Origin of the sequence: Sorangium sp. So ce176 (assembly GCF_051519835.1) — a bacterium.
GTDB lineage: Bacteria > Myxococcota_A > Polyangia > Polyangiales > Polyangiaceae > Sorangium > Sorangium cellulosum_G.
In genome coordinates, this window is sequence record NZ_CP150371.1 from 10,948,776 (window position 1) to 11,871,521 (window position 922,746).

At 72.2% G+C, this 922,746-nt stretch carries 696 protein-coding genes, 3 tRNA genes, 1 other RNA gene and 13 pseudogenes (2 of these 713 running past the window's edge); 357 read left to right on the plus strand and 356 right to left on the minus strand.

Annotation, left to right across the window (positions count from 1 at the left end; genetic code table 11):
* The 5 genes from WMF42_RS41265 to WMF42_RS41285 form a co-directional block, all read left to right on the plus strand.
* Positions 1 to 1,196, plus strand: partial view of a hypothetical protein gene (locus tag WMF42_RS41265; protein WP_437688573.1) — the 3' portion only. It extends 76 nt beyond the left edge of the window; 1,196 of the gene's 1,272 nt are visible here — the last part of the coding sequence; its start codon lies beyond the left edge, outside the window; the stop codon is at positions 1,194 to 1,196.
* A gap of 47 nt (positions 1,197 to 1,243) precedes the next feature.
* The gene (locus WMF42_RS41270) at positions 1,244 to 2,875 is read left to right on the plus strand and encodes a PepSY-associated TM helix domain-containing protein (protein WP_437688575.1); all 1,632 of its coding nucleotides are present in this window, start codon (positions 1,244 to 1,246) and stop codon (positions 2,873 to 2,875) included.
* A complete protein-coding gene (locus WMF42_RS41275) occupies positions 2,868 to 3,215 on the plus strand; it encodes a hypothetical protein (protein WP_061610546.1) in 348 nt (115 codons plus the stop codon). The genes WMF42_RS41270 and WMF42_RS41275 overlap by 8 nt, the downstream gene beginning before the upstream one ends.
* Entirely contained in the window at positions 3,208 to 3,486 is a 279-nt protein-coding gene (locus WMF42_RS41280; RefSeq protein WP_437688577.1) for a hypothetical protein, read from the plus strand. Before WMF42_RS41275 ends, WMF42_RS41280 begins: the two co-directional genes overlap by 8 nt.
* A 303-nt stretch (positions 3,487 to 3,789) precedes the next feature.
* Positions 3,790 to 3,876 (plus strand) — tRNA-Ser (locus WMF42_RS41285).
* 181 nt (positions 3,877 to 4,057) lie between these two features.
* On the opposite strand, the gene WMF42_RS41290 is transcribed toward WMF42_RS41285, so the two are convergent.
* Positions 4,058 to 5,440 (minus strand): DUF4388 domain-containing protein, encoded by a 1,383-nt coding sequence (locus WMF42_RS41290; protein WP_434044125.1) that lies wholly within the window; start codon positions 5,438 to 5,440, stop codon positions 4,058 to 4,060.
* A gap of 117 nt (positions 5,441 to 5,557) precedes the next feature.
* Positions 5,558 to 7,528 carry an aspartate--tRNA ligase gene (gene aspS, locus WMF42_RS41295; RefSeq protein WP_437688579.1) on the minus strand — a complete coding sequence of 657 codons (1,971 nt, stop codon included), beginning with the start codon at positions 7,526 to 7,528 and terminating at the stop codon, positions 5,558 to 5,560.
* A gap of 229 nt (positions 7,529 to 7,757) precedes the next feature.
* Between aspS and WMF42_RS41300 the strand changes: the two genes are divergently transcribed.
* Complete coding sequence (locus tag WMF42_RS41300; RefSeq protein ID WP_437688581.1) at positions 7,758 to 9,737, plus strand: hypothetical protein; 1,980 nt, start codon at positions 7,758 to 7,760, stop codon at positions 9,735 to 9,737.
* 30 nt (positions 9,738 to 9,767) lie between these two features.
* Here WMF42_RS41300 and WMF42_RS41305 read toward each other — a convergent pair whose 3' ends face one another.
* From WMF42_RS41305 to WMF42_RS41315, 3 genes are read right to left on the minus strand one after another with little or no spacing between them, the layout of a single operon-like run.
* Positions 9,768 to 11,948, minus strand: coding sequence for a transglutaminase TgpA family protein (locus WMF42_RS41305; RefSeq protein ID WP_437688583.1), 2,181 nt, complete (start codon positions 11,946 to 11,948; stop codon positions 9,768 to 9,770).
* Entirely contained in the window at positions 11,945 to 13,177 is a 1,233-nt protein-coding gene (locus WMF42_RS41310) for a DUF58 domain-containing protein (RefSeq protein ID WP_061611155.1), read from the minus strand. Before WMF42_RS41310 ends, WMF42_RS41305 begins: the two co-directional genes overlap by 4 nt.
* 10 nt (positions 13,178 to 13,187) lie before the next feature.
* Positions 13,188 to 14,153: an AAA family ATPase gene (locus tag WMF42_RS41315; protein ID WP_061611154.1), complete on the minus strand. Its 966-nt coding sequence runs from the start codon at positions 14,151 to 14,153 to the stop codon at positions 13,188 to 13,190.
* A gap of 469 nt (positions 14,154 to 14,622) precedes the next feature.
* On the opposite strand from WMF42_RS41315, the gene WMF42_RS41320 reads away from it, so the two are divergent.
* The 6 genes from WMF42_RS41320 (at position 14,623) to WMF42_RS41345 (ending at position 20,506) form a co-directional block, all read left to right on the plus strand.
* Positions 14,623 to 15,597, plus strand: a complete 975-nt coding sequence (locus WMF42_RS41320) for a decaprenyl-phosphate phosphoribosyltransferase (RefSeq protein ID WP_233562257.1) — start codon at positions 14,623 to 14,625, stop codon at positions 15,595 to 15,597.
* Positions 15,597 to 16,337, plus strand: a complete 741-nt coding sequence (locus WMF42_RS41325; protein ID WP_437688586.1) for a CPBP family intramembrane glutamic endopeptidase — start codon at positions 15,597 to 15,599, stop codon at positions 16,335 to 16,337. The genes WMF42_RS41320 and WMF42_RS41325 overlap by 1 nt, the downstream gene beginning before the upstream one ends.
* Positions 16,338 to 16,510: 173 nt before the next feature.
* Positions 16,511 to 17,173 carry an NUDIX hydrolase gene (locus tag WMF42_RS41330; protein WP_061611152.1) on the plus strand — a complete coding sequence of 221 codons (663 nt, stop codon included), beginning with the start codon at positions 16,511 to 16,513 and terminating at the stop codon, positions 17,171 to 17,173.
* Positions 17,173 to 18,120, plus strand: a complete 948-nt coding sequence (locus WMF42_RS41335) for an NAD(+)/NADH kinase (protein WP_061611151.1) — start codon at positions 17,173 to 17,175, stop codon at positions 18,118 to 18,120. Before WMF42_RS41330 ends, WMF42_RS41335 begins: the two co-directional genes overlap by 1 nt.
* Before the next feature lie 476 nt (positions 18,121 to 18,596).
* A complete protein-coding gene (locus WMF42_RS41340) occupies positions 18,597 to 18,932 on the plus strand; it encodes an HU family DNA-binding protein (RefSeq protein ID WP_061611158.1) in 336 nt (111 codons plus the stop codon).
* 143 nt (positions 18,933 to 19,075) lie between these two features.
* Positions 19,076 to 20,506, plus strand: coding sequence for an ABC1 kinase family protein (locus WMF42_RS41345; RefSeq protein ID WP_061611150.1), 1,431 nt, complete (start codon positions 19,076 to 19,078; stop codon positions 20,504 to 20,506).
* Positions 20,507 to 20,607: 101 nt separating this feature from the next.
* On the opposite strand, the gene WMF42_RS41350 is transcribed toward WMF42_RS41345, so the two are convergent.
* Positions 20,608 to 21,279, minus strand: coding sequence for a hypothetical protein (locus tag WMF42_RS41350; protein WP_233562254.1), 672 nt, complete (start codon positions 21,277 to 21,279; stop codon positions 20,608 to 20,610).
* A 100-nt stretch (positions 21,280 to 21,379) separates the two neighbouring features.
* Between WMF42_RS41350 and WMF42_RS41355 the strand changes: the two genes are divergently transcribed.
* A complete protein-coding gene (locus tag WMF42_RS41355) occupies positions 21,380 to 22,657 on the plus strand; it encodes a citrate synthase (protein ID WP_437694414.1) in 1,278 nt (425 codons plus the stop codon).
* Positions 22,658 to 22,816: 159 nt separating this feature from the next.
* Here WMF42_RS41355 and WMF42_RS41360 read toward each other — a convergent pair whose 3' ends face one another.
* On the minus strand, positions 22,817 to 24,037 hold the full coding sequence (locus tag WMF42_RS41360; RefSeq protein ID WP_437688589.1) for a serine/threonine-protein kinase: 1,221 nt from the start codon (positions 24,035 to 24,037) through the stop codon (positions 22,817 to 22,819).
* Positions 24,038 to 24,131: 94 nt separating this feature from the next.
* On the minus strand, positions 24,132 to 24,353 hold the full coding sequence (locus WMF42_RS41365) for a hypothetical protein (protein WP_155798802.1): 222 nt from the start codon (positions 24,351 to 24,353) through the stop codon (positions 24,132 to 24,134).
* 155 nt (positions 24,354 to 24,508) lie between these two features.
* Between WMF42_RS41365 and WMF42_RS41370 the strand changes: the two genes are divergently transcribed.
* The 4 genes from WMF42_RS41370 (at position 24,509) to ggt (WMF42_RS41385) (ending at position 29,894) form a co-directional block, all read left to right on the plus strand.
* A complete protein-coding gene (locus WMF42_RS41370; protein WP_437688591.1) occupies positions 24,509 to 25,612 on the plus strand; it encodes a hypothetical protein in 1,104 nt (367 codons plus the stop codon).
* A 136-nt stretch (positions 25,613 to 25,748) separates the two neighbouring features.
* The gene (locus tag WMF42_RS41375) at positions 25,749 to 26,813 is read left to right on the plus strand and encodes a WD40/YVTN/BNR-like repeat-containing protein (RefSeq protein WP_437688593.1); all 1,065 of its coding nucleotides are present in this window, start codon (positions 25,749 to 25,751) and stop codon (positions 26,811 to 26,813) included.
* Positions 26,814 to 27,067: 254 nt separating this feature from the next.
* Positions 27,068 to 27,841 carry a hypothetical protein gene (locus WMF42_RS41380; protein ID WP_233562249.1) on the plus strand — a complete coding sequence of 258 codons (774 nt, stop codon included), beginning with the start codon at positions 27,068 to 27,070 and terminating at the stop codon, positions 27,839 to 27,841.
* 151 nt (positions 27,842 to 27,992) lie between these two features.
* Positions 27,993 to 29,894 carry a gamma-glutamyltransferase gene (gene ggt, locus WMF42_RS41385; protein WP_437688596.1) on the plus strand — a complete coding sequence of 634 codons (1,902 nt, stop codon included), beginning with the start codon at positions 27,993 to 27,995 and terminating at the stop codon, positions 29,892 to 29,894.
* A gap of 18 nt (positions 29,895 to 29,912) precedes the next feature.
* Here the strand turns inward: ggt (WMF42_RS41385) and WMF42_RS41390 are convergent, their stop codons facing one another.
* Positions 29,913 to 30,695 carry a universal stress protein gene (locus tag WMF42_RS41390; protein WP_437688598.1) on the minus strand — a complete coding sequence of 261 codons (783 nt, stop codon included), beginning with the start codon at positions 30,693 to 30,695 and terminating at the stop codon, positions 29,913 to 29,915.
* A 141-nt stretch (positions 30,696 to 30,836) separates the two neighbouring features.
* Here WMF42_RS41390 and purB point away from each other — a divergent pair, with 141 nt between their 5' ends.
* Both purB and WMF42_RS41400 read left to right on the plus strand, forming a co-directional pair.
* Positions 30,837 to 32,135, plus strand: coding sequence for an adenylosuccinate lyase (gene purB / locus WMF42_RS41395; RefSeq protein ID WP_061605327.1), 1,299 nt, complete (start codon positions 30,837 to 30,839; stop codon positions 32,133 to 32,135).
* Between the two features lie 48 nt (positions 32,136 to 32,183).
* Positions 32,184 to 33,965, plus strand: coding sequence for a DUF885 domain-containing protein (locus tag WMF42_RS41400; RefSeq protein ID WP_437688600.1), 1,782 nt, complete (start codon positions 32,184 to 32,186; stop codon positions 33,963 to 33,965).
* A 34-nt stretch (positions 33,966 to 33,999) separates the two neighbouring features.
* Here the strand turns inward: WMF42_RS41400 and WMF42_RS41405 are convergent, their stop codons facing one another.
* The 4 genes from WMF42_RS41405 to WMF42_RS41420 form a co-directional block, all read right to left on the minus strand.
* Entirely contained in the window at positions 34,000 to 34,884 is an 885-nt protein-coding gene (locus WMF42_RS41405; RefSeq protein WP_437688602.1) for a 5'-3' exonuclease, read from the minus strand.
* A gap of 28 nt (positions 34,885 to 34,912) precedes the next feature.
* The gene (locus WMF42_RS41410; protein ID WP_061608619.1) at positions 34,913 to 36,493 is read right to left on the minus strand and encodes a lactate racemase domain-containing protein; all 1,581 of its coding nucleotides are present in this window, start codon (positions 36,491 to 36,493) and stop codon (positions 34,913 to 34,915) included.
* 75 nt (positions 36,494 to 36,568) lie between these two features.
* Positions 36,569 to 37,252: an HAD family hydrolase gene (locus WMF42_RS41415; RefSeq protein WP_233561535.1), complete on the minus strand. Its 684-nt coding sequence runs from the start codon at positions 37,250 to 37,252 to the stop codon at positions 36,569 to 36,571.
* Between the two features lie 52 nt (positions 37,253 to 37,304).
* Positions 37,305 to 38,072 carry a phosphoadenosine phosphosulfate reductase family protein gene (locus WMF42_RS41420; protein WP_061608621.1) on the minus strand — a complete coding sequence of 256 codons (768 nt, stop codon included), beginning with the start codon at positions 38,070 to 38,072 and terminating at the stop codon, positions 37,305 to 37,307.
* Between the two features lie 98 nt (positions 38,073 to 38,170).
* On the opposite strand from WMF42_RS41420, the gene WMF42_RS41425 reads away from it, so the two are divergent.
* Complete coding sequence (locus WMF42_RS41425; protein ID WP_437688605.1) at positions 38,171 to 39,136, plus strand: ArsA family ATPase; 966 nt, start codon at positions 38,171 to 38,173, stop codon at positions 39,134 to 39,136.
* A gap of 20 nt (positions 39,137 to 39,156) precedes the next feature.
* Positions 39,157 to 40,353 carry a hypothetical protein gene (locus tag WMF42_RS41430; RefSeq protein WP_437688607.1) on the plus strand — a complete coding sequence of 399 codons (1,197 nt, stop codon included), beginning with the start codon at positions 39,157 to 39,159 and terminating at the stop codon, positions 40,351 to 40,353.
* 352 nt (positions 40,354 to 40,705) lie between these two features.
* Here the strand turns inward: WMF42_RS41430 and WMF42_RS41435 are convergent, their stop codons facing one another.
* A complete protein-coding gene (locus WMF42_RS41435) occupies positions 40,706 to 41,503 on the minus strand; it encodes a hypothetical protein (RefSeq protein WP_437688609.1) in 798 nt (265 codons plus the stop codon).
* Positions 41,504 to 41,895: 392 nt separating this feature from the next.
* Between WMF42_RS41435 and WMF42_RS41440 the strand changes: the two genes are divergently transcribed.
* From WMF42_RS41440 to WMF42_RS41455, 4 genes are all read left to right on the plus strand, one after another.
* Positions 41,896 to 43,350, plus strand: a complete 1,455-nt coding sequence (locus tag WMF42_RS41440) for a hypothetical protein (RefSeq protein ID WP_437688611.1) — start codon at positions 41,896 to 41,898, stop codon at positions 43,348 to 43,350.
* Positions 43,347 to 45,557, plus strand: coding sequence for a hypothetical protein (locus WMF42_RS41445; RefSeq protein ID WP_437688612.1), 2,211 nt, complete (start codon positions 43,347 to 43,349; stop codon positions 45,555 to 45,557). The genes WMF42_RS41440 and WMF42_RS41445 overlap by 4 nt, the downstream gene beginning before the upstream one ends.
* A 140-nt stretch (positions 45,558 to 45,697) precedes the next feature.
* Positions 45,698 to 46,606 carry a hypothetical protein gene (locus tag WMF42_RS41450; protein WP_437688614.1) on the plus strand — a complete coding sequence of 303 codons (909 nt, stop codon included), beginning with the start codon at positions 45,698 to 45,700 and terminating at the stop codon, positions 46,604 to 46,606.
* A gap of 29 nt (positions 46,607 to 46,635) precedes the next feature.
* Entirely contained in the window at positions 46,636 to 47,697 is a 1,062-nt protein-coding gene (locus WMF42_RS41455) for a hypothetical protein (protein ID WP_437688616.1), read from the plus strand.
* Positions 47,698 to 47,710: 13 nt separating this feature from the next.
* Here WMF42_RS41455 and WMF42_RS41460 read toward each other — a convergent pair whose 3' ends face one another.
* The 4 genes from WMF42_RS41460 to WMF42_RS41475 form a co-directional block, all read right to left on the minus strand.
* Positions 47,711 to 48,511, minus strand: a complete 801-nt coding sequence (locus WMF42_RS41460; RefSeq protein ID WP_434044142.1) for an MlaE family ABC transporter permease — start codon at positions 48,509 to 48,511, stop codon at positions 47,711 to 47,713.
* A gap of 15 nt (positions 48,512 to 48,526) precedes the next feature.
* On the minus strand, positions 48,527 to 49,084 hold the full coding sequence (tsaE, locus tag WMF42_RS41465; protein WP_437688618.1) for a tRNA (adenosine(37)-N6)-threonylcarbamoyltransferase complex ATPase subunit type 1 TsaE: 558 nt from the start codon (positions 49,082 to 49,084) through the stop codon (positions 48,527 to 48,529).
* 3 nt (positions 49,085 to 49,087) lie between these two features.
* Positions 49,088 to 50,224, minus strand: coding sequence for a hypothetical protein (locus WMF42_RS41470; protein WP_437688619.1), 1,137 nt, complete (start codon positions 50,222 to 50,224; stop codon positions 49,088 to 49,090).
* Between the two features lie 131 nt (positions 50,225 to 50,355).
* Positions 50,356 to 52,302, minus strand: a complete 1,947-nt coding sequence (locus WMF42_RS41475; RefSeq protein WP_437688621.1) for a hypothetical protein — start codon at positions 52,300 to 52,302, stop codon at positions 50,356 to 50,358.
* 59 nt (positions 52,303 to 52,361) lie between these two features.
* On the opposite strand from WMF42_RS41475, the gene WMF42_RS41480 reads away from it, so the two are divergent.
* The 3 genes from WMF42_RS41480 to sdhB are packed head-to-tail and all read left to right on the plus strand — an operon-like array spanning position 52,362 to position 56,100.
* A complete protein-coding gene (locus WMF42_RS41480; protein WP_434044146.1) occupies positions 52,362 to 53,183 on the plus strand; it encodes a succinate dehydrogenase in 822 nt (273 codons plus the stop codon).
* Positions 53,184 to 53,237: 54 nt separating this feature from the next.
* Positions 53,238 to 55,280 (plus strand): succinate dehydrogenase flavoprotein subunit, encoded by a 2,043-nt coding sequence (sdhA, locus tag WMF42_RS41485; RefSeq protein WP_437688623.1) that lies wholly within the window; start codon positions 53,238 to 53,240, stop codon positions 55,278 to 55,280.
* Position 55,281: 1 nt separating this feature from the next.
* Positions 55,282 to 56,100 (plus strand): succinate dehydrogenase iron-sulfur subunit, encoded by an 819-nt coding sequence (sdhB, locus tag WMF42_RS41490; protein ID WP_437688625.1) that lies wholly within the window; start codon positions 55,282 to 55,284, stop codon positions 56,098 to 56,100.
* A gap of 80 nt (positions 56,101 to 56,180) precedes the next feature.
* On the opposite strand, the gene WMF42_RS41495 is transcribed toward sdhB, so the two are convergent.
* The 6 genes from WMF42_RS41495 to WMF42_RS41520 all read right to left on the minus strand — a co-directional run bounded on the left by WMF42_RS41495 (position 56,181) and on the right by WMF42_RS41520 (position 62,229).
* Positions 56,181 to 56,747 (minus strand): hypothetical protein, encoded by a 567-nt coding sequence (locus WMF42_RS41495; protein ID WP_061613190.1) that lies wholly within the window; start codon positions 56,745 to 56,747, stop codon positions 56,181 to 56,183.
* Between the two features lie 65 nt (positions 56,748 to 56,812).
* Positions 56,813 to 57,697: a branched-chain amino acid ABC transporter permease gene (locus tag WMF42_RS41500; RefSeq protein WP_061613189.1), complete on the minus strand. Its 885-nt coding sequence runs from the start codon at positions 57,695 to 57,697 to the stop codon at positions 56,813 to 56,815.
* 47 nt (positions 57,698 to 57,744) lie between these two features.
* A complete protein-coding gene (locus WMF42_RS41505) occupies positions 57,745 to 58,944 on the minus strand; it encodes an ABC transporter substrate-binding protein (RefSeq protein ID WP_061613188.1) in 1,200 nt (399 codons plus the stop codon).
* Between the two features lie 309 nt (positions 58,945 to 59,253).
* Entirely contained in the window at positions 59,254 to 60,000 is a 747-nt protein-coding gene (locus tag WMF42_RS41510; RefSeq protein ID WP_061613187.1) for a TlyA family RNA methyltransferase, read from the minus strand.
* Positions 59,997 to 61,031, minus strand: coding sequence for an ABC transporter substrate-binding protein (locus WMF42_RS41515; RefSeq protein ID WP_437688628.1), 1,035 nt, complete (start codon positions 61,029 to 61,031; stop codon positions 59,997 to 59,999). The genes WMF42_RS41510 and WMF42_RS41515 overlap by 4 nt, the downstream gene beginning before the upstream one ends.
* Entirely contained in the window at positions 61,024 to 62,229 is a 1,206-nt protein-coding gene (locus WMF42_RS41520) for a trypsin-like serine protease (protein WP_437688630.1), read from the minus strand. Before WMF42_RS41520 ends, WMF42_RS41515 begins: the two co-directional genes overlap by 8 nt.
* 271 nt (positions 62,230 to 62,500) lie before the next feature.
* Between WMF42_RS41520 and WMF42_RS41525 the strand changes: the two genes are divergently transcribed.
* The 5 genes from WMF42_RS41525 to WMF42_RS41545 all read left to right on the plus strand — a co-directional run bounded on the left by WMF42_RS41525 (position 62,501) and on the right by WMF42_RS41545 (position 68,489).
* Positions 62,501 to 65,083 (plus strand): DNA internalization-related competence protein ComEC/Rec2, encoded by a 2,583-nt coding sequence (locus tag WMF42_RS41525; protein WP_437688632.1) that lies wholly within the window; start codon positions 62,501 to 62,503, stop codon positions 65,081 to 65,083.
* Positions 65,084 to 65,205: 122 nt separating this feature from the next.
* A complete protein-coding gene (locus WMF42_RS41530; RefSeq protein ID WP_437688634.1) occupies positions 65,206 to 66,681 on the plus strand; it encodes a B12-binding domain-containing radical SAM protein in 1,476 nt (491 codons plus the stop codon).
* Between the two features lie 39 nt (positions 66,682 to 66,720).
* Positions 66,721 to 66,978 carry a glutaredoxin family protein gene (locus tag WMF42_RS41535; protein ID WP_061610052.1) on the plus strand — a complete coding sequence of 86 codons (258 nt, stop codon included), beginning with the start codon at positions 66,721 to 66,723 and terminating at the stop codon, positions 66,976 to 66,978.
* 67 nt (positions 66,979 to 67,045) lie between these two features.
* Positions 67,046 to 67,696 carry a TlpA family protein disulfide reductase gene (locus WMF42_RS41540; RefSeq protein ID WP_233561965.1) on the plus strand — a complete coding sequence of 217 codons (651 nt, stop codon included), beginning with the start codon at positions 67,046 to 67,048 and terminating at the stop codon, positions 67,694 to 67,696.
* Between the two features lie 94 nt (positions 67,697 to 67,790).
* Positions 67,791 to 68,489, plus strand: a complete 699-nt coding sequence (locus tag WMF42_RS41545) for a GbsR/MarR family transcriptional regulator (protein ID WP_061610054.1) — start codon at positions 67,791 to 67,793, stop codon at positions 68,487 to 68,489.
* Between the two features lie 42 nt (positions 68,490 to 68,531).
* Here WMF42_RS41545 and tssI read toward each other — a convergent pair whose 3' ends face one another.
* Positions 68,532 to 70,538, minus strand: coding sequence for a type VI secretion system tip protein TssI/VgrG (tssI, locus tag WMF42_RS41550; protein WP_437688637.1), 2,007 nt, complete (start codon positions 70,536 to 70,538; stop codon positions 68,532 to 68,534).
* A 53-nt stretch (positions 70,539 to 70,591) separates the two neighbouring features.
* On the opposite strand from tssI, the gene WMF42_RS41555 reads away from it, so the two are divergent.
* The 6 genes from WMF42_RS41555 (at position 70,592) to WMF42_RS41580 (ending at position 78,887) form a co-directional block, all read left to right on the plus strand.
* Entirely contained in the window at positions 70,592 to 71,791 is a 1,200-nt protein-coding gene (locus WMF42_RS41555) for a hypothetical protein (RefSeq protein ID WP_437688638.1), read from the plus strand.
* Positions 71,791 to 74,022, plus strand: a complete 2,232-nt coding sequence (locus WMF42_RS41560) for a pentapeptide repeat-containing protein (protein ID WP_437688640.1) — start codon at positions 71,791 to 71,793, stop codon at positions 74,020 to 74,022. The genes WMF42_RS41555 and WMF42_RS41560 overlap by 1 nt, the downstream gene beginning before the upstream one ends.
* Positions 74,019 to 75,782, plus strand: coding sequence for a pentapeptide repeat-containing protein (locus WMF42_RS41565; RefSeq protein WP_437688642.1), 1,764 nt, complete (start codon positions 74,019 to 74,021; stop codon positions 75,780 to 75,782). Before WMF42_RS41560 ends, WMF42_RS41565 begins: the two co-directional genes overlap by 4 nt.
* Before the next feature lie 19 nt (positions 75,783 to 75,801).
* A complete protein-coding gene (locus WMF42_RS41570) occupies positions 75,802 to 76,734 on the plus strand; it encodes a S41 family peptidase (protein ID WP_061610059.1) in 933 nt (310 codons plus the stop codon).
* 4 nt (positions 76,735 to 76,738) lie between these two features.
* Positions 76,739 to 77,899 carry a hypothetical protein gene (locus WMF42_RS41575; RefSeq protein ID WP_437688644.1) on the plus strand — a complete coding sequence of 387 codons (1,161 nt, stop codon included), beginning with the start codon at positions 76,739 to 76,741 and terminating at the stop codon, positions 77,897 to 77,899.
* Positions 77,900 to 78,113: 214 nt separating this feature from the next.
* On the plus strand, positions 78,114 to 78,887 hold the full coding sequence (locus WMF42_RS41580) for a hypothetical protein (RefSeq protein ID WP_061610061.1): 774 nt from the start codon (positions 78,114 to 78,116) through the stop codon (positions 78,885 to 78,887).
* Positions 78,888 to 78,947: 60 nt separating this feature from the next.
* Here the strand turns inward: WMF42_RS41580 and WMF42_RS41585 are convergent, their stop codons facing one another.
* The 12 genes from WMF42_RS41585 to WMF42_RS41640 form a co-directional block, all read right to left on the minus strand.
* Positions 78,948 to 79,499, minus strand: coding sequence for a DUF3540 domain-containing protein (locus tag WMF42_RS41585; RefSeq protein ID WP_061610062.1), 552 nt, complete (start codon positions 79,497 to 79,499; stop codon positions 78,948 to 78,950).
* A 26-nt stretch (positions 79,500 to 79,525) separates the two neighbouring features.
* Entirely contained in the window at positions 79,526 to 81,223 is a 1,698-nt protein-coding gene (locus WMF42_RS41590) for a DUF2169 family type VI secretion system accessory protein (RefSeq protein ID WP_437688646.1), read from the minus strand.
* Positions 81,224 to 81,260: 37 nt separating this feature from the next.
* Positions 81,261 to 82,043: an FHA domain-containing protein gene (locus WMF42_RS41595; RefSeq protein ID WP_155798338.1), complete on the minus strand. Its 783-nt coding sequence runs from the start codon at positions 82,041 to 82,043 to the stop codon at positions 81,261 to 81,263.
* A gap of 483 nt (positions 82,044 to 82,526) precedes the next feature.
* Positions 82,527 to 83,165: a signal peptidase I gene (gene lepB, locus WMF42_RS41600; protein WP_061607940.1), complete on the minus strand. Its 639-nt coding sequence runs from the start codon at positions 83,163 to 83,165 to the stop codon at positions 82,527 to 82,529.
* Positions 83,166 to 83,237: 72 nt separating this feature from the next.
* Positions 83,238 to 84,074, minus strand: coding sequence for a trypsin-like serine peptidase (locus WMF42_RS41605; protein ID WP_233561422.1), 837 nt, complete (start codon positions 84,072 to 84,074; stop codon positions 83,238 to 83,240).
* 351 nt (positions 84,075 to 84,425) lie between these two features.
* Positions 84,426 to 84,953 (minus strand): hypothetical protein, encoded by a 528-nt coding sequence (locus WMF42_RS41610; RefSeq protein WP_437688648.1) that lies wholly within the window; start codon positions 84,951 to 84,953, stop codon positions 84,426 to 84,428.
* Positions 84,954 to 85,109: 156 nt separating this feature from the next.
* Positions 85,110 to 86,279 carry a glutamate 5-kinase gene (gene proB / locus WMF42_RS41615; protein ID WP_437688649.1) on the minus strand — a complete coding sequence of 390 codons (1,170 nt, stop codon included), beginning with the start codon at positions 86,277 to 86,279 and terminating at the stop codon, positions 85,110 to 85,112.
* Positions 86,272 to 86,925 (minus strand): hypothetical protein, encoded by a 654-nt coding sequence (locus WMF42_RS41620; RefSeq protein ID WP_437688651.1) that lies wholly within the window; start codon positions 86,923 to 86,925, stop codon positions 86,272 to 86,274. The genes proB and WMF42_RS41620 overlap by 8 nt, the downstream gene beginning before the upstream one ends.
* Positions 86,926 to 87,018: 93 nt before the next feature.
* The gene (locus WMF42_RS41625) at positions 87,019 to 88,062 is read right to left on the minus strand and encodes an ABC transporter ATP-binding protein (RefSeq protein ID WP_437688653.1); all 1,044 of its coding nucleotides are present in this window, start codon (positions 88,060 to 88,062) and stop codon (positions 87,019 to 87,021) included.
* Positions 88,063 to 88,066: 4 nt separating this feature from the next.
* On the minus strand, positions 88,067 to 90,712 hold the full coding sequence (gene sppA, locus WMF42_RS41630) for a signal peptide peptidase SppA (protein ID WP_437688654.1): 2,646 nt from the start codon (positions 90,710 to 90,712) through the stop codon (positions 88,067 to 88,069).
* A complete protein-coding gene (locus WMF42_RS41635) occupies positions 90,709 to 91,206 on the minus strand; it encodes a DUF2505 domain-containing protein (RefSeq protein ID WP_061612790.1) in 498 nt (165 codons plus the stop codon). Before WMF42_RS41635 ends, sppA begins: the two co-directional genes overlap by 4 nt.
* Positions 91,207 to 91,432: 226 nt before the next feature.
* A complete protein-coding gene (locus WMF42_RS41640) occupies positions 91,433 to 92,293 on the minus strand; it encodes a hypothetical protein (RefSeq protein WP_437688655.1) in 861 nt (286 codons plus the stop codon).
* Between the two features lie 301 nt (positions 92,294 to 92,594).
* Here WMF42_RS41640 and WMF42_RS41645 point away from each other — a divergent pair, with 301 nt between their 5' ends.
* The 3 genes from WMF42_RS41645 (at position 92,595) to WMF42_RS41655 (ending at position 95,032) form a co-directional block, all read left to right on the plus strand.
* Positions 92,595 to 93,101: a hypothetical protein gene (locus WMF42_RS41645; protein ID WP_437688657.1), complete on the plus strand. Its 507-nt coding sequence runs from the start codon at positions 92,595 to 92,597 to the stop codon at positions 93,099 to 93,101.
* Between the two features lie 52 nt (positions 93,102 to 93,153).
* The gene (locus WMF42_RS41650; RefSeq protein WP_437688659.1) at positions 93,154 to 93,591 is read left to right on the plus strand and encodes a hypothetical protein; all 438 of its coding nucleotides are present in this window, start codon (positions 93,154 to 93,156) and stop codon (positions 93,589 to 93,591) included.
* A gap of 190 nt (positions 93,592 to 93,781) precedes the next feature.
* Positions 93,782 to 95,032 (plus strand): outer membrane protein assembly factor BamB family protein, encoded by a 1,251-nt coding sequence (locus tag WMF42_RS41655; protein WP_437688661.1) that lies wholly within the window; start codon positions 93,782 to 93,784, stop codon positions 95,030 to 95,032.
* Between the two features lie 21 nt (positions 95,033 to 95,053).
* Here the strand turns inward: WMF42_RS41655 and WMF42_RS41660 are convergent, their stop codons facing one another.
* Positions 95,054 to 95,410 carry a hypothetical protein gene (locus WMF42_RS41660; protein ID WP_437688663.1) on the minus strand — a complete coding sequence of 119 codons (357 nt, stop codon included), beginning with the start codon at positions 95,408 to 95,410 and terminating at the stop codon, positions 95,054 to 95,056.
* Positions 95,411 to 95,482: 72 nt separating this feature from the next.
* Complete coding sequence (locus WMF42_RS41665) at positions 95,483 to 98,053, minus strand: sensor domain-containing diguanylate cyclase (protein WP_437688664.1); 2,571 nt, start codon at positions 98,051 to 98,053, stop codon at positions 95,483 to 95,485.
* Between the two features lie 350 nt (positions 98,054 to 98,403).
* On the opposite strand from WMF42_RS41665, the gene WMF42_RS41670 reads away from it, so the two are divergent.
* From WMF42_RS41670 to WMF42_RS41680, 3 genes are all read left to right on the plus strand, one after another.
* The gene (locus tag WMF42_RS41670) at positions 98,404 to 98,847 is read left to right on the plus strand and encodes a DUF1810 domain-containing protein (protein WP_437688666.1); all 444 of its coding nucleotides are present in this window, start codon (positions 98,404 to 98,406) and stop codon (positions 98,845 to 98,847) included.
* Positions 98,848 to 99,112: 265 nt separating this feature from the next.
* On the plus strand, positions 99,113 to 100,213 hold the full coding sequence (locus WMF42_RS41675; protein WP_437688668.1) for a hypothetical protein: 1,101 nt from the start codon (positions 99,113 to 99,115) through the stop codon (positions 100,211 to 100,213).
* 151 nt (positions 100,214 to 100,364) lie between these two features.
* Positions 100,365 to 101,810 carry a hypothetical protein gene (locus tag WMF42_RS41680; RefSeq protein ID WP_437688670.1) on the plus strand — a complete coding sequence of 482 codons (1,446 nt, stop codon included), beginning with the start codon at positions 100,365 to 100,367 and terminating at the stop codon, positions 101,808 to 101,810.
* 393 nt (positions 101,811 to 102,203) lie between these two features.
* Here WMF42_RS41680 and WMF42_RS41685 read toward each other — a convergent pair whose 3' ends face one another.
* Positions 102,204 to 103,022 (minus strand): helix-turn-helix transcriptional regulator, encoded by an 819-nt coding sequence (locus WMF42_RS41685; RefSeq protein ID WP_061613496.1) that lies wholly within the window; start codon positions 103,020 to 103,022, stop codon positions 102,204 to 102,206.
* Between the two features lie 70 nt (positions 103,023 to 103,092).
* On the opposite strand from WMF42_RS41685, the gene WMF42_RS41690 reads away from it, so the two are divergent.
* Positions 103,093 to 103,767 carry a glutathione S-transferase family protein gene (locus tag WMF42_RS41690; RefSeq protein WP_061613495.1) on the plus strand — a complete coding sequence of 225 codons (675 nt, stop codon included), beginning with the start codon at positions 103,093 to 103,095 and terminating at the stop codon, positions 103,765 to 103,767.
* A 91-nt stretch (positions 103,768 to 103,858) separates the two neighbouring features.
* Positions 103,859 to 105,346 carry an amino acid permease gene (locus WMF42_RS41695; protein ID WP_061613494.1) on the plus strand — a complete coding sequence of 496 codons (1,488 nt, stop codon included), beginning with the start codon at positions 103,859 to 103,861 and terminating at the stop codon, positions 105,344 to 105,346.
* A gap of 24 nt (positions 105,347 to 105,370) precedes the next feature.
* On the opposite strand, the gene WMF42_RS41700 is transcribed toward WMF42_RS41695, so the two are convergent.
* The gene (locus WMF42_RS41700) at positions 105,371 to 107,920 is read right to left on the minus strand and encodes a PAS domain S-box protein (protein WP_437688672.1); all 2,550 of its coding nucleotides are present in this window, start codon (positions 107,918 to 107,920) and stop codon (positions 105,371 to 105,373) included.
* 187 nt (positions 107,921 to 108,107) lie between these two features.
* On the opposite strand from WMF42_RS41700, the gene WMF42_RS41705 reads away from it, so the two are divergent.
* Positions 108,108 to 109,637: a sensor histidine kinase gene (locus WMF42_RS41705; protein ID WP_061613502.1), complete on the plus strand. Its 1,530-nt coding sequence runs from the start codon at positions 108,108 to 108,110 to the stop codon at positions 109,635 to 109,637.
* Between the two features lie 71 nt (positions 109,638 to 109,708).
* Here the strand turns inward: WMF42_RS41705 and WMF42_RS41710 are convergent, their stop codons facing one another.
* Genes WMF42_RS41710 through WMF42_RS41720 form a run of 3 tightly spaced genes read right to left on the minus strand, consistent with a single transcriptional unit; the run spans position 109,709 to position 111,869 of the window.
* A complete protein-coding gene (locus WMF42_RS41710) occupies positions 109,709 to 110,440 on the minus strand; it encodes a SirB1 family protein (protein ID WP_233562736.1) in 732 nt (243 codons plus the stop codon).
* 58 nt (positions 110,441 to 110,498) lie between these two features.
* The gene (locus tag WMF42_RS41715; protein WP_437688674.1) at positions 110,499 to 111,308 is read right to left on the minus strand and encodes a polysaccharide deacetylase family protein; all 810 of its coding nucleotides are present in this window, start codon (positions 111,306 to 111,308) and stop codon (positions 110,499 to 110,501) included.
* Between the two features lie 3 nt (positions 111,309 to 111,311).
* Positions 111,312 to 111,869: a hypothetical protein gene (locus WMF42_RS41720; protein WP_061613490.1), complete on the minus strand. Its 558-nt coding sequence runs from the start codon at positions 111,867 to 111,869 to the stop codon at positions 111,312 to 111,314.
* 260 nt (positions 111,870 to 112,129) lie between these two features.
* On the opposite strand from WMF42_RS41720, the gene WMF42_RS41725 reads away from it, so the two are divergent.
* The 7 genes from WMF42_RS41725 (at position 112,130) to WMF42_RS41755 (ending at position 121,069) form a co-directional block, all read left to right on the plus strand.
* Complete coding sequence (locus WMF42_RS41725) at positions 112,130 to 113,614, plus strand: MBOAT family O-acyltransferase (RefSeq protein WP_434044191.1); 1,485 nt, start codon at positions 112,130 to 112,132, stop codon at positions 113,612 to 113,614.
* Between the two features lie 149 nt (positions 113,615 to 113,763).
* Positions 113,764 to 114,099, plus strand: coding sequence for a hypothetical protein (locus WMF42_RS41730; RefSeq protein WP_061613501.1), 336 nt, complete (start codon positions 113,764 to 113,766; stop codon positions 114,097 to 114,099).
* Positions 114,100 to 114,243: 144 nt separating this feature from the next.
* On the plus strand, positions 114,244 to 114,714 hold the full coding sequence (locus WMF42_RS41735) for a hypothetical protein (protein ID WP_437688677.1): 471 nt from the start codon (positions 114,244 to 114,246) through the stop codon (positions 114,712 to 114,714).
* Between the two features lie 34 nt (positions 114,715 to 114,748).
* A complete protein-coding gene (locus tag WMF42_RS41740) occupies positions 114,749 to 115,435 on the plus strand; it encodes a hypothetical protein (RefSeq protein ID WP_061613487.1) in 687 nt (228 codons plus the stop codon).
* Between the two features lie 283 nt (positions 115,436 to 115,718).
* Positions 115,719 to 116,819: a tryptophan 2,3-dioxygenase family protein gene (locus tag WMF42_RS41745; RefSeq protein ID WP_061613486.1), complete on the plus strand. Its 1,101-nt coding sequence runs from the start codon at positions 115,719 to 115,721 to the stop codon at positions 116,817 to 116,819.
* Positions 116,816 to 118,861, plus strand: a complete 2,046-nt coding sequence (locus tag WMF42_RS41750) for a DCC1-like thiol-disulfide oxidoreductase family protein (protein WP_061613485.1) — start codon at positions 116,816 to 116,818, stop codon at positions 118,859 to 118,861. The genes WMF42_RS41745 and WMF42_RS41750 overlap by 4 nt, the downstream gene beginning before the upstream one ends.
* A gap of 9 nt (positions 118,862 to 118,870) precedes the next feature.
* Positions 118,871 to 121,069: a hypothetical protein gene (locus tag WMF42_RS41755; RefSeq protein WP_437688680.1), complete on the plus strand. Its 2,199-nt coding sequence runs from the start codon at positions 118,871 to 118,873 to the stop codon at positions 121,067 to 121,069.
* Here the strand turns inward: WMF42_RS41755 and WMF42_RS41760 are convergent.
* From WMF42_RS41760 to WMF42_RS41780, 5 genes are all read right to left on the minus strand, one after another.
* A complete protein-coding gene (locus tag WMF42_RS41760) occupies positions 121,066 to 121,764 on the minus strand; it encodes an MOSC domain-containing protein (RefSeq protein ID WP_061613483.1) in 699 nt (232 codons plus the stop codon). The two genes, WMF42_RS41755 and WMF42_RS41760, sit on opposite strands and share 4 nt — an antisense overlap.
* A gap of 6 nt (positions 121,765 to 121,770) precedes the next feature.
* Positions 121,771 to 122,316, minus strand: coding sequence for a TlpA disulfide reductase family protein (locus WMF42_RS41765; protein WP_063816030.1), 546 nt, complete (start codon positions 122,314 to 122,316; stop codon positions 121,771 to 121,773).
* Positions 122,313 to 123,497 carry an FAD-dependent oxidoreductase gene (locus tag WMF42_RS41770; protein WP_437688682.1) on the minus strand — a complete coding sequence of 395 codons (1,185 nt, stop codon included), beginning with the start codon at positions 123,495 to 123,497 and terminating at the stop codon, positions 122,313 to 122,315. The genes WMF42_RS41765 and WMF42_RS41770 overlap by 4 nt, the downstream gene beginning before the upstream one ends.
* Positions 123,497 to 123,697, minus strand: coding sequence for a rubredoxin (locus WMF42_RS41775; protein ID WP_437694416.1), 201 nt, complete (start codon positions 123,695 to 123,697; stop codon positions 123,497 to 123,499). The genes WMF42_RS41770 and WMF42_RS41775 overlap by 1 nt, the downstream gene beginning before the upstream one ends.
* Positions 123,698 to 123,811: 114 nt before the next feature.
* Complete coding sequence (locus WMF42_RS41780) at positions 123,812 to 124,045, minus strand: thioredoxin family protein (RefSeq protein ID WP_061613481.1); 234 nt, start codon at positions 124,043 to 124,045, stop codon at positions 123,812 to 123,814.
* Between the two features lie 312 nt (positions 124,046 to 124,357).
* On the opposite strand from WMF42_RS41780, the gene WMF42_RS41785 reads away from it, so the two are divergent.
* The gene (locus WMF42_RS41785) at positions 124,358 to 125,068 is read left to right on the plus strand and encodes a MarR family winged helix-turn-helix transcriptional regulator (protein ID WP_063816029.1); all 711 of its coding nucleotides are present in this window, start codon (positions 124,358 to 124,360) and stop codon (positions 125,066 to 125,068) included.
* Here WMF42_RS41785 and WMF42_RS41790 read toward each other — a convergent pair.
* The 3 genes from WMF42_RS41790 to WMF42_RS41800 form a co-directional block, all read right to left on the minus strand.
* The gene (locus WMF42_RS41790) at positions 124,998 to 125,735 is read right to left on the minus strand and encodes a glutamine amidotransferase (protein ID WP_437688685.1); all 738 of its coding nucleotides are present in this window, start codon (positions 125,733 to 125,735) and stop codon (positions 124,998 to 125,000) included. The genes WMF42_RS41785 and WMF42_RS41790 overlap by 71 nt on opposite strands.
* Positions 125,732 to 126,682, minus strand: coding sequence for a diiron oxygenase (locus WMF42_RS41795; RefSeq protein WP_061613479.1), 951 nt, complete (start codon positions 126,680 to 126,682; stop codon positions 125,732 to 125,734). The genes WMF42_RS41790 and WMF42_RS41795 overlap by 4 nt, the downstream gene beginning before the upstream one ends.
* Before the next feature lie 81 nt (positions 126,683 to 126,763).
* Positions 126,764 to 128,131, minus strand: coding sequence for a hypothetical protein (locus WMF42_RS41800; RefSeq protein WP_437688687.1), 1,368 nt, complete (start codon positions 128,129 to 128,131; stop codon positions 126,764 to 126,766).
* Between the two features lie 817 nt (positions 128,132 to 128,948).
* Here WMF42_RS41800 and WMF42_RS41805 point away from each other — a divergent pair.
* Positions 128,949 to 129,875 (plus strand): annotated as a pseudogene (locus tag WMF42_RS41805) (serine/threonine-protein kinase); the annotation flags it as partial.
* 522 nt (positions 129,876 to 130,397) lie between these two features.
* Here WMF42_RS41805 and WMF42_RS41810 read toward each other — a convergent pair.
* From WMF42_RS41810 to WMF42_RS41820, 3 genes are all read right to left on the minus strand, one after another.
* Positions 130,398 to 131,405: a cysteine hydrolase family protein gene (locus WMF42_RS41810; RefSeq protein ID WP_437688688.1), complete on the minus strand. Its 1,008-nt coding sequence runs from the start codon at positions 131,403 to 131,405 to the stop codon at positions 130,398 to 130,400.
* A gap of 79 nt (positions 131,406 to 131,484) precedes the next feature.
* Complete coding sequence (locus WMF42_RS41815) at positions 131,485 to 132,033, minus strand: cupin domain-containing protein (protein ID WP_434044207.1); 549 nt, start codon at positions 132,031 to 132,033, stop codon at positions 131,485 to 131,487.
* A gap of 46 nt (positions 132,034 to 132,079) precedes the next feature.
* Positions 132,080 to 132,688, minus strand: coding sequence for a CGNR zinc finger domain-containing protein (locus WMF42_RS41820; RefSeq protein ID WP_437688691.1), 609 nt, complete (start codon positions 132,686 to 132,688; stop codon positions 132,080 to 132,082).
* Positions 132,689 to 132,755: 67 nt separating this feature from the next.
* Between WMF42_RS41820 and WMF42_RS41825 the strand changes: the two genes are divergently transcribed.
* Entirely contained in the window at positions 132,756 to 133,931 is a 1,176-nt protein-coding gene (locus WMF42_RS41825; RefSeq protein WP_437688693.1) for an alpha/beta fold hydrolase, read from the plus strand.
* Positions 133,932 to 134,057: 126 nt separating this feature from the next.
* The gene (locus WMF42_RS41830) at positions 134,058 to 137,498 is read left to right on the plus strand and encodes an AgmX/PglI C-terminal domain-containing protein (protein WP_437688695.1); all 3,441 of its coding nucleotides are present in this window, start codon (positions 134,058 to 134,060) and stop codon (positions 137,496 to 137,498) included.
* Between the two features lie 6 nt (positions 137,499 to 137,504).
* Here the strand turns inward: WMF42_RS41830 and WMF42_RS41835 are convergent, their stop codons facing one another.
* Positions 137,505 to 137,852, minus strand: a complete 348-nt coding sequence (locus WMF42_RS41835) for an antibiotic biosynthesis monooxygenase (protein ID WP_061610743.1) — start codon at positions 137,850 to 137,852, stop codon at positions 137,505 to 137,507.
* A gap of 158 nt (positions 137,853 to 138,010) precedes the next feature.
* Between WMF42_RS41835 and WMF42_RS41840 the strand changes: the two genes are divergently transcribed.
* Positions 138,011 to 138,466, plus strand: coding sequence for a DUF6210 family protein (locus WMF42_RS41840; protein ID WP_061610742.1), 456 nt, complete (start codon positions 138,011 to 138,013; stop codon positions 138,464 to 138,466).
* Between the two features lie 61 nt (positions 138,467 to 138,527).
* Here WMF42_RS41840 and WMF42_RS41845 read toward each other — a convergent pair whose 3' ends face one another.
* Positions 138,528 to 139,604 (minus strand): hypothetical protein, encoded by a 1,077-nt coding sequence (locus WMF42_RS41845; RefSeq protein WP_437688697.1) that lies wholly within the window; start codon positions 139,602 to 139,604, stop codon positions 138,528 to 138,530.
* Between the two features lie 100 nt (positions 139,605 to 139,704).
* Here WMF42_RS41845 and WMF42_RS41850 point away from each other — a divergent pair, with 100 nt between their 5' ends.
* On the plus strand, positions 139,705 to 140,295 hold the full coding sequence (locus WMF42_RS41850; protein ID WP_199693964.1) for a TetR/AcrR family transcriptional regulator: 591 nt from the start codon (positions 139,705 to 139,707) through the stop codon (positions 140,293 to 140,295).
* A gap of 59 nt (positions 140,296 to 140,354) precedes the next feature.
* Here the strand turns inward: WMF42_RS41850 and WMF42_RS41855 are convergent, their stop codons facing one another.
* Positions 140,355 to 143,540, minus strand: a complete 3,186-nt coding sequence (locus tag WMF42_RS41855; RefSeq protein WP_437688699.1) for a hypothetical protein — start codon at positions 143,538 to 143,540, stop codon at positions 140,355 to 140,357.
* An 85-nt stretch (positions 143,541 to 143,625) separates the two neighbouring features.
* Here WMF42_RS41855 and WMF42_RS41860 point away from each other — a divergent pair, with 85 nt between their 5' ends.
* The 4 genes from WMF42_RS41860 (at position 143,626) to WMF42_RS41875 (ending at position 146,299) form a co-directional block, all read left to right on the plus strand.
* Positions 143,626 to 144,066, plus strand: coding sequence for a hypothetical protein (locus tag WMF42_RS41860; RefSeq protein ID WP_061610739.1), 441 nt, complete (start codon positions 143,626 to 143,628; stop codon positions 144,064 to 144,066).
* Between the two features lie 221 nt (positions 144,067 to 144,287).
* On the plus strand, positions 144,288 to 144,893 hold the full coding sequence (locus WMF42_RS41865; RefSeq protein WP_437688701.1) for a hypothetical protein: 606 nt from the start codon (positions 144,288 to 144,290) through the stop codon (positions 144,891 to 144,893).
* Between the two features lie 109 nt (positions 144,894 to 145,002).
* Positions 145,003 to 145,797 carry a class I SAM-dependent methyltransferase gene (locus WMF42_RS41870; RefSeq protein WP_437688703.1) on the plus strand — a complete coding sequence of 265 codons (795 nt, stop codon included), beginning with the start codon at positions 145,003 to 145,005 and terminating at the stop codon, positions 145,795 to 145,797.
* 19 nt (positions 145,798 to 145,816) lie between these two features.
* The gene (locus WMF42_RS41875; protein WP_061610736.1) at positions 145,817 to 146,299 is read left to right on the plus strand and encodes a PspA/IM30 family protein; all 483 of its coding nucleotides are present in this window, start codon (positions 145,817 to 145,819) and stop codon (positions 146,297 to 146,299) included.
* A gap of 92 nt (positions 146,300 to 146,391) precedes the next feature.
* Here WMF42_RS41875 and WMF42_RS41880 read toward each other — a convergent pair whose 3' ends face one another.
* Both WMF42_RS41880 and WMF42_RS41885 read right to left on the minus strand, forming a co-directional pair.
* Entirely contained in the window at positions 146,392 to 147,183 is a 792-nt protein-coding gene (locus tag WMF42_RS41880) for an AAC(3) family N-acetyltransferase (RefSeq protein ID WP_437688705.1), read from the minus strand.
* Between the two features lie 273 nt (positions 147,184 to 147,456).
* Complete coding sequence (locus WMF42_RS41885; protein ID WP_437688707.1) at positions 147,457 to 148,764, minus strand: sensor histidine kinase; 1,308 nt, start codon at positions 148,762 to 148,764, stop codon at positions 147,457 to 147,459.
* A 442-nt stretch (positions 148,765 to 149,206) separates the two neighbouring features.
* Here WMF42_RS41885 and WMF42_RS41890 point away from each other — a divergent pair, with 442 nt between their 5' ends.
* Positions 149,207 to 151,828 carry a transglutaminase-like domain-containing protein gene (locus WMF42_RS41890; RefSeq protein WP_437688708.1) on the plus strand — a complete coding sequence of 874 codons (2,622 nt, stop codon included), beginning with the start codon at positions 149,207 to 149,209 and terminating at the stop codon, positions 151,826 to 151,828.
* Between the two features lie 87 nt (positions 151,829 to 151,915).
* On the opposite strand, the gene WMF42_RS41895 is transcribed toward WMF42_RS41890, so the two are convergent.
* Positions 151,916 to 152,704 carry a LytR/AlgR family response regulator transcription factor gene (locus WMF42_RS41895; RefSeq protein WP_199693957.1) on the minus strand — a complete coding sequence of 263 codons (789 nt, stop codon included), beginning with the start codon at positions 152,702 to 152,704 and terminating at the stop codon, positions 151,916 to 151,918.
* Positions 152,705 to 152,706: 2 nt separating this feature from the next.
* Positions 152,707 to 153,747: a sensor histidine kinase gene (locus tag WMF42_RS41900; protein ID WP_061610731.1), complete on the minus strand. Its 1,041-nt coding sequence runs from the start codon at positions 153,745 to 153,747 to the stop codon at positions 152,707 to 152,709.
* A 370-nt stretch (positions 153,748 to 154,117) separates the two neighbouring features.
* On the opposite strand from WMF42_RS41900, the gene WMF42_RS41905 reads away from it, so the two are divergent.
* A complete protein-coding gene (locus tag WMF42_RS41905) occupies positions 154,118 to 154,543 on the plus strand; it encodes a hypothetical protein (protein ID WP_437688711.1) in 426 nt (141 codons plus the stop codon).
* A gap of 35 nt (positions 154,544 to 154,578) precedes the next feature.
* Positions 154,579 to 155,190 carry a hypothetical protein gene (locus WMF42_RS41910; RefSeq protein WP_437688713.1) on the plus strand — a complete coding sequence of 204 codons (612 nt, stop codon included), beginning with the start codon at positions 154,579 to 154,581 and terminating at the stop codon, positions 155,188 to 155,190.
* A gap of 48 nt (positions 155,191 to 155,238) precedes the next feature.
* Here WMF42_RS41910 and WMF42_RS41915 read toward each other — a convergent pair whose 3' ends face one another.
* A complete protein-coding gene (locus tag WMF42_RS41915; protein WP_061606626.1) occupies positions 155,239 to 156,132 on the minus strand; it encodes an AraC family transcriptional regulator in 894 nt (297 codons plus the stop codon).
* Positions 156,133 to 156,305: 173 nt separating this feature from the next.
* Between WMF42_RS41915 and WMF42_RS41920 the strand changes: the two genes are divergently transcribed.
* Complete coding sequence (locus tag WMF42_RS41920; RefSeq protein WP_437688715.1) at positions 156,306 to 157,079, plus strand: SDR family oxidoreductase; 774 nt, start codon at positions 156,306 to 156,308, stop codon at positions 157,077 to 157,079.
* Between the two features lie 235 nt (positions 157,080 to 157,314).
* The gene (locus tag WMF42_RS41925; protein ID WP_437688717.1) at positions 157,315 to 158,445 is read left to right on the plus strand and encodes a sugar ABC transporter substrate-binding protein; all 1,131 of its coding nucleotides are present in this window, start codon (positions 157,315 to 157,317) and stop codon (positions 158,443 to 158,445) included.
* 123 nt (positions 158,446 to 158,568) lie between these two features.
* Here the strand turns inward: WMF42_RS41925 and WMF42_RS41930 are convergent, their stop codons facing one another.
* From WMF42_RS41930 to WMF42_RS41940, 3 genes and pseudogenes are all read right to left on the minus strand, one after another.
* The gene (locus WMF42_RS41930; RefSeq protein ID WP_061606649.1) at positions 158,569 to 159,405 is read right to left on the minus strand and encodes a metallophosphoesterase; all 837 of its coding nucleotides are present in this window, start codon (positions 159,403 to 159,405) and stop codon (positions 158,569 to 158,571) included.
* 155 nt (positions 159,406 to 159,560) lie between these two features.
* Positions 159,561 to 159,809: pseudogene (locus tag WMF42_RS41935) on the minus strand (SDR family NAD(P)-dependent oxidoreductase); the annotation flags it as partial.
* Positions 159,791 to 160,876, minus strand: coding sequence for a formylglycine-generating enzyme family protein (locus WMF42_RS41940; RefSeq protein ID WP_063815724.1), 1,086 nt, complete (start codon positions 160,874 to 160,876; stop codon positions 159,791 to 159,793). The pseudogene WMF42_RS41935 and the gene WMF42_RS41940, both read right to left, overlap by 19 nt.
* A 259-nt stretch (positions 160,877 to 161,135) precedes the next feature.
* On the opposite strand from WMF42_RS41940, the gene ilvA reads away from it, so the two are divergent.
* Complete coding sequence (gene ilvA, locus WMF42_RS41945; RefSeq protein ID WP_437694418.1) at positions 161,136 to 162,650, plus strand: threonine ammonia-lyase, biosynthetic; 1,515 nt, start codon at positions 161,136 to 161,138, stop codon at positions 162,648 to 162,650.
* Positions 162,651 to 162,845: 195 nt separating this feature from the next.
* On the opposite strand, the gene WMF42_RS41950 is transcribed toward ilvA, so the two are convergent.
* The gene (locus tag WMF42_RS41950; RefSeq protein WP_437688720.1) at positions 162,846 to 163,739 is read right to left on the minus strand and encodes a sigma-70 family RNA polymerase sigma factor; all 894 of its coding nucleotides are present in this window, start codon (positions 163,737 to 163,739) and stop codon (positions 162,846 to 162,848) included.
* Positions 163,740 to 163,874: 135 nt separating this feature from the next.
* Between WMF42_RS41950 and WMF42_RS41955 the strand changes: the two genes are divergently transcribed.
* Entirely contained in the window at positions 163,875 to 164,354 is a 480-nt protein-coding gene (locus tag WMF42_RS41955; RefSeq protein ID WP_437694420.1) for a carboxymuconolactone decarboxylase family protein, read from the plus strand.
* Between the two features lie 26 nt (positions 164,355 to 164,380).
* On the opposite strand, the gene WMF42_RS41960 is transcribed toward WMF42_RS41955, so the two are convergent.
* Complete coding sequence (locus tag WMF42_RS41960; protein WP_233561199.1) at positions 164,381 to 164,590, minus strand: hypothetical protein; 210 nt, start codon at positions 164,588 to 164,590, stop codon at positions 164,381 to 164,383.
* Positions 164,591 to 164,778: 188 nt separating this feature from the next.
* On the opposite strand from WMF42_RS41960, the gene WMF42_RS41965 reads away from it, so the two are divergent.
* Complete coding sequence (locus tag WMF42_RS41965; protein ID WP_061606633.1) at positions 164,779 to 165,162, plus strand: VOC family protein; 384 nt, start codon at positions 164,779 to 164,781, stop codon at positions 165,160 to 165,162.
* Between the two features lie 50 nt (positions 165,163 to 165,212).
* Positions 165,213 to 165,602 (plus strand): GFA family protein, encoded by a 390-nt coding sequence (locus WMF42_RS41970; RefSeq protein ID WP_061606634.1) that lies wholly within the window; start codon positions 165,213 to 165,215, stop codon positions 165,600 to 165,602.
* Positions 165,603 to 165,627: 25 nt separating this feature from the next.
* Here WMF42_RS41970 and WMF42_RS41975 read toward each other — a convergent pair.
* Positions 165,628 to 165,885 (minus strand): annotated as a pseudogene (locus WMF42_RS41975) (nitrilotriacetate monooxygenase); the annotation flags it as partial.
* 66 nt (positions 165,886 to 165,951) lie between these two features.
* Between WMF42_RS41975 and WMF42_RS41980 the strand changes: the two are divergent.
* Entirely contained in the window at positions 165,952 to 166,386 is a 435-nt protein-coding gene (locus WMF42_RS41980; RefSeq protein ID WP_437688722.1) for a fosfomycin resistance glutathione transferase, read from the plus strand.
* 110 nt (positions 166,387 to 166,496) lie between these two features.
* On the opposite strand, the gene WMF42_RS41985 is transcribed toward WMF42_RS41980, so the two are convergent.
* The 6 genes from WMF42_RS41985 to WMF42_RS42010 all read right to left on the minus strand — a co-directional run bounded on the left by WMF42_RS41985 (position 166,497) and on the right by WMF42_RS42010 (position 172,700).
* A complete protein-coding gene (locus WMF42_RS41985) occupies positions 166,497 to 167,696 on the minus strand; it encodes a glycosyltransferase (RefSeq protein ID WP_437688723.1) in 1,200 nt (399 codons plus the stop codon).
* Between the two features lie 432 nt (positions 167,697 to 168,128).
* Positions 168,129 to 168,809, minus strand: a complete 681-nt coding sequence (locus WMF42_RS41990) for a hypothetical protein (RefSeq protein WP_061606638.1) — start codon at positions 168,807 to 168,809, stop codon at positions 168,129 to 168,131.
* A 240-nt stretch (positions 168,810 to 169,049) separates the two neighbouring features.
* Positions 169,050 to 169,466 carry a peptidase inhibitor family I36 protein gene (locus tag WMF42_RS41995; RefSeq protein WP_061606639.1) on the minus strand — a complete coding sequence of 139 codons (417 nt, stop codon included), beginning with the start codon at positions 169,464 to 169,466 and terminating at the stop codon, positions 169,050 to 169,052.
* A 160-nt stretch (positions 169,467 to 169,626) separates the two neighbouring features.
* Positions 169,627 to 169,917, minus strand: a complete 291-nt coding sequence (locus tag WMF42_RS42000; RefSeq protein ID WP_061606640.1) for a hypothetical protein — start codon at positions 169,915 to 169,917, stop codon at positions 169,627 to 169,629.
* A 91-nt stretch (positions 169,918 to 170,008) separates the two neighbouring features.
* Positions 170,009 to 170,227 (minus strand): hypothetical protein, encoded by a 219-nt coding sequence (locus WMF42_RS42005; protein ID WP_437688726.1) that lies wholly within the window; start codon positions 170,225 to 170,227, stop codon positions 170,009 to 170,011.
* Positions 170,228 to 170,288: 61 nt separating this feature from the next.
* Positions 170,289 to 172,700, minus strand: a complete 2,412-nt coding sequence (locus WMF42_RS42010) for a cellulose binding domain-containing protein (RefSeq protein WP_437688728.1) — start codon at positions 172,698 to 172,700, stop codon at positions 170,289 to 170,291.
* Positions 172,701 to 173,072: 372 nt separating this feature from the next.
* Here WMF42_RS42010 and WMF42_RS42015 point away from each other — a divergent pair, with 372 nt between their 5' ends.
* Positions 173,073 to 174,269: an FAD-dependent monooxygenase gene (locus tag WMF42_RS42015; protein ID WP_437688730.1), complete on the plus strand. Its 1,197-nt coding sequence runs from the start codon at positions 173,073 to 173,075 to the stop codon at positions 174,267 to 174,269.
* A gap of 96 nt (positions 174,270 to 174,365) precedes the next feature.
* Positions 174,366 to 176,048, plus strand: coding sequence for a DEAD/DEAH box helicase (locus tag WMF42_RS42020; protein WP_437688732.1), 1,683 nt, complete (start codon positions 174,366 to 174,368; stop codon positions 176,046 to 176,048).
* Positions 176,049 to 176,140: 92 nt separating this feature from the next.
* On the opposite strand, the gene WMF42_RS42025 is transcribed toward WMF42_RS42020, so the two are convergent.
* Together WMF42_RS42025 and WMF42_RS42030 are read right to left on the minus strand one after the other, a co-directional pair.
* On the minus strand, positions 176,141 to 177,136 hold the full coding sequence (locus tag WMF42_RS42025; RefSeq protein WP_437688734.1) for an SGNH/GDSL hydrolase family protein: 996 nt from the start codon (positions 177,134 to 177,136) through the stop codon (positions 176,141 to 176,143).
* Between the two features lie 695 nt (positions 177,137 to 177,831).
* Positions 177,832 to 178,098 carry a trypsin-like serine protease gene (locus WMF42_RS42030; RefSeq protein ID WP_437688736.1) on the minus strand — a complete coding sequence of 89 codons (267 nt, stop codon included), beginning with the start codon at positions 178,096 to 178,098 and terminating at the stop codon, positions 177,832 to 177,834.
* Positions 178,099 to 178,372: 274 nt separating this feature from the next.
* Here WMF42_RS42030 and WMF42_RS42035 point away from each other — a divergent pair, with 274 nt between their 5' ends.
* The 7 genes from WMF42_RS42035 to WMF42_RS42065 all read left to right on the plus strand — a co-directional run bounded on the left by WMF42_RS42035 (position 178,373) and on the right by WMF42_RS42065 (position 185,792).
* Positions 178,373 to 179,611, plus strand: coding sequence for a PAS domain-containing protein (locus WMF42_RS42035; protein WP_437688738.1), 1,239 nt, complete (start codon positions 178,373 to 178,375; stop codon positions 179,609 to 179,611).
* A gap of 128 nt (positions 179,612 to 179,739) precedes the next feature.
* Complete coding sequence (locus WMF42_RS42040) at positions 179,740 to 180,336, plus strand: DUF4291 domain-containing protein (protein ID WP_437688740.1); 597 nt, start codon at positions 179,740 to 179,742, stop codon at positions 180,334 to 180,336.
* Between the two features lie 139 nt (positions 180,337 to 180,475).
* Entirely contained in the window at positions 180,476 to 181,054 is a 579-nt protein-coding gene (locus WMF42_RS42045) for a hypothetical protein (RefSeq protein ID WP_437688742.1), read from the plus strand.
* Positions 181,055 to 181,282: 228 nt separating this feature from the next.
* On the plus strand, positions 181,283 to 182,161 hold the full coding sequence (locus tag WMF42_RS42050) for a PAS domain-containing protein (RefSeq protein WP_437688743.1): 879 nt from the start codon (positions 181,283 to 181,285) through the stop codon (positions 182,159 to 182,161).
* Between the two features lie 540 nt (positions 182,162 to 182,701).
* On the plus strand, positions 182,702 to 184,096 hold the full coding sequence (locus WMF42_RS42055; protein ID WP_437688745.1) for a hypothetical protein: 1,395 nt from the start codon (positions 182,702 to 182,704) through the stop codon (positions 184,094 to 184,096).
* Between the two features lie 155 nt (positions 184,097 to 184,251).
* Positions 184,252 to 184,494: a hypothetical protein gene (locus tag WMF42_RS42060; RefSeq protein WP_437688747.1), complete on the plus strand. Its 243-nt coding sequence runs from the start codon at positions 184,252 to 184,254 to the stop codon at positions 184,492 to 184,494.
* A 239-nt stretch (positions 184,495 to 184,733) separates the two neighbouring features.
* Positions 184,734 to 185,792 carry a LacI family DNA-binding transcriptional regulator gene (locus WMF42_RS42065; RefSeq protein ID WP_437688748.1) on the plus strand — a complete coding sequence of 353 codons (1,059 nt, stop codon included), beginning with the start codon at positions 184,734 to 184,736 and terminating at the stop codon, positions 185,790 to 185,792.
* A gap of 66 nt (positions 185,793 to 185,858) precedes the next feature.
* Here the strand turns inward: WMF42_RS42065 and WMF42_RS42070 are convergent, their stop codons facing one another.
* Positions 185,859 to 187,073 (minus strand): cytochrome P450, encoded by a 1,215-nt coding sequence (locus WMF42_RS42070; protein WP_437688750.1) that lies wholly within the window; start codon positions 187,071 to 187,073, stop codon positions 185,859 to 185,861.
* 534 nt (positions 187,074 to 187,607) lie between these two features.
* Between WMF42_RS42070 and WMF42_RS42075 the strand changes: the two genes are divergently transcribed.
* On the plus strand, positions 187,608 to 188,930 hold the full coding sequence (locus tag WMF42_RS42075) for a right-handed parallel beta-helix repeat-containing protein (protein WP_437688752.1): 1,323 nt from the start codon (positions 187,608 to 187,610) through the stop codon (positions 188,928 to 188,930).
* A gap of 468 nt (positions 188,931 to 189,398) precedes the next feature.
* A complete protein-coding gene (locus WMF42_RS42080) occupies positions 189,399 to 189,683 on the plus strand; it encodes a hypothetical protein (protein ID WP_437688754.1) in 285 nt (94 codons plus the stop codon).
* A 185-nt stretch (positions 189,684 to 189,868) separates the two neighbouring features.
* Here the strand turns inward: WMF42_RS42080 and WMF42_RS42085 are convergent, their stop codons facing one another.
* The gene (locus tag WMF42_RS42085; protein ID WP_437688756.1) at positions 189,869 to 190,495 is read right to left on the minus strand and encodes a TetR/AcrR family transcriptional regulator; all 627 of its coding nucleotides are present in this window, start codon (positions 190,493 to 190,495) and stop codon (positions 189,869 to 189,871) included.
* Between the two features lie 68 nt (positions 190,496 to 190,563).
* On the opposite strand from WMF42_RS42085, the gene WMF42_RS42090 reads away from it, so the two are divergent.
* The gene (locus tag WMF42_RS42090) at positions 190,564 to 192,000 is read left to right on the plus strand and encodes an FAD-dependent monooxygenase (RefSeq protein ID WP_437688758.1); all 1,437 of its coding nucleotides are present in this window, start codon (positions 190,564 to 190,566) and stop codon (positions 191,998 to 192,000) included.
* An 80-nt stretch (positions 192,001 to 192,080) separates the two neighbouring features.
* Here the strand turns inward: WMF42_RS42090 and WMF42_RS42095 are convergent.
* The 4 genes and pseudogenes from WMF42_RS42095 to WMF42_RS42110 form a co-directional block, all read right to left on the minus strand.
* Positions 192,081 to 192,209, minus strand: a pseudogene (locus tag WMF42_RS42095) (VOC family protein); the annotation flags it as partial.
* A gap of 271 nt (positions 192,210 to 192,480) precedes the next feature.
* The gene (locus WMF42_RS42100) at positions 192,481 to 193,125 is read right to left on the minus strand and encodes a DUF4291 domain-containing protein (RefSeq protein ID WP_061609099.1); all 645 of its coding nucleotides are present in this window, start codon (positions 193,123 to 193,125) and stop codon (positions 192,481 to 192,483) included.
* A 147-nt stretch (positions 193,126 to 193,272) separates the two neighbouring features.
* Complete coding sequence (locus WMF42_RS42105; RefSeq protein ID WP_155798504.1) at positions 193,273 to 195,120, minus strand: CotH kinase family protein; 1,848 nt, start codon at positions 195,118 to 195,120, stop codon at positions 193,273 to 193,275.
* 140 nt (positions 195,121 to 195,260) lie between these two features.
* Positions 195,261 to 195,858 (minus strand): annotated as a pseudogene (locus tag WMF42_RS42110) (zinc-binding dehydrogenase); the annotation flags it as partial.
* A 256-nt stretch (positions 195,859 to 196,114) separates the two neighbouring features.
* Here WMF42_RS42110 and WMF42_RS42115 point away from each other — a divergent pair.
* The 3 genes from WMF42_RS42115 (at position 196,115) to WMF42_RS42125 (ending at position 201,657) form a co-directional block, all read left to right on the plus strand.
* Complete coding sequence (locus WMF42_RS42115) at positions 196,115 to 198,196, plus strand: substrate-binding domain-containing protein (RefSeq protein WP_437688761.1); 2,082 nt, start codon at positions 196,115 to 196,117, stop codon at positions 198,194 to 198,196.
* Between the two features lie 310 nt (positions 198,197 to 198,506).
* Entirely contained in the window at positions 198,507 to 200,273 is a 1,767-nt protein-coding gene (locus tag WMF42_RS42120) for a DUF1592 domain-containing protein (protein ID WP_437688763.1), read from the plus strand.
* A gap of 16 nt (positions 200,274 to 200,289) precedes the next feature.
* Positions 200,290 to 201,657, plus strand: coding sequence for a DUF1552 domain-containing protein (locus WMF42_RS42125; protein WP_437688765.1), 1,368 nt, complete (start codon positions 200,290 to 200,292; stop codon positions 201,655 to 201,657).
* Here WMF42_RS42125 and WMF42_RS42130 read toward each other — a convergent pair.
* Positions 201,650 to 202,315 carry a hypothetical protein gene (locus WMF42_RS42130; protein ID WP_437688766.1) on the minus strand — a complete coding sequence of 222 codons (666 nt, stop codon included), beginning with the start codon at positions 202,313 to 202,315 and terminating at the stop codon, positions 201,650 to 201,652. The genes WMF42_RS42125 and WMF42_RS42130 overlap by 8 nt on opposite strands.
* Positions 202,316 to 202,369: 54 nt before the next feature.
* Between WMF42_RS42130 and WMF42_RS42135 the strand changes: the two genes are divergently transcribed.
* Positions 202,370 to 203,338 carry an AraC family transcriptional regulator gene (locus tag WMF42_RS42135; protein ID WP_437688767.1) on the plus strand — a complete coding sequence of 323 codons (969 nt, stop codon included), beginning with the start codon at positions 202,370 to 202,372 and terminating at the stop codon, positions 203,336 to 203,338.
* Positions 203,339 to 203,381: 43 nt separating this feature from the next.
* On the opposite strand, the gene WMF42_RS42140 is transcribed toward WMF42_RS42135, so the two are convergent.
* Positions 203,382 to 204,074 carry a TetR/AcrR family transcriptional regulator gene (locus WMF42_RS42140; protein ID WP_437688769.1) on the minus strand — a complete coding sequence of 231 codons (693 nt, stop codon included), beginning with the start codon at positions 204,072 to 204,074 and terminating at the stop codon, positions 203,382 to 203,384.
* Positions 204,075 to 204,195: 121 nt separating this feature from the next.
* On the opposite strand from WMF42_RS42140, the gene WMF42_RS42145 reads away from it, so the two are divergent.
* The gene (locus tag WMF42_RS42145) at positions 204,196 to 204,966 is read left to right on the plus strand and encodes an SDR family NAD(P)-dependent oxidoreductase (protein WP_061609106.1); all 771 of its coding nucleotides are present in this window, start codon (positions 204,196 to 204,198) and stop codon (positions 204,964 to 204,966) included.
* A gap of 39 nt (positions 204,967 to 205,005) precedes the next feature.
* On the opposite strand, the gene WMF42_RS42150 is transcribed toward WMF42_RS42145, so the two are convergent.
* Positions 205,006 to 205,506 (minus strand): VOC family protein, encoded by a 501-nt coding sequence (locus WMF42_RS42150; RefSeq protein ID WP_061609112.1) that lies wholly within the window; start codon positions 205,504 to 205,506, stop codon positions 205,006 to 205,008.
* Positions 205,507 to 205,705: 199 nt separating this feature from the next.
* On the opposite strand from WMF42_RS42150, the gene WMF42_RS42155 reads away from it, so the two are divergent.
* From WMF42_RS42155 to WMF42_RS42170, 4 genes are all read left to right on the plus strand, one after another.
* Positions 205,706 to 208,228 carry a catalase gene (locus WMF42_RS42155; RefSeq protein WP_061609107.1) on the plus strand — a complete coding sequence of 841 codons (2,523 nt, stop codon included), beginning with the start codon at positions 205,706 to 205,708 and terminating at the stop codon, positions 208,226 to 208,228.
* Between the two features lie 159 nt (positions 208,229 to 208,387).
* Positions 208,388 to 209,290, plus strand: a complete 903-nt coding sequence (locus WMF42_RS42160; protein WP_437694422.1) for a pseudouridine-5'-phosphate glycosidase — start codon at positions 208,388 to 208,390, stop codon at positions 209,288 to 209,290.
* Positions 209,291 to 209,522: 232 nt separating this feature from the next.
* On the plus strand, positions 209,523 to 209,693 hold the full coding sequence (locus WMF42_RS42165) for a PfkB family carbohydrate kinase (RefSeq protein WP_437688773.1): 171 nt from the start codon (positions 209,523 to 209,525) through the stop codon (positions 209,691 to 209,693).
* Between the two features lie 86 nt (positions 209,694 to 209,779).
* Positions 209,780 to 212,812: a Kelch repeat-containing protein gene (locus WMF42_RS42170; RefSeq protein WP_437688775.1), complete on the plus strand. Its 3,033-nt coding sequence runs from the start codon at positions 209,780 to 209,782 to the stop codon at positions 212,810 to 212,812.
* 63 nt (positions 212,813 to 212,875) lie between these two features.
* On the opposite strand, the gene WMF42_RS42175 is transcribed toward WMF42_RS42170, so the two are convergent.
* Entirely contained in the window at positions 212,876 to 213,961 is a 1,086-nt protein-coding gene (locus tag WMF42_RS42175) for an aldo/keto reductase (protein WP_437688777.1), read from the minus strand.
* A gap of 141 nt (positions 213,962 to 214,102) precedes the next feature.
* On the opposite strand from WMF42_RS42175, the gene WMF42_RS42180 reads away from it, so the two are divergent.
* The gene (locus WMF42_RS42180; RefSeq protein ID WP_437688779.1) at positions 214,103 to 214,930 is read left to right on the plus strand and encodes a helix-turn-helix domain-containing protein; all 828 of its coding nucleotides are present in this window, start codon (positions 214,103 to 214,105) and stop codon (positions 214,928 to 214,930) included.
* A gap of 183 nt (positions 214,931 to 215,113) precedes the next feature.
* On the opposite strand, the gene WMF42_RS42185 is transcribed toward WMF42_RS42180, so the two are convergent.
* From WMF42_RS42185 to WMF42_RS42195, 3 genes are all read right to left on the minus strand, one after another.
* On the minus strand, positions 215,114 to 215,773 hold the full coding sequence (locus WMF42_RS42185) for a DUF4360 domain-containing protein (protein ID WP_437688781.1): 660 nt from the start codon (positions 215,771 to 215,773) through the stop codon (positions 215,114 to 215,116).
* Positions 215,770 to 215,949: a hypothetical protein gene (locus WMF42_RS42190; RefSeq protein WP_437688783.1), complete on the minus strand. Its 180-nt coding sequence runs from the start codon at positions 215,947 to 215,949 to the stop codon at positions 215,770 to 215,772. Before WMF42_RS42190 ends, WMF42_RS42185 begins: the two co-directional genes overlap by 4 nt.
* Before the next feature lie 260 nt (positions 215,950 to 216,209).
* Positions 216,210 to 217,376, minus strand: coding sequence for a cellulase family glycosylhydrolase (locus WMF42_RS42195; protein ID WP_437688785.1), 1,167 nt, complete (start codon positions 217,374 to 217,376; stop codon positions 216,210 to 216,212).
* Positions 217,377 to 217,870: 494 nt separating this feature from the next.
* Between WMF42_RS42195 and WMF42_RS42200 the strand changes: the two genes are divergently transcribed.
* The 5 genes from WMF42_RS42200 to WMF42_RS42220 all read left to right on the plus strand — a co-directional run bounded on the left by WMF42_RS42200 (position 217,871) and on the right by WMF42_RS42220 (position 225,852).
* Complete coding sequence (locus WMF42_RS42200; RefSeq protein ID WP_437688787.1) at positions 217,871 to 218,584, plus strand: glutathione S-transferase family protein; 714 nt, start codon at positions 217,871 to 217,873, stop codon at positions 218,582 to 218,584.
* A gap of 130 nt (positions 218,585 to 218,714) precedes the next feature.
* Positions 218,715 to 219,533, plus strand: a complete 819-nt coding sequence (locus WMF42_RS42205; protein WP_437688789.1) for a hypothetical protein — start codon at positions 218,715 to 218,717, stop codon at positions 219,531 to 219,533.
* Between the two features lie 445 nt (positions 219,534 to 219,978).
* Positions 219,979 to 222,015, plus strand: a complete 2,037-nt coding sequence (locus WMF42_RS42210) for an arylsulfatase (RefSeq protein WP_437688791.1) — start codon at positions 219,979 to 219,981, stop codon at positions 222,013 to 222,015.
* A gap of 80 nt (positions 222,016 to 222,095) precedes the next feature.
* Entirely contained in the window at positions 222,096 to 224,381 is a 2,286-nt protein-coding gene (locus tag WMF42_RS42215) for a multiheme c-type cytochrome (RefSeq protein ID WP_437688793.1), read from the plus strand.
* Positions 224,382 to 224,613: 232 nt separating this feature from the next.
* Positions 224,614 to 225,852, plus strand: a complete 1,239-nt coding sequence (locus WMF42_RS42220) for a YncE family protein (protein WP_437688795.1) — start codon at positions 224,614 to 224,616, stop codon at positions 225,850 to 225,852.
* Between the two features lie 76 nt (positions 225,853 to 225,928).
* On the opposite strand, the gene WMF42_RS42225 is transcribed toward WMF42_RS42220, so the two are convergent.
* Together WMF42_RS42225 and WMF42_RS42230 are read right to left on the minus strand one after the other, a co-directional pair.
* Positions 225,929 to 227,326: a hypothetical protein gene (locus WMF42_RS42225; RefSeq protein WP_437688797.1), complete on the minus strand. Its 1,398-nt coding sequence runs from the start codon at positions 227,324 to 227,326 to the stop codon at positions 225,929 to 225,931.
* Positions 227,327 to 227,486: 160 nt separating this feature from the next.
* Positions 227,487 to 228,593 carry a protein-glutamine glutaminase family protein gene (locus tag WMF42_RS42230; RefSeq protein WP_437688799.1) on the minus strand — a complete coding sequence of 369 codons (1,107 nt, stop codon included), beginning with the start codon at positions 228,591 to 228,593 and terminating at the stop codon, positions 227,487 to 227,489.
* Positions 228,594 to 229,074: 481 nt separating this feature from the next.
* On the opposite strand from WMF42_RS42230, the gene WMF42_RS42235 reads away from it, so the two are divergent.
* Positions 229,075 to 230,685, plus strand: coding sequence for a glycoside hydrolase family 30 protein (locus WMF42_RS42235; protein ID WP_437688801.1), 1,611 nt, complete (start codon positions 229,075 to 229,077; stop codon positions 230,683 to 230,685).
* Between the two features lie 119 nt (positions 230,686 to 230,804).
* The gene (locus WMF42_RS42240; protein WP_437688803.1) at positions 230,805 to 231,446 is read left to right on the plus strand and encodes a lamin tail domain-containing protein; all 642 of its coding nucleotides are present in this window, start codon (positions 230,805 to 230,807) and stop codon (positions 231,444 to 231,446) included.
* Between the two features lie 233 nt (positions 231,447 to 231,679).
* Here the strand turns inward: WMF42_RS42240 and WMF42_RS42245 are convergent, their stop codons facing one another.
* From WMF42_RS42245 to WMF42_RS42255, 3 genes are all read right to left on the minus strand, one after another.
* On the minus strand, positions 231,680 to 232,417 hold the full coding sequence (locus WMF42_RS42245) for a DJ-1/PfpI family protein (protein ID WP_437688805.1): 738 nt from the start codon (positions 232,415 to 232,417) through the stop codon (positions 231,680 to 231,682).
* Positions 232,418 to 232,620: 203 nt separating this feature from the next.
* Positions 232,621 to 233,439, minus strand: coding sequence for a hypothetical protein (locus WMF42_RS42250; protein ID WP_437688806.1), 819 nt, complete (start codon positions 233,437 to 233,439; stop codon positions 232,621 to 232,623).
* Between the two features lie 231 nt (positions 233,440 to 233,670).
* Positions 233,671 to 234,222: a hypothetical protein gene (locus WMF42_RS42255; RefSeq protein WP_437688807.1), complete on the minus strand. Its 552-nt coding sequence runs from the start codon at positions 234,220 to 234,222 to the stop codon at positions 233,671 to 233,673.
* Between the two features lie 793 nt (positions 234,223 to 235,015).
* Between WMF42_RS42255 and WMF42_RS42260 the strand changes: the two genes are divergently transcribed.
* Positions 235,016 to 236,353: an extracellular catalytic domain type 1 short-chain-length polyhydroxyalkanoate depolymerase gene (locus WMF42_RS42260; protein ID WP_437688809.1), complete on the plus strand. Its 1,338-nt coding sequence runs from the start codon at positions 235,016 to 235,018 to the stop codon at positions 236,351 to 236,353.
* 74 nt (positions 236,354 to 236,427) lie between these two features.
* On the opposite strand, the gene WMF42_RS42265 is transcribed toward WMF42_RS42260, so the two are convergent.
* Entirely contained in the window at positions 236,428 to 237,039 is a 612-nt protein-coding gene (locus tag WMF42_RS42265) for a GNAT family N-acetyltransferase (protein WP_061610413.1), read from the minus strand.
* A 181-nt stretch (positions 237,040 to 237,220) separates the two neighbouring features.
* Here WMF42_RS42265 and WMF42_RS42270 point away from each other — a divergent pair, with 181 nt between their 5' ends.
* The 3 genes from WMF42_RS42270 (at position 237,221) to WMF42_RS42280 (ending at position 239,872) form a co-directional block, all read left to right on the plus strand.
* On the plus strand, positions 237,221 to 237,967 hold the full coding sequence (locus WMF42_RS42270; protein WP_061610414.1) for a PepSY domain-containing protein: 747 nt from the start codon (positions 237,221 to 237,223) through the stop codon (positions 237,965 to 237,967).
* Between the two features lie 381 nt (positions 237,968 to 238,348).
* Entirely contained in the window at positions 238,349 to 239,374 is a 1,026-nt protein-coding gene (locus tag WMF42_RS42275; RefSeq protein WP_437694424.1) for a GlxA family transcriptional regulator, read from the plus strand.
* Between the two features lie 72 nt (positions 239,375 to 239,446).
* Positions 239,447 to 239,872, plus strand: coding sequence for an amidase family protein (locus tag WMF42_RS42280; protein ID WP_437688812.1), 426 nt, complete (start codon positions 239,447 to 239,449; stop codon positions 239,870 to 239,872).
* 76 nt (positions 239,873 to 239,948) lie between these two features.
* On the opposite strand, the gene WMF42_RS42285 is transcribed toward WMF42_RS42280, so the two are convergent.
* Positions 239,949 to 240,845 carry a LysR family transcriptional regulator gene (locus tag WMF42_RS42285; protein ID WP_061610417.1) on the minus strand — a complete coding sequence of 299 codons (897 nt, stop codon included), beginning with the start codon at positions 240,843 to 240,845 and terminating at the stop codon, positions 239,949 to 239,951.
* Positions 240,846 to 241,009: 164 nt separating this feature from the next.
* Here WMF42_RS42285 and WMF42_RS42290 point away from each other — a divergent pair, with 164 nt between their 5' ends.
* From WMF42_RS42290 to WMF42_RS42310, 5 genes are all read left to right on the plus strand, one after another.
* The gene (locus WMF42_RS42290) at positions 241,010 to 241,405 is read left to right on the plus strand and encodes a RidA family protein (RefSeq protein ID WP_437688814.1); all 396 of its coding nucleotides are present in this window, start codon (positions 241,010 to 241,012) and stop codon (positions 241,403 to 241,405) included.
* A 340-nt stretch (positions 241,406 to 241,745) separates the two neighbouring features.
* Positions 241,746 to 241,913, plus strand: a complete 168-nt coding sequence (locus WMF42_RS42295; protein WP_155798702.1) for a hypothetical protein — start codon at positions 241,746 to 241,748, stop codon at positions 241,911 to 241,913.
* A gap of 497 nt (positions 241,914 to 242,410) precedes the next feature.
* Positions 242,411 to 242,758, plus strand: coding sequence for a hypothetical protein (locus WMF42_RS42300; protein ID WP_437688816.1), 348 nt, complete (start codon positions 242,411 to 242,413; stop codon positions 242,756 to 242,758).
* Between the two features lie 143 nt (positions 242,759 to 242,901).
* Positions 242,902 to 243,438 carry a hypothetical protein gene (locus tag WMF42_RS42305; RefSeq protein ID WP_155798703.1) on the plus strand — a complete coding sequence of 179 codons (537 nt, stop codon included), beginning with the start codon at positions 242,902 to 242,904 and terminating at the stop codon, positions 243,436 to 243,438.
* Positions 243,435 to 244,421 carry a hypothetical protein gene (locus tag WMF42_RS42310; protein WP_437688819.1) on the plus strand — a complete coding sequence of 329 codons (987 nt, stop codon included), beginning with the start codon at positions 243,435 to 243,437 and terminating at the stop codon, positions 244,419 to 244,421. Before WMF42_RS42305 ends, WMF42_RS42310 begins: the two co-directional genes overlap by 4 nt.
* Here WMF42_RS42310 and WMF42_RS42315 read toward each other — a convergent pair.
* On the minus strand, positions 244,418 to 245,494 hold the full coding sequence (locus WMF42_RS42315) for an ABC transporter substrate-binding protein (RefSeq protein WP_061610421.1): 1,077 nt from the start codon (positions 245,492 to 245,494) through the stop codon (positions 244,418 to 244,420). The genes WMF42_RS42310 and WMF42_RS42315 overlap by 4 nt on opposite strands.
* Positions 245,495 to 245,544: 50 nt before the next feature.
* On the opposite strand from WMF42_RS42315, the gene WMF42_RS42320 reads away from it, so the two are divergent.
* Positions 245,545 to 246,516 (plus strand): D-2-hydroxyacid dehydrogenase family protein, encoded by a 972-nt coding sequence (locus tag WMF42_RS42320; RefSeq protein WP_437688821.1) that lies wholly within the window; start codon positions 245,545 to 245,547, stop codon positions 246,514 to 246,516.
* A gap of 43 nt (positions 246,517 to 246,559) precedes the next feature.
* On the opposite strand, the gene WMF42_RS42325 is transcribed toward WMF42_RS42320, so the two are convergent.
* A complete protein-coding gene (locus tag WMF42_RS42325) occupies positions 246,560 to 248,161 on the minus strand; it encodes a PAS domain-containing protein (RefSeq protein WP_437688823.1) in 1,602 nt (533 codons plus the stop codon).
* Positions 248,162 to 248,243: 82 nt separating this feature from the next.
* Positions 248,244 to 248,456 (minus strand): hypothetical protein, encoded by a 213-nt coding sequence (locus tag WMF42_RS42330; RefSeq protein ID WP_061610424.1) that lies wholly within the window; start codon positions 248,454 to 248,456, stop codon positions 248,244 to 248,246.
* A 137-nt stretch (positions 248,457 to 248,593) separates the two neighbouring features.
* Here WMF42_RS42330 and WMF42_RS42335 point away from each other — a divergent pair, with 137 nt between their 5' ends.
* A complete protein-coding gene (locus WMF42_RS42335; RefSeq protein ID WP_437688825.1) occupies positions 248,594 to 249,877 on the plus strand; it encodes a hypothetical protein in 1,284 nt (427 codons plus the stop codon).
* Between the two features lie 104 nt (positions 249,878 to 249,981).
* On the opposite strand, the gene WMF42_RS42340 is transcribed toward WMF42_RS42335, so the two are convergent.
* The 3 genes from WMF42_RS42340 to WMF42_RS42350 form a co-directional block, all read right to left on the minus strand.
* Entirely contained in the window at positions 249,982 to 250,890 is a 909-nt protein-coding gene (locus tag WMF42_RS42340; RefSeq protein WP_063815888.1) for an alpha/beta fold hydrolase, read from the minus strand.
* 183 nt (positions 250,891 to 251,073) lie between these two features.
* Positions 251,074 to 252,648: a hypothetical protein gene (locus WMF42_RS42345; protein WP_437688827.1), complete on the minus strand. Its 1,575-nt coding sequence runs from the start codon at positions 252,646 to 252,648 to the stop codon at positions 251,074 to 251,076.
* Positions 252,649 to 252,659: 11 nt separating this feature from the next.
* Entirely contained in the window at positions 252,660 to 254,396 is a 1,737-nt protein-coding gene (locus tag WMF42_RS42350; protein WP_437688829.1) for a hypothetical protein, read from the minus strand.
* A 350-nt stretch (positions 254,397 to 254,746) separates the two neighbouring features.
* Here WMF42_RS42350 and WMF42_RS42355 point away from each other — a divergent pair, with 350 nt between their 5' ends.
* The 3 genes from WMF42_RS42355 (at position 254,747) to WMF42_RS42365 (ending at position 257,884) form a co-directional block, all read left to right on the plus strand.
* On the plus strand, positions 254,747 to 255,280 hold the full coding sequence (locus WMF42_RS42355; protein WP_437688830.1) for a hypothetical protein: 534 nt from the start codon (positions 254,747 to 254,749) through the stop codon (positions 255,278 to 255,280).
* Between the two features lie 250 nt (positions 255,281 to 255,530).
* The gene (locus tag WMF42_RS42360; RefSeq protein ID WP_437694426.1) at positions 255,531 to 256,238 is read left to right on the plus strand and encodes a glutathione binding-like protein; all 708 of its coding nucleotides are present in this window, start codon (positions 255,531 to 255,533) and stop codon (positions 256,236 to 256,238) included.
* 584 nt (positions 256,239 to 256,822) lie between these two features.
* Positions 256,823 to 257,884 (plus strand): hypothetical protein, encoded by a 1,062-nt coding sequence (locus WMF42_RS42365; RefSeq protein WP_437688832.1) that lies wholly within the window; start codon positions 256,823 to 256,825, stop codon positions 257,882 to 257,884.
* 117 nt (positions 257,885 to 258,001) lie between these two features.
* On the opposite strand, the gene WMF42_RS42370 is transcribed toward WMF42_RS42365, so the two are convergent.
* Positions 258,002 to 258,967, minus strand: a complete 966-nt coding sequence (locus WMF42_RS42370) for an NADP-dependent oxidoreductase (protein ID WP_437694428.1) — start codon at positions 258,965 to 258,967, stop codon at positions 258,002 to 258,004.
* A 510-nt stretch (positions 258,968 to 259,477) separates the two neighbouring features.
* Between WMF42_RS42370 and WMF42_RS42375 the strand changes: the two genes are divergently transcribed.
* Together WMF42_RS42375 and WMF42_RS42380 are read left to right on the plus strand one after the other, a co-directional pair.
* Positions 259,478 to 260,113 carry an HD domain-containing protein gene (locus tag WMF42_RS42375; RefSeq protein WP_437688834.1) on the plus strand — a complete coding sequence of 212 codons (636 nt, stop codon included), beginning with the start codon at positions 259,478 to 259,480 and terminating at the stop codon, positions 260,111 to 260,113.
* An 882-nt stretch (positions 260,114 to 260,995) separates the two neighbouring features.
* Complete coding sequence (locus tag WMF42_RS42380) at positions 260,996 to 261,583, plus strand: hypothetical protein (protein ID WP_437688835.1); 588 nt, start codon at positions 260,996 to 260,998, stop codon at positions 261,581 to 261,583.
* Between the two features lie 619 nt (positions 261,584 to 262,202).
* Here WMF42_RS42380 and WMF42_RS42385 read toward each other — a convergent pair.
* The 5 genes and pseudogenes from WMF42_RS42385 to WMF42_RS42405 all read right to left on the minus strand — a co-directional run bounded on the left by WMF42_RS42385 (position 262,203) and on the right by WMF42_RS42405 (position 269,845).
* Complete coding sequence (locus tag WMF42_RS42385) at positions 262,203 to 262,616, minus strand: hypothetical protein (RefSeq protein ID WP_437688837.1); 414 nt, start codon at positions 262,614 to 262,616, stop codon at positions 262,203 to 262,205.
* A gap of 1,771 nt (positions 262,617 to 264,387) precedes the next feature.
* Positions 264,388 to 265,242 (minus strand): IS630 family transposase, encoded by an 855-nt coding sequence (locus WMF42_RS42390; protein WP_437694430.1) that lies wholly within the window; start codon positions 265,240 to 265,242, stop codon positions 264,388 to 264,390.
* A gap of 1 nt (position 265,243) precedes the next feature.
* Positions 265,244 to 265,426: pseudogene (locus WMF42_RS42395) on the minus strand (helix-turn-helix domain-containing protein); the annotation flags it as partial.
* A gap of 162 nt (positions 265,427 to 265,588) precedes the next feature.
* Positions 265,589 to 268,663, minus strand: coding sequence for a PEP/pyruvate-binding domain-containing protein (locus WMF42_RS42400; protein WP_437688839.1), 3,075 nt, complete (start codon positions 268,661 to 268,663; stop codon positions 265,589 to 265,591).
* Between the two features lie 246 nt (positions 268,664 to 268,909).
* Positions 268,910 to 269,845: an AraC family transcriptional regulator gene (locus WMF42_RS42405; protein ID WP_061606146.1), complete on the minus strand. Its 936-nt coding sequence runs from the start codon at positions 269,843 to 269,845 to the stop codon at positions 268,910 to 268,912.
* A 193-nt stretch (positions 269,846 to 270,038) separates the two neighbouring features.
* On the opposite strand from WMF42_RS42405, the gene WMF42_RS42410 reads away from it, so the two are divergent.
* Positions 270,039 to 271,109: an aldo/keto reductase gene (locus WMF42_RS42410; RefSeq protein WP_437688842.1), complete on the plus strand. Its 1,071-nt coding sequence runs from the start codon at positions 270,039 to 270,041 to the stop codon at positions 271,107 to 271,109.
* Positions 271,110 to 271,181: 72 nt separating this feature from the next.
* Here the strand turns inward: WMF42_RS42410 and WMF42_RS42415 are convergent, their stop codons facing one another.
* A complete protein-coding gene (locus tag WMF42_RS42415; RefSeq protein ID WP_437688844.1) occupies positions 271,182 to 272,894 on the minus strand; it encodes a glycoside hydrolase family 43 protein in 1,713 nt (570 codons plus the stop codon).
* Between the two features lie 140 nt (positions 272,895 to 273,034).
* On the opposite strand from WMF42_RS42415, the gene WMF42_RS42420 reads away from it, so the two are divergent.
* The 5 genes from WMF42_RS42420 (at position 273,035) to WMF42_RS42440 (ending at position 279,517) form a co-directional block, all read left to right on the plus strand.
* Positions 273,035 to 273,169: a hypothetical protein gene (locus WMF42_RS42420; protein ID WP_437688846.1), complete on the plus strand. Its 135-nt coding sequence runs from the start codon at positions 273,035 to 273,037 to the stop codon at positions 273,167 to 273,169.
* 818 nt (positions 273,170 to 273,987) lie between these two features.
* Positions 273,988 to 275,730, plus strand: coding sequence for a PEP-utilizing enzyme (locus tag WMF42_RS42425; protein WP_437688847.1), 1,743 nt, complete (start codon positions 273,988 to 273,990; stop codon positions 275,728 to 275,730).
* The gene (locus tag WMF42_RS42430; RefSeq protein WP_437688849.1) at positions 275,727 to 276,533 is read left to right on the plus strand and encodes a PEP/pyruvate-binding domain-containing protein; all 807 of its coding nucleotides are present in this window, start codon (positions 275,727 to 275,729) and stop codon (positions 276,531 to 276,533) included. The genes WMF42_RS42425 and WMF42_RS42430 overlap by 4 nt, the downstream gene beginning before the upstream one ends.
* Complete coding sequence (locus WMF42_RS42435; protein WP_437688851.1) at positions 276,526 to 277,923, plus strand: MFS transporter; 1,398 nt, start codon at positions 276,526 to 276,528, stop codon at positions 277,921 to 277,923. Before WMF42_RS42430 ends, WMF42_RS42435 begins: the two co-directional genes overlap by 8 nt.
* Before the next feature lie 388 nt (positions 277,924 to 278,311).
* A complete protein-coding gene (locus WMF42_RS42440) occupies positions 278,312 to 279,517 on the plus strand; it encodes a serpin family protein (RefSeq protein ID WP_437688852.1) in 1,206 nt (401 codons plus the stop codon).
* Positions 279,518 to 280,090: 573 nt separating this feature from the next.
* Here WMF42_RS42440 and WMF42_RS42445 read toward each other — a convergent pair.
* Positions 280,091 to 283,237: a PAS domain S-box protein gene (locus WMF42_RS42445; RefSeq protein WP_437688854.1), complete on the minus strand. Its 3,147-nt coding sequence runs from the start codon at positions 283,235 to 283,237 to the stop codon at positions 280,091 to 280,093.
* Positions 283,238 to 283,305: 68 nt separating this feature from the next.
* Here WMF42_RS42445 and WMF42_RS42450 point away from each other — a divergent pair, with 68 nt between their 5' ends.
* Positions 283,306 to 283,596 carry a hypothetical protein gene (locus tag WMF42_RS42450; RefSeq protein WP_061607875.1) on the plus strand — a complete coding sequence of 97 codons (291 nt, stop codon included), beginning with the start codon at positions 283,306 to 283,308 and terminating at the stop codon, positions 283,594 to 283,596.
* Between the two features lie 333 nt (positions 283,597 to 283,929).
* The gene (locus WMF42_RS42455; RefSeq protein WP_437688856.1) at positions 283,930 to 284,475 is read left to right on the plus strand and encodes a hypothetical protein; all 546 of its coding nucleotides are present in this window, start codon (positions 283,930 to 283,932) and stop codon (positions 284,473 to 284,475) included.
* Between the two features lie 128 nt (positions 284,476 to 284,603).
* On the opposite strand, the gene WMF42_RS42460 is transcribed toward WMF42_RS42455, so the two are convergent.
* A complete protein-coding gene (locus WMF42_RS42460; protein ID WP_437688858.1) occupies positions 284,604 to 285,206 on the minus strand; it encodes a TetR/AcrR family transcriptional regulator in 603 nt (200 codons plus the stop codon).
* Positions 285,207 to 285,429: 223 nt separating this feature from the next.
* Between WMF42_RS42460 and WMF42_RS42465 the strand changes: the two genes are divergently transcribed.
* The 5 genes from WMF42_RS42465 (at position 285,430) to WMF42_RS42485 (ending at position 298,078) form a co-directional block, all read left to right on the plus strand.
* The gene (locus WMF42_RS42465; RefSeq protein ID WP_437688860.1) at positions 285,430 to 286,452 is read left to right on the plus strand and encodes a hypothetical protein; all 1,023 of its coding nucleotides are present in this window, start codon (positions 285,430 to 285,432) and stop codon (positions 286,450 to 286,452) included.
* Between the two features lie 75 nt (positions 286,453 to 286,527).
* Positions 286,528 to 287,766: a PP2C family protein-serine/threonine phosphatase gene (locus WMF42_RS42470; RefSeq protein WP_061607869.1), complete on the plus strand. Its 1,239-nt coding sequence runs from the start codon at positions 286,528 to 286,530 to the stop codon at positions 287,764 to 287,766.
* Positions 287,767 to 287,786: 20 nt separating this feature from the next.
* Positions 287,787 to 292,607, plus strand: coding sequence for an FIST N-terminal domain-containing protein (locus tag WMF42_RS42475; RefSeq protein ID WP_437688862.1), 4,821 nt, complete (start codon positions 287,787 to 287,789; stop codon positions 292,605 to 292,607).
* A 67-nt stretch (positions 292,608 to 292,674) separates the two neighbouring features.
* Positions 292,675 to 296,049, plus strand: a complete 3,375-nt coding sequence (locus WMF42_RS42480) for a protein kinase domain-containing protein (RefSeq protein WP_437688864.1) — start codon at positions 292,675 to 292,677, stop codon at positions 296,047 to 296,049.
* Between the two features lie 241 nt (positions 296,050 to 296,290).
* Positions 296,291 to 298,078, plus strand: coding sequence for a protein kinase domain-containing protein (locus WMF42_RS42485; protein ID WP_437688866.1), 1,788 nt, complete (start codon positions 296,291 to 296,293; stop codon positions 298,076 to 298,078).
* 283 nt (positions 298,079 to 298,361) lie between these two features.
* Here the strand turns inward: WMF42_RS42485 and WMF42_RS42490 are convergent, their stop codons facing one another.
* The 7 genes from WMF42_RS42490 to WMF42_RS42520 all read right to left on the minus strand — a co-directional run bounded on the left by WMF42_RS42490 (position 298,362) and on the right by WMF42_RS42520 (position 305,766).
* Positions 298,362 to 299,018: a superoxide dismutase family protein gene (locus tag WMF42_RS42490; RefSeq protein WP_437688868.1), complete on the minus strand. Its 657-nt coding sequence runs from the start codon at positions 299,016 to 299,018 to the stop codon at positions 298,362 to 298,364.
* A 264-nt stretch (positions 299,019 to 299,282) separates the two neighbouring features.
* Positions 299,283 to 300,296 (minus strand): hypothetical protein, encoded by a 1,014-nt coding sequence (locus WMF42_RS42495; RefSeq protein WP_437688870.1) that lies wholly within the window; start codon positions 300,294 to 300,296, stop codon positions 299,283 to 299,285.
* A gap of 210 nt (positions 300,297 to 300,506) precedes the next feature.
* Positions 300,507 to 301,676, minus strand: a complete 1,170-nt coding sequence (locus tag WMF42_RS42500) for a response regulator (protein WP_061612278.1) — start codon at positions 301,674 to 301,676, stop codon at positions 300,507 to 300,509.
* Positions 301,673 to 303,367 carry an ATP-binding protein gene (locus tag WMF42_RS42505; protein ID WP_437688871.1) on the minus strand — a complete coding sequence of 565 codons (1,695 nt, stop codon included), beginning with the start codon at positions 303,365 to 303,367 and terminating at the stop codon, positions 301,673 to 301,675. Before WMF42_RS42505 ends, WMF42_RS42500 begins: the two co-directional genes overlap by 4 nt.
* Positions 303,368 to 303,567: 200 nt before the next feature.
* Positions 303,568 to 304,779: a hypothetical protein gene (locus WMF42_RS42510; protein WP_437688872.1), complete on the minus strand. Its 1,212-nt coding sequence runs from the start codon at positions 304,777 to 304,779 to the stop codon at positions 303,568 to 303,570.
* 50 nt (positions 304,780 to 304,829) lie between these two features.
* Positions 304,830 to 305,510 (minus strand): sterol desaturase family protein, encoded by a 681-nt coding sequence (locus WMF42_RS42515; RefSeq protein WP_437688874.1) that lies wholly within the window; start codon positions 305,508 to 305,510, stop codon positions 304,830 to 304,832.
* 67 nt (positions 305,511 to 305,577) lie between these two features.
* A complete protein-coding gene (locus WMF42_RS42520; RefSeq protein WP_061610251.1) occupies positions 305,578 to 305,766 on the minus strand; it encodes a hypothetical protein in 189 nt (62 codons plus the stop codon).
* 220 nt (positions 305,767 to 305,986) lie between these two features.
* On the opposite strand from WMF42_RS42520, the gene WMF42_RS42525 reads away from it, so the two are divergent.
* Together WMF42_RS42525 and WMF42_RS42530 are read left to right on the plus strand one after the other, a co-directional pair.
* Positions 305,987 to 308,881, plus strand: a complete 2,895-nt coding sequence (locus WMF42_RS42525; RefSeq protein ID WP_437688876.1) for a DUF4388 domain-containing protein — start codon at positions 305,987 to 305,989, stop codon at positions 308,879 to 308,881.
* A gap of 53 nt (positions 308,882 to 308,934) precedes the next feature.
* Positions 308,935 to 309,318: a nuclear transport factor 2 family protein gene (locus tag WMF42_RS42530; protein ID WP_061609734.1), complete on the plus strand. Its 384-nt coding sequence runs from the start codon at positions 308,935 to 308,937 to the stop codon at positions 309,316 to 309,318.
* Positions 309,319 to 309,327: 9 nt separating this feature from the next.
* Here the strand turns inward: WMF42_RS42530 and WMF42_RS42535 are convergent, their stop codons facing one another.
* Together WMF42_RS42535 and WMF42_RS42540 are read right to left on the minus strand one after the other, a co-directional pair.
* Entirely contained in the window at positions 309,328 to 312,123 is a 2,796-nt protein-coding gene (locus WMF42_RS42535) for an AAA family ATPase (protein ID WP_437688877.1), read from the minus strand.
* A gap of 356 nt (positions 312,124 to 312,479) precedes the next feature.
* Positions 312,480 to 313,733, minus strand: coding sequence for a PAS domain-containing protein (locus tag WMF42_RS42540; protein ID WP_437688879.1), 1,254 nt, complete (start codon positions 313,731 to 313,733; stop codon positions 312,480 to 312,482).
* A 565-nt stretch (positions 313,734 to 314,298) separates the two neighbouring features.
* Between WMF42_RS42540 and WMF42_RS42545 the strand changes: the two genes are divergently transcribed.
* The 3 genes from WMF42_RS42545 (at position 314,299) to WMF42_RS42555 (ending at position 318,195) form a co-directional block, all read left to right on the plus strand.
* Positions 314,299 to 315,144, plus strand: a complete 846-nt coding sequence (locus WMF42_RS42545; RefSeq protein WP_437688881.1) for a hypothetical protein — start codon at positions 314,299 to 314,301, stop codon at positions 315,142 to 315,144.
* Positions 315,145 to 315,564: 420 nt separating this feature from the next.
* Complete coding sequence (locus WMF42_RS42550) at positions 315,565 to 316,908, plus strand: RICIN domain-containing protein (RefSeq protein ID WP_437688883.1); 1,344 nt, start codon at positions 315,565 to 315,567, stop codon at positions 316,906 to 316,908.
* A 339-nt stretch (positions 316,909 to 317,247) separates the two neighbouring features.
* A complete protein-coding gene (locus WMF42_RS42555) occupies positions 317,248 to 318,195 on the plus strand; it encodes an AraC family transcriptional regulator ligand-binding domain-containing protein (RefSeq protein ID WP_437688885.1) in 948 nt (315 codons plus the stop codon).
* 81 nt (positions 318,196 to 318,276) lie between these two features.
* On the opposite strand, the gene WMF42_RS42560 is transcribed toward WMF42_RS42555, so the two are convergent.
* The 3 genes from WMF42_RS42560 to WMF42_RS42570 all read right to left on the minus strand — a co-directional run bounded on the left by WMF42_RS42560 (position 318,277) and on the right by WMF42_RS42570 (position 326,508).
* Positions 318,277 to 319,953: a VWA domain-containing protein gene (locus WMF42_RS42560; RefSeq protein ID WP_437688887.1), complete on the minus strand. Its 1,677-nt coding sequence runs from the start codon at positions 319,951 to 319,953 to the stop codon at positions 318,277 to 318,279.
* A 185-nt stretch (positions 319,954 to 320,138) separates the two neighbouring features.
* Complete coding sequence (locus WMF42_RS42565) at positions 320,139 to 325,616, minus strand: DNRLRE domain-containing protein (protein ID WP_437688888.1); 5,478 nt, start codon at positions 325,614 to 325,616, stop codon at positions 320,139 to 320,141.
* Between the two features lie 334 nt (positions 325,617 to 325,950).
* Positions 325,951 to 326,508 carry a hypothetical protein gene (locus WMF42_RS42570; protein WP_437688889.1) on the minus strand — a complete coding sequence of 186 codons (558 nt, stop codon included), beginning with the start codon at positions 326,506 to 326,508 and terminating at the stop codon, positions 325,951 to 325,953.
* A 205-nt stretch (positions 326,509 to 326,713) separates the two neighbouring features.
* Here WMF42_RS42570 and WMF42_RS42575 point away from each other — a divergent pair, with 205 nt between their 5' ends.
* The gene (locus tag WMF42_RS42575; protein WP_437688891.1) at positions 326,714 to 326,956 is read left to right on the plus strand and encodes a hypothetical protein; all 243 of its coding nucleotides are present in this window, start codon (positions 326,714 to 326,716) and stop codon (positions 326,954 to 326,956) included.
* Positions 326,957 to 327,125: 169 nt separating this feature from the next.
* Here WMF42_RS42575 and WMF42_RS42580 read toward each other — a convergent pair whose 3' ends face one another.
* The 3 genes from WMF42_RS42580 to WMF42_RS42590 all read right to left on the minus strand — a co-directional run bounded on the left by WMF42_RS42580 (position 327,126) and on the right by WMF42_RS42590 (position 329,241).
* Positions 327,126 to 327,536: a response regulator gene (locus WMF42_RS42580; protein ID WP_061613001.1), complete on the minus strand. Its 411-nt coding sequence runs from the start codon at positions 327,534 to 327,536 to the stop codon at positions 327,126 to 327,128.
* Between the two features lie 229 nt (positions 327,537 to 327,765).
* The gene (locus WMF42_RS42585; RefSeq protein ID WP_437688893.1) at positions 327,766 to 329,004 is read right to left on the minus strand and encodes a hypothetical protein; all 1,239 of its coding nucleotides are present in this window, start codon (positions 329,002 to 329,004) and stop codon (positions 327,766 to 327,768) included.
* A gap of 15 nt (positions 329,005 to 329,019) precedes the next feature.
* Positions 329,020 to 329,241, minus strand: a complete 222-nt coding sequence (locus WMF42_RS42590) for a DUF350 domain-containing protein (RefSeq protein WP_061612093.1) — start codon at positions 329,239 to 329,241, stop codon at positions 329,020 to 329,022.
* Between the two features lie 186 nt (positions 329,242 to 329,427).
* Between WMF42_RS42590 and WMF42_RS42595 the strand changes: the two genes are divergently transcribed.
* The 3 genes from WMF42_RS42595 (at position 329,428) to WMF42_RS42605 (ending at position 333,745) form a co-directional block, all read left to right on the plus strand.
* Positions 329,428 to 331,077, plus strand: a complete 1,650-nt coding sequence (locus WMF42_RS42595; RefSeq protein WP_437688895.1) for a M16 family metallopeptidase — start codon at positions 329,428 to 329,430, stop codon at positions 331,075 to 331,077.
* Positions 331,078 to 331,142: 65 nt separating this feature from the next.
* The gene (locus WMF42_RS42600; RefSeq protein ID WP_437688896.1) at positions 331,143 to 332,774 is read left to right on the plus strand and encodes a M16 family metallopeptidase; all 1,632 of its coding nucleotides are present in this window, start codon (positions 331,143 to 331,145) and stop codon (positions 332,772 to 332,774) included.
* Entirely contained in the window at positions 332,771 to 333,745 is a 975-nt protein-coding gene (locus tag WMF42_RS42605; protein WP_437688897.1) for a hypothetical protein, read from the plus strand. The genes WMF42_RS42600 and WMF42_RS42605 overlap by 4 nt, the downstream gene beginning before the upstream one ends.
* A gap of 311 nt (positions 333,746 to 334,056) precedes the next feature.
* On the opposite strand, the gene WMF42_RS42610 is transcribed toward WMF42_RS42605, so the two are convergent.
* The 5 genes from WMF42_RS42610 to WMF42_RS42630 form a co-directional block, all read right to left on the minus strand.
* A complete protein-coding gene (locus tag WMF42_RS42610; protein ID WP_061611425.1) occupies positions 334,057 to 334,512 on the minus strand; it encodes a hypothetical protein in 456 nt (151 codons plus the stop codon).
* 391 nt (positions 334,513 to 334,903) lie between these two features.
* The gene (locus WMF42_RS42615; RefSeq protein ID WP_434044348.1) at positions 334,904 to 335,632 is read right to left on the minus strand and encodes a metallophosphoesterase family protein; all 729 of its coding nucleotides are present in this window, start codon (positions 335,630 to 335,632) and stop codon (positions 334,904 to 334,906) included.
* A 411-nt stretch (positions 335,633 to 336,043) separates the two neighbouring features.
* Positions 336,044 to 336,946, minus strand: a complete 903-nt coding sequence (gene cysW, locus WMF42_RS42620) for a sulfate ABC transporter permease subunit CysW (protein WP_434044349.1) — start codon at positions 336,944 to 336,946, stop codon at positions 336,044 to 336,046.
* A gap of 42 nt (positions 336,947 to 336,988) precedes the next feature.
* Entirely contained in the window at positions 336,989 to 337,900 is a 912-nt protein-coding gene (locus tag WMF42_RS42625; RefSeq protein WP_437694432.1) for an ABC transporter permease, read from the minus strand.
* Entirely contained in the window at positions 337,900 to 338,964 is a 1,065-nt protein-coding gene (locus WMF42_RS42630) for a sulfate ABC transporter substrate-binding protein (RefSeq protein WP_437688900.1), read from the minus strand. Before WMF42_RS42630 ends, WMF42_RS42625 begins: the two co-directional genes overlap by 1 nt.
* A 474-nt stretch (positions 338,965 to 339,438) precedes the next feature.
* Here WMF42_RS42630 and WMF42_RS42635 point away from each other — a divergent pair, with 474 nt between their 5' ends.
* Entirely contained in the window at positions 339,439 to 340,524 is a 1,086-nt protein-coding gene (locus WMF42_RS42635; RefSeq protein ID WP_437688902.1) for a 2-isopropylmalate synthase, read from the plus strand.
* Here the strand turns inward: WMF42_RS42635 and WMF42_RS42640 are convergent.
* A complete protein-coding gene (locus tag WMF42_RS42640; protein ID WP_061605631.1) occupies positions 340,511 to 340,837 on the minus strand; it encodes a hypothetical protein in 327 nt (108 codons plus the stop codon). The two genes, WMF42_RS42635 and WMF42_RS42640, sit on opposite strands and share 14 nt — an antisense overlap.
* 148 nt (positions 340,838 to 340,985) lie before the next feature.
* Between WMF42_RS42640 and WMF42_RS42645 the strand changes: the two genes are divergently transcribed.
* Positions 340,986 to 341,159, plus strand: a complete 174-nt coding sequence (locus WMF42_RS42645) for a hypothetical protein (protein ID WP_155797972.1) — start codon at positions 340,986 to 340,988, stop codon at positions 341,157 to 341,159.
* Between the two features lie 148 nt (positions 341,160 to 341,307).
* Here the strand turns inward: WMF42_RS42645 and WMF42_RS42650 are convergent, their stop codons facing one another.
* Positions 341,308 to 341,646 (minus strand): hypothetical protein, encoded by a 339-nt coding sequence (locus WMF42_RS42650; protein ID WP_437688904.1) that lies wholly within the window; start codon positions 341,644 to 341,646, stop codon positions 341,308 to 341,310.
* Positions 341,647 to 342,093: 447 nt separating this feature from the next.
* Here WMF42_RS42650 and WMF42_RS42655 point away from each other — a divergent pair, with 447 nt between their 5' ends.
* Positions 342,094 to 342,978 (plus strand): hypothetical protein, encoded by an 885-nt coding sequence (locus WMF42_RS42655; RefSeq protein WP_437688923.1) that lies wholly within the window; start codon positions 342,094 to 342,096, stop codon positions 342,976 to 342,978.
* Between the two features lie 153 nt (positions 342,979 to 343,131).
* Here the strand turns inward: WMF42_RS42655 and WMF42_RS42660 are convergent, their stop codons facing one another.
* From WMF42_RS42660 to WMF42_RS42680, 5 genes are all read right to left on the minus strand, one after another.
* Entirely contained in the window at positions 343,132 to 345,372 is a 2,241-nt protein-coding gene (locus WMF42_RS42660; RefSeq protein WP_437688925.1) for a molybdopterin oxidoreductase family protein, read from the minus strand.
* Positions 345,372 to 347,105: a DmsC/YnfH family molybdoenzyme membrane anchor subunit gene (locus WMF42_RS42665; RefSeq protein WP_437688927.1), complete on the minus strand. Its 1,734-nt coding sequence runs from the start codon at positions 347,103 to 347,105 to the stop codon at positions 345,372 to 345,374. Before WMF42_RS42665 ends, WMF42_RS42660 begins: the two co-directional genes overlap by 1 nt.
* Before the next feature lie 119 nt (positions 347,106 to 347,224).
* Complete coding sequence (nirD, locus tag WMF42_RS42670; RefSeq protein ID WP_061605626.1) at positions 347,225 to 347,626, minus strand: nitrite reductase small subunit NirD; 402 nt, start codon at positions 347,624 to 347,626, stop codon at positions 347,225 to 347,227.
* A 35-nt stretch (positions 347,627 to 347,661) separates the two neighbouring features.
* On the minus strand, positions 347,662 to 350,202 hold the full coding sequence (gene nirB / locus WMF42_RS42675; protein ID WP_437688929.1) for a nitrite reductase large subunit NirB: 2,541 nt from the start codon (positions 350,200 to 350,202) through the stop codon (positions 347,662 to 347,664).
* A gap of 504 nt (positions 350,203 to 350,706) precedes the next feature.
* Positions 350,707 to 353,388, minus strand: coding sequence for an ATP-binding protein (locus WMF42_RS42680; protein WP_437688931.1), 2,682 nt, complete (start codon positions 353,386 to 353,388; stop codon positions 350,707 to 350,709).
* A gap of 128 nt (positions 353,389 to 353,516) precedes the next feature.
* Here WMF42_RS42680 and WMF42_RS42685 point away from each other — a divergent pair, with 128 nt between their 5' ends.
* Entirely contained in the window at positions 353,517 to 354,446 is a 930-nt protein-coding gene (locus WMF42_RS42685) for a ketopantoate reductase family protein (protein ID WP_061605623.1), read from the plus strand.
* 45 nt (positions 354,447 to 354,491) lie between these two features.
* Here WMF42_RS42685 and WMF42_RS42690 read toward each other — a convergent pair whose 3' ends face one another.
* The 6 genes from WMF42_RS42690 to WMF42_RS42715 form a co-directional block, all read right to left on the minus strand.
* Complete coding sequence (locus tag WMF42_RS42690) at positions 354,492 to 354,959, minus strand: hypothetical protein (protein ID WP_437688933.1); 468 nt, start codon at positions 354,957 to 354,959, stop codon at positions 354,492 to 354,494.
* A 458-nt stretch (positions 354,960 to 355,417) separates the two neighbouring features.
* Complete coding sequence (locus WMF42_RS42695) at positions 355,418 to 356,641, minus strand: hypothetical protein (protein ID WP_437688935.1); 1,224 nt, start codon at positions 356,639 to 356,641, stop codon at positions 355,418 to 355,420.
* A gap of 206 nt (positions 356,642 to 356,847) precedes the next feature.
* A complete protein-coding gene (locus tag WMF42_RS42700; protein WP_061605350.1) occupies positions 356,848 to 357,510 on the minus strand; it encodes a 16S rRNA (guanine(527)-N(7))-methyltransferase RsmG in 663 nt (220 codons plus the stop codon).
* A gap of 135 nt (positions 357,511 to 357,645) precedes the next feature.
* Positions 357,646 to 358,257 carry a DUF488 domain-containing protein gene (locus tag WMF42_RS42705; RefSeq protein WP_437688937.1) on the minus strand — a complete coding sequence of 204 codons (612 nt, stop codon included), beginning with the start codon at positions 358,255 to 358,257 and terminating at the stop codon, positions 357,646 to 357,648.
* 71 nt (positions 358,258 to 358,328) lie between these two features.
* Positions 358,329 to 363,776, minus strand: a complete 5,448-nt coding sequence (locus WMF42_RS42710; RefSeq protein WP_437688939.1) for a hypothetical protein — start codon at positions 363,774 to 363,776, stop codon at positions 358,329 to 358,331.
* Positions 363,773 to 365,545, minus strand: coding sequence for an ATP-binding protein (locus tag WMF42_RS42715; protein ID WP_437688941.1), 1,773 nt, complete (start codon positions 365,543 to 365,545; stop codon positions 363,773 to 363,775). Before WMF42_RS42715 ends, WMF42_RS42710 begins: the two co-directional genes overlap by 4 nt.
* A gap of 585 nt (positions 365,546 to 366,130) precedes the next feature.
* On the opposite strand from WMF42_RS42715, the gene WMF42_RS42720 reads away from it, so the two are divergent.
* Complete coding sequence (locus tag WMF42_RS42720; RefSeq protein WP_437688943.1) at positions 366,131 to 367,321, plus strand: PAS domain-containing protein; 1,191 nt, start codon at positions 366,131 to 366,133, stop codon at positions 367,319 to 367,321.
* A gap of 67 nt (positions 367,322 to 367,388) precedes the next feature.
* On the opposite strand, the gene WMF42_RS42725 is transcribed toward WMF42_RS42720, so the two are convergent.
* Together WMF42_RS42725 and WMF42_RS42730 are read right to left on the minus strand one after the other, a co-directional pair.
* Positions 367,389 to 368,837, minus strand: a complete 1,449-nt coding sequence (locus WMF42_RS42725; RefSeq protein ID WP_437688944.1) for a type VI secretion system Vgr family protein — start codon at positions 368,835 to 368,837, stop codon at positions 367,389 to 367,391.
* Between the two features lie 99 nt (positions 368,838 to 368,936).
* On the minus strand, positions 368,937 to 370,694 hold the full coding sequence (locus tag WMF42_RS42730) for a DUF2169 family type VI secretion system accessory protein (RefSeq protein WP_437688946.1): 1,758 nt from the start codon (positions 370,692 to 370,694) through the stop codon (positions 368,937 to 368,939).
* A 330-nt stretch (positions 370,695 to 371,024) separates the two neighbouring features.
* On the opposite strand from WMF42_RS42730, the gene WMF42_RS42735 reads away from it, so the two are divergent.
* Positions 371,025 to 371,363 (plus strand): hypothetical protein, encoded by a 339-nt coding sequence (locus tag WMF42_RS42735; protein ID WP_233562389.1) that lies wholly within the window; start codon positions 371,025 to 371,027, stop codon positions 371,361 to 371,363.
* 117 nt (positions 371,364 to 371,480) lie between these two features.
* A complete protein-coding gene (locus WMF42_RS42740) occupies positions 371,481 to 372,524 on the plus strand; it encodes an aminoglycoside phosphotransferase family protein (protein ID WP_061611742.1) in 1,044 nt (347 codons plus the stop codon).
* Positions 372,525 to 372,584: 60 nt separating this feature from the next.
* Here WMF42_RS42740 and WMF42_RS42745 read toward each other — a convergent pair whose 3' ends face one another.
* Both WMF42_RS42745 and WMF42_RS42750 read right to left on the minus strand, forming a co-directional pair.
* On the minus strand, positions 372,585 to 373,943 hold the full coding sequence (locus tag WMF42_RS42745) for a hypothetical protein (protein WP_437688949.1): 1,359 nt from the start codon (positions 373,941 to 373,943) through the stop codon (positions 372,585 to 372,587).
* Between the two features lie 275 nt (positions 373,944 to 374,218).
* Complete coding sequence (locus WMF42_RS42750) at positions 374,219 to 375,667, minus strand: cellulose binding domain-containing protein (RefSeq protein WP_437688951.1); 1,449 nt, start codon at positions 375,665 to 375,667, stop codon at positions 374,219 to 374,221.
* A 686-nt stretch (positions 375,668 to 376,353) separates the two neighbouring features.
* Here WMF42_RS42750 and WMF42_RS42755 point away from each other — a divergent pair.
* Complete coding sequence (locus tag WMF42_RS42755) at positions 376,354 to 377,148, plus strand: ABC transporter ATP-binding protein (protein WP_437688952.1); 795 nt, start codon at positions 376,354 to 376,356, stop codon at positions 377,146 to 377,148.
* Positions 377,149 to 377,386: 238 nt separating this feature from the next.
* On the opposite strand, the gene WMF42_RS42760 is transcribed toward WMF42_RS42755, so the two are convergent.
* Entirely contained in the window at positions 377,387 to 379,018 is a 1,632-nt protein-coding gene (locus WMF42_RS42760; RefSeq protein ID WP_437688954.1) for an NAD(P)-binding protein, read from the minus strand.
* Entirely contained in the window at positions 379,015 to 379,710 is a 696-nt protein-coding gene (gene purN, locus WMF42_RS42765) for a phosphoribosylglycinamide formyltransferase (protein WP_434044375.1), read from the minus strand. Before purN ends, WMF42_RS42760 begins: the two co-directional genes overlap by 4 nt.
* A gap of 242 nt (positions 379,711 to 379,952) precedes the next feature.
* Here purN and WMF42_RS42770 point away from each other — a divergent pair.
* Together WMF42_RS42770 and WMF42_RS42775 are read left to right on the plus strand one after the other, a co-directional pair.
* Positions 379,953 to 380,237 (plus strand): annotated as a pseudogene (locus WMF42_RS42770) (Uma2 family endonuclease); the annotation flags it as partial.
* Between the two features lie 90 nt (positions 380,238 to 380,327).
* A complete protein-coding gene (locus tag WMF42_RS42775) occupies positions 380,328 to 383,627 on the plus strand; it encodes a protein kinase domain-containing protein (RefSeq protein WP_437688956.1) in 3,300 nt (1,099 codons plus the stop codon).
* Between the two features lie 57 nt (positions 383,628 to 383,684).
* Here the strand turns inward: WMF42_RS42775 and purM are convergent, their stop codons facing one another.
* Positions 383,685 to 384,731 (minus strand): phosphoribosylformylglycinamidine cyclo-ligase, encoded by a 1,047-nt coding sequence (gene purM / locus WMF42_RS42780; RefSeq protein WP_061607787.1) that lies wholly within the window; start codon positions 384,729 to 384,731, stop codon positions 383,685 to 383,687.
* Positions 384,732 to 385,112: 381 nt separating this feature from the next.
* On the opposite strand from purM, the gene WMF42_RS42785 reads away from it, so the two are divergent.
* The gene (locus tag WMF42_RS42785; protein ID WP_437688958.1) at positions 385,113 to 385,541 is read left to right on the plus strand and encodes a (deoxy)nucleoside triphosphate pyrophosphohydrolase; all 429 of its coding nucleotides are present in this window, start codon (positions 385,113 to 385,115) and stop codon (positions 385,539 to 385,541) included.
* 329 nt (positions 385,542 to 385,870) lie between these two features.
* Here WMF42_RS42785 and WMF42_RS42790 read toward each other — a convergent pair whose 3' ends face one another.
* Positions 385,871 to 386,254: a hypothetical protein gene (locus WMF42_RS42790; RefSeq protein WP_437688960.1), complete on the minus strand. Its 384-nt coding sequence runs from the start codon at positions 386,252 to 386,254 to the stop codon at positions 385,871 to 385,873.
* Between the two features lie 281 nt (positions 386,255 to 386,535).
* On the opposite strand from WMF42_RS42790, the gene WMF42_RS42795 reads away from it, so the two are divergent.
* Positions 386,536 to 387,780, plus strand: a complete 1,245-nt coding sequence (locus WMF42_RS42795; RefSeq protein ID WP_437688961.1) for a PAS domain-containing protein — start codon at positions 386,536 to 386,538, stop codon at positions 387,778 to 387,780.
* On the opposite strand, the gene WMF42_RS42800 is transcribed toward WMF42_RS42795, so the two are convergent.
* From WMF42_RS42800 to WMF42_RS42825, 6 genes are all read right to left on the minus strand, one after another.
* Entirely contained in the window at positions 387,774 to 388,928 is a 1,155-nt protein-coding gene (locus WMF42_RS42800) for an SMP-30/gluconolactonase/LRE family protein (RefSeq protein WP_437688963.1), read from the minus strand. The two genes, WMF42_RS42795 and WMF42_RS42800, sit on opposite strands and share 7 nt — an antisense overlap.
* Before the next feature lie 418 nt (positions 388,929 to 389,346).
* A complete protein-coding gene (locus WMF42_RS42805; RefSeq protein WP_437688965.1) occupies positions 389,347 to 390,450 on the minus strand; it encodes a cytochrome c biogenesis protein/redoxin in 1,104 nt (367 codons plus the stop codon).
* A 21-nt stretch (positions 390,451 to 390,471) separates the two neighbouring features.
* The gene (locus tag WMF42_RS42810; RefSeq protein ID WP_063815673.1) at positions 390,472 to 391,224 is read right to left on the minus strand and encodes an anti-sigma factor family protein; all 753 of its coding nucleotides are present in this window, start codon (positions 391,222 to 391,224) and stop codon (positions 390,472 to 390,474) included.
* Positions 391,164 to 391,748: an RNA polymerase sigma factor gene (locus WMF42_RS42815; protein ID WP_061605909.1), complete on the minus strand. Its 585-nt coding sequence runs from the start codon at positions 391,746 to 391,748 to the stop codon at positions 391,164 to 391,166. Before WMF42_RS42815 ends, WMF42_RS42810 begins: the two co-directional genes overlap by 61 nt.
* Before the next feature lie 265 nt (positions 391,749 to 392,013).
* Entirely contained in the window at positions 392,014 to 393,246 is a 1,233-nt protein-coding gene (locus WMF42_RS42820) for a DUF3237 domain-containing protein (protein WP_437688968.1), read from the minus strand.
* A 248-nt stretch (positions 393,247 to 393,494) separates the two neighbouring features.
* Entirely contained in the window at positions 393,495 to 394,217 is a 723-nt protein-coding gene (locus WMF42_RS42825) for a hypothetical protein (RefSeq protein ID WP_081426134.1), read from the minus strand.
* A gap of 1,470 nt (positions 394,218 to 395,687) precedes the next feature.
* On the opposite strand from WMF42_RS42825, the gene WMF42_RS42830 reads away from it, so the two are divergent.
* The 3 genes from WMF42_RS42830 to WMF42_RS42840 all read left to right on the plus strand — a co-directional run bounded on the left by WMF42_RS42830 (position 395,688) and on the right by WMF42_RS42840 (position 402,325).
* Positions 395,688 to 397,229: an RICIN domain-containing protein gene (locus WMF42_RS42830; protein WP_437688970.1), complete on the plus strand. Its 1,542-nt coding sequence runs from the start codon at positions 395,688 to 395,690 to the stop codon at positions 397,227 to 397,229.
* A gap of 223 nt (positions 397,230 to 397,452) precedes the next feature.
* Positions 397,453 to 398,883, plus strand: coding sequence for an RICIN domain-containing protein (locus tag WMF42_RS42835; RefSeq protein ID WP_437688972.1), 1,431 nt, complete (start codon positions 397,453 to 397,455; stop codon positions 398,881 to 398,883).
* A gap of 256 nt (positions 398,884 to 399,139) precedes the next feature.
* A complete protein-coding gene (locus tag WMF42_RS42840; protein WP_437688974.1) occupies positions 399,140 to 402,325 on the plus strand; it encodes a hypothetical protein in 3,186 nt (1,061 codons plus the stop codon).
* Between the two features lie 114 nt (positions 402,326 to 402,439).
* On the opposite strand, the gene WMF42_RS42845 is transcribed toward WMF42_RS42840, so the two are convergent.
* Both WMF42_RS42845 and WMF42_RS42850 read right to left on the minus strand, forming a co-directional pair.
* Positions 402,440 to 402,781 carry a class II aldolase/adducin family protein gene (locus WMF42_RS42845; protein ID WP_437688976.1) on the minus strand — a complete coding sequence of 114 codons (342 nt, stop codon included), beginning with the start codon at positions 402,779 to 402,781 and terminating at the stop codon, positions 402,440 to 402,442.
* 3 nt (positions 402,782 to 402,784) lie between these two features.
* Positions 402,785 to 404,293, minus strand: coding sequence for an FAD-dependent oxidoreductase (locus WMF42_RS42850; protein WP_437694434.1), 1,509 nt, complete (start codon positions 404,291 to 404,293; stop codon positions 402,785 to 402,787).
* Between the two features lie 87 nt (positions 404,294 to 404,380).
* Between WMF42_RS42850 and WMF42_RS42855 the strand changes: the two genes are divergently transcribed.
* On the plus strand, positions 404,381 to 405,025 hold the full coding sequence (locus tag WMF42_RS42855) for a TetR/AcrR family transcriptional regulator (RefSeq protein WP_437688977.1): 645 nt from the start codon (positions 404,381 to 404,383) through the stop codon (positions 405,023 to 405,025).
* 580 nt (positions 405,026 to 405,605) lie between these two features.
* Here the strand turns inward: WMF42_RS42855 and WMF42_RS42860 are convergent.
* A complete protein-coding gene (locus tag WMF42_RS42860; RefSeq protein ID WP_437688979.1) occupies positions 405,606 to 405,830 on the minus strand; it encodes a hypothetical protein in 225 nt (74 codons plus the stop codon).
* On the opposite strand from WMF42_RS42860, the gene WMF42_RS42865 reads away from it, so the two are divergent.
* The 3 genes and pseudogenes from WMF42_RS42865 (at position 405,729) to WMF42_RS42875 (ending at position 408,272) form a co-directional block, all read left to right on the plus strand.
* Complete coding sequence (locus WMF42_RS42865) at positions 405,729 to 406,205, plus strand: hypothetical protein (RefSeq protein ID WP_437688981.1); 477 nt, start codon at positions 405,729 to 405,731, stop codon at positions 406,203 to 406,205. The genes WMF42_RS42860 and WMF42_RS42865 overlap by 102 nt on opposite strands.
* Positions 406,153 to 406,797 (plus strand): annotated as a pseudogene (locus tag WMF42_RS42870) (transposase); the annotation flags it as partial. The gene WMF42_RS42865 and the pseudogene WMF42_RS42870, both read left to right, overlap by 53 nt.
* A gap of 77 nt (positions 406,798 to 406,874) precedes the next feature.
* Complete coding sequence (locus tag WMF42_RS42875) at positions 406,875 to 408,272, plus strand: hypothetical protein (protein WP_437688982.1); 1,398 nt, start codon at positions 406,875 to 406,877, stop codon at positions 408,270 to 408,272.
* A gap of 342 nt (positions 408,273 to 408,614) precedes the next feature.
* Here the strand turns inward: WMF42_RS42875 and WMF42_RS42880 are convergent, their stop codons facing one another.
* Together WMF42_RS42880 and WMF42_RS42885 are read right to left on the minus strand one after the other, a co-directional pair.
* Complete coding sequence (locus WMF42_RS42880; protein WP_437688984.1) at positions 408,615 to 408,884, minus strand: hypothetical protein; 270 nt, start codon at positions 408,882 to 408,884, stop codon at positions 408,615 to 408,617.
* Positions 408,885 to 409,071: 187 nt separating this feature from the next.
* Positions 409,072 to 409,278 carry a hypothetical protein gene (locus WMF42_RS42885; RefSeq protein WP_437688986.1) on the minus strand — a complete coding sequence of 69 codons (207 nt, stop codon included), beginning with the start codon at positions 409,276 to 409,278 and terminating at the stop codon, positions 409,072 to 409,074.
* Positions 409,279 to 409,733: 455 nt separating this feature from the next.
* Between WMF42_RS42885 and WMF42_RS42890 the strand changes: the two genes are divergently transcribed.
* A complete protein-coding gene (locus WMF42_RS42890; RefSeq protein ID WP_437688988.1) occupies positions 409,734 to 411,812 on the plus strand; it encodes a serine hydrolase in 2,079 nt (692 codons plus the stop codon).
* Between the two features lie 95 nt (positions 411,813 to 411,907).
* Here the strand turns inward: WMF42_RS42890 and WMF42_RS42895 are convergent, their stop codons facing one another.
* Complete coding sequence (locus tag WMF42_RS42895) at positions 411,908 to 412,249, minus strand: LysR substrate-binding domain-containing protein (protein WP_434049001.1); 342 nt, start codon at positions 412,247 to 412,249, stop codon at positions 411,908 to 411,910.
* A gap of 29 nt (positions 412,250 to 412,278) precedes the next feature.
* Positions 412,279 to 412,518, minus strand: a pseudogene (locus WMF42_RS42900) (helix-turn-helix domain-containing protein); the annotation flags it as partial.
* A gap of 545 nt (positions 412,519 to 413,063) precedes the next feature.
* On the opposite strand from WMF42_RS42900, the gene WMF42_RS42905 reads away from it, so the two are divergent.
* Positions 413,064 to 413,456: a hypothetical protein gene (locus WMF42_RS42905; RefSeq protein WP_437688990.1), complete on the plus strand. Its 393-nt coding sequence runs from the start codon at positions 413,064 to 413,066 to the stop codon at positions 413,454 to 413,456.
* Between the two features lie 28 nt (positions 413,457 to 413,484).
* Positions 413,485 to 413,883 carry a nuclear transport factor 2 family protein gene (locus tag WMF42_RS42910; RefSeq protein ID WP_437688992.1) on the plus strand — a complete coding sequence of 133 codons (399 nt, stop codon included), beginning with the start codon at positions 413,485 to 413,487 and terminating at the stop codon, positions 413,881 to 413,883.
* Here WMF42_RS42910 and WMF42_RS42915 read toward each other — a convergent pair.
* Entirely contained in the window at positions 413,868 to 414,617 is a 750-nt protein-coding gene (locus WMF42_RS42915) for an SDR family NAD(P)-dependent oxidoreductase (protein ID WP_187345819.1), read from the minus strand. The genes WMF42_RS42910 and WMF42_RS42915 overlap by 16 nt on opposite strands.
* A gap of 373 nt (positions 414,618 to 414,990) precedes the next feature.
* On the opposite strand from WMF42_RS42915, the gene WMF42_RS42920 reads away from it, so the two are divergent.
* Complete coding sequence (locus tag WMF42_RS42920; RefSeq protein WP_437694436.1) at positions 414,991 to 415,398, plus strand: DUF5906 domain-containing protein; 408 nt, start codon at positions 414,991 to 414,993, stop codon at positions 415,396 to 415,398.
* On the opposite strand, the gene WMF42_RS42925 is transcribed toward WMF42_RS42920, so the two are convergent.
* From WMF42_RS42925 to WMF42_RS42965, 9 genes and pseudogenes are all read right to left on the minus strand, one after another.
* Positions 415,395 to 416,336 (minus strand): MBL fold metallo-hydrolase, encoded by a 942-nt coding sequence (locus WMF42_RS42925; protein ID WP_437688994.1) that lies wholly within the window; start codon positions 416,334 to 416,336, stop codon positions 415,395 to 415,397. The genes WMF42_RS42920 and WMF42_RS42925 overlap by 4 nt on opposite strands.
* 4 nt (positions 416,337 to 416,340) lie before the next feature.
* Positions 416,341 to 416,943 carry a hypothetical protein gene (locus WMF42_RS42930; RefSeq protein ID WP_437688996.1) on the minus strand — a complete coding sequence of 201 codons (603 nt, stop codon included), beginning with the start codon at positions 416,941 to 416,943 and terminating at the stop codon, positions 416,341 to 416,343.
* Positions 416,944 to 417,166: 223 nt separating this feature from the next.
* Positions 417,167 to 418,186, minus strand: a complete 1,020-nt coding sequence (locus WMF42_RS42935) for an NAD-dependent epimerase/dehydratase family protein (protein WP_437688998.1) — start codon at positions 418,184 to 418,186, stop codon at positions 417,167 to 417,169.
* Positions 418,187 to 418,270: 84 nt separating this feature from the next.
* A complete protein-coding gene (locus tag WMF42_RS42940; RefSeq protein ID WP_437694479.1) occupies positions 418,271 to 418,717 on the minus strand; it encodes a TetR/AcrR family transcriptional regulator in 447 nt (148 codons plus the stop codon).
* A pseudogene (locus WMF42_RS42945) lies at positions 418,718 to 418,777 on the minus strand (TetR/AcrR family transcriptional regulator); the annotation flags it as partial.
* A gap of 854 nt (positions 418,778 to 419,631) precedes the next feature.
* Positions 419,632 to 420,117, minus strand: coding sequence for a hypothetical protein (locus WMF42_RS42950; RefSeq protein WP_155798961.1), 486 nt, complete (start codon positions 420,115 to 420,117; stop codon positions 419,632 to 419,634).
* A 104-nt stretch (positions 420,118 to 420,221) separates the two neighbouring features.
* On the minus strand, positions 420,222 to 421,331 hold the full coding sequence (gene thiO, locus WMF42_RS42955) for a glycine oxidase ThiO (RefSeq protein WP_437689000.1): 1,110 nt from the start codon (positions 421,329 to 421,331) through the stop codon (positions 420,222 to 420,224).
* Positions 421,332 to 421,877: 546 nt separating this feature from the next.
* Complete coding sequence (locus WMF42_RS42960) at positions 421,878 to 422,861, minus strand: hypothetical protein (RefSeq protein WP_437689002.1); 984 nt, start codon at positions 422,859 to 422,861, stop codon at positions 421,878 to 421,880.
* Positions 422,862 to 422,964: 103 nt separating this feature from the next.
* Entirely contained in the window at positions 422,965 to 423,654 is a 690-nt protein-coding gene (locus WMF42_RS42965) for a hypothetical protein (RefSeq protein WP_437689004.1), read from the minus strand.
* A gap of 177 nt (positions 423,655 to 423,831) precedes the next feature.
* Between WMF42_RS42965 and WMF42_RS42970 the strand changes: the two genes are divergently transcribed.
* The 5 genes from WMF42_RS42970 to WMF42_RS42990 all read left to right on the plus strand — a co-directional run bounded on the left by WMF42_RS42970 (position 423,832) and on the right by WMF42_RS42990 (position 428,920).
* A complete protein-coding gene (locus tag WMF42_RS42970; RefSeq protein ID WP_061611255.1) occupies positions 423,832 to 424,377 on the plus strand; it encodes a hypothetical protein in 546 nt (181 codons plus the stop codon).
* Positions 424,378 to 424,388: 11 nt separating this feature from the next.
* The gene (locus tag WMF42_RS42975; protein WP_437689006.1) at positions 424,389 to 424,895 is read left to right on the plus strand and encodes a hypothetical protein; all 507 of its coding nucleotides are present in this window, start codon (positions 424,389 to 424,391) and stop codon (positions 424,893 to 424,895) included.
* A gap of 127 nt (positions 424,896 to 425,022) precedes the next feature.
* Positions 425,023 to 426,666 (plus strand): signal recognition particle protein, encoded by a 1,644-nt coding sequence (gene ffh, locus WMF42_RS42980; RefSeq protein WP_437689008.1) that lies wholly within the window; start codon positions 425,023 to 425,025, stop codon positions 426,664 to 426,666.
* Positions 426,667 to 426,677: 11 nt separating this feature from the next.
* On the plus strand, positions 426,678 to 427,799 hold the full coding sequence (locus tag WMF42_RS42985) for a carbohydrate-binding family 9-like protein (protein WP_437689010.1): 1,122 nt from the start codon (positions 426,678 to 426,680) through the stop codon (positions 427,797 to 427,799).
* 302 nt (positions 427,800 to 428,101) lie between these two features.
* The gene (locus tag WMF42_RS42990) at positions 428,102 to 428,920 is read left to right on the plus strand and encodes a DJ-1/PfpI family protein (RefSeq protein WP_437689012.1); all 819 of its coding nucleotides are present in this window, start codon (positions 428,102 to 428,104) and stop codon (positions 428,918 to 428,920) included.
* Between the two features lie 42 nt (positions 428,921 to 428,962).
* On the opposite strand, the gene WMF42_RS42995 is transcribed toward WMF42_RS42990, so the two are convergent.
* A complete protein-coding gene (locus WMF42_RS42995) occupies positions 428,963 to 429,868 on the minus strand; it encodes a BON domain-containing protein (protein WP_437689014.1) in 906 nt (301 codons plus the stop codon).
* Between the two features lie 542 nt (positions 429,869 to 430,410).
* On the opposite strand from WMF42_RS42995, the gene WMF42_RS43000 reads away from it, so the two are divergent.
* The 3 genes from WMF42_RS43000 (at position 430,411) to WMF42_RS43010 (ending at position 435,395) form a co-directional block, all read left to right on the plus strand.
* Positions 430,411 to 432,393: an ABC-F family ATP-binding cassette domain-containing protein gene (locus WMF42_RS43000; RefSeq protein ID WP_437689015.1), complete on the plus strand. Its 1,983-nt coding sequence runs from the start codon at positions 430,411 to 430,413 to the stop codon at positions 432,391 to 432,393.
* Positions 432,394 to 432,454: 61 nt separating this feature from the next.
* Entirely contained in the window at positions 432,455 to 432,715 is a 261-nt protein-coding gene (locus WMF42_RS43005; protein ID WP_061611260.1) for a hypothetical protein, read from the plus strand.
* Between the two features lie 418 nt (positions 432,716 to 433,133).
* Positions 433,134 to 435,395, plus strand: a complete 2,262-nt coding sequence (locus tag WMF42_RS43010) for a S46 family peptidase (protein ID WP_437689018.1) — start codon at positions 433,134 to 433,136, stop codon at positions 435,393 to 435,395.
* Positions 435,396 to 435,457: 62 nt separating this feature from the next.
* Here the strand turns inward: WMF42_RS43010 and WMF42_RS43015 are convergent, their stop codons facing one another.
* The 3 genes from WMF42_RS43015 to WMF42_RS43025 form a co-directional block, all read right to left on the minus strand.
* Positions 435,458 to 437,005: an ATP-binding cassette domain-containing protein gene (locus WMF42_RS43015; protein ID WP_437689020.1), complete on the minus strand. Its 1,548-nt coding sequence runs from the start codon at positions 437,003 to 437,005 to the stop codon at positions 435,458 to 435,460.
* A gap of 287 nt (positions 437,006 to 437,292) precedes the next feature.
* Positions 437,293 to 437,994: a DJ-1/PfpI family protein gene (locus WMF42_RS43020; protein WP_061611269.1), complete on the minus strand. Its 702-nt coding sequence runs from the start codon at positions 437,992 to 437,994 to the stop codon at positions 437,293 to 437,295.
* A gap of 222 nt (positions 437,995 to 438,216) precedes the next feature.
* Complete coding sequence (locus WMF42_RS43025; RefSeq protein WP_275936205.1) at positions 438,217 to 438,888, minus strand: TetR/AcrR family transcriptional regulator; 672 nt, start codon at positions 438,886 to 438,888, stop codon at positions 438,217 to 438,219.
* A 237-nt stretch (positions 438,889 to 439,125) separates the two neighbouring features.
* Between WMF42_RS43025 and WMF42_RS43030 the strand changes: the two genes are divergently transcribed.
* From WMF42_RS43030 to WMF42_RS43040, 3 genes are all read left to right on the plus strand, one after another.
* Entirely contained in the window at positions 439,126 to 440,130 is a 1,005-nt protein-coding gene (locus WMF42_RS43030; protein WP_420895032.1) for a methyltransferase, read from the plus strand.
* A 1,165-nt stretch (positions 440,131 to 441,295) separates the two neighbouring features.
* A complete protein-coding gene (locus tag WMF42_RS43035; protein WP_061611264.1) occupies positions 441,296 to 442,489 on the plus strand; it encodes a cytochrome P450 in 1,194 nt (397 codons plus the stop codon).
* A 111-nt stretch (positions 442,490 to 442,600) separates the two neighbouring features.
* Positions 442,601 to 443,593 (plus strand): terpene synthase family protein, encoded by a 993-nt coding sequence (locus WMF42_RS43040; protein ID WP_437689023.1) that lies wholly within the window; start codon positions 442,601 to 442,603, stop codon positions 443,591 to 443,593.
* A 70-nt stretch (positions 443,594 to 443,663) separates the two neighbouring features.
* Here WMF42_RS43040 and WMF42_RS43045 read toward each other — a convergent pair whose 3' ends face one another.
* Together WMF42_RS43045 and ggt (WMF42_RS43050) are read right to left on the minus strand one after the other, a co-directional pair.
* On the minus strand, positions 443,664 to 448,598 hold the full coding sequence (locus WMF42_RS43045; RefSeq protein ID WP_437689025.1) for an AAA family ATPase: 4,935 nt from the start codon (positions 448,596 to 448,598) through the stop codon (positions 443,664 to 443,666).
* 503 nt (positions 448,599 to 449,101) lie between these two features.
* On the minus strand, positions 449,102 to 450,928 hold the full coding sequence (ggt, locus tag WMF42_RS43050) for a gamma-glutamyltransferase (protein ID WP_437689027.1): 1,827 nt from the start codon (positions 450,926 to 450,928) through the stop codon (positions 449,102 to 449,104).
* Positions 450,929 to 451,255: 327 nt separating this feature from the next.
* Here ggt (WMF42_RS43050) and WMF42_RS43055 point away from each other — a divergent pair, with 327 nt between their 5' ends.
* Complete coding sequence (locus WMF42_RS43055) at positions 451,256 to 453,784, plus strand: protein kinase domain-containing protein (RefSeq protein WP_437689029.1); 2,529 nt, start codon at positions 451,256 to 451,258, stop codon at positions 453,782 to 453,784.
* Positions 453,785 to 453,846: 62 nt separating this feature from the next.
* Here WMF42_RS43055 and WMF42_RS43060 read toward each other — a convergent pair whose 3' ends face one another.
* The 6 genes from WMF42_RS43060 to WMF42_RS43085 form a co-directional block, all read right to left on the minus strand.
* Complete coding sequence (locus WMF42_RS43060; protein WP_437689031.1) at positions 453,847 to 454,968, minus strand: hypothetical protein; 1,122 nt, start codon at positions 454,966 to 454,968, stop codon at positions 453,847 to 453,849.
* 184 nt (positions 454,969 to 455,152) lie between these two features.
* On the minus strand, positions 455,153 to 455,935 hold the full coding sequence (locus WMF42_RS43065) for a helix-hairpin-helix domain-containing protein (protein ID WP_061609481.1): 783 nt from the start codon (positions 455,933 to 455,935) through the stop codon (positions 455,153 to 455,155).
* 190 nt (positions 455,936 to 456,125) lie between these two features.
* Positions 456,126 to 456,644 (minus strand): hypothetical protein, encoded by a 519-nt coding sequence (locus tag WMF42_RS43070; protein WP_061609480.1) that lies wholly within the window; start codon positions 456,642 to 456,644, stop codon positions 456,126 to 456,128.
* 300 nt (positions 456,645 to 456,944) lie between these two features.
* On the minus strand, positions 456,945 to 457,544 hold the full coding sequence (locus WMF42_RS43075) for an RNA polymerase sigma factor (RefSeq protein WP_437689033.1): 600 nt from the start codon (positions 457,542 to 457,544) through the stop codon (positions 456,945 to 456,947).
* A 329-nt stretch (positions 457,545 to 457,873) separates the two neighbouring features.
* Entirely contained in the window at positions 457,874 to 458,740 is an 867-nt protein-coding gene (locus tag WMF42_RS43080) for a hypothetical protein (protein ID WP_437694439.1), read from the minus strand.
* A 261-nt stretch (positions 458,741 to 459,001) separates the two neighbouring features.
* Positions 459,002 to 459,769 carry a VOC family protein gene (locus WMF42_RS43085; RefSeq protein ID WP_437689035.1) on the minus strand — a complete coding sequence of 256 codons (768 nt, stop codon included), beginning with the start codon at positions 459,767 to 459,769 and terminating at the stop codon, positions 459,002 to 459,004.
* A 530-nt stretch (positions 459,770 to 460,299) separates the two neighbouring features.
* Between WMF42_RS43085 and WMF42_RS43090 the strand changes: the two genes are divergently transcribed.
* The gene (locus tag WMF42_RS43090) at positions 460,300 to 460,593 is read left to right on the plus strand and encodes a DUF6968 family protein (RefSeq protein WP_437689037.1); all 294 of its coding nucleotides are present in this window, start codon (positions 460,300 to 460,302) and stop codon (positions 460,591 to 460,593) included.
* Between the two features lie 426 nt (positions 460,594 to 461,019).
* On the opposite strand, the gene WMF42_RS43095 is transcribed toward WMF42_RS43090, so the two are convergent.
* Together WMF42_RS43095 and WMF42_RS43100 are read right to left on the minus strand one after the other, a co-directional pair.
* Positions 461,020 to 465,102 carry a serine/threonine-protein kinase gene (locus WMF42_RS43095; RefSeq protein ID WP_437689038.1) on the minus strand — a complete coding sequence of 1,361 codons (4,083 nt, stop codon included), beginning with the start codon at positions 465,100 to 465,102 and terminating at the stop codon, positions 461,020 to 461,022.
* Positions 465,103 to 465,170: 68 nt separating this feature from the next.
* Positions 465,171 to 465,887 carry a hypothetical protein gene (locus WMF42_RS43100; protein WP_437689040.1) on the minus strand — a complete coding sequence of 239 codons (717 nt, stop codon included), beginning with the start codon at positions 465,885 to 465,887 and terminating at the stop codon, positions 465,171 to 465,173.
* A gap of 104 nt (positions 465,888 to 465,991) precedes the next feature.
* Here WMF42_RS43100 and WMF42_RS43105 point away from each other — a divergent pair, with 104 nt between their 5' ends.
* Positions 465,992 to 468,409, plus strand: a complete 2,418-nt coding sequence (locus tag WMF42_RS43105; protein WP_437689042.1) for an acylase — start codon at positions 465,992 to 465,994, stop codon at positions 468,407 to 468,409.
* A gap of 37 nt (positions 468,410 to 468,446) precedes the next feature.
* Here the strand turns inward: WMF42_RS43105 and WMF42_RS43110 are convergent, their stop codons facing one another.
* Together WMF42_RS43110 and WMF42_RS43115 are read right to left on the minus strand one after the other, a co-directional pair.
* Positions 468,447 to 468,800, minus strand: a complete 354-nt coding sequence (locus WMF42_RS43110) for a response regulator (protein ID WP_061609482.1) — start codon at positions 468,798 to 468,800, stop codon at positions 468,447 to 468,449.
* Positions 468,772 to 470,073: a sensor histidine kinase gene (locus WMF42_RS43115; RefSeq protein ID WP_061609470.1), complete on the minus strand. Its 1,302-nt coding sequence runs from the start codon at positions 470,071 to 470,073 to the stop codon at positions 468,772 to 468,774. Before WMF42_RS43115 ends, WMF42_RS43110 begins: the two co-directional genes overlap by 29 nt.
* 185 nt (positions 470,074 to 470,258) lie before the next feature.
* On the opposite strand from WMF42_RS43115, the gene WMF42_RS43120 reads away from it, so the two are divergent.
* Complete coding sequence (locus WMF42_RS43120) at positions 470,259 to 472,196, plus strand: fructose-bisphosphatase class III (RefSeq protein ID WP_437689045.1); 1,938 nt, start codon at positions 470,259 to 470,261, stop codon at positions 472,194 to 472,196.
* A 36-nt stretch (positions 472,197 to 472,232) separates the two neighbouring features.
* Here the strand turns inward: WMF42_RS43120 and WMF42_RS43125 are convergent, their stop codons facing one another.
* Both WMF42_RS43125 and WMF42_RS43130 read right to left on the minus strand, forming a co-directional pair.
* Entirely contained in the window at positions 472,233 to 473,462 is a 1,230-nt protein-coding gene (locus WMF42_RS43125; protein WP_437689046.1) for a hypothetical protein, read from the minus strand.
* Between the two features lie 312 nt (positions 473,463 to 473,774).
* Positions 473,775 to 474,551, minus strand: coding sequence for an OBAP family protein (locus WMF42_RS43130; protein WP_437689048.1), 777 nt, complete (start codon positions 474,549 to 474,551; stop codon positions 473,775 to 473,777).
* A gap of 797 nt (positions 474,552 to 475,348) precedes the next feature.
* On the opposite strand from WMF42_RS43130, the gene WMF42_RS43135 reads away from it, so the two are divergent.
* Positions 475,349 to 477,541 carry a glycoside hydrolase family 3 protein gene (locus WMF42_RS43135; RefSeq protein ID WP_437689050.1) on the plus strand — a complete coding sequence of 731 codons (2,193 nt, stop codon included), beginning with the start codon at positions 475,349 to 475,351 and terminating at the stop codon, positions 477,539 to 477,541.
* 63 nt (positions 477,542 to 477,604) lie between these two features.
* Here the strand turns inward: WMF42_RS43135 and WMF42_RS43140 are convergent, their stop codons facing one another.
* From WMF42_RS43140 to WMF42_RS43160, 5 genes are all read right to left on the minus strand, one after another.
* Complete coding sequence (locus WMF42_RS43140; RefSeq protein ID WP_061612207.1) at positions 477,605 to 478,582, minus strand: NADPH:quinone oxidoreductase family protein; 978 nt, start codon at positions 478,580 to 478,582, stop codon at positions 477,605 to 477,607.
* Positions 478,583 to 478,805: 223 nt separating this feature from the next.
* Positions 478,806 to 479,576, minus strand: coding sequence for a hypothetical protein (locus tag WMF42_RS43145; protein WP_437689053.1), 771 nt, complete (start codon positions 479,574 to 479,576; stop codon positions 478,806 to 478,808).
* A 233-nt stretch (positions 479,577 to 479,809) separates the two neighbouring features.
* Positions 479,810 to 480,871 carry an ABC transporter ATP-binding protein gene (locus tag WMF42_RS43150; RefSeq protein ID WP_437689055.1) on the minus strand — a complete coding sequence of 354 codons (1,062 nt, stop codon included), beginning with the start codon at positions 480,869 to 480,871 and terminating at the stop codon, positions 479,810 to 479,812.
* Positions 480,868 to 482,319, minus strand: a complete 1,452-nt coding sequence (locus WMF42_RS43155) for an ABC transporter ATP-binding protein (protein WP_437689056.1) — start codon at positions 482,317 to 482,319, stop codon at positions 480,868 to 480,870. The genes WMF42_RS43150 and WMF42_RS43155 overlap by 4 nt, the downstream gene beginning before the upstream one ends.
* Entirely contained in the window at positions 482,316 to 483,005 is a 690-nt protein-coding gene (locus WMF42_RS43160) for a hypothetical protein (RefSeq protein WP_437689058.1), read from the minus strand. Before WMF42_RS43160 ends, WMF42_RS43155 begins: the two co-directional genes overlap by 4 nt.
* A gap of 260 nt (positions 483,006 to 483,265) precedes the next feature.
* On the opposite strand from WMF42_RS43160, the gene WMF42_RS43165 reads away from it, so the two are divergent.
* The gene (locus WMF42_RS43165) at positions 483,266 to 483,688 is read left to right on the plus strand and encodes a hypothetical protein (RefSeq protein ID WP_233562629.1); all 423 of its coding nucleotides are present in this window, start codon (positions 483,266 to 483,268) and stop codon (positions 483,686 to 483,688) included.
* A gap of 699 nt (positions 483,689 to 484,387) precedes the next feature.
* Here the strand turns inward: WMF42_RS43165 and WMF42_RS43170 are convergent.
* A complete protein-coding gene (locus tag WMF42_RS43170) occupies positions 484,388 to 484,744 on the minus strand; it encodes a hypothetical protein (RefSeq protein ID WP_061612876.1) in 357 nt (118 codons plus the stop codon).
* A gap of 41 nt (positions 484,745 to 484,785) precedes the next feature.
* Positions 484,786 to 488,055 carry a Kelch repeat-containing protein gene (locus tag WMF42_RS43175; RefSeq protein ID WP_437689061.1) on the minus strand — a complete coding sequence of 1,090 codons (3,270 nt, stop codon included), beginning with the start codon at positions 488,053 to 488,055 and terminating at the stop codon, positions 484,786 to 484,788.
* 608 nt (positions 488,056 to 488,663) lie between these two features.
* On the opposite strand from WMF42_RS43175, the gene WMF42_RS43180 reads away from it, so the two are divergent.
* Positions 488,664 to 490,328, plus strand: coding sequence for a DUF1592 domain-containing protein (locus WMF42_RS43180; RefSeq protein WP_437689063.1), 1,665 nt, complete (start codon positions 488,664 to 488,666; stop codon positions 490,326 to 490,328).
* A gap of 43 nt (positions 490,329 to 490,371) precedes the next feature.
* On the plus strand, positions 490,372 to 491,724 hold the full coding sequence (locus WMF42_RS43185; protein WP_061612883.1) for a DUF1552 domain-containing protein: 1,353 nt from the start codon (positions 490,372 to 490,374) through the stop codon (positions 491,722 to 491,724).
* A gap of 171 nt (positions 491,725 to 491,895) precedes the next feature.
* Here WMF42_RS43185 and WMF42_RS43190 read toward each other — a convergent pair whose 3' ends face one another.
* Positions 491,896 to 492,567, minus strand: a complete 672-nt coding sequence (locus WMF42_RS43190; protein ID WP_061612879.1) for a glutathione S-transferase family protein — start codon at positions 492,565 to 492,567, stop codon at positions 491,896 to 491,898.
* A 190-nt stretch (positions 492,568 to 492,757) separates the two neighbouring features.
* Between WMF42_RS43190 and WMF42_RS43195 the strand changes: the two genes are divergently transcribed.
* Complete coding sequence (locus WMF42_RS43195; RefSeq protein WP_437689064.1) at positions 492,758 to 493,195, plus strand: hypothetical protein; 438 nt, start codon at positions 492,758 to 492,760, stop codon at positions 493,193 to 493,195.
* Positions 493,196 to 493,237: 42 nt separating this feature from the next.
* On the opposite strand, the gene trpS is transcribed toward WMF42_RS43195, so the two are convergent.
* Positions 493,238 to 494,290, minus strand: coding sequence for a tryptophan--tRNA ligase (trpS, locus tag WMF42_RS43200; protein WP_061612881.1), 1,053 nt, complete (start codon positions 494,288 to 494,290; stop codon positions 493,238 to 493,240).
* Positions 494,291 to 494,430: 140 nt separating this feature from the next.
* Positions 494,431 to 495,267: a hypothetical protein gene (locus tag WMF42_RS43205; protein WP_437689066.1), complete on the minus strand. Its 837-nt coding sequence runs from the start codon at positions 495,265 to 495,267 to the stop codon at positions 494,431 to 494,433.
* A gap of 154 nt (positions 495,268 to 495,421) precedes the next feature.
* Here WMF42_RS43205 and WMF42_RS43210 point away from each other — a divergent pair, with 154 nt between their 5' ends.
* From WMF42_RS43210 to polA, 6 genes are all read left to right on the plus strand, one after another.
* The gene (locus WMF42_RS43210; protein ID WP_061612842.1) at positions 495,422 to 496,162 is read left to right on the plus strand and encodes an SDR family oxidoreductase; all 741 of its coding nucleotides are present in this window, start codon (positions 495,422 to 495,424) and stop codon (positions 496,160 to 496,162) included.
* A gap of 94 nt (positions 496,163 to 496,256) precedes the next feature.
* Positions 496,257 to 497,792, plus strand: coding sequence for an aminopeptidase P family protein (locus WMF42_RS43215; protein ID WP_061612843.1), 1,536 nt, complete (start codon positions 496,257 to 496,259; stop codon positions 497,790 to 497,792).
* Between the two features lie 453 nt (positions 497,793 to 498,245).
* Positions 498,246 to 500,180: a S8 family peptidase gene (locus WMF42_RS43220; protein WP_437689069.1), complete on the plus strand. Its 1,935-nt coding sequence runs from the start codon at positions 498,246 to 498,248 to the stop codon at positions 500,178 to 500,180.
* 95 nt (positions 500,181 to 500,275) lie between these two features.
* Positions 500,276 to 500,476 carry a hypothetical protein gene (locus WMF42_RS43225; protein ID WP_233562622.1) on the plus strand — a complete coding sequence of 67 codons (201 nt, stop codon included), beginning with the start codon at positions 500,276 to 500,278 and terminating at the stop codon, positions 500,474 to 500,476.
* An 18-nt stretch (positions 500,477 to 500,494) separates the two neighbouring features.
* On the plus strand, positions 500,495 to 501,832 hold the full coding sequence (locus WMF42_RS43230) for a carboxypeptidase regulatory-like domain-containing protein (RefSeq protein ID WP_437689070.1): 1,338 nt from the start codon (positions 500,495 to 500,497) through the stop codon (positions 501,830 to 501,832).
* A gap of 33 nt (positions 501,833 to 501,865) precedes the next feature.
* Entirely contained in the window at positions 501,866 to 504,568 is a 2,703-nt protein-coding gene (gene polA / locus WMF42_RS43235) for a DNA polymerase I (RefSeq protein WP_061612846.1), read from the plus strand.
* A 302-nt stretch (positions 504,569 to 504,870) separates the two neighbouring features.
* Here polA and rpsT read toward each other — a convergent pair whose 3' ends face one another.
* From rpsT to WMF42_RS43255, 4 genes are all read right to left on the minus strand, one after another.
* Positions 504,871 to 505,155, minus strand: a complete 285-nt coding sequence (rpsT, locus tag WMF42_RS43240) for a 30S ribosomal protein S20 (protein ID WP_061612847.1) — start codon at positions 505,153 to 505,155, stop codon at positions 504,871 to 504,873.
* Positions 505,156 to 505,168: 13 nt separating this feature from the next.
* A complete protein-coding gene (locus WMF42_RS43245; RefSeq protein ID WP_061612848.1) occupies positions 505,169 to 505,357 on the minus strand; it encodes a hypothetical protein in 189 nt (62 codons plus the stop codon).
* 70 nt (positions 505,358 to 505,427) lie between these two features.
* Positions 505,428 to 506,951, minus strand: coding sequence for a hypothetical protein (locus tag WMF42_RS43250; RefSeq protein ID WP_437689073.1), 1,524 nt, complete (start codon positions 506,949 to 506,951; stop codon positions 505,428 to 505,430).
* Complete coding sequence (locus tag WMF42_RS43255) at positions 506,948 to 507,535, minus strand: RNA polymerase sigma factor (RefSeq protein WP_061612533.1); 588 nt, start codon at positions 507,533 to 507,535, stop codon at positions 506,948 to 506,950. Before WMF42_RS43255 ends, WMF42_RS43250 begins: the two co-directional genes overlap by 4 nt.
* A 449-nt stretch (positions 507,536 to 507,984) precedes the next feature.
* Between WMF42_RS43255 and WMF42_RS43260 the strand changes: the two genes are divergently transcribed.
* Complete coding sequence (locus tag WMF42_RS43260) at positions 507,985 to 509,316, plus strand: S41 family peptidase (protein WP_061612532.1); 1,332 nt, start codon at positions 507,985 to 507,987, stop codon at positions 509,314 to 509,316.
* A gap of 51 nt (positions 509,317 to 509,367) precedes the next feature.
* Here WMF42_RS43260 and WMF42_RS43265 read toward each other — a convergent pair whose 3' ends face one another.
* The 4 genes from WMF42_RS43265 to WMF42_RS43280 form a co-directional block, all read right to left on the minus strand.
* On the minus strand, positions 509,368 to 510,624 hold the full coding sequence (locus WMF42_RS43265; RefSeq protein WP_437689075.1) for an FAD-binding protein: 1,257 nt from the start codon (positions 510,622 to 510,624) through the stop codon (positions 509,368 to 509,370).
* Positions 510,603 to 512,396: a glycerol-3-phosphate dehydrogenase/oxidase gene (locus tag WMF42_RS43270; protein WP_437689077.1), complete on the minus strand. Its 1,794-nt coding sequence runs from the start codon at positions 512,394 to 512,396 to the stop codon at positions 510,603 to 510,605. The genes WMF42_RS43265 and WMF42_RS43270 overlap by 22 nt, the downstream gene beginning before the upstream one ends.
* Before the next feature lie 84 nt (positions 512,397 to 512,480).
* The gene (locus WMF42_RS43275) at positions 512,481 to 513,224 is read right to left on the minus strand and encodes a glycosyltransferase family 2 protein (RefSeq protein ID WP_061612887.1); all 744 of its coding nucleotides are present in this window, start codon (positions 513,222 to 513,224) and stop codon (positions 512,481 to 512,483) included.
* The gene (locus tag WMF42_RS43280) at positions 513,221 to 514,570 is read right to left on the minus strand and encodes a protoporphyrinogen/coproporphyrinogen oxidase (RefSeq protein WP_063815993.1); all 1,350 of its coding nucleotides are present in this window, start codon (positions 514,568 to 514,570) and stop codon (positions 513,221 to 513,223) included. The genes WMF42_RS43275 and WMF42_RS43280 overlap by 4 nt, the downstream gene beginning before the upstream one ends.
* Positions 514,571 to 514,799: 229 nt before the next feature.
* Between WMF42_RS43280 and WMF42_RS43285 the strand changes: the two genes are divergently transcribed.
* The 5 genes from WMF42_RS43285 to WMF42_RS43305 all read left to right on the plus strand — a co-directional run bounded on the left by WMF42_RS43285 (position 514,800) and on the right by WMF42_RS43305 (position 519,987).
* Positions 514,800 to 516,782: an aconitase family protein gene (locus tag WMF42_RS43285; protein ID WP_061612888.1), complete on the plus strand. Its 1,983-nt coding sequence runs from the start codon at positions 514,800 to 514,802 to the stop codon at positions 516,780 to 516,782.
* Between the two features lie 134 nt (positions 516,783 to 516,916).
* Entirely contained in the window at positions 516,917 to 517,147 is a 231-nt protein-coding gene (locus WMF42_RS43290; RefSeq protein WP_012241296.1) for a TIGR04563 family protein, read from the plus strand.
* A 42-nt stretch (positions 517,148 to 517,189) separates the two neighbouring features.
* Positions 517,190 to 518,173 (plus strand): alpha/beta fold hydrolase, encoded by a 984-nt coding sequence (locus tag WMF42_RS43295; RefSeq protein ID WP_081427065.1) that lies wholly within the window; start codon positions 517,190 to 517,192, stop codon positions 518,171 to 518,173.
* Positions 518,170 to 519,324: a hypothetical protein gene (locus tag WMF42_RS43300; protein ID WP_437689081.1), complete on the plus strand. Its 1,155-nt coding sequence runs from the start codon at positions 518,170 to 518,172 to the stop codon at positions 519,322 to 519,324. Before WMF42_RS43295 ends, WMF42_RS43300 begins: the two co-directional genes overlap by 4 nt.
* A gap of 117 nt (positions 519,325 to 519,441) precedes the next feature.
* Positions 519,442 to 519,987 (plus strand): YbjN domain-containing protein, encoded by a 546-nt coding sequence (locus tag WMF42_RS43305; protein ID WP_233561565.1) that lies wholly within the window; start codon positions 519,442 to 519,444, stop codon positions 519,985 to 519,987.
* Positions 519,988 to 520,086: 99 nt separating this feature from the next.
* Here the strand turns inward: WMF42_RS43305 and WMF42_RS43310 are convergent, their stop codons facing one another.
* Entirely contained in the window at positions 520,087 to 521,391 is a 1,305-nt protein-coding gene (locus tag WMF42_RS43310; protein ID WP_437689083.1) for a formylglycine-generating enzyme family protein, read from the minus strand.
* Between the two features lie 92 nt (positions 521,392 to 521,483).
* Here WMF42_RS43310 and WMF42_RS43315 point away from each other — a divergent pair, with 92 nt between their 5' ends.
* From WMF42_RS43315 to WMF42_RS43330, 4 genes are all read left to right on the plus strand, one after another.
* A complete protein-coding gene (locus tag WMF42_RS43315; RefSeq protein WP_233561567.1) occupies positions 521,484 to 521,753 on the plus strand; it encodes a hypothetical protein in 270 nt (89 codons plus the stop codon).
* A 10-nt stretch (positions 521,754 to 521,763) separates the two neighbouring features.
* Positions 521,764 to 522,726, plus strand: a complete 963-nt coding sequence (locus WMF42_RS43320; RefSeq protein ID WP_233561570.1) for a prepilin peptidase — start codon at positions 521,764 to 521,766, stop codon at positions 522,724 to 522,726.
* Positions 522,708 to 523,076, plus strand: coding sequence for a hypothetical protein (locus WMF42_RS43325; RefSeq protein WP_233561568.1), 369 nt, complete (start codon positions 522,708 to 522,710; stop codon positions 523,074 to 523,076). The genes WMF42_RS43320 and WMF42_RS43325 overlap by 19 nt, the downstream gene beginning before the upstream one ends.
* Positions 523,077 to 523,242: 166 nt before the next feature.
* Positions 523,243 to 523,938, plus strand: coding sequence for a hypothetical protein (locus WMF42_RS43330; protein ID WP_434044481.1), 696 nt, complete (start codon positions 523,243 to 523,245; stop codon positions 523,936 to 523,938).
* A 102-nt stretch (positions 523,939 to 524,040) separates the two neighbouring features.
* On the opposite strand, the gene WMF42_RS43335 is transcribed toward WMF42_RS43330, so the two are convergent.
* Positions 524,041 to 526,047, minus strand: a complete 2,007-nt coding sequence (locus WMF42_RS43335; RefSeq protein ID WP_437689085.1) for a serine/threonine protein kinase — start codon at positions 526,045 to 526,047, stop codon at positions 524,041 to 524,043.
* Between the two features lie 386 nt (positions 526,048 to 526,433).
* Here WMF42_RS43335 and WMF42_RS43340 point away from each other — a divergent pair, with 386 nt between their 5' ends.
* The 4 genes from WMF42_RS43340 (at position 526,434) to WMF42_RS43355 (ending at position 529,729) form a co-directional block, all read left to right on the plus strand.
* Positions 526,434 to 528,212, plus strand: a complete 1,779-nt coding sequence (locus tag WMF42_RS43340) for an AMP-dependent synthetase/ligase (RefSeq protein ID WP_437689086.1) — start codon at positions 526,434 to 526,436, stop codon at positions 528,210 to 528,212.
* A 2-nt stretch (positions 528,213 to 528,214) separates the two neighbouring features.
* Complete coding sequence (locus WMF42_RS43345) at positions 528,215 to 528,928, plus strand: HAD family hydrolase (RefSeq protein ID WP_437689088.1); 714 nt, start codon at positions 528,215 to 528,217, stop codon at positions 528,926 to 528,928.
* A 269-nt stretch (positions 528,929 to 529,197) separates the two neighbouring features.
* On the plus strand, positions 529,198 to 529,407 hold the full coding sequence (locus tag WMF42_RS43350) for a hypothetical protein (RefSeq protein ID WP_061608766.1): 210 nt from the start codon (positions 529,198 to 529,200) through the stop codon (positions 529,405 to 529,407).
* Positions 529,408 to 529,417: 10 nt separating this feature from the next.
* On the plus strand, positions 529,418 to 529,729 hold the full coding sequence (locus WMF42_RS43355) for a hypothetical protein (RefSeq protein WP_061608767.1): 312 nt from the start codon (positions 529,418 to 529,420) through the stop codon (positions 529,727 to 529,729).
* A gap of 237 nt (positions 529,730 to 529,966) precedes the next feature.
* On the opposite strand, the gene WMF42_RS43360 is transcribed toward WMF42_RS43355, so the two are convergent.
* The 3 genes from WMF42_RS43360 to WMF42_RS43370 form a co-directional block, all read right to left on the minus strand.
* Positions 529,967 to 530,380 carry a hypothetical protein gene (locus WMF42_RS43360; RefSeq protein ID WP_437689090.1) on the minus strand — a complete coding sequence of 138 codons (414 nt, stop codon included), beginning with the start codon at positions 530,378 to 530,380 and terminating at the stop codon, positions 529,967 to 529,969.
* Between the two features lie 293 nt (positions 530,381 to 530,673).
* Positions 530,674 to 531,039, minus strand: coding sequence for a YtxH domain-containing protein (locus WMF42_RS43365; RefSeq protein ID WP_437689092.1), 366 nt, complete (start codon positions 531,037 to 531,039; stop codon positions 530,674 to 530,676).
* A 172-nt stretch (positions 531,040 to 531,211) separates the two neighbouring features.
* A complete protein-coding gene (locus WMF42_RS43370) occupies positions 531,212 to 532,348 on the minus strand; it encodes a hypothetical protein (RefSeq protein WP_437689093.1) in 1,137 nt (378 codons plus the stop codon).
* 493 nt (positions 532,349 to 532,841) lie between these two features.
* Between WMF42_RS43370 and WMF42_RS43375 the strand changes: the two genes are divergently transcribed.
* The 6 genes from WMF42_RS43375 (at position 532,842) to WMF42_RS43400 (ending at position 548,411) form a co-directional block, all read left to right on the plus strand.
* Positions 532,842 to 534,923, plus strand: coding sequence for a zinc-ribbon domain-containing protein (locus WMF42_RS43375; protein ID WP_437689094.1), 2,082 nt, complete (start codon positions 532,842 to 532,844; stop codon positions 534,921 to 534,923).
* Positions 534,916 to 536,775 carry a S49 family peptidase gene (locus WMF42_RS43380; protein ID WP_437689096.1) on the plus strand — a complete coding sequence of 620 codons (1,860 nt, stop codon included), beginning with the start codon at positions 534,916 to 534,918 and terminating at the stop codon, positions 536,773 to 536,775. Before WMF42_RS43375 ends, WMF42_RS43380 begins: the two co-directional genes overlap by 8 nt.
* 278 nt (positions 536,776 to 537,053) lie before the next feature.
* Entirely contained in the window at positions 537,054 to 544,838 is a 7,785-nt protein-coding gene (locus WMF42_RS43385; protein WP_437689098.1) for a hypothetical protein, read from the plus strand.
* Positions 544,839 to 545,185: 347 nt separating this feature from the next.
* The gene (locus WMF42_RS43390) at positions 545,186 to 546,955 is read left to right on the plus strand and encodes a carboxypeptidase-like regulatory domain-containing protein (RefSeq protein ID WP_233561213.1); all 1,770 of its coding nucleotides are present in this window, start codon (positions 545,186 to 545,188) and stop codon (positions 546,953 to 546,955) included.
* Positions 546,956 to 547,012: 57 nt separating this feature from the next.
* Positions 547,013 to 548,248 carry a hybrid sensor histidine kinase/response regulator gene (locus WMF42_RS43395; RefSeq protein ID WP_437689100.1) on the plus strand — a complete coding sequence of 412 codons (1,236 nt, stop codon included), beginning with the start codon at positions 547,013 to 547,015 and terminating at the stop codon, positions 548,246 to 548,248.
* A gap of 81 nt (positions 548,249 to 548,329) precedes the next feature.
* Positions 548,330 to 548,411: transfer RNA gene (locus WMF42_RS43400), tRNA-Leu, on the plus strand.
* Between the two features lie 395 nt (positions 548,412 to 548,806).
* On the opposite strand, the gene WMF42_RS43405 is transcribed toward WMF42_RS43400, so the two are convergent.
* The 3 genes from WMF42_RS43405 to WMF42_RS43415 form a co-directional block, all read right to left on the minus strand.
* Positions 548,807 to 550,444, minus strand: coding sequence for a hybrid sensor histidine kinase/response regulator (locus tag WMF42_RS43405; protein WP_061606752.1), 1,638 nt, complete (start codon positions 550,442 to 550,444; stop codon positions 548,807 to 548,809).
* Positions 550,441 to 550,857, minus strand: a complete 417-nt coding sequence (locus WMF42_RS43410) for a response regulator (protein ID WP_061606753.1) — start codon at positions 550,855 to 550,857, stop codon at positions 550,441 to 550,443. Before WMF42_RS43410 ends, WMF42_RS43405 begins: the two co-directional genes overlap by 4 nt.
* Positions 550,858 to 551,246: 389 nt before the next feature.
* A complete protein-coding gene (locus WMF42_RS43415; protein ID WP_437689103.1) occupies positions 551,247 to 554,093 on the minus strand; it encodes a hybrid sensor histidine kinase/response regulator in 2,847 nt (948 codons plus the stop codon).
* 539 nt (positions 554,094 to 554,632) lie between these two features.
* Here WMF42_RS43415 and WMF42_RS43420 point away from each other — a divergent pair.
* The 4 genes from WMF42_RS43420 (at position 554,633) to WMF42_RS43435 (ending at position 556,418) form a co-directional block, all read left to right on the plus strand.
* Complete coding sequence (locus tag WMF42_RS43420) at positions 554,633 to 554,797, plus strand: DUF1328 family protein (protein WP_434044497.1); 165 nt, start codon at positions 554,633 to 554,635, stop codon at positions 554,795 to 554,797.
* Between the two features lie 489 nt (positions 554,798 to 555,286).
* A complete protein-coding gene (locus WMF42_RS43425; protein ID WP_061606755.1) occupies positions 555,287 to 555,841 on the plus strand; it encodes a hypothetical protein in 555 nt (184 codons plus the stop codon).
* A gap of 58 nt (positions 555,842 to 555,899) precedes the next feature.
* Entirely contained in the window at positions 555,900 to 556,118 is a 219-nt protein-coding gene (locus tag WMF42_RS43430) for a hypothetical protein (protein WP_061606756.1), read from the plus strand.
* Between the two features lie 15 nt (positions 556,119 to 556,133).
* Positions 556,134 to 556,418 carry a hypothetical protein gene (locus WMF42_RS43435; RefSeq protein WP_061606757.1) on the plus strand — a complete coding sequence of 95 codons (285 nt, stop codon included), beginning with the start codon at positions 556,134 to 556,136 and terminating at the stop codon, positions 556,416 to 556,418.
* A 266-nt stretch (positions 556,419 to 556,684) separates the two neighbouring features.
* Here WMF42_RS43435 and WMF42_RS43440 read toward each other — a convergent pair whose 3' ends face one another.
* Positions 556,685 to 557,164 (minus strand): hemerythrin domain-containing protein, encoded by a 480-nt coding sequence (locus WMF42_RS43440; RefSeq protein ID WP_061606758.1) that lies wholly within the window; start codon positions 557,162 to 557,164, stop codon positions 556,685 to 556,687.
* A gap of 89 nt (positions 557,165 to 557,253) precedes the next feature.
* Complete coding sequence (locus WMF42_RS43445; RefSeq protein ID WP_061606759.1) at positions 557,254 to 557,607, minus strand: hypothetical protein; 354 nt, start codon at positions 557,605 to 557,607, stop codon at positions 557,254 to 557,256.
* A gap of 901 nt (positions 557,608 to 558,508) precedes the next feature.
* Between WMF42_RS43445 and WMF42_RS43450 the strand changes: the two genes are divergently transcribed.
* The 3 genes from WMF42_RS43450 to WMF42_RS43460 are packed head-to-tail and all read left to right on the plus strand — an operon-like array spanning position 558,509 to position 561,028.
* Entirely contained in the window at positions 558,509 to 559,942 is a 1,434-nt protein-coding gene (locus WMF42_RS43450) for a sigma-54-dependent transcriptional regulator (protein ID WP_061606760.1), read from the plus strand.
* Between the two features lie 22 nt (positions 559,943 to 559,964).
* Positions 559,965 to 560,660, plus strand: a complete 696-nt coding sequence (locus WMF42_RS43455) for a hypothetical protein (RefSeq protein WP_061606761.1) — start codon at positions 559,965 to 559,967, stop codon at positions 560,658 to 560,660.
* The gene (locus tag WMF42_RS43460) at positions 560,657 to 561,028 is read left to right on the plus strand and encodes a response regulator (protein ID WP_061606762.1); all 372 of its coding nucleotides are present in this window, start codon (positions 560,657 to 560,659) and stop codon (positions 561,026 to 561,028) included. Before WMF42_RS43455 ends, WMF42_RS43460 begins: the two co-directional genes overlap by 4 nt.
* A 9-nt stretch (positions 561,029 to 561,037) precedes the next feature.
* Here the strand turns inward: WMF42_RS43460 and WMF42_RS43465 are convergent, their stop codons facing one another.
* Positions 561,038 to 562,468, minus strand: a complete 1,431-nt coding sequence (locus WMF42_RS43465) for a helix-turn-helix domain-containing protein (protein ID WP_061606763.1) — start codon at positions 562,466 to 562,468, stop codon at positions 561,038 to 561,040.
* A 215-nt stretch (positions 562,469 to 562,683) separates the two neighbouring features.
* On the opposite strand from WMF42_RS43465, the gene aceB reads away from it, so the two are divergent.
* From aceB to WMF42_RS43490, 5 genes are all read left to right on the plus strand, one after another.
* On the plus strand, positions 562,684 to 564,303 hold the full coding sequence (gene aceB, locus WMF42_RS43470) for a malate synthase A (protein WP_437689108.1): 1,620 nt from the start codon (positions 562,684 to 562,686) through the stop codon (positions 564,301 to 564,303).
* 75 nt (positions 564,304 to 564,378) lie between these two features.
* Positions 564,379 to 565,677, plus strand: coding sequence for an isocitrate lyase (aceA, locus tag WMF42_RS43475; protein ID WP_061606764.1), 1,299 nt, complete (start codon positions 564,379 to 564,381; stop codon positions 565,675 to 565,677).
* Between the two features lie 228 nt (positions 565,678 to 565,905).
* The gene (locus tag WMF42_RS43480) at positions 565,906 to 568,275 is read left to right on the plus strand and encodes a glutamine--tRNA ligase/YqeY domain fusion protein (RefSeq protein ID WP_437689110.1); all 2,370 of its coding nucleotides are present in this window, start codon (positions 565,906 to 565,908) and stop codon (positions 568,273 to 568,275) included.
* Between the two features lie 260 nt (positions 568,276 to 568,535).
* The gene (locus WMF42_RS43485) at positions 568,536 to 569,306 is read left to right on the plus strand and encodes a hypothetical protein (protein WP_437689112.1); all 771 of its coding nucleotides are present in this window, start codon (positions 568,536 to 568,538) and stop codon (positions 569,304 to 569,306) included.
* 10 nt (positions 569,307 to 569,316) lie between these two features.
* Entirely contained in the window at positions 569,317 to 573,264 is a 3,948-nt protein-coding gene (locus WMF42_RS43490; protein ID WP_437689113.1) for a serine/threonine-protein kinase, read from the plus strand.
* 31 nt (positions 573,265 to 573,295) lie between these two features.
* Here WMF42_RS43490 and WMF42_RS43495 read toward each other — a convergent pair whose 3' ends face one another.
* The 3 genes from WMF42_RS43495 to WMF42_RS43505 form a co-directional block, all read right to left on the minus strand.
* Positions 573,296 to 574,108, minus strand: a complete 813-nt coding sequence (locus WMF42_RS43495; RefSeq protein ID WP_061606766.1) for a sugar phosphate nucleotidyltransferase — start codon at positions 574,106 to 574,108, stop codon at positions 573,296 to 573,298.
* A gap of 548 nt (positions 574,109 to 574,656) precedes the next feature.
* Positions 574,657 to 578,844 (minus strand): serine/threonine-protein kinase, encoded by a 4,188-nt coding sequence (locus WMF42_RS43500; protein ID WP_437689115.1) that lies wholly within the window; start codon positions 578,842 to 578,844, stop codon positions 574,657 to 574,659.
* Between the two features lie 130 nt (positions 578,845 to 578,974).
* The gene (locus tag WMF42_RS43505; protein WP_155798443.1) at positions 578,975 to 579,826 is read right to left on the minus strand and encodes a hypothetical protein; all 852 of its coding nucleotides are present in this window, start codon (positions 579,824 to 579,826) and stop codon (positions 578,975 to 578,977) included.
* Positions 579,827 to 579,989: 163 nt separating this feature from the next.
* Between WMF42_RS43505 and WMF42_RS43510 the strand changes: the two genes are divergently transcribed.
* Entirely contained in the window at positions 579,990 to 581,474 is a 1,485-nt protein-coding gene (locus WMF42_RS43510) for a serine/threonine-protein kinase (protein ID WP_437689117.1), read from the plus strand.
* Between the two features lie 287 nt (positions 581,475 to 581,761).
* Complete coding sequence (locus WMF42_RS43515; RefSeq protein ID WP_437689118.1) at positions 581,762 to 582,847, plus strand: ferritin-like domain-containing protein; 1,086 nt, start codon at positions 581,762 to 581,764, stop codon at positions 582,845 to 582,847.
* A gap of 67 nt (positions 582,848 to 582,914) precedes the next feature.
* On the opposite strand, the gene WMF42_RS43520 is transcribed toward WMF42_RS43515, so the two are convergent.
* Positions 582,915 to 583,997, minus strand: coding sequence for a hypothetical protein (locus tag WMF42_RS43520; protein WP_061608734.1), 1,083 nt, complete (start codon positions 583,995 to 583,997; stop codon positions 582,915 to 582,917).
* A 254-nt stretch (positions 583,998 to 584,251) separates the two neighbouring features.
* Complete coding sequence (locus WMF42_RS43525) at positions 584,252 to 584,479, minus strand: hypothetical protein (protein ID WP_437689120.1); 228 nt, start codon at positions 584,477 to 584,479, stop codon at positions 584,252 to 584,254.
* Positions 584,480 to 584,820: 341 nt separating this feature from the next.
* On the opposite strand from WMF42_RS43525, the gene WMF42_RS43530 reads away from it, so the two are divergent.
* From WMF42_RS43530 to WMF42_RS43585, 12 genes are all read left to right on the plus strand, one after another.
* Positions 584,821 to 585,573, plus strand: coding sequence for an RNA polymerase sigma factor (locus WMF42_RS43530; protein ID WP_434044513.1), 753 nt, complete (start codon positions 584,821 to 584,823; stop codon positions 585,571 to 585,573).
* Entirely contained in the window at positions 585,570 to 586,883 is a 1,314-nt protein-coding gene (locus WMF42_RS43535; protein WP_437689122.1) for a FecR domain-containing protein, read from the plus strand. The genes WMF42_RS43530 and WMF42_RS43535 overlap by 4 nt, the downstream gene beginning before the upstream one ends.
* Before the next feature lie 570 nt (positions 586,884 to 587,453).
* A complete protein-coding gene (locus tag WMF42_RS43540) occupies positions 587,454 to 589,682 on the plus strand; it encodes a biotin carboxylase N-terminal domain-containing protein (protein WP_437689124.1) in 2,229 nt (742 codons plus the stop codon).
* 4 nt (positions 589,683 to 589,686) lie between these two features.
* On the plus strand, positions 589,687 to 590,766 hold the full coding sequence (locus tag WMF42_RS43545; RefSeq protein ID WP_437689126.1) for a hypothetical protein: 1,080 nt from the start codon (positions 589,687 to 589,689) through the stop codon (positions 590,764 to 590,766).
* Between the two features lie 54 nt (positions 590,767 to 590,820).
* The gene (locus tag WMF42_RS43550; RefSeq protein ID WP_437689127.1) at positions 590,821 to 592,218 is read left to right on the plus strand and encodes an SIR2 family protein; all 1,398 of its coding nucleotides are present in this window, start codon (positions 590,821 to 590,823) and stop codon (positions 592,216 to 592,218) included.
* A 295-nt stretch (positions 592,219 to 592,513) separates the two neighbouring features.
* Positions 592,514 to 592,945: a hypothetical protein gene (locus WMF42_RS43555; RefSeq protein ID WP_233560962.1), complete on the plus strand. Its 432-nt coding sequence runs from the start codon at positions 592,514 to 592,516 to the stop codon at positions 592,943 to 592,945.
* 85 nt (positions 592,946 to 593,030) lie between these two features.
* Positions 593,031 to 595,934, plus strand: coding sequence for a hypothetical protein (locus tag WMF42_RS43560; RefSeq protein WP_437689129.1), 2,904 nt, complete (start codon positions 593,031 to 593,033; stop codon positions 595,932 to 595,934).
* A complete protein-coding gene (locus tag WMF42_RS43565; protein ID WP_437689130.1) occupies positions 595,925 to 597,538 on the plus strand; it encodes a hypothetical protein in 1,614 nt (537 codons plus the stop codon). Before WMF42_RS43560 ends, WMF42_RS43565 begins: the two co-directional genes overlap by 10 nt.
* Positions 597,539 to 597,954: 416 nt before the next feature.
* Positions 597,955 to 599,031, plus strand: a complete 1,077-nt coding sequence (locus WMF42_RS43570) for a formylglycine-generating enzyme family protein (protein ID WP_437689132.1) — start codon at positions 597,955 to 597,957, stop codon at positions 599,029 to 599,031.
* A gap of 131 nt (positions 599,032 to 599,162) precedes the next feature.
* Positions 599,163 to 600,884, plus strand: coding sequence for a PHP domain-containing protein (locus WMF42_RS43575; protein WP_437689134.1), 1,722 nt, complete (start codon positions 599,163 to 599,165; stop codon positions 600,882 to 600,884).
* Positions 600,885 to 601,062: 178 nt separating this feature from the next.
* Positions 601,063 to 602,463, plus strand: a complete 1,401-nt coding sequence (locus WMF42_RS43580; protein ID WP_437689136.1) for a pyridoxal-phosphate dependent enzyme — start codon at positions 601,063 to 601,065, stop codon at positions 602,461 to 602,463.
* Positions 602,464 to 602,584: 121 nt separating this feature from the next.
* Complete coding sequence (locus WMF42_RS43585; protein ID WP_437689138.1) at positions 602,585 to 603,505, plus strand: cyclase family protein; 921 nt, start codon at positions 602,585 to 602,587, stop codon at positions 603,503 to 603,505.
* 89 nt (positions 603,506 to 603,594) lie between these two features.
* On the opposite strand, the gene WMF42_RS43590 is transcribed toward WMF42_RS43585, so the two are convergent.
* The gene (locus WMF42_RS43590; RefSeq protein WP_437689139.1) at positions 603,595 to 604,491 is read right to left on the minus strand and encodes a DUF4349 domain-containing protein; all 897 of its coding nucleotides are present in this window, start codon (positions 604,489 to 604,491) and stop codon (positions 603,595 to 603,597) included.
* A gap of 288 nt (positions 604,492 to 604,779) precedes the next feature.
* Between WMF42_RS43590 and WMF42_RS43595 the strand changes: the two genes are divergently transcribed.
* Positions 604,780 to 605,703 (plus strand): NAD(P)/FAD-dependent oxidoreductase, encoded by a 924-nt coding sequence (locus WMF42_RS43595; RefSeq protein WP_437689140.1) that lies wholly within the window; start codon positions 604,780 to 604,782, stop codon positions 605,701 to 605,703.
* Positions 605,704 to 605,947: 244 nt separating this feature from the next.
* Here the strand turns inward: WMF42_RS43595 and WMF42_RS43600 are convergent, their stop codons facing one another.
* From WMF42_RS43600 to WMF42_RS43625, 6 genes are all read right to left on the minus strand, one after another.
* The gene (locus WMF42_RS43600) at positions 605,948 to 606,412 is read right to left on the minus strand and encodes a hypothetical protein (protein WP_061609742.1); all 465 of its coding nucleotides are present in this window, start codon (positions 606,410 to 606,412) and stop codon (positions 605,948 to 605,950) included.
* A complete protein-coding gene (locus tag WMF42_RS43605; protein WP_061609741.1) occupies positions 606,409 to 606,834 on the minus strand; it encodes a hypothetical protein in 426 nt (141 codons plus the stop codon). Before WMF42_RS43605 ends, WMF42_RS43600 begins: the two co-directional genes overlap by 4 nt.
* The gene (locus tag WMF42_RS43610; protein ID WP_081426677.1) at positions 606,827 to 607,369 is read right to left on the minus strand and encodes an RNA polymerase sigma factor; all 543 of its coding nucleotides are present in this window, start codon (positions 607,367 to 607,369) and stop codon (positions 606,827 to 606,829) included. Before WMF42_RS43610 ends, WMF42_RS43605 begins: the two co-directional genes overlap by 8 nt.
* A gap of 53 nt (positions 607,370 to 607,422) precedes the next feature.
* On the minus strand, positions 607,423 to 608,568 hold the full coding sequence (locus tag WMF42_RS43615) for a Spy/CpxP family protein refolding chaperone (RefSeq protein WP_437689142.1): 1,146 nt from the start codon (positions 608,566 to 608,568) through the stop codon (positions 607,423 to 607,425).
* A 179-nt stretch (positions 608,569 to 608,747) separates the two neighbouring features.
* A complete protein-coding gene (locus tag WMF42_RS43620) occupies positions 608,748 to 609,239 on the minus strand; it encodes a GreA/GreB family elongation factor (protein WP_061611294.1) in 492 nt (163 codons plus the stop codon).
* A 430-nt stretch (positions 609,240 to 609,669) separates the two neighbouring features.
* Positions 609,670 to 609,873: a hypothetical protein gene (locus WMF42_RS43625; RefSeq protein WP_155798811.1), complete on the minus strand. Its 204-nt coding sequence runs from the start codon at positions 609,871 to 609,873 to the stop codon at positions 609,670 to 609,672.
* 255 nt (positions 609,874 to 610,128) lie between these two features.
* Between WMF42_RS43625 and WMF42_RS43630 the strand changes: the two genes are divergently transcribed.
* The 5 genes from WMF42_RS43630 to WMF42_RS43650 all read left to right on the plus strand — a co-directional run bounded on the left by WMF42_RS43630 (position 610,129) and on the right by WMF42_RS43650 (position 614,261).
* The gene (locus tag WMF42_RS43630; protein ID WP_061611293.1) at positions 610,129 to 610,731 is read left to right on the plus strand and encodes a response regulator; all 603 of its coding nucleotides are present in this window, start codon (positions 610,129 to 610,131) and stop codon (positions 610,729 to 610,731) included.
* A gap of 46 nt (positions 610,732 to 610,777) precedes the next feature.
* On the plus strand, positions 610,778 to 611,527 hold the full coding sequence (locus WMF42_RS43635) for an ATP-binding protein (RefSeq protein WP_437689145.1): 750 nt from the start codon (positions 610,778 to 610,780) through the stop codon (positions 611,525 to 611,527).
* A 19-nt stretch (positions 611,528 to 611,546) separates the two neighbouring features.
* The gene (locus WMF42_RS43640; protein ID WP_061611291.1) at positions 611,547 to 613,064 is read left to right on the plus strand and encodes a sensor histidine kinase; all 1,518 of its coding nucleotides are present in this window, start codon (positions 611,547 to 611,549) and stop codon (positions 613,062 to 613,064) included.
* Positions 613,065 to 613,078: 14 nt separating this feature from the next.
* Positions 613,079 to 613,813 carry a response regulator gene (locus WMF42_RS43645; protein ID WP_437689147.1) on the plus strand — a complete coding sequence of 245 codons (735 nt, stop codon included), beginning with the start codon at positions 613,079 to 613,081 and terminating at the stop codon, positions 613,811 to 613,813.
* Positions 613,814 to 613,904: 91 nt separating this feature from the next.
* On the plus strand, positions 613,905 to 614,261 hold the full coding sequence (locus WMF42_RS43650; protein ID WP_437689149.1) for a response regulator: 357 nt from the start codon (positions 613,905 to 613,907) through the stop codon (positions 614,259 to 614,261).
* Between the two features lie 33 nt (positions 614,262 to 614,294).
* Here the strand turns inward: WMF42_RS43650 and WMF42_RS43655 are convergent, their stop codons facing one another.
* From WMF42_RS43655 to WMF42_RS43710, 12 genes are all read right to left on the minus strand, one after another.
* The gene (locus WMF42_RS43655) at positions 614,295 to 615,419 is read right to left on the minus strand and encodes an acyl-CoA dehydrogenase family protein (RefSeq protein WP_061611288.1); all 1,125 of its coding nucleotides are present in this window, start codon (positions 615,417 to 615,419) and stop codon (positions 614,295 to 614,297) included.
* A 25-nt stretch (positions 615,420 to 615,444) separates the two neighbouring features.
* The gene (locus WMF42_RS43660) at positions 615,445 to 615,936 is read right to left on the minus strand and encodes a hypothetical protein (protein ID WP_061611287.1); all 492 of its coding nucleotides are present in this window, start codon (positions 615,934 to 615,936) and stop codon (positions 615,445 to 615,447) included.
* Between the two features lie 184 nt (positions 615,937 to 616,120).
* The gene (locus WMF42_RS43665) at positions 616,121 to 616,975 is read right to left on the minus strand and encodes an aspartyl/asparaginyl beta-hydroxylase domain-containing protein (protein ID WP_437689152.1); all 855 of its coding nucleotides are present in this window, start codon (positions 616,973 to 616,975) and stop codon (positions 616,121 to 616,123) included.
* Between the two features lie 334 nt (positions 616,976 to 617,309).
* The gene (locus WMF42_RS43670) at positions 617,310 to 618,461 is read right to left on the minus strand and encodes a methionine aminotransferase (protein WP_437689154.1); all 1,152 of its coding nucleotides are present in this window, start codon (positions 618,459 to 618,461) and stop codon (positions 617,310 to 617,312) included.
* A gap of 53 nt (positions 618,462 to 618,514) precedes the next feature.
* Complete coding sequence (locus WMF42_RS43675; protein ID WP_061611284.1) at positions 618,515 to 619,351, minus strand: nicotianamine synthase family protein; 837 nt, start codon at positions 619,349 to 619,351, stop codon at positions 618,515 to 618,517.
* 320 nt (positions 619,352 to 619,671) lie between these two features.
* Positions 619,672 to 621,477 carry an asparagine synthase (glutamine-hydrolyzing) gene (gene asnB / locus WMF42_RS43680; RefSeq protein WP_437689156.1) on the minus strand — a complete coding sequence of 602 codons (1,806 nt, stop codon included), beginning with the start codon at positions 621,475 to 621,477 and terminating at the stop codon, positions 619,672 to 619,674.
* A 64-nt stretch (positions 621,478 to 621,541) separates the two neighbouring features.
* On the minus strand, positions 621,542 to 622,906 hold the full coding sequence (locus WMF42_RS43685) for an MATE family efflux transporter (protein WP_437689158.1): 1,365 nt from the start codon (positions 622,904 to 622,906) through the stop codon (positions 621,542 to 621,544).
* A gap of 14 nt (positions 622,907 to 622,920) precedes the next feature.
* A complete protein-coding gene (locus WMF42_RS43690; protein ID WP_081426862.1) occupies positions 622,921 to 623,709 on the minus strand; it encodes a methyltransferase in 789 nt (262 codons plus the stop codon).
* A 3-nt stretch (positions 623,710 to 623,712) separates the two neighbouring features.
* A complete protein-coding gene (locus WMF42_RS43695) occupies positions 623,713 to 625,215 on the minus strand; it encodes a DUF3526 domain-containing protein (RefSeq protein ID WP_437689161.1) in 1,503 nt (500 codons plus the stop codon).
* Positions 625,212 to 626,645 (minus strand): DUF3526 domain-containing protein, encoded by a 1,434-nt coding sequence (locus WMF42_RS43700; RefSeq protein WP_437689163.1) that lies wholly within the window; start codon positions 626,643 to 626,645, stop codon positions 625,212 to 625,214. The genes WMF42_RS43695 and WMF42_RS43700 overlap by 4 nt, the downstream gene beginning before the upstream one ends.
* A gap of 38 nt (positions 626,646 to 626,683) precedes the next feature.
* Positions 626,684 to 628,798 carry a TonB-dependent receptor gene (locus WMF42_RS43705; protein WP_437689164.1) on the minus strand — a complete coding sequence of 705 codons (2,115 nt, stop codon included), beginning with the start codon at positions 628,796 to 628,798 and terminating at the stop codon, positions 626,684 to 626,686.
* Entirely contained in the window at positions 628,795 to 629,571 is a 777-nt protein-coding gene (locus WMF42_RS43710) for an ABC transporter ATP-binding protein (protein WP_437689166.1), read from the minus strand. The genes WMF42_RS43705 and WMF42_RS43710 overlap by 4 nt, the downstream gene beginning before the upstream one ends.
* A gap of 392 nt (positions 629,572 to 629,963) precedes the next feature.
* Here WMF42_RS43710 and WMF42_RS43715 point away from each other — a divergent pair, with 392 nt between their 5' ends.
* Positions 629,964 to 630,689 carry an SDR family oxidoreductase gene (locus tag WMF42_RS43715; RefSeq protein WP_061611277.1) on the plus strand — a complete coding sequence of 242 codons (726 nt, stop codon included), beginning with the start codon at positions 629,964 to 629,966 and terminating at the stop codon, positions 630,687 to 630,689.
* Positions 630,690 to 630,750: 61 nt separating this feature from the next.
* Here the strand turns inward: WMF42_RS43715 and WMF42_RS43720 are convergent, their stop codons facing one another.
* Complete coding sequence (locus WMF42_RS43720; RefSeq protein ID WP_437689168.1) at positions 630,751 to 631,713, minus strand: class I SAM-dependent methyltransferase; 963 nt, start codon at positions 631,711 to 631,713, stop codon at positions 630,751 to 630,753.
* Positions 631,714 to 631,834: 121 nt separating this feature from the next.
* Entirely contained in the window at positions 631,835 to 632,452 is a 618-nt protein-coding gene (locus tag WMF42_RS43725) for a TetR/AcrR family transcriptional regulator (RefSeq protein WP_437689170.1), read from the minus strand.
* 101 nt (positions 632,453 to 632,553) lie between these two features.
* Between WMF42_RS43725 and WMF42_RS43730 the strand changes: the two genes are divergently transcribed.
* The gene (locus WMF42_RS43730) at positions 632,554 to 633,294 is read left to right on the plus strand and encodes a 3-oxoacyl-ACP reductase family protein (protein WP_061611274.1); all 741 of its coding nucleotides are present in this window, start codon (positions 632,554 to 632,556) and stop codon (positions 633,292 to 633,294) included.
* Positions 633,295 to 633,414: 120 nt separating this feature from the next.
* Here the strand turns inward: WMF42_RS43730 and WMF42_RS43735 are convergent, their stop codons facing one another.
* On the minus strand, positions 633,415 to 635,562 hold the full coding sequence (locus WMF42_RS43735) for a cytochrome C peroxidase (RefSeq protein ID WP_437689172.1): 2,148 nt from the start codon (positions 635,560 to 635,562) through the stop codon (positions 633,415 to 633,417).
* 135 nt (positions 635,563 to 635,697) lie between these two features.
* On the opposite strand from WMF42_RS43735, the pseudogene WMF42_RS43740 reads away from it, so the two are divergent.
* Both WMF42_RS43740 and WMF42_RS43745 read left to right on the plus strand, forming a co-directional pair.
* A pseudogene (locus tag WMF42_RS43740) lies at positions 635,698 to 635,853 on the plus strand (Rpn family recombination-promoting nuclease/putative transposase); the annotation flags it as partial.
* Positions 635,854 to 635,957: 104 nt separating this feature from the next.
* Positions 635,958 to 636,419: a DUF4351 domain-containing protein gene (locus tag WMF42_RS43745; RefSeq protein WP_437689173.1), complete on the plus strand. Its 462-nt coding sequence runs from the start codon at positions 635,958 to 635,960 to the stop codon at positions 636,417 to 636,419.
* An 8-nt stretch (positions 636,420 to 636,427) separates the two neighbouring features.
* On the opposite strand, the gene WMF42_RS43750 is transcribed toward WMF42_RS43745, so the two are convergent.
* Entirely contained in the window at positions 636,428 to 636,928 is a 501-nt protein-coding gene (locus WMF42_RS43750; protein WP_061613109.1) for a hypothetical protein, read from the minus strand.
* Positions 636,929 to 637,226: 298 nt separating this feature from the next.
* Here WMF42_RS43750 and WMF42_RS43755 point away from each other — a divergent pair, with 298 nt between their 5' ends.
* The 5 genes from WMF42_RS43755 (at position 637,227) to WMF42_RS43775 (ending at position 643,058) form a co-directional block, all read left to right on the plus strand.
* Positions 637,227 to 637,880: a peptidoglycan-binding protein gene (locus WMF42_RS43755; RefSeq protein ID WP_061613108.1), complete on the plus strand. Its 654-nt coding sequence runs from the start codon at positions 637,227 to 637,229 to the stop codon at positions 637,878 to 637,880.
* 12 nt (positions 637,881 to 637,892) lie between these two features.
* On the plus strand, positions 637,893 to 639,944 hold the full coding sequence (locus WMF42_RS43760; protein ID WP_437689175.1) for a hypothetical protein: 2,052 nt from the start codon (positions 637,893 to 637,895) through the stop codon (positions 639,942 to 639,944).
* The gene (locus WMF42_RS43765) at positions 639,935 to 640,759 is read left to right on the plus strand and encodes a hypothetical protein (RefSeq protein WP_437689177.1); all 825 of its coding nucleotides are present in this window, start codon (positions 639,935 to 639,937) and stop codon (positions 640,757 to 640,759) included. Before WMF42_RS43760 ends, WMF42_RS43765 begins: the two co-directional genes overlap by 10 nt.
* The gene (locus tag WMF42_RS43770; protein ID WP_437689179.1) at positions 640,759 to 641,214 is read left to right on the plus strand and encodes a hypothetical protein; all 456 of its coding nucleotides are present in this window, start codon (positions 640,759 to 640,761) and stop codon (positions 641,212 to 641,214) included. Before WMF42_RS43765 ends, WMF42_RS43770 begins: the two co-directional genes overlap by 1 nt.
* Positions 641,215 to 641,387: 173 nt before the next feature.
* Positions 641,388 to 643,058: a 5'-nucleotidase C-terminal domain-containing protein gene (locus WMF42_RS43775; RefSeq protein WP_437689180.1), complete on the plus strand. Its 1,671-nt coding sequence runs from the start codon at positions 641,388 to 641,390 to the stop codon at positions 643,056 to 643,058.
* Positions 643,059 to 643,321: 263 nt separating this feature from the next.
* Here WMF42_RS43775 and WMF42_RS43780 read toward each other — a convergent pair whose 3' ends face one another.
* The gene (locus tag WMF42_RS43780) at positions 643,322 to 645,274 is read right to left on the minus strand and encodes an FG-GAP repeat protein (RefSeq protein ID WP_437689182.1); all 1,953 of its coding nucleotides are present in this window, start codon (positions 645,272 to 645,274) and stop codon (positions 643,322 to 643,324) included.
* A 438-nt stretch (positions 645,275 to 645,712) separates the two neighbouring features.
* The gene (ribB, locus tag WMF42_RS43785; RefSeq protein ID WP_437689184.1) at positions 645,713 to 646,897 is read right to left on the minus strand and encodes a 3,4-dihydroxy-2-butanone-4-phosphate synthase; all 1,185 of its coding nucleotides are present in this window, start codon (positions 646,895 to 646,897) and stop codon (positions 645,713 to 645,715) included.
* A 329-nt stretch (positions 646,898 to 647,226) separates the two neighbouring features.
* Between ribB and WMF42_RS43790 the strand changes: the two genes are divergently transcribed.
* Positions 647,227 to 649,428, plus strand: coding sequence for a prolyl oligopeptidase family serine peptidase (locus WMF42_RS43790; RefSeq protein WP_437689186.1), 2,202 nt, complete (start codon positions 647,227 to 647,229; stop codon positions 649,426 to 649,428).
* Between the two features lie 81 nt (positions 649,429 to 649,509).
* Here the strand turns inward: WMF42_RS43790 and WMF42_RS43795 are convergent, their stop codons facing one another.
* From WMF42_RS43795 to WMF42_RS43820, 6 genes are all read right to left on the minus strand, one after another.
* A complete protein-coding gene (locus WMF42_RS43795; protein ID WP_081426287.1) occupies positions 649,510 to 650,787 on the minus strand; it encodes a sigma-54 interaction domain-containing protein in 1,278 nt (425 codons plus the stop codon).
* A gap of 168 nt (positions 650,788 to 650,955) precedes the next feature.
* Positions 650,956 to 651,567: an NADPH-dependent FMN reductase gene (locus WMF42_RS43800; RefSeq protein WP_061606882.1), complete on the minus strand. Its 612-nt coding sequence runs from the start codon at positions 651,565 to 651,567 to the stop codon at positions 650,956 to 650,958.
* Between the two features lie 202 nt (positions 651,568 to 651,769).
* A complete protein-coding gene (locus WMF42_RS43805) occupies positions 651,770 to 655,480 on the minus strand; it encodes a thioester reductase domain-containing protein (RefSeq protein ID WP_437689187.1) in 3,711 nt (1,236 codons plus the stop codon).
* Between the two features lie 142 nt (positions 655,481 to 655,622).
* Complete coding sequence (locus WMF42_RS43810) at positions 655,623 to 656,345, minus strand: HAD family hydrolase (protein ID WP_061606880.1); 723 nt, start codon at positions 656,343 to 656,345, stop codon at positions 655,623 to 655,625.
* Positions 656,346 to 656,460: 115 nt separating this feature from the next.
* Entirely contained in the window at positions 656,461 to 656,817 is a 357-nt protein-coding gene (locus WMF42_RS43815; RefSeq protein WP_061606879.1) for a c-type cytochrome, read from the minus strand.
* A gap of 13 nt (positions 656,818 to 656,830) precedes the next feature.
* Complete coding sequence (locus tag WMF42_RS43820; protein WP_437689190.1) at positions 656,831 to 658,279, minus strand: PQQ-dependent sugar dehydrogenase; 1,449 nt, start codon at positions 658,277 to 658,279, stop codon at positions 656,831 to 656,833.
* A gap of 893 nt (positions 658,280 to 659,172) precedes the next feature.
* On the opposite strand from WMF42_RS43820, the gene tam reads away from it, so the two are divergent.
* Entirely contained in the window at positions 659,173 to 659,943 is a 771-nt protein-coding gene (tam, locus tag WMF42_RS43825; RefSeq protein WP_061606886.1) for a trans-aconitate 2-methyltransferase, read from the plus strand.
* Positions 659,944 to 660,079: 136 nt separating this feature from the next.
* Here tam and WMF42_RS43830 read toward each other — a convergent pair whose 3' ends face one another.
* Positions 660,080 to 660,460 (minus strand): hypothetical protein, encoded by a 381-nt coding sequence (locus WMF42_RS43830; protein ID WP_437689192.1) that lies wholly within the window; start codon positions 660,458 to 660,460, stop codon positions 660,080 to 660,082.
* A gap of 408 nt (positions 660,461 to 660,868) precedes the next feature.
* Between WMF42_RS43830 and WMF42_RS43835 the strand changes: the two genes are divergently transcribed.
* Entirely contained in the window at positions 660,869 to 661,825 is a 957-nt protein-coding gene (locus WMF42_RS43835; RefSeq protein WP_437689193.1) for a hypothetical protein, read from the plus strand.
* A 61-nt stretch (positions 661,826 to 661,886) separates the two neighbouring features.
* Here the strand turns inward: WMF42_RS43835 and WMF42_RS43840 are convergent, their stop codons facing one another.
* Together WMF42_RS43840 and WMF42_RS43845 are read right to left on the minus strand one after the other, a co-directional pair.
* Entirely contained in the window at positions 661,887 to 662,012 is a 126-nt protein-coding gene (locus WMF42_RS43840; protein WP_267888062.1) for a hypothetical protein, read from the minus strand.
* Entirely contained in the window at positions 662,009 to 662,518 is a 510-nt protein-coding gene (locus tag WMF42_RS43845; RefSeq protein WP_061606875.1) for a MarR family winged helix-turn-helix transcriptional regulator, read from the minus strand. The genes WMF42_RS43840 and WMF42_RS43845 overlap by 4 nt, the downstream gene beginning before the upstream one ends.
* Before the next feature lie 50 nt (positions 662,519 to 662,568).
* Here WMF42_RS43845 and WMF42_RS43850 point away from each other — a divergent pair, with 50 nt between their 5' ends.
* From WMF42_RS43850 to WMF42_RS43860, 3 genes and pseudogenes are all read left to right on the plus strand, one after another.
* Positions 662,569 to 663,246, plus strand: coding sequence for a DUF4336 domain-containing protein (locus WMF42_RS43850; protein WP_434044579.1), 678 nt, complete (start codon positions 662,569 to 662,571; stop codon positions 663,244 to 663,246).
* 66 nt (positions 663,247 to 663,312) lie between these two features.
* Positions 663,313 to 663,534: an ethanolamine ammonia-lyase subunit EutB gene (gene eutB, locus WMF42_RS43855; protein ID WP_437689196.1), complete on the plus strand. Its 222-nt coding sequence runs from the start codon at positions 663,313 to 663,315 to the stop codon at positions 663,532 to 663,534.
* A gap of 136 nt (positions 663,535 to 663,670) precedes the next feature.
* Positions 663,671 to 663,853: pseudogene (locus tag WMF42_RS43860) on the plus strand (ethanolamine ammonia-lyase light chain EutC); the annotation flags it as partial.
* On the opposite strand, the gene WMF42_RS43865 reads toward WMF42_RS43860, so the two are convergent.
* Both WMF42_RS43865 and hisC (WMF42_RS43870) read right to left on the minus strand, forming a co-directional pair.
* The gene (locus WMF42_RS43865) at positions 663,839 to 665,881 is read right to left on the minus strand and encodes a DUF4832 domain-containing protein (RefSeq protein WP_437689197.1); all 2,043 of its coding nucleotides are present in this window, start codon (positions 665,879 to 665,881) and stop codon (positions 663,839 to 663,841) included. The pseudogene WMF42_RS43860 and the gene WMF42_RS43865 overlap by 15 nt on opposite strands.
* A gap of 266 nt (positions 665,882 to 666,147) precedes the next feature.
* On the minus strand, positions 666,148 to 667,236 hold the full coding sequence (gene hisC, locus WMF42_RS43870; RefSeq protein WP_061606884.1) for a histidinol-phosphate transaminase: 1,089 nt from the start codon (positions 667,234 to 667,236) through the stop codon (positions 666,148 to 666,150).
* A gap of 220 nt (positions 667,237 to 667,456) precedes the next feature.
* On the opposite strand from hisC (WMF42_RS43870), the gene WMF42_RS43875 reads away from it, so the two are divergent.
* Entirely contained in the window at positions 667,457 to 668,014 is a 558-nt protein-coding gene (locus tag WMF42_RS43875) for a glycine cleavage system protein R (protein WP_233561235.1), read from the plus strand.
* Positions 668,015 to 668,220: 206 nt separating this feature from the next.
* Positions 668,221 to 669,159, plus strand: a complete 939-nt coding sequence (locus WMF42_RS43880; RefSeq protein WP_061606872.1) for a hypothetical protein — start codon at positions 668,221 to 668,223, stop codon at positions 669,157 to 669,159.
* Positions 669,160 to 669,214: 55 nt separating this feature from the next.
* Here WMF42_RS43880 and WMF42_RS43885 read toward each other — a convergent pair whose 3' ends face one another.
* A complete protein-coding gene (locus tag WMF42_RS43885; RefSeq protein WP_437689200.1) occupies positions 669,215 to 669,997 on the minus strand; it encodes an HAD family hydrolase in 783 nt (260 codons plus the stop codon).
* Positions 669,998 to 670,259: 262 nt separating this feature from the next.
* On the opposite strand from WMF42_RS43885, the gene WMF42_RS43890 reads away from it, so the two are divergent.
* The 3 genes from WMF42_RS43890 (at position 670,260) to WMF42_RS43900 (ending at position 672,060) form a co-directional block, all read left to right on the plus strand.
* Positions 670,260 to 671,048 (plus strand): Uma2 family endonuclease, encoded by a 789-nt coding sequence (locus tag WMF42_RS43890; RefSeq protein WP_437689202.1) that lies wholly within the window; start codon positions 670,260 to 670,262, stop codon positions 671,046 to 671,048.
* A gap of 84 nt (positions 671,049 to 671,132) precedes the next feature.
* Positions 671,133 to 671,402 carry a DUF2277 domain-containing protein gene (locus WMF42_RS43895; protein ID WP_061611928.1) on the plus strand — a complete coding sequence of 90 codons (270 nt, stop codon included), beginning with the start codon at positions 671,133 to 671,135 and terminating at the stop codon, positions 671,400 to 671,402.
* Between the two features lie 79 nt (positions 671,403 to 671,481).
* Positions 671,482 to 672,060 (plus strand): Uma2 family endonuclease, encoded by a 579-nt coding sequence (locus WMF42_RS43900; protein ID WP_437689204.1) that lies wholly within the window; start codon positions 671,482 to 671,484, stop codon positions 672,058 to 672,060.
* A gap of 31 nt (positions 672,061 to 672,091) precedes the next feature.
* Here WMF42_RS43900 and WMF42_RS43905 read toward each other — a convergent pair whose 3' ends face one another.
* Both WMF42_RS43905 and WMF42_RS43910 read right to left on the minus strand, forming a co-directional pair.
* A complete protein-coding gene (locus WMF42_RS43905) occupies positions 672,092 to 674,557 on the minus strand; it encodes a substrate-binding domain-containing protein (protein WP_437689205.1) in 2,466 nt (821 codons plus the stop codon).
* Between the two features lie 230 nt (positions 674,558 to 674,787).
* Positions 674,788 to 675,522: a helix-turn-helix transcriptional regulator gene (locus tag WMF42_RS43910; RefSeq protein ID WP_437689207.1), complete on the minus strand. Its 735-nt coding sequence runs from the start codon at positions 675,520 to 675,522 to the stop codon at positions 674,788 to 674,790.
* Between the two features lie 83 nt (positions 675,523 to 675,605).
* On the opposite strand from WMF42_RS43910, the gene WMF42_RS43915 reads away from it, so the two are divergent.
* Positions 675,606 to 676,343 carry a glutathione S-transferase family protein gene (locus WMF42_RS43915; protein ID WP_061611924.1) on the plus strand — a complete coding sequence of 246 codons (738 nt, stop codon included), beginning with the start codon at positions 675,606 to 675,608 and terminating at the stop codon, positions 676,341 to 676,343.
* Positions 676,344 to 676,402: 59 nt separating this feature from the next.
* Here the strand turns inward: WMF42_RS43915 and WMF42_RS43920 are convergent, their stop codons facing one another.
* Positions 676,403 to 678,694, minus strand: a complete 2,292-nt coding sequence (locus WMF42_RS43920) for a beta-propeller domain-containing protein (RefSeq protein WP_437689209.1) — start codon at positions 678,692 to 678,694, stop codon at positions 676,403 to 676,405.
* Between the two features lie 460 nt (positions 678,695 to 679,154).
* The gene (locus tag WMF42_RS43925; RefSeq protein WP_437689211.1) at positions 679,155 to 680,993 is read right to left on the minus strand and encodes a TolB family protein; all 1,839 of its coding nucleotides are present in this window, start codon (positions 680,991 to 680,993) and stop codon (positions 679,155 to 679,157) included.
* 546 nt (positions 680,994 to 681,539) lie between these two features.
* On the opposite strand from WMF42_RS43925, the gene WMF42_RS43930 reads away from it, so the two are divergent.
* A complete protein-coding gene (locus tag WMF42_RS43930) occupies positions 681,540 to 682,382 on the plus strand; it encodes a Uma2 family endonuclease (protein WP_061611922.1) in 843 nt (280 codons plus the stop codon).
* 13 nt (positions 682,383 to 682,395) lie between these two features.
* Here the strand turns inward: WMF42_RS43930 and WMF42_RS43935 are convergent, their stop codons facing one another.
* The 3 genes from WMF42_RS43935 to WMF42_RS43945 form a co-directional block, all read right to left on the minus strand.
* Positions 682,396 to 683,490: a hypothetical protein gene (locus WMF42_RS43935; RefSeq protein WP_437689213.1), complete on the minus strand. Its 1,095-nt coding sequence runs from the start codon at positions 683,488 to 683,490 to the stop codon at positions 682,396 to 682,398.
* A gap of 256 nt (positions 683,491 to 683,746) precedes the next feature.
* Positions 683,747 to 684,763 carry a tetratricopeptide repeat protein gene (locus WMF42_RS43940; protein ID WP_437689215.1) on the minus strand — a complete coding sequence of 339 codons (1,017 nt, stop codon included), beginning with the start codon at positions 684,761 to 684,763 and terminating at the stop codon, positions 683,747 to 683,749.
* The gene (locus WMF42_RS43945) at positions 684,760 to 685,920 is read right to left on the minus strand and encodes a hypothetical protein (protein WP_437689217.1); all 1,161 of its coding nucleotides are present in this window, start codon (positions 685,918 to 685,920) and stop codon (positions 684,760 to 684,762) included. Before WMF42_RS43945 ends, WMF42_RS43940 begins: the two co-directional genes overlap by 4 nt.
* Positions 685,921 to 686,109: 189 nt before the next feature.
* On the opposite strand from WMF42_RS43945, the gene WMF42_RS43950 reads away from it, so the two are divergent.
* Positions 686,110 to 686,778 carry a hypothetical protein gene (locus WMF42_RS43950; RefSeq protein WP_061605720.1) on the plus strand — a complete coding sequence of 223 codons (669 nt, stop codon included), beginning with the start codon at positions 686,110 to 686,112 and terminating at the stop codon, positions 686,776 to 686,778.
* 187 nt (positions 686,779 to 686,965) lie between these two features.
* On the opposite strand, the gene WMF42_RS43955 is transcribed toward WMF42_RS43950, so the two are convergent.
* The 4 genes from WMF42_RS43955 to WMF42_RS43970 form a co-directional block, all read right to left on the minus strand.
* Complete coding sequence (locus tag WMF42_RS43955; protein WP_061605719.1) at positions 686,966 to 687,778, minus strand: DUF4142 domain-containing protein; 813 nt, start codon at positions 687,776 to 687,778, stop codon at positions 686,966 to 686,968.
* A gap of 409 nt (positions 687,779 to 688,187) precedes the next feature.
* Complete coding sequence (locus WMF42_RS43960) at positions 688,188 to 688,991, minus strand: class I SAM-dependent methyltransferase (RefSeq protein WP_061605718.1); 804 nt, start codon at positions 688,989 to 688,991, stop codon at positions 688,188 to 688,190.
* Positions 688,992 to 689,407: 416 nt separating this feature from the next.
* On the minus strand, positions 689,408 to 690,148 hold the full coding sequence (locus WMF42_RS43965) for a type 1 glutamine amidotransferase domain-containing protein (RefSeq protein WP_061605717.1): 741 nt from the start codon (positions 690,146 to 690,148) through the stop codon (positions 689,408 to 689,410).
* Between the two features lie 338 nt (positions 690,149 to 690,486).
* Positions 690,487 to 691,485, minus strand: coding sequence for an SDR family oxidoreductase (locus tag WMF42_RS43970; protein WP_437689220.1), 999 nt, complete (start codon positions 691,483 to 691,485; stop codon positions 690,487 to 690,489).
* 453 nt (positions 691,486 to 691,938) lie between these two features.
* On the opposite strand from WMF42_RS43970, the gene WMF42_RS43975 reads away from it, so the two are divergent.
* The 3 genes from WMF42_RS43975 (at position 691,939) to WMF42_RS43985 (ending at position 695,239) form a co-directional block, all read left to right on the plus strand.
* Positions 691,939 to 692,460, plus strand: coding sequence for a hypothetical protein (locus WMF42_RS43975; RefSeq protein ID WP_437689222.1), 522 nt, complete (start codon positions 691,939 to 691,941; stop codon positions 692,458 to 692,460).
* Positions 692,461 to 693,030: 570 nt separating this feature from the next.
* On the plus strand, positions 693,031 to 693,786 hold the full coding sequence (locus WMF42_RS43980; protein ID WP_437689224.1) for an MBL fold metallo-hydrolase: 756 nt from the start codon (positions 693,031 to 693,033) through the stop codon (positions 693,784 to 693,786).
* Between the two features lie 76 nt (positions 693,787 to 693,862).
* Positions 693,863 to 695,239 carry an esterase/lipase family protein gene (locus WMF42_RS43985; RefSeq protein WP_437689226.1) on the plus strand — a complete coding sequence of 459 codons (1,377 nt, stop codon included), beginning with the start codon at positions 693,863 to 693,865 and terminating at the stop codon, positions 695,237 to 695,239.
* Positions 695,240 to 696,194: 955 nt separating this feature from the next.
* Here the strand turns inward: WMF42_RS43985 and WMF42_RS43990 are convergent.
* Together WMF42_RS43990 and hisZ are read right to left on the minus strand one after the other, a co-directional pair.
* Positions 696,195 to 697,478: an adenylosuccinate synthase gene (locus tag WMF42_RS43990; protein WP_061605706.1), complete on the minus strand. Its 1,284-nt coding sequence runs from the start codon at positions 697,476 to 697,478 to the stop codon at positions 696,195 to 696,197.
* A gap of 112 nt (positions 697,479 to 697,590) precedes the next feature.
* Positions 697,591 to 698,952 carry an ATP phosphoribosyltransferase regulatory subunit gene (gene hisZ, locus WMF42_RS43995; protein ID WP_233561010.1) on the minus strand — a complete coding sequence of 454 codons (1,362 nt, stop codon included), beginning with the start codon at positions 698,950 to 698,952 and terminating at the stop codon, positions 697,591 to 697,593.
* 207 nt (positions 698,953 to 699,159) lie between these two features.
* On the opposite strand from hisZ, the gene WMF42_RS44000 reads away from it, so the two are divergent.
* Positions 699,160 to 699,879, plus strand: a complete 720-nt coding sequence (locus WMF42_RS44000; protein WP_437689228.1) for an RNA polymerase sigma factor — start codon at positions 699,160 to 699,162, stop codon at positions 699,877 to 699,879.
* Positions 699,880 to 699,900: 21 nt separating this feature from the next.
* On the opposite strand, the gene WMF42_RS44005 is transcribed toward WMF42_RS44000, so the two are convergent.
* The gene (locus WMF42_RS44005; RefSeq protein WP_437689230.1) at positions 699,901 to 700,596 is read right to left on the minus strand and encodes an HAD family hydrolase; all 696 of its coding nucleotides are present in this window, start codon (positions 700,594 to 700,596) and stop codon (positions 699,901 to 699,903) included.
* A gap of 173 nt (positions 700,597 to 700,769) precedes the next feature.
* On the opposite strand from WMF42_RS44005, the gene WMF42_RS44010 reads away from it, so the two are divergent.
* Positions 700,770 to 701,816, plus strand: a complete 1,047-nt coding sequence (locus WMF42_RS44010) for a hypothetical protein (RefSeq protein ID WP_437689231.1) — start codon at positions 700,770 to 700,772, stop codon at positions 701,814 to 701,816.
* Between the two features lie 169 nt (positions 701,817 to 701,985).
* Positions 701,986 to 703,230 (plus strand): phosphatase domain-containing protein, encoded by a 1,245-nt coding sequence (locus tag WMF42_RS44015; RefSeq protein ID WP_437689233.1) that lies wholly within the window; start codon positions 701,986 to 701,988, stop codon positions 703,228 to 703,230.
* Positions 703,231 to 703,311: 81 nt separating this feature from the next.
* Here WMF42_RS44015 and WMF42_RS44020 read toward each other — a convergent pair whose 3' ends face one another.
* Together WMF42_RS44020 and WMF42_RS44025 are read right to left on the minus strand one after the other, a co-directional pair.
* Positions 703,312 to 703,998 (minus strand): hypothetical protein, encoded by a 687-nt coding sequence (locus WMF42_RS44020; protein ID WP_437689235.1) that lies wholly within the window; start codon positions 703,996 to 703,998, stop codon positions 703,312 to 703,314.
* A 74-nt stretch (positions 703,999 to 704,072) separates the two neighbouring features.
* On the minus strand, positions 704,073 to 705,245 hold the full coding sequence (locus WMF42_RS44025; RefSeq protein ID WP_437689237.1) for an aminotransferase class V-fold PLP-dependent enzyme: 1,173 nt from the start codon (positions 705,243 to 705,245) through the stop codon (positions 704,073 to 704,075).
* A 332-nt stretch (positions 705,246 to 705,577) separates the two neighbouring features.
* Here WMF42_RS44025 and WMF42_RS44030 point away from each other — a divergent pair, with 332 nt between their 5' ends.
* Positions 705,578 to 706,330 (plus strand): hypothetical protein, encoded by a 753-nt coding sequence (locus tag WMF42_RS44030; RefSeq protein ID WP_437689239.1) that lies wholly within the window; start codon positions 705,578 to 705,580, stop codon positions 706,328 to 706,330.
* 15 nt (positions 706,331 to 706,345) lie between these two features.
* Here the strand turns inward: WMF42_RS44030 and hisC (WMF42_RS44035) are convergent, their stop codons facing one another.
* The 3 genes from hisC (WMF42_RS44035) to WMF42_RS44045 are packed head-to-tail and all read right to left on the minus strand — an operon-like array spanning position 706,346 to position 713,252.
* The gene (gene hisC, locus WMF42_RS44035) at positions 706,346 to 707,428 is read right to left on the minus strand and encodes a histidinol-phosphate transaminase (RefSeq protein WP_061606165.1); all 1,083 of its coding nucleotides are present in this window, start codon (positions 707,426 to 707,428) and stop codon (positions 706,346 to 706,348) included.
* A gap of 37 nt (positions 707,429 to 707,465) precedes the next feature.
* On the minus strand, positions 707,466 to 709,361 hold the full coding sequence (locus tag WMF42_RS44040; protein WP_437689241.1) for a hypothetical protein: 1,896 nt from the start codon (positions 709,359 to 709,361) through the stop codon (positions 707,466 to 707,468).
* Positions 709,362 to 709,394: 33 nt separating this feature from the next.
* Positions 709,395 to 713,252 (minus strand): RHS repeat-associated core domain-containing protein, encoded by a 3,858-nt coding sequence (locus tag WMF42_RS44045; RefSeq protein ID WP_437689243.1) that lies wholly within the window; start codon positions 713,250 to 713,252, stop codon positions 709,395 to 709,397.
* Between the two features lie 486 nt (positions 713,253 to 713,738).
* On the opposite strand from WMF42_RS44045, the gene WMF42_RS44050 reads away from it, so the two are divergent.
* From WMF42_RS44050 to WMF42_RS44060, 3 genes are all read left to right on the plus strand, one after another.
* Positions 713,739 to 717,749 (plus strand): protein kinase domain-containing protein, encoded by a 4,011-nt coding sequence (locus WMF42_RS44050; protein WP_437689245.1) that lies wholly within the window; start codon positions 713,739 to 713,741, stop codon positions 717,747 to 717,749.
* Between the two features lie 459 nt (positions 717,750 to 718,208).
* Positions 718,209 to 719,510 carry a phenylacetate--CoA ligase family protein gene (locus WMF42_RS44055; RefSeq protein ID WP_437689247.1) on the plus strand — a complete coding sequence of 434 codons (1,302 nt, stop codon included), beginning with the start codon at positions 718,209 to 718,211 and terminating at the stop codon, positions 719,508 to 719,510.
* The gene (locus WMF42_RS44060; protein WP_437689248.1) at positions 719,507 to 720,706 is read left to right on the plus strand and encodes a glycosyltransferase family 4 protein; all 1,200 of its coding nucleotides are present in this window, start codon (positions 719,507 to 719,509) and stop codon (positions 720,704 to 720,706) included. Before WMF42_RS44055 ends, WMF42_RS44060 begins: the two co-directional genes overlap by 4 nt.
* A 144-nt stretch (positions 720,707 to 720,850) precedes the next feature.
* Here the strand turns inward: WMF42_RS44060 and WMF42_RS44065 are convergent, their stop codons facing one another.
* From WMF42_RS44065 to WMF42_RS44075, 3 genes are all read right to left on the minus strand, one after another.
* A complete protein-coding gene (locus WMF42_RS44065; protein ID WP_061610903.1) occupies positions 720,851 to 721,291 on the minus strand; it encodes a VOC family protein in 441 nt (146 codons plus the stop codon).
* 111 nt (positions 721,292 to 721,402) lie between these two features.
* Entirely contained in the window at positions 721,403 to 721,918 is a 516-nt protein-coding gene (locus tag WMF42_RS44070) for a DoxX family protein (RefSeq protein WP_437689249.1), read from the minus strand.
* A 320-nt stretch (positions 721,919 to 722,238) separates the two neighbouring features.
* Positions 722,239 to 723,432: a hypothetical protein gene (locus tag WMF42_RS44075; protein ID WP_061610904.1), complete on the minus strand. Its 1,194-nt coding sequence runs from the start codon at positions 723,430 to 723,432 to the stop codon at positions 722,239 to 722,241.
* Between the two features lie 117 nt (positions 723,433 to 723,549).
* On the opposite strand from WMF42_RS44075, the gene WMF42_RS44080 reads away from it, so the two are divergent.
* The 12 genes from WMF42_RS44080 (at position 723,550) to WMF42_RS44135 (ending at position 740,709) form a co-directional block, all read left to right on the plus strand.
* Positions 723,550 to 725,784 carry a substrate-binding domain-containing protein gene (locus tag WMF42_RS44080; RefSeq protein WP_061610905.1) on the plus strand — a complete coding sequence of 745 codons (2,235 nt, stop codon included), beginning with the start codon at positions 723,550 to 723,552 and terminating at the stop codon, positions 725,782 to 725,784.
* Positions 725,785 to 725,817: 33 nt separating this feature from the next.
* Complete coding sequence (locus tag WMF42_RS44085; protein WP_437689251.1) at positions 725,818 to 726,918, plus strand: hypothetical protein; 1,101 nt, start codon at positions 725,818 to 725,820, stop codon at positions 726,916 to 726,918.
* Between the two features lie 204 nt (positions 726,919 to 727,122).
* Positions 727,123 to 728,592 (plus strand): hypothetical protein, encoded by a 1,470-nt coding sequence (locus tag WMF42_RS44090; RefSeq protein ID WP_437689253.1) that lies wholly within the window; start codon positions 727,123 to 727,125, stop codon positions 728,590 to 728,592.
* Positions 728,593 to 729,044: 452 nt separating this feature from the next.
* A complete protein-coding gene (locus WMF42_RS44095) occupies positions 729,045 to 730,142 on the plus strand; it encodes an SDR family NAD(P)-dependent oxidoreductase (RefSeq protein WP_437689255.1) in 1,098 nt (365 codons plus the stop codon).
* Positions 730,139 to 731,431: a TIGR04295 family B12-binding domain-containing radical SAM protein gene (locus WMF42_RS44100; protein ID WP_437689257.1), complete on the plus strand. Its 1,293-nt coding sequence runs from the start codon at positions 730,139 to 730,141 to the stop codon at positions 731,429 to 731,431. Before WMF42_RS44095 ends, WMF42_RS44100 begins: the two co-directional genes overlap by 4 nt.
* Positions 731,418 to 732,611: a glycosyltransferase family 4 protein gene (locus WMF42_RS44105; protein WP_437689259.1), complete on the plus strand. Its 1,194-nt coding sequence runs from the start codon at positions 731,418 to 731,420 to the stop codon at positions 732,609 to 732,611. Before WMF42_RS44100 ends, WMF42_RS44105 begins: the two co-directional genes overlap by 14 nt.
* Positions 732,602 to 733,816 (plus strand): CgeB family protein, encoded by a 1,215-nt coding sequence (locus WMF42_RS44110; RefSeq protein WP_437689267.1) that lies wholly within the window; start codon positions 732,602 to 732,604, stop codon positions 733,814 to 733,816. The genes WMF42_RS44105 and WMF42_RS44110 overlap by 10 nt, the downstream gene beginning before the upstream one ends.
* A complete protein-coding gene (locus WMF42_RS44115; RefSeq protein WP_437689269.1) occupies positions 733,813 to 734,964 on the plus strand; it encodes a CgeB family protein in 1,152 nt (383 codons plus the stop codon). Before WMF42_RS44110 ends, WMF42_RS44115 begins: the two co-directional genes overlap by 4 nt.
* Positions 734,957 to 735,967, plus strand: coding sequence for a UDP-glucuronic acid decarboxylase family protein (locus WMF42_RS44120; RefSeq protein ID WP_437689271.1), 1,011 nt, complete (start codon positions 734,957 to 734,959; stop codon positions 735,965 to 735,967). The genes WMF42_RS44115 and WMF42_RS44120 overlap by 8 nt, the downstream gene beginning before the upstream one ends.
* A 123-nt stretch (positions 735,968 to 736,090) precedes the next feature.
* Positions 736,091 to 737,290 (plus strand): lanthionine synthetase C family protein, encoded by a 1,200-nt coding sequence (locus WMF42_RS44125; protein ID WP_437689273.1) that lies wholly within the window; start codon positions 736,091 to 736,093, stop codon positions 737,288 to 737,290.
* Positions 737,291 to 737,529: 239 nt separating this feature from the next.
* Positions 737,530 to 739,725, plus strand: a complete 2,196-nt coding sequence (locus WMF42_RS44130; RefSeq protein WP_437689275.1) for a beta-propeller domain-containing protein — start codon at positions 737,530 to 737,532, stop codon at positions 739,723 to 739,725.
* 57 nt (positions 739,726 to 739,782) lie between these two features.
* On the plus strand, positions 739,783 to 740,709 hold the full coding sequence (locus tag WMF42_RS44135; protein WP_061605536.1) for a phosphatase PAP2 family protein: 927 nt from the start codon (positions 739,783 to 739,785) through the stop codon (positions 740,707 to 740,709).
* 43 nt (positions 740,710 to 740,752) lie between these two features.
* On the opposite strand, the gene WMF42_RS44140 is transcribed toward WMF42_RS44135, so the two are convergent.
* Positions 740,753 to 742,267 (minus strand): Do family serine endopeptidase, encoded by a 1,515-nt coding sequence (locus WMF42_RS44140; RefSeq protein ID WP_061605535.1) that lies wholly within the window; start codon positions 742,265 to 742,267, stop codon positions 740,753 to 740,755.
* Between the two features lie 407 nt (positions 742,268 to 742,674).
* Here WMF42_RS44140 and WMF42_RS44145 point away from each other — a divergent pair, with 407 nt between their 5' ends.
* Positions 742,675 to 746,550, plus strand: a complete 3,876-nt coding sequence (locus WMF42_RS44145; RefSeq protein WP_437694442.1) for a DUF4215 domain-containing protein — start codon at positions 742,675 to 742,677, stop codon at positions 746,548 to 746,550.
* Between the two features lie 85 nt (positions 746,551 to 746,635).
* On the opposite strand, the gene WMF42_RS44150 is transcribed toward WMF42_RS44145, so the two are convergent.
* Positions 746,636 to 748,411 carry a sensor histidine kinase gene (locus WMF42_RS44150; RefSeq protein ID WP_437689277.1) on the minus strand — a complete coding sequence of 592 codons (1,776 nt, stop codon included), beginning with the start codon at positions 748,409 to 748,411 and terminating at the stop codon, positions 746,636 to 746,638.
* Between the two features lie 410 nt (positions 748,412 to 748,821).
* Between WMF42_RS44150 and WMF42_RS44155 the strand changes: the two genes are divergently transcribed.
* The 5 genes from WMF42_RS44155 to WMF42_RS44175 all read left to right on the plus strand — a co-directional run bounded on the left by WMF42_RS44155 (position 748,822) and on the right by WMF42_RS44175 (position 754,058).
* Positions 748,822 to 750,804, plus strand: a complete 1,983-nt coding sequence (locus tag WMF42_RS44155; RefSeq protein WP_437689279.1) for a methyl-accepting chemotaxis protein — start codon at positions 748,822 to 748,824, stop codon at positions 750,802 to 750,804.
* 34 nt (positions 750,805 to 750,838) lie between these two features.
* Positions 750,839 to 751,831: an FHA domain-containing protein gene (locus WMF42_RS44160; RefSeq protein WP_434044639.1), complete on the plus strand. Its 993-nt coding sequence runs from the start codon at positions 750,839 to 750,841 to the stop codon at positions 751,829 to 751,831.
* A 55-nt stretch (positions 751,832 to 751,886) separates the two neighbouring features.
* The gene (locus tag WMF42_RS44165; protein WP_061605530.1) at positions 751,887 to 752,351 is read left to right on the plus strand and encodes a 1,2-dihydroxy-3-keto-5-methylthiopentene dioxygenase; all 465 of its coding nucleotides are present in this window, start codon (positions 751,887 to 751,889) and stop codon (positions 752,349 to 752,351) included.
* A 12-nt stretch (positions 752,352 to 752,363) separates the two neighbouring features.
* Positions 752,364 to 752,732, plus strand: coding sequence for a cupin domain-containing protein (locus tag WMF42_RS44170; RefSeq protein WP_061605529.1), 369 nt, complete (start codon positions 752,364 to 752,366; stop codon positions 752,730 to 752,732).
* 162 nt (positions 752,733 to 752,894) lie between these two features.
* A complete protein-coding gene (locus tag WMF42_RS44175) occupies positions 752,895 to 754,058 on the plus strand; it encodes a flavin reductase (RefSeq protein ID WP_437689282.1) in 1,164 nt (387 codons plus the stop codon).
* 36 nt (positions 754,059 to 754,094) lie between these two features.
* Here the strand turns inward: WMF42_RS44175 and WMF42_RS44180 are convergent, their stop codons facing one another.
* From WMF42_RS44180 to rnr, 9 genes are all read right to left on the minus strand, one after another.
* The gene (locus tag WMF42_RS44180) at positions 754,095 to 755,006 is read right to left on the minus strand and encodes a methylenetetrahydrofolate reductase (protein WP_061605527.1); all 912 of its coding nucleotides are present in this window, start codon (positions 755,004 to 755,006) and stop codon (positions 754,095 to 754,097) included.
* A 23-nt stretch (positions 755,007 to 755,029) separates the two neighbouring features.
* Positions 755,030 to 755,317, minus strand: a complete 288-nt coding sequence (locus WMF42_RS44185) for an MSMEG_0570 family nitrogen starvation response protein (protein ID WP_061605526.1) — start codon at positions 755,315 to 755,317, stop codon at positions 755,030 to 755,032.
* A gap of 8 nt (positions 755,318 to 755,325) precedes the next feature.
* A complete protein-coding gene (locus tag WMF42_RS44190; protein WP_437689285.1) occupies positions 755,326 to 756,597 on the minus strand; it encodes an MSMEG_0565 family glycosyltransferase in 1,272 nt (423 codons plus the stop codon).
* Complete coding sequence (locus WMF42_RS44195; protein ID WP_061605525.1) at positions 756,594 to 757,601, minus strand: sll0787 family AIR synthase-like protein; 1,008 nt, start codon at positions 757,599 to 757,601, stop codon at positions 756,594 to 756,596. The genes WMF42_RS44190 and WMF42_RS44195 overlap by 4 nt, the downstream gene beginning before the upstream one ends.
* Positions 757,601 to 758,044 (minus strand): MSMEG_0567/Sll0786 family nitrogen starvation N-acetyltransferase, encoded by a 444-nt coding sequence (locus tag WMF42_RS44200; protein WP_437689287.1) that lies wholly within the window; start codon positions 758,042 to 758,044, stop codon positions 757,601 to 757,603. The genes WMF42_RS44195 and WMF42_RS44200 overlap by 1 nt, the downstream gene beginning before the upstream one ends.
* A complete protein-coding gene (locus tag WMF42_RS44205) occupies positions 757,986 to 759,311 on the minus strand; it encodes an MSMEG_0568 family radical SAM protein (protein ID WP_437689289.1) in 1,326 nt (441 codons plus the stop codon). Before WMF42_RS44205 ends, WMF42_RS44200 begins: the two co-directional genes overlap by 59 nt.
* On the minus strand, positions 759,256 to 760,293 hold the full coding sequence (locus tag WMF42_RS44210) for a Nit6803 family nitrilase (protein ID WP_061605545.1): 1,038 nt from the start codon (positions 760,291 to 760,293) through the stop codon (positions 759,256 to 759,258). The genes WMF42_RS44205 and WMF42_RS44210 overlap by 56 nt, the downstream gene beginning before the upstream one ends.
* 14 nt (positions 760,294 to 760,307) lie before the next feature.
* Positions 760,308 to 760,790 carry an MSMEG_0572/Sll0783 family nitrogen starvation response protein gene (locus WMF42_RS44215; protein ID WP_020742060.1) on the minus strand — a complete coding sequence of 161 codons (483 nt, stop codon included), beginning with the start codon at positions 760,788 to 760,790 and terminating at the stop codon, positions 760,308 to 760,310.
* Positions 760,791 to 761,179: 389 nt separating this feature from the next.
* Positions 761,180 to 763,597, minus strand: coding sequence for a ribonuclease R (gene rnr / locus WMF42_RS44220; RefSeq protein ID WP_061605523.1), 2,418 nt, complete (start codon positions 763,595 to 763,597; stop codon positions 761,180 to 761,182).
* A 91-nt stretch (positions 763,598 to 763,688) separates the two neighbouring features.
* On the opposite strand from rnr, the gene WMF42_RS44225 reads away from it, so the two are divergent.
* Together WMF42_RS44225 and add are read left to right on the plus strand one after the other, a co-directional pair.
* The gene (locus WMF42_RS44225; protein WP_437689292.1) at positions 763,689 to 765,071 is read left to right on the plus strand and encodes a vitamin K epoxide reductase family protein; all 1,383 of its coding nucleotides are present in this window, start codon (positions 763,689 to 763,691) and stop codon (positions 765,069 to 765,071) included.
* Positions 765,072 to 765,164: 93 nt separating this feature from the next.
* Positions 765,165 to 766,346 (plus strand): adenosine deaminase, encoded by a 1,182-nt coding sequence (gene add, locus WMF42_RS44230; RefSeq protein WP_061605521.1) that lies wholly within the window; start codon positions 765,165 to 765,167, stop codon positions 766,344 to 766,346.
* A 34-nt stretch (positions 766,347 to 766,380) separates the two neighbouring features.
* Here add and nadE read toward each other — a convergent pair whose 3' ends face one another.
* Together nadE and WMF42_RS44240 are read right to left on the minus strand one after the other, a co-directional pair.
* On the minus strand, positions 766,381 to 768,300 hold the full coding sequence (nadE, locus tag WMF42_RS44235) for an NAD(+) synthase (RefSeq protein ID WP_061605520.1): 1,920 nt from the start codon (positions 768,298 to 768,300) through the stop codon (positions 766,381 to 766,383).
* An 11-nt stretch (positions 768,301 to 768,311) separates the two neighbouring features.
* Positions 768,312 to 769,283: a hypothetical protein gene (locus WMF42_RS44240; protein WP_437689294.1), complete on the minus strand. Its 972-nt coding sequence runs from the start codon at positions 769,281 to 769,283 to the stop codon at positions 768,312 to 768,314.
* Positions 769,284 to 769,616: 333 nt separating this feature from the next.
* Here WMF42_RS44240 and WMF42_RS44245 point away from each other — a divergent pair, with 333 nt between their 5' ends.
* The 3 genes from WMF42_RS44245 to WMF42_RS44255 all read left to right on the plus strand — a co-directional run bounded on the left by WMF42_RS44245 (position 769,617) and on the right by WMF42_RS44255 (position 771,727).
* Positions 769,617 to 770,480: a Crp/Fnr family transcriptional regulator gene (locus WMF42_RS44245; protein WP_437689296.1), complete on the plus strand. Its 864-nt coding sequence runs from the start codon at positions 769,617 to 769,619 to the stop codon at positions 770,478 to 770,480.
* Positions 770,481 to 770,619: 139 nt separating this feature from the next.
* A tRNA-Leu gene (locus WMF42_RS44250) sits at positions 770,620 to 770,702 on the plus strand.
* A gap of 338 nt (positions 770,703 to 771,040) precedes the next feature.
* Complete coding sequence (locus WMF42_RS44255) at positions 771,041 to 771,727, plus strand: DUF721 domain-containing protein (protein ID WP_437694444.1); 687 nt, start codon at positions 771,041 to 771,043, stop codon at positions 771,725 to 771,727.
* Here the strand turns inward: WMF42_RS44255 and WMF42_RS44260 are convergent.
* From WMF42_RS44260 to purD, 4 genes are all read right to left on the minus strand, one after another.
* On the minus strand, positions 771,618 to 772,466 hold the full coding sequence (locus tag WMF42_RS44260) for an FHA domain-containing protein (RefSeq protein WP_434044654.1): 849 nt from the start codon (positions 772,464 to 772,466) through the stop codon (positions 771,618 to 771,620). The genes WMF42_RS44255 and WMF42_RS44260 overlap by 110 nt on opposite strands.
* 3 nt (positions 772,467 to 772,469) lie before the next feature.
* Positions 772,470 to 773,348 (minus strand): FHA domain-containing protein, encoded by an 879-nt coding sequence (locus tag WMF42_RS44265; RefSeq protein WP_061607984.1) that lies wholly within the window; start codon positions 773,346 to 773,348, stop codon positions 772,470 to 772,472.
* A gap of 170 nt (positions 773,349 to 773,518) precedes the next feature.
* Entirely contained in the window at positions 773,519 to 773,968 is a 450-nt protein-coding gene (locus WMF42_RS44270; protein ID WP_437689299.1) for a hypothetical protein, read from the minus strand.
* A gap of 9 nt (positions 773,969 to 773,977) precedes the next feature.
* Positions 773,978 to 775,315 (minus strand): phosphoribosylamine--glycine ligase, encoded by a 1,338-nt coding sequence (gene purD / locus WMF42_RS44275; RefSeq protein ID WP_437689301.1) that lies wholly within the window; start codon positions 775,313 to 775,315, stop codon positions 773,978 to 773,980.
* A gap of 266 nt (positions 775,316 to 775,581) precedes the next feature.
* Here purD and WMF42_RS44280 point away from each other — a divergent pair, with 266 nt between their 5' ends.
* The gene (locus WMF42_RS44280; protein ID WP_061607981.1) at positions 775,582 to 776,022 is read left to right on the plus strand and encodes a deoxycytidylate deaminase; all 441 of its coding nucleotides are present in this window, start codon (positions 775,582 to 775,584) and stop codon (positions 776,020 to 776,022) included.
* 16 nt (positions 776,023 to 776,038) lie between these two features.
* Here WMF42_RS44280 and ffs read toward each other — a convergent pair.
* An RNA gene (gene ffs, locus WMF42_RS44285) (signal recognition particle sRNA small type) lies at positions 776,039 to 776,128 on the minus strand.
* Between the two features lie 248 nt (positions 776,129 to 776,376).
* Between ffs and WMF42_RS44290 the strand changes: the two genes are divergently transcribed.
* Positions 776,377 to 777,165 (plus strand): hypothetical protein, encoded by a 789-nt coding sequence (locus WMF42_RS44290; RefSeq protein ID WP_434044656.1) that lies wholly within the window; start codon positions 776,377 to 776,379, stop codon positions 777,163 to 777,165.
* Positions 777,166 to 777,176: 11 nt separating this feature from the next.
* Here the strand turns inward: WMF42_RS44290 and WMF42_RS44295 are convergent, their stop codons facing one another.
* On the minus strand, positions 777,177 to 778,100 hold the full coding sequence (locus WMF42_RS44295) for a hypothetical protein (RefSeq protein WP_437689303.1): 924 nt from the start codon (positions 778,098 to 778,100) through the stop codon (positions 777,177 to 777,179).
* Between the two features lie 95 nt (positions 778,101 to 778,195).
* On the opposite strand from WMF42_RS44295, the gene def reads away from it, so the two are divergent.
* Both def and WMF42_RS44305 read left to right on the plus strand, forming a co-directional pair.
* Positions 778,196 to 778,771, plus strand: coding sequence for a peptide deformylase (gene def / locus WMF42_RS44300; RefSeq protein ID WP_061607987.1), 576 nt, complete (start codon positions 778,196 to 778,198; stop codon positions 778,769 to 778,771).
* A gap of 33 nt (positions 778,772 to 778,804) precedes the next feature.
* A complete protein-coding gene (locus WMF42_RS44305) occupies positions 778,805 to 780,385 on the plus strand; it encodes a bifunctional metallophosphatase/5'-nucleotidase (RefSeq protein ID WP_437689305.1) in 1,581 nt (526 codons plus the stop codon).
* 115 nt (positions 780,386 to 780,500) lie between these two features.
* Here the strand turns inward: WMF42_RS44305 and WMF42_RS44310 are convergent, their stop codons facing one another.
* From WMF42_RS44310 to dnaK, 3 genes are all read right to left on the minus strand, one after another.
* The gene (locus WMF42_RS44310; RefSeq protein WP_233561429.1) at positions 780,501 to 781,010 is read right to left on the minus strand and encodes a TraR/DksA family transcriptional regulator; all 510 of its coding nucleotides are present in this window, start codon (positions 781,008 to 781,010) and stop codon (positions 780,501 to 780,503) included.
* Between the two features lie 154 nt (positions 781,011 to 781,164).
* Positions 781,165 to 783,183, minus strand: coding sequence for a hypothetical protein (locus WMF42_RS44315; RefSeq protein ID WP_061607977.1), 2,019 nt, complete (start codon positions 783,181 to 783,183; stop codon positions 781,165 to 781,167).
* A gap of 201 nt (positions 783,184 to 783,384) precedes the next feature.
* Complete coding sequence (gene dnaK, locus WMF42_RS44320) at positions 783,385 to 785,301, minus strand: molecular chaperone DnaK (RefSeq protein ID WP_061607976.1); 1,917 nt, start codon at positions 785,299 to 785,301, stop codon at positions 783,385 to 783,387.
* A 546-nt stretch (positions 785,302 to 785,847) separates the two neighbouring features.
* Here dnaK and rpmE point away from each other — a divergent pair.
* The 5 genes from rpmE (at position 785,848) to WMF42_RS44345 (ending at position 789,564) form a co-directional block, all read left to right on the plus strand.
* Positions 785,848 to 786,066, plus strand: coding sequence for a 50S ribosomal protein L31 (gene rpmE, locus WMF42_RS44325; RefSeq protein ID WP_061607975.1), 219 nt, complete (start codon positions 785,848 to 785,850; stop codon positions 786,064 to 786,066).
* A gap of 271 nt (positions 786,067 to 786,337) precedes the next feature.
* The gene (locus WMF42_RS44330; RefSeq protein WP_437689308.1) at positions 786,338 to 787,462 is read left to right on the plus strand and encodes a DUF1385 domain-containing protein; all 1,125 of its coding nucleotides are present in this window, start codon (positions 786,338 to 786,340) and stop codon (positions 787,460 to 787,462) included.
* 66 nt (positions 787,463 to 787,528) lie between these two features.
* A complete protein-coding gene (gene prfA / locus WMF42_RS44335; protein WP_061607973.1) occupies positions 787,529 to 788,629 on the plus strand; it encodes a peptide chain release factor 1 in 1,101 nt (366 codons plus the stop codon).
* The gene (locus WMF42_RS44340) at positions 788,626 to 789,216 is read left to right on the plus strand and encodes a hypothetical protein (RefSeq protein WP_437689310.1); all 591 of its coding nucleotides are present in this window, start codon (positions 788,626 to 788,628) and stop codon (positions 789,214 to 789,216) included. Before prfA ends, WMF42_RS44340 begins: the two co-directional genes overlap by 4 nt.
* 9 nt (positions 789,217 to 789,225) lie before the next feature.
* Positions 789,226 to 789,564: a histidine triad nucleotide-binding protein gene (locus tag WMF42_RS44345; protein WP_437689312.1), complete on the plus strand. Its 339-nt coding sequence runs from the start codon at positions 789,226 to 789,228 to the stop codon at positions 789,562 to 789,564.
* Positions 789,565 to 789,613: 49 nt separating this feature from the next.
* Here WMF42_RS44345 and WMF42_RS44350 read toward each other — a convergent pair whose 3' ends face one another.
* The 3 genes from WMF42_RS44350 to asd form a co-directional block, all read right to left on the minus strand.
* Positions 789,614 to 791,668, minus strand: a complete 2,055-nt coding sequence (locus WMF42_RS44350) for an FAD-binding oxidoreductase (protein WP_061607970.1) — start codon at positions 791,666 to 791,668, stop codon at positions 789,614 to 789,616.
* 21 nt (positions 791,669 to 791,689) lie between these two features.
* Complete coding sequence (locus WMF42_RS44355) at positions 791,690 to 793,870, minus strand: methyltransferase domain-containing protein (protein ID WP_437689313.1); 2,181 nt, start codon at positions 793,868 to 793,870, stop codon at positions 791,690 to 791,692.
* 179 nt (positions 793,871 to 794,049) lie between these two features.
* Positions 794,050 to 794,775 (minus strand): archaetidylserine decarboxylase, encoded by a 726-nt coding sequence (gene asd, locus WMF42_RS44360; RefSeq protein ID WP_233561430.1) that lies wholly within the window; start codon positions 794,773 to 794,775, stop codon positions 794,050 to 794,052.
* Positions 794,776 to 795,329: 554 nt separating this feature from the next.
* On the opposite strand from asd, the gene WMF42_RS44365 reads away from it, so the two are divergent.
* Both WMF42_RS44365 and WMF42_RS44370 read left to right on the plus strand, forming a co-directional pair.
* Positions 795,330 to 796,172, plus strand: a complete 843-nt coding sequence (locus tag WMF42_RS44365; protein ID WP_061607967.1) for an MBL fold metallo-hydrolase — start codon at positions 795,330 to 795,332, stop codon at positions 796,170 to 796,172.
* 56 nt (positions 796,173 to 796,228) lie between these two features.
* Positions 796,229 to 797,710, plus strand: coding sequence for a sigma-54-dependent Fis family transcriptional regulator (locus WMF42_RS44370; protein WP_199693655.1), 1,482 nt, complete (start codon positions 796,229 to 796,231; stop codon positions 797,708 to 797,710).
* Between the two features lie 87 nt (positions 797,711 to 797,797).
* Here the strand turns inward: WMF42_RS44370 and WMF42_RS44375 are convergent, their stop codons facing one another.
* The 4 genes from WMF42_RS44375 to WMF42_RS44390 all read right to left on the minus strand — a co-directional run bounded on the left by WMF42_RS44375 (position 797,798) and on the right by WMF42_RS44390 (position 804,309).
* Entirely contained in the window at positions 797,798 to 798,394 is a 597-nt protein-coding gene (locus WMF42_RS44375) for a hypothetical protein (RefSeq protein WP_061607965.1), read from the minus strand.
* Positions 798,395 to 798,521: 127 nt separating this feature from the next.
* On the minus strand, positions 798,522 to 800,090 hold the full coding sequence (locus WMF42_RS44380; RefSeq protein ID WP_437689316.1) for a hypothetical protein: 1,569 nt from the start codon (positions 800,088 to 800,090) through the stop codon (positions 798,522 to 798,524).
* Positions 800,087 to 802,945, minus strand: a complete 2,859-nt coding sequence (locus WMF42_RS44385; RefSeq protein ID WP_437689318.1) for a DUF4175 family protein — start codon at positions 802,943 to 802,945, stop codon at positions 800,087 to 800,089. The genes WMF42_RS44380 and WMF42_RS44385 overlap by 4 nt, the downstream gene beginning before the upstream one ends.
* A 77-nt stretch (positions 802,946 to 803,022) precedes the next feature.
* On the minus strand, positions 803,023 to 804,309 hold the full coding sequence (locus WMF42_RS44390) for a GNAT family N-acetyltransferase (RefSeq protein WP_437689320.1): 1,287 nt from the start codon (positions 804,307 to 804,309) through the stop codon (positions 803,023 to 803,025).
* Positions 804,310 to 804,491: 182 nt separating this feature from the next.
* On the opposite strand from WMF42_RS44390, the gene WMF42_RS44395 reads away from it, so the two are divergent.
* The 3 genes from WMF42_RS44395 (at position 804,492) to WMF42_RS44405 (ending at position 809,495) form a co-directional block, all read left to right on the plus strand.
* Positions 804,492 to 806,462, plus strand: a complete 1,971-nt coding sequence (locus WMF42_RS44395; protein ID WP_437689322.1) for a DsbA family protein — start codon at positions 804,492 to 804,494, stop codon at positions 806,460 to 806,462.
* Between the two features lie 182 nt (positions 806,463 to 806,644).
* Complete coding sequence (locus WMF42_RS44400; RefSeq protein ID WP_437689324.1) at positions 806,645 to 808,015, plus strand: DUF6882 domain-containing protein; 1,371 nt, start codon at positions 806,645 to 806,647, stop codon at positions 808,013 to 808,015.
* A 145-nt stretch (positions 808,016 to 808,160) separates the two neighbouring features.
* Positions 808,161 to 809,495 carry a phosphoribosyltransferase family protein gene (locus tag WMF42_RS44405; protein WP_437689325.1) on the plus strand — a complete coding sequence of 445 codons (1,335 nt, stop codon included), beginning with the start codon at positions 808,161 to 808,163 and terminating at the stop codon, positions 809,493 to 809,495.
* A gap of 21 nt (positions 809,496 to 809,516) precedes the next feature.
* Here the strand turns inward: WMF42_RS44405 and WMF42_RS44410 are convergent, their stop codons facing one another.
* Complete coding sequence (locus WMF42_RS44410) at positions 809,517 to 811,019, minus strand: hypothetical protein (protein ID WP_437689326.1); 1,503 nt, start codon at positions 811,017 to 811,019, stop codon at positions 809,517 to 809,519.
* Positions 811,020 to 811,812: 793 nt separating this feature from the next.
* On the opposite strand from WMF42_RS44410, the gene WMF42_RS44415 reads away from it, so the two are divergent.
* From WMF42_RS44415 to WMF42_RS44450, 8 genes are all read left to right on the plus strand, one after another.
* A complete protein-coding gene (locus WMF42_RS44415; RefSeq protein WP_437689328.1) occupies positions 811,813 to 813,108 on the plus strand; it encodes a DUF1552 domain-containing protein in 1,296 nt (431 codons plus the stop codon).
* Positions 813,109 to 813,167: 59 nt separating this feature from the next.
* Positions 813,168 to 815,597 carry a DUF1592 domain-containing protein gene (locus WMF42_RS44420; protein WP_437689329.1) on the plus strand — a complete coding sequence of 810 codons (2,430 nt, stop codon included), beginning with the start codon at positions 813,168 to 813,170 and terminating at the stop codon, positions 815,595 to 815,597.
* A 206-nt stretch (positions 815,598 to 815,803) separates the two neighbouring features.
* Complete coding sequence (locus tag WMF42_RS44425) at positions 815,804 to 816,346, plus strand: inorganic diphosphatase (RefSeq protein WP_012241655.1); 543 nt, start codon at positions 815,804 to 815,806, stop codon at positions 816,344 to 816,346.
* Between the two features lie 556 nt (positions 816,347 to 816,902).
* A complete protein-coding gene (locus WMF42_RS44430; protein WP_081427068.1) occupies positions 816,903 to 818,696 on the plus strand; it encodes a DUF1592 domain-containing protein in 1,794 nt (597 codons plus the stop codon).
* A gap of 52 nt (positions 818,697 to 818,748) precedes the next feature.
* Positions 818,749 to 820,059, plus strand: coding sequence for a DUF1552 domain-containing protein (locus tag WMF42_RS44435; RefSeq protein WP_061612900.1), 1,311 nt, complete (start codon positions 818,749 to 818,751; stop codon positions 820,057 to 820,059).
* A gap of 304 nt (positions 820,060 to 820,363) precedes the next feature.
* The gene (locus WMF42_RS44440; protein ID WP_061612902.1) at positions 820,364 to 821,656 is read left to right on the plus strand and encodes a DUF1552 domain-containing protein; all 1,293 of its coding nucleotides are present in this window, start codon (positions 820,364 to 820,366) and stop codon (positions 821,654 to 821,656) included.
* A 500-nt stretch (positions 821,657 to 822,156) separates the two neighbouring features.
* Entirely contained in the window at positions 822,157 to 822,702 is a 546-nt protein-coding gene (locus tag WMF42_RS44445) for a hypothetical protein (protein WP_437689331.1), read from the plus strand.
* A gap of 193 nt (positions 822,703 to 822,895) precedes the next feature.
* On the plus strand, positions 822,896 to 823,699 hold the full coding sequence (locus WMF42_RS44450) for a phytanoyl-CoA dioxygenase family protein (protein WP_437689333.1): 804 nt from the start codon (positions 822,896 to 822,898) through the stop codon (positions 823,697 to 823,699).
* Between the two features lie 17 nt (positions 823,700 to 823,716).
* On the opposite strand, the gene miaA is transcribed toward WMF42_RS44450, so the two are convergent.
* The 3 genes from miaA to WMF42_RS44465 are packed head-to-tail and all read right to left on the minus strand — an operon-like array spanning position 823,717 to position 827,275.
* On the minus strand, positions 823,717 to 824,664 hold the full coding sequence (miaA, locus tag WMF42_RS44455; protein WP_437689335.1) for a tRNA (adenosine(37)-N6)-dimethylallyltransferase MiaA: 948 nt from the start codon (positions 824,662 to 824,664) through the stop codon (positions 823,717 to 823,719).
* Complete coding sequence (gene mutL / locus WMF42_RS44460) at positions 824,661 to 826,691, minus strand: DNA mismatch repair endonuclease MutL (RefSeq protein ID WP_437689337.1); 2,031 nt, start codon at positions 826,689 to 826,691, stop codon at positions 824,661 to 824,663. Before mutL ends, miaA begins: the two co-directional genes overlap by 4 nt.
* Entirely contained in the window at positions 826,688 to 827,275 is a 588-nt protein-coding gene (locus tag WMF42_RS44465) for a hypothetical protein (protein WP_233560946.1), read from the minus strand. Before WMF42_RS44465 ends, mutL begins: the two co-directional genes overlap by 4 nt.
* 245 nt (positions 827,276 to 827,520) lie before the next feature.
* Between WMF42_RS44465 and WMF42_RS44470 the strand changes: the two genes are divergently transcribed.
* Entirely contained in the window at positions 827,521 to 828,816 is a 1,296-nt protein-coding gene (locus WMF42_RS44470; RefSeq protein WP_437689339.1) for an RNA polymerase factor sigma-32, read from the plus strand.
* A gap of 3 nt (positions 828,817 to 828,819) precedes the next feature.
* Positions 828,820 to 829,698: a 16S rRNA (cytidine(1402)-2'-O)-methyltransferase gene (gene rsmI / locus WMF42_RS44475; RefSeq protein WP_437689341.1), complete on the plus strand. Its 879-nt coding sequence runs from the start codon at positions 828,820 to 828,822 to the stop codon at positions 829,696 to 829,698.
* A gap of 9 nt (positions 829,699 to 829,707) precedes the next feature.
* On the opposite strand, the gene WMF42_RS44480 is transcribed toward rsmI, so the two are convergent.
* Together WMF42_RS44480 and WMF42_RS44485 are read right to left on the minus strand one after the other, a co-directional pair.
* The gene (locus tag WMF42_RS44480; RefSeq protein ID WP_437689343.1) at positions 829,708 to 830,844 is read right to left on the minus strand and encodes a mannose-1-phosphate guanylyltransferase; all 1,137 of its coding nucleotides are present in this window, start codon (positions 830,842 to 830,844) and stop codon (positions 829,708 to 829,710) included.
* Positions 830,845 to 830,912: 68 nt separating this feature from the next.
* On the minus strand, positions 830,913 to 831,737 hold the full coding sequence (locus tag WMF42_RS44485) for an undecaprenyl-diphosphate phosphatase (protein WP_437689345.1): 825 nt from the start codon (positions 831,735 to 831,737) through the stop codon (positions 830,913 to 830,915).
* A 304-nt stretch (positions 831,738 to 832,041) separates the two neighbouring features.
* On the opposite strand from WMF42_RS44485, the gene WMF42_RS44490 reads away from it, so the two are divergent.
* The 4 genes from WMF42_RS44490 to WMF42_RS44505 are packed head-to-tail and all read left to right on the plus strand — an operon-like array spanning position 832,042 to position 834,843.
* Positions 832,042 to 832,563, plus strand: a complete 522-nt coding sequence (locus tag WMF42_RS44490) for an NADH-quinone oxidoreductase subunit A (protein WP_437689347.1) — start codon at positions 832,042 to 832,044, stop codon at positions 832,561 to 832,563.
* The gene (nuoB, locus tag WMF42_RS44495) at positions 832,560 to 833,108 is read left to right on the plus strand and encodes an NADH-quinone oxidoreductase subunit NuoB (protein WP_081427129.1); all 549 of its coding nucleotides are present in this window, start codon (positions 832,560 to 832,562) and stop codon (positions 833,106 to 833,108) included. Before WMF42_RS44490 ends, nuoB begins: the two co-directional genes overlap by 4 nt.
* Positions 833,109 to 833,137: 29 nt before the next feature.
* Complete coding sequence (locus WMF42_RS44500; protein WP_061613384.1) at positions 833,138 to 833,686, plus strand: NADH-quinone oxidoreductase subunit C; 549 nt, start codon at positions 833,138 to 833,140, stop codon at positions 833,684 to 833,686.
* Entirely contained in the window at positions 833,683 to 834,843 is a 1,161-nt protein-coding gene (locus WMF42_RS44505) for an NADH-quinone oxidoreductase subunit D (RefSeq protein ID WP_061613383.1), read from the plus strand. Before WMF42_RS44500 ends, WMF42_RS44505 begins: the two co-directional genes overlap by 4 nt.
* A 17-nt stretch (positions 834,844 to 834,860) precedes the next feature.
* Here the strand turns inward: WMF42_RS44505 and WMF42_RS44510 are convergent, their stop codons facing one another.
* The 8 genes and pseudogenes from WMF42_RS44510 to WMF42_RS44545 form a co-directional block, all read right to left on the minus strand.
* Positions 834,861 to 835,358, minus strand: a complete 498-nt coding sequence (locus WMF42_RS44510; protein WP_063816021.1) for a hypothetical protein — start codon at positions 835,356 to 835,358, stop codon at positions 834,861 to 834,863.
* Positions 835,359 to 835,595: 237 nt separating this feature from the next.
* Positions 835,596 to 835,997: an MmcQ/YjbR family DNA-binding protein gene (locus WMF42_RS44515; RefSeq protein ID WP_061613381.1), complete on the minus strand. Its 402-nt coding sequence runs from the start codon at positions 835,995 to 835,997 to the stop codon at positions 835,596 to 835,598.
* 46 nt (positions 835,998 to 836,043) lie between these two features.
* Positions 836,044 to 836,618 (minus strand): annotated as a pseudogene (locus WMF42_RS44520) (methyltransferase).
* 145 nt (positions 836,619 to 836,763) lie between these two features.
* Positions 836,764 to 837,282 (minus strand): hypothetical protein, encoded by a 519-nt coding sequence (locus WMF42_RS44525; RefSeq protein ID WP_437689351.1) that lies wholly within the window; start codon positions 837,280 to 837,282, stop codon positions 836,764 to 836,766.
* A 344-nt stretch (positions 837,283 to 837,626) separates the two neighbouring features.
* Positions 837,627 to 838,538, minus strand: coding sequence for a helix-turn-helix domain-containing protein (locus WMF42_RS44530; protein ID WP_437689353.1), 912 nt, complete (start codon positions 838,536 to 838,538; stop codon positions 837,627 to 837,629).
* Positions 838,539 to 838,591: 53 nt separating this feature from the next.
* Positions 838,592 to 839,371 carry a hypothetical protein gene (locus WMF42_RS44535; protein ID WP_437689354.1) on the minus strand — a complete coding sequence of 260 codons (780 nt, stop codon included), beginning with the start codon at positions 839,369 to 839,371 and terminating at the stop codon, positions 838,592 to 838,594.
* A gap of 246 nt (positions 839,372 to 839,617) precedes the next feature.
* Positions 839,618 to 840,769, minus strand: coding sequence for an SUMF1/EgtB/PvdO family nonheme iron enzyme (locus WMF42_RS44540; protein ID WP_437689356.1), 1,152 nt, complete (start codon positions 840,767 to 840,769; stop codon positions 839,618 to 839,620).
* A gap of 11 nt (positions 840,770 to 840,780) precedes the next feature.
* A complete protein-coding gene (locus WMF42_RS44545) occupies positions 840,781 to 841,326 on the minus strand; it encodes a TlpA family protein disulfide reductase (RefSeq protein ID WP_437689358.1) in 546 nt (181 codons plus the stop codon).
* Between the two features lie 229 nt (positions 841,327 to 841,555).
* On the opposite strand from WMF42_RS44545, the gene WMF42_RS44550 reads away from it, so the two are divergent.
* The 5 genes from WMF42_RS44550 (at position 841,556) to WMF42_RS44570 (ending at position 848,905) form a co-directional block, all read left to right on the plus strand.
* On the plus strand, positions 841,556 to 844,249 hold the full coding sequence (locus tag WMF42_RS44550) for a HEAT repeat domain-containing protein (protein WP_061612656.1): 2,694 nt from the start codon (positions 841,556 to 841,558) through the stop codon (positions 844,247 to 844,249).
* A gap of 251 nt (positions 844,250 to 844,500) precedes the next feature.
* Positions 844,501 to 844,914: a hypothetical protein gene (locus WMF42_RS44555; RefSeq protein ID WP_061612655.1), complete on the plus strand. Its 414-nt coding sequence runs from the start codon at positions 844,501 to 844,503 to the stop codon at positions 844,912 to 844,914.
* The gene (locus tag WMF42_RS44560; RefSeq protein ID WP_437689361.1) at positions 844,908 to 847,103 is read left to right on the plus strand and encodes a M20/M25/M40 family metallo-hydrolase; all 2,196 of its coding nucleotides are present in this window, start codon (positions 844,908 to 844,910) and stop codon (positions 847,101 to 847,103) included. Before WMF42_RS44555 ends, WMF42_RS44560 begins: the two co-directional genes overlap by 7 nt.
* Before the next feature lie 83 nt (positions 847,104 to 847,186).
* Positions 847,187 to 848,215, plus strand: coding sequence for a formylglycine-generating enzyme family protein (locus tag WMF42_RS44565; protein WP_061606480.1), 1,029 nt, complete (start codon positions 847,187 to 847,189; stop codon positions 848,213 to 848,215).
* A gap of 201 nt (positions 848,216 to 848,416) precedes the next feature.
* Positions 848,417 to 848,905, plus strand: coding sequence for a hypothetical protein (locus tag WMF42_RS44570; protein WP_437689363.1), 489 nt, complete (start codon positions 848,417 to 848,419; stop codon positions 848,903 to 848,905).
* A 235-nt stretch (positions 848,906 to 849,140) separates the two neighbouring features.
* On the opposite strand, the gene WMF42_RS44575 is transcribed toward WMF42_RS44570, so the two are convergent.
* Together WMF42_RS44575 and WMF42_RS44580 are read right to left on the minus strand one after the other, a co-directional pair.
* The gene (locus WMF42_RS44575; RefSeq protein ID WP_437689365.1) at positions 849,141 to 849,992 is read right to left on the minus strand and encodes a ketopantoate reductase family protein; all 852 of its coding nucleotides are present in this window, start codon (positions 849,990 to 849,992) and stop codon (positions 849,141 to 849,143) included.
* Between the two features lie 154 nt (positions 849,993 to 850,146).
* A complete protein-coding gene (locus WMF42_RS44580) occupies positions 850,147 to 851,139 on the minus strand; it encodes a fatty acid desaturase family protein (protein ID WP_233561162.1) in 993 nt (330 codons plus the stop codon).
* A 191-nt stretch (positions 851,140 to 851,330) separates the two neighbouring features.
* Here WMF42_RS44580 and fumC point away from each other — a divergent pair, with 191 nt between their 5' ends.
* From fumC to WMF42_RS44595, 3 genes are all read left to right on the plus strand, one after another.
* A complete protein-coding gene (fumC, locus tag WMF42_RS44585) occupies positions 851,331 to 852,758 on the plus strand; it encodes a class II fumarate hydratase (RefSeq protein ID WP_437689367.1) in 1,428 nt (475 codons plus the stop codon).
* Positions 852,759 to 852,878: 120 nt separating this feature from the next.
* A complete protein-coding gene (locus WMF42_RS44590) occupies positions 852,879 to 853,694 on the plus strand; it encodes an SDR family NAD(P)-dependent oxidoreductase (RefSeq protein ID WP_061615566.1) in 816 nt (271 codons plus the stop codon).
* Positions 853,695 to 853,785: 91 nt separating this feature from the next.
* Complete coding sequence (locus WMF42_RS44595) at positions 853,786 to 854,103, plus strand: hypothetical protein (RefSeq protein WP_437689369.1); 318 nt, start codon at positions 853,786 to 853,788, stop codon at positions 854,101 to 854,103.
* Between the two features lie 67 nt (positions 854,104 to 854,170).
* Here WMF42_RS44595 and WMF42_RS44600 read toward each other — a convergent pair whose 3' ends face one another.
* Together WMF42_RS44600 and WMF42_RS44605 are read right to left on the minus strand one after the other, a co-directional pair.
* Positions 854,171 to 854,935, minus strand: coding sequence for a DUF6748 domain-containing protein (locus WMF42_RS44600; RefSeq protein WP_437689371.1), 765 nt, complete (start codon positions 854,933 to 854,935; stop codon positions 854,171 to 854,173).
* Between the two features lie 305 nt (positions 854,936 to 855,240).
* A complete protein-coding gene (locus WMF42_RS44605; RefSeq protein ID WP_437689373.1) occupies positions 855,241 to 855,720 on the minus strand; it encodes a hypothetical protein in 480 nt (159 codons plus the stop codon).
* 566 nt (positions 855,721 to 856,286) lie between these two features.
* Between WMF42_RS44605 and WMF42_RS44610 the strand changes: the two genes are divergently transcribed.
* A complete protein-coding gene (locus WMF42_RS44610) occupies positions 856,287 to 857,717 on the plus strand; it encodes a porin (RefSeq protein ID WP_437689375.1) in 1,431 nt (476 codons plus the stop codon).
* Between the two features lie 8 nt (positions 857,718 to 857,725).
* Complete coding sequence (locus tag WMF42_RS44615; RefSeq protein ID WP_437689376.1) at positions 857,726 to 861,274, plus strand: PHP domain-containing protein; 3,549 nt, start codon at positions 857,726 to 857,728, stop codon at positions 861,272 to 861,274.
* A 49-nt stretch (positions 861,275 to 861,323) separates the two neighbouring features.
* Here the strand turns inward: WMF42_RS44615 and WMF42_RS44620 are convergent, their stop codons facing one another.
* A complete protein-coding gene (locus WMF42_RS44620; RefSeq protein ID WP_437689378.1) occupies positions 861,324 to 862,283 on the minus strand; it encodes a LysR family transcriptional regulator in 960 nt (319 codons plus the stop codon).
* A 149-nt stretch (positions 862,284 to 862,432) separates the two neighbouring features.
* On the opposite strand from WMF42_RS44620, the gene WMF42_RS44625 reads away from it, so the two are divergent.
* Complete coding sequence (locus WMF42_RS44625) at positions 862,433 to 862,972, plus strand: hypothetical protein (RefSeq protein ID WP_061607744.1); 540 nt, start codon at positions 862,433 to 862,435, stop codon at positions 862,970 to 862,972.
* Complete coding sequence (locus WMF42_RS44630) at positions 862,969 to 864,453, plus strand: MFS transporter (RefSeq protein ID WP_437689380.1); 1,485 nt, start codon at positions 862,969 to 862,971, stop codon at positions 864,451 to 864,453. The genes WMF42_RS44625 and WMF42_RS44630 overlap by 4 nt, the downstream gene beginning before the upstream one ends.
* On the opposite strand, the gene WMF42_RS44635 is transcribed toward WMF42_RS44630, so the two are convergent.
* From WMF42_RS44635 to WMF42_RS44645, 3 genes are all read right to left on the minus strand, one after another.
* On the minus strand, positions 864,383 to 869,512 hold the full coding sequence (locus tag WMF42_RS44635; protein ID WP_437689382.1) for an AAA family ATPase: 5,130 nt from the start codon (positions 869,510 to 869,512) through the stop codon (positions 864,383 to 864,385). The two genes, WMF42_RS44630 and WMF42_RS44635, sit on opposite strands and share 71 nt — an antisense overlap.
* 105 nt (positions 869,513 to 869,617) lie before the next feature.
* A complete protein-coding gene (locus WMF42_RS44640; protein WP_437689384.1) occupies positions 869,618 to 871,072 on the minus strand; it encodes an HTTM domain-containing protein in 1,455 nt (484 codons plus the stop codon).
* Entirely contained in the window at positions 870,963 to 871,982 is a 1,020-nt protein-coding gene (locus WMF42_RS44645; RefSeq protein ID WP_437689386.1) for a hypothetical protein, read from the minus strand. The genes WMF42_RS44640 and WMF42_RS44645 overlap by 110 nt, the downstream gene beginning before the upstream one ends.
* A 498-nt stretch (positions 871,983 to 872,480) precedes the next feature.
* On the opposite strand from WMF42_RS44645, the gene WMF42_RS44650 reads away from it, so the two are divergent.
* Complete coding sequence (locus tag WMF42_RS44650; protein ID WP_061607740.1) at positions 872,481 to 873,518, plus strand: oxidoreductase; 1,038 nt, start codon at positions 872,481 to 872,483, stop codon at positions 873,516 to 873,518.
* A 62-nt stretch (positions 873,519 to 873,580) separates the two neighbouring features.
* Here the strand turns inward: WMF42_RS44650 and sucD are convergent, their stop codons facing one another.
* The 5 genes from sucD to murA form a co-directional block, all read right to left on the minus strand.
* A complete protein-coding gene (gene sucD / locus WMF42_RS44655; protein ID WP_437689387.1) occupies positions 873,581 to 874,462 on the minus strand; it encodes a succinate--CoA ligase subunit alpha in 882 nt (293 codons plus the stop codon).
* A 93-nt stretch (positions 874,463 to 874,555) separates the two neighbouring features.
* Positions 874,556 to 875,758, minus strand: coding sequence for an ADP-forming succinate--CoA ligase subunit beta (gene sucC / locus WMF42_RS44660; protein ID WP_061607738.1), 1,203 nt, complete (start codon positions 875,756 to 875,758; stop codon positions 874,556 to 874,558).
* Positions 875,759 to 875,965: 207 nt separating this feature from the next.
* The gene (locus tag WMF42_RS44665) at positions 875,966 to 876,961 is read right to left on the minus strand and encodes a hypothetical protein (protein WP_233561386.1); all 996 of its coding nucleotides are present in this window, start codon (positions 876,959 to 876,961) and stop codon (positions 875,966 to 875,968) included.
* Between the two features lie 102 nt (positions 876,962 to 877,063).
* Positions 877,064 to 877,699: an ATP phosphoribosyltransferase gene (gene hisG, locus WMF42_RS44670; protein ID WP_061607737.1), complete on the minus strand. Its 636-nt coding sequence runs from the start codon at positions 877,697 to 877,699 to the stop codon at positions 877,064 to 877,066.
* A complete protein-coding gene (murA, locus tag WMF42_RS44675; RefSeq protein WP_061607736.1) occupies positions 877,696 to 878,967 on the minus strand; it encodes a UDP-N-acetylglucosamine 1-carboxyvinyltransferase in 1,272 nt (423 codons plus the stop codon). The genes hisG and murA overlap by 4 nt, the downstream gene beginning before the upstream one ends.
* Before the next feature lie 186 nt (positions 878,968 to 879,153).
* On the opposite strand from murA, the gene WMF42_RS44680 reads away from it, so the two are divergent.
* Both WMF42_RS44680 and WMF42_RS44685 read left to right on the plus strand, forming a co-directional pair.
* Positions 879,154 to 880,338, plus strand: a complete 1,185-nt coding sequence (locus WMF42_RS44680) for a hypothetical protein (RefSeq protein ID WP_061607735.1) — start codon at positions 879,154 to 879,156, stop codon at positions 880,336 to 880,338.
* Positions 880,339 to 880,482: 144 nt separating this feature from the next.
* Entirely contained in the window at positions 880,483 to 880,971 is a 489-nt protein-coding gene (locus tag WMF42_RS44685) for a DUF2452 domain-containing protein (RefSeq protein WP_061607734.1), read from the plus strand.
* 25 nt (positions 880,972 to 880,996) lie between these two features.
* Here the strand turns inward: WMF42_RS44685 and WMF42_RS44690 are convergent, their stop codons facing one another.
* Together WMF42_RS44690 and WMF42_RS44695 are read right to left on the minus strand one after the other, a co-directional pair.
* On the minus strand, positions 880,997 to 881,983 hold the full coding sequence (locus tag WMF42_RS44690; protein WP_437689391.1) for an NAD(P)H-quinone oxidoreductase: 987 nt from the start codon (positions 881,981 to 881,983) through the stop codon (positions 880,997 to 880,999).
* A 34-nt stretch (positions 881,984 to 882,017) separates the two neighbouring features.
* On the minus strand, positions 882,018 to 883,142 hold the full coding sequence (locus WMF42_RS44695) for a serine/threonine-protein kinase (RefSeq protein WP_233561385.1): 1,125 nt from the start codon (positions 883,140 to 883,142) through the stop codon (positions 882,018 to 882,020).
* Positions 883,143 to 883,709: 567 nt separating this feature from the next.
* Here WMF42_RS44695 and WMF42_RS44700 point away from each other — a divergent pair.
* Positions 883,710 to 885,308, plus strand: a complete 1,599-nt coding sequence (locus WMF42_RS44700; RefSeq protein WP_437689393.1) for a protein kinase domain-containing protein — start codon at positions 883,710 to 883,712, stop codon at positions 885,306 to 885,308.
* A gap of 125 nt (positions 885,309 to 885,433) precedes the next feature.
* Here the strand turns inward: WMF42_RS44700 and WMF42_RS44705 are convergent, their stop codons facing one another.
* The gene (locus WMF42_RS44705; protein ID WP_437689395.1) at positions 885,434 to 885,559 is read right to left on the minus strand and encodes a hypothetical protein; all 126 of its coding nucleotides are present in this window, start codon (positions 885,557 to 885,559) and stop codon (positions 885,434 to 885,436) included.
* Positions 885,560 to 885,708: 149 nt separating this feature from the next.
* On the opposite strand from WMF42_RS44705, the gene WMF42_RS44710 reads away from it, so the two are divergent.
* The 4 genes from WMF42_RS44710 (at position 885,709) to WMF42_RS44725 (ending at position 893,298) form a co-directional block, all read left to right on the plus strand.
* Complete coding sequence (locus WMF42_RS44710) at positions 885,709 to 888,795, plus strand: AAA family ATPase (RefSeq protein ID WP_061607730.1); 3,087 nt, start codon at positions 885,709 to 885,711, stop codon at positions 888,793 to 888,795.
* A 191-nt stretch (positions 888,796 to 888,986) separates the two neighbouring features.
* A complete protein-coding gene (locus WMF42_RS44715) occupies positions 888,987 to 891,230 on the plus strand; it encodes an SLC26A/SulP transporter family protein (protein ID WP_437689397.1) in 2,244 nt (747 codons plus the stop codon).
* Positions 891,231 to 891,446: 216 nt separating this feature from the next.
* On the plus strand, positions 891,447 to 892,421 hold the full coding sequence (locus WMF42_RS44720; protein WP_437689399.1) for a polyamine ABC transporter substrate-binding protein: 975 nt from the start codon (positions 891,447 to 891,449) through the stop codon (positions 892,419 to 892,421).
* Positions 892,422 to 892,710: 289 nt separating this feature from the next.
* Positions 892,711 to 893,298 (plus strand): GNAT family N-acetyltransferase, encoded by a 588-nt coding sequence (locus tag WMF42_RS44725; RefSeq protein WP_063815758.1) that lies wholly within the window; start codon positions 892,711 to 892,713, stop codon positions 893,296 to 893,298.
* A gap of 523 nt (positions 893,299 to 893,821) precedes the next feature.
* Here the strand turns inward: WMF42_RS44725 and WMF42_RS44730 are convergent.
* The 4 genes from WMF42_RS44730 to WMF42_RS44745 form a co-directional block, all read right to left on the minus strand.
* Positions 893,822 to 896,725, minus strand: coding sequence for a TonB-dependent receptor domain-containing protein (locus WMF42_RS44730; RefSeq protein WP_437689401.1), 2,904 nt, complete (start codon positions 896,723 to 896,725; stop codon positions 893,822 to 893,824).
* Between the two features lie 694 nt (positions 896,726 to 897,419).
* Entirely contained in the window at positions 897,420 to 898,247 is an 828-nt protein-coding gene (locus WMF42_RS44735; protein ID WP_081426981.1) for an ABC transporter permease, read from the minus strand.
* Entirely contained in the window at positions 898,244 to 899,137 is an 894-nt protein-coding gene (locus tag WMF42_RS44740; protein ID WP_061612217.1) for an ABC transporter permease, read from the minus strand. Before WMF42_RS44740 ends, WMF42_RS44735 begins: the two co-directional genes overlap by 4 nt.
* Positions 899,130 to 900,233 carry an ABC transporter ATP-binding protein gene (locus WMF42_RS44745; protein ID WP_437694446.1) on the minus strand — a complete coding sequence of 368 codons (1,104 nt, stop codon included), beginning with the start codon at positions 900,231 to 900,233 and terminating at the stop codon, positions 899,130 to 899,132. The genes WMF42_RS44740 and WMF42_RS44745 overlap by 8 nt, the downstream gene beginning before the upstream one ends.
* A 510-nt stretch (positions 900,234 to 900,743) precedes the next feature.
* On the opposite strand from WMF42_RS44745, the gene WMF42_RS44750 reads away from it, so the two are divergent.
* Complete coding sequence (locus WMF42_RS44750; RefSeq protein WP_437689404.1) at positions 900,744 to 904,568, plus strand: serine/threonine-protein kinase; 3,825 nt, start codon at positions 900,744 to 900,746, stop codon at positions 904,566 to 904,568.
* 17 nt (positions 904,569 to 904,585) lie between these two features.
* On the opposite strand, the gene WMF42_RS44755 is transcribed toward WMF42_RS44750, so the two are convergent.
* From WMF42_RS44755 to WMF42_RS44765, 3 genes are all read right to left on the minus strand, one after another.
* The gene (locus WMF42_RS44755) at positions 904,586 to 904,894 is read right to left on the minus strand and encodes a hypothetical protein (protein ID WP_061612220.1); all 309 of its coding nucleotides are present in this window, start codon (positions 904,892 to 904,894) and stop codon (positions 904,586 to 904,588) included.
* Between the two features lie 149 nt (positions 904,895 to 905,043).
* Positions 905,044 to 906,537, minus strand: a complete 1,494-nt coding sequence (gene gcvPB / locus WMF42_RS44760) for an aminomethyl-transferring glycine dehydrogenase subunit GcvPB (protein WP_061612221.1) — start codon at positions 906,535 to 906,537, stop codon at positions 905,044 to 905,046.
* A 118-nt stretch (positions 906,538 to 906,655) separates the two neighbouring features.
* Positions 906,656 to 907,258, minus strand: coding sequence for a hypothetical protein (locus WMF42_RS44765; RefSeq protein ID WP_155798971.1), 603 nt, complete (start codon positions 907,256 to 907,258; stop codon positions 906,656 to 906,658).
* 212 nt (positions 907,259 to 907,470) lie between these two features.
* On the opposite strand from WMF42_RS44765, the gene WMF42_RS44770 reads away from it, so the two are divergent.
* A complete protein-coding gene (locus WMF42_RS44770; RefSeq protein ID WP_437689406.1) occupies positions 907,471 to 909,192 on the plus strand; it encodes an FG-GAP repeat domain-containing protein in 1,722 nt (573 codons plus the stop codon).
* A 130-nt stretch (positions 909,193 to 909,322) separates the two neighbouring features.
* On the opposite strand, the gene hemL is transcribed toward WMF42_RS44770, so the two are convergent.
* Positions 909,323 to 910,639: a glutamate-1-semialdehyde 2,1-aminomutase gene (gene hemL / locus WMF42_RS44775; protein WP_434044732.1), complete on the minus strand. Its 1,317-nt coding sequence runs from the start codon at positions 910,637 to 910,639 to the stop codon at positions 909,323 to 909,325.
* Between the two features lie 349 nt (positions 910,640 to 910,988).
* Here hemL and WMF42_RS44780 point away from each other — a divergent pair, with 349 nt between their 5' ends.
* Positions 910,989 to 912,428, plus strand: coding sequence for a serine/threonine-protein kinase (locus WMF42_RS44780; protein ID WP_434044733.1), 1,440 nt, complete (start codon positions 910,989 to 910,991; stop codon positions 912,426 to 912,428).
* A gap of 15 nt (positions 912,429 to 912,443) precedes the next feature.
* On the opposite strand, the gene WMF42_RS44785 is transcribed toward WMF42_RS44780, so the two are convergent.
* Positions 912,444 to 913,007, minus strand: coding sequence for a GNAT family N-acetyltransferase (locus WMF42_RS44785; protein ID WP_437689409.1), 564 nt, complete (start codon positions 913,005 to 913,007; stop codon positions 912,444 to 912,446).
* A gap of 106 nt (positions 913,008 to 913,113) precedes the next feature.
* Between WMF42_RS44785 and WMF42_RS44790 the strand changes: the two genes are divergently transcribed.
* From WMF42_RS44790 to WMF42_RS44810, 5 genes are all read left to right on the plus strand, one after another.
* Positions 913,114 to 913,758 carry a hypothetical protein gene (locus WMF42_RS44790; RefSeq protein WP_437689411.1) on the plus strand — a complete coding sequence of 215 codons (645 nt, stop codon included), beginning with the start codon at positions 913,114 to 913,116 and terminating at the stop codon, positions 913,756 to 913,758.
* 279 nt (positions 913,759 to 914,037) lie between these two features.
* Positions 914,038 to 915,492 (plus strand): hypothetical protein, encoded by a 1,455-nt coding sequence (locus WMF42_RS44795; protein ID WP_437689412.1) that lies wholly within the window; start codon positions 914,038 to 914,040, stop codon positions 915,490 to 915,492.
* Entirely contained in the window at positions 915,489 to 917,756 is a 2,268-nt protein-coding gene (locus tag WMF42_RS44800; protein WP_437689414.1) for a hypothetical protein, read from the plus strand. Before WMF42_RS44795 ends, WMF42_RS44800 begins: the two co-directional genes overlap by 4 nt.
* Positions 917,692 to 918,741 (plus strand): hypothetical protein, encoded by a 1,050-nt coding sequence (locus WMF42_RS44805; protein ID WP_437689416.1) that lies wholly within the window; start codon positions 917,692 to 917,694, stop codon positions 918,739 to 918,741. Before WMF42_RS44800 ends, WMF42_RS44805 begins: the two co-directional genes overlap by 65 nt.
* A gap of 88 nt (positions 918,742 to 918,829) precedes the next feature.
* Positions 918,830 to 920,008: a hypothetical protein gene (locus WMF42_RS44810; RefSeq protein ID WP_437689418.1), complete on the plus strand. Its 1,179-nt coding sequence runs from the start codon at positions 918,830 to 918,832 to the stop codon at positions 920,006 to 920,008.
* A gap of 209 nt (positions 920,009 to 920,217) precedes the next feature.
* Here the strand turns inward: WMF42_RS44810 and WMF42_RS44815 are convergent, their stop codons facing one another.
* Positions 920,218 to 921,099 carry a hypothetical protein gene (locus tag WMF42_RS44815; RefSeq protein ID WP_437689420.1) on the minus strand — a complete coding sequence of 294 codons (882 nt, stop codon included), beginning with the start codon at positions 921,097 to 921,099 and terminating at the stop codon, positions 920,218 to 920,220.
* Between the two features lie 986 nt (positions 921,100 to 922,085).
* Here WMF42_RS44815 and cas6 point away from each other — a divergent pair.
* The gene (gene cas6 / locus WMF42_RS44820) at positions 922,086 to 922,715 is read left to right on the plus strand and encodes a type I-MYXAN CRISPR-associated protein Cas6/Cmx6 (protein ID WP_199694249.1); all 630 of its coding nucleotides are present in this window, start codon (positions 922,086 to 922,088) and stop codon (positions 922,713 to 922,715) included.
* Positions 922,715 to 922,746 carry the 5' end (the start) of a CRISPR-associated helicase Cas3' gene (cas3, locus tag WMF42_RS44825; protein WP_437689422.1) on the plus strand. Its footprint extends 2,431 nt past the window's final position, so the window shows 32 of its 2,463 coding nt (coding positions 1-32); its start codon is at positions 922,715 to 922,717; the stop codon falls past the right edge of the window. Before cas6 ends, cas3 begins: the two co-directional genes overlap by 1 nt.

Below are 922,746 nucleotides of genomic sequence, written 5' to 3' on the forward strand. Positions count from 1 at the left end.
GCGCGCTCGGCGGCGGCTGCGCGGACGACGAGACGCCGAGCCCCGCCAACCAGAGCGGCAGCGGAAGCGGCGGCGGTGGTGACGAGGGGGGCGACGCGTTCGTCGTCGCTACGCGCGTCTGGGACGACACCGCGACCAACTCTTACTTTCACGTGCTGCCGTCGCTCGATCGAGGCACGCAGGTGGACCCGTCCCAGGCGCTCGAGATCCCCGGATCGGCGCGGCTGTTCGCGTTCGAGGGGCTGGGCTGGTTCGGCCTCGGTGAGGCCCAGGCGCCGACGATCTCGCGTTACACGCTCGAAGGCGGCGCGCTCTTCAAGGGAGACTCGATCAGCTTCCTGCCCTTCGGCGTGAAGAGCCTCTGGCCCACGAATTACGTCATCTCTCCGACGAAGGTCTATCACCCGGATCGCGCGGGCGAGCAGATCGTCGTCTGGAACCCCACGACGATGGAGGTCGAAGGGACGATCCCGCTGCCGGACACGCACCGCGAGGGCTACCTGGCGCTGTACGGATACGGGGCTGTCCTGCGCGGCAAGACGCTGCTCGTCTCGGTGGGGTGGGTCGACTGGACCACGACGGACACCATCCTCCCGGAGACCGGGCTCGTCGCGATCGACACCGAGACGGACACCGTCGCGGGGTTCGACGTCGACGACCGGTGCGGCGGGATCACGCAGCCCGTCGAGACGGCCTCTGGCGACGCCTACTTCGTGAGCTCGGGCCTCGCGGGGGCGGCGTATCACCTCGAGCGCCTGGAGACCGAGCCCTGCGCGCTGCGCATCCTGAAGGACGCGGAGTCCTTCGATCCGGACTACGCCCTGCTCCTCGGCGAGCTGACGGACGGCGCGATCGCGGGCGATCCCATCCCTGCGGGCGGGGACAGCCTCTTCCTCCGGGTGTTCGACGAGAGCCTCGCCACGATCGGCGAGGAGACCAAGATGTCTGAGGTCACGGGCCAGCCTGCGTGGCACTGGTGGCGGTGGGACACCGCGACGGGCGAGGCCGCGGCGATCCCGGAGCTGGCCCCCTCGCCCGCGAACGTCTCCTTCTTCGAGGTCGACGGCCGGGTCTTCACGATCGACGAGAAGAGCGGCTCCACGGAGAGCGCGCTGATCGAGCTCACGGCCGAGGGCGGCCCGAAGCTCGGCCTGACGACGCCGGGCTACCTGCACGGCCTGGCGAAGGTGCGGTAGCTCGCGCGGCGCGCAGCGCTCCGCGCGAGGGGACAGGGTGACTCGCGATGGCCAAGAAGCTCTCCCGCCATGCCTTCACGACCTTCTGGAACGTGCACGCCTGGGCCGGCGTGATCGGTGGGCTCCTGCTCTACGTGATGTTCCTGTCGGGGGGGATCACGCTCTTCCGGAGGCAGCTCGCGGTGTGGGAGGAGCCCCTGACCCAGCGGCGCTCCTCGATCGAGCAGACGGGGCTCCAGGCAACGCTCGATCAGGGGCTCGCCGCCGCGGGGGCGACGCCTGAGCAGGTCTGGCTCGATCTGCCCGAGGGCGGGCTGGGCGCCGCGCGGATCCAGTACCACGCGCAGGGCGAGGCGGTCTCGTCGTGGGTCCATGAAGAGATCGTGCCCGAGCGAGAGCGGCTGTCCGACTTCCTCTACGAGCTGCACTATCTCTGGCACAGGGCGACCGGCGATTGGCTGTTCTACGTCGGCGGCCTCCTGTGCGTCGCGCTGCTGCTCGCGCTGGCGACAGGCGTGCTCATTCACCTGAAGGACATCGTCCAGCAGCTTCATCAGTTCCGGCCGGACAAGAGGCGCCGTGTCCTGTGGTCGGACATGCACAAGGTGCTCGGCGTGATGGGCTTGCCGTTTCAGGTCCTGTACGCCTACACCGGCGCGTTCTTCGTGTTCCTGGGGTTGCTCGTCCAGGTGTTCACGGGTCCCGTGTTCGGTGGAGACGCCGCGCGGGCGGACCTCTCGGCCTGGGGGGCGTCGTTCGCGGACGAGCCGGAGCGCGGGGCGCCCGCGCGCGGTCTGACGCTGGACGAGCTCGTGGCGCGCGCGCGCGCAGCGGAGCCCCGGCTCGTGCCCGAGAGGTTCCGCATCCGGCACCACGGCCTCGACAGCGGGACCGTCGATATCCGCGGATCGATCGAGGGCGTCCCGTTCGCGCGCGGCGTCGTGCGCCTGCGCGCGACCGACGGCGCGGTCCTCTCGCTCGACGCGCCGGGCGCCGCGGGCGCGCGCAGCGGCGCGTTCCGGTGGATCTATGGCCTCCACTACGCCGATTTCGGCGGCATCACGCTGCGGATCCTGTTCTTCGTGCTCTCGGTGGCGACGTGCGCCACGATCCTCACCGGCAACTTGATCTGGCTCGCTCGACGGGAGGCGCGGCGAGAGAGCCTGGGCAACCGCCTCCTCGCGCGGCTCACCGTGGGCTTCGGCGCGGGGACGGTCGTCGCGATCGCGGCGCTCTTCCTGGCGAGCCGCGCGCTGCCGCTCGACTGGACCGCCCGCGGGGCGGCCGAGGAGCTCACGTTCATCGTGGTGCTCGGGCTCTGCATCGCGTGGGCGCTCGCCGCGCGTGACGGCGGGCGCCTCTGGTGGCAGCAGCTCGGGCTCGCGGGGCTCTTGCTGCTGCCGGTCCCCGCGCTCGCGGCGCGCTGGTCCGGCGCGGGGCTCTTCGGCGCGGGGCAGAAGCTCGCCGCGGTGGTGGCCGTCGACGTCGCGCTCCTGGTGACCGCCGCGGCGCTCTGCGCCTCGGCCTGGGCGCTCCGCCGGGCGGCCCTTCGACACGCGGCCCCGCCGCGGGCGGCGCAGGACGAGGCGCCGGCGCCGCTGGCGGGCGAGGCGCCGGCGCCGCTCGTGCACGGCGGGGCGGGGCTCATGGCCAGGCGCCAGACGGCGTCCCATGGTTGAGATCGCATCGGTGCTGGCGGCGTATTTCGCCTTCACCTTGCTGCACGCGGCGCGGCCCGAGCGCATCCCGTTCGGCGTCGCGTCGCGGCTGCGCGGCAGGCGCGCGTGGCGCGTCGCGGCCCGCGTCCTGGCGGTCGCCTTCTTCTCGCTGTCGGTCGCGCTGTGGAGCCTCGTCGAGGCCGGCCCCGCGGCGTTCCTCGTCGCGTCCTCGGCGCTGCTGGTCGCGGCCGCCCTCTTCGTCCTGCTCGCGCCGATCTGGCCGCGCGCCGTCTGGAGCCTCGCCGTCCTGTGCCCGCCGGCGATCGCCGCGCTCTCGCTGCTCGGGGCGCGCCATGGCTAGCCCCCGGCTCGCCCGCCTCGAGGGCCCGCTGCGCGTCCTCGCGGCGCTGGTCGGCACGCTGCCGGTCGCCGTCCTGGCGGGCGTGTGCCTGGCGCGGTTCGCCCCGCTCTCCGAGGGCGCGCGGGGCACCCTCGGCTTCGCGCTCGTGGTTCCGCTGTGGGGGGCGGCGATGTGCGTCGCGTTCCTCTCCCGCAGCGCGGCCCGCGCGTGGGGTGTCTGCGCGGCGCTCAGCGCCGTGCTGCTCGTCGTGAACTACGCCGTCCCGCGATGACCCATCGGGGGACGGCGCGGCCGCCAGGGCGGCCCCTGCGCCGCCGCGGCCGCCCCGGAGGGCGCACGGTCGAGGTTGCCTGGCTGCCTCTGGGGTCGCCGTATCCGCCTCCGGACGATTCCGTCGCCGCCGGCGCATCCCCGGACGATTCTTTTGTGCAAGGCGACAGGCTCTTTGGTATGTTGCCGCTCCCTCGACGGCCGCGGCGCGCGTCGTCGAGTCGACGCTCTTTCTATCGTCAAGCTTCGAGGTCCGCGCTGGCCCAGCCCTGGGCATGGGTCGGGCGGACCCTCCTGGAGACCAGGAGAGGTGGCCGAGTGGCTGAAGGCACACGCTTGCTAAGCGTGCGATCGGGAAACTGATCCGCGGGTTCGAATCCCGCCCTCTCCGCAAAGACCGCGCTCAGCGCGACGCCGCACTGCGCGGCGGCCTGAACGCGGCGCACAGACAATCGCGTACGCGCCTGCAAGCGGCGCGGACCCCGCGCGCATCGCAGCGACCTGGCGCGGCGCGCTGTTCCTGCCACCGCGCGCCGCTCCTGCCGCCGCGGCGCGACCCGCTGCGGCGGCGCTCAGGCCGCCCTGGTCCTCAGCACGCGCGACTGCAGGAACTGGTAGATCGTCTTGATCGCGTCGAACGAGCCGACCGCGCTCTCCTTGATCACCTCGTTCACTGTGCGCGAGCCGTTGACCGCCCCGAGCACGAGCTCCTCGATGCGCGTCAGCTTGCCCCAGCCCACGCCGTCGAGCGCGACCTGGTCGACGACAACCACCTGGTCGAAGTTGATCGTCCCCTCCATGAGCCGCCACTCGTCGACGCGCCGGAACCCCTCGAGCACCAGCGCGGACACGGCGAGGCCGAGGCGCGCCTGCTCCACCTCGGGGCGGAACGGCTCGCGCGTGAACGAGAAGCGCCCGTAAGGCCAGCGCAGCACCTCGTAGATCAGCTCGCTCGACTGGCGCTCCAGCACGGCGATGAGGTCGTCGTTCGTCGCGACGCCCGCCTCGACGAGCACCTGGCCGAGCAGGGTGTTCGGCATCTTCTCGCGGAGCAGCGCCTCGAGCCGCTCGCGCGTCACCACGCCGCGCTCGATGAAGTAGCGCCCGAGCTTGAACTCGTCCGACGAGTTGCGCGCCTGCACGAGATCGATGAGCCCCTGCCGGATCGAGATCGTGACCGACGACCGGTTCGTCGTCACCCGGAGCACGCCCGTCTGCCGCTGCATCTGCAGGAGCTGGAGGATCTCGGCGAGCGGGATCGCGGAGACGTCGCCGCTCATCACCTCCTTCGCCTCCGGCGGCGCGTCGATGTCGCGGAGCGACAGGGTCAGCTTCGAGACCACCTCGCTCGTCATCACGCGGACGACCGCCTGCATCACGGCCGCCTCGTTCGTCCGCGCCTCGGGCGAGAGGCCCATGATCGCGGGGGTCATCACCGTCGCGAGCTGCTGGGCGAGGTCGACCCCGGCGCGCTGGCGCATGTTCCGGGCGAGGAGACTCGGCCGGACGCTCTCGGCGATCGTGTCCTCGTCCGGCATCTTCGCGCCCTCGGGCACGGGCCGCGCGCGCCCCTCCGCCGCCTTCGAGAGCGCGCCCTCGATCACAGCGACCAGCGCGCGCGCGTCGAACGGCTTCGTGATCGCGTCGACGGCGCCTGTCTGCTGGACGAACTGGCCCCGGATCTTGTCGCCCTTGGCGCTCATCAAGACCACGGGGACGTTGCGGTGCGACGGGTTCGACCGGAGCTCCCGGCAGAAGGCGTAGCCGTTCATCCTCGGCATCACAAAGTCGAGGAGGACGACGTCGTACTTCGGCCCCTTCTTGATCAGCTCGATCCCGGCGAGCCCGTCGCGCGCCACGGTCGGCTCGAACCCGTTGCGCGCCAGGATCGCGCTGACGACCTTCAAGATGGTCGGGCTGTCATCGACAACGAGGACGCGCGCCGGGGAGGCCATGGCGATGATTGCAGGTCCTACCCTATCAGAAGTGCGCGGCCTGCAAACATAAAGGCCGAGGGGCGCGGCCCGCGCGCGCTCGCGCTCGCGCTCCGCGGGCCGGCGCCGGCGCCGGCATCAAGCGCCGGCGCTGCCGGCGCCGGTCGCGCCCGGTCGCGCGTCCGCGGTGACCGCCTTCACGTGCACCTCGGCGAGCTGCGAGGCGTCGACGAGCACGGGCGCGCCGGTCATCTGGTCCGTGCCCTGGTTGGTCTTCGGGAACGGGATGACGTCCCTCAGCGTCGGCGCGCCGCTGAGCAGCATCGAGAGCCGATCCATGCCGAGCGCGATGCCGCCGTGCGGCGGCGCGCCGCTCCGGAGCGCGTCGAGGAGGAAGCCGAACTTGTCGCGCGCGTCGCCCTCGTCGATGCCCAGCGTCTTGAAGACGCGCGCCTGCACGTCGGGGTCGTGCAGCCGGATCGAGCCGCCGCCGACCTCGAACCCGTTCAGCACGAGGTCGTAGCGGTAACACTCGACGCGCCCCGGATCGCTCTCGAGGAGCGGCACGTGCTCGTCGATCGGCCTCGTGAACGCGTGGTGCGCGGCCGCCCAGCGCCCCGTGTCCTCGTCGTGCTCGAACAGGGGTGGGTTCGTCACCCAGAGGAACCGCCACTGGTCGCCATGCCCGTACTCCGGGATGAGCCCGATCTTCTTGGCGACGTCGACGCGGAGCTTCGCCATCACCGTGTGCACGACGGCGGCCTTGCCGAACTGGAAGCAGAGGATGTCGCCCGGCTTGGCGCCGAGCGCCTCGTTCAGCTTCTGCCGGAGCTCGGGCGTGATCGACTTGGTGAGGGGCGACTGCGTCCACGAGCCGTCCTCGGCGAGCTTGGCGCGCGCGAGCCCCCGGAAGCCCTTCACGTCGCGGAGCCCGCGCTCGAGCTCCTCGGTCTGCTGGCGGGACAGGTTGGCGCTCGCCGGGATCACGAGCCCCTTCACGATCTCCGCCGGCAGGTCGCGGCGCAGCTTGCCCGACCGGTACTTCTCGGCGAGCTCCACCCAGAACGGCACCCCGCCGCCGTTGTGCTCGATGATGAGCTCCGTGAGGTCGGTGTGCTCGATCCCGAAGCGGAGGTCGGGCTTGTCGTTGCCGAAGCGGGCCATCGACTCGGCGAACGGCATCTGCGGGAAGCGGCCCGTCGGGTAGAGCTCCGTGAGGTCCTTGCCGACGGCGGCCTTGAACACCGCGAACACGAGCCCCTCGATCAGCCGGAAGACGTCGTCCTGATTCACGAACGACAGCTCGACGTCGATCTGGGTGAACTCCGGCTGCCTGTCGATGCGCAGATCCTCGTCCCGGAAGCACTTCACGATCTGGAAGTAGCGGTCGAAGCCCGCGACCATGAAGAGCTGCTTGTAGAGCTGCGGGCTCTCGGCGAGCGCGTAGAACTTGCCGGCCGAGATCCGCGACGGGACGAGGAAGTTGCGCGCGCCGCCCGGCGTGTACTTCACGAGGAACGGCGTCTCGAGCTCGAGGCACCCCTGGTCCGACAGGTAGTTGCGCGTCGCCCGGTTGACCTCGTGGCGCATGCGCAGCGCCCGCTGGAGCGGCGCCCGGCGCAGGTCGAGGTACCGGTGCTGGAGGCGGATCTCCTCGTCGGTGCGGATGTCGTCCTCGATGGAGAACGGAGGGTTGTCGGCGCGGTTGAACGCCACGGCCTCGGCCACGCGCACCTCGACCTCGCCGGTCGCGAGCTTCGGGTTCACGTTCTGCTCGCCCCGGTGCACGACGACGCCGCGGATGCCGATGACCCACTCGCGGCGCACCGTCTCGGCCAGCTTCAGCGACGCGGCGAGCTGATCGGGCGTCGAGTAGGGCTCGCCCGACCGCTCGAGGGCCGGCGCGCGCTTCACCGACCCCGCGTCGTAGCCGGCGTCGAAGACGACCTGCGTGATCCCTTCGCGATCGCGCAGGTCGATGAACACGCAGCCGCCGAAATCGCGGCGATGCGCCACCCAGCCGAAGAGGATGACCTCCTTGCCGATGTCCGCCGTGCGCAGATCGCCGCAGCGGTGCGTCCTCTTGAGCTCATCGATGAAACGGGACACGAGCCGACCTCCGAGTTTCCGTGAGAGGGGCGACTCTAACCCAGGTCGCCGTTGCCCGCCTCTCCGTATGCGCACGATCACGCACGATTGCGCATGGTTGCGCGTGGTCGCGCGCGCGCCGGCCTGCGCGCGGCCGCTCCGCGCTCCGCGCCGCTCCGCGCTCCGCGGCTCGCTCGGGTCGACGCGCCGGAACTTGGCCCTTTCGCGGCCGATCTGGCATGGCCGCCCGGTGAGCTCCGGAGAGAAACGCTGCTGGCTCGATCGGTCGCTCGCCTTCCTGTCGGCCGCGCTGCCCTTCGGGCTCTCGCTGGCCCGCGCCGCCTCGTCGGGGCAGTGGCGCGAGGATCTCACCGCCGTCCGGGACCTCGGCCTCGTCGCGGTCGGGGTGGGCGGCGGCCTCTCGACGGCGCTCTCGCAGGCGCTGAGCCTGCTCCCGCTCGGCCCGCGCACCTTCCGCACCGCCCTCGGGTCGGCGCTCGCGCTCGCGCTCGCGTCGCGCCTGCTCTACGAGATGGTCCGCCGGCTCCTCCTGGAGGCGGCGCGCCCGGCGCCCCTGCCCGGGCTCGCGCTCTGGCGGCGGCTCCGCGGCGACGCGGCAGAGCCGCTCGCCGCGACGGCGGGCTCCGCGCCGGGCGCGCCGGGCTCCACGACGGCCGCGCCGGGCGCCGGCAGCCCGCGGCTCGCCTCGGTGCTCGCGGCGATCGCCGTCCTCACGGCGGCGCTGTCGCCGACCTGGCAGCGGGAGGCGACTGTCGGCGGCGGCGCCATGCTCGCTACCTGCTGCGCGCTCGTCACCCTCGCGATCGCGTCGACCTGCGCCGAGCAGGCGCGGCACGCCGGGCGCGCGTGGATCGGGCTCGGCGCGCTCCTCGGGGCCACGTTCGCCGAGAGCCCCCCCGCCGGCCTCGCCGCGCTGGCGGCGTCGTGCGCGATGTTCCTCGCCCGCCGCGGCCTCGGCGAGCGCTCCGCCGGCGTCCCGACCGCCGGACCGCCCCGGCGCATGCTGGCCGCCGCCGCCGGCGCGGGCGCGCTCACGGCCGCGCTCCTGCTCGCGCCGCTCGTGCTGCGGCCGCTCGCGCCGCGCGCGTGGGCCGACATCGGCCGCGCGCTCACGGCCGGCAGCCTCGCCGCGCTCGACGTCGCGAGCGCGCGCACCACCGCGCTCGCCGCGTGGAGCCGCGAGATCGGCGTCGTCTCGCTGCTCATCGCCGCCGCCGGGCTCGGGCTCGCGCTCCTGCGGCCGCGGGCGCGGTGGCTCGTCGCGCCCTTCCTCGCGCTGCTCGCGCTCGACACCCTCCTGCCCGCGCGGGCCGCCGGCGTGCTCTCCGCGGATCCGCTCACCCCCCTGCGCTCGCTCGCGGTCGCGGCGATCGCCGTCGGGTCGGCGCTCGGCGCGCACGCCGCGGTGCGGGCGTTGCTCGACACGCGCGTGCCGTTCTCGCGGAGCGGCGCGGTGCTGCTCGTCGTCTTCCAGCTCACGCTCGTCGCGCTGACGAGCGAGGAGGCCGGCTTCGCTGCCGACCGGAGCGAGCAGACAGCCGCCGAGGTCTGGACGGACCAGGCCTACGGCAGCCTCGACCCGAAATCCGCGATCCTCGTGCGGTCCCCGGCGATCGCGTGGCGGGTCTGGGCGGCGCGGATCACGCGCGGCGAGCGGCCTGACGTCCTCGTGATCCCGATCCCGCTGCTCGACCGCGGCCAGGTCGCGGCGACCCTGCTCGCCGAGGAGCGCAAGCTCATGCCGCTCCTGCGCGATTTCGCGCTCGCGGGCGAGCCCAGCGAGTTCGCGCTCTCCACGCTGGCCGACGTCCGGCCCCTCTACGTGGAGCTCGACCCGCGCTGGTCGAAGCGGCTCCTCGGCCACCTGAACGTCGCCGGGATCTGGCTCGAGTACGCGCCGCAGCCGCTCGGCGCCTCGGACCGCAAGCTGGCGACGGCGCAGTCGATCACGCCGATCCGGCGCGTGCTGGAGTCGCTGTCGGTCGCCGCGGTGCCGGACACGTCGACGGCGGCGGTCCTCGCGTCGACGATGCGGGGCCAGTCGAACATCGTCAGCCTCCTCGGCGAGCGCGTCGTGGCGCAGTCGTTCGTGGACCGCCTGGGCGAGCTCGCCGCCCAGGATCCGTTCGTCTCCGGCGGCCCGAGCCGCCGCGCCGTCGCCGGCATCCGTCAGGCGTTCATCGCGCGGCGACCCGTCCGGCGCCGCTGAGATCCGCGCCCTCCGCCGGCCCGATCGCGGTCACGGCGAGGCGTGGAGCCCGATCTCGCCCGCCGCGAGCGCCCGGAGGTCGGCCGAGCGCAGCGCCTTGACCCGCCGCTCGAAGTCGCGGCTGTCGTCCTCGGTGAGCTTCGCCCCGCCGAAGCGGGCGCGCAGGTAGACCTGCGTGAGCGTCAGGATCTCGCGCGCCAGCGGGTGCGCCGCGAGCTCCAGCGCCTCGGCGTGGCGCAGCGGCGGCGTGCTGGGCGGGCGCGGCACGCCCTGCGCGAGCATGGCGGACTCCAGGCTCTCGTACAGCGCCGTCGCCAGGATCGCGCTCGGCGTCCGCCCGCTGTCCGCGCGGCCCTCCTCGCGCCCGCGGCGCGTGCGGCGGAAGCGCCAGTAGAGCAGGCCGCCGCCCAGCGCGAGCGCGACGGCGGCCACCGCGAGGAGCCGCGGGCGCGACAGCGCGAGGTCGCCGCTCGGTCCGGACCGCCGGTAGCGCGACGTGAGCGTCTGGAGCAGGCTCACCTGCTGGTTCAGGTCGTAGCCGACGATGTGCCTGTCCCAGCGCTGGCTCGTCGCCTCGATGAAGTCGCGGAGGTACGCCCAGACGCCGACGAGCTCGCTCTTCGGCGCCGCGTCGGCCGGCGGCGTCGGGTCGAACGTCATCCACCCCTCGCCGTCGAGGTAGACCTCGACCCACGAGTGGGCGTCGCCCTGGCGCACCGCATAGAACCGGCCGAAGCGGTTGTACGTGCCGCCGACGAAGCCGGTGACGTTGCGCGTCGGGATGTCCACCGCGCGCAGCAGGATCGCCATCGCCGTCGAGTAGAACTCGCAGTGCCCGCGCTTCGACTCGAACAGGAAGTGATCGAGCGGGTGCGGGTCCGCCCCCGAGGGCGACGCGAGGTCGTACCGGTACTCCGTGCGCAGGCGCTCCTGGATGGCCCGCGCCTTGTCGGCCGGGCGATCCACGCCGATCGTCCACACCCGCGCGAGATCGACGACGCGCGACGGCAGCTCCCTCGGCAGGTCCAGGTAGCGCCGCCGATCGGCCGCCGAGAGCCGCTGGAACGTCGGCGACCGCTTCCGCGACAGGAAGACGTCGTAGACCAGCCCGCGGTCGTCCAGCGGCTGGTACCTGAACTCCCCCTCCGGCCCGCGGTGGGCCAGCGTGTTCGCGTCCATCCCGAGCTGCCCGCGGTGCTTGAACCGCAGCCCCGTCGCGTTCGGCGGGAGGAAGATCACCGGCGGATCGATCGGCTCCAGGTCGATCCGCATCACCGGGTCGACCGCCGGGTCCGGGTACCGCTCGATCGGCACGAGCCCCGCGTCGCTCTCCGTCGGGCGCTTGAAGCTCTCGCTCTGGCTCCAGGTGCGGCCGTCGTACGCGTCGAGCGCCGTCCCGCGCAGGTGCATGGTGAGGCGCGGGGGCGGCGGCTCGGGCAGATCGGGGATCTCGACCCGCATCGCCAGCTTCGGGTCGCTGCGCAGCACGCCGACGGCGCCGAGGTCGACCTTGCCCGAGAAGCCGATCATCCGCCCCGTGTGGCCGCGGTTCAGCAGCAGCAGCGAGAGGCCGACGCGCGGGAAGATGACGAACAGGGCCGCGGTGAAGACGAAGATCGGGATCGACAGCAGGCAGGTGACGGCCAGGAACGAGCGCCCGACGACGCGCCGCGAGCGCAGGATGCGCGGCACGTCGACAGGCAGCCCCGTCCGGTCGCGCGCCCCCTGCCGGTAGTTGCCCTCGACCTCGCGCCGCAGGTGGCTGAGCACGAGCGCGCCCGGCGCGACGACGAGCACGCCGAGGAAGCACAGGCCGTAGCCGAGCCCGCCGCCGAGCACCGTCCCGGCGATGAGGTGCAGCAGCGCGAGCACGATGACTTGCTGGTCGTGCGCCGCGCCCTTGCGCGTCGCGAGCCGGATGATCTGCAGCGCGGCGGCGAACTCGACGAGCACGTCGAGCACGCTCGCGTCGGTGAAGACGATGCGCACCACCTGGACGGCGATGACGGCCAGGAGGACGCCCGTGTCGAGGTAGCGCAGCGCCGGGTGCCGCTGCCACGACTCGCGCACGCCGACAGCGAGCGCGAGCGCGAGGCCGATGAGGATGGCCCAGCTCACGTACCGGTTGAACTGCCCGCTCGCGACGAGCGCGATCACGCCGAGCGCCGCGAGCGCGTCGGTCATGATCCGATGCACCACCCCGAACCTCATGATGCGGTCCTCGGCGCGCTGGTGCGGCGCTCGCCGCTGGTCGGGCCCGGGCTCGACGCCTGGCGCACGGACGCGCGGGCGGCGCGCTCGGCCTTCACCTCCGCCGTGCGGGCCTCGTCCACCGCCTCGAGCAGCGCGAGGAACCTGAGGATCGCGTCGGAGCCGATGTTGCGGTCGCCGCGCACCCGCTCGCCCAGCGTCGTCGCGACGACCACCGCGTCGCCGCGCTTGATGTGGGCGACGGCGCGCGAGGCCGCCTCGCGGATCCTGCGCTCGAAGTGCTGCGCGAACCCGTCGCCTTCGCCGGCGGGGCGCACCGCGTCGACGACGATCTGCACGTCGGGCCGCGTCTCGCGGGTCCGCTCGCGCAGCACCATCTGGTCGCGCATCGTGCTCTTCCTCCAGTAGATGTCGCGCGGATCGTCCCCCTCGCGCATGGGCCGCAGCCCGAAGGTCTCGTCGCCGCCCCCGCGCCCGCTGAGGCTCGCGCCGCCCTCGCGCCGCCCGGCGTCCTCGACGGGGAGCCGGACCGGGTCGACCGCGGGGTAGATGATGAGATCGCCCTCGGCCTCGACCTCGCGCGACTTCTCGAACAGCCCGAAGGGGAAGCGGGTCGCGATGCGGAACCCGGTGTGCCGGTCGCGGCCGCGCTTCGCCGGCGTCCGCCGGTAGGCGGCCACCTGCGCGCTCGACGGGCTGATCTTCAGGAAGAAGCAGCGCTTGTCGGCCGGCTGGCCCGCGCGCAGGTCCTCGACCTCGATCGCGTACGACGGCACGCGCTTCTTGTGGTTGTAGACCTCGATCTCGACGAGGTGCGCCCGGCCCACCTGGGCGCGGGCCGGGAGCCGCCGGGTCACGGTGAGGTGCCGCAGCGACATGTCGCTCATCACGCCGGAGACGACGATCAGCGACAGCAGCATCCCGAGCAGCAGGTAGAGGAGGTTGTTGCCCGTGTTGATCGCCGCGAAGCCGACGCCCAGCGTGATGCCGAGGTAGTACTTCCCCTCCCGGGTGAACTTGAGCTTCCGGGGCGGCCTCAGGGCGAGGAGGAACCTCGCCCACGACGGCGTCTTGTCGCCGCGCGCGGGCAGGAGCGGGCGCTGCTCGATCGGGGGTCGCTCGCGCCGCGGCGGGCTCGGCCGGACGGCGCTGCGCGACGCGACGTCAGCGCGCTCGGCCCCGCGGGAGCTGCCGCTGAGAGATCCCCGCTCCCTGTCCTCTGCGCTCATCGCCTGCCGCTCAGAGCGGGACCGGCACCCGCGCCACGAGGTCGCGCACGGCCGCCTCGCACTCGTCGCGGGTCGGCATGTAGCCCTCCGCGTGGGCCGAGAGCCGGACGCGGTGCGCCAGCACGGCGACAGCGAGGTCGTGGATGTCGTCCGCGATACAGTACGAGCGCCCATGGAGCACCGCGCGCCCCCGGGCCGCGCGCGCCAGGTTCATGCCGGCGCGCGGCGACGCGCCCAGCGAGAGGGTCGGGCTCGATCGCGTGGCAGCGAGCACCGCCTGCAGGTACGTCGCGAGCGACGAATCGAGCTCGACGCGGTCGACCTCGCGCTGGAGCGCGACGAGCTGGGCGGGATCGATGATCTGCGGCACGTTCCGCGCGCGATCCGGCTCCCCGCCCTGGAGGAGCAGGCGCATTTCCACCTGCGGCGGCGGGTACCCGATCCGGATCCGGACCATGAACCGGTCGAGCTGCGACTCCGGCAGCGGAAATGTGCCGGCGAAATCCTGGGGGTTCTGGGTCGCGAGCACGAAGAACGGCTCCGGCAGCGGCGTCGCCGTCCCCTCGATGGACACCTGCCCCTCGTTCATCGCCTCGAGCAGCGCCGACTGCGTCCGCGGGCTCGCCCGGTTGATCTCGTCGGCGAGCAGGACGTTCGCGAAGATCGGCCCCTGGCGGAAGACGAACTGCCCGATCCGCTGGTCGAACACGCTCACCCCGAGGACGTCGCTCGGCAGCAGATCGCTGGTGAACTGAACGCGACGGAGCTCGCCCCCCACGGCCTTCGCCAGCGCCCGGGCCAGCGTCGTCTTGCCGACGCCCGGCACGTCCTCGATGAGGACGTGCCCCCGGGCGAGCAGCGCGATGAGCGCCAGCTCGACCGCCTCCGGCTTGCCTTCGAGGGCCTGCTCCACGGCAGAGCGAAGCTTCAAAAGCAGGGGCGAAGCTTCACGCGCGACCGAGAGCGCTGATGTCATCACGGGCGATGGTAGCACGAGGTTACGGCCAACCTGCGGGGATGCGCATTTTGCGTTCCACGAGCCGGGCCGGCCAGTGCGAACGCGGATTCGCGACCTCGACCCCGGACTTCATGGCGCCCTCCGGCGCGGCGTACGCTGCGTCACCTTCTCTGCGGGCTCGTCGTCCGTTGTCGCGCCGTCCCGCCGTCCGCTCTCGGGCGCCCCCGCGCCCGGCGCTTTTGCCTGCCGCGGAATGGCCGGGGACGGTGCTCCCGGGTATGCTCCGCCCGCCGTGACCGCCTCGGGTCCCCTCTTTCGCCACAGCGCCGCAGGCTTTCCCTCTTCCGAGGAGGCGCCCGGCGCCGATGCTCGCCCGGATGCAGCCGCGCAGGACGTGCCCGCGCCTGCCGAGCAGGCCGGCCCGCTCGCCTCGCTGAGCTCCGCCCCTGCCGGCAAACCTACATCGTCGCCTCCGCGGAGCGTCGGCGTGCCGAGCTCCCGACCGCCGGAGAGCGGGCCCCCCTCGGGCAGCCTGATCGCGCAGCCGCCCCTCCTGCCCGACTCCCCGAAGGGGACGCTGCTCTGGCGCGTGCGCGGGATGATCCGCGCGATGCGCCCCCACCAGTGGGTGAAGAACCTCTTCGTCCTCGCCCCGGTGGTGTTCGCCAAGCACCTGACCCACCCCTCGATCATCATGAGCGCGGTCGGGGCGTTCGCGATCTTCTGCCTGCTCGCCGGCGCCGTCTACGTCCTGAACGACATCGTCGACGCGGAGGCCGACAGGGTCCACCCGGTCAAGCGCTACCGGCCGATCGCGTCCGGTCGCGTGCCGATCCCGGTCGCCAAGGCGATGGCGGTCGGCCTGGCGGTCATCGCGCTCGGCGCCAGCCTGCTCGGCCCGCCCCTCTTCGCCGTCGTCGCCGCCAGCTACTACGTCCTCAACGTCGCCTACTCCTTCCGGCTCAAGAAGATCGCGTACCTCGACGTCGGCTGCATCGCTGTCTTCTTCGTGCTGCGCGTGCTCGCCGGCGGCTTCGCCACGCGGACGCCGCTCTCCGGCTTCATGATCGCCTGCACCGCCCTGCTCGCGCTCTTCCTCGGCTTCGGCAAGCGGCGCCACGAGCTCGCCTCGGTGAACGCCTCGAAGCAGCGCGCGGCGCTGGACGCCTACACGCCGGGCGCCCTCACGGCGGCGCTCGCCGTCACCGGCGTCGCCACCATCGCCACGTACCTGGCGTACACGCTCGATCACGACACGCAGCGCTTCTTCCAGAACCCCTACCTCTGGCTCACCACGATCCACCCCCTCTTCGGGGTGATCCGGTTCCTCCAGCTCGTGGCGGGCAGCGCCAAGGCCGAGAGCCCCACCCAGGAGATCCTCCGGGACACCCCCTTCGTGCTGAACCTCGTCATGTGGTCCGCCGAGGTGCTGGTGATCGTGTATCGGCTGAGGCCGTCCTGATGCCCGGCGCCGGCCCGGAGCTCGCCCGGCCGGGGGCAGCGCCTGGCGGCGACAAGCCCACCTCGAAGAGCGACGCGCTGACGGATCTGGCGCTGACGATGCCGATCTTCGTCCTCTACCACCTCGGCGTCGCCTTCCTCCCCATCCGCAACGCGGCGGATCCGGTCACCGCCGAGCTCCGGGCGCTCGCCAAGCACAGCCTCCCGATGTACGCGGGCCTCACGGTCGCCGTCGGCGCCGTGTTCGTGATCGTCCTCTCCGTCCTCGGCCGGGGCCACGCCCTCCAGACGCGGCGCTTCGCGCTCCTCGCCACCGAGGGCGCGCTCTACGCCATCCTGATGCGCTTCGCCGGCTCCTATGTGGTCGGCTCCCTCCGGCTCGGCCCGCCCGTGGCGTCCAACGACATCTTCACCGGCGTCGTGATGTCGCTCGGCGCGGGCTTCTACGAGGAGATCGCCTTCCGCGCCGGCCTCTACGGCCTCGGCGCGCTCGCGATCAAGCTCGTCTTCGGCCGGGGAGCCCAGGGGGTGGTGCTGCTCGTCGGGTGGGCGATCGTGTCCGCCGCCGTCTTCTCGGGCTGGCACTACGTCGGGTCGCTGGGCGACCCCTGGAACCTCCCCTCCTTCGTGTTCCGGATGGTGTGCGGGCTCGTGCTCACGGGGATCTACGTCTTCCGCGGCTTCGCGCCGGCGGTCTGGACCCACGCGCTCTACGACGTCTGGGTCCTCGTGCTCCGCTGACGTCGCGGAGCGCGCCCGCGCCCTCCCGCTCCCTCCCGGTCAAGGACGCCCCGGAGCTCGAGCGGCGCCGCCCGGAGCTCGAGGCGGTCGCCCGGGTCCGCGGCCTGCTCGGCTGAAGCGCTCCGGGCGCCTCCGTGCGCGCCCGTTTGGCGCTATGCTTCGCGCCTCGACGCATGCCGCTACCTCCCTTCCCGAAGCTCGCGCTCAAGCTGGTCCAGACGATCCCCTCGCTGGACAGTCCTGGTTTCCTCAACGTGCGGCGCCAGGTGTTCCGCGTCGAGTTCCCCGACGGCACGCTGAGCGACCCGTTCACCTACGACAGCGTCGATCGCTCGCGCCTCGACGCCGTGGTGATCGCGCCGCACTACCGCGGCGCGGACGGCCGCCGCCACGTCTTCCTCCGCTCGGCGCTCCGGCCGCCGGCCGCGACGCGCGCGCCCGAGGTGTGCCCCTTCCCGGAGGCGCCGACGCTCGGCGCGCTGTGGGAGCTGCCCGCCGGGCTCGTCGAGCTCGACGAGCGGAGCCCCGAGGGCCTCAAGCGCTCCGCCGCGCGCGAGCTGCTCGAGGAGGTCGGCTTCGACATGAACCCGTCGGAGCTCGAGCCGCTCGGCCCCCCGACGTTCCCGTCGCCGGGCATGGTCGGCGAGCGGCACTTCTACTTCCACGTCGAGGTCGACCCCGCGCGCCAGGGGACGCCGACCGAGGACGGATCCCCGCTCGAGCGGCTCGCCGTGATCGCGGCCATCCCGCTCGACGAGGCGATCGAGCTCACCCGGCGCGGCGTGATCGAGGACGGGAAGACGGAGGTGGCGCTCCGGCGCCTCGCGGAGCTCTGATGCCGGAACAACCGCTCGCGCCCGCGCAGCGGCGGCCGCCCCGCGTGGCGCTCGTCGTGAAGCGCTCTGCCTGGAGGATTTACCGCGAGGAGCGGAAGGACCCGCGCATCACGCGGCTCATCGAGACCGGCGACGCCGCCATCGCGCGGCTCAAGGCGTCGCACGAGGCGCACGAGCAGACCGTGCGCGCTGTCACGGCGGCGCTCGACGATCTCGGCGTGCAGGTCGACGTCACCGCCGGCACCTCGGATTTCTTCGACACGGCCGAGCTCGATCTCGTGATCACGGTCGGCGGCGACGGGACGCTCCTCAGCGCGTCTCACAACGTCGGCGACGTCCCCATCCTCGGCATCAACAGCGCGCCCGGCCACTCGGTCGGCTTCTTCTGCGGCGCGACGGGCGGCGACGCGGCCGACGCGATCGCGAAGGCGCTGCGCGGCTCGCTCCGCCGCACCGTGCTCACGCGCATGCAGGTCACGGTGAACGACAAGATCGCCTCCGCGCGCGTCCTGAACGACGCGCTCTTCTGCCACATCTCGCCCGCGGCCACGTCGCGTTACATCATCCGCTTCGGCCGCGCCGAGGAGGAGCAGAAGTCGAGCGGCTTCTGGATCGGCCCCGCGGCCGGCTCCACGGCCGCGCAGCGCTCCGCCGGCGGGCGCGTCCTGCCCCTCACCTCGAAGCGCCTCCAGCTCGTGGTGCGCGAGCCCTACACCCCGCACGGCGAGGAGTACCGCTTCCGCCACGCGCTGATCCCGCCGGGCTCCTCGCTCGTCGTGCGGAGCAAGACGCACGACGCGAAGCTCTTCTTCGACGGGCCGATCCACGCGGTGAGCGTCGGCTTCGGCGACGTGATGGAGTTCACGCAGGCGCCTCAATCGCTGACGATCCTGGGCCTCTCCGCCAAGCGGAAGTGGGGCGCGGGCTCGGCGGTCCGCCGCCGCTAGACACCTCAGCGCGGCGCGCGTGCGACGACGCTCGCCCGCCGCGCGCGCGTCGAGGCGAGGCGAGGCGCATCGCGCGCGGGCCTCGATCCGCGCGGCCTTCGCGGCGCCCTCGCGCGCGGGGCGGCCGCGATGGAGGGCCGTCGGCCGAGGAGGCTCGACCCGAGGAGGACCCCGCGCGGCCGGGATCGCCTTCAACGGAAGGGGATCGGGTGATTTCCTACCCCGAGCTCCCGGCGTAGGGCCCGCCCTCGACGCGGGCGCGTGAGGCCTGAAGAAGGGTCGATTTCGGCCGTTTTACAGGGGTTTTGGCGGCTCGCGGAGGGGCCCCCGGGCCGTCGCTCCGGCGGAGCGGCGCGCCACCCGGGGCGTGAAACCCCTTCTTTTGTCGCTCCGATCGACGATTCGACACTGGATCTGTGGCGGCCGTTGTGTTTCCTTTGGCGCGCAAGAGGGCACAAACCTCAGGAGGAATGAACATGGCGGGAAAGAAATCGGACGGGAAGAAGAGCACGTCGCTCAGCAAGAGCGCGCTGATCAACGCGGTCGTCGAGGCCAACGAGAACGAGGTGTCGCGCAAGCAGGTGAAGGCGATCCTCGAGGCGCTGACCGACATCGCGTACAAGGAGCTCAAGAAGAACGGCATCTTCACGATGCCCGGGTTCGCGAAGTTCCGCGTCGTCAAGAAGCCGGCCACCAAGGCGCGCGAGGGGATCAACCCGTTCACCAAGCAGCCGATGACGTTCGCGGCCAAGCCGGCCAGCAAGTCGGTCCGCGCTCGCCCCATCAAGGCGATCAAGGACTCGCTCTCCTGAGCCCGTCCGGCGCGCCGGAGGGCTCCTGGGCGCGGCGAAGGCCCGCGGCGGCCCCCTCTCCCGGGCGGATTCACCCCTGGGGAGCGAGCATGGCTGGCCCCGCGCAGCCCCTGCGGTAGCATGGTGCGGCTGCTTTGCCGCACATGACGCTCGCCGTCCGACTCCTCCGCGCGCTGTTTGCTTTCTCGGTCATCCTGACGAGCTACCTGATCCAGCTAGGGCTCGGGCGGGTGTTCGCGAGGCGCCTCGGGAGCGGCGCCGCCGCGCAGGAGCTGCCCGGCTGGCTCGTCGAGCGCCGCGCCCGCGTCGATCAGAAGAACGCCCGGCGCCTGCTGCGCGCGATGCTCAAGCTGCGGGGCGTCTTCATCAAGCTCGGCCAGGTGCTGTCGATCATGGGCGGCTTCCTGCCGAAGGCCTACGGCAAGGAGCTCGAGCAGCTCCAGGACCAGGTGCCGCCCCACCCCTTCAGCGATCTCGAGGCCGCGCTGCGCGCGAGCTTCGGCCGCTCGGCGAGCGAGCTGTTCGCCTCGATCGAGCGCGCGCCGCTCGCGGCCGCGTCGCTCGGGCAGGTGCACGTCGCGCGCCTCCGCGACGGCCGCAAGGTCGCCGTGAAGTTCCTCTACCCGGGCATCCGCGGGATGATCGCCGTCGACCTGCGCGTCCTGCGCCTCGCGATCCTCGTCTACAAGCGGTTCGTCCCGGTCGGGCACATCGAGCGGGTGCACGAGTCGCTTGTCGACCTGCTCCGCCGCGAGACCGACTACCTGCACGAGGCCGCGTGCATGGAGCGGATGGCGCAGAACTTCGAGGGCGACGCGGGCGTCGCGTTCCCCGAGGTCGTCCACGAGCTCACGACGCGCGACGTGCTCACGATGACCTTCATGGAAGGCATCAAGATCACCCGCCTCGACGCGCTGAGGAGCGCAGGCATCGAGCCCTCGGACGTGGCGCTCCGGCTCGTGCAGGCGTTCTACAAGATGCTCTTCGCCGATCGCTTCTTCCACGCCGATCCGCACCCGGGGAACTTCCTCGTCGCCGCGCGGAGCGCGGAGGAGGGCGGCGGTTTTCGCCTCGTGGTCCTCGATTTCGGCGCGATCTGCGAGGCCCGGGACGAGCTCATCGACGGGCTGCTCGACATCCTGAAGGGCACCTTCGCGGAGGACGACGCGGCGGTCGTGCGCGGCTTCCGGCGGATGGGCTTCGTCGCGCCCGGGGGCAACGACGCGCTCCTCGAGCGGACGGTGAAGGCCTATTTCGCCAAGCTGCTCAAGATCCGGGATCGCACGCCGGCGGCGCTGATGCGCGCCCGCCCCGAGCAGCTCGAGAAGCTGGCCGACCCCGAGCTGGAGCGCGGCGAGCTCCAGGAGCTGATGCGCTCCTTCGAGTACCCCGAGGACTGGTTCTACGTGGAGCGCGCCTGCGTGCTGCTGTTCTGGCTCGCAGCCCAGATCGATCCCAACCTCGACACGATGGCTGCCGGCTTTCCCTACCTGATGCCGCTGATGGCGGAGCGCGAGGCCAGGGCGGGATCCGGCGGATCGAGCCCGTCGTCTGGCCGCTCGCCCGAGCGCTAGCGCCATGTCGCGGCGAGCATCGTTGTTTCCAGGAGGTTTCGTCCCAGGAGATTTCGTCGAGCGGCCCGGCCCAAGGGGCCTTGGCTCGTCGCGCTGCGGCGCTACCGCGAGGGGAGGGGAGCGAAGCGCGGGCCGGGGCGGCTCAGCCCGAGTCGGGCGAGCAAGGGCGCATAGCTCGCGTCGCGATCTGCCATGATCTCCGCCAGCTTGGCCTTGACCTCGGCGATCCCGGCCCCTTGAAGGCGCCGGTAATTGTCCTCGGCAGGATCGGCGACGGGCTCGACGCCCGCCCCGGCCAGGACAGTCCCCGAATGGTTCAACCCTTCTGGAATCGTTTGAATGAACGGGTCCGGCGCGTGCCGGAGGAGACCGACGAGCCGGTGAGAGCTCGCCTCGTCGCCGGCCATCTCGGGGTGGAACGCGGCCAGGACCGGCGCGGGGCTGCGGACCCGCCGGAGCCGCTCGCCCAGGCGCGACGCGAACCGCTCGAACTGGGGCGACGGAGCCTGGATGCACGGGAAAACCAGGTGCACGACGGCGGACTCCGCCTCCTCCACGGCCGCCAGCGCCGTCTCCAGGACGGGCTCCCGGTCGAGCAGGACGTAGAAGCGTCCGAAACCGGTTGCAGCGTCGCGCATGAACGGGCAGAGGCGATATCGAGCGACGACCTCGTCTGCGTAACGCCCGTGGACCCGGCGCACCTCGGCCGCCAGCCGAAGCGCCTCCAGGTGGTGGGACAGCTCTCCCCGCACGACCGGCTCGCTCAAACGCATCACCTCAATTTCTTGGGGAAGCAATCTTCCCTCAGCTCGTGATAGCTTACGCCGCGCTGCGGCGGAAGGAGGAGGCGTGCAGGAGACCGCGAAGTTAACGCTGAACAAGAACGGTACGGAGCAGACGATCGAGCTGCCGGTGATCACGGGCACCGAAGGGGAGAAGGCGATCGATGTCGCATCCCTACGCTCGAAGACCGGGTACGTGTGCATTGACCCGGCGTTCGTCAACACGGCCTCGACCACGAGCTCCATCACGTTCCTCGATGGGGAGAAGGGCATCCTCCGCTACCGCGGCATCCCGATCGAGCAGCTCGGCGAGAAGTCGACCTTCGTGGAGACCTCGTACCTCTTGATCTACGGCAAGCTGCCGAACAAGAGCGAGCTGTCCCGGTTCTCCACGCTGCTCACCCGGCACTCGCTCATCCACGAGGACATGAAGCGCTTCTTCGACGGCTACCCGTCGACGGCGCACCCGATGGCGATCCTGTCCGCGATGGTGCTCTCGCTGTCGAGCTACTACCCCGAGGCGATCGACGTGAAGAACACCGATCTCCTCGACATCACCATCGCGCGGCTGCTCTCGAAGGTGCGCACGATCGCCGCGTTCTCGTACAAGAAGTCGATCGGCCAGCCGTTCGTCTACCCGCACAACTCGCTCTCGTACTGCGCGAACTTCCTGAACATGATGTTCTCGGTCCCGGCGGAGCCGTACGAGATCGACGAGGACATCGTGAAGGTCCTCAACCTGCTCCTGATCCTGCACGCCGATCACGAGCAGAACTGCTCGACCTCCACGGTGCGCCTCGTCGGCAGCTCGAAGGCGAACCTCTTCGCCTCGGTGGCCGCGGGCATCTGCGCGCTGTGGGGCCCGCTACACGGCGGCGCGAACCAGGAGGTCGTGACGATGCTCGAGGCGATCCGCGCCGACGGCGGCGACGTCTCGAAGTTCATCAAGCTCGCGAAGGACAAGAGCTCGGGCTTCCGCCTGATGGGCTTCGGCCACCGCGTCTACAAGAACTACGACCCGCGCGCGGTGCTCATCAAGGCGGCCGCCGACAAGATCCTGTCGAAGCTCGGCATCAAGGATCCGCTCCTCGACATCGCGCAGCGGCTCGAGGAGACCGCGCTGAAGGATCCGTACTTCGTCGAGCGGAAGCTCTACCCGAACGTCGACTTCTACAGCGGCATCATCTACCGCGCGCTCGGCTTCCCCACGAACATGTTCACCGTCATGTTCGCGCTCGGTCGTCTCCCCGGCTGGATCGCCCACTGGAAGGAGATGAACGACGACCCGAACGGCAAGATCGGCCGCCCGCGCCAGATCTACACCGGCGAGAACGCGATCGCCTACACGCCTCTCGACGACCGCGCCTGACAGCGACGGGGCCCGCGCGGCCCCGTCGGCAGCCCCACCAGCACCGCTGCGCGCCTTCAACGGCGCGCCTTACCGGCGCCCCGCGGCCCGTCGGCAGCTCACGTACGCCGTCGCGCGCCGCTCGGTCGCCGTGCTCGAGCGCGGCGGCGCCGTTGAACGTCAGCAGTTCACGAGCAGCAGGACGACGACAAGCGCCGCGATGACGCCCGTGGCCAGCGAGGCGCCGCCGACGAGCAGCACCAGCTTGCCCGTCGACAGCTGCGCGCGCGTCGCGCCGGGCGCGGAGGGCGCCGCCAGGCTGTCGTCGAGCGTGCGCTCCGGCCGGCCCATCGACGCGCCGGAGACAGCGGGCGGCTCCGTCACCGTCGGCTGCGGGCGGGCGCTCGGCGACACAGCGGCCGGCGGCGGCTGCATCGACGGTTGCATCGGCGGCGCGGGCTGCGACAGCGGCTGGCCGGCGCGGATCCTCCCGTCGAGGACGGCCTGCGCATAGGGCGGCAGGGTGCCTGCGCGCACAGCGCGGACGTCCGCCCGCATCGTCTCGGCGTCCGGGTAGCGGTGGAACTTGATGAAGGCGAGCGAGCGATCGACAACGGCCGCGACGGCCAGCGGGATCCCGGGTGCGACCGAGGCGAGCGGCGGCGCCGGCTCGGTCGCGGCGGCGATGACCTCCATGGCCTCCGTGACGTCGCCGTGCACCTGCCGGCCCGAGAGCAGCCGGAACATCGTCGCGCCGAGCCCGAACAGATCGGTGCGCCCGTCGATGTCGTGGATGAGCCCCGTGGCCTGCTCCGGCGCCATGTATGTCGCCGTGCCCATGATCATGCCGGTCTTTGTCGCTGTCTTCTCGGGCAGGCCCGTGAGCCCGTCCACGACGCGCGCGATGCCGAAGTCGAGCATGCGCACGCGCCCGTCGTTGCCGAGGTGGATGTTCTCGGGCTTGAGATCGCGGTGCACGACGCCGCGCGCGTGCGCGATCGCGAGCGTCTCGAGCACCTGATCCGCGAGCGCGAGCACCTCGCCCGGCGGCATCGTCCCGGTGCGCGCCATCCGATCGAAGAGCGTCTCGCCCTGGAGCGCCTCCATCGTCAGGTACGCGAAGCCCTCGGGCGACTCGCCGGAGCCGAGCACGCGGACAACGCCGGGCACCGCGTCCGCCCCGCCGAGCGTGTTGCCGATGAACCCCTCGCGCAGGAAGCGCTTCCGCACCTCGGCGATCGCGTTGAGCTCCGGGTGCAGCACCTTCAGCGCGACATGCGATCCGTCCGCGGCGCGCCCGAGCAGCACGCTCCCCATGCCGCCGGTGCCGAGCACGCGCTCGATCCGCCAGATTCCAGCGAACGTCCTGCCGACCCAGTGCTCCGCGTCGTCGTCGTACACGCCAGGCGCCCTCGTTCGAGCCGCCGCCATCCGGAGGGAGAGAGAAGCGCGGCGGCGGAGCAACTGGTAGGCCGCACCGCGGCAGGCGCGCAAGCTAATTGATGGCGGTCGTCCCGAAACGGGCGTCGTCGTCGAGCCGCTCGGCCGCCGCCTTGAGCCCGGCGGCGACGCCGCGGAACGCTTCCGAGGGCATGCGCAATGTCACGCCGGGGCCGAGGAGCGTCACGTGAACGGTACCGCACGCGCACCGGGTGACGCGCGTCGCGTCATTCGCCGCAATCTCCGTGTGTGGACCGCATTTCTTGGTCGCCGCCATCGTTGAACCTCTCCCACATCCTAGCAGTATCTGCCCCCGTTCGGCCAAGGCGCCTCGGTCGCGACGGAACGCTGCCGTCTTCCTGACATGGTGGTCTCGAAATTGCAAAACCGTGTATATCTCCATCATCGCTGCTGCATTGCCTGGAGGGACTCATGGCTGCTCGATGGCTGATGTTCGGTGGGCTTCCCCTTGCGCTGGGCCTTGTCGGTTGCATTGACGAGCGCCCGGACCCGGTACCAGACCCCGAGGTCGACCCGTCGCTGCTCGCCCGACCGCCGGAGGGCGAGGGGTTCCAGATAGAGACGGAGGACATCGAGGTGCCGCCGGGGATCGAGCAGCAGGACTGCTACTTCTTCAAGGTCAGCGACCTCGCCGCGACGAACGGGATGAACCCGGACGCGCCCGTGAACCTCCACCGCGTGCAGATCGCCCAGCGCGACGGCTCGCACCACATGAACATCTTCCGCGTGCGGACGATCAAGGGGCTGGGGCCCGAAGGCGGGCTCATCCAGAAGAACCAGAACGGCGTGGGCGAGTGCTTCAAGAGCCCCAACTGGGCCGACTGGCCGCTCATCGCGAACTCGCAGCAGGACGGCCAGCTCGACTGGACGTTCCCCGACGGGGTCGCGAACGTCCTCCAGCCCGACGAGTGGCTCATGCTGCAGACGCACTACGTGAATGCGTCGTCGCAGAAGACCCCCGAGGCCGTCGGCCGCGTCCGGGTGAACTTCTGGTCGCTGCCGGCAGAGGAGGTGACGGCCGAGATGGGCACGGTCTTCGCGACCAAGCAGTCCATCCGTGTCTGCCAGTCGAACCCACGGCCCACGTTCGAGGGGTCGTGTCAGATCAACAGCCCCTCTCCCGTGAAGATCATCGGCGCCAACGGCCATTTCCACAGCCGGGGCACGAAGTTCGACATGTACACGTGGGACGGCACCTCGATCGGCACGCCCGCGGAGTCGGAGCGCTTCTACACATCGACGGCGTGGGACGACCCGCCGATGCTCATCTCGCCGCAGCTCGACCTGGAGCTCCCGAAGAACGGCGGTGTCTGGTACGGCTGCACCTACGAGTGGCAGCCGCCGGATCCGGCGGTGGGCTGCAGCGGCCTCGACGAATACGACGCGACGAAGAACCTGACGCCCGAGGAGCAGCTCGATTGCTGCTACACGTTCGGCCCGATCGTCGAGAAGAACGAGCACTGCAACATCTTCGTCTACTACTATCCGAAGCAGGACGACGTGTTCTGCAACTGAGCCTCCCGCGCAGGCGCGCGCGGCGCCGGTCGCCCGGCGGGCGCCGCGACAGGAGCTCCCCAGCCCGGTCTTCTATCCCATGCGCACCTGCTTGCACCCGGCTGCTCCGATCGGGGCGATTGCCTCCATTGCCCCGATGACGCCGATCGCCTCGAGCGCCTCGATTGCCCGGATTGCAGCGATGGCGCTCGGCGCGATCGTCCTCGCCGGCTGCCCTGACGATCCCGCGACGCCGCCCGGCGAGGGGCCGCCCGCGTGGCGCGTGCTGCTCGACGAGGGCGACCTCGACCGGGCGGTGCTGTCGATCTGGGGGACGGGCCCCGACGACGTGTTCGCCGTGGGGGGGCCGCTCGGCAATACGGGCCTCGAGTCGCTCGCGCTGCATCACGACGGGGCGACGTGGCGCGAGCTCCCGGCCGGCGGGGAGGAGACCTTCTGGTGGGTGGCGGGCTCGGGGCCGAACGACGTGTGGATGGTCGGCGAGCGCGGCCGCGCCGCGCACTGGGACGGAAATGTCTTCACCAGACACGAGACCGGGACGGCGGCTACCCTGTGGGGCGTCATCGCGTTCGCACCCGACGACGCCTGGGCGGTCGGCGGCACGCCCGGCGCCGGCGAGGACGCGGAGAAGGATATCGTCCTTCACTGGGACGGCAGCGCCTGGTCCAGAGAGGACCTGCCCCAGGCGACGGGCCGCGCGCTCTACAAGGTGTGGGGCGAGTCCTCCGACGACCTCTATGCCGTCGGTGAGTTCGGCGTGATCTGGCACCGCGCGGGCTCGACCTGGGAGCTGCAATCCGATCCGCCGATCGCGCAGGGAACCCTCTTCACGGTCGCCGGCTGCAGCCGTGAAGAGGTGTACGCGGTCGGCGGGAGAGACGTGCTCCGCTCGGACGGCCAGGCGTGGCGCCGGATCGACGTGGAGCTGACCAACGACGTCAACGGCGTCGCCTGCGGACGGCCGGGCGAGGTCGCGATCGTCGGCTATGGTGGCCTCAAGCAGCGCCTCGTCGACGGGGCCTGGATCGACGAGTTCACGGAAGAGCCGTACGCCGACCTCCACGCCGTCTGGGCCGACGGGGAGGGGGCCTTCTGGGCGGTCGGCGGCGACTTCCTCAGCCAGCCGACCCCGGACAGGGCGCGAAAAGGCGTGGTGGCGCGGTACGGAAAAGGGCAGATCGCCGACACTGTGAGCCGCTGATCACCGCGCGGGATATTGCCGTACGTGTGTTACCTGGCCGGACATGCGCGCAGTGTGGCATGTCGCATCATCGGGCCGTGAACACGGCTACACGCCGTGACGAAGCGGGAACGGCCGCAGAGACTTTTTTTTCGCAAAATGCTTCAAAGGGTGGCGCTGGTCGTCCGATTGCAACAGCCGCAGCGACCCCACGCGGACCCCGCGCACCTAAACCCAGGAGAATTCGAATGCGACGGACCATTGCTCAGCTTTTTGTGAGTGCGTTTACTTTTGCTGTTCCCGTTCTCGTTGCTTCTTCCGCATCAGCCCAGGGCAATCCCTGTGGATCCCTCCAGGCGGCGGCGGCCGGACGGTGCGAGATCCGCACCTCGGGTGGCTGCGAGGGGTACTGTGAGCCGGTCCAGTTCACGGCGGAGTGCGACGCGCGGTGCACTGGCACCGCGTCGGCGTCGTGTACCGGGAGCTGCGAAGCGGATTGCCAGGCGGATTGCGAGGTCGACCCAGGCAGCCTGAGCTGCGAAGGGAGCTGCTCGGCGAGCTGCAAGGCGAGCTGCAGCGCCGACTGCTCGGCCCAGGCCAACGGCGGCGGGGCGCAGGCGGATTGCGAGGCGGCGTGCTCGGCGGACTGCGACGCCGAGTGCGACGTGAGCTGCCAGGGGACCCCGCCGAGCGCCTCGTGCGACGCGAAGTGCGAGGCGAGCTGCGAGGGGCAGTGCAACGTCGAGGCGAACATCGATTGCAACGCCGACTGCACCGCCGATCTCCGGGGCGGGTGCGAGGTGCAGTGCTCGACGCCGGATGGCGCGCTGTTCTGCGACGGGCAGTACGTCGATATCGCCGGGAGCATGGAGGAGTGCAAGAACTGGCTGCTCTCGCAGAACATCGAGGTCGAGGCCCACGCCGAGGCCGAGGCGAGCGTCTCCTGCGCCGCCGCGCCGGGGTCGACCGCGCCGTTCACGGGCACCGGGCTCGCGGCGCTCGTCGCCGGCGTGGGCGTGGCCGCCGCGCGCCGCCGCAAGCGGTCCTGAGCCGCGGCCGGCGCGCCTGACGGCGCGCGCCGGCGCTTCGTGAACGATCCCCGGGCCGGGTCGCCTTGCGCGGCCCGGCCTTGTGTTTTCCGGCACCGTGGCGGCGCGGCCTGGCTCTGGGCGGCGCCGTAGTAGATTCGCGACCACCTTGATGACCCTGCATCGTCGTTCGAGCCCGCGCTGGGCGCTCGCCCTCGCGCTGCTCGCCGGCTGCGAGTCGCGCACGCCGCCCGCCCCGCCCGCGGCGGCCCCCGCGATCGCCGGCGCGCCGGCGCTCTCCAGCGCGGCGGCGGCGCCGAAGGCCGCGAGCGCTGCGGCGCCGCAGCGCTGGAAAGCGCCGGCCGCCGCGCCGCCGGAGCCGCTGCCGCCGGAGCCGCCCATCGCGCTCGCCTCCGGGGGCGCGCGCGCGGTGCGCGGGGACGCCGGGCTCGTGACCTCGGTCGAGGAGCACGCGACGCGCGCGGGCGCGGACGTGCTGCGGCGGGGCGGCAACGCGGTCGACGCCGCGGTCGCGGTGGCGTTCGCGCTGGCGGTGACCCACCCGAGCGCGGGCAACATCGGCGGCGGCGGCTTCATGATGATCCGCCTCGCGAACGGCGAGACGCAGGCCGTCGATTTCCGCGAGGCCGCGCCCGCGTCGGTGACCACCGCGTCGAACATGGCGATGGTGCGCGCCGGCGCGTACGGCTACGCGTCCGCCGGCGTACCGGGCTCGGTCGCCGGCCTTGCCCTGGCGCACGAGCGGTTCGGCAGCCGGCCGTTCGCCGAGCTCCTGGCCCCGGCGATCGAGCTCGCGCGCAAGGGGCACCGCCTCGGCGCGCGGCAGGCGCTCACGCTGCGCTGGTCATGGCCCCGGCTGCGGGCCGATCGCGCCGCGAGCGCGATCTGGGGGCGCGGCAAGGCGCCGCTCGCGCAGGGCGAGCTGGTGCGCCAGCTCGATCTCGCCCGCACCCTGGAGACGCTCGCCGCGGAGGGGCCGCGCGCGTTCTACGAGGGCGCGATCGCCAGGAAGATCGCCGCCGCGATGCGCGAGCGCGGCGGGCACATCGCCGAGAGCGACCTGCGCGCCTACCAGGCGAAGTGGCGCGCGCCGCTGCGGTTCTCGTACCGCGGCTTCACCGTCGACACGATGCCGCCCCCGTCGATGGGCGGCGTCGCGCTGGCGGAGATCATGCTCACGCTCGAGCGCGTCAAGGCGCATGAGGCCCCGGTCGACTCCGGCCTGTCGCTGCACCTGTTCGTCGAGGCGGCGAAGCGGGCGTACGCCGATCGGCGCCAGGTGAGCGCGGACCCGGATTTCGTCGGGCCGGAGACGTCGCAGCTCCTCGCGAGGCTGCTCGACGGCGGCGCCCTGATGCGCCGCGCGCCGGCCATCGATCGGGAGCGCGCCACGCCGGCGGGCGACATCGCGCCGGTCGCGGGCGCGGTCGCGCCGGAGTCTCCGGAGACGACGCACTTCTCGGTGATCGACGCGCAGGGCAACGCGGTCTCGTGCACGACGACGCAGTCGGCGAGCTTCGGGTCGAAGGTCGTGATCCCCGGCACGGGCATCCTGCTCGGCAACGCGATGGGCGCGTTCTCGGAGACGGGCATCAACGCTGTCGCGCCGGGCAAGCGCATGGCGAGCTCGATGACGCCGACGATCGTGAGCCGGGACGACAAGGTCGCGCTCGTCCTCGGCTCTCCCGGCGGCGACACGATCCCGAACACTGTCGCGCAGGTCCTCCGCAACCTGGTCGACCACGGGATGACGATCGACGAGGCGGTCCGGCACGCGCGCGTCCACCACCAGTGGATGCCGGACCGGGTGCGCGTCGAGCGGCTGACGCCCCCGCCGCAGGCCGCCCTCGACGACCTCGCGCGGCGCGGGCACGCCGTCGCGATGGATCCGATGCCGATCGGCGACGCGAACAACCTCCTCGTCGACGCCGCCGGCGTGGCGTGGGGCTACGCCGACACGCGCGAGGGGGGGACGGCCGAGGGGGTCAGCGCGCCCGGAAAGCCCGCCGCGGCGGCGCAGGCCGGCGCGCCGGAGGCGTCGAGCGCGCGGTAGGCCGCGGGGGCAGCAGCGTCATCGCAGCCGGGGGTCGTACTCGGCCGCGTCGGCGTCGTCGTCCTCCTTGGGGCGCACGACGACGACCGGGCACGGCGCGTTGCGCGCGATCCTGTCGGCGGTGGAGCCGCCGAAGAGCCGCTGGAGGGACGACTGCGGGTGCGTGGCCACGACGATGAGATCGGCGCTGAGCTCGCGGGCGAGCGAGACGATGGCCCGGTCGGGCCGGCCGGTGCGGAAGTGCATCGCCATGAGCCGCGGCTGGCCGTCCGCGAAGCGGTGCTGGAGGACCCGGAGCGAGGGCGGCGACGACGCGCCGGGCGTCGTCACGTCGCGCACAGCGGGGGCGACCTGGCGCGGGCCGACGACCACCGCGTGGATCTCCGTCTCGCCCCGGAGCGCCGCCAGCTCGAACGCGAAGCGCCAGGCCCGCCCGCCCGGCTCGGACAGGTCCATCGCGACCACCACGATGTACGGCTTCACCCGGCGCCCGCCGCGCAGGCTCGAGCGGGCCGGCTCGCTCGCCGGGGCGGGCTCCTTCGCGCGGGCGCGCTCGCTCACGGGAGCCGGCTCGCCCGCGGGCGCGCGCTCGCCGGCAGGAGCGCGTTCGCGCGCAGGAGCCCGCTCCGTCGCGGGGACCCGCTCCGTCGCGGGAGCCGGCTCGGTCGTGGGGACCCGCTCGGTCGGCTCGCCCGACGCGTCGGGCACCCCCCCTCCCGCGGCGCCGCCCGCCGCGTGCGGCGGCCGGGCGAGCGCCCCGCCCTGATCGGCGCGCGCGGGCGCCGTTGCTTCGGTCGGCATCGGGCGCAACGTTCGCAACGCGCCGCACGCCCGCAAGCCGCGTCGCGCACGCCGGGCGGCGCGAGCCGCCGGGGGGCGCCCGGGCCACCCGGGGCCACTCCATCCTTGACGCACCCTCCAGACCTTCGCAGCGTCCCGCCCATGATCCCGCGCTACACCCCGCCCGAATTCGAAGAGCTCTGGTCGCCCGCCACCCGGTTCAAGACATGGCTAGAGGTGGAGCTCGCCGCCTGCGAGGCGATGGAGGCCGAGGGGCTCGTGCCCGCCGGCATCGCGGAGGGGATCCGGGGGAAGCAGCTCTCGCTCGACGCGGCGCGGATCGAGGCGATCGAGCGCACGGTCAAGCACGACGTCATCGCCTTCCTCACCCACGTCGAGGAGCTGGCGGGCGAGGGGGCGCGGTGGCTGCACCGCGGGATGACCTCGAGCGACGTGCTCGACACGAGCCTCGCGATGCTGCTCGTCCGCGCGGCCGACATGCTCTCGACGCGGCTCGACAAGCTCTGCGACGCGCTCGCGCGGCGCGCGGACGAGCACCGGCGCACCCCGATGATCGGCAGGAGCCACGGCATCGCCGCCGAGCCGATCACGTTCGGCCTGGCGCTCGCGGGCCACCTCGCCGAGATGAAGCGCGGCAGGGCGCGCCTCTCCGCCGCCCGCCAGGCGATCGCCGTCGGCAAGATCGCCGGCGCGGTCGGGACGTACGCGCACCTGTCGCCGCGCATCGAGGAGCGCGCGCTCACCGCCCTCGGCCTGCGCCCCGAGACGGTCTCGACGCAGGTCGTCGCGCGCGATCGCCACGCCGAGTTCTTCGTCGCGCTCTCGCTCATCGCCGCGGGCATCGAGCGGCTGGCGACCAACGTGCGGCACTGGCAGCGCACCGAGGTCGGCGAGGCGGAGGAGCGCTTCTCCGCAGGCCAGAAGGGCTCGAGCGCGATGCCCCACAAGCGCAACCCGATCCTCAGCGAGAACCTGTGCGGCCTCGCGCGCATCGTGCGCGCCGCCGTGATCCCCGCGCTGGAGAACGTGCCGCTCTGGCACGAGCGCGACATCTCGCACTCGTCGGTCGAGCGGATGATCGCGCCCGACGCGACCTCGACGCTCGGCTTCATGCTCGACCGCGCCGCGGGGCTCGTCGACGGGCTGGTCGTCTACCCCGAGCGGCTGCGGCAGAACCTCGACCGCACGGGCGAGCTCTTCTTCAGCGAGGCGGTGCTGCTGTCGCTCGTCCAGAAGGGCAGGCCGCGCCAGGCGGCCTACGAGCTGGTGCAGCGCTGCGCGATGCGCGCCATCGCGGGCGAGGGCCGCTTCCGCGACAACCTCGCGGCCGACGCGGACGTCGCGGCGCTGCTCGCCCCGGACGAGATCGCGCGGTGCTTCGATCTCGATCACGCGCTCTCGCACGTCGACACGATCATCGATCGCGCGCTCCGCGACTAGCGGACGCCGTTGACCAGCCGGGGGCGCTCTGAGAGGCTCCGGCCCGCCATGGCCGCCGCCCGCCGCCCCTCGCTTCGCCGCTCGCTCCCGCGCCGTATCGCGGCGCTCGCGCCGCTCGCGGCGCTCGCCGCCTGCAGCGGGAGCGCCCCGGCGCCGCCGCCCGCGGCCGCGGCGCCGCCTGCGGTCGTCGCGGCGCGCCCCGAGCCCGCGCCAGCCGAGGCGCCGCGGGCGCCGTTCGCCGCGCTGCGCGACCGGATCGTGCGCGCGTGGGTCGCGGACGATCCGTCGTTCGCGCGCTCGCGCGGGCTCCACGAGCACGACGGCAAGGTCGCCGACTACTCCGCCGCGGCGATCGAGCGGCGGCTCGCGCGCCTCGAGCAGGGCCGCGCGGCCCTCGCGGCCGTCGACCCGGCGGCGCTCTCCCCGGACGAGGCGCTCGACCGGGCGATCCTCCTCCAGCAGATCGACCTCGAGCTCTTCAACGGCAGGGACCTCGAGGACTGGCGCCGGCGGCCGCAGTTCTACGACGAGCTGTTCGGCGTGAACCAGTACCTCGACCGCGATTACGCGCCGCTGCCCGAGCGCGCGCGGCGCCTGCTGGAGCACGAGAAGGCGGCGCTCGCCCAGGTGCCGCGCGTCCTCGAGAACCTCGCGAGCCCGATGCCGCGGCCGGTGATCGAGGTCGCGGTGAAGATCTTCCGCGGCTACGCCGAGTACCTGCGCGGCGACGTCGTCAAGCTGCTCCAGGGCGTGGGCGACGCCGCGTTCCAGGCGGAGCTCCAGAAGACGAACGCCGCGCTCGCCGCCGCAGCCGACGGGCTCGCCGAGCACCTGGCCACCGTCGAGCTGCCGAAGGGCGACGCCAGTCATGTGCTCGGGGAGGCGCGGTACAGGAAGCTCCTGCTGGCGCAGGAGGGGCTCTCGATCCCGCTCGCCGAGCTGAAGAAGATGGGCGAGGACGACCTCGCGGCGAACAAGGCGGCCTACCAGGCGCTCGCGGGCAAGGTGAAGACCTCCCGGCCGAAGGCGGAGCAGCTGCTCGCCGAGGCGACGCGGGTGATGGAGGCGTCGCGCAGGTTCATCGTCGACAGGGAGATCATGAGCCTCCCGTCCGACGAGCGCGCGGTCGTGAAGGAGACGCCGCCGTACATGCGCTGGAACTCCGCGTTCCTCGACGCGCCGGGGCCTTTCGAGCGGGAGGGGCTCGTGTCGTTTTACTACATCACGAAGCCCGACCCCTCCTGGCCCCGCAAGGAGCAGGAGGAGTACGTGATGCTGCGCGGGACGCTGCTCTCGACGACCGTGCACGAGGTCTACCCGGGGCACTTCGCCCAGCACCTGTGGGAGAACCGCGCGCCGACGGACGTGCAGAAGATGTTCGGCAGCTACTCGTTCATCGAGGGCTGGGCCCACTACGCCGAGCAGATGATGATCGAGCAGGGGTTCGGCAAGGAGGACCCCCAGAACCGGCTCGGCCAGCTCGCGGACGCGCTGCTGCGCAACTGCAGGGTGGTCGTGTCGCTCGGGGTGCACGCCGAGGGCATGAGCCTCGAGGCGGCGGAGCGCCGCTTCGTCGACGACTGCTTCCAGGACCGCGCGACGGCGCGGCAGCAGGCGGTGCGCGCGACGTTCGACCCCGGCTACTTCGCCTACACGCTCGGCAAGCTCCAGATCCTGAAGCTCCGCGAGGAGGCGAAGGCGGCGATGGGCGCCGCGTTCTCGCTGCGCCGCTTCCACGACGCGCTCCTCTCGCACGGGTCGCCGCCGGTGCCGCTCCTGCGCGAGCGCGTGCTGGCGGAGCTCAGGGCGCCGGAAAAGAAACAGCCTTGACGAAGGCCCGCCGGCCGCGCGCCTCGCGTGCGGCTCACCCCTCCGGCGCCCAGCGCGTCGGCCGCGTCTTCAGCGTGCGCGCGCCGAGCGCGTCGCACCACGCCTCGAAGCGGCCGCGCGGCACGCCGCGGAAGCGCAGGTCGTCGAGGCGCTCCGCGAGCGGCACGTCGGTGCGGAGCGTCGCCAGCGTCCGGTAGAGCAGCGCGTCCTCCCGCTGCTCTACCAGCGCGCGCGCGATCCTGTCGGCGCCGCGCACCGGCACCGTCCACGCGGACGGGTCGTCCGGGATCTGCTCGAGGTGCCCGTACGCGCCGAGCAGCGCGGCCGCCGTCCGGTCGCCGATGCCCGCGAGCCCCGGGATGCCGTCGGCGTCGTCGCCTGTCAGCGCGAGGTAGTCCGGGATGCTCGCCGGGGCCACGCCGCGCGCGGCGCGCAGCGCGGCCTCGTCGACGACGCGCTCCTTCCGGCGGTCGACCTGCACGACGCGCTCGCCCGCGAGGCACTGCCCGAAGTCCTTGTCCGGGCTGAGGATGCGCACCTGCTCGACCTCGCCCTGGAGCCGCGCCGACGCCGTCGCGAGCGCGTCGTCCGCCTCGAACGCGTCCATCGACCAGACGACGATCCCGAGCGCGCGCACAGCCTCCTCGACCGGATCGAACTGGCCGCGCAGCGCCGGATCCATGCCCTCGTCGCTCTTGTAGCCGGCGAACAGGTCGTTCCGGAACGAGCGGATCGGGTTGTCGAAGGCGACAGCGACGTGCGTGACCTCCTCGTCCGGGTGGTGCAGCAGCGCGAGCAGCGAGGCGACGACCCCCACCGTCGCCTTGGCGTCCCAGCCCCCCGGCGCGCGGTGGTCGGGCCGCTTGGAGAAGTGCGCGCGGAAGAGCTCGTAGGTGCCGTCGATGAGGTGCAGCCGCATGTGGCGCCTCCGCCGGGCCGCCCGGCCGCTACGCCGTCATGTCGGCCATGAAGATCGGCGGCGAGTGCAGGGCCATGATCTCGGGCGTCGGCGGGGCCGACTGCTTCGCCATCCGGAGCGCCTCGTCCATCGTGCGCGCCGTCTCCCAGCCGAGCAGCTGCGGGATGTACTCGTTGTCGGCGCCGACGACGATCATCCGGCCGATGTGCTGCCGGCCCGCCTCGCCCCAGTACCACATGAAGAACGGGTGCGTCGGGTGGTACGCGTGGCCGAAGCGGTACATCTCGATGTAAGCGGGGTTCTCCGAGAACTTCTTCTCGTACCGCTTGTGCAGCTCCATCGCGTCGCGCGTCTCGGGCAGCAGCCGGTGCACGAACTCGATGTACGGGGCGTGGTGCTCGTTGTCGAACAGGTCGGTGCAGGGGTGGAGGATGATCATCGTCCCCCCCTTCTTGAGCATCGGCGCGCCCCGGTAGAGGTTGAACATGTAGCCGTTCGCCATCACCTGCACGAGCAGCGGGTTCAGGAACGAGTTCACGTTGTACGGGCTGATGTACGGGATGCCCGTGATCAGGATGTCGGCCTGGCCCGTGACCGGGACGAGGTACTGGTCGAAGCTGCGCTTCAGCGTGTGCTCGTGGACGGCCTCGGTCTCGCCGGCGAACACCCCGGTCACCCCGTACGGCGAGGGGACGCGCTGGAAGATCGCCTGGCGCGCGGGCTGCGGCACCTTCGACAGCGTGAAGCGGAGGGCGCGCAGCGCGCTCTTCTCGCCCCCGCTCAGGTCGTCCTCGTTCTTCGCGAGGAACTCGAGCGGGCGATCGAACATGCGGTTGTTGATCGTCGTCTCGATCGTGAAGACGTTGAGCTTCTTGTTGGCCAGCCGGCCCATCCGCTCGACGCTCGTGTGCAGCGCGGAGCTCTTCGGGTCCATGTACGAGTAGCAGTCGCGCATCACCCGCGGGTTGTGGTGCGCGCGCAGGCTCCTGTACCCGCACAGGCCGACCGAGACCGACTTGTGCCCGCCGTCCATCGGGACGAGGTTCAGGTTCACGTAGATCACGAGGTCGCTGTCGACCGCGCGCTTGTTCAGCTCGACCTCCTCGCCGACGTCGGTCGTGCCGATGTACTTCATGTTGGCGAGGTTCTCGGCGTCGTGGTTGTAGAGCTTCTTCGGCCAGTAGGCGTTGAAGATCCTGTCGCCGACGATGTGGCGGACCTCCCAGTCCTTCATCCGCCGGTGGACGCTCGTCGCGATGATGATCTCGACGTCGTCGACGCCGTAGTCGGAGAGCAGGTCGAGCACGATGGTGAGCACGCGCTCGCGGATGTCAGGGCGCCGCATCGGCGGCAGCGGCAGCGAGATGTCGTCCACCGCGATCGTGACCTTCATCCCCGGGCGGAGCTTCGCGTAGAGCGGCTCCGAGTTGTGCGGGTGGTTGATCGCGTAGCGGATCGCGGCGTCGACGTCCTTCAGCGGCTCGAGCGGCGGCTTCGGGTAGATCACCCGGGAGCCGGTGGGCAGGTCGACCTCGACGAGCTGGTCGCCTGAGAAGAGCACCCGGGGGGCGCTGCGGCTGTCTAGCGTGACGACGCAAGGATGGCTCATGGGACTTTCAGAGCAGGTGGTGCGACGAGTTGGGCTGTGGCGTGGCTCCCCGCCGTCGTCCGGCAGAGGCCGGGATCATGCGGCGAGATGGAGGATCGGCCAGTGGTAGGCCTGCGCGAGCAGCTTGAGCTTGCGGTCCGGGTTCACCGCCGCCGGGTAGCCGACGACCGAGAGCATCGGGACGTCCGAGTAGCTGTCCGAGTAGGCGAAGCACTCGTCGAGGTCGTGCCCGTGCGCGTGGGCGTGCTCGCGGATGAGGCGCGCCTTCTCGGGGCCGGCCACGACGGGGCGCAGGAGCTTGCCCGTCGCGAACCCGTCCTTCACCTCGAGCCGGTTCGCGATGATGCCCGTGGCCCCGAGGTGCTCGGCGAGGATCTGCATCAGGAAATCCAGCGCGCCGGAGATGAGGACGACGTCGTGCCCCTTGTCGAGGCTGCACTTCACGAGGTCCCGCGCCTTGCCGTAGATGGCCGGCTTGAGCACCTTCGCGAACGCCTCCTCGGCGAGCGCCATCAGGCGATCCTCGGAGACGCCGTCGAAGGAGCTGAAGAGCAGCTCGTTGAAGAGGCGCCGATCCTGCAGCTCCGCCATCGCCATCCACGGCGCCTTGACGAGCGCGCGGCCGAGCTTCGCGAGGCTGTGCATCGGCGTCGGCTGGTTCAGCATGTAGAACACCGTCGGGTGCACGAGGTTGGTCGTGACCAGGGTGCCGTCTACGTCGAAGTAGCTCGCCGGCATGTGGGGCAAATCTCCCTTCATGCCCTTTGAGTCAAGATCGAGCTGGCGCGTACCGGGGTTCGCAGGCGAATCGTCACGCCGCGAAGAGGCGCTCGTAGCGGTCGTCGAGCTCGACGCCGCCGTCGGTGTCGCCCCGGTCGACCGGGTTGATCCCGCAGTATTCGACGCTCGCCAGGTGGCGCCAGCGCCCGGCGCGCTCCGGCTCGTCGGGCAGCACCGGGGTCGTGCAGGGGAAGCAGCCGATGGTGCGGAAGCCCATCGCGTGCAGGGGGTTCTCGATCGCGTCCGGATGTGCAGCGAAGTAGGCGTCGAGGTCCTCGCCGCTCAGCGACGCGAACGGGTGGACGCGGATCGCGTTGTTCGCCGGGTCGAGGCCGAACGGCGCGACCTTCGCGCGGGCGCCGCCCTCGCCGCGCCGCAGCGCCGCGACGAGCGCGTCGTAGCGGCCGCGGATGGCGTGCAGCGGGACGGACTTGCGGAGCTCGCAGCAGCGCTCCTGGCCCTCCTTCGAGAGGTAGAGCAGCCCCTCGTCGCGCGTCTGCTGCATGAAGCTGCGCTCGGGCGAGAGCGTGACGACGCGCAGGTTCGGGTGGGTCCGCGCGAGCTGGTCGCGCGTGGCGAGCGTCTCGGCGTGGAGCACGCCGGTGTCGACGAAGACAACGTCGAAGGCGAGGCCGGCGCGGTCGGCCGCGTGGCAGAGCGCGGTCCCGGCCCGCTGCATGCTGCTCAGGATGGCCGCGCGGGGGCCGAAGGACTCGCGGACGAAGCGGAGGAGCTCGATGGGCGGCGCGCCCTGGAAGCGTCGGTTCAGCGGTTCGAGGTGTCGCTCGGTGATGCGCATACGCGATGCATAGCAGAGCCCGTTTCCTTGATCCGGGTTGCCTTCGCCGGAGCTTGCGCCTAACTCCGCTTCGCGGAATGACCAGCGCCCACCAAGCCTTGCAAGCCGGCGGACTCGGCCAAGGGCTCCCGGAGCTCGAGCGTCGGCGCTTCCTGTTCGTGACCGGCAAGGGAGGCGTCGGGAAGACGACGATCTCCGGCGCGCTCGCCCTCGCGTTCGCCGCCCGCGGCAAGCGCGTGCTCGTCGCGATGTGCAACACGAAGGAGCGGCTCTCGGCCATCCTCGGCACGAAGCCGATCGGCCCGGAGGTCACCCACGTGGCCGAGCGGGTGTGGGCGGTGAACATCTCGCCCGACAAGGCGCTCCGGGAGTACGGCGAGATGGTCCTCAAGGTGCGCGCCGCCGCCGATCTCGTCTTCGACAACAAGTACACGCGCACCTTCTTCCGCGCGGTGCCCGGGCTCTACGAGTGGGCGATGCTCGGCAAGGCGTGGTTCCACACGACCGAGCTGCTCGCCGACGGATCGAGCCGCTTCGACGTGGTGCTGCTCGACGCGCCCGCGACAGGGCACGGCATGGACATGCTGCGCGTGCCCAAGGTGATCCTCGACGTGGCGCCGCCGGGCATCCTGCGCCGGGACGCCGAGGCGGCGTGGGCGATGTTCCGGGACCCGGCGCGGAGCGGGGTCGTCGTCGTCACCCTCCCGGAGGAGATGCCGGCCACCGAGACCGTCGAGCTCGTCGCGGAGGTCCGGGGCGAGCTCGGGCTGCCGGTCCACCGGCTGATCATCAACGGCGTGCTGCCGCCGTTGTTCTCGCCCGAGGAGCGCCGGGCGCTGCTCGCGGATCCGGGGCGCCTCGACATCGGCGCGCCGTCGCGCGCCGCGCACACCGTCGAGAGCGTCGTCGTGGCGGGCGCGCGGCGGTCGATGCGCGAGTCGGTGCAGCACGAGAGCCTGGCGCGCCTGCGCCGCGAGCTCGACCTGCCGACCGTGATCCTGCCGTTCCTCTTCGACGAGGCCTCGACGGTCGCCGGCACGCGGACGCTGGCCGAGCGCCTCTGAGCGGGACGATGCCGGCGGCGATGGTGCGAGCGAGCCCGCTGCTCTGCGACGGACGCGCGCTGCTCGACGCCGATCGCCTCCTGCGCGCGGGCGTCGCCGATCGGCGCGCGAGCTTCGAGCTCGCCTTCACGGCGGCGCCGCCGCACACGGGGTTCCTCGTGGTCGCCGGGGTCGAGGCGGCGCTCGAGGCGCTCGCGCTGGACGGCGGGCGGCTCGACCCGGCGGAGGTCTTCGCGGCGCGCGCGGCGTGCGGCCTGAGCGACGCGCTCGTGGAGCGGCTCGCGGGCGCGGCGCTCTCGGTCGACATCGACGCGATGCCCGACGGGACGATCGCGTTCCCGGGCGCGCCGGTCGTCACGGTGGAGGGGCCGTTCGTCGAGGCGCTCCTCGTGGGCGCGCTGCTCGTGCCGGCGCTCCGCCGGGGCACGGCCGCGGCGACGCGGGTGGCGCGGCTCCTCGTCGCCTCGGACGGCGGCGCCGTCGTCGACGGGTCGTCGGCGCGCGTGCCGTTCGCCGACGAGGCGCTGGCGCTCGCCCGCGCGATGCACGTGGGCGGCGCGGCCGCGACGACGAGCGCGCTCGCGGCCGCGGCGCTCGGCATCCCGTTCCGCGGCGAGGCGGGGATCGACCTCGGCGAGATCGCGCCGCCGCCGTCGCCGCTCGAGGGGAGCTGGCCCTGGTACGCCGACCGGGTGATCGACCTCGGGGGTCACGACGAGGAGGCGCTGCTCCTCGAGGCGCGGCGCGTGGGCACGAGCGCCGGCGGCTGGGTCGCCTCGGGGCTCGCGGAGCTCTCGGAGGGGCTGCCCGCGGCGCGCTACGAGCTCGTGGCGCTCGAGGAGTCGGGCGCGTGGTCGCTCCGGCAGGGCGCGAGCGGCCGCGGCGACGTGATCGCGGGGCGCAAGATGGTGGCGCGCTACTACGACGAGGCCGGGCGCGCGGTCGTCGACGTGATCCACCTCGCGCACGAGCGGATGCTGACGCCGCGGGCGCTCGGGGTCGCGCGGCTCGCCCCCCTCGCGCGCGCGGTGATGCGCGGCGGCGACGCCCTCGAGTCCCCCGAGCCGCCGGGCGTCGGGCGCGAGCGCTCGGTCGCGGCGCGCGAGCTGCTCCCGCACGCGGTCGCGCACCTGCGCGCGCCGGCGCGCTACCCGGTGCAGCTCTCGCCGGCGCTGATCGCGCTGCGCGAGCCGGAGCCGCCGAGCTCGTGGCGGTGAGGGCGGGGCGCGTGCGGGAGGGATCCCGTCGCGCGCGAAGGGGGGCGTCACGGGCACGGAGGTTTCGCGCGGGCGCGGGAAGCTTCGCGCCCGCGGTCCTGAAGCTTCGCGCGCGGTCTTGAAGCTTCGCGCGCGGGTCGGAAGGTCGAATTTCTCGGGAAATTCGTCCTCCGGCGCGCGCCGGAAGGCGCCGGGGGCGCCGGGGACGCCGCTAACTACGCGAAATCTCGTGCTCCGGAGCGCGCGGGAAGCTTCCGGAGCGCGCGGGAAGCTTCCGGGCCGCGCGCGAAGGTCTCGGGCGCGCGCGGGAAGCCTCCCGGAGCGCCCGGGAAGCCAGGGTCTGTGTGTCGGATTACTCGAAGTCGGCGCCGGCGGTCTCTTCGATCGGCGCTGCCGGCTGGGGCGGCGTGGCGGCGGGCTTGCCTGGCGTGGCCGGCGTTGTCGCGGGCTTGCGCTGGGGCGCCTTGCGGCTCGCGAGGCCGAGGCGGATGAGGTAGCTGCGCTTCTTGACGACGGCGCGGGCCGTCGTCGCCCACTCGTCGAACCAGCCGCGCAGCTTGACGAGCGCCTCGCGCCGCCGCGCGGCTTCGGGGACATCGGTTGTCTCGGGCAGAGGCGATGTCGGGCCGAGCGCCACGTCGACAAGGCCCTTGAGGCGCTTGCGCTCTGCCTTGTCGAGACCGCGGGTGGCGAGGAATGCGACGGCCTTCTTGTCGCCCTGCTTCGTCGCGGCGCGGTCTGGATCGGTGCCATTCTCGAGGGCGTCGAGCCGCGCGAGGAAGGTGGCCACGCCGCGGACCGCGGCGGTGCCGGTGGAGGGCGAGAGGTCCTTGAATATGTAATCGTGCACGTCGGGGAAGCGCCGGCGCAGCGCGGCGCCATGACGGGCGTAGTTGGGCTCGTCCCACTGGTCGATCTCCCCTGTCGCGGCGCGCTGCGCCCTGGCGTCGTCGGTATCGGTTGATGCGCCGGCGGTCTTGCGCGGGGCGGCGAGGACGTCGAGGAGGAACGCGCGGCCCTCCAGGATATCGTCGTCGGTCATGCCCGCTCCGGCCATCAACGTGCGAACCGCGGCGACGGCGCCTATCCCGATCAGGAGCTTTGTGGCGCGCTCCGGCGTGGCCTCGAGGACTGCATTCGAATACTCCATGGCTGATTTCCTCCCTGCCGTCCGGCAGAGCCGGACGGCGGCAATGAGGAGGGAAGGTACAATGGATGTCGGCGCGGTTGAAAAGGGCTTTCTCGCCTGAGCTACCGTCGAGTTTTTGCTGCCTCGACCTGGGCGAGCCCGTGTTTGGAGCTGACGTCGGATCACCCGTCTTCCGCCTCCCGCCTCCCGTCCTTCCCTCTCGTTGTCCGCGTTCCCGTGCTCGCTTGCCGTGGTCCCTGGTGCCTCTTCACCAAGGACGGAGCGACGGGAAACTCGGGGGCGTGTTCTTCGGCCAAGCAATGTCCTACCGCTCCCGTGTGGACCCTTGCACCTGGCCAATGAGCGGGCGAGCGTCCGCGGGCGAGAAGAATCGCGGGGTGGAGGTAATGCTCATGAGAAGGAGAACGAGGCGACCGGGGACGTCCCTTGTGGCGGCCGCGACCGCCCTGGCGCTGGGCGCGATGGCCACAGGGTGCTTGTGGCCGCGCGAGGAACACGCGCCCGGCAGGTTCTGCGCGCAAGCCGACACCAGCGTTGTCGAGCACTGCGTGGACGCGAGCGAGGGCCCGGGCAGCGCGTGGAGCAAGGCCGAGGAGGATGGCGAGCTACCGATCCAGATGTGGGCGCGGCCGCCGTTCAGCGTGTCCGACGCGTTCGTCGCGAGCGAGGCGGAGCTCAGAGCCTGGTTCGACAACCTCGATCGGGCCGTGGCGTACGTGCGCGACGAGAAGAAACACGCCGAGTCGCTCCGGGCGACCCTGCACGGCGAGCTCCTCGGGCTGCTCCTGACGTACAGGCGCCATCAGAAGGAGATCCTCGACGAGGAGCCGGTCCGCGCGGCCGACAACTTCACGCGGGCCATGACCGACAAGGCGAGCGCCGAGGAGGAGCCGCTCGCGGCCGCGCTCGCGGCGGACAAGCAGGCGATGGCGGTCGTGCGGGCGGTCTTCGATGAGGCCCGGCGCGACGCCGCGCCGCTCGTGTCCAGGTACGCGGCCGTCGCGGCGCGGTTCGCGGACCACCGCGCGACCGAGGCGGCGGAGACGGCGGCGTACGCGGCGCTCTCGGCGGAGGCGTCGCGGTCGGGCCTGGACGACCTCGAGGGCGCAGAGCAGGCCGTGCTCGCCGCGGCGCGCGAGGCGAGCCGGGCGCCGAACGAGCTCGCCGCGGAGATCATGACGCTGTCGGCGGAGCTCCAGGCGCTCGCGGTGTCGTTCGAGGAGGCGATCGCGCCGCACAGGGAGGTGCTGGCGACGCACGGCGCGGTGGTGCCGGACATGACGTCGGGGGCGCTGCGCTCGCTGGGCGCGATGCTTGGCTACGCGCAGCGGCGCGTCGCCCGGAGCGACGCGACAGCGACGGCGCTGCTCGGCGGCATCGCGCTGCGGCGGCAGGCGCTCCGCGTGCTGCAGGGCGGTGAGGGGGCGCGCGAGGCGGTCGCGCGATCGCGGAGCGAGCGGGCGTCGGAGCGGTTCCGCGAGGGAGCGCGCGCGCGGGCGGAGGCGCTGTCGGCGGTGCCGCCGGTGAGCGAGAAGCTCGGGCTGCCGCTGCTGGCAGCGCGGTACGGGGAGCTCCTGGCGCTCGTGCAGATGCGGCCGCTCTGCGAGGCGGCTGGGTCGTCGTGGCGCGAGGCCGGGTGCGCGGAGCTTCGAGGCAAGCTCGACGCCGCGGAGGCGGAGCTCAGGACGGGACTGCCGAAGAAGATCGCGGCGGGCCTCGCCGCGTTGCGGGAGAAGGGGATGGCCGCGGCGGCGCTCGACGCGGCGCAGGCGCGGCTCGACGCGGGCGATGTGAAGGGCGCCGCGATCGCCTATGACGCCGCCGTGCGCGGCGCGGAGGGGACATGAGCCGATCGAACGAGATTGCGTCGCGTGGCCGGAGCGCCGCCGTTGTCCACAAGCTCGTCGCGCTGGTCACGATGCTGACGTTGCTCTCGCCGTCGTTCGCGCGGGCGGGCACGCCGTACACCATCCTCTGGAGCAGCCATCACGAGGCCAGCTCGTGCGGGATCCCCGAGCTGGAGACGGAGGGCGACGCCTTCTTCGAGGTGAACCGGACGCCGCTGCCCACGCACTCGGTTCCGGACGCGCTGCAGATCGAAGCCGATGGCTCCCAGAGCAACACCTTCGAGGCGGAGTTCGACTCGGTGCTGCTACGCACGGGCAGGAACGACTTCCACTTCGGGGTCCACACCGCGAACGGCAGCGACTGGTGTACCCACGCGCACGAGGTTGTGCACCTCGTCTCCGAGCCGCTCGGGCTGAACAAGCCGCTCTTCAACGTCCGTCGCGACGGGATCGGCTTCGAGGGGAGCACCGACGTCGACCTGAGCCTCGCGGAGATCAACCCCGACCTCGCGCGCGACATCGCGGAGCTGGAGGTCAGGATCGCCCGGCTGATGACGGAGCTCCTCCGCGACGCCGCCAGGGTCGCGGACCTCCGGGAGAGGATGGACCTCTTGCGGCAGCTCGACACGGAGCTGCACGACCTGGTGCAGTGGCCGCTGGACGAGATCTCGCGGACCGACCTCGACGCGATCCTCGACCGGTACAAGGACGTTGTCGACGAGGAGACGCGGGTGGCGATGCAGCAAGTCGTCGACGACCTGAAGAAGAGCGTCAGCGATCTGGAGAGCGAGCTCGCGCGGCTGCTCGACGAGTTCGGCGCGCAGGCCGACGAGGTGGCGGACCTGGCGACGCAGGATGCTCGCGTCGACGGGTGGGATCCGGACGACCCGTGGAGCTACGCGCTCGGGGAGAGCGAGGTGCCGTGGGTGGAGGTGCCGGACGTCGCGGAGGTGGACGGAGCGTTCGACGAGGGGCGGGACCCATACGCGGCGTACGCGGACGCGGTGATCGCGGCGCTCGAGGCGGCGGTGCGCGGGGGCGCGGTGGTCGCGCGGGCGGACTTCGTGGCGAACGTGCGGGCGTGGCGAGAGAACAGCGCGGCGCTGGAGATCGCGCTGCGCGACCGGATGGGCGTGTCGCTTTCGGAGACGAACGCGTTCCTGAAGGCGCAGAACCGGATCACGGCCGTCGTGCGGCGGTACATGGATGCGTCGGACTGGTTCGCGGACACGCCGGTGCCGGCGGACCTGCGCTTGTACGTGGACACGGTGCTCAAGCCGCGGTTCGATGCGCTCGCCGACCAGATGAAGGACAGCCTGAACCTGTGGACGGGTCCGGCGCTCGACCTGGAGCAGACGCAGCTCTACCAGACGATCAGCGCGTTCGCGGGGGCGATGTCGACGGTGGGCGAAGGCGTCGAGGCGTACGCGGGGGTGATGCAGACGCTCGTGCACGCGACGACGCGCATCGGGGTGGGGTTCGTGCCGGTGGTGGGGCCGGCGCTCGACCTGTGCGAGGCGGTGACGGGCAAGGAGTGGTGCCTGCCGTCAGGGCGAGAGCTCAGCGACGAGGAGCGGATCTTCTCGGGGCTGGGGTTCAAGCTTGCCGCGGTCGGACCTGGCTGGCGCGCGATCAAGGGCGCCGGCGGGATGACGCCGGGGGCGATCCGGGTCGCCGGGGAGATCGCGGAGGTCGATGAGGTCGTTGTCAATGGATTCAAGGTATGGAAGCTCCGCGGGTACAAGAACCTGGACGGGCACGTCACGAAGAACGCGTTCAACACCTTCGAGAAGGCGGCGATCAGCCACATGACCCGCGAAGGGCGGGCGCTCCTCGGCGTCGGCGACGAGGGCGTGCGCAAGATGCTCAAGATGCCGGCAGAGTCGCTCCCCGGCAGGTCCGGCGGGAGGGCTCCTGACTTCGTGACGGTGTCCCGCGGGCAGCAGCTCATCGTGAGCGAAGTGAAAGGGGGCGACACAGTAAGGATCAAGGACGTGACCGACCAGTTGTCGAACGGGATGGAGGCGCTACGGAAGGAGGGGGTCGTCGGAGATGTCGAGCAGGTCGAGCTCATCATGAAGCGCGGTGCGAAATTCAAGCCGGAAGATACCTATGCCGTTAAGGATGGGTACCTCTTCAATGTGAAGAAGGGCAAGAGGGAGACCCTGAACGGTTTCAACAGACCCATCCGGGTAATCCAGCTATGAGCGACTCGGGACCGTGGTTCTTCGCCTGGTGTGATGGTCCACAGAGGCTCGACGCGTTGCTCGCCGCGCTGTCCGCCCTCGTATACCCAGGGACTCGTATTGGCGTCTCGCACGACGCTACCCTCACTGACACGACCTCCATGGACGAGGCGGTTGCGATGATCCGCGCCGAGTTCTCCGAAGGTCCTTCCGGTGGAGCAATCTTTGACGTGATGCTGAGCGGCTCCAAACGTCTCTTCGGTTGCAGTGTCGACTGCTACACGGCAGAGGCCGGCCACGACATCTCGGCCGGCCCCATCGACATGGCCACGTGCGACCAGCGTAGGTTTCTCTACTCCTACCTCGAGCTCGCCTGGGGCAGGGGCCCGCGCTCGATCGAGGCCGAGGCCGCGGTCGCATGGCACCTGCTCCGGGACGACCTCGAGGACCTCCTGCTCCGCCTCTGCGCGCCCGACGCCAGCGGCCGCGTTCGGACCGGCGCATGCACGAACGCAGGGGACTGGATCGCGCCCGTCCGCATGTGCGCGACGTACAACGCGGACGCGCGGGACATCGCGCGCGATCTCGCCCTCTCGTGGCTACAGCGCCACGACAAGGAGATGGTATCGCGCAATGCGGGCCTGTCGCTGGAAGCGCTCCGCGCGCGGGTGGAAGCCGCGCCGGCCGGGGCGCGCGTCCCACTCAAGGGCGGCAGCGAGCGCGCGCACGCGCTCTCCCGCGAGACCGTCCTCAAGGCGCTGGCAACGCCGCCCTCCGCCCTGCTGGAGGCGCTCGAGGCCGCGGCGGTGCCGGACGACGCGTGGCGCGCCGCCGAGCCGCGCGCGCGAGAGATCCTGGCGCTGACGAGCCAGATCGCGGAGACCGGCGAAGGCCCGCCCACGTGGGCGGTGCACACGGAAACGCGCGCCCACGTCCGCTTCCTCCGAAAGCACGCGCCGTTTCACGTGCGCCGCCTCGCAAGCGGCGGCGTGATCCTGGCGACCCACCCGTTCCGCTCGCTCTGGCCGCTCTGGGTCGACGCGCTCTTCTCGCTCGGCCTGATGCCCTGACCCAGCAACCTCATGAGGGTGATCCAAGGATGAAACCAGGGCCGTACTTCTTCGCCTGGTGTGGCGAGGCAGAGCGGGTCGACGCGTTCGCGGCGGCGTTGCCGGCTCTCGTCGCGCGCGGGAGTTCTATCCGCGTGAGGATGGGCTCCGATGTGGATCGCACGGTGAACTTCGTGGACGAGGCGGTCGCGATGATGCGCGTCCGCTTCGGACGCACCGATGCCGAAACCTACTTCGACATGGAGCTCGACGACCGACGCATACTCTGTGGCCACTATCGCTGCTTCACGGACAAGAGCGAACGTCTCAAGCCACGGGGCCCTATCCACATGGTCCCTGATAGCGCGGCGGACATTCTCCCGCGCGAATTGTACCTCGCCCTGGGCAGCGAACCGCGCTCCGTGGAGGCGGAGGCCGAGCTCACGTGGCACATCGTTCTGGACTACCTCGAGGACCTGCTGCTCCGCCTGTGCGCGCCCGACGCGAGCAGGCGCGTCTCGACCGGCGGCTGCACGAGCGCGTGGACCTGGCTAGCGCCGGTCTCGATGTGCGCGACGTACAACGCGGACGCCCGCGACATCGCGCGCGACCTGGCCCTGTCGTGGGTCAGCCTCCACGACAAAGAAAAGGTCTCGCTGATCGCGGGCATGTCGCTGGAGGCGCTGCACGCGCGTATCGACGCCGCGCCGGCCGGGGCGCGCGTGGTTCCGACGGACAAGAGCGGGCGCTCGATCCCGCTCTCCCGCGAGACCGTCCTCAAGGCGCTGGTCATGCCGGGCTCCGCTCTGATCGAGGCGCTCGTGGTCGCCGCGGATGTGCGCGACGAGGCGTGGCGCGCCGCGGAGCCGCGCGCCGAGGAGATCCACAACCTGACGGTGCAGGCCCGGGCGCGCGGTGACGGGTTCACCCGCGGCGGCGGGTCCCTCACCTGGGTGAAATTGACGGGCGAGCACGTTTACTTCCTGGTCGATCACGCCCCGTTCCACGTCCGGCGCCTTCCGAACGGTGGCATCTTGCTGGCGACCCACCCCTACCGCACGCTCTGGCCGCTCTGGTCCGACGCGCTCTTCGCGCTCGGCCTCGCGTCCTGACGCCGCCGCCGGCTCACACGTCGAGCAGGAGCTGCGTCAGGATGTAGTTCGTGACCAGCACGGTGACGCAGCTCTCGACGACGGCGCGCGTCGTCGCGACGCCGACGCCGCGCGCGCCGCCGGAGGCGAAGAAGCCGTGGCGGCACGAGACCGCCGAGACGATGAAGCCGAAGACGCACGCCTTGATGAGCCCCATCGAGATGTCGCTGGGGAGGGCGAAGTCGCGGACGCTCTGGAAGAACGCGCCCGCGTCGCCGCCGAGCCAGAGCACGGCGACGAGGTACGAGCCGCACATGCCGACGCTCGTGTAGAGGATGCACAGGAGCGGCAGCATCACCGTCGCGGCGAGGAGCCGGGGCGAGAGCAGGTACTGCACAGGGCTCACGCCCATCGTCGCGATCGCGTCGATCTGCTCGGTGACGCGCATGTTGCCGAGCTCCGCGGCCATCGCGCTGCCGGCGCGCGCGGTGACCATGATCGCGGAGAACACCGGCGCGAGCTCGCGCGCGAGCGAGACAGCGACGAGCCCGCCGACCCGTCCCTCGGCGCTGAACGCGCGCAGCGCGTAGGACGTCTGCAGCGTCACGACCATGCCGCTGAAGACCCCCGTCAGGCCGACGATGAAGACCGACTGGGCGCCCATGAAGTCCATCGCCGCCAGGAACTGCGCGGGGCGGAACGGGGGGCGCACGAGCCAGATGATCGTCTGGGAGGTGAGCGTGACGATGTGGCCGATGTTCTCGAGGAACCCGAGGACCGGCCCCAGCAATTTGTCGAGCAGCTCGCCGCGGCTGGGCTCAGCGCCTCCGGTCACGATGCCGCTCTTGTATCACGCAACGCCGCCGCGCACGGGTCCAGGCGCGCGAAGACCCTGCCGGCCCGCGAGATCGCCCTCGAGCGCGGCGAGCACGGTGAGGCTGCGCTCGCCCGTCGCCCGGATCTCCGCGGCGCGGCCGGGCGCGGCAGGATCCGCGGGCGCGGCGAGGTGGATCAGGAGCGCGTCCCCGCCGAGCGCCTCCACGAACGGCTCGCCCCACTCCACGACGACGACCGCCCCCTCGCCGCGGCGCTCGCGCAGGCCGAGGTGGGCGAGCTCTGCTGTCGCGGCGCCGAGCACGCCGTCATCGGACGACGCGCCGCCGAGGCGGTAGGCGTCGGCGTGCGCGATCGGGACGCGGCCCTCGTGCTCGTGGACCAGCGTGAAGGTCGGGCTGGTGATCGGGAGCACCGGCGGCACGCCGAGCGCCCGGCAGAGGGCGCGGGCGAAGAACGTCTTGCCGGCGCCCAGGTCGCCGGCGAGGACCACGAGGTCGCCGCCCGCGAGCAGGCCGGCGAGCGCGCGGGCGAGGCGGATGGTGCTGCGGCGGCTCGGGAGCTCGATGCGCATGCGTCAGAACCGGGCCCCGGCGCCGAGCGTCGCGCCGAGCAGGAGCAGGGAGCCGTCCCCCGCGGGGACCCACCGGAGGTTGCCGAGCTGGGCCTCGAGCTGCACCGAGGGGCCCAGCGCGAGCGCGACGTCGATCGACGCCCCGAGCACCGGGCGCACCTCGAGATCGCGGCGGTACGTCGCGCCGCCAGGCCCGACGACGCCGGCGCCCGACCTGAAGAACGCGCCGAGGTGGAGCGCCGGGCCGACGTGCAGCGGGAACGCGCGCCACGCGCCCTCGTGCGGCGTGAGGCTGGGCGTCAGCATCAGGCGCGCGCCGCCCTCGATCCAGCCGGCGAACGGCCCGGCCAGGTTGCCGCCGCCGCCCGCGAACAGCTCGAACCCGCGGTCGCCGGGCGCGTAGGCGACGCGCGCCGTCCCGACAAGCGACGCCGCGCTGCCGCTCGCGCCCGGGAGGCGCGCCGCCGCGACGGCGGCCCCGAGCGCCGCGGACACGGCGAACCGGCGCCCGCCCGAGTACGCGGGCCAGACGCGCTCCGGCCCGAGGGGGTAGGCCATCAACACCTCCTTGGCCGGCGGGGCCGCCGGCGCCGCGGGCACCGGCGGCAGCACCACCGTCCCGCCCTCCGACGGGGGCGGCGCGCCCGCCGACGGGGCGCGCGCGGCGCGCTCCCAGGGGAGCTCGCCGATGCCGATGCCCTCGGGGCGGAGGAGCACGGCCAGCATCTCCTGCGTCTGCCGGGTCGCCTGGCCCTGATCGACCTCCCGCGCGACCGACTCGACCCGGCCCGTCGAGGCGAGGTACGCGGTGAGCTCGACCCGGGTGGTCGTGACCGCCGGCTCGACGGTGCCGGTGAGGACCCAGTCCGCGCCCGTCTGCGCGCTCACGGCGCGGAACTCGTCCGCGGCGTCGGCGACGCCGTCGGCGACGCCCTTGAGCGCGGCCGCGATCGCGCCGTCGGGCACCGGGGTGTGGCCGAGGGCGGTGAGCCCGCGCGCGACCTCGGCGTCCGCGGCGCTCCGGGCGGCCGCGTCGGTGCCGCCGCGCGCGGGCAGCAGCGCCACGCGGTCGGCGAGCGCGGCCGGGGCGAGCGCCGTCAGCGCGGCGGCGGCGGCACAGGAGAGGGCTCGGCGGATCATGGGGCGCCATGCTACGCGCCCCGCGAGGCAGGAGCAGCCCAAGGACGACGCGCCAACGTGCTCTTCGCGCGCGGCCCCTCCGCGCGCGAATTGCGCGCGGAGAAGCGCGCCGGCCAGGCGGTTCGCCCGGCTCATCGCGCTTTCCCGATCTCGCGGTACCCGACTTCCCTGGGGAGCACGCGCTTTCCGCCGAAGCCGGTCGCCGACGTCGTCCACAGCTCGGCCCGCGCGCTGCTCAGGGAGCTCGCCGCCGCGAGGCGCCGCGCCTTCACCTCGGCCGGGTCCTCGGTGCCCGTCTTCGGCAGCCTCTGCACGCCGGCCCAGGCGAGGACGCCGGCGTCGCGCCCGAGCGCCGCCCAGAAGCTCGGCGGCGCCGGGTGGGTGGCGAGCCACGCGCCGAGCGCCGTCGCCGCGCCCGACGCGCCCGGGGGCGGCGCATCCGGAGCGCCCGCGGCAGGCGGGCGCGGCGCGCCGGCGGCCGCCGCGGCGAACGGGAAGGGCCCCGCCGCCGCGACGAGCGACCCCGGCGGCGGCGAGGTGGCCGCCTCGAAGCCGAGCGCGATCGTCACCGAGCGCGGGGCGGCGCGGATCGCCTGCTCCGCGCAGGGCGCGTCGCCGGCCAGGATGAGCCCCCGGATGCCCAGGGGCCGGAGCGCGCGCGGGTCGAAGGTCCCGTCGCAGGGGAGCGCGAGCGCGACGCCGCCCTCGGCCGGCGGCGCCGCGGCAGCACGCGGCCGCGCGGCCGCGGCGCCCGGCTGCGCGGCCGCGGCGCCCGCGCCCTGCTGGTCCCCGTCGCCGCCGCCCACGAGCGCCACCGGCGTCGCGCCCCGCTCGGCGAGGGCCGCCGCGAGCACCTCGATGCCCCTCGCGGGCTCCTCGCCCACCACGAAGACGAACGCGCCGTCGAGCGCCGCGGGCTCGGGCGGGTGAACGAGGAGCACCGGGATCTCGTTCGTCCGCGCGAACTTCGCCGCCGCTGTCGCCTGCTCCCGGCTCGACCCGGCGATGAGCACCGCGGCGCCCTCGGCGGTCAGGCTGCTCAGCGCCTCCTCGACGCCGCCCTCCCCGCCGACGTCGCGGCTCACGAGCCGCGCGTCCGACCCCGGCCTCAGCAACCCGAGCCCGTGCGCCACGCCGGCGGCGACCTCGACGCTGCGGCGCCGCGACTCGGGCGTGCGCGTCGAGAGCAGCAGGCCGACCGTGGGCGGCTCGACGCGCGCGGTCCCCGCGCCGGCCGCGATCTCGAAGACAGCGTCGCCCTGGCGGCCGAGCAGCGGGCCCGCCCGGTCGAGCAGCTCCTTCGCGAGCGCGACGTCGCGGCGCTCGCGGGCGACGATCGCGAGGCGCTCGGCCACCAGCGAGCGCAGGTCGACCTCCGGCTCCACGACCTCGCCGGCCGCCTGCCCGGCGCGCAGCGCGCTCACGAGGTGCTCGATCGGGACCTTGCGCAGGAGCGCCCCGATCTGCGCGCGCACGGCGGCGCGCTCGTCGTCGCCCGCCTCGCGCAGCCACACGCCCATCAGCTCGAGCGCCTGCGTCCACGCGCCCGCCTCCATCGCGGCGGAGGTGACCTCCTCGTTGAGGAGCGAGCGCACGTACGAGTCGATCACCTTGCTCACCAGCGGGCGCAGCACCCCGAAGGCGGGCTTCGGCTTGCCGGCGCGCCGGAGCGCCGCGCCGCGGAGCACGCGCGCGATGTCCTCGGTCGCGCCGCGCCCCCGCGCCTCGATCTCCGCCGAGAGCGCCTCGGCGCGGCGGACGTCCCCCTGCTCCAGCGCGATCCACGCGAGGTGGGCGTCCGCGACGCGGATGAGGTCGTCGCCCGGGTAGCGCTCCCGGAAGGCGACGAGCTCCGGCTCGAGCGCGATGCGCTCGGCGCGCGCGCCGCTCGCGAAGCGCGTGAGGATGCGGTGCAGCTCTGCCTGGGCCGCGGGCGAGCGGCTGAGGGTCTGGCTCACCGGCGCTCCGCCGCCGGGCGCGCCGCAGCCGGCGCCCGCCGTCGCGACGCCGAGCGCGAGGAGGGCGGCGGCCGCGCTGAAGGCCGCGGAAATTCGGCCGAAAGTGTCGACTGGGTTCACCTTGACGTCACCCGGGCCATCCCATACACCCGCCCGGCCCGCCTTCCATCGAGGTCAGCGTGTCCGAGGCAACCCCCGCGAGATCGCTCTCTTCCGAGAGCCGCCGGTCCTTTCTCCTGCGCAAGCTGCATTCTCTCACCGGCGCCCTCCCCGTGGGCGGTTTCCTGCTGTTTCATTTCTGGACGAACGCGAAGGCGCTCCAGGGGCAGGAGCGGTTCGACGCGGCTGTCGCGGAGATCTCGCACATGCCGTACCTGCCGGTGCTCGAGATCGGGCTCGTCGTGCTGCCCCTCGCGTTCCACGCCCTCTACGGCGTCAAGCTGGCGCTCGAGGGCAGGCCAAACGTGGGCCGCTACACGTACTCGCGCAACTGGATGTACACGATGCAGCGGGTCACGGGGCTGCTCGCCTTCGCGTTCATCGCGCTCCACCTCTGGCAGTACTGGGCGCAGAAGTGGCTGGGCCGGATGGCGCCCGAGGAGTTCTACCCGCGGCTGTGCGCCAGCATGTCGTCGACGATGGGCGGCGTCCCGGTGATGGCGCTGATCTACATCTTCGGCATCGCGGCGAGCGTGTTTCACTTCGCCAACGGCCTCTGGGGCTTCTGCTTCTCGTGGGGCGTCACCGTGTCGCGCCGCGCGCAGCGGACGGCCGCGGTGGTCTTCGGCCTCCTCGGCCTCGTCGTCTTCGTGCTCGGCGCCAACACCGTTGTGTACTTCGCGACCGGCGCGCCGTTCCCCGGCACCCCGAGCCCGGCCGCGGAGGGCGCCCGCACCTGCGCGGACATCGCGTCTCCGACCGCCGCGCGCGGCGTCGGCGCCGCCGCGCGCGGCGTCGACGCCGCCGCGCAGGGTGGGCTGGTCGCGCCGGCCTCGCACTGACCATCGTAGCGGCCGCGCCCGGGTGGGAGCGGCGCGGGAGCACTGGAATCGAACATGGCCGCGAAGAGCACGACGAGGAGCGAGGGGGGGAAGGTTCGGCGCGTTGTCGTCGTCGGTGGCGGCCTCGCCGGCCTGATGACGGTGATCAAGCTGTGCGAGGCGAAGGTCCCGGTCGACCTCATCTCCCTCGTGCCGGTGAAGCGCTCGCACTCGGTGTGCGCGCAGGGCGGCATCAACGCCTCGGTGAACACGAAGGGCGAGGGCGACAGCCCCCAGGTGCACCTGGAGGAGACGGCCTACGGCGGCGACTTCCTCGCGAACCAGCCGCCGGTCAAGGGGATGGCGGAGGCCGCGCCGGGCATCGTGAACATGCTCGATCGCATGGGCGTGCCGTTCAACCGGACGCCCGAGGGCCTGCTCGACTTCCGCCGCTTCGGCGGCACGCTGTACCACCGCACGGCGTTCGCCGGCGCGACGACGGGGCAGCAGCTCCTCTACGCGCTCGACGAGCAGGTGCGCCGGTTCGAGCTCGCCGACGTGACCGACGAGCACGGCGTGTCGATCCCGGGCGAGAAGATGGTCCGGAAGCACGAGTTCTGGGACTTCCTCGGGGCGATCCTCGACGACTCCGGCACGTGCGTGGGCTGCGTGGCGCAGGACCTGAAATCGATGCAGATCCGCGCCTTTACCGGCGACGCGGTCGTGCTCGCGACGGGCGGCTGCGGCATCGTGTTCGGCCGCTCCACGCTGAGCGTCATCTGCACCGGGACGGCGGCGTCGGCGGTCTACCAGCAGGGCGCTGTGTACGCGAACGGCGAGTTCATCCAGGTGCACCCGACGGCGATCCCGGGCGCCGACAAGCTGCGGCTCATCTCGGAGAGCGCGCGCGGCGAGGGCGGCCGCGTCTGGGTGCCGAAGGGCAAGACCGACGCGCGGAGCCCGCGGGACATCCCCGAGAAGGAGCGCGACTACCTGCTCGAGCGGATGTACCCCGGCTACGGCAACCTCGTCCCCCGGGACATCGCGGCGCGCGCGATCTTCAAGACGTGCTTCCACGAGGGGCGCGGCATCTGGAACGCCGCGACGGGCAGGAACGAGAACGAGGTCTACCTCGACCTCACGCACAAGGACGAGAAGTTCCTCCGGGCGAAGCTCGCGGGCATCCTCGAGATCTACGAGAAGTTCGCCGGCACCGACCCGTACCGGAACCCGATGAAGGTCTTCCCGGCGGTCCATTACTCGATGGGCGGCCTGTGGGTCGACTACGAGGCGGACGCGCGGGGCTCGCTCAAGGCCGGGTCGCCGCGCAACCACGCGACGAGCATCCCGGGCCTCTACGCTGTCGGCGAGGTGGACTACCAGTATCACGGGGCGAACCGGCTCGGCGCCAACTCGCTGCTCTCGTGCATCTATGGCGGCCTCGTGTGCGGCCCTGCCGTGGCGAGCTATCAGAAGAGCATCAAGCGGAGCGCCCTGGATCTGCCGCGCTCGATCTTCGACAAGGCCGAGAAGCGCGCCGAGGCCGATTACCAGCGCATCCTGACGCAGAACCAGGACGCGAAGCAGCCGGAGAACGCCTATCGGCTGCACCAGGAGCTCGGCGACATGATGCTGCGCGACTGCACGATCGAGCGCGACAACGCGACGCTCGACCGGGTGCTCGAGAAGCTCGGCGAGCTCGAGGAGCGGGCCGGCCGGATCCGGTGCACGGACACGGCCCCGCGGGTGAACCAGGGGGCGCAGTTCGTGCGGCATTTCGAGAACATGCTGGTGCTCGCGCGGGTGATCGCCGAGGGCGCGAGGCGCCGCGACGAGTCGCGCGGGGCGCATTACAAGCCGGAGTTCCCGGTGCGGAACGACGCCGAGTGGCAGCGCACGACGCTGGCGCGGCACGAGGAGAAGGGCGCTGTGCGGTTCGTCCGCGAGTTCGACTACGTGTGCGCCGGCCAGTCGGTCCACGTGACCGACGCCGTGGACACGTCGCTGGTGGCGCCGCGGGAGCGCAAGTACGATCAGGCGGGCGCGGCGAGCGCGGCGAGCGTCGCGAACGCCGCGAACGTCCAGACGACGGGCAAGCTGTCGCAGAAGAGCGTGTAGCATGGCCAAGGCGAGCGGAGACGAGGCGAACGGGGCGGCGCCGGCGCAGGCGCGGGGCGAGGGCCGGCTGGTGCACCTGCGCGTGCGGCGGCAGGACACCGCGGATCGACCGGAGTCGCGGCGCTGGGAGGAGTTCAAGGTCCCCTACCTGCCGCAGATGAACGTGATCAGCGCGCTCCAGCAGATCCAGAAGGATCCGCGGACCGTGGACGGCAAGGAGGTGGCTCCGGTCGTCTGGGAGGCGGTCTGTCTGGAGGAGGTGTGCGGCTCGTGCACGATGGTGGTCAACGGCCGGGTCCGTCAGGCCTGCTCGGCGCTGATCGACCAGCTCGCGCCGAAGGGCGAGGTGATCACGCTGGAGCCGATGTCCAAGTTCCCGCTCGTGCGCGACCTGCTCGTCGATCGGAGCCGGATGTTCGACGACATGAAGCGCGTGCGCGCGTGGATCGACATCGACGGCACGCACGAGCTCGGCCCGGGTCCGCGCGAGTCGCCGGAGCGCCAGGAGGAGCGGTATCCGCTCTCCCGCTGCATGACGTGCGGCTGCTGCGTCGAGGCGTGCCCGCAGTACAACGACGGTACGAAGTTCGTCGGCGCGTTCGCGATCAACCTGGTGCGGCTCTACAACATGCACCCTTCCGGGGCGATGCAGCAGAACGAGCGCCTCGAGTCGGTGATGGGCGAGGGGGGTATCACCGATTGCGGCAAGTCGCAGAACTGCGTCGAGGTGTGCCCGAAGGAGATCCCCCTCGTCGACTCGCTCGCGCAGGTCGCCCGCGACACGACGAAGCGCATGCTGTTCGGGTGGCTGCTGAAATAGGCACTCATCCGTCGAGTGGCCGGGCAGCTCGGCGAGACCTCCCGCGCAGCCAGGGATGGATGAACCTTGGCGACGAGGTACTACGGAAACGGCGTCCCCATCCCGAAGCCGAAGCCGCTCCCGAACCCCATCCGGACCGGCTCCGTCGTGGTCTGCCGCTCCAGCTTCCGGACGCGCATCCCGAGCAGGTGCGTGAGCAGCGTGCACGTCTGGTGCGCGCGCGGCGTCACGTCGCACCCCATCCAGGCGCCGAACGGCTGGCGCTCGCCGTCGTCGGCGTAGCGGATCACCGCGCCGCTCTGGGCGACAGTGAGCCAGGCGTTCGCCTCGCCCGGCAGCGAGGCGTGCAGCACGCCGATCGTGCCCAGCGCGTCGTCGTTCGGGCCGGTGACCCGCCCGTCCTGCTCCAGCAAGGCCACCGGTTCGGCCTCCAGGCCGAACACCCGCCCGCCGCGATCCACGTTGAGCTGGTGATCGCCGTTCACGAGGACCTTGCCGTCCGGCATGACGTCGATCGCCAGGTCGGCGTAGACCCAGCGGGCGCGGGGGATGTCGAGCAGCGCGCCGCCGCGAGCCCAGTTGGCCGGGGGCGTCGCGGCGCACGCCGCCAGGAGCGAGAGCGGCACGACGAGAGCGAGGCGTCGCATGCGCCGAGCATACCGCAGGAGCCGCCGGCGCGTCGGCCGGCGCGTCGGCTGACGTTCGGCCAGGGCTACACCTTCTCGGTCCCGGTCGTGCCGAGCAGGCCCGTCGGCTTGACGAGGAGCACCGCGATCAGCACCGCGAACACGAGGACGTCCTGCAGGCCGGAGTACGGCGTGAGCTTCGTCATCTCGCCGATGACCCCGATCAGCATGCCTCCGAGCATCGCGCCCGTGATGTTGCCGATGCCGCCGATGACCGCCGCCACGAAGGCGCGGTTGCCGATCACCACGCCCATCGTGGGGTACACCTGCGACTGGTCGAGGCAGTAGAGCACCGCGCCCACCGCCGCGAGCGTCGAGCCCGTGAGGAAGGTGAGCGCGATGATGCGGCTCGTGCGGATGCCCATCAGCCGCGCGGCCTCGATGTTCACGCTGAGCGCGCGCATCGCCTTGCCCGTCCAGGTGCGCCGCACCAAGAGCTCCAGCCCGATCATCACCAGGATCGACGAGACGAAGATCACCTTGCGCGTGTGCTCGATCGGCAGGAGCTGCGGATAGGCGCGGTAGCGGGCGGTGAAGAGGAGCTGCGCCAGGTTCTGGAGGAGCACGCTCATCCCGAGCGCCGTCACGAGCGGCGTGATCCGGGTGTTCGCGAGGCCCCGGCCCCGGGAGCGCAGCGGCGCATAAGCCACCTTCTCCACGAGCACCCCGAGGACGCCCGCGAAGGCCATCGCGCAGAGGGTGCCGCCCACGCCCGCGACGAGCGGCGCGTCCTGGGCGCCGAACATCGTTATCCCGAAGAGCCCGGCGAACGCGCCCATCATGAACACCTCGCTATGAGCGAAGTTGATGAGCTTGAGGATGCCGTAAACCATCGTGTAGCCGAGGGCGACGAGGGCGATCATCGACCCCTGGGCGAGCCCCGTGATCAGGGCATTCACGATCTTCTCCATGGAGACCTCTTCACCGCGCGTCCGCCGCGCCCGAGCGGGCGCGACGACTACTGCTTCGCGGGCTTCTCGTTGACCGTCGCGTAATACTTGAACTGCTTGTCCTTGATCTGGACGATCACCACCGGCTTGTCGGCGTTGCGGTTCTCATCGATGGTGATGACCCCTGTCGCGCCCTGGAAACCCTTGGTGTCCTGGATGGCCTGCCGGATGCCATCCGGCGTCATCTCCTTGGCGCGGCCCATCGCGTCGGCGAGCAGCTTGGCCGCGTCGTAGGCCTGAGCAGCCATGCTCGACGGCGTGCGCTTGTACCGCTCCGTGTACTTCTTCACGAACGCCTGCGAGTTGGGCCAGGGGACGTCGGGCGCATAGTGGTTCGTGAAGTACGCGCCGTCGAGCTCCTCCGCGGCGTCGCGCAGGAGCTCGTTCGCGTCCCACCCGTCGCTGCCGACGAAGATGTTGCCCGGAACGCCCGCGGCCTTGGCCTGCCGCGCGATGGGGCCCATCGAGGTGTAGTAGATCGGCGCGTAGATCATCTCGGGGTTCGCCGACTTGAGCTCGTTGATGTACGTCGTGAAGTTGGTCTCCTTCTTGAGGAAGCTCTTCTCCATGACGATCTCCCCGCCGAGGCGCTTCACCTCGGCGCGGAACTCGTTGGCGAGGCCGGACGAGTAGAGGTCGTCGGAGGCGAAGAAGAGCCCGACCTTCTTCTTGCCCAGCGTGTTCACGATGAACTGCGCGCCCATCTGGCCCTGCACGTCGTCCGTGAAGCAGGCGCGGAACACGAACGGGCCGACCTTCGTCACGTCCGGGTTCGTGGACGCCGGCGAGATCATCGGCACCTTCTTCTTGTTGGCGACGATGCCGCCGGCGCGCGACCGCGACGAGGCGACCTCGCCGAGGAGCGCGAGCACGTGGTCCCGATCGATGAGCTGGAGGACCTTGTTGGTCGCCTCCTCCGGCTTCGACTTGTTGTCCTCGTAGAGGACGTTGATCGGCTTGCCCTTGACCCCGCCGGCCTTGTTGATCTCGTCGATGGCGAGGTCGACACCCTCCTTGGAGTCGACGCCGAACGCCGTCTCCTCGCCCGAGAGGCTGAAGTAGGCGCCGACCTTCCACTCGGGGTCGTCCTTCGCGTGCTTCGCCGGATCGCCGCCCGAGCCCTCGCTCTTCTTGCCGCAGCCGAGCGCCATCGCGCTCAGCGCGAGCGCCCCGGCGATCATCCTCACCAAACCCCGTCGTCCGAGCATGTTGTCGTCCTCCCTGCCGCCGGGCCGCGCCGCGTGTGGGTCGTCCGCCGGTGGCCATGGCCGCGCGCTCAACCCATGGCCGAGAGCGCGTGTACTCGTCGCGTCTACCATTGTCCACGCGGCACGTCAGCAGGGTCGGGCCGCGGCGCGCTCCGCGACGGTGGACTCAAGTACTCGATTCTCCACGGATTCCGCCGGCCGAGCCCGCCGTCGACCGCGCGGGCCGCGCGCGCATCACGGCGCGCCGCGCAGAGGGACGCTGGCCCGCGCCGCGGAGCGAGCGCCGACGCGCGCGGCGCGGAGCGCGCGCTAGCCTGCGCGCCGCGCGTGGACGAAGTGCTCGACGTTGCCCTTCGGGCCGCGCACGGCGCTGTCGACCTCGTCGACGACAGAGAAGCCCGCGGCCTCGATGGCCTGCCGCGCCTCGGCGATCGCCGCGAGGCGGGTCGACTCGTCGCGGATGACGCCGCGGCCGCGGGCGGCGGCCTCGCGGCCCGCCTCGAACTGCGGCTTCACCAGGGCGACGAGGTCCCCCGACGGGCGGAGCAGGCGGGCGATCGCGTCGATCAGCCGCGCGATGCTGATGAACGACGCGTCGACGACGACGAGGTCGATGGGGGCGTCGAAGTCCTCCCGCTGGAGCTCGCGGGCGTTGACCCGGTCGCGGACCACGACGCGCGGATCGGCGCGGAGCTTGCTGGCGAGCTGGCCGTAGCCGACGTCGACAGCGAAGACCCGCGCCGCGCCGCGCTGGAGCAGGCAGTCGGTGAAGCCGCCTGTCGAGGCGCCCACGTCGACGCACGTCTTCCCCGCCACGTCGAGGCCGCGCGCCTCGAAGGCCGCGAGCGCGTGCTCGAGCTTGTCGCCGCCCCGCGAGACGAACCGGGGGCCCGCGGCGACGTGGAGCTCCGCGTCCTCCGGGAGCAGCGTCCCCGGCTTGTCGATGCGGCGGGGCCCGGAGGTGACCTTGCCGGCCATGATCAGCGCCTGCGCCTCGGTCCGCGAGCCGACGAGCTTGCGGGCGACGAGCAGCGCGTCGGCGCGCACGCGGGTCACTGCGCCCTCGAGGCCGGCGGGCGCACGAGGCCCGCGCCGCCGCCGGGGGAGAGGGGGACGGCCGCCGCGTCGGAGAGCGCCAGCGCGTCGCCGTGGAGCGCCCGCGCGACGGCGGCGAGCCCGTCGCCGATGCGCGGCCCGGGGCGCAGCGCGACGTCGGTGCGGAGCGGGCGCAGGCGCCCCTCGCGCACCGCGCGCAGCGAGCGCCAGCCGGGCGCGTCCCTGAGCTGCGCCAGCCTCGCGGAGCCCTCCTGCGCCTCGGCCTCGCCGGCCGCGCCGTCGAGCAGCACGTCGGGGTCGAGCGCGAGCAGGTGCTCGACGCTGATCGACGGGTAGGCGCCGCCGCGGGCGATCACGTTCTCGCCGCCGGCGAGCCGGATGAGCTCGTCGGCGAAGCTGCCGGGGCCCGCGGCGAAGATGGGCGAGGTGTCGAACAGCAGGGCGACCCGGACGCGCGGCGTGCCCTTCACGGCCTGCTCGACAGCGGCGCGGCGCGCGCGGATCCGGCCGATCGCCTGCTCCGCGCCGGGGGCCGCGTCGAGCCGCCGCCCGAGCTCCGCGAGCATGTCCTCGATCTGCGCGAGCGACTCGGTCTCGGGGAAGAAGGTCGCGATCCCCTGGCCGCGCAGCGCCTCCTCGAGCGCCGGCCCGGCGGGCCCGCGGGCGCCGACGACGAGGGTCGGCGAGAGCGCGACGACCGCCTCGATGCTCGGGTCGGCGTAGCCGCCGACGCTGGGCAGGCGGAGCACCTCGGGCGGGTGGTCGCAGTGGCGGGAGCGGCCGACGAGCGCCGCGCCGGCGCCGATCGCGCAGACCGCCTCCGTGGTGCTCGGCGACAGCGAGACGACGCGCGCCCCGCCGGCGGCGACCGGGGCGCGGCGCCCGCACGCCGCCAGCGCGACCGCGGCGAGCGCCGTGAGCGCGGCCCGCCTCGGGAGGGCGCGGCCGGGGGCGCCAGGCGCAAGCGCGGCGCCCGGCGCCTCCGCGTCAGGCGCGACGCCCGTCGTGGATGCGCGACGATCGTCAGCCAAGCCGGTCCCGGTCGCGCCGCCGGCGCCGCAGGCCCGCGACGGCGCCCAGGCCCGCCGCGCCGAGCAGCCAGGGGACGGGCTTCGTCGGATCCGGCCGCGGGTTGCTGATGCTGCAGGAGCCGCCCGACGCGTCGGCCGCCCCGTCCTTGACGGCGTCGTCCTCGCCCTCGCCGCCGTCCTCGGACGGGGGCGGCTCGGGGAGCTTCGCGCAGAACCCGAGCTCTGCGTCGCACCCGTACCCGCTCGGGCAGGTAGCGCTCTCGGTGCAGGGGCGGGTGCAGTAGCCGTCGAGGCAGGCGTTCGTCGCGCACTGCTCGGCCTGCTCGCAGGCGCCGCCGATCTCGGCGGAGTAGACGGGGTCGGTGGGGAAGCCGGTCGCCCAGCCGGGCGGCTCGTACCCTCCAAGGCTCGCGGCGCGCACGGTCGTCTCCTTAATCCATTCCGCCCAGCCGTACACATAGCCGTAGATCGGGTACTCGCAGCCCTCGGCGCCGCGCGATGTCACGCCGATCACGCGGTGCATCAGATCGAGGCTGGGCCCGCCCGAGTCGCCCTCGCAGATGCCGGTGTCCCCGACCCACTCCGTGGACTTCACCACGGACGCCGGGCAGCCGTCGGCCACGCAATCGATGAAGAGGTTGTCGCGGCGCCGCCGCAGGCCCGCGCCGGTGCTCCTGTCGTTCGTCGCGCCGAAGCCGACCGCGTAGTACTCCTCGCCCTGCTTCAGGGGCACGTCGACGCGCGGCACGAGCGGCGCGGCGTCGCTCTCCGGGATCGGCTCGTCGAGGATCAGGATCGCCTGGTCGTTGCCGCAGAAGCTGTCGGCGTCGTCGCCGGGGAGCAGGACGATCTCGCTGCCGCCGTAGAAATACGAGGACTCGCCGATCTCCGCGTCGGTCGTGGCGAAGATCTTCCGCGCGAGGTGCGTGTCCGTGAACTTCGTGGAACGGCAGGTGATCTGGCCGTCCGTCTCATTGGCCATGTCCGACACGCAATGTCGGGCTGTCAGCACCACGTTCGGCGCGATCAAGCTCCCCGTGCAGATGGCGCCGATCTCGGCGTTGTAGATGCCCACGACGGCCCTGTCGCCGTTGTCCAGGTAACCGTCCTGGATGGCATCTCGCGTCTCACCGGTCTCATCAGGCGGCTCCAGGGCCGAGCTGCACGCTGTTGCAGTGAGTCCCAGGGCAAGAATCAAGGTGACTCTGGGCGAGCAAAACGACATCGAGAGCCTCCAAGTACTGCAATGTAGGTGCGACGAGCTCCGAGGCGTCGCATCGAGCGAAAGAGTCTAGAGGGGAATGTGCGGTCATGCACGCGCGCCGCGAGCGATGAACGACTCGGCTCGTTGCATGCACCACATAAATTGGCTGCCGGAGAGCTCTTGCAGGGTACTCGCGTAACGGACGTTACCCAGTTCCGCCATGGCGGCGCCAGGGCCAGGGCGACCGGCGCCGTGACGAAAAGCCGTGGAAACGTGCGCGGCCCGGGTGTTGCCGGGCGACGCGGCCGTGATCGATCCCGTCCTGCTCTTCGGGCTCGCGCTCGCCGCGGGCGCGCCGCTCGCCCTCTCTCCGCTGCCCACCGCGCTCGCGGCGGCGCTCGCCGCGGCGGCGCTCCGCCGCAGGGCCGGCCCCATGGCGCTCGCCGCCGCGGCGGTGGCGCTCGTCGCTGGCGGGCTCCGCGCCCGCGCGCTGCTCGACGACGCGGCCGGCCTCCATGAAGGCGCCGCCGCGCTGCTGCAGCCGCCGGCGCGCTGCGAGGTGACGTGCGCCGTCGTCGGCTCGCCTGTCGTGATCGGAGCGGCGCAGCGAGCGGACGGCGAGGCGCCGGACGGGCGCGTCGACGTGGAGATCGCCGGCGGCACCTGCGGCGGGCGAGCGCTGGCGCACCCGCTCCGGGCGCGCCTCTACGGAGCGCCGCGCGACCTCGCCCGGGGCGACCGGCTCGAGGTGCTCGTCGACCTCGCGCCGATCCACCTGTTCCGGAACGAGGGCCTCCGGGACGCGACCGCCGCGATCGCGCGGAGCGGGATCGTCGCGAGCGGCACGATCGTCGACGCGCGGCGGCTCTCGGAGGGTCGATCGGTCGGCGCGGCCGTCGATCGCGCGCGGGCCTCCGTGCGCGGCCGCATCGAGGCCACGTTCCACCCCGAGGCGGCCGCGCTCGGGCGCGCGCTCGTGCTCGGCGAGACCGACCTCGCGCCCGAGGACCAGGACGCCTTCCGCGAGAGCGGCCTCGCGCACCTGCTCGCGGTCTCCGGGACGCACCTCGTCCTCGCGGTGGCGGGCCTCGCCGCGGCGCTCCGGGCGATCCTCGTCCGCGTCGACCCGATCGCGGCGCGGTGTGACGCGGGCCGCATCACCGCGGCCCTTTGCGTGCCGGCCGCGTGGCTGTACGCCGACTTCGCCGGCGGCGGCGGCTCGGCGATGCGCGCCGCCGCGATGCTCACCTGCGCGATGGGCGCCCGGCTCCTCGGCCTCCGATCGGTCGGCGTCCGCAACTTCGCCCTGTCGCTCGCGGGCGCCGCGGCCGTCGATCCGCTTGTCGCGTGCGATCTCTCGTTCGGCCTCTCCGCCGCCGCGACCGCCGGGCTGCTCTGGCTGCAGCGGCCGCTCGCCGCGCTGCTCGTCCCCCGGGAGCGCCCGCCCGGCGGCGCCGACGACCGCGCGGACGGCGGCGACGGCGGCGACCGCGCGGACCACGCGCTGCCCGCCTCGTCGCCGCGCGCGCTCGCGCGCAAGCTCCTCGCGCCGCTCGCGACGACGCTCGCCGCCATGTTCGGGTGCGCGCCGCTGCTGCTCCTGAGCAGCGAGACGTTCCCGCTGCTCGGCGTGGCCGCGAACGTCGTCGCCGCGCCGATCGGCGAGCTGGCCGCGCTCCCGTTCTGCCTCGCGCACGCGGTGCTCTCGTGGTGCCCGCCGGTCGAGCGCGGGTGCGCGCTCGTCGGATCCGGCGCGCTGCTCGCCGTGCGCGCCGTCGCCCGCGCCTCGGCGGACACCGGCGTTGTGCTGCGCCTGCCGGAGCCGTCGCCCGCCCAGCTCGCCGCGCTCGCCGCCGCCATCGCGCTCGCGTGGGCCGCGGAGCGCCGCGCCCGGCGCCTCGCGGCGCTCGCCGCCGGCGCCGCCGCGTGGCTGCTGCTCGAGGGGGTCGCCGTGCGCGCCGGGGCGCCCCGCGGCGCGCTGCGCGTCAGCGTCCTCGACGTGGGGCAGGGCGACGCGATCCTGATCGACCTCCCCGAGGGCGGCGCGATGCTCGTCGACGCCGGCGGCTTCGTGGGCAGCCCTGTCGATCCGGGGGCGCGCGTGATCCGGCCGCTCCTGCGATCGCGCCGCCGCGCGCGCCTCGACGCTGTCGTCCTCTCGCACCCGCACCCGGACCACTTCGGCGGCCTCCCCGCCGTCGTCGCGGGCGTCGAGGTCGGCGAGCTCTGGGACACCGGCCAGGGCGAGGCCGAGGGCGCCGGCCCTGTCTACGCGGGGCTGCTGTCCGACCTGCGCCGGCGCGGCGTGCCCGTCGTCGGGCCCGCCTCGCTGTGCGGCAGGCCGCGGGTGCTCTCGGGGGCGACGATCGAGGTGCTCGCGCCGTGCCCCGAGCTCCACCCGGACCGGGGCGCCAACGACAACTCGTTCGTCCTGCGCATCTCCTACGGGGCGCGCTCCGCGCTGCTCGTGGGCGACGCGGAGCACGAGGCCGAGGACGCGCTCGTCGCGCGGTACGGCGCCGCGCTCCGCGCCGATCTGCTCAAGGTCGGCCACCACGGCAGCAGGACGTCGACCGGCGCGGCGCTCCTCGCGGCCGTCGACCCGTCGGTCGCCGCCGTTTCCTGCGGCGTCCGCAACCGCTTCGGGCACCCGAGCCCCGAGGTCCTCGCCCGCCTCTCGGCCCGCGGCGTCGCGATCGCGCGCATGGACCGCGGCGGCGCCCTGATCTGGGAGACCGACGGCGAGCGCGTCCTCTGGTCCCGCCCCGGCCAGCCGCCGAGCCCGGCGCCCGACCGGCCCGGCGCGGCGGGCGGCGCCGCGGGCGGGACCTCCGGCCCGGGGAGGTGAGCCGGAGGCGGTGAGACGGAAGGAACCGGCAGAAACCCGCGCCCCGGACGGCCGCCCGTCCGCCCCGCGTCCTTGCGCCTGGACGGCCCCTGAGGGACGCTGCGTCGATGTCTCGTAGCGCGATGACGACAACGATCCGCCGCCGGCTCGCGAGCGAGAACGGTCGTATCGACAAGCAGGCGCCCTTCCGCGTCGCGCTGTCTTACCCGTCCCCGTACCGGGCTGGCATGAGCTCGCTCGGCTTCCTCCAGATCTACAAGATGATCCAGGCCGAGCCCGGGATGGCGTGCGAGCGCGCCTTCCTGCCGGACGACGAGGGCCAGGGCGCCGACGGCGCTCCGGTCACGTACGAGGGGCTCCGCCCGCTCTCCGACTTCCCGGTCATCGCGCTCTCCGTGGCCTACGAGCTCGAGCTCGCCGGGGTCGCCCGCCTGCTCGAGCTCGCGGGGCTGCCCGCGCTCCGGGAGGAGCGCGACGGCCGCCACCCGTTCGTCCTCGCGGGCGGCCCGCTCACCTTCTCCAACCCGCTGCCGCTCGCCGTGTTCGCCGACGCGATCCTCATGGGCGAGGCCGACACGCTGGCGGTCGAGGTGCTGCGCCTGCTGCGGGACGCCCCCTCGCGCGAGGCCGCGCTCGACGAGCTGGCGCGCGTCCCCCACGTCTTCGTGCCCGCGCGCCACGGCGCCGAGATGCCCCCGGTCGCCCAGTGCGACAGCGCGCTCCTGCCCGCGTGGTCTCCGATCCGCGCCGAGGAGACGGAGCTCTCGAACATGTTCCTCATCGAGGCGGAGCGGGGCTGCTCGCGCGGGTGCACCTACTGCGTGATGCGCCGCTCGACCAACGGCGGCATGCGCATCGTGCCGAAGGAGCGCCTCCTCGAGCTCATCCCCGAGGACGCGCGGCGCGTCGGCCTCGTCGGCGCCGCTGTCAGCGACCACCCGAAGATCGTCGAGGTGGTCCGCACGCTCGCCGAGCGGGGGTGCGAGGTCGGGCTGAGCAGCCTCCGGCCGGACCGGCTGACCGACGAGTTCGTCGGCGCGCTGCGGCTCGCGGGCTACAAGACGCTCACGACGGCGATGGACGGCACGAGCGAGCGCGTCCGCGAGACGCTCGAGCGGCGGGCGCGGCCCCGGCACCTCCAGCGGGCGGCCGAGCTCGCGCGGCAGCACGGCATGAACCGGCTCAAGCTGTACCTCATGGTCGGCGTCCCCGGCGAGACCGACGAGGACGTCGACGAGTGCGTCTCGTTCGTCGCGGAGCTCTCCCGCGTCGTGCCTGTCGCGCTCGGGATCGCGCCGTTTTGCCCGAAGCGCAACACGCCGCTGCACGGCGCGCGCTTCGCGGGCATCGACGTCGTGAACAAGCGCCTCGACCGGCTCCGCCGCGGGCTGCGCGGCCGCGCCGACGTGCGGGCCACGAGCGCGCGCTGGGCGTGGGTCGAGGCGGTGCTCGCCGCCGGCGGCGAGGCCGAGGGGCGCGCGGTGCTGCAGGCCGTGCACGCGGGCGGCTCGTTCCGCGACTACGAGCGCGCGTTCGAGAAGATCAAGCGGCCGGAGCCGCCGCGCCGCCAGAGCCTGCCGCTCCTCGCGGCCGGGTGAGCGGGGCGGCCGCCCGCCCGCGAGGATCCGAGGAGCCCGATGAACCCGACGAAGAAGCTGACCCTCTTCACGCGCGAGCGCTGCCACCTGTGCGAGGACGCCCACGCCGCGCTCGAGCGCGTCCGCGCGCGGCTGCCGTTCGAGCTCGCGATCGTCGACCTGGACCGCGAGGCCGGCCCGGAGAAGCGGGCGCTGTACGACTGGGAGGTCCCCGTCGTCGAGCTGGAGGGGCGAAAGATCATGAAGTACCGCGTCGACGAGCAGCGGCTCGAGCGGCTGCTCTCCGGCCCGGAATGACCCCGGACGGCATCAGGGCGCTTCCGCGCGCTTTCGTCCGGCGCCACGCTAGGCTATGGCCAACCCCGTGAAGTGGACGACGACAGCACAGATCCTCTTCATCCTCGTCGCGGCCGTCGCCGTCTACGGCTTCGTGCACGCGGCGCAGAACGATCAGCGCTCCACGGCCTGCAAGGCCATGTGCGCGCTGCGCCCCGCCTACGCCGGCCGCAACCGGCTCGCGCCGGACTTCGAGCTGCCGGACATGAACGGCAAGCCGGTCCGGCTCTCGTCGTTCCGGGGCAAGACTGTGTTCTTGAACTTCTGGACGAAGACCTGCGCTCCGTGCCTGCAGGAGATGCCGGCGCTCGCGGAGCTCGGCCGGATCGCCCAGTCGCGCAAGGACTTCGTCGTCCTCACGATCTCGACCGACGAGGGGCCGGACGACGTGCGGGACGCGCTCAAGGTGGCCCTGAACGGGGATCCGCCGTTCCCTGTCCTCTTCGACCCCGAGTCCAAGGTCGTGCTGGACAAGTACGGCACGCAGCTCTACCCGGAGACGTGGATCATCGACCCGAACGGGATCATCCGGGCCCGCTTCGACGGGGCGCGGGACTGGTCGAGCAGCCTGGCGATCGACGTGGGTGAGATGGTCTCGCGCTGGGGCGGGTGCCCGGTCGACATCTTCAAGGGGCAGCCGCGCGGCGGCTTCGCCGGCCTCTGCACCGACGACTCCTGAGCGGACGCCGGCGCGGGGACGCCCGGGGCGGCGCGTGCGCGGCGCGCTCGCTGCTTGGCGCTCCCGCGAAAGATCGTTATGTGAGTCACCCATCATGACCGCCCGCAGGCCGACGTCGCCGACAGCGCAGCCGCCGCAGCCGCCCGGAGCGGGCGAAGGGGGCGACGGCCGCTCCTCGGACGAGCGCGTCGCGGCCGCGCGGCAGGCGCTGCTCGAGGGGGTGGGCGCCGAGATCGCCGCCTCGTTCCCCGGGATCACCCGGCTGGGCGGGCAGGTCGTCGCGGCCCTCTACCTGGCGGACGTGCCGCGCTCGATGGATGAGCTCAGCCAGGAGCTCGGCCGCTCCAAGAGCAACATCTTCGCGAACCTGCGCGGCCTCGAGGCGGCCGGGATCATCGAGCGTCGGCGGGAGTCGGGCGCGCGGCACGACTCGTTCGCGCTGCGCGGCAAGTACCCCGACGTGATCGTCGGCGCCTACCTCGGCCGCCTGCGCCGCGTTGTGCAGGACAAGCGCACGCTCGCGCGGCGCGCGCTCTCGCTGCTCGGCGACGCGCAGGGCCCCGAGGCCGACGCGATGCGCGCGCGGCTCGACGACCTGTCGCGCAAGTACGACCTGTTCGCCGAGCTCATGGAGCAGCTCCTGCCGTCGATCGACGGCCCCGTCGATCTCGAGCGACTGATCGCGCAGGTGCCCGAGGCGGTGGTCCGCTCCCTGAACGCCGCCGCCCGCGTCGCCTGGGCCGCGGGCGACGCGATCAGCCGCCTCAGCGGCCGCGCCGGCCGCAAGCGCTGAGCGCGCCGCTCGGGGCGCAGGCAGGCCGCGTTGCCCGCGGCGTCAGCCCCGCGGCGGGCAGTCCCTCATCTCGATGAGGATGCCGGTCGACGTCTCGATCCGGTGCATCAGGCTCACCTCCCGGGTCACCGGGGACGGCGTGATCGGGTTGGGCGTGGAGCCCACGATCATCGGCCGGTCGGGGTCGCCGTCGATGAAGACGATCAGCACCTCGATGCCGGGCTTGAGCGGGAAATGGACCCCGTAGTTCGGCCCGGCGTGCGGCTGGATCATCCGCACGAGGCGCGAGGGGAACTCCCGCGACGCGGGATCCCCCGCGTCGAAGTGGAAGCGCACCCGGTAGCGCCCTTGCTCGTCGATGGGCGAGACCGCCCCGATCCCACCGTCCGGCAGCGGCTCCACGAGCGCCGTCACCACCCCGTGGATCCTCGGCCGCGGCGCCGTCCTCGGCGGGCGGTAGGCCTGCTCGGCGCGCACCAGGCGCGCGCGGTTGACGTACTCCTGCTCGCCGCCGCCGCTGCCCTCGATGGCCACCGGCTGCACAGCGCGGTGCTCGACCTCGACGGCGAGGAACCGCGCGCCGTCGAGCCGCGGGTGGCCCTCGAGCGCGAAGACGGCCCCCGGGATCAGCTGGAGCTCGTCGCTCCGGCACTCGAAATAGCGGCTCGACGAGGCCCGCTCCTCCGCGCGGATCTGCGCCATCCGCTGGCCCTCCTCCGGCGTCTTGTGGTGGGCGCCGTACTCGACGACGCCGCCCCCGAGGCCCGCCGGCGACTCGTGCGCCGCCGTCATGTCGAGCCGCGGCGTCCGGTAGTTGTACTCCTGCATGACGTACGTCGCGGGGAAGGCCCTGGCCTGCTCCTTGAGCTCGAACACATCGCGCCGCTCGCCCCGCGGCCGGAACCCCACGGTGCCGCCCCCCGGCAGCGGCTGGAAGCCCGTCTGTTCGTCGGTGAACACCATCACGTCGCGGCCCGCCTCGTGCTCGAAGAAGAAGGAGATCCCGAGGTGCTCGGCGAGCCGCGAGATGAAGGCCAGATCCGTCTCCTTGTACTGGACGATCATCTCCCGATCCGGGTGATCGCGGTAGAGGCGCATCACCACGTCCTCGGGCCCGAGCCCCACCATCGAGAGCTTGTGCTGGATGAGCTTCGGCACGCTGGTGTCGAGGAAGACCTGCTGGAGCTCCACCAGCGTCGCGCGGAACGCCCGCGGCGCGAGCCGGAGCCGGTAGGAGCGGAAGGCGCTCTCCGTCTCGTGCCGGTCCTCCACCTCGGCGATCATGCCGTGCACGGCCCGCTCCTCCGCGCCCTCGACCTCGAACACGAGCGACGCCGTCGCGCCCAGCACCTGCTCGATCGAGAGCTCGGCGCCGTCGCTGCACACGACATCGATGTCGTACGAGAAGAGCTGGCCGATGGCCTCCTTGCCGTGCACCCCGCGCACCCGGAGGAGGTCGCAGGAGAAATCGTCGGAGTCGAGCCGCAGGATCGGCGCATGCCGCGCCCGGTCCCGGAGCGCGGCCTTCGCCTCGTGGAGCGCTTTCGTCGGCGCAGCGCGCTCCGGCGGCGGCGCCGGCTCCGCTGCGCCGAGGTCGCGGAACGGCAGGTGATCGGGCGCCCCTGGGCCGCCGCGGGACGGCGGGAGCTCGCGCGGCCCTCCGGCGCTCGCGCCCGGGCGCAACGGCGGCGGCGAGGGCGGCCCCTCGGGGATCGCTCGCGGCGGCGATGGCGGCACCTCGCGGGGCCCTCCAGCGCTGGCTCGCGCCGGCGCCGTGAGGGGCTTTCCGCCGTCCGCAGGCGGCGCAGGGGGGGCACCCTCCACCGGCCCGGCCGCCTCCGCCGGGCGCTCGGCGCACGCCGCGCGTGTGATCGGCTCGCTGCACGGGGGCCCCGCGTCGGGGGCCTCGCGGATGCGCGCCGGGGCGGGCGTCATGGCCACCGTCGCGGCGCTGGGCGCGCGGCGCGCCGTCGCCGCCGTGGGCTCACCGCACGGCCGGGCGGCGCTCGGCTCGCTGCACCTCAGGGGTTCCGTCGGCTCTCGGTCCATCGTCGCGCCTCCTCCGCGGCGCGCCTGGTAGTGTATCCGACCCGGAGGCACGCATGGGCACGCGCGAGGGTGACGGTATCAACGGGAAATACCTCCTCATCGAGGTCCCGAACTTCAACGACGCGGCGTCCGAGGCCGAGGCGATGGGCTCGTATCTGCGCCTCGGCGCGGTCAAGGACCCGAGCCTCGCCGCCGACCCGAGCGCGCCGAGAGCGACGGGCGAGGACCTCGCCGCCCGGGTCACCTCGTTCATCGACGACACCCGCAAGCGCGACGGCTGCCCCAGCTTCATCCCCGAGGCCGAGCGGCAGGCCGAGACCGCGAAGCTCCACACCAAGGGCGGCTGGCGCGACCACTCCGACGGCAACCGCATCACCACCACGCGCGGCGACAAGGTCGAGGTCATCAAGGGCAATTACCGCATGCTCGTCCTCGGCCGGCAGGAAGACACCGCAGGCTGGGACGTCTCCGGCGGCCATATCCAGGATGCGACCGATCTCTGGACCGCCGCCACCACCATCGAGTGGGTCCAGAACTACAACGGCACGTGGAAGGTCACCGAGAAGACCGAGAAGGGCGACGTCGACACAACCTACCATGGCGATACGTTCGATCGCTTCTACGGGAACAAGCAGACCAGCATCACCGGCTCCGAGGCCCCCACGGCCGAGCGCCCGAACCCCGTCTGCCTGAGCTCCACCTGGGCCCAGCGGATCGAGTCGTACACCGGCTCGGCGGCCTGCCCTGTGCCGCAGATCCTCGACGAGACCTGGGCCGACCAGATCGCGAGCAAGACGACGGCGACCGCGATCAGCGACGAGACCACCGCGCAGACCATCTCCAGCACCACGAGCGCCACGTCGATCAGCGACGAGACCGCCGCGAGCACCGTGTCCAGCACGACGACCGCCTCGCTCGTCTCGGACACCACCATCGGCGAGGTCCAGTCGGTGACCATCGGCGACACGAGCGACATCACCATCGGCAACGCGGCGTCGATCACCGTGGGGGCCACCGAGGACGTCACGATCGGCGGCCTGGTCGAGCTGACGATCGCGGCCATGCTCGAGGTCTCGCTCACGGCGGGGGTCTCGATCAACATGGGCCCCAAGGCCGAGCTCAACCTGACCAACCGGCAGGAGCTCTCGCAGTTCCGCACCAACGTGAAGAACATCTGCTCGAGCGTCTCGTCGGCCGAGTCGGTGAGCACCGGGGCGTACAACCTGATGTCCGGCGTCATCAACCTGTTCTGATGCAGACCCGGAACCTCACGCCCTTCCCCTTCGGCGCCAAGGTCTGCTCGCGCAGGCCGCCGCAGCCCGAGGTGGTCCTCGTCGTCCGCGGCCGGTTCTCGCTCCGTCCGGGCGAGCCGCTCGCGCCGCTGGAAGGGCAGCTCGCGCAGGGGGCGCTGACCGCCGCGACCTTCGAGGGAGGCGACGGCGAGCGCGACGGCGAGTGCACGTACCCCGGCGATTTCGCCGACTGGAAGCCGGCCGCGGATCTCCTGCTCCGCGGCGCGTGCCGCCCGCCGCCCGGCGAGCCGCCGCGCGAGCACGCCGTGGGGTTCGCTGTCGGGAGCTGGTCGAAATCGCTGCTCGTTCCGGCGCCGCGCGAGGGCCGCCTCGTGCCCGCGCCCTTCGGGCCGATCCACCCGGACTCGCCCGAGCACCGCCGGATGCTCGGCAAGGAGTACGGCCCCTCGTACCGGAAGACCCGCGCCCCCTGGTACGCCGAGGACTTCGACTGGGCCTATTTCCAGGCCGCCCCGCCGGATCAGCGCCTCGCCGGCCACCTGCGCGGCGACGAGGAGGTCACGCTCCTGAACCTCCACCCCGCCGCGCAGACCGCCTCCTTCCGCCTGCCGGGCGTCCGGATCCGCGCGGTCGTCGAGGACGCCCATGGCCGCGTGCAGGACGCCCGCATGAGCCTCGACACCCTCCTCGTGGAGCCGGACGCGGGCCTCGTGACCCTGACCTGGCGCGGTCACGCCGAGGTGGCCGAGGACGATCTCACCGACGTGCGCGCCGTCGTCATCGCGGCCGAGCCGCTGGACGCCGCGCCGCTCCCGCTCGACCACTACCGGGAGAGGCTCGCGCAGCTCGCCCGCGATCCGCGCGGGCTCGAGGATCTCCCGCCGGAGGTGCGCGACGCCTACGACCTCGTCCGCGACGGCGCGCCGCGGCCGCCGCCGGCGCACGAGGCGGATCCGGTGTCGAAGCTCCTCGCCGAGCGGCTCGGCGGCCTCCACGCGCCGGAGCAGGACCGCGTGCGGCAGCTCGTCGAGAAGCTCCGGACCCTGCGCACCCCCGAGGGCGTCGACCTCGAGCGCACCATCGCGCAGGCGCTCGCGCGGCTCCCGGCGCAGCGGCAGGCCGCGTACCTCCCGGCCACGCCAGCGGGCGCGCCGCGCGTCCCCATGGGCGGCGCGCTCGACGCGCTCGTCGCGCGCGTCGAGCAGCTCCGGCGGGACGCGGCCGCGCGCGGGACGGAGCTCGAGGGCGTCGAGCGCCTCGACGCGCTGCTTCGCGACGCCCGCCTCCGCGAGATCGTCCCCGGCTACCGGCCGCCCGGCGAGGCCGCGGCGCCGCCCCCCGAGCCCGGCCCCGGCGTCGACCTCTCGGGGCGCGATCTCTCCGGGCACGACCTCTCGGGGCGCGATCTCTCCGGGGCGAAGCTCGCCGGCGCGCTCCTCTCGGGCGCGGACCTCTCGGGCGCGGACCTCTCGGGCGCGGATCTGTCGCGGGCCGTGCTGTTCGAGGCGAACCTCGAGGGCGCCGCCCTCCCGGGCGCGGACCTCTCCCAGGCGAACCTCACCGGCGCGCGCGCCGCGGGCGCCGATCTGCGCGGCGCGAAGCTCGACCAGGCCGTCTTTACCCGCGCCGATCTCGCCCGCGCCCGCCTGGCGAGGGCGCGGGGGCGCGGCGCGCTGCTCGATGAGGCCGATCTCCGCGAGATCGACGGGGACGAGCTCCACCTCGAGGGCGCCGTCCTCCAGGGGGCGAAGCTCGATCGCGCCTCCCTGAGGGGCGCGGCGCTCGTCGGGTGCATGTGCGCGGGATCCTCCGGCAGGGGCGCGGATCTCACGGGCGCGTCCCTGCCGCGCACGAGCTTCGCCGACGCCGATCTCGAGCGGGCGACGCTCGTGCAAGCGCGCGGCGAGGGCGCCGCGCTGCTCCGAGCGAAGCTCGACGGCGCCGACCTCCGGTATGCGTCCCTCCCGCGGGCGCACCTCTCCTGGGCCTCGGCCCGGGGCGCGCGCTTCGCCTGCGCGGTCCTGCGCGGGAGCCGCTTCTACCGCGCGTCCCTGGAGCGCGCCGACCTCGCGCAGGCCGACCTGTTCGGCGCCGACCTCCGCAAGGCGCGCCTCGACGGCGCCTCCTTCGCCGGGGCCAGCCTGTACAGCGCCCGCCTCGACGGCGCGAGCGCCGCCGGCTGTGATTTCAACGGGGCGAACCTGCGGCGCTCCAGCCTGGAGGGCGGGTGAAGAGCGTCCCTGGAGGACGGGTGAAGAGCGTCGAGGAGCTCCTCGAGCGCGTCCGCGCCGGCGCGCCGCTCCAGGGCGCCCGCCTCGACGGCCTCGACCTCGCGGGCCGGGATCTCACGAACCTCCCTCTCGGCCGCGTCAAGTTCCTCCGCGCCAGCCTGCGCGGCGCCCGGCTCGCGGGCAGCGCGCTCTCGGGCGCGCACTTCGTCGAGTGCGACCTCCGCGAGGCGGACCTCGCGGGCTGCGCGCTGGACGGCGCGCTCGTGCTCGGCTCGAACCTCGAGGGCGCGCGCCTCGTCGGCGCGACGCTCGCCCGCGCGAAGCTCTCCTACCAGCGGCTCGCCCGCGCCGATCTCTCCGGCGCGGCGCTCGTCGAGGTCGAGGCGGTGGGCTCGGACTTGTCCGGGGCCCGCCTCGTCGGCGCGACCCTCTCGGGCTCGCGCCTCGACCTCGCGAACCTCGAGGGCGCGGATCTCACGGAGGCCCGCGTCGCCCGCGCCTCCTTCACCCGCGCGAACCTCCGCGGCGCGCGCCTCGCCCGCGCCCGCGTCGAGGCCTGCGCCTTCGTCGGGGCCGATCTCGGCGGCGCGGACCTCGAGGGCGCGGAGCTCGAGCGCGTGGTCTTCGTCAAGGCCGACCTCCGCGGCGCCCGCTTCCCGCGGCGCATGCGCGGCGTGGTCCTCGACGAGGCAAGGCTCGGCCGGCCCGAGCTCGCAGGCAAGGACCTCGCCGGGACCGACCTCGACGGCGCGGACCTCTCCGGGCTCGACCTCTCGGGCGCGGACCTCTCCCTCTGCTCGCTGCGCGGCGCCGACCTGCGCGGCGCCGATCTCCGCGGCGCCCGCCTCGAGCGCTCGATCCTCTCGGACTGCGATCTCACCGGCGCGGACCTCCGGGGCGTGAGCTTCCACGGCTGCGACCTCTCGCGCTCGATCCTCCGCGGCGTGGATCTCTCGGGCCGCGATCTGGAGTCGGTGATCCTCATCGACGCGGACCTCGAGGGCGCCGATCTCACGGCCGCGCGCCTGGTCCGCTGCATCCTCGACGGGGCGCGGCTCGCGCGCGCGAACCTGACGCGCGCGGTGCTCCAGCAGGCGCTCCTCCGCGGGGCCGCCCTGGAGGGCGCCGTTGTCGGCAAGACGATCTTCGATCGCGTCGATTTCTCCGGCGTGGATCTGCGCGCCGTCTCCTTCGCCGGCCTCACGGTGCACCGCTGCGCCTTCATGGAGGCGAACCTCGAGCGGATGAGCCTCCGCGACTGCGATTTCATGGGCAGCGATTTCTCGCAGGCGAACCTGCGCGGCGCCGATTTCGAGGGATCCATCCTGACGCAGGCCAGGCTCCGCGGGGCCGCGCTGGACGGCGCGAGCCTGCCGGACGTCGTGGCGAAGGCCGCCTATTTCGGGGGCGCCTCGCTGCGTGGGGCGAAGCTCTCGCGGGCGATGCTCCGGTACGCGACGTTCACCCGGGCGGACCTCGAGCGCGCGAACCTCGCCGCCGCGGACCTCCGGGACGCCATGCTCGATCACGCCGAGGCCCGCGGCGCGCTCTTCCTCTCGGCCCGGCTCGAGCGCGCCAACCTGTCGCACGCGCGGGTCGAGGAGGCCGACTTCAGCGAGGCCGACCTCGGCGGCGCCAACCTGCACGCCCTCCACGACGAGGGCGCGCGCTTCTCCGGCGCGAGGCTCCTCGGCGCGCGCCGGACGGACATCGAGCGGGCGGAGGCGGAGGCGTACACGCCCCCGCGGCCGCCCCGATGAGAGCGGAAGGAGCGGACGAATGCTGCCTGCGAGCAACAACGGCGCCGGGATGAACATCGGCTTTCCGGACGTGTGCCTGACGCCGGTGGGGCCGGTGGTGGTGCCGATTCCGTACCCGAACTTCGCGCTCAACGCGATGGCGGTGAATTTCTCGGTGAAGGTGAAGGTGTCGATGATGAACGCGCTGAACCTCGGCACGACCATCCCGATGACCTTCGGGATGGAGCCCGGGGTGGCGCACCCGCTCTACATGGATCTCGGGGCGTACGTGGCGGGCAACCCCAAGGTGATGATCGAGGGGCTGCCCGCGATCAACCTCACCTGCCCCACCACCGGGAACGCGGGAAACAACGCGGTGGGCGCGGTGCTGGTGCCGAGCGCGGTGAACGTGTTCTACACGTGCGCGGCGGCGCCGGAGGAGGTGAGCCCGGGCGCGGCGAACGTGGAGCACGCGCCGCTGGGCGACGGGATCGGGGTGATCCGGATCCGGGTGTTCTCGCTGGATGTGCCGGCGCTCGTGCACCGGGCGGTGCGCGCGCTCGAGGCGGAGGGGGTGCGCGAGCTGGTCATCGATCTGCGGGACAACCCCGGGGGAGAGCTGCGGGCGTTCGTCGAGCTGGCGGGGGATTTCCTGCCGGCGGGGAGCGTGGTGGCGACGGTGACGGACGGCGATGGGGACGAGGTGGTCTATCGCTCGCGGCAGGGAGCGCCGTATACGGCGCCCGTGACGATCCTGGTGAACCGCGGGACGGCCTCGGCGGCGGAGCTGTTCGCGGGGTGCCTCAGGGCGCACGGGCGGGCGGCGATCGCTGGGGAGAGGACGCACGGCAAGGGCGTGGGGCAGGCGCTGTGCGCGGGCGGCGGGGGCGCGCGGATGGCGGCGGCGGTGCGGGTGACGCTGCCGGGCGGGGTGGAGGTGCAGGGGGTCGGGGTCGGGCCGGGGGAGGGGTGACGTCGTGCCCAACTGGCTGAGAGCCCTGCTGTGCTGTGGCAATCCCAAGAAGCGGGCGATCGCGTTCGCCGGCGCTCCTGCGACCACCACGGCGCCGGGTCATGGCGACGGGGTCTCGCTGCCAGCGATGAGCGACGGCGGACCGGGGCCCTCGACCCCGAGGGCGCGCGGCCCCGTGATGGCGCACGATCCGGGGAGCGCCATGATGCGCGCTTATCACCGCGATGACGCCCGCCCCGCGATCTTCGAGTGCGACGCCGCGGGCGATCGCCCGACGCATGCGCGGGTGACGATGCTCCCGTTCACGCACCCCTACGATTACGACGGCTCTCTGCAGGACAGGCTCGCGCTGCTCGGCCAATGCCTCGATAGCGCCGCTCTGCTCGGCGCGCGCGACGACGCCGGGACGCTGCCGATCGTGCTGGCCCCGGAGGCATTCCTCTCGAAACAGGATGGCCGGGCGCTGACGGATGAGGAGCACCGGCACGCGTTCGAGCGCATCGCGGAGTACAGCAAGGAGCACCCCGGGGTGCTGATCATCCCCGGGACATGTTACTTCGCGACCAGGACGCAGGCGTTCAACGTCGTCCCCGTGTTCTACGGCGGCGCGCTGCAGTGCGTGTACTGCAAGCGATGGCCGGGCGGGAACGAGAGGCTCGAGGAGCGCGGCTGGGGCACGCTGTACCCCGACGCCTCCAGGGACACGAGGGCGCTCTTCCGGTTGCGTGGCCTCCTCTTCGCGACCGAGGTGTGCAACGATTACCGGCGGAACCACGTCCTTCGATTCTACGATAAGCACGTCAAGGACAGCGCAGAGTACGCCGATGTCGAGGGGGTCGATGTCCACATCCTCCCCTCGCTCGGCGTGCTCCCCGAGACCGACTGGCTCAGCACCTACGCCGACAAGGCGGAGGGCGCGACCGAGGAACAGCGGGTGATCAAATTCACGCACTCCCGCGCGCGGCAGGGCGGGTATTTCCTCCACTGTGACGCAGGCGCCTCGGGCGAGGGCCGCCCCGACGCAGATCAGATCAAGAACACGAAGTGCACGATCTACAGGCGCGAGGACGATGACGCGGATCACACGGGCTACACCAAGATCGGCCTCAACATCGAGCCCGTGTCCGGGCTGATGTCGTTTGACCCCTTCCCGTTCCCCGGCTAGCCGAGCCGGGATGGGGTCTTCTTCTGAGCGTCGGGAATGTGCTTGTTCCCTCCAGGAGACGCGGGCGGTCCTCCTACACCCGTCCACTCCGGAGCGAGCGGTCCTGACGTCGATGTCATGGCGTTGGTCCTGCGATGGGGGGGCGCTTTTGCTCGACGATCGCGCCTCGTGTTGAGTTACGCTGGGCGGTCCTTTTCATCACAGGAGGTTCAGCATGAGGCGATCGGCGTTTGTGGGGCTCGGGTTCGCGGTGTTTCTTGCGGCGGCGCCGCTGCTCCCGGCGTGCATCGGCGCTCCGGACGGCGCGGAAGAAGGGGAATCCACGGGCCGCGCGAGCCTGTCGCTGGTGGCGGAGACCGACGGGCGTGTGTACCGGTTGAGCAATGCGCTCTTCGCGGTCGAGGGGCCGCTCTTCACCTACCTCAGCAGCTCGGATCACCCGGGCGAGACGGTGCTCACCGCGGCGTTGCCCGTCGGCGATTACTGGAGCGTCCTCCAGCCGGGGTGGGTCCTGGAGCGCTACGAGGGGGACACGTTCGTGCCCGTGCAGGCGACCCTCATCTCCCCGAACCCTGCTGCGTTCACGATCTTCGATGGATTCACCACGGAGCTGGTCTATCGGTTCCAGACCGACGGCACGATCATCACCATCGGGAACGGTCAGCTCGACATCTCCATCGAGGTGACCGAGGTGGGCGGCGCATGCACGCCGTTCGGCGCCGGCTGCGGTGATGCCGAGTGGTGCGTCCCTGGAGAGCTGGTCGGAGGAGCGCCGGCCTGCATCACGGGAGGCGGCATCCCCGTCGGCGCCGCCTGTTCCTTCGACGTGTCCATCAGCTGTGTGTCGGGTTCGCTGTGCGGCGATCTGACCGGAGAGGGCGTTGGCACCTGCATCGAGCTGTGCCCGCCGGACCTCCTCGGAGCCCCGTGCGCGAGCGGCGGGTTCTGCAGCGACATCGGTTACGCCGAGTTCGGGATCTGCTACTGACGCGTCCCGAGGGGGCGCGGGTCGATCCGGGATCGAAGCGGACCGTCGGGCGACGCTGTACTAGCCCAGATGGATTTCCTTCCCGTTGATCGTCATCGTCTCCTCGGTCAGCACCGTCGCGCTCTTCGCCCTGGTCGTCGCTGAGCCGTCCACGACCGTGTGGCTCTCGCGCGCGTGCAGGCTGAACAGGTCGGTCACGCGCTGATAGAGCGACGCCGCCTTCTGCACCAGCGATCCCGCGAACACCCGGACCTTGTCGCCGTGCAGGTCCACCTCCGGTCCCCGGAGCTCCACCCCGCGGTCCCCGGACAGCCGCAGCGCCCCGCCGGCCGCCCGGAGGTCGACGTCGCCCTGGAGCTCCAGCGTCGTCTTGCCCGTCCCGTGCAGGACGCCGATCCCATAGAAGCGCCCGCCGCGGCCGATCACCAGGAGCACGTCGCCCACGGCCGGCGCATACGGGATCGCCAGCGCCATCGTCGCCTCGGCGCTCTCCCCCTCCGGCAGCTCGATCACCACCGCCTGCCCGCGGGCCTCCAGGACATGCGCTGGGCCCAGGTACTCCTCGGCGCGCACGGATGCCGCGCGCTCCCGAACCACGGTTCCCTCCGACATGATGGTCCCTCCGTCGTCGTTCCGGCTCAGCCCTTGAGGAAGCGCTTGTAGAGGCTCCCGACGAGATCGGGCCGCTCTTGCTTCCGCGCGGGCGGCGCCTGGGCCAGCGTGGGCGGCGACGGCGCGGGCGCGGGCGCGGGCGCGGCGACGGGCGCGGGCGCGGCGACGGGCGCGGGCGCGGCGACGGGCGCGGGCGCGGCGACGGGCGCGGGCGCGGGCGCGGGCGCGGGCGCGGCGACGGGCGCGGGCGCGGCGACGGGCGCGGGCGCGGGCGCGGCGGCCGGCGTGCGCTGGTCGACCGCGCCCTCCAGCGGCGCGGTGGCCGTCACGCCCAGATCGAGCGTGCCCTCCAGCGGTGACGCGGCCACCAGGGTCGCCGCCGCGCGCGCCGCCGTCCAGGCAGCGTCCGGGGGCTCGCCGCTCGTCCGATCGCCGCGCGCCCCCGCGGGGGCGAGCGGAAACGGCGCGCCTGCCGCGCCGCCCGGGCCCTGGGCCCCCCGCTCTGCGATGGCCGAGGAAGCGGCCCGCGCCGCGATCCCCGGCGGCGACCCCGCGCCGTCGAGCGGCAGCGTGCCCGCGAGCGGGTGCTCCCGCGCGGCCGCGGCGCCCTCCGGCGCGTCCACGATGTCCTCGTCGTCGAGCTTCACCGTGGTGCTCCAGTCCCTCGACATCGCGCGCTCCGCCGCCGCCGCCGCCACCATCGGCGCGCTGGCGAGCACCTCGGTGACGTCCGGCCACGGCACGGGCCGGCCCCCCACCTCGACGCCCACCGCGACGCGCAGCGCGAGGAGCGCCTCCTCCTGGGCCACCTGGAAGCTGCCGCGGAAGACCGCCGCGCACCGCTCGGCGTCGGGGTGCACGACCAGCATGTCGCCCGTCAGCAGCACCCAGCGCTGCGCGCCGTTCGGCAGGTAGATCGTCGCGAGCGCCCGCAGCGCCGGCAGGCGCGTGGCCAGCGCCGGGTGGTGCGGGCTCAGGCCCTCCAGCACGATCTGCTCGCCGCCGAGCACCCTGTCGAAGCGCTGATCCGCGGGCGCCGACTGGAAGTACGACCAGTCGAAGTCGTCCGGGATCGTCGCGATCCCCTCCAGCGCGGTCGGCGCGAGGCCGCGGAGCCTGCGCACCCGGCTCGGCACGAACGGCGCGACAGGCCCGAGGCCGACAGGCGCGCGCCCCCCGCCCGGCGGCAGCAGGTTGGGCAGCGAGGTCCTGCCGTGCGGGTCCTCGAGGACCCCGACGCCGAAGGGGTTCTCCGGATCGCCGAGGTTGCCCCAGGCGCGCTGGTACTCGATCGGCATCTTCACGAACGGCTGGGGCTCCGGGTCGGGCGACGCCGCGGTGGCCGCCCGATCGCCGACGACCTCGATCCGCTTGTCGACGAGCGCCGCCGCCCCGCGCAGGATCGCGAGCCGCACCGGCATCCGCCGGACAGGCGCCCCGCCCGGCGCCCACGCGTGGCCGGTGACCACCACCTCCGCGCGCTCCAGCCACGGCGCGAGCTCGCTCGCCGCGAGGAGCGGCATCATCGGGTGGCCCCGCGTGTAGACCTCGCTCTGGATCACCTCCAGCGGCTCGATCTGCTGCGCCTCGCCGCCGGCGATCATCGCGAAGGTCACCTTGGCGATGACGGTCACATGGAGCTGGTCACGGCTGCGCCACAGCTTCACGCCCGCGGCGACCGGTCCGGCGCGGAGGACGTCGAGGGGCCAGCGAGCGGTGGTCATGGGCGAGCGGCCTGCCCGGGCTCCCGGCGGGGCCGAGCTAGTTGGTGTTGAGCTCGACGCGCAGGAGCTTGCGGCCGATGAAGAGGTAGTCGCCGTGGGCGAGCTCGCGCTCGCTCTTGATGCGCACGTAGGTGCCGTTGCGGCTGTTGAGATCGGTGAGCGTGAACTTGCCGTTGTGCTCCTCGAGCCGGCAGTGCGAGCCCGACATGTACAGATCGACGGGGAAGTTCAGGTCGCCGCCCTCGCGCCCGATCTGCAGCGAGCTGCCGCGCGCGCAGACCGTCATGCCGACCGCGCCGCCCTGGAGCACCTGCGTCAGGCGGAACGGGCTCGGGTGCTTGGGCGAGGAGTAGAAGAACGTGCCGTCCGGATCCTGGCCGTCGGAGGCGCGCGGCGTCGGATCGAGCCGGAAGAGCTGCTCGCCGGCGAGGAAGGTGTCGCCCGGCGTGATGTCGATCGTGCCGCGCACGCGGATGTAGACGCCGTTCAGCGAGCCCTCGTCGCGCACCACCAGCTTGCCGTCGCGGTAGAAGAAGTTCGCGTGCTTCGGCGAGACGAACGGATCGTCCGGGAAGACGAGCTGCCCGTTGCGGCCGACGATGTGCTGCTCGGCCTTCAGGTGGAAGGAGAGGCCGTCCATGCCCTCGCCGCGGATGAGGATCAGCTTCGCCTTCGCCGGGTTCTGCATGTCCCCGAAGAACAGCGTCTGCGCGCTCAGGATCTCGGGCGGGACAGCGGTCCCGCACCTTCCGCAGAACTTGTGGCCCGAGGGGACACCGCTCGAGCAGGAACGGCAGACGTAGTTACGGGCTTGCTCCATCAGCTCCTCCTGGGAGAGTTCGGCAAATTCGCTCTTGGACGAGGTGGTCTTGGGGCTTCGCGCCGGGCCGCGCGCGCTCGTCGGGTCGAGCCGAGCCTCCGCCCTGGTGCCCGCGATGCTGCCGGCCGCGGGCGTCGGGGAGCGCCGGGCCGACGTCGCCGGAGAGCTCGCCCGGCGCGGCGTGAACAGGGCCAGGTCGTTCGCGCACTCAGGGCAACGCGCGGTGCCCATCGGGCTCCACAGATCGCACTGGCCACAGACGATGCCAATCTCGTGCTGCTCGGTGTGCAAACGTCGCCTCGGTGCATTGGAGGACCGCGGGATGGCGGTTCCCCGACCCGCGCCAGTGGAAGGCCGCCGCGGCGGACCTCCGACCGATGGGCTAGCCCGGACGGAAGACCCGGCCCGAAACTCGCGCTGGATTCCCGACCCGGGTGGAGAGAACCACGGTTCTAGACGTCGAAGAGCGGAGGGGTCAAGCGATCAGCGCACGAAGGTGAAGCGGCGCTGGTCGTCGGCCCAGCCGCCGGCGCCCCAGAGGCGGAACACGATCCGCTGGTTGCACGCGGCGCGCGGCTGCAGGCCGAAATCGCGCGAGTCGTCGTGGTAGCTCCGGTTGTCGCTCAGCAGGAAGACCGTGTCGGGCCGGACCTCGACGCGGTGGCGGCGCTCGAGCGGGGGCTTGCGCCCGGTCGCCCGGAGGTGGAGGCCCGGGCCCATCATCACCATGTCGCACGAGACCTGGGCCGCGTTGCCCGTGGCCGGGTCGATGATGCTCAACCTGGGCTCGGTGCACGCGACCTCGGCGTCGTAGCGGTGCCCGTTCACGACAAGGCTGCTGTGATCGACCTCGACCGTGTCGCCCGGCACGCCCGCGATCCGGCCGACGATGTGGCCGCCGGGGGTCTCGGGGTCGGGGCACCGGACCAGCTCGCCGAAGCCGGGCGTGCCGCGCGTCAGCACGACGACCGTGTCGCCCGCGGCGAGGCTCGGCGCGATCGAGGCGCCGAGCATCGGGTCATCCGGCACCGTCCAGACGTCGAGGACCAGCGCGCGGAGCACGACGCCGAGCACCAGGAGGGTTCCGAGGATCCAGAGCAGGCCGTTGAGCAGCTTCCGCATGCGACCCCGCAGCCTAGCGCAGCGGCGGCCGCGGGCGGCAGGGAAGGGAGGCGCGCCGACGCCGCGGCGCCGTCACTGCAGGCAGCTCCTGTACGGCGGCAGCTCGCTCGGGCTCGCGCCCGCCGCGATCTCGCGGGCCGCGGAGAAGAGCTCGGGCCAGACGTCGAGGCGGGTGAAGTAGGAGGTGCCGGTCGTGTGCTCGTCGCCGTCCATCACGCTCGACGAGATCACGCCGACGACGTCGCCTCCCCTGTCGCTGCGCGCCGGGCCCCCCGAGTCGCCCGGGCAGATCGAGGCGGTCGCGACGAAGTGCCCCGGGCTCAGCCTGTCGATGCTGCCGCCCAGCCGCGGCACGAGGTGGACGGGATCGCGCGAGAGCGCGCAGCGGCCGAAGCCGTACGGCGTCACCGTCTCCTTCGACTCCGGCTGGGCCTCGATGCGCGGCATGAGGGTCGGGATCCCGATCAGCCGGCGCGACAGCACGAGGAGCGCGATGTCGCCCTCGCCCGAGGTGTACCCGCAGTCCGGCGACACCACCGCGCGCACCGTGGCGTCGCCCCAGGGCAGGTGGTCGCCCCCGAGCTCGATCGTGATCGCCTCGGGCTCCTGATCGCGGCGCAGCGTCCTGCCGTTCTCGTCGCGCGCCGCGACGCAGTGGTGCGCGGTGAGCACCAGGTCCTCGGTGATGAGCGTCCCGGTGCACGTCACGTCGGTGACGATCCGGACGATGGCGTCCTCGTTCGTCGCCAGCTCGAACGGCGGCCGGAAGTGGACCGCGCGCTCCTCCTGGCCCGGCTTCGCCGCGGGGATCGGCAGCCCAGCGTTCGTGATCGGCGTCGCGCAGCCCGCGGCGGCGGCGAGCGCGAGCGCGATCACCGCCGCGGCGCCGCATCGGTAAAAGCCTCTCAATGCGGTCGCCAGGACGCCCCGCGTGCGAGCTTGCGGCTGTTCCACCTGAGGGAGACCCTCCCAAGCGCAACCGGTTGTTCTATCGGACAGCGCCCCCGGTACGGACGCGCCGAGCAAGTCCCAAGGCTACGACAGAAGGCGGTGACCGTCATTCGACAACGACAGGTTTTCCAAGCTTGGATATGACCTCGACGATCGTCACGCCCGCCGCGGCCTCGAGGTCGCGTCGCCTCGTCTTCACGGAGGGCTCCCGGCGGACTGCCACCTTCTGTCCAGCCAGATTGGCCCAGGGCAGAACGCCCCGCGCGCCCCGCGCGCCCCGCACGATTCCGCCGCATCCATCGCCTCCGCTCAGCGCATCGCGACGACGCGCACCTCGCTCGCGCTGCGCTCGTACGCGGCGCGCGCCGCCGACGGGTCGACCTGCGGGTCCTCGACGCCGGCGGCGACGAGCTGCTCGAGGAAGGCGCGCTGGCGCGCGGACTTCGCCTCGAGCCACGCGGGGCAGGCGCCTGTCGCGCAGGCCGCCGAGGCCTGCTCGGCCGCGGCGAGCGCGTCGCGGACGCGACCGCGGCGGAGCAGCGCGCGCGCGGCGAGGTGCGAAGGCTCCGCGAGCGCGCGCACCTCGAGGGGCGCGGCGTCGAGGGCGGAGGAGGCGAGCCCGGGCTGATCGCGCTCCAGGTAGGCCGCGGCGAGCGCGGTGACGCGGTCCGGCGAGCGGCGCTCGGCGTAGCGGGCCTCGAGCTCCGCGAGCTCGCCGAGCCCGGCCGCGGCGGGCGGCGGCAGCAGCCGCGCGGCCTTCACGCTCGGACCGAGCCCGACGGTCCACGCGACCCCAGCGAGAACCAAGCCGTTGGCGACGAACAACCCGAAGCGCATCACCCGTCCTCCCGGAAGCTGTCAGAGCCGACAGGAAGGAGCGACAGCCGGTCGGCGCGGAGGTTCCCGCGATCGTGGAGGGGGCGCGCAAACGGGTGGTCGGCGCACCTACAGGAGGCCGGGGGCGGGGTCTCCAGGGCGCTGGGAGGCGGGGGGCTACTCGCTCGGGAGCACCACGAGGTCGTCGCGGTGGACGACGACGTCGTCGCCGGCGTCGTCGTCGCGCTTCTTCCGCGCGATGCGCGCGGCGTCGCCCGCGGACATGCGCGCGAGGCCGCGCGCGATCTCGACGCCGTCGGGGTCGAAGACGGCCACGGCGTCGCCGGGGAGGAAGGTGCCGCGCACGCCGAGGACGCCGACAGCGAGGATGCTGCGGTTCTTCGAGCCGATCGCCTCGGCGGCGCCGCGGTCGACGAGGATCGCGCCGCGCGGGCGGAGCGTGTACGCGATCCAGTGCTTGCGCGCGCTGAGCCGCTGCGGGACGGCCGCGAAGAGGGTGCCGACGTCCTCGCCCGAGACGATGCGCGTGATGATGCCCGGCTCGCGCGCGGCGCCGATGACCACGTGCGAGCCCGCGAGCGTGGCGCGGCGCGCGGCCTCCACCTTGCTGGCCATGCCGCCGGTGCCGACGCCGGAGGTCGACCCGCCGGCGAGGTGCCGCGCCTCGCGGGCGACGCTGCGCACGAACGGCACGCGGCGCCCGTCGCCGTCGAGCAGGCCCTCGACGTCCGAGAGGAGGATGAGCAGGTCGGCTTCGCAGAGCGGGGTGACCATCGCCGCGAGCTGGTCGTTGTCGCCGAACTTGATCTCCTCGACCGCCACCGCGTCGTTCTCGTTGATGATCGGGATGGCGCCGGCCTCGAGCAGCGCGGCGAGGGCGTTCCTCGCGTTGTTGGTGCGGGTGCGGTCGGCGAGGTCGGCGTGCGTGAGGAGCACCTGCGCGACGAGCAGGCCGACCTTGCCGAAGGCCTCCTCGTAGCGCTGCATCAGCACGCTCTGGCCCGCCGCGGCCGCGGCCTGGAGCCACGCCATGTCCTTCGGGCGCGCCTTGAGCCCGAGCTTCGCCACCCCGAGCGCGATGGCGCCGCTCGACACGATGACGAGGCTCCGGCCGGAGCGGCCGCGGAGCGCGGCGACCTCGGCGGCGAGCCGGTCCCAGGCGTCGCCGGAGAGGCTCTTCGATCCGATCTTGACGATGACGCGGCGGCAGCGCTTGAGCGCGGCGCGCGCGCGCTCCTCCGGCGCGTCGCCGTCGGGGGCCGCGTCGTCGGCGCCGCGGCCGTCTTCCGTGTCCTTGGTGGCGGTGCGTTCCTCGGGGTCAATCATGGGGGAGGCCGGCGGCGGCGATCTCGTCGAACGCCGCGTCGAGGCGGCGCTCGATGTACTCGGGGACGGCGGCGCCCGCGAGCAGGAAGGCGTCGATCCAGCGCGTGAACTCGTCGCGCAGGTCCTCGGCGCCGCTCGGCAGGACGGTGGCGTCCGGGCGGAGCGAGGGGGAGAGCGACCGCCGCACGGCGCGCTCGATGGCGTCGCGGATCCAGCGCGCCTCGTCGGCGTGGATGCGCACGGCGCTGGTCCGGCGGAAGCGGGTGATGTAGCGGTTCAGGAGGTGGCCGAGGGCGTAGACCTCGAGGCCGCGCGCGGCGGCGGCGAGCGCCAGGGCCGGGTTGAGCCGCCGGAGGACCTCCTTCGTGACGAGCTGCGCGGCCTTGCGGATCGGGGTCTGCTCCGCGCCGGCCTGGGCGAGCAGGGTGCGCGCGTCGGTGGTGAGGCTGAGGCCGTGGCGGGCGACAGTGTCCTGCGCGATGGCGCCGCGGATGCGCAGCAGCATCCGATCGGGGAGCACCGGCACCGGGATCCAGGAGGCGCCCACCGCGAACGCGGTGAGCACGGCGAGTCGGCCTCCGGAGGGCTGGCCGCCCGGGGTGACCTGGGCGGCGGACGGCTTGTTCGCGGCGGGTTCGGATGACATCGCGCCCACGGTACTACGGCGCCCGGCGGGTGGCGAACAGTGGCGAGGGCGGCGCGCGGCGCGGGACGTCGGGCCGCGGCGGCGCGGCGGCCCTCAGAAGAGGGGGATGAGCTCGACGATCGCGGCGCGACAGCGCGTCGCGGCCAGGACGATGTCGCGGGAGGTCGCGCCCTCGGGCAGCGCGGCGGTGAAGCGCGCCGGCCCTCCGCGCAGGGCGATGCCCCGGGCGCCGAGCTCGTCGCGGAGGAGCTCGGCGTGGCTGCGCACGGTCAGGGCGTAGACGCGGCCCCCGGCGGCGATCTCCGCGAGCGTGCCCGAGAAGGCGAGCTCGCCGCCCGTGAGCACGAGCACGTCGGTGGCGCCGCGGGCGAGGACGCCGCGCGGGCCCTCGGCGTCGAGGCGCGCCGCCGTGAGCAGCGCGCCGCGGCCCTCGGTGGCGCCCGCGAGCGCGGCGAGGACGAAGCCGGCGGCGCCGTCGTCGAGGCCGGCGAGCGGATCCTCGGCGATCAGCACGGCGGGCGAGGCAGCGATCGCCTGGGCGAGGACGAGCGCGCGGCGCTCGGGCAGCGCGAGCGTCTGGAGGGCGCGCTTGCCGGCGGCCGCGAGGCCCACCCGGGCCAGGGCGGCGCGCGCCATGTCGGCGGCCGCGCGCGGCGAGGCCCCCGCGAGCCGCGCGCCCCAGCCGACGTAGGCGTCCACGGTCCAGGCGAGCGGCAGCGGCGGATCGAGCGGCGCCGCCCCGCTCGCGGCGCGGTGCGCGGAGCGCGCGACGTCGCGGCCGGCGACGGCGAGGCGCCCGGCGACGACGCGCGCCTCGCCCGGGGCCGCCCCCGCGGCGTCGTCCGCCGCGGCGCCCTGCGGGTGGCGGCGGACGGCCGAGAACGGGACGCCCGAGAGCGCCGCGAAGAGCGCGCCGGCGTCGCCGGCGCAGAGCACGCGGTCGCCGCGCGTCTCCACGGTGAGCGCGTCGATCGCGACGACGTCGTCCACGGCGATGCGCGCGGCGCGGGCGTCGAGCAGCGGCGGCTCCACGGCGGGGGCGTCGAGCAGCGGCGGCTCCGCGGCGGGGGCGTCGAGCGGCGGCGCCGCCTCGGCGCGGGCGTCGGGCGGCGGCGCCGCGGCCTCGGTCGGGCGCACGGGCTCAGCGCTCCTCGTGCGCGGAGGGCTCGTCCTCGCGCGCCGTGAGGGGCACGCCGAACGAGATCTCGCCGGCGAACTCGCTGCGCGCGAGCGGCCGCTCCGCGCCGAACACGAGGAACGGCGTGAGGGCGCGCGCGGCGTCGAGCATCACGGGCGGGATCGTCGCCTTCGCGAGCTCGCCCTGCGCCTGCGCCGAGAAGCCGACCAGGCCGAGGGCGTAGCCGAGGAGCGAGGTGTCCTCCTCGGGGAGCGGGAGGACGGGCGCGTCGTCGGGGAGCCGGCCCAGCCTGCGCGCCTCCGCGAGCGCCTCGCGCAGGCCGCCGACGCGGTCGACGAGCCGGCGCTCCAGGGCCTGGGCGCCGGTCCACACGCGGCCGCGCGCGAGGGCGTCGACCTCCTCGGGCCGCATGTGCCGGCCCTCGACGACGCGGGCGATGAAGCGGTCGTAGAGCTGCTTCACCTTGACGCCGAGCTGCTCGCGCTCGTCGTCGGTGAACGGCCTGTAGATCGACTCGGCGTCGGCGCGGGGCGTCGTGCGGAACGTCTCGATGCCGACGCCGAGCTTCTGGAGCAGGCCGGTGACGTCGACCTTGCCGTAGAAGATGCCGATCGATCCGGTGACCGTGGAGCGGTTCGCGAAGATCGGGCCGCCGGCGACCGACGCGTAGTAGCCGCCGCTCGCCGCCGACGAGCCCATCGAGACGATGAGCGGCTTCACCCGCGCGGTCAGGATCGCCTCGCGGAGGATGACGTCCGCCGCGAGCGTCGAGCCGCCGCCGGTCTCGACGCGGAGCACGACGGCGCGGACGGTGCTGTCCTCGCGCGCGCGGCGCAGCGCGCCCGCGACAGTGTACGAGCCGGCGAGCTTGACGCCGAGGAACGGGATCGACCGGCTCTCGCCGTCGATCATGTCGCCGTCGAGGTAGACGAGCGCGATCTTGGGCGAGTGGCCCCAGCGCTCCGGCGCCTCGTCGTCCGGGGCGTCGTCGACGACGCGCGACGAGCGCCCCATCACCTCGTCGACGACGCGGCCGATCTCGTCGTCGTAGGCGAGCATGTCGATGAGGCCGAGCTGCCGCGCCTCCTGGGCGAGGAACGGGCCGCGCGCGAGCCGCCGCTCGAGCTCGTCGACGGGGATGCGGCGCCCGGCGCTCACCTCGCCGACGAAGGCGTCGCTGAACTGCTCGAGCAGCTCCTGGTGGTCGTCCTTGCCGACCTGGGTGCTGTTCTCGCGCGCGAACTGCTCGGCGGCGAGCTTGTGCGCGCCGATGCGGACGATGTCCGCCTGGACGCCGAGCTTCTTCAGGAGCCCGCCGAAGTAGAAGTAGCTCGACGAGATGCCGGAGAAGCGCAGCCCGCCCGCGGGGTTCATGGCGATGGCGTCGGCGTGCGAGCACACGTGGAGCGAGCGCCCGCCGGCGTCCTCGAGGTGGCAGAGGACCTTCTTGCCGTGGCGCTTCAGGTTGCGGATCGCGTCGCTGACCTCCTCGGCGTGGGCGAGCGAGCTGGCCGGCTCCGCGCGGAACACGAGCGCGACCCCGGAGACCTCCGGGTCCTCGGCGAGGCGCCAGAGCCGCTGCAGGAAGCGCGTGTGCCTGCGGACGCCCGGGGTCGAGTCGAGGCGGACCCGGACGACGCGGGCGGGCAGCCGGACGCCCGGCTCGGTGAAGCTGCGGAGCGCGGCGCCGACGTAGTAGCCGGTCCCGTTCTTCGTGACCGCGTCGCCGAAGACGCCGCCGGCCGAGAGCTGCAGCTCGTCGACGTTGATGTCGAGGCCGGCCATGGCGGCGATCCTGGGGCCGCCGTCCGCCGCGAGGTCGCGCAGCGTCACGTCGCCGCGGAGCGTGCCCACGTAGGGCACGCGCAGGCCGAGCGTCGCCCGCGGCACCCAGGCGCCGCTCTCGTCGGGGTCGCTGTCCTCGACGTAGGCGGTCTCGAGGCCGATCTCGAGCGCGCGCCTGCCGCCGACGGGGCGCACGGCGACGCCGAAGTCGTAGCTGCGCTCGATGGCCTGGCGCAGGCGGCTCTCGGGGCGGTTCCAGTCGCGGGCGACGGCCGAGAGGGAGAGCCAGGTGGCGGGCCGGAGGGTGACGCCGCTGGTGAGCGAGAAGTAGCCGTCGAGCGCCGGCGCGTCGGAGCTGCCCCAGCCGAGGGTCGTCCCGAAGGCGAAGCTCGGGCCTGTGTCGAGCGCGAGGCCCCAGCGGATCCAGCGCGACGGGCTGTCGAGCGGCGCGGCCGCGGCGTCGGGCGGGTCGAGGAAGTCGAAGCGCAGGCCGGTCGACACGAACCAGAGCGGCACGCCGAGCGCGATCGAGTGGCCGCGGGCCGGCAGCGGCGAGGTCGATCCCGTGGAGACCCATGTCCACCGGAGCTCGGTGCCCGGGAGGAAGGAGAGGTTCGCGGGGTTGACGGCGATCGCGGAGGTGTCGTCGCTGCTGGCGACGGCCTTGCCCGGGTCGGGGATCGGCTGCGAGGGTCCGTCGGTCGGCGCGGCGCGCGCGGCGGTCGCGCCGGCGAGCGCGCACAGGCCGAGGAGGGCTGCGGCGGCGCGGCCGAAGGGGGCCCGGCGGGCGGCGTGGGCGGGGTGGCCTGCGCGGGCGAAGGGGGCACGGCGGGCGGCGTGGGCGGGGTGGAGTAGGTCGTTCATGCGCTGACGAGCTCCCGGAGCGTATCTGCTTCGGCGTCGTACGTCCGCTGGACCTCGGCGAGGGCGAGGCGCTCGACGAGGGGGCCGAGCAGGCGCAGCCGGATCTCGATATCGCCCTGGACGCGGCGGCGGGTGCGGCCTTCGGGCAGGCGCTCGAGCCGGTAGGTGCCCGCGGAGCGGAAGTAGCTGCGCCACTGCTCCTTCGGGCTGACCTGCCACGTGGCGGCGTGATCGCAGAGCCGGTAGGTCGAGCGCTCCTCCCAGGACATGGCGTCCTTCGCGACGGGGTAGCTCGCGAAGATCGGCAGCGGCGCGCTCGCCTGGAAGCGCAGGACGCGGAGGAGCTCGCCCTCGCGGAGCGCGTGCTCGACGGTCACGACGCTCTCGAGCGAGGCGACCCTGGTGGCCAGCCGCGGCCCGAGCTCGGGCGAGAGCACGGCGAGCTCGACGGCGTCGAGGGGCGCGTCGAGGTCGTGAGAGATGGTGAAGTGCACGGGGCCTTCTAGCACGCGGCGAAGCGGCGTCGCGAGCGGGGCACCGCGGGACGCGCGCGTGGAGATGGCGTGAAGGCGAAGGGGCTGGGGGCTGTGCGATAGGGATGGGCGCGGGAGCGATAGGGATGGGCGCGGGAGCGATAGGGATGGGCGCGGGAGCGATAGGGATGGGCGCGGGAGCGATAGGGATGGGCGCGGGAGCGATAGAGACGTGCGCGAGGCGCTCTCAGATCACCGCAGCCTGCTCGGGGAGCGCGTCTGCCTTGGCTTTCTTGGATTTCAGGCGGGACCGCCGGTTCAGCGTCGCCCGGTGGCGCGATACGAACCTTGCCGCGATCTTGGGCTGATCGCGGAAGGCATAACGGCCGCCCTCGCGGACGTCCTTGGCGAGCTCGTCGGCGGCCCAGAAGCAGCGATTGCGGAGCTCCAGCGCGCGCGCGGCGCTCGCGTCGGAGGCCTCGTTGGCGGCGGCTTCCTCGAGCGCGTCGGCGAGCGCTCTGGCGCGCTCGAGATCCTTTCGGGTGATGTCGGTCACGCCGAGCGCGCTCTCGTGGTCGGACCAGAAGTCGACGAGATCGCGCAGGTCCTGGATGGTGTCCGCGAGGCCGGAGCCGTCGGCGATGCGCGAGAGCTCTGCCTGGGCGGCGGCGTCGTTGCGGCAGCCCCACCGGCCGCCGGCCACGAGCTTCGCGTCGAGCGCCTCGGCCTCGTCGCGGAGCTTTCGCTGCGCGGCCGTGAGCTTCACGGCGCCGCGTGCCCTCTGCCACGCTTTCTCGAGCGCGCCGAGGCGCCGCGCGAAGCGGGCGAGGAGATCCACCTTGTCGGCGGTGATACCGATCCTGGAGAAGCGCGCCTGCTGCGCGTGCGCGAGGCGCGAAAGCGAGGTGAGCTCGCGCTCCGCGACGCTCACGGGCATGTCGGGGGCGGCCGCGTACGTCGGTCCCAGCGCGAGGAGCGCCTCGTCGGCGGTCGCGTCGTGGCGCGGGGGGCTCGGGCGTTTCGTTCGCGGGGCCGGCGTCTTCGTGGACGATCTGGGTTCAGCCTTGCTGGAGACGGGGTTGTTCTTGGTGGTTCGATTCGGGGGCACAGGTTCCCTCCTGGGTCAGCGTAACCGGGGGATGGTCGCGCCTCGGGAGATGATGTCAAGCGCGCTCCAGGCATGTTCGACGTCGGAAGATTGCTGTGGCCGAGCCGGGATGCGCCGGCACCGCATCGGCCTTGAACCGCCGCCGAGCACGACCCGCCGCCGCGCCCCCATCGCGTTCGACACCCGCGTCTGGATCGAAATCCGTGCCAGATTGCGGTCGAATTCGATATGATGAGGGCCACCACCGGCCGGGGCAGGTGACCTGTCGACAAGTCGTCGAGCGATGCAGGGGATAATTCTCATGAGCGCCGAAGAAGACCGTCAATACTATGCCTGCCGCGTGACGATGGACGGCGAATGCCTCTATTGTCTCTGGTACACGAACGGGGCGGATGGCGTCGCCGCTGACGGGGGCAGGCTGCTGCTCTGGCGCAGCGAAGGCGCGGCGAGGGCTCATGCCGTACGACGAGGCCTCCACCTCGTCGACGGCCCGGGTGAGTCCGCTGCGTACGATATGGACCTGCTGGTGAGGCAGGAGATCGAGCCGTCCTCGTTCCCCCTCGAGGATGCCCTTGATGCGTGGAATCTTCTCGATGATATCGCGAGGACGATAGGCCATGCGGCCTTCGTCCGCTGGAGCGAGGACGCCCGGGAGCTGCATGCGCGCCTGTCTTCGACCGTCTTGTGTCACGTGCTGGGCACCATGTCAGAGCGATTCACCGCCGAAGACGTTCGCGACATCCTGAGCCTGCTGCCGTCGGGGAAAGGCCATGGTGAAGGAGCACTGCGTGGTGCTTGGCTGAGCTGAAGACGCCCTTGGAACGCGCCCGGCGGGACCATGCTCCACGAGGAGGACTCCGGTGGCGACGAACGAGATGCATGCGAATCGCAACCTGCGACCCCGGGTCCTCTCGGACGGGAGTAGAAGGGGGATCGACCGGTATTTCTCGTTCGGACACCGAGCGAGGCCCCGCTGGTGGGACGACGGGCACCCGCCGATCCCAGGGCGGGCCATCGGCGTCTACGAGAACTGCAAAGAATCAAGCAGAGATGCGCTCGTGATCACCGAGGAAGGATTGACCGTGCTCTGCGAGCCCGAGCCCAGGTCCTTCAGGTTCGCCGATGTCGCACGGCTGGTGCTCCCCGTGAAGGACCCGGTGTCCCTCTCGCTTGACGTCTGGCTGCGCTCCGGTGCTCGCTTCGAGATCCCGCTGTACGATCCGGTCGGCGTGGCGTTCGATTTCTTCCGTTTTCTAGCGAGTGCAGTGAGAGAGCAGCAGCGGCTTTTATCGACGTGAGCTGCCGTCGGCGCGGACACGCAAGCTCGCGAGCCCGGCGACGTCACGCCCCTCGCGGAGAGCCGCTCCGCAACGCCCCCGTGACCTTCGCTCCCGGCGCGACCCGCGCCCGGGACGCCGCCCGGATCGCCCCGACGCGCGCTTGGCCGGCCGGGAGGAGCCGCGCTACGACCGCCGCAGGACTCCTCGCATGCGACCCCCGCGCCCGCCCCGCGTCGCCGCCCGCGCCCGCGCGCTGCTCCTCGCGACGCGCGCCGCGCTCGCGGCCCTCGCGGGCGCCTGCGGCGGCGGGCAGACGCAGGGCGAGGCGTTCGACCCGGCCTGGAAGGACGACGGCGGCGCCCGCATCGCGGCCTTCCAGCAGCGGTTCGCCGGCAGGCCCATCCCGGTCGGCGCGGACGTGGCGGTCGGGGTCGTCGCGGGTCCAGGGCCTCACCGGCTCGTGGGCCTGCCGCTCGACGGCGGCCCGGCGTGGACCTTCGCGCACCCGCTCGACGCGCGTCCGGCCGTCGCGGGGAGCGTCGTCGTGGGGCTCGGCGAGGGCGAGCTGTTCGCCCTCGACGCGCGCACCGGCCGGCTGCTCTGGCAGCGGAACGCCGGCGGGAGGCTCCGCGGCGCGGGCGACGACGGCGAGACCACCGTGGTGTCGCTCGTGTCGACAACGGGCACCACGAGCGTGGTGCTCGCCGTCGGCCACGACGGGATGGTGCAGCGCCAGATCGAGGACGACGCCGACATCGGCGTGCCCGCGGTCGTGGGGCGCCACGCGTTCCTGCCGTGGCAGGGGCAGTACGTCACCGTCTTCGACCTGCAGACGGGTGGCGAGGTGGCGCGGGCGGCGCTGCGCCACGAGGTGAGCCGCGCCTTCCTTCTCGGCGGCGCGGTGTTCTTCGGCGGCGGCCGCGCGGCGACGCGGCTCGACGAGGCGATCGGCCTCGGCTCGGCCGGGCGCGCCTCGACCGCGACGCTGCCAGCGCGCGAGCTGCCCGGAGCGCCCGTGTGGATGACCCCGGGGACCGAGGTGCTCGCGCCGACCGCCTCGGCCGCGGACTGGGCGCGGCTCTACGCCCGCCCGCGCGCCTCCGGCCGGCCCGGCTTCCACGCGAACCGCTTCGTGGCGACGTACTACCGGGCCGCCGTCGGCATCAACGCGCGCACGGGCGCGCTCGCGTGGGTCCACGCCGGCGAGGCCGACTTCCTCGGCGGCGCGGCCTACACAGGCGGCTTCGCGCTGTGCGACGCGCGCGGCGGGATCACGTTCCTCGACGCGCTGGGTGGCGCCGTGACCGGGCGCGCGTCGCTCGGCCGGCCCGTCCAGGCGTGCGTGGTGCAGGCCGACGGGCTCACCGCCGCGAAGGTCGCCGGCGCGGCGGCTGCGCGCGCCGGCGTGGCGGCAGGGGGCGAACCCCGGGGCGGGAAGGCCGCGGCAAGCGCGCCGTGACCGGCGCCGCGCCGCCGCCGCTCAGCGGGGCTTGTCGCCCTTGTCCTCCGGGTCGACCGCGATGCGGAACCCAGGATCCTCCGGCGTCGGCCCGGCGGGCCGCGCCGGCGGGCCCTCGGGCTCCGCGCCCTCCTGGGGACGCTCGTCCCGCGGCGGCGGCGCCGGCGGACGCTTGCTCAGCTCGGCGCCGAGCCGGCCGACCACGTTCGTCGCCGCCCGCACGAGCTCGCGCCCGGCGTCGTCGACCGCCTTGCCGACGCTCGTGCGGTCGAGGTCCCTGCGCAGGTCCCCGGCCGTCTTGCGCGCCGCGCGCCAGAGCAGGCTCAGCCCCTGCTTGAGATCCTCCCTGGGGTCGTCGCGATCAGGGTCCGAGCTCATCGCTCCTCCTTGGCCTCTCTCGAGCAGGCTTATGTTCCCGCCACGCCGGCGCCGCAAGCGGCGCGCGGGCGCTCAGGCCGCTGTCTTCGGCTTGCTCGAGGGATCGGCCTCCGACGGACGCCTCGGCTTGCTCCGGGGCTCGCCCTCGCCGGGCGCGCCGGGCGCCTTCGCCGGCGGCGGCCCCGAGGCCGCCACGCGCCTCCCGGCCGCCGGCGCGCCGTCCGGCCCCGCGAGCGCCGGGGCGCCGCTGCCCACGGGCGCCCTGCGCTGCGCGGCGGGCGCCGCCGCCGGGGTCCTCGCTGCCGCGGCCCTCGCCGGCGCGCCCGCCTCGGCCGCGGTCCTCGCGGCCGCCGTCCTCGCCGCCGCGCCCGGCTCCGCCGCGGTCCTCGCGGCCGCCGTCCTCGCCGGGGCACCCGCCTCCGCCGCGGCCCTCGCCGGCGCCGGCGGCTCCGAGCCTGCCTTCGCCGGCGCGGGCGCCTCGGCCGCGGGCGGGTGCGAGCTGCTGGACCGCATCGACGGCGACCACGCCGTCGAGCGGTTCCGGCCCGACCGCTTCGAGACGTAGAGCGACTCGTCCGCTGCCTTGAAGAGCTCCTCCCACGTGCTGCCCGCCTCGGGGTACGTCGCGATGCCGATCGAGCACGTCACCTCGCACTGCACCGGGCCGTTGCTCCCGGCCGCGTGGAACGTCGTCCGGGCGAGCTCCTCGCGCACGCGCTCGGCGAGCAGCATCGCGCCGCGCGCGTCGGTCTCCTCGCAGATCACGACGAACTCCTCGCCGCCGAAGCGCGCGACAGCGTCGGTCGTCCGCTTCGCGCGCCGCAGGACGTCGCCGAGCCCCTTGATGATCACGTCGCCCACGTCGTGGCCGTACGTGTCGTTCACCTTCTTGAAGTGGTCGATGTCGGTCACCAGCACCGACAGCCGCCGCGAGAACCGGCGCGCCGCCGTGATCTTCTGGTCGGCGACCTCGAGCATCGCCCGCTTGTTCAGGAGCCCCGTCAGCCCGTCCATGGTCGCGAGCTCCTCGAGGCGCCGCATCATGCGCGCGTTCGAGAGCGACACGGCCATGTGGCTGGCGAGCACCTCGAGCGTGCTGCGCACCGAGTCGTTGAACGCCGCGCGCCGGCGCGAGCCGAGCACCAGCGTGCCGAGCGGGCGGTCGTGCACGACCAGCGGGAGCACGATGATCGACGGCATCGACGGCGGCGCGACCCGGCGGGTGAAGACGACCTGCCGCTTCTCGTCGTACTCACCGCGGTACGGGAGCGGGTGCCGGTTCTGCAGCACCATCGAGACGAGCCCGGCGTTGTGCCGGAAGCGCTGCCCCGTCAGCTCGGCGCCGCCGTCGCCGCTCACAGCGCGGATCTCGTGGACCTTCTGCGCCTCGTCGTAGAGCGTGACGGCCGCGAAATCGACCGACGTGATCTCGCGGGCGCTGGTGACGCCCGCCTCGATGACGCCGGCCTCCGTGGTGGCGGCGCCGAGCGCCTCGGCGGCGCGGTAGAGCTTGCCCTGCTCGACCTTGGCGCGCTCGAGCTGGACGAAGACGCGCTCGTTCTGGATGGCGCGGACGGCGTAGCGGCACGCCTCGTCGATGAGCTCGAGCTCCCGCGGCGAGAACGGCCGGTCCTCGACGCGATCGACGACGAGCACGCCGCGGAGCTGGCCGTGCTCGAACACCGGCAGCGCGCAGACGGCGCGCACGGGGGAGGGGCCGACGTAGTAGGGGAGCTTGTAGCCGGGCTTGAGGCCCCCGATGACGACGGGCGCGCGCTGCGTGATCGCCGCGCCGAAGACGCCGTCGCCCGAGAGGAACGGGCCCTCGGAGAGGTTCGGGGCGTCGCTCGCGAGCTCGCTGATGCGCAGGTGCGTGCCGGTGTCGTTCTGCCAGAGGAGCATCGCGGTGTAGAGCTCCAGCGACTCGCGCAGCAGGCGGAGCGCGAAGAGCACCGACTGGTGGATCTCCTCGACGCCGGAGCGGGCGAGCCGCTCGTCGTCGCCCTTCTGGGCGACGCCGCGCGCCTGGGCCGGCGCGGAGAGCAGGCGGTAGCTGCGCGCGTCGTCGCGGAGCCTGTCGATCTCGGCCTGGAGGTGGGTGCGCGAGGCCTTCCTGACGCGGCCGATCTCGGCGCGGAGGACGGCCGCGTTCAGCACCGAGAAGACGGCCATGAAGCCGATGTGCGGCGCGGCGGCGCGCGCGGCGTCGAGGAGGCTCGGCGCGCCGCGCGCGGCCACGGAGCGCACGGCGATCTCGAGGGCGGCGGAGGCCAGCGCGACGAGGAGCGACGCGCCGGGGCGGGCGAAGGCGCTCACGAGGGCGATGACGACGTAGAGGGCGGCGTGGGCGTCGCCGTCGAGCGAGCCGTCGAGGTGGAGGACCGCGGCGAACGTCGCGACGACCAGGAGCGCGCCGACCTCGAGGTCGAGCAGCGCGCTCGCCTCGATGGCGGCGGCGCGCCGCAGCGCCCGCTGGACGAGCGCCCCGATCAGCACCGCCAGCGCCGCCGCGGCCGCGACGGGCGGGAGGCGCTCGGCCGCGTCGAGGACGATGAGCCCCCCGAGGGCCAGCGCGCAGGCGAGCGGCGCCGCATTGCGCGCGATACGGCGGGCGGTGAGCACGGCGAGCACCAGGTTGGCCATGGGCTCGCATGCCGGTACCAGAGGTCGATCCCCCGGGCCCAGTTCTCTGCCGCGGGGCGACCCGCAGGTGGGGGGATGGGCGAGAGCGGGGGCGCGGGGCGCCTCTGCAGGCGCGGGTCGCCGAAGGTGGGCCACCGGCTCGGGGGACGTGCGGAGGCGGCGTGACGATGCCCGTACACACGCAAGCCGACCGCCGGGGGTGAGGAGGCGGCGCGCGTCGCTCACGAGGCGTTCGGCGCGATGGAAGATTCGTTATCGGAACTGGTGAGCACGGCCGTGCGCTGGCGATCACCGCTGGTCCAATCGCTCCGCCGAAGATGAAATGCTAATCTCACGCCCGAGGAGCGCCCATGTCGGATCCGTACAACTTACAACGATTCGTGGACGCGCAGGCTCCGGTCTATGACCGCGTCCTGGCCGAGCTGCGCCGAGGACACAAGACCAGCCACTGGATGTGGTTCATATTCCCGCAGCTACAGGGCCTGGGCCACAGCGCCATGGCGCGAAGGTATGGCATCGCTTCGAAGGCCGAAGCCGAAGCCTATCTGCGGCACCCGACGCTCGGCCCGAGATTGCTCGAGTGCGCTCGCCTCGTGAACCAGATCGAGGGGTGTACGCTGGTTGATATCTTCGCCAGCCCCGATGACATGAAGTTCTGCTCGTCGATGACCCTGTTCGCCCGCGTGGATCCCGACAACGAGACGTTCCGCGCGGCGCTCGACAAGTATTGCGGCGCCGAGCCCGATCCGCGGACGCTCGAGCTCCTCGATCAGCACGGGGTGTCGTCGGTCTGATGCATCGCGCCGAAAGGCGGGCGCCGTGACACGCGATGGCGATCTCGACCGCAGGCCCCTGTCACCCTGGACCCCTGACGCGCCGAACCGCGTGAAACAGCGGAGGATAACTACATGAGGACGGGAAGATTGGCTCGGCTCGGGTCTCATCTTCCGCGCTCCGCGCCGCCATGCTTTAATGCCGCCGTTCTTGGGAAGATGCTGCCTGTTCGCGCCTTGTCGGGCCGGACGGACAGGTCATCGGCCACCTGAGGAGAGCTGCTTTATGAGCAAGGAACGAGATACCGAGACGCAGGACCCGTCGAGCAGGGGCGTTGACCGGCGGCAGGCCCTCCTGGGGCTGGGGGCGATCGCCATCACCGTGTCGTGCGGAGACGGCGGCGAATCGGAGCCGAACCCCGACGGCAGCGGCACCACCGGGAGCTCTGCGAGCTCCGGGGCCAGCGGGACCACTGGCCCCGGCACGGGAGGCGGAGGGGCCGACGCCGCCACCACATCGGGCTCCGGCTCGGGCGGCGCGGGACCTGGCACCACGGCAGGCTCGGGTGGCTCCGGCACGGGAGGCACCGACCCGGGCGAGGGAGGCTCGGGACCTGGTGGCGGCGGCGACCTCATCGCGCCCCCGTTCGAGGCCGTGCCGATGTGCATGGCGTTCAACAAGACGGACGGCGCCGGTCAGGGGCCCTTCTTCATTCACGAGCTCGAGAAGAACGACGACATCTCGATGTTCCGACAGGACATCCGCGGTCGCTACAATGAAAGCGCACCGCCCGGCGTGGAGATGCATCTCCACCTGCGCGTGCTCGACCTGAGCAAGCCCGACTGCGATGGCGAGGGCGTGGGCCTGGCCGACGCGGACGTCTACATCTGGCACACGGACGGGCAGGGGTACTACAGCGGCTTCGGAGCCAGGGGTTCTGCCAATGAACAGAACCCCGATTCGCCGTACGCGGGCAGGCCGAGCCAGAACAACCTGGACACCAGCGAGCGCTTCTGTCGCGGCGTGCAGACCACGGACGCGGACGGTGTCGTCTCGTTCCGGAGCATCTTCCCCGGCTGGTACAACGGCCGCGACGTTCACATCCACTTCGTCTGCTTCAAGCAGGGGTCGATGTCGATGGGTCGCGTGAATTACAGCGGTGGAGCCCACATCTTCACGACGCAATTCTACTTCGATCCCGCCTTCACCGATTCCGTTCATACCAAGTACGAGCCGTACAAGGCGCGCACCATGGGCAACCTGGCGACGGCGTACCAGGGCGCCATCAAGGCCGACGAGCGGGGCAACAGCGGCCTTCGTGCCAAGGCATGGATGGAGGGCGACATCGTGGTCGCCCAGATGCAGATCGCCGTGAGGCCGGCCTAGACCGGCCTCGTCGAGCTTCATGACCGCCGCAGCGTCCGGCGCTGCGGTCGAGCGCGTCGATCAAGCCGACGTGCCCCTCCGCATCGGCTCACGGCGCGGGCGGGGGCGCGTGGCTTGTGGCGCGGCGACGGCGCGGGCATGGAGCCCGCTCATGCCCCTCCGAGAGCTCCTCCCCATCGTCCTCGGCGGCGCAGCCATCGCGCTCGGCGCGGGGCTCGCTGCCTGCGCCGCGCCACCCGGCTCGACCGGCGCGAGCTCGCCGAGCGCCGCCGCGGCGCCGGCGGCGCGGCCGAGCGCCTCCGCAGCAGCGTCAGCGCGAGCGGCGACGGGCGATCCGGCTTCGCCTGGGGACGCCCGACCCGAGCTGCCGCCCGCGTCGGCCGAGCAGATCGCGCGCCTCCCGCCGGGCGCTGCGCTCTACTTCTCGCTTCGCACCGGCGATCTCGACGTCGCCGTCCGGTACCTGCCCGAGCTCGCCGAGATCCTGGTCGAGGCGAACCGCGCGCTCGGCAGCCAGGATCCGCTGCACGTGACGCTCGCGAACGCCGGCGTCGATCCGCGCAGGCCGATCCTGGGCGCCGTGGTGCCCGCGCCCGAGAAGAGCGCGCGCGCGGTCGTCGACGCCATCGCCAAGGGGGCCTCGGGCAACGCGCTCGAGAAGGTCGTTCGCGGGCACGCGCAGGACGCGACGCGGCTGCGGCTGCTCGTCCCGCTCGCGAGCGGGGCGGACCCGCGGCGCGCCCTGGCGCCCGCGATCGGCGTGCTGACGGGCGGCGCCCCGCTGGACGCGTGCCCGGGCGCCGCCCGCTGCGCCGGCTTCGGCGCCCGCGCGCCGCTCGGCGTGGCGCAGGGCGGGCTCGCCGCCGTCGCGGTCCACGCGGAGGGCACGGATCTCCGGCTCGACATCGTGATGCCGCTCTTCGGGGCCGGCGCCGATCCGGCCGCCATGAAGGAGCTCGTCGCGTTCGGCGAAGAGCGCGGGGGCCCGGAGGGCCGGTGCTCCAGGTTCGACGCGAGCCCCGTGGTGTCGGTGTGCCTCGACCCCGACCGGATGGGCGAGCTGGGCGCGACGGACGGCTACGGCAAGATCGCGGGAGCGCTCTCTCACTCCGTCGATCCGAAGGTGGTGCCGGCGCTCGCTGCCCAGGGCCTCGCCGAGGCCCGGCAGAACCTCTGGCTCGCGGCGCCGGCGCGCAGGCTCGCCAGCGACGGCACCCTCGGGCTCACGGTGCAGGGCAAGCGGAGCCGCCTCGTCGGGTCGTGGGCCCTGACGGACGCCTCGCGCGCCGGCGTCGAGCGGGCGTTCGCCGCCGAGCGATGCGCTGTCGGCGACGCGACGACCAGGGAGCTCTTGCCCGCGCTCCGCGCGGCGTTCGGTGATCCGGGGAGGGGCTTCGACGACCCGAAGAAGGCGCTCAACGCGTTCAGGGAGGCAGGCTGGGCTGCCTACTTGATCGCCGCCGCCGGCACATGGCCGAACCTGCTCGGCGTGATCGCGAGCGCGCTCGATCGGGGCCCCGGGGCCGACCCCGACTACGAGGTATGCGCCCGCCACGACGACGGGCGGCTCGTCCTCGTGGCCCAGATCCGGAGATGACAGCGCGCATGTCGCCGCGGCGCACGCGGGCGCCGCGGCCGCTCCGGGGAGAACGAAGTCCAGGCGCCACAAGACAGCGCAGGGAGCGTGACCATTGCAGCGGTGATCGGGCCCGCGCGCGTTCGTTGCATGCCGGCGAGCGCCTACTTGTCCTGCGCGCGCTGCGGGAGCGGATCGGTCCCGGCCTGGACAACGGGGGTACCCGGACGCGATGGCCGCGCGCAGGCCCACCCGGTAGCGAAGGCCCGGCGCGATCGGGAGCAGGATCTCCATGGGATGAGCAGGATATCCCACGGATGCGTCGCGTGCCCGCTGGCCTCCGCTTCAGAGCAGCGATCGATCCGGTCGACGACGCCGAGGTAAATCGCCGCCAGGGCCCTTTGCGCAATCACCTCATCTCGACCGCGCTGCCGCGCACCGCTCTGCGTAGGCGGCCGGTGTGAAGCCGACCTGGGCCTTGAAGTCCCGGATCAGGTGCGCCTGATCGTGGTACCCGAGCTCCTGCGCGAGCGCCGCCCACGCGACGGGCGCGCCCGACGCCACGCGCTCGGCGGCCTCCTGCACGCGTGACCGCCGGATGATCCACTTGGGCCCGACGCCGATGTACCGCTCGAACGCGCGGTGCAGCGTGCGGACCGAGACGCCCGCCATCCGGGCGAGATCCTCGGCGCGGTGCATGTCGCGATCGTCCTGCGCGCGGGCGGCGAGCGCCATGGCCTCGTCGAGCACGGCGTCCTCCGGGCCTTTGCGCTCGCGCAGGAGCTCCTCCACGGCGCGGACCGCCAGGACATCGTCCGGCTGGCCGAGCACGGCGCGCTCGATCGGCTGGGCCGTGCTGCCGAAGATCTCGACGAGCGGGACGACGCGGTCGACCAGTCGTCGCATGGGGAGCGGCGCGAACGGGAAGAAGCCGCCCGGCTTGAACTTCGTCGCGACGACGCGCCCCGTCCCCTCGAGCCGGGCGACCTCGCGCCGGGTCCCGATGCCGTGCAGCGCCGAGCCCGGCGCCTCGATGGCCAGGTTGACGCAGGGGTGCGGCAGGATCTCCTGCTCGAACGGCGTTGTGAGCGACCAGCGGACGACCCAGTGCCAGTCGACGAGCCTGGCCAGGTCGGGCGCGGGCGCGTGGCGGCGCAGCTCGAAGCGCTGGAGACCTGCGGCGGGGTTCAGGATGCCGCGGGTGGGGTCCGCGGGGGTGATGCTCGGGCTCATGATCGCGCGTGGCGCTGTTTTACAATACCGCGCCTGGCCGTGGCAGTAGCGTCCGTCCCGGAGGCACAACATGGCTGATTCGACCACGACCTCGAGGGGCAACCTCGTCTTCTTCCATTCACCGAACTCGCGCTCGTCGGGCACGCGCATCCTGCTCGAGGAGCTGGGCGCGCCGCACGAGCTGCGCATCCTGAACATGAAGGCCGGCGAGCAACGGAGGGCCCCGTACCTCGCGGTGAACCCGCTCGGCAAGGTGCCCGCGATTCTTCACGACGGAGCGCTCATCACCGAGCAGGTCGCGATCGTCATCTACCTCGCCGATCTGTTCCCGGAGGCCGGCCTGGCCCCGGCCCTCGGGGATCCGCTGCGCGGGCCGTATCTCCGGTGGATCGCGTACTACGGGTCGTGCTTCGAGCCGGCCGTCGTCGATCGGGCGATGAAGCGCGATCCGGCTCCGCCGGCGACATCTCCGTACGGGGAGTTCGATACGATGTTCGGCGTGGTGGCGGAGGCGCTCCGGAAGGGGCCGTATCTGCTCGGCGATCGGTTCTCCGCGGCCGACGTCCTCTGGGGGAAGGCGCTGGACTGGATGATGATGTTCAAGCTCGTGCCCGAGCTGCCGGAGGTCAAAGGCTACGTCGCGCGGGTGTGCAGTCGGCCCGCGTTCGCGCGGATCGCGGGCAAGGACGCAGAGGTCGCCGCGGCGCACGAGGCCGCGGCCGCGGCCGCGGCACGGGCGAGCTGAGCCTGCCCCGCCCGGACGCCCGGCGGCGCCTCGGGCCGCCTCTGGCTTGACGTGCCCGGGGACGGGCCGCAGAGCCAGCACACCAAAGACCATGGGGAGTCGGCTGCTCGTCCGCAAACCGCTGTCGCTGCTGAAAAAGGAGCTGGAGGGGGAGCACCGCCTCCGGCGCGCCCTCGGGCCGCTGCAGCTCACCAGCCTCGGGATCGGCGCCATCGTCGGGACAGGCATCTTCGTGCTCACCGGTCAGGCCGCGCACGACAAGGCCGGTCCCTCGCTGATGCTGTCCTTCGTTGTCGCGGGGCTTGCCTGCGTGTTCGCGGCCCTCTGTTACGCGGAGTTCGCGGCCATGGTGCCGGTCGCGGGTTCGGCCTACACGTACGCGTACGCGACGCTCGGAGAGCTGCCAGCGTGGATCATCGGGTGGGACCTCGTCCTCGAGTACGCCGTCGGCGCCGCCGCCGTGGCGCACGGGTGGTCCCACTACTTCCAGGATTTCATCGGGATCTTCGGGGTACAGCTGCCAAGAGAGCTCAGGAGCGCGCCGTTCGACTACGATCCAGCGCTCGGCGAGCTCGTGTCCACGGGGGCGATCCTCGATCTCCCCGCCATCCTCGTGACGACAGCGGTCACGATGCTCTTGCTCAAGGGGATCCGCGAGAGCGCGGCGTTCAACGCCGCGATGGTGGTGCTCAAGCTCGCGGTCGTGCTCTTCGTCCTCGTCGTCGGCGCGTTCTACGTCAACCCGGACAACTGGCGGCCGTTCGCGCCGTTCGGGTACGGGGGGCTCAGCTTCTTCGGTCACACGATCTTCGGCGAGGTAGGCAAAGGGGGAGAGCCGCTCGGGATGCTCGCCGGCGCCGCGACCATCTTCTTCGCGTACATCGGGTTCGACGCGGTCTCGACCCACGCCGAGGAGTCGAAGTGCCCGCAGCGCGATCTGCCCATCGGCATCGTGGCCTCGCTCGTCATCTGCACCGTCCTCTACGTCGCCGTCGCGGCGATCCTGACGGGCATGGTGCCCTACACCGAGCTGAGCATCGACGCGCCGGTCTCCGACGCCTTCGCGCGCGTCGGCCTCCCGTGGGCGCAGTTCATCATCTCCCTCGGGGCGATCGCCGGGATCACCTCCGTGCTGCTCGTGCTCATGCTCAGCCAGCCGCGCGTGCTGCTCGCCATCGCCCGCGACGGGCTCCTGCCCAGGAGCTTCTTCGGATCGGTGCACCCGGTCTTCAGGACGCCGTGGAAGTCCACGTTCCTCACCGGGTTCGTTGTCGCCGCCCTCTCGGCGTTCCTCCCGCTGCGGATCCTGGCGGAGCTCGTCAACATCGGGACGCTCCTTGCGTTCCTGTTCGTCTGCGCCGCGGTCCTGATCATGCGCCGGACGGCGCCGGACGCGCCGCGCCCGTTCCGGGTGCCGCTCTACCCGCTCACCCCGATCCTCGGGATCGCGATCTGCCTCCTCCTCATGTTCTCGCTGCCCACCGAGAACTGGCTGCGCCTGGCCGCCTGGCTCCTCCTCGGGCTCGCGATCTACTTCGGCTACGGCCGCAAGCACAGCACGCTGACGGCCGGCCCGTGACGCCGCGGCGCCACGGGGATCGGCCTACCCCGGCGGCGCGGGCCCCCGCGGCGGCTCGCCCTCCGCCGGGGCGCCGGCCCCGGCGATGACGCGGGGCAGATCGACCGAGAAGGTCGCGCCGCTCCCGGGCGCGCTCTCCACCCGCACGGCGCCGCCGTGCTGCTCCACGATGAGCCGCACGATCCAGAGGCCCAGGCCGAACCCGCCGTAGTGCATCACCGACGCCGCGCGCTGGAACCGCTCGAAGATGCGCGCCTGGTCGCCCGGCGCGATGCCGATGCCGCGGTCCTGCACGGCGAACCGGACCCGCTCCGCGTCGGCCTCGACGCGCACGTCGATCGGGGCGCCGGCGCCGTACTTCACGGCGTTCGACAGGAGGTTCGTGACCACCTGCTCCATGCGGGAGCGATCCCAGCGCACGAGGACCTCCGGGCAGCCGAGCAGCCGGATCGGCGAGCCCTGCGCCTGCGCCTCCTGGAACCGCTCGACGCCCTCGCGGAGCAGCGCGACGAGGTCGAAGTCCTCGACGTGCAGCGGCAGGCCCTGCGCGGAGATCTGCGAGACGTCGAGCAGATCGTTCACGAGATCGCTCAGCCGGAAGACGCTCCGGTGGATGGTCGAGAGCTTGGCGTCGAGCCGCGGCACGCCCTGGGGGGCCTGCCCGCGCCGGATCGCCCGGCGCAGGCTCTCCACCTGCAGCACGAGCGCCGTGAGCGGCGTCTTGAGCTCATGCGACGCGATGGAGAGGAACTCGTCGCGCACCTGGACCGCCTCCTGGAGGCTCTGGAGCAGCCGCTCGCGCTCCTGCTCCAGCCGGAGCCGCTCGGTCTCGTCGCGCGTGTTCATCACGGCGCCGGCGGGCGCGCCGTCCGCGCGGCGCAGGGGCGAGGCGCTCGCCGACAGGACGCGCAGCGAGCCGTCAGGACGCCGGACCTGCCAGCGGGCGCTCTCCACCTTCTCCCCGTGCAGGGCGCGGTGGAGCGGCGTCTGCGCGGCCGGCATCGGGGCGCCCTCCGGCGTGAAGAAGCCCGCCGTGCTGGCCCACGCGTCGATCGTGCGCTCCGCGGCCGGCCCGAGCTGCCGCTCGGCCTCCGGGTTCATCAGGCGGACGACGCCGTGCTCGTCCACCATGACGATCCCGTCGCCGCTCTGCTCGATGAGGCGCCGCAGCACCGCGTGCTCGGCCGCGCGCCTGCCCTCGCTCCGCTGGAGCGCGTCCTCGGCGCGCTTGCGCTCGATCCCCTGCGCGACAGTGTCGGCGATCGTCCCCAGCGCGTCGAGCACGTGCTCGTGCAGGGGCCTCCGCGCGAACATCGCGACGACGCCGATGAGCCGGTCCTCGACGAGCAGGGGATACCCGGCGAAGGACACCATGCCCTCGCGCCGCGCCCACGCCTTCTCGCTCACCTGCGGGTCGTTCAGGACGTCGTTCGTCAGGTGCGGCCGGCGCTCCTTCGCGATGCGGCCGATCTTGTAGCTGCCGACGGGGATGTGGCTGTGAGGCCCGTCGAGGTGCGTGTACATCCCCGCGCTGGCGTGGAGCTCGAGCACCTGGTGGAGGTCGTCGAGCAGCCAGATGCGCGCGAACGCGGCGTCGAGGTGCCCCCGGATCGCCTCGGCGCAGCCCTGCAAGAGCTCCGACATCGTCCCGGAGCGGGCCAGCGCCGCGCTCACCTCCGCCCGGAGCGCGCTCATGAGCGCCTGCACCTCGAGGAGCTCTTCGCTCCGCTTCCGCTCCGTGATGTCGACGAACGTGACGATGGCGCCGACGACCTCGCCTTGCCGGCGGATGGAGCGGGACCAGTACTCGACGGCGAGGCCCGTCCCGTCCGCGCGGAAGAGCAGCTCGCCGTCGAGGTGCGCGGGCTCCCCGTTCCGGAGCGTGCCGCAGATACGGCACTCGGACTCGGGCAGCGCCGCGCCGCTCGGGCGCGTGTGGTGGACGAGCTGGTGCATGTTGCGCCCGACGAGCTCCGCCTCGCCCTGGTAGCCGAGCAGCCGCACGCAGGCCGGGTTGGCGAAGGTGCATCGCCCCGCGCGATCGAGCCCGTAGATGCCCTGCTCGGTCGACTCGAGCAGCGCCTGCATCCGCTCTTCTGCCTCGCGGAGCGCGTCCTCGGCGGCCCTCGCCCGCGTCACGTCCGTGGAGACGCCGAGGACCACGGGCGCCCTGCCCGCCTGGTCCCTGCGGCGGGCGAGCTCGCTGCTCAGCCACACAGGGCGGCCATCCGCGGCGAGGAAGCGGTGCTCGATCCGCTCGGTCGCCCCCTCCGCGAGGACCTTGCGCACGAGCGCGAGCAGTCGCGGCCGGTCTTCCGGGTGCTGCTGCCTCCAGAACAGCCCGTCGTCCGCCGCCCAGCGCTCGGCGGCGTGCCCGAACAGCTCCCTCGCCGGCGCGCGCACCGACGACAGCTCGAGCGCGTCGCCTCGCATCTCCCAGAGCAGCACGTCCACCGCGAGGAGGAGCGCCCGCGCGCCATCGTCCTCCGGATCAGCCGGCGCGCCCCGCTCGTCCTCGGAGGGGGCCAGGCTCTGCCGGCCTACGTCCGACGGCTCCCGATGCGCGTCGATCAATCGGCCCTGGAGGTCACCCGCCGGACAACCCACGTGCCAGGCTAGCATGTTCGCCGCGGCGCGCCCCCGGGCCTGCCGGCGCCCGCGGCACGACGGCTGAGCGCGAGCGCGCGTCGAGCCCGCGTTGCGCCCGCCGGTGCGATCGGGCGCGACCTGGGCGAGGATGGCGCGGAGGGGCAACGACACCGTGCGGCTCGGAATCCGGCTTCAGCTCTTGCTCGCGCTCGGCGTGCTGCTCGTGCTGGCGTTCGTGCCGCTCTTCTTCGCTGTCGCGAGCCTCACGCAGGCCACGATGGGCGGCGTGCGCGCGTCGAGCGCCCGCGCGATCGGTCGGGCCATCGCCGGGCACGTCGCCGCGGCGCGGGCGAGCCGGTCCGCGCCGGAGCTGTCGCAGCTGCTCGAGGCGCAGCTCGGGCCGGACGGGGCGTCGGCGATCGGGGTCTACGACGCGGCGGGCGCGCTCGCGGATCGCGCCGGGGAGCCGGAGATCGCGGCCGCGCTGCCGGCCTCGGTGGAGGCGGGCGCGGAGGTGCTGCGGGCGGTGCGCACGGCGCACGGGGGCGCGCTCCTGGTGGTCGTGCCGGAGCGGGCGCGCGAGGGCGCAGCGGGCGGGGGCAGCGGACGGGGGGCCGCGGGCGCGGCGCCGGCGGGCTCGGTCGCGGTGCTGGTGCCGACGGACCCGTCGACAGTGCCCGCCGCGCCGCTCGTCCGGATCGTCGCGCTCTACACGGGGGTGGTGGCGCTCGGGCTGCTCGTGTTCGCGTACATCGCGATGACGCGCCTCGTGGTGCGGCCGATCGACGCGCTGTCGCGGGCCGCGGGGCGCGTGGCCGGCGGCGCGCGCGACCTCGAGGCGCCGCAGGCGGGCGCGCGGGAGCTCGCGGAGCTCGGGGCGAGCCTCGCGCACATGACGAGCCGCCTCCGCGCCGACGAGGAGTCGCTGCGGGCGAAGATCGCGGAGGTCGAGCGCTACGCGGCGGACCTGAAGAGCGCGCAGGAGCGGCTGGTCCGGTCGGAGCGGCTCGCCTCGGTGGGGCGGCTCGCGGCGGGGCTGGCGCACGAGATCGGCAACCCGATCGCGGCGATCCTCGGCCTCCAGGAGCTGCTGCTCGCGGGGGGCCTCGCGCCGGCGGAGGAGCGCGACTTCGTCGAGCGGATGAAGCGGGAGACGGAGCGCATCCACAAGATCCTGCGCGACCTGCTCGACTTCGCGCGGCCGGCGGCGCCCGGCGCGGGTGAGGCGGGGGACGCGCCCTCCGGCTCGGTGGCGGACGCGCTCGAGGACGTGCTGTCGCTGGTGGCGCCGCAGAAGGAGTTCCGCGGGGTCGAGCTCGCGCGGGACCTCGCGCCCGACGTGCCGCCCGTGCCGCTGTCGCACGGGCGCCTCGTGCAGGTGCTGCTGAACCTGCTCCTGAACGCGGCCGACGCGGTGCCGCGCCCCGGCGGGCGCGTCCGGGTGCGCGCGTCGCGGGGCGCGGACGGGGGCGCGCGGATCGAGGTCGAGGACAACGGGCCGGGGATCGCGGAGGCGGTCCGCGAGACGCTGTTCGAGCCGTTCATCACGACCAAGGAGGTCGGCGGGGGGACGGGGCTCGGGCTCGCTGTGTGCCGGGGGCTCGTCGAGGCGGCGGGCGGCTCGATCGGGATCGAGCGGGGCGACGGCGGCGGGGCGCGGTTCGTTGTGAGGCTGCCGGCGGCGGGGGGGCGAGGGCGGTGATGCGTCGGGAGAGACCTGGTATCCGATCGCGCGCAGGGCGCGAGCCGCCGTCAGCCCACGTCGGTCCAGCGTCAGTTCACCACGCGACCCGACGACGGCCACGGCCGCTCGCCGCCGAGCTGGTCGAGCTCCTTGCGCAGCTCGTCGGACGGCGCGAGCACCTGCATCCGCTCGAGAACGCTGCGCAGCTTCGCCGCGTCCGAGCGGCTCGAGTAGATCGAGCGCAGGTTGTTCAGCATGCGCACCAGGATCTGCCGCTTCTGCGCCGGCACCAGCAGCCGCGGGTCCGGATCGCGCGTGGCCCCCGTGGCGCGGGTGTGCAGCGCGCGCAGGTCGTCCCGGCCGAGCAGGCGGCCCTCGAACGGATCGATGAGCAGCACGCCGCCGCGGACCGGCGTCCTCACCAGGAAATGACCCGGGAACGACACGCCCTGCGCGTCCATGCCGGCCCGCCAGCACACCTCGAGGAGCGCCACCGCCAGCGTGATGGGAATGCCCGTCCGGCGATCGAGCACCTCGTGCAGGTAGCTGTTCTTCGGGTCGTAGTAGTCCCCCGTGTTCCCGTGGAACCCGAGATCCCCGTAGAACCAGCGCAGCAGCGCCTCGATCGGGCCGCTGCCCGGCGTCGCCTCCGGCGCGCGCTGCGGCCGCTCGATCGCGCGGCGCGCCTCGCCGCCGAGGCGGTCGAGCACGCCGAGGTAGTGCGGGATGTCGAGGCCCGGGTACGCGGCGTCGTCGATGAGGAGCGCCGCCTCGGCGAGGTCGAGCTCGTCCTCCGGCCTCGCCGCGATATGCGCGAACATCGTCAGACTCACCGGCGCAGCCATCGGACGGAGCGTAGCGCCACCTGAGAGAAATGGTCTAGGCCAGGGCGTCGTCCCGGGCGCCTTCGTCGAGCCACGCGTCGATGCGCACCCCGGCCAGGTTGCGCTGGCTCATCGCCGCGAGGATGCGCGGGAGCGCCGCCACCCCCGCGGGCGCGTGGTCGTCGCGCTCGGCCGCATCGTGGAGCAGCACGATGGCCCCGTCGCGGAGCCCCGGGATGATCCGGGCCGCCACCCGCTCGGGGCTCGCCCCGGCCAGCCCGTCGAACCCCCGCGCCGACCAGCCGATTACGTCGAGGTCGAGCGCGTCGACGACGCGGGCGATGCGCGGGCTTGTGTGGCCGACGGGCGGCCTGAACAGGGCAGGGCGGTCGCCTGTGATCCGCTCGATGACGTCGAGGTTGCGCCGGAGGTCGCGCTCGACGCGGCGGGCCGAGCGGAGCGAGAACAGCCGGTCGTGCTCGTGGCTGTGCAGCCCGACCGCGTGGCCCCGCGCCGCGATCTCGCGGACGAGCTCGGGGTGCGCCTCGGCCTTGCGGCCGATGACGAAGAACGTCGCCTTCACGCCCGCCTCGTCGAGGAGCGCGAGCACCCGCGGCGTGTGCTCCGGGCTCGGCCCGTCGTCGAACGTCAGCGCGACGCCGCGCGCGCCGGGCGGGCCGCGCTTCACCACGTCCACGAACACGCCGAGCCCGAGGAAGAAGACCCCGCACAGGACGAGCGCGACGTACCCGACGAGCGCCGCGCCGGCCACGGCGAACGGCACCGGCGCGACGAGCAGCGAGCGCGCGACCAGCGCGAGCGCGCCGGCCGATGCCGCGTAGAGGAGCGCCCGCGCGACCGGCACGGGCTACTTCTTGGAGCGCTTCTTCTCGGGCTCGCTCTCGAGGTCGTCCTCGAGATCGTCGGCCGCGGGCGAGGCGGCGATGCGCTTGTTGCCCCCCGCCGCGGCCTTCGCCTCCGGCGTCGCGCCCGGCGCCGCCTCGTCCGACGGGTCGTTGTCGGCCTCGTAGAAGCCGCCCAGCAGGGCGGCCACCGCGGCGAGCGACGTGATCGCGAGGCCGCCGAACGTCCCGGCGCTCCCCGCGGCCTCGCCGAGCGACAGGTTCGCGCCGCCGAGCTCGCCGAGCGGCACCGGCACCGGGAAGGTCAGCCACCGGCGCGCGGCGTACATCAGGCCGGCGCCGAGCAGCGCCCCGGCGAAGGCCTTCATGCCCGCCTCGATCTTCGCGTCCTTCGCCCAGATGGGCTTTCCCGCGATGAGCCCGACCAGCACCCCGGCGAGCGCCGCGGCCAGGTAGGCGACGATCGCGATGGGCGCGCCGTAGCCGAGCTTCGCCAGCCCGAACCCCAGCAAGCCCCCCACGATGAGCCCCTTCACAATCCCGAGGATCAGGCGACCCAGCATCAGATTCCATCCTTGGCACGACGCCGGGCGCTGTTCAACAGGGCGCCGCGCCGCAAGCGCGACCGCGCGGCGCGCGCCGTGGTAGAGGGCGCCCACCGCCCGGGCGGCGCCCGCCGCCCCGGGGGGCCCGTCCACCGTACCAACGTCCCGCGGCGCTGCGGTTCCACGGATCCGCGGTTCCACCGTTCCACAGCCCACAGCGCCCGGCCCTGCGGCGCGCCGCGCCCCCCGCGGCGGCCTGGCCCGGGCTCCGACCGGTCGTGCTCTTCAACACCCTTCGCTACGCCGAGTTCTTCGCCGCCGTCTTCGTCGGATCGTGGGCGCTCGCGCGGTTCGCCGGCATCCGCGCGCGCCTCGTGTTCCTGCTGCTCGTGAGCTACGGGTTCTACGCGGCCTGGGACTGGCGCTACCTGCCGCTCATCTTCGCCTCGTCCACCGTCGACTTCCTGCTCGCGCGCGCGATCGCCCGCGAGGCGAGGCCGCGGGCGCGGCGCGCGATGCTCATCGCCACCGTGGCGCTGAACCTCGGGTTCCTGGGGTTCTTCAAGTACTGGAACTTCGCGATCGAGAACGCCGCGGCGCTCCGCGCCCTGCTCACGGGCGAGCCGACGACCGTGGGCACCGCGTTCCGGGTGCTGCTGCCGCCTGTCGGCATCTCGTTCTTCACGTTCGAGTCGATGAGCTACGTCATCGACGTCTACCGGGGCGAGCTGCGGCCCCACAAGAGCTACCTCCGCTACCTGCTCTTCGTCGCCTTCTTCCCGCACCTCGTCGCCGGCCCCATCGTCCGCCCGCGCGACCTGCTCCCGCAGTTCGAGCGCGCCCCGAGCCTCACCCGCGAGCAGGGCGGCGAGGGGATGTTCCTCGTCGCGATCGGCCTCGTGAAGAAGGTCGTCCTCTCCGATCAGCTCGCGCTCAACCTCGTCGACCGCGTCTTCGAGCGCCCGGAGAACTACTCGGCCCTGGAGGTGCTCGCGGGTGTCTACGGCTACGCCGCGCAGATCTACTGCGACTTCTCGGGCTACACCGACATCGCGATCGGCTCGGCGCTCCTGCTCGGCGTGCGGTTCCCGAAGAACTTCGACGCGCCCTACAAGGCCCGGAACCTCGCCGACTTCTGGCGCCGCTGGCACATCTCGCTGTCCACGTGGCTGCGCGACTACCTGTACATCCCGCTCGGCGGCAACCGCGGCTCCGAGCTGGCGACGTACCGCAACCTGATGATCACGATGCTGCTCGGCGGCCTCTGGCACGGGGCGTCGTGGAACTTCGTCTTCTGGGGCTTCCTCCACGGCCTCGGCCTCGCCGTGACGCGCGCCTTCCAGCGCGCGATCAGGCGCCGCCGGCCGGGCGCCGAGGGCGCGGGCGAGGTGGCGGGGCGCGCGCCGGCCTCCTCCTCCCTCCTGCGGTTCCCCCTCCACGCGCTCTGCGTGCTGCTGACGTTCCACTACGTCTGCTTCGCGTGGATCTTCTTCCGCGTGCCGACCTTCTCGCAGGCCGTGCTCATCCTGCGGCAGATCGGCACGCTCACGACGTTCCACCCGAACCTCCCGCCCGTGCTTGTCGCGCTCCTCGGGGTCGCGCTCCTGTCCCACTACGTGCCGGAGCGCCTCTACGAGCGCGCCCGCGCGTCGTTCATCGCGGCGCCGGCGCCGCTGCAGGGCGCGCTGCTGTTCCTCGTCGCCGTCGGGCTCCACGAGGCGGCGAGCGCGACGGCCGTGCCGTTCGTGTACTTCCAGTTCTGAGCCGGCGCCGGCAGCGCAGCGAAGCGCAGGGCGGCGCGGGGCGGGGTCCAGGGGCCGGGGCGCAGTGCTCTGGCGCACAGGCTCCCCTCGGTTCCACCGCCGGCGCATTTCTCGCGCTTTCGAGCGGATCGGTGCACTACGCTCACGCCGTGCGCCCATCTCCGCTCGCCGCCCTCGTCCCCCTGGCCGCCCTCGTCGTCGGCGCGCTCTCGCCGGCGTGCAGCATCGCCAACGTGCCGTCGAACGCGATGCCGATGGTCCGGTCGCGCGCTGTCTCCGATCTCGACTGCCCGGACAAGGACGTCCGCGTCGAGGAGCAGATCGGCGGCCAGTTCAAGGCCGTTGGCTGCGGCCGCAAGGCGTACTACCGGGCCGCCTGCGAGGCGCTCCGCTGCGTGGTGAGCGGCGAGGGCGAGGCGGCGGTGCCCTGGCGAGACCGCCCCGAGCCGGCCGACGTCGACCGGCAGCGGGACCGGCTGCCGTAGGCCGGCACCCCGGCGGGCCGGCCGATCCCGGGTTTTGCGGGCGTTTTGGGGGCACGTGGGCCCTGGATCGAGGTAGCCTGCGCCGTCTCGAGGATCCGCCGCAGGGGTTCGCGCCATGGCCTTCATCACCACCGGGAGCTGCACGTGACGGACAGGGCGCAGGGAGACGCCGAGGCGCCGCGCCGCACGAAGAAGCGCGCGAAGCGGCGCGATGGGGAAGCCGCGTCGGTCCAGGGCGACGGCGCGCCGGGCCTGCCGCGCGATCCCGAGCTCGCGCGGCTCGAGCAGGCGTTCGAGCGCGGCGACTACGCGCTCGTCCGGGCCGGCGCGAAGCGGCTCCTGAGCAAGGCCGATCCCGACGAGCTCCGCGGCGCGGCTCCGGCGGAGAGGCACCCCTACCGGCCTCTCGACGCGCAGGAGGCCGATCGCACCGAGGCCGATCGCATCGAGGCCGATCGCACCGAGGCCGATCGCGCCGAGGTCCGCCGCGCCGCGCGGGCGCTGCTGCGCCGGATCGAGCCCGACCCGCTCGCCGTCGCCCTGCTCGTCGCGGCCGCGGCGCTGCTCGCGTTCCTGTCGCTCTGGTACTGGTCCCACAGCCACATGTCTCCGTGACGACCCCGCCCGTGACGACCGAGGAGGCAGCGCGGTGAGCGTCGAGCGCGCACGTCCTCCGGGCCGCCCCCTCGCGCGGCCGCTCGCCGCGCTCGCGCTCGCGCTGCTCGGCTGCGGCGGCGCCCCCGGCGCGGCGCAGCCCACGGCGTGGAACGCGGCGCCCGACGGTCAGGAGGGCGCCTCCTCGGGCACGCAGGCCGAGCGTTACTTCCCGCTCATCGACGGGCACGTCTACCACTACGTGACCCTGAGCGACGGCGGCGAGCAGGGCATGCTCGTCGCGCGCGTGCACCGCGCCGACGAGCGCCGCGGCGAGCTCAGGTTCCCCTCGGGCGTGAAGCGCTTCGAGTTCACGGCCGAGGGCGTCCTCCGCAGCGACGCGGGCGTCTTCGTGCTGAAGGCGCCGATCGCGCCCGGCACGACGTGGACCGGCGAGCACGGCGGCCGCGCCCGCATCACCGCCGTCGACGCCGCCGTCGAGGTGCCCGCGGGCCGGTTCACGGGGTGCGTGCAGACCGTGGAGGAGCGCCTCGGCGACAGCCCCGCGCGCTACGTGTCGACGTTCTGCCCCGACGTCGGCGTGGTGGCGATCGAGGCCGAAAGCGGCGCGAGCCACGAGAAGGCCGTGCTCAAGAGCTACGCGCCGCCCTTCGACATGGGCCCCGACGGCGTGCGGCGCACGCCTGTCGAGCCGCCGCCCGGCGCGGCGAGCCCGCCGTGAGCGCGCGTCCCGAGGCGCGCGCGTTCCGCCGTGAGCGCGCGTTCCGCCGTGCGGCGCGCGCCACGCTGCCCGGCGCGCGCCGCGCGCTCTGGAAGGCGCGCCCGTCGGATGAAACCGCTTCCCGGACCGGGCGCGCTTTCCTTGCGAACGGCGCCGGCGCGCTTCCGTTTCCTGGGGGGCGGGAAGTAGACTCCCCGCGCTGCTCGCGGGAGCCGGCGCAGCGCCCGCAGCGGGCAAGCGGCGCGGGCCACCCCCGGGCAGAGGTCCCGCGATCGCCAACGACATGAACTACTGGGATTACATCCACGTCGAGGAGCTGCTCGCGCTCCAGGGCGGGTTCGACGACGACGAGCAGAAGGTCGGCAACGACGAGGCCCTGTTCATCGTCGTCCACCAGATCTACGAGCTCTGGTTCAAGCTCATCCTCCGCGAGCTCACCTCGGCGCGCGAGCTCTTCCGCCAGAACCCCGTGCCCGATCAGAAGCTCGCCTCGGCCGCGCGCTCGTTCCGGCGGGTCGTCACCATCTTCGAGCAGGCGATCCAGCACTTCCGGGTGATGGAGACGCTAACCACCCGTGATTACCTCGATTTTCGGGATCGCCTGATCCCCGCGAGCGGCTTCCAGTCGGCGCAGCTCCGCGAGATCGAGGTCCTCCTCGGCCTCGACGACGCGGCGCGGATCCCGCTCGGCCGCGAGGGGAGCTACAAGGAGGCGCTCAAGACAGCGGACGGCTCGCCGTCGTCGGCGACGAGGCGGCTCGAGGCGCGGCTCGCGAGCGGGCCGAGCCTCAAGCACTACCTCTACGAGTGGCTCTCGCGGACGCCGATCGACGGGTCGAGCGATCCGGGCGCGGTCCTGGGCTTCCTGCGCAACTACATGCGCTCGATGCGCGAGGAGAACGAGCGCCGGGTGCAGATCGCGATCGGCAAGGCGCTCACCCCGGCGGACGTCGAGCGGCTCCGCGCGCGCTACGAGGCGGACAACGCGAACGCCGAGGCGTTCCTCCTCGCCGAGGACGACCCCGACGCCGACGGGCCCACGCGCGAGAAGCGCCGGGCGATCCGCGCGGCGATCGTCTTCATCGAGAGCTACCGCGAGCTGCCCAGGCTCGCGTGGCCGCGCGAGGTGCTCGACCGCATCCTGGAGATGGAGCAGGCCATGCTCATCTGGCGGCAGCGCCACGCGCGGATGGTCGAGCGGGTGATCGGCCGCCGCACGGGCACCGGCGGCTCCGCGGGCGTCGACTACCTCGACCAGACCGCGCTGCGCTACCGCGTGTTCGGCGATCTCTGGACAGTGCGCTCCCTGCTCCTGCGCCAGCCGAGCGTCCCCGCGCTCGAGCACGCATCGGACTACGGATTCCGGGTCGAGGACTCTCCGTGAAATCACTTCGCGATCACTTCTTGCGGATCGACGCCCGTTCGCTCGGGCTTTTTCGTATCACCTTCGGGCTCGTCCTTATCGCCGACCTCTTCGCGCGGTGGCGATGGGTGCGGGACTTCTACTCGAACGAGGGCGTCCTCCCGAACCACAACCACCTCTTCAACCTCCGCGGCAAGCAGCAGGTCTTCAGCCTGTTCCACGCCTTCTCGACGGTGGGAGAGGCCCACTTCGCCTTCGCGCTCGCGCTCCTCGTCTACGCCCTGTTCCTCATCGGCTACCGGACGCGCGTGTTCCACGTCCTGGCGCTCGTGGTGCTCGTGAGCCTGACGTCGAGGAACATCCTGCTCGAGAACGCCGGCAACTACGCGGCGATCGCGATCCTCGCGTTCACCGCCTTCCTGCCGTGCGGGGGCCGCTTCTCGCTCGACAGCCTGCGCGCCTCGCTGGCGCTCCGGGACGAGAAGCGCGACACCGAGCTGAACGACAGGTCGAGGGCCGCGGACTCCGAGATCGCGGCCGAGCGCCTGCCCGGCTGGTCGCCGACCTCGCTCGCCGCGCTGGCCGTGCTGCTGCAGCTCGCGCTCATCTACCTGTGCACGGCGCTCCAGCAGCGCGGCGCGGCGTGGCGCGACGGCTCGGCGTTCTACTATGCGCTCCACGTCGATCGCTGGGCGAGCGACGCGGGCGCCTGGCTCCGCGACGCCGTGCCGCTCGGCACCCTGCGCGGCCTCACGTACGGGACCTGGGCGATGCAGCTCGCGATCCCGGCGCTCCTCTTCGTCCCCGCGGCCTTCCGCTGGACGCGCGGGCTCGCCGCCGCGCTGATGGTGGTGCACGGCCTCGTCCTCGGGATCTTCTTCGATTTCGGGCTGTTCGGGTGGGCGCTCGCCGCGGCGGCGCCGCTCGTGCTGTCGGGTGAGCTGTGGGACGTGTACGAGCGCTCCTGGAACGAGGGGCGGGCGCGGACGCTCGTGTACGACGCCGACTGCGGGCTCTGTCTCACGCTGTGCCGGCTGATCAAGCGGCTCGACCTGCGCGGGCACGTGGCCTTCCAGGGCAACGGCGCGCTCGACGAGCTCTACGTGCGCAACCAGACCGGCGCGACGGAGCGCGTGCCGATGCCGAAGGAGGTCACGGCGGAGCTGGTCGAGCAGACGGTGCTGGCGATCGACAGGAACGGGCGCGTCTACCGGAAGGGGGGCGCGGTGACCGAGGGGCTGCTCGCGCTGCCGTTCGGCTGGCTGGCGTTGCCGCTCAAGCTGCCCGGGATCTCGCACGTGCTCGACGTGCTCTACGAGGTGGTCGCGACCCGCCGGCACCACATCAGCATGGTGCTCGGCAAGCAGGCGTGCGGGATCCCGCTGTTCGACGAGAGCCACGCGGACGGCGACGACGAGGGGGCCGCGCCGGACCGGCCCGCGGCCGCGGTGCGGGCGGCGCGGCTCGCGCTGGGGTCGCTGCGAGAGGTGGCGGTGCTCGTGGTGCTCGCCGCGATGCTCGCGCAGACGGCGAAGGAGAACCCGCTGCCCGGGGCGGGCGCCATCCCGCAGGGGGCGGTGCTCGCGGGCGTGGCGTCGTGGCCGCGCATGCTGGCGCGGTGGGACGTGATGGCGCCGGAGCCGCCGCGGAGCAACGAGCTGCTGGTGATCGACGGCCAGACGCGCGCGTCGCAGCCGATCGATCCGCTGACCGGGGAGGAGCCCCGGCTCCAGCCCGCGGGGCAGCCCGCGACGAGGCTCGGCCAGCTCTGGTCCGACTACCTCGACCGCATCCGGCGGCCGGAGTGGAGCGATTTCCAGCGGGCGTTCCGCGACTACCTCGCGAAGGGCGGGCCGCTCGCGGAGGAGGGGGGGCGCGAGATGTCGCTCTCGGGCTTCGACGCGTACTGGGTCTCCGCGCCGATCCCCGCGCCGGGCGAGCCTGCGCCGAGCGGCGTCGAGCGGGTGAAGCTGTTCTCGCACTCGCGCGGCGGCGCGGGGAGGCTCGGCGACCGCGTGCCGCCCCTCTCGCCAGGCCTCCTTCGACCGAACAAACCGAACTGAGGCGCTCGCATGCGTGCGGCTGACGAGGACCCGAGCGCCGCGGCTGCCGGCGCGCCGGAGGAGGGCGCGCCGGGCGGAGAGGACGCGGGCGCGCCCGAGGAGAGCGCGGCGCGTGCAGACGACGCGCCGGGCGGAGAGGGCGCGCCCGAGGGGAGCGCGCCGGGCGGAGAGGGCGCGCCCGAGGGGAGCGCGCCCGCGCCGCCCAGGGCCGCAGCCCCGAGGCCGCCGGCCGAGAGCCGCTCACGGCGCCTGGGGCGCTGGATCCGGGATCATTACTGCACCATCGACGTCCGCACGCTCGGGCTGTTCCGGCTCGTGCTCGGCTTTCTGCTGGTGAGCGACTGCCTGCGCCACTGGGCCGAGGCGCGCTGGATCTACAGCAACGACGGGGTGCTCACCAACCACTATCACCTCTTCCACCCGAGCAGCGGATTCAACTTCAGCCTCTATCACGCGTTCTCGTCGATCGGAGAGGTCCACGTCGCGTTCGCGCTCTCGCTCTTCTGCTTCTTCTGCTTCTTCATCGGCTGGCATACGCGGCTGTTCTCGATCCTCTCCTTTGTCCTCGTGACGAGCAGGGACAACCGGATCGTCATGATCGAGAACGGCGGCTATGTCGTCGTGAACCTCATCACCTGCTGGGCCATGTTCATGCCGACCGGCAGGCGCTTCTCCGTGGACGCCCTTGTCCGCTCGTACCGCGAGCGGAAGGAGCGCACGGCCGCCGACCTCGCGGACCGGAGCCGCCCCGCGTGGGCGACCCAGCCGTACGTCTCGGGGATCGTGCTCCTCGCGATCCTGAACCTGGCGACCATCTACTATTTCAACGTCGTCAACAAATCAGGCCAGATCTGGCGCCGCGGCGACACGGTGCACTACGTGCTGCACCTCGACCGCATGGTGACGGGGCTCGCTGTCGTCGCGCGGGAGTACATCCCCTTCTGGGCGAAGAAGGGGATGACCTGGGGAGTCCTCATGCTCGAGGCGATGCTCGTGCCGTGGATCCTCTCGCCCTATGGCCGCCGCTTCACGCGCGCGCTCGCCATGGGCGGGATGTGGGCCCTGCACGGCTCGTTCGGGGTGATGATGCGCCTCGGCCCCTTCTCGTGGTTCATGATCGGCTGGTCGTTCCTGCTCCCGACGGCGCAGCACTGGGACGCGCTCGAGCGGTGGTACCGACGCCGCGCGGCGCCCCGGGTCGTCGTCTATGACGGCAGCTCGCCCCTCGCGTTCGCCCTCATGCGCTTCCTCGTCCGGCTCGACGGCCTCGAGCTGCTCCGGTTCGAGGAGGCGCGCGGCGAGGCGGCCGGGGCGGCGGAGGAGGCCGGGGGAGGGGAGCCACGGCCGGAGCTCTTCGTCGTGCGCGATCCGTCGGATGGCCGGGTGTTCCAGGGCGCCGGGGCGCTGCGCGAGATCCTGCAGGCGCTCCCGGGGGGCCGCTTCGCGCGGCCGCTCTTCTGGGCGCTGACGCTCGGCGCGCCCGGCGCGCTGCTCGGGATCGCGTCGCGGCGGCGCGACGCGATCGCCCGGTTCTTCGGGCTGACGCGGCGGGCGCGCGCGAGGGCGGGGGAGGTGGCGGAGAGCCCGTCGCCGCTCTCGGAGAAGCTCGCCCGCGGGCGGGTGATCGCGCGGGAGGCGCTCGTCGCGTACCTCGGGCTGTGTGCGGTGAGCCAGGCGATCAACGAGAACAAGAGCGTGCCCGCGATCCTCAAGCACACCCAGCCGAAGTTCGTGCAGGCGACGATCGTCTATCCGCGCCTCCTCCAGGGGTGGGGGATGTTCGCCCCGAACCCGATCACCGAGGACGGGTCGATCACCGTCGACGCGATCACCATCGACGGGCGCCACGTGGACCCGTTCACGGGGCAGCCGCCGGATCTCGATCTCACCGACGCGCGGGGGCTCGGGCTCGGGCAGATCCGGCAGGACTATTTCAACCGGATCCGGCTCGACCGGAACAAGGCGTTTCGCAGGCCCGGGCTCCAGGACTACCTGCTCAGGTATCATGAGCGCACCGGGCGGCAGGAGGACGAGATCCTCGCGTTCGACGTCTACTGGGTGCGGGACCAGTGCCCGAGGCCGGGGGAGGTCGCGCCGTACAAGAACGAGGCGATCCCGATCCTGTCGTACCGGAAGCCGGGGTATCGGCCGCGGCCCGGGATGCCGGCGCTGCCGCCGGTGCGGAAGGAAGAGAGCGCGGGGAATTAGAGCCCGCTCGGCGTCGTCAAGCGCGGAGCAAAGTCCTCGACCGCGCCGAGCTCCAGGCGACGACGAGCGATGGCGCGCCATGAGGGCGCCAGCTCCGGCAGCGCCTCCATGCGCTCGAGCTCTGCGTGGTTCAGCCCGTCGCGGTGCAGGGCCCGCAACAGCCTCGCGATGGGCCAGCCCGGCTGCGGGCGGTGCAGGAGCTTGAGCTCGTCCTGCGGCGCGACGACGCCCGGCTGGAGCACCCGGTAGTACCAGCCGCTCCACCCGCTCTCTTGCAGCAAGCGAGCCATGTCGGCCCGAGAGAAGCGGAGATTCAGCTTCCAGCAAGGCTGGCGCCCCTGCGAGACCTGGATCACCGCGCTGCCGAGCGTCCATGTGTCACCGACGCACACGCTGCTTTCGTCGAGGCCGCGCGTGGAGATATTCTCGCCGAACGCCCCCGCCGCGAGGCTCTTGGCGGGAAGGCCGAGCCGCTGCTCCCAGCAGCCGTAGTGCTGCAGCGGAACGTGGTGCAGCGCCTTCTCCACGCCGCCGTGGCGCACCATGTCGCCCTGCTCGTCGCCCTCCAGCCCTCGCTCGCTCAATCGAAGCGGCTCGAAGACAAGCGACTTCGCGATCGCGCTGAGCTGGCCCGAAGGGCCTAGCGGGACCTTCTTGCCGACGAGGAGCCCGTGGAGCGGATAGACCTGCGACATGGGAGATCACTCGCCCACGATCGGACGGCAGCCGTCGCCGACCGCGCAGCTCCCCTGAGCGACGCCGGCCGTGGCCGCGCTGGACGCCCCGACCTCGGCCTCGGCGAGCAGGCCCCCGATCTCGGCCCCGAGCAACAAGTCGTCGTGGATGCCGAACAGATGACGCCGGAGGTTCCCTTCGGCGTCGACCAGCAGCGTGCTGGGAGTGCCACGCAGCGCGTAACGCTCCATCGTCTCGGGAAGACTGCCCCGTCCCGGTCGGTCCACGCCTACCGGGAAGGTCACCTTGAACTCGTGAATGAACGCTTCCAGCGCCCCCTCGTTCATCGCCGCGTGGTGCTCGAAGACGGTGTGCAGGCCGACTACCTGGAGCCTGGAGCCACGGAATATCTCGAACACCCGCTGCGCTTGCGGAGTGGCCTTCACCACGCAGCCCGGGCATAGCATCTGAAAGGCGTGGATCAGCACGACCTTCCCGCGGAGCCCCGCCAGGGTCAGGGGTTCGCGGCTGTTGAACCAACGGCTCACACTCCACTCGGCCAATCGAGTCATGACGCTCCCTCCGAGGCCGCCGCCCCCAGGAGCGGCGGCAACCTGCTGAGATACTCGCCGCGGGCCTTCACGTGACTGCCGCCCAGCGCGAACGCCCGCAGCGCTCCGGCCGCGTCGAAGGCCAGCTCCGTCGTGCCCTCGGCGTCCGCGGAGACCTCCCACGTCAACCCAGCCTCGCGCGGACCGGCCGAGCTGACAACAGGGAAGCACGGCGTCTTGACGTTGATCGCCAGCGGCGGCAGCGTCAGCGAGACGCTCGCGCCGAGCAGCGAGCGCGCCAGCGCGGCGGCAGCGTGCGGGATCGGCGCGACGAATTGAAGGTTGTACGGCGCGAGGCTGGCGCAGTCGCCCAGCGCGTAGACATGCTCATCGCTCGTGCGGAGCGAGCGGTCGACGACCACGCCCCGCTGCGTCTTCAGCCCGGCGCTCTCCGCGAGCTCGCCGGCGCGCAGACCGGTGGCACAGATCACCAGGTCGGCCGCGAGCGGACGCTCACCGTCGAGCTCGACCCACACGCCGTCGCCGAGCGGCTCGACGCTGAGGGGAGACACGCCGAAGCGGCAGACGATCCCCGCCTCTTCCAGCCTCGCGCGTAGCCTCTTCCCGAGCTGCGGCGACACCAGGTTCGGCAGCGGCTCCGACGCGCGGTCGATCAACGTCACGGCGTGTCCGCCCCGCTGTAGATCGTTGGCGAGCTCACAGCCAACGAAGCCGGCGCCCAGGATGGCGACACGCGTGCTCCGGGAGAGCCGCTGAATGAGCTGACGGTAGTCGTCCAGGTGATTGACGCTCAGCACGCGCGAGCTGCTCGCCAGCCCAGGCACCGGCGGCGTCCACGGCACGGCTCCGATCGCGAGCACGAGCTTCGAATACGGCATGGCCTCGTCCCCGGCGACGAGGACGCGCTTGCCGCAATCCAGGCTGTGCACCCGCGTGCGGGTGATGAGGCGACAACCCAGCTCTTTCCTCATCTGCTCGGCGCTGCGCAGGACTAGATCCGGCGCGCCGGCGCGCTGGCTGGCCGAGACCGACAGCGTGGGCTTGCTATAGAAGTCGCCGTCGTCCGCGGTCACGATCGTGATGGACAGCTCCGGGGCCAGCGAGCGGAGCGCGCGCGCCGCCGAATAGCCGGCGAGACCTGCGCCGACGATCACCACGCCGTCAGGGGCGGCCGGGGACATCAGCCTGACTCCAGCAGCGCCACCATCGAGAAGTCCACCTTGCGGACTCCGCAATCCGGGCAGGTCCAGGAGTCGGGGATATCAGCCCACGCCGTACCCGGCGCGATGCCCTCGTGAGGCAAGCCGAGCCTCTCGTCGTAGACGAAGCCGCAAATGATACAACGCCAGCGTTTCTGTCGGACGCCGGCCCGACGCGAGATCGGCGCCTGAGCATCCGGAACGGCAGAGGTTGACGTCATCGACATGACCGACTCCCAGCGTTGAAAAGGGGAGGACCGGCGGGGACGAGGATCGCCCCGCCGGCCGTGCAGTCCTCAGCCGAGGTCGCTGAGGGCCGCTCCGAAATTGATGTGGTACGCCGAGCCATCGAGCACGAGCGCAGGAACGGACTTCACGCCCGCCGCGCGCGCCTCCGCGAGCCGCGACTTGTCCTTACCGAGGTGAACGCTCTCGATCTGATAGCGCTTCGGATCGATGGCGTTGGCCAGATTCTGTTCGGCGGAGACGCAAACCGGGCACCCTGCATGGAAAAAAACTGCCTTGCTCATGACCTTCCTCCTTCGCTGAGGCGATGCTCAGTACTCCTAATTAGATTCATGAAACGAACAAAGTCAATAATAAAAGTGGTTGCCCGTGCGTGCTCACAAACCTGAGGAATCCTCCGGGATTGGCGACTCAGGCGACCGGATCGATCACCCGACGCGCCTCCCCGACGCTCTGCCTCGGTACGACGAACCGTACGATCGATGTAAGGCGAAGGGAGATGTTGGCCTACATGTGCACGCATGGCCGTTGCCAGGCCGTGCGCGCGAAGCTCGGCCGCTTGACTAAACTTCAAACTGGTCGACTATGAAGCGACGTTGACCCGTCGCGGCAAACTCGTCACTGCGGACCTGAACAGCCAGTTGATCGCTGGGCTCGAGCGACTCGGATCCGCGCTGCGGGCGCAGGCCTGGAGCGAAGCGTTCGCTCGAGGCCTCACCCCGACGCAGGGACAGGTGCTCACGACGCTGCGCACCCACAAGGGTGAAGGGCTGCGCCTCCTCGACATCGCCGAGGCGCTCAGCGTGACGCCCGCCACCGCGAGTGAAACGGTGCGCGCCCTGGTGGCCAAGGGGCTGGTCAAGAAGACGCAGGCATTGAGCGATGGACGAGCCATCAAGATCTCCCTCACGAAGCAAGGCGAGAGCGAGGCGCTGGCTGTCGCTCAATGGCCCTCGTTCCTGCTGGACGCGGTGGACGACCTCTCCGACGAGGATCAGGCCGCCATGCTGCGCGGCGTGCTCACCATCATCTCGTCGCTGCAAGAGCGCGGGTATATCCCGGTCGCCCAGATGTGCGTGAGCTGCACGAACTTCCGCGCGAACGCACATCCGGGCGAGCCCAAGCCCCACCACTGCCAGCTGCTCGACGCGGCGATCGGCGACGCCGAGCTGCGCGCGCAATGTGCCGATCATGAGGCCGGCAGCGCCGAGCTCCAGGCCGAGAACCGCGCGAGGTTCATGACAGCCGCGGGAGATCCGAAGCGCCGCTTGCCCGTGGTTCCTCCGAAGCCCTCAACCACTCGTTGAGGAAGCGGCGCAGCGGCTCTTCCAGACGCTTGGCCCTCGGCGCGCTCTGTCCACGCAGCCGGGTGACCTGGACGGGGATGCTGGCCAGCTCGCCGACGTGGCCCACGAACCAGCCCTCGAGCTGCTCGGCCGTGACCTCCGGGTGAAACTGCAAGCCGAGCGCGTGGTCGCCCACGCTGAACGCCTGGTTCTCGCAGAGCGGCGTGCTGGCGAGGCGCGCCGCGCCCGCGGGCAGGTCGAACGTCTCGCCGTGCCAGTGCAGGACATCGAGCCCCGGCGCTGCCAGGTGCCTGATGGCGTGGCGCGCTCCCGCCTCGGTCAGCTCGAGCGGCGACCACCCCACCTCCTTGCCCCGCATCGGGAAGACCCGAGCTCCGAGAGCACGCGCGATCAGCTGCGCTCCCAGGCAAATCCCGAGCAGGGGCAGCTTCTGCTCGAGCTGGCGCTGCACGAGCGATAGCTCGCGCGCCAGGAACGGGTAATCCTCTGTATCGTTGACCGAGATGGGGCCGCCGAGGACGACCAGCAGATCGGGCAGCGAGTGCAGCTCGAAGGCCGCTGTCGGCGCCTCGAGGTACCGGACGCCGTAGCCTGCCTCGCGCAGCGCCGGCTCGAGAGCGCCGAGGTGCTCGAAGTGAACGTGACGGATCACCACTGCGGTCTTCACTGGGCATTCTCCAGGTAAAGGTCGTACTCGGCGAAGGCGTCTGCGCCGGCCGCCGTCTCGAACACGCCAGCCGCCTCGAACATGCGCAGCGTCGGCTGGGCGGCGGAACGCACGGCGCTCCGCACGGGCCCGGGTTGATATGTCTCCTCCAGCATCTTCTCCCGCGTCGGCTCGTCGAACGAGAGCGCCTCGAGGACGCGCGCATCGCAGCCCAGATCGGGGGCCAGGAACGCGTCCACGAACCTGGGCAAGAGCCGTCCGACGAGCTCCTGTTTCGGTCGGTCGAGGCGGCTCCAGGCTCGGGGAAAGAGCCAGTGAAAGTAGACGCTGTGCGTCCCCTCGTCCTGCGCGTGGTCGCCGATCACCTCGCGGACGAGCGGCGCGACCTGCGGGTGGCGCGGGATCTCGCGGAGGATCTTGCTGACCAGGGTCTCCGAGACGGACACGAAGAACAGGTGCAAGATCTCCGGGGCGATCTCGCCGCCGTGCCGCTCGAAGATCCGCTCGAGCACGGCGTGGAAGCGAGGCTGGGGCAGCGCGCCGCGCTCGACGCCATGACGGCTCTCGATCGACACGCTGAGCAGCTCGACGAAGAGCGCGTGGGCGCCCTCGTCGCAGTAGATGCGCAGAGCATCGTTCTTCTGCTCGCGGCTCAGCTCCAGCGCGTAGCAGTCGCGCGCGAGCCTGGAGCACACCGCGTTCACGTGCTCGAGCTCCAGCATCGTCGTGAACTGCAGGTGAGTGAGCAGGCGGTACGCGAGCAGCCTTTCCGTCGACGCGCGGTCGTCGACGAAGCGCGGATGGCGCGACAGCGGGACCAGCTCGGGCGGGAACGCGAAGCCCTCGCAGCTGGCGCTGCGGATCGGCTTGCTGCGGATCCAGCTCGCGGCGTCCCACTCGGAGAGAGGCCTTCTATAGGGTGCCAGGATGGCGTTTGTCTGGTGCATGACGGGTGTCCTCTGGTGCCTTGCTGCGAGGGCCGCGCAGGCGGGCACGAGCGCTCGCGCTCGCCTGCGCTTCGTTGAACGCTACTCGTCGAGACCGAAGGCGGACGTCCTGAGCGCCGCCGAGTCGTGCCCTTCCTCGATGCCGACGATCGAGCCGCCGTGAGGCATCGAATGCATGGTGTCGTGGTGGATGACGTGCTCCACGAGCAGGCTCTCCGTGCCGATGCGGAGCACGTAGCCAGACGGGTAGCTCTCGAGGATCACGCTCTTGCCGTCGGGCGTCGGGGCCAGCGCGTGCCCCACCGCGAAGTCGGCAGGCAGCTCGACTCCCGGCTTCAGCCGCTTGATGAAGCGAGGGCGCCACGGGTCCTTGACGTCGAAGACCGACACGTAACCGTCGTCTCCGAAGGAGTCGTCGAGTGAGTCCTCTTCTCCGACGAACAGCTTGTCACCGACGACCTCCACCCAGGAAGCCGAGCGGAAGATGCCCGCCCCATTCACGTCCGTGGTCGGCTTGATGATGCGCTTGGCTATCCTCACCTTGGTGTCGACGTACCAGACGCTCGGGCCCAGGATCTCCGTGCTGCTCGGGGTGAGGGACGTGCGAGCGAACTGCATGGTGCCCACGAACGCGTAGCGGTTCGTCTGCCACTCGACGTTGTGCACGAAGGCGGCGTGAGACTTGGGGGTACCCAGCCAGATCTCACCATCGCTCGCGAGCGTCCCGTCGGCCTGTACACTGAAGACAGGCAAGTACCCCCTGTCGTAGAAGTAACCGGCGCCGAGGCCGCGCGTCTCTGCGGCGTTGAAGCTGATGCCGTGGAGCGCGCGGCTGGCGTCGCCGAACTCCTGGGTCGGCAGCAGGGTGTCGTTGCTCGTGTTCACGGTGACCACGCGATCGTCGGTGAGGACGGTCCAGAACAAGCGGTGCTTGCTGAACAGCTCGGCGGGCCCGTGCAGCTGCGTGAACGGCTGCGCCGTCCACGGCTGAAAGGGTTGCCGCGCGTCGACCTGCGTGACCGCGGGAAACTCGTGCGGGTGAGCCGGGTCGTCGAGGATGAGCTTCTTGACCAGCTCCACGTCGGCGGCGTGCTCGTGCCAGAAGATGTCGTTGACGCGGATCACCGCCAGGCCGGTAGGGCTGCTCGCGTCACCGTTGAACCCCACGTACACCTTGTGGCCGCCTTCGGTGATGTACGCGTGCAGCGGAACACCGCTGCCGTACCCCGGCAACGTGCGCAGATCCACGCTCGCCTCCATGTCGAGGCTGGGCTCGTAGAACTTGAGCTCGTACGACATCATGTCGACGTACGCAAACACAGCGGTCGTGTCGTGCAGGGCTTGCCTCACGCCGTCCATCGCCTCCGGATCGCCGGGCCGCTCTGCCGCGCCGCACCCGAAGGCGCCCAACACGATGCACGCCAACCCACCGAAACGATAGTTCTTCATACAAACCTCCTGAGGGGCGCATCACCGAGGGTGATGCAACGGTTCACGCGATCTGCTCGACAAGCTGCGCGCGCCGGTGCTTCCCGGGGCGCTCAACAACTGTCCACCGCCTCGGACCGGCAAGGGTGACTTCTCTTGCGCAGTGGACCACCGTCCGGCCGGAGCGGCGCGAGACCTCGCGCCTCCCTGCATGCCCGGCTGTGGCCGGTCACCTGCAAAGCAGGGCGTGTGCCATCCGCCGTTCTCGAGGGGGGGTAAGGAGCGCGCAGCGCGGTCCGAGGCTGCGCGACCCGGGGGGCACCGCCGTGACAGGCGCATATCGCCGCAGTTTCGCGGAGGGACCTGCTGCTCGCGGGCTCCGCTCGGGAGCGCGGAGACGCACGCCGGCGTTGTATCCATCGAGCGATTGAGACGGATAGAACATGACCATGCTGGCCGCACGTTGCGCAACTACGCATGCGCTTGCGTGCCTCGCTCCGCTGTCGGCGGTCGGCGCGTCACTCGAGATGACGTGTCATTGGAAATGGGGCGCGGTGCTGGCGTCCGTGCGGAAGTGACTTTTCGGTGTGGACGACTCTGGGGTAGCGCCTGCGCTCGGCTCCACCCTGCGGCACAGCGCCGGCGCGAGGGGGCGCGCTGCCGCGATCGTCCGCAGCGGAAACGGGCGCCGCCGTACCGGCGAATCGATGGAGGGCGGGCACCTGGGCATCACGCCCGGAGCCGGGGGGGCGTCGTGACTGCTGTCTGCCAGCGTGTCCCCTGAACGCCAGTGGGACGTCCCGGCCCCGTTGCTGCGCAGCGCGGCGCCGCGGGCGCCATGCCGAGGAGGGGCGTTGATCCGCCTCGAGGTGGATCGGCCGGCGCCCTGGGGCAGGGCAGAGGGCGGTTGCCTCCGCACGCCAGCGTCCTCTACGATATTCATGCGTTGATCGGGCAGCTCTACGACGGAAAGTACCGGATCCTCCGCTTGCTCGGGCGCGGCGGCATGGGCGCGGTCTACGAGGCCGAGCACGTCGAGACCGGCGAGCACGTCGCGCTGAAATGCATGGACGGGGCCCTCCAGTTCCCCTTCAAGAGCAGCCTGGCGCGCTTCCACCGCGAGGCGAAGGCCATGAGCGCGATCGACACCGATCACATGGTCCGGGTGCTCGATGCAGGGACAGAGCCGGAGACGAACGCGCCCTACATCGTGATGGAGCTCCTGCGAGGAGAGGACCTCCAGCTCCTGCTCGACAGGGTCGGGAGCCTCGAGCCCGACGCCGCCCTCCGCATCGCGGCGCAGGTCTGCCGCGGCCTGCAGAAGGCCCACGCGGCGCGCATCGTCCATCGGGACATCAAGCCGGCCAACCTCTTCCTCGCCCGGCGTGAGGAGGGCGAGATCGTCGTCAAGATCCTCGATCTCGGGATCGCCAAGATCAAGCAGGAGCCGGATCAGGTCGGCGCGACCACGGGCCTCAGCCGCTCCGGAGGGGTCCTCGGCTCACCGCTTTACATGGCGCCGGAGCAGGCTCGAGGCTGCGCCGACATCGACTACCGCGCCGACCTCTGGTCGCTCGGCATGGTGCTCTACCGCGCCCTCGCGGGGAGGCTCCCGCACGAGCACATCACCGGCCTCGGCGATCTGATCGTCGCGATCTGCTCGCAGGCGCCGATCTCGGTCCAGGCGCTCGCGCCCTGGGTCCCACCCGAGGCGGCGGCCGTTGTGCACGGCGCGCTCCGGCTCGACACCTCCGAGAGGTTCGCCACCGCGGCGGCGATGCTCGACGCGATTCGACCGCTCCTGCCCGACGGCTTCGCCCTCCGGGAGGAGCTCCTCGTCCCGGTCAGCGCGGCGACCCGCGCCACGAGGGCGGAGAAGCTCGCGACGCAGGACGCCGAGGACGACGCGCACGAACGGCTCGGGCGCGTCGTCTCGCGGGATGGGATCGGGGACGAGACGATGGACATGGAGGCACCCCCCTCCGGCCCCGGCACGAGCGCGCCTCTCGAACCCTGGCGCATGATCGCCAGACACCCCGGTTACATCGTCGCGAGCTGGCGCCAGATCTTCTGCACCATCTGGCTCCAGGAGACGGCCGAGGACGACGTGCGCCGCGTGAGCGAGGCGTGCGCGGAGTTCGCAAAGCAACATCCGCGCGGCATAGGGCTGCTCACCATCGTCGAGGGCGCGGCCCCGCTGCCGCAGGCATCCGCGCGCAGGGCGCTCGCGAGGTTCCTCGCGGAGGCGAGCGCGTTCATCCGGTGCTCCGCCGTCGTCCTCGAAGGATCAGCGCTCCGCGCGGCGGCGGTGCGCAGCGTCGTGACAGGGCTGTCTTTCGTCGCCCGCCAGCGGTTCCCACACAAGGTGTGCGGCATCGAGGAGGCCGGGCGGATGTTCGCCGAGATCCTGCCCGCCGCGACGGGCATCCGCGTGAGCGACACAGCGCTCCGAGCGTCGCTCGACGAGCTGCGCGCGGCCGTCGGCCGCCCGTGAACCGCGGAGACCGAGACGCCCGGTCCCGGCCCCGCCGCGGTGGCGCATCGTGGTCCATGCCACCTCGCGCTCGACCGACGCGAAGGCGCCGGCGCCCTCGTCGAGGCCCTCGTCGAGGGCGCCGCACCACAGCGATGTGCCGCCCGCGCCGATGCCGTCGACGCGGACTGGCCCGGATCCGTCGGCGAGCAGATCGGCCCAGCGGCGGCGCCGGGCGCCCAGGGCCTCGATTTCGCGCAGCGCCGTGGCGTGCTTGCCCGCGGTGCTCGCCGCTGTCGCGTCCTCGAGGACCTCGACGTCATAGCCGAGCCGGCGCGCGTCGCGGGCGGCGGCGAGGACACACACGTTGGTCGCGACGCCGCACAGGACCACGGCTGTCACGCCCGCCTCCTGCAGGCGAGCGTGCAGATCGGTGTCGCGGAAGGCCGAATACCACCGCTTCTCGACGTGCCATTCCGCCGTCCCGGCGGGGCGCTCGGCGCGCTCGGCGCGCACGGGCACGAGCGCGGGGAACAGCTCGGCGCCCCACGTGCCGCGCGCGCAGCACGCGCTGCCTGTGTGCGTCTGCCCGCGGAGCGCGTCCGGGGGCGCGTCGATCTCGCCGTAGGCCGCGGTCACCCACACCACGATACGCCCCTGCGCGCGCGCGGCGCGCGCCAGCCAGGCCACGCTCTGCGCGAGCTGGCGCGGGTCGCTGTGCCGCTTCGAGAACGCGCCCCCCTCCGCGAGGAAGTCGTTCTGCATGTCGATGATCAGCAGCGCCGTGCGCGCCGGATCTTCGGGGTGTGGCCGACCGTCCATGTCCTTTATGTTCTGGTACCACCGCGGCGGTGACCGGCCAAGGACCCCGCCTCGCGACAGCGGAGGGCCGCGGGGAGCATCAAGAGGAAGAGGAAGAGGAGGACGACGAAGGAGACGCGGGATCTCCGCCTGTTTCTTCGCCGTGCCAGTAAGCTCTTACCTGCGACTTGTCATAGATCTCGTCGACCGAGCCCACGAGGATCTTGTTCGAGTCGGTGTAGACGCAGACATCATCTGGCTTCTTCTCGCCGATCACGAGGAAGCGGCAGGGCGCGTCGCTGGTGTTGACGAGGCAGTGGCCGGCCTTCTGGCGCGCCGGGAAGCAGACGTAGTCTCCGGCCGACATCTCTATCGTCTCCTCGGCGAGCCGCAGCGTGGCGCGACCCTCGAGGATGAGGATGTGCTCTTCCTCCAGCAGGTGGTAGTGCGCGGGGGAGGATTGCTTTCCCGGCAAGAGCTCCTCAATCAGCACGCCTACATGATGGCCTTTGCCCATGACCGCCCTGGTCAGGTGCCGGAACCGGCTGCCGAAGCGCGAGCCCTCCGACCACTCTTCCCAGGGGACGCTCTCGACGGCGATCGGCTTGCGGATCTGCTGCGGATCGTCTTGTTCATCGTTGCTCGACACGGCTGGCCTCCTTCGATTTGCGTGTGTCCGCGGCGCGGGGCTTGTCCTAGCCATTCCGGTTGCGGAGGTAATGGGCGGCCACCTTCATCCGGTTGCCGCACAGATCCATGCTGCACCAGCGCCGCGCGTGGTTCCTCGAACCGTCGTGGAAGTAGAGGACGCAGTCGGGGTTCGCGCAGCGCTTCACGAGCTCCGGGTCCACGTCGCAGAGAAGGCTGGCGGCAGCCTCGGCGACAGGGCGGAGGAGCTGGTCCGGCGCGTCGATCTGCACATGAGCCCGCCGCGTGAACCCGGAGCCCGCACGCACGATCTCGGTGTACCCCGCGTCGAGGCGGAGGGCTCTGTTGATCACGTCGACGGCGCCCTGGCAATGCGCCCTCTGCGCGCGGGGCCGCTCCAACAACGCGCGCAGCGCGCTCCGGAGCTGCCGCGCTCGGTCGAGAGCGCTCTCGCCCTCCCGCGACCCCTCCCAGCGATCGAGGACGCAGCCCGCTGTCGCCCCTTCGAGGAAGCCCGCCTCCTCGGACCAGGCGACGAGCGCGCGCAGGTCGGGGAGCAAGTCCACGCGGTCGCCGCGGTGCAAATGCTCGGTGTTGAGGAAATCGAGCGCCCGGTGATTGCCGAGCCAGAGGAAAGGCGACGTGGTTGTAACCATCGATCTCCGCGTTGACTGGTTAGCATGTTCGCCGTATAACCGTCAAACATGACTTACGGAGGTTACAATGAGGCGAAGGGGTGAGGGGCGGGCGGCGCTGGCCACCGGGTCGCGCGCGACAGGCGGCGCGAGCTCGCGAGGTCGGTCGGGCAACGACGTGGACATGCGCCGTGACATGGCGACGGCCGGCCTCGCGGGCTCGACGGCTGGCAGGCGCCCGCGGCTGGCGCGTCTCGGCCGGGCGGCGGCGCGGCTGGCGCTCGTCGTCCTCGTCGCGGGCTGCGCCGGCAGGTCGCCCGCGCCGAGCAGCGAGCGCGGCGTGGCGACGGGAGGCCGCGCCGCGGCGGCGGTGCCCGACGCGGTCTGGCCGGAGAAGACGGCTTACCGCACCGTCGATGTGCGCGGGCGTCGGATCTTCTACCGCGAGGCGGGGCGCCGCGACCGCCCCGCGCTGCTCCTGCTCCACGGCTATCCGTCGTCGTCCCACAGCTACAGAGAGCTGATCCCTCTCCTGTCAGGCCGGTACCGCGTGGTGGCACCGGACAACCTGGGGTCGGGCTTCAGCGATCACCCGAGCCCTCACGAGGTCACGTATACGTTCGACCTGCTCGCGGACCACATCACCGGCTTCACCGAGGCGCTCGGGCTCACGCGGTACGTGCTCTACATGCAGGACTTCGGCGCGCCGGTCGGGTTCCGTGTCGCCATGACCCATCCCGAGAGGCTGCGCGGGCTCGTCGTGCAGAATGGCAACGCGTACCTCGACGGTCTGCCCGAGGCGCTGCGGGCGTTCCTCCGGCGCGCCCACGACGACAGATCCCGGGAGGGCGCCGCCGCCGTCGCCCAGATCGTCAGCGCCGCGGCGATCAAGGAACAGCAATACCTCCGGGATCTGCCCGGCGATCGGCGGGAGCGGTTGAGCCCGGACAGCTGGACCCACGACCTCGCCTTCCTCGCCACCCCCGAGGACCGCGAGATCCAGGTTCAGCTCCTCCAGGACTACCAGACGAACATCGACGCCTATCCGTCATGGCAGGCGTTCTTGCGCTCCCGCCAGCCGCCGACCCTCATCGTCTGGGGGCGCAACGACGCGGACTTCATCCGCGCGGGCGCGACGGCGTACCTCCGCGATGTCCCCCGCGCAGAGCTCCACCTGCTGGACGCGGGGCACTTCGCCGTGGAGGAGCAGGCGGTCGCGATCGCGCAGCACGTCACGCGCTTCATGGAGAGGCTCCCTCCCTGAGCGCCGGCGACACCGCGCCTCGCCGCGGGAACCTCCGGCCCGACCGGGTGTCGATCGACCAACCCCAGCGCCGGCTGGCCTGCGTCGTTCACGCTCGCCCCGCCGCACAACGACCGGAGCCCCCCCGTGCGAAGAGCCCTCCTCCGCGCCGCGCTCGCCGCGCTCGCCGCCTTGGTCCCCGCGCTCTCGAGCTGCGCCGACAGCCCCTTGCCGCCCGCCGCCCCCGGCTCGCCCCCGGGCGGGGCCAGGCCGGCCGCGCTGCCCGCCCCGCCCGCGGCGCCGGCCGTCGCAGCGCGCCGGGCCGAGGCGCCGCCGATCCGGCTCACCGCCGCGGACGGCACGGGGCTGCGCCTCGTCGCGCTCACCGGCCGCGCGGTGATCGAGGCGCCGCTCGCGCTCACCGAGCTGCACCTCACCTTCGAGAACCCCGAGGACCGCGTGCTCGAGGGCACCTTCAGCGTCACCCTGCCGCCCCGCGCGAGCCTCGGCCGCCTCGCCATGAGGATCGGCGATCGCTGGCAGGAGGGCGAGGTCGTCGAGCGCGAGCGCGCGCGCGAGGCGTACGAGGACTTCCTCCATCGCAAGCAGGATCCCGCGCTGCTCGAGCAGGCCGCGGGCAACCAGGTGAGCGCGCGGGTGTTCCCCATCCCGGCGCGCGGCGTGAAGGAGATCGTCGTCGCGTACTCCCAGGAGCTCGGTCCGGACGCGCCCTTCGCCGTCCCCCTGCGCGGCCTGCCCGCGGTGAGCCGCCTCGATCTGGAGGCCACCGTCGCGGGCGCCGCCGCGCCCGTCCTCGCGCTCCACCGGAGGGACGCGGCGCCCGAGGCCGACTTCGTTGTGGATCCCGCGCGGCTCGGGGCGACGGCGGCGCGGGGCGGCCTGCGCAGCGGCGAGCTCGTGCTCGCCCGTGTGGCCGCGCCCGTGGAGGCTCGGCCCGATCCGCTCGCCTCGGCGGTGATCCTCGTGGACACGAGCGCCTCGCGCGCGCTCGGGATCGAGGAGCAGCTCGGCGCGCTCGCCGCCGTCGCGCAGGCGGTCGCGCGCGCGGGCGGGCCGGACGCGCCGCTCACCGTCGCCTGCTACGACCAGACCGTCGCCCCCGTGTTCGACGGCGCGGCCTCGGCGTTCGGCGAGGCGGAGATCCGGCGCATCCGCGAGCGGCAGGCGCTCGGCGCCTCGGACCTCGGGCGCGCCCTCCGCTGGGCCGGCGAACGCGCGCGCGCCGGCGGGCAGCGGCGCGTCGTGCTCCTCTCGGACGGCATCGCCACCGCGGGCGATGTAGCGCCGGGCGCGCTGCGCGGCGCCGCGGAGGCGCTGAGGGACGCGGGGGTCGAGCGGCTCGACGCCGTCGCGCTCGGCGGCATCCGCGACGAGGCCGCGCTCCGGCAGCTCGTCACGGCGGGCCTGCCGCGCGACGGCGCCGTGATCGACGGCGCGCGCGGCGCCGCCGAGATCGAGCGGCGCCTCGCGTCGGCCACCCGCTCGGGGATCGCGGTGAGCGTCGAGGGCGCGCGCTGGGTCTGGCCGCGCGCGCTGCACGGGATGCAGGCCGGCGACGAGGCGCTCGTCTATGCCGAGGTGCCGGCCGAGCTGCCGGTCCGGATCACGGTGGACGGCCGCACCGCCGCGCCCGATCTGCGCGGCGTGGAGCGCCCGCTGCTCGAGCGCGCCTGGGCCCGGGCGAAGATCGACGGCCTCCTCGCCCGGGAGGCCCCGGGCGCCGAGCAGGAAGCCCTCCGCCGGCAGATCGTCGACCTGTCGATCACGCACCGGGTGCTGAGCCCGTACACCGCGCTGCTCGTGCTGGAGACCGAGGGCGACTACGCCCGCTTCCACATCGCCCGGCGCGGCCTCTCCGACATCCTCACCGTGGACGGCGGCCGCGTGGCCGTGCAGAAGCGCTCGCGGCCGCCGGCCGAGAAGCGGTGGGAGGCCAGGCCGCCCGTCGACCGGGGCGACGGCGGCCAGGCCGGTGCGGGCGACGGCGCGTCGGCCGGCGCGGGCGCGGCCCTGCGGCCGCCGCCTGCGCCGCCGGAGCCGCCTGCCGGCGCGGGCACGGTCACGCGGCTCAGCGCGGGCGGGCTCGGGCTCTCGGGCGTCGGCGAGGGCGGCGGCGGCCGCGGCGAGGGCATCGGCCTCGGCTCGATCGGGACCATCGGCCACGGCAGCGCCGCCGCCGCGCCCGCGGCGAGCGCCGCGCCGGACGCGGGCAGCGGCGAGGGCTTCGGCAGCGGCCACGGCCGCCTTGGCGGCCACCACAGGGCCGGGGCGCCCTCGGTCCGCATGGGCGCCGCCCAGGTGAGCGGCCGCCTTCCGCCGGAGGTCGTCCAGCGCATCGTCCGCCAGAGCTTCGGCCGCTTCCGCCTCTGCTACGAGGAGGGGCTCCGGCGGGATCCCCGCTTGCAGGGCCGTGTCACCGTACACTTCACCATCGACCCGCGCGGCGCCGTCGTGAACGCGCGCCACGGCAGCTTCGATCTGCCCGACGCGGCCGTCGTCTCCTGCGTGGTCCGCGCCATCCCCGCGCTGAGCTTCCCCGCGCCCGAGGGCGGCAGCGTCGACGTCGTGTACCCGCTCCAGTTCGCGCCGCCGGGCGGCGCGGCCGGGCCGGCCGACAGCGCCGCCGCCGCGCCGGCGCCGGTCGAGCCGTATACAGGCCGCTTCAAGCAGATCCAGGACACCCTCGCCCGGGGCGACGCGCAGGCCGCCGCGCGCGAGGCCTCTCGCTGGCGCGCCGACGCCCCGGGCGACGTGCTCGCGCTCGTCGCGCTCGGCGAGGCGCTCGAGGCCACGGGCGACGCGCCGGACGCCGCCCGCGCGTACGGCTCGATCATCGACCTGTTCCCGGCGCGCGCGGACCTCCGTCGCTTCGCCGGCGCGCGCCTCGAGCGCCTCGCGGCCGGCGCGGGCCTCGAGCTCGCGGTCGACACGTACGAGAAGGCGCGCGAGCAGCGCCCCGATCACCCCTCCAGCCACCGCCAGCTCGCGTTCGCGCGCCTGAAGCGGGGCGACGCCGCCGCCGCCTTCGACGCGCTCGCGGCGGGCCTCGCGCGCCGCTACCCGGAGGGGCGCTTCGCCGGCGTGGAGAGCGTCCTGCGCGAGGACCTCGGCCTCATCGCCGCGGCGTGGATCAAGGCGGACCCGGCGCGCCGGGCCCACGTCCTGGCCCGGCTCGCGAAGGCCGGCGCCAGGCTCGAGGGGGCGCCCTCGCTCCGCTTCGTGCTGAGCTGGGAGACCGACGCCAACGACGTCGACTTCCACATCCGGGACGACCGCGGCGGCCACGCCTACTACGGAGAGCCGACGCTGCCGGGCGGCGGGCGCCTCTACGCCGACGTCACCACCGGCTACGGGCCCGAGTGCTTCACCATCCGCGCGCCGCGGGAGCAGCGGGCCAGCCGGTACACCCTGCAGGCGCACTACTATGCGCGCGGGCCGATGGGCTACGGCATGGGCAAGCTGCAGATCGTCGACCACGACGGCAAGGGCGGCCTGACGTTCGAGGAGCGGCCCTTCGTGATCATGAACGACCAGGCGGTCGTGGATCTCGGCGCCGTCACGCGCTGACGGGGTTCAGCCGGTCTCCGCCGGCCGGTCGAGGCCGGTGCTCTCCTGGAGCTCACGGAGCTCGTAGTGCTGCGAGCGGGCGTCGTACCGCGCGAGGACCTCGCGCGCCTTCGCTGGAACGTACGCGGTCTCGTGGTCCTCGCCGGCGAACGCCTTCACCGCCTCGATCGAGTCGAACCACATGATGGTGACGAACTCGACCTCTTCCCCGAGCGGGCGCCGGAGCAGCTCGATGCGCTGGAAGCCTCGCACCTGCTTCGCGAGGATCCCCGGGAAGATCTCGGTCTTCAGCAGGGCCTCGTAGGTGTCTGCGTTCTCGGGGCTCGTCCAGCCGTGCCAGATCCGTCCAATCATGGAACCTCCTGCGACAGCGCGAACGGGCGCCGGACCCGCGCTCCGCGCTGCGGAGCCCACGAGACGCCAGGACGTCCGCCCGTGTCAAGCGCTCCCCGCCTCCCCGTGAATGTCCGAAGAAGAGCGGCGCCGATGCGGTGCGGCGCTAAATAGATGCCATGAGAATGCCCGTCGTTGATCTGGGGAGCGCGGTTGGCTTCGGTGCGATCGTGTCGTTCCCGAGCGGTGTGTTGTACTCGAACCAGACGGGCGGCACCTCCTGCCTGCACCCTGAAATCGAAGGCATCTACGTGCCGCTCGCCAACGATTGTCTCCTGCCGGGCAACACCCTCGTTGGGCCAGAGATAGAGCTGTACGCCTACTTTGACGGTCCAAAGCATCTCGGGGCGGGGGCCACGCGGGGGCTCGACGAAGAAGACGCCGGCTTCATCAACGGTGTCCTGGCGCGCTATATGCTGTCGGGTTTCCTGGCCGTCGATCAGAGCCGGCTGAAAGACTCGCACGAAGCCTGGGTGTGGAGCGTCCTCACGGGCGAGCCCGAGCTGAGCCATGGTTTCTCGGGGTTCGGCCCCTACCCACGCGCCGCCGTGCTGACGTGGAGCAACACGGATTGAGCGAGGCGGTGGACCATTCCGCCCAGCAGGGTCTCGGGGCCATCGCCTCGGGCGCTCCCCATCACGCTGGCGTTCCGGTCGCGCCGGCGGCGCCGGTGCTCGACGAGCCGTCGCCGGGCGAGCCCCGCCGGCGGTGGCGGCCGGCGAGCATCGAGAACGCCTGCTTCGGCTCCCAGGTGCCGTCCTCGAGCACCCGCACGACGCCGGTGCTGGCCAGGTCGAGGTCCTTGCGCGGGTCGTCCGGGTCGTGCGGCAGCGCGTAGTGGGCGAAGACGTGCACGAACGCGGCGTCGACGCCCTCGGCCTCGAAGATCTCGAGAAGCTCGCGCAGCGTCGTCGCCTGCTCGGCCTCGTCGCGCGCGTACGCGCCGTTCAGCCCGAGCGGCGTGGCGGTCGCCTCGTCCCACACGACGATGTCGCCGCCGCGCGGGCCGGCGTCGGCCGCGCCCTTGTAGGTCGCGCAGCCGAACTCGGTGATCGCGACGGGCTTTCCCTGGGCCCTGCCCTGGGCGACGAAGGCGCGGATGAGCCCGGGGAACCTGTCGGCGATCTGCGCGTAGCGGTAGCCTGTGTCCGTGCTGATGATGTCGAACGGCGCCCAGTCGACGCCCTCGAACGGGAGCGAGGCGTAGCTGATCTTGCCGCCGAACCGCGCGCGGACCACCGCGACAGCCCTGGCGAGGAGCTCGTTCATGCGGGCCGGGATCGCGGCGAGCAGCTCGCGGAGCTCGGGCCCCGGCACGGCGATCACCTTGCTGCGATCGACGAACGTCTCGCCTGGCACGAAGCCCTTGTTCATCAGGCTGAGCTCCGAGCCGGTGACGATCACGACCTCGGCCCCTTCGCGGCGGAGCCGCTCGCCGTGGTCGGCGCACCCGGCGAGCAGCGCGAGCAGCTCGTCGCCGGTCAGGTCGGTGGTGAACGGGCAGATCCACGTCTCCAGGCCCGCCGCCGCGGCGTGCGTGGCGGCGATCGTCAGCCGGTCCAGGGCGCCGCCGGTGATGCGGACCGCTGTGCAGCGCAGCTCGTCGCGGATGACCCGCATGTCCCGCCGCACGCGGTCAGCGTCGAACGGCTCGTGGGTGCTGTTGCCCTTGTTGAAAAAGCCTGTGTCGTAGCAAATGCCGTGGGCTCGCATCGTCGGTGGCGCTCCGGTTAAGGTACTGACAGTACCTTAAGTCGCCCCGTCGTGCGCGCAATGTAATTCAAATCACATTCAAGAGGCGGGTAACGGCGTGATGGCCGAGCGGCGGCGTGGCGTGGTCCTGGAGCAGGCGATCTTGCGCGCCGCGGCCGAGGAGCTCGCCGAGGTCGGCTTCCCCGGGCTGACCATGGACGGGGTCGCGAAGCGCGCGGGGACGAACAAGAACGCGATCTACCGCCGGTGGCCGAGCCGGGCGGCGCTCGCCGTCGCCGCGTACAGGGAGTTCGCCGAGAGCAGCGTGGCGCTGCCCGACACCGGCTCGCTGCGCGCCGATGTGCTCGAGCTGCTGCGGGGGGCGAACCGGCAGTGGTCCTCGCCGCTGGGCGACGTGCTCCGCGGCCTCCTGGCGGGGATCGGCGACGATCCCGAGCTGCTGAGGCAGGTCCAGGAGGCATCGAACGACGGCGGCAGCGCGCTGTGGCTGACGATCCTCGGCCGCGCCGTCGCGCGCGGCGAGGCGCCGCCGGAGGCCCTGCACCCCCGCGTCGCGACGGTGGCCGTCGTCCTGCTGCGCAACGAGTTCATCACCCGCGGCGCGCCGAGCGTGCCCGACGGCGTGCTCGTCGAGATCGTCGACGAGGTCTACCTCCCGCTGATCCGCGGCCGCGGCGCCCGGCGGGGCTAGATTGCCAGCGCCGGCGCGCGCGCCTCACGCAGCGCCGCGCGCCCCGGGGCCTTGTCCGCTCAGCCGCCCGGCGTCTGTGCCTTGAGCAGGTACAGGCGCGTGAGGGTCCCCCGGACGAGCGCGCTGCCCTCGAGCTCCTCGGCCGCGCGGATCTCCGCGTTGATATCGTTCAGCGTGGTCAGCAGCCGATCGGAGCGCTCCCGCGAGAGCGACACGACCGCCGGAAGGAGGTTGTCCTCCGGGAGATCGTCGGCCTGGCTCATGGCGAGGTAGATGTCGCGGACGCTGCTCAGGGCGCCTGCGCCGCCGCCGGCGCCGGTGAGCAGCGACTCGCCGCCGTAGAGGAGCGCGCGCAGGGCGTCGTTCTGCTCGAGGGAGAGCGGGAATCCGAGGGCCACGTACGATTCCCAGAGCGCCTTCGAGCCGGTGAGCTGGCTGCCGGCGACCTGGATCGGATCGCCGAGCTGCCCGAGCTTGGTCGCCACCTGCCCGTAGAACTGCCGCTGCAGATCCTCCAGCTTGCCGTGCACCGCGGTGCGCGCCTGGTTCAGGAGGGCCGAGGTGGCCAGGAGCTGGCGCCACGACAGCGCGCGCTGGCTCCAGACCGCCTCGGTGAGCCGCCCCTCGGGCGACCAGAAGGTGTCGGGGTCGAACGGCGGGTCGTAGGTCCGGATGAGCCGCGTCTGCCGCGTGCTCGTCGTGAACCAGATGTCGTGGACCGTCGTCGCGCCGTAGTTCACCCGGACCGCGAAATCGAGCCGGAAGGTCCAGTTCCACCCCCAGGGGAGCTCCGTCGCCTTCTCCCAGGTCCACGCCGCGTGGATGCACGGCTTCAGGTCGGAGAGCCCGCCCAGGTTGTCCGCGATCATGAGCGGCGCGAGCGGCGCGTAGTCGGCGGCGAAGGGGCCGAGATCGAGCTCGAACGACGCCCGGCCGCCGCTGAAGGCCTTGTTCCGGCACGACGGGAGCTGCTTGTTCCCCGTGATGTCGTGCGCGGCCGGGATCTGGTCGGCGCCGCTCCACAGGTCAATGCCGTGGAGCTTGCGGCTCGGGGCGCCCTCGAACGTCGCCTCGAACTGCGCGATGGCGTCGCTCAGCGCGGTCACCTTGCCGCGGTAGTGGTCCGACAGCCGCCGCATCAGCGCGGGCGAGGCGATCCGGTCGAGGCCCGCCGCCAGGTCCTCGCCCGCGTCGATGACGCGCTCCAGCCGGCCCGGGTCGATCTCGCCCGCGTGCTCGGGCCACTCCTCGCCGAGCTGCGCATAGCTCTCCGCCGCCGTCATCCAGGTGAGCGGGTTCGCCAGCCGCTCCGTCGACAGCCGCGAGAGGCCGAACCGGACGGCAGAGAGCTCGCTCAGGTAATTGATGTTGGTCGCGAGCGGGTAGTTGCCGAGCTCTGTCGCGATCTGCGCGTCATCGAAGCTCCGGCTTGTCGGTCCCGCCTGGATCGCGTCCTTCGAGGTGAAATAGCTCCAGGTGTAGAAGCGGTTCTCGCCGTCGAGGAAGGTCGGGCTGTACGCCATCTCGAGCCCTGTACGCTGCTCGTAGTTCAGGAAGCCGGCGATGCCCTCCACGAGCGGCTGCCGCTCCGCCGCGTCGAGGAACGCGTACATGTTGCGGTCCAGCCGGTTGAGGTCGGCCTGCACGGTGTACAGGGCGAGCTGCACCTCCTCGAGATCCACCTCGAGCTCGCCGAGCTCGAAGTTGACGTGCTCGAACTGCTCCATCACCGCGTCGTAGACGTCGTTGAGCTTCTGGTCGAGGCGATCGAAGCGCGCGTGCATCTCGGTGCGGACGTCGCCGACGAGCTCGCGGATGTCGCGCAGGTTCTGCAGGATCTTCTCGTTGATCGACGGCTTGTCGTCCCTGCTGAACAGCGAGATGATCTGGAAGACCGCCCCGACAAGGTCGCCGGTGAACACGGCGGCGCCGAGGACCTTGAAGCCCGTATCGCCCAGCTTCAGGATGCCGGCGAGCTTCGACGCCGTCTCGATTGCGCCCTTCGAGTGCTTGGAGAAGGTGTCGAGGAGGATCGAGGTCGTCTTGCTCAGGATCTCGATGTCGTCCGCGAAGCCGGGGTCGTTGGAGAGCGACGCCAGCTTGGCGGCGACCCGCAGGGCGCCTGTCGCGCCAGACTTCACGCTGTCGAGCTTGTCGGCGAGCTGCTTTTGCTTCTTCGTGGCATCCTCGATGGCCTTCTTCAGCTTGGCCTCCGCGTCGCTCGCATCGGCAGCGAGCGCGGACGCGCCGGCGCTCGCCGCGCCGACGGGTGACCTGGAGCTCAGGAACTCCTGCTCTGCGGCGTCGAGGGCGAACAGGTTGTCGGCGTAGGCCCTTGTCTGCGCGAGCGCCGCGCTGCCGGCCGCCTCGATGAGGGTCTCCACCGCGCTCTGGCTGGCGGAGAGGCTGCCGTCCGCCTGGACGTTGGCGAGCACGAAGCTCCGCAGCGGCTCGACCTGGTGGACGCCGAGGATGTGGATGGCCGGGTCGCTGGTGCTCACGGCGAGGCGCGCCTCGAGGACGCTGCCGTCGACGGCGGCGGCCAGGGCGCTGCTCTCCCGCGCCGCGCCGTGCAGGCGCTCCCAGCACGCCTCGCGGAACCGCTGGGCCGCGCCGTGCTGGTCGTGGAGCGCGTCGAGGGGCGACACCTTGCGGATCTCGTCGAGGTCGCTGCGCAGGGCGGACAGGTAGCTCCGCGCGGCCTCGCGCAGCGCGTCCGCGGCCGCGCCGCTGCCGAGCCCGGGCACCATGCGCGCGAGCGTCCTGGTGATGAAGCGCATCTCCTGGCCGCTCAGGTCGTGCAGCGCGTTCGGCTGGCTCGCCTCGAGGCGCGTCCACATCTCGGCGATGGCGCTCTGGTACTCCGCCGCCGTCAGCCCCGGGTGGCGCGCCGCGAGCCGGCTCGTCGCGTCGGCGAGGAGATCGAGCCTGGGATCGTTGACCTTCGCGGCGGCAGCCGCGTACGCGACCCGATCGAGCTCCGCCGCGGGGAGGACCGCGGCGGCCGTCACGAGGGCCGACCGCGCCCGGCCGGTGTCGCCGGGGCCGTCGGCGCCGGCCGCCTGGGACGCGACGGCGTCGCTCGCCTCGGCGGCGTCGGGATCGCCGGCGTCGTGGGGCGGGGCGCACGACACGCCGGCCGCGACGAGGAGCGCCGCGAGGGACGTGAAGCGGCGCACCGGCGGGCTGCAGGAGGGGAACGGGGGGTGGGGGATCGGGGAAACACGCTGGATGCGAGGGCTCATGTCGATTCACCTCTTCCGGCGCTCGGGCCGGAGAGAACGGGGGATGGTTGAAGATCCGCGATCGCGGGGCTCTGCTTGTCGATCGATGGATATCGGCGTGAAGGCGCAGCTTGCGTGCGTCCTCGACGCCGGTCTCCCTCTCGGCGCGTCCGGCGCGCGCCGTCCGCTCATGGAAATGGGCGGCCGGCGCGGAGCGTCGGGAGCACCGAGCGCGAACGAGCTCCGGCCGTTGCGCGTCGCGCATTGCACAGTGCACGGCGCGTTCCAGCGCGCTCCGGCGTTCGTTTCGGGGCGGTGTCCACGGCGCTTTGCGCCGTCCGGCCGCGCGAACTGCCGCATATCGCGGCGCCGGCGGTCTCTCTTCGCCGCGATGGCGGCGAGAGGGGGGCGCGCAGCGCCGCGCATCATGAGCAAGCGCTTGCTCAATCAGCGCAGCTGTATCGCCACGCCCGGCGATCCGTCCCGGCGCGCCTCGAACGCTGGCCACGCCGCCGCAGGCGTCGGCGAGTTGGCGCGCGTGAACTGACATCGTCCTGTGCTGGCCTCCTTGACAGGGCGGGGTGGCCGTCGATTACGCTACCCTCGCACGATGCGATGCGCGGGCGCGGAACGACGCGGTGGGGTCGGCGCTCGACGCAGCGCTCCCTCGCGTGCTGCCGGCGGACCCGTGGCCCGTGCAAAGGCTGTCTTTGTTCCGTCACGATCAACGAACCAGGACGGGCCGAGCGGTCCAGAAGAGAAATGGAGATGCCGACGATGAAACCCGGGTCGAGAACATACGCAGGACGGCTGTGCACTGGAGCCTGCCTCGCGCTGCTGGCGGTGACCGTGGGGTGTGGAGGGTCCGTGATCGGCGAGGACGATACCGGAGCGCCGATCGGCGAGGACGATACCGGAGCGCCCGTCGGGGAGGACGATACCGGAACGAAACCATCCTCCGAACCTGGCGCGTGGCCAAAGACCGTCACGTTGGCGGTGCAGAACATCGGCGAGGCCGGCGAACACGTGCGACTTTCAGATGGGACCGTGTCTGATGCTGGAGACCTTGGTGCCCACATGTCGAGGTCGACTTATCTTCGGTCTCCTGTGGAGGGATCGGTCTGTGAGGTGGGAGCGTCCTTTGCCAGGCTGGCGGACATCCCGACCGACGTGGCTGCTTGCTCGGAGTGGGCGTCGCTCGCACACCTGAGTGCGCTAACGATTCATGAGAGCGACGAGTCGTACCGCATCGGGCTTGGCTTGCTGGTGTGGGATGCTGAGCATGGTGCGCTCTACCGACTCCGGGTGCTGGGCGATTCGTATGATGTGACCGCTGGTTCAACAGCCACATTCGAGTACGAGCCGGTGCGTTGACGCCCGGCTGCCCACGGATGAACGCCAGGACGCGCTGACGTTCGCGCTGTGAGAGATGGGAATCGCTGCATGCACCCCGCGATCACGATCGTGATGAGCACGGAAGGACATGAACACGCTCTATGACCGCATCGGCGGAAGCTACGGCGCGACGCGCGGACAGGATCCCCGGATCGCGGCGTTGATCAACGACGCGCTCGGCGACGCGCGATCGGTGGTGAACGTGGGCGCGGGTACAGGGGCGTATGAGCCGGCGGATCGAGAGGTGCTCGCGGTCGAGCCCTCGGAGACGATGATCGCGCAGCGGTCGCCGCGCTCCGCGCCGGTGATCCGGGCCAGCGCCGAGAGCCTGCCGCTCCGTGACGGCGACTTCGACGCCGCCCTGGCCGTGAACACCGTCCAGCACTGGACCGACCTGCGGGCTGGTCTACGGGAGCTTCGTCGGGTCGCGCGCAAGCGAATCGTCATCTTTCTACGGGACGCGAAGAGCGGTACTCCATTCTGGTTGACGGAGGACTATCTCCCCGCGCTCGATCCATCGCGAAGGACCTCCGCGATCGTCGAGGCGGTCCAGGAAGAGCTCCGGCTGGTGAAGGCGCTCCCGGTCCGGCTGCCTCGCGACTGCGTCGACGGTCTGTTCACCGCGTACTGGGGGCGCCCCGAGATGTACCTGGAGAGCGAGATCCGCCGAAATATCTCGAACTTCGCGCTCGCGAGGGAGCACGATCTCGCGGAAGGTCTCGCGTCCCTTCAGGCCGACCTCGAGTCCGGCGCCTGGGATCGCAAGTACGGGCATCTTCGGTCCTTGTCCGAGCTCGACCTCGGGCACCGACTGCTGGTCGCCGAGCTCGCTCAGCTCGCGGGGGAGCCGAGCGCAGGGCGGGCGGATCCCACGTCCTCGTGAGGCAGACGGGACAATCGAGATGGAATCCAAGGACGGGAAGCTCGCTGAGCTCGCCGGACGTATCGAGCGCGATCTGAAGCGCATCGATGACATCGCACCTGGCATTGCCAGGCTCGAGCCCGCGCGAGCCCGGGAGACCGTACCTCATCGGCTCGTTCGCGCCTTTGCGAGGCTGCGACGTCGCTTGTATTCCCAGCCGAGCGCCGGGGAAGAGAGAGCGCGTGGATTCGAGGAAGTCCAGCGCCGCCTGGAATCACTCGAGAGGTACGGCGCGGCGCTGGCGCGAGAGGCCGCGCTTCAGGCTGCGAACGCGGTGGAATGGGAGCGAAATGCGAAGCTCGCGGTCCGAGCGGGGGACGAAGTCCTCGCCCGCGAAGCGCTCTTCCGGAAGCGCGAGGCCCTCGCGCTTGCAGCGACACTCGAGCAGCAAGCCGCAATCATCGCCACGGCGATGGTTGAGTACACGTCTGCTCTCGCCGTCATCAAGGCATCATCGCGCTGACCGCCGGGCAACGCGGGCAGGCCGAGCAGAAGGACCTGGCCGCACGCGAGGCGTCGCGCACGTGGTCTACCGGGGTCTGGATCCATCATCTCCTAGGCCCCGGTCCGTCGGGGCGCTGGCGCGCTGGCGCGCGCCACGTCGCACTCCTCGCAGCCCTCGTCGGGCGGGCAGAGGAACGTGAGCGGGCTCCTCGCGAGGTGCTCGACCGCCACCGCGACGAGGTCGCGTGAAGCGCACAGGCGCGCGTGGGCGTTGCCCACCCTGCCTTCCCGCTGGAGCCCCCGCCCGCGCAGCCAGCCATCGGCGAGCCCGAAGCGACGGCAGCAGTGATCCGTCTCGTGGATCATCTCGGTCCGGGCCACGCCGTCGACCTCGACCACGCACGGGTGCGCGACCGCGTAGGGGACCCGCGCGATGGCCTCCGCGACGTGCAGCGTCGTGTTCTCGGCGTGCGTGACGCCGAGCAGCAGCACCTGGCCTCCGAGCGCGTGGACGCGGCCCGGGGGGCTGTCCGGCCCGTGCGGGGGTGACAGCGGCTGCGGCGCGCAGAGGCGCTCGGCGAGGGGCCCCGCGGCGGCGAACGAGCCGCCGGGATGGCCGCTGCGCAGCACGCCGGGCAGACGCCAGAACGTCTCGGCGGTGATCCCCATGCCAGCGGTCGGCGTGGACCGGGGATCGAACACGCTCTGTCCGTCGGTCATCGTCGGCATCACGAGCGTGCCATCGTCCCCGACCGCGGCGCGCAGGGCGCGGATCAGCCCGAGCGGCCCGCCCTCGATCGGCCGCACCGCCCTGAACGACGTGTGGACGAGGAGGACGCCGCCCGGCCTCACGCCGAGCGCGCGCAGCTCGGCGACCACCTGGCTCACGCTCGGCTCGTGCATCGTCCAGGCCTACCATCACCGGCCGCTCCGGAGCCAGGGACGCCCTCCCTGGGAGCCTGCGGCCTCTCCATGCTCCTCGGTCTCGCGCTGCCGGCGGCGCGCTACCTGCAGGACCTCGATGGAGCGCGGGCGCGCCGAGGTGTTCTGGATGCTGTTCGGGTCGGTCACCACGACTCGCGGCGCTCTTGGCCAGCAGGGCCTCGTGATCGAACGGATGCTTGCTGCGCTCGTACACGGCGTGGTGCGCGAGCTCGCGCGCGACTCTCGACGCCGTCACCCCGGGAGCAGCACGCAGAAGCAGCTCCCCCGGCCCTCGCCGTCCCTCACCTCGATCGTGCCGCCGTGCGCCTCGACGGCCAGCTTGCAGAACGTCAGCCCCAGGCCTCGGCCGGCCGAGAGGCCGGCGCCCTGCACGCCGAGACGGGCGTACCTGTCGAAGATGTGGTCGCGCAGATGGACAGGGACGCCGGGGCCCTCGTCGCGCACGACCACCTCCACCGAGCGCGCGTCGCGCCGCCGCGCCTCGACGTGCACGGCGCTGCGCGCCGGGCCGTGGCGGATCGCGTTGTCGACGAGGTTCTGCAGCACCCGGCGCAGGAGGTCGCCGTCGGCGCGGATGCGGCAGCCGCCGGGCGCGCCCGGGCGGAGCTCGATGCGCTGCCTGCGCGAGGCCGCGTGCGGCTCCAGGATCTCGGCCACCTCTTCGATCAACACAGCGAGATCGATCTCCTCGAGCCGGGGGACGAGCGCCCCCATCTCGCGGCTCGAGGTGTCGAGCAGGTTCATCGCCGTGCGCTGGATGAGCTCGGCCGAGCAGAGCACCTTGCTCCAGCGGTGCTGTTCCCGCTCCGGGATGTCCGGATCGCGCAGCCGGCTCCTGGCGACCAGCATGATGCCCGCGGCAGGGCTCCGCAGGTCGTGCGCGAGGAGCTCGTTCAGCGCGTCGCTCTGCCGCTGGCCGTCCGTGAGCGCCTGATACCGCTCCGCGAGCTCGCAGCTCGCCGCCTCGAGCTCGCTCATCCGCGCCTGGGCTCTCTCCGCATCGTCGCGGAGCACGAGGTTCTCCATCGCCAGCGCGGCGCCGTCGGCGAGCGCCTGCAGCAGCGCCAGCTCGCGCGCCGTGATCGCGCGCGAAGTGCCCCAGTAGCTCCCGAGCGCCCCGAGGGGAGCGCGGGCGTGGACTGGCACCATCGCCATGCTCCGCACGAACGTCGGCCTGTAGACGTCGATGGGGATCCGGGGATCGAGGGCGATGTCATCGACGACCGCCGGCGATCGATTCTCCATCACCCACCCGCTGACGCAGCTCGACATCGGGAACCGTCTGCCCTGCCAGAGCGAGGAGATCGCGTCTTCCTGGGCATAATGGCAGAGCTCGCCTTCGCGGAGGACGAACGACGCGCCATCGGCGCCTGTGAGCTCCCGGGCGGCTCGGGACGCGATTTGCAGGATGCTCTGGAGATCGCGCGCGCGCCATAGATCCTGCGCGGCGCAGAGGATGCGCTCCGCGTCGTGGTTCTCCCGGAGGCTCAGCTCCTGACTGCCCGAGCGGGCCGGATCATCAGGGCCGTTCGAGTTCATCCTCGATGGCTTTAATGCGCGGACCCGCCCCCGACAAGGCACCGTCCCCGCGAACGACACGCAGCGCCGCCCGGGAGCGCACAGCGCCTCGGCCGTGTCGTCGCGCCTGCCCGGCGCCACACGTCGGCCGCGCGGCGCGCCCGGAGCGCCCCGGCGGACGCCACGCTCTGGCTCGCGTCAGCGCGGCGGCCACCGGGTCGGACCAAACGCCGGCGCCGCCGCGCTCACGCCCGCGCGAGGCGACGGCGATGACATGCAGAGGATGCATGACAGACATGCAGATTCCGATTTTGAAAATGTATTTACAATGCTCCAGGTATCCGTCGGATCGAATCCATGCTGGGCACCGCGCGCCCGCGGGCGAGCCGGCTTACCGCGATGGGCATCTCACGCCGTACGCCCGCCCGAACGCGCGGGGCCCAGCGTCTCCGAGGAAGGCATCATGATCGACACCAGCATCTCGTCGACGCAGGTCACGTCTCGTCGCGCCCGGCGCGCCGCCCGTCACGGCGACGCTCTGGCCCTCCTGTTCCTCGGCGCCCTCGGCCCGATCGTCGGATGCGCCGACGACGAGCTCGCGCTCGAGGCCCCGATCGAGACCTCCGCCCAGGAGCTCGCGAGCATCCCCAACATCCCGGATGAGGCTCTCCAGAAGACCCTGGCGCCCCTCCGGGCCCTCGAGGTACCTGGCAGGGTCTACCTGAAGTCCGTCGAGCAGACGCTCTCCGGTTCGGGGACCTTCACGCAGATCGTCCACGTCTATCAACCCGACACGAACGGAGAGAGGATCCGGTTCGAGGTCGCCGCGAAGACGTCGACGGGGCAGGTGGACTGGAACCACAGGTTCGAGTCGGTCAAGGTCACCTCGCGCCCGGGGGAGCCGGACCAGACCGAGCAAACGCTGTGGAACTCGAGCGGCCAGCAGACGTACGAGCTCTCCAGCTCACGCCAGGGCTGGTACCGCGTCGAGCTCAGCTACGTCGCCCCGAACGCGGGCCGCACCCTGAGCTTCAAGGCGACCGACGTCTCGGGGAGCTCCCTGAAGATCGGCTGGGTCGACCCCCCGAGCGCCGCCGTGCAGGTCAAGGCCAAGGTCGCCGTGGATGGCTCGGCGTCCCCCGTGTTCCTCAAGGGAGGCGCCTACCGGAACACCGATCCCAGCCAGTTCGCCCATGCCGACAACGTGAAGCTGAACGGCAACCTGCTCTATCGCCGCGGGTTCGATCAGGGCCGTTACAACTTCCCGCTGGGGCAGCTCAACGCGGCGGAGCACACGCTCGAGTTCTCGCTCGGCGCCAGCAGCTACAATCCTGCCAAGTTCTGGTTCGGCGTCAGCGAGAAGAGCTTCGCGCCGGCGGGCGCCAAGACGAGCTGGGACCGGGTCCAGTTCCTCTACCAGGGCGCGATGCGCACGGGCGACTACGACGCCTGGAGCGAGGGCGTGGCCTTCGCGCAGGGCGCCACGGTCACGAACGGGGTCCGTCCTCCGCCCGTCCGCCGCGGCACGACGTTCTCGGTGGCCGTCGAGGACTCGAGCCTGAACGGGACCCAGAACGCCACGCTGCGGATCATCTCGGACGCCACGGGCGCGGAGGTCCCCTGGGCGAAGTCGCTGCCCGCCGAGGGCGACTACAGCGGCGGGATCTTCACGAGCGGCGCGTTCTCCAGCCGGAACCGCGAGCACTGGCGGATCACCGTGCCGGGCGACGCGCCCGTCGGGCGCTACTTCGTGCGCGCCTTCGCCCCTTCGGGCGCCCGGATCGGCCAGGACGTCGTGTTCTACGCGATCCACAACCCCTATCCGCTCGTCGCCAGCGGCGCCATCTCCAAGGCAGAGCTCGAGACGTACGGCTACGACGAGGACGAGGACGGCGTCAACGTGCACGGCGCGTACGGCAGCGATCAGGACAGCATCCGCGACCATTTCACGGTGCTCTACGAGTGGTCGCCGCCGTACGAGGTGCACACGAAGCTCACCGGGGCGTTCCGCCGGACCACGGACGAGTCGAAGTTCTCGTTCCTGGATCACGCGGTGGCGGCGGCGCAGGGGACGGCGAGCGAGCTCGAGACAATGCGCCGGCTGTACCGGCTCGTCACGCAGCGTTACCGGTACAGCCAGGCCACCAACCTGGGCGATGTGTCGTCCATCTTCCTGAGCGATGGGCTGGATCCCGCCGAGTCGCTCCAGTACGGAAAGCCCGGCTCGCAGCTCAGCTGGGAGGACGGCATCGGGGGCGTCCAGTGCTACGACTACGCTCCGGTCCTGGCGGCCATCGCCCGCAGCGCGGGTGTCCTCTCCCGGGTCGTGTCCAGCGACGGCAACCTTGGCGGCTGGGGGAACCATTTCTTCACGGAGGCGTACATCCCCACCGTTCCCCACCACGGCGGCAAGCAGTCGAACAGCAGCTCGGCCCCGAACAGCGACACCGGTCCCTGGTACGTCTTCGACGCCACCAACCCCGATGCCTCCGGCAGCACCCCGTATGAGTTCCTCTGGGAGCGCACCTCGGAGGCGATCGCGCCGCAGGCGCAGTACGGCAAGGCGACGTTCGTGCTCTCGGGGTACAAGCCGCGCGGCACGACGACGAACACCGTCACGTGGGATCCGCTGGGCCCCACGGACGACGTCGGCGCGGACGACGTCCTGTCCCTGCAGGCCGCGTACGAGTCCGGACCGGACTTCTGGCTGACGGAGAGCGGCGTGACAGGCTACCTCGGGCGCGGCGAGAAGGACGTCTATCGCATCAGCAAGGCGACCACCGGGGCAAGGGCGGTGTCCGTCAGGACGGTTGGCGGGAGCACCCTGCAGCCCGTGCTCTGCGTGGGACCCTATGTCGATCCCAACGGCCCCCCCGTCGTGAACGAGCCCGACATGGCGCCCAGGTGGACCGCCTCCGTGCCGGCGCGTTGCGCGGATCGGGCGACGACCTATCCCCTCCCCGAGGGGGAGTCGTACGTGGTCGTGTTCCACGACCATGGTCAGCCGGATGACGCCTACCCCGATCCGAACGACAGGCTCACGCTGGGCGACTCGGTCCAGTACGTCCTCGACCTCGAGTTCTGAACCTGCCGAGATCCCTCCCGCCATGGCGGAGAGCCGTGGCGGGAGGGGGCGCGGATCACCGGCCGCTGTTCGACATGAACCGTGGCGCTAGCGCAGCCCAAGGAGCTGCTTCAGCGCTGGCAACGAGCGACGGCTCACCGTCACGGTCTGACCGTCGGAGAGGTGGAGCAGCGCACCGCCGGCGTCCGGCGTCAGCGCCCGCACCGCGCTCGCCCGAACGAGCTCGGCCCGGTGCACACGGACGAAGCCGAAGGGCGCGAGGCGCTCCTCCAGCGTGCTCAGGCTCTCCCGCAACAGATGCTCCTCGCCGTCGAAGAGGAAAGCCGTGTACTTGTCCTCGGCGCGAAAGCGCGTGACGAGGAGCGGATCGAAGAAGCGGACCTTGCCCCCTTCGTGCACCGTCAGGAGCGCGGCCGCGCTCACCCCGGCGGCCGCCTCGGCGGCGCGCTCTCCAGGCGCCGGAGCCGCCGGCGCCGGCGTCGCGGGCGGCTCCGGTGGACGCGCCGAGGTGGCCATGACCGACCGCGCGAGCAGGCGCTGTCTGACCTTCTCCAGGGCCCGCTCGAGGCGCTCCTGCACCACGGGCTTGAGCAGGTAGTCCACCGCATCGGCCTCGAAGGCGAGCGCCGCGTACTGCGCGTGCGCCGTGGTGAAGACAACGAGCGGAATGCCGACCGCCTCCGCCACGCCGAACCCGTCCAGTCCCGGCATGTCCACGTCGAGCAAGAGCAGATCGGGCTGGAGCTCGCGCGTGCGCTCGAGCGCGTGCGCGCCCGTCGCCGCCTCTCCGACCACCTCGACGTCCTCGACGCGGGCGAGCATGCGCATGAGCCGCGCCCGCGCGAGCGCTTCGTCGTCGACAACGAGCACGCGCACGGTCACCGGCTCCACCGCGCCGGCAGGCGCAGCCGGGTCATGAACCCTCCGTGGGGACCGACCCCCGCGGACAGACGGCCTTCGTCTCCATAGAGGAGCCGCAGCCGTTCCCGGAGATCCAGCAGGCTGGTGCCGGTTCCACGGTGGCTCGAGCCGTCCGGGCCGGGGCCGTCGTCGAGCACGAACAGCAGCAGATCGTCGCCGGCGAGCTCGGCGCGGAGCGTCACCGTGCCACCCTCCACGCGGCGGCTGGCGCCGTGCTTGACGGCGTTCTCCACGAGCGGCTGGAGCAGCATCGGCGGCACCTTGATGGCGTGGAGCGCCGGGTCCACGAGGATCGCGACCCGGAGCCGCTCCCGGAAGCGGATCGTCTCGACCTCCAGGTAGTCGGTCACGTTGGCGATCTCTTCGCCGAGCGGGACGACGTGCTGCTCCGAGCCTTCGAGCGAGTAGCGAAAGAGCTTGGCGAGCCGCCCCAGGGTCTCCTCGGCGAGCTCGGGATCGGTGGCGATGAGGCTCATGACGCTGTTCAGGCTGTTGTACAGGAAGTGAGGGTTCGTTCGCACCTGGAGCAGCCGCACGCGGGCATCGAGCGCGGCGAGCTGCTCCCGGTGCGCCAGGAGCTTCTCCGTCCGGATGCGCGCCATGAACTGCGCGTACATGTAGATCGCGCCGAGCCACAGAATGCTGATGAGGATGCCCTTCACGACCAGGCCGAGCGGATCCTTCACCATGCCAGGTGACACCGCGCCCAACACCGGGATGGACAGCAGCGTGCCCGCGGTCACGACGACGGCAGTGGTCAGGCCGTAGACGGCGAACCGGACGGGGCGGGCGAGCCTCTGGAGAGGCAATCGCGCCAGACCGGCGTTGTAGGCAGCCGCATGCACGAGCACCATCACGTTGGTGTACAGCGTGATCGCGGCCAGACCGCGCAGCGCGGCCGCCCAGCACCGGCCGGGGTGATCCCATCGGAGCACGTCCATCGCGTCATCGTCGAGCAGCAGGGTGATGAAAGGCGGCGAGACCGCGCCGAACCACATCGCTGCGCGCGGGATGAGGACGGGTCGCGACGGCCTGGTCTCACTGCGGGCGGCGGCCACGATGTCGACAGGATAGCAGACGGCCGCCGCGCCGAGAGAGGAACGCGACGAACGGTCGTTGACGCGCGACGAGCGGCACCGCCTCGCGACGAGCGGCGGCGCCGCGCGACGAGCGGTGACAGGCGGCGCGCGGGCGGCGTGGGGGCGCGAGGCGCTGCGCGGCCGGCCGCAATCCGCGCCATCCGCGCGCGCGCTGATGCCGCCGGTCGCGCGCTGGCGTGCCCTCGTCCGCCGGCGCGAGCCGCGGCCGCTCGCGGGAGACAGGGTGCGATCGCGGCGTGCCGATGGCGCGCAAGCAAGGGAGAGAGCGATGATCGCGATGAGACAGGTCGGGCGCCGGCGGACGCGCCTCGCAGCGGTGACGGTGGTGTCCCTCGCGCTCCTCGGCGCCAGCGCGGTCGGGCTTTGCGCCAGCGCGGGCTGGCTCCCGGCTCCCGAGGGCGCCGGCGCGGGCCCGCTCGGGCCCCTGTCGGCCTTCGTGCTGCCGGCCGGAGAGGGAGCGCGCTTCGAGGGGCGCGTCGTGCAGCGGCTCGACGCCGGCTCGTACACGTACATGGAAGTCGAGAGGGCGGAAGGGGAGCGCCGCTGGGTCGTCACCCTGTCGTCGTCGCGAGCCGCGCGCTCCCGCGCCGACGAGGTGCGGGTCACCGCCATGGGCTTCGCCGAGCGCTTCGCCTCGAAGCGGCTCGGGCGCTCGTTCGACGGCCTGTACTTCGCTGTCGTACAGCCCTTGTGACGTCACGACGAGAGGATGAGGAGAGGAGAGCTCACATGATGAATGGACTGTTGCTGAAGCGCATTGCGGTCGGTCTGGGGATGCTCGCCGCCATGGCGGCCGGAGGCTGCGCTGACGACGGCGACGGCGCGTCCTCCGCGAACGGGGGGACCGCGGACGAGCCGAGCGGCGGTGGAGGCGCGCCGCCGAGCGCGCCGTTCGACGGGTGCTCCAAGGGGGAGCTCGAGCCGGACCGAGAGGGGAGGCTCGAGCTCGCGGGCCCCGGCGTCGACGCCGGCACCGGCGCGTTGAAGCCGGGGAGCTACCTCGTCTCGACGACCTACCTCGCCATGAAGCCCGAGATGGCGCCGACGATGACAGAGCTCTCCGGTCCTGTCATGGAAAGCCTGTTCACGATGAAGGGCCTCGTCGCGGTGGCGGCCACGAGCTCTTCCTCGTGCGCTGCGGTCCGTACGCTCACCGTCTGGGAGAGCGAGCTGGACATGTATGCGTTCGTCGGCAGCCCGGCGCACGTCAAGGCCATGGGCCAGGCCTCCTCCATCAGCCGCGGGACGAGCAACGTGATCTCGTGGGAGGGGAGCGAGCGGGAGGCCACCTGGGAGGAAGCGGCGAAGCGCCTCGGGAGCGAGGTCGGCGGCGACATCTGAGCGAAGCGCCGCGCCGCGGTGTCCGGCGTCGCTGGCAGGCGCGGCTCGTCACGGACGCGCGCGCGGCGCCGCGTGGGAGTCCGCCGACGGCGGCCAGCCGAAGAACCGGCGGTACTCCCGGCTGAACTGCGACTCGCTCTCGTAACCCACGTCGTGCGCGACGGCCTTCACCATGCCTCCCGCATGGAGCATCTGGCGTGCGCGCGTCAAGCGGAGCGCCTTCGTGTACTGAAGCGGCGAGGATCCGGTCATCGCCTTGAAGTGCTGGTGGAACGTCGGGACGCTCATGTGCGCCAGCTGCGCCAGGTCACCAACGCTCATTCGCTCGGCGAACCTCGTATTCATCTGGCGGAGGACGTGGGCGAGCTGGCTCACCGGCCCCTCCGCGAGCTCGCGGAGCGGATCGCCATAGGGGCCGTCGAGCACGAGAAAGAGCATCTCGCGAATGGTCTGCCGCGCGAGCGCCCTCGTGCGTCGTTCATCGGTCAGGCAAGCGAGCAAGCGGGACCCAGCGTCCTCGAGGTCGCGCGGGAGCGGCGCGCGAAACACGCTGCGCGTCGAGCGCGCCGACCGGGGCGCCGGCAGCACGCTCTCCTCCTCGAGGAGCAGCTCGCGCAGCATGGCGAGCTCGATCTCGACCACCAAGGCCAGCATGGGCTCATCGACCGACGCGATGATCCTGCAGAGCATCGGCAGCGGCGAGGTGACGACAAGGTAATAGCCGGCGTTGTAAGCGAACGTCTTGTCGCCCAGGATCGCCTGCTTCTCTCCAGCGCCGACGAGGATCAAGCTGGAAGGATAGAGGGTGGGCGTGGGCGGCTCCGCGACGGTCACGCGGTAGACGCCGACGCCCGGGTGACGCGTGCTGTTGAACCCCTCGTGGCGCGCCAGCGCGGCGATCCCGGCGGCCAGCGAGTTGCTCGATCGCGTCGCGCTCGACATACGCGTCATCCTACCCGCCCGGGTCGAGACGGCGCCAGGGGGATGTCGCCCCGCTCATAGGATCGAGCATGCCTTCGATAGTTCCGTGCCTTCCGTTTGCAGCCGTCGCGGCTATCTCTTGTCGCGTCAACTGGCCGCGCAGGCAGGCACGGCCCTATCGAGAGGAGTGAGACATGGCTCAGCAGACCCAGGGCGCGCTCGCGGGGCGCGTCGCCGTCATCACAGGAGCATCGAGCGGCATCGGTGAGGCGACGGCGAAGGCGCTCGCCGCCCGCGGCGCGCGCGTGGCGCTGCTCGCCCGCCGGAAGGACAGGCTCGATGCGCTCAGCGACGCCATCCGGGAGGCCGGCGGCCAAGCCGTCGCGTGGCAGGTCGACGTGACCGATCGAGGGGCCGTCGAGCGCGTCGCCTCCGAGGTCATCGAGAAGCTCGGGCGCGTGGACATCGTCGTGAACAACGCCGGCATCATGCTGCCGAACCCGATCGAGGCCAGGCGTGTCGAGCAGTGGCAGCAGCAGATCGATCTCAACATCACGGGCCTGATGAACGTCATCGGCGCGTTCACATCGGCGCTCGTGCAGGCGGGCTCCGGCCCGGGGCCGGCGGACCTCGTGAACATCTCGTCGATCGCCGGCAAGAACATCTTCCCGGCCTTCGCTGTATACAGCGGGACGAAGGCGTTCGTCACGCATCTGTCGGTCCACCTCCGCGCAGAGCTCGGTTCCAAGGGGGTGCGTGTGACGGCCATCGAGCCAGGCATCGTCGGCACGGAGCTGCAGAGCCACGTCGACTTCCCCGGCGCGCGCGACTGGCTCGAGGGGTCGAGGTCGCAGATGGAGTGGCTCACCTCCGAGGACGTGGCCGAGACCATCGCGTTCACCGTGAGCCTGCCGAAGCGCGTCAACCTCCAGCAGGTCACGATCATGCCGACCGGCCAGCCCTCGTAGGTCCGGTCCACGCCGTCTGTCGGTCCGCCCTGCCTCGGCGTGGGCCTCTCGCATACCCATCTCCATGCCGGTTGATCCCGGCGCACCCACGTTCACATCGTGAACGCCCGCCTGCCTTACAGATCCAGTGGATTATTCCGAGCTCTGTTGACAGCCCGATCCGCGGCGTCGTATCTCAAACGATCAGCCGTGGACCGCTGGACGCAACAAGCGAGCTGCGGGTGAGGAGGGCGTCATGAGGGTGATGGGGCGATGTCGGATGGCGGTCTTCGGGCTCACGCTGATGACAGCGGCGTGCGGGTCGAGCGAGAGCATCGGCGAAGGCGAGAAGGTCGCGCTCCTCACACGAGCGCCGACGCCGGCGAATGAGTTCACTCCGGTGGAGCTCGAGGCCACGATCGACAACCTCGTCGCCGAGATGAACGAGAACCCGATCCAGCCGATGCACATGGCGATCCTGCTGAAGACCATGACCGGCTTCTTTGCGCCGGTCGCCACGGGCGCCAATCGGGCCATGGGTGAGCTCGGGGTCACGGGGAACGTGTTCGCGCCCGCCGGGCAGTCGAACGATGGCGGTGAATCGCAGGATATCCAGACCGAGCAAATCAAGGAGATGGTGGCGAGCGGCGCCGAGGGGATCGGCGTCGCGCCCTTCGGCGATGGACAGAAAGAGGCCATCGAGGAGGCCGTCGCGAGCGGGGTCCACGTCGTGACGCTCGATACCGACGTGGCGGCCGACAAGCGCGCGCTCTACGTCGGGACCCTCAACGGGGCTGCCGGAGCCACGGCGGCGACGACCCTGCTCGAGGATCTGCCCCCGCCGCCGGGCACGGTGATGATCCACGGCCACACCGTCGAGGGGTGGGCCGACGGGATCGATCGGACGGTGGGTGCCCGACAGGTGCTCGAGAGCGCCGGTTACAAGGTCCTGGCGACTCAAGCCATCTTCGCCGGCGACGACCAGTTCGACCTCGACTGGATGAAGCCCCAGTTCGAGGCCGCGGATCCGCCCGTCGTGGGCATGGTCGGCCTGTTCAACATCTCCTACAGGTGCGCGATGCTCGCCGAGCTCGTGGGCAAGCCGGAGCTCCCCGTCGTCGCGTTCGACTTCGACCCGAAGACCGTCGAGTTCATGCGCAAGGGGCGCATCAAGGCCACCCACACCCAGCGGCAGTACTACGAGGGCTACATCGCTCCCTACATCATCTACGGCATCAAGATCATCGGCCTCGACGCGACAAAGCAGATCCTCTCTCCCCTGATGATGGGCGACGCGAGCCGGGTGAACATCGGCGTCGACGTGGTCCCGGGAGACAAGGTCGACGAATATTACGCGTTCCTCGACAAGATCGGCGCGAGCGAGTAGGGGCGGGGCCGTCCAGCGACGGCTCGCGCCGGTTCACCCCCTGCGGCTCGGCTCAGGTCGGCGCGGCGCCACGGGCTCTTGATCTTGCCGCGCCGCAGGAGCGGGAGGACACCCCGGCGCTCCTCAGCCCTGCACGAGTCGGAAGACCGGCAGCTCCGGCCGGCAAAGGAAGCGCGCCGGGACGACGCTGGTGCCGATGCCACGGCTCACGTAGGCGGGGCCCACGCGCGTCTCGTAAGGGCCGGCGACGAAGCGCCCCGAGCCGGGCGGCACCGCGAGCGAGAAGCCGAGCGGGCGCACCTGGCCGCCGTGGGTGTGGCCGCTGAGGGCGAGGTCAAAGCGGGGCGCGCCGGGGGGCACCTCGTCGAGGAGGCCGGGCGCGTGCGTCAGGAAGAGGCGCGCGGGGCCCTCGGGGAGGTGCCGGAGCGCCGGGACGACGTCGTGGTGGCCGCTGCAGAAATCGTCGGTCGCGGCCACGACGAGGCCCTCCGGCAGCCGGGTGTGCTCATTGCCGAGCAGCCTCGCGCCGCCGCGCGCATAGGCCTCGTCGAGCCTCTCGACAGGGACCTTGCCCCAGTGCTCCCAGTTGCCGAGCGTCGCGAGGACCTTCCGCCCGGAGCCCTCCAGGCCCTTGCAGAGGCCCGTGAGCGCGCCCAGCGAGGCCTCCGCGTCGATGACGTCGCCGGTCAGGACGACGAGCTGCGGAGCGACCTTCTGCACCGCGGCGAAGAGGGACTCGTGCAAACCGCCGATCGACGTGAGGTGAACGTCGGTGAGCTGAGCGATGGTGAAGCCATCGAGCGAGCGGGGGAGGCCGGCGACGTGGACGTCGTGGCGGGTGATCTCCAGCCAGCGGGGCTCGATGAGGAAGCCGTCGGCGGCCCCGAGCCCGACCGCGCCCGCGGCGGCGCTGCGCAGAAACGTTCGGCGCGTGATGGAGGGCGGGGCGGGCGGACGCATGGGGGCACCGTAGCACCGCCGACCTGCGATCCCCGCGAGCCAGAGCGCCTCCGTGAAGGAGAGCACGAATACCTTGGTCGCTCCGCAGGTCGCCGTGACGGCAAGGGCTGGTAAGCGGCGATCGAGGCCACGTCGATGAGCCGTCCCTCGCCGCGCTCGACCATGCCCGGAAGGAACAGGTGACTCAGGTCCACCACGGCGGTGACGTTGAGCGTCACCTGCTCGTGCTGCCTGGCGAAAGAGGCCTCGTGGAGCGGCCCGTGCGTGCCAAACGCGGCGTTGTGGACGAGCAGGTCCACCCGCAGGCCCTTCTCCTCGCACTGCGCGTGGAGCGCGCGCGCCGCCCCGTCCCGGCTCAGGTCCAGGCCCACCACCAAGACGTCGCTCACGGGTCCCGCGCGCACCGGAGCCCGATGCCGGCCGCGCGGTTCGTCGGGGTCCGATGGTCGCGGGTGGAGAGGAGCAGCGCCTCCGCGACGCTGCGCCAGCCGCCGCCGCGCATCACCCGATCCGTCCCGCCCGTCGTGACGGCGCAGTCCACGCAGTCGGGCGCATAGTCCGCGTGCCAGTCCAGCGCCCACTCCCACACGCCCCCCGCCAGATCCGCTTGCTTGAACAGCCCATCCCCTTGCGGTGACCTCGATCCGACCGGAAGGACGTCCTCGAGCACGCACCCCGCCACATCGCTGCCATTGCAGGCATACACGGCGTGGTCGGGATCGATGGCAACATCGTCCGGCGAGGCGGACCATGGATACGGGCGCTGCTCGGCGCCGCCGGCCGCCGCGTAACCCAGCTCCGCGTCTGTCGGCAGCCGGCCGCCGTCCCACGCGCAGAACGCAAACGCCAGGTGCCAGGTCACGCAGTTCATGGCCAGGTTCTCGTTGGCGCCGGGCTCATCCGTCCACACCCACGCCATGCCCTCCGAGTCGCACGACAGCCCTTCCAGGAGCTTCGCCCTGTCTGTCGGCAGCTGTTCGTCCCACGTCGCGTACCACCCGCTGCCGGCGATCCTCGGGTGAGCGCCCGCGTCCACCGCTGGCCGGCTCCCGGGATACGCGTCCACGAACGCGCGGAACCGCCCCAGCGTGACCTCGAACCGATCCAGCAGGAAGTCGCTCACCGTGGCCGGGAAAGCCGGATCGTTGCTCCGGTTGAACGTACCGCCGGTCACCCGCTCGCTCGCGCAGCAGCTCTCGTTTCCCGCCGGCCCGCACGTCTCAGGCAGCCCGGCGCAGCGACTGCCGGTTTCCACGCCGCCGCCGCCGCCACGGCCGCCGCCGCCGTCGGCCCCGCCGCCACCGTCGGCTCCGCCGACACCATCGGCTCCGCCGCCGCCGCTGCCGCCGCCACCGCTGCCGCCGTGCGCCTCTACCGGATGATAGGGCTTGTCCAGCCCGACGACCGTCGTGCACCCGACGCCCGTCAGGCACAGCGCCACCCAAGAATATCGCGCAGAACGCTTCCTCATGCTCCTACCTCTGTTATCGAGGCGAGAGCCAGGAATCAATAGAGCGCTGCTGGATGGTCGGAGGAGGTGGATCCTCGTGTGACACGCGGGCGCGGCTGAGCCGCAGGACGCGCGACGTGGATCGAGGGCCGGCGCGTCCAAGGCCTCGAGGCCGTGTCGCCCGAATGAGCAGAGCGCGCGGTCGCCGGAGAGATGCCCTGAGAGGTGTTCCACGAACGAGTTGACGACGCGCGCCGGGGACCGTAGCTTTCGCAGCCCAATGGCCCCAAGCGGTTATCTCGAGCGAATCCTGCGCGCCCGCGTCTACGACGTGGCCCAGGAAAGCCCCCTGGAGGATGCGCCGCGGCTCTCCGCGCGCCTGGGCAACCGCGTGCTGATCAAGCGCGAGGACCTGCAGCCCGTCTTCTCCTTCAAGCTGCGCGGCGCCTACAACAAGATCTCCTCGCTGAGCGCGGCCGAGAAGGCGCGCGGCGTGATCGCCGCCTCGGCGGGCAATCACGCGCAGGGAGTGGCCCTCGCCGCCCAGCGGCTCGGCATCCGCGCCTGCATCGTGATGCCGACAACGACTCCGCGGATCAAGGTCGACGCCGTGCGCGCGCTCGGCGCGGAGATCGAGCTGATCGGGGATTCCTACGACGAAGCCTACGCCCACGCCAAGACGCTCGAAGAGACCGAGGGGCTGACCTTCGTGCACCCGTACGACGACCCGGACGTGATCGCGGGTCAGGGCACCATCGCCATGGAGATCATGCGCCAGCATCGCGGGCCGCTGGACGCCATCTTCGTGCCCGTGGGCGGCGGCGGGCTGCTTGCCGGTATATGCGCGTATGTCAAGCATCTGTACCCCGAGATCAAGGTCATCGGCGTGGAGCCGGACGACGCCGCGTGTCTGCGCGCGGCGCTCGACGCGGGCGAGCGCGTACGGCTGAGTCAGGTCGGGCTGTTCGCCGACGGCGTGGCGGTCCGTCAGGTGGGCGAGGAGCCGTTTCGGATCGCCCGGCGGTGCGTGGATGACGTGATCGTGGTGGACACCGACGCCACCTGTGCCGCCATCAAGGACATCTTCGACGACACGCGCTCGATCGCCGAGCCGTCAGGCGCGCTGGCGGTCGCGGGCCTCAAAGCGTACGTCGAGCGCGAGGGCCTGAGCGGAAAGACGCTGGTGGCGATCCTCAGCGGCGCGAACATGAACTTCGACCGCCTGCGGCACGTTGTCGAGCGGGCAGAGCTCGGTGAGCAGCGCGAGGCGCTGTTCGCTGTCACCATTCCAGAGCGACCGGGCGCGTTCCGCGAGTTTTGCCAGCTTATCGGGCGCGTGAACATCACGGAGTTCAATTATCGTTTCGGGCGCGCGGACGAGGCGCAGATCTTCGTCGGCGTGGGCCTGTCCCACGGGCGCAAGCAGCGCGACGAAATTCTGGAGCGCCTCCACGACGCCAGGCTGCCGGTCATCGACCTCAGCATGGACGAGATGGCCAAGCTGCACGTGCGGTACATGGTCGGCGGGCGCGCCCCGACAGCGAACGAGCGGCTCCTGCGCTTCGAGTTCCCGGAGCGCCCCGGGGCGCTGATGCAGTTCCTCACGCACATCGGCGGGCGCTGGAACATCAGCCTGTTCCACTACCGCAACCACGGCGCCGCGTTCGGGCGAGTCCTCGCCGCCTTGCAGGTCCCTGAGCCCGAATACGACGAGTTCGACCGTTTCCTCACCGATCTCGGTTATCCATTCATCGAGGAGACCGAGAATGCGGCTTATCGTCTCTTCTTGAGATGATGAAGCACTGAAATCCCGACACCCCCCCCCTGGGTCGTCGGCTCTTCACACAGGCGCGATCAAGGTGAAGCTCGACCAGGCGCAGCCGCTGATGCCGGACGTCCTCGGCGATCCGTGCGGCGCCCAGGCGGGTCCTCGTACGTGTGCTCCACGGAGCCGCCCCAGCTGCCAGGCGAGCGCTTCACGCGGAGCTTGTCAGGTCTCCGGCTGCGGTCCGCCGTCGAGGACCGACAGGTCGAGATCGCGGAGCTGCTCGGGGTCGCCCATGACGTCGATCTGCGCGATTTTCCCCTGCGCGAGCGTGAAGCGGAGCACCCGGAAGAGCCGCCCGTTCGGGGCCACGACGACGCCCACCGCGCCGTCCACGAGGGCAGGGCGGGCGAACTTGGCGCCGCGCGCGCCGGAGATCGCCTGCTTGGCCCAGGCGCGCGCGCCGCGGACCTCGTTCCCGGCCGGGGGCGCGACCGTGGCGTCGGCGCGGATCACGACGTCCGGATCGAGGATCGCCACGAGCGCGTCCAGGTCGCCGCCGCGCATGGCCGCGAGGAAGGCGTCGACGACCTCGCGCTGGCGGCCGACGTCGGCGTCCGGCGACGGGGGCGCTCCCTGCACGCGGCGGCGGGCGCGGCTCGCGAGCTGCCTCGCCGCGGCCGGGGAGCGGCCCACGATGGAGGCGATCTCCTCGAAGGGCACCGCGAACAGGTCGTGCAGCACGAACGCGAGCCGCTCGGCGGGGGTCAGCGTGTCGAGCACCACGAGCAGCGCGACGCCGATGGAGTCGGCCAGCACCGCCTCGCGCTCGGGGTCGGTCCCGGCCTCGCGGTCCGCGGCGGCGTCGGGCGCGGCCATCGGCTCCTCGCGCCGCGCCTTGCGCGAGCGCAGCATGTCGAGGCACACCCGCGCCACGACCGTCGTCAGCCACCCGCCCAGGTTCTCGACGCCGCTCGTGTCGGCGCGGCTCAGGTGGAGCCAGGACTCCTGCACGGCGTCCTCCGCCTCGCCCACGGAGCCGAGCATCCTGTACGCCACCGCCCGCAGGTGGGCCCGGTGGGCCTCGAACCGCTCCGCCAGCCAACGATTTTCATCCATCGGTCACACTCCCTCGTCTCGCTTCGTCATGGCTGTGACGAACGAACCCTAGCCGATGTGACGACGCGAACGGGCGTTCAGCGCCCCGTCACGGTCGGCGAGCACACCCCTACCCTCGAGAGGATCACGACCATGCTGAAAGCACGGATGAAGAACCCCGCGATGCTCATCCCCGGCGTCATCCAGCCCATCCAAGCCCTGCTCGGCGCGGTGAAGAAGAGCGGCGTGCCGGCGCGGACGCTCGAGCTCGTCCACCTGCGGACGAGCCAGATCAACGGGTGCGGCTTCTGCGTCGACATCGGCGCGCGCGAGCTCAGGAAGGCGGGCGAGACCGACGACCGCCTGTTCGCCGTGGCGGCCTGGCGCGAGGCGCCCTATTTCACCGACGCGGAGCGCGCCGCGCTGGCGCTCGCCGAGGCCGCGACGAGGCTCAGCGATCGCGCGGATCCGGTGCCCGACGACGTCTGGGAGGAGGCCGCGAAGCATTACGACGAGCCGGCGCTCGCGGCGCTGATCCTGCACATCGCGCTGGTCAACTGCTTCAATCGCGTCAACGTCACCACGAGGCAGATCGCCGGCTCGATGAAGCTGGAGGCGACAGCGGACACCCGCTGAGGAGGCGTCGATACGATCCCGCTCGCTCACGCCTCGGGGACGGCGGTGATCTCTCCGGTCGTGTACAGCGCGGAGGTGTCCCAGGCGAGCCCTGGGGCGAGCGGCAGGGCGATGTCGATCGCAGCGAAGGTCCCTGTGAGCTCGCCGGCCCAGCCGAGCAGGGCGACAGTGTCGCCGGCCTGGAACGGCTCGGCGTCGCCTGCCGCGACGACCTCCAGGCCCCCATCGAGGCGCACGTCCCCGTCCACCTGCAGGAGCGGCGCGGCGTCCGGGCCCGCGACGGTGAGGCGCAGCGCGGCGCTGCTCCGGCCGCGGAGAGGATCCGGTCGGACCCGACGGGGTTGACACCTGCCCCTGCCCGGCGACACTTGCGCCGGTATCCATTCGCGGCTCACCGCAAGCCGTCAGGCCGCAGGAGAATCCGATGAAGCGTACGTGGACAATCCTTGGAGTAGCGGATGTGGCTCGCAGCCTCGCCTGGTATCAGTCGCTCTTCGGTCAGCCCGGATCGCCGCCTGCTCATGACTATTTCGGCCAGGTCCTGGACACGGACGGAACGGTCCTGCTCTGTCTTCACAAGTGGGGAGACCACGAGCACCCGACGCTGAGCAGCCCAGATCGAGCGGAGCCCGGCAACGGGCTGTTGCTGTTCTTTCGAGTGGATGATTTCGACGAGGCGCTGTCGCGCGCCCGAGCGCTCGTCCGTCGACTCGAGGAGGAGCCCCGGACGAACCCTGCCACCGGGACCCGAGAGTTCGCCCTCCGTGATCCGGACGGTTACTACGTCATGGTCAGCGCGCTCTCCTGAGCGTGCGCTCGAGGGGCCGTCATCCAGGCTCGAATGCAAAGGAGTGAGCCGTGCACAAGGGATCGTGTCTATGCGGAGCCGTGAGCTTCGAGGTCGCCGGCGCCCTGCCCCCGCCCGACGCTTGCCATTGCTCCCAGTGCCGCAAGCACTCGGGTCATTTCTTCGCGTCCACGGACGTCCCTCGCGCCGCCTTGACGGTCCGCGGCGCCGACAAGCTCACCTGGTTCCGCTCCTCCGAAAAGGCGCGGCGAGGCTTCTGCGCTGCATGCGGCTCTTCGCTCTTCTGGGACCCGATCGACCAGAGCAAGCATGACTGGATCGGCGTCGCCATGGGCGCGTTCGACACGCCGACAGATACCAGGCTGAGGATTCACATCCACGTGGCCGACAAGGGCGACTACTACGACATCGCGGACGGGTTGCCGCAAAATCAGCATTGATGCCGCCCGCTCGCGCCGCGCCGGCCGCGCGCCGGGCGAATCGGTTCTCGGGGCGCGGCAGCCCCAGGTTCTCGCGCAGCGTGCGTCCCTCGTACTCGGTGCGGAAGAGGCCGCGGCGGCGCAGCTCGGGGAGCACCAGGGTGATGAAATCGGTGAGCCCGCCGGGCAGGTGGGGCGGCATCACGTTGAAGCCGTCGGCGGCGTCGTTCACGAGCCACTCTTCCATGAGGTCGGCGATGGTCTCCGGCGTGCCGACGAGCTGCTTGTGGCCGCGCGCCCCCACGGCCGGGTGGACGAGGTCCTGTAGGGATACCCGGACGAGCCCGTGGTCGTCTACGCTGCGGGAGCCATGGCGATCAGCGGCGTCAACCACGTGACCCTCGCGGTTCGAGACCTCGACCGCGCGTTGCATTTCTATGTCCGGGTGCTCGGCGGAAGGCGGCGAGCGCGGTGGCAGAGGGGCGCGTATCTCGAGCTGGGGACGCTCTGGCTCTGCCTGGAGCTGGACGCGTGCGCTGCCCGGCACGTCGACGACGCGCACCTCGCTTTCTCGGTCGATGCACAGGGCTTCGCCTCCCTGGGAGAGGCCATTCGCCTGAGTGGAGCCCGGATCTGGAAGGACAACCGCTCCGAAGGAGCGTCGCTGTACTTCGAAGATCCGGATGGACACAAGCTCGAGATCCACGTCGGCGACCTCCGGACGCGCCTCGCGTCCTGCCGCGAGGCGCCCTACGAAGGGATGGAGTTCTTCGACGACGGAGAGAGCGAGACGCGGGCGCGGTGAAGCGGCGCACAGGCGCGGACGGGGGAGGTGACGGAGGGGGAGGCTCCGTGTGCGAGCCTGGCGCTCAAGTCCCGTGTTCCACCGGGCCGCCGACCACCGCCGACCGAGGTTCAGGCGGAGGCCCGCTCGATGAGATCGGCGGCGACGGCCGTGCCGTCCACGGCCACGGCGCCGGCGATCGCGGCCGCGCGAGCGGCGACCCCGCGATCGAGGGCACCCCGTAGCGCAGCCAGGAGGGACTCCGCGCTCAGCGCTCCACGAGCCACGGACGTCCCGATCCCGAGCGCCCGGACGCGCGAGGCCCAGTAGGGCTGATCGGAGAACATCGGGACGATCACCTGCGGGACGCCCGCGCGCGCCGCGGTCGTTGTCGTCCCCGCCCCGCCGTGGTGCACAACCGCGGCGACCCTCGGGAACAGCGCCTGGTGGTTGACGTCGCCTATCGCGATGCAGTCGGGGGCGTCGTCGACCCGACCGAGCTCGGCCCACCCTTGCGACAGGACGACGCGGCGCCCCGCCGCCCGCGCGGCCTCGATGGCGATGCTGCCTGTCTGCTGGTCCGCGGGCATGCTGCCGAAGCCGACGTAGACGGGCGGCTCGCCCGCGGCGAGGAACGCTTCCAGCTCGGGTACGAGCGGGGTCGGGTCGGGGAGGAGCCAGGCTCCCGTCTGCGTGACCCGCAGGCCCTGTGTCGCCGGCGGCGGCCCGAGGACCGCGTCCGCCGCGAGCCAGGGGGCCTCGCCCAGGACGTGGCCGAGGACATCGCTCAGCGGACCGAGGCCCAGCCGCTCCCGGTTGTCGTTGAGCCGCTCGAGGAGGCGCTCGTTCCAGCTCCGCGATCCGTCCTGCCAGCGTCGGAGGTTGGACTCCTGGTCGCCCCCGGGCTCCCCGTCGGGCGGATGATCCGATGACGGCAGGGCCACCGGCGCGTAGACGGCGACCACGGACGGGATGCTCAGCCGTTCCGCGATCGACCGTGTGGCGTACTGGTGCGCTCCGCCGGCCACGATCACGTCGCATCCTTCGGCGGCCGCCGCTGTCGCGTCGAACTGGTCTCTCACGAGGTGCGCGACAAGCGCGCGGAGCTGCTCCGCCGTCGGTGCGGAGGCCTGCGCGGCGGCGGCCCCGCTCGGCGGACGCATCGCGATGCCGATCGGGGTCGCCGTGAAGCCAAGGCCGCCCACCCAGTCGATGAAGTTCGGCGGGACGCACAGCCTCACGTCGTGCCCCCGACGCCGCATCTCGGCGGCCAGGGCCACAACGGGTTGCACGTCACCCCGTGTCCCCACGCCCGTCAGCAATACCCGCATCGCTTTTCTCCCTTCCACCACGCGCGTCGCGTGGATGACGGAGGCGACGTTGGCACCGCGGCCGCGTTTTTTCAGCGTATCAACGCCGGAGTTCTGATATACATGCTGGATACGGGGGGCGCGGCGGGGCCGCTCGTGCCACGGCTCATCCGTTCAGGCCGAGACGGCCGGAGGACCTCGCAGACCAGCACGCTGCCGCTCGTGGACGAGCTCGCATGGGATTCATGCAGAGCGTCGAGGACGCATGACAGCTATGGAGAGCTGCCTGAGGAAGGGGACCTCTCGCGCGCGGGCTTCGATCTCCGGATCCAGCTCGACGAGGAGCTCCTCCGCGAAGCCCGCCTGCTCCCGCTCGTGAACCGCCCGACCTGTATGCCCATCGGCGTGGTGCACGCACCACCGCCGTGCGCCGGCCATGAAATGACGGGGCGGTCAGCGCTCGTGGCGCTTCTCCTCGACGTGGTGCCGCCGCCGCTCCGCACGGGGCTTCTTCGTCGGCTTGGCCGGGGTCGCCGGCCTCGCCGCCGCGCCCGCCCTGACCGTCGCGCCCGCCTTCACCGTCGCGCCCGCCCTGACCTTGACCGCCGGCCGAGCCGGGGTCGCCGGCCGGGCCGCGGGCGCGCGGTGGACGCGGCCGCGCTGCACGTGGTCGTGGTGGACGCGGCCGCGCTGCACGTGGTCGTGGTGGACGTGGGCACGGCGCGCGTGGTCGTGGTGCACGTGGTGATGGGCTCGGCGCCTGTCGAAGTCGACGCGGTGGTGGACCAGCGCGCGCGGCTCGGCGCGGTAGTAGACCCAGCCGTTGCGCGATGGGTAGTACCAGCGGCCGTCCACGTAGTAGACGTAGCTCCCGCGGTAGTACACGCGCGGGTAGGTCTCGATGTAGGCCGGCGCCGTCGCGACGTGAACGACCGGCTCCTCGTACACCGTGACCTCCTCGTACGTGACGGTCGCAGGCGCGGCGGCCCTGGTGTGGACTTCGGCCGCGCAGCCGGTCGCGCCGAGGAGCGCGAGCGCGACGAGCGCGGCCAGCACGGCGAGCCTGCTGCGCTGCGGCGCGTGCGCTGTGGCTCCGGGGGACGGGTGATCGAGGACTGGCACGTTCATCTCCATGGGGTTCGCGGGAGCAACTACGGTGCCACCCGGCGGCCCGGGGGCCGGCGCCCGCGCCTGGCAGCGCACCTGCTCCTGGTATAGCGCTTGCTGACCCTCCGCGCACCGGCGCGAGCTGGATCCAGTGTTCGACGGACCGGTGACGAGTTCCATCGTGTGCGGCAGGGATTGCGCGCACCGCGCCGCCGGGCGCGTCAGGCGATGGCCGCGATGCGCATCGCCCTTCGCGCGGTCATCGCGTCAGAAGACGTAGACGCTCTTGGGGACGAACGGCAGCGGGCTCAGGCCGCTCTCCCCGAAGACGGGGTACGGGTAGCCGATGCAGTCCTCGTTCGTGAAGATCGCGGCGGCGGCGCCGTTGGTGTTGTACGCAGAGTGCGCCCTCCCCTCCCAGCCGTGCTCGGGAAGGTTGACGCACGTCCCCACCTGCGGGTTCAGCGCCCTGACGTTGAAGATTTCCCCGCCGTAGCCCTCCTCCTCGAAGAGGCAGAGGACGCCGTCGAACGGGCACGGAATGGGGTCCTCCTGCGCCGAGGCCACCTCGGGGAGCAGCAGGCCTGCCCCCGCGAGGAGGCCGACGCCCACCAGGGCACGCAAGCCCGAAGAGCGGGACGGCGTGAAACGACGGAGGTTCTGAACGCGATCGAGCCAGTGCATGGGGTCTCCTCCTCCTGCCCACCCATGGGCAGGTGCTGCGGAGGCATCTAGCACGGGAGGCCAGTCACGCGTTCCCGGCAATCGACATTTGTTAACAGCATTTAATATGAAGGAGGACGCGGGCCCGCATGGGACGAGGGCCAGGCCCGCGCCGCAATCGCTACCCCTCCGCGCGCCGCACGATCGCCTCGATCGCCATGCGGGCCGTGTCGCACACGCGGTCCACGTTGCTGCGCGTGCCATGCGCGGTCCGCTCGAACGGCTTGGTCTCGTCCTCGAGCAGCCGCTCCAGCGCCGGCCGCACCCGCCGCGCTGCCTCGAACGCGGCCACCTCGGCCTCGGTGGCCGGCGGCTGCAGCGCGAAGCCATGGGCGTCGCTGCCGAAGCACGAGAGCCCCCGCGCGCGAACGGCGGCCAGCTTGGCGACGATCCCGTCGAGGCGCTCTCGCATGGCCCCACGCTAGCAGCCGCGCGCGGGCATGAGCGCTCTGCCTGGATCCCGCCAGAGCGCGCGCCGCTGCGGGTCCCGGAGGAGAGCGCTGTCACGCCCCCTTAAGGCAGCGGATCGAGCCCTTTACCCGGATCGGCTCGCCGCTCGGGATGGCCCGCAGCGTGGTGTCGATCGTCGCCTGCGTGTGGTCGCGGGCGAGCGCGATGGATTCGCCGGCCGGGGCTGTGCGGCGGTCGCGGGCCCAGCTTCCGCGCGGTTCGCTGACGTTCAGCGTGATCGCCGGATTTTTCCACTCGTCCTCGGCGGTCACGATGGCCGAGAGGGCCGCCCCGGGTCGGCCTCGATGCGGCCCGGGGCGCGCCGTCATCGGCTCACGGGGCGAGCGCCGTCTTGTCGAGGTGACCGAAGTCCCAGACAACGGGGGAGCCTGCACCGTAGTCGACCCTCACCGGCTCCTGCGCGGCGAGGCGGTCGAAGGCGGCGCGCGGGAGCACGAACTGCACGGTGTGGAGATCGCCGTTCGGATGGCGCGCCTGGGTGCTCCGCTCGCCGCCGACGGTGAGCACGAGGTTGGTGGCGCGGAGGTCGAAGAACTCGGCGGCGGTGAGCGTGATCTCGACAGCGTCGGCGCCGCTGCGCCTCACGCTCTGGATGGCATTGCCGGCCGTGATCCGCCGCGGCGCGGGGAGGGCCGCGCCGGCCGCGCGCGGGATGGAGCCGGGCGGCGCCGCGCTCGACGCGACGGGGGCGAGGCGAGCCAGCGCCGCCGGGGCCTCGGTGGTGGCGCGGGTGGCGCGGATGTTCGCCACGTAGACGCTGGCTCCGCCGAGCGGGGTGGGGAAGGTCAGACGAACCCCGCGCACCGACGCGAGCGTGGCGCCGCTGAACAACGACAGCGGGATGCGCGCGGTCGGCAGCGTGGTGCTGCCGCGCGGCGCCGGACCGAGCTCCAGGTAATCGTCGACGGCGACGGCGCTTGAACGGCTATCGTCGGCGTTCACGAGCTCCACCAGGAACGATGCCTCGGTCGGGTCGGAGCTCCAGCCGCGGTCGGCGCGAAGATCGAGGTAGTCGTACCCCGTCAGATCGAAGCCCGTGCCGACGGTGGACCAGCTCGACTGGAAGAACGTCGAGCTGCCCGCGACAACGTCGTGGATCCACGCGACCTTGTGCGAAGGATCGTGCCCGCTCAGGGTGATGTGATCCACCGAGATCGTGCCCCCGGTGGTGTTCGGCAGGCCGTAGGAGCTCGTGCCGGTCGGACTGATGAAATCCTCGAGCAACAGGCTGTAGGTGGAGTCGCCGCCCGGGTGATACCCGCGGCGGACACGGTACGGCACGCTCGGGAAGGGGAAGGCGGGGTCGAACAGGGCATTCGCTGCCTCGTCGCGGTCCGCGCCCACGTTGGCGGTGAAGAACTCGACGGCCGCGAAGCGACCCGTCTCGCGCTGCGCCGGCGAGCCGTGCTCCTGCGGATCGAAGAGCTCCTCATGGTCGATGCAGCCCGTGATCCCGCCGCTGTTTCCGTCCGCGAGCTGCCACTCGCTGTTGTAGTAATTGTGATTGGCGCCCCACACATGATAGAACGACTTGAAGAAGGGCGCCGGCTCGGGGATGCTCATCATGCGATCGAACGGGCGCAGGCCGGGCAGATCGCTCAGGTCCCAGTCGCAGGCGGGCAGGATCACGTTCCAGGCCGTCTGGTCCGCGTTGAGGAACTGGCCGTTCTGGCCCTTGTCGGTCGGGCCGATCTCGAAGATCCCGCGGATGCTCACGGGGCTCTCGATCAGCGCGGGCCAGGGGCTGCCGCTCCGGCGGTACTCGTTGTAGGCGAACCGCACGCCCTCGCCTCCGCGCGAGTGACCCATCAAGCCCACCTGGTCGAAGTCGATGCGATCGACGAGGTCCACGCCGAGCTCCGGGGGCGTCGGCTCGGTCCCGCTGTCCCAGCGGCTCAGCCGCTCCAGGTGACGGAGCAGCAGGCGCCCGCGCGGCCCGATGGCGAACTCGTCGGCGGGCGTGCTCGGCGCGGCATGGATTCCCCGGTTCGCGTTGATGGACACCACGAAATAGCCGCGCGTGGCGAGGTCCACGGCCATGTAGTCGTAGCCGCGGTGGTTGGGGACGACGACGTAGTTCTCCGGGCACGTGCCCGTCGTGGCATACTGGTTGTTGTCGTCCCTGCGAGGGTCCTCGCCCGTGCCGCACGTCGGGTGGTTGCCGTGCAGGAACACGAGCAGCGGATACTGCCGGCCGGCCTCGAGGCTCGCCGGGCGGTAGAAGGACGCCCAGAGCTCGGTCGCGTAATCAGGGCTGACCATCGCGTCGATGGCGGCCGGGAGCTTGTACTCCGCGATCGCCACGCCGCCGCCCACCGGCGGCAGGTCGCTGCTCACCGACAGCAGGACCGGCTCGACCCCCGGGCTCGGGATGCTGGCGCAGAAGCCGAACTCGGCGTTGCCCGACGGCGGGATCGCGCCGTTGCTGCCTTGAGGTGTGACAGTGATCTGACCCGTGCTGCCGCTGAACGTGCCGTCCCAGGACGAGAAGATCGCGCCCGGGCCGACGTTGAGCTCGACGCTCCACGTCCCCGTCGTGGCGCTCGGGTGCTGGTTGCTCACGATGATGCGCGTGCAGTAACCCTGACCCCACTGCGAGTCGATCACGCGATCGGCGCTGATCCCGTTCGCGCCCTGCAGCGCGGCCTGCGATGTGCCGATCGGCTCCGTCGAGCCGCCGCTGCACGCCGGCAGCAGCGCCAGCGCTGCAGCGGCCACCCTCATGTCCCATCTGCTCTGGAAGTCGTGCATAGATAGTACCCAAGTTGGTGATGAAGCGTTTGAGCGTCGCGCCTCGTATTGATTCAAATTCGAGGGACGTCGCGTGAAGTAATGTGAAAAATCATGAAGTTGACTCACGTCGTTCGATGAGCGATCTCCCCAGCTCCGGCGACGGCTCGAGGCGGCCCTCTGCTGCGTGCTCCCTTCACGCGCGCGGTCGACCACCGCCGGATCACAGGAGGATCGTGGCGTCGGGCCGGTCCTGACGGGTTTGTCCGGGCCGCGCTGATCCGGGAGATGCGGCATGACCGCGGAGGTCGACGTACGTTGGCAGGACGCTCCGCGCGGAGCGTGAGAGACAGGAGCTGAGCCGTCGTGGAACATCGGACTGTTTTGATCTCGGGCGCGAGCATCGCCGGCCCCGCGCTCGCCTTCTGGCTTGCGCGCCACGGATTCCGACCCGTCGTCGTGGAGCGCGCCGGCGCGCTCCGGCTCGGTGGGCAGAACATCGACGTCCGGGGCGCGGCGCGGAAGGTCGCGCGCCGCATGGGGATCGAGGACGACATCCGGGCCGCCACGACGGGCGAGCAGGGGCTCCGCTTCGTCGACGAGCGCGGCGCGACCCAGGCCGAGTTCCCCGTGGAGAACGCGGACGCCGGCGGGTTTACCAAGGAGCTCGAGATCCTTCGCGGTGACCTGGCCAGGATCCTCTACGACCGCACCCGTGAAACGACGGAGTATATTTTCGGAGACCAGATCACGGCCCTTCGAGACCACGGCGACCGGGTGACGGTCTCCTTCGAGCACGGCGCCGACCGCGATGTCGCGCTCGTTGTCGCCGCCGACGGCATCCGCTCGCGGACCCGTTCGCTCATCGTCGGCGATGAGCCAAGGATCCGTCGATTCGGCCTCTACGGCAGCTACTTCACGATCCCCCGCGGAGCATCCGACAACGCCTGGGCTCGCTGGTACAACGCGCCCGGCAGGCGCGCGATACTCCTGCGTCCAGACAATGTGGGCACCACCCGGGCGTCGCTGTGGTTCCTGTCGCGTCAGCGCGGCCATGAACGACTCGGCGTCGCCGAGCAGAAGGCGCTCCTCGCGAGCGTCTATGCCGACGCTGGCTGGGAAGCGCCGCGGGTGCTCGCCGGGCTGGCGCACGCGGAGGACGCCTATTTCGAGTCGATCAGCCAGGTCATGGCGCCACGCTGGTCGCACGGCCGCGCCGCGCTCGTGGGGGACGCTGCGTACTGTCCGTCGCCGCTCAGCGGAATGGGCGCGAGCCTCGCGCTCGTCGGCGCTTACGTGCTCGCGGGAGAGCTGTCGCGGCACGCCGACCCTCGAGATGCCTTTGCTGCCTACGAGAAGCGCCTGCGCCCCCTCGTCGACATGGCCCAGAGTCTTCCACCAGGCGTCCCCTGGATCGCGTACCCGAGGTCGAGGCCCGGCATCTCGGTCCTCCACAGGGTCGTTCGGCTCGCTTCCAGCCCCCTGGCGCGGCGCCTCCAGGGCCGGCTCGGCTCCTCGCCGGCCGACGGGATCGAGCTCCCCGACTACCCGAACGGAGGCTGAAGACAGCCTTTCGCGCGTGCGCGGAGGGGACCCGCGCCGTGAGGAGCGCGGACAGGGGCTCCGGGCTATGCTGGCGCGCCGCCAGCGCGAGAGCTCATGACCAGCCCCACGACCGCCTCAGCACCGATGGCCCCCGGCGCGCCCGCCCTGCGCCCCTACCAGCGCGCCGCCGTCGACGCGGTCCTCGCGGCCCGCAGGCGCGGCGTCCGGCGCATGGTCGTGTGCCTCCCCACCGGCGCTGGCAAGACGGTCATCTTCTCCCATCTCGCCCGCCTCGCCAGGCGGCAGGTCCTCGTCCTCGCGCACCGCGAAGAGCTCCTCTTCCAGGCCAAGGACAAGATCGAGCGCGCCCTCGCCGGGCAGGCCACTGTCGCCGTCGAGCAGGGCGAGCTCCGCGCCTCGTCGGACGCGCGCGTCATCGTGTGTTCCATCCGCTCCCTCCACGAGAAGCGGCTGGAGCAGGTCACCGCCGGCCGCGAACTAGGCCTCGTGATCTACGACGAGTGCCACCACGCCCCCGCCGAGGACAACCGCCGCGTCCTGCGCCAGCTCGGCGCCTTCGACCCCGCGTGGACCGGCACCCTGCTCGGGTTCACCGCCACGACGGCCCGCGGCGACGGCAAAGGCCTCGACGATGTCTTCGAGGCGATCGTCTACAGCCGCAGCCTCCCCGAGATGATCGCGGACGGCTATCTCGCGCCCCTCACCGGCTACCGCGTCGCCACAGCCACCGACCTCTCCCGCCTCGACGCCCGAGGACTCGACTTCGCCACGGACGATCTCGAGGAGGCCGTCGATCTCGAGGAGCGCAACGCGCTCGTCGCCCGATCCATTCAAGAGCTCGCCCGCGACCGCCGCACCATCGCCTTCTGCGTCACGGTCGCTCACGCCAGGAACCTCTCGAAGGCGCTGAACCACCTCGGCGTCCGGTCCGCCTATGTCCACGGCGACATGCCTTCCGACCTCCGCGGCCGGATCCTCGCCGATTTCCGGGAAGAGCGCGTCCAGGTCCTCACCAACGTCGCTGTCCTCACCGAGGGCTTCGACGACCCCGGCGTCTCCTGCATCGCGATGGCCCGCCCCACCCGCTCGGACGGGCTCTATGCCCAGTGCGTCGGGCGCGGCACCCGCCTCCATCCAGGCAAGAAGGATTGTCTCATCCTCGATTTCGTCGATCTCTCCTCGCTCCAGCTCTGCACGCTCCCGTCGCTCTTCGGCATGCCCCGCGACCTCGATCTCGAGGGCCGGGAGGCCGTGGAGGCGAGCCGCTTCTTCCGGCAGGTGGCCTTCGACTACCCCGGGTTCGAGGTCGAGGCGGGTCGCATCACGCTGCGCGAGATCCAGGAGCGCGCCGCGCATTTCGATCCCGTGAGCCTCCGCGTCGACCCCGAGGTGCTGGCCATCTCGCGCAATGCGTGGGCCTCTCTCGGCCGCTTCGGCCTCGCGCTCCATTTCGAGAGGAAGCCCGGAGCGATCAGCGAGGTCGTCGTCCTCGCCCGCGGGGGTCGCGGGAAGCGGTGGCACGTCCTGCTGGACGGCAAGCTGGTCGAGCGCTTCTCCACCCTGGAGGAGGCGGTGGCCGCTGTCGATTACGAGGTCGCGCGCCGCGGCCCCGCGGCCGGGGCGTCGGCGCGGCACGAAGCGCCGTGGCGCAGGGGAAAGCCCCCCGTGCCCCTGCCGGCCGAGCCCCCGAGGGGGCATCGCCCGCCGAGCACGATGGAACAGGCCATGATCCTCGCTGTGTGGGCGAGGGTCACCGCGCCGCGCGAGGCGCGATGAGCCGATCACCCCGGCGGCTTGCCGTGCGCAGTCCGCCGGGATACCGCCGGCACCCGGCTCCGTGACGGCTCGGGACCGCGCGGGCACGCATTTCAGCGGAGATACGGACTCAACGCCTGGAACCAAACATCGGCCATGCGGTTATACCCTGCCTGGTTCGGGTGGAGATTGTCGGCGAGAAGGGTCTGCCTGTAGTTCGTGTCGTTGGTGAACGCTGTGTACATGTCCACCAGCACGATGTGCTGCCCCTTGCTGACGCGCGTCGAAACCAGGTCGGGCATGGCCGCGTTGTAGGCCATGACGGCGTTGTTCGTGCCGTCCGTTCTCGTCGGCACGATCTGCGCGAGCACCACGAGGATGTTCGGATCACGCATGAAAATCGAGTCGAGCAGCTTGCCCAGGCGATTCGGTGCGTCCGCAAGGTTGATGTTGCCGTTGATGTCGTTCGTTCCGATCATCAACGTAATGATGTTGGGCTGGTAATTCGGAATGCTGGTGCCCACGAGCTGCGCGATGCCGTTGTTGCCCTCGATCGTCCAGCCGCCGTGACCCTCGTGGTTCCTCGGGAACGTCACTCCGTCCACCATGGGCACGCTGTAATCACTGGCGGAACCGACGAAGGTGATGTCGCGGTTCGCTTCGAGCGCGAGGTGGAACAGCGGGGCGCGGTAGCCGCCGGCGACGTTGAAACCCTGCGTGATTGAATCGCCGAAGGGCATGATCTTACAGGGGCCGCTCGCCGGGCAGGGCTGGAATGCCGGGCCGCCGCCCGCGCCAGCGCTGCCCCCTGCGCCTCCGTCGCCCGCGGTACCTCCGCCACCGTCGGATACGCCGTCCATGCCACCCGAGCCCGCTCCGCCGGCGCCCCCGCCGGCCGCGCCCCCGCCGGCGCCCCCGCTGGCCGCGCCCCCGCTGGTTGCGCTCGAGCCGGAACTGCCGGGCGAGCCGCCACCCGACGCTGTCCCGCTGCCGCTCGTGGTCCCCGTCGTCGTGCCCGGCGAGTCGGCGCCGTCACTGCACGCTGCGACGAGCAGCACCACACACGTGAGGACGGCGGAAGAAGAGAATTTCAGGCGGTGTACGAGCATCTGCTACGCATAGCACGATCGCGTACTCCACCGCGATTGTGGAACGCAGCTTACCGAAGCTGCCGTCGTCGTTGGAAAATTTCATCGCTAGGGGAAGTGCGTCTGGACGGCGGCGCTCTTCGCAGCCACGCGGCGCCCGAGGCCGAACGGCGGTACCACCGGCGCACCTCGTATTCGGTTCTGCGCTCGACGGCCCACGCCTGGTCCGCCTCGGTCCGACCCTCCGAGCACGGCCCGGCCCAGTTTTCGCTAGTGACCGCGCGATCGACGGCTCGTGCGCGACGAGGTACGCGCGGCGGCGCGGGCGACGACGACCGCGCCGGCTAGCACCAAACGCCCTCATAGCCCTTGCCGCTGCTCCGCAGCCCTCGGCAGCACAGGCCGTGCGTCTGATGGCGGTTGGCCCCTGGCGGCGAACCCCATCACGACGTGGCGCCCGCCGAGCCACGGCAAGGCAATCTCGGCGGCGTTGAAGCGTTGGACGAGGGGGCGGAGCCAGACTCGACGGGGCAGGAAGGCTAGTACAGCGTTCCCCAAGTTCGTCCCTGGTTGCGCGAGAGATCATGCCGAGCTGACCTGCCCCCGGGGGGGTGCAGGTCGCGCGGACGCAGAACCAGGGACGAATCTGGGGAACGCTGCTATGGCGCGCTGACGAACTGGCCGATGAAGTCGAGGTAGAGGTCTACCCGTACATCTCAGCCGTCCGTACAGAGGGTGAAGTCGCCCGTCGTGCTGAACGACGCGACGCCGGTGATGGTGGGAACGCGGTTCACATTCATCAGCGCAGGCCCGCCCGAGTCTCCCGTGCACGTGTGGTGGGTCGCGTCGCCGAGGCCGAGCAGCGTCGTCACCGCCATCCAGTCCCACTGGACGAAGAGCAGGCTGCCCAGCGCCGCGCCGAGGCCATGCCGACGAACATGCCGACGAAGAGCAGCGGCGACTGCTGCACCTCGCGCCGTCATGCCAGGCCGATCCGCTGCCACTCCACCTAGTCTATCCCCATGCCCGCTTCTACCCGGCCCGGCCGCGTCGCTTCATCGAGGCGATGCGCGAGTCCGTGCCGGCGGCGGTCGACGGCGCGGCGGCACGGTAACGATTCACGATTGCGTGGGGGCGAGGCGCCGCGCGATGCTGACCACGGGCCCGTTCGCGCGCTCGATCCGCCGTGCGGCACCGGATCCGCGCACCACGGAGGACGAAAAATCGGCTAGGTGTGGACAGGGAGGGCACGGGCACATGACTATCTCGAACGGTTCGATGGCCGCGCGGGCAACGGGGCCGGAGGGCGCGCTGGTCGAGCGGATATTTGAGCTCGCGCCGAGCATCCTCTGTGTCCTCGATGTCAGGGACAAGCGGGTCGTCGCCTGCAATCGCGCGTTCGTCCGCGCGCTCGGGTTCGGCGACAAGGAGGCTCCGGAGCGCGCCTGGGAGACCCTGGTGTCCCGCGTCCACCCCGAGGATCTCGACGCGTCAGCGGTTCGCGCAGAGCAGCTCTGGGCGTCACAGGACTGCGAGCCCTTCGAGGTCGCGCTGCGCGCGCTGTGCGCCGGGGGCGTCGAGCGCGTCCTTGCCCTGCGCTGCGTGGTCCTCACGCGCGGCCACGACGGGGCGGCGCATCAGGTCCTCGTCTCGGCCGAGGATGTCACCGAGCAAAGACGCCGTGAGGTGGAGCTGCAGAAGAGCGAGGCGCTGTTCCAGGCGTTCCTCGAGTACATGCCTGGCATGATGTTCGCCAAGGATGCCGACAGCAGGTATGTCTTCGCGAACGCTCAGTTCGAGCGGTTCATGGGGATCGCGCCGCACGCCTGCGCCGGCATGCGGGACGACGACATGCTCCCGGAGGACATCGTCGCGCAGGTGAGGGCCGCGGACGACGAGGTGAGGAATACAGGTGTCGCGACGGTGTTCGAGGAGAGCGTCCCTCACCCCACAGAAGGGATGAAGCTGTTCCATTCGGTCAAGTTCCCCGTCAGGGGTCCTGGCATCCCGGAGGGGACGGTCGGGGGCGCGGCCATCGACATCACGGCCATCAAGCGGGCGGAGGCCGAACGCCAGGAGGCGCAGCTCGCGGTCATCGCGGCGCAGCAAGCGACCATCCGGGAGCTCGCGACGCCGCTCTTGCCGATCGCCGACGGGGTGATCGTCATGCCCATCATCGGCACGCTCGATCCCGAGCGGGCGAGCCGGATCATCGAGGCGTTGCTCGCCGCTGTCGGCGCGCACCAGGCGGCGATCGCCATCATCGATATCACGGGGGTGAGATCGGTCGACGCCCATGTGGCGGGGGTGCTCTTGCAGGCCGCCCGCGCGGTGCGGCTGCTCGGGGCCAGGGTCGTGCTCACGGGCATCCAGCCCGCCATCGCGCAGACGCTCGTCGAGCTCGGGGTGGAGTGGCACGGCCTCGTGACAGAGGCCACGCTGCGCGGCGGCATCGAGCACGCGCTGCGGACCAGGAAGCGCAGAGGGGGCTCCTGACTCACCGCCCGAGGTCCGTGACGCTTACTCTACCCACCTGTATCGCCGGCGCGGAGCTTCGTGGCGATTCACGACCACCGCAGGGTAGTCTCCCCGTCAGACCACAGCGAACGCGAAGAGTGGACCCCATGCCGAAGCTTCACGAGATCCGGGCGGACTACGACGCGGAGACCATCGTCATGTACCAGGCCTACGCGCCGGCGATCGCCGAGCCCGCGCTCGCTGCCCAGCGCTTCGTCGCCCCGTTCTCGTTCGGCCGGATGACCTGGATCAAGCCGTCGTTCCTCTGGCTCATGCACCGCAGCAACTGGGGGCGAAAGGCCGGGCAGGAGCGGATCCTCGCCGTCCGCATCCGGCGAGCAGGCTGGGAGCGGGCGCTCTCCCTCGCCGTCCTCACCTCGCCGGAAGCGACTGTGTTTCGCTCGCCGGACGCGTGGAGCAAGGCGTTCGCCGAGGCCAAGGTGCACATTCAATGGGACACCGAGCGCAACCTCCGAGGTGGCCCGCTGCCTTGCTACAGCATCCAGGTCGGCATCGGCCGCGATCTCATCCGTGAGTACGCAGAGAGCTGGAGCGTCGCGATCGAGGATCGAACTCCCCTGGTCCGGAAAATGTACCAGCAGATCCAGGCAGGCCACGCGGACAGCGCGGCGAAGTTGCTGCCGCGCGAGAGGCCCTACGCCGTGGACGAGGCCACCGCCAGGCGCCTGCTCATCGACCCATGAAGAGGCTCCCCAAACGAGCAGAATTTTTCCAATGGATTGGCGTAAAGTCCAGCCTGTGGGAGGCGCCGCTGCACGTTGCTCTCCAGACGCCCCTCGCCGGCGAGGCGAGGGCGGCGAACCACCAACCGGAGGAGAGAGCATGGCATCGAGAGCGAAGAGGATCCTGGTCATCGGCAGGAGGGCGGATATCCTCGAGCGGGCCGTGGCCGCGCTGAACCAGCAGGGGCACGCGGCGGTCGGCACGGCGAGCGGGTCACCGGACGCGGAGTTCCACGCCGGCGACTTCGACCTCATCACCCTCGGCGGCGGGGTGGACGCCGCCACCCGGGAGCGCCTCCACGCGCGCTTCAAGGAGCAGAACAAGGACGTGATGGTGCTGGACGTGTACGCCCCGATCGCTGGCCAGCAGATCGCCCGGGCGCTCAGCAGATCTTCCGTCGCGGGAGAGCTCGGGAGCGCCTTCTCGGTGACGGAGGGCGATGAGGCGTTCGTCGCGCGTGCGACGATCGAGCGCGCCTGTACGCTGCGCCTCGACGTCTACAGCTACCCCGGCGGCGCCCTGGAGCCGCAGGTCGCGCGCGTCGTCGACACCCCCGTGACCCCGGGGACGCACGAGTTCAAGCTCGCGAAGGAGCTCGCGCGCGGCGGGTTCATGGCGGTGCTGACCCTGAACGGCGAGGAGCACCACCTGCACCGCCTGGAGCAGCACCCGGGGTGAGCCGCCCGCCGCGCTCGGTGCGCAAGAATGTATGGACCCACGCGAGCTCGGACCACGAGCCCGAGCCCGCTCGGCGTGAGCGCCGTCGAGCCCGGTGAGCGCGAAGCCGAAGTTGCCGGGCGGCCGGAGCAGGCCTTGAGCCGGAGGGCGCTCCTTGGTACGATGGAAACGCATGTTTTCGGCGGTGGTGCGCAGCGTAGGTTCCCGGCGGTGGAGCGCAGAGTTGCAATGACCAGCCTCGCCGACGACACCTTCACCTGGCGCCGCGCCGAACTGCTCCAGCGCATCCTCGACTCCCTGCCCGATCCCCTCTTCGTCAAGGACCGGTCGCATCGCTGGGTCGCCGTCAACGAGGGGTATTGCAAGCTCGTCGGGTACCCGCGGGACGAGCTCATCGGCAAGGACGACAGGGGGTTCTGGCCCGCCGAGCAGGTCGAGGTCTTCTGGGAGCACGACGATCTCGTCGTGAACACGGGCGAGCCCGACGAGAACCAGGAGGTGGTGACCGGCGGCGACCGCATCGAGCGCACGATGTGGACACGCAAGTACCCGATACGCGACGACGCCGGGCAGGTGGTCGGGCTCTGCGGCATCATCACGGACATCACGAACATGAAGGGCAAGCTCGTCGCGGCCGAGCGGCTCGAGGCTGAAAATCGCGCGCAGCTCGGGATCATCGAGGCGCAGCGCACGCTGCTCGAAAAGCTCGCGGTGCCGGTCGTGCGCATCTGGCAGGGCGTCTTGCTCCTGCCGCTCGTCGGCGCGCTGAACCAGGAGCGGGCCGCGCAGGTTACCGAGAGCGTCCTCGCCGCGATAAGCGACGCCACCGCGCGCTTCGTGATCATCGATGTGACGGGCGTCCCGCTCATCGACACCATGGCCGCCGAGGCCCTGCTGCGCACCGTGCAAGCCGCGGCATTGCTCGGCTGCGAGAGCGTGCTCGTCGGCATGGGCCCCGCCGCGGCGCAGACCCTGGTCGGGCTCGACGTCGACCTCGGCCGCATCACGACGCGCGGCAGCCTCGAGCACGGGCTCGAGTATGCGCTCGGCCGCCTGTCCTACCGGATCGTTGCGGCGAGAAGGCGGGACACCTCCGGAAAGCGGTGACATTGCGGGCCCGTCCCCGCCCGGCCGGCGGGCAGGGTCCAGCCGCTCAGGCGTACCCGGACCCGCGGTTACAGCCCTCGCGCTGAAGAGGCACACTGCCCCTGGATCCGGCGCCTCATTCTGGGGGCCCGAGGCGCTCACGCGGCCAGCGTGGCCGACGACCACGTCCACGGGCTCCCGCTGCAGGTGCTGCTCCGCCCGGCGGAGCACGCCGCGCGCCGTCGAGCACCGTCACCGGCCGCTGCGGCGGATTCATGAGCGCGATCCGATCGACAATGGCTCCGTGGAGCTCGCGGAGCTTCTTTTGGATCCGTGTATTTTGCACAAATTTCCTTGACGCTCCGGAGGGGGTGACTATATGCATAGTACACATATCTGAGCCGCGGTCGAACCAAACGTGGCTCCTTATCAAGCGCCCGGGCCCTCCGCTCGTGAAGGATCCGGCTGCCCGGAGGCCTCATGCCTGCTTCACTACGTTCGCGTTCCGTCGCCCGAGTCTCGCTGTCCGCCCTCGCCCTCGCCCTGCCAGCCGTCGCCTCGTTGACCGGCTGCTCCGGGGGCGACGAGCCCACGGAGTCCCAGGCTACCGGGAGCAGCCCCACGTTCCACAAGGACGTCGAGCCCATCCTGCAGAAGAGCTGCATGGGCTGCCACTCCGCGGGCAATATCGCGCCCTTCAGCCTTACCGCGTACGACGACGCCAGGGCTGTCGCGGCGCTCATGGTCAAGACGACCAAGGCGGGCACGATGCCGCCCTTCGCCGTGCGCGACACGGACGAGTGCTCGACCCGCCACGCGTGGAAGGGCGACATCCGCCTCTCCGACGAGGAGATCGGCACGCTGGAGGCCTGGAGCAAGGCCGGCACCCCCAAGGGTGATCCGAGGGACGCGCCCGCCGCGTTCGTGCCGAGGAGCGCCGACCTGCCGGGCATGACCCTCGAGGTTCATCCGAACGAGCCCTACGTCACCTCCGGTGAGCAGGACGAGTTCCGCTGCTTCGTCATCGATCCCGGGCTCACCGAGGACCAGTACATGAATGGTCTACAGATGGTGCCCGGCAACCACAAGGTCGTTCACCATGGGATCATCTCCATCGATCCGGAGGGGAAGTCCGCGAGCCTGGCCGGCCCCGACGGGAGCTTTCCGTGTGGCGCCGGCGACGTCCCGAATGGCGTGGAGATTGGAGCGCTCCAGATGCTCACGGCCTGGGCTCCCGGCGCCGACCCGGTCGATCTGCCCGACGGGGTGGGGCAGCTGATCCCGAAGGGGTCGCTCCTCATGATGCAGATCCACTACCACCCCGCCGGCACGACGGCCGACCCGGACCTGACGCGCATCCGGCTCAGGCTCACCAGCGAGAAGCCGAAGTACGGCTTCCTGTACCACCTGATCGGCAACTTCGATGACCCGGTGGGCCAGTTTGGCTTCGGGCTGCTGCCGGGTCCGGGCGACAAGGACGGCGTCGAGTTCCTGATCCCCGCGGACAGCAAGAACCACGTGGAGACGCAGCAGTTCACGATCCCGGCCCCTGACACGCCCGGAGCGCAAGAGATGCCGTTCCCGCCGGGCACGCGCATCTATGGCGACTTTCTGCACATGCACTACCTGGGCTTCGACGAGAAGGTGACTGTCACGCGGGCGAACGGCTCACCCGAGCAACCCGGGGAGGAGTGCCTGGCGCACGCGCCGAAGTGGGAGTTCGGCTGGCAGCGCTCGTACTCGTACGACGCGCCCATCGAGACGCTCCCGACGCTCGAGCCGGGCGATGTGCTCCAGATCCGGTGCACGTACAATAACTCGACGGAGAACCCGTACGTGGTCAAGGCGCTCAAGGAGGCGAACATGATATCGACGATCGACGTGGCCTACGGCGAGGGGAACACGTTCGACGAGATGTGCGTCGCCGGGCTCTCGCTCGTGTACCCGATGCCCTGACGGGAGCGGAGTCGGGAGGAGTACAAGGCATCCCGCGCTCCGGTCAACGACCTGGCACGACCAGCTGTCTGGCGACACCTGACGCAGCCCCGGGAGAGCAGCGAGGTCGAAGAATGGTCATGGGCGCAATGTAGATCCGGCGTGAGGTCTTCATCATGGCATCCTCGCTCTGTCGTGCGACGGTGTTTCCGTCCGGCGCCATGGCCACGGGCGACGCTGGCGCCGCCCCTGCCGACAACGCCAGCGAGGACGAGGGCGGGCGCGCCTGCCGGGTCGAGGCGGGGTCCAGCTCCCCGGCGGGCGCGGTCGCCGCCCTTGTCGCGCTGGATGCGGTCGTGGCGCAGCGGCGCGCGCGAAAGGCAGGCGCGAGTTGGGTCGCCGACGCGTGCGGGGGCTGATCGTGTCCGGCTCGAGGCCAGCGGCGCGACCACCGGCGGCTGACGACCCACTCGGGGCAACGCCGGAGGACGAGGCCCGACCGGGGACGTTCACACCGATCCGCCCCTCCGCCGCCGAGAGCGGGCCCGGCCAATGGCAAGGCTCCGCTCGAGCGGCGCGGCGAGAGAGGCGGGCGCCGGGGCGCGGTCGTGGTGGATGTCGATTCCATTCGCCCCGCGCGCGACTAAGCTTGGCCCCGATGGATGGCAACTCTCCTCCCGAGCGGCGCGTCAAGAGAGGCGGGCGCCGGGCCGCGGTCATGGTCGATGTGGCCAAGCTCGCCGGCGTCTCGTACCAGACGGTCTCGCGGGTCCTGCACGACAACCCCCACGTGCGTCGGGACACGCGGGAGCGCGTGCTCGACGCGATCCGCCAGCTCGACTACCGCCCGAGCTCCGTGGCGCAGGCGCTCGTCACCGGGCGCTCGCGGACGCTCGGCGTGGTCAGCTTCAACACGACGCACTACGGCCCGGCGTCGACGCTCCACGGGCTCGAGACGGCGGCGCACGACGCCGGGTACGGCGTCAGCGTCGTCAGCCTGAAAACGCTCAGCCGCGCGCCGCTGGTGGATGCGGTGAAGGGGCTGTGCGATCAGCGCGCCGACGGCATCATGGTCATCGCCCCGCTGCGGTCGGGGGTGGACGCGCTCCGCCACGTCACCTCCGACGTGCCGGTGGTCGCCGTCGAGGGGGGGCCGGACGATGCGGTCTCGGTGGTCGCCGTCGACCAGTACGGCGGCGCGGCGGCCGCGACGCGCCATCTCCTCGACCTGGGTCACCGGACGGTGTGGCACATCGCCGGTTCGATCGACTCGCTCGAGGCCGAGCAGCGCGTCGAAGGCTGGCGTTCGACGCTGGAGGCCGCGGGCGTCGAGCCGCCGCCTCTCCTGCGCGGCGACTGGAGCGCACGCTCGGGCTACGAGCTCGCCCCGGAGCTGGCGCGCGCGCCAGGCGTCACCGCCGTGTTCGTGGCCAACGACCAGATGGCGCTGGGCGTGCTCCGCTACCTCCACGAGATCGGACGCGCGGTGCCGCGGGACATCAGCATCGTCGGCTTCGACGACATCCCGGAGGCGGCCTACTTCACGCCTCAGCTCACCACCGTCCGCCAGGACTTCTCCGAGCTGGGGCGCAGGTGCCTCCACGTGCTGCTCGGGCAGATCGAGAGCGGCCGCCGCTCCCGCTCCCGCTCGCGCGTCGTGGTCGAGGCCGAGCTGATCTTGCGCAAGAGCACCGCCGCGGTCCCCCGGAACCGTTGAGCGCACCAGCCTGCCAGCTTCGTCTGCACGCATCCCCTCACGGTGCCCGAGCCAGGAGGCCCTCGATCAGGGCAAGACGCCGCGGACCGGCAGCCGCGATGGGGTTCGCACGAAGACCATCGTGCTCCACTCGATGGTGGGGTCGACCAGATCGATTCGCTTGAATCGAGCGAGCAAGGATTCGAGCGCCACCCTCGCCTCCAGGCGCGCGAGGAGATGGGCGACGCAGAAGTGGACGCCGTGCCCGAACGCGACCGACGCCCCCGTCCCGGTCTTTGGCACATCGCGGTCCATGTTGAACTCGTCGGGGTCGGGAAACGCGGCCTCGTCGCGGTTGGCGGACGCGAGGATGACCGTCACTGGAGCGCCGGCGGGCACCTTGACGCCGCCGACCTCCGCTCCGGGCATCGCCTTGCGGAAGAGGTTATGGGTAGGCGGGTCCCACCGGAGCATCTCTTCAATGAATCGAGGGATGAGCGTCGGGTTTTCGCGCAGCCGCTCCGTGTCCGCGGGGCGCCTGGCGAGGGTGATGATCGATTTGCTGATCAATGTGGATGTGGTGTCGAACCCCGCTGGAACCAGGACGAAGACGAAGGACATGAGCTCTTCCGGGGTAAGCTTGTGGCCGTCGACTTCGGCCTGGAGGAGCGCGCTCACGAGATCGTCGCCGGGTGCTCGCCGCCGCGCCTCGAGGACGTCCCCGAGGTAGCGCTCCATCTCGGCGACGGACGCGCGGACGCGCTCGGCATGCTCGGGGCTCTGCGGGACGGGCGTGACGCTGAGCACATCGTCCGCCCACCGCTTGAAATTGGCGTGGAGGGAAGGGTCCAGGGAGAGGAGCTCGCCGATGACACCCGCTGTCATCGGGACGGCGTAGTCGGCGACGAAATCGGACTCACCCCTGGATTGCAGGGCGTCGGTGAGGCGCTCGGCGATGGAGCGGACCATCGGCTCGATGCTCGTGATGATCCCGGGACCCAGGGCCCGGCTGACGAGGTTCCGGAGCTTCGTGTGCTCCGGCGGGTCCATGGAGAGCAAAGAGTGCGCCCCCGGCTGCCTCGGGAGCCAGGACGGGTGAAAGGCGTCGACGTTGCCAGCGGACGAGAATTTTTGAGGGTTCTTGAGGACGGCGATGACATCGGCGTACCGGCTCACCGCCCAGGCGCCCAGCGGCTCGAGCACGCACACAGGCCCGGAGCGGCGCATCTCGGCGTAGGTGGGGAATGGGTCCGCCTGGAAATCGGGGGCGAATAAATCAAACTTCCGCAGCTCTTGGATCATGGGAATCGCTCTCCTGGGAGACATCCTACACGATGTGATCCACCTGCCGCACGCCGTCGAGCGGCGCGGCCAGCGACGCGCATCGCGCAGGCGCGTCGTTGTCGAACACCGGGCCGGACGCGCTCCCGTTCACCCGCCGTCGCGCACGAACCGACGCGCGTCCACGACGTCGTGGCCTTCGCCGCGATCAGATGCATTTGCGCATTGCGACCGTGCTTTCCCGGGTCTATCCTCTGCCCTTCTTTCGGCAATCTCAGGAATTCGCACAAGAGATCTTCGCGCAGGACCGATGCGGGCGTCTCCCGTCGATGTCCCCGGCGGCGTCGATGACCAGGCTTGCGATCCACCGTGGCGCGACGTCACGGCGGAGCGGCTCGGACAAAGCGACTTCGGACGTGCTGGGCGCTCTTCGAGAGCAACGCCCGTGGCGCCCTGCGCGCCGCAGGACGTCGGCGCCCCGGGACATTCATGAGAGCTCGCGCGTGTGTGTGCATTCGTCCGTGACGGCCAACATCCTTCACAAGGAGCTTGGAGATGGGTATCAACGGTGCTCTATCCCTGTTGACGTTCGCCGCAGTCGCCCTGATCCACGGGCCGGCGGCAGCGAGGACATTTTATGTCGACGACGTCGGCAACGACGCAAACGACGGCCTGACCGCCAGAAGGGCGTGGGCGACGCTCCAGCACGCGGTCGACACCATGGGTCATGGCGACACGACCATCGTATTGCCAGGAGTCTACGCGGGGTGTCGCATCGAACGCTCGGGCGAGGCCGGCCGGCCCAAGACCCTGCGGGCCGTGCCACCCTGGGGAGCCGTGGTGGCCACCGCCGGGCCGAACAACCAGCATGGCAGCAACATCGAGGTCGAGATGTTCGACGGCGTCGTTCAGCACTGGGTGATCGACGGCTTCGATATCCCTGGCGCCGTCAGATCCGGCGTCGACCTGCGCGGCACGCGCGACATCACGGTCCAGAACTGCCACGTCCACGACAGCGGGAGAACCGGGATCTTCACGGCGTTCAGCGATTTTGTGGTCATCCAGGGCAACGAGTCCGAGTCCAACGGCGAGCACGGCGTCTACACGAGCAACAGCGGCGACTTCCCCGTGGTTCGCGGCAATCTCCTCCACCACAACCAATCGGCCGGCGTTCACATGAACGGCGACAGGAACTTCACGCCCGGCGACGGGCTCATCAGCTTCGCCGCGGTCGAGGCCAACGTCATCTGGGAGAACGGCGTCGCGGGCGCCTCGGCCATCAACTGCGACGGCGTCAGCGACAGCGTCATCCGGAACAACCTGCTCTTCAGCAATCACGCGAGCGGGATATCTCTCTACGCGATCGACGGCAGCGAAGGCTCCAGCCGCAACAAGGTCTACAACAACACCATCGTGATGGCGGAGGGCAGCCGCTGGGTGATCAACATCCCCGCATCGCCGGACGGCATCGCCAACCCGAGGTGCAACAGGATCGTGAACAACATCCTCTACACGCCGCGCCTCGACAGGGGCTCCATCCTGATCTATCCCGGCGGCGCGGAGGACCCTTGCTTCCACAGCGATCACAACGTGGTCGTGAACCGCTTCAGCAGGGATGGGGGGGAGACGATCATCAGCCTCGCGGCGTGGCAACGAGCTACAGGGCAAGACAGGCACTCGTTCGTCGTGGCGCCGGAGGCGCTGTTCGTCGACCCGGCGAGCGACGACTATCGCCTGAGGCTCGGCTCGCCAGCGATGAACCGTGGGGCCTTCCTCGACCTCGCCGTGCCGGACGATCTGGACGGGACCCCTCGGCCCGTCGGTGGTGCGGTTGACATCGGTGCCCACGAGGTCGACACCTCGGGCGCGCCGGATTGATCGCGCCGGTTCGTCGCCTGGTTTTCCCTGTCCCGCGGCGACGAGCTCGCGGTGACGAGCCTTCGGCCCTATTTCGAGCGCGGTGCGAGAACGCTGCTGTATCGCACCAATGGATGCCGCGACGGAGGAACCAATGCGGCAGGTCGAGCAATGAATTCACCGGCGTCATGATCCGGTGGGGGCGCCCCGCGTCGGGTACTTGAGCCGGTACGCGATGCGCCCGGCCGAACGTTGCGAGACGCGATCACCTCCCATCCGAGCGGGCCGATCCCCCGGTTCAACCTTCGCCGTATTCCAGCAGGACTGGAAGCCAAAATAATCGACATCGGCCCGTGCCCAAACCGGCTCCCCCACGTTCTCCATCGGATGAAGGGGCCGGCGGCAACGGCGGGCCGCTTCCGGGGCGCCGCGCTGCGTGGGCCGGCCGGCTCCCCTCCATCTACACGTTGCGAGCTGCAGAGCTGGATTATGCGCAAGAGTTATCTCATGGCGTTGATTTTCATTGCGACCGCGCTCCTCGCGGCCGGCTGCAAGACGGGGACATGCGCGGATGCCGTCGAGCACGCCGCGGCCTGTGGGGTCGACGACCTCGAGCTCGAGGACGACCTCGCCGGCTGCTCCGAACACGAGGCGTGTCGCGCGTCGTGCGTGCTCGACGCGCCCTGCGACGAGATCAAGGCGTCTTTCGCCGGCGGCACGGACCGCAGCACGGAGGCCTGGCGCTGCTACGAGCAGTGCCCTCTCTCTGATTGATGGCCCTTTTACCGATCGGGTTTTCTCGGCTCTCGGCGCTCGTCGGGGGCCTGGCCGCCGGGCACGAGACGTCGACGGCCCTGCTCGCGAGCGGGATCGACCTCTTGCTCACGCACCCGGACGTGGCGGGGACCGGTTTCGCTGGTCAACGATGCATCACGCGCGCAACCCTGGGTGGGGATGGGTCATCCGCTCGTCTGCCAGCTCGAGCCCGCCGCCATTCCGTGAGCGGCCGCAAAGCCGCGATCGATCAACGCGATGAACGCGGCGTTCGCCTTCTTCGCCGAGCCTCCGCGCTCGAACACGCGGATCGCTTCGCCGTAAGCCGTGCGCCACGTCAGCACGACCAGGCCGGCGACGAGCCGCGCGAGGCCATCGAGCTTCGGGCCAGCGAGCTCGACAGCGAGCCCCTCGACCACCTCGTCCCCGATCTCGCGGAGGCGCGCCTTGAGCGACGGGCTCGCCGCGACGACGCGCCACCAGCCGACCGTCTGGCCGTCGATGCGAGCGAACGGATGCTTCTGCTCGCACAGCCTGTCGACGAGGCGGCGGAGCGCCTCGATCGGCGACTGCCCTTGCGGCCTCTCGCCGATTGCCTCGCGCAAGAGCAGCTTCACCTCGTCCTCGCGATCCAAGAAGAGGTCCTCCTTGCGCGCGAAGTAGTTGAACACCGTCATCTTGGAGACATTGGCGGCGGCGGCAATCTCTTCGACCGTCACCGCGTCGAAGCCGCGCGCGAAGAACAGCGCCGTCGCGACGTCGGAGATCCGCTGCCTTGTCTCGCGCTTCTTGCTTTCGCGGAGCTCGCCCATGGGTGAAATGTTATACTAAGATAAAAAATATACTTGCGCAAGTTTTTACCGAGTCTAAGATTCGCGTCATGACTCACGACGCGGTCATCGCCGGCGCTGGCCCGGTCGGGCTTTTCCTCTCGATCGAGCTCGCGACAGCGGGCGTGAAGCCGCTCGTGCTGGAGCGGCTCGTGGAGCCCGACCGAACGATCAAGGCCGCCGGGGTCGGCGCGGTGGCAGCCGAGGCGCTGGAGCGACGCGGGCTCGCGCGTGCGCTCGACGAGGAGCGCCGCGCCGCCATGGCACTGATGATGCCGGCGCTGAAGGCGCGCTTCGGACCTGGACCGAGGAGAAGGCCCGGAGGCCATTTTTCTGGAATGTTCTTGATTGACCAGAGCCTCCAGCGCGACCCGGAGCGCCACATGCGTCCCGTGCCGCAACAGGCGCTCGAGAAGATCCTGACCGCGCGCGCGACGGAGCTCGGGATCGAGATCCGCCGCGGCATCACGGTGGAAGGTTTCGAGCGGGACGACGACGGCGTGACAGTGCAGACGAGCGCGGGCCCGCTGAGCGCGAGGTACCTCGTCGGCTGCGACGGCGGCCGGAGCCGCGTCCGCAAGCTCGCCGGCTTCGAGTTCCCCGGCACGGATCCGACAATCACCGGCTATCAGGCCGTCGTCGAGCTCGATACGCCCGAGAAGCTCGCGACGGGTTGGCACCGAACGCCGCGCGGCCTCGTCGCGTCCGGACCGATGCCGGGGCGCGTCTTCACGGCGGAGTTCAACGGGCCGCCGCCCAATCGGGATGCGCCGATCACGCAAGCCGAGGTCGAAGCCGCGATCCAGCGCGTGAGCGGCACCGACGTCAAGATCCTGTCGATGACGATGGCGACGCGCTGGACCGACAACGCGCGGCAAGCAACGACCTACAGGATGGGCCGCGTCTTTCTCGCCGGTGACGCCGCGCACGTCCACTCGCCCTTCGGCGGCCAAGGCTTGAACCTCGGCCTCGTCGACGCCGCGAACCTTGGCTGGAAGCTCGCCGCGGCGGTGAAGGGGCGCGAGCATCTCCTCGACTCGTACACCGCCGAGCGCCATCCCGTCGCCGCGCGCGTCCTCGAGAATACCCGCGCGCAGGTCGCGCTCATGCGTCCTGACCCGCTCACGAGCGCGCTCCGCACCATCGTGAGCGACCTGATGAAGCTGCCCGAAGGCAATCGCTACTTCGGCGAGATGATCACGGGCGTCGGCGTTCGTTACGACCTCGGTGACGACGACCCGCTCGTCGGCACGCTCGCGAAGGACCAGCTCCTCACGCTCACCGACGGCAGCGAAGCGCGGCTCTACACGCTGATGGAGAGAGGCGGCGGCCTCTTCATCTCGCCTTCTGAACGGTCACTCCCGCACAACGTGCACCATGCACGCACAAAAGACGGCGCATCGATGCTCGTCCGTCCCGACGGCTGCATCGCGTGGACAGACGCGTCGTCGAAGTCGCTCGACGACGCGCTCGCGCGCTGGTTCTGAATCAGAGCGACGTGCCCTCGCCGCGCCGCCGCCGGGCAGGAGCTCGATTCGATCGAGTGCGAAGGCCGGGCGGGAGCAGTGGCGTTCTGATCCCAGCCGGGGTTGAAGGTGAGGATGTTCTCCTCGAACATCCATTGAAACAGCCCGATCACGTGGTCGCCGTCCTTCAAGAGCAGCCAGTTCTGCGCGGCATCCCCGGCGAAGGCCTTGACCGCGCCTCTGCCCGCCGCGAGGATCTCCTCGTGCTCCTCACCACGGCGCGTCTCCTCCTCGACCCGGTCAGCGACGAGGACATCGATCCCCTGCTGCGCCTCTTCCACGACGCGGAGGTCCGACGGTATCTGTGCGACGACGCGCTGGTCAGCCGCTACTGGGTGGACCCATGCACACCGAGCCGCCGCGTCGTCCCGGGGGGCGCGGCCCTCCCGCCGTTCACCCGGCTCGTTCCTCTACTCCGCCCCCCAGCGTTTACTCCGCCCCTCAGCGCTCTATCCCGACCCGCCTTGCCCCCTCCGCGTCCGCCGGCCAATACACCTCTTCCCGCGGGATCACGAGCTCTCGATCCCCCCGCGCGCGCAGCACCTCCCTCTGCTCCGCCACGAGCTCCGAGATGTCCTCCACGCCCACCGTCCACTCCTCGGCGAACCGCCGCAGCATCGCGCCGCGCAAGCCGAGCTGGATCGCCCTCCGCGCGACAGGCGCGCCCGACGGATGGTGGTCCGGATCCCACTGGAGCCGCACGTCCGAGCGCTGGAGATCTCCCTTCCACGCCTCCTGGCTCGGGTGCAGCTCGGGCACGAAGCTCGACGGCACCGCGGCCGCCAGGATCGCGTCGAACCCCGCGCGCCGGATGCGAATGGCCAGCACCGCCTCCTGGTCGGGCTTGGTGCCCCAGCCCGCGCGGTACATCATCCAGAGGAAGTTCGGCTTGATCCAGCTCATGCGGCCGAAGCTGAACTCCGGCCCTCCGAGCCGCTGGTGCTGCGCCGCGTGGCGCGCGATCGAGGGACGGTACGCCTGATAGACCACGATGGTCTCGGCGTCGAACTGCGCGAGGATGTGTCGCCCCGCGGCGGGCCAGCGGGTGGCCTGCGCGGCATATGCCTCCAGATTGAGCTTCTCCATCGCTCCCTCTTCCGGTCCACCGATCACGTTGAACGAGCGAGAAATGAACCGCCAAGACGCCGAGGACGCCAAGAAGAAGACTATGCCTTGGCGCCTTGGCGGCTCGAGATTCTGCTCGAATCAGGCCGGCTCAACCCGTTTGTCGCTCTAGAAAATCCCCCCTCCGAGCACGGTCACCGTGAACGAGCCCGACACCGGCGCGCCGGGCTCCATGGAGGCCTCGTCGAAGTGGATCTCGCCGCCGCCAGACAGGCCGATCAAGACGGGCTCCGGCTGCGTGACGTCCAACGCGAACGCGACGGCCGATTGCCAGTCGTAGGGGGCGTCCTTCCCAGCGGCGAAGACCTCAGGGTCCACAATAAAAAAGAGAGCGCGCACATTCCCGTCGGGGAAGCTCCCGACGACCATGAGCTGGGCTCGCCCGCTCGTGGCGAAATCAGGCCCGCCGCCCATGGAGGTGTCATAGCCTGACGCGACGCCCATGGCGTCGCTCGATTGCGGTTCACCCTCGGGGAGCGTCACGGTGAGCGTCCCCGTCCCCGTGGCAAAGGGATCCATCTCGGCGAGCGATCCCCACGTCGTCGAGAACGTGCCGGTCATCGTTGCCACCGGCGTCAGGCAGCCCTCGGCGGGGGGCGCGTACGTCCACGTCGGCGGCGTGGGCGCGATCTCGGCGGAGATCACCGCGCGACGCCCGCTCACGAAGCTCCGCACCGCGTCGGTCCCCGCCTTCACGGCCTCGGCGCTCTCGCTGACGTAGGGCGCGAGGAGCTCCTCCATCCGGTCGATCTCGAGGAGGAGCTCGTCCTCCTTCCAGACCTCGTCGAGGAGCTCCGCCATCGCCTCGGCGTAGAGCGCGCGGAGCTCCGGCGTCTGGTAGAGCCGATGCGCGATGGCCCCCTTCGCCGACACCGACTGCGGCCGCCCCGCCGGGCCGAGCGGGTCTGTCGCGTCGAACGACATGTCAGGCCCCCACGGCAGGAAGGACATCTTGCCGGAGTCCGGATCGAAATACACGAAGTGGTTGTTCACGTTGCCCGCATAGCCGTCCCACGCCGCGATCAGCGTCTCGGTGGCCCAGTACCTCCTGAAGGCGGCGATATCGAGGACCTCGCCGAGCTCCGCGTCGAGCTCCGCGTCGCTGGCCAGGAGCGCGGCCGTGACGGCGTCGAGATCGCTCCGGTCGGGGTCGTCCTCGTTGGTCTTCTTCTCATACGTGGCGCTCCAGCCGTCGCGGAAGTCGCTGATCTGCCCCTCGTAGAGGTTGCCGCCGTCGTCCGGGAAATGGCGCTTGAGGAGGCGCTTCCCCACCGGCTCCACGTGGGCGTAGATGCCGAGGTCCTTCCCGTTGACGGTCACGCGCGCGAAGCTGCACCGCGAGGCGGGCAGGCCCGCGTCGCCGAACACCTTGAACGCGAGGCACGTCTTGATGAGCGAGGGATCCTGGCGGGCGTTGTTGAGCGTGAGCCCCTTGAGGCCCGCGTGCTCGCGCCCGTCGACGTATTCATCGAAGCTCACCTTGAGCGACGGCTTCGACAGGCTGGCGGAGCCGAGGAAGCCCTTCTTGCGGACGGCGGACATCTCGAGCGCCTCGCCGTCGATGGTCACCGTCGCGGGGAACTGCGTGTAGGGGCTCTCCCTGGGGCCGTCCATGCAGCCCTCGCCGAGCACCTCCGAGACGTCGCGGGACTCACGGCGGAGCTTCTCCCAGTCCTCGGGCGCCATCTCGATCGCCACGTCGAGCACGTGGTCGGGATCGAACATCGCGTCGCTCGGGTCAGGGGTCGATGTGCCGGGCGCGCCTCCGTCGCCCGAGGAGCTGCCGCTGGACGAGGCGCCAATGGCCCCGCCGCCGGCGCCCCCGCCGCCGGCGTTCCCGCTGGGCGCCTGGTCCGGGTCGGAGCTGCACGCGGCTGCGCCGAGGACCATCGTGAGCGCCACCGTCGAAAGGATGCTGCCTGCGCGAACGAACGCGCTCGTAAGTTTCCGTGCCATGGGATTCGTATGTAGCACGACATCACCGGCCGCTGTCGCTGTCGCGCCCGGGGGGATGCCAGGGTCGACGGGTTCAGGCGGCGGTGCGTGCGCGCCGGTGCGCCCGCAGAACAGGACCCCTCTGCGCTGGCGCCGCGCGCTCACCCGTCGCCGACGCGCACCACGAGCTTGCCGAAGTTGCGCCCCTCGAGCAGGCCGATGAACGCCGTCGGCGCGCTCTCCAGTCCGTCCACCACGTCTTCGCGCAGCTTCACCCGGCCGTCGGCGACCCACGCGTCCATGTCGCGGCGGAAGGCGTCGAAGCGATCGCCGTAATGGTCGAGGATGACCAGGCCCTGCATGCGGATGCGCTTCTGCAGCACGGCCGTCATCACCAGCGGCAGCCGGTCCGGGCCGGGCGGCGGCGCCTCGTCATTGTAATGGGCGATCAGCCCGACCACCGGCACGCGCGCGCCGAGGTTGAGCAGCGGCAGCGCAGCGTCGAACACCGCGCCGCCGACGTTCTCGAAATAGACGTCGATGCCGCCCGGACGGGCCCCAGCGAGGCGCTCGGCGAGCCGGGGATCGCGGCGGTCGAGGCAGACGTCGAAGCCGAGCTCCTCGACCGCATGACGGCGCGTGGTCGGCGCCCCCGGCGACGCCGACCACGCGCGCGCCCTTGATCTTGGCGATCTGCCCGACCACCGCGGCCACGACCACGCGCCCCATTGCCTCGAGGAGAACACGTCCAGGTCGTGGTACACGTGGACAAGGTCGCGCAGCCGAGGAACGGGGGCGCAGGGAGAGCCGGGTCATGGTTCTGGGTCGCCAGGGCAGGGAAGTCGAGTCGCCGGGCCCGCAGGGAGGCAAGGCGAGCGGCTCTTCACAGGAAGATGGCGGGGCCGGACAACAGGCAACGGGAGAAAAAGCCGCCTCCTCGACGCGCGCTGCGAGCCGCCTTGCGGAGCCGGCCCACCGCGGAAAAGACGCCCATGAGGCGCCCCGCGCCCGTACCGTGGGCGTCATCACCCCCTATCTCGACGGCTCGTTCTGGAACCCGGTCCTGAAGGGCATTCACGAGACGGCGCAGCAGCACGGTTGTCGGACGATCGTGATGCGCGGCACCCCCGCCTCGCTCCAGGCCCCCTCGCTCGCCAGAGACCTTGTGGATGGGTGGATCCTCGTGATCGCGGTGGACGGCATCGCGCAGCTCGCTGGCGCGCGGGTCCCGCTCGTCGTCGTCGGCACCGATGCCCACGAGGGCAATTGCCCGTCCGTGATTCCCGACAACCGCAGCGGGATCCGGAGCGCCGTGCGCCATCTGCTCGAGCACGGGCACCGGCGCATCGCGTTCGTCGGCTACTTCGAGGAGTCCGACGTGCGCGAGCGCTTCGAAGCCTACCGAGAGACGCTCGCCGAGGCGGGGATACCTCTCGATCCCGATCTCGTCATCCGGACCAGCGACAGCTGGTATCCGGGCGGCGAGAGCGCCGCCCCGCAGCTCCTCGCGCAGCGGCATGCGTGCACGGCGGCGGTCTTCGGGACGGACAAGAACGCGCTCGCGATGATGCCCTTGTTGAAGGCGGCGGGCGTCCGCATCCCCGAGGACATGGCGATCGTCGGGTTCGACGATGTGCCGGACGCGCAAACCGCCGACCCGCCGCTGACCACCGTGCGCCAGCGGTTCGAGATGATGGGGAGCGCCGCGTGCGATCTCATCCTCTCGATGCTCGCCGGCGAGACCTCCCCGCCCGAGCTCGTGCTCACGCAGAACACGTTGATCCAGCGGACCTCGTGCGGGTGCGACGTGATCCAGAGCATCCTCGACCAGGACGCGGCGGCCGGGGAGGACGCCGGCGGCGACCTGGACCGGCGGCTTGTCGAGCTGCTCCTCGCGCCCCAGCGCCTCGCGCCGGGGCTGTCGCCAGCCGCCGTATGGCCAGGGGTCGCCCTTGTACTCGCAGGGTACTCCGCGGCGATCGAGGGCACAGCGCCCCCTCCGGCCAAGGCGCTGGAGCACGCGTACCAGCAGGCCGCCGGCATTGCGCCCGATATGGGCACCTTGATGGCGCTCGTCCGCCTGCTCCGCCGGTCCCACGCGCGGCTGGGCGGAGATGCGGCGTCCGCGGAGCGGGTCGAGGCGTTCCTTGACAGCGCGCGCCTCGCGATCGCCCGGTCCCGGCTCCATGTGGAGACCGACGCCCTGGCGCAGGTCGGGTTGCTCGTGAGGTCCAATTACGAGGTGGGCCTCGCGCTGCTCAGCGGCTCCCAGCAGGAGTCCCTCTCGCTCTCATGGCTCGCGAAGACCCCCGCGCTCTGGGGCTGCCTCGCGCTCCGGGAGGACGCGACGACGCTCGTCGTCGCCGGCGCCTACAGCCGCGATGGCAGCGCGACGCCCGCGATCGGCGGCCGCCATCGGGTGGAGGCGTTCCCGCCGGCGGATCTGCTGCCGCCGTCGGCCGCGAGCGGCGCGCACATGATGCTCCTCCTGCCGATCCGCACCGCGCGGCGCGACTGGGGGATCCTGGCGCTCATCGGGCCGACCCTCCGCGAGCTGACCCGGGACGAGGGCACGGTCGGGGTCTGGGCATCGCTGCTCGGCGCGGCCCTGGAGCGCAATGAGCTCGTCCAGTCGCTCTCGGCGAAGCACGCGGAGCTGCAGGACGCCTACGCCCTCGAGCGCGCCCTCTCCGAGACGGTGCGCGAGCTCGGCTGCCCGCTCATCCCGCTCCTCCCCGGCGTGCTGCTCGTGCCGCTGGTCGGCGCGCTCGACAGGGGCCGCGCCCTCCAGGTGCTCACGGCCGTGACCGAGGGCGCGGGCCGGCACGCGGCGCGCTTCGTGCTGCTCGACATCACCGGCGTGCCGGCCGTGGACGCCGAGGTCGCCCACGCGCTCGGCCAGACCAGCCGCGCGGTTACCCTGCTCGGCGCGCGCCTCATCCTTGTCGGCGTGCGCCCCGAGATCGCCAGGAGCCTCGTGGACGTGGAGCTCGGCGATCTGTCCACGTACGCGTCGTTGGCGGGAGTCCTTCACGAGCTGACGACAGGAAAGCTCCGCCGCCAGGGTGCAAAGCGCCGTTCAGCGCGCAACGCCTGAACGCGGGCGGCTCTCGCGCTCTCCGCGGGGGTGATCTCCGCGATCACCCTCTTCCTCGCCGTGCACCGCACGGGTGATCTGGTGGATCGCCCTTTTCCCGCTGCGCTACCGCCGAGATTCAAAAGCCCGGCGAGAGTGGATAAATTGGGTAAGCAAGTGAGTCGTTGGAGCACAAAAGTGGTTGCGATCGATTCGTGACGTGTGGCTGCTCGGGCGGATTCTGATACGTTGATCCTCTCGGCGCTGTCGAGTCGCAGCATCGTGAGTCCGTGTCGGTGTCGACCTGTGTGGTCGGCGCTCGCACCAACCCGTGCCTTTCGTCGGGCGCGGCGTGGAGGAGACGATGAACCCCGAGCAGCACACGGATCGTTGGCCCCTCGATCTCCCCGGCAAGAAGCTCAGGGTCGCGGCGCCGCTCTTGCTCGCGCTCGCCGCGGGCTGCAACGGCCAGATCGGCGGGCCCGGCCAGTCCACGGGGCCCGGCGCGGACCCGTGGGTGGGCGGCGGGGGCGACCCCGAGAGCGGCCAGGTCCCGGAGGACGTGCTGGCCTCGCCCTTCTGCCAGACGCCGCAGCCTGGCTCGGCGCCGCTCCGCCGTCTCAGCAACCACGAGTACACCAACACGCTGAAAGATCTCTTCTCCGGCGTCTCGGGCGTGGCCTCCACCATCGACACGGTGGTCGCCACGTTCCCGAACGAGCCCGAGTCGCTCGGCTTCCGCAACAACGCGAGCTTCTTGACCGTCGGCTCGCTCGTCGCGCAGAAGTACCTCGACGCGGCCGAGCAGATCGCCGCCGTCGCGGCGCGCGCGCCGGGCCTGGTCGCCTGTGATCCGGCGGCGCTCGGGGAGCTCGAGTGCGCGCGCGACTTCATCCGCACCTTCGGCGCCAGGGCGTACCGGCGACCGCTCACCGAGGCCGAGGTCCAGAGCTACGAGGAGCGCTTCGCCGCGGGCTCGGACGGGACCACCTTCAACGAAGGCATCGAGTGGGTCGTCTTCAGCATGCTGCAGTCGCCGAACGTGCTTTACCGCGTCGAGCTCGGCCAGGCGGGCGCGGAGGGCGTCAACGAGCCCACGCCGTACGAGATGGCCTCGCGGCTCTCGTACCTGGTCTGGCAGTCGCAGCCGGACGAGGAGCTCACGCGGGCGGCGGCGGCCGACGAGCTCGGCACGCCGGAGCAGATCGAAGCCCAGGTGCGGCGCATGCTGGCCGATCCCAGGGCCGACCGCCTGTTCGAGTACTTCGACCAGTGGCTCGACACGGACATCCTGAGCAGCATGAGCCGCGATCCTGCTGTGTATCCGGGCGTCGTGTCGGGGCTGCCCGCCTTGCTGCACGAGGAGACGCGCACGTTCGTGAAGAGCTTGTTCGCGGACCCGAGCGGCTCGCTCGACGAGCTCTTCACCGCGGAGTACAGCTTCGTGAACGGCGCGCTCGCGAAGCACTATGGAGTGGGCGGCGTGAGCGGCGACGACTTCGTCAGGGTCGACATGCCCGGCCGCTCGGGCGTGCTGACCCAGGGCATGATGCTCACGCGCGACAAGGCGACGCGCACATCGATCGTCCGGCGCGGCCTCAAGGTGCGCACCGATCTCCTGTGCAAGCTCGTGCCCGCGCCCCCCAACGACGTGCAGCTCGATCTCGAGGGCCTGGGAGAGGGGCTCTCGCAGCGCGAGCGGCTCGAGCTCCACCGCACCGATCCGAGCTGCGCGGGGTGCCACAACCTGATGGATCCCCTCGGCGTTGTGTTCGAGTCGTTCGACGCCGTGGGCCGCTCCCGCACGACGGACGAGGAGGGCAGGCCGGTCGTCACGTCGAGCAACATCGCGCACACGTTCGACCTCGACGGCCCCGTGGCGAACGCCGCCGAGCTGGGCCAGCGCCTCGCGCAGAGCGAGGAGGCGCGCGCCTGCTACGTGCTGCAGAACTTCCGCTTCTTCTACGGCCGCGACAAGACCGACGCCGATCGCTGCTCGATGGCGGCGCTCTCGGTCGCGTTCAAGGAGAGCGGCTACAGCCTGTCCGAGCTCGTTGTCGCGCTCACGCAGACCGACGCCTTCCGCTACCGCCCGTGATCACCCCGGAGGAACCATGAAACCCCTGAGCCGCCGTACTTTCCTGCGTGGCGCGTCCGGAGTTGCGCTCGCGCTCCCGTTCCTCGACGCCATGCGCCCGAGCCGCGCGCGAGCCCAGGATGCGGCGCCCGCCCCGCGCCGCATCATGTTCGTGTTCCAGGCGAACGGCGACCAGACGGCGAGGCGCTTCAGCGCCGGCGGTGAGACGAGCTTTCAACTCGGCGAGTTCCTCGCCCCGCTCGAGCCGTACCGCGAGGATCTCCTCTTCCTCAACAAGCTGCACAAGCGCTTCTACGATCTGCCGGAGTCCGAGCGGGCCGACAACCACCAGCAGGGCGGCAGCTCGCTCGCGCCGTGGAGGTCCGGCACCGGGTCGTTCCCGATCGGCGGCACCGAGAGCACCATCGGTTACGTGGAGGGGCCGAGCGCCGACTATGCGATCGGCGGTCGCGTGCTGGAAAGCAACGAGCGGGTCGCGCACCGGCACCTCGTGTACCGCGTCGGGACCAAGTGGAACGACATCTGGAACACGCACGCCCACGCGGGGCCCGCGGGCGAGCAGAGCCCGATCCCGGCGGAGACCGACCCGTACGCGGCCTACGCCCGCATCTTCTCCTTCACGCCCGACGGCGACGCCGCGCAGAAGGAGGTGCTGAGGCGCCTGGCGAAGAAGCAGTCGGCCATCGATCTGGTGCGCGAAGAGGGCAATTCGCTCCTCACCAGGCTCGGCGCCGAGGACCGCGCCAAGATCCAGCAGCACCTCGACGCGATGCGCGACGTCGAGCGCGCGCTCCAGACCGGCAACGGCGCGGCCGCGTGCGTGCAGACCCCGCTCGGCGAGCGGCTCGACCCCTACGACGACGACAACCACATGATCATGGGCGAGCTGTTCTTCAAGATCAGCGCCCTGGCGTTCGCCTGCGATTTAACGCGCGTGGTGAACTTCAACTGGAGCGGCAACACCAGCGGTCGCGTCTACTCGAACCTGGGCCTCAGCGAGGGTCACCACGATATATCGCACAACAGCGATGACGCTGCGTTCGCCGACGTGCGCAAGATCCACAGGCACCTCTGGGAACAGAACACCAAGCTCTACGAGATCTTGAAGAACACGAGCGACGGCGAGGGCACCCTCTGGGATCACACGCTCGTCGTGCACTGGAACGAGCTCGGGCAGGGCGACACCCACAGCATCCACGACACCCTTGTCGTCCTCGCGGGCAAGGCGCACGATTACTTCCGGCGCGGGCGGCTTGTCGACTTCGATGGCGATCGATCGTTCGCCGACATGCTCGTGAGCTGCTTCCACTACATGGGCTTCGAGGACGTCAAGAGCTTCGGCCACGAGATCCTGAACACGGGGGGCGCGCTGCCGCTCACCTGAGCCAGCCCGGCGCGAACGAGAGCCCTCGCTCCCGGACCAGCCCCTCCGAGAGCTCCCATGCGCGGCTCGCCAGCGCGGCGTCGTACGCGAGCGGGGTGGGGGTGAAGCGCTTCGGATCGAAGAGGACGGCGCCGTGCGCGTCGCTCGCGTCGGCCGCGGTGAGCAATCGGACGACGTTCTCCGCGGACCGCTCCGGCGCCGCCCCGGCGACGCTGTAGAGCGCGCGCACCCACCACGGACCGCTCATCGCATTCTGCGTCTTCGTCATCCCGACGCAGGCGATGCTCGCCGTCACCGGCACGCCATTCCAGCGCTTCGCCGCCTCCTGCACGTGGAGATATCCCAGCACCTGCGAGGACATGAGCGCTCGGAGCAGCGACCACCTCCGCCGATCGAACTGGAGATCCTCGAGATCGGGCGAGAGGCCCGGGGGCGCCTTGCCGCCGACGTGCACGATCCGCCCGTCGCCCGAGGCCGCGAGCTCCCGGACGAGCGCGCGGTTCAGCGCGTACCGGGCGAGGTACTGCAGGCCGAACGCGAGCTCGAAGCCGTCGGCCGTGGTGGCTCGCTGGAAGCTCACGGTCATCGCGCTGTGCACGAGCCCGTGGATGACGCGCCGGGAGGCCCGGATCCGCTCGGCGGCCTGCCTCCTCACCAAGGTCGTTGACAGATACCATGGCGGCTGTGGACGTTCAGTGATATATAATCCACTGTGGTTGATGAATCGTCCCGGGAGACCGCCGCCGATCCGCTGAGCGGCGTCCTCGAGGCGGTCCGCCTGCGCGGGAGCGTCTTCGGCGCGGGCGAGCTCGGGGCGCCCTGGGGCGTGCAGACGCCGGGGATCCCGGAGCTCGTCTGCTACGTGGTCGTCCGGGGAGCGGCGCACCTCGCGTTGCTCGACGCGCCGCAGGCTCAGGTCGCGATCGCGAGCGGCGACGTGGTCCTCGTGGCGGCGGGGCGCGCGCACGCGCTGCGGGACAGCCCGGGGAGCGCGGTGGTCTCGTTCGACGAGCTCCGCCGCGCGGCCGGAGATGGGCCCGGCCCGCTCCGGCGGGGCGGCTCGGGACCTCGCACGACGCTGGTCTGCGGGTCGCTCGCGATCGACGAGGCCGGACGCGCCCTCCTGGGGTCGGCGCTGCCGGGCTTCCTGCACCTCCCCGCCGAGGCGGCGGGCCCCGGGCTCCTCGGCGTGCTGGGCGCGCTGGCGAGCGAGGTCGCGGCGCCTCGGCCGGGCTCGGGGGCCGCGCTCACGCGGCTCGCCGAGCTCGTCTTCATCCACGCGCTGCGCGCCTCCATCGCGCGAGGCGTCGCCGGCGCAGGGTGGCTGCGAGCGCTCGGGCACCCTTCGATCGCGCGCGCGCTCGCCGCGATCCACGCGGATCCTGGCGCCCCGTGGACGGTCGACGCGCTCGCCGGGCACGCCGGGATGTCGCGCTCAGCGTTCGCCGCCGAGTTCCGCCGTCAGGTGGGCGAGCCGCCGCTCGCGCACGTGATGGCGTGGCGAATGCGCCACGCCGCGAGGCTGCTCGAGGAGGGGCGCCTGAGCATCAAGGACATCGCGGCGAAGGTGGGCTACGGGTCCGACGAGGCGTTCAACCGCGTGTTCAAGGGCTGGGCCGGTGTCCCGCCCGGCGAATACCGCCGCCGTCCGAGGCCGGGCCCGCGAGATGCGCCCGGATGAGCTGGGGATCCTGCTCCCGACATGGGCGCTGCGATTCGCCCACTCATCCGCGGGCCGGCCTGCTCTTCCTCCTCCCGCCGGGCTTCTTCAGCGTCTCCACCGCCTCCGCGCTCTTGCCCGCCCGCGCCCCCCGGGCCGCAGGCTCGACCCTGGCCAGCGCTGCGCACGCGAGGTCGGGCAGGGTCGCCCTCATCCACGCGGGGTCCACGACGCCGGGCGCGGAGAGGTAGGCGCGGCAGGCCTGGTGCGCCGGGCCGAGCAGCACGACGTCGAGCGTCACCTCGGACGAGCGCGCCCCGGAGAAGACGCCGAGCTCCGCGAGGTGCGCCGTCATCTCCGCCTTGAGCCGCGCCTTGGTCTCACAGAGCGCGGCGCGGTGATGCCCGTCCAGCTCCAGCGCGAGCGCCTGGTACATGAAGCGCGCCTCGGCCTCGTGCTCGAACACCCAAGTCAGGTGCGCCTCCACGAGCGCCCGCACCGCCGAGCGCGCCGTCCTCGCGGCGAGCACGCGCGCGGTCATGGCCCCCGCCAGCCGCGCGAAGGTCCGCTCGAGCAGCGCCGCGACAAGCGCCGGGAAGTCCTCGAAGAGGTGGTACACGCTCGAAGGGCTCGCGCCCGCCTCCTTGCGGACGTCCTCGATGCCGGTGCGCAACAGGCCACGCTGCTCGAAACAGCGGAGCGCCGCGTCCAGCAGCGCCTCCCGGCGGGCCACGCCGCTCTGTCGAGCCACCGCCATGGCCTCTCCCCTACCGCAGCCCGGCGCCGCTGACCAGCCTGCCTTGTTGGAGGATTCTTCCATTTTGTTGTGGAAGTTTATTCCAGCTTGTTTACCTTACCCGTCGAAAGCGAGGTGTCGCATGGAGCTGGGGCTGGAGAAGAGGGCCGCGCTGGTGACAGGTGGCTCGCAGGGGATCGGCAAGGAGGTGGCGTTGCAGCTCGCGGCCGAGGGCGCCCGCGTGGCGCTCACCTACCGGAGCGGGCGTGAGAAGGCCCGAGAGGTCGTCCAGGAGATCGAGCGCCGGGGCGGCGAGGCGCTCGCGCTGGAGCTCGACCTCGGATCGCTCGAGTCGATCAAGGCGGCCGTCTCGGCCGTCCTGGAGCGCTTCGGGCAGCTCGATGTCCTCGTCAACAACGCGGTCCGCTGGAGCGAGCGCCTGCCCTGGGAGGCGCCGCGCTTCGAGGACATCCCGCTCGACGAGTGGCAGGGCACCATCCACGACAACGTCGACGGCGCCTTCGCCGCCATCCAGGCCGCGGTGCCCTCCATGCGCGCCCGCGGCTGGGGCCGTATCGTCAACCTCTCCTCGGGCGCCGCGCTCGACGGGGTGGTGGGCTCCGGCCCGTACGCCGCCGCCAAGTCGGCGCTCCACGGGCTCACCGCGGTGCTCGCGCGCGAGCTCGGGCCGCACGGGATCCTGGCCAACGTGGTGGTCCCGGGATTGACCCTGACCGACAGGGTGAGCGCGCGGAGTTCACCGGAGTTCGCGGAGCGGCGCGGGAAGGCGTATCCGGTGGGGCGGCTCCTGCGGGCCGAGGAGGTCGCGCCCACCATCGTCTTCCTGTGCTCGGCGGCGAACACCGCTGTCACCGGGGAGATCGTGCGCGCGAGCGGCGGCCGGCCGATGTGATCAGGGGATGGACCCCGGGGGAGGGAGGCGCGCCCCTCGTCACGCTTGCTCGGGCACGCCCCCCGCGAAGGGCGCGGGCAACGGGAGCTTGACGTCCTCGGCCAGGTTGCCCTTGCCAGGGACGTGGTTGATCTCGAGCCGGATGCCGTCCGGATCCTCGAACACGATGGAGTAGTAGCCGGCCGCCCACGCGCCCTCCTCCGGCGCGTGCACGAGCTTGCCGCCGAGCGCGGCCAGCGTGCCCTCGAAGAACGCGTGGAATGCGTCGATGTCCTCGCGGCTGCGGGCGCGGAAGCACAGGTGGTGCAGGCCGGGCTTGTACTGGTGGAATCGGGTGCCGACGTGCTCCGGGTTCACGGGGCGAATCAACAGGCCTGTCTTGCCGCCGATGTAATAGAGCGAGGGCCGCTCGTCCTCGGTGCCAGGATCGTCGTACTGGCACTGCATCTCGAAGTGCTCGCACAGCGCGCGATAGAACGCGCGGCTGCGCGGGAAGTCCGTGACCGAGAGCTGGATATGGGCAATGCCGGCGAGGTTCATGGCGAACACGATAGCGCACGTCCCCGGCCGCCCGCCCATCGCCGCGGCCGGCGGTACGGCGGCGCCCTACGAGCCCGCAGCGAGCCGACCGGGCGCCGCAACGGGCCTGGACGCGCGTCGGTCGCCCGGGCGCCTGCTTGAAGCGCGAGCGTTGGTGCGCTCTTTGCTGAAAGCCCGGCTCCCTCCCGGAGGCCATCACATGACCGATCGCAAGAACCCCGTGAATCCGTCGTCCAAAGAGCCGAGCGAAAAGGGCGCTGGCAGCGCGAAGCAATCGATGGGCGGCCCGTCGGCGAAGCCGCGGGCGGCGCGGCCGAAGCGCAGCCTCATCGAACGCGCGGCGACCGCGCTCGGCAGCGGGACGAGCAGCGAAGACGACGGGGTGCGCAACCTCGCGGCCGCCGACCGCCTCGACGCGAAGGTCGACGCCACCGAGGCGCTCGTCGCCGCCATCCCCGAAAATGTGAACAAGGCGGCCGAGTACGCGCTGCGCGGCAAAGTGCCACAGCCGCCGCAAGGTGCCACAGCCAAGCCGGAGAACCTCGACGCGACAGCCAGCACGATCACGGAGAGCAACGAGTCCGAGAAGAACGGCGCCAAGGCGGCGCCGGGCGCGAACCCGAACCAGGGGCCGCTGCAGAAGCACCGGGTCGACTCGCTCGGTCGGACGCTGACGACGAATCAGGGCGTGCCCGTCGGGGACAACCAGAACTCGCTGCGCGCGGGGCTGCGCGGCCCGACGCTGCTCGAAGACTTCATCCTGCGCGAGAAGATCACGCATTTCGATCACGAGCGCATTCCCGAGCGCGTCGTGCACGCGCGCGGCTCTGGCGCGCACGGCTACTTCGAGTGCACCGAGGACATCACCTCGCTCACCAAGGCCGCGCCGTTCGCGAAGGTCGGCAAGCGGACGCCTGTCTTCGTGCGCTTCTCGACCGTGGCGGGGGAGCGCGGCAGCGCCGACACGGTGCGCGACACGCGCGGCTTCGCCGTGAAGTTCTACACCGAGGAGGGCAACTGGGACCTCGTCGGCAACAACATGCCCGTCTTCTTCATCCAGGATCCGATGAAGTTTCCCGACGTTGTGCACGCCGTCAAGCCCGAGCCGCACCACCAGATGCCGCAGGCCTCGAGCGCGCACGACACCTTCTGGGACTTCATCTCGCTCATGCCCGAGTCGATGCACCACATCATGTGGCAGATGAGCGACCGGGCGATCCCCCGCAGCTTCCGCACGATGCAGGGCTTCGGCGTGCACACCTTCCGGTTCGTCAACTCGGCCGGTCAGGCGACGCTCGTGAAGTTCCACTGGACTCCGGTGCTCGGCACGCACTCGCTCGACTGGGACGAGGCGGTGAAGATCTCGGGCGCCGACCCCGACTTCCACCGCCGCGACCTCTGGGAGGCCATCGAGGGCGGCGCGTTCCCCGAGTACCTCTTGCAGATCCAGACGTTCACCGAGGCCGAGGCCGAGCGGTGGAGCTTCGACGTGCTCGACGCGACAAAGATCGTGCCGGAGGAGCTCGCGCCCCTGCGCACCGTCGGCCGGCTCGTCTTGAACCGCAACCCCGACAACTTCTTCGCCGAGACCGAGCAGGTCGCGTTCTGCACGCAGCACATCGTCCCCGGCATCGACTTCACGAACGACCCGCTGCTGCAGGGGCGCAACTTCTCGTACCTCGACACGCAGCTCTCGCGCCTCGGCGGGCCGAACTTCCACGAGATCCCGATCAACGCGCCGGTCGCCGAGGTGCACAACAACCAGCGCGACGGGTTCCACCGCCAGGCGATCAACCGCGGCCGCGTGAACTACGAGCCCAACTCCCTCGCCGGCGGCTGCCCGTTCCAGGCGGGCGCGCGCGGCTTCACCTCGGTCGCCGAGCGGCTGCTGGCGCAGCAGGCCGTGACCGAGCCGACCAAGCTGCGGGCGAAGCCCGAGAAGTTCGCCGACCACTTCACGCAGGCGCGCCTCTTCTGGGCGAGCCAGACCCCCATCGAGCGCTACCACATCGCGCGCGCCTTCCGCTTCGAGCTGACGCGCGTGCAGACCCAGGCCATCCGCGAGCGCATGGTCGCGATGCTGCGGAACGTCGACGAGGGGCTGGCCGCGCGCGTCGCGGCCGACCTCGGCATGCAGCTCCCCGAGCCGCTCTCGATGGTTGTGCCGCCCGTCGAGAACCCCGAGGTCGCCGTGTCGCCGGGCCTGTCGCTGTTCGCCCGGCCCGGCGACGGCCGCATCCTCGGCCGCCGCGTCGCGATCCTCGTCGCCGACGGCGTGAGCGGCGCGGCGTCGAGCGCCCTCTACGACGCGCTGCTGCTGGCGGGCGCGGTGCCCCGCTACGTCGGCGCGCGCCTCGGCGTTGTGCGCACCGTCGAGGGCGACGAGCTGCCTGTCGAGGTCACGATCGAGGCCGCCCCGAGCGTCCTCTTCGACGCGGCGGCGCTGCCGCCCGGCGCCGGCGCGGCGGCGCTGGCGCTCGACGGGCTCGCTGTCGAGTTCGTCCAGCTCCAGTTCCGCCACTGCAAGCCCCTGCTCGTGCCGGCGTCGGCCGCGTCGCTCGCCGCAGCCGCGGGCATCGGGGCCGCCGCGGCCGGCGCGGACGCCGACCCGGGCCTGCTCGTCCTGCCCGACGACGCGGTGGCCGATGCGGCCCCGGCGTTCATCAAGGCGATCGCCATGCACCGCGCGTGGCAACGCCAGACCGAGCCGCCGGCGGTCTGACCCCGGGTCGAACAGGACACGCGCTGTCCGACCCAGGGCAGGTCCCCACGGTGGGGCTTGACGTCTCCGGGGCGTCCGGATTCCTTGGGCGTAACACCCTCGCAGCCGAAGGATCTCAGCGTGTCGCTCAAGGACCATCTCTCCATCTCGCCCGAGGTCATGAGAGCGCTCGCCGACGGCTTGCCGGTGGTGGCGCTGGAGTCGACGATCATCACGCACGGCATGCCGCCTCCGCAGAACCTCGAGATGGCGCGGCGCGTGGAGGCGGTGGTCCGCCGGAGCGGGGCCGTGCCGGCGACGATCGCCATCATGGACGGCAAGCTCGTGGTGGGCGTGGAGGCCGACGATCTCGAGCGGCTGGCCAGGGCGGGCGGCAAGGCGGCGAAGGCCTCGCGGCGCGACGTGGCGGCGCTCCTGGTCTCGGGCGCGATGGCCGGGACGACCGTGGCGACCACGATGATGGCGGCGGCCTGGGCCGGTATCCAGGTGTTCGCCACGGGCGGCATCGGCGGCGTGCATCGCGGGGCGGAGACGACCTTCGACATCTCCGCCGACCTGGAGGAGCTGCGCCAGACGCAGGTGGCGGTGGTGTGCGCGGGGGCCAAGTCGATCCTCGACATCCCGAAGACGCTGGAGACGCTCGAGACGAGCGGCGTGCCGGTGCTGGGCTACAAGACAGAGGATTTCCCGGCCTTCTGGGCGCGGCAGAGCGGGCAGAAGGTGGACCACAGGGTCGAGAGCGCCGAGGAAGCGGCCAGGGTCATCGCGCTGCAGTTCGAGCTCGGCCTGGGCGGGATCCTGGTGACCAACCCGATCCCCGAGAGCCATGCCGTGGACGCCAGGGCGATGGAGGCGTGGATCGCGGAGGCGATCCAGGGCGCCGAGGCAGAGGGCGTGAGCCGCAAGGACCTGACGCCGTTCCTCCTGAAGCGCATCGTCGAGCTCACCGGGGGCAAGAGCCTCATCGCCAACATCGCTCTGGTCGAGAACAACGCGGCTGTGGCGGCGGAGATCGCTGTGGCGATGAGCAAGCTCGGGGCAAGGCCGAAGGCCACGGCATGAGCGAGGCCGGCCGCGTTCTCGTGGTCGGCGACGTGATGACGGACGTGATCGTCCGTCCCGAGGGGCCGCATATCGAGGCCTATTTCAAGGGCTTCCATGTCGACCCGATCCTCGTGGCCGACCCGCAGGAGGCGTCGGGCGTGCTGGTCGTCCTCGTCGACGCCGACGGGGAGCGGAGCTTCCTCACCGACCGGGGGGCGAACCTCGCGCTCGAGCCTTCGGACATGCCCGTGTGGCTCCTCGACGAGACGCGGCGACAGGGGCCGGCGACGCGTTCGCGGCCGGGTTCATCGCCGCGGAGATCGAGGGCGCGGGCGAGGCGGAGTGCCTGCGGCGCGGGATCGAGGCGGGATCGAGGGCGGTGACGCGGCTGGGAGGGCAGCCGGAGCCCCGAGGGGCTTGATGCGGACGGAAGCTTCACGGCTTCCTCTCCGCCGCGGCGATCGCTTTGTCTTGACAGTCAAGTCGCTGACGCCGCTATCGTCGAGCGTGCGTTCACCCTCATTCCTGCGCCGCCTCGCCCCTGTCCTGCTCATCGCGCCGCTCGCCGCGGCGCTCGGCTGCACTGGCGACGATGTCCCACGAGGTCGCGCAGTGGAGCACGGCATCGGGGCGGCTGCCGCCGCGCTCACGGCGCCGCGCTGGGACGTGGCGCCGCCGATGAACGTCGCCCGGAGCAGGCACACGGCGACGCGTTTGCTCGACGGGAGGGTCCTCGTGGCCGGCGGAGCGAGCGCCACGGCCGAGGTGTACGACCCGGACACGAATGCATGGACGCTCGTCGCGTCGATGAGCATGCCGCACACGGGCCATACAGCGACGCTCCTTCCGGACGGCAGGGTCGTCGTGGTCGGCGGCGCGAACGAGGCCGGCGTCGAGATCTACGACCCCGCCACGGATACATGGACGCTCGCCGCGCCGCTCCTCTCGCCGCGCGAGCGCCACACGGCGACGCTCCTGCCCGATGGCCGGATCCTCGTGGCCGCGGGCGACATCGACGAGTGGGTGATGAGCTCGAGCGAGATCTACGATCCCGTCGCGGACACGTGGACCGCCACGGGGTCGATGGCGCAGGGGCGCTCCTCCCATGCGGCCGCGCTCTTGCCGGACGGCGACGTCCTCGTGGTGGCCGGGGTGGGCTCCTCGAGCGACCCCATCGGCAGCGCGGAGCGCTACGATCCGGCCACGGACACGTGGACCGCCGCGGGCTCGGTCCAGAACCGCGAAGGGCACACGGCGACGCTCCTCGTGAATGGCAAGGTGCTCGTCGCCGGCGGCTACACCGATTACGGCGGCGAGGGGTTCACCTCCACGAACCGCAGCGCGGCGCTCTACGATCCGGCGAGCAACACCTGGTCGGCCGCGACGCCGATGAACGTCACCCACTACGGGCACACGGCCACGCCGCTCGCCGATGGCCGGGTGCTTGTCGCCGGCGGCGGCGCGCTCACGGAGCTCTACGATCCGGCGAGCGGGAGGTGGTCGCTCGGCAGGTACCTGAACGCGGACCGGAGCGGCCACACCGCCACGGCGCTCGCCGGCGGGCGGGTGCTCGTGGCCGGCGGCGGGGGCACGAGTGTCGAGAGCCTCACCCTCGCGGCCCCGGGCGCCTCTTGCCTCTTCGCGGGCGAGTGCGCGAGCGGCTTCTGCGTCGACGGCGTCTGCTGCGACACAGCGTGTGACGCGGGCTCGTGCGACGCGTGCGCGGTGGCCGCGGGCGCGTCGGCGAACGGCACCTGCACGCCGCTGAGCGGCGCCGTGTGCGGCAGCGCCGACGGCTGCACGGCGAACGGCGTCTGCCAGGCGGGCGCCTGCGTCGGGGATGAGCCGGTCGGCTGCGAGCCCGCGTGGACGCCCGCCGGGAACATGCCCGTGGCGCGGCACGACGGCTCGTGGGCCGAGCTCGCCGACGGCCGCGTGCTCGTGGCCGGCGGGTACGACAACGACTGGAGCGATACCCTGTCCGCGAACCTCTATGATCCGGCGACGAACGCGTGGAGCGACGTCGCGCCGATCTCGCGCGTGCGCCGCAAGCCCGCGTCGATCCGGGTCTCGACAGGCGAGATCCTCGTCGTGGGCGGTGACGCTCCGTCGACGGCCGAGGCCTACGATCCGGCGAGCGACACGTGGACGCTCACCGGCGCCATGGCCGCGCACCACGACGCGAGCGCCGCCCTCGTGCGGCTCCCCGACGATCGCATCCTCGTCGTGGGCGGCGGGACGGCTGTCGCCGAGCTCTACGATCCGGCGACGAGGTCCTGGGCAGCGACGGGCCCGCTCGGCGTCGCGCGTTCGCGGCATTCGGCGGTCCTCTTGCACGACGGCAAGGTGCTGGTGAGCGGCGGCGCTGGCGGCCCGGCGACGGCGGAGCTTTACGACCCGGCCACGGGGGTGTTCTCCCCGGCCGGGACGCTGACCTACGCGCATTCCGGGCACAGGGCGACGGTGCTGCTCGACGGCAGCGTGCTCGTGGTGAGCAGCGACGGCGCCGATCGGTATGACCCGGCCTCGAATACATGGACGCCCACGCAGGCGTTGCTCATGCCGCCCGCCGATTTCACGGCGGTGCTGCTCGGCGACGGTCGGGTGCTGGTCACGGGCGCGCGGAACGTCCCGCACGCGCAGGTCTACGACCCGGCGACGAACGACTGGACCGTGACCGGGCCCCTGGACGTCGCGCGCCGGCGTCACACGGCCACGCTGCTCGGGAACGGCATGGTGCTCATCGCGGGCGGCAGGGAATGGACGGGCGGCAGCGAGTGCACGCTCCGCAGCGCCGCGGTGTACAACCCGGTGACGAATGGCTGGTCGACGGTGCCGAGCCTGAGCAGGCTACGCGACGCTCCGTGGTCCGTGCTGCTCGAGGGCAACCGCGTCCTGGTCTTCGGTGGGCTACGGGCAGGGTGTTCGTCCGGAGACGGCGACCCCGAGGCGCATGAGAGCGCGGAGATCTACGAGGGCGGCGTCACCCCGGAGGGCAGCGGCGGAAGCGGCGGAGTCGGCGGCTCCGGCGGGTCCAGTGGAATCGGCGGGTCCAGCGGAATCGGCGGGTCCGGTGGTGGCTCCGGCGGAGTCGGCGGCTCCGGCGGAGTCGGCGGGTCCAGCGGAATCGGCGGGTCCGGTGGTGGCTCCGGCGGAGTCGGCGGCTCCGGCGGAGTCGGCGGCGCTGGTGGCGGCTCTGGCGGAGTCGGTGGCTCCAATGGTTCCGGCGGAAGCGGAGGCGAGGGAGGGAGCGGAGGCGTCGCCGGTGGAATGGGGGGCGCGGGCGGAATGGGCGAGGCTGGCGGCGATATGGCAGGCACTGGCGGTCAGGGCGGCACGGGTGGCGTGAGCGGCACCGGCGGCACCGGCGGCACCGGCGGCCTGAGCGGCACCGGCGGCGGCGGCGAAGAGCCGGGCGGCGGCTGCAGCGCCGCCGGCAGGTCCGCGGAGAACAGCGGGCGCGGCTTCGCGGCCCTCATGGCCCTGGGCGCCCTCTTCGTGCGCCGCCGGCGAGCCGAGCGCCCGCAGGCTGTGGCGTGAGCGCGGCGCCTCCGATGCTTGCCGCCCGGCAGGATCGCGAGGCCCGGGTCGTCACCTGCGTGCTCAGTACCGCTCGCTGTCGTTCTTCGGCGTCATCGGCGACGCCGGCGCGCCCTCGCCGTTGATCGTCGTGCCGCCGTTCATGAACGCGCCGGCCACGCGCAGGAAGTCGGCGGGGAAGTTGAGCGCCGGCGCCGAGAGCGCGTCGAGCGCGGCGACCTGACCGGGCGCGAGCTCGACCTCCAGGGAGCGGAGGTTGTCGTCGAGCTGCGCCAGCGTGCGCGCGCCGATGATGGTGGAGGTGACGCCCGGCCGGGCCACCACCCAGGCGAGCGCCACGCGCGCCGGCGTGGTCTCGAGATCCCTCGCGATCTCGACGAGCTTGTCGACGATGGCGTACGCCGTGTCGGTGAGCGCGGAGAGCACGAACGGGCCGCGATCGGCCCTGTGCTTGCCGGCGTTCTCCCGCGTGTACTTGCCGGAGAGCGCGCCGCTCTTGAGGGGCGACCAGGGCGTGACGCCGAGGCCCAGCTCGCGCGCCATGGGGATGAGCTCCCCCTCCACCGTGCGCTCGAGGAGCGAGTGCTCGATCTGCAGCGCGATGAACTGCGCCCACCCGCGGAAGCCCGCCAGTCCGTGCGCCTGCGCCACCTTCCACGCCGGCGTGTCGGAGACGCCGACGTAGCGGACCTTGCCGGCCGCCACCAGGTCGTGGAGGGCCTGCACTGTCTCCTCGATGGGGGTGTTCTTGTCCCAGACGTGCATCCAGTAGAGGTCGATGTAGTCGGTCTGCAGGCGGCGCAGCGACTGCTCGCACTGCGCGAAGATGGCCTTCCTCCCGGCGCCGCCGCCGTTGGGGTCGCCGGGGTAGAGGTTGGCTGTGAACTTGGTGGCGATCACCGCCCTGTCGCGCCTGCTCGGGTGGCGGCCGAGGTGGTCGCCGATGATCTTCTCGGAGTGGCCCTTGGTGTAGGCGTTGGCGGTGTCGATGAAGTTGCCGCCGCGCTCGATGAAGCGATCGAGGATCGCCTCGGACTCCTTGACGCTGGATCCGAAGCCGAGGTCTTCGCCGAAGGTCATGGCGCCGAGGCACAGGGGGCTGACGCGCAGCCCGGAGCGGCCGAGGGTGACGTAGTGGTCGAGGTTCATCGCGGTTCTCCTGGGGGTCCGGGGTGAAGGGCCCTTGCTGGACCGCACCGTGCGCCCGTGCCGGCGTGCAATCTTGGAGGAAACGGCCGAGACGGGGCCGGGCGGGTTGATGGCGGCCAGCGGCGAGCGCACGATGGAGTCGTGCCGGGATCGATCGAGCAGGCCATCGCGGGGCGCGCTCCACGCCAGGAGGTCGTCGCGCCAGCGTCGCGTGTGCTCCGCAATTTCGTCGTCGCCGCTCGCGCCATCACGCCGCCGATCGCGAACATCGACCTGCTGCCCGATGGCACGACGACGCTTGTCTTTCGCCTCCTCGACGCGGACCGCGGCGACATCGTCGTCCTCGGGCCTCAGACGCGGGCCCTGTACAAGCGCGTGCCGCGCTTGCTGCTCGCGGTTCAGGTGGTGTTTCGACCCGGCGGCGCGTACCCCTTCTTCGGTGTGCCGATGGACGAGCTCGCCGATCGCATGGTCCCGGCGCGCGATCTCTGGGGCCGGCGCGCCGACGCCCTGCTCGAGCAGCTGGTGGCGGTCGGGACCGGCGTCACGCTGGATCCAACGCGAGCTCGCGTGGAGGCGATCGAGCGCGCCCTCGAGGATCGCGTGCTCGGCCCCGACGTGTTCGAGCCCGCATCGGCGGCCGTCGCGCGCGCCGCGGTCCGGAGGCTCTCGCTCGGAGGGGTCACCGTGGAAGAGACGGCGCGCGCGCTCCACGTCAGCCCGCGGAACCTGCGACGCGCCTTCGCGGCGACAGTCGGCGTCTCGCCGAAGCAGTACGCGCGCATCACCCGCTTCCAGCGCGTCGTCTCGAACGTGCAGGTCGCCCGCGGGTCGTGGTCGGAGGTCGCCCTCGCGAGCGGGTACTGCGATCAGCCGCACCTGGTCAGGGAGTTCCGCGAGCTCGCGGGTCTCTCGCCGGTCGCGTTCATGAAGCGGCGCTCGACCAGCGAGATGGAGCGCGCGCGCTAGTCGATGGCGCGGGACGTCGGACCGCCGCCCTCCGCGCCGCGCAATGCCTCAGGCATCCTACCGTATAGCTGTACCCTGCTGGCGTGCTCCCGGGAACGGTTTTCGCTGGGACTTGAGCGCGGCCTGATTGCAGGGTGACAGGACAGCGCGAGCGGTTGACGCGACGGCAGGCCCTGGGTCGGTTCATTGACAGCGGCGCCAGGGGATCAGCCCGTCAATATAGTTGAACTCGACGGATGCTCTTCCCGTGCCGCCGATCGTGGCGCGGAGTTGCACGTTGACCGTGGCCGAGGTGGCACCACACGGGGCGCTGCCCGCTTGTCCCCCGGCAGGGATAGAGAGCAGCTCGAACACCCCTTCGACGTCCGTGTCGATGTTCTCGAACGTCTTGGAGACGCTGGCCGTGCCGGCCAGCGATTGGCTTGCTTGAACCATGACGACGGCTGCGTCTTCGGTATACACGTCACCAAACACATCCAAGGACGGCGCATCGAACGTGTAGCCCGCTGGAAACGTGTAGGTGACCTCGACGTCACAAGCGACGTCGTACGTGCCAAAGTCGTCGCGGCCCCCGCGAGCGTCGTCGAACGTGAGTGCGTATTCCTTGTTGGTATCCCCAACCTGCGTATTCATGGTTCCGCAGCCGGAGGCGGTTGCCTCGATCGAGACCTGGCTCGGGTCAGGCACGTCGCCGACGTCGAGGGCGGCCGGCTCGCCCTCCACCATCTCGCCTTCGCCGGAGGTGTCGACGCACGCGACGCACAGGGAGGAACAAAGCAGCATCGCGAGACACGACCGAACATGACGGTTCAAGATCTCGATGGCAAGTTGGAATCGTCTCATGACGTCCTCTCATGGTGACCGGACAAGCCGGTGCGAACGGGCGACGGCGTCCAGTTGGGGTAGTCTCCGGCGACGACCTTCGCGGGGGGCGCGCCGATCGCGCCGGGCTCGGGGGTGTCGGTGCAGCCGGGGTGCGGGTCCCAGACGTACGTGCCGACCGTCGGGAGGCAGCTCATGGACTTGATGGCGCGACGGAGACCAGCCCTTCAGATTATTTGATCAGGGCGTGCTCAGCCCGTTCGCTTGTCCGCCGCGTGCTTCGGCTTGCGGCCGGGCTTGCGCCCCGCGAGCGCCTCGCCGCCGTCCATTCCCACCGATCTGGAAGTCCCGGATCGGCGAGGGTTGCCCAGACGCGGGGGCCGCGAGGAGCCCCAGCGCGCTCGTCAGGCGTGCGGGCGCTGCACGCCCGGCAGAGGCGCGGGTCCGCGCCGCCGCGCTACCTGCAGGACCCGGTCTCGATGGAGTGCGGGCGCACCGAGGTGTTCTGGATGCTGTTCGGGTCGGTCACCGCGACCTCGCGGCCCCAGCCGGTGAGCCCTGCGAAGGTCCCGTCGGTCGTCATGTCGAACGGTCCGTCGTTCTGACAGTCGCTGTTCTTGACCGCGCCCCACGACCAGGCGAGCCACCCCACCTCGTGCTCGACGCTCTTGGCGAGGAGGGTCTTGTAATCGAACGGGTGCTTGCCGCACTCGTACACGGCGTGCTGCGCGAACTCGCCGACCATCAAAGGCAGGTTCAGCGCCACGGACTCTTCCAGCTCTTTGGTGATCGTGGCCCCGCTCCCGTCCGTCCACCACATGTGGACGCTGAGCAGGATGTTCGGATCGTGCGCGACGAGCGCGGGCCCGACGGCCTGGAGCTGGTCGATGTTCTGCCCCCATTTCGAGGCGTCGATCACGAGCGGAACCGTGATGCCGGCCTCGCGCATCCGGGTGATGGCCTGCTTGTAGCCCGCCTCCCACGCGGCGTTGTCCACCTGGTCCCCGACCTCGTTGCCGATGTTCACGAGCAGGTTCTGCTCGTGCTTCTTGATCACGGCCACGACGTCCGCCTTCGTCCAGTAGTCGACAAGGGTCGGCAGGAGCTCCCATTTCCCCGTGGCGTCGTGCAGCTCGACGATCGGGATGAGCTTCTGCGCGAGCGCGTTCGTGATGGCCTGATCGAGGCCCGCCGCGGACTCGGTGGCGAGCCAGACGATCCGCACCGTGTTGGCGCCGGTCTTCGCGATCTCCTGGAATTCCGGCAGGCCGTCGGGCCCTGACGCCAGCCAGACGACCATCTCGTTGACGCCCCGGAGCAGCACCTTCTCGCCGCAGCGGTCGTGGAGGAAGCGGCCGCGCACCGAGAACCCCGTCGACTCCTCGCCGCCCCCGGCGCCCGTGCCCGAGGTGGCGCTTGTGCTCGTCGTGGCGCCCGTGCCCGTCGTGGCGCCCGTGCTCGTCGTGGCGCCCGTGCCCGTCGTGGCGCCGCCGGTGCCGGACGTGGCTCCGGTGGCGCCCCCGCCCGTGCCCGACGCGTCCCCGCCCGCTCCGGTCGTCTCCTGTCCCGAGCCCTGCTGGCCGTCCGGGTCGTCCCCGCATCCCACGAAGAGGCCCAACGCCACGAGGGCTGCTCCGGCCCAACCAGCCACCGACCCATGAAGAACGCGCATCGTGATCTCCCTCTAGCTCTCTCCTGACCGCACCTGGCGACGTACGGCCCTGGTCGTGCGTGATCTCACGGCGACGCCCTCTCCTTGCTGCAAGGCGACAAGCGCCCTCGCGCGCCGCGCGGCGTCGCGAACGGCGCGCCGAACCCCCCTGCCTGGTCAGGCCTGGAAGGGACGCACGGCGAGGAGAGAACGCATTCCGTCCGCGGATCGACAAGAAACCAAGAAGCCGCGCACCCGGTCGCGCAAGCCACGCGCCAGCTACCCCTACGTCATGATCCGAGGTGCGAGGGAAGTGCAGCCAGCAAAGCACTTAAACGGTTCAGTGTCCAGGGCTTTCAAGGGGGGTCGCCCGGTCACGGCGCGCCGCCGGCTCGTCCCCCGGCGAGCGCTCGTGTACGCTGCCGCGCCCGGTGGGCCGCGTGGCCCGCGGGCAGCGAAGGACCGCCATGATCACCCTCTACCAGGGCCCCACCGCGTGGGGCATCCCGAACATCAGCCCGTTCTGTGTCAAGCTCGAGACCTGGCTGCGCATGGCCGGCCTCCCGTACGAGGTGCGCCCGGGCGACATGCGCGCCGCGCCGAAGGGCAAGATCCCGTACGTCGAGATCGACGGCCGCAAGATGGGCGACTCGCAGCTCGTCATCGAGCACCTGCAGCGCGTCCACGGCGACAGGCTCGACGCCCACCTGACCCCCGAGGCGCGCGCGCGCGGCCACGTGGTCCGGCGCATGCTCGACGAGGCGTTCTACTGGGTGCTCGTGTACGCGCGCTGGGCCGAGCCCGACGGCTGGGCCGCCTACCGCCCCGTCATCGTGTCGCTCCTGCCCCCGGTCATCGGCGGCCCGATCGCCGAGCTCATCCGGCGGAGCGTGAAGCGGACGCTCCGCGCGCAGGGCACCGGGCTCCACAGCCGCGAGGAGGTCCACGAGGCCGGCAAGGCGGACCTCACCGCGCTCGCCGCCCTGCTCGGCGATCAGCCGTTCCTGCTCGGGGCCGAGCCGAGCTCCGTGGACGCGACAGCCTATGCATTCCTCGTCAGCATCCTGCACTTCCCCGCCGACTCGCCGGTGAAGCGGCACGCCGCGGCCCAGGCGAACCTCGTCGCCTACTGCGAGCGCATGCGGCAGCGCTACTACGCCGACTGGAAGCCCCCCGCCTGACGTCACCCGCGCGCGCTCCGACGCGGCTGGCACGGCATTTCCTCGAGCGCTGTCTCGCCTCGCGCCGAGCGTCCGCGCCGGGAGCCTCCCACGCGCGGCCCTGGCACTCTCTGGTACAGGAGCGAACCCCATGACAGCCCTCCGATCATCCTTGTCTCACCGCGTCCCCCTGATCTCGCTCGCGATCGCCCTCTCCGGCGCGCTCGCGGGCTGCGGCCTCATCGGCGAGAGGACGTGCGAGTACGACGGCGTCGACTACAGGCCCGGCGACACGTTTCCCGACAGGGACGGGTGCAACGGCTGCTCCTGCACGGAGGACGGGGACGTCGCCTGCACCCTGATGGCGTGCACCCAGGGCTGCGTGTGGAAGGGGGTCACCCACGCGCCGGGCGCGTCGTTCCCTGCCGGGGACGGGTGCAATCGCTGCGCGTGCTCGAGCGACGGGACCGTCGCCTGCACCGAGATGGCGTGCGCCGGCGCCTGCACCTACGACGGGTACCCGTACATGCCCGGCGAGTCGTTCCCCGCGTCAGACGGCTGCAACACCTGCACGTGCGGCGAGGATGGCAGCGTCGCGTGTACGGAGGAGGGCTGTCCGGAGGGCTGCACCTACGGCGGTGTGGAGTACCAGCAGGGCGACAGCTTCGGCTCCCTCGACGGCTGCAACACGTGCACCTGCACCCCTGGCGGGGGCGTGGCCTGCACCGAGCGTTATTGCGGCTGCGACCCGTCGCGCGAGTGGTGGCGCCAGTACGTGACCACCAGCCCGGAGGAGTGCGCGGTCATCGACCTCGCCTGCACCGGAGGCCTGACCTCCGTCTCCAACGAGTGCGGCTGCGGCTGCGAGCAGGACCCGAGCTGCCCGCCCTCGTTCGACTGCAAGCCGCCCCTGGCCTGCGATCTGGACGAGATCCAGCGGCGCTGCCCGTACTCCGCGATCGATCGCTGAGCGGAGGAGCCGCCCCATGGCCACGCGCCAGCCCCACGGCGCGAAGATTCGTCTTGTATAGCGCCGCGTTGTCCGTTATAACGGACGAATGTTTCCTTCCGTCGTTGCCGCGCGGACATTCGGTGCTCACCCGGGGGTCCGAGGTGCGCGCCATCGAATGAGCGCTTGCCTGTCTTGCTGTAGTTAGCCGCATGCGCCGCGGCGCGAGCTGCGGCGAGGAGAACAGCGAGGCAGCGCGTCCGCGACGCGCGCGCCGCGCTGCCGTTCGTCGTGACGGCCGAGCCAAGCGGCTCATCACCGTCAGCGTCCGCCCTTCTCGTGGCGCGCCCGGCTGAGCTCTGCCAGCGCGCGAACCGAGGTGTCCCTTCAGGGGCACGGCGGCCACTCGCTCCGACGACGTTCGACTCCGTCATGCGGCGCTTCGATCACGCCCAAGGAGACAGGAATGAAGCGGTTCTTCGAACGACATCGATGGATTGGTTCGGCGCTCGCGAGCGGGCCCTGGTTGCTCGCCACGCTGCTCGGCCCGATCGGCTGCGGGAGCGACGACGACGCGGGCAGCGGCGGCAGCGGCGGCAGCGCCGGCAGCTCGACCGTCGGCTCTGGCGGCGCTGGCGGCGCCGGAGGTGCAGCGGGCTCGGGCGGCGCTGGCGGCGCCGGAGGTGCAGCGGGCTCGGGCGGCGGCGGTGCAGCGGGCTCGGGCGGCGCTGGCGGCGGCGGAGGTACTGCGGGCTCGGGCGGCGCTGGCGGCGCCGGAGGTACTGCGGGCTCGGGCGGCGATGCAGCGGGCTCGGGCGGCGATGGCGGCGCTGGAGGTACTGCGGGCTCGGGCGGCGGTGCAGCGGGCTCGGGCGGCGCTGGCGGCGCTGGCGGCGCTGGCGGCGCTGGCGGCGGGGGCGGCGCGGACGCCGAGCTGCCCAACATCGTCACGATCGTGGCCGACGATCTCGGCTTCTCGGACCTCGGCGCGTTCGGCGGCGAGATCAGCACCCCGAACCTCGACACGCTCGCCGCCGAGGGCCGCATCCTCACCGGGCACCGCTCCGGATCGCTCTGCGCGCCGACCCGCGCGATGCTGATCTCCGGCACCGACAGCCACGCCGTCGGGCTGGGCCGCATGGGCGGTGGCACCGGACCGCAAGCAGGGCAGCCCGGCTACGAGGGCCACCTGACCGACAACGCCCTGTCCGTCGCCGAGCTCCTGAAAGACGCCGGCTACCATACGTACATCGCCGGCAAGTGGCACCTCGGCGACGCGGAGGATCAGAGCCCGCCGGCGCGCGGCTTCGAGAGATCGTACGTCCTCCTCGGCGGCGTGGCGGCGTTCTTCAACGAGTACGCCGACCCGCCGACGGCCGCGCAGACGCAGCTCTATCGCGAGGACGGCCTGTACACGCAGCCGCCGCGCGACTTCTACGCGACCGAGCTCTACACGGACAAGCTCATCCAGTACATCGAGAGCAACCGCGCCGACGGCAAGCCGTTCTTCGCGTTCGCGACGTACACGACGCCGCACTGGCCGCTCCAGGCGCCGCCCGCGTACATCGACAGGTACCGCGGCCGCTACGACGCGGGCCACGACGCCATCCGCGAGCAGCGCCTCGCGCGGCTCAAGAGCCGCGGCATCATCCCCGAGTCGTTCACGCCCAACCCCCGCTTGCCGAGCGACGGCAGCAACCCGAAGACATGGGAACAGCTCACGCCCGAGGAGAGGATCTACGAAGCGCGGCGCATGGAAATCTACGCCGCCATGGTCGAGAACCTCGACGCCAACGTCGGCAGGTTGATCCAGTACCTCAAGCGCGTCGGCGAGTACGAGAACACCTTCATCTTCTTCCAGTCCGACAACGGCGCGGAAGGTGGCAATCGCGAGGGCTTCGCCGCCAACGACCCGAGCCGCTCCGGGCCGGTGGTGAACACGCTCGAGAACCTGGGTCGACCGGGCTCGTACATCGGCGTCGGACCCCGCTGGGCCGAGGTGAGCGCCACGCCGTTCCGGCTGTGGAAGAGCTACACGACCGAAGGCGGCGTCGCCGTTCCGGCCATCGCCCGGCTTCCGGGACAGCACCACGCCAGGCCGCAGTTCGACGGGACCACGCACGTCGTCGATTTCCTGCCGACCGTTCTCGAGCTGGCCGGCGTGCCCACCCCGGGGAGCACCTACAAGGGCAGGGCGGTCGCGCCGATCAGCGGGCACTCGATCCTGCCGGTGCTCGAGGATCGGGCGACCGGCGTGCGCGCGCCCGGTGAGGCGTTGATCTGGGAGCACGGCAACCACCGCTACGTGATCCGCGACAACTGGAAGCTGCTGTGGCTCGGCGCGCCGTATGGCCCGACGCCGCGCGCCTGGACGCTGTACGATCTGGCCACCGACCGCGGCGAGATCAACGACGTGTCCGCGGCTCATCCGGACGTGGCGGCCGAGCTCTCCGCCGCGTGGGCGCAGTACGCCACCGACCGAAGGGTCATCCTCACCGAGTAACAGCGCGCCGCGCCGCGCGCGGGACGCGGGCGTCTCTGCACGCCCCGCGTCTCGCGGCGGCGCTCGCCTCGCCTCCGCCCATGGCCAGCTCCCGAATCGCTCGCTCTTGGCCCCTCGTTGTCCTGATCCTGGCGCTCGCCGGGCTCGTTGTCTGGCGCGCGTCCACCGGCGCATCCTCCTTCACGCCGGCCGACGCCTCCACGGCGAGCGCTCCGGGGATGAAGCCCGGGGCGGCGCGCGGCGACGCCGCAGAGGCCCCGGCGGCTGCCGCAGCGCCGGTGAGCCCGTCGGAGCCGTCGCCGGCGCGTGCGGCGGCCGGCTTCGTCGGCAGCGACCGCTGCGCGCCGTGCCACGCCGAAGAGCACGCCGCCTGGAAGGGCTCGCAGCACGCCCGGGCCATGCAGCACGCGAGCGCCGCCACCGTGCTCGGGGACTTCGAGGGGGCGCGCCTCCAGTACGCCGGGAAGGTCCACCGCTTCGATCGCCAGGACGGCAAATACTGGGTCACCACGGACGGCCCCGATGGCCGGCTGCACCGCTATGAAGTGCTGTACACCTTCGGCGTCGAGCCGCTCCAGCAATACCTCGTTGCCGGCCCGGGCGGACGCCTGCAGGCGCTGCCGTTTGCGTGGGACGCGCGCCCCCGGGCGCGCGGCGGGCAGCGCTGGTACCACCTGCACGAGGGCGACAGCGTGCGCGCCGGCGACGTGCTGCACTGGACCGGCGCCAGCCAGAACTGGAATCACATGTGCGCCGAGTGCCACTCGACGCACGTCACGAAAGGGTACGACGCGGCCGCGGACCGCTTCACCACCACCTGGTCCGAGATCAGCGTCGGGTGCGAAGGCTGCCACGGCGGCGGCGCGCGCCACATCGACTGGACCAGGGCCCCGACGCCGGACCCCTCGAAGGGCCTCGACGTGCGCTTCGACGAGCGCCGGAGCGCCACGTGGACACGGCTGCCGAGCGGCACAGCGCAGCGCGCCAGGAGCCCCTCGAGCGGCACCGAGAGCGCCACGTGCGCGTTCTGCCACAGCCGCCGCGAGACGCTCTCGCAGCCGCTCCAGCACGGCGCCCCGCTGCTCGACAGCGTCGCGCCCGAGCTGCTGACCGGGCCCCTCTACACGCCCGACGGCGTGATGAGCGACGAGGTCTTCACCTACGGCTCGTTCCAGCAGAGCAAGATGGCGCACGCCGGCGTGACGTGCAGCGACTGCCACGAGCCGCACGCCGGCCGTCTGCGCGCCGAGGGCAACGGCGTGTGCGCGTCCTGCCACGAACCGGCGCGCTTCGATGTCCCCGCGCATCACCACCACGCCGCGCCCGCGGGCGCCGCGCCCGCCGCTCCGCGCTGCGTCGACTGCCACATGCCGGCGCGCACGTACATGGGCGTCGACGTCCGTCACGATCACGGCTTCCGCGTGCCTCGGCCGGATCTCTCGGTCCGCCTCGGGATCCCGAACACATGCACCGACTGCCACGCGCAGAAGCCCGCGCGCTGGGCCGCCGACGCCGTGCAAGCCTGGCTCGGCCGCCCCGCGCGGGGCTACCAGACGACCGCCGAGGTCTTCGCTCGCGCGCGTGCCGCGCCCGGCGACCCGGCCGTCGCCGCCGAGCTCCAGCAGATCGCGACCGACAGCGCCGTCCCCGCCATCGCGCGCGCCACGGCGCTCGCCTCGCTGCGCGCCGCCCCGACGGCCGCGACGCTCGCCGTCGCCCGCGCCGCGCTCGCCGATCCCGACCCGCTGCTCCGGCGCGCCGCGCTCGGCGCGCTGGAGAGCCACGACCCCCGCCGCATCGCGGCCGCCGCCGCGCCGCTCCTGGCCGATCCCGTGCGCGGCGTGCGCGTCGAGGCCGCGCGCCTGCTCGCGGGCGTCGACCTCGGCGCCTTGCCCGAGCGCGCCGCGCAGGACCTGGACGGCGCCTTGCGCGAGTACATCGCCACGCAAACCCTCCACGCCGATCGCGCCGAAGCCCAGAACAACCTCGGCCTCGTCTTCTCCCGCACGGGCAAGCCGCGCGACGCCGAGCAGGCCTACCTCGCCGCGCTTCGCATCGAGCCAGGCTACGTCCCCACCTACGTGAACCTCGCCGACCTCTACCGCGAGCTCGGTCGCGACGCGGACGGCGTCGCGCTGCTCCGGCGCGGCATCACCCGGCTCCCCGAGCAGGCCGAGCTGCTCCACGCGCTCGGCCTCGCCCTGGTCCGGCAAGGTCACCGAGACCAGGCGCTCGATCCGCTGAAGCGCGCCGCCGAGCTCGCGCCCGATCAACCTCGCTTCCAGATCGTCTACCAGGCCGCGCTGACCGCCTTGAGGCCATCCACCCCGGCTCCTCACGCGCAGCCTCCTCCCGGGCGGCCATGACAAGAAATGTTCATCGACACGGTAGAATCGATGTCGATGATCGGCGCCGCGGCGCGACACCGGCGTGCACGTCACGAGCGCGGTGCGCCGGATTCCTCGGGATCGCCGCGCTGCCGGGCGCCTCGTGGAGGGCGCGGGCAGGCTGATCCGTGACGGGGCGAGCCACGTCCAGCGCCGGCGGCTGCTAGGATGCGGCGCGCCCGGGCTGACGGCGCTCGTCTCGAGGTCATCCATGGTCATCGCGCGGCTCCTGGGTTGCGCGCTCGCGGCGGCGACGCTGGCGAGCTGCAGCGACCCCGATTCCATCATCGAAACCCGCTACGGTGCTTACGAGGGCGACGCCTATCCGGACAGGCGCCCGGAGATAACGATTCCGGACGGCGGAATGGGCGTTGTGACCGACAGCCTCTCCGACACGATCTCCCTCATCGCGCTCGCGACAGGGGAGCGGTTCGGCGTCCGCCCCGTGGGCCGCGATCCCGTGACGATCGATGGACCTCGCCGCGTGGCCGTGGACGCCGCGGGCGGCGCGCTCTACATCGCGCTGTCGTACCCTTCCCTCGACGAAGCGACAGGCCCGCACGCGGTGCACGGCGGGAGCGCGGTGGCCGGCTATGTCCAGAAGCTCGCGCTCGACGACCTGCGCATGCTCGGGCAGGTGCGCGTCGAGGCCAACCCGGGCGACATCGCGATCTCGGAGGACGGCGGGCGCGTTGTCGTCTCTCATTTCGATCTCAGGCGCGCGCTCGAGAACCCGGAGGACCTCGAGGCGGCTCGCTCATCGATCGCTGTCGTGGATCCCGGTGCGGTCCTGCCTCGCGGCTCGGCCGAGCCGACGCTCATCCCGGTCTGCAAGGCCGCGCACGGCATCGCCCTCTCGCGGCCGGACGGCGCCCGGGCCTACGTCGCCTGTTATGGCGATGACGCCCTCGCGATCGTCGACCTGACGGACCCGGACGCCGAGGTGAAGCTCGTCCCCGTCGGGCCGCCCCTGTCGGCCGGCGATCACGCGTCGTCCTACGGGCCGTACGCCCTCATGATGTCGCCCGATCAGAAGACAATCGCCGTGAGCAACACCGAGAGCAGGGAGGTGCGCTTCTTCGATGTCGCGTCGGGGATGTTCGACGAGTCGAGGACGATCCTCACGATCGGCGCGCCCTACGTCGGCGCGTGGACCGCTGACGGGAGCGTCCTCTACGTACCGACCCAGGTGCCCGACACGATCGCGCGCATCGGCATGACCCCGGACGACAGCGACGCCTTCTCCCGGAACATCAGCGGCGAATGCCTCAGGCCGCACCTCGCGTCGCTCGACGAGGAGCACGGGCTGTTCATCGTCTGCGAGGGCGACCGGACCGTGACCCCGGGCAAGGTGCTCCGGCTCGATCCCGAGACGCTGGAGACGCGCAGCGAGGCCGAGGTGGGCCTCTATCCCGACGCGTTCGCGCGCGTCGCGGCCGGGGCGCGGTAGGCAAGGTGAATCGATTGCATGAGCCACATCTCCGCCGCGGCGTCGGGCGTATTCACGGAAGCGTCGGGTGGGCCGCTCACGAAGCAGCGGCCCACGCCGACAACCCACGGCGGACGCGCTCGAGATAACCACCCTCGCGCACGACTTCCTTGTATCCCGGCACCGCCCCGACCCACTCCCCCATGCGCACGTTCGGCGCGTCGGTGAGGTACATCGTGGGGAGCCCCAGGAGCGCGGGGCCATCCATGCCGGCGGTCGTGACGCCGAGCTGGCCGACGAGCCCGTGCGCTCGCCTCAGGTGCTCGAAGAACTGTAGCTGCGCCCGACGCATATCGAGTTGCCGGAAGGTGGGGTCTTTCCAGAAGAGGGTCATGTCGACCGCGCCCTCGGGGACCTGCCCGCCTCGAAAGGCGTCGCCCGTCAGCACAGGCACGAGCCCCGTGCGTTGAACGAGCTCCGTCAGCTCCAGGAGCTCGGCGAGCGTCGTGTTCCGGTGCGGGTGGTGGCTCCCCTCGCGGATCCAGAGCAGCACCTTCTTCCGGGGTGACCTTCCCGCCCGCGCCTCCGCGAGCCGGCGATCGACCCAGCCCGTCACCGACGCCGGAATCGGCACGTCCCCGAGGAACGCCGCGCGGAGCCTCCGCTGGGCGGAGGACGGCTCGGCTTTGAAGGCGCGCGCGACGATCTCGGTCGTCTGCTTCACCGCGCGCGGGCGCGAGCGGTAGGCCTGAAGGTGATCGCTCAGGCCTGCATCGCGGAGAAACGCCTCGGCCTGCGGTGTCCCGGCCTTGCCTGGCTCGATCTGGATGGCCGCGCCCGCGAGGGCGCCGGCCGCGGCGACGTACCACCCCTCGCCGAACGAGAAGCCGTTGTCCGTGTGGAACGTGTACGCGTGGTTTCGCTCCTCGATGATCCTGCGCGCCGCGCCGGCGGCGGCCTCGGCCCTGTGAGCTGCCGCGCGCGCCGCGCGTGCGACCCTTGACCGCGGCGAGCCGGCCTCGAGCTCTGTGGCGCTGATCGCGGCCGCGCGGGCCGAGGCCTCTGCGCCGGTCACGATCGCCTCCACGCGCCGCCAACCGTCGTCGCACGCTTCGCGCGTCGGTGCGCGCTGCGCGCTCAACGAGAGCTGGCCCGCTCCGTGAAGCGCGTCTTCTGCTCGCGCCGCGTGGGCCCTCGCCAGGGTAGAATGGGCGCCCCTCCTCGTCGCGGCGATTCGCTCGCTTCCACCGGCGAGCTCATGGTCCTGCAGGGCGGCGCGCTCCTGCGCGGCGGCGGCCAGCGCGCCGTCCGCCTGCTCGATGGCGCGCTCGAGCAGACGTCGTTGGCGCTCGCGCTGCCCAGGCGTGTGCAGCGTGGTGGCCAGGGCGAGCGCGGCGTCGAGGCAGCCGGCGGCGTCGCGCTCGAGGTGCTGCGCGGCGAGCGCCTCGGCGACTGCCGCCCCAAGGCACAGCGGCTCGGGTCCCTCGGTCGTCATGCTCAGAATCCGGGCAACCTGGCTTACCCGCTCGCCCTCGTCAACCGGGGAGGTGGAGAGGCGCTCCCGGGGGCGTGGTCAGTCCCTTGTGCGAGGAACCCCTCCGAGCCGAGGGCCGCACGCACGCCGGGCCCCGGCGCGCGCGCCTGACCACCCGGGATCAGTCGATGGTCAGGGACAGGGTCTGGCTGGCATGCGCGCCGTTCGACGCCGTCACCTGGTAGTCGCCGGACGGATACAGCACTTCGATCAGGATCCTGCGCTTGTTGATCGCGGAGATGGGAGCGAGCTCGTCGACACCGGGCCCGGTGATGCGCACGGTCGTCAAGCCCTCGACGAAGTTGTCTCCGATGACGTAGATGGGATACCAGACAGGCAAGTCGGTCCTGTCCGAGGCGAACCGGCTCATGGTGGGCGGCAGGTCCGGATCGGCCGCGGGCTCGGGGGGGCACGCTGCCCACGGCGGGCAGTCTCCGAGGGAACGGTACGGATCGCGTCCGAGGAGCTCCTGGACGCGCCATTCGCTGATCAGCCGCCCGCGCAGCCCTTGACTGTCGATCATGCTGGGCAGCGACGGCGTCGCGGGGACGGCGGCCATACACCCACTCTCGTCGGCGTGGTCGCGGCACACGGCCATGTCGACCTCGCTGGCGACGAACCGAGAGAGCCACGTCGCGATCGGGAGGGGCCCCGTCGGCTCGATGGCGGGGTCGAGGATCATGAGCTGCCCGCCGACCCGGACCACGGGGGCGACGTGGTGGCTCCACGACACCTCTCCGTCGGGCTCGTTCTCGGTCACCAGGGTCAACCCCCCGTTCACCCTGGACTGGACCCGGGCATACCAGGGCGTCGGATACCCCCCCTGGTGGAGGAAGTAGGTCGCCGCCGGGGCCCGCTCCTCGCAGCCGTTCTCGGGCTCGAGCCAGGGGATCCTCCGCAAGAAGCCGGGTTGCTCCGCCACGATGAGCTCCGGCACCCGTGTGTCGCGGATGCTCGCGAACCCCGCGCTGAGCTGCTCCTCGGTCCAGCTCGGAACGCAGTCGACCGGCAGATCCTCGAGCGATCCCTTGAGCTCGTTGAACGAGTGTGGGCCGTCGAGCAGCGGGCAGCCCGCGCCCCCGTCGCCTCCCTGGAGCGGCGCCTCCACCCCCGAGCGCTCGATGTCGAGATCCGGCTCGTGGCCCTCGTCGCCGCCGCACGCCGAGGAGGCGAGGGCCATGGTGGTAACACAGAACAACTGGGTCGTGGCAAGATAGAGGTTCTTCATGAATCACTCCGTGCGTGCGAGATGCGAGCCGCCTCGACAGACTGGCCTGCATGGAAGAGCGGATGGTCACCGATGGATGCCGGCAACCTCGGTCGTCCTTCGCGGGATCGCACCCGGGCGCGTCGTTTCCCTGATGTGCGTGATCACACACGGTGGCACGGTGGTCATCACGAGCCCGTGCTCGCCCTCGTGCACTGCCGGGATCCCCCAGCGCGAGCCATCCGCCGACAGCGCGCCCGTGAGCAGGTAGAAAATTCCGCTCCGAGGCCGCCGTTGCCGCCTGTGGGCATGCTGCTCTTCTGCGCCGCGCGCTGCCGCGGCCGGCGCAGCCGTGGCCTGGGGACCACGAGCGGACACCCACAGAAAACGTCGCTCTGCTCCGATCACCGCGGGGACTCGCGGGCATATAGGGCGGCTCCTTTCGGACGGATGCATCGGGCACCGCCACGGGTCTTTACCCTCACGATTGAGGAATTTTGCGATGAACTGGGCACGAGGTTCGGCCACCGTCGTTTCGCTCGCGTTTTGCTTCGTGGGCTGCGGCTCGTCGTCCGGCGCGACGGCGCCCGAGGGCTCTGGCGGCTCGGGGGCGGGCGCGTCCGGCTCGACGGGATCGAGCGTCTCCACGGGCTCGGGCGGAGCAGGCACGAGCGGTCCCGCGGGCTCAGGCGGTGTCGACGGTGCCAGCGGCGGTGCGACGGGAGGCGGCGGCGCCGGCGGATCGTCGACGGGCGACGCGACCCCGGTGGTCGAGCCCGCGCTCGTCGTCTCCGGTCCGAATGACTACTGGAGGACGGGGGCGCCGACCGAGGTGACGAGCGGCAATGCCGACGTGACAGTCGATGACGCGACGACGTACCAGCGCTGGGACGGCTTCGGCGGCAGCTTCAACGAGGTGGGATGGCACGTGCTCTCGATGCTCGGCGACGCGGAGCGGTCGCGGGCCATCAAGCTGCTCTTCGACGCGGTGGAGGGGGCAGCGTTCGCGTACGGGCGCATCCCCATCGGGGCCAGCGACTACGCGATGGATCGCTATACCCTCGACGAGACGCCGGACGATCTCACGATGGCGAGCTTCTCCATCGATCGGGACAAGGAGAAGCTGATTCCGTACATCAAGGCGGCGCTCGCCGTGAGGCCCGACCTCCACCTCTGGGCCAGCCCGTGGACGCCCCCCACCTGGATGAAGAGCAACGGCGCCATGGATGGCGGCCGCATGAAGGACGACGCGACAACCCTGCAGGCGTATGCCCTGTACTTCGCGAAGTTCGTGGAGGCGTACGCCGGGGAGGGCATCACCGTCGAGGCGATTCACCCTCAGAACGAGCCGAACTACGAGACGAGGTACCCGAGCTGCCTGTGGACGGGGCCCCTCATGGCCAGGTTCATCGGCACCTACCTCGGTCCGACGCTCGCCGAGCGGGGGCTCGCGACGCAGATCTACCTCGGCACGATGTCCAACGACGGGGCCGCGGCGGACGTCGCGATCCTCAACGCCGTGACAGGCGATTCCACCGCGATGAAGTACGTCAAGGGCTTCGGGCTCCAGTGGAACATGCTGGGCAGCGTGTCCGGCTTGAAATCGCGCAACCTGCCGATCCTGCAAACGGAGCACAAGTGCGGCAACTACCCCTGGAACCCTGCGGGCCTGCCGGCCTTCAACCCCGACAGGCCGCCGAACGATCACGCCTATGCCGAGGAGAGCTGGGAGCTCATCCGCGACTGGATCAAGGCAGGGGTGACGTCATACAGCGCCTGGAACATGGTGCTGGACACGGCGGGGAAGAACCTGGACTCGCAGCGGCCGTGGCCCCAGAACGCGCTCCTCACCGTGGACACGGCGAGCAAGACGCTGAACGTGACCCCCGTCTATCACGTCTTCCGCCACGTCTCACAGTACGTCGATCCCGGCGCGATGCGCGTCGCCACGAGCGGCGGCGACGCGCTGGCCTTCAAGAACCCTGACGGCACCATCGTCACGATTCTGTACAACTCCGGCAATTCAGCGAAGACGACCCTCCTCGGCGTGGGCGGCAAGAAGCTCGAGTTCAGTGTTCCTGCCCACGGGTGGGCCACCGTCAACTGGGAGTGAGACGGACGCCCAGCCTCTCGGGGCGCCCTGGATCCCGCGAGCGGGCGCGATGCGCCGACACGTGCCCATTGACGCGCGCCCGGGACCGCCGTGTGCTGCGCGCCGAGGAGAACATCGTGATGACACATCTTCGATTCGCCATGGTCTTTGCTGCTGCGCTCTGCGCAGGCGGCTGCGGTTCGAGCGACGATCCGGGGGCCAGCGGCGCGCCTGGCACGAGCGTGAGCAGCGGGTCCCAGGGATCGAGCGGCTCCGGCGGCAACGGGCCAGGGGGAACGGGCGCCGGCGGGGACGTGACGACGACTGTCGTGATCAACGAGATCTCGGCCAAGGGCAGCGACTGGATCGAGCTCGGCAACCCGGGCCCGGGTGCGGCCGACCTCAGCGGGTTCCGCCTCTGCGACTCCGACGCGAACGGCCTGTGCAACACGGCGGACGCGCTCAGGTTCCCCGTGGGCACGGAGCTCGACGAGGGGGCGTACCTGGTCGTCCTCGGTGACCAGGCGGCAGACGATGGCCCGGGGCCCCACACCGCGTGCCTGACCGGCGGCCCGAGCAGCTGCTTCTACGCGACATGGAAGGTGAGCGCCTCCAGGGGCGAGACAGTCTTCCTCATCTCTCCGAGCGGTCAGGTGCTCAACGAGCTGGAGTATCCGATGGAGGCGGCCGCGGACGGGCAGGCGTGGGGCAGGTTGCCCGACCTGACCGGCGAGGGCGCCGTCACCGCGCCGACCCCGGGCGCGGCGAACGCAGCGCCCTAGCTGACGCCGCGCAGGCGCGGGCTGGGCGGCCGCCGCCCGCGCCTGCGCGGGAGGCAAGCTCTGATGGGCAGCCTCGATCGCAACCCGTGAATCGTGGGCGGGCCCATCCGATGGGCAAAGCGCCGGCGATGTACATCCTCGCTAGCAAAGCGATGCTCTGTCGACCCCGAGGATTCCCTCAGAGTCTTCGGAAAATTCACGGGGAGTCGGGGAGTCGGGGAGGGAAGCGCGGCTCAGGCGAGCCCCAGCCGCCGGGAAGCGCGGGCGCCCACCTGGCGCGTCGCCTCGATGAGCGGCGCCATCCGCTGCATCGACCTCGCCGTCAGCTCTGGCCCCGCGAGCTCGGGGCTGCCCGTCCCGTAGGGCGGCTCCGGCGCATACTCCATCTCCAGCTCGCACTCCCTGGCGATCGCGTCCCCGTAGAGGCGCCCGACCAGGCGCAGCGCAAGATCGAAGCCGCCGGAGACCGGCCCCGAGGTGAGCCGGTTGCGGTCTTCCACCACGTTCCCTCGGGTGGGGATCGCGCCGTAGTGGGCGAGCTGGTCGTGCAGGTGAAAGTTCGTCGTGGCCCGGTAGCCCTTGAGCAGGCCCGCGGCGCCCAGCATCAGCGAGCCCGCGCAGACCCCGGACAGCCACGCCGCGCGGCCGCCGGCCTCGGCGAGGAACGCGAGCGACTCTTCATCCTCCATGATGTGCGGGGGAATCGCCGGCACATGGAGGATGTCGAGCGCCTTCGGGCAGTCGCTGAAGGAGGTGGTGGCCCGCGTCGTGAAGCGCGGGACGCCCGTGATCTCGTCCCTGTTCTTCCACACGAGGTGCAGGTCCACGTTGGGCAGCGTCCCGAACACCGTCTGCAGGCCGATGTTGTCGGGCAAGAAGAAGCCGGGGCAGACGAAGAGCGCCACCTGGAGCCTGCGCTCCATGGGAAGGCTCATGGACAAGGTGAACGTGGCATCGTCTTGAACGCTCATGGTGGAGTCCTTTCTTGCCTCGCGCGAGGACGCGAGGGGCGCGCGCTGCGCGTGCGACGCTCGTCACCATGCACCCGGCGCGGGAAAGGAGAGGGACAAGGCACCTGCATTTTCTGCCCCGCGCCGGGCGCGCGGCGCGCGGCGCGAGGCAGGCCTGGCTCCACGCGCCGCCGGTCCTCGAGGGACGAGCGCGGCGCCCCCGCTCAGCGATCGATCGTGGAGTACGGGCAGCGCCCCTGGATCTCGTCCAGATCGCAGGCCTGAGGCGGCTTGCAGTCGAACGAGGGCGGGCAGCTCGGGTCCTGCTCGCAGCCGCAGCCGCACTCGTTGAGGACGGAGGTGAGGCCTCCGGTGCAGGCGAAGTCGATCGTCGCGCACGCCTCCAGACTGGTGCTCACGTACTGGCGCCACCACTCGCTCGACGGGTCGCAGCCGCAATAGCGCTCGGTGCAGGCCACGCCCCCGCCAGGGGTGCAGGTGCACGTATTGCAACCGTCGAGGGACCTGAAGCTGTCGCCCTGCTGGTACTCCACACCGCCGTAGGTGCAGCCCTCCGGACAGACCTCCTCCGTGCACGCGACGCTGCCATCCTCGCCGCACGTGCAGGTGTTGCAGCCGTCGGACGCGGGGAACGACTCACCGGGCGCGTGGTCGATCCCGTCGTGGATGCAGCCGTCGAAGCACGATATCAAGGTGCAGAGGAGGGTCCCGTCTTCCTGGCACTCGCAGGTGTTGCAATCGGCGGGGAACTTCTCGCCCGCCGCGTAGGTGACCCCGTCGAACGTGCAGCCGGAGATGCACTCCATGTCGGTGCAGGCGATGGTCCCGTCCTCCGTGCAGGAGCAGCTGTTGCACCCGTCGTCGTCAGGAAACGTGTCGCCGGGTCTGTGGTCGACGCCGTGGTACTCGCAGGTCTCCTCGATGATGAGCCTGCAGCCCCCGAGCGCGCCAGAGAGGGCGAGCGCGAGCGCGAGCGAGAACACGGGGCCGCGATGAGACGAGGATGATCGGAGGGATGTCATTGGGTTCGCTCCTGTGCCAGAGAGTGCCAGGGCCGCGCGCGGGAGGATCCCGGCAACGACGCACGGATCGAGGCAAAACAGCGATCAGGGAAATACCGTGCCAGCGGCACCGAGGCCGCGGGACGGGCCGGCGCCGTCGCCGGCCCGGCCTCGCGCGCCGTCGTTCAGGGATGTCGATGAATCGAGGCTGCGCGGGAGCGGCGCAGCCGGGGGCGAGATCGCTCTACTGTCTCACGGGCAGGCGGCCACGCACTCGGCGAAGGCGTTGCACCCCTCGCTCGCGGTGCACGCGTCCTCGACCGTCTTGATGCAAGCGTCCTCGTCCGCGAGCCCCTCGAGGCAGTCCACGCACGCGTCGTTGCCCTGGAGCCCCGGGAAGCTGGCGGAGCCATCGTCAGCGCACGCGTCCGTCGTCTCATCGGCCGTATCGCAGGTGCTGGCGCACGTGGCGCCCTCCACACAGCCGCAGCCCTCGAGCGTCAGCGTGAGGAACTCCACGCCTCCCTGCTGGTTTTCCTCGAAGCACTGCTCGGTGCAGGCGGCGCCGCCGCCCTCGCCGTTGCCGCCCTCGCCGTTGCCGCCCTCACCATTGCCGCCCTCGCCGTTGCCGCCCGTGCCCGTCGTGACGCTCGAGCCCGATCCCGCGGAGGTGGTGGAGGTGGTGGTGCCGGACGCCCCGCCCCCGCCGCCTGCCCCGCCGTCACCCCCCGAGCCGCCGTCGTCCGAACACGCCGCCACCGCGCACACCGTGACCAGGATCGCTGCGAAGCTGAGACTCTTCATATCGAGATTGCTCCTGACAATAACGGATACACCGCTCCGACCCGAGCGAGGCGATGAACGCCGTCGCTCCCGCGGAGCGCCTTCTTCACGCTCTGGCGCCGTGTCATGGCGCCGGACGTCTACCTACACCAGAACTTTACAGAATGATATCTGCCGCGTGCGCGCCTGCATCTCTTGTCGCTGCCATCGGCCATCGGGCCATTTGTGGCGATCAGCGCACCCGTGGTGAGCGCCCACACAACACACCAGCAGGCTCCGCCGGCAGGGTCTTTGTACAGCAAAGCTGACCCTAGCACGCCGGAAACCTGTGCCCTTGCGATTCGCTGCGTCGAGAACTTGCCATCCGTGGCGGCCTGAACGGTGGGGGATTCCGGAGAGGATGCCTGCGGATGAGCTCGGAGCGGGCTCTCTGAAGATGATGCCGCCTGGCTGGTTGCCGCCGCTGGTCACAACAGCCGTGCTCGGTCGCATGGTGCGCGAGGGCCCGAGGGGGCCCGCGGGGCGAGCCTCCGCGGGCCGCTCGGCCGTCTCCTGCCTCCTCTTCGTTCCTCGATGGGCAGCGACACTCGATACCAACCGAATTGACGCACGTGGAGGGATCTCGCCTCAGACTACATGGCTGTCTCTCAACATCGCTCGGACGGCGTGGCGGCCTCGTGGCGCGCGATTCGCTGCAATTTTCCCAGATCGGAGGAACTCGAAGTGGCTTGCGCCGAAGCTCCTATGTCGATTAGGATCCATCGCGACAAGCGCGCGCCACGGTCGGCGACGCCAGCTCAAGAGGTAATCGGACATGCGTCGATTTCAGGATCGCGTCCTCGTGGTCGCGTCGATCTCTGTTGGACTGTTCGCGGCCACGCCGGTGCACGCGGCGTCCGTGGTGGCGGTGAGCCGGGCGACGTGGGGGGCGAGCGGCGTACCGGACTACGTCAACATGAACATCTACGTCCCGGACCGGCTGGCGGAGAAGCCTCCCATCGTGGTGGCCAGCCACTCGTGCAGCACGCCGGTGAGCGGGTTCTTCAACAGCATCTCGGGCATCCGCGCGGGGGCCGACCAGAACGGATTCATCATCATCCTTCCGGAGGCCACCGGCCGGAACTGCTGGGACGTGGGCACAGCGAAATCCCTGACCCACGACGGCGGCGGCGACACGCAGGCCATCGCTCAGATGGTCAAGTACACGCTCACGAAGTACAACGGCGACCCGGCGCGCGTCTACGCGGTGGGCGGCTCATCCGGCGCGATGATGACGCAAGCCCTGCTGGCGGTGTACCCGGACATCTTCAGGGCGGGCGCGGCGAGGGCGGGGGTGCCGGCCGGGTGCTGGGCGGACGGCTTCGACCCGAGCAACCAATGGAGCGGCAACTGCGCGGGCGGCAGGACGAGCAAGACGGCGCAGCAATGGGGAGACCAGGTCCGCGCGATGTACCCTGGCTACACGGGACATCGCCCGCGCCTCCAGATCTTCCACGGCACCGCGGATGCGACCATCAATTACAAGAACCAGGCCGAGGCGATCAAGGAATGGACGAACGTCCTGGGGCTGAGCGAGACCCCGACGTCGACCGACAGCACCACCTCCGCCAACGGGACCACCTATGAGCGCCAGTTCTGGAAGAACGAGTGTGGCCACACGGTGTTCGAGACCTGGTCAGGGAGAGACGGCGCGCACTCCATGCCGTACGAGAGCGACGCCATCCTCGCGTTCCTCGGCCTCGACAAGGCCGGTGGTGCCGATCCGGAGACCGACTGTTCGGATCCTGGCGGCAGCGGTGGCACGGGTGGCTCGGGCAGCGGCGTCGGGGGTGACGAGAGCGCCGGCAGCGCCGGATCTGCCGCGGGAAGCGGCGGCGCCGCGGGCGATGGCGGGAGCGGCGGCGGCGGCGCGGCGGGCGGCGCGACGAGCGGCGCGACGGGCGGCGCGACGAGCGGCGCGACGGGCGGCGCGACGGGCGGCACGGGTGGCAGCGCCGACCCCGGCGCGGGCCCAGCGCCGGCGTCCGAATCCGGCGGATGCGCCCTCGTCGCCGTCGGCAACGCGAAGCCGATGAGCTCGATCGCGGCGGCCGTCGCCATGGGCCTCGCGCTGCTGACGGCCCGCCGCCGGCGCCGGGACGCCGGGCGCTGAAGCGCTGTCTCGTCGGCGGGATCAGGTGACAACCCACCTCCGTGGGGCGCGCGGCGCCCCACGACGCCGACGCGTCAACGCACGGGCGCCGGCTCGCGCGCCTTCGAGAGCTGATGCGTGAGGTGGCTGCGCACCGTGGGCCACTCCGACGCGATGATGCTGTACACGCACGTGTCGCGCAGCGTGCCGTCGGACGCGCGAACGTGGTTGCGCAGGACGCCATCGAGCTTCGCGCCCAGGCGCTCGATGGCGCGCCGGCTCTGCTGGTTGAAGAAGTGCGTCCGGAGCTCCACAGCGATGCACTCCAGCGTCTCGAACGCGTGCTGCAACAGCAGCAGCTTGCATTCGGTGTTGAGCGCGGTGCGCTGTACGCTCTTGCGGTACCACGTCGAGCCGATCTCCACGCGTCGATTGCCTGCGTCGATGTTCATGTACGTGGTCATGCCGACAGCGCGTCCGCTTCGCGCGTCGACGACGACGAACGGCAGCATCGAGCCCGAGCGCTGGAGGGACAGCCGGCGCTCGATCTCGTCGCGCAGACCTTCAGGCCGCGGGATGTAGGTGTACCAAAGATTCCACAGCTCCCCATCGCGCACGGCTTCGGCGAGCTCATCGTGGTGGGCGTGAGTCAGCGGCTCGAGCGCGGCATGGCTCCCGCGCAGGCTAACGGGTTCTGGCCAGGACATGTAATTCCCTTCGTGAATGGAGCGAGTATACACGCCCGACGAAATCCGCAGGCAGTGTCCGGCACAGACGCCCATCGCCGGCAGCTTCGCGCGAGCACGTCGAAGGAAGTCGCGCCCACCTCGGCTACGCATGTCAGACTGCATCCGACATGTAGGCGGAGGGGGTCCAATGAAACCATGTGTGGCTGTCCTGGGTGCGTCGCTGTCCGTCGTCCTCGTCTGCGTTCCGTGCGCTGTCTCCGTCGCGTCTCCGTGCGCGACGGCTGACGATCACGGCTCCACGCTGATCAGGGAGCCGATGGATTCGACGGCGGGCGCGCTGGGCGACATCGAGCGGCTCATCGCTGTCGAAGAGCTCCCTGCGTCCGTCGGCGCGGCGCTCATGCGCCTCGGGAAGGGGGTCGAGATCCTGCAGGTGGAGGAGAACATCGACGGTGGCGTCGCGACGTACGAGGTCGATCTGCTCCTGGCCGACACCTATGTCGAGGTGGAGCTCGACGACCAGGGCAACGTGCTCGCCCGCGAGATCGAGGCCTGGATTGTGCCTCTGTCCTGGGTCGCCGAGCCCGCGCGCCGCGCGATCGAGGGCGAGGCAGCCGGCGCGGCGATCCTGGAGATACGCATGGAGATCGAGGAGGATCTCGGGGAGGTCGTCTACGAGGCCGACATCCGGAACACAGCGCGGACCTACGCCTTGAGGATCGACGCGCGCGGCACGCTGATCGAGCGGGACATCACGATGGACATGCTCCCGCCGGGGGCTTACCGGGCGCTCGTCCGCGCAGCCCAGGGCGGCTCGATCGTGGAGCTGGACGAGGAGCTGCACGGCGGGCAGCTCTCCTACGAGGCGAACATCGTGATCGGCGGCGTGGAGTTCGAGCTCTCGGTCGACGCCGACGGCAACGTCGTCGAGCTGAACACTCCCTAGGACACCGGCGATGAGGCAGCCCTGAGAAGACGAACCACAGAGGACACCGGCGATGAAGCAGCCCTGAGAAAACGAACCACAGAGGCACAGAGGGCACAGAGGAACAACAAAAAACTCTGTGTCTTCTGTGCCCTCTGTGCCCTCTGTGCCCTCTGTGCCCTCTGTGGTTCAAATCTCTTCATTCCCGGGGGAGTCAAGCTGATCGGCGCTCTGTGGTTCAAATCTCTTCATTCCCGGGGGAGTCAAGCTGATCGGCGCTCTAGCTCCGCCCTCCGGGAGTCCCGCCGGCCTCAGGGCGTTTGGCCGGAAATGCAGGTACGTCGTCTTGCCGGACATGTGCGCGACGGGTACCGTCTTCGCGTGAGCCGGCCCCGTTCCTCGATGATCGCTCCCCGCGTCACGCCGGGCGCGAGCCGCCGTGCGCCGACGCGCAGGGTCGTGCTCGTGGCCTATGACGGCGCGAGCGCCATCGACGTGGTGGCGCCCGCCGACGTGTTCGCCATGGCCTCGGACGCGGCCAGAGCGACGCTCCCCGGAGCTCCCCCGGCCTATGCCGTCGAGATCGCCTCCGTGGCGGGCGGCGCGATCCGGACCGCCTCCGGGACGCAGATCGTCGCGCACAAGGCGCTCGCGGACCTGGCCCCCGGCGTCGATACGGTGCTTGTCGCGGGGGGCGAGACAGGTGAAGCGACGCGCGACGCCCGGCTGCTCGGCTGGCTGCGCGCGACGACACCCAAGGTCCGGCGCATGGGCGCTGTCTGCACCGGCGCCTTCGTCCTCGCCGCCGCCGGGCTGCTCGCGGGGCGCCGGGCGGCCACGCACTGGCGCGCGGCGGCCGCGCTCGCGCGCGCGTATCCCGGCGTCGACGTCGACGCCGACGCGATCTTCGTGCGGTCCGGGAAGATCTACACGTCAGCGGGCGTCACCGCGAGCATCGATCTCGCGCTCTCGCTGGTGGAAGAGGACCTCGGGTACGACGTGGCGCTCAAGGTGGCGAGAGACCTCGTTGTGTTCCTCAAGCGCCCGGGCGGACAGTCCCAGTTCAGCCGCCCGCTCCTCGCGCAGACCGTCGCCGCGGGGCCGCTGCAGGGCGTGATCGACTGGGCCCTCCGGCACCTCGACGCCGATCTGCGCGTCGAGGCGCTGGCCGGGAAGGCCGGGATGAGCCCCCGCAACTTCGCGCGGACGTTCGCCCGGGCCATGCAGATGACCCCCGCGAAATTCGTCGAGGCGGCGAGGCTGGAGCAGGCGCGCTCCTGCCTCGAGGGGGGCCAGGCGTCCATCAAGCAGCTCGCGCGCGACTGCGGCTTCGGTAGCGACGAGCGAATGCGGCGCGCGTTCCAGCGCACGCTGCAGGTCACGCCGGAGGACTACCGGCGGCGCTTCGGTCGATCGCCGGGCGCGTGAGCACGCCGCCGCTGGTCCGCCCGGTGCTATGTCTGTTATAACGGATAATATTTCCGTTGTAGTGGATACGTGATGACCTCCTCGCTGGTGCAGGCGACCGCCCTCGAGCTCCTTGCCCTTTACCGAGCCCGGAGCGCGGCCGCCGAAGGGGAGGCGCTCGGCGCGGTCGCGTACCTCGAGGCCGAGCGGCGACGCGCGGAGCTGGCCCTGGCGATGGCCTCGCTCCACCGCCGCTTCGACCTCCTGGTGACGCCCACCTCGGCCGGGGCGGCTCCCCCCATCGAGGGAGGCGGCCCGCTCCCCGCGTCCTTCGCCGGCCCCTTCAGCCTGACGCGCCAGCCGGCCATCAGCGTGCCCATGGGCGTGACAGGCGCCGGCCTGCCGCTCGGGCTCCAGATCGTCGGGCGCCACTTCGAGAAGACGCTGGTGCTGCGCGCCGCGCGCGCCTTCGAGAGCGCGAGCGTCCCGCTCCTGGCGCCGCCGCTGAGAGGGCGCTGAGCGGGCGCGACGACCTCGGTCCGTGCTGCGACGGGTTGAAGGCCGCGCGCGAATGGATGCCTGGTTGTCAGCGGCGTCAGGTCCCGAGCTCCTCGACCATGAGATCGATGAAGCGCCTGACGCGGGGCTCCAGGAGACGTCGGGTCGGGTAGATCGTCACGATCTTCACGTCCTCTGCCTCGACGTCGGGTAGCACCTGCTGGAGGCGACCGGCAGCCAGGTCCTGGGCCACCAGAAAGTCCGGAAGGAACGCGATGCCGAGCCCTGCGACGGCAGCATCCCGGATGGCTTCTCCGCTATCCAGCCGCAAGCGGCTCGGGCCCTGCGCCTTGACCCAGGCTCCCTCGTCGCCGACGAAGCGCCAGCTCTGCCTTCGATTGCGGCTGCTGAAGATCAAGCAGTCATGGCCAGCGAGCTCGTCGAGGTTCAGCGGTTCTCCGCGCTCGGCGATGTAGGACGGCGAGGCGCAGAGCACGGCCTTGTACCTGGCGACCCATCGGGAGATCAGCCGCGTGTCCGGGGGCGGCTCTCCGATCCGGACCGCCAGATCGAAGCCTTCCTCGACGATATCGGCCAGGCGATCGGTGAAGCTCACCTCCACCTGGAGGTCGGGCCAGGCCTCGAGATACTTCCGCAGCAGCGGCAGGACCACGAGCCGCCCGAAGGCATCGGGGACCGTGAGCCGCAGGAGCCCCCGCGGCGTGCCGGAACGCCCCGCCACGCTCGCCTCGGCGTCGTCGACCGCCGCGAGGATCTGCAAACATCGGTCGTAGAACACCCGACCTTCATCGGTGAGGCTCAGCGCCCTCGTCGTGCGGTTCAGAAGGCGCACGCCCAGCCTGTCCTCCAGGCGATTCACGGCCTTGCCCGCCGCCGACCTGGTCAGGCCCATCGCCTGCCCCCCGGCGATGAAGCTCCCTTCATCGACGACGGCCATGAAGACGAGGATCTCGTTCAGGTTCGCGCGCAGCATGGTGCAGCTCCACCTGCTCCGGCGCTGGGCCGAGCAGGGCGCCTCGAGCGTTTCAAGAAGGTTCTTCGCGGCTGTGTAGACATCCGTTCGTCAATCGGCTGGCTACAGTCCTCGACGCCTCGCCCACGTCGCGGCGGGGAACCACAGACCGTAAGGAATCCAACATGATACAGAAGGCCACCACCTACAACCACGGCGTCCCATGGGAAGAGGGCTTCGGCGTCACCCAGGGCTACAGCGTCAACGGCACCATCTACATCTCGGGGCAATTTTCCCACGACATGCAGGGCGCGTTCGTCGGTGAGGGCGACTTCGAGGCACAGGCCAGGACGACGCTGGAGAACCTCGATCGGGTGCTGGCGGGATTCAACGTCACGAGGTCCAACATCGCCGAGACGGTGATCTATCTCACGAATCCTGCCGAGCATTTCGAGCGGTGCGTCGCTCTGTTCAAGGAGTATGTGGGGCGACATCGCCCGGCAGGCACCCTCATCGGCGTTTCGGGACTGGCGTTCCCACATCAACTGATCGAGATCCGCGCCGTCGCGCACACGAGCTGACCCCGCCACAGCCGGCGGCGACCGATCCGCGCTGCAGCTCCCGCAGGGGACTTCCATTCTCCTCGATTCCTGTGTCATCATGCAAGATGCTGTCGGCGCTGGCTGCCGGATCGCCGCCGGCGAGGTCCCCTTGTTGCGAACGACGTGCGGCCTGACCGCGAAAGGTGTCCCCATGAATCAAGGTTCGTCCTTAGGGCGTCTGTCCAGGAGCCGCATCGGCCGCTCCCTGTCTGTCCTTCTCTGTGCGTCCGTCGTGGCGCTCATGCTGGCCGGTTGCGGCGGCGTGGAGCCCTCCACGTCATCCGAGTCTGAAGGATCCGCGCCCGACGAAGACACCGAGTTGAGCTGGGAGGAGTTCCAGGCGAACGTCTACCGCGACCCGCAGCGCGGGGTCTACCTCATCGGCAGCGACGGGCGGGGGCTCGACGACGCGGAGCTGCGTGTCGTCTACGAGCGCTATCTCCGGACCGGAGCGATCGTCGTGAACCGCTCGGGCCGCGCTGACTGACGGCGGCTCGCAGCCCCTCGGAAGACATGAGCCCGAGCTAGGCCCGCAGTCGAGCCCGCCGCTCGCGTCGACGCCTGCCGACGCCGTGCCGCTCGCCGGCGCCCGCAGGCTCGGCTGAGGTGGCCCACGACCTGGCAGCTGCCGGCGCGGACCCAGAGCGCATCCCCCCGGCCCTGGCTGCACTTCCAGGCGCGGGGCTGTCCCGTCATGGCGGCCGCCTCGAGACCCACCGGCCCGGTGGGCTCAGCAGCACCAGTCCCCGTTGCGCGTTCGAGCAAGTCCTCGCGCACTCGCGCAGCGGCCCGTCGACGGCGCGATGCCGGATCCGCCGATCGAGCCCAGCCGTCTCGCCGTGTCTTGCCCCGTTTCGCCCTCGCGCAGCTAGATTTGCCGGCGGTTCAAGGCTGGGACTCACCCCGGCGCGCAGCGTGCATGGTCGCCGTGCATCACCCGGAGCGCAGCAGTCAGCGCGCTCGGGTAGAGGGGAAGGAACGACAATGAAACAGGTGAGAATGATTGGCGCTCTGATGGCCACCGCGACGGTCGCTGCCGCTCCGCTCGCTCGTGCGGCGAGCACCACGCCGATTCAGGATCTCGCGCTCGTCGAGGAGACGAGTGCAGCCAGCTCGGCGGACGCGAGCGCCAGCTGGTCCAGCTATCATGGGTATCACGGCTACCACGGGCATCACGGTCACCATGGGCATCACGGTCACCATGGGCATCACGGTCACCACGGGCATCATGGCCACTACGGCCGCCACGGCTACTGGGGTTTCAGGGCCGACGCTTCTCCGCAGGCAGGGCTCCCGACTCCGGTCGTGAGCCTGACGGCCGGGCAGCGCTGATGCCCTGACGGTTCACGGCGCCGCTGGCAGGTCGAGCGGACGCTCGGCCGCCAGCGGCGCCGTGCCGGCAAGAGGGGTCGTCTGGTCGGGCAGGTGCCGGCGTTGCGGGCACCCTGGGGGGAAGCTCGATGAACGGAACATCCATGGGCCGAAGACGCGCCATCCTTCTGCTCGCCGCGGCGGCGGCGCACCTCGCGGTGGTCTGTCTGGGCGCTCTGCACGTGCAACTTGGAGACGAGGGCTGGGCGCGCCGAGCGGTGACGTATTACGGCCTGCTCTCCGGAGCTGACAGCGGGTACTCCTTCTTCGCTCCGGGGGTCGGAGCGACGCTCTCGGCGAGCTTTCAGTTGAACGATGCCAACGGGGAGATCGTCACCGATCTCCTGGAGACGGGGGTGAGCCGTGAAGCAGATATCCGGGTCAGGAACATCATCGGCATGTTCCGGCTGGAGGAGGATGAGACAGTGAGGCGCTCGCTCGTGGCTTCCTGGGCCGGCAAGGTGCTCGCCAGGCACCCGGACGCCGACGGCGTCGTCGTCCAGCTCGATACGCTCGAGCTTCCCTCGATGGCGGAGCACCGCGAGGGGAAGACCCCAGGATGGACGCTGAACTATCGAGCGAAATTCGTGCATCACGCGAAGCTCATGCGCGCGCAGCGAAGCAACGGGAGGGGGCCGTGAACGCGACGTCGATGGCTGCCCTCCCGCCTGCGAACGAGCGTGGCCCTGCGCGAGCGTGGGCGGCCGTCGAGCGCTTCGCCTTCGCTCCTGCGTCTGCGGCGCCGCTCGCCGTGCTCCGGATCGGGCTCGCCTCCGTTCTCCTCGTCCAGGCGGCGATGGTCGCTCCTGCGCTGTTCGAGCTCTATGGGCGATCGGGGATCTTGCAGGGACCGCTCCTCGACGCGCTCGGAAGGCCGGGACCGGTCCGCCTCGGCTGGCTGATAGACCGTCTCGCCCCGCTCGGGATCGGAGAGGCGCCCATCCTCGTCGCCGTGGGCGCGTCGTATGTGCTCGCCCTCGTCGCGCTGCTCGCGGGATGGCACACGAGGATGGCGGCGGCAGGTGCCTGGCTCACCCACCTGATGCTGATGATGACGGCGGACAGCACGAACTACGGCGCGGACCAGTTCGCCAACATCTTCCTGTTCTATCTCCTGTGGATGCCGGCGGGCGCGGCGCTGTCGCTGGATCGGCGGCTCGGCCGCGCGCCCGCCGGGCCCACGAGCGCGGCGCGGCTCTCCCTGCGCGTGGTGCAGCTACACCTCTGCGTCGTCTACCTGATGAGCGGGGTGGGAAAGGCGCTTGGCGAGCAATGGTGGAACGGTGATGCCATCTGGCGAACGCTCAACATGCCGGAGTATCGCCAGTACGACTTCACCTGGCTGGCCTACCATCCATGGCTCGCGGTGGGCGCAGGCTGGATGGTGCTGCTCATCGAGTGCGGCTACCCCCTCATGATCTGGCCGCGGCGCACGCGGCGGCTCTGGGTAGCGGCCACCGTGGCGCTCCACGCTGGCATCGCGGTCTTCATGGGGCTCGTCGTCTTCGGAGCCATCATGGCTGTCCTTACCATCGCTGCATTCGGGGTGCGGGCAGATCCCCCCGGATCCACGCTCTCCGAGGCGGACGCGCCTCGCAGCAGCGCCGCTTCCGGCGCTCCCTAGTTCGCGGCTGGCTCGTTCGCGTACGGGTTGAGCTCGTTCGTGTAGACGCGGCTCAGGGCGATCTCGCCCGGCTCGAGCTCGCCGCTCTTGACCATCCAGTCGATCCAGATCTGGAAGTCGCGCTCCGCGATCAAGCCCCCCTTGCCGGCGACGCCGTAGCTGCGCCAGAACTTGATGGCCGCGTCCTCCTCGTTCCGGCCGCGCTTCTTCATCAGCGCGATGCAGCGCTCCACCACCGTCTCGCGCGGGGTGCTCCGGGCCCACTCTATCGCCTTCGCTGTCGCCTCGACGAAGCGCCGGGCCGTCCTCGGGTTCTTCTTGATGAAGCTTGTCTTCATCACGTAGCTGCCCGCGGTGAACTTGCCGTAGAGCTCGTGGTCCGAGAACAGCGGACGGATGCCGCCGCGCTCGAGCGCGCGGTCGCGGTAGATGTCGCCGAGCGACGCCACGTCGACCTGCTTCTCGCGCAGCAGCTGCTCGCCGTTCACCGGTGGAACGACGAGCAGCGTCACGCGCCGGGCCTCCTCCGGCGTGATCTGGCTCCGCGACAGGAACTCCTTGACCATGAACTCGCTGTGGGCGCCGAGCGTGTTCATGGAGATCGACCTGTCCAGCAGATCGCGCGCCGTGCGCAGCGGGCTGTCTTCGAGCACGTAGAAGCCGCTCTGGCGTTGCTCGTCGACACCGTAATAACCCACGACGGCGACGATCGGCGCCCTGGCCGCGATCAGCTTGATGACGGCGCCGTTGAAGGCGCCGCCAAAGTCGGTATCCCCTGTGACGACGGCCTGCACGCTCTGCGGGCCGCTCACCGTGCTGCCGACGAAATTCAGGCGGATCGGCGCGAGGTAGCCGAGGTCCTCCGCGAGCTCGATCGGCGACACGGTGCCGTTGTTGCCCTGATAGCGGAGCTCGAGCGTCTCGAACTCGCCCTCCGGTCCGCCGGCGGAGCCGCGCGACGTGTCGGCGCGCGAGCAGCCCGCGGCGCCGCACAAGGCCAGCAGGGCAAACAGGATGACAGCGGGCCACGCGGCGCGGAGCAGGCTGGGCCGGACGGGATGCGGAAGAGCCATGTCCGTTATAGTGGACAACCGTCCGCTGAAATGCAAGGTTACCAGGCAAGATGCCTTCCAGCGCTCCGCCCGCCCCTTTCCGCGTGGCCGTGCTCGACGACTACCAGCGCGCGGCGCGCTCGCTCGCGGCGTGGGACACGCTGGGCCCTGGTGTCGAGGTCGAGTTCTTTCACGATCACGTGGCCGACGCGCGAGCGCTCGTGCAGCGGCTGGCGCCGTTCGACGCCGTCGTGGCGATGCGCGAGCGGACGCCGTTCCCGCGCGCGGTGCTCGCCGGGCTTCCCAGGCTGCGCTTGCTGGTCACCACGGGCGCGCGCAACGCCGCCATCGACGTGGCCGCCGCGCGCGAGCTCGGGGTGGTCGTGTCCGGCACCGGGGGTCTGCCGTATCCCACGGCCGAGCTCACCTGGGGCCTGCTGCTCGCGCTGGCGCGGAACATCCCGCGCGAAGATCGCGCTGTGCGCGCCGGCGAATGGCAGACGAGCCTGGGGCTCGGCCTGTCCGGCAAGACGATCGGGCTGCTCGGCCTCGGCCGCCTCGGCGCGCAGGTCGCCCGGTTCGCGCTCGCGTTCGGCATGCGCGTGACCGCCTACAGCCAGAACCTCACGCGCGAGCGCGCCGCCGAGCACGGCGCGACGCTCCTCCCGCTCGACGAGCTCCTGGCGGGCGCCGACGTGGTCAGCGTCCACCTCGTGCTCTCCGAGAGGACGCGCGGGCTGCTCGGCGCGCGCGAGCTCAGCTTGATCAAGCCCGGCGCGCTGCTCGTGAACACCTCACGCGGCCCGATCGTCGACGAGCGCGCGCTCGTCGAGGCGCTCACGAGCGGTCGGCTCGCCGGCGCGGCGCTCGACGTCTTCGACGCCGAGCCGCTGCCCGCGGAGCACCCCTTGCGCGGCCTGGCGAACACCGTGCTTACCCCGCACCTCGGCTACGTCACCGAAGAGACGTACCGCATCTTCTACAGCGACGCGCTCGAGGACATCGCCGCGTTCCGCGCCGGCAAGCCTGTGCGCGTGCTCTGAGCACCTCTGTCGTCACCTCGGGCGCATCCGGCGCCGGCGTCGCTCAGCGCCGCTCGCGCAGCGCCCGGAGGCAGACCTCGATGCCGGCGCGGAGGTTGCCGTGCGTTGTGACGCCGGAGAGGTCGACCCCGAGGCCGCACATGGACTGGGCGACGGCGGGCCCGATGCCGGTGAGGACGCCGCTCGCGCCGAGCAGGCGGATCGCGCGGACGATGCGGACGAGGTGGTCGGCCGTCGCGGCGTCGACGCTCTCGATGCCGGTGACGTCGATGATGGCGAAGCGGGCGCCCGTGCGCACGACCTCGTCGAGGAGCTTGCCGGTGACGTCTGTCGCGCGCGCGTCGTCGAGCGCGCCGATGAAGGGCACGGCGAGCACGCCCTCGGCGACCTGGAGGATGGGCGTGGACAGGGCGCGGATGAGCGCCTGCTGGCGCTGGATGACCGCGAGCTGATCGGCGATGGCCTCCTTCTGCCGCTCGAGCTCGGCGATGGTGGCGGCCATGTGCTCCTCGTGCTGCCGCTGCGCCGTGATGTCCGTGCCGATGGCGAGGATGTGCGTCGTGCCGTCCTGCTCGATGAGGGGCACCTTGACGATGGACATCCACCGCACGTTGCCGTTCGGGCGCGCGACGGGCTGAACCCTCGAGACAGGCTGCCTGCGCGCGATCACCTCCCGGTCCATCTCGCCGATGGTGGAGAGCTCGGCGTGGGAGGGCGGCAGATCGGCGAGGGTCTTTCCCACCGCTCCCTCGGGCGTCGTGTCGTACAGCTCGGCGTAGCCCCTGCTGACGAGCTTCATCCTGCCGTCCTGGTCCTTGACCGTGACGATGAGCGGGATGGTGTCGAGCACGAGGCGGATGAACTGCCGTTCGCGCTCGAGGGAGAGCTCTGTCTCCTTGAGCTCGGTGGTGTCGAACCGCAGGCCGACGAAGCTGCCGTCGGCGAGGCGGCAGCTCTTGAGGGTGATCCAGCGGTCCCCGAACCGCCGGACGTAGATGTCCCCGGGGCGGCGATGGTCCGCGATGCGACCGGCGACCCACTCGTCCTCGCTGAGGCCGCTGTGGAGGTGGATCCCGTTCCGGCAGCCCTCGCGGACGACGTCCTCGAACGTATTGCCTATCTGGATGGCGGCGGCGCATTCGGGGTAGAGCGACCTGTACGCCGTGTTGAAGAAGCAGAGCCGCTCCTCGGCGTCATAGATGACGAAGCCGACGTCGAGCGCCTCGACGGCCGCGTGCAGGCGCGCTCCCTGATCGCGCGCCGCCTGCTCGGCCCGGCGTTGCTCGGTCACGTCGCGCAGCGCGAGGAGCACGGCGGCGCACGCGCCCGCGGGGTCGACGAGCGGGCTGAGGTGCCCCTCGGCGAGGACGACGCGCTCGTTCGCGAGGTGGAGGGTGAGGTCGCGCGGAAGCGCGCGCGGGGCGCGCTCGCGGAGCACCTGCTCGAGCAGCGCGCCGAGGGGCACCTCGGGCCGCAGGACCTCATCGACGTGCCTTCCGCGCGCCGTCGCGCCGGGCGTGGAGGAGATGCGCTCGGCGGCGGGGTTCAGCGCCAGGATCCGACCGCTTTCATCGAGCAAGAGCAGCGGGTCGACGCAGGAGGAGAAGGCGAGCGAGTAGAGATCCACAGGAGCGTCGCTAGGCATCGGGGAGGAGCGTAGAGCAAGAGCTCCTCAGGGTGTCGCCCTCGGTGACGCCCATGACGCATCCACAGGCAGTCGTCCGCTGTCAGCGCCGGTTGGCGGCGTCGAGCAGGTGCAACACCGCCCCGAGGCCCCGCACCTCCTCCGACGGCGCGAGCCACGACACGACATCCTCCGCGCCCGGCAGGAGCAGGACGCCGATGTCGCTGACGACAGCGATGGGGATGCCGCGCTCGGCGATGCCGGCGAGGACCTCGGCTGTGTCCGCGCACGGAGGCCAGCGCGCGGGGTTGGCCATGGCGGCCGCGCGATCGTCGCCCCTGTCCTTGACACGCCCGCGTGCGTGGCTTAAACGTTTGTTTGAAACGGTTGATTGAACGGAGCTCGCCGGAGAGACGCGGCGCCTGTGTCGGCCGTGAACAGAGGAGGTGTGGGATGACGTGGTGCAAAGCCGTGCGCGGAGCGCGGAGCGCGGCGGTGCTCGCGCTCGGGGTGGTTGGGGTGATGGGGTGTGGGGGCGATGGAGAAGCGCCTTCGCCGTCGGGATCGAAGGTGACGTGGTATCGCGACATCCAGCCCCTCGTGGAGCGCTCTTGCGCTTCCTGCCACGACGGCGCGGGCGTCGGCAGGGTGGCGCTGACGGACGCGGCGACGGCGCAGCGGCTGGCCGCTCTGATGGCCCTTCGGGTGAGCGAAGGGGACATGCCGCCGCCGGTGCTCGACCCGACCTGCCGCAGCTACGAGGGCGCGGAGCGGATGAGCCTCACCGTCGACGAGCGATCTCGCTTCGAGGCATGGGCGCGCGACGGCGCGCCGCTCGGCGATCCGGCCGACGCGCCCCCGCCGCAGCGCGCGACGGACACCATCGCGGTTCCCGACGCCACGCTCGAGATGCCCGAGGCGCACGACGTGACGCTCGACGACGACGGCAACGAGTATTTCTGCGCGATCATCGACAACCCCTTCACGGAGCCGGCCTGGATCACGGCGTTCGAGGCGGTCGTCGGCGATCCCGCGGTGGTGCACCACATGGCCGTGTATCGGGATCTCGCGGGCGACGCTGGCATCGGATACGGCGCTCCGCCGGGGACGCGCGCTTTTCCGTGCCGCGATCCGGTCATCGAGCTCGACTGGCAGCTCCTCCATAGCTGGGCGCCCGGCGTCGGGGTGACGCGGCTCCCGGAGGGCGCCGGGGTCCGCATCGGGCCGGGCGAGCAGCTCGTCCTGCAGATGCATTATTTCGGGCGCGGGGGCACGAGCAGCCGCGATCGATCGGGGTATCGATTGCAGCTCTCGCGCGAGCCGCCCCGCGCCGAGGTCACGATGGATGTGTTCGGCCCGGTGCCCTTCACGATCCCCGCCGGCGCCGAGGGCCACACAGAGCGGAGCAGCACGCTGAACGAGGGCCCGCCGCAGCTCGTCTACGGCCTGCTGCCGCACATGCACCTGCTCGGCCGCTCGTACCGGGCGTGGGTCGAGCGCGACGGCGGCGAGGAGGAGTGCGCGGCGCGCGGCGAGTTCGAGTTCCACCACCAGGCGCTCTTCATGTTCGACGAGCCGCTGCGCTGGGGGACGGGAGATCGCTTCGTCACCGAGTGCACCTGGGACAACACGGCCGAGAGCGAGGGGCAGTTCCGGCTCCCGCCAGACGACGTGCCCTGGGGGGAGGGGACGAATCAGGAGATGTGCTTCATGGTCGCGTATCTATCGAAGGAGTGAGCTCCGGGCGCCGAGGCCCGCGTTCACGTCTTCATGATCGGGTCCTGAGCGCGGTGAGCTCATCGTGCTTGCCGCCCAGCACTGTCGCGGGATGGAGGTGGCCGCTACGGCAGGCCGAGCAGGAACTCCCGTATGCGGGCCGACACAACCCCCCCTGCCTCGAGGAGCATCGCGTGGCCCGTGCGGGGCACGATCATCCACGCGGCGCCCGGGATGAGGCGGCGCAGCGTGTCGAGATCGGCCCGCAGGGCCATCACGTCGCGCTCGGGCGCGATCACAAGGACCGGCACCCGCACATGGGGGAGGACGTCCGACGCGCGTGCCTCCATCAACGACAGCAGAGACGTCCAGTAAGCGCGAAGGTCCATGGTCCCTACGGCGCGGAGGAAGTGCTCCACCTCCTCCCGAGGCGCCTCGGGCCCGAAGACGCCCGCGGCCTGGCCCAGGGGGAAGAGGGCCCTCGACGCCGTGACGCGGCGCACGACCGGCGCGATGCGAGGGACGATGGGGGCCGCTGTCCGCAGCGCCACACGGAGGGCCGCGCGCGCGCCGGGGATCCGGAACGCGGCGCTCGACGCGTAGGGGTGATCGGCGCCGCCGGCGACGAGCACCATCGCGCGCACGAGATCAGGGCGGCGGCGATAGAGCTCGAGCAGCACCGTGACGCCCATGGAAAAGGCGACGTGCACCGGCGCGCCGGCGAACGTGCCACGCGCACGGACCGCCTCCGTCACCCGCAGAAGGTCGTCTGCGTGGGTCCGGATGGCGTAGTCGCCCGAGCGCGCACTCTCGCTCTGCCCGTGGCCCCGGTAGCTCCAGTGGACCAGGTGGGTCGTCGTCGCGAGCGCACCGACGAGGTGCTTCCAGAAGTTCTCCGTCGTGCTGAGGCCGTTCGTGAGGACGACGGGCGCTCGATCCCGCAGCTCCACCTCGTCGCCTGGGCGCTGGTGCGTGTGCCACGCGATGCGCGTCCCGTCGCTTGCGACGATGTGCCGCAGGATCGAACCTTCCATGATCGGAACGGACGGTAGCATGAGCGAGCTCGCGGCCAGCGCTCGACAAGGTTGGCCTCCCACCTGCCGCCTGGCACCCCGGACCCGTGTCGCCGTTGTCGGGCCGCCGTGCAGCGCAGCCCCGGGCACCTTTGTGTCCGCCGTGAGCCGTACGTCCCGGTCGCTATCCGAGGGACGTGGCTGTCACAACCAGCCGCAGCCGCCCTCGAAGTCGAACGGGGGCGTGGGCTCCGTGGACGACTGCGATTCACGACAGGCGTTCTCGATGTTCTGTTGCAACGTCAACATCAGGTTGTTGTCGTCCTGGATGTCGGTGTCCGAGTACGCCCCGAGCCACGCCCCGACCGACGGCTTCATCATCTCGATGACGCCGAGCGAGCGCCGGCAGTCGCCCGCCTGGTAGAAGTCGAGCGCGCCGCGCAGCGCCAGGTACATGTTCAGCATCATGTACGGCTTGCCCGAGCCGCCGTCGGAGATGTTCCACCACATCGAGTCGGGGTTCTGCCCGGGAGGCAGCGCGTTGCGCAGCGTTGTGTCGACCTCCTGCGCGGCGCCGTCCCTCGCCGAGCTCCAGTCGGCGGTCACCTGGAAGGCCGCCTTGTCCGGCCCGATGTCGTCGGCGAGGGACGGGTCGGCGAGGAGCTCCACGAACAGACCACCACCGCCGCCGCGGCGGCTGCCGCCCACGTCGGTCGCGCCGTCGCGCTGGCCGATGAACAGCGCCGGCATCTCCAGGGCCGCCCCCGTGGCGTCGGCGGTCGCCCGCTTCGTCCCGTAGATGCGCCCCACCGTGTAGCCGGCGGACGGGATCACCTCCAGGCTGAACTCCGTTGCCAGCGGGAAGAGCGTTGTCTTCCCCTCCTCCGAGAGCAGACCGCCGAGGTCGCCCGCGTCGAGCGCGTAGGCGTACGTGCCCGCGCCCATCGAGCCGAGCGCCGACGGGATCCTCACCAGGAAGCTCTCGCCCACGCCGATCACGCCGAACGCCGTGCCGTCCTCCACCAGCGCCTCGCCCAGAGCGAGGATGTGGTCGGGGTCCGTGATACCGCGGGTCGCGTGCCCGCTCGTGAGCAGGAGCACGCGGTGCGCGCCCTCGAAGCCCGCCGCGTCGCCCTCGTCGAACGCCTTCTCGGCGGCGGCGATCCCCTCGTAGAGGCCGACGAGCTCGCCGGCGCCGCCGCCGAGGCGCCTGTCGGCGATGAGCCTCGCGAGCTCCGCCGATCCCGGCGCTGCGAGGAAGGCGTGGCGCTCGGCCTTCTCGCCATAGCGGATGACGCTGACGCGGTCCTCGGGACGGAGGCTGGCGAGAAGCCCTTGCATCCCCGCGTCCAGCGCGTCCTCGTCGATGTTGGCGAAGCTGCTGCTCTCGACGGCGATCGCCAGGTGAACCGGCGGCCTCTCCAGCGTCGAAGGGTCGACCCCGGTGTTCATCGCGACGAAGGCCATGGTCCAGTTACCCCCGTTGAAGCGCGGCGCCACAGCGAGGAACGGGTGGATGCAGACGTCCTTGCCGCAGTCGGCGTCGGGCAGGTCGATCGCGTGCTCGGCGAAGAACCCGACCGGATCCAGCGTGTCGAGCGCGGGCACCTTCCCCGCCTTCACGAGCGCGCGGAACTCGGAGATGTCCTGCGCCCCGCCCTGGGCCACGTTGACCGAGCCTGTGGGGACGAGGCCCCCCTCGACGGCGCTGTCCTGGGTGGAGCAACCGACGGCGGCGGCGCAGAGACCGAGTGAGACCAGGTTCATCTTCGACAGCATGTGGCTTCTCCTCATTCGTAAGCAATCAACAGGTCCGCGGACGCGTTGGGCGTCTGGTAGCCCGCGTCGCACGCGTCACGTCCGGCGAGCACGCGCTCGGCGCGGCCCACCCGCACGCGGAAATCCGGGCCTTCGAGGGCGTCTCCAGGGCCCAGCAGGGTCGTGGCGCCGCCGGTCTGCACCGCGACAGCCGCGTCGGTGACGAAGGCGCCGCAGCCCAGCCGGTCGCCCTCGCACCCGGTCGCCTCGATCGAGGCCGTGAGGCCGACGAGCTGGAGCTCGACGACGTTGCGATAGACGTCGAGCCGCTTCTCCGAGCCGATGGCCGAGATCTCGACGTGGTCGCCGCGGCTGTCGAGCCTCTGGGACCATTGCACCTTTTCGCCCACCGAGAACGGGAAGTCTTCGATCGGAATGCACAGGTAGTGCGTCTGAGAGGGGTAGCTCGGGTCCGGCTCGCCGCCGCCCTCGCCGCCCTCGCCGCCGGCACCCGCGCCGCCGGTGCCGATTCCACCTTCACCGCCCTCGCCGCCGGCACCCGCGCCGCCGGTGCCGCCGACGTCGGCCGCGCCAGCGCCCGCGCTGTCTGCTGCCATGCCGCCCGAGCTACCGCCGACGTCGATCGACGGGTAGCTCATGGTCAATTCGATGCAGCCGTCCGACAGAGCGTCGATGCTCGTGATCTCGCCGATCGCCAGCAGGGTCGGCCAGGGGGCGGACCACTGGAAGGACGATTGCGGCGCGCCGGCGCACGCCGAGGGCGCGACGTTCGTCTGCAGCGCGCCCTTCTTCACCTGACCGGGCACAACCACCGTGTCCGGCTCCAGCGCGACGCGCCCCGCCATCGTCTCCGTGTCGTGCCAGAAATCGCGGTTGTTGCTCACGTTCTGCGGGATCACGACGCTTTGCAGGTTGGACCACCATACCACCGCAGGCCGCATTCCATCCGTCTCGATCAGCGCCACCTCGCAAGGATCTTGCGAGGCCGACGTCGCCTCCCCGGCGCCGGTTGCGGCGAGGTGGGCCATGGCCCGGTTGAGCGGGAGCGTGTCCTGCGGGTCCAGCCGATACGTGATCCCGAGGTTGAACGCGCTCGGCCCGAACATGCGTGTCGGATCGCCGGAGGTGACGGCAGAGCAATCGAGCGACGCATCCACCCAGCGCACGCGAACGTCCACGATCCCGGGCGTTACATTGACGAGATAGGCGTCCGTGAGATAGCCGTCGGGGGGTGGGGTGCCGGAGGCGACGCAGGCGACGGCGGCCGCCCCCAGGATCGCGCGCTCGAGCACCCAGGCTGTGCGCGAGCCTTCCTCGGCGCTCCGGGCCGAGGCCTCGCGGCTGGAAGCAGCGCGCGCCGAGAGGCGCCACGCCGGGACGAGGACCACGAGCGCGGCCAGGTCCGTCGGATCTTGCCAGATACGCCACCTGAGCCCCGCGAGGCCCACAAGCCCCACGAGGAGCTGCGCGGCGGCGGCCGAGAGCTTGATCGCAGCGAACGGCGCGGCCACCGCCGCGAACGCGAGCGCTCGCCCGCGCGACGTGCGCGCGTTCACGAGCGCCGCTGCGAGGACGGGGGCGACAACGAGGCCGGCGAGGTCGCTGAGCTTGCCAGTGAGGGCGCCTGGCAAGAGCCCGGCGCCCTTCAGGAGGTGGTCGTTGACCACCAGGAGCGCCAGGGCGCCAAGGAAGAGGGGGTGGCGGAGGACCGCGAACCGCGACAGGGCCGGTCGCCGTGACCGTGACACAAACGTCAGAGCATCCGCGGGGCCGCCGGCGTTTCGCCGCGATGAAGTCAGCATCGCGGCGAGCCTATAGCAGCGCGCGTGCCACTCGTCGCAGGCGTCGGCGCGCCACCGCGTCGCGGCCGGCCCTGCTATCGCCCCTGCTGCCCTGTCACGCCCGTCGCCGAGGCAGCGAGCGATGCTGCACGAGGGCTGCTCGGAGAACCGGTGGCGCGCGCCGGCGGACGCGCGTTGCTCGCCGAGGTTGCTCGGGACCCGGCGTGCTACAGCACCCCCTCGCCCTCGCGCCTCTGCGCGCCGGCGTCTCTCTTGCCGGGCTCGTTCCCGGCTCGCTTCGGAGGTCTGCGCGCGCGATGCGATCTTGCCTGGTACTGTCTGTCTTCTCTCTCCTCGCTTCCCTCTCCGGATGCGGCCCTACCGACACTGAGCCGGCGATCCCCACGGAAGCCAGCGGTTGTCCCACGCAGTTCGGCGAGGACTTCAGCGAGACCCGCGCCGTCGACATCGGCGACGCGTCGTCCGGGACGTTCGTGCCTTACGCCGACGGCACCCGCGTGCGACTGATCCTCGGCAATCAGGGCTCGATGATGATCACGCCCTGGGTCCAGGTGGAGGCTCTGCCCGGCGACGCGGACGAGATGTGCCATGTTGTGCGCCTCGCGAACGAGTTCGAGGGCCCGCTCGCCGACGATCCCGACGGGCTCGCCTCCGCGCAGTTCAACGTCCAGTTCATCAAGGCCGGTTCTTCCCTGGTCTCGGACGGCGCGCTCTACCAGCCTTTCGCGTGGGACCGCGAGACCCTCGAAGGGCAGAAGCTGGAGCTCACGGTGACCGTGCGCGGCGACGGATACGAGGGCACGAAGAGCGTGGGCGTCGTGCTGGAGTGAAGAACCCTGCCCGTCGAGCCGCTTTCCACATGGCCAGGAGGGCTGCTTCCGGCGGTGCCGGCACGGGTCCCGTGCATGGCGTCGCCTTTCCAGGAGGACCGTCCACCCGCGGGCAGGTCCCGCATCTGGGGCTTGACGTCTCCGGGACATTTCGATTCCCTTCTCCCCCGGGTGTGAGGACGCCTCGCGTCCCAGCCCCGCGCCGCCCGGGGTGGTTCACATCGGCGTTTCCAGCAGCAAGAGAGACCGCATGACCGATCTGTCTTCCTTCCCCGTCGCGCGCAAGTGGCCCGCGCTGCATCCCGACCGCCTCCAGCTCTACTCGCTGCCCACGCCCAACGGGGTGAAGGTGTCGATCGCGCTCGAGGAGATGGACCTGCCCTACGAGGCGCATCTTGTCGCCTTCGACACCAACGATCAGTTCTCGCCCGAGTTCCTCTCGCTCAACCCGAACAACAAGATCCCGGCGATCCTCGACCCGCAGGGCCCGGGCGGCAAGCCGCTCGCGCTGTTCGAGTCCGGCGCGATCCTGCTGTACCTGGCGGAGAAGAGCGGGCAGCTGCTGCCGCAGGAGGCGGCGCGCCGCTACGAGACGATCCAGTGGGTGATGTTCCAGATGGGCGGCATCGGCCCCATGTTTGGCCAGCTCGGCTTCTTCCACAAGTTCGCCGGCAAGGACTATGAGGACAAGCGGCCGCGCGACCGCTACGTGGCGGAAGCGAAGCGGCTGCTGGGCGTCCTCGACGGCCACCTGCGCGGCCGCGCGTGGATGATGGGCGATGACTACACCATTGCCGACATCGCGATCTTTCCGTGGGTGCGCAACCTCGTGGGCTTCTACGGCGCGGGCGAGCTGGTGGGGTTCGACGATTTCAAGGAGGTGAAGCGCGTGCTCGACACCTTCGTCGCGCGACCGGCGGTTGTGCGCGGGCTGGCCATTCCGGCGCGCAACGCCTGAACGCCGGCCCGGCCTCGGCGAGCATCGGGAGAGACATCACGTCGTCGGCGTCCGCGAGGAAGAGAACGCCACGAGCACCTGTCCCCCGTGGGGTGCAGGCAGACAGCGACATCTTTCATCGGCGACGCGCCGAACGTCTGCGAGAGCTCGATCGCGCATCTCGATAGCTTCGCGTGGAAGGCAAAGGCCTCTTTCGTCGTACAGTCGAGGGGCAAACAGGGAATCGGCTTCGGCCTGCTCCAGGCCCCCGGCGCGGGCGAAGGGGACGGTTACCGGCTGCGGCAGGAGGGATCGAGGCCATCGAACAGGACGCAGAGGGCTCGTTCGGTCGCAGGCCGTCGATGCAGCGCACCGGCTGCACGCCCGGCGCATTCCGCAAGAGTCGAATTCGCAAGAGCCGAGAAAAGTCCGCTTGAGCGGTGCGCGCAGCGCGCGGACGCCACGAAAGAGCACGAAATGACTTGACGCTGCGGCGACGGGCGATTTCGCTGCGGACCTGCCCAACCGGCCCAACCACCCGGACCACATCGACCGGACACCGCCGACGCTCACCGGCGAGCTTTGATCCATCGCGGAGGTAGCACATGAATCATAACTCGTTCCGTTCTCTCGGTGTCGCCCTGGCCCTGACGCTGGGCGCTTGCGGCCCTGGCCAAAACGATGACGCCACGGGCGGCGCCGGAGGTGGTGGCGCCTCGGGCGGCGCGGTGGGCTCGGGCGGCCAGAGCCCCACGGGAGGCGCAGGCGGCACGCCGCAAGAGACCGGCGGCACCTCATCGGGCGGCGGGACGCCGACAGGCGGGGCGGGGACGAGCGGCGGCACCTCCAGCGGCAGTGGATCCGGAGCGGCCACCGGCGGAGGGGCGGGCGGCGCTCCGAGCGGCGATTGCACGCGCGAGCTCCTGGATGGCCTCCTGGACGACTACTTCGCCGCCCTCGCCGCCGGGGATCCTTCCAGCCTGCCCCTGGCAGAAGGCGTGAAGTTCACCGAGAACGCCGTGCAGGCCGAGATCGGCACGACGGACTTCTGGATGAACGCTGGCCAGGTGAAGCATTCGCAGCGTGCCCTGGATACCGTGGCGTGCAGCGCGGGCGCTCAGGCGGTGATCCCGGAAGCCGGGAGGGATCTTCCCGTCGCCCTCCGTATCAAGGTGGACGGCTCGGAGATCACGGAGATCGAGACGATCGTCGTCCGCCCGGGCGACTACACGGCGTCCTTCGCGGTCGCCTCGGATCCCGCCGCGATCATCGCCATCTCGGACGACATCGGTTGGCACGACGAGGTCCCGGAGTCCGAGCGGGCGACCCGGGAAGAGCTGACGAGCTGGATCGACAAGTACTTCCGCGCGTTCCCCTCCGGCGTCTGCAACGTCACGGGAGCCTGCAAGCGCCTGGAGAACGGGGGCGGGAACTTCTCTTGCCGCACCGGAGCGTCCTGCAGCGCCGGCGATCCTGGGTCCAACGGCACCTTCATCCCGCGCGTCATCCTGGCCGACGAGGTGCGCGGCATCGCCGTCGGTCTCACCATGTTCGACTTCATGACGGACGGGCACCTGGACATGCATATGATCAAGATGTCCGGCGGTGAGGTGCACGCCGTGCACGCCATCCTGCGCGACACGAACGGCGTGTCCGGCTGGGAGTGACGGCGACCTCCCTCGCCGCGCGCGTCGAACCGCCGCCCGGTTCTGTCACCAGCGACGGGCGGCGCTTCAGGAGACTGGCCTCGTCGGACGCGTCCGGAGGCCTGCTGCTCGCGGACCTCAGCGAGCGGGCCCCATGGCGAGGACGATCTTGCCACGCGGGCGGGGGCGGGTGCCGTCGAGCATCTCATGCGCGCCGCGGACCTCGGCGAGCGGCAGCACGGCGCCGATGTCGACCGAGAGCTCGCCCGAGTCGAGCAGGGCGGCGATGCGGTCGAGGTGGGCCGTCGTGACATCGACGAGGAAGAAGCTTGCCCGCACGCCGCGGCGGGCGGCCTCCTCCTGATCGGGGGTCGACACCGCCGACACCAGGGTGCCACGTGGCCTGAGCACGGCGAAGGACCGCGCCTGCGTGTCGCCGCCGACGAGGTCGATGACGGCATCGACGTCCTTGGCGGCATCCTCGAAGCGCTCGCGCCGGTAGTCCACGACGACGTCCGCGCCGAGACTGCGGACAAAGTCGCGATCCTTGGCCGAGGCCGTCGCGATCACACGGGCGCGGGCCCGGCGCGCGAGCTGGACAGCGTACGCGCCGACGCTGCCGGCCGCGCCGTGCACCAGCACGGTCTGTCCGGCTTCGAGCTGTGCGTGATCGAACAGCGCCTGCCACGCCGTGACGGCGACGACCGGCACGGAGGCGGCCTGCACGTCGTCGAGCCGGAGAGGTGCGCGTGTCATCATGCCCGCCTGCGCCAGGGCATGGGCGGCGTGCGCGCCGGTGAAGCGCTTGCTGGTGACGCCGAAGACCCGTGCGCCCGGCGCGAGGCCAGTCACCTCGGGGCCGACCGCGGCCACGGTACCAGCGAGGTCCGAGCCGAGCGTCAGCGGCAGCGGCTGGGGCAGCACGCTCTTGCCGGCGCGGATCCAGCCGTCCCACGGCCCGACCCCGGCCGCCGCGACGCGGACAAGCACCTGGCCTGGGCCGGGCGGCGAGACCGGCACCTCTTCGAGGGTGACGACCTCGGGACCGCCGAACCGGTGGATTCGGGCGGCGTCGGTGGCGCTGGGGAGCATCGTCGCGAACATGGAGTGGACCTTGTGAGCGTCGAGGGAGGCGCCGGCGGAAGACATCGCGAGGGCAGCCATGAACGGGATTGTTTTACTTTCCTCACCTCGATATTCCCGTTCTTCCTGGCATGGTACGGGCGGGCCTGGTGAACAGCACATCGGGTGTGCAGTTGACCGAAGCTGGCGGATCCTTCCGATGGTGGTCACGCCGGGTCGCGCGCAGGTTGTTCGGCAAGAAGGGCGGCCGAATGCCGTGGAGCTGAATCGCCGATCGTGACTCGCCGGCGGGTAGAACCTCGCCGGCCTGAAGAACATCAGCCCGAGGTCCCGGGCCCCGTGGATGGTGCTGTCATTGGCCCGGAGAGGTTCCACATGAAGACGGGAAGGCGAGGACGTCTTCAGGTTTTCTCCCCACCTCCCCGCCTCCCTGCCTTCATGTTCAGATGACAGCACCGCCCTCCTGTGTCCGGCCGGGCGCGAGGCCGGAGATCCGCTCCGGGCTCGGCGCCACACGAAGGAGAGAGGACCGTGAAGAACGAGATCGCTGGCATCCGCATCCCTGACAGCCACCTGGCCGTGGAAGCGACCGAGCTCGCGCGGGAGATGTCGGCGCCCTTCCTCTTCAACCACGTCATGCGCACGTACATCTTCGGCGCGCTGCTCGCGAGGCGGCGCGGGATCGCGCTCGAGCTCGAGCTATTCTACATCGGGGCGGCGCTCCATGACCTCGGCCTGGCCGAGAGGGTCCGGGGCCCGGAGCGGTACGAGGTCGAAGGCGCAAACGCGGCGAGCGAGTTCCTGAAGCAGCGCGGCGTGCCCGAGGAGGCGATCGGCGTCGTGTGGGACGCAATTGCGTTGCACACAGTGAGGGGGGTCCCGCCGTACAAGCGGCCCGAGGTGGCGCTGCTTCACGTCGGAACCATCATGGACATCATTGGCGAGGATTTGAAGGAGCTCTCTGCGGACGAGGTGGATGAGGTGCTCCAGGCGTACCCGCGTCTCGACTTCAAGCGCGCATTCCCGCAGGCGATCGCTGACATGCTCGCCCGCAAGCCGGAGACCGCCTTCTACAACTTCACGGCCGATATCGCCGAGCGCCTGATCCCGGGCTTCCATGCCCCCAATTTCTACGATGTTATCCTGGCGGCGCCGTTCAAGGAGTAGGCTCGTCGACGTCGCCGTTCACCTGACCGAGCTCGAGAGCACGTCGCCGGGGACGCCGAGCACCTATGGCGCACCCATGGCGGTCGTGAGCTCAGGCGTCGATCAACGTGCGTTCCGCGGCAGAGGCGTCCCGGCGACAGGGATGCAAACTTCCAGCTACTAAACAATTCTTCTCTGACCTGGAAGGTCGGGAGAGCGGGGGCTGCCGCAAGCGACACAAGCTCACCCTACCGGCACGAGCGCGCTCGCCCCTCCGGTGCCATCGGCAGCCAGAGCAACGGGCCAATCGCCTCGTGGACTACCGGGGCCGCCGGCTCATCGCCGAGCGCGGTCAGCTCGGGTGAGCGTTTCGGCGAGCGAGGCGACCAGGGCGACTCGCGGAGACGGATCGACCGTCGCGAGCTCGAGGGATGCATCCGGCGCTGGTGACCGGCCGCTCATCGACCAACTGGTTGGCGGACACCCCCGGCCGCCTCACCCTGCGCGCCTGCGCACGCCCGGGACGGGTCGAGTCGCGTGCATTCCGATTTTACCGCGCAATTTGTCTTTGACGCCCACGCCACGCTCAGAGAAATGGCCCGCGGTTCTCAGGGCGCTGCGCGCGCAGCGGCCAAGGGCTTCCAACCGGGGGGAGACGGTGAGGGTGTCACAAGGAAGGATCTCATGGACAGCAGGGGTTGTCCTGGTGCCTTGGCCGTGGGCGGCCACGCGCAGACCAACGCGTACGTTGCTGGACCGCTGGGGATGTCGGTGAGCGTCAACGTGGATTGGGTCGGTCGGGGCAGTCTTGTGCTCCCGGGCTACGTGTCCGTCGTCGTTGTTGCTGGTCCTGTGCTTCGATGGAGTGCCAAATGAACGCGAGAACAGTCCTGTTAATTGGTCGTGGTCATATCGGTCTGGACGCTGGCGGCGTGCAACTGGACGAACGGAGACTGCTATCCTGTCGGGGAAAGAACTTCGGGGGCAGGTGCCGGTCCAGGCTCGGAGCCACGCCCCGTCTACACCTCCGCGGGATCCGGGGACTTCGGGGCGGAGCCGCCGGACGGCCCGAACGACGGCAGCGAGCGCAAGATCGCGTGCAACGAGTGGGAGCTCGAAGACGAAGAGGAGAGACCGAGCGACAGCTCGGAGACCCCGACGACATATAGCCCGGAGACCCCGCGAGACCAGTGCCCCGGATCCGGCGATATAGCGGGAGACGGAGCGACCTTCTTGAGCTGTAGCGGTGCGTGTAGCTCGAAGTGTCCGAAGCCCGGAATGGCCCACCATGTCTGGGTAAATTTCGAGACATCGGATTTCCCGTTTGTTACCACTGTTCAGGATGACGGAAGGGGTAAGGCCGGAGGGTACCAACAGGCCAAGGCAAGCCTGAAATTCGAGCACGTGTCTACAGCCGGCACCAGGGAGTGGTACTGTTCTCTCACCATCCAGATGCCGCTCCGGACTGAGTTGATGGGGAAAATCGATTAGGAGTCCCAGCACTCGCCGTTCGGCTGCGGCGGGTAGCAATGGAGGAAGTCCGTAGAAAAGAAGTCGATGTCTGGACTGCAAGCCCGGACGAAGGTCATGTTCGTTCGTCGCAGCGGAGGCACCGGGGAGACAGGCCCGCAGCCACTCACAATCGGCGGCTCGACCATGACGGCAGCGTAGGAATCGCTCGGGACGGGGTGGGTAAGGGCCATGCATGTCCCATCCCAGGAGCCGCCCGCATCGATCGTGGCGACGTCGTCGCCAGAGGAGCAAGTGGATGAGGAGTACAGGCGCACCTTGCTCGATATGAAACAGGCAGACGGGCCACACTCGCAAGGCTCGCACTCGACCGGCCCAGGCGTCCCCGCCCAGCCTTCCCACAAGGTCTTGTCATCGCATTGTGGATCACTCTCATATCGGCCGTCCCAAACCAGGATGAGCTGGTCCGGGTCTGGATCTGGTCGCTCTTCCGGTATCGGCGACGAGCAGCCGATGAGCACACACGTGGCCAGCGTGGAGAGCGCAACCCAGCGCATCGCGGCGGCCACCCCTCTGCCTTGATCAGTTGTCAACGTTACCATAGACGATCTCCGCGCTGGAGCAGCAGAACGTTCGGGTCTCACCGCTCTCGATCGTGCCGTCCACCAGAGAGACGGTCGTTGTTGGCGAGCACGTGCCCGGCTCGTCCCGTGCGAACACCACGCGCACGCCTGCCAGAGGCGAATCGGCAGGTGCGCCGTAGCATCTCGTAGCGGCGGCGCTCGATGTCGTTGGTCGGCGCGGGCATGTGCGCGACGCAGGTGGAGAGCTCGGCCGCGGCGTCCTCGAGCCGGCCGAGGCGCAGGTCGAACACGCCGAGCTGACATACGGCCATCGTCGAGGGAGCGAGGTCGTTGATCCGCGCCCAGAGCTCGCGGGCGCGCGCGAGGTCGAGCCGCTTGGCTGCCTTCTCCGCCTCCTCGATGAGCTCCTGGACCTCGCGGGACCGGGGAGGAGGGTCCGCGGCCCGCGTCGCCTGCGACGGTCGGAGCATGCGTCCCACCCGCCGCCCGACGCGTCTGGCCGCGATGGACATCCAAGAAGCTTTAGCGCCCGTGGTACGGCCTCCGGATGCTACTCCGCACCGCAGTGAGGCCCCGGCGGGGCATCGCGCTCCGCCGGGGCACATCGGTCACTCGCTCTGGATGCAGAAGCAGTGGGCCAAGCTCGGACAGAACGACAGCTCAGCCCGGCGGCTGAAGAGGCCGCACGCAACGAAGATCACGGCCGTTCCAGCAGCAGCGAGCGCTCGCGTGCTTTGCTTGCGACGCGTGGCTGCCCCGACTACCTTCACGGCGGGATCGCAAGCTCTCTCGCCGCCGCAGCACGGGCCCGGGATCCCTGGCAGGAGACGGCTCCGGACCGCGGCGGTTCTTTTTTTCTTGGACGAGATCCGTCCGCGACTTCCTTTCATCGTCATTACTCCTCTGAAGCGCTGCAAGTCGCAGCGCCAAACGCACTTAAGACATTCGCAGCGAGGCGCAAGATCCCGAGCGCTGTCGCAAACGCGACTGGGTGTCGCAAACGCGACTGGGTGTCGCAAACGCGACAGTGAGGCGAGATTGCCGCACTCGAAGCAGGGCGTCCGCCGCTTTCGACTGTAGGGATCCCGGTCATCTGAAGCGCCCCATAGGCCGCTCTCGAGCACTTCATAAAGTGACTATAGATCCAGCCGCACCGATCCACATGCTTCTTTCTGAAATCAGCTGTCCACGGATGCCAGGGCCATCTAAAGCGCGCTCTATAGCGCCCACGAGCGCGCTATGGTGCGCGCTATGGGGCGCGCTATGGGGCGCCCACGAGCGCGGTCTATAGCGCCCACGAGCGCGCTATGGGGCGCGCTATGGAGCGCCCACGAGCGCGCTATGGAGCGCGCTATGGAGCGCGCTATGGGGCGCGCTATGGAGCGCCCACGAGCGCGCTATGGAGCGCGCTATGGGGCGCGCTATGGAGCGCCCACGAGCGCGCTATGGATCGCGCTATGGGGCGCGCTATGGAGCGCCCACGAGCGCTCTATAAAGCGACTGGCGTTCGTCTTGTTGTTCAGTGCGAGGAGGCGGCCGAGCGGCGGCCGTTCAGTGGGTCAGGGGGTTCATCAACCAGCTGGTCGACGAACGGCCAGCCACCAGCGCGCGATCGTCCGTCGGCCTTCGCGACCGCTCCGCCGCCGGCCAGGTGGACACCGACGGCTCGAGTCCGAGTTCACGGGCGTTCACCTCGCCGCCGCGTCCGCTCGGCCGCGTTCGAGGACCTCACCAACGAGGTCGGCGGAGCTCGACCAGATGGACGGCGATGCCCCCGACCTCCACCAGAGCGAGCGGCCCCCTGCCGCGCGTGTACCGCGCCCCGCGTCGAGGAGGTCTCCGATGGCAGCGTGGCAAGCCTCATCGCGTGGGGTTGCTTACGCCGTGGCGCCCGGCGAGTTGGGCTGGCCAGGGGATCGCTGGGCTGGCGGGTGGCCTCTCCATCGCGGAGATGGGTGCGACCCGTCTTTTGATGGCGGCACGTCTATCGGGAGACGGGTGCGACCCATCTTTTGTTGGAGGCACGTCCATCGCGGAGATGGGTGCGACCCATCTTTTGATGGAGGCACGTCCACCGGGAGATGGGTGCCACCCATCTCCGGCATGGACGAGCCACTTCATCCGGATGGGCTCACGGCGTCCCGCCCGCCCCGCACCGGGGTGCGGGGACGGCCTCGGGCTTCCTGGGGGGCTCCTCCAGGGGATCGCGCGAGTCGTCGACCGTGTCGAGGTGGCAGGGCGCTAAATAGCCGATCCTGAATCGGCAACGGGCGAGCTGAGCACCGGCCGCAGGCTCGCGGTCGACCTCGGGTAGGGGGAGAGGGCCTGCAGGCAATCATCCACCTCCTTGACGAGTTCGTCGATGGTCGCGCACCGATGGTTGCGGGTGACGTTGTCGTGGAGCTGCTTCCAGACCCGTTCGATGCGGTTGTACTGGGGCGAGTACGGCGGTAGGAAGTGCAGCATGCGCTTGCCTTCCGTGGCCTCGACAAGGGCTCGGGTCTTCTTGCTCGTGTGGATGCCGAAGTTGTCGACGATGACGTGCAGCCGCCGATAGCGCCGATAGCGGCGGAGCAGCGCGGCCAGCGCCGCGATGAACAAGTCGCTGCTCTTGCGAGCGCCAAACGCCCACGTCAGCTTGCCCGAGCCGATCGTCAGCGCGCCAGCGACGTCGCGCTTCTGGTTGTTGCCGGGCGTGAGCACGCGCTTCTGCCGGCCGCGCCGCATCCAGCCGAGCCCGAGCCGCGGGTTGAGGTCGACGTCCATCTCATCGGCGTAGAAGGCGATCTCGTCGCGGGGCAGGCCACGGATCAGCTTGCGGATCGCGCCGATCTTGCGGCGCTCGCGCGACTTCGGCCACGGGCAGCGCACGAACGGACGGGGGCGCTTGCGCCGCGCTCCCAGCGCGCGCAACAGCCGACCGATGTGGCCGACGCTCAGGCGCAGCCCGGTGTCGCGTTGGAGCTGGCGCGCGAGCAGTTCGCGCGTCCACGTCGGCCGCGCCCAGCCGAAGTACCGGGGGCTCACGTCGAGCAATTGCTCCAGTCGCTGCCGGTGCGCCGCACAGACCTTCCGCTGACCATTTGTGCGCGCGATGGTCGCGCAGGCCCGAAAGGCCTTCGGCGAGGAAGCGCGAGCGGACCCGGCTGATCGTGGAGCGAGCGACCTGGAGTTGCTCCGCGATCGATGCCGGCGTCGCCCCAGCATCCAACCTCAGCAGAATCAGGCATCGGGTTCGGTAGGCCCCATCCCGCGCTTTTCGGGCTCGCTGCTGGAGCACCCGCTTGTGACGGGAACGAAGCCGAAGATCATTCTCCCCATCGGCCTCTCCTCCTCGTGGTGGGTTCGTTCACAGAGGCCACGAGCGTACGGAGAGGCCGACCTGCAAGCTTTACGTTCAAGTGCTTGGAATTGCTGGCGTTCCCGAATCAGGATCGGCTATTTAGAACTCCCGACAATCCCCCGGCGCCTCGAGCGCCCCGAAGCTGTACGGCCGCGCCTGCTTCACCAGCAGCCGCCGCTCCGGCCCCATCAGCTTCCATTCGATCTGCATCGCGTACAGCCGGTTCTCCCCTAACGGGTCCACCAGCGGCCGGTAGTGCGCGTGCACGGCCTCGAGCACGCAGCCGAGCCGCTGGATCTCCGGGAACGACAGCACCTCGCGCCCGCGCGACAGGCTCGATCGCGCGTGGTAGTCCGCCTTGATCGTGCGGGGCGGCGGCGTGTACACGATCTCGTCGCTGGTCACGCCGGGCGCTGGATTGGTCACCGACGCTTCCCCGATCTGCGCGTTGATGTAGTACTGGCTGTCGCGGATCGCGTCGAGCGCGTTGCGGCTGATGGCCACGCCCTGCGCGCGCTCCGATTGCCAGGCCTGGTGCACGAGCACCGCCATGGCCGCCCGCGTCTGCTCGACGTGGCCGAACTCGCGCTCATCGTAAGCGCGCGTGTTCCAGAGGCTCGACCACACAGTGCGCAGCGCGTCCTCGATCGAGCTCGACGTCGCGTCGAGCTCGCCGCTCGTCGACGTGTGCAGGCCCGCGCCGTTGAAGGTCGCCAGATCCTCGGTGTTGCTGCTGCTGCGCAGGCGCACGCGGTCGCCGCCGAACCGCTCCTCGATGGCCCCCGTGATCTCGCCCAGGATCTCGGGATCCACCGGGTGCGCCATCATCCGCGCTCGCACCTTCGCCAGCCCCTCGGCGTGCGCGTGCGGATCGGCGCGGAACTCGGGATCTTGCTCGAGCTCGGCCAGCAGATCCGCCGCGCCGCTCGCCTGGAAGTGATCCATGTAGTGCGAGAACGGGACCGCGAACGCCGCCGGCGGCACGAACAGCGGCATCAGATCGGGCGGGCAATACTGCCCCACGCTGTTCACCCGGTACAGCTCGGCCATGCCCGCCGCCTTCGATCCGATGCTGTCGCTCTGCGTATACGCGGCGGCGTCGAGCGAGACGACCCCGCGCACGGACAGGTCGAGCGCCGGCGCCAGCCGCTCGCCGGTGGGCTTGCGCGCCTCCCAGTAAGCGTCCGCCTCCTGCGCGGTCGCCTCGCGGAGGTCGAAGTCGGACGCGCGCACCTCGAGCCGCACCAGCTTGCCGAACAGGCCCTTGAGGCGCTCGTTGTCGCGCGCGCCGCGCAAGGCCATGTTCGGCGTCCCCCGGCCGCGCGCCAGCACGTTCACGTGCGCCAGCGGCGTCTGGAAGGCCTCGGTGATGAGGCCGCCCATGAACGCCGCCTCGTTCGGCACGTCGTCCGTCACCACGATCACGTTCGGCCCGAGCTCGGCCGTCTCCAGGTCGCGCGCCGGGACGAACACCAGCGTGCCAAAGCCCTCGGCCGGGTTGAGCGGCTGGTACGTGAGCCCCTTGTACGGCGCGTTCGGCCCGACCATGGGCGCTGTCCCCTCGATCGCGCGCAGCTCGGCGATCTGGCGCGCCGCCGTCGGCCGGATCGCCCACGCCTGCGGGTCGGGCACCGCCCGCATCGCCGCGAAGAACGCGCGCCGCATCTGCGCGCCGATGATCTGGTCGCCGGGAGAGAACTCGACCGTCTTCGTGCCGTTGGTGTGCTCCACCAGCGTGCCAAGGAGATACCGGCGGCCCTCGACGCTGAAGTACTCGGACTGGCTGAACAGCGCCCAGCCGAGGTCGAACTCCGCGTCCTGGGTGGGGTCGCAGCGATCGAGGTGCCGCCGCCTCTCGATCTGCTCGCGGATGAAGGTGTAGTGGAGCGCCCAGTCGCGCGTCCCGAGCAGGTGCACCGTGTCGTTCGCCGCCATGTCGACGACGAACTTGACGCCGGCCTCGCCGACCTCGGTGCCCCCCTTGGCCAGCTCGGCGAAGTCGCCGGCCGTCTCCAGCCGGCGCGCGCGTCCGCCCGGGAGCGCGCGCCCCGCCAGCTCGACGCAGCCGTCGTTCGCGGCGTCGGGGCTCGGCGCCTCGCAGAAGCGCGGCGCCCCGGCGGCGTCGGGCACGCGCGCCAGCGACGCGCCTTCGGGCCATGCCATGAAGTCGACGCGATCGCTCGGCGCCGGCTGGCCTGCTTGCCACAGCGTCGCCACGCCCTCGAACTCCGGCGAGGCCTCGAGATCGACCGTGTCGCCCGCGCTCACCGGGACGCTCACGCGCTCTCCGGGCCCGAGCGCGGTGGACGGCTCTGGCCACGCGAGCAGCACGCCCGTTCCCTCGTCGGGCAGCGCATTGCCCGGAGACGTCGCCGAGAGCCGCAGCGCGAAGCCGTCGAGCTTCACCGCCTGATCGCTCGCGTTCAGCACCTCGACGAACCCCGCCGGCCGCAGGGCGAGCTCGGAGATGACGAGCGGCCCGGCGACGGTCGGGAAGGGCTCGGGCCACTGGAAGGGCGTGAACCGGATGCCGTCGTCGAGGTTCGGCGGCTCCGGCGGATCGCACGTGTCGCCGTTCTGGCGCTCGGGCGTGGCATAGCGGCAGATCGACGGCTCGCCCGTGCCGTCGGGCAAGCGCGCGTAGCTCTCGGAGCGCGGCAGCTCCGGCACATCGATCCTGTCGGCGAGCTCGCACGACGCCGACCAGAGCAGCACGCGCGCGCCCGAGTTCGAGAGCTTGAACGGCAGGTGCAGCGGGCCCTGCTCGGGCGCGTCGTCGGCCCAGAGCAGCACCGTCCTCCCCGGCCCGATCGTCAGGCCCGGCAGCCGCGTCGCCTCGCCGGCCTTCTCGCCCACGTGGTACTGACCGAGATCGAGCGGGCGATCTCCCATGTTGATCAGCTCGATGAAATCATCCGTCTCGCCGAGCTCATCGACCCAGGCGCCGTCGTTGCCCGTCATCACCTCGTTGATGCGAAGGTCGCCGCTCGCCGCGGGCGCGCCGTCCGCCGGCACCGCGAACCCGCATTGGGGGGGCGGCGGGGGCGGCTGGGGCGGCGGGTTGTCCGGGCCATCCGAGCAGCCGGCGCCGATGGCGAGCGACAGCAGGCCCACCCCCACGCGCGCCTGGAGCGATCGATGCGCGTGGAGAGCGCGAGATGAAGTCGTCGTCATGCCCTCTCGGTCAGCATGCCGCATGCCACGCCTGACGGCGCGCTTTGCTGTGACAAAACATGAGCAAATTCATGCGTTTGCATGAGCGCGTCGCGTGCCGCGCGTGGGCCGAGCTGTGCCAGCTCCCGCGCCGTCCTCGTCAGGGGCGCGCGCAGCGAGGTGCGCCCACGACTCACGCGCTCCGATCTCGCGACAGGCGCGCGCTCCATCGCGCGGAAGCGCGGAAGGAGCTCCGCCGCAAGAGCCTCACATCGTCCTTCTCGTCCCTGCGATCCCGCCCGCCTCGCCACCCGAGGCCCTGAGCCGCGACGCATCCATCGCCGGGGGCGCGCCGAAGAGCCGCCGGTATTCGCGGCTGAACTGCGACGGGCTGTCGTAGCCCACGCGAAAGCCGGCCTGGGCCGCCTCGACCCCTTCGGCGACCATCAGGCGGCGCGCCTCCTGGAGACGGAGCTGCGCCCGGTACTGGAGCGGGCTCATCATCGTCGCTGACTTGAAGTGAGCGTGGAGCGAGGACTCGCTCATCCCTGCGTGGGCGGCGAGCGCCTCGATCGTGAACGGCTCGGCATAGTGGGCCTTGATCCAGCTGATCACGCGGGACACGCGCGCCAGACCGCCGCCGCTCCTGGCGATGTGCCGCATCATCTCCGCCGCCGGGCCGGTCACCAGCCGGTACAGGATCTCTCGCTCGATGAGGGGGCCCAGCGCGGCGATGTCCTCGGGGGTGTCGAGCAGCGCGACGAGGCGCGCGCAGGCGTCCACGAGCGCCGGCGTCACCTCGTGGATGCCGAGGCCCGCCGGGGGAGGGGCCGCGCGGTCCACGGGAAACCGCTCCAGCACGAGCTCGCCGAGCATGCCCATGTCGAGGTGGAGCTGGAGGCAGAGATAGGGCGCTGCCATGCTCGCTTCGATCACCGATCCGACAACCGGCAGGTCCACGGAGACAACGAGGTACCTGGCCGCGTCGTAGTCGTAGAGGCGACCCCCCAGGACGGCCTGCTTGCGCCCTTGCGTCACCAGGCAGAGCGACGGTGTGTACAGGGCCGGCATCGGCAGGGTCGGGCGGGACGAGCGGATGAGCGTCACCCGCGGGAGCTCGCAAGCGTGCATCCCGTCCGCGGCCGTGTGGCGCACGATGAGCGCCGAGAGCTCCTCCAGCCTTGCCCTACCGCTCTGTCTCACCGGCGTCGCCACGGGAAGCGGGCGATCTGACCTCGCCTGGAGGATCGTGCAAGCATCTCGGCGGTCCATTCTACCGGTGTCCTCCGCTCGTCCACCATGCTGATGGGACAGCGGGCCGGCGCGGAAATCGTCGGCTCACCCTGGGCGCGCCCGAGCGGGCGCGAACGCCCATCGAACCAGCGGAGTCTTTGCCATGACCCTCTCCAACGCGCTCGATCACTACCGCCTGCTGGGCCGATCCGGCCTGCGCGTGTCGCGCCTCTCGCTCGGCACCATGACGTTCGGCTCCGACTGGGGCTGGGGCGCCGACGACGCCGAGGCGCGGCGGATCTTCGATACCTACGTCGACCGCGGCGGCAACTTCGTCGACACATCGGTCAACTACACCAACGGCGCCGCCGAGCGGATCCTGGGCGGGCTCCTCGAGGGCAGGCGCGACCGGATCGTCGTCGCGACAAAGTTCACCATGGCGCGCGATCCCGGCGATCCGAACTCCGGCGGCAACCACCGGATGAACATGGTCCGCTCGGTCGAGGCGAGCCTCAGGCAGCTCGACACCGACAGGATCGAGCTCTTCTATCTCCACGGCTGGGACTTCACCACCCCGCCCGACGAGGTGATGCGCGGCCTCGACGACCTCGTTCGCGCGGGCAAGGTGCTCTATGTCGGCATCTGCAACACGCCGGCGTGGCGGGTTGCGCAGATGCAGGCGCTCGCCGACCTGCGCGGCTGGTCGCCGTTCGTGGCGCTCCAGATCGAGTACAGCCTCGTCGAGCGAACGGTGGAGCACGAGCTCATCCCGATGGCGGAGGCGCTCGGCCTCGGCGTGCTGCCGTGGTCGCCGCTCGGCGGCGGCATCCTGACCGGCAAGTACAGCCGCGCGGATCTGTCGCAGGCGAGCGAGGCCAGCGTCTCGGCCTCGCGGAAAGGGGTCATCGCCTCGTCCGGCCACATGACGGAGCGCGCCCTGGAGCTCGTCGAGGTGGTCCGCGCTGTCGCCGAGGAGACCGGAGGCACCCCCTCGCAGGTCGCCCTGGCCTGGACGCTCCTGAACCCCGCCGTTGTCGCGCCGATCATGGGCGCGCGCACGCTCGCCCAGGCCGAGGAGAACCTCGGCGCCCTGGCGCTGACGCTCACCGGGGAGCAGCGGGCACGGCTGGACGAGGCCAGCGCGCCGAGCGCCATCTTCCCTCACAGGTTCATGGCGCGCCCCATGGCCCAGCAGCTCGTCTTCGGCGGCGCGCAGGTCGAGCGACGCCGCTGACCCGCGCGCCATGCCGTCGACCCCGCGAGCGGGGCTGACGAAGCGCGCCGAACGCGTCCGAACTCGAGCGCGTCAGTCCGGGGCCACGCTCCTTCGGCCGCGCCGCCGGAGCCCCAGGGACGCCGCGAGCAACGCTGTCAGCACGAGGGCATTCCCGGACGGAGCGCCGCTCGCCGCGCGGCAGGCACAACCGGCCTCGTCGCCCGCTTGCCCGCCGGAGGTCCCCCCCGACGACGCCTGGGCGGAGGACATGGGGCCCGGGGAAGCCCCACCCGTACCGACAGTGGACCCTCCGCCGGAGCCGGAGCCGGAGCCGGCGACGGCGCCACCGCCGCTGCCGCTGACAGCGCTGCTCGTGCTTCCAGCCGCGTCACCTCCGCCGGCTCCCCCGCCCCCGACGGGCGAGAACTGCCAGGAGTTCACGTTGAAGAGGTACGAATCGCCGCCAGTGAAGACCAGGACCAGGTCGTGCACGCCGGTGGCGCCGTCGACAGCGCACGACACGTCGCTCCACGTCTGCCAGCCCCCCGTCGCGCCGACAGCGCAGGTCCCCACGAGCGCGCCGTCGGGTGTCTCCAGGTGGAGCTCGATGCTGCCTCCCTGCCCGGCGCTCGCGACGCGCGCGCTGAAGCTCTCCGCCCCTTCGCCGAAGTCGACCCCGCGGAGACGCACCCAGTCTCCGTCCTCGATGTTGGAGAGGTTCATCCCCCCCTCCTCGCAGGGCTCGGTCTCGATGCCGCGTTGCGCGTTGAAGGTCTCGGCTTCGACGCGCGCGTAGGGGTCGAGGTTCTTGACCTGCTTGAGCCCGTCGGTCGTGTAGGTCACTGGCACGATCGACCCGTCCTCCTTGTAGGTGAACGACTCGATCCCGAGGTTCCGGCGATAGCCCGGGGGCTCGCCGGCGTCGTTGGCGACGGAGCGATTGTGGTGGGCGTGGTACCAGGAGCCGCCGAACTCGAAGATTGCCGCGTGGTTGTTGTTGTTGTTGTTCTTCGGCGGCTGGGCCCCCACCGTGCCGCGGTGGGTGAAGCCGGAGGTGGGGCTCGAGCTCGTGAGGTAGTCGATCCGCATGCCGTTCGCGGGGTTCGTCGAGTACGACAGGTAGTAAACGCCGTTCCGCTTGTGCATCCAGGCGGCCTCGAAGAAGTACGGGATCGTGATCGCGGAGGCCGAGCCCGAGACGCTCACCATGTCGTTGTTCAGCTTGATGACGCGCGCGTTCTGCTCGCCGTTGCCGCCGAAGTAGAGGTACGCCTGGCCGTCGTCATCGATGAAGACCCCCGGATCGAAGAGCCAGATGTTCTGGCCCGAGGCGCCGGGGGTGCTCGAGGTGATCAGGGCGCTGCCCTTCGCGTCTCTGAACGGTCCGGTCGGGCTGTCGCTCTTGGCGACGCCGATACCTGATCCGTTGTTGGCGAAGTACATGTAGATGGTGCCGTTGCGCTCCACGAGCGAGGGGGCCCACGTGTTGGCCGCCCAGGAGGCGTCGCGGGGCACGCGGATCACTTCCCCGTGGTCGGTCCAGTTCTTCATGTCGCTGCTCGAGATGGCCACGAACGAGGCCATCTTGTAGCCGTCGTCCGAGCCGTCCGCCTTGACGTTGTCGTCGTCGTTCGAGCCGTAGAGATAGACGCGCCCGTCGTACACCAGCGAGGCCGGGTCGGCGAGGTAGCGGTGCGAGGCGACGGGGTAGTCGGCGAGCGCGGAAGGGCTCGCGAAGAGCCCGGCCAGGACGAGCGCGCCCCGGCAACAGGCCGTCGGCGTCAATTTTCGTGAGGAACGCATAATCACCTGATCGGTTGAAGGCCGGAGCAGTTGAACACGGCCGCTCGGGCGGCCTGCGATGCGCCCCCCGCGTGGCTCAGACGACTTCCGGACGAGACCGATGGGGTCCGGAGCGAAGTAGAAGGAGTTACGATGGAATTGTGAGCGTTCACATTTTGGGTGTCAACTTCAATCGACAGGTCTGCGGGTATCCCGTGCCGGAGGGGACGCTGGTCCTGTGGGAGCGCACGAGGATCGCGGGGCGCCGCCCGCCGGCGAGGCAGGTGATCGTGTGAGCGTTCACATTTGGGGGCGGGGCCGCGAGGCGGGCGCGGGTGGAGGCGAGGGTCGCCCGAGGCCGAGCTCGGGCACGCGGCGGAGCAGCGCCCGCCCGGAGACCTCGAGCCGCTCGGCCGTGCGCGCGACGTCGCCGCCGCGCTGGCCGTGAGGAGCTCCCCGGACTCGCCGAGCACCATCGCCCCCTGGCGCACGAGCGCGTGGCGGGGGAGGTCCTCGACGACGGCGCGTTGCGGCAGTCCACCGTCGAGGATCGGGGACGGGCGCGTGGTCGTCGGCGTGGGTGACCCCGTGTCCTCCGGGGGGCGGGCGCAGCGGAGGAGGGGCGAAGGCGAGGGCCGCGCTCTATCCCGCCTGGCAGACGTCGTAGCGCTTGCTGTCGCAATAGTCGCCGTCGCACTGGGCGCCGACCATGGAGTAACCAGCGCCGAACGAGAGGGCCCCGCCGCCCTCCTCGGACATCCATCCGGTCGAGTGGCAGTTGGTCGCGGAGAAGTTGCTGATACGAGAGCACTGGAGGGAGATGTCGTTGCACTAGTCGCCGCTGCACGTGGTCCCGGTGACCCAGTAGCCGTGGTTGCAGTACCGGTAGTCGGTCCCCTCCTCGGAGAAGTAATCGCACACGCGCCCACGCGTGAGTCCGCCGATGAACAGCCGCCACCGCGGCCGCCGGAGGGCTGGACCGTCGCGATAGCGACCCCTACCCTCGGTCGCCGACACGGCTTCGTGACCGCAGCGTCGCCTCGTTGTCGCCGTTGTCCCCGGGACGAGGCGGCGGCTCCCGCGGGCGGGGCGCGTCGGTCGAGGTGGTCCAGTCATGAAGAGAGATCCGAGCTTCACCGGCGTCAAATTCGAGTCCCCCGGCCCGGGCCCCTGGGAGATCGAGCGGGCGCATTTCATGCGGCCGGTCACCCGGTTCGCCGCCGAGCCGCTCACGCGCGGGATGCCGCGGGGGTTCGCCGAGGGCTCGGCGCGCTACGGCCTCCTGATGAGCCACTTGAAGCCGGCGGTCGTCAACGGCTTCATGTACTCGCAGCCCGTGATCCACGGCGCGCCGGAAGGGGCGAGCGGGCCGCCGCCGAAGCCCTTGCTGTGGCTCCTCCTGCGTCTGCACCCGGGGATGCGCGCGCGCATCCGGCAGAGCCGCCGGGTGTTCGAGGGGAAGCTGTGGCGCGAGGACCTCGACCGGTGGGATCGCGTCGACCGGCCGCGCGCCACCGAGAAGAACCTCGCCGTCCAGGCGATCGACCCCGCCCCGCTCGACACGGACGCGCTGGTCGCGCACCTGCGGCGCGCCCAGGCGCACATGGAAGACATGGTCTTCCTGCACCACCGCTACAACTTCGCCGCCGTCCTGCCGATCGGCGACTACCTCGCGCACGTCACGGAGTGGACAGGCGCGAGCCCCGGCGAGGCGCTCGCGCTCCTGCAGGGGACCACGCCGCTCGCGAAGGGCGTCGCGACCGAGGAGCTCGAGGTCCTCGCCGGGGCCCTGCGCGCGAGCGCGGCAGGCCGCGAGGCGCTCGCCCGGCGGGACGACCCGCAGGCGGCGCTCGACGCGCTCGCGGCCACGGAGGGCGACGTCGGCCCGGCGACGCGCGCTTACCTCGACCTCGTGCGCTTCCGCACGGTGGGCTACGACGTGTCCGACAAGACAGGCGGCGAGCTGCCCGACACCCTGGTCCGGGCGATCCGCGCCGCGGTCGAGGGGGACCGCGGCGACCGGGCGCTCGCCGCGCGCGACGCGAAGGAGAAGGCGCTGCGCGAGCGCGTGCCCGCGGCCCACCGCGCGCGGTTCGACGAGCTGCTCCGCGAGGCGCGCCACATGAGCCGGCTCCGCGACGAGCGCGCGCTCTACACGGACAGCTGGGGCACCGGGCTCGGGCGCCGGGCCGTCCTCGAGGCGGGGCGCCGCCTCGCCGCGGCCGGCAAGATCGACGACCCCGAGCACGCGGCCGACCTCGCGCTCGACGAGCTGATCGGCCTCCTGCGCGACCGGGGTGCGCCGTCCGCCGCGGAGATCTCCGCGCGCGCGCGCTGGCGCGCGACGGCGACCCTCGCCGACGCGCCCCCGTGGCTGAACATGCCCCCCGGCCCGCCGCCGCCGCTCGACGTCTTCCCGGCCGCCGCCCGCCGCGCGTCGCAGGCCGTCGAGGCGATCATGCAGAGCCTGTTCAAGGAGTCCGAGGCCCGGAACACAGCGACGACAGTCCGCGGCCTGTCCATCAACGAGGGCGTCTACGAGGGCACGGCGCGCGTCGTGACCGGCCCGGACGACTTCGGCCGGATCCAGCAGGGCGACGTGCTCGTGACGCGCGCGACGTCGGCGTCGTTCAACGTCGTGCTCCCGCTGCTCGGCGCGATCGTGACCGACCGCGGCGGCCAGCTCTGCCACGCGGCGATCGTCGCGCGCGAGTACGGCATCCCCGGCATCGTCGGCACGCGGGAGGCGACGGCGACGATCCCGGACGGGGCGCGCGTCCGCGTCGACGGGTCGGCCGGCGAGGTGACGATCCTGGCGCCCGCGCCCGAGCGCAGCGCGCGCGAGGCGGCGCTGTGATCGCGGGCCTGCACGAGGAGCTCGGCGAGGGGGATTTCGGGGGCAAGGCCGCGCAGCTCGGGCGCGCGCACCGGGGCGGGCTGCCTGTGCCGCCGGCCTGGGCGCTGTCGGCGGCGTTCGTCGAGCGCGTCGTCGCCGGGGAGGGCGCGGCCGCCGACCGGCTCGTCGAGGCGTTCCGCGCGCTCGGCGGGCCGGTGGCCGTGCGGTCGTCCGGCGTCGGCGAGGACGGCGCCTCGGCGAGCTTCGCGGGGCAGCACGCGACGGAGCTCAACGTGCGGGGCCGCGAGGGCCTGATCGAGGCCGTCCACAGGGTGCACCGCTCGGCGCGCACCGAGGCCGCGCTGGCCTACCGGCGGAAGCTCGGGCTCCCGCCGGAGCCGCGCATGGGGATCGTCGTGCAGCGGCTCGTGCAGGCCGACAGCGCGGGGGTGCTCTTCACGCGCAACCCGACCACGGGCGCCGACGAGCGCGTCGTCGAGGCGACGTGGGGCCTCGGCGAGGCGGTCGTCGCGGGCCTCGTGACCCCGGACGGCTACCGCATGGCCCGCGGCGGGCGCGTCCTCGAGCGGCGCGCGGGCGACAAGGACATCGCGATCGTGTGGGCCGAGGAGGGCGGCACGCGGGAGGTCGAGGTCGAGCCGGAGCGGGCCGCGGCGCTGTGCCTCGACGACGCCCGGCTCGCCGCGCTGGAGGCGCTGGCCGCGGCGTGCGAGGCGGCGTTCGGCGGCACGCAGGACATCGAGTGGGCGTTCGCGGGCGACCGCCTGTACCTGCTCCAGAGGCGGGCGATCACGCGTGGCTGAGGCCTCGTCCCGGGTGCCGGTGCGGCTGCTCGCCGCCATCGCGCTCTCCGCGTCGCTCGCGCCGCTCAACTCGACGATGGTGGCCGTGGCGTTGCCCGAGATGGCGCGCGACCTCCAGGAAGGCTCGGGCGAGCTCCGCCAGGGGCTCGTGACGAGCTACCTGCTCACGAACATCGTCCTGCAGAGCCCCGGGGGGAAGCTCGGCGACCGGCTCAGCCACCGGCGCGCGCTCGCGCTGGGCCAGCTCGTCTTCGCGCTCGGCGCCGCGCTCGCCTACATGTGGCCGGTGCTCCCGGTGCTCACGGCGTCTCGCGTCGTGATGGCCGCGGGCGCCGCGATCCTCGCCCCGAGCGCGACGGCCATGCTCCGCACGGAGCTGCCGCCGGAGGTGCGCGGGCGCGCGTTCGGCGCCTTCGGGGCGATGATGGGCATCGCGGCGGGCATGGGCCCGAAGGTCGGGGCGCTGCTCGTGGGGCACTTCGGGTGGACGTCGATCTTCCTCGCGAACGTCCCGGTCCTGCTCGTCGCGGCGGCGCTCGCGCGCACGGCGGCGCCCGCGCGCGCTGCCCCCGCGGACGCGCCGCCGGCTGCCGCGGGGCCCGCCGCGCCGCGGGCGCGCTTCGACATCCTCGGCTCGGCGCTGCTCGGCGCCTCGCTGATGGGCCTCGTGCTCGGCCTCGAGAACGCCCACCTCCGCTGGGCGGCCGCGATCGGCGCGCTGAGCCTCGTGCCGTTCGTGCTCTGGGAGCGGCGCGCCGCCGACCCCGTCATCGACTTCTCGCTGTTCCGGCGGCGCACCTTCATGGGCGGCAGCCTGATCATCGCCCTCCAGAACTTCGCCATGTACTCGGTCCTGTTCGAGCTGCCGCAGGTGGCGGCGCGGCTGTCCGACGTGGGCCCGCGCGACGTCGGCAACACGCTCGTCGCGATGATGGCGATGATGGTCGTCGCCTCGCCGCTCGCGGGCCGCGCCTCCGAGCGCTTCGGGGCGCGCGCTGTCGCCCTGATCGGCTGCTCGCTCGCCCTCGCCGGCATGGTCCTGCTCGCGGCGCGGCCGCTCGTCGTCATCACCGACGCGATCCCGGCGCTCCTCCTGCTCGGCGCGGGCCTTGGGCTCACGTCCGCGCCCTCCCAGGCCGCCGCCATGAGCGACGTCCCGCGCGAGCAGAGCGGGATGGCCGCGGGCCTCACCTCGACGATGCGCTACCTCGGCGGCATCGCCGGCCTCACCGTGCTCGGCCTCGTCCTCACCGAGACCCGCGACAGCGACGCCGTGCTGCGCGAGCACACCACGGCGATCACGGTCTTCTGCGTGGCGCTGCTCCTTGCGATCGGCTGCGCCCTGACCCTCCCGGGCCGCAGCCGGGCGCCGGCGAGCGCCCGGCTGTAACAGCCAGACGCGGGCGTCGGCGCCGGCAGGGCGCCGCGCCGGCGCTGCGCCCTCGCCGTGCGCACCTCGTTCGACGCCGTGCGTCCCTGTCGCTCGGCTCATCGTGACACACCATGGCCGGCGCCTCTGACCTGGTGTGGCACGCGCTGCGGCACACGTTGAGCAACTATCGAGATTCTCACGCGAAAGCGCGCTGGTACACAGGCTGCAAAGGCCCGGGTTCATGAGAACAACGGCTGGCTTGATGGCACTGCTTGTGTCGGGGCTTGTGGCGTGTGGCCCGAACCAGGGCGGGGGTGAGGGAGGGGGAGGCTCCGGTCAAGGCGGGGCGGGAGGAGGCGGCGGCTCGCGCCCCCTCGTCGAGTGCTTCGAAGCGAAGGCTGGCTGCGTGCTGGCCTCGGCCGCGGCGCGGAACACGACCCCGGACGTCCCGGAGGAGGATCGGACGTCGCTCTCGCGCAACAACACGAGCTTCGCGCTCGATCTCGGCCGCGCGCTCGACGGCGCGACGAGCAACGTCATCTACTCGCCCTTCAGCGTCTCGACAGCGCTCGCGATGACCTACGCGGGCGCGCGGAACGCGACGGAGCAGGCGATGGCCAAGGCGATGCGGTTCGAGCTTCCCCAGGCGCGGCTGCACGCGGCGTTCAACCACGTGGACCTCGAGCTGAAGACGCGGGCCAGAGATCCCGGTGAGACGGCGAGCGTCGGGTTCCGGCTCCACACAGCCAACGCGCTCTGGTCGCACGTCGGTCTCCCTGTCGAGCGGTCGTTCCTGGAGGTGCTCGGCGAGAACTACGGGGCGCCCGTGCGGCTCGCGGACTTCGACAAGCCGCCGGAGGCCGAGGGCCTCATCAATGCGTGGGTGAGCGACCAGACGGAGGGCAAGATACAGGATCTCCTCAAGGGCGCGTTGACCCAGGAATCGCGGCTCGTAGTCGTCAACGCGATCTCCTTCGAAGCTGCGTGGAGCACGCCGTTCGAGGAGGACGCGACGCAGCCCGGGGCGTTCCGGCGCGGCGACGACACGAGCGTGACCGCCCAGATGATGCGCGGCAGGCAGATGACGCGCCACGTCGCCAGCGACGGCTGGGAAGCGGTGGAGATCCCTTATGACGGGGCGTCCGTCTCGATGTTCCTCGTGATGCCCGCCGCGGGGACCGAGGACGCGTTCGAGGCGTCGCTCGACGGCGAAGCGCTCGAGGGGCTCATCGCCTCGATGGAGTACCGGTCGGTCGACATCACGATGCCGAAGTTCTCGTTCGAATCGTCCGCCTCGCTCAAGCAAGCGCTCGAGGGGCTCGGCATGGAGGTCGCCTTCGGTCCGGGCGCCGATTTCACGGGCATCCTCGGCGGCGGAGGGATCCAGATCCAGGACGTCCTTCACAAGGCGGTCATCGACGTGGACGAGGCCGGTACCGAGGCGGCAGCGGCGACGGCGGTCATCCTTGCCGTCTCCGGAAGCGGGGGCGCGGTCGACCCCCCCGAGCCTGCGGCGATCGTCCTGGACCGTCCGTTCTTCTTCTTCATCAGAGATCTCCCGACGGGGGCGATGCTCTTCGCGGGGCGCGTCAACGATCCGACAGCGCGCTGAGCCGGCCTGGCGCTCGCGCAGCGCCGCGCCGAACGCCTTCCGTTCCCGCGCATGGAGCTCCATGAGAGGCCGAGGGCCCGCGCGATGCGCCCGCATCGCCGGCGAAGACGAGCGCGCGCGAAGGAGGCAGCATGAACACGATCCGGGTTCGTCTGGGGATCTCTGCGCTCCTTGCCATGGCTTCATTCTCCCTCGTGATCGCGGGCTTCACCGACACGATGGAAGGCACGATGGAAGGCACGGAGGACGAGAGAGAGGTGGACTGGAAGGCCTGTCAGCGCCGGAATGCCCACGCATCCAGCCAGGTGGAGCGCGTCCGGACCGCTTACCGGGCATGCGCTGCCGACAGCGATTGCGTCATGGTCGACACAAGCACCTATTGCGGCGGCACCTGTGGTGAGGTGATCCACCGGGCGGGCGTCGACCAGATGAGGCGCGTCATCTCTCGCCTCAACGCGACAGTGTGCCGCGAGAACTGGACGATGGGCTGCCCCTACGGCACGCCTGCGTGCCTGGCGTCCAGGCCCGTCTGCGCCGGCGGGGAGTGCACGTCCGCGCCCGCCCGCCGGAGCTTCACCCCCGCGCCGCGATGGAAGCGAGGAGGCTCTCCAGGGAGCTCGGCTCGATCGGCTTGGTGAAGTGCATGTCGAAGCCGGCTTCCTGGGCCCGGCGGCGATCTTCCTCCCGGCCGTAGCCTGTCAGCGCGATGAGCAGCCAGGGGGAGGCGCCGGCGCCGCCCTTCAGGGCCCGCGCCACCCCATATCCATCCATCCCGCCGGGGAGGCCGATGTCGCAGAGGATCACCTCCGGCAGGAACGAGCGGGCCGCGTCGACGCCGGCGGGCCCGGACAGGGCCACCTCGACCCGGTAGCCCTCCATGGTGAGCAGCGCCTGCAACATCGACGCGGCGTCCTCGTTGTCCTCGATGACAAGGATGCGCAGCGACCGCGCGGCGACGTCCGACGTCGGCGCCGGGCGCGCGGCCGACGGCGCGACGCTGCGCTCCAGCGGGAGGCGTACGACCACCGCCGTCCCGCGGCCGATGCCCTCGCTCTCGGCCGAGACGGCGCCGCCGTGCAGCTCGATGAGGCCCCTCACCAGCGAGAGGCCCAGCCCGAGCCCGCCCCGGCTGCGGTCGAGGCTGTGGTCGGCCTGGGTGAACAGGTCGAAGGCGCGCGCCAGCATCGCCGCATCCATGCCGATGCCCGTGTCGCGGACGCGGATCTCGGCGGAGCCCTCCGGCGTCGCCGACAGCGAGACGGTCACCCGGCCGCCGGCGTCGGTGAACTTGTTCGCGTTGTGCAGCACGTTGCTGACGGCCTGCGACAGGCGGGTCGGGTCGGCGTGGACCCACAGCGGCTCGGGCGGGATGTCCAGCGAGAGCCCGAGGCCGCTCGCCTCGAGCGTGCTGCGGTAGTCCTCGACGGTCTGCCGGAGCAGCCGCGTCAGGTCGCAGCGCTCCTTGCGCAGCGTGATCCTGCCGCGGGCAACGCGCGAGACGTCGAGCAGGTCGTCCACCAGCCGGGCCATGTGCGCGACCTGCCGCTCGAGCACGCCGCACGCCTGCGCCGCCCACGGCTGCTGCAGCCCGGACCGCCGGAGGATCTCGGCGGCGTTGCGGAGGGGCCCGAGCGGGTTGCGCAGCTCGTGGGCGAGCATCGCCAGGAACTCGTCCTTGCGCCGATCCGCCTCCTTCAGCGCGGCCTCCGCGCACTTCTGATCGTGGATGTCCGTGCCGGTGCCATACCACTGCACGATCTCGCCCGACGGCCCGCGGACCGGCAGCGCGCGGCCGAGGAGCCAGCGGTGCTCGCGCGCAGCAGGGCTGAAGAAGCGGTACTCGATCTCCAGGGGCTCGCCTGTCGCGACGGCGCGGCGCCACGCTTCCACGCACGGCCCGCGATCGTCCTCGTGGAGGAAGGAGATCCAGCTCTCGGAGGTCGCCTCGCCCTCCCGCAACGCGGTGAACTCGTACCACTTGCGGTTGCAGTACTCGGTGGTGCCGTCGGCGCGAGACGTCCAGACGATCTGCGGCATGGCGTCGGCCAGCGTCCGGAACTTCGCCTCGCTCTCCCGGAGCGCGTCGTCGGCCCGCTTCCTCTCGGTGATGTCGTGGGCGATGGTGACGGCGAGCCGCCTGCCCGTCGCGTCCTTCCCGAGCGGCGCCCCGCGGAACAGCCACGTGCGCCGCTCGCCGGTCGCCGTGGCGACGGCGGCCTCGAGCTCGTCGTTGGAGGGCACCTCCAGCGCGTACAGGGCCTGGATCCTGAGGAGGAGCTCGTCCTTCTGCGCCCCGTGTGCCCTGTCGAGCCACGCCTCGACGGTGGGAAGGTCCCCGGAAGCGTACCCGGCGATGTCCGTCCACGCGCGGTTGACGCAGACGACCTGGCCGTCGTCGGCGTGGATCATGACGGGGAACGGGGTCGCCATCACGGCGCGGCGGAATCGCTCCTCGCGCTCCTGCAGCAGCAGCTCGGCCTCCTTGCGCTCGGTGATGTCGATGACCGAGCCGACGTAGCCGAGGAACTCTCCGTCCGGGCCGAGCCGGGGGGTGCCCGAGGCGATGCACCAGCGGTACGCGCCGTCGTGCCGGCGCAGGCGGTAATCCAGGCGGAACGACGCGCGCCGCGCCTCGGCTCGCTGGAACGCCTGCAGGGTCGCCAGACGATCCTCGGGGTGCAGCGCGTCGAGCCAGCCGTGGCCGACGGCGGTCGCCTCGACCTGGCCCGAGAACTCCAGCCACAGCCGGTTGCCGTACGTGGCGCGCCCGTCGGGGCCCGTGACCCAGATCATCACGGGCGCTTGATCGGCCATGTTGCGGAAGCGCACCTCGCTCTCCCGGAGGGCCAGCTCGGCGAGCTTGCGGGCGGTGATGTCCCCGACCACGCCCACCATCCGGAGCGGCCGCCCGTCGCGATCCCGCAGCACCATCGCGCGGGAGTGGACCCAGCGCACCTGCCCGTCGGCGTGGAGGATGCGGAACTCGCCGGAGTAGTCCGCCTCGCCGCGCAGCGCGCTCTCGATGTGCGCCCAGACCGCCTCCCTGTCGTCGGGGTGCACGACGCGCGCGAAATCGTCCTGGGTGCCGCCGAATTGCGCCGCGCTGAGGCCCGCGCACTCGAGCGCCTCGTTCGACCAGAAGAGGCGGCCGCTCGCCAGCTCCCACTCCCAGACGCCGAGCTGGCCGCCCGTGAGGGCCAGCCGCAGGCGCGCCTCGCTCTGACGCAGGCCCTCCGCGGCGCGCCTGCGGACGGTGATGTAGCGCGCCGTCTCCAGGACCCGCCGCCTGCGCCCGTTCGGCCGGCGCGGCGCTCCTTTCCGTCGCCTCCGCTCCTCGATGTCGGTGGCCGTGCCGATCCAGCGCGCTCCGCGGCCGCCGGCGTCCTCGCAGCGCTCGGCGCGACCGAGGAACCAGCGGTAGACGCCATCGTGCCGCCGCAGCCGGACCTCCAGATCGAGCGCCGCGCCCCCCGCGACGGCCGCCCGCCACGCCGCGGCGTAGCGCGCCGCGTCCTCCGGGTGGAGGACGGCGGCCAGCCCGAGGCGCCTCGCCTGCTCGGCGGAGAGGCCGGTGTACTCGCGGAAGCGGCGGTTGACGTACTCGAACGAGCCGTCGCAGCAGGCGGCCCATACAAGCTGGGGGATGCTCTCGGCGAGCAGACGGAACTGCGGCTCTATCGCGCGCCGCGCGGCGTCGCGATCGTACTTCGGAGAGGTCACGTCCATTCGATGGGATCGACTCCGCCCGTTGTGAGCGGCGGAGCACCTCGGACGCTTTGTCTCCGCTGATGTATTCCGCAAGGGCAGCGCAGGAGTCGCCGCAGGGGGACCTCGGCAGGCCAGCGACCCGGCCGAGCTGCGCGCGCGGCTGTGCGACCGGCCTGCTCGGCTGCGGCGCCGCCGACCTCGACCTCGCGCTCGAGGGGGCGGCCGGGCGTGCTCCTGCTCGGGTGGATCCCGGCAACACGGGCGCGGTCCTCCACGCCGCCCTCGAGGAGCCGCGGCCCTCCAGCGTCGTCGGCTGGCCGGGCTTCGTATCGCTCCGGACGTCATGTGTTCAATGCGCGCGCATGCCCTGATGTTCGCGCCCTCGACGACCGCGCAGAGGATCAGCGGAATCCGCGCCGGCCACGTTGCCCTGACACTCTGGGATGTTCGTTGCGCGGAGAGCAAGAGGTGGGATGATGGGCCGCCTCGGGGAGAACCCGTGAGTCCGTTGCTGTGGCAATTGGAGCCGGGATGCCCTGGGCGAACATGAGTCTCTGAGGGAGGGCTGGTTTCGCTGCGCTCCTCGCGCGGCGTGTCGAGCCGGTCAAGGGGGGCGGAGGATGACGCTTCGAGGGATCTCTGCGTGGGCTCTATGCATGGCGCTGGCAGGATGCGCGAATGAGCTCGTCGAGGAGGATGAAACGATGGAGTCGCGGCAGGCCCTGCACGCGCTGAGGCAACTCAAGCTCGACGTGATGTCGGGACCGGGCGCGAAGCTTGGGCCCCATCTGCTGGCGCTGCAACGAGCCGTGGCGGCGCACCCGCATCCAGCTGAGGGCGCGCTGGATCGCAAGTTCCCGATGCTCCGCGTGCAGGGCGGCTACGTCCGTGTCAGCGCCCGCGGCGACGACGGCGCGGCGCTCGCGGCCGAGCTCACCGCGAAGGGCATGCTCGACGTGAAGGTCCACGGCCGCGTCGTGTCGGGCCGCGCTCCGATCTCGCGCCTCGACGACATCGCGACGACGAGCGGCCTCATCTCCATGCAGCCGACCATGGCGATATCGAACGCGGGTCTGGTCACGACGCAAGGTGACCGCTCGCTGCGCAGCGACGTCGCGCGCGCGCGGTTCGGGGTGGACGGCCGGGGCGTCCGTGTCGGCGTGCTGGCGGACAGCTTCGACTGCGCGCCAGGGGCGCTCGTGCCCGGGCACACCGCCGGACGTCGCGGGCGCGTCCGCGAGATCGGGTGAATCGGGCGAGCCGCTGCTGGATTCGATCGGTTTCGTCATGTGTCCTCGGCGCTCCTCGGGCGTTGTTCACCTGTCGAACGTTGCACGCGCCTCGCCGTTCGAGGCTCGGTCGAGCCCGCGTGTGGCGGTCATCGCGGGTCTCCGGCCGGATCGAGCGTCCGGCAGAGCACGTCGACGACGAACTCGAGGTAGGCGCGGCCCTCGGCCTGGCTGAACCCGTCGCGCGCGATGTGCTCGTGGAACGGGCGGAACTGCAGCGCGCCGAGGAAGAGGTCGGCCGCGTGCTCGGGCGGGACCGGGCGCGCGACGCCCCGCGCGGCCGCGCGCGCGAACCACGCCGCGAGCTCGTTGCGCGCGCGCACCGGCGGGAAGTCTTCCCGTCGCTCGTAGGCTGTGTCGAGGGTGAACCCGGCCGACCGGAGCACCGCGATGCACGGCACGATGCGCTCGAGGTGCACGGAGATCTCCTCCGCGAGCTCGAGGAGCTGGGCCCGCGCCGCGCGGTCGTCGGGGCCCGAGCGCGCCCGCGCCATCCACGGCGGCTCCGCCGGGGGGAGCAGCGCGGCGCACAGGAGCTGCTCCTTGGTGCCGAAGCGCTGGAACAGCACCCCGTGCGAGATGCCGAGCCGCGCCGCGATCGCTGTCGTCGACACGCCGGCCCCGTGCTCGAGGAAGCAGGCGCGGGCCTCCTCGAGGATCTCCTCGTCCGTCGTGCACCGCGGTCGTACCATTCATTACTAACATGTCACTTACGAACCAGGATGCAAGGGGGCACACAGAGGGTGGACCGGGCCAGCCGACCCCGCCGGAGATCGGGCGCGAGGTGGTGCCGGGTGCGGCGATGAACGTGGTGTCGACGGGCGAGGCACCGGGCCCGCCCCCCCGCCCGCGAACCGTGGTGTAATCGGCTGCGCCCCGCGCCCTCGCGAGGTCGGCGACCCCCGCGGTGACCCCTTGAGCGATTCAGCCCCGAAAGCGACGATCGCCGTGCTCGAGCGGAACCGCGTCGTCGGCCAGCGCATCGCGCGCGTCATGTCGGCCGCCGCCGGCATGCAGGACGTCCCGGTGGCCAGCGACCCGGCCGAGCTGCGCGCGCGGCTGTCCGACAGGCCCCTCTTGCTCGGCTGCGACGCCGCCGACCTCGACCTCGCGCTCGAATGGGCGGCCGAGCGCTACCCGAGCATGCACCTGCTCGTGTGGACCTCGGGCAACACCGACGCGGTCCTCGAGGCAGCGCTCCGGGAGCCGCGGCTCTCCAGCGTCGTCGGCTGGCCGAGCTTCGCCTCGATGCCGCGGCCGTGGGAGATCGCGCTCGCCGTCCGGCGCATCCTCAAGCCGCTCGCGCTCCCGCCGCGCCTCTCCGACCTGCTCTCCTGGGGGGCCACCATCGTGAAGTGGCGCCCCCGCACGAGCGAGGACCGCGACCGCACGGTCGCCGAGGTCGCGCACTGGGCCGAGCGCGCCGGCGCCCCCGCGCGCGTCGCCGAGCGGCTCGCCGCGCTCGCGCACGAGCTGCTCATGAACGCCATGTACGACGCGCCCGTCGATGCCGGCGGGCGCCCGCGCTACACGCACGACCGGCGGAGCGACATCGTGCTCGAGGAGAGCGAGATCCCCACGCTCCGGCTCGGCGCCGACGGCGCGCACATCGCGCTCCAGGCCCACGACCCGTTCGGCACCCTCCAGCGGCGCCACGTCTTCGAGGGCATCACCCGCGGCCTGAGCGCGCGCGGCGCGGACTCCGCCCGCACCCCCGTGCTCGACACCTCGCGCGGCGGCGCCGGCCTCGGCATGCTCAAGATCTACGCGGCCGGCGCGGTGCTCGTCGTCGACGTGTCGCCCGCCGCCTCGACAACTGTCACGTCGTTCTGGGACCTCGACGTGAACCCGCGCGAGTTCCGCTCGCTGCCCGCGTCGATCCACTACTTCGAGCGCTCCACCCCCGCGATGGAGACGCCGGAGCGGGCCGCGTGGTGACGCGCGGGCGCGCGCTGGCGCGAGGGCCCGTAACGACGCGCACGCGCGCGGCGCGGCCCGGCCGGGGAGGTCTCCGTGGCTGAGATCGATCCGCTCCTCGCCCGGCAGCTCCGGCGCCTCGGGCTCGACGACCTCGCCGAGCCGCCCGACAGGGAGACATGGCACAAGGTCGTCGCGCGGATCAGCGAGCACTACCGCCACGTCGCCGACGACCGGAGCCTCCTCACGCGCTCGCTCGACCTCTCCACGAACGAGATGGGCGCGCTCCACCGCCAGCTCCTCGCCGAGCGGGACCGGCTGCGCAGCGTCGTCGTGGCGATCGGCGACGCGCTCACCCTCTTCCACGACGCCGCCAGCTCCCAGGTCGAGCCGTCGATGCCGATCGAGGTCACCTCGACGATCTCGACGGCCAAGCGGCGCTTCGCGGCGAAGCTCGCCGAGCTGCTCTCGCTGGGCAGCGCGGCCCAGGGCGGCGCCGGGGCGAGCGGCTCGGACGAGGCGATCCACGAGGTCCGCGTCCAGCTCGTCGGGCTCGGCGACCGGCTCGTCCAGCTCCTCTACGACACAGCGGAGCGCGCCTCGCTGAAGAAGCAGCTCGAGGTCGCGCGCGCCGTCCAGCAGATGCTCGTGCCGAGCGACGACGTCATCGAGCGCCGCTCCCTGCGGCTCGCGAGCCACTTCCAGCCCGCGGCGGAGTGCGGCGGCGACTGGTGGACCTTCCACGACCTGCCGGACGGCAGGCTGCTCACGGTCATCGGCGACGTGACAGGCCACGGCATCTCGTCCGCGATCATCACCGGGGCGGCGAAGGCCGCCTGCGACATCGCGCGCACGTTCGGGGGCGAGGAGCTCAGCGCCGCGCAGATCCTCCGGGTCATGAACTGCTCGATCTTCGAGGCCGGGCAGCAGAAGTACCTGATGACGTGCGCCGTGTGCATCTTCGATCCCGGGGCCCGCTCGCTGACGATCGCGAACGCCGGCCACCCGTTCCCCTACCTGGTGAGGAACAGCGCCGTCCGCCAGCTCACCTCGGAGGGCGCGCCGCTCGGGGCAGCGAGCTCGGCCGAGTTCACGTCGAGCACCTTCACCCTCGAGGCCGGCGACGCCCTCCTCTGGTTCACCGACGGCGTCACCGAGTGTGAGAACCCGGCGAACGAGCAGTTCAGCGAGCGGCGGCTGCGGGCGCTGTTCCAGGGCGTGGCCAGCTGCGCGCCCGAGGAGGCGCGGGACGCGATCGTCGCGGCGGTGTCCAGGTTCCGCGGCGAGCGATCGATCGACGACGACATGACCCTCGTCGTCGCCCGCGTGCTGTAGCCTGGGGGCGAGGAGCCCCCATGATCCTCGAGACGTTCCACTACGACCGGGAGACCAGGAAGTGGTCGGTGCGGGTGCTGCCCGTGCTCGACAGCGACCGGACGCTGGTGCTGGCGTTCGGCGCGCCGGAGTTCCTGGACGACCCCGGTGCGATCCGCGAGCTGCGGCGGGCGTACCCGCGGTCGCACATGGTCGGGTGCTCGAGCGCCGGGGAGATCGCGGGCACGTCGGTGTGCGACGGGACGCTGTCGGTGGCGGTGGCGCGGTTCGAGCGCACGACGCTGGCGACGGCGCAGGTGGAGGTGTCGAGCGCGTCGGACTCGTTCGCGGCGGGGCAGGCGCTGGCGCGGAAGCTGGAGCGCCGTGGGCTTCGCGGCGTGCTCGTGCTGTCGGAGGGTCTCGGGGTGAACGGCAGCCAGCTCGTGCGCGGGCTGAACTCGGTGCTGCCCGAGTCGGTGGTTGTGGCGGGCGGGCTATCCGGGGACGGGACGCGGTTCCAGCGGACGTGGGTGTGCCTCGGGGACGCGGTGCGCAGCGGGGTGGTGGCGGCCGTGGGGCTGTACGGCGAGCACGTGGTGATCCAGCACGGGTCGAAGGGGGGCTGGGACAAGTTCGGTCCGGAGCGGGTGATCACGCGCTCGACGGGGAACGTGCTGTACGAGCTCGACGGTCGGCCGGCGCTGTCGCTGTACAAGGAGTACCTCGGGGACAAGGCGGCGGAGCTGCCTGCGTCGGCGCTGTTGTTCCCGCTGGCGCTGCGGGCGACGGCGCAGGACGAGAAGGCGCTGGTGCGGACGGTGCTGGCGGTGGACCACGAGGCGCAGTCGATGACGTTCGCGGGGGACGTGCCGGAGGGTCACCTCGTGCAGCTGATGAAGGCGGACTTCGAGCGGCTGATCGGGGGGGCGGAGCAGGCGGCGCGTTCGGCGAGCGAGGCGGGGCGTGCGTCGGGCGACAGCGCGCTGGCGATCGCGATCAGCTGCGTGGGTCGGCGGATCGTGTTGGGGGACCGGGCCGAGGAGGAGGTGGAGGCGGTGCTGGACGTGCTGCCGAAGGGCACGCGGATGACCGGGTTCTACTCGTACGGCGAGATCTCGCCCTACGCGACGGGCCACTGCGACCTGCACAACCAGACCATGACCCTCACCGTCCTCTCCGAGTCGCTCACGCTGCTCGCGCGGGGCGACGGTCCGCGCGAGCGGCGGCCGCGCGCCGAGAAGCGGCCGCCGGCCGTGGCCGCGCGCGTCGTCGCGCAGCCGGCGGGCGGCATGGCCGAGTTCGAGGAGCTCGAGATCGCCTCCGACACCAGCTTCGATCCGCTGTCCGCGTCGAGCGCGTCGCTCGGGATGCGGCTCGAGACGTTCTCCTTCTCGCGCGAGACGGGCCGCTGGTCGGTGCGCGCGCTGCCCGCGCTCGACAGCGACCGGACGCTGGTGCTGGCGTTCGGCGCGCCGGAGTTCCTGGACGACCCCGGTGCGATCCGCGAGCTGCGGCGGGCGTACCCGCGGTCGCACATGGTCGGGTGCTCGAGCGCCGGGGAGATCGCGGGCACGTCGGTGTGCGACGGGACGCTGTCGGTGGCGGTGGCGCGGTTCGAGCGCACGACGCTGGCGACGGCGCAGGTGGAGGTGTCGAGCGCGTCGGACTCGTTCGCGGCGGGTCAAGCGCTGGCGCGGAAGCTGGAGCGCCGTGGGCTTCGCGGCGTGCTCGTGCTGTCGGAGGGGCTCGGGGTGAACGGCAGCCAGCTCGTGCGCGGGCTGAACTCGGTGCTGCCCGAGTCGGTGGTTGTGGCGGGCGGGCTGTCGGGGGACGGGACGCGGTTCCAGCGGACGTGGGTGTGCCTCGGGGACGCGGTGCGCAGCGGGGTGGTGGCGGCCGTGGGGCTGTACGGCGAGCACGTGGTGATCCAGCACGGGTCGAAGGGCGGGTGGGACAAGTTCGGCCCGGAGCGGGTGATCACGCGCTCGACGGGGAACGTGCTGTACGAGCTCGACGGTCGGCCGGCGCTGTCGCTGTACAAGGAGTACCTCGGGGACAAGGCGGCGGAGCTGCCTGCGTCGGCGCTGTTGTTCCCGCTGGCGCTGCGGGCGACGGCGCAGGACGAGAAGGCGCTGGTGCGGACGGTGCTGGCGGTGGACCACGAGGCGCAGTCGATGACGTTCGCGGGGGACGTGCCGGAGGGTCACCTCGTGCAGCTGATGAAGGCGGACTTCGAGCGGCTGATCGGGGGGGCGGAGCAGGCGGCGCGTTCGGCGAGCGAGGCGGGGCGTGCGTCGGGCGACAGCGCGCTGGCGATCGCGATCAGCTGCGTGGGTCGGCGGATCGTGCTGGGGGACCGGGCCGAGGAGGAGGTGGAGGCGGTGCTGGACGTGCTGCCGAAGGGCACGCGGATGACCGGGTTCTACTCGTACGGCGAGATCTCGCCCTACGCGACGGGCCACTGCGACCTGCACAACCAGACCATGACCCTCACCGTCCTCTCCGAGTCGCTCACGCCGCTGCCGAGGGGCCACGACGCCGAGCGCGCCGCGCCGACGCCGCGCACCGCGCACGACGGCGACGAGGCGCGGCCCACCATCCGGGTGCTGGCGAACGGCCACCGCGCGTCGCGCCCCGTGCTCGCCGAGCCCGCCTCGGGGCCGGTCTCGTCGGGGCGCCTGTCCACCGCCGTGGACCGGTCGTCCTCGTCGCCGCCCTTCCCGGCGCAGCGCGCCGCGCCGACGCGGAGCGTGCCGCCCGCCGGCGCCGCCGGCCGCCACGACAGCCTCGTCTTCGACAGGCGCAAGGTCGGCGACGTCCTCGTCGTCCGGCTCGCCGGGCGCATGACCGAGTCGTTCAAGGGCGCGGCGCTCGCCAGGGAGCTCGACGGCAAGGTCCTGCTCGACCTCGCCGGCGTCGAGCGCATCACGTCGTTCGGCGTCCGCGAGTGGCTCCAGATGATCCAGGCGGCCCAGCCCCGGCTCCGCGCCCTCTACCTCGCGCGCTGCTCCGAGCCGGTCATCAACCAGATCAGCATGATCCGGCGCTTCACCGGCGGCGGGCAGGTCGTCTCGTTCTACGCGCCCTACTGCTGCGAGTCGTGCGGCGCCCAGTTCGAGCGGCTCGTCGACTGCGCCCACGACGCGGCCTCGCTCGCCGAGGGCAAGCCGCCCGACGCCGCCTGCCCTCGCTGCGGCGGCGCCGGCGCCTTCGACGACGACGCGGCCACCTACTTCGGGTTCGTCGCGCAGCACGGCGCCGGCGCGATCCCGCCGGAGGTGCGGTCGATCCTGCTCGAGCTCGAGAAGGGCGACGACCCGGTCGGCGGCGACGCCGTGGAGAAGTCGGTCGAGGGGCGCGTCACGCGGCTCAAGGTAGGGAGCAGGATGACCGCCTCGCTCCGCTGGAGCCGCATCATCGACGGCCTCGAGGGCCAGGTCGTCTTCGACCTGAGCAGCGTCCCCGGCGTCACCTCCGACGGCGCCGCGCGCTTCGAGGCGGCGCTCCGCAAGCTCGACGGCTCGGTCGAGGCGATCCGCATCGAGGGCTGTCCCCGGCTGCTCGCCGAGCGCATGGCGAGCCCCACCTGGCCGCAGCTCGCGCGCGTCGAGTCCGCTGTCGTCGAGGGCCGCTGCGCGTCGTGCGGCGCGATCCGGGCCGCGCTCGTCGAGGTCGACAGGCAGGCCGACCTGCTCCGCGGCGGCAAGGATCCCAGCGCCACCTGCAAGCGCTGCAACGCGCCGCTCGCCTTCGACGGCTCCCGCTCGCTGCTCTACCTGCTCGGCGCCCACGCCGCGCGCCCCCCCTCGGCCCCGCCGCCCGCCCCCCCGCAGGCGAGCTCGTCGCCGGCGCCGCAGCCGCCGGCCGCGCCGTCGCAGCAGCCCGCCGGCGCCGGCGCGAGCGCGGCGTTCCTCGCGCTGCTCGCGGCTGTCGCGCTCGTGGCCGTCCTCTTCGCATCCTTCCGCGGCGGCCTCCGCCCCGCCGCGCCGCCCGCCGGCGCCGCGTCCGCCGAGGCCGCGCGAGCCGCCGCGTCCGCTGCCTCCGCCGCGTCCGCCGCCCCGCCGCCCGCGTCCTCCGCGACGCTCGCCGTGGCCGCGCGCGCGCCGGCGCCGCCCGCGAGCGGCCGGGCGCCCTCGGGCTGGTCGTCGATCGACGACCTCCCGCCCCCGTGGGTGGAGCGGCCGTTCGTCATCGAGGGCGACAGCGTCCTCGCCGTCGGTCGCGGCGGCCCCGCGGCCAGCGAGGCGGACGCGCTCGCCGCGGCGCGCAACAGCGCGATCGCGCGCCTCGCGTCCGGCCTCGCCGGCGAGCTCTCCAGCTCTCCCGTCGCCGAGCTCCTGGCGGCGCAGCCGCCGGACGAGACCCCGCCGGCGCAGCGCGCCGAGGTCGCCGAGCGCATCGCCGGCCGCTATCTCGCCCAGGTCGGATCGTTCGCGACGCCCGAGCGCGTCGACGCCATCGTGCGGCGGGAGGGCGGCGGCGTCGTCGCCTTCGCGCGCTACAAGCTGCCCCGCCCGAGCTTCGAGGCGGCCGCGGAGACCTACCGCCGGACGGCCACGTTCCAGGGGCTCACCGTGGCGCGCCTCTTCCCCCGGCTCGCGGCGAGCGTCCGCACCGCGGGCGACCTCGTCGTCGTCGCGGTGGAGCGCCCCCGGCGCGGCGCGGATCCGGCGATCGCCGCGGGGGACATCGTCCTCGCTGTCGACGATCGCGCTGTCCAGTCCGTGGAGGCCTTCGGGAAGGCCACGGCGGACGCGTGGGCGCGCACAGCGGCCGGTGGTACGGTATCGCTCCAGATCGAGTCGCGCGGCGCGCGCCGCAGCGTGAGCTTCGCGAAGTCCTCGGTCGCCGACCCTCGATGAGCACCATGACCGCCAGCCGTGCTCCCGGACGAGTGACGCTGCCGGCCCGCGCGGCGGAGGCGGGCGCATGAGCGAGCGCCACGCCGCCGGCCCGATGAGCGCCGCGTCGCGCCGCCCCACGACGCTCGGCAGGTACCGCCTGCTCAAGAAGATCGGCATGGGCGGGATGGCCGAGATCTGGGTCGCCTCCGTCGCGGGCATCTCGGGCGTGCGGAAGATCTGCGTGGTCAAGCAGATCCTCCCGCACCTCGCCGACAGCCCCGAGTTCGTGCGGATGTTCCTCGACGAGGCGCGCATCGCCGCGACCCTGGACCACCCCAACCTGGTCCAGATGTACGACATCGAGGAGGTCGACGGCGTCCCGGTGATCGCCATGGAGTACCTCCACGGCGAGGATCTCCGGACGATCAAGAAGGCGCTCAGGACGGCGAACCGGCGGATGCCGGTCGAGCACGCGATCACGATCGCGGCCGGCGTCGCGGCCGGGCTGCACTACGCCCACGAGAAGGTCGGCTTCGACGGCAAGCCGCTCGACATCGTCCACCGCGACGTGTCCCCGCACAACGTGTTCGTCACCTACGACGGGGCCGTGAAGATCCTCGACTTCGGGATCGCGAAGGCGGCGAACCGGGTCAACGAGACGCGCGACGGCGCGCTCAAGGGCAAGGTCCCGTACATGTCGCCCGAGCAGTGCACGAGCGAGAAGCTCGATCGCCGGAGCGACATCTACTCGGTGGGCATCGTGCTCTACGAGATGTCGACGGGCAGCCGGCTGTTCCGGCGCGGCGCCACCGAGTTCGAGCTGATGCGGGCGATCGTCGAGGACCCGGTGATGCCGCCGAGCCAGGTGAGCACCGACTACCCGCCCGAGCTGGAGCGCATCGTGCTCCGGTGCCTCGAGCGCGACAGGGAGAAGCGGTACGCGACGGCCCGGGATCTGCAGATCGACCTCGAGGCCTTCGCGCGGGAGCGGCGGCTGGCGACGTCGGCGCTCGCGCTGTCGTCGTTCATGTCGGAGCTGTTCGGCCAGCGGGTGGAGGCCTGGCGCGGCGCGCTCGCCTCGGAGTCGGAGCTCCTGTCGCACATCGTCGAGAAGCAAGCGTCGATACAGAACGACGACTCCTTCGCGGGCGAGCTCGACGCCGCCGCCTCGCCGTCGAGCCTCCGGTCGGCCGAGCGCGCCGGCGGGGCCGCGACGAAGCGGTCGGCGCCGCTCTTCTCGGCGTCGCGGCTCGAGGCGGCGCGCGACGCCGACCCGCCGCCGCCGCGCTCCTGGCGGCACCCGTCGCTGTCGTCGTCGCCGGACACCGTCGTCGAGGCGGAGCCCGAGGGCGCGCACGGGCACGCGCCCCGCGCGCTCACGGTGACCCGGCGCAAGCTGGGCGACCTGCTGATCGTCGCGATGTCGGGGCGGATGACCGAGGAGCTCCAGGGGCTCGCTGTCGCGCGGGGCATCACGGGCCGCGTGCTGTTCGATCTCGGCGGGGTGCAGCGGGTCACGTCGTTCGGCGTGCGCGAGTGGATGGCGATGCTGGCCGAGGTCTCGCTGAACGCGTCCGAGATCTACGTCGGCCGCTGCACCGAGCCGCTCGTGAACCAGGTGAGCATGATCCGCCGGTTCTTCGGCGACGGGCGCGTCGTGTCCTTCTACGGCCCGTACCGGTGCGAGCGCTGCGGCCACGCCTTCGATCGGCTGTTCGACTGCGACCGGGACGCGCGCGTGGTCAGGACGCACGAGCCGCCCGCGAGCCCCTGCCCGCGCTGCGGCGGGGCGGCGGTGTTCGACGACGACGCCGAGAGCTACTTCGCGTTCGCGGCCAGCCACGCGGGGATCCAGCTCCCGCACGACGTGCGGGTGGCGCTCGACGAGATCGCGCGGCTCGACGCCGGCGCGCACGAGGCGATCGAGAAGACGGTCGACGAGCGCGGCACGCGCATCCGCGTGCGCTGCAACCTCGACGCGCAGGTCCGGTGGAAGCGCGCGCTCGACGGGATCGAGGGCGACCTGGTGCTCGATCTCACGGGCGCGGCGGGGGCGACGCCCGAGGGGGCGAGGGCGCTCGAGCTGTCGCTCCGCGCGCTGGGCGACGAGGTGACGTCGATCCGGATCGAGGGCTGTCCGCTCGCGCTGCTCGATCACATCGCCTCGGCGAGGCCCCCGCTGCGGGCGGCGGTGGTCACGGCGCTCGTGGACGGCGTCTGCGGGCGGTGCAGCGCGCCGAGGCAGACGCTGCTCGACGTGAAGGAGGCTGCCCAGGCCGCGCTCGAGGGCCGGGAGCCGTACATGCCGTGCAAGCGGTGCAACGCGCCGCTCTCGTTCGCGTCGCTCCTGCCGGTGCTGAAGCGGCTCGCCGCCGCCCCGGAGCCGCCGGCCGGGGCGGCCGCGGCGGCGAGGGGCCCCGCGGCGACGGCGGCGGCGGCAGCGGCTGCGGCGTCGGCGAGGCGCCCCGAGGCCGAGGCGGCGGCGACGTCGGCGCCGGGAGCGCCGTCGGCGTCGGCGCCGGGGGTGGCGTCGTCGCCGGCGGCGTCGTCGGCGCGGGGGACGCCGTCGACGCGCTCGCGGACCCGGGGCTCGGCTGCGACGGCGTCCGCGGCGAACGGCCGTGGCGCGCGCTGGGCCTTCGCGGCGGTCGGGGTGTCGGCGGCGCTGCTGCTCCTCAGCGTCGCCTTCGCGATCCGGGGCGCGGGTCGCCCGCGCCCCGCGGCGAGCGCGGGAGCGGCCTCCGCGGCGAGCGCGGGCCGCGCGGCGCTGCCGGCCGAGGAGGTGCCCCCCTGGATGCAGCGCCCGTTCGCCGTCGAGGGCGACGCGGTCTTCGTTGTCGGCGAGGGCACCGGCGAGAGCCAGGAGGCGGCGCTGTCGGTCGCGCGCGCCGACGCGATCTCCCGGCTCGCGAGCAACGTGGTGCCGGCGCTCGCGGGGTCGGAGGCGTACGCCTTCCTCCAGGCGCGCGGCGGCGGCGAGCGGCGCGCCGGCATGGCGGAGGCCGAGGCGAACCGCTACCTGAAGCAGGTCGGCGCGTTCGCGACCCCCGAGCGCGTCGACGCGCGCTTCCAGGAGCGCGACGGCGCTGTCGTGGCGGTCGCGCGCTACCGCATGCGCAAGGACAGCTTCGACGCCGCCGTGCAGAGCTACCGCAGGACGGTGAGCGCGCTCGGGCTCACCGCGTCGCCCATCTTCCCGCTGCTCGAAGGCGAGCTGAAGACGAGCGGAGACGCCGTCGTTGTCGCCGTGGAGGACGCCGGCCCCGCGGCGTCCGCGGGCGTGCGCGTCGGCGACGTGGTGGTCGCCGTCGACGGCAGGCCGCTCGCCAACTTTGACGCATTGCGTTATTCGTTGCAGAACACCCGGAAGAGCGGCTCGGTCGAGCTGACGGTCGAGTCGGCCGGCGCGCGGCGGACCGTCGCGATCAAGAGGCCGGGCGGGGTACAGGGCGGCGGCTGAGCGAGCGGCGTGGCGCCGCTCCGCTGCCGTCGAGGCGCGCGCCGCGCGCGGTGGATGAGCCCCTCGGTGGGCTCCTGATGAAGCAGCGGACGCCCGCGGCCGCGCGGCCGCGCCGCGCGGGGGGGTGTTGCTCTTCGACGCCGCTGAATTTGATGCGAGCGCCTCTGCGGGCGCCGCGCGCGCGGGGGCCTACGGTATGCTGGAGAACGCGGCGCGGCGCTCTCGGTCGGAGGTCTCGAACATGCGCGGCCTGGAAGAGATCCAAGGGCTGGAGGTCGGAACCCTGATCGCGGGCAAGTACCGCGTGAGCCGGCTGCTCGCCAAGGGCGCCATGGGCGCGGTGGTCGCCGTGACGCACGTGGAGCTCGGCGAGCTCCGGGCCATCAAGCTGCTGCTGCCGTCCACGGCCGCCGATCCGGAGATGTGCGCGCGCTTCCTCCGGGAGGCGCGGATCGCGGCGCGGCTCAGGAGCGAGCACGCGGTCAAGGTGCACGAGGTTGGCCGGCTCGAGGGCGGCCTCCCCTTCCTTGTCATGGAGTTCCTCGCCGGCCGCGATCTCCGGGTCATCCGCAAGAAGCGGGGCCCGTTGCCCGTCGAGGAGGCGACGCTCTACGTGATCCAGGCCTGCGACGCGCTCGCGGAGGCCCACGCCCTCGGCCTTGTGCACCGCGACGTGAAGCCGGCCAACCTCTTCCTGACGCGCGCGCGGGACGGCTCGCCGTGCATCAAGGTGCTCGATTTCGGCGTCTCGAAGGTAGCGGTAGCGGGCGCGGCGTCGGCGGAGTTCGGGGAGATGCAGACGAGCACGGGCCAGATGCTCGGGACCCCGCACTACATGCCGCCCGAGCAGATGCGCGGCCAGCGCGACGTCGACGCGCGCGCGGACATCTGGGCGATCGGCTCGCTGCTCTATGTCCTGCTCACGGGCCGCTATCCCATGCACGCGCGCTCGGTCGAGACAGTGTCGCTCGTGCTCGGGGGCAAGTTCGTCCCGCCGCCGCCGTCGGAGGTCCGGCGCGGGCTCACTCCGGAGATCGATCCGATCATCCTGCGCTGCCTCGAGCGCGACCGCGACCGGCGCTGGCCCGACGTGGCCGAGCTGGTGCTGGCGCTCCGCCCGTTCGCGCCGCCGGCTGTCGAGCCGCTGGTCGAGCGCATCCAGCGCGTCCTCCGCGAGGGGCCTGGCGACGCGCCGGCCAGCGCGCGCGTCCGCCCGGACGGCGCGGACGCGGCGGACAGCGGCTCGATCCCGCCGGCCTCCGGTCCATCGACGGCGGGTGTCGTGATCGCGCTGCACCGGGGGGACCCGCTCCCTGTCATCGCGCTGCCCGGGAGCCCGAGGGCGCCGAGCGAGGCGCCGAGCGAGGCGCCGGCTGCGCCGGGAAGGGCGGGGGGCGGAGCGGCGGCCGGCGCCGTCGGGCCGGGCGAGGTCGCCAGGGGGGCGGACGGCCCGGGCGCGGCAGCGTCGGCCGGCCTTGCGGCGACGAGCGAGCCTGCCGCGGTCCAGGGCAGGTGGCGCGTCGCGGTGGCCCCCGAGGAGATGGAGCTCGTCGACTGGCGTCCGCGCGGCGCCCTGTCGGCGCGGCTCGGGCGGCTGGTCTCGCCCTCGAGGGCGGGCTTCGGGGCGGCGGCGCTGACCGCGGCGCTCGTGGCGGTGGTGCTCGTGACCGGAGAGCGGCGCGCGGAGCAATCGGAGCCATCGGAGAGGGCGGAGCCATCGGAGCGGTGGTCCGGGGCTCGCGCCTCCGGGCCATCCCCCGCGGACGCGCCGGTGACAGCGGCGGGCAGCGTCGAGCCCCCCGGTCAGGCCTCCCCGGCGGCCGCGGCCCTCTCCGCGTCGCCGTCGCCGTCGCCGTCGCCGGCGGTGGGCATCCAGCGCGAGGAGCCGCGAGGACAGGCCCGGCGCGTCGAGCCCGGCTCCCCTGCGCGCCCCGCGGCGGCTCCGAAGCTCCCCGCGAGCAGGAGCGTCCCGGCGCCCGGGTCCTCCGCGCGGCGACAGGCGATCTCCGTCAGCGCTGCTCCGCGATGACGCGGCGGCGGGCGACTCCTGTGCTTCCCAGGTTCAGCGAAGAAATTGAACAGGGAGGCGGGGAGGCGGGGAGGATTTGAAGATTCTTCCTTCCCGCCTCCCTGTGATTTTCTGAAAAATTAGAGAGGATGCCTCAGCCGTGCTTCGGGAGAGGTCGATTCCGTGTTGCTGCGGAGGTCGACTCCAGCGCTGCGGAGCGCGCGACTCCCGCGGGGCGGGGAGAGGCGCCCTCCAGGGGCGGATGAGGTGAATTCAGCGTCTCATGAGCCCGAAGCGGGCTGCGTCACTTGCTCTGGCCGATGACGCCGCAACCGATGCGCCCTCCGGCGTTGCCGGCGGGCTGGCTGCCGTCGTCCTGCTTCTCGTGGACGATGATGGCGCGGCCGAGGAACGAGTTCGGGGCGCCCTGCTTGAGGTTCGCGCCCTTGGCGACGATCTCGTGGGTGCCGGTGCCGTCGGCCTTGACCTCGATGTTGCCGAGATCGCCGAGGTGGCGGGCCGAGCCGTCGGGCAGGCCGTGCGGGTGGTTCTCGGGGTTGTAGTGCGCGCCCGCGCTCTTCGCGTCCGGCGCGCTGCAATCGCCCGTCTCGTGCACGTGCACGGCGATCTTGCCCTTGGGAGCGCCCGAGACGTTGATGGTGACCTTCACGCCGCCCTCGACCTCGGCGAAGGTCGCCGAGCCCTTGAGCTTCGAGTTGGTCCGCGCCTCGATGGGCACCTCGACCGTCACCGGCGGCGCGGCCGCGGGGGCCGCGCCGCCCTCGGGGGTGGCCGCGGCTTCCGGGGCCGTCGGCGCGGGCGCGGCGGGCGCCTCCGGCGCCGGCTGCGCCGGCTGGGCAGGGACTTCGGGGACCGCAGGAGCCGGCTCGGGGGAGCCGCCGCAAGCGGCGACGGCAAGGGCGAGCGAGGCGAGCAGCGAGAGAGAATGGGCCGGTTTCATCACAGCGAGACCTCCAGGTTCGTGAGGCGTTGGACCTGCGCCGTCTCGTAGAGCGGACCCGGCGAGCGATCAATCGGCGCGCTCGACAATCGTCAGGTGACGTCATCGGCGCGGCCGATAGGGAGACGAGATACGGTGATCCACCGGGGATGTGAAGGAATTTCCTGAAGCCGCGCGCTCATCGATGCTCTCGGCGGCGCGCGCCGCGCGGCGCTGCGGCGGGGGAGCGAGGCGCGGAGTCTGGCTCCGCGCCCCGCGGCAGGCTCACTGCGGGGTGGGGCAGCCGATCGGCGCGGTGCCGACGACAACGTCATCGATCCACATCGTGCGGGGCTCGTCGCTCTGGTAGGACTCCCAGCCGAAGCCGATGCTGGAGAAATTCGGCGCTGTCCACTCGAAGTTCTCCACGTTGTTGGCGCAGCCCTGGCCGGTCCCGGACATCTTGAGCTCGGTGATCTCGGTGCCGTCCATCCAGAAGCGCATCTCGTTCTTCGGCCCGTCGAAGCTGAACTCGACGCACGTCCACTTGCCGACAGGGACCACCTTGCCCTCGGCGTGGTGCCAGCAGTCCGTCGCCGGCCCGGTCGGCGGACTTGTCCACTGCCCCGGCGTATCGTAGTTCGCCATGAACTGGCTGCCGCTCTCGATCGGGTGCTGGCCGCCGTAGCGGTAGACGGCCGTGTAGGGCATCCCCTCGAAATCCTTGCCCGGAACGGTGCCCGAGCCGTCGATGATGGTCCAGTGCACGTCCGTCGTAGGCGCGGACTCGAGGAAGAACATCATGCGTCCGTGGACGACGTTGCCCTCGACCGGCAGGGCCGCCGGATCCGCGAACTGGATCATGGCGGACTTGTAGTTGTCGTCTCCCGAGCTCTCGGGCGTGGTCACCTTGACGGACTTGGTGCCGCTGAACGCCTTCGTCGTGTCGACGATGACAGCGGAGCCCTCCTTGGGCGTGTAGACCTTCCACTTGCCGCCGGGCGCGCCCTGGCCCTCGTACGACTCGAAGTCGTCGCAGATCAGCGCGCCATCGACACACGCCGTGTCGCCGCCGCCCGCGCCGCCGCCCGTGCCGGTGGCGGTGGTGCTGCCGCCGCCCGAGCCGCTGCCGGTGGTGCTGCCGCCGCCCGAGCCGCTGCCGGTGGTGCTGCCGCCGCCCGAGCCGGTCGACGTCGATGTCGCCGTCGCGCCGCCGCCATCGTCATCCGAGCACGCCGCAGCGCCCATTCCAGCGCTCGCGAGCAGACCCATCAAGCTAATGCAATATCGAAGCTTCATGTTCGTCCTGTCCTCCGCGGCGACTATGCACGAGGGCATGGCGCGGTTCAAGAACGAATGGCTTGACCGGATCGCCCGGCCCACGGGCTCGAACTCCCATGCCCCCTGCGGGTGCGGTGCAGTCGACTACGCCCGATACCACCCGGAGGCACGCCCGGAGACTGCCCTGGAGAGCCGACTTTCGCGCCTCCGGTAGTGCGCCTCTCCTCCTCAGGCCTCGCCCGGGCCGCCGCGCTCCGCGCCGCCCTGGGGCGCGCCGGGCGACATCGCATAGAGCCTCTCCTCTCCCTGCTTGCCCCGGATGCGCACCATCGCGGGCACCGCGCCTGCCGGGCTCCCGGCCGCGGTGAACGTCGCCTCATCCATCAGCAGGCCACCGGCCCTGGCCTGCGCCTGGATCCGAAACGCTGTGTTCACGCGATCGCCGATGATCGTGAACTCCCGCCTGCCGCTCGAACCGATGCTCGCCAGCAGGACGGGCCCTGTCGCGAGCCCGAGCCGCGTCGGGAAGGCGGGCCGACCGTGCGCGCGCTGCTGTTCGTTGAAGTCCGCGATGGCCCGCTGGATCCGCTGCGCCGCCGCGAGCGCGTCCGGCGCGCTCCGGAAGAACGCGAGCATCCCGTCGCCCACGTACTTGTCGACCTCGCCCTGGTGGTCGTAGACGACCTGCGCCACCGTGGCCATGTACAGGCTGAGATCCGCGAGCAGCGGCCCCGGATCTTCGTGCTCCGAGAGCCGGACGAACTCCTCGACGTCGCTGACAAGCACCGTCAGCACCTCGCGCGCCGGCGGACTCGGCCTGTTCGACGACACGCTCTCCTCGATGCTCTCCCACGCCCTGTCGGACAGGTAGCCGCGCAGCGCCGCCTGCATCTGGCGGACCTGCGCGTAGCGCTCCTCGAGCTCCTTGCGCTGCCGCTCGAGCTCCCGGCGCTGCCGGTGCAAGAGCAGCTGCGTCCCCACCCGCGCCAGCACCTCGCGCAGCTCGAACGGCTTCGTCACGTAGTCGACGCCGCCCGCCTCGAACGCCGCCACCTTGTCGCCGATGCCCGTCATCGCGCTCAGGAAGATGACCGGCACGTCCGCCGTCCGCGCGTCCGCCTTCAGCCGGCGGCACACCTCGTAGCCGTCCATGTGGGGCATGTTCACGTCGAGCAGGATGAGGTCCGGCGGCACCGCCGCCGCCGACATCAGCGCCATCGCGCCGCTGATCGCCGCCCGCACCTCGTAGCCCTGCGCCGTCAGCATCGAGGTGAGCAGCGACAGGTTCGCCGGCATATCGTCCACGATCAGGATGTTCGCGGGCTCTTCCCGCGGGCGCTCCGGCCGCGCCCCCGCGGTCGGCGCGCGGGGCGCTCGCTTTGCGTCGCTGTCCGTCATGACGGCTCCTCCTCGTCTGCGCTCGATAGCGCCAAGATGCTGTCGAAGCGATACCCCCGCGCGAGCTCGGCGACCGCCCCCGCGAGCTCCGCGTCCTCCGGCCGGAACCGCTCGATCGTGGCCTGCACCGCCTTCGCGTCGAGCCGCGTCGCCGCCCGCCGGAGGTCCTTGCGCAGCGAGGGGGGCAGCTCGGCCGCCGCCCGCGCGAGGTCGACGCCCCGCGCCGGGTCGACGCCCCGCGCCGGCGCCGGCCAGCCCGCGGCGTCGACCTCGCGCGGGCGGCTCTCCTGGTCGAAGCGGGCCCCGAGGTGCTTCGTCAGCAGGCCGAAGATGTCCGCGTCGCGGAGCGGCTTGCTCACGAAATCGTCGCACCCGGATTGCAGTGCGAGCGCACGATTCTGCTCGAACGCGCTCGCCGTCATCGCGACGACGACGGTCTCGCGCCCCCGCGGGCTCGACTTGATGCGGCTCGCCGTCTCGTAGCCGTCGAGCAGCGGCATGCGCAGGTCGAGCAGGACGAGGTGCGGCGCCCACGTCTCCCACTGCGCCACGGCGCCGAGGCCGTTCGTCGCGCTGCGCACCTCGACGCCCACCGAGTCGAGCAGCTTGACAAGGCAGTGGCGCACGTCCCACCTGTCGTCGACAACGAGCACGCGGTACCTCGGCTGGCCCGGCGAGAGGCCCACGACCCGCAGCGACCGCGGCGCCGCGTCGGGGCGCGCGCTCGCCGGGTCGACGAGCGTCAGGCGCACGTCGAAGCGGAGCGTCGTCCCGCGGCCGGGCTGGCTCTCCACGTGGACGTCGCCCCCCATCATCCGCACGATGCGCCGGCTGATGTGCAGGCCGAGGCCCGTGCCCTCGCGCGACCTCCGCCCGCTCGCTGTCTGCGCGAACGCCTCGAACAGCTCCGCGATCTCGTCCTCGGCCATGCCCCGGCCCGTGTCCGTCACCTCGAACGACAGCCGCGCCCGCCCCGGCGCCGCGCCGTCGAGCGCGCCGCCCTCACGCGCGGCGGTCGAGCGGCGCGCCCACACGCGCAAGGTCACCGAGCCCCTCGGCGTGAACTTCAGCGCGTTGCCGAGCAGGTTGATCAGCACCTGCCGCAGCTTCCCCTCGTCGCCGTGGACGCGCTGCGGCACGTCCTGCTCCCGCTCCACGCTCAGCGTGAGCCCCCGCTTCTGCGCCTCGACAGCGAACATCTCCGACAGGCCCGAGAGCATCTCGTGGAGATCGAAGTCGACCTCGGCGAGCGTCATGCGGCCGGCCTCGATCTTGGCCATCTCGAGGATGTCGTTGACGAGGCCGAGCAGGTGCTCGCCGCTCTTGCAGATGACCGCGAGGTTCTCGCGGTGCCTGTCGCCGAGCGAGCGGTCGCGCTCCATGAGCTGGGCGAAGCCGAGGATCGAGTTGAGCGGCGTCCTGAGCTCGTGGCTCATGTTGGCGAGGAACGCGCTCTTCGCCCGGCTCGCCGCCTCCGCCTCGGCCTTCGCCCGGCGCGCCTCGTCCTCGGCCCGGCGCGCCTCGACGAGCTCCTCGCAGAGCCGCTGCTCCGCGGCGCGGCTTACCGCGAGCTCCTGCGCCCTCCGCTCGAGCTCGAGCTCGCGCTCGCGGTGCCGCCGGCGGAGCGCCCAGAGGGCGACCACGAGGAGCGTCGCGACGACCACGGAGGCGGAGATCCCGACAAGGTGCATGCGATGTGCCCCCACCCAGCGCATCCGCGGCGGGAGGGGCCGAGCGCCGGTCCCGTCGGAACGCAGCGATCAGCGTACAGGAGTTCTGGACAGCGCGCGGCGCCGCGTTCGGCCCCTCCCGTCGCGGATGCGCTGGATCGCCCGCGGGGGGCGCCGCGCTCGTCAGGCGGGACACGGAACCGCCTCGCCGCAGCGCGGCGCTACGGCGCGCCGGCGTCCAGCTTCGCGCGCCGCGGCGGCGTGACGACCCCATCCGGCGGCGCCGCGCCGGCGTCCGGCTTCGCGCGCTGCCGGGGCGTGAGGACCGCGTCCGGCGGCGGCGCGCCGGCGCCGCCGCGCGGCGCGTCGCTCCCGTCGCTCCCGTCGCTCGCGTCGTCGTCGCGCGGCAGCCGCGGCGTGGGCGCCGGCGACGGCGCGGGCTGGCGCAGGCCGCGCAGCGCGGAGAGCCTGTCGACGAGGGCGCCGGCCTCCTCGGCCGACAGCTTGACGCGGGCGTGGAGCGCCTTGCCCTCGGCGTCGATCGCGACGCGCTCGAGCACGGCCCCGAGGCCGATGAGCCGCGTCGCGAGGTCGCCCGCGTGCGCGTCGCGGGCGGCGCGCAGCGCGGCGCCGAGCTCGGCGCAGGGGGCCTCCGCGTCGCACAGGACGACGCCGTGGACAGCGATCTCGGGGCCGAGGGCGACGCCGACGCCGGCGGCGCGGATGGACGCCGCGGGCGACCGGCCGGCGCCGCTCAGCGCGAGCTCGCGCCCGAGCTCGGCGCGCTGCTCGGGCGTGAGCACCACGGTGACGCGCGCCGCGCCCTCGCCCACCGCGCGGGCGATGTCGTCGTGCGCGCCGCTCGGGCCGACCGCCGGGACGCGCCCGTCGGCCGCGTCGACCATGGCGCGCAGGTACGCCCCGCCGCCGAGCAGGATCGGCCCGCCGGGGCGCACGGCGATCTCGCCGCGGCCCTCGGCGCTCGAGTCCCGCACAGCGCGGAAGCTGCCGAGCGTCGTGACGACCGGCTGCCCGCCGCGCGCCTGGATGACCTTCGACGCGCACGCGAGCAGCGCCTCGTCCTGCGCGGGGCCGGACGCGACAAGCCCGAAATCGCCGCCCTCGCCCGCCGCCGGGATGCCGATCGCGACCTCGGTCAATGCGGCCACCGGGTCGAAGCCGCACACGTCGCGCACCTTGCCGAGCCCGGGGATCTCACGCTCCTCGCGCAGGAAGGGGGCGAACGCGGGCGAGGCGCGCAGCGCCGGCAGATCGAGCGTCGCGACGAGCAGCGCGCCCGCCGGCACGGCGTCGAGCGCGCGGGGCGCGGCGGGCGGCGCCTCCTGCCGGCGGCCGAGGAGCCAAGCGAGCCCGCCGCCGAGCAGGACGCCGACGAGCAGGAGGATGAGCCCGTCTCTCGTCCGCGTCTGCACGCGCGACCGTTAGCACACCGCCGCGGCGGATGTCCCGGCGCGCGCGGCGGCTAGGCGCCGTCGCGCGGCCGCGGCGACCAGCGCGTCCCGTGGACGAGGTCGAACAGGGGCACGGTGACGTTGAAGTTCCAGCGCTTCATCAGCCGCGGGTCGTGGTGCCTGCGGTGGTGCTCGCGGAGCCGCGCGAGCCCCGGGATCCGGTGCACCGCGCTGCCCTCCGGCAGGTGATACGCGAGGTGCAGCCACTCGTAGCTGACGAAGAACGCCATCGCCGTCGCGAGCCCGAGCAGCGCCGCGTCCCGCGAGAACAGGAGGCCCGCCGCCGCGGCGAGCGGCAGCAGCAAGGCGAGGACGAGGAGCGCCGAGCCGGGCGGCATCAGCACAAGCCAGAGCTCGCGGGCGCTCCGGAGCGCCATGTCGTCCGCGGTGAAGGCGAGGTGGTGCTCGCGCTCGTGCCGCTCGCACAGCGCGCCGAGCAGCGGCGCCCGCCGGTGCAGCACCGACCGGTGCGCCCACCACTCGAAGGCGAAGGCGAGCAGCAGCGTCGCCGGGACCGCGAGCAGCTCGAGGGGCTCGACGGCGTCGACGAGGCCCACCGCCGCCGCGAGCGCAGCGGCGCCGAGCGCCGTGGGGGCCGCCAGGTGCAGCGCCGGGCGGTACCCGCGCGGGATCCGCGCCGCGATCCGCGCGCGCCGCCGCGCCCGCGGAGGAGCCGGCTCGTTCACAGCCATCAAAAAAACTATGAATTCCAAAAAAACAGAACGCAAGCGCGGGGCAGGGCGCTTGCGGGGGGCGCGCTCAGCCGTCGTGGCGCTCTTCCGGCGTCTCCGCGCCGTCCTCGGGCGCGCCTCCGTCCGCCGCGGGCGCGTTCCGCTCGAACAGCCCGCCGATGGCCTCGCCGATGCGGCCGATCTTCGCGGCGAGCAGCACCACGATCACCAGGAGGGCTGTGAGGGCGATCTCGTTCTGGGAAGCGCCGAGCAGCATGTGCCGAGGTCTACCACGCTGCGCGCCGCGCGGGGGCCGGCGGGCGCGCTCGGCGCGGCGCGCGGCGGCGCGCGGCGACGTCAGGGGCGAGGAGGCGCGGCGGCGGCGGGAACATCGCGGGTCCGCGATCGCGTTTGACAGCCCGCCTGCGACCGTTGAGAGTCCAGGCGATACGGGGGTCCTGGGTGCACCGAGGGGCCGCCGCCACGAGATGACTGCCGTGTCCGAGCTCCGCGACGACCACGAAGCCGTGCAGGCACGCCTGCGCGCCGACGCCGTTCTCCTGGCCGACGCATCGGCGGAGGGGGCGGCGATCGGCGCGGCGCTGCGGGGCCGGGGCTTCGAGGTGATCGCGGCGCCGCTCGCGGACATCGAGGCGCGCCTCGCGATCGACGCGCCGCGCGTCGTCATCGTCGACATCGATGAGCCCGGCTCGATCGAGGCGCTCGAGCGCCTCTACCAGCGCCCGGGCGGCGTCGCGGCGTCCGTGCTGCTCGTGGGCGATCCGGTCCGCTCGGCGGAGCTCGATCCGCAGCTCTTCGGGCAGGTCTTCGAGCGCCCCGTGGACATCGCCGAGCTCGCGGCGCACGTGAGCGCCGTCGCGGAGCCGGGGCGGTTCCGCGGGGAGCACGCCGCGGCCGTGGCGCACCTGCAGGCGGGCTATCCGGGGCCGATCGACAACGAGGTCCCGTCGAACCCGGACTTCGCCAGCGAGCTCGACCCGCTCGACGTCGGCTCGGTGCTGCCGCCGCCCGAGGACGGCGACGCGATCGGGCCGCGGCTCATGCCCGCGCGCATCAGCCCGGAGCTCGAGGAGATCCTCGTCGCCGCCGAGCAGCGGGTCACGGCGAAGGCGCGCCCGTCGAGCATCCCGGCGGCCGAGGAGGACGTCGACCTGATGCTGTCGCCGGAGCTGCTCTCCGCGCTCGACGAGCCGCTCGACGCCGACGAGGAAGAGCCGCGGACCGGCGGGAGCGCGGGCCACGCGCAGCTCGCCGCCGGCTCGGCGTCGCAGCCGCGGACCAGCGATCCCCCGCGCGGTGCCGCGGCCGCGCCGCAGCAGGCGCTGACCCGCGCCGAGACCACCGGGCCCGGCGACCCGATCGGCGAGCTCGCCGAGCCGGGCGAGGAGCACGAGGACGATCGCCACGCCGAGCCCTCGCGCGACGCGGGGCACGCGACGAAGCGCACAGGGGCCGAGCTCGCGGCGTACTCGAGCGGCCGCGAGGCGCACCTGCCCGGCAGGGACGAGCGCGATCCGGGCGCGCCCGCGCGCCGGGGCGGCGGGCGCGACGTCGCGCCGCCGACGCCGCGCGACGCGGGCCGGCCCCACGGGTTCGGATCGCCTCCGCCGCGCGTCGAGGCGGTGTGGGGGCGGTCGCCCGCGCCGCCGCCCGCGCCGCGCGACGAGCCCGCGTGGGACCGCGGGCTGCCGGGGCCTGTGCGCGAGGAGCTCGACTGGGTGCGCGTGCCGTCGGGCCGCGTCGAGCCGTCGTTTCCCCAGCGCTACACCGAGCCGCCGCCGACCCGGGCGCGCGACGCGCGCGACGTCAGAGACGCGCGTGACGCCAGAGACGCGCGCGACGCCAGAGCCCCCGGCTTTCCACCGCCTCCGCCGGCCCCACCGGGCTATCCCTTCGTGTCGCCTCCTTCGGTCGAGGTGAGGACCGCGCTGCTGCCGCCCGGCGACGGGGCCGAGCCCGAGCCGCTGCCGCCGGCGCCCCTCCCGGTCCGCTCCGCCGCGTCGGCGCGCGTCCCGGTGCCCCCGGCGCCGGCGACTGTCGGTACGGGCACGCCCGGGCGCGGGCTCCTCCCGCAGACGCCGCCCGCCGCGTCGAGCGCGTTCGGCCGCGTGCCCGTCGCTGCGCCGCCGCCCGTGGCCATCTCCGGCGTGGCCGGGCGCGCGCCCGCGGCGCCGACGCCGCCGATGGCGATGCCGCCCATGCCGACGCAGCCGATGGCGATGCAGCCGATGGCGATGCAGCCCGCGCCGTCGGCGCCCGCGACGATCAGCACGGGCGCGTTCGGCCGCGCCCTGGCGGCGCAGCCGGACGACGAGGCGCCCGCCTCCAGCGACGCCTCCTCGGCCACCGTGCTCGGCCCCGGCGACGCGCCGCGCGCGCTCGCCCGGGCGGTGGGCAGCCGCACGTCCGGCGCGCTCGCGATCGCGACGGAGGAGGGGGCGCGGCGCATCGTCCTGCACGACGGCGACATCGTCACGGCCGGATCGACCCTCCCGGAGGAGACGCTGCTCGCCTTCCTTGTCGGGCGCGGCGACATCGAGCGCGACGTCGCCGTGCGGCTCGCGGGCAAGCTCCCCGCGTCGGGCCGGCACGCCGGCGCGGCGCTCATCGCGCACGGCCACCTCGGCCAGGACGACCTCTGGCCGGTCCTGCGCGCGCACGCCGAGTGGGTGATCGGGCACGTCGTGCTCGTCGAGGCCGGGACGTGCGATCTGGAGCCCGAGCCGCCGGGCCGCCTCAAGGCGGAGCCGAACGTCTTCGGCGGGGCGACCGGCGCCGAGGTCTTCGTGGAGACGATCCGCCGCGTGATCGCCCCCGAGATCGCGCTGCGCCGCCTCGGCGGCCCGGGCGCGCGCCTCGACGACGGCGTCCGCCGCAACCTGCTCGGCGAGTGCGCGCTCCGGCGCGAGGAAGAGGAGCTCGTGCGCACCGCGCGCGGCCGCGCTGTCGGCGAGCTCGTGAGCTCGGCGGAGCCCGAGAACGCCAGCGTGATCTACGCGCTCGTCTGCCTGGAGGTGCTCGACGTCCTGATCCCGCAGTCGGTCACCGAGGCGCCGCCGCCGCCGGTCGACGATCCGCTCGACGAGGAGGCGATCCGGCAGCGGGTCCGGGCGCGCCTCGCGCTGGTGGAGGACGGGGATTACTTCTCGATCCTCGGCATCCCGCGCGACGCGACGAACTACGAGATCCGCCGCGCGTACCTCGCGCTCCGGAAGGCGTTCGAGCCGTCGACCCTGCTCACCGCCGCGACAGTGGACCTGCTCGACGACGTGCGGCTCGTCATCGAGGTGCTCGACGAGGCCTACGAGATCCTGCGCGAGCCGCACCGGCGCGAGCGGTACCGGCGGGCGATCGAGGCGGGGCCGCCGTAGCCGGGTGGGCCGAGGGTCCGCCCCTTGCAAGCGCCTCCACGGCAGGAGGCATCATGTCCAAGGCGAGCGAGTTCATCGAAGCCCTGCGCAGGATCGAGGAGAGCGGCGACGTCGAGCCCATGGCGCGGCTGTTCGCGCCGGACGCCGAGCTGAGCAACCCGGCGATCACGAGGCCGCTCCACGGTCAGGATGGCGCCCGCAACTTCTGGCGCAGCTACCGCCACACCTTCGGCGAGGTGCAGTCCGATTTCCGGTGCGTCATCGAGTCCGACAAGGCCTCGCTGCTCGAGTGGAAGAGCCACGGGACGCTGGCCCATGGGGCGGTGTTCGCCTACGAGGGCGTGAGCGTCATCGAGCACCCCGGCGGCGTCATCACGCGGTTCAAGGCGTACTTCGACCCGCGGGCCCTCGGGCTTCACCTCGATCATGCGGCATAACGCCTCTCGTCAGCGGGAGCACGCGGCATAACGCCGCTCGCCCGCGCGCGCGATGGCGTCGACGACGACCTCTCCCTGCTCGACGCCCACGAGCGCCGCGGACCCCTCCTCGAGCTGGCCGCGGAGGATGAGATCCGCGAGCGGCGCCTCGATGAGGCGGCCGATCGTGCGCTTCATCGGCCGCGCGCCGAGCTCGGGGTCGAACCCGCCCGCGTCGAGCAGCGCGTCGATCGCCTCCGGCTCGACCTCGAGCACCACGCCGCGCGCCTCGAGCTCGCGCTCGAGCCCGCCCAGCAGCCGGCGCGTGATCTCGGCGACGTCCGCCCGCGTGAGCGGCGCGAAGCTGATGACCTCGTCGATGCGGTTGTAGAGCTCCGGCGGGAGCGTGGCGCGGGCCGCGGCGAGCATCGTGTCGGCGAGCCGCTCCGTCGAGACGGCCTGGGACGCGCGCGCGAAGCCGACGGAGCGCTCGGACCGGAGCGCGCCCGCCTCGGCGGCGCCGAGGTTCGAGGTCATCACGATCACGGTGTTCGTGAAGTCCACCCGCCGGCCGCGGCCGTCGGTCAGCCGGCCCTCATCGAAGACCTGCAGGAACGCCTCGAGCACGTCGCGGTGCGCCTTCTCGATCTCGTCGAGCAGCACCACCTGGTACGGCCGCCGACGCACCGCCTCGGTGAGCTGGCCGCCGGCCTCGTGGCCCACGTAGCCGGGCGGCGCGCCGACCAGCCGCGCCACCGCGTGCGACTCGGCGTACTCGGAGAAATCGAGCCGCGTCATGGCGTCCGGCGAGTGGAACAGCGCCTCGGCGATCGCCTTCGCCGTCTCCGTCTTGCCGACGCCGGTCGGCCCCAGCAGCAGGAACGACCCGATCGGGCGGCGCGCGCGCAGGCCTGCCGCGTTCCTGCGGAGCACCCGCGCGATGCGCCCGAGCGCCTCGCCGTGGCCGACGACCCGGTCGGCGAGCAGCGTCTCCAGCGCGAGCATCCGCTCGCGGTCGGTCTCGAGCAGCCGCTCGACCGGCAGGTCGGCCAGCTCCGCCACCACCTCGGCGACCTCGGGGGGCCCGACCTGCCGCGCGGGCTCGCGGGCGCCGGCGCGCGCGCCCGGCGCGCTCTGTGGCGCCTGCTGCGCGCGGCGCCGCGTGCGCGCCCCCGCGAGGTCGAGGATCGAGAGCGCCTTGTCGGGCAGCGCGCGCCCGGGCAGGTAGCGCACCGACCAGGCGACGGCCGAGGCCAGCGCCTCGTCTGTGAACGTGAGGCCGTGGTGCGCGCCGAGCCCGACCGCGACGCTCCGGAGCAGGAGGAACGCCTCGTCCTCCTCGGGCTCGTCGATCTCGACGATGGTGAAGCGCCGCGCGAGCGCCGGGTCGACCTCGATGCTCTTCCGGTACTCCTCGGGCGTGGCGGTGCCGATCAGCGTGATCTCGCCGCGGGCGAGCGCGAGCTTGAGCTCGGCCATCGCCTCGTCGAGGGCGCCGCTGCCGAAGAGCTCCGACATCCCGTCGATGAACAGGAGCACGCGCCCGCCCGCCTCGCGGAGCTCCGAGCGCAGCCCGGCGAGCCGCTCGCTGAGCGCGCCGCGCGCGCCGGTGCCCGCGATGAGCTCGGACGGCACGAGCTCGACGACGATGCGGGGCTCCCGCTCCTCGAAGGCCAGCCGGTGCGCGATGCCGCGCGCGACCGAGGTCTTCCCCACGCCCGCCGGGCCGAGGAGGCACGGGTTGTTGGCGTGGCGCTTGGCCAGCACGTCGAGCGCCTGCTCGATCTCGCGCTCGCGGCCGACGATCGGCTCGAGCTCGCCCTGCGCCGCCGCGAGCGAGAGGTTGTGGCCGAGCGAGGTGAGGGCCGGGAAGCGCGCGCGGTCGAGGTGGAAGCGCGCCGCGAGGGCGCTCGCCGCGGCCGAGGGCGCCGCGAGCGGCCGCCCCGAGGCGGGGGGCGACGCGGCCGCGTCGTCCGCCGCCAGGGCGCGGCGGGGCGCGCCCGCGAGGGCGGCGGCCGGCTCGGCGGGGAGGAGCGCGTCGGCGCCGGCCGGGGCCGCGACGGGGCGCGGGCGGGGCGGCGGGAACAGCGGCACGGTGACGCCCGGGCCGGCGCTCTTGCCGGGCCGCAGGTCCGGCGCGCCGAGGCTGGCGCCCTTGCCGGGCCGCAGGTCCGGCGCGCCGAGGCCGGCGCCCTTGCCGGGCCGCAGCTCCGTCATGGTGACGCCCGTGCCCCTGGCGGGCCGGAGCTCCGTCACGGCGACGCCGGCGCCCTTGCCGGGCCGCAGCTCCGCGGGCGCGCGCGCCGGCTCGGCGGCCTCGCCGCGGGCGCGGCGCGCCGGGGGCGCCTTGGCCGGCGCGGCCGGCTTCTCCGGCGCCCCGTCGTCCAGGCCCCCGCGCGGCGCCAGGGAGCGCCGCGCCTGCACGACGCCGAGCGCTATCTGCAGCGCCGAGGTCCGCAGGCGCGCGAGGTCGACGCCCGACTGCGTGAGCGCCCTGTGCGCGGCCGAGCTGCGGTCCGACAGCAGCGCGAGCAGCAGGTGGAGCGCGGCGGGCTCCTTCGCTGTCGCGCGCTTCGCGACGTCGCGCGCGCCCCCCATGGCGCGGCCGATCGGGTCGGGGCCCTCGTCGTCGACCGAGCGGGTGGCCTTGAGCAGGGCCTCGTCGTCGAGCCGCCGATCGCGCAGCAGCTCCGCGGCGGGGCCTCCGCGCAGGGCGATGGCCGCGAGGAGGTGCACGCTCGACAGGCGCTCCTTGCGCTGGGCGGCGAGGTCCTGCGCGAGCTTGCGCAGCGTGACAAGCTCGGCGTGGGAGCGAGGGCTGGTCATCCTTGCAGAGGTCTCCGGCCCCCCGGTTCGCATGCCCGGCGCGGGCGGGCCAAATTTCGGACCGGAGGTCCCCTGCGCGCCCTCGACGCCGGCGCTGCCGCGCGGTCCCGGCGCTCGCCACGGCAACTCCCGAAAAATCAGCGGATGAGAAGAGGACCGCGAGGGCGCAGGGGGCGCAAGGGAACAGAGAAGAGATCTCTTCCCCTCTTCCCCTTGCGGTCTCTCGCGCTCTCCGTGTCCTGCCAGCCCCCGCCCGCCACACCATGTGTTCAATGCATGGATGGAATGTTCCGTCGGCCCAGGGCACGTCCGGGAGGGACAGCATCTGTCGTGCGCGGGCGAGCCGCTGTGTGAGATCAGCGCCGCTCGCGTCGCCGCGCGACGATCGCCTTGCCCTGACGCGCGAGGGCACGACGAATACCTGCCTGGAGATCGCGCTGCGTCAGGAGGTTTCCCAGATCGATCCCCTGCGCGACAAACGTGCGGGCGACGTCGGGTGAGGCCCCGACGAGGACGCACGTGGCGCCCAGGAGTGAGGCGGCGCGCGTGGCCTGGAGGAGGCGGTCTGCCACATCGGCGTCGAGGACGGGCACACCGGTGATGTCGATGAGCACCGTCTCGGCCCGGTGGCGCTGGATCCCCTGGAGGAGCATCTCCAGGAGCCGGGCGCCGCGGGCAGAATCGATGGTCCCCACGAGGGGCACCACGAGGATGCCCTCGTGGACCGGGATGACCGGCGTGGACAGCTCCTGGATGACGTCGAGGAGCTCCCGCTGCGTCGCGAACCACGCGAGCTCTCTCTGCATCGCCTCCTCGGCGCGCTTCTTCTCCGTGATGTCTTCGACCATGACCACGAGATACTGAATGACGCCGCGCGCGTCGGTGAGGGGCACCTTCACCATGTGAAGCCACCGCTCCCCGGCGGCCCCGACCATGCGCGCCTCGGGGACATCCACGACATCGCCTTTCTCGATCACGGCCCGATCCATGCGATCGAGCCGCTCGGCCTCTTCCCGTCGTTGCGGGAAGAGGTCGAAGACGGTCTTGCCGAGAGCGCTGCTCCGGGGCACACCGAGGACCTGTTCGTAGCGGCGGTTCATCCGGACGAGGCGGAACTCCGTCGCTTCCTTGATGAAGACCGAGACGGGCACGTGGTCGAGGATGGTGTCGAGGAAGCTCTCGATGGGCACGGCCCCTGGCGCGTCGTGCGGCGCTGTCGGGCTGCGGACACAGACGAGCGCGCCGCGCGCGCCATCGACGCGAAGCGGGGTGACCGAGATCTCGCCGGGGGTCGCGCCGGGCGCGCCGCCCCGGAGCACGATTTCGACCTGTTCGCGCTTGCCTTCGAGGATTGCGCGGATGCCGGCGAGCACCTCTTGCGCTTCGCCGGCGAGCCCCTCGAGCGACGCGGGCAGGACGGCCGGCGAGCGCGCGAGGGACACAGGCCAGGCGGGGAGCGCGCCGTCCGCGATGATCTGCTCCAGGCGGGGATTGGCGCACCGGAGCGCGCCGTTCGCATCGAAGATCGCGGCGGCGACCGGCAGCGCGCAGAGGAGCGGCAGGGGGTCGACGCCGACGTGCGGGCTGGGCCCATCGAGATCTAGGGTCATTCGATCCTTCTGTTTCGCACGAGCGGCCCGGCGCTCTCCGAACTGGACGACCGTCGAACATCCTAACCTTTCGACCCGCTCTCCGGAAACTGCAGTGCGTTCGCGATAAATGTAATAGTTTTAACAATGCCCTGAGGTGGCGCTATCGGCGGGGCCGCCCTGTAACCGCAATCGAGCTCGTGCCAGCAGAAGCCCTCGGGCGACGAGATCGGGTCGCCGCAGGAGAAGAAGTCGTGACTGCGCTGGTCATGGCAGCCGCGCTCGTCGGAAAGATCGAGGCAAGCAGCGGCCCCGTCGCAAGGGAATCCCCACGCGCGGCGGCCATCCGCACGCTGCAGGCACGATAGCGTGCCGGCTGACGGCCCCCCGCCGGCCGCACACTCTGGCACAGTGGGAGGGCGCATCGTCGGGGTCGCGCAGTAGGTTGGCAATTCAGTCTGGCATGCAGCTTGCCATCTGTCCCACGGCTGGCGTCGGCGCGTCACGTGGCCAGCGGGCTCGCGGACCGCACCCTCGACATCGCGGCATACGAGGGAGAGGCGATCGGCCACGTGAGCTCGACGCCTTGGAGGTCCTCGTGAGAATTCCTATCGTATCGCGTTTGCTGGTGGTGAGTGGAATGCTGTGCGCGGCCGGATGCACCGAGCTCGTCACCGACATCGGCGCGCAAGGCGCAGCCGGCGAGGGCTCGGGAGGAGGCACCGGCGGCGGAACGGCAGGCGGTGCGAGCACGGGAGGCGAGGCGGGCACCGGAGGCCTCGAGGACACGGGAGGCGAGGCGGGCACCGGAGGCCTTGAGGACACGGGAGGCGGGGCGGGCACCGGGGGTGCCAGCGAGGGGCCGCTGCCAGATCCGGTCCCGTCGCGGCAGACCGTCACCTTCGAGTTCCACAACGCCTCCGCGAGCCTCGCAGGAGTCCAGGTGTCAGGACGTCTGTGCAGCGGATTCGAGGTCTGGAAGGTGGAAGGCGATGAGACGACGCTCGTCAATCGCGAGGTCGATTCCACGCAGGCGGCTTGCTCCACCTATGTCGACGATCTGGAGACAGGGACCTACGAGCAGGTGGCCCCCGGCGCGACACTCCCCCTCGTATGGGACGCTCGTGAAGAGGTCATCTACAAGCGTACCGTGACCTGCACGATCCCCGAATCCGAGCTGCCCAGCATCGTGGTGCCAAGGGGCGTCGCGCAGCCGGTCGCCCCCGGGACGTACGAGGCCGTGTTCATCGTGGGCCCGAGCGCAGAGGAATGCGGGTTCGAGGTGGCAGAGAATCGCTACGATTGCCTGGGCTCCTTCACCTACGATACCGTCGGCCGTGCCTGCCAGACCGGTGGACAGCGGATCGGCGTGAGGTTCGAGCTCCCGGAGACCGGCGATCTGCGTGTGCCGGTGGAGTACACGGGAGACTAGATCAGGCCTTCCTGCTGTCGCCCTGACGCTCTCCTCCCCGGCACAGGCCTGCCGCTCACCGGCGCCGCTCTCCCCGGTGCCGGGTCGTGAAATGTAGTCCTGCCACGCCATCTGCCTGCCCGCGCGCGATGCTCCGCGCGATGGCGACGAAGGTCTCTGGTGTCTGGATTGTAAATTGTTGAGGCCGATTGAGAATGAGCCTCGAATGTCAATTGTCGATTGTCAGCCAGTGCGTGGCTGGTACAACCAGGGAGCTGTCTTGATCGTCCGGGCGTGACGATCTTCGTCACGTGATTGGATAATTACAACGGGTCCGGGTTGGAGAAGCTTATGCCAATGACTCGAAGGCTTGGATACGGTCCTATTTTTCTTCTGCTGGGAGCTTGCGGGGTCGACGGTGCTGAGGGGCTCGCTGTCGATGTGCAGGACGACAGTGCCCCGGTCGTCGTGTCGAGCGTCTCGGATGGCACGTATCTGATCAAGTCGGTCCAGAGCGGCAAGTGCCTCGACATCAGCGGCGGCAGCAAGGAGAGCGGCGCCAAGGTGCAGGTGCGGTCCTGCAACGGAGCGGAATCGCAGAAGTTCCAGGTCTCCAGCGCCGGAGGCGGCGCCTTCAAGATCGCGAACGTCGGCAGCGGGAAAGCCCTCGACGTGGCCGGCGGCAGCCTCGATGCGGGCGCCGCGCTCCGCCAGTGGGACTACGTCGAGGGAGAGCACCAGCAGTTCACCTTCGTGAACCGGGGCGGCAACGACGTCAGCATCCAGGCGGTGCACACCGGCATGGCGCTGGATATCTACCGGGGCAGCACGGCGGACGGGGCGGCGATCGTCCAGTGGCCGTGGCGCGGCGGGGCCAACCAGCGATGGACCTTCGACAAGGTGGACGGCGGCACCACCGGCCCGACCCCGACCCCGACGCCGGGCGGGGACGACATCCTCGTTCCGGCGTCGGGCGCGTGGCTCGGGCAGTATTACGGCGACGGGAGCATCTCCCAGACGAGCGCCAGGCTCGGGCGGACGCTGAAGCTGCACCTGACGTACTACGATTTCACCCACAACTGGGTGGGCAGCGTGACGAAGGCCGACCTCGACGCCGGTCGCGTCCCGTTCGTGAACTGGGAGGTCTTCGACACCCCCCTCGACGAGATCATCGACGGCTCCCACGACGCGATGCTGGCGCAGCGGGCGCGCGACGCGAAGGCGCTCGGCAAGAAGCTCTTCGTGGACTTCGGCGCCGAGATGAACGGCGAATGGTCGCCGTGGGGCGGCGCGCAGAACGGAAGGAGCCCCGACAAGTACATCGCGGCCTACAGGCACGTGCATGACGCGCTCCGGTCCGCGGACAACATCGTGTGGGTCTGGTGCCCGAACGTGACGGATGAGCCGCGCCAGGCGTGGAACCAGGCGATGGGCTACTACCCGGGAGACGACTACGTGGACTGGACGTGCGTCGACGGGTACAACTGGGGATCCACCGGCGGCGGCGGATGGCAGAGCTTCCGCGACGTGTTCAAGAACATCTATCCGAAGCTCGCGGCGAAGGGCAAGCCGATCATGATCGGCGAGATGGCCTCTGCGGAGTCCGGCGGCAACAAGGCAGCGTGGATCGACCAGATGATCCCGACGCTGCGCTCCGACTACCCCCTGATCAAGGGCGTCATCTGGTTCGACGTCAACAAGGAGACGGACTGGCGCATCCGCTCGTCGAGCGCGTCGCTGGCCGCCTTCGTGCGCATGGCGAACGATCCGTACTTCAATCCATGACGGTGGCGCCCGGGCGCGGACCTATCAGGTCGACGCGCTCTCCTGTGCTGGCCGTGGCGGCAAGATGCGCCTTTCAGGCGCTGTGACCGAGCCAGGATGCGCGGGCAACGTCGCATGCCGGAAATCAGGTGGCCAGCGCGTCTCGACGACGAGCGGGCATGACGAGCACGACGAGCGCATGGCCGGCCCATGGCGAGGGCGTGGCGTCCACGGGAGCGCACACTTTCGACGCCCTGCCCGGTTGCCCGGCCCCGTACCGCCCCCTATCTTCATAGGTCCTTCGGCTTGTGAGGAAGCGTGCGCAAAGAGCCTGCTCCGGCTGCATTTTCTGATTTCATCTTGCTCCTCATCTCCGCCGCACCGAAGCTCGGCCTGCCGCTGGAGGCGATCCTGCGAGGTGCGGCGCTGCCGCCGGGGGCCCTCGGTCAGCGCGGGGTGCCGATCCCCTTGAGCGCGGCGCGGTACGTCTGGTCGTCCGCCGAGCGGGTGAGCGGCGACCCCATGCTCGGGCTCCACGTCGCCGAGACGCTCGACGTCGGCACGCTCGACATCCTCGACTACCTGTCGCGGAGCAGCGCCAGCTTCGGCGCGGCGCTCTCCCGCTTCATCCGCTTCGCCCCGCTGCTCGCCGACTCCGGCGTGCTGAGCTTGCACGCGGACGGCGGCAACGCGCGTTTCCGCCACGTCGCTCCCAACGGCGTGCCCGCCGTGTCGGAGCTCCTCGCCGGCATGACCGTGCTCCGGGCGCGGGCGTTCTCCGGCGAGTACCTCCGCCCGCTGGCCGTGCGCTTCCGGCACCACCGCAAGCGCGGCGCAGGTGCCTATGAACGGATCTTCGACGCGCCGGTCGAGTTCGGCGCCCCCTTCGATGAGCTGGTCTTCCGGCGGGAGCACCTGGACATGCCGTTCCGCTCCGCCGACCCCCGGCTGTGCGAGATCCTCGAGGCGTCCGCGCTGCTGCGGCTCCAGCAGCAAAGCCGCGTCGACGCGCCGCCGCCCGCCGCGCCGTGCAGCTTCGTCGACGAGGTCCGCGAGGGGCTCCGCGAGTGCATCGCCGAGGGCAACCCGAACATCGACAACGTGGCCGAGCGAATGGGCGTGAGCCCACGGACGCTCCAGCGGCGTCTCCGCGAGGAGCGCACGTCGCACCGCGCGCTCCTCGCGGAGACGCGCGCCGCGCTCGTGGATCGGTACCTGGCCAGCGCCAGCCCCTCGCGGCACACGCTCGCCGCCGAGCTCGGCTACGCGAGCGCCCGCTCCGTGTCCCGCGCGCTCAGGCGCCGGTAGACGCGCCGCGGCCGCGAGGTCACCCGCGCCCCCGCGCGCGGGCGCCGCGACGGCGGACCCGCGCCGGGGAGCCCGCCGCGATCACGGGTGCCACGCGAACTGGAGCTGCCGGCTGCCCGTCGTGCTCACCTGGTAGACGACGGGGGTCGCCGCGCCCGGGAACGGCGTCGAGAACTGCGTCGACCAGCTGTTCGCCGCGGGGCTCTGGCTCGGCCCGCCGTTGATGGACACGGTGACGCCGTTCAGCGGCTGGCCGTCCATCGAGGTCACCTGGAGCCCCAGGTTCGCCGGCGTCCAGCCGGTCGGGTAGTGCGCCGGGTCGATCTGGAAGCACGCCGTGCCGTTCACCGTGGCGAGGGTCACCGGCCCCGCCTGGCCGAGGCTCTGGCAGGTCACGGTCGGGTTCGGGTTCTTGTAGACCCCGAACGTGTACTGGCGCGCGAACATCGGGACGCTGGAGCTGCCGGCGTGGTCCGCGAACACCGTGATCTGGTGGCTCCCGGTCTCGGCGAACTGGTTGAAGCTCAGCGAGTAGACGCCGTCGTTGGCGGTCGTGTCACCTTGCGAGGGCCCGCCGTCCGAGAGCGTCAGCGGCGTGACCGCGCCGCTCGGCGCCGTCATCTCGCCGCTGACCGTGGCGCCCGTCACCGGGGCGCCCAGGTGGGTCACCTCGGCCTCGACGAACAGCGGCTGTGACCCGACGTTTAGGCCGTTCGTCGTGATCCGGAGCTGGATATCGTCGATCAGCGTCGACACGGAGGAATAGAGGTAGAGCGTCGACGACGATTTGTTCTCGGCGCAGAACCGCCAGAAGCCCTCCTCGTACGACTGCGTGAGGTTCAGCGAGAAGCGCTTGAAGTTGTCGGCCGAGAAGAAGGTCATGTCGGAGCCGGAGGCCCCGTAGTTCGTCTCGGTGATCTGGGAGGTCGGGTGCTGCGACGGCGGCGTCAGGTACACGTCCGGGGCGACGCTGCCGACGAAGATCATCGTGAAATCCACGATCTGGGCGGCGGAGACGAGCACGTCTGTGCAGTCCGTGTCCCCTGCGAGGATCGGGGTCAGCCCCTGATCGATCATGCCGCCCTCGCGGCAGTCGTTCGCCATGCGGTTGAACGCGCCGAGCAGCTCGAGCTGGTCGATGTCGGAGCTGACGTCGGCGCGCATGAAGAGCCCGGGCGAGATCCCGAAGTTCGTCGCGATGTCGCTCATCATCGCCTCGTCCGCCCCCGACCCGAGCGCGATCGAGTGGACCTCGTCCACGCGGTACATATAGTCGCCCCAGAAGTCGTCCGGCGCCGGCGGCGTGTTGTGCTGCCCGTCGGACAGGAGGACGACGCACTCGCGCGGCCCCTTGGTCGGGTTGGCCGCGGTGAGCATGTCGAGCGCCTGCTCGAGGCCTGCGCCGATGGACGTCACCCCGTTCGCGACGAGCGCGTCCACGGCCGCGTCGTAGCCCGACGCCGGGACCTGCGTGAGCGGGAAGGACTCCGAGGCCGTGTCCGCGTAGCTCGCCAGGCCGAGCTGCTCGGTGAACGACTGCGAGCCGGGCACGTTGCTCGAGGCGAGCGTGTTCCCGTAGATCTTCGCCGCCTGCTGCGCGAGGGCGAGGTTGGTCCCGGCCATGCTGCCGGAGCGGTCGATGACGACCACATGGTTGGTGTCGAGCGGCGTGACCTGGGCCAGCGCCGTGGACAGCCCCGCGAGGCCCGCGAGGAGGCCGGAGGTGATGCCTGCGAAATTTCGAGTCGCGTATCTCATCGTCGTCTCTGATTCTTTCTCTGCGTTCCGCTGCGTTCTCGGAAAGACACGGAAGATCGGGTGAATGCGGCGCCGCCGGGCCCGCGCATCGGCGACGGCGGGGCGGGGCGGGGCGGCGGGCGTCGTCGCGCGGACGCGCTGCCCGCCCCCCCCCGCCTGCCGGGCCGGCCCGGCGGCGCCGGCGCTCACGGCTCGCGGTAGCGCACGACGAGCCTCGGGAGCCTCGCGGCGGTCGCGTGGTCGCTCGACGCGAACGAGACCTCCCGGTAGTTCGCCCCCTCGCTCTGGAGCCGGATCATGAATCCATGGTTGTTCCCGGGCGTGGCGAGCATCTCTCGCACGAGCACGGTCACGTCGATGTCTTCATAATCCTGGCTCGTCGACGTGCTCTGCGGCAGGAGCACCTGGTCCGCCGTCGACACGCTCGGCTGGTTCGCCCACGTGACCGTGTTCTCCTGCCAGGACGAGGTGATGCGCTGGAGCAGGAAGGCGTTGGAGCCGCCGAGCGTCGCGTGCCCCGGGCCGAGGCCGTTGTGGGTCCCCTGGCCGTACAGGCGGGCGTCGGGGTCCGCGAACAGGCTGAGCCGCGCCCGCTCGATCGTGGCGCCCGCCGGCATCGTCGAGAGATCGAAGCGGATCATGCTCCGGTTCACGTACTGAGCGCCGCTGGCCGTCCAGACGCCCGCCGTCAGGTTGACGGAGCTGCCCATGTTCGTCCCGGTGCCCCCGGCCAGGCTGGTGATGGTCGCGTCGATGCCGGCGCTCCCGGGCTGCAGGTCCAGCGTGAGGACGGGGTTCTCGCACGCCCCGTTGACCGTGAACACCCCGCCCGCCGCGGCGCACTGCGACGCGTAGGCGGGGTCGTGGCACGTCCCGTCGGGCTCGTGGCAAGCGCCGACAGGCTCGGCGCCGCAGGCGTCGACCTCGGCGCAGCTATAGCCATTGACGAAGTAGCCGCCGGCGCTCTCGCAGCTCTGGCCCGAGCTGATGCCGCCCTGGCCGAGGTCGGTGCAGCCGCCCGACCGGCAGCACGCGCCCTTCGCCTCCAGCTTGCAGAGCGCCGAGCAGCCGTCGCCGCTCACGGTGTTGCCGTCGTCGCACTGCTCCGAGGCCTGCTGCACGCCGTCGCCGCAGCACCGCTCCACGGTGACGCCCCCGTTCTCCACGACGGAGCACTCGGCGACCGTGTTCTCCGGCGTCTGGCACGTCCCGCTCACGCAGGTCTGCCCAGGGCCGGTGTTGCAGTCCGCGTCCGTCGTGCACGCGCACGGGATCGTGTCCTCGTAGTGGTCGTCGAAGCAGGTCTCCACCTCGGCGAGCCACGCCTCGGAGGCCGCGGTCCGCTTCACCAGGTTCTCCGGCTCGATGCCGCCGTCCGGATCGACGAGGACCTTCGTCAGGTCGAAGTGGGCCGTCCCGGGGTTGACCACGGCGGCGCTGAAGTCGCCGCCGGCGAGCGCGATGGACGTGGCCGTGCGCTGCGTGTCCAGGCACCCCCAGTGCTTGAGGAGGTGGCGATGCGACTCCTGGCACGGGAAGCTGAGGCTCCCGCGCGAGCCGGTCTGCGGACCGACGTACGAGCAGGTCCCGGTCACGAACGTCTCGGCGAGCGCGTCCTGATCCTGCAGCCAGTCCGTCATGGGCTGGCCGTTGATGCAGAGGTTCTCGGCCGACGAGACCGTCTCGCCCACGTTGAAGCCGAAGTTCACGACGTCCTCCACCCCGCCGATCACGTCATTGGTGGTCGGGGGCAGCGGGTCCGACGAGTGCAGCGGCAGCTCGTCCTTGCACCACTCGAGGAAATCGGCCGTCGACGCGCCCACCTGCGCATAACGCGTGACCTCGCCGGGCTGGTAGTTGGTGATGTCGCCGAGCGGCGAGCTGTCCCACTGGTAGGTGGCCTCGAGCCCGGGCTGGAACTTGTACTTCGAGACCGAGCCGATATCGAAGGTCTGGCGCCACTTCCACAGCGTGAACTTCTTCCACTTCTTGAACAGCTTCGCCTCGAGGCCCACGTGGATGCCGGCGTTGAGCGCGGCGATGAGCTCGATCTCGGTCAGGCCGTAGGTCGCGATCGCGTGGGTCGGGTCGTCCCCGTTCTTCATGCCCCAGATCACCTCCTCGGCGTACGGGACGTTCGGGCCCGCCTTCGGCTCGCACGTGCCGCCGATCGTGCAGACCTCGTTCTGGCCGCAGGCCGTGTCGGCCGTCGAGGGGTGGTAGGTGCAGTGCCGGGCGCACGCCCCGTCCACGCAGGCGCGGCCGGGCTGGTTCGGGCAGGTGCTCTGCGCGGTGCAGACGCAGTCGACGGGGGTCCCGCCGACGGTGCACACCTTCGCCTCGACATCGCACGTCTCGCCGCTGGCGCAATCGGCGTTCGAGGTGCAGCCGCACGCCGACAGGAAGCCCGTCTGGAGCGGGTGGCACCCGGGGCCCTGCCACTCCGTGGCGTCGACCTCGGTCTCGGACAGGCAGCTGTACGCGTCGAAGTTGCCGGGGCACTCGGCCTCCGTGACGTCGTACACGACGGCGCCGGGGATGCCCGAGTCGCAGTCGCCGCTGATCTTGCGGACCGTCCCAGGGGTCGTGTCGCTCAGGTAGATGTCGCCGTTCGGGAGCGCGGCCACGCCCGACGGCAGCTCGTAGATCGCGTCGTCGGCCAGGCCGTCCGCCGCCACGGTGCCGGGAGCACCGGAGACGGTCGTCACGGCGGAGATCTCCGGATCGAAGCGCCGCACGCGACCGGGCTTGTTGCCCTCGACGACGAGCACGTGGCCCGCGCTGTCGACGGCGAGCCCCTTCGGCGCGGTGAACCGGGCCGCCGCGCCGATGCCGTCCGCCGAGCCCGCCGAGCCGCTGGTCCCGGCCACGGTGGTGACCGCCGCCGTCGCGACGTCGAACCGCCGCAGCGTGCTGTTGGAGGTGTCGCTGATGTACAGCCTGCCGCGCCCGTCGGCGACGATGCTGGTCGGCTCCATGAACCGGGCCATCGCGCCGATGCCGTCGGCGCCGCCGGACTGGCCCGAGGTGCCGGCCACGGTGGTGGCCGCGCCCGACGGGAGCGAGATCTTGATCACCGTGCGGGCGCCGCTGTCGGTCGCGTAGAGGGCGCCGCCGTGCGCGGCGACGTCCCGCGGCGTGAGGAACACCATCCGATCGGCGATCGTGGTCACCTGGTTGTTGCTCAGGTCGAGCTTGCGGACCGAGCGAGCGCCGCGATCGGCGATGTAGAGCGCGCCCGCGTCGTACGTGATGCCCGAGATCGTGTTGAACCGCGCGGCGGTCCCGACCGCGTCGACGTTGCCCGCCGCGCTCGACCCGGCGATCCTCGTCACCTGACCGGTCTGCAGGTCGATGCGGCGGATGGCGGTCCGGTCCGCGACGAAGAGGTGGTTGTTCGTCCGGTCGTAGGCGATATCGGTGGGCTGGAGGAAGCGGGCCCCGCCGAACGTGCCGTCCGTGAGCGCCAGCGAGTAGGCCAGGCCGTAGGGCGACGAGGCCGAGGGCAGGCAGCACACGCCGTGCTTGGTGCACGCCGAGATCTCGGGCAGCGCGGGGGCGCGCAGGCTGTTCGGGCAGGTGCCGTCGTCCGCGCACTCCTCACACGACTTGTTCGCGCTCCACTGGGTGGTGAAGGCGTGCTGGAACATGCCCTTGTACGTCTTCGCGTCCTTCTCCTTGAGGAAGGTCGAGAACAGCGCGTACGAGAGGTTGGACGGGCTGCACTGATCCTGGGTGATTCCCGTCCAGTCGTCGAGGCAGGCGCGGCTGCCGTTGAAGAACGTGATGCAGCAGGAGTTCTTCGTGTCGAGCGGGGAGCAGGCGAGATCCAGCGACGACCCGGGGACGTACCTGCTCGAGCAGGACGCCTCATCCTTGTAGGAGAAGACGGGCTTGCACTCGAGGTCGTCTCTCGGGTTGCTGTTCACGAGCGCCTGCTCGAGCGAGGCGTTGAGGTCGACCACGCCGCCGGAGCCCTTCGGCTTGAGATCGACCGAGAAGCCGATGCTGGCCTCCACGCCCACCTTCAGGATCTTGCCGATCGGCACGCCGAGGAAGAGCTTCGCGCCCACCTCCGGCCTCACCGACACCTGCGTCCCAGCCTCCGCGGTCACGTCCGGCGCCTGGAAGCCGTGCATGTCGCGGTTGAAGTCGAGATCGGTGATCTTGTGCGACGTGTTCTTGTTGAGCGCCTCCTGCAGGCGCTTGCGCATGAAATAGGCCTCGTCGTACCACTTCACCCCTGCGCCGAGCTTGAAGTACGGGATGAGGTACGCGCCGGGGACCGGCGGGAGGGGGATCGGCGTCAGCTCCTTCTCGATCGGCTTCAGCCTCAGGTCGAGGTTGAGCGCCGCGGCGAGGAGCGCGGCCGACTTCCCCTCCCACGCCTCGATGGCCTCCGCGCCCTCCCGAGGCCAGGTGAGCTGGGCCGGGACGCCGTCGGTCGGCGTGTAGTCGAACGGCATGTACGTGCCGATCAGGAACTCCTGCGGAGAGACGCGGCCGTCGCCGTCGCTGTCGAGGGACGTCATCTGGTCCTCGTCCGCGAGGTAGAAGACGCCGAGCTTCTTCGCGGCGTCGAGGCTGACCCCGCCGCCCGCGAGGTGGCCCAGCGCCTCGATGCCGAGGGGAGCTTCACGGTTGAACCACTTGTAACCGTCAAGCTGCATGTTGAACTCCATCCCTGGCAGGATGCTCAGCGTCTCGCCGAACGCGGTCACGGCGAAGCCGCCGGTGCGCATCTGGGCGCGGCGCTCCTTGCTCAGGGTGTGCGACGTGTAGCGGCCGCCGATGCCCCACCGGTCGCTGTCCGACAGGTTGGCGTACGCGCCGTGTCCGGCCCACGGAATGCACATGTGCAGGTCGGGCCGCTGGTCCGAGTAGCTGCCGAGGTGGTACCCCTCGGTGTACTGGTCCACGTAGCACTGGATCTTCGACATCACCTCGCTGATGTTGTCGAGCTCGCCGCCGAACTGGCTCAGGAAATTGGCGAACTGACCGCCGCCGATCTGGTCGGCGATCTGGTCGAGCCACTTCACCGTGCTGAGCGCCCATTTGGCCTTGCCCGCCTGGGTCTGCTGGATGTCGTTGGAGAGCCAGACGAGCACGCCGGTGCTGCACGGATCCGCCGTCGGCGAGCTCGGGTCGCAGAAGTCGATGCACTCCTCGTACGTCGTCTTGTCCTGCTGGATGACGTTCAGGCACTGGCTGGACACCTGCTGGCTGCAGACGCACATACCCTTGTCCGCGTCCGCGGCCGGCTCCGTCTCGAGGCTGCTGATCGCCTCGGCCGTCTTGTTGACGATCGACGCGAGGAGCTGGATCGACTGGAGGACGTGGAAGTTCGTCGTGATGTTCTGGAGATCGGCGCCCTTCGGGTTCGGGTTCTCCGGCAGCTTGCCGAGCTGGCTCGGATCACACGCCTGGACCTGGAACGTGCCTGTGCCGGGATCCGGGGCCTCCCCCTCGATGACGGGGTCCGGCCGGTCGGGCTGCTGGGACCACGTCGGCCAGTCGTGGATGGTCGTGTCGTTGCAGGCCTTATCGTCCGGCGCGCACAGCGCCTGTTCCGCCTGGCCGACGGGCCCGTCCAGCTCGACCGGATCCTCGGTGCCGGCCGTGCAGGCGGTCGTGAGCGCGCCCAGGCACGCGAGGAGCGGCAAGCGCCCCGCGCGCCATGGGGCAGCGCGTGATTGAGCGTACTGACGTATCAGCAAGGATCTGAGACTTGTCATGGAATAAGCCCTCGACGGCCTTGTTGATGGGATGAGACGGAGCGAATCGGCCCTCGCCCGGTCTGCTCGCGCAGCCACAGGCGCTCTCCCATCGCGAGTGCCTGTGTACTCGGCTGTAAATCGCTCGCGAAGGTGACAAATCACGTCACGCGGCGACAAATCACGTCACGCGGCGACAGAACGCGCCAGACGCAGCCCGGAAGCCCTCTCGCGCGACGAGGTACGGAGACCTGGGCGAGCTGGGACGCGCGACGAGCCCGATTCAGATGATCAGGATGACGTCGATGTCCGTGTCCGCCGGAAGCGCGCTCCCCGCGGGCACGTGGGGCCCGTTGGCGGGCGCCAGGCGGAGCGCGCCGCTCGACCGCGGACCCGCGCTCTCGGGAGATCCGCCCGCGTCGGCGACGCTGCACGGCCGCTCGCCGTGCGCGCGCGCCGCACAGGCGTCGATCGCGGCGCGGACCGCGCGGAAGACGCGCTCCGCGTCGAGGCCGCCGATCTCCCGAGCCGCCCCGGCGAGGCGCTCGTCGACGCAGCCGGCGCACGGCGTCGAGGCGGCGGCGAGCCGCACGATGAGCGTCGCCTGGGAGCAGCCGAGCTCTACCGTCTTGAAGGGCACGGACAGCGCCGAGCCTCTGCCCACATCGACGCTGACGAGGAGGTTGTCGCCGTCACGCACCACCACGGTTTCCCGCGGGCGTCGGCCGCTCACGACGCCTGACGTCGACTCAGGGGGATTCGCGTTGACAAGGATCCACAGACGATCGGAGCTCGCCTGTCCGCTCTTCTCCACCTCGTCGCTGGTGCGGCTCTCTGCCATTCGCGCGCCCTCCGGGGAGGCGAACCTATCGCCGTCGGAGGCGAACGGCGATGGCCCCACCGGACAGACAATGTCCGGACAGGCGAGTCCGCTCGGGACGCTGCCACGCTCGATGAACGAAGCCGCTCGTCGGAGGTCCTCTCCGCGTCCATTGCGCGTTCTACCGCAAGGCGGTAAGCACAAACACCGAGCGGAGGGCCAGGGCGTGGAAGAGCCGGAGCGACGCGACGAAGACCCGGATCAGGGCGCAGGCGGAGGCGGGGCGGACCGCGCGTCGCTCGGCATCCTGTTCCTCGCCGCGGCGTTCGCGCTGGCGCTCCTGCTGACCGTCGTGGGGCTCCTGGCGTTCGCGACGATGGCCCCCAGCTCGCCGTCGCCGCGCGAGCTGCGCGGCGACGCGGCCGGCGCCGGGTCCGCGCCGCGCGATGGCGCTTCGCAGGTGGCCTGAGCCGTCCCGGCCCGGCGACGGAAGAGCTCGGCCGGCCGCGCGCCGCCCATCACGGCCCTCGACCGGTCGAGGCGGTCCGCGGCGCGTGGGCGCCTGTCGAGGTCGATGGAGATCTGTGGATGTCGTGGAAGAGCAACCCTGATCGAACGTTCGATCAGCGAGGTCGAAGCTAGCCGCAGGTCTTCTGGACCACGCCGAGCAGCGCCCCGAAATCGACGGGCTTCTTCAGGTAGGCAGCGCCCTCGGGCGGGCCGTCGTGCCCGGAGACGATCGTCACCGGGATCGCGGCGAGCGCGTGCACCTGCTTCAGCGCGGCGAGCATCTCCTCGCCGGTCATGATCGGCATCATCAGATCGAGCAGGATGAGCCCAGGCGGCGGGTCCACCTGGTGCAGCAGATCGAGGGCCTCCTTACCGTTGCTGGCGCAGTAGACATCGTAGCCCGCTGATTCGAGCATCTCGCGGAGCATCTCGCGGAGCTCGGCGTCGTCGTCGACGAGGAGGACGGGGGCGCGCGGATTCGGGGGGATCGGCGTCAGACGTGGCGCGTTGGGCCCGTCGGTTGGCCGTGGTTCACTCATCTCTGTCACCTCTTCCAGACAGCGCAAGCATGCAGAAGCGATAGCAGGCGGACGCCTTGCACGCATTGCATGCGCCGAGCATCTCCGGAACTTCTCCGGATCCATGGTCCGGGCTGCGCGGGGCGGCGCCGCTCCGCGCCGAGCGGAGAGGCGAGGGGCGTGGCGGAAGCACGGGCGCCGCGAGCGAAGCCATGCGAAGCGTCGAGGGTTACGGGACTTGCGCCGCGGGTCAAGCCTCTCGGTTCGCCGAGCGCTGCGGCGCGCGCATCACGCCCCCGCCGCCCGCGCCGCTCCCGCCGTCTGCGGCGCGTCCGCTGCGTCCCGCGCCGCGCCCGGCGCCTCCGCCGCCGGACCGGAACCCGAGCGCGCGCGCCTGGGCGGGGCCGGTATGGCGACGGCGCCACACCACCGCGTCGAGCATGTAATGCGTCGCCTGCGGGAGCGCGAGCAGCGGCACGAGCAGCGCCCGCGCGCGGGGGCCGAGGAGCGGCTCGTCCACCGCGCCGCCGAAGAGCTCCGGCCGGTCGTGCCAGACGAGGCGGTCCCAGAGCATCTCCTCGACGAACGCCAGCGCGAGCGCGATCCCGAGGAAGGCGAGGAGCCCGCCGGCGAGCAGCCGCGCCAGCAGCGACCGGGGCGCCTCGACGGCGCGCTCCCGCGCGTAGGCGAACACGAGCGCCATGTACGGCACCCCGTGGACGATCACGTTGGTGACCGTGAACTGGAAGTCGCTGTCGGTCGCGACGATGCCGACGTACCACGTCGCCGCGGTCGTCGCGACGACCACGTGCTTGCCGAGGTTGAGCGGCGCGCGGGCGGCGCGCGCGCTGTGGAACGCGCGGGCGACGTAGGCGACGGCGAGCGCGGCGTACACGGCGCCGAGCGGGCCCACCGCGGCCGCGAGCCAGGGGGCGCTCACGAAGTCGCCGTCCACGAACCACTGGAACGCGCGCGGCGGGTGCGCGTGCCAGTAGAGGAGCGGCCAGCCCGTCGCCGCGTAGATCAGCGCGCCGTCGAGGACGCGATCGACGCGCGAGCGCTCGCCGGCGAGCGCTCGGTAGATCGCGACCCACCCGACCTGCTGGCGGACGAAGTGGATCACGGCGGCGTAGGCGAGCGCGCGCCAGAAGGTCAGCTCGGAGGCGAGGTGCAGCGCGACGCCGATGGCGTAGCAGGCGAGCGGCACGGCGGCGTAGAGCGCGGGGTGGCGGCGGAGCTCCTCGCGATCGAGGTACGTGCGGAAGAGCGTCGTGTGCACGTGGGCCACGTCGACGCCGACAACGAACAGCAGGAAGCCCCACGCCGGGAGCGCGCCGCCCGCCGAGAGCGCCGCGAGGGCGAGCGCGACTGCCGCGGAGCCGCCGAAGACAGCGAGGTCGACGCCGCGGCCCCACAGGAAGGCGCCGCGGGCGCCGCCGCCCTGCCCGGCCGGCAGCGCGCCGAGGAGGTCGGGCCCGGCCGTGGCCACGCCGAGACCCGCGCGTCAGCCGTGGATGGCCGCGGAGATGATCCAGGCGAGGCCCAGGATCACCGAGCCGATCACGATAGCGAGCGCCGTGTTCTGGTCCTCCTCGATCTCCTTGCGGATGGAGAAGGGGGTGAGCTTCGTGATGATCACGAACGCCAGCAGGAAGACGATGAGCCCCAGGATGACGAAGACGAGCGTTCCGACAACGGCTCTCATCAGGTTTTGAACGTCGGGCATCGGCGGTTCTCTCTGCGCTCGGGGCCACGCTCCGCGCGCGCTCGCGGCCTCTCGCGGCTGCGGGGCGTGAGCCTACGCGAGTCGGCCGGCAGCGTGAAGCCGCGTGACGCATCGCGCGCACCGCGCCGCGCCGCGCCGCCGCGCCTCGCCGCGCGCGCCCGGCCGGCGACGTGCTATCGCCTTGCCGTGTCGACGATCGTGATCCGAACCTCGCTCCGCCGCGCCGTCGTGGCCGGGCTCGCGGCGCTCGGCCTGCTGAGCGCAGGCGCGCCGTGCCCCGCCGCCGCGGCGCCGCCGCCCCGCGACCGCGCGCCGGCGCGGGGCGCCGCGCGCCCGCAGCGCGCCACCGCCGCGCCGAGGCGCGCCGCGGCGCCCCCGGCCGAAGCCCCGCTAGCGCTCGCGCTCCCCGTCGAGCGGGCAACGCTCCAGAACGGGCTGCGCGTCGTGATGAGCCCCGACAAGGGCTCGCCCACCGTCGCGGTGGCCGTGACATACGACGCGGGCTCGCGCGACGAGCCGAGCGGCAGGAGCGGCGTCGCGCGCCTCGTGATGGGCATGATGGCGCGGGGCAGCCGCAACGTGCCCGCGGGCGAGCACCAGCGCCTCGTCGCCGAGCGCGGCGGCGAGCTCGCGGCCGAGGCGGGCGTCGACCGCACGACCTACGCGGAGGCGCTGCCCGCGAACGAGCTCGCGCTCGCGCTGTGGCTCGAGGCCGACCGCATGCGGGCGCCCGATCTGAGCGCGCAGGCGTTCGAGGCGCAGCGCAAGGAGGCGCAGGAGCGCCGCGGCGCGCTCCTCGGCGCCGCCTACGGCCAGGGCCCGATCCGGCTCCAGGCGCTCGTGTTCCAGGGCTACTGGCCCCACGAGCACCCGGAGATCGGCGACGCGGACGACCTCGCCGGCGCGGAGATCTCCTGGGCCCGCGACTTCCACGCGGCCCACTACGGCCCGAACCGGGCGGTGCTCTCGATCGCCGGCGGCTTCGACCCCGGCGAGGCGATGGAGCTCGTGCGCAAGTACTTCGACGGCATCCCCGCCGTCGACGCCGCGCCGTTCAAGGACGCGCCGTTCCCCGAGCAGACCAGCCAGCGCACCGCCGTCGTGCGGGACGGCGCCGCCCGCGCCCCGGCCATCCTGTACGGCTGGGCCGTCCCGCCGCGATCGCACCCGGATCACGACGCGCTCGCGATCGTGGCCGCGCTGCTCGGCCGCGGCGAGAGCTCGCGCCTCGAGGCGCTCCTCGTCCGCGACAAGGCGGTCGCGCGGTCGGTGCGGGTCGCGACCGGCGATCTCCGCGGGCCGGATCTGTTCTCGATCGACGTGCGGCTCGCCGAGGGCGCCCGCGTCGGCGACGTCGAGAAGCTGATCGAGGGCGAGATCCGGGCGCTCGCGACGGCGGGGCCGTCGCAGGCCGAGCTGACGAGGGCGCGCCGGCTCCTCGAGTCGGCGTTCGTGGCGCGCGTCGCGGACCCGGCCGCGCGGGCGCGCGCGCTCGGCGAGCACGAGCTGCTCTTCGGGGACGCCGCCCACCTGAACGGGGAGCTCGCCCGCAGCTTCGCGGTGACCCGGGAGGACGTGCAGCGCGTCGCGCGCGAGCACCTCGGCCCGACGCGCCGGACGATCGTCGAGACCTACCCGCCCGCGACCCCGGGCGCGGCCCCGCCGCGGGCGCCCGCCCGGGCCGGCGGCGGCGCGCGCGCCGAGGCGCAGGCGGCGCCCGGCAAGGGCGCGGAGAAGGCCGCGCCGGCCAAGGGGTCGGCCAAGGCGCGCGGCGCGCCGGCCCGGGCGGCGCCGAAGAAGAAGCCGGCGAAGCCGGCGAAGCCGAGGAAGAAGTGACGTTGAAAGAGGCGCCGGGAGCGACGCCGAAAGAGGCGCGGAGAGCGACGACGAGAGACGATCCGATGAGCGAGCGAAGCAAGCGACGCGAGCGGGGCGCGCGACGGACGGCGCGCCCCTGGCTCTCCTGGACCGCGGCGGCGCTCGCCGCGGCCGTGTGCGGCTGCGCCCCCGCCGCGCCGCCGGCGCGATCGCCCGCGCCGGCCAGCAGCGCGCCCGCGAAGGGCGCGCCGGGGGCGCCGGCGCCCGAGGCCGCGCGCCGGGAGCAGCCCCCGCCCTCCGGGCCCGCGCGGCCCGCGCGCATGCCCGCGATCGCGTGGGCCGAGCTCCCGGGCGGCCTGCGCGTCGCCACGGCCGTGAGCGGCGCGCTGCCGCTGGTGGAGGTCCGCGTGGTCGTCCGCGGCGGCTCGTCGGCCGACGGCGAGCGCACCGGGCTCGCCGCGCTGACGGGCCAGCTCCTGCTGCACGGCGGCGCCGGCGGCTTCCCCGGCCGCGAGGTGCTCGCGCGTCTCGAGTCGCTCGGCGCCTCGCTGTGGGTGGACACCGGCCTCGACGCGACAGTGATCGGGCTGCGCACGACGCGGGAGCGCCTCGCCGAGGCGATCGAGCTGCTCGGGCTCGTCGTGCAGCGGCCGCGCCTCGACGCCGCGGAGCTCGCCAAGGTGAAGGCGCGCGCCGTCGAGGCGGCGCGGGATCGCGCCCAGAACGACGCCCGCTGGGGCGCGCAGATGATCCTCTTCCGCGACCTCTACGTGCTCCCGACCGAGCTGCACCCGTACAGCTCGTTCGGCGCGACAGCGGCGGAGCTGCCGAAGATCACCGCCGCCGACTGCCGCGCGTTCCACGCGGCGTGGTACGTCCCGAAGAACACCGTCGTCGTCGTGGCGGGCGACACGACGCCCGAGGCCGCGCGCGCCGCGGTGGAGAAGGCGTTCCCCGATCGCCGCGCCGGCGAGCCGCCGTCGCTCTCGTTCACGGAGCCGATGCCGCGCGGGTCGCTCAAGATCACGATCATCGATCGCCCGAAGAGCGCGGAGAGCGAGGTCTTCCTCGGCGTGCTCGGCCCCGAGCGCGGCGCCCCCGAGTGGCCCGCGCTCGCTGTCGCGGGCCAGGTGCTCGGCGGCCCCTCGGGGCGCCTGCCCCGGGAGCTCCTCGAGCCGCGCGGGGCGGCGCGCGCGGCGTCCGCGGCCACGATCGACGTCGCGCACGGGCCCGTCCCGCTCGTCGTGCACGCCGTCGTGCCGGCGGCGCGCACGGGCCTCGCCGCGCAGGCGATGCTCGACCAGGCGGAGCAGCTCGCGACAACGACGCCGTCGGAGGAGGAGACCGAGGCGGCGGCGCGCCGGATGTCGGCCGGCGTCGGCCTCGGCATCGGCACGGCCGCGGGGCTCGCGGACGAGATCGCCGGCATGCAGGTGCTCGATCTGCCGGACGACCACCACGACGGCCTCCGCAAGGAGCTGCGCGACATGACGCCGGCCCTCGCCGGCAAGGTCGCGGCGGACCACGTGCGGCCGGCGCGCGCCGTGGTCGTCGTCTCGGGCGACGCCCAGGTGATCGGCCCGATGCTGAGCCGCTTCGGCGAGGTCAAGGTGGTCGACCCGGCCCGGAACTTCGAGCGGAAGCGCACGATCCAGCGCGACGCGAGCGCCGCGCCGGACGCCGGCGGTCCAGGGCCGGCGCAGGAGCAGCCGTGATCGCGGCCGGCCCCCGCGGGTGTGCGCGCGCCCTCCGGGCGTCGGCGAGCGTCCTCGCGGCGGCGGCGGGGCTCGCGGCGGGCTGCTTTCCGGGCCCTGCCGGCGCGCAGCCGAGGCCCGCGCCGGTGCCGGCCGCGCCGGCGTCGAGGGCGCCCGCGGGGCCCCTCGACGGCGCGACGTACGACTACGAGCGCCCGCCCGCGCCGGCGGGCGGCGCCGCCGCGCCCGCGGTGCCGCCGGAGCAGCGCTGGCTGGGGCGCGCGTTCGTGCACCGCCTGGCGGCCGCGGATCCCGCGCGGCCGCTGCCGATCCTCGTGTTCCTGCACGGGACCAACGCGGCGCAGATCAAGCACCGCTGGATGGGCGGCGGCCAGGAGGGCGACGTCCGCCGGATCGCGGCGCAGCTCATGGAGGCGGGGCAGATCCCGCCGATCCTTGTCGCGGCGCCGAGCGCCGTGCTGCCGGCGGCGGTCGCCGTCGCGCGGACGAGCTGGCCTGCCTTCGACATGGACGCGTTCCTCGACGCCACCGCCGCGCGGCTTCGCGGCGTCGCGACCGTCGACAGCGCGCGCGTGATCGTCGCCGGCCACTCCGGCGGCGGCTGCAACGCCGCGGGCGGCATCGCGACCGCCCTGCGCGCGTCCCCCCCGGCGCACGCGGCGCTCGTGATCGACACGTGCATGGACGCCGACATCGCGCTCCCCTTCGCGCAATCTCCGCCGACAACGCATGTCGTCGTGTCGTGGCAGACGCTGACGTGGGCCCGCCGGCCTTTCGCCGACTTCCGCCGCGCGTTCCAGCGCGGGATCGAGGCGCACCCCGCCGCGCCGGGCGTCCTCCGCGAGCTCGAGCACCTCCACCCGACGGAGCCCATGCCGCACGACGCCATGGTCCCGCTGGTGCTGCGGCGGTGGCTCCCGTCGCTGCTCTCGGTGGACGCGGTGCCGAGCGTGCCCTGCGTCTCGCCGTGACCGGCGCGCGGCGCACAAAAAGAAAAAAGAGCGCCCGTCCGACGGTGGGGGGGGAACCGTCCCTCAGGCGCTCTGCCATCGGTAATAGCAGGAGATGGGCCAGGACCTTCCTGATGAAGATCCGTGGGCTTGCGCATGCGGCGCGGGGCGCGGAGCTTTCATTCGAGTCCGGGCGGGTTTCGTTCGTGCAAGCTGCCCGGGCCGAGCGTCAGCGGCAGCGGGCGGCTGGTCGATCGCCAGCCGTTGCGGTGGGTCGGGCGGCGGCCGTTGCGGCGCTCGCCTGAGCGCCTGCGGGTCGGCCGCGCGGGCGGCTACGCGGGGCGATGCGGGATGGGGGCGCCCACGCGGCGCGCCTTGCCGACGCGGCGCGCCTGCTGGCGGATGTGCTCCATGGCCTTCTCGAAGAAGACGTCGGGCGAGCCCTTGGTGATGGTGATCTGCTCCTCGCCGACGAGGACGACGAGCAGGCCCCTGTCGGTCCTGCCGACCGCGAAGAAGTCGACGGTGAACGGCTGCTCGTCCTCGACGGTGAGCGACACCTGGCATTTCAGGACATCACCGACGCCGGGCTGATTCTCGACGACGAACCGTTGCAGCAGCCCGTTGGCGTGGGCATCCCCGGCGATCCGGTTGAGCGTCCACTTGTCCCTCGGCCAGGCCATGTGGTCGCGGAGCTCGTATATCCAGTGCAAGAGCTCCTCGGCGACCTGGCCGATCGCCGCCTTGGACGCCTCGTAAGACAGCTTGATCTGTTCGTATCTGGTCATCGGGACTCCATCGCTCCTCGGCGCGCTCCGGTCGGCTCGCACGAACGAGGCTACCAGATCGCCGCGCCTGGTCGCACGCCGGCGTCGCCGCGGCCGCCACGCCGGAGCGGCGCGTGCGCTCCGGCGCGGGCGGCGCATGCGCTCCGGCGTGGGCGGAGCGAAGCGCGCCGTGGTCCAGCCAGCGGTCGGGGGAGCCAGAACACCGGATCCCAGGCGGATGGCCGGCTCCGGCGTCCCGGGGCGCAGCGGCGTGGGTCGCCATCTCCCGGCGTTTCAGCCAGCGGAGCCGGCCAGACAACGTATCTCCGAGCAGCTCGAGGTCGTGATGGTCCCCTACCGCGCCTGGAATGCCGTCCTGGCGGTCACCGACGCTCTGTCCGGCCGCGCTCTCTCAGGCGTACTGCTGCAGCAGCGCCCCGCGCATCGGGTTGTCGCACGCCTTCACGGCCGCGCGGAGCGCGTCCCTGTCGACAGGGACCCGGTGCAGGCTGACGTTGATCGCGCCGCCGCGCGCCTCGACGGTGGCGTACTCGGCGTGGTGCAGCAGCGTCGGCGGCCCGCCGTTCGCGTACTCCTTGAAGGGGAGCCCGACGCTCCCCGGGTTCACGAGGAGCGTGCCGCGGTGCTGGCGGAGCATCTGAACGTGCGTGTGCCCGCCGGCCATCACCGTCGCCGCGTGGCCCGCGAGGCGGCGGTCGAGCTCCTCGGGCGGCGTGTCCGAGAGCAGGTCTTCCATGTGAGACCGGGGCGAGCCGTGGAACAGGAGGAGCGTCGAGCGCGCGTCGAGCGGGATCTCCAGGCGCGCCTGGAACGTGCGCAGGAAGCCGAGGTCGTCCTCCGAGAGCTGGTCGCGGCACCAGTCGACGGCGTCGACGACGATCGTCGCCTCGGTGTAGGTGCGGATCAGCCCGGGATCCAGCATGAACTCATCGTGGTTCCCGAGGATGCACGGGCACCCGAGCTCCCGCAGCATGTCCAGGATCGCCCCCGGTCGCGGGCCCAGCGTCGCGACGTCCCCGAGGCAGATCACCTGATCGACGCCGGCCGCCTGGATGCTGGCCATCACGGCCCTGAGCGCCACTTCGTTGCCGTGGATGTCCGAGATCAACGCGATCCGCATGGGAGAGCCCTCCTCTTGGGCGGCCATCGGGACGGTGGAGCGGCCTCGGCGCCTCGCGGCGGCCGAGCGGCGGACTCACGAAGATAGACCATGTCCTGCGGCGCCTCCAGCCCCTCACGCCCGCCAGAACGATGCTTGTGGGCTTGTGGGGTCACGTGGGCGTGACGGCGGGCTGTCGATGGCGAGGGCGTCGGGTGCGCGAAGTCTCCCTGCCCGTTCGGGGTCGCCAGCAAGTAGCATTCGGCGCACGCGCTCGCGCTGGCCGCTCGACGTCGTCGGCCCGGCTCCCGGCGCTCGAGATCCGCGCCGCCGAATTCCAGGCCTCCGTTGCGGTTTCCTCACGCTGGCGCCCAGCAGGCGCCGTCGTCCGCCGCGCGATCGATCGGGCTCGGCGCCGAGCGGAGGTGGCCTCTACCCGCCGTCCTTCTTCTTCAGCTCGCCCTTGAACCGCCACTCCACCGCCGCCTTCACGGCGAGCGTGAACACCGACACGCCGGCGAGGAGGCTCGCGACGGCGAACGCGGGCATGACCCGCACCATGTTGGCGTAATAGACGCGCTCCACGTGGAGCGGCAGCGTCACCTGATCGGACGACCCCGCCGAGACAACGTACACGGCGCCGAACTCGCCCATCGCCCGGGCGGTGCACAGGATCACCCCGTAGAGCAACCCCCAGCGGATGTTGGGCAGCGTGACGCGCCAGAAGATCTGCCACCCGCTCGCGCCGAGGACGCGGGCGACCTGCTCGTCCTCGGTCCCTTGGGCCTGCATCAGCGGGATGAGCTCGCGCGCGACGAACGGGAAGGTGATGAACACCGTGGCGAGCACGATGCCCGGCAGGGCGAAGATGACCCTCGTCGACACCTCGAGGCTCGTGAACCCGAGGCTCACCTCGTAGGTCCTGTTCACGAACGCGCCGAAGAACCCGTTCGCCCCGAAGAGCAGCACGAAGCACAGGCCGGCGACCACGGGCGAGATCGAGAACGGCAGGTCGATCAGCGTGACCAGCAGGCTCCTGCCCCGGAACTCGAACTTGGCGATCGCCCAGGCCGCCGCCACGCCGAACAGCGTGTTGAGCGGCACCGCGACGGCCGTGGTGAGGAGCGTGAGCTGCACGGCGCGGAAGGTCGCGCGATCGAAGACCGCCTGTCCGTAGGCACGCAGGCCCTCGCTGAAGGCGTGCCAGAACACCACCCCGAGCGGCAGCACGAGGAACACGCCCACGAGCAGCACGCAGAGGCCGATCAGCAGCCGCCGGCCGCCCCGGTCGCCGGCCGTGTCCGCCCTGTCGGGTCGCGAGCGCGCGTCGAGCATCTGGCGCCTCAGGTCCTCGGTCCGCGGGCGTTCATGGCGCGCTCAGCCGGCCGCCCTGCCGGCGTTGCCGCGCGCGGCGGATCGCTGGAGCAGGTTGATCGCGAGGAGGAGCGCGAACGACGCCCCGAGCAGCAGCACCGCCACCGCGGTGGCGTCGGCGTAGGTGCCTGTCTCGTTCACCTCGATCATCTTGATGATCACCTGGGACGCGATCTCGGTGTCGGGTCGATTGCCCGAGATGAAGATCACCGACCCGTACTCGCCAAGGCCACGCGCGAGCGCCAGCGCGAACCCCGTGAGCAGCGCCGGCGCGAGCTCGGGCAGGACGACGGCGCGGAAGATCTGGAGTCGGCTGGCGCCGAGCGTGGCCGCGGACTCCTCGACATCCCGGCTCAGATCCTCGATCACCGGCTGCACGGTGCGCACCACGAACGGCAGCCCGACGAAGGCCATCGCGATCACCACGCCGAGCGGCGCCAGCGAGATCCTGTCGTACACCGTCCACTCAAGCGGCCATCCCCCGCCCGCGAACCCGCGCCACGCGGGCCACGGGTACCGGAAACCCACGCTGGAGAGCGCCCCGCCGAGCAACCCGGTCTCGGCGTAGAGCGTGGAGAGCGCGATGCCCGCCACGGCCGTGGGCAGCGCGAAGGGCAGGTCGATCACCGCGTCGATCGCGCGGGAGAAGGGGAAGGTGTAGCGGCCGAGCACCCACGCGATGAGCAGGCCGACGACCACGTTGAGGAGCGCGGCGAGGATCGAGGCGCCCAGGGTGAACCGGACGGCCGCGGCGACCCAGCTGCTCGTGGCGACCTCGTAGAACCGCCCCCAGCCGAGCTCCGCCGTCCTGAGGAACAGCGCGGAGAGCGGCAAGAGGACAACGAGGCTCAGGTAGAGCACCGTGACGCCGAGGGAGAGCGAGAGGCCGGGGAGCACGCGCGCGCCGCGCGACATCATTTCTTCCGCATCTTGTCGAGCTCGGCTCCCTGGCCGAAATGGACGCTCATCACGGTCGGCCAGTCGGTGAAATGGTCCTTGAACCGGAACAGCGTCAGCGGCTTGAGCCGATCGGCGTGCTTCTTCGCGATCGCCTCGCTGTACGGGCGATTGAAGCGCTTCGCGATGAGCTCCTGGCCCTCGTCGGAGAAGTGGAACTTCACGTACGCCTCGGCGATCTCCTTGACGCCGCGCCGCTCGGCGACCTTGTCGACGACAGCGAGGGGGACCTCGATGGTGATCGAGTCCGAGGGCACGACGACCTCGAACTGGTCGGCCGTCGCCGGGTCGGCGGCGATCTGGAGTATCTCGTTCTCCCAGCCGAAGAGGACGTCTCCCGTGCGCTGCACGATGAAGCGGGTCGACGAGCCGCGCATGGCCGGATCGAGGATGGCGTCGTCGTACACCTTCGCGGTGAACTCCCGCGCCGTGGCCTCGGCCTCCGCGTCCGTCCGTCCCTCGGCCTTCGCCTTGCGCGCCGCGTGCGCCCACGTCGAGAGGTAGATCCAGCGCGCCCCGCCGCCTGTCTTCGGATCCGGGCAGAGCGACACGACCTCGGGCCGCGCGAGGTCCTCCCAGGCCTTCACCTGCTTTGGATTGTCCTTGCGGACGAGGAAGATGACGGCCGACGTGTACGGCACCGAGCCGTTCGGCAGGCGCTCGCGCCAGGTAGCGGGGAGCAGGCCTGCCTTGGCGATTGTGTCGATGTCGAAGTCGACGGACAGGGCGGCGACGTCGGTCTCCTTGCCTGCCGCGATGTCGCGCGCCTGCTTGCCCGACGGGCCGTGGTCGGTCTCCACGTCGACGTCCTTGCCCGTCGTCTGCTTGTACCACCGCTCGAACGCCGGGTTGAGCTCCTGGTAGAGCTCGCGGGTGGGGTCATACGAAGCGACAGAGAGCTTCGCGACCTGGCCTTGCGCGCTCGCCTCTGTCGCGGCGGTCGGTTTCTTTTCCTCGCACCCGATGAGGGTCAGGAGCAGGGAGCCCAGCGCGAGCGCGGAACGGAGCGCGGCGGTCTTCATCGTCTCATCTCCGGGGGAAAGGCGGCCACTCTACTGCCGGACAGGGCCCTTGTCGCGAGGAGAGCTCCCGCGCGTGCGCCGGCGGGGCGGTGCGGCGGTGCGGCGGTGCGGCGGTGCGGCGGTGCGGCGGCGCGGCGGTGCGGCGGTGACCGAGCGCCGCGCTCAGGGGGGCGCGAATCGAAGCTCCTGGGCGGCAGCGTGCGGGAGCGGCCGGTTGCTCCTCCAGCGCCTCGTACGCTGCCGCTCGTCGTGCGGCATCCGACGTTGACCTCGTCGCTCTCCGCGCGGAGAGCGGTCCGGTCCCGGGGCGTGCCGGGGGCGTGAGGTCGACAACAGCGTCGGGCCGGCAGGGCGGCGCGGCGTCGGGTCCGTTCATCGGGACCTGCTCCGGAGGCCGACATGCAGTACCCTCTGCTCCGCGCCGGCTCGACGCGGCGCGCCGGGCATGCGCCACGCCGAGAGTACCTCCCTGACATGCAGCGCATGAGCGACGGCCGGGATCCCAGCACCGCGGCCCCCTTCGACTGGAACCGCGCCTCGTCCGCACCCGCGCCCGCGGAGCGTCCGCCGCCCCTCGGGCGCCTGCTCGCCGAGGGCTGGGCTGCCGTTCGCGCGGAGGACGACGCGTGGCTGCCGCTCGGCCGGGCGGCCCGGCCGGTCGAGGTGCTCGACGAGACGCTGCGCGACGGCATCCAGGGCGTCTCCACGGTGAACCCGTCGCCCGCGCAGCGGGTCGAGCTGGTCCACGCGATGGCGGGCATCGGCGTCGACGCCGTGAACCTCGGCCTCCCGGCGGCCGGCCCGCGCCAGTTCGAGGAAGCGTGCCTGCTCGTCCGGGAGATCGTCGCCTCGAGGCTCCCGCTCGCCCTGACCGCCGCCGCGCGCACGATCGCCGCCGACGTCGAGGAGGTCGCGCGCGTGGCCGACCGCACGGGCGCGTCGATCGTTGTCTACACGTTCATCGGCAGCTCCCCGATCCGGCATTTCGTCGAGGGGTGGGGCCCTGATTTCCTGGTCCGCAGCGTCGAGGACGCCGCGCGCGCCGCCGCCGCGGCCGGCCTGCCCTTCTGCCTCGTGGCCGAGGACGCGACCCGCTCGCCGCCCGACATGCTCCGCACGCTCTTCCGCGCCGCCGTGGACTGCGGCGCCGCGCGCATCTGCCTCTGCGACACGACGGGCCACGTCACCCCGCCGGGCGTCGCCTCGCTCATCGCGTTCGCCCGGCGCGAGCTCGCCGCGCTGGGCGCGCCCCGCCTCGAGCTCGACTGGCACGGCCACAACGACCGCGGCCTCGGCCTCGCCGCGGCGCTCTGGGCTGTGGCCTGCGGCGTCGAGCGGGTCCACGCCACGGCGCTCGGCGTCGGCGAGCGGGTGGGCAACAGTTGTCTCGAGCTGCTGATCGACAACCTCGGTCGCCTCGGCTCCCGCGCCGCGGTGCCGCGCGAGCGCCTCGCTGGCTACTGCGCGGCCGCCTCGCGCGCGCTCTCGTGGCCGATCCCGCCGGACCACCCGATCGCCGGGGCGCTCACCCGGAGCGCCGGGGCGCTCACCCGGACTTGACGTTGCCGCCGCCGACCCGCGCCATGGCGGCGCGGACGATCGGCGCGGCGGGCGCGAGCGCGTCCGCGAGCTCCCCGACGCGCCCCGCCGCGCGCTCGGCCCGCGTCCACGCCGACGAGAACCCGAGCGTGCCGGGCGGGTGGGCCTCCGCGAGGGCGATCGCCTGCCGCAGATCGTCGCCCACGGCCGCGATGGCGTGGAGATCTGCCACGGTGGCCCCGCGGGCGCGCGCCGCGGCGTAGAGCGCGCGCACGATGCCGAGCAGGTCGCGGGCGGCCTCCAGCGGGAAGGGGTCGTGGCGGATCGAGAGCACGGGCGCCTGTTGGAGATCACGGATGCCGGGGCGGGGCGTCAAGGAGGGGGCTGGGGGTGCGGTGTGGCTTGAAAATTGCAGCCATGCAGTCGGAGGCGAGGAAAGAAACCGACAGAGACCAGCAGAAAGAGAACGGAGAGAGGTCGCCATGAACAGCCGCATGCATGAGCTCGCGAAGACGGACGTCCCCGGGGGCGAGGAGGAGGTCCCGCTGCCGCCGAACCCGGGGGATCCGGGGCCGGAGCAGCCGGAGCCGCCGTCGCCGGATCCGACGCAGGACCCTCGCATCCCGCCGCAGGGGGACTTCCCGCGCGGGGTGTGAGTCGAGCCGCAACGGCCAGAGGGCCCGCTGAGCTCAGCGGGCCTCGATGCCGGTCGGCCCTCGCACCTCGAGTCTGCGAGATGCGATCGGGTCCGCCCGTGCCCTGACGTCGGGCGCACGGAGATCACACGGCGTGGCGACATCCGGCCTAGCACCGAGTCGGCCCGAACCAGATTCTCGCCCGCGTCCACCACGGCATCGCGATCCAGCGTGTCGCGGTCCACGGGGGCGGTATGGGGCCGTGGCGTGCGTGCATCGGCAATGCCGGCTCGCCCCCGAGCTCCACGCAGACCTTGGCTGCGTACGCGAGCGCGATCGCGTCCATGGAGAGGACCTCGAGGGTCCCCGCCTCTCGGTCGCCGTGCCAGCACGTCTCGACGTTCCTCTCGTTCGATCTCCGCGCGCCTACCTCGTCACGAAGGCGCGCGCGCCAGGCGCACTCGTCCGGTTGCTGGATGAAGCGGAAGCGGTACATGCCCGTCGCCATGGTGCCGTCGGTAGTCCGCCGCGTGGCCGGCGTCGACAGCGCTCAGCGCGCGCGCAGGCCGAGCTCCTGGGCAGCCCGGATCATGGCGTCGCCGTACCTCCTCCGCGGTCATCGCTCCTCTTCCTCAGCGCTCCGAGCGCCTGGGTACCATTGAGCTGAATCGGAGGGCCGCATGCGCCGGAGATACGGCGGACGCCGCGTCGGACGCGTCGGAGCGGTGTCAGAGGACGTCGAGAGCTCGACTCCTCTCGTCTACCCGACTGGCTCTCGTGGAGCCCCGTGCCCCGGCGTCGGCGCACAGGGAGGTCACACGGCGTGACGGACCCGGGAAGCTGCCCGGAATTTACAGGGTGGGAGGCGGCTGCTCGGCGCCTGCGGGCCTGCCGCATGAGCCTGGGACGCTGCTCGAGAAACCAGCATGGCTGTAATCACCCGAGAGATCACCCGATGCCCTCAGTCACCCACGAAGCCCTGGTGGAGCTGTTCAAGAACCGGCCGAGGCTGGCCGCCGAGATGCTCAAGGACGCGCTCGGCCAACCGGTACCGGCCTTCACGGAGGCGCGCGTCGTGTCCTCCGACCTCACCGAGATCATGCCCTCGGACCGGCGGGCGGACGTCATCGTCGTGCTGCTGGTCGGCGAGCAGCAGCGGCCCGCGATGGCGATCGTCGTCGAGGTCCAGCTCGGCGTGGACCCGGACAAGCCCTACGTCTGGCCGTTGTATGCCATCCAGACGAGGGCCCGGCACCGCTGCCCGACGTCGCTGCTGGTCGTGACGACCGACGCCGCGATCGCGCGGTGGTGCGCGCGCCCGATCGACACGGGCCATCCAGGGTGGATCATGACCCCGCTGGTGCTCGGGCCCGAGGGCGTCCCGGTCGTCACGGACGCCGAGCAGGCGAAGGCGGCGCCCGAGGTGGTCGTGCTCTCGGCCATGGCGCACGGGCAGGAGGAGGCTGGAGAGGCGATCGGCGTGGCGTTCCTGGCGGCGGCAGCCGGGCTCGATCAGGAGCGCCGCGCCTTATACGGGGATCTGGTGCTATCCTCGCTGAACGCAGCGGCGAGGCGGACGTTGGAGGCGATGATGAAGCCCGGATACGAGTTTCAGAGTGAATTCGCGCGCAGCTACGCGGCGAAGGGGAGGGCAGAGGGGAGAGCGGAGGGCAAGGCGCAGGCCGTTCTCGCCTTCCTCGAGGCCCGCGGGCTGGAGGTCCCGGCCGAGGTGCGGGAGCGCGTCCTCGCGAGCACCGACCTCGCCGAGCTGGACCGCTGGATCCGCCGGGCCGTGGTCATCAACGACGCCCGGGAGCTCCTCGCCACGAGCGGCTCCTGAACGACCGCCTCGACCCCTGCGGGCTCAAGGGCACCCCGCTGCCGTCTCGTCCACCCGAGATGCGCAGGTCACAAAGAACGAAGACACGGCTCTCGCCGTGTCTTCGTCATAGCTCCGCCGGAACCGGGGCCCGCCCAGCTCAGCCCCCCAGCTTCAGCCCCGATCCTCTTCCCGCCTCACCTTGACCGCGCACGCCTTGTACGACGGCTGCCTCGAGTACTGGTCGAACGCCGGAAACGTCAGCTTGTTCGTGATCTCGTAGTGCATCGGGATGAAGATCTCCCCCGGCTTCACCGAGTTCGTGACGAACGCCCGCGCCTTGATGTCCGCGCGCCGTGACGCGATGACCACCCACTCGTTCATCTCGATCCCGATCTTCCTCGCGTCGACCGGGCTGATCTCGGCGTAGATCTCCTTCGGATACAGCCGCTGCAGCACCGCGCTCTTCCTGGTCCGCGTCTGCGTGTGCCACTGGCTCGAGCTCCCGCGGCCCGTGAGCAGCGTGAACGGGTACTGCTCGTCCGTCGGCTCCGGGAGCTGCCGGGGCGCCTGGAACGCGAACTTCGCCCTCTGGTCCGGCCGGTAGTACCGCCCGTCCTCGAACAGCCGACGCTCGTTCGACTCGAACGTCACCCCCTCGGGGAACGGCCACTGGATGCCGCCGCGCTCGTCAATCATCGCGTAGCCCTCGATGCCCGTGATGTCGCACGGCTGCCCCTTCGAGAGCCGCTTCATGATCTGGAAGACGGCCTCCGGGCTCTTCCACTCCTCGAACAGATCGCCGCACCCCCAGTACTGCGCGACGAGCTGGAAGATGTGGAAGTCCGCCAGCGCCTGGCCCGGCGCCCGCGCCACCTTCTTGACGAGGCCGATGCGCCGCTCCGAGTTGATGAACGTGCCCTCCTTCTCGGCCCACGAGGCCGCCGGCAACACGAGGTGCGCGCGCTCCGCCGTCTCCGTGTTGCCGTACATGTCCTGCACCACGAGGAACTCCAGGCGGCCGAGCAGCTCGTGCAGGTCCTCCTGGTTGATCCACGAGTGCGCCGGGTTCGTCGCGATGATCCAGAGGCCCTTGATCTTCCCCTTCAAGATGCCTTCGATGATCTGATCGTACGCCAGGCTGTTCCGGGTCGGGATGACCTCCTCCGGGACGCCGAGGATCCCGGCGATCTTCTTCCGGTGCTCCTCCTTCGTGAAGTCGTGGCCGGCGAACAGGCCCGTCGTGTTGCTGAACATCCGCGAGCCCATCGCGTTGCACTGGCCCGTGATGGAGTTCGCCCCCGTGCCGGGACGGCCGATGTTCCCCGTCATCAGCGCGAGGTTGATGATCGCCTGCGCGACCCGCACGCCCTCGTGGCTCTGGTTGACGCCCATCGTCCACCAGAACGACACCCGCTTCCCGTTGTGGATCGTCTCCGCGAACCCGGCGAGCTGCTCCTCGCTGAGCCCCGTGGCCGCGGCGACCCGCGCCGGCGTGAAGTCCTCGACGTGCGCCTTGAACGCCTCGAAATCGACAGTGTGCTCGCGGATGTACGCCTCGTCGATCCAACCCCGCTGGATGAGGAGGTGCGCGATGCCGTAGAACAGCGTCAGATCCGACTTCGGCTTGAGCGCATAGTGCGCCGTCGCCGCCATCGCCGTCTCGGTCTTGCGCGGATCCACGACGACGATCGCGGGGCGATTCTTGTTCTTGCACAGCCGCTCCCACATGATCGGGTGGGCGATGCACAGGTTCGAGCCGACGAGCACCACGACGTCGGACTCCTCGAAGTCGCGGTACGTGTACGGCGGCGCGTCGAAGCCGAACGACTCCTTGTAGGCCACCACCGACGTCGCCATGCACTGACGGGTGTTGCCGTCCCCGTGCAGCATGCCCATCCCGAACTTCGCGAGCGCACCCAGGAACGCCATCTCCTCGGTGACGATCTGCCCGGTGCTGATGAAGGCGATCGACTCCTTGCCGTGCGCCTCCTGGATCGCCTTGAACCGATCCACGAACGTGCGGAGCGCGACGTCCCACTCCACGCGCTCGAGCTTCCCGCGGGCGTTCCGCAGGAGCGGCGTGGTGGCGCGGTCGCTCGCCTTGAGCGGCGTGAGCGCCTCCCAGCCCTTCGGGCACGCCATCCCCAGGTTCACGGGATAGTCGGTGTTCGGCGAGAGGTTGATCGCCTCGCCGTCCTTGAGGTGCACGTTCAGCCCGCACCCGGTCGAGCAGAAGCCGCACACAACCGTGGTCGTCTGATCGGGCTTCAGCCGCGCGGGCACCCGCCCGAGGCCGAACTCGCCGGGCGCGAGGAGCAGCTCGCGCGTGAGCGGGCCGTTGCGCTGCAAGAGCAGGTTGTCGGCCGGCTTGCGCTCCGGAGACGACGTCTTCTTTGCTTCGCTGCTGGACATCAGGAGAGCCCTCCGGGCATCTTCGAGGCCGGCGCGGCGGCGAAGAAGAGATACCGCTCGAGGAACTCCCCCGAGAGGCAGAACAGGAACGCGACGACCGCCATCGCCATCAACGACTCCGAGCTCACGCCGCTGTTCGGCGCCACGAACAGGCTGAGCGCCGGCAGGACGATGCCGCCGAGCGCCCCGCACGCGAAGCGCCAGCCCGTCGCGCCCTTCAGCTCACCCGCCATCAAGATCGCGCTCCGCTTCAGCGTCGAGTGGCTCCGCTTCCGGAGGTGCCGGAACATCGAGAGCTCCACGATCAGCTTGAGCGCCGTCGACGCGCACAGGAACGCGCTCAGCGCGCGGAAGCCGCCCGTGAGGAGCAGCGCCGCGTGCTCGCGGCTCGAGAGCAGCGCGACCATCAGCACCGTCGAGCTCCCGAGCACGGCCGCCGTGCTCGCGAACTTGAAGCCCGTCAGGCCCCCGCGCCAGTGCTCCCGCTGCGTCGCGGCGTACACCATCACCGAGCAGAAGACGCCCAGCATCCCGCTCAGCGCGACAGCATAGGACAGCGGCGCCTGCAGCTCGCGGAGCGGGACCGGCAGCGCCGAGAGCGCCGGGATCGACGGCACCCAGAACGAGGCGGCGTAGAGCGTGCCGGCGCCCGCGAAGAGCGAGAACCCGAGGATCTCCCGGCTGAGCCACGACGTCCTGAGCCCCAGCAGGGCCCGGAACGCGAACTGCGGGCGGCCCAGGTGGAGGAGGCTCGCCCCGAGCGCGGCGAGCCCGAAGACGAGCGCGAAGGCGGCGCTGTGGCCGCCGAAGTCCTGGGTCGCCTGCTCGCCGAGCAGCTCGTTCAGCGCCAGGCTCACGCAGAACGCGCCCACCGAGAGCTGCGTCAGCACGAGCATGGCGACGAGCGGAGGGTGCGAGTGCTCCCGGCTCACCTGGTAGAAGTCCGCAGGGAGCATGTTGCGCGGGAGCGACTTCTTCGTCTTGTAGGTGGTCGTCGGGATCGTGTACTCCGGCGCCGCCGCCCCCGGCAAAAACACGTTCGTCTGGCTCTCCTGCACGGCCTGCGCCTGCTCGACCACCGTGATGCGGATGGCGCCGTTCGGGCACGACTGCACGCACGCCGGGGCCTCGTCGTTGGCCAGCCGATCGCTGCACATGTCGCACTTGCGCACGATCCCCCGCTCCGCGTTGAACTTCGGGGCGTCGTAGGGGCACATCAGGATGCAGTACTGGCAGCCGATGCACTGGTCATCGAGGTGCTTGACGATGCCGGTGACCGGGTCCTTCTCGTAGGCCTTCACCGGACACCCCGACATGCAGGCGGGGTCGAGGCAATGGTGGCACGCCGTTGTCACGCTCTGCTGCGCGGGCGCCTGCGGCGTGCCGCCGTGGAGGAGGCCGACCGAGCGCCACACCTCGTCCTCGTCGAGGCCGTTCAGGCTGTGGCACGCGGTGACGCACGCCTTGCACGCCGTGCAGGCGTCGAGGTCGACCTCGAAGGCGTACTGCTGCCCCGGCTTCGGCTTCTCGAAGGGGATCAGGTCGCGGTAGTACTTGGACTGGGCCGGGAGCGCGTGCTCCTCGTGCATCCGGGAGAACTTCTCGACCGCCGTGAGCTTCTGCTGGTCGGCCAGGAGCGATTGCAACAGGCTCTTGTTGCTGTCCTGGATCTTCGGCGGCGAGTTGACGATGGGCAAGTGAAAATGGGTGTCCGATACCTTAGCAACGCTCATTGACGGTCCCTGTCTACCCGGCGCGGAAACCCAGCCCGGAGAACTCCAGAAGACGCGCCGCGAACGGCGGCGCGTCCGCGGCGAAGAGGAAGGTGACGCGGCCTCGCCGGCTCATGCCATCAGCTCGCGGCCGTGAACGGCAGCGCAGTGGCCTGGACCTCGACGCGCCCGCCCCGGACCCGGACGGGGTACACCGGGATGCGCACGCTCGGGTCGTCCAGGCACTGCCCCGTGCGCAGATCGAAGTTCTGCTTGTAGATCGGCGACGCGATCTTCGGGACTCCCCCCTTGTCCCCGACGATCCCGCGCGAGATGACGAACGCCTTGCTGAACGGGTCGAAGTTGCTGACGGCGTAGATCTCCTCGCCCTCGCCGACCCGGACCACCGCGATCTGGCGCGCGCCCACGAGCGCGCACACCCCGGTGTTCGGGATGATGTCGTCGACCCCGCAGACCTCGGTCCAGCCCTGTGTCATACCCTCGCTCCGGCGCGCGTTCGAAGTTTGCTGCAGCTCGCTCATGTCGATTCCTCCAAGAAAAGGCCTGTCGCCAGCGGTCAGAGCATCTCCTCGACGAGGTTCGACTTCTCTTTCCAGGCCGCCGGGCGGTGCTGCGCCCGCTCGGCGACGAAGACGATGCTCCGGTCGGGCTCCCCGGCGTTCACGAACGGGCGGAACTGCTTCAGCTTCTCGGGATCGGAGACCGCGGCCTTCCACTCGCACTCGTACGTCGCGATGAGGTGGGCCATCTCCTTCTCCAGCTCCTCGCAGATCCCGAGCGAGTCCTCGATGACGACCTGGCGGAGGTACTCCATGCCGCCCTCGAGGTTGTTGAACCAGGTGGCCGTGCGCTGGAGCCGGTCCGCCGTGCGGATGTAGAACATCAGGAACCGGTCGAGGTACTTGATGAGCGTCGCCTCATCGAGGTCCGCGGCGAAGAGCTGCGCGTGCTGCGGCTTCATCCCGCCGTTGCCGCACAGATAGAGGTTGTAGCCCTTCTCCGTCGCGATGATGCCGAAGTCCTTGCTCTGCGCCTCGGCGCACTCGCGCGCGCAGCCGGAGACCGCGGACTTCAGCTTGTGCGGGCTGCGCAGCCCCTTGTAGCGGTTCTCGACCGCGACAGCGAAGCCCACCGAGTCCTGCACGCCGTAGCGGCACCAGGTGCTGCCCACGCACGACTTCACCGTGCGGAGCGCCTTGCCGTAGGCGTGCCCCGACTCGAAGCCTGCGGCGATGAGCTCGCGCCAGATGTCGGGGAGCTGCTCGAGCCGCGCGCCGAACAGGTCGACCCGCTGGCCGCCCGTGATCTTCGAGTAGAGGCTGTACTTCTTCGCGACCTGCCCGATGGCGATGAGCTGATCCGGCGTGATCTCGCCGGCCGCCACGCGCGGCACCACCGAGTAGGTGCCGTCCCGCTGCACGTTGGCCATGAACCGATCGTTCGTGTCCTGGAGCGGGAGGTGCTTCTTGTTCAGGATGTGCTCGTTCCACGTCGAGGCGAGGATCGACGCCACCGCCGGCTTGCAGATCTCGCAGCCCTTGCCCTTGCCGTGGCGCTCGATCAGCTCGTCGAAGGTCTTGATCGCGTGGACCCGGACGAGGTGATAGAGCTCCTGCCGCGAGTAGTTGAAGTGCTCGCAGAGGTAGTTCGTCACCGCGACGCCGGCCTTCTTGAGCTCCTTCTTCAGGATGTCGGTGATCAGCGTGGTGCACGACCCGCAGCCGGTGCCCGCCTTCGTGTGCCCCTTGATGCCGGCGAGCGTGACGTGCTTGTCGTCGCAGATGGCCGAGCAAATCGCCCCCTTGGTGACGTTCAGGCAGGAGCAGATCGTCGCGGTGTCGGGCAGCGACTCGACGCCGAAGCCCGCCGGCTTCGCGCCGTCGCGCGGCGCGACGATGAGGTCCTCCGGGTTCGGCGGGAGGACGATCTTGTTCTGCACGAGCTGGAGGAGCTGCCCGTAGTTCGCCGCGTCGCCGACAAGGATGCCGCCGAGCAGGTGCTTGCCGTCCGCGCTGACGACGAGCTTCTTGTAGACGTTCGACGTCGCGCTCATGAAGCTGACCACGCTCGCGCCCGGCTGCGTCCCGAACGCGTCGCCGAAGCTCGCGACGTCGACGCCCATCAGCTTGAGCTTCGTGCTCATGTCGAAGCCGCCGAAGGTCTCCTTGCCGCCGGTGAGGGCGTCGGCCGCGACCCTGGCCATGTGGTAGCCGGGCGCCACGAGCCCGTAGAGCTGGTTGTTGTAGCTGGCGCACTCGCCGATCGCGTAGATGTCCGGATCGGACGTCTGACAGCGGTCGTTGATCACGACGCCGCCGCGGCTGCCGATCGCGAGGTCGCACGCGCGCGCGAGCTCGTCCCGCGGGCGGATGCCGGCGGAGAAGACGATCATGTCGGTCGCGAGGTCGGTCTGGTCGGCGAAGAGCATCCGGGCCACGCGGCCGTGCTCGGCGACGATCTCGGTGGTCGACGTGTTCGTGTGCACGTGGACGCCGAGCGACTCGATCTTCCGGCGGAGGATCGCGCCGCCGGCCTCGTCCACCTGGAGGGCCATGAGCCGCGGGGCGAACTCCACGACGTGGACCTCGAGGCCCATGTTCTTGAGCGCGTTGGCCGCCTCGAGGCCGAGCAGGCCGCCGCCGATCACGGTGCCGACCTTCGCGGACTTCGCGTGGGCCGCCATGGCCTCGAGGTCCTCGATGGTGCGGTAAACGAAGCAGCCCTTCGTGTCCTTGCCCTTGATCGGCGGGACGAACGGATACGAGCCGGTGGCGAGGATGAGCTTGTCGTAATAGACCGTCTTCCCCTTCGCCGAGGTCACCGCCTTCTTCCGCCGATCGATGGATACGGCCTTGTCGCCCAGATGTACCTGGATGCCCGCCTCCTCGTAGAGGCCGGGCTTCACCATCGACAGGTCATCGGCCGATTTGCCGTTGAAGAAGGCGGACAGGTTCACGCGGTCGTAGGCGAGCCGCGGCTCCTCGCAGAAGGTGATGATGTTCCAGTCGCGCAGAGAGCCGCCGAGAACCATGTTCTCGATGAGCTTGTGCCCGACCATGCCGTTGCCGATGACGAGGAGGTCCTTCTTCTTGCTCATGAAACCCACCTTTGGACCCGGTGAGTCCTTCTCACCGTCACTGCCGCACTGCCGTCCGAGCGAGGCGCTGACCGCGGTCTCGGGCAGGAAAGTGTGTACTGTGGGCTCTGTTTCCCAACTGTTTCGCAAGAATAAATTGTGCGTCCACTCCCGCTCTCGAACCGGGACATTACCCCTGTTTCACGCGTGTTTCGCGTCCATCCGCGAGCGAACGCGGCCCTCATTCAAGGACGAACGCGACAGCGCCAATGAAGGGAAACAGGCGTTTCCCTCGATTCCAGCGGCGTCTGTTTCACTGGTGTTTCATGGCGCGGGGTCAATGCATTGCACTTGTGAAAAGGCGGGCGGCGCGGGCGGGCGGACGATGGACTCGGCGATGGAAATGAGCGCTCCCATCAAATTCCGGACGGGTGTCCGGCGGGCCTCCGGTGGGGATCCTCGCGCGCGGGACGCACCCCGGGCCGGGCAGCCGCGGGGCGCGCTGGGGCCCGGCGCCGGCGACGATCAGCCGCGGGCAGTCGCCCGGTCCACGAGGGCGAGGAGCTGATCGGCCGCGACCGGCTTGGTCAGGTGGGCGTCGAAGCCGGCCTCGCGCGAGCGGCGGCGGTCCTGGTCCTGGCCGTAGCCGGACACGGCGGCGATGTAGGAGCCGCGGTGCTGCGGGTCGGCGCGGAGGCGACGGACGACCTCGTAGCCGTCCATCCCGGGCAGGCCGATGTCGAGCAGGACCAGGTCGAGCGCCCCCGCGCGCGCCACCTCGAGGGCCGCGGGGCCGTCGTGCGCCATCGAGACCGTGTGGCCGTGGAGCTGGAGGATCCGCCGGAGGCCCTCGGCGGCGTCGACGTTGTCGTCGACGAGCAGGACCCGGAGGGCGCCGGCCGCGGAGCGCGGGACCTGGGGCGTCGGCGGCACGGAGCTCTCCACCGACGCGCCAGCGAGCGGGAGCCAGACGCTGATGGCGGTGCCCTCGCCGAGGCCGGCGCTCACGGCCTCGACGCGCCCGCCGTGCAGCTCGGCCAGCCGCTTGACCAGCGTGAGCCCGATACCGAGGCCCCCCTGCGAGCGATCGAGCGTGCGCCTCGCCTGCATGAACGGCTCGAAGACGCGCGGGAGCAGCTCGGCGGGGATGCCGACGCCGGTGTCGGTCACCTGGAGCCACGCGTCGCCGCCGCTCGCCTTGCACGAGACCGAGACGCGGCCGCCGGGGTTCGTGTACTTGATCGCGTTGGTGAGCAGGTTGACGACGATCTGCTCGATCCGCACCCTGTCGCCGTCCACGAGGACCGCCGGCTCCACCGACACGCTGAGCTCGTGCCGGCGCTGGAGGAGCAGGGGGCGGACGGACTCGATCGCCGCCTCGACCACGGCGCCGACGTCGAGCCGCGCCCGCTTCAGCTCGATCTTGCCGCGCGTGATCCGGGAGACGTCGAGCAGATCGTCGACGAGCCGCACGATCGTCTTCACCTGCCGCTCGATGGTCGACAGGATCTGGCCGTCGTCGCGCTCGCCGCGCTCGGTCGTGTTCATGCGCAGGAGCTCGAGGCCGGTGGTGATCGGCGCGAGCGGGTTGCGGAGCTCGTGCGAGAGCATCGCGATGAACTCGTCCTTGCGCCTGTCCGCCTCGTGGGCCTCGCGGTAGAGGCGGGCGTTCTCGAGCGCCACGCGCCGCTCGCGCTCGACGATGGCGGCGCGCTCCTCGTGCAGCCGGGCGCGCTCCAGCGCCTGCGCGCACTGGCCCGACATCGCGACGAGGAACTCCTGCTCTTCCTGGTCGAAGGGGTGCGGGTCGGCGAAGCTCAGCCCGAGCACGCCGATGGGCCGGTCCTGGACCACGAGCGGGAGACAGCAGAGGGACGCTGTCGTGGGCGTCAGCGCGCTGTTCCCGAACTCCGGGTAACGCGCGGCCATCTCCTTGCGCGAGCGAAGCCAGAGGGGGGCGCCGGTCCGGAGGGCGTCGGGGATCGGCAGCTCGCCGGACACGGGCATGCGCTGGAAGCGCTGGAGGACGTCGCTCCGGTAGCCGACCGCCTTGAGGCACTCGAGCTCGTCGTCGACCGTCACGACGATGGCCCCGGCGTACGCGCCCGCGGCGGCGATGCCCTGGTCGATCACGACCTCGGCCACCGCCTCGCTGGTGAGCGCGTCGGCCAGCGCCGCGGTGATGCGCTGGAGGCCGGCCATGCGCTGCGCGGCGCGCTCGGCGGCCCGGCGCGCCTCCTGCTCGGCCAGGAAGCGCCGCCGCGCCTCGGCCTCGGCGTCGCGGGCCATGTCGTAGAGGCGCATGCGCTGCACGGCGAGCCCGATGCGCCGCGCGAGCTCCTCGGCGAAGGCCATGTCGACAGCGTCGTAGACGTGGCCCCAGCCGGCGGACGAGAGCGTGAGCGCCGCGAAAACGCGCTCCTCGCCGCGGACGGGCACGACAAGCGCGGAGCCCTGGCCGAGCGCGCGCACGAGGGCGAGGTGCTCGCCGTCGAGGGCGCCGGCGGCGGACAGGCTGTCCGCGAGGTCGGGCAGGAGCCGGCCGGGGCCGCCGTGGAGCACCTCGTGCAGCGGCGTCGCGGGCTCCGGCGGGATCCGGCTGCGCTGGGCCAGCCTGGCGGCGATCTCGGCCTTCGCCGGATCGGCGTGCGCGACGACCCGCACGCGGGCGGAGCCGTCCGGCTCGAGCGTGTGGACGGCGCACCAGTCCGCGATCGAGGTGACCGCGAATTCAGCCATGCTCCGGTAGATCGCGTCCTGGTCGAGCACCGGGTCGAGCAGGGCCGTCGCGTCGGCGAGGAACCGCCGCGTCTCCTCGCTGCGCTTCATGTCGCCGATGTCCGAGACGAGCGCGAAGAAGCCCCGCACCTCGCCGCTCGCGCCGAGGTGCGGGATGTACTGGATGCGGACGTGGCGCTTGCCGCCCTTCCGGTAGATGAGCCGTGACTCGAAGTCTTGCGGCTGTCCGGCGAGCACCGCGGCGACGTGGGGCTTCACGCCGGCGTAGGCCACGTCGCCGATCACCTCGCGCACGTGCCGGCCGACGAGCGTGCTGCGATCGTCCCCGAACCAGCGCTCGTAGGCCCGGTTGATGATGCCGTAGCGCTCGTCGTTATCGATATACGAGATGAGCACCGGCAGGGCGTCGATGAGCAGCTGGAGCTGCTCGGCTTCCAGCGTCGCGCTCGGGTGGGCGTCGGTGTTCATGCTGGCGGCGTGAGCCACGGTTGGGGCGTCCGGCCTAAGCATCTGGCCTCCTGCATATCCGCAATCGGCGCTGATGGCCACCTGTCGGTCCTCCGTGGTGTGGTTCGAGCATGCTATGGTCGCCGCCGATGCGGATCCTCATTGTCGGCGCGGGCGCGGTGGGCGGTTATTTCGGGGCGCGGCTCAGCCTGGCGGGGGAGGACGTCACGTTCGTCGCGCGCGGCGCGCACGCCGAGGCGATGCGGTCGCGCGGGCTCGTCCTCCGCACGCCGGCCGGCGAGGTGCGCACGCCGCCGCTCCGCGTCGTCGAGCTCGACGCGGCGCGCGGGCCGTTCGACCTCGTTGTCGTCGCCGTGAAATGGCCATCGCTCGCGGACGTGAGCGCGCGGCTGCCCGGGCTGCTCGCCGACGACGGCCTGGTGCTGCCCCTGCTGAACGGCCTCGACTCGGAGGATGCTGTCGCGCGGGACGTCGGCGACGCGCGCGTGATCGCCTCGATCGCGTACATGTCGGCGGGGCTCAGCGGCCCTGGCGCGATCGAGACGCTCGCGCCGACGCGCGCCGGCCTGGCGCCGTATCGTCCTGGGCAGGAGCAGCGGGTCGAGGCGGTCGCGGCGCTGCTCGAGCGCGCGGGCATCCCGGTCCGCCGGTCGTCGCGCCACCGCGCCATGCTCTGGGAGAAGATGGTCTGGAACGCCCCGTTCAACGCGATCTGCGCGCTGACCGATCAGCGCGCCGGCGCGGTCGTGGAGCGGATGGAGGACCTCGCCCGGCAGGCGATGCTCGAGGTGATCGCGGTCGCGCGCGCGGAAGGGGCGGAGATCCCGGTCGAGACGGCGGACGCGATGATCGCGCTCACGCGCGCGGAGTTCCCGCTCACCGAGCCGTCGATGCTCCAGGACGTGCGCGCCGGCCGCGCGACGGAGGTCGATATACTTCAAGGCGCCGTGGTCGAGCGCGGGCGCCGGGCCGGGGTCGACACCCCGGTGCTGCGCACGCTCGCGACGCTCGTCCGCGGCCTGGCGCCGCGCGCCAAGGCGCCGCCTGTCGCCGGATAGAGCGCGCGTCCACGGCGGGGGCCGGTGCTCGCAGCGCATCTCACCTCAGAACACCGTCCTGGCGGCGATCCCCTTGCCCATGGGGATGATCTGCACGCTCCCCACCTCGGTCACCGTGCGCTTCGCCGGGAAGATGAAGCCGCTCAGGATCTGCAGCGCGCCGATGGCCTGGCCGAGCCCGTCGGCGACGAGCAGCACCTTGTTCGTCGTCTCGGCGTTGCAGTCCTCTCCGCCGCTGCACTTGCCGCGCGTCCCGAGGTCGATCCAGGGCCCCGCGATCGGCACCCAGAGCGCGCGGTCCGCCGGCTCCTTGCTGAACGTCGCCACGACGGTCGAGATACCGTAGGTGGTGCCGAGCACGGCGACGCCGCTCCAGATGAGCCCGCGGTTCGGGACGGAGTCGGTGATCGTGACCGTGTCGCGCGTGCGCTCCTGGGCCTGCGCGGTCCCGGCGAAGGCCAGCGTCGAGACCGCCATGACGGCGGCCGAGGTGAAGAGAGCGAGCTTGTTCATGCGGTCCTCCATCCCGGCGCCTGAGCAAGCAGGGTGCCGGCGCAACGCTCCCGGATTCGATGCCTGCGGCGGCGCGACCAGCGCGTCGCGCCGGGCGATCGTGTGGCGAACTGCCCCGCCTGGGACGGCGCGCCTCGTGCTTTGACGTGATCGGAGCCGCGCGCGAGCGCCTCCTGGCCGCGGATCTCCGGACCGGCAGCCCGGGCGCCGTCGCCGCTGCCCGTGACGCACGAGGAACGAAGAGCCCGGATTACCGTTCCGGTGCTCTCGCTGTGTCGGCGATCTCTTCCGTCGCGGGTGAGGGTGAATCGAGGACCAGAGGGAGTCACGGCCAGGGGGGCCGTGGGGAGGTCGCCCGGCGTGTCGGGCCCCGGCGGGAGGGGATTGGAGGGAGCGGGGGGCCTCGTCTCAGCCCGTGGAGATCGAGGTGAGAAGAGGCCCTGTCGTGGACGCAGCGGTCAGGCGCCGCCCGCGCCGCCCGCGCCGCTCGTGGCGGCGCCACCCGCGCCACCCGCGCCGCCCGCACCACCGGTGCCGCCCGCGGCGGAGCTGGTCGTGGCGGAGCTGGTCGTGGCGGAGCTCGTCGTGGTGGTGCTCGTCGTGGTGCCAGCGCCGCCCGCGCCGCCCGCGCCGCCCGCGCCACCCGCGCCGCCCGCGCCACCCGCGCCACCCTCACCGCCGCCGCCCGCGCCGCCCGCGCCGCCCGCGCCGCCCGCGCCGCCGTTGGTCAGCGGATACTCCGGATCGAGGCAGAAGAAGCCATCCGGCGTCTCGGTGCACGCGTCCGGGTCGTCGCAATCGGAGTCGTCCTCGCACTCCGTCGACTCGAAGATGCAGAAGCCGTTGTCCGGGAGGCCGAACGACACGCAGCGGGCTTGCGGCAACAAGCAATCGTCGTGCGCCGTGCAGGCCCTGGTGCAGGCGCCGAAATCACCGGCGCCGACCACATCCGAGAACTGGTACAGGCAGATGCCGTTCTCGAGCCCGCCGCAGTCGCCGTCGATCAGATCGCCGCCGAATCCGCAGAACTGGGTGCACGCGGTGACCTCGCCGGGGAAGCCCACGCACCAGCCGGCGCACGGGTCCTCCTCGGCGTCGCCGTCGCACGCGGCGCCCATCGGCAGACCGGGGTTGGGCGCGTCGACGCAGAGGTTCGACCTGGGATCGCAGGCGCGGCCGGGGCACTGGCTGTCGGAGCCGCAGTTCGGCGTGCAGACCGTCAAGCCGGCCTCCACCTCTTCACAGCGCAGCTCGTCGCGGCCCTGGCACTTGAACGGGTCGAGCTCCGCGTCGAGGCTCGAGATCTCGGGATCGCCCATGAGGCAGCCCAGGTAACAGATGCCATTGAGGCAGGCGCTGCCCTCGCCCTCGCAGTCGCCGTCGTCCGAGCACGCGGTCGTGCAGTACCCGCCCGAGGGGCCGCCCTCCTCGGCCGACTCCGGGACGCAGAACCCCTCCGGGCCGCAGTCGGCGTCCTCCGTGCACGGGGTGCCCAGGTACTCCGCCTCCGTGGGGCCGGTGCCCGTGCTGACCCCCCTGCCCGAGCTCGAGCTCGATGTCGAGCTCGACGAGCCGCCCGCTCCTCCCGAGCCGGCAGGCGGTTCATCGTCGCCGCAACCAATGAAGCCTGCAGAGAACGCGACCGAGGTGAGCAAGATCGCCGAGATGCGTTGCACTTTCATCACTGTCTCCCGAGCCAGGAGGCCCTGCCCACGTAGGGCGCGCCTTCATGTGATTTCCGGACAGTAACGGAATCGCTGCTGCTTCGCCATACCGGACGAGCAGCGGAGCGCTCGACGTGGTGCCTCCGTGAAAGCGGACGGCACTCCGTTTGAGACCGCCAACAAGACGGTAATCGTACGAGTTTCGATATTATTCAGGCATTACCCTAGGCGGCGGTCAGGCGATCATGGTGGTCAGGCAGATACCTCACTGCCCGCCGCTCCGCGCCCGTGAGCGGCCATCGATACCGGAGGTCGATCGCGGGCGCCCATCCGGCGTGCGCCGGCGGCTCGTCGCGCGCGAGCAGGACCCAGACCTCGCGGCGGTCCGCGGGGGCTCGCTCCGTGAGCGCGGCGCCGAGGGGCAGCCACGCGTCGGGCGCCAGGGTGGCGCGGGAGATCGCCACGTCGAACGACCTCCCTGCGCGCACGAGGTCCTCGCCGCGCGCGCGCTCGACCCGGGGGGCCTTCGGGAGCACGCCCTGCTGGACGAGGGTGCCCAGCGCCGTGCGGAGGAAGGCCACGCGCTTCTGCAGCGGCTCGATGAGCGTCACGTCGAGGTCCGGCCTGAGCAGCGCGAGCGGCAGTCCCGGCGCGCCGGCCCCCGTGCCGACGTCGACAACGCGTCGCCCCTCGGGCACGTGCTCCGAGAGGAGCCGCGCGTCGGCGAGCATGAGGTCGGCGAGCTCGTCGGGGTTCCGGGCCGCTGTCAGATCGACCTTGGCGTTCCAGACGGCGACGAGCTCGAGCCAGCGCGCGAGGGCCTCGCCGGCGCGGGCGGGGAGGCTCGGCTCGCGGCCGGCGAGCACCGTGGCGATCTTCTCCGTCATCTGTGCTGCCCTCTGTGCTGCGTCGCCCAGGCTCATGGCCGGCAGTGGAGCACAGGAGCCGGCGCGGATGTACCCGGCGGCGGGCGGGTGGTCGGATTCGAACCGGCGGGCGGGGAGCGGGGAGGGGGTGGGGGATCACCGCGCGCGGCGCGGGCGAGCGCGGCCGCCAGGCGCCGGCGCGGGCGCGGCGGCCGAGCCGCCCAGCGGCAGCGCGCGCTGGGCGCCGACGTCGTAGATCAGGTGGCCCGCGCCGTCGGGCCGGGCGGCGGGGTTCAACGCGTGTGGGGCCCGCGCGCCGGGGCCGAGCAGGTGGACGACCGCGAGCCCGCGCGCGACGAGGGCGTCGGCGATGAGGCGGCGGTGGCAGCGCCACCAGAGCGTCTCGGCGCACATGACGGCCATGCGGCGGCCGGCCCGGGCCTCCGCCACGAGCTCGGAGAGCGCGCGCTGGAAGGCGTCGGTCTCCATGTGATCGGCGTAGGCCCTGAAGCTCGGGTTCTCCCAGACGACGTGCGGTGAGTCGTCGCGGCCGGTCCGCCGGCCGCCCAGGGTGTCGCCGCGGAAGACGTAGGTCACCCCGAGCGGCGGCAGCGCCTCGGCGAGCGCGGCGCGCGCGAGGTGCGGCGACCGGGCCGAGCCGGGGAACCGCCGGACGTCGACCAGCGTGTCGGCCGGGCCCTCGCCGAGCAGCTCGACGAGCTCTTCCAGGCCGCGGGTGCCGTGGCCGATGGTGAAGACGGTGTCCACGGGAGAGAGCTTTGCGCTCGGGCGGGCGGGGGGCAACGGCCCCCGTGGAGGGCGCTCGGGGGACGCGGCGGCTAACCCATCGAGCGCAGCAGGTGATCGAGCGCGCGGCGCTCCTCGGCGTCGGTGACCGACTGGAGCGCTCGGTTCACCTCGCCGACGGCGGCGGCCGCGAGCAGCGCGACAGCGGCGGGATCGGGCGCGCGGCGGGCGCGCAGCCACGCGAGCGCCTCGTGCTCGGTGTTGATGACGATGTGGCCGCGGCTCGCGTCGTAGCGGACCGGCCTGCCGGTGCGGCTCTCGACGACGGCATGGACAGGGGAGCCCTCCAGGGCCATCCCGACGAGGGCCTCGCGGAGCGCCGCCGCGAGCGGGCTGGCGGCCGAAACGTCCTGCCGCTCGGGCGCGGCGGCGCCGATCAGGCCGCGGACGCTGCGCCACAGCGCGCCCACCCAGGCCCGCGCGCGGCTCGACTCGGGCGGCGCGTCCGCAGGGGCCGCCGCGGGGGCGCCGCGGGCCGCGACGGGGGCGCCGCCGGCCGCCGCGAGGGCGCCGCGGGCCGCGACGGGGGCGCCGCGGGCCGCGACGGGGGCGCCGCCGGCCGCCGCGTCGGGCGCGTTCCCGGCCGCCGCGACCTCCCCGGAGACGGGCTCGTCCCCGGTCGCGATCGCCTCCGCCGGGTCCGGCGGCGCCGCGGGGGCGCCGAGCTCGCGCAGCGCGCCCCGGGCGGCGCGGTGGCGCAGCACCTCGACGAGCGGCGAGCCGTCGTCGAGCAGCACGAACGCCGGCGTCCCCTCGGGGAAATCGCCGTCCGCGCCGCCGCGGCCGTCGGTGATCCACACGCAGCCCGTCGCGGAGAGCTCGGCGCGGATCTCCGCCGGGCCGACGCTCTCCCCGGCGGCGGTCCGCGCGGCGAGCTTGCCGCCGGAGAGGCGGCCGAGCAGGTGCAGGTTCCACAGGTACGGCGCGGCGGCGGCCTCGTCCGAGAGCTCGGCCGCCATCGAAGCGGCTGCTTCCATCGCGATCTCCGCGACGGCGTCCCAGCGCGCTTCGTGCAGCGGCCAGACGAGGAGCAGGCCCTCGACAGGCGCGATCTCCCGGACGAGCCCGCCCGCGGCGCCCTCGGCGCGCAGCGCGCGGGGCGTGAAGGCGCCGCGCGGGGCGCCCTCGCCGAGGATCTCCGCGGAGGGCGCGGCGACGAGCACCCGCGGCGCGCGGGGCCACCGCGCGGGCAGCCAGAGCGCGCCGGTCACGAGCAGCGGGCGATGCCAGGTGGTGGCGACGTCGATCCACCGGGTCGCGAGCGCGTCCTCGGGCGGGGCGAGCCGCGCGCGCAGCCACCGCGCGGCGGCGTCGCGCACCGCCTGGCGGAGCCTCGCGGCGTCGGCGCCCGCCTTGAGGCCGTCGAAGGCGAGGTTCGGCTCGAGCGCGTCGTCGTTGATCGCCGCGCAGAGCGGCCACCCCTCGCCGGGGTCGAGCGCGCAGAGCGGGCGGCGCCCGACGTGCACCGCGATCCCCGCCGCGCCGGCGTGCTCCGGGGCGAGCAGGCCGATCTCGCCGTACGCGGCCGGCGCGCCCTCCTTCGCGCCGGCCTCCGGCGCGAAGGGGAACACAGCGAGGCACGCCGCGCGCGCGTCCGCGCCGAGGCCGACGGCGTCGAGCGGCGGCGCGGCGAGGCGCTCCTCGGTCGCCCGGTCGCGCGCGACAGCGTCGGTGATGTCCTTGACGAGCACGGCCGTCGCGAGCTGCAGCCGCTCGGGCCTGCTCAGCGCGAGCACCGGGCGCCCGTAGCGCTGCTTCGGGTAGGGCGGGGGCGTGGCGGTGCACAGCCACCCGGCCAGCGGGTCGCGCCGGAGGTCGTCGAGCGAGAAGAGGTTGCCGTCGAGGTCGTGGAAGAGCGGCGCGCTCGCCGCGCCCGCGACGACGCGCTTGCCCTGGGCCAGCGTCCTCAGGACGGCGCGGCGCGTGTGGCTCCGGGCGAACGGCGGCAGCTCGTCGAAGCGCGGCGCGAGCGAGAGCAGGCGGCGTCCCGCGGCCCTGGCGAGGCGCGCCAGCAGCGCGCGCGCCTCGTCCCTCGGCGGGTCCGCCGCGGCGGCGCGCGCGAGGACGCGCAGCGGGATCGGGAGCTCCACCTCGTGGCGCCGCTCGGCGCCGTCGGGGCCGACGAGGCGGACATCCGACGCCGGCCCCTCGATGATCTCGAGCTCGCCCTCGAGCCCCTGGACGCCCAGCGCCGCGATGCTCACCCGGAGCAGCGGGTGCGGCGGCGCGCCCGGCAGCGCGAGCGGGGCGCGCGAGGTGCGCGAGGCGCGCGAGGCGTCGGCCGCGCCCCCGCGCGCAGGGCGCTCCTGTGGCGCCATCTCGGCGGCGGCGCTGCGCTCCTGCTCGGCGGCGGCGCGGCGCGCCGACTGCGCGGCGGCGGCGCGGAGCCGGCGGCCGGCCAGCCCGCCGTGCGCCGGGAGGAGGCGGCCGCCGGCCCACCGCGACAGGGCGTCGCGCTCCCACGCCCCGCGGAGGAGGATGGGGTGCCAGGAGAACGTCGCGAAGCCGGGCGCCGCCTCGAGCGCCGGGATCGGCGCCGGCGCCGGGTGGGTCCTGTCGAGGGCCTCGAGCGAGCACGCGGCCTCCTCGCCGCGCGCGTCGAGCATGACGAGCAGCGGCAGGCGCCGGATGCGCGCCGCCAGCTCGCCGAGGGCCGCGTCGACGGGCGCGCTCCGGGCGCGCTGCGCGAGGACCCGCGCGCAGTCGAGGAGGTAGCTGATCACGCGGGCGCGCGCGCGCCGATCGCGCTCGCGGAGCGGATCGCCCTCGAGCCCGAGCCGGGCGCGCGCCGCGGCGTCGCCCTCCAGCGCGGCCACGAGCGCCCCGCAGAGCGCGCGCTCGACCTCGTGGACGGCGGCCTCGCTGCGCGGCGACAGCAGGCCGCTCCAGGCCCTGCCCGGCACGGCGGTGTCGTGGTCGATCGCGACGGTGACGGGGCCGAGCAGCGGCGCGGCCTCGAGGGTGGCGAGCGGCTGTGACGCGTGGTGCCACGCCTCCACGGCCGCGTCGCTCGGCGTCGCGAGCGCGAGGAAGCCGTCGCCGGCCACCTCGAGGACGGGCGCGCTGGCGGCGCGGGGCGCGGCGAGCTTCTCCAGGGACGCCTCGAGCGCGCGGCGCCGCGCCGGTCCCCGCGCCGCGAGCTCTTCCTCGGTGAAGAGCCCCGGGGTGTAGGAGACAAGCGCGCAGTCCGGGAGCGCGGCGGTGAGCCAGTCGAGCTCGCGCTGCGTGGCGGCGAGCACGGGCCGCCTGTCGGCCGCGCGCCCCCGCGCCTCCGGCGGCGCGACGCAGAGGCCGCCCGCCGCCCGGGCGAACGCGGCGAGCCCCTTCAGGCTCATGAACCGGTCCGTCGTGAGCATGGGCCAGATCCGCGCCTCCAGGAGGCCCTGGAAGGCCGACGGCGCGAGGTCTTCGCCGCGGCGCGGCGCCGCGCTGCCGTGGCCGTCCTGCTCGACGTGGGGCGCGCCGAGGCGCTGCGGGGCGCAGAACAGCGTGCCGGTGGCGGCGCGCAGCGCGGGCCTCACGCGGGCGAGCTCGCTGTCCGGCGGCGGCGGGGGCAGCGGGGCGCCCGGCGGCGCGGCCCTCGGCCCGAAGAGCCGCCGCGCCTCGGCGTCGGCCGCGGCGAGGGCGACGTGCACGGCGTGGCGGACCGCGCGCCAGAAGCGCTCGTCGCGCGCGACGCCGTCGTACGAGAAGCGCGGCCGCACGCGCCCGTCCCACGCGAGCGCGATCTCGACGGGCAGGGGGACGGCGGCCGGGTCGAGGTCGACGGTCTCGAGGTGCCGCCCCTCCACGAACACCCGCACCTCGGCCCTGCGCCGCGCCTCGGGGTCGTCCGCGAAGACGGCGAGCTCGCCGCGCAGCCCGGCGAGCGGCCCCTCGTCCACGTGGAAGGCGGCGCGGAGCGCGTGCTCGGGGGCGGGCGGCACGGCGGGCTCGCCGGGCGCGTGCCGGAGGAACGCCCTGCGGCGCTCGGCGCCGAGCTTCGCCTGCTCGACCATCGCCCCGGCGTCGGCGAGCGGGAGCCCCGCGAGCGCGCGCTCGACGAGGCCCCCGCGGCACCGGATCACGTCGTCGGCCCACGGGGAGAGCTCCTCCGGGAGCGCCTCGTCGCCGCGCCAGACGAACAGGGGCGACGCGTCGCGCGCGTCGAGCGCCGCGAGCGAGAGCGGCCGCCCGCGCCCGTCGCGGAGCAGCGGGAGCTCGTGCACGGCGCGCACCTCGGCAGGCACCGCGCCGCCCGCGCGGACAGCGCCGGTCGCGACGCACGCGAAGGCCGCGAGCGCGTCCTCGAGCAGCCCGCGATCGTCGCCGAGGACGAGCGCGCCCTCGGGGACCGCGCCCTCGCCGCAGACGAGCGCGGAGAGCGCCCGGAGGGCGTCGAGCAGCGCGGCGGCCGCCGCCTCGCGGAGGCGCGCGCCGAGCGGGGCGTCCTCGCGCAGTGCCGAGCGCGACGCGTTCGTGGGCAGCTCGTCCGCGTCGACGACGACGCGGACCGGGAGCTCGACGCCCTGGTAGGGCGCCGAGGGGAACCGCGGGGCGAAGCTCCACCGCTCGCGGACGAGCCGCACGCCGTGCTCGAGGTAGTCGACGACGGGCAGGCCGGAGAGGGGGGGAGCGACGGGCGCGGAGAGGGGCGTGGAGAGCGGCGCAGAGCGGGGAGCAGAGCTCCGCGTGGAGAGCGGCGCAGCGCCGGGCGCGGAGGCGGGCGCGGAGAGGGGCGCCGCGCGGACCGCGCCCCGCGCGGCCTCGGGGGGCGCCAGGACCTCCAGCGCCGCGCGCCGGGCGCCGCGCACGTGGAACGGCACGCGCACGAGCACCGCGGGGTGGCCGCCCGGGAGCGGGCGGCGGAGCGGCTCGCCCGCGAGCGCGATCGGGATCGGGAAGTCGCCCGTGGCCGTGGCGAGGTGGGCGATCTCGGGCGGCGTGTCGCCCGTGAGCGCCCGGCGCAGCACCGACCAGCCGAGCCGCCGCCGCACCTCGATGCGCATGCCGGCGGCGGGCATCCCCGGCGGCCTCGGCACCTCGTCGCAGGCCGGGGCGGCGGCCGGGGCGAACGCGTCGGCGGGCGCCTCGAGCAGGGCGGGCGTGAAGCGCACGCGCGTGCAGGTCGCCTCGGAGGCCTCGCCCGAGGGGCCGCGGCCCGTCGTGATCAGATCGACGCGCGCCGGTCGCAGCCCGAGCGCCGCGTTCACGCCGAGCGCGAGCAGGCGGAGCCGCCGGGACGCGGCGTCGGGCGCGGCGTTGAGCACGTGGTCGAGGAGGCGCGCCAGGACGGGCGCGTCGAGCGGCTCCCCGTCGAAGGTCAGCGCGACGTCGTCCGCGTCGTGGCGGAGGTCGATCTGCGTCGCGCCGCCGGCGGCGGCGGCGCGGACGAGCTCGAGCAGGTAGAGGTCCAGGTCGACGAGCAGGTGCTCCCGGAGCTTCTGGACGGCGCGGCGGGCATCGACGCGGATCGCGCCGCGGGCGACGACGCGGCTCACCGCCGCGGCCCCCGCGGCGCGCCGCCCTGACCTCCCCGGAGCGGCGGCGGGCTCGCGGCGAGGTCGAGGAGCCGGTCGCTGTCGCCCGGATCGAGCGGCCCCTTGGCCTCGACGAGCAGCGCGCGGGCGAGCAGGTTGCCGGCGGTCACGGGGTCGACGGCGGCGCGCCTGCGCGCGAGCGCCACGGTGTCGCTGGCGACGTTGAGGAAGAGGGCGTTCCCGGGCCGGAAGCGCGCCGCGCGCCGCACCACGTCGCGCGCGGCGTGGCAGCTCCGGTGGGGCGCGCCGCGCTCGCCGCGCTCGCCGCCGTCCGGCAGGAGGATCGCGCCGCGCTGGCGGAGGGCGCCCTCGATCTGGCAGAGGCTCACCCGGGCGACCCCGTGCCGGGCGCGGGCGAGCGCCTCGGCGACGACGTGGAGCAGCGCCGCGTCGCCCTCGCGGGCGCGCTCCGGCTCCTCGCGCACGAGCAGGTAGGCGGCGCGCGCCTCCTCGATGCGCGCCGCCGGGAAGCACCGCTGGAGCAGCGCGCCGGTGGCGGGGTGGTTGCACAGCACGACGGGCAGGCCGCTCTGCGCCATCGCCTCGGTCAGCGCGTCGGGCCGCACGGCGACGAGCAGCGGCGCGCGCCCCGGCGCGAGCGCCCGCAGGCCGGCGCGCGTCCGGTCGCCCTCGACGGGGCTCGCGAGCGGGAACGGGATCTCGTCCGGATCGAGCGCGGTCGGCGGCGTCAGCGCCGCCTCGAGCATCGCCACGTACGCGGCGGCGCCCGCGCGGGCGCCCGCTGCTGCGGCGGCCTGCGGCAGGCGCGCGGCGAGCTCGCGCCGGAGCGGCCCCTTGACGAGCTCGCGCACGCGGGCGATCGCCTCCCAGAACGCGTCGTCGCGGCGCACGTTGTCGCGGCTCAGGGTGTGCTGGAGGCGCGGGCTCATCACCTTGAACCGCACGCCCGAGAGGCCGCTGAACAGCTCGTCCGCGGTCTCGAACAGGGTGAGCCCGCGGTTGTAGAAGCCGGCGAAGCTCTGCCCGTGCTCGGCGGCGGCGGCGCCGCTGGCGGCGGCGGGCTGGCCGAGGTGCTGCGCGCCGGCGGAGGGGCCGACCACGAAGGTGCTCTCGTCCTCGGAGGCGGTGACGGAGACGGGCGCCGCGACGGAGAGCGGGGTGTCGATGCGCGCGACGCTCGTGCGTGCGTCGCCTTCGTCGTCGGCGATGCTGAGGGCGATCTCGCACTGGGCGTGCCGGCACCAGCGCCGGAGCGCTGCCTGCGCGCGCTGCGCGTGGAGGCGCTCGCGGTCCCGGCCGAGCCGGTGGAGCAGGGTGACCCGCGTGCCGCTGCCCTCGCGGGGGCCGGCGTCCTCGAGCTCGTAGCTCGTGTCGCTGCGCAGCCGGAGGAGCCATGCCTGTCCGTCGCGCCACGTCTCCACGTCGACCTGCTCCGGCTGGACGGCGAACACGGAGACGAAGCCGACGCCGTACTTGCCGATCTTGCTCGCGTCGCCTTCCTTCGACGAGCTGAAGAGGGTGAGCAGCGGTCCCTCGATGTCCTCGCGGCTCATGCCGCTCCCGTCGTCGGTGACCGAGGTGGCGCACGCGCCGGGCAGCGTCTCGATGCGCACCGTGATCTTCCGCGCGCCGGCGTCCATGCCGTTCTGCACGAGCTCGCGGAGGAAGGCGTACGGGTCGGCGAACTGCTGCACCATGTCGGCCACCGGCCCTGGGGGCGGGGCCGCGGCCGCGGCACGGTCCTCTCGGAAGGAGCGGTAGGGGGCCATGGCGATCTGCGAGGCTATCACACGGCGGTGCCGGGATTTGAAGGGGGACGCGAGCGCCGGAACGGTCGGAACCGTGCGGGAGAGGTGGAGTTCTGGACAGCGGGGCGAGGAGGTGGGTTGCGGATCCCGTTCGCTTCCGGGGCATCGATCGATGTTCCCGTCGAATGAGACAGGTAGTCGGAACGACTCCGCGAGAACCTCGATTCGCTTCACGGCGAGCTCATCGGGCGCGTTGGCTTTGGTCCCACAAGCCAACGCCGTCATCGCGTCGAGGAAGTCGAGGCCCCCCGGGCTCCACGGCCTCTCGTCACGAACCTGTCGTGACATGATCCCCGCGCCCCCGGCGCCGCACCTCTCACGACCTGCACCCCACCGCCTGTCCACGTAAGTCGAAACACAGCCGCACGCGATTCACCCCGCCGCGAACCGCGATGATGAGCACGCTCGCCATCGCATCTCGCAACCTGTCCGCGCGCGCCGCGCGCCTCCACCACAATCGCACCGCCACCGTCCGACGACCCTTCCCCAACGCGCGTCGCCCAGGATAGATCTTCTCTTCTCCGCTCACGAGGAGATGCGAGCCAGATGGAATCTGCCCCCGACGCGTTGCTCGGCGATCTCTTCGCCCGTTCTCCCGATCTCCTCTTCGTCGCCTCGGCCGAGGGAGCGCTGCTCCACCCCAGCGGCGGGCTGCGCGAGGCGCTGGGCGCCGGGGTCGAGATCGGCGCGCTCCTCGCCGATCTCGCGCACCCGGACGATCGCGAGGCGCTCTCCGCGGCCTGGGCGACGGCGCTCCAGGGGGACGAGCCTGTCTTCTTCGGCGTCCGCCTGCGCGACGGCGACGGCGCCTACCGCCGGCTCTCGTGCAGCGCCAGCCGGTCGTCCGACGGCAGCGCCGTCCTCGGTTCGCTCCGCGCCGCGCCCGAGATCACCGGCGAGGAGCTGGCGAAGCTCCGGCTCAAGGCGCGTATCCTGGACGCCATTGCCGACCACATGGAGTCTGTCGCGTTCTGGTCGACGGACCGCGAAGGCCTCTGCCGCTACCATGCGGGAAAGGCGCTCGCGAAGGCCGGGCTCAAGCCCGGAGAGTTCGTCGGGCTCAACCTGATCGACCTGTTTGGCGGCGTGCCGGAGTTCGCTGACGCTCGGGAGCGGTGGTTCGACGGCACGGTCCGCCACTTCTCCAACGAATCGCACGGCCTCGAATGGGACAACTGGATCATCCCGCTCCGGGACGAAAGCGGTGAGCGCGTGGAGGGCATGATCGGCCTGTCGCTCGACGTCACCGAGTCCAGGCGCGCCGAGAACGAGCTGCGCGTCCAGGTCGACCAGATCGAGGCGCAGCAGAGGGTGATTCGCGATCTCTCCACGCCGATCATCGAGGTCTGGGACGGCGTGCTCACGCTCCCCATGGTCGGCACCGTCGACAGCGTGCGCACCGCCGAGGTCATGGACAGCCTGCTCTCGCAGATCGTCGAGAAGCGGGCGAGGTTCGCCATCCTCGATCTCACCGGCGTCGAGGTCGTCGATACCAGGGTCGCGAGCCACCTCATCCAGCTCGTCACCGCGATCCGGCTGCTCGGGGCCGACGGCATCGTCGCCGGCATCAAGCCGAACGTCGCCCAGACCATGGTCGCGCTCGGGCTCGATCTCTCCCAGCTCAACACGCAACGCAACCTGCGCGCCGCGCTCAACTACGCCATCCGGGCCATGAGCCTCGCCCCGGGCGCCTCCCTCGCCGCGAGCCCCGCGCCCCCCAGGGACCGGACCCCGTGAACGGCGCTCCCGCGCGCCCGCGGGCCCGGGTCGCGCGGCGTCCCCGCCCGGGAGCGCCGCGCGCGGCTCACTCGTCCACGAGATCGAAGACGATGCCTCCCTGCGTCTTGATCCGGTGAGTCGACCGGTTCGCGTTGTTCACCGGAGAGGGCGTCAGCGGGTTGGGCGCGGCGCCCACGATGACCGGCCGATCGGGGTCGCCGTTCACGAAGGCGATGAGCACCTCGGTCCCAGGCTTCAGCGGGAAATGCGTGCCGTAGTTCGCCCCGGCGTGGTTCTGGAGCATGCGCACAGGCCTCGACGGCGCGCCCGCGGCGGCCCCCGTGTCGAAGAGGAACCGGACCATGTACCTGCCCTGATCGTCGATCTCCGCGTTGCTGCCCCCGCCGCCGGACCCCGCGTCGACGATGCCGGTGACGACCCCGCTGATCCGCGGCGTCGGCGTGCTCCGCGGCGGTCGGTACGTGTTCTTGGCCGGGATCGCCCGGAACGTGTTCACGTACCGCTGCGGCTCCTCGGCGCCGCGCCCGCCGGCTGCCTGCGACGCGCGGTGCTCCACCTCCACGAAGAGCATGTCGAGCGGCTCGAGGCTCGGGTGCCCCTCCAGCACCGACCGCGCGCCCGCGCCCAGCGCGCACACAGCGCTCCTGCCCGCGTAGACGAGCTGCGTCGCCTGCCGCTCCTCGGCCCGGATCTGCGCCAGCACCTTGCCCTCCGCGGGCGTCTTGTAGTGACCGCCGAACTCGACCACGCCGCCCGCATACCCGGTGGGCAGCACGTGCTCCGACGTCAGATCGAGCATCGGTTGCCGGTAGTTGTAGTCGCGGGCCACATACACGCTCGGGACCAGCCGCGCTCTCGCCTCGATCTCGAAGACGTCGAGCGTCTCCCCGCGCTCGCGGAAGGGGACGGACGCCGCGCCGGCCGTGGGCTTGAACCCGCTCGGGCTGTCGGTGAAGACCATCGTGTCCTGGCCGTCCTGGTGCTCGAAGAAGAAGCTGATCCCGACGTGCTCGGCCAGGCGGCAGATGAAGGCGAAATCGGTCTCCTGGTACTGCACGACGAACTCCCGCGGCGCGTAGCTGGCCATCAGCCGGAGATCCACGTCGCTCCCGCTCAGGCCCACGAGCTCGAGCTTCTGCTGGATGAGCTCCGGCACCGCCTTGTTCATCGAGATCTCGGTGGTCTCGACCAGCGTCAGCCGGAAGGCGCGCGGGACGATGCGCAGCCGGTACGCCCTGTGCTCGAGCATGCTCGCGAGCAGGTCGTGCACCTCCGCGACCATGCCGTGGATGCGCCGCAGCTCGACCCCGTCCTGCTCGAAGAGGATCGCGACGTTCTCGCCCGTGAACGTCTGGCCGTCGACCGCGGCCTCGCTCGGACACACCACCTCGACGTCGAACGAGAAGAGCTGCGAGATCGCCTCGCGCCCCGAGAGCCTGTTGACCTGGAGGATGTCGGACGAGAAGCCGGGGAGCTCCAGTCGAATTTCCAGCGAATCGGATCGGGTAGTCATCGTCGCAGCTCCATCCACCGTGCCGTGGGAGAGGGTCTCCTGCCGCCGGACGCCCGCCTCCCGGGAGCCCGGCGCGCGCGCCGAGGCGGGCCGGGCGCGCTATCGTTTGCGATCGAACCGTTCGTAAAGGCTCCTTCTCAATGCGGGTGACGGCGTCGGCAGCGTCGGGCGCTCCGGCGGCGGGGGCGGCCGGGGGGGCGGCGCCGCCGCCCGCGGCTCGTCGGCCTCGGGCGAGCGCGCGGGCGAGGCGCTGAGCACGGGCTCCGGCGGGGACAGGGGCGGAGGCGGCGGGGGCTCCGGCGACGAGGCGCTCGGGGGCTCCGCTGCTCCCCCGCGCGCAGGCGCGCGCTCCGGGGCGACCGCGAGGTCCAGCGACCCCTGGATCTCCGGCGCGTCGGCGCTCGATCCCCAGTCGTCGGGCGGGAGCGCGAGCGTGCCCGAGCTCATGCGCTCGTCGGGGATCGGCGCCTGCGAGATCACCGGCGGAGACAGCGGCGCGCCCGGGAGCGCCGGCTGGAACGGGAGCGCCGGCTGCTCCGCCGCGCTGTCGTCCTGCTCGGGCAGCAGGGCCAGCGTCGCGGCGGGGGACACGTCGGGCGCCTCGTCCTCCGCGAGGAGCGCGACCGTCCCGGTGTCGAGCCGGGGCCCGGGCGCCCCCGCGCCCGCCGCTTGCCCCGCGACGTCGTCGGGCGCGGGCCCCGGGCGAAACGGGGTCGCCGCCGCCCAGACCGCCGCTGCGGCCACGGCGGCTGTCACCGTGACGCCGTCCGGGAGGCCCATCGTGCGCCCCCCGGCGGCCGCGTCGGCCATGGTCGCGCCGAGGCTGACGCTGTCGTCCTCGCCGCCTCGCGCGCGGCCGGCCGCGTCGCCGCGCTCCGGCGGGCCCTCGGGCCACGCGAGCGTCTCTCCGAGCAGCTCGACGCCCGCCGCGATCGAGACAGCCGCGAGCGCGGCCGTGTCGGGCACGGGGAAGCTGCCACGGAAGACGACGGTGCACCGCTGCTCATCGCCGTCGATGCGCAGCGTGTCCGCGTTCAGATCGAGCTGCTGGCCCTCGCTCACGCCGAAGGCGGAGAGGCCGTGAATGCGCGCGCGGCCGCGCGCCTCGGGCAGCCGCATCCTCACCCGGGGCAGCGTGGGGTGGAGCCCGTGGAGCTCGATCCACTCCCCGCCGCGCAGGTAGCGCATCCGCTGATCGGGGGGCGCCGCCTGGTAATAGGACCAGTCGAAGGTGTCGGGGATCTCGGCGATGGGAGCGTCGAGCGCCTTGCGCGGGGTCGCCCCGAGCAGCCGCCTGCGCGCGGGCCAGGCGCGCGCGATGGGGCCGAAGCCGGCCGCGCGCGCCGGCTGGAGAGGATCGGTGATGTTCGCCTCGGGATCGGACGGGTCGCCCTTCGCCGGCACGCCGAGGAAGTTCTCCTCGTCGTTCTCGCCGCGGAGCGCCCGCTCGTAAACGAGCGGTATCCGCTGGAATCCGGCCCTGTCCTGGACGAGGAGCTGCTTGTCGAGGACGACCCCGCTCTCGTCGGAGATCGCGAGTCGCACAGGCAGGGAGTGGACGGGCGCGCCCGGCGGCGCGTGCGCGTGGCCGGTGAAGAGCACGTCGGCGCGGTCGAGGTGCGGGGCCAGGTCGCTCGTGAGCCTGACGCTCCGCCCAGGGTGGTTGCCGTGATGGACCTCGCCGGGGACGATCTTCTGCGGCTCGACCCTCGGCATCTCCGCGTCCGGCGCGAACGCGAAGGTGGCCTTCACGATCACGGTGATGCGGAGCTGGCCCCGGCTGCGCCATGCGACAGCGGCGGCGGCCGCTCCGCTCAGCGGCGTGACCCTCTCGGGCGCGATCGCACTGTTCGCCATCCGCTCCCGTATAGCACAGCCGGAGTTGCGCCCCTGACCGATCGCGCACGCCTGCGCCGCCTCATCGCACCGGCACACCATTGCACGGCCGCACACCGCAGCGCACGGCCGCATCATTGCACTGCCACACCGTCGCACCGCCGCGTCGACGCCGCCGGATCCTGGTGCAGGGGCGGCGGCCCGCGCGCGGCGGACCTGCTGCAGGCGGCGCGCCCCGGGCGCGCGGGGACCGGCGAGCGATGGCCGAGGGCGAGCGCAATGCGGGCCAGGCGCCGGCGCCGGCGCGCACAAACTTGCCGCCGCCGCGCGCCCATGCGACCCACGGCGATCATGAAGCTGGCTGGAAGCGCTCGTGCGCTGGGATCGGCGCTCGCCGTCCTCGTCATGATTGGCTCGTTCGGCTGCGACACGGTCGCTACGCTCGTCGCGCCCGCGGTGCCCGTGGTCATCGAGAAGGCGACCGCGCCCGGGGAGCCGGCTGCGCCCGAGGATCAGGCCGTGCCCGAGGATCCCGAGAGCCGCAAATGCTGCTTCCGGAGCGTCGAGAGCGTCGCCAGGGCGTGCGAGAGCAAGGAGCGTTGCTGTACGGGCAAGTACGACCGCAGCGCGTGCGAGGACTCCGGCGGCCTCTGGTTCCACAGCGCCGACGGGTGCGCCGGCGCCTGCTGAGGCGCGCCCGGTCGAGCCCAGCCGCCCTGCGCGCGGCGGTGCTCGCGCCCCTTGCATGAACGCTGGCGCTCGGCTCGCCCTCCGCCCCACGAGTCGCCCGCCGGCCCACGAATCGATGTGATCGACCTCGACCCCGACGCCCTGCGCCGGCTCGTTCAGCGGGCCACGGGCCATCTCCCGACGTCGGTTGTCCCCCTGCGCGGCGGCGTCTCGGGCCGGCGCTACCTGCGCGTCGTCACGCCGGCGGGCACGGCGGTCGCGATGTTCGCGCCGAGCGGCGCGTGGGTGGGCGCGGCGGGCGGCGGCGCTCCCCCGGGCGGCGGCGCGCCTCCGCTGTGGCCGTTCCTCGAGGTGCACGCGCTGCTCCGCGAGCGCGGCGTGCGCGTGCCGGCGCTGCTCGCGGAGGACTGCGAGCGCGGCCTCTTGCTCCTGGAGGACCTCGGGGACCGGACGCTCGCGGCCCTTGTCGAGCGCGAGCCCGGCCTCCGCGCCGAGGTCTACTCCCTTGCCGTGCGCGATCTCGCGCGGGCGCAGCGCGCGCTCGAGGCGCTGCCGCCCGGCTCGATCGTGGACTGCTGCGCGCTCGACGCGACGCTCCTGCGCTGGGAGCTCGACCATTTCCGCGCGTGGGCGCTCGACGCGCGCGGGCGCCGGCTCGACGACGCCGCGCGGGCGGAGCTCGACGCCGTGTCGGACCGCCTCGCCCGGCGCATCGCCGCGTGGCCGCGGGGGTTCGTCCATCGCGATTACCAGAGCCGCAACCTGATGGTCGTTGACGCGCCGGGCGGGGGCCTCGAGATCGCGTGGCTCGACTTCCAGGACGCCCTGCTCGGCCCGCGCGTCTACGACCTGGTGACGCTCCTCCACGACAGCGTCCAGGACCTCGATCGGCCGTTCGTCGAGGCGCGCCTCGACGAGTATGCGGCCGCCGCCGCGCTCGACAGGCGGGCGCGCGCCGCGCTCGGCCGGGAGTTCGACGTTGTCACGGTCCAGCGCAAGCTCAAGGACGCCGGCCGCTTCGTGTTCCTCGACCGCATCGGCGCGGATCCGGGCTACCTGCGCTACGTCGAGCCCGCGCTGGCGGCGGCGCGCGCCGCGCTCGCGCGGCTCGGCGACGACGAGGACATGCGCGCGCTCGCGCGGCTCATCGCGCCGGCGTGAGGCGCGGTGAGCGGCCGCCCGGTCCGCCGGCTGTCCCGCGGGCCTCGGGCGCTCTCCGGCTCAGAGGTCCGAGTCCTCGAGGAAGCGCTGGAGGAACGTGACGTCGCGCGGCTCTCCGTCCCTCGGGCAGCCGCCGAACACAGCGAACTGGTGCCATACCCAGTCGGCGCTCCGATAGGCATCCTTCTCGCTCTCCTCGAGCGCGGAGCACACGTGATCCCAGCGCGGGTTGGCCCCGGGGAGATACCCGCTCTTGTCGGGCGGCAGGCTGGACAGGCGCGCTTCGTCTGCCACGCCCGCGAGCTTCCGCTGGATCGCCGCGTTGGCGTCGAGCTGGTGGCCGCCGGTCATCCGCAGCTTGCGCGCCGCGTCGCCGCCGAGCCAGCGCGCGATCAGCGCCTCGCTCTTCGCGATGCCGCGGGCGTCGAACGCGAACACCTCGCTCACGCGGTCCTTGTTGGCGGCGAGCGCCTGCCACAGGGGCAGCCCGCCGGCGCTGAAACCCGCGAGCCCGAGCTTCCCGAGCCGCGCCCCGCCCGGCCCGATCTTCTGCGCGCCTCCGAGGAACCGGAGCGCCGCGTCGGCGAGGCCGGGCAGGCTCGCGGTTGTCGCCGCGCCGAAGCTCGTCCCGCTCGGCCACGGGTGCAGCATGACCACCGCCTTGCCGCTCGCGGCGAGCGCCTCCTCGAAGCCGCAGCGGAGGTAGACCCAGCGGGACTTGTCGCGCGGATCGCGCGCGAACACGTCGCGCGCCCAGAACGAGGCGTCCGGATCCGGGTCGGGGCTGAGCAGGTATCGATTCAGCCCGAACATCTCGTGACGCTGGTCGACCCGCGTGTAGGCGTACCCTTCCGGCCGGTAGAACACGAGGGCCGATGTCCCGTCGTCCGGCGGCGCCTTGCAGGCCTCCGGGACGCTCGCGAACCAGATCTTCGGCTCTCCCGCGGTGGCGCCGAGCGCGACGAGCTCGGTGCCGGGCTGGTGCTCGCGCTGGTGCTCGTCCGTGTACTTCGCGTAGGCCATCCAGAACGGCGTGATGTCGACGAAATCGGTCGCGATCTGCGCGTGCGCCAGGCCCGGCGCCGCCTTCACGTCGACGAGCGGGTGCGCCTGCCCGAGGGCCGGGTCCGGGGCGGGGCTGAGCGACGTCCCGCCGCCGGTGACGTCAAAGGCCTGCTCGACCGACAGGACCTCTTCCTGCAGGGCGGGGATGTCCTCGAAGGCGCCGAAGGCCGCGGAGAAGCGCGCCCTGAGCGCGACGCGCGCGGCGCCGGCGGGGATCGCGAACTCGCGCAGCCCCGGGCCCCTGCCGGCGAGCGGCAGCGGCGCGTCGTCCGCCGTGGCCTGCACGTCGGAGAGCGCGTCGGGCAGCAGGGGGCTGCCGGCGTTGCGCCAGGTGACGCGGAGCTTCAGCGGCACGGGGCGCCCCGGACCGGACGAGGCGCGCGCGGCGCGGGGGCGTGGAGGAAGCGGAGCGGGCCGTCGCCGGCCGGGAGGGGGCGCTGCGGGGCAGGGGGCACGATGGGCCCACGATATCAAACGGCGCGGGAGGCGGACGAGAACAACGGGAGGGGGACGTCGAGACGGGGATCCGGAGGAGGTTCCGTCGTTCCGCGTCGCTCAGCTCGTCGTGCGGGATGGCGCGCCGCGCCGCCGAGAGGCGCGGTTCGGCGCGTCGCCCGGGCAATCAGCGGTCAGCGCGAGCCGTTCACGCAGTACCCGAAGTCGATAGTCTGTCCAGAGCTGACCGTGGTGCTCCAGCCATCTCCGACGAACACGAAGTCGGTGCCCGCCGTGGTGCCCTTGGCGTTCCAGGCGCTGGTCATCGTGGCCCCCTTCGCGGGCACGTAGGCCTTCCACGCCACGTTGGAGCCCGTCGTCGTCACCTTGACGTTGTTGCAGTAGCCGCCCGTCCACGTCGCGTTGGGGCTGACGGTGACAGTGACATTGCCGGGCTCGCCGCGCGCCCCGCCCGTGCTGGTGCCGCCGCCGGAGCCGCCAGAGCCGCCGCTGCCGCCGGAGCCGCCGCTGCCGCCGCTGCCGCCCGCGCCGCTGCTGCTGCTGGAGCTGCTGGTCGTGCTGCTGGTCGTGCTGCTGGTCGTCGTGCTGCTGCTGGAGCTGCCGCTGCCCTTCACGCGGGCGATGAAGCTGTCGTAGCCGGAGACGTTGCCCTGCTGCGAGAGCATGACGATCGCGACGCCCATGTCGACGGCCTTGGCGACGTTGCTCTCATTGAGCCAGGTGGAGTCGATGTCGATGGGGCCGCCGCCGAACGTGTAGGCGTCGACGATGACGAGCGGCAGGCTGAGCGCTTTGGTGATGTCCCGGTAAGTGAAGTTGTCGATCTTGCCCTCGGTGAACGGGAACTGCTTGCCCGTGAGGCCGACGTACTTGACGACGCTGCGATCCCAGCCGTCGTAGAAGTCGGCGACCGAGGACGCCCACCGGGTGGCCGACGGGCTGAACCACGGGCTGAAGTCGATGACCACCTTGCACGAGGGGCAGCCCGACTTGATGGCGCCGAGGATCTTGTTGATGAAGTCGTCGGACTCCGTCTCGGTGAGCGCGTTCTGCTGCGCCGTCTGCGAGAACTGGTACCAGTCCGGCTCGATGTGGATCAGCGGCTCGACCGCCCTCCCCCCGAGGGTCGAGTTGATGCCCTGCGCCGCCTTCTTGTAAGCCTCCACCATCGCGCCGATGTTGGAGCGCACGTACGCCGCGCCCCTCTGGCAGAGCGGCGCGCCGGAGTCTCCGTCGCAGTCGCGGTCGGACCCGAGGCCCTTCTTCGTCATGTCCGTGGCGATGTAGCCAAAGAAGTAGGGGGTCTTACCCTTGTCGATGATCGTCTTGAGCTTGCTCTGATGTGTGCTGCTGAGGCCGCCCGACATCAGCCAGTCGCCGACCGCGACAACGTCGACGTTGGCGGGCCCGGACGATGGCGGGTTCCAGCTCTGGCTCCACTGCGGCGCGACGCCGAAGCGCATCTGGGATGCCGCAGCGGCTGCTTCTGCTTCCCCGGCGAAAATCTCGTCCTCTTCGGAGACGCCGGAGCCACCGTCCCCGGCGACGATGCACCCGCCGAGAACGGCGAGCGTGCACGCCACTGCCCCGGCACCGAAAAGCGAACCCTTGATCTTCGTCATTGTGTCGATCTCCAAGTGGCCGCGCGGCTCAGCGCCGCGTCGGATTTTTTCACTCCCGAGCGCCAGCATCGGCTTGGCGCGGGGCACTTGTTGAGGTGCCCGCGGTAACTGCAACGCCCGGGCCATCACCTCTCGAGATCGAGAAAAGCTGATTCATGAGCAGATTTTTGACGGTGCCTGTCCGCTCGAGATGGTGAGTGGACCGGCGGAGTGGATCGCCGATCCGGTGCACGGATGATCCACCACGAACCCCCTGATTCTGCAGGGAAAACGGGGGAAAACCCAGGTAAGAACACCGAATCTCGCGCACGACACGCATCGAGGGTCGGGCGACCGACGTCATTCTCGCTCGCGATCGTCCGTTGTCCTACCGGGCCGCCGGGCCATCGATCCATGAGCGGAAGGGTGTCAGCGGAGCGCCACGCAACTAGAGCAGAAGTTTCCTGAGAAGAGGCTTGTTTGCTGCACCCTGAGGAGAATGTTCGAACCGCGCTGCCGGGCCTGCGGCCCCAGCAGCCCACGCGACGCACATCGTGCTGTCTGACATGCGCCGACATGCGCCGATGATAGGGCACCAGGGGAAAGCGCTTGATTTTCTTCTTTCGGTGAGCAAGAATGCATATCTTTTCTCACGCCCGGCGCTCCGGTAGTCTGCGTCGCATGAACGCGAACTGTGGAGTGGAGCGATGAGCGCGCCTGCTCTCATCGAGATCGAGGACGCCGAGGTGTTCCGCGGCGGCACGCGCGTCTTCGAGGGGCTGTCGCTGCGCATCGAGCAGGGGGAGAGCACCGCGATCCTGGGGCCGAACGGGGCGGGGAAGTCGACGTTGCTGAGGCTGCTGTCGCGGGAGATCTATCCGGTCCACCGCGAGGGGTCGGCGGTGCGGATCCTCGGGCGCGAGCGGTGGGAGGTCTTCGCGCTCCGGCGCAGGCTGGGGCTCGTGTCGTACGAGCTGCAGATGGCCTATCCCCGGGGTGTGCTGGGCCTCGACGTGGTGCTCTCCGGCTTCTTCGCGAGCGTCGGTCTGCACGAGCACGAGCTGCCGACCGCCGCGCAGCGCGGGCGGGCCGAGGCGGTGCTCCGCGATCTTGGCGTGGCGCACCTCGGCGACAAGCCCATCGCGGAGATGTCAGCCGGCGAGCAGCGTCGTTGCCTGCTCGGCCGCGCCCTCGTGCACGACCCGGAGGCGCTGGTGCTGGACGAGCCGACGACGAGCCTCGACCTGAAGGCCGCGTTCGAGCTGGTCGACCTGCTCCGGCGCCTCGTGCAGCGTGGCAAGACGCTGATCCTGGTCACGCACCACGTCCAGGAGATCCCGCCGGAGATCGAGCGCGTCGTCCTGCTCAGGAAGGGCCGTATCTTCGCCGACGGCCCGAAGCGCGCGGTGTTGACCGACGACAACCTGTCGCGCCTCTTCGACGTCCCCCTCTCCGTCGTCGAGCGCGACGGCTTCTTCCAGGTCTTCCCCCGGACCGTCTGAGACACGGAGTCTCGCTCTCGGTATCGTCCCCGGATCGCCCTCTGCCCGATGAACATCCCCCCCATAAAACGGTAGGCCCCCAGAGAGGGTGCTCTCGGCGCGGGGTGGGGGATGGGCCGATGTCTGAGCCTGAGACATGAGTCATCCGGCTTGCCGGATGGCTCATGTCTCAGGCGAGTTCGGCGGGGCCCCCACCCCGCGCCGAGAGCACCCTCTCTGGGGGCCGGGCCCCTCGCGCTTACCCGATCTCCACCTTGCTCCACATGTCCCGCCGCATCCGCTCCTTCCGCCTGTCGGTCCGCGTCACGAGCCGCGCCGCACCCCACGCGGCCAGGAGCTGCCCCTCCTGCCCGAGCCCGGGCAGCACGCTCCGCCCCACGAGCAGCGTCCGCTCGATCGGCCCGCGGATCGGCTCGCCCGCGAGCCCGAGGTAACCGGGCGGGTCGACCTCGAGCTGCCGCACCATCGGCTCCGCGCCCGGGGCGGCGCCCTTCAGCGCCGCGCGCTCGACGAGCCGGCGGCGCTGGCCGTCGTAGACCCACACGGGCAACCCGTCGTGCACCGAGTCGACAAGCACGAGGTGGCGCTCCAGGAAGGGGAGCTCGGCCGTGAGCGCGTCGAGCACCGCCTGGCGCGCCTCGAGCAGCGACAGCGAGCCCCTGTCGGGCAGCAGGATCTCCGCCACGAGCAGCGTGTCGGTCGAGGGCGGCGGGAGGTCGCAGCGCTGGAGGTGGACAACGGGGCGGCCAGGCCCGGCGGGCCGCGTCGATCGCGGGGAGCTCGGCCGGACCCCGGCGTCGCCCGCCGCGCGCGGCGGGGGCGTCATCGAGCGGCCGGCCAGCGTGGACGACGCGGACGGGAACGGGAGCAGGAGCGTCTCCGGGCCGAGCGGCTCGGGCAGGCCCTCGCGGCGCACGAGGAGCGACACGACGAAGCGGCCGACCGAGGAGGTGATCCGCGGCCACTCGCGCAGCGCGCGCTTGTGGATGCCCTCGCCGCCCGAGAGGCTCGCGAGCGTCTCGCCGTCCATGTCGGTGATCACGAAGCTGCTGCCGTTCGGGTGATCGTCGCCGTCGAGGACGACCCCGGCCGCGGTGCCGCGGCGCACGTGGACCGACGCGGCGCGCTCGTCGAGCAGGCAGCGGCCGCCGTGCGCGAGGATGCGCTCGACGAGGAACTCCTCGATCTCCTCCTCGCCGCGCGGGAGCATCATCAACCCGCGCGTCCACGCCCCGTGCAGGCGCGCCACGGCGAACGGGGGCGGGAGCGCCGAGAGGTCCGTCGCGAAGAGCACCGACTGCGTGACGATGGAGCGGAACAGGTGGCCGCGCGGGAACTCGACGAGCAGGTCGGCGTCGGGCTCGGCGCGCGCGTACGGGAGCATGGCGGCGTAGCGGGCGGTCTCGCGCCGCTCCCAGAACGTGCCCGGCGGCCAGAGGGCGTCGTGCGAGAAGGCGTCGTCGGCGGCGCCGTTGACGTGGGCGAGCTCGGCGTAGAGCTCGTCGACGACGCGCCGGAGCTCGGGGAACTCGCGGTCGATCTCGCGGCCGAAGAGGACCATGTCGGGCGGCACGTCGAGGCGCCGGCGCGGGGCGACGACCTGCAGCATGGGCAGGGCGGGGGCGATGCGGCGCTTCCAGGTCTGCGACTGGGCGAGCTCGACGAGGAAGCGGCGCCACGCGGGCGACGGCTCGGCGAGCAGGGTGAAGGCGCGGCGGCGGAGGACGTGCTGGTCGAGGCGGTAGGTGGGCGGGCGCTCCCCGTGCCCGACGACCATCACGGTGAAGTCGCGCCGCGCGAGGAGCGCGGCGGCCGTGAGCGCGCCGATGGACCGGCCGAGGACGATGACGTCGTAGTGCTTGTGGATCACGCCCCTTCCCCGGCAGGCTCGGGCGCGCGGCCGCCCTGAGCGAGCCCGAGCGCGGTGTCGACGCCGGCGATCGTCGCGCGCGCCCGAGCGCCGGGCGCGGCGGGCGGCGCGACCTGGAGGCGCCCCTCGGCGATCCACGAGAGCGCGCGGACGAGCAGGGCGTGCTCCTGGACGAGGATGCGCGCGGCGAGGGTGTCGTGGTCGTCGCCCTCGAGGATGGGGACGGCGGCCTGGGCGAGGATGGGGCCGGTGTCGGTGCCGGCGTCGACGAGGTGGACGGTGCAGCCGGTGATGCGCACGCCGTGGTCGAGCGCCTGCTGCTGGGCGTCGACGCCGGGGAAGGCGGGCAGGAGCGACGGGTGGATGTTGACGACGCGGTGCGGGAAGGCGTCGAGGAAGGTCGTCGTGAGCAGGCGCATGAAGCCGGCGAGGACGACCCAGGTAGCGCCCGCCTCGCGGAGCGCGGCGACGGCGGCGGTGTCGAAGCCGTCGCGGTCGGTGAAGTCCTTGTGCGGCAGGACGCAGGTCGGGACGCCGGCGCGCTCGGCGCGCGCGAGGCCCTCGACGCCGGGCCGGTTCGACAGGACGAGCCGCACGCGGGCGTCGAGGCGGCCGGCCGCGATCGCGTCGAGGATCGCCTGGAGGTTCGAGCCGCGGCCGGAGATGAGGACGCCGAGATCGAGGGGGGGCATGGGGGGCAGATACTACGGCGGGGGCGGGCGCGGGAGAGATACGGGGCGGCGGGGGCCGTCCGGCCCCGGAGCGGGGCCCGCCCGGAGCGACGGCGCGCTGCGCTTCGTGCGACCGCGCGACCGGCAGGAGAGCGCGGCGCCCCCGGTCGCGGGCCGTTGCTTGCCGCCTCGCCGCCCCCGCCTAACTCTCAGCGGCATGGTCGCCGTCGCTCCGCTGTCCGCGCCCTCGACACCCCCGTCCGGCCAGGGTGAGCAGCGCTTCGCCCGACGTCGCGGTCGAGGTCTTCCTCACGAGCGGCGGCATCGACAAGCTCGACGTCTACCGGGGGCTCGGGGTGCCCGAGGTGTGGATCTGGAAGGACGGACGCATCGCCGTCCACGCGCTGGGGGAGAGCGGCTATGAGCAGGTCGAGCGGAGCGGGATGCTCCCCGAGCTCGACCTGGGAGCGCTCGCGGAGTGCGCGCGGCTCCCCGATCAGGCGGACGCGGTCGACGCCTACTGGGAGCGGCTGAAGCGAGGGGGATGAGCGGCGAACGCCGCCCCCCGGGGCGCCGGTCCCCTCTGTCCCGGCCACCTACCATTGCCGGGCCGCTCGGGGTAGGGTGGCGCCGCCACGATGCCGGAACGCCCGCCCGAGCCGCCCCTGACCTCCGACGAGGCCGCGAAGCAGCGGGCCGCGTCCTACCTCGGGCGGGTCATCTCGAAGCGCTACCGCATCGACGAGGTCATCGCCATGGGCGGCATGGGCGCGGTCTACCGCGGCGAGCACGTGCACATGCACAAGCGCGTCGCGATCAAGATCCTGCACCCCGACACCGAGCGGCTCCCCGAGCTCGTGCAGCGCTTCGAGCGCGAGGCGATCGCCGGCGCCCACATCCAGCACCGGAACGTCGCGACCGCGACCGACTTCGGCGAGGCAGAGGACGGCTCGTTCTTCCTCGTCCTGGAGTACGTCCGCGGGACGACGCTCCACGAGATCATCCGCCGGGGGCCGATGCCCGCCCCGCGCGCCGCCCTGATCGCCAGGCAGCTCGCCGCCGCGCTCGACGCGACCCACGCGATGAACATCGTCCACCGCGACCTGAAGCCGCGCAACGTGATGGTGGCCGAGCCGCAGGGCGACCTCGTGAAGCTCATCGACTTCGGCCTCGCGAAGGTGAGCGTCGACCAGCTGCGCCGATCGGCCGCGGCGCCGGAGTCGATGCGGATGGGGATGGAGCCGGAGTCGCGCCCGGTCCGGCTCACCACGGCCGGGGTGATCTTCGGGACCATCGCCTACCTCGCCCCGGAGTCGGCGCTCGGGATGGATTTCGTCGACGAGCGCGCGGATCTCTACGCCCTGGGCCTCATCTTCTACGAGATGCTGGCCGGCAAGCACCCGTTCCTGGCCAAGGATCCGGTCGAGCTCTTCAACCAGCAGCGCAGCGCGCCGGTCCCGGCGATGGCCGAGCACTCCCCGGGCGTCGCGGTCCCGCCGGCCATCGAGGCGGTCGTGCGGCGCCTCCTCGAGAAGCAGCCGCGCGCCCGCTTCGAGACCGCGGCGGAGCTGATCGCGGCGCTCGATCAGGCATGCGCCGCGTCGGGGATCGTGACGCAGGAGCCGAGGGCGGAGATGTCGTCGCGCTCGGAGATGGCGTCGGTCCCCGCGATCGGGGACGCGGCGCGCGTCCCGAGCAACCGGCCGCCCCTGTCGAGCGCGCCGCCGCGTGAGCCGGAGGCAAGCCCGGGCAGCGCCTCGGCGATCGTCCTCGGGGAGTCGTGCCTGGTCTCGCTGAACGAGGTCGCGGGCGCGCTGGAGCCCGCCGCGGAGCGGGCCGCGGGCGAGCCGGCCGGAGGCGGCAGCGCGGGCGCGGCGCAGGCGGAGAGAGCGCGCGCGGCGGGCGAGCCGGCGGAGGGCGGCGCGGGCGATCTGGAGCGGGCGGCGGCGCCGGCGGACGCGGCGGGGGCGGGGGACGAGGGCCCTCCCAGCCACTCGAGGCCGACGCCGGTGCACAGCACGTCGACCCTCGTCGCCGAGCTCACGCGCGACTCGCGCCCGACAGCGGTGGGCGGCGCGGCGTTCATGGCCCAGGTCGCCTTCGCGCGGGAGGAAGCCGCGAGCAGCGGTGCTCCCGCCGGCACCGACGACGAGACGCTGTCGAGCGACTCGCGCCCGACAGCGGTGGGCGGCGCGGCGTTCATGGCCCAGGTCGCCTTCGCGCGGGAGGAAGCCGCCAGCCGCGGCGTCGCTCCTTCCGGAGCCGCTGAGCCGCCGTCGACGCGGGGACCGTCGCAGCCGCCGCAGGAGCCGGCGCGAGCGCAGGAGCAGCGGGCGTCGCAGGGGCCGGCGCCGCCGAGCTCGAGGTCTCCGTCGCTGGAAGCGCCGCCTCCGCGGCCGACGCAGCCGTCGCGGTCAATCGAAGAGCCGGCGGCGAATGAGCCGGCGGGGCCGAGCTCCACGCGTCTGCCGCTGGAGCAGCGACCGCCGTCGTCGGAGGAGCTGGAGCGACGTCCGGCGGAGACCTCGTCGAAGAAGCCGTCGCTGCCAGGCGTGGAGGAGCCGTCGCCAGCGCCAGCCGCCGCAGCGTCATCGCATCCGCCGTCGCCTTCTGCGACGCCCCCGCCGTCGCCTTCTGCGACGCCCCCGTCGTCGCATCCGCCGTCGCCTTCTGCGACGCCCCCGTCGTCGCATCCGCCATCGCCCGCCGCCGCGGCGCCAGCTTCATCCACGCCACCAGCCTCATCGCCGCCGCCCGCGCCCACCACCGTGGAGCCCGCCTCTGCAAGGACGCCCGCGCCGTCCGTGAAGGCGCAGCCGTCCCGCGAGGAGCCGCCCTCCGTTTCGCCAGCGTCGCCGCCGGTGGACGGGCCGCCCGCGGAGGACGTCGAGCCCGCCTCCGAGCCGAGCTCTCGACGGCTGAGCGGCTCGCGGCCCGCGTTCGCTCCGACGCTGCTTCGGGAGCTGGAGGCCGCCGAGGCGGAGCGCGTCGCGAAGGAGCGCGAGGAAGAGGCCAGGCGGAAGCTCGCCGAGGAGGCAGAGCGCGCCGCGAAGGAGCGCGAGGAGGAGGCCCGACGGAAGCTCGCCGCCCGGGAAGCGCGCGCAGCGCGCCTGCGCAAGGCCGACCTCGGCGCCCGCCTGCGCCAGATCGCTCCCTACCTCGGCGGCGCCCTGATCGCGGCGGCCGCGATCGCCGCGCTCGCCAGCGGCGGGGGAGCCCCGCCCGAGCCAGAGTTCCAGCTCGGCGTGACGCAGCCGCCGGCGAGCGCGCCCGCGACGAACGAGCCCGCCCCGACCGACACGACCGCCGCCCCGGAAGCGCCCGGCCCCGCCGCCCCGGCGCCGGAGGCCGCTGCCCCGGCCGGGCTCGATGCGCCCGCCGATCCGGCCGCGACAGACACGCCGGCCGAGCCCCCGCCCGACGAGGAGGCCCGCAAGGCGCTCACCGACGCGGCCAGGGCGCGCAAGTGGATCAAGGCCGCCGACGCGCTCAGCGCGCTCGCCGAGCGCGATCCGACCGCGCTGCGCGACCGCGCGCTCGCGATCGCGGCGCGCAACCTCGCCATCGCCATCTCGAAGACGGGCGGCGAGCTCGCCGACAAGGTCTTCGACGCGCTCGCGAGCCGCTTCGGGACCGCCGGCCTCGACGTGCTCTACGAGATCGTCGAGACCCGCGGCCGCTCGACCCCGGCCAACCGCGCGGCGAAGCTGCTCCGCGATCCGCAGATCGCCGCCCGCGGGACGCCCGCCGTCCGCATCGCCTTCGAGCTGCGCGACGCCACCTGCGGCGAGAAGCTGCCGTTCCTCGAGCGCGCCGTCTCCGAGGGCGACCAGCGCACCCTGGTCGTGCTCGAGACGGCGGTGAGGCCCTGTTACACGAAGAACCGCGCCATCGATGAGGCGATCAAGAAGCTGAGAGCGCGGCTCGACGACGGGTGAGCCCGCGGCCCGCCGGCGCCCGGCTCCCCCGGGCCGCGCGCCGCGCTCGCCGGCGCCTCACCCGAACCGGACGCGCTCCTCGAAGGGCACGTCGCCGACCGACACCACCTCGCCGAGCACCCACGCCCGCTCGCCGCTGCCGGCGAGCGCCGCGATGGCCCTGTCCGCGGCGCCCTTCTCCACGACAGCGACAAGCCCGACGCCGAGGTTGAACGTGCGCCGCATCTCGGCCTCCTCGACCGGCCCGCCGCGCTGGATCACCTGGAACACCGCGGGCCGCTGGTACGAGCCGAGGTCGAGCTGCGCGCCCAGCCCGTCCGGCAGCACGCGCGGGAGGTTGCCCGGGAGGCCGCCGCCCGTGATGTGCGACAGCCCCCGGACCGCATCGCCGCACGCCGCGAGCAGCGCCGTGATCGCGCGCGCGTAGATGCGGGTCGGCGTGAGCAGCGCCTCCCCCACGGTCCCGCCGAGCTCGTCCACGCGGTCGCTCATCCCGAGCCCCATCTCCTTCTCGAGCACCCGCCGCGCGAGCGAGTAGCCGTTCGAGTGCAGCCCGCTCGACGCCACGCCGATCACCGCGTCGCCGGCCGCGATCCGCTTGCCGTCGAGGATGCGCGAGCGCTCGACCACGCCCACGGCGAAGCCGGCGAGGTCGTACTCGCCGTCCGCGTACATGCCCGGCAGCTCGGCCGTCTCGCCGCCGATCAGCGCGCAGCCGGCCTGCTTGCAGCCCTCGGCGATGCCGCGCACCACCGCCTCGCCCACGTCGACGTCGAGCTTGCCCGTCGCGAAGTAATCCAGGAAGAACAGCGGCCGCGCGCCGACCGTCAGCACGTCGTTCACGCACATGGCGACGAGATCGATGCCGACCGTGTCGTGGACGCCCGTCGCGAAAGCGACCTTCAGCTTGGTGCCGACCCCGTCGGTGCCGCTGACGAGCACCGGCTCGGACAGCCCGCCCGGCAGCATGCACAGCCCGGCGAACCCGCCCACGTCGGCCAGCACCTCGGGGGTGCGCGTCGGCTTCGCGAGCCGCTTGATGCGCTCGACGAGCGCGTCCCCTGCATCGATATCGACCCCGGCTTCCCGGTATGTGACGCTCATGCGAGGCGCATCCCATACCTCGGCGGCAAAGGGAAGCGGGCTCGCTCCCGGCGGCCGCCGCGCGGCTCGCCGCGCTCGCCGGCCGAGGCGAGCGGCGCGGCGAGCGCGGCGGCCGTCCCGCAGAGGCGCGCTCCGAGACGCGCCGCCGCAGGAAGGTGCAGCGCCGGACGGCCCCCGAGCGCGGCCGCTCCTTGCGCCTCGCGCCGCGGACCGGTCGCCCCCGGCGCGGCGCCCATTGCTCTTGCGGCTCATTCCCTTTCTTGGCGCGACATTATCGCTGGATCTGGCCGCACCCGGCCGGCGGCGATTCTTCGCTGCGGAGGTGTCGAGAGCGGCTCTCCGGCCTTGTCTTCTGCGCCGCGGTCGACATCCTAGGCGCCCATGACCGCCGCGTCCGATCCGTCGCCTCCCCTCGTCCTCGTTGCCGCCGCCGTCGTGATCGAGCGCGGGCGCGTGCTGCTCACGCAGCGCAAGGTGGGCGCCCACCTCGAGGGTGCGTGGGAGTTCCCGGGCGGCAAGGTCGAGGCCGGCGAGGATCCGCGGGACGCCCTCGTCCGCGAGCTGCGCGAGGAGATCGGCGTGGAGGCCCGCGTCGGCGACATCGTGGAGGTGACCTATCACCGCTACCCCGCGAAGCCGGTGCTGCTGCTCTTCTACGAGGCCTCCTTCGCCGAAGGGTCTCCCGCTCCGGCAGCGCTCGACGTCGCCGCCGTGCGCTGGGCCGAGGCGCCCGAGCTCCGGGACGAGCTCTTCCCGCCCGCCGACGTCGCGGTGCTCGCCAAGGTGCGCGCGCGCCTCGCGGGGGGCTAGTTCGGCGGGGCAGTGAAGATGGCCGCCCGGCAATCGTCTGTGTTCCAGGCCGTGACAGGCAGTGCTCTGGGAACACGCCGCAGCGCTGCAATGAAACCGGTCAATGGGGGGATGAGGCGCCGTGTCGCGCGGAGGCGCCAGCGTGCAGCGGAGGCGCGTGCACGCCCGTCGGGCCCATGCCTCCCGAAGGGGTCCGATCCGTCGTCACGCTCTCTCCGAATCCCGGGGAAGCGACGGTTCACGACGGTTCGACCCCGCGGAGCAGTCCCGCCGGAAAAATCGGTCGATGATCTCTCGGCCTGGGGCCGCGCGCTGCGGCTCGGGCGGGCTCAGCCAGCGCCCCTCTCGCGTAGCCCGCGGAGGAGGCGGATCGCGCCATAGATCATCAGTCCCAGGGCGACGATGTATGTCCCCTGGCTGGACCGGACCATGTAAACAAGGCCGGTGAGCCAGAGGCCAGCGAGCAGGAGGGCGGCTCCGATCGCGATGTCTTTCCTGCCGGGCCTCTCCCGCCGGCCCGACGCGGCCTTCGTGCGCTCGGCCGGACCTCGATAAGGATCGCCGGACGTGGGCGCGATGCCCTCGATCGCCTCATGTTCGGAGTCGACCAGCGGTGTCTTGCAGTCGCTGCAGCTCGACACGTGATCCATGAACTCCGCGGGCGCGCCGACGCGCTGCCGGTGCGGGCAGGCGCGATAAGGACAGTACTTCACGACGAGAGCCTATGGGAGCCGGCCGGCCCCCGCAAGCTCAGGCGCTCCCGCGGCGCGGGCCCAACCCCGCGCGGGTGAGCCGCTTCACGCGCTCGCCTCGCGGAGGCGCGCGGCCCGAGCGGCAATGGCGAGACTGCCGCCCTCGCCGAGAGGCCGTGCACGAGGCGCTCAGGCTGGGCTCGTCGGGGGTGTGGGCCCGCTGCCCTCATGGCTCACCCTGCTTCGCTGTGAGCGTGAACTAACGCTCGACGCGCGGCGTACGCGCTTGATAGAACGGTCTCATGACGGGGGATGAGAAGGCGATCGAGGCGGCCGGGGAGGGGATCCGCGCCGCGCACGGGCAGGCGGCGCCGCCAGCGCTCGTCGAGGTCTCTGGCGATCTCCGCGATCCGGTGATCGCCGGATGGAGCGAAGGCGCAGAGCGCCTCTTCGGGTACGCGGCGGAGGAGGTCCTCGGGCAGAGCCTGCTCGGCACGCTGTCCGGCCGCGGCGGCCGGGAGGCCTTCCGGCGCCTCGCCGAGGACGGCAGCGGCGCGACGCATCGCTGCGAGAGCGCGCGGAAGGACGGGAGCGAGGTCGTCGTCGCGTGGGCCCAGCATCCGCTCCGCGACGGGGCCGGGCGGCCGGAGCGCGCGATCTACGTGGGGCGCCACGTCGAGCGTGACGTCGAGCAGGGCACCTCGGCGCGGGCCCCGGCCGAGGCGGAGCCCGGGGTGGCGCAGCAGATCCTCCGGGCCATCCTCGACCATTTGCCGATCGTCGTGGGCAAGTACGATCGCGAGGGGATCTTCACGTTCCATGACGGCAAAGGGACGGAGGCCGCCGGCGTCAAGCCGGGGCAGCTCCTCGGCGCGAACATCCTCGATCTCTACGGTAGCGACATGGAGGCCTCGTGGGGAATGCGCCGCGCGCTCGCAGGGGAAGCCGCGCGAGACGTCTCCGACGTGCAGGGCGCGAGCTGGGAGACATGGTATATCCCGGTGCACGACGCTCACGGGGAGCCCGACGGCGCTATCAGCGTCACCCTGAACGCCTCCGAGGCGAGGCAGAGAGAGATAGAGCTCCGGGCGAAGCTGCAGCTCATCGAGAAGCAGCAGAAGGTCATCCGCGATCTCTCGACGCCCATCATCGAGGTGTGGGACAGGGTGCTGACCCTCCCGATGGTGGGCGTCGTGGACAGCCTGCGGCTCTCCGAGGTGATGGACAACCTGCTCTCGGCGATCGTGAGCAAGGACGCTCGGTATGCGATCCTCGATCTCACCGGCGTCGATGCGGTCGATACGCAGACGGCCCGGCACCTCATCGATATGATCGACGCCATCCGGCTCCTCGGCGCGGAGGGGATCGTCACGGGGATCCGGTCGAACGTCGCCCAGACGATGATCTCGCTCGGGGTCGACCTCTCCGGCGTCACGACGGTGGGCAACCTCCGCGCGGGCCTCAAGCTCTGCATGCGGCGCATGGCGGCGACGGGCGAGGCCGTCACCGCGCCGGTGAAGTGCGACGGCGGGTCACGCCCTCAGTAGGGATGCCCGGGGATGTTCACCGCGATCGAATAGAGCGAGTCGGTCGCCGTGATGTAGAGCGTCTTCCGATCGGCCCCGCCGAACGCGACGTTCGACGCCTTGCTCCCCACCTCGATCGTGCCGAGCCTCGCGCCGTCCGGCGTGAGGACCTCGACGCCGCGGAGCCACCCCACGTAGAGGTTGCCCGCGCAGTCGACGCCCATGCCGTCGGCGTCCTGGAGGTTCGAGGCGAACACGGAGGAGGGGCCGGGCGCGCCGCCGTCGTCCAGCGGATATCGCCGGATCTCGCCGCCGAAATCGCCGGCGTAGAGCGTGCGCCCGTCGGGCGCGATCGCGACGCCGTTCGGCTTGGCCATCGTGCCCACGACGCTCACCTCGCCGGACGGCGAGACGCGGTACACGGCCGTCGGCAGCTCCGGCCGGCCGGTGAGCTGGAAGTCCGGATCCGTGAAATAGACGTTCCCGTCGGCCCGGACGGCGACGTCGTTCGGCGAGTTGAACCGCTTGCCCTGATAGGCCTCGGCCACCGTGCGCCGCGCCTTCGTGCCGAGCTCGAAGACGGAGATGCTGCGCGTATCGTGGGTGCACGCGATCAGGTTCCCGTCCGCGGACAGGCCGAGGCCGTTCGTCGAGCTGTTCTCGACGAACACCTCGAACGCGCCCGGAGGCGTGAACCTGTGGATCCTCGCCCGCGGGCCATTGAGCGGCGGCTGGTTCTGCTGCATGAGGTGAATCTCCGAGAAGAACAGCGCGCCGAGCTCGGCGACCCAGACAGGCCCCTCGACGTAGTCGAACCCGCCGCGCACCCGCTGCGCCCCGCGGTTCGCAGGCAGCGGATCGGCCGCATACGGTCCCCCTGGGCAGATCCCCTGGTCACCGCCGCCGCCGCCGCCGCCGCCGCCGCCCCCGCCGGCCCCGCCGCCCCCGCCGCCCCCGCCGCCGCCGAGCCCGCCTCCGCCGCTCCCGCTGCCCGTGCCCGCGCCATTGCCCCCTGTCCCGCTCGTGGTCGTCGCCCCGCTCGTGCCCGTGCCGCCGCTGCTCACCGTGGCGATCTGGCCTCCGGTGGAGCCGCTCGGATCGAAGCCCCCCTCCGACGAGGATCCGCCAGGATCGCCGCCGTCGCCACAGCCGCCCCCGGCGGCGGACACGATCCCCGATAGCAACAATGAAAATCGAGCTCTCATAAGCAAGCACCTCCGCGCCGAGAGGCGCTCGACATCGCTTACCACATGTCACCAGCCGGCTGCGGCCAAAACCAGGCGCAGGAGCAGGGGGCCTACCCCGAGGAGTTCCCGCGGTTTGCAGCCCTTTTCAGCGGGGAAATCGAACATGGAAGGGGGGATACAAGAAGTGGTTGAAGGTGTCCTTCCCCATCTCTCCGTCTCCCTGTGAATTTTCCGAAGAATTCGAGCGGACGCCGCGGGTGCCCACCGGCTGTATCTCTCTCCGGCGATCGAGGCTCAGTGGCTCATCCGGAGGGTGTCTCCTGCCCGAGCGGGTACGTGGCGCTCCGCGGAGCTCGGGGGGGTCCGGGGGTGACGAGGGAGAGCGCCGGGCCGCGGGCGCTCACAGCGCAGGGGGGCAAGCCTCGCCACGGACGTCGCCGATCAGGCTGGCGAGCCGCTGGCGGGGCAGCTCGCCGACGGCGCGCTCCACCTCCTGCCCGGCGGCGTCGACGCTGAGGAACGTCGGCACGAAGCGCACGCCGTAGTGGGCCGCGAGGGCCTGCCCGCGCGGCTCGTCGACCCGGATCCGCACGACGGTGTCGTCCTCCCTGGTGCAGCGCGCCTCGAGCTCCTTCACGAGCGGCGCCATGCGCTCGCACACCGCGCAATGCGCGCTCTCGAACTCGACCAGCCGGGGCTTTCCCTCGGGCAGCGCGACGTCGCCGTGCTCCACGACGCCCTCGGGGGCCGCGCACGCGCCGGCGGGGCCGCTGTCGCAGGGCGCGCTGGCTGCCACGGCCGCCGTGGGCGCCGGCGAGAGGGCGCCGAGGCGGCCGCTCGCGAACGCGATCCCGAGGACCACGAGCAGCGCCCCCGTCACGCGCTGGAGGACCGGCGTGGCCGGCATCAGGCGACGCGCGAGCTCGACGGCCGCGGGCCCGGCGAAGGCCGCGACGACGAGCGGCGCGGCGAGGCCCGCGGCGTAAGCGCCGAGCTGGACGGCGCCGGTGAGCGGGCTGGCGCCCGCGCTGGCCGCGTAGGTCAGCGTGGCGCCGAGCACCGGGCCGACGCACGGCGTCCACCCTGCCGCGAAGGCGACCCCGAAGAGCATGCCTCCCCAGAAGCCGCCCGCGCCCGGGAGGCGGGAGAGGAGCGGGCGCGCCTCGCGCTCCAGCCACGGCAGGCGCAGCACGCCGAGGAGCTTCGCGCCGAAGAGCGCCACGATCACGCCGGCCGCGACGGTGAGCGCGCGCCGGTGGGGCGAGAGGGCCGCGGCGATCGCCGACGCGCCGGCGCCGAGCGCCACGAGCACGATCGCGAGGCCGAGCGCGAAGCCGATGCCGGCGAGGCGCACGCTGCGCTTGACCGCGGCGCGGTCTGGACCGCCGAGCGCCCCGGCGCCGCCGAGGGCCGAGAGGTACACGGGGAGCATCGGGAGCACGCAGGGCGAAGCGAACGTCAGCAGCCCGGCGCCGAAGAGCGTGATCAATGAGCCGATCGTCATGGGTCCTCGTGATGGGCGAGATCAGGGCCTTCCAAGCGCCGGCGCGAGCGCCGCCACGTCCACCTCGGCGACCGCGAGCACCGGCTGCTCGACGCTCCTCGCGCAGATCGCGTTGCCGAGCGGCCCCCGGGTGCACCCCACGCCGCGCCCGGCCAGCGCGCGCGCGGCCGTCGCGGCGTCGGAGCTGGGCGGCGGCACGAACACCGTGAGCGGCCTGTCCCCGCTCGCGTACATGAGCGCCGCCGTGCGCGTGTCGCCGATCTGGCAGAGGCGCGCCCCGAGCAGCCGGGCGCCGGACACCGCCGGGACGGTGACAGCGTAGCCGAGCTTCCCCTCGAGCCACCCGGCGACGGCGCCCGGATCCGAGGACTCGAAGTCGCACGGGCGCTCGCGCGCGAAGCCGCGCACGTGGTGGCTCACGAGCTCGTCCGCCATCGCCGCGCCCACGCCGCGGCTCGGGCTGCCGATTAGCAACGCGGCGGCCGCCGCGGCCGCGGCGAGGGCGGCCGTGATCGCCCAGCGGCCGCGGCGCCGCGCGCGCGCATGCCGCGCGTCCTGCGCGGCGGCCTCCGCCCGATCGCGCAGGCGCTTCGGGACCTCCCCGTCCGCCTTCGCGACGAGCGCGCGCCGCACGCCGCCGAGCACCTCGGCGGCGCGCCGGCAGGGCCTGCAGACGGCGAGGTGCGCCTCGATCCGCGCCGCGTCCTCGGGCGTCACCTCGTCGTCGTGCCACGCCGAAATGTTCTCGAACCACTCGCGGTTGCACCCTGCCATGACGTCTCCTCGTGCCGTTCGGAGAGGCCCTCGACGAGCGCGAGCCGCGCCCGCGAGAGCCTTGATCGCACAGTGCCCACGGGGCACCCCTGGAGATCGGCGATCTCCTCGTAGGAAAGATCCTCGACCTCGCGCAGAAGCAGCGCCTCGCGCCACTCCGGGGGCAAGCGCGCGAGCGCGCGCTCGACCTCGTCCGCGAAGCCGCGCTCGAGCAGCTCCGCCTCCAGATCGCCCTGCGGCTCCGGCACCGCCTCGGCGCCGCGCCCGCCCTCGATCACCTCGAGGCGCTGCCGCGCGCCCCGCGTCGCGTTGAGCAGCACCGATCGCTCGATGCGGAGCAGCCACGCGCGCATGCGATCCTCGTCGCGCAGGTCGGCGTGCCGCTCGATCGCGCGCACGACGGTCGCCTGCGCCAGATCCTCCGCGTCCTGCTCGGAGCGCGTCAGGCGGCGCGCCGCGCGCAGGAGGCACGGGAGCTCGGCGAGGAGCCTGTCGACGAACGATGCGTGGGGAAACGTGGGCATGGGCTGGAGGGGGGCGGGGGGCCTCAGGCCGCCTCGTTCCCCGGACACTCCCACGACACGGCGAGCCCCGCGAAAAGTTCCTGACCGCGCGCGAACGTGGCGGCGAGGCGATCCGGCCCACCGGGACGGTGGCGGGCGACGCAGGGGGGCGGACGGCAGCCCTTCGGTCCCGTGGGCCGGGTTACAGGGGACGATCGGCCCTCCGCCGCTCCGGCGCGCGGGCGGGGCCACCGCCGCCTCGCGCCGCAGCCGGACAGAGGCTGTTCTACCGGCGTTCGTAGAAGGTGAGGCTCACCCCGCCCGCCGCGCCTCCCGGGTCGGAGCTCACATACTGCTTCGTGTTGAGGATCGCATAGGGGCCGTCCGCGCGCGTCTCGAAGACCGGGATGAGCGCGCCGAACGGTCCACAGTTCCTCACCACGATGACCTCGCCGTCCTTCGAGGCCAGCGCGTACCTGGCGTCCAGCACCGTGCTCGCGCCGATGAGCTGGTAGTCCGCGCCTCCGGGGAGCACCGAGCCCGACAGGCCGCTGAGGAGCATGCCTCCGGTGACGGTGCCCCCGGTGATGGGAATGATGTTGCGCGTGCCGCGCTTGCTGGCGCCGACGGAGATGGAACCACCGAGCGTGACGGTCTCGGTGAACACGCTCGATCCCCTCGCCCCGGTCGCCGTCGAGCACTCCCACGATTGGTTGGGCACGCCCTCGGGATCCTTGAGCTGGATCTTCGGCTCTCCGGCGGCCACGTCGGCGATGTCGTAGATGTCGAGCTGGATCGTGCCCGCCGCGGCGTCGACGACCCGGGTGCCCGCGAACTTCCCTGTGTTGAGCCATGCGAACGAGCTCGACTGCGCGACCTCGAAGTCCGGGACGACCCGGACGACCCCATCGCCGGCGGCGGCGACGCCGCAGCTCCGCAGTAGAATGAGGGAGCCGTCGCTCGCTCTCAGGATGTTGATCTCCTCGAGCTCGACGGATCCGTTCGAGAGCGTGAGCTCGAGGTCCAGGCCGCCCGTGAGGAACGTGGCCTGGATCTTGTCGCCCGTGAGCGTGCCCCCCTTCACGTCGCGGAGGCGGCGGTGCCCGAACTGGGTGTTCCCGACATCGTGGGTCTCGCCGAGCTCGAGCGTCGCCCGAAAGACGGGCTCGCCGAGCGTGGGGAGCGGAATGCCGCCGGGCATACCGCATGTCCACGAGGGGTCGGGGACGATCGTCGCCTCGTCGCCGCCGCCGCTGCTGCCGCCGCCGCCGCCGCCGGTGCCGACGCTCCCGCCCGAGCCGCTGCTGCTGCTGCCGGTCTCCATGGCTCCGCCGGCTCCGGTGCCTCCGCTGCTCGCGCCGCTCACGCCGGCGTCGCCCGTGGTGCCGGTCGTCCCGCCAGGACCGCCCGACACCGCGTCGCCCGAGCCGCTGCTCGGCGTTCCTGTGCCGCCATCCTCGCCTGCCTGGCCACACCCTGCAGCGCAGACGCCAAGGATCCCGATCATCAAGAGTTTCATGGGCAGTCCATCCTCGCGTCACCCGATGCAGGTGACTGCGACGACTTCGTACCCGAGCCCCCGGGCGCGAGGCATAGGCATACTCACCTATGTCTCGATGCGAGACGCCACCGACCCTGGAGGACTGGACGATTCGGGCGAGAGTCGAATTCGGTTGGCGCTGAAATTGTGCCTCTGTCGGCCCACGCGACAGAGTGCGCCGGCACCCGCGCCGCCAGCGCCGCGCGCCGCGCCGCGCAGGCGGCGGCTCAGCTCATCGCGTGCACCGCCTCGATGAACGCCTCACACCTGGCGAGGTCCTTCGTGCGATCCGGCAGCTCGAGCGAGGTGCACGCGTCGACCGCCCAGGGGCTCACCTCGCGGATCGCAGCGACGACGTTCTCGCGATTCAGCCCTCCGGCGAGCATGACGGGGCGTCGTGAGGCCTTGACGATTCGCGCGCAGTGTTGCCAGTCAGCGACCTTCCCCGTGAAGCCGCTGCGCTGTGGCTCCGAGGGATCCAGGCAGGTGTCCAGGATCAGACAACCCGCGAACTCGTCGAGCTGGCTCGCGATCTCATCAGAAGCCAGCACCGCGCTCGATCCGGCTGCGCGCACCGGGACCGACGTCATCAGGGAGGGCTGCGGCGCCAGGCGCGTCGCCAGCTCTCGCAGCGAGCCATCGTACTTCCACTCGGTGGGCGTCAGGAGATAGTCCGATGAGACCATTCGCCCGACCGCCTCGATCTCCGCGATCGTCGACGAGAGGATCAGCAGGCACGTCCCGACCTCCGCTCGCCGCGCTCGTTCCACGATCCGTCGCGATAGATCCAGGGCGTCGTCGGCGCGCGGCTCCACAGCCCAACCCACCAGGTCGACGCCCATGGCGAACAGCGCGTCCATCTCTGCGAGCGACGGACGACGGCAGAAGATCTGAACCTTGACCCGATGCATGACTGGCCTCCTCCTGCTAGCTGGCTGCTCCCGGCGCATCCATCCGACGTTGCGACCTTCAGAGGGCAGCGCCGCACCACGCCTCTTCCCGGCTCGGTCCACCGCGCGCGCCTCGCGCCCGCGCGTTCATCGTGACGGTAAACGTCCGTCATGGCGCGAAGATCAGTGGAGAACGGGTCCTCCCAATCCCCTCGCGGCGCGCCACGAGCTCCCAGCCTTCCCCACGCTCAGGACAGAATGACGACGTGACGCTGTACTGAAACTCACCGGCTCGCGTCCACCAAAATCGACGGATTCACTCGCCTGCAATGGTGTCTATGCCACGGCAAAATTTCAGCGAGCGCGAGACCGCCGGTGGACGTGTCCTGCGGCGCTCCCGTTGCCGCTGCTCGACCGGGCACGGCGCCTCTTGCGGTGTGGGTGACGTCTCCGGCGCCGTACGCTCCCCATCGCCCCGAGGAAACGCCGCTCGTCTGGCATCATGGAGTTTGCTGGCTGTGGCGGGGAGATGCGTCGTTCAGGTGCTGTAGCCGAGCCAGCGATGGCGAGGGAGATCCTCGCGCTACCTGGACTGCCGCCAGAAGCTCCGGACTGCCGAGCGCGCGATCTCGAGGGAGAACGACCTGGTCCGACGGGCCCACGTGCGCAGCGTGAGGCCTCGTGCCTGCGCCGCGAGTCGACCCGGAAAGCGCAGGCCGCGCTGTGCGGACGACGTGTGTTCACAGGCGACATCGTGTGCCACGAGTCAGCTCGTGCCGAGTGGCCCGGGCCCACGCTGATCGTGGAAGCAGGGGCGAGCTGGATGGCGTGCCGCGGTTCAGCTCGCGAGCGCGCTGGCTGGGTGAAATGGTGAATGCCCACGGCAGCGCGTACATCGCTCGTCGAGCGGCGGGCCTGTCGATCCAAGTTGACATCGAACATGTGAACGCTCACAATGGCGACCGGTCGTTACGCTTTTGCTTCGCTCCGGATGGCCCGTCATGCGCGTCCAGGAGACGGTCATGAAGTAGCGATCGAGCATGTCGCTCGCGGCTGGGATCGCGGTCCTGGCCAGTGCTGACCCTGGTTGCGGCAACGAGCCCAGCGGCGGTGGGACCCCCGTGCAGCCGGCAGCGGCGGGAACCCCGGAAGCGACCCGACGTATCCCGCCCAGCAGGAGGCCTCTCCGGGGGCTGCACCATGAACGTCTGGTTGTGCTGTACGGCAACACCAGTGCTCGATGATGAGGGTGGCTCCTGTTATCGCACCTTCATGAGGATCAGGCCCGCTCGCGATGCACAATCGGCTTGACGGACATGCCAGCCCGGAACAGTAAACACGCTTGTCGTGTTGACTGGCGCACGCAGAGCGAAGTTATCCACTCTGCGCGCATCTCGACATTCGTCCGCAGCGGTAATGGCCGGCGCGGGAGCCTTGAGCGCGCAGCGAGCGGCCTCGACCTACGCGAGGGCAGCGCTGAGCGGTGAGAAGATTCCAGTTTTACTTACTTAACGGGACGAGGAGGACAGGATGAGATTGGGGACCAAGCAGAGCTTGCTTGCGGCGGCGACGGGCATCCTCGCCGTGTCGTGCGTCATCGGCCCCGAGGGGTCGTACGACGCCGAGAGCGAGGAGGCAGGCTCGCTCGAGGGCGCCATCACGATCGATACGAACGCTGTCTACACGATCGTCGGCGTCCAGAGTGGAAAATGCGTGCAGGTGGCTGGAGGCAGCACCGCGGATGCGGCGGCCATGCAGATCGCCAGCTGCAACGGCTCGACGCGGCAGCAGTTCCGCATGGAATCGGCAGGCGGCGGCTACTATCGCATCCGCAACGTCAACAGCAACCGTTGCATGGACGTCGCGGGCGCCTCCACCAGCGACGGCGCCGCCATCCAGCAATACTCCTGCTGGACCGGGCAGAACCAGCAGTGGTCGTTCACGGACGTCGCCAGCGGCGTCGTGCGCCTCACCGCGCGCCACAGCGGCAAGTCCCTGGACGTCTACGGCCGCGGCACCGCGGACGGCACCGCCGTGATTCAGTGGGCGTCGAACGGCGGCACCAATCAGCAATTCCGACTCACGCCCGTGGGCTCGGGAACCGGCAGCACCAGCAGCACCAGCAGCACCAGCGGCACCGGCGGTACAGGCGGCACAGGCGGCACCGGCGGCTCCGGTGGCTCCGGCGGCACAGGCGGCACCGGCGGCACCGGCGGCACCGGCGGCTCCGGTGGCGGCGGGGGCGGTACCGGCGGCACGTGCACCGCATCACAACCGACTGGTAGAAACGTGTCGGGGAGCGGCCCTCATCGGGTGGTCGTCGAGACGAACTCGGACCCGGGCATCAACCAGGGCACCATCTTTCGTCCGGCGGATCTCGATGGTGGCGCCAGGTATCCTATATTCGTCTGGGGGGAGGGCGGATGCTCGCGAGACGGGCTCGCGAATCAAGCGGCCATGGCCGAAATTGCCTCGCATGGCTACTTCGTGGTGGCGGACGGGACACCGGTCAACAGCCAGCCCAACCGCGACCTCGGGAGCGGAGGCGACGTGCTGCGTGCCTACGTCGACTGGGTGATCGCCCAGAATGAGAAGCCTTGCAGCGCCTACTACCAGAAAATCGAGACAACGAAGGTCGCCGCGAACGGCTTCTCCTGCGGCGGCTTGATGGCGGCGGGGACCGCTGCAGATCCCAGAATGACGACCTGGGGACACACGAGCAGCGGCTCTTTCTCGGTGAATCAGTCATTCTACAACTCGATCCACACACCCGTGTTGATCGTCACCGGCACCGCGGATAGCCTGGGCGCGAACAAGAACGGCGCGAGAGACTTCGAGAACATCGCCGCCTTGGGTGATATTCCGGTCATGATGTTCGCCAAGGTCGGCGCGGATCACGGGGGCGATCTGTGGGCCAGGAACGGCGGCGAGTTCACCCAGGTCAACCTGGCGTGGCTCAACTGGTGGCTCAAGGGCGACGAGTCGGCCACCGGCAAGGGCGCGCTCGTCGGCCCGAGCTGCCGCTTCTGCACCGACAGAACCTGGCAGGTCTCTTCTGCCAATTTGCCCTAGGGGGGCTCGCTCTCAAACCGCCTTGCTCCGAGGAGCAGGGCGGTTTGACCGACCCTGGTGCACGCAGAGCGAACCACCCCTGCGCGCATCTCGACAAATGGCCGGCGCGGCGGCCCGCTCGGGAGCCTTGAGCGCGCGGCGAGCGACCCCGACCTACGCGAGGGCAGCGCTGAGCAGTGAGAAGAAGGCAGTTTCACTTACTTGACGGGACGAGGAGGACAAGATGAGATTCGGAACCAAGCAGGGTTTGCTTGCGGCGGCGATGGGCATCCTCGCTGTGTCGTGCGTCATCGGCCCCGAGGGGGCGTACGACGCCGAGAGCGAGGAGGCAGGCTCGCTCGAGGGCGCCATCACGATCGATACGAACGCTGTCTACACGATCGTCGGCGTCCAGAGTGGAAAATGCGTGCAGGTGGCTGGAGGCAGCACCGCGGATGCAGCGGCCATGCAGATCGCCAGCTGCAACGGCTCGACGCGGCAGCAGTTCCGCATGGAATCGGCAGGCGGCGGCTACTATCGCATCCGGAACGTCAACAGCAACCGTTGCATGGACGTCGCGGGCGCCTCCACCAGCGACGGCGCCACCATCCAGCAATACTCCTGCTGGACCGGGCAAAACCAGCAGTGGTCGTTCACGGACGTCGCCAGCGGCGTCGTGCGCCTCACCGCGCGCCACAGCGGCAAGTCCCTGGACGTCTACGGCCGCGGCACCGCGGACGGCACCGCCGTGATTCAGTGGGCGTCGAACGGCGGCACCAATCAGCAATTCCGACTCACGCCCGTGGGCTCGGGCACCAGCAGCACCAGCAGCACCAGCAGCACCAGCAGCACCAGCGGCACCGGCGGCACCAGCAGCACCAGCGGCACCGGCGGCTCCGGCGGCTCCGGGGGCGGCGGCGGCTCCGGGGGCGGCGGCAGCTCCGGCGGCACGCGCAGCGCCGGCTGCGGCATTCCCACCTCCCTCACCAGCGGTAACCGCACCATCAACGTCAACGGCACAACGCGCCAGTACGTGCTCGACATTCCGGCGAACTACGATCCGAACAGGGCGTATCGGCTGGTGTTCGGCTGGCACTGGCGCGGCGGATCGGCCAACGACGTCGTGAACAACGGGTACTATGGGCTCAAGGCGCTGGCGAACGGCAGCGCCATCTTCGTCTCGCCGAACGGCATCGACAACGGCTGGGCCAACTCGGGCGGGCGCGACGTCGCCTTCGCCCGCGCCATGGTCGACGCGCTCGAAGCCAACCTGTGCGTCGACACGAGCCGCGTCTTCTCGACCGGGTGGAGCTTCGGGGGGATGATGTCGAACGCGCTCGGCTGTGACATGCCCGACGTCTTCCGGGCCATCGCGCCGATGTCCGGCGCCCTCTACAGCGGCTGCAACCAGTCCAACACCCAGCCCGTCGCCGTCTGGATGTCGCACGGCCTGTCCGACAGCGTCGTCCCCGTCTCGGCCGGAAGGGCGGCGCTCGACGTCTTCGTGCGCAAGAACGGCTGCAGCAACGAGACGAGCCCCGTGGGCCCCAGCTCGTGCGTCGCCTATCAAGGGTGCCGGGAGGGATACCCGGTGCACCGCTGCGAGTTTGCCGGTGACCACCAGACGCCCAGCTTCGCGAGCTCGGCCATCTGGAGCTTCTTCTCGCAGTTCTGACCTCGCGCCCCGCCGGCGCGGCGGCTCGAGCAGCGGGAGACGCGCCCGCTCGAGCCGCCGCGTTGCCTCGCCCCGCCGTTGGCTAACGGGCGGAGGTGGAGGTTGCACACCGGGCAGCCGGCGAAGCGGCGAAGCTGGAGGTGAAGGCGGCCCTCCGACGGAATCCGGAGCCGCCCGTGACCCAGCGAATGCGACGGGACGGCCACGGTCCGATCCCCTGCGCATCTCCATGAGCAGGATCGTGCTCGGAGGACACATGAGCAGCCGGATCTATCTATGGTGCGACGGCTGCCGATCCCCCGGCTCCTGCGCCACAGCGTCCGGCTATCGCGGCGGGCCGCGATGGAGCTGTTCAACCCTGCCATGGAGTTTCTCTGTGAGTATGCGCCAAATACACCTGTTCTCGTCGATTTGCATCGCATGGACTCTCCTCGCAGCCGGCTGCGTCGACATGGGCGAGCGCGTCGACACGACCGAGAGCGTCGACAGGACCGAGAGCGTCGACACGACCGAGATCGCGGTGGGCGACGCGCCCTTTCTGTCGGGCGATCGCGTCCTCGAGCAGGTGGTCGCGCAGCTCGGGCAGAACCCCTCATCGACTGTCCGCCTCGCGCTCGATCGCGCGGTCGACCAGGTCGGCGGCTTCAGCGTCGAGCCGTACCCTTCGGGCGACTGCCGCGACGAGCCGGAGCGGCTGTACTGGAACGGTGAAGCCGCACACCTCGCGCGCCTCGGCGTGGTCGCCGTCGCCGACCTGCTCGCGCTCGAGGCGGTCACCGAGGGACCGCTCGCGACCGACCTGCTGCGAAGCGCGCCCGTGCGCCCGGGCGATCTCGCGCGCGTCTTCCGCATCCTCGCGAGCACGGAGAGCCCGGCGCTCCTGTTCGAGGCGGCCGCGTCGCTCTCGAACAACCCCGGAATCACGGAAGGCGAGCGTCGCGCGCTCGTCGCGTTCGTCGCCGATCTCCTCCAGACCAAGCGCTTCCGCTGCGCGGCCGGAGCGCTGCGCACGCCGGACCTCGAGCATCCGCCGAGCGTCGACGAGCTGCTCGTGACGCTGCGGGCGTCGGCCTCGCGCTCGGTCCGCGAGTCGGCCGCCGCGTGGTACGGGAGCGCCGGCACCTTGAGCGCGGCGCAGGCCGACGCCATCCTCGCCGATCCGAGCTACCGCGTACGTCGCGCGACGGGACGGCTGTTCTGGAGAGGCTCGGACGTCGGCCCCGCACGGCAGCGGGAGCTCACGCAGGGGTTCGCCTCCGCCGCTGCGCTGAGCGAGATGCGCGCGGACACGCTCCGCGAGGACTACGGCGTCCGCGAGGAGGAGAGCGGAAGCTGGTCGAGCCTGCCCTCCGGGATCGCCGCGCGCCAGGCGGAGGCGCGCGGGCAGTTCCTCGGCGAGGCGCTCGCGTCCGCGCCTCCGGACGTGGACATTTCCGGGCTCCTCGCGGAGGTCGCGGAGACGGTCGGCGTGACGGACCTGATCGAGGACGCGATCACGGCCATCGGACGCTCCACCGCGCTCTCTGCGGCGGCGCGGCAGAGCGCGCTGCTGTCCTTGTACCACGCCGCCGATACGGCGAGCTGGCGCGACGTCAATCCCCGTCCGCGCGGCGCGCTGTTCAAGGCGCTCGTGCCGCTCCTCGCCGACGGCGCGGCCTCGGACGCGGACGTCGCCGCGAGGCTCGAGCAGGCCCTCGCGTGGCAGCGCAGGCAAACCAACGACTGGCCGGCGCTCCGGGCCGGGCTCGTGAGCGGGTCGCGCGCCGAGCGCATCGACGCGTTGGTGAAGCTCGCGGACAGGGCGCTCGACGAGGTCAACTCGGGGCTCGCGGCGGGGCTCATCGGGCTCACCGACGTCAGCGCAGCGCAGAAGGCGCAGCTCCTGAACGACGTCACGCCGTCGCTCGCCGGCTGGCTCGTCCCCGTGGCGGCGCTCGAGGCCGCGATGGATCCCCGCGCCGTGCTCGCGCGCATCGCGGCGCTCGCGCAGGCGCAGCGCATGCGCCTTGGCGCGGACATGCTGCAAGCGTACGGCCGCGCCGCCGCGAGCCTCGACCTGAGCGGCGCGGAGCTGGCGCAGGCGGTGACGCGCTACGCCGGAGCGGTCGACGGGTACTGGGCGCGCCAGGTGCCGGCGGAGATCGCCGGGCTCCTCGCGGTGCTCGACGACGCGCGCGTGAGCGACGACGAGCGCGCGCAGGCATGGCAGGAGATCCTCGCGCCCGTGGGCGCGGCGCCCCGCTGGTTCCTGCTCATCGCCGCGCCGAGCGGCGGGCCGAGCATGAACGCGATCGCCGCGATCGTGCGCCCGCGCGTCGTCGTCGGCGCGAGCACGTGCTGGAACGGCCACGCCGACCCGGCGACGACGCGCGACGCGCTCAGCTTCATGCTTCTGCCCTACATCATCGAGCCGGCCACCCTGGAGCTCGATCCGCACGTCGTCGTCGCGCAGCGCGCGGCCGCGGTGCGCGCGGCCTCGCAGAACACAGAGGAGCTGCCGGACGGCGCCGACCCGGCGGCGGTCTTCGCCCTGCGGCCCGCGTGGAGGAGCGCCTACATCGCCGCGGCCGACCCCGTTCGCGCGGCGTGGGAGAAGCCCGCGGCGGAGCTCGCGCCGGAGGTCCTCGGCATCACGGACAGCGAGGCGACGCTGTACAACGCCGCGCACCGCCTCGCGTTCGCGCGCGACCTGCGCAGCTTGCCGCGCGAGCAGATCGACGCCGTCCACGCGCACCTCGCGCAGCACGGGACCACGGCGCGCGCGCGCGATCAGTACGCCTTCGCGCTCGAGGCGATGTACGGTACGTCGTACGACGCGCTCGCCACCCGCTTCCGCGACGCGGTCGATCTGCGGTGGGATCTCGGCGACGCCGCGCGCGCGCGCGGCGAGGAGGCGGCGCTCGAGGCGATCCTCGGCGCGGCGGGGCACGACTTCGGGATGCTCGACTCGGCGCTCGCGCTGTCGTCGCAGGTCGTCGCCGGCGCTCGGGTGTCGAGCTCGTTCCGCCAAGGGATGCTCGAGTTTGGGCTCGAGGCCGAGCGCTTCTGGGGGACGCTCGGGCTCTGGGCCGCAGGTCCGATCATCGAGGCGCGCACCACCGAGCCCGATCTGTCGTTCATCGCGCGCGCTGATGCGGTCCATGTCTTCGGGCTCGGCAGCGCCAGCGGCAACCGCGAGTTCATCGCGAAGAGCTCGACCTTCGGCTCGATCACGCGCGATCCGCGCATGCCGCCCGCCGCGGCGCTGCAGATCGCGTGGAATCGCCTCGCGCTCGGCCGCTTCGACCTGCGCCGCGGCCTCTCGTACATCGGCTCGGAACGCGTGTCGCCCGAGACGATCACGTCCACGGTCGACGCGGTGCTCGGCATCCGGGCGCGCGACGACGTGGATCCGGAGGAGAAGAAGGCGCTGGGGCGCGCGCTGCTGAGCGTCCTCCAGTAGGCTCTGGCGTTCGATCGTCGAGCCGGCCGGCGCCCGGCGCGCCTTCAGGGCGACGCGCGATCGGCCGGCGGCGAGGCGAACACGCCCACGTCGCGATGCGTTCCTCCCGCAGGCCTAGGCGTCGCCCAGCTTCCCCTTCCAGAACTCCCAGGACCTGTTCAGGACGCGGCGATGCAGCGAGTCCGCCTGGGTGGCTTCCTCAGGCGCCAGATACGTCGGATCTCCCAGCAGCATCGCAATCGGCTGTAGCTGGGCGTTGATCGTCGCGTAGGTGGCCCTGAAGACAGCCTCTTGAAGGGAACTCCCTACCAGGGTCGCGCCATGGCCTCGCATCAAGACCATGGCGGCCGTCCCGAGCGCGTCCGCGAGCGAGCTCCCGAGTGCGGGGCTCGTTCCCGCTCGTTCCCATCGGACGTGCGCTTCTCTGTCGCACCCGTCGCAGACCCGCCGTCGCAACGCTCAGCGGAACGCGGCGAGATGGTCCGAGACTGCCGAGGCGTCGCCGGCGTCGGAGATCAGGGCGATGTAGCCGTCGGGACGGATGAGCACGAGGGTGCGCTCCGTCGCGCCGTAGGCGTGGGCGAGATGGCCAGCGGGGTCGGCGACGTCGTCGGGGCCCGCCGGCTGTCCGACGACATGGAGCGTCCTCAGGTCGGAGGCCGAGGCGCCGATCGCAGGCGCGGGCCCGAAGCTCAGCAACGTGAAGCGCCCGCCGCGCGTCAGCTCGAACAGCCGGCGTTCACCTTGCACCGTGGTCAGCTTCGTCGCATCGGGGGCGCGGTCGCCGGCGCGGAGCAGGGCCGTCTCGTCGCGGTCGTCGCGCACCAGGGAAGAGCCGCGGTAGTGGATGGCGAGCTGGGTGATGCTCGCATCGCGGCGGGTGGCGACGTCGCTCCGCTCGAGCACCTGCTGGAGGCGCGTGTTCGAGAGCGCGAGCACGCCGGCTGCGATCGGTCGCCGCTCGGCCTCATAGCTGTCGAGCAATGCCGGCGAGGCGCCCTTCGCGACCGCCGCCAGCTTCCAGCCGAGGTTGTGCGCGTCCTGGATGCCTGTGTTCATTCCCTGGCCGCCGGCGGGCGCGTGGATGTGCGCCGCGTCGCCGGCGAGGAACACGCGACCCTCGCGATATCTGTCGACGAGGCGGACGTTCGCGCGCCACAGCGACGACCACGTCGGCTCGTGGAGCCGGAGGTCGGTGCGGCCGCTCCGCCGCTCGAGGAGCGCCCGCATGTTGGCGAGGCTGAGCTCGGGGTCCTGTCGCGGCGCGACGACGGCCCCCAATTGGAAGACGTCGGTCGAGGGCAGCGGGCAGAGGCTGAGGGCGCCCTCCTCATGCCACCAGATGCGCCAGGCGTCGCGGTCGAGGCCGTCGACGTCGACGTCGGCGACGATCATCCGCACTTCCTCGCGGGTCTCGCCCTCGAACGCGATGCCGGCCTGCTTGCGGACGATGCTGTGGCCGCCGTCGCAGCCGACCAGCCAGCGCGCGGCGACCGTCTCCGTCGCGCCGCCTTTGACGACGACCGCCGACACGCCTTCGTCGGACTGCTCGAAGCTCGCGAGCGCAGCACCGAATTCGACCGCGCCGCCGAGCTCCGCCAGCCGCAGCCGCAGCGCTTCCTCGGTGCGCCACTGGGGCGTGATCAGGCTCGCCGGATAGGGGATGTCGGAGCGACCCTTCAACGTCTCGGGGATGGCGCCGCCCAGCGTCACCCGGCCGTCGGGAGCCGTGGAAAGCATCGGCATCGCCATCCGGCCGTGGGCGAGCACGCGATCAACGATGCCGAGATCGTCGAAGACCTCGAGCGTGCGCGGCTGGATGCCCTTGCCGCGCGAGCCGGGCCGCGGGCCGGGGGCGGCCTCGATCAGGCGGAAGGACACGCCGCTGCGGGCGAGCTCGCAGGCCAGCGTCAGCCCGGTCGGGCCGGCGCCGACGATCAGCGCTGCGCACATCTCGGGATCCGTCATCGTCCATCTCCGGTTGAAGAGAGCGATGGATCTCTTATCATCCGCGGCGTTGATAAGAAATGAAAACTTCTCTAAAGGGTCAGGCCCATGACGACAGGAACGCAAAGGCAAGTCCGCCGCAGGCGGCGCGGCCAGCAGCTCGAGGCCGATCTGCTCGACGCGACCTGGGAGGAGCTGGTCCAGGTCGGCTTCGCGAACCTGACCATGGAATCGGTCGCCGCACGCGCTCGCACGGGGATCGCGGTCCTGTACCGTCGTTGGGCGAACAAGGACGAGCTGGTGTTCGCCGCCATCCAGCACCGCCGAGACGCCAACCCGGTCGCGGTCCCCGACACCGGCGCCCTGCGCAGCGACCTGCTCGCCCACCTGACGGCCCTGAGCGACGCCCTTGCCGGCTTCTTCGCCATCGCCGCGGCCGCCGCCTTCTCGGGGTTGCTGGCCGGCACCGGCCTGACCCCCTCGCAGATGCGCGCCAAGGTCATGGACACCCAGAAGCCGCGTGTCCGCATCCTCTACCAGCGCGCCCACGACCGCGGTGAGGTCAACCTCGAGCGCATTCCCTCCGCCGTGCTCGCCCTGCCGTACGACCTCGTGCGACACGACCTGCTCATGGATCTCAAGCCGCTGAAGCCCGCACGCATCCAGTCCATCGTGGACGAGCTCTTCCTGCCCCTCGTACAGAGCTTTGGAGCGCGCGAAGGCGATGCAGCACGTCGCGTTCGGCGTCGATGACGTACCGGTGGACTGGTCCCGGAGGGCACCCCGTTGGGCCACACCGGAGCGGCCTTCGCCGGCGAAACAGGCGGAAGCTATGAAAATCGCTACGGGTCCCGGCCGCCGCTCGTCATCGACCGGTTTCTCTGGCGGGACTGTTCGGCGGGGGCCAACCGGTGCGCTCCGTCGCATCCCCGGGGATTTCGGGAGGGCCTGACGACGGATCGCACCCCCTCGGACGGCATGGACCCAACCCGGGCCCAGCGGCCAAGCCCCGGGCTTGGGGAGCTCGCCGTGACCGATCCGTCGCATCGGGCTGCGGTGGTCGCCTCGCTCGCCAGCACCCTATGCCGCGCCGTCGCCCTCGGGGTGCATGGCGACGCCCTGGCGGAACTGCGGACGCCGCGGGGAGCGGTGGGAAAACGAGCGGCGAAGAGGCTCCTGCATGCTGGCACGGAGGCGGCACGCGCACCATGCGCCTCGACGCCAGAGAGCGCAGATTCAAGCACGTGCCTGGCACGCTGCTCATCCATGGTCTCGATGAGAGGCATGACCATCACCTGCTCGGTGATCGGGATCATCGGCGTGGACAGCTCCGCTAGCCGGGCGGTTCTACGAAGAGCGCGCCGCGCGCCGAGGCGCGTGTGGCGCGGTTAAGAGCGGCGCGGTGACCGCCGTGCAACGCACGTCCGGCGACATGCGGCTCAATCCGCATCTGCACATGGTCTTCCTCGACGGGGCTTATCACGAAGACGGCACCGAGCTCGTGTGGAACGAGCTCGGTCACTTGCGAACGCGTGAGGTCGGTCAGGTCCTGGAGCACGCCGTCGGGCGGATGCTCCGTTACCTGCGGCGGCACGGGCATCTCGAGATCGAGCACGACGTCGAGGCGGACGACGAGCCCGAGGCAGCGCTCTGTGCCTCCGCCGTCTCGGGACGAGAGCCGCGCCACACGTCGTCGCCCCGCAATGGCTCCGCGGGCTCTCGCCGTCCTCTCCGAGCGCGCTCGCGTACGACAAGCCGCTGTGCGCTGCGCTCGATGGCTTCACCTTGCACGCAGCGACGCGCGCCGGTGCGCACCATGCCGCGGCGAGGGAGGCGCTGCTGCGTTACGTGTTGCGACCCCCGATGCAAAGGAGCGCGTCGAGCCGCAGCAGGACGGCCTGGTGCGGCTCTCGCTCAAGCGCGCCTTCGCTGACGGGACTGTCGCGGTGGACATGGAGCCGCTCTCGCTGTTGTGCCGCCTCGCGGCCAGCGTCCCGCCCCCGCGCTTTCACACCGTCAAGTACGCGGGCGTGCTCGCGTCGGCGAGTCGCCCACGTTGGCGCGCAAGCGCATCGGACCGCGCCCTGCGAAGCCAGAAGAGCCTACGAAGGCGGACGATGACGCCGCTCCGAAACGCAAGCGTGGCGGCTATCGGGCGGTCGACAAACCGCGCCGAGCTCTTGCGCCGCACATGTGCGATCGATGTCCTCGAGTGCCCAGCTTGCAAGGGGCGGATGAAGCTCATCGCCATGGTGACCGAGCCAAGGAACATCGCCCGCTTCCTCTCCGCGCTCGGCGAGCCGACCGATGTTCCAGCACGCGCTCCCAGCGTCCACGCGGCGGCCACCGTACTGGAAAAGCACCGTTGTGCGCCGCAAGGCGGCGAGTTCCAGATCAGGAACAAGGAGTCCGGCAAGCTGATCGGGGTACGCCAGGGCTCCACGGACGACGCCGCCCCGGTGGAGCAGCGGGGGAGCGCGACGGCGAGGAGATGCGGTGGCAGGTCGTCCCGCCGACTGAGGTGATCCGCCGGGGCGCCGCGGTCGCGGCGCGCTCGTGCTGTCGTTTGCCGCCGGCGGACCAAGGTCGTAGAGCAGCCTGTATGAGCGCCCCTGCCCTCGCACACCGCGTCTCCCGCGCGTTCGCCGCGGCCGTCGTTTGCCTCACGCCGGCCGCGTGCGCCACCTCAGCGACGTTCACCCGGCCCGTGCCCGACCACGTCTCCGCGAGCGTCGCCGACGCGCTCGGCGACGGCGTGATGCACGTTCATGTGATCACCGACTCCATGGCGGTCACCGCCGTCCTGCGCGGGATGTTCCGCGGCCCGCGCTTCAGCTACAGCGAGGAGGTCCCCGAGAGCCCTTCCGCGCTGCCGGACGAGGTGGGCGAGCTCTGCGCGGCCCTGGAGCGGTCGGGCGCGGAGCTCCTGATCGTCGCCTCGGACAGGGTGGAGTATCCGCCGGGAGAGCCCGAAGCGCAGAGCCTCCAATCCCACGGCGACGAGGGCGGGCGCCGGGAGGACGAGGGGAACGAGGCTGGCGGCGAGCGCCCCGCGGAGCCCCGGAACGCAGCGTGCGCGCAGCACGACGCCACCCGGGTCGAGATGCGCCGGCGCGCCGCCGCGGAGGTGGACACGGACGTCCAGCTCGTCACCCCGACGGTCTGCGCAGGGTCGCTCGCCGAGCGGAAGCTCCCGGCCAGGCTGAGCGTGTCGCCCGAGCAGCTCCGCGCGCAGCTCACGCGGCTGCTCCAGGGCTCCCAGGTAGCCCGGACGACGGGCGGGTGGGCCTCCGTGCAGCTCACGCCGGGGGCCTCTCCGGCCGTGGGCGATGAGGCGCGGGCCGTCGGGCCCGGAGCGCAGGACAACACGACCGGCATGGTCACCCGCGTGGCGGAGGGCCGCGCCGAGGTCCTCGGCCAGTGGCCGGACCGGCCCTTCGCGACGGGCGATTACGTCTTCTTCGGGGGCCCCCTCTGGAGCTTCTCGCTCACCCCGGAAGCGCGGGTATCGGTGCCGAACGCCGTCAACCTGGGCGTCGACTTCGAGGTGTACCGCACACATCACGGGCCGCTCGTGGGCATGGGGGTCGGCTGGCTCGTCGGCGTGGGCGACTCGGCCCGCGTCGGGGGCTCCGGCGCACACCTCTACGGGGGCTACCTGCTCTGGCTGAGCCCGACGCGGTTCGGCCTGTACCTGCGGGGTGACGCCGGCATGGGCGGGGTGTGGGGCGCCGAGAAGCCGTTCGTGCACGTGGGGATCGCCGCCGGGCTGAAGTGGCGTGTGCCGTCGGTCATGGTCCTCGACGCGTCCGGCGGGTACGATGTCGGCCCCTCGGTGACGTTAGGCCCCGCGGGGAGCGCGCGCCCGCTCTCGTTCGCGTGGCACGGGCCTTCGGCGCGGCTGACGTTCGCCATCGACAACCAGCTCCTGCCGCGGACCTCCGGGTACACCGAGCAGATGCCGTGCATCATGGTGGGCTGCGACGAGCATGCGCGATGACACCGCCGACGTTCACGCTGCGACCGCCACGGGGGCGCGGAGCTCAGCCGGTCAGACTTTCGCTTCCTACCCGGGACAGGTAGACTTCGACATGATGTTGGCTGTCGCCACCAGTCGTTGTCATCCCATTGGTGCCACACTTCTGCTTGCCCTGCTCCTCGCCGGCTGCGCTCCGCCGGCGACGTCCGCGCTCACAACTTGCCAGGCGCTCGCCGCCGCGCGCCTCTCGCGCAATGCGCCCCTGGCCGGCATGCTCGCGGGCTCGCCGATGTTCGGTATTGCCAACGAGACGCTCGCATACGTAGTCGGCGTCGGCTGGGGCGACGAATGCGAAGATAAACGCTACGTCCAAATACATGTAGACGCGGTCACCGGCGCCGTGGCGGACCCCGGCGTTGTCGGCTCAGGCTGCATCCAATGACGCTGGTCCTCCACCGAGGTTTTCTTCGCCCACGTCACCCGGAGCACCACGGACACCGCCTGCCCGAGGAGCTGGCCGAGGAAGATGCCTTCGTCGCCGGGGAGCTGCGCCTCGAGGTTCGCCTCGGCGAGCGCGAGCTGGGCCGCGTTCTGGCGGCGGGCCGCGCCCGGGCACTTGAAGCGGAGCTTCATCTTCTTGTGCCTGCCGCCCGGGCCACGCTCTTTCGACCCAGGACCGAGCCATAACGACGCTCGTGGTCCCACCCTTTCGCTCTGCCGCGCTACACTTCCTCGCGCTGCGCTCCGGCTTGATTTGCCTACGCGCTCGGCGCCCTCGTCGAGGCGGAGCGCGCCTCGATCTGGATCGACGGCGTTGACATCAGTACATGATGCCTCCAGCGTCGCGCGATTTGATCCTCCAGGTCCGCTCGACGAACTTCACAAATCCGCCGAGCTTGGCCACGTCCGCTCGGACTTCTTCCTTGAACTTCTCGTCGTCGCGCTCACCCCGGATGTCTTTCGTGGCGTGGAGCTCGCGCCCATCGACCCAGAAGCAGCACGGCCCAAAGTATCCGGGGCCATTCATGTCGATGGTGAGGCGCCTCTGGGAGGGCAACTCGCATCAGGCTCCTCGGATCGGGCCACCTCACGGTCGTAAGCTCTCTTTCGTCGATGTCGTCATGCACGCACAGAATGGATTCGATATCCAGCATATCCCGCGAGCGATGGGCCGCCGCATCCTCCCGCTCGGGAGGCAGGGCCGCGCTCGTGGGCCTGTGCAGCTCGGGCAGCGGCCGTCGGACCAGGGTCAGCTGGTGGCACGCGGGGCAGCGACGGAGATTGATTCCCGTGAGCCTCATGAAGACGGCGGATCATCTGCTGGAGAGCTCCCGCGGGCGATGAGATCGCCGGACGCAGAAGTCACCGCTTCTTCAGGAGGGCCGGCGGATCAAGCAAGAATTCGTCGGCTCCGCGCGGCCATCCGACCTTGACATCCTCGAAGCGCCCTGCTGTCCCTGTCTCCTTCGAAAGGTGGTTCGGATGCACTGTCGCCTCATCATCCCGCTCGTTTGCACGGTCTCCGGCGCGATCGCCTGCGGCGGCAGCGAGCCACGGCCCGTCCAGCCGCCGCCCTCGATCGCCGGGAGCTCCGCGCAGCCTCCCCTCGCGGCCCCGCCGGCCGCTCCCGGCGCGCCGGCCGCGGAGAGCGTCGTGACGGTCGACGCGGACTCGCCGATGAAGACGCCCTCGGGGGCCACGTACACCGCCCCCAAGGGCTGGACGGTGACGACCCGGGGCGACATCGTCGTCCTGGAGGACGCGAATCGCGAGGTGTCCATCACGTTCGTCGAGCGCAAGGAGCTCGAGGGCGACGCCGCGATCGCCGCCGCCTTCCGGCAGGTGAAGCCGGAGTTCGCCCGCAAGATCAAGCGCGTCACCACGCCGCCCGGGCGCGGCGGCTGGGACAAGCACGTGGACGTGGAGTACGAGACGACCACGGCGGAGGCGCGCGACGTCGACGCCAGCGCCCGTCGCAAGGGGGACACCTGGTACGTGGCGCTGTTCGACGGGACCAAGGAGGGCTGGGGCAGGCGCGCGGCGGGGGCCCGGATCGCGTTCTCCAGCTTCAAGGCCAGCGGCGTCGAGGAGGAGTCCTTCGAGGGCAAGAAGGCCCACGTGCTCGACGAGGCGCGCCTGCGGGAGCTCGAGTCGTTCATCGAGGAAGGGCGGAAGACGGCGGATGTCCCGGGGATGGCGGTGGCCGTGCTCCAGGGAGGCAAGGTCGTCTTCGAGCGAGGCTTCGGCGTCAGGGAGCTCGGGAAGAAGGACCCGGTGACGCCGAATACGCTGTTCCGGATCGCGTCCACGACCAAGCCGCTGACGTCGCTGATGATCGCGGTGCTCGTCGATGAGGGGAAGTTCGGCTGGGATACGCCGGTCACCCAGGTCCTCCCTTCGTTCGCGGTGGGCGACGCGGAGCTCACCCGGCGGATGACCATGCAGAACCTGCTCTGCGGGTGCACCGGGATCCCCTATGACAACCTGGGGACCGACCTCGAGTACGCGGCCGTCACCCCCGAGGCCGCGCTCGCGAGGATCCGCGATCTCGCGCCCACGACGGGCTTCGGGGAGGCGTACCAGTACTCGAACGCGCTGCTCGCCGCCGCGGGGTACGCCGCGGCGCACGCCCTCTACCCGAAGCGGCCCCTGGGGCCTGCCTATTACGAGGCGATGCGGGCCAAGGTGTTCGGGCCGCTCGGGATGAGGTCGACGACGTTCGACGTGGGCGCCGTGAAGCGCGCGGATCACGCGTCGGCGCACGATCGATCGCCCAGCTACGAGATGGTCGCGACGCCGTTCCCCGCGACCCACTGGACCGCTCCGCTCGATCCGAGCTGGGGGGTGTGGTCCAACGTCCGGGACCTGTCGAAGTACCTCTTGATGGAGCGCGGCAAGGGCAAGACGCCCGAGGGGAAGCGCGTCGTCTCGGAGGCGAACCTCGTGAAGCGCCGCGAGCCGCAATCGAGGTCGGGCGACCTGACGCGCTATGGCCTGGCGTTCACCATCGAGACCTACCGCGGCGTCCAGGTGCTCGGCCACCCGGGCGGGGCCTGGGCGTATGGCGCGGACCTGTTCTTCTTGCCCGAGCATGACGTCATGGCGGTCATGCTCACGAACGTCGACTTTCCGAACCCGTTCGGCATCCGCGTCTTCCGCCGCAAGCTGTTCGAGCTGCTCTTCGACGGCCGCGACGAGGCGCGGGAGGACCTGGCCTACGCCGCGAAGACCCAGGAAGCGGACTTCCGCCAGGAGATGAGCCAGGTCGACCTGGAGCCGGACCGGGCCTGGCTGGATCGCCTCGCCGGGGCGTACGAGCACCCGTGGTTCGGCAAGGTGAGCGTGCGGGTGGAGGGGAACCGCGGCGTGTTCGATGCTGGAGAGTGGCAGAGCAGCGTCGGGCGGAAGACGGAGGAGGACGGGACGGTCAAGCTGGTGCTCACGAGCCCGCCGTGGATCGGGTGGCCCGAGTTCCTGCCGAAGGAGGTCGACGGGAAGACGACGCTCCATATGCAGGCGTGGCAGCGCAAGGTGGTGTTCGAGCCGGCCAAGGGGAAGTGAGCGGGGTGGGAGGCCCGGCCGGTCTTGCTGAGCTGCCCGGCCGTCCCGTCGCACATCGGACCGTCCCCCACCACGCGAGCGCTGTCCCACCCGGCCTACGCGATGGCGGCGCGCCGCGGGCTCCGGAGGTGCTCGGGCGCGGCGCAGAGCACGAACCGGTTCGGCCCGAGCTTGCGCGCGCGCAGCCGCGAGTCGCGGAGCCGACCCATGCGCACCGCCGCGTCGTACCCGTCGCCGATGAGGTCCACCACGCGATCGTCGAGGTCCATCTGCAAGCGCACCTCGGGGTAGCGGCGCCGGAACTCCGGCAGCGCCGGCAGGAGCAGCCGCAGCGCCACCCCTGCAGCACCGACACGCGCACCTCCCCATGCACCGCGCGCGCGGACTCGGACAGCTCCCGCTCGGCCTCGGCCAGCTCGCCCAGCGCGCGCACGCAGCGCTCGTGGAACCTCGCGCCCGCCGCCGTGAGCGCCACCCGGCGCGTCGTGCGCTGCAGGAGCTGCGCGCCGAGCGCCGCCTCCAGCCGGGCGACGCTCTTGCTCACCGCCGACGGCGACACGCCGAGCTGCCGGCTCGCCGCCGTGAAGCCCCCCGCCTCCACCGCCCGCACGAACGCCGCGAGCCGCCGGAGAGGAGCGCTCATGCTGACGACCCACCCCGCGAACTCCCCATCGCGCCGCCGCGCCCTGCTGCAGATGGCCGCCATCGCCGCCGTCACGGCGGGCCGGCGCGGCGGCTCGCGCTGCCGGAGGCGGCGTGGGCGTGGGCCGCGCGGGCCGGGGAGCGGCTGCGGGCGCGGCGGTGGGGAGCGGCGGAGGAGGCGGCCGGCGGGCGAGACGGTGGGGGCGCTGCTGTCGGCGCGGGAGCGGGCGAGGACGGCGCGGGAGGGAGGGCAGGCGCGGGCGGCCGGGCCGAGAGCGGCGGCGATGTGGACGGCGCAACCTGGGTCGGCGGCGCAGGGTCGGCGGCGCAACCCGGGTCGGCCGCGCAACCTGGGTCGGCGGCGCAACCTGGGTCGGCCGCGGCGCCTCGCTCCGCGCCGTCGCAGGGAGCGCACCAGGCTCGGGCGCCACGAGCGACGCCGGAAGGACGGCCGCTCGATGTCCTCGAGTGCCCAGCTTGCAAGGGGCGGATGAAGCTCGTCGCCGTGGTGACCGAGCCAAGGAACATCGCCCGCTTCCTCTCCGCGCTCGGCGAGCCGACCGATGCGGGCCCTTCACCGCCGGCGACTCGGCGGCGGAGGGTGCCCCGTTGGGCCACACCGGCGCCGCCCTCGACGGCGAAGCAGGCGGAAACTACGAAAATCGCTACTATTTCCGCCGGCCGCTCGTCATCGGCCGTTTTTTCTGGCGGGACTCTTCCGCGGGGACGGACCGTCGCGATACGTCGGATGCCCCGGGATTTTGGGAGGGCGTGACGACGGATCGCAGCCCCTCGGAAGGCGTGGGCCCAACCCGGGCCCAAGCGTCAAGCCCGGGGCCTCGGGAGCGCGTCGCGACCGATCCGCCGCCTCGAGCGGTCCTGCTGGCCTCGCTCGCCAGCATCCTGAGCCGCGCCGTCGCCCTCGGGGACGAGGTGGCGGCCCGGGTCGTTCACGAGGCGCTCGGTCGGCTGCTCGGGCTGCCGGTCGCACCAGAGGGGTGAGTCCGCGGCGCAAGCGCTCGCTACGAGCGTGGAGGCCGCGAACAGCGCGTTGTTCCGCGCCCGCTCCGCGACCGGCAGCAAGATCGGCGGGGCGGAGCCGGTCGACATCGCGAGGACCACGCAAGTGGATCCGCGTCTGCTCGAACAGTACGTGCGCGCCTTCGAGGAGGCGAATGTGGATGCCCTGGTCGCGTTGTTCCACGAAGACATGCGCACCACCATGCCGCCGGCGCCAACCTGGGTCTCCGGGCGCGCCGCCAACGAGCGCTTCTACCGGCTGATGTTCGGCAGCATCGAACGAACCGTCTCAGGGGCCAGCTCACGATCTGCGCGAGCATGCGCTCCTCGGGAACGACGTCGCGGCGAGGTGCCGGCAGCGCGCCTGGATCTTCCGAGGCGCGCTGCCCCGGGTCACACTGCGGTGTAGCCGCCGTCCACGGTCAGCTGCGTGCCGGTCATGTACGACGACCAGTCGGACAGCAGGAAGACCGCCGGTCGAGCGATCTCGTCTGCGTGCGCGTACCGCTTCATCAGCGTGGCTGCGCCGAAGGCGTCGAGCACCTGCTCGCCGCTTTGCATATGATCCCAGATCTCGGTCTCCACCGGGCCGGGCAGGATGGCGTTGACGCGAATCTTGTCCGCCGCGTAGTCGATGGCCGCAGACTTGGTGAGGCCGAGGATCGCGTGCTTGGTCGCGGCATAGACGCCGAACCCGGGCGCAGAGACCGTGGAGGCGATCGAGCCGCAGTTGACGATCGAGCCGCCGCCGCCCTTCTTCATGACAGGCACTTGATACCTCATGCACAGATAGATGCTGTGCAGGTTGACCTGCATGAGAGCGAGGTAATCGGCGACCGGCACGTCCGCGAGCGGCCCGAGCGCGGTGGCGATACCGGCGTTGTTGAAGACGCTGTCCAGCCGCCCATGGGCCTCCACGGTGCGCTCGATCAGAGCCTGGATGTCCGCCTCGACGGTGACGTCGGTGCGGACGAACAGCGCGTTTCCACCCTCCACCTTGATGCGGGCCACGAGCGCGTCGCCCATCTCCTGGCGTCGCGCGGCCAGCACCACCTTGGCGCCGGCCCGCGCCGCCGCGATCGCTGTCGCGGCCCCGATTCCCGATGTGGCCCCGGTGATCAAAACGACTTTATTGCTGAGCATGGCAATCTAAACTCCGTGTAATAAATGTTGGAATGGATCGAAAGACTGGCTGTCTCCATCTGACGGGACGACGGCGAAAAGGAGCGGCCCGAGGGACCGCCGGTGCTCGTCGCGACGTTCGCGGCGCCGCGGGCTCGCCTTGACGAGGCCGAGGTCGTCCAATCGTTCGCGCTGGCGTGCCACCGAGGATAGCCCGCGCGAAACCATTCCGTCCTGTCAATAATTTTCCGCCAGCGACCGGCAGTTGGCATAACGTACAAGAAATACGATCCACTGATCCGCGTATAAATACCAACAGATCCAACGAGTTCACTCGGATATGTAATATTGTCTACGTTACGCTGGCGACGCCGTCAGACTTCAGCACTGCTCGATTCTATTTGGCGAGGGCGGGAACGGCAAGAGCGCGGGGATCAACCTCGTGAGGGCGATGTTTCCGCCGGAAGCACTCGCGAGCCTTCCGCCGCAACGGTGGACGGAGCGATTTGCGCTGTCTGCGCCAGAAGGGAAACTGGCTAACTTCGTGTCGAAAACGCCCAGCGGAGAGCGCCTCGAGGGTGGAGCGTTCAAGGCGGTGGTGACCGGCGATCCGGTGATGGCGGAGAGAAAGCACCGTGAGGGTGAGCTCGCAGTAGATATCCTGAAGGACGTGGAGATCCTCGCTCCGCCGGGCATCGATCGCGGACGATGCAAACAGGGGCGGGACGCGCTCCAGGTGTGCCCTGGGAGGACGACGAGCCCGAGGCCGTGCTCTGTGCCTCCCTCCGGCGCTCGATCCTAGCGGCCGAGCAGGATCCGTTGCTCTCCCGGCGCGAGGATGTGGACCTTCCCAGGCGGGATCCGCCGGGCCGCCATCACGCGCTTGAGCTCGGAGACCGCCTGGCCGGGCTCGTCCGAGGAGTTGATGAACGTGTCGAAATGGATCGGCACCACCCATTTCGCGCCCATATCTTCGCAGGCCTCTAGCGCCTCTGCCGGGGCCACGTGGCGCGAGTGCATGAAATCGCGCGGCCCGATCGGCGCGATCGGCATCAGCGCGAGATCGATCGCGGGGAACCGCGCCCGCGTCTCCGTGAACACCTTGCGATCGTAAGCGGTGTCCCCGCCGAAGTAGACGGTGATCCCATGATATTCCACGACGTACCCCGTGAATCCACCCCAGCCGAGGGCGATGTCGACTCCGTAGCGGCCTCCCCCGTGCTTCACCGGGACGGCGGTGATCCGCAGCCCGTCGTGCTCCCAGCGCTGCCACGTGGAGAGCTCGATCGTGTCGAACGCGAAATCGGGCACGTAGGGGAGGGCGCCGCGGGGGACAAAGAGCACCGGTGTCTTCTCCTCGATCATCTCGAGCGAGCCGAGCGACAGGTGATCGAAGTGCGTGTGCGAGACCAGCACCGCCGAGAGGGGCGGCACGTGCTCCGGGTCCAGGCCCGGCTCGACGAGCCGCGCGGCGAGGAGGCCCACGGTCGAGGTGAAGACCGGATCCGTGAGGATCTGCTTGTCGTCGATCTGGACGAGCGCCGTCGCGTGGCCGACCCAGAGGACGGCCAGGCGCGCGTCTTTGCGGTAGGGCTCTCGCACCTTGTTGGCGACGGGCGCCGGGCCGCCGAACAGCGCGCCCGTGTTGCCTGACAGGACGCGCCCCGGCATGCTGTTGCAGGACAGCGCCGAGGCGGCGAGGAGCGCCATGAGAGCGGTGGAGCTTGCCGCGCAGAGCATGGGGTCAGAAGTACCTGAGGTTGAGCGTCAACGTGGTCCCGCGCAGCGCGCGCGTCGGAGAGTAGGCGACCTGCACGCCGATGACACCGAAGAGGGTGTAGAGGCCGGCCTCGTACGCCGCCGCGACCTCGCCGCCGAGCGTGAAGGCGGAGCCGCCGAGCGAACAGGAGAGGTACTCTCCGCGGTGGAGCAGGGGGAAGTAGGCGCGCACACCGCCAGTCAGCTGCACGTGATCTTCGATGCCGGCGCCGGAGAAGAGGTATTCGGGCGTGACATGGATCTCGAGCGCTCCGGCATGCCGCGCGAGCGGCTCGGCGAGGAGGCTGCGCCAGGGGGACAGCCTTCGATTTCTGCCGAAGGAGTAGAGCACGGGGGTGAGCTGCCAGCGCAGGCCGAAGCGCGTGTCGTCGGCGTAGAGGTGCCAGGTGGGGCTCGGAATGAGCTGCGACGCGGCCCAGGCGAGGTCGGGGCTTATCCCCGCCTCGGCGAGGCTCTGCGTCTCCGCGGCGCGGGCGGGGGAGCCCCAGGCGAGCGCGCCTGCCAGCGCGGCGCCGGCGAGCGAGCGCCGGAGCGCTGTCGCGGGGCCGCCGCGCGCAATGCAGGGCAACCGAGCGCCCGCAGCCGCCCGCAGCCGCGCGCAGGCGCTTGCCGAGCACCGCGAGGATGGCGAGGGCGCGACGTTGCCCGAAGCGAGCGCGGTGGCATTCTCCTCGGCGCGATGGCAGCTCGCTCTCGCCACCGTGCGCCCTCTTGCCTTCTCCATCTTCTCTCTTGTTCTCTGCCAGCCGCTGTCACCCTCACGGAGAACCAGTACAGCCATCGACCGCGCCTCAATGCGCGAGCGCGGGGCTCTCGCCGCTCCGCCGAACGGCGCTGCCATGGGCCCGGAGCGCGGCGAGGCCTTCCGCGCGGCTCCGCACGGCGCGGTAGCCAATCTCCTTCTTCGCCCGAGCAGACGAGAGGTGAAGCGTTTGCCCGAGGAGCCGCACGTCCTCGAGGGTGAGCGGTGGGCGCCGTCGCGGCGCGAACCACCCGAAGAGGTTGGTGAGGAGCCACCCGAACAGCACCGCCAGGGGGAGGGGTACGGACCAGGCCTTCGCGTTTACGCCGCGCGTCGCCATGAGCTCCGTCAAGAAGGTGCGCATCGGCGTGACCTCGTCGTCGGTCACGAAATACGCGCGCCCGCCGACGTCACTGCGCACTGCGCAGCTCACCGCTTCGGCGACATTGTCGACGTGGGCGACGCTGTAGAGGTGTTTGCCCCCGCCGACGTAGGCGAAGCGCCCCGCGCGGAAGGCCTCCGCGATGATGTCAAGGGTCTGCGCGTCCGGGCCCCAGATCATCGGTGGGCGGAGGCTCACGGTGCGCATCGCGGGGCTGTCTGCCTCGAGCACCATCGCCTCGGCGAGAGCTTTCGTCGCGCTGTACGGCAAGGAGCGGTCGACCCTGGGCGGCAGAGCGTCCTCGTCCCCTTCGCTCGGCCGAGAGTCCTCGATGACAACCGACGCAGCCCCGAGATAGATGAAGCGGCGGACGCCGGCCGCGCGCGCCGCTGCGAGCAAGCCGCCGGTGCCCTCGACGTTGGTGCGGGCGTGCTCGCCCCAGCGCAGGGCCGAGGTGAGGGACGCGGCCGCGTGCACCACGACCGCGGCGCCCGTGCAGCCCTCGGCGAGCGCGGCGGCGTCGTGGAGGTCGCCGCGGACGGGCTCGGCGCCGAGAGCGGCGAGCTTGGCTGCGCTGGCGGCGCTTCGCGCGAGGGCACGGACGCGGTACTCACGCGCGATGAGCGCACAGACGATGGCGCGGCCCACGAAGCCGTTGCCTCCGGTGACGAACACGGTCTCTGCCATGACGAATCTCTCCTGTTCGGGCCAGCTCCGGCGCGCCCTCCAGGATCATCTATAGCGTCGCTATACGACTTGTCTATAGCGGTGCTACAATTGGTCCGCGATCGCTTGGAACACCGCGTCGAGCGCCCCCGCCGAGGTGGCGCGGCTCGGTGGTGCGCCGGAAGGGCTCGCGACGATGCTGAGCGCGAGGCCCTGGACGACGGCCCAGACGTGCTCGGCAGCGCGCTCGATCGGCACGTGCAGGGCGCCCGCCCTGGCGCAACGCTCGAGGCGGTGCCGCATCAGGGCGTAGCTCGGCTCGAATATCGACGGCTGCTCGATGCCGCGCGCCATCAACGCGGCCGTGACGGAGGGGTGGGCCTGCACGAATTCGAGCACGTGCTCGCAGCCCTTGCGGAGATCCGCGACGGGGTCGTCTGTCGGCGTGAGCGCCCGTTTCTTCGCCATGAACTTCTCGAGCGCGACGGCGTGGACCGCAGCCACGAGCCCGTCCCGGTTGCCGAAGTGGTGGTAGAGGGTCGGCATCGTCACGCCGGCCTCCTCGCACACCCGCCGCGTCGTGAGCGCCGCTGGGCCTTCGCTCTCGAGCACCCGGTACGCTACGGCAGCAACTTGTCCTTGACGTCGGCCATCGCCGTCAGGCTAACACAGCTAGCCTCTGGCAGCTCCTCGCGACCCGGAGGCAGCCCGACGGCGCGCTGAACGAGACCGCGCGGGCGACGCTCTCGGCCGTCGATGTGCGCTATGCGACGGCGTCTACGTGGATTGACCCTGGGCGATGAGGGCGACCTACTTGGCCGCGATGCTCGCCAGGGCCTGGGCGATGCGCGGCGGCGCGTTGGGGCGAGCGTACATTCGCTCCATGTAAGAGAGAAGTGCGGGGCAATCGCCCAGCAGCTTGACCTCGTTGCCCCAGTCGAGCGTGTAGGCGAATCGGCGCGTAGCCGTGCGCCCCGAGCCCCCGGTACGGCGGCCGCCGCGTCGGCGCTGGGAGAGCGTGCTGGAACATCGGTCGGCTCGCCGTGCGCGGAGAGAAAGCGGGCGATGTTCCTTGGCTCGGTCACCAGGGCGACGAGCTTCATCCGTCCCTTGCAAGCTGGGCACTCGAGGACATCGATCGCACATGTGCGGCGCAAGAGCTCGGCGCGGAGTGCGGGGACGCAGGCACGATCCCGAAGCAGGCGGCAGCGCATCGAAGGGCCGGGCAGCAGGGCGGCGAGCGAAGGAGAATCCCTCGGCGCTGCGTCGCCAGGCCAGTCGCCGACCCCGAACGGTGATGCCGCGGGCCCTTCACCGCGGGCGATGCGGCGGAAGAGGGCGCCGCGTTGGGCCACACCGGAGCCGCCCCCGGCGGTGAAGCAGGCGGAAACTACGAAAATCGCTGCTGTTTCCAGCGACCAGTCGCTATCGACCGGTTTCTCTGGCGGGAATTCTGCCCCACCAAGCTAGCTCGTGGCCGCGCCTGGGCCGACCTGCACGGGAGGCGGGGTCCGCGTGATGCTCCGCCATGTGTCGACGGCCCAGTCCCGGTCCGACTCGTCCTTGCAGACGATGGTGCAGCGCGCGAGCCGGCCGGCCTCGGGACACACCATGATCGCCATGAGCACCCAGCACGGCTCCGGCTCGTCATCGCTCTCGCCGAGCATCCACAGCGCGGCGCCCGCGAGCTGCCCGCGCTCGTGCTCGTAGCGCAGCCCGGACATCTCGTGCGGCGGGAAGGTGTCCAGCACTTCCTTGGCCGTGAAGGGCGCGCCGTCGTGCCGCCGGTAGATCATCGACGAGAGCGAGACCTCGCGGCGCTCGCCCGGATCGAACATCCGCAGCGTCTCCCCGCCGTACAGGAGCTCGGAGTCGAAGGTGGGATCGACCTGGATGGCCCAGCCGCAATGGAAGTAGAACCGGATCGGGATCATCTCGCAGGTTGGCGGCATCGCGGCGCTCAGCGTAGGCGCTCCGCGCGGCGAACGCACGCCGACCTGCCCCGGCCTGGCCGCCGGAGGGAGCGGCGCGGCGGCGACGGTCAGGAGCCCCGCGCTCAGCCGGCGAGGCCGGGCCGCCCGGGCGAGAAGGGCGAGAGGTCCAGCGGCGGCCGTTCGCCCGCGATCAGCGCCGCGACGATCTTCGCGGTCACCGGGGCGAGGAGCACGCCGTTGCGGAAGTGCCCTGTCGCGAAGACGAGGCGCTGGATCTCCCCCTCTCCGAGGATCGGCAGATCGTCCTTCGTGTGCGGCCGGAGCCCGGCCCATGTCCGGCCGAGCGGCGCGTCGCCGAGCGCGGGCACGAGCCGGAGCGCCGCGGTCAGCAGATCGCGGACGGCGCGCGACGTCACGGCGGTGACGTAGCCGGCGAACTCCATTGTCGCGCCGACGAGCACGCGGCCGTCGTCGCGTGGCGACAGGTAGCACCCGGGCCCGAAGATCACCTGCGAGAGCACCGGCGAGGCCGGCGTGAGCTCGACGATCTGCCCGCGCACCGGGCGCACCGCCGCGGGCGCGAGGCCCGAGGCCTCGAGCAGCGACGACCAGCTCCCCGCGGCGACCACCGTCCAGCGCGCCTCGACCCGGGTCCCGTCCTCGAGCTGCGCCCCGCGCGCCTGCTCGCGCTCGACGAGGACGCGCCGGACGGTCGCCCCGGTGCGGAACTGCACGCCGGCGCGCTCGGCCGCGATGCGCAGCGCGCGCATGAGCGACGGCGGATCGATCCGCGCCTCGTCGGGGAACCACACGCCGCCGGCGACCTCGTCGCAGAGCGCCGGCGCGCGCGCCCGCGCCGCCTCGCCGTCGCAGAGCTCCACGGCGAGGCCGGCGTCGCGCTGCCAGGCGACCTCGCGCGCGATCTCGTCGCGCCCGGCCGGCGTGAGCGCCATACGGAGCGCGCCGCACTGCCGGAAGCCCACGTCGAGGCCCGTCGCCTCGGCGAGCGAGGCGGCGAGCTCCGGGTAGAGCTCGCGGCTCGCGAGGCAGAGCCGCGCCAGGGGGCCGTCGCCCGCGGCCTCGAGCTGGGGGCCGATGATGCCCGCCGCTGCCCAGGAGGCGCCCTCGCCCGGGTTGCGCTCGAGGACGCGGACGGACAGCCCGCGCCGCGCGAGGGCGAGCGCCGATGCGCACCCGGCCACGCCGCCGCCGATCACCACCACGTCGCTCATCGGCGCGTGCATAGCACGCCGGGGGCGGAGGGCAGCCGGGCAACCGGGAGGGGACGGGGGCGGCGCGCTGCGGCATGGCGCGGGGGGCCGGGGCCGCCGGATCCATCGGCGCAGATGGGCAGCGCGAGACGCGGCGGATGGACTGTGTGCTCGCGCGGAAGGAGGGGCCAGAGCGACAAGCGGGCTGAAACTGCCTGCAAAGCGCAGAACTTCGAACCGCCAAGAGGCCAAGGGCGCCAAGAAGAGGATCCTCTCTTGGCGTCATTGGCCACTTGGTGATTTGTTTCTCGCCTGATCGACGTGAACGCTCCGGCAGCGGTGAAGGACATCGCTGCTCCTTACATGCCCGACAAGGAGGGACTTTGATGGACCTCTCACCCGACGTCCTCAGCTGACGTGCGGCTGCTCAACCCTTCCAGCGTTGGATCGAGCTCGAACGCATCAAGCCCTGGTACAAGGCCATCCGCCGGCAAGTAGGTCCTGGAGGCATCCCCCTCGACGCCTCTGAGTCCGCCCGCGCGTCACGGAGTGAGCGCGCGACGAACGCTACTCCGACGCCCCTTCGTCGCGCTCCTTGGCTGTCGCTGCGGATCCAGGCGCCTGGGCCTCGACCTCGGGGGGCGTTGCCGCGATTTCCGTGGCCGCTGAGGCGATTTTCGGAGCCGTGGTGGCGGTTTCTTGAGCCGTTGAGGCGATTTTCGGAGCCGCGGTAGCGGTTTCCGCGGCCGCTGAGGCGGTTTCCGCGGCCGGGGTGGGGGGGCCCGCGGCCGCTGAGGCGGTTTCCGTGGCCGAGGTGGGGGGGCCCGCGGCCGTTGAGGCGGTTTCCGCGGCCGGGGTGGCCGTCTTCGGAGTCGTCGCAGCCCCCTCGGCGGCAGGCGTGGTCTCTGCCGCCGCAGCGGCCCCCTCCGCGGCCGCCGCCGCTGCCGCAGCCCTGGGCCCCTTCGCTGCAGCCTTCGGCGTCTTCGCCGCCGGCGCCGGTGCCGCCGCCTCGGCGCCCGCCGCCGCCTCGGCGCCCGCCGCCGCCTCCGGCGCCTTCGCCGGCGCCGCCGCCGCCTTCGCCTTCTTCTCCTTCGCCGCCTTCGCCTCGAGCGCGCCCGCCGCGATCGGCTCCCGCGCGCCCTTGCCGACAGCGCGCGGATCGCCGTACGGGAACGCCGCGCTGCCGCTCGCGTCGATCGGCTTGCGCGGCGCCTCCGGATCCGTCGCAGGGCTCGGCGGCGGCGCGATCGGCCGCGGCGCGCGCAGGCGGTTGCCCGGGCCGGCCTGGGTCCAGACCTGCACGTCGCCGAGCACGCGCGTCCTGTTCGCCATCCGCCGCTGGCCCCTCGCGCCGAGCAGCCGCTCGATGAACGTCGGGGGCGACGTCGCGCCGGGCTCCCCCTTCACCCAGCACGTGTAGTCGCCGATGCCCGTCCCGCGGAACGTCTCGCGGCAGACAGCGATCCCGAGCCCGGCCGCGATCTCGCTGAGGAGCCGGCCCGGCTCGGCCTCGACCGTCATGTGCTCGTTGACGAAGGTGACCCTGGGCATCGGTGGACAGGCAGCGTCCTGCTACCCCGCGACGAGCGCGTCAAGAACCGGAGCGCGCGCCCCTCACGCCGGCTACGCGCCCCTCACGCTGGCCTCGCGTGCCTCACGCCTGTTTCGCGTCCCGCACGCGGTGCAGCACCCGCGCGATCCCGAACAGGTTCCAGCCCGCGAACCCCAGGAACAGCGCCACCAGCGCGACCGCCCAGCGCGACGCGCGCGGCGAGCTGCCGTCGATGAGCAGCCAGGCGTCGTCCGTCACGGCCGTCCCCGTCTGCTCCTCCACCTCGGCGGCGAGCCGCGCGTGCCGGATGCCCGCGCTCCTGAACGGCACGAGCCGCCCGGCGAACGTGCTCGGCGGCACGAAGCGCGGGCCCTCGAAGCCCTCCGGCACCCGGATCTCCACCCACAGCCCCGGGTTGCCGGCCACCGGCGCCAGCCGGAAGGAGTCGCCCTCCGCGGCCCGCCCGTACCGGATCGCGCTGCGCGTCCCGAGCAGACCCGAGGCCCGCACGTAGCGGTTCGCGAGGTCCTCCGTCGGGCGCAGCGGCGCGAGATCGCCAACGTCCGCAGGCCGGCCGGGCGACAGCGCGTAGCGCGCCTCGCCGAGCAGCGCGATCGCCATCCACAGCGCGGCGATCGCGGTCACCGCCATCAGCACCACCGTCACCGTGCGCTCCTGCCGCGGCGGCGCGGGCAGCGCGAGCAGCTCCGGATCGGGCCCCGTCAGGTCGAGACCAGGGCCGCCCGGGCCGCGCGGCAAGGATTCCAGGGTCGAGGTCGGGTCGGTGGGCACGCTTCGCCGAGTATATAGCCGGAGCGCGGGCCGGGGTGCACGAGCCGCGCCGCGCTCCGCTCACGCGCTCGGCCGGGCCGCGCGACGGCCCACCCTGCACCAGACAACCGGCGCCCCGGGGTGGTTCCGGTCGGCGCGCGCTTGCCCGCCCGCGGCGGCTTGCCTAGCCTAGCCGCGATGGCCTCGAAGAATGACAGCTCCATCGTCTGCTCGTCGTGCGGCGCGAACAACGCCTCGGTGACGGCGAGCGGGCGCTGCGTCGCGTGCGGCGCCCGGATGGGCTCTCTGCAGCCGCTCCGCGACGCCGACCTCGATCGCCACCGCCGCTACCAGCAGGAGGGCTTCTCCCTCCTCTGGTGCCTCATCGCCCTGGTGCTGCAGAGCCTGCTCACCGCGGCGCTCGTGGGCGGCCTCCCCATGATCGTGCAGCAGCTCGACTTCGAGGGGTCGAACGGGATGGTCGTCGCCATCCCTGTCTGGTTCATCGGCGGCGTGCTCCTCGGCATGATCTCGCCCGGCAAGACCTTCCTGGAGCCGGTTGTCGCCTCGTTCCTCGTCGCGATCCCGACGGTCTTCTATCTCCTGCAGAGCCAGACAGTGCGGACGATGCCGCTCTTCATGTACGTGATCATGGCGCTCATCGGCGTGCTGTTCACGCTGATCGGCGCCTACCTCGGCGAGCGCATCCAGATGGGCCCGCCCCCCGCGAAGGCCTCGGACTGAGGGCGCCCGGCGTGACGACGCCGTCCGGCGCGACAGGGCCGTCCGGCGCGACGGCGAGCGCGGGGGCAGCGGGGACGGCAGCCCGGCGGATCGCCGCGGCGCTCGTCGCCCTCGCCGCGCTCCACGGCGCCTCCGGGTGCGGCCGGTCGGCCGAGCAGCACGAGGCGGACGCGCTCCTGCGCGCGATCGACGTCCTCCGCGACGCCCCGAGCGAGCCGCGCGCCGCGCGCGAGGCGCTGCTCGCCGAGCTCGAGCGGCAGCCCGCGTCGACCCCTCCCGCCGTGAGCGCCAGGGACACCTGCGCCCGGGCCTACCGCCTGCTGCTCGACGCGACGGCCGCCGAGGCGCGCGTCCGCGCCCTGCTCGAGGCGCCCGCGGGGTCGGCCGGGCCCGGGACGCTCGGCGATCTCACCGACCTCGCGGCGGCGGACGCCAAGATCAAGGAGAGCGCCGAGACGATGCCGAGGTGCGCCGAGGCGCTCTCGGAGCTCCGCCGCGCCGCCCGGCGCGGGATGTGACGGCCGGCGCCACGCCGGCCGCGCCATGCCCCGTACGCCGGGGGCCCCCGCGCCGGTCGGCGGGACGTGCGCTTCACGGAGGCAAGGGATCCGCGCTCGCGGTCCCCTGTGCTAAGACCGCCCTGCCATGTTCGACACGCTGACACGGGGCTTTCGTCAGGCCAGAAACCGCCTCGCCGGGCTCACGGAGCTCACCGAGAGCAACATCGACGCCGCGCTCCGCGAGGTGAGGCTGAGCCTGCTCGAGGCAGACGTCGAGATCGGGGTCGTCAAGGCGTTCCTCGCCCGGGTCAAGGAGGCCGCGGTCGGCCGCACCCTGGAGACGCGGGTGAAGCACGCCGGCGAGGTCCACCAGGTCTCGGCGAGCGATCACTTCATCAAGATCTGCCACGACGAGCTCGAGGCGATGATGACCCACGAGGGCGACGAGATCGCCTGGGCCGACGGCGGGCCCACGGGCATCATGATGGTCGGCCTCCAGGGCTCCGGAAAGACGACGAGCTGCGCGAAGCTCTCGCGCTACCTCGAGAAGCAGGGGCGCAAGCCGCTGCTCGTCGCGGCCGACATGCAGCGCCCCGCGGCCGTCGAGCAGCTCAAGGTGCTCGGCGAGCAGCTCAAGGTCCCCGTGTTCAACCTCCCCGGCGAGTCGCCGGTGGCCATCTGCGCCGCGGCGCGCGGCGAGGCGAAGCGGCTCGGCCGCGACGTCATCATCTACGACACCGCCGGCCGCCTCGCGATCGACGAGCCGCTCATGCAGGAGCTCGCGCAGATCAAGGACGCGACCTCGCCGGACAACATCTTCCTCGTCGTCGACGCGATGATCGGCCAGGACGCCGTGAAGACGGCGCGCGGCTTCAACGAGCGGCTGTCGATCAGCGGCGTCGTCCTGACGAAGCTCGACGGCGACGCCCGCGGCGGCGCGGCGGTCAGCATCAAGGAGGTCACGGGCGCGCCGGTCCTCTTCAGCGGCATCGGCGAGACGACGGACAAGTTCGAGCCGTTCCGCGCGGACGGCATGGCGAGCCGCATCCTCGGCATGGGCGACGTCGTCGGCCTCATGCAGGACTTCGAGGAGGTCGTCGACCAGAAGAAGGCCGAGAAGGACGCCGCCCGGATGCTCCAGGGCGACTTCACCCTCGAGGACTTCCTCGATCAGGTGCGGATGATCCAGAAGATGGGGTCGCTGAAGGACCTCGTCGACAAGCTGCCCCTCGGCGGCATGTTCCCCGGCGGGCTGCCGCAGGACGTGAACCTCGACGACCGGGAGCTCGTCCGCATCCAGGCGATCATCCAGTCGATGACCCGCGTGGAGAAGAGCGACCCGTACGCGCTCGTCCGCGAGCCGAAGCGGGTGGAGCGCATCGCGAAGGGCTCGGGCACCAAGCCCGAGGCCGTGACCGAGCTCGTCCAGAAGTTCCTCTTCATGCGCCAGATGATGAGCGGCCTCGGCCAGAACATGGGCCTGATGGGCAAGATCCCCGGCATGAAGCAGGCGGCCATGGCCAAGAACATGCGCGAGATGCAGAAGCAGATGATGGCCGGCGGCGGGATGCCGGGGATGCCGGGGATGCCGGGGATGGGCATGCCGGGCATGGGCTTCCCGGGCATGGGCTTCCCCGGGATGGGGATGCCGGGCATGGGCGGCTTCCCGGGCGCCGGCGCGGGGGGCCCGGCCCTGACGAAGATGAAGACGCTCAGCGCCACCGAGCGCAACGCCAAGAAGGCGCAGCGCAAGCGCGAGCGCGACGCCCGCAAGAAGGGCCGGAAGTAGCGGCGGCCGCGATGCGCCGGCCCTGCAGCCAGCGGCGCTCGTTCAACGGCGCGCATGGCGCGCACGGCGCGCGCCCGCGCGCGCTGGCCCTTGTGATGCTCGGCGCGGCCTTCGCCGCGTCGTGCTCGAGGGGCGGCGGGGGCGAGCAGGGGGCCGCGCCTGCCGGGTCGGCCGGCCGGGCGCCTGCCTCCGCGAGCGCGGGTGCGGGTCGAACAGCGGACGCCGATCCGCGGGGGCGGCCGGCCGCCGTGAAGGAGCTCTCGGTGCGCAAGCTCGCGCCCGGCGCCGCGGTCACCATCGACGGCCGGCTCGACGAGCCGGCGTGGCAGGCGGCCGCGAGGACTGGCCCGTTCGTCAACGCGGGCACCGGCCGCGAGGACCGGTCGCTGCCGACGCAGGGCGAGGCGCGGCTGCTCTGGGACGACGCGTTCCTCTACGTCGGGTTCGACGTCAACGACGGGACGATCACCGGCGGGTTCCCGCAGGGCGCGAGCGATCCGCACCTCTGGGAGCGGGACACCGTCGAGGTGATGATCGACCCGGACGGCGACGGGGACAACAAGGACTATTACGAGATCCAGATAGGCCCCCAGAACCTCGTCTTCGACTCGCAGTTCGACGACTACAACGCTCCGAGGGGCGGCCCGAACGGGCCTTTCGGTCACCAGGCGTGGAGCGCGGGGCTCGTGAGCGCTGTGGAGCTGCGAGGGACGATCGACGACGACTCGGACGAGGACCGAGGGTACGTTGTCGAGGCGAAGATCCCGTGGAGCTCGTTCGCGAAGGCGAAGGCGGCGCCGCCGTCGCCGGGGGACGTGTGGCGGATGAACTTCTACGCCATGCAGAACAACGGCGGCGCGGCGTGGTCGCCCATCCTGGGGGAGGGGAACTTCCACCGGGCGCGGCGCTTCGGGCGGGTCCGGTTCGTCGGGCCGGGCGGCGAGACGGGCGGGGCGGGGGCATCCACGAGCGACGCGGGCGCCGCGCGCGACGCGGGCGCGGTGACTGTGAATGCTCCCTCGGCGGCGCCGCTCGGCACGACGAGCGCTGCGGGCGCCAGGCCTGGGGCCGCGGTGCCCTCCGCGTCGGCCGGTCCGAAGCCTGTCTACCGGGCCGATCCGCCGGATCGCTGAGCTGCGCCTGATACATCGTCCGCAGGGACGTCCCGGTGGCGCGAGGGGTCTTCCGAGCTGCCCGCCCGAGGAGCGCCTGCTCCTCGCGCGGCGCGGGGGAGGCACGTCGCGCGGCGTGGGGGAGGCACATCGCACGTCGTGAACCAGCGATCGACCCTCGCCGGAAGATCCGGATCGAGAAGAAGCTCGCGCTCGCCCTGGCGATGCGACAGCGCGTCGCAGGACAACGTGTCGCATTGTCGAGCGCTGTCGCGGCGCGTATCAGGATGAACCGCCAGACACGACACATGGAGGTGAACACCATGAGACGACGACAGCTTCTCGATATCGCCGCCGCGGGCGCTGCGCTCGCGACCCTGAAGACGCTCGGCGGGTGCGCGCCGGACGGCGATGGCGGCCCCGGACAACCCCCCGCGACGCCGGAAGGAGAGGGCGCCTCGATGCAGCACATTGCCATGCTCGTCTACCCTGGGTTCACCGCGCTCGACCTCATCGGACCCCAGACCACCTTCAGCATGCTCGACAACGTGAAGGTACACCTCGTATGGAAGACGCTCGACCCGTTGACGACGGACTCGGGCATCACCCTCCTGCCGACAACGACGTTCGAGGCGTGCCCCGAGGAGCTCGCTGTCCTCTTCGTCCCAGGCGGCGTGGCGGGCACCATCGCCGTGATGAAGGACGCCGAGGTGCTCGACTTCCTCGCGGCGCGCGCGGAGACGGCGAGCTACGTGACGAGCGTCTGCACGGGGTCGCTCGTGCTCGGCGCGGCAGGGCTGCTCCGCGGCTACAGCGCGACCTCGCACTGGGCGATGCGCGAGGTGCTGCCGCTCCTCGGGGCCGAGCGCGTCGACGCCCGGTACATCGAGGATCGCAACCGCATCACGGGCGGCGGCGTCACGTCAGGCATCGATTTCGGGCTCCGGATCGCCGCCAAGATGCGCGGTGAGGCGGCCGCGCAGACAGCGCAGCTCATCATGGAGTACGCCCCCGACCCGCCGTACCAGGCGGGCACGCCCGAATCCGCGCCAGCGGCCATTGTCGAGCGGCTGAGCGCCCTGATAGCGCCGGACGTCGCCGAGGCCAGGAAGGCGGCAGAGCAGGCCAGGGCGCGCTGGTGACGGCGCCGCGGAGCCATGGAGTCCGGACGCCCGGATCCGGGCTCAGATCCGGGCCGTGTGGCTCTCCGTGGGGCGAGGCGCTCCCTGCGGCGTGCCCGCCAGGGCGGCGTCGCCCATCGTGCCCGCCGTGGCGGTCGAGCGGGTCGTCGGCTCGGTCGTCGGCTCGATGGCCCGCTGCACCCGGATCCGGTTGTGCACGTCCTCGACGCCCCGCACGCTCTCGGCGACCTGCTCGATGATGCGCTTGTGGTTGCGCTGGGGCACCGTGCCCTCGAGCGTGACCTCGTTGCTCTGCACCTCGACCGTGACGTCGCTCACGTCGATGTCATTGCGGTACGAGAGCATCTCGCAGATGTCCTCCTGGATGCGCGCGTCCGAGCGCTTGTAGCCCTTCGGTCCGCGGCCGAACGCGCTGCGCACGCGGTCTCCGATCGCGCCGAGCGTATGGCTGACACCCTCCAGCGCCGAGCGGCCGGATTCGCGGCGATCGTGGCCCTCGCCGAGGTACGGGCCGTCGCTCCAGGCCTCCTCGGGGCTCACGACGCGGGTCATGCCGAGATGATAGGCGCCGCCGAGGTTGAAGCTGTACGCGCTGCCCGAGGCGGGGAGGGGATTGCCGCCGAAGCTGCGGCTTGGATCGTGGCCGCCATGGCTCCAGCCGCGGTCCGGGTCACCGGCATCACGGTCGCCGCCGTCGAAGCGGCGGTCCTCGAGAGAGCGGCGCGCGTCGTCGCGCTGCCCCGTGGGCCCGTACGTGCGCGCGTGCTCGCGGCCCCAGTCGCGGTTGTCGCGCAAGGCAGCCCCGTGATCGTACATCGAGCCCGCGCTGCGGCGCTCGTCGGGATTCCAGCCGTGCTCGGTGAAATGGCTCCGCTCGCCCTGGTAGCGCTGGTCCCAACCGCGCTCGGCTCGTCCGTAACCCGTGTCCCTTTCGAATCGATCTCGCATCCTGTGCCTCCTTTCTTCCTTGCGAGCAGCGTGCCTCGAAGGCGTTTTCGACGCGCGACAGCGCTGCGTGACAGATCGCGCCAGCTGTTGACCTGGAGCACGAAGATGGGTCGCGTCGGAGCCCGTTGCCACCGGGGAGAACCCTTTGTCTCGCGCCGGGGCGATCCCGAGTGTGGCGATTCACCGGAACAATGAAGAGCCTGCTTTGAGCGCCCTCGCCTGCGCAGAGCGCTGCTCACCCACCCTCTTCCATCACGGCGGGCAGGGCGGGGCGGCGCCGCGCCCCGGGCACATCGGTAGAGCCGTCCCCGGCCCGAGCTGCGCCAACCTCGTTCGTGGGCGCCAGATGCCGTGTTCGAGGAGCTGCCGTCCTCCTCGACCCGCAGGATCTGGACGCGCGGCGCGCGGCGCGCCGCTGATCGAGGCGAGCAGCCTGCGCAGCGGCGCGCCGCCCGGGGTCGCCGCCCGCGCTCGGGGCGTCGACGGCGCCTCCTCAGCAAAGCGGGCCCCTGCGGCATCCGCTGCGCTAAGCTCCGCGCCCTGTGCCTGTCCTCACCGCTCACGATCTCCACAAAGCTTTCGGCCCGCAGACGATCCTCGACGGCGTCACCGTCACCATCCGCACGGGCGAGCGCGTCGGCCTCGTCGGGCTGAACGGCTCCGGCAAGAGCACGCTGGCCCGCATCCTCGCCGGCGTCGAGCTGCCGGACAGCGGCACCATCTCCCGCCGCCGCGGCGCCGAGATCGGCGTGCTCTCCCAGGACCCTGTCTTCGAGCCGTCCGACACAGCGCGCGACGTCGTGCTCGCCGGGCTCTCCGCGTGGCACGCCGCCAAGGCCCGCCACGACGAGGTGAGCCGCTCGCTCGCCGCCGGCGCCGGGGACGCCGAGGCGCTCCTCGCCGCGCAGACAGAGGCCGCGGCGGACGTCGAGCGGCTCGGCGGGTGGGACATGATGCACCGGGTCGACGCCATCATCGGCCACGTCGGCGTCACCCGGCCCGACGCGCCCATGAGCGTGCTCAGCGGCGGCGACCGCCGGCGCGTCGCCCTCGCGCGCCTGCTCGTGTCGCGGCCGGCGCTCGCCGTGCTCGACGAGCCCAGCAACCACCTCGACGTCGAGACGGTCGAGTGGCTCGAGCGCTACCTCGTCGAGGAGCACCCCGGCGCGCTGCTCCTCATCACCCACGACCGCTACCTGCTCGACAGGGTCGTCGAGCGGACGCTCGAGATCGACAAGGGCAAGGTCTACAGCTACGACGGCGGCTATGAGGAGTACCTCGAGCAGAAGTCCGAGCGCCTCGCGCTCGAGGCGCGCACCGAGTCGAACCGGCAGAACTTCCTGCGCACCGAGCTCGAGTGGCTGAGGCGCCAGCCGAAGGCGCGCACCGGCAAGCAGAAGGCGCGCATCCAGCGCGCGGAGACGACCAAGGCCGCCCCGCCGCCGAAGGCCGAGCGCACAGCGCAGCTCTCGGTCGAGTCGGTGCGCACCGGCAAGACCATCCTCGAGCTGAAGAAGCTCGGCCTCGCGGTCGACGGAAAGTGGCTCGTGCGCGGCCTCGACTTCTCCCTCACCAAGGGCGAGCGCGTCGGCGTCGTCGGCCGCAACGGGACGGGCAAGACCACCATGCTGCGGGCGATCCTCGGCCAGGTCACCGCCGAGGGCGACGGCGCTGCCGCCGAGGGGCCCACGATGGAAGGCGAGGTCGTGCTCGGGAAGAACTCGAGCATCGCCTACTTCGACCAGCACCGCAGCGGGCTCGACCTCGACAAGTCGATCTTCGAGAACATCGCGGGCTCCCACACGCGCGTCGAGGTCGGCGGCCGATCCATGGACGTGCGCAGCTACCTGGAGCGGTTCCTCTTCGACCCGAACAAGGCGCGGCAGCCGGTCGGCTCGCTCTCCGGCGGGGAGCGGGCGCGCGTGGCGCTCGCGAAGATGCTCACCCAGAGCGTCAACGTGATCATCCTCGACGAGCCCACGAACGATCTCGACGTGATGACCCTGGCCGCGCTCGAGGGGATGCTCGTCGAGCTCGACGGCTCGGCGCTCGTCGTGACCCACGACCGCTGGTTCCTGAACCGGGTGGCGACCTCGATCCTCGCGTTCGAGGGCGGCGGCCGGGTGGTGCGGTACGCGGGCAACTACGACGCCTACCGCGAGCAGCGCGCCCACGCTGCGGCCGAGGTCGAAGCCGAAGCCGCGGCGCGGGCCGCGAGGGCGCAGGCCGCGGAGCCCCGGCCCGCGCAGGCGCCGGCGAAGACCGCCGCGCGGGCAGGCGGCGCGCCGAAGCTCACGTACGCCGAGCGGACCGAGCTCGACGGCATCGTCGGGCGGATCGACGAGGCCGAGCAGAAGGTCCGCGAGCTCGAGGCGAAGCTCGCCGACCCGACGCTCTACTCGAGCCGCGGCGCCGAGGTCGCGGGGCTGCTCTCGGATCTCGACCGCGCCAGGCAGGAGGCGGCGCGCCTGGTGAGCCGGTGGGAAGAGCTCGAGACGAAGCGCGAGGCGGCGGGCAAGAGTTGACGCGCGTGACGGGCGCGCGACGGCCCTTGTCGACGAGGCGCCACCCGGCGACCATGGCCCCATGATGACCGTGTTCGAGGTGTACCTCGCCGAGGGAACGGGGAGCGCCGACCTGCTCAGCGCCGAGGTGCTGAAGGAGACGGGCGCGCAGGTGATGACCCTGGAGGAAGCCAAGATGGTCGGCTTCCAGGGTCTGCAGACGCTGGACGGCGCCGGCGACGTGCGGCTCATCGCCGTGGCCGCGCGCGACGCGCCGTGGATCCACCGCTGTCTCGAGGGCAGCCGGGGGGTCGTCTCGTTCCGGGCCCACCAGGTGGACTGAGCGGCGAGCGCGCGCCGCCCGACCGAGCCCCTCGGTGGCCATGGCGGCCCGCCGATGCGTCGAGCGGCTCGGCGCCCGCGGCGGCGGGGACCGCGTCCCGGACAGCGCGAGATCGACCGCGCCGTCGAGGAGGCGCTCGGGGGCGACGCCGCGCGCGGCGGCCCGCGCGCGACATGACCGGATCGCCGCGCATGCCAGTCCATCCGCCGGACGCCGAGAACATGAAGTTCCGGCAAGCGCGCTGAAGAAGGTGAATCTCTCCTTCGACGAACATCGGAGAACTCCGGTGTTCGTCGCCACGCAGGGAGCGGCGCCGCGGTCGAAATACGCAGTTTCGCCGCGCGCACAGCGCTTGCCTGGCGCCACTGGAGAGGTCCGGTGTGGTTGCTTTACGCACCGGCGATGGTAACAAGACCGCATGTTTCATTTCTCTCCACGTGGTCATGCGCTCTTTGCGCTCTTCGCGCTCTCCGCGCTCGCGCCGGGGTGCGGGTCGGAGCGGCCGCAGGCGGGCGACACGAGGCCGCCGGCGTCGGGGCCGGGGCAGGGGGCGCCCTTCGAGAACCCCGGCGGGATGTGGTTGCCCGAGCAGATGGCGCAGCACAAGGACCAGCTCAAGGCGCTCGGCCTCGAGATCGATCCGGCGTCGCTCACCGATCCCACCGCGTCTCCGCTCGGGGCGGTGGTGAGCCTGGGCGGCTGCTCGGCCTCGTTCGTGTCGGCCGACGGGCTCATCGCGACAAACCACCACTGCTCCACGCGTGCGCTCCAGTACAACTCCACCCCGGAGCAAGACCTCCTGACGAACGGCTACCTGGCGAGGACCCGCGCCGAGGAGAAGTGGGCCGGCCCCACCGCGCGCGTGTTCGTGACCCGCGCGTTCCGCGACGTCACCGACGAGGTGCGGCGCGGCATCGCGTCGATCACGGGCGACCTCGAGCGCTACGAGGAGATCGAGAAGCGCAAGAAGCAGCTCGTGGCCGCGTGCGAGGAGGGGCGCCCCGAGGTCCGCTGCTCCATTGCCGAGTATTTCGGGGGCGGCAAGGTCTCGCTGATCGAGCAGCTCGAGATCAAGGACGTCCGCATCGTCTATGTCCCGCACGAGGGCATCGGCAACTTCGGCGGTGATATCGATAACTGGCGCTGGCCACGCCACTCCGGCGATTTCGCCTTCTTCAGGGCGTATGTCGGCAAGGACAACCGCCCGGCGAGCCACGCCGACGACAACGTGCCGTACCGCCCGGCGCACCACCTGAAGCTCGCGTCCGCGCCGCTCAACCAGGACGACCTGGTGATGGTCGCCGGCTATCCCGGCACGACGAACCGGCTCCGGACCGCGGCAGAGGTGGAGTCCGCCGTGTCGTGGCAATACCCGAAGCGGGTGTCGTTCTACGAAGAGTCGATCGCCCTGCTCGAGGATCTCGGCAAGGACGACCCGGCGGTGAGGATCAAGGCGCAGCCGACAATCCAGGGCTACAGCAACTACCTGCTCAAGACGCGCGGGCTCCTCGACGGGCTGGTCCAGGGCGGCCTGGCCAGGGAGAAGGCCAAGCTGGAGGCGGAGCTCAAGGCCTGGATCGACGCCGACCCGGCGCGCAAGGCGGCGTACGGCGGCGCGATCGAGCAGATCGCCGCGGCGCACGCCGAGCAGCAGAAGACGCGCGAGCACGACGCGACGGTGTCGGAGATCCTGTCGTCCGCGAGGCTCCTCGACGCCGCGGTCACGATCGTGCGCATGGCCGAGGAGCGGCCCAGGGCCGACGCCGAGCGCGACCCCGAGTACCAGAAGCGCAACTGGGAGCGCCTCGAGCAGGCGCAGGTGTCGCTCCAGAAGTCGTACAGCCGGACGATCGATCAGGGCACCTTCAAGCTGGCCGCGCGGCGCGCGCTGCGGCTCGATCCGAAGGAGCGGCCCGCGCTCATCGGGAGCCTCGCGGGCGGGCAGGCGCCGACAGAGGCCGCCCTCGGCGCGGCGATCGACGCGATCTACGCCGGCACGGCGCTCGAGGACGCGACGGCCCGGGTCAAGCTGCTCAAGACGGCCACCGTCGAGGAGCTCAAGGAGAGCCGGGATCCGATGATCCGCCTGGCGCTGGAGCTCGCGCCCGTCGAGAGGGCCATCGAGGCGCGCGACAAGGCGTACGCCGGGGCGATGACCCTGGTGAAGCCGCGCTTCGTCGAGGCGCTCCGCGAGTACAGGGGCGGGATGCTGGCGCCCGACGCGAACGGCACGCTGCGCATCACGTACGGCACCGTGCGGGGCTACAAGCCGGAGATCGACAAGCCGGTCTATCGCCCGTTCACGGTCGTGAGCGAGCTCGTGAAGAAGAACACAGGCAAGCCGCCGTTCAACGCCCCGGAGGCGCTGCTCGAGGCGGCGCGCGAGAAGCGGTTCGGCCCGTACGTGGACGACGAGCTCGGCGAGGTCCCTGTCTGCTTCCTGAGCGATCTCGACATCACGAACGGCAACTCCGGCTCCGCGACGCTGAACGCGCGCGGCGAGCTCGTGGGCCTCGCCTTCGACGGCAACTACGAGGCGATGGCGTCCGACTGGCTCTTCATGCCGTCGATCACGCGGACCATCCACGTCGATCACCGCTACATGCAGTGGGTGATGGATGCGGTGTCGGGCGCCGACGCCGTGCTCCAGGAGATGGGCGGCACGCCCGTCCTCCCGTGAGCGCGGCCGCGGCGGCGCCGGCGCGGGTCATGCGCCGGCGCCGCGGCCCCCACCGCGACGGCTCAGGGCGTCGGGCTCACGCGCCGGCGTCGGTCGGCGTTGTCGGATGACACCCGCACGTCGCCCTCGGTCACCGTCCAGAGGATCGACGTGCAGCTCCGCCCGAACGCGGGGTCGTGGGTGACCAGCAGCAGCGCGCCCGGGTAGTCGGCGAGGGCGCGCTCCAGCCGCTCGATCGAGGGCAGATCGAGGTGGTTGGTCGGCTCGTCGAGCACGAGCGCCCACGCGTGCTGCCCGAGGCCCAGCGCGATCATCAGCTTCCGCGCCTCGCCGGGCGAAGGCCGCGCCGACGCGAGCAGGCGCCCCGGCTCGACGCCGAGCGCCGCCACGAGCGACATCACCCGACCGCGCTCCTCCGGGGGCAGGCGCCGCGCCGCCGCGATGAGCGCCTGCTCCTCGGCCTCTCCGAGCTCCTGCGGCACGTGGAACACCCTGTTCGCCGGCACCCGCGCGCTCGCGAGCAGCGCGTTGACCAGCGTTGTCTTGCCGCCCCCGTTCGGGCCGGCGATCCGGATGCGGTCCTCGCGGCCGACGCTGAGCCGCACGTCCCGCAGGAGCGCGGGGCCCTCGCCGCCGCCCGCGCGGATCTCGGGCGCGTCGAGCACGAACAGCCACGGCGCGGGCGATCGCTCGTAGCCGACGAACACGCTGCGCCCCACCGCCTTCTCGAACTCGAACTCTCCCGCCTCGGCCGACACCTTCTCGAGCTTGCTCCGCGTCACGCCGACGGTGCGCGACAGCCGCGCCTCGGCCGACGACACGCGGAAATTGGCCAGCATGCCCCGGGCGTCGTGATCGCGCGGGCCCTTGCTCCGCTTCCCGATGCTCCGCTGCGCGTCGGCCGCGGCCTGATCCCGCCGCTCCTCGCCGAGGCGGCGGCGGAGCTGCCGCTCCTCGGCGCGCAGCCGCTGGTGCGCCTCCTCGCGCCCGCGCGCCTCGGCCTCCCAGAGCTCCCTGGCCGCGCTGTAGCCGCCCGGATAGAGCCGCGCCGCGGCGCGATCGACCCGGATCGTGCCCACGGTCAGCGCGTCGAGGAGCTCGCGATCGTGCGAGACGCACGCCCCGATCCCCTGGAACCCGCTCAGCGCGCCGACGAGCAGCGCCCGCGCGTCCGCGTCGATGTGGTTCGTCGGCTCGTCGAGCAGGAGCAGGTCAGGCGCCGCGGCGAGCGCCGCGCCGATCTGCCACCGCTTGCGCTCGCCGGGCGACAGCGTGGCCCAGCGCTCGAGCGCCGCCGGATCCAGCAGGAGCTCGCCGCGCAGCCGGCGCGCCGCGCCGTCGTCGGCCGCGCCGAGCGCGCGGATCGCCGCGCCGGCGTGCTCGACGGCCTGCGGGCAGACCGCGATCGACGCGCCCCGCGGATCGAGGCGCACGCTCCCCGCGTCGGGCGCGAGCTCGCCGGCGAAGAGCCGGAGGAGCGTTGTCTTGCCGGCGCCGTTCGGCCCGACGATCCCGTACCAGCCGGGCGTCACGCAGAGATCGACGTCCGCGAGGATCGGGGACGCGTCGGAATAACAAAAGGAGAGACGATGCGCGCGCAACGACGACATACAAGCTCCTGAATCCTGAGGGCCACGCGGCCCGGTCACGGGACGGGCAGGCTGCGTCGCGCGGCCAGGCGAAAGGGGCCTGGCGCGCTCGCGACCTGCGACGGAGACCGATTCAGGAGCTGATCTTCACCGGAGCACTCTCCTCTTGCGTCAGCGGCAATGTGTAACAGACCGACGCGGCCCGCGCAACCGACGCAACCGGCGCAACCGGCGCGGCCGAGGTGACCTGTGCGCCGCGGTCACGTCGGCCGCGCGCGGGGCGCGGGGCGCGGGGCGCCGACATGCCCTCAGGGGAACAGCTTCTTCGCGAGCTCGGGTTTGCCGGCCAGGATGTCCCGCAGCGCGGGGGTCACGCTCTCGAGCAGCGTGGGCCCGATCTTCGCGTCCTCGACCCAGCGCCAGTCGATGGGGCCGAGCGGCGGCTCGGGGTCGTACTCGACGATCGCCTGGATCGTGCGCGCCACGTCGTTGCCCGCGAGCCGCGCGACAAGGGCGATCGCCATGTCGATGCCGGCCGCCACGCCCGCGGCGGTGATGACGTTGCCGTCCTCGACCCACCGCTTGCGCACAGGAACCGCGCCGAGGCGGCCGAGGTGCTCGAGGAACGTCCAGTGCGTTGTCGCGCTGCGCCCCTCGAGCAGCCCCGCCGCGGCGAGGATGATCGACCCGGTGCACACCGAGCCGAGCAGCTCGGCGGTCTTCCCCGCGGAGCGGACATAGGCCATCAGCTTGTCGTTCGCGATCGCCTTGATCGGGCCGACAAGCCCGCCGGGGATCACGAGCGCGAACGGCTCGGGCACCTGCTCGAAGGTCCGCTCCGGCTGCATGCCGATCCCGACGTCGGTGGGCATCGGCTCCAGGCGCTCTCCGACCGTGACAACGTCGAAGGCGCCGAAGCTCTCGAGGTTCTTGACCACCTGGAGCGGCCCGATGAGGTCGAGCGGCGTCATGTCAGGATAGATGAGGAACGCGATCTGCCTCTGTTGCATGAGAACTCCGTCGTGGGGCGCCGAGCGCGGGCGCGTCAGGGGCTCGCGCGACCCGCCGGCGCAGCCGGGGTCGCACGCGAGGACCCAGGTGAGCCCGCAGCGGGACACGCCGCAAGCGCGAACCGCAGCAGGCGCCGCAGCGAATGTGCGCGCGCGGGGGGCCGCGCCGTCGACGCGCGACGCGCGCGCCCAGGGCAGACGCCGGGCGCGCCCGCGCGCACCTCAGGCGGCGAGGAAGCCGCCGTCGACAGCGTCCTCGCCTCGGGCGGCCACGGCGACGCGCGCCCCCGCGCGGGCGAACGCGCGCGCCGTCGCGAGGCCGATACCGGAGGTGCCCCCGGTGACGAGCGCGACCCGTCCGGAGAAATCGTATCGGATCATGAGAGCCCTCCTGTGGATGAACCTACGCAGCGTCGGAGCCGATAGGCTTGTGTCGCCGGCGCGGACGGCGCCGCTCGCGACGCCCTCCGCGAGCAGGGCCCGGAGCTCCGCGGCGCCCGCCTCGCAGATGGCCTTGTGCAGGCCGCGGACCTCGGCGTCCGCCGTCGGGTCGGCCGCCGCCGCGGACAGGCGGGCCAGGCGCGGGTGCTCGACGAGGAACGCCATGCCGCGCTCGATGACGGCCTCGAGGCGAGCCCAGAAGTCGCCCTCCAGCGGCGCGGCGCCCACGAGCGCGCGCTTGCGCCGCGGCGCCTCCTCGGTGAGGAGCCACCGGTAGAGGTCGAGCTTGTCGTCGAAGTACTGATAGAAGCTGCCCTTCGGGATGCGCGCGCGGCGCGCGATCTGCGACAGCGAGGCCTCGGCGTAGGTCCTGTCCGCGAACTCGGCGATGGCCTCGCGGACGAGGCGATCCCGCCGCTCCTCGGGCAGCCCAAAGAACGTGCTCTTCGGCATGCGACCGGTCACTCATATGACCGACCGGTCGCATGGTCGAGGCATGTTTCACGATCACGGCATGCTGGTCTCACGGACAGGGCATGTGTGAACGCGTGCTCCTCGTACCTCCTGCGCCCTCCACGCTCGGCGGCGAGGCCTTGCTCCGCGCGGGTGCCGCCCTGGGCGAGGCTTGCCATGGCGGCGCTGTTCACGTAGCACGATCTCGGGAGAAACCTGACCATGCATGAACAATCGATGCCTCCGTCGGCGCATGTTCTTCAGATGATCACCGCTTCCTGGATCACGCAGGCCATCGTCACGGCCGCGAAGCTGGATATCGCGGATCGCGTCAAGGATGGCCCTGTCGCCGTCGAGGCGCTCGCGGAGGCCACCGGCGTCCACGCGCCCTCCCTCTATCGCGTCCTGCGCGCGCTCACCTCCGTCGGGGTGTTTGCGGAGACGGATCCGGGCCGCTTCGGGCTCACGCCGCTCGCCGACTGCCTGAGGAGCGACGCGCCGGGCTCGCTCCGCGCCTATGCGCTCATGACGGGCGACGCGTGGTGCCAGCACAGCGTGATCGACCTGCTGCGCTGCGTGGAGACGGGCAAGCCCGCGCCGACGCGGCTCTACGGCGTCGACAACCTCTTCCAGTACTTCGAGACGGCGCCGGAGGCCGCGGCCCGCTTCAACGACGCCATGACGTCCTTCGCCACGCAGATCCACAGCGCGGCGGCGGCGGCGTACGACTTCTCCGGGGTGCGCCGCCTCGTCGACGTGGGCGGCGGGCACGGGGCGCTGCTCGCGTCCATCCTCTCGCGCCATCCGGAGATGCGCGGCGTCCTCCTCGACAAGCCGCACGTGGTCCGCGACGCGCAGGCGAGCCTGGAGCGGGCGGGGGTGGCCGCGCGCTGCGAGGTGACGGGCGGCGACTTCTTCCGCTCCGTTCCCGAGGGAGCGGACGCCTACATCCTCTCTGCCATCCTCCACGACTGGAGCGACGACGAGTCCCTCGTCCTTCTCAGGAACATCCGCCGCGCGATCGCCGACGGCGGCCGGCTCCTGGTGGTCGAGGCCGTGATCCAGCCGGGCAACGGGCCGGACTTCGGCAAGGTCTTCGATCTGGCGATGCTCGTCGCCGGCGGCGGCCGGGAGCGCACCGAGGCGGAGTACCGCGCGCTCCTCTCCGCCGCCGGCTTCCGCCTTTCGCGGACGTTCCCCACAGCCAGCCCGACGACTGTGATCGAGGCGGTCCCGGCGTAGGCCGGCGCGCCGCGGAGGAGGGGGATTCCCTAGGGGAGCGCCTTCACCGCGGCGGAGGACGTGCCGAGCGCGAGGTCGAGCGCCCCGCGACATGGACGCCGCCACGAGGGCATCCAGGCGTCCTGAACGCGCTCCGATGAGCCGAGGCGTTCATCTTGCATAGCGAGCGGACGAACTCTTGCTTCGTCGCGTCACGCTGCCATGCGCCTCACATTCTCGGTGAATTCCTCTGCTGCCAACATTCTCGTGGAAGGCCACAGGCAGTCTTTCGGACGAGCGCCACGGGCTTTCTCTCTCCTCGGTCCGCTCCGACGGGACGCCTTGAAGGCGTCGAGGTCGCGCGCCGGGGATTCACGAATGAAAGCCGAGACGATTGAAGGTTTCATCGCTGCACAGTCGCGCGCGACACGCCATGCACATCCAGCGTTCACCGGCTGCCGAGCGCGATCCCTCTCCACTGGAAGGCCGTCGCGGCGAGCTTCCCTGCAGCAGGTCTCCTGACGCGTGGTCATGAAGCGCGCGCCCGGCCTTCTTGCAGGATTTTTGTGCTTGGCGCGATGTGACGTGCCCTGGTCTGGCCGCCGCATCCACAGATTCGGTACCGAGAGAGCCTCGAGCGCGCGACGGTCTTCGCGCACGGTTCATGAGCAAAGAATACAGTTGCGCATTCGTCCCCATAGTATACCATCCCGGCCTTAGATGGAGGAGCACCGACCAAACCATCAGAAACCCGCAGCAGGCAAGAGCGTTTGAACGCGCGCTTGTTGGCTCTGGTCTCATGATGCACCGGGCGGCGTCCTCGCAGCAGTCCGATCCCGCGTGAGTCTCGCGCGCTCGCTCCTGGCGAGCGCGGGGACGACCGAAAGATTCAGCACGTAAGGCGGCAGCTCGAGCGTCGGCTCGGGCCGCGCAGCGGCTGTCTCGTGGCCTGCTGGCGAGAGATGCGTCCAGGAGACGACGCGCTGACGCATCGCACCGATGCGCCCTGCGACGATCGATTCGTGCTCTTCCAGGTGCCGTGGGCGAGCCGCTCCCAACGGGGAGCGGCATGAGCACCATGGCGCCTCGCGATGACGCTACCTGACGGGCTGCGATACGGCAGTCCGGCCCATGTGCTCCGCCGTCGAGCCGCGGCGGTGCCCTCCCACGTCACAGGAAGAGTGCGATGAGTCGACTGAACTTATTTGCTCCTGATGTCCGAGAGAATCCGTATCCTTTCTATGCGGAGCTGCGGCGCAATTCGCCGGTGTGCCAGGTGGATCCCCATGGTATGTGGGCGGTAAGTCGGTATGATGACATCCAGGCGGCCCTCAAGAACACGCAGGTGTTCTCGTCCGCGGGGATGCGCGCCGCCACGGAGCCCCCCCACCTCGGGCGTCACAATCCGCTGTCTGACTCCCCGATCCTCGCAGACCCGCCGCGGCACACGCAGCTACGCAACCTCATCAATCGATCGTTCACGAGCGCCATGGTGAGCTCGATGGAGCCGCACATGCGCTCCACGGCCGCGGGGCTCGTCGACGAGCTGGTGCGACGCCGCAGGGCTGAATTCGTCTCTGAATTCGCGTGCCGCGCGCAGATCCGTGCCCTCGTCCGGCTGCTGGGCCTCGATCCCTCGCTCGAGAAGCAGTTTGTTCGCTGGACTGTCGACATGGTCAGCGTCGGGACCACCTCGCCGGAGGACCATGCGCGGCTCGACGAGGTGCGCCGGACCATCGACGAGATGGAGAAGTTCATGCAGGAGCTGCTCGCGAGCCGCCGTCAGCGGATGGGGAGCGACCTCGTGAGCGAGCTGCTCCGAACACGCGTGAACGACGCCGCGCTCACGGACAGGGACGTGACCGCCCTCCTCCTGTTGATCCTGGTGGCGGGGCTGGAGACGACCGAGACGCTGCTGACCCACATGGTGTTGATCCTGACCCAGCGCCCCGAGTGGACGGATCGCCTGCGCGCCGAGCCCACGCTCATCCCGCGCTTCATCGAGGAGGTGCTGCGCTTCGAGCCGCCGGTGCATGTCACCATGCGGCTGACCCTCGCCGAGACGGAGCTCGGCGGCGTGCGCCTGCCCGCCCACGCGATGGTGGCGCTGCTGCTGGGCTCTGGCCTCCGCGACGAGGCGCGCTTCCAGGACGCCGACCGCTTCGATCCTGCGCGGCCCGCTCAGGGCAGCCTCGCGTTCGGCCACGGCGCCCACTACTGCCTCGGCGCCCTGATGGCCCGGACTCAGGCCCGTATCGTGATGGAGGAGCTCCTGGGCCGATGCCGTCGCATCGAGCTGCGCACCGAGCGCCTCGAATGGAACTCGGCCCTCAACACCCGCTGCCCGCGGGCGCTCCCCATCGAGGTGCTCGCCGCGTGACGTCACCGTCGCGCGCAGCAGCTCACCGCAAAACGTTCCGCACACGCCGCGAGCCGCCGCCCCGCGCTCGCGGCAACACGGGCAGGAGGCCCGCCGTCTGCGATGGAGTCCATGATGTCGTCCAATCGAAGCAGCGTCGTCGTACCCAAGAACACAGCGGATCATTTCGAGTACCCGTTTACCGCGTCGTGTCATCCCGAGGTCGACGTCGTCGAACGTCGCACGTTGCACTGGGTCCGCCGGCTGCGGCTGGCGAACGACACCCGCGCGCTATCGCGCGTCAAGGCAGCGAAGGGAGCCCACCTGGCAGCCTGGGTATTCCCTTCCGCGAGCGTGCAGACCCTGCAGCTGGCCTCGGATTTCACAGCGGTGCTGTTCCTCCTGGACGATGCTTATGACGAGGGCAAGCTCAGCGAAGATCCCGAGGCCGTCGCGCGGCTCAACGAGAGGTACCTGGGCGAGCTCTTCGGGTACGTCGAGCCGGACAGGGATGACCCTCTGACGCGCGGGCTGCTGGACATCCGCGATCGTATCAAGGGGGGCCATCCCCACTTCTTCCTGAACCGCTGGCTGTCGCATTTCCAGTACTACTACGAGGCCAACCTATGGGAAGCGAACAACCGTATGCGGCGGAGGGTCCCGAGCATCGATGAATACATCATGATGCGACGGTACAGTGGAGCTGTGTATCCTTACTGTGATCTGATCGAGCTGCTGCTCGATCAACCGCTGCCGCTGGAGGTGGTACAGCAGCCGCAGCTACAGAAGGTGCGCGAGATCTGTAACGATATCCTCTGCTGGACCAACGATCACTTCTCGCTCGACAAGGAGCTGAGGTCGGGTGAGGTACACAACCTGATCATCGTCCTCCGAGACGAGGGCGGGCTCACGCTCGACGAGGCTACCGCGCGATTACGGCAAATGCATGATGACCGGGTTGCAGAGTACCAGGAAGTCAAGGAGAAGGTGCTCTCGTCGTGCTCGGCGAGCGGCATCCGTCAATACCTGGACGCGACCGACGCCATGATCGCGGGGCATCAGCGCTGGGCGCTCGCGGCGCTCCGCTACTCGGTGCTGGGGGACATCGTCGCGCACGCCGGATGACGTCGAGGAGCTCCAGGCGTCGGGGAGGCGGCGCGCCCTGCGCACCGTCCCCGAGGTGGGCTCGCGCTCTTCACGCGTGCAACCTGGCCGCGGTGCGCTTCATGGCATAGGCGATGCCGGCCTTGAGGTTGGCCCGCGTCTCTATCGATCCGAGATCCACGCCGAGCGCGACCAAGCTCTGCGCCACCGCAGGCCGCAGGCCGGTCAGGATCGCCCGGCTCCCCAGCAAGCTCACCGCCTGGGCCAGGCTCATCAACCTGCTCGCCACGCTCGTGTCCACGCTCTTGACCCCGGTGACGTCGACGATCACGACCTTCGCAGAGCTGGCGGCGACGCCCTGCATCGCGGCCTCGATCATCTGCGCAGCCCGCTTGTCATCGACGGTCCCGATGATGGGCATCACCATGATCTCATCGGTGATGGGGATGAACGGGGTCGACAGCTCGTGCAGCCGGTCCCGCTGGTTGCGGATGATCTCTTCCTGCATGTGAACGCGCTCCTCCTGCAGACGGACGCGCTCGGCGAGCTCTATTTGCAGCCTGTCGTTCAGGGCGCGGAGCTGCTCATTGGACATCCGTAGGTCGTCGGTGCGCGCCGCGACCTCTTGCTCCAGATCTTCATACAGCTTCGCGTTCTCTATGGAGATCGCGGCCTGCGTTGAGAGCAGGCTCAAGATCTCGAGGCGGTCCTTCGAGAACGCGCCTATCGACAGGTTGTTCTCGAGGTAGAATACGCCGACCAGCCGACCTTGCCGTATGATCGGCGAGCACATCAGCGATCTCGGTCGGTTGTCGCGGATGTATGGGTCGGACGAGAACCTGGCTTCGCTCGTCGCGTCGTCGAGCAAGACGCTCTCGAGCGTGCGCTGCACGTAGCTCACCACGGACAGCGGGACCTTGTTGAACGCGTTCATGGGAGCTCCTTTGAGCACGCTGACGTGCTTCGGCTCCAGGGTCCCTTCGGCCTCGACGAAGAGCGCGTCACCGCGCGCCAGCGCCAGCACGCCCGACTGCGCGCCGACGTTCTCGAGCACGATCGTCATCAAGCTATCCAGCAGCCTCTCGAGGACTATCTCGCTCGCCAGGGCTTGCGAGGCCTTGACGACGCTCAGGAGGTCCAGCGTCGTCCCCTCGTGGCTGGACGTCACCGACACCGACGCTGGCTGCTCGGGCGTCCCCTCGAGGATGAGGTGAGGAAACGCCGAGACGAGGCTCTGGCACTTCCCGCCGGCCCCCCACAGCGCGTAGCCGCGGTAGGCCATCGTCATGTAATGCTGAGCGATCTCGTGCCGTCCCAGCTTGCGGTAGAACGACGACGCCAGCTCGCACGCCAGCGCCTCTTCCTGCATGTATCCCGTCTTCCGAGCTCCCTCGATGGCGCGGTCGTAGAGCTCCATCGCCTCGACCACGGCCCGCTTGACCCGCGCCAGCTCCGCGCCGACCAGCGCATGTTTGTGCGCGCCGTTCTCCGGGGCAGAGCGCGCCCACAGCTCGAGCCTGCGCTGGCTCGCGTCGACCGTCGCGAGCACGGCGCTTCGCTCGTCCTCCGCCAATCCATCGATCGCGGCCAGGGCCGAGAGCGAGCGATAGAAATTGTGCTCGAGGACGATGATCATGCCGCCGACCGCGTCCTGATACTCCTCGGCTGCCAGGAGGCAATTGAAGGCTCGCTTCGGGTCGTCGAAGTAATACAGCAGCATGCCCTTCGCCAGGTACAGCGAGAACATGGAGTTTCTGCTCTGCCCCAGCAAGGGGATCATCGTGGTCTCGTCGAAGATGTCGCCGACGAGCCCCAGCCGCTCCGCCGATGCATCCCTCAAGCTGTGCACGAGCTGCCGCCAGATCTTGCAGGAATAGAGCGAGTACTGATTGTTCAGCTTCTGGGACAGCTCTTCCGAGTGCTTCATTCGAAGCTCGGTCGCGGCGAGGTCCTCTCCCACGAAGAACGAGTGCATCGAGTGATGAACCGAGCTGTAGACGGAATACTCGATGTCGCCCGTCTCCAGGCCGACCTGGACGGCGTGGCGCATCGGCTCGAGCGTCTCGCGAAGGTGCCGCTTCCAGTGGTGGATGAGGACGTGCACGGTCGCGTGGATTTTACACTCCAGCTCGACCGCGCCGAACTGCTGTGTCAACCGGATCGCCAGCTGTCCGAGATCGAACGCTTCGTCGAAGTTGTCGGCGAAATACTGGATGACGCCGTACGTCGCGTAGGCGAGCGCCGCGAGCGGCGAGTTGCCGTGCCGCATGCAGATGTCCACCATCGTGAACGCGTTCGCCGGGAACAGGGCCGGCCTGGCGAGGTACACGGCCGGGTTGACGGTGGTCAAGATTCGAATCGCCGCGTCCATCCGCGGGTCGGAGAGGGGGGGGAGCTGCGCCAATCGCGCGACGCTGACGTTCGCCGGCGGTGCCTGACACGTCGTTATGTCGAGCATCGTGAGCACACCCAGCGCCACGTCGATGGCCTCCGGCATGCGGTTCTGCGATATGTAAAACTGGATGCGCGTCTCGTAGACCCGGAGCTTCTCCAGGACGTCCCTGGCGTGGTCGACGACGATCTGCGCGCACGACTCCGCTCGATCGAAGTTGATCGTCAGGTACTCGAGCTCGACGAGGTCCGTGTAGACCGCGAGCGACAGATCGTGGTCAGTCTCCCAGCAATCGTCGGGCAGGAAGGCGGCGGCGGCGCGGAGGCACTGCACCGCAGGGCCGTACGCCGTGGAGCGCCTGGCCTTCTGGCCGGCCCTCAGGTTGAGCGCCGCGGCCTCGCGGCGCTCCTGGCTGTCCACGATGATCTCGGCGCCCATGTTGAGGTGCGTCACGATGTCGTAGATCCGCTCCTCGATCGACGCGGCCGGGGTCTCCTCGAGAAGGAGCCGCCCGAGCTCCAGGTGGATCCTCTTCTGCTCGCCCTGGCTGAGCAGCTTGTAGGCCGCTTGCTGCACGCGGTCGTGGAGGAACTTGAACGCGACAGAGCTCCCGTCCGCGTCGTCGAGGAAGCGCGCGATCTTGTAGTCGCTGTCGACAGGCACGACGAGCCCCGCGTCGAGCGCGCCCCAGAGGTCCTCGTCGGTGGCGCGCAGGTCCTTCTTGTGGAGGAGCGCGAGGTGCTTCAGATCGAACTGGTTGCCGATGCACGCGGCGAGCTCGAGGACCTGCTGCGTCGGCCTCGCCAGACCCTGTATCCGGCGAATCATCAGATCGACGACGTTGTCCGCCACACCCATGCTCTCGATGTCGGCGATGCTCCACCGCCAGGCGCCCGTCTCCGAGCTGAAGCGCAGGTGCCCCTCGCGACAGAGGCTCTCCAGGTACTGGATCGCGAAGAACGGATTCCCGTCGGTCTTGGTAAAGATGATGTCCGACAGCGGGCGGCAATCTTCTCGAGGGGTGCCCAGCGAGTCGGATACGAGCTCGTTCACGTGCTCGCGCGCGAGCGGCGTCAGCGCGATCGTGCTCACGATCGCCTCGCTCTTGTCGAGCGCGCTCAGCATCACGCGGAGCGGGTGCGCGTCGTCCACGCCGTTGTCCCTGTACGACCCGATCAGCAGCAGGTGACGGATGTCCGGGTCCCGCACGAGGACCTCGATGAGGTTCAACGAACCGGTGTCCGCCCACTGCAGGTCGTCCAGGAACAGCACGAGGGCCCGCGTCTTCAGCGCGATCGCCCCGATGAAGTTGCGGAACGTCAGGTCGAACCGGTTCCGCGTCTCCATCGAGCCGAGGGCGGGCACCGGCGCCTGCTTGCCGATGATCAGCTCGATCTCCGGGATCACCTCGGCGATCACCTGCCCGTTCGGGGTGACCGCCGCGGCGATCCTGGCCCGCCAGTCGGCGATCTCGTCCTTGCTCGTCGTAAGGAGCTGCCGGACGACCTCCCGCAGCGCCGTGATCACGGCCGCGTACGGGACGTTGCGCGTGAACTGGTCGAACTTGCCGGCCGCGAAGTAGCCGCCCGCCTTCGCGATCGGCTTGTGGATCTCGCTCACCACCGCCGACTTGCCCACGCCGGAGTAGCCGGCCACGAGCACGAGCTCCGACCGGCCGTTCCCCCCCGCGCCGGACGCGTTGATCCTCCGGAAGGCCGCCATCAGCGTGTCGACCTCCTCGCTCCGGCCGTAGAGCTTCTGCGAGACCTGGAGCCTCGTGGACCTGTCCATCCGCCCCGGCACGAAGTCCAGCGCGTGCGCCCCGCTCTCGAGCATGTCCAGGCAGGCCCTCAGATCCGCCTTCAGGCCGAAGATGCTCTGATAACGCTCCTCCGCCGTCTTCGAGAGCAGCTTCATGATCACCCGGGAGAGCGCCTCCGGGATCTCCGGCCGGACCTGGTGCGGGGCGACCGGCGTCTTCGCGATGTGATGATGCACGAGCTCCATCGGATCGGTCGTCTCGAAGGGGAGGCGGCGCGTCGTGAGCTCATAGAGGGTGACGCCGAGCGAGTAGTAGTCCGAGCGGAAGTCGATCGATCGATTCATCCGGCCCGTCTGCTCGGGCGAGATGTATTGCAGCGTGCCCTCGCCGGGTGACCACGGGTCGTACACCGCCGCCCGCTCCCCCGGCAGCAGCGAGGCGATCGAGAAGTCCGTGAGCTTCGACGTGCTCACGTCGTGATCGACGATGATGTTGCTCGGCTTGATGTCCTTGTGGATGATGTTCCGCTCGTGAATGGCGCCGAGCGTGTCCGCGAGCTGGAGCGCCATCCTGACCGCGCGCGCGAGATCGATGCCCTCCCCGCCCTCGTCGAGGATCGTCCGCAGCGAGCGACCCACGAAGTACTCCATGATGAGCGCGGCGTAGTCGAGGCGGACCTCGAGATCGTAGACCCTGACGATGCCGTCGAGGTCGAGGTGCCTCGTGATCTCGTACTGGCGCTTGAGGACCGCGACGTTACGGGTGCCGTTGACACCCTTCCGGGCAACCTTGATGACGCACATCTTGCCCGTGCTCTTCTTGCGGCCGAGGTAGACGCTGCTGCGAGAACCGTCGTGCAACGTGTCGATCAACTCGTGATGCAACAGTTCGACCATGACCGCTACCCCCTCGAATCACCAGGCTATCTACCCCGACGCGACGATCGGCCCGCGTCGAGATGCCGGTCCCTGCACATGGCTGCTCATCGAGCGCACGGCCGTCGGCCGCGTCGGCGGACGCACGCGCGGGCCGTCGAGGTGCGAGCGTGCTCGGCAAGGCACAAAAGTAAGCAATCGAAACGAGCGCCGCATGTCAAGGTCGAACCCCGCGGCGCCGCCCGGCGCGCGGCTCGCGCGATCTCAGGCGCACCGGAGGCTGGGGACTTCCTTAAGGAATATCCTGATAGCGGCGGCGCGCTCGTGCCCCAACGTGTCACCGAAAGCACGGGAATCGGCGTGGTGAGATGAGCCGGCGCGCCGCGCCGCCGATTCACGCCTGCCGCGGCGCCGCCGACGGCAGCTTGCGTCGAGGGGCGCGCCCGCCGGGCCCCGGCGGCTCGCCCTGGCAGTGCGGTCTCGCTGCGGGAGGGCGCCGGCTACTTCCCGGCCGCCGCCTCGGAGCCCGGCCGCCGCGGCTCCCGCGCGCCCGCGAACCCGGCGCCCTCGCGGCCGATCGCCGGCGCGTCGGCGATGTGCCCGCGCTCGTCGAGCGTGTGGCCCATCGCGCCGAGCGCCTGCTGGAGCTCGGCGGGGAAGCCGCCCTTCTCGATGAACAGCTTGTCGGGGTAGTCCTGGTGGTGGAAGCGCGGCGCGTTGACCGCCGTGGTCACGTCGAAGCCGAAGTCGACAGCGTTCGAGAGGATCTGGAACACAGCGGTGAGGATCGTCGGGCCGCCCGCGGCGCCGAGCACGAGCTCCACGCGCCCGTCCTTCCCTGTCACGATCGTCGGCGACATCGACGAGAGCATGCGCTTGCCGGGCGCGATGGAGTTGGCCTCGCCCTGCACCAGGCCGAACTGGTTCGCGGTGCCGGGCACGGCGGCGAAGTCGTCCATCTCGTTGTTCAGCACGAAGCCCGCGCCGGTGACCGTCACCCCGGCGCCGTACCAGCCGTTCAGCGTCGTCGTGAGCGCGACGGCGTTGCCCTGCGCGTCGACCACGGAGAAGTGCGTCGTGTGCGGCCCGCGGCCGCCCGAGTCCTTGGCCGCCGCGCCGCGGGCGAGCTCCTCGGTCGGCGTCGCGCGGTCCGGCGAGATCGTGGCGCGCTGCTTCTCCGCCCACGCGACCGAGAGCAGCTCCTCCACCGGGTTCTTCACGAAATCGGGGTCCCCGAGGATCTCGTTGCGCGCGAGGAACACGCGCCGCATCGCCTCGGCGACCACGTGCACGTGCGACGCCGAGTGCCAGCCGAGCTTCGCGACGTCGAGCCCCTCGAGCTGGTGCGCGATCATCGCGAGGGCGAGCCCGCCCGAGGACGGGAGCGGCATCGAGGCGACGCGGCGCCCGCGGTACTCGAAGACGACCGGCTCGCGCCACTTCGCCTTGTAGCCCTTGAGGTCCGCGGCCGTGATGAGGCCCTTGCCCCGCCGCATCTCCGCGACGAGCAGCTCCGCCGTCTTGCCCTCGTAGAAGCCCGCGGGCCCCTTCTCGGCGATGCGCTCGAGCGTCGCGGCGAGCTCGGGCGACCTCCACGTGACGCCGATCTCGATCGGCTTGCCGCCCGGCAGGAACAGCGCGGTCGACGCCGGGAAGCGCGCGAGCTTGGCCGACGCCGCCTTGACCGTGGTCGCGAAGTTCTCGTCGACCGGGAAGCCCTCCTTCGCGAGCCGGATCGACGGCGCGATGAGCTCGGCCCACGTCTTCTTCCTGGAGCCGAGCTTGTCGTAGGCCTCCCAGAGCCCTGCCACGCTGCCGGGCACGCCGACGGCGAGGTGGCCGACGCGCGAGCTCTCCGTGGGCTTGCCGTCCTTGCCCCGGTACATGTCGTGGGTCGCCTTGGCCGGCGCGGTCTCGCGGAAGTCGAGCGCGTGCTCCTTGTCGCCGACCCGCGCGACCATGAAGCCGCCGCCGCCGAGGTTGCCGGCGGTCGGGTGCACGACGGCGAGCGCGAACGCGGTCGCGACCGCCGCGTCGACCGCGTTGCCGCCCGAGGCGAGGACGTCCGCGCCCACCTTCGTGGCGAGGGCGGCGTCGCTCGACACCATCGAGGGGCCGCGCACAGGCGGCGCGCCCTCCGGGTACGGCCACCCCGCCGGGAACCGCGACGCCGGCGCGGCCGGCGCGGCCGGCGCGGGCGCGGACGCCGGGGCGGCGACGCTCGGCGGCGGGGGCGGGGGCGGCGCGGGCGGCGCGGGCGGGACGGCGGCCTCGCAGCCGGCGAGGAGGACGACGGCGAGCAGTCGATGCCAGGCGCGGAGCTTCATCGCCGCGGCTTATAACCCAGGCCGAGCGCGGCTCGAAGGCCGCAGGCGCAGCCGCGCGAGCGCGACCGGCCGTCCGGGGGCCGACGCGCGCCAGGGATCCGGGCCGGGTCCCGCGGCGCGCCCTGCTCCGTAATCCGTCACCGCTGTTCGGGTTTCTGCTGATCAGCCGTACCGCGCTCTGGCGAACGGGAGCGCGACGCGCCGTACAGGGCGCGTGGAGCATGGCGTCTTACCGAGGAGCCCGGGGACGCCTCTCGGCGCCGCGAAATGATCCGTGTTGGTCGTTGGCTTGGGGGCTTCGCCGCGCTTGGGTATGATCGGCCCCGGATGTTTCCGACGGAGCCCGCTCCCGAGACGATTGGGGCCTACAAGATCCTCCGGCGCCTGGCCGGCTCTGGGCCCACCAGCGTCTATCTCGGGCGGCTGGACGGCCCGCTCGGGTTTCGCCGCGTCTGCGTGCTGAAGCTCGTCCCGAATACAGCCGAGGGCGACCCGCGCTTCGCCGACGAGCTCGCGCGGGAGGCGTCGATCTGCGCGACGCTGAACCACCCGGCGATCGTGCGGATGTTCGACTTCTTCGAGCACTCCGGCCGGCTCGTGCTCGTGCTCGAGCACGTCGAGGGCGTAAGCCTCAATCGGCTGCTCCAGCACCTCTCGACGCGGCAGCAGAAGCTCGCGGACGCGGCGGTCTATTACCTCGTCCACTGCGTCGCCGGCGCGCTCGCGCACGCGCACGGGGCGACCGACGAGCACGGGAGCCCCACGCCGATCATCCACCGCAACCTGCACCCGGACAACATCGTGATCGGGTGGGACGGGCAGGTGCGCCTGACGGGCTTCGGCATCGGCAAGATCCTCGGGCGCACGCCGGACACGATCGCGGGCGTGGTCAAGGGGGCGCCGGGCTACATGGCGCCCGAGCAGTCGCGCGCCGAGCGCGTCACGGTCAAGGCCGACATCTATGGCGTGGGGCTGCTGCTCTGGTCGCTGCTCTCGGGGCGGCGGCCGTCGGGGGACGGGACGCGCCCGCCCCCGATCGCGTCGATCCGCCCCGAGATCCCGCGCCCGATCGTGGCGCTGCTCGACACGGCCCTGGCGCAGTCGCCGGACGACAGGAAGATCACCACCCAGGAGATCGAGCAGGCGCTCGCGAAGGTCGCGCGCCCCGAGAAGGGCAAGGCCGAGCTCGTGACCCGCGTGCAGTCCGCGCACGCGACGATCGAGATCGAGGACGCGGATCCCGAGGAGGACCGGCGGCCGACGATCCCGGTCAAGGGCAAGGGGGGGCAGACGGCGAGGCCCGCGGCCGACGCGGCGAAGCGGATCGCGAAGGATCTGTTCGCCAGGGATCAGGCGGGCAGGGACGCCGGCGCGGCGAGGCTGCGGCCCGGGGTCGGCGGCGCGCAGGCGAAGACGGCGCCTCCCACGGCGGCGGCGGCCGAGGCGCTGGCGGGGTCTGCGCGGCAGGGCGGCAAGGCGTCGGTCGGCGCGCCGGCGCCCGAGCCGATCACGATCCCGGTGCCGGCGGACCAGGGGCCGCCGCAGTCGAAGGGGGCCGACGGGCGGAAGCCCGCGCTGCCGGATCGCGAGACGTTCGGCCGGCTGTACGAGGCGTCGCGGCGCGCGGCGGAGCGCGACGCGGCGGCGGCCGAGGAGGTGCTGGCGGGGGGCGGGCTGGCGACGCTGCCCGAGGCCGAGCCGACGTTCGACGACGATGGCGCGACGAGCCCGGGCATGAGCGTTCCGTCGACCCGCTTCGGCCCGTCGACGTCGGTGATCCCGGAGGCGATCCGCTTCGGCCCGCCGCCGGCGCTCCCGGCGGATCTCGCGCCGCCGTACTTCGGTCCGCCGCCCCTGAAGCCGCCGTCCAACTCGCCGGTGACGCCGTCCGGCGTGACAGTGCCGATGGCGGCGACGGGCCTGACGCCGGCTGGCGTGACAGTGCCCGTCGGCGGCGGCGCGTCGGGGCTGACGCCGCCCGGGGGCGTGCCGTACCCGAGCACGGCGGTCCTGGGCGGCCCAGCGGCGGACTCGTCGCCGCCGACGGGCTCGCCGCTGCGGCGCCAGCGAGCGCCGGCGCTGCCGTGGCAGGCGCCGCGCTCGCTGTCGACGGCCGGGACGATCGCTGTGTCGGCGATCACGGCGACGGTGGTGGCGGCGCTCTGGATCTACGTCGCGCGGCGCGAGCGGCCTCCGCCGGTGGTCGTGACGCCGGTGGAGCAGGCCGTGGTGGCGCAGGCGCCGGTGGCCGAGCCGCTCGCGACGGCGGCGCCGGCGCCGAGCCTGTCGACGCCCGCGAAGCGGACGCCGGGGGGGAAGGCGCAGGCGGCGAAGGAGGCCGCGGCGGCGAAGGAGGCGGCGGCGAAGGAGGCCGCGGCGGCGAAGGAGGCGGCGGCGAAGGAGGCCGCGGCGGCGAAGGAGGCCGCGGCGAAGGAGACCGCTGCGAAGGAGGCCGCTGCGAAAGAGGCGGCGGCGAAGGAGACCGCTGCGAAGGAGGCCGCTGCGAAAGAGGCCGCTGCCAAGGAGGCGGCTGCGAAGGAGGCCGCTGCGAAGGAAGCGGCGAGCGCGGCACGCGAAGGGGTCAACCCGGCCACGGTGCCGAAGGGGCACGGTGTGCTCAAGGTGGGGTTCCCCGAGCCGGGTAGCGTGTACGTGACCGGCAAGTACGCAGGGGCGGTGAACGAGCCGCTGGTCGTGCGCTGCGGCCGCTTCTTCGTGCGCGTCGGCCGGCCCGGGAAGACGAAATTCCCCGAGTGGGCCAGCGCGGGTGTGACAGCGCAGGTGCCCTGCCAGGCGGCGACGACGATCGATATCAAGCCGACGGCCGCACCGAAGGCGCGGTCGAAGAAGCGGTAGCTTCACCTGTCGAGCGGTAGCCTCACCGCCCGCGTCCTGGTTTTACCTGCCGAGCGGTAGCTTCACCGGCCGAGCCTGTCCTCTGCGGCGTCGAGGCGGCCCGCGCTGTCGGCCGCTTTTTGCTGTGCCTCCGCGGCCTTGCGCTCGGCCTCGTCCGCGCGCTTCCTCGCCGCCCGGGCGACCTCCTCGGCCTTCTCTGCGGCGCGGCCCATCCTGGCGGCTTCCCTGGTCAGGCGATCCGCCTCCCTGGCGGCGCGTCCGGCCTCACGGCTCGCTCGATCCCGCTCCTGCTCCGCCGCGGCGAGCTGTGCCTTCTGCTCGCGCTGCTCCGCCGCGAGCCGCTCCTTTCGCGCGCGCCGCTCTGCCGCGAGCTGCGCCTTCTTCTCTCGCTCTCCGGCCTCGATCCGCGCCTTCTTCTCTCGCTCTTCGGCCGCGCGCCGGGCCTCTTGCGCGTGCTCCTTTACGGAGCGCTGGTCCTTGCTGTCGCGCTCCTCGGTCGCTCTCCGCTGCTTCTCCGGCGCCTTCCTGGCCTCACGCCGCTTTGGCGGCGGCTCCGCCTTCCTGGTCTTGCGCCCGCGGTCTGCCTTTTCCTCGTCATCGGCCCCGGCGGGCCTCTCGGACGGCCGCCCGCGCAGCAGCCCGAGCATATCCGACAGATCCCCCGGCTCGATCTCCCCGGATACCCGCCCTCGCGCGAGCAGCTCCAGATCCGATGCGCTCGCGGTGGGGGTCGCAAGCAGCGAGTCCCGCAGGCGATCCATCGGATTGCCCTTCTCGCTGTAACCCCCCTCCGCGAAGAGCGCAGGCGCCGCGCGCAGGAGCTCATTGACGATCGCGCGGTGGCCCTGGCTCGCCTCCCTCAGCTCCTGCGCGCCGCCCGGCGCGAGCGCCCCCTGCTGGGCCTCGCGCAGCCGCTCGCCCGCGTCGAGCAGGGCCTCCATGCGCTGCGGGTAGCGGCGCGCGAGCTGGTTCAAGGTCCAGGCCGCCGCCGTCGGCCGCCGCAGCGCCTTCACGCGCGCCGCAGCGGCCTTGTCCCCGGCCTGCCGCAGGCGCTTCGCCAGGTCGTCGCGGGCTCGCGTGAAGTCGCCGAGCGGCTTCTTGTAGAGGTCGTCGACCTCGTCCTCGTCGACGACGGCAGCGGCAGGAGGACCACCGCCGCGCGTTCCCTTGGTTCGAGAGGCCATTCCCGCGCGAGCTCAGCCGAGCTCGCGCGAGCTTACTCCGCCCGCGTGGGGCGTCACAAGCCGCGGCTCGGCGATAGCGCGTCGGGCGGCGCTCCGGCGCGCCGGCGGCTCGACGATCCCGGGCGACGCGCCGCCTCCGGACGCGCGCGGCGCCGCGGCGGCCCGGCGCGCCGCGGCGCCGCGCTCAGGCGGCCTCGGCGAGCGCCGCCGGCACCTCCGGCAGCTCCCAGCCGCGGGTCCGGATCTCCTCGGCGATCCAGCGGATGTGGCGCCGCTCGTCCTGCCAGTTCGCCTCCACCATGCGCCGGACGTCGTCCGGCAGATCGCTCGCCAGCGCCGAGGCATACGCGTCGTTCGTGAGCTCCTCGTTGCCGCGCATGGCGACGAGCGCTGTCCGTTCCTCCCGGGCCGACAGCTCGGTGTAACGTCGGATGCACTGGCCCCGCTCATCGGCTCGATCCGGCAGCGAGGCGCCGAGCGCGTCCGAGAGCTCGCGCGCGTGCCGCGCGTGGTCTCCCCGGAACGCCTCGAGCTGTCTCTTGATCTCCGGCGTCTTGCAGGCGGCGATCGCCACGCGGTACGCCTCGGCGGCCGCCATGTCGAGCAGGATCAACCCCACGATCTGCTCCAGGGCTGTCATGTCGCCGATCTCGCCCCCTCCCCCGGAGCGCGTCGTCTTCGCGGAGCGGGGCGCCGTCTCCGCCCCTTCTGCCGTGGCGTCGCCGGCGCCCTCCGCCGGCGACCCGGCCGCGACGCCCAGCGAGCTGCCTTCCTGGAGCTTGCCGAGCAGCACGCTGTCGATCCCCGGGACGCTGAGCACGTCTTCCCAGCTCCGGAAGGCGCCGCGCTCGCTCCGGTGCTCGATGAGGCGCCGGGCCCGCTCGCCGTCGATGCCCTCGATGGCCTGGAGCTCTTCCGGGGTTGCGTTGTTCAGGTCGATGCGCGGGTCGCGCGGTGCCTTCGCCATGGTGGCGCCTCCTCCAGCGGTATCTAGCGCCGGAGGGGCCAGTCGGAAGGTGGCGTATCCGCGATTCCAGCGCTGCGACTGGCCGGCCGGCGCGGCCGGGCGGGCATGACATGGGAGCTTGGCTTGATCGGGGAGGGGCTGGGTCAGCGCTGCGGCAGGGCGTCACACACCAGCGCTGCGGCGGCGGCGATCACGCGCCGGGCGGCGGCTGGGGCGCGGGGGCCGGCGGCTGCGGCGGCTCTTCCGCGCCGCGCGCGCGGCGCGTCGCGAACATCTTCGCGAGCGGGGCGGTCACGGTGCGGAGCGCGGGGTTCACCTCGGATGCGGCCTTGGCGACCCCGTAGGCGACGAGCGACGGGCTCCACGCCTCGGCGGACCAGGCGAGGCGGCTGTCGGCGAGCCGTTGCCACAGCTCCTCGACGCGCTCGAAGAACGGCCTGATCACGTCGAGGTTGTTCAGGTCCTCCAGGACCGCGTCCGACGCGAAGCCGGCCGCTGTCGCCACGGCCGGATGCTCGGCCATCGCGCGGCACAGCGAGCGCGTCGCCTGCTCGAAGCCCTCTCTCGCCCGCGGCATGGCGGCGCGCTCGGCTTCGTTCAGCACGACGAGATAGGGGGCGAGGAGAGCGAAGGCCTCCTCCACCTTCTTGCGGGCCTTGGCGGTGGCGAGCTCGAGCTCTGCCGTGTCGATGCGGGTCGGAGTCGGCATGGGGATAAACCTCCTGATGCGATGGATGTGGATGCGTGAAAAAGGAACAAGTCGGGCGGATCGCCGCCGGACCGGCTCCCAGGAGCGCATTGCCGGAGCGTCCGTCAAGGGAGCCCATCGTGCGATCGATGTGGATCATCGAAAAATCGATGTGGATCATCGAAAGATCGATGTCGGACAGCAAAAAACCGGCGTGGAGCATCGAGGGGCCGATGCGCGCCATCGGCGGCGCGAGGTGGTCACTCGAAAGAGCGGGGTGCCACACCGCGCGACGTCGATGGCGCGCCCGGCGAGCCGTCGCTACCCGGTCGCGTCGTTGCGCGCGATCTGCAGGAACGCAGCGATCGCGCAGGCGTGGCGCTTGTAGGTCGTCGAGAGCGGGGTCCCGAGTCCGCTGGCGATCTCCGCCATGGGGGTCTCGTCGACGTGCCGTGCGAGGAGCAGCGAGCGATGCTCGGGGGCCATCGCCTCCATGCACGAGCGTACGAGCCGGCGTTGCTGCTCGCTCCCGAGCAGCTCCTCCGCGCCGGGGCGTTCGTCCGCGATCGCGAGCTCGGACGCATCGAGGAGCACCTCGCGCCGCTGATGGCGCGCATCGGCCCCTCGATGCTCCACGTCGGGTCCGGGGTCGGCGACCTCCACGGCCCGCCCGTCGTCCGAGAGCAGCCGTCGGCAAATCCGGGCGAGCTGCCGGTGTCGCAGCGCGACCCGCGACGCGATGGCCGAGAGCCACGCATCCAGCGAGCCGCCGGGCCGGTAGTCCGGGAGGCGCCGGTGGACGACCAGAAACACCTCGTGGGCCACATCCTCGAGATCGCGCGACGCGACCCCCACCCGCCAGAGCAGCCGGAGGACATAGGCGTGCGACGAGCGGTAGACCTCATCGAACGACGGCCGCACGGGCTCGGCCTCCAGCGCTGGAGGGGCGCCGGGGACCCCCGGATGGGCGCTGGGGGGCGCTGGAAGCGCGCTGGGGGGCGCTGGAACGGCGCCGGGAGCCGAGGCGGGCGGGGGCTTCGAGCGGGATCGCGGGTCCCTCATCAGGTGAAATTCCGGCGACGGTCCCCGCTTCGTGGCGAAATCGTACGTCGGCTGGGAGAAAAAGGACGCGGCGGCTGGGACCTCGCGCCGCGGCGCGGTTCTGCTCTGGCACGGCATCGCCCGAGCCGGCGTGTGCCGGGGGCGGAGTCCGGCTCGCGGCTGTGGGGGCGGGAGGCTTCAGGACGTCGTCAGGAGCTGGCCGCGTCGAGGAGAGCGCTGGCCTCGGTGACGACCGCGGCGCGGCGCACCCATCGGTCGAGCTCGGCCATGTCGGTGCTGGCGAGGACGCGCTCGCGGACCTCCGGCGGGATCGTCAGGCCGCGCGCTTCGAGCACCTTCAGCACCGCGTTCGCTTCCCCTTCTCGCCGCCCCTCCTGTCGGCCCTTGGCCACGTAGCTGCGCGCGAAATCGCTCTGAAACTCGTATCCGCTCTTCATTTTCTCCTCCAGACTCCGCCTCGCTGCCTCGTTCAGAGAGGATAGCACCACGTCGAGGTACAGGTCCTGCCGCTCCTGATCGAGGCCGGCAGCGGCCATCAGGGCGGCCGTCGCGATCGCAAGGCCGGCCGTGCCCTGCCCGTGCGCCATCACCGAGAGCACCGCGATCTCGGGCCGCGCTCGGGCATCGGCCGGCTCGGTCACGACCGGGATGGCGCTGGGGCCGAGCACGTACGGCCTGAGCACCCAGTCGGGAGGGCCCAGGTCGATCGGCTCGGCGCTCCAGGCGGCGATCGCCTCGTCGGTTGTCGCGACCAGCAAGCACGCCCGGCACCGGTAGCGCGCGCGCACGGCCACGAGGTAGGACGGCCAGGCGTACTCCTTGTCAGGATCGCGACCGAGCTGCGCCTCGACCACGATCCCGAGCACGGGCCGGCCGTCGAGCAGGAGCACCACCAGATCCGCGCGGTGCTCGACGGGGACGATCTCGGTCAGATCGGCCGGCTCGATGCGGACCTCGGTGAACCGGGGCACCGGCGCTCCCAGGGTGTCGCGGAGCACCTCGGCCGCCAGCGCCGGCCGGTCGCGGAAGAGGTGCAGCAGAGCTTCATGGATCATCGACGGCATGGAGGGGTCCTCTCGGCCGGGCCAGCAGGGCGTGCGTTTCACGAGGGCGTGTCTGCCCACCGGGGGCGGCGCCGGGAAGAAGCGGCTGGCTCCTACTGAGATTTACGGACACGAGGGTTGGCTGATTTGTGTTTGTGCGCTGCCGTGCGGACATGAGGCGTGCACGTGCAGCAACGCGAGTGGGGAGTCGGCCAGCATGTGCAAGGGGCGGATTGCGTCGCGTGCCCGTGCGGGCAGGGGGGCAGAACGCGATCAGGAGGTGGCCATGTCGAGGAGAGCGCTGACCTCGGCGATGACCGCGGCGCGGCGCAGCCATCGGTCGAGCTCGGCCATGTCGGAGCTGGCGAGGACGCGCTCGCGGACCTCCGGCGGGATTGCCAGGCCGCGCGCTTCGAGCACCGTCAGCACGGCGCACGCGGCCTCTTCCAGCCGCCCCTTGGCCACGTAGCTGCGCGCGAAATCGCTCTGAAACTCGTATCCGCTCTTCATTTTCTCCTCCAGACTCCGCCTCGCTGCCTCGTTCAGAGAGGATAGCACCACATCGAAGTACAGGGCCTGTCGCTCCTGATCGAGCCGGGTAGCGGCCATCAGGGCAGGCCGGCCGCGCTCTGTCCGGGGAAGGCTCGGAGAGGGAATCGTGAATTCTTCATCAAAGTAATTCCGGCGGCGTCCTGCATCTCGTGTCGAAATCGTCCGAGCAACGAGGAGTGGAAGCGTGGAAATTCGATGCCAGTGTCCGCAATGCCTCGTCGTGGAGAGCGTCGGTGCGTGGCGCGCAGAGCCGGCAGGAAGCCGGTAGAAGGGGCCAGAGCGGCTTCCCTGCGCGCTGCGGGTGTGCTCTTCTCGCGCCCCGAGCAGCGGCCATGGCGCGTGTCCTCGCCGCCGGCCGTGCGTGGTGCTCGGAGCCGGGAGAGCCTTCGATGTGAGCTTGCTCCAGAGCTCGTCGACCTCCTCTTGCATCTCACAGGTGACGGCGATCGAGATGGCCTCGTTGAACTTGAAGTGCGGGCCGCCGTTCACGGTGGCGAGGCGGGATGAGGGCGGCGGGGCACCGCGACCACGAGCACGCTGTCCATGTACTCGGTCAGCTCGTGCAGCCGTCCCGTGTCCGGGGCACGTGCACCACGAACGCAAAGGATGCTCGAGGGGGACGATGTGCGTCTCGCACGATCAAGCTCCTCCACGAGCAGAAGGTGCGCGAAGCCACTCGGCCCGAACATGGCAAGGTCCCGAGACGGGAGGTGTGTGATGGCCCGTTGGACGATCGCGGTTGCTGCGATGTTGAGTCTCGTCTCTATGCCAACCTTTGCTCAATCTGCAGCTCGCGGTAGATGCGAGGATGCATGCGATGCCGGAACCGAGAGAGTTGAGGTGTTCTGTCGCGCCATTGCAGATAGAGCGATCCGCGAGAGGTGCTGGGTCGCGTCGATCTCGTGCAATGCTGCATGCAAGCACGTGTGCGGCGGCCGTTCCGGCGAGGAGCCAAAACCTCGCGCGTTCGGCGGGCTCCGCGCGCTTGACGCTATGCTGAAGAACGTTACCATGCGGTCATGGAAAACATCTGGGCTGAACGAAGGTTGACTTTTGTTCCGCATGGGTCGGGCGAGCGCTCCTTCCTGTTTGTCCGGATCGGCCGCCCCTATACCGAACCTGGGAAGGCATGGCGGGTGAACCTGGAAATCCAGCAGGGGGCGGAGGAGGCCTTGAGAACGTACGCTGGTGGTGACGATTCGATGCAGGCGCTCCAGACGGCGTTGGTCGCGATTCCAGGCCTGCTCTTGAAGTGGCGGGAGCGGGGGACGCTTGTCTGGGAGGGGTCTATTGGAACTGGATTCGGGGATTAAGGTCGCGGCCCCGGGGCCAGTGCACGGACTCGCTGTTCGGTCCGGACTGGAAGAGCATCGTCACAGGAACGCAGCGCCAAGCGCGCGGGTTCATTCAACGATTCCTGCCCTCGTGGCCTCAAGGCCGTCTCCGTTTGATGCGCTGAGCGCTCTTGTCCCATTTCAGGAACACCGCTTCCAGGTCGTTGCTGTCGGGATCGTACAGGAGCGCGGCGTGGTACGTCGGGCCGTGATCCGCGCGCACGCCAGGCTCGCTGTTGTCACGGCCGCCGGCCGCAAGGCCCTCTCGGTAGAACCGATCTTCGCTTCCCGCTTCTGCTTCCCGCGTGCCCGGGCTCCTGCGCCATCGCTCTGGAGAGCGCCTCATCCGCGCCCACCGCCCTGCCCGCCGCGCCGGCGCGGCCCCCCTTCACCTCATCACGCCCCTCACGCCCCCCACGCCCCCCGCAGCGCCGCCGTCCGCGCGTGCTCCGGCACCCGCTCCACGAAGCTCGCCCGCCACGCCGGATCGGCGATCTTCCCCGCCCGCTCCTCGATCCGCGCCCCCGCCTCCGCGAGCGCCGCCCGCGCCGCCTCCCGGTCGCCTGTCGCCCAGAGCGCCTCGGCGTGGACGACGCGCACCAGCGCCTCGCCCTCCTCGAGCTGCCCGATCTCCCTCAGCATCTCCGCCGCCCGGCGCGCCTCGGCGAGCGCCTCGCCCCGCCGCCCGGCCGCGAGCAGCGCGTCGGCGAGCGTCGCGAGCGCGTGCGGCAGCAGCGGCCTCGCGACCTCCAGCATCGCCACCGCGCGGCGCGCCTCGGCCTCGGCCCCCGCGACGTCGCCGGCCGACAGCAGGATGCCCGCCAGGTACGCGCGCGACGCCCCCTCCATCCGCGGCTCCTGCATCGCCGCGAACGACAGCACCGCCTCGGCCTCCACCGCGCGCGCCTCCGTGAGCTCGCCGAGGCGTCCGAGCGCCACCCCGAGGTTCTGCCGCGCCGAGGCCGCGATGTTGCGCAGCCCCATCCGCTCGGCGTCCGACAGCGATGCGCGCAAGAGCGCCGCCGCCTCGCCGTACGCGCCGAGCTCGTTGCACGCGAACCCCGCGTTCGCGCGCTGGCCGCACGCGCCCCGCAGATCCCCGGACCGGTCGAAGCACGCGATCGCCTCCTCCAGCCGCGCCCGGTGCCGGTTGAGATCGCCCTCCACGAACAGCGCCGCCGCCGCCAGGCTCCACGCGATCGTGCCGGCGATCTGCGGATCCCCGGCGAACCGGTCCGCCACCGGCGCGACGCGCGCCATCAGCGACCCGGCGTCGGCGTACCTGCCCGTCAGGAACAGCAGCGCCGCCGCCCACGCCACCGCGGCGACCTGCGCCGGGTCGGGCGTCTCGTCGGACCACCGCGCGATCAGCGCCGCCAGGAGCGACGGCACCCGCTCGGTCCGGCCCCGCTTCAGCGCGGCCGTCGTCGCCACCTTCAGCGCCGCGTACCACCCGGGGCTGCCCTCGCGCAGCAGCGCCAGCGCCTCCGTCGCCCAGAGCTCCGCGTCGTCGAGCTCGCCGCGGAAGCGGTGCGCCTCCGCCCGCGCGAGCGACACCGCCCCGAGCAGCGCGCCGTCCGCGCCGCACCGGATCGCGCGGTCCGCCGAGCGGACCACCCCGCCGAGATCGTTGCCCGCGAGCGCCTGCTCCGCCGCCCTCGCGTAGCAGCCCGCCGCCCGGCCGAGCTCCCCGCCCCGCTCGAAGTGCTCGGCCAGCACCGCGGCGTCGTGCTCGCCCGCGGCGTCCAGCCAGCCGCCCGCGAGCCGGTGGCCCAGCGCGCGGTCCTCGTCGGTGAGCATGTCGTAGGCCGCCTCGCGCACGAGCGCGTGGCGGAAGCCGTACTCGACCTCGCCCCGCAGGCTCGACTCGGGGCGGCGCGCGATCCACTCGCGCGCCGCGAGGCCCGAGAGCTGCGCGTCGAGCGCCGGGGCGCGCGCCTCGCCGCCGAGCAGCGCCTGGACCGCGCCCCGCCAGAACACCTGGCCGAGCACCGACCCCGCGCGCAGCACCCGCCGCTCCTCGGGCGCGAGCCCCTCGAGCCGCGACTGCACCATCGCGAGCACCGTGTCGGGCAGGCGATCGCCGCGCCCCTCGGCCACCGCGCGCACGAGCTCCTCCAGGAAGAACGCGTTGCCCGCGGCGCGCGCCACGACGCGCGCGACCGTGGCGTCGTCCGCCGCCGCGCCGAGCACCTCGCGCACGAGCCGCTCGCACGGCCGCTGCGGCAGCGCGCCGAAGCGCATCGTCGTGGCCTCGGCGTCGGCCCAGAGCCGCGGGAAGAGATCGTCGACCTCGGGCCGGGCGAAGCCCACCACGAACAGCGGCCTGTCGGCGAGCAGCCGGAGCGCCGCGCCGACGTACTCGAGCGACGGCTGATCGCCCCAGTGCAGGTCCTCGAGCAGCAGCACCACCGGCTGCGCGCGGCACTCGGCGTCGAGGAAATCGACGAACGCGCGGCGGAGCTGGTCGCCCATCAGCACCGGATCGCGCCGCGCGGCGCGGAGCTGCACGCTCTCCTCGTCAGGGAACGGCGTCCCCACCATCGCCCCGAGGAACTCGGCCACCCGGCCGCGATCCGCCTCGGCCACGCGCCGGGCCACGCGGTCCTCGAGCTTCTGCCGGCGCGCCTCGAGCGGCTCGCCGTCCTGCATCCTCGCGCACCGCCGGACGACCTGCCCGAGCAGCCCGAACGGCGCCCCCGCGCGCATCGGCTCGCCGCGGCCGAGCCAGATCTCGACAGGGGCGTCGCGACGATCCACGCGCTCCTCCAGCTCCTTGCGCAGCCGCGACTTCCCGACGCCCGCGCCCGCTGTCACGACGGCGGCGCGGGCGACCGGCTGCTCGACGCACTCGTCGAAGAGGTCCTCGAGCGCGCGCAGCTCGCGATCCCGCCCCACGAACGGCGTCCGCTTGCCGAGCAGGGTGCGCGCCGCCTCGGGCGCCGCCCGCTCGCCCCGGAGCAGCCCCGCCCCGCCGGCGGCGCGAGCGATCTCGAAGCGGCCCTCGAGAAGCCCCGCGGTCAGCGCGTCGACGCGGATCGCCGGGGCCTCCTCGCCCGCCGCGCGGGCCCGCCGCGCGTCCTCGACGAGGAACGCGGCGCGGTCGATCGCCTCGCCCGCGGACGAGCGGCCGCGCAGCCGGCCGCGCCCCGTCGCGAGCGCGATCGGCGCCCGCGGCAGGAGCGACCGCATGGCGAGCGCGCAGCGGGCGGCCTGGCCGGCGTGATCCGTCGCGGTCCCGCCGGTGCTGCCAGCGCTGGAAGGCCGCTGGCCGTCGTGCGCGCCGCCGCCCGCGCTCAGGAACGTCACCACCCACGTCCCGTCGGCGAGGCGATCGAACCCGCCGCCGTGATCCGCGACGAGGGTGCGCAGCGCGAGCTCCGTGCTGTCCGGCGCCGCGACCGTCGGCACCTCAGCGACAAGGGTCCACGTCGACGGGTCCGCCGCGGGCGGGCCGTGCTCGGGGCGCTCCCGGACCGCCGCGGCCGCGCGCAGCCCCGCCGGCGCCCCGGCGCTCGCCGGCGCCCCGGCGCTCGCCGGCGCCCCAGCGCCGTCCTCCCCGTCCTCGCCGCCGGCGAGCAGCACCGACAGGAACCGCTGCTCGCCCGCTGTCAGCGCCGGCGCCGCGCGGCTCTCGGGCGCCCGGAGCGCGCCCTGCTCCGGCGTGAGCGGGCTCATCGCCGCGAGCTCGGCCAGGAGCGCCGCGCCGCTCGCGGGCCGCCTCGCGGGCTCCCGGCTCAGCATGCGCTCGACGAGGGCGTCGATCTCGTCGGGCACCTCGGGCCGCTCGTCGCGCACCCGCGGGGGCGACGCGAGCAGCAGCTTGGCCAGCACCGCCATCAGGTTGTCCCCCGCGTAGGCGGGCTGGCCCGTGAGGCACTCGAACAGCACGCACCCGAGCGCGAACACGTCCGCGCGCGCGTCGACGCCCGCGCTCCCGCGCGCCTGCTCCGGGGCCATGTAGCCGAGCGTGCCCACGGCGGAGTTGGTGCGCGTGACGACCGCCGTGGGGCGCTGCGGCCGGGCGACGCCGAAGTCGATGAGCCTCGCCTGCTCGACGCGCCCGTCGCAGAGGAAGATGTTGCTCGGCTTGATGTCGCGGTGCACGACCCCGAGCGCGTGCACCGCGGCGAGCGCCCCCGCCATGCGCCGGACAAGCGCGAGGCTCTCGGCCACGGAGAGCTCGGCGCGGGCGAGGCGGGCGGCGAGGTCCTCGCCCTCGAGCCACTCCATCACCAGGTACGGCCGCGAGGCCCCGGTGGTGCCGTGCGCGATGTACCGGACCACCGCGGGGTCGGTGAGCTGGTCGAGGATCCGCGCCTCGCGGGCGAAGCGCGAGAGGTCGGCCTCCTGCGCGCCGTGGAGGATCTTCACCGCCACCGGCGCGCCGGTCTCGAGGTCGACGGCGCGGTAGAGGGCGCCCATGCCGCCCGCGCCCGCCTGGCGCTCGAGCTCGAAGCGGTCCGCGATCCGCTGCCCCGGCGTCATCGCCTGCGCGTATCACGGCGCCTCGAGCGCGCGAAGATCCACGGCGGGCGCGCGCGGCGCGGCGGACCTCACTGCGCGGCGGATCGATCGTGTCGCCGCGCGACCGCCGCGACGGCGACGGCGATCAGCGCGGCGAGCAGGAAGCCCCCGCCGAACGCGAGGCCGATGATCCAGGGCTGGATCGCCCGCCCCAGGCCGTCCGCGAAGCCCGTCGCCGCGGCGCGGCTGGCCCGCTCGATCGCCGCGCTCGAGCAGCCAGGGTCCCCGGCGGGGCAGCCCGCGAGCTGCTCCACGAGCTCCGCCGTCCCCTCGCGCGCCACCGCCCTCGCCGCCGCGCCCGAGCCCTGCTCGACAAGGGTGAGGAGCTCCCGGTCGTGCTGGAGGGCGCCCTGCACCACGGCGCTGCTCACGGCCTCGCTTGTCTGCGCGATGACCGGCTCGAGCGTCCCCGCCTGCCGCCCGAGCTCCGCCGCGCCCGCGCTGACCGCGTCGTGGACGATGGCGCCCACGAGCGGGCGCTCGCGCTGCCGCGCGCCCCCGGCCGGCGTTTCCGCCGATCCATCGGCTGCCCCGGCGGCGTCGCGCGCGCCGCGCCCGAGCGCCTCGAGGGTGCCGCTCGTCGCCTCCTTGGCCGCCTCGCGGACGCACCCCGAGGCGAGCAGGAGGGACACGAGCACCGCCGCCGTCGCGGCCGCGCGAGCGCCGCGCGCCGCCTCGCCCGCGCGCGGCGGCGCATCCTTCGGGGCGAGGGCGGGCGCGCAGTGCACAGCGGCGACGGCTTCCATCAACCGTGCCCGCCGCCCGTCGGGATCGAATTCTTCACATCTTCCCGACTTCCCCTGGAGTATCTCTCCCCCGCGCAGATCCCCGGCGCGAGGAGGATCGTTCCATGTACGGTAGAATCATCGCTGGGCTGAGCTGCCTCGGTCTCCTGGCCGCGTGCGGCGACGAATCCGGCGTGCGGCCGGCGCCTGTCGACTATCAGGCGACCATCCGCTGGACCAGCCACGGCGTGCCCCACATCCTCGCCGAGGACATCGGCAGCATCGGATTCGGGCTCGGCTACGCCGGCGCGCGCGACGTCGTCTGCACGCTCGCCGATCAGATCGTGAAGGTGCGGAGCGAGCGCGCGAGGACCTTCGGCCCCGGCGAGGGGGACGCGAACGTCGACAGCGACTTCAGCTACCTCACGCTCGGCGTCGTCGAGCGCGGCGAGCGCATGCTGGAGCGCGTGTCCGCCGACGGGCGGGCGCTCATCGAGGGGTACGCCGCGGGCTACAACCGCTACCTCGCCGACGCCGGCCCCGAGGGCCTGCCCGCCCCCTGCGCCGGCGCGGCGTGGGTGAAGCCGATCAGCGCCGCGGATCTCGCCGCGTACTACGTCCACGTGAACATGTTCGCCGGCAGCCTGCAGCTCCTCGACTTCATCCGCCGCGCCGCGCCGCCCGACGCCTCGGGCGAGGAGGCCCGCGAGCGCGCGATCGAGCTCCCGGACTTCACCCGCCTCGGCCTCGGGAGCAACGCCTGGGCGATCGGCCGCGATCGCGCCGAGGGCGGCCGCGGGATGCTCGTCGCGAACCCGCATTTCCCCTGGGAAGGAGAGCTCAGGTTCCACGAGGCGCACCTCACCATCCCCGGGCAGCTCGACGTGTACGGCGTCTCCCTGACGGGGCTGCCGGTCATCAACATCGGCTTCAACGAGCACGTCGCGTGGACGCACACGGTCTCGCCGGCCAAGCACTTCACTGTCTACCGGCTCAGCCTCGATCCGGACGACCCGACGGCCTACATCCACGAGGGCGAGCGCCGGCCGATGGAGCGCCGCGAGCACACAATCGATGTCCTGACCGACGACGGATCGATCGAGCAGGTGTCGCGGGTGATGTACCGGAGCCACCACGGCCCGATGCTCGGGGCCTCGGTCCTCGGCTGGTCCACCGAGCAGGCGTTCACCGTGCGCGACGCCAACGAGGACAACGTGACCGCCCTCGACCAGTGGCTCCGGATGGACCGCGCGACGAGCCTCGACGAGCTCCGGCGCGCGCACGAGGAGCTGCGCGGCATCCCGTTCGTGTTCACGACAGCGGTGGACGCCGAGGGGCAGGCCCTGCTCATGGACGCCTCGCGCGTGCCCCACCTGAGCGCCGAGGCGGTGAGGGCCTACGAGAGCGCGCAGCAGCGCGACGGCCTCACCGGGCTGCTCGCGCGCTCGGGCATCGTGCTGCTCGACGGGAGCACGGCGCGCGACGAATGGGTGGAGACGCAGGGCGCCGGCGCGCTCGTGCCGTGGGGCGACCTGCCGTCGCTCGCGCGGACCGACTTCGTCATGAACGCCAACGACACGCCGTGGCTCACGAACCCCGCCGAGCCGCTCACCGGGTATCCGGCGCTCTTCGGCACGCCGGGCGCCCCCATCTCGGCGCGCACGCGCATGAACCTCCTCCTGCTCACCGAGGAAGGCGAGGGCGCCGCCGCGGGCGAGGACGGCCTCTTCTCGCGCGACGAGCTCGAGGCCGCCATCCTGGGCAACCGGGCGATTACGGCGGAGCGCCTCCGCGCGCAGGTCGTCGAGCGCTGCGACGGCGCGGCGCCTGTCGACCTCGAGGGCGAGGCTGTCGACGTCGCCGACGCGTGCCTCGCGCTGGCGTCGTGGGACGGCCGGCTCGACCTGGAGAGCGTCGGCGCGATCGTGTGGCGCGAGCTGCTCGGGCAGTTCTCGAGCGCGGCCACGGTGGACGCGGGCAAGCTCTACGCTCAGCCGTTCGACCCCAAGGACCCGCTCGAGACCCCCCGCGATCTGGTCGAGCCGCCGGCCGAGGGCCCGGACCCGATCCTCGTGGCGCTGGCCGAGGCCACGCGCGCGCTCGCGCAGGCGGGGCTCGACCCGAGCACGCCGCTCGGCGAGGCGCAGTTCACGAACAAGGGCGACGACGCCATCCCCATCCACGGCGGGCTCGGGATGGAAGGGGTGGCCAACGTCGTGACCCACCTGCCGACCGCCCCGAACAGCACCCTCCTGCCCAGGCTCAACACCGGCGAGCTCGTCAACCCGACGACGGGCCTCACCACCGCGGGGTACCCGATCAACTTCGGCACGAGCTTCGTGATGGCCGTCGAGCACACGACCGGCGGCCCCCGCGCCGAGGCGCTGCTCAGCTACGCGCAGTCGACCGACCCCGCGTCGCCCCATTTCGCCGACCAGACCGAGCTGTTCTCGCAGAAGGCGTGGCGGCCGGTGCTGTTCACCGAGAAGGACATCGCCGCCGACCCCGACCTCGTCGTGAAGGAGATCGGCGGGCCCCGCTGAGCCGCGCGCGGCCCGCGGCGCACGCGCCGCGCCGGCCTCACGCGGCGTCGATCGTCCTGAGCAGCGCGTCGAGCTCGAACGGCTTGCTGATCACCTCGCGCGCGTGCTTCGGCATCGGCTGCTTGATGTTCGACGCCGCTGTCATGATCACGACGGGGATCTCTCCGAGCCCGGGGACGGCGCTGAGCTCGTCGCACACCTTCCAGCCGTTCATCTTCGGCATCATCAGGTCGAGCAGGATCACGGCCGGCCGCGCGCCCTCCGAGAGGCGATCGAGCGCCTCCCGCCCGCTGAAATAGGGCGTCGCCTCGTACCCGAGCTCGCACAGGGTCTCGGCCAGGGTGATCGCCAGATCGACATCGTCATCGATGATCAGGACAGACTTGCGCATGGGGCAGGGGGAGTTCCACGGTGAAGGTGGAGCCGGCGTCGAGCTCGCTCTGCACGGAGATGCGGCCTCGCATCCGCTCCACGAGCTGCCGCGTCAGCCACAGGCCAAGGCCGAAGCCGCCGTAGTTGCGCACCGACACGGCGCGCTCGAACTGCTGGAAGATGCGCGCCTGGTCCGCCGGGGCGATGCCGATGCCGCTGTCGCGGACGAGCAGGCGCGCGGCGCCGTCGCCCCGCTCGACGGTGATCTCGACGGGCGCCCCGCGGCCGAATTTCCACGCGTTCGACAGCAGGTTCACCACCACCTGCTCGATCCGGAAGCCGTCGCCCTCGCAGAGCACCGGCCCGTCCGCGTGAAGCTCCACCTCCGGCGCGACCTCCACCACGCCGTCCAGGAGCCGCTCCACGACGTCGCGCACGGTCTGGGCGAGATCGACCGGCGCGCGCTCGATCTCGATCCGGCCGGAGAGGAGCTGCGTCGCGTCGAGGAGCTGCTCGACCAGCTTGAGGAGCTTCTTGCCCTGCCGCTCCAGGTTGCCCAGCTTGGGCGCGATCTCCTGGATGGGGATCGCCCCCGCCGCGCGCTGGAGCCGCTCCAGCGCGGTGATCTGCAGGAGGAGGGTCGCGATCGGCGTCTTCAGCTCGTGGGACGCCACGGCGAGGAAGTCGTCGCGCGCGCGGAGCGCCTCCTCGACGCGCGCTGTGTCGCGGCTGTGTTCGATCGCGATCCCCGCGAGATCCCTGGAGATCTCGATGAGGCTGAGATCGCGCGCGCTCGGCCCGCGCGCCTCGCGGTAATAGAAGGCGAACGTGCCGAGCACCTCGCCCTCGCGGTCGAGGATGGGCATCGAGGTGCACGCCCTGAGGCCGTGGGAGAGCGCGAGATCGCGCGATCGCGCCCAGAGCGGGTCGCGCCCGATGTCCGAGACGACGACGGTCTGCTTGCGGAACACGGCGGTGCCGCACGAGCCGCTCACGGCGCCGATGCTCAGCCCGTCCACATCCTGGTTGTACGCGTCCGGCAGGCTGGGCGCCGAGGCCCAGCGGAGGTGCGTCCTCGATCCGTCGACGAGGAGGACGGAGCAGAGCGCGCGGCCCGACTGGGCCTCCATGAAGCGGATGAGCTCGTCGAGCACGCGGGAGAGCGGCTCTCCGGACGCGACCATCCGGAGGATCCGGTTCTGCCCTCGGAGCAGGGGTCCGGCCCCTCGCGCCAGGCGCTCGGCCCTGGCGGCGCCGTCCCCGTCAGGGCCCGCCGCCAGGCAGGGATCCATCGGTCTCACGCGTGCATCGCCCCCGGTGTATTGCCTAGTCGGGCGCCGCTGCGTCGCAAGGGGAAACGCGGCGGAGCAGGCCCGCGCGCTGGCGGCCGGCGGCGCGCGCCGGCTGCTGCCTGACGGGGCCGCGCGGGCGCGCGTCGGCTGCGGCGCTCCGCCGCTTTGCTCTATGATCCGGCGCCATGCTCGACACGCGGGAGCTGCCGCTCCTCCGCGCCCTCGCGGGCCGGTACCCCACCACGGAGGCCGCGCTGGCCGAGATCGGCCATCTCCGGGCGATCCTGTCGCTCCCGAAGGGGACGGTCCACGTCGTCAGCGACGTGCACGGCGAGCACAGGAAGCTGAAGCACATCATCAACAACGCCTCGGGCAGCCTGCGGCCGCTTGTCGAGCGCGTGTTCGGCGACCGGCTCACGGCCGGCGAGAAGCGCGCGCTGCTCTCGGTCATCTACTATCCCCGCGAGAGCTACGCCCCCGTGGCGCGCGGCGCCGAGGCGGCGCGGCGCGCGTACCTGCGCTGGACGCTCGCGCGCGAGGTCGAGGTCATCCGCGAGCTGTCGCGGCGCTACACGCTCCGCCAGGTGGACCAGGCGTTCCCGGCCGACATGCGCGGCCTGCTCCGCGAGCTCGTGTCGGCGCGCGCCGCGCCGGGCGAGGGCGGCACCCTCGACGCGCTCGTGGAGCCGTTCGTGCAGCACGGCCGCGAGATCGAGATCCTGCGCGCCGCCGCGCGGGCGATCCGGAACCTCACGGTCTTCGAGCTCGTGGTGGCGGGCGACCTCGGCGATCGCGGCCCCCGGCTGGACAAGGTGCTCGAGTACCTGATGCGCCAGCCGCGCGCGCGGGTGGTCTGGGGCAACCACGACGTGAGCTGGATGGGCGCGAGCCTCGGCCAGGAGGCGCTCATCGCCACCGTGGTCCGGCTCTCGCTGCGCTACGGCCGCCTCTCGCAGCTCGAGGAGGGCTTCGGCATCCCGGTCGCGCCGGTCGACCGGCTCGCGCGCACCGCCTACGCCGACGACCCCGCGGAGCGCTTCGCGGTGCGGGGCGAGGGCCTGCGCGACGCGCTGCTGATGGCGCGGATGCAGAAGGCCATGGCCGTCCTGCAGTTCAAGCTGGAGGGGCAGCTCTGCCGGCGGCGCCCTGAATACGCGCTCGAGCACCGCTGCCTCCTGCACCGCATCGACCAGCGCGCGGGCACTGTCGCGATCGACGGCGAGGTGTACCCGCTGCTCGACGCGCGCTTCCCGACGCTCGATCCGGCGCTGGAATCCGGCGATCCTTACGCGCTCACGCCGGACGAGGCGGCGTGCATCGCGCTTCTGAAGGAGTCTTTCCTGAAGAGCCCTGTGCTCGCCCGCCGGATGCGCTGGATGGTGCAGCAGGGGACGACGTGGCTCCGGCGCGATCGCGCGCTCATCTTTCACGGCTGTGTCCCGGTGGACGGCGCGGGCGAGCTCCTCCCCTTCGTGGTGGACGGCGAGCCCCGCCGCGGCAGGGCGCTGTTCGACGCGCTGGAGCGCGCTGTGCGCCGTGCTTTCCGGGCGCGGGCGCAGGAGGACGTCGACCTGCTCTGGTACCTCTGGACGGGCCCGCTCTCCCCGATGTTCGGCAAGGACCGGATGACGACCTTCGAGTCGTACTTCGTCGCCGACGCGAGGACGCACCGGGAGACGAAGAACCCGTATTTCCACCTGATCCACGACGCCGGCTTCTGCACCCGGGTGTGCCGCGAGTTCGGCCTGGACGAGGCGCGGGGGCTGATCGTGAACGGGCATGTGCCGGTCCGGGTCGAGCAGGGCGAGTCGCCGATCAAGGCGTCGCACCGCGCGGTGACGATCGACGGCGCGTTCTCGGAGGCCTACGGCGACAAGGGCTACACGCTCGTGCTCGAGGCGAGCGGGGCGCGGCTCGCGCAGCACCACCATTTCACGTCGGTGGAGCAGGCGGTGGAGACGGGGGAGGACATCATCCCCGAGATATCGGACGTGGAGGTCTACGAGGCCGCGCGCACGGTGGGGGACACGGAGAAGGGGGAGGAGCTGGCGCGGGAGATCGAGATCCTGGAGCGGCTCATCCAGGCCTATGAAGACGGCGTGCTCCTGGAGCAGCCGAGGTGAGGTGAGGCGCGGCCGCGAGGGCCGCGCCTCATCGGGTCAGTCGAGCTGGCCGTCGGCGATCCAGTCGATGAGCGTCTGCTGCTCTTCGGCCGTCAGGCAGGCGGGATTCGCGACGTCGAGCTCCGGGTCGCCGGTGCACCCTCTGTTGCGCGGCATGCGGGTGGTTGCGTCGATGTCGTGGATGCGGAGGGAGGCGCACTCCCCCTGCGTCATTGCGGGTTCGCCCTCGCCCACGGCGCACTGGGCCGAGTTCGAGGGGAGCTGCGAGGACTCGTAGGTGATCGCGAAGCCGCTGGCCGGCGCGGGATCCGTACGGGTGTGGCAGGGCGAGCACTTCGCCAGCAGGATCGGCTCCACGTCGGCCCATCGCACGGGCTCGCTGTCGCCGCCGCCCGCGCCGCCGCCCGCGCCGCCCTCACCGCCGCCGGCGCCGCCCTCACCGCCGCCGGAGGAGGTGTCGCCGCCCGCGCCGCCGGCGCCGACCGCGACGGCGGAGGACTCGCCGCCGGCGCCGCCGGCGCCGACCGCGACGGCGGAGGACTCGCCGCCGGCGCCGCCGGCGCCGACCGCGACGGCGGAGGACTCGCCGCCCGCGCCACCGGCGCCGACCGCGACGGCGGAGGACTCGCCGCCCGAACCGCCAGCGCCGACCGCGACGGAGGAGGACTCGCCACCGGCGCCGCCAGCGCCGACCGCGACGGAGGAGGACTCGCCACCGGCGCCGCCTGCGCCGACCGCGACGGCGGAGGACTCGCCGCCCGCGCCGACGGAGGAGGACTCGCCGCCCGAACCGCCAGCGCCGACCGCGACGGAGGTGGTGGTCGTGGTGGTCGTCGGATCGCCGCCTGCGCCGCCCGCGCCGACGGAGGAGGACTCGCCGCCCGAACCGCCAGCGCCGACCGCGACGGAGGTGGTGGTCGTGGTGGTCGTCGGATCGCCGCCGGCGCCACCGGTCGGATCGCCGCCGGCGCCACCGGTGCCAGCTCCGGTGCCTGTAGCGCCGCCCTCGCCTGTAGCGCCGCCCTCGCCGCCGGTGCCTGTAGCGCCACCCTCGCCGCCGGTGCCTGTAGCGCCACCCTCGCCGCCGGTGCCTGTAGCGCCACCCTCGCCGCCGGTGCCTGTAGCGCCACCCTCGCCGCCGGTGCCTGTTCCGGTACCGGTGGTGCTGCCGCCAGCCTCACCGCCGGTGCCGCCGCTTCCTGCCACCGTGCCCGAGTCGTCGTCACCGCACCCGGCGAGCGCGACGATCAGCGCGCCGGTGGTCATGAACAAACGGATCGAAGTCCGCGGAATAAAGAGCATGCGCGGAGAATAGGCGCGCAAGAGCTCACCGGTAAATGCCGCCAACAGTGAATACAAGATTTTGTCATTGCCATAATGGCGGATTACGCTTCCGCTGAATCCCGGCGACCACTGCTCGAGCCCGCTGGACGGCTCTCTCCCGCACCGGCCCCCTTGTCCTCGAGCTCGCTCCGTCGTCCCGCCGCGGTGCCTCCCCGCGGTCCCGCAGGTCAGCCCTCGTGCGACCGCCTCGCCGCCAGCGGCTTCATTTGCAGCGGCGTCACTTCTGCAGCGGCGTCACTTCGCCCGGACGCCCTCCGGAGCGCCTGTCGCGTTCGGAAACCTGGACTCGAGATCGTCCACGCCCCGCTGCGGGTTCGCGATGGCGGCGAGATCGGCGCGCTCTTTCCGCTTCTCTGCGGTGCTGATCCCGGTCCGCTTGTCGCGCGCCTCCACCAGCGCGGCCGGCATCTCCCCGTCGCGGTTGTACGACCAGGCGAGGAGCGGCTCGCCGACGGGCAGGCTGTGCGCGGCGGGGTGCCCCAGGTGCCCCGTGTCCCAGATGTGCCACGTCTTGCCGTAGCTGTTCATCTTCTTCTTGAGCGCCGCCTTCTCGGCCACCGCCGGTACGCCGGGCAGGGTGAGCTGGCCTGAGAGGATCTCGTAATTGTGCGGGTGCCAGCGCTTCTTCTCGTCCTCGGCCAGCCCCTCGAACATCGCCTCGGAGATGATGTACTCGACCCCGATGATGTTCGCGTCGGTCGTGTTCCCGTCGAAGATCACACACTGCGTGAACTCTTCATTGACCCCCTTGCAGTAGTGATGGGCTTCCATGTGATGGTCCGGGTTGTCCTTCATCACGTGGAATCCGTCCAGGTAGTGGTCGATCGCCCGCACGGGACTCAGATCCTGGAGCGCCTCTGCGCCCTTCTCGAGGATCTTTGTGTCGACCTTCTTCTCCTGCCCCGGCGGGGCAGCCTGGTTCGACGGGGGCGCGTCCGCCTGGCCGCAGCCGGCGGAGAGCGCAGGAGCAAGCACGAGCACGGCAATCGCAAGGTGAGGGCGTCTCGCCATCGTCGGGATCTCCCTGGAAATGCGGCGCGTTTTTGCAAATCCACGGCCACCCTCCGAAATGACCGCCCGTCCCGCCGGAGCGATGGCGGGGCCGTGGCTCTCTTGCATCCTTGTGGCGTTATGCCACGGGTGGATTATCGCGCCGCGCCTCCGGTTTGTGTATTGCGGCCCGATTCGAACCGTGGTTAACGAGAGGGCCTCCAGGACGCGCCGTGTCATCCGGCCCGCCACGAGCGCCGGCGCGGATCGCGCTCATGGCGACGACGCGACGATGCGATGATGACGAGACGACGCGTCCATGCGATGACGCGCCCATGCAATGACGCGCCCATGCAATGACGCGACGACGCGATGACGCGGCGGGCGCCTCGGGGGTTCCCTGGTTGGCGGCGTGAGGCGGGGCTTGCGTGCCGGTGGAGACATGGATTAGAACATTCCCGTCCTGTCTTATGTTGTCTTGTACCCATCGCGTGGAGCTCGTCTCACCGCATGTTCACGCGCCCGGCCGGCTGTCGGCCTCGCTCGATCGCGTCGCTGGACAGGGCGCGTCTGCCCGGCCTGGCGTGCGCGCGATCGTGTCCGTGCGAGCTCCCTGCTCTCCTCGAGCGCGGCGAGCGGCCTGGAGCGTCGGGTGACCTCCGGGACCGCGAGCTCGAGGCCTGCCATCCGCTGTCCTGATCGAGCCTCTGGCGAACGGGCGGCCGCGCGCGGGGATCATGCCGAACGACGCTTTGCTTGACTGTCACGGTTCACCTCAAAGCCCATCCTTCATCTCACTGACAGAGAGGGGAGCACCTATGCGCCTCACACGGTATGCGACATGGATCATGGCGGCGGCGGTCGTTATCGCGCCGGCTGCCTGCGGCGACGACACGTCCGACAATCCGACCGGCTCATCGACCAGCTCCGGCACGGGCCCCGGCTCCGGCTCCGGCTCCGGCACGGCCGGCGGCGGCACCGGCGCCGGCGACAGCACGGGCGGCGGCGGCAGCGGTGACGGCGGCAGCGGTGACGGCGGCAGCGGCGACGGCGGCAGCGGGGCCGGCGACAGCGCGGGCCTCTTGCCCTGCGACGCCGGCTGGCCCGAGGTGACGAGCAAGATCGCGAAAGATCCGGCGATCGAGGCGGCCGTCGCGGAGCTGCTCGGCCAGCTGTCCCTCGAAGAGAAGGTCGGGCAGATGGTGCAGGCCGAGATCGGCTACATCACGCCGGCCGAGGTAAGGCAGTACAACATCGGCTCTGTGCTGAACGGCGGGGGCTCGTGGCCGGGCGGGAACAAGAGCGCGACAGCCGCGGACTGGCTCGCGATGGCCGACGACTTCTACAACGCCTCGGTGGACAAGAGCGGCGGCCGCGCGGGCATCCCGATCATCTGGGGCATCGACGCGGTGCACGGCAACAACAATGTCCGCGGCGCCACGCTCTTCCCGCACAACATCGGCCTGGGCGCCGCGAACGACCCCGATCTGCTCGAGCGCATCGGCGCCGCGACGGCCAAGGAGGTCGTGGCGACCGGCCTCGACTGGACCTTCGCCCCGACGCTCGCGACCGTGCGCGACGACAGGTGGGGCCGCACGTACGAGGGCTACTCCGAGGATCCGGAGATCGTGAACCGCTACGCCGGCCGGGTGGTGACGGGCATCCAGGGCGCCGCGAACAGCGCGGATCTCTTCGGTCCCACGCGCGTCATCGCGACGGCCAAGCACTTCATCGGCGACGGCGGCACCGACAAGGGCGACGACCAGGGCAACAACCTGGCGACAGACACCGAGCTCTGCGAGATCCACGGTCAGGGCTACATGTCCGCAATCCCCGCGGGCGCGCAGACGGTCATGGCGTCGTACAACAGCATCCGCGGCAAGAAGATGCACGGCCACGGCGATCTGCTCACCGGCGTGCTGAAGGAGAAGTTCCACTTCGACGGCTTCGTCATCGGCGACTGGAACGGTCACCAGCAGGTGCCGGGCTGCGCCGAGGACGCGTGCGCCGCCGCGATCAACGCCGGCGTGGACATGATCATGGTCCCGTACAAGTGGAAGGAGTTCTACGAGAACACCATCGACCAGGTGAACGGCGGCCAGATCGAGAGGGCGCGCATCGACGACGCGGTGACCAGGATCCTGCGGGTCAAGATGCGGGCGGGGCTGCTCGGCCCGAAGACGACCAAGGGCGCGCCCTCGGAGCGGATGTTCGCGGGGCAGCAGGCGGTGCTCGGGGCCGCGGAGCACCGGGAGATCGCGCGCGAGGCGGTGAGGAAGTCGCTCGTGCTGCTCAAGAACAAGGGCTCGGTGCTGCCGCTCGAGGCGTCGGCGCGGGTGCTCGTCGCGGGCAACTCCGCCGACAGCATCCCGAACCAGGCCGGCGGGTGGTCGCGGACGTGGCAGGGCACGGACGTCACGAACGCGGACTTCCCGGGCGCCACATCCATCTTCAAGGGGATCCAGGAGGCCGTGTCCGGCGGCGGCCAGGCGATGCTGAGCGCCAACGGCGCCGCGGCCTCGTCGGGCAACTTCGACGCGGCGATCGTGGTGATCGGCGAGACGCCCTATGCCGAGATGAAGGGGGATATCCAGCCCTCGGGCGACTCCGGGGACTCGACGGCGCACGCCAAGACGCTCGAGCACGCGCTCTTCCACCCCGAGGACCTGGCGGTGCTCCGGACCATCCGCACGGCCGCGCCGCAGCTGCCGATCGTGACGGTGTTCCTGTCGGGCCGCCCGCTCTACGTGAACAAGGAGCTGAACCTCTCCGACGCGTTCGTGGCGGCGTGGCTGCCGGGCTCGGAGGGCGCCGGCGTGGCCGACGTGCTGTTCGGCAAGCAGGAGTTCCAGGGCAAGCTCTCGTTCTCGTGGCCCGGGAGCGAGTGCCAGAAGGTCAACCGCAACGACGGGGGCGAGGCGCTCTTCCCCTATGGATTCGGCCTGACCACGAAGGACCAGGACACGCTCGGCGAGCTCTCCGAGACGTCCACCGGGACCGCTTGCAACTGACCCATTCCCCGGCGCCGCTGCCGCGCTCCCGAGCGGCGGCGGCGGCGCCCCCCTCATCGCCTCTCATCGCGCGTTCGTGAGCACCACCTTGCCGGTTGTCGCGCGGGACGCGACCGCCGTCATGCCGGCCTTCGCGTCCGCCATCGGCAGCGCGGCGGAGATGAGCGGCTTGATCGCGCCCTGCCGAACCATCGCGTAGAGCGCGTCCTGCGCGGCGCGCGTCAGGGCGGGCTGGGCGCGGCTGTAGGTGCCCCAGTAGAAGCCGAGCACCGAATAGTTCTTCACGAGCAGGTGGTTCGCGCGCGCGGCGGGGAAGTGGCCTGAGGCGAACCCGATCACGAGGATGCGGCCCTCGAAGGCGATGCACCTGGTGGATCGGTCGAAGACGTCGCCGCCGACGGGGTCGAAGACGATATCGGCGCCCCGGCCCGCTGTGTGGTCCTTGACGACGGCGACGAAGTCCTCGCTGTGGTAGTCGATCGCGACGTCTGCCCCGAGGGCGCGGCAGACCGCCGCCTTCTCCTTGCCGCCGGCGGTGGCGATGACTGTCGCGCCGGCCGCCTTGGCGAGCTGGATCGCGGCGCTGCCGACGCCGCCTGCGCCGGCGTGCACGAGGACTGTGTCGCCCGGCTTGACGCCGGCGCGCCGGTGCAGGGCGAGGTAGCCAGTCTGGTAGGTGATGGTCAGCGCCGCGGCGTCCTCGAACGGCATGCCGTCGGGGAGCGCGTAGGTCGTGCGCGGGCCGGCGATCGCGTGCGTCGCGTACCCTCCCGAGCCGGGGAGCGTCGCGGCCACGCGGGTGCCCGGCGGCAGCGACGGCTCGCGGCTCTCGACGACGACGCCGGCCACCTCGAAGCCGGGGGTGAACGGCGGAGTCGGCCTGACCTGATGGGCGCCCGCGGTGAAGAGCACGTCGGGGAAGTTGATCGCCGACGCGGCGACCTCGATGCGGGCCTCACCCTCGGCGAGCGGGGGGTCGTCGACCTCTTCCCAGACAAGGATCTCGGGCGAGCCGAAGGAGTGTCCGCGCCAGGCGTGCATGGTGCGCGGACCTTAGCAGAAAGCCCGAGAGCCGAGCCACGGAGGCGCATGGCCGCACAGAGTGCCTGTCCCTCATCCCTCTGTGCCCTCTGTGCCTCTGTGGTTCAAATCTCTGTCTCTCTCTCCTCGCTCTCGCGCGCTCTGCGTGAGCTGTCGCCGAGCGGCGCGGTCCCCCTCGCCGGGGGGCCTGCCGTGGGTACAGGACGGGGGCGAGCCCGCGAGGCTAGGGAATGATCTCGATCCCCAGCGTCGCCGTCACGATGCCCTGCGCCTGGCCGTCGAACGTCACCTCGACGAGGTAGTTGCCGGGCGCGAACGGCTCACCTTCCGGATTGCTTGTGTCGGACGGTCCGTTCCACTGCCGACCCGACCAGCGGATCGTCTGCGTCGCGGTCGTCGCGTCGACCTGCACGGTCTCCGCCTCGTCGGGAGCGCAACACCCGACGTCGCAGAGGCAGTATTGCTGCGGCTGCCCGGCCGACGAGGTGCCCGTGATCTTGTACGAGACGAACGAGAGCGGATCGCTCGACGGCTCGACGCAGCGCCCGCAGCCGGTGGACTCCGCGATGCTGATCGGGGGGACGCTCGAGTCGGTGACGACCTTGTAGAGGAACTCCGCCGCCTCCCCGACGTGATAGACGCACCGGCTCGACGCGATCGAGATCTTCACGCCCGGGATCGTGCCCTCGATGTCCCGCACAGCGCACCGCTCGTCGAACGGCGAGCCGCCGCTGCCGCCGCCGCCGTCGCTGGCGCTGCCGCCGCCGCCGTCGCTGGCGCTGCCGCCGCCGCCGTCGCTGGCGCTGCCGCCGCCGCCGTCGCTGGCGCTGCCGCCGCCGCCGTCGCTGACGCTGCCGCCTCCGCCATCGCTGGCGCTGCCGCCTCCGCCATCGCTGGCGCTGCCGCCTCCGCCATCGCTGGCGCTGCCGCCTCCGCCGCCGCCGCCGCCTGCGCCGCCGCTGCCCCCGCCGTCATTGCGACCGTCACATGCCATCAGGCACGCACCGGATATGAGCGCTGCCATCAGCGCTCGAAGCACGTCGCTCGCCATCCAATCACCTCTCCAACTTCGCCGCCGCACATCGCGCGCGGCCGCGAACGCGCAGCAAGAGAGATGCCTCGCGCGAACCCTGCGCTGATCCGCGCAGGACAGCGCCCGGCGCCCGGGACATCAGCTCCGCGATTGTGCCGAAGTGGGCCACCCGGCCCGGCGCCGGCCCGCGGCCGTCACTCGAGCTCCGGGTACCAGCACGCCACGCGGTGGCCGCTCCCCGGGACGAGCTCCTCCAGCGGCGGGATCTCCACGTCGCACTTGCCCTCCTCGGCCCTCCGGCAGCGAGGGTGGAACACGCACCCCTCGGGCGGGTTGATCGCGCTCGCCGGCGCGCCCGGGAGCAGGCGGCGCGCCTTGCCGCCGCGGTCGATCGACGGCGTCGCGTCGAACAGCGCGCGCGTGTACGGGTGGTGGCGCCGCTCGGAGACGCCCTGCGCCGGGCCGATCTCCACGATCCTGCCGAGGTACATCACCGCCACGCGGTGGCTCACGTGCTCGACCACCCGCAGGTCGTGCGAGATGAACAGGAGGCTCAGCGCGAGCTCGTCCTGGAGCTCCTCGAGGAGGTTGACGATCTGGGCCTGCACCGAGAGGTCGAGCGCGCTCACCGGCTCGTCGCAGACGATGAAGTCCGGGCGCACCGCGAGCGCCCGCGCGATCGCGACCCGCTGCCGCTGGCCGCCGGAGAGCTCGTGCGGGAAGCGATCCATCATGTCCGGCCGCAGGCCGACCCGCTGCAGCACGGCCTCGACCATCGCGGTCTCCTCGTCGCGGGTCCTCGCGAGGCGGTGGATCACGATGCCCTCGCCGACGATCTCGCGCAGCGTCATGCGCGGGTTGAGCGAGCCGTACGGGTCCTGGAAGACGATCTGCATCCGACGGCGCATCGCCCGGAGCGCGCGGTCCGACATGGCGGTGAGGTCCTCGCCGTCGAAGAAGACCCGGCCGACCGTGGGCTCGATGAGCCGGATCGCGAGCCGCCCGAGGGTGCTCTTGCCGGAGCCCGACTCGCCGACCAGGCCGAGCGCCTCGCCGCGGTGCACGTGGAAGGTCACGCCGTCCACCGCCTGCACGAACGCCGGCTTCGCGAACGGGCCGCGCCGCACCGGGTAGAGCTTCGAGAGCCGCTCCGCCTGCACGAGCGGGCGCTCGCCGCGCGCGCTCTCGGCGCGGGCCTCGGCGGCGCCGGCCGCGTCGCCCTGCGCGGGCAGCGGGAAGTCGCTGTCGCGCGTCACGCCGCGCCCTCCTCCCCCGGGCGGCCCGCGCCGGCGAGGAGAAAGCAGCGCGCCGCGTGGTGCCCCGCGCCCGGCGGGACGGCGTACAGGTCCGGCGGCTCGGCGCGGCAGCGGTCGAACACCGCCTCGCAGCGGTCCTGGAAGCGGCAGCCGCGCGGCGGGTCGCGCAGATCGGGCAGCCCGCCGGGGATCGTCGGCAGGCGCAGCGATCGCTGGCCGCGCACGCGGTGCGGGCGGAAGCCGCGCGCGGGGATGCTCCGGAGGAGCGAGCGCGTGTAGGGGTGCGACGGCGCGGCGAGCACGTCGCGCGCCGGCCCTTGCTCGACGACGACGCCGGCGTAGAGGACGACGATGTCGTCGGCGAGCTCGCCGACGACGGCGAGGTCGTGCGCGATGAGCAGGAGGCTCATGGACGTCTCCGCCTTGAGCCGCTCGAGCAGGTCGAGGATCTGCGCCTGGGTGGTCATGTCGAGCGCGGTGGTCGGCTCGTCGGCGATGAGCAGCGAGGGCCCGGGCGCGAGGGCCATGGCGATCATGACGCGCTGGCGCATGCCGCCGGACAGCTCGTGCGGGTAGCTGTTCGCGCGGACCTCGGGCTCGGGGAAGCCGACCTTGCGCAGCAGGCTCACGGCGTAGAGCCGGGCGTCGCCGCGGGACATGGGCCGGTGCAGGCGGATCGCCTCGGCGATCTGGGCGCCGACCGTGTACACGGGGTTCAGCGAGGTCATCGGCTCCTGGAAGATCATGCCGATCTTCCCGCCGCGGACGGCGCGCATCTCGCGCTCGCCCAGCGCGAGGAGGTCCTGGCCGTCGAGCTCGATCGAGCCGCCGTCGATGGACGCGTACGGCGCGGGCAGGAGCCGCAGGACGCTGAGCGCGGTGATCGTCTTGCCGCAGCCCGACTCGCCGACGAGCGCCACGGTGCGACCGCGGGGCACCGTGAACGAGACGCCGTCGAGCACGCGCGTGACGCGGCCGTCGGCGGAGAACGAGACGCGGAGGTCGCTGACCTTGAGCAGCGCCTCCGCGGGCGAGGCCGCCTCGGCCGCCGGGGGCGGCGCGGTGCGGACGAGCGGGAAGGGGCGGACGCTCGCGATCGAGCGCTGGGTGACGGCGGGCTCGTCGTCGTCGAGGAAGCCGCGCGCGGACGTGGGGGCGCCAGGGATCGCCGGGGCGCCGCGCGCGGACGTGGGGGAGCCGGGCGCGGGGGCGCCGGAGACGGGCGGGGCGCCGCGCGCGGAGGTGGGGACGGTCGGCGAGGTCGGGGCGCCGGGCGACGACGAGGCGCCGGACACGGGGGGCGCGCTCGGCGACGGCGGCGCGCCGGGCGCCGGCGGAGCGCTCGGCGTGGAGGGCCTGCGCCGGCCGGCGTCGTGGCGGACGAGGGGCAGCGGGAGAGACGGGCGCCCGCCGAGGTCGTCGTCCTCGTCGTCGTGGCCGGAGCTCACCGTACGTACACCTCGAGCAGCGGGCCGGTGCCCTGGGAGATGCCCATCGAGTAGGCCGCCCCGACGGCGTCGCGGCCCGGCGCGACGATGGCGATGCCGTGGTCGTCCATGCGCCGCCTGGCCCAGCCGCGCACCAGCGAGGTGACGTCGATTCGCAGCGGCACGGTGGGGAGGCGCCGCGCGACGGCGGCGGGCTCCGGGATCGACAGGCGGGGCTGGCGGCCCCACGTCGCCGTCTCGGAGCGCCACGGCTCGAGGATGCGCGCGACCTCGAGGGGGAGCGCGCGCTCGGCGGGCGGCGCGAGGGGGACCGGATCGAGCACGACGAAGGCGCTCGCGATGTCCGCGTCGACGCCGAAGGTCGGCGCGAACCGGAGCAGCAGCACGACATCGCCGGTCCTGGCGCGCCCGAGCGCGATGGCGTCGGGGACGCCGGGCGCGGCCGAGGCGTCGCCGTCTTCCTGGAGCACGGCGAGGTCCGCGGGCGGGAGCAGCACCCGGCGCGCGTCGATGGGCGAGGGGAGGGCGCCCGCCGGCCGGCAGCGCCCCACGACGCAGTGCCCGGCGCCGCAGACGCCCGCGCCCGCGCACACGCCCGCGTCCGTCGCGGCGGCGCCGCCGCAGCCCAGGAGCGGCGGCGCCGCGACGAGCAGGGCCACGGGCGCGAGGGCGGCGAGCAGACGCACAGCGGGGGCGACCATAGCAGAGCAGGGCGCCGCCGGCAGGGGTGCGGCATGGCGGGGCGGGCGGGGGCCGCGTGGGGCCGCGGGGCGGCCGCGCGGGGACGCGGCGCACCCGGGACGCGGCGCACCCGGGATGCGAAGGGGCCCGGGGGGGCGAGGCGGCGCCGAGGGGCTGACGAGGCGATGCCGGTCACGGGCGTTGCGATCTCTGTTGTCGGGCTGCGGCCGCTCTGCTGGGATGCCGTGTCGTGCGCGTTCGAGCCTTGACCTTCCTGAGAGCGCTCGTGGTCCTGGTCGCCTTGCCTGCGGCGCTCGCCGCCTGCGGGAAAAAGGCGCCGCTCGGATCTCCGTGCCGCGCTGACGACGACTGCGCCTCGGGCCTCGCCTGCCATCGCGAGCAATGCCTGCACGAGGGGAGCGCCCGCCGGATGCGCGAGGAGGAGCAGCGCGCCTCCGGCGCGGGCGGCGCGCGGAAGGTCGGCGATCGCGTCGAGGTCGAGTGGAAGGGGTCGTACAAGCCCGCCGTGATCACCGGCGTCGTCGCCCCGGGGTCGTACCGGGTCCACTTCGAGGGCTACGACGCGCAGTGGGACGAGGTTGTGACGGAGGCGCGCATCAAGGGCGGCGCGCGCTCGGGTGCGGCGCAGAAGGCGGCGGTGCCGGCGGCGAGCAGCGCGGATCGCTGAGCGGCGGAAGGACGGTGAGGGATGACCGAAGTCGTCCCGGCGCCCCCGCCCGGGGCGGGCGGCACGCCGTCAACCCATCCGGGGGGGCCGGCTCGTCCACGCGGGAGATGGGTGGCACCCATTTCCCGGTGGACGTGCCTCCACAAAAAGATGGGTGGCACCCATCTCCCGGTGGACGTGCCTCCAAGAAAAAGATGGGCGGCACCCATCTCCCGGTGGACGTGCCTCCACAAAAAGATGGGTGGCACCCATCTCCGCGGTGGACGTGCCTCCAAGAAAGAGGGGTAGCACCCATCTCCCGGTGGACGTGCCTCCAAGAAAGAGGGGTGGCACCCATCTCCCGGTGTGTACGAGCGGAGCCCCGGTAACACGTCTGACCGGGAGCCGCGGTGACACCTTCCTGAGCTACGGGCCCCTGCTCCGGGAGGACTGGAAACAGGGACCGGATCCTCGTCGACGCGACGCGCCCGCCGCACTTTCTCGGACTGCCAGGAACTCTACACGAACCGCTCCCCGTGGTCGCGGTACACACGAGCTTCTCCTGGCGGAGATGCTGACGAAGCTTTTTCGTGCGCGGGTGCACCGAGCGCAGGCTGCGGGCGTGCACGGCGAACGAGCGGCCTTCGCGCCGCGGGGACATCCGGTTCGATTCGAGCCGGCGGCGAGGGGGGCGCCGGCCAAGGCGCGGGATCGCGCGACTCAGCCCCTGATCCAGGCGTTGATCCGCTCTGCCCAGGCGGCGGAATCATCGATGGTGAGGGCGAGCCGCCGGTACGACTCCCCCTCGAGCTCGATCGTCAGCGGGCTGTCCTTGCGGCTCTGCACCGTATACCAGAACTCCTTGCCACGATCGGTGTAGTACGTCCCCGCCTTGATCAGCCCGGGAATCGCCGTCCCCGGCGCGCGAATCTGCTTCCAGGTGGCGGGCGGAAGCGCCGCTTCCGCCCGCACCACGTGCGCGCGCGGTACCACGATGGGCGCGAGCTTCACGGCCCAGAGCCGCTCCGCGCCCTGAAGGGTGAGGGTCAGTCGATCCCCTTCGATCTGTAGCTGCATCCCGGGAATCTAGTTCAGCGGGAGCGGCCGGTGATCAGAATTCACCGCGGGACTGCCGCCCTGGAGCGGCGGATCCTCCGCCGGAGAGCGGCCCCGGCCACGGCGAGGTAGAAGGCGCTGGCCCCGCCGCCGGGCGCCCCTTGCCCCATGGAGCAGCCGGTCCCCGTCGGCGGCTCGCCCGCTCCGGCGCCGCTCGACGTGCTCGTCGGGCCCGGGCTGCCAGGGCCTGCAGCGCCGCTGGACGCGGTCGCCGTTCCCGAGCCGCCGGCGCCGCTGGACGAGGTCGCCGTCCCCGAGTCGCCAGCGCCGCTGGATGCGGTCGCCGTCCCCGATCCGCCCTCGCCGCCAGCGCCGGCGGTGGTGCTCGTCGAGCTTCCGCTCGCCGGGCCGCCGCCCTTGCCACCGGCGCCGCCCTCTCCGCCACTGCCGCCTGCTCCAGCACCTTCGCCACCAGCGCCGCCAGCACCGGAATCACCGCCACCGGCGCCGCCGACGCCGCCAATCCCGGAACCACCGCTGCCAGCGCCGCCCGTCCCAGGCTCACCGCCGCCAGCGCCGCCAGCGCCTCCCGCGCCGCCAGCACCGGAGTCACCGCCGCCGGCGCCGCCCTCTCCGCCGGCGCCCGTGCTGCAGCCGTTGTCCCCGGGGTCGTGCCATCGAGGATCGTACAGCATCGCGTTCCGGTTCGAGCCGATGATGAGGACCTCGCCGCTCGGCAGGAGCACGGACGCGTGATAGTCGTGAAAGACCAAGGCCCACGGGGCAGGTGTCCACGAGTTCGTCGCAGGGCCATAGATCTGCGCCGCCGTCCCTCCGATGGCGAGCACCTCACCTGTCGGCAGCAGCATGGCGACGTGATTGAAACTCGACATCGGGCTCATGGGCCCTGTGGGCGTCCAGGCGTTCGCCACCGGGTCGTAGACCTCTGCGGCTGCCCCGACGACGAGCACGCGACCGTCCAGGAGCCGCGTCGCCGTGGGCTTGCCCCGAGGCTCCGCCATGGGCGCGGTCAGAGACCAGCGCCGGGTCGCGGGATCGTAGATCTCGGCGCTGGCCAGCGGCTCCGCGGTCGAGAAATCGTAGTCGTCATATCCCTGGATCCCGCCGACGACCAGCACCCTGCCGTCGTTCAGCAGCGTCGCCGCGTGCTCCGCCCGCGCTGCGTTCATCGGCTCGACGGCGACCCAGGTGTCGTCGGCTGGACGATACAGCGCAGCCGATCGGGTCCTGCGGACGAGGTACCACTCGATCGGGTAATCCCACACCCCGCCGCCCGCGATGAGCACCTCGCCGTTTCCGAGCAAGGTCGCCGTGTGGTTGTGTCGACGCTCCTCGTCGGGCGCCGTCAGCGTCCAGGCATCCGCTGCCGGATCGTAGATCTCGCTGTAATGCTCCGTCGCACGATGGTCGATGAGGCCCCCGCTGAGCAGCACCCTGCCGTCGGCGAGGCGGGTCAGGTCGGGGAGATGCCGCTCGAAGTTCAAGGGCGCTGCCACGGAGCTCGTCCTGCTCGATGGATCGTAGAGCTCGGTGACCTTCGTGATCCCGTTGCCGCCCGCGATCAGGACCTTCCCGTCCGGCAGCTCCACGGCCTTCGCGAGATTCCGCAGAGCATTCAGGGGGGCGAGCTGCGTCGCTGAGGGCGGGAGCGAAGGGTCATAGATCTCGGCGCCCGCCGGGTTCGAATTGCCGTCGACGAAGTTGCCGCCGACGAAGATGACCCGTCCATCCGGGAGCAGCGTCGCCGTGCCGTCGTGGCGGCTCACCTGGCTCCTGGGCGCCTTCGAGAAAGTCCGCGTGCTCGGATCGTAGAGGTCGGGCGGCTGTTTGCCAGAGACGAGGACCCGGCCATCGCACAGCCGCGTCGCCGTGTGCGGGCCGCTCCGAAGGCTCATCTTGTTGCTCGCGAGCGTCCATGCGTTGGCCACGGGATCGTAGGTCTCGGCCTCGGCGTCCGGGTCGTAGCCGGTCACCAGCACGTCACCGTCCTCCAGCAAGGTCGCCGTGGGCGTCAACCTGGCGCGGAGCATGTCCGGCCCCGGGGTCCACGCGCCCGTCGTGGGGTCGTAGATCTCGACGCTGGACAGCGTGTCGGCCCCGATGACCCTGCCTCCCACGAGCAGCACGCGGCCGTCCTGCAAGCGCGTCGCCGCGTGCTCCCTGCGCACGACCGACGCCGCAGGCGTCGGCGACCAGGTGTCCGACACGGGATCGTAGAGCTCGGCCGTGGCACCCGGAGCGCCGCCAGGCGGAGCGCCCCCGGCGGCGAGCACCCGGCCGTCGGCGAGCAAGGTCGCGGTGTGTGACGAGCGCGCCGAGATCATGGTCGCGGCGGGGGTCCACGCGTCGGTCGCGGGATCGTAGAGCTCTGCGCTGGAGACCCACTCGGCGCCGCCCCTGGCGCCGCCCGTGACCAGCACCCTGCCGTCGGCCAGCAAGGTCGCCGTGTGAGCCGACCGCGCCTCGCTCATCGGCGCGGCGGGCAGCCACGCATCGAGCGCCGGATCGTAGATGGCCGCGCTGGCGAGGTGGAGCTGCTCCGACAGTGGGAGCCATTGCCGCCCGCCCGCGATGAACACCCTGCCGTCGGGCAGCAAGGTCGCGGTGTGCTGCCCGCGACGCGTCGCCTCCGAGGCCGCCGTGGCGGTCCATGACGGGTCCACGAGCAGCGGCGAGCCCGTCTCCTCGACCCAGAGCGAGATCTCGTCGCCTTGCACCTCCAGGCGCGTCGGGATGCGCCGGAGCGGCGAGGCATAGGCCTCGGGGGCCGCCACGATGATCCGCGGCTCCCCCGCCGCGTCGAGGACCTCCACGTTCGCGCCGCGCCGGCGGAGCTCCGCCCCCTCGACCTGCCATGACGCAACAGGTCCCGCGGCCGGCGCCCCCTCGGGGAACCAAAGCCACTCTTCCGCGCCGTGCCGCTGCGCCGTCCAGAGCGCGAAGCCGCCCGCGCGCGGGTACGCGAGGGCGGCGCCGACCTTCCGGCCTTCACCGCGCGCGCCGAGCTCGCGCACCTCGATGCCGAACCCATCCGGCAGCTCGAACCGCACGGCCCCGCTCCCCTCCGCCGGGAACGCGAGCGTCAGGCCGCCCCGCGACGGGCTCGCCGCGAGCTCGAAGCCCCCCGCGGCGGGCCGGAGAGCGTCGTCGCCGCGGAGCACGGCGCGGGCGCGCTCCTCGAACTGCGCCTCCAGCGTCTCGACGTCGAGCGCTTCGCCCGAAGGCGCCGCGCAGCCGAGCCCGCATGTCAGATGGACGATCAAGAGCAGCGCCACCCATCGCGCGAAGCGCCACCCAGCCCAAGGAATCACGCTTGAACCCATACCCTCCTCGACTCTCGCGAGCGCATCTCCTGCGAACACATCGCGCTGTCCGTCCAGCGCGCCGGCCCTCCTGGGGTGCAGCCCGCATCGCAAAAATTCAGGAGCTCGCGACGGAATGTTGCGCGTCGGGAAGAACCGTCTCGCCGGCAGCGTGAAGGTGGTCGCGCCCGCAGGCGCATCCGGAGCCTCCGGAACCCCTCTCCACGCTGTCCCGCACTCGACCTCTTCGGGCTCGGTCCAGGGCGCCATCGCGAGCCGACGCAGCCGAAAGGGCCTCCCGTGTTCGAGTCGACCGGACAGCGGAGCTCGCGAATCTCACGCTGCTTCACTTCTCTCTCTTGAGCAGAAGTAGCGACGCGCCCTGCGCTGATGGCTTGACATGCTCCCGGCGCGCGTCCGAAAGTGATCTTCGGCCGGCGGTGATCACCGGAGCGTGCGCCGGGAATTCTGTTCTCAGCCCCGAGGTGACGCCGGGGCGCGCAGTACCGCCTTGCTTTGAAAGTTCACCTCCGACCACGACGCGGCGCATCGCCGGGACGCCTCGGCATGCGCCGGGCGCAGTCGACCGGAATGGCTGGTCACCCAGGAGCAAGACAATGCCGCCCGACACCGCTCGACCGGTCCCGTTCCTCCGTCGTTCCCTCGCGGCGGGCATGTCCGCGCTGGCGCTCTTCTGCCTGACGGGCGCTGCCTGTACCGGGCAGCTCGGCGACGAAACGGAGCCCGCCGAGGTCGACCCGCTCACGGGCGAGCCGGCGGTGCAAGACTGCAGCGTCACCCGAACGAGCCCCGGCGTCCTGCGCCGCCTGTCCAGGATCGAGTACCAGCTCACCCTTCAGGACCTGTTCCAGCTCGACGAGCCGCCCGTCGTGGACAGCATCCCGGAGGACACCGGCCAGGGCGGCTTCCGCACGATAGCCACCCTCCAGAACGTGTCGGACCAGCACCTGCGCGCCTACCTGGCGACGGCGGAGACGCTCGGTCAGGAGCTCATGGCGGACGAGGCGCGCCGGACATCGGTGCTCGGCTGCGCGCCGGACGCCGACGACTGCCTCGAGCGCTTCGTCCACCGGTTCGGCAAGCTGGCCTATCGAAGGCCGCTGTCGGCCGAGGAGGCGAGCGACCTGGCCGCGCGGGCGACCGAGGCCGCGCAGGACAGGGCGGACGCGTTCCGCTTCGTCATCGAGGCGCTGCTCACCTCGCCGAGCTTCCTGTTCCGCATCGAGGTCGGCGCGTCGGGGCAGGAGACATCGCCCCTGACGCCGCTCGAGCTCGCCTCGCGCCTTTCGTTCACGCTGTGGGGCCGGTCCCCCAGCGAGGATCTGCTCGCGCGGGCGGAGGCCGGCGAGCTCGACAGCCCTGACGGGCTGCGCGCTGTCGCGGAGGAGATGGTCGAGGACAGGCGCACCGAGCTCTTCTTCAACGCCTTCTTCAAGCAGTGGCTCACCTTCGAGCAGCTTCGCCCGCCGGCGAACCCGGACCCGTCGTGGACGCCCGCCCTGCTCGAGGACATGATCGCCGAGAGCGAGCGCGTCCTCGGCGAGCACGCCTTCACCCCCGACACCGACTTCCTCGACGCGCTCACCGCGAACCACACGTACCTCACCCCGGAGCTCGCGAAGTTCTACGGCCTGGAGGCGTCGGGAGACGGTATGACCCGCGTGGAGTTCCCGGCCGGCCACCACCGGGCGAACACGGGGCTCCTCACGCACGCCAGCCTGATCAGCGCCAAGAACGACGGCGACCTGATCGCCGTGCGCGGCCAGTGGATCCGGGCGGCCTTCCTCTGCCAGAAGATCTACATCCCCGCGGGGCTCCTCGAGCAGATCGAGGGCGAGCTCTCCGGCCTGAGCTACGTCGACGTCATCAAGAAGCGCAACACGCAGGAGGGGTGCGCCGGGTGCCACGCGCTCATCGATCCCATCGGCGTCGGGTTCGCCCAGTACGACAAGAACGGGCGGTACGACGGGAGCATCGGTATCGACGAGTTCGGGATCGCGCCGCGCTTCGAGGGCGCAGCCAACGAGTCGTTCGACTCGCTCGCTGCCCTGGCGGCGGAGCTCCGGCAGAGCCCCGATCTGGCCGCGTGCGTCGCGGAGAAGCTGTTCATCTACACCCAGGGGCGCGAGCCGGCGAGCGAGGACCGCTGCGCGATCGACGCCGCCGCCGAGGGCTTCGCGCAGGACGGCAACCGGTTCCGTTCCTTCCTGACCACCATCGTCCAGTCGCCGGCGTTCCGGCTGCGGAGGGCGCCAGAGTGATGTGCGCGCACAGCGTCCGACAGACGGAAGAGGAGTGTCGCCGATGAAGATCTCGAGAAGAGCCCTGCTCCGCGGGGCCGGCGTCGCGGTCGCCTTGCCGTTCCTCGACGCCATGCGACCGCGGCGCGCCAGCGCCGCGCCGGAGGACGCCCCGAAGCGCTTCGTGGCGTTCTTCGTGCCGAACGGCACGGATCCCGGGGCGTGGCACCCCGGCACGGCGGGGCCGCTCTCGCCGGAGGCGCTGACGCCGTGCCTCGTGGACATGAAGGGCTTCCAGGCCGAGCGCGAGTGGCCGGCGGGGGAGGCGATCTGGCAGGACGTCACGATGGTGTCCGGCGTCGATCACCAGGCGATCTGCTCGGACATCCACAGCCCGGCGATGGCGCTCTGCGCGCACACCGACGGCGGCGGCCAGGCCGTCCCGAAGAAGGCCACGCTCGATCAGGTCCTCGCCGACCACATCGCGGCCGGGACGCCGTATCGCAGCCTCAACCTGTCTCCCACGGGCGACACGGCGGTCACGCAGGGCTTCATCTCGTTCCGGGACGGCGGTCAGGTAGAGGACGCCTTCCGCGATCCGGCCCGCCTGTTCGACACGCTGTTCAGCAACCTGGGCAACCCGAACGCGGAGATGGACAACATCCGGCAGCGTCGAGCCAGCGTCCTCGACTGGGTGAGGGAGGACGCGCGGCGCCTGAACCAGCGCCTCGGCGCGGCGGACAGGGCGCGCGTGGAGCAGCACCTCGAGTCGGTGTTCGAGCTGGAGAAGCAGATCCAGTCGACGACCGCGTCGGGCTGCACCGTCCCCGGCAAGCCCGAGCGGGGGCTGGACCTGCACGGCAAGTTCAAGCAGATGATCGATCTCGGGCTGCTAGCGCTCACCTGCGACCTGACGCGGGTGCTCGTCCTGCAGTACTCGAACAGCTGGGGCCTCGACTTCGCCGGGTATGATCTGCCGGACGGCGTGGGGACCTGGAGCGATCACTTCATCTCGCACAAGCTCGGCGATCGCGATCGCGCCACCGACCTCGACGGCCTGCCGCAGGCGGAGGCGATGCGCGTCGCCAACGCCCGCGTCGTCCAGACCTCCCGGTTCAAGGTGCGCCGCTTCGCCTACCTGCTCAACGCGATGAAGGCGGCGACAACGCCGACGGGCAACCTGCTCGACGAGTCGCTCGTGCTCTACACGTCCGAGAACGGCGACGGGGACTCCCATGGCCGCAAGAACATGCCCGTCATGCTGGCGGGACACGTGGGGGGCTTCCAGACAGGCCGCGTCGTCAAGGCGGGCAACGCTCCCCCGACCGGCGCGCTGCATTGCTCCATCATCAACTACTTCGGCATCGAGATGGCGAAGTACGGCGATCCGGCGGGCGGGCCCATCGCCGGCCTGTGAGCCCCGCGCGCCGCGACAGCCCACGGACGAGGCGCGCTCGCGCTGGAGCTCCCCGGCGATCTCGTCGCGAGCCCGGGTCTCCGTGGGCGCCCGTCTCCTCGTGTTCCGGCAGGTCGTATGTCGCTCGCGTCAGCGGCGCAGGCGATCGGTCAGGCGGTATTCGGGGCCGGCTCAAGCTCTGTTCGGAGCGCCCGTCTCGTCGTCTTTGGGGAAGGGCGCCATCTGGTCGGCCAGCGCCTTCCGGAATGCGGGCCGCGCCTCGCACCGCTTCTGGTAGGCGTCGAGCACGGGCATCGTCGCGATAAGATCCGTGTGGCGGAGGATGCGCAGCACCGTCGTCATGAGCAGGTCCGCCGCGGTGAAGCGGCCCTCGAGGTACTCTCGCCCTTCCAGCTGCTCTGACAGCTTCAAAAGCGGCCTGTTCACCGCCTCGACGGCGGACGGCCGGCGCAGCTTCGCCCATTCCTCGTCCGGGTAAAACAGGTCGATCTCGGCGAGGTTCTGGATCGGCGGCTCGACCGTGTTCAGCGCCGCAAACATCCACGACCTGACACGCGCCCGGGCGCCAGGGTCGGACGGCAGCAGCGCGTCGGAGCGCTCGGCGATATGCAGCACGATCGCGCCGGACTCGAACAGCACCCGCCCGTCCTCCTCGTAGGCAGGCACCTGCCCGAAGGGCTGGAGGTCGCGGTGGATCTCGGACGCCTGATCTCCAGGCCAGATCAGCAGCTCCTCGTAGGCGAGGCCCGCCTCCTCGAGCGCCCAGCGCACGCGGAGATCACGCACCAATCCTCGGGCAAAAGGCGGCACCCAGCCAAATGCGGTTAGCCTGATCCTGGCCATCTCGTCTCTCTCCTTTCGGGGGCTAACCTATCGGCGATCCGCCGCGGCGGCCAGCGCGATGCCCGACCAGCGAGCACGTCGGCGTCCCGCCGCAGCGCCTCGCGCGCTTCGACAGCCTGAACTCAGGACGGGCGGCTCGGGAGGGTGGGCGGAGCTCGCGCAGCGGTTCGGGGACCACGACCAGGCGCACATGGTCAGGGACGTGGCGGCGGCGTCTTCGAGCCCCCGAGGGCGATCGCCGATCCTCGTTTCCCTGGGCGATGGCCACGGCAACTTCGAGCTGACCCACGATGTGCCGGCCGGCGTGTTCCTGTCGGGGGTCATCGGGGGCGACGTGACGGGCGACGGGCTCCCGGACGCGGTGGTGGCGATGACCGGCGTGGGCGCCGGCGTCGCCGTCTTCCCGCACGACGGCGCGCGCGGGTTCGACACGACCGGCCAGCAGATCCAGACGCCGGAGGGCACGTTCGAGGGCCGCCCCGCGCCGTTCCCCGGCGCCTTTGGCGACATCGACGGCTTCGGCGTCGGCATCACCGATTTCGACTGCAACGGTTGCCCTGACGTGGTGGGCGTCCAGCTCGACGGCCTGGTCGTCTTCCGCGGCCGCGGCTGCGCGACGGCGCCCTGAGCGCCGCCGCGGGCACGTCTCGCCGGCGAGCCGGCGCTCGGCTCAGCGGGCCGAGGCGCGCGTCAGAAAGCCCACGGCCTCGTACATGCGCCTGAGCGTCGGCGCCGCGCGCGCCGCCGCGCGCTCCGCGCCGAGCGCCAGGATGCGGTCGAGCTCCCCCTTGTCCTGCAGGTTCGTCTGATACCTCTCGCGCAGCGGCCGCAGGAGCTCGACAACGATATCGGCCGTCTCCACCTTGAGGTGCCCATACTGCTTGCCCGTGTAGCTCTCGACGATCGCGCGCGGGTCCTTGCCGGTGATCGCGGCCTGGATCGAGATCAGGTTCGTCACGCCGGCCTTCTCCTCGCGCTCCGGCGCAAAGACGATCTCGCTCCCGGAGTCGGTCACCGCGCGCTTGATCTTCTTGCGGATCGCGTCGTCGCCGTCGTCGAGAAAGACGGTCGCGTTGACGTCGGCGTCCGACTTCGACATCTTGGCCGACGGGTTCTGCAGGCTCATGATCCTGGCGCCCACCGGCGGGATGTAGGGCTCGGGCACGCGGAAGATCGGGTTTTTCACCGTGACCGTCCCGTCCTTCGCGGTCTCCGCGTCGCCATACGTGTTGTTCACGCGGTTCGCGACGTCGCGCGCGAGCTCGAGGTGCTGCTTCTGGTCCTGGCCCACGGGCACGAGATCGGTTTGATAGAGCAAGATGTCGGCGGCCATGAGCACGGGATACGTGAAGAGCCCCACGCCGATGTTCTGATCTCTGGCGCTCTTGTCCTTGAACTGCGTCATGCGCGAGAGCTCGCCCATGTACGCGTTGCACGTCAGGAGCCAGCCGAGCTCCGCGTGCGCCGGCACGTGCGACTGGGCGAAGATGATGTTCTTGGCCGGATCGAGCCCGGCCGCGAGGTACATCGCCAGGCCCTCGTAGGTGCGGTTGCGCAGCTCCCTGGGATCTTGAGGCACGGTGATCGCGTGCATGTCGACCAGGCAGTAAAGACAGTCGTAGTCGTCTTGCAGCTTCACCCAGTTCTTGAGGGCGCCGAGGTAGTTGCCGAGCATGAGCCGCCCCGACGGCTGGATCCCTGAGAAGATGACTTTCTTCGACATTTTGCGTACCCCGTGATCGATCTCTTGTAAGGTATGGCGCTGCCCGGAGCAACACGCCCGTCCACCAAGCCAGGCTCGCGCGCGGGCGGTGGGCGCGCATCCAGCCAGGGCGGCGTCGGAGCGCGCCGCTCACGCACCGTTCAGTCGATCTGAAGGTGGTAGTGCGGCGGCGTCGACTCGTCGATGACGAGGACGCCCCCGACCTCCGCGGCGCTCTCGAGGAACGCGCGTTTTTCCTTCGGTGACATGGTCCTGTTGCGCACGTCCACGGCGCCCCTGCGCAGATGCGCAGAGATGTAGATCCCCCGGTCGATCTGGTCCTGGATGACGGCCTCCATGGCCGCCACCGCCTGCTCCGGCGGCTTGCTGGCGTTCGCCTGGTAAGCCTTCTTGATCTCCCGGACCGCCGCCTTGTTCCGGTAGAGCTGGAGCAGATCCTCGCCGAGCCTGAGCTTCGTGAACATCGCCCTGGCCTGGCGGTTCGCGTCGCGCGTCCCGCTCGTGATCACGAGGTGCTCGCGCGTGCGCCGCGCGTAGGCCCGGTCGATCTGCTCGAGCTTGGCGGCGATCTTCGCGGGGAGCGTCACGCCGGGCAGCACCTCGTACGGCGGCGGGGACCACGGCTCTGTGGGCACGGCCTTGCCGAGCGCCGTCAGGGGCGGCAGCTTCGCGCGCCTCTCCTCCTCTTCGGACGGCAGCTCGTCGCACTCGGGCGGGGTCGCCGGCGCGGCGGCGCGCGGCGCGGTCGTCGGCGCGGCGGCGCGCGGCGCGCCCTGGGCCTGCGGCGCGGCGCTCGCCGGCGCGCTCGTCCCGGGCGCAAGGAAGCCCGGCAGGCCGATGTCGGGCAGATCGACGGACTCGAGCTTCTCCGTGCACCCGGCCGCGCAGAGCAGCGCGGCGGCGACAGCGCCCAGGCGGCGCGGCAGCTCCAGGGAGCGTTCCTTTGCGGCTACTCGGCGTGTCGGAAGCGTCGGCAAAGCCGGGCCAGCGTGCCACGGCGCGCGGCGCGGGAGAAAAAAACGGCGGCGCGCGCCATCGGGCCATCCACGCCCTCGGACGCCGACGAACGTCGGCGCCCGGCGCCGTCGCCCCGACGCGCGGGGCCGCGCATCGGCTGCTACACACCCCCGCATGCCCCATGCACCCTTGACCGGCCGTGTCGCCCTCGTGACCGGCGCCGGCACCCGCCTCGGCGCCGCCACCGCCCGCTTGCTCGCGGCTGCGGGCGCCGACATCGCCGTCCACTACGCCACGAGCCGCGCCGGCGCGGACGCGATCGTCGGCGAGGCGCGCTCGCTCGGGCGGCGCGCCGTCGCGCTCCAGGCGGATCTCCAGGACCGCGCAGCGCTCGCCGGCCTCGCCCGCGCGGCGCTCGACTGGTCGTCTGGCCGGCTCGACCTGCTGGTCCACAACGCTGCGAACTTCGATCGCGTCCCGCCGGCCGAGCTGTCGGCCGACGCGTGGGATCGCGCCATGGCGCTCAACGCGACCGCGCCGTACCTGCTCACGCTCGAGCTCGCGCCGGCGCTCCGCGCCTGCCGCGGCAGCGTCGTCGCGATCGTCTGTCTGAGCGCCGAGCGCCCCTGGAGGAACTACATTCCCTATTCCGTCTCGAAGGCCGCGCTCGCGCACCTGGTCCGCGGCCTCGCCGTGGGGCTCGCCCCTGACGTGCGCGTCAACGGCATCGCGCCCGGGACGGTCCTGCCGCCCTCGTCCTACGATGAGGCCACGCTCGCTCGCCTCCGCGAGCGCATCCCGCTCCAGCGCCTCGGCGAGGCCGAGGACATCGCGCGCGCCGTGGTGTTCCTCGCCGAGAACGACTTCATCACCGGCCAGATCCTCGCGATCGACGGCGGCGCCTCGGTCGCGTGACGTGCCGCCCCCGGCACGGAGGGATCCGCGCGGCGGGTCGGGCGCGCGCTTTGGCTTGAACGACCGCGCCTGATCGACCCATAGTTCGAGCCTCATGAGCCACACGCCCGAGACCGCCGCCGCTCCCCTCCAGGCCGATCCTGCCCACAGCGCGCCCACCGGCAGCGGTCCGGGCGAGGCGCCCGCTGCCGCGGTCGCTGGCGACGCCAAGCCGGCGAGCCACGACTCGACGCTGCCCGAGGCGCTGGTCGCGTTCATGCTGGATCAGTGGGCCCCTGCGGCCCGCGAGCTCCCCGAGCCGATCGCGCACGCGGAGGTGTTCGCAGCCCGCCGCCGCGCCCTCTCGAAGCTCTTCCCGGCCGAGACGCTCATCATCCCCACGGGCCACGAGAAGGTCCGCGCCAACGACACGCACTACCGCTTTCGCCCCGGCTCGGACTTCTTCTACCTGACGGGCAACCTCGAGCCTGACTGCGTGCTCGTCCTGCAGCCGCAGGAGGGGGGCGGGCACCGGGACATCCTCTTTGTCGAGCCGAACCCTGGTCGCAGCGACAAGACGTTCTTCACCGATCGCGTGAAGGGGGAGCTCTGGGTCGGCCCCCGTCTCGGCGTCGAGCAGAGCCGCGCGCGCTTCGGCGTCGACGAGTGCCGTGGGCTCCCCGAGCTCGACGCCTACCTGAGCGGCCTCGTCGGCACGGTGACGCGCCCCCACCGCGTGCTCCGCGGCATCTCGAAGCGGGTCGACAAGCTCCTCGCCCAGCACGACCGTGACAAGCAGCTCGGCGAGGCGCTCTCGGAGATGCGCCTCCTCAAGGACGCCCTCGAGGTCGAGGAGCTCGAGGCGGTCGTCGCGTCGACGAAGCGTGGCTTCGAGGACGTCATCCGCGCCCTTCCCGGCGGGCGGAGCGAGCGCGAGGTCGAGGGCATCTTCAACCTGCGCGCCCGGGTCGAGGGCAACGACGTCGGGTACGGCACCATCGCCGCGTCGGGCCACCACGCCTGCATCCTGCACTGGACGCGGAACGATGGCGCGCTCGAGCCGGGCAAGCTCCTCCTGCTCGACGCCGGCGTCGAGGGCAACGCGCTCTACACCGCCGACATCACCCGGACCCTGCCGATCAACGGCAAGTTCTCCCCGGAGCAGCGCGAGATCTACGAGCTCGTGCTGGCGGCGCAGGAGGCGGCGATCGCCGAGGTGAAGCCTGGCAACGACTTCATGGAGCCGAACCGCGCCGCGATGCGGGTGCTCGCCCGCGGCCTCGATCGGCTCGGCATTCTCACCGTCTCCGCCGAGGAGGCGCTCAAGGAAGACAAGCAGTTCTACCGGCGCTACTCGCTCCACAACGTGAGCCACATGCTGGGCCTCGACGTGCACGACTGCGCGCAGGCGCGGCAGCAGGTCTACAAGTACGGCAAGCTGAAGCCGGGCATGGTGCTCACCGTCGAGCCCGGCCTTTACTTCCAGCTCGACGACGAGACGGTCCCGGCTCGCTACCGCGGCATCGGCGTCCGCATCGAGGACGACATCCTCGTTACCGACACCGGCCATCGGAACCTGTCGCTCGACATCCCTCGGACCGTGACCGACGTCGAAGCGTGGATGGCCGGACTCTGGACCACGCGGATCTGATCCAGAAATTGCCCGCCTGGTATTCCTCACCGGACGTAGCGGAGCCGCCGGAGGAGGGGGCGCCGCGCGCGGGGGTGGCGGGGGTGGGCCCCACAAACCCGAGCGCCGGCCCGCATCGCAGCGACTCCCGTCCAGCCCACCTCATCCTTCTGTGTGGCAATAGCCCACCAAAAGGCGCGAGTTTGTGGGGGGACCCCCGCCACCCCCGCGCGCGGCGCCTCCTCCTCCGGCGGCGGCTCTTTCATGATAGCGCGGTGAGCCGAAGCGCGCTCAGGACGGCCGCGCTCATCGACGACCGCCCATGACGCCCGGCGGCACCGCGCCCCAGGCTGATATCCAGGCGACCGGACGCCGCTGCCGCGCCGCCGCGCGCGCCCCGTGAGCGCGTCTTCGCGCCCCCACGGCGATGGCTGCCCGCAGGCAGCAGCGCTACCCTGACGTCGAGGAACCGCTATGCACAAGTCTCGCCTTCAGCGTGGGTCGGGGACCGCCATTCATCCAGCCGGACGCGCGCTCGCGGCGTCGCTGCTCGCCGCGACAGCGCTGGTCGCCGTGTCCGGCGCCGCGAGGGCCGACGGGACGGACGGCCGAGGCGCCGGGACCGCGCTCGCGGCGCGCTCGCCGGGGATGCTGGAGCCGCGCCTCCCGCGCTACGCCAACCCCGGGCTGCCGGTCGACGCCGAGCCGTCGCCGAGCGGCTTCGGCGTCCTGAACGAGCCGGTGGCGACCGAGGGCGAGCCGCTGTACGGCCTGGCCTCCGAGCTCGACGAGACCAGCTATGACATCCCGGGGCAGATCGTCGTCGACGCGCGCGACGACCTCGACGACAGCACGCTCGCGGCGCTCGCGCGCGACTTCTCGCTGCGCCTCTTCCCGACAGCGCTCGCCTCCGAGACCCGGATCCAGATCGCCACCGTGGAGGGCCCGGTCAGCGCGACCCTCCAGCGGCTCGCGCGCGATCCGCGCGTCGAGGCGGCCGAGCCGCTCGCCCGGGTGCGCGCGTCCTTCGTCGCGAACGACCCGCTGCTGAAGGACCAGTGGCACATGGCGCGCGTCGGCGCCGAGCGCGCCTGGGACTTCGCCACCGGCCGCGGGGTCACCGTCGCCGTGGTCGACACCGGCATCGCGTGCGAGACGCACGGGCCCTTCGTCAAGGCGCCCGACCTCGCCTCGACCGAGTGCGTGGAGGGCTGGAACTTCGTCACCAAGACGAACCACGCGAACGACGACCAGGGCCACGGCACGCACGTCGCCGGGACGATCGCGCAGTCGACCAACAACGGCATCGGCGCCGCGGGGCTCGCGTTCCACGCGCGGCTCATGCCGGTGAAGGTGCTGAACGAGAGCGGCTGGGGCACGACAGCCGACGTCGCCGACGGCATCCGGTGGGCCGCCGACAACGGCGCCCACGTCATCAACCTGAGCCTCGGCGGCCCGCGCAACTCCAAGGTCCTCCAGAGCGCGATCGACCACGCCATCTCGCGCGGCGCGGTCGTCGTCGCGGCGGCCGGCAACACAGGCGGGCGCGTGCAGTACCCCGGCGCCTCCGACGGCGTCATCGGCGTGAGCGCCACCGACGCGAACGACAAGATCGCGAGGTTCTCCTCGCGCGGCCAGGGCGTCGACGTCGCGGCGCCCGGGGTGAACGTCACGCAGCAGACCATCTGCAACCGCGGCCGCGGCGACTGCGATGCCCCCTATCCCGCGTACAACGGCACCTCGATGGCCGCGCCCCACGTCGCCGGCGCGGCGGCGCTGCTCGTGGGCCTCGGCGTGTCCGACCCGCGCGCGGTCGAGGACGCCATCCGCGCCGGCGCGCGCATGGTCGACAGCTCCGCCGACGGCAAGCTCCTCTACGGCGCCGGCGTCCTCGACGCCGCGAGCTCGGTCGCGCGCGTGACGCAGAGCCACGCCGTCGTGCGGCTTGTCGCGCTGCTCCTGCTCGCGACGTGGGTCGGCCGCCGCGCCCGCAAGAAGGAGGCGAACGCCGCGAGCCCGTGGCAGGTGAGCTTCCTCCTCCCGGCGCTCGCGGCCGGGCCGGGGCTTTTCTTCTTCGCGCCGTGGCTCCTGTCGCGCGTCGATCTCGCCGTCGACGTGCTGGCCCGTCCGATCGCCGATCTCGACCTGCTGATCGGCGCGTCGGTCCACCGCTGGCTGCCGCTCGCCAACGCGCTCATCCCGCTCGGCCTGACCTCGCTCTTCTTCGGGGTGAAGAAGCTCCGTCCGGCGATCGCGGGCCTCGCCGTCGGCACGGCGGCTTACCTCACCTCCGTCGTCACGCTGGGCGAGGCCGCCGGCCCCCTCGGCCGGTTGGCGCTCGTCGTCTGGTGCGCGGTCAACGCCGCCGCCTGCCTCTGGATCGCCCGGACGAACCTGTCCACGCGCTGAGCCGCCGCGCTCGCGCGCTTGCGCGCTCGCCCAACGACCGGGCCAAGAGCCCGGTCGTTATGACCTCCCCTCGGAAACGAGCTAGGATGCCGGCCATGCGGCCCGGCACCTTGCTCCTACCTTTCGCGCTGCTCCTCGGGGCGTGCGGCGGCTCCTCCAGCGAGACGCCGTGGCCCGCGGAGCCGGAGGCCCCCGCGCTCGGCCCCGCCGACGAGGCGTCGCCCGCCGGAGAGGCCGACCCGAGCGCCCCCGAGGGCGGGGGCGAGGGGACGGGCCAGGTCGACGCCGGCCGTTAGCCGGCAGCGGAGGACGGCATGGCGGAGAGCTGGACGGCAGGCGCGCAACGAAGGGCCTGGCTCTCCGCGGCCCTGCTCTCCGTCGCGCTGCTGATCGCGCCGTTCCTCGTCTGGCTGCTCCTGCCGCGCCCCGTCCCCGTGATGCCGGCGCGGCGCGAGCCCGCGCCGGCGCCGCTCGCCCCGGCGCAACCGGAGCACGCCGCGCCGCGTGAGGTCGAGGCCGAGCCACCGCCGCCGCCGCCGCCTCCCCCGCCGCCGCGCGAGACCACGGCGGCCAGCGCGGGGCCGGTCCGCGGCGTTGTCGTCGATCCGGAGGGCCGCCCCGTCGCCGGCGCCACGGTGCGCTGCAGCGATGAGCCGGGCCTGTCGGCGAACGCTGACGCCGACGGGCGCTTCGAGCTGCCGCCCGAGGCCGACGGCTGCACCGCGACAGCGGCGCAGCCTCCGTTCGGCGACGCCCAGCCCACGCGCGTCGCCGCTGGCGGCGAGAACGTCCTCCACCTGATCGGCGCGGGCTCGATCGCGGGCGAGGTCGTCGATCCATCGGGCCGGCCCGTCGAGGCGTACCTGCTGGCGATCGAGTCGTTCCTGCCGGTCGGCTCCGGCGCGCACGCCGGCGTGAACGGCCGCGCGCGCAAGGTGTCCGATCCGAGCGGCGCCTTCCAGCTGGACGAGCTCGCGCCGGGTCGCTACGTGCTGACGGTGAGCGCGGCAGGCCGCCCGCCGGCGCGGAGCGCGCCCATCGACGTCGAGGCGGGCCGCGCCGCCCGCTCCGTGCGGATCGTCTTGCCGCAGGGCGCGACGCTGAGGGGCAGGGTCGTCGACGCGGAGTCGCGCGCGCCGGTCGTCGAGGCCCAGGTCGAGCTCGACTCCGCGACATCGTCCGGCGCCAACGCGATCTCGCTCGCGCTCACGGACGCGAACGGCGACTACGAGCTCCAGGGCGTGCCGGCGAGCGGGCCGTTCTCGGTGCGCGTGCGCCACGAGCAGTACATGGCCAAGATCGTGCCCGGCCTCGACGCGCGCGGCGCAAGCTCGCTGCGCGCCGACATCGAGATCCGGCTGCTCGGCGACGGCGGCTCGCGCGAGGAGCTCACGGGCATCGGCGCGATGCTCTCGCTCTCGCCGAGCGGCGTGACGATCGCGGGCATCATCGAGGGCGGGCCCGCTGCGCTCGCCGGGCTCGCGCAGGGCGACGTCATCGTCCGGATCGACGGCGAGCCCGCCGCGGATCTCCCGCTCGCGGACTGCATCCAGCGCCTCCGCGGCCGGGCGGGGACGCGCGTCACCGTCGGCGTCGACCGGGGAGGCCACATCCTCGACGTGACAATGCGGCGCGACGTCGTGGTTCACTGAACCCGCCGCGCGCCGAGGTGCTAAGGGTCGGTCATGTCGACGCGCCCCACCGCGCTTCCCCCGGCCGGAGCTCCGGACGTCCTCTACCTGATCGATCTCTCGGGCTACGTCTTCCGCGCCTACCACGCGATCAGCCCGCTCTCGAGCCCGAGCGGCGAGCCGACTCATGCGACGTTCGGCACCGTCGCGATGCTCACGAAGCTCGTGGACGAGCGGAAGCCGGCGTACCTCGGCGTGGCGATGGACCCCGGGGGCAAGACGTTCCGCGACGACCTCGACCCGCGCTACAAGGCGCACCGCCCGCCGCCGCCGCCCGACCTCGGCGTGCAGATGAACCGGTGCCGGGAGATCGTCGAGGCGTACTGCATCCCGATCTTCGTCCAGGAGGGCCTCGAGGCGGACGATCTCATCGCCGTCGCCGTCGCGCGGGCCAAGGAGCGGGGGCTGCGCGTGGTCATCGCGTCGAGCGACAAGGACCTCATGCAGCTCGTCGACGAGGACCGCGTGATGCTCTGGGACGCGATGCGCGACAAGGTCTACGGGCCCCCCGAGGTGGTCGCGAAGTTCGGGGTGCCGCCGGAGCAGGTGCGCGACCTGCTCGCGCTCGTCGGCGACAGCTCGGACAACGTCCCCGGCGTGCCCGGCGTCGGCCTGAAGACGGCCGCCGAGCTGCTCGCGCAGTTCGGCTCGCTCGCGTCGCTGTACGCCCGCCTCGACGAGGTCAAGAAGCCCCGCATCCGCGAGTCGCTCAAGCAGCACGAGGCCGACGCGCTCCTCTCGCAGAAGCTCGTGACGCTCGACGGCGCCGCGCCCGTCACGCTCGATCTGGAGACGCTGCGCTACGGCGGCGCGGACACCGGCAAGCTCCGGGAGCTCTTCACCGAGCTCGGCTTCTCGCGCTTTTTGAAGAGCGTCCGCGCGCCGGAGCCCGCCGCGCGGGCGGCGACCTACCGGGTCATCGCGACGCGCGAGGAGCTCGAGACCTTCGCCAGGTCGGCGCGCGCTGCCGGCCGCCTCGCCCTCGACGTGCACGCGACCAGCCGCGAGCCGATGAGCGCCCACGTCTGCGGCGTCGCGCTCGCCTGCGAGCCCGGGCAGGCCGTCTACGTCCCGCTGGGCCACCGCTACCTCGGCGCGCCGGCCCAGCTCTCGATGAGCGACATCGACGCGGTGCTCGGCCCGCTGCTCGCGGATCCGGAGCTCCCGAAGGTCGGCCACGACGTGAAGTTCTGCGAGGTGATCCTCCTGCGGCACCGCATCGGGCTCGTGGGCGTCGCCTTCGACACGATGCTGGCGAGCTACCTGCTCGATCCCGAGGCGAAGAACCAGCTGCACGAGCTCGCCGAGCGCGAGCTCGGCGTCAAGATGCAGACCCTCGACGAGGTGGCCCCGAAGCGCCGCGGGCAGGCGCAGCGCGCCCTCGACGAGATCGAGCTCGGCGAGGCCTCGAGCTACGGGGCCGCGTTCGCCGACGTCGCGCTCTCGCTCACCGACAAGCTGCGCCCGCGGCTCCGCGCCGAGCGGCTCGAGGACCTGCTCGTGCAGATCGAGCTGCCCCTCTCCGCGGTGCTCGCCGAGATGGAGCTCACGGGCGTCCTCTGCGACCCGCAGGCGCTCGGGCAGCTCGGCGCGCAGATGACGACCGAGCTCGCGGCGCTCGAGGCGAAGGCGCGCGAGATGGTCGGGCACGACATCAACCTCGCGTCGCCGAAGCAGCTCGAGGCCGTCCTGTTCGACGAGCTCAAGCTGCGCTCCCAGCGCAAGACGAAGACCGGCCGCTCGACCGACGCCGACGTGCTCGAGACGCTCTCGGAGGACCACCCGTTCCCTGGCGTCGTGCTCGAGCACCGCGTCATCGCCAAGCTCAAGGGCACGTACGTCGACGCGCTGCCGCGCCTCGTGCACCCGGTCACGGGCCGGATCCACACGCGCTGGGGCCAGGCCGTGGCCGCGACGGGGCGGCTCTCATCCCAGGACCCGAACCTGCAGAACATCCCGATCCGCACGGAGCTCGGCCGGATGATCCGTCGCGCGTTCGTCGCTCCGCCCGGGAGCGTGATCGTGAGCGCCGACTACTCGCAGATCGAGCTGCGCGTGCTCGCGCACCTGTCGAAGGATCCGGTGCTCGTCGACGCCTTCCGCACCGGGCAGGACGTGCACGTGCGCACGGCCATGGAGATCTTCGGCGTGGACGAGGCGGGGGTCACGGACGAGATGCGCCGCCGGAGCAAGACGATCAACTTCGGCGTGATCTACGGGATGGGCGAGTCGGCGCTGGCCAAGCGCCTCGACATCTCGCGCGCGGAGGCGGCGCGGTTCATCGACGCCTACTTCGCGCGCTACCGCGGCGTGCACGAGTTCATGGAGCGGACGATGGCCGAGGCGAAGCGCTCCGAGTCCGTGCGCACGCTGCTCGGCCGGCGCCGCTTGCTCCCCGATCTGCGCAGCAGCGATCGCATGCGCCGCGCCCAGGCCGAGCGCATCGCGCAGAACACCCCGATCCAGGGGACGGCGGCGGATCTCCTGAAGCTCGCGATGGTGCGCGTCCCGCGCCCCGTCGTCCCCGGCGCGCGCATGGTGCTCACGGTGCACGACGAGCTCGCGTTCGAGGTGCCGGCCGACGCGGTGGACGAGGCGAAGGCCAAGGTGCGGGAGGCGATGGAGTCGGTCTTCCCGCTCGACGTGCCGCTCGTCGTCGACATCGGCCACGGCCTCACCTGGGCCGACGCTCATTGAAGGGGCGGGCACCCGCTTCGGATACGGGCCCATCTCGGCGTTTTCGGTGCTCGGCGTACAGGAAGTACGCCTCCGCGCCGAAAACGCCGATCTGGACCCGTCTCCTGTGCGGGTGCCCGCCGCTGGCGTTGTGGTTGGAGAGAGAGAGGGGGGACGGAGCCATGCGCTCCGTGGGCGTGACGGCGACGGCGGAACGGCAGCGGGGGCTGCGGCAGCGGGGGGCTGCGGTGCTGCGAGGAGACAAAACGACGACGCCCGCTTCACCTTGCGGTGAGCGGGACGTACGTGCGGAAGGGGGTTGCTCAGCTCGCGGCGGTCTTGGCAGCGACGCTCGCCTTGTGGAGGGCGAGGGCGAGGCGGCTCTTCACCCGCGACGCGCGCTTGGCAGGGATCGTCCCCTTCGAGGCGGCGCGGTCGAGCGCGCTCACCGCGGCGGTGACCTGCGCGGCGGACTCCTGCGGGACGCCCTTCAGCGCGATGCGCGCCTTCTTGACCGTCGTGCGGAGCTCCGACTTGGTGGCGCGGTTGCGCGCCGTCCTCGTGATGCGCTGACGGTTGCGCTTTTCGGCGGATGCGTGATTGGCCATGAGAAAAGCTCTCCTACTTCTTCGCCTGCGCCTCGGCGGGCGTGGCAGCGCGCAGGGCGTCCGGCGCGTTCTGATCGTAACCCGCCGGATGGATCGGGAACTTCGGGGTGCCGTTGGCGCGCTCGAAGCGCTTGCGGCGGGTGCCCGACGTGCGCGCCTTGCGTTGACGGATGCGCTGGGTTTGCTGAGTCGCGGAAACCATGGGGGCGCGCATTCTACCTGTGCGACCCCTCATGTCAACCAGGACGTTTGTCCTCGCGTGCGGGGCTCGATCAGGGCCGGATCGTCGCGCTGACCGAGAACGACGGCTTCGAGAACGGGCCCACGTTCGCGGCCTTGAGCGCGGACTGCACGCAGCTCGACTGGCCGTTCGCCGCCGCCCAGCCGCTCACGCTGACCTTGCTCACCTGGCCGGCCGACGAGAACGTGATCTGCGCGCGCGACACGTCGTCCGCGCCCGCCACGCACGCCCTCGCGCTGCCCATGACCGAGCCGAGCGCGGCCTGGACCGAGCCCTGCGACGGCTGCTCGGGGATGTTCTGCTGCCGGAGCGAACCCGAGGCCGGCACCGGCGCCTCCGACTCCACCGAAGGCTGCTTCTCCCCGCTGTCGCCCACGGCGGCCTGCATGGCGGACGGCAGGTCTCCGGGATTTCCGGTCACCGTCGGCGCCGCCGCCACCTTGCTCTGCGGCTCCGTCTTCGGCGCCGCGGCGGGCGCGGCGGGCGCCTCGTGGGCCGCCGGCGCGGCGGCGCCGGCGCCGACCGGCGCTGCGGGCGTCCTCGGCGCGGCCGCCAGCTTCTCCTCCGCTTCCACGGGCGGCTGCTCGACCTCCGCTGTCGCCGCCGGCGCGGCGGGCGCCGCGGCGACCGGGGCCGCAGTCTCGATCGCCCTCTCGTCGCGCGGCGCGGCCTGCGTCACGGCGGGGGTCGGCGCGGCCGCTGTCTCCTGCTGCGACGGCGCCGTCGGGGTCTTCACCATGAACGCGACCGCCGCGGCCACGCCGAGGGCCGCGATGGCCGCGCCGGCGATCATCCCGCCGGAGCGCCTCCTGGCCGACGCCTCGGCGCCGGACGCCGCCGGGGCGCGCGGCCTCCTCGCGGAAAGCGCGGCGACCTCGGCCGGCTTCTCGTCGTCGACCGGGTCGGCCGCGCCGGGCTGCGCCTTCCCGGCGGTCTCCACCTGCTCCGGCGGCACCGACGCGCTGAGCCGGTTGAGATCGATGACGCCGGAGTCCTCGGTGACCCCCTCGGCCGACCGCAGCGAGGGCGAGGAAGCGCGGAGGCCGCCGGGCATCGAGCCGCGCCCCGGCGGCGTGGACACGCGCCCCGACGAGGGCAGCGGCGTGGACAGCGCGCTGCGTCCGGACGGCACGGGCGTCGACAGCGGCGAGCCGCCCGCCCCGGGCGCCCCGCTCACGCGACCCGGCGCCTGGCTGGCGCGCTCGGCGATCTCCTTCAGCGACTGGCGTCTCCTCTCCGGCGGGCGCGAGTTGCTGCCGCCCGACAGGCTCGCTTCCGACTTCGCGGCCCTGCCTGCTTGTGATCCATCCGCCATGGTGCTGCCTCCTGCTGCATGTACTTCGCGCAGAATGTCCCCCGCCTGCTCCTCGCCTGGCTCGGCGGCGAGGTCGGGGGCTGCGATGAGGTCGGTCTGCGCCGCCGCGCCCTCCGGAGCATGGGATAGAGCGACCTCGACGATGCGAGCTGCCCGCGTCTCCCACGCCGCCTCGTCGAGGGCGGGGGCAGGCCAATCGTTGAGCATCCCATCGAGGTCGAGCTTGCTGGTGACGTTCATTCGGCGTCCCCTCCGAAACCGCGCTCCGCGAGGTACACGCGGAGCTTGCGGCGCGCCTCGTGGACGCGCCAGGCAACTGTTCCTTCTGGACAACCCAGGATCTTGGATGCGTCCTCGTGGGGCACGCCGTCGATGCAGACGAGGATGAGCGTCGTCCGCAGCGTGTCCGAGAGCGTGTCGATGCCGTCGCAGAGCGCGGCCGCGAGCTCGCGACGCTGGGTCGTCGCGGCCGGATCCACGCCGTGGCTCGGGCGCGTCTCGAGCAGGAGCGCCTCGATCCGCGGGTCGTCCGCGGGGGTAGAGTTCTTGCTCGGCTTGCGGGCCCGGATCATGTTCAGCGAGAGGTTCACGGCGATCCGGTAGAGCCAGGTGAACGGCTCGCTCCGGCCGTCGAACCGATCGAGCGCCTGATAAGCCCGGACGAAGGTCTCCTGGGTCACGTCCTCTGCCTCCGCGCCCGAGCGGACGAGGTGGAACGCGAGCCGGAAGATGCGCTTCTGATATCGACGAACCAGCACCCCGAACGCCTGGGCATCTCCGCTCCGGGCTTGATCGACGAGCTCACGATCGGTGGGTTTGGCCATCCTAGCCGCCTCGGGGTGCGAGTTGTCTCCCGCGCACGGAGGACCGCGCAGCCGCGGACAGCTCTTCGCCACGGCCGATGACCGTCTCGGCGAGAGCAGCCCCTCGCGGCGAGCCCTGCTTCGCGGAGGCGACGCAGGACGATGAGGAGGCAAGTTCCACGTTCAGGCGCGCGAAGATAGCCGAACACTCTTCCTAGGACAAACCATGCGCCCTGGACCTTGGGCACCTCGGTGTGACGTCCGATCGAACGACAGCTCGACCGGCACCGACGCAGGGCAGTATGCCCGTGCTGGCGCGCTTCCACGTTTCCACCACGCTTCACACGCATCGCGCCGCCGCCGCCTCGGCGTCCGGTCGAAGGCGGCGCGCCGGGCGGGCGCCGCGCCGGGCGCGTCCGGCACGGCTGCGCTCCGAGCGCGGCCGCCCGCGGCGCTGCTATGGTCGGCGGATGCGACGGTTTCCGAGTTGGGTACGCACCCTTGGGCTCATCGCGGCGGCGTTCGCGGGAGGGGCGGCGACCTCGCACCTCGCGGGCGCGAGCACGCAGGCGCAGAGCCCCTACGCGCCGCTCGAGCAGCTCGCGCGCGTCCTCGTGCTCGTCGAGAACCACTACGTCGAGCCGGCAGAGCGCAACAAGATCATCGACGGCGCCATCAAGGGGATGGTCGCGGAGCTCGATCCGCACTCCGCCTACATGAGCTCCGCAGAGTTCGCCCAGTTCCAGGAAGAGACCGGGGGAACGTTCGGAGGCGTCGGCATCGAGGTCGACGCGAGGGACGAGGACATCACCGTGATCGCGCCGATCGAGGGCTCGCCGGCGGCGCGGGCGGGCGTCCGCTCCGGCGATCGGATCCTCGCGATCGACGGCCGCCCCGTGCGCGGCGAGCGCCTCGACAAGCTCGTGAAGGTCATGCGCGGGCCCCCCGGCTCCCGCGTGAAGCTCACGATCCGCCGGCAGGGCGTGGGCGAGCCGCTCACGTTCGACCTCACGCGGGAGCAGATCCACGTCACGAGCGTCGCGGCCAAGCGCCTCGAGCGCGACGTCGCGTACGTCCGGTTGAAGCAGTTCCAGGACGGCACCCACGAAGAGATGCTCCGCGCCGCGGCCAGGGTGCGCGCCGCCTCGAAGGCGCCGCTGGCCGGGGTGATCCTCGACCTGCGCAACAACCCCGGCGGCCTCGTCCACGAGGCGGAGGCCGTCGCCGACGAGTTCCTCTCGTCGGGGACGATCTACTCGACCCGCCAGCGCAGCAAGGTCGTCGACGAGGCGAAGGCGCACGACGGCGGCGCGTTCGCCTCGCTGCCCGTCGTCGCGCTCGTGAACGAGTACTCCGCGAGCGCCGCCGAGCTCGTCGCGGGCGCCCTCCAGGACAGCGGGCGCGCCACGGTCGTCGGCGCGACGACCTTCGGCAAGGGCTCGGTGCAGACGATCTACGAGCTGCCCGGCGGCGCCGGGGTGAGGCTCACGACGATGCGCTACTACACGCCGAACGGGCGCTCGATCCAGGCCCAGGGCATCCGCCCGGACATCGTCATCGAGAGCGCGCAGCAGCAGGCCCTGGCCGGCATCCTCCGCGAGCAGGACCTCGAGGGGCACCTCCCGGCCGAGGGCTCGAGCTTCGCCGGCTCGCCGAGGGCCGTGCTCGTGGAGAAGCGCGCGGACGCGGCGGCGACGCGCGGCCCCGAGGGCGACGTGCCCGCCGATCCCGGCCGCGGGAGCGATTTCACGCTCGCCGTCGGCTACCAGCAGCTCCTCCGTATGATCCCCGCGGCCCGCTAGCGCGAGGCCGCGCCGAGGCCTGACGCGCGCCGGAACGCCCCGCGCCGCGCGTCAGGCCTCGGCGCCGGCGCGCAGCCCGGTGATCACCGCGTCGAGCACGGTGCGCGCTCTCCCGGCGATCGTCGCCCCGGCCGCGAGGATCCCGGGGGCGGCGCGGACGCCCTCGCACCGCACGCCCACCGCCTCCAGCGCGCCCGGTCGATCGCCGCGCGGCCAGGCGACGACGTCGAGCTCCGGCCCGTGCATGGAGCTCACCACGCCGATCGCGCCCCGCTCGTCGCCCATCGTGACAGGCGCCGCGATCGAGAGGGCGAACGGCACAGCGCCGCGCGCCGGCAGGTCGGGGCCGGCGCTGCGCTCGGGCGGGGCGTACGCGACCCCGCCGCCGGCCAGGCCGCCGATCGCCAGGATCACCGCGTCCGCCGCGAGCGGCACGTCCTCGCCGTCCACGTGGACCAGCACGCCGTCGCCGGGATCCCCCGTCCCGCCGCGGCCGTCGCCGCCCACGCTGACCGCGCGCACGCGCCCGTGGCGGTGCGTCGCCCCGATCGCGGCGAGCAGCGCGTCGCGCGCCGCCTCGAAGCGGAGCCCCGCGGGCGAGCCGGCGCCGCTCAGCGCCTCGCCCACCGGCACGCCGAGCCGCGCCGAGAGCGCCTCGGCCCGCGGCGCGCGCGCGCCGAGCCACGGGCCGAGCAGGATCGCCCCCGCGCCGCCCGCGCGCTCGAGCGCCTGGTGGAGCCGCTCGAGCAGCCAGGAGAGCCGCGCCGGGTCGTCGTGCCGCGCCGCGAGGTCGCCGTCCGCGATCCGCCGCTCGTCGTCGAAGCGCAGGACCGGCGCGTCGACCGGCAGAAAGCGCAGCCCCCGCGCCCGGGCGAACGGCTCGTCCGAGAGCGCCTCGGCGAGCGCGTCGGCGTCCCACATCCCGCGCGCGGCGCGCGGGATGAGGACGCGCGTGCGGCGCAGCGGGCCGAGATCGAGCAGCGCGCGATCCCTGCCGCGGGCCGGGCGGATCCGCCCGGCGACTGTCGCGAGGCGCGCGGCCGCCCCCTGCGGCAGGTCCCACAGGCCGAGCTCCGCCGCGAACTGCCGCGCCGCCGGCGCGAGATCGCCGGCGGGCAGGTCGCTGCCGAGCAGCCGCGCGGCCCGCTCGACCTGCTCCCACGGCGCGTCGTCCACCGCGCCGCCCGCGAGCGCCGTCTCCCCGACGCCCGCGGAGATCACGGTGACCCGCGCCCCGCGCCGCCGCGCGCTCCACGCCGCGGCGAGCCCGGCGACGCCGGCGCCGATCACGAGGATCGATCGCGCCACGCTCTCTCCTCCGGCTCCCACGAGGGGCGCGGCGCGCGGCGATCGCTCGCCTCGCTCTCCTCGCTCACCGCCGCCGGCGCCTCGTCGTCCGCGGGCGCGCCGAGCTCCGACCGCACGCTGGCGATCGCGAGCGCCTCCTGTCTCGCCTGCTCCGGGCCGAGCGCGACGGCGCGCGTCACCGCCTGCCGCGAGAGGAACTCCACCGCCTGCCGCATCCCGTCGCGCGGCGGCAGCGAGAGCTCCTGCGCCACGATCTGCCCGCACCGCGCCGCGCAGCGCATACCCCCGCACGCGCCGAGGCCGAGCCGCGTGCGGCGCGCGACGTCGGCGACGCTCCTGGCGAGCTCGTGCCGCAGGACGTAGCGCACCTCGGCCTCGATCACGGGCTCGCAGGGGCACACCGTCGCCCCCTCGCGCGGCCGCTCTCGCACGCGCTCCTCGATCCGGAGCGCGCGCGAGCCGTGCCGGTACACGAGCCGCCGCGCGGCCACCGCGTCGATCTCCATGCGGCGCGACAGCGCGAGCGCGTCCACCGCGCGATCGCCGCCGGGCAGCGCCGTCACGTGCGTGGCGCAGCGCGCGCCGAGCTCGAAGCGCCGCGCGAGCACGTCGGTCATCTCCTGGGCGAAGAGCCGGAAGCTGGCCAGCTTGCCGCCGATCATCGAGTAGAGCCCCGGCGCGCCGTGCGCCGCGTGATCGACGACCTGGTGGTCGCGCGACAGGGCGTCCTCGCTCGGCCCGTAGGCGTAGAGCGTGGGCCGCACGCCCGCGAACGTGCCGATCGCGCGCGCCTCGTGGATCTGCGGGAACACGCGGGCGATGCCCTGGACGAGGTACCGGACCTCCTCGCTCGTCGCGCGGACCTGATCGAGGTCGCCGTAGAAGTCGTCGTCGGTCGTGCCGACGACGCTCATGTTCTCCCACGGCTCGACGAAGATCTGCCGGCCGTCGATCGTCCGCGCCATGATCGCGTAGTTGGTGAGGCGCCGGTCGAACACGACGTGCACGCCCTTGCCCGGCCGCACCCGCGAGCTCGCGGCGGGCAGGCCGGCGAGCGACGCGGTGATCGGCGACCACGCGCCGGTCGCGTTCACCACCGCGCTCGTCCGCAGCCGCCCGTCCTCGCCTGTCCTGCGGTCCCGGTACCGGACGGCGACGACCTCGCCGGTGTCCTCGCGGCGCTCGATCCGCTCGACGGTGTGCCCCACGTAGACCTTCGCCCCGCGCTCGATCGCGTCGACGGCGTTGGCGATGCAGAGCCGCGCGCCGTCGATGCCCCACTCGTCGAAGCTGAAGCCGCCCACGAGGTCGCCGTGGAGCCCCGGCTCGAGGCTCCGGAGCTCGTCGGGCGTCAGGCGCGCGTGCGGCTTGCCGCGCTTGAGCGGCTGGTACTTGTCGTAGGCCTCGAAGAAGCCGTCGGCGAGCGTGTACAGGACGCGCGCGTGCCGCGCGTTCTCGAACGGAACGAGGAACGGGATCCGGAAGAGCAGGTGCGGCGCGATCGCCTGGATGTGCCCCGAGTCGCGGCACGAGTTCTCGGTCACGTGCGGATCGCTCGTCAGGTACCTGAGCCCGCCGTGGATCATCCCGCTCGAGTTCCCGCTCGCGCCGAACGCGAGATCGTTGCGCTCGAAGAGGGCGACCTTCAGCCCCCGCTGCGACGCGTCACGCGCGACCCCGACGCCGTTCACACCGCCGCCGATCACGACGACATCCACATCGGTGTCGGCGCGTCGAGCCGGCCGTGCGGCGCTCGAAAGGAGGATCGTCACCTGCGGCGTATAGCATGCCAGAAGTTTTCCACGAGCGGGCTCGGCCGCGCGCGTGGCGCTGCAAATACCGGCAGAGGCCGGCCGTCAGCCGCGCATCCGGATCGCCCAGGTCAGCTTCGCGAGGCTGCGGAGGACGTTCGGGACGCGCCGTGAGAGGTTGATCGAGGGCTGCCGCTTCTCGAGCACGCGGACGGGGATCTCCTCGATCCGGAGCCCTGCCCGGTAGGCGCGGATGACGAACTCGCTGGCGAAGACGTCCTTGTCCACGACGCACTCGCGCGCGATCCCGAGCAGCGGCTCGCGCAGGAACGCCTTGAGCCCGTGCGTGTCCGTCCCCCGGAAGCCGAGCGTGGCGCGGAGGAGCCCGTTGTACATCTGGCTCGCCGCGTGCCGCGCCCACGGGCGATCGTCGCGCGCTCCCTTAATGAGCTTGGATCCGATCACCATGTCGGCCCCGCCCGCCTGCAGCATCGCGATCGCGCGGCGGTGAAAGTCCACGTCGCACAGATCGATCTCGTCGCAGAGCACGAAGCGCCCGCGCGCCCGCTCGATGCCCGCGCGGAGCGCGGCCCCGTAGTTCGGCTCGCCGATCGAAAAGTGCCGCACTTCCGGGTACTTGCGCTCGAGCTCGCCGGCGATGGCGAGCGTCCCGTCGCGCGAGCCGTTCTCGGCGAGCACGAGCTCCCAGCGCCAGCCGAGCGGCGACAGCCGCTCGCGCAGGTCCACGACGGCGGCGTGGAGGATCGCCTCCTCGTTGTAGACGGGGATGATGATCGAGATCTCCGGCGCTTCGCCCGCGCCCCCGCGATCAGGCTCGACGGTGCTCACGGCGCGCCTCCGAGGAGCGCCTGCGCCTGGCGGGCGGCGTCCCGCCCGAAGTGGAGCGCGTCCTCCATCGAGGAGTAGTTCCAGCCGCCGTAGCGCCCGCACGAGAGGATGCGCTGGCCCTCGAGGAACGGACGCACCGCCTCGAGCGACGCGAAGTAGCTGTGGTCGAACACGACGTACGCGTGGTCGATGCGGCGCAGCCGCGCGAAGCGGACGGCGTTCGGGGACGGGATGAGGCCCATCTCGACGAGGCCGTCGGCGACGCGCGGGAGCAGCGCCGCGAGATCGGGCTCGGCGCGATCGGCGAGCTCGACGTAGAGGCAGGCCTTGCCCGGCGGCGCCATGGAAGAGGAGAAGTTCGAGTAGCAGCCCACCCGGTAGAACGGGTACTTCGCCTCCGGCACGTACACCCAGTGCAGCGGCTTTCCGCACGGGGTGTCGAGCGCCACGTCGAGGTAGTAGAGGTGCGTGCAGCGCAGCCGCGAGGCGGCCTCGCCGACCGCCCGCGGCGCATCGGAGAGGAGCCTCACGAGCGCGGGCAGCGGCGCGGAGGACACGAGCACGTCGTACCGGACGATCTCATCGTCGAACACGAGCTCTCTCGCGCGCCAGTCGATCGCCGCCGGAGCGCGGCCGAGCTCGATCGCCGGCGTGCCCGCGTCCCGCGGCCGCTGCTCGGCGAGCGCCCGCGCGAGCCCGTGCGTGAGCTGCCCGATGCCGAGCCGCGGGTAGAGGAACTTCGCGTTGTAGCCGAGCTCCCTGTCGTTCAGCCCGACCGCTCCGGCGAGCACGTCCTCGAGCTTCGGCAGCGGGACGAAGCGGGAGCACCAGGCGGCGGTGATCTCGCTCGGGTGCACCCCCCAGAGGCGGCTGTTGTAGGGGATCATGAAGTGGCGGCTGATCCCCTCGCCAAAGTGCGCCAGGCAGAACTCCTCGAAGTTCCTGGGCTCGGGCCGGTTCGACGCGAAGCGCGCCTCGATGAAGCCGCGGAGGCACTCGTAGGCGACAGCGGGCGGCAGCCCGAAGGTGTTCGCCTGGAACGGATAGCGGGTGTACGTGCCATTCGACCAGATCATCGAGCGCCGCTCGATCTCGAGCGGGTCCGGGCCCAGCCAGCCGAGCGCGAGCTCCCGGGTCGCGGGGTCGCGCAGGTGGAGGAGGTGGCCTGTCCGGTCGAAGCGGAACCCATCGTCCTCGACGGTGATGGCGTGACCGCCCGGGCGCGGCAGGCGCTCGAAGACCCGGTGCGGCACGCCGGCCCGGCCGAGGTGGTACGCGGCCGCCATGCCCGTCAGGCCGGCTCCCAGGATCGCGACGGAAGTGCTGGAAATCGTGGGTCGTGTCATCGCTCGCGGCCCGGCGGCGGCCGCGAAGACACCACCTCCCCGGTGCGCCGTCAAGGCGCGGCCCCCGCGCGGCGCGCCCGCCGGACGCTGGATTTCCTGCCCGGAGCGTGAGGCGCGCCGAGCGCCGAGCGCGGCCGCGAAGACCACGGTTGGCGCCTCCGCGCAGAGCGACTAGGTGTGATCGGGTCCCAGCGCGCCTGCCCCGCGCACCGGGGCGTCCGAGGTGCAGATGCCCATCCCGCGTCGGAAGTCGATTCACGTCACCGGGAGGATCCTCTACCTGACCGAGGATCCGGAGCTGCTGAAGCAGCAGCTCGCGGGCGGCGAGATCCGCTTCGATCCCGGGCAGCACGCGCTGATCGACAACATCTCGACCGACGAGCTCACGCCCGGGTGGGTCTGTTACTACTACGACGAGACGCTCGCCCGGTACTGCCTGGTCGGCCTGCGCGGCGCGCACATCGAGCGCGACGCCATCAAGAACGGCGGCTTCGGGGTCATCGTCAGCGGGCGCTCGAAGGGGTGCGGCAGCTCGCGCGAGACGGCGCCGTACTCGGAGCGCGAGGCCGGGATCCAGATCGTCGTCGCGCGCAGCATCGAGAAGATCTACGGCCAGAACTGCCAGAACATCGGGCTGCTCACGACGACCGACCTCTCGCTCCTCGATCGGCTCGCGCGCGGCGAGGAGATCCCGATCGGCGAGTTCACGCGCGGGCTCGACGCGATCAGCGCCGACGTCGTCGAGTACGGAGGGCTCTTCGCCTACAACAAGGCGCGGATGGCCGGCGAGGTCTCGCCGCCCACGCTCGCGACGCCGCCGCGGCCGATGACCCTGTGCGAGAAGATCATCGCGGCCCACGCGATCGTCGACGCCCGGGCGGGCAAGATCGGGGCGCCGGCGGTGAAGCCCGGCGACGCGCTCTTCGTCCGCATCGACGTGCGCTTCTCGCACGAGTACGTCACGCCGATGGCCGAGTCGCTCTTCCGGGCGGGCTTCGGGCCCGACGCTGTCGTGAGCGAGCCGGAGAGCGTCTTCGCGTTCCGCGATCACCTCACGTTCCTCGATCGCGTGATGCCGGAGGCGCACCTCAAGCTGGGCCTGCGGGAGCAGGCGGCCTCGCTCGCGACGGTGCAGCAGGCCTTCACGGAGCGGCACGGCGTCAAGCTGTACGGCGAGGTCGAGCGCGACGGCAGGACGGTGGGCTCGGAGGCCATCTGCCACAACAAGGTGATCGAGGAGCTCGCGCTGCCGGGGCAGATCGTGGCCGGGACCGACTCGCACACGTGCATGGCGGGGGCGCTCGGGTGCTTCGCCTTCGGCGTCGGATCGACCGACATGGCGAACGCGTGGCTCACGCGCGACGTGCGCGTGGCGGTGCCGCAGTCGGTGCGCTTCAACCTGACCGGGCGGCTCGGGCCGGGCGTCACGGCGAAGGACGTGATGCTGTTCCTGCTCTCGCAGCCGTTCTGGAAGACGGGGCAGGGCATCGGCAAGGTGCTCGAGTTCGCGGGCGACGGCGTGCGCGCGATGGGCCTCGACGAGCGCGCGACGCTCACGAACATGGCCGTCGAGGCGGGCGGCTTCACCGGCATCATCGAGGCCGACGAGGAGATCGTGCGCTACCTCGTCGATCAGCGCGGGCTCGCCGCGGACGACGTGCGCGCGCGCGTCGTGCGCGCGGATCCCGGCGCGGAGTACGTGGCGACGTTCGACGTCGATCTCGCGTCGATCGAGCCGATGGTCGCGACGCCCGGCGATCCGCGGAACGGCGTCCCGCTGCGATCGCTCCGCGAGGTCTCCGGCGGCGACGTGAAGATCGACATCGCGTACGGAGGCTCGTGCACGGGCGGCAAGAAGGCCGACATGGACATGTACGCGTCGGTGCTGCGCCGCGCGGTGGAGCAGGGCAAGCGCGTCGCCGAGGGCGTGCACCTCTACATCCAGTTCGGCTCGCAGGACATCCGCCGCTACGCCGAGGCGAAGGGCTACCTCGAGATCTTCCAGAAGGCTGGTGCTGAGCTCGTCGACCCCTCCTGCGGAGCCTGTATCAAGGCCGGGCCGGGGGTGTCCGACCGCAAGGAGCAGGTCACCGTCTCGGCGATCAACCGGAATTTCCCGGGCCGAAGCGGCCCCGGCCAGGTCTACCTGGCCAGTCCCCTGATCGTCGCGGCGAGCGCGATTGCGGGGAAGATCGCATTCCCGGAGCCATGACGCAGAGCGCCTATCGCGGAGTTACATACATAGTGCCCGCAATCGGCATCACGGAAAAACGAATGCTTTCCACGGAAGTGCGCCGTACGCTAAGGTGCTCTTCTGTGGCGGATCGGGAGGAGCCCCAAGAGCGTATGACCGACAAGGACACGCTGGCGAAAAACAACGAAGCCTCGAAGACGGACAAGCGGAAGCAGAGCCTCTACTTTCCGGAGTCGATGCTGCAAGAAATCAAGGAGGAAGCGGCGCGGCTCGATCGCTCGCTTTCTTGGGTTGTGCAGCGCGCGTGGAAGCTGGCGCGGATAGACATCAAAAAGCTTCCGAGTGTCAATGACGTGGCTGACGATGAGGACAGCGGCGACTAACCTCGCCGCGAGCTTCGCGTAAGCCGCGTCGCTCGGGAATCGATGGGTCGAGAGCTCTTCGCCGCCGGGAAGGACGGTACGCGGATCTACGTCCGCTACCGGGAAGGTCCCGGCGGCATCGGAAGCTTGGCCAGCGGGGTCGGGGGGGGCTCGGATCGCCTCACCGCGGTGCTTTGTGACGGCATCGCGTGTGACGGCTTCATCTGGAAGTACCTGTGGGACGACCTGGCGCGTTCGGTCAACGTCGCCCACTGGCATTATCGAGGGCACGGGCGGAGCAGTCTGCCTGTCGATCCGCGGGCGATCGAGCTGCGCGACCACGCGAGCGATCTCGCCGCGGTGCGCGCGGCGATCGGCGGCGGCCCTGTGGTGCTCTTCGGGCACTCGATGGGGTGCCAGGTCATCCTGGAGCACCTGCGGACCCACCGCGAGGCGGTCCGCGGGCTCGTGCTGATCTGCGGCTCGTCCGGCAGGATCACGCACCACTTCAAGGGCACCGACGTGCTCGCGCAGCTCTTGCCGCGCGTGATCGAGCAGGTCGACGCGTACCCGCACATCGCGCGCGCGATCTGGAGCCGCGTGCCCGCGCCGATGGCGCTGCGGATCGCGCTGCTCGCGCGCGAGGTCGACGCGAGCGCTGTCACCCCGGCGGATCTGCTGCCGTACATGCGGCACATGGTCGACATCGATTTCTCGATGTTCCTCCACATGCTGCGCAGCGCGGGCGAGCACTCGACGCTCGATCTGCTCCCCCAGATCGACGTTCCCGCGCTGGTGATCGCCGGCGATCGCGACACGTTCACCCCGCCCCGGCTCGCCGAGGAGATGGCGGCGGCGCTGCCTCGCGGAGAGCTGATGATGGTGAGCGGCGGGACGCACGTCGTCCCGCTGGAGCGCAAGAAGATGGTCATCGAGCGCGTGGAGCAGTTCCTGATCGAGCGCGTCCTCGGCGGGATCTCGGGCGGGGCGAGCGCGGCCGAAGGGCCGCCGCCGGACGATCCGCGCGGGCCCTCGAAGGACCCATGAGCCGGCGCGCGCGAGCCGAGCGCGCGCCCGGACCAGCGCGCGGATCGCCGCGGCGCCTCGGCGGCGCGGCGGCGCGGGGCCTGCTCGTCGCCGCGGCGCTGCTCGCGGCCTCGTGCGCGCGACGCCCGCCCGAGCGGAGCGGCGCGCCCGACGGCGCGATCGCGCCGCCGGCCGACGCCGATGTCGCGCCCGCGAGAGCCTCGCCCCCGGCGCGATCGTCGGGTGAGCCGCCGGCGCCTCCCGCGACGGTCGCCCCCGCCGCCGGGGACGCGCGCACCGCGCGCGATCTCCAGCGCTCGCCGCTGCGCGCGCTGCGGGTCACGGGCAAGCCCACGGACGGCCGCTTCGAGGCGACGCTGGCGCTCGGCGCGGCGGAGGGCGGCGCGGCCGCGCGCGAGGTCAAGGTGAAGCTCGCGCCGGCGCTGAAGAAGAACCCGCTCGCGTTCCGTCGTCCGGTCGCGTTCTACCGCCTCGCGAGGGCGCTCGGCGCACACGTCGTGCCCGCGGCTGCGGCGCGCCGGATCGGCATCGGCGAGCTCGCGTCGCTCATTGGCCGGGATCCGGCCGCTCGCAAGCTGCTGCGTCGCTTCGCTGTCATGAACGACGGGACGGTCGACGCGCTGGTCCTCGCGCCTGCTCCCGGTCCACCGGGCCCGCGCTGGGCCGCGCCTCGCCGCCGGTCGATACGCTTCGACGACGCGCCCGAGCTCGACGTGTGGGCGCGCTGGGCGCGCTCGCCGTCGCCTGCGCGCGGCGAGCGCGCCCCGATCCTCCGCGATTACCTGGAGGTGCTCGCGCTCGACTACCTGGCCGGCAACGGGCTCCGGAAGGAGATCGTCATCGACGTCGGCGCCGGGGCGCTGAGCCTGGAGGCCAACGCGAGCGCCTTCCCGCTGCACGTGAGGGCGCGCGAGCTCGATCGGCAGCTCGAGCGCCTGGTCGAAGCCGCGCGGTTCCCCCGCGCGCTCCGCGACGCGCTCGCGCGCTTCGGCCCCGAGGAAGCCGCCGCGGCGCTGCGCCCCGGCGGCATCGAGGAGGAGCTCGTGCCGCCGCGCGCCCTCGTCGAGCTCGAGGAGCGCAGGCAGGCGTTGCTCAGCCTCATCGAGACGAAGATCGCCGACCGGGGAGAGGACGCCGTCCTCAGCCTGTAGCGCCGCGCCCTGCCGCCGCGGCGCGAACTGCCGCGCCGGCGCGGTGAAATCCGCGGCGCGCGAGCCAGGGCCCCTCGGAGCTCCGCCCGCTCCGTACCTGCGTGTGTCGGCTCCAGCGTGGTCGGACGTCGCTCGCCCGGCGCTCACCGGCACCTGGCTTCTCCCGCGCGCCGCATCTTGATCTCCGGCGGCCGCAGGGCGATCACGCGGGCCGTGATCGACGTGACGATCCTGCAGCGCTGGACGGACGACATCGGCTACAGCGCGGAGCTGGAGAAGCCGTCGACCCTGCGCATCCGCCCGCGCGAGGAGGGGCTCGTCGAGCTCCCGCCGTTCTACGTCCAGTGCACCGAGAACTGGATCGTGCTCTCGATGTTCGGCGTGCTCGATCGGATCGAGCCGCAGGGCGGCGCCGAGGGCGACGCCCCCCTGGCTCCCCTGGTCGAGGACACCGGCCAGGTTGTCGGTCTGCTCCGCCACCTGCTCGAGGCGAACCGGGACATGCGCATCGCGAAATTCGCGCTCGACGAGCGAAACGAGATCCTGCTGTGCGCCGAGCTGCCGACCGAGTCGCTGGATCGCTCCGAGTTCGTCGACGCTGTCGAGCGGATCATCGAGTACGCCGCGACGTACAGGCGCGCGCTGTTCGGCCCCGCCGCCTGAGCGACCCGGGACAGCCGCTGCTCGGCCGCGGGCGCGCTCCTGCGCCGCAGCGCGCTCGCCTCCACGCCGTCGGGCGCCCACGCCCGCGTCGCCGCGCGCTCACTTCTGCGTGATCACGACGCGGTTGTCGTCGCGGTACGTGACGTTGCCCGCCTCGCCGCGGCAGTCCCAGCAGGTCGCCCACGAGAGCCGCCGCCGCACGTAGCCGTTGAAGCCGAGCGCGATGGGCCCCCGATCGCCCTTCAGCAGCAGCGACGACGCGATCCGGTAGCGCTCCCCGGGGAGCCTCAGGAACGCGACGATGAACGCGTCCTCGTCGGACTTCCCCGTCACCACGAGCACCTCTTCGCCCGGGACCGGGTTCCAGAGCAGCGGCGCCGTGGTGAGCGTCGTGTTCGGGGGCGGGCCTCCGTCGGACTGGACCGCCGGGGTCCCGCCCGGCGAGAGCCGCGTTCGGCCGCGGCCGAGGACGAGGTTCACGTCGTCGGGCTCCTTGAAGAACGAGATCTCCCCGCCGAGATCGCGCAGCTGCGGCACCGACGCGAGCAGCTCCGCGACCTGCTGCGGCCCGATCTCCGCGCGCCGGAACGTCTGCTGCCACTGCGGCGACGGGATCGACGCCGCGTTCGGCGCGCCGTGGCAGCACCGGAAGCCGATGTCGTCGCCCGACGCGCCCGGATCGACCGCCGCGCGGTGCGCGCACCGGTGATCCACGCCGCTCGCGCTCGCCGTGGCCCCTCGCACGGCGGCCGCCCTGGGCTGGAGGTTCTCGATCGGCGCGACGTCGCTCGCGGTCCACTCGCGCAGCGCGCCCCCCATGCCGACGACGCCGAACCCCGACGCGCACGACGCCGGCGCCTTCGCGCACGCCGGATCCCACGCCGCGCCGCCCGCGTAGGGCGTCCCCTCGGGGCCCTTGCACGCCCGCTCCCACTCCAGCTCGGTGCACAGCCTCCCGCCGGCCTGCTGGCAGAGCTCCGAGGCGCGCGACCGCGTCACGCCCGTGAGCGGGGGCTGCGCCGGATCGTTCGGGTACAGGGCGCGGTCGATGGTGAAGCCGCCCAGCTCGACCTCGAGCAGCGCCGGCTCGAGCGCCGGATCGCGCCCCTTGTCCCCGGGCGTGCTGCCCGCGACGAGCTTCCCGGCCGGGATCTCGATGCGCGCCGGCCCCGCCGCCGCCGCGCCGGCCCGCGGCGTCGTGCTGGCAGCGGGCGACTCGTTCTCGGCCGCCTCGAGCACCTTGCCCGTCGGGGCGAGCGCCACCGGGGCGCCTCCGTCCGCGCGCCTCTCCCCGGCCTCCTGCTGCTGCTGCTGCTGCTCTGCGCGGCCGCACCCGGCCCCTCCGGCGACGCCGGCGGCGAGCATCAGGCTCAGGACAAAGGCAGGCGTCCTCGTCGGCACCATTCCTCGACTGTTCCTCGAACGTCCTCGAAAGCGCTCCGCCTTATGTCGCAGGAGCCCTCGCCCGTCAAAGTGCCCGCGCTATGCTGGCCGCCATGGCGCAGGGCGTGAGCGGCGCACCGGATCCGATGGCCTCGCAGATGGCGCAGCTCCTCGCCGGCAGCGATCTCGACGAGCTGCGCGAGATCGTGAAGCGGTGGGTCGCCGAGGCGCCGACCGAGGGCGCACGCCGCCACTACCAGGAGCTCGGCGGCCGCCTCGTCGACCTCAAGGCCGCGCTCTCCGAGAACCCCGTGCAGCCCACCGCCGCGGAGCTCGAGCAGGCGCTCACGATGATGCTCAAGCTCGCCGCCTCCAGGACATGATCCGCCGGTGATGCTCGCCGACTTCCCCCCGTGGTTCCTCCGCGCCTTCGCGATCTGCCTCGGCCTGCTCTGGGGGAGCTTCCTCAACGTCGTCATCCACCGCGTCCCGCGCGAGCTCAGCGTCGTCCGCCCGGGCTCGCGCTGCCCGGCGTGCGGCACGCCGATCCGCGCCTTCGACAACATCCCGGTCCTCAGCTACCTGCTGCTGCGCGGCCGCGCCCGCTGCTGCAGGGCCCCCGTGTCGCCGCGGTACCCGCTCGTGGAGGCGGCGGGCGGCGTCCTGTCGCTCGCGATCGTCGAGGTCATCATCCTCCGGCTCCCCGAGACGACGCCGATCCTCCGGGCGCTCGCGATCTACACCGCCGACCTCGCGCTCGCGCTCGGGCTGCTCGCGGCGACGTTCATCGATCTCGAGCACATGTACATCCCCGACGGGATCACGATCGGCGGCGCGGTGCTCGGCGTCGCCACCGCGTCGCTGCGCTCGATGGGCTTCGCCGACGCGCTCCTCGGCGCGGCGGTCGGCTTCGCCGTCGTCTGGCTCCCCTTCGTCGTGCTCTACCCGCGGATCCGCGGCGGCCGCGTCGGCATGGGCCTCGGCGACGCGAAGCTCCTCATGCTGGCGGGCGCCTGGTTCGGCTGGGGCGGCGCGCTCTTCGTGCTCGGCGCCGGCGCCGTCCAGGGCTCGCTCGTGGCGATCGCCATGCTGCTCCTGCGCGGGAGCATCGAGGAGCCCGAGGCGGTGCGCCTCGAGCGGGAGCAGATCCGCGCCGAGCTCGCGGGGATGTCCCCCGAGGAGCGCGCCGCCGCCGAGGAGGAGCTCGCGCGAGATCCGCTCGCGGAGGAGCCTGGCGAGGGGTTCGGCCAGGCCCGCATCGCGTTCGGCCCGTTCCTCGCGCTCGCGACGCTGGAGTACCTGCTCGTCGGGCGCGACGTCCTCGAGGCGTATTTCACATGGATCGACGCTGGATGAACGCCCTGCTCCGCCGCGCGCCCGGGCTCCCGCTCGCGCTCCTCCTCGCCGGCTGCGGCAGCTCGCTCCCGGTGCCCCCGACCGGCCCCCACCTGCCGAGCGAGCCCGCGGTGGTGGTGCCTTACCCGCCGCCCCCGGCGCGGGTCGAGATCATCTCGCCGCCCGAGAAGCCGGGCCTCGTCTGGATCGACGGCGAGTGGCAGTGGCGGAGCCGCCGCTGGGCGTGGCAGCCGGGCCGCTGGGAGCCCGTGCCGCCGGGCGCGTATTTCGCTCCCAACGCCACCGTGCGCCGCGCAGACGGATCCCTTGTGTGGTTCGCCGGGGTCTGGCACGTGCCCGGCAAGAAGTGATCGACACCGCGGCCGCGCGATGGAAATTCACGCTGCCGAGGCGCTCGACGCTCGCGCCCGCCGCCGCCTGACCGGCGCCGGCGGGCCAGCTCGGCGCGTCGTCCCCGCGCGATGTTCTGCATGATTCCCCGCACGGTCCCCTGCACGGATCGATGAGCCCTGCCCCATGATGCTTGCCTGGTCGTTCGCTGCGCGCACACCCGACGAAATCGCCCGACTCCTCCGCGCCCTCGGCAAGCACCGGTACGTGCGCGAGGTCGATCATCGGATCCACTGGTCCGTCGATCACGCCCTCGCCGAGCTGCCGGAGTTCGCGCCGCACGCCGCGGCGTTCGAGGCGCGTCTCAGGAAGGAGCGCGGGCTCGAGCTCGGCTCGCGCGACCCCTCGCTGTGGCGCGAGGCGAGGACCGAGGAGGTGATCGCCGTCCTCTCGGCCTTCTGGACGCCGGACGAGGCGGCGGCGCGCTACCGGAGCCGCCTGCTCGAGGCGCTCGCGCGCACGGGCCTCCCCGAGGCCGCTCATGCGCCCTTCGCGTCCCCGCCGAACGAGCCGCCGCACCCGGAGCTCGTGCTGCTCGACTGGGAGCTGTACCCGGTGGACGAGCTCGACGCGGACCGGCACGCTGGCGCGCTGGCCGCCATGGAAGAGGCCGAGGAGGAGGTGAACGCGTCGGCGCCGATCTACAACGAGGGCCCCGCGCTCGCGGCGCCGGAGCTCTGCGAGGGAGCGCCGAACGGGCTGCTCGCGGACGACTTCCTCGTGTGGTCGGACGGGCCGTACAGCTACTCCGACTACGTGTTCCGCGGCGTCGCGAAGGCGGCGAAGCTCGTCGATCCGCCCACCGGGTACCGGGACCTGTAGCCGCCGCGGGGCGGCGCCGGGTCTGGGACGGGGACCAGAAAAATCAAGATATTTCGCCATGTTACAGCGATGGTCCGCCCGGGGAGCGAGCCGCTGACGCCGTCAGTACGGATCGGGCTTCGGCGGCGGGGCGGTCAGATCGATCTCGGCGGGGGGCGTGGTGCCCTGAGAGGTCGCCGTGGCCGTGGTCCTGGGGGAGGGGGCCGGCCCTCGCTGCGCCAGGTAGAGCGTCACCTCGAGATCGAGGTCCTTGTCGAACACGAGCATTCGCCGCTGCGTGACGTGTCCCGGAGCGGAGAACTCGATCCGGTGCGCCGCGCCGTCCTTGACGAGCTTGGCCTCGAACGGGTTCGAGGGGAGCTCCACCCCGTCGAGGAAGATCCTCGCGCTGGCGGGGCGCGCCCTGATCGACGCGTGGAGGTGCGCGGTGTCCACCTCCGCGACCGGAGCGCTGCTCCCGGCCGCTGGGGGGGAGGGCGCGGCGCTCGGCGAGGACGGCGCCTGCGCGGGCGGCGCGCTCTCGGCCGGCGCCGCTGTCGTGACGAGGCGCTGCCGGACCGGCTCGCGCAGCTTTGCGTAGAGCGTGCCCGCGCCGATCAGCGCGATGACCGCCCCGGCCGCGAGGAGCGGCAGCCGGGAGCGCCGCTGCGCCGGCCCGGGCTGAGCGGCGGCGATCCGCTCCGTGCGCACGACGGCGTGGAGCGTCCCCTGCGGAGGGCTCGAGCGCTGCACACGACGGGCAGGCTCCGAGGGCGAAGAGCCCGTGGCCGCCGCGTCGTCCGGGGGAGGAGGATACGAGTCGTTCGACCCGCGCACGGGCAGCGCCGGCAGCTTCGATGCGTGGCCGGGCTCCGCGCCCCCCGCCGCGTCCGGCCCCTGCTCCTGCAGCCGCCTGAGCTGCCGATCGATGATCGTCCGGATCTCGGCCCCCTCGCTGGCGAACAGCTCGCGCACGAGCCCGCCGACCTGCTCGGCCGTCACCTGCCCCCGGAGGCGCTCCGCGTAGCGATCGAGCTCCGCCCGGAGCTCGGCGGCCGTCGGATAGCGCTGGTCGCGCGCGTGGGCGAGCGCCCGGCTGCAGATGTGCGCGAGCTCGGTGGGCACCTCGGGGCGCGCGGAGCGCACGTCCGGGATGTCCCCCATCAGGCGCGTGATGATCTGCGGGTCCGACAGCCCGCGCCAGAGGCGGCGGCCGGCGACCATCTCCCAGAGGATGATGCCGACAGAGAAGATGTCCGCGCGCCGATCGATCTCGGAGGAGCGCGAGAACGCCTGCTCCGGCGCCATGTAGGCGACCTTGCCCTTCAGCGTCCCCGCCTGCGTCTCGACGACGCGGTGCGCGGCGAGCGCGATCCCGAAGTCGACGATCTTCACCTGACCGTCGTACGTGATGAAGATGTTGTGGGGGCTGACGTCGCGGTGGACGACGTTGAGCGGGGTCCCGTCGTAGTCGGCGAGCTCGTGGGCGTAGTGGAGGCCGGCCAGCACCTCGCCGAGGATCCAGAGCAGCACGGCGAGCGGGATCGCGCGCTCCTGCTCGCGCGCGCGGGAGATCACCCGGCTCAGCGGCTGCCCGTCGAGGTACTCCATGGCGATGAAGTACTCGCCGTCCGCGAGGCCGACCTCGTTGGTCTGCACCACGTTGCGGTGGTTCAGCCGCGCGGCGAGGCGGGCCTCGTCGAGCAGCATGTCCCGGAACTCGGGCTCGTCGGCGATGTTGGGCCGGAGGCGCTTGATGACCTGCAGCTTGCTGAAGCCCGCCGGCCCCACCGCGACCGCCAGGTGCACGTCCGCCATGCCGCCGCGCCCGAGCGTCGCGATGAACCGGTACTTGCCCAGGCTCCGCGAGCGCCGGTCGGCAGGGGAGGGGGACGGGTCCGGCGGCGCGTCCCGGCCGGCGGCCGTCGGTGCGTCGCGCTCCGGGCGCCGCATCGGGACCGTCGGCGGGGGCTCGGCGGACCCGGGCATCTGGAGCTGGTTGGACCGCAGGGTCAGGCCCTCGATCGACGCCTGCACATGATCCGGCGGGCCAGAGGCGGCGAGCTCGTCGCTGCGGGCGGAGTCCACCGCCCAGTCAGCGTCCGGGGCCGTCCTCTTCTGCTCGCTCACCGCCGAATGGTCCTGATCCAACGACGTGCAGTCAAGCGGACGGCAGCGCAGGAAATCGCCTGCACGGCCGCGGGCGGACGGCGATCGCGCGTCCACGACGCCGAGCCGACGTCCAGCCGGCAACCGCAGCAATAACAACGACTTGTTCGATCGGTGTCCGCGCGCGCGCCCGGGCTCGCCACCCGCGGATCGCGCGCCATCCGCTGTGCGTGGGGGCGAGGCGTGCTGGACAGCCGCGCGCAGCGGAGCCGTTCCGCCCTCCGCAAGGGGACGCGATTCCTGCTAGTGTGAGGGAAATCACGATCCGCGCGGCTCCTGGTCCTCGGAGGAGGATGTGGGAGGTTCGCCTATGCTTTCGCGCCGTTTGCTCTTGAACGAGGTAGCCGATGCCCTGTGACTCGATTCCGCGGCGCCTGCTGGGCCAGGCGAAGGTGCGGCCCGAGGCGCCAGCCCACTACGTCAAGGAGGGCGGCTTCTGGAGGATGACCAGCTTCCGGGAGTACGCGAGCGAGGTGCGGCGCGCCGCCGGGTCGCTCATCGCGCTCGGCGTCGAGCCCGGCGCGACGGTGAGCCTGCTCGGCTTCAACCGGCCCGAGTGGGTGGTGCTCCACGTGGCCTGCATGGCGGTCGGGGGCGCCCCCGCGGGCGTCTACACGACGTGCTCGCCCGAGGAGGTGCGCCACATCGTTCACCACGCGGCGTCGAAGATGGTGCTGGTCGAGAACAGGCGCCAGCTCGAAAAGGTCCTGAGCCAGTGGGACCGCCTGCCGCAGCTCGAGTGGGCGGTGCTGATGCGGGGCGCGGAGCCCGGGGGCGATCCGCGGGTCCTGTCGTGGGACGAGTTCCTCGCGCGGGGCAGCCGCGTCTCGGACGAGCAGATCGAGCAGCGGCTCGACGCGCTCGAGCCGCGGGGGCTCGCGACGCTGATCTACACCTCCGGGACCGTGGGGCCGCCGAAGGGCGTGATGCTGAGCCACGAGAACCTCACGAGCGTGGCCGACGTGTCGGCGCGCATCATCCCGCTCTCGCCCTGGGACGTCACCCTGTCCTACCTGCCGCTCTCGCACATCGCCGAGCAGATGTTCACGATCCACCTGCCGGCCTCGGTCGGCATGGCCGTGTACTTCGCCGAGTCGATGGACGCGCTCGCGGACAACCTCAAGGAGGCGCGGCCGACCGCGTTCTTCGGGGTCCCGCGCGTCTGGGAGAAGATGATGGCCGGCGTCGGCGCGAAGCTCTCCGCCGCGAAGGGCCTGCAGAAGATCACGCTGGAGCAGGCGAGGCGCGTCGCGCTCCAGCACGCGCAGCTCCGCGCCCGGGGCGAGCCGCCGGGGCCGCTGCTCGCGGCGCAGCACCGCCTCTTCGACAAGCTGGTCTACGCGAAGGTGAAGGCCGCCCTGGGGCTCGACCGGGCGCACGTGTGCAGCACCGGCGCGGCCCCCATCGCGAAGGAGGTCCTCGAGTTCTTCGCGTCGATCGATGTCCTGATCACCGAGGTCTACGGTCAGTCCGAGGTGACCGGCCCGACGAGCTACAACGTGCAGGGCAGGACGAAGCTCGGCTCCGTGGGTCCGGTCGTGCCGGGCGTGGACGTGAGGATCGCCGACGACGGCGAGATCCTCGTGAAGGGGCCGAACGTGTTCCTCGGCTACTACAAGGATCCGGAGGCGACAGCGCAGGCCCTGGTCGACGGCTGGCTCCGCTCCGGGGATCTGGGCAGCTTCGACGAGGAGGGGTTCCTCCATATCACCGGGCGGAAGAAGGAGATCCTCATCACCGCCGGCGGAAAGAACGTCTCGCCCAGGAACATCGAGGAGGCGCTGAAGCGCCACGACCTCATCGCCGAGGCGGTTGTGATCGGCGATGGGCGGAGGTTCCTCTCGGCCCTTGTGGTGCTCGACCCCGACGCCGCGAAGCGCGTCGCGGCCGAGCGCGGGCTGAGCGGCGATCTCTCGCACGAAGCGGCCGCGATCCGGGAGAGCGTGCAGCGGGCCGTCGACGAGGTGAACGGCCAGCTCGGGCAGGTGGAGACGATCAAGAAGTTCACGATCCTGCCGCGCGGCTTCACCATCGAGGACGGCGAGCTGACGCCGACGCTCAAGATCAAGCGGCGCAACGTGAACCAGAACTTTGCGCGCGAGATCGAGGCGATGTACGTCGAGTGACCATGCGCGACGCGCCTGCTACAGCCGTCTCCTTCGACTTCGGCCAGACCCTGGTGGAGCTCGACACCGGGCTGCTCTCCGCCCGCCTCGCGGAGCGGGGCATCACCGCGCCCCGCGAGCAGCTCGACGGCGCCGTCGACGCGGGCTGGCGCGCGTACAACGAGGCGATCCAGCGCGGGTTCGGCGGGCACCCGTGGAAGATCATGATGCGCCGCCTCCTCGAGGTGGGCGGCGTCCCGGCCGGCGCGCTCGACGCGGCCGTCGACTGGCTCTGGACGGAGCAGCCGCGGAAGAACCTCTGGCGCCGGCCGATCGCGGGGATGATCGACGTCGTGGCCGAGCTCACGCAGGCAGGCGTGCCGGTCGCTGTGCTGTCGAACTCGGAGGGCCGGCTCGACGAGCTGGTGGACGAGCTCGGCTGGTCCGCGCGCTTCGTGGCGGTCGCGGACTCGGGGCGGCTCGGGTTCGAGAAGCCGGGGAGGGAGATCTTCGCGTGGACGGCCGAGCGCCTCGGCGCGCCGCTCGCCGCGGTGGTCCACGTCGGCGACTCCCTTGCCGCCGATGTCGAGGGCGCGCTCGCGGCGGGCATGCGGGCCGTCTGGTTCAAAGGCGACCCCCACAGGGCCGCGCAGATGCCCCGCGCCGAGCGCGTCGCCGTGTGCGACGACGCGGGCTCGCTGCGCCGCGCGCTCAGAGCGTTCGGCGTGCGCTTCTAGCCTGGCGGCGCGCGCGTCGCCGGCCGTCGTGCCGCGGGCCGGCCGCGCGAGGCTCACCGCGGGCGACGCTCCCTCGCGCTCCGCTGTCTGCGCGCGCGCGCCGTCGGTGAGCACGAACGTCCCGGGAGGCGCCCGGACCCGCGCGCGCCGCGCGCTCTTCTCTCCTGGATCTCCTCGCCTGCTGCCCCGTCCGGGGGCGTCGGCCTCTGGATCGTGCAGCCGATGCACGTGTTTCGGGTGGTTCGGGCATTGCTGGAGAGCGGCTCACGATGGTCGTCAACGATGCAAGGATCGAAGAAGAGCCCGGGCGCGCAGGGCAGCAAGCGGACGTCTCCGCCGTCGTCCCTCGTGTCTTCAACGAGGTCCGTCGCGCCGACGAGAGGCTCGTGTCGCTCGTGCAAGAGCGCCCCGTGGCCACGCTGTGCGCGGTGGCCGCGGTGGGATACCTGATCGGACGGGTCGTCACGCGGCTGGGTTGAGGAGGTCACCATGACGGATGGCGAGGTCAATGCGACACAGGAGCGCGACGGACAGGAGAAGGCGAACGAGGCGCTCGGCCGGCTCGATGCGACGGAGGTCACCCGGGCGGTGTCGGCGTTCGCGCGGGAGAACCCGCACGTGGCGCTCGCGGCGGCGGCCGGGCTCGGGTTCCTGCTCGGCGGCGGCCTGACGCCGCGGGTGCTCAGCAGGCTCGGGTCGTTCGCGACCCGGAGCTACGTCAAGAGCACCCTGGCCCAGGCGGTCGGGGCCCTCCTCGACGAGCAGGCGCGAGCCCAGAGCCAGCTCGGATCGTCCCCCTGACACCAGGCGCCCGCCCGGGCGCTGGCGGCGCGACCTGCGCCGCACCTCGCTGGGCGCGCTCCGCCCGGCTCACCCCCTCTTCCGACCGAGCCCCGACAAGGACATGCCGCTCGACGGCGCGATGCCTCGACGGCGCGGCGTCGCGCACGCTGGATGCGCTCACGCCGGACGCGCCATCGCGCGCGGCGCCGGCCGGGACGGCGCTCGTCTCCTGGCGCCGGCCGCGTCGCGCGTCCTTCAGGCCCTGCGGCTGTACGTCTTGCGGATGCGGCGTCCGCCGCTCTCGCTCAGCACCTCTTCGACGCTGCGGGACACGTCGGGCAGGCAGCGGACGGAGAGCAGCGCGCCGCCGCCCATGCTGCTGGCGTCATCGAGGCAGCGCGCCTCGTACTCGGGCACGCGAGCGCCGAGCACGGCGCCGAGCAGGGTGCCGGCCGCGCCGGCCGCGCCCGCTCCGGCGAGGCACGCGACGATGGGGCCCGCCAGGAACGCATCGAGCCTGGGGATGATCAGCGCGCCTCCGGCCATGATCGCGGCGAGCGTGCCCCCGACGAGCCCTCCGATCACGGCGCCCAGGGCGGCCCCTTCGGACGCCTTGCTGTGAATCGTGAGCTCGATCTCGGCCAGACGGGGGTGCTGCTTGGGCACCATGCTGATGTCCTCGGCCGCGACGCCCAGGGCGAGGAGGCGGCCAAGGGCGCCAGCGGCTTCCGTGCGACCCGGGAAGAATGCAGTGAGCGTCCGGTAATACATCATCGACGAGGGCCCCTGTGACGCGCTTCGCGAGGTGTCTCGCTCAATCCATCCGCGCTCGGAAAAGCATCGCTTGTGCCGCTCTGGCTGCGCAGATGTCGCTCGGCCGCCGGAACGTGCCCGGGAAATGATGGAAGGCGCCGCACCGCGCTGGGACGGTGCGGCGCCTTCACGCCCGCTCTGGAGCTCGCTCAGCGGATGCCGACATCGTCGGCGAACGAGCGCTCCCCGACGGTCGAACCGGTGCGCTCCTGGATCTGCTCCTGAGCCCGCTGCGCGGCCTCGAGGGTGCGGTCCTTGGCCCGCTCCGCGACCCTTTCCGCGTCGGTGCGCATCCGACCCGCGCGCTCGCGGAGACGGCCTGCGCTGTCGCGCAGCCGGCGGCGAGCCTCGTCGCCCGACGTCGGCGCGACCAGGACGCCGAAGGCGACGCCGAGGCCGAGCCCGACCGCGACGGGAACGATCCAGTCGAGTGAGCTCCTTCTCCTGTAGGGGAAAATGTCGGCCATGTAATTGACGAGATCGGTTGCCTTCATTGTGGCTCCGTCGGTGCCCATCGCGCGCGGGGCGCGAGCATCGCGCGTCCGTCGGCGTGGATTCACGTGGCTGGAACAGGGACCGGCGGGACGTGAGGCAGCGCGCATGCCAAGGGCATATTGCGCACGGAGGGAGCAGGGCCAGAAGCGCGCTGCCCGGGGGCTCGATCGCAGCGGTGGAGGCGCCGCGACGCTAGCGGCAGAAGCCGTCGATGCAGACCCGGCCCTCGCTGCAGGGCGTCTCGGGATCGCACTCGCCGCCGAGGTTCTCGCTCGATCCGCACACCTGGTGCACGCCGGAGAACGTCGTCACGGTCCTGCACTCGCTGAGCGAGGGCGACTGGCTGTCGCAGGCGTTCGGGTTCGGCTGCTCGCACGAGATGTAGCAGCTGTGATGGAGGCAGATCGAGCCCGGCGCGCAGAGGTCCTGCACCCCGTCCTCGCCGCACACGAAGTTGCTCGACTGCTCCGGGATGCAGCCGTTCTCGACCCAGGCGTAGCCCTCGGGGCACTCGCCGCCGTCGCTCCTCGGGACACAGGCGCCGTCGACGCAGACGGCGGAGGGGCCGCCGCAGTCGTCGGTGATGACGCAGGGCTGCGCAGGCTGGGAGCAGACGCCGAGGTCCGCGTCGCAACGGTAGCTGCTGGGGCAGTCTGCGTCGTCGCTGCAGGCCGGCGTGCATTTGCCCTCGACGCACCTGTCGTCGACCGGACACTGGGTCTGGTCGAAGCACTGGTCCTGAGGCGCGGTGCAGGTGCCGCTCACGCAGAGGTAGTCCGCGCCGAGGCCGGCGCAGTCTTCGTCGGCGCCGCACGCGGCCGGCGTCGCCGGCACGCAGGTCGCGTCGGCCCCGTCGCCCTCGCAGACATACCCGTGGACGCACCCGAGCGGGTCGCCGCTCGGAAGGACGTCATCGCAGCTCCCGGGCTGACACGTGCCGTCCGGGGCGCAGGTCTCGCCCTGGGCGCAGTCGTCCGGGTTACCGCAGTACACCGTACCGCTGCCGCCTCCCCCGCTGCCGCCGGCGCCGCCGCTGCCGCCTTCCCCGGAGGAGCCGCTCGCCACGCAGGAGGCGGTGAGGTCGTCGGCGACGACGCACTCGAAGCCGCGGCTACACCCCCACGTGGTGCAGTCGCCGACGTGGCAGGCGTTGTCCTCGCCACAGGTCTCGTTGATCCCGCAGTCGGCCGGCACCTCGCAGCCGTCCGAGATGCTGGGCCCGCAGTCCTCCGCATCACAGAAGTGGCTGTCGGCATCATCGTAGATGGGGCAACCCGCGAGGAGGGGCGCCAGCACGCTCGCGAGACCCAGCAGAGTAAGTCGCTTCATTCACCGTCTCCCGAAGGCATTCGGCCGTCCGGCGTCGAGGGGCGGCGCCCTCGCGCGTGACGGTCGCGACCGAACGAGCGTAGCAAGCGACATGCCCCACACAAGCTCGGCCAGGCGTCGCGCATCCGGGCGCTGCGCGCGGCCGCCGTGAAGCTGCGTTCACGTCGGCATGTGGCCCGCGCGCGCGAGTGTACGCGGCCATGCCCTTGGAGAACCGCTTCGCCAGCGTGGATCCACTTCGCTGGCAGCGGGGTAGGCTCGCGGGCGACCGGGGGGAGGCTCGCGGGCGACCGGGGGGAGGCTCGCGAGCGACAGGGGGAGGATGGCGCGGTGCGACGGCGATGGTGCGGCGCGGCGCGAGGCCGTGGGGCACGCAGGGGAACCCGTGCTACCGTTGCGCCGAGTTCCGGGCGGCCACCTCCGAACGAGGATACCCGGCAGGCTGACGCCTGGGGGCCAGCCGTTCGCGAGGACACGGGGACCGGTCGAGCAGATGGATGTCACCTGCGAGCGTTGCAGCACCGAATACGAGTTCGACGACGCGCTCGTTTCGGAGCGCGGAACGACGGTCAAGTGCACGAACTGCGGCTTCCAGTTCAAGGTGCGCCGCACCGACGGCGCCCTCCCCGAGAAGTGGGTGGTGCGCACCCTCGGCGGCCGGGAGCTCGAGTTCAAGATGCTCCGGGAGCTCCAGGCAGCGATCTCCCAGGGCCACATCACCCGCGATGACGTGATCTCGCGCGGCAACGCCAGGCCGCGGCGGCTCGGGTCGATCGCGGAGCTGGAGCCGTTCTTCAAGGGCCCGGGCAGCATGGTCATGGTCGGGACCGCGCTCGGCATCGGAGGGCCCTCGCCGCTGTCGGGCCGCGCGAGGTCGCTCACGCCCCAGGGGCTCGGAGGTCCAGCGCCGGCGCAGACCGAGGGCTCGGTCGCGATCCCGCTCCCGCGGGCGGAGGGCTCCCCCGAGTCCATCCACGACGCCGAGACGATCGTGCGGGAGGTGCGGGAGGTGCGGGAGATCCAGGCGGGCAGGGAGCGGCCATCGCCGCGCCGCGCGACGCCGCCCGCCACCTACGATGAGGCCGGCGCCCCCGCTCGCGCGATGCTCGGGCCGAACGCGCTGCCCGGGGTCGTGGTACCGCCGGAAGAGGCGCCGCCGCTGCCGGACGGGCACCCTGCGCGGCGGCCGGAGCCGCGGACGCTGCGCGGCGCCGGGGTCGCCGAGGCGCGCCAGGGCAGCAGCCTGAGGCCCGTGGACGCGGGCAGCGATCCCCAGGGGCGGGCCGCTGGGCTCGCCCCGCTGCGGATCCCGAACAGCGCCCCGCCGCCGCGCGCCGAGCCCGCGCCCGCATCTGCGGGCGAGGGCCAGGGAGACGACGCCCCGCCGGCGAGGCGCGGCGGGGAGCGCGCGGCGCGGCGAGCGGGCTCGCCGATCGAGAGCGCGCCGGCGGAGCCCGAGGTGCGCCCCTCGTACGACGACGACACGGACGGGGACACGCGGATCTCCATACTGCCCACGCGGAGGACCGGGATCGCCCGGTGGGTCGTCGGTCTCATCGTCGTCGGCCTCGTGGCGGTGAGCGCCGCGACCCTCGGGCCGAAGTACCTGAAGCCCGCGGTTCAGGCGCCGCCCGTGACGCGCGACGATCGCGTGCCGACCCTGCTCGCAGACGGCGAGCGGAGCCTGACGGAGGGGGACCTCGAGACGGCGAGGGACAAGCTCGTCAAGGCGAGCGCGCTCGCCGAGGACGACCCGCGCGTCGCCGCGGCGCTGGCCCGGCTCGAGACAGTGAACGCGGACATGCGGTGGCTCCGGCTGCAGCTCCTCGCCCCGGAGGATCCGGATCTGGACACGATGCGGCACGAGCTCCAGGTCGCGGCCGATCGCGCCCGCAAGGCCGTCGATCACGCGCGCCGCGTCGCGCCGGAGGACGCGGGGGTGAGGCGCGCGGCGATCGATCTGCTCCGCATGCAAGGGGACCTCGCCTCGGCGCGGCGCCTCGTCGGCACGATCTCGGCCGAGAGCGCGCAGCCGGAGAACTCCCTGACACTGGCCGGGCTCGATCTCGCGGAGGCTTACCCGAGCTGGGCCGCGGTGGTCGAGCGGCTCCGGGCGGCGGCGAGCAGCGAGCAGAGCCCCGGGCGGGCGCGGGCGCTGCTCGTCTATGCGCTCGCGCGGTCCGGCGATCTCGCGGAGGCGCGCACCGAGAACGATCGCCTGCTCGCCACGAGCCGGCCGCACCCGCTCGCGCACCCGCTCCGGGCCTTCATCGATCGCCTCGAGAAGGCGCAAAGCAAGCCGGACGGCGGCCCCGAGCCGGCCTCGAGCGCGCGCGGCGAGGGCCCTCGGGCGGGCGCTCCCGACCCGAGCCCCTCGGCGGCGCCGGCCGCGCCCGGGCGCATCCGCCGCGGGCCGGCGCCGGACGACGGCCGGGTGCCCGATGACTACGTTGCCCCAGGTGGCACCATCGATACGAGCGACCTCCCCGGCGTGCACCCGCCGCCGACCGCCTCGCCGGGCGCGACCGCGCCCGAGATCGATACCTCCGATCTGCCCGGGATAAAGCATGAGTAAGCACCGAGCTCGACGAGGAGGGTGGGCCGGCGTCGGCGCCCTCGCGGTGGCAGCGTCGATGGCAGGCTGCACCGGGAGAGAGCGGGCCGCGTCGCTGCCGGCGCCCGCCGCCGGGCCGCTCGATGAGCCGGCGGTCATCGAGATCGATCTCTCGCGCGGGCTCCCCGAGAGCGCGGCGGCGTCGCTCTTCGGCCCGCCGAGCAGCAGGACGCACGCGCAGCTCGTGCGGTCGTTGCGGTCGCTCTCCGAGGCGGAGAGCGCGAAGGGCTTCCTCGTGCGGCTCGGGACCTCGCGCATCGCTTTCGCGCGGGCCCACGAGATCGGCCGGATCCTCGGCGACGTCCGCAAGGCGGGGCGGCCCGTCGTGTGCCACGCGGACGAGTACAACAACGCGTCGATGCTGCTGGCGGCCGTTGCGTGCAGCAAGCTCTGGCTCAGCCCGGCCGGTCAGGTCGATACGGTGGGGATCGCGGCGCAGCTCGTGTTCGCGAAGGGGCTCCTCGACAAGCTCAACGTGGACGTCGACTTCCTTCAGGTGGGCAAGTTCAAGGGAGCGAGCGAGCCGTTCACGCGGGAGGGGGCGAGCCCCGAGGCGCGCCAGTCGCTCGAGGCCGCGCTGGGCGGGCTCCGTGAGGCGTGGCTGTCGGCCATCGTGGAGGGGCGCGGCAAGCAGGAGCTCCGCGAGGCCGTCGAGGACGGCCCGTTCGCTCCGGAGGCGGCGAAGGCCAGGGGGCTCGTGGACGAGCTCGGCGACGTCGAGGCCGCGCTCGAGGATGCGAAGAAGCTCGCCGGCACCGAGCGCTCCGTGCCGCGCTTCGGCGGCGTCGAGCGCGATCCGAGCCTCTCGAGGAGCCTCGTGGACGTGTTCCGCTCGGTCGCCGGGGCGAGCTCGCTGGGGACGCCGCACGTGACGGTGGTCCCGGCGATCGGCGGCATCAGCATGACCGCCAGCGGGGTGCCCCTCGGCTCCTCGGACGGGATCGGCGAGCGCGAGCTCGGGCGGGTGATCACGCGCCTGACCAAGGACACGAGCACGAAGGCGGTCGTGCTCCGGATCGACTCGCCCGGCGGGTCGGCGCTCGCCTCGGATCTGCTCTGGCAGAAGCTGATGCGGCTGCGGAAGGAGAAGCCGCTGATCGTCTCGATCGGCGGGATGGCGGCGAGCGGCGGCTACTATCTCGCCTGCGCCGGCACCAAGGTCGTCGCCGAGCCGACGAGCATCATCGGCTCGATCGGCGTCGTGGGCGGCAAGTTCGCCGTCGGGAAGGCGCTTGCGGACATCGGGATCAACGCGGAGACGGTCGCGGCCAACCCGGATCCCCAGCGCGCGGCGCGCGCCGCGTACATGTCGGCGCTCACGCCCTGGGACGAGCCGACCCGCGCCCGTGTGCTCGCCTCCATGGAAGCGGTTTACGACCTCTTCCTGAAGCGCATCACGGAGGGGAGGAATCTCCCGCTGGAGACGATCGCGCCCTCCGCCGAGGGGAGGATCTTCGGCGGCGCCGAGGCCCACGGGCGCTCGCTCGTCGATGAGCTCGGCGGGCTGGAGCGGGCGATCGCGCTCGCGCGCGAGCTGGCGGAGCTGCCCGAGGACGCGCCTGTCGAGGTCGAGCAGGACGATGGCGGGTTGCTCGAGCTCCTGGCCGCTGGCGACGAAACCGCCGAGGGCGACGCGCGGACGCCCGACCGCGCGGCGCTCAAGGAGCGCGCGCGGGGGGCGATGGCGGGCGCCCTCCTGCCCGAGTGGCTCGGCGTTGCGCCGGAGATCGGGACCTTCGCCGCCTCGATGGCGCCGCTTCTGGCCGGAGAGCGGGCGCTCACGGTGTTACCGTTCGCGGTGACGCTCCGGTAAGCGCGAGAATCGCACCGGAAGTTTGGCCTTGTACCTCGGTCGTTCTGGTAGGCTGAGCGGTATCAGCATACCCGAAGCGGGTCGCCGAAATGAGCTCTTCACCTCCGGATCGGGCAGCATCAGCGTCGGGCGTGCGGAGGGCGCCGCAGCCGCCGGAGCTGATGGATCCTGCGGGGCCCGCCTCTGCGGGGCAGCTCCTCATCGGAGGGAGCCGAGCGGTCGCGCCGGTGTCGCGCCACCGCGGCCCGCGGGCTGAAGAGGCCTACTGGCGCGCGCGCATGGACGAGCGCCGCGCCGCCGGCGACACGCAGGGCGAGCGCGAGGCGACCCTCGCCCTGGCGAGGATCCTCGCCGCGCGCGGCGTCGAGCTCGACAGGGCCACGGCGCTGGCGCGCCGCGCGATCTCGCTGGGCGACGACCCCGCGATGAGGAGCGAGCTCGCCGGCTGGCTGGCGGGGCTGGGCGAGCCAGCCCTGGCCGCGGCGGCGCTCCGCGGCGTGCGCGACGACACGCAGCCGCCCGGCGCGACGGCGCGGTTGCTGGTGAAGATCGCCGTGCTCCTCGCGCGCGCGAGCGACGTCGAGGGCGCGGTCGACGCGCTCGAGGAGGCCAGCGAGCTCGCCCCGGACGACGCGATGGCGAGCGAGCTGCTCGGCACGATCGCCGCATGGGCGTCGGATCAGGTGCTGCCGGAGGCCGCGGCGAAGGCGTACCTCGAGGCTGCCAAGCGGCGCGAAGCGGCGCGGGAGCGGGAGGCGGCGTTCGAGGATCGCCTGCGCGCCTTCGAGATCGCCCCCCACGACGACATGGCCGCCAAGGCCATGGCCGCGGCGCTGTTCGTGCGCAGCAGGCACGGCGCCGCCGACGAGGTGCTCCGGACGCACGCGGGAGCGCTCGCGGCGCGGGCGTCCGGCGGCGCGGCCGGGGCTGCGGGGGGCTCCGCTCTGCAGCGCGTGAGGGAGGTTCACGGCCACCGGCTCCAGGGCGCGACGAGCGAGGGCGACTGGGCGCGCGCCGTGGGCTGCGTCCTCGACGCGGGGCTCGACGCGGAGGTCGACGGCGACGCCGCCGTCGAGATCGACGAGGTGCTCGAGCAGGCGGGGCTCTACGAGCTCGTTGCCGCGCGGATCGAGATCCGGGCCGAGCAGCGGGCGGGGGCGCCGCGGGCGGAGGCGTACGCGGCGCTGGCGCGGCTCTTCGCCGGCCCGCTCGCGAGCCCCGACCGCGCCGTGGAGGCCTGGATCGAGGCCGCGGCGAGCGACTGCGGCAACGCGGTGGCCCGCTCCGCGCTGCGCGAGCACGCGGCGACCCTGCACGACATGGCGCCCCTCGTCGAGGCCCTCATCCGCATCGGCGAGGGCTCGGACCCGAGGGCAAGAGAGGAGGCGGCGGGGCGGATCGACGCGCTCTCCGACCTCGCGCGCCTCGCCGAGGAGAAGATCGGCGACCCAGGCCTCGCGCAGTGGGCGTTCGAGACGCTGAAGAGCGTCGGCGGCGACCCGGAGCGCGCCGCGGCAGGGCTCCAGCGGATCGCGGAGCGGCTCAAGGCGCAAGACGAGGCGCTCGTCGCGGCGCAACGCGCGCTGCGCGGCGCGGAGTCCGCCGAGGGGCGGATCGACGCGCTCCGCCGGCTCGTCGTGATCTACCGGGGCCGCCCGAAGGAGCGCGCCGCCTACGAGGAGGCGCTCGTGGGGCTCTCGCGGGCGCTGCCGACCGACCGCGGTTGCCTGCTGGCGCTCGATCGGCTGAGCCGCCGGACGGGGGGAGGCGCCGCGTTCGACGCCCTGCTGCGCGCGCGGCTCGCCGAGGCAGCGCGGCCGTCGCCCGCAGAGACCGAGGGCGCGCGCTCCGCAAGATCCGAGGCGATCCGCGCGTCGTCGTTGACGCGGGTCGAGCTGGCGCGCGTCCGCCTCCTCCTGTCGGCGATCGCCCGGCGGCAGGGGCAGGACGCCCGCGCGCTCGACGAGGTGCTGCCGCTGCTCAGCGACGCGCCGGGGCACCGCGGCGCGGCCAGCGCTGCGCTCGTGCTGGCGACGCGGACGGGGCGGCTGCGGGAGCGCGCCGACGCGATCGTGCAGCTCGCGGCGCCGGTCTGGCCGGCGCTGCGCGCGGTGCTGCTCTCGCTCGCCGCGGAGCTCTACGTGCGGGTGGGCGCTGCGCCGCTCGCGCGCGAGGTCGCGGTGCTCGCCTGCGAGGCCGATCCGTCGTGCACCCGCGCGGTGGCCACGCTCGCCGCGACGCTCACGGCAGATTTCACCGGCGCTGCCGAGGCGGGCGAGGCGCCGCCGTTCGAGGTCGACCGGGCCGTCGTCGCGGCGATCGAGCGCTCCATCACGACGGTGTTCCCGCGCGGCGCGCTCTGCGACGGCCTCGCGAGGGCGCTCGAGGCGCTCGGCGAGCTGCCGCTCGCGCTCGCGTGGACCCAGCGCTGGCTCGCGCTGCGGCCCGGGTCCCCTCAGGCGACCGCGGAGCTCATCCGCCGCGCCGCTGTCGCGGGCGACGCCGCCCGTCTCTCGGACGCGCTCGCGTGGATCCTGGCGCAGCCCAAGCCGCTCGGCGAGATGGCGGCCGCGCTCGCGAACGCCCTGCACGCGCTCTACGATCTCGACCCGGAGCGCGGCACGGCGCTCGCGAGGCGCTCGCTCGACGTCTTCGGCCCGCAGAACCCGCTCTTGCGCGAGCGGCTCCTCGAGCTCGCGCGCCGCTCCGGCGACCCTCACCTCGCGGTGACCGTGCTGGAGCGGTGGCTCGCCGTCGAGCTCACGGCGTCGCACGCCGTCGAGCTGATGCTGATGCTCGCCGACTGCCGCCTCGACGGCGGCGACCCGGACGGGGCGGCGCAGGAGCTCGCGCGCGCGGCCGCGTCGGAGGCCGACGTGCAGGAGGTCCTCGCACGGGTCCAGCGCCTCGAGGCGTCGCTGCTCGACGCGAAGGCGCTCAGCTCCGACGGCGCGATAGCGCTGGCCGAGGCGAAGGCCCGGGCGTTCGCCGCGCAGGGGGGCGACGCGGCGGAGGAGGCCGCGTCCGCCTGGCGCGAGCTCGGTAGCCTGCTCTGGGATCTCGCCGAGGACCATCGCGGCGCCGAGCGGGCCTTCTTCCGGGCGAGCGAGGTCGCGCCGAGCGGCGGGACCGAGCGCTACGCGCGGGACATGTGCGAGTTCGCCGGCGTCGAGGCGGCGATCGAGGCGCTCGTCGCCCGCGCCGCCGAGGCGCGGGGTGACGGCGAAGCGCAGCCCGCCGCGGCGGAGGGCAGGTGGTCGGGCGACGTCGGGCCCGAGCGAAGGAGGCGCGCCAACCTGCTGATCGAGGCCGCGAACCTCGCCCACGAGCACGGCCTGCCCGATCGGGCGCTCGCCGCGGCGGCGAGCGCGATCGAGCTCGATCCCCTCCGCGCCGACGCCGTGGCGCTCGTCGAGAAATCGGCGGACGCCGACGGCGGCGTCGCCGTCCTCGACAAGACGTACAGGCTGCTCGCCGACGCGGCCCTGGGCTGCTACGGCCGCCGCGCCGCCCACTACCGCGCGGCGCGGCAACTGGAGCGGCGCGGCGCCTTCGAGCTCGCGCTCGCGCACGCGGTGGCCAGCTTCGAGGCGGTGCCCACCGAGGGGACGTCGTACGTGCTGCTCGCGCGGCTCGCCGAGCACGCCGACGAGCCGTCGGAGGCCGTGCGCGCCCTCGAGCGGGTGGCGGCGACGGCGGACCCGGCGTCGCGCAACGCGTGGCTGAAGCGCGCCGCGGCCCTCACCGGCCGCACGGAGGAGGGCCTCCGGCTGCGCCTCGACATCCTGCTCCGCGCGATGATCGTGCGCCCGGACGCGGCGATCGTCGACGACGTCGGCGCGGCGATCCGTGACCTCGTCGCGTGCACCGGGCAGCCGGAGGTCGAGGCCATCCGCTTCGACCGCGCGGTCAAGGCCAGCATCGCGAAGCTCGAGGGCCCCGATGGGGCTCGCGCGGGGCTCGCGATGGCGCGCATCGCGGTCGAGGTCCTCGACTCGCCGACGCTCGCGCTCGCCGCGATCGAGCGCGCGATGCTCGCCGACGGCGACGTCGACGAGTTCCTGACGCTCCTCGACATCGTCGGTGAGCTCGCGCGACATACCGAGCCGGCGTCGCACCTCATCGCGGCGGTGTACGCCGCCGCGATGAAGCCGCACTCGAGCGTCGGCCCTGGCCTGCTCCGGTGGGCGAGCAAGCTCGCGGGCGCGCTCAACGTGCCGCCCGTCGCGGCCGCCCTGCTGGTCGAGGCGGCCCGCCGTGCCCCCGAGGACGACGCGCTCGCGTACGAGGCGGAGGCGGCGGTCGAGGCCAGCGGCGACGAGGCGCTGAAGCGATCGCTGGACGACGCCTTGCCGGTCGCGCGGCGCCTCGAGGCGCTGCTCCACCTCGCCGACAAGCACGAGCGCGAGGGCCAGCGCGCGGAGGCCGTGGTCGCCCTGGAGCGGGCGCTCGCCGGCGGACAGCTCCAGGGCGACACGCGCGCCGAGGTCGTCGCCCGGCTCCGGCGGCTGTACGCGGCCGAGGAGCGCAGCGGCGACCTCGAGGCGCTCGTGCACGCCGAGCTCGCGCGCGCGGACCTGCCCGACGCCGTCCGGCTCGAGATGACGCGCGAGCTCGCGGGCATCCTCGCGGCCGGCGGCGATCTCCACGGCGCGCTGGAGCTCCTCCTCGACGCCGCGCAGAAGACCCCGTTCGACAAGGCGCACCTCGACGAGCTCATCCGGCTCGCGCGGCGCGCCGACGATCGCCGGCTGCTCTTCGACGTGCTCACGCGCCTCCAGGGCGCCTCCGCCGGCGACGAGGAGCGGCTGCTCCTGCTGCGCGAGCTCGCGCCGCTCGCCCAGGAGCTCGGCGATCGCGGCGCCACCGTGGCGCTCTACGAGGCGATCGCCCGCCTCGACCCGGCCGACCTTCACGCCCTCGAGGTCGTCGAGCAGGACGCGAGCGACCGCGGCGATCACGCGGCGGTCGCGGCGCTCCTCGCGCGCCGCATCGAGGCGGCGCCGCTGCCGGACACGCGGCGCGCGCTGCGGCTGCGGCGCGCTGCGCTGCTCGAGCAGCGCCTCGGCCTGCTCGACGAGGCGTGCGCCGAGCTGGAGGCCCTGCTCGCGGCGTCGCCGGACGACGTGAGCGCGCTGCGGTTCCTCGCCGACATCCACGAGCGCCTCGGGACGCCGCTCCGCGCGGCCCCGCTCTGGTGCAGGCTGGGCGATCTCGCGGCCACCACCGACGAGCGGGCCGAGTACAACCTCCGCGCGTGCAGCAGCTACCTCGGCGGCGGCGACGTCGAGTCCGCGAAGGACACCCTGGAGAGCGTCGCGCGCATCGCGCCGCGCGAGGCCGTGATCGAGCTGCGCGTCGAGATCGCCCGCCGGGAGGGCGACGGCCACGCGCTCGCCGCGGCGCTCGATCAGCTCGCCAGCGCGTCGCGCGACGCGCCCGAGCGGCGCGCGCAGCTCCTCGTTGAGGCGGCGCGCGCCACCTCGATGCTCGGCGACGACGTCACGGCCCTCGAGCGCGCTCGCCGCGCCGTGAAGCTCGCGCCCGACTCGCCCGACGCCGTCCTCGAGGCGCGCCGCATCGAGTATCGCTTGCGCGGGACGGGGACGCCGCGCGACGCGCAGGCCGCCGTCGAGGAGCTCGGCCGCATCGCGCCGCGCCTGCGCCCGGCGCACGTCGATCTGCACGCCTTCCTGCTCGCCGAGACGCTCGACGTCATCCAGGGCCACGGCGCGGGCATGCGCGAGCTGACCCGGCGCCACGCCGAGGTCGGGCCGAGCACCCTGGTCGCGCTCGGCATGGCGGAGCGCTTGGCGCTGAAGCGGAATTTCTCGGCCGCGCTCCCGCTGTTCGAGCGCGCGCTCGGCGGCGATCTCCAGGGCATGCGCGCGCGGGGGCGCGTCGCGCTCGCCGCCGCGGAGACCGCGCAGAACGCCGGCGACCTCGACGCGGCTGCGCGCCTGCTCGAGGAGGCCGCGGCGGAGCCGGAGACGCGCGCGCTGGCGCTGCGCCGCCAGCTCGAGCTCACGGCGGCCCGGGGCGAGCCCGAGGCCGCGCGGCGCGCGCTCGAGGAGCTGGTCGCGCAGAGCTCGGGCATCGACCGCGCGCGCGCGCTGATGCAGCTCGCGCGCCTGCACGCGTCGAGCGATCCGGATCGCGCGGCGCAGATCCTCGCGCAGGCCACGGTGCTCGCGGGCTCGGATCGCGCGCTGGGGTTGAAGATCGCCGAGCTGAACGCCGAGCTCGCCAGCGAGCGGGCGACCCTGCCGCCCGAGGAGGTGCTCCACCCCACCCAGGTCCGGGTCATCGTCGCGGAGCCGGCCCGGGCGACCCCGGAGCCATCGCCCAGCGCCTCATCGGCGGTGGGCGGCGCCGCTCCGGCGAGCAGCCGCGCGCCGTCGACGAGCGGGCCCGCGAGCAGCCGCGCACCGTCGACGAGCGGACCCGCGAGCAGCCGCGCGCCGTCGACGAGCGGGCCCGCGAGCAGCCGCGCGCCCGCGAGCAGCCGCGGGCCCGCGAGCAGCCGCGCGCCCGCGAGCGGCAGCGCGCCGGCCTCCAGCGGTCAGCACATCGATCTTGTCGAGCTCAACGACCCGCTCGACGAGTCGCTCATCGCGGCCGACGCCGCGCAGGCGGTCGCGCCCGCGCTGTCCGACGACGACCTGCTCGACGGCTCGGGGGTCGCCGAGGCCTCGCGGGCGCCGGCTGCCGGCGCTGCACAGGGCGCCGCGGAGAGCAGCGCCCCGCGCGCCGGCGCGCCATCGGGCCGCTCCAGCGCCGGCGCGCAGGTCACGGCGCCCCCGGTCTCTGCGCCGGCGTCGGCCCAGCCGCCCTCCTCGGCGACGCGGCTCCTGACCACGTGGCCGCCGTCCGCGGCCGAGAGCTTCGAGGAGGCCGCGCTCTTCCGCGAGCTCGCGGCGGGCTCGTACGAGGCTGGCGAGCGGCTCATGAAGAGCTTCGCCCCGCGCGACGATCGCTCCCGTGAGGCGCTGGCCGTCCGCCGGATGCAGGCCCACCTGCGGCTCGGCGACCGGGGCACCCTCGAGCGCCTCCAGGCGGCCGCGATCGCCGACAAGAACATGACCTACGCCCGCGCCATCGAGCACGTGCTGCGCGCCTTCGAGGGCGACGAGCCGGCCGATCGGCGCGGCGAGGGCTTCATCGCGCCCCCGCTCCTCGCCGCGCAGCGCGACGCGCCGGAGCTCGTGAGCGCCCTTCTCTTCCGCGACCTGGAGTCGCCGGTCAACGAGGCCCTCGCGATCGTGTGGGAGACCGGCCTCTACCGTCGCGACGCGAGCCAGTCCGGGCTCGTCGCGTCCGAGCGGGTCCAGCCGACGTCGCCCACGCTCCTCGGGGAGCTCTACGGCGTCGTGGCCGGTCATCTGGGTCTCCTGCGCACCGCGCTCTACCACCAGCGCGCCTCGTCGCCGGCTCCCTCGTCGCCGGAGGGGCAGGTCGTCCGGGTCAACCCGCCGGCGGTGCTGTTGCGGGGCGAGCTCCGCGAGGACACCCCCGAGCTGCGTTACTTGCTCGGCGCCCACCTGGCCGGGGCCATGCCCGACCACGTCCTCGCGAACACCAGCACCGAGGATGAGCTCCGCACGCTCCTCTCCGCCGTCGTCGCCGCGTTCGGCCCGCTCGAGGCCACCGCGCAGAGCTCCCGCGGCAACCCCGCCGTTGTGCGGCTCGAGCAGAACCTCTGGCAGCTCATCCCGCCGCGCGCCGAGCGTCGCCTCCGCGAGATCTGCGACAGCGCCGACAAGATGACCTACGAGGGCGCGATCAGGACGACCCGCACCGCGATGCGCCGCGCTGGCCTCTTCGCCGCGGGCAGCATCGCCACGGCGGTGCGCGCGACAATCAAGGAGCGAGGCCTGGAGCTCGCCGTCCCGCTCTCCAGGCCCGAGGGGCTCGCCGCCGCGTGCGCGGCGCACCCCGAGATCGCCGATCTCGTACGCCTCGCGACGCGGATGGAATACGCCGAAGCGCGATGGCAGCCCGGCACGGTGCCCTCACTCCGGCGGGTCGACACGGGGAGCTCGCGCTTCCGTGCAGGCACGTAAGCGCTGACGCAGCCGTGCCGACGTCGGCCGCGCCGCGCCCTCTCCCGCGCCCCGCACCCCCTGCGGCTCCGACGGCGAGCATGTCGCACTCCGTCGTACCCGAGGCCTCGGTGTGCGCGCCCGGGTCTCGCCCTGGCGCGGTGATTGCGGTCTGGCCGCATCGCTGCGCCAAGCGCGACGCGACACCGCTGTCACAGCCCTGCCGCGGCCTGCAGAGCGCGCTGCCGATAGGATGCACGCCGCGCGCTGCCCGGAACACCGGCGGCAGGTTGGCACGAACATCGCCTTCTCTCTCCACCGTGATTTTTCCCTGCGCCTGCTCGGGTGCGGACCCGTTCGGGCACCGCGTGTTTCGTTCATCCGCTCGGCTGATCCTGCGCGCTGCGCTGCTCGCCTGCCTGCCGGGGTCGGTGGCCTGCAGCATTCCCCTCGAGATGCTCGAAGCTGGCCCCACGAACGCCTGCGACACCTCGGTCGACTGCGGCGTGGGAGCGGCCTGCGCGGCGCTCGACGGGCAGCGCGCGTGCGTCTCGACCAGCGCGCACCTCGACGCGCTCATCCTGGAGGTCCGGCCGCGCCCCTCGCACGAGCTCGGCGCGGAGATCTCACACCTCCTCGACATCGACGCAGGCGGCGCCTTCCCCCCGCACGACGCCGGCGGGCAGGTACATCCCCTGGATCTCAACATCCCCGCGCCCGCGCGCGTGGATGCCACGCTGCGCATCGGCGGCACCTACTGCAGAGACATCGCCGGCGGGCAGTTTCCCGTGCGGGTCGAGCTCCGGCGCATCGCGCCCGTCCTCGGCCTGCCGGCGCAGAGCTACTCGACGCTCTCGGAGCCGGACGGCTCCGGCGGCCAGAAGTTCCAGCTCGCGATCCCCACCGGCGACTACCACATCTACTTGATCCCGCAGGCGTACGGCGGCTGCAGCGACGACATCCCCCCGCCGATCTTCCTGCCGAACCAGCCGATCCCCGAGGTGTGGAAGCTCGGCGTCAACGCCGAGGCGCCTGCCGTGCTTCAAGGCAGCCTGCAGGTGCCGGGGGGCGTGCGCGTCGACGGGTGGAGGCTCGATCTCGTCGACCCGCTCACCGGCAGCGTCATCTCCCAGGTCGATCGGCTCGAGCAACGCGAGCCCGGCGAGCCGGGGACGGCGACGCAGGTCGGCTTCGGCGTGAAGTTCTACTGGACCGACAAGGACAAGAGCCCGCTCATCCGGCTGCGTCCGAGGGATGGAGAGCCGCGCCCGACTGTCTACTGGGAGCTCGCCTCGATCGCGCTCCAGGGGTCCACGGGGAACCTGGACCTCTCGCTCCTCCAGCTCGACGCGGCGGCGCGCCGGGTGGAAGGTCGAACGGAGGACGCGAAGGGCAACCCGGTGCTCTCCGCCGTTCGCATCCAGAGCGCCGACATCGAGCGGGCGCCGACCGCCGCCTACAAGCTGGACACCGAGACGGACGCGAATGGCCTCTTCCGGGCCGACCTCCCGCCTGGCGAATACGTCATCTTCGCGCAGCCGATCAACGACACCACCAAGGCGAAGGCCATGCAGGTGCTCAAGTTCCCGGCCGGCGACGACTGCTACTGCGGCCAGTCGGTCCCCATCCCGGACGCCGGGACGCTGCGCGGCCACGTCCAGGGCCCTGCGGGCGAGCTGATGGACGGCGCCGGCGTGTTCGCGGTCCCCTCGCTCGGCGAGGTCAAGACCTACCTCGGTCAGGTGCTGAGGCCCGAGCCGCTGCTCCCCCGGCAGGCGTCCGGGGTCCTGCGCGACGGCGCGTTCTCTCTCGGCGCCGACCCGGGGGAGTTCGACTTCTCGGTCCGGCCGGCGCCGGGCTCTGCCTACCCGTGGCTCGTGAGGCCGCGCCTCGCGGTCTCCGCGGCCGACGCCGCGGTCACCGAGCTGGAGCTCACCATGCCGTACCCGGCCGTCCTCCAGGGCGTCGTCCGCGACGAGTCGGGCGCCCCGCTCGGCGACGCGGCGGTCGTGGCCTGGCTCCCGGTCCAGAGCGACACCGCGCAGGGGACGGCCACGAGGGTCATCCAGATCGGCGAGACCCGGTCGGCGCCCGACGGCTCCTACGTCCTGCCGCTCCCCCCGTCGGCGTCCAGGTGAAGTCGGAGCGAAAAAGGGCGGTACCAGCCCAGCGCGGAGCGAGATAGGCTAGCGCCCGTGGCGCAGCCGACGCGCGGTGGGACATCGGAGCCTTCAACAGAGGATGGCCTGACGCTCGCGCCTCCTCTGCGAGGCGATCCGGGGCAGCGCCCCGATCAGGGGCGCGCGGGCGAGGCCTCGCTCCCGTCAGCGCAGGAGCTCGCTGTAGCGCTGCATGAGGTCTCCAATGCGCTCACGGTCATCGTGGGCTGCATCGAGCGGGCCCAGGGCGAGCAAGGCTCCGAGCTGGGCCGCGCGCTCGGCGTCGCTGCGTCCCGCGCGCGCGACGCTCGCCGCCTGATCCGGCGGGCGATCGGCGCCGACGCCGCGGGGCGTGCGGCCGAGGACGGCGAGGTCGCGTCGAGGCCGATGGGGGAGCCGGCGCGCTTGCTCGGCGACGTCATCGACGACGCCGTGACAGGGCTCGTCCCTGAGGCGCGCCGCTCGGCGATCGCGCTTCGCGCGGCGCTCGATCCCTCCGTCGCGCGGCTCTCGGTGCGCAACGGCGCGTCGGTGGTGCAGATCTTGACGAACCTGCTGCTCAACGCCGTGGCGCTCTCGCCGCGCGGCTCTGCGGTGCGCGTGGACGCGAGGCTCGAAGGCGGCGCGGTGATCGTCGGCGTGGCCGACCAGGGGCCCGGGGTCCCGCCGTCGCGCCGCGCGACGCTGCTCAGCTCCGGCGTCTCGACGCGCCCGGGCGGCGCGGGCATCGGCCTTCGCCACTCCGCCGCGCTGGCCAGCGAAGCGGGCGGCGCCCTCGCGCTCGTCCCGTCGGACGAGGGCGCCCGCTTCGAGCTGCGCTGGCCCATCGAGGCCTCTTCGCGGGCGGACAGCGCGTTGTTCGACGCGGAGGTCGACGATGTGCCGCCGGTGCCGCGGAGCACGACGTCACCGGTCTCCGGTGCGGTCCTCGACGGCATCAGGATCCTGGTGGTCGAGGACGACGACGCGGTGGTGGATCTGCTCGACACCGCGCTCACCGCGCGCGGCGCGAGCATCGTCAGCGTCCAGAGCGCGGTCGAGCTCCCCGGGGCGCTCGCCTCCGGGCCGTTCCAGGCTGCGCTGCTCGACATCTCGCCGATCGAGCAGGACGTCCTCGGCACCGTCTCCGCGGTGCGCAGCGCCAACCCTGACGTGCGGCTCGTTGTCATGTCCGGCAGCGCCGGCGCGGCGCCCCTGCCCGCCAACAGCGGCGTTTCGTGGGTGCGCAAGCCGTTCGAGATCCGCGAGATCGTGGAGGCGCTCGTCCGCTGAAGCGCCGCCGTGTCACGAGGTCGAGAGGATTAGCTTGACTTCCCTGGCCGGCTGGGTAGGTTCCGTCCCACAAACGCGCTCGCGAAGGTGGCGGAATTGGCAGACGCACTAGCTTGAGGTGCTAGCGGGTAACACCGTGGGGGTTCAAGTCCCCCCCTTCGCACTGACTTCTCTGGATCGATCGAGACTCTGATCAGCGCAAGAGCGAGACAAGGAGCCCGCCTGGCTCCCTCTCCTCGACATATCGAGTCTCCGCAGCCGCTGACTCTACCTCGCGATCCAACCCGGATTCGCGAGCTCTTGACGAGCGGTTCTGCTGACATGTTCTGGGCTCACGCGGATGTCGAGCCCATGCGCGTGCCTCGACACGCGCCGCTCCGCGCCGCTCCAGCGCTCGTCTGACGAGCTGCCTCTCCGCGCCGCTCCAGCGCTCGTCTGACGCGTTGCCTTCCGACCCGCTCGTCCCCCCGGCCGGGCCCGCTCCTTCCGCGGCCGTACGCCTCGCGCCGCTCCCGGCGCGCCCGCGTCCCGGCGCCCTCCCGCCGCGCCGCCGCCCTGTCAGCTCGCCAGCGGCAGCGTGAAGTGGATCGTCGTCCCGTGTCCCGGGGTGCTCTCGACCGCCACGGTCCCGTGGTGCGCCTCGACGATGCCGCGCGCGATGTACAGGCCGAGCCCCGCGCCGGTGCGCGACTCCTGCGACGCCTTCCAGTAGCGATCGAACAGGTGCGGCTGATGCTCGGGCGGGATGCCCGGGCCCGTGTCGGCCACCGAGAAGCGCGCCAGATCGGCCACCCGGCAGAGCGACACGCTCACGATCCCGCCCTTCGGCGTGAACTTCAGCGCGTTGCCGAGCAGGTTCGAGAAGACCTGCAGCACGCGATCGCGATCGGCGAGGACCTCCAGGCCCGCGTCGAACGGCCCCTGCGTCACCCGGCAGCCCTTCGCCTCCGCGAGCGACGCGGCGGCCTCGAGCGCCTCGCGCACGAGCGCCCCGCCCCGCTCCACCCGCGGCGACACAACGAGCCGCCCCGCCTCGATGCGCGACGCGTCGAGCAGATCCTCGATCAGCCGCGTCATGCGCTGGATCCCGCGGTCCATCCGATCGACGAGCTGCACGGCGTCGTCCTCCTCGCCGTCCTTCCGCTGGAGCAGATCGCTGCGCAGCAGCGACGCCGTGATCGCGATCGTGTTGAGCGGGTTCCGGAGATCGTGCGACACGATCGCCAGCAGATCGTCCCGGGCCCGCGTCGCGGCCTGCGCCTCGTTGTACAGCCGCGCGTTCTCGAGGGCGACGGACGCCGACTGCGCGAGCTGCGTGAGCAGCACCTCGTCGCTCTCCACGAACGGCCCGTCGCGCCGATCGAGGAGCTGGATGCTCCCGATGCACTGGCCGTCCCGGCCGCGCAGCGGCGCCGCGAGCAGCGAGCGCGGGTGCAGCTCCGACGGCGCGCGCGAGAGCACGTCGGCGCACGTGGGGTCGCTCGCGATCTCCTCGTCCGTCAGCCGGACGCTCGTGCTCCGCCGCTCGATCAGCCCGAACGCGATCTCGCGGATGCCGTCGCGATCCTCCCGCGCGGCGTACTCCTCCGAGAGCGACGTGCCCGTCATGGACCGCTGCGTCACGCCCCGCGCGGCCAGGCGCGCGACCGCCACGTTCGCGTCGAGCAGCGCGCGCGCCTCGTCCGTGGTGCGCTGGATCAGCTCGTTCAGCGAGAGCGACCTGTGGATGCGCAGCGTCGCCTCGGTGAGCTGCGCGAGCTGGTTGGCGTGGCGAGCGAGCGCCCTGCGCGCCTCGTCCTCGCGGCGCTCCGCCTCGTTCAGCCGGAGCACGTAGCGCAGGCTCTGCACCAGCCGCTCGGGCGTCAGCAGGTTCTTCGGCACGTAGTCGGCCGCGCCCCGCTTCATCAGGTCGACGGCCAGCGATTCGTCGCCCTGACCGGTCAGCATGATGAACGGCGCCGTGAGCTTCGCCTTGCGCGCCGCCTCGATCACCGCGAGCCCGTCGCCCCCCGGCAGGTAAAAATCGAGCAGCACGCAGTCGATCTGCTGCTCGTACAGCACCGCGAGCGCAGAATCGACCGAATCGGCCTCCCTGATCTCGGCGTCGACGCGGCCGCTCCGCAGCGCTCGCAGGATCGCGATCCTGTCGACCGTGTCGTCGTCGACGACCAGGAGACGAACCGACCTGTGGCTCAAGGCATCTCCACGAGAGTCCAGTACCGGTTCAGTGCCGTCATCAGCTCGACGAAGCTCAGGAAAGTCACCGGCTTGAGCAGGTAGCCGGCGACGTTCAGGTCGTACGCGTCCACCTTGTCGCGATCATCGTTCGACGTCGTCAGCACGACCACCGGCGTCGCCCTCAGCGAGGCGTCGGACCGGAGCTCCCGGAGAAACTCGATGCCGTTCATCCTGGGCATATTCAGGTCGAGCAGGACGAGGCGCCGGTCCCTGGGCACCTGGGTGCCGCGCAGCAGATCGAGCCCCTCGACGCCGTCGCCGGCCACCCAGAGCGGGTTCGTGATCTTGCCCCTCTCGAACGCCCTCCGGACGTTCATCACGTCGACGGTGTCGTCCTCGACCAGGATAATATTCAGGATTTTACCGTCCATCCTCGTCCTCTCTCAGGGGCAAAACGCTCGCCCGTCGATAGCATACGAGAGCTACGCTGCACGTTACGCAGGGCGATGGCGATGGAGCTGGAGGCCGGCTCACTTGTTTCCGGGGACGGAGACACCGCATACGGCCCGCTGCGCACGGGAGCCCGGGCCGCGGCTCACTCGTTTTCCAAGAGCTCCGCTCCGATCACGACCCGTACCGGTCCTGTCGACGTTACCGTGGGCCCGCGGCGCCGGGAAGAGCCGAGTGAGGCGAGCGCCGGCGAGGTGATCCCGGGTGCTCCAGACGCCCCCCGGCGCGGTGCCTTGCGCCCGCACCCGGCGAGGGCGCGCCCGCGAAGCGCGGTGCGTTCGCGTCGCCCTGGGCGGCCGGGGTCGGGATCTTACGGCCAGTTTCCGCGGTTGCCCGCGCGGCCGACGAGGTGCGCCACCGCCGTGACCAGGCTGTTCGGCTCGATCGGCTTCGCCAGGTGCATCTGGAAGCCGGCGGCGATCGCCTGGCGGCGATCCTCCATGCGCGTGTACGCGGTGAGCGCGAGCGCCGGTATGCCGCTCGCGGGCACCTCGGTCCCCAGCGCGCGCAGCCGCCGCATCATCGCGTAACCGTCCTCGCCCGGCATGCCGATGTCGCTCACCAGCACGTCGAACTCCCCCTCGCGGAGCGCCTCGAGCGCCGAGCCGGCCGAGGCGGCCTCGCGCACCGTCGCGCCGGCGCGCACGAAGATGATGCCGAGCAGCTCGCGGGCGTCGGTCTCGTCGTCGACAACGAGCACGCGGATGCCCTCGAGCAGGCGGCGCGCGGAGCCCCCCGGCGCCTCGCTCCCCCGGCGCTGCGGCGACGGCAGCGCCTGGTGCGCCTCGGCGCGGATCGGGAGCCGGATCCGGAAGCGCGCGCCCTTGCCCTCGCCATCGCTCTCGGCGTGCACCGCTCCGCCCTGCGCCTCCGCCAGGTGCCGCACGATCGCGAGGCCGAGCCCCAGCCCGCCGTGCGCCCGCGTCATCCCGCCGTCCGCCTGGCGGAACCGCTCGAACAGGAACGGCAGGAAGCTCTTCGGGATGCCCTCGCCGTTGTCCTCGACCTCGACCTCGAGCGTCGCGTCGACCCGCCGGGCGCCCACCCGGACCTGGCCGCCCGAGGGCGTGAACTTCACCGCGTTCGTGAGCAGGTTCCACACGATCTGCTGGAGCCGATCGGCGTCACCGAGGAAGATACCCACGTCGTCGACGACCCACGCGTTGACCGTGACCCCCTTCGCCAGCGCCGTCGGGCGCACCAGATCCAGCGCGGTGGCGAGCACCTGCCGCACGTCGACCGGGTCGGTCCGGAGCTGCAGCTTCCCCGCGATGATCGTCGACGCGTCGAGGATGTCCTCGATGAGCTGCGACTGCGCCTTCGCGTTGCGCTCGATCGTGGCGAGCCCCCGCTCGAGCGACTCGGCGTCCACCTCGCCCGTCCGGAGGATCCGCGCCCAGCCCAGGATCGACTGGAGCGGCGTCCTGAGCTCGTGCGACACCGTCGCGAGGAACTCGTCCTTGAGCCGGTTGAGCTGCTCGGCGTGCTGGCGCGCGCGCTGCTCCTGCTCGAGGAGCTGGGCGCGCTCGGCCTCGGTGCGCTTCTGCTCGGTGATGTCGTGGAACGAGATGCCCACGCCGTCGCCCAGCGCGACCGCGATGGCCCGGAACGTCTGCGGGGCGCCCTCGTGCGCGCAGAAGAGCTCGACCCGGGCGGCCTCCCCGGTCTCCACAACGCGCGCGTACGTGCCGAAGGCGCTCGCGAGGGCGCTCCCCGGCATCTCCACCGACAGCCGCTTGCCCTCGAGGTCCTTGCCCCGGCCGCCCACGATCGGCCCGGTGGCCGGGTTCACGTAGACCCACTCGAAATCGGAGATCGCCCCGGACGCGTCGCGCACGCTGCGCAGGATCATGAACCCGTCCGGCGACGCCTCCTGCACCGTGCGGAACCTCGCCTCGCTCGCCCGGAGCGCCTGCTCGATCGACTTCCGCTCCGTGATGTCCGTGGCCGTGCAGGTGATGCCGACGATCTCGCCCGCGTCGTCGCTCAGCGGCTCGATCGAGATGTCGAGGTGCTGCGTGCGCCCGCCGGCGTGCAGGGCGATCTCGCGCCGCTGGCCGACCCCGCTGGTGAGCACCTCGCGCTTCACCCGGTCGAGCGACCGCGTCGCCTCCGGGTCCTCCAGCACCTCCGCGTCGGTCTTGCCGAGCACCTCGCGCTCCGACTTGCCGAAGGAGTTGTGCATCCACGTGTAGCGGAGCTCCCGATCCTGGTTGAACACCATGACCGGCGACCCCCGGAGCGCCTTGCGGAAGCGCTCCTCGTTCACCCGGAGCGCCTGCTCCGCGCGCAGGCGCTGGGCGACGCTCTGCTGGAGCTCGAGCGCGAGGCGCTCGGCCTTGCGCCGCGCGCCGATCTGCTCGGTCACCTCGAAGGCCGTCACCATGACGCCCTCCACGGCGCCGCTCACGTCGCGCACCGGCTTGCACAGGACGTTGTACAGCCGCTCCACCAGCTCGCCGGTCCAGTGCGCGATCCGCACCGGGATCTCGTTCGCCACGCTCGGATTGCCGGTCGTCATGACCTCCTCGAGCTGCGCGTGCAGCACCTGCCCGCGGAGCTCAGGCACCGCCTCGACGAGCGGCTTGTCGAGGAGATCGTCGCGGCCGACCATCTGACAGAAGAGCGGGTTCGCGAGCTCGAACACGAGATCGGCGCCCTTGAGCAGGCAGATCGGTGCGGGCGCCTGCGCGAGCAGCGAGCCGCTCCTGCCTCGCTCCAGCTCGACGCGCCTTCGCTCGGTCTCGAGCGCCGCCAGCTGCAGCCGGGTGTGCTCGGTGACCGCCCTGGCGATGCCCGCGTCCAGGCGCTCGGACAGCGCCTCCAGATCACCCAGCGTCGGCGTGATCCCCGCCTCCTGGATCTCGCGGAGGATCGAGCGACGGAGGACGCCGTACTCGCGGACCATCACGTCCAGATCGAACCCTTCCTCCCAGCGCACCTCCCCGTGCTCGCGCGCCGCCGCGTCGCCGCCGCGCGTCGTCGCGCCGTTCTCCAGGCCGGCGGCGACCTCGTCCAGGAAGCTGGGAAGCGAGTTGATGATGAGTGGCTTCGGCATCTCTCGCACCGCCGTGCTTCGCCTGCGCATCTCGCCGACGAACCGCTCGATGATGGCCTCGCGGCGGGTCCTGATGAGCGTGGGGAGCGGGGTCGTCATGGTCGGGTCGTTCGCGACGTGAGCTCCGTGTCGGCAGACGTCACCGTCAGGAGCGCGGGTAGCGACAGGCGAGCGGTCCTGGGTGACCTGGACCACGGCTGGCGTCAGCGAGCACGACATATTCGGCGAGCTGACGGAACGCCACAAGGCGCCCCGCCAGCGCAGCCCGCGCGCCGTCGGGCAGGCGACCGCCGCCCAGACGGGGCTGCCGCCCCGGGCTCTCCGTCGAGCACGGCCTCGACTCTGTGGTTGTGGCGGACCCGCCTTCGGCTTCGCGCGCACGACCACGAGGGCGAGCAAGCGTTGTGCCGATCACGTCCGCCGTGGACACGCGGCGCTGCGCGGCGCGCGACGTCACGAATGAGGCGATTTGCCGCAGATCCTGCGGCCGGGGGCGCCGTGCGGCGGCGCGCGAAGCGGGCTGTCGCTCCTCGGTAAGGTCAGCCGTCCTGGTGAACAGGGGACATTGCCGGCACGGTGGCTGCAACATCCCTTTATGGAAGCACTGGAACACCAGATCACCCAATTAGGAGGTTATCATGCTCAGTTGGAGTGTTGCGTTCTTTATCGTTGCGATCCTCGCTGCCATCCTCGGCTTCGGCGGCATCGCCGCGGGCGCCGCCTCGGTGGCGAAGCTGCTCTTCGTCGTCTTCCTCGTGCTGGCGGTCGTCTCCCTCGCGCTCGGCCGCCGCGTCCGGACCTGACGCGCACCACGCCCGTCCCGCGCCCGGCATGGGCCCTTGTCTCACAAGGGCCCCCACGGGCGCAGGCGACCCGACGCGCCAGATCGCCCCTCGCGCGCTCCTGCGCGCCGTCCTTTCCTCTCTATCTTCCGAAATCTCCACGGGCCCTGATGAGCTCGCTGCCACGATCGGCAGCCTCCGCCGCCGCGGAAGCCAGGGCGGCGTGGTCGTGCATGCGGGCCCGATAACGCATCGCGTTGTCGTCTGTCACGGCCGTGGAAGCCGCGCTCGCCCGCACGTGCTCGAGGGCCACGATCGAGGCGATTTGTCTCGCGAGGCCGAGCGATCTCCTCGGTTTCGCGTGGCACGCCTGTCGCAATACCGCTGTGCAGACCCCATCCCGGGCGCCGAGAGGCCTATCCCGGAAAGCTTCGATGGGGCTCTCGTGTCGTGCCCGGCGTTCGCTCGGGCCCCAGGTCGAGCCTCAACCGCAGACCGGAGGAGATTGTCATGCTGACCGTCCGTACGTTCCTTCCCATCGCCATTGTCACGAGCCTCTTCGCGGGCTGCGATTCCACCACGAACGCGCAAGCCCAGGCCGAGCGCGCGCAGCAGGAGGCGCAGCAAAAAGCAGCGGAGGTCGCCAACGAGCTCGACAAGAAGGTCGCGGACATCGACCAGCGGGCCGAGCGCGAGACCGACAAGGCGCTCCGGGAGGCCGCGGAGGAGCTCAACGAGGCGGCCGTCAAGGCGCGCGAGAAGACCGCGGAGGCCCAGGACGAGCTCTTGAAGGCGCGCGAGGACGTGCGCGCCTCCACGACGCGCAAGATCGAGGACCTCGAGAAGGACGTCGCCGAGCTCCGCGCGAAGATGGAGAAGAAGATGTCCAGGGTCGAGGCCGACAGGGTCATGAAGGATCTCCAGGACAAGTCGGAGGCGGTCCGCAGGAGCCTGCGCGATCTCGACGCGGCGACGAGCACGAACCTCGACCAGGTGAAGAAGGGCGTGTCGCAGCGCGTGGAGGAGCTCGATCGGGCGATCCAGGAGGCGAAGCGGCGCGTCTAGCGGCGCGTCTCGTGCAAGAGCCGCTGCCCCGGAGAGCTTCGAACATCAGGAGGATACGATGGAGAACCAGAAGGCCAATCAGCAAACCCAGCCCGCGGACATCGAGGGCGAAGGCAACCACACGGCGGACAGGCGTTACCGCGAGAGCGTGGAGAGGTCGGTGAAGGGCGGCAAGATCGAGGAGCACGCGGAGGAAGCCGCCAGCGCGCTGGACGGCCCCGAAGGCGACGAGCTGCGCGAAGCCCAGGAAGCGACGCGACGCGGTCGGCCGAGCTGACCAGGCGAGCCGGCGATGATCCGCGAGCTTCGCTGCAAATCCTGTGGCCGCAGGTACGTCTTCGTATCGACAGCGGCCGCGCCCTGCCGGGCCTGCGGCTCGGCCCTCCAGGAGATGGAGCTCGAGCGCGGCGTCTACGAGCTCGCCTCGGAGGACGCGCCGAGCGCCGCCAAGCCTGACCCCTCGAGCGCGGCGGACAAGATGGTCCCCGAGGATCTCGGCTACGGCGAGTCCCACGGATATGGGCCCGGCCACGGCGGCCCCACCGGCCCCGGCGACGCGCCCGCGACCAACCCTTGAGCCCGCAATGCACCCGTCACGCGCCCGCCGTCGCCCGGAGCGGGGCGCGGCCACGGACACGGAGGTCGACTCCGTCGCCATGGTCGTGCCCCGGCTCCCGGGGAGCCCTTGCGACCCCATCGTCCCGCGGGCTGCCGAGGAGCCCTTCGGAGGGCGTCGTCCGGACGCGCGCGCACGGGCGCCTCGGGAGCCCTGTCGAACCCGAAGATCTGAAGGCGCTTGGGGGGTGAGTCGGGAGAAGAAGCTCAGCGCAGGCGCGCAGGGCGTCAGGCCGCGGTCGCCGTGCGCTGCGGGGCGCGGCTCGCGCCGTGGGTGCGGCGGGAGTGGGCGATCAGCGCGTCGAAGAGCTCCAGCATCTGCTGGCCGAGCCGATCGTTCATGTCCTCGGTCAGCTCCGCCTCGATGCGGGGCAGGAGGTCCCGCTCCTCTTCGCCGACGTGGTGCATGACCAGGTCGCGCAGGGCGGTGAGCTTGGCCTTGAAGGTCGGGTCGTCCGGCGCCGTGTTGACGACGCGCCGGATCTCGAACCGCGCGACAGTATGTTCCTCGCAGGCCGCGCCGACGAGATCAGGCTCGATCGCGAGCAGCTCCGGGAAGAGCACCACCTGCTCGGCGAGCATGTGGGCGAGCAGGTGCTTGGTGAGCTCGTCCGTCACCCGCCGGACATCGCCGACACCCGACAGGGCCAGATCGAACAGCCTCTCGGCTTCGCGGTGATGCCTCTTCAAGAGCTGTGTTGCTTTCATGCATTCTTCTCCCGGAGAACCAGCGTGGGGGGTTGAGGTGTCGAGATGGACGAGGAGCCTTGTTGTGCTCTCGCGCCGCCGCGGCCCGATCACGCGGCCGCGTCGATCGCGAGGCGCGCGAGGCCTGGCAGGGGCTCGCCGCGCGGACCCTCGAGCGAGAAGGTGACCGCGCCGCTGCCGCGCAGCTCGCGCAGCGTCAGCGAAAGGCCCGCGAGCTCGAGCGCCGCGGGGGCCTGGGGGTCGGAGCCAGGGCAGAGGACGACGCGCTTCACGCTCGGAAGGGCGCCGAGGACCGCGCGCAGAAGCGAGGACCGGAGCGTGAGCTTCGTCGCGGACGACCTCGCGACGAACATGGCGGTGCTCACATCCCCGAGCTGCCGGAGCTGCTCTTGCACCCGCGACTGAAAGGTCGAGGCGTGCTCATCGGGGAGCTGAACCACCATCTGGACATCACGCGCCTGTGTGCTCAACCAGGCCGCGCTCTCCGTCCAGCAAGCACCGGACTCAGCAATCAGCAGGCAGGTCTCGTCTCGACGCTCGCCCTTCCGCCCCCTGTTCTTCATCGACGCAAGTTTAGCAAGCCGCGTGCCGTGTAGGGCTATTCACGCCTGGACGACAACGGGAACCGAACATGGAACATCGATGTGGAATTTCGCCTCTGGGGTCATTTCGGACGGACCCGACAGTCCGCTCACGGCGAGGCAATCAAGCCAACAACGGCGCGCGGCGCCGGCGCGCCTCGTTTTCCGGACAGGAACGTGCCTGTTTCATCGCGCGCCGAGCGCGCGCACATCGCGTGCAGTCCCGCAATTCCGTTCTTCTCTCCGGCGCGCCGCGCCAGCCTCGGTCCCGGCCGTCGCGCAGCGCCGGCGCGCGGTGGTTCTTCTCGGAGGAGAGGGCGCTCGACCTCGCCCCGCTCGAGCGCGCCTGCCCCGCGTCGCGCGTCGGAGCCGACGACGGGCCTTCGCGCCCCACGGCGCGTGGCCGGCGCCGTCCGCAACCGCTTCGGTCTCTCGCCTGCGATCGAGGCGCGGGACCTGCATTCCAGGAAGGCGACGCTGCCGGTCTGTGGAAATCCAGGCTGCTCGTAAGGCGCTCCCGGCCAGCGCAGTTCCGGAGGCGCCGCTCGCCCCGCAGAACGCGCCGACCGGAGGGCGCACCGGCGCTGCGCCCGAGCCCTTGCTGGCCTGGTTGAGGCAAGAACGCGCACCTGTGGCGAAACGTCACGCGAGACAACCTCAAGGATGAGAGCGCCCCGGGCTTGATAGCGCGGTGTCTCCGTGGCACGTTCCCTGCAACTGCAGGCAGCGGTCGACCTATAGAGCTGCCGGGGAAGGACACGCGATGAGCGGCAGGATACTCGTCGTCGATGACGACGAAGCGACGTGCGATCTAGTCGAAGCCCTCCTCAAGAGGCAGGAGTTCTCCGTGGCGGCGCGCACCTCGGCCAAGAGCGCGCTCGAGCTGGTGAGCGAAGACGACTTCGACGTCGTGCTGACCGACGTCGGCATGAGCGAGATGAGCGGCCTCGAGCTGTGCGAGCGCATCCTCGGCGCCCGGCCCGACATGCTCGTCATCGTGATGACGGCGCTCGGGAGCATGGAGACAGCGATCTCCTCGATGCGCGCCGGGGCGTTCGACTTCGTCACGAAGCCGCTCGACTCGAACCTCCTCGGCCTCACGGTGTCGCGCGCCGTCCAGCACCGGCGCCTCCGCTCCGAGGTGAAGCGCCTGCGCGAGGCGGCCCACGACGTCCAGCAGACCAAGGGGCTCGTCGGGCGCAGCCCCGCGATGAAGCGGGTCTACGACCTGATCGGCCGCGTGGCGCGGAGCGACGCCTCCGTCCTCGTGCACGGCGAGACCGGCACCGGCAAGGAGCTCATCGCGCGCGCGATCCACGAGGCCAGCGGCCGCCCCGGCCCCTTCGTGGCGGTCAACTGCGCCGCGGTGCCCCAGGCGCTGCTCGAGAGCGAGCTCTTCGGCCACGCGCGCGGCGCCTTCACCGACGCGAAGACCCAGCGCACCGGCCTGTTCCTGGAGGCGAGCGGCGGCACCATCTTCCTCGACGAGATCGGCGAGATGCCGCTCGAGGTGCAGCCGAAGCTGCTCCGCGCCCTCCAGGAGCGGAAGGTCCGGCCCGTGGGCTCGAACGCCGAGATCCCGTTCGACGCGCGCATCGTGACGGCGACGAACCGCGACCTCGAGACCGAGGTGTACGAGAAGCGGTTCCGCGAGGACCTCTACTACCGCGTCAACGTCGTGAAGATCGACCTGCCGCCCCTGCGCGAGCGCGGCACCGACGTGCTCCACCTGGCGATGCACTTCCTGGAGAAGTTCTCGTCGCGCAGCGGCAAGGGCGTGCTCTCGCTCTCGACGGCGGCCGCCGAGAAGCTCACCGCGTACAACTGGCCGGGCAACGTGCGCGAGCTCGAGAACAGCATCGAGCGCGCCGTGGCGCTCGCCCGATTCGAGCAGATCACGGTCGAGGATCTGCCGGACAAGGTGCAGGCCTACCGGCCCGACCGCTTCGTCGTCGCCGTCGACGAGCCGGCGGAGATCATGACGATGGATGAGCTCGAGAAGCGCTACATCAAGCGCGTGCTCGCGCTCGTCGGGGGCAACAAGTCGCGCGCGGCCCAGATGCTCGGGTTCGACCGGCGCACGCTCTACCGCAAGCTGGAGCGCTACGGCGAGCAGGATGGATCGGGCGGGGACGAGGGCCCGGACAAGGACAAGGCCGCCAGCTCGCCCGGATCGGCGAGCTCTGCTCTCAGCTGAGCGAGGCGGTGAGGCGTAACGAATGACGGAAAAGGTGCTGCCGGAGTCGGTGTACAAGCTGTTCGCTCGCACGGGCCACGATGTTCGTGGCCCCGCGGGCGTCGTGGCCGGGGCCCTCGACGAGCTCGAGCGCGCCCTCGGGGGCGAGGCGACGGCCCGGAACGCGGCGTTCTTCACGATGGCGCGGCGGGGCGTGCGCCGCCTGCTGCGCCTGGCCGACCGTTACACCGCCGCTTCCGAGCTGGCGCGGCAGCTCGACACCCCGGTGCACTCGCTCGACCTCGAGGCGCTCGTCCGCCAGGCCGTCTCGGAGGCGTCGTTCGTCTATGGACGGCGTCAGGTCTCGGTGGCGCTCGATCTCGCGCCGCTGCGCGGCTTCGCCCACCCGGCCTCGATGACCGCGGCGCTCGCGGACGCGCTCATGCTCGCCCTGCGCGCCGCCCGCGCGCGGGTCGCCGTGGAGCTCGCGGCGCACGGCGACAGGGCGCGCGTTGTGCTCACCAGCGACTCGGACACGGCCTCGGTGGAGGAGCTCTTCCAGGCCGCGCTCTCGCCGGACGCGGACCCGCTCGACGAGGGCGCGCTGCCCGTCCGGGTGATCGACGGCGTGCTGAGGGCGCACGGCGGCTCGGCGCGGGTCGAGCGCATGGGCGCGGAGACGCGCATCACCCTGGAGTGGCCGCTGAACGAGGCGGATCGCAAGGCAGGTGCTCGATGAGCGCGGATCTTCCCCTGGTGCTCGTGCTCGACGACGACGACGACACGGCGGCGCTGCTCGGCATGGCGCTCCGCCGCCGCGGCTTCCGCGTGGTGGTGGCGCGCTCGTGCGAGGAGGGGCGCGCCCGGCTGGCCGACAGCGCCGTCGACGCCCTGGTGACGGACGTGTCGCTCCCGGACGGCAGCGGCATCGAGCTCGTCGCGTCGACCGAGAACAAGCCGCGCGGCATCATCGTGGTGAGCGGCTTCGGGGGCGACGACGACCGCGAGAAGAGCCGGGCGGCCGGGGCCCACGCGCACCTGGTCAAGCCGGTCGACGTGGCGCGGCTCGTGTCCACGCTCAACGAGCTGCTCGGCCGGCCGGGCTGAGCGGCCGGCTCACTTGTCGACGGACGCGTAGAACGAGACGCCCCGCCGGTTCTCGTCGAGGCGCAGCGGGTGCTGCAGCGCCGGCAGCGCGCGCTGGGCGCAGTCGAGGCGCTCGCAGGTCCGGCACGTGACGCCGACCGGGACCGCCGCGCCGATGTTGTCGAGGTCGATGCCGTCGGCGTAGACGAGCTCGCGGGCGTAGCGCACGTCGCAGCCCATGCCGATCGACTGCACCGTGTGGGGGACGTGGTAGCCGCCGCGGTCGCTGCGCACGGTGCGCGCGATGCAGAAGTAGACGGCGCCGTCGGGCATCTGCGAGAGCTGGATCCGGATCATGCCGGGCGTCATCAGCGCGGCGTGCACGTTCCAGCGGGGGCACGCGCCGCTGAACCGCGCGAAGCGGATGCCCGAGCCGCTGAAGCGCTTCGAGATGTTGCCCGCGATGTCGATGCGGACCATGTGCATCGGCACCCCCTCGGCGCCGGGGCGGCGCAGCGTCGTCAGCCGGTGGCACACCTGCTCGAAGCTTGTGCCGAAGCGGTGCGCGAGCAGCTCGATGTCGTAGCGCTCGGCGCGCGCCGCCTCCAGGAACGGCTGGTACGGCATGAGGATCGCGGCGGCGAAGTAGTTGGCCAGCGCGACGCGGGCGAGCGCGCGGGACTCCGGGGTCGTGAGGTTCTCGTCGCGCAGGATGCGATCGATGGCCGCCGACTGCGTGAGCAGCCCGAGCTGGTGCGCGAGCTGGAACCGGCGGCTCCGGGGCGGCAGCACCTCGGAGATGCTGAGCACCCGCTTGTCCGGGTCGTAACGCCGCATCGCCTGGCGCTCGTCCGCGACCCGCACGATGCGCACCTCGATGCCGCGTGTCGCGTGGAGGTACCGGACGAGCCCGCGGTAGACGTCATCGCCGTCGAGCTCCGCCTCCCGCCAGAGCGCCTCGGCGCCCTCCTCTAGCTCCGAGAAGTAGTTCATCCGGCGCTGGATGAGGTCGCTCACCTCCTCCGACGGCAGGCGCGAGTTGTCCACCGCGACGAACCCGTCGCCCGCCAGCCGCTCCCCGAGCGTGGCCAGCGATTCGCGGGTGGTCGAATACGTGCGGTACAGCGTGAGCACCGCGCGCGCGACGTTCGGCGACGCCGCGACGAGCTCGCGCAGATCCGCGTTCGTCAGCCCGTGGCTCTCGAAGATGGGGTCGCCGAACACCTCGTGGAGGTCGGCTGTGAGCCGGACATCTTCTTCCGAGGCGAAGTTCTGGAGATCGAGCTGGAATATCTGGGCAATGCGAATGAGAAGCGGCGCGGTCAACGGACGGCGGTTGTTCTCTATCAAGTTCAGGTAGCTCGCCGAGACGCCGAGGCGCTCCGCCAGATCGACCTGGGTCATGTGCTCGCGGCGCCGGAGCGCGCGGACCTTGGCGCCGAGTAGAGGTGCATCGGCCATGAAAACCCTCCCGAACGTAGCTGAACTTACTTCGTTGCCGCGTGGATGGGCCAGCTCGCCACGCTAGAAATTTACAATAGTTTACACGTTGACCGGCTGTAAAGGTCTTTTGTCTACATCCTTATCCGCCTGCATTTCACAGCGAAGTTGACGCTGAAACCCCGTCGACAAACATAGCTACGTTGTAACGACGCGCAGCGTTGCAGGAGATGTGGATGAGCCAGAATCATGAGACCAACCTCAGGCTGCTCGCTCCCCGGGTTGCCGGTGACGCGTCTGTCCTCACGCCAGAGGCCCTTCGCTTCCTTGCGAGTCTGGGACGGAAGTTCGCTGACCGCGTGCCCGGCCTGCTCGCTCGCCGGCGCGAGGTGCAGGCGCGGCTCGACGCGGGCGATCGGTTCGATTTCCTCACCGAGACGCGGGATGTGCGCGAGGGGGACTGGAAGGTGGCGCCGCTGCCAGCCGATCTCCTCGACAGGCGGGTGGAGATCACCGGCCCTGTCGATCCCAAGATGATCATCAACGCGCTGAACTCCGGCGCGAGCGTGTTCATGGCGGACTTCGAGGACGCCACCTCGCCCACCTGGAAGAACCTCATCGAGGGGCAGGCGGCGCTGAGGCTCGCGGCGCGGCGCGAGCTCCGCCACGAAGACACGGCCACGGGCAAGCGATACGCCCTCGGCGACAGGCTGGCGACCCTGCTCGTGCGGCCGCGCGGCTGGCACCTCCCGGAGAAGCACGTCGAGCTCGACGGGAAGCCGCTGCCGGGCGGGCTCTTCGATTTCGGACTCTTCTTCTTCCACAACGCGCGTGAGCTCGTTCGCCGCGGCACCGGGCCGTACTTCTACCTCCCGAAGATGGAGAGTCACCTGGAGGCGCGGCTCTGGAACGACATCTTCCTCTTCGCCCAGGACGCGCTCGGCCTGCCCGCCGGCACGATCAAGGCGACCGTCCTCATCGAGACGCTGCCGGCGGCGTTCGAGATGGACGAGATCCTCCACGAGCTCCGGCAGCACTCGGCCGGGCTGAACTGCGGTCGCTGGGATTACATCTTCAGCTTCATCAAGAAGCTCCGGAACGACCCGGCTTGCGTGATGCCGGATCGCTCGCTGGTGACGATGGAGCAGCATTTCCTGCGCTCGTACACCCAGCTCCTCGTGAAGACGTGCCACCGCCGCGGCGTCCACGCAATGGGCGGCATGGCCGCGCAGATCCCGATCAAGAGCGACCCCGAGGCGAACCGCGCGGCGCTCGACAAGGTGCGCGCGGACAAGCTGCGCGAGGTCAAGGACGGACACGACGGCACCTGGGTCGCGCACCCGGGGCTCGTGCCGCTCGCGCGCGAGGTGTTCGACGCGCACATGCCCGGGCCGAACCAGATCGAGCGAAGGCGCGAGGACGTCCGCGTGACGGCGGCAGATCTGCTGCAGGTGCCGTCCGGGGCGCGCACGGAGGCCGGGCTCCGCCATAACATCCGGGTCGGCGTCCAGTACCTCGAGGCGTGGATCAGCGGCCTCGGCTGCGTCCCGCTCTACAACCTGATGGAGGACGCGGCCACCGCGGAGATCTCGCGCACGCAGGTCTGGCAATGGATTCGCCACGAGGCGACGCTGGACGACGGCAAGCCGCTCACCGTGGAGCGCTTCCGCGCGGCCGTCGACGGCGAGATGGCCGCGCTCCGCGGCGCGCTCGGCGAGGCGCGCTTCGACGGCGGCCGGTTCGCCGAGGCGCGCGAGCTGTTCGAGCGGCTGTCGATCGGAGACACCTTCGAGGAGTTCCTCACGCTGCCCGCGTACGAGCTCCTGATCACGCGCGCCGAGGAGCAGCGCGCGTGACGCTCGACTCACCTGCTTCGATGTCAACACAGCGGCCGCTGCCGCCCGTCAACCCAACACGCTAGGAGCACAGTCATGTCCGCTGCATTCCCGTTGAACACGCCCATATCCGCCGACTCTCTGCACGCAACGACGAGCGACGTCGCCCCCGGCCGATGGAGCGGGATCGTCCGCCCGTACTCCGAGGCCGACGTCGCGCGGCTCCGCGGGACCGTCCGGATCGATTACACGCTGGCGACGCTCGGGGCGAAGCGGCTCTGGAACCTGATGCACGGCGAGCCGTACGTGGCGGCGCTCGGCGCGCTCACCGGCAACCAGGCGATGCAGCAGGTGAGGGCGGGGCTCAAGGCGATCTACCTGAGCGGGTGGCAGGTGGCGGCCGACAACAACGAGGCGGGCACGATGTACCCCGACCAGAGCCTGTATCCGGCGAACAGCGTCCCGACGCTCGTGCGCCGCATCAACCAGGCGCTCCTCCGCGCCGACCAGATCGAGAACGCCGAGGGCAAGTCGGGGCGTTACTGGCTCGCCCCCATCATGGCCGACGCGGAGGCCGGCTTCGGCGGGCCGCTCAACGCGTTCGAGCTGATGAAGGCCATGATCGAGGCGGGCGCCGCGGGTGTGCACTTCGAGGACCAGCTCGCCTCCGAGAAGAAGTGCGGGCACATGGGCGGCAAGGTCCTCGTCCCGACCAGCCAGTTCATCCGCACCCTGGTGGCGGCCCGCCTCGCCAGCGACGTCATGGGCGTGCCGACGATCCTGGTCGCCCGCACCGACGCCGACAGCGCCAAGCTGATCACCTCCGACGTCGATCCGCGCGACAGGCCGTTCGTCACCGGCGAGCGCACGCCCGAGGGCTTCTACGTGCTGAAGGGCGGCCTCGAGGCGGCCATCGCGCGCGGGCTCGCGTACGCGCCGTACGCCGATCTCGTCTGGTGCGAGACGTCGACGCCGGACCTCGACCAGGCGAGGCGCTTCGCGGAGGGGATCCACAAGCAGTTCCCGGGCAAGATGCTCGCGTACAACTGCTCTCCGTCGTTCAACTGGAAGAAGCACCTCGACGACGCGACCATCGCGCGCTTCCAGCGCGAGCTCGGCGCCATGGGGTACAAGTTCCAGTTCGTCACCCTCGCCGGGTTCCACGCGCTGAACCACAGCATGTTCGAGCTCGCCCGGCAGTACCAGCGCCGCGGCATGTCGGCGTACTCCGAGCTCCAGCAGGCCGAGTTCGCCGGCGAGCAGTTCGGCTACAGCGCCACCCGTCATCAGCGCGAGGTCGGGACGGGCTACTTCGACGAGGTCGCCCAGGTGATCTCCGGCGGCGCGGCGTCCACGCTCGCCCTCCACGAGTCGACCGAGGCCGCCCAGTTCTGACCGCCCCCGCGGGGCGCGCCGGCCCTGCCCGCGCGCGCCCCGCGCCGCCGCGCCCGTCCACGCTTCGCAGAGCCCGCCCCCGCTGCGCTCCCTCGCTCCGCCCCGCGCGCGGCGCCCCGTCCCCGGGGGAGCGCGGCCCGCGCGCGCCCTCTCCACGGTGGTCCAGGGGGGGCCGTTCGAGTAGGCTCCGCTCGGGCGGCCGCGCCCGAGCCGAGGTGGAAAAGAGCTGTGACAACGCAGAGCCAGAGACCGAGCGACGCTGACAGCGGCGGCGCCGCGTCCAATTTCATCCGTAACATCATCTCCGAAGATCTCGCCGCAGGCAGACACAAGCGGGTCGTGACCCGGTTCCCGCCCGAGCCGAACGGGTATCTGCACATCGGACATGCGAAGTCCATCCTGCTGAATTTCGGGCTGGCGAGCGAGTTCGGGGGCGTATGCCACATGCGCTTCGACGACACGAACCCGGCCGCCGAGGACCTGGAGTACGTGGAGTCCATCCAGCGGGACGTGCGGTGGCTCGGCGGCGAGTGGGGCGACAAGCTCTTCTTCGCGTCGGACTACTTCGAGCGGCTGTACGCCTTCGCGGTGGAGCTCATCCAGAAGGGCAAGGCGTACGTGTGCAGCCTCAGCGAGGCGGAGACCCGCGAGCTCCGCGGCACCGTCACCGAGCCCGGGCGAGACAGCCCCTATCGGAGCAGGTCCGTCGAGGAGAACCTGGACCTCTTCGCCCGCATGAGAGCAGGGGAGTTCCCGGAGGGCGCGCACGTGCTCCGGGCCAAGATCGATATGGCCGCCCCCAACATGAAGATGCGCGATCCGCCGATCTACCGCATCAAGCGCGCGCGCCATTACCGGACGGGCGACGCCTGGTGCATCTACCCGCTCTACGACTTCGCGCACAGCCTCTCCGACGCGATCGAGGGGATCACCCACTCGATATGCACGCTGGAGTTCGAGAACAACCGGGAGCTCTACGACTGGATCATCGAGAGCCTGGACGTCCCGTCCCGCCCCCGCCAGTACGAGTTCGCGCGGCTCAACCTGAACTACACGGTGATGAGCAAGCGGAAGCTGCTCGGGCTCGTGAAGGGCGGGGTCGTGAGCGGCTGGGACGACCCGCGCATGCCCACCATCGCCGGCCTCCGGCGCCGCGGCGTGACGCCCGAGGCCATCCGCGCCTTCTGCGAGGAGATCGGCGTCGCCAAGACGAACAGCATGGTGGATATCGCGAAGTTCGAGTCGTGCGTCCGCGACGACCTGAACCTCCGCGCCCCGCGCGTCATGGCCGTGCTGCGCCCGCTCCGCGTCGTCCTCGAGAACTTCCCCGAGGGCAAGGTGGAGGAGATCGACGCGCCCTACTGGCCAGAGGACGTGCCGAGACAGGGCTCCCGCAAGGTGCCCCTCTCCCGGGTCGTCTACATCGAGCGCGACGACTTCCTCGAGGACCCTCCCAAGAAGTGGTTCCGGCTCGCGCCTGGGCAGCAGGTGCGGCTCCGCTACGCCGGGTTCATCACCTGCCGCGAGGTGGTGAGAGACCAGGCCACAGGGGAGGTGATCGAGCTCCGCTGCACCTACGATCCCCCCGCGAAGACGGGTGAAGCGCCCGAGGGTCGCAAGCCGAAGGGGACGCTGCACTGGGTGTCGGCAGCCCACGCCATCGCCGCCGAGGTCCGGCTCTACGACCGGCTCTTCGCTGTCGAGCGGCCCGACGCGGTCGAGGAAGGTAAGGACTTCCTGGAGAACCTGAATCCTGGTTCGCTGGTGACCCTGACCGGGTGCCGGGTGGAACCGAGCCTGTCCACCATCGAGAAGGGGAGCCACGTCCAGTTCGAGCGGCAGGGGTTCTTCTTCGTGGATCCGGTCGACTCGGCGCCCGGCGCGCCCGTCTTCAACCGCACGGTGGCGCTCAAGGACTCGTGGTCGAAGCTCGCCGCGGAGAAGCCCGCGCAGGCCGCGGCGCCCGCGCCGCGCGCGCCGGACAGCGCGGCGCAGCGGGCGCAGCCCGCGAAGCCGAAGGCCGAGCGCGCGCCCCTGGAGGAGCGGCTCGCGCGGCTCGAGCCGGCGCGGGCCGAGAAGGCCAGACACCTCATCGACGCGCGGGGGATCCCCGGCGACGACGCGGTCGTCCTGGCGGAAGACGACGGCCTGCTCCGGCTCTTCGAGGAGGCCGTCGCCGTCCACGATAACGCGCGGAGCGCCGCCAACTGGGTCATCCATTCGCTCTCGCGCGAGCTGAAGGACAAGAAGACAGGCGACCTGCCCTTCACAGGTGCGCAGCTCGGCGAGCTCCTGGCGCTGATTGATGACGGGACCATTTCCGGGAAGATAGCGAAAGACGTCCTGGCTGAGATGATGCAGCAGGGCGGTAGCCCGAAGGCTATCGTGGAACGCCGAGGGCTCCGGCAGGTCGCCGACGAGGGCGCCCTGGAGCGCATCGTCGACCAGGTCGTCGCCGCGCATCCCGGCGAGGTTTCCCGCTTCCGCGCGGGCAACGCGAAGCTGATCGGGTTCTTCGTCGGTCAGGTCATGAAGGCCTCCGGCGGCAAGGCGAACCCGGACCTGGTCAATGCGCTGCTGACCAGGAAGCTGGCGTAATTCTCCCACCCACACGCTGCTTCGCTTCCCCCCCGACTCGGGGTGCGCGCGAGTGCTGCGCTCTGCGGAGTCTCCCGCCCGGCACCTGACTACGTGATGCGTGTCACGGCAGTGTGCAGAAACATGTCCAGGAAAATGTCCATAAAGAAATTGAATTCAAGATCGGTATTGGTGTAGATCAGATTAGGACTATGGAATCTACACGCCAGTTCGCTCTCATCGTCTGCGTGGCTGTAGCGTCCTCGCAGGCCGCTTGTGTCGTGTCCGCCGAGCTCGAGGGTGATGATGACGTGGTGGCGGAGGTCCAGCAGGAGGTCGTGGTCCACAACGCGCTGACCCGCAACGCGCTGACCCGCAACGCGCTCACCCGGAATGCGCTGACCCGCAACGCCCTCACCCGCAACGCCCTCACCCGCAACGCCCTGATGGGCAACTCGTTCACGAGCGAGGCGCTCCGCGACCCCGAGTCGCGAGAGCTCCTCAGCTTCATCGTGAGCTGCGCGCTCCCCGAGGACGAGAGCTTCAAGGTGGAGGTGGGCGGCAAGTCGTACACGTTCACCGGCGAGCTCGGCCTCGCGCCCGAGTGGGGCACGCGCCAGGGCTCGTGTGGTGAGACGTGTCAGGAGTGGGTATCAGCCTGCCTGCTCGCCCGCGTGAATTACCGGGGCGAGCACGTCACCATCTCGATCCGCGGCCAGAACGAGGCGCTCTCGTCCACGAAGCGGGAGCGCGAGAGGTACGACGTGCCGGAGGCGACCTATTACGGCAATGTCTTCCTGGAGACGCAGCGCCGGTTCGCTTGCCTCGCGCCCGGGAAGAGGTCGATCCCGCGCGTCTGCGGGGACTCGCTCAACAACTGTGTGGTTGACGTCGTGGGCGATTGTAGAGACGTGTGCGATGGCCCGAGGGCCGACGGCAGCTTCCTGCACTGCAGCGACAGCGAGCCCCTGCTCGAGCTGCCGTGCGGGGGTCGCATCTTCCCGCCCCGGACCGATCGCTACAAGAGCTCGGTGACCGTCTTCCTCGAGTAAGCTCGAGCGGGTGGATTCCGGCGCCGTCCTCGCGAGCCGCTTCGTCGTCGAGCGGCAAGTTGCGGCCGGGGGGATGGGGACGGTCTACCGCGCGCACGACCGCCTCGACGACCGCCCCGTCGCCCTCAAGATCCTCCTGAGCCGCGAGGCCTTCGACGTCGAGCGGTTCGAGCGCGAGGCGCAGATCCTCGCCGAGCTCGGCCACCCGGGGATCGTCCGGTACGTCGCCCACGGGCGGACCGGCGCCGGGGACCACTACCTCGCGATGGAGTGGCTGGAGGGCGAGGACCTGGCGGCGTGCCTCGCGCGCCGGCAGCTCAAGATCGCCGAGAGCCTCGCGGTGCTGCGCAGGACCGCGGACGCGCTCGCGTTCGCGCACTCGCGAGGGATCATCCACCGCGACGTCAAGCCGAGCAACATCTTCCTCGTGGCCGGCGACGTCGGCCAGCTCAAGCTCGTCGACTTCGGGATCGCGCGCCCGGACGGGGAGTCGCGGCGGCTCACCTACACGGGCGGGATCCTCGGGACGCCTGGGTACATCGCGCCCGAGCAGATCGAGAGCGGGAGCGCCCTCGACGCGCGGGCGGACGTGTTCTCGCTGGCGTGCGTCTTCTACGAGTGCATCGCGGGCCGCCCGGCCTTCGAGGGGGCGCACGTCATGGCCGCGCTCGCCAAGCTCCTGTTCCAGCAGACGCCCCGGCTGCGCGACGTCCGCGCGGACGTGCCGGAGCCGCTGGAGCTGCTCGTCGACCGGATGATGGCGAAGAACCCCGAGGACCGGCCGCGCGACGGCGGCGACGTCGGGGCGCAGCTCGCGCAGATGGCCGAGGCGCTCGACGCCTGGGCGACGCCGCGGCCCACGACGCTGGCGTCGCAGCGCGACGAGACGATGCGGTCGGCGCGGCCGCCGGGCTTCCTCACGCGCAGCGAGCAGCGGCTCGTGTCGCTCGTGCTCGCCGGCGAGCCGGACGACGTCGAGATGAGCGTGGCGGCGGCCGGCGGGGTGCCGAGCGCGTCGGACGTGTCGAGCGTGCTGCAGGAGCTCTCGAACGAGGGCCCGGGGTCCGCGGTGCCGCGCTCGGAGGTGCGGGCCGCTGTGGAGCCCTACGGCGCGCACATCACGGAGATCTCGCGCGGGTCGCTCATCGCGATCCTCGCCGGCGCCGGGAGCGCCGTGGACCGGGCCGAGCGGGCGGCGCGGTGCGCGCTCGCGCTGCGCGCGCGGTTCCCGGGCATCCCGCTCGCCGTCGCGACGGGGCGCGGGGTGTCGTCGGCGAAGCTCATCGAGGGCGACGTGATCGACAGGGGGGTGCGCGCGCTCAGGGCCGCGCAGGCCGGCGTGGTCCGGCTCGACGACGTGACCGCCAGCGTCGTCGGCGGCCGGCTCAAGATCGACACGGACGAGAACGGGCCGTTCCTCGCCAGCGAGACGGCGGCCGACGAGAGCACCCCGGTCCTGCTCGGCAAGCCGAGCCTGTGGGTCGGGCGCAGCCGCGAGCTCTCCATGCTGGAGGGCGTTTTCGCGGGGTGCGTGAGCGAGTCGCTGGCGAGCGCGGTGCTCGTGATCGGCCCGGCGGGGGCAGGGAAGTCGCGGCTCCGGCTGGAGTTCCTGACCCGGGTGCGGCGCCAGTTCGGGGCGGTGGAGATCCTCTCCGGCAGGGCCGAGTCGGTGGCCGCGGGGTCGCCGTTCGGGCTCATCGCCGACGCGCTCTACAAGGCGGCGGGGATGCGCGAGGGCGAGCCGATCGAGGTGCGGCGGCGCAAGCTGAAGCGCCGGCTGGGGCGCCACCTGAGCGGCGACGCCCTGAGCCGGATCGCGGCCTTCCTGGGCGAGCTGTCGCGGACGCCGTTCCCCGACGGCGAGACGAGCGGGCTGCGCGCGGCGCGCGAGAACGCGATGCTCATGGCCGACGCGACGCGCGCCGCGTGGGAGGACTGGCTCGCGGCCGAGTGCGCGGCGCAGCCGGTGCTGCTCGTGCTCGAGGACCTGCAGTGGGGCGACCCCGCGACCGTGCGCCTCATCGATCAGACGCTCAGGAACCTCAGGGACCTGCCGCTGATGCTGCTCGCGCTGGCCCGGCCCGAGGTGAGCAGGCAGTTCCCCGGGCTCTGGACCGACCGCGAGGTGCAGACGATCAAGCTCGGGCCGCTGCCCGCGAAGGCGAGCGAGCGGATGGTGCGGAGCGCGCTCGGCGAGGACACGCCCGCCGAGACGGTGGCGCGGGTCGTGGACCGGGCCGACGGCAACCCGTTCTACTTGGAAGAGCTGATCCGCGCGGTCGCGGACGGCAAGGGGCACGTGCTGCCCGACTCGGTGCTGGGCACTGTCGAGGCGCGGCTCGACGCCGAGGGGCACGAGGCGAAGCGCGTGCTGCGGGCGGCGAGCATCTTCGGCGACCGCTTCTCGAAGCTCGCGGTGGCGGCGCTCCTCGGCGGCGCGACGCGGGTGAGGGAGACCGAGACCTGGCTCGACGCGCTCGCGGCGCGGGAGCTCATCGCGCCGGCGTCGACGCCGGGGTGGCTCATCCCGACGGACTACGTGTTCCGCCACGCGATCGTGCGCGAGGCCGCGTACGCGATGCTGACCGAGGAGGACCGCACGCTCGGCCACAAGCTGGCCGGGGAGTGGCTCGAGCGCAGCGGGCACACCGACGCGATGGCGCTCGCGGAGCATTTCCGGCTCGGGGGCGAGCCCGCGCGCGCGGTGCGGTGGTACCGCCGGGCCGCCGAGCAGGCCATCGAGGCGAACGACCTGGCGAGCGCGCTCGCGCGCGCCGAGGTGGGGATCGCGTGCGGGGCGACGGACGAGGAGCTCGGGCGCCTCAGGCTGGTGGAGGCCGAGGTGAGCCTGTGGCAGCAGGAGACGGCGCTCGCGGCGCAGCGCGGCACCGAGGCGGCGAGCCTCGTGCGGCCCGGCAGCCCGTCGTGGTTCCGCGCCATCGGGCAGGTGGTCATGGCGGAGGGGAAGCTCGGTCATTTCGATCGCGTCGAGGCGTGGGCAGCGCGGGCGGCCGAGGCGGTGGGCGCGCTCAGCGCCCGGGTGATGTGCCTGTGCGAGGGCGCGACGTACCTGATCTTCGGCGGCCGCTACGCGGCGGCCGACAAGCTGATCCGGATGCTCGACGCTGTCGCGGGCGAGAAGGCGGGGCTCGAGCCGCAGGCGGCGGGGCTCTACCAGCAGGTGCGCGCGATCCGGGCGCAGACGAGGGGCGACATCGGGGCGGCGCTGAGCGGGCTCACGGCGGCGCTCCCGGCGTTCGAGCAGGCCGGCGACCGCCGGAACGCCTGCTCGGTGCGCGCGAACCTGGGCTTCCTGTACGGCGAGCTCGGCGACTTCGAGGTGGCCGAGTCGGCGCTCCGGACGGCGCTCGCGGCGGCGCAGCGGATGGGCCTCGACGACGTGGAGACGGCCGCGCTCCAGAACCTCGGCTACGTCATCGCCCACCTGGGGCAGCTCGAGGAGGCGAAGCAGCTCGAGCAGCGCGCCGCCGCCGCGTTCCACCAGCAGGGCGACCGGCGGATGGAGGGGGTGGCGCTGATGTACCTCGCGCAGATCCTGCTGCGCTCGGGCGATCCGGCGGGCGCGGAGCGCGAGGCGCGCGCCGCGGTCGAGGCGCTGAAGGTGGCGCCGCCGCTCCGCGCCGCCGCTGTCGCGGTGCTCTCGCGCGCGCTGCTCGCGCAGGGCCGCGGGGAGGAGGCGCTGCCGGCCGCGCGCGAGGCGTTCGCGCAGCTCGAGGAGGCGGGCTCGCTGGAGGAGGGGGAATCGCTGGTGCGGCTCGCCTACGCCGAGGCGCTCGCGGCCGCGGGGGCCGCGCGCGAGGCGGCCGAGGCGCTCGCCGCCGCGCGCGAGCAGCTGCTCAGCCGCGCGGCGAAGATCAGCGACCCGACCTTCCGCGAGCGGTTCCTGACGTGCGTGCCCGACAACGCGAGGACGCTGGCGCTCGCCGCCACCGGGTGACCCTCCGTGGATGTGCGCCGCCGGGTGAGCCTCAGCGGGCGTCGCCCTCGGCCGCGAACAGCGGCGCGCCGGGGGGCTCGCTCCGCGCCCCGTCGACGGCGACCTGCGCGGCCGGCGGGCGCGCCCCGGCGCCGAGGAGGCGCATGGCCTCGCGGTAGCCGTCGAGGGTCCCGACGTCGGCGTACGCGGTCCCGGCGCGGACGCCGAGCGCCACGCCGCCGCGGCCGATGTACTCGTTGACGAGGGGGCCGATGTGCTCGTCGCGCCGGCCCCGTGCGCGCCAGAGCTCGTGGAGCTCCTGGAGTGCCGCGCCGGTCAGCTTGAAGGCGCCCCAGGTCCAGCGCGACGCGGGGTCGCGGTGCCTCACCTGGATCTCGAGGACGCGCCCGTCGTCGTCGGTGACCACGGCGTCGAGGAGCTCCGGGCGGTCGACAGGGAACAGGAGGAAGGAGAGGGCCCGCGACCGGAGCGCCGAGAGCCCGTCCTCGGGGAACCAGATCGTGTCCGGCAGGCCGACGAACACGAGATCCTCCGGCGGGATGAGCGGCAGCGCGCGGAAGATGGCGTCGCAGAGGCCGGCGGGCCTCGGCTGGACGACGTACGACAGGCTCGCTTGCCCGGCGGTGGCCCCGTAGTAGTCGAGGACGTCCGAGCTGCCCGACGAGACGACGAAGCAGATCCTTGTCGCGCCGGCGAGCAGCACGCGCTCGACGAGGTGCTCGCTCAGCGCGCGAGGCCGCGCGACGCCCCGCTCGAGGCGGCTGCCGACCGGCAGCAGCTCTCTCGAGAAGGCGGGCGGCCGAGCGCCGCTCTCCCGCCCGACGGCCGGGATGACCCCCCACACCGCGGTCTTTCTCCCACTCACGTCGATTTCGTCAATGGTTCTCGTCACTTCTATAAACCCTCGCGTTCTCGGAGCGCCGCTCGCCGGCGTCAAGCCGGCCGTGATCGATTGAGTGGCGTCCCCTGCTCTCTTGCTCGCCTGAATGCTCGTGTGAATTGGAGTCCAACATCGTGCTTGCGATCGTGCGGATCAAGTCGAGCCCATGGGCCCATATGTCAAGCCGACCCCGGATTTCTGGCTGTCAAGACATGCCGAGAGCTCGTGTTGTCAAGCGCGCGGAAGGCTTGTCTTCGAGGTCAAAATATTGCCCAGGCCAACGCAAAAATGATTCGAGCGGTGCCTTCATGTCCGTGGACTGACATTCTCGAAGCGCGCATCACGGACACGCATGCATGCACGGAGCAGGGCTGTACGGGGACCGCCGTAGAGAAGATCAGGCTCGGACGTAGCGACGCGGCGTTCCGAGGGGCGGTGTCAGCGTTCTGTCAGGAGGAGATCACGACGTCGCCGCGGGCGGGGGGATGTCGCACCTCCGCGCCTGTCCGCGCCTACGAGGGGAGCGTCGCCGGATCCAGGGCCGGCTCGCCGGCGTCGCGCGCCGCGATCGCGGCGGCGTGGCGGCGCAGCCGGTCGCCCATGACGTTCGGGATGCGCTCGGCGGCGCGCAGCGCGGCCGAGAGCGCGGCGCGCGCGGCGGCGAGCCGGCCGCGGCGCAGGGCGGTCACCGCGCGGATCTCGAGCACCTCGATGTGCTCTTGGCCGACGGAGCTCTGCGCCGAGCGGTCCACGAGGGCGTCCCACGCGCCGTCGCTCCCGTCGCCGCTGTCGCCCGTCGCCAGGCCGATCATGGCGCAGAGCACCTCCTCGGAGGGGACCATCAGCGCGTCGGCGCGGCCCTCGGCGCGCGCCTGGTCCTGCGTCGCGCGCATCCGCTCGAACAGCGCGCGGGCCTCGTCCTCCTCGCCGCAGTAGAAGAGGAACCGGGCCTTGAGGAGCAGGGCGACGGGCCGGCACGCCCCGCAGAACCGGCGCTGCTCGATCTCGAGCGCGCGCTCGATGTGCGGCTCCGCCGCCGCGAGGTCGTCCATGAGGTAGAGGTACTCGCCGAGGTTGTACTCGCCGACGCGCTCCAGCCCGCTCTGGCCGAGCTCGCGCGCGAGCGACAGCACCCGCTCGAGGTCGGCGATCATCCGCGCCTTGTCGCCGCGGCACGCCCAGAGGAGCGCGCGGTTGTTGGTCACCGAGCCGAGGTGGAGCGTGTCGCGGTGCGCCTCGCAGAGCGCGATCGCCCGGCCGAGCGCGTCCTCGGCGTCGTCGAGCCGGCCGAGCCCCTGGAGGACGAAGCCGAGCATGAGCAGCGAGATGACGAGCGTCTCGTAGCCGTCGCCGCCCAGCGAGGCGGCCGCGGCCGCGGCGCGCTCGAGCGCGGCGGCCGCCTCCTCCTCCCGGCTGAAGCGGTGGAGCGAGCGCCCGACGCCGAGCGAGAGGCGCGCGGCGAGCGCCGGCGACAGCGCGATGCCGGCGGCGAGCGCGCGTGCCTCCTCGACGCGCTCCTCGGAGCTCTTGAACTCGTCCATCCAGTCGAGCGCCGTCGCCTCGTCGAGGAGGATGTCGATCTGCGCCGGGACGTCGCCCCGCGCGCGCGCGATCGCCCGCGCGCTGGCGAAATCGGCGAGCGCGTCGTGGTAGCGGCCCAGGCGGTAGCGCATGAGGCCGCGGCCCCGGTGCGCGGCGGCGCGATCGGGGCGCGCGCGCGGCGGGCTCGAGGGGGCGTCGTCGCGCGATGGAAGCGGCGGGCTCGAGGGGGCGCTCGCGCCCTGCGCCGCCGGATCGCTCGGCTGCTCCAGCGCGCGGCTGTAGAACGTCTCCGCGTCGAGGTAGGCGTGCCGGGCGCGCGCGCGCTCGGCCAGGGTGAGGTAGGCGGCCTCGGCGACCCCGGCGAGGCCCGCGCGCGCGGCGTGGTACGCGAACGGGAGCAGGCGCGCGTCCCTGTCGTGGGGCGCGGCGCGCTCGCCGCCCTCGCCGCCCTCGTCGCCGGCCGCGTCGCGGTGCAGCTTGAAGGCCGCCAGGTGCACGCGCCGGCGGAGCGGCTCGGGCGCGCCGCGGGCCACGGCCTCGCGGACCAGCGCGTGCCGGAAGCCGATGCGGCCCCGCCGATCCTGGACGAGCAGGCCCGCGGCGAGCAGGCGCTTCACGGCGACGGCGGCGTCGAGCGGGAGGTCGCCGGCCTCGCCGTGCTCGTCGAGCCGCTGGAGCACGCCGGCCACCTCGGCGACGGTGACGTCGGGGCCGAGGAGCGCGACGAGGCGCGCGTGCGCCTGGAGCGCGGGCGGGAGCGCGTCGATCTCGCCGAGCGCGAGCCAGTCGAGGAGCGGCATGCCGGGGAGGCGATCGAGCTCGTCCGTGGCGAGGTACCAGGCGTCGCCGCGCGGGTGCCGGCGCACGATGCCCTCGCGCTTGAGGCCGCGCACGAGCTCGACGAGCAGGAGCGGGACGCCCTGCGTGCGCTCGACCAGGTGCGTGAGCGCGGGCTCGGGCACGTCCTCGGCGGGCAGGAGCAGCCGCCGGCAGAGGGCGATCGCGCTCTCGCGGTCGAGCGCCTCGAGGCGGTGCGTCTCGCGGCGCGCGGCGCGGTCGCCGAAGGAGGGGCGCGCGCGCTCGAAGGTCGGCCGCGCGAGGGCGCAGATGAAGAGCGGGCTCCGCGCCTCGGCGAGCGCCGCGTACTCGAGCGCGGCGAGCGCCGCGTCGTCCGCCTCGTGCGCGTCGTCGAGCACAACGAAGAGCGGCGTGCGGTGCGACCGCCGGCGCAGCGCCTCGCCGGCGGCGACGGCGAGCGCGGCGCGCAGCGCGCCGGGCGCCGCGGAGAGCGCGCGGAGCTCCGGGTAGCGCTCCTCGGCGGGCGCGCCGTCGCTGATCCAGCCGAGCGCGAGCGCCACGGCGCCCCCGAGCCGCGCGTGCTGCGCGGCGCCGAGGCGGCGGCGGAGGAGCTCGCCGCCGCCGTCCGCCGGCGGCGACGACGGCAGGCCGAGCGCCTGCTGGAGGATCTCCCGGACGACGCGGTCGGCGCCGCCGGCGACCGGCTCGCCGGTCCGGAGCTCGATCACCCCGGCGCGGCGGTCGAGCGCGCGCAGCCGCTGCACGAGCGCGCCGGCGAGGCGGCTCTTGCCCTGGCCGGCCGCGCCGATGACGCTGGCGATGGTGGGCATCGAGGCGGTCACGGCCTGGCGCGCGCCCGCGACCAGCGCGTCGAGGACGTCGCTCCGGCCGACGAACGGCTGGGAGCTCGCGTCGACCGCTGTGTCGGCGTCGATCTGGGCGGAGGCCGGCCCGGCCTGGACCGAGGCCGGCCCGGGCGGCAGGCTGTCGCCCGCGGGCAGCGAGGCGCCGTCGCCCAGCGCCGCGGCGGCGGCCGGCGACAGGGCGATCCCCGCGGCGCCTGCGCGGGCGAAGCGGTCGTCGCGGTGGAAGAGCGGGCTCAGGAACCGCCGCGCGCCGTCGGGCCGCGTCTGCACCGACACGGTCGCGAGGTCGAGCAACCCGCGCGAGAGGACGCGCTGCTGCTCGAGCTCGCGGGCGGCGTGCATCGCGCGGCGCAGCGGGCTCGCGCCGTCCTCGTGGTCGAAGACGGCGACGGCGCGGCTGCCCGCGGCGTGCGCGAGCTGGCCGCCCAGCGCGCTGAGCCGCCGCTGGAGGGCCACGACGTCGAGCGCGGCCTCGAAGAAGAGGAGCGCGACGGCGCGCCGGCCGACGCTGCGGCCGCACGTCGGCGGCGGCTCCGTGGCGGCGCGGCTTGGCCGCGAGGGGCGGCGCTCCTGGGCGCGCTCGAAGGCCTCCAGGGCGGCGCAGAGCGCGGCGGCGCTCTCGAAGCGCTCGCCCGGGTCCTTGGCGAGGCACCGGAGCACGAGCTCCTCGAGCGAGCGCGCGATCGGCGCCATCGACGAGGGGCGCGGCGGGCGGCGGCTCAGGTGGTCCTGCCGCACCACGGCGGCGGGGCCCCAGAACGGCGGCTTGCCGGTGAGCAGCTCGAACAGCACGACGCCGAGCGCGTAGACGTCCGCGCGCGCGTCGACGTCGCCGCGGCCGTCGCACTGCTCGGGCGCCATGTACTCGGCGGTGCCGGGCGCGTCGAGCTCGGCGGTGAGCTCGATCTGCCCGTCGCGGCGCCCTGCCGCGAGGCCGAGATCGATGATGGTGGCGCGATGCCCGCCGCGCTCGTCGCCGTCCCGGGCCAGCGCGCCGGAGACGAAGATGTTCTCCGGCTTGACGTCGCGGTGCACGTAGCCGCGCGCGTGGATCTCGTCGAGGGCCCGGAGCGCGGCGCGCGCGAGGGCGCACGCCTCGCGCGGCGGCACGGGGCAGGTGACGCCTGGCGCGATCAGGCGGTCGGCTAGCGTCGGGGCGTCGAGGTACTCCATCACGAAGTACGGCAGGCCGGAGGCGAGCTGGCCGCACGTGTAGACGGCGGGCACGTGGGGCGGCCCGATGTCGTGGAGGGCCCGCATCTCCTCGAGGAGGCGCACGCGCGCGTCCGCCCGATCGGCGCGCGCGACCTTGATCGCCACGGTCCGTCCGCCGCCCTCTGGCTCGGCCGCGAACACGGCCCCGAACCCGCCCACGCCGGCGAGCCGGGCGACGCGGTAGCCCGCGACGCTGGGGAACGCTGTCGCGCCGAGCCAGCCGGCGCCTGTGTCGTCCGCGCCGCCCGGCGCGCGGCGCTCCGGGCCGGCCTGCCGCATGACGGGGCCGTGCTGCGGGCACCCTGGATCCGCGTGCGCGACCCGCCGGCCGCACTCCCTGCACCGCGCGGGGGGCGCCCCGGCGCGCGCCGCGCTTGCGCCTCGATGAGGATCGGGCAGCATCGGCGCCTCAGGGCAGGAACGTCGTGATCACGGCGGACGACGGCTCGCCGCGATCATCGGTGCAGGCGGGGTGATGGCCGCCGGAGGTGCTCCGCCCGTCGCACGCGAGATCGCATGGGCCCACGATGTGGATGTTGGGGCACTCCCGGGCGGCCCCGGCGGAGTCGAGGCGCCCTGCCGCGCAGTCCCTGCCGAGCGCGCGAGAGTTCGCCACATTGGCCTCTTTGTAGCAGGCATAGAGTCGGGGGGGGCTCGTGAACAGGTTGCCCCAGAACGCGCCCTCCTCCCGGGGAAAGGACTCGACCTCGCTCCTGTCCGGGTACCTGAGGGCCGGGTGCGTCGCGCGCGACGAGATCATCACCGACACGCCGGCCCGGTTGGCCCGCGACGCCACGCAGGCCGAGACCCAGAGCCTCCGCGACGGGCTCAGCGGCTCGTCGATCCAGCTCGCGGCGAGCCCGAGGTGCCCCCGGTAGCGCTCCTCGTGCAGCTCGCCGAGCTCGTCGCGCCACGAGAAGTGGAACGACTGCGTTGAGCTCAGCGCGCAGCTCACGATGTATTGAAGGAGCTGCCTCGAGATCGCGCCGAGCTCGCCGGGCTCGGTGATGGCGCCGAGGGCGCTCTCCGAGAGGCTGCTCTCCTGGAGCCTGCTCGGGGCCAGGGCGTTGGGGTTGAGGGCGTTGGGGTTGAGGGCGTTGGGGTTGAGGGCGTTGGGGTTGAGGGCGTTGTGATTCAGGAGCGCACTTGAGGTCGCCTCGACCGACCCCCACTCCGTCGGAAATCCGTCGCCGCCACCGCAGCAGGGCAATGTAACGAACAGAAACGTCCGCAGGTAACGCGCGTGGACTCGCCCCTTCATCTGTCCCCCCTATTCTGCCAGCAGATGGAATAGGCTACCGTCTAGATAACGATGGATTTACTGTACCACCAGGGGGAGCGACGTGTAGTGGCAACATGAGCGTTCCGCGCCGGGAAAAACGTCGCTCGGGCGAGGCCTTAATCGCATCGGGGGGTTTATGACGATGGATGGTTTGGCGACGCGCAATGATGAAACTCGGGCATTTTCGCTGGAGGAGAGGTCGTTCTCCAGAGGAGAGCTGCCGTGCGGCGCGCGTGCGGGCGACTACAGCGTTGTGACGCCCATCGCCCGGGGCGGATGTGGGGCAGTCTACGAGGCGAGGCAGCTCCGGACCGGCGCGCGTGTGGCGATGAAGGTGCTCCACGGGACGCTCGCCGCCTCGCCGAAGATGGTGAAGCGGTTCCTGCGCGAGATCGAGGTGGTGCGGCGGCTCAACCACCCGGGCATCGTCGAGATCTACGACGTCGGCGAGCTCGCGGACGGGAGGCCGTTCTACGTGATGGAGCACCTCGACGGGCTGACGCTCGACGTGCTGCTCCGGCAGGAGGGGAGGTTCTCGCCGGAGCAGGCGCTCGATCTGCTCGAGCCGGTCTGCTCGGCGCTCGACGCGGCGCACGCCGCGGGGATCATCCATCGCGACGTGAAGGGCAGCAACATCTTCGTCTCGCGGGGCGCGCCGCGGAAGGTGAAGCTCCTCGACTTCGGGATCGCCAAGCTGATGGAGGCCGAGGACGGCCCGACCGGCTTCACCACGGCGGGGCGGGCGCCCGGCACGCTCACGATCATGGCGCCGGAGCAGATCCTCGGCGGCCCCATCGACGCGCGCGTCGACGTCTATGCGCTCGGCGTCCTGCTCCACCGGCTGCTCACGGGCAAGCTGCCGTTCTACTCGCCGGACGCGACCGAGCTGCTCCGGCAGCACCTGGAGGAGCCGGCGCCGCGCCCGAGCCGGCGGACCCCGCTGCCGGCCGCGCTCGACGCCGTGGTGCTGCGCTGCCTGGAGAAGCAGCCGGAGCACCGCTTCCCCTCGGTGAAGAGCCTCCTCTGCACGCTGCGCGAGGCGGTGGGCGAGCCGTCGTCGGGGCGGAGCAGCCTGCCCGAGCTCGCGACCGACGCGATCGCTGTCTACCTCGACCTCCGCGCGCGCACCGACGCCGACGACCTCGACGACGCGCTCGCCGACGAGCTCGGCCTCGCGCTCGACGTCGCCGAGGAGCGCCTCCGGGACGCCGGGCTCACGCTGGTGTCCATGACCGGCAGCGAGATCCTCGCCGTGCGCGTGCTCTCCTGCGACCCCGCCAAGGCGCTGCGGGAGCGGGCGGCGGTGATCGAGATCGCCGCGGCGCTCCACGACGAGATCGCGCAGCGGAGCCGCGCGGACGGGCGCGTGCACCCGAACCTGTGCCTGCACGCCGGGCAGGTGGTGGTGCGCTCGACGATCCACCCGGAGATCATCGGCGGCGATCTGGCCCGGGTCGGCGCGTGGGCGCCGGTCGAGGAGGTGCACGGCCCCTGCGCGACAGAGGAGGCGGTCCGCGGCGTCGAGGGGCTCGAGCTCTCTGCAGGGCCGCCCGGCCTCGTGCTGATCGGGGAGCGGCCGCCCTCGTGCTCCTCGCCCGCGCCGACGCTGCGCAGCGGCGCGAGCTGAGCCGGCGCGCGCCCGGCCGGCGGGGCCCCTCCGCGGCTGTCATGTCAGGTGAGCGACGGGCGCACGCCCGGCGTGTCCCCCCTGGCGGACTCGGGAGGTCCCGGAGCCGGGATGACGACGCAAAAACGGTGATCAGACGATTGCCGCTGGGTGATGGATGCCATTATAACGGTTGACCGCGGGCGCCGGACCGCGCCTGGTCGCTTCGGAAAGCTCTCATGTCCATGCGCCTCCAACACGCTATCCAGACCCTCCGCGATTCCGCCCCTCTCCTCCGCGACGCATCGATGAGCGGCAACGTCCGGGTGCTAGCGTCGCTGCTCGGGCCCGCGTTTCGCGGCTTCGTCCAGCGGCGAGGCAAGGGGGTGGGCTCGACCGATATCTCTGTTGGTTACGAGGCCAGCTTTAACTGGAGTTACGGGCGGGACGACCCCGACATGGCGAGGCTCTACCACCTCGCCAAGACGTCCCAGTGGAACGCGTCGACCGACCTCGACTGGTCCCGGGAAGTCGATTGGCTCGACCCGACAATGCAGCTCTTGCCCGACAGCTGGATGCCGCCGTCCCGGCTGCCCCTCTGGGGCCGGCTCTCGGAGCGGGAGCGGGCCACGCAGCGCCATGGCCTCCTCTCGTGGATGCTGAGCCAGTTCCTGCACGGCGAGCAGGGCGCGCTGTTCGCCGCGTCGCAGATCACCGAGTCCGTACCCTCGCTCGACGCCAAGCTGTACGGCAGCACGCAGGTGGCCGACGAGGGGCGCCACGTCGAGGTGTTCCACGCCTACCTCACGCAGAAGCTGGAGAAGCTCTACGAGATCAACGACAACCTGTATGTCGTCATCGACGCCATCATGAGCGACAGCCGGTGGGACATGAAGTTCCTCGGTATGCAGATCATGATCGAGGGCCTGGCGCTCGGCGCGTTCGGCTCGATTCGGCAGATGACGAGCGAGCCGCTCCTCAAGGACGTCCTGCGATCGGTCATCACCGATGAGGCGCGCCACGTGCACTATGGAGTCCTCGCGCTGAGCAGGTTCTACCGCGAGGGCATCGACGAGCGGGCGCGGAGGGAGCGGGAGGACTGGGCGTTCGAGCTGTCGCTCCTCCTGCGCAACCGGTTCCTGGCGCACGAGTTCTATGACGAGTTCTACGCCCACCGCATGACGCGCTGCGAGTGGGACGAGCTCATGCTGGCCAGCGATCTGATGGGGTTCTTCCGCCGGACGATGTTCAAGCGGATCGTGCCGAACCTGAAGCGGATCGGCCTGCTCTCCGGGCGGATCCGGCCGCGCTACGCCGCGCTCGGCCTGCTCGAGTACGAGCACGGGCGGTCGGCCAGCGAGCTGACGGCCACGGAGCTGCTCGACGACGCCTGAGGCGAGGGCGACCGAGGCGGCAGCGGGGGCGCGGCGAGGGCGGACGCCCGCGCCGCGCCTGGGGCGATCAGCAGGTGGCCCCGAGGCACGACGCGATCTGGACGGCGCACCGGTCCTGGACGCACTCCATGTCGCCGTCGCAGCGGGGGAGCGACGAGAGGGCGCACGTCAACACCCGCTCGCCGAAGAACTGGGCGTTGGCGCAGCCCTGCGCCATGCAGTTCGAGACGCACGCGATCCCGATGTCCGGCGGCGTCTGCTCGGGATCGACGCACGTGAACGCGCAGGTGATCACCTCCAGGCAGCTCGTGGGCCGGCACGCGCCGCAGTCCGACGGACAGGCGGCGCACGTCTCGAAGGGCTCGCAGATGCCGTTCGAGCAGACCGCGCACACGCCGCAGTCGCGCTGGCACGACGCGCACGTCTCCGTCCCCGAGCAGCGGCCGTCGCCGCACGTGGCGCAGTCGCCGCAGTCCGCCGGGCACGAGAAGCAGCCCTCGATCCCGGGGTTGCACACCCCGTCGCCGCACGAGGCGCAGCCGCCGCAGTCGGGGGCGCACGAGAAGCAGTCCTCGGGCGCGGCGCAGACGCCGTCGCCGCACGAGGCGCAGACGCCGCAGTCACGCGGGCACGTCAGGCACGTCTCGTCTCTGCCGCACGCGCCGTCGCCGCAGCTCGGGCACTGGCCGCAGTCGCCGGGGCAGCTCGCGCACGACTCGCCCGCCGGATCGCAGACGCCGTCGCCGCAGTCCGGGCAGAGGCCGCAGTCCACGGCGCAGCTCCCGCAGCTCTCGTCGTCGTCGCAGGCGCCGTCGCCGCACAGGGCGCAGGCGCCGCAGTCGCCGGGACAGCTCGCGCACGACTCGCTCGCCCGGTCGCAGGCGCCGTCGCCGCACGCCGCGCAGGCGCCGCAGTCGGCGGCGCAGCGCGCGCAGTCCTCGGCGCCGTCGCAGACGCCGTCGCCGCACGCCGCGGGCTCGACGCCGGGCGGGCCGGGGTACTCCCACGTGTCGGTGCGGCCGCAGCCCGCGCCGAGGCCGGACCCCGCGAGGGTGACGAGCGCGGACCAGGCGACCGCGCGCGGGAAGGACAGGCCAGGGCGACGCCGCCCGGACCGCAGCATGGAGCTCAGCCGGCTTGTGATACCCATTCGATCGGCTCCCGGGACGTGAGAGGTCTGGTCACGAGCAGGAGCGGGAACGGCTCGCGGGCCGCGGCTGCGCCGCGCCGAGCCGCCCGCAGCAAGGCGTGCGGACGGAACGTACACGGAAACGGTCCGCCGATGGCGTCGAAGCACGGCCGCAGCAGGACAAAATGAAAGAGGGCGACGCCTCCGGAGAGGCGCCGCCCAAAGCGCATCGCAGCGCGCGCTTCACCAGGGAAGCGGCGCGCTGCGCAGCGAACTCACTGCGCCGGAGCCGCCGCCGGGTCGGCCGGAGCCGCCGCCGGGTCGGCCGGCGCCGCCGGGGCCGCCGCCGGGTCGGCCGGGGCCGCCGCCGGGTCGGCCGGGGCCGCCGCCGGGTCGGTCGGCGCCGCGGACGACGGGTCGGACGCGGGCGCGGAGCCGCCGCCGCAGGCAACGGCGAGGGACGAGACCGACACGGCGACGAGCGCAAGAACGAGCTTGTTCATTGGAAAATCCTCCGAAAATGAGGGCAGCGAGGCCGCCCTCCCAACCAGCAGACGTATGAGCCGCGCGTCGAATCCGGCGGCCACCCACCCAGACGCCGCGGGTCGACAGAACGGCTCACAGTTTTTTCGATGAGCCGCCCGAGCCCCACCGGGCGTCTAGAAATTTGTGGGAAGCTCGGGGCGCTCCTGACTCCGCCAAGGACAGGAGACCCGGGGCGCGAAGCTCCGTTCACGGCCGGGGGCCAGCTTCACTTCCCGCGAGGGCGTAGCGACCCTCTTCATCCTGCTCCTTTCGGGTACGAACCATGGCTCTGAGACCTCAGCGAGGGCGGCTGCGCCTAGTGGAACCGGTCGTCCCGGCTGCCCCGGTCGTGGAGGCCCAGGAGGGCGCGGGCGACGTCGGGTCCGCCTTCGCCCCGGAGGAGCGCGGCCGCAGGGAGGTCCGGTCCGGGGGCGCGCGCGCGGGCAACGTCGGTGACAGGCGGCCTTCCGCCGCGACGGGACCGACGGAGCGCGGGGCCGGCCTTACGGAGCTGCCGGACGCGCAGCTCGTGATCCTCGGCGCCCGCGGGGACGTGAGGGCCCTCGAGCAGCTCTACCGGCGGCACGCGGCGTTCGCCATCCACCTGGCGACGCGCATCGAGGGCTCGGCGCGCGACGTGGAGGACATCGTGCACGACGCGTTCCTCCGCGCGTTCGAGCGCCTCGGCGACCTCGTGGACCCGGCGGCCTTCCGGGCGTGGCTCGGGTCGATCGTCGTCCACAAGGTCCGCTCGCGGATGCGGCGCGCGCGGCTGCTCGGCCTGCTCGGGATGGGCAAGTCGAGCGAGCCGGTCGATCTCGACGCCCTCGCGAGCCCGGCGGCCTCTCCCCACATGCGCGCGCAGATCGCGCAGATCTACGCCCTGCTCCAGACGCTGCCGGCCGACGAGCGGATCGCGTGGATCCTCCGCTCGGTGGAGGGGCACGATCTCGAGACGGTCGCGCAGATGACCGACTGCTCGCTGGCCACGGTCAAGCGGCGGATTTCACGGGCGCAACACTTCCTCGACGGACATTTTGTGGATCCCACCAGCAACGAGGCGTCGTCATGAGCCGGCGAGGGCTACCCCGGATCGCTCCGGAAGATCTGCGCGACCACGCGACCGACGACCGGATCGCGCGCGTCTGGGACCGTATCGAGCACGACCTTCACGCGCGCGAGCCGGCGTCGCGGCGCCGCGCGGGCACGGCCGCGCTGCTCGCGGCGGCGACGTTCGCGGCGTTCGCGGGCGGCCTGTGGCTCGGCAAGTCGATCTGGAGCGGGGCGCCGGGCGCGCCGGCGGCCACGGCCGTCGCGCCGACCGACGACGCGCCGTCGCTCGTCGACGTGTTCGCCGCGGGCACGCAGGAGCGCACCTTCCCGCTGCCGGGCGGCGGCACGATCTCGCTCACGCCGGGCACGACCATCGAGGTCGAGCAGCGGGCGGACGGGGGCGCGCTGACGCTGCGGCTCGTGCAGGGCGAGGCGTCGCTCGACACAGTGCGCGGGCCGCGCGCGGCGGCGCTCTCGCTCGTCGCGGGGGAGGCGCGGCTCGCGATGGCGTCGGGCAGCGCGCTGCGCGTGCGGCACAACGTCGACGACATCGACGTCGACGTCACCGACGGCTCGGTCAAGCTCACGTCGCCGGCCGGCTCGCGCGAGCTCGGGCGCGGCGACGCCGAGGAGGGCGTGCCGATCCGCCAGCGCACGACCGCGGTGGCGCCGCCGCAGCCGCGGCGGCCTCGCTCGGCGCCGGCGGCGCGCTCGAGCGAGCCGGTGGCGTCGGCCGAGTCGCCGTCGCCGCCGGTCGTCGCGCCGCAGCCGCCGGACTGGCGCGCGCGGTACAACGCGGGCAACGTCGCCGAGGCGCTGCAGAGCCTGCAGCAGCAGAGCGGCGGCGTCGACGGGGCGATCGCCTCGGCGAAGACGGCGAGGGAGCTGATGGACCTCAGCGATCTCCTGCGCGCGAAGGGCGGCGATCGGGCCGCGGCGATGCGCGCGTTCGCGCGCGTCGTCGAGGGCTTCCCGACGGACGCGAACGCGCCGATCGCCGCGTACAAGCTCGGCGACATGTACGCCAGCATGGGCGAGCAGGCGCTGGCGGCCAAATACTACGGGCAGTCGCGGTCGCTGTCGCCCGAGGGCAACCTCGCGGAGGACTCGTTCTGCAAGCGCATCCGCGCCGAGGTGGTCGCGGGGCACAAGGACGAGGCGTCCGAGATGGCCAAGGAGTACGCGGCCACGTACCCGGACGGCCGGTGCGAGGACGTCCAGCGGATCCTCTCCGGCGAGGGCGAGGAGGAGGCGGCCGAGGGGGAGCCCGAGGGCGCGCCGCTCCAGCCGTCGCCGCCGGCGGCCCCCGACGCGAGCCCCACGCCCTGATCCGCCGGCGCCCGCCCCCCGCGCCGGCTCGTTCCCGCTGAGCCTCCCCTGCGGCGCTGCCGGCGCCGCTGCGGTCCGGCGGTTCCCCCCACACCTCCGCGCGCGCTCACGACGCCCGACGATCGTCGCGACGGATGGATGGTCGAGCGCGTTCGCGGGGGGGCGCATCATCGAGAGTCCACGAGACAACGGGCCAGAGCGCCGCTCGCGTTGAACTCCCGCGGATAGCCAGATCATACGAAGAGGACAGCAACGGCGCAGGGGGCGCGAGGGGAAGAAGACAGCAGATTTCATCTCTGTTCCTCGCGTCTCTTGCGCCCTTGCGCCCTTGCGTTCTCTCTTGTTACCGCATGTGTCACCGCGTGCCGTGCCCTTCGATGAGGCGATGAGCCGCTGTCAAAGAGCCCTGCGCGCGCTCGCTCCAGGTGCCTGTACGGCCATGACGTGGTGTTCTCGTGTGCATGTGAACGCGGCTGGTGAGCGATGAGGTCCTCACCCGGCGGGCGGGCGGACAGGCTTGACATCCCGTAACGGTTCGGTGCTTGCTTCCGCGCCGGAGAACCGCCTGGAATGACCACCGCCGTCCGCACCAGCTCCCTCCCCGTTCGCAAGGACCCTCAAGCTCTTCCGCCCTGGAAGCTGGTGTTGCCGCGCGGCGGCTATGTCTCCTCGATGGAGGCGCTCACCACGGCGATGGGCGTCCCGGGGTTCGTGCTGCTCGACCTGGGCACGCTGGCCGGCGGCCGAGACGCGCACCGGCTCCTCGGGCTGCGCTACCTGATCGCGAACGGCGAGGTGTGGAGGACGCACTTCGGCTGGCAGCGCCCCCTAGAGGCGGCGCTGCGCCGGGAGCTCAACGACGAGGTGCGGGTGCAGGACCTCCTGTCGGAGGCGGAGGATCTGCTCTCGCGCCTCCGCGAGACGCGCGCGTCGATCACGCCCGCGGACCGGGACGGGCTCGCCGGGTACCTGGAGGACGGGCTGCTGCGGGCCCTCGAGCGCCGCGAGTTCGAGGACGAGCGCCTCCTCAAGTTCCTGATCCTGGCGCAGGACGACCCGTCGCTGCGCGACCAGGCGGCGGAGCTGCTGCGCGCCCGGGCCGCCGAGCTGTACAGGGAAGACCCGCAGGTGCTCGACCTCCTCTACGCCGCGGTGCACCGGCTCGACACCTACCCCGCCACGACCGTGAGCGCGGGCAAGCTCAAGTACATCCTCGTGGCGGACAAGGGCGAGATGGGCGTCCGGGCCACGCGCGAGGCCCTCGCGCTCGGCAAGATCCCCGTGGTCCTCTACAGCCTCACGGACGACAAGGACGCGCTGCAGGTGCGGATCGCGCGGGAGGGCGGCGGCTTCGCGGTGGGCCTCGAGGGGAACTTCCGCGAGAGCTACGCGAACTACATCCAGATCGCGGACAAGGTGCGGGCCGAGTTCGCGCGGCGCTTCGGGGACGGGTGGGAGGAGGAGCTGTCGCGCGCCGGCCTCTACCCCGGCTACGGCCCGCTCGCGGAGAACGCCGCGGCCATCCGGCACTTCCGCCGGGAGAACATCGTCTTCATCGGCCCGATGCAGGACGTCGTGGAGAACGCCGGCGACAAGCGCAAATTCCGCCTGATGGCCCAGGAGTTCGACCCCTCGGCGGTGACCCCGGGCCTCGTCATCGACAGCGACGACCCGGGCGAGATCCAGCGGATCATCCTGGAGACGCACGCCGCCGGGGGGTTCACCTTCCCGGGCCGGCTCAAGGCCGCGAACGGCGGCGGCGGGCGCGGGCAGGCGGTCATCCCGACCGAGGAGCAGGTGCCTCAGGCCATCCAGAAGGTCCTCGGCGAGATCCGGGCGTACAACTGGCAGCCGGGCGTGATGTTCGAGCAGAACATCCCGGAGACGATCCACCTGGAGGTGCAGGTGCTGCGGGATCGCTACGGCAACACGCGGCACTTCGGCATGCGCGACTGCAGCGAGCAGCGCGCGAGCCAGAAGATCCAGGAGGAGGCGCCGCCGGCCCTGCTGCGGCGTTACCCCGGCCTGGAAGAGCGGATCTGCGGGCTCGCCGTGCGGATCGCCGAGCGCGTGGGCTACGTGGGCGCGGGCACCGTGGAGCTGATGTTCAAGGAAGGGAAGTTCTACTTCCTGGAGATGAACACGCGAATCCAGGTGGAGCACCCTGTCAGCGAGGAGAGCTACGGCATCAAGCGGAAGCGCGGCCGCGTCCCCGTGAACCTCGTCGCGTGGCAGATGCGCATCGCGGACGGGCAGCCGATCGATTTCGAGCAGCAGCACGTCGTGCAGACGCACTGCAGCCGCGAGTTCCGCATCAACGCGGAGAGCTGGAAGCCGGAGCTCAGGGACTCGCGCGACGGCGGGAAGGGCATGTTCTTGCCCAACGCCGGCGTCTTCGATCGCATCGCGCTCCCGGACGCCGACGCGCTCCGCGAGGCGCTCGCCGACAAGGGGGTCAGCGACCTGAAGATCCGCTTCGACTGCGGCTTCGAGGAGGGGGACGTCCTGGTCAACAAGGACCCGACGTTCGGCAAGCTCATCGTGTCCGTGAGCAGCAAGGACCCGGACAGGGCCTATGAGCTCCTGCGGCTCGCGTCGCTCGAGGTGCTGAAGCGGCTGAAGATCGAGGGGCGGCAGGTGCGGCCCGACGGGACGCCGATCGCGGACTCGCCGTTCAAGACGAACATCCAGGATCACGTGCGCATCCTGAGGATGCCCCTGTTCAAGCGGCACTCGAGCAACGACGATCGGGGCCGCCACGTGAACTGGGTGGTGGCCGCGTTCCGCGCGGAGGGATGATCGGGTGAGGACGGCGCGCCCTCGCCGCTGTCTGCGCGAGCTCCCCCGGCTCGCGCGCCTGGGCCTGCCGAGCTGCGCGCTGCTGCTCGCCGCGGCCCCCGCGGAGGCGGCCGAGCCCTACGTCGCCGTGGCGAGCGGCGGCCGCGCGCCCGCGGCGAGCGCGCCGCCGCTGCCCGCCGCGCCGGCGCCCATCGAGGTGCGCGTCGCGCTGTCGCGCGGCGCGGCGGAGGAGGTCCCGAGCGTCCGGCTGCGGCGCCTGCTCGAGATCGAGCTCCCGGACGGCGCGACGCTGGCCGCAGAGCCCGTCGGCCCGCTCGGCGATCGCGTCGCGAGCGTGTGGGTCGACCGGCCCACCGCCGCGCGCCTCGAGATCCAGGTGCGCCTCGACGGCCGCGCGGTGGTGCGGCGGCAGATCGCTGTCTCCGGCCTCACCTCGGACGTGGCCGCGCGGCTCGTCGCGATCGCCGCCTCCGAGATGATCGTCGCCGAGGTGCGCCGGGCGCGCGCCCCGCGGCGGCCGCCGGCGCCGCGGCGCCCCACCGCGGACGAGATCGAGCTCGCCTCGCGCGACCTCGACGCGCTGTCCGTCTCGGCCGGTCCGTACGCGGCGGTCGTCTCGGGCGGGCCGCGGGCGCTCGCCGGGGCCGGCATCGCGCTCGGCCTGCGGCGCCTGCGGCTCACCGAGTCGCTGTTCGCCCGGCTGCTGACGACGCCGTCCGGCGGCGACACGATGCGCTGGCTCGAGGGCGGCCTCTCGGGCGACTACCGCTTCTGGCTCACCGCCTCGTGGCGGCTGTCGGTCGGCGCCGCGGCCTCCGTCGCCTCGGTCAGGCTGCCCGCCGCCTCGTCCGTCGACGGCATCCCGGGCGAGCGCGACACGTGGTCCGCCCGCGCCGGCGTCGGGCTCGGCGTGGAGACCCGGCTGGGCGGCCCGCTGTGGCTCGGGCTCACCCTGGACCCCGGGGTCGTGCTCCGGCCGGCGCGCTACCAGGATGCGCGCGGCGCGACGGGCGCCGTCGAGGGGGCGTGGCTGGGGGTCGGGCTCTCGCTCGCCACCGAGCGGCGCTCCTCGCCGCCGCGGTGAGGGGCGGGGCGCGGCGCCGCCCGCGGGCGCGGATCCGCGGTATCGTGGTCGCCGATGGATGACGAGATCCTCGAGCAGCTCCGCGAGCGCTACGCGTCAGGGAACCTCATCGTCTTCGCAGGCGCGGGCGTCTCGGCCGCGGCGGGCATGCCCACCTGGAAGCAGCTCGCCGAGAAGCTGCGCGACCGCGCGCGGCGGCGGAGCGCGGACCCCGCGGTCCTCGACGAGATCCAGCAGTACATCTCCTCGAACCAGCTCATCAACGCGCTGTCCGCCGCGAAGCTCGCGCTCGGGCCGCAGGACTTCAACTGGACCGTCGACAAGGAGCTCGACGACACAGGCCGCGACGTGCCGGAGGTGGCGCAGGCGATCGCCGCGCTCAAGCCGAGGCTCAAGGCGGTGCTCACCACGAACATCGATCGCTTCCTGGAGCGCGCGTTCCAGGGCGAGTGGCGCGTCGTCGACCGGCCGGCCGGCGACGTCGCCATGGACCGGCGCTTCATCCTGAAGCTGCACGGCACGCTGCGCGCGTGGGACACCTGGGTGTTCTCGCGCGACCAGTACGATCGCGCGATCTTCGGCTCGCCCCTCTTGCAGGACGCGTTCGGCGCGCTCTACCGCACGCACTCCATCCTGTTCGTGGGCTTCGGCCTCGCCGACGACAACATCGACCAGACGCTCGCCCGCGTGCGCGCGCTCTCGGGCGGGCAGCCGCCCATGCACTTCGCGCTGCTCCCGAAGGGCGTGCCGCCGTTCCGCCGCAAGCTGCTCGAGGAGTCGGGCATCCGGCTCATCGTCTACGAGAACCAGGCCGGGGATCACGCGGAGGTCGCCGAGATCCTCCTCGGCCTGGAGCAGGGCGGGGCGGCGCCGGCGTCACCGCAGCCGCCGCCGTCGCCCCGCCCCGCGACGCCGGCCCCGGGCGCGCGCCCGAACGCGGCGCCTCCGAGCGCGCGGCCGACCGTCGTGCCTCCGGGGAACGCGCGCACGACCGCGCAGCGGCCGGTGCGGGTCTTCTTCTCCTACGCGTCGCGCGACGAGGAGCTCCTCTCGCGCCTCGAGGCGCACATGAGCCCGCTGAAGCGGGAGGGGCTCATCGCGCCGTGGCACAGCGGGAAGATCGGCGCGGGCGAGGACCTGGAGCGCGCGATCGGCGAGCAGCTCGAGTCGGCCGACCTCATCCTGCTCCTCGTGAGCGCGAGCTTCCTCGCGTCCGAGCAGGGCGACGCGCAGGTGACGCGCGCGATGGAGCGGCGCGCCGCGGGGCAGGCCGCTGTCGTGCCGATCCTGCTCCGCCCCTGCGACTGGGAGACGACGCGCTTCGCCGAGCTCCAGGCGGTGCCGCGGGACAAGAAGCCCGTGACCAAGTGGGCCGACGAGGACGAGGCGCTCCTCCAGGTGGTGCGCGAGATCCGCGCCGTGGTGACCAAGCTGCGCGCCTCGGCCGGGTGAGCTCGGGCGCCTCGGCCGGGTGAGCCCGGGCGCCCCGCCCGGCCGATCCGCCGCGCTGCGCGGGAATTCCTCACTCTTCCGCCTCGTCGTCCCGTGAGGGATCGCCGCGGCTCGCGCCCGGGCGCCGGCGCCGGGCCTGGCGATCCCGGAGAGCTCTCGGGGTTTTCTCGGGCCTTCTCGGCCTCTGGCCTTTCGCGCCGCGGCCCGCGCGACGGGCACGGATGCACAGCGGGACGCGCACGAGGATTGCTTGGCCCGCTGGGCGGACAACGCGAGCCAGCGGAGAGGTGCCATCGTGAGCCCATTGCACAGAGAGCGAATGGTGACGGCGCGCGAGAGCAGCCTGCCCGAGGCGCGGATTCATGAGGAGGAGCTGCCGCCGGAGTCGGGCCGGCGGCCGGCCGGCTACACGGCGCGCGGCGGGCCCACCGGGGAGCCCTGGCCGGAGCGGCCTCCGGTGCTCACGCCGGACGAGGCGCGCGAGCTGTCCGAGCGCTGGAGCGCGATCCAGGCGAGCTTCATCGAGGCGCCGCGGCTGGCGGTCGAGCAGGCCGACGCGCTCGTGACCGAGGTGATCCAGCGGGTCGCGCAGAGCTTCCGGGAGGAGCGCAGCGCGCTGCAACGGCTGCTCGACAGCGACCTCGGGCCGTCGGAGGCGTCGACGGAGGAGCTCCGGATCGCCCTGCGCAGGTACAGGTCGCTCCTTGGGCGCCTGCTCGCATTCTAGGGCGCGGCGACCGGGGCCGGGCTGCGTGCGCCGGCCTGCGATCGGCATGTAGCGGGGGCTGGGCGCTTCTGGCATGGTCGGCGCCATGCTCGTCCGCAGTGGTCTTCCCTGGGTTCGACGCGGCGCGCGCCGCCTGACCGGCGCCTCGCTCGCCCTGCTGCTCGGGTGCTCCGGCGCGGCGCAAACGCCTTCGGCCGCGCGGCCGGCGCGCGTCGTGAAGACGCCGCCCGCGCAGCCGAAGGCGCCGGAGGGGCCGCCGCTCCTGCCGGCCCACGTGATCGCGGAGCTCGAGGACGAGGACGCGACGCCCTACCTCGCCCGGCGCGGCGACGAGGCGCTCCTGCTCTACGCGGCGGGGGGCCGGTGGAGGACGCGCGTCCTCGGCGCCGACGGGTCGCCGCGCGGGGACGCCACGGAGGTGGGTCCGGCCGCCGCCGACGTGCCCGGCGCCGCGCTCCGCGCCACGCCGCAGGGCTACATCGCCGCCTGGATCGAGCAGACCGAGGGGGGCCGCGCGGTGCGCGTGCTCGCGCTCGACCCGGCCGGCAAGCCCCTGGGCCCGGCCAGCCTCGTCGCCCGGACGGCGGAGGACATCACGTGGCTCGAGGTGCTCCCGAACGCGACGGGGACGCTCGTGCTGTGGGAGATGCCGCGCCAGGCCCAGGACGGCGCGGCCCAGAGCGTTGACCGCGTCGACGTGGTGATGACCGTCGTGGCGCAGGGCAAGGACGGCGCGATCAAGCCGACGGCGCCCGCGTCGGTCGCGCGCGAGGTGCTGGGGTGGAACGCGGTCGCGACCGAGCGGGGCGCGGCGGTCGCCCTGGTGCTCCCGCCCCCCGGGGGCGAGCGCAAGCCCGCGCGCAAGGCGGACGCGGAGGACGCCGCAGGCGCCCCGAAGCTCGGGTTCATCGCGCTCCTGGAGATCGACGCGGCCGGGAAGGTGTCGGCGCCGGTGACCGTCAGCCCCGAGCCGACCGCGCAGATCGATCTCGACATCGTCTCCGTGGGCGGGCGTTACCTGCTCACCTGGACGGACGAGCGGGACATCGACAGCGCCGTCTTCGTCGCGGCGGTCGAGCCGGGCGGCAAGGTGGTCGTGGCGCCGCGGCAGGCGACGACGCCGTCCGGCGAGCAGGCGCTGGTGTCGCTCGTCGCGCCGCCGGCCGGAGGGGGCGGCCGGGCGCTGCTCGCGTGGGAGGACCTGCTTCGACCGCCCGGCAGCGAGGGCGGGGCGGATGCGCAAGGCGGGGGGCGGCTCATCCACCTCGCGTCGGTCGGCCCGGACGGCGCGCTCAGCGCGGAGCGGGCGGGGCTCGTCTTCAGCGCGAGCGGGCCGCCCGATCTCGTGGCCGACGGAGACGGCTTCGCGGCGGTGACGCTCGCGCCCGCGACGCTCAAGGCGAGCCGCGGCGAGGCCGCGCCGCCGGTCTGGCCGACGTTCGTGCGCTTCGGCCCGGACCTCTCGGTGCGCGCGGCGGAGCCTGTGCGCGCCGCGCCGTTCGCGGCGACCGACGGCGTGCCGTACCTCGTGCGCGGGCTGAGCTGCCACAAGGGCGCGTGCGCGACGCTCGCGAGCGCCGCGGCCGGGGCGCCCGCGCAGCAGGGCGGCGCCGGCGCGGCGGGCGGGCGCGCGGGCGCGGCGGGCGCGCGCGCGCCGCTCGCGGTGGTGTCGCTGCCGGTGCGCGAGAGCGCGTGGCGCGCGCCCGCGTTCCGGGAGGACAAGGACCCGCCGCCGCGCGCGACAGCGGTGCGCGCGCTCGTCGAGGGCGACCACGTCGCCAGGGTCGCGGCCGCCGAGCTCGAGGGCGGTACGGCGCTCGCGGCGTGGGTGACGTACTTCGTCGAGGGCGCGTCGGACAGAGCGCCCCGCGGGCAGGACCTCTCCGCGACGCTGGCTGTGCGCGCCGCGTCCCCGGGGGCGCCCGGCAAGCTGAACGTCCTCTCGCAGAAGGCGTCGTCGCTCGGCGGCGTCGCGATCGCGGCGGCGCCGCCGGCCCCGGCCGACGCGAAGGGCAAGGGCGGCGCGGCGCAGGGCGAGAGCGTGCTCGCGTGGGTCGCGCGGGAGCGGGGCGAGACGCAGGTCTACGTGACGAAGCTCGACGCGACGGGCGCGAAGGTCGCGCAGAAGAAGCTCACCACGGCGCCCCGCAAGAAGCAGGGCGGCGCCGCGAGCGAGGCGTCCGACGTGGCGATCGCGTACGACGGCGCGGGGGGCTTCATCGTCGCGTGGGTCGACTCGCGCGACGGCAACGCCGAGGTGTACGCGGCGCGGATCGACCGCGCGCTGAACAGGACCCTGCCGGACCGGCGCATCACGAACGCGCCGCTCGACGCGGCCGAGGTGCAGATCGCGGTGCGCGGCCAGGAGGCGTGGCTCGTGTGGTCGGACGCGCGCCCGGCGGGCGACGCGGCCGCGGGGGGCGCGGGTGAGCAGGGCGGCGAGGCGAGCGGCGACATCTTCCTCGCGCGGCTCGACGTGAAGACGCTGCAGCGGATCGGCGACGAGTCGCGCCTCCACGCGTCGCCCGAGCACTCGCGCAGCCCGGTGCTCGCGCCGCTCGATGGCGGCGCCCTCGTCGGCTGGGTCGACGAGGTGGCCGGGGGGGGCGCGTCGGCCGGCGGGGGCGCGGCGGCGGGCGGGCACGCGCGGTTCTTGCGGCTCGACAGCGGCGGCGCGGCGCAGGGCGCGCCGCTCGCGGTGGCGGCCCCGGGCGGCGCCGGGGTGTCGTCGGTCGCGCTCGCGTGCGACAAGGTCTGCCGCGGGGTGCTCGCGTCGGCGCCGGGCGACTCGGTGGTGCTGAGCGCCTTCACGCTGGCGCCGGGCGAGGCGGCGGCGCCCTCGCTGAAGCCGCTCGCGTGGCTCACCGGCAGCGCGTCGCAGGACGTGTCGCCGGTGTTCGCGGGGCGGTCCGGCACGTCGCTTTTCTTCGCGGACGACTCGGTGAGCGGCGCGGGGCGCGTCCGGTGGATGACGATCGCATGGCCGTGAGCGGCGCGGCGCGCGCTCGTCGGCGGACCGCCGCGCCGGCGCGCGGCGGGGCGCTGCTCCTCGGGGCGCTGGCCTCGGCGCTCGGCTGCCCCGCGCCGCCGGAGCTGCCGCCCGCGCCGCCGCGCCAGCCGGCGGGCGCGGCGGTGCTGCCGGCCTGCAAGGGGAGCGGCTGCTCGCAGGCCGGGGCGCTGATCGCGGCCGCGCGCGCGTTCAGCGACGTGCGGCACGACTACCTGCTCGACACGTCGAGCGCGATGGTGCCGGGCCGCGGGCTGTCGCGGAGCGCGGCGGGGGTGTTCTCGCCTGTCGGCGTCGCGTGCGCGCGGCCGAAGACGGAGCAGGCGCCGCCCGCCGTCGCGGGGGCGCCCGCGGGCACGAGCGGGACGGCGGCGCCGGCGACAGCGCCCGCGAGCGCGGCGCCGGCGACAGCGCCCGCGAGCGCGGCGGCGACGGGCGCGCCCGCGCCGGGGGCGGGCGAGCGCGCGATCGACTTCCGCTATGTCGGCATCGCCGTCGACTCGGTCCTCGTGGGCGCCGACGTCGAGCTGCCGGCGTACTTCAGCGCCGGCGGGACGCTCGACAGGCGCCGGCTGCGGCTCGTGGCGATGGCGCTTGTCGCGGACGAGGACCCGCAGTTCTTCGAGCCGACCGAGAGCGTCGTGCCGGCGACGGGCGGCGGCTGCGCGTGCGGCCGGGCGACGCACTTCATCGGGGCCGTGAAGCGCGGCGCGATGGTCGCGTACGAGACCGACGTGACCGCCGGCGAGGCGCACGGCACGGCGATGGGCCTGTTCAAGGCCCGGCTCGAGGCGGGGGACCGCCGCGTGACGATGACCTCGGTCGGGGAGCTGGCCATCGAGGGCGTCGAGGGCGCGCCGGTGGCGGGCGCGAAGGGCGGGCAGGCGTTCGGCGCGCTGCGCCTCGAGGTGAAGAAGGCGGTGCCGCTGGCGTACGCGATCTACCCGGTGGCGGACGTGTGCCGCTTCTCGCTGGCCGAGCCGGAGATCGCGCCGCTGCCTGTCGACCTCGGCGTGGTGCCCTACGGCGCCGCCGGGACGGCGCAGGCGCTCATCACGAACCGGGCGCAGGTCGACGTGCGGGTGACCCACGGCGAGCGCACTGTCGAGGTGCCCGCGCACGGCAGCGCGGAGCTCACGTTCTCGTGGACCCCGGAGGGCGAGACCGCCGGCTGCGAGCGGCAGACGCGGCGGGACACCTTCGTCGTGCAGCCGAAGGACCCGGCCTCCCCGGTGGTGCCGCGCGAGCGGGCCGTCGTTGTGCCGCTGCAGGTGACGACCGGGATGCCGACCTTCTCGAAGCACGAGCCGATCGCGACCGAGACGGGGCGGTCGCCGGACTACGGGCGCGCGAGCGTGGACTGGACGTGCCCGGCCGGGTACGTGGCGGAGCAGTGCGAGCCGCAGCTCGCGAGCTGCCTGTCGTCGACGGGGAGCTGCAACGCGGAGGGCTACCGGCTGACGGCCGAGGCGACAGCGGACGGGCGCGGGTGCGCGTTCCGGTGCACGGGCCCGAGCTCCTCGATCTGGGGCGACCACGGGTGCGCCTACACGGCGACCATGGTGTGCCGGCTGGGGTGCAAGTAGGGGCGGAAGGCCGCCTCTCCAGCGCGGAGATGGGTGCGACCCGTCTTTTGCTGGAGGCACGTCCAGCGGGAGACGGGTGCGCCCCATCTTTTGCTGGAGGCACGTCCAGCGGGAGACGGGTGCGCCCCATCTTTTGCTGGAGGGGTGTCCACCGGGAGACGGGTGCGACCCGTCTTTGGGTTGGAGGGGTGTCCACCGGAGACGGATGCGACCCATCTTTTGCTGGAGGGGTGTCCACCGGGAGACGGGTGCGCCCCATCTTTTGTTGGAGCGGTGTCCACCTGGAGACGGGTGCGACCCATCTCCAGGTGGACGACCGGGCTCATCCAGGAACCTGAAAGAAGGGGAGCGCTCGCGTCGTGGCGCCACGTCGCGGAACCGGAGCGGGGGCGCTCGCACCTAACCGCTCGGATGCCATGCGATCTCCTCGACGGCCGACCTCGGCGCTCCTCGCCCTCTGCGCCCTTGCGGCGATCCTGAGAGCCAGCCACGCGTACAGCGGCGGCGCGGCGGAGCACGACGCAGGGGCTCCCGTTCACGCCGGACGCGACAGCGCGCCGGCGCCCCCGCCGAGCTGCGCGGGCGGCACGCCTGGCGCCGACGACCGCTGCGGCCTCGGTCACGACGACGACTGCTGCTCCAGCCTGCTCGTGCCCGGCGGGACGTTCAACCGGCTCAACGACCCGCGGTATCCGGCGAGCGTGAGCAGCTTTCACCTGGACAGGTACCTTGTCACGGTCGGGCGGTTTCGCCGCTACATGGACGAGGCCGGCGGCCCGACGCAGGCGAGCCCGCCGCCGGCCGGCGCGGGGGCGCACCCGAAGATTCCGGACAGCGGGTGGGACCCCTCGTGGAATACCCTGCTCCCGGCGACAACGGCCGCGTTGAAGCAGGCGCTCATCTGCGATCCTTACGGCTGGCCGACCTGGACCGACGCGCCGGCCGTGAACGAGGACAAGCCCATCGTGTGCGCGACATGGCTCGAGCTGTTCGCTTTCTGCGCGTGGGACGGCGGGCGCCTGCCGACCCAGGCCGAGATGAACTACGCCGCTGCCGGCGGCGACGAGCAACGGCTGTATCCGTGGGGCTCATCCCCCATCACCCCCGACGAAGCGGCCTTCTGCTGCCAGGGCGACGGCACGAGCTCGGTGCCGTGCGAGGGCTCGTTCCCTCCGTGGAATCTCCTCCACTGCACGACCGATGACCTCGCGCCCGTCGGCTCGTTTCCGCGGGGAGCCGGGCGGTGGGGTCAGCTCGATCTCGCGGGCGAGGCCTACAAGGTCACGCGCGACGCCGCCGACGATGACCGCCCGCTCGTGCCGTGCATCGATTGCTCCCGCCTGGACAACCACGCTGCCCTGCGCGTCGCGCACGGCGGGAGCTTCGTCGCCCCCGGATACCGGCAGGCGACGACCTACCGCGCACCCTACGAGACCAGCGGCCGCCACTACTATGTCTCGGCGATGTGCGCGCGCGACCCTCCAGGGCCGTGAGCCCTGTAAGCCCTCCACGCGGGTCGTGCGAGGAGACGCGCTGCCGGCGCCTTGTGGCAAACTGCCACGCTGCCAGCGGCCGCGCGGGATGGCCTCCAGCGCGCGGGTGCTATATTCGTTGAGGGCCATCCATGCTCGACAAGCTCGACATCGCCCGCGCCCTCCGCGAGATGGGCATGCTCCTTCAGATCAAGGGAGAGAACCCTTACCGGGCGCGCGCCTACGAGACCGGCGCCGACGCGCTCGAGGAGCTCACGGACGACCTCGGCGAGCTCATCAAGGCCAGAAAGCTCACCGACATCCGGGGCGTCGGCGCGGCGCTCGCCGCCCAGATCGCCGAGCTCTACCAGACGGGGCGCTCCGAGCAGCTCGAGAAGCTCCGCGCCGATCTGCCCCGCGGCGTCCTCGAGCTCTCGCGGGTGCCGGGCATGACGCTCAAGCGGATCAAGGCGCTCCACGAGGCGCTCGGCGTCGGCAGCGTCGAGGAGCTCAAGCAGGCGTGCCTCACCGGCAAGGTCCGCGGCGTGAAGGGCTTCGGCGCGAAGATCGAGTCGAGCCTGCTCGAGGGCATCCACCGCCACGAGACCCACGACGAGCGCGTGCTCCTCGTGGACGCGCTCGAGCTCGCCGCGCCGCTCCTCGCCCACATGCGCGGGTGCGAGGCGACCGGGCAGGCCGATCTCGCGGGCGGGATCCGGCGCTGGGAAGAGACGGTGGCCGAGCTCGACGTCGTGGCCGCGACGGACGACGCCGCGCAGGTGGTCGACTGGTTCGCCCGGTTCCCGCGCGTCGCCGAGGTCGAGGCGCGCGACGAGGCGCGGTGCACGGTGAGGTTCTCGGGCGGCCTCCGGGGCGAGCTCCTCTGCGTGCCGCCCCGGTACTACGCCGCCGCGCTCCACCACCGGACCGGCGCGCCCGCGTACCTGTCCGCGCTCGGCGCGCTCGCGCGCGAGCTGGGGTTCACGCTGGACGAGAGAGGGCTCCTCCGCGGCAGCAAGCGCCTCTCCGTGAAGACAGAAGAGGATCTCTACCGGCACCTCGGCCTCCCGTACATCGCGCCCGAGCTCCGCGAGGGCGCCGAGGACCTCGTCGCCGCCGCCACGCGCGACAGCGGCGACGACGAGCTCATCGAGGAGGGCGATATCCAGGGGATGGTGCACTGTCACACCGTGTATTCGGACGGCAAGAACACCATCGAGGAGATGGCCCTGGAGGCCGAGGCGATGGGGATGAAATACATCACCATCACCGACCACTCGCCCGCCGCCCATTACGCGGGCGGCGTCGGCCTCGACCGGCTGAAGCAGCAATGGGACGAGATCGCCCGGGTGCAGGAGCGCGTGAGCGTGAAGCTCCTCCGGGGCACGGAGTCGGATATCCTCGAGTCCGGGAGCCTCGATTATCCGGACGCGATCCTCGAGCAGTTCGACGTGATCATCGCGAGCATCCACTCGCGCATGAAGATGGACGCGGACCAGATGACGCGCCGGCTCGTGAACGCGATGAAGCAGCCGGTCTTCAAGATCTGGGGGCACGCGCTCGGCCGGCTCATCCTGCGGCGCGAGCCGTTCGCGTGCCACGTCGAGGAGGTGCTCGACGCCGTGGCCGAGTCGAGGGCCGCCGTCGAGGTGAACGGCGACCCCTACCGCCTCGACATGCAGCCCCGGTGGATCAAGGAGGCGCGCAAGCGCGGTATCCGCTTCGTGATCTCGACGGACGCGCACTCGACGAACGCCCTCCACAACCTGCGCTTCGGCGTGGGCACGGCGCGGCGCGGCGGCCTCCGCCGCGGCGAGGTGCTGAACGCGCTCGGCCCGGCCGCGTTCAAGAAGGCGGTGCGCCCCGCGGCCTGACGCGCGCTGCGCCGTGGGCACGCGCGGCGCGTGCGCCCCCAACACACATGCGCCGCGGCGTACACTCCACGATAGCGGACCTTTGTCTGTTTTCCAGGGCTGCCCGGCGTTGACGCGCGCGTCATCGCCGGCCGAACACCTCGACAGGCGGGGCGCGTCGTGTGACCGTTGAGCTCTCATGACGACGCCGATGCCGACCCCTCCGCCCGCCGAGAACATCGTCTCTCTCATCGGCCACACACCGATGATCAAGGTCACTCAGCTCGACACGGGCCCGTGCGAGCTCTTCCTCAAGATGGAGAGCCAGAACCCGGGCGGCAGCATCAAGGATCGTATCGGGCTGTCGATGATCGAGGCGGCCGAGAGGACCGGGCAGCTCGGCGGCGACCGGCGGCACCTGGTCGAGGCGACGGCGGGCAACACCGGGCTCGGCCTCGCGCTCGTCGCCGCGCGGAAGGGCTACCGGCTGACGCTCGTGATCCCCGACAAGATGAGCCAGGAGAAGGTCTTTCACCTGAAGGCGCTCGGCGCGAGCGTGGTGATGACGCGCTCCGACGTCGAGAAGGGCCACCCGAGCTATTACCAGGACCTGGCGGCCAGCATCGCGCGGGAAGAGGGCGCGTTTTACGTGAACCAGTTCGAGAATCCCGCGAACGCCCTCGCGCACGAGACAGGGACCGGCCCGGAGATCGCCGCGCAGCTCGGCCACAGGATCGACGCGATGGTGTGCGGCGTCGGCTCGGGGGGCACCATGACCGGGCTCTCGCGCTACTTCGCCAGGGCGCAGCCGCGCTGCGACATGGTGCTCGCCGACCCGGAGGGCTCGGTGCTGGCGGGCTACGTCAAGACGGGCAACCTCGGCAAGGCGGGCTCGTGGCTCGTGGAGGGCATCGGCGAGGACTTCCTCCCGCCGATCCTGGACCTCTCCCGGGTCCAGCACGCCTACACGATCTCCGACCGCGAGAGCCTGGAGACGGCGCGGCTGCTCCTCTCCAAAACGGGCATCCTCGCCGGCTCGTCCTCCGGGACGCTGCTCGCGGCGGCCCTGCGCTACTGCCGCGAGCAGTCGTCGCCGAAGCGGGTCTGCACGCTCGTCTGCGACAGCGGCAACAAGTACCTGTCGAAGATGTACAACGACTTCTGGATGGCCGATCAAGGCTTCACGGACCGCGAGCCGACAGGCGATCTGCGCGACGTGATCTCGCGCCGCCACGCCGACAGGGCGGTTGTCACGGTGCAGCGGCAGGACGCGCTCCTGGTCGCCTATGCGAGGATGAAGCTCTACGACGTGTCGCAGCTCCCCGTCCTCGAGAACGGCAAGATCGTCGGCCTGGTGGACGAGTCGGACCTCCTGCTGGCCGCCGTCGACGACGTGTCGCGCTTCCGCCAGCCGGTGGAGACGGCGATGACGACGCGGCTCCGGACGGTCGACGTGCGGACGCCGATCCGGGATCTTTTGCCGATGTTCGACGCGGGGCTCGTGCCCATCGTGACCGACGGCGACGAGTTCGTCGGGCTCGTCACCCGCATCGATCTACTCAATCACCTGCGGCGCCGGGTGAAGCTGCACGAGGTGTGAGCGGCGCGCGCGGCGCGTCAGGAGCGCGCGGGCGACGGGCTCACGGGCCGGCGCGGCGCGACGTCGTATGCCCCGCGGCCGCGCCTTGTGGCGCCGGCGGGCCTGTGGTGACGTGCGCGCCATGCAGAAGGCGCACGGAACAGGTATCGTCAGCTTCCTCCCCACGGGCGCCAAGATGGCGGCGGCCCACGCGCTGTGCCCGGCGGCGCTCGCCCTCTCGGCGTGCGCGCCCGCCGCGGCGTCACCGCCGGCCGCCGCGCCGCCGGCCGCCGCGCAGGTCGAGGGCGCGGCGCCGTCGTCCGGGCAGGGCGCGCCCGCGGGCCTCGACGTCGCCACGGCCCGGGTCGTCGACCTGACGCACCCGATCACGCCGGGGATGCCGCTGTTCCCCGGCAACAAGCCTTATGCCCTGGAGACGCTCAGCACCGTCGAGAAGGACGCGTATTACTCCAATCGGTTCGCGATGGACGAGCACGCGGGCACGCACGTGGACGCGCCCGCGCACTTCAGGGTCGGGGCGGCGACCGTCGAGCAGATGGCGCCGGAGCAGCTCGTGGGGGCGGCGGCGGTCGTGGACGTGACGGCGAAGGTGGCGGCGAGCCCCGATTACCAGCTCACCGTGGACGATCTCCGGGGCTGGGAGGCGCGGCACGGGGCGCTCGGCGCGCGGCACATCGTGCTGGTCCGGACGGGCTGGGGGGCGCGCTGGTCCGATCCGGCGAAGTACCTCAACCAGGACGCGAAGGGCGTCATGCACTACCCCGGGGTCTCCGTGGAGGCGAGCCGCTACCTGCGCGATCGCGGCGTCCGCGGCCTCGGCATCGACACCCTCTCGACCGATCCGGGGCCGAGCGAGACGTTCGAGCAGCACAAGGCGTTCCTCGGCGACGGCGGGTATCACATCGAGAATCTGGCCAACCTGGAGCAGCTCCCCGAGGCAGGGGCGGTCGTGGTGGTCGCGCCGCTCCCGCTCGGGCGCGGCAGCGGCGCGCCCGCGCGGGTGCTCGCGCTGGTGCCGGCCTCCGGCGGCCCGGCGCGGTAGGCGCGGCGCGCGGGAGGGTCAGGGCGGGTGGACGGTGATCCCCCTGGTGGTCGCGTCCGGGCTGCCGGCGAGGTGTCGGCGCAGCCGGTTCACCCGGGGTCGGCCTCGCCTCCGTTGACGGGCGCGCCGTGCGGCGGCGGCGCGCCTTGCGGGCCGTATGGGCCGTACGCCGCCGGCGGGCCGTATGGGTACGGCTGCGCGGGGCCCGGCGGGGACGGCGGGCGCGGCCTCGCCGCGGCGCGACGCCGGGCCACGGCGCGGAGCGCATGGTACAGGGCCGCGCCGAGCGCCGCCAGGAGCAGCAAGGTGGGCCCGGCGGTCGCGACGAGGACCGCGGCGTTCACCACGAAGGCCTCCGCGTTCTCGACGCCCTCCCGGGCCGCGCGGGCGATCCTGCCGCCCGCGCCCTCGGCCGGCTCCTCGTACCGCGTGGTGATCGAGAGCTTCACCGTCGCATAGGCGATCTGGCCCTCCAGGAGCCGCTCCTGCGCCTCGATCTGCTCGATCGTCCCGCGCACGCTCGCGAGCTGGTTCTCGACGGCCACCACGTCCGCGAGGCTCCCGGTCCTGTCCGAGAGGAGATCGAGCAGCCGCTTCTCCTGGGCGCGGGCGTTGCGGAGCCGCGCGCCGATGTCCGCGCGCTGCTCGGTCACGTCCTCCGCCTTCTCCGCGTCGGCGACGACGGCGCCGACCGAGGCGACAACGGCGCGGAACGCGCCGACCCGCGCCGCGGGGACCCGCGCCTCGAGCGACGCGCTGCGGTGCGGGCCGCTGTGCACCCTGGCCTCGCTCACGTACCCGCCGTGCTCCTCGACAGCGGTCCGGAGCCGCTGCATCGCCGGGTCGAAGGCGTCGACAAGGACCGTCGCCTCGACCGTGATCCGCATCGCCCGCTGGGAGATCGGCGGCACCCCGGGCGAAGGCCCCTGCGCCTGCAGGTTGAGCGCCGCCGCCTGCACGGGCGCAGGCGCCGCGGCGGACTCCATCGCCGAGGGGGAGCGCTCGGAGCGGGCGCACGCGCTGGTCAAAACGACGGCCGAGAGGAGGGCGATGGACAGGCTCGCGCGCGGGGGCCTGCGGCGAGGACAACGGCTCCAGGGCATGCCCGGAGAACGGCGGGCGGCCGGCGACCTTACGCGCGGTGACGAGCGGCCTCCGAGCTGAGCGGTGTGCAGCACGTTCCCGGCGGAGCGCGGGGCCGCCGCGCGCGCGGCTGGCTGGACGCGCGCTCGACGCGCGCTCGGCGCGCCGGTTGCGAGGCGGGCCGGTCAACCATGTCCACACGCAAAGAGGACCTCCCTGGATACGATGTGATCATCGTCGGCGGCGGGCCCGCCGGCCTCAGCGCAGCGCTCATCCTGGGGCGGTGCCGGAGGCGCGTCCTCGTGTGCGATTCCGGTCGGTACCGCAACCACGCGGCGCACGAGATGCACGGCTTCCTGTCGCGCGACGGCATCGCGCCGTCCGAGCTCAGGCGGATAGGGCGCGAGCAGCTCCAGCCCTACGGCGTCGAGATCCGCGAGGTGACCGTCGCGGAGGTCCGCCGCGAGGACAGGCGCTTCGAGCTGACGCTGGAAGGCGGCGAGCGCCTGGTCTGCCGCAAGCTGCTGCTCGCGACAGGGCTCGTCGACCGGCTACCGGATCTCCCGGGCCTCGCCGCCATGTACGGCAAGAGCGTGCACCACTGCCCCTATTGCGAGGGCTGGGAGGTGCGGGACCAGCCGATCGGTGTTTACGGACAGGGCTGTACGGGGATCTCGCTGGCCGTGAACATGAAGACGTGGAGCGACGATGTCGTGCTTTTCACGGACGGCCCGGCGTCTGTCCCGAAGGCCGAGGCGCAGCGGCTCGAGCGCCGCGGCGTCGGCGTGCGCGAGGAGCGGATCGCCCGGCTCGAGGGCAGGGACGGGATGCTGGAACGCGTTGTGTTCGAGGACGGCAGCGCCGTGGAGCGCCGCGCGCTCTTCCTGAAGACGACGCTGGAGCAGGGGTCGGATCTCGCGAGGAAGCTCCGCTGCAAGGTCACGGACGCGCGCGGCGTGGAGACGGCGGACAAGCACGAGGAGACGACGTGCGAGGGGGTCTTCGTCGCCGGGGACGCGTCGAAGGACGTATTGCTCGCCATCATGGCCGCCGCCGAGGGGGCGGACGCGGCGTTCGGGATCAACTGCGCGCTGCAAGAGGAGGATCTCGCCTAGAGCGACAAACGGGCTGAAACCCCGAGAAAAAGCGGGAATTTCACAGGGAGGCGGGGAGCGAGAGACGGCAAGAGGGAGAAATTCATTTTCTTCTGCCTCCCCGCCTCCCCGCCTCCCTGTGAAAATTCTCCGGGTTTCAACGCGATCGGTGTTCCAGGTCCATCAGCTCGCCCCGAGCCCGCTATCCCCGCTTGCTCTCTCGGCGCTCTCCTGGTGTCCCGCGCGCCCTGGCGGTCCTCTGCTTTCAGTCGCCCCGCCCCCCGGGCCCACGCCCGCGGCCAGGGTGCCCCGGGCCGCGCGGCGGGCCGGGGCGCTCCCGCCGCTCCGCCTCGAGCTCCTCGTAGCGGGTCCGCTGCTCGGGCGTGAGGACGCTCTTCACGCGGGCGTCGGTGCGGTCGCGGAGCTCGTCGAGCGCGGGGCGGCACTCGGCGAGGAGCCGCTCCCGCTCGGACTCGGCCTCGGCGAGGGTCGCCTTGAGCTCGCGCACCTGGTCGCGCGTGAGGTCGAGGTGGCGGCGCATCGCCCCGAGACGGAACTGGGCGCGCGCCTCGGTCGGCGGGCGCCGGAGCGTCGCCTCGAGGTCGCTCAGGGCCGTGCTGCGGCCGATGGCAGCGCCCGCGACCCCGCCGAAGAGGAAGACGGCGGCGAGCACGGCCAGGGGCTTCCAGCGCGCAGGGGAGGGCGGGGGCGGGGAGGAGGGCTCGGTCATTCGCTCGCCTCGAGGGTGTCCACCGAGGCCATGATCGCGCTGTCGAGGTCGCGCTGCGTCTGCAGGAAGAACAGGACGCTCGCGGCCGCGGCGAGGGCGGTGACGGCGATCGCGGCGCGGCCCGAGCGGACGATGCCGTCGGCCATCGCGGGGGGCGCGGGCGCGGCCTTCGCGGGCGCGGCCTTCGCGGCGCGGAGGACAGCGTCGGTGAAGGCCGCGTCCGGCGCGAGGCCCTCCGTCGCGCGGGCGATGCGGGCCAGCGGGTCGTCGGCGGCCTTCGCGGCGTCGTCGGCCTTCGCGGCGCGGAGGACAGCCTCGGTGAAGCGGTCGCCGGCGTCGTCGACGTCCAGCCGATCGGTCGCGGCCGCGAGGCGCGCGAGATCCCGATCGATGTCGGTCCGGTCGTCGTCGCGGTCAGGCATGCGGCGCCTCCTTCTCGGTCTGTCGCGCGCGGAGCGCGGCCCGCGCGCGCACCAAACGTTGCTCGACCGCGCCCTCAGAGCAACCGAGCGCGGCCGCGGCCTCCTTCGCGGGCAGCCCCTCGACGGCGACGAGGACGAGCGCGGCGCGCTCCTGGGGCGGCAGCGCGGCGAGCAGCGCGTCGAGCTCGCGCAGCGCGACGCGCGCCTCGGCGGAGACGAGGCCGTCGAAGCGCGGCTCGGACGGCGCCTCGCGCGGGGTGTCGCGGCGGCGCCGGAGGGCGTCGATGCAGGCGTTCGTCACGATGCGGTACAGCCAGGTCTCCACCTTCGATCTCCCGTCGTAGCGCCCCTCGCGCAGGGCGCGGTAGGCGTCCACGAGCGCCTCCTGCAGGGCGTCCTCGGCCTCCGCGAGGTCGCCGACGAGGCGCGCGGCGAGGCGGTACATCGGCGCGCGCGTGTGCTCGACGATCTGCCGGAAGGCCGCGTCGTCGCCCTTGGCGACGCGCGCTGCGACGAGCCTCAGGTCGACGATCACGATCCCTCGCGATTCTGCTCCCATCGCAACGCGCGCGCCACAGGGACCGGCGCTCAGCGGCGCGCGGGGCCCCCCTCGCCGCGCCCGGGGCCGTGCTCGCCGCGGCCGGGGCCGTGCTCGCCGCGGCCGGGGCCGTGCTCGCCGCGGCCGGGGCCGTGCTTGCCGCGCCCGAGCTTGCCGGCGGCGGGGCCCTTCTCGAGGCGGCCGGCGAGCTCGTTGCGCTGCGCCTCGTCGAGGACCGGGACGACGGCGGCGAGCGCGTCGACCATGCGGTCGAGGTGCGCCCGCGGGCCCATCTTCGCGTCCATGGCCGGCACGAACGCGCTCGCGTCGAAGCGGTCCGCGGCGAACGTCTCGAGCCGCGCGCGCATCTCGGCGCGCTTCTTCGCGTGATCCTGCTGCCGCGCCTCGCGGCCGGCGTCGCTCGGGCGCGCGCTCTCGAGCGCCTTGTCGATCTGCGCCCGCTGATCGTCGCGCAGGTCGAGGCCGCGGAGGAGGTGGCCCAGCGGGCCGCCCTTCATGCCGGGGCCGCCCTTCATGCCGGGGCCGCCCTTCATGCCGGGGCCGCCCTTCATGCCGGGGCCGCCCTTCATGCCGGGGCCGCGCATCCCGGCGCGATCGCCGCGGTCGCCCTTCTCGCCGTGCTGGTCCATCCTCGCGGCGATCGCGTTGACGAGCTCGCGCCGCTGCTCCTTCGTGAGCGTCGCGTGCAGCGTGCTCAGCGCCCCGGCGACGCGCGCGCGGCGCTCCTCGGCCAGGCGGCCCGCGTCGGCGAGCTTCGCCTCGATCGCGGCCCGATCGATCTTGCCCGCGCGCACGCCGTCGGCGAGCGCCGCGAACACCGCCCCGTGCTCCGGGCGCTCCTTCGCGCCGCCGCGCAGGCCCTCGAACGCGCCCTCGATGGTCGCCTCCTGGGCGTCCGACAGGTCGAGCTCGTGGAGCGCCGTCCGCAGCAGGTGCTCGGGGCCGTGCGCGCCGCCGCGGTGGCCGAAGCCCTTCCCGTGGCCGAAGCCCTTCCGGTGGCCGCCGGCCTCACCGGCGCGGCCGCCCTTCGGCCCCTGGACGAGCGCCGCCTCGGCGGCCTCGTCGCTCGGCGACGTGTCGCCCTGGCCCGTCTCCGCGGTGCAACCGGCCGCGCCGACGAGCGCGCCGACGAGCGGCAAGATCCCCCCAAGCCTCCACCAACGAGACTGCATCATGGACTCTTCTCCTGGGTCGCCCGCATCGTGCCGAGCGGGTCGTTCATCCATGGGACGCCGGCGGGGCGGGGCTCCCTACGAGGGCGCGCTTCTTTTTTTCGGAGGCGGCGCGCGGAGGGCGGCGCCCGGTCGCCAGGCGCGCGGCCGGGCGAGGCGCCGCGGGCCAGCGCGGCCGGCGTTCAGCGCACGCTGGTGATCAGGTACGTGCGCATGCCCTGCGGCGTGGCGACCTCGGCCTCATCGCCCTCGGACAGGCCCAGCAGGGAAGCGCCGAGCGGGCTCGTCGTGGCGAGCGTCTGCAGCTCGACCCCCTGGAACTGCATGCGCTCGCCGCCCGCCGCCGGCAGCAGGAAGTAGAGCGCGCGCCGCTTGCCGCTCTCCAGCTCGACAAGCGCCGAGCTCTCGATGCCGGCGTCCGGGCCGAAGTCGCGCACCGCGACGGCGCCGAGCCTGGCGAGCGCCTGCTCGACCTGGAGCACGCGCTCGCTGTGCCCCCGCGCCACGTACGACGCCTCGGTCGCGCGCATGTCCTTGTCGCCCTCGGCGCGGTTCTCCTCGTGCGTCGCGGCGCTGGCGGCGTCGCGCGCCCGCCCGGCGGATCGCTCGAGCTCGCGGGCGAGCTGTTCCTTCAGGGCCGCGAGCAGCGCGCGCTTGTCGATGGCCGGAGGCATGTGGACCCGCGCACCGTACCAGACCGGATCGCGGCGGTCACTCCGCCGTCAGCCAGGCGCCGCGCTCGACGCGGCAGGGGCTGGCGCGCCCCGGCGGGACGACCGTCGCGCCTGGACGGCTGGCGCTGCTCCTGCCGGGGCGGCCCGCCGACCGCGCGCGCTCACGTCGAGCTCCCGCACCGATCGCACGCGGGCGGCTCCTCGCCGCTCGCCCTGCGCCTTGACGAGCGAGAGCGCCCCGTTCGCCTCGAGGTGGAGGCGAACGGCCTGGCCGAGGTGCTCGAGGCCCTGGGAGCGAAGCTGGGTTGGCCGCGGCGTGCCGTGGGAAACAGGGATAGATCACGTAAGCGTTTCCCACAGCCGACGACACCGCCGCGCGGAAGGGCCGGGCCACCGGGCCGCCGGCGCCGCGCCCGTCGAGGCGTGTATTTCAGATCTGCAGATGGAGGTGTCTTGTGTCCATCGCCATCCACTGCGGTCCTTGCAGGGTTGCAATCCGCGCGCTGCGCAGCACGACGCGCTCATCTTCCATGTGAATCGAATGTTTCAAATCAGTGAACACAAACAGGACCAGGACGCCTGAACCGGCGAGGCCGTGCCACGGTGACGAACGCGCGACATCGTCAGGAATCACTTTACCGGGATAGGGGGAGTGGTGTAGATCCTTAATCTGCCCGTGCCGCTGCTTGGCGATGGCGCGGTTCGATTCGAGAGCATGAGGTCGCGGCGCGGCTCCACCGCAAGGGCGGGCTCGGGCGAGCGACCCGGGCGCGCGCACAAGGCATGGCGCGACGCCTCCGGCCGCCGAACGCCTGGGCCGCGCTCGATCTACGCACGTCGATCCACGCACTTCGCCCGGATCCCCGCACGAAGAGACAAGAGGAGCAACGTGAGCCTGTATGCCCAGGAGAGGCTGCGCGTGCTCGTCGTCGACGACGAGCAGAGGATGCTCGACAGCATCGCGGCCATCCTCGCCGACGACGTCGACGTCGCCACCTGCAGATCGGCCCATCGAGCGCTGGAGATGCTGCAGACAGGCCAGTTCCACGTCGTCTGCTCCGATTACAAGATGCCGGGGATGAACGGCGAAGAGCTCCTGACGCGGGTCGCCGAGCTGCCTGTCTACACGAGCTGCCTGCTGATCACGGGCGCCGAGGAGTACATCCGCTCCAGCGAGCCTGGCCGTCACTACGTCATCCTCAAGCCGTTCGAGCCCGCCCGGATCACCCGGATCGTCCTGGAGCTCGCGCGCCTCGCCCACACGAGGCGCTCGGTCGGATCCCACGCGATCTCCCCCGCGAGGAGGGAGACCGTCCCGCCCGCCTCGGCGAAGATCGCGCCGTCGGGCCGGGCGCCGGAGACCCGGGATCCGCAGGATCCTTCGCACCGCGGGACGGTGAGCTCGTACCCGCCGCCGGCCTCCCGCACATCGAGCGTTCTGGGCGCAACGCGGCTCGGCGACGTCGGGCTTCCGGGGCGAACCCTCAAGTGAGCGCCGGGCGAGGCGGGGAGCGCGCCGGGGAGGGCGATCGCCCGCGATGATCCGCCGGGATCCGCTCGGCGCGGCGGAGCAAGCCGCGACGGCCGAGGAGATCGTGGCCACGCTGCGCCACGACCTGCGCAACTGCTTCGGGACGATCCGCAATGCGGCGTATTTCATCCAGCGGAAGGTCGCCCGGGAGCAGGTCTGCCGGGACGACCCGCGCGTCGCGCAGTTCATCCACGTCATCGACGAGGAGGTGATCGCGGCGAGCGCGCTCGTCGACGAGGTCGTCGTCGGCTCGCGGGCGCGCCCGCTGCGCCGGACGGTGAGCGCGAGCGCCCTCGACTGCGTCCGCGCGGCGGCGGCGTGCGCGCGCATCGCCGAGGCGGGGATCCGCGTCGACGTCGACGCGGCGGACGGCGTTGTCGAGCTCGACCCGGACGAGCTGTCGCTGGCGGTGCGGTGCCTCGTGGAGAACGCGGCGGAGGCGATGGAGGGGGGCGGCGTGGTGACGCTGCGCGGGAGCGTGGTCGGCGCCCGCTACCGCATCGAGGTCGGCGACACAGGGGCGGGCGTGCCCGAGGCGGAGATCGAGGCGATCACGCGCCCGTTCTACACGACCAAGCCAGGCCACCTCGGCCTCGGGCTCAACATCGCCGGGCGCGTGGCGCGGCGGTATCTCGGGACGCTCACCCTCGGCAGCGGCGCGCCGCGCGGGACGCGGGCCTGCATCGAGCTGCCTCTGGCCGGCGCGGGCAGCGCGCCGGCGGCGCCGGGCGCGGGCGCCGCGGAGCCGACGCCGTGACAGCGGGCGGGCCGCCGCGATGAGCATCCGGACCGGGCTCGCGCTGATCTTCGCCGTGGCCGCGTCGGTCGTGCTGCTCGCCACCCTGGCGCTCCACGTCACCTCCGGCCGGATGACGCTGCTCCAGCGCCGCTCCGAGCTCGCGTACGAGGACCTCACCCGGCACGTCACGCTCGCCAACCACGCGAGCCGCTACATGCGCGAGGCCGCGGAGATCTCCCTCGGCGGCGGGGACACCGAGGAGCTGCGCCACCTCGGCGAGCTCGTCGCCCGGGACCTGGCCGCGGCGGAGGCGCTGGGCCGGGCCTGGATCGAGGACGAGCGCCTCCGCGAGGGCGAGGCGCAGGCGCAGCAGGCGAAGGACGAGCGCCTGCGCCGGATGCGCGTGAGCTTCGCGAGGATCGCGGGGGACATGGACGAGGTGACCCGCAGGGCGAGCGCCGGGGAGCGGTGGGTCAACCGGCGGTTCGTGGAGGCGCCCGAGCGGGAGTACGAGCGCGGGTTCGTGCCCCGGATCGACGCGGCGATCGCCGACGCGCGGCGCGACGTCGCGCGCAGCACCGAGGAGGCGGGCCTCGCCGGCGCGCAGATCCGGCGCGCCGGCGTCGCCCTCATGGCGGCGGCGCTGGGGACCCTCGTCGTGCTCCTCGGCGGCCTGCTGCGCACCATGGCGCGCGGGTTCAGCGCGCTCACCGGGTGCGCGCGGCGCATCGCCGCGGGCGACCTGACCTCCACGGTGCCCGATCTCGGGAAGCACGAGTTCGGGCGCATGGGCGCCGCGCTCCGCCACATGGCCGAGGGCCTGCGCGAGGCCCAGGAGTCGCGGCTGCGCGTCGAGCGGCTCGCCGCGATCGGGCAGCTCGCGGCGAGCGTCGGCCACGAGCTGCGCAACCCGCTCGGCGCCGTCAGGAACGCGGCGTACTACCTCGGGAAGCGCCTTGCCGGCACCGAGCTCGGCGCGGAGCCGCGCGTCGCGCAGTTCCTCGCGCTCCTGGAGAAGGAGCTGCTTGCGTGCACCAGGATCATCAACGATCTCCTGGACTTCGCGCGCGAGCGCCGGCTCTGCCGCTCGGCGTGCCCGCTCGGGCCGCTCGTCGACGACGCGATCTCGGTCGTGCAGGCGCCCGCGCACGTGCGCCTCCAGAACGAGGTGCCGCCCGGGCTGCCGGTGCCGAGCCTCGACAAGGATCAGTTCCGCCAGGTGCTCGTGAACCTGATCCAGAACGCGGCCGAGGCGATCCCGGCCGGGCGCGAGGGGCGCGTGGGCGTCGCCGCGCGGGCGCGCGACGGGGAGGTGGTCCTCTCGGTGACCGACAACGGGGCCGGGATCGACAGGGAGCACCTCGCGAAGATCTTCGAGCCGCTCTTCAGCACGAAGCTGAAGGGCACGGGCCTCGGGCTCGCCATCACCGCCGGCATCGTCCGGCTGCACGGCGGGACGATCGCGGTGGAGAGCGAGCCCGGGGCGGGGACGACCTTCACGATCCGGCTGCCGCGCGCCGCGGCGCCGGCGGCGGGGGCCGCGCAGCCAGCGTGAGAGGTGGGACGACGATGCGATCGACGAGGCGGGTGCTCGTGGTGGACGACGAGGAGGGGATGCGCGCCACGCTCGCCGCGAACCTCGAGCTCGAAGGGTACGAGGTCGTCGAGGCGCGCGACGGGGCGCACGCCATCGAGGCCGCGCGGCAGCAGCGCTTCGCGCTCGTCCTCAGCGACGTGAAGATGCCCGGCCTCAACGGCGTCGAGACGTTCCGTGAGCTCCGGCGCATCCAGCCGGGGCTCACGGTGGTGCTGATGACCGCCTTCGCGATCGAGGAGCTCATCGAGGAGGGCATCGGCGAGGGCGTCTACGCGGTCATCTACAAGCCGTTCTCGATGGAGCACCTCGCGCGGATCGTCGCGCGGGCGCTGGCGTCGCGCCCCGTGCTCGTCGTGGACGACCTGCCCGACGTCGCGGAGACGATCGTGGCGGGGCTGCGGGCGGCCGGGCTGCGCGCCGAGGCGGTGTACGACGGGTACGCGGCCGTCGAGCGCGCCCGGGACGAGGCGGTCGACGTGTGCGTGCTCGACCTCGTGATGCCGGCGCTCGACGGCGTGACGACGTGCGAGCTGCTCCGGCGCACGAGCGAGCACATCCGGGTGATCGCGATGACCGGGCACGCGCCGCCGGAGATGATCCACGCCTTCACGAGCCGCGGCGGGTACGCCTGCCTGCGCAAGCCGTTCGAGGTGCGCGAGCTGATGCACGCGATCGCGCGCGCCCGGAGCGACCCCCGGTCGTGCTGAGGGCCGCGGGACATCGCGCCGCGCGGCGGCGGGCCAGGGGCGAGGCCTCGCGGCCGGGGGCGCGCCGGCCGGGGCGGCGCCGGAGGGCGGCGTGAGCGCGGCGGTGCTGCTCGTGGACGACGACGAGGCGTCGCGGGTCGTGCTGGCGGCGCTGCTCGAGGACGAGGGGTTCCAGGTCGACGTGGCCGGCTCGTTCGCCGAGGCGGGCCGGATGCTCGCGGCCGAGGGCGCGCGGTACGACCTCGCGCTGCTCGACCAGCACCTCGGCGACGGCCGCGGCGCCGACCTGATCGGGCCGCTGCGCGCGCGCCTGCCGCGAGCCAGGGCGGTGCTGCTCAGCGGGACCGGCGGCCATGACCTCGACGGCGCGCACGCGCCGGACGCGGCGCTCGCGAAGGGGCGCGCCTTCCCGGAGCTGCTCGAGGAGCTCCGGAGGCTGCTCGGCTGAGCCCGCGCGGACGGGCAGCCAGGAGCGCGCGGGCTACGGCGCGGGGCTGCCGACGCCGAGCAGCGTCTTGCCCAGGATCTCGCGGATCACGGGGCCGGACAGGGCCATGAGCGGGCCGCTCATCGCGTCGCGCAGGTGGCGCTCGATGGGGCGGCCGCGCATGTAGCCGGCGCCGCCGGCGATCTCCAGGGCCGAGGTGGTGATCGCGACGGCGGCCTCGTTGGCGACCGCCTTGGCCTGGAGCTGGAGCAGGCCGTAGGCCGGATCGCCGCCGTCCGCGGCCTCGGCTGTGCGCAGGGCCAGGGCGCGCGCGGCCTCGAGGCGCAGGCTCATGTCGGCCACGGCGAACTGCACCCACTGCAGCTCGGCGATGGGCCTGTCGGCCGGCGGGAGCACGCGCTCGCGGGCGTAGGCAACGGCCGCCGCCATGGAGGCCTCGGCGATGCCGATGGAGAGCCACGCCGCGGCGACGGGGATGGGGTTGGGCGCCAGCGGATCGACGGCGAGGCGCCGCGCGTCGGGCAGGAGCGTGTCCTGGAAGCGCACGATCTGGCTGCGCGTGGCGCGCATGCCGAGGGTGTCCCAGATGGGCTCGATGGAGATCGAGTCGTCCCTGTCGATGAGGAAGAACGCGGGCTGCCCGTCGCAGACAGCGGCCGTGAAGAAGCAGTCGGCGTGCTCGCACCCGCTCACGAAGCGCTTCTCGCCGGTCAGGCGATAGCCGCCCTCGGCCTTGCGGGCGATCTGGCGCGGCACGAGGAACATGTTGCCGCTGGTGGGCTCGGAGAGCGCGTTGGCGACCCACGCGCCGCGGCGGAGCGCCTGCTCGAAGCGGGATCGCTCGTCCGGGTCGATCAGGGCGCGGAACACGGACATGGCGCCCTGGTGCATGAGCCACGCGGTCGCGAACGACGCGTCGCCCCGGGCCAGGATGGCGACCATGCGGCCGAAGGTGCGCCACGAGCACGGCGCGCCGGCGCCGCCCTCGCCGCCGATCGCCGCCGTGTTGATCGGCGAGCGGAGCGTGGCCGCGAGCCCCTCGACAGGGAACGTGCCTTCGCGATCGTGCCGGGCCGCGTGCTCGGCGAGCAGCGCCGAGATCCGCTCGGCCTCGGCGAGCAGCGCGTCGGCCGGACTCGCATCCTTCTCTCGATTCATGGGCTCGATCCTCGGGGGTGCAGGGCTACCGCCCGTCGCGCGGGTCGTGCACGTCGCGCGGGTCAGGCGTTGTCGCGGGCGCCCCGCTCGCCACGCAATCGCAGACCTGACAGCCGTTCTTGTCGGTCACACAGCGGCTGTCCTTGCCGAGGCACAGCGGGCGATACTCGGTCGGGCAGTTCTCCTTTGCGCCCGAGAGGTTCGGCGTGGGGGACGCGGAGGAGACCGACTTGCAAGGCGAGAATCCGTAGTTGCAGGCGTGGCCGCACCCGAGGGCGCCGCCCGCGACGAGCGCGGCGAGCAGCACGAGCAGCATGTCGGAGCGGACGGCGCGCGCCGTGACGCAGCGCTGGGCGGGCGCCGGCTTGACGCGGCCCTCGCCGGGCGCCGCGGCGCCGCGAGGGCTGACGGCGTCGGCGCGCCGTTCCCGCTCTCGACGGGGCGCCGGGCGCGCGTCGGCGCCGCCCGGCGAGAGGTCTTCGAGCGCGCGTGTCTGTGCGTGCGTGATGTCAAGCATGGTGGTTTCTTTATATCCAAGCGCGGGGCCCCGAGAGCCCGCAAACTTCGATGCTATGGAGGTCCGGCGCCGCTGGCAAGCAGGCGTATCTTTCCGCTCGGGGCGCGCTGGACCCGCCAGGGGCGATGTGCGCTCGCGGATGTGGGTGAACCTGGGCCGCGGGCAGGACGCCTGGAGCCCTGTATCACGCGAGGGCGGGCTGATAAAACGGATGTCCGGGCACGTTGAGGTTCAGGAAGGTGATCTTCTCCCTCAACCAGTGATCTCGCCGAGCGGCGTCGCCGCGCCCCTCGAAGTAGCGCGCGAGCAGGTCGTAGCTCGACAGCGAGCCCAGATCATGGCTGTGGAACACCTTCCGGAGCAGGTCCTCTGCGGCGCTCTGGCGCCCGGCGCTCATCAGCGCGTCGGCTTCTCGGCAGAGCTCCGCGAAGCGCTCCTCCGAGAGCCCGGGCTTGTCCCGCACAGCGTCGGGCTGGAGGAGCTCCCGGGCGATGAGCTCTTCCAGCGGACCGTTCATGTAGCAGTCGAGGATCAGGTGGATACGCTCCTCGGAGCCGCGGTTGCAGGCGCCATGGCGCGTCTCGTGAGGGGACAGCTTCCAGAGAAAACCGCTCTTCATGTGGACCGAGCGCGACGGCAGGACGATGAGCGCTTCCGGGTTGGTCTTCAGGGGAACGTGGAGCCGGAGCCTGGGAACGCGGCTCAGGTTGTGCGCCCCGTAGTCGGTGTGCTCCCACAGAAACGCGTCCGGGTCGAGCCGGAGCAGCCTGACCCACATCAGCTCGAGGCCTGATCCCTCGACGAAGTCGCGGACCCGAGGCAGCCGCGGGACGACCTCGGTGGGGATGGGCGCGCAGTCCGCGAGATCGTTCTCTCGCGAGTCTCCGCTCGCGTTGTAGAGCGCGGCGGTCTTCCACCCGCCGGACTGATACAGCGAGTAGTTCTCGGTCCACGGGATGTCGGCGCGCGCGACGTCGTCGAGCATTCCGTCGACGACATCGCGGGGGATCGCCCTGAGCTGGGACGTGTACTTCAGCATGAGGCCTCCATTCGGCGGAGCACGGCGGCGGAGACACGCGGGCGAGTCATCCCGTCAACGCTGCTGTCTGGCTGCCGCGCGAGGCGCCGGGCTCGATCCCGGTCGCGCCCCCTGGTACTACTACGGTAACTTGATTGCAATAAAATGGAGTCTACGGATGTCGGCGCCGGCGATCGCCGCCGCGCCGCCGCCGCCGGGCTCCTCGGCGGAGACGCCGCTGCGCCTCCATCTGGAGCCTGGATTCACAGCGCGGGGGGTGCGAGGCCTCGGCGAGAGGGCTGCTGTCGCTCTTCCCGGAGCGGGCGCGCGCGGGCGCCTGACGGGGCGCCGCCCCTCAGACCCGGCGCAGCCGCTCCGCCGCGCGCTCGAGCGTCTCGTCCCGCTTGGCGAAGCAGAACCGCAGGACGGGCCCGGGCTCCGCGCCGGACAGGAACGGGGAGATCGGGATCGCGGCGACGCCGTGCTCGCGGATGAGGCGCAGCGCGAAATCGGCGTCTCGCTCGGTCGTGATCTCGGAGGTGTCGACGAGCTGGAAATACGTGCCCTCGCACGGCAGCGGGCGGAACCGCGAGCCCTCGATGAGCTTCAGGAACCGGTCGCGCTTCGCCTGGTAGAAGGGGGCGAGATCGGCGACGAGCGGATCGCGCGCCACGACCTCGGCATACGCGAGCTGGATGGCCGCGTTCACCGCGAAGGTCACGAACTGGTGCACCCGCTGGATCTCGGCCGAGAGCGGCCGCGGCGCCGCGCAATAGCCCACCTTCCAGCCGGTCGTGTGGTACGTCTTTCCGAATGAGCTGATGACAACGGAGCGGTCGGCCAGCTCCGGATACCGCGCGAGGCTCTCGTGCCGTCTCCCGTCGAAGACGATGTGCTCGTACACCTCGTCGCCGACGACGAGGGCGTCAGTCCCGTCCAGCACCCGCGCGAGCTCGCGCATGTCGTCGGCCGACAGCATCGTGCCGGTCGGGTTGTGCGGCGAGTTGATGAGCAGGAGCCGGGTCCGCGGCGTGATCGCGCGCCGCACCTCGTCCCAGTCGACGCGGTAGTCCGGATAGCGGAGCGTGACGAACACGGGCGCGCCGCCGTTCAGCAGCACGGCCGGCGCGTACGAGTCGTAGCAAGGCTGGAACAGGATGACCTCGTCCCCGGGCCGGACGAACGCGGTCAGCGTGCTGAAGATGCCCTCGGTCGCGCCCGAGGTGATCGTGATCTCGGTCCCCGGGTCGTAGCGGCGGCCGTAGAGCCGCTCGATCTTCGCGGAGAGCGCCTCGCGCAGGGCCAGCACGCCCTGCATGGGGGCATACTGGTTGTGGCCGGCGCGCATGTGGCGGGCGACGGTCTCGACAAGCTCCGGCGCGCAGTCGAAATCCGGGAAGCCCTGCGACAGGTTGATGGCGCCGTGCTCGTTCGCCAGGCGCGTCATCACCGTGAAGATGCTGACGCCGGTCGACGGCAGCTTCGAGGGGATCGCAGGCGTGGTCATGATGGGCTCCTCGGCCGGGTCCTGACGGGCCGGGACCTTAGCATGTCGCCTCCTCAGCCGGCGATCCGGTCGGGCCCCGGCCGCTCCGCGAGGATGACCGAGTTGATCACCTCGTCGTGCGGATGGATCTCCAGGAGCGGCTCGAAAGGCGCCATTCCATGGATGTCGACCTCGGGGTAGAGCAGCGTGCGTAGTCGCTGCGAGCTGCGGACGAGGAGCAGCGCGCCCGGGCGCATCGCCCCGTGGAGGTGGTGGAGCAGGCGGCTCTTCTCGCGCCGGTTCATGCCGACGAGCGCGGCGAGGAACACGCAATCGAACTCCGAGAGGTCGGCGCAGGCCAGGGCGTCGGCGCAGGTGAAGCCGAGCCTGTCCGAGAGCCCGAGGCGACGCGCGAGCGCGCGGGCGTCGGCGCACGCCTCCTCGTCGACGTCGATGTTGCTGACCGGGAGGCCGAGGCGCTCGGCGAGCAGGATCGAGGTGAAGGGGAGCGGACCGGAGCCGATGAACAGCACGCGCCGCGGCAGCTCGTCGCGAACGCCCCGCAGGCCGGAGAGCTCGAGCCGGGTCAGCTTGTCGTAGTTCGCGGCGTACGGGAAGCTCCGGAGCTCGGCCGCAGGGTCGTCCGCGGCGGCGATGCGCCGCGCCCAGTGGCGCTCCAGCTCGTACTCGCCGCGCGAGCAGACGCGCCACAGGCCCTCCCGGATCGCGCTCACGGCGGGATCCCCGAGCACCTCGTCGGCCTCGCCGCGCGAGCGGGACATGGAGATGCTCACGAGCTCGCTGAACAGGTGGTTCACCCGCTGGCTCGGCGCGAGGGAGCCCATGCTCGCGAGCTCGTTGTAGATGCGGTGAATGCGCGTCGAAAGCGAAGGATCGATGACCGTGTTCATGGTGCCCTCCAGATCAGCAGAGCCGTTCGTCAGGGTCGGTGTGCCAGGGCAGGGGAGCGGCGATGCCCTCGTGAGCCGCCGGCAGGATCAGGCGCGAGCTCGCCGCGCGTGCCGTCTGATCTCGACGGCCAGGCGCGCCGCGCGCGAGGGCTCCTCCGCGCGGCTCCGGAGGCTGCTGCGCCGCGAGCGCGACGGGACCGCCGGCGCTGGCAGGCCACTTATGCGTCATGAACAACGAAATGTCAATTGCAAATGGATTGCATGTAACAGGCGCGAGGGGTGCGGCTGGGCTGTCATTTCCCGTCCCCGGGTGCCTGGGATCAGGCGGCCAGCGACGGCGCCAGATACGGGGCCTGTCGCCGGAGGATGCCCTCGGCCGTGTACAGGCGGGAGAACAGGTTGCGCGTGGCCGGGTCCGGATCTTCCCAGAGCCTCCTCAGGTATCCCGGGTCGACGAGGCCGGCGCTGCTCAGCACGCAGCCCTGATCGAAGAGGATGGCAGCCCTCTCCGTGAACGGCCTCGAGAACCACATCTCCGCGGGGATCGGGAACCCTTGCTTCTTGCGCGAGGCGATGGCCGGGGGGACGAGATCGGCGAGGGCCTGTTTGTAGATTCCCTTCTCGGAGCCGTCGAGCTGCTTCAGCTTGCCATGGAAATCGAAGGCGGCGCGGACGAGCTCGGTGCTCGCGAGCGGCGAGCGGGCCTCGACGCTGTGGCGCATGCTGATGAGGTCCATCTGCCGGAACTCGTAGGCGACGAGCCGGCCGTGGAAGTGCAGGAGCTGCACGGCCTGGAGGCTGTCGAGCGGCCAGTCGCCGTAGAGCGAGAGGATCTGGCGGTACTTGCTGGTGGTCAGCAGCGCGGCGTCGTGGTGGGGCATGAGCTGCCTCAGGTCGGTCTTCCCGGACCAGTGGAAGGTGGCGAAGTAGCGCTCGGCGAGCTCGGGGAGGGGCACGTCCGCCATCGCCCGGCCGTAGGAGTAGCCGTCGAAGATCTCGTCGGGCCCGCTCCCGGAGAAGATGACGCGCGTCTCTCGCCCGGCCTCCTCGAAGAGCCGGATGAGGCAGGGCGCCTCCTGGGACCCGAGCGGCTCGCCGGCGGTCTCGATCCACCGGTCGAGGTAAGCGCAGTACGCGGCGTCCGACAGGGTGATCTCGGTGTGCTGCGTGGCGTGCTCCCGGGCGAGCGCCCTCGAACAGGCGAACTCGTCGAAGACGCTGGTGCTCCTCGGGAGGAGCTGACCCGTGGGCTGAAAGCCGATGGAGAACGTCCTCATCGGCAGGCCGGCGCGGCGGGCCGCGGCGAGGACGGCGGTGGAGTCGATGCCGCCGCTCAGCAGGAGGCCATAGGGGACCTCGAGGTCGAACGTCCTGCGGCAGCCGTCGACCACGGCATTCCTGATCTCCTGCCGGATCGCGGGGACGTCGGTCCTCGTCAGGTCGCCCCGCGGGATCCGGTAGTAGCGCCCCGTCTCCTGGCGCTCGGGCGTCCTGGTCAGCCAGGTGCCCGACTCGAGCTTGCGGATCTGCCGGATGTGCGTGGTGCTGCCCAGGATGAAGCGGTGCGCGGTGAACTCCGCGAGGCCGTCGAGATCCCAGTCCTTCGTGCGGTAGGGGTCCTTGATCAGCGGGTCGATCTCCGAGGCGAAGACCAGGGCGTCGTCGTCCTCCCACAGGTAAACCGTCTTCTGCCCGGTGGGGTCGCAGGCGATGAGCCCCGTCTGCGTCGCGCTGTCGAACAGGGCGAAGGCGAACATGCCCTCGAGCTGCTCCACGCAGGCGAGCCCCCAGGTATCGTACGCCGCGAGGATGACCTCGGTGTCCGAGGCGGTCCTGAACGGAAACCGCGACAGCCGCGCGCGCAGGTCGCGGTGGTTGTAGATCTCGCCGTTGAAGACGAGGGTGAGGCGCTGATCGCCCGAGGTGAGCGGCATGTCCGCGCCGGGGTTCCCGGCGTCGGTGATGCGCAGCCGGTTGCTGCCGAGGAGCGCCCAGCTCGCGCATTGCACGGCGCCCCGCGCATCCGGCCCGCGGTGGTGCATCGCCTCGAGGAGCGACGCCATCTCGTCATGCTGCGCGGCGCCGATGGGCCGCTTCTTGTTGAAGATGCCAGCGATCGAACACATCGAGCACTCTCCTGGAGCTGCGACTGGACGTGATGTGACGTGACGCGCGGCCCCAGAGGGGCCGTCAGGCGGTGACGGGCTCTCGAGAGCGCGCCGGGAACGCCGCCGGCAGGAGCCTCGGGAGCGCCAGGTGGAGATAGACAGAGCGCGTCAGGCTGAACAGGAGGAAGGCCATCCAGAGCCCGTGATTTCCCCAGCGGGTCGTGAAGACAGGCCAGGTGACGAAGAAGACCAGGGTGGCGGCGAGCAGCGAGTTGCGGACGGGGGCGGCCCGGGTCGCGCCCGTGAAGACGCACTCGAGGATCATGCTCCAGAAGATCGCGACCGGGAACAGCACCATCCAGACGAAGTAACGGCCCGTCATCTGCGCGATCGACGGAAGCGGCGTGAACAGCCCGAGGATGGCCGGCTGCGCGACGGCGCAAGCGAGGCTGATCGCCAGCGCGGACAGCGACGCCGTCCAGAACGAGAGCCGGATCGTGTCGTCGAAGCGCTCCCGGGACTGTGCCCCTATCGCCTGGCCGGCGAGCATGCCCGCGGTGTTCCCGAGCCCGCCCAGCGCGCTGGAGATGACGAGCTGCATGTGCATGAGGATCGCGTTGACGGCCAGGACCTCGGGGCCGAGGAGCGCGCTCTGGCGGGTGATCCAGCCGAAGACGCCGAGCAGGCAGGTCGTGCGCACGAGGACGTCGCTGTTCACCCGCCACATGCGGGTGACGGCGTGGGGATCGACGAGGTGCCGCCAGCGTGGCTGGACGCCGCGCAGGTGGCCCTTGCGCCAGATCACAAGGAAGCCGACGAGGACCTTCGTCACCTCGGCTATCACGGTGGCCCAGGCGACGCCGCTCACCCCGAGGTCGAGCGCCGTGACGAAGGTGACGGTGAGGACGAGGTTGAGCAGGTCCATCCCGACATAGAGCAGCATCGCCCAGCGCACCTCGGCCATGCCGATGAGCCAGCCCGCGACCACGTAGCCCATCAGCGCCGCGGGAGCCCCCCAGATGCGCGCCTCGTAGTAGGCCGCCGCGTGGGGCTCGATCTGTCCGCGGGCCCCCATCAGATCGAGTCCGGCGGCCCCGATCGGGCCCTGCAGCAGCAGAAAGACGCAGCCGACCAGGCCGGCGAAGACGAGCGGGCGGAAGAGCTGCAACGCGGCCTCCTGGCGGTCCTCGGCGCCGCGCGCCTGGGCTGCGAAGCCGCTCGTGCTGGTCCGGAAGAAGCCGAGGAGCCAGTAAAGTGTGTTGAATATCTGGCTGCCGACGGCGACTCCTCCCATCGTGGCCGCGTCGCCGAAGTGCCCCATGACGGCTGTGTCGGTGGCGTTCATGATCGGCCCCGACAGGCCGGCGAGGGTCAGGGGGAGGGCGAGCTTCCAGTACGACCCGAAGCTCAAGGGCTCCGGAAGAGGCTGCGTGCGGTGCTGGGCCATCGATCCAGTCCTCGTCACAGCGTGAAGGAGAGGAGGTGTGTCAGGATCTTGTCGTAGGGAGCGGGCCAGGTCTTCCGCCTCAGGAGCTCGGGCTCGAAGCCCCGGCGCAGCGCGTGCGCCGTGATGCCCTGGAGGTTGCTGGCGTTCGAGAGCACGGTGACGACCCTGCCCCCCGGCGCGAGCAGCTCTCGAGAGGCGATCTCATCGAAGAAGCTCACCATGATCGCGGAGCCCGAGAAGTTCACCCGCGTGAGATCGGGATCGTCGGAGCGCAGCGGGTTCGCGGGCGGGTTGAAGAGGATGACGTCGGCGCGCCTCCCGGGCGGCAGCGCGGAGAAGAGGTCCGAGACCAGGAAGTGGTGCCTTTCGGGGTCGCGCGCGCCCGTGTGCCGCTCGAAGCTCGCGAGGCTCGACGCGACGCTCGCTTCATGGATGTCCATCGCGTAGATCTCGCGGGCGCCGCGCTGACGCGCGAGGACGGGCTCGACGCCCGCCCCGCACCCCATCACGACCACCGAGGCGCCCTGCACCTCGACGAGCCCGTCGTGGAGGGCATCGAAGATCACCTCGCTCGTCCCGCCGGGCACGAGGACGCCGGACGGGACGGCGAACTCGAGCCCACGATAGACGTAATCGCCTCCCAGGACCTTGGTGCCCCGGTTGACCTGCTCGATCTCCCCGGCGGAGAGCATGGGCGGCAGGGAGAGATAGAGTCGTCTGAGCGGCTCGGCGAGCGCGGCGACCTCGCGAGGGGTAAGCGCCAGACCTTGAATGTCCTCGATCCGCGGCGTTCGGTCATCCATGGCTCACGTCTCCCGTGCTTTCTCGTCGCGGGTCAGCAGCGTGCAAGGGGCGCTCGACGGCTCCTGGCCGGCGGCCGGCAGGGAAGATGCCTTGCCCGAGGCGCTCGCCTCTTCGAGCCACGGCGTCGCGTCGATGCGTCGGATGGCCCGCGGGATCATGGCGCCGAGCAGCGCGAGGACGCCGAGCAGCCCCGCGAGGCCGGCGAGGTGCAAGGGCCGCGGGGCGCCGCCGAAGCGGTGGCGCGGGACGGCGTCGATGTCGAACGCGGCGAGGCCCTCGTAGTTGAAGACGAGCGGATAGACGTACTGCTTGAGCTGCTCGTGGTAGGCGGCGATGCTGTCCCTGAAGGCGAGCGCCGTGGCCATGTCCGTGCCCGCCATCCGGTCGAGCACGAGCTCCAGCGCGAGCGGCGGCAGGACGAGGGCGGCCCGCGCTGTCCACTGCTCCCGGCGCGCGAGCGAAGCGTGGTAGTCCTCGACCTGCCGGGTGACGTGCGCGTCGCCCATCTCGTGCATGGCGTAGTACCAGGGCCAGGAGAAGCGGTCTTCCGGCACCGGGGTCCTGGCCCACTCGGGCCGGCGCGCGAAGAACGGATCGAGGGTGGCGCGCTTCGGCCGGTCCCAGCCGGCGTTCATCTCCTGCCGCTGCGCGAGGGTGAGCTCGACGCCGCCGTGGGCGGGAGAGGCCGTGATGATCGCGAGGTTGACGAGCGCGGGAACGAGCACGCACCAGGCGATCCAGACGCCCACGAGCGAGATGGCGTTCCACGCGGACGGGCGGCGCAGCGAGGCCACGAGGAACACGACGACGAACCAGAGCGCGATGTACGCGAGCGACGCGAGCGCGAAGGCGCCGGCGCGGGCGTCGAGCGGGAGGCCCAGCCAGGCGACGGCGAAGGCGAGCAGCGCGAGCGCGACGGCGGAGACCAGCGCGGCGCGCAGCGCGAGCCGGAGGGCGAGCACGCGGGACAGGCGCGTCGGCTGGGAGCAGACGAGCGGCTCCGTGCCGAGATCGTCGTCGCGCGACCGGACATCGTAGCTCACGCCGATGATGAAGAGCGGGACGAGGAAGATGAGGACGAACCCGTAGTCGAAGCTGCCGGAGAGCTGCTTGAGCGGATTGGCGATGTCCGTCTTGTAGAGCTGGGGCACGAGGCCGATGAAGCGCAGGTGCCGGCTGTACGGGTGCACGTCGCGCAGCCCTGTCGAGAGCGCCGTCCACCCGGTCGGCTCGTGCGCGACGGGCATGGCGAGGTAGTAGAGGACGAGGCCGAGATCGTCCTCCGGCGCGTGCGTCTTGCGGAGATAGCTCTCCTCCTCCCGGAGCGCTGGGTCGAGCGCCGCGATGACCTCGCGCTCGCGGGCGACGCGCGCCGCGCCGTCGACGATGGCGGCGACGCCGGCGACGAGCAGGAGGGAAGCGACGACGAGGGCTGTCCGCGCGCGGAGCATCTGGCGGAGCTCCAGGCGCGCCCGCGCGAGAAAGGGTGAGGAAAAGGAGCTCATGACGCCTCTCCGTGGCGGCGGGTGAAGCGCGCGACGGCGAGCGAGAGCGCCGCCGCCCACGCGAGCACCGCGAGGCCGGCGGGCGCCACGCGGGACAGCGCCCACGCGGCGGGAGCCTTCCTGTGCTGGAAGGGGGCGAACTCGGTCCACTCCGCCCGATCGACCCGCTGCGCCTTGTCGTTGTGCCAGTGGATCCTCGTGATGTGGAGATGGTTCAGGTGCTGGATGAAGGCGTAGCGGTACGCCTCGGCCTGCTCCTCGAAATCGACGAGGTGGTGGGCGTCGGTGCCGGCGACCCCCATCGAGAACGACCGGATCGCGAGCAGCGGCGTGAACAGGCCGGCGCGGAGCGCGAGCGCGTCCTGGGCGCGGTGCGCCTCGAACAGGCGCGTGTAGTAATCGTTGAACACAGCCGTCGTGACCTTCTCCCCCTCGCGCATCACGACGCCGCCGTAGTTGACCGGGAGGTCTTCGACGCGCGACGCGCCGTGCTCGGCCAGCGTGCGGCGCCGGAGCTCCTGGAAATGGGGGTTGCTGGGATCGTGGCTGTCTCCGACGTCGCGGATCGCGCGCGCGAGGTCGAGCTCGACCTGGGCGCGCGAGGGCGTCGGGTGGAGGCGGCTCGCGGCCTGGGTGGCGAGCCGCGGCACGACGATCCAGAGCGCGACCCACAGGCCGAGGAGCGTCAGGAGGGCGCCCTGAGCGCGGCGGTGGAACGACGAGACGAGCACGCCGAGCGCCGTGCAGGCCGTCAGATAAACGGCGTATCCGCCCGCGAGCGCGGCCGCGCGGAGCATCGTGTCCCGGGAGGCGTCGAGCACGCCCGTGAGAAGGGCGCCCGCGATCGCGAGCGCGAGGAGCGGCGCGAGCCACAGCGCGACGGCGAGCAGCGTCCCGAGGACCTTGCCGGCGAGGAGGACGCGCGCGTCGACGCCCTGGGAGACGGCGAGGCGCCATGTCCCCGACTCGCGCTCTCCGGCGACGCTGGCGAACGTCATGCAGAAGATGAGCAGCGGGAGCAGCACCTGGAGGACGAAGGCGGCGCTCGGGGTGCCGAAGCGCGCGAGCTCGCTCGACTGCGCGGCCTCGCTGAAGCCCAGCGCGTTGCGCTGGTGCGGCTCGAGGAAGATCGAGGTGCCGGCGAAGGACTCGAGCCCGGGATCGAAGAAGCCGAGGGGGCTCGGGGCGCGGAAGGCGAAGGTGCCGTAATGGGCGGCGCGGTGCGGGTGGCGATCGGGCTGATCGACCCACTGGCGGTGGACAAGCTCCTGGAAGGCCGCGCGCTGGCGGGCCTCTCCGGTGTGCCGCGCCGCCTCGAGAAGGAAGGCGGCGACGAGGAGCGCCGCGACGAGCGCGGCGGCGATGCGGACGGTGCGGTTGCGCAGCGCGCGGATGGCCTCGTGCCGCGCCGCTGTCGAGAGGGCTCTCATGCGCTGACTCCCTGTGGGTCTCGTCGGACCGCGGCGTCTCAGAAGCTCAGGGTGCCAGTCACGTACGCCGAGCGAGCGCCGCCCGGGTTGTGCTGGGCCCCGGCGGCGCCGAAGTCCTTGTACCAGATGGACGTGTCGTACGACCGGTCGAGCAGGTTGTGCACCTCGACGCCGAGCGCGATCGACTCGGACACGTCGTGGGCCGCGCTCGCGTTGATGACGACGTAGTCGCCGACCTTCCGCGAGCCGTTCTCCTCGGTATGGTTCTCCTTGTTCAGGTGGTAATCGCCCTGCGCGTAGCACCAGAGCGAGACGAGCAGCTCCTGCGTGGGGTGAACGTCGACGCCGGCCTTCGCGCTGAAGCTCGGGACGTGGTCGAGCTCCTTGCCCTTGTTCGCGGCGAGCGCCGGGCCCGGCTCGACCTGCTCGGAGATGGCGCGGCTGAACGCGCCCCACACGGAGAGGAAATCGAACGGGCGCAGCGTGAGCTCGACGTCGAAGCCGCGGCGCAGCGTCTTGCCGACGTTCTCGGCGTCGCCGGAGCCGTCGCCCTTGTCCCGCACCTCGCCGCTCGCGCGCTGCTCCCAGTACGCGACATGGCCCTTGAGCCAGGGAAAGACGCTCGACCGGTAGCCGACCTCCCAGCCGTCGTTGATCGACGGCTCGAGCGGCGTGCCCTGGGTGGCGTAGGCACCCTTGCCCGTGCCGATCTGGAATGAGCGGCCGTAATTGGCATACACGCTCTGCCCCTTCACCGGCGTCACCATGACGCTCGCCTTGGGCTGCCAGATGAAGCCGTAATCGTTGAGGCCGTGGTCCACCCTGCGGGGCGCCTCGCCCTCGGGCTGCTCGAGGAAGCTGCCCGAGCCGGCCAGGCGGTCGGCCCGCAGCGCGGCCACGAGCTTGATCGGCTCGAGCGGGCGCGCGCTCGCCTGCAGATACGAGCCGACGGCGTGAATATCGAAGTCCTCATCGCGGAACGCGGCGCCCTGCCGCGCGCGGTCCACGGTGGGGATGCGCTGGTATCGGTTGGCCTGGAGCTGGTAATCGGCGCCCCACTCGACGGTGAGGTCGAGCGCCCGCGGCTCGCGCGCCCGGTAGGTGAGCACCGAGATCGCGCCGTATTGCCGGTCGTCCTCGATCCGGAGCTGCTGATCGAGATCGGCGTCGAACTTCACCCAGCGATCCCGCAGGAACGCCTGCCCATAGCCCTTGAGCTGCCAGGACAGCCCCTCGGTGAGCTCTCGATCCACATGGACGCTCGCGTGGAGGGTCGCCTGACGTCCGCCGTCGGTCGCTGAATGAGCGGGCGAGGCCGTCGGGCGCGCGCGCGCGTCTTCCGCGGACAGGTAGCCCGGGGCGTCCGCGTCGAGGAGCATGCCGCGCACGATGAGCCCGACCCGGAGCTGCCTGGACGGCTCGTAGAACCACTTGGCCGAGCCGGCGACCTTGTCGCTGCGCGCGTGATCGCGGTAGCTGTCCGAGCCGCGGTAGCCCGCGAAATAGGTCTGGCTCAGCGCGCCGCGCTCGTCGGCGACGAGCACCTGGGGCTCCACGGTCCAGAAGCTCCCGGCGAGGAGCCGGGCGATGCGCTCGTTCCCGGTCTTGCGGGTGACGACGTGGATGTTGCCGGCGACGTTGTTGAGCCCATAGCGCGGGTCGTTCGTGCCCTTGACGACCTCGATCCGCTCGATCTCGAGCGGAAACACGGCCTTCATGTCGGGGAGGCCGACGTGGTGGTTGCTGGGGATGCCGTCGATGAGGAGCTTCGTGTGGGCGACGTCGCCCTGCGTGTTGAAGCCGCGGAGCCCGACGTCGGCGTTGATGATGCCCTGGTTGAAGGACTCGACGTAGACCGCCGGCACGCGCCGGAGCAGCTCGAGCGGCTCGGCGGTGCTCTGATTCTGGATCTCCTCGCCGCCGAGGATGTCGACAGAGGTCACGACGTCGGCGCTGTCGAGCGGCCCGATCCGCTGGCCGATGACGACGACCTCCTCGCCGAGCGCGGGCGAGGCCTCCGGCGCCGCTGTCTCGGCGGCGCCCGCCGGCGCGGGGGCTGCTGCGGCGGTGGCTTCCGCCGCCGCGGCGGCGCGGGCAGTGAGGAGCGCGGCGAGCGCGGTCGCGAGCCGGGGTGTGTGCGCGCGCGGGGTCATGACAGCGCCTCCGGCGCGGGCGCGGCGGACGCGCCGTGGCGCGCGGGGAGCTCGGGAGTCGCGCCGCCGGGAGGGTCGAAGTGGCGGCGGTACAGCGAGAGGATGTCGGCCTCGGACAGGCCGGCGGCGCGCGCGACCTCGACAAGCCGGCCGGCCTTCATGACGCCGATCCGGTGCGCGATGCTCGCGACGGCGCCGAGGTCGTGGGTCACCATCAGCACCGCGGCGCCGCGATCGCCCTCGCGCCGGATCGCCGCGCAGAGATCGCGGACCGCGCCGGGATCCAGGCCCGAGGTCGGCTCGTCGAGGAGCAGCGCGCCGGCGTTCTTCGCCTGCGACAGGGCGAGGACCACCTTCTGCCGCATGCCCTTGGAGTACCCGCTCGCCGGCCGGTGCACGGCGCCCTCGGGCAGCCCGGCCGCGGTGAGCAGCCGCGAGAGCGCCGCGGCGGGAGGCACGTGCGCCTGCGACAGGCCGAGGAAATACGCGAGGTTCTCGCAGCCGGTGAGGTGCGGATACAGCCGCACCTGCTCCGGGACATAGGCGATCTTCCGCCGCGCCGCGATCGGGTCGGGCTCCACGTGGACGGAGGCCACGTACGCCGCGCCGGAGGAGGGCCTTGCGAACCCGAGGAACAGGCTCAGCGTTGTCGTCTTGCCCGCGCCGTTCGGGCCGAGGAGGCAGAACACCTCGCCGGCCGGGACCTCGAGATCGAGCGCGTCGAGGGCGGGGACGCCCCCGTAGGACTTCGAAAGCTTCTTTGCCGTGAGCATGACAGTGCCGCCGGGGCCATCGCCGCCGGCGGCGCACCGTATGCGATCGGTCCAACTGAAAGTCAATTGCAAATGTGATGCATCTACATCCCGATGACATGTATGCCCTGTCGATGCGGCGCAGGCCCCGGACCGGGCGATCCTCTCCCTGACGACGCGGCACGCGGCGTGTTCGCCGGCGCCTCGCGGCGTGTCCGTGAGCTCCGGACGATCGTCAGGGCCACCCCGGGGCGCGAGGGCGACCGTGCGCAGGCGTGGCTGCACGACGGCGCTCCGCCCGAGCCTGCCTACCGGCTGCGCGCCGGCGAGCCGCGCCCGTGATACGGTGCCCGCGGCCGGCGCGGGGGAGCGGCGCTTCGTTCCACGCTGCGCGCGGCGGAGAGGGGGAGACCGTGCGCCTGAAGGACAAGATCGCGCTCATCACCGGGGCGAGCAGGGGAATCGGGAGGGCCAGCGCGCTCGCGCTGGGCCGCGAGGGGGCCGTCGTTGTCGGCGTCGCGCGCACCGCGGCGGACCTGGGCGCGCTCGAGCGCGAGCTCCGCGCGGCGGGCGGCCGCGCGCTGATGATCGAGGCCGACGTCACCCGCGCCGCCTCCGTGGCCGCGTGCGTGGAGCGGGCGATCCGCGAGCTCGGGCGGATTGACATCCTCGTCAACAACGCGGGCGTCGGCGGCTACCGGCCCTTCCTCGAGTGGTCGGAGGACGACTACGACCGCATCATGGCGACGAACATGAAGGGGACCTGGCTGTTCTGCCGCGAGGTCATCCCCCACATGCGCCGCCAGGGGGGCGGCCACATCGTCAACGTCGCCAGCGTCGCCGGCCTCCAGGGCTATCCGAACGAGGCCATCTACTGTGCCTCCAAGTTCGCGCAGGTCGGCCTGACGCAGGCGCTCGACCGCGAGTTCTGGCAGGAGAACATCAAGGTGAGCGCCGTCTGTCCGGGCGGCGTCGAGACCCACTTCGCGCTCGGCGACGGCCGCACCGCGGGCTCCGAGCGCATGCAGGGCTTCTCCACCGCCGAGGACGTGGCCGAGGCCGTCGTCCTCGCCGCCCTCCCCCGGGACCGCTCGCGCATCGTGCAGATCGTCCTGCGCCCGATGAACGAGGCGACATAGCGCCGCCATCCACCGTGGGCCGCCGGCGAACACCCTCTCCAGGGGCCGGGCGTCCGGGCAATCACGGATTCCGGTACACGTGCCCCTGCAGGTGCCTGCTCGACGGCGGCGACGGCTTCGTCCCCGACACAACGTATCCGACGCTCCCGCCCGCGCTCGCGTGCGTCCCCCTGGCGATCGCCTCCGCGGTCCTCCGCGCTGCCCCCATCGCCGCCGCCCAGCAGCCCTCGAACTCCTGCTCCTCGCCTCCGCCGGCGAGGAAATACCGATGCGTATCGCCCCGGCTCCAGATCCAGAGCTCGCGCCGCGCGAAGTCGGCGATCTCCTCCACCGTCGCCCGTTGCTCCGACGATCTGTAGGGAGGCAGCGCGACGTTCGCCTTGTCGTTGAGGTAGACCTGGATATCGGTGAGGCCGTGTCTGGCGAAGAGCTCGGGGATGAGCTCTCCCAGGGAGTTGTGCCCTTCGCCCAGGGCCGCCTTGCCGCGCTCGCACAGGAGCTGGAAGCGCACGAGGGCGAGGGTCTCGTCCACAGGCGCATGCAGCACGGCCGCGCTCAGCAGGGCGCCCGCCAGGTTGTTCGGCTCGGCCACCGCGACGAGCCCGCCCGGCCTCGTGACGCGGACCATCTCGGCGAGCATCGCGCCCGGATCCGCCGCGTGGATCAGCACCGTCTGGCACGTCACGAGATCGAACGTGTCGCCCTCGAACGGCAGCGCCTCGGCGACCCCGACCTGGTAGCGAAACCGATCCGCGTCCCCGCGCGCCGCCGCGCGCTCGGCGGCCTTCTCGACCCACACGGGGTCGCGGTCGACGCCGGTGATGCGCGCCGCCCTCGGCAGCACGCCGCCGAGCACGCGCCCCCAGTGCCCGACGCCGCACCCGACGTCGAGCACCGCGCGCACGCGGCTCAGGCCCCATCGCCGCGCGAGCAGCTCGACGTAATCGGGGTTCCACCAGCTATCGCGCGTATCGCCGAAGTACTCGGCCGAATGCGAGGGGTGCGCGACGAACTCATTTCCCATGACAACGCACCTCGTGCGGGCCTCACCGAAGCGTCGAACGACCTCAACGTATCGCCGCCGCCGGCCTCGACGCAACTCGACACAAGCGCCGCGCCGGCGCGCTCGCCCGCCCAGATACCGCTCAGACAGCGGCGCGCGGCCTGGCCAGCACGTCCCAGGCGGCCATGGCGCAGTCGACGATCGCCTGGAGCACCTCGCGCGGGGCGCCGTCGCGGGCCTGCAGCGAGAGGCCGCCGAGGACGGTCGTGTAGAAGGCGGCGAGCGCCGCCGTGTCCGTGCCCGCCGGCACGTCGCCCTCGGCGACGCCGCGCTCCAGCCGGCGCTGGAGCTCGCCCAGCGCGCTCCGCCGGACCTCGGCGAGGTGGCAGCGCACGGCCTTGCTCTCCGGCGTGCCGAGCGTCGCCGCGAGCACGATCATGCAGCCGCTCGGCTTGCCCGGGCTCACGTAGGCCTCCGCGTTGCTGCGCAGCATCGCCTCGATCGCCCTGCGCGCCGTCGGCTCCTCGCGCATCGCGCGGCTCGCCGCCGCGCCCTCGACCTCGTTGTAGAGCGCCACCGCCTCGCGAAACAGCTCCTCCTTGCAGCCGAACGCGGCGTACAGGCTCGGCGAGTTGATGCCCATCGCGGCCGTGAGATCGCTGAGCGACGTGCCCTCGTAGCCCCGCTCCCAGAACACCTCCATCGCCCGCCGCAAGGCCGCGGCCCTGTCGAAGCTGCGCGGGCGCCCCCGTCCCGCCATCACCCGGACCTTTCTGTGTCGATCACTAAATAAATAGGTTGACCTCCGTTCACGCGGCAGAGTATACATTGTGTATCGATCGGCACAGAAAAGAGGTAAACATGCTGGAGCTTGCGGGCAAGGTGGCGCTGGTGACCGGGGGCAGCCGCGGGATTGGCGCGGGGATCGTCAGGAGGCTGGCGCGGGGCGGGGCGGACGTGGCGCTGACGTACGTGAGCGGCGCGGACAGGGCGCGCGCGGTTGTCGGCGAGGTCGAGGCGGCGGGCCGGCGGGGGCTGGCGATCGCGGCGGACAGCGCGGATCCGGCGGCGGTTGTCGGCGCGGTCGAGCGGACGGCGGCCGAGCTTGGCCGGATCGACATCCTCGTCAACAACGCCGGCATCGCGCTGATGGGGCCGCTCGAGGACGTGACGCTCGACGACGTGGACCGGACCCTGGCGATCCACGTGAAGGCCGTCTTCCTCGCCTCGCAGGCCGCGGCGCGGCGCATGGGCGCTGGCGGGCGCATCATCAGCATCGGGAGCTGCCTTGCCGAGCGGGCGCCGGGGCCGGGCACCACCCTCTACTCGATGAGCAAGGCCGCGCTCGTGGGGCTCACGAAGGGCCTCGCCCGCGACCTCGGGGCGCGCGGCATCACCGCCAACCTCGTCCAGCCTGGCCCCATCGACACGGACATGAACCCGGCCCACGGCCCGGGTGCGGACCAGCAGCGGAGCCTTCTCGCGGTCCCGCATTACGGCAGCGTCGACGACATCGCTGCCACGGTCGCTCACCTCGCCGGCGAGGGCGGTCGCTTCATCACGGGCGCGACGATCGCTGTCGACGGCGGGTTCGCGGCCTGAGGTCGCCACGGCGTGGGCGCTCCGTCGCGGTGATCCTGGTCGGGATCATCGGCCTGAAGCTCGTCGACGGCTGACCCGCGCTGTCCCAATCCACGCGCGGGCGCGCGGCCGTCACGCGGATCAAAGCGACTCCAGGTAGGTGGCCAGCGCGCGCCGGTCGTCGGCCGACAGGTGCGCTGTGTGGCCCATGGTGTCGCCGACCCCCTCGATCAGCGCCAGCAGCGTCGGGTAGCGGCCGTCGTGGTAGTACGGCGCGGACCGGCCGACGAAGCGCAGCGAGGGCGTCTCGAAGGCGCGCGCGGCGTCGAAGCGGGTCGCGCTCCGCACGTCGTGGCGGGCGCCGTCGGTGGTCAGCTCGTCGCCGAGGTGGCAGCTCGAGCAGCCCGCCTCGGTGCTGTGGAAGAGCGCGTCGCCGCGCGCGGCGAGGTCGGCGCGCGCGGCGGCTTCGCCCAGGGGAGCGCCGCTGGCGGCGGGCGGCGGCGCCACGGTCACGGCGCGCTCCTCGGCCGCGAGGGCCGCCGCCTCGCCGGGCGGCGCCATGCCGCGGAGGTAGGCGAAGAGCGCGTCGCGCTCGTCCGGGCGCAGGCCGCTGCCGCCGAGCCGCGACAGGGTCCTGGCGAAGTGGCCCTCCAGGTCCTTCTTGTCGCCTTCCCATCCGTACGGCGCGCTGCCGTCGAGCCGCCCCATCAGCATGGGCGTCTGGCGCGGGCCTTCCGGCGTCGACCAGGTGAGCGCGTCGTCGCGGCCGTCGGGGTGGCAGCTCGCGCAGGCGCGGCCGTCGAACGCGGTGCGCCGGCCGCCAGCCGCATGGAAGAGCCGCTGGCCCTCCGCGCGCCGCTCGTCGAGGCGCGACGCCCGGGGCAGGACGATGACCGGCAGCTCGCCTGTGATCTCCTTGCTGGGGGCGCGGTGCTCGGTCGGCCCCGGATCGCGGGCGGCGGGCAGGATCGTCAGCTCGCCGTCGAACCGGGAGAAGACCACGGCGCGCCGGCGCGCGCTGTCCACGGCGATGGCCGTGGGCCCGGCGCCCACGCGGGCGCGGAAGAGCTCCCGATCCCGCACCGACCCGACCCGCGGCGGCTGGCCGGGGATCTGCGCGCGCGCGTCGTAGGCGATCACCTCGTCGCGGCCGAGGCAGGTGACGAGCAGGACCTGCTCGCCGGGCTCGATCGCGGCCGCGCGCGGGAGCTGGCAGCCGAGCGTCCCGAGGTGGCTCGAGACGGGCGGGACGTCCGCGCGCTCGCCCTTCGCATCGACGACAGCGATGTGCTCGATCACCGTCTGGGCGCGCGCGCCGCCGTAACCGCCGCCGCGCGCCTCCGGCCCCGGATCCACGAGCGCGATGGGCGCGAAGACAGCGCCGCCCGGCGCGCGCGCCAGCGCGAAGCCCTGCGAGCCGCGGCGGGCGACGCGCGACGATGGGCGGTGCCCCAGGGCGGGCGCGCTGCCGAGCGGCGCGAAGGCCGCGCTTCGCGCGGACGCGCTCGGCATGGGCGAGGCCGGGATGAAGTCGATGGAGCTAGATTTTTTGGACAAGGTCGGCTGTACGCGCCACTCCACCCCGTCGGTCGAGAGCTCCCGCGCTTCGGTCGGCGCGCCGCCTTCGCCGAGCGAGATGACGCTGACGCGGCCGCCCACCGCGTGGGACACGAACGCGCGCTGGCCGTCCGCGGACGCGACGACCGCGCTGGGATCGCGCGCGAGCGGGAGCTCGCCGAGCGGCCTGAGGTCGGCGGTGGCGAAGCTGGTGAGCGCGTGGCCCCACCGGCTCGCGACGAGCAGCGTCGCGCGGTCCGGCGTCATCGCGAGCCCCACCGGCTCGCTCGCCACCGGCACGAGGCAGCGCCGCGCGAGCGGCGCGGCGGCGTCGACGGGCTCGAGCACCTCGAGCAGGCCGCGGTCGCGCAGCGAGGCCACGACCCGCCCGTCGCCGAGCACGATCACCTGGGCGGGCCGGCCCGCGAGCGGCGTGCGCGCGATCGCGGAGCGGGCGTCGAGGTCGACGGTGTGCAGGGCGGCGTCGTCCTCGTCGGCGACGAAGGCGAGCGTGCGGCCGCCGAGGCCCGCGAGGGCGACGCCGGAGCCGGCGTGGGTCGGGTCGAGCGGCGCCGGCGCTGGGCCGGCGCCGCGGCGGGCGCAGGGGGGAGCGGGCGGCGGTGCGGCGAGGGCGGCGGCGGGTGGCGCGAGCGGCGCGGGCGCCGGGTCGCGCGAGCCGGGGCTGCAGGCGAGCAGGAGGACGGCGACGGCGGTCGGGGCGGCGGCTCTCATGCCGGGATCATCGGGCGAGCGGGAGAGAGTGTGACAGGCGCTCTCCGGCGCAATCTCGGATCACGGCGTCGACATCCCCGGAACTCAAAGATGGAGCCTCGCCGCCGCGCGCCGCGGCCGCGGGGTGCCATCCCCATGACGCCGACACCTCATGACGCCCTGTTCAAGTCCACGTTCAGCCAGCCGGAGCACGCCGCCGCGGCGCTCCGGCAGGTGTTGCCCGCTGCCCTGGCCGCCCGCATCGACTTCGCGTCGCTGGCGCTGCAGTCCGGCAGCTTCATCGACGAGGAGCTCGCCGCCAGCCAGAGCGACCTGCTCTTCTCCGCCAGGCTCGCGGAAGCGCCGCTGTTCATCTACGTGCTCTTCGAGCACCTACGTGCTCTTCGAGCACCTACGTGCTCTTCGAGCACCAGAGCACGACGCACCCGCTCATGGCCTTTCGGCTGCTCGAGTACATGGTCCGCGAGGTGCGCGGCGCCCCCGGCGGCGGGGCTGCGCTGTCGCGCGTGTGGCGGTATATCTTGAACATCGCCGACCCGGCCCAGCCAAGGGAGCTGCTGCAGCGGCTGCTCGTGGCGGCGGGGCCGGAGGCCGAGGAGGAGATCGTGACCATCGCAGACTGCCTTCGCGAGCAGGGCCGCCAGGCGGGCGAGCGGGAGGGCCGCCTGGCGGGCGAGCGTGACGGCCGCCTGGAAGGGCAGCGAAGCACGCTGCTCAAGCAGCTCCGGCTGCGCTTCGGCGAGCTGCCCGAGCCGGTCGTGGCGCGCGTCCGCGCCGCCGACGCCGCGCAGATCGAAGGGTGGACCGAGCGCGTCCTCTCCTCGCCCACGCTCGACGATTGCCTGACCGAGCGCTGAGCGACCCCTCAGGCGGGCTGCCAGTCGTCTGCGTCGAACTGAGGGAACGAGATCTTGCAGGTCCCCGGATCGATCCCCGAGATCAGGGCTTGACCGTTCTGATCGAGCAATCCCTCGCGAATCGATTGGTCGGGCAGCTCGATACGGTATTTCTTGAACGGGACAGGCTGCGGCGGGTTCCCGTCGTCCATGAGCTGAATCCCGACCCAGGTCTTGTCCTCCCTGGCCGGAGGCTCAGGCTGGCCAGGCTCGATCACCTCCGGCGGCCCGATGGGCGCGCCGGAAGAGGTGTACGGCATCCGGTAGGCGTAGAGACTCCCGTCGAGGAGCGCTCCCCGCAGCCGCGCCGCGAGCCCCCTCGGATCGAGCGCGGGTCCCGTCGACACCGGGAAACCTAGCGCCTCGCCAATCTCGGTGAGGATCGCCCGGCCGTGGACGGCGTCGGCGAGCCACCCCTCCAGCCGCCACGCCGCTTCCAGCGCTGGAAGCTCCCTGGCTCCGTCCGGCAACGGCGCATCGTACCGACGCGCGAACCACACTTTTTCAGGGAAGCAGCCGAAGCCCCAGCGGTGGCCCATTGCGTCCTCAGTTCGCCCCGAGCCTCCACGTCATCACGCCGCATGGGGCGCGTCAAGGCGCGACACCGGCGCGGGTACAGGCACGATGACCGCCCACGTCCGGTCGCCCTCCGCTCTCCGCGCCGCTCGCCGCTCGCGCCGACCTGCTCACGGCGCTTGAGGGCGCCGCTGCGTCGCGGTACGATGCTGAACCATCATTGGATTGCGGGTGTTCGCTCCTGGAGGAACGATGCCTCACCAGCACATCGTCAAACAGGGAGAATGCCTCTCGAGCATCGCTCCCAGATACGGGTTCTCCGACTGGCGAGTCATCTACAACCACCCTGACAACGCCGAGTTCAAGCAGCGGCGCCCCAACCCGAACCTCATCTATCCGGGCGACGTGCTCGTCATCCCCGACATGGCGCCGAAGGCGGTCGAGGTCCCGACGGGCGGGAAGCACGTCTTCACGGTCAAGGTCCCGAAGACGGTGCTCCGCCTCCTCCTCGAGATCGAGGAGCCGTTCGCGTACGAGCTGAAATACCGCGACGTGGTCGTCAGCGGCACGACGGACGGCAAGAGCCCGATCGAGCACCCCATCCCCGCCGATCTGGAGGGCGCGGAGCTCGCGGCCTGGCCGGACACGCCGGGCAACGAGGAGGCGCGCGCCGGCGGGGTCATCTGGGCGCTGCAGCTCGGTCACCTCGATCCGATCGAGGCCGCGAGCGGCGTGCAGGGTCGCCTCAAGAACCTCGGCTATTTCTCGCGCGAGGTGGACGGCAAGGACGGGCCCGAGCTGGCGAACGCGCTGGCGTGGTACCAGTCGGCGTCGGGCCTTAAGCCGACCGGGATCCTCGACGACGCGACGCGCGCGGAGCTTCAGAAACGCCACGACGGCGCGTGACGAGAAGGAACGATGGCACAGACGGCCGCTGTCACGATCACCCTCCAGAAGGTCCTCGGCGTCGACGGGCTGCTCGCCGGCGCGAAGCGGCCGTATGCGCTCGGCTTCATCGCCGGGCGCCGCTTCGGGCGCAGCAAGCCGATCGCGGCCGGCGCCAAGGAGCTCGACCTGACGGCGGAGGCGATCCCCTGGAAGCTCGAGGTCGCCGCGAGCGGGGCGATCCCGATCGCCGTCGAGATCTGGGACGATCAGGGCGACGCCGGCTCGAAGCGCCTCGGCTCGGTGACGGGCAGCCTGAGCAGCCCGTACCCGACCCGGGTCCACGAGCTCGGCGGCGGTCCGCTCCTGCGCTGCGACGTGTTCACGCGCGAGGTGCCCCCCGCGCCGGGCGCGGTGCCCGTGCCCCGCGTCGCCGAGGGGGAGACGACGCGCGCGACGCTGCGTGTGCCGAACACAGTGATCGTCTCCATCACGGAGATCCTGGGGCTCCACGCGCCCGTCTCGCCGGGCGCGGCGGGGGTGAAGCGCGCCGAGGCGAGGCCGGGGTACACGAGCCAGGACCACCTCGGCCGGGTGTACGTCAACAGCGACCTCGCCGGCGCCTGGGCCAAGGACAAGCAGCTCATCCAGCTCACCGCCAAGGTGAAGGTCCAGCGGGGGAAGCTCCCGGCGGACGCGAAGATCCGGTGGACGGTTGTCGAGCCGGACGATCCGACCAACGATGATCCGGGCTTCCACGCCGCGTGGGGGGCATACGTCGACAAGAAGGACTATGACGGCGCCGGGAAGCACCAGGGCTCGCGCGCGGGCGACAACGAGGGCAAGCCCGCGAAGAGTCCTCCGTGGGAGGCGGTCTCCGGCTTCGCGCTCGCATCCGCGGCGGCGACCGAGGCGAAGACGGCCATCGTCGGCGACGAGAGCAAGGTCGTCTTCCACTGCCCCGACACGGCGGGGGACAACTTCATCGTCCGGGCGGACATCGACGCTGCGACGCAGGTGGAAGGGTTCGGCGCCGAGACCGGAATCATGACGATGTGGCACCGGATCCGGGTGGAGTCCATCCGCATGAAGAGCGCGTTCGCCCTGCCGATGGACGAGGTGCCCGTGCCGTTCGAGCCGTGCTGCGTCCAGCTCGATTGCGAGCCGGAGAAGGAGGTGCCGGACCAGCCGCAGATGGCGCCCAAGGGGGACGACCTCGAGACCGAGTGCGTGGCCTACGTGGACAAGGTGTTCTCGAACAAGTCGAACCCCGGCTGGTTCTGCGTCATCTCCGCGATGGAGCCGCACCCCCTGCCGACCAAGAAGGGCGACAAGGTGTTCGAGGGGGACGCCGAGCTGAAGAGCGGCGGCGCGGGCGCCAACCTCTCCGAGTACTTCGAGATCCCGGGGACGTTCCCCGACGTGGACTTCGCCGAGCTGACCTCCGGCTCCGAGACGGTCGGCTTCAACCTGTTCAGCGTCCAGACCGAGACGACCGGGGCCGGTCCGATCACGCGCTGCTGGATCGTGGAGCACGACGCCCAGCCGGACTTCACGGCGGGCGACGGGTCGCTCGCGCACGCGTACAAGGTGCGGTTCAACTACTCGCCGCGGTACCGGAAGAAGGGCGGCGCCGTGACCCCCGGCGGCTACGGGATGGCCGCGAAGGTCAAGGTCAAGGTGTTCAACCCGGGCGCCTTCTACACCGCCGGCATCAGCCCCACGGTGACGGCCAAAGGCAAGGAGTACTTCGCAGGTCGGACCATCATGTTCACGCACCACAGCGCCTACCGCGAGGCGACGACCGGCCTGCCGAAGCCGACGTACAGCGCCCGGATCGTCGGGACCATCGTGCACGAGCTCGTCCATGCGTTCGGCATGCCGCACAAGTGCGGCTACTTCGATTTCCGCGCGCCGCGCGACAAGACCTGCTGCATGAACTACAGGCCCAACTGGATGCTGGACGACAAGCGCAACCTCATCCCGGGGACGTCGGGGAAGACTGGCAGCGACGTCTGCGGCAGGCACCTCAAGGAGGTGCGGCGGGTCCACCTCGAGGACAACAAGGGGCTCGCGTGGAAGTGAGCGCGGCCGGCATCACACCTCCGGGCCCGGCCCTCGTGGGCATCGACGTGGAACCGGAGTACGTGCTCGGCTTTCCGGTGTACGTGGGCATGACGATCGGCAGCGCGCCCCCTTCCGCGTCGCTGATGCGGCTGCCCTTGCCGTCGCCGGCGGCGCTGCGGGGCGCGGTCGGCCTCAGGCTGTGGCGGCCGGGCGAGGCGGAGCCGTTCTTCGAGGAGGCGCCCACGGCCGTCGTGGATCCCGATCTCTCGGCGCCGAGCTTCCGCCTGCGGGCTGGCGAGATCCGCCGGCTCCTCGTGGAGATCTCCGAGCTCTTGCCGGACGAGCTGTCGGCCGGCACGGTCGATGGCCAGCTACTCTACGGAGCCCCGCCGCACATCGCCGAGAGCGCTCGTGGGCGGCTGCTCTTCCGGGAGCCCATGGACGCGGAGCGCGCGTCGCTCGACGAGCTCCGCACCGAGGTCGAGGCGGCCGGCTCGTTCGGGCGCTGGCTCCGCCGGCCGCCTTCCGATCCGAGCCGGCTCGCGCCGCCCACGGATCGGGGCGATCCGCTCCGGTATCCGCGGCTCATCAAGTACCTGATCCACGGCCCGGAGGGGCTCGATACGGTGGACCCGGCGCTGCTCAACGTGCTCGGCGGGGTGTTCGCGCCCGAGGCGTACGGGCTCGCCGCGGAGCTCCTGGCGGCGCGGGATCCGGGAGCGTTCGCTGGGTACGCGCAGCAGGTGAAGGCGGCGTACCCGGCGCTCGCGGCATGGATGGACGCGATCGCGGCCGGGCAGAGCGAGATCGCGTGGGCACGGAGCCATCGGTGATGAACGCGATCGACACGACGAGCCCGCGGGCGTGGGTGTTTGCTGTTGTCCTGGGGGTCGCGGCGGGGTCGAGCGCCGGTTGCGGTCGGTCCGAGGCGCTGTTGCCGGGACGGGCGGCGCCGGAGGCGTCCAGCGCCGCGACGGCGCCCGGGACCGCGACGGCGCCCGGGACCGCGACGACGGCGCCCGGGACCGCGACGACGGCGCCCGGGACCGCAGCGGCGGCGCCGGGGACCGCAGCGGCGGCGCCGGGGACCACCGCGCCACCGGGCGCTGCGCCTGCTCCCGCGCCGTCGGCGAGCGCTGCGCCGTCCGTGAGCGCCGCGGCGACAACGAAGCTCTCGCCGAGCGCGCGCGGCCCGCTACCCGACGCGAAGCCGAAGCTCAAGTGCGGCAGGACATACTGCAACGCCGCGGGGGAGTGCTTCTCGCCATCGCCGCCCCGCTGCGAGTGAAAGGCGGCCGCTCGGTGCGGCCCCTGGCGGCGGCCCCGGCGCGCCCGGGCAGGAGGGCGTCGATCCAGGCGCCAGCGTGGCCGGGCTGACGGCGCCGGCGGGGCGCGAGGCGACGCCGCGCCGCTGCCCGGAGGAAAGCGCGAGTCTGCGAGATGGTCTATCGTGTGGTTGACATGACCGCCGGTGACCAAGGCACGCCCAGAGGCCCCTCTCTGCGGATCGTCTGCGTGAACGACGTGTACTCGCTCGAGAACCTCCCGCGCCTCGCGAGCCTCGTGCGGCACCACGCCGCCGGGCCGGCGGACCGCTTCATGGCGGTGATGGCCGGCGACTTCCTCGCGCCGAGCCTGCTGTCGAGCCTCGATCAAGGCAGGGGCATGATCGACTGCATGAACGCGCTGCCGTTCACGCACGCCATCTTCGGCAACCACGAGGCCGACATCGATCTTCTGGAGCTCAGGGCGCGGGTGCAGGAGTTCCGGGGAACGTGGCTCAACACCAACATGCCTTCGTTCGCGCCGGCGCTGCCGACGCACGAGATCCTCGAGATCGCGAGCCCCGGCGGGCGGACGCTCCGTGTCGGCCTCCTCGGCCTGCTCGTCCACGTCCAGGGCCTGTACCGGCGGGGCGCGTTCGGGGGGTACGCCATCGAGCCGGCGAACGAGACGGCCGTCCGCTGGGCCGACCGGCTCGTCCGCGAGGAGGGCTGCGCCTGCGTCATCCCGATAACGCACCAGATCCGCGACGACGACCTCGCGCTCGCGCGGATGCAGCGCGCGCCGCGCTTCCCCGTGATCCTCGGCGGCCACGAGCACGAGGTGCTCATCGACGACGTGGACGGCTGCTGGGTCGTCAAGGCCGGCACGGACGCGGCGAGCGCGGCCATCGTCGATCTCGCGTGGCCGGCCGAGGCGCCCCGCGCCGGCGCGCACGACCTGCCCTCGGTCACCGTCCGGCTCGAGGACGTCGCCGCCTACCCCGAGGACGCGGCGATGCGCGCGCGCGTCGACCGCCACATGCAGATCGTGCGCGACCTCGACGCGGCCACCCTCCTGCGGCTCCCGCCGGGGAAGACGCTGTCGTCGGTCGGGACGCGGTCGCGGCAGACCTCGCTCGGAGAGCTGATCTGCTCGCGGATCCGGGGCGTGCTCCAGGCGGATGGATGCCTCTTCAACGGCGGCGGCATCCGCGGCGGCCGCGAGTACCGGGAGCGCTTCACCTACGGAGATCTCAAGGCGGAGGTCCCCTTCAGCAACGAGGTCGTTGTCGTCGGCCTGCTCGGCCGCGTCGTCCGCGAGGCCGTCGCCGCGTCGCGGTCGCGCGCCCCGGCCCAGCACGGCGGTTATCTCCAGATCGACGATCGCATGGCCACAGATGCGCGAGGCGCGCTGGTCGCGATCGGCGGCCGGCCGCTTGTCGATGATCGCGAGTACCGGATCGCGATCGTCCGGGGGCTGCTCGGAGGCATGGATGACGTCGCTCCGCTGATCCGCTTCGCGCAGGAGCATCCGGAGCAGGTGCCGCCCGCGGACAGCGGGCGCGAGCCGAAGCTCGTGCTCGTCGAGTCGTTCGCCGTGGAGCTCTGGCGCCAGCTCGGGCCGTTCGAGTCGATCGACGCCGACCGTGACGGCGCCGTCTCGGCCGACGAGCTGAGGGCCGCTGTCTCGAGGGCGACCTCCGAGACGCCGTCCGAGGTGGTGGTCGGCGAGATGCTGAGGGCGCTCGATCGAGACGGGGACAGGCGCGTGAGCCTGGACGAGGCCGGCGCGCTGGCCCCCTCGGAGGGGGCGCCAGCGGCTGCTGGAGGAGAGGCCCGGGGGCCGGGCGAGAGGCAGCCCGGCTGAGCCGCGCCGGCGCTCCATCTTTGTTCACCTGCCGCCGCGGCTCCCCGCTCGCGCCGCTTCCACGCCGGTACCGCGGGGCAGAAATCCCGCCACGGTTCAGTGGTGATGAGGCAGGCCTGGAGAAACCTCGATGAATTCAGCAGCTTCTGGCTGTTCACCAGCCGAGCGGGCCTCGGCATGGCCTGACGCGAGCCCAACGAGCCACCTGTGGCTGCCGCGTCGCCCGCTGCGGCCGGTTATGCTGCGTCATCGATCGGAGAGGGTCAGATGTCCTCGAGCACGAAGACGTAGGCCGAGCCCGACCCGCTTCCGAGGTCGTCGTCGCCGGGCGCGCCCACAACGACCGTATCCCCGTCGAGCGCGATCGCACTACCGAAGCTGTCGGAGCCGGCGCCGTCGGAGGCAAAGATCTCTTGCTGCTGGGTCCAGGTGGTCCCGGAGCGCTCGAAGACGTAGGCCGTCCCCGTACCGGAGACACTGGGGGTATCCCCGCCCACGGCGCCGATGACGGCCCTGTCGCCCTGGATCGCGACGGACATCCCGAAGTTGTCAAAGGCAGCCGAATCGATGGGAGAGAGCACCTGCTGGCCGGTCCAGCTGGAGCCAGAACGAACGAAGACGTAAGCAGCGCCCGAGGTGTTCCACGGATTCCAGTAGTTATAGGCGCCCACGAGCACTGTGTCTCCGCTGATCGCCACGCTCCAGCCGAAGTACAGCCCCGAGCCCGTCCCCCACTCCACCAGCTTTGCCTGCTGCGTCCAGCTTGAGCCCGAACGAACGAACACGTAGGCAGAACCCGCGTTGGTAGCTGGGGTGTCATCCAGGCGACTGCCGACGACGATGCTATCCCCACTGATCGCCACCGACCAGCCGAACTCATCGGACTCGGCGGCATCGTCGGGGACGAGCTCTTGCTGCTCGGTCCAGGTGGACCCGGAGCGGGTGAAGACATAGGCTGCGCCGTCGTTGCTGGCCGAATGGTTATGGAGCTGACCGCTGGCGACGAGGGTGTCTCCGTCCAGCGCGACCGATTGGCCAAAGTAGTCATATGAAGCACCGTCGCTGGCGTAGAGCTTCTGCTCCAGGGTCCAGCTGGAACCCGAGCCGACGAAGACGTAGACCGCGCCGACGGGGGTGGAGCCGCCTGTGCCGTGCTTGCCGGGCGCCCCGGCGGCGATGGTATTCCCGCTGATCGCTACGGAGTAGCCGAGCAACCCGCAGCCGTCCCCGATGCCTGAATCGGGGCACGAGAGCCTTGCCTGCTGGGTCCAGGTGGAGCCGGAGCGGACGAAGACGTAGGCCCCGCCATTGTTTCTCAGGACCCCGCTGACCATCGTCGTCGCGTTGGGAGCGCCCACGACCGCCGTATCGCCGCTGATCGCGACCGTTCTGCCGAAGCTGTTGTTGGCGGCCCCGTCCCCGGCCAGGAGCTTGTCCTCCTCCGTCCAGACGAGCGGGTCCACGACCACCGGATACACCGCCCCCGTGTCGTCGACCTGGAGCGACACCTGGCCCGCATTCACGGCCAACCTGGCGGGCAGGACCTTCCCCTCCGCATCGACCACGTGCAGGTCCGTGTACCGCACCACCGCCCGCCCGTCGGCGTCCCGCCATTCGACGGCGTCCCCGCCCTCGGTGAGGGCCGCCTCCAGCGAGCTCTGGGCCTCCAGCGCCAGGGTCACCGGCCCGCCGCCCGCGGTCCTGCATGCGGGCGCCGAGGCCAGCGTGAAGCCCTGCTCCAATCCCAGCGGCCCATTGACGTACCATTCCACGAGGTCCCCGCGCCGGTACTCGATGCGCCCATCGGCGATCGCGGGCGCCGCGACCTGCACGGGATCGAGCGCGCCGTCACAGCCATAACCCACGGTGGCGACCGACCAGCGCCAGTCGCCCCGCCCCTTGCTGGGCGCGATCGTCACCCCCGAGGCGGTGAGCTCCGCGCCGAACCGCTGCGCCGGGTTCTGCACGCTGACCGCCGCTCCCCCTTGCTGCGCGCGGTATGCCTCCGACGCCCCTGCCTGCACCGCCGCGATGTAGGCGGCCCGCAGCCCCGGCGGCATCATCGCGCGCTCACTCGGCCTCGGGGCCGCAGCCTCGACCACCTCCGCGCCAGGCGACGCGTCCCCCACCTCGGCGTCGACGACGCACGAAGCGCTACCCACCACCACGATGCATGTCAGTCCGAACAAACCACCCAACGGGTGTCTCCGCACCATGATTCCCTCGCCTTGTAAAAGGAGGTGATCTGGATATTAGTGTCCGGCATTACGGTCAAGAGGGTGGAGAGTCGGTCGATGCCAGGATACGGTGATGGGGATCAGGCCCTCTGCACGGTGACGTCGGCGCTTTCGGCAGGGCGCGCCAGGAGCCCCTCACATTGCACCCGTGAGCCCCTCGCCACATGCCGCAGGGCAAGCGCGCTTTCCTCCGCGAGGACGCCCCGAAGAGACGCGCGCGGCGCGAGGCTCGCGACGAGGCGCCTCGTCGCGAGCCGTTGGCGACGAGCCAGGTCAGGAAGCCAGGTCGGTACGTGACCGCGGCCGTTTTGCAGCCCGGGTCGGTGGCGCTGACGGCGCGGCGATCGCATCTTCCTGCGGATCCCTGGCGCGACCGTGGCCGCAGAGAGCGACCGCGGCTCACCCCGGGGGCGCGGCTCACCCGATCGCGCGGTCCTCCGGTTCAGCCACCCTGCCGACGCCGCCGCGCGCCGCCCGCGCCGGCCCAGCGGCAGCGCGTCCGCGCCCCGCCAGCGCCGCCCCGTGCAGCTCCGGCGCGCCCGGCGCATCGCCCGTCTCGAGGTCGAGCTCCTTCTTCGGCCCGGCGGGCCACGGAGCCCTCGAGTCGAGCATCGTCACCCGACGATACCCGAGCGCGCCGAGCTCGCGCGCGGCGACGGCGAGCTCGAGGCCGACGCCAGCGTCGTCGTCGTCGGCCAGCGCGCCCTGGCGAGCCGGCGGGGACACGTAGATCACCGCGCCGGCGCCGGCAGACTCGATGTCTCGCAGCGCCTCGAACAGCTCGGCGTCGCCGAGGAGATCCGAGACCAGCGCCGCCCGGTGGGTGTACACGGGCGCCGCGCGGTCGCCGGCGGCCGCCGGCGCGCCGAGCGTCAGCAGCAGCAGCTGGCGGTCGCCCCGGATCCTGTACGTGTGCGCCTTCCACTCGCCGCTCAGTCCCGCGGGCCGGAACGGGGCGGTCCGGACGCGCGCGGCCACGTGCTCGCTCTGCACCCGGTGGCGGACCACGTCGCCGAGGGTGAGGACCGGCAGCCCGTGGCGCGCCGCGAAGCGCGAGAGGTCCCGGCGCCGCGCCATCGTCCCGTCTTCATTCATGATTTCGCAGATGACGGCGGCCGGCAGGCCCCCGGCGAGGCGCGCGAGGTCGACAGCGCCCTCGGTGTGCCCCTCGCGGTCGAACACCCCGTTGCGGCGCGCCCTGAGCGGGAACACGTGCCCCGGCGACACGAGATCGCGCGGCGACGCGCCGCGGGCGATCGCGGCGGCGACGGTGCGCGCCCGGTCGTGCGCGCTGATGCCTGTCGTGACGCCCTCGCGCGCCTCGATGCTCACCGTGAACGCCGTCGACCGGCGAGCGCCCGGCCGGGTGGCCATGAGCGGCAGCCCGAGCCGGTCCACCTGCTCCTCCGTGAGCGCGAGACAGACGAGCCCCCGGCCGTGGGTGGCCATGAAGTTGATGGCCGCCGGCGTCGCGTGCTCCGCCATCACGACGAGATCCCCCTCGTCCTCGCGCGCCTCGTCGTCGAGGAGGATGACCATGCCCCCGGAACGGAGCTGATCGAGGGCTGCCTGCACGCGCGATGTCGACGATGAACCCGTCATGGGGGCGCCCGTTGAGCACACGTCATGCCAGCGCCGCCGCCGCGTTCCTGTGCGCGCTCCCCCGGACCCCGCGCCGCGCTGCTGCCAGGGCAGCAGCGGGTGCTGCTCGGGTGTTGCTGGCGCAGCGGAGCGGCCTGCCGCCCGCGCGCTTCCCGCTCCCGCCGCCCCGGCGAAGACCCACCGGCCCGATCACGGCGCGGCCAGTCCGCCGTCCCGTGGTGGGTCTCCTCGGGCTTCCCGCCGGACGCGGCGCTCGGGGTGGTCCAGGTGCGGAACCGTCCCGATGTCGTGCCTGGAAGGCTCGTGTGGACGACGCTAGCGTGGTGGCCATGCTCGCCGCGAGACACACGATGGCCGCGCTGCTGCTCCTCAGCGCCGCGTGCCGCGGAGCCGCCCCGACCACCGCGCGCCCTGCGCCGCCGCCGCCGCCGGAGGCCGCCGCGCCGAGCGCCGCCAGCGCGCCCGCCAGCGCCGCGCCGGCCCCCGCGTACCCGCCGTCGAGGATCGTCGATGTGGTCCACGTCCTGCACGGGGTCCCGGTGCAGGACCCGTACCGCTGGCTGGAGGACGGCGAGTCCGACGAGGTCCAGGCGTGGACGGCGGCGCAGAACGCCTTCGCGCGCGCCGAGCTCGCGAAGCTCCCCGAGCGCGACGCGCTCCTGAAGCGGTTCCGGGAGCTCTATGACATCGAGCGCGTGGGCGCGCCGCTCCAGCGCGGCGGCCGCCACTTCTGGCCGAAGAAATCGGTCGGTCAGGAGAAGGAAGCCGTCCACTGGCGCCAGGGCAAGGCAGGGGAGCCGAAGGTGCTGCTCGACCCGAACGCGTGGTCGCAGGACGGCAGCGTGTCGCTCGGGAGCTGGCTCCCGAGCTGGGACGGCCGGTACGTCGCCTACCAGGTCAAGAAGAACAACGCCGACGAGGCGACGCTCGAGATCATCGACGTCGCGACAGGCAAGAAGCTGCCCGAGGTGCTCGAGGGGGCCAAGTACGCGGACAGGACGGCGATGGCGTGGGACGGGAAGAGCGCCGGGATCTACTACGTCAAGGTACCGCCGCTCAGCCGCCGGATCTCGGCGGCAGACCGCCCCGGTCTGGCCGAGATCCGGTATCACGCGCTCGGCGCCGACCCCGCGGGCGATCGCCTGGTCCGCGATGCCACGCGCGACCCGAAGACGTTTCACCAGGTCGCTGCCTCGCGCGACGGCCGCTGGCTGATCGCCACCGTGCAGCACGGCTGGGTGTCGACGGACGTGTACATCCAGGATCTCCGCGCGGGGAAGAAGGCGGAGTGGAAGCCCCTCATCAAGGCGCAGCCGCACATCTACCTGGTCGAGCCGCACCGCGACCACCTCTACATCCTGACCGACGACGGCGCGCCCAACTACCGTGTCTTCCGCGCGGATCCCCGGGATCCCGCGCGGGATCGCTGGGTCGAGGTCGTCCCGGAGCGGCGCGACGAGAAGCTCGACCGCCTAGAGATCGTCGGCAATCGGCTGGGCCTTGTCTACCTCAAGGACGTCTCCGCGCGCCTCGAGATGCGCGAGCTCGACGGCAGCCCTGCGTACGAGGTGAAGCTGCCCGGCATCGGGAGCGTCCCAGCGCTTCACGGCGAGCCGGAGAGCGACGAGGCCTACTTCACGTTCGAGTCGTTCACCCTCCCGCCCGAGATCCACGAGCTCTCCGTGCCAACGGGGCGCACGGAGGTCGCGTACCGGACCCAGGTGCCCGTCGACACCGCCGCCTACACGACGGAGCAGGTCTTCGTGACATCGAAGGACGGCGCGCGGGTGCCGATGTTCGTGCTCCAAAGGAAGGACGCTCGGCGCGACGGGGCTGCGCCCGCCGTGCTCTATGGTTATGGCGGCTTCTCGATGGCGCTCACGCCGAGCTTCTGGTCGAAGGCCTATCCGTGGCTCGAGCGAGGAGGCCTGTTCGCCATCGCGAACCTGAGGGGCGGCGGCGAGTACGGCGAGACATGGCACCGCGCGGGGATGCGGCACAGCAAGCAAAACGTCTTCGACGACGTCATCGCGGCCGCGGAGCACCTGGTCCGCCAGGGCTACACGCGGCCCGACCGGCTTGTCATCGAGGGCCGCTCGAACGGCGGGCTGCTCGTGGGGGCGGCCATCACGCAGCGCCCCGACCTGTTCAAGGTGGCGCTGTGCCAGGCGCCGTTGATGGACATGGTCCGATACCACCTGTTCGGGTCGGGCAAGACGTGGATCGAGGAGTACGGATGGGCCGACGACCCCGACGATTTCCGCGCGCTCATCGGCTACTCCCCGTACCACCGGGTGCGCAGCGGGACGGCCTACCCGAGCCTCCTCGTCATGTCGGTCGACAGCGACGATCGCGTCGACCCGATGCACGCGCGCAAGTTCACGGCCGCGCTCCAGGCCGCCTCGACGGGCGGACCCGCGCTGCTGCGCACCCAGGAGAAGGCCGGGCACGGCGGCGGCGACAGGGTCCAGTCGCTGGTGGAGGAGCTCGCGGACGCGTACGCGTTCGCGCTGTCGCAGATCGCCCGCTGATCCGGCGGCGCTCGGCGCGAGGCAGGGGAACGCCGGGGTCCCGGCTCGACGCGCTGCTCGACATCCCCGCGCGCCGATAACCTAGGCCGTGTTGGTCGCCATCAGCAGCCCGAACTTCTGGCACCCGATCCGCACCGTCTCGATCGAGGCGCCCCGCTCCTCGCCGTCGCACGCCGTCTCGTCGAGCGAGCATGGACCGCTCGAGATCGGCCCGGACTCGGGCGGCTCGTTGCCGCCGCGCGATCGCGGCGAGCGCGCGAGCTCGCCGAACTGGATGAGCCGGGCGCGCACGATGTTCCTGCTGATGCCGAGCAGCCGCGCGGCCTGGAGCTGGTTCCTGTGGCAATAGCGGTAGGCCGTGCGCATGAGGACCTCCTCGATGTGCTCGTGCAGGCCCGGGCGGTTCTGCTCGAACAGCGCGAGCAGGGCGCTCTCCAGGGCGGCCAGGGGCGCCTCGGGGGTCGCCAAGGGCGCCTCGGGGGCCGCCCTGCCGCCCGGCAGCGCCTGCAGCGACGGCACGGCCGCCGGCGCCGGCGGCAGCGTGGACGCCCTCGGCAGGAGGGCTGTCAGCCGCAGGTCGGCGGGGGTGATCCGGTGGCCCTTGCACACGAGGAGCGCGTGGTGAATCGCGTTCTCGAGCTCCCGGATGTTCCCGGGCCACGGGTGCTCCAGCAGCCGCTTCGCCGCCTCCGGGGTGAGCTCGGCCGGCACGGCGCCGACCCGGCTCGCGTGCATGGAAAGGAAATAGCGCGCGAGCGGCAGGATGTCGCCCGGCCGCTCGCGCAGCGGCAAGAGCGAGACGGTCGCGACGTTGAGCCGGTAGTAGAGGTCCTCGCGGAAGTGCCGCGCGGCCATCGCCGCCTCCAGGTCGACGTTCGTCGCGGCGATGAGCCGCACGTCGATCGGGATCGGCTGGCGCGATCCGAGCCGCACCACCTCGCGCTCCTGGAGCACGCGCAGCAGCTTCACCTGGAGCTGCAGCGGCAGGTCGCCGACCTCGTCGAGGAACAGCGTGCCGCCGTCCGCCGCCTCGAACCAGCCCGCCTTCGCCGTTGTCGCCCCGGTGAAGGCCCCCTTCTCGTGGCCGAACAGCTCGCTCTCCACCAGCGACTCCGACCAGGCGCCGCAGTTCACCGCCAAGAACGGCCGCCGCGCCCGGTGGCTCAACGCGTGGATGTGACGCGCCACGATCTCCTTGCCCGTCCCGGTCTCGCCGGTGACCAGGAGCGTGGCGTCGCTCGGCGCGAGCCGCCGGATGCGGTCGAGCAACGCCCTCGATCGCTCGTCCTCGAAGACCACAGCCTTGGCGCGAATCGATAGCGACATCGCGCCCGGGTTCGGAAGCGTGAGCAATGGCATTGTCATGGGTGCTGAGCGCCAGTTTAACAGACGCGACGTCCACCATAGCGGATGAATGCGACGTCCGCCAGATGACGCCGTGCGCCAGGTGGCGTGCGGGGGTCGTCTGATGTGTGCTGGTGTGGGTGGCGGCTGCCGCTGCTGTGGCGGCGGGGGGGAGGGCGGGGGCTACATCCCGAAGGGGTACCTGGGCAGGTCGATGGCGCCGCTGGCGCGGACCTGCTGCAGGGCCTTGCCGTACTGGAGGAGGACGCCCAGCGCGTAGCGGAGCCGCTCGCGGATGCGCTCGTCATCGGGGGACTGCGGCGCCGCCGGCTCGTTGAGGAGGGCGCGGACGTTGCGCACGATCACGTGGTCCGGGATGTAGCAGAGGTAGCTGTTCTTGTAGCTGCTCATGCGCAGCTCGGCGATCGGGTAGGCGCCGCCCGCGCCCGCGGAGACAGCGATGATGAGCGCGGGCTTGTGCGCGAGCTCGCCGCGCGTGCAGAGGAGGAAGAAGTTCTTCAATCCTGCGGGGACCATGCCGCCCCACTCCGGCGCGACGATCACGAAGGCGTCGGACGCGGTGAGCTCCGCGGAGACGGGGGACCAGAGGCGCGCCCACTTCTCCGAGAGCTGCGGCGCCTCCGGCTCCCAGAGCGGAAGCGGGTTGTCGGCGAGATCGAGCGCGTAGGTCGAGGTGACGTCCGCTGACGCCGTGAGCTGCTGCTGCACGTAGCGGGCGACCTTCCCCGACTCGGATCCATTGCGATGACTGCCTGAGATGACAGCGAGCTTCATGAGGTCTGGTTGCCGCGGGCGGCGCCCGGGCGCTCCTTGCTGTGGGGTGTTGACGACGGAATGGCGCGGGATGCTACCCCGCGCCCGCGCGGCGGGTCGAGGGATCATCGGCCAGCGACGGGGGACGGGCCGCTGCGGGGGGATCCCTCGGGCGCGCCTTCCTTGCGCGAGCGCGCCGCGACGATGCGGGCGTCGCCCGGCGTCAGGACGCCGCCGCGCGCGCGGCGGCAGGCCCGATGACCCCCAGGGCCACCATGTCGTCCAGGTGCTTGTGAATGAGCTGCTCGCTCACGTGCGGCAGGGCCGCGAGATCGCCCGACCCCTCCCGCGCCGCGAGCTGCTGGAGCCGGGCGAGGAGGCGCTCCGCGTCGAACACCTCCCCGTCGACGAGCGCCGGGTGCTCCCACGCAGGGAGGATGGCGAGCGGCGAGAGGTGCCGCTGACGCTCGCCGAGCTGCATCAGCCGGTCCCGGAACGCCGCATACCACGCCGCATACGGGTCGACGCGCCCGATCGGGTAACCCGCCGATCTCACCCACGCGACGATGACGTCGAGCGAGATGCCGTCATCCCAGTGGGGATTGACGACATGGTACGTGGCGTGGCTCGCCCTCTCCCCTGTACCGGCCGGCGGCTGCTGGTGATCGACGGCGATGGCGGCGATGCTCCGCGCCACGACGTCCACCGGGAGGCCGTCATAGTGGCCGGCGCGGTCCGGGCGGACATCCTGGTAAAACGATCTCGGGGCGAGGGCCGTGTACACGAGGCCGCACAGGAGCCTCGTGAAGAAGTCGGGGACGTTGATCTGCCCCCGACACAGGGGATGCGCCATGATGCTGCTCGGGCGATAGACGTTGACGGGCAGGCCGAGCGTGTCGCGCGCGTCCCGGAGCAGCAGCTCGCTCGCCCACTTGCTCGTCGCGTACCCGACGGCGTAACCGCTGTCGATCGGGCGCTCCGGCCAGAGCGCCCGCAGGTCCTCGTCCTCGCGGATGGGGCCGCGGCGGCCGAGGCCGCCCACCGCGGCGATGGTCGACACGTAGTTCATCGCCTTGACGCGGCGGGCGACGGCGAAGCGGATCGCCTCCACCGTGCCGAGGACGTTGGGCTCGAAGAGCTGCGGATAGCTCAGGGCGTGGTTCACCAGGGCGCCGTTGTGCACGACGCAGTCGACCTCCGAGCAGAGGTGCGCGTACAGGTCGTCCGGGAGGCCGAACCTCGGCTTCATGAGGTCGCCGGCGAGCACGACGAGCCGGCCGTGCCCCGACAGCGCGTCGAGCTCGCTCACGAGGGCGGGATCGGACGCGTAGGCCGCGCGGAGCCGATCGAAGGCGAGGGCGTCGTTCCGCGAGCGCACGACGCAGTAGAGCCGGCCCTCCTCGGGCAGCCGCTGGAGGAGCTCCAGCGCGAGGAACCGGCCGAGGAACCCGTTGGCGCCGGTCAGCAGCGCCACCCGGGCGCGCGCCGGCAGCGCCGCGGCCGGCGTCGAGCGCGCCGCGGACGCGAGCTCGTCGGGGCCGAGGAACCTGTCGAGGCGCACGTCCGCGGCCCGCACGACGTCCGCGCCGGCGCCGTGCACCTCGTCGAAGGTCGCGGGGCGCCGGGCGGCGCCGCTCGCCAGGGCGCGCTCCAGGTGCTCGACGATCGCGCGGACGCCGCTTGTCGGGTCGAGCACGAGGCCCACGGGCACGGCGACGCCGGAGAGGTCCTCGACGACGCGGCTGAAGCGGGCGGCGGTGAGCGAGTCGCCGCCGAGCTGGGCGAAGCTCTGCGCGCCCCGCGGCTCGACGTCGGCGAGCCCGAGCGTGGCCTCCAGGGCCCTCTTCACCACCACGTCGGCGGGCGGCGCCGTCGCGCCGAGCTCCTCGTGGAGCCCGCGGAGCTGCTCGATCTGGGTGCGCTCGATCGCCCCGTACATCTCCTCGAGGTGCGCGCCGTACCTGGCCCTGAGCCGCGCGCGCGCGGGCTTCTGCGTCTCCGTGAGCAGGCCGTTCTCGCGGGTGAACGGGGCGCCCTCGACAAGGAAATCGCGCGGGATCTCGTAACCACGGAGCTGGTTGTCCCGGGCGATGCGGTCGATCTCCTCGCGCAGGAGCTGCTTGACGGCCGCGTCGTCGGGCTCCGCCCCGCGCCGCCGCAGGTGGGCGGAGGCGGCCTGGAGATCGGGGACGACGACCGCCAGGAGGTACGAGCGGGCGCTGTTGCCGTACAGGAAGGCCTGGTGGATGAAGGGGCTGCCCGCGCTGTACAGGGCCTCGATCCGCGAGGTGGCGACGAACTCTCCTTGCGAGAGCTTGAGGACGTTCCGCGCGCGATCGATCCAGACGAGGGTGTCGGGCCCGCGCTGCTCGACGATGTCGCCGGTGTTCATGAGCCCCTCCTCGTCGAAGAGCTCCCTCGTGGCCTGCTCGTTCTTGTAATAGCCCGGCACCATGAGGAGCGAGCGGAGATGCAGCTCGCCGCGCGGATACGGCTCGTCGGTGGTGCGGTAGCCGAGCTCCGGCATGTCGACCAGCTTGAACTCGGTCACGAACTCTCGATCCAGCCGGCCGTCGAACGTGAGGGAGGCGGCCTCCGTGGAGCCGTAGCCGTCGATGACGGGCACCTCGAAGCAGCGCTTCAGGAACGAGAGGACCTCGGGCGGCGTCGGCGCCGAAGCGACTGTCGCGAGGAGCAGGCGATCGCCGAGCAGCGACGCGCGCATGTCCGCCATGATCTCGTGCTCGATCCGCTCCTGCGCGATGTCGAGATCGCGAGAGCGCTTCAGGAGCTCGGCCTGGAACTGCTGGTGGATCATCTCCGCGATGCGCGGCACCAGGAACAGCGCGGTGGGCCTGGCCAGGCGGATGTCCTCGAAGAGGGTGGACATATCGCTCCTCAGCACGAAGTGCGTGACCCCGCCGCGCATGAGGGAGCGGCCGACCTGGGTGCGCCCGATGAAGTGGTTCATCGGGCTGTAGTTGATGCCCACGTGCGGCAGGACGTCGAGGCGTGGGTCGTGGCTCCTCGTGAACGCTTGCTGCCAGTACCGGCACCAGAGGCTCTCCGGGATCATCGCGCCCTTCGGCGAGCCGGTGCTCCCGGACGTGTACATGAGCGTCATCAGCGGGTCGCGCTCGCCCCGCTCCTCGGGCAGGACCTTCGGCACGATGCCGTGCTGCCGGCCGAGGCGCTCCACCTCCTGCTGGGTCCGCACCGCGAGGCGGCGGCCCCCTGTCTCCAGCGCGCGCAGGGCGCGTCGCGCCCGATCGAGCTCGTCCTGCGCGCGTCGATCCCCGTCCGCGAGGTCGATGACGACGACGCCGCGCACCGAGGGGCACCGCGGCAGCACGGCCTCGATCCGCGCGAGCTGGTCCACGCTGCACACGATGCACGCGAGCTCGGCCTCGGCGACGATGTGCTGCAGGTCCGCGGGGATCATGCTGGTCTGCATCGGCACCGAGACGGCGGAGAGATACAGACAGGCGAGGTCTGCGACCACCCAGTCGGTGCTGCCGAACCCCATGATGCCCACGAGATCGCCGGTGTCCGCGAGCCGGTCGTGCCGGAGGCCGCTGGCGAACGCCTCGACGCGAGACCACACGTCGGCGTAGCTGGCGGTGCGGAACTCCGGCAGCGGGCGCGGCGAGCCGCCACCGTCCGGCTCGGCCGCCGCGACGTCGAGCGCGCGGCGGCCGAGGCAGGGGCGATCCGCGTAGAGCGCGAACGCGGCCTCCACGGACTCGATCGCTGTCTGACGGCTCCGGATCTGCTCCAGCGCCTCCGGGGACGGCAGCGCCCGCCGGAGCTCCTCGTCCGTCGCGAGGAGGCGGGCGCACCGCTCCAGCGATCGGGTCAGCAGCGCCTCGTTCGAATCGTCGTTCTGGAGGATCTCCGGTTCTCGTGGATCGTGGATGTCGCTCGATGGATTCATGCGCGCGGACCTTGAGCGGCGCGCCCCACGGGGCAAGCGTCGCCTGCCGTGGCTCGCTGCGCCGCGCGGCCGACCGTGGAGGCGCTCGCCCGCGTGCTCGCCCGGTCCTGCGGGCGAGCTCCCGGCTGCTGTCCGGACGGCGCTAGACGTACCGCTGCTGCGGGGTCGTCTCGGCCTGGGGAGCGGCGCTCGCGCCGCCGGCTCCCTCGGCGAGCGGGGAGGCATCGAGCTGCGCCAGGAGGTCGGCCGGGCCGTCGTAGATGGCGATCGCGCCGGTGAGCCCGCTGTCGGTCCAGCCGCCCGAGCGGAAGCCGATGGTGCGCAGGCCCGCCCGCGCGGCGGCCTCGACGTCGTACGGCGTGTCGCCGATCATCACGACCTCGCCCGGCGGCAGCCCGAGTTTGTGGAGCGCCGCCTCCACGATGTCCGGATCCGGCTTGGACTTCTCGGCGTCGCTCGACGACGTGGCGCTCTCGATGACGCCATGGGCGCCCGTGAGCTTGAGGAGCTCGCGCAGCTTCTCCTTCTGGGCGGAGCTCGCGATCACGATCTTGAGGCCGCGGCGGTGGAGCTCTTCCAGGAGCTCCTTCGTGCCGGCGAAGGCGCGGAGCCCGGGCAGGAGCTGCTCCATGAAGATCTCCGAGCAGCGCGCGTTGATCTTCTCCCCTTCCGGGCTGTCCTTGGAGATCCCCGTCACCTCGGGCAGGAGCTTGTCGCCGCCCATCCCGATGCGCCGCCGCACCTCCTCGAACTGGACCTTGTGCCCGAACTCCTCCAGCGCATCGACCCAGGCGCGCGCGTGCGCGTCGTTGCTGTCGATCAACGTGCCGTCGACATCGAAAATTACGCCGCGAATGGATGCCATGTTCTGGATCCTCTCCTGTTGTTGTCGATTTGCCTGGCGTGCGATTCCGCCTCTCCGAGGAGGCCTGTCTGCTGGCGGGAGCTTGAGCCGGGCGGCGCAGCGCCGCCGGCCGCGCTCAATCGCCCTTCTCGTAGGTCCTGATGGACATCATGTAAGCGATGACAGCGTCCACGTCGGCGTCGGAGATCTCCTTCTCCGAGAAGGCGGGCATGGCGCCGAGCCCGCTCCGGATCTGGAGCTTGATGGCCGCCGCGGGCGCGGGCTTGTTGTTGAGCCCCGGCCCGAGGCCTCCTGCTCCGCCCGGGTGGCACTGGTGGCATTGCTTCATGAAGACGACCTCGCCGCGCCGCTCGGGCGGCTCGTCGAGCGGCGGCGGCCCGAGGATCGGCTCGCTCCTGCGGGACGAGCCGCACCCGACAGCGAGCCCGAGGGACGTGGCGAGGAGACCGCAAAGGACAGCGCGTAGGATCATGGTGTCTCCTCCTTCAGCCTGCGGTGGCCGCGCGGGTGATGCGGAAGAGCGCGCCCGTGCCCTGCTGCGGCCTGGCGCCGCGCTCATCCATGAGCATGACGCCGAAATCGACGACGTAGAGCGACCTGCCCGCGCGGTCGAAGCGCACGGAGATGGGCCGCTCGAGGCCGCCGGACCTGAGCCGCGACGCGGGGCCGTTGTCCTTGCCGCGGTTGACAGCGAAGTCGCGGATGACGCCGGTCTTCAGGTCCACCCGGACGACCTTGAAGCCCACGGGGTGCAGGACCTTGCCGACGTCGGGCGCCTGATCGCCGAACTGCGCGACGAACGCCTCGCCGACGAAGCCGAACGACGGGTCGCGCGCGATGTCGATGCCGTTCGACGAGCTGTGCACGGCGAAGAACGCGACCGGCTGCGGCGGCGGGTTCGGCGGGGCCACGAGGAGGGCGGGGGGCGTCGGCCCGCCCGGCGGGGCATAGCGATCCTGCGAGACAGGGCGGCCGTCGGCGAAGTCGGGCCATCCGTACCAGGTGCCCGGCGTCACGGCCCAGAGGGCGTCGGCGTTGCCCCAGACCGGGCGGCTGCCCCGGTCGTCATAGCCGTTGTCGGTGACGAACAGCTTGCCGTCCGGCGAGAACGCGAGCCCGAACGGGTTGCGGAACCCCCAGGCGACGAGGTTGAGCGTGCCCCCGCGCACCGGCACGCGCATGACAGCGCCGCTGCAAGGCACCTTGCCCGGGATGACCTGCCCCTTCTGCGTTTGCGTGCCGAACGGGACGAACGCGCCTGTCGTGGCCTTGTCGTCCGCGTCGCGCGGCGTGAGCGGGTTCGACGTGGTGAGCGCGGCGCCCGTGAGCGTCACGTCCTTGCAGGGCACGTCGTGGAACTCGGGGTGTCGCTTCAGCCACCCGAACTTGTGGTTGTCCTCGCCGACGATACCGCTGTTCGTGGCCGTGCCCTGGCCGAAGTAGATGAAGCCGTCGGGGCCGACGACGGGCCCGTTCGTGTGGTGGTCGCCGAAGCTCGGGAGCCCCGCGACGAGGGTCTGGGTCTGGCCGCCTGGCGCGACGCGGAGGATCCGGCCGCCCTCGGTCACGCCGCCCTCCGAGACGATGAAGGCGCCGTCGGCCCAGGCGACCCCGGTCCACGGCGGGTTCTTGCCCGTCGCGACGACTGTCTTGCCGCCGCCCGGCTCGATCCGGAGGAGCCTTGGCGTGGTGAAGACCTCACCGTAGGAGTAGCCGGACTCGGTGACATAGACCTGTCCGGCGTCGTCGAACGTGACGCCGGTCGGGAAGTTGAGCCCCGTGGCGACCACCTCGATGACGTATCCACCGGGCAGCGCGATGTCCGACGTGCGGATCGTCCTGGTCGGCGGCGGCGGCTTCGTCGTCTCGCCGCCGCCCGAGGACGAGCGGGCGCTGAAGCAGCCTGGCGCCGCCGCGAGCGCGGCGAGCGCCACGAGGAGGGTGGGGCCTGGTCGAGATAGCGGACGTGGACAGCTCGTTCCCTGGGCTTTCAAGGGTTCTCCGTGGGTCGTGCGTGGGACTGCTGCGTGAATCCGAGCCATGGCGCGTGATGGCGGCCGGCGGCCTCGTCCCGGAGCCGCGCTGCAACGAAGCCGCAGGAGCGCCGGGCGCGTCCGGGCGACGCACAGGGCAACGTACATGCCGCGCGCCGCAGCGCAGCGTGGGCGCGCGCGCCGATCTCCGCGCCATCGTGGCGAGTTGGCTGGCCTGTGGCAGATCGCCCCGCGGCAGGCCGGCGGCGAGCGCGGTGAGGGTCGGTTTGGAAACCGTGTTTACGAAGGCTCGAAGGGCACGGGCCGGCCGTCGCGAGCCAGCGGACGACGTAGCCAAGCCCGCAGCCCACGTCGACGACGCGGAGGGGGCGAGGGGCGCCGGCAGCGCGCAGCGCGTCGAGGAGCGGGGCGAGCACGGAGCGGACGCGCTCGCCCTGGCCGAACTCCTCGGACAGGCGCTGGAGCTCGGCGTGCACGCGGAGCAGGAGCGCGTCGACGGCGGCCTCATCGAGGAGATCGTCGCGCGCCGGGGGCCGCGCCGCGATGCGGGCGACGCCGGGGCGGCCGGCGGCGCGGAGGCGCTCGACGACGTCGCTCCGGCGCACGGGCAGGCGCGCGAGGGTGTCGGGATCGTAGGCGACGAGGAGATCGGAGATCTCCGGAGCATCCACCGCCGCGAGGATGCCGGCGGCGCGCCGGGAAGTCCAGCGCGGCTCGGCGTCGTGTGGACGGCGCTCGGGAGGAATCAGGGGTTGGGGATGTGGCGGTCGGCGGAGACGTGCGAGGTCGGCGGAGGCTCGCGTGCTGCTATGCTGGCTGGCGGGGAGAGCGCGATGGCGGATTGGGATCCTGCGCAGTATCTGATGTTCGAGGACCAGAGGGCGCGACCGGCGGTCGACCTGCTCGGCCGGGTCGCCCTCGGCGTGCCGGGCGAGATCGTCGATCTCGGCTGCGGGGCCGGCAACATCACCCGCCTCGTGGCGCAGCGCTTCCCGGAGCGGGCGATCGTGGGGGTCGACAGCTCTCCGGAGATGCTGGCCCGGGCGCGCGCTGCGCTGCCGGGGGCGCGGTTCGTCGAGGCAGACATCGCGCGCTTCGCGCCGGCCGCGCCGCCGGCGCTGATCTTCAGCAACGCCGCGCTCCACTGGCTCGACGATCATCCGGCGCTGTTCCCTGCGCTCCTCGGGCGGCTGGCGAAGGGCGGCGTGCTGGCGGTGCAGATGCCGAGGAACCACGGCGCGCCGTCGCACACGGCGATGGTGGAGGCGAGCCGGGTGCCGCGGTTCCGCGGCAAGCTGGCGGCGGTGGTGAGGGAGAGCCCGGTCGCGGAGCCTCGGGTGTACTACGAGGTGCTGGCGCCGCACGCGGCGCAGATCGAGATCTGGGAGACGGAGTACCTGCATGTCCTCGAGGGCGAGAGCCCGGTGGTCGAGTGGACCAAGGGGACGGCGCTGCGGCCGCTGCTCGCGGCGCTCGACGACGGCGAGCGGGCCGATTTCCTGGAGGAGTACGGGCGGCGGGTGGCCGCGGCGTATCCGAAGGCGGGGGATGGGAAGACGCCGTTTCCGTTCCGGAGGTTGTTCCTCGTCGCGAGGGCGAGGTGAGGTGATCGCCTGGGGGCGCTGATCCAGCGCAGCGGGCGGGGTCGCGCGCTTCCGGGAGGCGGCGGCGGCAGGTAGGTTGAACGGGAGCCGGCGGGGGTGGAGCGGAGCGGTGACGGCGCGGCGGCTGCCGCGCGGATCAGCGCGCGTACGCGACGGCGCTGACGCCCTCGGCGTCGGGGAGGACTGTCACGAGCGCCTGCGCGCCGACGGAGTCTGACGAGAGCGACGAGCGGACGACGACGAGCCATGTCTGATCGCTCTGTCGCGCGACGAGGATGGCGCAGCGGTCGCCCTGAGGCGTGCCCGCGCGCGCCTCCGCCTCCTGGACGACGCGGGCCCCGGACGCGTCGCAGCCGCTGACGTCGAACTTGCGGTGCGAGAGGGCGGTGAGCGCGACGCTCGCCGCTCTCCGGGCGGCGGTCTCGTCGGCCGACGGCGCGGCAGGGGCCGGCGGCGGGGCGCACCCGGAGGCCAGCGCTGCGAGGAGAGGTGCCCACCGTGCGATCGTGCGTGTCACGGCGCCGTCGTATCGCGACGGCGGCCCCGCGGGAAGGCCTCGTCGAGGCGGGCGGCGGTCCGCGGGCGCCAGGCTGTGCCGGGGACGTCGACGGCAGACGAGCTCCGCGCGGAGGCTGTGAGCTGCTCCTGGCCGAGATGCCCGCCCAGGATGCCCGCCCAGGATGCCCGCCCAAGATGCCCGACCGATGACGCCGCCGAGCTGCGCAATGCCCTGCGGGGATTCGCGAGCACATCGAACTGCCACGCTCGAGCCAAGACGAACACTTACGTGGATGAGCCGTGATTCGTTTCGCCAACTCACTTCGATCGAAAAGATGGTTCGAGTGCCTCACTCACCTTGCCCGACCATCTGTCGCGCAGTAGCGTGCCGCCCATGCCGACGCTCGAGCACAATGGCTTGGTCGACATGTTCCGCGAGAATCCGTCGCTCGCGCCCCATCTCCTCGAGCTCCTTTTCCACCTGAAGCTCCCGCCCTATGCCACCGTCGATGTGGTCGAGGCATCGCTCGATCAGCTCATCCCGGTCGAGTTCCGGGCCGATCTGGTGCTCGAGCTCCGCGACGAGCGCGGGGTGCAGGTGCTGTCGATCGTCCTCGAGCTCCAGCGCGACATCGATCGGCGCAAGTCCTACTCGTGGCCTGTCTACGTTGCGGTCGTACGGGCCCGGAAGGAGTGCCAGGCCGTCGTCGTCGTCATCGCGCCCGACGCCGAGGTGGCCGCCTGGGCCGCGCAGAAGATCGACCTGGGACTGGGGCTCGGGACGCTGCAACCCCTGGTGATCGGTCCGGCGATCGTGCCCGAGGTGACGGAACAGGCGGAGGCGGAAAAGGAGACGGAGCTCGCCATTCTCTCGGCCGTGGCGCACGGCAACGGACCGAACGGGCTCGCCGTCGTCCAGGCTGCGCTCGGCGCGCTCGGTCGGTTCGACCACGAGCACGCGGCGGTGTACTTCCAGATCGTCTACAATGCGTTGCGTGACCCCATGCGGAGGGCCCTGGAGGCGCTGATCATGGAACGGCAGACCGAAGGCAAGGCAACTTTCCCCCCGTTCGCCGAGCAGCTCATCGAGCGCGGCCGGCTCGAAGGCATCCGCGAGGGCAGGCTCGAAGGCGTCCGCGAGGGCAAGCTCGAAGGCGTCCGCGAGGGCAAGCTCGAGGGCGTCCGCGAGGGCAAGCTCGAGGGCGTCCGCGAGGGGGAGCTCAAGGGAAAGCGCGACGTCTTGCTGCGCCTGGTCGCCCGGGCAGGTATCGCGCTCTCCGCCGCCGACGTCTCGCGCATCCAGGCATGCACGGACCCCGCGACCCTCGATCGGTGGGTCGACAACATCCTCGGAGCCAAGACCGCCTCGGACGTGTTCTCCTGACGCACCGGTCCGCATCGCGGGCCTCCCGGAACGCCCGCGCGCTCGACGAGCGCGCTCTGGCTCAGCCCCGCGCCACCCGCTCTGCCCGGAAGAAGAGCTCCTCGTCCTCGAGCCGCCGCGCGATCTGGAGCGCCCGCGCCCGCGCCGCTGCTCCCTCCGCCTCGTCCAGGATGCGCGCGGCCGTCACCGGCGCTCCGGCGGCGCCTCTTGCTCCGACGCTTCCGACGCTTCCAGCGCCGCGAGCAGCGCGGTGAGCCCCTTCTTCAGCGAGGCCATCTGCTTCTGGCCCAGCGACAGCGTGAGCTCCTCCTCCAGCTCCTGCAGCACCCCGAGCCCGTGAAGGAGCGCCTTGAGCCCGTACGGCGTGAACCGGACCCGCTTCGCCCGCCCGTCGTCCGGGTCCGGCGTCCGCTCCACGACGCCCATCGCCTCCAGCTCCTCGACGAGCTGACCCACCGCCTGCTTCGTCACCCTGGCGCGCTCCGCCAGGTCCGTCAGCCGCGTGCCCTCGAGATCGATGTACGGCATCAGCGCGGTGTGCGCGCGGCGCACCCGGCTCCCGCCGCGGGCGACGCGCGCCACCGCCCGCTCGTCGAGCAGCCGCGCCGAGCGAAGGAGGAGCTGGCCGAGGCTCGCGCGCTTGCGCCGATCGAGCTCGGCGACGTCGCTTGGATCGAGGTCTTGCTTGGTCATGATGGTCAACCTTCTTGACTAATTGGTCAAGTAGGTTTACCAATTGGAGCATGCTGAGACAGCTCGATCAAGCCCTCTGGGCTGCGGAAGGCACGTTGAAGCTGCCGGGAATCCACTTCCCGGTGCGATCTCCGATCGTGCGCCTGGCGGACGGGGGGCTGATCCTCTTCTCGCCGCTCCCGAGCCTGGAGCAGGTGGCGGGGGAGATCCGCGCGCTCGGCGAGGTGCGGGCGATCGTGGCGCCGAACCTGATGCACCACCTCGGCCTCGCGCCGGCGGCGCGGCTGTTCCCGGGGGCGCGCCTGTACGGCCGCCGCGGGCTCCACGAGAAGTGCCCTGGCGTGACGTTCACCGGTGTGCTCGACGACGCGCCGGACCCGCTCTGGTCCGCGGAGATCGACCAGGTGGCGGTCGGCGGGATGCCCAGGCTCGACGAGGTGGCCTTCTTCCACCGGCCCACGAGGACCCTCTTTCTCTGGGACCTCTGCTTTCACATCACGCGGAGCGAGCACTTCCCGACGCGCCTCCTCATGCGCCTCAACGGGGCCTACGGCCGGTTCGGCCCGACGCGCGTCGCGCGCTCGATGATGCGCGATCGCGCGGCGGTGGGGGCGGCGGTGAAGCAGATGCTCGCGTGGGCGCCGGAGCGCATCGTGGTGGCGCACGGCGACGTCATCGAGCGCGGGGGGCAGGCCGCGCTGCAAGGCGCGTTCGAGCGGGTGCTGTGAGGTCCAAGGGGGGCCGCCCGGGTCACGCTGCTCGGCCTGGACTTCGGCTCCACGACGAGCTGCGCCGTGGTCGCGGCGGCGGCGCTCCACTTCATGGGCAAGCTCCTCGGCGTGCCCAGGGGCATGGCCCCCTGTACCACGCTGCACGCCCACGTCACGCTGGAGGGCCAGCAGATGGCGACGCAGCTCCTCACCGCCGCGGGCGCCAGCGATTACATGGACGTCTGTCTCAACACGGATCGCATGCTCGCCTCTCTCGATACGAGCGGGCACGACGTGCAGACCTAGCGGGAGATTCACGGCCGCGCGCCCGGCGGCGAGTTCCTGGCGTGGGCAACGTCCCCGACCTGCTCCCGGTCCTGCTCGACGGCCTCGGGCGCGCGGCGTGACCGTCGGGCAGCCGCTGCTCGCGCGGTACGGCCGGGTGACGCTCGCGGAGGCCGTCGCCGAGCGGCTCGGGGCCCGGCCGGTCGTGATGCTGCTCGGCGAGCGCCCGGGCAGCGGCGAGCTCGCCTCGCGCAGCCTCTCGGGCTACATCGCCTACCGCCTCACGCCCGGCGTGAACCAATCTCGCGTCGCAACGGCAGCAGGGTCACTCGACCACCCGCACCGTGGCGTCGAGCAGGTTCACCCCCGTGGCGCCGTCCCACGTCGCGCCGCTCGAGAGTCGGATCGCATAGCGGGGATCCTCGCGCAGGCGCTCCGCCTCGTCGGGCAGCCACAGGCCGAGCTGGTGGTCGCCCGGGGGAAGATCGGCCGGGAGCTGCGCCCCGAGGCAGAGATCGCTCTCCTCGCCCGGCGCCCAGCGGCGCGGGTCGGCGTCGACCTGGACGAAGCGCCGCGTCGCGCCCTGCTGGAGCACGAGGTAGACAGGGCGCGGGTTGTAGGCCCGGGCGTACCCGTCGTTGAACACGCGCAGCCGGAGAGAGAGCGACTGCCCGCGCGCGACCTGCTCGGGGGACTCGTGACCCATCACGGCGAAGCGGTATCCGAGCCGGCAGGCGACGGCCTCGAAGCAGCCCTCGGATCTCCAGTCGGCGATCACGTCAGGGTGGTAGTCGGTGTTGATGAAGCTCCAGTGGTGCGTGGAGAGCTCGGCGAGCGCCGAGGCGCACTGGCTGCGCGTCGGGTTGCGGCCGCAGGTCTCGCCCCCGACGGGCACGAACGCGGAGTCCGCGGCGGCATACGCCTTCTCGCCGGGGAGCTGGTAGGTGCCGACGTCGTCGGCGCTCGCGAGGAAGCAGTCGTTCAGGTGGCCGACGCGCGAGAGCGGCGCTCCGGAGAACGCCGTCTCCTCGGTGAGCGGGCCGCCGTACGCCTCGAGCTTGTGAGAGGGGCGGCGCGCGAGGATCATCCGGTTCTCGGGGATCGCCTCGAGCAGCGCGTCGAAGATCTGCTTGCGGCTGTCAGGGCTCGTGAGGTCGTTCGTCGAGGAGTGCCACTCGCCCCACGCGCCGACGAAGCCTGGATGCAGCACGGCGATGACATCGGCGTTCTGCCGGAGCACGGGCTCGAGCTGAGCGATGTGGGACAGCACGCGGCCGAGCGGCGCGTCCGGCGCGGTGCCGGTGTCCGCATAGTAGAAGCGGGGGAGCACCTTGAGCCCCGCCGAGCGCACGGCGGCGAAGCTCGCGTCGAGCTGGTCAAGGAGGCGCTGGTCGATGTCCCGCGTGCGGTAGTCGTCGAGGAGCACCTTGCCGTAGATCAGCGTGTAGCCATCGGCCCGGAGGTTCGATAGCGCGTCGAGGCCCCGGAGATCCATGAAACGAAAGACGCCGCGCTCGGGGTTGAGCACGCCCCGGCACTCGGCATCACCGGAGGGATCCGCGCCCGCGGCGAACAGCCTGGGCGCATAGGAGCGCGCCACGGTGGCGCCGCCGAGCCCGCAGGCGCCGGGCGGGTCGCCGCTGCCGCCGGTGCCGCCGCTGCCGCCGCCGCTACCGCCGGTGCCGCCGGTGCCGCCGGTGCCGCCGCTACCGCCGGCGTCGCCGCCGCCGGTGCCGGCGCCGCTGCTGCTGGCGGTCCCGGTGAGGACCAGCTCGTCTAGCAGCGAGGCGTCGGCGCGGCTCCGCGTCGCGTACCGGATCTTGATCCGCCCGCCGCGGGCGAAGCGGTCGTGCGGCGCCGGGAGCGGGAGGGTCGCGCTCGACCAGGACCACGCGGCGGCGAACGCGTTGTCGCCGATCGGCACCCACGCGTTCGCGTCGGCGTCCCACGCCTCCAGCGTCCAGCGCATGTCGGACTTGCGCGGGCCGCGGTAGTTCACGTCGAGGGACAGCGACGCCAGCTCGGCTCCAGACACCCCCGCCGGGAGCACGTAATCGCACGTGGCGGACGATCCCGGAGCGAACTCGACGTACTTGCTCCAGTCGTCCTGCTCTCCGGTGAGCTCGCGCGCCGAGAGCGCCGCCGCTGTCTGTCCGTCGCCGATGCTGCCCCGCTCGACCGTCAACTGCGAGCACGTCAGTCGGAAGCCCGCGCCTGTCGCGCTGGAGGTGAGTGAGTCGACCGGGCTGCCGTCGCCGGCGCCGGCGCCGCACGCGGTCAGGAGCGCCAGGGCAAGGCAGGGGACGCTGCCGCCGCGAAGAGAGCGCGACAAAACGTGGAACGATGACCGGCTGCTCTGGTGACGCATGACCAAGCTCCTCTTGAAGGTGAAAAATTGAAGCTGAACTGCACGGCATTGCGGCCGCGCTGCCGAGCCGCGTTCGGCGCAGCCTCAATGCACGGTCGAGGCCACCGGAGCAGCCCGCGTGAGCGCGGGGCGCAGAGGCCAGGCATTGCGCAAGGATCGACCACTTGCGCACGGAGCGGACAGCAGGTGAGGTCGTTCAGCGGGACGGCGTCGGATGAGCCGTCCGCGGGGGCGGGGCGGGCCGGTCGTCGCGGCCGAGCTGCTCTCTATGCCTTCGCGGCAGCGCGAGAGATCTCGTCGATCGCCCCGAGCAGCGCGTCGTTCTGCTCCGGTGTGCCCACCGTGATCCGCAGCTTGTCGTGGAGCCGCGGCGCATCCCAGTAGCGCACGAAGATCGCCCGGTCGTGGAGCGCCCGGTACATCGCCTGCGCCGACAGCCCCCCGGCCGGCGGCGCCGCGAGGACGAAGTTGCTCTGGCTCGGCGCCACCGTGAACCCCTTCTCCTGGAGCGCGCGCGCCAGCCGGGCTCGCTCCGCGATCACCTTCTCCCAGCTCTTCCTCGCCTCGTCCCGCGCCGAAAGCGCCGCTGTCGCCGCGGCCTGCGAGAGGATGTCGGTGTTGTAGCTGTCGCGCGCCTTGTCGAGCGTCTCGATGAGCCGCGGGTGCCCAAGCCCGTACCCGAACCGGAGCCCCGCGAGCGAGTACCCTTTGCTCAGGGTCCGCAGCAGCAGCACGTTGTCGAGCCCCCGCGCCGGGTCGAGCAGCGGCGTCGCGTCGGTCTCCGCGAAATCGACGTACGCCTCGTCGATCAGGAGCACGCCGCGGAACGCCCGCGCCACCCGCTCGAGCCTGTCCAGCGGCTCGTGCCGCCCCGACGGCGCGTGCGGGTTGACGAGGAGCGCGAGGCGGCAGCCGCTCTCGTTCAGGCGGCTCGCGAAATCCTCCGGGACCGACCAGTCCTCCTCGAGGGGGACCTGGGTGATCGCCGTGCCGTGGATCTCCGCGAGGACGTCATAGAGCGAATAGGTCGGGTACGTCTCGCCTATGCCGCTGCCGCCGGGCTCGCAGAAGACGGTCACCGCCATGCGCAGCAGCTCGTCGCCGCCGTTCGTGGCGATCACCTGCTCGGGCGACAGCCCGTGGAGCCTCGCGGCGGCCTCACGGAACTGCTGCGCCCGGGGCGGCGGGTACCGGCGGAGCTGATCGGCCGAGACGCCGCGGATCGCCTCCAGCACGGCGTCCGGCGGCGGATAGGGGTTCTCGTTCGTGTTCAGCTTGACCACGTCGGCCCGCTGCGGCTGCTCGCCGGGCGTGTAGGGCGTGAGACGATGGATGTTGTCGCGTTCGTACGGCATGGGGATGGCCGTCCTCTCGCCCACTGGCTCGCCGGAGACAAGCGCCTCGTCCGGCGCGGCCGCCCGATCCGGCCCCGCTCCCTTCGGGGAAGCTCCGCCCCGCGCGGAGGTGGTCGCGCCCGGCCGCGGCGGCGCGCTCGGCGATCGGGCCATCGAGAGGGCGCGCGCGGCGGCGGGCCCTGGTCGCGCCGGCTGCGCCGATCGGACTAAGATGCGCCGCATGACGACGACGCCCGAGCCCGAAACCTTCCTGGTCCTCTCCTGCCTCGGCCCTGACCGGACGGGCCTCGTCGCGGAGGTGACGCACTACCTGACCGAGCGCGGCGCCAACGTCGAGGACAGCCGGATGGCGGTGCTCGGCGGCGAGTTCGGCATCCTCCTGCTCGCGTCGGGCCCGCCCGGCGCGATCGAGGCGGTGGAGCGCGACGCCGCGTCGCTCACCCAGGCGACGGGGCTCACGGTGCAGAGCCGCAGGACCAAGAGCCCCGAGTCGCACCGGCGCGCGGCGACCATCCCGTGCGTCATCTCGGTCGACGCGCTCGACCACGAGGGGATCGTCCGCGCCGTGTCGCGCGCGCTCCACGGCGCCGGCGTGAACATCGTCTCGCTCGAGACCTCGGCCTACGAGGCGCCCGTCACCGGGTCGCAGCTCTTCCGGATGGAGGCCCGCGTCGACGTCCCCACCGGGGTGACGCTCGGCCGGCTCCGCAAGGCGATGGACGCGGTCGCGGAGTCCGAGAACCTCGATATCGATGTCCGCTCGCTGATCAAGGCGTGACGCCACAAGGGGGAGCGCCGCAGGGGCGGACGTCGCAGGGCCAGACGCGCGCGCAGCGCAGGCGCCGCGAGCGCTGACCCGCCGAAGCCAACGCCCTGGACGCCACCGCTGCCCCGGCGCCGGCCGCGACCCGGCGCGGGGAGCTCGCCGGCCGACTCGCGAGAACGCGGGCCACTCGGCCGGAAGAAGCGCTATCGTCGTGGGCCATGCCCTTCAGCAACCTCAGCTCTCCCCGCAAGGTGCACAGCGTCGACGCGGAGATCCGCGGGGCCGCGTTCCTCGCGAGCCCCGGTCTCGTCGCCATGATCTCGACCGATCCGGTGCGGCTCGGCGTCTGTCCGGTCGGAGGCTCCGGCGCGAAGACGACGAACCTGTCGCTGTCCTCCGCCGAGGACGTGGCGCTCCTCTCGAAGGACGTGGCTGTCGTGCGGAGCGAGGACGCTGTGTGGGCGCTGCTCGGGATCACGCACGGCCCGAAGCTCGACCAGGTCGGCCGCGACGCGCGGCTCCTGGCGACATGCCCGTCGGGCACGACGGCGCTGGCGCTCGGCTGGGACGGCAGCGCGACGGAGCTGAAGCTGGACAGGACCGAGGTGAACGGCCGCACGTTCCCCGTGCGCGGCGCGGCGCGGGCGTTCGATCTGACCGAGGCCGAGACGCACGTGGTCATGGACGGCGCAGGGGAGGGGGGCGAGCTGCGCGTCCACCCCGGCGCGACGCCGGAGCCCGGCCCGACGCTGCGCGCCGCGCTGCCGCGCGCGGCCCAGAACCTGAACCGCGTGCGCGCCGGGGCGAAGCTCACCGCGGTGTACAAGCGCGGCGCGAGCGCTGTCTGCGCTGTCGTCCGGTCGTCGGGCAAGCTGACCGCCAAGCTGCTCGAGTTCGGCGCCCCCGTCGCGGATGTGGCCGTCCTCGAGTCCAGCCTGTTCGCGGCGTTCGCGGACGGCCGGGTCGCGCTGTTCGACGGCGCCGCCATCGAGGCCGCCTCCGCCGCGCCGCCCGCGCCGACGGCCAGCGTCGCGATCGGCGCTCGGGGCGAGCCCACCGTGCTCGCTGTCGCGGGCAAAGGATCGCCGAGCCTGTGGGTGGGCACGAGCGCGGGGGAGATCTGGAGCCTCTCCATCGTGCGCAAGCAGGGCGGCTGACGCGCGCCGCGGCCGCGAAACCACGGCCGCGTCCCCGACGTGACCGCGCGCCGGCTCACGCCGCGCGCGTCGCGAGCCGCCCCTCCACCAGGGCGTCCGCATCGACCTCGTCGAGCGTCGCCACGACGCGATCCGCTCCGGCGGCGACCAGCAGCGCGCGGTCGGCGTGCCGCGCCACGCCGAGCGCGGTCATCCTGCCCGCCTTCGCGGCGAGCACCCCGGCGGGGGCGTCCTCGACGACGAGGCTGCCCGTCGGCGGGACACCGAGCGCGTGCGCGGCGGCCAGGAACAGGTCCGGCGCTGGCTTGCCGCGCGCCACCTCGGCGCCGCAGAGGTCAGCGTCGAACAGGTCGAGCAGCGTCGTTCCCGGCGCGATGGACGGGCGGCGGATGCCCTGCTGCGCGGCGAAGGTGTCGGCGCGGATCCGGCGGAGGAGCTGGCCGGCGTTCCTGGACGACGACGCGGCCGCGAGGAGCACGCCGTACGCCTTGAGCCCCAGGACCAGCCGCATCGCGTCCGGGAAGACCGCGAACTCCCCCGCCTCGATCTTCCGGAGCAGCGCCTCCTGCTTCCGCTCGGCGTACGTGCTGGCGCGCGCCGCGGCGTCGGGCACGCCGAAGTAGTCGAGCGCCGCGCGCGCGCCGCTCTCGCGCGGCTTGCCGGCGACCTCGCTCTGGTAGACGGCCGTCGTGAACTGCTCGGGCGCGTAGCGCGTCTGCGGCGCGATGGCGCGCCACTCCGTGGCCATCAGCGCCTCCAGCGCCTCGCGCCAGGCGCGCTCGTGCGGCGAGTCGACCACCACCCCGTCGATGTCGAAGAGGACCCCCTCGAAACGCATGCCGCCGACATGGCGCCGGCGCGCCGCACCGGGAGCCCCGGGCGCGCGCGGGCGGCGCGTCGATGCGGTGCGCCGCCGCGCCTGCCGCGACCTGCGCCGCCGCGCCTGCCTCGACCTGCACCGCCGCGCCTGCCGCGACCTGCGCCGCCGCGGCTGCCCGCGACCTGCGCCGCCGCGCCTGCCCGCGGGCAGCGCGCGGCGCCCGACAGCGCCCGCCTGTGCGGCTCCCGCCGCCGCGCCGGCGGTGCTACCTTGGAGGCACGTGCCGCCTGTCCGCACCGGAGCCACCCCCACCGCGACGCGCCTGCCGCGCGCGCTCGTCGTCCGCGATCCGGAGCCCGAGGAGCTCCGGGCGACCATCGACTGGTCGGACTGGTACCTCGACGACACGGACGGCATCGGCGCGTGGGGCGAGCACGACGAGATAGCCCGCCTGCTCCTGTCCTCGATCGCGCAGCTCGCGCGCGAGCGCGGCTGGACCGACCACCACGCCGGCTCGGATCGGTTCTTCGCGTGGGTGCGCGAGGAGCCGCTCGTGCGCGTCTCGCCGGACGTCTACTTCCTCGACCACCGGCCCACGCCGCCCCTGCCCAAGCAATGGCAAACGTGGCTGCCCGGCCACCGGCCGCCGCGGTTCGCGCTCGAGATCATCGCGAGCGACTGGCAGAAGGCCTACGAGGACATCCCGCTCAAGTATTGCCAGCTCGGCTGTCCCGAGCTCGCGATCTTCGACCCGCAGGCCGCCGCGCAGCGGCCGCCCGCCGGCAGGGTCGCGCTCCAGGCCTACCGGCGCGACCCCGACGGCGCGTACGTGCGCGTTCACGCGGGCGCCAGCCCCGTCTGGAGCCCCGCCCTCGATAGCTGGCTCTGCGTCGTGGGCAGCGGGGCCGAGGCCCGCCTCCGCCTCGCGCGCCCCGGCGGCAAGGGCGAGCTGGTTCCCACCCAGGAGGAGGTCGCGGCGACCGACGCGCGCGCCAGGGAAGCGGCGGAGGCGCGCGTGCGCGAGCTCGAGGCGCGCGTGCGCGAGCTGGAGCAGCTCGCGCAGGGGTGATCGCGGTGCACGGAGCGCGGCGCTCCGCGCGACGGACGCCCGCCCGCTTTGGCTTCGCGCAGCGTTCGGCGGTACGCTGGCGCCATGTGCCGAAACATCCGTCCTCTGTTCAACTTCGAGCCGCCGGCGACGGAGGAAGAGATCCGGGCGGCGGCCTTGCAATACGTGCGCAAGGTGAGCGGAACCCGCAGCCCGAGCGGCAAGAACGTCGCCTGTTTCGAGCGAGCCGTCGACGACATCGCCGAGATCACGCGCCGGCTCGTCGCGTCGCTGGAGACCACGGCTCCGCCGAAGAACAAGGAAGTCGAAGCGGCCAAGGCCCGCCTGCGCAACGCGCGCCGCTTCGGCTCCTGACGCGCGAGGGAGCGCTCTCCGCCGCGCTCCGGGCCGCCAGGGCTGGCCCTGGCCCCGCTGCCACGTTAGCTTCGTGCCCATGGGCAACGCCGCCACGGCGCAGCGCATGAGCGCTGCTGAGTACCTCGGGTGGGAGCGCGCGCAGGTCGCGAAGCACGAATATCACCTCGGCGAGATCTTCGCGATGGCCGGCGGCAGCCCGCGGCACAACTTCCTCTCGGGCGCGGTGGTGGCGGAGCTCCGCGCGGAGGTGCGCGGAAAGCCGTGTCATGTGCTGTCGTCCGACCAGCGGATTTCCGCGAAGCAGGGCGAACGCTATGTCTACGCGGATGCCGTCGTCGCGTCCGGCGGGGTGCGGCTGGAGACCGGCACAAGCGATGTCCTCGCGAATCCGAGCGTCGTCGTCGAGGTCCTGTCGCCCAGCACCGAGGCGTACGACCGCGGCGAGAAATGGGAAGCCTATCAGCGCATTCCCTCGCTGACAGACTACCTGCTCGTCTCGCAGGGGGCGGTGCGCGTCGAGCACTACCGGCGCGAGGCGGATGATTCGTGGCGCTATCGCGTGATCGAGGCGGGCGGCGCGATCGCGCTCGCGAACGGCGCCAGCCTTCCGGTCGACGCCATCTACGAGGGCGCCTTCGAGCTCGACGCCGGCTGAAGGCGCGAGCGCGCCGCCTGCGCCGCGCGGCTCAGGATCGCCGGGCGCCCGACGACCGGCTGTACACGAGGCGGCCGCCCGTCTGCGACAGGGCGTACGCGAACCCGAGCTCGAGCGTCGAGCGCGTGACCACGCACCCGAGGTCCAGCCCCTGCTGCACCATGAGCTGCGCTGTCGCCGGGGTGATGCCGACCAGCACGACCTCGGCCCCGAGCAGCCTCGCCGCCCGCGCCGCCGACATGAGGTGATCGGCCGCGACCGCGTCGACCACCGCCATCCCGATGACGTCGATCAGCACCACGCGCGCCCGGCGCTCGGCGATCTCCCGCAGCATCGACTCGAGGAAGCGGCCTGTCCGCTGCGCATCCATCGCCCCGATGATCGGCATCACCACGATGTTGGGCGCGATGGGCACGACCGGGCTGGAGAGCTCCTGGATCGTGCCGAGCAGCGCCGCCTGCCTGTCGTTCGCGCGCTCGAGCTCCTGGGTCCGCTCGGTGATCCGCTGCAGGAGCTGCGCGTTCTCGAGCGCCACGGCCAGCGTGTCGGTGATGCGCTCGATCTGCGTGAGATCCTCGGCCGAGCACGCCGCGTGGCGCTCGCTGCAGAGGACGAGGACGCCGAGCGCGACCCCCCGGGCGAGCAGCGGGACGCCCACCAAGGTGAGCGTCCCCTTCCGGCGCGCCTCGACCACATCGGGCAAGCGGTGGAGCTCGCCCTCCGCTCCATCGACGGCGTCGACGATCAGCGACCGGCCGGCGCTCAGCACCCGCCAGGCCAGGGAGTCTGGGGTGAGGCGCGCGCTCTCCTTGACGAAGCCCTCGGCCTTCGCGTCCACGCCGACGGCGAGGAGCTCGATCGGGCGGACCGCCCGCGCGAGCCCGCGCCGTCGGTTCGCGGTCTTGCGCGCCGTCTCCAGGGTCAGGTGCTCCGCCAGGGGGCGCGACCACGGCGTGCGCTCGAGGGTCACGACGTCGGCGCCCGTGTCGATGAAGCGCGTCGCGCGCGGATCCTCGCCCTGCCTGGGCGCAGGGAGCTCGGCCAGCGCCGCGTCGACGCCTCTCGAGACCAGATCGTGGAGCACCTCGACGGCCCGATAGGCCATGTCGTACTCGCGCTGGACCACGGTCGCGTGGATCGTCCCCTCCCTGAGCATCGCGATGGTCTCCGGGACGAGATCGAACGCGACGATCTTGAGGTCACCCTCCCGGCCCATGGCCCTCGCGGCCGCGCCCCAGGCCGGGCCGTTCTCGGCGCAGGCGCCGAAGGCGCCCGCGAGATCGCCTGTCCGCAAGGCCTCCAGGGTGAGCTGCAGCGCGATCGACGCGTCGTACGCGTTCTCGGAGGGAGGCTGCACCGCGATGGCCGTCCCGGCGACCGCCGCGCCGAACCCCGCGAGGCGCTCGTTGCCGTTGGAAGCACGGAGCGAGGCGACCTGCGTGCCGACCGCGCCGCCGTTCGGCAGGAGCCGCGCCATCATCTCGCCGGCGAGCCGGCCAGCCGCCACGTTGTCCGTGCCGACATAGGCCAGCGCGCCGCTGCCCTCCACCGGCGGCGCATCGAGCGTGACCACCGGAATCCCGGCCTCCCTGGCGCGCCGGATCATCGGCTCCAGGCCCGCGGGGTCGATCGGCGCCACCGCGATGCCGTGCACGCCTCGACGGATGCCCTCGTCGAGGAGCGCGCTCTGGCTGCCCTCGCCGCCCGCGCCGCCGAAGCGGAACGTCAGGTCGATGTCGAGGTTGCGCCCCGCGACGAGCGCGCCGTCGCGGACGTTGTTCCAGTAGCTCGTCGGCGTGCGCGGCGGGACCCTGTACCTGCGGACGTCGCGGGCCCCTCCGGGGTCGCTCGCCGGCGCGCCCCCGCGGGCAGCGTCCTCCAGCAGGACGAGCTCCACGGCGCTCCATTGCGGCCGTAGCTGGATGCTCTTGATCCCGATCGCGATGATCTCCACGAGCTGGTGCGGGCTGGCCTGCGCGGCCACCGCGTTCAGCACCTCCTCGAGCACGCGGTTCTCGTGGGCCGATCGCGCCTTGTCGTCGTAGAGCTCGCGCCGCTCCAGCGCCGCGCTGGCGCTGGCGGCGAGGGCCAGGAGCAGGTCGCAGCGCTCGGCCGGGAGCGGATCCGCGGCCGGCTGCTCGACGGCGAGCACGCCGATCGACCGCCCGTGCATGCACACAGGCGCGAGGACGACGACCGCGCCCTGGGGCAGCCGCTCGAGCGCCGCGCCCCGCAGCCGCGCCCCGTACCACGCGGCCGCCGCGACGACCTGGGCGCCCCCGCCCGGGTCGAGCAGCGGCGCCGCGCCCGCCGGCCCCGCGTCCGAGGGGATGCGCAGCGGGCCGTCCAGCAGGCCGTCGAAGCCCACGGCAGCCCTGTAGACCAGGCGATCTCCGTCCTCTATCAGGAGGCTGCCGCGCTGCGCCCCAGGCACGCTGTCCGTGGCTTCCTGTACGATGCGGCGCAGCGCTGCGACGAGGTCCAGACCGGTGCTCATGCGCGTTCGATCCACGCCTCACCCGACCGAGCACGGCGAGGGCTGACCCCAGCAGGCGCGATCGGCCCGCCGCTTGTCAAGCATCCCTCACGGGGCTCGCGCGGTGGAGCGCAGGCGGGCGGGCGCGGCGCAGCGCACCGCGGTGAAGAAGCTGAGTCTGTCGCCGTCACGAGGTGACGCCGGCGACTGTCCACCGCCGCTGACCTCGACTCGACCGCGCGGGCCTTTCCTCATCCGTCGGCCGCGCGATCCTTGGCCGGCACCGCGCGCGCCGGCGGCGCGCCGCGCGAGGGCAGGGCCTTGCGCCACCGCGCGCGGAGGACGCTCGGCTTCTCGCCGTACCGCTCCTTCAGGAACGTGGCGGCGACCACGCGGTCCGTGCGGAAGGAGCGGAAGTCCTCGCGGAGCTCGCACCACGCCATGAGCATGCGCGTCGCCTCGAGATACCCCACGATGACGGGCCATACGACGCGCTCGCTCTCGAGCCCCGCCTCGTCGCGGTAGCGGAGCGCGATCTTCGTGCCGGCGCGGATCGACGCGCGCACCTGGGCCAGGTCGAGCGCGTCGGGGGCCTGGTCCCAGACGGGGGGCGTCCCCGTCGCCGGCTCGAGCACGAACGGGCGCAGCCGCTCGGGGACGGTCGCGGCGATCTTCGCGATGAGGTCCTGCGCTGCCCTCCGGAGGGCGGGGTCCCCCCGGTGAGCGACCCACTGCGCGCCGAGCACCGCGACCTCGATCTCGTCGGGCGTCAGCATCAAGGGCGGCATGTCGAAGCCGCGCTCGAGCACGTAGCCGGCGCCGGCCTCGCCCCGGATCGGCACGCGCTGGGCGAGGAGATCCGCGACGTCGCGGTACACCGTGCGCTTCGACGTCTCGAGCTCCTCGGCGAGCGCCGCCGCGGTGACCGGCGCCCGCTGCCGGCGCAGGATCTGCAGGATCTGGAACAGGCGATCGGCGCGTCGCACGAGGATGCTGACACCAGGTTGTCAGCAGGGCGGGGCTACATCAAGCGCGGTCCACGACGGACCCAGACGACGGGAGACTCCGCATGATCACGCTCCACGGCTTCGGCCCCCTGTTCGGCTTGCCCGAGGCGAGCCCCTATGTGACAAAGAGCGAGGTCCAGCTCAAGATGCTGGACTTGCCCTACAAAAAGGCGATCGGGCGGCTCGACCAGTCGCCCAAGGGCCAGCTCCCCTACGTGGACGACGACGGCGCGCGCATCGCCGACTCGCACTTCATCCGCGAGCACCTCGAGAAGAAGCACGGCAAGGATCTCGACGCGGGGCTCGACGCGCGCCAGCGCGCCGAGGCGTGGGCCATCGAGCGCATGCTCGAGAACCACTTCGCCGCGACCGCGAGCCACGCGCGCTGGCTCATCCCGGAGAACTTCGCGAAGGGGCCGGCGCGCTTCGTCGACGGCGCGCCGGAGGAGCTGCGCCCGAAGCTCCGCGAGGAGATCCTCGCGCGCGTCCGCGAGAACCTCCGCGCGGTCGGCGTCGCGCGGCACTCGGGCGAGGAGGTCGTCGCGCTCGGCGTGCGCTCGCTGGCCGCGCTCTCCGTGCTGCTCGGGGACAAGCCGTACCTCTTCGGCGCGCGCCCCGTCGGGGTCGACGCGACAGCGTTCGCGGTGCTGGCCGGCATCCTCACGCCGTTCTTCGACTCGCCGCTGCGGCGCAGGGCCGAGGGCTTCGCGGGCCTCGTCGCGTACACCGCGCGGATGATGCGGGAGTTCTATCCGGAGCACCCGTGGGAGGCGCCCCCGGCGGCGCGGCCTGGGGCCTGAACGGCGCGGCGCCCCGCCTCGGAGGGCGGGGCGCGCGCCAGGATCGCTGCCGCGCGGCGCTACTCCTTGCCGTCCGGCGCCGGCCCCGGCGCCGGCGCGGGCTCGGCGATGTCGCCGCCGCACGCGTACCACGAGGTCGAGGCAGGCAGGGCCACCGACGCGACGGGCGTCGCGAGGTCGTCGAGCGCGTTCACGAGCACGCCGCCGTTGGAGATCGAGTAGACGTGATCCTCGATGAACAGGCCGCGCCACACGTTGGCGCCGCCGTAGTAGTAGCAATCCGGCGTCGGGGTGAAGAAGCCGCTGTGGTCGACCGCGCCGAGCCGGCTGAACCCGTCGGCGATATCGACGTTGAAGAGCTCCAGCGTGCTCGAGATCGCGCCGGTCTCCGCGTCGTAGCTGACGAGCGGGAAGGCGAGCACGCCGTGCTCACCGTAGTACGTGAACGCCTTGTGGTCGTACTCGGCCGCCGAGGACGCGTACGGCCCGTCGATCGTCTCCTTGTGCAGCTGCGCGGGCGCCGACGGGTCCGTGACGTCGAAGATCTGCAGCGCCAGGCCGGTCACCCTGCCGTCCTCGTCCGCGTCCCGGCCGATCGCCAGCAGGTGTCCGTCGTCGAGCGGGTGCAGGTACTCGCTGAAGCCCGGGATCTTGAGCTCTCCCGTGACGGACGGCGCTGCCGGGTCGGCGAGGTCGAGCACGAACAGCGGGTCGACCTGGAGGAACGTCACGACATAGCCGCGATCCCCGAAGAACCGGGCCGAGCGGATCTGCTCGCCGGGCGCCAGGTCGGTGACGGCGCCGACGCGCGCGAGCTCGGAGCCTTGCGCCTCGAGCACGAACACGCTGTTGCTGGTCGTCCACCTGGGCTCCGCCGGCACGATCGCTGTCGTGGCGACGCGGAGCTTGCCGTTGTGCTCATCGAGCGAGAATTGATTGAGGATGTGGCCGGGCACCGAGCCCGACGCGACGTACCTCGGCTGGCTCGGGTCGGCTGTCAGATCGAACTTGTGCAGGTGCGTGACGTCGCTGCTCACGCGCGCCTCGCCGGGCGCTCCCGGCGACGCCGGCTCCTGCCAGCCTCGCGCGGCGACATAGAGGGCGTCGTGGCTCGAATACACGGTGTCTGTCGCGCCGATGATCGAGGTCGACGCCGGCGCCTCGTCGAGATCGCCGAGGTCGATCGACTCGATCTGCGTGAGGCCGTACGACGTCGTGCCCGCCTCCGGAACATAGAAGTCCGCGCAGCTCGCCCCGAGCTCCGTGACCGTGTCCCCCTCCTTCTCGAAGCGATACGGCAGCCACGTCGACAGCGGGGCGGCCTCGATGAGCGCCGCGTTCTCGGCGCGGAGCTGCTCGAACGCCGCGGCCCACGCCTCGGCGGTCTCGGGGTACTCGACCAGGCTCTCGGGCCAGTAGGCGAGCGCCGGGCCGTGGGCGCCGCCGGTCAGCACCGTGCGGACGTCCTCGCCCGCGCGCCGCGCCGAGGCGTAGCCTCCCTCGAAGTAGAGCTCCTTGACCACGCTGGGGGCGCCGCCCGCGAGGCTCAGGACGGTGAGCTTCGTGAGCGGGGCGTAGACCTCGGGCGCGACGGGCTCCCCGGGCGGCGGCGGGCTGGCTCCCTCCGGGTCGCTCTCCGGCGGGGCGTCCGCCGGCGCATCGGGGGCGTCCGGCGCGCCGTCGCTCGCCGGTTCGTCGGCGCCCGGGTCGCCGCCGCTCGCCGGCGCATCGGAGCCGCCGTCGGACGGCGGCGTGGGCGCGCCGCCTGCGCCGCTCGCGGGGGCGTCCGGCGGCGTATCGCCCATGTCCGGCACACCGCCTCCGGGGACCGGCGTGGCGACGCCGCCGACGGCCACGCCGCCGATGAGCACGTAGTCGTAGTAACTCGGCCGCGGCTCGACGCCCGCTCGCTCGTAGATCGACGGCGCGTTGACCGCCGAGTAGACGACGACCTTGTCGTCCGCCACGAACATCTCGTGCGGCTGCCCCTCGATCGCGAGCGAGCTGCCCACCGCCAGCGACGAGGCCGGCCACGCGGTCAGCGCGTAGAAGCTCTGGCCGTGGAGGACGTAGAGGTTGTTGCCGTCGGTCTTGACGATATCCGCCTCGTCGACGCCGGCGACCTGGGTGTTCGTGTCGGAGTGGGTCGGGGTGCCGCTGCCGTCCTCCGGGGCGCTCGCGCCGTCACCGCTGGCCGGCACCGGGGAAGGCGCGGCCGGATCCGCGCCCTGGCCGGGCGGCGCGCCGACGCCGCCCGCCGAGCTGTCGTCGACGCCGATGACGCCGCCGCCGCCGCGGACGTCGCCGTAAACGGAGTAGCTCGCGATCATCGCGTCGATCTGGGCGTTCATCTTGGTGAGCGCGTCCTGCTTCAGCAGCGCCTCGAGGTCCTCGCAGGACTGGGCCCGGTGGAGCGCCGCGCTCTGAGATCCGCTCTGCGAGCCGTCACGCGGTGACTCCGGGTCGCATCCGACGGCGAGGAGGCCTGTTGCAAGGAGAAGCCAGAGTGAGGAAAGGGTGCGGTGTGTTCGCATGGTGCCCGGCACTGCGGCAAGGCCCGCGCCAGCCGTCCGCTCGCTCGTCGCGACGCGATTCCCCGCGCGCCGGACCTCGCGGCGCCGCGGAAGCGCGACATGCCCTGCGCTCGCCAGGGGCTTCTGGCACAGGTGTGCCATGAGGGTGGTGTGACTGGCTACTTCCGCCAGCACGCGATGATGTGAACGTTCACCGGCCCCGGACGGGCACCCGGCGTGCGCGTGCCTGTCCGAGGATCGTGGGGGCGCTCCCGGCCGGGAGGTCCCGCGCGCGGGCTCAGAGGGGAACGGGCGCGGGTGGAATCTTGAACACGTCCCACGCGGGCGTGTGGTTGCTGGTGCCCGGATCCTGGTTCCAGAGATAGATCGCGGGGTAGGTGTGCACGGTCGTGCCCTCGACGACGACGCCGGTCACGTAGAGCTGCGAGGCCTTCTTGCCCGGGTCCTTCTGGAGGGTGTAGCCGTCGCGCGACGAAGAGAAGATGACCCAGTAATACGTCTTGCCGTCGACGGTCGTGGCCTCGGGCGACCACTGCGGCCAGCTATTGTGGAGGCCCGGGCTCGTGACGCCGAGGCAGGCCGGCGGGTCGTTGGCCGCGAGCCGCGTCGCCGCGCCGCCGGCCGCGGGGACGACGTGGATGTCGGAGCTCGGGTTGTAGTACATCTCCCCTGGGCTCGGCGTCCGGTTGAACGCGATGAGCCGGTCGTCGGGCGCGAAGGCCGGATAATACTCGTTGAAGTTCGGCTCTGCGGCGCCCTGCAGGGGTGTGGCCGCGCCGCCCTGCTTGTTGTTGTAGGGCACCGTGTAGAGATCGCCGGCTCCGGCGGCCAGCCGCCCGTCCTTGCCGGCGTCGGTCGACACGTAAACGAGGGTCGCGCCGTCGTTGCTCCAGTCCGGCATCATCGCCCCGCGCGTGTCGCCGTCGCGCGCGATGAACCCGAAGGCGGTCCCCTCCGCGGCGCCCATCTCGCTCTTGGCCGTCGTGGCGTTGGTCGACTCGGCGTAGGTCGGCGCGGGCGCCTCCAGATCGAACCACGCGAGGCGCGCGTTCGGCATGCTGGTGTGCGATTGGCCATCCCAGACGCTGCCGTTGTGCCGGCCATAGGAGGTGATGAAGATCCGGTCCCCGGGGGCGAAATGCGCCGGCGACATCTTGGGCGGCCCGAGCCAGGCCTGGTTCATCGCCTCCGAGCCGCCCGGCGTCACGTAGGCGGGGACCTCCCCCACCGAGTCTTCCTTCACGGAAGCGATGGCGAGGTCCCACGGCCAGTGATCCATGAACATGACGGCCTCGCCGTCGGGCGTCGACGTGTGGCACCCGATGCACCGCACCTGGCCGTCGCCCCGCACGTTGCCGTTCTCGTCGCGCCGGCCGCCCTGCTCGACCTGGTCGACCTTGAGCGCGTCGACGACGCCCTCCTCGCCCACGCCGAAGCCCGCGAGCCAGGCGTCCGCGGGCCCTTCGCCGATCGCCGCCCAGTACACCATGCTGCCGCCGGCCGGGGCCGGTGCGATGGTGATCGGCCCGGAGCTGCCCAGGAGCGGCGCGCCCGGCGCGCTCGTCGACACGGAGCGGATCGTGATCGTGATCGGCTCGTCGCGGACGTGGGCGGCCAGCTTCTCCCACATGTCCTTGGGCATCTTCCATTCCCTGTTCGTCGTGTAGACGACAAGGTCGTTCTTCTCCCTGTCGGCGTGCACGCGGATCTCGAACAGGTCCTGTCCCTGCGGCGCGGTCCACCGGAACCTCGGTCGCAGCCAGTTGTTCGGGAAGAGCGCCCCGATCTCTGGCTCCGCGAGGCACGGGCCGCCCTGCGCCCCGCTGCCCGGGTCGCCGAACAGCTCGGGCGCGTTCGCCGGCGGCGGCGTCCCGCTCTCGTCGAACACCGGGGTCGCGGGGAAATCCTCGCAGACCTCGCAGGGGGGCGGCTCCACGGGGCCGCCGCTCCCCACGTCGAAGAGGTTCCCCGTCCCTCCGCCGAACTCGTCCGGGATCCCGCCCGAGCCGCCGGTGCCCTGCCCTGGCGGGATGGAAGGCTCCGGGCCTGACGAGCAGGCGAGCGCGCACAGCGAGCCGATCAACAGGGTCCCGATCCGTTGTTGCAAGGTTCTCATTCAGGTTCCTCCATGCGCGCGCCCCCAGGGCTGCTCCGCCCGGACCCGCGCGGACGCTGCCGCCCGAGCGCGTGATATCGAGTCCATGATCGGCGTTCATTCCGGACGCGTGAACGACGCGCCCGTCACCGAGCTGACGCGATGGTCGCGTTGTCACCTTGGTGCTGCGGATCCGTCGCGCCGCGCTCCAGCGTGCGCCAGCAGCGGACCGCGAGAACGCTCAGCGCGAGCCCGCTGCCGCAGACGCCGTGTTCGCCGTCGATGATGTGAAGAAAGCTTTGAGCAGATAGAAGGACACGGAAATTTTCTCCCGTCAAGCGCCGCGCAGGGCCATGTCGTCTGGCCGCTGCTCGCTTTGCTCTCCCTGCTTGCAATCCAGACGAAGAGGCCATCTACCGAGCGTCACGGCCGGGCCGCATTGACCACCAGCCGTGCTGCGCGGGCCCCCTCGGGATCGGCATCCCCCGCGGGCCCGGCGGTGGGGCCATCTTCCAGCGGCGCGCCGCGGCCTCCCCGCGGGCTCGGTCGGGGTGCTAGTTTGATCGCGTGGCACCGCCGACGCGCTTCGGGCTCCCGCTCAACCCCCGGCGGCCGCCCCGCGCGCTCGTGCTCCGCGACCTGTCGCCGGAGGAGGCCAGCGCAGCGATCGACTGGTCCGGCTGGTACCTGCCCGACGACGCGGAGCGCCACGGCAAGGCCGAGCGCTCCGGGATCGTGCGCCTGCTGCTCTCGGTTGTCGCGCAGCTCGCGCGCGAGCGCGGCTGGGTCGACTGGTATGCCGGCGCCGACCACGCCTTCGCGTGGGTGCGGAGCGAGCCGCTCGTGCGCGTCCTGCCCGACCTCTACGTCCTCGATCACCGCCCGTTGCCGCCGCTCCCGCGGCAGTGGCAGACGTGGCTGCCGGGCCATCGCCCGCCGCGGTTCGCGCTGGAGATCGTCGCGGGCGACTGGCGCCGGGTCTACGAGGACGCGCCGGCCAAGTACTGGCAGCTCGGCTGCCCCGAGCTCCTGCTCTTCGATCCCGAGGCCGCCGCCGCGCGCGCGCCGCTCGCCGAGGAGCGCGTGCCGCTCCAGCTCTACCGGCGCGACCCCGACGGCACGTACCTGCGCGTCCACGCCGGCGCCGATCCTCTCTGGATCGAGGCGCTCGACGCGCACCTCGTCGTGCTGAAGGACGGCCCGCACCCGACGTTGCGCGTCGCGCGGACCTCCCGCGCGATGGATCTCGTGCCCGCCGAGGAGGAGGCCCTCCGCGCCGAGGGCGAGGCGCGCGCCCAGGAGCAGCGCGCCCGCGCCGCGGAGCAGCGCGCCCGCGTCGCCGCCGAGGCGCGCGTGCGCGAGCTGGAGGCGCGCGTGCGCGACCTCGAGTCCCGCGTGACGCGCCGGTGAGCGGCGGGCGGAGCTAGGCCGGCCGCAGGATCTGGCGCACCGAGTCGACGTCCGCGACCCGGTGGAGCACCGGCTGCAGCCCGGCGCCCGCGGCCTCGCCGAAGGCGCCGCTCGCGGCGACGGCGCGGGCGCGGGGGCCGTCGAGCACGAGGAACACGTCGCGGAGGCCTCCGGCGCCCGGCGCGTCGATCACGTCGACGATGCGCGAGCGGTCGAGGTGCAGCTCCTCGTCGCCGCGCTGGATGAGCACGCGCCGATCGGTGATGAGGTACCGCGTGCGCGCCGCGAGCCGCGCGGGGCGCACCACCGACATGTAGAGCATCGCCGCTCCCGCGGCGACGAGCAGCACGATCGTGAGCGACAGCGAGGCGACGAGCGCCACGAACGACACGCTCTCCGGGTCCATGCCCGCCGCGGTCACGATGCGGATGCTCCGCACCGCGTGCACGGCCGAGACCACCGCGAAGCCGCCGAGGAGCACGCCGATCAGCACGGAGCCGAGGCCGCGCAGGCCGCTCGGGAGCCACTTGTGCCAGCCGTCGGCCGGGTGCGCCGACCAGAGCACCCGCTCGCCCTCGTCGAGGCGCTGCGAGAGCAGCCGGTGACCGTCGCCCGCGGGCGCCGACGGCACGACGCCCCGCAGGATCGCCCAGACGCGATCCGGCGCGACGACGCCGTGCAGCACGATCGACAGCCGCCGCCGGAGCGCGCCGGTCGGCACCGCCCTCACGAGCTCGAGGTCGCCGACGCCCGGGTGCTTCGGGTGCCAGTGGATGCGCGCGTAGCTGATCGACCGTCGCTCGATGGAGCGCCGGAGCTTCCCGCGCTGCACCACGATGTGCCGGTCGGTGAGCATGTACTCGAGCTCCGAGCGCCACCAGCGCGGCAGGTAGCTGAACGCGACAGCGAGGCTCGCCATCCAGGCCGCGAACGCGAGGAGCTGGTTCGGCGACGCGCCGAGCGCCTTGCTCACGACGATGGCCGACGCCGTGCTGATCGCGGAGGTCACGCCGCAGACCGCCGCGCCCACGATGTAGAGGAGCGGCGTCGCGACGACCTTGGGACGTCCGGACCAGAGCACGGTCTCATTGAACACCGAGTCGCGCATCTCGACGGATCTCCGTTCGGGGTGAGCTGGCCGGCGCCGCCCCCGCGCGCGAGAGCGACGACGGTATAAGGTGACCCCGCTGGGCTGGGTCGTAAAGGGGCGTCCTCGCCGTCGCACAGCCGCGTGATCGGGGGGCGCGACCGGGACGATGTGCGGGAGCGACCGGAGGGAAATGTGGGGTTGCCCAGCACGCGGGACGAGCCCGACGCGCGGCGACCCAGCGCCCGGCAGCCCAGCGCGCGCTGCCCCGGCGCGCTCAGCGCCGCTGCGACGCCGCGGGCGCGGGCTTCCGCAGGCGCTTCATCGTCTGCTCGCGCTCCCTCTCGCACTGCGCGCGCCGCGCCTTCGCCAGCGGCAGCCAGTGGTCGTTCCCCGGAGCGCGCGCGATGTACGAGTCCCACGCAGCCACGGCCTGGAGGTACGCCTCCGCGCGCGCGGCGCCGAGCTCGGCGCTCCGCGCCGCGGCCCAGTGGCCGAGCGCGGCGTACCAGTCGTCGTCGTGCGCGGGCACGTAGAACCAGCCCGCGCCGTTGATCTGCTGGTCGCTCCGATCGTAGGTCCTCGCGAGCCGGATGTGCTCGACGGCGCCCTCCAGGTCGCCCGACCGGTCGAGCGCCACCGCGAGCCCCCAGAGCGTTGTCACGCCGTACCGGAACATGTCGAGCGAGCCGAGCGTCGTCAGCGCGGCCCGGTACCCCTCGACAGCGGAGGTGATGTCGCCGAGCGCCATGTAGGCCTCGGCCTGGTTGGCCAGCAGCAGGGCCCGCGAGGCCGCGTGGGGCTCGAGCGCGAGCGCCTCGTCGTACGCCTCGATCTCGTCCGTGTACCTGGCGAGCCGCGCGTAGCAGACAGCGAGCGCGTGCCACGCGTCGGCCCGGGAAGGCGCCGGCGGGTGGAGGCGCAGGAGCCCCTCGAGCGTGGCGGCGGCGCCCTGCACGTCGCCGAGGTGCTCCAGGATGTCGGCGTAGCGGAGCCGCACCGAGGGCTCGCGCGAGGTCGCCGCGCCGGCGCGCTCGTACAGGGTGCGCGCCTCGCGCAGCCAGAGCGGGCCGATCTCCTCGACCCGCTCCAGGAGCGGGCTGCGCCGGAGCCGGTCGTACCGGAGGAGGAGCCCGTCCGCCTGGGCGATGAGCGCCGCGCGCTCATCGGCCGCTGGATCCAGCGCGCGCGACCACACGGTCGGCGCCGCGGCGGCTGGGCCGGGCGCGCGCGCCGCCGCGAGGGCGAGCGCGACGAGCGCCGCAGCGCCGCGCAGGGGCGACCGCCGGCTCACGGCGCCCCTCCCGCCCTTGTGGGCGCCGCGACGCGCTCCCGCGGCGCGCGCGCCGGCCGGGGGCCCCCGCCGCCTGCGCCCTTCCGGAGCGCGTCGAGGCGCGCGCGCGCCGCCGCGGCCCACGGCCCCTGGCCACCGGCGCCCGACAGGTAGGCTTCCCAGCGCGCGAGCGCCGCCGCCGCCGAGGTCCGCTCGAGCGCGAGCGCCTCCAGGGCGAGCCTGTCCTCCGGGACCGCGAGGTAGCCGACCGACCGCAGGCGCGCCGCCGCGCTGGCGAGGTCGTCCGCGGCGTGCTCGCGCGCGGCGGTGCCGGCGTGCGGGTCGGCCGCCCGCGCGGCGGCGCCGGCCACGTCGCCCTCGAGCGCGGCGTCGGCCTGGGCGCGGTCGCCGGCGCGGTCCAGCGCGAGCGCGAGCGACAGCGTGACGTCGCGGGCGAGCTGCGACTGCGAGCGCTGGCGCGCCTCGCGCAGGTAGGCGATCGCCTCGTCGAGATCGGCGCGGGCGCCCTCTCCGCGCGCGCCGGCCGGCGGCCTCGCGGCCCCGCCCGCGGCGGCGGTCGACGCGGCGGCGGTCGACGCGGCGGCGCCCGCGGCGGCCATCGACAGGTGCGCCGCCTCGAGCAGCACGAGCGCGCGCTGGTCCGCGGCGCCGAGCAGGTCGATCCGCGGGACGAGCGCGCGGTACATCGCGAGCGCCTCGTCGCGCTTGCCGGTGCGGGCGAGCGACCGGGCGAGGTCGTGCAATGTGTGCGGGTCCTCGACGCTGCGGGGGTCGATTTGCCGCGCGCTGTCGAACGCGCGCGCGGCGTCCTCGGCCGAGCCGAGCGCGAGGGCGGCGCGCGCGAGCAGGACCTGCGGCGCCGCGTGCCCCGGGAGGATCTGGGCGGCGAGGCGCGCCGACTCGCGCGCCGCCTCGGGGTTGCCGCCGAGCTGCGCCTGGCCGCGCGCGAGCAGGTCGCAGTAGCGCGGGAGCTCCGGCGCGCGCGCGCGCTCCCAGACGGAGGGCCCCCGGGCGATGGCGCGGCGGGTCCGCGCCGAGCACTCGGGCGGCCTCCCTGCTGCCGCGGCGGCGGCGACGAGATCGCCGCTGCTCTGTCCGCCGTGCGCGGCGAGCGGGAGAGCGAGCAGGGCCGGGAGCAGCAGCGAGCCGAGGTGCACGCGGCGAGTGTACCAGCGCCGCGCTCCGGAGGCTCACGCCCGGCCGGGGGCGCTGCGATCCGGTTGATCGCGCGGTCGATGCTCCGTTATGGTGCCCGAGGTGACAGCGCCACGGGGGGCGTTCGCGGGTCGTGTTTCGCCGGACTCCGCAGCCTTGGAGCCTCGTGAGGCCAGAGGAGGATCGACATCATGGGCGAGGTGATTCGCAAGGATGCGCCAGCGGACGACATCATCGGTGACGTGCGCGCGACGCTCCAGAGCGCTTCTGCGAAGGGCGGATCCCTCCGGGAGCTCGCCGAGCAGCGGCTCGTGCCCGTGCTGACGCTCTTCGACGGCGTGGAGGCCCAGCGCAACGCCGCCCGGTCCGAGGCGGAGCCCCTGCTCGCCAAGGTCGAGGCCGAGTCCGCGCGCGCCGACGACGCGCTCGGCAAGGTGGCCGACGACGTCTGGAACGCGGTCGGGCGCCCCACGGCCGATCCGGCGCTGTCGATCCTGTTCCCCGGCGGCATGGCCTATTTCGCCGACCATGAGGACGGCGACATCACCGGGCAGCCGGATCGGCTGGAGGTGCTCGCGCAGCTCCTCGGCTCGGGGATCCACCCGAAGCTCAGCCTGGACAAGGCGCAGGCGGCGGCCGCCGAGGTCAAATCCGCGGCCGCGGCGCTGCGCTCGACGGTCGAGGCGACCCGGCTCCCGCTCGAGCGGCTCAGCGTGCTCGACCGCATTCGCGCCGCGGTGGCGAAGAGCGCGCACATCGAGCTCGTGCACCTGAAGCGCCTCTACAAGGCGGCTGGCTTCAGCGAGGCGGAGATCCACGGCGTCATCCCGGATCGCGGCCGCGCGCGGCGCCGGCTGTAGCGCCGCGCCGCGCCGTCCGCGTCGCGCCGTCGCCTGTGGGCGCGACGGCCGCTCCCGGGAACGAGGTGGGAGCGCCGCGGCGCCCACGCTTGCCCACGTTTGCCCATGCTGGATAGAGCGCAGGCGCCGTGGCGCGCCCGCGCCGCGGCGCTGGCGAGCGCGGCGCCCTATCTCTACCTGGGCAGGCTCACGGGCGACGGCCCCCGAAAGGCGCGTTCGGGTCCTGAGCGCCCGAGCCGAACGACCCGCTGCGCCCGTGATACCAGGGGTACGAGGGGCGAGCGGGAGAGTAGAGCCCGCTCGCGCCGGAGTAAACGGGGCCGTAATAAGGCGTGTTGTAACCGTAGTAGGATGCGCCGGGCAGGGTGCCGTAATCCCGGACATAAGGGCTGCCGATCAGCGAGGGCAGCGACGTGGCGAACGCGAGGTGCCGCGACGTGGCGTTCCGGATCTCTGGAACGAGGTGGGAGATCCCCGGCTGCAGCTCGGGCCCGACGACGGAGATCTGCTCCTGGAGATGGGCGAGGAACTCCCGGTGTCGATAGATCTGGATGTCGACGAACGTCCAGTCGAAGTGAGACCCCGTGAGACCATCGAGCGTCAGCTGATCCGACGCGCCCTGCTCGGCCAGCGCCAGGCTGATCTGGTTGTCCAGCGGCCTCACGCCCGTCTGCCCGAGCGCCGCCAGGAGCCGCTGGTTCGAGAGGGCATGATAATCGAGCAGCTCCTGAGCGAACTCGAGCACGTGCGGGTCCGTCGCGTGGCTCAGCGCGAGCTGCGCGATGACGATCTCGTTCGCGTCGAAGGCGCCTAGCACCGCCGCGAGCTCCGGCATCGAGAGCGTGAAGGCCTGCGAGGTGGACTGGACCTCCTCTCCCGACGTGCCCTCGTCCGCCGCCGCCAGATCACCGTCTTCCGCCGCGACGGAGCAAGCGCTGGCTCCCGCGAGCGCCAGGGCTGTCATCCATACAAAACGAAGAGAATTGATTCGAATGCTCATGATCCCCCCATGTCATTGACGGAAGCGGGTCCGGCGCTGAAGCGCTTGGCGGTGATGCCTGGCCCGCCCCGCCATGTATCTTGAGCCGGCGCCGGGAGACGCAAGCGCGATCTCATCGAAATAGCCAATGCTCACCATCGCACAGGATCGGTTGAACCCTCCGCGCCGCGCGACGGACCGGCGCGCAGGTGCCACATCTTCACGCCGATGAACGGACGCGCGCGCGCCCGGGCGGCGGCGCCGGCCCTCAGGGCAGGGCTGGCCTGGCCCAGGGGGCGCCGCGTCCGGAGGGGCGGCGCGCTGCCGTGTGCGGGCGCGACGGAGGCCGCAGGATGGATAGGGTCGCTTTGCTGGAGGACGGGTCCAAGCCGGGTATAGGGCGCCCGGCGGCCCGGGCGCGGGCGGCGCGTCAGTCCGCGGCTCTGGCCGGCTTGCGGGCCACGACGCCGACGGTGCCGTAGTAGATGCCCCACGCCGCTGGATCGGACGCGAACCGGGCGTAGCCGGCGAGATCTTCTTCGCTGATCTGCCCCGTCGCGAGGTACCTGTCCTGGAGCTGAGCGGCCGACAGGCTCATGATCCCGGAAAGCGGGTGGCCCCCCGGGCACAGCGGCACCTCGTTCTCGACCGCCTCGATGGCGAGCCCGCGCGACATCAGGATCGCGGGCAGGCGCAGGCCCAGGCCCGGGTCCTGACCGCCGGCCTCGTACATCGCGAGGATCGACTGATTGACCCGGTTGAAGGCGTCGATATCCGCCCCGGAGGCGCCCCTGGCGGCGGTGAAGTCGGGCTCCTCGAGGACCAGACGCCCGCCGGGCTTCAGCGCCGCCAGCATGGCGTCGAGGATCACCTGGAAATCCGGGTTGTGGATGAGCACGTAGCGGGCGTGGACCAGGTCGAACCGGGCTGCGTGGAGGTCGAGCTGGCGGATGTCGCCCTCGATGATCCGGACGCCGGGCAGCCGCGAGGCGTCCAGGAATCCTACATCGCGGTCGACCGCGACCACCTCGCCCTCGTGGCCGACGCGCTCGGCCATCCAGGAGGCGATCGACCCGGCGCCTGCGCCTACTTCGAGGCAGCTCCAGCCCGGACCCATCCCCGCCGCCTTGAGCAGGCGCCAGCTCCCGGGGTCGAAGAAGCCCTCGATCCGCCGCAGGCGCTCGAGCTCTCGCGCGCGCTCCGAACCAGCAAACACGTAGCTACTCTCGGCCATAGAGATGGAGATAATAGTCGAATTTCATGGGCGAAAAGTGAACTTCTGCCTGTCGGGCCCGCTCGGGCTCCCCTTGAACGCGTCGATTTGTTGAGTGACACACAACCCCGAGCCGTTCGGTCCAAGTTGAACAGCCGCGCTCTCTCTCGGATATGTCCGGACGTGGATCTGCGAGGGGACGCGGGCGCGGCATCGGGGGGGTTGGCGGCCACATCCCTTCAATGTCATCAACGTCGTGAGGGGGTGGCCGAACCCGAGTGTCCTCGACGCGGCAGGCGCGGGGCGCGCTCGGCGACATTGCCGGTCACGACCACGGCGCCGCGCTCATCGATCCGTTCATCGAGCCGTGGGTCGCGCGCCTGCGCTCGCCGGGCGCGATCCTGGAGGTGAGCGCGCCGCCCGTCCGGAGCCCGCCCTTACGCGATCGCCCTTCGCAACGCCATCACCGCGAGCCCGCCCACCGCCAGCGTGGCCACCCCGCGGAGGAGCCGCCGCCCCGTGGAGGGCGCTGGCAGGAACGCCGTCGCGCTGAGCGCCGCCAGCGGGGGCGACGTGCGCGCTGGCGCCGACTGGACGGCGAGCGACGACGCCGCGGCCGCGTGGAGGGGCGCGGTCTCGGTGAACAGATCGAGCATCTCGCGCACGAACGCCGGCAGATCCTGCGGCCCGCGGCTCGACAGCCAGTTGCCGTCCCGCACCACCTCCTCGTCCCGCCAGACGCCGCCGGCGTGCACGACGTCGTCGCGGATCCCGGGCCACGACGCGAGCTGCCGCCCGCTCACGAGCTCCGCCGACGCGAGCACCCAGGGACCGTGGCAGAGGGTCGCGATCGGCTTGCGGAGCGCGTCGAAGGCGCGAACGAACTGGCGCGCCTCCTCGCTCTGCCGGAGCAGATCCGGGCTGATGAACCCTCCCGGCAAGAGCAGGCCGTCGTAGTCGGCCGGGTCCGCCTCGCCGACGATCCGGTCCACGCGCACCCTCGCGCCGGGCTCGTGGAGGTTCATCCCGCGGATCTTGCCGTGGCGCAGCGAGATGACGTCCACCTCCGCGCCGGCGGCGCGGAGCGCCTTCATCGGCACCGTCAGCTCGATCTGCTCGAACCCGTCCGCCACGAGCGCTGCGATTCGCTTCCCTGCGAGCTTCTTTCGTTCCCTCATGCTGCCCTCAACGGTTGTTCGATGGGTGTCGTTGCGGCCGCCGCGGCGCCCTCGTCCGCCGGCCCTGCGCGCGGGCGACGTGCCGTGTGAAACCCCCGGCGACAGGCGCGCCGGAAGGGGCCTGTTCGTACAACCCGGCGTCTCCTTCGGACATGTCTCCTCCGACCCACCCTAGAGCCGGCGCCCCGCGCCGCAACCGAGGCCAGAGCAGATTTCGTGGAGTCCGCGAGCCCATCCGCAGGCGCGGCCCGCGCTCGGCGCGGCCAGTGTGTCTTCTTGCGACAGGCGGACCATGGCCCGAGGACGCAGCGAGGATCATGAAAACGGAGAGCGCGCCGTCACCGCAACGCAAGGAGCCTCGGGCGGAGCCACAGCAGCCCCAGCACGGCCGGCGCGAGGGCAGCCAATCCGACGATCGCGGCGCGCAGGAGCCGCTTCTTCCCGCGCGGCTTCCACCCGCCGCTCGCGGTGGTCCCTTCCGGCAGCGGCGTGAACAGGTTGCCGTTCGTCGCGTACGCTGTCCGGTCGTGCTGCAGGTGCAGCCTGTCGACGCTCCGCGCGAGCAGGCGCTCCGCGAGGCCCGGGGCCAGGAAGGACAGCAAGGCGAGCTGCCGGGCCGCGTTGCCCACGAACACCTCCCGCCGTGGTGTCCGTGCCAGACGAACGATGGCGCGCGCCACGCGTTCCGGTGGGTACACCGGGGGCATGGCCCGCGGCGTCCGCCCCGTGTAGTTGCCGGCGTGCTGGAAGAACGGCGTGTCGATCGTCGCCGGCATCACGGTGCAAATGTGGAGTTGGCGGGCCCCGAGCACCGCGAGCTCCTGCCTCAGGCTCTGGGAGAGCCCGCGGATCGCGTGCTTCGAGGCGACGTAGGCGCTGACGTAGGGCTCCGAGAGCCTGGCGACCATCGAGGCGACGTTGATGAGCACGCCATGGCCCTGCCGTCGGAACTGGGCCAGCGCGGCGCGGGCGCCGTGGACGTAGCCGAACAGGTTGGTCTCGATGACGCGCCGGTAGGGCTCGGACGGCGTCTGCTCGAACAGCCCGAAGAGCGTCACCGCCGCGTTGTTGACCCACACATCGATCTGGCCGAACGCCTCGCTGGTGCGCCGCGCGACCTCCAGGACGGCGGCCTCGTTCGTCACGTCGGCGAGCACGACGAGGGCCTTGCCCCCGGCCTGCTCGCACTCGGCGGCGAGCTCGCGCAGCGGCTGCTCGCGCCTGGCCGTCAGCGTCACCGCGGCTCCGCGCCTGGCGAACTCCAGCGCGGTTGCGCGGCCGATGCCGCTCGAAGCGCCCGTGATGACGACGACCTTGTTCCGGATGTTTTCGCGCATGCCTCACCCCCTCTCCTGCCCCCCGGACGCAGGCGGCCGCGCGCGGCGCGCAGCGTGCTCCGCGGTCACAGGTGGTCGTGACCTCATGCAAGCGGCGGGCAAGCCGGGTCGAAGCTGGAGCCGGCCGCCGCGAGGGGCGCGCGATGGATCGACGCGTGATCGAGCGACGCGCTCGCAGCGTGTCCGGCCGGCTGCTCGCCGTCGAGCGCGCCTGTGGGCGATGGCTCAGCAGGCCTGTTTGCGTGCGAGAGCGCAGCGGTGCTCGATCGGGCGTGGCCCGACGTGCCGTTCCGGCCTCGTCTCGATCCCGAGGTCTGGGTCCGGCTCCAGCATGTCGAGCGTGGGACGCTACGCGGGCCCTGGGCGGCCTCATGCGCGTGGACGCGTCCGCATCGCCGGCGGCTCGGCACGAGCCGCGAACGCAGACGACCTGGGAGACACAAGATGCGAAGCATGTTTCTGGTAGTCGTGGCCGCGCTGCCGCTCATGGCTTGCGGGGGAGGCAGGAGCGGCGAACAGACGACCTCGCCCGGGTCCGGGCAGACAGGCGGAGAGACGACCGGCGGCACCGAAGGAACGGGAGCTCCGGAGAGCGGAAGTCCCGGCACAGGCACGATGCCAGGCGACGGTATGGGGTCGCCTGAAGGAGGCGCTCAGGGCGGGACAGGCACGCAGGGCGGCACGCACGAGTGGGGAAGCGGCACGAGGGGCGGCACGCCAGGCGGCACGATGGGCGGCGGCACGCCAGGCGGCACGCCGGGCAGCGGCACGATGGGCGGCGGCACGACGGGCGGCACGCCAGGCGGCACGCCGGGCACCGGCACGACGGGTGGCTCGGGCACGCCCGGTGGTGGTTCCCTGACGCCGCCGACCGGCGGGACCGGCACGCAGGGCGGCGGGACCGGCACGCAGGGCGGCGGGACCGGTACGCAGGGCACCGGGACCGGTACGCACGGCGGCGGCTCCGGTCGGTGAGCCGTCGCGGCAGGGACTGAAAGGCAAGACTCCCCCGCCGTTTGGGCGCGGGCGGTGTTCACGGCGCTCGCTCGGACGCCGCCCTGGCTTCGTCGAGCGGAGCTTCTCCACCCGTGGAGCGGCTCCGCTCCGGCGTGAGCGCGCCAGGTCCACCCGGACAAACACCCACGGGTACATGCGTTCACGTTCTCCTCGGCTCATCTCCCCTCGCAGGACCGGGCGTTACGCAAGCTCCTGCGTGTTTGCGCAACGGGCAGCGAACCCCGGACGCGAGCGCTATGACAGCGACCGCTGCATCCAGGGCGCTCCGGCGGTCTATCCACCTCGGATCGCGCGCCGATCCCGGATGGCGCGGTATATGCCTGGGATGACGGCGGCGATGGCGGCACGGTTCGCCATCGGGCGAGCTGTCCTGTCCTGGCCTGTCGGCAGGAAGCTCAGGGTGGTGCCTCGCAGCACCATCCTCTCCACTCGCTGCTTCGATCGAGGGTGACGCGTCAGGGGCGAGGTACACTCCGCGTGTACAGCCCGATGTGTGCGCGCTGAGCGCTGAGCGCAGGAGATCATCGCATGAGCACTCACGACACCGCGCCCCTTCAGCCGTCGCACGACATGCTCCCCGTGGCCGGCACGATCGAGGTCGACATCCCCGTCGACGTTCTCTGGGGCTTCTTCACACGCCCGCGCGACTGGCCGCGCTGGAGCCCCTGCTTCCTCTGGGTGCACAACGAGCGCCTCGCCCCCGGTCAGCGGCTGACCTGGTGCTTCCGGCCGATCCACCCCTTTCACCCCTACGTGATGCCGGCCGTCGCGGACATCGTCGAGGTCGAGCCGGGCAGGAGGGTCATGTGGGAAGTCACGGCCCTGCCGGGTTTCCACGCGCGGCACCCCCCGGAGCTCCTTCCGAGCTCGCATCCATCGCTCCGCGAGGCGGCGTCGCCCGTGGCGGCGGCCCTCTCGTTCTACAGCTCTCACGTGCGCCAGTCGGTCGTCGAGCTCGGCCCAGGCGTCCACGTCGTGCTCGGCGGCGGCGGCAATTCGCTGGTCGTCGAGGGGCGCGGGGAGTCGCTCCTCGTCGACACCAAGTTCTTCCCCGGCTCGCACATGCTGCGGCGCTGGATCCGCAAGCACGTCTCCGCGCCGGTGAAGACGGTGGTCAACACCCATTACCATTACGACCACACGCGGGGGAACGATCTCTATCCTCGCGCCGCGATCGTCGCGTACCGCACCGTCCCCGCCTCGATGCACGCCGAGGACGGCAATTTCTGGTCATCACGTCATCATGGGGGCCCTGCGATGAACGACCGCATTCCTCATCGATGATGGCTACATCCACAACGGTCCACGCCCACACGCCGGAGCGCGTGTGGCGCGATCGAAGAGCGGAGGAGACGCTACAATGAACGTGATGACTCGCACGGACGAGCCGAGGACTCATTTCATCCTCGTGCCGGGGTTCGCGGGCTTCGATGCCCTGGGCTCATTGCACTACTACCACGGCGTGACCGAGGTGCTGCGCGGATGGAAGGGCGCCATGTACGAGGCCCCGCTCACGCTGCACTACTTCCCGAACCTGCCCACGGCGCGCATCGAGACGCGCGCGAAGCTCCTCCTGGACTGGCTCCTGCAGCGGTACAAGCGGGGGCTCCTCCGCCTGGACCGCGGCGATGCCATCCACTTCATCGGGCATTCCACCGGTGGGATGGATATCCGGTGGATGATGAAGTACCTCCACGAGCACGCGGTCAGGAGCGAGCCGATCGAGAAGTTCCCCGCGGAGGCGATCATCAAGAGCATCTGCTCCGTCCAGTTCCTCTCCACGCCCCACCGCGGCTCGAACCTGGCCCACGTCGTCGGCGGCTGGTCCGGCAAGCTCCAGGCGCTCGTGACGGTGCTCTACGAGGCCAGCCGCACCCTGCGTCAGCCGGGCGCGCGCCTCCTGGCCAGCTCGCTCAAGCGGCTCGGGTGGTCGGCCGGCTGGGTCCACGCGATCCTCGACACGATGACCCTGTTCAGCGCCTGTGATGAGCAGGACGGCCTCGCCCGCGCGCGGGCGAGGGGCGTCTACTTCGACACGCTGAAATGGCTGAACGACGCATCGGACGATTTCGGCGCCGTCGCGGACCTGGATCCGGCCCGCTATGCAGCGGACGCCGCTCACGCGGAGGATCTCTTCAGGACGACGTACGCGCACGTGCGCCTGCGCTCGATCGTGACCAGGGCCGAGCCGCTCCCGGGCGCGCCGGATCACGACCTGTTCAAGCTCTTCCACCGGTGGACCGCGTTCGAGCCTGGACAGGAGCTCGGACCCGACTGCTCGGTCCGCAGGCTCGACGCTGCGGGGAGCGTGGCGCTCGACCGCGCGCACAACGACGGGATCGTCAACTGCGTATCCATGGTGTGGCCCACGCCGGACGAGAGCGTCTTCGTCGACGCGGATCACGCGGACATCCTCGGACATCACGGCGGGCCCGGCGCGCCGGACGAGGACGTCGTGAGCCCTGCCCACAAGCGGTACGACATCTTCCTGTCCAGCTCGGGCTTCAACCGCGACCGCTTCCTGCAGGTGTGGCGGTCGGTGCGCAGCTTCGCGTTCGCCTCCGAGTCGAGCCGGGACCGCCGGGCGACGCTCTCCCGGGTCGCCCTGCCCGCGTTCGCCGCGCGGATCCCCGACGCCGAGGCCGATCACGCCGCGGCCGCGGACAGCGCGCCTGCGCCCCGCGCCGAGGCGGACGCGCCCTCGCCGATCCTCGGCGCGGAAGGGGCCGTCCAATGAGCGCCCTGCGGGGCGAGCGCCCGACAAAATGGTCGCTGATCCTCGCCGGCGGCGGGATGAAGGCCGCTTTCCAGGCAGGCGTCCTCGAGGTGTGGCTCGACGAGGCGGGCTCTCCTTCGATCGCGTCGACGGCGCCAGCGGCGGCACCCTCAACCTCGCGATGCTCTGCCAGGGGCTCAGCGGCTAGCAGATCGCGGATAGCTGGCGGCGATTCGACCCGAGCCTCGACCTCGACCTGAACCTCGAGGAGTACATCAATCCCCTCCACGCCGAGTCGATAGCGACGCTGGATCGCTTCCGCATGGCGATCCGGGAGGCGTGGCGGCTCACCGTTCACGAACGGGTGGAACCACGGCGCGGCCACCGCGGCGCCCGCGCGCGTCACGAACGAAACGGCGGAAGCCGCGCCGACAGCGGCGCCGGCCGAGCCCCTGCTGGCGCCCGACATCCAGGACACCTACCGGCGCGAGGCGGTGAGGTCGTTGCCGATCGCGTCGGACGGTGCCTCCGGCAGGCCCGTGACGCCCACGGTGCCCGCGCGCATGGCCCCGTCGGCCGTGTTCCTCGCCATGGGGCGCGACATGGCGAACGGACAGATCGAGCTGCGCTCGGATCGGACGCTGTGCGTGAAATGGAGCGTGTGCAATAACCTCCAGCCCTACAGCCTCGAGGAGCGCTTCATTCACGACGTCGTCGGCCAGCTCGGCGGCACCTACGGGCCGAGCCCGTTCTGGCGCTATGCGCGGCTCCCGGTGACGGTGCACAACGTCGGGGGCTGCCGCATGGCGGACAGCGAGGCCGAAGGGGTCACCAGCGAGCTCGGAGAGGGGGGCGCGCCCCCAGCGTCCCCCCGCCCGGAGCGTAGCCGCGCCGGCGTTCCCCCGGCGGGCGCGCGGCGGCGCTGCGGGCCGGCAGCGACGTCCGGCCCGCGAGGTCGCCGCGGGGGAGCCCGCCCTCAGGCGAACGCGTTGCGCCGGACGATGGTCGCCTCGCGATCCGCGCCGACCGACACCACGTCGACCGGCACGCCGGTCTCCTTCTCGACCAGCTCCACGTACTGCCGCGCCGCGGCCGGCAGCTCGGTCATCGAGCGGGCGCTGTCGATCGGCTCGCTCCACGCGGTCACCTGCTCGAGCACCGGCGTTGCCGTCCCGAGATCGTCGATCGGGAACTCCCGCGTGAGCCCCGAGGGCGTCTCGTAGGCGACGCACACCTTGAGCTCCGGCATGCCCGTCAGCACGTCGAGCTTCGTGAGCGCGATGCCGTCGAGGCCGTTCACCCGCGCCGCGTAGCGCAGCGCCGGCAGGTCGAGCCAGCCGGTCCGCCGCGGCCGGCCGGTCACCGAGCCGTACTCCCCGCCGACCGACCGCAGCCGCTCGCCGAGCGGGCCGCCGAGCTCCGTCGGGAACGGGCCCTCGCCCACGCGCGTGCAGTACGCCTTCGCGAGGCCGAGCACCCGGCGGATGCGCGTCGGGCCGACGCCGGCCCCCACGCACGCGCCGCCCGCGATCGCCGACGACGACGTGACGAACGGGAACGTGCCGTGGTCGATGTCGAGCAGCGTCCCCTGCGCGCCCTCCAGGAGCACGCGCTCACCCCGGCGGAGCGCCCCGTCGATGAGCTGCGACGTGTCGGCGAGCAGCGGCGTGATCCGCTTCGCCAGCGGCGCGAGCTCCTCGAGGATCGCGTCGAGCGACGGCGGCTCGCCGCCGAGCGCGCGCAAGGTCGGCGTCCACGCCTCGATCGCGCGCGAGACGAGCTGCCCGAGCCGCTTCATGTCGCGCAGGTCGCCGAGCCGCGCCCCGCGCCGCGACGCCTTGTCCTCGTAGCAGGGGCCGATGCCGCGCTTGGTCGTCCCGAGCCGCACTCCGTCCGCCGCGCTCGCCTCGCGGAGCGAGTCGACGAGCGGGTGGAACGGGAGGATCAGGTGCGCGCGATCCGAGACGAACAGCCGCCCCTCCGTCGAGCAGCCCCGCGCCTCGACAGCGTCGATCTCGGAGACGAGCACCCCCGGGTCGACCACCATCCCCTGCGCCATCACGCAGCGGGCGTTCGAGCGGAGGATGCCGCTCGGGATGAGCCGTACGATGAGCTTCTCACCGCCCACCACCAGCGTGTGTCCAGCGTTGGGTCCGCCGGCGTAGCGCACCACGAGGTCGGCGCTCTCCGTGTACAGGTCGACGACTTTTCCCTTGCCCTCGTCGCCCCACTGCGCGCCGACGATCACGATCGCGGTCATTCCGAAGCTCCTCCCGAATCACGTGGCCCGTCCTCTGCCCGCTCGTCATTCCGAGCGGCTCCGTCCGGGTTCAGGTTCGCCTTTACCCCAGGCTCGCGCGCCGAGCGAGCGTCTACTTTTCGCCCGGAGGGGTCGCCCTCGTCTTCAGCACGATCGCCTGGGCGATCGCGGCGTCGTCGAGGGTCGCCGGGACGGCGGCCGCCCCGGGCACCTCGCAGCCGGGCGGCGCCTCCAGGACGATGGCCCCGTCCCGCTCGCGCACCAGGTGGGAGAAGCGCCAGGACAGCGCGTACCCCTCGGGATCCTGGTCCGGCGGGTGCGCCACCGCCGGGACGCCGAGCCCCCGCAGCGCCGCCGCGAGCGGCTCGGCCCGCTCCGACCCCACCGCCACGAGCACCCGCGGCGCCGGCTCGTCCGCGGCGCCCGCCGCGTCGCGCGCCCAGGCCACCGCGTCGAGGTACAGGGCGAAGCCGACGGCCGGCATCGGCAAGCCGAAGCGCGAGAGCAGCATGTCGTAGCGCCCGCCCGCCGCGATCGCCTCCCCGGGGCCCTCGGCGAACACGTGGAAAATTGCACCCGTATAGTAGGCGAGGCCGCGGAGCTCGCCGAGGTCGATCCGGAGCGCCGGGCCGAGCTCGGGGCTCGCCCTGGCCGCGTCCCAGAGCGCGCGGAGCTCGGCGAGCGGCGCCTCGGCGGGCGTGCCGGAGAGCAGGCCCGCGGCCCGGTCGAAGACAAGGGACCCGTCCGGGTCGGCCTCGCCGCCGCCCGCGAGGTCCGGGAGCGCGGCGATGGCCGCGACGATGCGGCGCGGGACGTCGGCGGCGCGCGGGCTCGCGAGCACGGCGGCGAGGCGCGACGCGTCCTTCAGCTCCAGCACCTCCGAGAGCTCGGCCGCGAGCCCGGCCGGGACCGCGTCGAGCAGCGCGCGCGCGATCATCGCGTGGCCGAGGTCCACCACGAACCTGTCGAGGCCGGCCTCGCGCACCGCGGAGGCGGCGAGGCGGAGGATCTCGAGGTCGCCGCCGAGCGTGCCGACGCCGTACAGCTCGACGCCGGCCTGCGGGATCTGCCGGTGGCGGCGCGCCCGGCCCTGGCGGCGGCGGAGGACGGTGCCCTCGTAGCAGAGGCGGATCGGGCGCGGCGCGTCGGCGAGCCGCGTGGCCACGAGCCGCGCGATCTGTGGGGTCATGTCGGGGCGGAGCGCGGCCACCTCGCCCGACTCGGGCTCGATGAAGCGCAGCACGTCGGTGGCGTCGAAGGTGCCGAGCCCGCGCTCGAGCACCTCGGCGAACTCGAAGGCAGGCAGCGCGACAGGCTGGTAGCCGTACAGGACGAAGTGGTCGAGCACGCGCTTGGCGAGCGCGCGGCGGCGCCGCGCCTCCTCGGGGAGCAGGTCGCGCATGCCGGCGGGCAGCGGGTGCGCCAGCGCGCGCGACGGCGCCGCGGGGGGCGCTGTGCGCTCCAGCTCGGGCATCGGAACATGGCGGTCTCCCCCTCGGGGGGCTTCCCATCGCGGAGCGTCGCTGGACATGATGGCCCCGCTTATACCGGCTGAGCACGCGGTGCGCACGCGGCGCGCACGTCCGTTGAGCTTGCCGTGGCAAGGCGTTTGCTGATCGGAGCGCACCACCGGGCCCGTGGGCCGGAAGCGCACGCGGCGCCCTCGACGGAGAGATGGCTCATGGCTCTGACCGCCGTTCCGACCGATGTTCCGAGCGCCAGCACGAGGCCCGAGACTCCTCTGGCGCCGTGCGGTCTCACCCCGCCCGGCGCGGTCGGGTCGCGCCCGTCGCCCCGCGCCGCGAGCGCGGGCCCGCTGGCCGAGGTGATCGGCAGGGCGAAGGAGGGCGACAGGGAGTCGCTCGACGAGCTCACGCGGCTCATCCGCCCGCACGTCGAGCGGCAGCTCGCGCGCTACCCGGTGTCCGACGAGGATCGGCTCGACCTCGTGCAGTCGACGCTGCTGCAGGTGGTGCGGACGATCCGCTCGTTCCGGGGCGACTCGAGCTTCACGACGTGGCTGTTCCGGGTGACGGCGAACGAGGCGCTCATGCTGATGCGGTCGCAGCGCAGGCAGCGCGCGCGCATCGTCGAGGGGCTCGATTTCGAGGAGCTCGGCCTCTTGCCGACGATGCGCAGCACGATCGGCGAGGACGACGCCGCGTCGGCGGCGGAGCGCGAGGCGTACGTCCGCGAGGCGCTGTGTGAGCTGCCGGACGACTACCGCGACGTGGTGCTGGCGCACTACCACGAGGACCTCGGCCTGCAGGAGATCGCGCAGAAGCTCGCCGTGAGCGAGAGCGCGGTGCGCTCGCGGCTCCACCGCGCGCGCGTGCGCCTCCGGGCGATCCTCAACGCCACCGCGTTCGGGCGGGAGATCGCGGAGGGCGTCGCGGCCTGAGGGCGGGGCGGGAGGACGAGGCTAGCGGACGGCGGAGATCCTGACGGTCGCGTCGCGCCAGCGGCGGAGGACGTCCCAGAGCTCGCCCAGGGTGTGGAGGAGCACGTCGGGCCGCGCGTCGACGAGCTCCTGGTGCGAGCCGAAGCCGCCGAGGACGGCGATCGACCGCACGCCGGCGCGGCGCGCGCACTCGACGTCCTGGGGGCCGTCGCCGACCATCACCATCCTGCGCGGCGGGACCCCGAGGCGCTCGGCGAGGTGGAGCAGCGGCGCCGGCGACGGCTTCTTCTCGGCGATGTCGCCGCCGGCCATCACGGCGTGGAAGAGACCGCGGACCCCGAGCGCGGCGAGCACCGCGTCGGTCGTCGAGCGCGGCTTGTTCGTGCAGACGCAGAGCGAGAGATCGCCGAGGTCCGAGAGCCTCTCGATCATCTCCTGCGCGTCCGGCATCCAGCGGGTGAAGTCGAGCGGGTGCCGCTCATAGTACGCGAGGAAGTGCCGGAGGAGCACGTCGACGTCCTCGGACGACTCTGGGAGCCTGGCCGCGCGCGCGACAAGCGCGCGCGCGCCGTCGCCCACGTACCGGACGATCACCTGGCCGGGCAGCGGTGCGCGCCCCGTGACCTCCAGCGCGTGGTTCACCGCCGCCACGATGTCGCCTCGGCTGTCGATCAGCGTGCCGTCGAGGTCGAACACAATTGCGGTAGGAGAGACCATCGCCCGGGAGCGTACGCCGGCGCCCTCGCTGACGGAAGGTGCGACGAGCACCCAGATCGCACGTGGGGGCGTGAACTGTGAGGAGGCGGCTCGAGCACCCCGCCACGGCAGAGCTCGTACAGGGCTCGTGCAGGCTAGGCCGGCTTCATGCCAGGAGTAGAATGCCAGGCACGATGGACGGTGCGGAACGCCTGCTCGCGTGGTTCCACCAGACGCTCGCGCGCCACCAGCCCGACGACGCGCTCTCGTTCACGGAGGCGCAGGCGCGCTTCATCTCGGTGCTGACGGGCCTGATCGCGGTGGAGCGAGGCGGCGGGATGGTGTTCGGGATGGTCCTCTCCGGCGAGCACGTCGACGCGCTCGTGCGCGCGGCGCTCCCGGCGCTCGCGGAGGCGGCGCAGGCCTGGCGCGCGTACTTCGAGCGGCGCCACGGCGCGCGCGGTCGCCAGGAGGTCGCCCGCATCGCCGCCGACCTCCGCTACGCGCCGTTCCTCGACCGCGACCCCCTCCGCGCCGACCCGGCCGTCGACGAGGCGCTCGCGCAGCTCGTCGACGCTTGCCTCGACCCGCGCGGCGCCGCGCCCGGCGCGGCGCGCCTGGACGACAGGCACGATCGGCTCGACGACACGCTCCGCAGCGCGCTCGTGCGGGGCAGCTTCGCCTCCTCCGCGCCGCGCGCCGGCTGGTCCGTTGCGGTGAAGGCCCCCTCTGCGGATCGCCGGCGCGAGGTGGCCGAGGTCGAGGCGCGCCACGGGGCGCTCCACCCGCAGATCGAGGCGCTCTATGCCTCCATCGACGGGCTGGCCCTCCTCGATTCGGGCGCTGCGCCCTCCCGGGTGCCGTGGCCCGCGGCGCTCCCGCCGGCGGCGGTCGTCGTCCTGTCGCCGCTCGAGCGGGGGAGCGTCGTCCGCAAGTCGAGCTCGTCGAGCAGGATGGGAGAGATGCAGCTCCTCACGCTCGGCCAGCTGCCGGGGCACATCGTGTATACGGAGTCCGACCGCGGCGTCGAGCGCGAGCACTCCGTGGCTCTGTATCTCGCCGTTCGCGTGGGAACCGCGGAGATCTACATGACCGCCGGCGACTATTCGTCTCCAGTGCACTCGCTGGCGCCCGACCTTGTGAGCTTCCTGCGCGCGCTCCGCGGCGCGGCGCCCCGGCTCGACGGCGTCCTCGCCGCCCTGGTGGAGGTGCTCGGCGGCAGGGCGTGGAGCTCCAGGTGAGCTCCGGCGGCGCATTCCTCGCCGCCCGCTGCGCATTCCTCGCCGCCCGCTTCGCATTCCTCGCCGCCCGCTTCGCATTCCTCGCCGCCCGCTGCGCATTCCTCGCCGCCCGCTCCGCGGAGGACAGCCGGACAGGGCGCCGGCAGATCCGTTATGTTGCGGGGACGCCATGGCGCTCGACACAGCCCCCGACGCGTCCATCCCCTCGGTGCTGCCAGAGCTCGACGAGATCCGGCAGCGCATGGCCTCCCACACCGACAGGCGAGACGAGCGGCGGATCCTCGAGATCCTCGCGGGAGCGAGCGCCGTCGGGCTCGAACAGCTCCTCCTCCAGATCGATCTCCGCGCGCTGCTCGGCGATATCGACGATCGCCTCATCGGCCCCGACAACCGCACGGCGCTGCTCGATCTGCTGACCGCGGATCGCCTCGGCGACCTCGGCATCCCGGCGCGCGCGGCGCTCGCCTCGGCGCTTCAGCGCGGCCGCACGGGGCGCCTCGATGAGCAGGCGTTGCGCCGCATCTGGCTCGGCACGCGCGGCGCCGACGTCACGCGGCTCAAGAACGCGCTCGACGGCCTGGGCGGCTACCACGACCTTCACCAGCTCTTCTATCACGACATCGACGACGACGCGCTGCGCGAGGAGCTCCTCGCGCACATAGCGCGTGAAGCGACCGCGGTCTCGACGCGTGAGGTGAAGATCCTCTCCGACATCGACGATACCTTCTATGCGAACTGGACGGACGCCCGGTACCCGAAGAAGACAGTCTATCCCGGCGTCCTGCAGCTCTACGCGGAGCTCGACCGCGGGCCGGACCTCGAGCCCGGCCGGCCCGGGGACCTGACCTTCGTCACCGCCCGCCCCGGCGACCGCCTCGGCCTCGTCGAGGGCGCGACCCTCAAGGCGCTCGCCGAGCGCGGCCAGCTCACCGCGACCGTCCTCGCGGGCTCGTTCCTGCGCCTCCTCGGCAACCGCGCCATCGCGGAGAAGAAGCTCGAGAATTTCCTCGAGTACCGGCGGCTGTACCCCGAGTACGGCTTCGTCTTCGTCGGCGACAGCGGGCAGGGCGACATCCACGTTGGCCAGCGGATGCTCGAGCTCGCGCCGGAGGCCGTCAAAGCGGTCCTCATCCACGACGTTGTCGCGACGCCCGAGGCAGCGCGGCTGGAGCTCGCGGTCGGCGGGGTGCGCCTGTTCGACACGTACATCGGCGCGGCGCGCGAGGCGCTCGAGCTCGGCCTCCTCGGCCCCGAGGGCGCGGCGCGCGTGGCCGAGGCGGCGCTCGCGGCGTTCGACGCGGTCCCGTTCCTGTCGCACGAGGACCGCGAGCCGCGCCGGCTCGACTTGGTGCGCGACGTCGCGCGGTTGACGGAGCTCCTGCCGGCTCCCTTGCGGTTCGAGACAACCCTGTGAGCAGCTCCCGGGGGCCTCGGGAGGATGACGCCTGAAGGCGGGAAGGGCAGACCGATGAGCTCGCCGCCTGCAGAGGCGTGATCAGGGGATGTTGAAATACTCCGTCTGACAACAGCTCTCTTTCACGCCGCACGCGGTGGCGCTCTCTCCTTCACACGTCCCGACCTCGACGTCGTCCACGAGGCACACGCAGGTCGTGTCTCCGCCGGCAAGCGTGTCGCATTGCGTCTCGTACCGCTTGCCCTGGCACGTCGACACGCACCCGCACGTCTCGCCTTCCGCGCCGCCTCCGCCCTGGCAGAGCTGCCCGCCGCACCCGTGGAGCGCGGTGCACGCCTCCAGCGCGTCGATCTCGTCCCTGCACGCGTCAGGCGGCTCGAAACCACACTGGACCGTTGCGAGGGGCAGGAAGCACGCGAAGGCCGCGCCAAACTCGTCCTCACACTCGGCGCCAGCGCGCTGGAGCTGGTCTTCGCAGAAGTCGTCGGCGCAGCTTGCGCCGGGATCGTCGCATTGGCTCACCTCGTCGCAGTAATCCAGGCACGCCTGCAAGGCGTCCGGGCTGCCCGTGTCGTCCGAGCCGCCGGCGCCGCCACCATCGGTCGAGCCGCCAGCGCCGCCCGAGCCAGGGCCGCGCGGGCCGTCGCCACCCCCAGCGCCGCCCGAGCCGCCACCCCCGTTGTCCCCGTCGACAGAACCACACGCGGCGAGCAGGCCCATCGCGCCGAGGAACAGCGTTCTACCAAGCACGTTCAAGAATCTTTGCATCGCTCGATTCTAGCTCGAGCCACAGTCGCCCAGAACGGCGAGCAAGAAGCAGACGCCGCGCCGAGCCTCGCTCTTCAGGCCGCCGCGAGCGCCGCGACGAAGCGGTCGATCTCGGGTTCGTCGTTGTAGTAGTGCACCGACGCGCGCACGAGATCGGGAATCCCGCGCGCCTCGAAGTCGAGCAGGGTCCCGGACGCTGTCGACACGCTGACGTGGATCGCCTGCGCGCCGAGCCGCGCCTTGACGGCCGTGGCGTCCTCGCCCTCCCTCGTGAAGGTCACGATGCCGCAGCGCCGCTTGCCGAGGTCGCGCACGGCGACGCCGGGGAGCTCGGCCAGCCGCGCGCGGAGGCGCTCGGCCAGCGCGCAGACCCGGTCGCGGATCGCCGGCAGGCCGAGGCGAAGCGCGTAGTCGACGGCCGCGCCGAGGCCGAGCCGGCCGGCGACATGGCTCTCCCAGCTCTCGAAGCGCCGGGCGTCGGGCCGCAGCTCGTAGCGGTCCGGCGCGGTCCAGCAGGCAGCGTGCAGATCGAGGAACGGCGGCTCGAGCCGCTCGAGCAACGCGCGCCGGACATAGAGAAAGCCCGTGCCGCGCGGCCCGCGCAGGTACTTGCGCCCCGTCGCCGACAGCATGTCGCAGCCGATCGCCTCGACGTCGATCGGCAGCTGCCCCACCGACTGACACGCGTCGAGCAGGAACGGCACGCCCGCCGACCTGGCGCGGCGGCCGATCTCCTCCGCTGGGTTGATCAGCCCGCCGCTCGTGGGGATATGGGTGACCGCGATCAGCTTGACCCGCTCGTCGAGCAGGCGGTCGAGCTCGGGCAGCGAGACGGCGCCGCTCTCATCGCTGGGAATGGGGACGATCTCGGCGCCGGTGCGCCGCGCCATCTGCAAGAACGCGATGTAGTTCGACGCGTACTCGGCGCGCGCGGTCAGGATGCGATCGCCCGGGCCGAAGCGGAGGGAGTAGAACGCCATGTCCCAGGCGCGCGTGGCGCTCTCGACCTGGGCGATCTCGTCCGGCGCCGCGCCGATGAGCCGCGCGATCGAGCCGTAGACCGCCTCGAGCCGCTCGCCCGCCTCCGCCTCGGCCTCGTAGCCGCCGATGGCCGCCTCGCGGCGCAGGTGATCGACAACCGTGTCGACCACCACGGCCGGGGGCAACGCGGCCCCCGCGTTGTTGAAGTGCACGACACCGGCGCAGGCCGGGGTGTCGCGGCGCAGCGCGGCGATATCCATCGTCATGAGCCCCTCTTCCTCGCGAGACCGATCCGCCGCCGGACAGCAGCGGCGCCGGCAGACTCTACGTCAAGAGCAGCCCGCTGCGCAGCTCGGTCGGGGAACGCTTTGCTGAGGCCTGCCTGTCTGATGCCCGCGGGCCTCACCCCGCCCCCCTGCGGCCCGCGCCGGCGCGCGGCGGCGAGCCGGGGGCGCTGGCGGCCGCCGGCGCGGCGGGCGCCGCATGTCGCACACCGCTGGCACCTCCATTGCTGACCACGCTGCGGCGCCGGCGACGCCCGGCGAACGGCCGCCCCGCAGCCGAGATGCAGGCAGCAGCGGCAGGCATGGAGGAGCCCATGAATGAGCAGACCTCGGTCGAGGTCCGTGTTCCACGCGAGATGACCCCGGACGAGAGGCACCTCCTCGACGACGAGCTCCAGGCCATGCGCCGCCTGATCTTCGAGGGATCGCAGCGGGAGAGGAGCTTCGCCGCCCACGTCCTCCACGCCGACGCGGAGCACGGCGCCCTCGTGCTCCAGCGGAGCGCAGGCGGCCGGATCGTCGGCTACTTCGCGATGCAGATCGTCGAGCGGGAGCTCTCCGGCGGGAGGGTCGCCATCGTCCGCGGCGAGTCCGGGGCGGTCGGCGAGCACCCGGCGAGCAACGATGTCGTCCTCCGCCTCGCCCTGGAGCGCCTCATCCGCTACATGCTCGCCCGCCCGGGTCGACCCGTGTACTGCCTTTGCTCGCTCGCCCATCCGTCGAGCTACGCCCTGCTCTCGCGCTTCGTCGACGTGACCCACACGAGCCCGGCCGAGAGCAGCCCCGCGGGCGCGGACGAGCACATGTCCGCGCTCGCCGCCTCGTTTGACCGCGGGTCGGGCGCGCAAGGCGGCCTGCTCGCCTTCGAGGTCGCGCGGCGGGAGAGCGCGCCCTCGGGGAGCTGCGATTTCCTGCACCTCTACGAGAACCCCGCGGTCCGGTGCTTCGTCTCGGCGCACCCGGGGCCCGCGGAGGGGCACGGGCTCATCGCGCTCGTGCCGCTGAGCCTCGGCGGCATGATGCGCGCGGCGGCGCGCACCGCGGGGCCGGCGGCGCGGCGCGCGTAGCCGGCCCTCCGCCGCTCACGCCAGCACGGCCGACAGGCTCTCGAGGAAGCGCTGGTTCTCGCGCTCGGTGCCGACGGTGACGCGCAGGCTGGTCGGCAGGTTGCCGAACGGCCGCACGATGACGCCCTTGCGCAGCAGCGCGTCGTACACGGCGCGCGCCGGCCGCTTCACGTCCACGAGCACGAAGTTCGCCTGGCTCGGGGCCACCGACAGCCCGAGCGCGGTGAGCTCGCGCGTGAGCCGCTCGCGCTCGCTGCGGTTCAGCGCGCGGCTCTTCTCGACGTGCTCGGCGTCGTCCAGCGCCGCGAGCGCGGCCGCCTGCCCGATCGCGCTCACGTTGAACGGCGCGCGCACCCGGTTCATGTAGTCGACGAGCTGGGCCGGGCCCACGACGTAGCCGACGCGCAGGCCCGCCAGGCCGTAGATCTTGGAGAAGGTGCGCACCACGAGGAGCCGTTCCCGCAGCCCGCGGAGGCGCATGGAGTCCGGGTAGTCCGCCGCGTCCGTGTACTCGATGTACGCCTCGTCCATGACGACGATGACCTCGGGCGGCACCTCCCGGAGCAGGCGCTCGACCGCGGCGCGGCCGACGTGCGTGCCGGTCGGGTTGTTCGGGTTCGCGACGAACAGGAGGCGCGTCTTCGGCGTGACCGCCGCGGCCATCGCCTCGAGGTCGTGCCGCAGGTCGCGCAGCGGCACGGCGGTGTACGGAACGCCGTACGCCAGCGCGGAGATCTTGTAGACGATGAAGGCCGGATCCGCGAACACCATGTGCGACCCGGGCGTCGCGAAGGTGTGCACCATCAGGTCGAGCAGCTCGTTCGAGCCGTTGCCCTGGATGATCTCGTCCATCGAGACGCCGTGGACCGCCGCGAGCCGCTCGCGGAGCCGGTACGCCGCCCCGTCCGGGTAGAGGTTCATGCTCTCGAGCGCCCGGCGCGCCGCCTCGACGGCGCGCGGGCTCGGCCCGAGCGGGTTCTCGTTCGACGCGAGCTTCACGGCGTCGGTCACGCCGAGCTCGCGCGCGAGCTCCTCGAGCGGCTTCCCCCCCTCGTACGGGACGAGGCTCTCGATGGTGGGTAGAACAATCGCAGACATGGGGGCGCAGCCTACCACGCCTGCGCCGCGCCGCGCGTCACGCGCGCGCGCCCCGCAGCCGCTCCCGCGCCCGGACGAAGACCTCCCTGTGCGGGGTCGCCTCGTCCGCCGCGAGGGCCTCGACCCGCGGGAGCGCGGCGCTCCCCAGGGCGGCGAAGGCCTCGACGGCGCGGTCCTTCGGGACCTCGCCGTCCACCCGCCACTTCTGGACGGCGCTCGCCAGCTTGTCCGCGGCCGCCTCGGTCGAGCAGAGATCGACGTAAAGCCACGCCCCGCGGACGAACATCGCGCGGCCGGTGGGCGTGGTCTGCATGTAATGGTCGAACGAGAGGGCGAGGATCAGCGGCTCGCGCCGGTCGGGCGGCAGGCGCGCGAGGACGGCGCGCATGTCCTCGAAGAAAGGCTCCGCCATGCCCGCCGCGACCAGCGGACCGTGGCGGGGGTCCAGCGTCTTGCCCTCCTTCGCGAGGGCCGCCGAGAGCGCCGCGATCAGCGCGGCGCAGAGGACGTCGCGGCGGTCCTGGGCGGCGAGCAGCCGGTCCGCTGCCTGCTCGAGGAGGTCGGCGGGCACGCGCGCGATCAGCGCCCCCGCGAGCATGCGCTCCAGCCTGGTCCGGCGGCCCAGGGTCACCGTCCAGGGGTCATCGCCGCGGCGCGGCCACGGCACCAGCAGCGCGTACGGCGGCACCGCCGCGTCCTGACACGCCTCGATCACCTCCTCCGGGCCGAGCGAGGCGTTGAGCGCGTCCACCCAGGCCTCGACAGGGGCCCTGTCGCTCATGACCCGGATGGCGAGCCGCCACAGCGGCTCGCCGCCCACAGCGCGATCGAGCGGCCCCGCCGGCGTGAGCCCGAGGAAACGGCGGAGATCGCCCTCGGCCGAGAGCAGGCCGTGGCGCGACAGCGCGGCGCCGATGCGCTGGACGAGCTGCCGCTCCACGAGGTGCTTGAGCGTGCCGCGCTGGGCCTCGTTCAGCTCGGAGGGGAGCCGCAGGTCGGACGGCGGGCCCCCGTCGACGGCGAACACAGCGTCGACGATCGCTGTCGCCACGCGCGGCTGCGTCGGCTTGCCCTGCGTCGCCTCGAGCAGCCCCACGAGGAGGCTCACGTCCTGCTGCGCGGCGCCGACCCGGGTGAGGGCCATCGCGATGTGGTTGCCGAGCTCCCCGCCGCACCAGGGGAAGTCGGCGAGCGGCTGCGCGGCGCTCGCCAGCGCGTCGAGCAGCACCCTCTGCTCCGCGGCGCCGACGCGCGACGGCGACGCGTACGCGAGCGCCAGGCACGCCGCGACGCGGACAAGATCCGGCCCCTCGTGGGCCAGCTCGAGGAAGCGGTCGACGTCGCCCTCGTCCCCGAGGTACCCGTCGAGGTACCCGAGGCACAGCACGGCGCTCGCCCGCGCCTTCTCGTCCGGCTCCGCCGCGACGCGGGCGCGGACGACAGGGGCCGAGCGCTCCGCGTGGCTGGACAGGAACGCGAGCAGGAGCGCGGCGGCGACGCGGACCGATGCGTCGCTGTCGGAGAGCAGGGCGAGATATCCATCGATGCCCGCCGCGACGCGCTGGTAAATCGCCTTGTACGGGTGGTCCTCCGGGAGCTCGCCGAACGCGCGACCACGGACGTCGTATCCGGCGCTGATGGACCGGATGTGGTCTCCCCCGACCGCGAGGTTCGCCAGGAAAACGAGGATCGCGGCGCGGTCCTTGACCGAGGGGTCCAGGGCCAGCTCGACGAGGAAGGGCGCCGCCGCCACCGCCGCCGCGGTGATCGTGCCCTGATGGTTGATCGTGTCGTCCAGGCCCTTGAGCGCGCCGCGGCGCTCCGGCGCCTTCTTGGAGCGGAGCGCGCGCAGGCCGCCGGGCACGTCCGTCGCGGGCCCGTAGGCATGCTCGATTCCGTTCCAGTCGATCGCGTCGAGATCGGTCGTGGCCATATCCACCCCGGATAGCCGCGGGGTGGGCTGGAATCAAGGATAGCGTCTGGAGCCCGCCGTCCGCGCCGCCACCTGGTGTGCGCTGGGGTTTCCCGGCCATCGGTAGTCGATCGTGCAGTTGTTCGCCGACGCGAACTCCTCCATGCGGCGGTGACACGAGGTGCACGGCGGGAGCTGCCCGTCGATCTGCAGGTGTCCGCCGTCGAGCTCGAGCCCCTCCTCGTCGCGCCTCCTCTCGAGATCGCGGATGATCTGCGCCTCGGTGTCCGACGTGCGGTGCACGAGGTTGCCGTCCTCGTCGCGGCCCGTCAGGTTCCGGAACGGGTTGATGCCGTTGTCCGCGTTGTACTGCCGGGAGTAGTCGTCCGCCTCGGAGTCGTAGCTGGACGAGAACGGCTGTCCGCCGTTCAGCGCGATCGGCTGGCCGTTCCTGGGCGTGAAGGTGGCTGTCGCGTGGTGGGCCAGCCCCAGGGGGTCGACCCCCGTGACCGGGTTGACGCAGTACCGGTAGACGTTCGCGTCGGGCAGGCCGCCGTGAGGATCCTCGCTGAGGTAACGGCCCGTGTCGGGATCGTAGTAGCGATATCGATTGTAGTGCAGCCCGGTCTCCGGATCGTGGTGCTGCCCGCGGAAGCGCAGCGCGGTGGTCGCCTGGCTCCCCGGCGAGGTCTCCGTCGCTCCCCACGCGCTGCGGCGCAGCTCGCCGACCACCCGCCCGTCGCCCGCGACGAGGTGCTCGGGCGTGCCGATCGGATCGTTCACGTGGTAGACCCACGCGCCGACCTGCCGGCCCCCGGGCGTGACGATGTCCTCGCGCTCGGCGAGCGGATGGCCGAACCGGCCGTCATAGGAGTACGTCCGCTCCGACACGACCGGATCGCCGCGCCCGTCGGCCGCCTCGCGGATCTCGTGCACGATGCGGTCCTTATCCCAGACGAAGCGCATGGACGCGACCGGGACGAGCGAGCCGATGTCGTCCCGCCGATACACCCGCTTCGCCACGCGGCGCGCGAACGGGTCATATGCGAACTCGATGACGGCGCCGTCGGGGCGGTGGACGCGCGCGAGGTTGCCGGCGCCGCTCCACTCGTACTTCCACCGTTCCACGCTTCCGTCCGGGCGCTGCACGCGCTTCTCCGCGAGGCAGCCGTCCGCGTCCCACACGTAGCTCGCCGCCCCCTTCTCCAGCAGCGTATTGCCAGGACCGTACGTGCGGCCGAGCGCCGCCTCCGAGACGTTCCCTGCGGCGTCGTACCGGTAGGCCTCGAGGAGCTGCGCGCCGGACGACACCGCCGTGAGCTGCTCGCGCGCGTCGTACGCGTACTCCTTCGCGCCGAGGCTCTGATCCCAGCGGCGGACGACGTTCTCGGCGTTCAGCGAGTACTGGAACGCCTTGTCGACAGTCCTCGTGGACGGCAGCGGCCCCACCCACGCCGGCTGCCCGGCCCCGACCTGGGGACGCGCCGCCCGGCCGGCGATCACGCGGCGCCGCGCGACGCCGCCCTCGAGGCCGTACTCGCTCTCCTGCGCCGCGCCGCCCGACAGCGCGCGGCGCAGCTCGCGGCCGACCGGATCGTACGCGAAGTCGACGCGCTCGCCCCCGCCGAGATCCGACCACCGGGGGCGCCCCATGACGTCGCGATCGATCGCGTGCTCGTGGCCGAGCGACGTGCTGAGCCGCACGCGCCGGCGCATGACGTCGTACTCGTGATCGACAGCGTACGTGCGCCGGTCCACCGTGTGCGCCTCCCGCACGAGCTGGTCCGCCGCATCCATCTCGTAGACGTACTCGCCGGCGTCGTTCGTCGCGCGCGCGAGCCGGCCGCGAGCGTCGTATTCGAAGGTAGCCTTCGTGTCGTCGGGGTAATTGACCTCGACGACGCTGCCAATGAGATTCCTGACGTATTCCGTCTTCTCGCCGCGCCCGTTCGTGTACGCGATGAGCCGGTTCATCGCGTCGTATTTGAACCGCTGGGTGCGGCCGTTGAACGACAGTATCTCGGTCACGAGGCCGTCGGGGTTGTACGTGCTGTACCGGACCTCGCCCTTCTCGTTGTGGACCTCGACGAGGTAGCCCTCCCGGTTGTACCTGTAACGGAGCCTGTCGCCGTTCGGGTGCTTCAGCCCGATGATGCGCCGCAGGAGGTAATCGATCGTGTAGACGTGGCCGTCCGCGTCGACGTGCTGGACGATCGCGTCGACGCCGTTGTAACCGAAGCGCTCCACCCCGCCGTTCGGGAAGAACGCCGCGACGATGCGGCCGCAGTCGTCGTACGAGAACCGGGTCACCGCGCCCCGCGGGTCGGTCTGCGCCACGCAGCGCCCGAGCGGGTCGTAGGCGTAAAGCCACGTGGTGCCGTCGGGCTGGATCGCCGCTGTCTGGTTGCAGTGCGCGTCGTACTCGTAACGGATGACCCCGCCGTTCGGCAGCGTCTGCCGCACGATGTTCCCGCGCTGGTCGTGCTCCCGCGTGATCACCTCGCCGCGCGCCTTGACGAGCTCGACGAGGTTGCCGCGGCCGTCATAGCGAGCGCGTAGGATCACGCCGAGGTCGTCGCACGCCTCCTCCACCTGGCCCATCGCGTTCCGGGTGAACACGGTGGTGCGCCCGAGCGGATCGGTGGCCGTGAGGATCCGGCCGCGGGCGTCGCGGGTCCAGCGCGTCGTCGCCTCGAGCGCGTCGGAGTGCGTCGCCAGAAACCCGTTCTCATCGAAGGTGCGCGTCGTGACATGGCCGTTCGATATGCCCTTGTCCACGAGCCCACGCGCGTTCACGAAGACGCGGCGCACCTGCATCGAGTCGGCGATCTCCCGGTAGCCGGCGTCGTCGTACTCGATCCTGCAGTGCATGAACCCCTTCGCCTTCGTCCTGCCGTCCGCGAGCACGTCGGGCACGCCGTCCGACAGCCCCGGGACGCTGCCGTCCGGGTAGGCGCCCCAGGTCTCCACGCACCGGTGCAGCTCGTCATAGACGAAATGGAACGTCGGGCAGTCCGGCGCTGTATACGACGTCAAGAAGTGGTCCTCGTCGTAGGTGAACCGCGCGACGTAGCCGCCGGCGTCGGTCACCGCGACGAGGTCGCCCCGGGCGCCGTACGTGTACTCCGCGAGCCGGATCCACTGGCCCTGCTGGGGGGCGTTCTTGACCTCGAACCCGCGGATCCGCCCCTCCGGGGTGCGCAGCGCGCGGACGACGCGGCCCACGCAGTCGACGATCTCGGCGAGCCCGCCGTCGCGGTAGGTGAGCGTGATGCGGTTCTGGTTGCGGTCCTCGACGGCCGTGAGCCGGTAGCGACGCCCCTCGCCGTCGAGCGAGGAGAAGCGGCGCCAGATGCCGTCGATCTCGAGCGCGAAGCCCGAGGCGTCGCGGGTGAGCGCCCAGCCCCGGTGGATCACCTCGCCGCCGACCTGGGGCAAGTCGAGCTGGAGCATCGTGCCGTGCTCGTCCCAGATCTCGACGCTCCGGGCCCTCGCGACGATCTCCCACCCGAGCGAGTGCGTCCAGCCGTGCCCGAGCCCCACGTCGCGATCGACCGCGTGCGAGGAGTATTTCCGGTAGAGCTCCAGCGGCAGCGGGCCGGGCAGCCACACATCGAGCGACGGCAGGGTGTAGACGCGCCCCGTCGCGACGTCGACAGGGTCGCCCGCCGAGAGCTGGTTGCCGCAGTTGTTGCACCCCCCCGGCGACCCTTGCCCGCAGCTCTGGGCGCCCTTGTCGCCGCCGTTCGCGTCGTTGCCGCCGTTCTCGCCGTTCGCCCCCTGCCTGTCGCCGCCGCCCTTGCCGCCGCGGCCCCCCTTGCCGCCGCCGTCGCCGCCGCCGCCCATGATCCAGGTGCCGGGGTTCATCCCGGGGATGGCCGGGATATTGGGAATGGGCGCCGTTCTGGCCATGGACTCCTCCAGGAAGCGAATCGATCCGGGTGAACAACATCCCGCCGCGCAAGGCAGGATAGACAGGCGTCGACCCGGTAACAATTGCGAGCGACGCTGCGCTCCGCCCGTCGCTGACCGCGCGTCGCGATAGCGCCCGTCGCTGACCGCAAAACTCTCTCGTCGCGGTACGGCCCCCGCGCTCGACCACGGCAATGCGTCCGCCACGCTGCCTCCGAGAGAGCCGCGCCGCCACGCCCCGAGGGCGCGCCGCGCCCCGGAGCGCACGCCGTGTCCCCTGGGGCGCCGTCCTGCCTACATCGCTGCACACGCGGCCCGAGCCCCCTCGCCGCCGCGGGCGCGCTCCCACCCGCGCGCCCCTCCGGCGCTTTCGCCGCTCGTCCGCGCGCAGCCGCGCCGGGCGAGGCAGCGGCCGGCGCTCCCCGCCGCGCCCCTCGCCGGGATCTGGCCTCTCCGTCCGCGCTCCATGTGATACTCGCCGTCCCGATGAAACCCGGGGACATCGTCGCCGACCGCTTCCTGATCGAGCGCCTCGCCGGGTCGGGGGGGATGGGCTCCGTCTACCGCGCGCTCGACCGGCACACAGGCGAGACGGCGGCGCTCAAGGTCATGTCGGGCCGCGGCCTCGAGCACGGCGAGCGCTTCGCGCGCGAGGCGCAGGTGCTCGCGGAGCTCAGGCACCCGGGCATCGTGCGGTACATCGCGCAGGGGGCGACCGAGAGCGGCGAGCCCTGGCTCGCGCTGGAGTGGCTCGAGGGCGAGAGCCTCGCCGACCGGCTGCGCCGGCGCGGGCTCACCGTCGGCGAGAGCGTCCTGCTCGGCCTGCGCGTGGCCGAGGCGCTCGCCGAGGCGCACCGCAACCACGTCGTCCACCGCGACCTCAAGCCGAGCAACCTGTACCTCGTCGACAAGGCGGTCGAGCAGGTCAAGCTGCTCGACTTCGGCATCGCGCGGCTCACGTCGCTCGCGCCCCTCACCATGACCGGCGTCGTCATGGGCACGCCGTTCTACATGGCGCCCGAGCAGGCACGCGGCGAGCGCGCCGTGGGGCCCCAGGCCGACGTGTTCGCGCTCGGCTGCGTGCTGTTCCACTGCCTCACCGGGCGGCCGCCGTTCGTCGGCGACGACATCCACACAGCGCTCCTGCGCGTCGTGCTCGACGAGGCGCCGCGCCTGCGCGACCTGCGCGCCGAGATCCCCGAGACAGTGGACGCCGCCGTGGCGCGCATGCTCACGAAGGACCCGGCGAGCCGCCCCGCGAGCGGCGCCGCCGTGGCGCTCGAGCTGCTCCGGGTGGGCGAGATCAAGAGCTCCCCCCCGGCGCCCGTGAGCCGGCGCCCGAGCGCGCTCACGACCGGCGAGCGGCGGACGATCTGCCTGCTGCTCGCGCGGATGGGCCCGCAGGAGGCCTCCTGGCAAGAGCCGACCATGCCGATGACCCTCCCGATGACCATGCCGCTCGCGCGCGTGGTCCCGGAGGAGGAGGTGAAGCGCGTGGCCGCGCGCTTCGGCGGCGCCCTCCAGACGCTGCCGACGACGGGCGACGGGCTCCTGCTCATCACGCTCGAGGGGCGCGGCCTCATCACCGACCAGGCGGCGCGCGCGGCGCGCTGCGCGATCGAGGTGCGGGACCTCTTGCCCGGCGTGCAGATGGCGCTCGTCGCCGGCCGCGCCGCCGCGGACGACCGGCTCCCGATGGGGCCGACGATCGACCGCGCCGTGAGGCTGCTCGACGTCGCCGAGGACGGGATCATCCGCCTCGACGACGTGATGGCCGGCCTGCTCGACGCGCGCTTCGACGTCGGCGGCGACGCGACGGGCCTCGTGCTCCGGGCCGAGCGCGACCTCGTCGAGGCGGCGCGGACGCTGCTCGGGCGGGCGACGCCGTTCGTGGGGCGCGACCACGAGCTCGCCATCCTCGACGCCGTGCTCGACGAGTGCCTCTCCGAGCCGACAGCGCGCGCGGTCGTGATCACGGCGCCCGCCGGGCTCGGCAAGAGCCGGCTGCGCTACGAGTTCCTGCGCCGGGTCGAGGAGCGCAACGAGCGGGTGCAGGTCTGGCTCGGCCACGCCGACCCGATGAGCGCGGGCTCGCCCTTCGGGATGCTGCGCCAGATGCTGCGCCGCGAGGCCGGGCTCTCCGGCGGCGAGCCGCAGGAGGTGCGGGAGCAGCGCCTGCGCGCGCGGGTAGGCCGCTACCTGAGCGGCGCCGACTGCGCGCGGGTCACGGAGTTCCTCGGCGAGGTGGCGCGCATCCGCTTCTCCGACGAGGGCCGCGTCGAGCTGCGCGCCGCGCGGAGCGACCCGATGCTCATGGGCGACCAGATCCGGCGCGCCTGGGAGGACTTCGTGCTCGCCGAGTGCCGCGGCGAGCCGGTGCTCCTCGTGCTCGAGGACCTGCAGTGGGGCGACGTGCCCACGGTGAAGCTCATCGACGCGGCGCTCGCGCACAGGGACCAGCCGCTCATGGTGCTCGCGCTGGCCCGGCCCGAGGTCGAGGCGGTGTTCCCGAAGGTGTGGGTCTCGCGCGGCGTGCAGGAGATCCGGCTGCGCGAGATCGGGCGGCGCGGCAGCGAGCGGCTCGTGCGCGAGGTGCTCGGCGACTCGGTGACGCCCGACGTGTGCGCGCGGCTGTGCGAGCGCGCCGGGGGCAACGCGTTCTACCTGGAAGAGCTCATCCGCGCGGCGGCCGCGGGGCGGACCGAGTCGCTGCCCGAGACGGTGCTGTCGATGGTGCAGGCGCGGCTGGAGTCGCTCGACGCCGAGGCGCGGCGGGTGCTCAGGGCGGCGAGCGTCTTCGGCCAGAAGTTCTGGCGCGGCGGGCTGATGGCGCTGCTCGGGGGCGAGCGGCGGGCCCCGCAGGTGGACGGGTGGCTCGCTGTGCTCGTCGACCGCGAGCTGATCGCGCGGCGGGGGGAGGGGAAGTTCCGGGGCGAGGAGGAGTACGCCTTCCGGCACGCGCTCGTGCGCGAGGCGGCGTACGAGACGCTGACCGACGCGGACCGCGCGCTCGGCCACCTGCTCGCCGGCGAGTGGCTGGACGCGGCCGGCGAGCGCGACGCGGCGCTGCTGGCCGAGCACTTCGAGCGCGGCGGGGACGCCGAGCGCGCGGTCGTGTGGTTCCGGCGCGCGGCGGAGCAGGCGCTCGGGGCGAACGACTTCCGCGCCGCGATCCAGCGGGCCGAGCAGGGCGTGGCGAGCGCCGACGCGGACGGGGAGTTCTTCGCCGCGCTGCGCCTCGTGCAGGCCGAGGCGCACAAGTGGCTCGGCGAGGCGGCCGAGGCCGAGCGGTGCGCCGTCATGGCGATGCGCGGCTTCCCGCGGAAGAGCGCGCTCTGGTACGCGGCGGCCGCGGAGGCGGCGTCGATGCGCGTGCGCCTCGGCATGGGCGACCGGCTCGCGGATCTCGTCGAGGAGCTCCGCGGCGGCGGCGCGGCGGGCCACGGCGGCGGCCCGGCGAGCCACGGCGGCGGCCCGGCGAGCCACGGCGGCGGCCCGCCGAGCCACGCCAGCGGCCCCCCGAGCTACGTCGAGGAGGCGACCGGCGCCTCGGTGAGCGCGCTGGCGCGCATCGCCGGGTCGCTCCTGCACGGCGGCCAGTACGCCGCGGCGGAGGAGATCGTGCAGGAGCTCGCGCGCGTCGCGATGCCGCTCGCGGAGCGCGACGCGGCGGTGGCGGCGCGCATCCACGCGCTGCGGGCGTCGCGGGCGCTCTGCTACGGCGACCCGGCGGCGTCGCTCGAGTGCACCGAGCAGAGCATCCCGGCGTACCTCCAGACGGGCGATCTCCGGAACGCGTGCCTGAGCCGGGTGAACGCGGCGCACTGCCTCGTGCAGCTCGGGATGTACCACCGCGCCGAGGCGGAGCTGCGCGACGCGCTCGCGGAGGCGGAGCGGATGGGGCTGCACAACGTCGCGACGTTCGCGAAGCAGAACCTGGGGCTGCTCTGGACGCAGCAGGGCGACCTGGCCGCGGCGCGCGCGGTCACGGCCGAGGCCGTCGAGGCGTTCTCGGCGCACGCGAACCGGCGGCAGGAGGCGCGGTCGCGCGCGTACCTCGCCGCGATCCTGATCCGGCTCGGCAGCCTCGCCGCGGCGGACAACGAGGCGGGCGCGGCCGTGGCGATGCTGGCGCACGTGCCGACGCTCCAGGCGCTGGCGCTCGCGGCGCGGGCGCGGGTGCTGCTCGAGCAGGGGCGCGCGCACGAGGCGCTCGAGGCGGCGCGGCGCGGGCTCGGGCTGCTCGTGTCGGTCGGGGGGACCGAGGAGGGCGAGGCGCAGATCCGGCTCGTGTACGCCGAGGCGCTCCGGGCCGCCGGGCACCACGACGCGGCGCGCGAGGCGATCGCTGTCGCGATGCAGCGGCTCGTGACGCGGGCCCAGTGGATCCACGACCCGGCGCGGCGACAGAGCTTCTGCCAGGCCGTGCCGGAGAACGCGAAGACGTTCGCGCTGGCGGCGCTATGGCAGCAGGAGACGGAGCCCACCGCGGGCTGAGAGACGCCGCGCCGCGCTGCGGGCGCGCGCGGCGGGGTCATTGTCGCGCTCGCCGGAGGAGCTCGCTCGGCGGCCGGAAACCAGGAAGTTCCTTGTTCTTCCCCCCGGCCTCTCCCCGCTTCCCGTCTCGTGCTTCAAACCGATCACCCCCATGGCAGCGCATGGACGGATCTCGTCCAGGCTGAGGCGCCTCGCGGGCGCGGCGCGGTGCGGCGGCGCTGCGCGCAGCGTCCGTGTGCCTGTGATGCGGGACGCAGCAACAGGCGTGATGTAGAGTTCGATCACGACACCTCGACAGATCGGTTACCGGAGCGAGGGCGCGCGCGGCGCGACGCCAGGCTGCGGGCCGCTTGACGACCTGTCGAAGGTTCGGAAGAATCGGCTCTCATTATGTACTCAGCACTCTTTCGGAATGTCCTCTATCCGTTTTACGAGACGAAACTCCGAAGAAGGGCGACATTGGCGTACCTCGAGGAGATGGAGCGCTCCCAGTGGCGGCCGGAGCGCGAGCTCCGCGAGCTCAACTGGCGAAAGATGCAGGCGACCCTCCAGTTCGCGGAGAAGAGCATCCCCTTCTACAGGCGCCGCTTCGCCGAGTACGGGGTGCGGGCGAAGGACGCGCACGCGCCCGAGGATCTCGTGCGCTTTCCCGTCCTCACCAAGGCGGATCTCCGCGCGCACGGCAGCGAGCTGATCGCCGACGGGTGGAGTGGCAAGCTCTTCCGTAGCGGCACCGGCGGCTCGACCGGCGAGCCCGCGCGGTTCTTTTACGATCACACGACGTACGAGTGTAGGAGCGCGGCGGCCCTGCGGGCCGACGCGTGGGCGGGCGGGCGGATCGGTGAGAAGGAGCTCTACATCTGGGGCATCCCGACCAAGGAGCCGCGCTGGAAGAAGGCGAAGCGCACGCTCCACGAGGCCGCCATCCGGAAGAAGACGGTCAGCGCGTGGAACCTGTCCGAGGAGCGGCTCGCGGGGGTGGTCGACGAGATCCGCCGGTACGCGCCGAACCTCGTCGTCGGATACACGAGCCCGCTCTACTACACGGCGCGTTACGCGCTCGAGACGGGGCACAGGCTGCCGACGCCGAAGGGGATCATCGCGACGGCGGAGCGGCTCTTCCCGCACCAGCGTGAGACGATCGAGAAGGCGTTCCAGGCGCCGGTCTACGATCGCTATGGCTGCCGGGAGATGATGCTGATCGGCGCGGAGTGCGAGCGCCGCGAGGGCAAGCACCTCAACATCGAGAACATCTTCGTCGAGGTGCAGTGCGGCGGCCGGCACGCGAAGCCCGGCGAGCCGGGCGAGGTGATCCTGACCGACCTCATCTGCCGGTCGATGCCGCTGATCCGCTACAAGAACGAGGACGTCGTGGTCGCCGCGGACACGTCGTGCTCGTGCGGCCGCGGGCTGCCGCTGCTCGCCTCGGTCGAGGGGCGGGTGCTCGACATGATCGTCGGGCCGGACGGCCAGCTCCTCTCGTCCGTGTTCTTCCCCTACTTCTTCAAGGACAACCCGACGGTGGAGCGCTACCAGGTCCACCAGGACAAGACGCGGGCGATCACGATCAGGATCATCCCCGGCGAGGGCTACAAGGCGGAGACGTCGGAGGCGATCGAGCGCGATCTCCGCCAGTTCCTCGGGGAGCGGGCGGAGATCCGGGTGCAGCTCGTCGACGAGATCCCTGTCACGTCGGGCGGCAAGTTTCGGTTCACCGTGTCCGAGGTGCCCATCGAGTTCGGCCGCGAGGTCGCGGCGTGATCGGAGCCCCCGAGGCCCTGCCGACGCCGGGGACAGGGCCGCGCGCGGCGCCGGGCCGGCCGGCGAAGGTCGCGCATGTCGTGCTGTCGCTCAACGTCGGCGGGCTCGAGCGGGTGGTGCTCCGGCTCCTGGAGCGGACGGCGCGCGACAGGTTCGCGCCGGTCGTTTGCGCGCTGCAGGAGCCCGGCGCGCTCGCCGAGGAGCTCGCGCGGCTCGACGTGCCGCTGGTGGTGATCGCGCGCAGGCCGGGGCTCGACCCGGGGCTCCCGGTGCGGCTGTCGGCGTGGATGCGGCGCGAGGGGATCGGGCTGGTCCACACGCACAACCCGGGGCCGCACCTCTACGGCGCGCTCGCGGCGGGCCTCGCGCGGGCCGCGGGCTTGGCTGGCGGTGGCGGCGGCGGCGGCGGGCCGCGCGTCATCCACACGAAGCACGGGCGCAACTACCCGAAGCAGAAGCGGAAGGTGCTGGTCAACCGGCTGGCGACGGCGCTCACGGACCGGGTGGTGGCGGTGAGCGACGACGCGCGCGCTGTCGCGCTCGAGGTGGAGCGGGTCGACCCGGCCAAGGTCGTGACGATCCTGAACGGCGTGGACACGGAGGTGTTCCGGCCGGGCGACGCGGGCGCGGCGCGGGCGCGGCTCGGCGTGCCCGCCGCGGGCTACCATGTGGGATGCGTGGCGCGGCTCTCGCCGGAGAAGGACCACGCGACGCTGCTCGCGGCGTTCGCGCGGCTCCGCGAGGTGCGGGCGGACGCGCACCTGACGCTGATCGGCGACGGTCCGGTGCGGCCGGCGCTCGAGCAGCAGGCGGCGCGGCTCGGGCTGGCCGGCGCGGTGACGTTCACGGGGACGCGCGGCGACGTGGCGGAGCTGCTCGCGGCGTTCGATGTGTTCGCGCTCGCGTCGCTGACGGAAGGGATCTCGCTCACGCTCATCGAGGCGGCCTCGGCGGGGCTGCCGATCGTGGCGACGCGCGTGGGCGGCAACCCGGAGATCGTGCAGGAGGGCGAGACGGGGCTGCTCGTGTCGCCGGGGGCGCCGGAGACGCTGGCGGCGGCGCTGGAGGCGGTGGCCGTGCGGGAAGACCGCGCCGCGATGGGGATGCGGGGGCGAGCGCGGATGATCGAGCGGTTCGGGATGGACCGGATGATCCGGGCGTACGAGGCGCTCTACGCCGAGGTCCTCGGCGGGTAGCACCGGGCGGGAAGCAGGGGTCGAAGGGGCGCCTTACGTCGCACGCGCAGGCCCGCCACACGTGGCGTGATGGCGCGGGCTCTCGTCATCGCGCCGCCCAGGCCGGCGCTGCACGCAGGCCGCGGCGCCGGCCGCCGCCCGGCGTCACGCCTGCTGGCCCTGACAGTCTTCCTTCTGACAGTTGAACATCCAGCGGGTGCCGAACGCGTCGGTGAGCGAGCCGAACTTCGCGCCCCAGAACGTGTCCTGCAGGGGCATCGTGACCTTGCCGCCCTCGGCGAGGGCGTCGAACACCCTCGCCATGTCCGCCGCGTCGTCGAAGTGAAGGCAGACCTCGGTGTTGCCCTCCGCCGGGGTCGGCATGCCGGGCATGGTGTCGCTGATCATGATGACGCCCCCGCCGACGCGCATCGTGGCGTGCATGATCCGGTCCTTGTGCTCGGGAGCCGGGTTGTCGCCAGGGATGTCGCCGAAGCGCATCGGCGGGCCGTCGCTCTTCGCGCCCAGCGCGCTCTCGTAGAACTTGATGGCCTTGTCGGCCGTCCCGTCGAACAACAGATAGGGATTCAGGCTCTTGATAGACATGTCTTCCTCCGTGCGGCCCGCGCCGCGAAAATCGTTGTTTCAGCGCTGCGATCGATGCCCTGATGTCGCGAGGAGCTCCAGCTCATCGGTCCTCGCGGACGCCGTCTCTCCTCACTCCGCCGCCCGGAGCGGGAGGACGGCGCGGAGCCGCCGGTCGCGCAGCCAGAGCCCGCCCCAGATCAGCGCCGCCACGTAGATCGGGAACAGCGTGTGGCTGAAGAGCGGGCTGCCGACGCGCACGTGCGTCGCGATCGCGCCCCCCAGATAGCCCGTCCAGAGCACGGCCCCCAGCACCGCCGTGCGCGGGATGACGTAGAAGAGCAGGCACACGACCTGCAGCACCCCGAGGGGAAAAAGCACGCCCGCCGAGTACCCGAGGCTGGTCGTGCCCTCCACGAACTCCGGCGGCTGGAGCAGCTTGCCCGTGGCGTCGAAGCCCAGGAACAGGACGGCGAAGCCGCTCAGGATACGGCCAGCCCACAGCGCCTTCCTGGAGCTCAGGACCGAGCGCTGGCGCTGGCCCGGCGCGCCGGTCACGGCGGCGCCGGGGGCGGCGCCGGTCCAGGGCGTCTCGTTCTCGTCTCGGGTCGGCGCGGCGTGGCGAATGGCGGGGGAGATCGCGGTCATGGGGGCCTCTCTGTCCGGGTTCGGAGGCATAGACCCCCGCGCCCGATCGAAATCATCGGTGCCCTGAAAAAAAATCGACCGACCCCGCCGCCCGACCGCCGGCACGCGTCCGGCCTCGCGCGGGCTGCCTCCGGTGCGACAGGTCACTTCATGCGGCCACGGGCGCCGCGAACATACCACCGCGATGCACGGTCGAGCGCGCGAAGTGCAGCGCTTCTCCCGCGTCACGCCCTGTGGACACTTGCGTTTACTCGTCTGGAATTCTCATGAGAGGCACGGGCATGCGTCGATTCACGTCGATCGGCGTCGGGCCCCGGGCGTCACTGGCCCTCTCCCGCGACCGGATCGAGCTGCACGCCGACGCTCCACGCGCCGCGCTCCCCCTCGTCGCGCACGGTCAACCGCCCCGTCGCGAGGTCGAGATCGAGCGCCGGATCGCCGCCGTGCTGGGTCGTGTTCCCGTCGTGGACGCGGACGACTCGACCGCCCTCCACCGCGCACTCGGAGACGCCTGTCGTGCCCGCGCCGTAGAGCATGCGGCCGCTGCACGCGAGGCGCGTGAGGCACTTGCCGCCTCGCGGGAGCGGCGAGACGCGCAGCGCGCACCTCGCGCCCGCCTTCACCGGGCTCGGTCCCGTGGACTCGGTGACGCCAGCGGCCCGGTGCAGCGTGTTCTTCGTGGCGTCGAGGAGCGGCTCCCCGGCGACGGGCGGGCTCTGGTACGCCAGCGTGAGCTCGACGCGGTACGCGGGCGCCGCGTCGCTCCAGACGGCGCCGGCCCTGCGGATGCTGTCGAGCGAGACCTCGGCCCGCTCCCCGGCGCGCGTGCCCTTGTCCTGGTACGAGATGGCATAGACCTGCGTGCCAGGCTCCGCGCCGGAGTCCTCCTCCACGCCGCTGCTGAACATCGACATGCCGTTGAGCGGATCGCTCGAGCGATAGATCGGCTTCCCGCCGCAGACGACCTGGAGCGAGGGCACACGGATGTCGTCGCCCGCGCTCGCGAGCTCCGCCGTGACGGTGCACGGCGCGCCGGCCGCGAGGGGGAGCCCCGTGGCGCGCGCGACGGCCGCCTGCCAGGTGGCCGTCGCCGTCCGCAGCGGCCTCTCGGGGGCCGGCGCGGGCGGCGCCGGCGCGGGCTCGGGGGCCATGGACGTCGGCTCCGGCGGCGGGGCAGGGACAAGGACCGGCTGCAGAGCCCCGTCGGCCGGCGCCTCGGACGCGGGCCGCAGCAGCAGATGACCCAGCACCGCGCCGCAGATCCCGAGGCCCGCGATCATCGCCAGGACCGGCGCGACAAGCGACCGCCTCGGCCGGCCTCGCACCGCGTCGAGCTCGCGGCCGAGCTGGTCGAGCACGCGGCGGGCGTCCGCCATCTGGCGCTCGAGCTGCTCGACGCGCGCCGCCCGATCGTCGTCGCTGTGGTCGTCGAGCTGCTTCCTGGCCGTCGCGAGCTGCTCCTCGAGGCTGTCCACGCGTCCGCGCAGCGCGTCCCGTTCGTCGCGGTATCGCATCGCACCACGATACCAACAGTCTTCTCGCCCGGGCTGCCGGCGCAGCGTGTACGCTGCAGACGGTCCGCACAGATCGTGGGGAGGGCGGTCAGGACACGGAGCAGGAGGCCGTCGGGAATGGGTCAGGGTCGCCAGGGCAGTGGGGTACCGCTTCCGGAGCAGTGGGGCGAGCTGCCCGGCACCGCGGGGCGGCAGGCCAGTGGAAAGACCGGCGCCTCGGGCCCTGACGCGCGCCGGGCCGAGGTGCCGGGCGGGGCGGCTCGCCCTCGCACCGTGGGGGTCATCGCCCCCTTTCTGTCCGGCGCCTTCTGGGGTCCTGTCCTGATCGGCATCCATGAGTCGGCGCGGCAGCGCGGACTTCGCACGCTGGTGCTGCGCGGCACGCCGCCCGAGGTCCAGGCGCCCTCGCTCGCCAGGGAGCAGGTGGACGGGTGGATCGTGATCATCGAGTTCGAGGGCCTCGAGGAGCTCGCGCGTGCGGGGATCCCGTTCATCACGCTCGGCGCCCGCCCCGCGGAGATCGGCTGTCCGGCGGTACTCCCGGACAACCACGGCGGCATCCGCAGCGCGGTGCGCCACCTGATCGAGCACGGGCACCGGCGCATCGCGTTCGTCGGCAACTTCGCCGCGTACGACGTGCGCGAGCGCCGCGACGCCTACGAGGACACGCTCGCCGAGGCGGGCATCCCCGTCGACCCCGACCTCATCATCCCGTGCGACAACAACATGTACAGCGGCGGCCGGGCCGCCGCGCCGGCGCTCCTCGCGAGGCTGCCCGGGTGCACGGCGGCCGTCTTCGGCACGGACAAGAACGCGCTCGGGACGATGTCCGCGATGAAGGCGGCGGGCGTCCGCATCCCGGAGGACTTCGCGATCATCGGCTTCGACGACGTCGTGGAGGCGCAGAGCGCCGACCCGCCGCTGACCACCGTGCGCCAGCGGTTCGAGATGATGGGCGGCGCGGCGTGCGATCTCCTCGCGTCGATGATCGCCGGCGAGGCGTTCCCGCCCGAGGGCGTGCGCACGGCGAACCTGCTCACCGTGCGCAGCTCGTGCGGGTGCAACGTGATCCAGAACTTCCTCGACACGGAGGGCGCGGCGTCCGACGAGGACGCCGGCGGCGTCCTGGCCCGGCAGATGGTCGAGCTGCTGCTCCTGCCCCGGCCGCTCCCGCCCGGCGTCGCGCCGGCAGAGGTGTGGCCGGGGGTCACGCGGGTGGTCGACATGTATCTCGCGGCGCTCCGGGGCGCCGCGCCGGCCCCGGCCGCCGAGCTCGAGCGGGCCTACAGGCAGGCGGTCGGCATCACGCCCGATCTGGGGACCCTCCTGGCGACGGCCCGGCTGCTGGGCCAGCTCCCCGAGCGGCGCGGCGCGCCCCTCGACGCGGCGGCCAGGCGGCGGGTGGAAGACTTCCTGGAGATCCTGCGCCTCGCGATCGCGCGGGCCCGGCTCGAGGCCGAGACGCAGCACGTCCACCAGCTCGGGGTGCTCGCGAGGACCAACCACGACGTCAGCTACGCGCTGCTCGGCGGCACCCGGCAGGAATACAGGTCGCTGGCGTGGCTCGAGGCGACCCCGGTTGTCTGGGGCTGCCTCGCGCTGTGGGAGGACCCGGCGTCGCGCGAGCACCTCGTCGTCGCCGGCGCCTACAGCCGCGACGGCAGCCCGGCGCCCCCGGACGGCAGCCGCTGCGCGCGGGAGGCGTTTCCGCCGGCGGAGATGCTGCCGGAGTCGGCCACCGACGGCACGTTCATGGTGCTGCTGCTGCCGATACGCTCCGCCCAGCGCGACTGGGGGATCCTGGCGCTCGTCGGCCCGACCGTCGTCGCGATGACCGGCGACGAGGGGACGGTCGCGATCTGGGGGACGCTGCTCGGCGCGGCGCTCGAGCGCGACGCGCTGCTGGAGTCGCTGTCGTCGCAGCACGCCGACCTGCAAAAGGCGTTCGCGCTCGAGCGCGCGCTGTCGGAGACGGTGCGCGAGCTGGGCTGCCCGCTCATCCCGCTGCTGCCCGGGGTGCTGCTCGTGCCGCTGATCGGGGTGATCGACGGCGGGCGCGCGCAGCAGGTGCTCGAGAAGGTGGCAGAAGGGGTGAGCCGGCACGAGGCCCTGCGCGTGCTGCTCGACCTCACGGGCGTCCCGTTCGTTGACGCGCAGGTCGCCCATTTCCTTGGCATGACGAGCCGCGCGGCGGCGCTGCTCGGGGCGCGGGTCCATCTGGTCGGCGTGCGCCCCGACATCGCGATGAGCCTCGTCGACGTCGGCCTCGGCGAGCTGGCCACGTTCGCCTCGCTGTCGGCGGCGCTCCGCGAGCTCGCGCCGGCGGGGAAGCGCGCGCGCGGCGCGCCTTGACGTGCCGAGACGGGCCTGCCGTAGAATCGGCCGATGCTCGCCGTGCACTGCCCGCGCTGCGGGCGACCTGCGCCGGTGTCCCTCGCCAGCCCGGACCTCGTGGCGTGCGCGGCGTGCCACTACAGCGGACCGCCGCCCGGGGAGGCGGCGCAGGGCCTGCGCGCCGCGGCGCACGTCGTCTTCCAGGCCGACGTGCGCCGCCGCCAGCTCTCGGACGCGCTCCGGCGGACGCTTGTCACGGCGTCGCAGCGGCACGCGCGGCTCCTCGTCGTGTTCGCGCTCGCGTCGGTGCCGATCACCGGGTTCGCCGCGCTCGTCCTGCTGGGGATCTGGATCAGCCCCGACGACGACGGGCGGCTCGTCACCGGCGGCATGGTGGTGGCGTCGTGGCTCGGCACCCTCGGCGCGGGCGCGGCCGTGCTCGCGCTCGTGCGCCGCCGGCAGCGCCGGATCGAGGAGGCGTGCGCCGCGCGCCCGCCCGCGGCCCCCGGCGAGCCGGCGGCGTGCCACGTGTGCGGCGCGCCGCTCGACGGCGGTGACGGGGCGATCGCCCGATGCGGCTTCTGCGCCGCGGACAACCTTGTCGCGCCCGCCGTCCTCGAGCGCGTGCGGGCGCGTCGGGTCGTCATCCTGCGATCGTTCGAGCAGGCCGTGAGCGCCGAGCTCGCCTCGTTCGGCCGGGCGACCTCCGGCGCCGCCGCGGCGGTCGTGGCGACAGCGCTGGTGGTGCCTGTGACCGTCTTCGTCCTCGCCGTCGCCGCCGTCCTCGTCGGCGAATCGATGCGGCTGCCGGTGGACGCCGCCGTGAGCTACGCGGCCGTCAGCACGGCGGCTGGACAGTGTGTTGGTAAAATTGCGCGTGGACCGGATGGCGGCGCGGTGGTTCGGTTCGGCGGGTTCCGGCGCGCGGAGCTGCCCCAGGAGCAGGCGCTCGCGCCGGGCGCTCCGATCGAGGCCGTGTCGCCGGGCTCGCTTGTCGGCCGCTTCGTGACGGCGAAGGCGGGGGCCGGCGTCGTGGAGGAGGTGTTCTCATCGCCGCTCACGGGCAACTCCGCCGTGGTCCGCGGCGGGGGTGGAACGTCGTTCACGAGCAGCATCGCTGGCCTCTGCCTGGGCGGCTCACCGCCGCGGTGATCGTCCTCGGTTTCGTGCTCTCCGGTTTCGTGCCCGTGAATTCCGTGCCGCTCCGGCGCGCGGCGGGCAGGTGGAGCGAGCCGGTCCTGGACACGGGCTCTCGGCTCGCGCGAGCGGCGCGTTCGTTGTTCCGCGTCGACGCGCACCACGTATAGTGGCGTTGGTTGGCTGGGCGTAATTGATGCTTGCACCGGTGGAGACAAGATGAGCCAAGGTGGCTGGGGCGGGGGATCAGGGGGCGGTCAGGGCGGTGGTGGTTATGGTCCGCCTCCGGGGGGCGCTGGTCAGGGGCAGCCGCCGGGCGGCGCGTACGGCCAGCCGCCGGGTCAGCCGCCGGGCGGGGGCTATGGTCAGCCGCCGGGGCAGCCGCCGGGCGGCGCGTACGGCCAGCCGCCGGGCGGCGCGTACGGCCAGCCGCCGGGTCAGCCGCCGGGCGGCGCGTACGGCCAGCCGCCGGGGCAGCCGCCGGGCGGGGGCTATGGTCAGCCGCCGGGGCAGCCGCCGGGCGGCGCGTACGGCCAGCCGCCGGGGCAGCCGCCGGGCGGCGCGTACGGTCAGCCGCCGGGGCAACCGCCGGGCGGGGGCTACGGCCAGCCGCCGGGGCAGCCGCCGGGCGGGGGCTATGGTCAGCCGCCGGGGCAGCCGCCGGGCGGGGGCTATGGTCAGCCGCCGGGGCAGCCGCCGGGCGGGGGCTATGGTCAGCCGCCAGGGCAACCGCCGGGCGGCGCGTACGGTCAGCCGCCAGGGCAGCCGCCGGGCGGCGCGTACGGTCAGCCGCCAGGTCAACCGCCGGGCGGCGGTGGCTACGGCCCGCCCCCGGGCGGCGGTGGCTACGGCCCGCCCCCGGGCGGCGGCGGCTGGGGCCCGCCCCCGGGCGGCGGCGGCGGTTGGGGGCAGCCTCCCGGCGGCGGTGGCTACGGTCCCCCTCCGGGCGGCGGTGGTGGCTGGGGGCAGCCTCCGGGCGGCGGTGGCTTCGGCCCGCCCCCGGGCGGCGGCGCCTACGGTCAGCCCCCGGGCATGGGCGGATCGACCGCGTGGGGAGCGGGCGACGCGGCGTCCTTCGGCTGGGAGCGCCTGAAGCGCGACCCGGCGGTCATCATCGGCGCCATGTTCGTCGTCGGCCTCGCGGCGGGCCTCCCCAACGTCATCGGCGGGGGCGTGCAGGCGGCGCTCGCGGCGGACGCGCCCGGCACGGGGTCGGTCGTCCAGATCTTCATGCAGATCATCGGGTTCGTGATCAGCAGCTACTTCGCCGGAGGCCTCTCCCTGCTCCTGCTGAAGGTGGCGCGCGGCCAGCCGTACGCGTTCAACGACATCCTCGCCGGCGGCCAGTGGTTCGTCCCCATCCTGGGCGCCCAGATCCTCACCTCGATCGCCGTCTTCGTCGGCGCGATCTTCCTGATCGTCCCCGGCGTCATCCTCGGGCTCGGCCTGAGCATGACGACGATGTGCATCGTCGATAAAAATCTCGGCACGATCGACGCGATGAAGGAAAGCTGGCGAATCACGACCGGACACAAGGGCGGTATCTTCGTCTACGCCCTCCTCGCCTTCGCGCTCATGCTCGGCGGCATGCTCGCCTGCTGCCTCGGCACGATCGTGGCCGCGCCGATCACCGCCCTCGGGTACGCGTACATCTACCTGCGCCTGACCGGCCAGCCGATCGCGAGCTGAGCCCCGCCTCGCGTGGGCGGCGGGCCCGCGCGCTCGCGTCCCCGCCGCCCTCCGCCTCGCCCCCGCCGCTTCCGCCCCGCGCCGAGCGCGCCCGCTCCTTCACGCCCCTGTCCCCGGCCGCTCTCATCGCGCCTCCGAACACCGGATCTCGCGTCGAGATCGCTTTGCGACACATCGAGTTCACGACACCATCCGGCGGCGCCGTACGCGGTCCAGGGAGCGCTCCCGGCTCGACACAGCGCATGAGACAAAGCGCCTCTGATCGGTTTGCGGGTCTCCAGGTCGCATGTTAATCGGTGTCTCCTCAGGGACCCCCGCGCAGCGCGGCGCGGGTCGGGGGGGACACCGCGCGACGGGCAGACGCTCTGCCTGACGCGCCGCCCTGCGCCGCCCGCTCCCGAGGTGCGCTCTCTCGCCGACGGCTGCTCGTCCAGACCGGAACGGAGCAAGTGATGCCTGACCATGTCCTGATCACGGGGGGAGCCGGCTTCATCGGCTCTCACCTCGCCGACCGGCTCCTCCGCCAGGGAGAGCCGGTGGTCGTCTTCGACAACCTCGCGCGCGCGTTCGTCGAGCGGAACGTCGCGCTCCTCAAGGAGCGCCACGGCGGCGGCGTGACGATCATGCAGTGCGATATCCGGGACGAGCAGGCCGTGAGCGACGCCGTGCGGCGCGCCTCGTTCGTCTTCCACCTCGCCGCGCAGGCCGCCGCCGCGCGGAGCGTCTCGGACCCGGCGCTCGATTTCGAGGTGAACGCGCGCGGCACGCTCAACGTGCTCGAGGCGCTCCGGAAGATGGGCCGGCCCCCGCCGCTCCTCTTCGCCTCCACCAGCAAGGTCTACGGCGCGCTCGCCGACCTCGCGCTCGAGCGGGGCGACGCGCGGTATCAGCCCCGCTGCGAGCGCGCGCGCGAACACGGCATCTCCGAGGAGCGGCCGATCGATCTCCGGACCCCTCACGGGTGCTCCAAGGGCGCCGCGGACCAGTACGTCATCGATTACGCGCGCACCTTCGGCCTCGACGCCGCGGTGCTGCGGGTGAGCTGCACCTACGGCCCCCGGCAGTTCGGGAGCGAGGACCAGGGGTGGATCGCCCACTTCGTCGCGCGCGCCATCCGCCGCGACCCGATCACCGTCCACGGCGACGGGCTCCAGGTCCGCGATGCGCTGTTCGTCGAGGACCTCGTCGACGCCCTCCTGCTCGCGCGGCGCGACATCAAGCCCGCGTCCGGCCGCGCCTTCAACGTCGGCGGCGGGCCGGCGAGGGCGGTGAGCCTCGTCGAGCTGCTCGACCTCCTCGCCGAGCTCGACGGGCCCCGCCCGGCCGTCTCGCTCGCCGGGTGGCGGCCCGGCGATCCGCGGTACTACGTCTCCGACTGCCGCGCCTTCCAGGCGCTCACCGGCTGGGCGCCGCGCGTCGCCGTCCGCGAGGGGCTGCGCGCGCTCTATCAATGGCGCCTCGGCGTGGAGGAGCGCCTCGAGGCCGCCTACCCGGACGCCCCCCTGTCCGCCCGCCTCGGCCGGCACGGCCGGATCGGGATGGCCTCATGAAGGTCGCGCTCGTCAACCCGCCCTGGAGCTTCCAGGGCAGCATCTACCTCGGCTGCCGCGAGCCGCACCTGCCGCTCGAGCTCGGGTACGCCAGGGCGCTGCTCGAGCGCGCGGGGCACGAGGCCGCCCTCCTCGACGCCCACGCGCGCGGGATCGACATCGTCGCGCTGCGCGCCGAGGTCGCCGCGTTCCGCCCGGACATGACCGCGATCGCCACGGCCCCGAGCTACCTCGTCTGGCGCTGCCCGCCGCCGGAGCTGCGCGTGCCCATGGCGACCGCCGCCGCGCTGCGCGGCCACGGGGGCCTCCTCGTCGCCGTCGGGCCCCACGGCTCGTCGACCCCGCGCGCGGCCCTCCGCAAGCTCGGCGTCGACGTCGTGATCCTCGGCGAGTGCGAGGAGATCCTCGTCCTCCTCGCGGGCGCGACGGAGTCGCGCTTCTGGCAGATCCCGTCGATCGCCTACCGCAGGAAGGGCATCGATCACGTGCAGGGCGGCCCCCACGTCGCCAACCTGAGGGCGCTGCCGGCCTTGCGGTGGGAAGGCGCCGCGATCGCGCGGCACCTGCACCACCACCACCGCTTCGACGCCGTGCCCGAGGGGCCGGGCGCCGAGCTGGAGGCCTCGCGCGGCTGCCCCCAGCGCGGCGCCCCGCGCGGCAAGGAGCCGCTCCACGACTGGATCCGGAGGCGCCCGATCGAGGCGGTGATCGACGAGCTCGACGGCCTCCTCGCCCAGGGCGTCCGGTACGTCTACTTCGTCGACGAGCGCTTCCTGCCCGACCGGGACCTCCTCGAGGCGCTCCGCGCGCGCGACGTCGTGTTCGGCGTCCAGCTCCGGATCGACAGCTGGTCGCGCGAGATGCTCGATCTGCTCGGCCGCGCGGGCTGCGTCTCGATCGAGGCAGGCGTCGAGAGCCCGTCGCGGGAGGAGGGCGACGCGCCCCCGAGGCGGCGCAGCGCGTCGGCCGAGGAGCTCACCGCGCTGCTCGTCCACGCGCGCAGGAGCGTGCCGTTCGTGCAGGCCAACCTGCTCCCGTCGAGCGCCGACGACGCGGACGCCGTCGAGGCGTGGCGGCAGCGGCTCCTCGGGCTCGGCGTGTGGGCCAACGAGCCCGTCCCGATCTTCCCGTACCCCGGCTCGCCCGCGTACGCCGAGCGGTGGGGGGCGCCGGACGACGGCGCCTGGGAGCGGGCGCACGCCCATTACATCGCCGAGCACCGGAGGTTCGGCGACCTCCAGGACAGCCGGCCGCTGCCGCTCGCGGAGCTCGAGCATGGCGCGCGGTGACGGCGGCCCCACGCCGGCGGCAGCCGCGCCGCGGCCCGGGCGCGTGCTGATGACAGCCGACCCGCACGGCGGCGTGTGGACCTACGCGATCGAGCTCGCCGGGGCGCTCTCGCGCGCCGGCGTGGCCACCGTGCTCGCGACGATGGGCGGGCCGCTGTCGGACGGGGCGCGCGCGGCGGCCGCCGCTGTGCGGGGCCTCGAGCTCGTCGAGGGCGCCTACCGGCTCGAGTGGATGGACGACCCCTGGGACGACGTCGCGGCCGCGGGCGAATGGCTGCTCGACCTCGAGGAGCGGACGCGGCCGGACCTCGTCCACCTGAACGGCTACTGCCACGCGGCCCTGCCGTTCCGGGCGCCGCGCGTCGTCGTGGCGCACGCGTGCGTGCTGTCGTGGTGGCGCGCCGTCCACCGCCTCCCGCCGCCGGTGCGCCACGATCGGTACCGCGCGCGGGTCGCGGAGGGGCTCCGCGCCGCCGAGGCCGTCGTCGCGCCGAGCGCGGCGATGCTGAGCGCGCTCTCGGGCGAGTACGGCGCGCTCGGCGTCGGCCGCGGCCACGTCATCCCGCACGCGCGCGACAGGCGGCGGTTCGCGCCGGCGGCGAAGGAGGCGTTCGTGTTCGCGGCCGGCCGGCTCTGGGACGAGGCCAAGAACCTCGCCGCCCTCGAGAAGGTAGCGCCCCGCCTCCCGTGGCCTGTGCTCGTGGCCGGGAGCGACGTCGCGCCGGGCGGCCTCGGCCGCCGCACCGGGGAGAGCCTCTGCTCGCTCGGGTGGATGAGCGAGGGCGAGCTCGCGTGGTGGATGGGGCGCGCCGCGATCTACGCCTTCCCCGCGCGGTACGAGCCGTTCGGCATGTCGGTCCTCGAGGCCGGCCTCTCCGGCTGCGCGCTCGTGCTCGGCGACCTCCCCAGCCTGCGCGAGGTCTGGCGCGACGCCGCTGTCTACGTCCCCGCGGACGACCCGGCCGCGCTCGCCGGCGCGCTCGACCAGCTCATCCGGGACGCCGCGCGCCGCGACGCGCTCGGCGCGCTCGCCCGCCGGCGCGCTGTGCGCTTCAGCCCGCGCGCCATGGCCCGCCGCTACCTCGACGTCTACGCCGTCGCGCTCGCGGCCCGGCCGCCCGCGCCCCGGCGGGGCAGCCCTCCTCCCTCGCCCACGCCCCGCGGGACCCCATGCGAATAGCGCTCTTCTGTCGCTCGCTGCTCTCCGACAGGGACGCGGGGAGCGCGCGCTTCCTCCGCGGCGTCGCGGCGGAGCTCGACGCGCGCGGCCACGACGTCCTCGCCTTCGAGCCGTTCGACCCGCTCGAGCCCTGCGGCGCCTCGGGCGCCGGGGGCCGCGCCGCCTGCGCCCCCGCCGCGCTGCTCGACGCGGCCGCCGTCTACCCGCGCCTCTTGCCGCGCCGCTACGCGCTCTCCACGCTGGACCTCGACGCCGCGCTCGAGGGCGTCGACGTCGCGCTCGTCGACGCGCGGAGCGACCCCGAGCTCGTCCGGCGCCTCGGCGAGCACCGCGCGCGCACGGAGGGGTACCACCTCTTCTTCCACGGCGCGCACCGCCGCCTGCTCGCCGATCCGGCCTCGGTCGTGCGGCGCGATCTCGCCGGGTACGACTGCGTGCTCGGCGCTGGACAGAGCCTTTGCGAGCTGTACCTGAGCCGGGGCGTCGCGCGGCGCGCCGTTGTGTGGCACGAGGCGGCCGACGCGCGCCTCTTCCGGCCGCTGCCCGGGGTCGAGAAGGAGCGCGATCTCGTGTGGATCGGCGACTGGGAGGACGGCGCGCGGGCCGAGGAGGTGCGCGAGTTCCTGATCGAGCCCGCGCGGGCGCTCGGGCTGCGCGCGCGCGTGCACGGGGCCGGCTATCCCGAGCGCGCGCGCGCGGCGCTCGCGGACGCCGGCGTCGAGGTCGCCGGATCGCTGCCGGGTCACCTCGTCCCCGACGCCCTCGCGCGCGCCCGCGTCACGGCGCACATCCCGCGGCGGCCGGGGTCCGCGCCGCTCCCCGGCGCCCCCGCGACGCGGCCCTTCGAGGCGCTCGCGTGCGGGATCCCGCTCGTGAGCGCGCCGTGGGCCGACGCCGAGCGCCTGCTCTCGCCCGGCCGCGACTACCTCGCCGCGCGCACCGGCGCGGAGATGACGGAGCACCTGCGCGCGCTCCTCGCGGACCCGGGCTTCGCGCGCGGCGTCGCCGAGCACGGGCGCCGGACGGTGCTCGCGCGCCACACGTGCGCGCACCGCGTGGACACGCTGCTCGACCTCGTCGACGAGCTCCTCCTGTCGCCGTCGCTCTGGTTCACCGAGGGCGAGGAGCACGACCTGGAGCGGAGCGGCCCGCCGTCCGGCGTCCGGCGCTGCCGCCCCGCGCACCACCGGAGCCCGCTCGCATGACAGCGTCCGGCTACAGCTATGTCTTCCTCGGGCCGTCCATCACCTCGCCGCGGGGCGACGAGCGCGCGACGACCTACAGCGGCCTGCTCCGGGCGCTTGTCGACCGCGGGCACACGGCGCTGTTCCTGGAGCGCGACGAGCCCCCTGCGGACGGCGATCCCGCGGCGAGCCGGCGCGGCGAGGTGGCGCGCTACGCGAGCCTCGAGGAGCTGAAGGACCGCTTCTCCGGGGCTGTGCGGCGGGCGGATCTCGTGATCGTCGGCTCGCGCGTCCCGGAGGGGGCGGCCATCGGAGCGTGGGTGACGGGCGAGGCGGGCGGCCGCGCCGCGTTCCACGACCTCGACACGCCGGTCACGGTCCGCGAGCTCGCGACAGGGCAGCACGAGCACATCACGCCGGCGCTTGTCTCCCGCTACGATCTCTACCTGTCGTCCACGGGCGGCCCGGCGATCGAGCTGCTGGAGCGCCGCCACGGCGCGGTGAGGGCCCGCCCGCTCCACTGCGGCGTGGACCCGGAGCTCCATTTCCCCGAGCCGACGGCGTGCGTCTGGGACCTCGGCCACCTCGGGGACTACCGGGACGATTGCCACGGCGCGCTGGAGCGCCTGCTCCTCCGGCCGGCGCGCCTGCTGCCGCGGTCGAGCTTCGCTGTCGCCGGGGCGCTGTACCCGGCGGGCGTCGACCTCCCGGCGAACGTGTCGCGGCTCGAGCGGATCCCGGCGGGCGCGCACCGCGGCTTCCACGGCGCGCAGCGGTTCACGCTCGACGTGACGCCGCGGGACGCGGCGGACGTCGGCCACTCGCCGAGCGCCCGGCTGTTCGAGGCGGCGGCGTGCGGCGCGACGGTCGTGAGCGACGGCTGGCCCGGCATCGACGCGTTCTTCCATCCGGGCGAGGAGATCCTGATCGCGCGGTCGACCGAGGACGTGCTGCGGCTGCTCTGCGACATGCCCGACAGGGCGCGCGCCGCGGTCGGCCGCCGCGCGCGCCGGCGCGTCCTCGCCGAGCACACGGCGGCGCACCGCGCCGAGGCGCTCGAGCGCTACACGCGCGAGGTGCTCGACGCGGGGAGCCGCCGCCGCGGCGGGGGTGGCCTCGGCGGTCAGCGAGGGGCGGTATTGCGACAACGGAGGTGTTCCGATGGGTGACGCGAACGGCAGGACGTTGGGGAGGAGCATGCGCATCCTGGTGACGGGGGGCGCCGGCTTCATCGGCTCGCACCTGTGCGAGCGGCTCCTCGCGGACGGCCACGAGGTGATCGCGCTCGACGACTTCTCGACGGGCTCGCCGGCCAACGTGGCGCACCTGATGCGGAGCAGCCGCTTCTGGCTGGTCGAGCACGACGTGACGGCGCCCTTCGATCACGAGGTCGACCGGATCTACAACATGGCGTCTCCGGCGAGCCCCGCGCGCTACCAGGGCGATCCGGTGCGCACCACGATGACGAACGTGCTCGGCGCGCTGCACGCGCTCTCGTGCGCCGAGCGCCACGGCGCGCGGATGCTGCAGGCGTCGACAAGCGAGGTGTACGGCGACCCCGAGGTGCACCCGCAGCCGGAGGCCTACCTCGGGCGGGTGAACCCTGTCGGCGTGCGCGCCTGTTACGACGAGGGCAAGCGCTGCGCGGAGTCGCTGGTGATGGACTTCCACCGTCAGGGGCGCGCGTCGGGGCGGATCGCGCGGATCTTCAACACGTACGGGCCGCGGATGGCGATCGACGACGGCCGCGCGGTGAGCAACTTCATCGTCCAGGCGCTGCGGGGGGAAGATCTCACTGTCTACGGGAGCGGGTCGCAGACGCGGAGCTTCTGTTACGTCGACGACCTGGTGGAGGGGTGTTTGCGGCTCATGGAGCATCCGGTGGAGGTGGGGCCGGTGAACCTTGGCAACCCGGTGGAGGTGACGGTGCTCGAGCTGGCGCAGGAGATCGTGCGGCTCACCGGGAGCGCGAGCCGGATCGTGTTCAGGCCGCTGCCGGAGGACGACCCGCGGCAGCGGCGGCCGATGATCGATCTGGCCCGGCGGACGCTGGGGTTCGAGCCGCGCGTCGCGCTGAGACAGGGGCTCTACGCGACGATCCAGGGCTTCCGGGCGGCGCTCGCCGGGGCGGGGGAGGGGTCGCGGCGAGGGGAGACGGCGATGGCGAGCTGAGCGGCCGAAGTGGCGCCGCTGACCAGGAGGAGCCATCGTGTCCGATGTGGCGTCGATCGCCGCCGCGCGGCTCGCGATGCGCGTGGATCTCGCGGAGTTCCCCGGATTCGAGGCTCCCCTGGAATGACCCTTTACCTCCCGACACGGCACGTCGCGCTGCCGCCCGAGGCGTGGGACCCCGCGCGGGTGCGAGCCTGGCTAGGGCGGTGGTCCGCGGCGGCGCTGGCGATCCGGGCGGCCGGCCAGCCCTGGCCGATGCATCCGCGCGACGCCGAGGACGCGCCGGAGCCGCCCGGTCCGGTCCAGAGCCTGTACCTCGGCGCGTGCGGCGTCTGGATCGCCCTCGCCCGCGCCGCGGCGGCGGGCTTCTGCGCGCTGCCGATGGGCCTGCCCGACATCTTCGAGCAGGTGCTGGACGACTATGCGCGCTGGCCCGACACCGGCGAGCGCGTGCCGTCGTGGTTCCTCGGCGAGAGCGCGCCGCTCGCGCTCTGCTGTCTCGCCCGGCCCGACGCGCGCAAGGCCGATCGCCTGGCCGAGATGATCCGCGCCAACCGCGCGAACCCGACCCGTGAGGCGCTGTGGGGCGCGCCCGGGACGATGCTCGCGGCGCTGTTCCTGCACGAGGCGACGGGGGACGAGCGCTGGGCCGAGCTGATCCGCGACAGCGCGGCGGCGCTGTGGGAGAGCTGGGATCACGACAAGGACCGGGACGTCTGGGTTTGGGAACAGGACCTGTATGGTCGCCGGAGCCGCCATGTCGGCGCCGGCCACGGCTGGGCCGGCAACCTCTATTCGCTCTGGCGCGGACAGGCCCTGTTGAGCCCGGCGCAGCGGGCCGAGCTGCGCGCGCGGACGCTGCAAGGCCTCGGCCGCCTGGCGGAGATCGACGGCGAGCTGGCCAACTGGCCCCCGCTGCTCGAAGGGCCGCCCAAGCCGCTGGTGCAGTGGTGCCACGGCGCGCCGGGGATCATCACGTCGTTGCGCCACGCGGCGCTGCCCGAGGCGCTGCCGCTGTTGATCCGGGGCGCGCGGTTGATCGTGGCCGCCGGGCCGCTGGAGAAGGGGGTGGCCCTGTGCCACGGCACCGACGGCAACGGGGCCGCCCTGCTCGAGGTGCACCGGCGCACCGGAGACGCCTTCTGGCTCGAGCGTGCCCGCGAGTTCGCGATGTGGGCTCTCGCGCAGTCCGAGGCCGAGTTCAACCGGGTCGGTCAGTGGCGCTACAGCCTGTGGACGGGGGACGCGGGGCTGGCGTGTTATCTGATCGACTGCCTCGACGGGCGCAGCCGCGGCATGCCGGGGATCGATAGCGTGTGGTGATGGGGTCAGGGCTGTCAACACAGCCTTGATAAACGATTGTGCGGTTCCCAGCCCGAGCTCCACCGGGCCCACCGGCGCGCACCGTTCCCTTCCGGTGAGCCACAGGGAGCATGCGTGTGCCGACGTGTGCCGCCGTGGTCGCTGATAAATATACGAAATAATTCAATAAACCGTGAGGCATGCCGCGTGCTTGCCCGCCGGCCATCGACTGGACGACGGACCCGTCACGGAGGCTTGCCATGCGCTCGATCCCCAGGACATGTACGCTTGTTTCTCTGCTGGCGCTCGGCGTCAGCTTCGCGGCCTGCTCGGTCGCCCCGGGCGGCTCGGTCATCCCGGGCGGACAAGGCACCCCCGACGAGCCGGAGAAACCCGTGGAGACGGCCGTCGCGCAGAGCGCCCTCACGCCCGCGGCGAGCTGCGATGAGGTCGAGGCGCTTGTCCGCGAGCGGCTGAAGCAGAACATGACCAAGGAGCTCGAGGGATATCGAGAGATCGCCCTGGGGCAGCTCGAGCAGGGGTGCTACCCGGTCTACGATTCAGGCGTGGGCGCGAGCACGGGCGCGGGAGGCTACCCCACCTCGCCGGGCGCGGGCGCTGTGGACGACGGCGGGGCCGCCGAGGACTACTCGACGACGAACACGCAGGAAGCGGACGTCGACGAGGCGGACTTCATCAAGAACGACGGAGGGCACGTCTACCTCCTCGCCCACGGGAAACTCCAGATCTTCGACGTGTGGCCCGCCGCCGACACGCACCTCGTCGCGTCGGTCGCCATCGAGGGGGAGCCGAAGAAGCTCTTCGTCCACGACGAGCGCGCCCTCGTGTACTCGTCGCTGACCCCGGAGTTCGTCGGCGATTTCTCCGAGTACCACGGCGAGTGCACGTACGGATACGACTGCGAGTTCACGGGAGACGGCACGCCCCTCGTGGTCACCGAGCTCGACCTCAGCGACATCTCCGCCCCGACCGTCGTGCGCAGGATGAAGTTCTCCGGCTCGTTCATCAACGCCCGGCGCATCGGCAGCGCGGTGCACACGGTCGTGGCCTCCCCGGAGCCCACGGTGGATGGACTCTCGTTCTGGCCTCAGGGCGTCGACGTCTGCGCCCTGGCCGAGGCGGGGGTCACCCCGGGGGCCGTTGACGCCGTGAACGACGCGTTCGACGCGCTCCTGCAGGAGAACCTCGACGTCATCGACGCGGCCCCGCTCGACCTCGCTCTGCCCACCGTGGAGGACACGATCTACCGCGACGGCGTGGCGCACCCGCGGAGCGACGACCCGTTCGCGGCCTGCGAGAACTACTACCTGTCGAACACCGGCGATGGCCAGAGCTTCCTCTCGATCGTCTCGACCGAGCTCGGCAGCGCAGCCCTCGGCCAGACAACGGTCGTCGGCAAGCCCGGCGCCGTCTACGCGACCTCCGAGGCGCTCTACGTGGCGAGCCGGCACGCGTACGGGGCCGCGTACGGCTGGTTCTACGAGGACGGGGCGGCGACGCCGGACGCCACGACGGTCCACAAGTTCGCCCTCAACGATCGCGCGCTGCCGAGCGCCTACATGGGGAGCGGCGCCGTGAAGGGGCGCGTGCTCAACCAGTTCGCCCTGAGCGAGCACGACGGCTATCTCCGCGTCGCGACAACCACCGGCCACCTGCCCGATCCGGCCACGCACAACACCGTCGCCTCGATGAAGCTCGAGGGCGGCGAGCTCGTGGTCAAGGGGATGGTGGACAACCTCGCTCCGGGCGAGGACATCCGGTCCGTGCGCTTCTACGGCGACGTGGGGTTCATGGTGACCTTCAAGAAGACGGACCCGCTCTTCACGCTCGATTTCTCGGAGCCCGAGGCGCCGAAGGTGCGCGGCGAGCTCAAGATCCCCGGGTTCTCGACCTACATGCACATGATCGACGAGGGGCACGTCCTGAGCATCGGCTACGACGCCGCCGACCAGGGGGACTTCGCGTTCTTCCAGGGCATCATGCTCCAGATCTTCGACGTGACCGATCTCGATGAGCCGAAGCTCACGCACAGGGAGGTGATCGGGACGCGCGGCTCCACGAGCGACGCCGCGACAAACCACCTCGCGTTCAACTACTTCGCCCAGCGGGGGCTGCTCGGGCTCCCCATGGTCCTCTGCGAGGGCGGGAGCGGCGGCAATTTCGGCGACACGATGACGTTCAGCGGGCTACTCGTCTACAAGGTCGATGTCGCCGAGGGCTTCACCTCGGTCGGCGGCCTCGCCCACCCGCTGCCCGACGCGAGCTCCGACCCGTACCATTCCGGCTGCTCGAGCTGGTGGACCCAGCCGAACTCGTACGTGAAGCGCAGTGTCTTCCTGGAGGACTACGTCTACTCCGTGTCGGCCGGCGAGATCCGCGTCGCCCACGTCAGCGACCTCGCGTCGCCCCTGGCCGTCGTGCCGCTCGCCCCGTGAGCGAGCTCGGCGGCGCGGGCGCGTCGGATCGGCAGGGCCGCGTGCTAGAGCTGCGCGATGGACGCGCTGGACATGAGCGCCGAAGAGCTCGCCGCGGCGGTCGGCGCGCGGCCCTTCCTGCTGCTCGCGCTGCTCCTGGCCGGGACGGTCGGGGTGCTCCTCGGGCTTGTCGCTGTCGCCCGCCTCTCCGATCGCCACGCGCGCGCGCTGTGGGGGCGGGCCGTCCGGGCCTACGGCGCGGCGGCCGAGCACCCGATCACGCGGCGGCTGTCGACGACGTTCCCCTCGGTCGCGCGGGTGCTCCGCGAGCTCTCCGCGGCCGAGTACCTCGTCATCCACCTCGCCCTCGGCCTCGCGCTCAGCATGGCCGCGCTCGTGTTCATCGCGCTCGCGGACGCGGTGAGCGGGGGCGCGTCGATCGTGCAGGTCGACAGCGCGCTCGCGCGCGCGCTCCACGGCGCGACGAGCAGCGCCGGCGTGGCTGCGCTCCGCGCCTTCACCCGCCTCGGCAGCGGCTGGGCGCTCACCGTCGTCGCGATCGTCGTGGCCGCGGCGCTCCTGTGGCGGCGGGAGCGCGTCCTCGCGGTGGGGTGGCTGATCGCGCTCGCCGGGGGCGGGCTCCTCAACCACGCGCTCAAGGCCCTGTTCGCGCGGCCGCGGCCGACGTTCGACGATCCGCTCGCGCTCGCCGCCGGGTGGAGCTTCCCGAGCGGGCACTCGATGGGCACGTTCGTTACCTTCGGGATGCTCTCGTACCTCGGGCTCCTGTTCGTCCGGACGCTCCGCGTCCGCCTCGCCCTCCTCGCGCTCGCGATGAGCTGGACCGTGGCGATGGGCTTCAGCCGCATGTACCTCGGCGTGCACTACCTGAGCGACGTGCTCGCGGGGTTCGCGGCCGGGAGCATGTGGCTGGCCGTCTGCATCTCGGGGATCGAGGTCGCGCGGCGCAGGCCGGGCAGGGCCAACCAGCCGATCCCGACATGAACGGCCGCGGCGCCCGCCGCCGCGGCTCACCGCGCCGCGGGCCTCACCGCTCCACGAGCACGAACCGCGTCCGCCCGTCCCGCCACGCCAGCAGCAGCACCGGCCGGTCGCCTGTCGCGTCGACCTCCTGCTTGAGCTGCTCCGGGCTCGCCACCGGCTTGCGGTTCACCTCGAGGAGGACGTCCCCCGGGCCGAGCCCCGCCCTCGCCGCGGGGCTGCCGGGGCCGAGCCCCACCACGAGCGCGCCCTTCACGTCGTCGGGGATCCCGAACCGCCGCCGCAGCTCGTCCGAGAGCGCGGCGACCTCGACCCCCAGCGCGCCCGTCGACGCCGGCGCCTGCACGGGCTCCTCCGGCTTCGGCTCCGGCAGCTCGTCGAGGGTCGCGGTGAGCTCCACGCTCCGCCCGTCGCGGAGCGCGCGCAGCTCGACCTGGGTGCCCGGCTTCGCCTCGGCGATCCGCATCCGCAGATCGCGGCCGTCGGTCAGGTGCTCGCCGCGCAGCGCGACGACAACGTCGCCGCGCCGGAGCCCCGCCTTCTCGGCGGCGCTCCCCGCGGACACGTCGCTGACGACCGCGCCGCGCGTGTCCGGCGGGAGCCCGAGCGCCTCGGCGAGCGCGGGCGTGACGTCCTGGATCGCGACGCCGAGCGCGCCGCGGATCACGCGGCCGTGCTCCAGGATCTGCTCCATCACCGCGCGGGCGAGCTTCGACGGCACGGCGAACCCGATCCCCTGGTTGCCCTGCGCGCCGCGCGCGAGGATGGCCGTGTTGATGCCGATGAGCTCCCCCGCCATGTTGATCAGCGCGCCGCCGGAGTTGCCCGGGTTGATGGCGGCGTCGGTCTGGAGGAAGTCCTCGTAGTCGACGATCCCCATGTTGCCGCGGCCGACCGCGCTGATGATCCCCTGGGTGACGGTCTGGCCGATGCCGAACGGGTTGCCGATCGCGAGCGCGAAGTCGCCGACGCGCACAGCGTCCGAGTCGCCGAACGGGGTGAACGCGAACTCGCCGCCCTCGAGCTTGAGCACCGCGACGTCGGTGCGCGCGTCCACGCCCACGACCTGCGCCTTCATCTCGGGCCTGCCTGGCAGCGCGACGCGGACCTGACTGGCGTCCTGCACCACGTGCGCGTTCGTGATCACGTGGCCCTCGCGCGACACGATCACGCCCGAGCCGACGCTCTGCTCGCGCTGGACGCGCGGGCCCGGCGGCGGCTGCCCGTCACCCCCGCCGCGCCCGTCCTCCTGGCGCGGCCCAAAGAACTCGCGGAAGAGCGGGTCCGAGAAGAACGGGATGCGCTCCGGCGTCGGCGGCCGCACGAACCGCACCGAGGAGACGTTCACGACAGCGGCGCTCACGCGCGACACGATCGGCGCGAAGCCCGTCTGGAGCGACACCGCCTCCCGGGCGGAGGGCGGCACGTCGAGCGGCCCCGGCGCGGGCGGCGGGGCGGCCTCGGCGATCTGCTCGGCCCGGGAGCGCGGCTCCCCCCGGTCCAGGCAACCGAGCGGAAGCGCGGCGATGACGGCGAGAGGGAGAGCCCAGCGTGCGTGCATGCCCGCGCGCCATTCATGTCCCGTGCCCCGGGCGCCGCGCCCGCCCTCGCCCCACAGCACGGATGAGCCGGCCTGCGCCCCCGGAGCGGCGTTGTCCGCCCCTCGCCCCACGGTCGCCGCTCTCCGCCTCTTCTCTCCATGCGACGACAGGGATCACCGCGAGCCCACCTCGCCCCGAGGCGTTCTGTCACAGGCCGTCCCGGCGGCGCGCAGCGCTGTGGCGCGATCGCCGCTTCTCCCGCACCGAGCACCAGAAATTGTGTCCAGAAAAGCAAATTCCGTCTGGAGGCGTGACGTTCCTTCGCGATACAGTGCAAAGTGACGCCGTTTGCCTGCGAACAGCGCAACGCGCGTCATCGAGGTGGGTCGTGGCTTCGAGAACTTCATATCTGGCCTTGGTGGTGGGATTGCTCCAGGCGACCGTCGCCTGCGGCGGGGGCGTCGAGACGCCGAGCGGCGGGACCGGCGGCGGGGGCGGGGCGAGCTCCGGCAGCGGCGCGGGCGGGCCCGGCTCCGGCGGGGCCGGCGGTGAGCCGGAGTTCACGGTCGGCAGCGGCCCCGGGCTCGGCGGCAGCGGCGCCGGCGAGCCGGACCCCTGCGACGTCGATGAGCCGCCCCCCGAGTGTTACCTGCCTCCGGATCCGGCGTGCGGCGACGGCGCGCGCAACCAGGAGAGCGAGGCCTGCGACGACGGCAACACGCTCCCCGGCGACGGCTGCTCCGGTCTTTGCCAGGTCGAGCCTTACTGGGAGTGCACGACGCCCGGCCAGCCCTGCGCGCTCACCATCTCGTGCGGCGACGGCATCCTCCATCCCGGCGAGTTCTGCGACGACGGCAACAACGAAGGCGGCGACGGCTGCAGCGCCGATTGCTACTACGTCGACCCGTCGTACGTGTGTGCGAGGCCGGGAGAGCCGTGCGTCCTGCTGTACCGGTGCGGCGACGGCCGCGTGAACGGCTCGGAGGAGTGCGAGGACGGCGACGACCCGCCCGCGTCCGGCGACGGCTGCGACGCCGAGTGCAAGCGCGAGCCGGGCTATCAGTGCAGCCGGCCCGGCCAGCCGTGCACCCGGCTGCCGGTCTGCGGCAACGGCCTCAAGGAGGCCGGCGAGGGGTGCGACGACGGCAACACGACGAGCGGCGACGGCTGCTCGAGCCTGTGCAGGCAGGAGCCCTATTACGCCTGCCCGACCCCCGGATCGCCGTGCGTGCGGCTGGTCGAGTGCGGCGACGGCGCGGTGCAGCCGGGAGAGCTCTGCGACGACGGCAACGCGGCGGACGGCGACGGCTGCAGCGCCGATTGCCGGGTGCGCGACCCGGCGTACGTGTGCCCCGAGCCGGGCGAGCCGTGCATCCTGCTGTACCGGTGCGGCGACGGCCGCGTGAACGGCGCCGAGCAGTGCGACGACGGCGAGGATCCGCCGGCGTCCGGCGACGGCTGCACAGCGGACTGCCGGCTCGAGGAGGGCTGGGTCTGCAGGCCAGGCCAGGCCTGCACGCGGAGGACGTTCTGCGGCGACGGCGCGGTGCAGGCCGGCGAGCAGTGCGACGACGGCGGCGGGGCGTCGCCCGCGGGCGGCGACGGCTGCACGGCGCAGTGCCGGATCGAGCTCGGCTGGACGTGCCCGCCGGCCGGCGGCGCCTGCACGCCGCCCGCGCCGCCCGTCTGCGGCGACGGGGTGATCGGCGGCGCCGAGGTGTGCGACGACGGCGAGCGCCCGCCGGCGAGCGGCGACGGCTGCAGCGCCGACTGCCGGACCCTAGAGCCGGGGTGGGACTGCTCGCGCGTCGGGTTCCCCTGCAAGACGGTCTGCGGCGACGGGATCCGGCTCGGCGCCGAGCAGTGCGACGACGGCAACAACGCGCGCGGCGACGGCTGCGACGCGGCCTGCAAGATCGAGCCGGGCCGGGTCTGCAATGGCAGCGTGCCGCAGGACTGCCGGGGGTACTCGGTCTGCGGCGACGGCAGGCGCGAGGGCACCGAGGTCTGCGACGACGGCAACGCGAGCTGGAATGACGGCTGCACGCCGGACTGCAAGCGCGAGCCGGCGTGCGTCGGCGGCGCGTGCTCGTCGGCGTGCGGCGACGGTATCCTCCTGCCCGGCGACGCGACGGAGGCGTGCGACGACGGCAACAACGTGAGCGGCGACGGCTGCTCCGCCACGTGCAGGATCGAGCCGGGCTACGCGTGCTCCGTGGCGCGCAGCGAGATGCGGCTGCCGATGGTCGTCCGCGACTTCATCGGCTGGTGCCCGACGACGTACAACCGCGGATCGAGCAACTCGGCGTGCGACGCCAACCTGTCCGACCGCCTCATCGGGCACTTCGATTTCGAGATCACGCCCACGTCCGGCGGGCAGATCGACGGCACCGTCCTGGCGACGCTCGACGAGGACGGCAAGCCCGTGAACGCGCACGGCGCCGGCTTCTTCACGCCGAGCGCCGACAACGGCTGGACCTCGGGGCAGCAGAACTTCCAGTGGTGGTACCGGGACAACCCGGATTTCAACAGGACGCTCGTCACGACCATCAACATGGTCGAGGAGGGCGCCGGCACGTTCGTTTACGAGCGGAACCCGTTCTGGCCGGTGGACCGCGACCCGCCCGGCGCCGACCCCGCGCTCGACAACCTCGTCACAGCCGGCCTGGAGAGGGCGCAGGACGGCGGGCACAACTTCTACTTCACGAGCGAGGTCCGGTACTGGTTCCAGTTCACCCCCGACTCCGTCGCTTCCAACAACCCGGTGCTCACCTTCTACGGTGACGACGACGTCTGGGTGTTCATCAAGAACACGCTGACCGCGGACATCGGCGGCATCCACGGGCAGGCCGAGGAGAGCGTCACCATCCTGGACAACGGCGACGCCCGCGTGAACGCCTGCGACAACGCGGCCTGCACGCGCCACGCCGCGAGGACGGTCGACCTCAACCTCGAGGCGGGCAGGGTCTACGAGATCGTGGTGTTCCAGGCCGAGCGCCACGTCACCGGGTCGAACTACCAGCTCACGCTGGCGGGCTTCACCGCCGGCAGGTCGGTCTGCACGCCGCAGTGCGGGGTCGACCCGCCGATCGTGACCCCGGGCGAGGAGTGCGACGACGGCCGCGAGAACGGGACGGGCTACGGCGAGTGCAACAACTGCCAGCTCGGTCCCTACTGCGGCGACGGCGTGAGGAACGGCCCCGAGGCGTGCGACAACGGCGTGAACAACAGCACGTACGCCAATGCGTCCGGCGCCTGCGCGCCGGGGTGCGTGGCCCCGCCCCGCTGCGGCGACGGCGCGGTCAACGCCCCGTTCGAGGCGTGCGATCTCGGCGCCGGCAACACGGCGACCGGCTACGGCGGCTGCACGACCTCGTGCGAGATCGGGCCTTCGTGCGGCGACGGCGTGGTGAACGGCCCCGAGCAGTGCGACGACGGCCGCAACGACGGCCTGTACGGCACGTGCAACCCGAACTGCACGCGCGCCCCGCGGTGCGGCGACGGCCGCGTCGACGAGGCGTGGGGCGAGGCGTGCGACGACCCGACCGACCCGGGCTGCGTCGGCTGCCAGCTCGGGGCCCACTGCGGCGACTCGGTGGTCCAGGCGAGCTACGGCGAGGAGTGCGACGACGGCCGCAACGACGGCGGCTACGGCGAGTGCGCCCCGATGTGCCTGTACGGGCCGCGCTGCGGCGACGGCGTGGTGCAGCCCGACGAGGAGGCGTGCGATCTCGGCGAGGACAGCAACACCGGGGCGTACAACGGGTGCGATGAGCGCTGCTCGTACGGGCCGTACTGCGGCGACGCGATCCTCAACGGCGCCGAGACCTGCGACGACGGCGTGAACGACGGCTTCTACGGGAGCTGCTTCCCGGACTGCACGCCGGCCGCCCGGTGCGGCGACAGCCGCGTCGACGAGGCGTGGGGCGAGCAGTGCGACCCCCCGAACGCGGCGACCGGCTGCAGCGACAACTGCCGCCTCGGCGCCCAGTGCGGCGACGCGGTGGTGCAGGCGAACCTCGGCGAGCAGTGCGACGACGGCGTGAACGACGGCGGCTACGGCGAGTGCGGCCCGAGGTGCCTCTACGGGCCGCGCTGCGGCGACGGCGTGGTCAACGGCCGCGAGCAGTGCGACGACGGCAACAACACCGGCGGCTACGGCAAGTGCGCGCCCGGCTGCGTGTACGGGCCGTACTGCGGCGACGGCGAGCGGCAGAGCGTCTACGAGGAGTGCGACGACGGCAACAACAGGAGCGGCGACGGCTGCAGCTCGGCCTGCGAGTACGACAACCAGCCGCTCTAGTCCCCTCGGGGCTCCGCCCCGAACCCCGGCGGCCGTCAGGCGAGGGGTTGAACGGAGGCGCGCGTCGCCCGGCGCGCGCCCCGGCTCACGGCGCCTCCGGCCCCCTCGGCCGCACCGTGGTCTCCCCGGGCGGCTTCTCCAGCAGGGGAGGCCCCGCGATCGGCAGCCAGATCTCGAAGACCGCGCCCCCCTTCTGGGCCTTGCGGTAGCTGATCTCCCCGCCGTGCTCGAACACGATCCGCTGCGCGATCGCGAGCCCGAGCCCCGTCCCCTTCTCCTTGCTTGTCGCGTACGGCTCGAACAGCCGCGGCACCATCTCCTCCGCCACGCCGGGCCCGTTGTCGCGCACGACGATGCGCACGCGGTCGCTCGGCAGCGGGCCGATCGTCACCGAGACGCGCGGGTCGCGCCGGACGGTGGCCGCCGCGTCGAGCCCGTTCTGGACCAGGTTCGTGAGCACCTGGATGATCTGGTCCCTGTCGGCGGACACCCTCGGGATCGGGTCGGCCACGAGCTCCACGCGCGGCGTCGCCGCCCCGCCGGTCCCGCCGGTCCCGCCGGTCCCGCCGGCGGTGGGCTCGCCCGACGCCGGCGCGGCGTGCAGCGTGACCACCCCGCGCGCGATCGCGACCAGATCGACGGGCTCCAGGTTCGGCGGCGGCAGGCGCGCGAACCGGGTGAACTCGGTCACGATGTTCGCGATCCGGTGCACCTCGTCCAGCACCGTCGACGTCGCCTCCTCGAAGTAGTCGTCGAACGCCGGGTCGTCCCGCTGCCGCAGCCGGCGCAGGGTCTCCACCGCCGCCCGGATCGGCGCGAGCGGGTTCTTGATCTCGTGGGCGATCTGGCGCGCCACCTCGCGCCGCGCCGCGATGCGCTCGGTCGCCGCCAGGCGCTTGCGCATCGCCGCGAGCTCGTCGATCGTCGCGTTGAACGCCGCCGCGAGATCCGCGATCTCCCGCCCCCCGCGCCCCTCCACCCGCCGCGGCGCGCCGCTCATCACCTCGCGCGTCTCGCGCGCCAGCGCGACGAGAGGCCGCGACAGGCTGCGCGCCAGCACCACGGCGATCGCGAGGGCGATCGCCAGCACCGTCGCGCCGGTCAGGGCGATCGACCGATCGAGCCGCCCGAGCGCCTGCCGCAGCGGAGCGCGCGACACCGACGCGACGACGTCGAGGCCCGGGATCTCCGGGAAATGCAGGACGCGCACCACCTCGGCCTCGCCGCTGCGCGGCGCCGGCTGCCCCTCGCGCGCCGCCGTGAGCCGCACGTCGTACGCCTCGCCGATGCGCGCGAGCACCGGGCCGATCCGCCGCGCGCCCACGAGGCCGAGCGTCACCCCGTGGCCCGTCAGCGCGCAGTGCACCTCCAGCGACGGCTCGCCGCCCGCCTTCGCCGGCCGGAGCCGCGGCGCGCCCCCGGGCGCCTTGATCAGCTCCGCGAGCCGCCGGTCGCGGGCGCCGATGCGCGCGGCGTCCTCGGCCCCGAGGACGGCCCCGTTGCCCGCCACGAGCGAGAGCTCGTCGAGCCGCAGCGCCTTGGCCTGGCTCGGGACCTGCCGGCCGATCGCGATGCGGCTCCCCGGATCCATGGCGTCCGGGTCGCCCTTGGCCCGCTCGAGCTCGACGTGGGCCTTGTCCACGAACGTGTCGTGCCGGCAGAGCGGCGGCAGCAGGTCGCGCAGCGCGTCGGCCTCCCACGCGAGCTGCTGCCGCACGCCCGCGTGCGCCGCGTCGATCCGGTCGGCGAAGCCGCTCTCGATGATCTCCCGCGACGCCTCGCGGAGGGTCACCCCGACGAACGCCGTCGCGATGATCGCGACGAGCCCGAAGGCGAGCAGGAGGCGAGCGGCGAGGGGCATGGAGGGGTCCGTCTTGACCGCGCGGCCGCGCGGCCGCCTGGCCGCCTGGCCGCCTGGTCGCCAGGACGGCCGGGCGGCCGCCGCGGTCCGCGGCGGTGGTGCGTGACGATACTAGAGGAAACTTCGCCTGTGCCGAGCCCTCCGCGGCGCGGGCCTTCTCCGCCTCATCCTCCGTGAATACGCGATCGGGCCGATCTCGTCCAAGTTCGTCGCGCTCTCCCCAGCCGCCCCTGCGCTCCTGCGCCCCTACCCGGAGGAGCGCGCCGTCGCTGCCGCCTGCCCGCGGCGTTTCTGCCTCGCGCTCTCCTTGCACCGGGGGGCACTCGCCTCTTACGCTCGGTCGTCCTTCGAGGTCGCCGGGCGCACGCTGGCCAACGCGCGCGCCGCAGGGCCGCGCTGGAACGCACGAAATGAACTCCAAGCAGCTCTCCATCGCTGGAATCCTCCTGTTCGTCGGTCTCGGGTTGAGTTTCGCGTCGAAGTGGCTGGCGGAGTACACGGGCCAGCTCTTCATGTTGTTCGGCGTCTCCGCGATGGGGGCGGTGCTGTACGCGAGCTTCTCGGCCAAGGGCGGCGTCCCCATCGCGGGCCTGCGCGACGCGCTCCGCGCGGCCGCGCGCGGCAAGCGGCCCAAGCTGCCCGAGGGCGCCCCCGCCGACCTCGCGGACACCTACGAGCAGATCGCCGAGATCGCCGGCCGCCAGGCCGAGCTCGCGGAGGAGCGCCACGCGCTCGCCGAGGAGCGCGACAAGCTCGCCCGCGAGCGGGACGGCCTGAGCCGCGACCGCGACGGCGTCGAGCGGCAGCGCGACGCCCTGGAGAAGGAGCGGGACGGCCTGAGCCGCGAGCGCGACGGGCTCCTGAAGGAGCGCGACACGCTCGAGCGGGAGTGCGCGGCGCTCACCCGCAAGGTGAACGACCTCGCGCAGCGCGGCCCCGACATCGACGTCGACGCGCTCGTCGACGCCGTGCTGCGCGCCACCACCGGCGAGCGGGTGCGCGTCCCGCCCGGCGCCCCGGCGGAGCTCTCGCGGCTCTACACCGAGCTCACCGGCATCGCGGAGCGGATCTCCCAGGCCGAGCTGCGCGACAAGCAGCGCCGGACGGAGCTCGCGCAGGCCACCATGCTCCTCGACGAGCAGCTCCCCAAGCTCAGCGACGGCGTGAGCAGCGTCATGCACGCGAGCGAGCAGGCGATCGTCTACATCCGCGACATGATCACCGCGCTCGCGAACATCGCGCAGTCGGTCGAGTCGCTCGCGTCGAGCGCCGAGGAGTCGAGCTCCAGCATCCTCGAGATGACGGCCACGAACGAGGAGGTCGCCGAGAACGTCGGCGAGCTCGGGTCGAGCGTGCGCGAGACGGTCTCGTCGATCGAGGAGATGGCCTACTCCATCCGCGAGGTCGCGAAGAACGTCGACGCCCTGGCGCTGACGGCCGAGGAGACGAGCTCCTCGATGAACCAGATGGACGTCTCGATCGACCAGGTCCAGTCGAACGCGAACGAGACGGCGCGGCTCTCCGAGGAGGTGGCGACCGACGCCGAGAAGGGCGCCGAGGCGATCCTGAAGACGATCGGCGAGATCTACCGCATCAAGGAGTCGAGCCAGGAGGCCGTGGCGGTCATCTCGAACCTCGGCTTCCGCATCGAGGCGATCGGGCAGATCCTGGCCGTCATCGACGACGTCGCCGAGCAGACGAACCTGCTCGCGCTGAACGCCGCGATCATCGCCGCCCAGGCGGGCGAGCACGGCAAGGGCTTCGCCGTCGTCGCCGACGAGATCAAGGACCTCGCCGAGCGCGCCGGCGGCAGCACGAAGGAGATCGCGGAGCTCATCAAGACGATCCAGTCCGAGTCGAAGAACGCGATCGCCGCCGTCGAGCGCGGCGCCCACAACGTCGACCGCGGCGTCGAGGTGTCGAACGAGGCCGAGCGCGCCCTGAAGAAGATCCTGGAGAGCTCGCAGAAGTCCACGAACATGGTGCGCGCCATCGCCCGCGCCACCGTCGAGCAGGCCAAGGGGTCGAAGCAGGTCACGGACGCGATCGGCCGCATCGCCGAGACGGTGCAGCAGATCGCGGCCGCCACGGCCGAGCAGGCGCGCGGCTCGGAGCTCATCATGAAGAGCGCGGAGAAGATGCGGACGATCACGCAGCACGTGGAGCGGTCGAGCCAGGAGCAGGCGCGCAGCGGGCGCCAGATCACGAGCGCGATCGAGCAGATCTCCAACATGGTGCACAGCCTCAACGCCTCGCACCGCAGCCAGACGCGCGGCGGCGAGCAGCTCGTCGAGGCCGGCAAGCGCATCGAGGAGGCGGCGCGCCAGCAGGATCAGGCGGTGCGGCAGCTCGTCAGCGCCGCCGAGCGGATGCGTCGCACGGCGGCCATTTGACCGAAGGCCGCCCTTCCGCGCAGAGGCAGCAACGATGGCGCTGACGATCGTGGTGCTCGCGCCGGCCGAAGCGGGCAAGGAGGACGGCGGCGAGCTCTCCCTGACGCTGGACGCCCCCCGCATCATCATCGGCCGCGCGGAGGGCTGCGAGGTCCGCCTCCCCGACACGAGCGTGAGCCACCGCCACGCGTCGATCCGGCAGCGCGGCGCGACCTACCTGCTGCTCGACGAGGGCAGCGACAACGGCACCTACCTCGGCAAGACGCGCATCGCCCCGCGCACGGCGATGCCGCTGCGCAGCGGCGACCGCATCCGCGTCGGCCGCGTCTGGCTCACGCTCCGCATCGAGCCGGCGGTCGCCAGGGCCGCCCCCGCGGCCGCCGCCAAGGAGCTCGCCCTCGAGCTCGTCGCGCGCGGCCTGGCGGCGCAGGGCGAGGACCCCGCGCCGCGCGTCGTCGTCGTCGACGGGCCGGACCGCGGCCGCGCGCTGCGCCTCGACGCGTCGGGGCGGCCATACATCCTCGGTCGCGCCAAGGACACCGACCTTGTCCTCGACGACCCGGACGTCTCGCGCCGCCATCTGGCCATTACGCGCAGGGGCGATCAATTCTCAGTTCAGGACCTCGGATCTCGCACAGGGGCATTGCTGGACGGAGCCCAGGTACCTCAGTTCGATACAATCTGGCGTCCTGGACAGGTGCTCGCGCTCTCCGGTGATCGCCTGATGTTCGAGCACCCGGCCGCGGAGGCGCTCGCGGAGATCGAGCGCAGTCCATGCGAGCCGCTCCGTCCAGACGCGGTGTTCGAGCCTCCTTCGCCCGAGCCGCCGCCGGCGCCTTCCACACCGACGCCTTCGCCTGCTTCCACGAGCACGTTGTCGCCGCTGGCGCGACCCCCTGTGTCGGTGCGTCAGGCCGCGCCGCAGGGAGGCGGGTGGGGGTTCATGGAGGCGCTCATTGCATTGCTAGCGCTCGGTGTGCTGGCTCTCAGCATTGCAGGTCTGATGTGGCTGCTTGGACGCGGTTAGCGTCTTGACGTCGCGCGCGCGCAGAGTTCGAAGAGCGCAGGCCCGGAGGGTGCGCATGCGTGCGATCCGAATGAGAGCTGAAGACGAGATCGAGTACACCGAGGCGGAGCTTCAGGCGGAAGGGATCCGGTGCGAGACGTTCGACCCGGGCGCAGCGGCGCCGGCGGTGCAGCGCCTCCAGGCGGAGCGCGGATGGACGGAGCACGAGGATGTCCGTCGCGACCTCAGCAGGCCTCGAGACGAGGCGGACAGCGCGAGAGACGCGGATGAGCACTGCCACCTCGGCGACGAGGTGAGGTTCTTCCTCGAGGGGCAGGGGCTCTATGACATCCGCTGCCTGAACGACGAGTGGCTGCGCCTTTGGGTGGGCGCGGGCGATCTCGTTGTCGTGCCGGCGAAGCGCTATCACCGCTTCGTGGCGAGCAAGGCCAGCGCGCTCCGCTACGTGCAGCCGTACGGCGGCCGCCACCTGCTCATGCAGCTCTACCGCGTGTCCGACGACCGGACCCGCGCGTTCTGACTCGAGGCCCCCATGGATCGTCCTTACCGTCTCGTCACGTCCGCGACCCGGATCCCTGTCCCGGGCGGCAAGCTGATCGAGGAGCTCTTCGGCCGCGTGAACACCGGCACGGACGGGTTCAGCCTGGCGCACATGGTGGCGCCGCCGGGGTGGAGCGAGCCGGCGCAGACGCCCTCGTTCGGCGAGCTGACGCTGATGATCCGCGGCCGGATGCGGGTCGAGATCGCGGGCGAGACGGTCGACCTCTCTGCCGGCCAGGCCATCTGGACGGAGCCCGAGCAGCGCGTTCGCTACAGCAATCCGTTCGACGAGGAGAGCGAGTACTTCGCCCTCTGCATACCGGCGTTCGCGCCGGATCTCGCGCGGCGCGACGCGGGGTGAGCTGCCCGCCGCGATCGGGCGCGGCGGCGTGGCGCGAGCGAGCGCGGGGGCGCAGCGCGGGCACACGCAGCGCGCAGATCGCGGCGCCGCGCGGCGCGTGACGCGCGCGAGCGCGGCGCAGATCGTGGATCCGCGGCGCGCGCCGAGCGCGTACTATGTCCCATGCTCTTCGATCCCGCGGAGTTCCGGAAGGTGCTGGGCCAGTTCGCGACCGGGGTCACGCTCGTGACCACGGTGCAGGACGGCGCGCCGCTGGCGATGACGGTGAACTCGTTCAGCGCCGTCTCGCTCGATCCGCCGCTCGTGCTCTTCTGCGCGGACAGGCGGTCGCGCACGAGCGTGGCGATCGAGGCGTCGGGCGTCTTCGCGGTGAACGTCCTGCGGGATCAGCAGCGGGACCTCTCGGACCTGTTCGCCGGCAAGGGGACGGACCTCGATCGGCAAGCGGTCCTCACCGAGGCGCATGTGGCCGTGTCCGGCAGCCCGATCCTCAAGGACGTGCTGGCCTTCGTCGATTGCAAGGTCGAGCACGCGTACGACGGGGGCGACCACATCATCTATGTCGGCCGCGCGCTCGCGGCGGGCCGGGGCGAGGCGGGCGCGCCGCTCCTGTATTACCGGGGCACGTACCAGGCGCTCGACGACGCCTGGCGCTGGCGCGACCGCTATGCCGCGAAGGAGCAGGCGACCCCGTTTCACGAGCTCGTCGATTTCTTCGATCGCATGCAGGCGGAGGGCCCTTATGCGACGCTCATCGACGAGCTCGTCACCCTTGTCGATCCGGGCGTGGAGGACCGCTGCCTCGATCTCGGCTGCGGCACGGGCCGGCTGGCGCGCGAGATGGGGCGCCGCTGCCACGAGGCGGTCGGGATCGACGTGACGGCGGCGATGGTGGAGCGCGCCGCGCAGCGGGCGAAGGCGCTCGGCCTGGACAACGTGACGTTCCGGGAGGCGCTCGCGACGCGGCTCCCGTTCCCGGACGCCTCGTTCGACGTGGTGGCCTCGTCGAACCTGCTGCTGCACGTGCCCGAGCCGGGCGCGGTGCTGGCCGAGGCGGCGCGCGTGCTCCGTCCGGGCGGCCGCCTGGCGATCCTGGAGCCGGCGCCCGTGATGAACCGCATCGCCATGGCCGCCTACCTGCGCGGCCACCGGTACAACCCGCCCACGGCCCACGCGATGCTCGCCTGGGCCGACGCGGCGGAGGTCACCTACCGCCACACCGAGGACCGGCTCACCGCCGATCTGGGCGCCGCGGGCTTCCAGGTCGACCGCCGCGAGCGCCGGATGAACGGCCTCGCGCTGCTCTGGGTCGCCCACAGGCCGTGAGCCCCTGCCGGGCGGCGGCCCACGGCCGCGCGGCGCTCACGCCGCCTGCCGCAGCCCCGCCTCCTCGACAAGCCGGGGCACCCAGTCCTCCGCGCCGATGGAGCGCATGTGGATGCCCGACAGCCCCGGGACGTCGCGGAGCCCCCGGATGAGCTCCAGCGTGATCCTGTAGCTCTCCCCCTCGGCGTCGCCGCTCTGGCGGACCCGCTCGATCAGGTGATCGGGGACCACGAGGCCCGGCACCTTCTGCAGGAAGCTCAGCCGATCCACGCCGGCGAACGGGAAGATCGCCGCGATGAAGTGCGCGCGCTCGTGGAGCCCGCGCTCGACCACGGCCGCCATCCAGCGGCGCATCGACGCGAGCTCGAACACAGCCTGCACCTGGATGAAGCTCGCGCCCGCGTCGATTTTCGCGCTGAGCCGGTCCATGGCCCCGGCGATCGCCTGCTCGGCGCACGGGAAATCGATGGTCCCGACATGGAAGTAGGGCGCCGGCGACATCACGTCTCCGTTGAAGAGCTTCCCCTCGCGCGTCATCCGGCGGGTCAGCTCGATCGCCCTCATGCTGTCGACGTCGCTCACCTCCTTCGCGTCGGGGTCCGAGCCGATGGCGCACGGATACCCGCCCAGCACGATGATGTTCGACAGCCCGAGCGCCGCCATCCCGAGGAGGTCGCCCTGGAGGGCGATCTTGTTCTTGTGGCGGAGCGAGAACTGGAGCACCGGCTCGATCCCCTCCTGCTTCACGAGGTGGCCGACTGCCATGTTGGCGCAGCGCGCCTGGGAGAGCAGGTGATCGTTGATCTGCACCACGTCGACGTGGTCCGCCATGTTTCTGGCGTGCTTCAGCAGCTTTTCCAGGTCGTGGTGACGCGGGGGCGTCAGCTCGGCGGACACGAGGAACCGGCGCTCGCTCAGGAGGCGCTCCATCTTCGATTTCGTCACCATGTGCTGCTCCTTCCATCACTCCATCACTCGACGAACCTGACGACCCGGACCTTGACCCCGCGCTGGCCGCGGAACCGCGCCGCCGCGCTCGCGATGCGCGCCGCCTCCGCCCGCGCCAGGCTGCAGGGGAACCCGTATTTCTTGAGGACCCGCTCGCTCGCGATGTCGAGCGCCTTCCGGCAGCGCGACACGAAGTCGTCGATGTCGTAGCTCTCGCCGACCTCGATGTGGTCCTTCACGACGAGCGACGGGGAGTAACAGACCTGCTGCTCGCCGCTCGGCCACTCGACCACGAAGCGCATCTCCGGCATGGGTGTCTCTAGCTCCGGCGGTTTCCCAGGAACCCTCGGTAGACGTCGGCCGCGATGCGGGCCGAGCGCTCCCACGTGAACCTCGCCGCGGTCTCCAGGGCCGCGGCGCGCAGGCGCCGCCTCACGCCTGCGTCCAGGATAGCCTCCATGGCGCGGGCGAGATCGTCTGTCCTCGAGGGGTCGACGAGCAGCGCGCTCTCGCCGTCCTCGAGGAACTCGGTGAAGGGAGGTTGCGCAGAGCTGACCACCGGCGCGCCGGACGCCATCGCCTCGAGCAGGACGAGCCCGAACCCCTCGCGGACGGACGGGAACACGAACGCGTCGGCGAGGCGGTAGAGCGCCGGGATCAGCGCGTCCGGGAGCACGCCCGCCAGCACGAGCGGCGGCGGCGACGCGCTCGCCGGCGACGCGGCCGCCGGCGACGCGCCCGCGGGCGCGGGCCACACGCCGTTTTCCCGGGCGAGCGCCTCGAACTCGCGCTGGTAAGGCGCGTAGTCGAACAGCGTCTCTCCGCCCGCGATCACGAGCTGGGCTCCGGGCAGCCGCCGCCGCACCTCGAGGAACGCCCTGAGCAGGCCGATCGAGTTCTTGCGCGGCTCGACGCCGCCCACGGTCACGTAGAGCGGCGACCCCGTGGCGCCGAGCCGCGCCCGCAGCGCCGCCTCGTGGCCGTCCGGCGCCGGCCCGTAGCGCCGCAGGCTCACCCCGTTCGGGACGATGGCCGCGTCGACGCCGAGATCGGCCCGGAGCACCCTCCGCCACGCCTCGCTGACGGCAAGGCACGCGTCCGCCTCGCGCACGGAGCGCTCCTGGCAGGCGCGCAGGTACGGGCTGTCGTAGTCGTCGAGGTGGTGGACCGTCCGGAGGAAGTGGGGGATGCGCCCCTCGGCGCGCAGCGCCGCGAGCGCGTTCGCGCTGATGCAGTCCTGGGCGTGCCAGACGTCGTGCCGCCCCCCGAGGCGGCGCAGCCCGGTCGTGAGCTCCGCGATGCGCTGCTCCACGACGGCGTCGATCCCCGCCGGCGCGGGCGCGGCGGGCACGAGGACGTGGGGGCAGCGCGGCGCGCGGTAGAAGCCGCCCTGGTCCTTGTTGAGCGCGTAGATGCAGACCTCCACGCCGAGGTCCTGGAGCGCCTCCGCGAGCTCCACCGTGTGCACGACGCCGCCGCGCGGCTTGGTCGAGTAGGTGAGGAGCGCGACAGAGAGCGGCGCGTCATCGCGCGCGCGCGCGCCGGCGCTCGTCGCGCCGTCGGCGGCGCCCGTGATGGCGGCGGGGCTCATCGGGCCCCCTCGCTCGCGAACCCGGTGAGCGGCTCCGCGGCGAGGTCCCAGAGCGTCTCCCGCTCGCCAGAGGCCTCCAGCGTGAGCCGCCGCGAGCCGTCGACCGAGCCGACCGCCGCGCTCGCGATCCCCCGCCGCGCGAACGCCGACAGCACCTCGCCGGCGGCCTCGGGCCGCACGCTGAGCAGGAAGCCGTAGCTCGGGAACGCGAGCAGCCAGCGCGCGAGCGGCAGATCGCGCACCCCTGTCGGCCTCGGGACGGCCTCGACGTCGAGCACCGCGCCGGCGCCGGACGTCTCCAGGAGCATGAGCAGCGTCCCCGCGACGCCGCCCATGCTGATGTCCTTGCCCGCGTCGCACAGGCCCGCCTCGGCGAGGGCGGGCAGGACCTCGAGGTCGCCGCGGAGCCGCGCCGGATCCACGCCGGTCGACGCGTTCCAGAACGGGTGCTCCGCGTGCATCTGGCCGCGCAGGTCGATCGCCGCGACGAGCACGTCGCCGGGCCGCGCCGCGAAGCTCGTGATGAGCCGCCGCGCCCGCCCGGCGATCGCCACGGCGAGGGCGTTGTACGGGCTGCGCGCGCTCGTATGCCCTCCGACGATCGGCACGCCGTAGGCGCGCGACGCCGCGACCATGCCCTCCCAGACCGGCTCCAGCGCGCCCGCCGAGGTCCCCCAGACGACGTCGACGACGGCGATGGGCCGGCCGCCCATCGCGTGGATGTCGCTGATGTTGACCATCACGGCGCTGTAGCCCGCGAACCGCGGGTCCCCTTCGAGGAACGCCGGCCAGATCCCCTCGGCGGCGAGGAGCAGGTAGCCGTCCCCGTCCGGGATGGCCGCGCAGTCGTCGCCGAGCGCCACGCGTCCGCCGGCGGTGGCGTCCGCGGCGTCCGCGCCGGCCGCGCCGCCCCTGCCGGCCAGGAACCGCGCCGGGATCTGCACGTCCCGCTTCGCGAGGATGCCGAGCGCGCCGCGGAGCTGGGCTGCGAGGCCGGCGAGCATCAGCGGAACCTCTGCGCGGGCGGCGGGCGAGGCTCGTCGCCCGGCGGGTAGCTCTCGAGGTCGGCCTGCATCAGGTGGTGCGGGTGATCGCGGTAGGACCGCTCCTCGAGGGAGCGCCAGTGGATGCCCTCGAAGAACGGGACGTTGGCCACCTGGACGAGCGCGAGGAACCGCTGGCACCCCCAGCCGTGCGCCGTGGTGACCGCCTTGTGGACGAGCCCGCGGCCGACCACGCCCTGCTTGCGGTGGCCGCGCGCGACGCCGAGCCGGCCGCCGTACCACAGGCCGGGCTCCGCCTCGTAGATGCGCACCGTGCCGACGACCTCCTCGCCCTCGCGCGCCCCGGGCTGCACGGCGGCGATGGGGAACGCGGCGGCGTCCCGCTCATCCTCGTCCGTGGCCTTGAACAGCCCTTGCTCGTCGCAGAAGATGGCCCGGCGCAAGCGGAGGTACGCGAGATAGGTCTCCCTGCTCTGCACGAGCTCGAAGCTGTACGGTGGCGTCATCGAAGCTCCCCGAGGTGGATGTCCATGCCGCGCCGGCTCCCGGCGGCGCCGCGGCCTCTCCCGCCGCCTCGAAGCCCGAGAGCCCCGAGCAGGCGCCGCAGCGGGCGCAGCCCGCCTTCACGTCGGTCGAGCGCATCCCCGCTTGCGCGAGCAGCGGGCCGATGCGCGTGTAGATCGCTCGCATGAAGTCCCCCGGCGGCGGCGCGCGGTCGGCCGAGGGCGTCCCCGGGATCGGCACGAGCGGGACGACGAACGGATAGACCCCCATCGCGATGAGCCGCTCGCTCGCGCCGAGCAGCGACCCGAGCGAGTCGCCGAGCCCCGCGATGAGGTAGGTCGACACCTGGCCGCGCCCGAACACGCGCACGGCCGCCTCGAACGCCTCGAAGTACCGGGCCACGCTCACCTCGGCCTTGCCCGGCATCGCGGCGGCGCGCACCTCGTCCTCGACGGCCTCGAGGTGCATGCCCAGGCTGTCGACGCCGGCCGCGCGCATCCGCTCGAACCACGCGAGATCGTCGGGCGGCTCGCACTGCGCCTGCACCGGCAGGTCGACGCGCGCCTTGATGCCGCGCGCGCAGTCGGCGAGGTGCGCCGCCCCGCGATCGGCCGATCGCGGCGTGCCGGTGGTCAGCGTCACGTGCCGCACCCCGTCGAGCCGCGCCGCCGCCTCGGCGACCTCGCCGAGCTGCTCCGGCGTCTTCTTGGCGGTCGTGCGCCCCGCCGCGAGCGACTGCCCGATCGCGCAGAAGGTGCAGGCCTTCTCGCGCTCCGCGTACCGGACGCACGTCTGGAGCACCGTCGACGCGAGGACGTCCGCGCCGTGCAGGAGCGCGATCTTGGGGTAGGGGATCCCGTCCCGCGTCGAGAGGGCGTAGAAGCGCGGCGCCTTCACGAGGGCAATCGGCGCGAGCTCCTCGCCGTCCCGCGCCACGGTGCCGGCCCCGTCGCGCCCGATCCGCGCCACGAACGGCGACGCCGCGGCCTTATCGGTGTGGATCGGGATCATCACCGTGGCGCCGCCGAGCGTCGCCGCCACGTGCTGCGTCGGCCCCGCCCCGCCGCGGCGCGAGGTCCACGCCGCGCCGCGGCCCTCGCCGGCCTCCGCGCCCGGCGCGGCGCCCGCGTCCGGGGCGCCCTCGGGGGCTTCAGCCAGCCTCAGGCCGAACGACTGGAGCTCGGTGATCAGCGTCTGGGTATCCATGGTCCACCGCCGCAGGATCGAGGGAAGAGGCCTTGGGGCTGCTCGCGCCGGGCGCGCCGAGCGTGATGGCGCGCGGTGCCGTGTCCATCCAGAGCCGCAGCACGTCGGGCCGGGCGTAGTGCCCGGCGGCGTCCATCATCCGCTTTCGCTTCGTGATCAGGGCGAAGTCGAGGTCCGCGACGGCCATCCCCTCGCCGTCGGTCACCGGCGGGCACGCGTGCATGCCCTCCGGCGTCACGATGGCCGTCATGCACCCGCCGCGCAGCGCGCCCTGCATCTGCTCGCTCGGCGCGATCTCCTGCACCTGCTCCGGCGTCAGGAAGGCCGTGGCGTTCACCACGAAGCAGCCCGACTCCAGCGCGTGGTGGCGGATCGTCACCTCCATCTGCTCGGCGAAGATCGACCCGACCAGCGAGCCGGGAAACTGGCTGCAATGAATCTGCTCGTGCTGCGCGATGAGCGCGAACCGCGCGAGCGGGTTGTAGTGCTCCCAGCAGGCGAGCGCCCCGATCCTGCCGACCGCGGTGTCCACGGTCCTGAGCCCCGAGCCGTCGCCCTGCCCCCAGATCATCCGCTCATGGTAGGTCGGCGTGAGCTTGCGCCGATGGAGCGCGAGGGTGCCGTCGCTATCGAAGACGAGCTGCGCATTGTACAGCGTCCCGTGATCGCGCTCGTTCACGCCGAGCACCACGACGACGCCGTGCGCGCGCGCGGCGGCCGCCACGGCCCGCGTCACCGGGCCGGGGACGGTGACCGCCTCGTCGTACAGGCGCATGTGCTCCTTGCCCATGGCGGGCGGCGGGAGCACGAAGGAGAAGTACGGGTAATACGGGACGAACGCCTCGGGGAAGACGCAGAGCTCGGCGCCCTCCTTCGCGGCCCTGGCGATCGCGGCGACGACGCGCTCGGTCGTCCCGTCCCTGCTGCCGAGGACGGGACTGGCCTGCACCGCGGCCGCCCTGACTCTGCGCGTTGTGTCCATCGCCGGCGCCCGGTTCAGAGCGTCCAGGAGTGGACCATGAACGCGTTTTCCCGGCGGTGGATGAGCTGGATATCGAGCACGTCGAGCGGGCTGATGGGCTTGATGCCCGGGATCAGCGCGTGCTCGCCGTGGCCGTAGAGCGCCTGCAGCGCGAACCGGCACGCGTACACCTTGCCGCCCTCCTCCATGAACCGGCCGATCTGCTGGTTGACCGCGAGGTGCCCGGAGAATGCCTCGCTGCCGAGCTTCGGAAAGCCGCGCTGCAGCCCGAGCGTGACGCCCGGCCCGTAGAGCAGGATCGATGTCTCGAACCCCTTACGCTGGAGGCGGATCGCCGTCAGCACGTTGACGAGGCCGATCGAGCCCTCGAAGGCCACCGTGTGAAAGGTAACCAGCGCCTTCTCTCCCGGCTTCGCCTTGACGTCTTCGAAGACCTTCTCCTCGTAATCGACCAGGAAGTCACCAGCGTTGTAGGCGGGATACGTCGGCTTCGGCATTGGTTACCTCTCTCCTAGAATGGATTAGTTGAGACCATAGCGATTTTCTGAGCGCAACAAAAATGCAGGCGCCCTCCTTTTTTTGATCTGGAGTCCGTCGCGGAGGAGGTGCGATTGCGGACCTCGCGTCGCCTCGCGTCGCCTCGCGTCGACGCGCGCCGCGAGCACGCCGCGCCGAGCGCTGACGCGAATCGGCGCGACTCGCGTCGATCGTTTCGAGGATATGTCCCCGGTTAAGCGAGGAGCTGTCCTCAGTGATTCCGGGATGTTTCGCGCGCCTGGCGGCGAGATGGAGTGTGGTTCGGGAAGGGGCGCGCTCGGGGGTCCGAGCGGCAAACGCAGGCACGTGGATCGAGCGCGCCGGTGCGCGGTTGCCGCAGCGAGCGCGGTTACCGCTGCTTCTTTCGTACCTTGGTGCTCTTGCCGCCCTTGGTGCTCTTGCCGCCCTTGGTGGCCTTGCCGCCCTTGGTGGCCTTGCCGCCCTTGGTGGCCTTGCTGCCCTTGGCGGTCATGGTGCTCTTGCTGCTCTTGACGCGACGTGTGCCCCGTGCGTCCGCCGCGTCTCGCCGCTGCCGGCGCGGCTTGGGCTCATCCGACGCGTCTGCGCCCGCGAGCCGCCGGCCGTAGACGGTGCGCCGCAGGATGGCCACGTCCTCGATCTGCACGAGCATCGCGTCGCCGATCGCGATGCGGTCCCCCGACCGCAGGCCGATGACGCGCAGCCCCTCGTCGTCGATCTCGTACTGATCCGGGCCGAGCGACTCCATGCGGACGAGCACGTCGACGAACGGATCCTCGATGTTGACGTAGACGCCCGTGCCCACGAGGGCGGTCACGGTCCCCTCGAAGGTGTCCCCGAGCCGCGAGCGCATGAGGAGCGCGCGGTGCAGATCGACCACCTCGCGCTCCACCTCCATCGCCTTGCGCTCGCGCTCCGACGCCGTGATCGCCGCCTCGCGCAGCCGCTCGATGGCCTCCTCGCTGCGGTCGACGCGCTCGCCGCGCAGCACCGCGCGGATCGCTCGGTGCGCGGTGATGTCCGGGTACCGCCGGATGGGCGAGGTGAAGTGCAGGTACGCGCTCGAGGCGAGGCCGAAGTGGCCCACGTTGGCGACGTCGTACACCGCCTGCTTCATCGCGCGGAGCAGGAGCATGTGCAGCACCTGCTTCTGCGGGTGCGCGTCGAGCTTCTTCAGGAACACCGACAGCTTCTTCGGGTCGGCCGCGTCCTCGGGATCGAACGCGAGCCCGAGCTCTCCGCACATCGTCGCGAAGCGCTCGAGCTTCGCCTGGTCCGGCGGCGCGTGGTACCGGAACACCGTCGGGATGCTCTGATCGACCACGAACTGCGCGCAGGTCTCGTTCGCGAGGAGCATCATCTCCTCGATGAGCTGGTAGGCCTTCATCACGCCCGGGTCGTGGCTGCGCTTCTGCACGTCGACGGGCGCGCCCGTCTCCGGATCGAGCACCACCTTCGCCTCGGGCAGGTCCAGGTCGAGCGCGCCCCGCCGCATCCGCTTGCCGCGGAGCAGCCGCGCGAGGTCCCACATCACCTGGAGGTCGTTCCTGTACGCCTCGGCCTCGGGGCTTCGCGGCGGCTCGGCGGTGAAGCCGAGCGCGCGCGCCACGCCGGGGTAGGTGAGCTTCGCGGCCGAGCGGATGTACCCCTCGATGACGCGGGCGCGCCGCACCGTCGCCGCCGCGTCGAGCTCGACCTCCACGCACAGGCAGAGCCGGATCACCCCCGGCAAGAGCGAGCAGAGGTTCGACGACAGCGCCCGCGGCAGCATCGGGATCGCCCTGTCGGGCAGGTAGATCGAGTTGCCGCGCGCGAGCGCCGCCTGGTCGAGCGCGCTGCCCGGCCGCACGTAGTGCGACACGTCGGCGATCGCGATCCAGGCGCGGTACGAGCCGTCCTCCTCGCGGGTCACCCACACCGCGTCGTCGTGGTCGCGCGCGTCCTCCGGATCGATCGTGGGCATGGGCAGGTGGGTGAGGTCGGTGCGCCCCTCGAGCGCGTCGGCCGGCACCTCGCCCCCGAACGCCTCGGCCTCGGCGATCGCCTCCGGCGCGTGCTTCTCCTCGATCCCCTCGCGCATCAGGATCTTGGCGACCTCCACGTTCGGATCGCCGGGCGCCCCGAGCACGGCCTCGATCACGCCCTCCGGGTTCTCCTCGGCCAGGTCCGGGAAGCGGGAGATCGACACGACCGCCGCGGCGCCGTCCTCGGCGTCGGCCGGCACGAGCGGCCCGCCCTTCTCGCGCGGCACGATCACGATGGGCCCGCGGACGCGCCCGTCGTCCGGCTCGAGCCAGGCGCTCTTGCCGCGGCGCCGCAGCACGCCCGCCACGCGCGCGTGGCGCCGCTTGACGACGCGGACGATCGCCCCCTCCACGCCGCGCCGCGAGCGCGCCGCGATGCGCACCGCGACCGTGTCGCCGTGGAGCGCGCCGCCCATCGCCTCGGGCGAGATGTAGACGTCCTCGGCCGCCCCGCCGAGCGACACGAAGCCGAAGCCGCGCGGGTGCACGGTGAGCGTCCCCTCGCGCTCGGCGCCGCGCGCCTCGACCTGCTGGGCGCTCACGCGGAACCGCTGGCCGGGGAGCGCGACGATGCTGCCGTCCGTCGACAGCTCCTCGAGCAGCCGCTGCAGCTTCGCGTAGCGGCTCGGCTCGAGGCCGAGGCGCTCCGCGATCTCGTTCGCGTGCAGGGCGCGCTTGAAGGAGGACAGCAGGCCGACAACGGCCTCACGGCGGCGCGCGCCGAGGCCGGTCGTCGGAGAATCTCCGCGAGATGAAGAACGCATGAAACTCGACTAGCACGAGTCTCCTCTCGCTGGCTGTCCCCGCCCGGGTCCGGTATGCCTCGATCCCACGCCACTCGAGCCGCCACGACCGATGCTGCTGAACTCGATCGCCCTGCTCCTCGCGCTGATCTTCCTCGTCGTCCTCGCCGCGAGGGGCAACCTCTTCGCGCTGCGTCCGTCCAGCGACAGACGGGCTGGGGGAGGGACATCGGACGCTCCACGGGCCGACCCCGAGGCCGCTGCGCCTTCGGCCGGAGCCAGGCAGGCCGGGCGCGCCCGGTTCTTCGTCACGCTCTTCCGGCTCGCGCTCTTCGTCGCGATGACGGCGAGCGCGGCGCTCGTTGTCGAGTACCAGAACGCGGGCGACCCGGCGTTCTGCGGCGTCGGCTCGGGCTGCTTCGCCGTCCGGGTATCGCCGTACAGCCGGCTCCTCGGCGTCCCGCTGCCGAACCTCGGCCTCGCCGCCTACACGACGCTCATCGCCGCGTCGCTGCTCGCGCGCGAGCGCTGGCACCACGTCGCCATCGCGGCGGCCTCGGCGCTCGGCGGCCTCGGCGCCACGGTGCTCCTCGGGCTGCAGGCGTTCGCGATCGGCGCGTTCTGCGCGTGGTGCATCGCGGTCGACCTCGCGGCGCTCGCCGCCGCTGTCACGTCGGCCCTCGTCGCGTGGCAGGCGTGGCGCATGCCGCGCGCGGCCTTCGACCGCGCCACCCAGGGGGGCCTGCCGACCACGACGGCGTGGGGCGCGGCCTCGGTGGCCGCGATCGGCCTGCCGTTCCTCTGGGGCAGCTACCCGGTGATCCCGCCGCTCCCGCCGGAGATCGCGGCGATGCAGGAGCCGGGCAAGGTCACGATCGTCGCCTTCACCGACTTCGAGTGCCCGTTCTGCCGCAAGCTGCACCCCGAGCTGAGCAAGATCGAGGAGGCCCACGGCGACAGGGTGCGCCACGTGCGCAAGATGATGCCGCTCCCGACCCACCCCGGCGCGCTCCCCGCGGCGAAGGCCTATATCTGCACGCCCGAGGACAGGCGCGAGCAGGCCGCGGCGCTGCTCTACAGCGCGCATCCCGGCAGGCTCACGGGAGGGCGCGTCGCGTCGGTCCTCGCGCCGCTCGGGCTCTCGACCACGGAGCTCGAGGCGTGCCTCGCCGCGCCGTCGACGCAGGCCGCGATCGACGCCGACGTCGCGCTCTATGGGCGGATGGAGGCGCGCGGGCTCCCGTTGACCTACGTCGGGCGGCGGCTCGTGGTGGGGTACAACCCCGAGCGTATCCGCGATGCGCTGCGCCGCGAGGCCGCCGGCGATCCCCTGAGCTTGCCGCTCCCGTGGCTGTTCGTCGCGCTCTTCGGCGTGGCCGCGGCCGCCGTTCTCGTGGGCGGCCGGGATCGCTCGCGCGGCGGCGCCGTGGATGACGGCGGCGGCGCGCCTCCGTCCTCCGCCTCGCCGCCCTCGTCGTTCGCGCCGTCCTCGTAGGGGCGGTCGTGAGGGTGAGGGTGAGGATTGGGGTGAGCCACATCGCGCCCGCCGCTGCCTTTCGCGGCTGGTCAGCGGGTGACAGAATAGCTCATGACTGATCATCCCGAGCTAGCTGGCAAGCTCCCCCTGGAGTTCTTCCGCCAGCTTCCCAAGACCGACCTGCACGTCCACCTCGATGGCTCGCTGCGCCTCGAGACGATCATCGAGCTCGCCCGCAGTCACCGCGTCGAGCTCCCCACGTACGAGCCGAGCGAGCTGCGCAAGGTGATGAACCTGGGGCAGAACTGCGGCTCGCTCGTCGAGTACCTCAAGGCGTTCGACATCACGCTGCGCGTCCTGCAGACGGAGGAGGCGCTCTACCGCGTCGCCTACGAGCTCGCGGAGGACGCCGCGCGCGAGAACGTCCGGTACATGGAGGTCCGCTACTCGCCGATGCTGCACACCCGCCTCGGGCTGCGCCTTACGAGCGTTGTCGAGGCGGTGCTCTCGGGGCTCAGGGCGGCGCGCGACGCGCTGGGCATCGAGAGCAACGTCATCGTCTGCGGCATCCGCAACATCTCGCCCGAGTCGTCGCTGGAGATGGCGGAGCTCGCGGTGGCCTACAAGAGCCGCGGCGTCGTCGGGTTCGACCTGGCCGGCGCCGAGTACGACCACCCGGCGAAGCACCACAAGGCCGCGTTCCAGCTCGTGCGGCAGAACAACATCAACTGCACCATCCACGCCGGCGAGGCGTACGGCCCCGAGTCGATCGCCCAGGCGCTCCACGTGTGCGGCGCGCACCGGATCGGCCACGGCTGTCGCCTGCGCGAGGACGGCGGCCTGCTCCACTACATCAACGATCACCGCATCCCGCTCGAGTGCTGCCCGTCATCGAACGTGCAGACCGGCGCCGTGCGCGATCTCGCGTCGCACCCGCTCAAGCTCTACCAGAGCCTCGGCCTGCGGGTGACGGTCAACACCGACAACCGGCTCGTCACCGACACGACGGTGTCGCACGAGCTCTGGCACTGCCACACGAAGATGGGATTCGGCCTGAAGGAGATCAAGTCGACCATCGTGGCCGGCTTCAAGAGCGCCTTCCTGCCGTTCCACATCAAGCAGGCGTACCTCCGCCGCGTGACCGAGGAGCTCGAGCGCTTCTCCGCCGACGGCACGATCCGCCCCGCCCCGCCCCCCGCGGCGCCTGGCCACGAGGTCCTCGAGGTCGCCCCGAGGGACGGGAAGGACGGCAGGCCGGCGGCCCCGGTGCCGGTCGAGGAGGCCGCCAACTGACGCGTTGGCGCGCTGGCAGGAGGCCAGGCGGCGCTCAGCCGCCCTTCCACTCGGTCCGCTGCACCACGGGGAGCTGCAGCGCGCGCTCCCGGTCCAGATCGAGCGACCCCAGGTGGATGGCGATCGGCGACTGCACCCACTTGAAGATCGATCGCGTGAACAGCGTCGCGAACTTCTCGGCCCAGGACCGCAGCGCGGCGGGGTCCTTGTCGGGGAAGAGGCTGGGGAGCGCCGCGGCCAGCTCGTCGGCGGCGAGCTTCTCCGCGCCGTAGAGGTAGAGGCACGCGTCGAGGACCTCGAACGGCATGAGCTCGGCCTCGCCCGACTGGTTCTCGGCGAGCTCCGGCCCCGCGGTGGTGGCGAGCGTCTGCTGGATCCCCTTGAACCCGAAGCGCTGCGAGAGGCGCTCGATCAGCGCGATGACCACCGTCTTCGGCAGGTTGGCGATCACGCTGAACGCCCCCTCGAGGTCGCCGCCCACGGTGGTGTAGCCGAGCGCCTTCTCGCTCATGTTCCCTGTCTGCAGGAACAGCGCGCCGCTCGTGTTCGACCAGTTCCACATGCGCCCGCCGCGGATGCGCGCCTGCACGTTCTGCTTCGTGAGCTCGGTGAGCTGCCGGTCCCCGCCCACCATCACCTGGGCGGCCTCCATCTCCCGGAGGAACGCGTCTTCGATCGGGATCACCGAGAACGACACCCCGAGATCGTCGGCGATCTGCGCCGCCGCGCCGTGCGTCGCGTCGCTGGAGTAGCGCGACGGCATGAAGAACGCGTGGAGCGAGGTCTTCATCCGGTCGCGCAGCGCCTGGCCCTCGAGACCCGGGTGGAGGAGCTGCACAGCGCGCCAGGCGACGAGCAGCGTGAGGAGCGAGTCGCGGCCGCCCGACAGCGCGAGGCCGATGCCCTTGAACGCGCCGATTTTGCGGTAGTAGTCGGCGACGCCGAGCGCGAGCACCTCGTAGAAGTCGTCGAGCAGCTCGTCGCGCGGGGAGATCGCCGGCAGCGCCGCTGACGGCAGGAACGGCGTCGTGCCGGGCGGCGGGGCGGGGTAGGCGAGGCGCGAGCGGTCCGCTGTCTTCCCGTCGACGCGGAGGACCTCCACCATGTGCGGCGAGGCGCGCCGGAACTCCTCGAGGTCGCTGCGCCAGGTGCTCGCCTCGCGGCGGCAGCGCGTCGTCCGGTCGAGGTCGACGACGGCCGCGGAGAACCCCTCGCGGAAGCGCGGCGCGTCCAGCATCGGCCGGCCGTTCTGGTTGATGAACCCGCCGCCGTCGAAGACGAGCCCGTCGTTGCCGCCGACGAGGTTCGCGTACGCGATCGTGCACTGGTTGTCCGCCGCGCGGGTCGCGATCATCTCGCGCCGGGTGCCCGTCACGCCCGCGCGGAACGGCGACGCCGAGATGTTGCAGATGATCTCCGCGCCCGCGTAGCAGCGCCGCCGCATCGGGCCGTCGGGCGACCAGATGTCCTCGCACACCTCGACCGCGATCGTCCCGAAGTCGAAGGCGAGGATGCGGTCGCCGCAGATCACGCCGTCGGCGTCGAGCTCCATGAACGGCATGCCGCGCGAGAACGTCCGCGCCTCGTAGAAGATGTTGTACGTCGGCAGCTTCTCCTTGGGGGAGAAGGCGAGCACCCGGCCGGCGTGGACGATCGCGCCGGCGTTGAAGAGGTCGCCCCCCACGCCGACGGTCACGCCGATGACGAACGCGGTGCGGAGCGCCGTCGTCTCCTCGGCGAACCGGCGGAGCTCGCGCTGCTGGCTCGCGACGAACGCCGGCCACTGCACGAGGTCCTCGGCGGCGTATCCGCCGATCACCTGCTCCGGGAAGACCGCCAGCGTGACGTCGTCGCGCGCCATGGCGTGGGCGAGCGAGAGGCACCTGTCGGTGTTCGAGCGGACGGCGCCGACGGTCGCGTTGACGTTGGCGATTCCGATCTTGACGAGTCGCATCGGGCGGCAGCCTAGCGCGGCAGCACGGCGCTGAGCAGGCCGAAGAGCTTGTCGAGCTCCCCTGGCGTCACGCGCCGCTTCGCCTTCACCCGGTCGCCCTCGGCGAAGAACCCGATCGGGTCCACCACGCGGACCGTGACGATGGCGATGCGGAACGAGGTCGTGCGCTCGACCTCGTCGTTGAGGAGCTCCGCGTCGCGGGCGGCCTGCTCGGGGCTCTCGCTCGGCCCGTCGAGCGCCACCAGGGCGCCGCCGTCCTTGGCCAGCGTCACGGTGGCCTCGAGCGACCTCAGCGTCGGCGGCACGCGGGGCGCCTCTCGCGGCCCCTTCAGGGTCCGCGCCGGATCGACCGCCACGGCGATCGCGGCCTCGTCGCCCGTCGGGTCGGGGAAGCCCCCGGTCCCGACGAAGCGCCGCGCCTCGCGCGCCCTCGCGGCCGGCAGCACCACGAGGAAGTTCGGCTCCACGGTCGCCACCACGCGGGTGTGCCCCTTGATTGTCACGCGCACCGCGGGGACGCCGAGCCCCTCCTCGCGGGAGCCCGGCGGCTGGCTGCGCGACAGCAGCGCGTCGAGCCCCGACGCCAGCCGTTCGGGCGGCACGTTGTGCTCCAGGACGATCACCGCCTCGCCGGCCGCGTCCGCGCGCGGCGCGGTGACGAAGGCGCGCTCGAGGTCCCGCTCCGGATCGAGCCCCGTGCCGCCGAGCACGGGCCCCCACAGATCGAGCGCCGCGAGCCGCGCCATGATGGGGTGGCCCCGGGTCCTCGTGGCGTAGACGAGCACCGAGACCTTCCCCCCGGCGATCGACTGCGCGATCGCCGCCGCGTTGCGCGGCTTCGGCGGCGGCGGCGTCTCCGCCTCGACCGGCGCCCCCGACGAGGCGGAGCCGCACGAGACGACGAGGAGGGCGAGGGCGATGACGAGGAGCCCGAGCGACGCCCGGCGCATCGCGGCGAAGAGCCCTTGGCGAACCGACTGCATCACCCGGGCGACGTTACCGGCACCACCTCGATCCGGCTAGCGGGGCACGCCTGACCGGCGCGCCGGCCACGCGCGGATCCGGCGAGGCGACGACGCGGGGGGCGGCGACGCGGCGATCCGCCGATGCGGCGGTCGCCTCGATGATGCGAGAAGGTGCGCAGGATCGCGGACCCCGCGAGCGTCTCGCGGCGGGGTGGCCATCCCTCTTCCTCGCGTCGGGACCTGGAGTAGGATGCGCCCCCGCGGTCACGCCGAGCTCGTGCGCCGCAAGGATCCGTGTCTCGCAACGTTGCGGCCGCGGAGCCCGACCCCTGTTGAAGAGGAGTGTCACCCATGGCGGTCCGTCCTTCCGACCTGCACGCGATCCCCCTGTTCGAGAGAATCACGGAGGACCACCTCGACGAGCTGATGATGGCGTTCCAGCGCCAGGAGGTCCCGTCGGGCCAGGTGCTCTTCGAGGCCGGGAGCGCGCCGGCGCACATGCTTCTCCTGGTCAAGGGCGAGGTCGCGCTGCTCGACGCGGGCGAGACGCGCTTCCGCCTGACCCCCATCTCGCCCATCGGCGAGCTCGGCGCGCTGACCGGCTTCCGGCGGACGACGACCGCGGTGACGACGCAGCCCTCGGAGATCTGGCGCATCGGCATCGCCGAGCTCCAGGACTTCTTCGAGGAGCACGGCGACGTCGCCTACCCCTTCTACAACAACCTGCTCAACGTCGTGGCCGGCAAGATCCGGCGCGACGCGCGGCGGATCGAGGAGGTGCGCGCGAACCTCATCCGCACGCAGAAGGCGATGAAGCGGCTGCTCGAGCTCGTGCTCGACAGCGAGGAGACGCCGCTGAGCAAGGTCATCTGCTCGACGCTCGAGGATCTCATCGAGAAGAACCGGCGCTCCCACTACATGGTCGAGCCGGCCCACACGCTGAAGAGCTCCGTCCGCCTGGACAACGGCGCCCTCGTTCCGGTCGTCGAGCTCTCCGACGGCTGCATGCGCCTCGCCGGCCTGCGCGACGCCGCGAAGGGCGCGCACTGGAGCGGCGTGCTCGTCCTGCCCGCGCGCGAGATCCCGGTGAGCGGGACGATCGACGCGGTCGACGACAACGGCGCGCTGGTGAAGCTCGACCTCTTGATCGACGAGTACGCCGCCGCGCTCCAGGACTACCTGACGCGCCTCCAGATGCTGGATTTCGTGGTCTGATCTGCAGCGCGCGCGAAGAGGGAGCCGCCCGCCGCGCGGCCTCGCGGGCCCGGCTCCCTCTTCGCGCGCGCTCAGACCGTTGCCAGGGTCGTGCCCGGTGATCTACGGTTCCAGTAGCTCCCTGACATCGCAACGCTGAGCCGAAGTGGCGGAATGGCAGACGCGGCGGATTCAAAATCCGCTGTCCGCAAGGGCTTGTGGGTTCGAGTCCCACCTTCGGTACTGATACGGATCCCTGGACGAGGCGCCCGAGCGCGCGCTTGGTCCTCTGTTCTCCCTGTCGTCGCTGTCGCCGAAAGCGCTTGTAGATCCGGGATTTCCGTGACGCGTGACGGTGCGCACGCTGGCGGGCGGGCGTCCTGGTCGCAGGACGGCGCGGCGGGGCGCGGCCGTCCGTGACGCTGGGCGAGCGTGGACGGCGCGCTCCGTCGGAACAAGGAGCCATCGGGCTGCTACGCTCGGCTCGCATGGCGCGTCGAACCGGAGGCATGGAGCGGCTAGGCGCGTTGATCCAGCGGGGGTCCTCGCTGGCCGCGCCCACGGAGGTCGACACCGCGCCGATGCCGTTCCGCGACTGGGAGGCGGCCGTGGGGTCGCGGATCGCGGCGCGCGCACGGCCGCTCAAGCTGGAGCGCGGGGTGCTGCACGTGCGCGCGGCGAGCTCGACGTGGGCGCAGGAGCTCTCGATGCTCGGCGACGCGATCACCACGCAGCTCCGCGCGCGCGGCCTCCCTGTGCACTCGCTCCGTTTCCGCGTGGGCAAGGTGGATCCGGTCGCGCGTCCACCCTGGCGCGAGGAGGTCCGCCCGGCGCCGAAGGAGGCGCCGCTCCCGTTCGAGGTGCGGCGCGAGCTCGGCAAGATCCCCGATCCCGAGCTGCGCGACGCGATCGCGAAGGCCGCCGCGAGGAACCTCGGCTGGCAGGAAGCGGAGGCGAGCGCGCGCCCTCGCAACGCGCCGCCGCCGGTCCCCCCCGCGGCCCCGCCGCCCGCGCCTCGCGCGGCGCCGCCGCAGGTTCCATCGGGTACGCCGCCCTCGCGCGCCACCTCCCGCGCGACGCCGCCGCCGGCGCCGCGCGCGTCGACCCGGCCCGCGGCGCCTGCTCGTGCGGCGCCGGCCGACGGCGAGGCGCCGCCCGCTACTTCGCCGCGACGAGCCGCTCGAGACCCTCAATCCGCTGCATCAAGAACCGCTCGGTCGGACCGAACGAAGGCGCCATCCGGCGAAGGTCGTCGAGGTAGATCCTGAGCGGCTGGATGTCGAGCGACTTGACCCGCCGGACCACGGTGTAGAGCTCGTCGACCACGGGCCCGGGCAGCGGGCGGCGGGCGATCGTGAAGAGCTCGAACGCGTAGTTCACCCAGCTCCCCTTGGTCGTCGCGCCGGCGAGGCGGGCCGCGTAGCGCGCGGCGAGCTCCGCGGCCGGCATCTCCAGCGGCACGTTCGTCCGCGCGCGGCTGAGGATGTCGATCAGCACCGTCTGCAGGATGCGCTCGGCCTCCTCGCTCCGGCCCATCGCGAGCGCCTTGTCGGCGAGGCTCGCGAGCAGGCGCAGCGACTGGAAGCCCTTCGAGCCGCCGTCGCCCGTCGGGCTCGTGAGCTCCGTCGGGTCGTCCGACATCTTGCGCATCTCGGTCAGCGCCATCGCGCCGAGCGTCGCCGTCGCGCGCCGGAACTCGACCCCGTAGGCGTCGTGCGGCCGCGACTCCTCGCCGCCGTAGAGCAGCATCTCCTGGCTGCCGATGATGATGCGGTCGCCGTCGACCAGCTCGCGCTGCCCCGAGATGCGCGAGCCGTTGACGTACACGCCGTTCCTGCTCTCGAGGTCGAACACCGCGACGCCGTCGTTCCGCACCTGCAGCGTCGCGTGGCGCCGCGACACAAGCGGGTCGTCGAGCGAGAGCTGGCAGTCGCCGCTCCGGCCAATCACGAAGGGCCCTTCGGGGAGCTCGAAATCGTGCGCCAAGTACCGGAGGCGGAAAGGCATGGTCTATTTCAGTGCGCCGAGGCGCTCGAGCCCTTCGATACGCTGGAGGATGAACCGCTCCGCCGGGGTACGTTCTCCTGCACGCTCGCGGAGCCGCTTCGCATAGCCACGGAGAATGGACATGTCGACGGCCTTCACCTTGCGCAGGACACTATACAGCTCATCGACGAGGTAGGCGGGAAGGAGGAGCTCGAGCCGCGTATTCAGCTCGAAAATGTAGTTGATCCAGGACCCCCGGCCGGTGGCCCCGGCCAGTCGGGCCGCGTACGCGCTGGCCTTCTCGACCAGCTCGGGCTGCACGGCGCCGACGCCCCCCTCCCGCGCCTTGGTCAGGATGTCGTTGAGCGAACGCTGGAGGATGCGCTCGGCCTCGTCGACGCGCCCCAGGGCGAGCGCCTTGTCGGCGACGCTGCCGATCAGGCTGAGCGCGTGCACCCGCTTGTCGGGGTGCTGCGGGATGAGCCCGGGGAGCGACCGCCGCGAGGCGATGGCCGTCGCGCCGTCGTCCTCGCCCGAGGACATCTCGCTCATGTCGACCGTGCGCGCGTTCTGCTGCCGCGTCCAGAGCGGCGCGCTGCGCGGCGAGTGCGTCGAATTCGGCTCGATCGCCCCGAGCAGGAACATCTCCTGCCCCCCGATCGCGATCTTGTCGCCGTCGGACAGGAGCTGGCGCCCCGTGATCCGCGTCCCGTTGATGAGCACGCCGTTGCGGCTGCCGAGATCCTCGATCGCCACGCCGCCTTCACCGACGGTCAGCAGCGCGTGCTTGCGCGACACCAGCGGGTCGTCGAGCGATAGCTGGCAGTCGGCGCTCCGTCCGATGAAGAACTCGCCGAGCGGCACCTCGAGATCGTGGGCGAGGTAGCGCAATCGGATGCCCATGATCGAGCCATACCAACAGCCCAACAGGCCGTCAAAAGTCAGCTTCCAGGCCGCGTGGTATTGGTTTGCAAGCCCACAAGAACGGTCGTGGAGCGCGGGCGGAGACGTCCGTTGCCATCTTACAGTGTCACACCGCGACAGACGGCGCGCGGGGCCGGTCCGGGCGAGGCTCAGGGGTGGCGGGAGAGGACCCGGAGCAGCGCGAGGATGAGCCGCGGGTGCGCGATGAGGCCGTAGATCTTGAGCTCCCCGCTGGCCACGAGGCGCGCGAGCTCGCGCAGCGGCTCGCTCTGGCGGCGGTGCAGCACGCCCAGCTTGGGGAGGCTCACCCAGCGGTGGAACGCGATGTCGGGGAGCCTCCGCAGCGCCGCCTCGTCCCCGCAGAACGTGACGGAAGGGATGCCGATCGCGCCGTCGTGGATGGTGAGGCGCCCGTGATCGAAGCGCATCGTCATGGACGTGCCGCTGTCCTGCGCGACAACGAGCACGGAGCCGCGCAGCGCCCGGAAGTCGGACGTGCGCCGCGCGTCGCGCGCTAGGTGCTCGCGGATCAGCCCGCCGAACTGGGCGGCGAGCGGGTTCTCCTCAGCGCCTGGGGCGAGATCGATGATGGGCTCCATGGCGTCGCTTCACCCGGCCCCGCGCGCTCCGTCCACCCCGATGTCCCGGCGGAGCACCTTGCCGTCGAAGTCGATCGCGCTCGCCGCGCGGAACGCGCGCTCCCGCGCCTCCGCGAGCGAGTCGCCCGCGGCGGTGACGGCGAGCACGCGGCCGCCCGCGGTGACGATCGCGCCGTCCCGCTCCGCCGTGCCCGCGTGGTTCACGAACGCGCCCTCCGTCGCGCTCGCGGCGTCGAGGCCGCGGATGACGTCGCCGGTCGCGGGCGCCGTCGGGTAGCCGCGCGCCGCGAGGACGACGGTGAGCGCGTGGCGGCCGGGGGCGACGCGCGCCGCCGCTGTGTCCAGCGCGCCCGCCGCGGCCGACGCGCAGAGCTCGGCGACGTCGCCCTCGATCAGCTCCATCAGCGCCTCGCACTCGGGATCGCCGAAGCGGACGTTGTGCTCGAGCAGGACGGGATCTCCCGCCGGCGTGATCATCAGCCCCGCGAACAGCACCCCGCGGAAGGGCCTCCCCTCCGCGCGCATGCCGTCGATCGTCGGCCGGAGGATCTCGCGCTCGACGCGCGCGGTGAGGGCGGGGGTGACGCTGGCGCTCGGCGCGAAGGCGCCCATGCCGCCGGTGTTCGGCCCGGTGTCGCCCTCGCCGACGCGCTTGTGATCGCGCGCGGCGGGCAGGACGAAGATCGCCTGGCCGTCGCTGATGGCGTGCAGGCTGGCCTCCTCGCCCTGGATCGCGTCCTCGAGGATCACTGTCGCGCCGGCGTCGCCGAAGCGTCGGTCCACGAGCATGTCCTTCGCGGCCGCGAGCGCCTCGTCGACGGTCGTCGCGACGACGACGCCCTTGCCGGCGCAGAGCCCGTCGGCCTTCACGACGATGGGAGCGCCGCGCTCGCGGATGATGCGCGACGCCTCGTCGAACGAGCGCGCGATCTGGAACGGCGCGGTCGGGATGCCGTGGCGCGCGGCGAACTCTTTCAGGAACGCCTTCGACCCCTCGAGGCGCGCCGCCTCGCGGCTCGGCCCGAAGACGGCGACGCCCGCGTCGGCGAGCGCGTCGGCGACGCCGGCGCAGAGCGGGGCCTCCGGGCCGACGACGACCAGATCGACGCGCTCGCGGACGGCGAGCCGGGTCACCTCGTCGGGCGCCATGGAGGCGAGATCGGCGCGGCGGATCGGGGCGCGGCCCGCGCCGCCCTGCGCGTGGGTCCCGGCGTTCCCGGGCGCAACGACGACCTCGGCGACGGAGGGCGAACGGGCGAACGCGCGCGCGAGGGCGTGCTCGCGCCCCCCCGAGCCGAGCACGAGGATGCGGCGATCTGATCGGCGGCTGTTCGCGGTGGAGCTCACCCCCGCGCGCTACCACGCGCCGGGCCTCGCTGTCGAGGCGCCTCGCGCGGTCGCCCGGTCCAGGAGGGCCCCGCGGCGCCCGGCGTCGTGATAGAAGCGCCCGCGGGGCGCGCGGCGCGGCTCAGCCTGGGTCGCGGGCGCGCGTCGCCGGGCCGCCTCGCGAGGGGCCGGACGGCGGATCCCTGAAATTCTGGAGGGGACAGCGGGCGCGGATCCCCGGACGTCGAGGGGACAGCGGGCGCGGATCCCCGTCGTGGAGACGAGCGATGACTCACCGGGCTTCGTGGGATGAATACTTCATGCGCATCGCCGAGGTCGTCGCGTCGCGGGCGACCTGCGACCGGAAGCACGTCGGCGCGGTGATCGTGCGCGACAAGAGCATCCTGGCGACGGGGTACAACGGATCGATCCGCGGGCTGCCCCACTGCGACGAGGAGGGGCACCTCATCGAGGACGGCCACTGCGTGCGCACGATCCACGCGGAGGCGAACGCCATCATCCAGGCCGCGCGGAACGGGGTGCGGATCGACGGCGCGACGGTCTACGTCACGGCCTCGCCGTGCTGGGGGTGCTTCAAGATGATCGCGAACGCGGGCATCTCGCGCGTGGTCTTCGGCGAGTTCTACCGCGACGAGCGCATCTTCCGGCTCGCCACGGAGCTCGGGCTGGAACTCGCCCCGCTGTCGCGGCACGAGACGCCCGCCTGACGCGCGACCCACAAAAAGCAAGTGGGCCCGCCACACTCGCTTTCCGCTACCGTTGCTCCCTTCCGGGCCTGGCGGGGTTCACGGCGCGCTGTCGGCGGACCCATGAGGTTCAGGCGCTGTCGCCTGACGCAGAGACTTCGTAACCGAACCTTGGGTCCGTGTCGAGTGTCCACGACGCTCGCCGCGCGCTTTGTTGTCGCACATGTCGGCTTGCCGTCGCGCGGCTCCGGGCGAGTTCCCGGCGAGCGCCACCCCGCTCCTCCCCCGTGGGCGCCATCCCCGGGGCGAGCGACCTGGAGCGGGCGTCGCCCGGGACTTGCCTCGTACGGGAAGGACCGTACGCTTGAGGGAGTCGTGAATCCGTTCGATGCCGAGGACGAGGGGCGGAGCAGCCGGCTGATCCCGGTGCTCATCTTCATCGGCTCCGCAGCGCTGGCAGCGGCCGCGCTCCGGTTCGCCTGGCAGCAGCCGGTGGTCATGGCGGCGGTGCTCGGCGTGGTCCTCGCGTTCGCCGCCGCCCGCTGGCTCGCTCGCCGCAAGCTGCGCAGGCTGCTCCGCTCGGGGGATGTGGGGTCGGTGCTCCAGCGCTGGTCGCCGACGCTGCACCGCATCCCGCACCCGGCGACGATGGCGCCGCTCATGACGGCGACGGCGTTCGCCGCGTATGGCTGGGTCGACAAGGCGCGCGCGGCCATGGCCGCTGCCGAGCGCGGGCCCGCGTGGGACGCGGCCCTCGAGCACCGGCTCTTCCTGGACACGCTCCTCTACGCCTTCGAGGGCGATCGCGACGCGGCCCTCGAGCGGGCGGGGCGCCTGGAGCGGCTCCCTCTGCCGAACGTCAGATCTCCCTTCCGCGACCGGGTGGTCACGCTGCGGACGGCCGCCGGCGCGCTCGCCCGCGCCTTCGCTCACCAGAGCGTGCCGGGCGACCGCGCGCTGCTGGAGCGCGCGAGCGAGGCCAGCCCGCTCGTCTTCTGGGCGATGCGCTACGCCGCGGCCGTCGTGGCCATCGACGAGGGGGAGCTCGCGCGGGTCGAACGGCTCCTCGCCGACGCGCCGACGTGGCCGCAGGAGTCGACGTTCCGCGCCTTCCACGACGAGATCGCCGACCGCGCCGGCCTTCCCCGCCCGGCGAGCGCGTAGCGTCGCGCGGCTCAGCGCTCGAACAGCGTGCGGACGTAGCAGGTTGCGCGCGCGTCGGAGGCCGCGCCGGCCGCGTTTTCAGGTGGATCCGGCACGAACGCGCCGAGCGCGCCGAGCGCGTTTCCCATCGCGAACGTGCGCAGCACGATCCTCGCCCGCATGCCCGCGAAGCACGGCTTGCGGTAGGCGATCTCCACCCTGCGGGCGAGCACCGCGGTGCCGTGCCCCTGCGCGGAGAGGCGCCGGAGCGCGGCCTCCGCGAAGAGCCGCGGGTACACGAGCGAGTTCACGTGCTGGTTCCCGTCGGTGTGATCCAGGCCGAATGCGACGGGGATCGGGTCCAGGGTCGGCTCCGCGTCGAGCGGCTCCGCGCCCTCTGGCAGGCCCATCAGCGCCTCGGGCGAGCGCCACGCGTAGCGATCGGGCGGCACCGCCGGCAGATCCGGCGACTCGAAGCGCAGCACCTTGCGCGCCCCGGCCTCCGCGAAGGGCCGCGTGAAGACGTGCTCCGCGAACACGCGGCCGACCTGGATCAGCTCGCCGGCGCCGGGCGGCGGCGGGCCGTAGGTCCGGCTGCGGCGCGCGCTGGCCGAGAGCCACATGGCCAGGATCAGCCGGTTCACCTCGGAGGCGGCGTCCTCCGTGTGCGCGAGCTGGTGAAGCCCGCGCAGCCGCAGCGGCTCCCGGGCTGCGATCGGCCCCTCGCCACCCTCGATGATGAGGCGGGTGAGGATCGGGATGACCCCTTGCGCGCTCATGAGCGCCTCGATGGGGCTCCCCGCGATGAGCTTCCCCCAGACCGCGGGGCCGAGGCCGTGCGGCAGCGCGTCCAGCATCACCCGTCCGTTCTGGCTGACGTCTTCGAAGCGGAGATTCATGACGGCGGTCGCCTGCTGCTGCTCGGGGACGTGCGGCTCGTCGGGGAAGCTGTCCATGCGTCCTCTCCATAGCTGACGCTGCCGCGCCCTGCATGGTCTGGCGCGCGTGTGCCGGCGGGGTCGGCGGCGCGCCTCCATGGTACGATCGCCGCGTGACGCTCCTCAAAATCGCCCACATCGGCAACCCCATCCTCAGGCAGCGGGCGCGCGAGGTCACGCCGGAAGAGCTCTCGTCCCGCGCCATGCAGACGTTCATCGACGACCTGGTGGAGACGATGCGCGACGCGAACGGCGCGGGCATCGCCGCCACTCAGGTCCATGCGCCGCTGCGGATCTTCGCGGTCGAGGTGCAGAACAACCCTCGTTATCCGTACAAGCCCAACATCCCGCTCACGATCGTGGTCAACCCGGTGATCGAGCCGCTCACGCAGGAGACATTCGATAACTACGAAGGTTGCCTGAGCGTCCCGAACCTGAGGGGCGTCGTCGATCGCTACACCGAGATCCGGCTGACCGGCCTCGATCGCGAGGGGAGGCCGATCGACCGCGTCGTGCGCGGCCTCTCGGCGGGCACGTTCCAGCACGAGAAGGACCACGTGGACGGCGTGCTCTTCGTCGATCGCGTGAAGGATCCGCGGACGCTCTGCACGTGGGCGGAGTTCGACCGCTACCATAAACAGCCCTTCATCGATCGCATCGTCCCGTTCATCCAGCGGATGGGCGGCTGAGGTGCCCCGCCGCGCGGAGCCCGGACGATGTCCGTGATCGCGGCACGGGGCGCGCCCTGGGCTCGCGCCAGGCGAGCGATCGTCGCGCTCGGCGCTCCTGCGCTCCTGTGCCTCGCGGCGTGCGACGCCAGGGAGGCAGCGCGGGCCAGGGCGCCGGCCCGGGCCGAGCGCGCTCCGGCCGCGATCACGCTCCTGTACACGGCCGACGAGCACGGGTGGCTCTTGCCCACCGCCGAGGAGGGGAGGGTGCTCGGCGGCGCCGCCGAGATGCTGGCGCGGTGGGTCTCGAGGGAGCGCCATTGCGCTGGCCCGGCGCCCGGGGCTCCGCCGCGTCTCCTCCCGTCGCCGGCTTGCCAGGACGTGTCGACGCTCGCGCTCTCCGGCGGTGACAACTGGACCGGCCCCGCGATCTCTTCGTACTTCACGGGGGCACCGATGGCCGACGCGATGGCGCGCATGGGCTATGCCGCGTCGGCGTTCGGCAACCACGAGTTCGATTTTGGCAGGGACGCGTTTCTCCAGAACAGGACGCGGTCGCGAATCACCTACCTCGCGGCGAACCTGCGCGTGACGGATCCGTCGCTCTCCGCGCTCGCGCTGCCCTCGTTCACCGTGTTCGAGCGGCGCGGGCTGCGCGTCGGGGTCGTCGGGCTGGCGACGGCGCGCACCCGTGAGGCCGCGACGGCGAGCCGCTTCGAGGGCATCGATTTCCAGGACGAGGAGGCGGCGCTCTCGCGCGCCATTCCCGAGGCGTGGCGCGCCGAGCCGGACGCGCTGGTGCTCCTCGCGCACGAGTGCCAGGACGTGCTCGAGCCGCTCCTCGGCCGTCACCCCGAGTGGCGCCTGTCCTTCGTTGGCGCCGGTCATTGCCACAAGAAGGCCGACCTGCGTGTCAACGGCGTCCCGCTGATCAACCCTGGCTGGCGGCTGCGCAGCTACGCCCGCGTGTCGCTCGAGATCGACCCCCGGCGTCCGCTGCGCCAGCGCGTCGTGTCGACCTCCACGGAGATCGTCGACGTGTCCCGCCCGGAGGGCGCGCCCGCCGAGCCGCCCGATGAGGCGCTCACCAGGGCCAGCGCAGGCTGGCAACGCGCGCTGGACGAGGCGCTCGGGGAGCAGATCGGGTATTCGAGCGACGGGATGGAGCGCCACTCCCCCGAGATCCAGCGCTGGATCGCGGGGGCGTGGCGCGACCAGCTCGGGGTCGATATAGCGATCCTGAACAAGGATGGTATCCGGCAATCGGTCCCCAGGGGCCCGATCACGAGAGCAACTGTGTTCTCGGTCCTCCCGTTCGACAACAAGCTCGTCATCTGCTCGCTCCGGGGCAGCGACATCCTCGAGGCGCTCCGCCACCCCGACGCGGTGCTCTTCGGCGTCGCGCCTTCAGCCAGCGGTCGCCCCGTCCTCCAGGACGGCAGCCCGCTGGACGAGGCCCGCCGCTACACCGTCGCGACGATCGACTTTCTCTATTTCGGCGGGGACGGCTTCCGCTTCCAGGCCCAGGACCCTTCCCCGAGCTGGACGGGCCTCGACTGGCGTGCGCCGGTCATCGCATGGACGAAGGCGCTCGGCACGACCGCGAGCGCTCCGCTGGACGCGCGCTTCCGCTAGGATCTTGTCTGACGAACCGTTGCCCGCGAGCTGGGCAGGCAGCCCAGCCTGACGCCGGCAGCGCGTCCAGCGCTGAAGCGGCGCTGGACGCGTTGCATCTGCCCGCAGGGGGAGATCAGGAGCCGCCGCCGGTCCGCTCTTCGCGCTCGATCTGCTCCTGGTAGGCGACGCTGTAGCGCGCCCAGGGACGCAGCTTGAGGCGGCGGTAGCCGATCGGCTCGCCGGTGCCCTCGCACATCCCGTAGGTCCCTTCCTTCATCTTGGCGAGCGCTCGGTCGATCTCCGCCAGGACCCGGACGTCGCGCTCCAGGAGCTTCGACGTGAGCGAGGTCGCGCCCTCGGCGTTGGCCTCGTCCATCTCGTCCCCCACCTCGCGCGAGACGTCGCGCTCGGCGTGCTGCCGCTCATCGATGTTGGCGACGAGGCTCGCCCGGCGCTCCTCGAGCGCCTGCCTGAGCTCGCTGAGCTGCTCCGGCGTCAGCTCGGGCAGATCAGAGTCGTCCGCATCGGGCGCCGCGCGGCGCACGGGCGGCCTCGGGATGGGGGCTGCCAGCGTGGCGTTCCCGGACGTCTCCGGCCGCGCCGGGCTCGTTCCGTCGCGACTCTCACCTTCACGGTTGTTCATCGGGTTCCTCTCAATCGTTTCGGGCAGGTGGGCAATTCGCGTACCGGTCCTGGGCGCGGGCGCACGACGCGCGCGCGAGGTCAGGTGACCCAAGGACACGACCGAGCAGGAGCAGCGGCCCCAGGCTCCTGGGTGTGATAGCGCATCCGGGGGCCTATGGCTTCGCGATGCCGGCCATCTGGAGCCCTGCCGCGAGGAGCGCGCCGATGTCCTCGAGCACCGGCTTGGACAGGTTGATCGAGATCTCGGCGCGCGGCGCTGCGCCGCCCTGCTCCTGGGTCGTCATGAACATCAGCCCTTCCCCTTTGTGGGGGAGCTTTGCCAGCGCATCGCCGAACTGCCGGGCTTCCGGGGGCAGCGCCATGCCTCCCCCATCGGACCCGGACAGCGTCGTGAGCACGTTCTGGAGGGTCCGGGTGATCGGGGCGAGCGTCGTGAATCCGGCCGAGACGAACTTCCCGGTCTTCAGCTTCTCGAGCCCCGGACGCGACGCGAGCGTCTCCGTGTCCGGCGCGCCCGCCTTCACCATCGCGAGCCGCCTCAGCAGCTCGCGCTTGTCGTGACCGAACGCGATCCAGGTCGTCTTCTCCTCGCCCATGACGAGCAGGTGCAGCGTCACGGTGAGCTTCTGCTTGGGCTTGGCCTTGGTGCCCGGCGCCGCGTCGCCGTCGAGCGGCGGCATCTCGTTGACGATCTGGATCTCGACCGCGAGGGACGTCTTCCCGAGCTCCTTCGGCGCCGCCACCGTCTTGACCGTCGGCAGTTGCTTCGGATCGATGTCGAGCTCCGGGAGCCGCTTGCGGAGCCCCGGCGTGTTGTAGGCGGTGACGACGTTCTTCAGGTACTTGACGTACGTGTCGGGCGCCTCTTCGAACCCGAAGAGGTTCCAGCCGATGAGGCCGCCCATCATGCTGCCGAACATCTCGTTCGGCGTCGGCTTCCCTGTCTTCGCGGCGACAGGCGGCGCGTCGACGTACCCGTGGGCGGACACGCCCGGCGCCTGGTTGATCGGCAGCGAGAGGACATCGCCGAGCGCCTTGCGATCGGCGGGCGTGCCGATCTTCTCCTTCTCCAGCCACCCTTCGAGCATCGCGCGCAGCGTCTTGAGGATGCCGCTGTAGTGCGCGGGGTCGTAGCCGTGGTCGAAGAAGGCGCCGTGGCTGTCCTTCGGCGCGCGCCAGTAGAGCGCCGGCGCCGGCCCGGCGCGGTTCGCGCCGTCGGCGATGGTCTTCGCGAGCCACGACGACTGGCCCCGGAGCTCCAGGGCCGCCGTGAGGTTCACGCAGGACTGGTTGTCCACCCGGAGATCGATGACCGCCCTGCTCGCGTCGTCGATCAGCGCCGCGAGCTCCTCCTGGACGGCGGTGCTCGCGTCCGTGAGCGCCCGGTCGAACTGGGGGTGCCCGATCGAGAGCTGGCTCTGCGCGAGGATGGGAAGCCCCCCGAGCTGCTGCTTCGCCATGCCGCCGTACTTCGCGCTGAGCGGGACGAAGCGGACCTCGCCGTGGAGGTCGCGCGCCTCTGGCGCGAGGGTCGGCAGCGTGCGCGCGAGGTAGGGCCCCAGGGTCGTCACGTCCCGATCCCGGTCGCCGCAGAGGAGCCGCGCCGGCGTCGAGCCCGCGGACGCGGCGAGGAAGCAGCTCGACGACGAGGGCTCCTTGCCGCCGATCTTCCACAGGCCGGGCTTCACCTCGGTCAGGGTGGCGCCGGCCTGGAGCGTGCCCCTCGCCCGCTCCAGCGACGTGAGCCCGAGCGACACGGCCGCGATCGGGTTGCCCCGCTTCGAGCCGTCGTCCAGCGCGACGATCGCGTGCACCGGCGCGTCGAGCGCGATCACCGAGGCGAGCTGGTTCGTGTCGATGGAGGGGCTCACGAGCTCGCCCAGCAGGCCCGCGGAGAGCCCCTGAGCGCCCGCCTCGGCGAGCGCCGGCGACACCCCGGCGCACGCGGCGACGCTCGACAGCGTGGCCGCCGGGTTGCTCCAGCGGAGGACGCCCACGACATCGGCGGGCTCGGCGACGGGGGACAGATCGAACGCAGGGGCGGCGGGCTGTGAGGGCTCGGCCTTGACGGCACCCTGTCCTCCTGTCGGCGCGGCAGGCGCGGGGGACGGCCCGCAGGCGATGGGACCGGCCATCAGGACCAGGGTGGCGAGCGGCAGGAGGGTTCGCATGAGCGCCGGTTATACGGCTCCCGGACATCCGAGTCGACGCCCAAGGCGAGCGTCGCGGGCCGAGACGGCGGGCCGCGGCGACCGCCGGCGCCGCGGCTGGCGCTGCACGGACAAGCGACAAATGAAAGGGGTAAATGCGGAACGAGCGCGGCCGAAGCCGCGCTCGTCGCGCTTGGTGGAGGAACGTTCACCTCGCGGTGGTCAGTTCGACTCCTCGAACTCCGCGTCGATGACCGAGTCCTTCCCCTTGCCGCCGGCGGGGGGCGGCGGCTGGCCTCCCGCGGCGCCGGGGGCCGCGCCCCCGCCGTCCTGCGGGGGGCCCGCCTTCTCGTACATGACGCTGGCGATCCGGTGCGCCTCCTTCTCGAGCCGCTCCAGCGTCGCGGTCACGGCCGCGTCGTCCTGCTTCTCGATGGCCGAGCGGCCCTCGGCGATGATCCCGTTCAGGGCCGAGACGTCGCTCTCCGGCAGCTTGTCCTTGTTCTCGCTGATCGTCTTCTCCAGCGTGTAGCAGAGGTTGTCGAGCTTGTTGCGCCGCTCGATCTCCTCACGCCGCCGCTTGTCCTCGGCCTCGTGCGACGCGGCCTCGTTGACCATCCGGTTGATCTCGTCCTCCTTCAGGCCGCCCGAGGCCGTGATCGTGATCCGCTGGTCCTTGCCGGTGGCCGTGTCCTTCGCGTGCACCGACAGGATGCCGTTCGCGTCGATGTCGAACGTCACCTCGATCTTCGGCACGCCGCGGGGCGCCGGCATGATGCCTTCCAGGTGGAAGCGGCCCAGGGTCCGGTTGTAGCGGGCCTCGGTGCGCTCGCCCTGGAGCACGTGGACCTCGACGCTCGGCTGGCTGTCGGTCGCGGTCGAGAAGATCTCCTTCTTCTGCGTCGGGATCGTGGTGTTCCTCGGGATCATCACGGTCATCACGCCGCCGAGCGTCTCGACGCCGAGCGAGAGCGGGGTGACGTCGAGCAGCACGAGGTCCTTCACGTCGCCCGAGAGCACGCCCGCCTGGACCGCGGCGCCGACCGCCACGACCTCGTCCGGGTTCACGCCCTTGTGCGGCTCCTTGCCGAAGAACTTCTTGACCGTCTCCTGGACGAGCGGGATGCGCGTCGAGCCGCCGACGAGGACGATCTCGTCGATCTGCTGCGGCGTCTTCTTCGCGTCGGCCAGCGCCTTGCGGGTCGGCTCGAGCGTGCGCTCGATGAGCGGCCGGATCATCTGCTCGAGCTTCGCCCGCGTGAGCTGCTTCTGGAGGTGCTTCGGCCCCGAGGCGTCCGCGGTCAAGAACGGCAGGTTGATCGTCGTCTCCTGCACGTTCGACAGCTCGATCTTCGCCTGCTCCGCGGCGTCCTTGAGCCGCTGCACGACCATCTTGTCGTTCGAGACGTCGATGCCCGTGTCCTTCTTGAACTCGGCCCCGAGCCAGTCCATCACGAGGTGGTCGACGTCGTCGCCGCCGAGGTGGGTGTCGCCGTTGGTCGAGATGACCTGCACGACGTTGTCGCCGACCTCGAGGATCGAGATGTCGAACGTGCCACCGCCGAAGTCGTAGACCGCGATGACCTGCTCATTCTTCTTGTCGAGGCCGTAGGCGAGCGCGGCCGCCGTGGGCTCGTTGACGATGCGCTTCACCTCGAGCCCGGCGATGCGGCCCGCGTCCTTGGTGGCCTGGCGCTGCGAGTCGTTGAAGTACGCCGGCACGGTGATGACGGCCTCGGTCACCTTCTCGCCGAGGTAGTCCTCCGCGGCCTTCTTCAGCTTCTGGAGGACCTTCGCGGAGACCTCGGGGGGCGACATCAGCTTGCCGCGCACCTCGATCGAGGCGTCGCCGTTCTTGCCCTTGCTGACCTTGTACGGGACGCGCTTGGCCTCTTCCTGCACCTCCTCGGTGCGGCGCCCCATGAATCGCTTGGCCGAGTAGATCGTGTTGGTGGGGTTCGTGACCGCCTGGCGCTTGGCGATCTGTCCGACGAGCACCTCGCCCTTGTCGTCCCAGGCCACCACAGACGGCGTGAGGCGCGAGCCCTCCTCATTCACGATGACCTTGGGCTCCTTCCCCTCCATCACCGCGACGACGCTGTTGGTCGTGCCGAGATCGATGCCGATGATCTTGCCCATGACGTTGAACCCTCCGAAAAGTGTGTGCGCGACGGCTTGGTACCGCGGGGGGCGAGAAGACCCGGCCAGCAGGGCTCGGCTGACAGCTACAGCGAGCCCCTGCTCCAGAGCCGTCAAAAACCGCTGGGAATTCGGATACTTTCGCCGATTTTCGCGAGCTCGCTGGCTCGCGACCGCGAAGCTAACCATGTGCACCCGAGCGTCAACGCCGCCCCTAGCAATTGCCGTGCGCGCCCTCCGGCGGGGCTCCGGGGCTTGACCGAGGCGTTCCCGAGCCGCAGGTAGGGAGTCCGCGCTGCGCGCTGTCGAGCGCCCCCTGTCGGTCGCGCACCGAGCGGCCGCTGCGGCGCGCGATGGCGGAGCGATCCCGAAGCGGCAGGCTCAGCCTGCGGCGTCGGCGCTCTCCGCTGCGCCACCCCGCGCGAGCCGCGCGGTCCAGAGCCTGGACCTGGAGCCCGGTAGAGACCCGCGTCGGAGGGGCTTCTTGCGGTCCAGAACGCGCTGAGCTATAGGCGCCCTCCCTCGCAACACCCCGAAGGACTCACCATGAAGCCCGGCATCCACCCCGAGTACAAGGACTCCACGATCACCTGCGCGTGCGGCGCCGTCGTCGAGACCCGCTCCACCCGCGGCAGCTTTACCACCGACGTGTGCTCCGCCTGCCACCCGTTCTACACGGGCAAGCACAAGATCATGGACGTCGCCGGCCGCGTCGATCGCTTCCGCAGGAAGTACGCGGCGACCGCTGGCAAGTCGGCGGGCTGATCGTCCTCCCCGCCCCGAAGCCCCCTTCTTTTACAGACACGCCCGTCACGCCGCTCCCCGCCCGGGGCGTGGCGTAGGCCCCGGTACGTCCCGAGCCCGCTCGCCACGAGCGAGCGGCCGAGGCGTCGCGCCGCGCGACGTCGCCCATCACCTTCGCAGCGCTGGTCGGCCGGGCCCATGCGCCAGCCGCGTTATGCGCTAGATTGGAACGCGTATGAGCGAGCAGCCTGCACGTCCGTATATCGGCGGCCAAGCGGTGATTGAAGGGGTCATGATGCGATCGCCGAGCTCGGTCGCGATCGTCTGCCGACGCCGCTCCGGGGAGCTGGTGGTGCGCGAGCAGCCGATGAGCGCGGTCTCCAGGGGGCCGCGCACCTGGCCGTTCGTGCGGGGGGTCGCGACCCTCGTCGAGTCGCTGCGCCTCGGGTCCCAGGCCCTCCGCTGGTCTGCGGACCTCTACGAGCAGGACCTCGCGGCCGAGGAGGCAGGCTCGACCAAGGGGCCGGCGTCCAAGCCGTCGCCGCAGTCGAGCGCCGGGCGCAGCGGCGCCAGCCTCACCTCGCTGGCGCTCAGCATGGCGGCGATCGCGGCGCAGGACGTGGAGCCCGCGCAGGTCCCAGGCGGCTCCGCGTCGGGAGGCGACGGCGGCGCGAAGAAGCGGGGAGGGGGCATGGGCCTGCTCCCGATCGCCTTCGCCGTCCTGCTCTTCGTGGCGGCGCCTCAGGCTGGCGCCGAGCTGGTCAACAAGCTCCTGGGCCTCGGGCTGGAGGTCACCTCGCCGGGGTTCCAGGCGATCACCGGCGTGGCGAAGCTCGCCATCGTCGTCACCTACCTCCTCCTGATCCGCCAGATCCCGGAGGTGCGGCGCGTGTTCCAGTTCCACGGGGCGGAGCACAAGGCGATCTCCACCTACGAGGCGCGCGAGGCCCTCGAGGTCGAGAACGCCCGCCGGAAGACGGCCATGCACCCCCGCTGCGGGACGACGTTCCTGGTGATGGTGGCGCTCGTCTCGATCGTTGTGTTCTCGGTGGCCGGCGCGTCCCTCGGGGCGCTCCTGCCCAAGTTGCCCGGCGGCCGGCTGGTGGAGAGCGTCGGCTTCTTCCTGATGAAGCTGCCGTTCCTCCCGCTGATCGCCGCGGTCACCTTCGAGATCCAGCGGATCTTCGCGCGGTATTGCACGACCGGCCCGCTCCGCGTGCTGCTCTGGCCGGGGTTCCTTGTCCAGAAGATCACGACGGCGGAGCCCGACGACGCGCAGCTCGAGGTGGCGCTCGCCTCGCTCCGCGCCACGCTCTGGCGCGAGGAGTCGGTCGCCGCGCCGGCCCAGCCCGACCGGGTGTTCGCGGACTACTCCAAGCTGCTGGCCGACCCCGGCTACGCTGGCGCCCACGGCTAGCGAGCGCCGGCGCCGCCGCCGCGCCCCGCCCGCCGCCGCTCAACCCCGCCCGTCTTCGGATTGCAGATGCTACCTATCGCCAAACTCGAGGCGGTCCAGCGCCGCTTCCAGGAACTCGAGCACCTCATGTGCAGCCCCGCGGTGCTCACCGCCCCGGCCGAGCTCCAGCGGCTCAACCGCGAGCGGACCGAGCTCGAGCCCGTCGTCGCCGCGTTCGCCCGGCTGCGCGACGTCGAGCGGCGCATCGCCGAGGATCGCGAGGCGCTCAGCGACCCCGACCTGTCCGACCTCGCCCAGGCGGAGCTGCCCGAGCTCGAGCTCGAGCGGGACCGGCTCGCCAGCGAGCTCGAGGTCCTCCTCTTGCCGAAGGATCCGAACGACGGCCGCAACACCGTCATCGAGATCCGGAGCGGCGAGGGCGGCGAGGAGGCGGCGCTCTTCGCGGCCGACCTCTTCCGCATGCTCTGTCGCTACGCGGAGACGAAGCGGTGGAAGGTCGAGGTGCTCAACCTGAGCGAGGCCTCCGCCGGCGGCTACAAGGAGGTCGCGGCGCTGATCTCGGGGCAGGACGTCTACTCCCACCTCCGCTTCGAGGGCGGCGTGCACCGCGTGCAGCGGGTCCCCACGACGGAGACGCAGGGGCGGATCCACACCTCGACCGCGACCGTCGCCGTCCTGCCCGAGGCCGACGAGGTCGACGTGCACATCGACGACAAGGACCTGGAGATCTCGATCGCAGCGTCGGGCGGCCCCGGCGGCCAGGGCGTGAACACGACGAACAGCGCCGTGCAGATCAAGCACCTGCCGACGGGCATGATCGTGAAGTGCCAGGACGAGCGCTCCCAGCTCAAGAACAAGGCGAAGGCGATGAAGGTGCTCCGGAGCCGGCTGCTCGAGCTCGAGCAGCGCCGGCAGGAGGAGGCCCAGAGCGCCGAGCGCAGGACCATGGTCGGCACGGCGGAGCGCGCGCAGAAGGTGCGGACCTACAACTTCCCGCAGAACCGCGTGACCGATCACCGGATCGGCCTCACGCTGCACAAGCTCGACAAGATCATCGAGGGGGATCTCGATGAGCTCATCGGCGCGCTGCGCACGCACCGTCAGGCGGAGCTGCTGCGGCGCGGCGGGCTCTCGGGGGCCGCGGGCGCGCTGGAGTCTGTGACGTGAAGGGGTCGCCGCCCATCGATCTGGAGGCGCTGTTCGTCGCGCTGGTGCTCGCGCCGTCCACCTTCTCGCGCAACCGGTTCTACTCGCTCTACGCCGACCCGGAGACGCGCCGGGTGCGGCGGCGGGCGGCGCTGCTCAGGAGCATCGTGCGCCAGCTCGTCGCGGGCGCGGACCGCGCCGGGCTCGCGCCCGCCGCGAGCGGGGGCGTGCTGCTCACCTACGACGTGCCGTCGCTGGGGCTGAAGCGCACCGCCGCCCTCGACGCCCTCGAGCTCGCGGTGCTCCGCATCGCTGTCGCGCGCGGGAAGGTCCCACCGCCCGGGCAGCAGGCGGCAGGGGACGCGCAGCAGGAGGGAGAGGCCGCGCCGCCGGCCCCTGCCGCGGGCGCCGCGCTGCCCCGCGACCTGCTCCCCGAGCCGGCGGATACCTCGCGCATCGAGCGGGCGCTCGCCCGCCTGCTGCCCGAGGAAGGGCGCGTCGGGGCGCCGGGATCTCCTGGCGAGGGACAGGTGGAGCCGGGAGGGCCGGACCCCGCGACCAGGGCGCTGCCGCGTGACCGGGAGCGGCGCGAGACGCAAGCACCGTAGGAGTCGACCATGTGCCTCTTCTGCAAGATCGCGAACAAGGAGATCCCGTCGAAGGTCGTGCTCGAGGACGAGCATCTGCTCGCCTTCCACGATGTGAACCCGCAGGCGCCCACGCATGTGCTCGTCATCCCGAAGCGTCACGTCGCGGGGATCGGCCAGGCCGCGGCCGAGGACGAGGCCATCCTCGGCCGGCTGCTGCTCGCCGCGCGGCGGGTGGCCGAGCTGACCGGCATCGTGGAGAGCGGCTTCAGGACCGTGGTGAACAACGGCGCGAACGCCGGCCAGACGGTCTTCCACCTGCACGTCCACGTCCTGGGCGGGCGGCCAATGGCCTGGCCTCCCGGCTGAGCACATCCGGCCGAGCGGGATCTCGGCCGCGCGCGCAGCGCAGGCGCGGTCAGCGCACGGCGCGCGCGGCGTTCACCACCGCGTCGAGCCACGCCGCCTCGGCGTCGCCGAGCGGCGGCTGCCGCGGCAGCGAGGTCGGGAGCGCGCGGGGCCGCGACGCGCCGTGGGCGCGCAGGTGCACGGAGGTGATCTCGCCGACGCGCCCCTTCACGCCGAGGAACAGGGAGAAGAGGTCCGGACCCACCGCGCGCCGCGGGGCGGGCCGCACCGTGAGCTCGGCGCCCGACGCGAGCCGCGCGGTGAAGCCGGCGACCAGGTGATCGACAGGATCGCTCCACGGATCCGGGGCGCCCGGGGCGCCCGCCGCGATCCAGGCGTCGATCGTGAGCTCGAGCGGGGCGGCGTCGCCGTCGAGCGCCAGCGTGAGGCCGAGCGGCTCGAGCGCGCGCTCGACGTCGCCGAGGCGCGCGGCGCCGGCGGCGTGCACGAGGAGGGCGTCGCGGTCGAGCGCGGGCGACGCGGGCGGCGGCGGCGCCGGCCGGCGCGCCGCGGAGGCGGCCTCGCGCGGGAGCAGGTTGCCCGGGTTCATGATGCCGGCAGGGTCGAAGACGCCGCGGAGCGCGCGGACGACGTCGGCGCCGAGGCCGAGCTCGGCGCCGAGGCGAGGCGCCTTGCTGCGGCCGACGCCGTGGTGGTGCGAGAGCGTGCCGCCGGCGTCGATCGCGGCGTCGAGGGCCGCCCGCCAGGCCGCGTCGTACTTCGCCTCGGCCGCCGCGACGCTCGGCGCGCTGCCGGCGAAGGTGAAGTAGATGCTGCAGCCGTCCGGATAGGCGTGGGACAGGTGGGCCATCACGAACACGTGCCGCCCGAGCGCCCCGCGCACCGCGCGGTAGAGCGCGCCGAGGCGCGACCACGGCGCGGCGACCTCCATGGTGTCGCTGAACGCGCCGGCCATGAAGACGGGCGCCTGGCGGTAGCTCACGCTGTAGCGGTGCGCGAGCCAGTGGCGCGCCGGCTCCTCGCCGAGCGACCTGGCCCCGGCGCGCTCGGCGATCGCCGACGCGCGGGCGAGATCCTCCGCGCTCGCGCGCGCGGTGCCCTCGAAGATGAGGATGAGCGTCGCGCCGCGGAGCACGCGCGACCCGACGGCGTCGACGACCTGGTTGAGGAGCCCCGGCGCGCGCAGCAGGCCGCGCAGCACGGCGGCGCCTGCCCCGGGGCCGCGCGCGCTGTGCGGCCGCGCGGCCGCGCCCTCGGTGGGCTCGTCGTCGGCGCCGGCGTTCGCGCGCTGCCGGCGCACCGCGCCCAGCCGCGCCATGAACGAGTCGAACGGATCGTAGAGCCGCGAGACCGCCGGGCGCAGGCCGGCCTGGAACATCTCCCGCATCGCGTCCCACCCGGCCTCCAGGGAGGGAAATGAGAAGGCGGCAAACGCGCGCGCCGGCGGGGCAGGGTGCAACCTGAGCGTCGCGGCGGTGACCACCCCGAGCACGCCCTCGCTGCCGATGAGGAGCGGCGTCAGATCCGGGCCGTGGGTGCGCCGATCGAGGCGGACGATCTCGCCGCGGCCGACGACGCACTCGAGCGAGGCGACCATGTCCTCGATCTTGCCGTAGCGCCCCGAGCACTGGCCGGCGCTGCGCGCCGCGACCCAGCCGCCCACCGTCGAGCAGAGGATCGACGAAGGGAAGTGGCCCAGCGTGAATCCCTCGGCGTTGAGCTCCTCCTCGAATCGGATGCCGAGCGCGCCGGCCTCGATCTCGACCGAGGGGCCCTGCCGGTCGATCGCGCGGCGGCGGGAGAGCCGCTTGAGGTCGAGCACGACCGTGCGGTCGTCCGGCAAGACGCCGCCGCACACGCCCGAGCCCGCGCCGTACGGCACGAGCGGGAGCCCCTCGTCCGCGCAGAAGCGCACCACCTGGGCGACCTCCTCCGTGGACGCCGGCCACACGATCATGCCGGGCCGGTGCTCGGCGATGCGGCCCTCGGTCACGGCGAGGTGGTGCCGCGGCCAGAGATCGCGGGCGTAGGCGATCTGGTCGACGGGGGAGGTGCTGCGCGGGATGCCCGGCAGCGCGCGCGCGATCGCGGCCTCGAAGCTCATGCGTCAGGAGGCCCTAGCGCCTCAGCTCCGCTCGGCAAGGATGATGAGCCGCGGCGACTCGGAGCCGAAGAAGACGCCCGGGTGCGAGGGGTGGCCGGTCACCTCGGTGACCTTGAAGCCCGCCTCGTGCAGCATCTTGCCGAGCTCGTGCAGCCCGTAGAGGCGGATCGAGTAGTCGATCTCGCGCGAGCGGCCGTCCTCGAACATCACGGTGCGCTTCACCCGGAGGCGGCTCGTGAAGAAGTCCACCTGCATCTCATCCATGCAGACGCAGCCGTCGCCCTCGAACCAGACCAGGCTCGGCTGGCGGGAGGCGACGTAGTCGCGGTTCACGATGTCGAGCAGGAGCATGCCGCCCGCGCGGAGGGCGCGGCGGATGCGGGCGAGCACGTCGGCGTTCTTCTCGTCGTCGAAGTAGCCGAAGCTCGTCGACCAGCAGTAGACGCCGTCGAAGGTCTCCTCGAACGTCATCTCGCGCATGTCGCCCTGGAGGAAGTTCAGCTTCTGGCCGCGGTCCTGCGCGTCGTCGGCGGCGCGGGCGAGCATGGCCAGCGACAGGTCGTAGCCGACCACGCTGTAGCCGCGGCTCGCGATCTCGATCGCGTGGCTGCCCGGGCCGCACGCGAGGTCGAGGATCACCGCGCCCTTCTCGACGCCGAGCCGCTCCTCGATGAAGTCGACCTCGCGGCGAACCACCTTCGCGTCGATCTTGTCGAGCGTGCGGACGAAGTCGTCGCCGAAGAGCTCTTCCCACCACGGGCGCTTCCGGCGCGCGGCGGGCTCGGTCAACGGGCCGGAGCTCGGGTCGATCTCGACCTGCCTCGCCGCAGACGGCGCGGCGGGGGCGGCCGGCCGCGCGGCGACCGGCGGCTCGGCGGCCGGCGGCGGGGGCGCCACGGAGACGGGCGGGGGTGGGACCGAGCTCGTGTACGTCGCGAGATCGGGCGAGGCCATCGCGCGCGGGCGCCGCGGCGGTAGGGGCGGCGGCGGCGGCGGTGGCGGCGGCTTCTTGGGTTGCTGCGCCTGCGCGTCGCCCCGGGCGGCGAGGCTCTGCTCGGCCGCCTCCGCGTCGCGCTCGGGCTCGACCTCCTCCAGCTCGATCTCGCTGCTCTTCGGCGGCAAGGTGCTGCGCGTCGCGTCGGCCCCTCCCTGCGCGCCCTCGCCGTCCGCGGGCGAGGCGCTCGGCAGCTCGGGCTTCGCCTCGTCGACCAGCTCGGGCTCCGGCTCGACCTCCGCGAGCTCGTCCCCGCCCGACCCCGGCGGCCAGTCCAGGACGCGCGCCTCGATCTCCGGCGCCGACACGGCCCTCGGCCTCGGAGGCTCGACGGGGGCGTCGGTCGCGTCGCGGGAGGTCGGCGGGCCCTCGGACACGCTGTCCTGGAACGCCTCCAGCCCGAGCACTGTCGGGAGCTCGGACCGGACCCTGAACTGGAGCGGCGGCCACTCGTGCTCGGTCGGCTCGGTCAGCAGCGGCGGCTTGGCGGACTCCTCCTGCGGCGGCTTGGCCGGCTCGTCCACCGGCGGCGGGAGAGGGGGCTCGGGCGTCGAGCTGACCGGCGGCAAGTTCGACTCGATGCTGAGGATCTGGAGCGGCCGGATCACCGCGACCGAGTCCGGATCGATGATGAACCCGCCGGGCGTCGGCATCGGCGGCACGCTGCTCGACGACTTCGGCGACGGGCGCGGGACCGCCCGGGGCGCGACAAGCTCCGCCGCCTGGTTCGGCGGCGGCATGGACGACGGCTTGCCGGCGGGCCTGGGCTCCTCGAGCGTCGGCTCGCTGGGGGGCCTCGCCGCGACGTCCAGCCAGCCGTCGTCGTCCTGCGCGTCCTGGAGCGCGCGCGGGCGCGCTGTCGCCGTGTCGCCGTGCGGGGCGGCCGGATCGTCGCCGTGCTGCGGCGCGTCTCCGGGCAGGTTCACGAGCCGGCGCGAGCGGCGCCGCGCGACCTTCGCGCTGTCGCCGCGCTCGACCTCGCCGGTCCGCTCCACCTCCGCGGCCAGCGATTGCCAGGCCCGCCTCGCGCCGGGGCTCGCCGGCAGGGGGGTGCCGTGCCGCGAGCGCTCCGTGGGGGGCCCGGCGATGCGCGGATCGAGGTCGAGATCCGGGATCTCCGAGGGCTGCCCGCCGGAGCCGCCGTCGGCCACGCTCGCGACGACATCGAGGCGCGGCAACGGCGTCGCCGTCGCGCTCTGCGGGCGCACGCTGGGCGCGCGCTCGGGCCGCGGAGGGGACGAGCGCCCCGGGAACGCGCCCTTCTCTCCGTGCGGCGCGGATGCGGCCGCGCTCCCTGCCTCGCCCGGCAGAGGCGCGCCGCCGGCTTCTCCGGAGGCGCCGCCTTCCTGGGCGGACGCAGCCAGGGGGTTGCGCGGCCGCTCGCTCGTCATTGCTCGCCCCCCCCGTCGAGCGGCTCACCGTAGAGGATCGGCCCGGGAGCCCTGCTCCAGGGGGGCGCCGCCCCGCGCTCCACGAACATGACCGCCGTGGAGCCGAGGTGGAACTTGCCGATCTCCTCGCCACACCGGACCGGGAGGGCTGGCGTGATCGCGTGCACGCCGAGCGGCACGTCGCGCCCGTCGACGGCGCTCACCGTGATCCGTCCGACGATCATCGCGCCCACCATCACGACCGTCACGCGCCCCTGGCGCTCGGTGTCGATCACGATGGCGACGCGCCGGTTGCGCGCGAAGAGGCCCGGCACGTGGCGCTCGCCGATCGAGTTCACCGGGAAGAGCTCCCCCGGCATCGAGCGGATGACGCTGATCTGGCCGGCGATCGGCGAGTGGACCCGGTGGTAGTCGCGGGGCGACAGGTAGACGACAGCGAACTGCCCGCCGTCGTACCGGGTGGCCTCCGCGGGGTCGCCCACGAGGTCCTCCACCCGGTAGGGCTGTCCCTTGATGAGCAGGCGCCCACCTTCGGTCACGGGGCCGATCGCGGCGATCCGGCCGTCGGCAGGGCTGGTGATGGCTCCGGGATCGGAGCAGACAGGGCGCATCCCCTCGCGGAGCTTGCGCGTGAAGAACGCGTCGAAGCTCTCGTAAGGGCTCGTCAGGACCTCGGCCGCGTCCATGTCGACGCGGTACGCGCGCGCGTAGAGCTTGACCACCGCGTTCAAGACGGCGGCGGGTGCTCTGGCGTCGCAGAGGCGGCCAACGGCCCGGGTAATGCGCTCTCGCGGAAGCACCCGCAACAGCTGTGCGGCGGCGTAGGTGGCAACGGTCATTGTGCGGAGCGGCGTTATCAATGCGGGAAAGAGAGCGGTGCAGGAATGCTAGGCCTCGGGAAGGACCTGGGTCAACGCTCGGGTCAACCGAACCTCCGCGCGGCGCGATCCCCCATCCAGCGGAGGAGCTCAGCCTTGACGCGACGCGCGACGCACAGCGCGATCCCCGTCGCGCATCGCCAGGCCGTCCCCCGCGATCGACGTTTCTCCACGTCGGTGCGAGCGCGTCAACCGCGAAGCGCCGCTCCGCGCAAATGCGGGGGGCGCGCGCGAGCAGGCCGCCCCGGCCGCGCGCTCCATTCTGAAGCGCCGATCCGGACCGCGCGCTGCAACTTCGATCGACCCTGGCGAGCGCAGCAGAAAAACGGAGCAGTTTCAAGCGCATACGTCCTGGCACGCCGCTCGCTGAAGAGCCCCTCAGGAGGCAGGACACAGCGATGGAGATCAGGTTCTGGGGAGTCCGCGGGAGCATCGCATCGCCCGGGCCGGAGACGGCGTCGGTGGGCGGAAACACGAGCTGCGTGGAGGTCCGCTGCGGAGCGTCGCGGATCATCCTCGACGCGGGGACAGGCGCGCGCAAGCTCGGGGACGCGCTGCTGCGGGAGGGGCCTGTCGAGGCGACGGTGCTGCTCTCGCACCTGCACTGGGATCACATCCAGGGGCTGCCGTTCTTCGTGCCGGCGTACCTGCCGAGCTCGAGGCTGTCGATCGTGGGCAGCGCGCACGGGGTCGGGAGCCTCCGCGACGCGCTCGCGACGCAGATGGCGGCGCCGAGCTTCCCGGTCCGGCTGGACGAGCTGGGCGCGCAGATCGCCCTGCGCGAGGCGCGGCCCGGCGAGGCGTTCGACGTGGGCGAGGTCCACGTGCGGATCGCCAAGCTGAACCACCCGGGCGGCGTGCTCGCCTACCGCGTCGAGCACGGGGGGCGCAGCGTCGTCTACGCGACCGACACCGAGCACTACGCCTGCGTCGATCCGGCGCTGCGCGCGCTCGCAGACGGCGCCGACGTGCTCATCTATGACGCGCAGTACACGCCGGAGGAGTACCGCGGCGACGGTGGCCGCTCGCGGGCCGGCTGGGGGCACTCGACGTACGTCGCGGGGGCCGAGATCGCGAGGGCGTGCGGCGCGCACAAGCTCGTCCTCTTCCACCACGACCCGCAGCGGACGGACGCGGGGGTCGCCGAGATCGAGCGCCTCTCGCGCGAGCTCTTCCCCGCGTCGGTCGCCGCGCGCGAGGGGCTCTGCATCGACGTCGAGGCCGTCGCGCGGGCCGCGTGATGACGCGGGTGACGACAAGGGCGGCGCCCTCTATGCTGGATACTGCTCCGCTATCCATGTCGCGCCTCTCGCTGCTCGTCGATCTCGCCTCCCTCCTCGCCCGGGAGGTCGACTTCGACGCCCTCCTCGGCACGGCGTGCGAGCGGCTCGCGAAGGCGCTCCGCGCCGACCGCGCGACGATCTGGCTCGTGGACGCAGAGCGCGGCGACCTCGTGACGCGCGTCGCCCTCCTGCCCGAGCTCCCCACGCTCCGGCAGCCGCTCGAGCGCGGCATCGCGGGGCACGTCGCCAGGACCGGGGAGGTCGTGCGCGTCGATGACGCCCCGCGCGACCCGCGCTTCGATCCGTCCGCCGACCGGGCGACGGGCTACACGACGCGCTCGATGCTCGTCGCGCCCATCCGCGAGGACGGCGCCGCGCCCGTCCGCGGCGTCGTCCAGCTCCTGAACCGCGCGGGGGCGCCCTTCGACGAGGAGGACGAGCGCTACCTCGTCGCGCTCGCGACGCAGCTCGCCCGCGCGCTCGCGCTGACGACGCTCCGCGCCGCCGAGGGCGGCGGGCCGGGGGTCGTGCTGCAGGGGCCCTTCAACCGGATCGTCGGCCGCAGCGAGCGGCTCGGCGCGGTGTACGAGAAGGTCCAGCTCGCGGCCCAGACCGACGCGACCGTGCTGCTCCGCGGCGAGACCGGCACCGGCAAGAGCCTGTTCGCGCGGGCGATCCACGTGAACTCGCGGCGCCAGACGAGGCCCTTCGTCACGGTCGACTGCACGACCCTGCCGGCGCAGCTCGTCGAGAGCGAGCTGTTCGGCCACGAGCGCGGGGCGTTCACCGGCGCCGATCGCCGTGTGCCGGGCAAGGTCGAGCTCGCGGAGGGCGGTACGCTCTTCCTGGACGAGCTCGGGGACCTGCCGCTCGACATCCAGGGCAAGCTGCTCCGCTTCCTGCAGGATCGGTCGTTCGAGCGCGTCGGCGGCCGCCAGACGCTCCGCGCCGACGTGCGCGTCGTGTGCGCCACGCACTGCGATCTCGAGCGCGCGGTCGCCGAGGGCCGCTTCCGGGAGGACCTCTACTACCGCGCGCGCGTCGTCGAGATCGACCTGCCGGCCCTGCGCGAGCGCGGCCCCGAGGACGTCGAGACGCTGGCGCGCCACTTCGCGGACGTCTACGCGACGAGGTACGGCAGGCCCGCGCCGCGGTTCGATCCGGAGGCGCTCCGCCACATCCGCGCGCACACGTGGCCGGGCAACGTGCGCGAGCTCGAGCACTGGGTCGAGAGCGCCATCGCCCTCGCGCCGGACGGCCGCATCACCGTGGGGCACCTGCCGTCGCGGCGCCGCGAGGGGGCGCCGCCGCCCGCCGCCGCGACGCTCGAGGGCGACGAGCGCGTCGCGCTGCCGCTCGGCCTCACCCTCGACGAGGTGACGCGGCGCTACGTCGAGGCGATGGTCCGGGCCTGCGAGGGGAACAAGACGGAAGCGGCAAAGCGGCTCGGCGTCGGCAGGAACACCCTGGCGCGCGCGCTCCGGGCGAAGGGTTGACGCGGCGGGCCTCCGGAGGACGCTCGCGGCTCGCGGAGGCCTGCAGGCGGCGGCGCGCGGGCGCGGCCAGCGCGCGCGACGCCTCGGTCACTCCGTGTCCACGGGCACCGTCAGGCCGAGCCCGGCGAGCGCGGCGAGATAAGCGGTCTGATCCTGCGAGAAGTTGCCGATCTTCACGACAGGGCGCATCGCGACGACGTGCAGCTCGAGGAAGCCGCGGAGGTGGAGGTGCCGAGAGATGCGCCAGTCGGTGCCGCCACGCCCGCCGACGGTGACGATCCAGGGAGAATGGGGGCCGGACAGCTTCACGTCCGGCGGGATGGGCGTGCCGATCGCCCCGATCTGGAGGACCTGGCACAGGAAGATCGTCTCCTGGTGCCGGCAGATCGAGGCGGCCCCGAGCCCGGCGCTGCTCCTCTCCCCGAGGGGCGGGGCGTTGCTGCTGCTCAACGCCTTGAACGCGCGCGACTCGATCGAGAAGGAGCCGTCGAACCAGCGGAGCGCGATCGTGGACGAGAGGCCGAGGCCCGCCACGGGCATCAGGCCGAACGCCAGCAGGGAGGAGGCGCTGAACTCGCAATACACCTCCGGCCACATGGCGCTCTGCGGGTCGTCGGCGGACGCCCGTGCCGGCAGGGCGAGGCCCAGCGCGACCATCAAGGCGATGCGGGCGGCGTTCGGCATCGCGCGTACCGTAGAGGCGCGGTCCTGCGCCACGAAGCCGGCGCGGGCACGCTCGCGCAAAAACCGGCGCGGGCGTGGCATTGCGCTCAGGCGCGCTATTTCCTCGGGTCGCGGTCTTTTTTCGCGTCTAGCGCGCCCTGCGGCGAGCGGCCTCACAGAGCGCCGAGCGAACGGGATCGCCGGGGAGCTCGGGGGGCAGCTTCTCCTCGCAGGCCACCTCGGGGCTCAGCGGGTCGAGCGCGGTGCCGGCCGAGAAGGCGCGGTCCGCGTCGGGGCCGCCGTGGAGCGACCCGTGCAGCGACCACCACCGGCCGTGGCGGCTGTTCACGTCCTCGACCCGCTCGACGAGCGGCGCGGCGCTGGCGCGCTCGCCCGAGGCCAGCAGGGAGGCGGCGAGGAAGCAGCGCACCGCCGGCTCGTGCGGGGCGAGCGCCTGCGCGCGCGCGTGCTGGACCGCGGCCGCGGCGTAGTGGCCGCGATCGTGGAGGAGCTGCCCGAGCCGCACCCGCTTGCCGACCTCCTGCCGGTGGGGCATGTCCCCGCCCGGCGCGAGATCGGGCGGCACGTCGGCCGGCACGGTGGCGAGGTAGGCGCGCCATCGCTTGTCCCAGGCCGCGAGATCCGCCCCGGAGATCTCCTCGATCGCCCGCTCGAGGTCCGCGTCGCTGCTCGCCGCCTTGAGCCGGACCAGGAGCTGCGGCAGCGCCGTGTCGCCCGCCTCCTTCGTCCAGTAGCGGATGAAGCTCGCCACCTCGGCGAACACGATCGCCGCCTCCTCCGCGCTCGGGAGCATCGCGATCGAGGGGCCGATCTTGTCGAGCGGGCGCCCGAGGCCCTTCTGGATGCCCAGCCAGGCGATGGCGTCCGGGGACGGCACGTCGTCCAGCGGGTCGGGCTCGCGCCAGCGGACCTCCTCGCGCTTGGCCACGCCCTCCTGCAGCCACAGCGGGGCGTTGTCGCGCGTGCCGCGCGAGAGCGCGAGGTGCGTGATCTCGTGCGCGAGCGTGTCCAGCCACGGATAGCCGTTCGGCGTCGCGCGCGGGGAGAGCATCGTCACCCGCCCCCACTTGGCGATGGCGACGGTCCCCGTCGTCCGCGCCGCGTCCTCGGGCAGGCCCGTCATCGCGGAGAGTGTGAACTGATCCCGGACGAGGTCGATCCGCAGCGGCCGCAGCAGCTCGACGCCGAGGTCCTTCGCGAGCACGTCGCGCGTCTTCGCCGCGACCTCGACGAGGAGCGGCACGAGCGCGCGATCGTCGTCGTCCTGGAGCCTGACCCAGACGCCGCGCGCCTCGTCGTTCACGACGACCGTGGCGGCGGTGGCGCGCGCGCAGCCGCGCGCGATGTCGCCGAGCGCCGCGCCCTCCGCCGTCGCCGCGAGGTCGGGGCGCGCGAGGATCGCCGAGGCGGCGTCGCAGTCGCCCTCGTAGATGGCGAGCCGGCCGCGCTCGAGCGCGAGCGAGGGGTCCGCCGGATCCGCGTCCTTCAGGATGTCCCGCGCCGCGGGGACGTCGATCTCCAGGATCGCCGCCCGCGCCCGCGTCGCGCGATCGAGATCGCCGATCGACAGGCGGCCGGACGCCGGCGCCGCCGCCATCGCGAGCGCGGCGAGGATCACCGCCCTGAGGCCGCGCCTCGCGACAGCCGCCGTCCGCGGCGCCCTGGCCGGGCCCGCTGCACCACCGATGCGCCTCATTTCAACAGCCCCTCCGCGTAACGCTTGACCGCCTCTCTCAGCCGCGGCTCCGACGCGCTCCCGAGCCCCTCGAGCACGCGCCGCCGGAACTCCTCGGGGCCCTTGTGCTTGTCCTTGTCCGGGATGTCGGCCTTCCTCGCCATGTCCCTGTCCCCGTCCGGATCGCCGTCGCCCTCCTGGCCCTGATCTTCGCTGCGCGACATCTCGAGCAGCCGCTGCGCGTCGCGCTGCCGCTCGCTGCCCTGCTCGCCGTCCCCCTCGGACAGGGCGCGCTGCGCGTCGCGCATCGCCTGCTCGGCCTCGTCGAGGCGATCGAGCACCTCCTCCGGCATGCGGCTGTCGCCGCGCTCGCCCCGCTTGCGGAGATCGCGCGCGCGATCGGCGAGCGAGCCCTCGCGCTGGCTCGACCTCCCGAGGCCCTCCCGCGCCCGCTCCGACGCGGCCTGCCGCAGCTTGCGCAGCGCCTCCTCGGCCCACGCCAGCTCCTCGGCGAGCGCCTGCTGCGCCTCGGCGGCCTCGCGGCCGGCCCGCTCCTCGGGGAAGAAGCCGCGGCCCTGCGACCCGAGCCGCTTCGCCTCGCCGAGCGAGCGCATCGCGCCCTGGCCGCTCTGGACCGCGTCCTCGGGGCGGCCCTGCTCCAGCGCGCCGGCCATCGCCTCGGCCTGCTCCCTGCCCGCCGCGGCGGCCGACTCGGCCGATCCCGGCGCCGCGCCGGGCTGCGGCAGATCCCGCACCGCCTCGCGGATCGCCTCGGCGTGCCGCTTCGCCTCCTCGCGGAGCGCCTCCACGTCCTCGGGCCGCGACGCGCGCTCGAGCTCCTCGGCGACCGCGTTCATCTCGGCGGCGTGATCGCGCGCGAGCTCCTCGAGATCGCGCTCGCTCTGCGCCACGCTCTCGTCGGCGCTCGAGGCGTCTCCGGGCTCCGGCCCGCCGCGCGGCGCCCCGGACTCGACCCCGCCGCGGCCGCCGCCGCCGAACGATGGCTCCGGCCGCCTGAGCCGCGCCGCGAGGTCGCGCGCCGCGAGCTCGGCGTGCATCCAGTCGCCGGCGCCGCGCGCGCGCGCGATCCTGCGCAGGTCGTTCGCGACGATCTCGCCGAGGTCGAGGCCGAGCTCGCCGAGCTTGCTTAGCTCGACCCCCCCGCCGCCCAGCACTGTGACCGCCGCCCCAAGGCGCGCCTCGCCGTGGCCGCGATCGCCGTTGCCGAGGAGCTCCGCGGCCGCGGCGGCCTCGTCCGCGACGTCGGCGAGCCGCCGCGCGACGGCCTGGGCGTCGCGGTACCCGAGGCCGCGCAGGCCCGCGTCGAACGCGAGCAGCACGCCCTCGGTCTCGTCGAGCAGCTTCTGGTGCGCCGCGCGCGTGGTCGACCGCCGCTCGGCGGCGAGCGCCTCGTCGAGCCTGGCGAGCTGGCCTCGGGCGAGCGACGCGATGCGCCCGCGCGCCCGGATGCCGCCGTAATCGGCGTCGAGCGCCCGCTCGACCGCCGCCTTCGCGGTCGCCTGCGCCTCGACCTCGTGCGCCGCGTGCGCCGCGGCGCCGCCCGCGTCCGGCGCCTTCTGGCCGATGCGGTCGGCGAGCAGGTCGGTCAGGGCGTCGCGCGCCTTCACGAGCGCGACGTAGCGCAGCGCCTCGGGCTCGCCCACCTGCGGCGGCACGATCAGGATCGCCTCGCTCCGGCCCCACTTCGGGCCCTCGATGGGGTCGTTGTCCCGCGCCTCGATCCGCACCTCGATGGGCACGTACGTCCTGCGGAAGAAGGGGTCGCGCGCCCTGAGCTCGTAGCCCCCGCGGTCGACCTTCGCGTCCCCCGCCGGCCGCGAGAGCACCCGCCGCTCCTCCCTGGCGCCCGCGCGCAGGACGAGATCGACCTCGCGCAGGCCGTGATCGTCGGTGACCTCGTAGCGGAGCGGGATGCTGGGCTCGTCGAGGAGCTTCACCGTGCGCGGGGCCCCCTCGAGCGTGACGCGCGGCGCGTCGTCCGGGATCGACACGACGCGCTGCGCGTCGGCCTGCCGGACGCGCACCTGCCCGAAGCGCGCGGCGGCCTGCAGGGTCGTCGAGCCGCCGAGCGTCCAGCGGGCGATCACGCCGCCCTTGCCGTCGTCGACGAACGGGACGTCGGCGGCGCCGTCGGTCAGCACGAGCGCGCGGCCCCCGCGGATCGGGCGCCCGCGCATCGTGATCACGGTCCCGCGGGGCTGCATCGTCGTCGCGAACGGCAGGAGCACCTCGGTGCCCTCGTGCAGGTACTCGGGCGGGGTGGCCGTCATCTCGATGTCCTCGAGCCACGGCAGATCGAGCGGCGCCTCGCCGCCGCGGGCGGCCAGGACGTCGAGCCCCTCGACGACGCGCGACGGCTCGATCGCGGCGGCCGCGAGCGCCGCCACGCCGAGCGCGAGGCCCGCGCTCGCCCACCGCGCCGCCGCCTGCCGCGCGCGCGCGGCGATGCGCGGGTGCGAGGCGCGGCCGAGCAGCCGCCTGAGGTGCAGGCCCGCGAGCTCCGGCGAGCCGACGCGATCGTCGACGGCGGCGCGATCCACGAGCGCGAGCGCCCTCTGGGTGGCGGCGCCGAGCGCCTCGTCCGTGCGGCCGATGATCTCGCGCACCGTGCGCCGGGCGTCGCCGCGCCGTCGCCGCGCGACGATCGCCCGCGCGACGATCGCCGCGAGCAGCAGGGCGAGGCCGGCCCCGGCGAGCGCGCGGGCGAGGGGAGAGCCGACGCGCGCGACGTGCGCCGCGCCGAACAGCCCCGCGAAGGCCGCCGCGGTGAGGGCGCGCCGCGCGGAGGGGCCCACCTCCGCATCCCAGATGGAGCGCAGCCGCGCGATGGACAGGGCGGGCGCCTCGTTATCCATGGAGGCAAGGGTAATCGGCGGAAGCAGGGGGTCCAGCGGATCGGTGGGGTCCGCCGTGGGGCGGGGCGCCCCGGCGATCAGACGTCGAGCTCGCCGTCGGTCATGAACCAGCTGTTCGGGTCGAGCAGCACGCGCCGCAGCTCTTCCGGGAAGCTCGGGTCGAGGTGTACGACAAGCCACCGCGAGCCGACGCTCGGGGGGTGCGGGCGGGAGAAGAAGCCGAGCGCGCGGAGGCGCGCGTTGAAGGCGGGAGGGGTCACCAGGAGCATGCCCACGGAGACGTGCCCCTCGCGCCGCATCGCCTGGCAGAACTCGAGGAGCAGGGCGTCGAGCAGGGGGCCGTCGTCCTCGCAGAACATGTCGGTCAGCTCGACCTTGTTGTTCCGCACCGAGTAGACGGCGTAGCCGAGCAGCCGCCCGTCGTGCCTGTCGAGCATGCAGAAGAAGCGGTAGCGGGCGGCGCCGATCTGCGCGTAGCGCCAGTTCAGGAACTGGGCGCTCCGCTCGCCGACGATCGGCGAGGGCCTCGCGCGCGACCACAGCTCGTCGAAGCGGTGATCGGCGGCGTCCACGAGCTCGGTGCGCACCCGGCGCCCCTTCGCGAGCAGCACCGCGGTGTCCTTGACCGCCATCGAGGCGTCGAGCGCGCGCCCCGCGACCCGGACCAGGGCGTTGTCCGGTTTCACCGTCGCCCGCTGGACGAACCGCTCGGCGGCCGTCGACAGCGCCTGCGTGAGCGGGGCGGGCGGGGCGGCCGGCTCCGACGCCTCCCAGAGCGCGCGCCAGCGAGGGTGAGGGACCGCCGAGGCGGCCCGCTCGGCGACCCGCTGCACCACGGCGCCCACCGTGCTGCGCTGCTCGCCGGCCGACGAGGCCGCGAGCTCATGCAGCTTGTACGCGGCCATGAGGGGCCGGACCCAGATGATGGAGTCGGCGATCTTCTTGTAACCGGCGCGCTGGAAGATCGGGAATGAGGCCTTGTTGGGGAAGCCGTACAGGAAGTCGACCCCGGCGTCGCGGCAACCCCTCGCGAGCTCGCGCTGGATGGTCATCGCGGCGCCGGCGATGCGGTGCGCCCGGGTCACGCCGAAGTCGCCGAGGATGCCGGCCTTCAGCTTGCGCCCGCTGACATAGAGGTCGCGCGGGTAGAACGAGCCGCTGCCGATGATCTCGCGCTCGGGGCCGTGAAAACCCATCCAGGTCCGAGGGGGGCCGGCCGGGTTCTGCTCCTGGAACCAGCGCATCCGGCGCTCCGCGAACTCCTGGGATACCTCGCCGTGGGCGAGGTTCTCTCTCCAGAGCTGCACGAGGACGTCCCTGTGCTCCTCCGGCTGGATGCGGGCGGCGCTGTAGACCTTTTCCATGGTTCCGGTGCGCTCTCCTGGCGCGGCCGAGCGGGCGCGCCGGGGCCCCTCATGGCCGAAGGCGACGAGGGCGTCAATCGCGCCCGGCGCGCGCTTCTCCGGCGCTGCTCGGGACGTGAAGGCGCGCGCAGCGAGGCCGGCGCGGCGACGGCGCGAGCGCGGAACGAGAGTACACTCGCGCGATGCTCCGCCGCGCCATCGCCGCCGTCGCCTGGCTCTCGCTGCTCTTTGCCCTCTCGTGCAGCTCCGCCCTGCCGCCTTCCCCTCCAGGCACGCCGCAGCCGGCGGAGGCCGGCGGCGCGCCGCCGGGGCCGAAAGCGCCGGGCGACGAGCTCATGGTCGCGGAGGGCGACCCTGGTCCCGTGCCGGTGACCCGCGCCGATCCCGCGCGCGGCAGCCGGCTTGCGCCCGTGACGATCGTCGTGTTCTCCGACTTCGAGTGTCCCTTCTGCAAGCACCTGGGCGGCACGCTGAGGCAGCTCGAGCAGCGGTATGGCCCGGAGCAGCTCCGGGTCGTGTGGAAGAACTTCCCGCTCGCCTTTCACAGGCAGGCTCGGCCGACAGCGGAAGCAGCCATGGCGGTGTTCGCCCACGCCGGCCCCAGCGGCTTCTGGGCGTTTCATGACGCCATCTTCGCGGCCGACGAGCGGCTCTCGCCGGAGATCGAGGCGGCGGCGCTCCGGCGCGCCGGGGTGACCCCCGGGCAGATCCAGCAGCTCGTGCAGCAGAGCGGCGCGGCGCGGAAGGTCGAGGCGGACATGGCGCTCGCCGCGCGGCTCGGCGTGAACGGCACGCCCGCGTCGTTCGTCAACGGCGTCCTCGTCGTCGGCGCGCAGCCGGCCGAGCGGTTCGCCGAGATCATCGACGCGCAGCTCGCGGCGGCGCGGGAGCTCCGCGCCGCGGGGACGCGGCCGGAGCAGGTGTACGCGGCGCTCGCTGCGAAGAACTTCGCGGCCCCCGCCGAGGAGCCCGAGGACGAGGAGGAGGACGTCAGCTCGGTCGTGCACCTCGTGCCGGTCGGCGACTCGCCCGTGCGCGGCAAGGACACGGCGCTGGTCACGATGGTGATGTTCAGCGACTACCAGTGTCCGTTCTGCAGGCGGGTCACGCCGACGATCGAGAAGCTCGCAGCGCAATACGGCGACAGGCTGCGCGTCGTCTGGAAGGACAACCCGCTCCCGTTTCACCCGCGGGCCGAGCCCGCCGCAGAGCTCGCGCGCGAGGCCCGGGCCCAGAAGGGGGACGCCGCCTTCTGGCAGGCGAACGACCGTCTCCTCGCCGGCGAGGCCGCCCTCGACGACGCCTCTCTCGAGGCCGTCGCCGCGGACCTCCAGTTGAACGTCGCGGCGGCGAAGCGCGCCATCGCCTCGCGCAAGCACGCGGCCAAGATCGAGGCCGACGTGGAGCTCGCGGACGATCTCGGCGCGAGCGGGACGCCTCACTTCTTCATCAATGGACGCAGGCTCATCGGCGCGCAGCCGATCGAGAAGTTCCAGGCGATCATCGACGAGGAGATCGCGAAGGCGGAGGCCATGGTCGTGGAGGGGACGCCGCGCGCGGGCGTCTACGAGGCCGTCCAGAAGCAGGCGGTCCCGCCGGAGCCCCCGCCCCGGGTGTCCGTGCCGCCCCCGTCCAGGGAGCACCCCGGCAAGGGCGCGGCCGCCGGCAAGGTGGTCATCCAGATGTTCTCCGACTTCCAGTGTCCTTACTGCGCGCGCGGCGCGGCCACGATGGACGAGCTCCTCAAGGCCTTCCCGGGCAAGGTCCGTGTGGTCTTTCGCCACCTGCCGCTGCCCTTCCACCCCGAGGCGCAGCTCGCCGCCGAGGCGGCCATGGAGGCGATGGCGCAGCAAGGGCCGGCCGGCTTCTGGAAGATGCACGACCGGCTCTTCAAGGACAACGCCGCCTCGAACCTCGACCGGGCGGCGCTGGAGCAGCACGCGGCGAGCCTCGGGCTCAACGCGGCGCGCTTCACCAGGGCCCTCGACGAGCGCACGCACCGCGCCGCCGTCGAGGCCGACATGCAGGTCGCGAAGAGCGCCGGTATCACCGGGACTCCGGGCTTCGTGATCAACGGTTACCTTGTCAGCGGAGCTCAGCCGCTCGCCAAATTCAAGAAGGTCGTGCGCCGCGCCCTCGTCGAAGCGAAGTGAGTCGCGCGAGACCGGGGAAACGCAGGGCGCTCGGGTCAGGCGCGCCAGGCCTCCCGACGCCCGCGCGCCAGCCGTGTTTCCCCGCGCGTCTCCACCGGTGTTGTCCGTCGACCTCGTGATACCCTGTCCCAATGCCCAAACCGCGCGGTCGGGGGACATCGGCCGAACCCAGGCGCACCGTCATGGCATCGAGCGGGCGCGCGCGCGCGCAGCCTCACGCCAAGGCGGGCGAGCGCGGAGGCGCTGACGCGGGCGCGCCGGTGGCGCTGCGCGACCGGCAGGAGCGGCCGCCCGCCAGCTCGGGGGCTCGGCCGAGGAGGGCGAAGGCAGCGGCCGCGCTGGCGGAGCGCGCCGCGACGAAGCGAACGCCGGCGCCGCGCAAGCGCGCTGCAGCGGCGCGACCGGCCGCGCCGAACAAGCGCGCTGTGGCGGCGCGACCGGCCGCGCCGAACAAGCGCGCCGCCAAGGAACGGCCGGCGGCGCCGGGCAAACGCGCCGCCAAGGAACGAGCGGCGCCGCCTGGGAAGCGCGGCGCGAAGGAGCGGCCGGCGGCGCCTGGGAAGCGCGCAGCGGCGGAACAGCCGGCCGCGTCGAACAAGCGCGTTGCGAAGGAAAGGCCTGCCGCGCCGAAGATCCGCGCGGCCAGGGCGCGCGCCGACGAGCAGGTCCGCGCGGCGCCGCCGAAGCGGCGAGCGCGGCGCGCCAAGGCGAAGAGCGAGGCGGACGACGCGGAGCTCGGGCCACCTCGGCCGCCGGAGCTCGACTGGGACGACACGCCGTCCGACAGCGCCGAGGAGGCCCGCGCCCAGCGCTGGGCGGCGCGGGGCGAGGAGCTCTTCCAGCAGCTCGCCGATCACGGCGCCTCGCAGCACGAGTACCGCGCCGACCTCAAGGAGGGGCGCTTCGTCTGGCTCGCGCCGAGCGGCCGCGTGTCCGCCGAGGCGAGGGCGCGCCTCCTGTGCAGCTGGTCGCGCGCCACCTCGGTGCTTGTCATGGCGTGGGCCGATCCGCTCGTCAGCGGCGCGGGGATCGAGCGCGTCGACGGGATCCCCGCGGAGCAGGACAGCATCGATGAGGCGGGCGCCTGGCAGAGCGCGATGGCGGCGGCCGAGGCGTGCGGCGCGGCGTACCTCTACCGCGTGTCCTCGCCGCAGGCCTGGTATTTCCTCGCGCTCGACGACCTCACGTTCTCGCCCCAGCGCGCCTCGTTCCACCCCGGCGCGCCTGTCGGCCTCGTGCTGCGCACCATCGGCGAGGTGCGCGAGGCGATCGGGTCCCGCGCCGAGCCCGCCGACGTCATCCGCGACAGGATCTCCGCGCTCAGCGACTCGCTGATCCACCAGGCCAGGTACGCCTACCGCGACACCGACTGGGTCGCCCGCCTCGAGCGCACCGGCGCGTGCCTGATGCACCTCGCGAAGCGCATCCCGCGCGCGAGCTACAGCGCGATCGCGGCCGGCCAGCGCATCGACGAGTGGCTGGAGCGCGAGATCGCGGTCGAGCTGATCAACGCCCTCTCGCTCATCGAGGACGAGTGGAGCCTGTTCGGCTGACGCGCCGCCGCGCCGCGCCGCGCGGGTGAGCCCGCGCCGGCCGCCCTCGCGCCACCCGCCGCCGCGCACCCGCCGCGCACCCGCGCTGCGCGCGCGGCACCGCTCTTGAAGGGCCGGAGAGGGCGGAGGGGAGGGGAGGCGGCGCATGGGTCGAGCCAAACTGTTCCAGGATCGCAGGGACGCCGGGCGCAGGCTCGCGCAGCTCCTTTCGGGGTATCGGGGCGAGGCGCCGATCGTGCTCGGCCTGCCGCGAGGCGGGGTCGAGGTGGCCTACGAGGTGGCGCGTGCGCTGGGCGCGCCGCTCGATGTGTGGATCGTGCGCAAGCTCGGCGCGCCCGGGCAGCCGGAGCTCGGGGTCGGCGCGATCGCCGAGGGCGGCGAGGTGTACATCGACAGGCACCTCGTCGCGCTGCTCGGGATCACCGAGGCGGAGCTCGCCGAGATCGCGGCGCAGCAGGCCGCCGAGGTGGAGCGCCGGGTGCGCCGGTTCCGGGGCGACAGGCCGATGCCCCCCGTCGAGGGGCGGACGGTGATCGTCGTGGACGACGGCATCGCGACGGGCGGCACGGTGCGGGCCGCGCTGCGCGACCTGCGCAAGCGCTCGCCGAGGCGGCTCGTCCTCGCGACGCCCGTGGCCGCGCCGTCGAGCCTGTCGTCGCTCTGCCGCGAGGTCGACGGCGTCGCCTGCGTCGAGGAGGACCCGAGCCTCCAGGCGATCGGCGCCTACTACGAGGACTTCTCGCAGACGTCGGACGACGAGGTCGCCCTGCTGCTCGCCGAGGCGCGGCGCGAGCTGCCGCGTCCGCCGGAAGGATCGGAGCGCCCCCTCTGCGTCCAGGCGGGCACGGCCGCGCTGCCCGGCGACCTCGCGATCCCGGAGAGGGCGGTCGGCCTCGTGATCTTCGCCCACGGCAGCGGCAGCAGCCGCAGGAGCCCTCGCAACCGCTCCGTCGCGGAGGCGCTCTGGCGGTGGGGGCTGGCCACGCTGCTGTTCGACCTGCTCACCGAGGACGAGGAGGCGGAGGATCGCCGGAGCGCTCCCCTCCGCTTCGACGTCGAGCTGCTCGCCCGGCGGCTGATCGGGGCGACGGACTGGGCGCTCGCGCGCCCCGAGCTCCGTCACCTCGGCGTCGGCTACTTCGGCGCCAGCACCGGCGCGGCGGCCGCGCTCATGGCCGCGGCGGCGAGGCCCCGCGTCGTCGGCGCCGTCGTGTCGCGCGGCGGCAGGCCCGACCTCGCGGGCGCGGCGCTGCCCCGGGTGCGGGCGCCGACGCTGCTCATCGTGGGCAGCGCGGACACGGCGGTGCTCGAGCTGAACCACGAGGCCCTCGACCGCCTCGCCGGCCCGCGCCGCCTCGCCGTCGTGCCCTCCGCGACGCACCTGTTCGAGGAGCCGGGCGCGCTCGCGGCGGTCGCCCGGCTCGCCGGCGAGTGGTTCGCGCATCACCTGTCGCCGAGAGGGCACGAGGCGCGGGCGTGACGCGCCGGCCAGCGCGCCGCGCTACCTGGAGAGCCAGACAGCGTACGCGTGCGGCATGAACGGCGCGTCGTCCGGATCGAACGGGCGGCTCCGGATCATGCTCCCCGCGTTGACGCCCACGATGAGCAACCCCGACAGGCCCCCGAGCCCCACCACGGTGCGCTGCGCGCGGCTGCTCCCGAAGATGCCGGCCACCTCGACGCGGCCGGCCTCGGCGCCCTGCCTGTCGACCTTCACGATCGCCCAGCGGAACAGCGCCGGCAGCTCCCAGTCGGCCACGAAGGTGATCTCGGCCGTCTCGAGATCGGGCGCTCCGGCCGCGCTCTCCGCCGACAGATCGAGCCAGAGGTAGGTTGCGCCTGTCGGCTCGATCGGCCGCAGGGGCGCGACCCGCCGCGGGAGCGTCGCGTAGGGCAGCGACCACTCGAAGCGCACCCGGCCGAAGTCGCCGAAGCGCGCGGCGTCCGAGAGGTGGGCGCCGTCGCTGCGGCTGCCGAGGAACGCCCGCGCGACAGCGAAATCGAGGAGCAGGTCGTCGAGATCCTTGCCGCGGGACCGGAGCGACGCCCGGAGCGCGTCGAAGACGTCGGGCTCGGCGCGGAAGCGCGCGGCGCCCGCGGGCGTGGATTGCGCCGCGATCGCGAGCAGCGACACAGCGATCTGCGCCGGCGTCCCGGTGCCGTGGGCGTCGTCGAGGTACCACGGGAAGAGCAGGGCGCCGTCGAGCGCGCCGAGCGCGGCGCCGGTGAGCGCCCGCTCGGGCGCGCGCTGGAAGGCGTCGACGGCGGCGAGCTCCTCGGCCGGGCAGGGCGCCGCGACGGCGGCGAGGTAGCTCGCTGTCATCGCGAGCGCGCCCTCCTCCGCCCCGGCGTCGAGGCGCGCGGCGACGGCGTGCCCGAGCGCGTAGGCCGCGTCGGAGGCGCTCGCGCACCCGCCTCGCCCGTGCGCCGCCGGCGCCGCGGCGACGGCGAACGCGCTCGCGGCGTCGAACCGATCCCCGAGCGCCCGCATGTCGTGCCCGACGCGGAGGGGCCCGCGGCGCGGGCCGCGCTCCAGGTAGAGGTCGTACGAGGGGCCGCCACCCCGCTGCCCGTCGGGGAGCGGGCGCGGCAGGCCGAGGGCGTCGTAAGCGCGCGTCGCGGCCTCCATGTGAGCGAGGCCCTCCAGGACGGCGGCCCCCGGGACGTCCGCGGGCGCGTGCACGCAGACGGGCAGCGTGAAGGAGCAGGCGCGCTGCGGCACGTCGCGCTCGTCGGGCCGCTGCACCGGCGAGACCACGGGGCGACCGTCGGCCGGCGCGGCGGCGTCGTCGGCCGGCGCGCCCGCCTCCGCGCTGGCGGCGGGGGCCGGCGGAGCGGGCGGCGGCGCATCCGGCGGGCGCGCGGCCGCCGCGTGAGGGCCGCCGAGGGCCGCGGCCAGCGCGAGCAGCGCCAGCGCGCCAGGCGCCCGGCGCCGCGCGGGCGTGCCCGGTGGCCGGGGCGCGGCGTGCGTGGGGCAGGGTCTCGTGGGGAGCGCTACAGCCATCTGGAGGGCCACGGGCGAGGTCTGCCCCGGCGCCGGGGCCCTAGCTCATCGCACGAGCGGCGGCTGCTGCCCATCCTCGCGATGCGCTTCGCGCCGGCGGCTCGCCTCGGCCGTCGCGCCGGGGCTGGAGGTCGCGCCGCGGGGGAGTCCAGGGGCCATCAACCCCTCATCGAAATGCGAAATGCGCTTCTCGGACGAGGAACATGCAAAACGCGCCTCTCGGACGAGGAACATGCGAAACGCGCCTCTCGGACGAGGATCGTGCGAAATGCGCTTCTCGGAAGAGGGTCAGTGCGAACTGAGATTCTCGGTCGAGGATCATGCAAAGAGATGCCTGGACGGGAATGGCAGAAGACGCTCAGGCGAGATTGAGTTGAGCCGCCAACGAATTCAGGGGCGCCGGGAGCAGAAAGATCCGCATTCATTCGACCTTCAAGGCATCTTGTTCGTCGCTTGGTCGGTTCCCTGTGCCGTTTGCTGCCGAGGGTAGCGGTGAATCCCTAAGGCATTTAAGGCATTTCCGGACGCCCGTGGTACATTCTTTGGATGCCTCGCCGCTGATTCGAGGGCTCTCGCTGGAATATTGAAGATTGCGCTCTGCCGAGCTCGCTCATGCCTTGTGGTGAACGCGCGCCGAACTCGTCGGGGTCCAGGATCGCCCTCGGAATCTCCTGGATCTCACGCCCAGAACAGCTCTCGGTTCAGGCGACATGTAGCACATCATTTGTTGGGTGAATTCGAGTTCTCGGCGCCGATTGTTTTGCGGGCATGACCTCTGCAAACGCACGTCGATATGAATCGCATATCCAGACGTCGCTTCGCCGCCGGCCTGGGCGCCGGACTCCTCGCCGCTCCGTTCCTTGGGAGGATCAGCCACCTTCGCGCCGACGGTGGGACTGCCCGAAATCTGGTTATATTCTTCTCTCCCAACGGAACTCACCACCATCTCTGGCGTCCGCAGGGCTCTGGATCCAGCTTCTCTCTCCCTGCCGGCTCGATCCTCGAGCCGCTCGCAGCGCACAAATCCGATCTCATTATCTGCGACGGCATCGACTTCAAGGGGGTCGACAACCACGAGCCCGGCATGGTCAACATGCTCACGGGCGGCGGCAACGCCGGCAGCGCGAGCCGCGGCCAGAGCCTCGACTGGTACGTCGCCCAGGAGCTCGGCGTCCGGCCGGCCAACCTCGGTATCTACACGAGCCCGTGGGGGACGAACTCGCAGACCCGCATGTCGTACAGCGCGGCGGGGCAGTTCGCGCCCGTGATCGACGAGCCGCGGACGGCCTACAACCAGATCTTCGACGGCTTCACCGGGACGGCCGAGCCGACCGGGACGGGCGCCGAAGAGGTCGATCCGAAGAAGAAGCGCCGGCAGAGCATCCTGCGCGTCACGAACAGCGAGATGGAGGCGCTGCGCGCCGGCGTGCCCGCGCGCGAGCAGGCCAAGCTCGACGCGCACATCGACGGGCTCAAGCAGATCGCGCCCGGCGCCAGCACGGGCGCGGGCCCCATCGCCGCGAGCTGCAACACGCCGCCCGCGCCCCCGCCCGCGTTCAACCCCACCGACGAGGACGCCGTCCCCGACATCGCCCTCGCGCAGATGGACCTCGTCGCCGCGGCGCTCGCGTGCGGGCGGACCCGGGTCGCGACCGTCCAGTTCTCTCACACGGTCTCGCCGCTGCACCTCCGGTGGCTCGGCCTGGCCGGCACGGACCATCACTCGCTCTCGCACGCGAGCACGGGCGATGACGTCGACAAGTTCCGCATCGCGGAGCGATGGTTCGCCGAGCAGTTCGCCTACCTCCTCAAGAAGCTGAAGTCGACAGCCGGCTCCGGCGGCGGCACCCTGCTCGACGAGACGCTGGTCGTGTGGGCCAAGGAGCTCGGCGACGCGCCGATGCACCGGTGCGAGTCGGTCCCGTTCGTCCTCGCCGGCGGGGGAGCGTTCACGCCCGGCCGCTACGTCAACTTCGGCGGCGCTCCCCACCAGCAGCTCCTGGTCTCGATCTGCCAGGCCATGGGCCTCAGCAACAGCACCTTCGGCGACGCCTCGAAGGGCACTGGCCCGCTGGACGGGCTCGCGTGACGCGCGGTCATCCGCATGTCCGTCCACCCACAATCCTTGGGATCACGAGGAACAAGCTCATGAACACGCAAACGACGGGACCCCTCGACAAGGCGGAGGCGTCCGTCTCCCGGCCTCTGCCGCCGGGCGACGCCCCGCGGCGCACGCTGACGCGGCGCCTCAGCTATTCGCTCCTGCTCTCGTGCGTCGCGCTGGGCGCCGCGGGCGCGGGCTGCACCGGCCTGTTCGGCGGGGCCGGCGACGACGACAGCGAGACGAACGGCGGAGACGACACGGGCTCCCTGGACTCGGGGTGTGCCGACAACATCGAGTTCTTCGAGGCGAACCTCTGGGGCCCGATCATGTCCTCGAAGTGCACCGTCTGCCACACCGACAGCGGGCTCGCGAAGGGCACCCGCATGGTGCTCGACACCTCGGGCACCGACGAGGCGCTCCAGGCCAATTTCGAGGCGGTGCGCAGCATGGCCGCGCTCCAGGTGAACGGCGAGTCCACGCTCCTCCTGCGCCCCTCCGGCCGGCACCCCGACGGCCACGCCGGCGGCGCGCTCATCCCGTTCCAGAGCGATGATTACGTGGTGTTCGAGAAGTTCGTCAACCGCGTCAACCTGGGCGTTGGCTGCGAGGAGCAGCCGACGGCGTGCGAGCCCAACATGGTGTCCGGGCGCCGCGTCCTGCGCCGCATGTCGCGCGTCGAGTTCGACAGGACCGTGGCCGATCTCCTCGGCCTCGACACGACGGGCTACATCCTCCCGACCGACGCGAACGTCGAGGGCTTCGACAACAACGCCGAGGCGCTCCTCTACGCCGGGACCGACGTCCAGCTCATGCGCGACGCCGCCGAGGACATCGCCGCCAGGGTGATCGAGGCGCCGGGGTCGCTCGTCCCCTGCGAGGTCGCGACCGGCGACGACGCGTGCGCGACCGAGTTCTTCGAGCGCTTCGGGCGCCTCGCCTTCCGCCGGCCGCTCACCCAGGACGACCGCGCGCGGTACATGGAGCTCTACCGCAGCGTGAAGGCCGACGAGGGCTTCGCGGGCGGCGTCCAGGCGATGATCGCCGCCGCGCTCCAGTCTCCCTACTTCCTCTATCGCCCGGAGATCGGCGCCGTCGCGGCGGACGGCACGTACCAGCTCCTGCCGCACGAGATCGCGTCCCAGCTCTCTTACATGATCTGGAGCTCGATGCCGGACGACGAGCTGCTCAGCAAGGCGGAGTCGGGCGAGCTCGCGACGCCGGCGGTCATCTCGGCCGAGGTCGACAGGATGATGCAGGATCCGCGCGCCGACGCCGGCGTCCTCAGGTTCTTCAGGACCTGGCTGCAGCTCAGCGGCAAGCCGTCGAAGGACACGGCCGCGTACCCGGAGTACACGGAGGCGGTCCGGCAGGCGATCGAGAAGGAGACGGCGGCCTTCGTGCGCCACCTCATCCGCGAGGGATCGGGCTCGCTGAGCGAGATGTACACGGCGAACTACTCCTACGTGAACCAGGAGCTCGCGTCGTTCTATGGCCTGCAGGCGCCGGGCGAGGGCGCGGGCCAGGACGGCATGACGCGGGTCGACCTCACCGGCTCGAACCGCATGGGCATCCTCACGCTCGGCAGCGTCCTCAGCACCCACGCGCACGCCGCCGAGTCGTCGCCCGTGCACCGCGGCAAGTTCGTGCGCGAGCAGCTCCTCTGCCAGCCGCTGCCGCCGCCGCCCGCGGGCCTCGACGTCAAGCCGCCCCAGCCCGATCCCACGAAGTCGACGCGCGAGCGCTTCGCCGAGCACTCCAACAACGAGGCGTGCGGCAGCTGCCACTCGCTCATCGACGGGATCGGCTTCGGCTTCGAGCATTTCGACGGCGTCGGTCGCTACCGCGACAACGACGACGGCCACCCGGTCGACGCGAGCGGCAACATCGTGGGGGCGCCGAGCACGAGCGGCACGTTCGACGGTACCGGAGAGCTCGCCCAGATGCTCGCGCAGAGCCCCGACGCGCAGGCGTGCTTCACCCTCCAGTGGCTCCGCTTCGGCTTCGGCGCCATGGACCAGTCCGAGCTCTCCTGCATGGCGGAGCAGATCACCGGCCAGCTCGGGCCCGAGAACCTCACCGTCGCGGGTGTCATCAAGGCGATCGCGCAGTCGCCGCGCTTCACGAGGCGCCTCGCCGAGGTGGTGACGGACCCGGGCTCCTCCGAGGAGCCCGGCGGCGACTCGGGGTCGTCGGGCACCGACAGCCCCCCGCTGCCCACGAACGCGGACTTCGATGTCGAGGAGAAAGTGGACTCGGTGTGGGACGGCGGCGGCTGCAAGTCGGTCACGGTCACCAACCTGGGCGAGACCAAGGCGGCGTGGCAGGTCACCCTCCAGCTCGACGGCACGCCCTCCGACGTGTGGAACGCCGTGGCCGAGGCGGGCAACGCGGGCGTGAAGTTCACCGGCGTGGAGTGGAACGCGCAGATCGAGAGGAACCAGTCTGCGAGCTTCGGTTTCTGCTGGCGGGAGTGAGCCGCGGCGGCGCACCGCGCGCATCGCCCTCCGCCGCGGCCGCGCCGGCACAGCCGTGCCGGCGCGGCCGCGCGGGGGCGAGGTGCCAGGGCGGCCGTGCCGCGCGTGGCGGGCGGCACGCCACGCGCCAATTTGCCTGGAATTCTGCTATCCTGCGTGCCCCCCTCGCCCCGTCCCGGGCGGGGCGACAGCCCCAGGACGCTTCAATGACCCATCCGCTGCACGACATCCTGCTCCCCGACAGCCGACACGACTTCTTCCCCGTCGTCATCGAGATCCCGAAGGGATCGAAGTGCAAGTATGAGCTCGACAAGAAGACCGGGCTCCTGATGCTCGATCGCGTGCTCTACTCGTCCGTGCATTACCCTGCCAACTACGGGTTCATTCCCCAGACGCACGCAGGCGACGGCGATCCGCTCGACGTGCTCGTCCTGATGCAGGAGCCGGTGGTGCCGCTCACGATCGTGAGGGCGCGCGCGATCGGCGGCTTCTTCATGCGCGACGACAAGGGCGTCGACGACAAGATCATCGCCGTCGCCGTCGACGACCCCTCGGTGGCCCACTACCTCACGCACGAAGAGCTGCCCCCGCACGTGACCAAGGAGCTCATGCGGTTCTTCATCGACTACAAGACGCTGGAGAACAAGCTCGCCGAGGTGGATACGATGTACGACAGGAACCGCGCGCTGGAGGTCATCGAGGAGTCCGTCGCGAGCTACCGATCGATCAGCGCCTGGTCCAAGGGCTGACGGCGGCGGCGTCCGGGGGGGGGCGCGCCCGTACAATGACCTCGATGGATCGCGGATCAGGTGGATCGCGATTCCTGGACTGGTGCGCGTCCACCCCCGTCGATGGCCGAAAAAATCAAGAAAACCGCACTCGGCACCCTGGCAACCCCGGGGAAACACGCGGCATACCGCTTGCTTAATCCCTGACATGGACAGCGCTTCGACGCTCACAGAGACGGAGGCGCTCGCTCAGCGGCTCGCCTCGCACCTCGAGGTGGAAGCGCGCTGTACGAGCCGAGGCGCCTACCTTGCTACGGCATCGAGGTCGAGCCGAGCTCGCCTGCATGGCGCGCGGCACCGTGCGCCAGCTCGACGCAGTGCGTCTGAGCTCGACCGATGACGATGCGGCCGAGGGCCCGGACGCGGACAGCGGCGCTGCGATGCGCTGAAAGGCGCTGAGAGCCGCAGGCGAAAGATGATGAATCGCAGTCGGGCTACGTGGATGGATTCGGCAGAGTAAGCAGCGTGGGCAGAGTCAGTATCTAGAGGCGACACCGCTTGATCGGGGCTTGACAACATGAGAGACATCAGCTTTTCTCAAGCAATGATGAGCACGCTTGATAGCTTGGTTTCGGCGAAGGCGTGTCGCCGCTATTCCGCAGTGGCACTGCTCCTCGCCGGCCCGCTCGGTTGCTTGGGCAACCTCGGCAACACGGACGGCACGCCTTCCGAGACCAGCAGCAGCGGCGGCGGCGACCCCACCGACCCTGGTACCACGCCGCCCGGCGAACAGCCGGAGCAGCCCCACGCCATCCCCGAGGTGTCGCAATGCGAGGCCGCGGACCTGAGCACCCCCGGCCCGCGCGTGGTGCGGCGCCTGACGGTGGACCAGTTCGAGGCCACCGTCCGCGATCTCTTCCGGGATCCGAGCGTCACCCTCCCGAGCATCTTCAACGATCCGCAGGTGCTCGGGTTCACGGCCGACGCGAACGCGCTCGTGATCCGCGACCTGACCGCCCAGCAGGTCATGGACTGGGCCGAGCAGACCGCGGACTGGGCGGTGACGAACAAGCTCTCCACCCTCACCTCGGCCAACTGCAATACGAACGACGCGGCTTGCCGCGGCCAGTTCATCCGCGACTTCGGCCGCCGCGTGTTCCGCGAGCCGCTCTCGGAGGACCGCTTCGCGTCCTACGACGCCCTGTTCGGGGCGGAGGATAAGTTCGAGGACGGCGCCAAGGTGGTCGTGAGCGCCATGCTGCAGTCGCCGTACTTCCTGTACCGCCACGAGATCGGCAGAGACGTCGGCGGCGGCGTCTACGAGCTCACCCCGCACGAGATCGCGAGCAACCTCTCGTACCTGCTGACCGGGACCATGCCGGACGAGACGCTGCTGCAGGCCGCCGACCAGGCCGCCGCCCAGGGCATCTCGCTGACCAGCGACCAGATCGCCCAGCAGGCGCTGCGCATCCTGGAGGACCCGGCGACCCGTCCGCTCGCCGAGGCAGAGATGATGCGGTTCATGCGCGGCTGGCTCCAGCTCAACCGCCTGGTCTCCACGGTGAAGGACAACACGGTCTTCAACCTCAGCGACGAGCTGCGCAGGGACATGATGGCCGAGACGCAGGCGCTCATCGTGGACGCCGCGTTCAACCAGAACGGCACGTTCTCCAACCTCCTGCAGGCGGACTACACGTTCATCAACAGCAGCCTGGCCGCGCACTACGGCCTCGGCGGCGCCGGCGGCACCGAGCTGACGAGGGTGACGATCTCCCCCGGGCAGCGCGATCGCGGCCTCCTTGCCCACGGCAGCTTCCTGACCGGGCACGGCGGCGCGAAGCTGTCCTCGCCCACCCAGCGCGGCAAGATGGTCCGCACCCGTCTCCTCTGCCAGCCGCTCATGCCCCCGCCGCCCGGCGTCGATCCGAACATCAAACCCCTCGAGGGCCCGGCGACCACGCGCATGATGGTCACGCAGCACGTCGCGGACGCGTCCTGCAGCGGCTGCCACCAGTTCATGGACCCGATCGGCTTCGGCTTCGAGCACTACGACACGTTCGGTCGGTGGCGGAACGATGAGTCCGGGCTCCCCATCGACGCGACCGGCACGGTCTTCGCTCCGCCCGCTGGGGAAAACTTCGGCTTCGAAGGCGTGACCGAGCTGGCCGACTACCTCGCTGCGAGCGAGGACGTCAAGGAGTGCATGGTCCGTTACTGGTCGTACTACGCGTTCGGCGACACCTGGGAGCAGGACGGCTGCACGTACGAGAAGGTCCAGCAGGAAGCGGCGACAGAAGACTTCCGCATCAAGAGCGTGTGGCTCGCGCTGACGCGCGCGCCGCACTTCACCCGTAGAGTTCAAGGCCCGTGACCCCCACGGCTGCAACCCACCAGAAGAGCGGTAGCGAGTGAAAGGATCGGTCATGCGCAGCCACAGTCGTAGGAATTTTCTCAAGGGTGTCGGTGCCAGCCTGGGGGCGAGCCTGCTGTTCTCCCCCTTCTATGATTCGATCGCCAACGCAGCTCCCGGGAAGAAGCCGAAGCGGCTCCTGGTGTTCTTCACCATGGGTACGGCGCCCGAGATCTGGAAGCCCACCAGCGTCTCCGGTGAGACCCCCACGTTCAGCGAGGCGACCTCGCCGCTCGCGGACGTGAAGGAGCACATCGTGATGCTGGACGGCCTCCCCAGCGCGAGCCCCGGCAACAACCACGGATCGGCCGACGGCCTCACCGGGATGGGCTACTCGGCCAGCGGCCCCTACGGGCTGATCTCGGTCGATCAGTTCATCGTGGAGAAGCTGAAGGCCGCCGGGACGTTGTCGTCGCCCATCCCCTCGCTCCTGCTCGGCGCGGACACCGGCGGCGGCAAGACGGGGTTCTACAAGGGGACCAACCTGGCGCCCATCGCCTCCCCCATGTCGGCCTACACCACGGTGTTCACGGGGGCGGCGCCGACCAACCCGACCTCCAACACCTCCGCCGAGGACCAGCTCCGCCGCCGCAAGAGCGTGCTCGACCACCTCACGCGCGAGATCACGACGCTCAAGGGGGACCTGGGCTCGGAGCAGAGGTACAAGCTGGATCTGCACCTCGAGTCGATCCGCCAGATCGAGCAGCGGCTCTCGGGCTCGATGAACGGCGGCGGCACCGGCGGCGCGTGCTCCGCCCCGACGTCGCCCGCGGGCGACATGTCCAACGCCATGAAGGCCAACCAGCTCCACCTGGACATCATCGTCGGCGCCTTCGCGTGCGACATCACCCGGGTGGCGTCGATCCAGTGGGGCTCCGATCAGGCGATGAACGTGAACCTGCCCGACATCGGCCTCGCCGACGAGGAGCACAACGGCCTGATCCACGGCTACGACCCCGGGCACGTGAAGCTGATCAAGCTCGAGAAGTGGCTGCACGAGCAGTTCGTCGGCGTCATCAAGAAGCTGAAGTCGCTCCCCGAGCCGGACGGCTCCGGCACGCTCCTCGACAACACGCTGGTCGCCTGGTGCCGCGACATGGGCGACGCGCCGGCCCACACCCAGAACGAGATGAAGTTCGTCCTGGCGAGCGGCACGGGCGGCTACCTGAAGACGGCCCCGGGCGGCCGGTTCATCACGAGCAAGGAGCGGCACGAGCGCGTGCTGCTCAGCCTGTGCGACGCGATGGGCGTCACGGACTACGCCGGCTTCGGCGATCCGGGCCTCGGCGCCAAGTCGCCGCTCCCGGGCCTCGCCGCGACCTGAGCCAGCGGGACGCTCGCCGCGACAGGCGCGCCCCCACGCGCCTGTCGCGGCGAGCTCCGCAGGCGCGCGCTACCGGTCGACGCCCGTGGTCCGCGGGCGGATCGACGAGCGCTCTGGCCCGTCGACGCGGGCCGCACGAAGCTCAAGCACGACGCGGCCTGACGCCGGCCGAGGCCACGGATCCGACGTCGAGAGCGCGTTGCCCGCGCTGACGCGGCGCCGCGTCGCGCGCATGGAGATCGAGGACCGCGAGCTCCATGGTTGCAGTCTGCAGAAGATCGGTGAGCGAGGGAAAGGGTCGGTCATGCGCAGCCATCGTCGTAGAGAGTTTCTCAAGGGCCTGACGGCCAGCGTGGGGGCCGGCTTCCTGCTCGCGCCCTTCCTCGACTCGATCGCCGAGGCGGCGCCCGGGCGGAAGCCCAAGCGGCTCCTCCTGTTCTGCACGATGGGGACCGCGACCCAGATCTGGAAGCCCACGAGCGTCTCCGGCGAGACGCCCACGTTCAGCGAGTCCACGGCGCCGCTGGCCGACGTGAAGCAGCACGTCGTGCTCGTGGACGGCCTCCCCAGCGGGAACCCCGGCAACAACCACGGCGCCCCGGACGGCCTCACCGGGCTCGGCTTCGGCGGAGGCCCCGCCGGGCTGATCTCGGTCGATCAGTTCATCGCGGACAAGCTGGTCGCCGCCGGGGTGAAGACGCCGATCGCCTCGCTCCTGCTCGGCGCGGAGAGCACGGTGAGCGGCGGGAGGTCGCCGTACTACCGCGCGGACAACCTGCCGACCATCGCGTCCCCCACGTCCGCGTACTCCACCCTGTTCGGCTCGGCGGTCCCGGTGAACACCTCGTCGGAGGACCTGCTGCGCCGCCGCAAGAGCGTCCTCGATCACCTCAAGAACGAGATCAGGACGCTCGGAGGGGATCTCGCCTCCGAGCAGAAGTACAAGCTCGATCTGCACCTCGAGTCGATCCGGCAGATCGAGACGCGGCTGTCGAACGCGTCGTCCGGCGAAGGCGGCGGCTGCGCGCCGCCCACGAAGGTGGCCACCGACCCGGCCAACCCGCTGCAGGCCAACCTCGCGCACATGGATCTCATCGTCGGCGCGTTCGCGTGCGACATCACGCGGGTCGCGGCGATCCAGTGGGGCTCGGATCAGGCCATGAACGTCGAGCTGCCGGAGATCGGGCTCCGGGGCGAGGAGCACGGCTCCATGATCCACACCGGCGCCCCCGCGCACCTCGACCTGGTCAAGCTGGAGAAGTGGCTGGCGCAGCGGTTCGTCGACCTCATCACGAAGCTGAAGGCGATCCCCGAGGCCGACGGCTCGGGGACGCTGTTCGACAACACGCTCATCGCGTGGTGCCGCGACATGGGCGACTCGCCGAACCACAACATGAACGAGATGAAGTTCGTCCTCGCGAGCGGCGATGGCGGTTATTTGAAGACGAGCCCCGGCGGCCGGTACGTGCGCAGCTCCGACAGGCACGAGCGCGTGCTGCTCAGCCTGTGCGACGCGATGGGCGTCACCGACTTCGCCGGCTTCGGCGATCCGAACCTGCCGTCCAAGTCGCCGCTCCCGGGACTGGCTGCGAGCTGATCGGATCCGGCGGACATCGTGTTCGCCGCGGGCGTACGTGCGTCCGCCCGCGGCGGGCGAGTGCGCAAGAACGACCCCTCACGAACCCGGCCATGAGCACGGGGCGCTCGGCGAGCGCCGGCGCCGAGGGCGCTCCAGCGGCCCGATGCCTGGACGCAGCAACCGCGCGCGCTGGGCAGCGGCCTCGAGACATCAGCGAGTTTCGCTGTGTCGCGACGGCTGCGAGGCTCCAGCGCGCGTCCGCACCATGTGGCGGGATTCTGCCTCATTTCCTGGCTGGCACGCGGGGCGCTTACCGCTCCGCACATCGCCGGCGACCGGCCGCTCCCCGCGGCGGCCGGCGGGACAGAAGACTCCCCATGGAATTTATGAGCAATTCCCTGAAGATCGCGATGGACAGCCTCCGGCCTGCGAGCCGCTCCGTCCGGAGCGAGATGCTCGGTCGGGGCTCTCGAGCCGATGCGGGACGGGCCAGCTCGTTCGTCGCGCTGCGCGCGCGCATGCTTGCGAGCCCCAGCCTGGCCGGGGCGCTGCAGTTCATGCAGGCAACGACCCGCCCGTGGGAGCCGCACGAGCTCGCGGCGTGGCTGCTCGAGCATGTGGTCGCCCCCGGCTGGATGCGGGCCCCGCGCGCGCTGCGCGAGCCGGGCGCGGAGACCCTGGAGCTCTGCGGGCTCGACGAGCGGCACCGGGAGGTCGCGGCGCTCACCGCGCGGGCGCGCGAGCGCGTGGCGCTCGCGCTGCTCGACTTCGTGGCGCCGAACCCCGATGGCGGGTTCCTCCGCGCGGCGCTGTACAGCGCGCGCGTGCGATGGACCGTGGTGGACGGTCGCTCGGGCTGGCTGCCGGCGCCGCGCGAGAGCGACCTCCTCAGCGACATCGTGCTCAGCCTCTTCGCCGCCGAGATCCTCTCCGCCGCGGATCTCTACAGGAGCCACATGACCGTGTGCACCGGCTGCGGCCGCGTCGCGTTCACGCAGGAGGCGCGGCCGCGCAGCGCCGGCTGCCCGCGCTGCGACGGCGAGGTCAGGTGGAGAGCGCGCTGACGTCGAGGAGCCCAGGCGAATCGCCTGAGCCCGCTTGTTCACCTGCTGCGGCCGAGTGGGCCAAACAGCTGGAAGGGTGCCTTCTCTTCCGGAGGCAACGATTCCAGCGAAGGTGGCGTCATGATGAATCGGCAGCGCGCAAGCGCTGAGCTTGACGACTCCGGTGGACGCCGATCAAGCTTGGCGCCGATCTATGAGCTACGTCCGCCACACGAGCGCCGAGATGGATGAGCTTGCCCACGCAGCGCAGCGCGATGGGTTCTGTCTGATAAAGAGCCTCATCCCGAAGAGCCTTCTGCTCTCGTGGCGTGAGGCCTTCGCCGCGCTCCTCGAAGCGCACATCGAGCGCGAGGGGCACCTCAAGAACCGGGGGCCCGGTCGTTATTACGTGACGCTCCCGTTCAAGGCGCCCTTCGCGGAGCCGCGCATCTACGAGGACGAGAGCATCCTCGGCGTGGTCGAGCGCCTGGTCGGGGCCGACATGACCATGGTGCAGCTCGCGACCGATACTCCGCTCCTCGGGTCCGATTACCAGGATGTCCACCGCGACACGCCGCCGCTTTTCCCCGAGACAGGGAGAGAGACGCCCGCGTTCCAGCTCGCCGTCAACTTCCCCCTTGTCGACGTCACCGCCGAGAACGGCCCGATCGAGATCGCCCGCGGCACGCACATGCTCTCCAAGGCGGAAGCCATGCGGCGCCTGGAGATGGGCGAGGTCGCGCTGGAGCCTGTGTACATGGAGCTCGGCGACGTCATGGTCCGCGACGTCCGCGGCCTACACCGCGGTACCCCGAACCGCACGCGCGAGCCCCGGCCGATGGTGGTGATCGGGTACAGCCGCCGCTGGCTCTTCCGCCCGGAGGTCTCGATCCGGGTGCCCCGCGACGGCCTCGCCCAGCTCTCGGAGCGCGCGAAGCGGATGCTCCGCTTCAACCCGGTCGTCGAGTCGCTCGACGTGCCGGACGAGACCGAGGTGTACCAGGCCTTCGCCTACTGACCCGCGCCGCCGCCGGGTCACGTGAGCGCGACGTGCGCGACCGCCTGGTCCCTCAACCAGGTTCGCTGCCGCCGCACGAAGATGCGCGTGGCGCGCACGATGGCGGGGGCGAGCTCCTCGGCCGGCAGGCGCCCCTCCAGGTGCTCGCGCACCTGCTTGTAGCCGACGGATCCCATCGCCCGCGCGTCGCCGTAGCCGCGGGCCAGCAGCGAGCGGACCTCGTCGGCCCAGCCCTGCTCCAGCCACGCGACGACCCGGGCCTCGATGCGGCGGTCGAGCTCGGCGCGGTCGCGGTGCACAGCGAGCAGGCGCGCGGCGTGCCGGCGATCCCGGAAGCCGTGCTCCGCGTGCCACGCGCTCTGCGTCCGGCCCGAGCGCTCGTAGATCTCCAGCGCCCGGCTCACGCGCACGAGATCGTTCGGCGCGAGCCGGGCCGCGCTCTCCGGATCCACCTTGGCGAGGCGCGCGTGGAGCGCCGCGCGCCCCTCGGCGTCGGCGATCGCGCGGTGGCGCGCGCGCACCTCGGCGTCGGCGGGCGGCGCGGGCGACAGGCCGAAGACCAGCGCCTTCACCCAGAGGAACGTGCCGCCGCAGACGATCGGGATCCGGCCGCGGCCGCGGATGTCGGCGATCGCCGCCTCCGCGAGCGCCGCGAAGCGCTGGGCGTCGATCGCCTGCAGCGGATCGGCCACGTCGACCAGATGGTGCGGCGCGCGCGCCCGCTCCGCCGGCGTCGGCTTTCCTGAGCCGAGGTCGAATTCGCGGTAGATCTGCACGCTGTCGGCGCTCACCACCTCGCCGCCGAGGCGCTCCGCGAGCCGGATGGCGAGCTCGGTCTTGCCGCTCGCCGTCGGGCCGACAACGACGAGCAGCTCGCCCGGCGCGGGCGGCGCGATCGTCTCCCACGACGGCGGCGCGGCGGCCGCGCTCGCCTCCGGAGCGGCCTCCTGCGCCGCCTCGGTCACCGCCTCCCCACGCGGTGCTCCAGCTCCGGCCAGCCGACGCGCATCACGATGGGCCGTCCGTGCGGGCAGTGGCCGGCGAAGTCGACCTCGTCGAGCGCCGTGAGCAGCGCGCGCGCCTCCTCCGGCGCCACCGGATCGCCCGCGCGCAGCGAGCCGTGGCAGGCCATGGTCGCGAGCGCGAGGTCCACCGCGCCGGAGAAGGCGCGCTCGCCCGCGTGGCTCAGCTCGTCCACGAGGTCGCGCACGAGGCGCTCGGGCGCCGCGCGGCGGAGCAGCGTCGGCACCGCGTGCACCGCGAGCTGCGCCGCGCCCGCCGCGCGGACGTCGAGCCCGAGCCGCGCGATCGCCTCCTGCGCCTCCTCGACAAGCGACACCTCCGAGGGCGCCGCCGGGATGATCACCGGGAAGAGGAGCTTCTGCGTGGCGACGTCGCGGCCGTCGTACGCCGCGCGCAGCCGGTGGAACGTCACGCGCTCCGCCGCCGCGTGCTGGTCGAGGAAGTAGATCCCGTCCGGCCCCTCGCACACGAAGTAGGTGTTGCGCACCTGGGCGAGGAAGCGCAGCGACCGCCAGGCGAGCGTCCGCTCGGCCGCGGCGAGCACCGGCCCGCTGCCGGTCGGGTAGGGGAGGGGCGGCGCCCCTGGCGCGGCCGCCGGCTCGCCGGGCGACGCCGGCGGCGCGACGTCGGCCCACGCGCCAGCGAACAGCGGCGCCCCCGGGCCGGGCGCCGGCGCAGCCGGAGGTCGCGCGGCCTCCGGGCGCGCGGGCGGGATCCCGACGAGATCGCCGCCGAGGCCCCACGGATCGGCCGGCGTCTCCTGCCGCTCGCCCGGCGTCTCCTGCCGCTCGCTCGAGGCGCCCGCCGCTGTCGGCCCGGCGGCGGGGCCGCCCGACCAGACCCAGGCGTCGCCGGGCGGCGGCGCCGCGTCCTCGAAGAGCTTGCCCTTGCGGCCCTGGAAGCCTCCGGGGGACGGCGCGGGCAGGCCGAACGCCGCGGCCACCTGCGCGGCGACGATCTTGTAGATCGCGTCGGCGACAGCGCGGCCGTCCGCGAAGCGGACCTCGGCCTTCTGCGGGTGGACGTTCACGTCCACGAGCTCGGTGGGCAGATCGATGAACACAGCGCCGATCGGGTACCGGCCCGGCTCGAGGACGCTGCCGTAGGCGAGCGCGATCGAGCGCGCCAGCGAGCGGTCGCGCACGTGCCGGCCGTTGACGAACATCCACAGCCAGCCGGCGCCGGAGCGGGCGCGCTCCGGCCGCGACACGAACGCCTCGACCGTGAGCGGCCCCCGCTGCCCCGCGCACGTCGCGAGCTCCTCGCCCGCGAGCATCGTGCGCACCCGCTCCGCGCGGCTCGTGGTGCGCAGCCACTCCCGCGCGACGCGGCCGTCGCGCGACAGGACCACGGTCACGCCCGGCTCGCCGAGCGCGATCGCCTGCGCGATCTCGGTCACGTGCGCCGACTCGGTCCCGACCGCGCGCAGGAACTTCCGCCGGGCGGGGACGTTGTAGAAGAGGTCGCGCACCTCCACCACGGTGCCCGCGGCGCACCCGCAGGGCATCGCCTGCGCCGGGCCGCCGCCCTCGATGCGGATCTCCGTCCCCTCGGGCTCGCCGTCGCGCCGCGTCCGCAGCGAGAAGCGGCTGACCGAGGCGATGCTCGGGAGCGCCTCGCCGCGGAAGCCGAAGCTCTGGATGCAGCGGAGATCGTCGAGCCGGGCGATCTTGCTCGTCGCGTGGCGCAGCACCGCGAGCGACGCGTCCTCGCGGCTCATGCCGCGCCCGTCGTCGGCGATGCGCACCAGGCCGACGCCGCCCCCCTCGATGTCGACCCGGACGCGGCGCGCGCCCGCGTCGAGCGCGTTCTCGACGAGCTCCTTCACCACGCTCGCCGGCCGCTCGACCACCTCGCCCGCCGCGATCTGGTTGGCGAGGTCGTCCGGGAGGACGGCGACCTTCCGCTCGTCGGGCTGGGCGGGCTGCGATCGAGGATCCGCGCCGGCGACCCTCTCCGCGGTGCTCATGGCTCGTCGCTGGGGTCGACCGTCCGGGCGACCGCCTGGAAGTACAGCTTGGTGCGCTCCCGCGTCATCGCAAGCGCCGCGGCGCCGAGGATGGCGAGCTCGAAGACGGCGAAGCGCACCCGCTCGGCGGTCCACCAGAGGCTCGGGTTCGTGAGGCTCGAGCGCTCGGGCACGTCCGGCGGCAGCAGCGCCCCCGCCTGCGCCACCATGTCGATCCAGGCGCCGCGGATGTCCCGGGTGAGCGCGTACTCGACCGTGGCGAAGGCCAGGTTGGCGGCCAGGACCTGGAGCACGAAGCCGCGCGTGCCGGGCCGCCCGCCGAGCGCCAGCCCGCTCGCGATGACCAGCAGCCCGCCGAGGATCACCTTCCCGACGCTGAGCGGGAAGGCGACGTCCTGGTGCAGGCTCATGGCGTGCGCCTGGGCGGCCTCGAGCACGAGGAACGTGAACTGGAACGGATCGCCCTGGTCGCGCGCCTGCTCGGCCACGACCATGACGTCGGGGGCCATGCCGCCGCGCAGGTAGGTGGCCGTCCCGCACCCGGCCATGAACCCACGGACGCCGATGATCCAGGTGAGCAGCATGGTGGCCACCAGGTACCAGGGGCGCAGCGAGCGCGGGCGCGGAGGTCGGTGCGAGTCCACGTGACGGCTGCCGTGTAGCACGTTCTCCGATCCCGCGCGCTCTCTTCCTGCCCTGCCAACCCCGAGGCCTTCCCGTGGATTGCGGGGCGGGTAGCCTCGGGTCGCGGGGCGGCTGTGTCGACTGCGCGCCGGCGCAGGTGGCGCGACGCGGCGGGGCTGTACTAGAACTTCGAGACGAGGTCCGGGTGGCGAAGAGCAAGAGCGAGCCGCGAGCGAAGCGAACGAAGGGGGCCGATGCGCCGCAGCCCGAGGGCACGGCGAAGGCGGGTCCCCGATCCGGGGCGGAGGACGCGGAGGCGGACGTCCCGCCCGACGCGGGTGAGGCGAACGGCGCGGCCCCCCGGCCGACCTTGAAGCGCCGCGCGCGCCCCTCCGCGAAGGCAGCGGGGCGCGCGCGCGGCGGCGAGCCGCAGCCCGCGGCCGGCGACGACGACGGCGCGCGCGAGGACGACGACGAGGCGGACGCCGCGCCCGAGAGCAGCGCCGAGAAGGGCGACGTCGACGAGGGCGACGTCGTCGAGGTCGTCGGCGAGGTCATCGACGACGCGAGCGTCGACCTGAACGACATCGAGATCCCGCGCTCCTCGCGCCTCAGCGCCAGCGAGGGCCGCGGCAGCGGCGACGCGGCGCTGTCGCGCACCGACCCGCTGCAGGCCTACCTGCGCGAGGTGCAGCGGCACCGGCTGCTCACGCCGGAAGAGGAGAAGGAGCTGACGGTCAAGTACGTGAAGACGCAGGACGTCGCGACCGCCGCGCGGCTCGTGACGGCGAACCTGCGGCTCGTTGTGAAGCTCGCGTACGAGTACCGGCGCGCCTACAAGAACATCATGGACCTCATCCAGGAGGGGAACATCGGCCTGATGCAGGCCGTGAAGCGCTACGACCCGTACCGCGGCGTCAAGCTCTCCTCCTACGCGGCCTGGTGGATCCGCGCGTACATCCTCCGCTTCATCCTCAACAACTGGCGCCTGGTGAAGCTCGGCACGACGCAGGCGCAGCGGAAGCTCTTCTTCAACCTCAACAAGGAGAAGGCGAAGCTCTCGGCGATGGGCATCGAGCCCACGGCGGCGGAGATCGCGAAGCGCCTGTCGGTCGAGGAGAAGGAGGTGGTCGACATGGACCGCCGCCTCTCGAGCGGCGAGGCGTCGCTCGACGCCCCGGTCGGCGATCTCGAGGGGCGCTCGATCCCGCGCGTGGAGATGCTCGTCTCGTCGGGGGTGGGCCCGGACAGCGCCTTCGAGGCGAGCGAGATGGGCATGCTCGTCCACGATCGGCTCTCGAAGTTCCGCGAGACGCTGAAGGGCAAGGACGTGATCATCTTCGACAAGCGGATGGCGGCGGAGGATCCGCTCACGCTCCAGGAGCTCGGCAACGAGTTCGGCATCTCGCGCGAGCGCGTGCGCCAGCTCGAGGCGCGGCTCCAGTCGAAGCTGCGCACGTACCTCCAGGAGGAGCTCGGGGACGCCGTCGAGGCGGACTAGGCCTTGTCGATCGGCGGCGAGCAGGGTGGGGCGAGCGGCCACGGGTGCCTCTACGTGGTCGCGACGCCGATCGGCAACCTCGGCGACATCACGCTGCGCGCGGTCGAGACGCTGCGGGCGGCGGACCGGATCCTCGCGGAGGACACGCGGCGCGCCCGCTTGCTCCTCGGCCACCTCGGCGTCTCGGGCAAGCCGGTCGACCGGTTCGACGCGCACGCCTCGGAGGCGGACGCGGCGCGGGCGGCCGCGCGGCTCGCGGCGGGCGAGTCGATCGCGTTCATGACCGACGCCGGCACGCCTGTCGTCAGCGATCCAGGGACGGCGCTGGTGCGCGCGGCGACGCAGGCGGGGGCGCGCGTCGTGGCGATCCCCGGGCCGAGCGCGGTGATGGCGGCGGTGAGCGCCTCGGGGCTCGTGACGGGGGGCTTCCGCTTCGTGGGGTTCCTGCCCCGCGGCGGGCGCGAGCGGCGCGAGGTGCTGGCGCTGGTCACCTCGACGCCGGAGGCGGTGGTGCTGTTCGAGTCGCCGCGGCGCTTCCGCGAGACGCTCGCGGATCTCGCCGAGCGGATGCGCGATCGTCGCGCTGTCGTCGCGCGCGAGCTGACGAAGGTGCACGAGGAGATCCTGGGCGGCACCGTGGAGGAGCTCGCGGCGCTCGAGCGGGAGTGGCTCGGCGAGATCACGCTCGTGCTCGCGCCCGCCGAGCCCTCCGCCGCGGGCGCCGGGCTGGACGACGCGGAGATCGACGCGCGGATCGATCGCGAGCTCGCGCAGGGGCGCCGGGCGAAGCACATCGCCGAGGAGCTGTCGGTCGAGCTCGGCCTGCCGCGGAGGGAGCTCTACGCGCGCGCGGTGGCGCGGCGGGGCGCGTCGCGCGAGTAGATCACGCGGTCACGTGTGCCGGCCCTGCCCTCGCGCCTTCAGGGCGTCGACCACGTGCTTCACGTCCTGCGCGCGGTCGCGCGGCACGATGAGCAGCGCGTCGTCGGTCTCGACCACCACGAGGCCCTCCACGCCGACGAGCGCGATCACCCGGCGGTCATCGTCGCCGCCGGAGCGCGCGCGCAGATCGACGAGGTGGTTGCCCTGCGCGTCGACCAGGACCGACCCGGCGGGCGCGCTGTTGCCACGCTCGTCCTTCTCGGCGAGCTCCCAGGCGCTCTGCCAGCTCCCGAGGTCGCTCCAGCCGAAATCGCCGGGCACCACCGCGAGCCCGGCCACGTGCTCCATCACGCCGTGGTCGATGCTGACGGCCGGCAGGCGCGGGAACACGCGCCGCACGGCCTCCGCCTCGGCCGCGGCGCCCAGCGCGGCCGCGCTGTCGATCTCGTCGAGCCCCTCGGCGAGCGCGGGCAGGTGGGCGCGGATCGCCGCCCGCATGTCGCCCGCGCGGAAGATGAACATGCCCGCGTTCCAGAGGAAGCGGCCGCTCGCCACGAACTCCGCGGCGCGCTCCCGGCTCGGCTTCTCGACGAAGCGCAGCACCTTGCGGGGCGCCGCGCTCGCTGCGCCCGGCGCCTCCTCCGCCTCGATGTAGCCGAAGCCCGTCTCCGGGTGCGTCGGGCGGATGCCGATCGTCGTGATCGCGCCGCCCGAGGCCGAGGCGACGGCGGCCTCCAGCACCTCGAGGAACCGCGGCACGTCGGCGATGTGGTGGTCGCTCGGGAGCACGACAACGACCGCGTCGGGATCGTCGCGCGCGATGGTCGCCGCGGCCCAGCCGATGCACGGCGCCGTGTTGCGCGGCGCCGGCTCGACGAGCAGGCGCCGCTCGGAGACGTCCGGCAGCGCGGCGCGCGTGGGCGACACGAGGTGCTCGCCTGTCGCGATCCAGATGCGCTCCCAGCCGGCGCTCCCCCCGCGCGCGCACAGCGGCAGCACCCGGCGCGCCGTGGCGGTGATGAGCGGCTCGCCGCCGAGCAGGGGGAGGAGCTGCTTCGGGCGCGCGGCGCGCGACGCCGGCCAGAAGCGCGTGCCCGCGCCGCCGGCGAGGATCAGGACATGGACGGGGGTGTCGGTCAGGCTCATGGGCGATCGTTGCGGGGTACAATGTCGAACATGGCGTCACGGTCGCGGCGCGATGGCAGGGGGATTCGTCAGGAGGGGCCGGGCAGCGCCCGCGCGTAGGCGACCATCGCGAGGCCGAGCGGGATGACCCACAGCGCGAGCGCGGCGATGCGCCGCCGCTCGGCGAGCGCGCGGAGCGCGGCGGCTCCGGCAGCGGCGCAGACGAAGGCGGCGAGCAGGCCCAGCGCCACGGCGCCCGGCCCCGGCGAGGGGCCGTCGAGCGCGCGCGCGTCGGCGAGCCCCGAGACAAGGAGCGCGGGGATGCTCAGCGCGAGCGCGGTCTCGACGGCGCGCGCCGGCCGGACGCCGAGCCAGAGCAGCAGCACGAGCGCCGCGCCGACGCGCGATCCGCCCGGCAGCGCCGCGAGCCCGTGCGCCGCGCCGGCCGCGATCATCCCGGCGAGCGACGGCGCGTCGGTCCCCGCGCGACCGCCGCGCCGCGGCGCGGCCGCCGTGCTCGCGAGCGCCGCGCCGGTGGCGAGCAGGCCGAGCCCCACCGCGAGCGGCGCGCTCCCCCAGCGCGCGACGTACGGCCGGAGCGCCGCCGCCACGATCAGGCTCGCCGCGGCGCCCAGCGCGAGCAGCGCCGCGTCGCGCGCTGGCGGCGACGTCCTGAAGAGCGACGGCCGCGCGAGCGCCCGGGCGCCCTCGGCGAGCGAGCCCCGGAGCCGCCGCCGCACGGCGAGCGCGAGCGCCGCGGCCGCCGCGAGCGCCTGCGCGGCCGCGAGCCACGCGTCGCCGTCGGCCGCGCGGAGCCAGAGCCGCGCCGCGGCGCCGTGGCCGGTCGCCGAGATGGACAGCGCGAGCGCCGCCCCCTCGACGGCCGCGAGCACCGCGACGTCCACGAGACCCACGCTCGACCGATACTCCAGCCCGGCGCTTCCTGTCGATCCCGAGCAGCGCCTTCGAGCGTCGCCTCACCGCGTTGCCGCGCCGCAGCGCGGCGCGACCTGGAGCACGAGGGTTCGAGGGGCAGCGCGGAGCCCGCGGAACATCCTGGAGAAACAGCATGAAACAGCGCGCGGGCGCCGGCTGAGAGCGCCGCCCCTTCAGGGTTTGCCGGCTTGCCGCGGTTCATCTTTTCACCTACATAACCCCCTGGATCTGGCGCTCTCCCGCCCGCGGCGGGGGAGGGCGAGCCGAGCGAGGTTCCGTTCGATGTTGATGGCATACGCCAGCGTTGCCGCGTTCTTCCTGGTGGCGATCGGCTTCGTCCTCGGCTCTCTGCTGTTCGGCAAGCTGCTGCGCCCGAGCAACCCGTACCCCGAGAAGGTCGCGACGTACGAGTGCGGGGAGGCGCCCGTCGGGCCCGCGTGGTTCAACTTCAACCCGCGGTTTTACATCGTCGCGCTCATCTACATCGTCTTCGACGTCGAGATCGCCTTCCTCTACCCGGTCGCGGCGGTGTTCAAGCGCTGGGTGGACCAGGGCAGCGGGCTGTTCGCGCTGATCGAGATCTTCCTCTTCGTGGCCATCCTGATGCTCGGCTTCGTCTACGTCCTCGTGAAGGGCGATCTCAACTGGATCCGCGCCATCAAGGGGGATCCGCGCGGGGCGCAGAACGTGACCAGCCGGGCTCAGCCGCGCGCGTCGCTGACGACCGCGAGCGCGGGCGACGTCGCGCCGCCGGGCCTGGCGGCGGGGCATGCGGCCGTCGCCGAGGCAGGAGCGGAGTCATGACATCGAACCTGAACCTGATGGCCCCGCCCCGCGGCTGGGAAGCGAAGTACGAGAGCGACGGCGGCGGCGTCATCACGACGAGCGTCGATCAGACCGTCAACTGGCTCCTCAACTGGGGGCGATCGAACAGCGTCTGGTACATGCTCTTCGGCCTGGCCTGCTGCGCCATCGAGCTGATGCAGACCGGCGGCCCGCGCGGCGATCTCGAGCGCTTCGGCGCGGCCCCGCGGCCGAGCCCCCGGTCGAGCGATCTGTTCATCATCGCGGGGACGCTGACGTACAAGATGGCGACCCGGGTGAAGCGCCTCTACGACCAGATGTCGGAGCCCCGCTTCGTCATCTCGATGGGGAGCTGCTCGAACTGCGGCGGCCTCTTCCAGTACGCCTACTCGGTCTGCAAGGGCGTGGATCAGATCATCCCGGTCGACGTCTACGTGCCCGGCTGCCCCCCGCGCCCCGAGGCGCTCCTCGAAGGGCTCCTGAAGATCCAGGAGAAGATCAAGAGCGAGCGGGCCCTCGACCGCCGCGGCGCGACGGGCGGCTGATTCATCCACCCTGGCCACCCCGGCACCTCATGACACCCGAAGAGACCTTCCAGGCGCTACAGGCGAGCCTCGGCGAAGAGGCGGTCTTCGACTTCCACCCCGTGTCCGCGAAGGACCGCGACGCCTGGTTCCAGGTCGCGCCCGAGAAGATCGAGGCCGTGTGCAGGCACCTGCGCGAGGCGCCGGAGCTCGCCTTCGATTACCTGGAGTGCATCACCGGGGTCGACTATCCCGATCTGAAGAAGATCGTCGTCGTCTATCACATCTATTCGTACGCGAAGAAGCACCGCGTCGTCCTCAAGGCGTTCCTCGATCGCGAGAGCCCGTCGGTGCCGACGCTGGTCGACGTGTGGTCGGCCGCGAACTGGCAAGAGCGCGAGTGCTACGACCTGCTCGGGGTGCGCTTCGAGGGGCACCCGGACCTCCGGCGCCTGCTCCTGCCCGACGACTGGGAGGGCCACCCGCTCCGCAAGGACTGGCAGGAGAAGGCGGAGTACCGCGGCATCCCGACGCAGCGGCCGAACCCGATCGAGCTCTTCAAGATCAAGCTCCCGAAGAAGGAAGCGGACGCGTCATGAGCCAGGTCATCTTCAGCGTCGACCGCGGGGGCGAGGGGCAGGAGATGGACGACGAGATGACCCTCAACATGGGGCCTCATCACCCGTCGACCCATGGAGTGCTCCGCTTCGTCATCTCCACGGACGGCGAGATCATCCGGAAGGCGGTGCCGGACGTCGGCTACCTGCACCGGAGCATCGAGAAGATCGGCGAGCGCTGCACCTACAGCGGCTTCATGCCGTACACCGATCGCGTCGACTACATCGCGGCGATGTTCGCCAACGAGGCCTGGGCGAGCGCCTGCGAGAAGCTGATGGGCATCGAGGTGCCGAAGCGGGCGCAGTACCTGCGCGTCATCTCCTGCGAGCTCAACCGGATCGGGAGCCACATGATCGCGCTCGGCGCGATGGCGATGGACGTCGGCGCCGTCACCCCCTTCCCGTGGGCGCTGCGCGAGCGCGAGCACATCAACGACTTCATCGAGGAGCTGTGCGGCGCGCGGCTCACCTTCAATTACCACCGCATCGGCGGCGTCTCGTTCGACATGCCGAAGGGGTGGGCCGACAAGGTGAAGCGGTGGCTCGACGGCTTCGAGCCGATCATGGTCGAGTTCGACCGGCTCATCAGCCTGAACGACATCTTCATCAAGCGGCTGGCGAACGTCGCCGTGGTCACGGCCGAGGAGGCGAAGGACTGGGGGCTCGTCGGCCCCAACCTGCGCGCCTCCGGCGTGAAATGGGATCTCCGGAAGGAGGACGCCTACTCGGTCTATCCCGAGCTCGAGTTCGACGTCCCCGTGGGCCGCGGTCGGTACGGGACCGTGGGCGACTGCTGGGACCGGTTCTACGTCCGGGTCGAGGAGTGCCGCGAGTCGGCGAAGATCCTCCGCCAGGCGCTCGACAAGATCGACGAGCACCCCGAGGACGACATCCTGGGCAAGCTGCCCAAGAAGATGAGGCCCGACGGCGAGGCCTACGCGCGGATCGAGAGCGCCCGCGGCGACATGGGGTGTTACGTGATCGGGCGGGGGGCGGAGGAGGCGTACCGGGCGCGGTTCCGGACGGGGAGCTTCACCGCGATGGGGATGATCGAGGCCAAGAGCCCCGGGCTATTCCTGGCCGACCTCGTGGCGCTCATCGCGAGCTTCGATGTCGTCGCGCCCGAGATCGACCGGTAGCGTGGTGGGGAGAGGCCTTAGGCGCCCCCGGCCTGGCCGCCGAGGATCTCCGGACACTTCTCGCTGAGCGCCGCGCACGCCGCGGGCGGCTCCGCGGCGGTGTCGAGCGGCGTTGCGCACGTGATCGCCTTCAGGGCCTGGACCTGGGCCGTCATGCAGGCCTTGTACTCCGCCACGGTGGCGGTGCAGTCCGTGAAGCCCGCGGTGGCGCAACCCTCGTCCGGCGGGGGCTGCTCCGGCTCGCTCATGCACTCTGCCTTCGTGGCCTCGCAGTCAGCACCCCCGAAGGCGCTGGCGAACGCGCCGGCGATCTCGCACACGTCCTCCTTCGTGACGGTGGCCGACGCGGCGAGATCCTGGCACACCGCCTGAGACTCCTCGGCCGTCAGGCTGCTGAGCTGCTTGCCGTCGAGGTCACCTCCGCTGTTGACCTCGTCGCCCCCGTCGTCGTCGCCGCCGCAAGCCGCGAGCGCGAGACCAGCCATCAGAACCCCGACAAGCTTCATCCGTGTCATTCAAGCTCTCCTTGATCGAGATTGCTCACCTGAGCGTACCCGCGCGGCGCTCGAGGGCGGCTCCGTCGAAGGAAGCGAGCGGATTGTATCCGTCCACCGGGCAGACGCGCGGGAGCGAGCATACTACGGTCACGATTGAATTTTGCTTCCCGTTGGAAACAAAAACCTCGGCCGCCTCCGGCGCGAGCCTCGCCGCGCGCGGCCGAGGCGCTCTCCGGCCGTGCGCCTCCGGGGCCGTCATGTAGCGCGCCGGCGACTCCGCGGGCGTGCGGGAGACCCCGGCGGCGCCGCCTGCTCACCGCTGCGGCCGGCCTCCCATTGCGCGACAACGCGCTTCGGCGCGACGCGACGCCAGGCTCCTGCGAGCAGCTCTTCCAGGAGCGTCCGGTCGACGCGACGCAGCTCCACCCGGGTCCAGCCCTGGTGTCCCCACGGCGTCACCGAGAAGACGTCGGGCTGCGCCTGCACCAGGCTGTCCTGCTCGTCGAGCGACAGCTTCAGGACCGCGCTCTCCTGATCCACCCAGTGGGTCGCGAAGATCTTCCCTCGCACGCGGAACGACGGCTTGCCAAAGTGGTCCTGCTCCTCGGCCTCGGGCAGCGACAGCGCGAGTCTCTGGAAGTCATCGGAGGAGATCATGACGGTACGCCTCGGCAAGTGGGATGGGACGCTGTCGTGACGGGGCTCAGGCCCGGACCGCCTCGAACACCCGGAAGAAGCTCGGCGCCTCGCGCACGCACGTCACGCAGAGCCCCGCTGCCTCGAGCGACGCGCGGTACTCGGCCTCCGTGCGCTCGCGTCCACCCGTGTTCACGAGCATGTTGATGTCGCTGAACGTGAGGATCCAGTCAAGGGTCGCGTTCCCGCGCGCGGTGGGCGCGGGCGGCTCCACGACGAGGAGGCGCGCCCCGTCGGCGATCGCCTCGCGGCACTTGCCGAGGATCTGCAGGCTGCGCGCGTCGTCCCAGTCGTGGATCACGCTCTTCATCACGTAGACGTCGGCGGGCGGCGGCGCCGCGTCGAAGCGCTCCCCGCGACGAACGACGCGCGGGCGGCGACGCCGCGCGACGCGAACAGCGCGAGCGCGCCCTCGCGCGCGTGCTCGAGATCGAAGACGGCCCCCTCCACGGCGGGGTGGGCCTCCAAGATCGCGCAGAGCAGGGCGCCGTGGCCGCCGCCCACGTCGACGACCCGGCGGACGCCGCCGAGGTCGATGGCCCCGACGATGCCCGGCGCGACCCCGCGGGTGAGCTCGACCATGGCCTGGTGGAAGATCGCGGCGGCGCCAGGATCGCGCCCCGCCTCATCTTGAGGAGCGCGACGTCGGGGGTATTGTAAAGATTTTACCTCGCCGCGGGGTCCTGCCGGCCAGGTCGAGCCGCGCGGCGGGTCGAGCGCCGCGACCTCAGGGGCCTTCGCTCTCCGTCTCCTCCTCCTCGTCCTCGAAGAACCCCGGGCACTTCTTCTCGAGCGCGACGCACTCCGCGGGCTTCTGCGTGAAGTCGGCGAACGTCGATTCACACGTGAGCGCCGCGACTGTATCGACCATGGCGGTCGCGCAGGCCTTGAACTCCGCGACCGTCGCGGTGCAGCCGGCGAACCCGAGCCCCTCACACGATCCGGCCTCCTCGGCCTCCTCGGGCTCTTCCGGAGCGCTGATGCACTCCTGCTTGGCGGTCTCGCAATCCATTCCGACGATGGTGGCGGCCATCCCCGCGAGCTCGCATCTGTCCTCCTTCGAGAGCGCCTCGGCCTGCGCGCCGACGTCATGGCACAATTCCTCGGATTCCTCGGCCGTCAGGGCGCCGAGCTGCTTGCCGTCGAGCTCGCTCCCGGTCTCGCCCCCGTTGCCCACGTCGTCATCGCCGCACGCCACCAGCGCGAGGCCAGCCATCAGAAAACCGAAGAGCTTCATCCGTGTCATGTCGAGATCTCCTTGTACGAGAACGTTCATCCGAGCATGCCCACGCGGCCCTCGAGGCGACGCCACCGCGCCTGGAAGCGCTGGGCGTGAGGGCGTCTCGGCAACCGCGATGGACAGACGGGCCTACGTTCGACGAGAGATTTCCTTTCCTGCGTGAGGGGCGCGCGCAGCTTTTCGGCGCCTGCCTCGCCCGCGCCAGCCCTTGCCCTTCTCGTCACGCCGACCACCGCGGGTCTACCGCGGGGCCATCTCCGGGAGCCAGCTTGCGTCCGATTCCCGCGTATCTACGTGGCCACTGACAGGTCAATCTCGGGTCCGATTGACAGTCTCCGCCGATTGACCACCTACTCCTGCCGCCGATCGCAACGCCCGTCGTAGGACCCATGATCCTCGTTCGATGGGCCGAGGATCTCGATGAGCTCCGCCCGCGCCCTCGTCGGGGTCGTCCCGGTGAACTGCTTCACGTCCCGCGCGAGGTGCGCCTGGTCGTAGTAGCCGAACCGCTGCGCGAGCTCCGCCCACGTCCCCGAGGCGCCCGCCTTGAGGTGCTGCACCAGCCGGTCGAAGCGCACGAGGCGCGCGAGGAGCTTGGGCGGGACGCCCACGTGCTCGCGAAACAGGCCGATGACGTGCTTCTGGCTGTAGCCGAGCTCGCGCGCGAGGACCCGCATGTCGACCGCGCCCCCGCGCTCCTCGATCCGCCGGAACGCCCACGAGACAACGCCCGTCTCGATCCGGGCCTCGTCGATGCGCTCGCCGAGCGCGCGCTCGATCAGGTCGAAGCGCGCGTCCCAGGTGGGGAGCTCCTCGAGGCGCTCCGCCAGCCGGGCGTGCTTGCGGGGGAGGAGATCGCGGGCGGACACCACGCGCCCGGTGAGCTCCGCCATCGGCACGCCGAAGAAGAGCCGCGCGCCGATGGGGGTGAGGTTCACCTGGAGCCCGCGCTGGAGCCCGTCGTGCTCGGTGATGGTGAAGGTGTCGTCGATGCCCGCGACGAAGCCGCCCGGGTACCGGGAACAAGGGCGATCGCCCCCGGCGTCGAACACGCGAAGCGGCGGCCCGAACTCGATGATGACGACGACCTGCGGCCTGGGGAACTCGCGCCGCCGCAGCGGTCCCGGCGTCTCCTCGGTGTAGCCGCTGAAGTCGCGGAGGTACGGGCGGAGGCGTGGCGCCGGGGGCCGGGTCGCGAGCTCCCACCGGCTCTCACCGGACGAGCCGCGGACTATCCGTGCACAAGGGACCAGCGCGTGCATCGAGGGAAACGGTACTCCTCGGCGCAGGCCGGCTCAAGCCGGCGTCAGTCGCGTCAGTCGCAGGCAGGCGCCTCTTCCTGGTACGCGATCCCGCTGTCGACCGGCACCTTGCCGCCCTGATCGTGGGGAACGATCACGTGGCATTCCCCCTCGGTCACGTTGCCTGCCGCGTCGACCGCCCGGACGCCGAGCGTGTAGACGCGCGCGTCGCCGTTGCCCTTCCGCTCCGCGAGGAGGTCCACCGAATCACAGCCGAGGTTCGCGATGTCCACCTCGGTGTTGCCGTCGCCCGTGTCGTTGCGCGGCTCGTCGCTCGCCGCATAGGTGAAGCTCACCTGCACGTCGTCGTCACAGGCGTCCTCCACCGCGACGCAGTCATCCACCGTGACGGTGTGGAACTTGTGGTTCGGCGGCCAGAGCTCGGGCTGCCTGTCCGTGAGCACCGGCGCGACGGTATCGACAACGACGAGCTCCGAGGTGCAGAGCGACGCGAGCGCCGCTTCCCCGCCCGCCACCTCTGCGGTCACCACGATCTCGTGCGCGCCGAGCGCGAACGGCCCCTCCGCGGAGACAGACACTGTCGCCTCGGCGCAGGTGCCCGTCGAGAGCTGCGCATAGATGGTCTCGACGTACGCGCCCGAGGGCGCCGTGCACTCGACGGTTCGCTCCTCGCCGCACACCCACTCACCCTCCGGGATCGCGGCACCCGGGTCGACACACTCCGCCACGAGGGCCTGTGAGCCGCCGCCGATCGGCTCGTCCTTGCACCCGAGGAACAGCGAAGTGACGGAGACCACACCCAGCAACCCGAGGAGACTGGCTTTCTTGATCATGCGGATAGGGATAGCAAACGCACTCTCGTGGATGCGAGATGAAATCGGTGTGGAGGCGCGGAAAAATATCGATGCTTGTGGCGCTCCAGGGCTCATTTTGTTGAGCCGTTTTCAGAAGCCCCGAGAAACACTCTCGTTTCGGTCACCGCGAAGGTGCGTTGTCCGCGCATCCGCGCCCACGCGGGCCGACCCTCGGCCCTTCTGTCGCGCGGACGCGGCGCCGGTCGCGCGGACGCCGCGCCGGGCTCAGCGGATCGTCGCGCAGCACCTGAAGCCGAGGTGGTAGTTCGCGTGCCACGCGTTCTCCATCGGCTCCACGTGCCACCGCGGGCTGAAGGCGCAGTGATCGGGGTAGGTCTCCCGGCCCTTCTTCGGCCGGGGGGCGTCGTGCTCGCGGGCTACCTCGACGTAGAACCAGGCGCTCCCCTTGAGCTGGCTGTACAGCTTGCCGTCGTCGCGGTCGCGGCGGGTCATGATCTCGGCGACGTTGCCGTGCTGATCGAAGACCCCGAACCGCGAGCGGCACGCAGGGTACGACCCCGCAGGCTCGGTGTCTGTCGCGCAGGTCTGGTAGGCAGAGCGCGCTGTGTCGCCGTCGCAGGGCTTGCCGTCGATCTCGCGGTGCCGCGTCTGCGTGTGGCAGACGGTGAGGTCGAGCTCGTCGCCATAGGCGTACGTCCTCGGCGCGCCGCCCTCCGGGTCGCCGCGGCACGCGAGGCTCCACTCGTCCTCGGTGCACAGGCGCTTGCCCTGCAGGCTGCACACGGACGCCGCCTGCGTAGGGCTCGCCCACACCATCGGCAGCTCGCACGGCTTGTTCGGGAACTCGAAGATGTCGATGCAGAACGCGGCCGGCTTCGGCTTCCCGCGGGCGGTCTTGAAGACGGGCACCATGTTCTCGTGGCCGCCGCAGCGGGCGCGCTGCTCCTCCGTCTGGAGGACGACGCCCTCGAGGCCCTCGAGGCACTGCTGCTTCGAGCGCGTGTGCCGCGCGAGCTCCTTGTTGCCCTGGTTGATGCGGGCCGGCGTGCCGCCGCCGAAGTTCTTCTCCAGGAAGAGCTCGGGGTTCTTGAGCCTGCGCTCGCGCTCCGTGAGCTCCTTCAGCGAGAAGAGCCGCACCAGATCCTCGCGCGCCTCGTGGTGCGTCGCCATCGGATCGCCGGCCGCCACCGGCGCGCCGGCATCGCCGGTCGCCGCGGGAGCCCCCGGGGCCGCGCCGGCATCGCCGGGCGCCGCAGGGGCCGAGGCCGCGGGCCCCGCCGACGGCGCGGGGGCGCTGGCCGCCGGCGGCGCGGCGCCGGCGTCGCGGCCGCGATCGGCGTCGCCCCGGGAGCAGGACAGCGGCGCAGCGGCGAGCGCCGCGAGCGCGACGCGCAGGGGACGGGAGGGCTTCGACACCGGGAGCGACGTCAGAGGGTGGCCGCGATGATCTCGGAGAGGCTCGCCTCGTCGACGACGCCGGTCAGGTACGCCGCGACCTTCCCCTGCCTGTCGATCACCACCAGGCTCGGCAGCTTGTCCACCCCGTAACGCATCGAGGCGTCCTTCGCGTCGTCGATGAGGATGGGATACGAGAGGCCCTTCTTGAGCGCGTACTGACTCGCCACGTGCGGCGGATCGTCGACGTTGACGCCGAGCACCACGAGCCCCTTCTTCTCGTACCGGCGCGCGATCCGGTCGAGGATCGGCGCCTGGACCGCGCAGGGACCGCACCAGGTGGCCCAGAAGTCCAGGATCACCGGCTGGCCCTTCAGCTCGGCGAGCTGCATGCGCGCGCCGGGCTCGCCGTTCGCCGCGACGGGGAGCGTCACGTCGGGGGCCATCGCGCCGACCATGCCCCCCACCCCGGGCGACAGGCGGGGCAGGACCGTCAGGCCGATGAGCGCGCTCAGGGCGATCAGCGCCGCGAGCGCGGGGTAGAGAATCTTACCGGAATTGAACTCGGGTTCGGCCATACGGCGGCCTGGTCTTCATAGCAAATCTTTGGGCCTACGTCCGAGCGGCTCTGGTACGGTCCGGCGCCTCGACCGGCCGGGCGCTTCGACGCCTGGCCCGGGGTCGGGGGCGCAGCGCGGCTCTCCGCGCGACGCCGCCGCCGCCGGTGGGGATCGGGGGCGCAGCGCGGCTCTCCGCGCGATGCCACCGCCGTTCGGGTAACGTCGTCGCCCGCGCGCTGGAGGAACCATGCTGGATCGTCCGAATCTTTCACGAGAAAATACCACGGGGCCGCGCGGACGGCGCCCACCGCCCGGGCCCCTTGCGGCCAAGTGGGCGGCCAAGTGGCCCCCCGATGACAGCGATGATCTGCCCGGCGCCCCGCCGGCGCCCGGGGGCGGCGGCTTCGCGGACGACGGCAACTTCAAGCGCGGCCGCTTCAGCCCCGTGTCGATCGTGGTCGGCATCCTCCTCGCGCTCGGCGCCGCGGGCGCCATCTGGTTCGGCGTGAAGCAGGAGGGCCAAAAGCTGACGGCCGACGCCATCTCCAAGGAGAAGAAGAACATCTTCGTCCTTCCGAAGAAGGACCAGCTCCCGCTCTGGCGCAAGTGGGCCGCCTCGAACGCCGAGCTGTCGCTCCAGCAAGAGGCGCTCATGCAGCTCGCGTGGGCCGGCGACCCCGAGGGCGTCACGCACGCGACCAACGCGCTCAAGCTCCCCGACCACCGCGTGAAGGGCGTCGCCGCGCAGGTGCTCGCCTACTACGGCTCGCCCAAGGCCGACAGCGCCAAGCCCGCGCTGCTCGAGGCGCTCAAGGTCGCGGACGAGAGCGACCGCCCCCAGATCGTCTGGGCCCTCGTCGAGCTCAAGGAGCCGGCCGCGTTCAAGGACGCGATGGACCAGTACCGCAAGGGGTTCCTCTCGAAGGTCGAGCGGCTCGGCGGCGGCAACGCCTTCGACCCCGAGAAGCTCGCCGGCCTCGTGTCGCTCGACGAGCTCGCCAAGCTCGCGACCGACGAGAGCCCGTCGGTGCGGCAGCTCGTCGCGACGGTGCTGTCGCGCAACGCCGAGCCGAAGTGGACGAGCGCGCTGATCTCCCTCGTGAAGGACAAGGACGTCGAGGTCGCGCGCGAGGCCGCGAACGGCCTCGGCCGCATCGGCGACGAGACGGCGCGCGCCCCGCTCCTCGAGGCGCTGTCGAACGCCGACAAGGACAGCCGCCAGCGCTTCCTCGAGGCGCTGCGCGACGGCATCGGCGGCGAGGGGCTCGTCCTCGCCCTCGACAGCGTGAAGCAGGATCCCGAGGAGACGACCTGGTTCCAGACGAAGCAGATCATGGAGATGCTGCGCGAGCTCGCCGATCCGCGGTCGGCCGACCCGCTCGTGAAGTGGATCGAGGCCAAGAAGCCGGCGCTGCACTGGCAGGGCGAGGCGGGGACGCGGCTCGCCGAGGTCGGCGACATCCGCGGCGCGAAGTACATCGGCGAGCGGATGCTGGCCGACCCGCTCAAGCTCTACAAGCTCGAGAAGTTCTGGGAGGCGGACGAGGGCGGGCACCTGTCGCGCACCGACCTGCCGCGCGTCGTCGGCGCCCGCATGCTCGCCGACCTCGCCACGGTCCACGCCGACAAGAGCGCCGAGCTCAAGGCCGCGGCCGAGGCCCCGGTCATCCTGTGGCTCAAGGATCGCCCGCAGCCGCACGCGAACGGCCTGCGCTTCCTCGCCACGATCCGCTCCGAGAAGATCCTGAAGGACATGCGCGACTGGGCCTTCCCGACGGACCCGCTCCCCAAGGAGGGGCAGCAGCCGCCGTTCCCGGCCGCGTTCGAGACCGCGCAGAGCGCGCTCCGCTACATCGGGCGGATGAAGGACGAGCCCTCCTACCCGCGGCTGCTCGAGCAGTTCAAGCGGAAGAAGGACCCGAAGATGGACATCACCCAGGACGGGCTCCAGGGCGCCGGGCTCGCGATGATGGGCATGGCGCTGCGCGCTGTCGCCTACGGCGCGGCGCAGGGGCTCGCCGAGTGGGGCGACGCGCGCGCGGTGGAGCCGCTGACGAAGCTCATCGAGGACGAGACGTGGCACGAGGAGGCCCGCCAGGCCGCGTGCGAGGCGCTCGCGTGGTGCGCCGACGACAAGACGATGCTCGAGGTGGCGAAGAAGGCGAAGGACTTCGCCAGCCAGAAGGAGCCGCGCAAGCAGCTCATCGGCGCCTGTTACGCGTCGTCGCTCGCGCTCCGGCCGGTGCCGAGCGCGGCCGGCGAGCTCGCCCCGCTGCTCACGGCCGACATCGACCCCGGGGTGCGCATGGCGATCGCGCGCGCCATCGGCATCGGCGGCTTCGACGAGGGGGTGCAGGGGCAGCTCTTCGAGAAGCTCAAGGACGTCGAGGTCCGGAACGCGGCGGCGCTCGCGCTCATCCTCGGCGGCACGAGCGACACCGCGGCGCGGACGGTCGCGATGTACGCCGACTTCGACAAGGGCGCGCTCGACGACCTGAAGGACCACTACTACCGCGCCTTCGGCTACTGGTCGGACGAGGACTTCAAGCGCGGCAACCTGTACCGGTACGTGGCGAACGCCGAGGCGATCACGCGCGTGAAGGTCGCCGACGCGCCGCAGGAGTGGGCGCGGCAGCGGCTCCAGGCGCAGTTCGACAACCTGAAGTACGACAACGGCCCGCACTCGGAGACGCGCGTCGTGCTGCGCTACCGGCTCTACCAGGCGGCCAGGAGCGGCGACGGCGAGCAGAAGAAGGGCGCGATCGAGACGCTCAAGTTCATGAAGGAGAAGGGCGCGCTCATGGCCCTGCGGCACGAGCCGGGCGAGACCGGCGCGCTCGCGAAGCGCGCGTTCCACGAGCTCATGAACCCGAAGGCCACCGTGGCCGAGGACCTGAGCGCGCTCGCCCCGGCCAAGGCCGGCGGCTCCGACGTGCAGTAGCGCGCGCAACGTGGGCCCGCGCCGGCGCCCGAGCCGGCGCGGGGTCGACCCGGCCGCCGCGGCGCCGGCAGAGGCCCGGGAGCTCTCGAGGGAGGCCGTCCTCCCCGGAGATCCCGGGCTTTCTGTTTTTGTCTGGCGGCGCGGCCGAGCCCGTGTCCGGGGCGCGCCGGCTGGCCGGGGCGGCCGGCGATCGGGCGCGTCGGGCTGGACAAAACGCACGTTTCGGAAGAGTGTTCGCGCCGAGGTGCACTGTGGCTACCTGGCGTGATGAGCTCATCGAGGCCGTGAAATCGAAGGCGGAGCGCGAGGCGGAGGAGCTCGCGCGGCACAAGAAGCGGGTCGCCGAGGCGCTCGCGGCCGCGGAGTCGGCCGTGTCGCTGGGGGCCGAGTCGCTGAAGTTCGCGCACGAGAAGCTGCAGGAGAAGGGGCAGCCCATCGTGTTCTCCCAGGAGCCGGACAAGCATCGGCTCGCGTTCGGCGAGTTCAGCCTCGCGCTGGAGCTGCTGCGCGACTCGGCGATCGTCCGGGTGACCTTCGGCGACGGCAAGCCGCGCGAGTTCGACTTCGCGAAGGACCGCCACATCGCGCCCGCCGACGTGGAGGAGTACATCGGCCGCCGCGCGCTCGAGCTGGTCCGCGCGGCGCAGAAGGCCGCGCCATGGTGAGCGCGGGCCCCGCCGCGGCCCGCCCGGCGCGCGCAGTGGGCCTCCGCCGCGGCCTCGTCGCGGGCGTGCTCGCCGCGCTCGCGGCGTGCGCTCCGCCGGCCGCGCCGCCTCGCGAGGCGCCCGCGCCGCCGGCCTCGAAGCCGGCCGCTGCGGCGGCGCCCGCCGCGCCGGTCTCGATCGACGTCGACCCCGCCGCGGAGGCGAGGATCAAGGGGGACGTCACCTACCTCGCGTCGCCCGAGCTCGCGGGGCGCGGCACGGGCGAGCCGGGCGCCGAGCGCGCGGCCGAGTTCATCGCGCGCCAGTTCTCCGAGCTAGGGCTGCAGCCGCTCGGCGGCGGCCGCGACGGGGGCGCCAGGGCCTACATGCAGCCGTTCGACGCGCGCGTGGGCGCCGACGTGGCGCCGGCGGCGCTCGTCGTGCAGCGCGCGGGCCGGAAGCAGAACGTCGAGGCCGGCAAGCTGGTCACGGCCGACGGGAGCGCGAGCGGCGCGATCTCGGGTTCCGCGGTGCTCGTGGGTCACGGCGTGACCGCTCCGGCGCTCTCCTGGGACGACTACGGCGGCCGTGACATCGAGGGGAAGATCGCCGTCGTGCTCGACGGCGCGCCCACGCTGGGCAGCGGCCCGGGGGCGACGGCGCACGCCGGCGCGGCGCACGGCGGGGCCGCCGGCGCGGCGCACGGCGCAGCGCATGGCGGAGCCGCCGGTGCGGCGCACGCCGGTGCGCCCGGTGCGGCGCATGGCGCGCACGGCGGTGCGCCCGGTGGGGCGCATGGCGCGCACGGCGGAGCCGCCGCTGCCGCGCACGCCGATCCGCACGCCGCTGCCGCGCACGCCGATCCGCATCACGCGCCGTCTCCGCGGCCGGACGCGCTCCGCGATTTCGGCAGCGTCCGCTACAAGCTCCGCACCGCCCGCGAGCACAAGGCCGTCGGCGTCATCCTGGTCGCGGCGGGCGATGAGCTCCCGCGCGTGCCCGACGACGCGTCGAGCATGGGCATCCCGGCCGTCATGATCACGCGCTCCGCCGCCCGGGCGCTCTTCCCGGCCGCCGGGCTCGCGCCGCCGGTGAAGCCCGACGCCGCGAAGCAGGCGGCGGCGAAGCCCGCGGCCGCGAAGCAGGCCGCAGCGAAGGCGCCTGCGCCGAAGCCGCTCGACGGCATCACCGTCGAGATCACGACCAAGGTCACCCCGCGGATGGCGCCGGCGTCGAACGTGATCGGGCTTCTCCCGGCGCGCGCCGGCTCCCCTCACGCCGGCGAGTACGTCGTCGTCGGCGCCCACTACGATCACCTCGGCCACGGCGGCAACTCGTACTCGCGCGCGCCCGGCGTGCACGCGGTGCACCCCGGCGCCGACGACAACGCGTCGGGGACCGCGATGCTGCTCGAGGTGGCGCGTCGGTTCGCCGCGCTCCCCACGCGGCCGGATCGGAGCCTGCTGTTCATCGCGTTCGGCGCCGAGGAGCTCGGCACCATCGGCTCGCGCCACTTCGTCGATCACCCGCCGGCGCCGCTCGCGGGGATGAAGCAGGTCGTGGCCATGATCAACGCGGACATGGTCGGCCGGATGCGCGAGGACAAGCTCCTCGTCGACGGCCTGGGCACGTCGCCCGACTGGAGGCCGATCGTGGACGGCGCCGCCCAGGGGCTCGGTGTCACGCTCCAGTACGGCGTCGAGGGCTTCGGCGCGAGCGACCACACGTCGTTCACGGCGTCGCGCGTGCCGGTCGCCTTCCTGTTCACCGGCGTCCACGAGGACTACCACCGGCCGAGCGACACAGCGGACAAGATCAACGTGGCGGGCGTCTCGCGCTGCTCGGTGCTCGCCGCGCGGATGGCGCTCGCGCTCGCGCAGCGCGACGCGCGGCTGCCCTTCACCGACCCCCCGGCCGACCCGCACCGCAGCAAGCGCGGCGGCTTCCGGGTGTCGCTCGGCACGATGCCGGACTACGCATACCAGGGGCCCGGCGTGAAGCTCACGGGCGTGATCCCCGACGCGCCCGCCTCGCGCGCCGGGATGCAGGCGGGGGACGTGATCGTGCGCATCGGCACGCACGCGATCACCAACATCCACGATTTCATGTTCGCGTTCGGCGATCTCGAGCCGGGCCGCGAGGTCGTGATCGAGGTCGATCGCGGCGGTACCCGGGTGCCGCTCAAGGTCATCCCCGCCCCCGGCCGATGAGGTGGCGCCCTCGTCGCGCCGCGCTGTCGGCCGCGCCGGCGCGACGGCGCAGGGCCCTTCGCCGGCCCTGCGCGGCTGCCCTCGTGTTCCTGTGCGGCGGCCTCGCGGCCGCGGCCCTCGCCTGCGATCGCCGCGAGCACGCCGCGACCGACGCCGCGGCCCCCTCCGGGCCTGCGGACGCCAGCGCGGCGGCGGACGCGGAGCCTGCGCCACGTGACGACGCGGCCGCGGCGCTGTCGGACGCCGCGGCGTCGTCGGAGCTCGCGACGCCGGGTGACGTGACGCCGGAGCCGTCGCCCGGCTCGTCCGACGGCGGCTCGCCCGACGCCGCCTCGCTCGACGGCGGGCTGCCCGGCAGCTCCGAGGGGTGCCCTGACGACATGGTCCTCGTCGACGGCGACTACTGCCCCCTGGTCGATCAGGTCTGCCTGAAGCACCACAAGGAGTTCGTGAAGGACCAGGCGAGGCGCTCGACCCCCTACGGCGAGGTGGAGGGCACGACAAGCGTCAGCGAGCGCTGCCTCGAGTACAAGCAGCCCACGGTGTGCCTCTCGAAGAAGCGCACGCCGATGCGTTACTGCGTCGACCGGTACGAGTGGCCGAACAGGAAGGGCGAGCTCCCCGCGCTGCTCGTCTCGTGGCGCGAGGCCGTCAAGATGTGCGAGGGCGTCGGCAAGCGCCTCTGCACCGAGGACGAGTTCAACTTCGCCTGCGAGGGCGAGGAGATGCTCCCGTACACGTACGGCTACGAGCGCGACCCGACCCGGTGCAACATCGACCGGCCCTTCCGCCAGCGCGAGCTGTCGCTCTACCGCTACGAGCGGTGCATGAAGCACCCGAAGTGCAAGGCGGAGCTCGAGCGGCTCGACCAGCGCGTGCCTGCGGGGTCGATGCCGGCGTGCGTGTCGCCGTTTGGCGTCCACGATCTGAACGGCAACATCAACGAGTGGGTCGTCCGGCCGGGCCGCAAGTCTCCGGAGCGGAGCGGGCTGAAGGGCGGCTGGTGGGGCCCGATGCGCGGCCGTTGCCGCCCGACCGTCGGCTTCCACAAGGAAGAGGACTACGGGTACGAGCAGGGGTTCCGTTGCTGCAAGGACGCGGCGCCGCGGTGAGCGCGCTGCGGCGCCGCGTTTTTTGAGGCGCGCGCCCCCGCCGACCGGGGGTACGCTCGCGTCAGCGGGCCCGCGGCGCGGCGCTCGCCGGCGAAGGGCCCGCGGTTGCTCCTCCGGGGGCCAGGGCTCAGATCTCAGCGGCGGGTCGACACCGGCCCGCTCCTCACGCGGGGGAAAGCCCCGCACCTGCGGGAGACCTTGATGAAGCGATCCATGTGGTTCACCAGCGCGCGCTCCGCCGCGGCGGCCGTCCTTGCCCTCGGGGGCCTCGGGCTCCTGTCCTCCGCGTGCCGGGGTAGCGAGGCCGAGGACCCGTCGAACCAGCAGTACAACGCCTACAACCAGCAGCCCGGGTACCAGCAGCCTGGGCAGTACCAGCAGCCGGGCTATCAGCAGCCCGGGTACCAGCAGCAGCCTGGGCAGTACCAGCAGCCCGGGCAGTACCAGCAGCCCGGATACCAGCAGCCTGGGCAGTACCAGCAGCCGGGCCAGCCCGCCCCGGCGACGACGGCGCAGCCGAGCCCGCTCGCGCTCCCGTGTACGAACGACATGGTCTGCGGCACGCACAAGTGCAACACGGCCGTGGGCAAGTGCGCCTTCCCCTGCGCCGCGAACACCGACTGCGCGGCGGGCTTCTCGTGCATGGGCGCCGGCACGGCGACGGCGATCTGCGTGCCCGGCGGGCAGTAGCGCGCGCCTGGTGCCGGCCGCGCGAACCGCGCAGCGGCGACCACGAGTCCTTCCGGCGCCACCCCTTCGCAGCCTCCGAGGGAGCGCCCTCCCCGGGGCAGTTGGCTGCCTCCCTGCGACCGGATCCGGTCGTGCGGGTGTAGCTGAGCTTGCCTCCGGCACCGGATCCGGTCGGACTTCACATCCTGACGAGCTCGCCCGGCGGCCGCATCGAGCGGCTGCTCTCCCTGGCCTTTCAGGGCCTGATGGCGAGCAGCGCCGGCGTCTGGCCCGGGGCCGCGGCGGCCATCGCGTCGATCAGCGCGCGCGGCTCGCCGGGCCCCGCGGCGCCCAGCTTGCGCAAGGCTTCGATCCTGCTGAGCGTCCACAGGAACGTTGCGATCACCGGCGTGGGCAAGCGGCTCAGCCTCGCGACCGGCTCCGGCGTGACGGTGTTTCCGAGCTGACGCACCAGGCGAAGCCCTTCCTCCAGGGCGCGCGCCAGGTTCATCGCTTCGATCCACGAGAGGCCCGCCTGGCGCGTGTGCGCCGTGACGCTGGCGACCATCACCGGCACGGCGAACGCCGCGTGCGTGCGGAGCCAGCTCTCCATGTCGGCGTGCACGACGGCGGGAATGCCAGCGTCCGTGAAGACCTTCGCCCAGGCCTCGTCCGTCACCGTGGTGACCATCCCTCGGGTGACGATCTTCGACGTCAGCTTTCCGTCATCGAGGGTCGCGAGGATCGCGGGGAAGCCAAAGGCGAAGCGCGCCGAGCCCACCGCATCTCGGAGTCGGCGCAGCGGCTCGAAGGTGTTGAACATGAACATCACGCTCTTCGCCGCGCTGGCGGTCAGCGCGGGCAGCACCGCGTCCACCTGGGAGGCGAGCACCGTCACGAGCACCAGGTCCCACGCCGCTGTCGCGTCGAGGGCGGCGCTCACGCGCACCGCAGCGCGCTCCCCGGTGGCCTTCACGATGGCCTCGTCCCGCTGGAGCTGCTCGAGCCGCTTTCCACGGGCGACCACCGTCACCTCGTGCCCCGCTCGCGCGAGCTGAAACGCGAACGTGCTCCCGATCCCGCCAGGTCCGATGAGGGCAATCTTCATTCGATGCGCGTAGCATCTGCCGATCAACCGAGCAATTCGCGCTCGCCGCACGCGGCTGCGCCAGTCGCCCGGTTCGGCCGGGGGCCGCGCGGTAGATCGTCTCTGCGTCGATGTCGAGGGCGTTGCCCGCGCGCCGGGCCTCGCTCGGGCTGAATCAGGCGGTCACGCCGGGCTGGATGCCGTTCAGCGCCATCATCTTCTGCCGCTCGGCTTCCTTGTTGAGCCCGCTGTAGCGCTCGTCGAGCTTCTCGATATCGAGCTTCAGGATGCGGCCGTACAGCTCCAGCGCGATGCCGAAGATCGACGGGTGGCAGGCCGACTTCACCCGCTCATCGTAGTAGGGATACGCCGCCACGTGGAAGCTGCGCAGGTTGTAGAACGGGATGCCCGGGAACTTGTGGTGCTCGTTGTGGTACGTGACGTTGTTCCACAGGAAGTTGGTGACGTGCGCCTTCGTCCCGTAGGTGCGAGAGCTGTAGGCGTCCTCCCCCGGGAGCATCTCGTAGTGCTCGATCATCGAGGTCATGCTGGCGAGGACGGCGCCGAAGATGAACGGCAGGACATAGAAGAAGAAGAACACCTGAAGCGGCATGATCCAGAAGAAGACCGCCATGAGCCCGTAGAAGCCGAGGAGCTCCACGTTCATCTTGACGCGCTGGATCGGCGAGAGGCGCTTCACGTACCGCGCCATGCAGCCGAGGAAGTACAGGGGATAGGCGAACGTGTAGACGGCGAGCAAGAGGAGCTTCGCCAGCACGGGGTTCCGCGTGTAGTCCGTGACGACGAAGTTGTCGACGTCAGGATACGTGTTCGCGATCTTGTGATGATGAAGGTGGTAGTTCGTGTACAGCGTCACGCTCATGCCCGTCGGCGCCCAGCAGACGAGGGCGATGAGGTACGAGACGAGCTTCGAGCGCGAGCAGCTCCCGTGCACGGCGTCGTGCGCGACGGCGCCGAGCCCACGGACGAGGTTGGCGATCAGGTACGAGCAGGCGATCCCGATCGGGATGGCGAGCGGGTGGTGCTGCGTCGCGTACAGCACCCACGTCGCCGCGGCCCAGATGCCGAAATGAAGCGGGATCTTGAGCAGGTGAATGGGATTGCGCTTGTAGGCAGCCTGCAGCAGCTCCCGCGGTACAGTATCCATGCCGGCCATGCTGAACTCCGTGATTCTCGCCCGTGTGCGGCACGGAACTTCGCAAAAAAAAGGCGAGAAAACAAGAGCAGGCCCGCGCTTCGCACCCCGGCGCGAACGCCTTTACGCACGGGTGCGCAGGGCCCGGAGATCCAGGTCTGGCCCCGCTTGAGGGGCGGGTCCGCGGCCGCTAAGACGCGGCGATGGGGACTCGCATCGAAAAGGACAGCTTCGGGCCGATCGAGGTCCCGGGCGATCGCTACTGGGGGGCGCAGACGCAGCGCTCCCTTGAAAATTTCCGGATCGGCGGCGAGCGCTTCCCGCGGGAGATGATCGCCGCGCTCGCCACCGTGAAGAAGGCGGCCGCGCTGGTCAACCGCGACCTCGGGCTCGTGCCGGCGGAGAAATGCGCGCTCATCGTCGCGGCGGCCGACGAGGTGATCGAGGGCAAGCTCGACGACCACTTCCCGCTGGTCGTCTGGCAGACCGGGAGCGGCACCCAGACCAACATGAACGTGAACGAGGTCATCGGGAACCGCGCGATCGAGATGAGCGGCGGCGTGATGGGCTCGAAGTCGCCGGTCCACCCGAACGACGACGTGAACCGGTCGCAGAGCTCGAACGACGTCTTCCCGACCGCGATGCACGTCGTCGCCGCGCTCCAGATCGAGCGCCGCCTGCTCCCGGAGGTCCGGCGGCTCCGCGACACGCTGGCGCAGAAGAGCGCGGCGTTCGCGGACATCGTCAAGATCGGCCGCACGCACCTGCAGGACGCGACGCCGCTGACGCTCGGGCAGGAGTTCTCCGGCTACGTGGCGCAGCTCGACGCCGGCATCGCCGCGATCGAGCGGGCGCTCCCGCCGCTCCGCGAGCTCGCGCTCGGGGGCACGGCGGTCGGCACGGGGCTCAACGCCCACCCGGATTTTCCGGCGAAGGTCGCGGCGAAGATCGCCGAGCTCACGGGGGCGCCCTTCGTCACCGCGCCGAACAAGTTCCAGGCGCTCGCGTCGCACGACGCGCTCGTCGCGGCGCACGGCGCGCTGAAGACGCTCGCCTGCAGCCTGTTCAAGATCGCGAACGACGTCCGCTGGCTCGCGAGCGGGCCGCGCTGCGGGATCGGCGAGATCACGATCCCCGAGAACGAGCCGGGCAGCTCGATCATGCCGGGCAAGGTGAACCCCACGCAGGCCGAGGCGCTGACGATGCTGTGCGCGCAGGTGCTCGGCAACGACGTCGCTGTCGGCGTCGGCGGGGCGAGCGGCAACTTCGAGCTCAACGTGTACAAGCCGCTCGTCATCCACAACGTGCTCCAGTCGATCCGGCTGCTCGCCGACGGCTGCGCGTCGTTCGACGAGCACTGCGCGCGGGGCATCGAGCCGAACCGCGAGCGGATCGCCCGGAACCTCCGCGAGAGCCTGATGCTGGTGACCGCGCTGAACCCGCACGTGGGCTACGACAACGCGGCGAAGCTCGCGAAGAAGGCGCACGCCGAGGGCACCACGCTCCGCGAGGCGGCGCTCGCGCTCGGGCTCCTCGAAGGCGAGGCGTTCGACGCGATCGTGCGGCCGGAGAGGATGATCGGGCCCTCGGCGGAGGGCGGGGCGGGCGGGGCCGGGGCGAAGAAGGGGTAGCGCCGGGCTGCCCGGCCCGAGAGCCGCCGGGGGACCCTCATTGATGGAGGAGATGCGGCCCCAGATCTCAGCGCACCCTCCCCGCACGCCGATCCTGTACGCTGCGTGCAGGGAGGCATAATGAAGCTTATCTCGAGCTGTGCAATCGTGACCGGGGGCGGACAGGGAATCGGTCTCGGGATCGCGGCGCGCTTGCTCCGTGACGGCGCGAACGTGCTGCTCTTCGGCCGGACGGCGGCGAAGGTCGAGGCGGCAGCGGAGACCTTGAATCGAGCTGCCGAGGGGCGAGCGCGGGCGCGTGCGTTCGCGGGGGACGTGTCCCGCGCCGAGGACGTGGCGCGCGGCGTGGAGGCGGCGAAGGCCGCTTTCGGGCTGCCCGGCATCCTCGTCAACAACGCCGGTACCGCGACGCTCTCAGCGGTCGTTGACATGCCGGAGGAGGACTTCGAGCATGTCGTCGCCGTCGACCTGAAGGGCCCTTTTCTCTTCATGAAGGCGGTCGCGCGCGAGCTCATCGCCGCGGGCAAGCCGGGCGCCTTCGTCAACATCTCGTCGCTGAACCAGCAGGCGGCGACCGACGGCCTGGCGCACTACTGCGCCGCCAAGGCGGGCCTCGCTCAGCTCTCCAAGGTCACCGCCTCCGAGCTCGGGCGCCACGGCATCCGGGTCAACGTTGTGGCGCCGGGGCTCATCCGCACGCCGCTCGCCGATGCCGTCGGGCTCACGAAGGGGCCGTCTGCCGAGGAGTTCACCCAGCGTACGCCGCTCGGGCGCATCGGCGAGACCGACGACGTCGCGCCCGTGGTCTCCTTCCTCTGCAGCGAGGACGCCCGATGGATCACCGGGGAGTCGATCTTCGTCGACGGCGGGAACCACATCCGCGGGCTGCACAGCTACCTCGACGTGCTGAGCCGCGGCGCGAGCAGCGCCCCGTAGCTCGGCGCGGGCCCAGGAGGGAAGTGGATTGCACGAGGCTCGCCGTGGCAACCTGAATCCTGTGGCCGGGGGCCCCGGGCGCAGCTTCCCCATGCACCAGCGCTCTGCCACCCTGCTCATCCTCCCGCTCGTGGCCGTCGCGTGCGGCTCCACGTGCCAACCGGCACCCGCGCCGGTCATCACGCGGCCGCCGGAGCCGACCGGCGCGCTCGTGGCCGGGCCGGTCGGCGCCCCCGCGCCGGACACGCCCGCGGCGACGGCGGTTGCGCGGGCCGACGCCGGGCACGTCGTGGCCGCCGCGACGCCGGAGCCGGCGGCCGTGCTGCTCTCCACCGAGGGCGACGTCGACGGCGTGCCCGGCGACGAGCAGATCACGCTGCGCGCCGGGGGAGCGCTGTCGGCCGGATAGGACCAGGGGAGCGCGGGTCCGCCGGTGCGCCCCCGGCAGCCGGAGGGGCCTCCACGTGCCGGCCGGCTCACCTCAAGCGCACGTAGAACTCCGTGGCGTCCAGGTGGTTCATCGAGCCGGCCGGACCGGTGATCACCGCGTGGCGACCGGCGACCAGCAGACCGCCCGCGGAGAGATCGCGCATGCCGTGCTCGACCTGCTCCGACGTGGCGCCCCCGGACGCGGCCAGGTCGATGCTGTCGAGCGTACCGCTCAGGTTCGTGTTCAGGCTCTGCTCCGAGAAGGAGGGACACGGATACGTCACGCAGACGATCCCGGTGTTCTCGACGCGAGAGAAGTGGCCTTCCGGCGTGTTGCCCGTCGCGCCGATCCAGATCTCGCTGGCGACGAGCACGTCGGCTGGATACGCCGGCAGCTCGTCGAGCTCGACCTGCACCAGCTCGCCGCGGACCAGCGCGTCCCCCGCGCCGAACGCCGCGCTGGCCTTGGCCTCCAGCGACGGATCGAGCCCGAGCTTCGACAGATCGAGCTCGAACATATGGCATTCCTCTTGCCACGTCCCGTCGGCGCAACGGGTCACGCTGGTGTTGACGCGCGCGACGAAATGGCCGCCGCAGAGCGGCGCAATGCACCTTCGGGTGTCCTGGCGGGTCGCGATGAAATAGTCGGCCACGGGGCCCCTGGCCTTCGTCGTCGCGCCGAGCTCGCCCTCGGCCAGCGCCTCGCCTTCGGCGAGCGGGTCCTCGACGGGGACGTCACAGGCGATCGCCGGCAGGGCCAGCGCGCCGAGAGCGGCGAGCAGCGAGATGCGTGAATGGGTCGACTTGAACATCGGCGTTCTCCAGGCTCGGACACGGCGTCGTGTCGTTGTGCATCACCTGCATCTTCCCGGAGAGACCGCCGATGGTGACCCAACCTCAAGCTGGACTGGCGATGTCCGCGAGACGATGTTGCCCAGTCAAAGCAACGAAAGCTGGGAGACCAGGGTGCAAGATGACGCGGGGATGTCAAGGGCAAATCGCCGCGCTCCCCCGGAGGGCCGGGCGCGGCCGTCACCCCCTGCGCCGCGGGCGGTCTGGCGTCGACGCCGCCGGCAACCTCTCGGTCGGGGGCCAGGATGCCGGGTCAAGGTCGACGCTAATACCACTCTGTCGAAATATTCTGTAATGCTTCGTGAAGGATGGTGACGATCTCTTCTTTTTCGATGTCGACGTGAAATACCTTGCCCACCTCGCTCCTGGGCTCATGTCTTTCGTCCCAATAGGAAAAAATAATGTAACTGCTCTTCCGAGAGTAGACGTAGTAGCAGCGCGCAGACATGGTGGTCAGGTCCAGCGCCAAGATCCTGTGCTGGGCTGCGTCGGTCATTTCAAAGTGGTTGAACAGCGCTGCGTCGCTTGGGTCGTTGTCAGTGTCTGTGTACGTGTAGCTTTCTAGCTTCTCGATGTCTTTCTTCAGATTGTTGTAGAAGGTTGGCAAGTACACCACGTCGTCGACGCTCGTGATGTCTTTCCCGCCCAGCCAGACCTTCATGTGCTGGTTCTGCTTTGAGCCCTCCCAGTGATCGCCAATGTCGATGGCCAATTTGGTCCTTTCGCCGATCAGGCCCATTGTCATTGTCTCTACTGTACTGCGCCTTCGCGTTGAAATCTCTCCCGGACCCCTGGCCGGACCCCTGGCCGGACCCCTGGCCCGTCGAACCGGGCGCCGAGCTCACGACAGATCGCCGCGCTCGCTCCCGATCGCCGGAGGCTCCGGCAGCACCACCGGCGCGAACGTGGCGCGGAGCGGGCCCAGCACGAACGTCGGGCCCGCCCGCCTCCAGCGCGGCGGCGCGGCGAGCCCCGCCGTCGGGATCGGGCGGCGAACGACGTCGATCGCCGCGGGGATCGGCGACGACGAGTGTACGAGGATCGCAAGATGCCGGGGGGGGCAACACGCCCGGCGCGAGGCGGCGCGTTGACTCCCCGTCGAACTCTGGATACACGGGCTGCGCCTGCCAGCGGCGCCGCTGCTGCTCTCGTAGCGACTCCCACCCTCGCCGCCGGCCGCCACGGATGCCGATGACACCTTGCTCCTTGAGTCGTCGCGGCGCGGATGCTCGGTGTGCCAGGGCGCTCTGCCGCGCGGGAGGCGCGGCAGGGAGCGGCGCGGCCGCCGCTGCGCTCCTGGCGGCGGCGCTCTTGTGTGCGCCGGCCAGCGCGCAGCCCGTCCAGCCGCTGCCGGTCAAGCCTCCTGCCGCCGACCCGCTCCCGCTGCTCCCGCCCGCCGCGCCGACGGTCCCGGAGGACCCGGCGACGAACCCTGCTGCCGTCGCTCCGGGCGTCCCCGCCGGCGCGGCCACGCCGCCCGCCGCGGCCGCGCCGCCCGCCGCGACGCCACCGCCCGCAGGGTCGCCGCCCGGCGCCGCCCTCCCGTCCCCCGGCGCCGCGCTCCCTCCCGCCGGCGCCACGCTGCCGCCCGCCGCCCCCGCGCTGCCGCCCGGCGGCGCCGCGCCGCCCGCGGCCGCGGCCGCGCCGGCGCCTGCCGGCTCCGACGCCGCGCCGGCGGCCGACGGCGCGGCCGGCCCGCCGTTCCAGCTCAGCATCGGCCGGCTCCTTCTCGCGCCGCTCGTGCTCGTGCAGGCGCAGGCGGCGCCGTACGCCGGCGAGGACGCCTTCCTGCAGGCCGGCGACGTCGCCGAGGGGCAGGGGTTCCGCATGCGGCGCGCGCGCGTCGGCTTCGCGGGCACGCTCGCCGGGTTCGTGCCGTTCGCGATCTCGGGCGAGCTCGCCGGGGGCGCCGACGCCTCGGCGCGCCTCTCCGAGGCGTGGATCGGCTACGCCCACTTCCCGTTCGCGCACCTCTACTTCGGCGCGCACGACGTGCCGTTCAGCCGCTCCGCCATGACGGGCGCCGGCGAGGGCGCGCTCATCGAGAGGCCGCTCGCCGTGCGCGCCATGGCGCCCTTCCGCCAGGTCGGCCTGCACGTCGAGGGGCACTTCCACGACCGGGCGTTCAGCTACTTCGCCGGCATGTTCAACGGCTTCCAGCGCTCGGATCAGTTCTTCGCCGGCTATGTCGAGAACGCCGCGAGCCTCGGCAACCGCTTCGACAACGTCGCCTACGTCGCGCGGCTCGCCACCGAGCCGCTCGGCCCCATGCCGCGCTCCATCCAGGACCTCGCCGTCTCGCGGCCCCGCCTCGGCGCGGGCGCGAGCTACTTCTTCAGCGACGGCGGCACGCGCGACATCCACGGCGTCGGCGCCGACGTCCTGCTGCACGCCGCGGGCGCGCACGCGCTCGTCGAGCTGCTCTGGAACCAGAGCGATCCCGAGCGCGCGCCCACGCAGCCGACGGGCCAGCTCGCCCCGGTCACCTCGCTCGGCCTCGTCGGCGAGGTCGGCTACTTCGTGCGGCGCATCAAGCTCGGCGTGAGCGCGCGGTTCGAGTGGCTCGACCCCAACCTCGACCTCTCGGACGAGACCGACGGCTGGGCCCTCACCGCCGGCGCGAGCTACCACTTCATCGACAACGTGCTCAAGGCGCAGGCCGACTTCACCCACCGGCAGGAGGCCCACGGCGTCGCGCTCGAGAACGACGCCGTGGCGCTGCAGCTCCAGCTCAACCTGTAGCGGCCGCCATGCGAACCCGCCGCTCCGCTCCCGCCCTGCTCGCGCTGCTCACCGTCGCCGGCTCGGCCGGCGTTGCCGGCATGGCCGGCTGCGAATCGCCGAGCCTCCTGCGCGCCAAGCCGATCGAGAACCGGTTCGAGCTCGTCGGCGGCCCTGTCGCGATGGCCGATGTCGGCGATTTCCTTCTGGAAAACGACGAGATCCGCGTCGCCATCCTCGGCGCCCGCCACTCGCCCGGGCCGGGGGTCTACGGCGGCTCGCTGGTCGACGCCGACCTGCGCCGCCCCGATCCGCGCTTCGCGAGCGCGTCGGGCCGCGACCGCTTCGCCGAGTCGTTCCCTGTCGCCAACCTGCTCGTGCCCGACCCGGGCGCCACCGAGGTCTTCGTGGCCAGGGACGGCTCCGACGGCCAGGAGGCGATCGTCCGCGTCGAGGGCGACGGCGGGTTCCTCTTCCACGCGCTCGGCGTGCTGAAGACGCAGGAGGACCTGCTCGGCCTGCTGTTCGACGGCCTCAAGCCGGAGCTGCGCTTCCGCACCGACTACATCCTCCGGCCCGGCGCGCGGTTCGTCACGATCCGCACGACGCTCCTCCTGCCCGACAGGGCGATCGGCTGCCCGAGCGTCGCCTCGTGCGCGCTCGAGTGCGAGGACGGCCTCGCGGCGGGCGACGACGGCTGCCCCGTGTGCGCGTGCGGCGAGCCGCTCTCGCTCGACAACACCACGGGGCCCGAGGACATCTTCCGGGGCATCCTCGGCGACGACCGCAACGGCGACCCCGAGCGGAAGGGCGGGATCGTCGCCGGCGATTTCGTCTTCTTCGGCAACCAGAACGACATCTTCGGCCCCGGCATCGGGTTCGACGAGGAGCGGGCGGTGTTCGACGCGCTCTTCGCCGGCCGGGACACGTTCCAGCGGCCGCTCAGCTTCGACTTCGTGGCCGCGGCGGGCGGCGACGTCAGCTACGGCTACTTCACGAAGGCGAGCCCGGGCGGCCCGCCCACCACGGTGAACGTCCCCGTCTTCACGAGCGCGGCCACGGCGTTCCTGAGCGCCGGCCGGAGCTGTCTCGCCGACGAATCCGACGACGAGGCGTGCGATCGCAAGCGGTCGTTCACCTACGAGCGGTACTTCGCTGTGGGCGAGGGCGACATCGCGAGCGTCGCCGAGGTGGTGCACGACGCCCGGGGCACGCCGACAGGCGCGCTCGAGGGCGCGGTGCGGTGGCGATCGACAGGCGCGCCCGTGCCGAACGCGCGCGTCCACGTCTTCCGCGACCCCGACCCGGGCGTCGCCTTCGCCAGCGTCGACGAGCTGGTCGAGGCGAACCTCGCGCGCTCGGGCGACGTCGGGCTGCTCAGCTCCATCGACGCCGATCGCGGGCTCGATCCGGTCGAGGACGGCGACTTCCGCGCGCGGCTCGCGCCCGGCGGCTACCTGCTCGTCGCGGAGAGCCCGGAGGGCACGGCGCTGTCCGCGCCGATCCGCGTGGCGCTCGGCGCCGGGGCCACGGCGACCGTCGCGGCGGAGCTGCCGAGCCCCGCGCGCATCGCGTACCGGGTCGTCGACGAGGGCGGGCGCCTCGCGCCGGCCAAGCTGACGTTCGTCGCGCTCGACGCCGCGGGGCAGCCGCGCGAGGGCGATGGCCTCCGGCGGGTCTACCTCGGCCACGGCCGCCTCGGCAGCGGCGTCCGGCAGATCGAGCGCTCGGCGACGGGCGAGGGCGCTGTCGAGGTCGAGCCTGGCCGATACAGCGTCCTGGTCACGCGCGGGCCCGAGTTCGGCCGCTTCGAGGTGCCCGATCTCGAGGTGCGCGCCGGGGAGGCGCGCCGCATCGAGGCGGTCGTGCCGCGCGAGGTCGACTCGACGGGCTGGATGTCGATCGACATGCACCTGCACCAGCGCCCGAGCTTCGACAGCGGCATGCCGCTCGAGGAGCGGGTGACGTCGGCGGTCGTCGAGGGCCTCGAGGTCGCGGTGGCGACCGATCACGACGTGCACACGGACCTCGAGCCCGCGGTGCGGCAGCTGGGGCTCGAGACGCGCCTGAAGACGGCGGTCGGCGCGGAGGTCTCGACGCTCGAGCTCGGGCACTTCATCGGCTTCCCGCTCCGCTACGACGAGCTCGACGTGCCGGATCACGGCGTCTTCGACTGGGTCTGCCGCGCGGGCGGGGACGTGATCGACGGCGTTCGCGGCGCGGCGGCGGAGGGCGAGGACGCGCTCGTTGTCGTCGCGCACCCGCGCGACGGGTTCATCGGGTACATCGACCAGCTCGGGGTCGATCCCTTCACGCTGCACCGGACGATCCCCACGCTCGAGGCGAGCAACCCGCTGTTCCAGGCGGGGAGCTGCGACTTCGACGCGATGGAGGTGTTCAACGCGAAGCGGTTCGATCTGCTCCGGACCCCCACCGTGCAGGAGGTCGTCGATTTCAACCGGTGCCTGTCGCGCATCGACGCCGCGGGGGACGAGGCGGCGCTCCGCGCGGCGTGCGCCGACCTCGCGCTGCCGGCGTGCAAGCCCGGCGAGCGGTACGCTGTGTGCCAGCAGCGCGCCCGCTCGGCGCTCGCCTGGAGCGTGACCAAGCGGATCCTGACGAGGACGCCCGAGGAGCAGGACGCCGTCTGGGGCTTCGACAGGAGCGCGGCCGACGGGGAGGCGCTCTGCCTGGGAGGCGAGGGCGGCGCGGTCCCGCCCGAGGACGCGGATCAGCCGTGCACCTTCCACGCGGGCCAGGTCGATGACCTGTTCCGCTACCTCGACCACGGCTTCTCGCCGACGCAGGTAGGGAGCAGCGATGGCCACGGCGCCTCGCTGGAGCCGGGCTTCCCGCGCACGTACTTCCGCTCGCGGACCGACCAGCCGGCGGCGATCGATCTCGCCGAGGCCACGGCGTCGCTGCGCGCGGGCAGCGCGTTCGCGACGTATGGCCCGTTCGTCCGGGCGAGCGTGGGCGGCGCGACGTTCGGCGGCGTGGCGCGCGTCGAGGGCGACACGGCGCCGCTCGACCTGCGGATCGAGACGGCGAGCTGGTTCGGCGTGGATCGCGTCGAGATCTACGTGAGCGGCCGCCTGGTCCGGGTGCTCGAGCCCTCGGCGGGGCCGTCGGCGATCGTGGACGTCGACGAGCGTCTCGCGCTGCCGGCGCCGCCGTCGGACGGCTGGGTCGTGGTGGTGGCGATGGGCCTGCGCGACGAGAACCTCCTCACGCCTGTCGCGCTGCCGGTGTCGTTCGGCGAGCTCCAGCTGCCCCGGGTCGCGAGCCTCGCGTTCACGCAGGTCGAGGCGCTCTCGCGGTTCTTCACGGCGTCGCCGCCGGTCCCCGACTGGTACCCGGTGGCGCCGTACGCGGTCACGAACCCCATCTACCTCGATCGCGATGGGAACGGCGTCTACGACGCCCCGCGCGGCCCGCCTCCGTTCTGCGCGAGGCCGTGCGACCCGTCCGTGCTCGACCCGTCGCAGTGCCCGGAAGGGCAGCAGTGCCTCGTGAACGAGCGCGTCTGCGGGATCTTCGTGCTGGGGCGCTGCGAGGACAGGCAGGCGTCGAAGTAGCGGAGGCGGAGCAAGAGCGCGCGGCTCGGCTGAAGCGGGCGAGGCCGATCTAGCCCTTTCGCCTCCTCTGGGGCTCGCGGCGCTGCCCGGCGCGCCCGTTTTTCGCCGCCGTCTCTCCCCCGCCTGCCACGACCTCCCGCAAGCTGTCGCGCAACCAGCGGTGAGCGGGATCTGCGTCCAGCCTCGGGTGCCACAGCAACGAGACGGTGATCTCCGGCGCAGCGAAGGGCAGCGCGAAGCTGAACAGGCCGTCGCGCAGGCTCCGGGTGTGGTGCTCCGGAACGGTGGCGATCAGGTCGGTCGCGCGCGCCAGGGCGATCGCCGTGGCGAACCCGCCGACGATGGTCACCACCTCGCGCGCCAGACCGAGCGCGGCCAGGCTCTCGTCGATGCGCCCCTTGGCCACGCCGCGCCGTGAGAACACGACGTGGCGTCCGGCCGCGTAGCGCGCGGGCGTGATCTTCGCGCGGCCGAGGGGGTGGTCGCCGCGCACGACGCCGATGAAGCGGTCGCGGAACAGCGCCTGGGTGCGCAGCTCGGGGCTCGTGTCTTCGTCGACGACGCCCGTCTCGAGGTCGACCGCGCCCGCGCGCAGCGGCGCGCTGTCCTTGTCGGGCTTCGACACGAAGCGCAGCCGGACGCCTGGCGCCTGGGCGCCGGTGCGCTCGATCAGGGCTGGACCGAAGCTCTCGACGAAGCCCTCGCTGGTGCGCAGCGTGAAGGTGCGCGCCAGGCGCTTCAGGTCGAGCTCCTCGGCCGGGCGCAGGACGGCCTCGGCGCCCTGCACCAGGTGGCTCACGCGCTCGCGCAGATCGAGCGCGCGCGGGGTAGGCACCAGGCCGCGTCCAGCGCGCACCAGCAGGGGGTCGCCCAGGGTCTCCCGCAGGCGCGCGAGCGCCCGGCTCATCGCCGAGGGGCTCAGGCGCAGGCGTCGGGCCGCGCTGGTCACGCTGCCTTCCGTGAGCAGCACGTCGAGCGTCACGAGCAGGTTCAGGTCGGGCAGCGCCACGCGACCAGGCTAGCAGAGGTCGGGGCGATACATGGCGTCATACGCAAAGGTATGTTGCAACCGTTGCGCGTTCCGCAATCCGCGCCGGCGCACTAGGTTCGACGTCGAAGCCCGGATCACGTCGATTCGCGCCGAGCCGGAGGCCACCCATGACCGACAACGCCCTTGCGCTGTTCATCCATCGCACCCGCGCCAGCTGGGGACCGCTCAGCAGCGACCTTGTCGCCAGCTGCCGCCTTCACCTGGAACGGCTGGCGAAGGCGCACGCCGCCGAGCCCTGGCTCGCGGCGCTGCACGAGGACGCGCCCGCGTCCAGAGAGCTCTACCGCGACGCGGAGCACGGCTTCGTGCTGCAGGCGCACACCGAGCAGGCCGGGCTCTACCGCCCGCCGCACGATCACGGCCGCGGCTGGGTGATCTACGCCCTGCAGCGCGGAGAGATCGCGATGTCGACCTACGCTCGCGTCGAGACCGGAGCGGGCATCCAGCTGGTCAAGCGTGACGAGACGCTGTTGCGCGCCGGGCAGGCGCAGCTGTTCTTGCCGGGAGATATTCACGACACGCGCTGTGTTGCCGGCCCGGCGCTGCTGTTCCGCTTCACCGAGCGCGACCTCAAACAGGAAGATCAGGTCGCGCGGCGCGTGACCCGCTATGTCGAGCGCAACGGCGCCTGGACGGTGGGAACATGATGGCGCTGCGCGCCCCGGTTGCGGACGCGCCCCTGCCGAGCGAGGCGTCCGATCAGGCGGCCTCCGGTGTGCAGGGCCCGGCGCGCGCGGAGGCGATTGCGTGCGTGATCGCTGCCCTGGTGCTGGTGGTGCTCTCCGCGGGCATCGCCAACGTGGCGCTGCCCGTGCTGGCGCACGCGTTCCAGGTGACGCCCGCCGTGTCGGTGCGCGTCGTCAGCGCCTACCAGCTCGGGCTGGTCATGGCGCTGTTGCCGTGCGCCGCGCTGGGCGAGAGCCTGGGCCATCGCGCCGTGTTCACGGCAGGCGTCGGGCTGTTCACGGGCGCGTCGGTGCTGTGTGCGCTGGCGCCATCGCTCCACTGGCTGGTCGCTGCGCGCTTCTTGCAGGGGCTCGGGGGCGCCGCCGTGATGGCGCTCGGCGTGGCGCTGCTGCGCTTCGTGGTTCCGCAGGCGCAGCTGGCAGCCGCCATCGGCTGGAACGCGCTCGCCGTGGCGCTGTCCTCGGCCGCAGCGCCCACGGTCGGCGCCGCGCTGCTCTCGAGCGCGAGCTGGCCCTGGCTGTTCGCCGTCAATCTTCCGCTCGGCGTGGCGGTGCTGCTCGCCACGCGCGGTCTCCCCGGTGTCCCCGGCGCGGCGCGAGCGCTGGACGCGACCAGCATGGCGCTGAACGCGGGGGCCTTCGGCGCGCTGATCGCAGGCGCGGAGCTGCTGCCAGCGGAGCCAGCGCTCGGGGCCGGCTTGCTCGCCGCGTCCGTCCTGAGCGCGACGCTCTTGCTCCGCCGCGAGCTGCCGAAGGAGGCGCCCCTGGTGCCGCTCGACCTGCTGCGCAGCCGTTCGTTTCGCGTCTCCGTGATCGCGTCGGTCGCGTGCTTCGCGGGACAGGCCTCAGCGCTGGTCGCGCTGCCCTTCTATTTGCGGCACAGCTTTGGCCAGGAGGCTCTGACCACAGGGCTGATGATCACGCCTTGGCCGCTGAGCGTGGCCATCGTGGCGCCCGTCGCGGGCCGCCTCGCCGACCGCATCTCGACGGCCTGGCTGTGCGCGACGGGCGCGGCGTGCCTCGCGCTGGGGCTCGCTGCGCTCGCGCTGGTGCCGGCGCACGGCAGCGCGCTCTCGCTGGTGCCGTTCGTGGCGCTCTGCGGCGCGGGCTTCGGCCTGTTCCAGGTGCCGAACAACCGCAACATGTTCCTCGCGGCGCCGCGCGCGCGGAGCGCCGCCGCGGGCGGCATGCAGGGCACCGCGCGGCTGACCGGCCAGACGGCGGGCGCTGTCGTCATGACCTTGCTCTTCACGCTCACGCCGATCGACGCCGCGCCGCGCCTCGGCCTCGGTATCGGCGCCGTGCTGGCGCTGAGCGCGGCGACCGTCAGCGCGCTGCGCGCTGGCTCGCGCCGCGGCCATGGCCGCGCGCTCAGCCGGCCGCCGCGGCGCGGGACGGCGCGAGCGCGTGCGCAATGGCGCTCTGCAGCGTCGAGCGGGTGACGATGCCGCGAAGGTCGATCCCGCCCTGCACGAGCGCCCGGGCGACCTCCGGCTGCATGCCGGTCAAGATCGCCTGCGCGCCGAGCAGGCGCAGCGCCGAGGCGGTGCGGACCAGCGTGTCGGCGACCCCGGCGTCGACCTGCTTCAGGCCGGTGATGTCGATGATCACGGTGGACGGGTTGTGGCGCTGCACGCCGGCGAGGGTCGCCTCCAGCACCTGAGCGGCGCGCGCCGCGTCCATCGTCCCGATGAGCGGCATGACCATGACGCGGTCGGTGATCGGGATGATGGGCGTCGCCATCTCCGAGAGGCGCAGGCGCTGCACCGCGATGATCTCCTCCTGGAGAGCCGCCCGGGCCTGCTCGGCGCGCTCGCGCTCGTGGAGCTCTCCGTGCAGCCGTTCATTGGCCCAGTTCAGCTCCTCTGCCTTCTGCGACAGGCGCTCGTTGGCCGCGCAGAGCTCCTCGGTGCGTCGCTGCACCTCGCTCTCGAGCCGGTCGTTCATGGCGCGGTGCCCCTCGGAGACCTCCTGCAGGCGACCGTAGAGCAGCGCATTCTCGAGCGCCGCCGCGATCTGCGCGCCCAGCAGGCGGAGCAGCTCGGTCTGCTCCGCGGTGAAGGCGCCGCTCGCGAGCGCGTTCTCCACGTACAGCACGCCCGTGAGCCGGTTCTGGTGGATCAGCGGAAGGCCCATCACCGACCTCGTCCGGCGCGCGGCGAGGTAAGGATCCGCCGCGAAGCGAGGGCTCGCCGCGGCGTCGTCCAGGATGACGAGCTCCCGCGTGCGCGCCACGTAGTGCACGACGCTGACCGGCAGATCCGAGGACTCCTCGAGCGGGCGCCGGAGCTCCACCTCGACCGATTCCGGGTCGATCGTGATGGTCGCCTCGATGAACAGCCGGCCCTCGCGCGTGAGCACCAGGGAGCCGCGCTGGCCGCCGGAGCTCGTGAGGACGGCGCGCATCACGCGATCGAGGGCCCTCCCGAGCACGAGCTCGCTCGAGATCGCGTGCGTCGCCTGCAGCACCGCCGCGACGTCGGCGAGCTTGTTGAGGAGCGGGTGGCTCACCGATACGGTGCTCGAGCTGGAGATGGCCTGATCTCGCTCCGCCGCGAGCGCTCGATCGACGGCGGGCGCGTCGAGCCCGTGCTGCTGGATCAGCGCCGCGGCCTTTCGCTCGGCCCCCCACTGCCCGTAGGCGCGCACCGCCGCATTCAGGTAGAGCGCCGCGATGCGCCGCCGGCCCTTGCGCGCGTAGTACAGCCCGGCCAGCTCCGACGCGAGCGCTTCGTACTGGATGAACTCGCTCTGACGGGCGGCGTCGATCGCGTCGTCGTAGAGCTCCATCGCCTCGGCGTCGCGCCCGGAGGCGCGCGCCATCTCGCCGAGGACCAGGAGGTGCTTCGCGCGGAAGTTGTCAGGGCACTGGCGCGCCCAGAGCTCGAGCTTCGCGAGCGACGCGGAGAGCGCTTCTGCGTGCCGCCGCCGCGCGCGCTCGTCGTGCTCGCCGAGCGCGACCAGCGTGAGCGCGAGATAGAAGTGGTATGTCGCCTCGATCGGCATCGCCATGACGGCCCCGAGGACGGGGCGCGCCGCCTCTGCCGCGGCGAGCGCCGCCTCGGGCCGGCCGTGGGAATAGAGCAGGATGAGCCGGATGACGTGATAGAAGGCGATACCGCACCCGAAGCTCGCCCGGGTGAGCGCGGCCAGGCACTCCTCCTCGGCGAAGCCCTCCTCGCTCAGCGAGGCGTCGGCCGCCGTGAGCCCCTTCAGGCTGCGCAGGAACTGCTGCTCCAGCCGGATGGTCTCGAGGACGGCGTGATTGCCTGTCTTGCGCGCGAACGACGCGAAGCGCTCGGCGACGCGGTGGACCTCCTCCAGCGGATCGCCCTTCTCGTAGACCTGCCAGACCGTCTCGAAGGCCAGGTAGCTCGCGTACACCAGGTCGCCGGCCTCGAGGCACGCGAGGAACGCCCTCTCCAGGATGGGCAGGTCGCTCCGTATGTGGTGGACCCAGAAGTTGACGTGATCGCCGTGGAGGTGGAGCAGCGTCCCCCGCAGCGAGATGTCCCCGAGCTTCTCGTTCAGCCGGATCGACATCTCCGAGAAGCGGAACCCCGAGGGGATATCGCCGAACGCCGAGACCAGCATGAGCCCATACACGCTGTACGCGAAGCACGACGCCTCGGTGTTGCCGTGCCTCAGCGACAGGTTCAGCATCTTCAGCGCGATGAGCGGGAACACGCCCGGCCGCCCGATGTACGCGCACGGAGCGCAGTCGGCGAGCAGGTTGATGATCGCGCGGACGTGATCCTCGGCGAGCAGCGGCGCGTGAAGGATGTCCTCGATGCTCCTGCCCGCCATGCTCTCGGGGATCTGCGCGATCTCGGCGGAGACGGCGGCGCCGATCTCCTCGCTCGTCCCGGGGATCTCGACGCCGAACAGGCGCAGCGCCTCCTGTCCCACCGTGACGCCTTCGTCGTAGCGGCCGGCGACCTGGTAGAGCTTCATCCGCAGGCTCTGGACCCGCGCCCGATCGAGGTTTGACCGCGCAACGTCGAGCAGGCGCTGGAAGAGCGCCTCTGCCTCGGCGAAGCGGCCGCACAGGTACTCGCACTCGGCCGCCTCCAGCGTGAGCGCCCAGCGCAGGACGTCGTCCCCGGAAGAGCCGTCGACGCCGAGCGCGCTCCGTCCTGCGCTGAAATACTCCGCCGCGGCCCCGTATGCGGTCGAGTTCTTGGCCTTCCTGCCCGCGCGCAGGTTCAGGCGCCCGAGCAGCTCGCGCTCGCCGGGGTCTTCGATGAGGCGGGCTCCGTAGTTCAGGTGGTTCACGATATCGAAGAGCTGCTCTTCCTGCGGCTCGCCGCGCTGGCTGGCCAGCATCAGGCGACCGACGCGCAGGTGGGCGGCGCGCTTGTGCTCGTCCGCGATGAGGGCGTATGCCGCCTGCTGGACGCGATCGTGCAAGAACTGGTAGGTGACGGCGACCGACGCCTCGCTCGCCGAATCGTCGTGGGATGGATCTCCCGGCTGCACGAGCCGGTAGTCTGCGTCGATGGGGAGCAGGACCCCTTCCTGCATGGCCTCCCACAAGTCCTGCGCCGCCTGTGCGGCGGGCTGCTCGGAGATCGTCGCGAGCGTGCGCAGGTCGAACCTGTGCCCGATGCACGCCGCGAGCTTCAGGGCGCGCTGGGTGGGCGTCGAGAGCCTCTGCAGCTTGGCGATCATGAAATCGACGACGTTGTCCGTCACGGCCCGCGCCTCGATGGCTGCGAGGTCCCATGTCCACCTGCCGGTCTCCGGCTCGCAGCGGAGGAGCCCGTCATCGTTCAACATCCGCAGGAACTGGCCGATGAAGAACGGGTTCCCCTGCGTCTTCCCGTGGACGAGCTCGGCGAGCTGCGCGGCGTCCTGCGCCGCGCGGCCCAGGGCGTCCGCGACGAGCGCCGCCACGTCCTCCGGCGAGAGCGGCGCGAGGGGGATGTCCGTCACGGCCGCGTTCGCGGCCCGGAGGGCGTCGAGGGTGATGACGAGGGGGTGCGCCGGGCTCACCTCGTTGTCGCGGTACGCCCCGACGACCAGGAGGTGGCCCGTGTCGGGATCGGTGAGCAGGAGCCGCAGCAGCCTGAGCGACGCCGGATCCGCCCACTGAAGGTCGTCGAGGAACAGGACGAGCGGGTGTGACGGGGCGGCGAACACGCCGAGGAAGCTCCGGAACACCATGTCGAAGCGGTTCTGCGACTCGGAGGGGCCGAGCGCCGCGACGGGGGGCGCCTCGCCCACGATGAGCGCGAGCTCTGGGATGAGCTCGACCAGGACTCCGGCGTTCGCGCCGAGCGCCGCGCCGAGCTCTGCTCTCCAGCGGGACAGAGCCTCTGTCCGCTCGGAGAGGATCTGCTGCACGAGCCCCCTGAACGCCTGGACGACCGAGGCGCAGGGCACCCCGCGGTTCAGCTGATCGAACTTCCCGTGGGCGAAGTGGCCTCCGACCCTGGCGATCGCGTTGTAGGTCTCGTGGATCAGCGCGCTCTTGCCGACGCCGGAGTAGCCGGAGACGAGCACGAGCTCCGCGGCGCCCGCTCGGACGCGCTCGAAGGCGGCAAGGAGCCGGTCCCGCTCCGCGTCCCGGCCGTAGATCCTCTGCGGGACGCGCAGCTCGTAGCTGCGATCGCTTTGCCCGATGGGAAAGGGGTGGACCCGGCCCGTCTGCTCGAGGGAGCGCAGGCACTCCGCGAGGTCCGCCTTGACACCGTACGCGCTCTGGTAGCGGTCCTCCGGCGTCTTGGCGAGGAGCTTCATGACGATCTCGGACACCGGCTGGGGCACGTCCCCGCGGCGCTCGTGCGGCGGGACGGGCGGTCGCGCGATGTGGCTGTAGAGAACGTCCATCGGATCGGCATCCGAGAACGGCAGCGCGCCGGTCAGCATCTCGTACAAGGTGACGCCGAACGAATACAGATCCGCACGGTAGTCGATGCCCCTGTTCATGCGCCCGGTCTGCTCGGGGGATATGTACGCGAGCGTCCCTTGCAGGGTACAGACCGAGGTCGTCTGCTGGAATTCCTGGTGGAGCCGCGACGCGGCGCCGAAGTCGATGAGCGTGGCGCGGCGGAGGTCTGAGCTGATGATGATGTTCCTGGGATTGATGTCCTTGTGCATGATGTGACAGCGGTGCACCGCGCCGATGGCGTCGGCGATGGCGATCGAGAGCGCCAGCGCTGTGCGCAGGTCGAGCCGGCGATCGTGGAGGATCGCCCTCAGGGTTGTGCCTTCGACCGCCTCCGTGACGAGGGCGAGGCCGCCGCGCATCCTCTCGAGCGCGCACACCCGCACCACGGCATCGAGGTCCAGATCATGCGCCAGATCATGCAGCAGATTGAACTCGTGCCGTAACAGCGCGAGATCGCGGACGCTCGGGTGCTCGCCTTTCAGCGTCTTGATGACGACCGGCCGCTGATCCGCGGCGCGGCGGCCGCGGTAAACTTGGGTCTTGCTGCCTTCATGGATCAGCTGCTCGATGACGTGTCCCGGCAAATCGATCGATGCTGTGGTGGTCATGTGTGCCTGTGTTCGAGCTCGCGGTGGTCCTGACCGTCGGTGTCGTAGCGTCGATCACGGACGGAGAGCATCAGTATAGAGTAGTCCGCCATCCGACGTGCGGCGTCAGGGCGGCCGCACGACCGCGAGGAGCCCCCTCGGCCGCGACGCCAGATCCAGCGTCGGGTCGACGAGGTCGCGGAAAGGCCCTCCGTTCAGCGACGCGACCACCTTGGCCGTGACGATCGGCCGCACCCCGAAGTCCTCCTGCCAGCGGTCGGCCACGTGGCGCGCGAAGTCGACGAGCATGTCGGGCCGCGTGCACATCTCCCCGAGCTGCCGATCGGTGAGCCACTCCCCGAGGTCGAGCGACTCGCGCACGCCGGTCCTCGGATCCAGCACGTGAATGTCGAGCTCGCTCACGTTCTTGTCGCGGAGCTTCATGCGCCACGAGAAGCGGTGTCCGGCCTCGTTCCAGGCCACGTCGCCCGGATAAGCCCAGTGGCGGAGCGGCACCGCGAGGTGGAACAGGAGATATCCGTGCAGCAGCGCGAGCGGCAGGGCCCTCCGCCGCGGCGCCGCGGGCGAGGGGGCAGGGACGCCGCCGGCCGCGCGGTCCGCTGCCCTGAACAGGAAGGGCAGCCGCCGCCTCGGCCACGAGGGGTCTCCGAACAGCGCGAGCGAGGCGATCATCGCATAGGGGAAGATCCCGATCTTGAACAGGAAAGCGTTGCTGAGGTTGAACGCCACGGCGATCGCCGCGCCGAGCGGGAAGGTACGTCGAGAGAAGAGCAGGAAGCCCATCGAGAGGTCGATGAGGAGCCCTGCATAGGAGAGCGCGAGCCCCGCTGCCGGCGTGGCGAGGAGCGGCCCGACGAGGGGCGCGTCGGCGCGATCCGCGAGCCACATCGTGAGCGGCTGCCCCCGGAGCCAGTCGCCGTTCAGCTTCGCGACGCCGCCGTAGAAGTAGACGATCGCGATCTGAACCTTCAGGGCGAAGAGGTAGTAGCGCGGCGTCGTCTCGGCCGGCGCGCTGGAGGGCGCGGCGCGCCGCGCGCGGAGCAGGTCCAGCGAGAGCGCGCGGTGCGCGGGGGCGACGGCGAGCAGCAGGCCGAGGAGGCAGAGGAGATAGAGGTGGTTGAGGTACTGCGCCTTGTCGAGGAGGAAGACGTACGTGAGGGCGGCGCAGAGCAGCGCGGCGCTCACCCGGTAGAAGAGCCCGGCGGCGCAGAGGAGGGCGAGGACGAAGAGGGCGGCGAAGTGCCAGTACATCCCCGTCCCGCCCCAGGGGCGGACGAAGGGGACGAAGCTGAAGAAGAAGCTCGGCTCGATGTAATAGCGGGTTATCCGATCGTGGAGGGCGTACCGGACGACCTCCCATGCGATCAGGGCGCCATAGCCGACGCGAAAGACGGCGAGCGAGGCGGCGTCGACCTCGGCGGACAGGTAGCTCGCCCAGCGGCGCGCGAGATCAGTGCCAGTGCCCGCGGCCGTGCTTGTGCTTGTGCTTGTGCTTGCCCTTGTGCTTGCCGTGCACGTGGATGTGGATCCTTCGCCCGTCGTCATCGTCGTCGTCGTCATCGTGGACCACCACCACGCCTGGATTCGTCTTGACCTTCACGCCCACGTTCCACGTCGTCGCCACGACAACGTGCAGGGACGGCGCGCTCGGGCCGACGACGACGTGCACGCCGGGGCGATACCCGACGAGCACCACGTCGGCGTGGGTCGGGTGCGCCACGACGACCGTGAGCTTCACGGGGTTCACCTTCGTCGCGATCGTACCGGTGCAGTAGAGGCCGCCGGGCCCGGGGTTCAACAGGATGAGCTCGGAGCTCGACCCCACGAACCCGAGCTTGATCTTGCGGTCACCGACGGGGATCGGCTTGAAGTTCGCGTCGAGGACATACACCCTGACCTGGCCGGAGGTCTTGTCCGCGACCACCTCGATGGTGTCGTCGCCGACCACCTGGATGACGCCGCCGTTCGGGCCTGTCTTGCCTGGGGGGATCGGCCGCTTCTCGGCCTTTCTCGCGCCCTCGACGATGACCTTCGTGCCCCCTGCGGGCACGTGGAGCGTGCCGTTCCACGGCTTCCCGGAGACGACGACGTTGTATTTCACCTCGGTGAGGTCGGCCTCGAGCCTGGGCCCGGCAGCGATGAGGAGCCCTGTCTTCGGGTCGAGCGTGAGCGGGACCTGCGCGTCGCCGTTCGGCCCTCTCCAGGTGAGCGTTCCGCTCACGTCCTTGTCGATGGGCTTGCCGTCAGGCGTCTTGACCGCGGCCCTCACGGTGCCGTCGGCCGCGAACTCCCACCCGACCGAGCCGCCGTCGTGCTCCTCGATCAGCGGCTCTTCGAGCGCGACCGGGGCCGCCTCGACCGACTCCTCGGTCACGCTGGCCTCGGCGGCGGTCTTGCATCCCGCCGCGAAGGGGCTGCCGGCCATCAAGGTTGTCAGCGCGAGTACGGAAAGGACGCTCCTGGCGTGCATCACAAGCCTCCGAACCGAGGAGGCTATCGCAAGCGCCACGCCGCGTCTGCACGAACCGTCTCGCCCCGCGCCGGCGGGGTTATGTGGGACGACATTGGACGCATGGAGACCACGTCTCCCGTGATCATCGCTGACGCGGCGGTCCGTGGTGAGGTCGCGTGTGTCGTAGTGGTGTTTGCCAGGGCGCGCCCTGCGAAGAACAGCAATGATGGCGCGCCCGGGGGGCACCAGACACGATGACGAGCGAAGAGGATGTGCTCGCCGGGTCACCAGGCGCGATGACGAGCGATGACGTTGCATCCGGTGAGTCGCCGGCGCGATGACGGGTGATGAGGATGCAGGGGGGCCGCAAGCCGCGATCGCGAGCGACGCGGACGCGCCTGGCGGCTCGCGGCCGCCGTCGCGCGCCTCAGCGGAGGCCCTGCGCGGCCTCGCCGCCCTGCCGGGCTTCCCCCCGGCGCCCCTTCGGGCTAGCGTCCGCCGCGAGCCCGTCCTGCCATGTCCCAGCGCGTCTATGTCGGCCTCATCGGCTACGGCCTCGCCGGCGCCGTCTTCCACGCCCCGCTGATCCGGTCCGTCCCCCGGCTGCGCCTCGCGGCCATCGCGACCCGACGGGAGGGCCAGGTCATGACCGACCACTCGGGCGTCGCCGTGCATCCGACGCCCGAGGTGCTGATCGCCGAGCCCGGGATCGACCTCGTTGTCATCGCGTCGCCCAACGAGACCCACTTTCCGCTCGCGCGCGCGGCGCTCGAGGCGGGCAAGCACGTGGTCGTCGACAAGCCGTTCACGAACACGAGCGGCGAGGCGGACGAGCTCATCGCGCTGGCTGCGCGCAAGGGCCGTCTCCTGTCGGTGTTCCAGAACCGCCGCTGGGACGCCGACTTCCTCACCGTGCGCCGCTGCATCGCGCAGGGCCTGCTCGGCGAGGTGGCCTCGTACGAGGCGCACTTCGACCGCTTTCGTCCCGCGATCAAGCCGGGCTGGCGAGAGCAGGAGTCGCCCGGCTCGGGGATCCTGTACGACCTCGGCGCGCACCTGATCGACCAGGCGCTCGTGCTCTTCGGCCCGCCCCGCGCGGTCACCGCCGACGTCCTGGCGCAGCGGCCCGGGGCGCGCGCGGTCGACTATTTCCACCTCACGCTCGACCACGGCAGGCGCCGCGTCATCGTGCGCTCCTCCACGCTGGTGCGCGAGCCGGGCCCGCGCTTCGCGGTCCACGGCGACGGCGGCAGCTTCCTCAAGTTCGGCATCGACGGCCAGGAGGAGGCGCTCAAGGCGGGCAAGCGCCCCGGCACGCCGGAGTGGGGGCGCGAGGACCCGCGCTGGTCCGGCACGCTGGTGACGGCCGACGGCGAACGCCGCACGATCGAGAGCCTGCCCGGCGCCTACGAGGCCTATTACGAGGGCATCGCCGCGGCGATCCTCGACGGGGCCCCGCCGCCGGTGCGCGCCGAGGAGTCGCGCGACGTGATCCGCATCATCGAGGCCGCCCTGCGGAGCTCGTCCGAGCGGAGGACGATACCGCTCGAGTGACGGCGTCGCCGGATCATCGGATCAAGAGCAGGGTAGGCCCCCTGTGAGGGGGCCCGGGCAGCTCAGCGCACCGCCTGGAGCGCCGCCTGCATCGCGACGCCCATCTCGGCCGGCGTGGCGGCCACCTTGGCCCCCGCCGCCTCGAGCGCCGCGATCTTCTCGGCCGCCGTGCCCTCGCCGCCCGCGATGATCGCGCCGGCGTGGCCCATGCGCTTGCCCGGAGGCGCCGCGCGGCCCGCGATGAACGCCGCCACCGGCTTCTTCATGTTCTGCTTGATCCAGGCCGCCGCGCGCTGCTCGGCCGTCCCGCCGATCTCGCCGATCAGCACGACCCCGTGGGTGTCGGGATCCTGGTTGAACAGCTCGAGCACGTCGATGAAGTCCATCCCGCCGACAGGATCGCCGCCGATGCCCACGCAGCTCGACTGGCCGATCCCGAGCGCGCTGAGCTGGCCGACCGCCTCGTAGGTCAGCGTGCCCGAGCGCGACAGGACGCCGATGTGCCCCTTCTTGTGGATGTGGCCCGGCATGATCCCGATCTTGCACTCGCCGGGCGTGATCACGCCGGGACAGTTCGGCCCGATGAGGCGCGCCGGCTTCCCCTCGAGGAAGCGACGCACCCGCACCATGTCGAGCACCGGCACGCCGTCGGTGATGCAGATGACGAGCCGGCACCCCGCGTCGACGGCCTCCGTGATCGCGTCCGCGGCGCCGACCGGCGGCACGAAGATGCACGAGACATCGGCGCCCTCGTTGCGCACGGCCTGCTCGACCGTGTCGAAGATCGGCACCTTGTCTTCGAAGCGCTGGCCGCCGCGGCCGGGCGTCACGCCGGCGACGACCTTCGTCCCGTACTCGATGCAGGCGCGGGCGTGCTGCGAGCCGTAGGCGCCCGTGATGCCCTGGAAGACGACCCGCGTGTCCTTGTTGACGAGGATGCTCATCGCTTGATTACTCTACCTTCAACGTGGACAGGAGCCCGGCAATCGCCGTCGCTCGCTGCTCAACTGGGTTCGAGGCTCGGTGCTCGCGGGCGCCTAGGCGCCAGTTTGGCCCTTGCCGCCGCGCGTGGCGGCGACGATCTTCTGCGCGCCGTCGGCCATGGAGCTCGCCGACTGGATGGTCAGACCGCTCTCGTCGAGCAGCTTGCGGCCGGCCTCGACGTTGGTCCCCTCGAGGCGCACCACGAGAGGCACCTTGAGCCCGAGCTCCTTCGCCGCGGCGATGACCCCGGCCGCCACGACGTCGCAGCGCATGATGCCGCCGAAGATGTTGACGAAGATGCCGCGCACCCGCTCGCTCCGCAGGATGATCTGGAACGCGGTCTTGACCTGCTCCTGCGAGGCGCCGCCGCCGACGTCGAGGAAGTTCGCCGGCTTGCCGCCGTAGTGCAGGATGATATCCATCGTCGCCATCGCGAGCCCGGCGCCGTTCACGAGGCAGCCGATGTCGCCGTCGAGCGAGACGTAGGAGAGCCCGGCCCGCTTCGCCTGGAGCTCGACAGCATCCTCCTCGTCGACGTCGCGCATCGCGTTCCACTCGGGGTGCCGGAACTCGGCGTTGTCGTCGAAGCTCACCTTCGCGTCGAGCGCAAAGACGTCTCCGGCGCTGGTCACGACGAGCGGGTTGATCTCGAGCAGCGAGCAGTCCTCCGCGGTGAAGCACGTGTAGAGCGAGGCCACCAGCTTGAGGAACTGGCGCTGCGTCTCCTTCGCGGTGAGCCCGAGCGCGATCGCGAGCTGCCGCCCCTGGTACGGGGCGAGGCCGAGCACCGGATCGATGAAGAGCTTGTAGATCTTCTCCGGCGTGCTGTGGGCGACCTCCTCGATGTCCATGCCGCCCTCGGTCGACGCGATCACCGCGATGCGGCGGCGCTCGCGGTCGACGAGCATCGCGAAGTAGAGCTCGCGCGCGATGTCGAGGCCCTGCTCGATGTAGAGCCGCCGGACCTTCTGCCCCTCGGGGCCCGTCTGCTTGGTGACGAGCTGCATGCCGAGGATCTTCTCGGCGAGCGCCGTCGCCTCCGCGCTGCCGCCCTTCGCGACCTTGACGCCGCCGCCCTTGCCGCGGCCGCCCGCGTGGATCTGCGCCTTCACGACGACGACAGGGTTCCCTGTCTGCGAGATCAGCCGATCGGCGATCGGCGCCACCTCGCTCGCCTGGAAAGCGGGCTCGCCTTTCGGTACCGGCACCCCGTAGCGGGCGAAGACCTGCTTGCCTTGATACTCGTGGATTTTCATGAGAGGGGCCGCCACCCTATCACAAGGGTGGCCAGCGCGAGACGCGAAAGAAGGGCGACGGGCGCCGCGGGCGCGATCGCGCGGCCGCTCAGGCGACGATCGGTAACGATCGGTAACGATTGGGCGCGCGCCTCGCCGGCCGCCGAGCCGACCCTACCCTGATTGTTTCCTGTGTTTCATGGAAAAGTGCGGCGCCGCGCCGTCTCCTCACTTGGCGGCATACGGCGGCGGCTCGGGCCGGCGGAGCGCCACCAGGGCGAACAGGCCGGGCAGGATGTCGTCCTCGACCCGGGAGGCCTTGCCTTCGAGGCTGATCTTCAGCTCGTCGAACGGCGCGTAGGTGAGCCCGGCGCTCGCCGAGACGCTCGGCTGCGGCGCGAACAGGAACGCGGAGAGGGCACCTCCGGGCTCGTGGAGAGCCTGGACTCGGACGAGCGGATGGATTGCCACCTTCGGAAGGATATTGGCGATGATCTCGCCGCCGACCCAGGGCTTCAGCTTCACCGACCCGACGTCGTCCGCCATGCCGACCAGCCCAACGCTGCCGTCGATCGACACCGACAGCGCCTCGGCCGGGTAAAACTCCAGGGCGACGACCGCCGAATAGAAATCGATGGTCGGATAGAACGCGACGCCCGACCAGGTCGACCAGAGCGCCTGCATCGTGGTCAGGCCGGCGCCGAACGTCGGCGCGTCGACGTCGAGATCGAAGCCGCCGAAGACGTTGACCTCGTACCCTTCGCCGAGGACGAGGCCGGGCTCGACGCCGAGCATCCGGCCCGGCACGGTGCTGATCATCGTCGAGGAGGTCGGGAAGTAGTTGATCCAGTTGTCCCAGTCCTCGATGCCAATCGCATGGGTGATGACGCCGAGCCTGAGGTGGTGATCCTCCCGGCCAATCTGGAGCATCGCCCACTCCGGAGGACCGATCTTGATCTCCTGCGCGGGCAGGGACCACTCGGGGTAGACGAACCCCGGCAGGCCGAACCCCGGCAGGCCGAGCGGCGCCGAGGTGGCCTGGACGTCGAGATCGAGCCGGAAATAGAGCGAGTCGCTCGAGGCCCGGAGCCCGACCTCGGCCTGCGCGAGGGCGTCGAAGCGGCGGGTCCCCGGAGGGTCGCGGTGCACGCCCACGACCACGCTGGTCCCCCCTCCCACCCATGTGTCGATATCGGCCGGAAGCGCGGCGAACAGCGATAGCAACGGGGCCTCCCCTCTCCATGTCTCCGATGGTGGCAGTCGTCGATCCGCGAGCCGGTCATCGGTCCGGCGAGCGGCGATGACCGCCGCCGCCGGACCGCGCCTTCACCGCTGCGCGCCGGTCGTCGCGGCCCGCAGGCGCTCGACCAGCGGGCGCACGTCGTCGCTCCGCAGCTTGTACGACGCGCGGTTCGCGATGAGAAGGGTGCTCACCTCGGTGACCGTCTCGAGCACCTCGAGGCGATTCTCGCGCAGCGTGGCGCCCGTCTCGACGATATCGACGATCAGGTGAGAGAGCCCCACGAGCGGCGCGAGCTCGACCGAGCCGTGCACGGGGATGATCTCCGCCACCACGCCCTTGCTCGCGAAGTGGTCCCCGGCGATCCGCGGGTACTTGGTGGCCACGCGCGGCAGATCGGGGATCGGCGTGTCCTCCGGCCCCGCCACGACGAGGCGGCAGCGGCCGATCCCGAGATCGAGCGGCGTGTAGAGATCGTGGCGGCGCTCGAGGAGCGTGTCCCGCCCCGAGACCCCGAGATCGGCGGCGCCGTACTCGACGTAGGTCGGCACGTCGTCCGGCTTCAGGAACACGTACCGGAAGGCGCCGTCTGCGGTCGGCCGGACCAGGCGGCGATCGTTCTCCTGGAGCGGCGTGCTGTCGAGGCCGGCGCGCTGCACGAGCGGGATCAGATCCTTCAGGATCCGCCCCTTGGGCACGGCGATGGTGAGCGGCTTCTTCATCCGGCCCGCCCCTCGACGCGGACCGCGTCGGCGCCGATCTGCGCGAGCTTGCGCTCCATGAACTCGTAGCCCCGATCCAGGTGGTAGACGCGCAGCACCTCGGTCTCGCCCTCGGTCGTCACGAGCCCGGCGATGACGAGCGAGGCGCTCGCGCGAAGATCCGTCGCCATCACGGTCGCGCCCGACAGCGGCGCGCCGCCGTGGACGTGCGCCGTGTGGCCGTCCACGTCGATGTGCGCCCCCATGCGCCCGAGCTCGGGGACGTGCATGAAGCGGTTCTCGAAGATCGTCTCGACGATGCGCGACGTGCCCTGCGCGAGGCACATCAGGACCATGAACTGCGCCTGCATGTCGGTCGGGAAGCCCGGGTGCGGCGCGGTCGTGACGTCGACGGCGCGCAGCGGCCGCCCGGGGTCGCGGCGCACGCGCACGCAGTCGCCCTCGCGGCCCACCTCGACGCCCGCCTGGCGCAGCTTGGCCGCGACCGCCTCGAGGTCCTCGAGCGGCGCGTTCTCGATGAGCACGTCGCCGCCGGCCGCGGCCGCCGCGACCATGTACGTGCCGGCCTCGATCCGGTCGGAGATGATCGCGTGGTCGAACGGCTCCAGCTCGTCCGCGCCCTCGATGTGGATGACGTCCGTGCCGGCCCCGCTCACGCGCGCGCCCATCTTGTTGAGCACCCGGCCGAGCTCCTCGACCTCGGGCTCGCGCGCGCAGTTCACGAGCGTGGTCCGCCCCTTCGCGAGCGCGGCCGCCATCATCAGGTTCTCGGTGCCGGTCACGGTCGGCAGGTCGAACACGACCTCGGCGCCGCGGAGCCGCTTGCACTCCGCGACGATGTAGCCGCGCGACAGCCGGATCGTCGCGCCGAGCGCCTCGAGCCCCTTCAGGTGCTGATCGACAGGGCGCGTCCCGATCTGGCAGCCGCCGGGGAGCGACACCTTGGCGCGGCCGAAGCGCGCGAGCAGCGGGCCGAGGACCATCACGCTCGCCCGCATCTGCTTGACGAGCTCGTAGGGGGCCTCGGGCCGCACGTTGTCGCCGGCGCCGACCTTCACGATCGGGGCCGCTACCTCCACGTTGCGCCCGAGGAACCGGAGCAGCGCGGAGGTCGTCTCGATGTCGCGCAGCGCGGGCACGTTGCGGAGCAGGCTCTCGCCGTCGGAGAGCAGCGTCGCGCAGAGGATCGGCAGCGCCGCGTTCTTCGCGCCGCTGATGCGGATCTTGCCGGAGAGCGGCTTGCCGCCCCGGATCCGGATGGAGTCCATGCCCCGCTATCGCACAACCCGCAGCGGAACGCGATGTTTCGGGCATCCCGCGCGCCGGTCGTCGCGTCCGCCGGTCGTCGGGTCTGCCGCCCGCCGCCACCCGCCCGTGTCCAGCGTTCAGCGCCCCGCGCGGGGCGGACGACGGGGCGCCCAATTTCCCCTGCGCTGGATTAGTCTCCCCCGGCCATGCGACCGAGCGCCCTCGCCCTGACCTCGCTGCTCGCCGCCTCCGTGGCCTCGCTCGCCGCCGCCCAGCCCTCGGCGGACCTCCGCGGGTTCCGCGCCTCGATCGATCCCGGGGCCGGCGTCTACCTGGAGCCCGCCGCGACCCCGGACACCGGAGAGTGGAGCGCGAGCCTCTGGGCCTCGTACGCCTTCCGCCCCATCGTGCTCCGCGACCCGGCGTCGGACGAGGTCCGCTTCGACGTCATCCGCCACCAGGTCAGCGCAGATTTCGCGGCCGGCGTTGGCATCGCGCGGCGCCTCCTCGTGGGGCTCACGCTGCCCGTCGTCCTCCACCAGACCGGCGACGCGCCGACGTCCGACGCCACGCGCGTGCTCGGCCCGACGTGGGTCCCCGCGCAGGCGCTCGGCGATCTCGGGCTCGTCGGCAAGCTGACGCTCGTGCAGCCCGCCGGGGGGGATCTCGGCGGGTTCGCGCTCGCGCTGCACGACCGCTTCACGCTGCCCACGGGCGACGAGGCGTCGTACGTGGGCGAGGGGAGCGTCACGAACGAGCTCAGGCTGCTCGCCGAGTACCGCCTGATCGCGTTCGGCGCGCACCTCGCCGCCGGGCTCAAGCTCCGCGCCGAGCGGGCCCGCTTCGCGTGCCAGGCGACCCCGATCGACGCCGCGGGCGCCGATCCGTGCCCCACGGTGTTCGGCCACGAGCTCCCCTTCGGCCTCGGCCTCTCGTTCCGGCCGCAGATCCTGGGCATCGACCCGGAGGGGCGCGCCACGTTCTTCCTGGAGGCGCACGGGCACCTGCCGCTCTCGCCCGTCGCGCCGTTCGAGCGCCAGGAGATGGCCGCCCTCGAGCTCGGCCTCGCGGCGCGCTACGCGCTCGGCGACTTCTCTCTCCTCGGCGGCGTGCAGACCGCGCTGGTCGGCGGCATCGGCACCTCGCCGCTGCGCGGCGTGCTCTCGGTCGCGTGGACCCCGCGCGTCCACGACGCCGACGGCGACGGCGTCGCCGACGACGTCGACCAGTGCCGCGAGCTCGCGGAGGACCGCGACGGCTTCCAGGACGACGACGGGTGCCCCGAAGGCGACAACGACGAGGACGGCGTGTTCGACGACGAGGATCGCTGCCCCGCGCAGCCGGAAGACGAGGACGGCGTCGCGGACGAGGACGGGTGCCCGGACCCGTGACGACCGCCGGGACGGCGCCCCGGCGGCGGAGGGCGCGCGCCCGGACGAGCCCGCCGCGGCGGGCGCCGGCGGCGTCACGGAACGGCGATCCCGCGCCGCGGCCGCTACAGCGCGGGCGCGCGCTGCACTAAGCTCCGGGTCCGCATGAGCGACGACGGCTTCACCAGGCACGGCGGCGGCCGCCACGAGGGCCCCGCCAGCACCTCGCCCTACCCCCTGAGCCGGCTCTCCCCCCCGCACGAGCTGGTCGACGTGGCGCGGGAGATCCAGCAGGCCGACGCGCTGCTCGGCGCTGTCACCGGCGGCAAGCTCGCGCAGATCGCGCGGCAGATCCGGGCGCTGCAGGAGCAGGCGCGCCAGGTCCTCGAGGCCGCGCAGCGCGACAGCGAGCTCCACCGCGCGGCGTGCAGCTTCAAGAAGCGGCCCGGCCACGTCTATCACCTCTACCGGCGCGCCGACGGCGTCCGCTACCTCTCGATGCTCTCGCCCGACGAGTGGGGCGGATCGCCGCCGCACGCGTTCGAGGGCTCGTACCGGCTCGAGGTCGACATGTCGTGGACGCCGGCCGGCGAGGCCGAGGCGCACGACGCCGAGGCCGGCGCGCTCGCGCGGCTCCTCGGCCGCGGCGCGTGAGGAGCGCCCGCGCGCTCTGACGCGATCACGCGTCGAGCCGGAGCAGCACCTTCCCGAACGACGCGTTGCTCGCCATGTAAACGTGCGCTGCTGCTGCATCGTCGAGCGGGAAGACCCTGTCGATGATCGGCCGCACGGCGCGGCTCGCGAGCCACGGGGAGATGTTGCGCTCGAGCACCTGCGCCGCCGCGATCTTCTCCTCGAGGGGGCGCGAGCGGAGCACGGTGCCGATCAGCTCGACCCGCTTGCGCAGGAGCTCGCGCAGATCGAGCTCCGCGGAGGCGCCGGCGGTCAGCCCGACCAGCGCGATGCGGGCCCGCATCGCGCACGCCTTGAGGTCCTCGCTGACGTACGCGCCGCCGACGAGCTCGAGCACCGCGTCGACGCCCGCGCCGCGCGTCGCCTTCAGCACCTCGTCCGCGAACTTCCCGCCCGACGCCGCGATCCCGGCGTGCAGCCCGAGCTCGCGGCAGCGGTCCAGTTTGTCCTGCGTGCGCGACGTGCCGGCGACGAAGCACCCGAGCGCGCGCGCGATCTGGAGGCCGGCCGTCCCCACGCCGCTGCCGACCGCGTGGACGAGCACGCGCTCGCCGGGGGCGAGCCGGGCGCGCGTCACGAGCGCGTCGTAGGCGGTCACGAACGCCTCGGGGACGGCCGCTGCCTCCTCGTCGGTGAGCCCGTCCGGCACCGGCGCGACCTCGCGCTCGTGGGCGACGATCCGCTCGGCGTAGGCGCCGCCCGGCACGAGGCCGAAGACGCGATCGCCCGGCGCGAAGCGGCGCGCGCCCTTGCCGACGGCGTCGATCACGCCCGCGTACTCGAGCCCCGGCACGTCCGGCGGCGCGCCGGGCGGCGCCGGGTACACGCCGAGCCGCTGGAGCAGATCGGCGCGGTTCACCCCGGCGAAGCGGACGGCCACGCGCACGTGCCCCTCGGGCACCTCGGGCGGCTCCACCTCGCGCACTTCCAGGACGTCCGGCCCGCCCGGCTCACGGATGACGACGGCTCGCATGGTCTCGACCTCCCGCGCCCCCCGCGCGCGCCGCTCACTCTTCCATGGGCGGCGGGAGCACGCTCTTCCGGTAGAAGTACTCGACCTTCTCGGAGTCCGGATCGACCGGCTCGGTCGGCTCGGCCGGCGGGGCGCCGCCGATGGCCGCCTCGATCTGCACCTGCTCGAGCGCGTCGAGCATCGAGGCCGCGCTCGGGAAGCGCTCCTCGCGGTCGAGCGCGAGCGCGCGCATCGTCGCGACGTCGAGCGAGTGGGGCACCTCCGGGCGCAGCATGCGCGGCCTGATCGGCTTGACGCGCTGGATCTCGGCGAGCAGGGCCGCGGGCGTCGGCGCCTTGAACGGGAGCTGCCCGGTGAGCATCACGTAGAGCAGCATGCCCACCGAGTAGAGGTCCGCGCGCGCGTCGAGGTCGCGGACGCCCTGCGCCTGCTCCGGCGCCATGAAGGCCGGGGTGCCGGCCACCGCGTGGCTCCCCGCGGCGCCCGTGGAGACGAGGATCGACGGCCCCGACCCCGTGTTGAACGCCTCGGCGACGCCGAAGTCGAGCACCTTCACGGTGAGCGGGCCGCGGCCGCCGCCGACGAGGCAGATGTTGTCCGGCTTGAGATCGCGGTGGAGGATGCCCTCGGTGTGCGTGACGACGAGCGCGCTGAGCACCTGGACGGCCACGTCCAGCACGACGGGAATGGGCATCGGGCGCTCTCGCCCGAGCCGCTCGGTGATCGTCTCGCCCTCGAGCCGCTCCATCACGAGGTAGGGCGTGCCGTCCTCGAGCACGCCGAGATCGTAGACCTCGACGATGTTCGGGTGACCGAAGCGGCCCGCGACGGCGGCCTCGTTGTGGAAGCGGGCGATCGCCGTCTTGCTCTGCGCGTACTGGCCGCGGAGCGTCTTGATCGCGACGCGGCGCCGCAGGCCGATGTGGATGGCGTCATAGACCATCCCCATCCCGCCCTTCGCGATGACGCCGAGGATACGGTAGCGATCGTGCAGAAGCCGGCCTACGAGCGGCGCTTCCTTCGTCGGCCGGGGCTGGTCCGGATCGAACTCGTGCCCGAGCGGGCCGTCCACCGGCCACACCGACTCGCCCCTGCTCGTCGGCGGCACCCGCGTCGAGGAGGGCGGGGCGACGCTCGGCGTGAGCGCCGTGCCGTGCACCGGGCACCTTTCGGTGTCCGACGGGTGCGGCAACCCGCACGCCTGGCATCGGATAAAGTGCTGCGGCGGCATCGGGGACCCGGTCAGAGTACGGGTACATCCGCCCATGCAGCAAGCTCGTTCAGGGAGCAAGCGTCCCGGCCGGCGACGCGTGCCCACAGCGTGCGGTCGGGTAGCCAACGGATGTCAACTTCAGCAGCTGGGTTGGATCGGCTCGCGGCTTACGGTAGGCTGAGCTCAACGTGCCGCAGCGAGTCCGGAGATCAAGCCGACGAGCGCGGGCGGCGTCGCGGCGAGCCAGGTCCCAGGATTTGTATCGGACGTGAGCGAAACGTGAGGCAAGACGTGAGGTAGGACGTAAGCCCGGACGTGAGACAGACGTAAGTCGAACGCAAGGCGAACGAAGGCAGCGCGCGACGGGATCGGGGTACGCTTTCCCCGACTGCCAGCAGTGGGGGCCAGCGGGATGGGAAGGGGAAAGAGACAGAGGCCATGAGCACGGCGGAGAAGCTTTCGGACAGTGCCTCGTCGGCCAGCGGTGAGTCCGATCCGCTGCTCGGAAAGGTCTTGAATCAGAAGTTCAAGATCCACTCCCTCCTCGCGACGGGCGGCATGGGGGTCATCTATCGCGGAGAGCAGATCGCGCTCGAGCGCCAGGTCGCGATCAAGGTCCTCACGCCCACCAACTCATCGAATCAGATCGATCCCAACTTTCATAAGCGCTTCTTCCTCGAGGCGAGCATCCTCGCCAGGCTCCAGCACCCGAACATCGTCACGGTCTTCGACTACGGCCGAGTCGAGAACATGGAGCCCGAGCGGTACTTCATGGCGATGGAGTTCCTCGAGGGCGAGACGCTCTTCCGGCGGCTGCGCAAGGCCGGCCGCCTGTCGGCGCCCGACGCGATGGGCATCGCCCGGCAGATCGCGCGCGGGCTCCGCGAGGCGCACAAGCACGGCGTGGTGCACCGCGATCTGAAGCCGTCGAACGTCATGCTCGTCCCCGGCGAGGATACCGGGGAGCTCGTCAAGATCCTCGACTTCGGCCTCGTGAAGGTGCTCGCCGACGACTCGGAGGAGCTCACGCAGCAGGGCTCGTTCCTCGGCTCCCCGCGCTTCATGTCGCCGGAGCAGATCTCGCACGGCAAGGTCGACCTCCGGACGGACGTCTACTCGCTGGGCGTGATCGTCTATCAGATGCTCTGCGGCAAGGTCCCCTTCGAGGCGCAGAACTCGGTCCAGATCCTGATCGCCCACCTCCAGCAGCCCGTCCCGCGGATGCGCGAGCGCAACCCCGAGGCCGACGTCCCCGAGGTGCTCGAGGCGTTCGTGATGCGCTGCCTGTCGAAGGAGCCGGACGGCCGCCCGGCCAACATGGAGGCCTTCATCCGCGGCCTCGGCGAGTGCGCCCAGGCGATCGGCCTGTCGCCGGCGTTCGGCTCGACGGGCCTCGTGACCATGGACTCCGGCGGGACCGGCAGGATGCCCACGCCGATGCCGCCCGTGCGCGTGATGACGGCGATCCCCGCGAGCCCCTCGCCCCCGTCGTCGTCCAGCGGCGCGGGCTCGCAGGTGGACGACGCGTCGCTCGGCGCCGCCTCGCGCCCCGCCGACGCGGCGCCGCAGGGCCGCAAGGGCATCGTGCTCGTCGCGGTGGGGGTCCTCGCCGTCGCGGGCATCGGGGTCGCGATGTCGCAGATGCGCCCGAGCGAGCCGGCGCCTGTCGCCGTGCCGCAAGAGAAGCCGCCGCAGGTCGCCCCGCCGCCGCCCGACGTCAGCTCGTTCGTGCTGATGGTCGAGTCGATGCCCTCCGGCGCCGAGGTCCTGGAGGACGGCAAGCTCCTCGGCAACACGCCGCTCCAGCTCTCGATCTCGAACAGCTCGGTGCGCGCCAATCCCCGCCGGCTCACCGTGCGGCAAGAGGGGTACGAGCCGTACTCGATCGTCCAGGGTCCCTCGGATCAGTCGGTCCGCCTGGTCGCCACGCTCACGAAGCGCGCGGCCGCGCCGACGAGCACGCCGGCCGCGCCCACGCCGCCCCCGGCGACCCCGGCGACCCCGGCGCCCAGGTCCTACGGGCGGCCGGCCCCGAGACCCTCGCCGGCCCCCGACACGCCGCCGCCGTCACCTCCCCCGCCTCGGCCGCTGGATATCCAGATCGAACGATGACCTTCCAGCGCCCCACACATCTCTTCATCGTGTCCCCGTCTGTCCTCTCTGCGCGGCCGCTCTGGGCGGATGTCCGCGCCGACGGGATGGGGCGATACTCCAGGCTCTCCGTCGAGGAGCACCCCTCACGAGGCGCCGGTGTGCCGTGTCCTGCGGAGCGCGCGCACGCTGGCCAGCCCGCGCAGCGTCGGGACCAGCCCGCGCAGCGTCGGGACCAGCCCGCGCAGCGTCGGGACCAGCCCGCGCAGCACCCGACGAGCGCCTCGTGCGCCGATGGGGCCGCCGATCGAAGATCCCCGTATTCATCTGTTCCCGCCGGCGGTAGACTCCAGGCTCTGCGTCCCGCAGACGCGCTTCCCAGGCCGATTCCAAGCGGGATCCGTTGCTGAGGAGCAAGGAAATGAACCCGCTCGTCCCCGACTTCATCATCCAGCAAGACGCTCTCGGCAACACCGAGGGCAGCTTCACGGGGGCGGTGCTGATGATCGACATCCCCGGCTTCACCGAGCTCACGGAGAAGCTGATGCAGCACGGGCGCGCGGGCGCGGAGACGCTCGCGGGCACGCTCCGGTACTACTTCGACCCGCTCATCGCCGCGGTCCACCACGCCGGAGGCTTCATCACGAACTTCGCGGGCGACGCGTTCACGGCGCTGTTCCAGGACACGCCGGACCGCAAGGTCGCGGAGTACGTGCTCGGCGCGGCGCTCTCGATGCGCGACCTGTTCGCGGAGCACCCCGAGCGCGACACGCCGTTCGGCAGCTTCCCGTTCTCGTTCCGGATGGGGCTGGCGTGGGGCTCGGTCGAGTGGGGCATCGTCCGCATCTCCCCGGAGCGCGCGTACTACCACTTCCACGGGCAGGCGCTCGCCGCGTGCGTCGCGATCGAGCGGCAAGCGCAGAAGGGGGACATCCTCCTCGACCGCGCGCTCTGCGATCGCATCCCGCCCGCGAGCGCGAAGTACCACGGCGAGGGCGTCTACAAGCTCGGCGACGTGCCGGCGCCCAGGATGCCGCAGGTCCCGAGGAACCCGCCGCGCGGCGAGGGCACCGCCTTCGTGGCGAGGGGCGTCGCGGACATGCCCCCGGAGGGCGAGTTCCGCAACGTCACGAGCGTCTTCCTCTCGTTCGAGCAGATCCCGAGCTTCGCGGAGCTCACGCGCCTCCTGCACGAGCTCTCGGAGCTGTACGGCGGCACCTTCACGGGCATCGACGCGGGCGATCTCGGCATCGCCGCGCTCATCCACTTCGGCGCGCCGATCACGCACGAGAACGACAACGATCGCGCGCTCGACTTCGCGCTGGAGCTGAAGAAGCGCGGCCTCCGGCAGATGCGCCTCCGCGCGGGGATCACGCGCGACGTCCGCTACGCCGGCTTCAACGGCGGCACCGAGCGGCACGAGTTCGCGTGCATCGGCCGCGCGACGAACCTCGCCGCGCGCCTCGTCGCGAAGGCCCCCTGGTCGGCGATCTGGGCCGACGAGCAGGTCTTCCGGGCCGGCGAGACGAGCTACCAGTGGACGACGGAGAACATCTTCCGGTTCAAGGGCTTCGATCTGCCCATCCTCGTCTACTCGCTCGAGCGGCGCCGCATCTCGGTCCAGAAGGAGTTCTACGACCTCGGCCTCATCGGCCGCGAGGCGGAGATCGAGCAGCTCGCGCGCTACGTCGGGCCGATCTTCGAGGGCAGGCCCGCCGGGATCACGTACATCGACGGCGAGCCGGGGCTCGGCAAGAGCTACCTCGTGCAGCGCTTCCGCCACCGGTGCGAGGAGCACCAGAGCGACCGGCCCTTCCTGTGGATCGACGCGCGCTGCGACCAGACGCTCCAGAGCTCGCTGAACGCGTTCGAGTTCGCGCTGAAGGAGTACTTCTGGGAGTCCTCCGCGCTCGGCAAGGAAGAGAAGCTCACCAACTTCGACGACGCGTTCGAGTACCTCCTCGAGCGGCTGCCCGAGAGCCAGGCCGCGCTGAAGCGCGAGCTGGAGCGCGCGCGCTCGGTGTTCGCGGCGCTGATCGGCATCCGCTGGGAGGACTCGCCGTACGAGCGCCTGCACCCGAAGCTCCGGTACACGAGCACGCTGTCGGCGCTCTCCTTCGTCTTCCTCGCCGAGGCGTCGCTCCAGCCGGTGATCCTCCACCTCGAGGACGCGCACTGGGCCGACGAGGACTCGCTCGAGGCGGTGCGCGTCATCGCGCGTGCGTGCAGGGGGCTGCCCATCGCGATCATCTGTACGACGCGGCGCAAGGACGACGGCACCCCGGTGCGCATCCCGCTCGACCCCGGGATCTCCGAGAAGGTGATCGAGCTGAAGCCGCTGCCGCGCGAGCAGCTCCTCGCGCTCGCTGTCCCGTTCTTCGGCGGCCCGATGCCGGACATGCTCGCGACGCTGCTCTGCGAGACCGCCGGCGGCAACCCGTTCTTCGCGCAGGAGATCCTCGCCTACTGGCTCGAGGACGGGCGCTACGGCTCGAGCTCGAGCTCCATCTCGATCTCGAACACGTTCATGCCGCCCAAGAACGTGAACAGCCTGCTCATCTCGCGGCTCGACCGGCTCGACGCGAAGGTGAAGCAGACGATCGTCGCCGCCGCCGTCCTCGGGCGCGAGTTCGACCTGCGCGTGCTCGCGCTGATGCTCCCCGACGCGTCGGTGCTCGAGGAGCACGTGCGCATCGGCGAGGCGCAGTGCATCTGGTCGCAGATGACGGAGCGGCGCTTTCAGTTCAGCAACGCGCTGCTCCGGAACGCCGCCTACGAGATGCAGTCCCGCGCGCGGCTGCAGGAGCTCCACCGGCTCGCCGCCGAGGCGATCGAGAGCCTCTACGGCGACGACCTCGAGGACCAGCTCGTGGCGCTCGGCCGGCACTGGCGGCGCGCGGGCAAGGTCGATCACGCGCGCCGCTACTTCCTCGCGGGCGCGCGGAAGGCGGCGGCGCGCTACGCGCACGAGGAGGCGACGCGGCTCTACCGCGTCTACTTCAAGCTGTCGCCGGAGCCGACGCCCGAGAGCGTCATCGTGCGCTACGAGTTCGCGCGCGACGTCCTCGAGGCGCGGAACCGGTACCAGGAGGCGCGGCAGGAGCACATCCGCGTGCTGACCGACGCGCAGAAGCTCGGCGATCGCGCGTCCGAGGCGCTCGGGTTCCTGGGCCTCGGCCGCACGCACTGGGCGATGCAGCAGCCGGACGACGCGCGCACGTACTGGGAAGAAGGGCTGCGCGCCGCGCGCGAGTCGGGCAACCTGCCGACCGAGGGGCTCACGCTCGCGAGCCTCGGGATGGCCTACGCCGTCCAGGGTCGGTATGATACCGCGCGGACGCTGTACACCCGCGCGATCGCCATCGAGCGGCAGATCGGGAACCGGCGCGAGGAGGCGAGGCTCCTCGCCGATTTCGCGAAGCTGCACCGGCTGAGCGGCCACCTCGGCGAGGCGGAGGCTCTGCAGGAGCAGGCCGCCGCGATCGAGCGTGAGCTGGGCGCCTCATGAGCCGGCGCGGGGGGCCGTGGCGCCCCCCGCCGGCCCCCTGAGCATCATCGTCGTCGCGATCGTCGCTGCCGCATACCTGCCCGGCGGCGAACTCGCTATGCTCGGCGCGTCCGGGGCGCGGCGCTAGCGCGCCTCGGGCCGAGAGCAGCGCGCGGGATTTCGCCACATCGTCCGAGAGGTCTCTCAAGAGCATGACACAGCAGGAAGCAGGGGACGTTGCGGAGCCGGTGCAGGTAGAGCAGCTCGGGAAGGGCAAGCGGCTCAAGCTGGTACAGGCGCTCCTGGCCGCTGCCGTCTCGGGGACGCTGGTCGTCACCTTCGACATCTCGCTGGCCGCGCTCGTGTTCACGCACGACTTCGCGGACCGCCTGTCGAAGGGGATCGGCATCTTCCTGATCAGCTCCGTCATCATCGGGGTGATCGTCGCCCTCCTCAGCTCGTTCCGGCCCGTCATCGCCGCGCCTCAGGAGGACGCCGCCGTCATTTTCGCCTCGATGGCCGCGGCGATCGCCGCGGGCGTCCACAGGATCGACCCGCACGCGGACGCGTTCCCGACGGTGATCGTCGCGATCGCGCTCACCTCGGTCGTCGCCGGTGGCTTCTTCTTGCTGCTCGGCCTGCTCCGCCTCGGCGTCCTCGTCCGCTTCATCCCTTATCCCGTGGCCGGCGGCTTCCTCGCCGGCGCCGGCTGGCTGCTCGTACTGGGGTCGCTGTCCGTCATGTCGGGCAAGCCCGCCACGCTGAAGACGCTGCCGAGCCTGTTCTCGAGCTCGCTGGACCAGTGTCTCACCGGCCTCCTGTTCGGCCTCCTGCTCGTGGCGCTGCTCCGGCGGTACTCGAACCTCCTGCTCCTGCCGATCCTGCTCCTCGGGTCGACCGGCGTCTTCTATCTCATCCTCTACATCTCCGACTCCGGCGTGGCGCAGGCGTTCTCGGACGGGTGGCTCCTCGGGCCGTTCCCGCGAGACGCGCTCTGGCCGCCCATCCAGGCCTCCGACCTCCAGCAGGTGAACTGGTCGGTCCTGGTCAAGGAAGGCGGTGGCAACATGGTGGCCGTCACGGTCATGGCGGCCATCACCGTGCTCCTGAGCGCGTCAGGCGTGGAGCTCGCCACCGAGCAGGAGATCGACCTCGATCGGGAGCTGCGCGCGACGGGCGTCGCGAACATCGTCGGGAGCGTCTTCGGGTGCGTCGTCGGGTACATGTCGATGCCCGAGTCGTCGATGAACTTCAAGACCGGCGCGAACACCCGCCTCGCGGGCATCTTCGCGGCGTCGGTCAGCGCGATCGTGCTGGTCATCGGCGCCGACGCGATCAGCTATTACCCGCGCCCCGTGCTCGGGGGGCTCATCGCTTATCTCGGCTTTCACTTCCTGATCAACACGCTGTACGAGGGCTATTTCCGGCTGCGCCGGACCGAGTACCTCGTCGTGGTGGTCATCCTCCTCGTCGTGGCCGTCTCGGACTTCCTCACCGGGGTCGCGGTGGGGCTCGGCGTGTCGCTCATCCTGTTCGCGCTCAGCTACAGCCGCATCGAGGTCATCCGCAACGCCATCTCCGGCCTGCACCTCCGCAGCAACGTGGCCCGCAGCGACGGCGAGGAGATGACGTTGATGGAGCGCGCCAAGCAGCTCTACATCCTCCAGCTCCAGGGCTACGTCTTCTTCGGGACGGCGTACAACCTGCTCACGAGCGCGCAGCAGCGCATCCAGAGCACGGACGCGGACATCCGGTATCTGCTCCTCGACTTCCGGCACGTCAACGGGCTCGACTCCTCGGCCATCGCCAGCTTCCTCCGGCTCCGCCGGCTCGCGAAGGCGCACGGGGTGAGGCTCATCCTCACCGAGGTGCCGGCGGACATCAGGAACCACCTCGAGCGCGGCGAGGTCGTGATCGAGAACGACGACGTGTGCCGCATCTACCCGGATCTGGACCGCGGCCTCGAGGCGTGTGAGAACGAGATCATCCAGGAGGCGCCCCCGAGCATGCTGCCGCCGCCCATGCTCTTCTACGACCTCCAGGATGTCTTCAACGGCAGGCCGGAGATGCTCCGCTTCCTTGGCTACCTGGAGCGGGTCGAGGCCCCGGCGGGGTTCGACCTGTTTCGGCAAGGGGACGTCTCCAAGGATCTATACCTTATCGAGAGCGGTGAGCTTACAGCGTGGCTGGAAATTGACGGGAAGAAGATCAAGCGGCTCCGCACCATGGGACCGGGCTCCGTCGTCGGCGAGTCCGGGCTGTACATGGGCGAGAAACGTTCGGCGACCGTGACGGCGAGCCGCCAGGCCACGCTCTACCGGCTCTCGGAGGAGGCGCTGCAGCGGCTCACCGCCGAAGCCCCGGAGCTGGCGGCCGCATTCCATCACTTCGTGGTTACGTTGCTTGCGCGCAGAATCGTCCACTCGACAGGTCCTGTCAAATCATTGTTCAACTAGAGCGACGAACGTCCGAGCACGCCGCGTTCCCGCAAGATGCCTTGAACAAGACGGAGAAAGGACTGACCGATGCAATACAGACGTAGACCCCTGGTGCTTGTTTCGATGCTGCTGGGGGCCCTTTCGCTTATCGCTTGCTCCAAGAAGGAGCCCGCGCCGACGGGTAAGGAGTCGGGCTCTGGCGCCAAAGCCGCGGCGCCCGCCGAAGTAGGCGAGTTGAACTTGCTGATCTTCCCGGACTACATCGATGAGAAGATCATCAAGGACTTCGAGGCGCAGACCAAGGCCCAGGTGCGGCTGACCCGGTACGACTCCACCGAGGAGATGGAGAGCAAGCTCGCGTACGCGGGCGCCGACAGCCAGTACGACGTCGTGATCATGGCCAGCCAGATCCTGCCCAGGATGGTGCGCCGCGGGCTCATCAGGCCGCTGGAGCACGCCCAGATCCCGAACCTCAAGAACCTGGAGCCGCGGTTCGCCGGGCCCGGGTTCGACGACGGGAACAAGCACGGCGTACCGTATCAGTGGGGCACCGTCGGCATCGTCTACAACAAGAAGAAGCTGCCCAGCCTCGACGCCTCGTGGTCGTCGCTGCTCGATCCGCAGAAGCTGGCGGGGACGTTCGTGCTGCTCGACGAGCAGCGGGACATGCTCGGGTCGGTGCTCAAGTACAAGGGGTACTCGAGCAACACCACGAACGCGAACGAGATCCGCGAGGCGGGCCGCGTCCTCAAGGACGTGAAGAAGCACCCGAAGTGCCTCGGCTTCAAGGGCGGCGTGGGCGCCATGGAGGACGTCAGGGCGGGCTCCGTGGACATGGCGGTCGTCTGGAACGGCGACGCGCAGAAGGCGATCGAGCAGGACAAGGAGCGCCTCGCCTTCGTGATCCCCAGGGAAGGCTCGGTCATCTGGGTCGACGTGATGACGATCGCGGCGAAGGCGCCTCACCCCGAGCTGGCCCACAAGTTCATCAATCACGTGCTCACGCCGGAGGGCGGCGCGCAGCTCTCGATGTACACGAAGTATGCGTCGCCCAACGCCGCGGCGCAGGGGAAGCTGCCGGACGCAGATCGGACGAACACGCTCATCTATCCGACGAAAGAGGTGTCGGATCGCCTGGAGCACCACCGCGACCTGGGTGAGGCAGCCAAGGTGTTTGACGAGGTGTGGACCGAAGTGAAGTCGCAGTGACGCCGACGCCGACGACCCATGGGAGCGCGACGCGCGACAGGGGTTCGAGGCGGCAGGTGCACCCACGTGTACTGACACACGACCTCTGTGAAGTTGCCTGTCTGACCGGCCGCGAGGAGCGGCGCGCGGGCTCTGCCGCACCTGGTGTGATGCGGAGGGCCCAGCGCGTGGCTGGCGCGCGGCTCGTCGTCGCGCGTGACGCGCACAATTCGGACGCACAGACGCCAGTTTGCGGCACCGCCTCGCGGAACGATGATAGGCTGGGCGTCATACCTGGGAGAATCCCCTGATGAGTAGCCCTCTCGATCTGCCGTTTGCCGTGCATCCCCGTATCGAGACCGAGCGCCTGATCTTGCGTGAGATCATAGAAGCCGACGCTGAAGCCTTGTTCTCCGTCTGCTCGGACGATGAGTGGCTGCGGCTCTGGGGTGCCCCCGTTCACAAGACGGTCGCCGACACGCGAAAAATGATCGGCATGCTCAAGCGCGCGCACCAGGAGGGCACGCAGCTCCGCTGGGGCATCTGCGTGCGCGGGGCGGAGCAACACCTGATCGGCGCCGTGGGGTTCTTCCGCTTCGTGCCGTATCACTACCGCGCCGAGATCACCTATGAGCAGGCGCGCACGGCGAGCGGCAAGGGGTACATGACCGAGGCGCTGCGCGCGATCGTGCGGTTCGGGTTCGAGCAGCTCGACCTGCACACGATCGAGGCGGGCATCGACCCCGAGCACGGGCCCTCGCTCAGGGTCGCCGAGCGGGTCGGGTTCCAACGAGAAGGGTACCTCCGGGAGAACTACTTCTTCCAGGGGAAGTTCTACGACACGATCCTGTGTACGATGTTCAGCCCCCGGCCGGCGCAGCGGCCTTACAACAAGTAGCGGGGACCTTCCGGCTCACGCTTGTGGCACGCCCCCCGAAGGGGTAGGTCGTCGCGTGGGGCAGGGGATGGACTGAACTCGCCTCGGACAAAGAGGCTCCAGCGTGCTCTGCACGCCGGAGCCTCTTCGTCATTTGGGCTCAGACAACAGCCCATCCCCCACCCCGCGCGACGACCTCCCCCTCCGGGGGCCCACGCTCGTTGGATGAAGGGTCCTGGTCGCCCAGGCGGCATCGGCTGGTCGCGCCGGCGGCATCTGCTGGTCGCGCCAGCGGCACCTGCCGGTCGCGCCGGCGGCATCTGCTGGTCGCCCAGGCGGCATCTGGTCGGCAGGCGCCGCTGCACGAGGCCTGTCGGCAGCCGGCGTCGTGTCGAGCGCAAGCCAACCTCCCGGACGCGCCGCTCGGGGCCGGGGGACAGCGGTGTGGCAACGATGGGGGAGACAAAAAGGCAACGCCCCTCCGCTGGAAGGGAGGGGCGCTGTCGTGCGTCGGGCCGGCTGGCGAGACCAGCGCCCGCGTTGCTCAGAGGTTCATGTTGAGCGAGGCGAGGAACGTACGGCCGTTCTGCGGGAACTTGGCGATTGTGTACTGCGCGGCCGTCGGGGCCGTCCAGCGCCAGTCGCCGACGTTGTAGACGCCGACGTTGTAGCGGAGCCCGCCGACATCCACCTGCCCGGAGAGGACGATGTCCCAGATCACGGACGGCTCGGTCTTGGTCTGCTTGATCTCGCTGGTCGCCCGGACATTGCGGTCGTAACGCGGTGCCTCGACCGTCAAGCGCGACGCCAGACCGAGCGCCTTCCCGAAGAGCGGCACCGCGCCGCGGACCGACCCCATGTGCTCCGGCGAGTTCGGGACCGCGCGCAGCTGGTTCACGCCAGCGTCCTCCAGGTACTGCGCCTTCGCGTAGGAGTACGAGACCGACGCCATCCACCCCTGGCGCCACTCGCGGCGAAGCTCCGCCTCGCCGCCGACCACCAGGATCGGATCCTCGGTGTTCTCGTAGCGCGTCGGATCCCCGACTGTCTGGGAGCCCTGCTGGAAGATCAGGTTGCTCAGGTGGTTCACGTACGCGGCGCCGAGCGCCGAGACCGTGGAGGAGAGGCGGTGCGTGAACTCGACCTCTCCCGACCAGACGCTCTCGGGCTCGAGCTTAGGCGAGGGCTTGTACCACTCCTCGTACCCGCCATCCGCCAGCGGCACGGCATACCCGTAGAACAGCTCCTGAATCGAGGGCGCGCGGAACGCGCGGCCTCCGGTGATCTTCAGATTGCCCCCCTCGTACGGCTTGACGATGAGCGCGATCCTGGGGCTCGGGACGGGCGTCGGGTCCTCCAGCGTCGAGTAGTAATCGAAGCGCGAGCCCGCCGAGATACGGAGCCGCTCCGACGGCGTGATGTCGACGAGCGCATATGCCGCCAGGATATTGTAGGGGTGTTCGTCGATACCGTCATCGCTCGAGTCACCCGGGAGAGGCAAGTACTGGAAGGGGAAGCAAACATCCTGGGAGGCGCAGGCAGTGTTTATGCCGGTCTGCTCGGCTGTGAAGTGGATCTGGGCCTCGGCGCCCGCCGTGATCTTGAGCTGCGGGATCGGGCTGAACTCGACCCGCTGCTCGGCGAGCAACCAGATGTCGTCGAACGTCTCCTTGTCATAGATCTGATTGAAGGTAGCATCGATGGAAGGAGGGTAGTACCAGAGCCTGTCCTCGAACTGGTACATGTTGATGCTCGCGCGGGTCAGCGTCGCGAGCTTGTCCCCGAAGCGCGGCGCGAGCGAGAGCTCGAGGAACCCGCGTGTGTCCTGGTAGAACGTGTTGTCGACGCCGAGCTGCGTCGTCGCGACGCCGTTGGGGACCGTCTTCGAGCGGGAGTTCAGGTACCACTGCGCCGAGAATGACTTCAGCCAGAGGCGCCCCTGGAGCGTACCCACGGTGAACTTGTCGTTATTCCGCGAGTGCCCGTCGAACCTGTAGCGCAGCGGGTCGTCCGGCGGAATCGGATCGCCCTCGTTCACAGGCTGAGGCCGGGGATCACTGGAGGTCGGATGATCCCTGTAATCGCCGAAGTAGTAGTCCCGCCCCAGGCTGCGCGCGGCGCCGACCGACATCCAGACGCCCGAGTCGCGCCCGAGCGGGAGCTGGAACGACGCGCGCCCACGGATGAGCGAGTTGTCGGCCGTGCCCACGCCGAGGCCCACGCTGGTCGCCGTCGGACGGCCCTTGGTCACGACGTTGACGACGCCGGAGAACGCGCCCGTACCGTAGAGCACCGAGCCGGGACCCCTCACGATCTCGATCCGCTCCACGTCCTCCAGGTCCGTCCGGGCCAGGTAATCGAAGTACGAAAGGTTGACCCAGCTGTCGTTCATCGAATGCCCGTTGAGCAGCGTGAGCATCCGGTTGCCGAAGTCGCCAGGCAGGTTGATCCCGCGGACGCCGGCGAAGGTGTAGACGCCGTCGTACGTCGTGTAGAGGCCGCGCACGCCCCTCAGGGCCTCCGCGACCGTGGGATACCCCATCGCGCGGAGCTCCTGCCCGGGGATGATGGTGACCGAGCCGGGGGCGTCTTCGACGGCCTCCGTCGAACGAGACGCGGCCTCGACCTCCTCGAGCTGGCGCAACGAGAGGTCGATCCGGGTCTGCTGGCTCGCCACGACGTTGACGACCTGCTCCACCGGGCGGAAGCCGCGCAGCGAGACGCGCACCCGGCGCTGGCCGCTCTGCACGTTGAGCACCGCCGGCGTGAAGCCCATCGGCTTGCCGTCGACCTCGACGAGCGCGTCGCGCTCGTCCGCGTTGACAACGAGGCTGCCGGTGAGCGGGTTCAGCCGGTACCGCGCGGGCACCGCCGTGCCGGCCGCGACGTTCACGTCCTGCTCCGACGGCTGATAACCCTCCTGCGACAGATAGAGGCGGTGACGGCCGGGAGGCAGCGTGAGATCGCACGGCGCGGTGCACGCCACCGGCCCGCTCGCGTCGTTGACCCTGACCTGCGTGCCCGCCGTCTCACCGACGACACGCACCGTGCCGACGATGCGCTTGAGCTTTATCGCGACGGTCGTCTGCTCGCCGGTCTTCGCCTCGACGTTCTCGACCTCCGCGGGCTCGTAGCCCTCGAGGTCGACGATGATCTTGTGCTTGCCGGGCTGGAAGCCGAGGAGGCGGGGCGTGTTGCCGCGACCGCCGAGATCGCGGCGGTTGATGTACACCGTCGCTCCAGGCGGGTCCGTCTGCACGTGGATGACGGCGACGTTGGGACGGATGCGCGCGAGCGCCTCCTCGATGGCGGGCCTGCGCGCCGCGTTGGGCTCCTGCTCGAGCGCCTGAACGTAGTAGCGGAACGCGTCCGGGTACTCCCCGAGCGCCTCGTACGTTCGAGCGATGTTGAAGATGACGTTGCGGTTCGGCACGAGCCGGTTCGACACCAGGAAGTGCTCCAGGGCGCCCCGGTAATCGCGCTGTGAGTACCGGTCGGTGGCGATCCTGAAGTGTAGATCGGCCTCATCGGCCAGATCGTCCGCCCAGGCAGGCCGACCGGAGAATGTGAGGAGTGAAACGAGTATGAGTAGGAGTGCGGAGCGACGAAAGCTCATCTTTCGATCTCGATTCCCAACGGTCGAAGTGGAGCGGAATGCGCCGCCGCCGGGTCCAGCAGTCACGCCGAGACACGGCGAGCTTGGGACGAACAGCCGCATTGCCAGGTCAGCTTACCGTAAGCCGTGAGCCGATCCAACCTGTTCGCACAAGCCCCCGATGCCCCGAGGTCCACGTGGACCTCGCTGTGTAGGCGCCCTGCGCGGAGCGCATACAGAGTGAGCGGCGCCGAGGGCGCCGCGCGCGTGGATCTCCCCGGAACCGTTCGCGTCTGCGCGCGCAGGGAGCCAGGCGCGCGAGCTCGGGCTTGCCCGCTCGCGCCGCGCCGGAGGCCCGCTCCCGCCGCGGTCGCCGAGGGCTGGATGACGTCGCCGCCGCGGCCGCGACGCGGCGCCGCGCGATCGCGCCGGCGCCTGGCTCTCTCGCGCGGGCCTTCGCGCCGCGCGTTCTCGGTCGCCGCGTCGCCGCGGCGCGCCCCTCATCGGGCGCGCGCCGCACCCCCGCGCCCGGCCGCGCCGCGCCGGCTCAATCGTGTCTCCAGCGGGTCAGCCGCTCGAGCATCATGATGAACACGATGACGCCGAACACGAGGATCGTTGAGATCGCGAACAGGTCGGTCCGCATGCCTCGCACCTGAGAGTGGTAGACGAAGAGCGGGAGCGTCACCGAGCGCGGGCCGGACGTGAAGAAGCTGATCACGAAGTCGTTGAGCGACATCGTGAATGCCAGCATGGCGCCCCCCACGATGGCCGGCCACAAAAGCGGGAGCGTGACCCGCCGGAAATGGGTCCAGGGCGACGCGTAGAGGTCCATCGCGGCCTCGCTCAGCGTCGGTCCGATGGAGATGAGGCGGCTGCGGACGATGAGCGTGACGAACGCGATCTCGAACGTCACGTGGCCGATGATCATCGTCGTCATGCCGAGGTCGAACCAGTCCACCACCCGGCGGAGCAGGTTGAACGCCATCACCAGCACCGCGGCGAACGTGATGTCCGGCGCGACCGCCGGGATGTCCACGATCGACTCGAGCATGCGATTCACGGAGCCCGGCCACGGAAAGCGCATCCCGAGCGCGAGCAGCGTCCCGAGGATCGTCGAGATGAGCGTGGAGGCGCCGCCGAGCAGCAGCGTGTTCACGGCCACCTCGCGGATCTCCCTGGCGCGCCGGCTGGTCTCGGGATCGGCGAAGAGCTCGAGGTACCAGCGCACCGAGAAGCCCGTCCAGACCAGGCCCCGCTCCGCGGCGTTGAACGAGTAGATGGCCACCGCGAGGAGCGGCAGGTAGAGGAGCCCGAAGCCGAAGAAGGCGGCCAGGGTCGTCAGCGCGCGCCAGGGACCGCGGCCGCCGCTCACAGGAGCTCCACGGAGCGCCCATTCCGGCGGTACAGGGAGACCCCGCCCAGCGTCAGGATGATGAGCAACAGGCTCAGCGCCGCTCCATAGGGGATGTTCCGGCCCGGGCCGAACTGGTGCTGGATCAGGTTCCCTATGAGCCAGTGCTTCGCGCCGCCGAGCATGTCGCTCACCACGAAGACGCTCATCGCGGGGACGAACGTCAGGATCACGGCGACGCTGAGCCCGGGCAGGGTCTGGGGCAAGACCGCCGCGAAGAACACGCGGAGCCGCGAGGCGTAGAGGTCCTGCGCCGCCTCGACGAGCGACCAGTCCAGGCGGTCGATGCTCGTGTAGAGGGGGATCACCGCGAACGGCAGCGAGGCGGCGACGAGGCCCAGCGTGACAGCGGTCCAGCTCGGATAGATGTCGCGGCCGGGGTCGATCCAGCCGAGCCAGGCGGCCACCTTGGCGGGCAGGAGCTGCGCCGACAGGAGGAGCTTCCAGCTGAACGTGCGGATCACGAGGTTCGTGCAGAGCGGGACGAAGATGGTCGCGAGCCAGAAGAACCGCCGGCGCTGCGAGCCGCGGGCGATGAAGAAGCCCATCGGATACGCGAGCATCACCGAGGCGGACGTCGCGACCATCGCGAGGACGACGCTCCTGATGAGGATACGCGCGTTCTCGCCCGACGCGGAGCCGAAGATGCGCGCGAACGACTCGATCGTCAGCTCCCAGATCAGGGCGCCGTCCGCGTCGCGCTTCACGAACGACACGACGAGGAGCGCGAGGCTCGGCAAGAGGAGGAACAGCGAGAGCCAGGAGACGCCGGCCGCGATGAAGAGGGACCCCCGCGCGAGGAGCCTGCGCCGCGTCGTCAGCTGGCCGAACCAGACCGTGGGCTCAGTCACTGAGCACCTCGAGCCGCTCCGCGGGCAGGGCGAGCCAGACCGACGAGCCGGGCGTGAGCCGCGAGCGGGGGCTGAGCTGCACGCGCAGCGGCCCGGGCTCGATGATGAGCTCGACGTGGTCGCCGCGATAGAAGCTCTCCCGCACGACGCCGCGCACGCCGTTCTCCGGCGGCTCGGTCTCGCAGAGCTCGATCCACTCGGGGTGGATCGCGAGCGTGCCGAACTCCCACTGAGGCGTGGTCTGGACCCTCAGCGCGCCCACCGTGGTGAAGACGAGCGTGGCGCCGACCCGCTGGGCCGAGATGATGTTGGCGGCGCCGAAGAACTCGGCGGCGAAGCGGCTCTGGGGCCGCTCGTACACCTCGGCCGTCGCGCCCTGCTGCTCGATGCGGCCCTTGTTCATGAGCACGATCCGGTCCGAGACGGTCATCGCCTCGTCCTGATCGTGAGTGACGAGCACGAACGTCTTCCCGAGCGCGCGCTGGAGGCGGCGCAGATCGAGCTGCACCTCGGCGCGCAGCTTCGCGTCGAGGGCGGACATCGGCTCGTCGAGCAGCAGCACCTCAGGCTCGTTGACGACCGCCCGCGCGAGCGCGACTCTCTGCTTCTGACCGCCCGAGATCTGGTGCGGGTACCTCTCCGCGAGATCATCGAGCTTGAGCATCGAGAGGCTCGAACGCACGCGCTCGAGCACCTCGGCGTCCGGGAATTTGCGCGACCTCAGCCCGAAGGCCACGTTCTCCAACACGGTGAGATGCGGGAACAGCGCGTAGTTCTGGAACACCGTGTTCACCGGCCTGCGGTTCGCCGGCAGGTGGTCAACCGCCCTGCCGGCGAGGAGGATGCGCCCCCGGTCGGAGCGATCGAGCCCCGCGATGATGCGGAGCAGCGTCGTCTTTCCGCAGCCGGAAGGCCCGAGGAGCGTCACGAACTCGCCGGCCTCCGCCTTGAACGACACGTCGTTCAATATCTGTGTCTTACCGAAGCTCTTGCTGACACTCTCTACAACGAGGCTGCATCCCGGGGTGTGCTCGGCCGCGCTCTCGGTCGGGGGCGCTGTGCTGCGTCGCGCCGACGACGAGAAGAAGTCTCTCAACCTCTGGATCACCCCAGCAAACCCTTCGCGCGTGGCGCTCTCGGAACCGCTTCCGAAGCCTCGGAGCGTACTACGCAGACCATGATGCCCTCCCGTTGTCAACTGGGTGCGCGCCGGGCTGACCGGCTGAGCGGCACGCACCGGCCGGGCTCTTTTCGCTCGCAGGCCCGGTACGCTACCGCCCTTCCCCTGGGGGTGCCACCTTTCTGCCGATCCTGTTCGCAGCGTCACGCGCGCCCCCGTCCAGGCCCCGAGCGCGCCCGCGCGCGGCCCGCGCGCGCCCCACGGCCCGCCGCGCCCAACGCGCTCTCCCCTGCCTCACGCGCCCAGCGCCGAGCCCAGCGGCCTCCGACGCGCCCTGCCGGCCCTGCGCGCGCTCCTTCGCGCTCCTTCGCGCTCCCTGGGCGCTTCTACGTGCTTCCACGCGCATCTGCGCGCATCCGCGCGCTTCCACGCGCCACCACGCACTGCTTGCCACCGCCCGGCGCCGGTGATTTCTTGGTCCCACGCATGGGCCTGAGGAACGCGAGACCCGAGTTCGGAGGCACGCGTCGCTTCCAGGTCGTTCGCGTCGTGGGCGTCGGCGGGATGGGGGTTGTCTACGAGGCCTTCGATCGCGAGCGGAAGGGGCGCGTCGCGCTCAAGATCCTCCGGAATCTGAGCGCCGAGGCGCGCCTCCGCTTCAAGAACGAGTTCCGCACGCTTCAGGACATCCAGCACCCCAACCTGGTCAGCCTCGGCGAGCTCCACGAGGAAGAGGGGCAGCTCTTCTTCACCATGGAGCTCATCCGCGGTGTCGATTTCGTCGTGCACGTGCGCCTCCACGAGGAGGGCGACGCCGGGCCGCAGGGCGAGCCCGCCGGCGGCGGGCGGCGCTCCACCCTGCCGTCGAGCCCCCTGTGGTCCGCCCAGGCCCTCGCCTCGGAGGAGCAGCCGCGCATCAAGCGCCCCTTCCACGAGGCCCGCCTCCGCTCGGCGCTGGCGCAGCTCGCCCAGGGGCTCGCGGCGGTGCACGCGGCCTACAAGGTTCACCGCGACATCAAGCCTTCGAACGTGCTCGTCACCGCGGAAGGGCGGGTGGTCGTCCTCGACTTCGGGTTCGTCGCCGACGCGAGCGGCACAGGCCGCGAGCGCGCCGTCGTGGGGACCCTCCACTACATGGCGCCCGAGCAGGCCGAGGCGAAGGCGGCCGGGCCCGAGGCGGATATCTACAGCGTGGGGGTCATGCTCTACCTCGCGCTGACCGGGGTCTACCCGTTCCAGATGGCGCCCAAGGCGACGCTCGACATGATGCGGCGGGCCGAGCCCCCGCCGCCGAGCCGGCTCGTCGAGGACATGCCGCCGGACATCGACGAGCTCTGCGTCGACATGCTCCGCATCGACCCCGCCGCCCGACCCACAGCGCGCGACGTGCTGCGGCGGCTGCGCGTGCAGGAGCTCATCGAGGAGCCGCCGGTCCTCTCGCAGCGCATCGGCTTCGTCGGCCGCCAGAGCGAGCTCGCCGCGCTCGAGGGCGCGTTCGCGGAGGCCAGGATGGGGCGCGCTGTCACCCGGTTCATCGAGGGCGAGTCGGGCGTCGGCAAGAGCGCGCTCCTCCGCCGATTCCTGGAGCGCATCGACAAGGAGGCGCTCGTCCTCGCGGGGCGCTGCTACGAGCGCGAGGCGGTCCCCTACAAGGCGGTGGACGAGCTCATCGACGCGCTGAGCCGGCACCTCGCGCGCCGCCCTCCCGAGGAGATCAAGGCGCTCTTGCCGCCCAACGCGGGCCTGCTCGGCACGGTGTTCCCGGTGCTCCGGACGGTCCCCGCGATCACCGAGGCGCGCGCGCGGCGCAAGGCGATCGACCCGCCCGAGATCCGCGCGCTCGTCTTCGCCGCGCTCCGGGAGCTGCTCGGCCGGCTCGCCGCCGAGCGGCCGCTCGTGCTCGCGATCGACGATCTCCAGTGGGCCGACGCCGACAGCATCGCGCTCCTCTCGGAGGTGATGCGCCCGTGGACCGAGGCCGACCTCGTCGCCGCGAGCAGGCCGGGCTCGTTCCCGGGGCTCGACGGCCCCGCAACGGGCGCGCCGTTCGACCCCTCGCGCCCGCGGGCGATGATGCTCGTGGCGGCGGTGCGGACCGCCTCGGAGACGGCGCCGCCGCTGTCGCGGCAGATCGGCGTGCCGGCCGAGACGCTCGGGCACATCATCCTCCACCGCCTGTCGCTCGCCGAGGCGCAGGAGCTCTGCGCGCTGCTGCTCCGGGGCGCGCCGGCCGGCCGCCCGCTCAGCATCGAGGCGATCGCGCAGGAGGCCGGCGGCCACCCGCTCTTCATCGACGCCCTCCTGCGCCACCGCATGGCGCAGGACACCGACAGCGGGCCGGTGCGCCTCGACGACGTCCTCTGGGCGCGCATCAGCCGGCTGGACCCGCGGGCGCGCCAGCTCCTCGAGCTCGTCGTGTGCGCCGGCTCGCCGGTGCTGACGTCGGTCGCCGCGCACGCCATGGCCGCGGACTTCTCGGAGCTCACGCGGGTGCTCTCGGCCCTGCGCGCGGCGAACCTCGTGCGGACCGGCGGCTCGGGCCAGGACGAGTTCGTGGAGCCGTTCCACAACCGCATCCGCGAGACGGTGACGACCCGGCTCGACGAGCCGACGTCGCGGAGCTGGCACGGCCGGCTCGCCCTGGCGCTCGAGGCCTCCGGGCGCGCGGAGCTCGAGGCGCTGGCCGAGCACTGGCGCGCGGCCGGCGACGCCGAGCGCGCCGCCGGCTACGCGGTGCGCGCCGGCGAGCAGGCCGAGGCCGCGTTCGCGTTCGACCACGCGGCGCGCCTCTACCGCATGGCGATCGATCTCCACCTCCCCGGCGGGGCGGAGCGGCGGGTCGTGCTCGCCAAGCTCGGCGACGCGCTGAGCAGCGCCGGCCGCGGCGCCAAGGCCGCCGAGGCCTACATGGCCGCGAGCGACGGCGCCCCGGAGGCGGAGGCGATCGATCTCGGGCGCCGCGCCGCGGAGAACCTGCTCCGCGCCGGCTACGTCGACGCCGGCATGGCGGGCCTGCGCTCGGTGCTCGGCGCGGTCGGCATGCAGGTGCCGAAGACGCCCGAGCTCGCTGTCGCGTCGCTGATGCTGCGGCGGGCGCAGGTGCGCCTGCGCGGGCTGAACTTCGTCGAGCGCCCCGCCGACGAGGTCTCGCCCGAGGATCTCATGCGCATCGACGTCTGCTGGTCGGCGGCGATGGGCCTCGCGATCGTCGACCCCACGCGCGGCGCCGACTTCCAGGCGCGCAACCTGCTGCTCTCCCTCAAGGCAGGCGAGCCGTACCGCGTGACCCGCGCCCTCGCCTTCGAGGCGACCTACCTCGCGATCGACGGCGGCCCTTCCGCCTCCCGCGTCGCCGACCTGCTCTCGACGGCGAGCGCGATCGCCGCGCGCATCGGCCGGCCGCACGCGCTCGGCCTCGTCGGCTTCGTCGGCGGCGTCACGGCCACGCTCTTCGGCCGCTGGCAGCAGGGCGCGGCCGATCTCGACCGTGCAGATGTCATTTTCCGTGAACGCTGTACCGGCGTGACGTGGGAGCGGAGCTGGGCGCACACGTTCTCGGTCTGGGCGCTCTGGTACGGCGGCGAGACGCGCGAGTTCATGCGCCGTGTCCCCATGTACCTGCAGGCGGCCGACGAGCGCGGCGACCGTTATCTGGCCACGAGCCTGCGCTCCTCGCAGAGCAACGCCTACTGGCTTGTCGGCGACGATCCCGACGCCGCGCAGCGCCAGGCGCAGGACGCGATCCGGAGCTGGTCCAAGGCGGGCTTCCAGCTCCAGAGCTACTTCGACCTCGTCGCCCGCGCGCACATCGGCCTGTACCGGGGCGAGGGCGAGGCGACGCACCGCCTCTTCGCCGAGCAGCGCTCGGGCATCGAGAGCTCGCTCGCGCTGCGCATCCAGGCCGTGCGCATCATCATCACGCACCTCCGGGCCTGCGCCGCCGTCGCCGCCGCCGTCGCCGCGCCGTCCGACGCCGAGTCGTTCCACGACGAGGCGATCCGCGCTGCCCGCAAGCTCGACGCCGAGCACATGCCCTGGGCCGACCCGCTCGCCGCGTCCGTGCGCGCCGCCGTCTCCGCCGCGCGCGGCGAGGCCGAGGCGGCGCTCCAGTCGCTCGCCGACGCCGTGCGCGGCTTCGAGTCCGCCGGCATGGCGCTCCACGCCGCCGCCGCCCGCCGCCGCCACGGCGAGCTGCTCCAGGGCGACGACGGCCGCGCCGCCGTCGCCGCGGCGAACGCCTGGATGCACGACCAGGGCATCGTGAGCCCGGACCGCATGACGAGGATGCTCCTGCCCGGCTTCTCAGCCTAGCGTCGCCGCGCCGCCCCTCAGGGCTTCACGCGCAGGACGGCGGTGCCCCTCTGCTTGCCGTAGAGCTGCTTGATCTCGATCTTGTACTCGCCGGGCGCCGACGCGCTGAACTCGACAGGCGAGGCGCTCTGCGGCCTGCCGGTGGGCAGGTCGCGCAGCACCCGTTCGATGATGATCTTGCCCGAGGGGGAGCGGATCTTGATGTTGAACGGCGGCGTCGCCTCGTCGTACGCACGGAACACGAGGCGCACTGTGTCTCCGACCGAGACCGGGGTGGTCTGGCTGATCGTCTCGATGTCGCCTTCGTTCTCAACGGTATCGGCCACGCGTCGCTCGTCCCGTGAGGCACCTCACCGCGGTGCCTCGTCGCTCATTGTAGACGCGTCCGGCGTGGATTCGCGAATTTGGCGCGCGCGGACGACGGACGCCGCCTGCGGGAGGAGGCCGCCCGCGGGCCGTCCTCCCCCCGCGGCGATCAGGTCTTCGACCATCGCAGGCGCGGCTGCCGCGCCGCCCGGGCCTCGTCGAGGCGCCCGATCACCGTGCCGTGAGGCGCCTGCTTCACGACCTCCGGCGTCTCCTGCGCCTCCTTGAGGATGCTCAGCATCGCGGCCACGAACTCGTCGAGGGTCTCGCGGGTCTCCGTCTCGGTCGGCTCGATCATCAGGGCGCCCGGCACGACCAGGGGGAAGTAGACCGTGGGCGCGTGGAAGCCGTAGTCGAGCAGCCGCTTGGCGATGTCGAGCGTCTTGACCCCGGTCTCCTTCTCGATCTGGCTGTCGGAGAGCACGACCTCGTGCATGCACGGCTGCGGCACCGGCGCGAGGTAGTGGTCCTTCAGCTTGGCCCAGAGGTAGCGCGCGTTCAGCACCGCGAGGCTGCTCGCCGTCGTGAGCCCCTCGCCGCCCATCTCCCGGATGTACGCGTACGCCCGGATGAACATCCCGAAGTTGCCGGTGAAGGCCCGCAGCCGCCCGATGCTCTGGGGCCGGTTGTGGTCCCACGCGAGCGCGTCGCCGCGCCGCACGATCACGGGCGAGGGCTGGAACGGCTCCAGGTGCTTCTTGAAGCAGACAGGCCCGGAGCCGGGGCCCCCGCCGCCGTGCGGGGTCGTGAACGTCTTGTGCAGGTTGATGTGGATGACGTCCATGCCCACGTCGCCCGGCCGCGCGTGGCCCATGATGGCGTTCGTGTTCGCGCCGTCGCCGTAGACGAGCCCGCCCTTGTCGTGGATGAGCTTGATGATCGCCGGCAGGTGCGTCTCGTACGCCCCGAGGGTGTTCGGGTTCGTGATCATCAGGCCGCAGACGTCGCCGTCCGAGCCCTCGCGCTCGATCGCGGCGAGGACCTGCTCGGGGTGGGTGATCCCGTCGGCGTTCTTCTCGATCCGGACGGCCACGAGCCCGTTGAGCGCGCAGCTCGCCGGGTTCGTCCCGTGGGCGCTCTCCGGGATGAAGACCTTCCTCGGCGAGCGCCCCTTCGACTCGTGGAACGCGCGCATCATCATCAGCCCCGCGAGCTCGCCCTGCGCGCCCGCCGACGGCTGCAGCGAGCAGCCGTCCATCCCGCTGACCTCGCAGAGCGCCTCCTGGAGGCGCCACATCACCTCGAGCGAGCCCTGGCTGAGCTCATCGGGCGTCATCGGGTGCAGCTTCGCGAAGCCCGGGATGCGCGCGGCCCACTCGTTGATCTTCGGGTTGTACTTCATCGTGCACGACCCGAGCGGGTACATCTGCCCGTCGATGCAGAAGTTCCACTGCGAGAGCCGGACGAAATGCCGGAAGGCCTCCGGCTCGCTCACCTCGGGCAGGCCGGCCGGCTCCTTGCGCGCGAGCGCGCCGTAGTGGGCGCCGGGGTCGACGTCGGGCACGTCGAGCGGGGGCAGCGACGCGCCGGTCCTGCCCGGCGTGCCGCGCTCGAAGATGGGGGGTTCGCGGAACTGAATGCCTCGCGGCTGCGGTTGCGTCATCGGGTGCTGTTATGTCAGAGGCCGGGGAGCCCGGCAGGTGCTTCGTCGTCAGGGGCCACGGTGGCCCCGCAGGTGCTTCGTCGGCCCGGGCCGTGGAGGCCGGCCGGCGCTTCGTCGGTCAGAGGCTGGGGGGCTCGGCGGAGCCTTCGTCGGAGGGTGAGGCAGGCGCCTCGGGCGCGCCGGACTCCTGGTTCTCGCTGTCCCAGTCGCCGCCGCCGATGTCGGAGCTGCCGGTGCCGCCGATCGACTGGAGATCCGGCATCATGTTGCGCTGCTTGACCGCCTCCCAGGGCTCGCCGACCTCGTCCTTGTTGCGGCCGATCTCGCCCACCACCTTGTCGTCGACGTTCTCGCCCTCCGGCCGCTTGTACTTGAAGTACCCCCGGCCCTCCTTGGTCGAGTTCGGCCCGATCGCGCCGATGACATGCTCGGTCCAGGAGAACTTGATGAGGTCGCCCGTCACCGAGCCGTGCAGCTCGCCCCAGCGATCCTTGACGGGCCGGATCCACTTGCCCGAGATGGCGTCGTTGTCCTGCACGAGGTGCAGGTAACCGTAGAGCTCGCTGTAATAGACCCCCGTCCAGTCGGCGCCTTCGGGCATGTCCCCGGCTTGCACCTTGGCCGTCTTGGGAGCGGGGTTCGAGCTGCAGCCGAGCGCCATCGGGCCTAGCAGAAGGGCTCCGGCGGCGGCGGCGATCCAGAGCCGTCGCGATACGTTCATGGCGGCGGAGCCTAGCACAGCACCTACCCGCACCCATACCCCCGCCATGCGCCCCCGGCATGCGTCCCGCGCGGCCGTTGCGGCGTGTCGGGGACACGCGCCCACCTCGTCTCCTGAAGGAGGAGCGTGACGCACCGTCCAGTGTGTGCTCGACGGCGTGATTTTCTACTTCCGCCGCTCGAGGAGCGCGGAGCCGCTGTTAAGCTCCCGCCATGCTGAAGTTCTTTGTCTGCAACCGAGGTTCAGTAATTCCCGGCAGAACTGCTCTCGTTGTCAGTGCGCTCGCCCTTGCTGCCTGCGAGGGGCAGCTCGGCGGCCTTGACGGCTCTCCGCCGCGCGGCGGTGGCAGCAGCTCCTCCAGCGGCGGCCCGCGCCCCGTCCCCGGGGGCTCCAAGCCGCTGCCCGTCGCCGCCTCGTGCGCTCCCGCGGCGAGCGGCGGCTCCACCAGCGTCGCGGAGCCCCAGCTCCTGCTCCAGCTCTCCGACGACGACGAGAGCGCCTGGCTCGGCTCGCCGGCGGTCGCCGACCTGGACGGCGACGGCGTGAACGAGATCCTCGTCACGCACAACGGCAACGTCGTCGCCTGGGGCCCCGACGGCGAGCAGCGGTGGCGGTTCGACGAGTCGCGGCAGCACGGCCGCATCTGGGCGAGCCCGATCGTCGGGGATTTCCGCGGCGACGAGCAGCTCGAGATCGTGGTCGCCGCGCGCACAACGATCTACATGCTCGACGCGAGCGGCCAGGTGGTGAGCGGCTGGCCCGTCACCTGGAACGACGAGATCCGCGCCCTCGCCGCGGGCGACGTCGACGGCGACGGCCAGCTCGACGTCGTGGCCGCGAGCACCGACAGGTCCCCCGACATCCTGATGGCCTTCCACGCGAGCGGGGCGCCTGTCGCGGGCTTCCCGCCGATCGAGAGCGGCACCATCGGGTGCGACGCGCGCCGCAGCGACGACGCCGAGTGCTGGATCGTGGGCGCCTACGACCAGAACCTGGCCATCGGCGATCTCGACGGAGACGGCTCTCAGGACATCGTCTCGCCGATGGATAACTCCTATGCCGGCTTCTATCGCGGCACGGGAGAGGCCTTCGACGCGAATCCCATGTTCCGGAACCGCCCGAAGACGCCGGGCGTGCGGTACATGCACGATCTCGAGCTCGCGCAGCAGGGCTTCGGCGACGGCGACGAGCTGCAGGCCTATTTCAAGAACTCGGCCCCTGCGATCGCGGACGTCGACGGCGACGGCAAGCCGGAGGTCATCATGCTCGCCGCGGCCGAGGACGTCGACATGTCGGACCAGTCCCAGGGCGTCGGCCTCTGGGTGGTCCGCAACGACGCGAGCCGCATCGACGGCTGGGAGAGCCCGTTCTACGCGCCGGACTACCTGTCCGGCGGCGAGGATCTCGGCGGCAACATCGTGGCCGCGACGCAGCAGGTGACCGTCGCCGATCTCGACGCGACGCGCCCCGGCCCCGAGATGATCTTCGCGGGCCTCGACGGGCGGATCCACGCTGTCTACGCCGACAAGACGGAGTTCTGGGACGTCCAGTACACGGACAGCACGCAGGTGCTCACGGGCGGCGTCGTTGTCGGGGACCTGTCGGGCGACGGCATCCCCGAGGTCGTGTTCAACACGTACTCGACCGAGGAGAACCGGAGCCACCTCTTCGTCCTCGACGCGGGCGGCAAGATCCTCCACAAGATCGCGCTGCCGCGGCTCGGCGCCATGCCCGTGCCGACGCTCGCCGACGTGAACGGCGACGGGACGATCGAGATCGTCGTGTCGCTCCGCGAGATCGGCTGGATCGACGGGCAGTATCCGGAGCCGTGCACGTATGTGTACACGGTGCCGCAGTCGTCGGACAACTGCCTGCTCTGGCCGACCGCCCGCGGCAACTACTACCGGAACGGCTGGGTCCGCGGCGCGGACTGACGCGCGCCGGGGGAGCCCGCCCGCGCGGACGGGCTTCCCGGAGCGCACGAAGGGCCGATCGCCGCGGCGGTCGGCCCTTCGCCGTTCTGGCCTCGCTCCGCGGCTCCCGGCGCGCGGACCGCCGCGGCCCTCAGGCCGCGAGCGCCTCGCGGCAGGCGGCGACCGTCCGCGCGATGTCCTCTTCCGTGTGCGCGCCGCTCAGGAACGCCGCCTCGTACTGCGACGGGGGCCAGTAGACGCCGCGCGCGAGCATCCCGGCGTGGAAGGCGCTGAAGCGCTTCGTGTCCGAGGTGGAGGCGTCGGCCCAGGAGCGGACCGGGCCCTTCGTGAAGAAGAGCGTGATCATGGAGCCGACCCGCTGGACGCACGCGTCCACGCCGGCGTCCTTGGCGGCGGCCCGGAGGCCGTCCTCGAGCGCGGCGCCGAGCTTCTCGAGCCGCTCGTAGAGGTCGGGCGTGAGGCGCTCGAGGGTCGCGAGCCCCGCCGAGACGGCGATCGGGTTGCCGCTGAGCGTGCCGGCCTGGTACACGGGGCCGAGCGGCGAGACGACGCGCATCACGTCGGCGCGGCCGCCGTAGGCCGCGAGCGGCATGCCGCCTCCGACGATCTTGCCGAGCGTGGTCAGGTCGGGCCGGAGGCCGAAGCGCTCCTGCGCGCCGCCGCGGGCGAGCCGGCAGCCGGTCATCACCTCGTCGAAGATCGAGAGCGCGCCGTGCTTGCGGCAGAGGTCGATGACGAGGGCGAGGAAGCCGGGCTCCGGCGGGACGCAGCCCATGTTGCCGACGACGGGCTCGAGGATGACGGCGGCGATGTCGCCGCCGCGGGCGGCGAAGGTGGCCTCGAGGGCGGCGGGGTCGTTGTAGGGCAGCGACAGCGTGGCGCGGGCGACGCTCTCGGGGACGCCGGCGGAGTCGGGCGCGCCGAAGGTGGCGAGCCCGCTGCCGGCCTTGACCAGCAGGTGATCGGCGTGGCCGTGGTAGCAGCCCTCGAACTTGATGATCGCGTCGCGGCGGGTGAAGCCGCGCGCCACGCGGATGGCGCTCATGGTCGCCTCGGTGCCGCTCGAGACGCAGCGCAGCATGTCGATGCTCGGGTAGAGCTCGCGGATCGTCTCGGCGAAGCGCACCTCGAGCTCGGTCGGCGCGCCGAACGAGAGGCCGCGGAGGGCGGCGTCGCGGACGGCCTCGACCACGGCGGGGTTCGCGTGGCCGAGGATGGCCGGCCCCCAGGAGCCGACGTAATCGATGTACTCGGCGCCGTCGGCGTCGAACAGCCGCGCTCCCTGCGCGCTGGCGATGAAGAGGGGGTCGCCGCCGACGGCGCGGAAGGCCCGCACCGGGCTGTTCACGCCGCCGGGCAGGACGGCGGCGGCGCGGTCGAACAGGGCTCGGGAGGCCGGGGCTCGGCCCCCGCGGGCGGGCGGAGGGGCGCTGGTCGCGTTCGTCATCGTGCTCGGGCCATAGCAGGGGCACGGCGGGGGGGCGACGCGGATCAGGGCGCGGGGCGCAGGGCGCAGGGCGCCGGGGCGCGGTCCGGGGTTGCGCGTCATGGCGCCGCGGCGCCGTGCGTTGGGGGCGCCGGCGGTCGGCGGCGCGCGTGCGTCCCTGGGTCCACACGATGCTTTGCGGCGCGGTCGCGCTTGGCTATGGTGAACGCCTGGAGAGAGGGGGCCGCGATCTGCGGCCCGGGCTGCTCCTGGAGACCGCGGGCGCGGCTCCCCGAGCACCAGCATCTGGTGAGCCATGCGGATCTCCGAGGACCCCGCTCCGGGGCAGCGTCTCGGGCGATATGAGCTTTTGCGCCTCATCGGCGAGGGCGGGATGGCCCAGGTGTGGGCCGCGCGCATGGAGGGCTCCCGCGGCTTCCACAAGGTCGTCGCGCTGAAGACGCTGATCCCGGCGCTCGCGAACGACCCGCAGTTTCAGCGCATGTTCCTCGACGAGGCGAACCTCGCCTCGAAGATCCACCACCGCAACGTCGTCGAGATCCTCGACCTCGGCGACACCGACGGCGTGCTCTTCCTCGTGATGGAGTGGATCGACGGGCAGACGATGCAGCGGCTGCTCCGGCCGGGGCTGCGCCCGATGCCGATCTCCCCGGCGATCGCCGCGCGCGTCGTGGCCGACGCTGCGCACGGGCTGCACGCGGCGCACGAGCTCCACGACGAGCGCGGGGAGCCGCTCGGCATCGTGCACCGGGACGTCTGCCCGCAGAACATCTTGATCGACCGCGACGGCACGGTGAAGGTGGCCGATTTCGGGATCGTGAAGGCGTTCGAGCGGCTGGGCGACACGACGCAGACCGGCGAGATCAAGGGCAAGGGCGAGTACATGTCGCCCGAGCAGGCGCAGGGGTACCCGGTCGATCGCCGCTCGGACATCTTCTCGCTCGGCGTCGTGCTCTTCGAGGCGGTCACGGGCGCGCTCCCGTTCCAGGTGCTGCACGACCTGGTGCTGCCGCAGACAGGGGTGCCGGAGCCGCCGCGCCCCACGCTCATCGCGCCGCATTGCCCGCGCGAGCTGGAGGAGATCATCCTGAAGGCGCTCGCGCGCGATCCGCGGCAGCGCTTCCAGACGGCGGGCGAGATGGCGAGCGCGCTGGAGGACTTCCTCATGCGCCGGTCGGGCGTGATGACGACCGCGCAGGTGGCCGAGCTCCTGATCGCGCGCTGCGGCGACGCGATGGACGAGGAGCGGCAGAAGATCGCGGGCGCGACAGCGCCGCAGCAGCGCCAGGGGTGGCGGCCGAAGCCCGGCGCGACGCTGAGCGCGGGGCCGGCCTCCGAGGGCCGGTCGCGGGGCGCGCGGACGGATCCGCGGCGGGGGATCGGCGGGCTGATGCGCGCCGGCAGCGACGCGCTGCGCCCGGTGGCGCTGCCGTGGCTCGTGGCGTCGGTGTCGACGGGGGTGGCGGTCGCGTCGCTCATGTTCGTCGCGCTGAGCCGGCCGCGGGAGCACCGGCCGCTCCTGGATCCGATCGCGGTGCAGGTCCAGCCGAGCGCCGCGGTGGTGCGGCTGAACGACGTGGTGCTCGGCGTGGGCAGCCAGGTCATCGCCCGGCCGAAGCCGGGGGTGTCGCTCTCGGTGGAGGCGCGATCGAGCGACGGCGTCGCGCAGAAGGTCGAGATCACGTCGGAGTCCCCCGCGCGCATCCAGCTCAACCTGGAGGGGACAGGCGAGCCCGGGCCCGGGACGCCCGCGCCGTCGCGCAGCGGCGGAGCGCCGGCGCCGAAGTAGGCGCGAGCGCGCGGGTCACGTCGCGGCGGCCTGGAGCTCTCCGCGCAGGAGCCCGTAGACCGCTGTGTCGGTGAACCGCCCGTCGTAGTACCAGTTCTGCCGCTGCTGCCCCTCGCGCGTGAAGCCGAGCCGCTCGAGCACGCGGGCGCTGGCGCGGTTCTCGGGGTCGAGCTGGGCCTCGACGCGGTGGAGATCCATCGATTCGAAGCCGAAGGCGAGCATGGCGCGCAGCGCCTCGGTCATGATGCCTCGGCCCCAGAACGCGGGCAGGAGCCCGTAGCCGATCTCTGCCCAGCGATGGGGCTTGTTCCAGCGCCAGAAGCCGCCGTTGCCGATGAGCTCTCCGCCCTCCTTGAGGGTGATGCCCCAGTAGATCGAGGTGTTCTCGCGGATGCCGGCGCTGACGACCGCGAGGTTCTGCTCCGAGTCGGCAATCGAGCTGTCGGGCGCCCGGCCGGTGTAGCGCGTCACCTCCGGATCCGACCGGATACGGAAGAGGCGCTCGACGTCGGCGGGCTCGAGCGCGCGGAGCCGGAGGCGAGGCGTCGTGAGGACGGGGAACGGGTCGAACGAAGCCATCGGCGGATGGCATCAGCGCAGGCGGCCGTGCGTCAAGCGGGGGGCACGAGGCCGCGGGCTTGACGGCGCTGCGCCCTCGGCCGAGACCTGCCGGGGAGGACTTCGCATGGCGCCGCTCGAGGATCCGCGTCCGGAGCAGCTCACCGCGATCGAGGGGGTGGCGGAGGGCGCCGCGATCGAGCTGGCCGAGGAGGGCGCCGCGATCGGGGTGGCCGAGGAGAGCGCCGCGATCGAGCTGGTCGAGGGCCCGGCGATCGCGCTGGCCGAGGACGCCGCGATCGGGGCGGCGGAGGAGGGCGCCGGCGGCGGCGAGCGCGGAGCGGCATCCGGAGCGCCGGGGTGCCGCGTCCGCTTCGCCCGCGGGGTCTCCGAGCTGCACGGCGATCACGCGGTCGTGGTGCTGCACGAGGACACGATCCTTCGCTGGCGGCCCACGCCGAGCCGGCCCGACGGTGCGTTCTCGCGGCTCTCCGAGGTGGTCGTGGGCGCGGCGATCGCCGTCGAGCACGGGGGCACCTGGGACGAGGGGCTCGTCCTCGGCCGCGTGGTGCGCCCGGCGCGCGCGGGCGGCTTCCGGGTGGACGGCGACGTGGAGCGCTACCCGTCGATCGCTGAGGCCGAGCGAGCGCACGGCCCCCTCGACGCGGGCGATCCAGAGGAGCCGTCGGAGAGGACCGGTGATCCGGCGTTCGAGTTGGGGGAGCCGCTCGGCCGCGACCCGCGCGGGCTCGCCCGCAGGGCGAGGAGATAGCCGCAGGCCACCCGGGCGATCCCGTGTTCGGGCCTGCCGTCGGACTAGCCGCCTTCCGTCTCCCGTCTTCCGTCTCGGTACTCCGCGCGCGCGTGCACCTTCCCGGGCTCCCCCGATGCAACCCACGGCGGTCTCTTCGCCAGGACGGAGGGAGGGGTAGCTCGCGGTGTGTTCCTCGGCTGGGCAATGTCCTACCGCTCCCGTGTGGACCCTTGCTCCTGGGTAATGAGCGGGCGAGCGTCCGCGGGCGGGAAGACTCGCGGGGTGGAGGTAATGCTCATGAGAAGGAGATTGAGGCGACGGACGGCGATCCTCGTCGTGGCCGTGGCCGTCCTGGCGCTGGGCGCGATGGCGACAGGGTGCCTGTGGGAGCGCGAGGAACACGCGCCAGGCAGGTTCTGCGCGCAATCGAACGCTAGCGTTGTCGAGCGCTGCGTGGACGCGAGCGAGGGCCCGGGCAGCGCGTGGAGCAAGGCCGAGGCGGATGGCGAGCTACCCATCCAGATGTGGGCGCGGCCGCCGTTCAGCGTGTCCGACGCGTTCGTCGCGAGCGAGGGGGAGCTCACGGCCTGGTTCGACAACCTCGATCGGGCCGTGGCCTACGTGCGCGACGAGGAGAAGCACGCCGAGTCGCTCCGGGCGACCCTGCACGGCGAACTCCTCGGGATGCTCCTGACGTACAGGCGTCATCAGGAGGGGATCCTCGAGGAGGAGCCGGTCCGCGCGGCCGACAACTTCACGCGGGCGATGACCGACAAGGCGAGCGCCGAGGAGGAGCCGCTCGCCGCCTCGCTCGCCGCCGACAAGCAGGCGATGGCGGCCGTGCAGGCGGTCTTCGACGGGGCCCGGCGCGACGCCGCGCCGCTCGTGTCCAGGTACGCGGCCGTCGCGGCGCGGTTCGCGGACTACCGCGCGACCGAGGCGGCGGAGACGGCGGCGTACGCGGAGCTCTCGGCGGAGGCGTCGCGGTCGGACATCGATGGCCTCGACGGCGCGGAGAAGGCGGTGCTCGCCGCGGCGCGCGAGGCGAGCCGGGCGCCGAACGAGCTCGCCGCGGAGATCATGACGCTGTCCGCGGAGCTCCAGGCGCTCGCGGTCTCGTTCGAGGAGGCGATCGCGCCGCACAAGGAGGTGCTGGCGACGCACGGCGCGGTGGTGCCGGACATGACCTCGGGGGCGCGGCGCTCGCTGGGCGCGATGCTGGGCTACGCGCAGCGGCGCGTCGCCCGGAGCGACGCGACCGCGACGGCGCTGCTCGGCGGCATCGCGCTGCGGCGGCAGGCGCTCCGCGTGGTGCAAGGCGATGAGGGGGCGCGCGAGGCGATCGCGCGGTCGCGGATCGAGAGGGCGTCGGAGAGGTTCCGCGAGGTGGCGCGCGCGCGGGCGGCGGCGCTGTCGGCGGCGCCTCCGGTGAGCGAGAAGCTCGGGCTGCCGCTGTTGGCAGCGCGGTACGGGGAGCTCCTTTCGCTGGTGCAGATGCGGCCGCTCTGCGAGGCGGCTGGGTCGTCGTGGCGCGAGGCCGGGTGCGCGGAGCTGCGAGGGCGGTTCGACGCCGCGGAGGTCGAGCTCAGGACGGAGCTGCCGCGGAAGATCGCGGCGGGTCTTTCGGCGCTGCGGGAGAAGGGGATGGCCGCGGCGGCGCTCGACGCGGCGCAGGCGCGGCTCGACGCGGGCGACGTGAAGGGCGCCGCGATCGCGTATGACGCCGCCGTGCGCGGCGCGGAGGGGACATGAGGGGCTCGAAGGAGATGGCGCGGCGTGGCTGGAGCACCGCGGCGCTGCAGAAGCTCGTCGCGCTGGTCACCGTGGCGGCGGTGGTGACGCCGTCGTTCGCGCGGGCCGGCACGCCGTACACCCTTCTCTGGAGCGGCCACCAGGACGTCGGCTCGTGTGGGATCGCCGAGCTGGACATGGAAGGCGACGCCTTCTTCGAGGTGAACCAGACGCCGCTGCCCACGTACTCGGTTCCGGACGCGCTGCAGATCGAAGCCGATGGTTCCCAGAGCAACACGTTCGAGGCGGAGTTCGATTCGGTGCTGCTGCGCATGGGTAGCAACGACTTCCACTTCCGGGTTCACACAGTGAACGGCAACGACTGGTGCACCCGCGCGCACGACGTGGTGCACCTCGTCTCGGAGCCGCTCGGGCTGAACAAGCCGCTCTTCAACATCCGCCGCGACGGGACCGGGTTCGAGGGCAACACCGCGGTCGACCTGAGCCTCGCGGAGATCAACCCGGACCTCGCGCGTGACATCGCGGAGCTGGAGGTCAGGATCGCCCGGCTGATGACGGAGCTCCTCCGCGACGCCGCCAGGGTCGCGGACCTCCGGGAGAAGATGGACCTCTTGCGGCAGCTCGACGCGGAACTGCACGACCTGGTGCAGCGGCCGCTGGACGAGATCTCGCGGACCGACCTCGACGCGATCCTCGACCGATACAAGGACGTTGTCGACGCGGAGACGCGGGCGGCGATGGAGCAGTTCGTCGACGACCTGAAGAAGAGCGTCAGCGACCTGGAGCAAGAGCTCGCGCGGCTGCTCGACGAGTTCGGCGCGCAGGCCGACGAGGTGGCGGACCTCGCGACGCAGGACGCGCGCGCCGAGGGGTGGGATCCGGACGACCCGTGGGGCTACTCGCTCGGGGAGAGCGAGGTGCCGTGGGTGGAGGTGCCGGACATCGCGGAGGTGGACGGCGCGTTCGACGAGGGGCGGGACCCGTACGCAGCGTACGCGGACGCGGTGATCGCGGCGCTGGAGGCGGCGGTGAGCGGGGGCGCGGTGATCGCGCGGGCGGACTTCGTGGCGAACGTGCGGGCGTGGCGCGAGAACAGCGCGGCGCTGGAGATCGCGCTGCGCGACCGGATGGGGGTGTCGCTTTCGGAGACGAACGCGTTCCTGAAGGCGCAGAACCGGATCAGCGAGGTCGTGCGGCGGTTCATGGATGCATCGAGCTGGTTCGTGGACTCGCCTGTGCCGGCGGACCTGCGAGCGCAGGTGGACACGGTGCTGAAGCCGAGGTTCGGGGCGCTCGCGGAGCAGATGAAGGACGGCCTGAACCTCTGGACGGGCGGGGCGCTCGACCTGGAGCAGACGCAGCTCTACCAGACGATCAGCGCGTTCGCGGGGGCGATGTCGACGGTCGGCGAGGGGGTCGAGGCGTACGCGGGGGTGATGCAGACGCTGGTGCACGCGACGACGCGGATCGGGGTGGGGTTCGTGCCGGTGGTGGGGCCGGCGCTCGACCTGTGCGAGGCGGTGACGGGCAAGGCGTGGTGCTTGCCGGCGGGGGAGGAGCTGAGCACCGAGGAGCGGATCTTCTCGGGGGTGGGGTTCGGGCTCGGGGCGGTCGGGCCGATGTGGCGCGCGGTCAGTCGCGCCGGCGGGCTAACGCCGGATGCGATTCGGGTCGCCGAGGAGATCGCGCAGATGGGCGAGGAGCTCGCGACAGCGCTGCGCGCGCCCCGGCGCACATCGTACAAGACGCTGCGCGGGGCGGTCACCACCAAGTTTATCGACGCGTTCGAGCGCAGAGCGGCCAAGTTCCTACTGGACGATGGGCGGGCCTTGATCGGCGTTGGCGACGACGGCGTGCGCACAGTGCTGGGTATACCGAGGACGGCTCCCGCCTACAGCGACATCGCGAAGGCGCCCGATTTTGTGACGGTGACCCGAGGGAACAAACTGGCAGTGAGCGAGGCGAAAAGTGGGACGCACGTCCAGGAAGCGATCAAACAGTTGACGAACGCTCTGAAGGCGCTGAAAGAGAAGGGGCTCGCCGGCGACGTTACAAGAGTCGAGATAATCATCAAGAAGGGCGTGGCGTTCGACGATCACAACAAGATCATCAAGAATGGTTATTATTCGACAAGGCCACAGGTCAGACCGTTCAGATTTCCGGAGAGGGTTTCAAGCATTTTGTCAGGGTCATTGAGATATGAGCGAGTCAAGCGGTCAGCGGGTTTTGAGGGAATCAACCCCTTCGTTCTTCGCGTGGTGTGACGAGTCGGATAGAATCGACGCATTTGCAGCGGCGCTGTCGGCTCTCGTTCACCCGTGGCGGTTCTGTAGCAGCCTGTCGATACTCGACACACGGCGTGAGGAGATTCCTGTTGACGAAGTCGCTGCGACGCTGCATGCCCAGTTCGGCACGGACGCGTACGCTTGGGCGTCCTTCGGCGTGACGCTAAGCTCCGGACGTGGGCTAGGCTTCAGCGGCCACTGCTGCGGCGACGGGCAGCTCCGCCGCGGCGCCTCAGGTCCACTCGGCATGTCGCCGTTCGACAAGGAGGAACTGCTCCCGCTTCGCCTGCCCGTCGGCTTGCTCGCCAGCGCGAGATCGGTCGAGATTGAGGCGGCCATGGCGTCACTCGTTGTCCAAGACGACGTGGAGGATCTCCTGCTCCGCCTATGCGCGCCGGGCGCGAGCAGGCGCGTAACGACCGGAGGATGTACGAAGCTCGGGCACTGGGGCGCCCCGATCGAAATCGGCGCGACCTACCACGCGACGGCCACGGAGGTCGTGCGTGATCTAGCTCTCTCGTGGGTGCACCTGCACGACGGCGACAAGGTGGAACGCGCCGCGGGGTTGTCGATGGACGCGCTGCGTGCGCGCGTCGACGCTGCTCCGCACGGGGCGCGCATCGCGGTCAAAGGCGGCGCTGAGGTCTCGCGGGAAGCAGTTCTACGGGCCGTTGATACTGCACCGGAAGTGCTTCTCGACGCGCTTGAGGCGTCCGCGCTCCCGGACGATGAATGGTGCGCCGTGGAGCCATATGCCCGCGAAATCATGAAGATAATCGCAGAGGGCGCGCCCGCGCACGATGTGGACCTCACCACGCGCAAACACGTCCGGTTTCTCGAGCAACACGCCCCCTACCACGTACGGCGCCTCGCGAGCGGCGGTGTGACGCTCGCGACCCACCCGTACCGCACGCTGTGGCCGCTCTGGGCCGACGCCCTCTTCTTGCTGGGCATCACGTCATGACACAGACGCGAGGCGCCGCCTTGCGGCGCGCGGAGAACGGTGGTCGGAGCCCTGGCAGTGAGCCAGGCGTCCTCGAGGTCGTCGACCCATGAACCAAGCGCGGAGTGAACGGGGACCCGATTTCTATGCGTGGTGTGACGAGGCGGACCGGTTCGACGCCTTCGCGGCGGCCCTCTCCGCGCTCGTCTACCCGGGGGGACTCTGCGATGTCAGCCTCTCCACGCCTGGATCGTCCGAACACCTGTGGCGCAGCAGGGTTCCCCTCGACGAGGTCATCGCGGTGACACGTCCCGCCTTCAAGGCACGCTCGCAGATATGTGTGGATTTCGGCACGAAGTGGAGGTGGCTGGCCAGGTATGGTCTGAGCCTGGACTGCTATGGTGAAGAACACGAACGCCGGTGGGCCAGCGGCCCTCTGCGCGTACACACCTACGAGTGGAAGGGGCTCTACCCGTATTGCCTCGAGATCGCCATCGGCAACGATGCGCGCTCCGTGGAGGCCGAGGCGGCGATGATCTCGATGCAGTTCGAGCAGGACATGGAAGATATCCTGCTCGGCCTGTGCGCGCCGGACGCGCGTCCCCGCGTGACGACGGGCGCGTGCTCGGCGGTCTTCGGCTGGCCCGCGCCTGTCGAGGCGTGCGCGACCTATCACGCCGATGCCGCGAGTGTCGCGCGGGATCTCGCCCTGTCGTGGTTGCACATCCACGACGGCGACATCGTGCGGCGCGCTGCGGGCTTATCCCTGGACGCGCTGCATGCGCGCGTCGAAGCCGCTCCCAGAGGGGCGCGCGTCGGGGTCGCAAGCACCGTCGAGCGCGTCGACGAGCACGACGACCTCGACCGCGCTGCGTCCCGATCGCGGGCAGACCGCCCGACTCGCCCCGACGCCGTTCGGCGCGTCCCTCGTGCCCGCCTCGTAGGCGACGAGGATCTCACGCGCGAACAGGTGCTCGCGGCGCTATCCATGCCGCCGGCCACGCTGGTCGACGCGCTCGAAGCCTCGGCGGTGCCGGACGAAGCATGGCGCTCCGTCGAGCCTCGCGCGCGCGAGCTCGTCCAGGAGATCATCGAAGGTCCCAGGGAGGGCGAGGCTTCCTACGAGGTGAAGGTCGCCACGGGGAGACACGTCCGGTTCATCGAGCGCCACTCGCCCTACTACGTCCGGCGCCTTCCGAACGGCGGCCTGCTGCTGGCCACCCACCCCTTCCGCACGCTCTGGCCGCTCTGGTCCGACGCCCTCTTCGTACTCGGCCTGATGTCCTGACGCTGGGCGTGCACGCGCCAAGTCCGGTTCCGTGAGAGGGGCCCCTGGGCGACCGGGGGCCCCTGCTTGACAGCGCCCTGGGCGCGCGGCGGAAGGCGTGGTGAGGCGTGTGCCGGTGCCGTCGCGCAACCGGCTGGCGTGCACGAGCGGCGTGATGCCGGGGGATGGCGGGGATGGAGGAGCGCGGCAGGCTAGCGCGCGCGTCCGGATCAGGCGATGCCGAGGACGGGCGGCTCGGCGGGGGTGGCTTCGGGCTTCACGGGGCTGGCATCCGGCTTCGTTTCGCCCTTGTCGGGCCGGGGGGACGCCGGCGCGGAGCGCGTCGCGGTGTACAGGTTGGGGAAGCGGCCCTCGGGATCGTCGTAATAGAAGAGGAACCGGCCGACGCGGACGGCCTCGTCGTAGTGGCGGAAGAGCAGCTTGGCGGCGCGCGCCTGGTAGCCTTTCCAGAGCGTCTGGTCGGGCGTCGTCGTGGCGCCGAGCAGGCGGAGGATCTGCTCCGCCAGGGCGCTCGCGTCCTTCTCGTCCTCGCTGCGGAAGTTCCGCTTGTCGTCCTGTATCGCCTCGCGGTGCTTCCGGTACATGTCGGCGGCGGCGGACAAGTCGTTGGCGAGGTCGAGGTGGCCGCTACCCGCGCGCAGGTGCGCGAGCTGCGCTGTCGCCTCTGCGTCGCTGTCGAGGTGGTACTCGAGCGTCTTCAGCATGCGCGCGCGCGTCTCGTAGGCGCGCTCGACGAGCGAGGGCGGGAGCGCCGCGCCGGAATGCGTGGCCGAGGTGAGGAGGAGCTTGTGCCGGGCGAACCATGTCGCCCACGCGACGCTCTCGAGCCCCTCGAGCAGCGCGGCGTCGAGCGCGCCCGCCGCGGCGATGGCCGCGATGCGCTGGCGCAGCTCGGGCGCGGAGAGCGCCTTGGCCACGCCGATGGCCTGCACGGCCGCTGCCTGGAGATCGAGTCGCGGCGTCTCCAGCCCGGCGAGCGGTATCGCGTCGAGGTCGGGCTTCGCGCGGTGGAAGGCCGCCTCGGCGATATGGAGCTGGGTGGGCTCGACGGCGGGTGTCCCTGATTTTTTCGGGCTTTTGGGTTTGGGCATGAACGCAAGGACTAAGTCGCGCTGGCGCGTGTGTCGCAGGCGAGCACGAAATGGGCGCGATCCAGGAACATGATCGTGCGGTTGCATGCCGGCAGCGAGGAGGTCGCAGGGAGCATGGGGAACGAACGTTGTGATCGGGGAGCGGGACATCGCGCTGAGCACCCAGGTGGCAGGAGCAGACGGCGCTCCGGCCGGTGCCCCGGCTGAGCGACGGCGGAGGACGCGGCGACCTTGCACGAAGCGCGCGGGGCTTCGGCGCAGGTGGCGCGGGACGTGGCGCGAAGCGCGCGGGGCTTCGGCGCGGGTGGCGCGGGACGTGGCGCGAAGCGCGCGGGGCTTCGGCGCAGGTGGTGCAGGACGCTGCGCGAAGCGCGCGGGGCTTCGTCGCAGGTGGTGCAGGACGCTGCGCGAAGCGCGCGGGGCTTCGTCGCAGGTGGTGCAGGACGCTGCGCGAAGCGCGCGGGGCTTCGTCGCAGGCACTGCGGGCGGGTACACGGGCTGCGTTCGTCTTCGTCGGCGGCTGCAGGGTGCGGAGACGAGGGCAGGGATGTGGCGGCTGGTTCGTTTCGTCGATCAGTTGATCGGAGAAGGGTCGCCTTCCGGCACCACGGCGAGGATTCTCTGCGAGCACCATCCGTGCCAGCTATGCGGAGCACCCGGCAACTTTGCGGATAGCGGACGAGAACAGCTCGTTGCTACGATCGGCTGCGCCGGTGTGGCTGTTGCAACCTCCCCGGTCCATCCATTGAACCTGGGGATTATTGCTGGAGCTGTCGTGCTGATCGTGTGGATCTTGCAGGGGCAGGGTAGATGACAGAAAGGAATTCTTCCTAACCAAGTGCGGTCGGTTCCGGCTCCTCGAGAACCGAGAGACGATTCCGGGCGGTCCGTCATCATAGGAACGCAGCCGGGTACAACTTCTCTGCTTCATCGATGATGATGCGCCGTTTGTCGCATGAGCGCACAGCCTCTTCAAGGAGATGTCGGTGTCCCAAGAGATCGCACCACGCGTTGACATCGCGTTCCGCCTCGCGGCGAATCTCGTCCCGCTCGACCACGGCTACGCCCTGTTCGGCGCGATCTGTCGGATCGCCGGCGACCTGCACGGCGCGGGGTGGCTCGCGGTGCACCCGCTTTCCGGCGTGCCACGGCCTGACGGCCTGCTCGCGGTGGACGCACACCGCGGCCTTCGCCTCCGGCTGGAGCCTGGCCAGATCGCTCGGGTCCTCTGCCTTGCCGGCAAACGTCTCGAGCTCGACGGACACTCCGCGCGGGTGGGCGTCTCCACGGTGCACGCGATCGAGCCCGCAGCGGAGCTGCGCGCCCGCATCGTCGTCATCAAGGGCTTCACCGAGCCGGAGCCGTTCCGGGAAGCGCTGCGGCGGCAGCTCGACGCCTTGGAGGTCGTCGCGCGCATCGAGCTCGGGCGACGGCGCATGATCGCCGTCAACGGCTACACCGTCGTGGGGTTCGAGACGGCGCTGCACGAGCTGACGCCGGAGGGCTCGCTGCGGGCCCAGTACGCAGGCCTCGGAGGCAAGCAGCGGATGGGGTGCGGCGTGCTCGTGCCCGCCGGGCGTCGCGCTCGCCGGACGCAGGCGCCGGCCGAGGCGTGATGCGCTCGCCGCTCCTCGCGAAGTCGTACGA

Bases quoted from the DNA above. Each gene is read 5' to 3' on its own strand.
- WMF42_RS41270 (WP_437688575.1), top strand. From the start codon at position 1,244: ATGGCCAAGAAGCTCTCCCGCCATGCCTTCACGACCTTCTGGAACGTG.
- WMF42_RS41275 (WP_061610546.1), top strand. From the start codon at position 2,868: ATGGTTGAGATCGCATCGGTGCTGGCGGCGTATTTCGCCTTCACCTTG.
- WMF42_RS41280 (WP_437688577.1), top strand. From the start codon at position 3,208: ATGGCTAGCCCCCGGCTCGCCCGCCTCGAGGGCCCGCTGCGCGTCCTC.
- WMF42_RS41290 (WP_434044125.1), bottom strand. From the start codon at position 5,440: ATGGCCTCCCCGGCGCGCGTCCTCGTTGTCGATGACAGCCCGACCATC.
- WMF42_RS41305 (WP_437688583.1), bottom strand. From the start codon at position 11,948: ATGAGGTTCGGGGTGGTGCATCGGATCATGACCGACGCGCTCGCGGCG.
- WMF42_RS41310 (WP_061611155.1), bottom strand. From the start codon at position 13,177: ATGAGCGCAGAGGACAGGGAGCGGGGATCTCTCAGCGGCAGCTCCCGC.
- WMF42_RS41315 (WP_061611154.1), bottom strand. From the start codon at position 14,153: ATGACATCAGCGCTCTCGGTCGCGCGTGAAGCTTCGCCCCTGCTTTTG.
- WMF42_RS41325 (WP_437688586.1), top strand. From the start codon at position 15,597: ATGCCCGGCGCCGGCCCGGAGCTCGCCCGGCCGGGGGCAGCGCCTGGC.
- WMF42_RS41330 (WP_061611152.1), top strand. From the start codon at position 16,511: ATGCCGCTACCTCCCTTCCCGAAGCTCGCGCTCAAGCTGGTCCAGACG.
- WMF42_RS41335 (WP_061611151.1), top strand. From the start codon at position 17,173: ATGCCGGAACAACCGCTCGCGCCCGCGCAGCGGCGGCCGCCCCGCGTG.
- WMF42_RS41340 (WP_061611158.1), top strand. From the start codon at position 18,597: ATGGCGGGAAAGAAATCGGACGGGAAGAAGAGCACGTCGCTCAGCAAG.
- WMF42_RS41345 (WP_061611150.1), top strand. From the start codon at position 19,076: ATGACGCTCGCCGTCCGACTCCTCCGCGCGCTGTTTGCTTTCTCGGTC.
- WMF42_RS41350 (WP_233562254.1), bottom strand. From the start codon at position 21,279: ATGCGTTTGAGCGAGCCGGTCGTGCGGGGAGAGCTGTCCCACCACCTG.
- WMF42_RS41365 (WP_155798802.1), bottom strand. From the start codon at position 24,353: ATGGCGGCGACCAAGAAATGCGGTCCACACACGGAGATTGCGGCGAAT.
- WMF42_RS41370 (WP_437688591.1), top strand. From the start codon at position 24,509: ATGGCTGCTCGATGGCTGATGTTCGGTGGGCTTCCCCTTGCGCTGGGC.
- WMF42_RS41375 (WP_437688593.1), top strand. From the start codon at position 25,749: ATGACGCCGATCGCCTCGAGCGCCTCGATTGCCCGGATTGCAGCGATG.
- ggt (WP_437688596.1), top strand. From the start codon at position 27,993: ATGACCCTGCATCGTCGTTCGAGCCCGCGCTGGGCGCTCGCCCTCGCG.
- WMF42_RS41390 (WP_437688598.1), bottom strand. From the start codon at position 30,695: ATGCCGACCGAAGCAACGGCGCCCGCGCGCGCCGATCAGGGCGGGGCG.
- purB (WP_061605327.1), top strand. From the start codon at position 30,837: ATGATCCCGCGCTACACCCCGCCCGAATTCGAAGAGCTCTGGTCGCCC.
- WMF42_RS41400 (WP_437688600.1), top strand. From the start codon at position 32,184: ATGGCCGCCGCCCGCCGCCCCTCGCTTCGCCGCTCGCTCCCGCGCCGT.
- WMF42_RS41405 (WP_437688602.1), bottom strand. From the start codon at position 34,884: ATGCGGCTGCACCTCATCGACGGCACCTACGAGCTCTTCCGCGCGCAC.
- WMF42_RS41410 (WP_061608619.1), bottom strand. From the start codon at position 36,493: ATGAGCCATCCTTGCGTCGTCACGCTAGACAGCCGCAGCGCCCCCCGG.
- WMF42_RS41415 (WP_233561535.1), bottom strand. From the start codon at position 37,252: ATGAAGGGAGATTTGCCCCACATGCCGGCGAGCTACTTCGACGTAGAC.
- WMF42_RS41420 (WP_061608621.1), bottom strand. From the start codon at position 38,072: ATGCGCATCACCGAGCGACACCTCGAACCGCTGAACCGACGCTTCCAG.
- WMF42_RS41430 (WP_437688607.1), top strand. From the start codon at position 39,157: ATGGTGCGAGCGAGCCCGCTGCTCTGCGACGGACGCGCGCTGCTCGAC.
- WMF42_RS41435 (WP_437688609.1), bottom strand. From the start codon at position 41,503: ATGGAGTATTCGAATGCAGTCCTCGAGGCCACGCCGGAGCGCGCCACA.
- WMF42_RS41440 (WP_437688611.1), top strand. From the start codon at position 41,896: ATGAGAAGGAGAACGAGGCGACCGGGGACGTCCCTTGTGGCGGCCGCG.
- WMF42_RS41445 (WP_437688612.1), top strand. From the start codon at position 43,347: ATGAGCCGATCGAACGAGATTGCGTCGCGTGGCCGGAGCGCCGCCGTT.
- WMF42_RS41450 (WP_437688614.1), top strand. From the start codon at position 45,698: ATGGACGAGGCGGTTGCGATGATCCGCGCCGAGTTCTCCGAAGGTCCT.
- WMF42_RS41455 (WP_437688616.1), top strand. From the start codon at position 46,636: ATGAAACCAGGGCCGTACTTCTTCGCCTGGTGTGGCGAGGCAGAGCGG.
- tsaE (WP_437688618.1), bottom strand. From the start codon at position 49,084: ATGCGCATCGAGCTCCCGAGCCGCCGCAGCACCATCCGCCTCGCCCGC.
- WMF42_RS41470 (WP_437688619.1), bottom strand. From the start codon at position 50,224: ATGATCCGCCGAGCCCTCTCCTGTGCCGCCGCCGCCGCGCTGACGGCG.
- sdhA (WP_437688623.1), top strand. From the start codon at position 53,238: ATGGCCGCGAAGAGCACGACGAGGAGCGAGGGGGGGAAGGTTCGGCGC.
- sdhB (WP_437688625.1), top strand. From the start codon at position 55,282: ATGGCCAAGGCGAGCGGAGACGAGGCGAACGGGGCGGCGCCGGCGCAG.
- WMF42_RS41495 (WP_061613190.1), bottom strand. From the start codon at position 56,747: ATGCGACGCCTCGCTCTCGTCGTGCCGCTCTCGCTCCTGGCGGCGTGC.
- WMF42_RS41500 (WP_061613189.1), bottom strand. From the start codon at position 57,697: ATGGAGAAGATCGTGAATGCCCTGATCACGGGGCTCGCCCAGGGGTCG.
- WMF42_RS41505 (WP_061613188.1), bottom strand. From the start codon at position 58,944: ATGCTCGGACGACGGGGTTTGGTGAGGATGATCGCCGGGGCGCTCGCG.
- WMF42_RS41530 (WP_437688634.1), top strand. From the start codon at position 65,206: ATGACGACAACGATCCGCCGCCGGCTCGCGAGCGAGAACGGTCGTATC.
- WMF42_RS41535 (WP_061610052.1), top strand. From the start codon at position 66,721: ATGAACCCGACGAAGAAGCTGACCCTCTTCACGCGCGAGCGCTGCCAC.
- WMF42_RS41545 (WP_061610054.1), top strand. From the start codon at position 67,791: ATGACCGCCCGCAGGCCGACGTCGCCGACAGCGCAGCCGCCGCAGCCG.
- tssI (WP_437688637.1), bottom strand. From the start codon at position 70,538: ATGGACCGAGAGCCGACGGAACCCCTGAGGTGCAGCGAGCCGAGCGCC.
- WMF42_RS41555 (WP_437688638.1), top strand. From the start codon at position 70,592: ATGGGCACGCGCGAGGGTGACGGTATCAACGGGAAATACCTCCTCATC.
- WMF42_RS41560 (WP_437688640.1), top strand. From the start codon at position 71,791: ATGCAGACCCGGAACCTCACGCCCTTCCCCTTCGGCGCCAAGGTCTGC.
- WMF42_RS41570 (WP_061610059.1), top strand. From the start codon at position 75,802: ATGCTGCCTGCGAGCAACAACGGCGCCGGGATGAACATCGGCTTTCCG.
- WMF42_RS41580 (WP_061610061.1), top strand. From the start codon at position 78,114: ATGAGGCGATCGGCGTTTGTGGGGCTCGGGTTCGCGGTGTTTCTTGCG.
- WMF42_RS41585 (WP_061610062.1), bottom strand. From the start codon at position 79,499: ATGTCGGAGGGAACCGTGGTTCGGGAGCGCGCGGCATCCGTGCGCGCC.
- WMF42_RS41590 (WP_437688646.1), bottom strand. From the start codon at position 81,223: ATGACCACCGCTCGCTGGCCCCTCGACGTCCTCCGCGCCGGACCGGTC.
- WMF42_RS41595 (WP_155798338.1), bottom strand. From the start codon at position 82,043: ATGGAGCAAGCCCGTAACTACGTCTGCCGTTCCTGCTCGAGCGGTGTC.
- lepB (WP_061607940.1), bottom strand. From the start codon at position 83,165: ATGCGGAAGCTGCTCAACGGCCTGCTCTGGATCCTCGGAACCCTCCTG.
- WMF42_RS41610 (WP_437688648.1), bottom strand. From the start codon at position 84,953: ATGCGCTTCGGGTTGTTCGTCGCCAACGGCTTGGTTCTCGCTGGGGTC.
- proB (WP_437688649.1), bottom strand. From the start codon at position 86,279: ATGATTGACCCCGAGGAACGCACCGCCACCAAGGACACGGAAGACGGC.
- WMF42_RS41620 (WP_437688651.1), bottom strand. From the start codon at position 86,925: ATGTCATCCGAACCCGCCGCGAACAAGCCGTCCGCCGCCCAGGTCACC.
- sppA (WP_437688654.1), bottom strand. From the start codon at position 90,712: ATGAACGACCTACTCCACCCCGCCCACGCCGCCCGCCGTGCCCCCTTC.
- WMF42_RS41645 (WP_437688657.1), top strand. From the start codon at position 92,595: ATGAGCGCCGAAGAAGACCGTCAATACTATGCCTGCCGCGTGACGATG.
- WMF42_RS41655 (WP_437688661.1), top strand. From the start codon at position 93,782: ATGCGACCCCCGCGCCCGCCCCGCGTCGCCGCCCGCGCCCGCGCGCTG.
- WMF42_RS41660 (WP_437688663.1), bottom strand. From the start codon at position 95,410: ATGAGCTCGGACCCTGATCGCGACGACCCCAGGGAGGATCTCAAGCAG.
- WMF42_RS41665 (WP_437688664.1), bottom strand. From the start codon at position 98,053: ATGGCCAACCTGGTGCTCGCCGTGCTCACCGCCCGCCGTATCGCGCGC.
- WMF42_RS41670 (WP_437688666.1), top strand. From the start codon at position 98,404: ATGTCGGATCCGTACAACTTACAACGATTCGTGGACGCGCAGGCTCCG.
- WMF42_RS41675 (WP_437688668.1), top strand. From the start codon at position 99,113: ATGAGCAAGGAACGAGATACCGAGACGCAGGACCCGTCGAGCAGGGGC.
- WMF42_RS41680 (WP_437688670.1), top strand. From the start codon at position 100,365: ATGCCCCTCCGAGAGCTCCTCCCCATCGTCCTCGGCGGCGCAGCCATC.
- WMF42_RS41685 (WP_061613496.1), bottom strand. From the start codon at position 103,022: ATGAGCCCGAGCATCACCCCCGCGGACCCCACCCGCGGCATCCTGAAC.
- WMF42_RS41690 (WP_061613495.1), top strand. From the start codon at position 103,093: ATGGCTGATTCGACCACGACCTCGAGGGGCAACCTCGTCTTCTTCCAT.
- WMF42_RS41695 (WP_061613494.1), top strand. From the start codon at position 103,859: ATGGGGAGTCGGCTGCTCGTCCGCAAACCGCTGTCGCTGCTGAAAAAG.
- WMF42_RS41710 (WP_233562736.1), bottom strand. From the start codon at position 110,440: ATGTTCGCGCATATCGCGGCGAGGCCGGAGGACGAGCTCGACCTCGCC.
- WMF42_RS41720 (WP_061613490.1), bottom strand. From the start codon at position 111,869: ATGCTGGGTCGCCTGATCCTCGGGATTGTGAAGGGGCTCATCGTGGGG.
- WMF42_RS41745 (WP_061613486.1), top strand. From the start codon at position 115,719: ATGAACTACTGGGATTACATCCACGTCGAGGAGCTGCTCGCGCTCCAG.
- WMF42_RS41755 (WP_437688680.1), top strand. From the start codon at position 118,871: ATGCGTGCGGCTGACGAGGACCCGAGCGCCGCGGCTGCCGGCGCGCCG.
- WMF42_RS41760 (WP_061613483.1), bottom strand. From the start codon at position 121,764: ATGTCGCAGGTCTATCCGCTCCACGGGCTCCTCGTCGGCAAGAAGGTC.
- WMF42_RS41765 (WP_063816030.1), bottom strand. From the start codon at position 122,316: ATGACTCGATTGGCCGAGTGGAGTGTGAGCCGTTGGTTCAACAGCCGC.
- WMF42_RS41770 (WP_437688682.1), bottom strand. From the start codon at position 123,497: ATGTCCCCGGCCGCCCCTGACGGCGTGGTGATCGTCGGCGCAGGTCTC.
- WMF42_RS41780 (WP_061613481.1), bottom strand. From the start codon at position 124,045: ATGAGCAAGGCAGTTTTTTTCCATGCAGGGTGCCCGGTTTGCGTCTCC.
- WMF42_RS41795 (WP_061613479.1), bottom strand. From the start codon at position 126,682: ATGCACCAGACAAACGCCATCCTGGCACCCTATAGAAGGCCTCTCTCC.
- WMF42_RS41800 (WP_437688687.1), bottom strand. From the start codon at position 128,131: ATGAAGAACTATCGTTTCGGTGGGTTGGCGTGCATCGTGTTGGGCGCC.
- WMF42_RS41810 (WP_437688688.1), bottom strand. From the start codon at position 131,405: ATGGACGGTCGGCCACACCCCGAAGATCCGGCGCGCACGGCGCTGCTG.
- WMF42_RS41820 (WP_437688691.1), bottom strand. From the start codon at position 132,688: ATGGTTACAACCACGTCGCCTTTCCTCTGGCTCGGCAATCACCGGGCG.
- WMF42_RS41825 (WP_437688693.1), top strand. From the start codon at position 132,756: ATGAGGCGAAGGGGTGAGGGGCGGGCGGCGCTGGCCACCGGGTCGCGC.
- WMF42_RS41835 (WP_061610743.1), bottom strand. From the start codon at position 137,852: ATGATTGGACGGATCTGGCACGGCTGGACGAGCCCCGAGAACGCAGAC.
- WMF42_RS41840 (WP_061610742.1), top strand. From the start codon at position 138,011: ATGAGAATGCCCGTCGTTGATCTGGGGAGCGCGGTTGGCTTCGGTGCG.
- WMF42_RS41845 (WP_437688697.1), bottom strand. From the start codon at position 139,604: ATGCGAGCCCACGGCATTTGCTACGACACAGGCTTTTTCAACAAGGGC.
- WMF42_RS41850 (WP_199693964.1), top strand. From the start codon at position 139,705: ATGGCCGAGCGGCGGCGTGGCGTGGTCCTGGAGCAGGCGATCTTGCGC.
- WMF42_RS41855 (WP_437688699.1), bottom strand. From the start codon at position 143,540: ATGAGCCCTCGCATCCAGCGTGTTTCCCCGATCCCCCACCCCCCGTTC.
- WMF42_RS41860 (WP_061610739.1), top strand. From the start codon at position 143,626: ATGGATATCGGCGTGAAGGCGCAGCTTGCGTGCGTCCTCGACGCCGGT.
- WMF42_RS41865 (WP_437688701.1), top strand. From the start codon at position 144,288: ATGCCGACGATGAAACCCGGGTCGAGAACATACGCAGGACGGCTGTGC.
- WMF42_RS41870 (WP_437688703.1), top strand. From the start codon at position 145,003: ATGAACACGCTCTATGACCGCATCGGCGGAAGCTACGGCGCGACGCGC.
- WMF42_RS41875 (WP_061610736.1), top strand. From the start codon at position 145,817: ATGGAATCCAAGGACGGGAAGCTCGCTGAGCTCGCCGGACGTATCGAG.
- WMF42_RS41880 (WP_437688705.1), bottom strand. From the start codon at position 147,183: ATGCACGAGCCGAGCGTGAGCCAGGTGGTCGCCGAGCTGCGCGCGCTC.
- WMF42_RS41885 (WP_437688707.1), bottom strand. From the start codon at position 148,764: ATGAACTCGAACGGCCCTGATGATCCGGCCCGCTCGGGCAGTCAGGAG.
- WMF42_RS41890 (WP_437688708.1), top strand. From the start codon at position 149,207: ATGATCGACACCAGCATCTCGTCGACGCAGGTCACGTCTCGTCGCGCC.
- WMF42_RS41900 (WP_061610731.1), bottom strand. From the start codon at position 153,747: ATGTGGTTCGGCGCGGTCTCGCCGCCTTTCATCACCCTGCTGCTCGAC.
- WMF42_RS41905 (WP_437688711.1), top strand. From the start codon at position 154,118: ATGATCGCGATGAGACAGGTCGGGCGCCGGCGGACGCGCCTCGCAGCG.
- WMF42_RS41910 (WP_437688713.1), top strand. From the start codon at position 154,579: ATGATGAATGGACTGTTGCTGAAGCGCATTGCGGTCGGTCTGGGGATG.
- WMF42_RS41915 (WP_061606626.1), bottom strand. From the start codon at position 156,132: ATGTCGAGCGCGACGCGATCGAGCAACTCGCTGGCCGCCGGGATCGCC.
- WMF42_RS41920 (WP_437688715.1), top strand. From the start codon at position 156,306: ATGGCTCAGCAGACCCAGGGCGCGCTCGCGGGGCGCGTCGCCGTCATC.
- WMF42_RS41925 (WP_437688717.1), top strand. From the start codon at position 157,315: ATGAGGGTGATGGGGCGATGTCGGATGGCGGTCTTCGGGCTCACGCTG.
- WMF42_RS41930 (WP_061606649.1), bottom strand. From the start codon at position 159,405: ATGCGTCCGCCCGCCCCGCCCTCCATCACGCGCCGAACGTTTCTGCGC.
- WMF42_RS41940 (WP_063815724.1), bottom strand. From the start codon at position 160,876: ATGAGGAAGCGTTCTGCGCGATATTCTTGGGTGGCGCTGTGCCTGACG.
- ilvA (WP_437694418.1), top strand. From the start codon at position 161,136: ATGGCCCCAAGCGGTTATCTCGAGCGAATCCTGCGCGCCCGCGTCTAC.
- WMF42_RS41950 (WP_437688720.1), bottom strand. From the start codon at position 163,739: ATGGATGAAAATCGTTGGCTGGCGGAGCGGTTCGAGGCCCACCGGGCC.
- WMF42_RS41965 (WP_061606633.1), top strand. From the start codon at position 164,779: ATGAAGCGTACGTGGACAATCCTTGGAGTAGCGGATGTGGCTCGCAGC.
- WMF42_RS41980 (WP_437688722.1), top strand. From the start codon at position 165,952: ATGGCGATCAGCGGCGTCAACCACGTGACCCTCGCGGTTCGAGACCTC.
- WMF42_RS41985 (WP_437688723.1), bottom strand. From the start codon at position 167,696: ATGCGGGTATTGCTGACGGGCGTGGGGACACGGGGTGACGTGCAACCC.
- WMF42_RS41990 (WP_061606638.1), bottom strand. From the start codon at position 168,809: ATGGAGATGAACGTGCCAGTCCTCGATCACCCGTCCCCCGGAGCCACA.
- WMF42_RS41995 (WP_061606639.1), bottom strand. From the start codon at position 169,466: ATGCACTGGCTCGATCGCGTTCAGAACCTCCGTCGTTTCACGCCGTCC.
- WMF42_RS42000 (WP_061606640.1), bottom strand. From the start codon at position 169,917: ATGCGAGAGCGCCTCGACGGGATCGTCGCCAAGCTGGCCGCCGTTCGC.
- WMF42_RS42010 (WP_437688728.1), bottom strand. From the start codon at position 172,700: ATGAGGGTGGCCGCTGCAGCGCTGGCGCTGCTGCCGGCGTGCAGCGGC.
- WMF42_RS42020 (WP_437688732.1), top strand. From the start codon at position 174,366: ATGACCAGCCCCACGACCGCCTCAGCACCGATGGCCCCCGGCGCGCCC.
- WMF42_RS42025 (WP_437688734.1), bottom strand. From the start codon at position 177,136: ATGCTCGTACACCGCCTGAAATTCTCTTCTTCCGCCGTCCTCACGTGT.
- WMF42_RS42030 (WP_437688736.1), bottom strand. From the start codon at position 178,098: ATGACGGCGCGAGGTGCAGCAGTCGCCGCTGCTCTTCGTCGGCATGTT.
- WMF42_RS42035 (WP_437688738.1), top strand. From the start codon at position 178,373: ATGACTATCTCGAACGGTTCGATGGCCGCGCGGGCAACGGGGCCGGAG.
- WMF42_RS42040 (WP_437688740.1), top strand. From the start codon at position 179,740: ATGCCGAAGCTTCACGAGATCCGGGCGGACTACGACGCGGAGACCATC.
- WMF42_RS42045 (WP_437688742.1), top strand. From the start codon at position 180,476: ATGGCATCGAGAGCGAAGAGGATCCTGGTCATCGGCAGGAGGGCGGAT.
- WMF42_RS42050 (WP_437688743.1), top strand. From the start codon at position 181,283: ATGACCAGCCTCGCCGACGACACCTTCACCTGGCGCCGCGCCGAACTG.
- WMF42_RS42060 (WP_437688747.1), top strand. From the start codon at position 184,252: ATGGCATCCTCGCTCTGTCGTGCGACGGTGTTTCCGTCCGGCGCCATG.
- WMF42_RS42065 (WP_437688748.1), top strand. From the start codon at position 184,734: ATGGATGGCAACTCTCCTCCCGAGCGGCGCGTCAAGAGAGGCGGGCGC.
- WMF42_RS42070 (WP_437688750.1), bottom strand. From the start codon at position 187,073: ATGATCCAAGAGCTGCGGAAGTTTGATTTATTCGCCCCCGATTTCCAG.
- WMF42_RS42075 (WP_437688752.1), top strand. From the start codon at position 187,608: ATGGGTATCAACGGTGCTCTATCCCTGTTGACGTTCGCCGCAGTCGCC.
- WMF42_RS42080 (WP_437688754.1), top strand. From the start codon at position 189,399: ATGCGCAAGAGTTATCTCATGGCGTTGATTTTCATTGCGACCGCGCTC.
- WMF42_RS42085 (WP_437688756.1), bottom strand. From the start codon at position 190,495: ATGGGCGAGCTCCGCGAAAGCAAGAAGCGCGAGACAAGGCAGCGGATC.
- WMF42_RS42090 (WP_437688758.1), top strand. From the start codon at position 190,564: ATGACTCACGACGCGGTCATCGCCGGCGCTGGCCCGGTCGGGCTTTTC.
- WMF42_RS42100 (WP_061609099.1), bottom strand. From the start codon at position 193,125: ATGGAGAAGCTCAATCTGGAGGCATATGCCGCGCAGGCCACCCGCTGG.
- WMF42_RS42105 (WP_155798504.1), bottom strand. From the start codon at position 195,120: ATGGCACGGAAACTTACGAGCGCGTTCGTTCGCGCAGGCAGCATCCTT.
- WMF42_RS42125 (WP_437688765.1), top strand. From the start codon at position 200,290: ATGAAACCCCTGAGCCGCCGTACTTTCCTGCGTGGCGCGTCCGGAGTT.
- WMF42_RS42140 (WP_437688769.1), bottom strand. From the start codon at position 204,074: ATGGCGGTGGCTCGACAGAGCGGCGTGGCCCGCCGGGAGGCGCTGCTG.
- WMF42_RS42145 (WP_061609106.1), top strand. From the start codon at position 204,196: ATGGAGCTGGGGCTGGAGAAGAGGGCCGCGCTGGTGACAGGTGGCTCG.
- WMF42_RS42150 (WP_061609112.1), bottom strand. From the start codon at position 205,506: ATGAACCTCGCCGGCATTGCCCATATCCAGCTCTCGGTCACGGACTTC.
- WMF42_RS42155 (WP_061609107.1), top strand. From the start codon at position 205,706: ATGACCGATCGCAAGAACCCCGTGAATCCGTCGTCCAAAGAGCCGAGC.
- WMF42_RS42160 (WP_437694422.1), top strand. From the start codon at position 208,388: ATGAGAGCGCTCGCCGACGGCTTGCCGGTGGTGGCGCTGGAGTCGACG.
- WMF42_RS42175 (WP_437688777.1), bottom strand. From the start codon at position 213,961: ATGAACCTCGACCACTACGTCACCCTCGGCCGCTCCGGGCTGCGCGTC.
- WMF42_RS42185 (WP_437688781.1), bottom strand. From the start codon at position 215,773: ATGAGACGATTCCAACTTGCCATCGAGATCTTGAACCGTCATGTTCGG.
- WMF42_RS42190 (WP_437688783.1), bottom strand. From the start codon at position 215,949: ATGAGCTGCCTCCCGACGGTCGGCACGTACGTCTGGGACCCGCACCCC.
- WMF42_RS42200 (WP_437688787.1), top strand. From the start codon at position 217,871: ATGATCACCCTCTACCAGGGCCCCACCGCGTGGGGCATCCCGAACATC.
- WMF42_RS42205 (WP_437688789.1), top strand. From the start codon at position 218,715: ATGACAGCCCTCCGATCATCCTTGTCTCACCGCGTCCCCCTGATCTCG.
- WMF42_RS42210 (WP_437688791.1), top strand. From the start codon at position 219,979: ATGAAGCGGTTCTTCGAACGACATCGATGGATTGGTTCGGCGCTCGCG.
- WMF42_RS42215 (WP_437688793.1), top strand. From the start codon at position 222,096: ATGGCCAGCTCCCGAATCGCTCGCTCTTGGCCCCTCGTTGTCCTGATC.
- WMF42_RS42220 (WP_437688795.1), top strand. From the start codon at position 224,614: ATGGTCATCGCGCGGCTCCTGGGTTGCGCGCTCGCGGCGGCGACGCTG.
- WMF42_RS42225 (WP_437688797.1), bottom strand. From the start codon at position 227,326: ATGACGACCGAGGGACCCGAGCCGCTGTGCCTTGGGGCGGCAGTCGCC.
- WMF42_RS42230 (WP_437688799.1), bottom strand. From the start codon at position 228,593: ATGAAGAACCTCTATCTTGCCACGACCCAGTTGTTCTGTGTTACCACC.
- WMF42_RS42235 (WP_437688801.1), top strand. From the start codon at position 229,075: ATGAACTGGGCACGAGGTTCGGCCACCGTCGTTTCGCTCGCGTTTTGC.
- WMF42_RS42240 (WP_437688803.1), top strand. From the start codon at position 230,805: ATGACACATCTTCGATTCGCCATGGTCTTTGCTGCTGCGCTCTGCGCA.
- WMF42_RS42245 (WP_437688805.1), bottom strand. From the start codon at position 232,417: ATGAGCGTTCAAGACGATGCCACGTTCACCTTGTCCATGAGCCTTCCC.
- WMF42_RS42250 (WP_437688806.1), bottom strand. From the start codon at position 233,439: ATGACATCCCTCCGATCATCCTCGTCTCATCGCGGCCCCGTGTTCTCG.
- WMF42_RS42255 (WP_437688807.1), bottom strand. From the start codon at position 234,222: ATGAAGAGTCTCAGCTTCGCAGCGATCCTGGTCACGGTGTGCGCGGTG.
- WMF42_RS42260 (WP_437688809.1), top strand. From the start codon at position 235,016: ATGCGTCGATTTCAGGATCGCGTCCTCGTGGTCGCGTCGATCTCTGTT.
- WMF42_RS42265 (WP_061610413.1), bottom strand. From the start codon at position 237,039: ATGTCCTGGCCAGAACCCGTTAGCCTGCGCGGGAGCCATGCCGCGCTC.
- WMF42_RS42275 (WP_437694424.1), top strand. From the start codon at position 238,349: ATGATCGCTCCCCGCGTCACGCCGGGCGCGAGCCGCCGTGCGCCGACG.
- WMF42_RS42280 (WP_437688812.1), top strand. From the start codon at position 239,447: ATGACCTCCTCGCTGGTGCAGGCGACCGCCCTCGAGCTCCTTGCCCTT.
- WMF42_RS42285 (WP_061610417.1), bottom strand. From the start codon at position 240,845: ATGCTGCGCGCGAACCTGAACGAGATCCTCGTCTTCATGGCCGTCGTC.
- WMF42_RS42290 (WP_437688814.1), top strand. From the start codon at position 241,010: ATGATACAGAAGGCCACCACCTACAACCACGGCGTCCCATGGGAAGAG.
- WMF42_RS42300 (WP_437688816.1), top strand. From the start codon at position 242,411: ATGAAACAGGTGAGAATGATTGGCGCTCTGATGGCCACCGCGACGGTC.
- WMF42_RS42305 (WP_155798703.1), top strand. From the start codon at position 242,902: ATGGGCCGAAGACGCGCCATCCTTCTGCTCGCCGCGGCGGCGGCGCAC.
- WMF42_RS42315 (WP_061610421.1), bottom strand. From the start codon at position 245,494: ATGGCTCTTCCGCATCCCGTCCGGCCCAGCCTGCTCCGCGCCGCGTGG.
- WMF42_RS42320 (WP_437688821.1), top strand. From the start codon at position 245,545: ATGCCTTCCAGCGCTCCGCCCGCCCCTTTCCGCGTGGCCGTGCTCGAC.
- WMF42_RS42325 (WP_437688823.1), bottom strand. From the start codon at position 248,161: ATGCCTAGCGACGCTCCTGTGGATCTCTACTCGCTCGCCTTCTCCTCC.
- WMF42_RS42330 (WP_061610424.1), bottom strand. From the start codon at position 248,456: ATGGCCAACCCCGCGCGCTGGCCTCCGTGCGCGGACACAGCCGAGGTC.
- WMF42_RS42335 (WP_437688825.1), top strand. From the start codon at position 248,594: ATGACGTGGTGCAAAGCCGTGCGCGGAGCGCGGAGCGCGGCGGTGCTC.
- WMF42_RS42340 (WP_063815888.1), bottom strand. From the start codon at position 250,890: ATGGAAGGTTCGATCCTGCGGCACATCGTCGCAAGCGACGGGACGCGC.
- WMF42_RS42345 (WP_437688827.1), bottom strand. From the start codon at position 252,648: ATGCTGTCGAAGATGAACCTGGTCTCACTCGGTCTCTGCGCCGCCGCC.
- WMF42_RS42355 (WP_437688830.1), top strand. From the start codon at position 254,747: ATGCGATCTTGCCTGGTACTGTCTGTCTTCTCTCTCCTCGCTTCCCTC.
- WMF42_RS42360 (WP_437694426.1), top strand. From the start codon at position 255,531: ATGACCGATCTGTCTTCCTTCCCCGTCGCGCGCAAGTGGCCCGCGCTG.
- WMF42_RS42365 (WP_437688832.1), top strand. From the start codon at position 256,823: ATGAATCATAACTCGTTCCGTTCTCTCGGTGTCGCCCTGGCCCTGACG.
- WMF42_RS42370 (WP_437694428.1), bottom strand. From the start codon at position 258,967: ATGTTCGCGACGATGCTCCCCAGCGCCACCGACGCCGCCCGAATCCAC.
- WMF42_RS42385 (WP_437688837.1), bottom strand. From the start codon at position 262,616: ATGCTCCGACCGTCGCAGGCGACGCGGGCCGCGGACCCTCCTCCCCGG.
- WMF42_RS42400 (WP_437688839.1), bottom strand. From the start codon at position 268,663: ATGACGACGACTTCATCTCGCGCTCTCCACGCGCATCGATCGCTCCAG.
- WMF42_RS42410 (WP_437688842.1), top strand. From the start codon at position 270,039: ATGACCCTCTCCAACGCGCTCGATCACTACCGCCTGCTGGGCCGATCC.
- WMF42_RS42415 (WP_437688844.1), bottom strand. From the start codon at position 272,894: ATGCGTTCCTCACGAAAATTGACGCCGACGGCCTGTTGCCGGGGCGCG.
- WMF42_RS42425 (WP_437688847.1), top strand. From the start codon at position 273,988: ATGAAGAGAGATCCGAGCTTCACCGGCGTCAAATTCGAGTCCCCCGGC.
- WMF42_RS42450 (WP_061607875.1), top strand. From the start codon at position 283,306: ATGTATTCCGCAAGGGCAGCGCAGGAGTCGCCGCAGGGGGACCTCGGC.
- WMF42_RS42455 (WP_437688856.1), top strand. From the start codon at position 283,930: ATGGAGTCGCGGCAGGCCCTGCACGCGCTGAGGCAACTCAAGCTCGAC.
- WMF42_RS42460 (WP_437688858.1), bottom strand. From the start codon at position 285,206: ATGGTACGACCGCGGTGCACGACGGACGAGGAGATCCTCGAGGAGGCC.
- WMF42_RS42475 (WP_437688862.1), top strand. From the start codon at position 287,787: ATGATCCTCGAGACGTTCCACTACGACCGGGAGACCAGGAAGTGGTCG.
- WMF42_RS42480 (WP_437688864.1), top strand. From the start codon at position 292,675: ATGAGCGAGCGCCACGCCGCCGGCCCGATGAGCGCCGCGTCGCGCCGC.
- WMF42_RS42485 (WP_437688866.1), top strand. From the start codon at position 296,291: ATGCGCGGCCTGGAAGAGATCCAAGGGCTGGAGGTCGGAACCCTGATC.
- WMF42_RS42490 (WP_437688868.1), bottom strand. From the start codon at position 299,018: ATGAAACCGGCCCATTCTCTCTCGCTGCTCGCCTCGCTCGCCCTTGCC.
- WMF42_RS42495 (WP_437688870.1), bottom strand. From the start codon at position 300,296: ATGAAGCTTCGATATTGCATTAGCTTGATGGGTCTGCTCGCGAGCGCT.
- WMF42_RS42500 (WP_061612278.1), bottom strand. From the start codon at position 301,676: ATGACGGACAGCGACGCAAAGCGAGCGCCCCGCGCGCCGACCGCGGGG.
- WMF42_RS42505 (WP_437688871.1), bottom strand. From the start codon at position 303,367: ATGCACCTTGTCGGGATCTCCGCCTCCGTGGTCGTCGCGACGCTCCTC.
- WMF42_RS42515 (WP_437688874.1), bottom strand. From the start codon at position 305,510: ATGGCTGTGAACGAGCCGGCTCCTCCGCGGGCGCGGCGGCGCGCGCGG.
- WMF42_RS42520 (WP_061610251.1), bottom strand. From the start codon at position 305,766: ATGCTGCTCGGCGCTTCCCAGAACGAGATCGCCCTCACAGCCCTCCTG.
- WMF42_RS42530 (WP_061609734.1), top strand. From the start codon at position 308,935: ATGTCCAAGGCGAGCGAGTTCATCGAAGCCCTGCGCAGGATCGAGGAG.
- WMF42_RS42535 (WP_437688877.1), bottom strand. From the start codon at position 312,123: ATGACCAGCCCTCGCTCCCACGCCGAGCTTGTCACGCTGCGCAAGCTC.
- WMF42_RS42540 (WP_437688879.1), bottom strand. From the start codon at position 313,733: ATGACCCTAGATCTCGATGGGCCCAGCCCGCACGTCGGCGTCGACCCC.
- WMF42_RS42560 (WP_437688887.1), bottom strand. From the start codon at position 319,953: ATGAGATACGCGACTCGAAATTTCGCAGGCATCACCTCCGGCCTCCTC.
- WMF42_RS42570 (WP_437688889.1), bottom strand. From the start codon at position 326,508: ATGGCAGAGAGCCGCACCAGCGACGAGGTGGAGAAGAGCGGACAGGCG.
- WMF42_RS42580 (WP_061613001.1), bottom strand. From the start codon at position 327,536: ATGAGTGAACCACGGCCAACCGACGGGCCCAACGCGCCACGTCTGACG.
- WMF42_RS42590 (WP_061612093.1), bottom strand. From the start codon at position 329,241: ATGCCCGACGTTCAAAACCTGATGAGAGCCGTTGTCGGAACGCTCGTC.
- WMF42_RS42600 (WP_437688896.1), top strand. From the start codon at position 331,143: ATGAGCGAGCGAAGCAAGCGACGCGAGCGGGGCGCGCGACGGACGGCG.
- WMF42_RS42610 (WP_061611425.1), bottom strand. From the start codon at position 334,512: ATGACCAGATACGAACAGATCAAGCTGTCTTACGAGGCGTCCAAGGCG.
- WMF42_RS42615 (WP_434044348.1), bottom strand. From the start codon at position 335,632: ATGCGGATCGCGTTGATCTCGGACATCCACGGCAACGAAGTGGCGCTC.
- cysW (WP_434044349.1), bottom strand. From the start codon at position 336,946: ATGCTCGACGCGCGCTCGCGACCCGACAGGGCGGACACGGCCGGCGAC.
- WMF42_RS42625 (WP_437694432.1), bottom strand. From the start codon at position 337,900: ATGTCGCGCGGCGCGCGCGTGCTCCCCGGCCTCTCGCTCTCCCTCGGC.
- WMF42_RS42630 (WP_437688900.1), bottom strand. From the start codon at position 338,964: ATGAAGACCGCCGCGCTCCGTTCCGCGCTCGCGCTGGGCTCCCTGCTC.
- WMF42_RS42635 (WP_437688902.1), top strand. From the start codon at position 339,439: ATGCAGCGCATGAGCGACGGCCGGGATCCCAGCACCGCGGCCCCCTTC.
- WMF42_RS42645 (WP_155797972.1), top strand. From the start codon at position 340,986: ATGAACAGCCGCATGCATGAGCTCGCGAAGACGGACGTCCCCGGGGGC.
- WMF42_RS42650 (WP_437688904.1), bottom strand. From the start codon at position 341,646: ATGGCGACGGGCATGTACCGCTTCCGCTTCATCCAGCAACCGGACGAG.
- WMF42_RS42655 (WP_437688923.1), top strand. From the start codon at position 342,094: ATGCCCTCAGTCACCCACGAAGCCCTGGTGGAGCTGTTCAAGAACCGG.
- WMF42_RS42660 (WP_437688925.1), bottom strand. From the start codon at position 345,372: ATGTCCAGCAGCGAAGCAAAGAAGACGTCGTCTCCGGAGCGCAAGCCG.
- WMF42_RS42665 (WP_437688927.1), bottom strand. From the start codon at position 347,105: ATGAGCGTTGCTAAGGTATCGGACACCCATTTTCACTTGCCCATCGTC.
- nirD (WP_061605626.1), bottom strand. From the start codon at position 347,626: ATGAGCGAGCTGCAGCAAACTTCGAACGCGCGCCGGAGCGAGGGTATG.
- nirB (WP_437688929.1), bottom strand. From the start codon at position 350,202: ATGAGCAAGAAGAAGGACCTCCTCGTCATCGGCAACGGCATGGTCGGG.
- WMF42_RS42680 (WP_437688931.1), bottom strand. From the start codon at position 353,388: ATGAACACCGACGCCCACCCGAGCGCGACGCTGGAAGCCGAGCAGCTC.
- WMF42_RS42685 (WP_061605623.1), top strand. From the start codon at position 353,517: ATGCGGATCCTCATTGTCGGCGCGGGCGCGGTGGGCGGTTATTTCGGG.
- WMF42_RS42690 (WP_437688933.1), bottom strand. From the start codon at position 354,959: ATGAACAAGCTCGCTCTCTTCACCTCGGCCGCCGTCATGGCGGTCTCG.
- WMF42_RS42695 (WP_437688935.1), bottom strand. From the start codon at position 356,641: ATGAAAGTGCAACGCATCTCGGCGATCTTGCTCACCTCGGTCGCGTTC.
- WMF42_RS42700 (WP_061605350.1), bottom strand. From the start codon at position 357,510: ATGACGGAGAAGATCGCCACGGTGCTCGCCGGCCGCGAGCCGAGCCTC.
- WMF42_RS42715 (WP_437688941.1), bottom strand. From the start codon at position 365,545: ATGGCCCCCTACCGCTCCTTCCGAGAGGACCGTGCCGCGGCCGCGGCC.
- WMF42_RS42720 (WP_437688943.1), top strand. From the start codon at position 366,131: ATGGAATCTGCCCCCGACGCGTTGCTCGGCGATCTCTTCGCCCGTTCT.
- WMF42_RS42725 (WP_437688944.1), bottom strand. From the start codon at position 368,837: ATGACTACCCGATCCGATTCGCTGGAAATTCGACTGGAGCTCCCCGGC.
- WMF42_RS42730 (WP_437688946.1), bottom strand. From the start codon at position 370,694: ATGGCGAACAGTGCGATCGCGCCCGAGAGGGTCACGCCGCTGAGCGGA.
- WMF42_RS42735 (WP_233562389.1), top strand. From the start codon at position 371,025: ATGAAGCTGGCTGGAAGCGCTCGTGCGCTGGGATCGGCGCTCGCCGTC.
- WMF42_RS42750 (WP_437688951.1), bottom strand. From the start codon at position 375,667: ATGACGAAGATCAAGGGTTCGCTTTTCGGTGCCGGGGCAGTGGCGTGC.
- WMF42_RS42755 (WP_437688952.1), top strand. From the start codon at position 376,354: ATGAGCGCGCCTGCTCTCATCGAGATCGAGGACGCCGAGGTGTTCCGC.
- purN (WP_434044375.1), bottom strand. From the start codon at position 379,710: ATGCCCCCCCTCGATCTCGGCGTCCTCATCTCCGGCCGCGGCTCGAAC.
- WMF42_RS42775 (WP_437688956.1), top strand. From the start codon at position 380,328: ATGCCGGAACGCCCGCCCGAGCCGCCCCTGACCTCCGACGAGGCCGCG.
- purM (WP_061607787.1), bottom strand. From the start codon at position 384,731: ATGAGCGTCACATACCGGGAAGCCGGGGTCGATATCGATGCAGGGGAC.
- WMF42_RS42785 (WP_437688958.1), top strand. From the start codon at position 385,113: ATGACCGCCGCGTCCGATCCGTCGCCTCCCCTCGTCCTCGTTGCCGCC.
- WMF42_RS42795 (WP_437688961.1), top strand. From the start codon at position 386,536: ATGACGGGGGATGAGAAGGCGATCGAGGCGGCCGGGGAGGGGATCCGC.
- WMF42_RS42805 (WP_437688965.1), bottom strand. From the start codon at position 390,450: ATGACGATCGGCTCATTGATCACGCTCTTCGGCGCCGGGCTGCTGACG.
- WMF42_RS42810 (WP_063815673.1), bottom strand. From the start codon at position 391,224: ATGGCAGGGTGCAACCGCGAGTGGTTCGAGAACATTTCGGCGTGGCAC.
- WMF42_RS42815 (WP_061605909.1), bottom strand. From the start codon at position 391,748: ATGCCCACGTTTCCCCACGCATCGTTCGTCGACAGGCTCCTCGCCGAG.
- WMF42_RS42820 (WP_437688968.1), bottom strand. From the start codon at position 393,246: ATGAAACTCTTGATGATCGGGATCCTTGGCGTCTGCGCTGCAGGGTGT.
- WMF42_RS42825 (WP_081426134.1), bottom strand. From the start codon at position 394,217: ATGCGCCGGGAGCAGCCAGCTAGCAGGAGGAGGCCAGTCATGCATCGG.
- WMF42_RS42830 (WP_437688970.1), top strand. From the start codon at position 395,688: ATGAGATTGGGGACCAAGCAGAGCTTGCTTGCGGCGGCGACGGGCATC.
- WMF42_RS42835 (WP_437688972.1), top strand. From the start codon at position 397,453: ATGAGATTCGGAACCAAGCAGGGTTTGCTTGCGGCGGCGATGGGCATC.
- WMF42_RS42840 (WP_437688974.1), top strand. From the start codon at position 399,140: ATGAGCAGCCGGATCTATCTATGGTGCGACGGCTGCCGATCCCCCGGC.
- WMF42_RS42850 (WP_437694434.1), bottom strand. From the start codon at position 404,293: ATGACGGATCCCGAGATGTGCGCAGCGCTGATCGTCGGCGCCGGCCCG.
- WMF42_RS42855 (WP_437688977.1), top strand. From the start codon at position 404,381: ATGACGACAGGAACGCAAAGGCAAGTCCGCCGCAGGCGGCGCGGCCAG.
- WMF42_RS42865 (WP_437688981.1), top strand. From the start codon at position 405,729: ATGGTCTTCCTCGACGGGGCTTATCACGAAGACGGCACCGAGCTCGTG.
- WMF42_RS42875 (WP_437688982.1), top strand. From the start codon at position 406,875: ATGAGCGCCCCTGCCCTCGCACACCGCGTCTCCCGCGCGTTCGCCGCG.
- WMF42_RS42880 (WP_437688984.1), bottom strand. From the start codon at position 408,884: ATGAAGCTCCGCTTCAAGTGCCCGGGCGCGGCCCGCCGCCAGAACGCG.
- WMF42_RS42885 (WP_437688986.1), bottom strand. From the start codon at position 409,278: ATGAATGGCCCCGGATACTTTGGGCCGTGCTGCTTCTGGGTCGATGGG.
- WMF42_RS42890 (WP_437688988.1), top strand. From the start codon at position 409,734: ATGCACTGTCGCCTCATCATCCCGCTCGTTTGCACGGTCTCCGGCGCG.
- WMF42_RS42915 (WP_187345819.1), bottom strand. From the start codon at position 414,617: ATGCTCAGCAATAAAGTCGTTTTGATCACCGGGGCCACATCGGGAATC.
- WMF42_RS42925 (WP_437688994.1), bottom strand. From the start codon at position 416,336: ATGCTCTGCGCGGCAAGCTCCACCGCTCTCATGGCGCTCCTCGCCGCC.
- WMF42_RS42935 (WP_437688998.1), bottom strand. From the start codon at position 418,186: ATGGCAGAGACCGTGTTCGTCACCGGAGGCAACGGCTTCGTGGGCCGC.
- WMF42_RS42950 (WP_155798961.1), bottom strand. From the start codon at position 420,117: ATGCCGCCAACCTGCGAGATGATCCCGATCCGGTTCTACTTCCATTGC.
- thiO (WP_437689000.1), bottom strand. From the start codon at position 421,331: ATGAGCGACGTGGTGGTGATCGGCGGCGGCGTGGCCGGGTGCGCATCG.
- WMF42_RS42960 (WP_437689002.1), bottom strand. From the start codon at position 422,861: ATGCCCAGGGTCACCTTCGTCAACGAGCACATGACGGTCGAGGCCGAG.
- WMF42_RS42970 (WP_061611255.1), top strand. From the start codon at position 423,832: ATGGCCTCGAAGAATGACAGCTCCATCGTCTGCTCGTCGTGCGGCGCG.
- ffh (WP_437689008.1), top strand. From the start codon at position 425,023: ATGTTCGACACGCTGACACGGGGCTTTCGTCAGGCCAGAAACCGCCTC.
- WMF42_RS42985 (WP_437689010.1), top strand. From the start codon at position 426,678: ATGCGCCGGCCCTGCAGCCAGCGGCGCTCGTTCAACGGCGCGCATGGC.
- WMF42_RS42990 (WP_437689012.1), top strand. From the start codon at position 428,102: ATGAGACGACGACAGCTTCTCGATATCGCCGCCGCGGGCGCTGCGCTC.
- WMF42_RS42995 (WP_437689014.1), bottom strand. From the start codon at position 429,868: ATGCGAGATCGATTCGAAAGGGACACGGGTTACGGACGAGCCGAGCGC.
- WMF42_RS43005 (WP_061611260.1), top strand. From the start codon at position 432,455: ATGATGACCGTGTTCGAGGTGTACCTCGCCGAGGGAACGGGGAGCGCC.
- WMF42_RS43010 (WP_437689018.1), top strand. From the start codon at position 433,134: ATGTTTCATTTCTCTCCACGTGGTCATGCGCTCTTTGCGCTCTTCGCG.
- WMF42_RS43015 (WP_437689020.1), bottom strand. From the start codon at position 437,005: ATGTCGTCGTTGCGCGCGCATCGTCTCTCCTTTTGTTATTCCGACGCG.
- WMF42_RS43020 (WP_061611269.1), bottom strand. From the start codon at position 437,994: ATGCAACAGAGGCAGATCGCGTTCCTCATCTATCCTGACATGACGCCG.
- WMF42_RS43025 (WP_275936205.1), bottom strand. From the start codon at position 438,888: ATGCCGAAGAGCACGTTCTTTGGGCTGCCCGAGGAGCGGCGGGATCGC.
- WMF42_RS43030 (WP_420895032.1), top strand. From the start codon at position 439,126: ATGCCTCCGTCGGCGCATGTTCTTCAGATGATCACCGCTTCCTGGATC.
- WMF42_RS43035 (WP_061611264.1), top strand. From the start codon at position 441,296: ATGAGTCGACTGAACTTATTTGCTCCTGATGTCCGAGAGAATCCGTAT.
- WMF42_RS43040 (WP_437689023.1), top strand. From the start codon at position 442,601: ATGATGTCGTCCAATCGAAGCAGCGTCGTCGTACCCAAGAACACAGCG.
- ggt (WP_437689027.1), bottom strand. From the start codon at position 450,928: ATGAAGCTCCGCGCCTGGCATCGACTGCTCGCCGTCGTCCTCCTCGCC.
- WMF42_RS43055 (WP_437689029.1), top strand. From the start codon at position 451,256: ATGTTTCCGACGGAGCCCGCTCCCGAGACGATTGGGGCCTACAAGATC.
- WMF42_RS43060 (WP_437689031.1), bottom strand. From the start codon at position 454,968: ATGGCCTCTCGAACCAAGGGAACGCGCGGCGGTGGTCCTCCTGCCGCT.
- WMF42_RS43065 (WP_061609481.1), bottom strand. From the start codon at position 455,935: ATGGCGAAGGCACCGCGCGACCCGCGCATCGACCTGAACAACGCAACC.
- WMF42_RS43070 (WP_061609480.1), bottom strand. From the start codon at position 456,644: ATGCCGACTCCGACCCGCATCGACACGGCAGAGCTCGAGCTCGCCACC.
- WMF42_RS43080 (WP_437694439.1), bottom strand. From the start codon at position 458,740: ATGATCCATGAAGCTCTGCTGCACCTCTTCCGCGACCGGCCGGCGCTG.
- WMF42_RS43090 (WP_437689037.1), top strand. From the start codon at position 460,300: ATGGAAAACATCTGGGCTGAACGAAGGTTGACTTTTGTTCCGCATGGG.
- WMF42_RS43095 (WP_437689038.1), bottom strand. From the start codon at position 465,102: ATGACGCCGGGGCAGCGGATCGCGGACCGCTTCGAGCTCGAGCGCCAG.
- WMF42_RS43100 (WP_437689040.1), bottom strand. From the start codon at position 465,887: ATGGAAGCCGTCGCCGCTGTGCACTGCGCGCCCGCCCTCGCCCCGAAG.
- WMF42_RS43105 (WP_437689042.1), top strand. From the start codon at position 465,992: ATGTACGGTAGAATCATCGCTGGGCTGAGCTGCCTCGGTCTCCTGGCC.
- WMF42_RS43110 (WP_061609482.1), bottom strand. From the start codon at position 468,800: ATGCGCAAGTCTGTCCTGATCATCGATGACGATGTCGATCTGGCGATC.
- WMF42_RS43115 (WP_061609470.1), bottom strand. From the start codon at position 470,073: ATGGATCCCTGCCTGGCGGCGGGCCCTGACGGGGACGGCGCCGCCAGG.
- WMF42_RS43120 (WP_437689045.1), top strand. From the start codon at position 470,259: ATGCTCGACACGCGGGAGCTGCCGCTCCTCCGCGCCCTCGCGGGCCGG.
- WMF42_RS43125 (WP_437689046.1), bottom strand. From the start codon at position 473,462: ATGACCACCGGCGCGCTGATCGTCGCGCTCGCCGGGTGCGGTGACGAC.
- WMF42_RS43130 (WP_437689048.1), bottom strand. From the start codon at position 474,551: ATGGCGAGACGCCCTCACCTTGCGATTGCCGTGCTCGTGCTTGCTCCT.
- WMF42_RS43135 (WP_437689050.1), top strand. From the start codon at position 475,349: ATGCGCCTCACACGGTATGCGACATGGATCATGGCGGCGGCGGTCGTT.
- WMF42_RS43140 (WP_061612207.1), bottom strand. From the start codon at position 478,582: ATGCACGCCTGGCGCGGACACTCCTTCGGCTCGCCCGAGATCCTTGTC.
- WMF42_RS43145 (WP_437689053.1), bottom strand. From the start codon at position 479,576: ATGGCATGTGACGGTCGCAATGACGGCGGGGGCAGCGGCGGCGCAGGC.
- WMF42_RS43170 (WP_061612876.1), bottom strand. From the start codon at position 484,744: ATGCAGCTACAGATCGAAGGGGATCGACTGACCCTCACCCTTCAGGGC.
- WMF42_RS43180 (WP_437689063.1), top strand. From the start codon at position 488,664: ATGCCGCCCGACACCGCTCGACCGGTCCCGTTCCTCCGTCGTTCCCTC.
- WMF42_RS43185 (WP_061612883.1), top strand. From the start codon at position 490,372: ATGAAGATCTCGAGAAGAGCCCTGCTCCGCGGGGCCGGCGTCGCGGTC.
- WMF42_RS43190 (WP_061612879.1), bottom strand. From the start codon at position 492,567: ATGGCCAGGATCAGGCTAACCGCATTTGGCTGGGTGCCGCCTTTTGCC.
- WMF42_RS43195 (WP_437689064.1), top strand. From the start codon at position 492,758: ATGGTCAGGGACGTGGCGGCGGCGTCTTCGAGCCCCCGAGGGCGATCG.
- trpS (WP_061612881.1), bottom strand. From the start codon at position 494,290: ATGTCGAAGAAAGTCATCTTCTCAGGGATCCAGCCGTCGGGGCGGCTC.
- WMF42_RS43210 (WP_061612842.1), top strand. From the start codon at position 495,422: ATGCCCCATGCACCCTTGACCGGCCGTGTCGCCCTCGTGACCGGCGCC.
- WMF42_RS43215 (WP_061612843.1), top strand. From the start codon at position 496,257: ATGAGCCACACGCCCGAGACCGCCGCCGCTCCCCTCCAGGCCGATCCT.
- WMF42_RS43220 (WP_437689069.1), top strand. From the start codon at position 498,246: ATGCACAAGTCTCGCCTTCAGCGTGGGTCGGGGACCGCCATTCATCCA.
- WMF42_RS43225 (WP_233562622.1), top strand. From the start codon at position 500,276: ATGCGGCCCGGCACCTTGCTCCTACCTTTCGCGCTGCTCCTCGGGGCG.
- WMF42_RS43230 (WP_437689070.1), top strand. From the start codon at position 500,495: ATGGCGGAGAGCTGGACGGCAGGCGCGCAACGAAGGGCCTGGCTCTCC.
- polA (WP_061612846.1), top strand. From the start codon at position 501,866: ATGTCGACGCGCCCCACCGCGCTTCCCCCGGCCGGAGCTCCGGACGTC.
- rpsT (WP_061612847.1), bottom strand. From the start codon at position 505,155: ATGGCCAATCACGCATCCGCCGAAAAGCGCAACCGTCAGCGCATCACG.
- WMF42_RS43245 (WP_061612848.1), bottom strand. From the start codon at position 505,357: ATGGTTTCCGCGACTCAGCAAACCCAGCGCATCCGTCAACGCAAGGCG.
- WMF42_RS43250 (WP_437689073.1), bottom strand. From the start codon at position 506,951: ATGAACGTCACCAGCAAGCTCGACCTCGATGGGATGCTCAACGATTGG.
- WMF42_RS43255 (WP_061612533.1), bottom strand. From the start codon at position 507,535: ATGGCCAAACCCACCGATCGTGAGCTCGTCGATCAAGCCCGGAGCGGA.
- WMF42_RS43260 (WP_061612532.1), top strand. From the start codon at position 507,985: ATGCGACGGTTTCCGAGTTGGGTACGCACCCTTGGGCTCATCGCGGCG.
- WMF42_RS43280 (WP_063815993.1), bottom strand. From the start codon at position 514,570: ATGACACGACCCACGATTTCCAGCACTTCCGTCGCGATCCTGGGAGCC.
- WMF42_RS43285 (WP_061612888.1), top strand. From the start codon at position 514,800: ATGCCCATCCCGCGTCGGAAGTCGATTCACGTCACCGGGAGGATCCTC.
- WMF42_RS43290 (WP_012241296.1), top strand. From the start codon at position 516,917: ATGACCGACAAGGACACGCTGGCGAAAAACAACGAAGCCTCGAAGACG.
- WMF42_RS43295 (WP_081427065.1), top strand. From the start codon at position 517,190: ATGGGTCGAGAGCTCTTCGCCGCCGGGAAGGACGGTACGCGGATCTAC.
- WMF42_RS43300 (WP_437689081.1), top strand. From the start codon at position 518,170: ATGAGCCGGCGCGCGCGAGCCGAGCGCGCGCCCGGACCAGCGCGCGGA.
- WMF42_RS43310 (WP_437689083.1), bottom strand. From the start codon at position 521,391: ATGGTGCCGACGAGGACGCCTGCCTTTGTCCTGAGCCTGATGCTCGCC.
- WMF42_RS43315 (WP_233561567.1), top strand. From the start codon at position 521,484: ATGGCGCAGGGCGTGAGCGGCGCACCGGATCCGATGGCCTCGCAGATG.
- WMF42_RS43320 (WP_233561570.1), top strand. From the start codon at position 521,764: ATGCTCGCCGACTTCCCCCCGTGGTTCCTCCGCGCCTTCGCGATCTGC.
- WMF42_RS43325 (WP_233561568.1), top strand. From the start codon at position 522,708: ATGGATCGACGCTGGATGAACGCCCTGCTCCGCCGCGCGCCCGGGCTC.
- WMF42_RS43330 (WP_434044481.1), top strand. From the start codon at position 523,243: ATGATGCTTGCCTGGTCGTTCGCTGCGCGCACACCCGACGAAATCGCC.
- WMF42_RS43340 (WP_437689086.1), top strand. From the start codon at position 526,434: ATGCCCTGTGACTCGATTCCGCGGCGCCTGCTGGGCCAGGCGAAGGTG.
- WMF42_RS43345 (WP_437689088.1), top strand. From the start codon at position 528,215: ATGCGCGACGCGCCTGCTACAGCCGTCTCCTTCGACTTCGGCCAGACC.
- WMF42_RS43350 (WP_061608766.1), top strand. From the start codon at position 529,198: ATGGTCGTCAACGATGCAAGGATCGAAGAAGAGCCCGGGCGCGCAGGG.
- WMF42_RS43355 (WP_061608767.1), top strand. From the start codon at position 529,418: ATGACGGATGGCGAGGTCAATGCGACACAGGAGCGCGACGGACAGGAG.
- WMF42_RS43360 (WP_437689090.1), bottom strand. From the start codon at position 530,380: ATGGTGCCCAAGCAGCACCCCCGTCTGGCCGAGATCGAGCTCACGATT.
- WMF42_RS43365 (WP_437689092.1), bottom strand. From the start codon at position 531,039: ATGGGCACCGACGGAGCCACAATGAAGGCAACCGATCTCGTCAATTAC.
- WMF42_RS43370 (WP_437689093.1), bottom strand. From the start codon at position 532,348: ATGAAGCGACTTACTCTGCTGGGTCTCGCGAGCGTGCTGGCGCCCCTC.
- WMF42_RS43375 (WP_437689094.1), top strand. From the start codon at position 532,842: ATGGATGTCACCTGCGAGCGTTGCAGCACCGAATACGAGTTCGACGAC.
- WMF42_RS43380 (WP_437689096.1), top strand. From the start codon at position 534,916: ATGAGTAAGCACCGAGCTCGACGAGGAGGGTGGGCCGGCGTCGGCGCC.
- WMF42_RS43385 (WP_437689098.1), top strand. From the start codon at position 537,054: ATGGACGAGCGCCGCGCCGCCGGCGACACGCAGGGCGAGCGCGAGGCG.
- WMF42_RS43410 (WP_061606753.1), bottom strand. From the start codon at position 550,857: ATGGACGGTAAAATCCTGAATATTATCCTGGTCGAGGACGACACCGTC.
- WMF42_RS43415 (WP_437689103.1), bottom strand. From the start codon at position 554,093: ATGACGACCCCGCTCCCCACGCTCATCAGGACCCGCCGCGAGGCCATC.
- WMF42_RS43420 (WP_434044497.1), top strand. From the start codon at position 554,633: ATGCTCAGTTGGAGTGTTGCGTTCTTTATCGTTGCGATCCTCGCTGCC.
- WMF42_RS43425 (WP_061606755.1), top strand. From the start codon at position 555,287: ATGCTGACCGTCCGTACGTTCCTTCCCATCGCCATTGTCACGAGCCTC.
- WMF42_RS43430 (WP_061606756.1), top strand. From the start codon at position 555,900: ATGGAGAACCAGAAGGCCAATCAGCAAACCCAGCCCGCGGACATCGAG.
- WMF42_RS43435 (WP_061606757.1), top strand. From the start codon at position 556,134: ATGATCCGCGAGCTTCGCTGCAAATCCTGTGGCCGCAGGTACGTCTTC.
- WMF42_RS43440 (WP_061606758.1), bottom strand. From the start codon at position 557,164: ATGAAAGCAACACAGCTCTTGAAGAGGCATCACCGCGAAGCCGAGAGG.
- WMF42_RS43445 (WP_061606759.1), bottom strand. From the start codon at position 557,607: ATGGTGGTTCAGCTCCCCGATGAGCACGCCTCGACCTTTCAGTCGCGG.
- WMF42_RS43450 (WP_061606760.1), top strand. From the start codon at position 558,509: ATGAGCGGCAGGATACTCGTCGTCGATGACGACGAAGCGACGTGCGAT.
- WMF42_RS43455 (WP_061606761.1), top strand. From the start codon at position 559,965: ATGACGGAAAAGGTGCTGCCGGAGTCGGTGTACAAGCTGTTCGCTCGC.
- WMF42_RS43460 (WP_061606762.1), top strand. From the start codon at position 560,657: ATGAGCGCGGATCTTCCCCTGGTGCTCGTGCTCGACGACGACGACGAC.
- WMF42_RS43465 (WP_061606763.1), bottom strand. From the start codon at position 562,468: ATGGCCGATGCACCTCTACTCGGCGCCAAGGTCCGCGCGCTCCGGCGC.
- aceB (WP_437689108.1), top strand. From the start codon at position 562,684: ATGAGCCAGAATCATGAGACCAACCTCAGGCTGCTCGCTCCCCGGGTT.
- aceA (WP_061606764.1), top strand. From the start codon at position 564,379: ATGTCCGCTGCATTCCCGTTGAACACGCCCATATCCGCCGACTCTCTG.
- WMF42_RS43500 (WP_437689115.1), bottom strand. From the start codon at position 578,844: ATGCGGCAGGCCGGCCCGGAGCGCCGCGCGCCGGGCGGCGCGGACGAC.
- WMF42_RS43505 (WP_155798443.1), bottom strand. From the start codon at position 579,826: ATGAAGGGGCGAGTCCACGCGCGTTACCTGCGGACGTTTCTGTTCGTT.
- WMF42_RS43510 (WP_437689117.1), top strand. From the start codon at position 579,990: ATGGATGGTTTGGCGACGCGCAATGATGAAACTCGGGCATTTTCGCTG.
- WMF42_RS43515 (WP_437689118.1), top strand. From the start codon at position 581,762: ATGAGCGGCAACGTCCGGGTGCTAGCGTCGCTGCTCGGGCCCGCGTTT.
- WMF42_RS43520 (WP_061608734.1), bottom strand. From the start codon at position 583,997: ATGGGTATCACAAGCCGGCTGAGCTCCATGCTGCGGTCCGGGCGGCGT.
- WMF42_RS43525 (WP_437689120.1), bottom strand. From the start codon at position 584,479: ATGAACAAGCTCGTTCTTGCGCTCGTCGCCGTGTCGGTCTCGTCCCTC.
- WMF42_RS43535 (WP_437689122.1), top strand. From the start codon at position 585,570: ATGAGCCGGCGAGGGCTACCCCGGATCGCTCCGGAAGATCTGCGCGAC.
- WMF42_RS43540 (WP_437689124.1), top strand. From the start codon at position 587,454: ATGACCACCGCCGTCCGCACCAGCTCCCTCCCCGTTCGCAAGGACCCT.
- WMF42_RS43550 (WP_437689127.1), top strand. From the start codon at position 590,821: ATGGATGACGAGATCCTCGAGCAGCTCCGCGAGCGCTACGCGTCAGGG.
- WMF42_RS43560 (WP_437689129.1), top strand. From the start codon at position 593,031: ATGCTCGTCCGCAGTGGTCTTCCCTGGGTTCGACGCGGCGCGCGCCGC.
- WMF42_RS43565 (WP_437689130.1), top strand. From the start codon at position 595,925: ATGGCCGTGAGCGGCGCGGCGCGCGCTCGTCGGCGGACCGCCGCGCCG.
- WMF42_RS43570 (WP_437689132.1), top strand. From the start codon at position 597,955: ATGCGATCTCCTCGACGGCCGACCTCGGCGCTCCTCGCCCTCTGCGCC.
- WMF42_RS43575 (WP_437689134.1), top strand. From the start codon at position 599,163: ATGCTCGACAAGCTCGACATCGCCCGCGCCCTCCGCGAGATGGGCATG.
- WMF42_RS43580 (WP_437689136.1), top strand. From the start codon at position 601,063: ATGACGACGCCGATGCCGACCCCTCCGCCCGCCGAGAACATCGTCTCT.
- WMF42_RS43585 (WP_437689138.1), top strand. From the start codon at position 602,585: ATGCAGAAGGCGCACGGAACAGGTATCGTCAGCTTCCTCCCCACGGGC.
- WMF42_RS43590 (WP_437689139.1), bottom strand. From the start codon at position 604,491: ATGGAGTCCGCCGCGGCGCCTGCGCCCGTGCAGGCGGCGGCGCTCAAC.
- WMF42_RS43595 (WP_437689140.1), top strand. From the start codon at position 604,780: ATGTCCACACGCAAAGAGGACCTCCCTGGATACGATGTGATCATCGTC.
- WMF42_RS43600 (WP_061609742.1), bottom strand. From the start codon at position 606,412: ATGACCGAGCCCTCCTCCCCGCCCCCGCCCTCCCCTGCGCGCTGGAAG.
- WMF42_RS43605 (WP_061609741.1), bottom strand. From the start codon at position 606,834: ATGCCTGACCGCGACGACGACCGGACCGACATCGATCGGGATCTCGCG.
- WMF42_RS43615 (WP_437689142.1), bottom strand. From the start codon at position 608,568: ATGATGCAGTCTCGTTGGTGGAGGCTTGGGGGGATCTTGCCGCTCGTC.
- WMF42_RS43620 (WP_061611294.1), bottom strand. From the start codon at position 609,239: ATGCCTCCGGCCATCGACAAGCGCGCGCTGCTCGCGGCCCTGAAGGAA.
- WMF42_RS43635 (WP_437689145.1), top strand. From the start codon at position 610,778: ATGATCCGCCGGGATCCGCTCGGCGCGGCGGAGCAAGCCGCGACGGCC.
- WMF42_RS43640 (WP_061611291.1), top strand. From the start codon at position 611,547: ATGAGCATCCGGACCGGGCTCGCGCTGATCTTCGCCGTGGCCGCGTCG.
- WMF42_RS43645 (WP_437689147.1), top strand. From the start codon at position 613,079: ATGCGATCGACGAGGCGGGTGCTCGTGGTGGACGACGAGGAGGGGATG.
- WMF42_RS43655 (WP_061611288.1), bottom strand. From the start codon at position 615,419: ATGAATCGAGAGAAGGATGCGAGTCCGGCCGACGCGCTGCTCGCCGAG.
- WMF42_RS43660 (WP_061611287.1), bottom strand. From the start codon at position 615,936: ATGCTTGACATCACGCACGCACAGACACGCGCGCTCGAAGACCTCTCG.
- WMF42_RS43665 (WP_437689152.1), bottom strand. From the start codon at position 616,975: ATGCTGAAGTACACGTCCCAGCTCAGGGCGATCCCCCGCGATGTCGTC.
- WMF42_RS43670 (WP_437689154.1), bottom strand. From the start codon at position 618,461: ATGACCACGCCTGCGATCCCCTCGAAGCTGCCGTCGACCGGCGTCAGC.
- WMF42_RS43675 (WP_061611284.1), bottom strand. From the start codon at position 619,351: ATGAACACGGTCATCGATCCTTCGCTTTCGACGCGCATTCACCGCATC.
- asnB (WP_437689156.1), bottom strand. From the start codon at position 621,477: ATGTGTTCGATCGCTGGCATCTTCAACAAGAAGCGGCCCATCGGCGCC.
- WMF42_RS43685 (WP_437689158.1), bottom strand. From the start codon at position 622,906: ATGGCCCAGCACCGCACGCAGCCTCTTCCGGAGCCCTTGAGCTTCGGG.
- WMF42_RS43690 (WP_081426862.1), bottom strand. From the start codon at position 623,709: ATGGATGACCGAACGCCGCGGATCGAGGACATTCAAGGTCTGGCGCTT.
- WMF42_RS43695 (WP_437689161.1), bottom strand. From the start codon at position 625,215: ATGAGCTCCTTTTCCTCACCCTTTCTCGCGCGGGCGCGCCTGGAGCTC.
- WMF42_RS43700 (WP_437689163.1), bottom strand. From the start codon at position 626,645: ATGAGAGCCCTCTCGACAGCGGCGCGGCACGAGGCCATCCGCGCGCTG.
- WMF42_RS43705 (WP_437689164.1), bottom strand. From the start codon at position 628,798: ATGACCCCGCGCGCGCACACACCCCGGCTCGCGACCGCGCTCGCCGCG.
- WMF42_RS43710 (WP_437689166.1), bottom strand. From the start codon at position 629,571: ATGCTCACGGCAAAGAAGCTTTCGAAGTCCTACGGGGGCGTCCCCGCC.
- WMF42_RS43720 (WP_437689168.1), bottom strand. From the start codon at position 631,713: ATGGGAAATGAGTTCGTCGCGCACCCCTCGCATTCGGCCGAGTACTTC.
- WMF42_RS43725 (WP_437689170.1), bottom strand. From the start codon at position 632,452: ATGGCGGGACGGGGGCGCCCGCGCAGCTTCGACAGGGCCGCGGCCTTG.
- WMF42_RS43730 (WP_061611274.1), top strand. From the start codon at position 632,554: ATGCTGGAGCTTGCGGGCAAGGTGGCGCTGGTGACCGGGGGCAGCCGC.
- WMF42_RS43735 (WP_437689172.1), bottom strand. From the start codon at position 635,562: ATGAGAGCCGCCGCCCCGACCGCCGTCGCCGTCCTCCTGCTCGCCTGC.
- WMF42_RS43755 (WP_061613108.1), top strand. From the start codon at position 637,227: ATGCCTCACCAGCACATCGTCAAACAGGGAGAATGCCTCTCGAGCATC.
- WMF42_RS43760 (WP_437689175.1), top strand. From the start codon at position 637,893: ATGGCACAGACGGCCGCTGTCACGATCACCCTCCAGAAGGTCCTCGGC.
- WMF42_RS43770 (WP_437689179.1), top strand. From the start codon at position 640,759: ATGAACGCGATCGACACGACGAGCCCGCGGGCGTGGGTGTTTGCTGTT.
- WMF42_RS43775 (WP_437689180.1), top strand. From the start codon at position 641,388: ATGACCGCCGGTGACCAAGGCACGCCCAGAGGCCCCTCTCTGCGGATC.
- WMF42_RS43780 (WP_437689182.1), bottom strand. From the start codon at position 645,274: ATGGTGCGGAGACACCCGTTGGGTGGTTTGTTCGGACTGACATGCATC.
- ribB (WP_437689184.1), bottom strand. From the start codon at position 646,897: ATGACGGGTTCATCGTCGACATCGCGCGTGCAGGCAGCCCTCGATCAG.
- WMF42_RS43790 (WP_437689186.1), top strand. From the start codon at position 647,227: ATGCTCGCCGCGAGACACACGATGGCCGCGCTGCTGCTCCTCAGCGCC.
- WMF42_RS43795 (WP_081426287.1), bottom strand. From the start codon at position 650,787: ATGCCATTGCTCACGCTTCCGAACCCGGGCGCGATGTCGCTATCGATT.
- WMF42_RS43800 (WP_061606882.1), bottom strand. From the start codon at position 651,567: ATGAAGCTCGCTGTCATCTCAGGCAGTCATCGCAATGGATCCGAGTCG.
- WMF42_RS43805 (WP_437689187.1), bottom strand. From the start codon at position 655,480: ATGAATCCATCGAGCGACATCCACGATCCACGAGAACCGGAGATCCTC.
- WMF42_RS43810 (WP_061606880.1), bottom strand. From the start codon at position 656,345: ATGGCATCCATTCGCGGCGTAATTTTCGATGTCGACGGCACGTTGATC.
- WMF42_RS43815 (WP_061606879.1), bottom strand. From the start codon at position 656,817: ATGATCCTACGCGCTGTCCTTTGCGGTCTCCTCGCCACGTCCCTCGGG.
- tam (WP_061606886.1), top strand. From the start codon at position 659,173: ATGGCGGATTGGGATCCTGCGCAGTATCTGATGTTCGAGGACCAGAGG.
- WMF42_RS43835 (WP_437689193.1), top strand. From the start codon at position 660,869: ATGTTCCGCGAGAATCCGTCGCTCGCGCCCCATCTCCTCGAGCTCCTT.
- WMF42_RS43845 (WP_061606875.1), bottom strand. From the start codon at position 662,518: ATGACCAAGCAAGACCTCGATCCAAGCGACGTCGCCGAGCTCGATCGG.
- WMF42_RS43850 (WP_434044579.1), top strand. From the start codon at position 662,569: ATGCTGAGACAGCTCGATCAAGCCCTCTGGGCTGCGGAAGGCACGTTG.
- WMF42_RS43865 (WP_437689197.1), bottom strand. From the start codon at position 665,881: ATGCGTCACCAGAGCAGCCGGTCATCGTTCCACGTTTTGTCGCGCTCT.
- hisC (WP_061606884.1), bottom strand. From the start codon at position 667,236: ATGCCGTACGAACGCGACAACATCCATCGTCTCACGCCCTACACGCCC.
- WMF42_RS43875 (WP_233561235.1), top strand. From the start codon at position 667,457: ATGACGACGACGCCCGAGCCCGAAACCTTCCTGGTCCTCTCCTGCCTC.
- WMF42_RS43880 (WP_061606872.1), top strand. From the start codon at position 668,221: ATGCCCTTCAGCAACCTCAGCTCTCCCCGCAAGGTGCACAGCGTCGAC.
- WMF42_RS43885 (WP_437689200.1), bottom strand. From the start codon at position 669,997: ATGCGTTTCGAGGGGGTCCTCTTCGACATCGACGGGGTGGTGGTCGAC.
- WMF42_RS43895 (WP_061611928.1), top strand. From the start codon at position 671,133: ATGTGCCGAAACATCCGTCCTCTGTTCAACTTCGAGCCGCCGGCGACG.
- WMF42_RS43900 (WP_437689204.1), top strand. From the start codon at position 671,482: ATGGGCAACGCCGCCACGGCGCAGCGCATGAGCGCTGCTGAGTACCTC.
- WMF42_RS43905 (WP_437689205.1), bottom strand. From the start codon at position 674,557: ATGAGCACCGGTCTGGACCTCGTCGCAGCGCTGCGCCGCATCGTACAG.
- WMF42_RS43915 (WP_061611924.1), top strand. From the start codon at position 675,606: ATGATCACGCTCCACGGCTTCGGCCCCCTGTTCGGCTTGCCCGAGGCG.
- WMF42_RS43920 (WP_437689209.1), bottom strand. From the start codon at position 678,694: ATGAACGCCCAGATCGACGCGATGATCGCGAGCTACTCCGTTTACGGC.
- WMF42_RS43925 (WP_437689211.1), bottom strand. From the start codon at position 680,993: ATGAGAACCTTGCAACAACGGATCGGGACCCTGTTGATCGGCTCGCTG.
- WMF42_RS43935 (WP_437689213.1), bottom strand. From the start codon at position 683,490: ATGCGCGACTCGGTGTTCAATGAGACCGTGCTCTGGTCCGGACGTCCC.
- WMF42_RS43950 (WP_061605720.1), top strand. From the start codon at position 686,110: ATGGGCGAGGTGATTCGCAAGGATGCGCCAGCGGACGACATCATCGGT.
- WMF42_RS43955 (WP_061605719.1), bottom strand. From the start codon at position 687,778: ATGAGCATTCGAATCAATTCTCTTCGTTTTGTATGGATGACAGCCCTG.
- WMF42_RS43960 (WP_061605718.1), bottom strand. From the start codon at position 688,991: ATGGCCGAGAGTAGCTACGTGTTTGCTGGTTCGGAGCGCGCGCGAGAG.
- WMF42_RS43965 (WP_061605717.1), bottom strand. From the start codon at position 690,148: ATGAGGGAACGAAAGAAGCTCGCAGGGAAGCGAATCGCAGCGCTCGTG.
- WMF42_RS43970 (WP_437689220.1), bottom strand. From the start codon at position 691,485: ATGCGCGAAAACATCCGGAACAAGGTCGTCGTCATCACGGGCGCTTCG.
- WMF42_RS43975 (WP_437689222.1), top strand. From the start codon at position 691,939: ATGTTTCTGGTAGTCGTGGCCGCGCTGCCGCTCATGGCTTGCGGGGGA.
- WMF42_RS43980 (WP_437689224.1), top strand. From the start codon at position 693,031: ATGAGCACTCACGACACCGCGCCCCTTCAGCCGTCGCACGACATGCTC.
- WMF42_RS43985 (WP_437689226.1), top strand. From the start codon at position 693,863: ATGAACGTGATGACTCGCACGGACGAGCCGAGGACTCATTTCATCCTC.
- WMF42_RS43990 (WP_061605706.1), bottom strand. From the start codon at position 697,478: ATGACCGCGATCGTGATCGTCGGCGCGCAGTGGGGCGACGAGGGCAAG.
- hisZ (WP_233561010.1), bottom strand. From the start codon at position 698,952: ATGCCCGAGCTGGAGCGCACAGCGCCCCCCGCGGCGCCGTCGCGCGCG.
- WMF42_RS44000 (WP_437689228.1), top strand. From the start codon at position 699,160: ATGGCTCTGACCGCCGTTCCGACCGATGTTCCGAGCGCCAGCACGAGG.
- WMF42_RS44005 (WP_437689230.1), bottom strand. From the start codon at position 700,596: ATGGTCTCTCCTACCGCAATTGTGTTCGACCTCGACGGCACGCTGATC.
- WMF42_RS44010 (WP_437689231.1), top strand. From the start codon at position 700,770: ATGGACGGTGCGGAACGCCTGCTCGCGTGGTTCCACCAGACGCTCGCG.
- WMF42_RS44015 (WP_437689233.1), top strand. From the start codon at position 701,986: ATGGCGCTCGACACAGCCCCCGACGCGTCCATCCCCTCGGTGCTGCCA.
- WMF42_RS44020 (WP_437689235.1), bottom strand. From the start codon at position 703,998: ATGCAAAGATTCTTGAACGTGCTTGGTAGAACGCTGTTCCTCGGCGCG.
- WMF42_RS44025 (WP_437689237.1), bottom strand. From the start codon at position 705,245: ATGACGATGGATATCGCCGCGCTGCGCCGCGACACCCCGGCCTGCGCC.
- WMF42_RS44030 (WP_437689239.1), top strand. From the start codon at position 705,578: ATGAATGAGCAGACCTCGGTCGAGGTCCGTGTTCCACGCGAGATGACC.
- hisC (WP_061606165.1), bottom strand. From the start codon at position 707,428: ATGTCTGCGATTGTTCTACCCACCATCGAGAGCCTCGTCCCGTACGAG.
- WMF42_RS44040 (WP_437689241.1), bottom strand. From the start codon at position 709,361: ATGGCCACGACCGATCTCGACGCGATCGACTGGAACGGAATCGAGCAT.
- WMF42_RS44045 (WP_437689243.1), bottom strand. From the start codon at position 713,252: ATGGCCAGAACGGCGCCCATTCCCAATATCCCGGCCATCCCCGGGATG.
- WMF42_RS44050 (WP_437689245.1), top strand. From the start codon at position 713,739: ATGAAACCCGGGGACATCGTCGCCGACCGCTTCCTGATCGAGCGCCTC.
- WMF42_RS44065 (WP_061610903.1), bottom strand. From the start codon at position 721,291: ATGTCTATCAAGAGCCTGAATCCCTATCTGTTGTTCGACGGGACGGCC.
- WMF42_RS44070 (WP_437689249.1), bottom strand. From the start codon at position 721,918: ATGACCGCGATCTCCCCCGCCATTCGCCACGCCGCGCCGACCCGAGAC.
- WMF42_RS44075 (WP_061610904.1), bottom strand. From the start codon at position 723,432: ATGCGATACCGCGACGAACGGGACGCGCTGCGCGGACGCGTGGACAGC.
- WMF42_RS44080 (WP_061610905.1), top strand. From the start codon at position 723,550: ATGGGTCAGGGTCGCCAGGGCAGTGGGGTACCGCTTCCGGAGCAGTGG.
- WMF42_RS44085 (WP_437689251.1), top strand. From the start codon at position 725,818: ATGCTCGCCGTGCACTGCCCGCGCTGCGGGCGACCTGCGCCGGTGTCC.
- WMF42_RS44090 (WP_437689253.1), top strand. From the start codon at position 727,123: ATGAGCCAAGGTGGCTGGGGCGGGGGATCAGGGGGCGGTCAGGGCGGT.
- WMF42_RS44095 (WP_437689255.1), top strand. From the start codon at position 729,045: ATGCCTGACCATGTCCTGATCACGGGGGGAGCCGGCTTCATCGGCTCT.
- WMF42_RS44100 (WP_437689257.1), top strand. From the start codon at position 730,139: ATGAAGGTCGCGCTCGTCAACCCGCCCTGGAGCTTCCAGGGCAGCATC.
- WMF42_RS44105 (WP_437689259.1), top strand. From the start codon at position 731,418: ATGGCGCGCGGTGACGGCGGCCCCACGCCGGCGGCAGCCGCGCCGCGG.
- WMF42_RS44110 (WP_437689267.1), top strand. From the start codon at position 732,602: ATGCGAATAGCGCTCTTCTGTCGCTCGCTGCTCTCCGACAGGGACGCG.
- WMF42_RS44115 (WP_437689269.1), top strand. From the start codon at position 733,813: ATGACAGCGTCCGGCTACAGCTATGTCTTCCTCGGGCCGTCCATCACC.
- WMF42_RS44120 (WP_437689271.1), top strand. From the start codon at position 734,957: ATGGGTGACGCGAACGGCAGGACGTTGGGGAGGAGCATGCGCATCCTG.
- WMF42_RS44125 (WP_437689273.1), top strand. From the start codon at position 736,091: ATGACCCTTTACCTCCCGACACGGCACGTCGCGCTGCCGCCCGAGGCG.
- WMF42_RS44130 (WP_437689275.1), top strand. From the start codon at position 737,530: ATGCGCTCGATCCCCAGGACATGTACGCTTGTTTCTCTGCTGGCGCTC.
- WMF42_RS44135 (WP_061605536.1), top strand. From the start codon at position 739,783: ATGGACGCGCTGGACATGAGCGCCGAAGAGCTCGCCGCGGCGGTCGGC.
- WMF42_RS44140 (WP_061605535.1), bottom strand. From the start codon at position 742,267: ATGCACGCACGCTGGGCTCTCCCTCTCGCCGTCATCGCCGCGCTTCCG.
- WMF42_RS44150 (WP_437689277.1), bottom strand. From the start codon at position 748,411: ATGCCCCTCGCCGCTCGCCTCCTGCTCGCCTTCGGGCTCGTCGCGATC.
- WMF42_RS44155 (WP_437689279.1), top strand. From the start codon at position 748,822: ATGAACTCCAAGCAGCTCTCCATCGCTGGAATCCTCCTGTTCGTCGGT.
- WMF42_RS44160 (WP_434044639.1), top strand. From the start codon at position 750,839: ATGGCGCTGACGATCGTGGTGCTCGCGCCGGCCGAAGCGGGCAAGGAG.
- WMF42_RS44165 (WP_061605530.1), top strand. From the start codon at position 751,887: ATGCGTGCGATCCGAATGAGAGCTGAAGACGAGATCGAGTACACCGAG.
- WMF42_RS44170 (WP_061605529.1), top strand. From the start codon at position 752,364: ATGGATCGTCCTTACCGTCTCGTCACGTCCGCGACCCGGATCCCTGTC.
- WMF42_RS44175 (WP_437689282.1), top strand. From the start codon at position 752,895: ATGCTCTTCGATCCCGCGGAGTTCCGGAAGGTGCTGGGCCAGTTCGCG.
- WMF42_RS44180 (WP_061605527.1), bottom strand. From the start codon at position 755,006: ATGGTGACGAAATCGAAGATGGAGCGCCTCCTGAGCGAGCGCCGGTTC.
- WMF42_RS44185 (WP_061605526.1), bottom strand. From the start codon at position 755,317: ATGCCGGAGATGCGCTTCGTGGTCGAGTGGCCGAGCGGCGAGCAGCAG.
- WMF42_RS44190 (WP_437689285.1), bottom strand. From the start codon at position 756,597: ATGAGCCCCGCCGCCATCACGGGCGCCGCCGACGGCGCGACGAGCGCC.
- WMF42_RS44195 (WP_061605525.1), bottom strand. From the start codon at position 757,601: ATGCTCGCCGGCCTCGCAGCCCAGCTCCGCGGCGCGCTCGGCATCCTC.
- WMF42_RS44205 (WP_437689289.1), bottom strand. From the start codon at position 759,311: ATGGATACCCAGACGCTGATCACCGAGCTCCAGTCGTTCGGCCTGAGG.
- WMF42_RS44210 (WP_061605545.1), bottom strand. From the start codon at position 760,293: ATGGACACAACGCGCAGAGTCAGGGCGGCCGCGGTGCAGGCCAGTCCC.
- WMF42_RS44215 (WP_020742060.1), bottom strand. From the start codon at position 760,790: ATGCCGAAGCCGACGTATCCCGCCTACAACGCTGGTGACTTCCTGGTC.
- rnr (WP_061605523.1), bottom strand. From the start codon at position 763,597: ATGCGTTCTTCATCTCGCGGAGATTCTCCGACGACCGGCCTCGGCGCG.
- WMF42_RS44225 (WP_437689292.1), top strand. From the start codon at position 763,689: ATGCTGCTGAACTCGATCGCCCTGCTCCTCGCGCTGATCTTCCTCGTC.
- add (WP_061605521.1), top strand. From the start codon at position 765,165: ATGACTGATCATCCCGAGCTAGCTGGCAAGCTCCCCCTGGAGTTCTTC.
- nadE (WP_061605520.1), bottom strand. From the start codon at position 768,300: ATGCGACTCGTCAAGATCGGAATCGCCAACGTCAACGCGACCGTCGGC.
- WMF42_RS44240 (WP_437689294.1), bottom strand. From the start codon at position 769,283: ATGCAGTCGGTTCGCCAAGGGCTCTTCGCCGCGATGCGCCGGGCGTCG.
- WMF42_RS44245 (WP_437689296.1), top strand. From the start codon at position 769,617: ATGGCGGTCCGTCCTTCCGACCTGCACGCGATCCCCCTGTTCGAGAGA.
- WMF42_RS44255 (WP_437694444.1), top strand. From the start codon at position 771,041: ATGCCGTTCCGCGACTGGGAGGCGGCCGTGGGGTCGCGGATCGCGGCG.
- WMF42_RS44260 (WP_434044654.1), bottom strand. From the start codon at position 772,466: ATGCCTTTCCGCCTCCGGTACTTGGCGCACGATTTCGAGCTCCCCGAA.
- WMF42_RS44265 (WP_061607984.1), bottom strand. From the start codon at position 773,348: ATGGGCATCCGATTGCGCTACCTCGCCCACGATCTCGAGGTGCCGCTC.
- WMF42_RS44270 (WP_437689299.1), bottom strand. From the start codon at position 773,968: ATGGAGCCCATCATCGATCTCGCCCCAGGCGCTGAGGAGAACCCGCTC.
- WMF42_RS44280 (WP_061607981.1), top strand. From the start codon at position 775,582: ATGACTCACCGGGCTTCGTGGGATGAATACTTCATGCGCATCGCCGAG.
- WMF42_RS44295 (WP_437689303.1), bottom strand. From the start codon at position 778,100: ATGGACAGCTTCCCCGACGAGCCGCACGTCCCCGAGCAGCAGCAGGCG.
- WMF42_RS44310 (WP_233561429.1), bottom strand. From the start codon at position 781,010: ATGAACAACCGTGAAGGTGAGAGTCGCGACGGAACGAGCCCGGCGCGG.
- WMF42_RS44315 (WP_061607977.1), bottom strand. From the start codon at position 783,183: ATGCGAACCCTCCTGCCGCTCGCCACCCTGGTCCTGATGGCCGGTCCC.
- dnaK (WP_061607976.1), bottom strand. From the start codon at position 785,301: ATGGGCAAGATCATCGGCATCGATCTCGGCACGACCAACAGCGTCGTC.
- rpmE (WP_061607975.1), top strand. From the start codon at position 785,848: ATGAAGCCCGGCATCCACCCCGAGTACAAGGACTCCACGATCACCTGC.
- WMF42_RS44330 (WP_437689308.1), top strand. From the start codon at position 786,338: ATGATGCGATCGCCGAGCTCGGTCGCGATCGTCTGCCGACGCCGCTCC.
- prfA (WP_061607973.1), top strand. From the start codon at position 787,529: ATGCTACCTATCGCCAAACTCGAGGCGGTCCAGCGCCGCTTCCAGGAA.
- WMF42_RS44345 (WP_437689312.1), top strand. From the start codon at position 789,226: ATGTGCCTCTTCTGCAAGATCGCGAACAAGGAGATCCCGTCGAAGGTC.
- WMF42_RS44350 (WP_061607970.1), bottom strand. From the start codon at position 791,668: ATGAGCTTCGAGGCCGCGATCGCGCGCGCGCTGCCGGGCATCCCGCGC.
- WMF42_RS44365 (WP_061607967.1), top strand. From the start codon at position 795,330: ATGGAGATCAGGTTCTGGGGAGTCCGCGGGAGCATCGCATCGCCCGGG.
- WMF42_RS44370 (WP_199693655.1), top strand. From the start codon at position 796,229: ATGTCGCGCCTCTCGCTGCTCGTCGATCTCGCCTCCCTCCTCGCCCGG.
- WMF42_RS44375 (WP_061607965.1), bottom strand. From the start codon at position 798,394: ATGCCGAACGCCGCCCGCATCGCCTTGATGGTCGCGCTGGGCCTCGCC.
- WMF42_RS44380 (WP_437689316.1), bottom strand. From the start codon at position 800,090: ATGAGGCGCATCGGTGGTGCAGCGGGCCCGGCCAGGGCGCCGCGGACG.
- WMF42_RS44385 (WP_437689318.1), bottom strand. From the start codon at position 802,945: ATGGATAACGAGGCGCCCGCCCTGTCCATCGCGCGGCTGCGCTCCATC.
- WMF42_RS44390 (WP_437689320.1), bottom strand. From the start codon at position 804,309: ATGGAAAAGGTCTACAGCGCCGCCCGCATCCAGCCGGAGGAGCACAGG.
- WMF42_RS44395 (WP_437689322.1), top strand. From the start codon at position 804,492: ATGCTCCGCCGCGCCATCGCCGCCGTCGCCTGGCTCTCGCTGCTCTTT.
- WMF42_RS44400 (WP_437689324.1), top strand. From the start codon at position 806,645: ATGGCATCGAGCGGGCGCGCGCGCGCGCAGCCTCACGCCAAGGCGGGC.
- WMF42_RS44405 (WP_437689325.1), top strand. From the start codon at position 808,161: ATGGGTCGAGCCAAACTGTTCCAGGATCGCAGGGACGCCGGGCGCAGG.
- WMF42_RS44410 (WP_437689326.1), bottom strand. From the start codon at position 811,019: ATGGCTGTAGCGCTCCCCACGAGACCCTGCCCCACGCACGCCGCGCCC.
- WMF42_RS44415 (WP_437689328.1), top strand. From the start codon at position 811,813: ATGAATCGCATATCCAGACGTCGCTTCGCCGCCGGCCTGGGCGCCGGA.
- WMF42_RS44420 (WP_437689329.1), top strand. From the start codon at position 813,168: ATGAACACGCAAACGACGGGACCCCTCGACAAGGCGGAGGCGTCCGTC.
- WMF42_RS44425 (WP_012241655.1), top strand. From the start codon at position 815,804: ATGACCCATCCGCTGCACGACATCCTGCTCCCCGACAGCCGACACGAC.
- WMF42_RS44430 (WP_081427068.1), top strand. From the start codon at position 816,903: ATGAGAGACATCAGCTTTTCTCAAGCAATGATGAGCACGCTTGATAGC.
- WMF42_RS44435 (WP_061612900.1), top strand. From the start codon at position 818,749: ATGCGCAGCCACAGTCGTAGGAATTTTCTCAAGGGTGTCGGTGCCAGC.
- WMF42_RS44440 (WP_061612902.1), top strand. From the start codon at position 820,364: ATGCGCAGCCATCGTCGTAGAGAGTTTCTCAAGGGCCTGACGGCCAGC.
- WMF42_RS44445 (WP_437689331.1), top strand. From the start codon at position 822,157: ATGCTTGCGAGCCCCAGCCTGGCCGGGGCGCTGCAGTTCATGCAGGCA.
- WMF42_RS44450 (WP_437689333.1), top strand. From the start codon at position 822,896: ATGAGCTACGTCCGCCACACGAGCGCCGAGATGGATGAGCTTGCCCAC.
- mutL (WP_437689337.1), bottom strand. From the start codon at position 826,691: ATGAGCACCGCGGAGAGGGTCGCCGGCGCGGATCCTCGATCGCAGCCC.
- WMF42_RS44465 (WP_233560946.1), bottom strand. From the start codon at position 827,275: ATGCTGCTCACCTGGATCATCGGCGTCCGTGGGTTCATGGCCGGGTGC.
- WMF42_RS44480 (WP_437689343.1), bottom strand. From the start codon at position 830,844: ATGAGCCTGACCGACACCCCCGTCCATGTCCTGATCCTCGCCGGCGGC.
- WMF42_RS44490 (WP_437689347.1), top strand. From the start codon at position 832,042: ATGTTGATGGCATACGCCAGCGTTGCCGCGTTCTTCCTGGTGGCGATC.
- nuoB (WP_081427129.1), top strand. From the start codon at position 832,560: ATGACATCGAACCTGAACCTGATGGCCCCGCCCCGCGGCTGGGAAGCG.
- WMF42_RS44500 (WP_061613384.1), top strand. From the start codon at position 833,138: ATGACACCCGAAGAGACCTTCCAGGCGCTACAGGCGAGCCTCGGCGAA.
- WMF42_RS44505 (WP_061613383.1), top strand. From the start codon at position 833,683: ATGAGCCAGGTCATCTTCAGCGTCGACCGCGGGGGCGAGGGGCAGGAG.
- WMF42_RS44510 (WP_063816021.1), bottom strand. From the start codon at position 835,358: ATGACACGGATGAAGCTTGTCGGGGTTCTGATGGCTGGTCTCGCGCTC.
- WMF42_RS44515 (WP_061613381.1), bottom strand. From the start codon at position 835,997: ATGATCTCCTCCGATGACTTCCAGAGACTCGCGCTGTCGCTGCCCGAG.
- WMF42_RS44525 (WP_437689351.1), bottom strand. From the start codon at position 837,282: ATGACACGGATGAAGCTCTTCGGTTTTCTGATGGCTGGCCTCGCGCTG.
- WMF42_RS44530 (WP_437689353.1), bottom strand. From the start codon at position 838,538: ATGCACGCGCTGGTCCCTTGTGCACGGATAGTCCGCGGCTCGTCCGGT.
- WMF42_RS44535 (WP_437689354.1), bottom strand. From the start codon at position 839,371: ATGATCAAGAAAGCCAGTCTCCTCGGGTTGCTGGGTGTGGTCTCCGTC.
- WMF42_RS44545 (WP_437689358.1), bottom strand. From the start codon at position 841,326: ATGGCCGAACCCGAGTTCAATTCCGGTAAGATTCTCTACCCCGCGCTC.
- WMF42_RS44550 (WP_061612656.1), top strand. From the start codon at position 841,556: ATGCTGGATCGTCCGAATCTTTCACGAGAAAATACCACGGGGCCGCGC.
- WMF42_RS44560 (WP_437689361.1), top strand. From the start codon at position 844,908: ATGGTGAGCGCGGGCCCCGCCGCGGCCCGCCCGGCGCGCGCAGTGGGC.
- WMF42_RS44570 (WP_437689363.1), top strand. From the start codon at position 848,417: ATGAAGCGATCCATGTGGTTCACCAGCGCGCGCTCCGCCGCGGCGGCC.
- WMF42_RS44575 (WP_437689365.1), bottom strand. From the start codon at position 849,992: ATGAAGATTGCCCTCATCGGACCTGGCGGGATCGGGAGCACGTTCGCG.
- WMF42_RS44580 (WP_233561162.1), bottom strand. From the start codon at position 851,139: ATGGATACTGTACCGCGGGAGCTGCTGCAGGCTGCCTACAAGCGCAAT.
- fumC (WP_437689367.1), top strand. From the start codon at position 851,331: ATGGGGACTCGCATCGAAAAGGACAGCTTCGGGCCGATCGAGGTCCCG.
- WMF42_RS44590 (WP_061615566.1), top strand. From the start codon at position 852,879: ATGAAGCTTATCTCGAGCTGTGCAATCGTGACCGGGGGCGGACAGGGA.
- WMF42_RS44595 (WP_437689369.1), top strand. From the start codon at position 853,786: ATGCACCAGCGCTCTGCCACCCTGCTCATCCTCCCGCTCGTGGCCGTC.
- WMF42_RS44600 (WP_437689371.1), bottom strand. From the start codon at position 854,935: ATGTTCAAGTCGACCCATTCACGCATCTCGCTGCTCGCCGCTCTCGGC.
- WMF42_RS44605 (WP_437689373.1), bottom strand. From the start codon at position 855,720: ATGACAATGGGCCTGATCGGCGAAAGGACCAAATTGGCCATCGACATT.
- WMF42_RS44615 (WP_437689376.1), top strand. From the start codon at position 857,726: ATGCGAACCCGCCGCTCCGCTCCCGCCCTGCTCGCGCTGCTCACCGTC.
- WMF42_RS44625 (WP_061607744.1), top strand. From the start codon at position 862,433: ATGACCGACAACGCCCTTGCGCTGTTCATCCATCGCACCCGCGCCAGC.
- WMF42_RS44630 (WP_437689380.1), top strand. From the start codon at position 862,969: ATGATGGCGCTGCGCGCCCCGGTTGCGGACGCGCCCCTGCCGAGCGAG.
- WMF42_RS44635 (WP_437689382.1), bottom strand. From the start codon at position 869,512: ATGACCACCACAGCATCGATCGATTTGCCGGGACACGTCATCGAGCAG.
- WMF42_RS44640 (WP_437689384.1), bottom strand. From the start codon at position 871,072: ATGACGACGACGACGATGACGACGGGCGAAGGATCCACATCCACGTGC.
- WMF42_RS44645 (WP_437689386.1), bottom strand. From the start codon at position 871,982: ATGCACGCCAGGAGCGTCCTTTCCGTACTCGCGCTGACAACCTTGATG.
- WMF42_RS44650 (WP_061607740.1), top strand. From the start codon at position 872,481: ATGTCCCAGCGCGTCTATGTCGGCCTCATCGGCTACGGCCTCGCCGGC.
- sucD (WP_437689387.1), bottom strand. From the start codon at position 874,462: ATGAGCATCCTCGTCAACAAGGACACGCGGGTCGTCTTCCAGGGCATC.
- sucC (WP_061607738.1), bottom strand. From the start codon at position 875,758: ATGAAAATCCACGAGTATCAAGGCAAGCAGGTCTTCGCCCGCTACGGG.
- hisG (WP_061607737.1), bottom strand. From the start codon at position 877,699: ATGAAGAAGCCGCTCACCATCGCCGTGCCCAAGGGGCGGATCCTGAAG.
- murA (WP_061607736.1), bottom strand. From the start codon at position 878,967: ATGGACTCCATCCGGATCCGGGGCGGCAAGCCGCTCTCCGGCAAGATC.
- WMF42_RS44680 (WP_061607735.1), top strand. From the start codon at position 879,154: ATGCGACCGAGCGCCCTCGCCCTGACCTCGCTGCTCGCCGCCTCCGTG.
- WMF42_RS44685 (WP_061607734.1), top strand. From the start codon at position 880,483: ATGAGCGACGACGGCTTCACCAGGCACGGCGGCGGCCGCCACGAGGGC.
- WMF42_RS44690 (WP_437689391.1), bottom strand. From the start codon at position 881,983: ATGCGAGCCGTCGTCATCCGTGAGCCGGGCGGGCCGGACGTCCTGGAA.
- WMF42_RS44710 (WP_061607730.1), top strand. From the start codon at position 885,709: ATGAACCCGCTCGTCCCCGACTTCATCATCCAGCAAGACGCTCTCGGC.
- WMF42_RS44715 (WP_437689397.1), top strand. From the start codon at position 888,987: ATGACACAGCAGGAAGCAGGGGACGTTGCGGAGCCGGTGCAGGTAGAG.
- WMF42_RS44725 (WP_063815758.1), top strand. From the start codon at position 892,711: ATGAGTAGCCCTCTCGATCTGCCGTTTGCCGTGCATCCCCGTATCGAG.
- WMF42_RS44750 (WP_437689404.1), top strand. From the start codon at position 900,744: ATGGGCCTGAGGAACGCGAGACCCGAGTTCGGAGGCACGCGTCGCTTC.
- gcvPB (WP_061612221.1), bottom strand. From the start codon at position 906,537: ATGACGCAACCGCAGCCGCGAGGCATTCAGTTCCGCGAACCCCCCATC.
- WMF42_RS44765 (WP_155798971.1), bottom strand. From the start codon at position 907,258: ATGAACGTATCGCGACGGCTCTGGATCGCCGCCGCCGCCGGAGCCCTT.
- WMF42_RS44770 (WP_437689406.1), top strand. From the start codon at position 907,471: ATGCTGAAGTTCTTTGTCTGCAACCGAGGTTCAGTAATTCCCGGCAGA.
- hemL (WP_434044732.1), bottom strand. From the start codon at position 910,639: ATGACGAACGCGACCAGCGCCCCTCCGCCCGCCCGCGGGGGCCGAGCC.
- WMF42_RS44785 (WP_437689409.1), bottom strand. From the start codon at position 913,007: ATGGCTTCGTTCGACCCGTTCCCCGTCCTCACGACGCCTCGCCTCCGG.
- WMF42_RS44790 (WP_437689411.1), top strand. From the start codon at position 913,114: ATGGCGCCGCTCGAGGATCCGCGTCCGGAGCAGCTCACCGCGATCGAG.
- WMF42_RS44795 (WP_437689412.1), top strand. From the start codon at position 914,038: ATGAGAAGGAGATTGAGGCGACGGACGGCGATCCTCGTCGTGGCCGTG.
- WMF42_RS44800 (WP_437689414.1), top strand. From the start codon at position 915,489: ATGAGGGGCTCGAAGGAGATGGCGCGGCGTGGCTGGAGCACCGCGGCG.
- WMF42_RS44805 (WP_437689416.1), top strand. From the start codon at position 917,692: ATGAGCGAGTCAAGCGGTCAGCGGGTTTTGAGGGAATCAACCCCTTCG.
- WMF42_RS44810 (WP_437689418.1), top strand. From the start codon at position 918,830: ATGAACCAAGCGCGGAGTGAACGGGGACCCGATTTCTATGCGTGGTGT.
- WMF42_RS44815 (WP_437689420.1), bottom strand. From the start codon at position 921,099: ATGCCCAAACCCAAAAGCCCGAAAAAATCAGGGACACCCGCCGTCGAG.